The sequence below is a fragment of the Fictibacillus marinisediminis genome (genome assembly GCF_023149135.1).
Classification (GTDB): domain Bacteria; phylum Bacillota; class Bacilli; order Bacillales; family Fictibacillaceae; genus Fictibacillus_C; species Fictibacillus_C marinisediminis.
The window spans coordinates 3,618,593-4,354,756 of the sequence record NZ_JAIWJX010000002.1; the positions used below are offsets into that span (position 1 = coordinate 3,618,593).

Consider the following 736,164-nt stretch of genomic DNA (forward strand, 5'->3'; position numbering starts at 1 on the left):
CTTCAGAACCCCTAATTAGTCCTTTTTTTAAAAAACTGCTCCCCCAGCCGTCCTTTTTCGCTTTTAAAAAGAAAAAACCATCCACTCCCAGGAGGCAGTCCTCCCGGTATGGATGGTTTTCTCAATTTGTCTATTAGCGGTGCCAGGCACCGCCGCGCCATTAGGCATCGCGCCATTAACATGGTTATTGGTTCTCTCCGCCGCCTGGGTGTTTGAAGTCTACAAAGGCTGGCGTGATGTTGATGGAGTTGATATTGTGCACAAATAAGACGGCATCAATATCATGCTGGTCAATGTATTCATAGACGCTCTTCTGTTTGTAGTGGCGCATATCTAGAATCCTTGTCTCGCTATAGTTGCGGGACAGGAACTGAATCATCGGGTTCACATACGAATCCTTCAGAATCAGCACTTTAGGTCCTTTTGGCTTGTTCGGGTTCTTGATGACAGCCTCCGATACATCTCCAGAGAAATAAGTCTCATAACGGTTGGCATATGTCCCCTCTGACTTTAACTTGGACATGTCATAAAATTTATGGCCGCACGTTTTTCGATAACAGATCGAAATCGGTTTTTCTTTAAATTTAGGCTGAGCAATCGTAATTGTATCCGGTTTGGAAGCATACGACTTCGTTGTTTTCCGTGCGTCCGATCCATAAAATGTCTCAGGAGCCTCTTTCCATGTAAACTCGCTTTTCGGAATCGGCTTGCCGACGCCAGGATGCTGTTTGCTCATTTCATCAATAACCTTTTCATACGCATAATGAGCTGCGCGCGGTTTCCAGTGATGGTCAGTGTGGAAATACATATTGTCCTCTTGAAGATGAGGCTGAATCGTCGGCCTTAAATCCATCGCATGAACATCCTTTGAGAAACCTGCTATCAGCTTGTCCGACAGTTCATTGCCGTGAGCCTCGATGTAATCCGGGAGTTTTTTCTCCATAATGGTGGATTTATTCGGTGGCAATGCAAAATACACATCAATGTTTTTCTTTTTCAGCGTATGAGCGAAGGAATTGACCTTATCGTTTACTTCCTTCGTCTTATCTTTCGGATGCACCGGATTGATCAGGTAGCCATTCTTTAGAGAATACACATCCCGTATCTCATCCTTCTGCATGATGTATTTATCAACCGATGCATTGGCTTCAATAAAGGCCTGTCTGCCCGGGAATTGATCATTAAAATAGGCTTCAAATTGTTTAAAATAATCCCCGGAAAGCAGCCTCTGAACCGTCGCATCCGGGCGCATTTTCAAATCCCTGTTCTCCAAGGCTGACACGTGCTGATCATCCTTCAGCCATATCCATAATCCAAAGCCAAAGATGAACAGCAGCAAAAATCCAACCAAAACAATATCAGCAGCTTTTTTCTTCATGATTTGATCCTCTCCTTTCTCTATGAAATCTTTTAGAACCGGAAGTAGATGAATGGGTTAAACGAATTAGACACCATGTAAACGACGGTAATGACGAGGATGACTGCATAATAGCTTGTCACCGCGATATCCCGGCCGAAAATACGAATTCCCTGAGAGGTTTCAGCTCTGTCCTCTACCTTGTCGATCATGAGTTTTAATAAAGGTGTGGATCCGATAATGGCCAGCAGAATGACAACTCCGTACTGGGTGAGATAATAGGAGACTTGTGTGTCCCACATACCGGTTCCGTTGAAACCAAACATGGTCTGGATGTAGGCATATGCATAGCTGAACGTTTCAGACCGGAAGAACACCCATCCGATAATCACGATAAAAACAGCATATACGTGCTGGATAAAACGCGGCAGCTGATTCAGCAGCTTACCAAGGAATGCTTTTTCGAGCATGATAAAAGCACCGTAATACAGTCCCCATGCGATAAAGGTCCAGCTCGCACCGTGCCAGATGCCAGTTGCCATCCATACGATGAACAGGTTCCAGTAGGTTCTCATCTCCCCTTTTCGGTTTCCGCCAAGCGGGATGTACACATAATCACGGAACCAGGAGCCAAGCGAGATATGCCAGCGGCGCCAGAACTCACTGATGGAACGTGAGATGTATGGATAGTTGAAGTTTTCAAGAAAGTCAAAGCCAAACATCTTGGCCAGCCCGATGGCCATATCGGAATACCCCGAAAAATCAAAGTAAATCTGAAGGGAGTAGGCGATGATTCCGATCCAGGCAAGACTTGTCGACATGCTACCCGGGTTCTGGGCGAAAATATGGTCAGCCACATAGGCGCAGCCGTTGGCGAGGATCATTTTTTTTCCAAGCCCCATAATGAACCGCTTTGTTCCGTAGGCAAACCGCTGAAACGTCTCATAACGCATTTTAAGCTGGTCAGAAATCGTATGATACCGGACGATTGGCCCTGCGATCAGCTGTGGAAAAAACGCGATATATAGCGCCAGGTTGATCGGGTTTTTCTGAGCTTTTTCTTTATGGTAAACATCGATCACATAGCTTATGGCATGAAACGTAAAGAAAGAGATTCCCAACGGCAGGGGAATCTTAGGGATATCAATGCCAGTCCCTAATAACGCATTAATGTTATCCACAATAAAGTTGGAATACTTAAATACACCGAGAAGGAGCAGATTAGCACAAACCATGACTCCCATGATCCACTTCACCTTCGTTGTGTCCTCACGCTTCGCATCGACGATCAATGCAAACACATAGTTCATCGCGGTGGAAAAGAGCATGACGATAGCAAAACGAGGTTCTCCCCACGCATAAAAAAGCAAACTCGCACCGAGCAAGACCGTATTCTTAAACGGACGCGGAGAAAGGAAATAAAGCACCAATACGATTGGCAAAAATAAAAACAAGAACACAGTTGAACTAAAAAGCATAAAAAAAGTCCTTTCGTTTGTACTTTATTTTGTAAACATTTTTTAAAGAAGCCGTAAATGCCCCCAAAAATTCGACAAATTTCTTTCCACTCATAGTATTCTTAGAGGTTGTGGTTTTTTTGACAACCGATTTCCATCTTTTTAGTTCAAACTTCTGGAAAATACGAAAAGCTGAAGCGCCCTGCAAAGGTCCGACAAGCACTGGAGCTCTTACACAGCAACACGTTTTTTCTGTTGAGAGGCAAGAGTGAAGCGTCTCGAGGAACTATGCTGAAGCTAGAAAAATAAAAAACCAAGGATCGCTAAAATCCTTGGTTTGCTAGGTTATTCCGTTATTTTCAGTCCGATGTTATTTGCTTTTGTGGAGTAAAAATCAAATTTGCGATCTTTGTAGTTGATCTCATTTTTTAAGATGCGTTTGATATTGATCAGTTCATAATCGTTATAGCGGATGAAAACCGTAAAGAATGCTGTCTTCAATTCGTTCAGTTTTTCATATGGGATACGGAATTCTCCTTTATTGCCGCTGATCTTGAAATCCGCTTGAATTTCATTAATATAGTTTTTTCTGTCCCTGATCAACACCGTGTTTACATTGGCAAGGTAATCGCCGTAAATTTCGAAGGTCTGCACATACTCTTCGTTTTCGGTATAGGAATCGATAGCCCGTGCAAGCATCGGGATCCGAATGTGCTGATACTTGTCTTTTAAAAAGGGAAGCTCAAAATACGGAAGCCCTTCTTTGATCACGTATTTTTTGTTCTTTTCTCTTTTCAGCCACGTGAACAGGCTGATGAAATCATCGATCCGGTCCTCCAGAAAAAGATCAGCCGCCGCTCGGTATAACGGAACCTGGAAAGTCTCCCTGATGTCATAGCGGAGGTCTTTGGCCATTGCCATTGCCTCGCGGAGCACGTCAACAAACGCCTCTTTTTGATCCGATTTTACAAACACCTGGCTGTCAAAGGTCTTGAACATATCGATTTCGTACAGACGTGTTAACGCTGCTCTCTCTTTTTCAACAGGTAGATTCTGCGCTTTAATATGCTGTATGACCTTCAGATCGCAGCGCCGTTTATCCAGCACAGAAGTGACCTTTGTGAGTGAACCAGGATTTTCGTCGGTCCGGTTGACGTAAAACACCGGCTTTGTTGTCGTAGAAATCGTATCTGCATGGAAAAAAACATCACAGAAAAACTGCTTGTCCTCCCCAAACTTCATATCCGGGAAGCCGATATCATGCTCTTTGAGAAGATCCAGCTTTACCGCCCTCGCCCGTGGTCCCATATGGTAAAACATGCGGGGAATCTCGTACGGTGTGATGCTGCGCCTCTCTTTTACCGACTCATGCTCGCCGATCACAGTCTCAGAATCCGAAGTGACTTTGATCGTTTTCCCGACCGCATAATCATCACCGGTTTCCTCGAGGATGTTCACGAGCGTCTCCAGCCCGTCTGGCTCAAGCCAATCGTCGCCGTCTAAAAACGTGATGTACGTTCCCGTTGCGAGCTCAATCCCTATGTTACGCGGTGTTCCAGGTGTTCCTGTGTTTTCTTTTAAGGAAACCACACATATGTTTTTATGCTTAGACACATACTGATGAAGAATTTCCTTCGTCTTATCCGTGGAGCAGTCGTCCACGATAATATATTCAATGTCATCGAAGTCCATGGTTTGATGAATGACTGAATCAACAGTCTTCTGAATAAACGTCTCTACATTGTAAGCCGCTGTAACGACGGTAATTTTCTTTTTGCGGCCAAACCATTTGGCCAGCCTCCTCGAAGGGTGATTCACGATTTCGATTTTATCACTCTGAAGTATTTCTCTGGCTGTTTGCCGAAAAGGTGAAGACATACGATCCCTCCAATAAAATATTGAATACATACGGCCTTATGTTCCCCAGATGTCTCCTTAATAAAACATAAAAACCTTCATGAAAAAATTCATGAAGGCATGCGGACTATATAGTAAAAGCATTAAGCATGAAAGGAATCCGGCCGCTCGGTACGTAAACCGAAATGGTAGAGTATAGCCTCGACGATCCGCCGTGATGCCTGTCCATCTCCGTACGGATTGGACGCTTTCGCCATTTCCTCATAGGCCTGGCTGTTGGTTAACAATTCTTTTGTGATCGTATAGATATTTTCTTCTTCTGTTCCTGCAAGCCTTAACGTGCCTGCTCCGATTCCTTCCGGACGTTCCGTGTTGTTGCGGAGCACGAGCACCGGAACACCGAGTGACGGCGCTTCTTCCTGCACACCGCCGCTGTCTGTCAAAATCAAATGGGCACGTGATGCGAAGTTATGAAAATCGATGACGCCGAGCGGTTCAATCAAGTGAATCCTTGGATCGTCACCTAAAATTTCATTAGCCAGCTCTTGAACGGCCGGGTTCAAGTGAACAGGATAGACGACCTGCACATCCGAGAAGTCTTCCACCATTCTTTTAATGGCGCGGAAAATATTTCGCATAGGTTCACCGAGGTTTTCCCTGCGGTGAGCTGTGACAAGAATGAGGCGGTCATCTCCCACCTTTTCAAGCACTTCATGCGTGTAAACGTCCTGAATGGTCGTGGCTAACGCATCAATCGCAGTATTTCCTGTTACGAAGATGCTGTCTCCCTGTTTATTTTCATCAAGCAGGTTACGGGCAGCAGCCGGCGTCGGTGAAAAATGGAGGTCAGCGATCACACCGGTAAGCTGGCGGTTCAGTTCCTCAGGAAACGGCGAGAGCTTGTTATGCGTCCGCAATCCTGCCTCAACATGGCCGACCGCGATCTGCTGATAATAAGCGGCCAAGCTCGCCACAAACGTCGTCGTTGTATCTCCATGGACCAAAACAAGGTCCGGTTTGACATTTATGAGGATCTCTTCCAGTCCGGTAAGCGCCTTCGTTGTAATCTGGCTTAGCGTCTGCCGGTCCTGCATGATATTAAGATCGTAGTCGGGTGTGATGTTAAACGTATCGAGCACCGAATCAAGCATCTGTCTATGCTGAGCCGTTACCGTCACAACAGGCTCGATCTCTTCCTTGTACTTTTTCAGCTCCATCACGAGCGGCGCCATTTTAACGGCTTCAGGACGAGTGCCGAAAATCGTCATTACTTTAATTTTCTTCTTCATATTTATACCTCGCTCAGTACAACTGGTAGGCTGTATGTATTCATTAATGATTCATGCTACCTTTATTTTACGCTGTAGTCAATCAAGCCACAATCAGTAATTATTGAAAAAAAAAGACTTGAGGGTCTCTTTTAAGCATCAGTATGTGATTTATAAATAAATTTTCGCTGCATCTTAAAAAAATTTGTTTCATTTAGGTTTAGAGGAGAGACAGGCGGGGTACATAGTTTATGTAACCACCACCTAACCCCTAACCCCTGAAAAGAGAGTTATCCTTTTGGATAACTCTCTTTTTCTACTGGTACATTTTTAACGAGATCTGCTGAATAAATGGCCGATTTCATGGCGTCCCCGTTCATTAGTTTTCGGAACGCAGAACCTGATACTTCAATTGTTCCATTAAACCCTGTGATCCTTACCTTCGTAGGCCGGGTGTACTTTTTTTCCACGATCTTGATATCGATTACCTCGCCAATATTGAACGAAGCAGCCCTTTTGCTGATCTCTTCAAAACTTAGTTCGTACGTCCACCAGTTTTTCGCGTATTTCGACTGATCATATGGATCTGGCTTACCGACTAAATAAGGAAGATCCGTACTCCAGACGAATCCAGAACCTACCGTGTACCCGCCGGCTGAGGCAGAAAAGTAAGCATTGATCAAGGCACCTTTGTAGGTGATCACCTCGCCTTTTGTCTCACCATTGATGATGGCATTGACGTTGGCTGCTTCCTGGCCCACACCTTTATAAACCTGTGAATCGACGGTGTCGTAAACGTCCCATTTGCCTGCTGGACTGAGGTGCTTTAATGCATAGGTTCTAGCAGCGAGTGTTTGGGCCTTGATGGCTTCAGGATGCCATTTGGAACTGACCTCTGATGGCACCACTCCCTGCAGATATGTTTCCACGTTTAAGCGGTTGATGACATTGATTCGTTTCTTTTTATTGTCGGAAAACGACACTTCCAGCACACCATTGTAATTCATTTTTTTATGAGACAAATATTTTCCTTTTACAGAAACCACTTTAAACGGCTGATCAATATAGGCCATTTCGTCCCCGTTGGTAAGTAGAAACTCCCCGTCTTCCACGGTAACGTTCGTTGGAGTTTGAGCAGCCGGTTCAAACAATACATTGCCCTGCATGTCCTGGATGGAATAGCTCCCTGTTCCGTTCAAGTCAACCGATGCTTTTTCTTTTGAGAGGCAGACACGAATATTCTGTTTCGACGTGTCGATTTTTTTAAAATCAACCCCGGTGTAATAATACTTCAGGATATCATGATAACCGAAGCCTTTTTGCGCCATGCCGAGTGCTCCCCATTGCGTCATTCCAACGGCGTGGCCCCACCCTTTTCCGGAGAAAGAATAGCCTTTGTAGGCAGGCGAAACAGTGGCTTTCAGCACGAGCCTCGTCAGCGTTTTCGGTCCGGCAATCCCGTTGTCTTTATACTTGATGGACTGCTGGAATTTGCGAAGGGCTTCAAAGGTATTTTTCCCAAACACTTCGTCAACACCTACCCTGTATCCCGCTTTCGTCAGGTAAGCCTGAAGCAGCCGGACATCAGGTCCCTGGAGGCCAGATTTTAGTGTCCGCTTAAAGCCTTCAGGGTAAGGCACCGGTACAGCTGGAGACGGGGGCTTTGCAGCTGATGCCGTGGTATTTGCCTTTACGATGGCATTTAATGTTTTGAGATCTGCTGTTCCAGTAGCGTTCAGCTTATTCTTTTTCTGAAAGCTGACCACTGCATTATAGGTCTGAGTTCCGAATTTCTGGTCCGCCTTAAGGGTTTGTCCTAGCTTAATCAGATAGGACTGGAGCTTGCCGACATCATTTCCGTTCATCCCCTTTTTTAGATCCCTGCTGAAGCCTGATGGATAGGCAGCTTTTTGTGCTTTTTTGAGGGTGGTTTCTTTCTTCAGGTCCAGTTGGAGCTGTTTCACACTTGTGCCCTTGCTCCCCATTTTTAAAGCAGGCGAATCCGCTGCAGCTGCCTCGGCAGACGGAAAGGCAATGGAAACGGCCATGGATAAAACCAGTAAACTTTGAAACTTCTTTTTCTTCATCTTCTCCCCCTGCATAAGTCCTGATAAATTGTATAAATATGTATATTTAATTATGACTAATTACATAGTAAGGAAAAATAACCCATTTTTCTACAATTATTTTAAATTTTGTAAAACTTTCATTCGACATAGATAGAGCGAGGGCCATCTATCCCTCGCCATATCTATTATTCTTTCCTTTTTGAAGTGTAAAAGGAGCCGGAATGCTGATCTGTCCTGCAGGCTCAGCATACACGGCATTCTGCGATAAAGCTGGCTGGGCTGTTAGCTTTTTGTGCAGCTCCAGTAACTTGCTTGCCAGCAAAAATCGGGTGCTGGCATCCAGTATTCCTGTTTCATTGAGTCTGTGTTTCTTTTGAAATAACTTCACAGCGGTTTTTGTAAGGATCTCCAGATTTACAGACTAGGAATTGGACAAATAAGTTCATTCAGCTTTGAACGCAATGGATCTCTCACTGCCTTTTTATCCTCATCCGAATGTGGAATCTATCAACTTGGAGTGCTGATCATTTTCCAGGAAGTTTTTATCTTGAAATAAAAAGACTGATTGGATGATGAATGTTGCTGGATGAAAAGACAGACTAAACGCCAAGGCATTTGCAGAGATTTATAGTAGTTATATCGGCAGGTTTTCTCTATTTTTGAATACCTTTAAGACAAAAAAGTGGTGCCAGGCACCTCTTTTTGACAATTGTCAAAACAGGGTGCCTGGCACCGATAAATTCTGTTAATATATTATTGATTTGGAATAGACATCCAATAAATAGTTTTATATGATAGAAATGCCATATATATGCAAGTGACAAAGGGAGCAAATTTATTATGCTGGGAATAGTAAAAAAGGTTATGGAAGGATACTCTTCCACAGATGTTAAACGATTAAACAAGCAAGTACAGCAAATCAATGAGCTGGAAGCCCAAATTTCACTCTTATCGGATGAGGAGCTGCAGCAGAAGACACCTTATTTTAAAGAATTGCTGAACAGCGGAAAGACGCTGGAGGATATCAAGCTGGAAGCTTTCGCGGTTGTTCGGGAAGCCGGCAAACGGATCCTCGGCCAGCGCCACTATGACGTACAGCTTCTCGGAGGGCTCGTCCTCCATGAGGGCTCGATCGCCGAAATGCAGACAGGGGAAGGGAAAACACTCGTCGCCTCGCTGCCGAGCTATCTTAACGCGCTTGAAGGGAAAGGCGTTCACGTTATCACAGTCAACGAATATCTCGCAAGCCGTGACTTTGAAACCATTGGGAAGATCCATCGTTTCCTTGGCCTTGAGGTCGGTTTGAACACATCACAGATCTCTAAAGAAGAGAAGCAAAGAGCCTATGCCGCCGACATTACATACGGAACGGGCAACGAGTTTGGTTTTGACTATTTGCGCGATCATATGGTGCTCCACTCCTCTGAAAAAGTGCAGCGCCCGCTTCAATATGCGATCGTCGATGAAATTGATTCTATTTTAATCGATGAAGCAAGAACTCCGCTGATCATCGCCAATAAATCACAGCTGTCGGCTGATCTTTTCTATATTACAAACCAGATCGTCTCCATGTTTAAAAGAGATGATCATTATGAACTTGTTGCGGATACCAAGCAGCTCTTCCTTACCGAGAAAGGTGTCCAGACGATCGAGCGTTCATTCGGCATCTCCAACCTCTTTGATGAAGAGCATCAGCTGCTGTTCCATTTTGTTCTTCAATCTCTTCGTGCCCACGCGGTCATGAAACGTGATGTGGATTACATCGTAAGAGACGGCGAAGTAATGCTTGTTGATTCGTTCACCGGACGCGTTATGGAAGGGCGAAGCTACAGTGACGGGCTGCAGCAGGCGATCGAAGCAAAAGAAGGACTTGAGATCAAGGACGAGAACGAGACCCAGGCGACCATTACTATCCAGAACTATTTTAGAATCTACAGCAAACTGTCAGGCATGACAGGTACAGCGTCTACGGAAAAACAGGAATTTTACAACACGTATCATTTGAATGTCGTTGAGATTCCTACGAACCGCCCGAGACAGCGTGTTGACCTGCCGGATGTTGTCTACCGCACGCTTGCTGATAAATTCAAACGGATCGTGACCGATATCAAATCATTTCACGCCACCGAACGTCCGATCCTTGTTGGAACGACCTCCATCGAGCAATCCGAACACCTGGCTTCCCTACTCGACAAGGAGAGCCTGCCTTACCTGATCTTGAACGCAAAAAGCGAAGAACAGGAAGCGCGCATCATCTCCATGGCCGGGCAAAAAGGAACGATCATGATTGCGACGAACATGGCCGGACGCGGTACGGATATCCTGCTGGGTGAAGACGTATCAGATCTCGGCGGACTCCATATTATTGGAACGGAACGCCATGAAAGCCGCCGTATTGATAACCAGCTGCGCGGACGTGCCGGACGCCAGGGAGACCCAGGTTCCTCCCAGTTCATTCTGTCTCTTGAGGACGAGCTCTTCAGCAAGATGGATAAAGAAGAAATTGAAAAATGGATTAAAAAAGCCGAAACAAACAGTACAGGGGAAGTTATCAAACCTGACCCTCTTAAGTTTGTGAACAAAGTACAGCTTTCCATTGAGGGAATCTTCTATTCCGCACGTGAACACCTGCTGAAGGTGGATAACGTTTCCGATCAGCAGCGCAAGGTTGTTTATGCGCTGCGCAACCGAATCCTTGACGAGCCATCGGTCTACCCTCTCATCCAGGACAGTACTAGGGAATATGCTACACATGTGGTCGACACCTATTGTGTGGAAGAACTGCCATTTGAGGATTGGGATCTTAATGGCTTACGTGCTGACCTTCAAAAAATTTTCCCAGAACAGACGTTGACCGATTCTGCATTTAACGATATGGAAAAAGATGAGATTCAGGAGGTTGTTGATGGGTTTTTGGCTGAGAGGAACAGCCTGATGGAACGCTTGGCTGCAGAGGAGAACATGGAGCGCGACCATGAGGTGAAAGGCTTTATCCTCCGATCTCTCGATACCCTTTGGCTGCGCCACCTCGAAACGATGAATTTTATAAAAGAAGGCATGCACCTGAAGAGCTATTCTCAGGAAGATCCTTACCGCATGTTTGAAAAAGACGCGTACGAAGCCTTTTTGGACATGCATAGAGAATGGAACCAAGAAATTACCATCCAGTTTGCGCCTGTTGTTCAATACAGCCAAACGGAATTAACCGGAGGACAGTAATGCTATCCTTTTTCAAAAAAAGCACAAATAGTAAAGATACAAACGAGGCATCAGTGGCGGTGGTAGAACCGGTTCAAGATACGGATGCCAGCCAGGATCCCGTTGCTCAAGAGGCTGAAACTGTACTGCACATCCATCCGGAATGGGATATCACCGTTCAGGAGCGCTACGTGTATCAGTTTCATCATGCCCAGCTGCCTAAATTAAAACCGAACCAGATTTCGATCTCCAAAATTGATGTTGTATCCGATGACGACAGTTTCATGGTGAACGCGTTTATCCGCAACACCCTGTCAAAGAGCATCCGTTTTGAGGAAGTCACATTGCTCCTTCTTGATACTGAAGGAACCGTCTTCGCACGGAAAACCTTTGACCTCGAGCTCATGGGCGATTTGCCGGCTAACACTTGCCAGCCTTGGATCTTCCTGTTTTCTGAAGAAGACCTGCTCGGAAACGGCTTTCCTGCCGAAGAAGAGTGGAGAATTGCGTTTGAACTTAAGAAGAAAGCACCGTCTGAGCACCAGCTCATGCTCCATGAAAGCTGGGAGAACAGCTTGAATGACATGCAGAAAACAAGGCTCTATGAGATGGTGAATAACCTTCCTCCTCTTACAGCCGGTGAAATCAACTTTATGGGAATCGAAGCCCGTATCGGCGAAAACAGCGATTTGTCTGTTACCCTGCTCATCCGCAACGGAAGCGACAAGGACATCAAGGTGGAGCAGCTGCCGTTATGCTTTGAAGACGCAAGCGGCGAGCTGACAGCCAAAGGAGCATTCCAGCTTACCGATTTTGAAGTGAAGGCCAATACGAGCAAGCCATGGACCTTCATTTTTCCGGAGGCGCTGCTTCTCAACAAAACACCCGATCTATCGGCGTGGAAGGTCTATCCACCACAATCATAAAGCAAAAGGAGAAACCCGGCTGGGTTTCTCCTTTTTCATTTATTGCGTATGCAGTTCCATCTTGTGCTTCATCTGAGGCTGTCCTAAAAGACGAAGCGCACTGTTCACACTTTTACCCAGCTTTTGCCCCGGTATTAATTCCTTTACCGTAAGCTGGCCGCTGTTCATAAAAGTATACAAGAACCATTTTCGTTCAAAGTCTTCATGGGAATGGCGGTACCCGCTTATCAATTTTTGAGTATTGCGGTCAAACAGAAATTCCTCCAGTTTATACGAAAAACGCGAGCCAGAGAACATCATTGAATTCATTGGCAGGATCGGCAGCATCTGATGGCGCAAAACATGTTCCGGCAGATAAAGATCAAGCAGCTGATGAGGATAATCATTCAATTTATGCAGGTTTGTGATGCTTTGCAGGGCAGGCAGAATAGAGATCCTTCCATAGAAAGTCGTAACGATCATGCTGTCGTTCTCGACTTCAAAGGTAAAGACGATCTCATTGTCAATAATGGCTGTATTCCGTCCGACGATTACCATCCGTTCCGGTTCACACCATAACGTATTCATAAGTGATTGCAGGGAAACAAGACTCATGTTCGGACCAATGCGTATGTTCCATCGGTAAGCTGCATGCTTCGTGATATATAATGTTCGAATGTTTTTTTTATATAGAGAAAAGTAATAACGATGGCGGTTTTGATATCCTTTTATCCTCAATCCAAGCAAGGTTTTAAAAGAATGATAGGACCATTCGTTTGTTAGATGAGGAACAATATTACTTTTCCAGTCATGGACTTCAATTGCCCCTGCCTTCATGGTGTGGACCCTTCCCTCAATTACATATTCCAGTAGTATATTAATATACTATTTCCATTTATTATCCAAAAATAAAGTACTATATTCCTATTATGGTAACGAATGGGTAAAAAGTCAATGACTCTCCAGCCGAATTTTCAAAGATTTCATGAATTTATTTGGACAATGAAACCTTTAGGAAAATTCGCCGTCTAATCTTATAAATGCAGCTCATTTCTTATGATGGTACGAAAGATGGTAAACAAGGACAGCATGCTCCTCTAAGCCCTGCTGTCCATTGAAACTCATTTGAGAAAAGGGAGATCAAAACATGAAAAAGGGGATATTTTTCTTTGGGTTATTTGCTTTATTGCTCGCAAGCTCCTTCATCCTTCCTAACCAATCCGTTACAGCCTCAAAATCATCTGAAGTATACACGTCCGGTCCAAAGACAAAAAAAGTAGCGGCCCTTACCTTCGATGACGGCCCTGACGGAAAAACAACCGATCAGATTCTCAATATCTTAAAGAAATATCATGTGAAAGCCACCTTTTTTGTTGTCGGAAAACAGGTGAAAGCCTATCCGTCAGTCATTAAACGGATTCACAAAGACGGCCATTATATCGGCAACCACACCTACAGCCATCCTTCCCTTACCAAGTCAAACCAAACCAAAATCCGCTCTGAACTAACCAGGACCAATCAGCTCCTGCGCCCACTCATCGGCTACCAGCCAGCCGTTATGAGACCTCCATACGGAAGCTATACTAATCTCGTCATCTCTGAAGCGAAGCGTGCCCACATGAAGGTTGTCATCTGGTCAGTGGATACCCGCGACTGGTCTGGTGTTTCTACAGGCACCATCCTGAATACAGTAAAAAAGGAGACCCGTCCTGGAGCGATCATCCTCCAGCACACCATCCCCCACAAAAATATGAGCAATACAACCGCCGCCTTACCCAAAATCATCGAACGTCTCAAAATGCAAGGATACACCTTTGTCACCGTTCCCGAAATGCTCGGGATGAAGAAATAAAAAGCAAGTTCAAGTTTAAAGTTCAAGTTCAAAAAAAGGTGCCAGGCACCACGTTTTGACATATGTCAAAAGGCGGTGCCTGGCACCCAATTTTATAGATTAATAAAGTTGTTTGGCCCCAAGATAGCGGTCGGTCCAGTAGGACAGCCTAATGTCGCTGACTGCTACGCCGCGAGATCCGCTGTGGACAAAATTATTATTGCCGATATAGATGCCCGCATGGGATGGCCCTTTTTTATAGGTTTCAAAAAATACGATGTCTCCCACTTTCGGCTGGCTTACCGTTTTTCCAGCATCCCAAATAGAAGCTATCGTTCTTGGCAGCTGTACATTTTGCTTTTTAAACAGATATACAAGGAATCCGCTGCAGTCAAAGCCTTCTTCCACCGTTTCGCCGCCCCACGTATAAGGCGTTCCGACAAGCTCTGCTGCATCACCTACTAGATTAATAACGCTGAATGGCTTGGCCGTTGTTTGCGGTTTAGCCGGTTCAATCCCCTTCTTTTTTACTTCAGCTTTGATTTTTTCAATGGTCTTGCTGTCGGCTACTCCCGTAACTGAAAGATTATAGGCTTTTTGAAATGATTTGACACTCGTCTCTGTCATCTTTCCAAAAATGTTATCTACCTTATATGTATAAAAACCAAGCACTTTTAAGTCGGATTGAAGCTGATAAACCTTGGGACCTACCGAATGCAGCCGCAGATCTGCAGATGAAGGAGGTGCCGTTTCATCTTCTTTTTTCTTTGCTTCGGCACTGATTATCGTGAGGGTCTTGCTGTCCGCCACTCCTGTAACCGGCAGCTTATACGCTTTTTGGAATGACTTGACGCTTGTCTCTGTCTTTTTTCCGAAAATCCTGTCCAGGCTATAATTGTAAAAACCAAGAGCTTTCAGATCAGATTGGAGCTCAAAGACTTCGGAACCTACCGAATTCAAGCGAAGGATGAACGAAGACTCAGCCGGCTTCGGCTTAGCCGGGACAGGCTTTTGGCTTTTCACGGGAGATGCTGATGATGTCTTAAAAAGTAATCTTTGTGTCTTATCATCTGCTATTCCCGATGCCGATATTTTCTTTTCCTTCTGATAAGCCTTTACAGCATCGGCTGTCACTCTGCCGAAATAACCTGTAATCTTAGGGTATTTAAAGTACTTAAGCTCCTTCAGCTTCCGCTGAAGCCGCTCTACCTCATTCCCTTGAGAGCCTTGTTTCAGCGTTTTATAGGTGGCTTTCACCGTTTTTGAAGTACTGGCAGGCGGTTTTACCCCTGGTTTCTGTGTGATCGCCCGGACAGTCATCTTCCCTGTTATGCCATCGATCACAATATGGTGCATTTTCTGAAACTCTTTTACCGCGTTTGTGGTAACCGGCCCATAATAACCTGTAACATTTGAAGACTTTAAATAGCCCTGATGCAAAAGCGCCCGCTGCAGTTCCTTAACATCCGGATGCTTCATACCGTTCCGTAACACTTGATCTCCTAACGCAGCCTCTCCTTTGGACGGAAGAAGCAGAATTGCCCCTGCACAAGCTGAGGAAATGACCAGAGTTTTAACCGCGTTCGTGTTACCCTTTTTCAAATGCGTATCCCTCCTTATTCGACCATAAGTGCCATATACTACTAAATATATCGGAAGAAACTGGCAGCTGACAAGGGAATTTTTTAACTTTTTTGTATATTTGGGTAGAACGAAGGAGACTTAGGTCTAATTGATTATAAGGGTGCCAGGCACCATCGTTACACAAGTGTGTAATGGCGGTGCCTGGCACCCTTTCTGTAACACCTTTTTATATTATAATACTTTCTTACTATTTAACTAGCTCCTTATACTTGTTATAGTTAAAAAGTCTTTATTTACTAGAATTTATTGGATAGTACTATTTTTGGTTAATTTTAACTACCAGGAGGAGAACTGAAATGAGTAAAAAGCTTAAAATTTCGCTGGCGGTGGTTTTCGTTGCCCTGCTTTCTTTTAGTACAGGTGCTTATGCCGCAACCAAATACTACCTGAACTTTAATGATAAGACCACCAAAACCGATGTAAGGATAATTAACAAAAAAGCATATGTCCCGTTGAATGACATCTCAAAACTGTTTGGCGGAAAGGTCAGCTACAACAGTAAAAAACATACGTATTATGTGAAAGCCAAAGATTATAATCCTGCGAACAGCCAAGTTAAGACATTCAATGTAAAAGCAACCGGTACTTCAGGGCCAATGAAAATCACCATTTCAAAGGTTACTCTGCATCCGAGCTTCAAAAAAGACAGCTACTCTTCACCTGTCCGTGCTGTTGTGATGGATGTTGCCGTTGAGAATACCAGCAAACAAACTGTTGAATGGTACCCTGCCCAAGGGGCACTCAACCTGAACACGAAGGAACAGGTGGAATTTTCACATCCTGATTCAGACCTGGTTGAGGGGACATTTAACGGACAAGTGATCAAAAAAGGAAAAGTCATTTATGAAGTTAAAAGCTCTTTAAGCAGTATCAAAAATCTAAAGTGGTCGATCAGCCAGCCGTTTGATAACGATTTAAATGGACTTGGACCTGATATTGTTGTTCCCATCACACTTATTAAATAACTTTTAAAAAAGCAAAGGATGGACACACGAGTGTCCAGCCTTTGCTTTTTTTTGGTGGTGCCAGGCACCGTTTTTTCGATTTTTTACACTCTTGTGTAATCACGGTGCCTGGCACCAATCAATAATCAACCAATCAAAAAATCATTTATCGAATCTCAGCTTTAAGCTTGTAGGAATGGACAGAGGCGTTGCCGTAACGGTCTTTTACTTGAATGTGGTACGTGCCTTTGCCGAGTGTTGTGTACAGCACTTCGGAGTCTCCATTTCCATAGTAGTTGCTCTTTGCTACTTGCTTGCCGTTCTTGTAAACGGTGATCACGCCGTCAATATCTGCAGACGTTTCGAGGGTAAGTTTCACGTTTGCTTTTTTGGTGAGGGACCATTTGTACCAGTCTGCATCAGTTTTATTCTTGATCATATTGAAATAGCCTGTGCCGCTGTACGATTTGCTGCTGACTTTTTTAAGGCTGAGCGGCTTGGATGGTTTGTTTCCTTTGACGACTGATTTTGCATCTTCATCCTTGCGATTCACAGACTCAACTTTTAATGTGTACGGGATAAATGACAGCTCAGGTTTATAATCGAAGAATCCGATTCCTACGATAAAGTAGCCTTTGCCTTTTTTCGTTGTGAAGGAACCTCTTGTTTCAGATCCTTCAATTCCCTTATACACTTCCTTCAGCTTGCCTAGCTCTGACTCATCTACCCTGCGGTTGCCGTTCGTGTCTTCTCCCACAAGAACAAGACCATAATAATCGTTCAGCAGTTCACTAGGATACTTTGCTTTCAACTCTTTCGTAACTGCTCCTTTAGTCAAAGAAACATTAGAGATGCCCGTCTCTTTGGCTTTCATATAGAAAGCGTCCATGTCTCCAGGCATTGAGAACATGCCGGTTGCTTTGTTATTTTTAAGGTCCTTGAAATGGTCCATCATATCATTCGGCTCGTTGGCGTCATCAGGATTGGACGCCAATAGCTTGGAGCTGAACTCATACGGATCATAGAGTGTAGATCCGTTCATTTTATTATTGGCGATTCTGACAAAATATTTTTTGCCTTTTTTCAGACCAGCAATCGCATGGTCTTCCAATGTTCCATCGAACCAGTCATTGCTGTAGTTGTCTCCAACTCTTCCAAGGTCCAGCTGCCATTCATCGTCTTCATCTTTATACTTCTCCAGCTGATAAATTTGAATCGCCGGCTTTTGGCCTTTTCCAAGATTGAAATCATAGATGCCGTCCTGTTTTGGAGAGAAGGAGAACCAGTCTTCATCCATCTGCTTTTGTAGAACTCCTGTTTCCTTTGACCCAAGAACATAAGGGTTGGCGTTGTCCACGATATCCTGCGGATCAATATCATTTTCTTGATTACTGATGATGATGATGATCTCTACATCCTGTTCGTGGGCTCTCTTGCGCTCTATTTGTTTCAAAGCTGCATAATCTTTAACCGTAATTTCCTTGTTTTCCAGTTTTCCTTCTGGTGAGTCCTCTTCAAAAGGAAGTCCGTCCTCATCTGGAGGAGTGACCTTGCTTTCGACATCAAGGCTGTAGGAAATCGCAGAAGGTTCCGGAGACTCTTCATCGATCATATCGAAGTCCATGAAGAAGTCAAATAGACCGTCAACGATCTCAGACTTATTCGTCGTGCTGATCAAGTAGTCAACGTTCGGAACCGCTTCAAAGACCATCGTCTCGCCTTCACCATAGCCGTTGGCGTTTTGATAGAACATTGGTTCAGGTCCGTCCATTTCCTCACCTGTGTCCTCGTCACCCGCCACTTGGCTTACCGCTTCTGCATCACCAGGATTTTCATCCGTGACCTGCTCCTCCGCGTAAACCTTCAGTGTGCTGTTGACGCCAGGAACTCCCGTCGTTTTCACTTTAACGAGCTGAGGCTTGTCCACTTTGAATGAATAGAAGTCTTCATCCTCGTTTTCACCAGTAAAGGTTCCTTTTGCGTGATACGGGAACGTACTGATGTTAGCAGGCTTATCCATCGTATTTTTATCAACCGGAAGCTCTTGAAGACGTTTGATTTTAAGCGTATATCGAGATGCAGCAGCCTTGGAATCATCAAAGTTTCCGTTGACGTCCTTCACTCCGATCGTCATATAGCCGCTGAAAGGGACTTGGAACAGTTTGCCTTCCGTTCCGTTAGCCTGAAGCTTATTAACGTCAAGCATGGTCGTGCTGTCCGTTCCGTAAAGGTTAAGCTTCAGCTTCAGGTCATAGTTTTTTGATCCTTTTAGAGAAGTCTGAATGTACTCCCCTTTGTTCACGTAAAACTTGACCCATTTTTCTTCATTGGCCTTCGTGATTTTTCCTTCTTTTACAAGGTCTTTATTGTTTACCGGGAAAATCTCAGTCGCTGCGTCTTTAATTTCTTTTTCCGTTTGGAGCGGCTTAACCGATGCAGGAATGTTTTTGACATTAAACTTAAGGGCAGAGACAGGCTGGACAAGTCCGTGCGCGTACTTTGTATCATAGCCCTTGGAACCAAGGTCTTTTGCTGTATGTTCAAGTACATATTCGACCTGTGCCGGTTTGAGCGAAGGATACTTGGAAAGCAGCAGTGAAGCTGTACCCGCAACAACCGGAGAGGCCATGCTCGTTCCGCTCATTTTCTCAAACGTTGATTTCTTTTCATAATCATAAAGCGGCGCATAAATAGCCTCCCCTGGTGCTACTATGTCAACAGATGGCCCATAGTTGGAATACCAGGACAGCTTGTTTTTTGCGTTTGTAGAACCTACACTAATGACGCCTTCAAAAGCGGATGGGTAGAACGCCGCATCTGTAGCATTATTGCCTGCTGCAGCCACAACCGTAACGTTCGCTTTGATGGCTGTTTTCACCGCATCTTCAATTAACGGAGAAGGAGCAGAGCTGCCAAGGCTCATGTTGATCACTTTTGCACCGTCATGAACCGCTTTTAAAATGGCATCGGCAATCGTATAATCGCTCGCACCCATACCGCGGTCAAAGACGTCATAAGACATGATTTTAGCATTAGGATTCACACCATATCCGCCAACCCCATTGCCTTTTTTAGCAGCAATAATCCCGCTGACATGCGTGCCGTGGAAATCAGGCATCGCCTGGTTCATCGGATCGTTCGCGTTATAGCTGGAAATGACCTGTCCTTTTAACTCTGGATGGTTTCTGTCCACTCCCTGGTCGATCACCGCAACCTTAACCGCATGTTTGCCGGCAAGCTCCTGGGCTTTCGCGATCTGTAAAAGTGACAGATGATATTGCTTGCCCGTTTTCGGGTCTGGCGCAGAGAGCGTTTTAGAAAGAATGCTTGGTGAAACAGACGCTACCTTCCCCAATTTTTGATAGATTTTCATTACTTGCTCAAATTTTTTCTTGTTGTTGACTCGAACGACTGTGTATTTATATTGGCTGTACGACCGGATCACTGTCGCTCCCGCGTTCTTGTGATCTGTGGACGTCAGCGGTTTTGTGTACTTGATGACGAGCGTATCGTCACTGAATAAAGGCTTGTTGCTTTTTGCTGTGCTTCCTTTTGTGACGTTTTCAAGTTCAGTCATCGCCAGCGATTTCTTTGAAACTGACGGGACTTTGACTTCCGCGTGAACGGCAGAATATCCGCTGGCCAGCATGCTGGCAGACAGACCTACAGCCGCAATCTGCTTTTTCCAATTTTTCATGTGCTATCCTCCAAATTCAGCATAAAAAAAGTAAAACGATGTCGTGCTGCATGTTTCTTCTTTTCCCACCCCACTTTTGCATAGAGCATACCTTACGATTCGACGGCATTTACTAAACTCCTCTATTTTTTACAAAAAATGGTTAAAACGGTGCCAGGCACCGTCGTTACACAAGTGTGTAATTGCGGTGCCTGGCACCCAATCAATTGCACCACATACAAAAAGCTCTCCGGATACTAACCGGAGAGCTTTTAAGCTGATGATTGGATTTCGTTACTTTACAGTAATTTTAGTAGATTTGCTTTTGTTGCCTGCTGCATCAGTCGCAGTAACATAAAGAACCGTTCCGCGTTTTTGGGCTTTGATCGGAGCTTTGTAGGCACCTGAAGAGCTCGCCGCCGCTTTTCCGATAACAGTCTTCCCTTTTTTAACTTCTATTTTTGATTTCTTTTCTGCTTTTCCGGTAACGTATTTATCGTTACTGTCGACTTTGTTTACCTTGGGAGCAGCCGGAGCAACAGCTTCGAAGGTAGTGAACTTAACACTGTAAGGCTTGGCTGACCAGTGGTTGTTCGCTTCATAAATGGTCACATAATTAATGCCCGGTTTCAGTTTGGCATACCATGTTTCTGCTTTGCCCACACCGCTTTTATCAGCAATTTTTTCATACGTCAGCTTTCCGTCAGCTGAGATTCTGTCTACGGCAACGACCGGATCCATGCCTGCTGTGGCTGATACTTCAATCTTCACATTGTATTCTTTCGTCAATTTAAAACGGTACATGTCCCCATCAAACGGAACATCAAACCTATCCTTATAAACCGTTCCCTTGCTCATCCACTTGGCTTTTGCCGGAATATCCGTTGTATCTCCAGCAAGAGAAGGAAATTTCGTCTCTAAAGCTTTGGCTGCATCAATTCTTCCGTATCCATAAAAGTCAGTCAGGCCGGCAGCGTTTTTATAGCCCTCACGATCAGGCTTGAATGCTGATTTTTCAATCATATATTCGACTTGCTGAGGTGTCAGCGCTGGATTTTTCGTTAGTAAAAGAGAGGCCAGTCCTGAAACCATCGGCGTGGAGAATGATGTCCCGGACACATCCCGCGAGCCGTATTTTCCGTTCATTAAGGTTGTCATGATGTTTGTACCTGGAGCAACGACATCGAGTTCAGGCCCTCTGCTCGAGAACGGAGCGATAACATCATTGTATCTCGTCGCACCGACACTGATGACCTGCGGATAGGCAGCCGGATAGTTCACACCGTACACTGGATTCTCGTTACCTGAAGCCGCTACCAGAATAATTCCTTTATGGACTGCTTCCATGATGGCATCATATTCTGCCTGGCTCGGTTCGGCTGATCCAAAGCTCATATTGATGACTCTCGCACCATGATCAATGGCGTAATGAAGACCGGCGATCGCACTTGAATTCGGAATGCTTACTTTCCCGCCAACCCGTACAGGAAGAATCTGAACATGGTTATTTAAACCGCTGATGCCGATCTTGTTGTCAGTCGCTGCGGCTATGATTCCGGAGACCTCTGTCCCGTGGCCGACCGTATCATTGGATGTTTTAAGGTTGTTCACAAAATCTTTGCCCTTGAGCACCTTCCCTTTTAGGTCGGGATGATCAGCATTAACTCCCGTGTCCAAAACCGCAACGATGACCGGTTTCTGTCCTGCTGGCGGATTCACTAGATCTTTTGCCCAGTTGATCTTTTTTAATGCCCACTGCTGGTCATACAGTTTATCGTTTGGCTTTACCGTCTCAGCTGTTCTTTTTGAAAGGTAGTTCGGTTCAGCATATTCCACAGCCCGATCAGTTTTGATCTGTGACAGTGTTTTTTCATAGTTTTTGTCGTTTGGAACCTGGTAAACACTGATGCCTTCTTCTTTCAGGATAGAAGGTGCAGAGGTGGTTTCCAGGCCGTATGAAGAAGGTGCAAACGCGTTTCCTTCTTTCGTTTTTACAATAATTTCTCTTTTATTAACGTTAGCCAGATCTATGGATTCGGACGGCTGTTCAATCGTTTGTGTGCTAAAGAATAGGTTTCTTTTCGCAAGCTCTGTTCCTTGCGCATGGACAGCTGTTCCTAATAGGCCTGTACCTACCAATCCAGCGGTTAAAATGGACATCGTTCGTTTAAATGTATTCATTCTCTTCCCCATCTTTTGTCTAATTTTATGCAAGCTTTATTATATCATTTTTCTTTTCTAGTAAAATGAAATATCTTAAAAATATTGGAAATTTTGTGGTGTGCGATGCCAGGCACCGCGATTACACAAGTGTCAAAAGCCGGTGCCTGGCACCAAACTCATGGCACCAAACTCAAATCATTAAAAGTTACAGCACTGGAGTCCTTCTCACAATCTCGCCATATTCTGCTCCTTCTATGAAACTCTTATAATTGTCCTGCTTAGGGGATGGGAATTGAGAGAGGATGTAATCGGTTTTCACTTTTACTCCTTGGTCTATTCCCATGGAGATATAGTGCCTGTAACTCGTCCACTCGTAATCTTCTGCATTGCATACCATCATAGCCGCTACAGGGTTTTGATGAATGTACCGGCTGACATCAATTAAATACATCATGGAATCAATGAGAGAAGCGCCATAACGGCCCTGAAACACATGTCCCACCTGATCGTATTTTCGATTAATGTATTTTGCATATTGTGTATTCAGGTATCCCATAGCTTCACCAGGGGGGCTTACGGTTGTTTCCAGAAGGAGATGGGTGTGGTTGGACATGAGGCAATAAGCATGAAGGTTAACAGGATGGCGCCTGTTTGTCTTTCTCAGCAAATATAAGTAATAGAGGTAATCTTCACGTTCATGAAAAATAGGTGTTTTACGGTTTCCTCTGCAGGTAATGTGGTAGATCGCGCCCGGAAACCAGGTTCGTTGTTTGCGCGGCATTACGGGGCTCCTTTCAGGAATTGGGGGATTAAATGATGGGAAGAGATTGATGCAAAACGAAGAGGTAAAATATTATGTTCTACAGCCTGTCTCACTTCCCTGCCTAAGGCAAGAAAAAAATATATGGTGCCTGGCACCGCGAATACACAAGTGTGTAAAGGCGGTGCCAGGCACCATGAATAGCACCATTAATATAGTTATCTAAAGTAGCTGTTCAGTCCTTCGGCGATGCCGGCGGCTGCTTTTTGCTGATGAGCGGATGTTCGGACGATCTGCTCTTCACTTTTATTGGATAAGAACCCTAGCTCGACAAGCACACATGGACGCTTGTTGGTACGCAGAACTTGAAGGTTTTTCCCGGCAATTCCACGGCTCTTAAATCCTGTATATTTCACAACGCTCTGCTGTACAAGGGAAGCCAGTCCGCTGTATGCAGAACCGGGCTGATAGAACGTTTCAATTCCTGTTCCGGCAGAAGGCCCTGAATTATAGTGAATGCTTACAAACGCATCGACCAAATAACTATTGCTTAATTGCGGGCGTGAAGTTAACGCGATGGCTGTATCGGTGGAGCGTGTCATATAGACCTTGGCTCCTGCCGCTTTCAGCTTCTGAGCTAAAATAAGCGCGGTAGATAACGTTACATTTTTTTCATATGTGCCGTATCCTGCACCAACAGCTCCTACGTCATAGCCGCCGTGCCCTGGGTCAATCATGATTTTCTTCCCTCTTAGATTGGGGAAACTTGAAGGGAGAGAAAGGCTATTGTCATTAATTTTGGTAAAGGTGATGTAGGCTTTATGTACCCAGCCTTTTATTCCGCTGGATGTTTTGATGTTCAGCCAGTCTCCTTTGCTTGAGTACACTTGCACTTCGGCTCCGGTATTCAGCTTAGCTACGACCTTAAAAGATGTACCCGCGTTTTCTCTTACATTTAAATCATTCGTCGTGACGTATCCTTTTTTAACAGAAGGCTGTACGGTTACCGGAGCAGTCGCTGATAAGTATTTTTTAGACACCCATCCTTTTGTGCCGTTTGAAGCCTGGATATAGCTCCATGTGCTTCCCGGGTCCAAAACCTTTACCTGCTGGCCTTTTTTCAAGGTCATCAACGACTTGCTTGAGGTTGTTGCCTTCTCTCTTAGGTTCAGAGAGCCAGTATTAACATAGGCATAAACCGTTTTAACCGGTGCAGGGGCAGGGGCCTTGCTGGCTATATAGTTTTTAAGAACCCAGCCTGTTTTTCCATTGGGAGCCTTTGCATTGTGCCAGGAACCTGATGTTTTCAGGATGGTAATCTTTGTTCCTCTCTTTAACTGCATCAGAGATTTGCTTGTCGTTGATGCCTTCTCTCTGAGCGTTAAAAAAGAAGAAGCGTTCACATAGCCATACACTGTTTTTGCTTTTGGTGCTGAAGAAGGCGCAGGAGCTTTCGTAGAGATGTAGCTCTTGGACACATAGCCTTTCTTGCTTCCGGATGCCTGAATATAATACCAGGAACCCGACGTTTTTAAGATGGTAACCTTGTTTCCTTTTTTCAATAGCAAAATGGATTTGCTGGAGGTCGTGGCTTTTTCCCTCAGATTGAGAGAGGAAGCCGTGACATACCCTGTTTTTGTTGCAGAGGATGCGGATACGCTGATTTTTTTCAGATATTTGGATGATACCCAGCCTGTCCCCTTTTTCAAATTCACCTGAGACCATCCGTTAGACTCTGCCTTAATCGTAACGGCTGCATCCTTTTTCAGTTTATCGATAATACTGCTGCTGGTACTAGGCTTCGATCTGACATTTAGAATCGATGCTGTAACTTTTGCTTTTGTTTGGCTCGCTGCAGCGTCTGCATGTGTGGTAAAAAGAGATAAAATAAATGCCAGGATGAGAGCCAGTGAAGTAATCTTTCTCAAAAGCTGTAAGCCCCCTTTCTCACTTTCTATCTTTTCTACTAATCTTTTTCTACTATTTCTATCGGCAAATCGACGGAAAAATCCACCAAATTTCTACTAAAAATTCAGGTGCCAGGCACCGCGTTTTGACATATGTGTAATCGCGGTGCCTGGCACCTATTTATTTCACTGCCGTTACTTTTATGGAATAAGGGTCTTTAGCCCAATGGTAGTTGTTGTCGTAAACAGTGAGATAATACGTACCGGCAGTCAATGAAGACGTGAACGACTCTTTTCCGTTTAATCCTCGGGCATCATGGGGTTTTTCATTGATGACCTTGCCGTTGCTGTATTTATCAATCCATACCGTACTGTTAATGCCGGCTACCCCGCTGACATCGACTCTGACATTGGTTTTCTTGGAAACTTTGAATGTAAACCAATCGACATCGCTCGGGGTATCGAACTTATCGCTATATAGCTTGCCAACAGTCACTTTTTTCGCTTTTGAGCGCCGATCACCCACATCATTCTTTAAACTGGGAAGCTTCGTATAGAACGGTTTGAGAGCAACCGCCCGGCCATATCCATAATATTGATTCCATTTTCCTTTATATTTGGCAGGCAAATAGGCAGAGCTCTCAAGCAGATACTCCACATCATCAGGATATAAAGAAGGTTCTTCAGCAAGAAGAAGCGAAGCAAGGCCGCTGACAATCGGTGCGGAAAAAGATGTACCATCAAAATAGTCATACTCACCATCGATTGCCGCTGTTAAAACATCTGTTCCTGGAGCTACGATGTCCAATAATTCTCCGTAATTGGAAAAATCAGCGATACCGTCGTTGGGAGTGGACGCCCCTACACTTAGAACCTCTGGATAGGCTGCAGGATAACCTACAGAATCATCTTCATTTCCTGATGCCGCAACAAGCACAATTCCTTTTTCATAAGCAGAACGGATAGCATCATATTCAATGTCCTCATACTCACTTCCGCCATAGCTCATGTTGATCACATCAGCTTTTTGTGAAATGGCATAATAGATTCCCTCGACGCAATCACTCGTTGACATTCCTTCTTCATCCCCTACACGGACTGGAAGTATATCAGCATACGGATTGATTCCAGCCATGCCTATACCATTGTTTACAGTAGCCGCAATGACACCTGCAACAGCTGTTCCATGGCCGTCATTATCCATGGGATCGCTGTCTTCATCGTATGTATCGTAGCCAGATAACACTCTTCCTTCTAAATCCGGATGAGTGTAGTCAACACCTGAGTCGATAACAGCCACCTTTATCCTCGCCTTTGGTGATAGTCCAAGCCATGCGTTTGGAACTTTCATTTTGGGAAGCGACCACTGATAAGAATAATAAGGATCGTTCGACATTTTCTTGACCATATAATCTGGCTCGGCTGATTCTATGTGAGCTGACCGCTTTATTTTTCTTAGAGTTCCTTCATAATTTAGCTTTTTCGGAATTCGAACCACCTTAAGATTCTCATTTCCTAAAATAGAAGAAGAGTCCGCGATCGTAACACCGAACCCCTTTACAAGTTCCTCATTCGACAGCGTGGTCTTCACGATGGCCTGCCTGTTTTTTACATGATCATTAGAATGATTACTCATTAAATGGATCTTGCTGCTCGGTTGAAAAGACTTCTTTCTTCGCTGCCAGTTCTCATCATCCGCTGAAGCTGACGTACTAAAAGAACTTAATAAAATACTGCACAACGCAACTCCTGCCATAAAACGACTATACTTTTTCACACTGCTGCCCCTCATCATCCTTTTTCTGTGTTACCATTTTTATATCGGGTATCAGCCTCCATGATTTAGAAAATATAGGTAAATCATCATACCTGAACTCTAAAAACACCTGCGCGACTGAACACTTAGAACCTGATAATTTACTATTAATTACAATTATACAATATATTACAAATAATGGTGCCAGGCACCGCGATTACACACTTGTGTAATTGGGGTGCCTGGCACCAGATATTAGGGTATGGTACATTGGAATAAAATTTAACAGGGGAAGGCGGCAGAAAACGATGGAGCATTTTCTTCTTTTTGTGGTCATGGCGGTTTGCCTGATTATTCTTCCAGGCCCTGATACAGCCATTGACACGAGAAACACGTTATCTCTAGGAAAGACTGGCGGTTTTAAAACCATGCTTGGAACATGCGGCGCCTTGCTCATTCACACCATGGCAGCTGTCGTAGGCCTGTCTGCCATCATTGTAAAATCGGCAATGCTTTTTTCTATTTTCAAGTATGCCGGGGCGGTCTATCTGATCTACATCGGAATAAAGTCGCTCTGGTCTTTAAAGGACCGGAATATTGAAACAGCCTATTCAGCAGAATCTGCAGTTCAAACACCCGGAATCCGAAAGTCCTCATCTTGTTTCAGACAGGGATTCCTTACAAATCTTCTAAACCCAAAGGTCGCACTTTTCTTCTTAACGTTTCTCCCGCAATTTCTTGAACGCGGCAGCAACGCCTTTGTGCAATTTTCCATCATGGGTCTCACCTACACACTTCTGACAGCGGCCTGGTTTTTCTTTTACATCTATTTGATTAACCAGATCAGTGTCTTTATGAAAAAGCCGGCGACTCAGCGTGTCATGCAGGGAGTAACGGGTGTGGTACTCATCGGCTTCGGCATGAAGCTCGCTTTAGAAAAGCAGAACTAAACAACGCCTCACCGATCCTCTTGAAGCTGCAAGAGGGTTTTTTTGTGACATAATGTTACAAATTGAAGTATTACGGGTATTGATTGGAAAGTTATTTTCATTATTTAAATATTTTACACTTGTAAGGGAGGGGAAGAAAAATGTTTAAGGTAGTTGGTGTTTATAAGACAGAACAAGAAGCAGTGGAAGAACGGAATCAATTGAAACCGAAAAACGAAAACAGCACATTTTTAGTCGTTGGGCCTTATGAGACCATTGAAGAAAAAGAAGATAACGAGCAGATCATACAGCATTTTTTGGACCAATCCGACAACTCATCCTTCTCACAGAATCTCTCAGGAAAAGAGAGACTCGTCTTTCTAGGAGTAGATCATAAAGAAGCGGAGCATTACGGAAGCCACCTCGAGACAGGGGAATTTTTATTATTGAGAGAGTAAGGCTCCATTTCATCACAAAAAAAGGCATCCGTGCTTCGTTGCACAGATGCCTTTCTTATTTTAAGCCTCTAAAGAATCTTTGTTTTTAGCCTGGCGGATTTCATTGTAAAATTCAGCTGAAGACGCGGACATATAAGGCGTCAGCCAAAGAAACCCGATAAACAGTGTAACTACCGCCAGGATCACCCAGCCGATAAAACTAAGCTGAAGAAGGAAGTACTTCCACTTGTAGCCGTCCATTAATCTGCGGCTTTCGGTAATGGCACCCGTAATCGAAATCCCCGGGTTGTCTTTCAAGACATAGAATGTTTGCGAATAAGCAAGCCCTTTGATAATACCCGGAACAATCAATAGCAGGGTCCAAAGAACTGTGAAAATCCATACCAGGATCGTTGTTCCAATAATCTTTAAGAACGTACCGATGTCCAAGAAAGGCTGAAACATGTTCTTCACTTCTTGAGGCTCCCGCCTTATAAGGCTCAGAAAGACCCAGCTAAAGCCAATCGTGATTGGGTAAACAATACCGTTAATAATCCAAGAAAAAATATATGCTGATAGGCTTCGTTCAGCTCCATTAAATTCGTCCTTTCCTCCCAATACAAAAAAATCAATCAGGTTAGGAAGAAAAAACGTAAAGAATCCCAAAAGGATTGTCAATAGAACCCCAAAGCCCCATTTGTTTTCCAGGGCAACCCGTGCTTCCTTCTTTATTTCTCCAATACTCATGCCTCTTTCACCTTACCTTTTTTGTTTCAATTCTTTTTGCAAAATAGTTATTCTTTGGAAAAAGCCATTATATCACATGTCATTTTGCAGTATGCTCTTTTTTTAGGTGAAGGGCTTCTTCGGATCGGTCCAGCCAGTCGGCAACTAAAGCATTGAAGACTGCGGGCTGTTCAATCTGCAGGTTGTGCCCCGCCCGGTCCAATACAGCAAAAGATGCACGAGGAAATTGATCCAGGATGGCCCAATGATCTTTGAAGCCGACAACAGCATCCTGCCTGCCAGTAAAAAACAGCACAGGCTTCTCAAAGGGCTGCGGCAAGTCGATAGAAAAGGAAAAAGCGTAATTCTGTTTTATTTTCTCCAGAAAAACAGGATCTGCCAGCATCACACCTGGTATGATTTCTTCCCTCGTTCGTTTCAGTACATATTCATCCTGTACAACTGCTATAGACGCAAACTCCCTGGCTTCTTCCAACGGAAGGGATGCGATTAGCTGCTCATCTGTTTTAATGACCGTATGCTCCGGCAGCTCTCTTTTTTCACGTTCTGCGTAGATCGGTGAACAAATCGTGAGCAAGCCTTCTACCCTATCCCCCATTTTCGTCATGACGCCTCTCGCCAGATAGCCTCCATAGGATTCACCAGCAAGTAAAAAAGATTGTCCGGGTATTACTGTTTCAATAAAACGCAACACAACATCCAGCATATCATCCGTCCCGGTCAGCCAATACTCCCCTTTGGTCCGGCCCATTCCCGGCAGATCCAAATAGATTCGCTGAAACCCGCTTCGGTCTTTAAAAACCGGCTCCATGCAGCCTTCCATCAACCGGTAATCCGGCGAGAAACCATGAATCATGATGATAGGCTTCCCTTCCCCATGTACCTCATAATGAACCTGAATATCTCCAAGATCGCAAAACATGTACATCGCCCTTTCATTGACGGTGCCATCACGTGGTGCCTGGCACCCAATTTTGCCTTCTATTCTTATCCTCATTTTAACATTACTTCCTGAAAAGAAGGCTTCATTCACCCATTTGCCGAATAAGAATGTGGTGCCAGGCACCACGATTACACATATGTCAAAACGCGGGTGCCTGGCACCCAAAATAACAAAACTCCGAAACACAGCAAAAAAGGTTAAGAATTACTATCTGCTGCACATTAAGATAGAGTCATGAGGGAGGCGGACGTATGGATTACTTCAACAGCATTCAGAATACGATCGATTATATTGAGGAGAACTTGGAAGAACCCTTGACGCTTCCGGATCTTGCCAGGATTGCCTGCTTCTCGCCTTTTCACTTTCACCGCGTCTTTTTGATGTTGGTCGGCCATCCGGTGATGGATTACATCCGGAAAAGAAGACTTGCGCACGCAGCGGACCTGCTTGTCCATTCAGAGCTTAAGATTGTGGACATTGCCTTCAGCTGCGGGTTTTCTTCCCACGAATCCTTTAACCGGGCTTTCAAAAAGCTATTCGCGGTGACACCCACACTGTTCCGAAAAGAGAAGCTGTACACCTTTACGCTTCCTGAAAAAGCCGCCCTCATCAAAAAACCTATCGTAGGAGGACCATTTATGCAGCCGAAAATTTATATGAAGCCTGAATTTAACGTCATCGGTTATGAGCTCAAGACCACTTCTGAAGATGGTAAAAATCTAAAGGAAATCCCTGTCTTTTGGCAGACCTATTTACAAAACAATAAGATGAGAGAGGCTATCCCCAACAAGAAGGACCCTTCCGTGGAGCTCGGCATCTGCACAGATTTTAACCAGGAAAACGGCTCGTTCAGTTACCTGATCTGCTCTGAAGTTACGGATTCCAATAACGTTCCCGAAGGTCTTGTGGCCAGGACGTTCCCTGAAACCAAGTATGCCGTATTCACGACCCCGAAAGTAGCAGAAAACGAGTTTTCCGACAGCATTCAGGCGACATGGCAGTACATTTTTAAAGAATGGTTCCCTTCTTCCGGCTACGAACATGCCGGCGGAGTTGAGATCGAGCTGTACGATGATCGAAGCATAAGCCCTGAATCCAAACAGATGGACATTCTGGTCCCTATAAAATAACATGAAAAAAAGACGGCAATCTCCTTAACCATCAAGGAAATGCCGTCTTTTTCAGTACGTTTCTTTTTAAATATTTTATAAAGTTTCTATAAATAATTATTAAGAATGTCGAATTCTGTTGCTCTCTTTCCTTCTTCATTGTTATGGTGTTCATGAATTGCTTTGGAACGTCACATTTTTCCGGAAAGGGGGAAAATACCCTTGATTAAAGAATGGAACCTGTTACGCACCCTAGCCTGTTTAAGCATTGTATTTCTGCACAGTACATCGCTGACAGCTGTCTCTGTCGGAGGTTATCCTGCGTCCGGGGTTTACAGCCTGCTGCGTATCGCTCTATGTTATGCCACACCGACGTTTGTCATCCTGTCTGAGATCATCCTTGCGAACCGCTATCCCGATCAGCTTCCGAAAAACTTTTGGAAAAAGCGTGTGAAGTGGATTCTTGCTCCGTTTCTCGCCTTTGCCGTGATCGATGCACTGGTTAGCTATCATCTCAACCCGAATATCGATATCGCTGTAATGATTAAAAACAATCTATTAGGAAATTACGAAGGATACTTCGTTCTGATTATTTTTCAATTTTATATCCTGCATTATTTTGTCACGAAATACAACATCAAGATGAACTGGCTGATCCCTATCAGCATTCTTGTGATGAGCCTTCATTTTAAAGTGATGGAAGGCCAGCATCCTTGGATCAAAGAGAATTTATCGTATTTAAAAATTCCGTTTACGGCATGGTTTGCGTATTTTACCATTGCTTATGCGATCGGAAAAAATTACAAAGCGATCGCTGCCAAGCTGCAAGAATTCCGATACCACACGCTCTTTGGGGTAGTTCTGAGTCTCGCTATTGTCTTGATTTTTTACAAATCAGGTTATGTCAGCGTCGGGTCGAAGCGATTAGATCTGTTTCCATTAACTGTTTCGATTAGTCTCCTCGTTCTGGCTTGGGGCCAATTGCTGCCGAATATTAAAATCGTGAACTTGATCAGCAATTACTCTTTTGGCATTTATCTCATCCACTGGCAGGTTCAGCGCTATCTTGCACCCTATACGGCTCAATGGTTCGACCAAACCCACCTGCAAGTGTTTTCGCTCTTCTTTATTACGCTTTTAATTTCAATGGCGATCATTAAAGTAATATCCTTACTACCGTTTGGATCTTATGTGGTAGGCAATACTAACCGTAAAATAAAAACGATATCTCCGAAACTGATCAAAACAGCATAGCTTCTCCCAAAAACAGATGTCCCCTCCAAGACATCTGTTTTTTACGGCCATTCATCCCTCGAACACATCGTTGGCGGATGTTTAGGCTTACTGTATAATAGGTAAAAGATAACAATGGATAAAAATGTTTTTCAAATGCCACTGGAGGTGGAGAAATGAAAACTGATTCTTTGGATTTAAGCCCATTTGTTTTGGACTATTTTTCGACTATTTCTCAAGATGACTTAAAGAAGGATGTATTCCCTAAATATCCGGAAGTCTTTAATTTAATTGCGCAGTCACGCGGATTCGGAATACCTTGGCAATACAAAAAAGCCGCAGAGTCCAATAAAGTTGATCAGCACATGTTTTTCTTTGAAAGTAACTTAGGCAAACAGTATACCGGAAATCCAAGGTACATTTATGAACGCATGATCGAACGTTACCCTAATTATACATATGTATGGTGCTATGCCGGCAACGAAAAGATTCCCGGAGATCCAATCATTGTTGATAGAGCATCCGCTGAATACTATAACTTTCTTGCCCGATCACGGTTTATCATTAATAACACAACATTTCCGCTTTGGTACCACCGGCCTGAGACCTTCTACTTTCAAACATGGCATGGCACACCGTTCAAAAGACTGCACTGGGACATTTCATCACGTCCATTAGAAAAACGGTCGACGCCTGAGTTCTATGTGAAATCAACCAAATGGGATGCCTTATTATCTCCTAATCATTATTCTACAGAGATATTCCAATCTGCTTTTAGATACGAAGGAGAAATCGTTGAATACGGTTATCCTTCTAATGATATTTTCTATGATAAAAGAAGATACTCAAACGTCAGAGAAAAAATAAGAGCAAAACTCGGAGTGCAAAATGACAATGCTCCCATCTACCTTTATGCACCAACATGGCGGGACGGGAAACATCTTGGGAACTCCATGTTTGAATTCAATTTAATGCTAGATCCATTTAAATTTATAGAGCATGCTCCTGAAGACGCTATCTTGCTTATCCGTTCTCACCATATGAGCAGCTCTGATGATAAATTAACGAGTCTCGCTGGCCGTGTAATTGACGTCAGTGGCTGGGACGATGCCATTGAACTAATGTGCGCAGCTGACGTTCTCATTACAGATTACTCATCGATCGTGTTTGACTGGTACTGCAGCCTTAAACCCGTTATTTATTATGTCCCTGATTACGACCAATATGTCGGCTCAGTACGAGGAGCTTATTTTGAATTAAGTGAGCAGCGAGCAGGAGAGATTTGCTACACTGAAGAAGAATTGCTGCAAACACTGCCTAAAGTCTTAAAAGACAACTCTCCTGAATATAAGGATTTTTATAAAACATTCTGCGTCATACATGACGGCAATTCCTCAGACCGAGTCATTGATTACCTGCTATCCAGATAAAAATGTAAAAATCAGCAAAGCACCCTATGTGAAGTGAAGGGTGCTTTTTCTATTTAATAAAAAAAGCACTGCCTGTTTCCAGGCAATGCTTTACTTGTTTAGTTCTGTTCTTGCTTTTGATCAGCAGCAGGTGCTTCTTCCTGTTTAGTCTGATCTTCAGTTTTTGCTTTATTTTTATCTTCATCACGGTAATTGTAATCGTACTTCGAGCGATCCACTGGTTTAAAATCACGTGGAGTATAGAAGCGAAGCAGATCTCCATAAACAACTTTGTCAGAAAGTTGAAGAGAATTTTCAGCAAATTCCTGTTCTTTCTGAATTTCTTTATTCTTTTTAACCGGTTCCCCAGTTTTGGCATCAAAGTACTTTCCATTGATGGCGGTAACCTTTGGACTGACAAAGCTTCCGTTACGGAATGGAACAACCTGTTGATGATCTTTGGACAGCAAATCTGTTCCGAATTGAACATACTCTTTTGTATCAACGCCAAGCAAGTGAAGAAGCGTAGGCAGAACGTCAATCTGTCCACCATACTCATGCTTCACTCCGCCTTTCATGCCAGGTACGTGAACCATGAACGGAACACGCTGCAGCTGGGCATTGTCATAAGGAGTGATTGCTTCTTTGTTCAATACTTTAGCCATGGCATCGTTATGGTTTTCGGAAATACCATAATGGTCTCCGTACATGACGATCACAGATCGGTCATACAGCCCAGAAGCTTTTAATTGATCCATGAAGCTCTTAACCGATTCATCGAGGTAACGAGCTGTCTGGAAGTAACGGTCAACTGATCCGTCACCCGTATCATCTGGCCCGATGCTTGCTTCCGCGTCATCAATCGGATACGGGAAGTGGTTGGACAATGTAATAAATTTCGTATAGAAAGGTTCTTTCAATGTTTTCAACATTGGAAGAGACTCTTCAAAGAATGGTTTATCTTTTAGTCCGTAGTTTACAACATCTTCATCTTTCATTTGGTAATGGCTCGCATCAAAGAACTTGTCATAGCCAAATGATTTGTAGGTCTCATCCCGGTTCCAGAACGTTTTGTAATTTCCGTGGAATACTGCGGAAGTGTAACCTTTTTGTCCTAAAATAGCAGGTGCGGCTTGGAATGTGTTATTTCCGTTCGTGGTAAATACTGAACCTTGCGGAAGTCCATAAATGGAATTTTCCAGCATGAATTCTGCATCGGATGTTTTACCCTGTCCTGTTTGGTGGAAAAAGTTATCAAAGTATAACGTATTCTTATCTTTTGTGAACGAGTTTAAATAAGGTGTAACTTCTTCACCATTCAGTTTGTAGTTGATCATAAAGTTCTGGAAAGATTCTAAATGAATGTAAATCACATTCATGCCTTTTGCCTTGCCAAAGTAAGCAGGGTTAGGCTTTGCATAGTTCGCGTCTTTGTAGTTAAGGACGTCACCCATATCACTTGAATCTGCAGATGCCTTTTGCGCGGAAATACGCATGCTTTGAATAGCATCATATATCACATAGTTGTATGTGCCCAGGTATTTCACCAAGTAGTTGCGGTCAAATGTACGCGTTAATAGCTGCGGACGATCTGTTTCCGCCAAGCCGATGTTAATGACAAGCAAGGCAATCGCTGAAACCAGCACAAGCTGCACTTTCTTACGAGCCATGCGAACCGGCTCGGGCTTGATGAATTTTGCAGCTACGAGAACAGTTAGAATGATGGTATCAATGAAATATAGCGGGTCATAAGGCTTAAGCAGTTCCCAGATGCTTCCTCCAAGATCTCCAAAGTTTTTCGTTTGAGTCAGGGTCGGCATCGTAATGAAATCATTAAAGAATCGGTAATACACGATATTTGCATATAAAACAAAGGAAAGGAAAAAGTTAAGGACAATGGTCCAGATATACGCTCTTTTACCTTTTGCAAATAGTGCCAATCCAAAAAAGAATATGGCTGAACTGATCGGGTTGATCAGCAGCAAAAACTTCTGCATTGCATTTTCTATACCAAGATTAAATTCAACAAGATAGCCTGTATACGTTTTTAGCCAAAAAAGAACAACAGCTAAAATGAAAAAACCAAGATGCTTTTGGACAACATTTTGGCCAGCTTTTAAAAGACCTTTCAATTCTTTCACCTCTTCTAGTACCTCTATAACATTATTGTCTAATCACTTTTATTCGCACCTGTAAATTTTAGTCTATTTTATTATAAATAGCAAAAGTGAAAATATGATGAAAAGCTAAGATTTAATTTTATTTTTGTTTATTTTTCCTTAAAATTACGAGCTCTAGCCATGGTTTTCGTTTATTATTGCGGTATTTTGATTGTAAAAACGCTTCCTTTTCCGGACTTGCCCGCAACCTGGATCCAGCCGCCGTGGGAATCCACAATCCATTTTGCAATCGCAAGCCCCAAACCGTGGCCTCCAAGCTGTTTTGACCGGGATTTATCCGTCCGGTAAAACCGCTCAAATATCCGTTCGCGTTCTTCAGGCTTTATCCCTATACCCTGATCTTCAACTAAAATAACCAGCAATTTATTTTTTTCTTCTTTTTTCAGCGAAAGTTCAAGGTTAACCTCAGTATTTTCAGGAGAATACTTGATGGCATTCTCCAGCAGAATATAAAGAAGCTGATCCAAACGTTCACGGTTTCCATACACAAAAAGCTGGGCAGGCGTACTCAGCCTAATTGTTATACGTTTCTCATCCGCAATTGTTTCAAGAGAATGAACCGCTTTTTCAGCCAGCTGATGAAAATCAAACACTTCTTTTCTTACTTCTGTGTTTTCTGCATCAGAACGGGCCAGTGTGAGCAAATCTCCTACAAGTTTAATCATCCGCTTTACTTCATATTTCATATTAGATAGAACAGAGTGTGAAAATTCATCTTCCTGCACTTGTTTTTCCATCTCCAGCGCATTAATAGAAGATAATATGACACTCAGCGGGGTTCGCAGCTCATGTGAGGCATCGGCGGCAAATTCACGCTGCTTCATATACGATCTGATAATAGGTGACATAGCTCGCTTCGACATGAAATAGCTGATAAAAAAAGAAACAAAGGAAAAGACGAAAAGCAGTATGGCAAAAATGTTCAATAGCCAATCAAATAGCTCCACCCTATTAGATATGCTTTTCCCAACATATAAAATGCCAATGAATTGATTTCCTTTATAAATTTTGCGTCCAGCCATCATGAGATCGATATTTCTTTTATTCAAATCCTCTTGCCACGGAACAAAATAAGAGACATTTAAGTTTTCATACCGGATCTCTTTTGGATTTGGATTCCAGCCCTCTAGTTTCTTATACAGCTTCGGACGGAGATGATGGTAGAGTTCATCACCCGTTAATAGCTTTCCTTTGGCATCGACGACGTAATAGAAGAACTGTTCGTCAGAAAGCATAACAAAGTTTTGTATGGAAGGCTTTTTGCCTTTTATCATTTTTTCTTTGATCACACTTACTTCCTGGTCCACGAGCTTCTTCAGCTGATCCTCCTGGCTGCTGACAATCACTCCGTATAGCAAGAAATAAACGATGACCATAAAAAGAATTAAGAACAGCATCAGAATGCCTGTATAAATCATCGTCAGCCGCCACTGTGTACGGCTGATCAGATTCAAGTTTTTCAAAAGATTCCAGCGGGAAAAGAGGCTAGTTTTCAAGGCGATACCCCACCCCGCGCACACTTTCAATAATTTCCTTTTTGGTGAGCTTTCCAAGTTTTTTCCGAAGCAATTTAACAGTGGCATCCACTGTCTTTGCTGAGACATCTGCATCGAAACCCCAGATCCGGTCAAGGATGGTTTCCCTCGGCAGTACTTGGCCTTTATTGCGAACAAGAAGATCAAACAGCTGAAATTCCCTTGGGGTCAGCTGTATCTCACGCTTAGCTGAATTTACTATATAACTGGTACGATTCAACACAATATCATAAAGTACGACCTTTTCTTCAACAATAGGAGCAAAGTTCCTACGTGATAGAGCCCGAAGCCTGGCAAGAAGTTCGTCAATTTCAAAGGGTTTGACAAGGTAGTCGTCGGCTCCTGCATCCAGTCCATGAATCCTGTCCTGAACTGAATCTTTTGCTGTCAGCATCAGAATGGCTTGGGAATAGCCACCAGACCGTAATCGCCGGCAAACTTCCAAACCTGTTTGCCCCGGCATCATCCAATCCAGAATCACAATGTCAAAATCAGATGCTATCGCGGTCTCATAGGCATCTTCTCCATTTGATACCCACTCTACATGATGTTGATTTTTTTTCAGCATATGGACAATCAACTTTCCAAGATGCAAATCGTCTTCCGCTACCAGAATGTTCATGTAAAAGCAGGCTCCCTTCAGCTTGATCACTGACTTCAACAATTGATGATAGCACAATTACTGCAAAGAGGATTGAAATTCCTGCTGATTTCACACAATTTCCTAATTCTTATGTATGGCTGTTAGAAAATGAAGGTGGGGATTTTTTCAAAAATCACTTTACATAGGAGAGATTCTGAGGAATAATGAGAGTTATAAAACGAACGTTTGTTCCTATTCAGAGTATACCTCATATCTTCTTCTTTTGTCTATAAAAAAAGCCAGCATTAAATGCTGACTTTACTTAAACTCGTGAAAAGGAAGAAAGTATACTTGATAATTAGGAAGTCTTTCAAAACCAAGTTTTTCTGCGATTACAATCGAATCATGCCTAAAGGTTTCTGTTGTCCAATGGGGTTTCCTGCCACTTTTTATGCAGTCATTGATAAAACCACGGGCCATTCTCGTTGCAAGCCCTCTGCCTCGATGTTCTGTTTCATAAACATTTATACCGATCTCCACGTCACCACCACACGCAAACACACTGATGCACGTTCCAATGACTTTGCTTTTATGCATGACACACCAGCCTAGACCGTGTTCTAAAAAGCTTTCCTCCGAGACCCAGAATTTCTTAATCTCTTTATTGATCGTCTGGAGGGGATCCATCAAAAGTAAATCTTGAGTAATTCTCGATACTATGTAGCCTTCAGGTATGGCATTGTTTAACTTTAAAGATAAAAAATGCTCACTGTGAAACTTGAAAGGCACTCGTTCACCTATTTTTAATCCTGCAGGAAATAGCGAGGATATTACTTCATGCCAGCCTTGAGGAGGATATACTTCAAGATTAAAATCACTTTCGCCGAATTCAAGTGCTTCAGGTTTTATTACTTCTATTATGAATGGCTGCAGAAAGGAGTTGAATGTGTGGTTCGTATGGTCTCCTCCCAAATAAAACATTTCATTAACCGCCCAGATTAATGCAGTTAAAGGAGATTCAACATCATCAACAAAAATCTTTCCGCGATTTATCCCTGAAATGACACCTTGTATGACTGGATGATCGTTTTGTTCTTTAAAAAGTTTTCTTACCTTATCGTATCGTTTTAGAGTCAATTCATAAATCATATTGATCCATTCTCCCTTGTTTTAAGATTTTTGCACTCTGCATAATCTCTTAAAACTGAAAGACTGCACGACGTTTACTTATAAGTGCCGTTTCAAACCAACCTCCTCGCCATTTACAATTAATAATCCAAGTTTATCATGATTTCTCTCAAAGCGTACGCGAACAATTCAATTTCCTTTTATACGAACAGAATTTTCGTTTTTCTTGCCAATTCCACGTTTCAATCTGCTAAAATCCGGAAATATTATCAAGCAAGCATGGTAATAAAATCATAAAAATCGGGCCCACTACATATAGCGCATAAGACATATTACCCCTTCTTTCGACAACTGGCAGGTATATTCTTCAAAGGAAAGAAAAAAGTAGGAAAACAAAGAGGAAAGGAGAATGGTGATGAGCAGTGAAGTGCTAAAAAAACGCATTCACCAGTATTTCAACACAAAGAAGATAAAGGATGAGCAGCTCGAAACATTGCTGGTACGTTTCATCCTGTCCGTTAAAAAAGGAAAGTAAGAAAAAAGGAGCCTTCATGGAGGGCTCCTTTTTTTCAATTAAGCGTGCCTGGCACCAAAACTATTAAACAGGAATTTTTTCGTTATTTTCCGAAGTAAGTTGTTCATGTCTGCCGTAGTGTTTAGCTATCAGATGGCCGTATATAGACGCCAGAACCTGCTGAAACAGCATTCCAACCACGACGGGAACAGCTGTCGCCGGCGAAAAGTACGTTAACGCAAGAACAGATCCAGCGCTGATATTCCGCATGCCTCCACTGAAGACGAGAGCTACAACCGTTTCTCTCTCCCATCCAAAAAGCATGCCGGTCAGCCAGCATATTAAGTAACCGCTGGCCGCGATCAACAGGACGAACAAACCAATCAATAAAAGTTTCCCGTTCACATGAACCAAATACGGGGTGGCAACCGAAGCATTGATGGCGACCACAGCACTCATGCAAATTTTAGAAACAGGAGAGATTCTTTTCCCGAGCGTGTTCTTTATTTCTCCCTTCGTCCAATGATTGAGCAGCATGCCAATGACAGATGGGATCACGATCATAATCAACAGGTCCTTCACCATGGACCATTCATTAATGGAGACGGTTTCTCCGACAAACAGGGATAGGCTGTAAGGTACGACGATCGGCGATAATAGCGTATCAATCAATATAATGGAAAGCGCGAGGGTGCTGTTCCCCCGATAAATGGATACCCAGATGCTGCTCGTCACGCCGCACGGTATGACCATTGCCAATACGAGTCCGGTTATGGTTGGGGAATCCGAGGAAAACGCAATGTGCCCGACTCCCCACGCCCATATCGGCATTATGATATGCAGGATGATGAGTGCTGTCAGGATGGGCACAGGCCGGGACAGTGTATTGCGCAGATGGGTAAAATTAGACCCTAAACTACCTGAAAACGTCATGAATGCAAAAATCCAAGGAACTAAAAAAAGCAAACCCTTTAGTTCGCTCGTAAGCAAAATTCCAAGGATCACGCTTGCGGGTGTAATAAATGGCATAAATCTTTCCAGCTGGTGGTTTAACTTTTCTAACACGATTAGCCTTCTTCCGTCTGAGTCTATTACTCTAATAGTATATTAATTTATAGTATAAAATATTTAAGTTTGCGGTGCCAGGCACCGCAATTACATACTTGTGTAATTCAGGTGCCTGGCACCATATATGGCACCCTATAAAAACAGGCGCAGGCTATTGTATATTTTTGAATCCCTCTCCCCGCCAGGTGCATAGGATGTATGCATACACTTTTGAGATAGCTGTCCAAATCAGATTATTTAATTGACAAACTTTTAATTCTATTTTACATTAAATGAAATTAAATATTCTTATCCAGAGAGGTGGAGGGAATTGACCCTGAGAAACCTCGGCAACAGACTCCTATATGAGCACTGTGCCAATTTCAACAAGCTTTTTGCTTGGAAGATAAGAATTGTGTTGATCATTCTTCGGTCTCTTCAACCCTTTCTTATGTTTCCATAAACATAGGAAGGGGTTTTTTATTGAATCAATTCCGACTAAAAAGATATGAATAGTTATTTTAAATGATAAACGTTAAATAAGGAGTTGGTGATATGGAAAAACACGATTGTATACACTGGGAGGGAAAAAGGCTTACCTCAACCGTGCATTATCCGGAATCCGTACTGAGCAAAAGTAAGAAATTCCCTGCCGTTATTATTTGCCATGGATTTACAAGCAACCGGATCGGTGTGGACCGCTTGTTTGTTAAAACCGCACAGCAGCTTTCTTCGAACGGATTTGTTGTGGTTCGGTTTGATTATTCGGGCTGCGGGGAGAGCGAGGGGAATTATGGGGAAAACAGCTTTGAAGACCTAATCGACCAAACATATGCTGCCGTTAGCTTTGCCTTGGAGCTTCCTAACGTTGATTCCGACCAGATTACCCTGCTGGGCCATAGCCTTGGAGGAGCAGTCGCTGTGCATTCTGCGGCACGTGACGAAAGGGTTAAACAGTTAATCCTCTGGTCTGCGGTGGGACGGCCGTTTGATGACATTGTTAATATCGTGGGTGAAGAAGAATATAGCCATCTATTCATTAAAGGATTCGTGGATCATTTAGGTTATTCCCTGACCACAAAATTTCTGCAGTCTCTCAAGAATTCCAATCCTTTAGACCAGCTATCCCAGTTTTCGGGTGATGTGCTGCTCCTTCACGGTACGGACGACAAAGAAATTCCAGCCCATTATTGCGGTGAATTCTTTGAGAACACACAAAAAAGACCCTGTGGAAAAAGCAAGATTCGGCTTATTAAAGGCGCCAACCACACCTTCTCATCCATCATGCACTTCAATGAACTGATCACTGTAACCTCCAATTGGCTCATAAATGATTCTAATTTGATGGTGCCAGGCACCGGCTTTTGACACTTGTGTAAAAGCGGTGCCTGGCACCTGAAGTACAGCGATGGTAAACCGATCCCGGATCTCCTTTAACAAAGCCAGTATTGATAGCGATGGTGTTCCAATGAAAACTGACCGGGTTGTTCGCATTTACCGAAAATCTGTCCAGATACAACGTTTTTTGTGTGAGAGGCGCTAACACATACACTAAACTTTCCAACAACAGGATGACTGCCGCAACTAATTTTTTCACTTCTTCATCTTCCTTTTTAAAAATCTGCACCTTCGTGATCTTTAAGCTGCTTCAGAATCACTTTCCACTCTGAAAGATACAGCAAATGTGCTCGGTCTTTTTTGATCTTTCAATTAAGAAAGCCGCATAAAACTTGCTCACATTGTCCCCTTCTGCATTCCATATCGTAGTATAATAGCTTTTGTATTTTTATTATGGACGCGTCGCCGTAAACTTCATTACCCTTACCATACAACCAACTTGAACGCTCTAAAAATTAAGGGGAGATCAACTTGAGAGAAAAACGCAGAAAAAGTCTGACTAGCCTGATTGTATTGCTGTTAACGGCTTTGCTCATCACAGGGTGTGCACAGGCACCTAGCACAGGCCAAACAAGCACGGATCCCGGACAAAAAACGGATTCACCTGCTGCAAAACAAGAAGATTCATCTTCAAATGATGTCAAAATCACTCCATCCAGAGATCAGACATCTGCCGTTAAAGGCATGCCGGCTACTGTTACGTATGTGGTCGATGGGGATACACTGGATGTGAAATTTAAGAACGGAAAAACGGAGCGAATCCGCATGCTCCTTATCGACACACCCGAGACAAAACATCCGAGGCTCGGTGTTCAGCCGTTCGGGCCGGAAAGCTCCAAATTTACAAAAACCCAGTTAACGGGCAAAAAAGTCGGTGTCGAGCTGGATGTGTCCGAACGCGATAAATACGGCAGGCTGCTCGCGTACATATGGATCGGAAAGCAAAACTTTAACCAACTGCTTCTGGAAAAAGGCCTTGCCCGTGTGGCCTATGTGTATCCGCCTAACACCAAATACGTCGATCAGTTCCGCGCCACACAAGAAAAAGCTCAAAAAGCAGGTGTTGGCATTTGGTCGATTGAAAACTATGCCCAGCAGGATGGATTCCATGCCAATTCAAAAACCAGCACATCAAACGGAACAGTTTCCGGAGGGTCACAAACCAACAAGCAGAATACTCAAGTGAAAACGCCAGAGAAACCAAAGGGAAGCTGCAACATCAAGGGAAACCAGTCCCGAATCTATCACATGCCTGGCGGCCAATATTACGATCGGACGAAAGCCGAGGTCATGTTCTGCTCAGAGGCTGAAGCCCAAAAAGCAGGCTACCGGAAGTCTCAGCGATAGATAGTGGAGATAAAACTAAAAGCCTAATCAGCAGTTTGTGCTGATCCGGCTTTTCTTTTGGCTTTTTTAGATAGTGGTTCTAGTGCCAATAACGATGGTTGCGTCCAGTTCGCCGGAACGGACTACACGTGATAACAATCCGTTAGCATTAAAAATTTCGAGAGTCTGCAGTGCCTGCCGTTCGCTGGTCTCAACAAGCAGATGGCCTCCCGGCGCCAGCCAGACCGACGCACCAGCCGCTATCCTCCGCTGGAGGTCAAGTCCATCCTCCCCGCCGTCCAGTGCCACTCGATCCTCGTGAAGGCGGGCTTCCGCAGGAAGCATCCCGATCGCATCAGTGGGGACGTAAGGTGCGTTAGCGACTAGGAGGTTGACGCGCCCGAGAAGTGTTTTGGGCATCGGCTCGTACAGGTCACCTTCGTAGACACGGCCACCGAGAGCCGTCACATTACGGCTAGCGCATTGTACCGCTTTCGGATCGATGTCAGCAGCATACAGCTTAATACTTTCTTGGATTGAAGCCAGCACGGCGCCAACCGCACCTGAACCGCAGCAGAGATCAACGGCGATGTCTTCCGTCCGAATGATATTTGCCGCTTGGGAGACAAGAAACTCAGTACGTCGGCGGGGAACAAAAACCTCCGGGTCCACCTTGATCCGGAAGCCGCAGAATTCCGCCCATCCGATGATTTGTTCGAGAGGAAAACCGGCAGCACGCTGGTCTATCATAGCCGCCAGCTGTGCTGGCGTTTTCGCCTCAGCCATCAGCAAACGAGCCTCATCCTCCGCATAAACACAGCCTGCTGCCCTAAGCCTCGTGACAACGGATGAAAAATTCCTATCCTGTTGAATATCAACATTCACCATGATTTTACCTCTGAATGAATTTTCTGGTGCCTTTTTTTTGAGGTGCCTGGCACCACGATTACATACATGTGTAACGGAGGTGCCTGGCACCCCTCTCTACTCCACCCCTCTAAAAAAACGACAATCCAACTGCGAAGATGACACCCGACACAAGCAGGGTTGTGACGCAGTATCCCATGATGTCCCGTGCGCCGAGTCCGGCAATAGCGAGAGCCGGCAAAGCCCAAAAAGGCTGGGCCATGTTCATCCATGCTTCACCGTAGGCGATGGCCATCGCTGCGATGCCGGGTTCTACACCGAGCTGCTGTGCGGCAGGCATGATGAACGGCCCCTGTACGACCCAGTGTCCTCCGCCGGACGGAACGAAGAAGTTGACGAATCCTGAGCTCAAGAACGCAAAGAACGGAAACGTCGATGGGTTGGAAATGGAGATAAATGCGTTGGTGATCATCCCGCCAAGGCCGGACAGCTCCATCATCCCTTGAATCCCCGCATAGAACGGGAATTGAATCAAGATGCCCGCTGTGCCTTTTGCCGCATTGGATACAGCGTTCATGTAAGACAGCGGCGTTCCGTGAAGCAGAAGACCTGTCGTAAAGAACAGCAAGTTGACGGTATTGATATCGATTTTAAAACCGTTTGTGGCTATGTAATAGATGATGTACGAATAGCCGAGCACCGCAATTGCCAGGCTGAGAAATCTGCTGTTTTCCATCGCAACGGCAAACGTTCGTTTCACCTCAGTTGGGGCGATCGCTATCGCTGCAGAGGCTTCGTCTTCCGCGAGGATCTTTGGATCGATCCCAATCACGTCTTTTCCCGTAGGCATCATCAGCCTGGCCATGATAGGCAGGATAATAAGCAGCGCGACCGTAATGAACAGGTTATAGCTGGTGAAGATGGTATCCGTCAGCGGAATCAGCCCAGCTGTTTTTTCCATCGGATTTCCTGGAGTGGCAGCCACGAGGGGAATAGAACCTGACAGTCCGCCGTGCCATGTAAGAAAACCGATATACGCACACGCGATCAGAAAACGGTAATCCGAGCCAGGAATCCGTTTGGCTACTTCCTTTGCGAACAGGGCACCAACGATCAGCCCGAACCCCCAGTTGATAAAACAAGCAAGCCCAGAACCAACCGTAACTAAAATGACCCCTTGAGCTGGTGTTTTAGCAATTCCGGCTAGCTTCACCATCCATTTTTTGATCAATGGTGAACTGGCTAGGGCATGCCCCGTCACCAGGACGAGAGCCATCTGCATCGCAAAGGCCAGAAGGTTCCAGAATCCCGATCCCCAGAAACCTACCATTTCGATGGGGCTGTGATGCGTAAAAATAACACCGGATAAAAAGAGAATGATTGTCAGGATTAATGCAAACACAAATGGATCAGGCAAGAACCTCTGCACAAGGGTAGTGAAGAAATTAGATAGCGCTTTCATTTTATTCTCCTTCTCTGTTAATCTATTTACTTTTTTAAAAGTACACTGTATAAATATTCATCTTAACGAAGTAAAAATCCTGTCTGTCTTTTTTCCTATTTGTAAAATTTCATCACTATTCGGCGAAAAATATCAAAAAAAGCAAGAATGATATTTGGCACCATTCTCGCTCTTCTTATTACTCTCCCACCATCAGTACTACTTTTCCCGTGCTTTTTCTGCTTTCCACCCATTCGTGGGCACGGGCTGCATCTTTTAAAGAAAACTGCTGTCCAATATTGATTTCCACTCGGCCATCCTCCAGCAACGGAAACACTTTAGGAGCGATTCTTTGCAGTACATCTGGCCTCTCCTTTCTCGTCGTACCGAGGCTGAAGCCGAGCACCGAACGGCAGCTTGAATGCAGCTCACCCGCCGGAATATTGCCATAGCTTCCACTGGAATTTCCGAAAACAACGAGGCGGCCATATTTGGCCAAACAGCTGAAACTCGCTGCAGTCAGGTCCCGGCCGACCGAATCAAGAATGATGTCAGCTCCCTTTCCATGAGTCAGCTCATTCACTCTTTGAGCAACATTATCCTGCTCATAACAAATGACATGATGAGCGCCGGAATCCTTGGCTGTTTTGATTTTGTTTTCATTTCCCACCGTGCCGATCACAATGCCCGCACCAAGAGCGAGGGCCATCTGCACTGCTGTCGTTCCAACACCGCCGGCCGCTGAATGAATGACAACAGTCTCTTCTTCCTCTATCTGCGCCAAATTGGCGAGTAAATGGTATGAAAGAAACGAAACGATACCGCAAGCCCCTGCTGTTTCAAAGCTCATGCTGTCCGGTATCGCGAATGTCAAATTTTCGTCTGCTGCTATGTATTCTGCATAGGAACCGTTATGAGGAAAGGCAAGAACCCGCTGCCCCACTTGAAGGCTCTGTACGTCTTCACCCACCAGCTCCACTACCCCAGCCGCTTCCAAACCCGGAATAAATGGCAGAGTTCCCTTTCCCTTATTCCCATGCCTCGCTTTAATGTCTGCGTAGTTTACAGAAGTAGCCTTCACCTTAATTAACACCTGTTTGGATTTGATAGAAGGCACATTCATATCCAGGTACTCCATGTTCTCTGGTCCGCCAAATTTCGTCACCGCAATTGCCTTCATCGTTCCGTTGATCGTCCCCTTCATCCCATTTCCTCCTTTTTCCTTTTATTATGGTGCCAGGCACCACAATTACACAAGTGTCAAAACGCGGTGCCTGGCACCATCAAAGTGGACCCTCACAGGTCTTGGCACCACAAAAATCTCCCTCCTTCTGGTAAACTTAATGAAAATGAAAATACATAGATAGGATGGGATACGATGACTGCTCGAAAACTGCTGATCGCTCAAAATGTTGATGCTGCTTATGTTGAAAAAGTGCAGGAAGTAATACCGGAATGGACCATTGTGACCGGCAAGGATAAGGAAATATGGCAAAAGGAAGCTCCCGATGCTGAAGTGATCGCCGGATGGAAAAAAGGGATGGAGGATTACACCCTTGACAGTGAAAATTCATCTTTAAAATGGGTGCAAACGTGGAGTGCCGGGGTAAACAGTCTTCCATTAGACAAGCTATCCAGCAAAAATGTGCTTCTGACCAGTGCCAACGGGGTTCATGCCTTCCCGATTTCTGAGACCATTTTCGCCCTCATGCTCGGGCTGACCCGCAAAATTCATACGTATGTCCGCAACCAGCAGTCCAAAACATGGGATCATTCCAATCTTAAGCTTGAAATTCACGGAAAGACGATCGGCATCCTTGGTACAGGTGCGATCGGAAAAGAAACGGCAAAGATTGCAAAAGCGTTTGGCATGAGAGTTCTAGGTATGCGCCACTCCGGAAAACCCGAAGAATATATCGATAAAATGTATACATCTGATGAGTTGCATGATCTGCTGCCTGAATGTGATTATGTGGCAGTGACGCTCCCGCTTACAGAAAAGACCCATCACCTTCTTGGCCAAAAAGAGTTTCAGCTCATGAAAAACTCTTCTTTCTTCATTAATATAGGACGCGGTGACATCGTGGTCGAAGAAGAGATGATTGAAGCGCTGAAGAACGGTGAAATTGCCGGAGCCGGGCTTGATGTGTTCGAGACCGAACCGCTCGGAAATAACAGCCCGCTTTGGGAGATGGAAAATGTCATCATTACACCCCATACCGCCGGATCCACACAGTATTACGACCAGCGGGTGATCGAGGACATCTTGATTCCTAACTTAAAGGAATATGTAAACGGAAAGACACCTTCCATTAACGCGGTTGATTACAAGAAAGGCTATTAAACCATCACTAAAGAGGTCCTAATCAAAAGGACCTCTTGCCACTGACAATTATGTAACTGCCCACTCTACGGCGGACTCCATTAACCTAGCCACCCCATAAATAAAAGAGATGGATCTTCTCCATCTCTTTCTTCATTTAAAATCCTTCCACGTATAATCAACCGACAGCATACCTGCTGGCACCCTTCTATTCAGCGAAGGATCCTCCTTTACCGCCAGTTCCGGCCTTTTAAAGCAAACAAGGCTTTTATAAAAGCCAAACTTTTGGCATACTTCTGGTCTTGCCGAATAGATGCCGCACTTGTCCTGATCCAGATCATAAAAGATGCACGTTCCGTAGTAGCGGTTCTGGTTCTCCAGCTTGCTCCGCAGTTTCCGCGGCATGGTCTTCACTTTCTTTTTTATTTTTTTGAGCTCTGCTTCTGTTATGGCAACCGGTCCGCAGCATAGTCCTCTGCATCCCTTGCATGGCAGCGTATTCTCCATCCGCATCCTCCTCCTCAGCCAGGTACCCCGTTAGCCCTAACTTTCTTTCAGCCCATTAATTTCCACAAAAACCTGTCGAATCCTTTTTTGGTTTGTTTTTTGTGTTTTTGGTGCCAGGCACCGCGTTTTGACATATGTCAAAAAGGGGTGCCTGGCACCACTCCCCGCACATTCTTTTATCTTCAAAATAATTCAAAAAAATCTACAAATTTCTAGGTCTTTCGTGATATATTAATCTAGCAGTGCAAAAAATTGAAAGGCTGTGAATCTATGTCGTTTACACGCTCGTTCAAGAAGTTATTGGCATCATCACTTGCAGTCGGACTTGTATCATCCCAATTAGCCAGTCCAACGCTCGCCGCTTCTAAACCTGCTAAAAAACCTGCTCCAAAAGTACCATTTGAAATATCTGCACCCTATGTGGATTTCTCAAAAGGCACAAAAGCTTCTGTAACGGTTACCCCTAAAAAAGGGAACCCGGGTAAAGAAGCTGTCGTTTTTCAGCTTATGAAAGGCAAAACACCCGTTTCACAAGCAGCAGTAGAAACAGACATCAAGAAAAGCTCCAATTTTTCTGCTTATTTCGATTCAACAAACCCAACCTACTGGGTACAAGTATTTGTCGTTAAGAATTACAACGGCAACACCAGCAAGTTTGGCTCGAACCTCGCAACACCGGTATCAACATCACCTACGGCACTTCGCATCATGGAAACAACAGATATCCATACCAATCTAGTAGCTTATGATTATTACAAATCCGCACCATCTGACGTCGTCGGCCTGTCCAAAACGGCAACTCTCGTCCAGGAAGCACGCGATGAAGTAAAGAATAACGTTCTTGTCGACAATGGAGACTTGATCCAAGGAACTCCACTCGGAACGTATGTAGCGAAAGTCAACCCACTTAAAAAGGGTGCAGTCCACCCAGTCTATAAAGCTATGAATCTCATGGGCTATGATATTGCTACGTTTGGAAACCATGAGTTCAACTACGGCTTGGATTTCCTGCAAAATGCGGTCAGGGGTGCGAAATTCCCTTACATCAATGCCAACATCTATAAAAAAGACAAAGACAGCAACCCGAATAATGATAAAAACGAATTCACTCCATATAAAATCGTTACGAAAAAAGTGAAAGACCAAACCGGTAAAACAGCCACTGTAAAAATCGGTTACCTTGGTCTTGTAGCGCCGCAGATCATGGATTGGGATAAAAACAACCTCGAAGGCAAAGTAACGGCCCGAGGAGTCGTCGAAACTGCACAAAAATTTGTACCGCAAATGAAAAAAGCCGGTGCAGACGTTGTGGTTGTTATGGCTCACTCTGGTTTCAATGGCGATATCAAGAACAGCGAAGATACGATTTATGCCTTGAGCAAAGTGTCTGGAGTCGATGCAATTACGTTCTCTCATACGCACAAAGTTTTCCCTGCAGCCGATGAAAAATCGCTGGATGCGCTTTTTAAAGACGCACAAGGAAATGTCCTTCCCGGCGTGGATAACACAAAAGGAACGATTAACGGTGTAGCTGCTGTTCAAGCCGGCTATGGCGGAAGCAACCTTGGAATCATCGATCTTAATCTACAAAAAGTAAAAGGAAAATGGAAGATCTACAATACGCAATCCTCCACAAAAGCCATTTTCAATAAAAACACAGGGTACAAAGCTGACGAAGATCCGGAAATCGTTGACGCGGTAAGAAAAGATGTAAACGCAACAATCAAATACGTCAACACGCCAATCGGTAAAACAACGGATGATATCTACAGCTACTTCGCGCTTGTAAAAGACGATCCTTCCGTACAGGTCGTAACGAACGCGCAAAAATGGTATGCGGAAAAATACATCGCAGCCAACAAACCGCAATACAAAGACCTGCCAATTCTATCTGTAGGTGCACCATTTAAAGCAGGACGAAACGGTGTGGAAGAATATACAGAGATCAACAAAGGCGACTTGACGATCCGCAGCGCCGCTGATCTGTATCTTTATGACAACACCATTAAAGCAATTAAAGTAAAAGGGTCTGACATCAAGCAATGGCTTGAAATGTCAGCAGGCAAGTTCAACACGATCGATCCGAACAAAGCAGGAGAGCAAAAGCTGCTTAATGATACTTTCCCTGTTTACAACTTCGATGTGATCGACGGTGTAACGTACCAAATCGATGTTACAAAACCAGCTCGCTATGACGTAAGAGGCGTGAAAATTTCGGATTCCAGCCGTATCAAGAACCTGAAATTCAACGGCAAGTCGATCGATCCGGACCAAGACTTCATCGTTGTGACAAACAACTACCGCGCATCAGGCGGCGGAAACTTCCCTGGTATTAAAGGTGCGGAGTATGTCATTGACTCTACAGAAGAAAACCGTCAAATCTTGATGGATTACATCACAGAGAAAAAGGAGATCACTCCTACGGCTGACAGCAACTGGTCAATCGCACCGATCCAAGGAGACGCAGACGTTACGTTTACTTCTTCTCCAAACGGAGCAAAGTACCTTACTCCGGACAGCAAGATCTCTTACACTGGAAAAACGGATGATAAAGGCTTCGGCATCTACAAGTACGACCTAAAAGGTGAAAAACCTGAGGACTTCAAATTGTCCATCATGCACACGAACGATACACACGCTCACATTGATAACGTGGCAAAACGCATCACGGCGATCAAAGACGTGCGTGCTGCAAAGCCTAACTCTTTATTGATCGATGCAGGCGATGTTTTCTCGGGTACCCTTTACTTTAACGAGTTCAAAGGACAAGCAGACCTTGATTTTATGAACCTTGCAAAATACGATGTAATGACATTCGGAAACCATGAATTCGATCTAGGCGCAAGCCCGGAGGGACACAAAGCGTTATCCGAATTTGTAAAAAAAGCAAACTTTCCTTTTGTCAGCGCGAACGTAGACTTTTCGCAGGACAGTCTGTTTAATGGCCTGCAAACGAAAAAGATCAGTGCAGCGCCGCAAAACGGAAACATCTACACGGGAATTATTAAAGAAGTAAACGGTGAAGAAGTTGGAATCTTCGGGCTGACCACTGAAGAAACGAAAGACATCTCAAGCCCAGAAAAAGTTCAATTCCAAAACTACTTGGAACAAGCACAAAAGGCAGTACAATCATTTGAAGACCGAGGTATCGACAAGATCATCGCAGTAACTCATATCGGCTATGACGATAATCCTGCGTACGATAATGACCTTGAGCTTGCTAAAAGAGTGGATGGCATTGACGTGATCGTCGGCGGACACAGCCATACACAGCTTAATGCACCAGTTGTTGTATCCAAAGACGAAGACGGCAAGGATAAAGATTCCACTGTGATCGTTCAAACGGGACAATACAGCGATAACCTTGGTACATTGGATGTTGACTTTGACCAAGACGGAAAAGTAGTAAAAGAAGAAGGCAAACTAATTAAACTTGCTGACCAGAAGGATGATCCTGAAGCAGCGGAAATGCTTAAGAAATACTCTGATAAAATTGCAGATGTAAAGAACAAGCCTACCGGCGCAACTGCAGTGAATGCATTGGAAAACCCTCGTTCTTCCGACGTTGGTCCGAGTGTACGCAGCAACGAAACACCGCTTGGAAACCTGATCACAGATGCAATGCTGGATAAAGCGAAGCAATACAATTCAAAGACTGTGATTGCATTGCAAAACGGCGGCGGAATCCGCGCCCCGATCGATGCTGGTGAAATTACGTTAGGAGAAGTGCTTACGACTCTCCCTTTCGGCAATACACTGGCAACAATGAAACTGACTGGAGCTGAAATCAAGCAAGCGCTTGAGCACAGCGTAGACCAGTCACCAAAAGAGAGCGGCGCATTCCTTCATATGTCAGGAATGAAGCTGAAATTCGACAGCAGCAAACCTGCTGGACAGCGCGTCGTTTCTGTTGAAGTCGAGGAAACTAAAGGTCAATTCACTGCTCTTGACCCAGCAAAAGAATATGTCGTGGCTACCAATGCCTTTACCGCAAAAGGCGGAGACAACTTCGAAGTGTTCAAAAAAGCCTACGAAGCCGGAAAAGTTACCGATCTAGGATTCTCTGATTGGGAGAACCTAAGAGATTATGTAGCTAAACTCAAAACGGTGGACCCTAAAGTTGAGGGCCGTATTATCGACGAAGCAAAGAAATAAAGAATTAGGTGCCAGACACCGCCATTACACACTTGTGTAATGAGTGGTGCCTGGCACCTTTTTAATGATGGCTTCGAGCATCAACAACGGTGCACTGTGGTACGCCCCTCCTGATCATTTTTTTCGCTTCATCCAAAGGAATTCTCACAAACACCGCCCGGTCAAAATCATCTTCAACATCAAACAAAGCAAACGCCTGGTTTTTATTGATAAAAATACATTGAAACTCTACATTTACACCCTCTGTTGCTACCGGAATGCTATTTTGAATCTGACAGAATTCCAATCCAGCATCGTGGAGCTGCATAGCGGTTTGCTGATCTATACGGATGATCACATACACTGATAGCTCAACATTTGGAACCGCCGACTCTATTTCTACTACTGCAAAAAAGCGGTTTTTGAGTACTAACAGGCAATTGGCGCCAATTTCAAAAATCTCTTCATTTGTCATAGTGCCCATAGTGCCCATGGTTCCCATAGTTCCCGTATTGCTACTATTGCATGAATTGCACGTATTGCTCATCACATTCATATCGCCAATTTGATAATCGAACATCTATATCCCTAACTTTCCTATAAAAATTTTAATTTCCGAATGGATGCACGCTTGTCCAACCGGCCTGTTCTGAAAATGAAAAGGGCCGTAGAAAAACCACCTTGCATCCTTCACTGTCTAGCATATTCAGATAGAGGACAAGTGCTACTAAAATAGTACGATCACCTATTAAGTGTTGCAAAAACAGTACTGTATCCCCTTTTATGACCGCCATAGATCTATAATCATAGATAGCTGCTATACCCATAATTTGAGAACACATAAAGGCTGACCTTATTAAAGGCCAGCCTATTTAATAATATCGATGCAATCCCTAAATAAAGCTTTGTTCCCTAAGACCGTCGCCTGCAATATAAATACATTAACAGGACTGAACCAGGAGATGAATAATGGTAGAAATGATTCCAGGTAAACTGTATATTGGTGGTCTAATCAGGAGTGAAGATTGGGGATTTATTCAACAGAATATCACAGCCATTATTAACTTAAGAACAACTCCGGATGATCCTCCGTTTGACTTTTCTGGACGTGTAATGATTTGGGCTCCGTTGACGGTATATTATGCTCCGGATATCCAGTGGGTAGTAAAAATGATGAACCAAATGAACCAATTGCTTGATTCAGGGTACCGTATTCTCGTTCATGATACAGCTGGCTATCAGCGTTTGGGATTTTTTATAACCGCCTTTTTTATGCAGAGATTTAACCTAGAGCGTGATCAGGCACTTGCAATGGTGCGGCAAAGAAAACCTGATCTAGATCCCCCTCCAAATTACATGGAGCTATTAAAATCATATGGTGTTTATCTAAAACAACAATAAGGTGCCAGGCACCTCCCTTACACACTTGTGTAATGAGTGGTGCCTGGCACCTTTAAATGGTGGCACCTTTAAAATAATTAGCGGTTTCGAGCATCAATTACTGTGCATTGCATGGCGCCTCTGCGGATTAAACGCTTTGCTTCAGCGAGTGAGATCTTAACGAATACAGCTTTGTCAAAATCATTTTCCACATCAAACAAAGCAAAAACATTGCAGCCATCAATAAACACACATTGAAACTCTACCGTAATTCCTTTTCTCGCGCGCGGAACTGTTCGTGTTACTTCACAAAAATCAAGACCAGCGTCATGAAGTTTCCGTGCAGTGACTTCATCCGTACGAACGATTACATATACACTGAGCTCCACATCTGGAACAGCAGATTCAATTTCAATGACAAGAAAAAACTTATGGCCCAGCACCAACAAGCAATTGGCCCCGATCTCAAAAATCTCTTCTGTCGTCATTTTGCTTAAATTGCTTAATTTATTTAAATTACTTATGTTCCCCATCTTACCAACCCTTTACCGTAAAAGTTACATAGAGAATAAATGCCATGCTTGTCCAATAAGCGGCTACCCCTTTCCTATGTCAGCACTTCAGCATCATTCAATATCTAGCTTATTCCGTAAAGGTACAATTGCTACTAAAATAGTAAGTTAACCTATTAATGTTAAGAATCTTTACTAATTCGCTTGTTAATTGTTGTTGTTTTAGTGGGGGTGATTGAACCGCCATCTGAAAAGCAGAAGGGTATAAGCCAGCTTTATCCCATCTGCTTTTCGGCGCTTCATTTGTTTCACCAATCAGCCGGCTCTTATCAGCGCCAGCTATCACCCCTTATTATTGGAGAATAAGATTTGAGGGTCTCTTTTAAGCATCAGCATGCGAGGCCAAATATGATAGAAAATCAACATTATACTTTAACAAAACCAAATAAAAAAGCCCTCGCAAAACGCAAGAGCAATCAATTATTATACACTCGCCACCTGCAAAAGGGTCAACCCCGACTCCTTCAAGTTAAGCGGCAGGTAGCCTTCTACCTCGAGGATCGGCTGGTTAGGCCTATCCGGGAACACATGGCGGATCTCCGCTGTTTTCCCATTGCGCAGCGGAATTTTTCTTTTTTTCAGAGCTTCCATCAAGTAGTTGGCAAACGGTATGACCACATCAATATCCAGCCGATTTCCCCGTGCATCCTTAATGAGCTCGTCCACGGCAAAAAAGATCGACCGATTGTCTTTATAAACTCTTCTGGAGCAGATGGCATCAAACGTATCCGCCACAGACAGGATCCGGACTAAAAATGGAATGTGCGAAGACACTTTATTCGGATACCCCGTTCCATCCAGCCGTTCATGATGCATCAGTGTACCAAGTAGAATTTCCTGAGGGATACCCGCTTCTTTTAATAGATTGTAGCCATACTGCGGATGCCTTTTCATGATCTCAAATTCCTCGTCCGTCAATCGTCCTGGTTTGTTCAGAATCGCCGGGTCGATCTTGAATTTGCCGACATCATGAAAGATACCCATCTGTGCCAGCATGTTTTGTTCATTCTTGCTCAGATACAGCATCTGGCCTATTTTTCTTGCGACCAAACCAACATTCAGACTGTGCTGATACAAATATTCATCCTGGCTGAGCTGTTCCTTCAGCTGAATGAGTGAGATGTTGTCCTTGGTGACCAGCCCTGAGAAGGCCTCTTTTATACAGGTGGCATCTTCACTCGTTAAGACTTCCTTTTTATAAATGGACGCATACTGCTCTTTCAGCTTTGAAAGGGTCTCTTGGTATACCTTTTTCACTTTTTCTTCCTCTGACAGAGGCTTCTGCCTGATGCTGTCTCTTTTGATCGTTTTCACATTATACTTGGCCAGCAGCCGCATATGAATTTCATTAATGACTGTACCTTTTCGAAGAAGCAAGATATTGCTAGAGGAATACAGATCGTCTAACAGTTCTTGTCCAATTTCAATCTTTACCTGATCCACGTCTCATTTCCCTTCCATTCTTGTTCTATTTGTATTTATGTAAACCGAACCTGATTTCGTCCGTTCCGTTTTGCTAAGTATAAAGCTTCATCTGCTTTTTTTAGTAAAGGCTTCTCCTGAATGGTTGGATAGTGGGCAACACCGAGCGAGACCGTCACACAGATCGCCTCACCTGTACTTAAAGTGAACGGGTGCAGCTCAACAGCCTTCCGTACTCTTTCTGCAACTTCAACAGCTTTTGGCAGCGTACAGTCCGGAAGAATAACGCTGAACTCCTCCCCTCCATTCCGGCAGACGATATCATAGGACCTCGTGGACTGAAGCAGCACCCTTCCCATTTCCCGAAGGACTCGATCACCCTCCTGATGGCCGTATGTATCGTTCACCTTTTTAAAAAAATCGATATCGAGATAGATGAGTGACAGTTCTTCTCCTTTTTCTGCCGCCTGCTGTACCCGCTCATTAAACACTTGTTTAAAGTAGCGGACATTTCCGAGCTTTGTTAAGAAATCCGTATAGGATTCCCTTTCATAACGCTTAAATAAGGAGTGGGCCTTCCGGAAATGCTCACATAAATAAACGGCCAGCCAGCCTCCTGCAATACACATCACCCAGTAGACCGGCAGGATAATTCCAATGATCTGTTTATCCTGCACTATCATTAGAAAAATGAGGGAAAACATCATGTTTGCATACAATAGCATGGCGGCCACTTTTGCAGTAAAAGCCCATTTCTTCCGGCAAAAAATCAGAAAACCAAGGTATGTTACGATGATGATGATCGCTGCCATATTGGACGCTTCGTTTACCCCGTATAAAAAACGGCCGCCAGCAATCAAGACTGTACAAATGAATCCCGGCAGCCATCCCCCATAAACCATGGCAATCAACAGCGGAATGTAACGAAGGTCAGCACGGATCTCATCTGTCACATGGATGGAATAAAGCATTAATATATTGCCGAGCAAACCGCCCGACACACCGGCGACAACCTTCGTCGAAAATGGAGCCGCTGCATTGAGCGGCCTGTCCTTTGCCCACTGGCAATACAAAAACAACAGGGCAATCAAAATGGTTATGTTTACAAAGAAATCTTTTATGATCATTTCTGTTCGGAATGTCTCCTCACTTATGCGATTGAACTATTGCGGCAAGACCGCGGCTTTATCATCAAAAATAACAGCGATCTCCTCAGGGGAAATCGGGCGGCTGAATAAATAGCCCTGTGCCTCATTGCAAAGTCCCTGCTGCAAAAACTGGAGCTGTTCCTGTGTTTCAACTCCTTCCGCAATAACCTTAAGCTCAAGGTTATGAGCCATAGCAATGATGGTGCTGACGAGCGCCATATCCTTCGTATCAGCAAAAATATTGCTCGTGAACGACCGATCAATCTTTAAGCTGTCGATCGGAAACAGTTTGAGATAGCTTAAGGAGGAGTACCCGGTTCCAAAATCATCAATGGAAAGATGAACACCCATCGCTTTCAGATTATTCATCATGGAAATGGCATGCTTTGAATCCTGGATGATACTCTCTGTCAGCTCGAGTTCAAGGTATTGAGGATCCAGGCCGGTTTCTTCCAGTGTTCTGCGGATGGCCTCAACCAGGCTCGTCTGCTGAAACTGCCGGGATGAAACGTTGACAGCGACCCGGATGAAAGGATAACCTGCTTCCTGCCAAGCTTTGTTCTGGCGGCAGGCTTCATACAGCACCCATTCCCCGAGAGGAACGATCAATCCTGATTCTTCCGCCAGCGGAATGAATTCAGCCGGAGAAATGTTCCCAAATTCCGGATGCTCCCAGCGTAATAGGGCTTCCACACCGACCAGCTCATCGGAATGAATGTTAAACTGTGGCTGATAGTACACGGTGAATTCTCCGTTCTTCAATCCCCTGCGAAGACCGATCTCCAGCCTGATTTTCCGGGATTGCGCCTCGTTCATTCCTGGCGTATAGAACTGAAAATGATTCTTTCCGTCCTCCTTCACCCGGTACATGGCGGTATCGGCATTCTTAATGAGTGTTTCTTTGTCTTTGCCGTCTGAGGGGTAAACGCTGATCCCGATCGAAGGCGTTATATACAGCTCCTGCTCATCGATGACAATAGGATCGCTGAACGCCTGAAGAATCCTCGCTGCCTTTTGGGTAATCTCTCCAGACGCCGTATTGGGAAGAAGAACAAGAAACTCGTCCCCTCCCTGCCTTGAAACGGTATCGGTCTTATCCGTACAGCCCTCAAGCCGTTTTGCCGTTTCAATCAATAATTGATCTCCGGTCACATGCCCAAGTGTGTCGTTGATAATTTTAAAGCGGTCAAGGTCAATGAACATCATGCCGATCATCTGCTGGTTCATTTCTGCATATTCGAGCGCTTTTTCCATACGGTCCATCAGCAGCAGGCGGTTCGGCAAACCTGTCAGTGAATCCCGGTACACCATCTGATTGATCTTCTGTTCCGCTTTTTTCCGGTCCGTAATGTCCCGGATGATGCTGCTGAAATAGGTCTCGTTCTCTTCTGTCCATGCTGCGAGTGAAAGCTCGATCGGAAACTCGCACCCGTCTTTCCTGCGGCCTTCAAGCTCCACTGTTTTTCCAATCACATACGGCTTGTTTGTTTCCAGGTAGCGTTCCATGCCCTGCTGATGTGCGGTTCTGAAACGCTCGGGTATGATCATTTGAAGGTTTTGCCCGATCACTTCACTCTTCTCAAATCCAAAGATATGTTGTGCTCCCTGATTCCAGGAGATAATGATTCCTTCACTGCTCGCCAGGATGATCGCATCGTTCGCCGACTCGATGACCGATCGGAATTTCCGTTCGGATTTCAGCACCTGAGACTCGAACCGCTGATCAATAAAAAGACTGATGAATACCAGCCCTAAAACGAACAGCATGCCAATCCCGATGGCATATGCCAAATAGACCGGATTAAATGAGGTGCCTGGCACCGCCAAATGATGCTCATGGTGAGTGAAGGAAGCGGATGACATCCCGGTATAGTGCATACCTGCGATGGCAAACCCCATGATCAGGGCGCTCACAGTTTTTCTCATCCACAATTTCCCCTTGCCGCTATCCTGCTGAATGGAAAAGAGCAGGTACAGAGCGGCAAGTGACGTGACAAACGCGATAACAGCGGACAGCCACCATAGCCAAGGATTATAGATGATCCCGCCCTGCACAATCATCGCTTTCATCCCGATATAGTGCATGGATACGATCCCCGCCGCCATCAAAAGAGCCCCGAAGATCACCTGGAACGCTTTTAAGGACGAGCGGCTGACCATCCAAAAAGCGAGTCCGGATGCAAGGATGGCCGGAAAAATCGATACGATGACGAGCGGCAGATGGTAGGTCACCGGAACCGCTAGATGAAAGGCGAGCATTCCGATAAAATGCATCGACCAAATACCCATTCCCATCGTAATGGCCCCGCCCCAAAGCCATAAGTAGCGCAGTCTTCCTTTTGTTTTATCTATTCGAATCCCTAAATCGAGTGCTGCATAGGACGCTGCACAGGCAATAAATATAGAAAGCAGCACTAATGGCAGCTGATAGTAGCCAGTAATCATGTTCATGTTGATAGTAAGTCTCCCAGTTAGTCGTTTGCATAAAAAAGATAGTTATATACCTATTATCGGTCTAATGGCCTATACGATTAGTAGATTTTTACTTTTTTGAAGAACTCTCTAATTTTTACAGAAAAAATGATGCTGTCTAATAAGCTGTTAGATCGGATATCTGGAAGCAGATGATTTCCGTTCCAGGCTGCTCGCTTTTCGCGGGGCGTGCGCTGAACCCCTCGGCGCTTGCGCCTGCGGGTTTCACCTGTCACACTCGTCCCGCAGGACAAGGAAGGCTTCGTCAGCGTTATATCGCACGAAGAAAATGTGACGTTCATTTTCGAGGAGTCTCGCATCTTCCACTACAATCAACTTGTCATCGAAGATTTCTAAACAAAAGAAGCTGCTAGAAGGTCAGTCTATGACTTTCTAGCAGCTTCTTTATTTTTCTACAATTTAAATTTCGAAACAACATCCTGCAGTTCTTCAGCAAGATTGGTAAGAGATGTGGCTGCTGCGTTTACTTCTTCCATGGATGCGAGCTGTTCTTCTGAAGCCGCGACCACTTCCATGGCGCTTGCGGACGTTGTGCCCGCTACGTTCGACATCTCAGCCACATGGCCGGAAACCTGGCTTACTTCCTCATTGATCTTCTGAGAGGTAGCGGAGATTTCCTTGATCTGCTGTGTTACTTGAACGATCGCATTTAAAATGGTGGTAAACGATTCATTAGTCTTTTGAGCGATTTCTAATCCTGAATCTACTTTTTCCTTCACATCATTGATGGATGTGACCGTATTCTTTGTTTCTTCCTGAATGTGTTTCGTCATAGCTGATATATCAAGTACAGATTTTCGTGTCTGGTCAGCAAGCTTGCGGACCTCATTGGCCACGACGGCAAACCCTTTACCCGCATCTCCCGCGCGTGCTGCTTCAATCGCTGCATTCAGCGCAAGAAGATTCGTCTGTTCAGCGATATCATTGATAATGTTCAGGATCGAACCGATCTCCACGGAACGCTGGCTTAAGTCATTCAATGCCTGGTCGGTTCCTGCCACCGAGTGATGAATGGAATCCATCTGCTGAAGTGTATCGTGCACAAGCGCCGAGCCCTGCTGTGTCTGTTCGCTCGCATTCTCCGCCAGTTCAAGCACCAAGGCAGCGTTTTCGGAGATCTGCTCAACAGCATTTTTACTCTGTTCAACCGATCGGACGGATTCATCCGACATTTTTGTCTGATTTTCTGCCCCTTCAGACACCTGCTGAATGGAGGCGGTAATCAATTCGCTTCCTTTCATCGTTTCATCCGCACTCGCCATCAGCTGTTCTGCCGATGCAGCAACCTGTCCGGATCCGTTTCCGACCTGGGTGATAACGGCTCTTAAGTTATCAATCATTTGACCGAACGACTGATTTAATTCGTACACTTCATCTTTCGTTCGTACCGTAACAGCTGGTACAGCCAGATTTCCGTTAGCCACTTCCCCAGCATTTTCGGTAATCCTTTTCAGCGGATCAACAATCCTGCGGGTCATGATGATGGATAGGACAAGGCTTCCGAGAACCAAAATGATAAGAGCAACCATAGAAAATGTAATCATGCCCTTAATCTTTTCCTTCAGATCCGCCTGCATCCATTCGTACTGACCATTGATCTGCTGCTTCAGCTGGTACACATCATTGATTAATCCTTTTGTCCTGAGGGACTGCCGTTTGATCTCTGCCTGGTCACCTTCTTTAACAGCGGTATCCGACTCGCTTTTAAGCTCATCGAATTTACTGCCGATCCGTTCGATCAGCTGCGCTTGTTTTTTATCTGTCAGCCCTTTTTTCAGCTTATTGTAATCAGAAGCCAGTATCTGAAAATCATTGGTCACATCATTCGTGTTGCTCGCTGAAATGTTCAGTGAGTAGGCACTTAATGATTTTTCAAGACTCTTGGCGGAGCTGTTCAGCTCTTCCACCTCTACTAAAACCTTTACAATCTTTTCAGTGGAAGAGTTCAATTTGGTCATACCGAAAATGTTATAGCCGATGATGATCACAGACAGCAGCAGCGGCACAATCGATATCATTAATATTTTAGTTTTCAGTTTCATGGTGTAAACTCCTTCTGGCCTCTACAGCTCGATGTGAATCTTTCCCTGTGAGATGCCTTCCCTTAACTCATTCAGTTTGGCTTGCTGCTTGGCGTTCAGCTCGATCAAACGGATCGGAGCGATGTCGATGCCGCCCTCTTTGATGCCGAGAACGCTGTCTTTTTCTTTTAGCTGACCTGTCTTGGCCATCTGTTTTGCTGCTTGATAGATCGCAACATCCACTTTTTTCATCATCGATGTGGCAATCGCTTTTTCTGCGAGGTAGTACTGGTCCGTATCCACACCTAAGGCATGAACTCCTGCTTTTTGCGCTTCCAGCAGTGCACCGACACCGGTAAACCCTGCCGGCGGGTAGATATAGTCCGCTTTCTTAACGATCATCCTTTTAGCCATTTTTTCGCCAAGTTTATCATCATCAAACGTTCCTGCGAATTCTGAAATGACTTTTGCTTTTGGATTAACAGCCTTCATTCCTTGGATATATCCCTTTTCAAACTTGCGGATCAGCGGAACATCCATACCACCGATAAAGCCGGCTACATTGCTTTTGGTTTTCATTCCGGCAATCGCCCCAACGAGATAGGATCCTTCTTCTTCCTTGAAGGTAATAGAATAGACATTCGAAAGCTTGGATTGAGAATCAATCAATAAGAATTTCTGCTTCGGATACTTTTGAGCGACCTTTTCCATGTCCTTCTGCATGGAGAATCCAAGCCCGATCACCAGGTCGTTCCCTTCCTTCACAAGAGACTCAATCCCGGCTTCATAGGTCTTACTTGTCGCAAGCTCGCGATAGTTGAAGACGATGTCCTGCTCGTCACGTGCTTTTTCCAGACCGGCAAACCCTGCATCAGAAAACGACTGGTCCCCGAGTCCCGCATCCGACAGCATGATGCCGATCTTCACTCTCTTTTTAGCCGCAGCGGACTGGGCTTTTTCCATCGAACAGCCGCTGTTAATGAGCAACGCGGCAATTATTGCAAATATCACTGTATATCGTTTCATGTTATTCATCCTTACTCACTAAAATTTACTACTCTAGTATTAACGGCAAAAATTGTCGAATGTTAACAAGAAGAATAAATGTTGAAATTTTCTTGCAATAATAAAATAAAAAAGCAACCAGGCACAAGCCAAATATGCTTTTATTAATTCGGATCGGGGTGCTTACATTAAATTCGAGTTTATTCCCTATAAAAAATAGCATCTCGCAGGATGCTATTTTTGCGTTTACCAGTTAAGGGCCTTTTTTTCAATAGTAATCAACTTGTCCGTATCCACTTCTCTGCTATGTGCATTTAATAGAGTAGGAGAGAGATGTACTAAATGGGAAAAATATGTCCCTCGCCGTTTAAGCCTGCTGTCTGCGCTCTGAGCGATCATTCGCTATTTGGCAATTCGGGTACTTTTTTATGAATATCGTTATTTATTTTTATTTTCAATGTGTCTGAATGTTTGGTAGGTGTAAATTTAACATTTGCTAAAAGGGGACCTGCCACTTTTTGTCCACTTTTTTTCTTGTTTTGGAGTTCATCAATGTTTTTTACAGTGGTCTTCGCTACTTTAATGGTGTATTTAGTCGTCAAATTCAACTTAACTTTTGCTTCTTTATTTTCATTTGTAATGATGATAAAACTTTTTGGTAATACGGCGGCGGCCTGATCTGTTTCTTTTCCATCCGTTATAACCGTAAGTAAGAAATGCTGATTTTTCTCCTGTGTATTAACAATTTGCAAGGTGATCTCCTTTGACCTCAAATGGTCCTTTCCTCCTGTTGAAGAACAACTTGCTAACAAAATGACAAGCAAGATACGTATAAGGTATTTCAGCATAACTCCTCCTTTTTTCCTATTTTTAGATGGTTACATTAAAGTATTAGGAGGTGATGTGAAATATGAAGAAACTTAGCTTTTTTTTGTTATGTTTATTCATTGTTGCTCCTCTGTTAACTCCCCTTAAAACATCCCCTTTACAACAAAAAAAATTAAGAAGCCCAAGTCAGCTCTATGCTAACATCGATATGCTAAAACTGGAAAAAGACAAAGTTTCGCGATTAAATGAAAAACTTAAAAACGCTAAACTGAAGCCCATAAAAGAATTCAGTGCAAGTGAACGAAAAAAAATAAAAAATATGAAAAATAAATTTGCTTCTGTTAGTTCACAAGGAGACATTCTACAAGGAAAGGATAGCCCAGTTCTTAATAGCGGGATATCTTTTACCAGTTCTGATGTTACTGCACTTGCTGAAGATCATAGAGTGAAAGTGACGAACACGGCTACAAGTCCTTACAACGCTATGGTACAAATTAATTTTAAAGATGCAAGCGGCGATTGGTATGTATGTTCTGGAACCTTTTTAAACAGAACCACCGTACTTACTGCAGCTCACTGTGTATTTGATTCATATACTCATAAATTCCATTCCTATTGGTCTGTCTATCCAGGCGATAATGGTACAGCCCTCCCTTATGGCGGATGGTCATCCACCAAAGCTTATGCTCCGATCGGATGGATAAACTCGACTGCTCCTAGCGAAGGTGAAATCTATTTAAGAGATGTACAATATGATTACGCAGTCATAAAAATTGACTCCAGCCATTCCTATCATCTGCCTATAAGTTCGACTTCCGGGATTGGAGACTCTATCATTTCATATGGGTACCCCACTGATAAAGGGGAGGGTTCCGGATATTATTACTTATATAAAAGTGCTGGATCCATAACTGATGTTCAATACAATGCAATCATTCATTCTTCGTATGTGACAAGTGGAATGAGTGGTGGGCCAATTTTAAAATCGAGCTCAATTATATCGGTTAATAGTACGTACAATTGGAGTGCCAAGTTCGGTTCAACTCATGTTAATACAATAAATGAATGGAAATCCCTTCCGTACTAGAAATAACCCAGGAAAAAGTAAAAAAGAGCTGCCTCGCTTTTTATGAGTCAGCTCTTCCGCTATTCCAAACAATCGAAAACGTGCTTCTATTCGGTTACAAGAAATACTGCAATTCAGCACGTGATCGAAAGAATGACCCCGGAACAATACCGAGGTCATGTTTCAATTAAACTTTCTATTTTTAAGCATACAGTTCACCATTAGTTGGTATGCTTCATTTATGCATTACTTCTTCCTTTTTATTAGCTTTTTCAATTTCCCTGTAATCCGGTTGATCATTGTAAACGACATAAGGGATACGTTGTTATTACCCGTTTTATACAGATCAATGTATCGGTCAGCGATTCGGATAAGCTGAGGTTCAAAACGGTCAAACTGGGCGGCACTGATTCTTACATTATCATTGACCAGCCGGTAGTACAGATCATATGAGCCATGCTTCTCAAGAAAATACTTCCATGGAAGCTGGAACTGTGAATCATCGAGCTTCTGAAAAAAGATCTTTTCCTTTGATCGCCTGTCCCTCATAAAGAAACCGATATTGGTATTCCACCCTTTCGCATCAAGGAGGATCCTTTGATCATCACAAGTGACTTGAGAGATTCGAAGATTAGAAATCAGCAGTGATAAGTTCCCCTTGCCCGTGAAATAAATCCTGTTATTGGCTTTCTGGTCTTCAATCGTGCTCTCCACCATCTTGCTGGAAACACGGAACATACTCTCGGTCCCATTGATATCAATAAACTCAACATAGACATCAAAGATACTTGATTCGTTTCGCCGGTCCACTTCTCCAGCAGCAGAAAAGCTTCCATCGCCGTTTTCCTCCAGCGGCATCACAATACGATCCGTGACGTCTGTTCTTGATCTGAGTATAACAGTTGCTGTTTCAACGTCAAAGACGTTCGGAATTCTTAACCCGCTTACGGTTAAGTGATGATCCGAATACTGAATGCTTTTGATCTTGATAAAATTCGCCAGCAGCACCTTAATACGATAAAACTCATCGGGAATCCGTTCTGAGCCATCCCGAAAAAAAGGCAGTGCCCAAAAATAGTGATCGTTTTCCTCAACGATAGGGCCATTTGGTTCCTCAGAGAGATAAAACAGCAATTCCTCTGTCAGGTCGTTTAAGATCATGTAGATATAAAGATTTCTCAGGACACCCAAGTCGTTGTCATAAACATCTTTTATGCTGCTTAACACGGCTTTTACTTCACGCAGATATACTTCTCTGAATTCCTCATCTTCTGCGATCCCTTTGATCGGAAAGAATAACCTGTCGATGTTTCTTTTCAGAAAAGCGGTTCTTAGTTCTTCATCCTGCAGGCTGTCGAAGTAATTCAATTGATGGTGAAGAGAGCTCATGCGGTCCAGAAAATTTTTAATATCATTCTTCATCTGGGTAATGGATTTGTTATCTGTCTCTTCCTCACGTTTTCTCCACAAATACACCGTGTCTGTAATAATATTGATCTTCTTCGCCTTTGTGAAGGCTTTATGAACCATCGGCCGGTCGGCATAAAGCATCCCCGGAGGCATAAAGCATTCATTATCAATCATGAAGTCGCGCTTATAGATCTTGTTCCAATAGAAACCATCGTAAAAGATATCGGGAAACTCAAGCAAATGGTTCACTTCCCGGCTGCTCTTCCAAACATCCCGTTCCCTTTTATAGATGATCTCCTTTTGAATTCCGTTAACCAATATATTTGGTTTCCCGATCACGATATCGGAATCTGTTTCTTTCGCTTTTTTATATAGTTTTTCATACGCATCCAATGGAACGATATCATCAGAATCCATGACCGTAACATACTCACCGGACGCTCGTTTCAATCCGTTGTTGCCCGCAACTGCACCGCCGCTGTTCTCTTGGTGAATGACCGTAATGTTATCGTACTTTTCCCGGTATTCTTCAAGGATCAGGTGGCTGTTGTCCGGGCTGCTGTCATTGACTAAAATGATCTCGATTCCTTTTAGCGTTTGATTGACCAGGGATTCCAGGCAATCTCTTAGAAATTCTTCCGTATTATAGACCAGTACGACGACACTCAATTTGTAATTATTCATGTTTATTCACCTAACTCGAATCTGATTATGCTGCAAATTTGCTGTACAATCTCCGTTTCCAGTTCCGTGTACATCGGCAAACATAAAATACGTTCGCTGACGAAAGTGGCCTTGGGCATGTCTTCCTGATACTCCGCATAACAGCTGAAATCTGTACACAACGGGTAAAAATACTTCCTCGTAAATACGTTGTAGTTCTTTAACGACTCATGCAGCTGATCTCTTGTCTCCTGATCGTGCAGCAGAATAGGAAAGTACGAATAATTATGCTTCACATTCTCCATGGAATTCGGCAGATGCCTGATCGCTTCAACCGAATTCAAATGTTCGATATACGTCTCGTGAACGAGCTTTCTTTTACTGATATCTTCATCAATCGTCTGCAGATTGCTCAAGCCCATGGCCGCCTGGAACTCATTCATTTTGGCATTGGTACCAACATAGTCGACAGAGTCTTGGGAGGTGATCCCGAAATTTTTCAGGGCCTTCAGCTTCTGCTTCAATCCTTCATCCTGGAACGAGAGCAAGCCTCCTTCGATCGAATGAAACACTTTGGTTGAATGAAAACTGAACATCGAAACATCTCCAAAGTCGGCGATGCTTCTGCCGTTTATTTCTACACCAAACGTATGCGCAGCATCATAGATCACCGCCAGGTTATGCTTTTTGGCCAATTCTTCGATCTTTTCCAGGTTGCACGGAAGCCCAAAGACATGGACAGCCAGAATGGCACACGTCTGGCTTGTGATATGCTTTTCGAGCTGATCCGTATCGATCGTGAAGCTGTCCATCTCGATATCACAAAAAACAGGCGTCAATCCGCTATTTACGATGGCATGCGTCGTCGATGCAAAAGTAAACGGAGTCGTTATGACTTCCCCTTTTAAATCCAGGGCCTTGATTGCTGTTTCCAGCGCAAGATGGCCATTCGTAAACAGTTCCAAGTTGGAAACATTCAAGTAGTCTTTAAGATTTTCTTTAAATTGTTCATGAAGCGGTCCGTCATTGGTCAGCCACTGGTTCTCCCAGATTCCTTCTATATATTCCTTGTAGAGCTCGAAGTCTGGAAGCTTTGGCTTCGTAACATGAATGGGTCGGTCAATTTTCAATTCAGTAAGCATCTTAATTTCTCCAATCGATGAGACATTCAATGGCATCCAGGTCGAAAACAGGCATACCCGTCATCTCTTTCATCATCTTCCGCTCGCTGTACGAGTCATCAATAAAAATAGATGGCTTATCATTCTTGATGTATTTATGTTTGTCATCCTCTTTTGTAATATGGACGATTTCACTGAATATGCTGTGATCTACTTTTAAATGAGTCAGGGTTTCCCTAATGTCCCTTGCATGCTTGGTGATGAGGACGAGTTCAATGTCCTTGTTAATGCACTGGTAGATGTACATCATGACCATCGGATTAATTTTCTCATCCTTCGTGATGGCATCATCAAAATCAATAAATACCCGTTTATACTCAAAATCCAGTGTGAAACGGTTGATCAGGGCACGGTCGACTTCAATTTTAAAATTGTTCTCAATCACATCCAGCTTGTACTCCTGACGGTCGAACAGGCTTAACAATGGAAAGTTGATTCCTTTGTTTCGGTATAAACTCATCGTGCCGGCGATTCTTGGCGAGATTTCCAAAAGTTTAAATTCTCCGTTTTTGTCTTCTTTCACCTGAAAGAACCATACACCGCGGAAGTTCAGCTTCTTGTTGATCTCTTCTGCCATCTTCCGGATGACAGCAGTCGGTTCCAGTGAAGCCGAGTTCACACTGATCCCGCTTTTGATCCTCTTTCTTTCGCGCATTCCGACGAACCGGAGTTCACGGTTAAAATCGGAGAAGCAGTCAATCGTATACTCCTTGCCCGGCAGATACTCAAGCGTAAGCAGATCTGTGTTTTTCTCTATATGGTACTCCAGTTCGCTGCGGTTTTTAGCAAGCGCAACGCCTTTTGAGCCTTGTCCAACATCCGGCTTCAAAAAGACCGGGTATTCTGGAATGTCGCCGACCGAACTATACATTCCAGGGACAAACGCAGAATCTGCAAAATACTCGTATGTTTTCTTTTTCGAACGACAGATTTCACATGTTTCTTTTGGAGAGGTAATCACTTCCGCCCCCAGTACATCCTGATGCTGAGCGAGCTTCAGGACCGCACTGTCATGGGCAGGAAAGATATAATCGATATTAAATTTCTTCACTACTTCATTGATGTGATCGATGAAATCTGGTGCATCAATGTTTGGAATTCCATCAATATAATTCTGATAAACATATTTCCCGTGATCAGAAACGCTCGAACCTCCGAATAGCTTATACCCCTTTACAAACTTCAGGGCATTGTTGATCTCTAGACCGATTTCTGATCCACAAGGGAAAACTAAGACATTCTTTTTCAAAACCGCCGACACCTCTTTTACGTCCGTTTTCTTAACCTTTGCTGCTCTTGAAAGTGGTTGATTTCCGTTCCAGGCTGCTCGCTTTCCGCGGGGCGTGCGCTGAGCCACTCGGCGTAAACGCCTTCGTGTCTCATCTGTCACGCTACTCCCGCAGGAGTCTCGCACCTTGCACTCCAATCAACTTGTCAAGGAAGATTCTGGAAAAATGTTCCCGTTCACTTACTTGAAAACGAGTTCTGCAATTGTTTTAGCCGCATTCCCGTCTTCAAGGGAACAGTATTCGTTATAGAAATCCTCATATTTCTGTCCATATTGCCTTTTCAAGGAATTAATGTTTTGAATCGCCTGAATGAGCTCCGGCCCCGTACGGATGACCGGCCCCGGCAGATCCTTAGCCATATCCAGATAGAATCCTCGGATATTGTCTTTGTACATTTCATAGTCATACGCAAAGAACAGGATCGGTTTCTTTGAATTGGCATAATCAAAGAACACGGAAGAATAGTCCGTAATCAGCAGATCTGACAATGTATACAGTTCCTGGATATCATCATATTTGGAGAGATCATAAACAAAATTCTTATACTTCGCGTCAATCTCCAGCATATCTGATACAAGATGATGCATGCGCAAGACCAAAACATACTCATCACCGAGCTTGTTATACAAATCATCGAGGTTAAACGGCAGCGTAAACGTATGGTTCCATGAATTGGCCATCTCATTGTCCCGCCATGTTGGCGCATAGAGAATGACCTTTTTAGAAGCTGGAATATTGAGTTTGGTTTTAAGCGACTGTGCTTTGGATGGAGTTTCCTCCTGATAAAAAATATCGTTTGCCGGATACCCTGCCTCCAGTACTTTCTTATCGAACTTAAACGCCCGTTTAAAAATATCGCTGGAATACTTGTTGGCTGCAACGAGATAATCCCAGTTTCGAGACTCGATATAGAAGTTTTCACGAGCGAGTGTTTCCGGTCCTTCGATCTCAATGTCAAAGCCCAATTTCTTCAGCGGTGTACCGTGCCACGTCTGCAAATAAACGTTGCCTTCGCGCTTCCGGTGGATCGGCAGGATGATGTTGCTGACCCAGTATTTCGCGCGCGCCAAATACTTATAATAATCCTCAGACTCCCGGTTCACGATAATCGGATTACCCGGTATGCATTCTGGATTTGAACCTGAATAGGACCAGACGAAGATAAAGTCTTTAAATCTATTGTTTTGAATCATCTCTTCATAAATATATTTTGGATTTCCGGAATAGTTTTTCCCTAGGAAGCTCTCAAAGAACACCATCCTGCTGTTGAGTTTTTCTCTTTCGCTGACTTCATTAAAAATGCTCTTTCCTTTGGCGATCTGATAGGTTCTCGCAAACTGGCTCTTGTCGGTATACCAGAGGGCCAGGCTGTTTTTCCCCATCGTAGCGTAAAGGACCGCCACATGCTGATCATTCAGCTGTGCCGTTTCAAGGTACCTGTACTCTTCCCGCTCGTAGCTTCTGAAGCCCTGCGTGTTCATGATTTCACGGTGGATCAGGTTATTTTTATCATCTCTCAGCTGGAAAAAGACATCCCATCGCGAGTTCATCGCAAGGGCGCTTCTCAGCTTTTCAATAAACACCATGCCATTGAATGTGTACAAGTTGTCACTGCCTGGTTTTTTGAGTTCAAACTTATATCCGAAGCCTTGCCGTGTATCCCTTCTTACCAGCACCATTTCAACCGAAGCTGGCTTCATATCTTCCAAAGGTTCAACTTCCCCTGAAAGATAAAAATTGCTTCCCATCGGCTTGATTTCAAGGAGTGTGCATCGGAACGACGTTCTTTCCGTCATCAATGAAACATTATTTCTGATCGTCTTGTAAAAACGGAACTTCTTCTTTCGTTCTTCATCGATATGTTCAAACAATGGAACGTCATGGTTGTGCGCAATCCTTGTCTGCAGCGTACGGTTGAACAGATAGCTCTTGAGGTAAAAATCAATCTTGCCGGTGTCGGACATTTCATGCAGCTCTGTCAGATCGATGGATGTCCTGTTCTGCTCGATTCTGCTCTGAAGCCTTCTGCCCGTTGCTTTATCCTTTAACACCAAATATTTTTTTCCCGAGAGCTGGCTTAACTGATCAAACGTAACATTCAGCTTGCTGTTGTCTTCTATTTCAATATGCCTGATTCGATGGCCAAGCATTAACTTTTTAATGGCCTTTTTCACAAAGACTTTCAATCATTCTTCCTCCCCTATACCGTTTCAGAGTTAAGATGGCGATACGTTAGAAGGAGCTACCCTGTAAGACAGAATACCCCCTTCACCTTTTTATTCCTGCACGTTTACATAGGTTTGCTGCTGATAGCTGCCGTCCTCTATGTTCTTGATCCAGTCTTGACTTGTTAAGTACCATTCAATGGTTTTAACAATACCGTCCTCAAAGTTCGTATCCGGTACCCAGCCAAGTTCCCTTTTGATTTTTTCAGGATTGATGCCGTACCTGCGATCGTGCCCTTTGCGGTCGGTCACATACGTGATCAGCTTTTCCGAGATATTCGCATCCACATGGGTTTGAAGATAGTGAATAATGGTCTTCATGATGTCAATGTTGGTGCGTTCATTGTGTCCCCCGACATTGTACACCTCACCCGGATTTCCTTTGTTAATCACCATATCAATCGCTTTGCAATGATCCTCTACATAAAGCCAATCCCTGATGTTCAGTCCATCGCCATACAGAGGAAGGTCCTTTCCTTTAAGGCAGTTATTGATGATTAGCGGTATAAGTTTCTCCGGGAATTGATACGGCCCGTAGTTATTGGAACACCTTGTGATATTGACAGGCAATTTGTACGTATCGAAATAAGCTTTGACCATCAGATCAGAAGATGCCTTGCTGGATGAATACGGGCTATGCGGGTCGATCGGTGTACTCTCTTCAAAGAATCCGGTATCCCCTAAAGAACCGTACACCTCATCGGTGGAAACATGAAGAAACTTCCTTCCTTCTTTATAGAGATCATCACCGACAGACCAGCTCTTCTTTGCAAGATTTAATAGATTCAAAGTACCCAGTACGTTCGTTTTCACAAAGATTTCGGGATCTTCAATGCTTCGGTCTACATGGGACTCAGCCGCAAAGTTTACGACATAATCGATATCATACTTGTTAAAAACGTCCTCCAGACTCTTATCGCATATGTCAGCCTGTACAAAATGGTAGTCAGGATTTCCCTCAAACTCTTTTACATTTTCTAAATTCCCGGCATACGTGAGTTTATCTACATTGATGATCTTAATGCTGTCATACCTGTTCAGCATATAATGGATAAAGTTAGCGCCAATAAACCCGGCACCGCCGGTAACTAAATACGTTTTCATCTGTTCACACAACCCCTTACTGTATTTCCGACAAGTGTCTGCTTCGATCGGTAAGACGAATTAAATATTTTCCGTAATCGGTCTTTTTCAAAGGCTCTGCCAGGGCAAGAAGCTGTGCTTCATTGATGTAGCCCATTCGGTAAGAGATCTCTTCAATACACGCGATATAGAGCCCCTGCCGGTTCTGTACAGCTTCTACAAAATTGCTCGCCTTCAGCAAGCTGCTGTGTGTGCCTGTATCCAGCCATGCCATACCCCGGCCAAGCACCTGTACTTTTAATCGGCCCTGTTTAAGATACTCCTCATTAATCGAAGTGATCTCCAATTCACCGCGGTGGGAGGGTTCAACCTTTTTTGCAATATTCACTACATCATTGTCATAGAAATACAGCCCCGGTACGGCATAATTCGACCGGGGATTAATTGGCTTTTCTTCTAATGCTACCGCATTGCCATTGCTGTCAAATTCAACTACACCATAGTCTTCTGGATTCATAACATAATAGCCGAAAACAACCGCTCCATCATCGACCGATACAGCTCGTGACAGCGTCTCAGAGAACCCCTGCCCGTAAAAGATGTTATCTCCCAGGACTAACGCAACCTTATCTGAACCGATAAAATCTTCTCCTATGATGAATGCCTCAGCAAGCCCCCTCGGTTCTTCCTGGACTGCATAGGAAAGGGTTAGACCCAAGCTGCTTCCATCCGAAAGCAGCTCCTTGAACTGCCGTATGTCCTGAGGAGTGGAAATGATCAGGATCTCTTTGATCCCCGCCAGCATCAAAACCGACAGCGGATAGTAGATCATAGGTTTATCATATATTGGAACAAGCTGCTTCGATATCGATTTTGTAATCGGATACAATCTTGTGCCCGAACCTCCGGCTAATATAATACCTTTCAATACTGCCACCTCTTTACGAATTTGAATTTTCAAACAAGAATAGAACCGAGCCCTACGTTATTGACAGATATCGCTAAATCATTCGATATATTTACTAAAATTTCGAGGTTTTTCCTTGAAAAATAATACCATATTTTCTACCTTTTATATAGAAATAGCATTTTAATGGTAACTTTGTACTAGTTTTAATGCGAATTTGAAGTGGTTTGACCTAATCATTCTTATCGTTGGTAATATTGTATTTTCCTAATTAGTTATTTATATAGAATAGTATTTTTTTGTATTTCGGATCACTTAACAGGTATAAATGCTTATGATATTTCAATTAATTAACTAAAATTAAGTATTTCCCATGTAAAATACTTCATACTTTTTAATATAGTGGTATAATCAATTAGTATTTTATACACAGGTCAAAAGGGGGATGCTTTAATGCATGCAAGATTAAAGAATGAAGCAGGGGTAGTAAAAGAAGTAAAAATTGGTTTTAGCTGGACAACTTTCTTTTTCGGATTCTTTCCAGCTCTTTTCAGAGGAGATTTGAAATGGGCAGCCATCATGTTCATTACTGGAGCATTAGCTGCAGTATTTACCTTTGGGTTTGGAGCTTGGATTCCAGGAATCATCTTTTCTTTCGTTTATAACAAAATCAATATAAAAGATCTGCTGGAAAAAGGCTACCGTCCATCAGATGAGCAAACACAGTCTGAACTGCAAGCTCGAGGAATTATTACTTCTGCTCCAGCCGGGCAGAAAGTTGGAGCGTAATAGCAACAGCTAATCACTTTTGTGTGGTTAGCTTTTCTTGTGGTATTAAAATTGAAGTTAAAAAGGGAGATCAAAAATGGGGATGTTTTTTGGGTTTATAAGTTTACTTGCTCTTTTTGTGTTTGTCATCCTGGCTCTAATCAGCCTCGTTAAAAAGAATGGAAAAGCGAAGAAGAACTTTTTAATCGCAGGCATATGCATGGTCATTTTTATAGTAGCTGTTTCAACAAGTGGAGCAACTGATACCACACAAACTTCCAGTACAAATGACAAGGCAGTAAAAGATACTGCCTCGAAGAAAGAAACGAAAGAAGAAAAAGCAAAGAGCGCTGAGGTACAAGCGAAGGAAGAAGCTAAGCAGAAAGCGGATGCTGAGCAAAAAGCAAAAGAAGTAGCGAAAGCTAAAGCGGAAGCTAAACAAAAGGCCAAGGCCGAAGCTGAAGCCAAGAAAAAAGCTGAAGCGGCAGCAAAAGCAAAAGCCGCTGCCGAAGCTAAACGTAAAGCGGATGCTTTGAAAATGTCAGGCAGTGGAGACACAGCCACAAAACAGTTTAAACTCGAACCAGGTTTTGTCGTCTTCCAAGCGAAATATACTGGCTCACAAAATTTCATTGTCACTCTTTTAGATGAGAATGGAAACAATGTGGATCTTTTGGTCAATACGATCGGATCTTACCAAGGCAAACGATTTGTTGCCGTTCCAGATGGCGGCAAGTACATGCTTAATGTGAAAGCGAGCGGTCCGTGGACCATCCAGGGAAGCCAGGAAATTCCGAAAGAGGAAAAAGGAACAATCAGCGGCAATGGAGACGATGTACGATTTGTACACATGAATTCAGGTGCCAGAACCTTTACCCTTTCCCATTCTGGCAGCCAGAACTTTATTGTTAAGATCAACGACTCCGTTCTATTGGCGAACGAGATTGGAAATTATCATGGTTCCACGGTAGAAAGCATTCCGGATGACTCTGTATATGCGATAGGTATTCAAGCGAATGGACCATGGAAAATTAGTATTAAATAGATAAACAGAAACGGACCGCTATTTTGTATAGCGGTCCGTTTTTTGTTTGTTATATTCGGAGTACAGTCTTTTTTCTAATTCTTCAGTTCCTGCATTCCGCTTTGCCTCAACGTTTCATTTTTCAGCTTAAAACGCAAGATGCGCTCGACAGCTTCATCAATCCGCTGTTCTGAGAGCTTGTGAGATTGTACAGCCGATAAGATACCATTGTACACCTCTTTCTGGCTTTGCAGCGTATGGCAGACAAGCAGCAGGTCGGCCCCTGTTTCCACCGCTTTATAACCCAGGTCTTCATTGCTGTAATATTTATGTACAGCTCCCATCTCCAGGTCATCCGTCACAACAATTCCTTTAAAGCCGAGCTGCTTGCGCAATAGGTCTATTTTGATTTTGGAAGACAAACTCGCTGGATTCTCCTGATCATAGGCAGGATACTTGATGTGTGTCACCATTACAAAAAACTTATCATTATCCATTTGGTCAATCATGGATTTAAACGGGTAAATATCGCTGCTTTCAAGTTCTTTCTTGTCCGCTTGCACCGAAGACGTATCCTTATGAGGGTCTATGCTGCTTCTCCCATTACCGGGAAAATGCTTGACTGTGGCTGTGATACCGCCATCCGTAAGACCTTTAATGACCTGCGCCCCATAACTGCTGACAAGCTTTGGATCTGATCCGAATGATCGAGAATCCTTATCCGAAATATCCAGAACAGGCGCAAAGTTTACATTCACTCCCATGTTCAGCAGCTCTTTGGCAGTAGTGGATGCTTGATGATAGACCGCTTTCGAGTTCTTTTTCACTCCCAAATCATGCTGAGAAGCTTTAAGTGCCACCTGGTCTCTCATGCGGACAATCAGGCCGCCTTCCTGATCAATACTCACCATAAGTGGAATCTGCAGAGGATCTTTCATAGCCAGGTTTTGCAGCTGGCTGTTCAATTCTCCCACTTGCTGCTGGTTCTTCATGTTCCTGTCGAACAGAATGATTCCGCCGGCATGATAGTCTTTGATCATCTCGGTAACTCCGCTGTCTACCTCCTGCCCAGGAAGCCCTACCACAATCAGCTGGCCGATTTTCTCTTTCAATGTCATGTTCTTAATTAGATGATTTACTTTTTCATCAAGATTTTCTTGTGTAAAAAAAGTAACCTCTGGCTTTTCTCTTTGTGGATCTGCTGGCTTATCGTCAGTTTTAATTGGTTTCATGGAAGGCATCGCCTCATCCTGCTGTTTTTCAGGCTGATCCTTCTGTTCATCCTGCCCTTTTAATAAGTAGACAGCCCCTGCCAGGCAGACCAAGATGAATAAAATACTCCAGGCAAGTCTTCTGCTTTTTCTTTTTCGCCTTCTCATTGTACGTTGGAATCCCGCTTTTCAAGATGGGCCTGATCGAGTTTCCATTTGCCATCTTCATAGACAAGATCCCATTCCCCGCCCCATTTCTGTAGTAATGTATGTCCGTTCTTCATTTTATCATAGGATGTCATTTCTACATATGCTGTTGCGGTATCTCCGTCCGTACTGTTCACTTACAACTTTTTGATTAATGGCTTTTTAAAAAAAGCAGTCATGGAAGGCAGCTTTAATGTTTTGGAATATGCAAAGAACTACTTATATCTTTTTTGTCCCCTATGTATGGAAAATGTTCCGCAGTCTAATAACATAAAAAAAGACCATGATTAAAAGAACCATAGCACGTATCCATGGCAGCCAGACGATCCTAGTTTAATCCTGCTAAACCTTAGACTCTTCGCTTTGCGTCCTACCCTTTCGAATAGTTTGCCTTTTTCTGTGTATTCTGTTTTCGGTTTTCATATTTTAGCAACCTGAAACAAAGTCAGCCCGGAACTCTTTAAATTGATTGGTGAATAGCCTTCTACACATAAAATGGGCTGATTCGGGTTTGCCGGAAAAATATGGCTGATATTAGCGCTCTTCCCATTCCTCAGTTCTATTTTTCTGCCCCTTAGCAAGTCCATAACCGCGAAACAAAAAGGGCGCACAATATCAATATCCAAGCGGTTGGAATTCGCTTCTTTTAGTAACTCCTCAATGGCATAAAAGATGGATTGAGTACTTTTGTACACCCTATTGGAGCAAATGGCATCAAACGTATCCGCCACAGAAAGGATCCTTACGAGCATTGGAATGTTTTTTGAGTTTAAGCCAAAAGGGTAGCCCGACCCATCCAGCCTCTCATGGTGCATAAGGGCGCCCGTAACTACCTCTTTTGGTAATTGGGTATCATTTAAAAGTTCCTGTCCATAAAGGGAATGCTTCTTCATCTCAGCAAATTCTGCATCGGTAAGGAACGTTGGTTTATACAATATAGCTGGATCAACGAGAAACTTGCCCACATCATGAAACAATCCCATCAGAGGCAATAAATACTGATCATTGTTATTTACACCCATCATCTGTCCAATGGTACTGGCGATCAAGGCTACTCTTAAACTATGACTATATAAGTATTCCTCATTCTGAAACTGATCATTGATGTCAAGAATGTTAAGGCTAGAGTCTTTATATAGTTGTAAGTAGGTTTCACTTATCATCTTAATGTCAGCGTTGGTTAAAGCTTTATTCTTATCAATATTTTTATAGCACGACAATAATAACGTTTGTTCTTCTTTCGGATTTAGGCTTGTTTCCTCTGTTCTTATTGCTGCTTCTTCTTTTTGAATTTCGTGCCGGGAAAGCAGCTGAATATGATGGTCATTTACAACCGTTCCCTTTTTTAATAGAAGAACTCCTCTGGAGGAATAAATGTGCTCGCCTAATTCCATTCCGACTGAAATTGTCATTCATTAACTCTATCCTTTCCATTTTTTAAAGAACGAAATGATTTAGATGTTAACCCAATTTATGTAAACACATATTTTTATCGTAGTTCAAAAGCCCTAAAATATCAATATTATTTTAAGAATTTTTTGTTTATTCATAATACATCTTAATTTATTAACCATTACAAAAGTCCCTCAGAAAGAGGTGAAACAAGGTATATATACTCATTAAAATAGATAATATATCCAGTTAAATCTAAAGAACTGTAAACGGTAAACCGATAAAGATATAGGGACGAAAAGTTAATACCTAATATTTTTTAGAGGGGAAGTTTTTTATGAAAAGGTCGCTAATCACTGTTTTCACATTTGTTCTGGGTCTATGTTTATTTTTCCCTTATACCGGAAAAGCTGCTGCAAACCCAACGTACTTCACAGCAGAAGCGAACAAAACCACGGTACCTGGAATTTACAAAAGTACGCCAAATGGAAAAGCTTCTTTAGTGCTTAAAGGGGCGATTTTTAAGCCGAAAACCATTACCAGCCCTTTGATTAAACTGACGGACACAAACTTTTTTCAGACCAATGGAAAAGCTGGAAATAAGGAAGACGAAAATATTATTTCTAAACCTATCCAGGACGTTCAAACTTCCGGAAAGGACATCTATTATACAAAATTCCTGATGAGTGCCATGTATGCTGGTAGCTGCGGCGGCGGTGGCGGTGATATTTTAGAGGTCTTTAAAAAGAGTGCCAGCGGGAAAGTGACAAAGGTTACTTCTGACAAGGTTTCTTCGCACACAGAACAGTCCATCAAAGTTGCTAATTCCTCACTTTACTATCCAAAAGTTGAAGATCAAGTAATGGGGAATTTCTCAATTGTTCGCCTGACTTTAAATGGGAAAAGCAAAAAAACACTGATTAAGAAAGTGGATGACTTCTGGATTCAACAAAATAAGATTTATGTCATCAAAGATGAAGCTCTTTATAAAATGAATCTGGATGGATCAAGCCTTAAAAAACAAACAGATATGCAAGCAAAGCTCTATGATGCAAGCGGCTGTGATGAAGGAAACTATATGGTTTCAAAGAATGGCGTGACTGCAGCAAATTGGGACAAATCAAATGAAATCGTGTACTACCAATTCTCTACTGGAAAAACTTCAAAGCTTTCAGGAGGGGACGGCATCATTGATGTTAATCTAAAAACAAAAAAATATTTAGCTTTCAGTTATGACGATGATGAAAACTCCGCTATTTCGCTGTTTGATTTTAAAGGCAAATTGATTAAAAAAGTAAAAGTGTTTAATTGGGATAATGGTTTTAAATTAATTTCTGCAGATGCGATAAAAGGGGAACTGCTTTACAGCGAGGGCTCGAAATTAAAACTTACGAAATTTTAAGCCATACTAAGGAAAATTAAGATGTTCAATCCGAGCAAATAATAGTTAAAAGAATCAGTGGCTGCACTGGTTCTTTTATTTTTTTCTTCTATTTTATAAAAGTCAGTTTAATAGGAAAAAGGTCGTAGGATTTTAGTTGTTAATTCCTCTAGGGGGTTTTATAATTATAATGGAAAAAAATTCATAAAAAGGGAGCTCTTCAATGAATAAGAAAATTCCGATGATGTTTTTAGCACTTGTATTGGTTCTCAGTGTTTTTAGTTTTTATGGCAAGACGGCCTTCGCAAATCATTCAGTAACCGATGCTACACCTGTTAACCTCAATACACTCTATCAGTTTACTAGCCAACATGAAAAAAGCTATTACAAAGTAGTTGTTCCCGCAAATGGGATGTTGGAAGTAAAGCTTAGTAATGACTACGGTCTAGATAAACGTTTTGCCATCCTCGGCACGAATGGCGGATATTATACAGACTATACATATACGGACGACTCTCAATTTGCCTCTGATTTTGCGAGTCATAAAATTGGTCTATCACCTGGAACTTATTATATAGAAGTCTATTCTCCGTATGAGGACAACTTTTCATTTAAAATGGGTGCTTACTTTACCCCCAGTGAATATTGGGAAAAAGAATCTAATGATGTAGTTACGCAAGCTGATGAATTGGTTTTAAACAAACTATACTCTGCTGCTGTTGATGGTGATTCCGACGATGACTTCTTTTCATTTACAATGGTCAAAGATGGTTCCACAAAGATAAAAGTCAGTAATACTCCTGATCTCTATCAGAAATTCGAACTTTTTTATGTGAAGAATGGCAAAAAAGTTGATTTATTCTATAATACAACCGATGACTCTGCCTACGCTTCAGGATACTCAACTATCTCCGTAGGATTACCCAAAGGCAAATATTATGTAAGGGTCAGTGATCCTAACAATTCCTTTAATGGCACCATCAACCCTACCTATAAAATCGGAGTAGATGCAGCCTATACTGACGATTGGGAAAAAGAAGATAACGAGAACGTACAAACCGCAACACCAATGAAGTTAGACCGTTACATGAATGCTGATTTGGCTACTGATGATATTGACTTTTTTAAGTTCACTTTATCTAAGGGAACCAATTTGCAACTCAATGCACTAAATATTAAAGAAGGTTATTTTAAGTATCTGATCACCGACTCAAACGGCAATGAAAAATTTTATTTAGAAACCATAGAGGGTGATTATGCTAAAGGCTACAAAACGGGCCGGTTTTATTTACCGGCTGGTACTTACTACTTGAAAACGGGTTCATACGCTGCAGCACAATACAAATTCGCTCTTAAACAAGTAACCCCTACTCTCAAAGGATCCAACGTGACCGTGACCAATTATAAAACCAAAAGCGACACGATCTATGTAAAAGGCATCCAGAAGAATGATGTAGTTAAGGTTTATAGCAGTAAAAACAAATTACTGGCAACTAAAAAAGCAACAGGCACTTCCACAACGGCAACTGTTAAACAGCTTGGAAAGTCTACAGGATATGTTTATGTAACGTTAACTAGAGGCAGCATGCTTGAAAGTGCGAAGCTTAAAGAGATTTATAAGAAAGAATAGTAGTTCCAGCTAATTATAAGTTTATTAAAGTCCCAGACCTGGAGTAGCCCCTAAGGAGACTATCCAAGGCTTCTTCTCGGAACGCAGATCACCCCCTCTCCAACTAATTTGGAAGGGGGTGTTTGTTTTTGTTTTGATTTATCATTTTTTGTAGATAGACATCTCCATGCATGTACCTTTCTAGTCAAAGTACAACTCAAGTTAATATTATTGCAACTGATAACAAACATTTCTAATGTTCGTTAATCGCACTTAAACTTCAATGTAAATTTATTTCTTTTGAAACAATATTTAAATAACGATATAGATTCTCACAAACAATATTTAGCTCCAATATTATTTAATTAACCATATATTAAAATAATTGAAACAATAAATAATATATTTTAAATGTACTCAAAACCTATTTTTTGAAAACGACTAAACACTTTAAATAGGAATTTAGGAATACATCAAATATATTACATTTTCTATATCATCTATTTATTTATAAATAAAAAAGATAACCTAATTTAATAACGGGTTCTCTTTTGGAGTACAAAAAGTTAAAAAACATCGTAAATCACATATAAATGAGCAAGTGAAAAAGCACTGCAATTTGCAGTGCTTTTAACATTTGTATATGTTTCAAATTGGATCGATCCCAATTTTTTATACTTATTCAGCAATCGCACCCGTTTGTGGAAGATCCAATCTTAACGACACGATCACCCGACAAACTGAATTAGACTGACTCGTAAAAAAAGCAGTGACGGACTAGGAACTCGAAAGACCTCGACTGCCGCTGCTTTTATTGTGCTAACGTAATCCGGTTAGCGTAATCTACTTTAGGAGACAAGTTCATCTAACCGTCTGGTAAACGAGGCCTATGGCTCCAGAATCAAATGTCTTGTTTTCGATAAGTTTAAGATTGATCTTCTCCTTGAGACCTTGGAATAACGGCAACCCGCTGCCAATCAGGACGGGCGAAACCGTAATTTTATACTCATCTATTAAATCAAGCTGCATAAGGTAGTGTGCGAACCTAGGACTTCCGAGGATGACCATATCCTTGCCTGGCTGCTCTTTGAGGTTCTTGATCTCTTTCTCGACATCTTCTTTCACCAGTCTGGAATTGTTCCATTCGACTTTCTCCAGCGTCGTGGAAAAAACGATTTTGGATGTCTTTTCGATCCATTCGGCATGATCCCGTTCATGCTGCGAAGCTGATGGGTTCGAAGGCACAGATGGCCAGTAATTGTGCATCATCTGATAAGTCCCACGTCCCCAAATAACAGTGTCGGCAGTACTCAGAATTTCTTTCGCGTGTTTCTCCAATTCAGCATCGTAGGAAACCCAGCCAATGTCCATTTCACCGTTCGGCCCTTCTACAAAACCGTCAAGCGATGCGTGCAGAAATAGAACGAGCTTTCTCATTTTCAGTTCTCCTTTGTTCATAATATTTTTGAATTAGATATTGAAGAGGGTGCATATGACGTTGTTTATGATTTGGGTTGCTTTCACCATATTGCTCCTCACCGTAGAATGAACTACATAGGTCTAATCAAGAAAGCTTTAAAACCGAATGGCTTCTTTGCAATCACCTGTTTTCTACAAGGTGGAGACTTAGGCGTAGCAGACATATACGATTGGAAAGTCTTGCAACAAAGAATCCAACATTGTTAAAACATCTTCATACCCATAAATTGTCTCGTCCAAAAATACCCCTTTCATCATACCCACACCCCACTGACCTTAATGTCTTAATATTAGATCTATTCTAACTTAAATTTTCTTTAATTAACAGAGATATCCAGTGTCCGTTATTCCATAATCCTGCACGTTTGTTGAATAAGGACAGCATACTTTTAATCTTATTTATATATTCGATTTAGTCGTCGTCTAATCTTTTTCGCCAAAATTGGTAAGTCTTTTAACAAGTGAATTAGCATATTAGCCAAAGTCAAAATCCTTTCTTATTTATTGTCTAATTTTGCGTATAATAAATGCCTTGAACCCATTCTAAGTACTCCTATAATGCTTCATTGGCGGGTAAGATCGTGATTCGTTACTCCATTGTTTGCTGCATAATTATATTATTTAACCTTCTAATTTCTAATTTAAATTCTCTTTTATTCATTTTCTCCGTATTTAGTTATCTAACCCCACTCTATTTGTACTTTTTAAAAAAACAGGGTTGATTCCCGAAAATAGGGAGTCAACCCTTATTATTGCATTTCTTTAAATCAAGAATTTAAGAAATAGGAAACCAATGAATCTATTGGCATGATTTGAACACTTTCACAAAACTTATTGCTTTGCGAACAGGCAGTTAGCGCGTATTCACTATCTAATAGGTACGTCTTGAGATACCAATTCTCATGCTCAAATACACGCAATCCTTCAACATTTCCCTGCCTAACAGTGGAAAAGCTGTTCAATGGGATGGAAAGACCTTTACCGATTGCTTTAATGTAGCTTTCTTTCGCTGTCCAAACTTCAAAAAAACGTTCTTGTTTTTGCTGTTCATCCCAATTACCCTCAATGTAGTCGTATTCTTCTTGTGCAAAAAACTGCCTGGCAATTTGCAAATCAATAGCATTCTTTTTTTCGATATCTATGCCAACTGTACATTCATCAGTTATGCAGACCACCCAGTTACCTGAATGTGAGATATTATAGTGCAATTTATTTAATGGAGTTTTTAAAGAAGGTTTTCCAAAGTCAGTCAATTCAAACAAAATGCTTTTTACAGGAACGGCGAATGTATCGGATGCAATTTTCCTAATTAGCAGCTCGGCGAGCAATCCGCGGAGGCAATCTTCACGTCGTGAAAAAGTAAAAAGTCTTTGCTTTCTCTCCTCAGTAACAAAGGGCAGTAAATGGGGGAAGTATCTATCTGGAAAACCAACAATAGGCACTGCGTATATTTGCATCATGCTGAACCTCCAATATTTCATAGATAACAGATCTCCTATAGAGATTCATCACAGCTTACCATGTGTGGAAAAATCATTATATAAACTGGAAAATCTTCTACAGATTACACTGTAACTGCAGCCGGACGAAGCGCATTAATCCATTCGTTGAATTGATCGATGTTCATTTGTTGGGCAGAGTCAGAGAGAGCAACAGCCGGATCTGGATGAACCTCTGCCATTACGCCGTCTGCTCCAATCGCAAGCGCTGCTTTTGTTATCGGCAACAAAAGGTCGCGCCGGCCTGTGGAATGCGTCACATCAACGAAAACTGGCAAATGCGTTTCCATCTTCAAAATTGGCACAGCAGAAATATCAAGCGTATTTCGTGTTGCTTTTTCATATGTTCTGATACCCCTCTCGCATAGAATAATTTGATCATTGCCCTGAGCAATAATGTATTCAGCTGCATTCATGAACTCCTGCAGTGTTGCGGCAAGACCTCTCTTGAGAAGGACGGGTTTTTTTACAGCCCCTGCTGCTTTCAGCAAATCAAAGTTCTGCATATTGCGCGCGCCGATTTGAATAACATCAATGTATTGCACAGCTGTCTCAATGTCTGCAGGATTGACAATCTCGCTGATCACAGCCATATCGTATTCATCTGCTACCTGTTTAAGAATTCTTAAACCTTCTAGTCCAAGTCCCTGGAAATCATACGGACTTGTTCTTGGTTTAAAAGCACCTCCGCGAAGCAAACGAATGCCCTGTTTTTTTGCAGCTTCCGCAACTTTTGCGGTCTGATTGTAGCTCTCCACTGCACAAGGTCCTACGATAAAGGATTGTGTACCGTTTCCAATCAGCTCTCCTTTTACATTCACAACCGTATCTTCTGGTTTCTTTTTTCTTGATACTAGAAGTTCCTTGCTGTGCTCGTCCTCCTGCAGAGCAAGGCCTGCTTTGAATATCTCTTTGAAAATATGCTGGATGGTAGATTGTTCGAAAGGTCCATTATTGGCTTCATTGATCACACTAAGCATTTTTCTTTCGCGCACCGGATCAAAACGGTATACACCTTGATTTCCTTTCATTTTTCCAATTCCCTGTACAAATCTTCCCCGCTCATTAATCATCTCTAAAATCTGAAGATTGATTTTATCTACTTTTTCCCTTAGAAAATCTAATTCTGACTGGCTCATTCTGTACACCCTTTCTAGTAAAATATTTTTGAATAGTAACGTCTTGCGCAGGTCCTTTCAACCTTCATCATGAATAAAGAGATAAAGCATGAAACTTATAAAAGTATCCTCTTTTTACTCCAACTTTCATTTAGTTAAGCAATAATCGGAAAAGTATCGCCTAGAATGTATATTAAGAGAATGCTAATCAATATCACACAGTCTTTGTGAGCGCGAAACGATTACAACTTCTCACTACGATAATAAAAAATAGCAGGTTAAGTAAAATCCAATACAAATTTTGCTTAACCTGCTATTTCTGAGTAAAGAGGGTAATTTATGCCCTTTTTACCTTTTTATATCATCCTACGAACATTGCCCCGTTTGTATCTAGCACTGCTCCACAAACATATGATGCATCATCACTACATAAAAATGATATAGCCTTGGATTGCTCATTAACGGTGGACGGTCGACCAATAGGAACTCTTTCAATAATAAAGTTTTTATCTTCTTCAGAATAATCATCCCACATTTTTTGTACCCTATTTGTCAACGTCAATCCTGGCGCGATAGCATTAACTGTTATTCCATAAGGGGCTAACTCAAATCCACATTGTCTTGTAAAACCAATTAGTGCTGCTTTCACTGATGCAAAATCAGCACCACCAAAAAACGTAGATGTTCTTCCAGCTACTGCTGATATATTGACGATTCTTCCCCATTTAGCTTGCTTCATATATGGAACTGCAAATTTTGTGCAATAAAAAGCACTTTTAAGATTTAAATCAAAATGTAAATTCCAATCAAGTTCTTCAATTTCTTCAATTTTTTTTGAATGTAACGTTCCTCCAACAGCATTAATTAAAATATCTATTCTTCCAAATTGGTTAAATATCTCTTTAAAAGTTAGTTTAACTTGATCTTCTTTTGTAACGTCAACTTTAAATAATGTTTTATTCGGATCATCATTGAAAGCAATTTTGTCAAAATTTATATCCAATTGAACCACATGGCATCCACACGATTGCAGTTCTTTGACACTTGCTTGACCTATACCTTCAGCTGCTCCTGTGACAACAGCTATTCTTTTGGTATGCATAGTAAATCTATCCTCCTCATTAGGTTTAGTTATCATGCGAAATGATTATTTTTAATTAAAGCTTGTACTCATTTTCGGAGGACAAAACAGATAGGTAGGCCTTGATGATGTAGCTAGTAGACCCACCATCCATTGCTTAAGTTGTAGTAGTTTAAATTAGATAAGTTCAGGTGTTAGTGTTGAGATTTTATTTAACGAATTGGCAATCAGCTCAAACCCAAAATCTGTTCCAATACTTTCTGGATGAAATTGAACACCTTCTATCGGTCTTGTTTTATGTCTAATGCCCATTACTACTTCCTTATTGTCTATACAGGTAGTAGAAGCACATACAACTAAATCATCCACATTATAAGTGTTTTCTATTGCTAAAGAGTGATATCGAACAACATTAATTGGAGATGGAATCCCTGAAAAAACACCTTTAGAATCATGAATTATTCGGGATTTTTTTCCATGTTCTATTGTTGGGGCATGTACAAGCTCCCAGCCAAAGAATTCTCCTATTGCTTGATATCCTAAACACACACCAAAAACTACTTGGCTATCTTTGACTTTACTGAGAATATCCAAATATCCATGATCGCTAGGTGTGCCTGGACCTGGACCAAGAACTAAAACATCCGGTTCCCAATTATAATAACTTTCCAGAGGATCTTCATTCACTCTTACTACTCTAGTAGTAGCACCAAGTTTTTCATAATAGTGTGCAATCACGTATACAAAACTGTCAAAAGCATCTACTAATAAGACCTTCATATTTATTTACCCCATTTATAATTTGTTTTTGGGATCAATTGCTTTTGCAAAAGATTTTGTTTTAATACCTGCTTCATCCCATTCTGCAGATGGAATTGAATCTGCAACAATGCCTGCTGCTGCGCACAACTTATAGTTTCCTGGGTTTCCTATAATAGTTCTAATTGTAAGAGCAAAAACTCCTTCACCGTTGGAGGTAAAGTATCCTCCAAAACCACTGTATAGACCACGTGGAGTATCCTCAAGCTCAGCAATTATCTCCATTGCTCTAACTTTTGGCGCTCCTGTCATAGTGCCTGCAGGAAAATTGGAAGAGATTAGATCCCAGATATCAATCCCCTCTTTTATTTTTGTCTCCACAGTCGATACCAAGTGATCAATATCTCCATAAGGTTCTAGTTTCATTAGATTTGTGACCTTTAAGCCACCTGATAATGCACAACGAGCCAAATCATTTCTTGCTAAATCAACAAGCATGAGATGTTCCGCAGATTCCTTAGGAATTTCATTTAAAGGAGTATCCCTAATATCATTTCTTGACATTGTACCTGCAATGGGACGAACTTGAGCTACATTATCTTTAATTCTTATCATTAATTCTGGACTTGAAGATATGACATGTTGTTTATTTAACTCAATATAATACATATACGGGGAAGGATTTACTAAAGACAATCGTTCATACAATTCTAATGGAGGAATATCCGCACTTGAAAAAGTAGTTCGACACAATTGTACTTGATATATTTCTCCATCTTTAATGTATTGCTTTGCATGATTGACAGCTTGTAAAAATTTTTCTTTATCTGTTACATCAATCATTTTCCCTTTATCCCAATTTACTTTTGATTTTTGCATATAATTCTCTTTGATAAATGACGTTAACTCTTTTCTTTTATCAATTATCCTATCATCGCAAGATAGACTTTTAACAGTTGCTAAATTACGTTCCTTATCAACTGAAACAACATTTTTGTAAACTCGAAAAACAACCTCGGGTTCAGCCTGATCAATTTTTATATTTGGTATATCTTCGACAAATCGCGCAGCACTATAAGAGAGCATAAAGACTATTGGAAAAGATTCCGGCAAATTTAATAAGTTAGTTATCTCTCTAAAACGTTCCCATAGGCTTGAACCTTCTCGATTTAGAATTACATTTACAGGGTCATTATATATATTGAAAAACTCTTTTGATTCAATTTTCCAAGTTCCGTCTACTAAAGTTATCTCAAAAAGCAAGTCAACCATAAAAGTAGTGTCCGCTCCGTCAACTTCTTGAAACCCACTGCTTGTTTCAAAAAGGGCTGAGTTTGGATATAAAGTTAATAGTTGTTTACGAAGTATGTCTATAGTTAATACTTCTGAAACTGTGTATTCATTAATTCTCCAATTAATTGCTTCAGTTTGTATCACTTTTTATTATCTCCAATCCCTTATGCGAGCAAATTTCCAAGATACGTATGCCCCTGTTTCCGTTTGAGCATCTAAACTATCCTGTATTCTCAAATCTACCTTTGCCTTAAACAACTCAGTTAGTTTTTTCTCAATAACACTGACATCTATGTTTGTTTGCTGAGTAGTGACAGACAGTACTACACTGTCTTCCCCAGAGTCTAATTTCGTAATATCAAATTTATATCCCTCTACCTTGTTTAAACTATTCAATATTCGTGATTCGATCTCCGCCGGAAGATACTTTTCCCCACTTATTGTAACTATGTCGTCTACACGACCGGATATTTTTAGAACTCTGCTACAACTTCCGCATTTACATGACGCAGCTTCATTTATAGACGCAAGGTCACCAGTTCTAAATCTAATTAAAGGTTTGGCACCTGGTACAAGCATAGTTATGCAAAGTTCACCAACATCTTTTTGAAGACCTTCTATAGGAACAATCTCAATAATATAATTTGTTTCTGATATGTGAAGGTTCCCCTCTGTACAACCTGTTGCCAAAGCATGTATTTCTTGTGAGCCATATAATCCATGAGTACAAGCTGCATCCCAAATTTCAGATATATTTCTTAACATTTCCGGTGTACATAATTCACCTAAAACAAAAATTTGTTTAACTGTACTTTTTCTCGGATCAATTCCCTTTCCTGCATACAATCGAGCTAGAGATAAGGCTATAGCAGGTGAACATATTAATGCTTTAACTTTCAAGTTTGTAATCAGCTCCGAAGCCTTTTCAATTCCGACCCTTGGACTTTCTGGCCACAGTTTTACATATGGAATTCCCAAATCTCGGCATATCTCAGCATAAGTATCCCCAAATGCATATAATTCAGATGGTCCCATAATTGCAGTGAGTGCTTGAGTGGTGCCAAATGTTTCTTGATAAACATCTGCCATTGCCTTATGCACGAACAAGCCACTTGTATTAATGTCAATTGGTGCTCTAGGACAAGGTGTTGGGATACCTGTTGTTCCTGTAGTTTCGTAATAAGTGCCTATCTCATTCATACCGAGACTGCAAATATCCATTCCCACTTTCCTGAGTTCATCTTTTGTAGTAAAGGGGATAGATTTTAAACTTAATTGTTCGATAGATTTTGATATTTGTACATTTTTTAATTGACTAGAATAATATGGTGATTTAGTTGAAACATAGTCTAATATATGAGTTAATGAATTTTGGTTTTGAGTATGTACCTCATCAAGAGTTACGGTACCATCTAAAAAGTTATTAATTCTTCTCGACCATTTATCATTGATAGACACTGTATTCAATAGTCAAGCTCCCCTCTCTATACCTTTAATAAGTTATTTCATAATATTCAAAAAATTATTTGTAGGAAATGTCTTCAAACCGTTTATAGAAGTATGCTTAGAACAGCTCTAATCATGACTACAAAGTACGTAATTAACTTTTGATGATTTATTAAATAGAGCTGTTCTCATATCCCCTACTATTTGCCAAAGTCCTTTAGTTTGTCGCGACTGGCCATGAGCAACGTTCAGGTGCTGGTAATGCCTTTCGATCTAGTTTTCCGTGAGAAGTTGTTGGTAACTTCTCCAACCAAACAATCATAGCTGGTATCATCCACTCTGGTAAATTTCCGCTGAGATACTCTTTAAGTTGATGTGGAGAAACATTTATGTTGCCTTCTTTGATTACTACATAAGCGATTAATCGCTTATCCTCTCCCTCAGTGCGACACACTACTACACACTGCTCAACAGCTTTGTGAGCGCCAAGCGTTATTTCAATTTCTCCAAGCTCAATTCGATGCCCCCGCAGTTTTATCTGATGGTCCTTTCTTGCAATATATTCTAGCGTTCCATCTGAACGGTAACGTACAAGATCGCCTGTTCGATACATTCGTACCTTCTTATTATCATTGAAAATTTTTAGCAGAAAGCGATCTGCTGTCAATTCTGGTCTGTTGATATAAGCACGTGCTAATCCGTTTCCTGCGACATACAACTCCCCCATTACACCAATCGGTACTTCACGCTGATATTCATCAAGCACGTAAAGTTGACGATTTGCAATAGGTTTTCCTATAGTTATAGGTCCTTCGAGTTCTCTCTTGATCAGCGATACAGTGGTATAAGTGGTATCTTCAGATAAACCATAGGCATTCCATATTTTTTCTAGCTTTGTAGAGTTAAAAATTCTCGTTGTTACCTGACGAGATAAAGGCTCTCCCGCTAAAAGCGCTGCTCTCGTATTGTCAGGAACCCAACCTAATTCAGCAAGTGTACAGAGTGCGGAAGGCACAGTACTTAAAAGTGAGATTTTTTCCCTTCCTTCAGTGTTACGAACTTGCAAAATGTCGTCTACTATAATTACAGTGCCACCCCAGCTTAATGGAACATATAATTCGAAAATTGACATGTCAAAACAGATTGACGATGATGCCAAAACACCAGATAGTGTTTCAAGTCCAAATTCATCTTTTGCCCAATACATTAACTCGATCACACTACCATGTTCAATCACAGCAGCTTTCGGAAGACCTGTGGAACCAGACGTAAATACAAGATATGCAACATTACTTGATATTGTCTGACACTCTAGATTAGTGCATTCGAAACTAGCGATTATTGGCCACTCAACATCTAATTTAATTATTTTCCTTCCGTCGAAAGACAACTGCTCGCTAAGTAGGTTATCGGTTAGTATCATCTCGACGTTTGCATCATCCAACATATGATGAAGACGCTCTTTCGGGTAATTTGGATCAAGAGGCACATAACCTCCACCTGCTTTGAGAATTCCCAATAATCCTATTAACATAAGATTACTTCGCTTCATGCAGATGCCGACGAGAAATTCGGGGCCGACTCCTAAATTACGCAAATACCGTGCAAGCTGATTACTACGTTCATTCAGTTCTTGATAAGTAAGACTTTCATTTTTGTTAATGCTTGCTATTTGATTAGGTGTTCTTTGAGCTTGTTCCTCAAAGAGTTGCAATAGATTATTCTTTAATGGAAACTCTTTAATCGTAAGGTTGTTCCATTCTGACAATAATTTTTCATCATTTATAGTGAGCCAATTTGAGTTTGTATGAATAGTTAATAAATCTTTACCAATCGATTCAAGTATTCGAGAATAGTAATACCCAAGAGCGATTACCTGATCTTTGGTTATTTGATCATCTCGATATTGAATTAAACACTTAATATCATTAAATGAAGATATGGTTGAATTCGAATGGAATTTAACTGTAAGCGAATTACTTTCATCGTTATCTTCAGAGAGTAACTCGTTTTTAAAATCATGTTCAACGTAAGCAAAATTAACATCGAAAAGCCTATTTATATCTTTCAAATCTGAGGTTATTAACGTCTTCAGTTCTTTTATCATACCTATTTTCTCATGTACCCTTAGAGCAATGTCATTCCATGTCTCTAGTGGACCCAATGTAATTGCAAGAGGTAAAAACTGAGCATGATTTCCCATGTCTATTTGGTGTTCAACGGATGAGCGTTGTGTCTCTATGCCCATACCAGTTGCAATCGTTGATTGACCACTTAACAGACTTACAACTTTACAATGTGCAACAAATAACAACGTCTCTATATTTGTAGCACTTTTTCGTGCCGCATCTGACAGGGAATTGTAAACTTCCTGTGGAATGTTTATTTCCTCTTTCTGAATTTTACCTCCACTACGTTTACTCAACTTCCCTGAATTGCTCATTATTAGAGTTTCAGTCATTTGATGACGATTTTCATCCCAAAATGCTTGTACACTTGAAAGTGGATATACATTGTCTGTATCTACTGGTAGATGCTCAATAGAAAAAAAGTCGTTGTTATTGATCTTCATAAAGATTGTCTCCTATTCCATAGCATAGTCCAAAATATTACAAAGTTCATTCACTTGTTCAATGTTTTGAGTGTATGGAAATGCAATTCGCAACCACGGTGTATCCTGATCAATAGATAACATCAATATATACACTGATTGCTCTTCTAAATACTTACTCAAGTCTTTAATCGGCCATTTCCAAAAATGCCCCGATTTAGGACGCACAGCTATGAATGAAGTCATTTCCGTACCATTATTACTTCCAATTACAGACAAACGCGAGTGCATACGTCGAATAAAGTAATCACGTAAGCGTATAGAATGTGCACGCCAGTTTTCTAAGCCAACTCTGTCTATAGCTCTTAGACTACTTGCAAGACTGGTAAAAACGCGCACGTTGGTAGTTGTTGCTGGAAATGAATGACTCCATGCATCATAGGGGATCTCATCCTCCTTCACCGGTCGTGGAGTAATAATGACTCCACATGGCTCTGGTGAAAGAAGCCACTTGTGAACACTTATTACATAAGCCCAACATTTATCTATATCTACCGAGGAAATGTAGTTACCTGCTGCATGTGCACCGTCTAGTATGATATGTAAAGTTGAATCATTTACCTTTTGTAAATGATTCATAATTTCCGTCGTCCGATTAACTAGTCCAGTGGAATAGTTGACCACACTTAGAATGAGTGCCGTCGGTCCACAACTGCTGTCCACTTCGTCTTGAATCATTTTGATCATTTTTGTTTCCTGATCTATAGGCGATAGATGGTAATCCTTCGCCTCAAAATGTAACTGACAGACATCAGCATTTATAATGTTTCCTAGCCATCTAGCAAGCGAAAGCACAGAAGGATGCTCAAACGGTGATAAGATGATACGTGATAACCCTTTAATTCTGCACAATGCTACTTCTAAACCTCTACACATGCTTGGCACAAATTCAATATCACAATGGTCACGATAAGCAGATGAGATAAGAGTGTTGCGAATTCGTTCACGACATTCCATAACGAGTGATATCAGAAAACTGCTACATTCATCGCTTCCGGGTACATACTGTGCATATTTACGCATAAGTTTATTGGCACTATTAGCAATTTCCCCTTGTTGGGGTGCGACTGCAAGTTTCCAAAAGTCTAGTGATTTTTTTTGTTCTTTCACAGGCAACATTTCTGCTGTAATACCACCGAACCACGCTTTAGGAGAATAATCGACTTCTCTGTAAGGCGATATTAATTTTTCAGATGTCATTTTGTCCTCCTTTTTTAGGATGAAAAAATCATTTTCTAAATCATAGTATTAGTTCTGCAGGCATACCAAAAAATGTACCCACCCTCTGTACTTCTAGGTTGATTTCCTTTTGAACTGGTTCTACGATTTCCGGTAATGCATTTATTCTTACCTCTATACGTCGCTGATAATGCTTTATCTCCCATGAACCAACAATATATCCGTTAATTACAATTGCTGGTCTCAATAGTCCTCCACCACGATAAACATCTTTTTCTGCATTTGGTGACAGAATCAACTCACGATTTTGATAGCCTAAAAGATAGGTATCATATGCTGGTACGAGAAGTACAGACGAATCTATTATTTTGGATTTGTTAGATAAAAATTGCTCTTCAAGCATATACAAACGGTGTTCACCATTTTTTACTTCAATCATCTCGTTAGATACGCTTTTCCAACCTTGACGTATTGTTTTCAATGGCAGCCCTGACCAATTCGCCAAGTCTGCTAAAGTTGCAGGCCCATATGCTTCAAGATAGCGTCTTACAAGTGTATGTAATGCTTCTTCTTTGGATAAATGTTGAGGTTTGATTTTTAGCCAGTTCTCTACTAGCACGTACGTTGGTTCACTCTTGCGATCTGGTCCGAAGCATATCAAACCATTGAGGGCAGCACGTCTCAAAAGATGATACGGTGCTTGCCCCTCAAGCTTGATACCTTGCGTCATGAGATAATCTTTTACTTCGTCACGTGTTAATGACTCACTTTGTGAAAATAGCAAGTATAGTTTGTCGATGCATTTTTCATATAATTTCTCATCTATTCCTAATTGTTCATACCGACGTTTGCTTTTCTGAATAAATACTTCTCCATGTAGACCAATGAGCCAGTGAAAATCCTCTGCTGCAAGAAAATGTAGTGTTCCACGCATGCACCATGTACGAACAATAGTTCTCTCATCAATCAATATCTGTTTTAAATCCTTTGAGGTTAGATTGTTCATGCGCACATGAAGAGCGAGTGCTGCGTCAGATGGATATTGTGCTTGAACACCACAATTCGTTTGTAAAATTTTTTCAATACTTATGTTTTGTGTCTCAGTATCAACTGATAGTTGTTGAGCACATAATCTTAGATTCCGTATTTCCTGTACTGAAAGCTCAATTGTCTGCAAGATAAATATTCCTTTCGTATGTCCCTATTTAGTATTTCAAAAACTTTTTTAACAAAATACGAACTAAACTCTCTCTTTTCTCAGATCTTCAACAACAGAGTTAAGTTCACTAATTCCTATTTGAGAAAACATTTCAGTAAGAACGTTAATTGTTTCGCTATCGTCCCCTTGGTTTATATAAGAACAAATTTTTTCAACGGTTGGATTATTAAACAGCGTTGATAAAGGCATACTTATGCCGAGCATCTCCTCGATTCGATTATTCAATCGAGTTGCACTTATTGAATCGCCACCCAAATCGAAAAAATTGTCCAACACGCCGACTCGTTCTAGATTGAGCACATCGCCCATTAACGAAGCAACAATAGCCTCTAATTCCGTTCGTGGAGTAACATATTCGATTAAAAAGTCACCAGTAGTATATTCTTTCGCCATCTTAGTTAATTGTAACCGATCAATTTTACCATTCTCGCTGAGTGGTAGTTTTTCAAGAATCTCAATGTGTGACGGGATCATATAATTTGGTAATTTCTTTTCGAAAACTTCTTTAATTAAACTTGGGTCAAGTAAGTGCTTGTCTTCAGGTCTTGCCTCTACAAATGCTACAATCCATTTATGTTCAGTTTCTCCTTCGACAACAACAGCTACAGCTGAACGGACTCCTTCCTGCATTTTAAGGCTTGCCTCTATCTCGCCTAACTCAATTCGATGCCCGTTTATTTGTACTTGAAAATCATTACGACCAAGAATCTCAATATTTCCATCAGGCAGATACCGGCCCATATCACCTGTAGCATACATTCGTTGGCCAGTTTTTGGATGTTTGATAAAGCGTTGATTAGTCAAAGCCTCATTACGCCAAAATCCCTTAGCAAGACCTATTTCACTACCATCATACATCTCACCTGGAACCCATACCGGCTGATCTGAAAGATGCTTATCCAATATGAAATATTTATGATTTGTTGTTGGACATCCATAAGGAATACTAACCCAGTTCGGATCGACATCCTCAATTGGGTAACTAATAGACCATACGATGGTTTCAGTCGGACCTCCTGCGCTTAGAATATTCACTTCAGGAGCGATATTACGTAAACGATTAGGCATTGTAATAGGGATAAAATCTCCTGACAGAATAACCTCTCGAAGACTTTTCAGTTGAAGCTCATGCTTACCTTCAACATATGATAACAAAATGTCCATGAATGCCGGAACCGAATTCCAAAACGATACATCATGTGCACGGATCATTTCCACCCAATGCGCTGGTTCTGGGTTCGGTGTAGGGTCAGGTACAACGTTACCTATGCCACATCCTATTGCAAACACGTCAAAGACAGAAGCATCATGTTGTAGAGATGAAATTGCGAATGCCCGATCTCCTTGACTGAGGTTACATCGTTGCTTAATATCAAACAGCATATTAACCACACCGCGATGTGCAACCATTGTGCCCTTAGGCTTTCCAGTAGATCCTGATGTGTAGATAACATATGCCAGATCATCAGATGTTTGAATACTCTCTAAAGGACTAGAATCAACTTCATCAAAATCGCAGTCCACACAGAATCGTTGCAATCCTTCTGGCCACTGTAGTCGCTGATTTACTTCTGACTGGGTAAGTATTATTGACACTTCCCCTTCCTTCAGCATGAAATCTAGTCGCTCTTGCGGCATACTCGGATCGATAGGCAGATAAGCTGAACCAGCAACGAGTACTCCGTAAACTGCAGCATACTGCTCCCACCCTTTGTCCATTACTATTGCTACCAACTCATTTGGCTGAGCACCGTTCTCTCGAATCTTTCGACCAATCTGATTTGCACGACAACTTAGCTCAGAATATGTAAGTGTGCTAGAACTTGAAATCACGGCCATTTTGTTTGGCTCATTTTGTGCAACTTGCATCATCATTTCATGAAGCATAAGGTCGGGTACGTCCCCATCTGTTGCGTTGATTACATCATGTTGTTCGATCTGCCATTGAGGTAGCATCTCGAAGCTTTCTTTACCCCAGTTCTCATCATGCTCAAGTTGACGTAAAATGTTGCAATAAACCTCGAACATATCATCAAGCATACCTTCTGGAAAGTGAGCATCTAAAGAATCCCAATTGAATCGAAGCTCGCCTTCAAATTCAGATATTTGAAAGTCCAATAGTACTTGTGGCGTCTGAGTGATAGCATGTACTTCACGGCCAAAGCTTGTCATTTCATGTCGTGTCGGGTTCCCCAATAAGCTTGTAACGACAATCGGCGCTAATGCACCTACACCCTTCTGTAAACGCATTAACTCACGCAAAACGCGGACACCACTAAATTGACGATGTTCTAAATCTCTAATTACTTGTCTTTGTATCGACTTAGCACGGTCAGTAAAATTGCCATCACTTTTTTCGATAGATACTAACAGATTATTTGTAAAGTCTCCAAGTACATTATTGATCTGAGGATGGACTGGTTTTCTGTCATATATAGGGAAATTGATGGTGAAGGCGTCATTCCCGCTCCATTTCCTTATTACTTCAGCAAAGGCAGAAACCATTATTATCGATGGCGTTACTCCGCGACGTCGCCCTTGAGCCTTAATTTCAGACCACTCTTTCTCTTTAACTACATATTCACGTGAATTGAACTTGATCTCAGTATTTGGATCAATTGCTGATATTTGCGGGAGAGAAGCAGCTGGTGGCAGATTAGGTAGGCGTTCCATCCAGTATTGTTTTGCCAACTGATACTCTTCTGTATCTTCAAGTTCTGACTCAACTTTGGTTATATAGTCTCTAAAAGTAACCTCTAGTGCAGGAAATACGTGATCAGGGTTATTGTAAACCTCTATCAAATCTGGCAGAATAATTTGAAAGTAACTCCAGGCATCCATAATCAGTAAATCAATGCTGGTGAACAATCGATAATAATTATCTTTTAGTTTAGCTACAACTACCTCTAATAACGGCCATTTGTCAGCAGGCAAAACTTGATGAGACATACGTTCCCGGATTTCGCTTAAAATTTCTTCTACTTTATCATCTGATTCCTCTCTTAGATCAACAACTTGTACCTCAAAAGGCGGAACCTCTCGAAGAACCTGCTGTGTTTCATCATGTGAGTGAAATACCGCTCTTAACATGTCATGTCTTTCGATGAGTTTTAACCATGCATTCTTGTATGCTTCAAGATTTAAATCATTCGATTCGTGCTCACAGTACGCATGACAACCAACATCACCAAACTCCACCGCATTGCCGCGCCCTATTAGTAAAGCTTGCTGCATATCACTAAGTCGAAATGGCTCGTATCGATTTTCTTCATCGTGCTTTAATATTTCAGTATTCATGAGCGTTTATCTCCTTTTTAATTTCAGGACTTTTAGATTTAAATTGGACAACTGTTTACTGACTAAGTTAGTGAATCAGAGAATAGTTTCTTTCTTCATTTGTGCTATATTTAGTGCCAACTCTGATAGTACGCTTGTCCCCAGCATAAGTTCAAAATCCATGTATACTCCTAGATCGCGTTCAATCGCATAGTGCATTTGGGCTAGAAGGAGTGAGTGTCCTCCTAATGCGTAAAAATCATCTTCAACACTTATTCTTCCCACTGGTAGAAACTCTCCCCATAGCCTCACGAGGTACTCCTCAATAGAATTGCTTGCCTTAACGTAGACAGATTTCTGTTTGAACAATTTGTCATAAATATCTAACAATTCACTTGGGGTGTTATTTTTATCAATCGAATCGACTATAATTAACTCCTCAGGAATTGGTACACTCGGTGATGTCTCACGCAGTTTACGTCGTAACAAGGAAAAGGCCATGGTATCACTTGCAGGAACAAGTAAAGCGATCAATCGTTCACTTGAACCTTTCCCAACCTGAAACACTTTGACTTCATTCACATCATCTAAAGCTTCAAATGAAGATACTATATGTTGGTACTGCAATGCTTCTTCCTTTTCTATAATCTCTTCGATCTCGTCGTTCATGTTATTCTCCATAGTCTCTTTTATTTTTTATGATTATGTTTAGTCCGCCCTGATTGTTTGTCTAGTCTATTAAGCATTAATAATTGGCATTAGGGTGTTCGCTGATTTCTGTACTGAGAAGTGATCTCCATCTATAAGATACTCTGTTACGTCACTATAACCTCGCCAGCCCAGTAGTTCATCAAAAGGCATGCCCTGATCATCACTCCATGCAAATGTTGTGATTGGACAGGATATTTTACGCACCGGAGGTTGATAGCTATCACACATTGCGAGATCTTTACGAAGAAGCTGGATAGCGTGTGGCATTAGTATCGATAATAGTTTAGGGTCACTCAACTCTGAAGTATTACTAAGCAAGTTGCTCGCTAATTCATCATCCGACAAATCCAAATGTACGGGTCCTCGATGGCTCGAATGAGGTGCTCGTGATGCAGAAACGTAAAAGTGATCAGGCATACGAACGTTTCGTTCCATAATCTTTAAAATGAGATCATATGCTATTAACGCTCCCATGCAATGCCCAAATATGACATATGGTCGATCAAGATATGGGAGAAGTTCGTTAAGCAAATCGTTTGATAGACTTTCTATTTCACTGTATTGTAAATCAGCAGATCTATTCTCTCGTCCAGGAAGTTGCACTGGACATATCTCAAATTTTTCAGATGCTGTTGGCCAGAGACGATATGCCGAGGCGCCAATCCCGGCAAATGGTAAACAAAATAATCTTGCTTTCGCATCGGGATTGAGTTCTCGAAGTAACCACCTTGATGATTGTGTCATAATTTCACGTCCACCAATTCTTGTGATTCGCTATTATCTTCGATACTATGAGACTTTTCTTGCTGCTCAATCAGCTCTAAAACTTCAGCTTCGGTCAATTGTTCGATACGATCTAGCAGAGATAGTGCATGATCTTGATTTAGTGTGTTATTTGTCAATTGATCAATTACATTGGCAAGAGAATAAACGGTTGTATTTTCTAGAAAATTCTGTAATGTCAAATCAATACCAAATTGTTCACGAAATTGCATTACCATCTGTGCAGCCATAACAGAGTGGCCACCAACAGCAAAGAAGTCGTCCGTTCTTTCTATTTGATTGATACCGAGTTCATTTGACCATGCTTTGGCAATCGTAAGTTCAGTAGTAGACATTTCTGATTTGGAAGAAGCACTCGTTAGTAATTCTGATTGACTTATAATTGCACTTTCGCTTACCGTTTTACTTTCTCTAATTGGCTGTTTATACATCGTCGGGCAAAGAGCAGATAAGCGTAATTCAGGTTGCTGAGCTATGGCTTCGACAATCTGCACATAATCATGAGATAAAGCTTCTGCAGTTTCCCTTCGAAAGAGATCAGTACAATAGTCAAATCTCCCAAAGAGACCATCAGGTTGTTCGTCAATAGCTAGTTCAAAGTCGAATTTCACGGTTGGTGTTGAGACCCCATCCCAGCTTATATCAAGATCAGAAGTCAATTTAATATCATTATCTAGTAGAGGGGTGCTACCATAAATAAACATGGTTTGGCACAATGGCGGTCGTCTATGATCACGTTCTGGTGCAAGCTCTTGAATTAATTTACCAAACGGGAGATCCTGATGTGCAATAGCTTCTAGTGTCACGTGACGTACTCGTTCCACCAACTCAATAAATGTCGGATCTCCAGACATTTTCGTACGAATCACGATGATATTTACGAAAGAACCAATGAGAGATTCTACCTCTGATTTGGTTCGCCCGGTAATTCCAGTACCTAGAACACATTCATTTTGACCTGTACGACTTACAAGTAATAATTGATAGGCCGCTAGCAATATAGTAAATGGTGTGACACCACAACGCTTGCTGATCTTTGATATATTATCTGCTGTTTGTTTCGAAATAGAAAATAGACAGGTGTCACCTCTCATACTCTGAATAGCTGGTCGCGTAAAATCTGTTTCTACTCTCAAAGGCTCACAGCCATCTAGTTGCTCTTTCCAATAATTCAAGATCCGTTCATACGTCTCACCACTAAGATTTTCTCTTTGCCAGATAGCAAAATCACCAAATTGAATAGGAAGTTCGTCAAGATCAATTTTCTCATCACGATAGAAAGAGCCATATAGAGATATTAACTCGCGAATTATTATACTTAGCGACCATCCATCTGCTATTGCATGGCTACCAACCCAAAGTAAAACATGGTCGAGTCCAGCCTCATCAAGCTGTAAAAGATGTACGCGATAAAGCGGCCCGTCAGCAAGATTCAATGTAGTTTGCATGAATTTTTTTGCAAACTCCATAGCTGAGTTTTGAGGATCCTTCTCTTTACTCAAGTCCGTTACAGGTAGTTCCATGGAACGCACCGGTGCTATGACCTGAACTACCTTCCCTTCACGCAGCTGTAGGGTTGTTCTCAACGATTCATGTCGCTTTTCAATCTCGTTCAGAGATGCAGTTAGTGCCGTCACACTAAGCGGCCCTTTTAAATTGAAACGAAATGGGACATTGTAAGTTGGTAAATCAGGAGAGAGCTGTTCCAAATACCACATTTGTTCTTGCCAAAACGATGCTATTGGCTCTGTATACGCTACACGTTGATGAGTTAATTTCTCTTTAGATAAATTTGCATGACTAGTTGCTTTACCAGTTCGTAAACGAGCAAGAACTTGTGATCGTTCCTGAGAGGAGAGTTGACCGAGTGTTTTAATGAAATTATCAATATTTGATAAATTGTCCACGTAGATACCTTCTTCCATTAATTTACTGATTTCAACTTTTTATTTTATAAAAGGATTGGCTTGAGACATAAAAGCAAACAATCTTAAATTCAACTTATCTTCATGCCTATTAATTCACCTTATAAAAAAGCTTTCTAGTAAGAAAACGCCATAACTTCGTTATACCTCGACTGTTATTTCTATCTAATGAAAGTTCTTTCGCTAGTAAACTAGCTAATTGCATGGCTTCATGTTTAACGAAATAGTGATTTCCTCTAGAAATCCTTGAACTCTTAACATTTGTTGCAAAGGCTTTCCAATCCGCAGCACGATTTTCCTGTTTATTTGTTATGACGTCACATTCTCCTAATACACAATGAAGTGGTGTACGTAACTTGATAGATGGTTCTTTATAATTTTTCTCGAAAAACCTTGCATGCTCTAACATGTCATGTCTTACTGCAGCGATAATTTCTTTAGTCTCTCCGTAATTGAGCGCCCCGTCGAATCCACCAATTGACTGAAGATACATCTCCAACTCGTTTTCTGAAGTCGAATTACTGCGTTCTCTAGATCCCACTGGATCAATATCAGGTAAAGCAGCACCTACATACAAAGTGTGAACCTCACGTCCATGCTTTTCCAACAATTGCGTCAGATAAACTGCTATGGTTGATCCTGAACATTGTCCATAAATTGCTATCGGACCATCAATCTTCTCTATAATTTCACGACAACATTTCTCAGCTATATCTTCCCAAGACATATACGATTCACCACGTCGTCCTGGATCATGTCCTGGTAAAGCAACTGACCACAGTGCTATATGGGATGGAAGTGAATCAGCTAACGACTGATAGACAGTAACATTCCCACCTCCATAAGGAATACACACCAACGAAATGTTATGATCTGACTCAGGTGTTAAACGATAGAGTAACTCAGCTTGAGATGAGACTGAACTTCTTAAATAGTTCGCTATCATACGAACTGTGCGCTGTTTAAATAATTCTACAACAGGTAGTCCCCCTTCAATGCTTCGAGATAACCGAATTGCAGAGAATGAATCGCCACCTATTTCAAAGAAATCATCATCAATTCCTATATCATCAATTCCTAGAATCTGCTTCCACGTATTTAGAATACTTGCTTCCAGTGTGTCTGTTGGCTCTTGTAGAGTCGCTTCGTTTATTTGAGGTGTAATCTTTTTCAAAGCAAGACGATCCACTTTTCCACTTCGATTTTTTGGAAGACTATCGATTCCTCTAAAGGAAGAAGGTATCATATATATCGGTAAAATTTGTGTGAGATACTCGCGCAAATTTATCTCTACGACATCTCTATCCATTACGGGCACATAATACGCTATCAATGATGAGCCTCGTTTATCATTGGAATTTACAACTACAACAGCTTCTTTGATATCTTTGTAAGAACCTAGTGCAGATTCAATATCACTCAAATCCACACGTAACCCATGAACCTTAGCTTGAAAATCTATACGTCCGATAAGTTCAAGATTGCCATCTTTACGCCAACGCGCAAGATCACCTGTTCTAAAAAGTCTTTCTGGTTGATTTCCCCGTAAGTTATAATTGATAAAGCGTTTTTGAGTAAGTTCTGGCAGACCAATATATTCACGTGCTAGCCCAACCCCTCCGAGGTATAGCTCGCCTGGAACCCCTACAGGTGTTGGCTGCATCCATCGATCAAGAACATAGACATGCTGGTTGGCCATTGGTTTACCGTATGGAATACTGGTCCAATGTTCTTCAATTTTATCAACCGAATAGATTGTTGAGTGAATTGAGGATTCTGTAGCACCACCAAGAGCAATAACTTTTACATTAGGTGCATACTTACGTAGTCTCTCGGGTATTGATACTGGTATCCAGTCCCCTCCCAGTAAAACTAAACGTAAATTTGGCAAATATATATCATTAGCCCGTTCAAGTTCTTCAACTAGTAATTCAAGTAAGGCGGGTGCTGAGTTCCAGATTGTGACTTCATTTTTACGCATCAAATCTAACCAATGTGTAGGTTCTCTCAAGGAATCAGAATCTGGGATCACTAACGTTCCTCCCGCGATTAGCATTCCCATCGTTTCATAGACAGACATATCAAAGCTAGGTGATGAAAGAAAAAGTATCCGATCTTCTTTACTCACTGCAAATCTTTGATTTATATCCAGAAGATTATTTAGAGCACCTTGATGTCTAATTGCAATTGCTTTAGGTTTTCCGGTAGATCCGGAGCTACAAATAACGTATGCAAGCGACTCGCAACTACTAGCATTATTTTGCTTATTATTTAATTGTGAATTCCCAACTTTTTGATTTAAAGCGAAATTGTTCTGAGTAAAATCATCTACGTATACCATCTGTAAAGATTCGTTATGTATTGATTCGGCCTCATTCTTACGTCGACTGATAAGAATCCGAGCGCCAACCTGTTGCATTGTATTAATAAGATGAGTATCAGTGTGATGTGACGGATCAAGGGGTACATATGCACATCCGGATTTAAGTATGGCAAGAACCGCTATGACAAATTCTGGTGAGCGTTCTATTGAGATTGCAATTACTTCTTCTGGCTTGGTGCATACGGTGCGAAGATACGACGATAATCTTTCAGCGGCCCTGTTAAGGTCACCATAACAAAGAGTCTGATTGCCAGATATAATTGCAGTAGCATCGCTCTGTTTTTCTACTCTATGTCTAAACGTCTCATGTAGCGTTGTATTGGAGGAAAGATCTAAAGCTGTGTCGTTCCATTCTACTAAAATGGTGTCTCTTTCCTTGGCACTCAATAACGGTAGTTTAGAAAGACATACCATTGAATTCTTAGCAACCTCTTCGAGAACATTCAGATAATGCTCAATTAGGCGCTCAATAGTATCTGCCTCAAATAAATCCGTACTGTATTGTATATGTCCATACACACCCTCTTCAGTCGGTCGAGCACTCAACAATATATCGAACTTTGTTGTGATAAAACTTGGATCCAACCAAGTAGCATCCAATCCATTGAATTCGGCAACTTCCGAAGGTGTCTCGTCTAACATGAACATCACGGAAGCCAAGGGATTACGATCAGCCGATCGATGTGGGTTCAGCGCCTGTACAAGTAAGTCGAATGGATATTCCGAATTTGCATATGCCTCTAATGAGTTAGTACGAACTAGTTGTAACAATTCTTGAAAACTTGGATCATCATCAAATTGAGTACGTAGAATTATTGTGTTAACAAAAAAACCAATTAAACCTTGGAGTTCTGATCGATCACGTCCAGTAATTGAGCACCCAAGCGATATATCAGTCTGACCCGTATAACGTGCTAATACTACTTTAAAAGCAGCGAGCATTACCATATATAGTGATGCTCGCTCCTCCTTAGCTAGTTCTTGTAAAGCAGTTACTAACTCTTTTCTTAAATTAAAATGTACCTGCGCCCCTTTATGTGATATGGTCGGAGGTCGTGGATGATCTGTTGGAAGATTGATAACTTGTAAATTTTCTAATTTATCCTTCCAAAAATTAAGAAGATTTACACCTACAGGACCTTTGAGACGCTCATGCTGCCATAGTGAGTAGTCGGCATATTGAATCGGTAACTCTGGTAGAGTGTGACTTTCTTCTCCTAAACCTGCATTATATACAGCAGCGAGTTCACGAAAAAGAATTCCAATTGACCAATGATCATTAGCGATATGATGAATGTCTACAATTAAAACATGTTCCTCTGAATTCAGACAAATAAGTATTGATCGCATAATTGGACCTTTGCGAAGATTAAATGGTGTTGTAGCATCTTGTGCTATCACCTCTTCAATAGCTTTTTGCTGTTCTGAAGATGGTAATTTCGATAAATCATATTGTTTAAGTTCCAAAGGGATATCATCATGGATGATTTGAATGGGCACTCCATCATGCATATCATACGTTGTCCTAAGAACCTCATGTCTTCTGACAACTGCATTTAAACTATTAATTAGCGCTTCTTTGTTTAAACAACCTTTAAGGCGTATTGGCACAGGACACGTGTAAGCAGGATTACCCGGGTCCAGTTCATCAATGAACCATAAGCGCTGTTGCGCATGCGACATATAAACATTTTCATCTCTTGGATATTTTGAAATTTGATTTGCGTTTAATTTATTCTTCAATAGTAAAGAATTGAAAAGTGCTTTACGATCTTCAGGCAATCTTGATATACGCTCTGATATTTCACTCATAAACCGTTCCCACTTTCAAAGAGAAATATATATAATCTTCCAATTTAAGCTACATTTTCAGATGTCTTACGCAATAGACTCTGCATTTTCAGATGCCTTACGCGATCGACTTAGATGACGATTAACGACTGCAATACATATAACCGATAAAAGTGCACAAATAAAGAACACCATACCCAATCGCATATCGCTATGAGGCAGTACACCCACCTGTTTTGCCATTAATCCTAAGACACTAGTAGCAAACGCAGGTCCAATTACGACCATTAACGTACGCACAGACATTAAAGAACCTATGGTCATTCCTTGTTCTGTCGGCTTCGTTGCTTTTGACACTATCGCTAACAATGCCGGACCTGTTAAATATAATGGAATCGTTAATACAATAATCGGGAACATCATCCATCCCTGTGGAACAAGACCATACAATGCGAATCCAACAGCACCCGTGAATAGACCAATAAGAACTGTACGTTCCTCACCAAATTTATCCACAAACACTTTCATTAAACCACCCTGGGCAATAGCCGTGGCTACTCCAACACATCCCAGCGCGATACCGTTCATGTTCGCATCCCAGCCAAAACGGAAGTTTGTGTATAGTACCCAAGATTCAATCATCATTGCAAATGCTAACTGAAATAGAACCCATACAACAATTAAAAGACCAATATCACGTCGACGAACCAATACCACAAAAGCGGATACTGGGTTTGCGCGTCGCAGTGAGAATGAAGCGCGTTTTTCCTTCGGAAGTGACTCTGGTAGCATGAAAAGACCATAAAGCCCATTGACAAGTGCTAATACTCCGACCACATAGAATGGTAAATTGATATTGATATCTCCTAACCAACCACCTAATAATGGACCTAGGATGAAACCCATTCCAAACGCTATACCGAATTGACCAAATACCTTAGCTCGATCCTCAGGTTTTGTTATATCAGCAGCATAGGCATTGGAAACAGCATCAGTCGATTGTGTGGCACCAGCTATGATACGAGCGAACAACAACATTCCTAACGACGAAACAGTTCCAATCATAAAGTTACTAGCCGCAAGACCAAACATCGACAACACAAGAATTGGTCTACGTCCAAATTTATCACTGAGTGCTCCCAACAAAGGCCCTAGGAAGAACTCCATCATTCCATAACTTACAGCTAGAGCACCATACCAAAGGGCTTGAGTTTGAGGATCTGTTGTATGTGAGCCGATTAGAATTGGCAACACTGGAATAATGATTCCCAAACAAAACATGTCAATAAAGACTAAAGATAGGATAAATGGCATTCCAGGTTTTCTCTTTGAAGAACTGTTAGTTGAACTCATATCTAATATCTCCTTAGTTTTTATAATGGTTTAGTTTAAAATATTAATAATGATTTCATAACAAAACTTGTTGCTTCTCATAATGAGGTAATGGATAGCGTCTGCATAAATCTATGACACTATTCTTTACTTCATCTACTACATAAGACTCGATTCTATAGTCTGTGTCATTAATTGGCTCAACTCTAGAAAGTACTTTGTCGATAAGTGTCGCGCAATCTTTCATGGCTGCATCCATGCCTCGTATGGCTAGTGAGTTGGTTCCAAACCGAATTCCACTTGTTACTAACGGTCCTCTTTTGTCACCTGGTATTTTGTTTTTATTAACAATAATTCCACTCTCTTCAAGTACATTTTCAGCAATTTTTCCTGATAAACCGCGTTTGCCGATATCAACTAATACCATATGATTATCAGTACCACCAGTTAGTACACAATAGCCTAAGTCTGACATCACTTCCCCAAATTCACGAGCCATGCTCACAATATTTTGTGCAAGTGTTCGAAATTGAGTAGTATTAACAATTGCTAAAGCGCGTGCTTTAGCTGCAATACCGCTTAGTGTCGGTGTACCTTGCATTTTTGGAAATACCCCACTATGAATAACTTCGGCTAGTGTTTTTGATCCTGATATTTGAGTATCCCAGTCTCTTCCACTCATAATCAGTCCACCACGAGGGCCATACAATTGTTTATAAGTACTAGTTGTAGTGAAATGTGCATGATCAATTGGACTTGGGTGAACGCCGCTGGCAACTAAGCCAGCAATGTGGGATATATCTGCAAGTAGGAATGCTCCAATCTCGTCAGCAACTTTTCTAAAACGTTCAAAGTCAATTACCCGAGTATAGGCACTCGCACCACAAATAATTAAATGAGGTCGATGACGTTTTGCTAAATCAAGTACTTGATCATAATCAATGCGTCCCGTTTCGTCGAGTCCATATGCGAATGATTCAAAAACCTGGCCAGAAAAAGAGGCACGCGATCCATGAGTAAGATGCCCACCACTATCTAAGTCGAGACCAAGAACACGATCACCTGGACGAAGAATGCTGAACATGACAATTTGATTAGCACTCGATCCGGAGTGTGGCTGAACATTCACATAGCGAGCACCAAAGGCTAACTTTGCTCGTTCGACTGCTATTTTCTCTACTTCATCGATATATTTGCAACCACCGTGAAAACGTCGCCCTGGATAACCCTCTGTCGTGACATTGGTCAATATTGATCCTTCACATGCCAGAACTGAGGGATCTGCGACGCTGGATGAAGCAACCATGGACAATGTGTTCACTTGTCGTTGATGCTCTAAATCTAGTAAAGCAAATAGCTCTGGATCCTCATTTGCTAATCGAATAACTCCGTCACTTGCGAATTCCTCCATAAAACTTTCTCTAATTCTGTAATCCTCCAAATGCATCACTCCTTTCTTTAATAGAAACTAAACTAATGCTCACAAAAATTAATTTGCAAACATCGCTTTACTAAGAAATATCACTACTTTTCATTGTTCCGTTTTAGTATAAAGATAAAAAATTCTTTAATCCGTTACTTTAAATATTTGTTTTCTGTACTATCAGGTGATTAAAAGTTACTTTTTGTACATCTAAGGTATTGGGTCAATTATCTGTGTTTTGTATTCATCTAAAATTGCTAGATAAAATATGAAGACTTCAATTTAAAACTGAATATCTTTCGGAAAGCATCGGGCATCATGTAATAATATCTGAAATAGAAAAAAGACAGCCTATTCAGCTGTCTATATAATGCGTATTATCCTATTGCTTTACTCTATGATGTTCCATCTCGTCCGATTTCTCTTTAGGCATATTAAATACTACGGGCGTTAGATGTTTTCAATTGAACTATATCAAAAAAAACGATGCTAATTAACGAAAGCTTTTCACTTTCGACAACCAGCATCTCTAAACGGACCTAAAGTTCTTAACTCACCAAGTCATCCAAACAAATGATTTCGCTTCCTTTACTTTCATAATACTCTATCATACCGTCAATTTTTTTCTTATCATAACTGGTAATGCAATCTGATAGTACACTAACTCCATAGTTGGATTTACGCAAGTTATAGCAAGTTGACTTAACACAAGCAATAGCATCTGCTCCAGTAATGTAGAAATCTTCTATTTCATTTTTACTAATAAAGTCTGCAAATTCTTCACTTGTTAATGCGTTTCCTTTATATTTTGTAAAAACATTTTCTGATACAATTTTTAAATCTGGAACTAATTCGGCACCTCGTGTACCTGTTTTGAAAGTTCTCGTACCGGCTGACAAATTCTCATGTCTTATATAAACAACATGAATCTTATTTTCAACCGCCCAATCAATTGATTTATTGATATTGTCAATGATGTCTTTGTAATTCTTTGTTATATCATTTTGAATATCAATTACTACTAAAGCTTTGTTCTGCATAATACTTCCTCCTAATAAATGCTTTATTATTTAACTTGAAATCAACAGTGTGATAACAAGATAAAATATGTACAGTTAAATATTAACAGTTATATTTTTACAAGAAAAGAGACTTTAGTTTTAAATAATCTATTATATTGCACTTTAAACCTCAAGTTGGATCGGATACATTGGAACAAGTTCGCCATAACCATGTAAATTCATCCTATCAATACATATGCGGCTGCGTGTGGGGAAAAATTCAATTCCGCTTGTTTTATCGTAAAGTTCAAAAAAATTAATATACAATATCCGTTCTAAAAAGAAACAGATTAATGATTCCTCTTGTTTTAGTATATGTGTAGATGATGTATTGATAGATTCAAATTCAATGTTAGGGATTATGAATTTTGAAGCAAATACAAGCGGGCCAATTTCAATCTTGCTCTGAGTCACATTTAAGAACAGAATACGTTCACTCTTTTGCACCCACAGCTTATCTTTCTCATAATCTCTTCCTTTTGTAATTACAATGTCATATTTATCTTTCTTTATATCGTCATTCTCTTCAGTAACGTTCAGAAAAGGTATTTCGGAAAGTAATTTTGACAGATGTGGCAAAGAGTTGCCCAGAGATAAATACACATCAAAAATTTTTTTATCTATAATGATCTCTTCAACTCGATTTATATACTCTTCAAACAAATCTCTGGAGATCATTACTGGTAAGAAAAACTCAGTATACTGCCTTATAAATTTAAACAGTGATTTCATTCTATTATCGGAACAAGAAGTAAAACCAAATGGAAATGAGTTAATTAGTTTATCCATCTCTAATGACTCTAAAGATCCATCTGTTTCATCACTCTGCCCGTAATACATGATTTGTTTAAACTTATCCAAATCAATTCCGTTATCCTTAAATGTAACTAATGCACTATTTGATATACTGTTTTTTATAATGATAATATTTGCTTCTTTCACTATTTGAAATTTATGATTTAAAAAGTTCATTTGACACCTACCCTAATAAAAATGCATAAAGTACAGTTTGTTTTTCATTTATAGTATTGTTTAACGCAGTATCATAAAAACTTCCCAATGGGACACTTTGTATTCCCATATATTGAGATACCAATTGTATATTTTGTCCAATGTGACCGGCTTCTTGCTGAACTAATTTATAGGAAATATCATGATATTTTTTTGAAATGGAGTTTAAATCAACAGTAAGAACTATAGAAAACTGTGCTGTATCAGCTAAATATTTCTGTATAAAAGCAGTATTAATTTTTTCCCACGGTTCATATTTCTTTATCATTAAATTGCCAGTATCACAATTCACTTCCCCGATGTTTCCGAATACGATCATTTCTGAATCTACGTTTTTTTCATTCAATAAAATGTGAATTCTAATATTGTATTCAGATCCTCCTGATGGATAATTGCGTTTACGTCTTTTTCCATCACCACCAATGAAAGCCAAATTACAAAATTTTGAAATCAATTGTTTATTAATTTTCTGGTTATTCTTAAAGTGACTAACACATGTTTTTCTTTCATATAGTGTTTTTTCAAATGAGTTATCCATATCCAGTGAATATTCTAACTTGATTAAAGGATAATTATCATTTGTCATAGGTTTTCTATTTTGATGCCTATAAATTTGTGAAAAAGAAAACTCCGGTTCATTAATGGAGCTCATATGATAGTCCAAAAATGTCTCCTCTATATTTGGTGAGAAATTCCATTTCAACATTTAATCTTCTCCCCTAATCACTTGTTTTCAAGGAAATACTTATGTGAATAAACTCTTATTTCTAATCAAATTTGAATTTATAACATGCTGCAAAGAGATTTTATATCAACTTTACCATTTTTCGTCAGAGGTATTTCTGGAATCGAAATAATACGATTAGGTATCATATATAAAGGCAATTTCTTTGATAATTCAGAACGTATTTGTCTCTTAATATCTGGATTATCCTTACAAACTATAGCGCTTATTAATCGTGTACGACCAGTTTGCATCTTTTCGATAAAAGCAACTGAGTTTGAGACATCAGCTTGCCTATTAATATATTTTTCTATTTCTCGTAAATCTATTCTATAACCATTATGCTTAATTTCACTTGTAACTCTTCCTACTATATAAATGAGATTGTCCGTTCCCAAGTAACCTAAATCTCCTGTTTTGTATATTATTTCCTTCAGTTCCTCGTTCCAAACAAACGAATCATTCGTTTGTTTTTCACTAAGGTAACCCTTTGCAAGCCCTTTTCCTGCTATACAGATTTCTCCTAAAACCCGAAAATCACACAAGTCCCCTTTTGAATCGATAATATATAGCTCTTGGTTAGCAAGCGGCACACCATATGGTATAGTAGAAACATTTTGATAAGAAGAACAATCATAGTAATTTGACCAGATGGAAGCTTCTGTTGCTCCCCCTAAAGCATATAATTGGATACGATCATAACTACAAAATAACTCTTCAACTGTTTTCTTCGGTACGAAATCCCCGCTAACTAATATCCCTCTCAAATTTTCAAATTTATACTTTAGTAAAAATTCTTTCGCTAAAGCAGGTGTTGAATTCCAAATGCTGATTTTATTGTGATAGTCATTTTCAAAAAACCAAGTACTATCGTAGGCTTCCACAAAAACAACCGACATTCCACAAATTATCGATCCGAAAATGTCAAAAATGGAAAGATCAAAATACAAATTTGAAATATTCATTACTGTATCTTTTTGAGTGATATTAAACTTTTCAAGAATATCATAAACCGTATTTAGAGCTGCTTTTTCTGTAATTATTATTCCTTTAGGTTGTCCTGTTGTTCCCGATGTGTGTATTACATATGCTTCTTCTTTATCGATGTGAACATTTATATCAGATATCTTGGTTAATTCACCATTTTTAAAATAGATGTAGTTTTGTATACTTGAAAGAATTTCTTCGGTTTTTTCATCTCCAAAACTCTCATTGACCACACAAAAAGAATCATTAGTTAATATGCAGGCAAAAATGCAAACAATAGAATGAATATTTTTTTTTCCATTGAATGCAATACGTACTTTATTTTTTTTATGCTCTTTTTTTATTCTCCGAATTTCCTCGGCTTTATTTTGGGCCAAATCAAATATTTGGTTGAAGGTATATTCAGTGTTATTAATAGTTGCAAATACTTTTTCTGGATATTTGTTTGCTGTTTTTTCTAAGTGTTGCTTTAATGTATTGAATTTAAAATCGATCTTACTTGTTTGAGAATTGTATTTCTCGTATTTTGAAATTAATTCGGACTTCTTTGAAAGAGTATAATTGCTAATAACGTCTTCAGTTGAGTTTAAAAATCCAAAAATTAATGAGCAGTATTCAGAAAACATTGTATCAATTATAGTTGTGTCAAACATATCACTTCGATAGTTCCAAGAAATATTCAATTCTTCTCCTATGTTTTTTACCTGAAAATCTAGATACGTCTCTAGATTCGGTGAAAAACAATAATCTTCCTTTAATACATTATCAAACAAATCAGCTTCTTCATTAAATAACAATGATGTAAAAGATACAGGAGTAATTGCAGAAAGGGACTTTTTTTTCATCTCACGTATTACTTCCGTTGTTTCAAAATACTTATATCTTGAAGCCTGATCAAGACTTAACTTAAGTCTTTGAATATTCTCTTTGAAGGATTTATCGAAATCAAAACTTGTCTGCAATAAAAATGAAGATGTGAAATTACCGATTATTTTATGATATTCTTTCCCTTCTGGACGATTAGAATAATATAAATTAATTGAGAAATTTTGCTCTTTGGACCATTTAGAGAGAATTAGTGAATATGAAGTGAGGAGGATACTCGTCACAGAAGTGGATAGCTCATCTGCCTTTTTTTTAAGTAGTTCATAAAGATCCTTCTTAATACTGCATTCTTGACGTAAAAAATCTATAGCCATCGTTTGTTCCGTCTGATAATTAATTTGAGGAGCTGGATAGATATTTTCAATGTTATTTATGTAGTAATCTTTTGACTCTATATATCTTTCACAACTTCTTGTTTCTTGATAAAAGTTTTGTATATGCAACAATTCATTTGAATAATCATTACCTGACATAATTGGATTAGATAAGAACATCTTTAACTGTTGTATAAGCTCGGAAACGCCTAGTCCATCTGTAATAAGAAGATCTATACTTAAAAAAATTCTAAGGCCTTCTTTCTCTTCAATCGCTTCTATTGTAAAGAGAGGGTAATCTTTCATTCCATATTTCTTTTGAGATAATTCTTTTCTCTTCAGTTCTACTAATGAAGAATCAAAGTGCTGATTCTCATGAACTGGAATTTTATATTTTAAAACTTCTTCGATAATAAAATTCTCATTATCAAAAATCCTCGCATTTAGCATAGGTTGAGATTCAATTAACTTTTCAAAAGCCTGTTCAAAATCTCTAATGTGACCATTATATATAAATTCTATGTAATGGTTCGTACCTACTCCTTCTCGAGAGTCATTATCTTTAAACATTAGATATTCTTTTTGTAGTTCTGTCATTTTAATATGCATGTTGTATCCTTCTCCTTATTAGAAAGTTCACTTGTTTAACCTCAAAAAGAAGGTATTTGTTTAAAGAGTAAACAAAGTTACATTCCGTGTTTAGTAGAAAATACATTAAAAAATAGGTGAATAGAATACAAGATCACAAAAGAGATAAGAAACATTTATTCCTCCAATGTGATCTCATATTTCAAAAAATATTCTAGCTTACGACTAATACTCTTTCTGCCAGATCATCAGCGAACTCACCAATTGTCTCAGTCAACATAATGCTTTCAATAGATACTTTTATCGATAACTGCTCTTCTAGTTCATTTTTGATTTTCATTGCAGTTAAAGAGTCACCACCTAAATCATAAAAATTGTCTTCCGGTAGAACTCCTGGTTGGTTAAGTTGTTCAGAAAACACAAGTACTACCCTTTTTAAAATGCCTTCGTTATTGTTTAATTCGTTCATAAATATATCCTCCCTCAATCTTTTTAAGTTGATCTATCAACGTTCCCGAATTGCGGGAACATGCGACATACTTCGAAAAATACTGGTCAAACCCTATACCTTGAATCAAACATCGAGTAAGCTTTGGTTCCAAATTCCAGGCTCATCGGCAAGTTGGTTTAGCAAGTCACAGAAAGAACTAAACATTTCCTCGATTACATCAGGCCGAATAACTCCTACGATGTAGTCCCATTTAAAATGCAGCGTTCCCTTTGACTCTCGAACTTGAACATCAAGAGTTACCTGTGGAGTCTGTGACGTACCAAATACCTCTCGCCCTAATAAAGAGACATCATGACGACCTTGATGTCCAAGAAGGCTGGTCAACACTACTGGCATCAACGGCTTAGGACCTGTACGTTTAAGTCGGGATAGTTCGCGTAAAACTTCAACTCCTGTAAAAAGTCGATGATCAAGCGCCTGCCAAATTGCCTCCTGTAAAAGCTGTCCACGTGTTTGAAGTGTGTCATCAGCAGCAACTTCGTAGGGTACAAGTAGCGGATTAGTGAAATCTCCAACTACAAAATTAATGTCGTCATTGATTGACATTCGATCTGAGATGGGAAGATTCAAAGTAAATTGATCTTTTTCGCTCCAGCTGCTTAATGCTTCACAAAATACTAGGGCCACAACACCAGAAGGAGAGATTTTCCGTTCTTGTCCTTGGCTTTTGAGTAGTTCCCATTTCTCTTTTTCAAGTGTACCTTCAAATCTTTCAAACCTCACTGGAGCACCAGTTTCAATTTGTTCAAGTTGAGGTAACTTTGGGGCATCAGGCAACTTATGGATTTTTTCTAACCAGTATTCACGATGAGAATGATATTGTGCACTATGTTTTACTTTGTTCCGGTATGCCACATAATCTTGAAATGTGGTGTGAATAGGTGGTAATTCTGTTTCTTCTTTACTGTATAGATCAATTATGTCCGGGATAATTACTTGAAAGATCGACCATGCATCTGCGATTAATAAGTCAATATTGAAATGAATTCTGCTTATCTGTGGACTGATTTGGCTCACAACGAATCGAAATAGAGGCCATTCTGCTATTCCAATTTCCTGATTTGCCATGCGTTTACGCATCTTGTTAATCTCATTTTCAATCTCATTTGGTGAAAGATCACTTATATCTATGAACTCGACTGCTTGGCTCGCATCAACTGTTCCGATTCTTTGACATCCTGAATCATCAATTGTCGCTCTTAGCATTGGGTGACGCTCGACCAGCATGACTACCGCACGAGCAAATCGATCTCGATTCAAGTCTTCAACTTCCCACTCAAAGTACCCTTGACAACCTATATCTCCATAATTGAAATCAGAGCCACGACCTATCCATAAAGCTTGTTGATATTCAGTGAGATTGAAGGGCTCTAATTGCTGATCAATAGGCAGATTCTCAAATTTTGGCATGTCAATTGTCTGAGAGATAGTTGATAGATGTAATAGGTTCGAGAATACTGGATTTTCAAGAAAGGGGCTCATTTCGATGTTGATTCCATACTTGTAAGTCAAATCCCCTAGCATCCGCATAGCTCGCAAAGAATCTCCGCCTTCTTGAAAGAAATTAGATTCAAGAGTGATCTCATCACATCTAGTCCATGCCAACCAACATTCACGCAAAGCAGTCTCATTTTTCGTAGACGGGTAAAAAGCTGTGTGTACTTTATCTCGCTCCACTAGATTGGAACGTAATGCAGCATAATCAACCTTATCATTGTATCCTAGAGGCAACTTTGTTGTTCTAATCTGACTAGGTTGTGCAGCAGGATGTAACTTTTTACTAAGATATTGCCTAACCTCATTTTTGACGTTCTCAGCATTTGGAGCCGTCTCAATAAATAGTTCAAGTATTTCTCCAGCGCTATCATTGAAGCAAAGAGCAGCAGCTTTTGCCACACCTGAAACTTCAAGTGCAGTTATTTCAATTTCTGCTAAGTCCACTCTATGCCCTCTTATCTTCACAAGTGCATTTGAACGTCCGAAAATTTCGACAGTTCCATCCAAACTCATACGTGCTCGATCTCCGGAACTATATTGCAGTTTCGAAGTTGTATCCAATTCATTTGGGCGAAATGATTTTTGAGTTTCTTTATAATCTATATAACCCTTGGACAGTGTTTCACCAGTAATAATCAATTCACCAATACAGCACGCTGGCAACTCTCTTCCATCATCATCAACCACATACATGTTTACACCAGGTACTGCGCGTCCAACACTAGGTAACAATGTACGACGCGACGCTTCAGATAAATCCTCTATAGATACAACAGCAGCTTCTGCAGATCCATAGACGTTAAGTACACGATATTCTGTCTTCGGCCACTGCTTACAACGTTCACCTGCAACTAGCATTGTCTGTAAACCACTATGAAAACCGTTAGCCCAGAGAGCTTCTGCAATTGATGTCATAACTAGCGTGTTTGTGATATTGGTTTTAGTGAACCAGTGTGCCAGCAACTTAATATCTTTCAAAACATCAGATGATGGGATGCATACAGTTCCGCCGGCACAAAGCACTGGAAGCGGATCTACTTCGATCATTCCATATCCAGGCGACGATAGCCATGATCCTCTAGAATTTGTGCCTAGCTCAGCAGTGTCAATGATAGTATCAATTGTAGCTGCCATCCCGCTGTAAGATAAACAAGCTGCCTTAGGTCGTCCAGTAGTTCCCGAAGTACCTGCAATGAAACACACATCATTGTCAGTTTTGATCCATTCATCGTTTTCTTGTTTAAGCTGTGTGTGCTCATATATTCCTTTATCAAAATCTAGTACAGGATAGCTTGTTAGACTACGTGCTCTGTCTATTACATTGACAGCAGAAATTATAGCGTCAGGACTACATTCATTCAGAAAGTCTCGTATCCGATCATCAGGATTTGTCAAATCTATAAGTACACAGGTTCCACCCATACGTTGGGTTGCGATCACAGAGATTAAGTGTTTCCAACTCCGTTCAATGAATATGGCAATTCTGGGATATGCCTCCTGAGTGTTTATTTGTTCACGCACCTGCTGTATAACTGATTCTGATGCTTTCCAAAGTTCGTCATAGGTTAATATTTTCCCACTCACATCATCTAAAATTGCCATACTTAATGGATTTTTCTGCTTGTGATTGTAGATGTGTTCAATCATGGACTTGTGCTGACGCTGTATGTATTTAGGGCGGGTAGGTAAACTATCGACTGCAGGTATAACCTTTTTATCTTTAAGAGCTTTCTCAAATGCAAAAGTCGTAATTTTACACAAATGCGCAAACATATTGGAGTCAATACAATCACCCTTGATGGAAAGTGTACAACGCCCATTTTGGGCTAGCAGCCATATTGATGATTCTTCTGACAAGTTACTCTTAATATTCGACACCTCAATGTCCAGAGTTATACCATTAAGTCTTGGTATTTCACTGTTATAACGTAGATTATGTATGAAAGCATGGACATCGTTGATATCATGTAGTTTAGTCGTGTCAATTTCGATATAAGTTGGAGATTCATCGGTAGTTATACCCACGTTTACTCGACCTTCAGAACTGAGTAACGAACCAAGAATTGCTGCAGTCACAATAGTATTATCAAGGGTTGCAGTATGTCCCTCAGGCAAAATAATCTCCTCTTCAATTCGCTCAATCCTTGTTAATCTGCTGGTTGCATAAGATTTGAATGCATCTAAAACTGTCCGATTAATACTCGAATCTACATCCATGATCATCCTAGCAGGTTTTTGTTTATTAATTGTGTACATGCGAATGCCTCCATTAGATAAATAGATACATATTACTATTTTTTTATTGATAGAAATTTTTATTATTAGCCTAGAAGAGTATTATTTAGTGCTCTTGGCTGAGTAATTTGTCTATATTTTTACACAAAACAATTATGAAGCAGCCTTTAAAAACTCTGCTTAGTGATTTTTAATCTCAATTTTAAATACATGTGGCAAGGTACAGCCTTAGAGTTTTACGCATAATATAACAATAGCTTTAAACCATCACGTATTGACTTTCCTTTTTAAATCTAGACAAACTTTTTAATGATACTATAGTTGCGTTTTGCAACTACTACGTTTACATCGACATTTGTTTATAATAAAATTTACTTTATTATCAGTTTTTATCAATTTTTAGGAAAGAGTGAAAAATTTGGAAAATAATTTAACTATTCTATTGGTTGAAGATGATGAAGCTGAATGTCAAGCAATGAGTAACTACATAGAAAGCACTACTGATGTAAAATTAGTGGGAATTACTAAAGACAGTATGCAAGCACTTGAATATTTCTCTTCTTATCAGCCTGATGTCATTGTGTTGGATTTAGAATTGCATAATGGTAAAGGAGACGGTTTATCATTTTTAGAAAATATGGCTCAACAAAAGATTGATCATAAACCTTTTATTCTCGTTACTACTAATAACAATAGTCAGATTATTCATAATCAAGCTCGTAAATTTGGAGCGGATTTTATAATACCTAAATACAAAGAAAATTACAGTGCACAAAATAGCGTTCAGTTTTTAAGAGCACTTAAACAATCAATCCAACGCTCCAACAAGAGTAATTCCGTCCGCTCAGTCTCGTATAACACTCCTCATACTCCACAGAAGCCTCAAGAAAAAATGGAAAAAAGGCTTTTTAGCGAGTTTAATCACATTGGCATCAGTCCTAAAATGAAAGGACGTAAATATCTTACAAATGCAGTACAAATACTACTAGAGGATCCAACCTCCAAAGTGTGTTTCATAATAGCCAATAAATATAGCAAAACCGAAGCCAGCGTATCGCGTGCAATGCAAAATGCAATTAATAATGCTTGGAGTAGTTGTAATATGGACAATCTGACCAAGTATTACACAGCACACATTCGTTCCGATAAGTGTGTTCCAACATACATGGAATTTATCCATTATTATGCTGATAAAATTAAAACTGATTTGTAAGATGAATACATAGATTCTTTCCTTACTTTGTAAACATTGATACTATAGATTTCCATATACTCTGTACGTAGTCGTCATTTTTCTCACTATTTTTTTCATTTGTTATCTAAAAGAATAGCGAATAAAAAAAATTTCTTCGCTTACTTTTTGTCCTTGCTTTATTTACTTCCTAGTGGTTTATCATTGTTTTTTGTGTAATTATGGTATTAGAGAAACTTATAGTGTTTTTGTTTAATTTAAAATACCAATAAGAGTATTTTGCTTTTTTCATAGCTTTGATTTTATGTCACAAAGAAACTTTTGGTTAGAATTATGGTAAGAAGCAACCATACCTCGGCTTTCTTTAGATATGTTTTAAACTGCTTCCCCACAAAAAAAGGATTGTGATTATTTCGAAGGGAAAATCGAAGGAGTTCTTGAGTCTTGGGGCATTCCACAACAAAAGGAGATTCAATGAGACAAGAAGCTGGCTCAGCATTACACCATATGCACTGATATTTAGGCATAAACAGACTTGTCATTTTTAAATAATTTCCCCTAAACCAATTTCCTATAATACAAATAAAGCATCTCTTAGTTTTAGCTCTTTTATCTAATAAAATACATTTAGTAACTGTGCCGTGGAATTAATGCAAAACATAAACTAATCTTTGAAAATTTCAATTAACAAAAAATCGTAATTTATACCTTGCTTAAATAGAAAAAAGTGATTTCCCTCAATTTCTATAAATGTAGGTTTTTGAGTGGAATGATCCGACCAGCCATCCACTTTTTCACCTCTTATTTCATCTTGACTTCCGGTTAAAATAATTGTTGGCACTATAATTTTTTGTGAAACTCTAAAAGTATACTCTTCGATTAGACGAAGATCATTTTTTATGATTGGTAAAAAAATTTCTTTAAATTCAGGGATGTATAGTAATTCAGTAGTAATAGCTCCTAGTTTAGATAACTGATATACTAATCTACTATCATTTCCCAAATCATACTTTATCGTATTCAATTTATCAGGAGGATATTGGCCTGAAAAGAATATCTTCTTTGGCAATTTACATCCTATTTTCACCAGTTGCTGATAACACTCAAAGGCAACTATGCTTCCCATACTATGACCCAGAAGCATATAATCTTCCTCAATATCAATGTTATTCATAATAAATTCTGAAGCTTCAAGTCCTACTTCAAATAATGATGAATAAAATCCCTCATCAACTCTACTGCCTCTTCCCTTATACATATAAGGTAGTAAATCAACACCGTATTTTGAGAATTTATTTTTCATTCTATAATAAACATGTCCATCCCCACCAGCATATGCAAACGTAATTAGTTTCAAAGCTTAATGTCCTCCTATGATTTTATCTATGAGATAATTTTATTTAGACCTTGTCTTCAATTTGGAATAACTGGTTAAAAGTTTTTTTAATGTTGTTCTTACCATCTAGACATCTAGAAAGACCCTAACTTTACTATAAATGCTACAACTACATTATCTATTGCATTTACGACGGAACAGTACTCCTCTGAAAACAGATAAAGTACCAACTAACGAAACGGTAAGTATGTGATACGGCTATGTCTTCTTGTGAGTAACATACCTTTTAATGCCATTAACATCGTACAAGGAATGGTACAACTCCCCATTATTCTGAAGGATGGCTTTCGTACAGCCTTTAATAAAATCATGCTCTCCTTTTGAATACCGCTTTTTCATCCATAATCCACCTCCACATTCGAATAAAAGAAAAAATTCGACTTGAAAAGACATAATCCTTCATCATCGACCCATTAAATGTAAATATTTTTTATATCGGAACGTGAGTTCGTATATAATAGATTGAGGAAGGTGAACAAGAAATTCAACAACGTCAATTAAAAGGGGGGAAAATTTACATAGATTCTGATTTTGTAGACCGCTCTCTTTCTGGTAAAAGCGAATGGTTTAAAAAGAGAGCAAAACGCCTAAATCGTACATTCCGTCGTCTAAGGGTTAAGTATGAATGCATTTCAAGTAAAGAAAACCTTGCACATTATATTGCTAGAGGTAATCATGAAAAGCAGCAAACCTTAAAAATTGAAATACCGTTATATGATTTGAGCGATGCAGCATTCATTGGATATCAAAAGGAGACTAATAACAAAAACACTTCGAAATCAATTGCTCAACGTAAGCTAACGCGTAATATTTTCCTACGCATAAAAGGTAATGAGGAAAATGGGGTTATTAAGTACCGTTATGGTAACCTGAGCATCTATGTGGAGGAAGATACTATTATAAGGGTGGAGCAGGGTGCTATTACACCTGGGTTTCGAAGAAATAAAGAGGAGTATGAACGCTTAAACAAGTTATTTTATCTATAAGCAATAAGAGTCCTGCTAGCTAGCTGCCAGGACTCTTTTTAATGCGTAATTTGGGGGCTGAATGTATTAAGACATATTACATCTTATTTAACATGTAATAACCTGTAAAACACCCCCCAGTGTGTTTATAACGTACGTAGTAATATTACATCTTATATATTGAATACCAATTATGGCTTATTTCTATAAACCGCGAGTAAAATGTTTGTTCGGACTGCCTTATACCTAGAACTATAAAAGCAAAATAACAAACAAAGAAAAAACCACAAAGACATAATGTCTCTGTGGTTTTTCCAGGAAAGGGGTGCCGTATTAAGATTGTTTCCAATCCTTAATCCAGCACAATCAAAACTTATTTATTTACAGTTAAACCAACTTTTTGTAAATTTCCTGCAAGGTCTAGAATTTCCGCAGAATCTTTAGTTTCCACTGTTGTTAATTTTGTTACAACGGAAGAATCAGCCACTGTAAGAACAAGTTTTCCTTCAGCAGAAACTGTTGCATCTTCAATTGCCACAGAAGCACCTTTGCTGTCATAAAGATTTACTTCATCTGTAACATCAGAACCTAACACAATTGCTTTAAGTGCTTCTGAATAAGTTACAGTAATTTCATCAAGGTCAGTTGCTACAAATGATTTTGCTTCTGGAGCAGCGTTGTCTTCAACATCAATAGTTTTAATGAAAGGATTGCTAACTTTGTTGTCTAATGTTTGTACTCCAGTAACACGGAATACAGCTTTAGTATCACTAGTTTTTACAAATCCTTCAGGAAGAGTAATTACAACTTGAGATTGAACTACTGCACCGTTGTTATCTTTAGCAAATTCAATTTTTGTATCTGAAGGTAAAGTGACTCCATTAACTTGGTAAGATGCTGGATTTAATGCAGAACCAGTTCCAGTTGCTTTTACTTTAGCTCCGAAATCAACAGTAACAACATTGTCAGTTTCAGTTACATCTGCAATAGTAAACGTTGTTTCAACTGGCTTCCCAGCTTCAGTAACATCAACCATAAATGAATACTTAGTGTTTTTGTTAGCGGCAAGGGACTTATCAGTTACGAATCCTTCTGCTAAATCGAAGCTGTATTTATCTGCCGTTAAACCATTTACTAGAGTAAACACAACTTTTTTGTTATCGTCAACATTTACTAATGGAGTAGCTACATTAGCTAGGGACATGATTTCACCCTTAGAATTCACTACATAAACTTTAGAAGCGTCTAAGGATGTTACTTCTTCGTTAAATGTTAATTCAAATGCAGTTACTTTACCATTAACTACTGTAGTTGCTACGTTTGATACGGCAGGAGTAGTTGTATCTTTAGCAAGGGTAACAGACTTTGTAATTTCAGTTGCATTAGAATTGCCTAAAGAATCTTGAAGCGCATCTTTAGCTACTGTTAATGTTACTGTGTCAGTGCTTCCATTTTTGAATAGGTAGCTGCTGTTCAATGTAACAGTGTACTCTTTTTTATTTTCAGGATTAACTACTGCGCTTGAGAAGATATCAGTAGTAAACGTTCCAACTTTAGCAGATAAAACTAGTGAATCATTTTTTAATTCTTTATCTAATGTTACTTTAACTTTATTTTCACCTGCTGGTACTACACTTGTGATAGATGGTGCAACATTGTCAACAGAAACTGTAACAGGAGCTGATTGAACATCTTTCATGTTACCAGCTGCATCAGTAGCATTTACAACTGTTAAATCGTACGCTTTAGTTGCATCAAGGTCTACATTAATTGTAGCTGTGTTCCCAACAATTACAGGTGTGTAGTTTTGGTTACCAATTTTCACAGTGTCAATAGAAGAAACATCTTCGTTAAAAGTTAAGGTAACAGATTTAATTCCATCTTTTGTGTCCTTAACTGTAGCTTTAGCAGAAGAAAGAACTGGTGCAGTAGTGTCACTAACTGTAACCTTTTGGTTTACTGGGCTAACAAATTGACCACTTACAGCTTTTACAATTTCAAAAGGAACTTTTACTGTATACTCACCTTTAAAGAACTTTTGAGCTTTAAGAGTAAGAGTTTTGCCGTCAGCACTAAGTTCTTGAGTGATTGTACCAGCGTCAAGAGCACCTTCTCCAGCAGCTACAGTAATTACGTCAGCTGCATTGCTATCTTTTAAAGTTTTAGCATCAAGAGCTTTGCTGAATGTTACAGTAACTGTTTTAGCGTTAATCGCACTTACAGATTCAACTTTAGGAACAGCAAGTTCTGCTTTTTTGTCAGCAATTGCTTTTTCAGCATTTGCGATTCTTGTAGTAAGATCTTCTTTAACTGCTTTAGTTTCAACTTTAGCTAGGTCAGCTTTAGCTGGAGCTACAAGGTCTTCAGCAGTTTTTACAGAAGCCTCATCTTTAAGAGCTTTGACAGCTAATTCAAGAGCTTCAACAGATGCAGTTGCTACTTTAACGTCGTTTAGTTCAGCTTCAACAGCTTTGATTTTTTTGTCTACTGCAGTTGCAGCAGTTTTAGCTGGAGTAAGGTATTTAGCAGTGAATTGTGCACGCGGGCTTTCACCGTATACAGTACCTTTTACTACATGCTTAGAGAAGTTAGCTGTAGCTGTTTTAAGAGCAGCTTGATCTTTTTTAGCTCCAGCAAGATCGAAGTCAGCTTTTTTAAGCTCGTCGTTAACGTTCTTAGTAGCTGTTGCAAGAGCAGCACCAAGGTCAAGAGCTTTGTTGTAGTTAGCAGCATATGTGTGAATGCCTTTAACTGCTTTAAGTTTGCTTTCTAGAGCAGACTTAGTTTTGCCTTTGCTAAGCTTTTTAACTTCAGCAACAGCTTTGTTATAAGAGCTTACAGCAGCTTTAGTGTCAATTTTTTTGAATGCAAGTTTCTTTGCATTGTATTGATCTTTTACTTTCTTAGCATCTGCCTCTGCTTTTGTTACTGCCTTGCTTGCTGCAGATGTAGAAGCAGCGAATGTAGCTGGTGCAACAGAAACGAATGCGCTTGCTGCAACAGTCGTTGCTGTCGCGATCTTAAGTGCTTTCTTTTTGTCCATTACGTAAAATTCCCCTTCCTAAATCACAATTATTTTATAAAAACTAATCAGAGAGCAAAATCTTCCGGACAAGGAAGCTATGTAACTATGTAACTATTGCAGCTCCAACTAATTTTTAAAACCAAAAGCCTTTGTCGGACCAGATCACCTATTAGGTATTTAGTATATTAAAATAGGGATAATCTTCCAACTGTGTAATACATTTCATATGATATAACAAATTACGATAAAAAGCTAGTATTTTTTGTAAACTTAATGTTATTTTTTTACTATCTATTAACATAAATTACAATATTAATAGTACATTAAGTACAAGTCTATTTTCTTATCTTCACTTGCCACAAAAGTATTATCGACAGTTTTTGTCAGATATTAATAGTTTTCTTAAAAAATAATATTCTTTTTTTTCCATTTGTCGAAAAAAAGAAATAAGGACTGCCAAATGGCAGTCCTTATTTAGTCCTAATACTATTGATTCTGTTGTATCCAGCCCTTGCCTTCTGTTCCTTCTACATAAAGCCAGTTGCTCCATTTTTTCGTAGCTTTCACTGTTTGCGGCTTAAGGGTGGTTGTCGTTTTCTTTGCTTCGATCGGCAGGGAATACAGCGGTGTATCCGCTTTTAGCTCAACTTGCTGGTTCACGACTGTCGGATTGAAGTCTACTGTATTGCTGTCCTTCTTGATCCAGAGGTCATAATTGAACTTCGTCTTGACCGCGTAATAGCTGCCATATGATTTAATGGCTTGAACTTCACCTGCATAAAGTTTGCTTGTTGTTTTCTTGGATGCAATTGGAGAATAGTAAAGCGGTGTTGCTTCTTTTACAAGGAATGTTTTTGGCTTCGTATGAAAATCAGTGACAGTGCCTGTTACATAGTTATCTTTTAGAATCCACTTTTTTCCGTAATCTTTTGTGCTGATTCTAAAATAGCTGCCCTTTGTACCGATCGCCGTCAGCTTTTGCGCTTTTAGCTTTGTGTTTGTTTTGTAAGTGGAACTTGGACGGTCGTACAGGTTAAATGGCGCGAACGTTGTGATCGTTGTGTTCGTTTTTGTAAACTTCTTCTCCCACAACTTCTTTCCTTCATTTGCTACATAAAGAGCTGCTTTACGGTTTCGGTTCCACTCCTCATTGATCACGGATACCGGAGGATTGGTCTCACCAACATGATAGCTCAGTTCCGGTGTTAAGCCAGGACGGCCGAATTGCGTGATGAACCAGTCTTTGTAGCCTCCACCCTTTTCATCGTTGTTCGCTTTAACGAGCTTGTATTTGGTCATGGCCGCGAATTCCTTGGCCATCGCGTAATCACGGTTATAGTTTGCTTTTTTATTTAGATAGTGCCAGTAAAGGATGCGTCCGGATGTATGATAAGAAATGGTCGCTTCCGGGTTAACATAGGACGTGAAGTTATAGAGAAGCTTTACTTCAGGTGCCTCAAGCGGCTTTGTTCCTTTGTACATTTGATAGGAAGGCTTCGGTGCTTCGCTTCGCGGAATCTGGGACCAGCCGGAAGGATACTGGCGATTGAGGTCAATACCCTGCGCGTTGGCTTTCCAGCGCTTGAAGTTTTTGCTTCCTTTGTTCATTTTGATGAGGCCGGCATGTGCAGACTTTGGAAATTCTTTTAATCCTGATTGCTGAAGGGTAACCCCGTCTGGATTAACCATCGGTACGATCCAGATCGATACATCATTTAATAGATTGCGAACGTTGTAGCCTTGGTAGGTTGTATTTTTCTTGTAAGCATCACTGTAAGCATCCACCATTTCCATGGCGATGTTCGTTGTGATCCATTCGCGTGCGTGGTGAGAGGCATTGTAGAATACCGTGGCGTCCCCTTTTCCCAGCTTAATCGCATAGACGGTTCGGCCGTACTTTGTTTTGCCGAGTGCACGGTATTGAACAAGGTCCGGATAAGCTTTTGCAAGCTGCTTCATATCCGTTGTCATTTCTGAGTATGTATAGGTCTGAATCGGGTTAACATAGCTGGCTGCCGCAGCCGATGGCGTAAAGCTGAAGCCAGACAGGCCGACAAGAACAGCCAGTACTAGAGCGAATAATGTTTTTTTCATCCTTTTCCCCCTGTGTTTTATGGAGTTTTTGTTTTTTCCCTAACTCTCTAATTATACTAGAAAAGGAATAATTCAGAACATAAGGATAATTACGTATCTTTTTGTCAAATAAAGGTGCCAGGCACTGCAATTACATACTTATGTAATCGCGGTGCCTGGCACCAAAGCGCTCAAATTATTTTTTAATCCAGCCTTTATAGGCCGGGGAGCTTACATATTGCCAGCTGTTCCATTCTTTTGTGATGGAAATCGCTGTTTCTTTAGGAATAGTAACAGTTGAGTTGTTTGAATCCAATGGTAAGATATACACTGCAGTGTCAGCTTCTGTTGTTTTTTCCAAGGATACGGTCTTTGGGTTAAAGTCCGCTGTTTTGCTTTTTGGAATCCACTTTAAGCCGTATTTCGTTTGTACGCCGTACCAGTTTCCGGCTTCTTTAATTGCTTTTGCTTCACCTGCCGGAAGAGTTTTTGCGTATTTCTTGCTGGTGGCTGGCAGACTGTACAGCTGGGTCTTTTCTTTTAATAGAAGAGACTTTGGTTTTTTTACAAGATCAATGACGTTATAGGACCCTTTTAAGTAGTGATCCTGAGGGATCCACTTTTTACCCGATGCTGTGTTCAGCCTGAAATAGTTTCCTTTCACGGCAATCACCGTTACCTTTTGCGGCTTGAATACTGCTATTGTTTTATAGGCTGCTCCTGGGCGGTCATACAAATTGATCGAATCAAAGGTTGTGATCGGCATGTTTACTTTCTTAATTTTCTTTTCCCACAGCTTTCGTCCTTCATTTGCAACGTATAGACCCACCTTTTTGTTTCGGCGCCATTCTTCGGATATCATGCTAACCGGCACATTGGTTTCCCCGACGTGATAGCTGAGTTCAGGTGTAAACCCCGGGCGGCCGAATGATGACACAAACCAGTCTTTATAGCCCCCTCCGCTGGCCGAATTGCTAGGAGCTACAAGGCGGTAGCCGGTCATCGAACCAATCGCTTTTGCCATCGTATAATCGCGGCTGTAGTTTTCTTTTTTCGTACGATAATGCCAGTACAGTATTCTTCCCGATGTATGATAGGAAATGGTAGCTTCCGGATCGACAAAATAGGTAAAGTCATACATGAGCTTTGTTTCAATCGTTTCAAGCGGCTTCTTTCCATTGTAATTTTGGGAAGCTGGCCCGCTGATGCGCTTGGAAAGAAGGTTCCATCCTGCAGGATATTGGCGGTTTAGATCAATGCCCTGGCCGTTCGCTTTCCAGTGCTTAAAGTTTCTGCTTCCTTTATTCATTTTGATCAGCTTGCTTTGTACGGATTTCGGAAAAGCAGAGACTCCCTGCTGCTGAAGAGTAACTCCGTCGGGATTCACCATAGGCACAAACCAGATGGAAACATCATTTAATAGAGCTCGAACATCATAGCCATCAAACTTTTTCTTGCTGGCATACGAGCTGCTGTATTGGTCGATCATTTCCATAACAATGTTGGTGCCGAGCCATTCCCTGGCATGGTGGGAAGCATTGTAGAAAACAGTGGCATCTCCCTTTCCAAGTTTAACGGCCCAGATTTCCCGGCCGTACGGACTTTTGCCAAGAGAACGGTATTGAATCAGATCTGGATATTTTTTGGCAAGAGCTTTTATGTCCCTCGTCATTTCTGTGTATGTATACGTTTGAATCGGATTCACCATGCTTGCTGCTGAAGCCTCTGGCGCAATGCCGGATAGGAAAATAAGCATAGCCAGCATGAAAATCACTAGGTTCTTTTTCATAATTACCTCCTAAACACTTTTATGCCATAGCAAAGATTGTATAATAAAAGAAAAACGGTAAAGAAAGGAAAGAATAATGAAGAAGTTTCTGAGTTTACTAGTTTTAGGAATCTTTGCGTTTTGTTCGTTCACTCCTTCGTATGCAGTTTCCATGCCTTCTCATCAAAAAGACTTGCTTAAAAAAGTGTATAAAGAGAAGAAGGCAAAACAGGCAGTATTTGTGACAGCGGACAAGGCAGACAAATTCACGGCCAAAATCACGGCATATGAGTATGTAAAGGGAAAATGGGTGAAGAAATACTCCATGCCCGCTGTAATCGGGAAAAACGGCATCAGTCCGAAGAAAAAAGAAGGTGATGGAAAGTCCCCCGCTGGCATCTTTTATATCGGCCAAAGCTTTGGAACAGTTAAGAAACCTTCCGGCGTGGATCTTCCTTACACAAAAACTGATCAGTACGACTACTGGGTCGACGATGTGACATCCAGGGATTACAACAAATGGATCGTGTACAAAGGGGATCCAGAAAAGCGCTGGAAGTCCTTTGAACGCATGAAGCTTGAGCCGCTTTATCATTACGGTGCAGTCATCGAGTACAATACACATCCGATTGTTAAAGGAGCTGGAAGTGCGATCTTCTTCCATGTTTGGAGAGCGTCGGACAAACCGACAGCCGGCTGTACGGCAGTGTCGCAAGAGAATGTGGTGAAGCTGCTTAAATGGATGGATCCAGCCAAGAAACCAGTGTTCATTCAAGGGACAGTGAAACAGATGAAGGATATGTATTAAAGTTTTTGGGTGTTTTGGTGCCAGGCACCGGGATTACACAAGTATGTAAGAGCCGGTGCCTGGCACCATTTATGAAAAAAACAAAAACACGGGGGCTTTTTCGATGATGAAATGGGTTGTGGTGTTTGTATTGCTGATTGGCGGTATTGGCTACTTTGCTTACAACGCTATTGTCAATTTTAGCGCTAACAAGCTGGTAGATCAGGTAGCCACTCAGATCGTGGACAGCAAGGACGTTGACAAACTGATGGATGACCCTGAAGTTGCACAATATGCAAAGAAAAGCGGAGACCTCGATGCCCTGGCTGCAAAGAGAAACCTCCCTTTTCATACGAAAGAAGATGCTCTGAAGACCGTCATTAAAAAAGTAGGCATGGATGACCTGAAAGACATGAAGAACAAAGCCCTTGATGGGGTCTCTCCCCAAGAGCGGCGAGAGATCGAAGCCACATTGAATGAAAAGCTTACCCCAAAAGAAATGGAAGCCTTAAAACTGGTGGCACTGAAGGAAATCAAGAAGCGCCAGGAATAGGAGAAATATGAAAAGGTGCCAGGCACCGGAATTACACACTTGTGTAACTGCGGTGCCTGGCACCTTAAATCTTAAATCCTTACATCTCGTTATTTTTATCTTCATTCTCTCGATAATGCCTCTCACTTGTTTCATCCGCTCGTTTTGACACAAACATCAAGCTCATGATAAAGACAGTAAGAATAGATCCCACGAAACAGCCTATGATGAACATCAGCATGATTGACCCTCCAGTACTTCTTTCGTTGTCTACTTCTTTATATCGGCTTTTCTGGACAAACCATCAGCAGCTAGAACTATTTTAAACAGTTGTTTAAAAAACCTTTATCACTAATACGCTTTCCTTCTAAAATGCCTCCAGTAAATCAGCACCGCAATCATGATGCCCACTAATCCGCCGGTTGCATCAATCATAACATCTTCCACATGCGGTGAACGCCCCGCGGTAAAATGCTGGTGGATTTCATCCGATGCCGCATAGGCTACTGTCAGGACCCACGACAGGATGAACGTCTTTCCTCTATTAAAATAAAAGCGCAGCACTCTGAACAAAAGAAAGGCTAACAAAAGATAAACTGAGAAATGAGCCAATTTCCGGATGAGGAACTCTACAAATCCAGCCGGGCCGAGTGCCTGGACACTGACTTCTTCACCGGAATATTGAAACACGGCGGACGAGAAGAAATTTGCGATCATTTTATGGTCCAAATAATGCGAGAGCGTTGGCCGCATGTCCTGTTTTTCATAAGGCGTGGCTGAAGAGTAAAAAATACCGCCGGCTACTAAAAGGACCGGCAGCCAATAAAATAAAAAGCGTTTCATGAGTACACCTGGCTTTCCCCTGACTTACGTTCACATATCTATAAGCCAATATACTATGGAAAGCGTGCAATTTCTAGAGGCATCGATTGAATGAATCTGCCTATATTGAGCAAAACTGTGAAGGAAACGGCATGATTATAAACCTATGGAGGTTATCCTTTACGATGTACGCACTGATCATAACAGTACTCATTCTCATTCTAATCGTATTTTTACTATGGCTAAGCTATTACCTCGGATATAAAAAACACCTGAACCTGCATGGCATAAAGCAATATCCAAAACGCAGCGGCGAACTAACTCTCTTTATTGACGGCAGGGAGCTGTATACCCGCTATTTTGCCGACATTCGGAATGCAAAAAAGTCGTTGGAGATTCAGTTTTATACCGTGTGCGACGACAAGATCTGCAATGAATTTCTAAATATCCTGCGCCAGAAGGCAAAAGAAGGCCTTACCGTACGGCTGCTGCTCGACTATTATGGTTCAAAGAACGTGAAGAAAGCAGGGATCAAGCTCTGCCGGGATGAAGGAGTGAAAGTGGCTTTTTCCAATAAGCCTCGTCTTCCTTACCTGCTTTTCACGTCCCTCACCCACAACCATCGGAAAATCAGTGTGATCGATGGGACGATTGGCTATATCGGCGGGTTTAACTTGGGCGAAGAATATCTCGGAAACAATCCGAAGCTTGGCTATTGGAGAGATTATCATCTGAAGGTTCAGGGGAAAAGTGTGGATGACCTGCGGAATCAGTTTTACAGAGATTGGAACGTTGCCACACAAGAGAAGCAAACCTATCTGCCGCAGGAGAACGTCACTTTAACCGGTGGAATCGAGCATCATTTTGAAGGCACGAACGGTGCACATTTGCAGGATATCTTCCTTGCCCTTGTGAAACATGCAAAAAAGGAGCTGTATATCTGCACCCCTTATTTTATTCCTGGAAAGGAACTGACCGATGAGCTCATTAAAGCTATAAAAAGAGGAGTAAATGTTAAAATCCTCGTGCCGTTTCAGGCCGATTACCCGCTCGTAAAGGAAGCTGCTTTCAGGTACTATGGCCTGCTTTTGCCGCATGGCTGCAAGATTTATCGCTTCTACCAAGGGTTCTACCATTCCAAGGTCATTGTCGTGGATGATGAGCTGTGTAATATCGGTTCAGGGAACTTTAACAAGAGAAGCTTCTATTTAAATGATGAAATGAACGGGTTCTTCTATACCCCTTCTTTTATAAACATGGTAAAAGAGTCGATTGAAGAGGACATCCGGCGTTCCGAGCTTCTTACCTATGAAAGCTACCAAAAGAGACCTCTGCTTCAAAAAGGAAGGGAACAAGTTGCCAACCTGCTCTCCCGGTTCTTATAAAATAGACGGTGAAATAGGCCGTCTTTTTTTTAGTTCTTTAAAAAACTTCACCATCGAAAGCGCTTACTTTCACATATCGTGTTTCACTGCTTCTATTTAAGGTAAAACATAATGCGACACCGTGTGACAATTTTGCTAGAAAAGAAATAGGCACAGAGCAACAAGAAAAGATTGCCGTGCTGTGTTACACTGTCACGAATAAGAGAACAATGCTTAAGGAGGTCCAACACACATGTGGCAACCCCTCATTATTTTTCTATTGCAGCTATCTCTACTTCCGATTGTGACCGTCCGTACCATTTTGCTTGTTAAAGGGGAAACACGAAAAGCGAGTGTCATCGGAGTGGTTGAAGCAGCCATCAACGTCTTGTCCCTGGGTATCGTGTTTCAGGATATGTCGAACATTTGGAATATCATTGCCTACGCTCTTGGTTTCGGAGTAGGACTCCTGCTGGGCGGGGTACTCGAAAATAAATTGGCCATCGGCTACGTGACCCACCAGATCAACCTCCTGGATCGGTCAGAAAAGTTGGTGAACCGCCTTCGCGAAGAAGGATTCGGCGTAACGGTGTATCAAGGCGAAGGGCGTGAAGAAAATGCCCGGTTTCGTCTGGACGTACTGGCGAAGAGAAGCCGTGAAAAAGAACTCCTCCGCATCGTTGACGAGATCGCCCCAAAAGCCTTCCTCGTATCATTTGAGATCCGAAGCTTCAAAGGCGGCTATCTCACCAAAAGCATGAAGAAGTAAAATAAAAAAAGAAATAAAAGAAATGGTGCCAGGCACCCGCATTACACACTTGTGTAATTGCGGTGCCTGGCACCGATTTTTGTGTTTAAATTTATTTTACTTCTTTGGTTTCGAGCAGCTTGTTAATATAGTAGCCTCCATCATAAGGGGCATACACGGCGTAACGTGATTTGAACTTTTTCCTCTTGGTTTCACCATCAGCATAATGAATATCGTATGTCTCATTCGCTGTTACATGAACCATTTCTTCTTCGAATGGTTCAATTTTGAGCACTTCATAATCAATCAAGTCCTCTGTGATTCCTTTTTTATTAACATAGTCGATGTATTCGCTAGATTCTTTGTAAGCATCTCCGCTTTCATCGATATAATCGGAAATAAGCGAGAAATTATGGGTATTCATAGCTTCTACGGAGGATTTTACGTACTCCATCATAAAACTTTTCAGATCATCTTCATATGTTTCTGTATCACTATCCATGGGTTCATCTTGTGCTGCCATCGCCGTTTCATCATAGTCAATGTCGAGGCTTACATCTTCATCGTTGTTGATCACAACCGATTCACTTTTCATTTTTCCGACGTCAAAGTTTTTTTCGGCATGAAGCGTAATGGAACCGTCTGTAGCCACTGGCCCGAATTCATCGATGTCGTCAATTGTTTTGCCAGTGTCCTTGCCGTTGACAAACAGGTTGGCATCACCATAATTGGAATTGATGTAAACGTATTTGCCTTCAAGCGGAACCTCCACCTCAAGGAGATTTTTTTCCGCTTCTGACACATCAACGTCCACGTTATCAGAGAGTGTCGCATATTCTCCTTTGTACTCCACTTTTACATTATGGCTTCCCGGCAGGATTTCCCCTGCTTTTACAATGCCGTCCTCTTTATCCAGAATCCCTTTTTTCTTGCCGTCCAGGTAAACGGATGAATCTTCAAAGTTAGAAGTCACTTTAACAGTTACCGGTTTGACCTCTACCACATAGTGATCAAAGAACAGCCATTGTTTGCCGTCTCTTTTCAATTGAAGCCATTCATTGTCATGATCGTCGGTAATCGGACGGGCCAGTTCCCCGCCGTCCATCCCGTTCGCCTGTTTTTCAAGAGAATCGATTGCCGATGAAAACGCGTTGTTTTTACTAGCGTATTCAATAAAGTGTTTCGCAGTCTTGTCATCAGCTTCAATTTCAGACTGCCCTTCGTTAATAAAGCCTTTTACCGCTTCAGTGTCTTTGTTTTCAATGGCTTGTTTAAAATTCTTCACGGTGGCAGTTGGTCCGGTTTTGCCCTCTATCACCTTATATGCTGTAAATCCGGCAATGAGAAGAAGCACCAAGGCAGCCACTAGAATAATCAACGGCTTGTTGGGGCGCTTGCTTTTTTCTGAAGAACGGGTCCCTGCCGGCTCAGCTGGAGCTGGTTCCTGTCCTTTGTACGGAGTTCCGCAGTTTTTGCAGAAGCCGCTGCCCGCAGGCAGCTGGTTTCCGCATTCCTTGCAAAAATTCATGGTTTCCCCTCTTTCTTTTCTATCGAACTCTTTTTAATGTTGTCTTAAACGTGCAATATAGCTTCCCGCATAGGCGAGCAGAGCGGAGAAGATCAGACTGGCAAACAACGTGCCGAAGAAGGAGAACCCGAGAGAAAAATGAATGCCTCCCATATCGTCCATATTCATTTGGTTCATCAAGTCACCTGATACCGTAATCGCTAAACGTGTTGCCGTAATAATAAACGTGAGCAGCACACTGTATACCGCACTGAAAATGAATAAATCTTTGTTGAAATTCTGCGATCTTAAATAAATGCGGTAGCCGGCATAGAGAAACAGTACGACCGGAATGAGCAGCCCAAGGTACATGTAAGCATCAAGGTTCAGTGTTTCTTCGATCGCATAGCGAAAACCGGATACAATAGAGTTATCTGTAGCTGTACCGCCCGCTCCTGAGAACAGAGACAAATGCAAGGACCCGGAATCACCGTCAGCTGTACCCTGGAACTTGAAGGTCGAGAAGTTAAGAATGTTCCAAACATACAAACCCAGCTGCGTTACGAATACGAAAACGGCCGTCCAAGGTACATCTTCAGAAGAAGCTGCCTGATCGTTAATCTTGATTATACTGACGATAAAGAGCACCAAGGTTGTTAAAATCACACCGCGTACAAGTGTGCTTGCCGCCTGATGGATCGGCTCTCCATAGGAAAGGCGTGAAGATAGATGCCCTGTCGTTTTGAAAGCACCGAGCTGGAGCAAAGTCCCAAGGAAGCTGAACAATGTTCCGATGACAAAGCCATTGAACAATGAGCCCCAGAATGAATAATCCGTATCGATGGAAAGATGCATTTTCATAAATTCTTCATTAACAGAAAGGTCATAGGAGAATCCTGCAAAAAAGGACAGGATGGCAAGGACCAGTGCATATACAGCACCAATAATTAAAGCGGCGCTAAAGCGGTTTGCCAATGCTTCACTTTTGTTTTTCGCAGCATAAAAATATCCCCCAGCCACAAGGCCGATGAACGGAATGAGAAGCAGAATAAGCACACCGGACTTTGTTTCAAAATCAGCGCTGCTTGAATGCGTTTCTTCTCCTGCACTTCCCTTGATCCCTGCGTGAATGGTCGAATCCACCATATGCGAAGCAAGAATCCAGTCTGTCACACCTACCAGCGAATCAGGCTCGGGGGCATCGACACCGTCTCCAAGGGAGCCCATCTCTGACAGAATGGAAGCTACATTAAATTCACTAATTTCATCATTTTCTAAAAGCGTTTCTACCTTTTTGTTCAAAATCCCGTTAATTGCAAATGAAAGAATAAGTACAACTAAAAAAGAAATCAATGCTCCGCCAAGGGCGAATTTTACTTTTTTTGAATTCAAAACGGTTTGTTTCACGTTTTGCAGGGTTTGGCTGTTCACCGTGTTTTTCAGCGTATCACGCGCTGCCCCTGTAATGGCTGTTAAATCCTCTTTACCTTTGGTTAATGCAAACAAGCTCGCTGAACATGACCGGCAATAGTTTTGCTGCCTGTCATTTTCTGTTCCGCAGGATGAGCAGAACCTGGAGTCCCGGCTTGTGAAAAGGCCGTTCGGTTTTTTGGGAAGGTTAAGTGCCGCACCGTCTTTGGCGCAATAATTCATGTTCGGATCATTTAAATGTCCACAACTGCTGCAATACACGTAAGTCCCCCCTTAAGCCGTTTTATTTCCGCAGCATCCGCAATACTCGGATCCGCTTGGAATCATTTCACTGCATGTACGGCATTGAAGCGTATATTGCTCGTTATTCTGCTTTGGAATCACAACTGGTTTTCCGCAGCTGCCGCAAAATTTGTCAGCGGAACTGACAGGTGCTCCGCATGAGCATGAATATCCGCCGTCCGTATTTTTACGGTTCAGCTCTTCAATGGTTCTGTTCACCTGGAAAATCGCTGTATCCTGTACTTGAATCTCTTCAGCCATACGTGATAAATGAGCAGGAACAAACTCCCCTTTGCGGATCAAAGAATAGACTTCTTCCCCTAATCCCACGATAAGCTCGAGCCGTTTAGCCGATGCTTCTGCTCCCGTTTTCCTGAGCTGTCCCACTTCTTGGGCAGTATGCAGCTTCTGCTTCCCCTGCTGGAGGCTGCCCTGAATTTTGGTAAGTCCATCCCCTAACTTAGCCTGCAAATCTGACATAAAATTTTTCTCCCCTTTTTCACCTTTAAAATATATAGAATAGCGTCCTAAGGACGATGTTCCCTTATGTATCGGCCCAAAGCCTTCCTTTTTTACTACTTTTTTATTATACCGATATATGACTAAAAGACTACCTTTTATTTACTATATTTCTCATTTTTTTCAAAAACAAGTGCCAGGCACCCGCATTACACAAGTGTGTAATCGCGGTGCCTGGCACCGATCATTTTATTCCCACTTCATCAGCTGGGCGAGTGTGAGGAAGTCGTTTGCGGTTGTCGGTGTATAGTTGCGGAATTGGCCGGCGGTGACTCCTGAGATGCTGGGATCGAACTCAGCCAGTTCTATCCAGTTTAACAGAGTCTTCGTATAGATAAAGCCAACCGGTGTGTTTCTGCCGCTTACATAATTAGCCACTTGATATGGTTTTACTGAAGGATCGACCATGAGCTTTGAAAAGGTATTGGCAAACCGCCGCATGTCCTCTTTCGTATAAAGCAATCCTTGCCTGTGCATCTCCAGAACGGAGGCGATATCGATCTGTCCGTGGCTCGTGTCTTCCAGTCCGTTGTTATCTGGTCTGTACCTCCAAATATACGCATTGCTTTTCGGCACATACTCCAGTTTGGTTTTAAATTGGAGGTGAATGCTCATAGCCCGGTTTAAATATTGCTGATCCTTTGTGATGCTGTAGACATCGGCAAGCAGCTGGGCATAAGCAAGCGACATGTTGTAGGGCAGCACGGCTCCCGGCTTGCTCGACAGCTTTTCATAGGATGGGAAGTTGGGAGAATCCCGATACAGACCTAAGACAGGATCCCATGTGTTGCCAATAAAATAACTTTTCTCCCATTTAGGAATCATGTCACCTGTCAAAAACGCAAGATACTTATCCGCTTTTTGCTTGTACGCAGTTTGCAGCTCCGGCCTCTCACCTACTAATCTGACAAACTCGGCCATCGGGATACCAACCATCGCATCATGTGCCAAATACGGCAGACTTGCGTTTAGCCTTATCTCATCCACATAAAGAAGCGCTTTATTGATGTTGTACTTTTCATGGCCAAGCCAGATTTCGAGGTCATGTCCGGCATCCGGCATCGTTACAAATTGCCGGTAATAGGTCCATTCCTTATTGTTGATGGTGATTTTTGAAAGAATTCTTCTATCCGTTTTATCATAGATATACGCTTCCCCGTTCACTGCCCCGTTCGTCTTGCCGAAGAAATTGAAAAAGTATTTTGTGTTAGGCGCGTAATTTCCGATTTTCTGATATAGCTTTTGCCATGACTTGCCGTTGGACTTCAGCACCACACCGTATCGGCCATAAACCTTTCCATTGTATATAGCAGGGCTTTTATTTTTAAACGCAGTCATGCTGTTGGACTGGTACCTTCTCCAATTATTGGAGTCCGCCTGCTTCTGTTCGAGATCCATTTCAAACCCGCCGTTGCCGATAATGTTTGGCGAGTACACATGAGTCGTCCACCCCAGATAACCGTCCTGATCATCATCTCTACTGTTGGACAGCATAGTATCGAGATGGTTTGTAAACTTATCCAGCCACTTTGTTTCACCCGATTTCTTATACACTTCAATATAACTTCGCAGCAGATAGCTCTCCCCCCATCCAAGAGTTGAACTATCAGGAGAACGAAAATAAGCATTCCCTTTTTCATTCTCAAAAGCCGTATATTTTTCATACCATTCTCCTCGAAAAGCTTTCACTCTATCAGGAAACAAGAGAAAAAATATACATAAACACACCATTCCTATTGCCTGTTTTCTTACCATCCCAAAAAATCCCCTTTTGTTTCTGTGAAGTTGATGACTGTTATATCGGTCAAATTTCACAAATCAAAAGGAGAAAAATTTTTATACTAAAAAAGCAGTCGGAAACGGCATCGTCTCCTCCTGCTTTTTGCATACTGCATTTTATACCGGCTGCTTCACCAGTTTACTGAAGGTATTCAATATTATTTCCTGCTGCTCTAATGTTAAATTCGAACCGGACGGCAAACAAAGCCCGTTTAAGAACAGCTCATCCGATACGCTTACCTGTTCTTCGTGAGGATAATATTTGTTTCTTTTGAACAGCGGCTGAAGGTGAAGCGGTTTCCATACCGGACGGCTTTCAATGTTTTCATTTGCCAGTGCACTGATCACTTCTGCTGATGAAACACCCGTCTGATCGGGGTTGAGGGTTAAGGTCGTCAGCCACCTCGTATGTAATCCATAATCTGCTTCCGGCATGAAATCTATCCCATCGAAACGGTGCAAGGCCTCGTAATAACATTGAAACCTTTCCCGCCTGGCATTGACTCTGTCGGATAGCAGTTCAAGCTGGGCGCGGCCGACCCCTGCCAGAATATTGCTTAACCGGTAGTTGAAACCCAAAACACTGTGCTCATAATGAACAGCCTGATCTCTCGCCTGCGTCGCAAGAAACTTCGCACGCTCAATCCTCTCAGGATCGTTGGAAACAAGCATACCCCCGCCGGATGAGGTGATGATTTTATTGCCGTTAAACGAGAAGATACCAAACGTCCCCAATGTCCCGCTCTTTTTATGTTTATAATGCGCACCAAGAGACTCAGCAGCATCCTCAATAACAGGGACGTTATAATGGCTGCAGATTTCAAGGATGGGATCATAGTCCGCACTCTGTCCGTAGAGATTGACGACGATGACGGCTTTAGGCAGCTTCCTTTCGCGAATGGCATCTTGAAACGCACGTTGAAGCGCCAGCGGAGACATGTTCCATGAATCAGGTTCAGAATCAATAAAAACAGGCTCTGCTTTTTCATAAAGTACCGGATTAGCACTGGCAATGAACGTCAAGGAGGAGCAAAAAACCGTGTCCCCCTGCTGGATGTTTAACAGTTTAAGGGCAAGGTGAATGGCTGCTGTTCCTGAGCTGGTCGCCAGTGCAGCCCCGGCACCAGTTACTCCGCACATTTCTTTTTCAAAAGCATCGACATTCGGTCCTAGCGGAGCGATCCAATTCGTCTCAAAGGCCTCATTAATATACGTCTGTTCATTGCCGCTCATATGCGGAGGTGAAAGGAATATACGTTGTTTCATAAGAGTCACCAGCTTTCTAAAGGGATTTGATGTGTTTCATGGGTGATGCCGGAACACCTATGGCTGTACAGCAGGGAGGAATATCCCTGATTACGACGGCTCCTGCTCCTACCGTTGACCACTCTCCTGCCGATACAGACGGGATCATCTTTGCCCCAATGCCAATACTGGCTCCTTCTAACACCGTGACATTTCCCGCAAGGATGGCTCCAGGGGAAAGATGCACATAAGAGTAAAGGATACAATCATGTTCCACCACAGCATTCGTGTTAATGATGCAGTGCGTGTGTATGGAGGCAGACGAATTTACAATCGCCCCAGGCATGACAACCGTTCCGGGCAAAAGATTTACATTTGAGCCAATAATTGCAGAGGGATGAACGAGAACAGCATACTTCACATCATAGATCCCCAGCTGTTCAGCGACCGCCTTCCTTATCCGGTTGGAACCAATCGCAATCACAAAATAGACCTGGCTGCCGAAACGCTCCAAGATTCTGTCGACCGTGTGGATAGGTCCTGAAAATCTCTCATCCTTCTCTATGAAAGAAGCGTACTTATCATCCAGTGTCCCAATCCATTCATACTCATTGCCTGCAAGGACAATATCCCTGACTACCTTGCTGTGGCCGCCGTCTCCGATTACAACGAGCTTTTTCATAGCGATCCCCTGAACTTCTGAACGGTAGCCTGGCCTTGCTGGCTGATTCCCTCAGACTTCACAACCTTTGCAAAGGTAAGAAAGATGATCTTCAAATCAAGCCAGAACGAGCGATGATCAACATACCAGACGTCCAAGATAAATTTCTCCTCCCACGAAATGGCATTCCTTCCGTTCACTTGCGCCCAGCCCGTAATTCCCGGCTTTACGTTCTGCCTTCTTGCCTGTTCAGCTGTATACAACGGCAAATATTCCATTAATAACGGCCTCGGCCCCACCAGACTGATATCCCCTTTTAACACGTTAAACAGCTGAGGAATCTCGTCGATGCTCAGTGCTCTCAGTCTTTTTCCAAAAGAGGTCAGGCGGACAGCGTCCGGCAGCAATTCACCGTATTCGTCCCGATCATCGGACATGGTTCGGAATTTATACAGAGTAAAAGGCTTTCCGTGCAGTCCTGGCCTTTCTTGTTTAAAAAACACGGGAGAGCCAAGCATTTTCCGAATCCATACATAAAAGATTCCGATAAAAGGAAGAAGAACAAGAAGAGCAACGAAGGATACAGCCACATCAAACAGCCTCTTCATTTACCAAACCCTCCTTTACCACATCTTCAAAAACGCCGAGCAGCTCGTTTGCGAGTTTTTTAGAATCAAAGGAATGAACAGCGAGCTGCTTCGCCCGTTCGCCATATTTTTTTTGCATCGTTTCATTGCTTTGCATCACTTTAATAAACTGAAAGCTCTCTTCATAGCTTCCGTACGGAAATCCCTTTCCTGCTCCATGCTGCTCCAGAAGCCTTTTCTGCCAGCCTTCATAGTTGAGCAGGATCGGTTTTCCTGCAGCCAGAAAATCAAAAAACTTATTGGCGCTGTTGTCTTCCAGTATTTTAAAGCCCGTCACGGTCATAATGCCCAAACCGCTGTACTTCACGAGCTTTAGCACATCTTCTTTCGGCATGTTATCCCAGATAAGCACATTGTCCAAGTGAAGCGTTTCTTTTACCGACTTCAGCTTCTCTTTCTCTTTGCCTTCCCCGATCAGTACATACAGGATGTCGGGATCGGGAAATCGAAGAGCCAGTTCCAGAATGAAGTCGAGGCCGTTTACGAATCCCATCGTGCCAGGGTGGATGCAGAGAAACTTCCCTGTTAATTCGGGATACTTTGCTTCCATCTCTTTACGGTCCGCCACGATCCTGTCTGTCAGCTGATTGTTTGCGAGATTGGTAATCACTTTCAGCTTTTCTTCGGGTACTCCTTTTCCCAGCAGGTTCTCTTTCATTCCCGTTGAGAGGACAATAATAAAATCCGCGTGCTTGTAGATGACATGTTCAAGCCGCTTTAACAGCAGGATCACAGGTTTGGATTTAATAAATCCGAGCTGGATCGGGATATCAGGCCAAACGTCCCTGACTTCAAAAACAAATTTTTGCCGTTTGACCTTCGCAATAAAAAGTCCGGTGACCCCCACCGTCAGCGGGGTGGATGTGGCAAAAACAATATCGGAGTCCTTCTCCCGCAAACCGATCCAGATGCTTTTCAGCATGAAATGCAAAAAAGCCATGATGCGCTGTACGAAACTGAAGCTGTTCTTATACTTTGTTTTTGTCGACTTGACGGTAAAGCCGCAGCCATGGTCTGCCTCGGCATCGGTTCCCGTCACGATCGTCACCTCATGCCCCTTTTCTGACAGGTGTTTCGCAAATTCATACGACCTGGTGCCTCCGGAATGGACAGAAAAATATTGATGGATATAGGTGATCTTCAATCAGACCACCTCTTCTTCTAGCACTGGTACGGCCCTGCTCCCCAACTGCTCATACAAAGCGATCAGCTTTCGGCTTTCCTTTTCCCAGTTAAACTGCTGTTCAACAGCCTTCCTTCCGTTTCGGCCCATCGCTAGCGCTTCATCAGGATTAGAAAGCATCCAGGCAATGGCGTTCTTGACATCATTCACATCCAGCGGATTCACGCACAGGCCGCATCTGCTCGTGTAGACGATGTCTTCCCATAGTTCAAAATCCGAGACGATGACCGGCAGGCCGGCTGACATGTATTCAAAAAGCTTCACAGGATAGGCCACTTTATACCGCGGTTCGGGATGGATCAGGACCATGCCAAGACTGGATTTTGCAAGGGTATCCTTCACCTGTTCCCGCTGCAGCACGCCCATATAATTCGTATGCTTCCAGCCCGGCAGTTTCCTCATCTCGTGCAGCAGGGTTTCCGGAAAAAATTTGCCGCCAAGCTCCAGCGTTACCCGCTGTTCCTTGTTAACCTCATTTATGGCCTCGATCATTTCTTTAATCCCCCTGGCAGCTGTAATCGAACCGACATAGACGATCGAATGATCAGAATCTGTTTTTCGCTCTCCTCGTTCAGCCAGTTCGTTCATGATCGGAAAGTTTTGAACAGTGACCGTATTCTCGTTATAGGTTTTGAATCGATCCGTAATCGCAGGCGTGGCTGTGATCACGGCATCAAACCGCTTGGAACAAAACTTTTCCACAGCTTTCACCATAAAATGAAGCGGCCTTTTTATGGGCTTCGGGATCCAATGCTTCGATAAGATCTGCTCTGGTACATCCTCATGTACATCATAGATCACCGCTTTGCCGGCCCCTTTCAGGAGAAGGCCGGACAGCAGAAGCTCCGGATCATGAAAGTGGTAGACATCCGAATCGAGCGCCTTGCATTTCTTGTAAACCTGATACGTCGTGGACAGCATGCGGAGCAGCCGGTTCTTTGCTTTTGCATTGATACCGATGACGTTTACCCCATTTTTTTGATAGCTTTCTGCAGAAGGAACCACATAGGAAACCTCATAATGCTCCGCGAGCGAGCTGCATTCCTTTATAAAAATTCTTGTGTCATTCTCAGGATGAACCGAGGTAAAATGGGTCACTTTCATCATGTTGATCACCCTCCGTTTCATAATTCATGTTCTTACGCAGATTTATCCCATTGCCTGTTCTCCAGGGGGCCGGCAGACAAAATGGTCTCTGTTTCTCTTTTTCCAGGAATAAGGTAGGCGATCACCAAAGCCAAGCCCAATCCGTGCGTTAATAAACCGGTCAGCAGCGCCGTATTGGTCAATGAAAAAGCCGGGATCCCAATCAGCAGGCATGCCACCCGCAGATCCTTATGCTCGGAAACACTGTCATACAGCAGCAGGATGAACCCAAGCAATAAGGGGAAAATGAACAGTCCCCAAAACCCGAAGTTCGCGAAGCCGTCTGCCCAGATGTTAGCGTTCGCCGACATCTCCTGGCTGTGAAAATAGTAAGAGCCGATCAGATATGGCGGGTTCAGGCTGTATGGATAATCGATAAACGATTTAAAGATGCTGTGCGCCAGATGCACCTGCTCATGGGAAGAAAAGAAATCATAATACAGACCGGTCAGAAATCCAGGAGTGATCAAAATTCGACGGACAAAAAGTGAAGAAAAAATGAGAGAGCCGAAACCGGCTTTCGCGATCCAGCCGATGATGATCAGCCCCATTGCCCCTGCCATCGTAAAGTACCCAAACCGCTTGCCATGCTTGTACATGGCCATCAGGATGGCAATGATGAGGGCGCCCGAAAAGAACACACTTTTATAGCCAGTGATGGAAAAGATGGCTCCCTGTCCCAATAGTGCGGCAGCGGTCATCCACAGCTTCTTCTTTTTCAGTCCATACCCGAGAATTAACGGATTGAGCACGTTGGCCTGCCAGGAGATCAGATAGGCGGCCAGCCCCGAGCTTTGCTGAGCTGCTTCCTTGTAATCCGAACGCACATCATAAACGTTCAAGAGTGAAACAAAGCTCAAGGACATGCCAAACGCTTTAAAAATGAATACATAGGAGATGAGACTCAGCGAGAAAATGAATCCCCAGAAGCAGGCTGCCGGCATTTTTACAGATGAAATGGACAGCAAAGGCACCTTATAAATGAGGCCAAGCATGCCGAACGATAGGAAAAGGCTGGCGTGAAACCATAAAATTTGCTCAAGAGGCAAAGGCAGGGTATGAACCGTTACGAGAATGGCAGGTACATATACCATCACAAACAGCAGCCAGTAAACGACCTGCGATGGCCTCGTGATTTTGACAGGCATCCAAAGTGCTGGGACGACCGCAAACGTGTAGGCAAATAGCAGCTGCGTCATGCTGACCGGCAGATACACATAGCCCATGTACGAAAAATTGACCGAGATGACATGGCTGTAGATTAACTGTAGCACCACACCGTAAAGCAGTGTCAGCGTGAGGATATTCAGCTTTTTCATCATATTGATCAGCTCCCTGCTCTATCCATTTGCTTAATCGCGGCGACCGTTAGCAGATAATGCGCCGCATACATCGCAAACATGAACATTCCATAGATCATGACTGCCGTCCCTGCTGACATCCCCATATCTTTGACGACCATAAAAATAGCCAGAATAATGACGACTCTCCCCAGGTCCCAATAAAACTGCCAGCTTTGTTTCTCGATGATATACAGTGTCTGGGACAAGGGAACGACGACAAAGTGCCCCAGAAACATGAGAGACAGCGATTGAACATAGAGCCCCGCTTCTCTCCACTCAGTGCCAAAAAACAGGCTGAACAAATAGGGCGAACCGACAAACAGAACAGCGATTGGCAGCACTCCGATAAGAAATAACTTAACCGCTGTTTTTTGGTACAGGTCCATTATCCCCTCATTCTTCTTCAGACGGTCGGAGGCTTCACCAAAATACACCTGTGAAACCGATTTTCCGATCAGCAGCATTGGCATTCCGATCACTCTCTGGCCAAGCGCAAACCAGCCTCCCGCCGCCGCTCCAAAAAAGGAAATGATCAAAAGCGGCGCCAACTGCTGTCCGATCCCGTTCAATAAAGCCGACCAGCTTGAAATGAGAGGAAACGATCTGTATCGTTTGGCTGACTCTATGATGCTTTTAACCGTAATCTCCTTTAGAACCTTTGAATCTTCCTTCAATAAAGACAGACTCAGCCTGCCGCTGCCCATCACTCTTCCGGCCGCATCCCCAAGCAGAAGACCGGACGGCCGAAACATGAGAAGACCGAAAACAACCTGTATAGCAATCTGTCCGAAGCTTTGCGTCACTTTTGTTCTCGCAATATCTTTAAAGGCGCCTTTACGCACCGCCCAATAATTCAGCGACTGGTAGATGCCGACTCCCAAAAAGCTGAGCAGCAGAAGCCACAAATAATCGATAAGACTTTGGAATGTTTGAAATTTCTCAAGCTCATGTTGAAATAGAAAGAAGATGACTGCCATGACACCTCCCATAAAGAAGGTGATCATCATCGATAAAACGAGCAGACTGGCTGCGGTACGGTCGCTTTTGGGCAAAGGGATCGTCATCTCATATCTCCAAGAAGCAATAACAGCGGCTATGGAAAGTACAGAAACGTAGGTTTGAAGCAGTCCAAAATCCGCTGGTGTATACAGTCTTGTCAGGACCGGGGAACAAAGAGCAAGCAGCCCTTGAGCAAAGGCGGTCCCTCCCGCCAAAACAAGAATGTTTTTTAAGAACCGGCTTTTTACATTTGTGTTTCCAAGTTTTTTTAATGGTTGTACTACCTTCGCGATCAAAGCAGGCCCCCTTTTAGACGTATTCTACTTCTTTGGATTCATAGCTTTGTTCGTTCGTCATGAACAGAAGCATTTTCTTCAGCTCTGCATCGCTGATGTCCATGGACCGGTTGATCAGCCTTTTGATCTGCGCCAGTTCGGCCTTCACCGATTTCCCGACGTAAATTTTCGGATAGATCTGTTCCGGATGTACTTCATTCTCATTGAGCAATTCCTCGTACAGCTTTTCTCCTGGACGGATACCGGAATATTCAATGCCGATCTCTTCATTTTCAAAACCGGAATAGCGGATTAGATTTTTTGCCAGATCCACAATCTTTACCGGTTCCCCCATATCCAGTACAAAGATTTCACCTCCATTTGCCAGTGCACTTGCTTGGATCACAAGACGGGAAGCTTCCGGGATCGTCATAAAATATCGCACCATCTCAGGGTGAGTTACGGTAACTGGGCCGCCGTTCTTAATCTGTTCTTTAAACAGAGGGATCACGCTTCCCCTGCTGCCTAATACGTTTCCAAATCTCACCGCGACAAACCGGGTGGAGCTGATGGTATCCATATGCTGGACGATCTGCTCAGCGATTCGTTTGGTCGCTCCCATCACACTTGTAGGATTAACGGCTTTGTCCGTGGAAATCATGACAAACGTTTTCACATGGGCGGCCGAGGCAGCTTCGGCCACGTTTTTTGTCCCGATAATGTTATTCTTCACAGCCGCTTCAGGATTCCGCTCCATGAGAGGGACATGCTTATGGGCCGCAGCATGGTAGACGACTTCCGGCTGAAATTGTTCCATGACCTCCACCATTTTTCCATAGTCCTGAATGTCTGCAATCACGGTTGGAAAATCGATATGTTTAAACCGCTGTTTAAGTTCCCGCTCGATCTTATAGATGCTGTACTCTCCATGACCGAGCAATACAATCTGTGATGGATTGAACTGTGCAGCCTGGCGGCAAATCTCAGAGCCTATGGATCCGCCCGCACCTGTCACGAGCACTGTTCTCCCATTGATTTTGTCAGCGATGGCATTCACATCAAGCTCGACCTCTTCCCTGCCGAGCAGGTCCTCGACGGAGACATCTTTTATGGAGCTGATGGATAGTTTCCCGAGCACCAGGTCTTCAATTTTAGGAAGAATCTGTACGTTTTCACATACAAGCTTTGCCTGTGTAATCACTTCCTTGGTCCTTTTGGGACAAGCAGATGGCATGGCGATAATGATATGTTCGATTTTGTTTTCCTTCACGATCGAGGATAGATCATCGACTGTTCCTTTCACATCGATTCCCGAGATCGCAAGGTTTTTTAGCTGAAGGTTATCGTCAGCAAACGCTACAGGGATCAGATCTGTCTGCTCTGTCGCTTTTAATTGCCGTGCCAGTATTCGTCCAGAATCCCCAGCGCCTATGATCAGTGTCCTTTTTCCGGGAGTCCGCAGTTTGTTGTTCATCCTTTTCAGGCCTAAGGTAAAACGGCAGGCGAACCTGACACCGCCAAGAAAAAGAATATGCAGCATCCACGCAATGATTAAGGCGCGCTCGTAGACCGTGTGAAAAAATACAAGCTGGGTCATGACAGTCAGCAGGACGGAAGACGTGACGATAGTAAAGATACCTGCTAATTCTTCCATACTGGTATATCTCCAGGCACTCCGATAGATTCTGAAAACGTACGAAAATAAATGATGGCTTCCCAACAGAACTAAAGAACTTACAGCAATGATTAAATTGACCTTTGCGGCATAGGGATTGAGGAAAAAGTGAGATAAATAAATGGAAAGGAGAACGATAAGCGAGTCAATAGTAATCAAGAAAGTGAATCGGCTTTTATAACTCATTTCAATTTCCCCTGTTATTAAATTTTTTCTTCCTTAAAATTTATATTGTTTAAAAAATACCCATAAGCCTTCTCTTCCTGATCGGAACAGGCAACTCGGAATAGATCGCACTGCCTTCCGTTAATGAATAGGCATTCTCCTGGAAATACAGGGCTTTGCTGCTGCCAAACTGCCTGGATATTTCATCGTACGCCTCTCTTAGGCAAAACCTTCTCGAAGAAATGTTATGGGCATCAGAGGCAATGAAATGTGTAAGGTCGTGACTGATCAGTTCCTGCGTGTACGATTTGGTCTTTTTACCGAAATCTCCCAACAAACTTCCGGCAGTAACCTGAGTCAATGCCCCTTGTTCCACAAACTCATAAAGCAATTCGGGATTTTCCAGCAGTTCTGTGTTCCGCTCTGGATGAACGATGACAGGTACATAACCTTTGACCAGCATTTCATGGAACAGCTCGTGCGTATAGTTAGGCACCCTTGTGAAAGAAAACTCGATGAACAGATATCGCCCTGTTTGATTTAAAGACAGAAGCTGCTCCAAATCCTGTACCATGCTGCGATAGATTCTGATCTCCTGGCCCGGCAGGACAGTTAATGGGAGTCCTTCCTCTGTTAAACGAGTGTTTAAGCGGTACACCTGTTCCAATATGGAAGATTTTTCGTTTTCAAAGGTCCCGTTTCGGTGATGAGGTGTGGCGATCACATGTGTGATGCCCTGGTCCAAAGCGTCTCGGGCCATATCGAGACTTGCTTCAATATCAGGTGCTCCGTCATCAATTCCCGGCAGTATGTGTGAATGGATATCAATCATGGTGCCCTCCTCTAGCTGCAGTTTATCCTCCGTAATAATACAGCTGTTCTTTTCTTTGCTGACCATTGAGCACGGCGCCAAGCATTCTGGATTTGGCTTTTTTCAGCTGCTCGTTGGCTTTTGCGGCTGCCTCTTTTTCAGTGATACCGCTGGCCACCACCAGAAGGCAGCCATCACATTTACTCGCAAGAATCTGTGCATCTGTCACTAAGAGAACAGGGGGTGTGTCGAAAATAATGTAGTCAAAGCTTTCTTTTACGTCGGCAATCAAAGACTCCATCGCGAGAGATGCCAGCAATTCAGACGGATTGGGCGGAATCGGTCCGCATGTCAGCACTGAAAGTCCGGGAATGGCCGATTCCTGAAATGCGCGTTCTAAGGCTATTTCCTTCGTTAGGACGGTGGTTAGTCCATGGAGGTTAGAAAGCTGAAAGGTATAATGGACTGTTGGCTTTCTGAGATCAGTGTCAACAAGCAATACTTTTTTTCCTTGCTGTGCAAGCACCACTGCTAAATTAGCTGCAGTTGTCGACTTCCCTTCTTCCTTTCCAGGAGAAGTAAGCATGATCGTCTGGCACTTCTGATCGATAGACGAAAACTGAATGTTGCTTCGGATTGTCCGATATTGTTCAGAAACAGGGGATTTCGGGTTTTGCTGCGTGATCAGGCTGCGTGACAGGTTCTTTAGGCTGCTCTTCAGTTTACGACTCAACCGTCTCACTCCTTACTCCGTTTGGCGTGACTGGTGCTGAAGCCTTCGTTTCTTTGACGGTATCCATCTTCGGTATGGCTCCAAGCACCGGCAGTCCCGTTACGATTTGAACATCCTCTTCCGTTTTGATGGTGTTGTCCAGATATTCAAGAAGGAATGCCAAGCCTGCTCCGATCATTAACCCGATGACTAAGCCAATCGCAATGTTCAAAATTGGACGGGGAGCGACAGGCACTGGATTTTCATCAGCTTTGGATAAGATACTGACATTATCAACATTCATGATATGCGGTATTTCTTTTTGGAAGATACCGGCGATCGTATTGGAAATTTTAGCTGCCTCTGCAGGATCACTGTCTTTAACTGTAATTGAAAACACTTGAGAATTTTCCTGGCTGTTCACACTGACTTTGTTGTTCAGCTCATTGATGCCTCCGTCAATGTTCAGCTCATCCGCTGCTTTTTCAAGGATCGCCGGACTTTTAATAATGACGCTGTACGTATTGATCATTTCAACATTGGTGCGTACGGCGTTAACATCAAACGGCTTGGCATCCTGCTTCTCTTCATTCACTAAAATTTGTGCAGATGACTGATAGGTTGGATCCATCACATAATATGAAACAGCCCCTGCAATTCCGGCAAGAACCAGTGCAGACAAAATAATAAGCATATACCTTCTTTTCAAGATAAGCATGATATCTCGTAAACTGATTGTCTCTTCCATCTAGACCTCCTATTTTTCAATCGTTGAAAATTTCAAATTGAGTATAGCAGGAAAAGATGTCGATAAAACGGGACTATAGTTGAACTCTGGCGAACATTTACAATTATTTAATAACATGACATTTTATGCACTTTTATTCCGTTAACTTCCATTTCAGTTCAGTGTATATAGGATGTTTTTATGTGAGGAGGTTTGGATAGATTTGAGGTTGTCTTTGATTAAATGCAGTAAGGGAAAAAGGGATTTCAAGAGGAGGGTCATAGGAGCAAAACGCACAGCTTTGTTTAAGGAAACAACAACCATTCCCTGCATTTTGAAGTAAACCCTCTTAATGTATACTTTACAAATTTTACATAAACCGGTTCTAACTGCCTGTATCTTTTTAACTAAAACTTTTTTATTTCGTGTTGAATCGTGGAATAAAAGAGAAAAAAAAGTGGTGCCAGGCACCCGCAATTTGCGGTGCCTGGCACCATTTATAAAAACATATACCCCAAAATCTCCGGCAGGCGTTTTCTCCAATCGGCTTCGTTATGTATGCCGCCTTCGACTACGTCATAGCGGCAGTCACTCACCTTATCCTTCATGATCTCGTACACCCGGTCGCTTGAATCGATATACATCTGGTTATTTACATTTCCGGAGTCTTCCTTTGTACCAACGTCCATGTAGAATTTTTTCACGCTGGAAAGGTCGCTGTCCCGGATCAGCTCTTCAATCTCCTGCTGGTTGAACCAATAGGCAGACGAAACAGAAGCTACCCGAGTGAAAATGAGCGGATAGGCGCAGGCTGCGTATGTCGAGATCAGACCGCCCATCGAGCTTCCCGCCATCAGCGTGTCATTGCGCTGGGTACGGTATTTTTGATCGATCAGGGGCTTGAGTTCATGTACGATATAATCGATGTATTTTTCACCCCCGCCGCCGTAAGCATTTTTATCCAGGTTCAGCTTGTCTGCAATGCCGGCATTCTCCCATGGACCGTACTCATCCAGACGGTCAGTTCCATCCGCACAATCAATACCGACGACAATCAGCTCAAGACCGCTTTCTTCTATATAATCCTTTACACCCCAGGATGTGCCGAAGCTCGCATCCTCATCACGGTACAGGTTCTGTCCGTCATGCATATACAGGACTGGATATGTTTTTCCGCTAGTTTCATAACCATTCGGCAGGCAGACCCTTACCTTCCGTTTCCTCTGAAATGGCGTGATGACAACTTCGAACGTATCGATCATTTTCCACTCTCCCATTCTATCGGTTTTCTTACATCATGACGGAATGAGAGCGGAAATTGCAAACCTTTTTTAGTGGGCTGGTTTCTTTTTGTTTTGATAAGGAAACGCAGCAACTGTGTTTTTGTGAAGAGGTGTTAAAGGCTTATCTTTATCCAAAGCATCTTCATGAACCGGGTTTCGCTTCATGTTCACAAACGCGGAAACGTTCGTCAGAATCCCCATTGAGAACATGATGACCAGAAGTGATGACCCGCCATAGCTTAGAAAAGGCAGTGGAACACCGGTAACTGGCAGGAGCCCTGTGGCAGCGCCAAGATTAATGAACGATTGGATCCCGATCATACTGGCCACTCCGAACGCCAGCAGCCGGCCGAATGTATCTTTACAGCGCAGGCCAATGATAAATCCTCTGATCACGATGTAAAATAATCCTGTAATTGAGGCCAGAGCACCAGCAAATCCAAACTCCTCCGAGACGTTGGCGATGATGAAATCTGTCTGTCCCTCTGGCAGGTATCCATACTTTGTACGCCCGTTCCCGAGCCCTACCCCTTCCATTCCTCCAGCAGAAATGGCGACATAGGAATTGATAAGCTGATAGCCCTCTTTCTGGTGTTCAAATGGTGAGTAGGCTCCCTTAAAACGGGAAAGCTGTTCATCACTCGCCACAAACATGAAGAAAACAATCATCAGTACTGCCGACGATACCGAAAGAATCGCAACATGGCGAAAGCGTATCTTCGCACAAACCAGGATACATGCCGCAATGGAAACCAGGATGAGCATCGAACCGAAGTCAGGCTGCATGAGAATAAGGAAGGCAATAAGCCCAACGACAACTAACGGTGGTGCAATGGCCTTGTTAAAGTCGGAAATGTAGGATTGTTTCTTCGATAAAATCGATGCCAAGTAGATGATGATCGCGATTTTTGCCGCTTCAGCCGGCTGGAGATTAAACCCTCCCAGACTGATCCACGATTGCGCATTATTAACGACCTTTCCCAAAACAAAAACAAGAATTAATAGAAAGACCGTCACCGTAATTAATAGTTTTGTTAGTTTCATATACGCTTTGTATGGAAAGATAGAGGAGAGACAAAAAACCACAAAACCTCCGAGTACAAAAATGAGCTGCCGATTAAAGAAGAAATCAGCTTCTCTACCATAATTAAATGCGACCCAATAGCTGCTGCTATAGATCATGACTAAACCAAATATACATAAGCCGGCAGTGGCCACTACTAAACTATAATCCATATTCTTTATTAATTTTTTCAGCATAATTTGATCACCCACTCTTATTCTACTCTATATTGGAACATCTTGGATGATAAATTATGCGACAAAATCGCGACATTATCCTCCGAACCGGACAAAAACAGACAGCGTTCACTGCTGCCTGTTTTTTTTTAACTATCCATTTAATAGAAGCTATTTTACAACTCCTCTATTAATTTTACTTTTTTGTAACAGCCCCTCCACAGGCAGGACTCTCAATACTATTGCAGAAAATAATAACCATAAAGCTATGGGGGTGCGATTCTTGAACAAAGACACGTTTGATCTCTTTTTAGTAGAAGCTTCAACAGACCAAAAACGGCAGCGGGCGGTTTACACGGTCTCCTCTGTCCAGGAAGCCTATGATAAATTCATGGGAGAACTCAAAGCCAACCCAGAGATAAACCAAAAATTAAAATCACTCACCATCAAAAGCGGAACGGTCTCGTATGATATTTTCAAGTAATAGATTTAAATTAAGAATCCCTCTCCTTTTATAGGAGGGGGATTCTTAATTTGGTGCCAGGCACCGCGATTACACACTTGTGTAATTGAGGTGCCTGGCACCCTTAAAAGAATGGCACTTCATTTTCTTTTGTTCTAACCCATCTAATCCCTGCCATGATCCAGTCAGTGTTATGCGGCCATCCGGAAGCCATTCCGGCACCAGCCTTCCTACACCTCCCCGCAGTTCGTTGTGCTTGTTCACATGATGGTATTTAAAATGAAGCTCTCCTTCATTATCAACCATGCCGACCAATCTCCCGCATTGAATGCCATCTCCGGTATAAGTGGCACGAACGATCAAACCTTCCTGAATGCAGGTAAAGTAAATAGGTGAACGTTCATGTTGAACATCTTGTTCCGGCACAGACACAAATACTTGATTGTGATAGGTAGCCATTGGTTTACACGCCTCTCCTTTTTATTTACAACAGGCTTGTAGTACATATCTTTATGCAACTATACGGAAAAATGGCTATAGAAAATAGAAATTCGTAATATTTTCTAACAGGGAATTTTTCATGGGTTCCTTTTAGGTTTAGATTAGTCTATTTTTGTTAAAAAACATGTCGCAGATGGTTGCAATCTATGTCTACATTTATTTTTCCATCGCCTACATTTATGTTTATCCGCCAAACGTTGAATCTAAACGACAGATCACCTCATATTTCCCGGAAAATAATCGACACCATCAATCTTTCTTCTTAACGTGAACAGCCTGAGCAACCTTTACCACCAAACGTAATAACGGTTATCGGTTTACGCAATTCCTGCTGTTTTCGCGCATCGCTGCATCTAATTCGCAACAAATTTATCACCCCCATGTAAACTATGATGATTTCAAAGGAATGCCTGTACTTGAGGCTTATTTTTCTTTATAAAAGGCTGTTGTCGTAACCTTTGTTGCTCTTGAGTGGTTGATTTCCGCTTCAGGAGGCTCGCTTTCCGCGGGGCGTGCGCTGAGCCCCTCGGCGCAAGCGCCTACGTGTCTCACCTGTCCCGCTGGAGTCTCGCACCTTGCACTCCAATCAACTTGTCAATGAAGACTTTTTATAAAAAATCTTCTCCATGCAACAATTTGTTAGAATAGAGCTTTATAAAAATTTAACTGTTCAGCCCTCCATGATGATGGTATTCTAATTAATGGTATTTATTGAATATAAAGGGGAAGTGGTGAGGATATGGCTCAAGACAAAAGAATGGGATTTGTTGTTTTGGCGATGGCATTGGGGCTATTCATGTCTTCGTTGGATAACACCATTGTTTCAGCCAGCATTAGTCAAGTTATCAAAGACATTGGCGGCTTTGACAAAATGAGCTGGATTTTCACAGCTTATATGCTGGCAGCGACCAGTACAATGCTCGTTTTCGGAAAAATGAGTGATTTGTTTGGACGCAAGTTGTTTTATTTGATTGGGATCAGCCTGTTTCTGATTGGATCCGCGCTCTGCGGAACGGCTCAGAACATTGACCAGCTGATTTTTTACCGTGTCATCCAGGGTGTCGGATCAGGAGCGATATTTCCTATTTCCTTTACTATTATCTACTCCGTCTCAACCGATCCGAAGCAAGCAGCTAAGATGTCGGGAATTTTCGCAGGAATCTTTGGAATCTCCTCTGTTCTCGGGCCGCAGATCGGCACATGGATTTCCGAGTCTTCCTTATTAGGCTGGAGATGGTGCTTTTACGTGAACGTTCCTTTTGGTTTGCTATCGATTGTTACGCTGGCCATCGCTCTAAAAGAATCCAAATCTGACTTTAAACCTAAGGTTGATTACTTAGGAACATTGCTGCTCGTTTCCTCTACCGTCCTGCTTCTGCTTGGACTGGAGTGGGGAGGAAAAGATTATGCATGGGATTCAGCACAGATCATCGGACTGTTTTCCGGAGCCGCAGTATCCATTGCGCTATTCCTATTGGTAGAACGAAAAGCGCAGGAACCGATCCTTCCGCTTTCCATCTTTAAAAATAAAATGGTCCTCGGAACAAGCATCGTCGTGTTTTGCCAAGGTGCGATCATGTTCTCGGCCATCACCTACTTGCCTATTCTTTCTGTGGCGGTCATCGGGAACGAAAACTCGAACAGCGTACTGACGCCGATGATGTTTCCGATCATGGTTGGGGCTATTACAGCCGGTTTCCTTTGTACCAAATTACGATTCCGCACGATCATGGCTTTTTCGATGGGTGTCGGAGTGATCGAAGCATACTTGCTCGGCACCATTACCCATGATACGGCCAACTGGGTCGTAACAGGTGTGATGATCGCACTCGGCCTTCTCGTTCTTGGGCCTCTTATGAGTACTTCACAAAATGCGGTTGCTCAGTCTGTAGATAGTAAATACATTGGGATCGCCTCTTCGGTCGTCGGCTTCTGGCGAAGCATCGGAGGTGTTATGGGAGCAGCCATTACCGCTACGATCGTTAATAACGATTTAAAAGACAAAATGAAGGAATTTGCAGCGTCCTCTCACCTCCCAGCAGATAAAGCGGAGCAAATGGCTAAACCGGAAATTTTGATGCAAAAAAACATTCAGCTGCCTCCTCAAGTCGTCACCTTTTTGAGAGATGCTGTTGAAAAAGCTCTGCATCACGGATTTTATCTCGCATTAACCGCTTGTGCCATTGGGTTCATCGTCGCCCTGTTCGTCGGCGGCGACCGGTATGTGATGGGCAACCGCGCACAGAAAACGGAAGCGAAAGAAGAAGTCACCGCAAGTTGATAGATTTAAAGAAACGGACTCCTTTTACAGGGAGTCCGTTTCTTTATTGGAGGACGATTGTTTTTGCCTGCTGCCCGATTCCGCCTGCTCCAAACCTACGAAAAAAACCAGGCTCAACACCAGCCTAGGTACTATACTCTCTCTTACAGCTCTATTTTCGCGACATCTTCCCAGTAATGGCACAGAACGCGCATCCCTTTATCAAAATTCTCAAGGTGGAAGTGCTCATTTGGTGCGTGGAAGTTTTCATTCGGCAGGCCGAATCCCATCAATACGATCGGCAGGTTAAACAACTGTTTAAAGGTTGCGATGATCGGAATGGAACCGCCGCTTCTTATATAGGAAGTCTTCACATCATACACTTTTTCATAAGCCTCACCTGCTGCCTGAACATAAGGATGATCGATCGGCGTCAAGTAAGGATGGCCTTGATCAAAACGAGACATTTCTACTTCAACTCCAGCTGGGAGGTGCTTCGTGATATGCTGTTTGAGCTGTTCAACAATCTTATCAGGATCCTGATTCGGTACAAGGCGGCACGAAATTTTCGCATGGGCTTCTGACGGCAGTACGGTTTTCAAACCTCCGCCCTGATAGCCGCCATAGATCCCGTTCACCTCAAGAGTCGGACGGGTCCATGTGCGCTCAAGGTAAGAGTAGCCTTCTTCACCGTATAACTCATTCACACCTAATTCCTTCTTCACTTCCTCCTCATTAAACTGAAGGGAAGCAAACTCTTCCTTCTCCTGCTGAGTCACAGTCAAAACATCATCATAGAAACCATCCACCAAAATATGTCCGTCCTTACTATGGAAGGAGTCAACGATTTTAACGAGTGCATGAATCGGATTCTGAATCGCCCCGCCATAAAGTCCGGAGTGAACGTCCCCGCTCGGTCCCTTCAAGTCAATCTGTAGGCCGCACAATCCTCTAAGTCCGTAAGTGATGGCCGGCTTTCCTTTTTCGATCATGCCTGTATCCGAAACCACGATCAGGTCAGCAGCAAACAATTCCTTGTGTTCCTCCGCAAAAGCAGGCAGGTTGGGGCTTCCCATCTCTTCCTCGCCTTCAATACAGAACTTGAAGTTCAACGGCAAGGTACCTGTTGTTTCTAAAAAAGCTTCCAGCGCTTTCAAGTGCATAAAGGTCTGGCCTTTATCATCACTCGCCCCACGGGCATAGAGCTTTTCCTCACGAATCTCCGCTGAGAACGGCGGGCTGTTCCATAGCTCGACCGGGTCGACAGGCTGGACATCATAATGGCCATAGATGAGGGCAGTCGGCTTTCCTTCTGCCTTAAGCCATTCCCCATACACGACCGGGTGTCCTTTTGTCTCATATACCTTTACATTATCCATGCCCAGCTGGCGCAAGGATTCTGCGGTCCATTCCGCTGCTTTTTCCATATCTCCCTTGTGCTCTGTCTGCGTCGAGATGCTCGGAATGGCAAGAAAATCTTTCAGCTGGCTCAAATGGGTATCCCTGTTGCTTGCAAGGTACACTTCTATTTTTTCGTTCATGGTATGTACTTCCTTCCCTCTTCGAATTATTGGTTTTTTTCCAGCAATTTTACCAACCGCTTAGGCGCCGTCCGCTGATAGGCTTCAAGAATCAGGCTATGAATCTCTTTCCAGTTCATTCCGCCTGAATGGTAGATCGAGGTCCAGCCGTGCTGGCCGATGTATGCGGGTCTGAAAAACCGCTCCTCTTGAAGAAGTATTTCCTGTGTTTCCGGCAGTGTTTTTATCGCCAATGAAGTGCCCTGTTCATTCTCTCCCATGATGACGAAGGGCTTGTCCTTCACACGGAACGACGTATGGCCAAAACCGTCGACATGCTCCGTGACTTCCGGAAAACCTATACAAATTCCCCGGACCTGCTGAAGCATCTGCTTGCCTGTCTCTGAAACGATTTCTTTATGGCTTGCCACTCACGTACCCTCCTTTAAAAGGTCCATTCCGAACGTTTCCTTCAGTCCTTTTTTCCCCTCTTCCGTAATCTTTACCGCACGGATTTGTGGTACGCGCTGTATCCAGCCCAGCTCAAGCAGCCGTTCCAGCAGCGCTTGGCCAAGCGCACCAGCCAGATGATGGCGCCGTTCGCTCCAGTCCAAACACCGATGAGAGAAGGAGCGGCGTTTTTTGCTAACCCTTTCAAGGGAAATGCCCAACTCACTGAAAAATCCCTCTCCCTTTTCAGTAACACTGAAGTTCTCGTGATCCTCACGCAGAACACCGGCATCCAGCAATGCATCGGTCAGCTGAACTCCGACGCTGCCCGCCAGATGGTCATAGCACGTTCTCGCAAACCTCATCGCCTTGTCCTGTAAGGACTGTTTCAGTGATTTGATTTTGACAGGAGGGGCAATCAAAAGAAAAGACTCCATTACTTTCGCGACCTCTTGGTTATGAATGCCATAATAGCGGTGCCTTCCTTGTTTTTCCTGTGCGATCACACCGGCCTCCTGCATTTTTGACAGGTGAAAGCTTGCTGTCTGCGGTTTGATGCCGGCCATGCAGGCCAGTTCGCTCGCCGTATGAAATCGGCCGTCCATCAAGACCGTTAATATGGCCGCGCGTGAAGATTCGCTTACGATAGAAGCAATTTCAGCCACATTCGATTGTACCATCAATCTCATCGCCTCCTTTTACATCCATACTTCGATGAACATCGAAGAATTCCTCCTTTATACTGGATCCGAATCCAACAAAAGGAGAATACAAATGAAGACTCTGCCAAACACCTCAAGCATCACACCGAAAATTTTATACTACGGTACACCTGTCGTTCTGCTGACCACATTAAATGAGGATCGCACGGTCAACATCAGCCCCATATCGTCCTCCTGGGCACTCGGCAACTGTATCCTATTAGGCATCGGACTCGGCGGAAAAGCCATAGAAAATCTGGAGAGAACACCGGAATGTGTGCTGAATATACCGGACGCCTCGCTTTGGGAACAAGTTGAAAGACTTGCTCCTTATACAGGAAAAGATCCGGTTCCACCATACAAACAAGAGCTTGGCTTCACCTACAAAAAAGATAAGTTTGAAGCAGCAGGTTTCACTTCCACTTCATCCACTTCAGTCCAGCCAGATAGAATCGCAGAATGCCCTCTGCAGATTGAAGCCGAAGTAAAGCAGATCCGGATTCCCGAGTACTCACCGTTCTTTGCGATTGTGGAGACCCAGGCTGTCAGCGTTCATGCCCACACCGGCATCATCAAGGGGGAAAATCACATCGATCCTGCTAAATGGAATCCTTTAATCTATAATTTCCGCCACTACTTCAGTCTTGGGGAAGAGCTTGGAAAAACATATCGTTCGGAGACGTAAACTACCGCAGATTCAATAGGGCCCCTGAAAGAAGGAATTTTTGAAGGACCAAACACAACCCCCATCCGCCGATTCCGAGTACAATCGACAGAAAAAAAGGCATGGAATGCTTAAGTGAAAAAGCGACAACAAAAATCAAGACGATGGTGCTCGGCAGCCCGTACAGAACACCATATAAAAACTGGCTCAGGTGATCGGTCCGCTCTCCTTGTGTATAGAGCCAAAACAGACTTAACAAGCTGACCAGCGGAAGAGCCGCGATAATTCCTCCATAACGGGGGGAATGTTTGGCAAGGGCGGTAATCATACCGATCACCAGCGCCGAAATTGTAATTTTAACGACTGTATACATGCTTTGCCTCCGTTCTTAGCTTCTCAAACGCGTCCAAAATCTCTTGTTGCTCTTTTTTGCTCAAACGGCCCAGAACGTTCTGCAGTTTTTCTTCGTCCAGTTCGGTGTTCCGTTTGAGTACTTCCTCTCCTAACCCGGTCAGCTTCACATATACCGCTCTCTTATCCGTCGCTGATCGTTCTTTTTGAGCATAGCCTTTATCGATCAGCCGCTTCACATGTTCGGATGCGGAATGATGCGTAATCTGCAGGACATCTGCCAAAAAGGCAACCGTGGCATCCTTATTCTTTTTCACCGCCTGCATGCATCTCACATTTTGGTGGGTCAACCGTTCTTCGTGTTTGTAATGCAATAAATAGTACAGATCGGTCCATATCTCATTTATGAATTGAACATTCATCCTCTTCACCTCTTTTTATATCGTACAATACGATACATATTTTATCAAGAAGGAGGCGCACATTAAACGCCTCCTTCTTTTATATTGCTGCCACTTTTTTCGTTTCCTTTTTAACCGCCTTGTTCAGCGGCCCCGTTACTTTTGTAAAACAGTAGATTCCGAGCATTCCGGACAAGAGATAGGATAATGCCATGCCCCAGGAAGGAACGAAGGAACCGATCGTGATTCCCGCAGCTCCCAGGATTTTTGCCATCTGAAAGGTTAAGCCATGCACAGCCATATAGGAACTCCGTGCATCGTCATTTACGATATCAGCCATCATGGACTGTTTGACCGGAACGTACATGAGCTCTCCCATTGTTGCGATAAAGATGGAAACGAGCAGCAATCCCGCTGAATTGCTGTAGCCCAGTACCGCATAGCCTGCAGCATACATCCAGAAGCCAGTATAGATGACTTTCTGGTCCGAATACCGGCTCATCCAGCGTGTGACAAGAACCGTTCCTGCAACCACAAGCACCGTATTGAACGTCCGGATCCAGCTGATCATCCGCAGACCGTCAAGATGGTAGGAAAACAGATCGCCGAATGTTACAAGCCGGGACGTGAATTCTTCCTCAAGACGTACGGAAATATAATTCCCTGTTTGAAATTCAATACTCACGATCAGTGTGGATGCTAAACAGAACCATAAAAACATTTTATCTTTCATGACCGTTTAGTAGTTGCCTGCCATATCCTTGAACACATTCACTTTTTGCGGAACAGCCGTCTGGGTGTAGGATTCTTTCATCACATACGCCACCAGATAAAGCGTGAAGATGCTGACAAGAGTTATGGCAATGAACAGCTCAAACCGGTGAGACTTAAACAGGAATCCTCCGACAATGGAACCGAGCGCAATCGACAGGTTCACGGCCCAATAGTTGATGCTGTACATGAACTTCCGGTTTTCCTTCGTACTGACGTCGATCAGCATCGCCTCAGCTGCCGGATTCATCAGCCCCGAGCTGATGCTTTGTATGAGCATCATGAACGAAGTGAGACAAGCTGAATCGTACCACGGGGAATTGGCTGCTGTCATGAACACGAACGCCACGACCGTAATCAGCTGGCCAACGACCATCACCTTTTTCCGCCCGACCCGGTCCGACACATAGCCTCCGTAAAATCCGACCAGGATGGATACGAACACGTTGATCAGCAGGATGATTCCCGCAAGCGCCTGCCCGAGCTTGGCAGACAAGTAGATCGCCATAAACGGAAAAATCATCGTTCCGACCACACGTGTCATAAATGATGTAATAATCCTTATCTTTATATTAGGATGCAAATCCCGAAACATAGATTCTCCCTCCTTTTACCATTTCTTCTATCTGCTGTTTATTTTCCTCTAGTAAAAGGGGAAGAAAAAGTGTAAAATCCAGAAAAGAATTTCACCTTTTATGGAGGAAACCGGAATGGAAATCCTTGATTACTACATCACCCTGCATCTGCAGCATCCCGAAAAGATCGACGAAACCCCGGCAGAAGTCACCGTCAGCCAGCTGGAAACCTTATTCTACTGTACAAAACGAAACGTCAACCTTCTCTTAAAACGGATGGGCGAGGAAAAATGGCTCACGTGGATTCCTGGAAAAGGCCGCGGCAACCGTTCAAAGGTCCTTTTTCATTACAGCCTGGAAGAAGCGGTTGAGGCTCACTTTGCAAAACTGCTGGCGAAGAACCAAATTACAGAAGCCGCAGAATTTCTGAACCGGCCGCTTCTGCCTGAACACTTGGCGAAAAAGCTTCAAGCCCGAATTCAGGACAACTTCGGCCTTCAGGTTAAACAGACCATCTCAAGCTCAGTCGACCTGCTGAAGATTCCGATGAGGCGCCCGCTTGCCGCCCTTGATCCCGCTCATTCCTATACAGCAGCAGAAGCACATTTTGTACGGCAGATCTTTGATACGCTCGTGAACTACAACTCAGTGACCGGGAAGTTCGAGCCGCACCTTGCCCACCATTGGGACGTCAATCCTGATAAAACGGAATGGACCTTTTATTTACGGAAAAGCGTGCGGTTTCATCACGGCAGGATCCTTACTGCCCAAGATGTAAAATATACGCTGGACCGGCTGCAGGATCCCTCGGTGCAATCACCTTACCGCCACCTGTTTTCCGAGATCCAATCCATCCAAACATTCAATGATTACGCAGTGAGGATTATTTTAAAACGGCCGAATGTGTTCTTTTTGCATTACCTCAGCTCCTACCACGCGCCGATTGTGCCGCATGATGTTCCGATCATTACGGGCAAAGAACTCATCGGGACCGGGCCGTTCAAAGTGATACAGTATAGCGATAAGGTGTTTATTCTGGAAGCATTTGATGAGCACTTCAACGGACGGGCACTGCTCGACCGAGTGGAGCTGTGGTTCGTGGAACTGAACGCTGACCGGATTGTCCACTATGAGCTGCCTGGCAGTGAGGCGACAGAAAACCGCCACATGAAGGTGAACAACAACGGCTCTCACTATTTAGTCTTTAATTTTCAAAAGGAAGGCCCTCACCATGATCTCTACTTCCGTCTAGCGGTCGATGAGCTCATCGACCGGAACCGAATGATTGCCGAGCTTGGCGGACGGCGGAACAGCCCGGCCAGCAGCCTTTGGCCCAAGCGCAGCCAGCTCTCACCGTATCCATCAACATCATTGGATCGCGCCATTGCATTGTTAAGCAAAAGCTCCTATCAGGGAGAGGCCCTTACCTTTAAGTATTTGGATTATACGAGCGAGGGATTGAGGGAAGCGGAATGGCTGCAGAAAAGATTCTCGGAAGCAGGTATTTCTGTGGAGCTGTCGCCTTATTCTCTGCTGGATCCGCAGCCCCTTGACGCAGAGATCCTCTCCAAAGGCGAAGTGCTTGAGAGGGATACCCAATACGGCTTCCTTTCCTTTATAAAAAGTGAAAGAAGCATGCGCACCCTGCTGTCTGAAGAACAAATTAAGATACTGGATGAATACTTAGCCCGGTTCACGGGGGAAGAAAGCTATGAGAAACGGGATCTGATATTAGAGGAAATCGAAAAATATGTGGAGGACGAAAAGATCCTTCTCCACATGTACCATATTGCCAAAGAGTGGAACTATCCTGTATTGCTGAAGGGTGTTCGGCTGAATGACTTTGGATGGGCGGATTTTCGGAAGCTGTGGGTGAAGCCTGAGGTCGGGAGCACTAAATAGCAAAAAACCACGGATTCCGTGGTTTTTCTATTTCTCATTTATTTTTTCTTTATTTTAGCCAATACCCATCACTGTCTGTAACTTCTACCAGTAATGAAGGAGAAGGTGGAAAGAGTAAAATTACTTCTGTTATGGCTAAATCTTTCTGAACAATTTGATGCGGATGTCTTCAGGTGAAGAAATTTCGGCAAGCGGGAAATCCTGGCCGGTTGCACTCAGCAGTCCCCAGTATCTTTTTTTGTATTTGTCTAATGGTGCACTCGTCCATTTTCCGTTTTCTTCGTTTATATTGAACTCGTTTTCCAAATAAAAAGGATTATGATATAGCCAGTGATCCGAAATGGAAGGAAGACGGTTCCAGTAAGTAAAATCATAACTGTACTCATTAAGTGATATGATAGGATATCCAATTTCAGGCTGAAGCTCAACTTCAATGCCATATAAGGTCCCTTCTCGCACTTCATCCAATTGCGGCAAAGGAGAGTCTGTTTCTTTTTGATAAAGCTTAATAAAATTGGTAGTAAGCCAGCCCTCTGGATAAGCATCCGACTTCCAGCGCAAAAACCTCGGCGTTAAACTGACAAACCCTTCTTCCTTCCCTACCCTGTCCAGTTCAGCAAACAATAGGTCCAAACTTTTATAAGTTTCCTGCAGAACCTGAACGGCATTCGTTATATTTTCCCCTTTTGTTTTAAGCGTTGAAGACATAGTGCTCTTCCTCCTTTAGGGTTTGTGTGTTCCAACTCCAGCTCACCGTGCTATTAAGTGATTCCGGCGAAAACTGATAATGTTCATCTGACACTTCTTGCGCCAATAAATTTTGGGTGAACCCCGTAAAGCGTTCAAATCCTTTCCTCCGCAAAAGCTCCTGCATGTCTTGAACGATTTGCTTCCTCCCCAAATCAAGATCACCAGGTGACAACTCATTAAGCGTCTCCAGCACATCTTCCCACGATAAAAAACCAAGGTGAACACCCGGTTCAATAATAGAGCGGCTCCGAATGGCTTCTTGTACATTCTTCATCGTGACGAACGGTGCCAGAAAAATAAGGTAAGCCGTTTTTCCTTCGCTTATTTCAGCCAGCATTCTCGCATAACGGGCAAGCTGGTTTCTGCTTTCTTTGTAATCAATCTGCAAATCCACGGCATCTCCATCGTCCTCAGACGACAACCCGCTCAAGTATTTTACTTCAATCCCTGCAAAGGTCCCGCCCAGCCGGAGCCGAAGATCAATTTCTCCCTCGTGATGTTTTGGCCAGAACTCAAACACCGCGTCAAAACCTCTCTCTTTTTCAATAAGGTTGCTCCACTGCACATGTTCATCGTCCTGTTCAAATCTTGCCTTTTTCAGGATATGACCCAGAGCGGCTTCAAACGGCAAATAGCGGATGGTGCCAAAGAAATTACCTGTCAATAAATCTTCCAAACGGTCAGATAAATTGCTTCCGGTCGTCGATAATTTGTTATGTATATCAGCTAACAAAACGAACCCTCCTTTCCTTTTAATGTAGCAAACTTTTTCCGTCTTTTATAGAATTATTTTCCAAATCAAAAAGACCAACCTGCTAAGCAGATTGGTCTAATTTTTTTTTTATATATTTTAATTCTCCACCGAAACCGAGGATACATCGCTTTTTCGACGCTGCTTATTTATCAACGGATAGATGATAAAGCCGGCAAGGAACAAGCCGATTCCGAGGCCAAACGTCTTAAGATCAGCTGTCCCCGTTTTGATCACCCATATGGAGTAAATAAGTGCTAATACCGCAATGATGACATCCTTGACTCGCGAGCCTTTTGATCCTTCCATGGCTTCCCCTTTTAAGGTGAGCTTCAGGAAAAAGGCTGCTGAAACAAGATAAGGAATCAGATAAGCAAGCGTAGCTGCTGTCGTCAGGAACGTATACGCCTGACTGATGGTTCCTGAAATCGTAGAGAAAATTAAAATCTGTGACATCACATTTGTAACAGTAAGAGATCTTGTTGGGCTTCCTTTTTTGTTCACTTTTGCAAAATACGCAGGAAAAGTTCCCGATTTTGCTGCTTGATAAGGAACCTCTGCGCTTAAAAGGATCCAGCCGATCGTTGCCCCAAATAAGGAAACGAGTGCGAGAATAGCCATGACATTTGCACCTGCACTGCCGATTATGGCAGAAAGGGCATCAACGAAAGGCTTGTCAGAAGCTTTTAAGACTTCCTGAGGCAAGATTCCCATCGTCAGAAGCGTAATCGCCATGTAAATCACAAGAGCAACAATGAGTCCGAAGATCGTAGCGCGGCTCACATCCCGCTGTGATTTCGCACGTCCTGATAAGATAACGGCCGATTCAATACCGATGAACGCCCATAGCGTAGAGATCGCCGCCATTTGCACCTGGCTGAACAGTCCATGTGGCGTCCCGCCTTCATCAGCGACAGGTGTATAGAATTCACCGAAATTGGATGACTGGAATGCAAAAAGTGCTGCGACAATAAAGAGTGCAAAACCGGCCACCTTTGATGCTGTTGCAATAAAATTCAATTTTCCAGCTCTGTTCATGCTGCTCACCAAAATAAAGTGAATTCCCCACAGCAAGACCGTACAAACTCCAAACGTAATGATTTTACCGAGTTGAATATCCTGTGATCCTATAGAAAAAACAACATGCTGTGCTTTCATAATGGGTAAGAACGCAGAAAGATAACCAGCAAAGCTTGTGACCATCGCCACATTGCTGATCCAGTTGGCTATCCAGTATCCCCATACCATGCTAAAGCTTGCTACATTCCCTGCGCTTTTTGATTTAAACATCGCGCGTGCATAGCTTTGCGGTCCAGCGGTTAAGTCCGGACGGCGGATCGACAGCTTACTGAAGATCAGCGCAATCATCATGACACCAAAGCCTGTGACTAGCCAAGCAATGGTAACCCCGAGCGGGCTCGCGGTCTGAGCAAGTGAACTCGGCAGCATAAAAATGCCGGAACCTACCATATTTCCGATAACGAAGGCTGCTAAAAGCCAGAACCCCCATTTTTTCGTTGTATTCGTTGTATTCATATAAACATTTCCCCTCTAAATATAAAAAAAACGCATGGCTGTTCACCACCGCGTTTCATATTGAAACCCGTTTTATAGTTTATTACTTTACCATGCTAATATATCAGATAGATAAAGAAAATGTCAATCCGGCAAACTATTTTACTCGATTGGTATATTTTACCTCACTTTCCTGATTGCAAAAAGTCTTCATTTTTATTTACTAACAAATCTTTAAAAGGTAAAATATACCTAAAATTAACAGGATGTGAAATGCAGATGGAGATCACTGTGCACTTCTGGTTTAACCTCTCACTGCTCATTGTTTTGCTCTTTTTTTGCCTGCTGGGGACTGGAAGATTTCATGCACAGCAGCGGTACCGAATGATGTTCTATGCTTATTTCATTGTGTCCTTGGTGATTTGTTATCTGTTTTCATATAAACTCAGCAGCAGTATGTATCTGGATCTGCGCAATATACCAGTCATCATCGCTGGATTTTATACAGGGTATGCTCCACTCTTTTGTTTAATCGCTGTTCTTTTAAGAGCCTTTTACGGATTCGACAGCGGTTTTTTCTTAAATATTGTGCTCTATGCAGTGCTCGGAATATCCCTATGGCGCCTCTCACCGTGGTTCCTTAAGCTTTCTTCTAACCGCAGAGTCGGTTTGGCCAGTCTCTTTACGCTGCTCATCAGCTTTTTAACCATGATATTTACCCAGATGATGTTCTCTTCCAAGGAGCTGCTTGATGTCTGGTTTGCCTATATGGTTATTCCGCCATTAGGTGCCGGAATGATTGTTTATTTTATGGAGCTCATTGATAAAAATCTGGTGCTGCAGGAACATATCGTTAGAACCAAAAGACTGGAAGCCGTAGAACAGATGGGGGCTGCCATTTCTCATGAAATCCGCAACCCGCTGACCACTGCCATAGGCTTTGTTCAATTGCTGCAGGAAAATGATGCCCCTCAGGAAAAACAAACGGAATATTTAACCCTCATTAAAAGTGAGCTGGAATCTGCTGAACGAGTTATACAGGATTATCTGACGTTTTCCAAACCATCTCTAGTAGCCTTAAGTGATATCTACCTTCACGACGAAATTCATCACGTCCTTAAAATTCTTCAGCCGCTCGCTAACCAATATTCAGTAGAAATCACAGAAAAACTAGAACCCGTATCCTCCATTCATGGAGACCGCCAAAAGATTCGGCAGTGCTTTTTAAATATCGTAAAAAATGCCATTGAGTCGATGCCAAACGGTGGCGTACTGACCATAGAATCCACGGCTTCTCCCATAAATGCCATCGTCAAAATTGAAGATTCAGGAGTAGGCATGACAAAACAGCAGATTGACCGCCTTGGCGAACCTTATTATTCTACAAAAGGATCAAGAGGCACAGGTCTCGGAATGATGGTCGTCTACAGCATTGTTCGCGCGCTGCGGGGAACCATCAAGGTCCAGAGCAAGGTAGGGAAAGGAACCGTATTCTTACTTACCTTTCCCATTAAGCCCGAATCCTAATTTGTGAAACAAATGAAGCGCCAGAAAAGCAGATGGGAAAAAGCTTATACCCTTCTGCTTTTCAGATGGCGCTTCAATCCCCCCTACCAAAAATCAACAACATGGACCAACAGATCTTATATTAAAAAACCCGCCATCTCAGTGGCGAGTCTCGATAAATTGAAAATAGTTTCCTTTCCCTCCGATGGTGATGAACGAGTGGGTAAGCATAGCCCCGCCTTCCTTCTTGCGGACACCGTTCAGGAGGATGCCGTCCGTGATGCCCGCCGCGACAAAGAAACAGCTATCACTTTTCACAAGATCATCCATTCTTAGGATTTTACCCGGATCGCTCAATCCCATCGTCACACAGCGATTAAACTCTTCATCATTTTGGCAGACCAGCTGTGCCTGAAAATCACCGCCCAGGCTTCGCAAAGCCGCAGCCGCTATTACTCCCTCTGGCGCTCCGCCTGTTCCCACGAGCAGATCGACGTCAATCTCATCGATTCCTGTAGCTATAGCTCCTGTCACATCTCCATCGGAAAACAGCTTCACTTTTGCTCCCACTTCAAACACTTGCTGAATGAGATCATGATGGCGGGTTCGGTCTTGGATCATGACCGTAACCTCACTCACATCTTTACCCAATGCATCAGCAACAGCCAAAATATTCTCCGTCAAAGGAGCCTCAATGCTGATTCGCCCCTTTGCTTTTGGTCCCACCGCAATTTTCTTCATATACATATCCGGCGCATGCAGCAAATGGCCGCGTTCAGCAACAGCAATGACCGTTAAGGAATTGTCCTGGCCCTTAGACATAAGGGTCGTGCCTTCCACCGGATCGACCGCAATGTCCACAGCAGGACCAACTCCTGTACCTACCTTTTCTCCGATATACAGCATCGGTGCCTCATCCAGTTCTCCCTCACCGATAACGATTGTTCCATCCATCCCGATCGTGTTCATTCGGATGCGCATCGCTTCTGTACCTGCCCCGTCAGCTTCGTTTTTCTTCCCCTTGCCGACCCACGGGTAAGAAGCAATGGCCGCCTGCTGGGCAACTGCTAGAAAATCCAGCGCCAGCGTCTGAATGTCTTCTTTTTTATCCAAGCTCATAGTCATGCATGATCCCTCCCCTTCAGATTTTGGACATAGAAAAAGAGGGCCGCCTTCCTGGTTGTTTTCAGTTCAGCGGCCCTCCGGCATATAGTTATTACACGGTTTGTACAGATGTGATGACGCTTTCAAAGGCGGATAAGATTAGGTAGGAAGAAGTGGCGCCCGGATCCTGGTTGCCGAGTGACCGCTCTCCCAGCCGGCTGGACCGCCCTTTTTTAGAAAGAAGATCTTTCGTCGATTCCATGCCTTCTTTTGCCGAAGCAACCGCTTTCGTAAATGCGCCAGTAAAGTCCCCGGATTTTTCGTACTCCAGCTTCAGCGTACCCAGAGCCGGCTGAAGAGTATCGACCATTGTTTTATCGCCGACTTCCGCCTGTCCTCTTTCTTTAATTCCTTCAATAAAAGCATTCCAGAAGTTGTATAGGTCCTCCCCTGAAAGTTCGGTCTTGCCTTGAACTTCCTTACCGCCTCTCAAAAATCCTGTCGCATAAAGAGGGCCGACCGTTGAACCGACCGCGCTTAAAAACGTACGGCCTGCTGTGATGCTGATCTTTCCGCAATTTTCTTCGTCATGCAGTTCACCCTGGAGCTTTTCCTGAACAGCCTGCCAGCCGATCGACATCGTGACACCATGGTCTCCGTCGCCCAATTTGCGGTCAAGCTCGGATAAGTAATCTTTATTTTCCTCGACTGTATCCACAACACTCTGTAAAAAGGCTTTCAATTCTTTCGCTGTAAATGACATGTGGTCTCCTCCTTATCGTTGAACATACATCGGGCAATCTGCCGGTGCATCCACAAATTCTGTAAGTTCATCATCAAGCTTGATCAGTGTGACCGAACAGCCGCCCATCTCTAGTGACGTACTGTAATCGCCTACAAAAGAACGGTGGATCTGAATCCCTTTTTCATTTAAAATCTGTTCCACTCTGCGGAAAACGATATAGAGTTCCATCTTGGTGGTTGAACCTAAGCCGTTTACAAGAACAGCTACTTTTTCCCCTTCACCTAATGGCATATCGGCTAGAATATCGTGAACCAATCGGTCTGCTACTTGATCAGCCGGCTGCAGATCGCCTTTTTCTATTCCAGGCTCACCATGGTGTCCGAGGCCGATTTCCATCTCATTTTCTTCAAGCTCAAAACTAGGCTTTCCAGTCTGAGGAAGAGAACAAGGAGAAAGTCCGACTCCCATCGTACGGGTTTGATCGTTTGCTTTATTGGCGACTCTGACGACATCCTCTAAGCTGTAGCCTTTTTCAGAAGCCGCACCGGCCACCTTTGTTACGAAAAATTCTCCAGCAATACCTCTTCGTTTTTCCTTTTCCTCTTTCGGAGCGGATGCGACGTCATCGGTGACGATGACTTTGCCGACCTGAATGTCAGCTTCCAATTCTGCCAGCTCAGCCGCCATCCCAAAGTTCATCAGATCTCCGGCATAGTTGCCGTATACATAAATGACTCCTGCCCCTTTATCAATAGCCTTCGTCGCTTCCAGAATCGGATCCGGTGGTGGTGAAGCAAAAATGTTTCCTACCGCTACCCCGTCTGCCATTCCTGGTCCGACATAACCCATAAAAGCAGGTTCATGCCCAGATCCTCCGCCGATTAATACGCCGACTTTGCCATCTGCTGTTTCCCGGGCCGTTACGATCGAGCGGCTGTTTTCTGACAGCACTCTGACATGCTGCGGATGGGCTTTTGCGTAACCATCAATCATTTCTTCTACAACATGATTCGGATTATTTATAAGTTTTTTCATGATGAACGGCATCCCCTTTCAGAAATTCTTGTTCTTTATCTGTGATCTGCTGTACTTTTCTTCCGGAATTTCCTCCTGAGAAATGAGATTCGAGATAGGTTTTAACCACCTGTTTGGCGAGCTCAATCCCGATAACCTTCGATCCCATCGTCAGCACCTGAGCATTGTTGCTTTTCTGGGCACGTTCTGCAGAATACGTATCATGGCAGAGGGCTGCCCGGATGCCTGGCACTTTTCCTGCTGCGATCGCCACTCCGATTCCTGTTCCGCAGCACAGGATTCCTCTGTCCAGTTTGTTTTGAATGATTCCTTCTCCTACCTCAAACGCCACTTCCGGATAATCGACCTCAGAACACGAATGGCAGCCGTAATCTACTACCTCGTGGCCCAGCTCTTGTATATAGTTTTTAAGACTTTCTTTCATATCAAAGGCATTATGGTCAGAACCCAATCCTATCCTCATTATACAACTCCCTTTCTCTCTATTTTAGTTTTATAACGAAATTTTCTAATTATTGTTTTCTTTCGTTTATTTTTTCATTTATTTCGTTTTATGTCAATTGTTTATTGTTATTTATTTTCATTTATTTTCGTTTTGTGTTTTGGGGTAAAAAGAAGAACGCCTCGCAAAAGACGTTCTTTTCATCTTTTTAAATTCCAAACTCTCTTATGCCTTTTGCGCTGTTTTAAATTCCTCTATTGAGATCCGTTCTGCTTCTTCCGCTTCCTCTTTGGAAAGAGTGACAAATTTCATTAGAACAGCACTCACAAGATACAAGCCTGTGTAGATCCAAATAATGCCTACCGTATCCACCATTCCAATGAAAGCCCCTACGATTGCCGGGCCGACGAATGTACTCAGTCCTGCTCCAAGGTTAAGAATAGACATCGCTGCACCCCTGTTTTCTGGAGCTAGCGAAGGAATTAGTGCTGATAAGGGTACGAATCCTGCAAGACATGCGCCATAGCAGGCAGCTACTGCTGTTGCCACAAAGTAATTAGGACCGGCCGCGAGCGGTACATAATAGAAGGCTGCTGTAAAAATTGCGCAGCCTACGCCGCCAAACCACATGACCGTGTTCCGCCACCCCAGCTTGTCACCAACAATGCCGAAAATAAGGTTAAAGATGATGTTGCTCGTCCAGAGAGAGCCGTAGATTTGCAGCCACTCCGATCGAGTAAACCCAAGATCCATCATGAACGCCGGCATGAAGACGACAAAACCGTAGGCAGCGGATGTGTTAATCGTCCGTACGATTCCACCCATACCGATTTTCGGATTTTCAAATGCGATGGTCACGCCTTTTAATAGATATCTCAAAGCGTCGCCTTTATTTTCAAATTTCTTTTTGTGTTCTTTGTCTTTGTTCAGAAAAATCGCTACTGTCGCTCCCAATAGTACGAAAACAAGTGCGCTCCATAACGTTTTCATTTCACCCAGCACCGGCAGTGCAAAGCTTGAATAATACGCGCCAAGTACGTTTAATCCGCCGCTGAAAGCAAACCAGAACCAGCCTACTGCTGTTCCAAGCTTGTCAGCCGGGGCATAATAAGTCACCCATACGAGGAAAGAATAGGCGAAAAGCGGATATCCCAGTCCCCGTAAAGCATAGGTTGGGAGCATAATAGCAAGATTCATGCTCGTAATTCCGAACGTCAGGAAAACTACCGAACCAGCTATAAACAGCGTCAGCCCCAGCATCATCGCCTTTCTCGGCCCGAGCACTTCGGCCAGGACGCCTGACAGCCACGCTGCTATCGCAACGGCAAAGCCATAGACACTAAAAATAAGAGCGGATTCCTGCATCGTCAAGCCATGGTCTGTTAAATAAGAAGAAAGCCAGCCTAACTCAAGGCCGTCACCCATCATAAAAATCAAAACTCCGAAATAACCGAGAGCCATTTTCCGATCCATCCCGATTCTGTCCAAAAGACGATCCACTTGTATTCCTCCTTTGCCTGATGGTTTTTAATAAGAAGGCTGCAAGCTTCCAACCAGCAGCCATTGTTTTTATAGATTCGGATCAAGCACAACCTTCAAGGACTCTGCCCCGTTTTTCACAAGCTGGAAGCCCTTTTCGAATTCTTCCAGCGGCAGTGTATGCGTCACGACACCGTCTGTCGGAAGGTCGCCGTTGGATATTCCTTTAATCACATGCTCGTAGCAGTATGGACCGAGGTGGGAACCAAGCACATCCAGTTCTTTGCGATCACTGATGATGCTCCAGTCTACTGTTACCGGCTCTTTAAATACGCTAAACTCTACGAAACGTCCAAGCTTGCGGATCATGGTCAGTCCTTGCTCCACCGACTTCTGTGCACCTGTTGCTTCAATATAAATGTCACAGCCATAACCGTCCGTTAATTCTTTGACAATGGCATCCACGTCATCCTTTGCCGGGTTGAGCACCATGTCTGCTCCGAACTTTTTGGCAAGCTCTAAACGCTCTTCGAAAAGGTCAAGCACGATTAGTTTCCCAGGGCCTGATTTCTTTATGGCACCAATCATCCCAAGACCAAGTGTTCCCGCCCCTGCAAGAACTACCACATCACCAAGCTGAATCTGTGCACGCTGTACAGCATGGAAAGAACATGCATACGGTTCGATCAAGATAGCTTTTTCAATCGGGAGGTCCTCAGGCACTTTATAATTGATGGCTTCCTTCGTAAATTTCATGTATTCTGCCATGGCACCGTTTACATTATTCTGAAACCCGTAGAGATCATGCTTTTCACACATCCAGTATTGTCCGCGATTACAGAAGCGGCAATCCCAGCAAGGAACGATCTGTTCCGAAATCACACGTTCGCCCAGCTCAAACCCGGTTACCCCTTCACCCAGACCAACTACATGACCGATAAATTCATGGCCAGGAATCATTGGAGCTTTAATATAGGCAGGCTGCTTTTCATCTCCCCAGAAGCTTGGTGCACCGTCAAACGCTTTTAAATCTCCGGCACAAATTCCGCACGCTTCCACTTTTACAAGAATCTCACCTTCTCCGATCTCAGGAACAGGAACCGTTTCAAACCGGTAATCTCCTGGCGCATATGCTACAACCGCCTTCATGGTCTTCGGAATACTCACATTCTTCGTCTCTTGTTCAGCAACCGTCTTCATGCTCATCAATATCTCTCCCTTTGTATGATAGTTATAGAGAACGCTTTCATTTTCTCAAAAAATAACTCACTTTCCTCCTTTTTATTTTTATATTCTTTCTTTTTTTATTGTTTATTTTCGTAATTGCGAGGTATTGGGTTTATTATAGTACCATTATGTTTGAATAGTCAATTAATTTTTGGATTTTTTGTATTTTGTTTTCGTTTTATTTTGTTTTATTATTGATTTACAATGTTTATGAAAGATGGTGTAATAGAATAATAAAAGTAAAACAACCAAAACGATAAACATAACTAATCGATTTGTAGGTGATTTTATTGGGAAAAATGTTTGTGCCAGAACGACGCAAAGCCATACTTGATAGATTGAATGAAAGCCAGAGAGTCTCCATCAAAGAACTTGCCCAAGAGATTCAAGTATCTGAAGCCACCCTCCGCACAGATCTAACACGCATGGAAGAAGAGGGACTGCTGAAACGGACCCATGGCGGTGCTGTCTTGGCAGAGTCAAATGACAATGAGACAAGCTTTTCCATCCGTGAAAAGAAAAACAAAACCGAAAAGTCAGTGATCGCCAAAGAGGCCGCCGCATTGATCGAAAACGGACAGTGCATCATGCTCGATGCCAGCTCCACCGCCCTCGAACTTGCCCGTGTCTTGAAGGAAAAGCAAATCAGGCTCACTGTTGTGACCAGCGGAATCAACACCGCTCTCGAGCTGAATGAACATCCGGACATTACCGTCATCTTATTGGGCGGCATCGTAAAACGAGGATCGCACTCCCTCGAAGGAACACTCGGGGTCAACATTCTAAGCCAGATTAATATTGATCTGCTGTTTACCTCAGCCAACGGGTTCTCCATTGAATCGGGACTTACCGATTTCAGCGTCTATGAAGTCGAGCTGAAGAAAGCGATGGTAAAGGCAAGCAAGAAAGTAGTAGCCTTGCTCGATCACTCCAAATTACACAAGAACTCCATCGCATCCTTCGCCGCTCTCGATGACCTTGACATCATCATTACAGACAGCAGTGATGCCGAAAGCGATAAATCCGCTCTCGAGCAGCATGGTGTTGAATTGATAACGGTGGAAACGGAATAAAGAAAAGCAGCCTGACAACATTTTGTCGGCTGCTTATTTTATTACCAAATGGTATAACCTCCATCGACAATAAAGGTCGATCCGGTTGCAAAGGTGGAAGCGTCCGATGCCAAATAGATCGCTAACCCGCCAAGTTCATGCGGTTCTCCCAGCCTCTTCATCGGTACAAGATCAAGCACATGCGCGAGTTCCCCTCCCGGCGCAAAGATTGGCTTCGTCATCTCCGTTTTCATATAGCCTGGCGCGATGGCGTTCACCCGGATATTATAAGGCGCCCACTCAGAGGCAAGACACTTTGTCATCATGGCTACTGCCGCTTTTGAAGCATTGTACGCGCACTGCGCTTCTGTGTTGGCGATAAAACTCGACATGGAAGCAACATTAATAACCGAGCCTCCTCCATTTTCTTTCATAACCTTTCCCGCATATTTAGAAAGCAGAAAGACACCATTCACGTTCACGTCCATTGTTTTCTTCCAATCTTCTAAACTCTGTTCTTCCACCGTGATCTTCTGGCAGATTCCCGCGTTGTTAACAAGAATATCGATGGCACCGAAATCGCTTACAATTTCGTTGATACAGCTTTTCACTTCATCCTCTAGGGTCACATCCAGTTTAAGACCCAGCGTTTTTACCTGATGAGCTTTGAGTTCTTCAGCACTCTGCTTTGCCGTGCCCTCGTCCATATCGGCGATCACTACGTTCGCGCCTGCCTGCGCGAGCGCTTCAGCCATCGCTTTCCCCAATCCTCTTCCTCCGCCTGTAACAAGAGCTGTCTTCCCTTTTAAACTAAAAAGCTGCTGATAGTCCATACATATCCTCCCTAAACTAAAAGTTATGTAGAATTCTATCATTTACTTTTGTTTTGTCAATTTTATTTTTGTTTTATTTCGTTTTCTGAAGTTAGATGGTAGGAACGGTTTCGATAACCTCCTGAAGATGGGAGATTCATAGAATGGAGGATTTTCGCTGCAATAGAAGGCGAGGCTATGTTAAGAAAGTTGCGCAACTCGCGGTTTGTTATGCGGCTTCCGCAAAGGGCAAAATAATCGTTTAGTGCTGGAAGGTAAGCCGCTTTAGAAGAATGGGAGCAGCTTGTGCAAAACCACTTTCCGTAAAACCTTGTCATCGGTAAGTGATTGCAGTTTGGACAGTGCACACCGTTTAGAATTTCATTGGGCGAAATTTCATAGAGCGAGAGAATGTCAGGGGTAAAAGGACTGTGGGCTTTGAGTAGCTGACGGGAAATTCTATTCATCTCTTTTTGGGGAATTTCTTTTGTATATTGGCGTTGGAAGGCTGCAATTCTGAAGGGAATGTCTTTGTTCTGGGTTACTTTTTTTGAGGATTCTGGGGATAGCTTCATAAGAGAGTTTTTAATTACTGTTTTGGGATGGCTAATGACAACCAGGGTTTCAACGGGGAATGCAGTCAGCTTTTGTTGTGAGAACCAAGAGAGCAGCTGTACTTTTTGCAGTTCAGCTTGAAGTATTGGATCCGCGAACGCCTCCTCTTTTTCATTGGAAATTCTGATCAATTGTCTGAAGTCTTCATCAAAAATGAGGGTACCTGCAATGTTCTTCACCTCCAAAATTAGAGCAAAACGTTGAGAAAGTATGAGAGTATCGAGTTGAAAGTGCCGTTTTCGGTCAGGAAGCCTAAGATCATGGAAAATGCTGAACTCCTTTTCCTGCAAAAAGCCCAGCGGGTAGTCCAACGCCTGTTCGCCCCGATAACCAGCCAGCCTTTTGGCATAATCCAGCTCAATTTCCCGCCGTTTAGGATGATTTTGGGGAATTCGCCGCAATAATGCCTCCAAAGCGGTTATATATTGCGGGTATGCTCGTTCTTTTATGATCAAATTATCACTCTCCTTTCTTTTCGGTAGTTATTCCCGTTGATTGAGAGCGATTCCTGCTACGGTGAGTGAAATAATTGGGGTGCGTTATTTTGGTTACGTGCGGGTTTTGTCGGTTTTCTGTCCACTTAAAGGAACTTACTGTCCACTTTTCCTTGTTTACGTGCGACTTTTCGCAGCTTACATGCCAAACACAGCACGTTACATGCCAAACAACGCATCCACATCCACCCGCAAAAAAAGCCCCGCTCATCAAAGCGGGACGCCATTTTGCAGCACTTCTTCTGCCTCTCCGCTCTTCAGCCGCTTCAGCCCATGCATCAACGCACGCTTCTCCTGTCCGAAAAAATCATGCAGCTCCAAATAATAGCGGTACAGCTCTTCATACAGCCTCACGTTTTCAGGAATTGGCTTGAATGTTTCTTCCTTCACTCTTGCCATCTTGTCAGCTGCTTCAAAAATAGAATCATAGCCTCCTGCCTCACGCCCTGCCGCTACTGCCGCATACATCGCAGCGCCAAGTGCGGTCGTCTGGCGTGAGTTGGCGATTTTAATCTCGCGGTTCGTCACATCCGCATAGATCTGCATCAACAGGTGATTCCGTTCAGGCAGTCCGCCCACGGCAAAGATTTCATCAACAGCCACGCCGGCATCAACGAAACTTTCAATGATCTTTTTTGTGCCAAAAGCCGTTGATTCCAACAAAGCCCGGTAGATTTCTTCCGGTTTTGTTGCCAGTGTCAGACCAACAATCGCCCCGGACAAATGAGCATCGACGAGAACAGAGCGATTGCCATTCCACCAGTCCAGTGCAACAAGCCCGGACTGACCCGGCCTGCAGGCTGCTGCCTTCTTCTCCAGTAATTGATGGACGTTCATTCCGGCATCGGCCGCTTCTTTTTTCACATAATCGGGAACAGCCTGGTCAACATACCAGGCAAAGGAATCACCGACAGCAACCTGCCCGGTTTCGTAGCTGATGCAGCCTGGAATAATGCCGTCTTCTACAATCCCGCACACACCTTTAATCGGTTCTTCCACATCAGAAATCAGCATATGGCAAGTTGAGGTCCCCATTGCCATTACAAGCTGGCCAGGGTTTACAGCGCCAACTGCCGGAACTCCTGCATGAGCGTCAATAATCCCTACCGCTACAGCAATCCCGGGTTCTAATCCTATAAGCCTTGCCATTTCTTCTGTAAGTTCTCCCGCTTTTTCTCCAATGGATAAAACAGGCCCTCGCATTTTCGTATCTAAAATGTTTTCAAGGCGCATGTCGAGCGTGCTGAAAAATTCAGCGGAAGGATAACCCTCTTCTTTATTCCAAAAGGCTTTATAACCGCATGTGTTGCTGCTGCGGACCATGTTTCCGGCAAGCTGTGAGGTAACCCAGTCACCCGCTTCCATAAACAGATCCGTTTCTTCAAAAACGTCAGGCGCCTCCCTCAAGATCTGCAATATTTTTGGAAACATCCATTCTGACGAAGCCTTTCCTCCATATCGTTTCAGAAAACCTTCGTTCCTCTCTTCTGCAAGTTTCGTGAGTTCGTCCGCTTCTGACTGTGCGGCATGATGCTTCCATAGCTTGACCCAGCTGTGCGGATTACCTTCCCAGTCTGGCTGCAGGCAGAGCGGTTCACCCTCTTCAGTTAGCGGCATAATCGTAGACGAAGTAAAATCGATCCCGAGGCCGATAACATCTTCTGCGCTTACCTTAGCCTGTTGAAGGACAGCAGGCACCGATTCACGCAGAACATCAAAATAATCCCCGGGATGCTGCAAGGCCCAGTCTGCTTCAAGCGCTGTACCTCCAGGAAGTTCCTCATCCATCACACCATGTCTGTAAGCGGTAACATTTGTGGCAATCTCTTCACCGGAAGCAGCTTCCACAAGCAAAACCCGCCCGGATTCCGTTCCATAATCAATTCCGATAACATATTTTTTCTGCAAAACAGCAGCCTCCTTTGGTCTATCGCTCTTTTTTAGAATAGTACTACACTTTTTCGGGAAACGCACAAAAAATTAATCTCACCCCTGCTTCAAAACCCTCAAAAACACTTCCATTGCCTTCGTCTGAAATTCCGTATCCTGTGTCACGAGCGTGAACTGCCGCTGGACCGGAAAGCCCGGCAGATCAAGGACCTTAAGCGTTCCTAAAGCAAGCTCCTTCCGTATCGTCCATGTGGAGAGAAACGAAACACCGAGCCCTGCCTCGACCGACTCTTTAATGATCTGCGTGCTCCCGAACTCCATCACTGAACCTGGAGTAAATCGATGGTCAGCAAACATCTGCTCGGTTGCTTCACGCGTTCCGGACCCCTGCTCCCGTACGATCCACGTTTCATCCTCAAGATCAGAAAACGAAACCACTTCCTTCTGAGCCAGCGGATGTCCAGCTGAAACAACGACCACGAGACTATCCACAGAAAAACGCTCCATCGCCACGTGCTCATCTGTCATCTTTCCTTCAATGATTCCCACATCGATATGCCGGGATGCCACTTGGTGAACAATTTCGCGGGTGTTGCCGATCATGATGGACGGGTTGATCTGCGGGAACTCCGCACGGATCGTAGCAATGATGTGAGGCAGAATATACTCACCAAATGTGTAACTGGCCCCGATGCTCAGCTTTCCGCTTGGCTGGCTCATTAAGTCAGCGACAAGCACATTCATCTTTTCATAGAGCGACAGGATTTCCTTGGCATGATGGTAGACAATTTCTCCAGCCTTCGTCATCTGCACCATCTTGTTATTCCGTTCAAGCAGTTTCGCATTCATTTTACTCTCTAAGTTTTTGATATAACGGCTCACCGCCGGCTGGGTGATATGCAAAACTTCCGCCGCATGCGAAAAATTGGCTTTTTCCACGACCGTCACAAATACATGCAGTTCCTGATCCACTGTCTTTCCCTCCGGTTTTTAAACATCTGTTTAAATCCTAGTTTGGTACATTTATAACAAATTAGTTATCATCACTATCCAAAAAAGTGATTTTACTTATACTACCCCCAAGAGTAACATGGAAGTACACAGGAGGAAAGACTTATGGAATACTCTGAAACTTCAGCTCACATCGTAAAAAGCCCGCGCCTTCAATGGCTTGCCGGCATCGCTTTTACCTTTTTTATCGCATTGCTGGGATTAGGCTTATCCAAACTGCCCGGATTCGATCACATCGGACCGCTTGCCAGTGCCATCCTGATTGCCGTTGGTTACCGGCAAGTTTCCGGCTATCCTGAAAAACTCCGATCAGGCATTGAGTTCTCAGCGAAAAAGCTGCTGCGTTTTGCGATTATTTTATATGGATTAAAACTGAACATCGACGTTATTTTTCACCAAGGACTGCCGCTTTTGGTCCGGGGCATCGGAACCGTTGCCTTCTCCATTGTTGTAATGTACGCACTGTCCAAATGGCTAAAAGCAGACGCGTCCATCTCCCTGCTGCTCGGCATCGGTACAGGAGTATGCGGAGCAGCGGCCATTGCGGCCATCTCACCAATCGTAAAATCAAAGGAAGAAGACACGGCGATCAGCGTCGGCATCATTGCCTTGATGGGAACACTATTTTCCATTCTCTATACCGTACTCCGGCCCTTGCTTCCCTTGTCGGACACCAATTATGGGATGTGGGCGGGCATCTCTTTGCATGAGATTGCCCATGTGGCATTGGCCGGAGCACCTGCCGGCCAGGATGCTCTCGAAGTGGCCTTGCTTGCCAAACTGGGGCGCGTCTTCCTGCTCGTCCCGCTCTGCTTCATCTTTATGTATGGGATGAAAAAGCGCTCACCGGAAAAACAGAAAAACTCCGCAAAGGTAGAGTTTCCGTGGTTTCTCATCGGATTCATCATCACGAGTCTGATCGGCAGCTATGTGCTGGGAGACATCATTCCCATCCCTTCACAAGTGCTGGACGACATCTCAAATGTCAGCACCTATTTTCTTACGATGGCGATGGTCGGCCTGGGCTTGAACGTCAGCTTCAGTACACTTAAAAACCGTGCGCTGCGTCCGCTGATTGCCATGGCATTGACCTCAATTCTTTTATCCGTGCTTACCTTCTTCACTTTATAAACCTTCTTGGAATCTCCTTTCAAGAAGGTTTTTTTATGCATGAAAAAGCCTTGTCTGTTATATTTAACAATGTGTAATAATTCAAACTGAAAAGGTTTGTCAGCGACAAGATATTCAAGGAAGCAAACGACGACTCTCCGGAGTGTACCTAGACGTACATGAGGAAGAGGAGGAGTGTACTGACGAAGAAGATCGCCGTTGATCACAAACCGATACAAGGAGTTATATCTATGAAAAAACCCTGGATCCGGCAAGTGACCGTCGTTGTGCTTGTCTGGATGACGTATATGTTTTCGTTTGTGGACAGGCTGTCGTGGCCGCCTGTCCTTCCGCTCGCTGCAAAAGAGATGGGACTGACGGCCGCGCATGCAGGAAGCTACATGACCGCTTTTTACATAGGATATGTGATCACCCAGTTCCCGGGCGGCGTGCTGACCGACCGGTTCGGCTATCGAAAAGTACTGCTCAGTTCCTATTTTATGATGGGCATCTTTACTCTCACCATGTCGACGGTACAATCCTTTGAGCAGGGATTTGTCTTCCGCCTGCTGGCAGGGCTCGGCTCAGGCGCCATCTTTTCCGCATCACTGGCTGCTATATTCGATCACATCTCACCTAAAAGAAGAGGTGTGGCGATTGGCTTTTTTATGACGGCAACGTCGCTTGGCGTCACTGTCGTTAACTTGTTTGTTCCGACAGTCGCTGCCGCTCATGGCTGGCGTTCTGCCTTTATCGCCGCGGGGCTGCTGCCTATCGCGGGCATCGTGCTCAGCTTCTTTTTCCTAAAAGAAACCAGGAGCTATGGAAGAACAAAGAAATCCGTATCCTCCATGAGTGAGATCCTCACAGTACTGAAAAATAAAAACCTCATCCTTGCAGGAATTGCAGGTTTTGGAGGCCTTTGGGCCACATGGGGAACGGCAACCTGGGCGAATGCATACTTGAACCATTCGCTTCACCTTTCGCTCGTTTCAGCAGGCAAAATGATGGCGGTTTATGGCATGGCCGGTCTTTTATGCAAGCCGCTGATCGGCTTCGTATCCGACTACATGAACAAAAAGACGATCGCGTTTTGGGCATTATTTTTATTTGCCCCCGTGCTGGTTTGGTTTGGTGTAAACACACATACAGGGATTCTCTTCACAATCACTGCGATTCTCGGTGTCACCGCGTTCATCTACAGTCCGGTCATGACCGCGATTATTGGCGAGCTGGTAGAAGAACGGCTCGTCGGGACAGCGATGGGCCTCGTCAACGCGATCTGGCAGCTCGGCTCGCTCATCTCGCCGCTTGTCGTCGGCATGGTGGTGGATGCGACTTTCAGCTACTTCTATGGATTCCTTGTGCTCGCTGCCGGTCCTTTAATCGGTGCCATCATGATGCTCTTTGTCAAAACCAAAGCGAAACAGGCAAAAAACTGGAAGGCTGCCTAAACATACATAACAAAAGCCGCTCATCCCCCATGAGCGGCTCTTTTTTATTAAGGAAGCTGTTTCAGAAGACGGTGAAGTCGATCCGGAAAGTTCGTAAAAAACATTCCCGTTACACCCTAGTTGATCAGACGCTGCATATCAGCGGTTTCGTTCACTGTGTACGGTTGAAGCTGAAGCCCCCTGTTTACTACTTACTACTTTTTGAACATAATTTTGATTTAGGGTCTGAATAAAACCAACCCCCTCAAGGAATAAAAAAATTTTCTCCATTACATCAAGTCAGGAAAATAGTAACAGAAAATTGTATCCATCTTAAGCGTCGGTAAAGGTTTTATGAAGCAAGGCAAAAACGATCAATCCGTTCTGTGCATATACTATTCAGTCTTCCTCTGATGGGGGAAAATTTTGCGGCAGGAAGGTGAGTGCCATGGTGAGGGGTTATATTTTCGACTTGGATGGAACGGTGTATCTCGGTGACCGCCTTATTCCCGGTGCGGCAGAAGCCATTCATCACCTGAAAACACGGGGTGACAAAGTGTTGTTCGTCACCAATAAATCGATCGCGACACGTCAGGATTATGTGAGGAAGCTGCGGAAATTCGGCATCGATGTTTCGTTGCAGGAGGTCATCAATTCCAATTACATTACGGCGTTATATCTTCGTGAAGTACTTGTTCCCGGAGAGAAGGTCCTTGCTCTTGGGGAAGCTCCCCTCCTGTCAGAACTTCAGGAGTTCGTCATCCCTTTAACCGAAAATCCTGCAGAGGCAGCTTATGTAGTACTGGGCTGGGACCGGGAATTTAACTATGAAAAATTGAATCTTGCATTTCAGGCCTGTCTTCATCAGGCAAAGGTGATCGCGACCAATCCTGACCGGACATGTCCCATGGAAAATAACCAGCAGCTGCCTGACTGCGGTGCCATGATCGGCGCATTGGAAGGGGCCACAGGAAAACCTATTGATCTGGTCGTCGGCAAGCCGTCCAGCTATCTGGCGGAGGTGGCCGTGAAAAAGATACTATTACTTGAATACGAGGATTGTTATATGATCGGTGACAGGCTGGAAACGGACATTAAGATGGCCAATGAAAGCGGAATGAACAGCGTCCTCGTCTTAACCGGCATTTCCAACAGAGAGATGGCAGCCACCTCCCCCTACAAACCAACGTATATACTGGAAAGCATTAAAAATATTACCAGCTTGTAGTCCAAACAGAAAACCTCAACCCCTGTAAGCTCTTGGCATCCAGTGTTCAGGAGCTATTTTTATGTTCATTCAAGACCGCATAACGGTATAAACATCCTTTAAAAACGCATCGTAATCCATATCATAAGCAATAATGGAAAAATCATTGTCACCCGGATTAATGACCGGATGCTCCCTAAAGTCAGCAACGGTGATACCTTTTCCGAAAATGGACGAGTTTTCAACAATCTGGACATTCCGTTCTACGTACTTAAAAATCGACGGATTGACAAGAGCACTGACAGGAACCAGGTCATGAATAGGAGCTCCCCTCAGGCCGGGGCGCTCCTTTTTATAAAAGGTATAATAAAACTCATAAATCCGGCGAAGAAAATGTCCCGAAGTGTCTTCAGAGTCTTTTATCAAAGATTGAACAAATTGAGGAGTAGCAATTGCTTTTTCCGTCACGTTAAGCGGGAATAAACTTACGGCTAAGGGACTCGTATGATTGATCACGATACTCGCTGAGGTAGGGTCGCCAAAAATATTGGCTTCGGCATACGGTGTGACATTGCCCCGTACAAGAAAGGCACCGCCCATCACATAGATGTTTTGAACCAGATTCAATAACTCCGGATGTAAAATAAAGGCCATCGCCAGCGAAGTAAGCCGGCCAATATTGACGATCGAGACAGGCTCCGTCGACTCTTTAATAACGGTAAAAATATTGCTGAAATTATATAAGGCTTTAGGCATCTCCTCAGGTATAACCGTGCCCAGGCCTTCCGCTCCATGAACATAAGGAAAAAATTCAGGCTCCGTCCCCAGCACAGGCCGGCTTGCTCCTGAAATAATCGGGATATGATCTGAGTTCGTCATCGTTAAAATGTACTGGGCGTTCCGGATCGCCCGGTCCCTTGAAACATTCCCATAGTCCGCAACAATACCGATCACCTTGATCTGGGGATGCTTCAACGCATAAATAAGAGCAAACGCATCATCTATCCCTAAATCGGTAAAAAACAAGACATTCATGGTCCGCCTCCTAGCCCCCCGATACTTAACCATTTTTATCTTATGTATCGATACAGCCTTCAGTTACTGCACACAAAAATATCCATTTTCTCTGGTTGCAACAGGAAAATGGACATAGTGCAAAATGAAAGGCGGGCGCAGGTTTAAACGATTGTTTAAATATTTAGGCGGGAAAAGCAGCTAGCTGCTAAGACGCTTCTCCTTCCTATTCTTCAACGGGACCATCATCCTGCCAATCCTGTAACACACAAATCCGAGCATCCCGCCGATCGTATTTAAGATTAAGTCATCCACATCAATGCTCCTGCTCATTTCAAGGAGCTTGAAAAAGCCTAAAGTCAGCTGAAGCAACTCGATGAAAAAACTCGTTAAAAATACTCCGGTGATGACTCTTTTCCAGGAACCCATCTTGAATATTACAGGCAGGTAGATGCCCATCGGAAACAGCAGCAGCACATTGAAAAATGACAGCTTGACCGAGTTCCAAAAGAACCAGTCAAATCCATTATTCTTATAATTCTGGTACCAATCTGACAAAAAATGAAAAGGCACTGACTGCAAAAGAAGCTGAAAAGGCTGGTCCGACCGGGGAACAACAATGCCTCCAGTAACCAGCTGAAGTACATTTATGATGTAAAAAAGGAAGGAATAAAAAATAATCCGATGCAACAGCCTCTCCTTCTTATGAAGAAACATGTCCACCACAACAAATAAAAGCAAAAACACAGACCCGATCCAGGCCAAATTCACTACCCTGTACACCACAACACATCCCTTTCTAATCTGATCCCGATGTCAGTTTAGCCTATTTTTACAAATGCTTTACTCCTTAAACACTCGTTTAAAAACAAGTATATTTTACCATAAATTGTATACATTTTAGAGGTAAGACTTGATTGAAAAGACCTAAAGGGGTGTTGGGATGTCAGAATCTAAAACCGTCGTACAACAAAATACCGTGGTCGTTGCCAGTACGAAAAGTGTCGGCTTGTCCTTGGTACTAACCTTTCTATTTGGCTCTCTCGGCATGTTTTATTCTACAATCGCAGGTGCCATTATCATGCTGATTATTGAAGGCGTTGTCGGTGTCCTCACACTGGGATTCGGCTTGTTGATCACCCATCCCATCTGCATGATCTGGGGAGCCGTCGCAGCCCATAACTACAATAAACGGCTGCTGAATCATTAAGTTTTTTATTTTTGATCTATCAGTTACGGGCAGCACATTGCTGCGCTGCCCCCGTTCTCCTGACTACTGCAGCTCATCACTCGCTTTAGGCTGTGTGAAGAAAAAGATAAAGATAATTAAGGGCAGGGCCAGCAGGAAAACACCCGTCGCAGAGGGTTTAACCGTTGGAATATCCGTTAATGAAAGAGCCACCTTATCACTCCTTTTTGGGAGATTCTATACCACTATATTTTACTGACAGGCTCTCTGTACTTTTTTCAAAGAATTTAAGGTTGTCTTGGATTCCCATCGCCTACCTTTACGAATAGGATAACGGGTGAGGGTGTGAAAAAAAATGGGGAAAACAGCTGACAGAATTGACAGCGAATTACAGATAATAGCCGCACTTCAGCGAGGGTTGAATCTGGCAACTGCTGCCTTGCTGCTGACTGGACAAATTACGATCATCGGGGTATTTGTGACCCCAGGGGGATTTCGCCCATCTTTAGCGGGACCATTAACCGGAGACACACGCCTGGAGGGCATTAATGGCAACCAGGCTGCCACCACTCTTATTGATGTAATTGACATCGGCCTCGCCATCCTGCTGATTGCCGATCAAATCCGTGTGACAGGAAGCTTCATCGGTTCCGCTCGCTTTACCATCAACGTCAGCGGCCCCATTTTCGGCGTTCCAAAACCTGTACCCACCCTTCCCTCCATCAGGCGTGAGTCCGCGTTCTTCCAAAAGGTCGTTTCCAGGCATTTTAATGTGGATCCGGAGGTTTTTAGACAGGGAATGCCCTTTCATAAAGGGAGTGACAAATAATATTTCCTATCCTTAAAGCTTCCTGAATGCGGAACGTTAAGGGACAAAAGTAACCGTTTTGCAGCGCTTGTAGATGATAATTGAAGAAACTCTTTTAGTTTTCTATTCGTAATCTCAGATCCTAATAAAAGGATATAATCTTCAAGCGCGGTATAATGCACTAATTTGTCATAATGATCACAATTCATACATTTCCATCCTTGTCTGGACCTGGACATGGAAAAGCTCAAGCAGACAGGGCATAGTATACCTTTGAGAATCTCCTGATAGGAAATTTGAAAGCGGTTAAGGATATCGGCGTCATGCGGATATTCATTTTTGATAAGCAGATTTGTTAAATACTGAATTTCTGTTTCCGTGACAGCATCCTTTTTGTATCGTTGTTCAAGATCTTTAATGAGTTCAATTAGGTTAGAAAGGTGAGTAACTTTTCGTGAGACTCCAGTTGAGGAAGATCTGATGAGGGTATGCGGGCTGCTTACTACAACGATGGTTTCAATTGGGATTTGATGGCGAAATCCCATGGAGGAAAGCCATGTTTGAAGCTGGGTTTTATGACGTGCAACCTGAAGGATCGGGTCAGGAAATGCTTCCTCTTTATCCATTGAGGTTCGTATAAGCTGTTTAAATTCCTGATCAAACTGGAGAGTACCAGAGAAGTTCTTTACTTCTAAAATAAGAAGGAAATGCGGGGAGATCAGAAGGGTGTCTATTTGAAAAAAATGAGAGCCATCATAAAGTCTAAGATCAAACAAAATAATATACTTATTTGGGGGCAGATAACTTAATGAATATTCTACAGACTGCTCTCCCCGGTATCCAGCCTTTCTCCTGGCCAGCTGCCGTTCGATCTCACTTCGTTGAGGATGATTGGATGGCAATCTTCGAAGTAAAGCCTCTAACTTTCTTATAATCAGCGGTACTTTTAGCTCCTTTACAATCAAACCAATCACATCCTTTTACATAATTTTAGAGAAGGCCTCTCTTCTGTGAAGAGTGGCCAATTTATTTTTTAGGCTTACTGGCGCGTTTGGACTTTTTACTGGCGCAGTCAAGTAAAATACTGGCGTATATGCGATATTTACTGGCGCGTTCACCAAAATTGCTGGCGCAAAAGCGATATTTACTGGCGGCACTGAATTCCGACCTCTCTGAGGCGCCTCATTTCTCCTTCAATTCTCCCCAAACTTCTACAATATCGTCCGAATATCCCACAGTTCCGGGAAGAACCGCTGGTCGAGCACCTTCTTCAAATAGCCGACACCAGAGGAACCGCCCGTACCCATCTTAAACCCTATGATTCTCTCAACCGTCTTCATGTGGCGGAATCGCCATTGCTGAAGCCAGTCTTCAATATCTACGAGTTTCTCGGCGAGCTCGTACAGATCCCAATATTGTTTTGGATTACGGTAGACGGTGGTCCACGCCTGGCGAATCGTTTCATTCTCTTGATACGTGCGCGTCACGTCACGATTCAGCACTTCCTCATCAATCGCCAAGCCCGCTTTGTGCAACGCCCGAATCGCCACATCGTACAATCCCGGAGCTTCATAAGCCTTCTTCAACTCAACTAACAGCTCAGGATCCTTTTCATAGATCTTCAGCACATGCGGCGTCTTATAACCGAGTGCGAACTCGATCATCCGATATTGATACGACTGGAACCCGGACGCCTGTCCCAGCGAATCACGGAACTCCATGTATTCGGAAGGTGTCATCGTGGAAAGCACGTCCCACGCCTGAATGATCTGTGACTGCGTTTTTGATACCCTCGCCAGCTTTTTGAACGCACTGGACAAGTCATCGTTCGTGATCGACTCAATCGCTGAGTGCATTTCGTGCAGGATGAGCTTCATCCACAGCTCGCTCACCTGATGAATAACGATGAACAGCACCTCGTCATGGTGGCCGGACAGCCGGCGCTGTGCCGATAAGATTTTATCAAGCTGCAAATATTCGCCGTACGTCATATTATTTTTAAAATCCGTATGGATGTTCGTCTCCGAGCTTGTTGCATTCACATCTGGCTGATCATTTTTGTTCAGCATGCAAAATCCCCCTTTGTCATGTTAACGCTTTCATTCATCCCTACTCATCATACCTTATCCTGCCAGAACATGACCACATGCTTTTATTAAACAGTCGTTTAATTGCTATAATAAAAACAACAGTACATAGAGAAAAGGAGCCAGGCCATATGAATAATTTTTTGTCCCAGCACGCTCATGAACAGCTCGATCACGAAATGGTCATGATCGAAGTGAATCTAGATGACTGCAGCAGTGAAGTTCTCGCTTATACGATGGACCAGCTGCTCGCTGCCGGTGCCAATGATGTGTATTATACGTCCATCTATATGAAAAAAAACCGCCCGGCGTATAAACTGTCTGTGCTTACCTCCCCAACCAAACAGCAAGAACTCGAAGAGATTATTTTTAAAGAAACGACCAGCTTTGGCCTTCGATTTTTTCCTGTATCCTGTCACCGTCTCGGAAGGGAATTCTACAAAGCAAAAACACAATGGGGAGAGGTTACTGTCAAGATCGGAATCTATCAGGGAGAGCGTATTAAGTTTTCACCCGAATTTGAGGAGTGCAGGGCTCTTGCTGAAAAGCACAACCTCCCTCTGCAGCTGATTTATGACGAGGCGAAATCCATCGCGATCAGCCAAAACAAATAAAAAAATCCCGCCCTTTTAAGAAAGAAACAGGATCTCACAGAGATAATAGATTCCAAAGATGACGCTCAGTATACCGGTGCTTTGCGTTAATAACAGATTAAGCTTCTTATGGTCTGAAGCCCAGGAATAAGGCATGCCGATCAGCAGTGTAGCGAGCACCATACTTAAGAGTGTTCCGGCACCAAAGACAAGTAGATACAAAAAGCCCATATACTTGTCCTCAATCGTGCTCAGGAATAAATAAGCGACACCGGTACTCCCTGCAAGGCCATGCAGTAAACCAACAATAAGCGGTCTCAGCATCCATCTGTTTTTCTCACGGGATGCAGCATGTTCATGTGTCTTGCCCATACTCAAAGAGTAGAACGCCTTTACTCCGAGGTAAATGATCATGACGCCTACAATGCTCTCAAGGAGCTTTTCAACAGAATGAGAGATTAGGAGGTCGAAATAAATAATAGCGCTGCCGATCACAAGGATGGTCGTCATATGCCCGAGACCCCACCAGGCACCAACAAGTGCGGAAAACCGGGCTTTCTTCTTTTCACTGACGATCGTCGTCACCGCCACAATGTGGTCCGGATCAAGGGCATGCTTTAATCCGAGCAGCAGCGCCATGACTAAAATGGTTGTAAACTCCATATGTAATCTCCTATTCTCTTTTTTGCTTATTTTCTCATAATTGTCGTCAATTTACCAAGCCCTTCTACCTCTACGGTAACCTCATCTCCGTCCTTGAGCCAGAATCTTTCGCCCTCCGGTTCACCCATAATCACGCCTTCAGGTGTACCCGTTAAAATAAGATCGCCGGGACAGAGGGTCATATGCTGTGAAACATAGCTGATGATCTCTTCACAGGAAAAAACCATATCAGCCGTATTGGAATCTTGGCGTACCGTTCCATTTAAGACAGTCTTCAACCCTAATTGATTAGGATCTTCTATCTCATCACTGCTCACAAGATAAGGCCCAGCTGGACTGAAGCCATCACACGTTTTACCGAGCAGCCATTGTCCTGTTTTAAACTGAAGATCCCTTGCCGACAGGTCGTTGGCCGTGCAATAGCCATAAACATAATTTCTCGCTTCATCCACTTCCACATTGCGGGCTGTTCTCCCAATCACCACGCCCAGTTCGACTTCGTAATCCACCTGGAGAGAACGCTCCGGTATTTTCACTTCCTGAAGATGTCCCGCCAGGGCGTTGCTGAATTTGCTGAAAAGGATAGGTGTTTCAGGCAGTGCCATGTTGGACTCTTCGGCGTGCTTTTTATAATTCAGACCGACACAAATGATCTTCTGCGGAGAAACGACACAAGGACCGAGCGTAAGGGAATCCTCGGGATAAAACGTGCCTTCACGAAACGCAAGCTCCGTTTCTGCCAGTCTTTGAAGAGCCTCTTTCCCCTTTTCTCCCTGTAAAATCAGCTCATCAACGGTAACTGGAATGCCTTCAGTATCCGCCATCAATAGACGGACAGCTTCCTTTACATCCAAAATGCCCCGCTCGGTTTTAACCCCAAGCGCCCATTCCCCATCTTTTTTAAACGTTATTGTTTTCATGTGCAATGCTCCTTTTTAAATGAAATAGGAGGGTTACATAACTGTAACCCTCATCTTTATTATCCTTTGACAAACACGGTTTTAATTGATGTGTAGAATTCAATGGCTGCCTGTCCCTGTTCTCTGGAATGAGAGCTTGACTGCTTCATGCCACCGAATGGAGCCTGAAGTTCCACACCAGCCGTTTCTGCGTTAATCCGTACAAGCCCCGCATCCATATCATTGATGAAAGAGAGCATGTGGCTGATGTTGGTCGTGTAGATGGAAGCACTTAAGCCATATTCCACATCGTTCGCAAGCTCGATCGCTTCTTCCAGCGTACTTACTTTAATTAATGCAAGTACAGGTCCAAAGATTTCTTCCTGAGAGATGGCCATGCCCGTCTCTACATTTTCAAAGATAGCCGGTTCCACATAAAAGCCGTCTTTTGTATCAGCTTCGGTAAGCTGACGTCCTCCATAAACAAGCGAAGCCCCTTCTGCCTGGCCTTTTTCAATATATGACAATACGGTTTCAAGCTGTTTTTCGCTCGCACAAGGGCCCATCCATGTTTCTCCGTCAAGTCCAGGACCCACCTTGAGCTCTCTAACTTTAGCCAGCAATTTTTCTTTAAAAGATTCATAGACATCCTCGTGGATGATGACCCTGCTCGTCGCTGTGCATTTTTGCCCCGTTGAGCGAAGTCCGCCGCTGATCGTACCGTCTACGGCAAGATCAAGGTCTGCATCTGCTGCAATAATAACCGGGTTCTTTCCGCCCATTTCAAGCTGATATTTGGCTCCGCGTGAGAGCGCGGCCTGTCCGATCGCTTTTCCTGTAGCATTTGAACCGGTAAAAGTAATTCCATTCACATCCGGGTGATCCACGATCGCCTGTCCGACCACAGAGCCGGTGCCTGTCACCATGTTTACAACTCCGGCAGGAATACCCGCTTCAGCGAGGCATTCGATGACCTTAACGGCGGTTACCGCTGCTTCTTGTGCCGGTTTAATCACAATCGCGTTTCCGTAGATGAGGCCAGGCGCCATTTTCCAGATGGGAATCGCGACCGGGAAGTTCCATGGCGAGATGACGCCAACTACCCCAAGAGGGACTCTTGTTGTGAACATCAGAGCTTCACTGTCGCTTGAAGGAATCACATCACCGGTCTTGCGCATCCCTTCACCCGCATAATAGCGAAGGATGGCAACGCCTCTTAACGTTTCTCCTTTTGCTTCAGCGAAGGTTTTCCCCATCTCATTCGTCATCGTCTCTGCAATTTCATCCGCCCGGCTTTCCATGATGTTTGCGGCTTTATACAGGAATTCTCCGCGTGCCGCTCCGGAAAGCTTCTTCCACGCCGCTTGTGCGCGTTTAGCAGCAGCTACGGCTTGATCGACATCTTCCTGCCCCGAACGCTGAACGCGGCCTACTGTTTCATTTTTATTGGCGGGGTTGATGCAAGGGATCGTTTCATTCGTGGACGCTTCCACCCATTCACCGTTCACATAGTTCAGAAAGGTTTTCACTTGTGTTTGTACCGTCATTGTTCATCTCTCCCTTTTATTATTTAAGCTTTGTTAAGCATTAGTTGAAGGCGGCTCAATCACACCCCGCCTAAAAACAACACCATTGGCTAGCAGCCCTATTAAAACGTCGGCCCGATTCTCCAAATACCAAAGTCATGCTGTTTCAGCACTTCCGATTTTGTCAGTTTTCCTGAAGACACCTCTTTGATCTCGTCAAAAATCCGTCTGCCGGCCGCCTGAATCGTTTCTTCTCCTTCAATGATGGTTCCTGCATTAAGGTCCATGTTGTCCCTCATTTTTTCAAACATGGCAGTGTTCGTTGAAATCTTAATAACTGGAGCAATCGGTGATCCTGTCGGTGTGCCACGTCCGCTCGTAAAAAGAACGACCTGTGCTCCTCCAGCGACCATACCTGTCAGCTGCTCAATGTCATGTCCGGGGGTATCCATCCAAACAAGACCCTTTTTCGTCGGATACTCCGCATAATCAATGAGTTCCTGAAGTGGCCTGCTGCCGGATTTATTGGACGCGCCAAGCGACTTTTCTTCAAGTGAACTGAGGCCGCCTTCAATGTTTCCGGGACTTGGATTACCGGTTCGGATATCAACCCCCATCAGGATGGCTCTGCTTTCCATCTTTTCAATCACTTCATACACCCGCTTGGCTACCTTTTCATTTACGGCTCTTTTCGCCAATAAATGTTCGGCCCCGATCAGTTCGGTCGTCTCTGCCAGAATCGCCGTTCCGCCAGCATCCACGACGAGGTCACTAACCACCCCCACTGCAGGGTTTGCTGAAAGGCCAGAGCAGGCGTCTGATCCTCCGCACTCGGTCCCGATGATCAATTCACTGAAATCAAAGGGTTCCCTGCGCTGTGCGGAGGCGTCCTGAACCATTTTTGCCGCTACCCTTGCTCCCTCAGCGATCGTCATCAAAGTTCCGCCATGATCCTGAATGGAAACAACCTCCACCGGTTTGCCGCTCTTGGCAATTTCGCCGGCAACACTTCTTGCCTGATGAGTCTCACAGCCAAGTCCAAGAACCACCACACCATAAACGTTCGGGTTCAGCCCCATCCCTACATACGTGCGAAATGTCTGATCATAATCCTCTCCCACCTGTGCACAGCCGTGCTGATGGATAAAGCTGACTGTTCCCTGCACCAGTTCCGTAATTTGTTTTGCCGCCTGGGTGGCGCACGTAATCGTAGGCAAGATCAGCACATGATTGCGCACGCCTACTTTCCCGTCCGGCCGCCTGTATCCAAGCAGTTCGTTGTTAAGCTCCGGATTCAACTTTATCTCCCCTTCCTCTTATGCCTTCCAGATTATGAACGTGAACATGCTCTCCTATTCCAATATCAGCAACCGCCCGGCCGATGACTTCGCCGTATTTCAAGATCTCCTCGCCTTGTCCAATCGCCTTTACCGCGAATTTGTGGCCAAAACGAATGTCGTGCTTCAGTTCCACCTCTTGTTCTTTGTCTTCACATCGGACAAGGAGCAGTGCCCCTTGCGGAAGATCCATTAAGGCGATCGCTACATGATCAAGCGGCTTCATCATCATTGTTTTATAGTTCATACCCACATACCTCCTTTTAAGAAAAGCGCAAGCGCCTTGCTAAGGTCCGGCAAGCGCTGGAGCTCTTTACACGCCACTTACCAAACCGGACCTCCCTGAAAATTCAGTCTTTTTAAGGTCTAGCGAGCTGCTGCAATCTTGCTTTCCTGCTTTTTCACAGGGTTGTTCAAAACACCGATCGAAGAAATCTCAATCTCAATCCGGTCGCCGTCCTTTAAGGTAAAGTCGTTAGGAGGCACAATGCATGTACCTGTCAGTAAAACCGTTCCGTCAAACAAGTCGTTGTCACGGGCAAGAAACTCTACCAGCTCGTCAAATCGTCTCTTCAGCTGCTTCGTATTCGCCGATCCATCCACTATCTTTTCCTCCGCCCTGTAGATTCGGCACGCGAGATCAAAGGAATACGGATCGTCTACCGCATCAGCCAGTAAGATGACCGGACCGATGGCACACGAATGCTTCCAAACCTTGGCCTGGGGTAAATACAGAGGATTTTCACCTTCAATGTCCCGGCAGCTCATATCGTTCCCCGCCGTATACCCGAGCACCTTTCCGCTCTTGCTCAGCACCAGCCCAAGCTCCGGTTCAGGAATCTGCCAGTCGGAATCACTGCGCAAATAGACGGGCTGTCCAGGGCCAACCGTTCTTGCTGCCGTTGACTTAAAGAAGATTTCCGGGCGTTCTGCTTCGTATACTTTGTCGTAAAACGTGTCTGCATCCAATTTTCCTGCGGTGGCTTCATAATTTCTGGCGTCCTTGCTCTTCTCATACGTCACACCCGATGCCCATACTTCCGGTGCCGTTATCGGAACGGCCAGCTGGAGCTGCTCCAGCGTTTCTTCGATCGGCCCCTGCCCTGCGATCAGATCTTGAACATAGTGAAGCGGGGTTTTCCCTGATTGTTCAGAGGCATAGATCATATCCATAAAGTCAGGATAAGGGAGGTCATAGATTCTTTCATCATTTGCCAGCGCCGCCAGAGTGTAAGTCCCTTTTTCTCTTTCATAACGTAAAATTCGCATTGGTCGCTCTCCTTTTGTTTTATATTATAAAACCGTGTTTTCGTTATTAGGCACACTCCTGCAATACGGAGTGCCGACAGGATCAGCTGGAAGAGGCTTTTACACCGAACCCGAGCTCATGTGAAATTTTATCTGCCGTATCCTTCAGCATACTGAAAACCTCGTTTACCGCTTTTTTATTGATTCGGTGAACAGGCTGCGACATGCTGATGGCGGCGATGACGTTCCCTGAGTGATCCCTGACCGGTACAGCAATACAGGATACTCCCGGTTCATTTTCCTGATTATCAACGGCATAGCCTTCTTCTTTAACTTTATCAAGTTCAGCCAAAAAATCTTTTTCATTCGTAATCGTTTTAGGAGTCTGGCTGATGTACTCATAATCTTTTAGGATAGATGCCAGCTCGTCCTGGCCTTTAAAAGCGACGAGCGCTTTTCCGACAGCACTGCAGTGAACAGGAATCCTGCGCCCGATTCTGGAGTATAGAATAGTAGCCGCAGAACCTTCTACCTTATCGATGTAAACGCCTTCTTTTCCGTCTAAAATAACGAGATGGATCGTGTTCCCCGTTTGCATTGAAAGTTCCATTAAATGCTTTTTAGCGACAGAACGGATGTCCAGATTATGAATGACAAAGTTCCCGCGTTCGAACAGCTTCATCCCAAGCTTGTATTTTCCATTTTCCAAGTTTTGTTCAATATATCGATAGTGCTGCAATGTTTTTAATAGCGAATGAACGGTGCTTTTATGAAGATTCATTCTTGAACTGATATCCGTAATCTTCAATTCGGTCTCATATTCATCAAAAAGATCCAGGATTCGAAGTGCACGGTCTACAGACTGAATAATTGGCATTTTTCAATCACCCTTTAACAGAAGTTTAGTAGGTTTGTCTTTTTCCTAATAGTAACATACCTCATATTGGAAAGACTCTAATTAACGCATATTGTCAGATAGGGAGAGTGATTGGCGTGCACCATTAACGATGGAAACAAATTGCTCAGCGGTTCGCTGAATACGGGTATAATCTTTTGTTTGAACAGCTTCAGCATGGACGAGGCTGCCTCCTACCCCAACTGCAGCAGCACCCGCCTCAATATAGGAGGCTGCATTATCAAGGTGGATTCCCCCTGTTGGAACGACTGGTACGTGCGGAAAAGGAGCTTTGACGTCTTTTACAAATTGAGCACCTAAAACAGAGGCAGGGAAGAGCTTGACCATATCAGCTCCCCATTCAATGGCTTGAATCATTTCTGAAGGGGTCATAACTCCCGGCATCACCACTTTTCCATAGCGGAGCGCCATTCGGATAACCTCCTCATGCAAGGATGGACTAAATAAGAACTCTGCACCGCTTTGGATGGCGAGCCTCGCAGATTCACTGTCAATCACCGTACCCGCCCCGACGATCGCACGGCCTTTCAGCTGATCAGACAACTCCTCTATCACAAGGAAGGCGTCTGGAGAATCGACCGTAACTTCAATGGCACTGACTCCTCCGTCTACTAGGCTTTCAGCGATAGGAATGATTTGTTCTCTCGGCATTCGGCGTATCACTGCTATAATGCCGCTTTCCGTTAATTCTTCAAGCAATTTCACTTTTGGCAGCATGCGATGCCTCCTTTTTCCTCATCTAGGGATTTCCTCATTATCCCGTATGATTTGTTCAAAATACGGGTAGCCTTCCACATCTCCAGAAACGGTTACAGCATAGGCGCCTACACGATTCCCCAGCCTCACAGCCTCCTGATACGTCCATCCTCTTAACAGACCCGAAAGAAAACCTGCAGCAAAACCGTCTCCCGCCCCAATGGGATCCACCATGCGTGAAACAGGGAAACCTTCTATATATCCCCTTTCACTGCCATTATCATAATAGGCTCCTTCAGCTCCTAATTTCACAACAACGGCTTTGCTCCCATTCTTCAAAAGCATCCGGGCAACTTCTTCAGGCTGAGATTTGCCGGTCATTAAAATCCCTTCTTCTATTCCAGGAAGGACAATATCACATCGAGAAGCGATTTCAATTAAGGTTTCTTTTGCCTGTTCCTTACTCCAAAGCTTCAACCGGATATTAGGGTCAAAAACAACCATAACTCCGTGCCGTTTTGCCATCGCAATGGCATGGAAAACAAGATCTCGGCAGCTGTCGCTTAACGCCGGAGTAATACCCGTTAGATGCAGATACTTTGCCTTGGATAGATAGTCTTCGTCCAAGTCTTCCGGAGACATCCTGCTGGCAGCGGAACCTGAACGGTAATAGTAGACCTTTGGTTCTTGTTCTGTACGTTTTCCTTTAAAAAAAATGGCTGTAGATCTTGTTTGGTCAAACACTACTCTGGAAGTGTCCACTCCTTCCCCTCTGATAAAATTCCGGACATATATTCCAAAGTCATCATTCCCCAGTCTGCTTATCCATCCTGCTTGATGTCCCAGCCTCGAGAGAGCGATGGCAACATTGGATTCTGCTCCTCCGATCGTTTTTTCAAATTGTCCCGCAAAGCGGAGAGGGACCGCTGATGATGGATGGAAGAGCACCATCGTTTCGCCAAACGTTACGACGTCCATACTTTTTCACCGTGCACTGGGGTGGCAATGCCTTCTGCTCCCCTTTTGGAAACCTTTAAATGAGGAGCATACCGCTTAATCATTTCAAGTCCGAGCTTGGCTCTTCTTACTCGCTCTTTTGATAGAGCGATTGAGGTCGATTCAAGGTGGGAACCTGAAGGATAAATGTTCGGTGCGTTCCGCAAGCCGAATTTGATATAAACGGGAGCTGCTACACGGATGATTTCTGGTATTTCATAGTGCCGGATAAACCCGCCTACATCGTCCGGTACCTCTACATAAATATCAATCGGAAGATCAACAGCCTGCCTGATCGCAGCTAACCTGGACAGTGTGAGATCGGTAGGAACATTGTAGGTTCCGGCCCCGATCTGTTCCATCAGCCGGATGGAAACGGGGTTAGCCTGGGCGACCTGCACCGAAACCTTCACGATAAGGTCTCCCGGCAGTTCACCCATTTTCTTAAACTCGTTCACCAGCCATAGCAATCCTTCATCCGCCACCAGGATGCTCCTGATTCCGGCGTTGCATGCTCTTTTTATATCCTCAATGGAATAAACGAGCTGGTCCATTCCCTGAACACGCAGGCCGGCTATTTTTCCGGCGCTTGCCCATTGCATGGCTGATACATCCCACGTTCCCCTCGGCCCTACAAACAAACTGACCTCAAGGTTTTCCCGCTTGCCGATGGCTGACATCTGTTCAAGTTCTTCATCCGTCAGCAGCATGATGCCGCTTCCCTGTGAAATCCGGTGAATGTCCACCTCATATTGCTCACAAGCTTCAACGACTGCTTCAAAAGAAGCCGGCCCTTCCACACTTGGAATCTCCACCCGATACTGTGCGCCGTCAGGGAAAGTTTTTGTTGAATCTGGCAGTTCATGACAGTCTCGTCCTGGAAACCCCAGTTTCTCAATCGCATTTCTTGTCTGTTCCAACCTGCATTCCACCTTTCCGTTTTTAGTAAAAGAACTTAACGTTTAGCCAGTTTCAGGGAGACTGCATCCTTGGTGTAATCAAGGTCAGCTTCTTCAAACACTTGCAGCGGGACAACTCCGTGCGCTGCATCCGTATGGCTAGTCAGGCGATTGCTTGCCGCAACCATCCGCTGGCGCTTGCGGATTGCTGCCATCCTGCTTTCAGCCAAGGCTTTCCGATGCTGCCGGATGTGATCAAACTCAAAGGCCAGCTCACCTTTTTGAAAAGAAGCTTCCTCCATGAACTGAATGTTTCGTTCTCGAAAATCGAGGAACAGAACATCTCCTGTCTGGAGGTAAAGAATCCCGCCGTCTTCCTTCGCTTCAGGCGTCATGTGGCCGACAGCAGCTCCATATGTTACGCCTGAGTAGCGTCCATCACTGATGAGCGTCGCCAGCTTTTTCAGCTTCCTGCTGGCGTTAATATGCTGCATCGGAGTAAACATCTCCGGCATGCCGAAAGCCACAGGGCCTTGACCCGATACGACAACAGCGAGTTTTAAAATACTTTCTTCCACCAGGGCATCAAACAATGGGTCATAGGAAAGGTCTGCATAAGCTGAATAACGTTCTGGAGCGTTCTGCTTCAGAACCGCAATCAAGTTTTCATGGGAAAACAGCCGGTCCTTTCGAAGCTTTTCAATCAATTCAGCATCAAGCAGACCTTGATTCGCATCCTCTTCATTTTCATAATAAAGTACAAAAGCTGCCTTTTTATCAAACTCATCGAGCTGCCTGGTGGTCATCCCACTGATTTTCACGACGGCACTTTCGAAAAAATTCCCGGTCAGTACATCCACTCCGCTGTATGGACGTCGCGGCTTCGAAAGGATGACAGGGTTCTGCGCAATCCTTTCGATCGGGCTCTTCCCTTCCTTCTCCAGCCGGCCGCGCCAGCTTGTTCCCGTTACAGTCGGCGCATCCACATCCATCGGAACTCCGTTCTGGAGCAATTCATAAAACAGCGACTCCATGCCCCGGCTGTTGCCTGAGCAGCATTGCATCGCCAGGGCAAAAATATCCCTGCCCTGAGTAAGGCTGTAATCAAACAAATCGGGTACCGGCACTTCATGATGGATCCTGTCCAGTTCATGAAGACTGAACGTGTAGCCGCCATACAGCATGCCCGCTACAATATGCATCATCAGGTTGGTGGATCCTCCTGAAGCACTGTGAATACGAACCGCGTTTTTGATATTTGCCGCCAAGATATTTGAAACTCCAAAGGCCGGCTGATTGATCATGACAGACAGTGCGTCCAATGCCGTATTAATCTGCTCCTGCGAAGGCGGATCGGTCAGAAGCTCCAGTTCTGGATGGACCAGACCCATCCCGGCTACTAAATGACGGGAGCTATTTCCTGTTCCATTAAAGGCGCATACGCCGCCGAGCCCGTCACACGTATTGACCGCAAGGCGCTTTTCGTAATCATCGTGGGCCGCCTGGGTTATGAACCCTCTTTCTTTCGCCCGCTGAAGCACTCCTTGAAAGGCAGTGTTGGATGAGCATTGAAGGATGTAGGCCATGGCATCCCGAAGATCAAAGGCAATATCCTCAGCTCCCCTTTCCTCTGCAGTTTTTGCCACTGATTCAAGCTCCTCAAATAAATCTGCAGGAATTGTTCCTCCCTGCAAGACATGAGCCGGTGCGAATGTCGCAAAAAAAGGCGCCTCTCCCCTGTAATTACGGATGCGGTCCAGATGAGCCAGGGCGCTTACAACCCCAAGCGGCTGTTTATCACAGCCCTGAATAACAAAGGCGCCATGATAGCTATGTGCCTCAATCTGATTCACTACCATTTCCGCCACCGCATTTCTGCTTTGAAGAGAATAGCTCATTCCCTGGTTGCTTTGAGCCGTTCCATCACACATGACAGGGGTTGAGAAATAGAAGGGAACACCGCCATTCTGCCATATCCGCAAAGCTGCTCTGGAAGACGTCTGAAAGTCCATGATATGTGCCGGATGGTCTGAAGAACCTCCAATAATAGCGATCCTCGGCGCATTCTCATGAAGACGATTGTAGATCTCCTCCAGGGTCCAGTCCGGCGCTTCTCCTTCATAAGAGTGTCCGATGATCTGCTTTGACCGGTCCAGGAGGCCTGCAACACAGATCGGCTCATTGGCCTTTCCCTGAACATTGTCTCGATAAGGGTTATATGTATTGTGAATGTAAGGATATTTCATTTTATTTCACCGCCTCTTTTTTCTTTTACCACTCAGCCACACTGCCGTCTGCATTTCTCCAAACCGGGTTTCTCCATTCATGTCCCCGTTCAGCAGCCTCTTTCACACTCTCCTCACATACTTCAATTCCAAGACCAGGACCCTCAGGGATCTCGACAAAGCCATCGTCGTACTTAAATACAGAGGGATCAACAAGATAATCCAATAAATCACTGCCCGCGTTGTAATGAATGCCCAGGCTCTGTTCCTGAATGATCGCGTTAGGAGTACAGGCATCCAGCTGTAATGAAGAAGCCAATGCAATAGGCCCAAGCGGACAATGCGGGGCAACAGAAACGTCATAAGCTTCAGCCATGGCAGCTATTTTTTTACATTCCAATATACCGCCGGCATGTGAAAGGTCAGGCTGAATAATGTCGACATACCCGTCTGCCAGCAGCTGCTTGAACCCCCATCTTGTATACTGCCTCTCTCCTGTTGCGATAGGAACGGTGGTATATCTGGCAATTTCTCTTAACGCTTCATTGTTTTCAGGCAGCACAGGCTCTTCAATAAACATCGGGCGGTAGGGTTCCAGTTCTTTGGCAAGAATCTTAGCCATAGACTTGTGGACTCTTCCATGAAAATCGATTCCGATGCCAAAATCCTTTCCTACCGCATCACGAACGGCCCCTATCCGGTTTATGGCTTCTTCAACCTTTGAAAAAGAATCAATATAATCCATTTCTTCTGTTGCATTCATTTTTACAGCGGTAAAGCCCTGCTCTGATTTTATTTTTGCTTCAGCCGCTACATCACTTGGCCTGTCTCCGCCGATCCATGAATACACTCTAATCTTTTCACGGGCTTTGCCGCCAAGCATTTCGTAAACAGGAAGGTTATATAATTTCCCCTTGATGTCCCATAAGGCCTGTTCAATCCCCGAGATCGCACTCATAAAGACCGGTCCGCCCCGGTAGAAGCCCCCACGGTACATGACCTGCCAATGATCCTCTATACGGCGAGGATCCTTACCCAAAAAATAAAACTTGAGTTCATTAACACATGCTTCCACTGTATTTGCTTTTCCCTCAACGATTGGTTCTCCCCAGCCCGAAATACCTTCGTCTGTTTCAATTTTTAAAAACAGCCAGCGGGGTGCAACTTTATACAGCTGAAATCCTGTAATCCTTGTCATATGACCTCCTTCTTTGGCACTGCTCTATTTTCACAGCAGCAGCAAGGCTATTATTGTGCCTACACTGCTGTATAGAAAGGCAAAGCCAATGTTCCAGAATGTAATGCGATAGGGATTCTGATTTAACAAACTTCCGGTTAAGGAAACGGTAATGTTATATGGCCCCGCCATAACGGTAGACAGCCCCGATGTAATAAGAACGATCGCAAAGCTCAAAGGGTTAACCTGTCCTAACAGAGGCTGAATGACTTCACCCAGAATACTGATGGTCACGAGCGGATGAAATCCAATCATGGCGAGTCCCAGAAAAATGATCTGAATCATAACGAACATATAAAAGGGCATATGCTGAACGGAAGCAAAAGGCTGCTGAAGATAGTCCAGAAAAGGTGTTTCTTTCAAGGTGCTGATTAAAAAACCTGCCGCCAAAAACAGAACGATGTAATTTTGCTGCGACCCGGCCCTGCGCCGCCATTCTCTCAAACTATAAGATGTATATGATTTAGCCCTCTTAATCAGCAGCGCCCAGATGATGGAATAAGGAAGGATCACGAGAGCGACGGACATGAGAAAATTCACGCCCAGCCATCTCTTGGCCAAAATGACTGCGGCAATAAATATGCTCAGATACAGAAGAAGGACAGCTACCTTTTTGACGGTCCTGGCATCCAGCGGCATATCCTCAGCCGCTGCAGACTGCTCCACCCGGAACTTCCGGTATCTCAAGCCGATCAGCCAGTCCACGAATAAGAGAATCGTAGAAAACAAGAAAAGCCACGGCAGCAAGTGAACATAGTCAGAGTGTGTGATATCCACACTGATCGCCACCAGGATTTCCATCGGGCTCCATGCCAGGCAAAGGGCATATCCCCTGAGCATCGCCCGGCTGATGAAAAGATCTCGTACACGGTCTTCTACCTTCTGAAGATTGCGCCGCAGCACCGATTCTACGAGCGGGATGGTCGCTATATTTAAAAAAGAGCCGAGCAGAAAACTGGCAAGAGAGCTTCTGTAATAGAGCTGCCCAAGATGGCCGACGCGCCGCTTGAGCAGTTTATTGACACTCTTATCGTACCGCCCGACGATGATAATACTGTTGATAAAAGGAAGAACATAAAAGATAACGAGCAGGACAACCGTTGAATTCATGTAATGCGGAAGCTCAAGGAGCGGCCTCTGCAAATAGAGATACAGAGAGAAGCCGATCACCATGAAAACCGTTCCAGTGGTTTTGTATAAGCCTGACGCCTTGGGAAAGGAAAGAATGAGAGAAAGCAGGGCAAGAATACCCGTTACTTCATCAAGCATGACGCTGTCTAAAAACAGATTCACCGTATAGGAAAGAACCATCATGCTGTAAACAGCGAGTAATATCACCCTTTTTCGCCAGCTATATTCATTGCCGCCGGTTCAGTCAGCACTTCTATTTCCTTTTGTCCCGCCGCTTCCTCCATCAGGCTTTCCGAGATCCAGATATGCTCTAATTCAAGCGTATTTTTAATGCGGACGACCCTGGCTTTTGTAAGATCATACGCATTGCAGGTTTTAATGGCCGCTTGGATCGCCATTTCCTCACTTTCGAGAACCATCGGCACTTTGATGACGTTGATTACCGTACTCGTTAAGGCATTGGCATACCCTTTTTCCCAATGGATACTGTCAACCAATGCTCTTGTCGTCATGTCCGCCATGCCTATTCCGTTTGCGTTTCCATGCGTCTTCTCTGTCAGGCCGAGTACGGCAATCCTGGACACTTTAGGTCCGCCAAAAGCATACGGGGTAGCATATCTTCCTGTAATGTTTGGATCCATTCCGTCACCCGAAATGTCTTTTCCGATCTCGTCGACGATCAGCACATCGATCGGATCAAACATGATCTTTGGCATAAGCTGCTTGGCTTCGAGCAAGAGGCCGGGCTCCGTCTGTTCGAGTTCTTCGGCTGGAACCGCCACGATTTTGGCGGGACGGTCATAGGCATTTTCAATCGTTCCAAGCCCAAAAATGACAGGAACCTTGGAGAGGACGATCTTGGCCATCTCAGGAACATGCTCGGCCATGTGCTTAAAACTGTAGGCATGGGCGGCTTCTGCTCCTTTTTGCTTTCCAAGGCCGATCGTGATCATCTTCATCAGTCCGCTCTCGACAGGACCGCGAAACGCAGTATGAGGCTTGATCCGGTTAATGACGATAACCTTATCTGCTTCATAGGCATGTTTATCGGTATACACCGGAAGTCCGTTTGGCAGAGTGCCGGTCTGCACGACTTCCATGCTCGACAGGATCGGTGCACCTGTTGACGCTTCCGTTACACCAAGCTGTTCGAGAACCTCCTGCTGCCCTTCAGCGGTCGCTCCGCCATGGCTTCCCATGGCAGGAACAATGAATGGAGAGCCTCCAACGGATTCAACCGCTGCTGCTGTCTCCCTGACAAGGATGGGAAGGTCGGCAACTCCCCGGCTTCCTACCGCAATGGCTACCCGGTCTCCCGGAGATATTCTCGATAAAAGGCCTGTATCCTTAAGGGTTTTCCGAACCTCCTCCGCTGTGTCTTCCAGCACAGGGGCATGGAAGACCTGCTTTACTCTCATCATCTTTGGCAAGGGTATTTCATGAAGAAGCTGTGATATGATTTCCATCCATCTTCCTCCTCAAATGGTGCTTCTCTTTATTGGTTTCTTACTTTGTCTACTTCGCCCATCATTTGTTTGACCAGGTCTTCTCCAAACTTCTTGGCGTATTTATCGGTCACCGGCTTGATGATTTCTTTCATCTTTTCTTTTTCAGCATCAGATACTTCATTGACCTTCATGCCTGCTTTTTCAAGATCTTTCAGCGCTTTTTCATTTTCTTTACGGTTTAAGTCGCGCTGGTATTTACCGGCTTCCACCGCAGAATCCTTCATGATCTTCTGTTCTTCTTTAGACAGCCCGTCCCAGAATTTTTTGCTGACGAGAAAAACAAACGGTGTGTAGACGTGCTTTGTCATGCTTAAGTAAGACTGAACTTCATCGTATTTGCTTGATTTAATGGTTGCGAGAGGGTTTTCCTGGCCATCTACCGTTTTACCTTCCAAGGCGGTAAACACTTCTGAAAAAGCCATTGGTGAAGGATTGGCACCCAGCTGTTTAAAGGCATCCAGGTGAACCTCGTTTTGCATCGTTCTGATTTTCAGCCCTTTAAAGTCTGCCGCGGTTTTCACCGGATGTTTACTGTTCGTCAGGTTACGGAAGCCGTTCTCCCAGTATCCGAGTCCAACCAGACCGTGCTCAGGCAGTTTTTTCAAAAGCTCCTGTCCCACTTTTCCATCAAGGACAGCATAAGCCTCTTCCTCTGTATTAAATACGAAAGGGAAATCAAAAATGCCGTATTCCTTGATCATTCCAACAAGCGGAGACGTAGAAGGAACCGTAACCTCCTGAAGACCGCCCTGCAAGGCTTCTGTCATCTTCTGATCATCGCCAAGCGTGGCACTGAAGAAGTTTTGGACTTTCATTTTCCCGCCGCTCTTCTTCTCCACAAGCTCTTTGAACTTAATCATTCCTTGTCCTTCAGGATGATCTTCATTCAAACCGATTCCTGCTTTGATCGTCCGCTGATGAATCCCGCTCTTCCCCGAACCCGAAGCTGTTCCCCCCGATTTGGAAGCACCGCAGCCCCCTAGAACCAATATCCCCGGAATGACAATCCCTATCGCCAGCTTTTTCACCCATTTTTTCATTTTCTTTCCCCTTGAATTAATTTGCCTAACTCATCACATAACGGTTTTCAGGCTGACTGGACTTAAGCTGCGATTGCTCTTTGACTTGAACATTGACGAGATACTTCGGAAATTCCTTGCAGATCAGCACATCCACTGCTCCGAGCGCAGCTTTCGTTCTCATCTCCTTCGCCGCTTCCTCGGAATACCAGGCGACATGCGGTGTAATAATCACATTCTCCATGGAGAGGAACGGGTGGCTGACGGAAATCGGTTCATCCTCAATCACGTCCAGAGCCGCCCCGCCGATTTCCCCTGATTCCAATGCATCAATTAAGTCTTGTTCATCCACAACCGGGCCCCTTGAAGTGTTGATCAGAAGAGCGGTGCTTTTCATCACAGAGAACAGTGAGTCATTGATCATTCCTCTTGTTCCCTCGGTCAATGGAGCGTGCACAGAGATGACGTCTGATATCCGGCATAGTTCCTCAAGGCTTGCGAGCTGGACACCTTTTTTCTCAGCTTCTCCCACAGGATAATACGGATCATAAGCCACCACCTTAAACCCTAGAGGCTTGACCTTTTCCGCGAGGCTTTGTGGGATTTTTCCGAAGCCCACAAGTCCGAGCACCTGTCCGCGCAGCCGGTGGATCGGCTGGGTGACTTTAAAATCCCACAGCCCCTTCTTCACGTTTTGGTTGGCGGCCACGACTTTACGTTTCGCAGAAAGCAGAAGGGCAAGCGCGTGGTCAGCCACTTCATCCATGCAATAATCCGGCACATTGGCGACACAGATTCCCTTCGCTGTTGCCGCTTCCAGGTCAATCGTGTTGACACCCACTCCATAACGGGTGATGACTTTGCATTTTCCGAGCTTCTCAATAACGGATTTGCTGAGAGGCGCGTACTGATTAATTAATGCGTCCGCATCCCAACAGGCCTCAATGACCTCTTCCTCTGTACGGCACTGAGCCGCAATCAGTTCTATTTCGGGATATTGATGAAAAACGGCTTCTTCAAACCGCAGATCATCATATTCCCAGTCTGTTACCACAACTTTAAACTTGCTCATCTCTTTCACTCCTTATTTATCAGGTAAACCATCCAAGCGGAACCATGACAAGGGACGGGAATAATATCAGCAGGATCAGCACGACCACTTCCACCAGGAGAAACGGCCATATTCCTTTCATAATGTCTTCCATACTGATCTTGCTGATTCCGCATACTACGTTCAATACTGTACCTACCGGAGGAGTCAGGAGACCGATGGCATTATTGATAATAAACAGAACTCCGAAATAAACCGGGTCAATTCCCGCTTGCTGAATAACAGGCATTAAAACAGGGGTAAGGATAAGAATCGTTGGTGTCATATCCATAGCCGTTCCGATCAGAATGACTAACAGGTTGATCATGAGCAGTATGAGCAGGGGATGACCCATAAGCGGCTCGAGCAGTCCAATGACTTGAGCAGGCAGATTGGCTACCGTAATCAGCCATGAGGATACAAGTGCTGCCGCCACAAGAAACATGACAACACTCGTCATCTTGGCCGCCCTTACCAAGATGGTAAAGAGCTCAGACACCTTCAGTTCGCGGTAGATCACCAATCCGACGAACAGCGCATAAACTGCCGCAACTACCGCCGCTTCAGTCGGTGTGAAGATTCCTCCGCGCAGGCCGCCGATAATAATGACCGGCAATAAAAGAGCCCAGAACCCTTTTCTGACAGAAATCAAAATCTCTTTCATGGAATTACGAGGCTGAACCTGCACCTTATCCTTGTGGGCAACAATGGCCCATGACACACAAAGCCCCACTGCCAGCATCACGCCAGGTACAATCCCAGCCATGAAAAGTTTAGTGATGGAGACACCGCTCGTGACCCCGAATATGATAAAGCCAATACTCGGCGGGATAATCGGAGCAATGATCCCCCCAGAAGCAATAAGACCGCTCGAACGGTTAATATCGTAGCCGCTCTTCACCATCATCGGGATCAAGATGGCTCCCAGTGCAGCTGTATCTGCTACAGCGGAGCCAGAAAGACTTGCAAACAAGACACTAGCAATGATGGCTACATAACCAAGGCCGCCTCTGATATGTCCGACCATGGACATGGCCATCTGGACGATACGCTGAGAGAGACCGCCGGCATTCATGGCTTCACCAGCCAGCATAAAAAATGGGATGGCCATCAATGGAAAATTGTCTGCTCCGTTGATTAAATTTTGCGCGATGATCTGACTGTCGAAGATACCGAGAAAGAACATAAGAGCAACCCCGCTTAACAGCAGAGCAAACGCTATAGGCATACCAAGTGCCATCGTTCCAAGGAGAGACCCTATAAACACTCCAATCATGCTTGTTTTTCCTCCTTTCCTAAATTGCCTTCCTGATAATCTACCAATTCTTCTGAATCACTGATTAAGATCAGATCTTCATCCTTTAGCTTGTTGAACAGAACTTTATACAGATTGTTGATAAGTATTAACCCCATGGCTAAACTGACTAAAATCCCCGTTCCATAAACGAACGAAAGCGGCAGGCCTGTAGCAGGTGCTTTACTGTCCATATTGATAACGGTCATCTTCCAGCTTCCTTCCATCACCAGAAAGAGAACAAACAGCATAAGCAGATCACTGACCACAAGGACAGCTTTCTTTGCTCCCCTGGGCAGCCGCCTGACCAGCATGTCCACTCCAAGGTGTTCCTTGCTTTTAAAAGCACCAATGGCTCCAAGAAATGTCAGCCAGACAAATAAGTAACGCGACATCTCCTCTGACCATGTAATTCCTGAGTTGAAAAGGTAGCGCAATATCACGTTTCCAAATACAAGAATGACCATTAACCCCAGTGCTGCGGCCATAAAAATATTCAGCATTTTTTCCAAGAACCTTGAGACCTTCTCCATCTTCTTCTCCCACCTTTCATCCCGATTTACCGCCTGTATTATTGTTCAGCTTTTATCCTTTTAACGAGATCCTCGGCCCAGTCATACTGCTTGTAGAATTCGTCGTACATTGGCTTTGCTGAATCTTCCATTTTCTTCTCAAATGCTGCATCAGGTGTTGTAAATTTCACCTTTTTCCCTGACAGGAACTTTTTATCAGCATCATAGCTTTTTTCCATCAGATCAAATTCATAATCAGCAGCGGTTTTGGATGCTTTTTCAATGATTTTTTGCTGTTTCTTGGACAGTCCATTGAAAAATTTGCTGTTGATGATGTAAATATTCGGACTGAACATGTGCTTGGATTCCAGTACATTACTCTGAACCTCATACCAGCCGGACGCCCGCAAAGTAGCTACCGGGTTATCCTGGCCATCCACCACTTTTTGTTCGAGAGCAGAAAACACTTCAGAAATCGGCATTGGTGTTACATTCATTCCCAGCAGCTTCCCAAGCTTGATATAGTTAGGGATGTTTGGCATTCTCATCCTCAATCCCTTAAGATCATCCATGCTTTGAAGCGTCCTGTTACTGGAGAACATCCTGAACCCATTCGCGCTCCATGCCAGCGGCTTCACTCCATGCTTCTTTTCCAGGTCTTCCGTAAGCTCCTTGCCAATTGGCCCGTTCAGCACCTTCTTGACATGCTCATAATCCTTAAACAGAAACGGCCACTCAGGCACTGCCATCTTCTCAATGTCGGACTGCATGATCAGACCGGGTATCCCCATTTCAATCGTTCCGTTTCGTACACCGTCATAAAATTCCTTTTCAGCACCAAGCGTGCTGTTGTCATAGATCTGAACCTTCAGCGTACCTCCCGATTCCTTTTCTACCATCGGCTTGAACTTTTCTCTCAGCGCTACGTTCTGAGGATGGTCTTTTGCAAAATAGTTGGCTATTTTGATTGTCTTTGTCTTTTCTCCTGAGGAGGAAGACGAAGACTGGCTGCCGCAGCCTGTTAATAATACGGACGATAATAAAGCTGTGCCCATTAAAATCCCTAAACTTTTTTTCAATTTCATCGAGCTCATCCTTTCTTTTCGTTTAGTTTTGAAAGCGGTAACATTTCGGTTCAAAAAATTTTGTATGTACGCTGGAGAAACTGAATTTGTTTTATATTATAAAACCCTGTTCTTGTTATTAACCGAAAAAAGGCATTGCTCCCTTAATGAATGTGCGATAGACGTTCTTCTCTGGGTGCAATGCCTTAGTTGTTTTATAATATAAAACTCTGTTCTGTATTTTCATTTCTGTGATAATCATAGTACATGGTGTCAAAGCATGTCAATTCGTTTTTTAATTTTTCTGAAAACTAATGATAATGTACTATTTTTAGTCTGGCTTTGTTAAAGCATATTGTTTATATTCTTTCCTATTGGGCATCGCATACTGATGCTTGAAAGAGACCCTCAAGTTTTTTTATACAGTAAGGAGTGTGATAGCTGGCGATGATAAGAGCCGGCTATCACACCCCACTGGAAAACACCAACATTAACCAACAGAGCTTTTAGCTTAAAAGTAAGTCTCAGCCGCAATCAAGCAAACTACAACTCAAATAAAATAGCACGCAGCACGTTCGGATGTTCGAAGTCTTTCCGGCCGGCACCATAACCGATCCTATCGATCGCAAGGGCAGGCATATAGCCATAATCATCTGCCAATGCCTTTAGAAAGCCAGCCCCAGTAGGTGTCGTTAATTCACCTCTTACATGAAAATCTTCAAGAGGAACCCCTCTCAGGATTTCTGCAGTAGCAGGAGCAGGAATCGGATAGAGCCCGTGAGCCATCTTCACTTTCCCGTGTCCTGTTGGTACCGGAGAAGCTGTTATTCTATCAACCTCAAGACTTTCAAGGGCAAGGCACACGCCAATAATATCAATAATAGAGTCCATCGCACCGACTTCATGAAAATGAACCTCTCTCGGATCCATCCCATGAATCTTTCCTTCTGCCTCGGCGATCACTTCAAAGACCCTTCTGCTCCTGTCTTTTACCCGTAAAGGCAGATCACTCGTTTCAATCATCTCTAAAATGGTGGATGCTTTTCGATGTTCATGGTCATGATGATGGTGAGTATGTACGTGATGATGGGAATGGCCGTGGCTGAGCGAATGCCCGCGGCTGTGCGAATGCCCCTGATGAGAGTGGGCATGATGGTGGGAATGGCCCTCTTCTTCATGTCCATGATCGTGTTCATGGTGATGGTCTGAGTCAGCTTGTGCCCCTACAGCCGCCAATTCAGCTTCCGTAAACTGAAGGTCCAGCAGGTTGGAGGAAATCCCCCTCTTATTGACCCGCTTTACTGCCATAGAAAACGGATCGATCGGCAAGCTCTTTAGATGCCCGGTAATATAAGCAAGATCTGCCCCCAGGTCAATGAGCGCAGACAAGGTCATGTCACCCGAAATACCATACTGGCAATCAAGATAGAGCTGTTTCATGATGAACCCCCTCTGTGGCAAGTTTAAGAATCAGCGCAGCTTGGTAGGCAGCCCCAAATCCGTTATCTATATTGACGACACTCATCCCTGAGGCACAGGAAGTCAGCATGGCGAGAAGCGGTGTCAGTCCTTGCAGATGAGCGCCATAGCCGACAGAGGTCGGAACAGCAATGACTGGCCGCTGAACCATACCTCCTACAACACTGGGCAACGCTCCTTCCATACCCGCCACGACAATCAGCACACTGGCCTTTTTAATTTCCTCGCGATAAGCAAGCAGACGGTCGATACCTGCGACTCCGACATCATACAGGCGGTTCACCTTGCAGCCCATCCAGTCCGCCGTGACTGCTGCTTCTTCAGCAACAGGAAGATCCGATGTTCCGGCGCATAGAACCATCACATCACCGCCGTATTTTTCCCTCGGTGAACCATAGAGCAAAATACGTGAGACGGCGTGATAACGTGCGTCAGGGTACGCCTCTGTCAAGATCTCTGCTTTTTCTTCTGAAAGCCTCGTCACCATCACCTTGCCATGGGTCTCAATGAGGGTTTTCATGATCTGCCGGATTTGTTCCGCCGTCTTCCCTTCTCCATAAATCACTTCAGGATAGCCCGTCCGCGTCTCACGATCAAGATCCACTTTACTGAAGCCTAAGTCTTCAAACTTTTTCATCCCATTCGCCTCCCCTCACGTCGTTTTTGTTTCGGCAAGGACTTTGTTCATGCTCCCGCTCTTATAGCCGGTAAGATCCATCGTCACATAGGAATAGCCGAACTCCTGCAGCTTGGAGGTAATCTCCTCATGATGCTGAAGAAGCCGCTGCATCTCATGAGGCTCCACTTCGATCCGTGCCATGTCGCCGTGAGTACGCACTCTCACCTGGCGGATGCCGAGCGCACGGATGGCCTGCTCTGAACGGTCGATCTTCCGGAGTTTTTCCATCGTAATCTCTTCGCCATATGCAATCCGTGATGAAAGGCAGGCGAAAGAAGGCTTATCCCAGGTGGGCAGACCCATCTCTTGAGAAAGCTCACGGATTTCGCTCTTATACAGGTCCGCTTCCTGAATCGGACCCCGTATGTTATATTCTCTTGCTGCTCTAGTGCCCGGCCGGTGTTCACCCATATCATCGGCAATAAGACCGAACGCAATATTCTCATAGCCGTGCTCATGCATGATCGGTATCAAATGCTCAAACAGGCTCTTTTTACAAAAATAACAGCGGTTGGAGGTATTCTCAGAGTAGCCTGGAATGCTCAGTTCTGACGTTTCAATGATCTGGTGCCTGGCACCGAGAATGGCGGCAAAACGTTTGGCCTCCTCCAGCTCCTCAAACGGATAGGTTTCACTGTCGGCGGTCACCGCAAGCACGTTTTCAGTGCCAAGTGTATCAAGAGCCACTTTCAGCAGGAAGGTACTGTCGACCCCTCCTGAAAAAGCAACAACAACTGTCTTCATCCCGGTTAGAATCTCTTGCAGTTTCTCATACTTAGCCTGCAGCAATTGGATCCCTCCGTTCTTCTACATAGGGAATGGTAAGCGGACCGAGCGGCAATACCGCAACAGTCATATCCTGCCCGTACTTCTCCTTCAGCTCTTCAAGCGTCTCTTCGATATCATGGGTAGGCTTAAGAATTGCCCCTTTAACCTGTTCATCTGAGAGTTTTGAATAGACATACACATCTGCCCATACCTGGGTCACCGCCTGTTTTTGCACCTGCCATTGATCAAACATCTTAAACTCCGGATCATTGATCAGATCCAGCAGTGCTTGAGGCGTTTGGGCAAACTGAAAGATCTTCGAATAGTTTCCATGATCCGGCAATCCGTCTGAACATTCTGAAGCAATAATGATCGTGCCGCCTTCTTTTACAATCTTATGGGCAGCACTCATCCCCTTCACAGCCTGATACAGATTTTGATCAAGCGGATAGCCCGAATTGGAGGTAATGACGACATCAAACCGTTCTTCGCATTGGATCATGGCATGCTCTTTTGCAAACGCACACCCTTGGTCATGCGCTTCATACAGCTCACCGGCGAACACATTCGTGATTTCCTTCTCCCTGTTTAACGTCACGTTCAGCATGAAATGAGGTTTGCACATGCGGTTGATTTCCCGTGTCATCTCCTGAACAGGATTGTCCTCCATGTTTCCCCATGTGGAACGCGGGTCTCCGATCATCCTTGCATTATGGAACGTCATGATGGTCTCGATCCCGGCAATGCCAGGCATGATCCCTTTAGGACCGCCTGAAAAACCGGCAAAAAAGTGTGGTTCAATAAAGCCTGTAACGATGCGGAAATCAGCTTCTGCATATTCCTTGTTCAAATACACATCACAACCGAACTGACTTCTCCCCAAATTTACAAGAGAGTCTTTATCATGGCATTGGTTGTTGATGATTCTGACATTATCCACGACCCATTCTCCAAGCATCTGAACAAATTCTTCCCTCGTCTGGTCCCTGTGCGTCCCTGTTCCGTTAATGATGACAAAGTTCTCAAGCGGCACATGCTCCAGTTCCCTGATCAGTAAAGGAACAAGCTTGTCATTCGGAGTTGGTCTCGTAATGTCACTGATGACAATCGCCACTTTATCTGATGCTTTTACCATCTCCTTTAATGGAGGTGTACCGATCGGATGCCGCAGTGCCTCCATTAAAGCCTGCTCATCATTTTCAAGTCCCGGCAAATTGTTGGGTTCCACGATAAAAGCGGAATCAGGCAAATGAAGCGTCAGCCCTTCTTTTCCATATAACAAGGTCGATTCCATTTACGCTCTCTCCTTTTGTATAGGAATGTTCTGTATCAGACAGTAGTTGAAGGAACACGTTCTTCCTGGCTCGAGCCGCTCTCCAATTCAAACTTCTCTAGCCGGCCATTGATTCCTTTTCTTCTTTGATACTTGTCCACCAAAATGACTGCGATCGGGCATAATAGAGCCGTTGTTAGGGTGGCAATCGAGATCTGTGCGGTGGCGATGTTCACAATATCCTGGTAGGACTGTGCTTCAGTGGCACTCATCATTCCCGACCCTGCGGCAACGGACGCCGCAGCAGCTATGGCTGCAGGCGTACCGGCTGCGTTCCCGGCTGTGGAAGCTTCGGATACCGGTGCGATATAGCTTTTTTCCCTGAATAATTTAAACACGAGAATGCCAGTGAATCCTGTAAGAACTGTCGTTAGAATTCCTATTGTAAGACCTGCAGTAACGACTGAAGGGTTAAAGAAACTCGCCAGGTTCATACCGGCTCCGAGTGCGAAGGCAAAGAACGGAACAGGCAGAATTTCTCCCGCCTTGAGAAAATCGCGAATATCTTCGTCCAAATTTCCGAGAATCATCCCGATCGCGATCGGCAAGAGAACCGCAATGAAAGCAATGACTGGAAAACTGGATCCCAAAAGGCCCAATGACATTAACGTGAAAAAAGGTCCGTCGTTCAAGGAGAGCACTGCTACTGCCCCAACGTCAGAACGGTTGCCGTACTGGCCCGTGAGCGCGGCATACATTCCGCCGTTTCCATTCGTCATCGCCGCGATAATCGCCAGAGTCGATAAGCCGAACAAACCATCCATTGGATCAAAGAAGTAGCCAAACAGCAAGCCCACAGCAAGCCCGGTCAGATACTTGGAAGTAGTGAGCAGCACACCTTTTTTTAGGGCTGCGCCTCCTACACGCAAATTCATTTGGCTGCCCGCGCAAAAGAGAAAGAGGGCTATCAAGACAAGGGCACTGTCTTTAAACAGTTCCTGAGAGAATCCTCCAATCCTCAAAAACTCGTAATAGCCTTCGGGCGTCTTTGCCACACCAAGTGATTTTAAAAATTTCATCACAGGTTGAAGATGAAGCTGATCCACCGTATTAAGCAACGCACCGAACAATAAAGGCACGACCATTAATCCGCCTGGCACTCTTTCAATCGTTTGTTTGAGTTTCATAGTGTAAAACCCCGCTTTCCGTTTTTTTATTGCACTGTATAAACGTTCTTACGAGCTGTTCTGCACTATACTCCAGTAATTGAGGCGCACGCTGCATCGCCTCCTCGAGTGTTAATGGCTGCTGGATCATACTTGTAATACTGATCACTCCGTATTGATAGAGAATTTCAATCCCTTCTCCGACAGAACCGGCAAGAATCATCGTTGGAACTCCGCTTTCTTTGGCCCGCTGTGCCACACCCATCGGCGTTTTTCCTGAAGCGGTCTGAAAATCAACTCTTCCTTCACCTGTAATGACGAGGTCTGATCCATCCAGTGCCTGCGGCAAACCGGCATACTCTGTGACGACGTCCACTCCCCTTTTCATCTTTGCCGGAAAGAAAGCTTGGAACGCGCCGCCGATCCCGCCTGCTGCTCCGGCACCGGGCATTTCATGAAGCCTGATTCCTGTCGCTTGCTCCACCTTATTTCCCCAGTGGACCATGTTGTTATCGAGTAGTTTCATCATCTCTTCTGTCGCCCCCTTTTGCGGGCCGAAAACAGCAGATGCGCCTTCCTTGCCGACCAGCGGATTTTGTACGTCTGAGGCAATCAGAAAGGAGCATTCTTTCACTCTCGGGTCGAACCCGGACAAGTCTATTTCTTTTATGTTATGAAGCTCACCGCCTCCGAACGGAACAACTTGTCCGCTATCATCCAGCAGCTCTAAACCTAGGGCTTGGAGCATTCCCGCTCCGCCGTCATTCGTAGCGGATCCTCCGATCGCCAATACAAAAGAACGAAAACCATCATCGAGCCCCTGTTTGATCAATTGTCCCGTGCCATATGTAGTTGCTGTCAGAGGATTAAGCTCTTCAGGAGAAACAAGGCACAGGCCTGAGGCAGATGCCATCTCAATCACACAAGTCTTTTGATCTCCCAATATGCCATATTCAGCACTAATCTCACTGTGAAGAGGACCGGTTACCCGAACCGATTTTTTCCTTCCACCCGTTGCAGCAACCAAGGTATCCATCGTCCCTTCACCCCCGTCAGCTGCCGGCACAAGAATGGTCTGGATCGTGGAATCGGCTTTCTTCACTCCCCGTTCTATGGCTTCCGCTGCCTCTACCGCTGTCAAGCTTCCTTTATAGGAATCGGGAGCGATCACAATTTTCATCATTAGAACCCCTTCCTGAGAAAACGTTTCAGTTTCCAGTTTTTTATATTATACTTGTCTGAAAATTAGAAATCTATGGTCGAAACAACTATAATATCAGGTAAAAAACTTTGTATTTTTGTAGGATTCTAACAAAGGAGGCCGTAATGCTTACAACAGAGATTGCTGAGATGATTGTAAAAGAAACATCTGCCCGCCTAAACCGAAACGTCAATATCATGAGCAATAAAGGAATCATTATCGCTTCCTGTGACTCTTCCCGCCTGTATCACATGCATGAAGGTGCATTAGAGGTATTGCGAACCGAACAGCCTTTTACCATTCCGATTAATCACAAAGGAAAATGGAAAGGAGCTCAATCCGGCATTAACCTGCCGATTGTTTTTGATCATAAAATTGTCGGTGTGATCGGAATTACTGGAGATCCAGAGGAAATGAGGGACTTTGGGGGACTGGTAAAAATGACAACCGAACTGCTGATCAAGCAGGCTTACATGGCCACACAGGCGGAGTGGCAGCAGCGAACGAAGGAGATGATCATTGAAAACCTGCTTAAAGAGGTGCCTGCCATGGAACATATCGAGCGCCGGCTAAGTCTCCTTCACATCTGCCTTGCTCCTCCCTTTTATACCGTTGTGATCCAGCTGGAAGACCGTTCTCTTTCCGATACGATGATTCTTCAGCAGCTTGAAAAAGCAGCTGGTGCATCCAGCTGCCTGATTGGCTTTGTGAACACCAACCGCTTATGCATTGTCCTTTCCGGCATGGAAGACGAAATGATCCAAAAGAAAGTAGAAGCGATCGATCAGGTGCTAAAATTTCTAAGACTGACTTTCCGGTTGGCTTACAGCACGCTTTTTATGGACCTTAAAATGTTTAATCAATCATATGAAGATTGCTCTCTTGCACTTGAAATCAGTGATGTTCATCAGGAAGTGGTCTCGTTTGCCGAGCTTGAAGCAAAAGCGCTCATCTATCAAACGGAAACAGCGGCCGGCACAAGACTCATTAAGCGCGTGCTCCATCGATCATTGCGTCCATTGATTGAAACCCTGCAGGTATTTTTTGAACATCATCTCAACATGCAGAAAACGGCAGATCACCTTCACATTCACCGTAATACGCTGATCTACAGGCTCAATAAGATAAAGGAAGAAACAGGGTATGACCCCAGGAATTTCAAGGATGCTCTTACCCTGCAAATGGCAATATGGATTTTGGAGAAAAAGGAAAAGGGAGCAGATTAATTTTTGCACTTGCCCGGAACGCCGGCAAAAGGGTTTAAAACCTCTAGCTTTAGGTTATTGAAAAGTATAAACACTACTTTTAACACTAAGCCATTGAGCAGAACATACACTAGTGCTTCTCGCTGCTATTTTCACTTGAAAAAAGGAGGAGAATGATCATGAAGTATGAAAAAATTCTCGTGGCCATGGATGGATCGGAAGGAAGCAAACAGGCGCTGGAATACGGAATTGAGCTGGCAAATAGCATGGGCAGCGAATTAACGCTGGCTCATGTCTTGAATGAGCCTGCCTATCCGCTTTATGGAGAAGGGTATTCGATGGCAGCTTATCAAGATTCGATCGAACAGGAAGTCAGACAGGCAGCCACCCTGGAAAAAAGTCATGGGGAAGAGCTTTTAGCTCAAGCGAGCGACGCTGTTCCGAAGGATTTCATCAACGTAAAAACAGAACTGCTCGAAGGAGAAGCAGCTCGCTCCATCTGTGCCTATGCCAGCACAAATAACATCGACCTGATCATCATGGGAAGCCGCGGCCTAAGCGGATTTAAGCGTTTGGTGCTCGGAAGTGTCAGCCAAAGAGTGCTTTCCGAAGCGAACTGTCCGGTATTAGTGACGAAATAGGACAACAAGCAAAAAGCTTGCCGGCCTCTAATGAGACTGGCAAGCTTTTTCTGAACAGGAATCAGTCATGCAGAACTTTATCAAGAAGGATTCTTGTGTCTGCATCAAATACACCCGTATCCTTTACCTCAGGGTATTTCTTTTGAAACGTAAGAACAGCTGCTTTTGTTTTAGGGCCATAGATTCCATCAACTGTAAGAGCAGACCCAATTTCATTTAGCGCTTTCTGGAGAATGCGGACCGCTTCCCCCTTGCTGCCTTCCTTCAAAACCATTTCCGGAAAACCAAAGGAATTGACTTTTTCCGAAAGGGCAGCATGTGTTTTCTTCCCATAAATGCCATCGGCAGCTAAATTTTTAGTACTCTTTTGAAATTTAATAACGGCATTCTTTGTTTTTGAACCGTAGATTCCGTCTGTTTTCAAACCGGCATCCACTACTTTATTTAACGCCCATTGCAAAACTTTAACGTTTTCTCCTCTGTCTCCCGCTTTCAGCACACCTGATTTTGGCAGCTGAAAAATAGAATAATCGGGCTTTTCTTGTGCTCCCGCAATTGAAGGTGCTCCCATAAGCAAGGCTGATGCTGTCAACACTGAAGCCGTAACTTTTTTCCATGGTTTCATAACAAGGCCCTCTCCTTTAGACTCTCATTTTTTTATAAATCATTTGTGATTTACAATTCATTAGTCGTCACCGCGCTTCAGAAGTTACAAAGAAAAAATACTTTTATCACCCAAATTATGGTATAATATTTGGAATAATTAGAAAATAAAAGGAAGTGATTTCATGAGCATATTCGTTAGGCAAAAGAAAACACTCACTGTCCTTGCCCTTCTATTGTTTACCATTGCTGGATCGGCCTGGTACTATATCTCAACCACTTCCGTAACCGAACAGGTGGAAGCCTCCGGGACAGGACAAGCCTCTGCTGAATCCTACTCAACGATCATTGCTTCTTACCATCAATATTACAACAAGACCCTTTGCTTTGATGCCGATAACCACATCAATTGGAATGATCAGCAGGAACATGCACGCCAGCTTGTCACCCGAATCTCAACCCTTCAAGTAAAAAATGAGAAAGTGGAAAAGGATCTGCAGAATGCCAAAGACCTGGCACAAGAGGTAACCTCGACAAAAGACAAAACTGCACTCATCTATCTTCACCGGATCTTTCATGACCTTGATAAAGCCGTAAATCATTACAAACAAAAAGACAGCTTCGGCTATACCTATACCGGAACAGGAAAACGCTGGTTCGGCGGCGGAGTCAATAAAGTAGAAGAACATATTGCTAAAAATTAAACCATCGTTTAAAAATATAAAGAGCTTGGGAATCTATCGATCCCAAGCTCTTTTTATAGCGTAATTTTCATAAACTTGCTTACATCTTTAAAGCCAATTTTTTCATATAGTTTCATTGCTTTTTCATTATGTGTATAGACATTCAGCCTTACATCATGATAGCCGTTTTTTCTAAATTCATTGAGTGCTTCTTCCATTAATAAAGTAGAGTAGCCCTTCCCTCTGTATGGTACTTTCACAAATAAATCATTGATCCAGCCAATTTCGTCACCGGTTAAGTAATCAATCGATTTATCGATCATCACCCACCCGAGCAATGTGCTGTTATCCATCAAACAGACAAAGTAAGCATCAAATTTCGCAGAATGCTCATAGGCTTCAATCATCTTTTGACGATTGTCCTCTGATTGGCTGCCAGTTGCTTCCCTGCGGTTTTCGCCCGCTAACTCGTAGATTTCTTCCATTTCCATATCTGAAGCCCTTTTAAATTCCAACCCCATATCTTCATCTCCAGCATCTGTAGTATTAAAGTGAATCCACCTTCTACTTTAACATAAATTTCCTGATAAAGATCGAGCATAGAACCTATAGCCGGTTCTACGCTCGATCAAATTAGTAACTCAACCCAAACCCAAACTCGTACTTCCCAGGAATCGTAACCGGCAGCTTTCCGCTCGGGTGGATCTCGCCGACAAGCGCTTTGGCAAGTGACCTAACAGATACATTTTGATTTCCATAGGTTAAGATATTGGCCGTGACGTCCGGCAGCATCATAATGTCGTACGGATTGCGCATGGAGGCAAGCACCACTGGTTTACCCGCCGCTTGCAGGGCCTTTACGAATTTCTGCTGAGCACTGTTCGTGTTAGCCGTATAAGCGGTAACCACCACGAGATCCGTGCTGGCCGCTTGGTTCACAGCACTCTCCAGCTCGGCTGCAGTCGGACTGGCTGAGGTCACATACCCGCTCGCCGCTATTCCTTTTTCGTTCAAGGCTGCGGCCAGCTCTGCCGGCTTACCGAGAGACGGCCCGGTCACGAGCAGCTTGCTTCCCTCTTTTAAAGGCAGCGTACGGTTGTCATTTTTGATCAGCGTAATCGAGCGATCCGTCATATTTTCCGCTTTCTGAAGATTCTCAGGCTGTCCGATCTGGTTGATCGCACTTGGATCTACTAACGGCTGGTGGAACAAGCCGCGTTTAATTTTGGCTTTTAGAATTCGAATCACTGACTGATCCAGACGTTTTTCAGAGATTTCTCCGCTCTTCACCGCATTCAGCAGCCCATTATACGCAACATCAACATCCGGCGGATTTAAGAGGATGTCTGCCCCAGCTTTAAATGCTTCTACCGGCACGCGGTCAGGCGTTACAATATTGGCACCCGACATACCCAGGCTGTCCGTGATGATCAGCCCTTTGAATTTCATTTTTTCACGAAGCAGGCCAGTCAGGATTGGCTTCGACAACGTAGCCGGCATACCGGAATCATCAAGCGCAGGAACGACAAGATGGCCGGACATGATCGCATCGATGCCTGATTTAATGGCAGCCTTAAACGGCTTGAGGTCAACTTCATTCAATGTCTTCAGATCATGGTTGATGATGGGAAGACCAGAATGTGAATCCACATCTGTGTCACCGTGGCCCGGAAAATGCTTGGCGGTCGCCATCATGTTCTGTTCCTGATAGCCCTTCACTTGGGCGACTCCCATACGCGCGACGACATCCGGATTTTCAGAAAATGACCGAACACCGATGACCGGATTGTTAGGATTTACGTTCACATCCAGATCAGGAGCAAAGTTCAGATTGATTCCGAGGCTTTTCAGCTCAAGTCCCATGATGCTGGCCGACTGTCTGGCATAGTCCGTGGATTGAGCAGCAGCCAGCGCCATGTTCCCAGGGAAAACGGTGCCTGGCTCCGTCACCCGTGCCACAACTCCCCCTTCCTGGTCAGTGGAAACGAACAGCGGAATCGGAATCCTTTGTTTCATCGCCGCTTTTTGAATGCCGTTAGACAGGGCGTTTACTTGAGCTTTATCCACCGGCATCCCGATATTATCGGTCCAGTTAAAATAAATGACGCCTCCCAAGTGGTACTTCTCAATCGCTTCTGCGAAGTTTTTCGCTCCGCGTTTTTGCTTGATATTGATTTGTTCATACGCAGAATCCTCAGCTGTTTTTCCATACACATGAATGATAAACACTTGGCCTGCCTTTTCTTCAACCGTCATGTGTTTCACAATACGCTTCAGCCAGGCATCATCCTTCTCCTTTTTCACCGGGTTTGAAGCGGCGAGTGACGATTGAGGAAAGACCAGCATAACGGCCATAATGATGAACAACGCTCGAATAAACTTGCTCGTCATCTTACTCCCTCCTTCATATTTTATCTGCGTGGAATGGTCAGGTCCGCAATAATCGGACGGTGATCGGAAGCAAGTGTGTTGGTAATAAACGAAGATCTTGATTCGATCTGCGGTGAGGTTAAAATGAAGTCGATCTTGGATGAAGGTTTGTTCGCTGGAAACGTGCTCCCTGGTTCCCCGCTTCTCCATGTATCATGAAGAGTGCTGAAAAGCGGCTTTAGTTCCGGTGCATTCGGCTGGGCGTTCATGTCTCCGAATAAAATCTTTTGGCGGGAGCTCTCGGAAAAGATAGAGAGCATATCGTTCACTTGCATGGACCGGACGGCTGGATCCGCTCGGTAATCGAGGTGTGTGGAATAGACATGAAGCTTGATCCCTTTAACATTGATCAAGGTCTGAGCAAAACCTGGTGCAGGAGCTGGAACCGGGTTGGGAACTTGCGTAGACAGTCTTGTGATCTCACGGTTCTCTCCCTTCAGAATGGGATACTTGCTTAAAACAGCGACCCCAAACTGGCGGTTCGGTTCTCCTGCATTCAGCGGCGGCAGATCATAGATTGGTGCGAAAAAATAATTCATTTGAAGCTTTTCAGCAAGGAGTTTAATATCGTCTTCAAACAAACTCCGGCTGCTCCAATGAACATCCACTTCCTGCAGCCCGATGATCTCGGCGCCCGACTGGCGGATCACTTCAGCCTGAGCATTCAGATCATACACGTTCCCCATGCTGTTTCCGTAGTGCAGGTTATAGCTCATCACGCGGATATTGACTCTGTGCCCATTTCCCTGATCAGCCGCACTGGCGGCTAAAGGGGCAGAGAGCCAGGCGAAGAGTATAACCAGCAGCATACAGGCTACTAGCTTTTTCATTTTTCTTCCTCCTCTCATTTCACATTCCTTTCCTTCCCTTAGATGTCAATTAAAGGGTATTATTCTGCCGACAGGTTGTCTATACCACTATGAGCCTATCTTTCAGAGCATTTTTTCAACTATCAATACGGATAAAATTAAGAAAGGAAAAATTAGTAAAAAAGTTACGTAAGAAAATCTTGTAAATTGCGACATTCTACCCAATGCAAAACTATTAATATTTGCTATTATTGTTGTAAATTGTAAGATATTGTTGAAGGAAAAGGAGGCCGGGAGCTTTTATTATTCGAAGTCCTGCACCCGAGAAACTTCAGCAGAAACAAAGACATAGAAAAAAATAAATATTGAGGGGTGTCAATATGAAGAAAATGGCAAGTGCTCTTGTAGGTATTGCGTTGGCTGGTGCTTTGTTGATTGGTGGCTATATCGCGGATCATTCAGCGGTAACGAATGCGGAACACGGAAAGACATTTTCTACGACAAATGGGTAACATTTAAGTTGCAGATTTGTACACCCAGACATTCACATAAACAGCAAAGAGGGAAAGAGAGCAATCTCCTTTCCTCTTTTTTTATGGGTTGCCAACTATTTTCTCTTGTATAGTAAAAAATTAGTAGAAAAGTTCCCCTTAAGTTTTCAGGTAATTACGACAATTTACTCAATCGTTAAGTGGACCGGATATGCTAATATTGTGTTAAATTGTAAATTTATGCTAAAAGGTGGGCGTACGTTATGGAAGTAGAGCTGACGAGCACGGAACAGATGATTCAACTATTAAACGGCTGGTATCGTGAAATTCTCTCCCAAAACCTCGTAGAATCCCGCAGATTAAAGCTGGAAATCGATGAAAAGATTGAAACCATGGAAATGGACCCTACACAGACTCTCTTTATCTACTACTCTTTGTTAAGCTTCAGGTACCAGCTCCTTGTCAATGACCTTTGGGAAGCGCGGTACACCCTGAACAAACTGGATGTGGAGAAAAAAAGAGAAACAGACGATTTCTTATCCTATTACTTTCACTTCTTCAAAGCCATCTATGCTACGGATACTGGAAACTATCTCGAAGCCAAGCTGCACTATCAGCTGGCCGAAAAGATGTTAAACCAGTTTCCTGATGATATCGAAAAAGCAGAATTCAACTACAAAGTCGCTACCTTTTATTATCATACCCGTCAGCCCCTGCTTGCCGTCCGCCACGCCATAAAGGCAAAAGAATACTTTGAAGACAAATCCGGCTATGAAGTGAAACTTGCCGGCTGCGAAAATATCATCGGTCTGGCCTCAACATCTTTAAAACAGTTCCGGGAAGCCGAGCATCATTTTCTAACCGCCCTGGACATCCTTCGTGTATACAATTTGAAAAAAGAACCGTTCGAACTTAAGATCCGCTACAATCTGGGCCTTTTATATGCCGAACAAAATCTATCGGAAAAAGCGATTGCCCAGCTCACCGAGGTGTTTGAAGACAAAGCAACCGACTACAAAACGACCTTCCTGATTGCCCGGGAACACGTCAAGCTCAGGAATCATGACGTCGCCGACGACTGGATCATTCAGGGACTGAAAATAGCAAGAGATGCCCAAAACGAGGAGTACATTCACCATTTCTCCATCTTGAGCGAGTACAACCAGTCCTCCTCAGTTGAACAATTGGAACAAACAGCAGCCGCCGCGATTCCATACTTTCAATCCGTCCAGCTCTGGGGTTTTGTCCAGGACTACGCGGAAAAACTCGCCTCCGAGTTTTACAACACCGAGAACGACCAAAAAGCGAGCAAATACTTCCACATGGCGTATACAGCCAAGCAAAAGTTAATGTATGAGACAAGCAGCTGACGAGTGTCAGCTGCTTTTTTGTGAAATGGCATATTCAATTCAAGGACTCGTCCCTGCTGACTTCACATAATATCCCTTATCATTCTTCTTCACATAAAAAATGGTTGGGGTCATTCCGGTCTCGCTGTTGAAATCGTTCCAGGCAACCTCATATCTTTCCCTGTATTTTTTATCCTGTCCATTGCTTGTAATACGGGCGAGGAAGCTTTGATAGGGATGGCCCTCATTGACCAAGTATTCTCGTATCGCCGATTTTTGAGAAGAACCATCATGGATGGAAGGAGCCAGAATCGGTGGAAGAACAAATAAAAGAACGGCAATCATCAATCCCCATAAGTAATGCTTTCTTTTCATGGGATAACCCCCTTACCCTCCTCATTATAAACAAATATTGGAAAAATATCGTGATAAATAAATCTCTTCGTATCTCCATTCGCTGACAATCCGCTGCTGCAAAGATATAACGGAAGGAAAAGCCCCTTCTGTTATTGAATGTATGAAAGAGTATTTCTGGTGGTGGTGAGTTTTTCATGGGATTCGCATTATTTGCGATCGTTTTAGGAGCGGGCATCTTATTTTCCGATGCCGGCGGCGACATTAAAACATTGGCGATTATTGTTCTTTTCACAGGGATTGTTTTACTTTTTGAGCCAAAAAGAAGCAGCATAAACGAAAAAGCAGCTAGCAAAAAGGCCAGCTGCTTCTTTTTTTAATTCTTTTCTACATGCTCTTAACGTTTGTGGAAATGTTTCTGTTTCGAGCCTTCATCAAGTTGATTGGAGTGCAAGGTGCGAGACTCCTGCGGGACATGCGGGGCAGGTGAGATCCGCAGGCGCTTGCGCCGAGGAAGCTCAGCGCACGCCCCGCGGAAAGCGAGCACCTGAAACGGAAATCAACCACTTCAAAAGCTTACTAAAACGCTATTCCATCGAATCTCTTTTGGGAACTTTACTCAAGAAAGCCAGCAAAGTGATCACGGCCACGATCACGAGACAGACCGTTGTGCCGATAATGTTATCTTTATTGAAGATGAAGAAAATAAAAATGATGGATAATAGCACCGCACCGAGAATCGTCGTAAAAGGAAAACCCCTCATTTGGAAAAATGGCTTTTCCTCATAATGGCGGCGCAGCTTTAACTGGGCGAGACAAATGGCGATCCAGATGAGAAGGATCGTGAATCCAGGAATCGACATCATATACCCAATAATCTTTTCCGGTGTCCTATATGCAAGATATACACCGAATAAAATACAGATGGACGTAATGATGATACCGTTAATCGGAATACCGTTTTTGGACACTTTAAGAAATTTTTTAGGCGCTTCTCCGCTTTGTGCCATTGAGAACAGGGTCCTTGACGTCGCATAGATCCCTGAGTTTGCCGCTGACAGCACAGCTGTTAAAAGAACAAAGTTCATGATGTGCCCGGCTCCAGGGATTCCCGTAATATCGAAAACCTGTACGAAAGGACTTTCAACCAGAGATACTTTATTCCAAGGCATCAGACCACAGATGATCAAAATCGGAAGAATATAAAAAATAACAACTCTCCCTACCGTCCCTTTGATCACTTTCGGCAGTACCTTTTGTGCATCCTTCGTTTCGGTTACCGCAACTCCGATCAGCTCGGCTCCGCCATAGGAGAACATAACAATTAAGAACGCGCTGAGCATACCGCCGATCCCGTTAGGAAAGAAACCGCCATGAGCAGTGTAATTATTTAATGGCTGATCAATCGAGCTCGGAATCACACCGAACAAAATACAGGCTCCTAAAATGATAAAGGCCGTCAGCGCAACGATTTTAATTCCCGCAAACCAAAACTCGATCTCACCATAGTACTTTACTTGAAACAGATTGATTCCAATAATGAAGATGGCACAGAAAAGAGCTAGCAGCCATAACGGCGTGGAGGAAAACCAGTATTTCAAAAAGCTTCCCGCAGCCAATATTTCAACAATCGTGACGATCCCCCACTGCACCCAATAAAGCCAGCCAACGATAAATGAAATCCGATGGCCAAATGCTTTGTGAACGAGATTCTGAACATTTAAATTTGGATAGACAATGGCCATCTCCGCCAATGCCGTCATAACAATGAATAATAATGCCCCGCCTAATAAATAAGCCAATGCGACACTTGGCCCTGCTAAACTGAGCGTGTCTGAGCTTCCTTTAAAAATCCCTGTTCCAATCATCCCTGCCAAGGCGATGAATTGAACATGACGAGGCAATAACCCCTTTTTTAAATTCTGATGATCTTTTTCCATGCTGCCCCTGCCTTCCATCTAGCATTGTTTACCATGAAACGCTTTAAACGTTTAAAGTGCCATTATACATATTTTCAGAGAAATACACCATTTGTATTTATAACCAGCCGCGATCAGAGCCTGCTAGTTAACGAGCCGTCCCTTATCCTTCCAGTAATCTTTCCTCAAATGCACCTTTTGTATCTTTCCGGAGCCGGTTTTAGGCAATTCTTCCACGAAAACGATAATGGTCGGCGCCTTAAAGTGTGCAAGCCGGCTGCGGGCAAACGTGATCAGCTCGTCCTCACTAGCCTCGTGCCCTTCCCGGAGCACGACGATGGCTTGCGGTGTTTCTCCCCATTTATCATGAGGGACTGCGATAACAGCTGCTTCCAGAACAGCGGGGTGATCATACAGCACACCCTCGACTTCGATGGAGGAGATGTTTTCACCGCCTGAAATGATGATGTCTTTTTTCCGGTCGGCAATCTCAATATTACCTTGCTCGTCTACAACCGCCATATCGCCTGTATGGTACCAGCCGTTTCGGATGATATGGTTCGTTTCCTCCGGGTTGTTCCAGTACCCTTCCATAACAGTGTTGCTGCGCACAACAATCTCGCCGATCTCATGGCTGTCATGGGCTACTTCGTCTCCGTCCTCATTGACGACCTTCACTTCACTACCAATAAATTCGTATCCCGCTTTCGATTTCAAACGGTATTTCTCATCATTCGTCAAATGATCCTGTGTGTCCCGGATGATGGACGTCGTAATGAGCGGCGAGGCTTCCGTCATGCCATACACCTGGATAAACTCCCAATGCAGCTTTTCCTCCACCCGCTTCACGAAGGCTGGCGGCGGTGCCGAACCGGCAATGACAATACGGAGGTTGCTAGCCGCTTTAACGGTCTCTTGCTTGTCCGCATACTGCAGAAGTCCGTTCAGGACGGTCGGAGCCATATGCATGACCGAAACTCCATACTCGTTCACTTTTCTAAAAATCTCTTCAGGCACTACCTTTTTGAGGAAGACCTGTGCCGCTCCGTTTGCCGTATAGTAAAAAGGCGATCCCCAGCCGTTCACATGGAACATCGGAAGGACATGAAGCAGGACATCACGATCGGAAACCCGCAGATGATGCATGGATGTAAGCGCATGCAAAAAATTGCTCCGATGTGAGAGCATAACCCCTTTCGGCTTGCCGGTCGTCCCGCTCGTATACAAAAGGGTCGCCAAGTCATTCTCATCCATCTCCGGACGGTCAACAGGTGCAGTGTTGAACTGCTCCAGCCAGTTTTCATAGGGAATTAAACCGTCCCCTGCCTGTTCAAGATCATGCACTATAATGGCTTCAACCATCGTTAACTGTTCTCGAATTGGCTCGATTTGGTTCATCAGTTCATGGTCAACAAAGAGAACTTTTGATCCGCTGTGATTCAGTATGTATACATAATCTTCCGGTTTTAGCCTTGTGTTGAGTGGTACCATAACAGCCCCGAGCTGCAGCACGCCGTAAAATCCTTCATACATCTCGGACGTGTTGGGAGCTAGATAAGCGACACGATCTCCTTTTCCAACTCCAGTTTCAATTAGCCCACGTGAAAGCTGGTTGACCCGGTTATTCACTTCACTGTATGTATAGGTTTGCTTTTCACCGATTATCGCAGCTTTCTTTCCATACAACTTTACCGCACGATCAAGAAATTGAGGCAGCAGCATTGGTACATTCAACGAGTGATCCCTCCTCAACTTAAATAATTAGAAATTTTAGTCTATTATATCATAGTCTGTTATATAACAAGAAGGGTTAAGATATCTCTTAGAATACGATATTCCTTTTTCTTTTCATAAAATATTAAGTAATACTAGGTATTGCTTAATAGAACTCAGCTCTCCCCTGCAAGCGGTACTTATGGGATTTGACTCCGTAACCAGCGATAAAAAATGAATTTGACATATTAATTTGCCTGCCGAAGCGTTGTAAAAGAGCTTAACTTGTCAAAACCTTCATCAATAACCCTCTTCTGTGATATGGAAGCTCTCCAGGCAGACCGTTACTTGCGATTCGACACGCTTTACTTGCGGTAACGGGGCTGTTACTTGCGATTCGACAGAGTTTACTTGCGAAAATGCTCCTGTTACTTGTGGTTCGTCAAGGTTTACTTGCAAAACACATTCCGAAAGGTCCAGGTCGCCTAGCTTCGGACTCAGATACTACTCGTTGCTTTTAACGCGATCGGTGACGATCACCCGGACCTCCACATGTCCATACGGAGAGGTGAGGCCAACGAGCGCACCATCCTCAAGCTCCCGTTCACGGGCAAACTCAGGCGAGACTTCCACCCAAGGATGAGGAACTTTGTGTTTCAGCCCCTCTGATCGATACGTCATGTTTCCTTCATGGAAGTGCTCAAGCAAACGGCCGTTATTTAAATGTAGGTCGAATTCTTCACCCGGCTTAAACGGCTCGGTCCATTCAGCAGCCGGGAAGGAGAACAGGTCTATCCTTGTAAGTAATTGGTCTTTGTAAGAAATATTGTAAAGCATACTTCATCCTATGTTTGGAACAATACCATTGTATTTAGGATAAAAAGGAGGGGAATCAAAATGGATCAACAGAAATTATTAGCTGCCCACGAGTCTATGGACTTACATGAGGCCATTAACTTTAAAACGCTTTGTATCGCCAAGTCTAAATTAATGCAAGGATTGGTTTTTGATGATGATCTTAGGAATTTAATGAAAAAAGATGTTGAACAATCGATACAAGATCTGACTGAATTGCAGTCCCTCTATGAACGAGCACCTTTTCAAGCTCCTGTTCCTCAAAATCGCCCAACCCCCATCATTAATGGAAAGGAAGGAACCATTCATTGAATAATGATTATTTGGATCCGATTAACTCGCTGCATATGCCTGAACTCGCAGATACCACCTTTGCCATGGACTTTCTTCTTCGTGCCAAAGAAGGTGTTCGCAACGTAGCTGTGGCGTTAACCGAAACTGCATCACCTGATGTCCGTGCCATATTAAGAAAACAATTGATGCAGGGCATTGCGATGCATCAGGAAATATCTGAGTTGATGATCAAGAAAAAATGGTTCCATCCTTACGAACTAACTGAACAGTATCAATTGGATCAGCTTTCGGCCAACAATACGATTAAGATTGGCAAAATGAACCTGTTTCCCATTGAGACCAATCGAAAGGGCATGTTCGATCGGACACCTGATGAACATTAACACTGGAGGTTATATAGCATGAAGGCGGTAACGTATCAAGGGATAAAAAATGTTGTTGTGAAAGAAGTGCCAGACCCTAAGATTGAAAAACCAGATGACATGATTATCAAAGTGACCAGTACAGCGATATGTGGTTCTGATTTGCATTTAATTCATGGCATGATCCCTAACCTGCAAGAGAACTTTGTCATTGGACATGAACCGATGGGAATCGTTGAAGAGGTTGGTCCGGAAGTGACAAAACTGAAAAAGGGAGACCGCGTAATCATTCCATTTAACATCGCATGCGGCGAATGCCGTTACTGTAAAGACCATTTGGAAAGTCAATGCGACAATTCAAATGATAATGGAGATATGGGAGCCTATTTCGGATATTCCGGAACAACTGGCGGTTATCCAGGCGGGCAAGCGGAATATTTGAGAGTCCCTTTTGCCAACTTTACTCATTTTAAAATCCCGGAGACCTGCGAGGAACCTGATGAAAAGTTAACGGTTATTGGGGATGCGATGACCACTGGTTTTTGGAGTGTTGATAATGCGGGCGTAAAGGACGGGGACACCGTTATCGTTTTGGGATGTGGTCCCGTGGGACTTTTTGCACAAAAGTTTTGCTGGCTAAAAGGGGCGAAGCGGGTGATTGCAGTCGATTATGTGAATTATCGCTTGCAGCATGCGAAACGGACAAACAAAGTTGAAATTGTGAACTTTGAGGATCATAAAAATTGTGGAGAATACCTGAAGGAAATCACCAAGGGCGGTGCCGATGTAGTCATTGATGCTGTTGGTATGGACGGAAAAATGACCGATATGGAGTTTCTTGCCAGCGGATTAAAACTTCAGAGTGGTGCATTTGGTGCATTTATCATGGCGACCCAGGCCGTCCGAAAAGGCGGCAATATCCAGGTGACCGGCGTTTATGCAGGAAAATATAACGGTTTTCCATTTGGAGATATTATGAACCGCAATGTCAATATCCGCTCCGGACAAGCACCTGTTATTCACTATATGCCTTATATGTTTGAACTGGTTTCTACCGGGAAGATTGATCCGGGAGATGTGGTCAGCCATGTGCTTCCGCTCAGTGAAGCGAAGCGTGGCTATGAGATTTTTGACACCAAAACGGATGATTGTATAAAAGTCGTATTGAAGCCTTGAGGAAGGAGGATTGAAAAATGAACTATGCCCTACACGAAGTTCTTGAGGTTCAAGAAATGGCCGCTTTTAAAACAAATTGTTTAACCAAGTCTAAAACAATGAGAGCCCTGGTTAGTGACCCAAGGCTAAAAGAAATCATGCAGCAAGACATTGATCTTTCCACCAGACAGTTAAACGAATATACCTCTGTTTTATCTAATGCAAAGCAATCGTTAGGAGCTGAGTAAAATTGAATTCAATCATTGAAAACGTAACAGGAATGGATGCCCTTTCCGACCAGATTGTTGCGATGGATTTATTGATTGCGGCAAAAAGTGGAATTAGAAATTACGCCATGGCTGTTACGGAAGCCGGAACACCTGAAATCAAAGAAATGTTAACTCGGCATTTGGAGGAAGCCATAGAGATGCATGAACAAGTTTCCGGTTATATCGTGGAAAAAGGATGGTATCACGCTTGGGATACGAACGAGCAAATCCTTTTGAACTTGACAAATATGAAGACCGCTTTGGATTTGCCAACACTATAGATCTTCAAAGGGGCTGTCCAAGAAGTCTGGAAGCCGTTGATTTCCGTTTCAGGCCGCTCGCTTTCCGCGGAGCGTGCGGTGAGCCTCTTGGCGCAAGCGCCTGCGGGAGTCTCACCTGTCACGCTAGTCCCGCAGGACAAGGAACGCTGCGGCAGCGGTGCATCGCACGAAGAAAATGTGATTTTCATTTTCGAGGATCTCGCACCTTCCACTATAATCAACTTTTCATTGAAGATTTTTTGCGCGAAAAAGGAGCTGCCTGAAGGTCAATTTTTGACTTTCAGGACAGCCCCTATTTATTGTCAGAATGCAGGTGCAGGCAATTCATCTATGTTCATGCGAAGCAAACTATACGGCTTTTCTCGCAGGTCCTTTCCATAATGAAACCTGGCCTGCCGGTGTAATTGGTTCACAATGATATATAAGTATTGATCCGGGCCAATTGACAACGTATCCGGCCATAAAAGCCTCGGGTCATGTGCAATGGTTTCCATGTTTCCGTTCGGCATGATCTTTCGTATGCTGTTGTTTTCATAATCCCCTGCATAGACGTTTCCTTTTGCCCCGGTAATCATTCCGTCAGATGCCCCTTTTTCTCCCCAATACTCCACTCGGGAAAGTAAGTCCTTCTCCGGTATCGTTCTGTCTCTCAGGGCTTCTGTTGAAATGGAGAACAGATGCCGGCTGGTTAATGGACAAAAAAATAAGGTCTTTCCATCCACAGAAATCGCGATACCATCAGACGCCAGTCGAAAGGGAGAAATGGAGCCGTCTTTATTGCGGTTCATCAGTATTTTACCTTCTACTTTTGGCAAGAAATAGGGATCGGGTGATGTAGGTGGGGTGCCACTTAACCGTCTGAATGCGTTTCCTGTTTCTAAATCCACAACAATGATCGCTCCTGGACCTTTGGAGGATGAATCTGTGATATAGGCATAACCGGCTTTTCCTACGCGAAAATCAAAGCGGACATCATTCAAATATGTGGTTGGCAGGATTACTTCTTCTGTAAAGGTATATACATTTCTGATTGTATTTGTTTTTAAATCAACAGCGACCAGTTTTGCTCCCCCTTTAATCGGTTCAGAAAAATTGGGTGCTGCTGTATCCAATACCCAAAGTGTTCCCCTTCCATCAGCCACTACACTTTGGACACTGATAAATGACATCGCAACGTTTGCCGGGTTGGCCAAATTTGTTTCTAAATTTGGATAGGGCTGCAATTGGTCCCCCACAATTTCCGCCACCGTAAATATTACGTCATCTCCCCATTTCGGAAAGCAAACGAAAATACGCCCGGTTTCTGACACTGTAACGCCTGTAGGCATAGCCCCATAAAATGAATGAACGAGTTCAAACTTACCGAAATATTTTTCCATAGGCAGCATAAATTTCATCATCTCCCTCATCCGATTTGAACCGATATTACCTATATATGGCCAGCAATTTTTCTTGTGCATGACAAAGAACATGGGCGGATCGCTTGCTTTTTTCTTTGGTTAAAATCTATTCACATGAACATAATAAATGCAGAAACTATCAAGGTATTCGGTCTCAATTAATAATATAAGGAGAAAGAGGATGACACCATGAAAGGGATATTCTTCACGTGCTGTTTTTCTTGGGATGAGATTTCCTATATAATAGCTGTATAATTGGAAAAAAAAGGGGGGACCGGTATGGGGGATCACTCACTTCGGATCATTGAACAGGAAATTGCTTTGCTCGTGCGGCTGACAACCGCTCATCATTTTCATAAATACGCCCACCTGATCCAACCCACCACAAAAAAAAAACCACCCAGCACCGCTGAATGGCCCCTGCTAATCTATTACTCTTTCGCTTTTCCGCCAACTGCCCAGTGCTTCCCTTCAACCTCAGTAACAAGCACTCTGACCTGCTCTTGCTTCACGTCTAACGTGCTGGCTGCCGCTTCGGTCACACTCGCAATCATGTTCTGAATCTGCTCGTCGGACCGGCCTTTAATGATTTGCACCTGAATGATCGGCATCTCTATTTACAGGAGAACGATACGCTGCCGAGCTCGTCGAACGTGGCAATGATGGTATCACCCGGCTCAAAGGCAATGGCTTCTGATAGAGCGCCGCTCAGGACGATGTCACCTTTTTTAAGGCCTTCGTTTCTCTCTCCCATCTTATTCACGCACCAGGCAACCGCTGCCGCCGGATGCCGGAGCACGGCAGCCCCAGCTCCTGTTGTGGCCACTTCGCCGTTTTTGGACATGACCATGCCGATATGGGCAAGATCCAACTTGTCTGGCGAGATCCACTTGCTTCCGGCTATGAACTTCGCAGATGAGCAGTTATCCGCTACCACATCAACGAGCGTGAATTTAAAGTCCTTGTATCGGCTGTCGATGATCTCGATAGCAGGTGCTATGTACTTGGTCGCCTTCAGTACATCCTCAGCCGTAACGTTCGTTCCCTGCAGATCCTCACCCATTAAAAAGGCAATTTCAGGTTCGGCCTTTGGATGAATAAGCTGGTTGAACCGAACAGGCTCCCATTCGTACGCGAGCATATCCGTGAGCAGATAACCATAGATTGCCTCGTGAACACCCATCATCTCATGCTTCGCTTTGCTCGTTAAGCCAAGCTTGATCCCTGCTCTTCGTGCTCCCTGTTCCATCCTTTTTTCAATCAAACGCTGCTGGATATCATATGCTTCATCTATGGCAAGGTCCGGATTCTGGTCCGTCAGCTTGATGACTTCACGGATATCGCGTTCTGCGCCCAAAAGATAGTCTACCATTTCATCCTGTCCTCTTTTTGTTACCGTCACGAATCACACCTCCTGTTTGGTCTTGGCCAGCTCGGCCGCTACATCTAGTATCATATCTTCCTGTCCCCCGACTGCCTTTCGCTTGCCAATCTCTACTAAAATATTCCGTGAATCCAGTCCGAAACGAGCAGCTGCCCGTTCGGCGTGCAGAAGGAAGCTCGAGTAGACACCGGCATGCCCCATCACAAGACTGCCTTTACTGATCTCCTGCGGACGCGGCAGCATCGGTGCTACGATCTCCTCCGCGAGGTCCTGCATTTTATAGAGATCGATCCCCACATCAAGTCCAAGGCGGTCAAGTACAGCCAGCAATACCTCTGTCTGCGTATTCCCCGCTCCTGCCCCCAGACAGCGGACACTGCCATCAATCCGGGTCGCTCCTTCTTCAATAGCCACCAGCGTATTGGCCACGGCAACCGAGAGATTGTTATGGGCATGAAACCCGATCTCGATATCCAAAGACTGGCGAAGCGCGCTGATTCGTTCACGCACTTCGTGAGGCAGCAGGGCACCCGCGGAATCCGTCACATACACGGCCTGCGCGCCATAGCTTTCCATCAGCCTGGCCTGTTCGACAAGCTTGTCGACGGGAGCAGAGTGAGCCATCATCAAAAATCCGAAGGCTTCCATCCCAAGCTCTCGTGCCAGGTGAATATGCTGAGCAGAAATATCCGCTTCTGTCACATGAGTCGCCACACGAACGAGGCCTGCCCCTAGGTCACGAGCTTTTTTCAATTCATGAACTGTACCGATTCCAGGAATTAAGAGAACCGCAACTGTTGACAACTTACACGCCTCGACCGCTGTTTCGATCAGTTTCATTTCATCCACTAGAGAACGCCCGTATTGAAGGGTCGAACCGCCGAGTCCATCCCCATGGCTTACCTCAATGTAATGCATGCCGGCCTCATCCAGCGCTTTTGCCACCTTCCACACCTGTTCTGCCGTGAACTGATGCTTCATGACATGGCTGCCGTCACGAAGGCAAACTTCGGTCAATTTAATGGGCTTATCGCTATTTCGTTTCATAAGAACCCATCCTTTCCGGCGCCTTCCTTAGATCCAACCGGTGTTTGGCATATTGCTCCGCCACCCGAACAGCAGCGGCCGTCATGATATCAAGATTGCCGGCATACGGTGGAAAGTAATCTCCCGCCCCTTCCACCTCAAGAAAAACGGTGACCCGGTTATCTTCAAACAACGGCTCCTGTTTTAGAAGATAGCCGGGAACATAGGATTGAACTTCCGTTACCATCTCATCAATGGACTGGCGAATCGCTTCTTCGTCCATATTTTTAACTTCACAATACACCGTGTCTCTCATCAGAATCGGGGGATCGGCTGGGTTCATGATAATCAAAGCTTTTCCACGGTCCGCCCCGCCTGCCTCTTCAATCCCTCTGCGGGTCGTGATCGTAAATTCATCAATGTTGGCCCGAGTTCCAGGTCCGGCGCTCTTGCTGGCGATCGTCGCTACAATTTCCCCGTACTCCACATCTGCCACCCGGTTGATCGCGTGAATGATAGGAATCGTCGCCTGTCCCCCGCACGTGATCATATTTACATTTGATTCATCAAGATAACTGCCAAGGTGGTTTACCGCAGGGCATACGAACGGTCCACGTGCTGCCGGAGTGAGATCGACTGCAAACTTTCCCAGAGCCTTCAGCACTTTTGCATGGCGCACATGAGCCTTGGCGGATGTGGCATCAAACACGATGTCCGCAAGCTCAGGGTTTTCCAACAACCCCTGAATTCCGTTATCAAACGTGGTGTACCCCGCATCTTTAGCCCGCTTCAACCCATCTGATTCTGCATCAATGCCAATGACAGCCGTCAGTTCAAGCCATTCACTTCGTGCAAGCTTGTACATGAGGTCCGTTCCGATGTTCCCCGAACCGATGATTGCTGCTTTTACCTTCTCCATAGCCTTTCTCCTTTCTTATGCAAAATGGACGGATACCCAGCCGAGCGCACCAAATTCTGCCGTCACCGTATCTCCTGGCAAAACATCAATGGCTGCCGACAGAGCACCTGGCAGAATGAGCTCGTTTGCTTTTAGCGGAATGCCGAACTCGTAAAGCTTGTTGGCCAGCCAGGCGACCGCGTGAGCCGGGTGCCCAAGCGCTGCCGCTCCTGCTCCGGTTGCAATCAGCTCTTCATTTTTGAATAAAACCATGCTGGCGCTTCTAAAATCAACCTCATCAATGGTTTTCTTCTTGTCACTGAGGACGACCTTTGCCGATGATCCGTTATCCGCTACCGTATCCACGAGCTTGATCTTCCAGTCGGCGATGCGGCTGTCGATGATCTCAAGTGCTGGAACCACATAATCGGTTGCCATGAGTACATCCAGGAATGTCACGTTCGGCTGAAACAGCTCATCTCGCAGCACAAAGCCGATTTCCGCCTCCACTCTCGGCTTGATCATTGAATCAATGCGTACCGTCTCACCATTTTTCACCGTCATATCATCAAAGAGATGGCCGTAATCCGGCTCATCCACCCCAAGCATGTTCTGCATCGCTTTGCTCGTCAGACCAACCTTCTTGCCAATCACGTTCCGCCCTTCGTCTGTCTTGCTCTTCGCAATGGCGAGCTGAATCTGATAAGCATCCTCCACCGTCAGATTCTCAAAACGCTCGGTCAGCGGGGCAACCGGTACGTTGGTACGCTCCGCCTCGAGCAGTTCCCCTGCAAGCCGATCAATGACCTTTTGCATGTATGTTTCATCCCTTCTCTTTAAAATAAGGAACGAAAGGCATTTAGCACCTTTCGTCTCTTAGCTTTTTTCTAAAAAATTATGAAGGCTTTTGTTTAATTAGCTTCATTGCCAAGTTGATTGGAGTGGAAGGTGCGAGATCCTCGAAAATGAACATCACATTTTCTTCGTGCGATGTATCGCTGCCGTAGCCTTCCTTGTCCTGCGGGAGTAGCGTGACAGGTGAGACTACAGGCTCACCGCACGCCCCGCGGAAAGCGAGCATCCTGGAACGGAGATCAACCACTTCCAAGAGCAACAGAAGCTGCTGAAACAGCCTTATAATTTCATCGTGATCGTTTTTGCCTCGGTATAAAATTCGAAGCTGTGCCGGCCGCCTTCACGGCCGATCCCGCTTGCTTTCGAGCCGCCAAAAGGCGTTCTTAGGTCACGAATATACCAGCAATTGATCCAGAGCAATCCTGAATCCACGCCTGCCGTCACCCGCTGTGCCCGGCGTATATCGTTCGTCCAGACGACTCCTGCAAGGCCATACATCGAATCATTGGCGATCCGAATGGCATCTTCTTCGGATTTAAAAGGAATGACGACCAGGACCGGACCGAAAATCTCCTCTTGTGCTACGCGCATGCTGTTGTCCACATCATAAAGGACGGTCGGCTCGTAAAAGTTACCATGCTCCATCCCTTTCACCCGCTTGCCGCCGCATGCCAGCTTCGCCCCCTCGGTTAGCCCGATCTCCACGTAGTTATGCACCGTCTCGAGATGGCTCTTAGAGACAACTGCCCCCATATCTGTCGTTTCATCGGTCGGATCACCGACTTTAATTTTCTGAACAGCCGACGTAAACTTCTCCAAAAACTGATCATATATGCTTTCCTGCAATAACAGGCGCGAACCCGCTAAACAGATCTCACCCTGGTTTCGGTAGATCGCATCAAGTGATCCTTGTACTGCTTCATCCAGGTCGGCATCTTCAAACACGATATTCGCTGATTTTCCGCCAAGCTCCAATGAAACAGGGATCAGGTTTTCTGCGGCATTGCGCATGATCGTTTTGCCTGTATTCGATTCACCGACAAATGAAATCCTGCGGACAGACGGATTGGTCGTCATCGCTGTGCCCATCGTGCTGCCCGGACCGGTAATAATGTTCAATACTCCTGGCGGCAATCCGGCTTCGTTCGCAATCTCACCAAGCATGACTGCACTCAGCGGTGTATAGGAGGCCGGCTTTACAACGACCGTATTGCCTGCGGCAAGAGCAGCCGACGCTTTCCACGTCATCTGCATGAACGGAAGGTTCCACGGGATGATGAGGCTCGTAACCCCGGCTGGTGCATATTTAGCGTAGGACATGATGTTGTGTTTATCGTAATGTTCATGAACCATGTATTTAGACATCTCGGCAAAAAAGCGGAAGTTGGAAGCAGCCCGTGGAATATCAAATCCACGGCTTTCTTTGATCGGCTTACCGACATCTAAAGTTTCGACCATCGCCAACTCGTCCACGTTCTCCATGATCAGGCCGGACATCCGGCAGAGAATATCAGAGCGTTCCTCTACCGGCATCTTGCTCCAAATGCCGCTGTCAAAAGCTTTCTTGGCCGATTCGATCGCACGCTCCGCATCTTCCGGACTTCCGTTCGCAACAGCTGCGAGCTTTTCATTGCTCGCCGGATTGATGGAGTCGAACGTGCTGCCGGAACGGGCCTCCACGTACTCGCCGTCAATAAAAAGAAGCGCATCTTTCAGTGTTTTTTTATCAGCCGTCATTTCTTTCGTCATGTGTGAACCTCCTTACTCTTCGATCTCCAGAATCATCTCGATCTCAATCGCCGTATTGTTCGGAAGCTGTGCCATCCCGACGGCTGAACGCGCGTGTTTTCCTTTTTCGCCGAACACTTGAACGAGCAGATCCGACGCCCCGTTCATCACTTGGGGAGTCGCGGTAAAATCCTCTGTACAGTTCACCATGCCAAGTATCTTCACGACACGCTTCACCCTGCTCAACTCACCAAGCTCCTGCTTCACGACACTGAGAAGATTCAGCATCGACTGCTGGGCGGCCAAATATCCTTCTTCAACCGTTAGTTCCCGGCCCAGTTTGCCATGATACTGATCAACACCCTGACCGGATGTAAAAAGAAGGCTTCCGGTTCTTACACAGCTCACATAGTTTCCGACTGCCGGCCGGACAGGAGCGAGGATCAGCCCGAGCCCTTCCAGCTTACTCTCCGGATGTTGCACTGTTTGCAAGGACTGCACCCCGTTTCCCGAGTTCCAAATTTAAAAACCGTGCTGCATTCTCACCAAGCATGCCGCGTTTCTGCTCAGCTGTTAACTCGAGCGTTTCATCGATTACCTTGCCAGGATTGATTTCACGCAGCAAAAACGGATAATCAGAACCCATGAAGATTTTCTCGTATCCAAACCGCTCCATCATATATTTGATGTTCAGCGGATCGTAGTTTAACGAATCAAAATAAAACTGTTTGGCATAATGGCTCGGCGGATGAGTCGTCAGCCGGAGATGCGGCCAGACGTTCCAGCCTTGATCCAGTCTTGGGATGAGGTAAGGAAACGAACCGCCTCCATGCGCAAAACAGATCTTCAGACGCGGATACTTCTCCATGATGCCGCTCCAGATGAGCGAGGCCGCTGCAAGCGCCGTCTCACTCGGCATCCCTACCGTATACATGAAGTTATGGTTCGGCATCCGATCCCGCCCGAGCGTCTCCCACGGGTGGATGAAGATTGGCACTTCCCATTTTTCCGCCATCTCAAAAAATAGCAGAAATGACGGATCATCCAAGTTTTTGCCGTTGACGTTCGTACCGATCTCGATGCCATGCAGCCCAAGTTCATTGATGCAGCGTTCCATCTCCCGGACGGCGGTTACGCTGTCCTGCATTGGAACCGTCCCTAAGCCGACAAAACGGTCAGGGTGCTTTGCGACCGTTTCTGCAATAAAGTCGTTCTGAATCTTTGCCATCTCGGTTGCGGCTTCCGGATTCGCCCAGTACGAGAACGTGACCGGAATCGGGGACAGCACCTGGATATCCACGCCTTCCCGGTCCATGTCCTGAATTCGTTTTTCCGGCGACCATACCTGGTCCGTCACATCCCGGAAGTTCTTGCCTCCTACCAAAATGGATGCACCGCAGGCACACGTCCGGTTCAGCACCGGCCAGCGCTCTCCGCCGTATTTTTCCGTAAAATCCGGAAAGCTCTCCGGAATGATATGGGTGTGAAAATCTATTCGCACTTCCATTCCTCCACGTTTTCCGGCATGTGGTGGCCGCAATTCTTGCACAAGCGTACTTCCGCGTCAGAGTTAAAGCTGTGGATTGCTTCTTTTACTTGTTTTTCAATGTCGTTCAGCTGTACGGTCACCCGGTGCATCTCATGGTTGCACTCATCACAGAACCAGACGAAATCCTCTAGTTCTCCTTCCGCACGCTTGCGCTCGATGACAAGTCCGTACGTATCTGCCACACGGTGAGGAGAATGTGGAACCATCGCAGGCAGCATGAACACTTCACCTTCTTTTACTGTAACGACCTTTCTTGCCCCATCTTCCGTAATGCACTCGACATAACAGTCGCCTTTGATCTGGTAAAAGAACTCGTCTGAAGGGTCGACGTGAAAATCGCGCCGGCGGTTCGGCCCGCCGATGATCATGCAGATGAACTCTGAATCCTGCCAGAGCACTTTGTTGTTCACAGGCGGTTTTAACGCATCCTTATTTTCCTCGATCCATTTCAGCAGATTAAAAGAAAACAGTCGTTCAGCCGTCTTTGTCATTTGGTATTCCTCCCGAATTTTTTATAGAAATACTAGACGTCGATATATCCAAGCTCTTTTGATAGAGTATTAGCCGTGAGCAGGAGATGCTCCAGAATTCCTTTGCTGTCGCGGCCCTGCATATAAAACGGCTCACCGACAATGTTCAGCGACGCAATGGTATGGCCGGAGTAGGAGCGGATGGGGGCAGCCACGCCGTACAAACCAAGTTCATTTTCGTTATCGCTCACGGAATAGCCGCGCTTTTTCACTTCCTGAAGCTCGGTTTGCAGCTGAGCCGCACATGTGATGGTGTTCGGAGCCCGCTGCACAAGCCCCTTCTCCACGGTGACCTTCACCATGGGAGGGTTTGAGGATAATAGAATCTTTCCTGAGCTCGTGCAGTAGGCAGGCTTTCTTGAACCGACATACGTCGGAATTTCCTGGCTTTCTTTAGGGCTGGCTTTCAGGACGAACACGACCTCGCCTTGATCAAACATGCCGATATGAACCGCCCCTTTAAAACGGCGGATGAGCCCTTCCACAATTGGGAAAGCTCCGCTCAGCATTTCCTTCTGATACATGACCCGGTTGCCCCATTCGAGCAGCTTCCATCCTAGCCTGTATTTTTTCTGGCTGTCTTTGATGAGCATACCTTCCTGGCACAGGGTATGCAGCAGATGGTGGACAGAACTCGGGTTTAAATCAAGCTTTGTAGCAATGTCGAGGTTCCCCAGCACCGGTTCTTCATCCGTAAAACAGTTCAAGATTCTAGCAATCTTCTGAACAGATCCAATCACATCTCTTCCCCCTTCGCTTCTTTAAAACGGTAAGCTCTGGGCTGCCGGCCATTACTTATTGCATCACGGTATCAGCGTCAGCGATCCCCTCCTCTTTTTCGGAATGGATAGCCTTTGCCGCTTCCCTGGCCCGGTCTGCCTCATGTAAAGCCTGGTCCACCAATGGGAATGCGTTCTTGCGTTTATGGTTGTTGTAAAAGATGGCCCGCTTTCGGATCGGGTCTCCCGTGTAATAACGTTCATACTGCAGTGCACGCTGTCCAAACGCTTCTCCTGACAGATCCCATGCGAGTTTAAAGATGCGCACACGGTCAATGGACGAAACGCCTTCACGTCCAACATAGTAACGATCCATATCCTCTCTTAACTCCGGATTTTCAAAATCATAGCCTGACGGTGACATGAGCAGTCCCCCGGCACCAATGATCTGGATGACTTCGATGGCACGCGGATAAAAGGTTGGCAGCAAGCCGCGAATGGTCTCCAGCGGAGCGGCCGCCGGCATATACTCGCCAGAAGGCGTAACCTCACATTCATATTCGGAAACACGCAGCAAGGCACGAATTGTTTCCACACTTTGAATGAGTTCCCCAAGATCGTTCTGTACGTTCAAATACACATCAACCCCGATGGAATCCGCTAAACGGCAGGCGACATCCACAGCGAACGACAGCTTGGAGAGCCCGCGCACGCCTGACTGATGCGCCGGCTGCTGGGCGATCCCTGTTTTCGGATAAAGCAAGTTCGCCGCTTCCACGTTATTGTGGATAAACACACGGTCCCAAGGAACAAGCACATCATTGAACACAAGGAGTGCATCCATTTCCTCAAAACGGGAGGCCAGCGGATGGTCGAACAGTGAACGTTTGCCGTCCTGCATCGGCTCACGGCAGATGATGCGGAGTCCCGGTGTATCAATCGGAAGCGCAAATGCCAGTGCATACCGCTCATCTCCCGGTTTGAAGCCTGGGAACGAATACACGATGACTTCATCTGTAATCGGTGCAAGTGTCGCAAGCATTTTCGCTCCGCGAACAAGCAGGCCGTCCGGCGTCTCCTCCACTGCTCCAAGGTGAGTGAATGTATCTTTTTGTTCATGCGATGTTTTGCTTCGGTCATTTTGCGGGTTGATGATCGCATGCGTCAGGAACAAGTCGTTATCCCGGATGTATCGGTAGTAATTTTGAATGTTAACGGACCATTCCGGATTGTACTTATCGAGGAACCAGGAGTTGCTCGCCATCCCGGTGACCACGACGTTCAGGAAGTCCGGAGTTCTTCCCATCAGACCGTACGTTGCGTTAGCGTATGCTTCAAACAAGCTGCGCCTTGCCATAACGTCCTCAAGCTTGCGCGGCACGAGAAACGCGTTGGATACACGCTCGCCCGTCTCTTCACAAACATGCGTGATCTTTTCCTGATGATCAGGATCATGCTGCATATCATACAGCTTCGCGATCTCCAGAATTGGCTGGCGCAAAACAGGCTCGTTGACAATATCCGTCACTTTCCTGCCCTCCAGCCAAATTTCAGGCTGACGGGACTTTAACCCGTCCATATACTGAGCTCCCGTTCGGATTCCCATAGCACTTCCTCCTTCATTTTCTATAGCCTGTCCACACTATAGATGAAAGCGCTTTCTAAACTCAATGAGGTAATTTCATATTATGAAAGTCTAAGATATTTTTCGCTAAATTTGAATCGTAGGATGGGTGGAATTGAAGTTTTTAATGTAGAAAATAGAGGTGTTGGGTAAATTTTAGCACAGGACGTTGGCGGTTTTGGGCGGAATCGTTCGACAACTTTTGGTCATAAACCAATATTGTAAATACTCCCCCTCCACTTAGAACTAAATGCGTCGAATCCTGTCGCATATCGTCGCGTATAAACGTTTTGAACATAAATGAGGGGATTTTGAACGTAAAATCAATTTTTTGAACATAAATCGGCATTTTTGAACAATTAACCTCAAAAAAGCCATAACACAGCCCCCAAACAACCTTTCTTTTCATAAGAAGGGTTTAACTATAGTATAATTTAGTAATAAGGAGGTTACGTGATGAGGAGTTCTAATCCTAGTTTAAAAGAATCAACGTTTTCCAAGCTAAAAGGCCAAGGAATCGAGCATCCGATGACACTTCAGGGGACGGTTAATAAAACGTTCATCCTGCTCGTCTTATTATGTGCAACTGCCTTTTACACGTGGAATCAATATTTTGATGGAAAGCAGGTGGCTCCGCTTCTGCTCGCAGGAGTCATCGGAGCTTTCATTGTTTCGCTGATCACCATTTTTGTTCCAAAGGCATCACCCTTTTTAGCACCTCTGTATGCGATGCTGGAAGGTCTGGCTCTTGGCGGCATAAGTGCCATGTATGAGGCAAAGTTTTCAGGCATTACCACGCAAGCAGTTTTACTCACATTCAGCGTGCTCTTTGCGCTTTTGATCGTATACAAATTGGGCTTGATCAAAGTCACGAAAAATTTCAGGCTTGGCGTCATGTCAGCCACTCTGGGGATTGCCATCGTTTACCTGATTGATTTTGTTCTTCGCTTTTTCGGGCTTCATGTTCCTTTTATTCATGAAACTGGTGTAGTCGGCATTATCATCAGTCTGGTTATTGTCGGAGTAGCTGCTCTCAATCTTGTGCTTGATTTTGATTTTATTGAAAGAGGCGTTGAACAAAGAGCGCCAAAATATATGGAATGGTATGCGGGATTTGGGTTAATGCTTACACTCGTCTGGCTTTATCTTGAAATGCTCCGCCTGCTGTCCAAAATTAAGAACTAAAAAAACCTGCTGCGGCAGGTTTCTTTGTGTCATTAGCTAAGACATTTAGTGGTAGTGTATGCTTATAGGACAACCCCTGCAGAAAAGAGGCGATATTCTTGGTATCTTCCTTTGATTCCTTTGACCGGTACGTGCTGCCTCATTTCCCCATTCTCATTCTAGGGGTATCACTCGTCTTGCTTTATGCCGGTTTTCTATATTACAGAGCCAAGGCTGCCGGGATGGCTTTTGTTTTTCTCATTCTTGCTGTGCTTGGTGTGGTCATCGCGAATATTTACAAGTAAGCAAAAAGCCAGCGCCGCATTCGGCACTGGCTTTTTCACATCATTACATACTCTCTCTCAACGGCAAGGTATCTTGTGATGCTTGAACCCGCTGGCGTTTTGATTTTTTAAAATGAAGAAGCTCGTAGAAGACCGGGACGATGACAAGCGTTAAAATGGTTGCGCCAGTCAGTCCTCCGATAACAACGACAGCAAGTGATTTTGAAACAAGGCTGCCGTCTTCTGATTGAGAGAACAATAGCGGGAGCATCGCAAAAATGGTAGCGACCGCTGTCATGATGACCGGACGAAGGCGTGTACCGCACGCTTCGATAATTGCATCGCGAATGATCATGGTTTCTTCGTTCTGCTTCACGCGGTCGATAAGTACGATCGCGTTCGTGATGACGATACCGATCAGCATGAGTCCGCCGATTAATGCAGTCGGATCGGCTGGCACGCCTGAAATCAGGAGGCCGAGAACCGCTCCGATGGAAGCTAACGGAAGCGTCATTAAAATCGCGAGCGGCGCACGGAACGTTTTAAACGTAATGACCATAATGAGGTACACGATTAAAATGGAAGCGAGCATCGTCAGACCAAGATCAGCAAAATCGCTGGACTGCTGCTGTGCCGCTCCGCCCTGCTCCAGGCTGACGCCTTTTGGCAGGTCGACTTTTTTCACTTTCTTATCAATGGCTGCTGATACAACTGACAGCTTTTCAGGTTTCACTTCCGCAGAAATGCGGATGAACGGTTTGCCGTCTTTATGAAGCTCGGTGCTTGGTTTATCTTCCTCTGTAATCTGAGCAACGTTGGAAAGAGGCAGAATACCCTGGGCTGTCTGGATGGAAAGGTCCTTCAGGCCAGATGCCTTTGAAGGGTTGATTCCTGCGTTCAGCAGCACCGGTGTTGATTTCCCATCCAGCGTAATGGATCCGATCGGCATTGGCTGAATAAGGGAAGCCACCTGTTGTGCAGCCTGCTGGGTGTTCATTTTTTCAGTATCTACTTTGACGGTATAGACAGGAGCAGTCTTTTCCTGGTTGCTTGAGACCTTCTTCACTCCGTCTACGTCTTTTATCACACTCATTAGTTCTTTAGAGGAACTCATGATTTCATCCGGGTCATTCCCGCTGATATCATACGTAATCTCGGAGCCTCCGGAACCGCTGCCGAACATTGATCCGGCAGAAGCGGTAATGGTTACTCCGTTTTCGTCTTTCTTCAGTTCTTTTACCTTTTTGATGTAATCATCGGCGCCTCCCTTTTCTTTCATGATGACGGTAAATTTGACCGTATCCGGGGTGCTGACCTGTCCGTATTTCGCTTCGTCCTCACTGGCACCGTACTGTGTAATCAAATAATCATAGCCTTTAATATCAGCCAGCTTCTCTTCAAAGGCAACCATGCGATCTTTAATGTCGTCCGCCGGCGTGTTGCTCGGGAACTCCATATTGACGGCAACCATGCTGGCATCCTCTGCACTGACAGCGCCCTTCGGCAAGGAAACATACAATCCAAGCGAGCCGACAAGTACAACAACTGCGACAATGATCGGAACATATTTATGGTTAAGCGACCATTTTAATACATTTAAATAACGCTTTGGCTCGGAGTGGGCAGGAAGCTTCATCTTCTTCAGCATGCCCTGGCTCAATAACGGTACGACGGCCAATGCTACTAAAAGTGAAGCAAGCAGGGAATACGTCACCGTAAGGCCGAACGGCAATAAAAATTCTTTTAAGGAGCCGTTGACGAGGCCCATTGGCAGGAATACGGCGACTGTAATCAAGGTTGATGAAGTAATGGCCCGTGATACTTCAGCCGTTGCTGCCATGACATTTTCTTTCGTAAATGCTTTGCTTTGGCTTCGTCTGAAAATATTTTCAACGACCACAATGCTGTCATCAACAAGCCGTCCCACAGCCACCGCCACTCCTCCGAGAGTCAGGATGTTCAGTGTAACCCCTGACAGCCAGAGCAGAAGAAGTGTGATCCCCAGCGAAAGCGGGATGGATACGATCGTCACGAGGGTCGGCTTCACTCTTCTCAAGAAAACAAGAATGACTAGAGTGGCAAACAATGCTCCGAGCAGTACTTCCTTCATCATACTGTTTACGGAGTTTTCCACCATGTCTCCAGTCGTAAATACCGTACTGGCTTTTACACCCGGAAAGTCTTTATTGATTTTTTTCACGGTTGCCTTCACATCTTTACTGGCTGTCACAGCACTTGCACTGTTGTCTTTGAAAACAGTGATGGCCAGGCTTTCTTTTCCGTTAATGCGCATCACCGTGTTCTCGGTTTTTTTCAGATTAATAGATGCGATATCTTTTAAATGGATGACTGGTGCTTTTGGATTCATCACTTGAACCGGAACAACCAGTTTTTCCAACGCACTGACAGATGTTAGATTGTCCGTCACATTGATCGTACTTTTCTTGCCGTCAATCGTTGCACCGCCTGCAGTTACCGAGGCGTTTTGTCCTTGAAGCACACTCATCACGCTATTGACGGGTATGTTTTTCTCTTTCATTTTTTTCGTATCCAGCTTCACTTCTACACGGGAATTGTTTTCCCCGAAAATACTGGCTTGGGAAATGCTTTTCTTATTTTCAAAAAGAGGAAGCAGCGTCTTTTTTGCCTTTTCCATATTTGCCTTGGTCAGTCCATCAGCAAACGTAAAGGAGATCTGCCCGACCGGTATCATGGAAGTGTTGAGCTGTGATACTAGTGGTTTGCCTACGGTTTCAGGAAACTGCAGTCCGCTGACCGCCTCCTGAACCTCTCTTTTTGCGTCTTTCATATTTGTTTTCGAATCAAAGTTAATCGTAATCTGGGAATAGCCGTCTCCTGTCGTCGAAAGAACTGACGACTTTCCTTTTACCCCTGAAACGGCCTGTTCCACTGGCTCGGTTACTTTATCTGTCATGGATCCTGCATCATATCCCTGCCCGAGCGTCACAACGCTCACCTGCGGATTATCCGCTTCCGGCAGAAATTCCATCGGCAGACGGAAATAGCTCACCGTCCCGATAATGAGCGCAATAATGACAAGCAGTGTCACTGGCGCTTTATTCCGAAAAGCCCATTTTGTTATAAACTGCATACGTTTCCCACCATTCCCCATTTAATTTGTTATAGAGCTGTTAGAACAAACTACCCCTTTGTTTGTTCATCCTCCCCTATGTATGACGGACTGTCTGCCTCATTTGTTCACACTCTTCAAGCAGACTAAAATGCCCATATACAGTATACTTACATTTTAAGGATATATAAACCAAAAAAAGTAAATATATCTTTAAGATTTCATACCATTAGTTTACTTGCTGGCCGATTTTTCCATAATGTCCTCCGGCTGTATTTCCACATACGACTTGAGGCGTATTTTACCTTTCTTATGTAAAAGGCTGTTTTCGTAATCTTTGCTGCTCTTGGGAGTGGTTGATTTCCGTTTCAGGCTGCTCGCTTTCCGCGGAGCGTGCGGTGAGCCTTACCGGCGCCAGCGCCTACTTTCTCGGCGCATAACGCCTGCAGGTCTCACCTGCCACGCTTCCCCCGCAGGACAAGGAAGGCTTCAGCAGCGTTATATCGCACGAAGAAAATGTGAAGTTCATTTTCGAGGAGTCTCGCATCTTGCACTCCAATCAACAATCAATGAAGGTTTTTTACAAAATGTTGCCTAGCAACAAGCTTTTAGAAAAGAGCTACGTAAAAAAACCATCCGGGCGGCTTGCCGGATGGTTTTGAATACGGGCGCGTTCTACGTTTTTTCGGGCGCGTTCGCCGAATTTACGGGCGCATAGTGAATATTTACTGGCGCGTTCGCCAAATTTACGGTCGCGTTCAGTCCTTTTACGGGCGCCGCCTTTTTTACCGTCATGCAGCAGCATCCCCTTCAAGTCAGTCTCTGCTTACAAGCTCTATAATACCCAATGCCTGATCGCCTGAGCGACACCATCCTTCACGTTGGTGCCAGTCACCCAGTCGGCGGCTTGTTTTACAACGTCCTGAGCATTGCCCATCGCCACGCCAACCCCGGCTTCCGTAATCATGGCGATATCGTTCAGGCTGTCGCCCATCGCGATCACATGATCCATCGTGATGCCTAGCTCCTGGCAGACACGGTTCAACGCCCGTGCTTTGTTGATCCCAACTGCGTTGACTTCAATGTTTGTGAGACTTGAGTTACTGATCTCGAGCTCCTTGTTTTTTGAAAGTTCCTCGAGCACAAGCTTTCGAACCTCGTCATCAGCAATGTTGAAGCCGAATTTCAGCCACTCCATCTCTGCGCAGTTTTCCGGAAAATTTTCGCGCCATACCTTATCCGTCGACACGGCCCAAAACTGTGCACCATGTTTTTTCGTTAACTCCATCATTGCCTCGATATGATCGTTATGAAGCAGAGTCCGCTCGACAAGGCTGCCTTTGCTGTCCCATACCTCACTGCCGTTTACCGTTACAAGATAAGAATTAAGTTCTAACGATTTGGCATAGTCCCAGCACGTCAAAAGCGAACGGCCTGTGCTGAGGACAACATGCACGCCCTTTGCCTGAGCCTCTCGAATCGCCTGCCGATTCCCTTCAGAGATCTCCAGCTGTTCATTCAATAATGTTCCGTCCATATCCAGGGCAATAAGCTTAATTTCCTTTTGTTCCACTCCCACTCATAACATCCCTTTCTTCGTTTCGCTACCCACAGATTAGCATAAAATGAACAATATTTCTTACGTTAGGGCTTTTCAGCCAGACCCCTGCTCCTTATACCTATGAATGAATGGGAGAAACCATTCTGGTTAAACACTTGTTTAAACAGCTTCTGCTCCAGGAACAGATAAAAAAAGGAGCCTTATTCGGCTCCTTTTTTGCTCAATAATCTTATAAGCTCCTCTTGATTTTCACGAACAGAAATCATCTCTTTTTCCATTTCGTCCAATCTCTGTTTTAAAGGGAGCAATGCTTCATCAAGTACGTGCTGCAGTCTTTCTGCTTTTTCATTTTTAGTCATTTCCATAATTATCACTCCAATTTTATTTTTGTCCTGTCTCTAAGTTAATTCATGTGCTCAAAAGAAGCAGTGAGCCAAGTCACATATATCGTTACTTTTACGAAATTACAGGTGTAAAAGCCTGGTAATTAAAGCCACTCTTCGCTCATTTCTTCCGATCTGTGTTATCCTAATTATCAGAATTATGTTGCGATAGTTAGGGAGATGTGGGTATGACAGATCAAAGAGAACTGCTTGAGCTTGAAATCGAAGGAATCATCAACGAATCTGGCGAGAATATCATCGTTACCGACAGCGAGGGATTTATTTTGCGTGCGGTCAAAAACAGCGAGGAGATGTACGGCATCTCGTCCGAGGAGCTTGTCGGAACGTCCGTCAGAGAGCTGGAGCAGAAGAAAATCTTTAATCCGTCCGTGACGCTAAGGGTAATCCAGCAGAAAAAGCCGGTCACCTTCATGCAGAAAACGGGCACCGGTAAGATCATCATGACCCGCGGTGTACCCATCTTTAATGAAGAAAACGAGATTAAGAGGATCATCAGTTTTTCACATGATATGACGGAAATTGAAGAATTGAAAAGCGAATACGAGAAACTGCAGCTGAAGATGATGCGTTATGAAAACGAAATTGAACAGCTTCGCGGCCGTGAAATTGTGCCATCCGATGTGGTCATCAACAGCAAAACGATGCAAACCGTGTGGGGACTTGTCCATAAGGTCGCAAAAAGTGACGCCACTGTCGTTCTTCAAGGAGAATCCGGTGTCGGAAAAACGGTATTCGCTAAAGCGCTTCATAACGGAAGTGACCGGAAAGACAAGCCGATGATCGAGGTAAACTGCGGGGCGATCCCTGAGAGCCTCTTTGAATCCGAGATGTTTGGATATGAAGCGGGCGCCTTTACCGGGGCGGCCAGCAAAGGAAAAATGGGGCTCATCGAACTCGCCGATCAAGGAACACTCTTTTTAGATGAAGTCGGAGAACTGCCGCTTGCCATTCAGGTCAAACTGCTCAAAGTGCTGCAGGAAAAGAAGGTAACCAGAATGGGAAGCACGAAGAGCCGCACCGTAAACTTCCGGCTCGTAGCGGCAACAAACCGCGATCTCCAAGCGATGGTGAAGACCGGTACCTTCCGAGATGACCTTTTTTACCGATTGAATGTGGTTCCGATCAGCATTCCACCGCTCCGGGATCGAAAAGAAGAAATCCATCAGCTGACTGAAACCTTCCTGGACAAATTCAACGAAAAGTATGATACCGATAAAACGATGCACCCATCTGCGCTTAAAGCCTTCTGGCAGTATGATTGGCCGGGCAATGTGAGAGAGCTGGAGAACTTAATGGAACGGCTCGTCGTCACGCTCGAAAACAAGACAATCCTGCCTGACCATCTGCCGTTTACGCAAAAAGTGGAGGAAGATGGCGTTCCAGAATACGATGCACAGAGCTCTTCCCTGCAGGAGGCGTTGGAACATGTGGAAAGAAACTGGCTGCTTCGTGCCTGCCGAGACTGCAAATCTACCTATGAAATGGCAGACTATCTGGGGCTGAGCCAGCCGACTGTCGTTCGCCGTCTTAAAAAGTACAATATTGATTCAAAAACGAATCATCGATTCTAAAACGAATCGAGATTCGTAATGTTTAATTCACAAGTGAATTAAACACTTGTTCAGAACCTTATATCACTGTTTGGCACGGAACTTGCAACTATCTTTTGAAAGCGCTTATAAATCTGAAAAGTGCAAACATACTGGCAAAGGGTGGTTATGATGGAAACTCAAAAATCCTATGAACAATTGGCAGAACTTGATAAAAAGCATTTTTTGCATCCAACAACAGCAATCAAGCAGCAGCAGGCAACTGGGCCTGATTTTATTTTAACGAAGGGCGAAGGCATCCGCCTTTATGATCTAAAAGGAAGAAGCGCCATCGACGGCCTCTCCTCTCTTTGGAACGTGAACATCGGGCATGGACGCGAGGAAATCGCTCAAGTGGCTTACGAGCAGATGAAAACACTCGGCTACAGCTCTTGCTTTGCGACCTTCAGCAACGAGCCCGCGATCAAACTGGCCGCAAAACTGGCTGAAATCGCACCGGGCAATCTGACCGCGACCTTCTTTACATCAGGCGGATCTGAATCCAACGACACGGCCTACAAGCTTGCCCGCCACTACTGGATTTTAAAAGGACAGCCGGAGCGCAAGAAAATCATCTCTCGATCACAGTCTTATCATGGCGTAGCGATGGGAGCGACAAGCGCGACTGGCCTCAAGCCGTTCCGTGATTTCACGAACTCATTGGCTCCTGACTTTCATTATGTCGATCATTTTTCACCGCAGGCACTCAGGGATAAAATTCAGGAAGAAGGCCCAGAAACGGTTGCCGCTTATATCGCGGAGCCGGTTCAAGGAGCTGGCGGTGTTCATATCGCACCGGATGGCTATTTTAGAGAAATCAGAAGCATCTGCGACGAGTTTGGCATCCTTTTTATCACGGACGAAGTGATTACTGCATTCGGCCGTACCGGTACGTATTTCGGAATCGACCATTATGATGTTGCGCCTGACATGATGTGCTTCGCAAAAGGAATCACAAGCGGCTATGCCCAGCTCGGCGGTGTCATGATCTCAGAAACGATGCACAACGATTTTATCGAACTGTCAGAAGGAACGCTTCTTCACGGCTACACGTACAGCGGACATCCGATGGCCTGTGCCGTTGCACTGAAGAACCTGGAAATCCTTGAAAGAGAGAACTTAATCGATAATGCCCGTGTGATGGGTGAAGAATTGCTGAAAGGCTTTAAACAGATCCAGTCAGAACGCTCGATTGTTGGCGATGTCAGAGCACTCGGCCTCATCGGAGCGGTTGAACTCGTGAAGAACAAAGACACCAACGAACGATTCCCGGAGCCACTCGCTCCAAAAGTATTGGCAGAAGCGGCAAAACGCGGGCTCATCATGCGTTCTGTTACGTTCGATAACCAGGATACGATTGTATTCGCACCGCCGCTGATCATCAATAAACAGGACATCAGCGAACTCATCCAGATTTTAAACGAAGCGATCGAAGCGGTAGAAAGCAAAGCCGTTTCAGAATTCAACTAGACACGACAGGAGGGATTTCATGCAATCACTGATCGAAGTAACCAATCCGGCAACTAACGCCGTAGTCGATACGGTACCGAATGGAGGACGAGAAGAAGCCCGTGCGGCAGCGGATGCTGCTTATGACGCGTTCAAAAGCTGGTCGAAGCGGACCGCTGAAGACCGTGCTGCCCTGCTCATGAAATGGTATCACCTCATCGAAGAATCCAAGCTGGAACTGGCCGAACTCATGACAAAAGAACAAGGAAAACCGTTAAAAGAAGCGATCGGCGAGATCACCTACGCCAACAGCTTCATTTCCTGGTATGCGGAGGAAGGAAGACGGGTGTATGGGCAAACCATTCCCGCAACGCATCCAGACAAGCGAATCCTCGTGCAGAAGCAGCCCGTCGGTGTGATCGCTGCGATTACACCATGGAACTTCCCGGCCGCCATGATTACGAGAAAAGTGGCTCCCGCACTTGCTGCAGGATGTACGGCTGTCGTCAAGCCAGCGGAACAAACACCTTTAACGGCCATCCGGCTGGCTGAACTTGCTGTGGAAGCAGGCATACCAAAAGGCGTGCTGCAGGTCGTAACCGGTGAAGCAGCTGAGATTTCGGACGCCTGGATGGAAGACACACGCGTGCGAAAGATCTCGTTTACAGGTTCTACTGAAGTCGGCAAGCTGCTCATGCGGAAAGCTGCAGATACCGTGAAAAAGATTTCCCTGGAACTTGGCGGACACGCTCCTTTTATCGTGATGGAGGATGCCAATATTGAAAAAGCCGTACAGGGATTGCTCGCTTCCAAGTACCGAAACGCCGGGCAAACGTGCGTATGTACAAACCGCGTGTATGTTCAGGATTCGATCGCTGAGGAGTTCAGCACCGCTTTTGTAAAAGCTGTTTCAGCGCTAAAAGTAGGAAACGGCCTGGAAGACGGAACGGACATCGGGCCGTTAATTGATCTAAACGCTGTTGAAAAAGTACAGCAGCATGTGCAGGACGCCCTTGAGAAAGGCGGAATGCTCGCTTGCGGCGGATCATCTCAAGAGGGCTCCCTGTTCATGGAGCCGACCGTCATCACAAGCGCAGCCGACGACATGCTCTGCATGAACGAAGAAACGTTTGGACCGCTGGCACCGATCGCCACGTTCAAAACAGCAGAGGAAGTCATCGAGCGGGCCAACAACACACCTTATGGCCTTGCAGCTTATGTTTATACCGAAAACCTAAGCCAGGCACTCACCCTTTCCGAAGAGCTCGAGTATGGCATTGTCGGATTGAACGATGCCTTGCCATCCGTCGCTCAGGCACCATTTGGCGGAACGAAGCAAAGCGGATTGGGCCGTGAAGGCGGCCATTTTGGAATCGAGGAGTATTTGGAAGTGAAATACGTTTCCATCGGCTTATAACACTTTGAACCATACTTTCACTATAAAAGTCAGGGAGGCGAAAACGATTGAAGAATAAAGAAGGACTGCAGAAACAACTGAAAACAAGGCACATCACGATGATCTCCTTGGGAGGCATTATCGGAGCAGGGCTGTTTGTCGGCGCAGGCTCCGTCATCAACTCTACTGGGCCGGCTGCCGTCATGTCGTATGCATTTGCAGGCATACTCGTCGTGTTCCTTATGCGGATGCTTGGCGAGATGGCCGCCCGCAATCCGGACAGCGGCTCATTTGCCACCTACGCCCGTGAAGCCATCGGGCCTTGGGCAGGATACACCATCGGCTGGCTCTACTGGTTCTTCTGGGTTATCGTCATCGCCATCGAGGCTGTAGCCGGCGGAGCGATCGTTCACGGATGGATTCCTTCCATTCCGATCTGGACTTGGAGCCTCATCTTAACCGTCTTGCTTACCATGACCAACATCTTCTCCGTCAAATCATTCGGAGAGTTCGAATACTGGTTCGCATTGATCAAAATTGTCGCTATCACGCTCTTTATGGGAATCGGATTAGCGATCATCTTCCATCTGTTCCCGGGTATTAAATCTCCTGACACATCCAACTTGGTCGGAAGAGGCGGTTTTGCTCCGAACGGATTAAGCTCTATTTTCCTTGGAGTAGCAACCGTCATCTTCGCCTACTTTGGGGCTGAGATTGCGGCCATTGCGGCAGGCGAATCAGAAGATCCGAAAAAGACGATCCGGATCGCCATCAAAAGTGTTGTCTGGCGTATTCTCATTTTCTACATCGGTTCCGTCGCCATTCTCGTTACCTTGCTGCCGTGGAACTCAACAACTGCGCTGGAAAGCCCATATGTAACGTTGCTGAAGATGGTCAACATTCCAGGTGCAGGCCTGATCATGAACATTGTTGTCCTGACGTCTGTGCTCTCGTGTTTGAACTCAGCACTCTATACGAACTCACGCATGATTTATTCTCTCGCTCAGCGTGGAGATGCACCCAAAGGATTCCTTAAGCTGAGCAAGCAAGGCGTTCCGGTCCGAGCGGTTTGGGCAGGAACCATCGTTGCCTTTATCGCTGCCATCTTTAACTTTGTATCACCGGACAAGCTGTTTCAGTTCCTCGTCAACGCATCCGGTGCCATCGCCTTGATTGTATACCTGGCGATTGCCATCTCGCACATCGTGATCCGGCGCCGAGCAGAGGCTAAAGGCGAAGCCCTTGAATTGAAAATGTGGCTCTTTCCGGGCTTATCGTACTTCGTGATTGCAAGCATCGTCATCATTCTCGTGTCGATGGCATTTATCAGCTCCATGCGCTCACAGCTGCTCCTTACCCTGCTCGTAACAGCAGTAGTCATCGCTTCCTATTTCTTATTGAAAAAGAGAAATGAAGCCGCGAGAAGCCGTTATGAAGAAAAAACGGCGAGCCCGATGATTGATTAAATAAGGAAGCCCCGCCCTTTTGCTAGTTTGCTGGCTGGAGGGTGGGGTTTTTGCGGTTTTATGGCTGGAGGAATTTCTGATCGTTTAGTTGAATTTCATTTACAGAAAGGAGTGGCATGATGAATTTTAGTATGACAGAAGCGATAGAAATTCTGGAACGCACCCCGCAATCATTAGCGTATTTTTTGTCTGATTTATCCCCTGGCTGGCTGCAATGCCATGAAGGTGAAGGAACGTGGAATGCAGATGAAGTCATCGATCATCTCATTGAGGGAGAGAAAGTGAACTGGATTCCGAGGCTGGAGATGATTCTTGGGGACGGTGAAAGTAAACCCTTCCCCCCGTTTGATCGCTATGCTCATTTAAATGATGAAACTGAGACGCCGATTGAACAAAAGCTGGCTGAATTTAAAACGATTAGAGAACAAAATATCACCCAACTGAGGAAACTAATTCAAGACGAATCTCTTCTTGAATCGAAAGGTATACACCCCGCATTTGGCCCCGTAAAGGCGCGGGAACTCATTTCGACGTGGGTTGTTCATGATTTAACGCACATCGCTCAAATCGTGCGTGTGATGGCTGAGAGATACAGGGCGGACGTTGGCCCCTGGGTTGAATATTTAGGGATATTGAAGAAGTAAGACGGCTGGTAGTTTACCATAATTGCAGTTTGGACAGTAAATGTCTGATTTTGGACAGTATTTCCTTCACTTTGGACAGTATTTCTATCATTCCGGACAGTAAATCCTGCATTTCGGATAGTATTTTCCCTCACACATCACAAAACAACCCACACGGCCTATGCCGGGTGGGTTGCCTAACTAGTTTCCCCTTACTTACATCGACGTCATCGCCCAAATCGACACCGACACACTCTTTCCAGAATTAATATACCGGTGAGGAGTCGTGCTCGAGAAATGTATGCTGTCCCCTTCATGAAGATGAATCTCTTTTTCTCCCAGAATAACAATCAATTCCCCCTGCAGCACAATCCCGCACTCTTCTCCTGTATGAGAAACAAGCTCTGCTTCACTCATTACCCCCGGCTCGATCTCGACCATCAGAAAATCGAGTTTCCCACTGCGGTTTGGCGTCAGCTCATGGTACTTTACCTTTTCATCAGAAAGCTGGATCAACCGGCGCTGCTGTTTCCGTACGACAAGCTCATCTTCTTCCACACCTTCAAAAAAGTAATGCAGAGGAACACTCAGGCTGCTGCAGATTTTCCAAAACGTGCTGACCGTGGGATCGACCAGTCCTCGCTCAATCTGAGACAGCAGGCTGGGGCTTAATCCGGTTTGCAATGCGAATTCCTGCAGCGTGAAGTTGCGCTGCTTCCGCAGTTCTCGAAGCCGCTCTCCCTGAATCAAAGCTACTCCTCCTTATTCTTGGAGATGACAGGCAAAGCCATGCTCCTCTGTCTTATTTTCAAACGGGGGAGCCTTCAGGCAAACCTCCATCCGGAAAGGACAGCGATCATAAAACACACACGCCTCATTCCCCGCTTTCACTTCAGCAGGCTGTGCAAAACTTAACTTTTCCGCATCCTCTGACTCAAAAATACTCGGCAAAGACGAAAGCAATATTTTTGTATACGGATGGCGCGGCCGTTCAAAGAGCTCAGCTGAAGGGCCCAGCTCCACAATTCGCCCTTTGTACATGACCGCTATCTGATCACACATGTATCGAATCACAGACATGTTGTGGGAAATGAACAGATACGTTAAATGACGTTCTCTCTTCAGCTCCTTCAGCAAGTTCAGCACCTGGGCCTGAACCGAGACATCCAGTGCGGAGGTTGGTTCATCCAGCACGATAAACGAAGGATCAGTGATGAGTGCACGGGCAATCGCAATCCGCTGACGTTGCCCGCCGCTGAATTCATGCGGATAGCGGTCAAGTTGCTCCGCTTTTAATCCGACCCGTTTCATCAGAGAAATAAGGCGCAAGCGCTCTCCTTTTTCTTTTCGCTGCTTGCTGTCCAGTGCCAGCAGCGGCTCGAGAATAATATCCTTCACCCGCATCCGCGGATCGAGCGAAGACTGCGGATCCTGAAACACGGTTTGGATTTCGCCCGGTCGGGGACGCCTAAATTTGTTCTTTTTCCATAAAGGATTCCCTTGGTAATGGATTATTCCATCTGATGGCACTTCCAGGCCGATCAGCATCTTTCCGAGCGTGCTCTTCCCGGAGCCTGATTCACCGACAAGTCCGAGAACACTTCCTTTCTCAACACGAAGATTAGCGTCACTGACCGCCTGAATCACATGCTTCCCTTTAGAAAACGACTTCTCCACTTTTTCAAATTGAATGAGTGTGCTCAATGGCTTGTCCCCCTCAACCAGCAGGCTGCTGAACGGTTATCTGATACCGGTTCAAGAGCAGGCGCAGAAACACCGCAAATATCAATAGCTTTGCTGCACCTTGAAGCAAAGGCACAGCCGGCCGGCCGGTTCTGAAGATCTGGAACTTCACCTGGAATCGCCTTTAACGGCTGGCCGGGATTCGCCAGATCAGGAAGGGCGTGAAGCAGTGCTTCCGTATACGGATGGGAAGGCGCGTTCAAGACCTCTTCTGTCTTCCCTTCCTCCACCACCTCTCCGGCATACATGACCATCACTCGGTCGCACACCTTGGACACAACACCTAAATCATGCGTGATCAAAAGGACGGACGTCCCTCTTTTGGCATTCAGTTCCTTGATCAACTGTAAAATTTCCTGCTGAATGGTAACATCAAGAGCAGTTGTCGGCTCATCGGCGATCAGCAGATCGGGTGGTGCAGACATCGCAAGTGCAATCACAATCCGCTGGCGCATGCCTCCGCTCAGTTCAAACGGATACTTTTTAGCCACAAACTCCGGATCATGGATATGCACATCGCGCAAGGCTTGAACGGCCAGCCGGTACGCTTCTTTTTTCGAGACGCCGCGATGGCGCTTCATCACTTCCGCGAGCTGATTCCCAACTTTCATCGTTGGATGCAGAGCGGTCATCGGCTCCTGAAACACCATGCCGATCTTCTTGCCTCGAAGGCTCTGCATCTCTTTTTTTCCAAGCCTCATAAGGTTCTGTCCCAGGTAGGAGATCTCGCCGTTTGAGATGTGAGCGTTGGAGCCGAGCAGCCCTAAAATGGATAGAGCAGTCACCGATTTACCTGAACCCGACTCCCCCACAACCCCTAAAATTTCTCCTTTATCAATCGAAAGGCTGACATTGCGAAGGGCCTGAACCTTACCTCTCATGCCTGTAAAATCCACACATAAATCTTTCATCTCCAATACCATGATGCACCCCTCCTAACGTCCGGCCTTGGGATCCAGAATGTCACGGATCCCGTCACCGATTAAATTTAACGAACCTGCAGACAGGAAGAGGAACAGTCCAGGAAATGCCGGGTACCACCAATAATCCAATAAGTATTTCCAGCCGACGCTGATCATCGCGCCCCATTCCGGTGTGGGCGGCTGAGCTCCCAAGCCGAGAAAACCGAGCGTAGCGATCATAAGGATGGCATCGCCGACATCAAGAGTCGCTTGAATGATGACCGGTGACACGGAGTTTGGAACGATGTGTTTCACAATGATCCGCCATGGGTTAATCCCGAACGATTCTGCAGATTTCACGAACAATTTTTCTTTAATAACGAGCGACTCCCCCCGAGCAAGCCGGACATAGACTGGTATCTTCACGATCGCAATGGCGAGCATCGCGTTTTGCAGGCTCGGTCCAAGAGCAGCAGCAAGAGCCATCGCCAGGATCAGCGTCGGAAAGGCCATCACCATATCCATGATCCGCATGATGATCAAGTCCAGCACGCTGCCAAAATAACCTGAAACCGTTCCTATTAGGATTCCGATGATACTCGCAATGATGATAACGGTAATCCCGACACCAAGCGAGATCCTTGCTCCGTACAAGATCCTCGTTAGAATATCTCTTCCTACTTCATCCGTCCCAAACCAGTGATGAAGCGACGGTGCCTGAAACTTTTGGGAGATATCAATTTGCGTTGGGTCATAGGAAGTCAAGACCGGCGCGAGCAGCGAACAGAGGACGATGAACGCCAGAATGCCTATGCCCACCCACGTCATCTGATTTTGTTTCAGCTTGTACCAGAAAGGGTGAACCGCCTTTATCGGCTGGGGCGGATTGGTTTCCCTGTGCAGAGGTGTCTCCATGTCCTCCCTCCTATCCTTTAATTTGCGGATCCAAAACGTAATACGTCAGATCCACAATAAGATTGATGATGACGTATCCGATCGCGATCAGCAGGGTAAAGCCCATCATGGCCGGAAAATCAAGATAAGCAATCGAGTCGACCACGTATTTTCCCATACCCGGCCAGCCAAAAATCGTTTCAGTCACCACGGCTCCCCCTAAGAGTGAGCCAAAGGAAATGCCGACAACGGTAATGGTGGGAATCAACGCATTTCTTAGTGCATAACGGAAGAACAAGAAAGGCCCATGAATCCCGTTGGCAATCGCTGTACGAATATATTCCTGCTCCATGATTTCAAGCATGCTTGCCCGCACCTGCCGCGTAATGACCGCTAATTGCGCGTAGGACAGCACGATGGCCGGCAGCAGAATATGATGAAGACTGCTTTTCAGTGCAACCATATCTCCGCTCAGCAGACTGTCCAAAATATAAAAGCCTGTGATGTGCGTTGGCGGATGGATGTTGATGTCCAAGCGGCCATTGGCGGGAAACCATCCCAGATAGCCGTAAAAAATTAAGATTATAACAAGCCCGCTCCAAAATACAGGCGTAGAGACTCCGCTGATGGAAAAGATCCGGCTTGCATGATCCCAGATGCTGTTCTTTTTCACTGCCGCCAGCACGCCGAGAGGAATGCCGATGCCTAAGGCAAAGATAAAAGCAATCACCGCCAGTTCCATCGTGGCAGGAAAAAAAGCTTCGAGATCATCCAGGACCGGCTTTTGCGTACGGATAGACGTTCCAAGATCACCACTAACTATACCTTTCATGTACGTTTCATATTGAATCCAAAGGGGCTGGTCCAACCCGAGCTGCTGGCGTACCTGCTGCAAGGTTTCCTGATTGGCCCGCTGCCCGACCATCATCCGGGCAGGATCACCCGGAATGACGTGTGACAGCAGAAAGGAGACCAAAGTGACGCCAAACACGACGAAGAGAAGGAGGCCCATTCGGTTTAGAATCATCTTCTTCATGTTTCAACACTCCACTTGTCTGTTATTTGGACATATCTGCAAGGTTGTACATGCTCTCGAGCATCGGATTGTACACGAAACCTTTTACGTTTTTGTTCATCGGAAGCAGGAAGTCCTTCTGATACAGAAGAATGTAAGGTGCATCATCAATGACCATGTTCTGAGCCTCCTGATACAGGGCCTCACGCTTCTTTTCATCGTTTAACGTGGCCGCTTTTCTCAGCTTCTGATCGACAGCATCGCTTTTGTAAAACGCACGGTTACCGGCAAGTCCGAAGTTCTTGGAATCAAACCAGTAGTTCATGAACGCATACGGATCACCGAAGTCCGGGCTCCACATTCCAAGCGCCAGATCAAAATCGCCTTTGTCGATCATTTCCCTTGAAGTCGCGTATGCTACTTTTTTCAGGTTTACTTTTACACCAATGTCCTTCAGGTTCGACTGAATGGTTAACGCCTCCGTTTCCCACCAGGTTTTGTTGTCCGAATACAGAAGGTCCAGGCTCAAATTGGATACGCCTGCTTCTTTCAAAAGCGATTTTGCTTTTGCTTTGTCATACTTGTACTGCTGCGCTTGTTCATCATGGCCCCATAAACCCTTAGGAATCGGTCCGCGCATCTGCGTTCCGTACCCTTGCTGTACCGCGTCGATCAATTTATTGTAGTCGATAGCATAGTTCAAAGCCTGACGTACTTTCTTGTTCTGAAGGGCTTTATTGCCTTTGCTGGAGTTGACGTACACATATTCCACGAGCAGACTTGGTTCCTGAAGCAGCTTGGCGTTTTTCATCTTTTTCACGCTGTTGACCTGATCTACAGGAATGCCCTCCGCGACATCAATCTCGCCTTTTTCCAGCTGTAGACGCTGTGCAGAAGGGTCGGCAACAATTTTAAAATAAACCTTCTTGAATACCGGTTTTTTTGCTGCATATTTGTTTTGATCCAGTCTTACATACTCGCCTTTTTTCCATTTTGCGAGTTTATAGGGGCCGCTTCCCATTGTTGCAGTAGCGAGATAGTTTTGACCTGCGTCACCGTTTTGTTCATGATCCATGACTTTGGGATTTACGATACTTCCGTAGTTGGCTGCCAGTGTTGATAAAAAAGGAGGAAAATTTTCTTTCAGTTTAAACGTGATGGTTGTAGAGTTTTCAGCCTTAATTTCTGATACGAGGCTATAAACTTCTGAGGGGCCTTTTGCAATTTTCTTGAGGCGTTCAAAGCTTTTTTGGACGGCTTGTGCGTCCACAGGGGTTCCGTCGGCAAACTTGTGTCCTTCGTTCAGGGTGAACGTCCAAGTCTTGCCGTCTTTGCTTACTTTCCATTCCTTCGCGAGTCCAGGTTTTACTTTCGTACTTCCTCCGTCATACTCCACAAGGCGTTCATATGCCGGATATGTAAGTTTCCATGCGGAATTATCCATCGTTACCGCCGGATCAATGGTCCCTTGGTCTGCGGTCGTCGCGATTGTCAGGACATCCTTTCCGCTTGCGGCTTTCGAATCCTTTGAATCCTCACCATTGGATGGCGTGGAGTTTGAATTCTTCACACAGGCCGATAGCAAAGCAAGAATCATCACAGCAATGAGTAACAAACTAAGTTTCTTTTTCATCGTTCTCCTCCATAACCCTTAATAGTTTTGTGAAAAAGTTATGCCGATTCTAGGAGCCTATTTCGAAATACCAAAATAGAGAATGCTGTTGCCTGTGGTGCTGGCCCACCTCCGATTTCCATAATCATAGTGCCACCATTCTTCTGCGTTGGAAACAAAGCCCCCCTCCTCCATCACTCTTCGCAAAAGCCGGCGGTTATCCCTGATGGTTTCTTCCTGCTGAGTCAGCTGATGCTTTTTTTCATACCATTCAAGCTCTGCCTTTTCGGTAAAATCGTCAAAGTCTGTCCCCATGTCGAGCCAGCTCTTCTCGTCCGCAATCGTCAGGTCCACTGCTCCACCGGTCAGATGCGGAGAAGGCTTTGTAAGATCACGAGTGGGCACCGCCACATATTTTGAGATTTCTTCCTGAATTTTTTCTTGGGTAAGGTTTTGGGCTTCAAGGTCTGCCTTAATGGCTTGATAGAGAGCAAGCTGGGTCTCATAGGAACGCCAGCCGTCGAGAATGACCAGCTTCAGGCCATTCGGGAGCTTTTCTGCTGCTTTGATGAGTTTTTCCACCGTGCCTTTTCGCAAAAAACAATCGTTTTCTGATCCTGGCAGATTCATGCGGTAATAGTAAGGAAACACTTCAATTCTTGGGGATACGCGGGATAAAGAGATGAGAGGATCCTGCTGATCAGTTAAAAATGCAGTTGGATTTGAGTTGGTTCCTTCTGGCACAAATAGTTACACCTCTTTTCAATAAATTGAATTTTCTTACAATATATTAAACATAATGATATATTTAATGACAAATTATTGCAATAATGAATTGGAATATTTGTGAGTGAGGTTTAGAATGGCAGTTTACCATAATCCCGGTTTGGACAGTAAATCTCTGTTTTTGGACAGTAAATTTTGATTTTGGACAGTATTTCTCTCATTCTGGACAGTAAATCTCACGTTTCGGCTTGTATTCTCATTCCCACACCACAAAAACAACCCACGCGGCCTTAGCCGGGTGGGTTTCGTAACTAGTTTTGCTCCATTTCATGCGACTTCGAGACAATATTACTAAAATACTTCACTTTTACAGCTGAAACTTCTCTTTAATCATCCTCGCTGTTTCACCAGCACTCAAATGTGTATTATTGATCCTCAAATAGTTCTCTCTCTTAATCTCACCTTTTAGGGAATTGAGCCTGTATTTATCCATAGAGGTTACAAGGTCATTTTCCGACCACCCCAGATTGCGTTTCGTCGGCTTCTGCTCAAGCCGGAATTCGCTCTTGTTCCGCTCCAATCGTTCTTCCACATCGGCCTCCAGCTCGACAAAATAAACCTCTGCGCCCCTGGACTCGAATATCCTGCAAACCTTCTCTACATAGTCCCAGTCACTCTGTTCGTTAAACGCCCACACATAGGTGAAAATCAACCCGTACAGATCACTTTTGGCTACCTCTTCAAAGATCTGCTCCCGGAAAGAGTGAACGAGCCGGCTCCCAGCTTTCGATCCGTAATCGAAAAAGTGATGAACCAATTCAATCGTCATATGATTGTGAAACAGCTTTAAATCTGTTAGTTTAGTTAACTCGTGTCCAACGGTCATTTTCCCGACCGCCTGAGGTCCAAATAGTAATACGAATTTCATAGTTCCTCCTGCGCTGTATGGTTTCATCCTATTATTCCTGTTGTAACGGACCGTATCTTCCTAGGATTTCTTATCATGGTTATGAAAATCGAGAACAGCGATAACAAACATTCCAAAACTAAGCATTAACGAGATGACTTCGAATGTGTTCATTGAACATCGCCTCCTTAATTTTCAGTCTCCCCCGCACCAAATTTGTCCTATACCGATTTCCGAATACTTTTTTATGCGCTTTGAGGACGGAATTGAGCCGAAATCCAAATAATTGAGCCTAACGGAGGATGAATTGAGCCTAATTCAAATTAATTGAGCCAAACTGGCATTTAATTGATCCGATCTAAAAATTCAGACTTCTTCACTCCAATACCCAATACATCCCCCCCAAAAAAACCCCGAAGTCACCAAGACTTCGAGGTTCAAAACACTCACTAAATCGTTTTAGTTTTAATCAGCACTATTCCAAATTACTATGACGCATAAAAGCAGATTCGTTATCTTCTGTTTGCCTTGCTCCATAGCTCAAGCAAACTGCGTCGCAAAAAACATGTACACATTGATCGAAAAGAGAACCCAACGGCTGAATGCTTGCTGCCTCATTCTCTCCTCTGTACTTTGTAGCTGCATGAAGGTGCGCTACAAGGGTTGCGTTCATAGCTAATTCTGAATCCGTTCTTGTCGTAATCGCGATAACTGAACATCCAAGCTCTCTTGCTTTTTCCGCCGTATTCACAACACTTTTGGTTGTTCCTGATCCGGACACTGCTACAACCACATCACCCGATTTCAAAGCCGGAGTAATCGTCTCCCCCACCACGAAAACGGACGCGCCTAAATGCATTAATCTCATGGCGAACGATTTTGCCATAAATCCTGACCTGCCCTCGCCTACAACAAAGACCCGTTTTCCAGAGCCTATCTGCTCCGAAACAGACTCTACGAGATTGGGCTCAACCTGGTTCAACACACCTTGTATCTCAAGCAATATGCTGTTCAAATCATTCATGAGCATTCTCCTTCTGCTGTTTTGCCATCTCATAAAAGGTTTTAGCAGCAAGCGCTGGATCCTCAGCCTTCGTGATGCCAGACCCGATAATCACAACATGCGGGCTGTATGTTGCAATCTCGGAAAAGGAATCAATCGAAATCCCGCCGGCAACAGCTATCTTTACTTGCTGGTCAGAAAAAGACGGGACATGCAAACGTCCTTGATCTTCTCCGCTTTCCTGCTGATCTTTACTTACGTGTGAACAAAGAATGGCATCCTCCAATTGACTGCACATCTTTACTTGTTCTTCTGATGTGTTCAGCAGATCAATCATGACTTGTTTGCCATGTCTCTTAGCGGTCTCCATACAGGCTTCAATAGAAACAAGAGGGGCTGTTCCGAGCACCGTTGCCACATCGGCACCTGCTGCAAAACAAAGCTCAAATTCATAAACGGCATTATCAAACGTCTTACTGTCTGCCACGATCGTTTTATGAGGAAAAGCTTCCTTTAAACTCCGTACACTTTCCATACCGAATTCTTTAATCAACGAAGTGCCTACCTCAATCCAGTCGATATATGGCTCCACCTTTTTTGTAATGGACAAAGCTTCTTCAATCGATAACCGATCCAGAGCAAGTTGAATATTCACAGGGACTGAGCCTCCATTTTTTGAATACTATGCTCATTGTTGATTTTCACAAGCAACGTAAAGATGACCGATAGCACAAGGGAGCCTGCCATAAAGATATAGGATGCGCTTGGTCCGCCCGTCGCTCCGTTCAGGTAGCCTACAAAATAACTGCCTACAAATGATCCTAAAGCACCCATGCTATTGATCAAGGCCATGGCTCCTCCCGCAACGTTTCGCGGCAGAATCTCTGGAATGATGGCAAAGAACGGCCCATATGGTGCATACATTGCCCCGCCAGCGATCACTAAGAGACCAAACGATAGCCAGAAGTTTGACGTGCCTACTGCATAGGAACCATAAAATGCGAGGGCACCGATCAGCAGTGAAACCCATACAAAGCTTTTACGATTGAGGGTTTTATCAGAGTAATAGGAAACGAGCAGCATTCCAATTACCGCAAGAACATAAGGGGCAGCTGAAAGCCAGCCTGTGGCCACGATGTCCATTTTGGATGCTTTCGAAATAATGGAAGGCAGCCACATCACAAAACCATAAACACCAATGCTCCAGAAGAAATATTGCAAAGAAAGATAAATAACTTTCTTTGATTTAAAGGCTTCACGGTAATTTTTCACAGGTTTCATCCCTGTTTGTTCTTTTTGAAGCTCAGTTTCCAAGTTCTTTTTCTGCTCAGCCGTCAGCCATTTCGCTTCCTTAGGACGGTCATTCACAAGTTTCCACCAGATAAACGCCCATAGAATGGCAGGAGCCCCTTCAAAAATAAACATCGTACGCCAATCGAACGCTTTTAACAAATAACCGGATAAAATAGACATCCATAAAACCGTAACCGGGTTTCCTAAAATTAGAAATGTGTTGGCACGAGAACGCTCAGCCTTTAAGAACCAGCCGCTTAAAAAGACGAGCATCGCCGGCATAACAGCGCTTTCAACAACGCCCAGAAAGAAACGGATAGGATAAAGCCAGGTGACATGGGTTGCAAAACCGGTAGCTGTTGCAAGACCCCCCCAAAGAATTAATGACCAGAAGACGAGCTTCTTTGCACTTTTCTTTTCAGCATAGATCGCTCCGGGAATCTGAAAAAAGAAATAACCTAAAAAGAATAAGGAAGCCAGGAGGGATGAAACAGAGGTCGTAATATTCAAATCTTCACCCATTCCACCTGCAACACCAAAACCATAGTTCGCACGATCAAGATACGCTAAGCTATAGGTAATAAAAGCGATTGGAATTAAGATCATCCAGCGCTTTCTACTTGCTAATGGATCACTATTCTTCATCATTGGAAACACTCCCTTATCGTCATTTTTTGTTGAGTTCCTCACGCTTCAGCAAGAAGAGAAGTATAATTTAACGCTTCATCACCATCCGTTAAAGGAAACTCAATGGCTCTCGGAATATCAGTTGAAAAATACCGAATGAGGTTCCTCCATTCGGAAGCATCATCCTTGGGCAATGGCAAGGTTACAAGTCTATCATTCCGTTGGTCTACGTATTTAAAATGCAGATAGACTACATATTCAGATAGTACTTTTGCGGCAGACAAAACATCTTCCCCTGTAAACGCCCAATTCCCAATATCAAATGTCATTTTTACAGGAACCTGCTGTGTCTTTGATTCCTTAAGGAAGTGGTGGATTTTTTTAAGGGAACCGCCATGTTCCGTCTGATCATTTTCAATCGTAATTTGCAAATCGAGATTCTCTATTTTTAATGAAGCAAGCCATACTTTTAACTCCATGACGCTTGATGTTTGCATGTTGTAATGGCCGAGTGAGAATTTCACAATGGAGGCACCGATTGTAATCGCTTCCATAATAGTCAATGCAGCCGCCTCTTTATTTAACGATCCTGACTCATTAAATATTTCAACGGGTGCCGAATAAACGGAGGTTAAATGATACTCCTCCAATTGGGTGCGAAGTTCTTGCAAAGAGAACGAATCGCCAGTAAAAAGTTCTCTTCTGATCTCCGCACCTTGTGCCCCTGCATGAGTTATCTGCGGAAGAAAATGCTCCTGACCCTTCTCTAAGACTTCTTCAGCCAGAAAGGAATTTAACGTAATAAATATTTTTTTCATAGACTGCCCCTTAGCGCAGCATCAGTCTGAATCTCTTTCAATAAGGCTTGGCTTAAAACGGTAGATGTCAACAAACTCATTTTCATCTTTGTTTTTAATTTGATTCAGCAGCAGCTCTACCGATTTCTTTGCCATTTCCGCAGCTGGCTGCGCTACTGTTGTAATGGGAGGTGTAAAAAAGCTGGCAAAGGGTACTTCATCAATCCCTATCACTGCTGCATCGTTCGGAATGTTTAAGTTCCGTTCTTTCATGAATTTCAATACCTCATTCAGAACAATATCATTTCCGGCCACTATGCCTTCTGGAGGAGAAGCAAGTCTAAACATTTTCTCCAGCACTGAAGAAATTTTATCAGCCGATGCGCTTTTGATATACTCCTCTTTTACTGGGAGTCCGTGGGCTATAAGTGCGTTCTTATAACCTTCAAGCCGTTCAACTCGCGGACTGATGTTGCGAATAATCGATGTGGTAACCAGCGCGATTCGCTTGCGGCCCTTTTTCACTAATTGATCAACAGCCAGTTTTGCTGCCATATGGTTATCAAGCATAACCGTGGCAATATTCAAATTGTTAATCGTCCGGTCAACAAACACAACCGGAAATTGCATTTGTTTCATTCGTTCATACAGATCGAGGTTACTGCCTGTCGGGAAAATCATGATTCCATCCACTTGTTTTGCCAGAAGCATCTCAATATACTTCTTTTCTTTTTCCGGCTCGTCGTCCGCATTGCAGACGATGATCTGATAGCCTTGTTCGTGAAAAGCATCTTCCATAGCTCTTATGATCTGAGTGGAAAAGGTATGAAGAATATTGGCGACCACTACCCCAACCGTAAACGTTGCTTTTTGCTTTAAACTCCGTGCTACAATATTAGGCTGATAGTTTAATTCCTCAATGGTCACTTCAATTTTTTTCTTTGTTTTCTCGCTCATATAATCAAAACGGCTGTTTAAGAATTGAGAGACCGTGCTTTTTGATACTCCTGCATGTTTGGCTACATCTGCTATCGTAATGTTTTTCATGTCATCATCCCCGTCTTATTCATTCAATCCAAACATTATAAGACACTTGAAAGTGCTTTACAATCGGGGATTTAGAGGGACCTCAGCGATCAGCCGCCACCTCCGGGGATTGATTCAATGTATGGATATACTTCCTGCTTAACGATACAGCTTCTTCATAACCGCCCTTTTGGTAGGCTTTGGTCAGGTCGCTGCCAACACCGACAGCAACTGCTCCTGCATTGAGCCATTCATTCATATTGTTCAGCGAGATTCCACCGGTAGGCATGATGCGCACATTCGGCAGAGGACCATTAACCGAGCGGATAAAAGAAGGATCAAAAGCATTGGCCGGAAACAGCTTCAGCACGTCACACCCAGCTTCAAGCGCTTTTGCCATATCTCCAATGTTCATGCAGCCCGGCAGATATGGAACACTGTACCGGTTACAAAGTGCTGCAATATCTTTCACGAAATGGGAGCTGACAATAAACTGAGCTCCCGAGAGAATGGCATGGCGAGCTGTTTCTGAATCCATGACAGAGCCTGCTCCCAAGAGAACATTCATTTGTCTTAGTTCCTTAAATACCTCTTCTGCTTGAGGAGTCGTATAGGTAAGCTCGATGGCCGTAACCCTCCCTCAATAGCCGCTTTAGACACTTGAACAGCTTCATGGCTATCTTTGCCGCGGATGACTGCAACGAGCTGTGATTCCATCAGCTTCTGTAAAACTGAGTATTTTGGCAGCATCTTTTCTCCTCCTTTCGTCCTTTAGCGTTCAACCACTGCTTCCTTGTTGATAAAAGAAAAAACTTCTTCCAATAGCGGCAAGCCTTCATTATCTCCGGAAACCGTGGTGACAAGAGCTCCCACAGCATTGGCAAATTCCAGTCGTCTTTCCGGTTCAAATCCATGAAGAAGAGCGTATAAGTATCCGGCATCAAATCCGTCCCCAGCCCCAACGGTATCGACAGGATTTACCGGGAATGCCTCCTGATGCAGCCATTGATGATTGGAATAAAGCGCCGAACCACGGGCTCCGTCCTTAATGACAAGCTGGCTGATGGAATAACGTTCAGCAAATGAGGTTAATTCCTCTTCCTTATCACTTCCGATAATGCTCTTGATCTCATCACGGCCTGTCAGCAAAATATCGATGTCTGGAAATAGCGTTTGATACGCCGCTCTTGCTTCATCTAGGCTCCACAGCTTTAACCGTATGTTCGGATCAAAGGAAATCAGTAATTCTTTTTCTTTGGCTATGGCAATCACCTTTTGGACAATATCCATATTTTTTCGGTGAATCGCCAGAAAGACACCTGTCAGATGAACAACATCAATGTCTTCAAACATTTCCTCTTTTATATCTTCTGGTTCAAGAGTTAAGACGGGTGATTGATGGCGGTAGTAAAAGGTTTTTCCTGAACCGTCTTCACGGATTTCCTTTACATTTAAAGAAGTGGGATACCCTTCCACAAAGGCAACATCATCCACATCCACCCCTTCACCTTTGGCAAAGTTATAAATAACTCTTCCGAACTCATCCTTTCCAAGCCGGCTGATCCATTTTGAACGAAGATCCAGTCTGGCACAGCCGATGGCAAAGTTCAGTTCTGCTCCTCCTACTTTTCTTTCAAAGGTCGAAACAAATCGTAATGGTCCAGTGCTTGCTGGATTTAAGGTGATCATTGCGTCACCTAAAGTTAGGATTCCATAGTTCAATGACAAATTTTTACCCCTTTCTTTTTCTAATTACGGCAAGAAGAGCTTGCTGTAAGGGTATTAAAAAATGACTAAATCGGTTTGGTAAACCGGTTTAGTAGAATTCTAAATGAAAACCCTTACAAATGCAATCATTATTTTTCTATCAACTTTTTAAACTTGAAATCAATAAAAAGAGACCTCCAGGAAGCCTCTTTTTGATCGTATCTATTTCTTCTTCATAATCGCCATCGTACACCGGGAAACACAGACAAGCTTTCCTTCTTCATCCGTAATCTTGATGTCCCAGATCATCGACGTTTTGCCTTTATGCAGCGGTGTGGCTGTAGCTGTAACGATCCCGTCCCGCTTGCCTCGCAGATGGTTGGCGTTGATCTCCATACCGACCGCCATCTCCGTTTCCTCATCGATAAAATGATAGGTTCCGATACTGGCGATCGTTTCTGCCAGCGCGACAGATGCACCTCCGTGCAGCAAACCAAACGGCTGATGGGTCGCTGAGTGCACCGGCATGGTGGCTACCGCCTGGTCGTCGGACAGTTCCACAATTTCAATTCCCAGTGCTCCCAGCATCGTATCTTTCAAATTTTTCATCTCCATACCAAATACACCCCTTATGTAAATTGACTATATTTTCAGAATAAATGACTGCAGGCCGGCAGACAAGCTATTTCACTTTTTCAGGAAATCGCTTACAATAAAGGCAACAATGAACAAGGAGGAATTCAAATGAAAAACATGAGAACTCAAACACTCCAAACATATAAGGGTGGAACACGTTCTTAAATGTAAACGGTGCGCCCCCTTATGTGTGCCTAGCTAAAAACACAAAGGGGTAAATCATGCATTTTCCAATAAAAAAATTTCTCTCCTATTACAGACCGTATTTACGTTTGTTTCTTTCGGTATTGGCTTGTGCCTTTATCGCGTCCGCTGTGACTCTGATTCTTCCGCTGCTCGTTCGGTACATTACGAAGGATGTTCTCGAAGGAGACTTGTCCATTGCGCTGAGTAAAGTGTACTGGATCGGCGGGCTGATGCTCTTTTTAGCAGCCGTTCAGAATATCGGAAACTACTTTGTGGACTACAAGGGCCATGAAGTCGGCGGCCGGATGGAACGTGATATGCGCAGTGAGCTGTTCGCGCATATGCAAAAGCTTTCCTTCAGCTTTTACGATAAAGAAAAGACCGGCCAGCTCATGTCCCGCATAACGAACGACCTGTTGCTGCTTTCCGAGCTGTACCATCACGGTCCCGAGGACTACATGAAGTATCTCGTCCGTTTTCTTGGGGCCTTTGTGATCCTGTTTATGATCAATGCGCCATTAACGCTCGCCGTTTTCTGCTTTTTACCGATTATCGGTATCTTTTCTTTGGTTCTCAATAAAAAGCTTAACCGGTTATTTAAAAGAAACAAAGAGCGGATCGCAGACGTGAACGCACAGGTTGAGGATAGCCTTTCCGGAATCCGGGTCGTCAAATCGTTTGCCAATGAACATGTAGAAGTCAGGAAGTTCAACCAAGAAAATCAGCGGTTCTTCGAAAGCCGAAAGAGTACGTACAAAGCTGAGGCCATCTATTACGATGGCGTTGAGACGCTCATACAGCTGATTACGATCACGGTAATCGTCTTCGGCAGTGCCAGTATCGTCCACCACACGCTGGATCTGGCGGATTTGCTCACGTTTCTTCTCTATATCAGTTATATGGTCGAACCGATTCAAAAGCTGACCCATATGAGTACCCAGTTACAAGAAGGAATAACCGGCTTCCAGCGCTTTATGGAAATCATGAACTTACAACCGGCGATTGAAAGCAAGCCGGATGCCGTGACACTAACAAAGGTACATGGCGACATTGAGTTCAAGCACGTTTCTTTCCGTTACGAAGACCATCTGGACCCTGTCTTCGTTAATCTGTCGCTTCATGTACGTCCGGGAGAATATGTTGCATTGGTTGGTCCCTCCGGAGCGGGAAAAACGACATTATGCTCGCTCATCCCCCGCTTTTATGATGTGACGGACGGCGATGTGCTGCTCGACGGATGGAGTGTCCGGGAACTTGACCTGAAGTCGTTACGAAGTCAGATCGGTATCGTTCAGCAGGATGTATATCTCTTTGCAGGAACCGTGATGGATAATATCCGCTACGGCAGTCCAGAAGCGAGTGATGAGGAAATTATGGCGGCAGCCAAACATGCCAATGCCCATGACTTTATCATGAGTCTGCCCAACGGCTACCACTCCGAGATCGGACAGCGGGGTGTTCTGCTTTCCGGCGGCCAAAAGCAGCGGCTAAGCATCGCTCGGGTATTCTTAAAGAACCCGCCCGTTCTCATTTTGGATGAGGCAACGAGTGCACTGGATAACGAGAGTGAGAGCATCATTAAAGATTCACTGGAATACTTGGCAAAAGGGCGCACAACGATTGTCATCGCCCACCGCCTTTCCACCATTCGCAATGCAGAGCGGATTATCGTCTTAACAGAGGATGGCATTGAGGAAGAAGGCACACACGAGGCGTTGCTTGCCCGCGGTGGCGCGTATGCGCACCTGTATTCCAAGCAGTTTGAATTACAAGCATAATTGAAAAATCGGCTCCCATCTCGGGGGCCGATTTTCTTTGGTTGATCTGTCCTAGGACAAGTTCTGAATGCTGGCATATACTATAGCATCCTAGGGGGGACAACAAAATGTTTAATTATCGATTGAGGGAACAGTTCCTTTTTGCCGCCAGTGACGAAACCATTGCTTGTATGTTTAGTGCACTCGCTGACAAAGGCGGAAACATTACGGCTTTTGAACAGACACGTGCAGCAGGAAACCGGACATTCCTGAATACGGTGAGGCTGGTCAGTGGAAAGGCTGAAGGTGAAAACAGCGATGATCTCCGCACCTTGAAAAAGATACTGAAAAAGCTTGGTGTATACTATAAGCAGAAAACCGTCATTCAGTTTATTTTCACACCAGGCGTAGCCGGCCAGATTAGCGCTGTATATAATCTACTGTGGTGCAGGATGACCATTAATGCTGTTTATATCGGAGAAGACAACATCTTATATATGGACGTGTCAAATATCGAAAAGGCACAGCGCATCTTATCCAATCCAAACAGTAAACCTTGCCATAAAAATGCTGAATAAATAGAAAAGGCATAACCCTGGGGTTGTGCCTTTATTGCTCTTTACTCATATTTCTGAAGCTCGTTTACCGTCACGAACTTATAGCCTTTTTTGCTCAGAGCAGACAGTGTTTTATCAATCGACTCCAGCTCATTGCCGGTTTTGCCATACATCGGATGGAACAGAATGATCGAGCCCGGTTTTACATTTTTCGTAACATAACGGACCTTATCCGAAACAGACGTATAGTATGTATCTGGTTCGAGGCTCCACGTGATCGTATCCATTTGCAATTTATTAGTGTAATAAGGCAGTCCGATCAGCTTCTTACCGTTAGGCGGCCGGAAGTCGATCGTCCCTTCATAACCCGTCTGGCGGATCAGCGCGTTCGTTTTCTTCAGTTCCTGCTTGATAAAGGAAGGCGCCTTAAACACCATTCGCTTATGGGAATACGTATGATTGCCAAGCTGATGTCCAGCTTGTGCAAGCTTCTTCCCTTCCGCCATATTCTTCTGAAGTTCATTTCCGATCAGAAAAAAGGTCCCTTTGGCGTGATATCGTTCCAGTATCGGCAACAGCTTATCCACCTTGTTTGTCGGACCGTCATCAAACGTGACCGCGACCACTTTTTGATTTGTTCCCACATGGCTTGTCAGCCCGCCGAACAGCTGAAAATTGCGGGCGTTCATTAATTTATAGGTGCCTGCCAATACTAGAAAAAGAATCAAACACATCATTAAAATCCGCATAAATCTATTTTTCATGGGTGACCTCGATTGTTTTGACATTTTCTTGATTATACCAAATGGAATTGAGAGTTAATCAGCAAAAATTCTTTAAACAGATGTTTGATATAATGGAATATAAAAAGTCAGGATGGCAGGTGAATCCGTCATGCGCTTTGAGGAACGGGCGTATAAATACGAATACAAGCTAAGCGACACAGACGACCAAATCATAGAATACATCTCACAGCATAAGAACAAAGTAGTGAGTTTGTCCATACAGGCATTAGCTGCCGAACTCTATACAGTCCCCAATACGATCACTCGCTTTTCAAAAAAGCTGGGATATGACGGCTACTCCCAACTGAAAAATAACTTGAAAGAAGAATTGCAAAGCGAAACAGCACAAGAAAACGGGCCGCATGTCAATTTAAAAAAGACCATTGACCTGATTGATCCAGACAAGATCGTTCAAGTCGTTAAATGGCTGCAAGAGGCAAAAAGAGTCCTCATATTCGGGGTCGGGGATACGGCTCCCTTTTGCGAAATGATGGTGAAAAATTTGAAGGTCTCTGGGAAATCAGCTGACTTTGAACTGCATCGTCATGAGACAATGCATGAAATTAACCGGCTGGAAACAGAAGATGTTCTGTTTTTGATCAGCTTATCCGGTGAGACCCCCCAAATCCTTGAGATGGCGGCACTTGCCCGAGAAAGAAATGTAAAAATCCTTTCTCTCACCCATTTTAATCGGAATTCTCTACAAAGGTTGGCTCATCTTCATTTGTATTGCTACGCACCACGAGAAGAACTGAACGGCTACAATATTACAGACCGAACACCGATCATGATCGTTTTAAGAGCACTGTCAGAAAGTTACTGGAATGCTAATCAATACTAGGTTCATATAGATAAGACGGCTGTGTATAATTACACATGAAAGCGCTATTTTAATAGAAAACCGTGTAAAAATAAGAAGAAAAATTTCTTCTTATTTTTTTATGCTAGTATGAATGCACATTAGCAATGAACAAAGAAAAGGAGGTTCCAAAATGCTGCTGCAAAAGCTTACTTCTCCAGACTTAATCAGTACACAACAAGCCTTTCATTCGAAAGATGAAATCATACAATATCTGATTGACAGATTGGACGAGCAAGGCAAACTCCATTCAAAAGAAGAATTTTACCAGGCTGTCATGGACAGAGAAACGTTATCTCCTACTGGATTTGAAGGTGGACTAGCCATTCCGCACGGAAAATCAACAGCTGTAAAAGAAGCAGCCTTCGCTGTCGTTACGCTGGATAAGCCCTTACACACATGGGAGAGCATCGATCCAGCCAATGAGGTGAAGTTGGTCTTTTTACTGGCGATCCCTGAAAACGAAGCAGGCTCCACTCACCTTTCACTTTTAGCCGAACTCGTAACCCGTTTATCGAATGAGAATTATAAAAACCAATTGCTTCATTCAACATCCAATCAGGAGCTCTTTCAAAACCTCGATCCACAAAAAGAGACGGAGGTACCTAGAACTGCTGATCAGCAAGGACAGAGCCTCAACAAAACCATCCTTGCCATTACCGCCTGTCCGGCAGGCATTGCACATACGTACATGGCTGCTGAAGCCCTGATTAAAGCCGGAAACGAACTAGGGGTAAATGTGATCGTTGAAAAGCAGGGCGCCAACGGTATTGACGGCAGGCACACCAATGCTCAATTACAACAAGCCCATGCTGTTATTTTTGCAACGGACGTAGCAGTAAAAGATGAAAAACGGTACAGCCACCTTCCAAAGGTGAAAACTTCTGTTGCCGCCCCGCTAAAAAAGGCTAAGGATATCGTCAATCAAGCGCTGGCTAAATCTGAAAGCGGTAACAGAAAAAAGTTCTCTCCGGAAATAGAAGAAAACGACAGTGGAAAAGGCTTTAAAACAGAGATCAAGGATTCAATCTTAACCGGTATCTCCTACATCATTCCGATCATCGTTGCCGGTGGAATGACACTCGCGGCAGCCGTTCTCTTTTCACAGGCCTTTGATCTGCAGGGCCTTTTCAACCAGGAAGGATCATGGCTTTGGCTGTTAAGACAGCTTGGCGGAACACTGCTTGGTACATTGATGGTACCGATTCTCGCTGCCTACATGGCGTATTCCATAGCCGATAAGCCCGCGTTAGGACCGGGATTTGCGGCGGGTGTTGCTGCAAACTTGATCGGCAGCGGTTTTCTCGGAGGCATGCTTGGCGGGATTTTAGCTGGTTATTTCCTTAAATTCCTGAAGAACACAGTGAAACCAAAAGGGACCTTTGCCGGTTTTATCAGCTTCTGGCTGTACCCGGTCGTAGGAACACTCGTCGTTGGCTCCATTATGCTTTTTGTTATCGGTAAGCCATTGGCTTTTGTCAACGAAGGTCTAATCGATTGGCTGAAAGGCATGTCCGGGACAAACGCCTTGATTATGGGTGCCATTATCGGTGCCATGGTTTCCTTTGACTTAGGAGGACCTGTGAATAAAGCAGCCTACACGTTCTGTATTGGTGCGATGGCGAGCGGCAACATCGTTCCTTACGCGACTTTTGCCTCTGTCAAAATGGTTTCCGCGTTTTCAGTAACCGGGGCAACCATTATTGGAAAAAAACATTTTACAAAAGCCGAACAGGAAATTGGCAAACAAACATGGCTGCTAGGCTTAGCGGGGATTACTGAAGGAGCCATTCCGTTTATGATCAATGATCCTTTACGCGTCATTCCATCATTGATTACAGGCTCTGCCATTACAGGTGCCATCGTTTCCTACTTTCACATCGGATTAAATGTACCGGGCGCAGGGATCTTCTCTCTTGCTTTATTAAAAGGGCATTCATTTCTTATCGCTGGCTGCATATGGTTCGGAGCAGCCCTTATCGGAGGAGCCATCTCGATGGTTTTACTGATCGCAACCCGGCAAAGAAAAAATCGAAAAGAGAAACAGGCATCACAAGCTGCGGCTTAATGTGAAATCAAAGAGAAAATTGGAGGACATCATGAAAAACGTTCATATCGTTCCCCATATGCATTGGGATAGAGAGTGGTATTTTTCAACGGAAGAATCTCGAATATTGCTAGTCAATAATATGGAAGAAATCCTGGAGATGCTCGAAACCAATCCCGAGTATCCCCATTATGTACTGGACGGGCAGACCGCCATCCTGGAAGACTATTTCGCCATCAAACCTGAGAATAAAGAACGAGTGAAAACACTTGTTCAGGAAGGCAGGCTGATTATCGGCCCATGGTACACACAAACGGATGAAATGGTGGTCGGCGGAGAATCCATCGTCCGCAATCTATTATATGGATTAAAAGATTGTGAAGAATTCGGAAGCCCGATGAAAATCGGTTACCTGCCGGATTCATTCGGACAATCGTCGCAAATGCCGCAGATCTTGAACGGCTTTGATATTAAATACTCTATTTTCTGGCGGGGAACCTCTGAACGCCATGGTACGGACAAAACAGAATTTTACTGGGAGACAGACGAGGGCTCAAAGGTACTTGTTCAGTTGTTTCCACTGGGCTATGCGATCGGAAAATATTTGCCCGAGGATGAGGAGAAGCTTCAGGAACGAATCAATAAGTATTTTGCGGTACTGGATCGCGGAGCAACAACCGAGAACATCATTCTGCCAAACGGCCATGACCAGATGCCGATTCAGAAAAATATTTTTACGATCATGGAAAAGCTTAGAAAGCTTTATCCAGACCGTGAATTCTTTTTAAGCCGCTATGAAAATATTTTCGCGGAACTTGAAAAGAATCTGGATCTGCCTACTTTAAAAGGGGAATTCCTGGATGGAAAATATTCCCGTGTTCACCGCAGCATCTATTCTACACGCATGGACATTAAGGCGGCCAATGCCAGAATTGAAAACAAGATCACCAACATTTTGGAGCCGCTCGCCACCCTGGCTTACAGCCTTGGCTTTGAGTATTATCATGGGCTGATTGAGCCGATCTGGAAAGAAATCATGAAGAACCATGCTCATGACAGCATCGGCTGCTGCTGTTCCGATAAGGTCCATCAGGAAATCTTCAACCGTTTTTTTCTTGCTGAGGAAAAAGTGGATCAGCTCATTCACTTTTATAAACGAAGGATTGTGGATTCGATGGCTGCTGAAAATCAGCAGGACCGTCTTTCCGCTTTCAATCTGCTGCCCTATGAGCGCGAGGACGTGATGACCACAACTGTCATTTCAAAACTGAGCTCCTTTAAGCTGGTGGATGAAAACCATGCAGAGGTGGAGTATGAGATTCTGATCCAGGAAATTATGGATCCCGGCTTAATTGACCGTCAAATTGTTCATTACGGAAACTATGATCCTTTTATTAAATACACCGTTCAATTTAAGGACCGCATTCCGGCTATGGGATATAAAACATATTTTGTGACGGAAAGTGATACGGAAGTGAAGAACTCTGAATCTGCGGCCGATCAAGTGGATACCGACTTTTATCAAATTACCGTCAATCCGAACGGAACACTGAATATTTTCGATAAAAAATTAAACAAACGTTTCAGTAATGTCTTGATGCTTGAGGATGGCGGAGATGACGGTGATGAGTACGACTTCTCCCCTCTTCCAGACGAAGAACTGATCTATAGTGACAAAACGAAAGCGGATGTAGATATTAAACAAAATCAATTTGGTGCTGATATTGCCATTCAATACAGCCTGGCAGTCCCGGAAAATTTAAACCAACGAAAGAACCAGTTGGTGAACAGCTCGGTTGATGTTCAGATCACTATGAAGGTTGCTAAGCATAAGCCGACAATAGAGGTGACTTTTGAGATCGATAACCATGCGAAGGATCATCGCTTAAGAGCCTTGATTCCTACGGGCATCGCCTCTTCTATCTCGGTTTCCGATAATCAATTTGGATCGATCAAACGCGGTGTGGTCGATGAAGCGATGAATATTTGGGAAATGGAAGATTGGGATGAGCGCCCTGACAGCATTTATCCGATGTTGAGCTATGCTGGTTTATCGGATGAGGAGCACGGGGTAAGTGTTATGACCAACAGCTCACGTGAGTTTGAAATTGTCGGTGAGCAGCATGACACCATTGCGGTAACCCTGTTCAGAAGTGTTGGCGTGCTTGGAAAGGAAAACATGCTAAGAAGGCCTGGACGACCATCCGGCATTAAACTCCCGACACCTGACTCTCAATTGCTTGGAAAGATTTCTCTGGATTTCGCTCTTGTGATTCATCCAGACTCCACATTGAAAGCAAATGTGGCACGAATGGCGAAAGAGTATCTCACACCGATCCACTTCTATAACAAGATTCCGTTCAACGCCATGAAGCTGAACGATTCAGAAGTAAAAACACCTCTCAGCTACAGCTTCTTAACGGAAGTACAGCCTGGTGCCGTGCTGAGCACGCTGAAAAAAGCAGAAAAAGAAGATCGCTACGTGCTGCGGTTTTATAATGCAACAGACGAAGAACTAACTTCTTCTTTTGAAGCACAGCATTCTGTAGAAGAAGCGCAGCTTGCCCATTTGAACGAGCAGCCGCTTGAACCTCTAAATGTACAGGACAGCACGTTTGAAACTGCCGTAAAACCCAATCAAGTAAAAACCATTCTGTTCTAAACACGAAAAGGCCTCCTGTGGGGGCCTTTTTTCATTAGCGATTATCCTATTGTCAACGTTCCAAAATTCAACGAGACCATAATTGAGCGGAATTTGAATTTATTGAGCCAAATCAGGAATTATTTGTGCCTTATTTCATTTAATTGAGCCTAACTCTCTCTTAATTGTTCCGATCTGAATCTTCAGACTTCTTCCCACATCCAAAAAAACGGAGCTCCCAGAAAAAAACTTTCTGGACAGCTCCTTACGTTTTTCTATCGAAATAGATTCGTCTTCGCCAGATCGATCAGATCGTCTCCCTTGCCGTTGAGCACGGTTTTGAGCATCCAGAGCGTAAATCCGTGCGCCTGTTCGAACTCGATCTTTGGCGGCAGAGCTAATTCCTGACGGTTGACGACCACATCAAGCAGCACGGGGCCGTTATGTTTAAACGCTTGTTTAACGGCACCCTCCAGGTCACCCGGGTCTTCAACCCGTATACCCTGGATCCCCATGCCTTCGGCGATTGCTGCATAGTTGGTTTGTCCAAGGCCCGTACCGGTTTCCAAGTATCCCGCCGCTTTCATTTCCAGCTCCACAAAGGCAAGTGCCTCATTGTTGAACACGACAACTTTTACCGGCAATTGATGCTGCTTGATGGTCAAAAGATCACCCATCAGCATCGAGAGCCCGCCATCCCCCGAAAGAGCAATGACTTGATTATTTCTTTTTGAAACCTGGGCCCCTATCGCTTGAGGCATCGCATTGGCCATCGTGCCATGATTGAACGATCCCAACAGCCGGCGTTTGCCGTTCATCTCCAAATAACGCGCAGCCCATAAGGTTGGGCTTCCCACATCACAGGTGAAGATGGCATCCTCAGTTGCGAGGTCACTGACCACTTTTGTTAAATACTGCGGATGGATGGGTGTCTTCCCTTTTTTCCCGGTGGCCAATTTGTCCAGATCTTTGCGCACTTTCGCATAGTCCTTCACATGCTTGTCCAGATGACTCGTGCTTTTCTTTACTTTTATTAACGGAAGCAGCGACTCCACCGTATGCTTCACATCCCCGCATAGCCCATAGGTTAGCGCAGCCCGTCGGCCAAGGTGCTCCGCCCGGATATCTACCTGTAAAATAACGGCCTTTTCCGGGAAGAACTGGCGATAGGGGAAATCGGTCCCGAGCATGAGAAGAACATCGCAGTCCATCATGGCATGATAACCGGAAGAATAGCCGATGAGCCCCGTCAGTCCGACAGAGTAAGGATTGTCGTACTCCAGATGCTCCTTCCCTCTGAGCGCGATGACCATCGGAGATTTCAGCGCATCACAAAGCGCCATCACCTCGGTATGCGCTCCTTCACACCCCGCTCCGCACAACAGCGTTACTTTCTTCCCTTTATTCAAGTAATCGGCAAGCTTTTGCAGCTCGTTTTCCGATGGACGGATAACTGGTTCTGTCACGTGAATGACTTGTTCCGGCACAGTCTGTTCATCATGAAGAGAAGCCACATCCCCCGGCAATACAATCACTGAAACGCCTTTGCGGCCGATGGCATGCTGCATCGCCATCGGGACCATGCGCGGCATCTGCTCCGGACGAGTCAGTACCTCGCAATAATGGCTGCAATCCCTGAACAGCATCTCCGGACGGGTCTGCTGAAAATACTCTCCGCCGAGCTCATTGCTTGGAATGTGCGCCGCAATGGCCAGCACCGGAATCCGATTGCGATGGCAGTCGTACAATCCATTGATCAGATGCAGGTTCCCTGGACCGCTGCTTCCCGCACAGACGGCGATACTATTGCTTAAAATCGCATCCGAACCTGCAGCAAAGGCCGCTACCTCTTCATGGCGGACCGAGATCCATTCAATTTTTCCGGAACGGCGGATGGAATCCAGCACCGCGTTCAGTGAATCGCCCACAATCCCGTAGATCCGCTCAATTCCAGCATGTCTCAACGAATCGACCAGTAGATCAGCAACGGTTTTCTTCATTATGTAGTCTCCTTTTTAGTTATTGCCTCAATCAAATAAACTCTTCCATATTATCCCTTGTGTTAGTGAGAATATTCGGAGGTTTGTGCGTAAAGCTTCACTAAAAGAGGTCTACCCTGACGTTTGCTTAAGGAAACCTTCGTTAAGGTGTTCTATTGTGACAAATGACCGGGTAATAATGGATCATGCCATTCTGGAAAATGAATCTAAAATACCTGTTGTAATTTTAATGTAACCACTGTAACATAAATGTAACATATCAATGACCGACTAAAGTTCGCATTCTATCATTAATCAAAAAAGAAAAGGAGTCTTTATGAAAAAATCAATTTTTCGCCTAACCATGGTTACCATTGCTATTGCCTTGATTGCTTCCGTATTTTTTGTGAATAGTGAAGCAAAGGCCGCATCCGTACAGACAGCTTTTGTAAATGTTAAAACATCGCTGAATGTCAGAAATGCTCCAAGTGAGAAAGCCACAATCATCGGCTCTTTAAAATCCGGCGCCACCGTATCCGTTTATTCAAAAACCAAATCCGGCTGGTCTGAAATTCGCTACAAAAGCAAGAAGGCTTATGTCTCTACCAAGTATCTTAAATTTTTCACGGGTGTAACGATCAGTAAGCATCAGTATAAAAATACAAAGGCTGTGTCCTATCCTCAAGTGAAGGGACTAAAAAGCAAAAAAGCTCAGGATAAAATCAACGCCGCTCTGCTGAGCCATGCGAAAGAATCGTATAATGAATATTTACAATTGCTGAAAGATGAAAAGGAAATTCAGGGAGATAAAATGTGCAAGGAATATCCTTTTTCCTGTGATTATGATTACTCATCCAGTTATTCCGTAAAATACAATGATGGCAAGCAGCTGAGTATCCTTTTTCAAGACTATGAATATACCGGCGGTGCACACGGAATGTCATCCCTCGAAGGGTATAACTTTACGATCAGCGACGGCAAAGAATTGAACCTGAACAACATTCTTACAAGTGATGCGAAATACACAGCCGTACAAAAATATGCGTATAACTATATGAAAAAGCATAAAGATATTTTTTATGTAACCAGCCAAAGTGATGTGAACATAAAACGTGATGCCCAGTTTTATTTTAACTTTAACGGCATTACCTTAAAATTCGGGGAGTATTCTGTTGCCCCTTATGCAGCAGGAACTCCAACAGTAGACATACCCAGGTCTGTGTACAAATAAAAAATTCTCAGGAGAAGGGATATGCCCTTCTCCTTTTTTAATTTCTTTGGGTCCTAAAGCTGATAGATTGTACTAGTGACTCACCAGCAGTCTGGCCATAGGAAGCGAATCAGACTAATCACTATAATATAATTGATAATACTCCATGTTTGTCCATTGCGGTTCGGCAGCTCACCGCATCCTATAATGTATCAACTATAAGGAGGTAAGCTATTGTCACCTCGAACAAATGATGTAGTCCTTATTGTGTTTGAAAGCGTTCCAAGAACGAGACGATTTCGAATTTCTGATTTTGCCATCATCGGCAGTGCAGGCCGATGTAAGGAGTTTCTAAAAATAGGGGAAGATGTAGTACATGCTGAAAGTTGTCTTTTAAGAAATAACTTTCGGGTCGTTTTTGAAAGTTCAAATATTCTGCTTTTCGTTCGTAATTAATTTAGGCTAAGTGGAGAAAGCTGGACAGTGATAATATAATTTCTTCAACGATTGGGCGCGATTCTTTAATAAGAATCGCTTTTCTTCTTGAACAAACGTCTGCTGTTACAAAAAAAACGACGTGCCCACTCGCACATCGTCTTAACCATTAAATCAACAGGTGAAACAGTGTCTTGTCTTTATTCACTTCCTGATACGCAAAGCCCTTTCGGTTCATGCGCTGGATCAGCTCCGGATAATCCTCTTTATTCTTCAGCTCGATGCCGACCAGCACCGGTCCGGTTTCTTTGTTATTTTTCTTCGTATATTCGAATCGGTTGATGTCATCTTCCGGTCCGAGCACTTCATCCAAAAACTCACGAAGCGCACCGGCACGCTGAGGAAAATGAACGATGAAATAATGCTGCAAACCCTCGTAGATCATGGAACGTTCCTTGATCTCCTGCATACGGCCGATATCATTGTTGCCGCCGCTCACGATACATACTACTGTTTTTCCCTTAATTTGATCGGCATACTCATCAAGAGCAGCGAGAGAAAGAGAGCCGGTCGGTTCAGCGACAATCGCGTTTTGATTGTACAGCGACAACAGTGTTGAACATACTTTTCCTTCTGGTACAACAACAATGTCATCCAGAATCTCCTGACAGATCTGGTACGTGATCGCCCCGACATTTTTAACAGCCGCGCCGTCGACGAACGGGTCGATGCGGTCGAGACATACATGTTTTCCCTGGAGCATGCATTCATTCATCGCCGGTGCCCCCGCCGGTTCAGCACCGATCACCTTCGTTTGCGGAGAAACACTCTTCAAATACGTTCCGATTCCGGCAGCAAGTCCCCCGCCTCCAATCGGAACAAACACATAATCAATGTTCTCGTCGCAGTCGTTTAAAATCTCCACTGCCACAGTGCCTTGGCCCGCTATCACATCCTCATTATCATATGGATGAATGAACGTCCGATTTTCGGCTTGGCTGCAAACGATCGCTTCTTCATACGCATCATCAAATGTATCCCCGACCAAAACGATCTCCACATGTTCTCCGCCAAAAAACTTCACCTGATTCACTTTTTGCTTTGGTGTTGTCGTAGGCATAAAGATCTTCCCTTTGCTTTTCAGCAGATGACAGGAATAAGCGACACCTTGAGCGTGGTTTCCTGCACTCGCACACGTGATGCCGTTCTCAAGTTCCTGCTGGCTCAGCTTTTTGATCCGATTGTACGCACCGCGGATCTTAAAGGAACGGACGACCTGCAAGTCCTCACGTTTCAAATAGAGTTTACAGTCATACTGCGCGGACAAAAGCGGATTAAACTGCAGCGGCGTATGAAGGACCACATCTTTGATTCGTTGATTGGCGATCATGATGTCTTCGACGAGCACCGTTTTTTGCTGTTGCTGTACCTGTTCCATATTCCTCTTCCTTCCTACAATGTTTTTTTAAAATAAAAAACTCGTATTTTTTTCCCAACAAAAAAACTCGCTCCCAAATAGGGACGAGTCAGCTCGCGTTACCACCCTAGTTCCGAAGCAAACAGACTCCGGCTCTCCAGTCAAAAGACACTTTAACGGACTACCCGACAAAGCTTACTCTTATTTCAGCTTTGTATCTCAGAGATGATTTTCAGATAATGTTTGTTCATCGGCTCCCACCACATCCGACTCTCTTTGGAACAAAAATATTATCCTACTGTTCTCATCATCGACTTTCGTGTTAGATTTTAAAACTAAGATTAACAGCTTCAAAATGCCACGTCAACAAGTTTATTGTAAATTTAGAATATTCTCTTTATGAAAGCGCAACCAATAGAAATCCAATAAAAAAAGCCACCTGAAAAGGCAGCTGGATCTTAGAGGATTGCACCTAAACGAATTCATTTAAATTATGCTTTTCCATTGTACTCATGATACTTAAGAGTGCTGTGATCTGCCCTTCACGGACAGCTGGTCATTTTCAGCGACCAGCTCGGCTTCGATGTGGGAGACCTTCGAAGACTCACCCATACGCCAGTAGGTGATGAAGCTTACGGCAATGCAGGCAGCTACGTAGAAGTAGAAGAGCGACTCGGCTCCAATGCTCTTCAGCCATAACGCGATGAACTCCGCAGTCCCGCCGAACACTGCGACAGTGAGTGCGTAGGGGAAACCCACGCCAAGGGCACGGATTTCAGTTGGGAAGAGCTCGGCTTTCACGATCGCATTGATGGAAGTGTAACCGGTGACAATGATGAGACCCACCATCATGAGCAAGAAAGCAACGATAGGGTTCTTCATCTGCTCCATGATCATAAACAGCGGCACCGTCAGCAATGTACCGAGGATACCGAAACTAATCAATAGAGGGCGCCGTCCGATACGGTCAGACAGCATGCCGGCGAGCGGTTGAAGCACGACGAATACCAGCAGAGCAATAAAGTTGATCCAGCTGACGACCTCCTTTTGGAGGCCGACAGTATTCACCATGAATTTCTGTAAATACGTCGTGTAGGTATAGAAAGCAACGGTTCCGCCGAGCGTTAGTCCGACCACTGTCAGCACCGCCTTGGGGTGTTTCATTAGAGCCTTAACGGTCCCTGCATTCGCCCGGTTTTCAGAACCCATTTTTTCGAATTGCTCCGATTCGTCCATCGTACGGCGCAGCCACAATACAGCCAATGCTCCCATTGCTCCAATGACGAACGGGATACGCCAGCCCCAGGACATCATATCGGATTCGCTGAGCACTTGCTGGAGGATGATCTGAACACCCAAAGCCACTAACTGTCCGGCAACAAGTGTCACGTACTGGAAGCTGGAGTAGAAGCCGCGGCGACCGGTGCTTGCCATCTCGGACAGATACGTTGCCGAGGTTCCATACTCTCCACCTAACGACAACCCTTGAAGCAGGCGGGCGAGAATCAGAATAATAGGTGCTAGTATACCAATGGTGCTATAACCTGGGGTACAGGCAATGATCAGAGACCCACCTGCCATGATGGTGATGGAAAGCGTCAGCGCAGCACGCCGGCCATGACGATCGGCGTAGCGGCCCATCAGCAGGCTCCCAATCGGCCGCATCAGGAATCCGACGGCGAAGATCGCCGCCGTGTTGAGCAGTTGGCTGGTCGGGTCCCCCTTCGGAAAGAAATCTGCAGAGAAATACACGGCAAAAGCAGAATAGACGTACCAGTCGTACCATTCAATCAGATTTCCAACCGAACCTTTGAAGATGTTGCCCGTAATGCGCCGCGTCTTTGCGTGATCAATAGATTGAGACATTGTTAAATCCTCCTCACGTTGTGCCAGTGTTAGACACTCCTTTATTGACTTCGTCATCACTCACAAGCTTTGATACTACCGGAAACCGCTTTCTTTTTTGGCTTTGCTAAAGCATATTGTTGATTTTCTTTCCAAGTGGGCATCGCATACTGATGATTGAAAGAGGCCCTCAAGTTTTTTATACACCCCACTAGAAAACAACAACATTGACTAACAGAGCTTCTTTTTTAAAACTATACCATTTATTATTCGACAGCAACAGACAGATTGGAATGTAAAACCTGTTAAAGTAATGCCACCCGTTAGCTTCTTATTTACATCGATAAGAGAAAAGACTCCCACAGCATAATCGCCTCTCCCCCCATGAAAATATTGCCAAATTCTTTTATGTAATGATACACTTCCCATGTAACAATAAATTTAGGTTATATATTCGAGGAGGAGATGATTTTGAATCGAATTGACTTGCTCTTAAACGTGCTAGATACAACGTTCGACAAGGAGAGCTGGTATGCGCCGTTCAAACATGCAGTAGAAGGAACCACGGCAGAACAGGCTAACTGGCGACCAACTGGAGAGGCAACTAAAACAATTTGGGAGAACGTTAATCATCTCATTTATTACAAAGAGAGACTTGCAGCAAACATGGAAGGCCGTGAATGGACACATAATCTCGACGGTAATGAAACCTTCTATCTCACCGAACAATCAAATGACGATAAGGAATGGAAGAAAGTCGTTGAACGTGCCGAAAATGTACAACGCAGTTTAAGACAGATACTGAGTAAAACTTCCGTCGAAGAGCTTGACCAAAATTCCCTTGAGGGGAAATTACTGGACATAATGCTTCATGACGCTTACCATACTGGCCAAATTATTCAAATCAGAAAAATGCAAGGGTCCTGGCCTTCCCACCGCTGACCCGAACGAAAAAACAAAAAGACTCCGCTTTGAGATTAGGATATATCAAGTACAAAAAGTAACACTTAGGACTTAGTCTTTAGTGTTACTTTTTTTGTGAATATGTAGTTTTACATTACTGTACTTTGCAACATGCGAGAACTTTACTTGTTCCTTGGATTTTTTTAAAAAATTTTTATTCAACAACTGCTCAAAAAGTCTGATAGTCGAAGCAAAAGTTCAAAGTAAACCGCATATCTTTCTTTTACTTGGAGTGCAGACTTAACCGGTTTAAAACTTCAGCGTAGATTTCTTCGACAGGTCGAGAGCTGTCGAGCTTTAAAACGGGACTTTTTGATATTTCCATTTGATAGGATTGTTCCGCATAAGTACCGGCCATATTCTTATCACTTTCTGACAGATATGTTTTACACCATTCTAAAAAATCATTCGTATATTCACCATTTTCATCAAGCCACATTTGACTAAAATTATTACGTTCAATTTCTCTGTTTCTTAATCGTTCCATTCGAACGCCTTCATCAAGTGAAAGAAAAACTAAAAGGTCACGGTTGCTAAACCCTTTAGTACACCATACAAAAATGGAACCAGAGGCGACATAACTACTGTTAGAATTAATGTCTCTTTGATACAGTTCTATACGTTTTTCAATCGGAATATTTTCCTTAAAAGAGTCATCTTTCCAAAGATAATGATCTGTATCAATCCACTTGATATTTTCTTTTTCACTGATGAATTTTGCTAGAGTGCTTTTGCCGGTGCCCGAGCCACCGATTATTTGGATTTTCATTTAGATACCCCCTTTAAATAACAAATTCCTTAATATACATTTATTTTAAATACATGCCCTTAGACATTATTTTGTAACTTTCTAATATACATTTCGTCTAAACATAAAAAGGGTTAATGGCGTAGGATATGATAACGACGTAAATAAAGTCCAAGCAAAGAATATCTTTACCTAGGGGGATTTTAAATGAGAAAACGATCATCTTTTTTGAGAATTATCTCAGCAGTTCTATTAGTAATTGTTTTTTCCTTTTCTGCATACGAACCAAGTATAGACGCTAATGCAAGTTCTCAAAAAGCGAAATTCACAAAACATTCATATAACGGCATTAATTTATTAAGGTATCCTCAAGTTTATGGAATCAACAAAAATGCCGCTAGCAAGATTAATTCCACACTTAAAAAAGCAGCAGATAAATCATACAAATCTTACCTTGATTTAAAGAAAGCAGAAAAAGTCGTTCCAAAAGAAGAATTATGTAAAAAAACGGCTAGATGTAAATATTCTTTTAACTCACTATATGAAGTAAAATATAACTCAAATGGTAAACTTAGTATCTATTATTTGGAATACACTTACACTGGTGGTTCACATGGAAAAAATCATGTAACAATGTACAATTTTGACCTTTCAACAGGTAAACACTATAAAATTAATGATATTCTTAAAACATCCAGTAATTATAAAAAAGTACACAAATATGCATTTAAATATCTTAGTACACATGAACCGTATTCCTGTTATGTATCTAATTTAAGCGACGTTACAGTTAACAAAAACACTCAATTTTCGTTTTCTAAAGACGGAATTTATCTGGTATTCCAAGAAAATGAAATTGGATCATATGATGAAGTGACTCCATTTATAAAAATTCCAAAATCAGTTTATAAATACGTTTTCCTATAGTCCTCTCTAACAAATCCCCACTGTTTTGCCATGTCATGAGGTGGATGAGGCATTTCATTCGTGATCCACCATTTTCTGTCACTAACCTGCCCTTTAACTCAATAAAAAAGCCGCCTAAATTGGCAGCTGTACATAATTTGGAAAAGGACGCACATTCCTTTATTATCCAAAATAAAGAAGCACCCAATTAATTAGATGCCTCTAGATAAAACTTAATAAGATTCTTTTCATTCTTCTTATTTATTAATTCTCCTCTTTTAATAAAATAAACATAACTGTTTATATATAAGGTTTGTCCTATTGTAATATCTTCGCTGGAAACAAATAATGACAGGGCTTGTCCATTTCCTTCAAAAATTCTTTGGTTCTCAAACATTAGTTCATAGTTGTAGTCATTAATAACCATCAACTCCCCAATCTGAGATTTATACCCTAAATATTCTGGAACCTCACCCTTTGTAATACACTGAACCTCACTATCAAAATGATTTCTCAACAGGTTTGTTCTTCAGTTGGGCCTACTGTACGTCTAAATAATGCTGCAGAACCCTTGGCGGGAAATATTTCAGGGGCAGGGGTCTTAAGGATACAATGGTGGAGGGGGAAAGGATCGAATCCTGTTGTGCCTGTTTTAGACAGTTGTACATCGCTTTGCCGCCAACTGAATTGGCAGAATGAATGGTGATGCGGTTAGCAAATCGTTTTTCTTCCACCATCATTTCAACAAGCATTAACCCATTCCTGTCTTTATTTACTAAATCGTGATCCAAAGAAAGATGTTCGATAGTGTAATTTCGCAGCAGCTCTATACACTCGTCAATCGTCTCCGTTAAAACATAGCCTTCAGGTGCAGTCCGGTAGTCATCTAAGAAAACGCTAATATTACCCATTTCAGACTCCTTCCCTTATAAAGGGGTGACTAAGAGAAGTCGAAAATCCCTAGATAATAGATCTTAAATAGATCTTGAATCAACCTTAACATAGATGCTGTTTGAATGGGACATAAACGACTTTAAAAGCTAATATTTGACAAACATTTCATGATTAAGAGGGTGAGTTATGTTTAATCGAGAAATATCGATGACTTTGCTTGAGAACTTTTGATGTGATCCAGTCCCTCTTTAAGAGGGCCGTTTTTTTTTTATGTGATAAAAAGAATCATATGGAAACTTGATAAAGTATTGTCTTCTTCAACTAACCAGGAAATTAAAATATTAAACACCATCCAACAACGGATGGTGCTTAAACTGCATGATTGGCGTTTACTTTTTTTCCATTACTGCAAAGTAATTTTCTTCACTATCTGCAAAGTTAAATACTCTGCCAGAAGGCATATTTACAATTTCTCCGACTGTGACATTTTTATTTGATAAGTCGCTACGTAATTGATCGAAATTTTCCGAGAAAAACATTAAAGAAGGTGTACCAAGATTTAATTCAGGCGACATTTTTGCAACGAATTCCTTATTATGCAGAATGATACTTGTTTCTGCATCCTTTGCTGGAGCAATTTCAATCCATCTCATTCCCTGACCGTTATCTTCTTCAGAAATTACACTAAATCCTACCTTTTCCGTCCAAAAATTCACTGCCTCATCTTGATTATTTACATACAGCATAATTTGACCGACCTTATTAATCATTTATTTCACTCCTTTGTCCACTTGCTTAAAATTATATCACTCTTAAGCCTTTTTATAATTTTGAATATTTAATAAATTATCATATCTTGCTCTTCCATCACCCCCAGATTTCGAATAATTTTTTTCGTTTTGAACCCTTATGATTTCAACTACTCTTTTAACACGAACTGTGGTATACTATTTAAGCGATGAGCTAATTTGCATAAGACGAGATTGACGCGCCTTTAAGGCAATGCACTATGTGGAGTGCTGTCTCTCGCCGCAATACGCACAAAAAAGATGTCCTATTGGGCATCTTTTTTTTAATGAACAAGGTGCACTCAAGAAAATGAAATAACTATCTCCGTCGTAATCTAATTGTTCAAGTCCTTCTAACTTCATACACTTTACCCTCACTGACCGTAATATTAATTTCCTCTTTTTGCACATATAACCACAATCTTTACGAAAACAGCTTTTTTTTATAATAAAAAAGCAAGCCCCCTCTAAGGACTTACTCATTCCCTTCAAATTTCTACGACCACATGCTCCCTCGCCGAAAGATAGGCTGCTTCAACAATCTTTGTCGCCGCCACCCCGTCCCAAGCAGTGGCCAGCTCTGTCGGATTTTTCCGTATCGTCTCAACAAATGCATTCATCATGTGAAGATATTCAAAGTCACCAAAGTTATGGTGGACCGTTTTCGTGCTGTTATGCTGGATGATGTTCTGGGCATACGCTTTTAAGTCGATGGCCCCTTCCGTTCCTGTCGCCCGAAGATCAATGCCACCCCACGTCGGATAGCCCACCGGCCGTGACCAGCTCGGGTCGATGTCAGCGATGATTCCATTCTCAAACTCCAGCTGCACGTGGCCGACGTCATCAATGGTGATGCACGGTACCAAGAAGGAATCAGCTTCTGCAAACACCCTCGTCACTTCAGCTCCAGTCAGCCATCGCATCAAATCTGCGAGATGAACGATATGATCCATCAGTGCGCCCCCGCCGGACAGGTTCTTATCAATAAACCATCCTTTCGGGCATTGCCCCGGATTCTTGCCGTGAAAAGCCAGAACATCACCAATTTGTTTTTGATCGATGACCCGTTTCATTTGAACAGCCGGCGTATTGAACCTCAACGGAAAAGCAGTGGCCAAAACAGCATCCTGCTCAATAGCCTTTTGCGCCATGATGGTGGCACTTTTTGTTGATACAGCCAGCGGTTTTTCACAAAGGACATGCTTGTTCGCCTCTAAAGCTGCCAGTACCAACTCATCATGTTTGACATTCTCTGAGCAGACGATCACCGCTTCACATTCGTTCAACGCCGCTCCCAAATCATCATAAAAAATTGTGGAATGCTCTGCCGCTTTCTTCTTCCCGCGATGAGCATCATCGTCATAGATACCCGCCAGTTCTGTGCCTGGACACAGTTTCACGGCAGCGGCGAACGCATCTAAATGAACATGAGCCGCTGATAAAATGGAGATTCTCATCGTGTGTTCAGCTCCTTTTCTAAGGAAATCGGCCGCTTTTCCTCCGCAGACTGTAATGCCAGCAGTGCAAGTTTCGTACTCTCATAGGCATCCTGCAGTGTGACAGGAGCCGGCTCATCATTTCGAATGCTATCAATAAAATCTCTCAGTTCAAGATACCAAGGGTCATCCCGCAGCAAGACCGGCGGAACCTCTGTGGAATCTTTCTTAAGCGAAACATTCCGGTGAACCGAGAGCGGAGAAACCTCCTGACTGTTAAACGTAAACAGTTCATTTTCCTGCGCGATCTCCACTTCCTGCGCGAATCCGCCGTCATACCTCCAGCTGCCTTCAATACGGCTGATCGAGCCATTTTCGTGCCGCAATGTGATGAGGGCATAGTAATGATCGGGATCTGTCTGTGCAAAAACACGCGTAACCGGCCCGAACGCCCACCGAGCGAAGTCGATATCATGCAGGCTGAGGTCCAAAATAACCCCGCCGCTATTGCTGCGGTCGAGAGACCAGTTTTTTGCGCTCACAGGTAATTGAGAGCGCCTTGAAAGTAAAGTGGAAGCCGGTTTATCCGGATCAATACTCTCCTTCAGCTTACGGTACTCAGGAAAATAGCGAAGCACCTGTCCGACCATCACTTTCGAGCTGCAGCGCTTTTCCAGCTCCAGCATGCATCGGCAGTCTTCATCGGTATGCGCCATCGGTTTTTCGAGAAAAACATGCTTGCCTTTCTCCACCGCTTTTTCAAAAACATCCCGGTGCATAAATGTAGGAAGACAAACGTCAACCACATCCCCGAGCTCCAGGCACTTCTCCAAATCGTTATAAACGGGAATCCCTTGTATATCCCCTGTTTGGGTCGTAGAATAAATCCCTGCTACTTCTACATCCTTCATCTGCAGATACGCGTTCAGGTGGATGCTTCCGATAAAGCCGTATCCCAAAATAACAATTTTCACAGCTGGCACTCCTTTCAAAGGACTTTTTATATAGATTCCCTGTTTTTATTGGGAGACCTGCAACAAATTTACTTGCAAAAAAAAACGGTCCTCCCATTAGGAAGACCGTTAAAAAGATCAATCATAAAAGTAAACATTCGCATATCGAGTGCTGCTCTTCTTCAAGAAAAATTCCGCCTGGCCGTCAGTCCCGTCTGTAAAACCGCCGATACTATTGAACACTTCACAATCTCCAGGTGCTACGCTTCGGCTTCCGACATAATCATTGTAGCTTTCAGGATCATACTCCCAGAGCTCAATCACATCCGTACCTGAATCATATTTATCCCTGCAATACTTGAAATCCCCGCCGCCAGAGCGGAAAATTTCACTCTCCTTCGTAAACGTATCCCAGCCTATGTAATCCCAAGAACCTGATCCGGAAAGCAAAGGTGCATTAGCCAGTCCATTTGCTGCAGCATTAGCTGGTGAAGCAGAGAATACCAACCCGCAAACCAAAGCAAAAAAAGCAGTCAACTTTTTCAATACCTCATCTCCCTTAGTTTTTTTAATAGAGTACGGAGAAAATTATAACAACATTGGTTTTTATTGTAATCGTAATTTAGACACATCTTGGACACAATTCAGGAGTCAATATTGCGAAAAAGCTTCAGTCAAAAGTCCTTCGGGAGTGATAGTACACCCAATTTTTTACACGATGGCTCTCTTAAAAAAAAGACGAAGAAAGTTGGATGTTTCAATCTTCGGGAGGCAGCATGTAACTCCGGTTTCGGTAAGAGCCGGAATAATGCAGATTCATCGAATGGAGCATTCGGGAGGAAACAAAAACAGACGGAAGGTGCAGAAAATTCTTGAGTTCATAGTTGGAGATCGAGAGGCCGATAAGGAGTTTGTAATCGGTAATTGCAGCAAGATGAGCGTCCTTTGAAAACGAACCGCACCATGTGCAAACCTACTTCGCATGCAGTCGAACCATCGGGAGAGCGGAACATTCCGGGCACTCTACACCGGTCAAAATTTCTTCTTTAGGGATTTGGAGCTGCTGAAGGATTTGAGGGTCGGATGGAGTGTGGCTGTTCACTAGTTTTCGAGAAAGCTTCTTTATTTGCTGGGGATTCAGGAGCTCTTTGGCATGCATCTTTTCATATATTTTTATTTTCAAGGGGAGATTTGCACCGTGAATGACTCGTTTGGATGTGGAAGGATCCAGATTCAGGAGGGTATTTTTAATTACCGTGTTAGGGTTGCTCATGACAACAAGCATTTCAATGGGAGCCTGTGGGAGTTTTTGTGCGGATAGCCAATCCTGCAGCTGCACACGATGACGTTCGGCCTGCAAAACTGGGTCTGCGAAGCCTTCCTCTTTTTCACCAGACACACGAATGAGCTGTTTATAATTGTGATCAAAAACAAGTGTTCCTGAGATGTTTTTCACCTCTAAAATGAGAAAGTAATGAGGGGAAAGGATGAGCGTATCTATCTGGAAAAAGCGTTCGCCAACCGTAAGCCGGAGATCATTAAAAATAAGGTAGTCTTTCTTGAGGAGATAACCCAAATGATAGTCTAGGGCAAGCTCCCCTCTGTAACCCGCCATCCGCCTTGCTAATTGGTCACTAATATCGGGCCGTTTACGGTGATCCGGAGGCAGCCTTCTCAGCAAAGCCTCCAATTTCCGTACCGTAATAGGAACTTTTCGTTCTTTTACAATCAAATTCTATCAACTCCCTTTCTTAATAAGAAGGAAATTCGAATTGCGAGAAGGATTTTCCTGCTCACGGTGCAAAAATGAGTTGAAAATATGTATCCCAGCCCGCGATTGATCTTGTATTTAACTAATTATATTGGTTTCTCGGGCTTAGCCGGCCTCCAGCTTGTCCAAACCTTCATCAATAACCCGTTTTTGGGGTAGTGAGACCCTCCTGCTGGCTGTTACTTGCGATTCGACATGAATTACTTGCGGAAATGCCCTCTTTACTTGCGATTCTGCATGCATTACTTGCGAAAACTCCGACTTTACTTGCGGTTCGACACCACTTACTTGCCAAACAAACATTTTCATAAAAACTGCACGCCAGCATAGACTTCGAGATCATGCTTCGCCCTATAAAATCAGTTAAAACGCCACAAAAAAACGCCGTCTCTCAACGGCATTTTCTATCAGGATGCATCCGTTACATTCTTTCCATTCTGGTACTCCGACTTCAAAATACTATAGTACAGACAGACAACTTCCTGCCCATCCAATCGCTCTAATATCTTATTTTCACTAAATCTGTAGTTGAATCCGCACTTCTCATTCACTCTCTTGGAATTATGGTTAAAATCATAGTGTCCACACCAAACGATATCCAAATACAGATCTTCAAACCCGTGCTCCAGTACTCGGTTTACCGCTTCAGGAACATAGCCCTTTCCCCAATAGGCTGGATTCAGGACATAGCCGATCTCCTTTTGATTTAGATGGGACAAGGTTTCATCCGGTTTTCGGTCATGCAGTCCGATACTGCCGATCACCTTATGTTCAGAGAGAAGTTCAATGGCATACAACACATCATTGCTCTCAAGGAACATTTGAATGATCTCTTTGCTTTCTTCCTCATCCTTATGCGGTTTCCAGCCGGCATTCGGGCCCACTAAGTCGCTTTTCGCGTAATCGTACAAGTCTTTGACGTCAGATTCCTTCCAAGGTCTCAATAATAATCTTTCGGTCTGCAATTCTCGCATGTTGTAGCCCCCCTTATTTTTAACCATTATAGGCTAAAAAGGAATAAAAAGGAACATAGGTGCCAGGCACCGAGATTACACAAGTGTGTAAAACCGGTGCCTGGCACCCTTTCCAAAAAGGAACTGCCCTTCCTATCACTCTACCACTTCTTCAACCCCAACAGCTTCTCCCCTAACTCCGTCAACTGTGCCGTATCATATCTCTCGTGCTCCAGGTTGCGCGGATCTCCAGGGAAGGCCTTGCCGCTGGGCGGAATTCTCTCTTTCCATGACTCCACCCGTGTCTCAATCAGCTGCTCATTCCCCTCCTGCGCCGGGAACATGGAGATGTATTGGGCAAGGCGCGGCTTATCCGAATAATTTGGACGGATGCCGTGCGGCTGCATGCTGTTAAAGATGAGCAAATCGCCTGCTTTAGTTACCACTTTTGTAGGTGTGTAGCCCGTCGTATCCGGCTTGTGCGGATCACGGTCAGCTGGCTGATCTTTTATCCATTCATCAAAGTCACGGTACAGTTCAGGAATACACTGAAATCCTCCCATGTTCACGTCCGTATCAACAAGCGAGAGAACGCCCTGAACGTTTACCGGAATCGAATCAAGCGATGTGTCCACATCCCAATGAATAAAGCTGTTATATTCATGCCCAGGCTTCATCGGAAGGTTGAGGTTGCACCGGTCAATGCTGGCCCACAATTTTTCCGTTCCCCAAATATCCACAAAGGCATCATACACCTTCTGATGCATGCGGTTATCCCAAAGATACTGATGGTTGTAAAGCTCGACCATCCCTGTATTCTTCAATTCTTCCATCTGAATTTCACGCCGTGCCGCTGTATACCATCTAGAGGAATCGTTCGGATCTTTTTCTTCAAAGTCCCAAATCAGCTTCGCCAAGCGATCGACATGGTCTTGTGGAACGGCGTCATGAACAATCACATAACCGTTCTCTTTCCAAAACATCCAATCTTCCTCACTAAGCACACGCAACGGTTCATTATTTTTCCTCTCATTCAACGGAACAGCGATCTCAAGAATATTATTCAGCTTCTGGTTCATTTTCCTTCCTCCTTTTGTATAGTAGCTTTTCTTGATTTCCATGTTAGGCCCCACGAGCTTCTAATACAATAAATGATGTTGCTGTCTCTTTAATAAAACTAAGATATCTTGCTGTTCCATCCAGAATAAACGTTGCTTCTTACTGTCATGTATCCGTTTCCAATCATGCAGTATTAATATCTTGTTTATTTTCCATAAAAACTATCATATCTTGCTCTGAACTATGGTTATCAACCATCAAATCCTTTACACTTAAAGGAACCATACCAGGGAGGTCATCGTGCGAAGTTTTCAATGAATCAGAATGCAGCTTCCCCAGAAACTCTGAATATAAAAAAAGCCCCGCAGCTTTTATATGCCGGGCAGATCAGTGACAATCCACATTGGAAATTTTCGAGCCATAAACATGATAACCTGAGTGAAATCGTCTATATCAGTGGTGGACAAGGGACGTTCATTATTGATGGAATAACATATGAAGCTTCACAAGGAGATATCCTGGTCTACAATAAAGACGTGCTCCATGAGGAATGGTCCAACCCTGACCACCCACTACAAACGTATTTTTGCGGGATCACCAACCTATCCATCCAGGGCTTGAAGGATCTTCATGTCATCCCATCTGACATCGAGCCCGTTATTCGCCGCAATAAATACTCTTCTAAAATAGAAACATACCTGTCCGAAATCTTTGATGAGGCGGCGCTTCAAGCAAAAGGATACGAGATGATCTGCCAGAACCTGCTTACGTCACTTATTACGGTCATCCATCGCATCATCCATCTGCATCATCAAGACGCGTCTGCAGAAAAGCAAGACTCCCTCTCTCATCGGATAAAAGAATATATTGATAAACACTATACAAGGAACCTCTCATTGGATGACTTGGCCGCAGTATTCTTCATCAGCCCTTACTACCTCTCGCATGTGTTTAAAGAAGACATGAACCTGTCGCCTATTCACTACCTCATTACAAGGAGAATGGGTGAGGCCAAACGGCTGCTCGTCTCAACTAACCTGAAAATAAGAGAAGTCGCCCAGCTGGTCGGGTATGACAACCCGAATTATTTTACGATGCTGTTTAAAAAGTTTACGGGAGAGTCGCCTAAGAAGTTTAAGGAGAAGCATATGGAGAGGCTGTATTATCAGAAATAGAGGGTTGCCTGTTAAAGGGCAACCCTTGTCCGTTTAATAATAACTTGTGTTGCCAAAACCCCAAAAGTAGATGCCGTTTTTAGACCAAACACCCTGGGCTCTGGCATAGTTTCCTGCGGGATTATTGACCATCGCAGAATAGCAGCTGAGTTGTCCCGGACTGACTTTTCCGTTTCCGCCTGGACTTGCACAGTCATATAATCTCATGAATATTTTGTGACTATCGAATTGACGTATTTCTGCGTTTCCAGTTTCACCCTTTTCCAAAGGGAATCCAAAGTAAACCTGCGCCCATGAGGCATGACATTTGTTGCTATGACGAATATAAACTTCTCCTCTCACTAAATCAGTTTCTTCACATACGATGTCAACTGAACGAACGGTTCTAGCGTCCTTTGAACATCCGGTGCTCCACCTCATCGTAGAGGCAGAGCGGGAAGCTAGTTGAAAGTTAGGTTATATATTTTAATCAAGAGGCTCGTAATACCTTCTGTAGAAATAAACAATAAAAAACAGTTTTTTTGCACCCGAATCATTTCTTATTCTTTGTCCATCATTCTAAAACATGCTCCCATAATCCAAGCTTTCCTTTCGCTGGTATAACGTCATCCAGCTGCTGCATGTCCTGCACTTCCCAAGCGTATCCTCCCACTTGAAAGTCTCCTAAAAAATAAGTATTGCCTGTTACCACTTGTCCATTTTCCAGTATTGCCTGCGTCCCGTTATTTTCCTTTACCTTCAAACAATTTTCAAGGTTGCATACACCAATGATCATACCAGTTGGAAGATTATCCTTTGAGTAACCATGCTTACCAAGCAATAACTCAATTAACGGATGGCTACAGAAAGTCTTATCCATTTTTTTACTTGTATGGATCGCCAGCGGACCACGATAATTCGTTCTCCATGACCTTGTTTCATATTTGACCTCCCCCAGGACAAATAGACTTGCCCAAGGCTGGATCATTGATAAAACCTTCATTCTCGCGGCCTCCAACCTATGAAAGTTTACTATGTCTATAGAGTGTCCATGTAAAAGAATAATATAAGTATTTAAGCCACCTTCCATTTAGAGAAAGTGGCTTAAAATCGTTACTTGCTTCTGTCCAAAACGTTGATAAGGGCTGCTTCAATACTTTCGGCAATGCTTTTTAACTCTTCATCTTCAATAAAACCAACCATGAAAAAAGCCCAGGAATGAGTAAACATTCAATGGGCTTTTTTGCTTTACTTCAGTTTTTCAACCTTTGATAAAACACTATTTAATTCATCAGATGCCTTGGTTAAAGTCTTTGCATCCAGAGGCTTTGATTTTGCACCCGCTTCAATGGTGTGCAGCGGCGTTTCTACTTTTTCATAAAGATCGGCGTCTTTTTCTTTAACGCTGTCTTCGAATTTTTCCCATGATTCCTCTAACTGTTCTCCAGATTCTTTCACTTTATCTGCTTCGTTCGCTTTTAATTGAGATTTGAGGTCGGTAAGTGTTTGTTTCATTTCTTTGGATCCTTCAGCGATCGTCGGTTCTTTCGGTTTTTCTGATCCGTTATCTTTAGTTCCACAAGCTGATAATGTAAGAGAAGCTGCCAGTACGATAGGTACGATGTATTTTTTAGTTTGCATTTCGAAGTTCCCCCTGATGTTTGAGTTCGATTTTTAATTTGATATCTTTTTTTCTATTCATAATTGCTGCCACTATGGCGACCAAAATAAGAAAAGCCTGTGGAATCATGCTTTCGAGCGTTGGGTAAAACGCAAGAAAATCTATTGTCGTCAAAGAATTCACTTGAGTTACAGGCAATAATCCAGCAAGCTGCAATCCGTGAATCCCCATACCTGTAAACTTGAAGCAGAGGTAAAACATGAGAACACTGGATACTAAGAAGAACGGGCGCATCGGAATTCTTAACCCTAGCTTAAGAATGAAATAAGAAAGGATAACAAGAACCAAAACTCCTATACCAATACCTGTTAATAACGAAGGCAGCTTGATTGAATTCGCCATTCCTATGAAAAACAATACCGTTTCTGTTCCTTCACGGAAAACGGCAAGGAAAGACAGGGCGGCTAGTGAAAATAAACTTCCAGTGTTCAGTGCATTTGTACTTTTTGTGCGAATGTATCGCTGCCATTCCGCAAGACTGGATTTACTGTGAAGCCAATAACTCATGTATAGCAGCATCGCAGCCGCAAAAACTCCTGTCCAGCCTGCAATCAAGAAATTATTGCTTCCGAAGGCTCCTGCTGAAAAGAGGAGATTCACAATGACACCCAGGATAATACTGACGCCAATTCCTGAACCTACACCCATCCAGATCCATTGTTTTTTGTCTTCGTGCCCGGCTTTTTTCAAGAAACCAAGCAGTGCGACTACTACCAGCAAAGCCTCAAGTCCTTCACGAAGCAGAATCGTTGTGGCATCCATCATGTTATAGCTTGTTTTCATGGCGATGGGAGCCAGATAATCCCGCATATCCTGAATGGTTTTTTTAGCACCGTCTATATTGTTTGATGATAGCTGGGCATAAGAAGTAACCATATCCCGTTCAGCGCTGCTATAAACTTTTGAAGATTGGGTAAGTACAGTACCTTCTGCATTTAACCAGGATTTTCTAAACTTTTCAATGTCGGCTTTAGCCCCTTGAATATTGTTTTGATCGATATTCTTCAATGAGTGGTCCAGTAAGGAAACTAGGCCAGCCACGTCTCCCTCTTTACTTGAACCGCTTTTTTTATCCTTGGATGCGGCAGGAAACTTCCCGTCGATGAATTTTTGGTTCGTTTGCTTTAATTGTTCCAGCCCAGCGGTAACATTTTTCTTATTTACAGGCTGTTGAGCGAGAGCGAACTGAACTTGTCCCATCGCATCCTCAATATCATGATAAGCAGTAGTCGATTGATCCTTTACTCCATCCTCAATGGACAACCAAGTGCTTGAAAACTTTTTGAACTTGCTGGATGCCTTGGTGATATCCCCTTGCTGAGATGCATTCATAGCTTCTGTAACCAACTTGTTTGCATCTGTCATATCGCCCTTTGCATTCCCCTTCGCAAAGCTATGTATAGGTATAATCAAGACTCCAACCAGAAGTATGGCAAGTATGATTTGAACCTTATTCTTCAATGTAATCCCCTCACTTCTCAATAAACTAACTTTTATCTATCTTTAGTTAATGAAATTCATTATCAGTACTCACTTTCAAATTATATTGTTAATGATAATCATTGTCAATTACCATTTTCCTAAGATTTTTGTATGCAAAAAAGAGAAATCCTTAAAAATCAAAGAATTTCTCATCATAATAAGGGTTTTTTTATAAGCCCGCCTCTTCCTGTTGCTTTATAAACTCAACGGTTCAATTTTCACAATATAATCCACTTTGACTTTCATGTTCTCATAATAATTCAGCCATTCTTTTCGGCTCATCGGCTGCAGCAATGGAGAAAGAGTATGTGCTCCTACTTCAAGAGGCTCTGCCTTTAATTTTTGTGTTTTCTTCACCAAATCCATTGATTGTCCTTGCAAATAGGACTCGATGTCTTTGTTAAGCTTTCTCATTTCACTGCTGCTGAGTATATTTCGATGTCCTCTGTATTCATCTATTCTTCCTTTCACATGTACCTTGATGGATAACGTTTTATAATTCCTGTCCACCTTCATATGAACCCTGGAACGTACTTGGCCTAAGGAAACCTTCAAAGGAGAAAGAGGAAGATTCTTTAAGTAATGGTCGTTGGCTAACAGCTGGAACATCTGATCTTCCATATCCTTAACGGAGCCCACATAATCATTTTTTTTAAAAAAGGCTGTTCCTTCGTACGTAAATTTTTTTTCATTCACTTTAAATATCGGCAGCACAGGATCCGAATAAGGAGAATAGACCTTTTCCATAAACTCATGAATATTGACAATCGTCATTTCTCCCTGATTTCTTCTTTCATAATGCCTGAACATCCGATATAGAAAATAATCCAAGTTCTTCTTTTCGTTCTTTTCCTTCTCTAAGTACTCCTCAAAGTTCCCTTTGACCAGCACAAGATAAAGACGAGGGGATACATCCGGATCTGAAAGGATGGTGTTTATTAAAGAAATGACTTCTTTCTTCGCCAGATTTTCATTGATTAACAGCATTCGGAGCTGACCAAGCTTTAGTTCCCGGTAAAACTTTAAGTTGAATTCCTTTTTTCCCTGCTTTAATAAATCCACATCCAGTGTAAATAGCCGCTTTTTCTCATTCATAATGGGAGGAACAAGTGTAGTAATTTCCAATTTTCCATTTTCCCCTTTATTCAGCGACCAAAAGGTTACCGGAGCAACTTCTTCTACCGTATTATCCTCAACAAATGGTGAGGAGCAGCCCGAAAGAACCAGTACACAACAAAGCAGCGGCAAAATAACCCTCTTTATATATCTCATACTAGGAGCTACCTCTCTTCCATTTCATTGCAATAAGAAGGAATGAAGGCACGAGAAAATAAGTAATCGCACCCAGCCAGAGCTGCAGTGTTGTCCATATATTCAGCTCTATCCCTTCCCTCCAGTACCAGCCATTAATAATCAGCATGCAAATAAAAATGGCGGCAGCGCTTCCCAAAAAGCCTTTACGATTCGTGGGAACTTTTATTCTCCCTGCTGCAATTCTTACTGCACCATAGAAATACAATAATAAGAGAGCGATCAAAAATAAAACGTAAATCATGATGAGAGAAATTATTATCAGATCAATGCGCTCAAACACCGGTGACTGCAAATAGCGGAGCATGTTTACAACAGGAAAACTGATTTTCTCGAGATAATTAGAACCAAAATATAAAAGACAAGCGACAAATAGAATGAGATATTCAATGACAGAGAGAGCATTCCCAATACTTAACCCTTTTAAAATCTTTTCCTTCGGTCCAATCCATGGGCCTAAACAGATTAAATATTCCGGTCCGGAAAGAGCTGACCAAATCATTAGAAACCCATACCAGGAATGAATCGAAATCTCTCCAGGTACCAATGGATACAGATGATGTATCTCGGCAATGGGAGGCAGGAAATAAGGGACATAAAGGACAATAATCCAGATCGTTGCTAAAAAAGCAATAAGGCCAAGCCGGATGGTCTTCTCCATTCCTTGAGAGGCAATGTAAAAGCTTGACGCCATCAAGAAGAAAATGAGCCAGCTCGTCTTCATGGAGGGAAACATAAATTGGTGAATAATCTCAACATAGCCCAATGCTGTTACAATTACTTTTACTAAAATGACAAAAAGACCAAAAAATGCAAACAAACGGACGAGCCTCTCACCAAATAACTGTACAAAGCCAAGATAACCTTGAGAGGAATAATTTGATTTTAAATAGTAAGACAAGATCAAAAGGTTAATCTGCGAAAGGATCCCCACTCCGATAATTCCTAAAATCATATAGGGATGCATTAAGTGTTTCGGCAAAATGAGAATATAATACAGCATTTGCATCCGGTTCACCATGGCAAATATATAGCCAGTTCCCGTGATGGCCGTATTATCGAATAGGACAAACCTACTGCTCATTCGATCCCCTCCTTCTTTTCACCCTCCATTTTTGCAGTGGCTGTAAATATTGCGGCCGCTGCTTTATCCAGGGTAACGGTATTCTAACAAAAAGGTCATTCCAATCCTTCCAATGAAGAGGTGCAACGGGAGCAAAAAAAGGCTGTTTAAGGGAAGATAGTCCATTCAGATGGGCCAATAGGAGAATTAACCCGAGCGCAATTCCCAAAATACCGATAAACGACGATAAAATTAGAAATAGGAATTGTATGACCGTTGTAGCTTTTGTTACTAAATAATTTGGCACCAAAAAGGAAGCAATCGCAGATATTCCCACAAGAACAATCAATACCTTACTTGCAAACCCTGCTTCTACTGCAGCCTGTCCGATAACAATACCGCCAATGATCCCGATCGTCTGGCTCGTTTTGGTCGGCATCCGCAAACTGGCTTCTTTAATGATTTCAATGATAACCATCATGATCAACGCTTCCCAAAACGGAGTAAACGGCAATTTGCTCCGCGATTCCATCATCACATATAGAATTTGGAGCGGGATCATCTGATAATGATGGGTCGCTAACGCTACATAAAGCGGAATGAGTAAAATGGCGATAAGGAAACTTAAATAGCGAAGGGTTCTTAAAAAACTAGCAATGACCCAGCGATGAACATAATCTTCTGGTGATTGGAAAAGATGAAAAAAAGTAATGGGAGCAATGAGGGCAAATGGTGTATTGCCAAGCAAAATGACGAGTTTACCAAGCCCGAGAGAATAAGCACATGAATCTGGACGGTCCGTCTGCAAAGACTGAGGAAACAAGCTATTTGTATGATCATCCATAAAAGCTGAAAGGTTCGATGACTCCAGAATAAGATCAAAATTCACTTCCGAAATATTTTTCCTTGCAATATCTACAATATCCGGATTGGCAATCCCCTCTATGTACAACAATTGAACTTGTGTTTTTGTCAGGGAACCCACTTGAAATTTTTCTGTCTTCAGTTCAGTCAGAGGCAGCCGCCTGCGGATCATGTATAGATTATGCTCAACTCTTTCCGTAAAACTGTCTTTCGGTCCATACACGATCGTTTCAGTTTCCGAATTTTCGATGGCCCTGCTTAACGGGTTCTCCAGTTTAATGGCCCACCACTCGTTCTTCTCCACATCCTGGACAAGGACACACCCAATCAGCAAATGATTCTTTGCTTCTTCCATCGAACTCACCTTTATTACTTTGCACGTAGCGATACATTGGACAAATTGTTTGTTCGTGCTATGAATGATCGGATTGACTATTGATTCATTAAACCTCTCATGATCGATTAAGGTTTGTATGTAGACAAGAGAAAAGGGAATGCCACTGTTGGTTTGCCGTTGAACGATTTCGGCATCATCCATTTTTGCCGTAATTTTTTTAAATGCTTCCAGTGTAACGGCTTCATGTGGAACACTCGTCTTCTTTTCTTTTTCTTCTTGGCTGGTTGCTGCCTTCTTCTTTTTCCAAAACATCATTAAATCCCACCTGACAAATTCCTCGGATAGTTTCTGCTTTTTATTATGTTCCGGAGATGCAGTTTTATCCAAAAGGTTTTAACGGTTGATCATATTAGGTTAGTATTAGGTTGAAAATAAAAAAAGCCTTAACTTAGGTCCGTTTTGCGTGAACAGCTAAGGGATGCGGTAGAAATCCATGATAAGATCAGTACGTGTATGACAGCAAAGGGATACTATCATCCTTATCATTTGAAAGAACAAATCAATACACGGATGATGTAAATACGGCGTTAAGTTTGGAAGAATAAAAAACGTATGGTACATGCTAAAAAAACAGGAGATACCCAAATCGGGTATCTCCTGTTTATCGCACTCTTATACGATTCCATCGTACATATCCAGCTTACGGTCATTTTGGCAGTTTTCACAGATGTGCAGGATTTTAGCAGGAATACTGGTTTGGTCGTTTTCCCTCTGTTCTTCCATTCCACAGATTTCACATTTCTTCATGATGTGCCTTCTCCTTTAGCCTATCAGAATTATTGAAGCTCACCATCTTCAACAGAATAGCCGCTTTCATGGATGGCTTGAACAAAGTCCTCATAGGAAGCCATTTTTTCATCGAAACTTATGCTTGCCTCTCCCCGTTTTATATTTACATCAAGCTGTCCAATCCCCCACACGTGCTGAAGCGCATGGGCAATTTTATCGGCATCCTGTTCATTTACGATATCTTTGATTTTTATAATTTTTGTTTCCAATCCTGGCTTCACCCTTTATTTATTATGTCTTGGTACATCCGAAATACCTTCACCCATGCCCTGCAAAAACTCCGTCATCATCGACATCGTTGCCCTCGTTTCAGGGTTTCTCATCCTTTTGCCTAATTCCCAGAGGCTTGGCTTTTCCTGTTTTTCAACGGATTCGGCCGCCCGTTCCAGCCCTTTGCTTAGTCCCGACAGCATGGTTTTCAGTTGATCCGGGTTTAAGGTGCCTAAGAAGTTAAAAGCGTTGATTCCGTTTTTTATCGTCTTGTGCATCTCAGGCTTGTTCAATTGTTGAACGGCGATCACTCCCACATCATTGCGTTTTTCAATCAGTGCCGAAAGCGTATCCAGGGCACCCATTTCATGGAGGTTTTTCACGATTCCTATCATGGTCAGAATGGCCTCGCTGTTGTTTGCAAGCTCATTGACAATGCCTGAAACCGCTTCTTCCTGCACTTCTTCCCGGGTGTGAATTTGCTTTTTAATTTGCTTGATTGCTTTCGCCATATTCGTCCCCCCTTATTAAATCTTCTATTGGCGTAAAATCCGAACGCTTCCACTTGCCTTCTACACGAACACTGATCTGGGGAATGCGGTTGCCAAAACGGTGATTCACTTTCGGAAGCGGCGGTTCTCCTGACGCCTCCAGTACTTCCATCTTCACATCCATTTCTTTGTAGGCCGGTGTATGTGTAACAATGTCATGGTAGCTGCTCGTTAGCTTATTGACGGCTTCAATGTCTTCCCTTGTGTTCATGGTTAAATAAAGCTCATTGCCTTTTACCCGGTCGGTCACAATCGCCCGCACTTCCACATTTCCATACGGAGAAGTCAGGCTGACTAACGCACCGTCCTCGATCTTTCGCTCAACAGCAAGCTGAGGAGAAATTTCCACCCAAGGATGTGGAACTTTGTGTGTCAGTCCATCAGATTTATACGTCATGTTTCCTTCGTGGAAATGCTCCAGCAAACGGCCGTTGTTCAAATGCAGGTCATACTCTTCTCCCGGTTTAAAGGGCTCTGTCCACTCAACAGCGACCAGTCTCGCCTTGCCGTCAGGAAATGCAAACCGTTCCTGGTATAACAGAGGAGAATCTGTTCCATCTGCCGCCACAGGCCAAAGCTGGCTTTTCCACCCTTCCAGTCTTTCATAGCTTACACCCGCGAACATTTTCGCAAGGCTCGCTGCCTCTGCCATAATTTCACCTGGATGAGTATAGTTCCAATTCGCCCCTAAAACGTTGGCAAGATCCCGAAAGATTTCCCAATCCGCCTTTGACTGTCCAAGCGGTTCCAATACTTTATAAAACCGCTGGATGCGGCGTTCGGTATTCACGAAGGTTCCATCCTTTTCAAGACTTGGCGCGGCAGGCAAGATGACATCTGCGAATTGTGCCGTTTTACTGAAGAAAATATCCTGTACCACAAAAAAGTCCAGTTTTTCAAAGCCGGCATCCACGAAATTTGAATTGGAATCCACCAATGACATATCCTCTCCAAACAAATAGAGCGCTTTTAGTGCGCCTTTATGGATCGCCTCTACCATTTGATGATTGTCCAATCCTGGCTCTTCGGACAGTGTAACTCCCCATGCTTGTTCATAGCGTTCACGCACCTGCTTGTCCTGTACAGGCTCATACCCAGGGAACCATGCAGGCATGGTTCCGAAATCACAAGCACCCTGCACATTGTTATGTCCTCTTAATGGATAGGCGCCGGTTCCTGTTCTTCCGTAGTTCCCTGTGATCAACAACAGATTGGAGATCGCTGTACTCGTGTCCGTCGCTCCCATGTGCTGGGTCACACCCATTGCCCATAATGCACAAACGGATTTCGCCTCATGAATTGTGGCCGCGATTCGAATCAATTCATCTTTCTTTATTCCTGTTTTTTCTTCGGCATATTCCAGCGTGAATTTTTGCAGGGATGATCGATAATCGTCCAGCCCATTCACCCGGTTTTTCAAGAACTCTTGATCTTCCCATCCTTGATCGATGATATATTTCGTAATCGCTGAAAGCCAAATCAAATCGGTACCTGGTTTTGGATGAAAGTGTATATCAGCCCGCTCTGCCAGTTCATTTTTCCTCAGGTCGGCTACAATCAATTTTTGGCCGTGCAGTTTATGCGCTCTCTTGATCCTTGTAGCCAGCACAGGATGAGATTCAGCTGGATTGGCCCCGACAACGATCACAAGCTCTGCGGCCGCGATATCTTTTATTGTCCCGGCATCACCGCCAATACCCACCGTCCGCATTAAACCAGCTGTGGCTGGGGACTGGCAGTATCTTGAGCAGTTGTCCACATTATTGGATCCCATGATGGCACGCACAAATTTTTGAAAAAGGAAATTCTCTTCATTGGAGCATTTGGAAGAGGCGATATAGCCAATGGAATTTGGACCATGCTGATCTTTAATCTCTGTCAGCTTGCTCGCGATTAATTTCAGTGCTTCATCCCAGGTCGCTTCAACAAATTCTTCTCCTTGACGGATTAAAGGTTTTGTCAATCGTTCTTCACTGTTGACAAAATCCCAGCCCCATTTCCCTTTTACACAAGTTGAAATGCCATTGACAGGAGCTTCCTCACTTGGTTCAATTTTTAGAATATCCCTGCCTTTGGTCCACACTTCAAAGCTGCAGCCTACTCCACAATACGTACAAACCGTTTTGGTCCTTTTAATCCGGGCTTTCCGCATGGCTGCTTCCATTTCAGAAATCGCGAAAATTTCGTTATACCCCGGTTCTACTTCCTTCGTAAGATCAATCATCGGCCCCAGCATGTTTGCTGGAATCCCTGTCAGATAACCCGCTTCTCCCAGCATGGATTTCTCCATCAGCGCATTGCATGGACAAACCGTCACACAATGACCGCAAGAAACACATGAAGATTCATCGATCGGTACATCGTTATCCCAAATCACACGCGGAGCTTCACGTTCCCAATCGATCGTCAGCGTCTCATTTACCTGCAGATCCTGGCATGCTTCGACGCATCTCCCGCATAAAATGCACTGATCTGGTTCATAGCGGTAGAAGGGATGAGAGTTATCCGGCGGATAGGGCTTTGCTTCGAATTTATATTTTTGATGTTCAATCTCCAAATATTCCGCGGTGTTATGAACCACACAATTACCATTGTTGTTATCGCAGACGGTGCAATAGAGCTCATGGTTTTTCAAGATCCGCGACATCGCTTCATATTGCGCATCCTTTACCGTCTTCGATAACGTATCTACTTCCATTCCTGGCTTGGCTTTTGTTGAACAAGCCCGTACAAGCTCTCCTTCTACTTGAACAAAGCAGGTATCGCATGTTTGAATGGTGCCAAGATCAGGATGGTAACAAATACTCGGTATCTCGTAATCCTGAGATTTGGCAACTTCAAGAATGGTTTTTCCCTGAGTGGCAGCAAAGTCTTTTCCATTGATCTTGATTGAAAACTGTTTTTCTTCCATTGAATGCGCTTCCCTCTTTTCATTATTTCATTTCCTTTGCATAGCATTTCCAAAAATGAAAGTAATTAAAAGGAAACTGCATATGAGATAGCAGGATTGGTTACTATTTTTATAGACAGGATTCAAGAAGGAGTGTTAGATGGATGGAGAATGACGCATTGTTTTCGCATGTCAAATCGATGATTGTTTCATCTACGAAAGTGCCGAAATGTATGGCGGTATCCACAGTGAAGGTTGCTGATCTGTATGGGGTAAAGCCAATGGAAATTGAACAGGGACTGAATGCACTGGTGGATGAAGGGAGATTAAAACGGGAGAAATTGAACGATTATCCAAATTATGAGGTGTATTTATTGCCATAAAAAAGGGGGCTGTCCAAGAAGTCTGTAAGCTGTTGATTTCCGTTCCAGGCTGCTCGCTTTCCGCGGGGCGTGCGGTGAGCCTCTTGGTGCAAGCACCGGCGGGAGTCTCACCTGTCACGCTAGTCCCGCAGGAGTCTCGCATCTTCCACTTCAATTAACTTTTCATTGAAGATTTTTCAAGCCAAAAAGGGGCTGCCTGAAGGTCAATTTCCGACTTTCTGGACAGCCCCTTTTTTATAATGGTTGTTTTCGTAACTTTGTTGCTCTTAGGAGGAGTTGATTTCCGTTTCAGGATGCTCGCTTTCCGCGAGGGATAAGGTGAGCTAGCTAATTAAGCCTGCTTGAGTCTCACCTGTCCCGCTGCTCCCGCAGAGTCTCGCACCTGGGCTCTTTACAAAAAGGACCCAAAAGCAACAATTTTTTAGAAAAAGAACCTTTATAATTTATCAATTAGCTTGTTTAAGGTTAGTATTGCCATGATCATTTTCTGTTCTTACATAGCTGTTGCTTCCTGCGCCTATCCCTACTACATAGAGAAGTATGGCCGCAACGACTAAAATGATAAGCGGAACGGTCCAGCTATGGGTTTTATCATGCAGGAAGCCGAAAAGAGCCGGTCCTATGGCAGCCAGCAAATACCCGACAGATTGCGCCATACCCGAAAGCTCTGCCGCCTGATGGGCATTTTGCGTCCGCAGCAAGAAAAACATGTTGGCAAGGCCGAATCCCGAACCAATGGCAATTCCGATCAGTATGACATAAAGGGGGGCCAGCGAGGTTACTCCACTAAGTATACCGGCATATCCCATTAGCAGAAAGATGACGGTGAAAGCTACTAGTTTGCGCTGGTTGGCACTCCGTCCCGCTAAAATCGGCACAATAAAAGTAGGCGGAAGGCTTGCAAATTGAGTTAATGATAAAAGCCAGCCTGCTTTTGTCGGGTTAACCCCCTGTTGATGCAAAATTGCCGGGAGCCAGGTTATGATCGCATAAAAGACGGTTGATTGCAGCCCCATAAACAAGGTAACTTTCCATGCAAGCCCGGAACCCCAAAGGTGCGTCCCTGAAGAAGAAGATTTAGGAACATGCTGTTTTTGAAGAAGCTGAGGGATCCACACAATAATGGATACGAGAGAAATGAGTGCCCAGCATACGAGGGAAAAGCGCCAGCCATACCCCAACCCTTTTGTAATCGGAATACTGACGCCAGAGGCAATAGCAGCCCACATATTCATTGAAACGGAATAAGTACCTGTCATTAATCCTACTTTGTTTGGGAATTCTCTTTTGATTAAGCTTGGCAACAATACGTTACACACAGCAATGGCAATTCCGAGCAAAATCGTCCCGCTGAACAAACCTGGTGTAAAAGGAACAGAACGCAAAAGAATACCTGCTCCCAATAAAAGTAAAGCTCCAAACAGGGTATGCTCCAATCCAAACCTCCGGGCGATTTTTGGGGCGACCGGTGAGATCAGGGCAAAGGCAAGCAGTGGCAGCGTAGTCAGCATTCCTGCTAATGTATTGGACATTCCAGTATTTTTACGAATGATTTCGATGATTGGACCTACACAGGTTAACGGTGCCCTTAAATTAGCACCTGCAAAAACGATGCCCAGGATGAGCAGCCATACTCCAGGCTTAGAAACGGATTGAGTATGATAAATCTGTTTTTTTGAAATCACATTGCTTCCTCCTCAAAATTCTTGGTGCAGCTTTCTTCTATGATGAAACTCCTGAAAAACAACAGAACACAGCGGTGCTTTCTAAAAAAGAAAATGCCCGACTCCTCCACAAACGCTACTCGTGTGGGGGGGTCTGGCACTATGTAGTCAGCCTATTTATGTAGAAAGCAGCTGCCTGAAAAAGCGTCATAATTCCATTATAACATAAATCCCTGTCCTTTACAGGGATAAAGGGTAAAAGGATGTTGAATGAACATGTTATGCCCCTTCAACATTAAAAAGGACGGCACTTGCTTTAGCAACCATTTCCTTTTGATCATTAAAGACTTGGCATTCGGTATGGGTCAGTGTTCTACCCTCTTTTACAACCTGTGCATGGGCAACTAATAAATCACCTTTTCCTCCTTTTAAAAAGGAAACGTTTAGGTCGACAGTTACCACCTTTTGCTGATTGTTTTCATTGGGTTCAATCGTATTGCACATGGCTACATCCGCCAATGAAGAGATAATGCCCCCATGAACGACTCCCAGACTATTACGATACATCGATTTTACGGGTAAGCTCACTTTAACCGTTTTCTGATCCACTCTTTCATACTCAAGCTCCAAAAATTGATCAAACGCTTGTTTTATAAACATGAACACCCCTCCTGCCTTTACTATTTATTAGTTAGAAGTATAGGGCTCAATAGGAAAAGCTGTCAAAAATGACAGCTTCGGCTTTATATCAATAATGGAATTGCCGGACGCGGTGTTCAAGCAACGCAAAGTCCTAACTAGTCCACTCTATCCTTCTCAAGAACCGTAAAATCCTTGTCTACCAACCAAACTTGGTTCACTTTGCTGCCTGGATCTCTTTCTGTACCACTGAAGTGCTGCGCCACACATACATCGAAAAAGCTCTTTACCTGTTGATTATAGGCAGCCTTTTTTGATTGAATGATAAAGAACTTTTCTTCCTTCGCGATAATGGCTTGCGTATCAAGAACGGCGTGATACCGATTTAAGTCGCCGAAGTTGTAGGACATATACGTATTAAACGCTGACTCTATCTCCTTTTTCGTTTGGTTTCTGGCTTCTCTTTGCTGGCTGACTGAATCATAGGGCTTTTCTTGTCCGAGATTTGATGAAACCGATGCCGCCTGCACGTATTTTGCAAACAGCGCATCATTCACTTTAAAACCAACATATAAACCCGTCACGACCATCAACATGAAAATGATTATAGGCTCTCTTTTACCCATAGATCCCTCCACACTCTACCAATAATCCATTCTCTCTTTATATCCTATGTTTACTAGGGGGAAAAATAGTCTACTAATTTTTACGGTGTGGGTTACTTGCGAAAATCCTCTCATTACTTGCGATTTTGCTTTCTTTACTTGCGATTTTCCGTTCATTACTTGCGAAAAGTCACACTTTACTTGCGATTCGACAAGGTTTACTTGCAAAACACATCATTTTCATAAAACCCCTGCCGGCTGAACTACAGGAGGTATAAACTCTCTTGTATATTCTAAGAATGTTGATAAACTCAATTTATATAACGGTTTGATAAAGAGGAGATTAATATGATTAATAAAATTGGAAAAATAACGGTATATGTCCAAGATCAAGAACAGGCAAAGGATTTCTGGCTAAATAAAATGAACTTTGTTTTAAAAGCGGACCAGCCTATGGGGCCAGACGCATCTTGGATTGAAGTGGGACCAAGTGACGACGAATTTACCACCTTAGTTCTCTATTCAAAGGAAGCAATGGAACAACATAAACCGTCTAAAGTAGCACATCCGTCAGTTTTATTCAGTACGACTGATATAGAATCCGCTTATGAAGAAATGAAACAACGTGGAGTGGAAGTAGATGAAATGCTTAGATTGCCTTTTGGGAACATGTTTTCATTCAAAGATCAAGATGGCAATGATTATTTATTAAGGGAAGACAAATAAGGTCGAGGACATCCAAGGAACCAAACGATAAATAAAATTAGAACCCAAAAAAAGGCACGAGAGTTCCTCATAGTGAACTTTCGTGCCGTGATTTTTATCTAGAAATATTTAAGGATACAGTTCAATCTGACTGAATAAGTGCTTTTCTTATGCCTGATTGGTAAAAAGGAATTAACCAATCAATTGCTTATCATTCTCTTTGTGTGGGGAAAAATTCAAATTGCGAATACTTGATATGGTTAAAGGCCAAGAAACAGCCAGGATAGTTATTGAAGCTGCGAGTATCAACGTTTTTTCAACACCTATTAATCCTGAGACAGGCCCTATAATTGCCATTCCTAAAGGCTTTAGAGCCATTGATCCAAAACGGTTAATAGAATCAACACGTGACATAAGATGGTTAGGGACCAATCTCGAAATAGCCGTGGCTTCTAGTGTACTAAAAAAGGAAATAGAGAACCCCGAGATGAATTCAGATATAGCAATGATCGGTGTTGAAGCGGGAAGTGCGAGCAGAAGCAGCGTTGGTCCGGATCCAATAATCAATAATAAAAAACCTACAAATAATGGCCTTTTAGGTTTGAAATACATAACCATAATACTTCCGGCAATACTCCCTATTCCTAACGCAGTAGAAATTAATGCCCAATCCGGTGCTCCTCCAAGATGTTTTTCAGCAACCAGTGGACCAAGCACACCAAGACTGGAAAGCAAAAGAAATTGAAAAACACTTGCACTTACGATAAGTACGGTCAGCCATGTTTGTTTCGTGACATACGCCAATCCTTCACGTAATTCTTGAAAAACAGAACCATTTGTCGATTTTGTCTTTTTAGGATTTCCAAGCGGACCGCTCGTCATAATAATCATGGCGCTTAATAGAAAAGTAAATGCATCTGCAACTAGAATCCATCCAGGGTTTAAATATACCAATACTATTCCGGCTAAAACTGGTCCAGCTATTTCCGCAATGTTTCCAGCAATTGCAAACAGAGCAAAGGCTTCTTGTTTCTTACCATCAGGAGCAACTTGCGCAATTGCACCAGTAGAAGCTGGATTAAAAAAACTGCTTGTAACCCCTCTTAGTGCAGTTAATAAAGCGATATTCCATACACTGGCATGATCTGTGATTAATAATAAACCAATTAATCCTTGGGATAAAAAACCTAAAATATTTGAAATGATCATGATTGCCCGCCGGGGATAACGGTCTCCAATAACCCCTCCGAGCAGCATAAGAACTAAGCTGGGCAAAGCACGAGCAGCCAGAACAATACCCAGTCCCGACGCCGAACCTGAAAAGCTTAAAACAGCAAACGCTAAAGCGATTGGTGTCAGCATATCGCCCAGTATAGAAATACTCCGGGCAAAAAACAAATGCCGCAATGGCCGGGATTCTAAAAGCAATAATTTAGATGATATTCCCCGGCTGCTCATGAGTGTACAGCGGCAAGATGAATAAATGGTTTTAATGAATCAACAGAAATTTCCGGACGTAATGTTAACATATCTTTATTTAAATCTTGAGGTTGTAATTCAATATGTTTAATCACTTCGATGGCAGGAGTCCCATCAAGTCCCATTAGATTCCACAACTGATGAGATAACTTAGGTATAATAGGGGCCCCTAATAAAATGATCCCAAGCAGCCATTCTTCAGTCTCCTCTGTATCGTTGTACATCCAATCCTTTAGTACCGTTACGGCTGAAGGAAGGTCTAGCTGTTGCGGAGTCAACCATTGTTTTTGTTCTGCCAGGGCTCGTTCTAGTTTATCTGTCATGTTAAATAGAATGAATTGGTTTTTGTTTAATAGACTGAATGCAGGAATTAACTTTTCACTGTACCATTCTCTAAATGACATTATTGAATCCACCATTGCTTCAAGCCTAATGTCAGCTGATCCCTTATCAAGAGGTGCTTGTGCAAGGAAATATCTAAGTTCATCAGATGAAATTCCAGTATTATTTTCTTGGACATCTGCCAGCCAAATGCCATGTTTTTTACTCGTGGAACATTTTTGCCCTTCAAGGAACAGCATGCCATTAACGATTGTCGTATCAAAAGGCTTTAAATGTCCCCCAGATCCTTGCGCGATGACGTGTGGAGCAACCAGACCAGGAGTAGAATTATCATTGCCAAAAATGCCTATTGTCGTTACTTTACTTTCCGGATGAAAAGGATGAATCTCCGCTCCGGTTAGCCGTTTAAAAACGTCACCACAATACACACTATATTGGTAATACGGATTGGATAGTAAAAAACCTTCTGGTAATACGTCAGTTTTTATGCCCCATGAACCGGGTCCCGAGAGGCGGATCCTGCCTCCTCTTTGAGTCAAATATTCTTCGGCTGCTTTCATCCAATGAGCTTGGACACCAGTACTTTCGAGGTGATTAAGGATTTTCAAAATATCTGTTGGTCTTGCGAACCAATTTTGTACGGTACGCCATTCCAATGTACTCTCATCTAATCTTGACTTAGGCTCAATAAGTTCTTCAGGCTGAAAATGTGCCCCGCAATATACACAGGAACTGCCTCCACAGGGTTCTTTACATTGTGGACATCGCCCTGATATCCAGGTTCCCATTAAAGCTTGCCCTGTCTCTTTTGAAAAAGGGACTCGTTCATCCTCAAGATTGGCATAACCGCTTTTTTGTAATTGATTTAAAATTTCTTCATGGGTTTCTAAATAGCCGGGAAAGTGCTCTGGAGATCGAGGGTCTATCCAGGCATCAAAGTGAATATCAAGATTGTTTAAGTCCTCTTGTATAGCGGTATGATAAAAGTCACACGTCTCATGTGGTGTTTTGCCACTTTGTTTTGCTTCTGCCAACACCCAGTTTTCAAAGGCATCACTTCCAGAGATAATTTTTACTTGATGGCCTTGGATACGCAAGGCCCTTGCTAATACATCAGCTCTAAGGTATGTTCCTGACCCGTGGCCAATATGCATCCTCCCGTTTGGAGTTGGCTGCATGGGAAGTATTAGAACGTTATTCTCCATTACTTTTTCTCCTCTTGCTGATTATTTATTGTTTCACTTGTATCAACTTCCAAAACAAAAGCTTTCTCAACCGCAGAAATAATATTTTCAATGTCATTTTGACTTTCGAAATGAGCAAATAGAATACCGCATATAGCAGATGAATCAAGCAAGCCATCAACAATGTTTCCTGGTTTCAGCTTCATATCGACTTCTAGTAATCCAGGCACATCATTAAAATCATCAGCACTGCTTATTGTTCGAACTCTTCCTCTCTTGGTCGGAAGCATAAGCTCGATGACTTGAGGTTCTTCTTCATGCTCAGGATATTCCCACACATACTGATTTCCTAAAGAAACAGCAATGTGAGCATCCCACGAGTCAAAGCCACTCTGAAATTTAAGCATCTTTCGAATGCCTCCACCACCTGGCCGGCATGCAATCTCTCCGGCCACTAATCCATTCGGTGTAAGGAAAACTTCAAAGTGAGTCACCCCATTTATTATTCCTGTAGCTTTTACTGCTTTTTCATGCATAGCTAGTATTTCACTTGCCAACGGATCTGAGGGATGAATAGTAAAAGAACCGTAAATACCACCAGAAGTATATTCAATGACAGGTTTAATATATTGTGAGACTTTAGCAAATACTATTTTTCCATTCTCAACGTATCCATCACAGTGGAATTCTTTAATAACATTCAAAAATTTCTCTACGATCACCGGAAATTCTTTTTCTGATGTTGTTTTAGGATGCTGTAATAGACTAAAAAAATTCTCAGCCTTCTTTGAAAATAATTCATCCTCATCTTTGAAAATCATTGTAGCGTCCGCACCTGCTCCAATGATGGGTTTAACAATAATTGGCCAGCCGATTTTGGCAGCTGAAATGAATATGTCATTTAAGCTGGTGGCTATTGCATAATCAGCTGTAGGTATTTCAGCAGATGAAAATCTTTGTTTCATAGCAAACTTATTTGTACAATTCGTTATGGTATGGAAGGATGGTCCTTCCAATCCTAAATAATCTCTTAAATAAGCAGCCGTTTGAGCGGCTCTCTCAGATAAGGAAATTACTGCTTCATAGTGATTACAGTTTCTTTGTTCAATGACCGTTCTAGCTGCATTGGCTGGCTCATTAAGATTATCAACAAAAACAATGTCAGTCTCGGGAGGATACATGTCAGTAAACCTTGGTTCTGTTACAAACGTTACTTGGATATCCGTTCTTGCTGCTAAAGCTTTAGCATGCACCGCATCACCGGTATTTGTTACAAGAATTGACCTCATGGAAGTTGAATCCTTTCTAATCGTTTTATGTCACTGGCAGTTACAGCCTCTTGCCTCGTCCTGTCCCAATTAACAAAATTAAAATCTTTAAATGGTGTTGGTTTTGTAGAGGAATTCACTATTCCCCAGAGTGGTTCAAGCCTCGCTCCGCGTTTTAGCTTTGCTCTATAAGTGCCCATCCCATATTCAACATGGTCATACCCGTTTTCAATGGCAAAGCGAATGACTTCATAGTAAGCCAAGTTGAAGTACTCGTAGCCGCCTCCAATAACATCGAAGTCAAATCCTACAGTCCTGGCGTAAATCGTATTTCCCCACAAGAAAAGTAAAATACATCCTACAGCAGAACCTCCAAGTTTTAAAACAAAGACATGACTATACTCGTTTGCAGTGTCTACAAGCGTTTGCAGTTCTTTAGCTTCCTGATCAGGCGAAGTCTTATAGCCATATTTTCGTTCATGATTTGCAAATAGCTCAGCAAATGTATTCATTGAGTCAGCAAGTTTACAAGACTCTATGTAATAGCCTTTAGATGTGAAAACTTGTTGTTCGCGAAGCACTCCCCTTTTCCACTTGATGCTCTGCATATATTCATCAAAATCATTCCATTTAATATCTAATATGGAATTTGCCCCTGCAAGGAAAAAATCAGAATGGTTCTCAATAACACTTTCTAATTGAGTACGTCCACTTTTATTGATATACAACGCAGAAGTTGATGCAGCACCAAATTCTTGAGCATATTTGTTGGCAATATCCAGCATACTTGCCAGAACATCATCTTTTTCTTCAGAATGAATAGTTGGACGTATAAGAAACTCGCATGAGTAAGCTGCTCGAGAGCCAACAATGAAAGCAGGAGACCAATCATCTGCCTGAAAGTCTCCTCCAGAGCGTTCAAGAAATCTCTTGAACGGTTCATAATAACCTCTGGCGCTCGGTTTTCCCCAGTAAATTGGCAGGACCCCCATAAGCTGACCTGCATGATCACGGGTAACAACATATCCTGTATCACCGCCCCGTAAGCGTTCAATAGCAAGAAGCCATGGCCGGCTTACATAAAAACTGCGTTCTTTTGTGAGAGGCAAAAGCTCACTTTCAGAAATATCCTCTATAGAAGAGACTACTGTAATGTCATAATTATTTTTAAGGAGAGAACTGGTAAGTTTAAAACTCAATCAATTCCTACCTCCTTTAGCACATCCGATAGTCTGCTCAGCGAGTCACCACTCCACTGAATACCATCTCCCCGGTCAAGCAAAAATGCTTTTAAACCAGCTTTTTCTGCACCTTCCAGTTCATGATCCAGGCCATCTCCTACATAAATACATTGCTCACAGCCTAAGCCTAATTTAGAAGCAGCGTATTGATAAATTTTCGGATCGGGTTTCATAATGCCTACTTCAGCAGATAAGGCAATAACATCAATAAATGGCTCAATAACCGAAGAAGAGATCATGTTGCGGACATCACTGCTGCAATTTGAGACAACCGCAATACGTATATTATTTTTTTTCAATCGATCTAAGACATAAACTGCCTCGAAATCTGGCGATTCAAAAGCGGAACCATGTATATCTCTCCGTACATTCATTGCATTTAATATCGTTTCTTCGGTCCATCCAGAAGCAAGTTCATCTCGCATCCAGCTCAAATATTGATATAGATCACCTGTTTCTCGTCGAGAACGCGTTTCAGACCATGGATTTATTAATTTTTGCGGTTCTAAATCCAATGTAGCTGACGTCTCAATAAACGCCTGTTGCTTAATTTGATCCGATAAAGGTACAAGGGTATTCCAAAGATCAAAGATTACTCCGGCAACTTTATTTCCCATGATAAACTTCCCCCATTCCTAAAGAAGGCCATTTAGCCACGATTGGACTTGTCCAATCCGAATTATCAATAACTACATCTGCAATTAGATCTGGACGATATATTTGTAAATATGTTCTCTGTGCCGGAAAGTATTTTGTGTGGTATTTATTTAATACTTCCTCTCCTTGTGTCGGAACATCACGAATTGCCGCACGCTGTAGAGCAGTATCTTCATCGATATTCAAAAAGATAGAGAAATCAATAAACGGATATGTTTCAGGCCGAAACAGAAATACGCCTTCAAGTAAAACAATAGAATTTGGAAAGATACTGTATTCCTTTTGTAATGACATACTGTCAGAAAGTATATCAAGGTGATTTAAGGTGATTTGAAGCTGGCCTTGATCTTTTATGGGATTAAGCACTTTAGTTACAAGTTCATCAAAATTAATACTGAGGTTATAGTATTGATCCGCTTCTGGCAGATCAGGCACATATCGCTTAGATTTTGGATTGTGAAAATCATCTACATGAACGATTTGGACGGACTCATTTAACGTTTGTAAGTGCTTGTGAAGTTCATATGTTAATTGAGTTTTGCCAGACGTATCAATACCGGTAATACCCACAATCAAAGGAGTATCAGCGGAACGCTGCTTAATGATAAGGGAGCATAAGTTATTTATAAGCCTATCCTGAGATAACGTCATAGTTCTCCCACCGGTTCCTTGGATTCTGTAATGGATTGGATTAACCGGGAAGATAAAAGCCTATATAGATCTTTACCATAAGCAGCATTATCTTTTTGCACGAAAGGTGTTGGTTCTACTCTCAAAACTGATAAGTTTTTAAATACTTGGCCGGCAATCATAGCAGCCCCCTCTGAATCAGCCGTTATTCTTTCTTTTGATGACTTGGACCAGATAAGGTTTTGATCAACAAAAATGTCTGGCGCTTTTCCGTAATATCCCAACGCTTGTACGATTAGACCTGAATCTTCTAATAATGCCGAGGCATCGAGCAGGGAGTTGATTTTGACTACCCTTGCGTCATGAACGCTGCCTGCCCATAGATTACAATAGAGCTCTTTTGAGCCGTGTCTTAATCCAGAATCACGGAAAACGATGGTTAATCATGGTAAATAAAGTTGAAGCCTTTAGTGATAAAGGTTGTTTCTCTTTATATAAAAGGCACTTGTTATAAAGTCTAATTGCTTCTTTGGAATTTCCTTTTTTGGTTTCGATATATCCTAAATTTTGATAAATTATCCCTTTTAAAAAATCATCATTAAATGATATTGCCACTGCCTCAGCTAATTTAAAATGTTTAATTGAATTCATTCCAATTTTCAAATCGTTGATATACAATACCTAGCAGAATTCTACAATCGGCACATCTTCTAAAATCATAGATTTCTTCAAAAATGGCTAGTGCTAATTTTATATAGTCCAGACATACTGGATTTTTCCATAAACGATTGGTGCTTAATCCCAGCAAGTAATAGAGGTAACCTTTTTCTAGTAAAGTAAAGTTGTATTTTTCAATGAGTTCTTCACTTTTTTTAAATGAGTGGTACGATTTGTCATGCTGATTTAAGTAGTATTCAAGTAAACCTTTTGCAATAAAATAATAGAAAGTTTTTTCACCTTGAATACCATCATCCAAATAAGAGACATCTTTTAATAGTGGAATTGTCTTTTCTGTATCTTGAAAGGCTAATAAAAGATAAATACTTTTAAAAACCTTTAATAGAATTTCATCCTCTGTATTTTCTTTGGGACGAGTAGACAGTTCTTGATAAAGCTGTTCTGCCTCAAGCTTATTTTTTTGGATCAGTTGATAAAACAAATTTTGAAAATCTGTAAGTCTATTTGTGGACGTCAAGTCATATAGGTCAACTTTAAGACGCTTAGCTAGACATAAACCAATATCACTAGACGGTTCAGCTACACCGTTCTCAATTTTACTTAAATAAGAAATAGAACAAATGCCTTCTGCGAGTTCTTGTTGTGATAAATTACGTGTTTTTCTGAAATACTTAATCTTTTCTCCTAGTTTCATAACAGCACCCCATACTTAACTCCTCATTTACATTACCACAAAAAATGTTTATTTTACCATATTTTTCTTTAGTAATTACCTCAGTAAAGCCCGTGCCATTTACAATGTAAAATAGATAGAAGAACCCTGCCGGCGAGATGCTGGCAGGGTTCTTTGTATATTGAAAGGTACTATTTTTTAGAATTTAAAGCGAATCGACAAATTCCAACCAATTTAAGAGTCTGCTCCTCCGCTATTCCAAACAATCGAAAACGTACTTCCATTCGGACTGCTTTCCTTCAAAACCAGATTCCCGCCAAGCGCTTTCGCAAGCATCCTGCTGAAGGGAAGGCCAAGACCAAGGCCGCGTACCTTCAGCTTTTTCTTTTCGCCGCGGAAAAAACGTTCGAAAATGTAGGGCTGCTCGTTTGCAGGGACGCCTGAGCCGGTGTCCGCTACATCAATTCTTCTTTCGGAAACACTCACTGTGATGCTGCCTTTTCCGTTCATGGCCTGGGCCGCATTATTGAGCAGGTTGATAAGAATCTGCTGCAGGCGGAGGGGATCGGTTTCTTTATGGATGTGTTCGTCTGGTACAGTGACGGAGCACTGTATATCAGATTGCTGGGTAACGCTCCACTCCCGAATGATAATAGGAATAAGTTCGTTCAGATTGCAGGTTTCCGGATGAATCGTAAAAGCACCTGCAGATAGGGAGTTGAAGTCGAGCAGATCCGCAATCATGGTCTGGAGCCGGCCGATTTCTTTTAAAGTGATGTCGAGAAATTCCTGCCGTTCCTCACCTGTTACAATTCCGTCCCTCACTGCCTGGATCAGGCCGCTGATTGAAGTGACAGGTGTTTTCAAATCATGTGTCACGCCGGCCAACAGCTCTGCCCGCAGCTTCTCAAGCTGGGTCAGACGCTGGGTCATTTCTTCAAACGATGTGACCAAATCATAGATTTCCTGTTCTTTTACGTCTCTGTTCAGCTTTACGTCATACTGTCCGTCTTTAATGCCGCTCGCTGCCATCGCAACCTCCTGGATCGGTTTTACGATTTTTTTAGAAAGAAAGTAAATGACAAGCCAGCCGAGAAGCCCGAGCCCGACAAGCAAAATGATGAGAAGGCGATATTCCTGATTCACTTTCGCAAGCTCCGCTTCATCCTGAATGACGACAACCCATCCTTTTTGGACATTTTCTTTAATCGGCGCCTTTACTGCATAGAGTGTTTTGCCATTGGCATCCAGCGTTTGAACAGATTTTGAATTTGAAATAATATGAGCCGGCAATTTCAACTGAAAAGGCCCTCGACGGTTATCCTCTCTTGGACCGCGGCCGCCGCCCCGCCCGATTTCATTTCCTTTTAGATCTGTAATGATCAGAAGGGGAGGGCGCTCCATATCAAGCACGTGTGATCTGTTGTCAAAACGCCTGTCAAATGCGTTAAATTCGTTGCCGCCGGATGACTGCGAAATCTGATCAGCCGTCTCCTCCGCCAGATATTCCAAGAGATTCAAGCGGTTTTCAATTGTCGTATGCCGTATCCACCAAAAGGAGCCGATGCCAAGAAGAAGAAGGCCGATGCAGAGGGAAATAAAGTAGCGGGTCGTCCAATAGGTTAAGAGACTCGTTCGTTTTTTATTTTTCATAAACACTGAACTGATACCCCAATCCTCTGAAAGTCCGGATCTCCCCATATCCTTGAGACCAGCCTGAAAGGGCCTGCCTTATCCGCTTTACAGCAAGATCAACTGCCCTGTCACTGCCCTCATAATCCATACCCCACACCTGGTCAAGCAGTTCGTCTCTTGTGAATGTGCGGTTCGGCCTTTCTGCAAGGAAGAGAAGAAGGGACATATCCTTTGGCGTCAAAAAAACAGATTCCCCGTCAACCTTCACAAGGCGGGATTCTGTATGAATGCTTAAGTTTCCGAATTGTCTCCGGTCATCAGACTCCAGCACTTTCGAAGACCGGCGCAAAACGGCATTGATTCTCGCAATGACTTCCTCGCCGACAAAGGGCTTGGAAATGTAGTCATCAGCACCCTGATTCAATCCCTTTAATTTATAGTCAATATCACCGAGAGCGGTCAGCATAATGACCGGGCAGGCGCTGCTTTTCCGGATCTCCTCCAGAACACCCCAGCCATCAAGCTCAGGGAGCATCACATCAAGAAGAACAAGATCGGGCGTGTGCTCTTTGAATTTGGCTGCAGCCTCAAGACCGTCAAATGCGTGCTGCACCCCGTAGCCCTCATGCTTCAAATAAACCGTCAGGACTCTGGAAATGGTTTCCTCATCTTCAGCAACTAAAATGGTTTTATTCATGGCGGCCTCCTATCCCCTTCACTATACAAGAAAAATCCCTGGCGAGAAATACCAGGGATCTTTGCTCATTAAACGCCTGTCGCTGCTAAAGTGTGTTGCTGCTGAGATCTGCTGAATCTGTTCCGTTTTGGTCTTGATCAGGGCCCTCAGCCGCACCGCCATCTCTATCATGACCAGGTCCGCCATGTCCATGTCCTCTGCCGAAACCGCCATCCCCAAATCCAGGTCCGTGGCCAAATCCGCCCATGCCGAATCCATCGTCTCCAAGCACGTCTTTCAATTTATCCGGATTTTTGTCTTTGATTTCATCTAGTAAATCTCTGGTTGTTTTGTTTGTTGTTGAGATGTTCAGTTCCTTCGCGAGCTTTTCTACTTTTTGATCCATCACTTCAGATGCGATTTGTCCGATTGATTTGCCGTCAATTGTGATGTTCATTTTTTTTGCTTCAGCTTTTACTTTCGCTGACTGAACTTCCCTAGCAGCCTGGCGGATATCTTTACCTGTCACGGAGATGCCAAGCTTTTTCGCATCCTTCTTCACTTGTGCTGTGAACACATCCTGCTGCAGGGTCTGTATATCTTTACCGGAAGTGGCAACGCCAAGTTCTTTCGCCTTCTTGGTCAGTGCTGCTTTTTGAACATCCTGTCTCAATGTCTGCTCATCCTTGCCGGATGTTGCAACTCCAAGAGATTTGGCTTCTTTCTTCAGTTCAGCTAAGTGAATGTCATTCATCAAAGTTTGAGCTGTTTTGCCTTTTATAGAAACACCCAGTTTTTCCGCCTCAGTTTGAAGCTTTTTCAGCTGAACCTCTTCAGCAAGCTTGTCGATTGTTTTTCCGGAAGTACTGATGCCAAGTTTCTTCGCTTCTTGTTTCAGAGTAAGATCTCTGATTTCTTTCATTAAGGTTTCTGCATCTTTACCGGAAGTGGAAATACCGAGTGATTTTGCTTTAGCCAAAAGCTCGTCTGTATTTCCGCTAAAGAAGCCCCCAGGACCGCCATGTCCGCCGAATCCCCCATGTCCTCCAGGACCATGCTTCATGCCGCCAAAATCAGACTTGGCTGCTGTGCTGCTTTGCGCTGTTTTTGCTGTAGTGTTATTGGCAGCGAAAGCAGTGGATGCTGCATAACCTCCAACTAAAACAGTACCGGCAATTGTAAACGATAAAACTGACTTATTCATTTTCATTTTCATTCCTCCTAAGTATGTGGTAAGGATCTTGCTTGCTGAACCTTATACCCATACTTTACTGGGCGAATGTGTCAGGGAAATGTCAGGTGGAGGGAAGTTAGAAAAAAATGTTTTTTAAGGATTTCGGTCAAAAACGCTTGCAGTGATTGGGTTGGACATCTTTCTTTTGTGTCAGTTTCGCGTCAATGATCCACCATTTAAAAAGGTTCTATCGATAGAGACAGAACCTATTGAACCCCTTTTATAAAATACCTAATTAACAGCTCCTTACAAAAAAAGCCTGTCTCATCAAAGAGATAGGCTATTGATTCTTATTTATACCAAACTTTGTAGTAGACCCTGGTGGTATCAGAGTTCTTTAAAAGAAGTCGGTATTGAGTATATGGAGATAATGCCGTGCTGCTGTTTTCTTGTGTGAATGTGATTGTTTGTGCCCCGGTTTTAGGAGCATCAGCTTGTCCAACACTTGTCCAGACTCCATTTATGGTTTTTTGCAGATATACTTTGTATTTCCCGACCGTTGTACTTGTGGAATCTACTTTTACAATAATATCATTGTCGCCATTATATGAGATTGGATAGATGGTATCCGTTCCTACATTATACAAGAAATTGCCCGTTCTATATTTCCCTTCCCAAGCAGGGATAAAGTTCATCGGGTTCATCGCATATGTTTTTGCAGATGTCCAGTAGGGTTGATGAACTTCAAAATGCAAATGCTGTCCGGACGAAGTCCCCGTGTTCCCCATTGACCCTATCACTTGACCCTGGTAGACAGCAGCACCAACACCTACATTTCTAGTATTTAAATGAGCGTAAACCGTTTCGTATGGCACGCTGTTAATCGTATGTTTAATAAAAATTACATTTCCATAGGAACTAGATAGGTAGGATCTGCTGACCGTTCCTGGAGCTGATGCAACGACTTTAACATATCCGCTTTTAGCCATATCTACACCATAGTGATACTCACCGTTTCTAAGTCCGAAATTAGAAGTAAACGTTCCTTCTGCCGGCTTAATAAATGTGTTATCCCCTGCCGCGGCCTGAGCCTCAATACCTATAAAGAATACCGAAAATAAAAAAGCAAAAACCGTTGATAGAATAAAACTCTTTCTCTTTATGCAAATACTTCTCAAGCTGTAATCCCCCAAATATTAGACTTAATTACATAATATAGAATTCTATACTAATATAGTAATTCTTTTTCCTCATACAAAAAAGGTAAAAAAGACCCAAAAATAAAATTAAAATAAGAGGATTAAAACTTTATGGCTATTATTTAGATAAGGAAATAGTTGGTTCTAAATAAAGAAAATGACGTATGCTAATTCATACGTCATTTCTTATGTCATTTATTAAGAAAGCACCCAAAACAGGTGCTTTCCTTATGAATACACTTCAGTGCGGAACATAAAAACACAAGAACCTGCCTGTCCTTGCTCAATCATTATCATGGTCGCCATCACCATGATCCTCATCGTTATTGTCTTGATCATCTTTATCGCTTAGAAGCTCTTTTTCAATTTTAATTTCTTTTCCGTCCAAGAATTCAATTTCAGCTTCTAAATTATATGAATGATCCTCCAGTCCAAATTTTGCTGTAATGATTGCGATCATTTCATCTTCTGACAAGTCAGGCTTTGTTTCCAGTTCACTTACTAATGAAGTAATCATTTCTTTTGTGGTGGTTTTGTAGTTAGCTTTAATAATGGTATGATTTTTTTTGTATTTGTATTTCAGATTCATTTTTTTATCTGAAGTTTCTAGTTTTATATCAATATTTCGGACCTTTTGAGAATATTCAACCCCATCTTTACTAACCTCGGCCCCATCATTGATATGATCTTCGTCGGTATCGGGATTGTTTGGTTCTGTTCCTAACTCTATTTCAGATATGTTGCTTAATTGGTCGTTATCTGAGTCTTCTAAGCCATCAGTTAGTTTATCTTTATCTGAATCTGATGAAACAGGGTTTAAGTTAAGCTGATACTCTACTAGGTTGGTTAGCCCATCTTTATCTTTATCTTCCTTAACGATATTCTTTCCTGAAAGTTTATATTTTTTTTCCCAGGTGTCAGCTATTCCATTTTTATTTTTGTCTACAACATGTGTTTTTTTCTTGTTCCCCTTCCCTTTATGGGATTCTGCATTCACTGTAGTAAACCCTTGGGAAAATAGCAATGTGGCTGTTAGTCCAATACCCCATACAATCTTCTTGTTTTTCATAAAAATTTTCTCCTTTTCTTCATATCTTCGGTGGCTGGCTGGCTTAGTAATTTTAATCACCTTAGCCCCTATAGCTTTGCGAGGCTATGTTTCCATAGCGTAGCCCTTTCGTTGTATATTCTTCAAAAGGAAGAATTAGCAACTTTTACTAAACTAAATGTTATTCAGTCCATAGAAACAGGCACAAAGACTTGTCCATTCCCATTAAGATGCTCGTATTTCTATACGCTCCTCTCGTGAAAAATTGAATATATTACTTTTATCGATAAAATAATTATTATATTTAGCCATTTTTATTATTAATCTGAGATTTTTTGGATCAACTAGTAACATAACCATACGAATAAAAAAAGCACCTATTCCTAATCGAATAAGTGCTTTCCTTATGACTAACCTAAACATGAGTGATATTCCGAACCCCGTTCCGATCCTACGAGGAGCCCGCTAAGAAGACAATTCCCAACAGTCATTTAATCATTGGTTATCATTAATTTGTTTAATTTTAGATAGATTCACTTTAGGTTTTCTGCTTTCGGTTAACAATCCGTTAACTTCTTGCTGAACATCGGTAATTTGGGTATAACAAAAGCCACTAATGTAATCAAGGCTCATGATCGCTTTCGTAATGGATTCATAACGATCTAAGAATTCCTGCTCGTCTTTTACCTGGTTGCCATATCCCCAGCCTTCTTCTGAGTTAAAGGCAATTCCTCCGTATTCACTTATAATAATCGGCTGGCCTTTATACTCATATCCTTGTGCCATGGCATGTTTAAAATTATTAAAGGCAATCTCATTCTTGATGAGTTTATCTTTTTCCTTATAGCGGTTTAGGAATTCGTCACCATATTCCACATAGTCATGAAGGGTAATGATATCCGAAACCGTATGCTCCCAACCGTCATTTACGATGACAGGCCTCATGCTATCCATAGATTTCGTCAGATGGTAGATTCCTTCCGTAAATTTTTGCTGCTGTTCGTTCGTGTAAATATTCTTTACTCCCCAAGATTCATTGAACGGTGTCCACGTGATAATACTTGGGTGATTATAGTGCTGTTGGACAACGGTCATCCATTCCTCCGTGAAATTTTGGATCGCCTCATCCGAAAATTGATAGGTTGCGGCCATTTCAGACCAAACTAAAAGGCCTTTCTTATCCGCCCAATATAGAAAACGCTGATCTTCAACTTTCATATGTTTCCTTACCCCGTTAAAGCCCATTTCGAATGTCTTCTCGATATCTAAAATGATCGCTTCTTCTGAAGGCGGTGTAAGATGGGAATCTTCCCAATATCCTTGATCTAACAGCAGTTTTTGATAAATGGGTACATTATTCAATAAAATATTGCCATTCTTTATCGATACTTTTCGCATACCGAAATAGGACTGAACGCGATCGAGCTCTTTTTCCCCATGGTAAAGGGTGAATTCCACATCATATAAATGAGGATGCTGCGGACTCCATTGCATGACTTTCCATTCATGGATTTCACTAGCCAGATTTACTTTCATCCTTGCATTTTCACGGTCAGCCCTCAAGCTAAATTCCTTCACAGGCTGGCCATTAAATGTAATCGATGTTCTTAACGAAAGCTCCTTTTGATCTTGTTGAACATTCGCCAATTTATAGTCGAACTCTACGGAATCCGTATCCAAATCTGGAGTGATTTTAACCGATTGTATACTCGTTTGATTTAAAAACTCCAGCCATACGGTTTGCCATATACCGGTGGATTGTACATACCAGCAGCCAAAGTTCTTATCAATCCATCGTTGCTTCCCTCTTGGTTGATGTTCGTTGTGGCTATCTTCTATTTTGACTACTACGTTATTTTCTTTTCCTGCATTTATATAGTTGGTAATATCAAAGGAAAATGCCGTATATCCCCCTTTATGCTGGCCGGCAAATATACCATTCACCCATAGTTTGGTCACATAATCGGCTGCCTGGAAGTGCAGAATGGTTTTTTTATGGGAATACTCCTCAGGCACAGTTACTATCTTTTGATACCAAATATAGGGGCAAAAGCTTTCCTCATGTATTCCGCTGGCCTTCGTTTCATACGTAAAGGGAACGATAATTTTTTGATTTAATGTAGTTTGTTTGTACCACTGCTCTTCTTCACCGACATTCGTCTGATCGAACTGAAAATCCCATTCTCCATTAAGATTCAACCATTCTTTTCTCTCAAATTGCGGTCTGGGATACTCCTTGCGAATGTTCACTTCCATGCTCAACAGCTCCTTGATAAATTAGTTGGTTTGCTCTATCTGGCTATGTAACTTCGAAATCGTTTTATTTTTTGCCAAGGCCAATATTCCGCCCGAAAGAAAAAGAACAGTACTCAAGAAATCCATAAAAAAGTAGGATGCAGCACCTAATAAAATAAACCAGAATGAGAGTTTTACTTCGACTTTGTCATCTTTAAAGTTTCTTGCGAGATAAAGATTCAATAACCCTATAACTACAAAAAAGAGGCCGAATGTTACTGCGAAGCTATATAAACTGCCAAACAAGGATTCCATCGCTTTCATTTGCGCAAATTGTGTTTCTTGAATACCGTTACTTTGTGATTTGATATATGATCCATAGACAAAGATGGTTAGCAGACCAGAAAGCATTTGCCATACCGATCCAATGATGATCAGTTTTCTTTCCAGTTTTCTATTCAAAGCATTTCCCCCTATCCTTTTACTCCAGATGATAAAGACATCGATTGTAAGAAATAACGCTGAGTAAACAAATACAAAATAAAGGTTGGGACAATCGCAATAATAGCGGCAGCCATCGCATGTCCGATATCTGTGACATACATTCCTTGCAGAAGCTGCAAGCCTGGTGTGATCGGCATTTTATCAATATCATTGAACACGATCGAAGGCCACAAAAAGTCATTCCATGAACTCGTAAATGTAAATAACGCCACAACGGTTAATACGGGTTTGATAAGCGGAAGGGTAACCTTCGTATAAATTTGAAAATCGTTGGCTCCGTCGATCCGCGCTGATTCATCCAGTTCAATCGGAATCCCGATCATAAACTGTCTTACTAAAAAAACATTAAACACCGCTGCCGCTCCTGGAACAATGGCCGCCCAATAACTATTGACCCAACCGAGGGTATCAACAATTTTATACAACGGAATCAGGTTCACAACGGCAGGGAACATCATGGTTGCCAGTAAAAAGGAAAAAAGCCAGTCCCTTCCCTTAAATCGCAGCCGGGTATATCCATACGCTGCCATTGAAACAACAACCAATACAAGAATGGTCTGTGTGACGGAAATGATCATTGAATTCATAAACCACTTGGCTACAGGAGCACTTGTGTTATTAAAAAGAACGTCCTGGTAATTGGCGATGACCCAGTGGATGGGCAGCATCGTAAAACCAAAGGTTTGGATATCGATCTCATCTTTAAAGGATGTGAAAAGTGACCAGGCAAGAGGGAATATCCAAATTAAAGTCATGCATAACAGAAAAATGAATGAAATCAAGGTGGAGATGTTTACTTTTTTCAATGGTACCCGCCTCCTACTTCCTCTCTCTTAATAAGAAAAATTGAATAACCGAGACAGCCATGATGCACAGACCAAGGATAACCGCCATTGCGGACGCAATTCCTGCGATGGATTGACCCGATCCAAAGGCATTCTGCTGGATATACATAAGAAGCACGGTGGTTGAACTGGAAGGACCTCCCTTTGTGAGCATGAGCGCCTGTCCATAGATATTAAACTGGGCGATGGTTGTAATGACAATCGTGAACAGAAGCTGATTCTTTATACTTGGAAGAGTGATGTGGAAAAACTTTTGCAGCCTGCCTGCCCCGTCCAGTGACGCAGCTTCATAGTATTCTTTGGATACTCCGTTTAATGCTGCCTGGTAAATGATCATGTTCCCGCCGATCCCCCACCAGACTGTTACAACGACGAGTGCGATCCATGCGTAAGGCTGTGTGCCCAGCCAGTTGGGTGAGGAAGTGAAATAATGGTTAATAGGTCCGAACGAAACGTTAAACATCATGGACCAGATGATCATGACAGCTGAAATGGAAAACAATACGGGCAAGTAGAAAATCGCTTGAAAGATCTTCATCCCTTTTGGTTTCACATGGAGTGCAGCAGCTAAAAGCAAGGGGATAACGATGCAGGCAGGAACCGTAAAAGCCACAAATTTAAAGGTATTTCCCAGTCCGGTATGCAGCTGGGTGTAGAACGTTGATTCTTTATTTAATAAAATATCCTTATAGTTATCCAACCCAACAAACTCGGGAGTATTGACCAAATCCCAGTTCGTAAAAGAAATGTACACACCAAAAAATATAGGAATAAGAAAAAATAGAGCAAACAACAAAAGATGCGGCCCGATAAAAATCATGGGCGAAAAATTGATTCCTTTCCGATGCGGCTTACCCATGGCTGGTGAAAGCACGTCTACTCTCTTTTTTTCTGTCAGCTTAAGATCCATATTTTTTCTCCTTCTCTTTTAGTAGAAGGCAATAGAAGAAATCCTTCCATTGCCTTCTATCCATTCTGCTGGAGACCTGGTTCCTCTTACTTATCCTGAGCAATCTTATCCTCCACGGTTTTTTGGGAATCCATTAGAGCCTTTTTAATATCGAGCTTTCCAAATACCGTATCGTTGCCGATCTTGTCCAGTTGTTCAGAGATATAGCCGTTGTACTTGTAGTCAAAGATTTTTAACGATTTTTGTTCTGTTGTATCTTTAATCAAGAAGGATTGAGGCATCTGTTGATATTTAGGATTATCCAATGTAGCTAATGCTGCCGGGTTTTGACCCGCTTCTGCCCATGGAAGGGAGTTATCCCTTACCCAGTTAATAAACTTTATGACGCCTTCTGTTTTCTTCTTGTTTCTTTCAGGATTTTTAAGAAGTACAAATTGGTGGGAAGAACTCCAGTTCACCATTTTGTTCTTGTCATCACTTAGCTGAGGGAAGTTTGTCATTCCCCAATTTAAATTCTTTGCCTTCTTAATATCATTTTGCATCCAGATTCCTTCGGGGTAGAAGATTGCTTTTCCAGATTTAAAGACTTGACCCGCATCCTGGCCATCTTTATTGGTGATGCCTGACTTTACAAAACCATTGTAGAGTTTTAACGTGTCTACAGCTTGTTCCGTGTTTAAAGTCGGCTTCGTACCATCACTCGTAATGCTTCCACCCATTTGGCTGTACACCGACAAGAAGGCAGGCTTCATCCAAGTAACAGGGGCCGCTATAATACCATCTTTTTTCGCTTTTAAGCCTGCTTCTTTTATTTCATCAAATGTTACGATATTATCATCAAGGGCATGAGGCGCATATTTGGCTGCCAGATCTTTGTTGTAGTACATAACAAAGCTATGCACATCCAAAGGGACGCTATATCGCTTATTGTCCAGGCTGCCAATATCCCAGCCCGCTTTTACATAATTTTCAGCTTTAATTTCAGGATATTTTGCAAGGGAATCATCCATTGGAATCAGCATGTCTTTGTCCACAAATTGTTTGATTCGCTCAGCATGAACAATGTTTAAATCAGGGATGTTTCTGCCCGAATTGACAACGGTAGGGATCTTTGCGTACATATCGGCTTCTTTTAGTGAGATATTTCTCACTTTAAACTTCGGATTCGTTTTGTTATAGGCATCGACCATCATCTGCATGTTTTTGCCATCTGGGCCTACAAACGGATTCCAAAACACAATTTCATTTTTTCCTACCTTATCAGACGATGAACTTTGACTGCACGCCCCTAAGGAAAGAATAAAAATAACGATTATCATACAGCTGATCATTACCTTGATTTTCTTATGCATTTTGAATCTCCCCCTCGTTAATTAGTTAAGGCAGTTGAAAAAACAGATAACTATGACCTGCTTGATCACTTAAAACCGATAGTTCCTCCTTCCTGATAAAAAGTTTAAACATTCTGAAAATTTATGTTACTACTCACCGATGCGCTAAGAAAAATACTGTTTTTTTCGAAACAAATACTGTAGTATTTAATACAAACATTATGTTTGAAACAGTATTATTGTATTAATTGTTAAGATAACGCTTTCATTTTAATAAGTCAATATCTTTTTACATTTCCAGTTATTCCTTTATTATGGAGCCATATGGTTCTCCTCATAAAAATAAGATAGGGGTTGCATTTTCTTGCTTGAACTAACAATTGATGAATCCGACGCTTTGATTAAGGTAGCTCATGCTCTCTCGTCAAAGGTAAGAATCGATATTCTAAAATTACTAAATACAAAAAAAATGAATATCAATGAAATGGCAGAACAATTAAATCTGCCAGTTTCCACAATTGCTTTAAACATACGGGTTTTAGAGACTGCTGGGATCATTTATACTGAACTGCTTCCTGCAACGAGGGGGACAATGAAGGTTTGTTCGCGGGTTTTTGAAGATATTCATATGGATTTAAGGATGGATCTGGGTTATGGCAATAACGAAAATATGTATCAACTGGAAATGCCGATTGGTCATTACTTTGATGCTAATATTTCGCCAACCTGCGGAATCATTACAAAAAATGGGGTCCTCGATCCCCTGGATGAACCCGCATTATTTTACCACCCTGAAAGGATGAATGCTCAGCTTATCTGGTTTCGCAAGGGCTATGTAGACTATCGGTTCCCATTGCAGCTTCCGCCTAATGCAAACATTCAGTCTGTCCAATTTTCAATGGAACTCTGTTCAGAAGCACCCCACTATGACCATAATTGGCCTTCAGATATTACGATATGGGTGAATGATACAGAAATCTGTACGTGGACATGTCCCGGTGATTTTGGTGAAAGGAAAGGGAAATTAAACCCTGTATGGTTTCCGACGGAGGGGCATACGCAGTATGGCCTCTTAAAATCTTGGAAAATTACCGAGGAAGGAAGCTTTTTAGATGAAATAAAAGTTTCTAACACTTCGTTAAAAGATGTACTTGTCGACAAACAAAAACATCTGAATTTCAGGGTCGGCATTAAGTCCGATGCCGCCAACATTGGGGGGATCAATCTGTTTGGAAATCAATTAGGTGATCATCCACAGGATATTTTAATGAGGGTTATTTATTCTCAATGAATATAAAAAAGATTCATTGAAAGACACAAGCAAAAATTAGAGCAAGCAGCAATTAAAAGACATCGTTTCATAACGATCTGTCAGGACGTCGACAAACCCTTCCCAATTTTATATTGGTAGAGGGGTTTGTCTTTTTTTAAGGCAATTTCTTAATTCTTAAACCCTCCCGCGCTGTCCTGTTTGCTAATTTCTTTAAGTTCATAGCATCGAAAGGCCGTATGACCTATGGTGGAATTTTAATTTTAAGCTTACCACCGTTGTTTTTCAATATAAAAAGGCAGTCAAAAACTCTTCTCTTTGATTCTCTGCTATTCCTTACTCTTTTCTTTTACTCCTTCAGCTATCCCCTCCACCTTGTAATCATCTTCGTAGTTTACGGTAACAAACATCTTTTTATCTTTATTATCTTTACAGTAGCCATGAACAAAAACTACCCCAACATCTCCTGATGGAAATTCAACGCCTGTAGCAACGAAGTCTTTTTCTTCTTCAATCTTCATGTATTCAACAGCTACTGATTTTGATTGCTCCCTAATCTCATCCTTATCCATGCCATTTCCCCCGCATCCACCAATAAATAACACTATGCCAATAATTAAAATATGTATAATCTTTTTCATGCTAATCTCTCCAATAAAATGGAAATTTTTTGTATAATAAAATTATACCGTATTTACGAGAGGTGTTCCAATGTCAAAAGACCATGTTCGGGACGAAATTTACTTTAAACTCAGCCAAACTGCATATTCTGACTATCCATTTGAAAAGTACAAAATGAAATTTAAAGATGGGGCTCAATATTGGCAGAGAGTTGATGATAAGGATTTTCTGACACATGAATCTGATACTGGCTTTGATGCAGTAGTTTACAAGAAAGGTAATGAAGTTATTATTGCTTATCGAGGGACGGAAGGAGATAAGTTACTAGGTAGAGGATGGAAAGACCTTGCTACGGATGTCGTCCATATAATTTGATAGTAATTTCCAAGTCATTTATTTTAATTTAAATTTTGAAGTAATCATCGTTTTTATGGTGTGTCCCATAGGATAATAAGAATAACAAAGAAAATGATAATACCTAAGATTACAACAGTAAAAAGGATGAGGGCTGTAGTTTTCAGGCTCCTTTTTAAAAAAATATCTATCTATAAATTGTTTCTTGTGATCTTACCCTTTTGGCCCTCTCGAAACCAAGAGGAGGGTGAGCGAATTTTCAGTTGCGTGTTTTGCTTTTTTGATATTATCGGATATCGTTTCCATTTCATTAAACTTGCGGGTATACTTTCCAAAATAATCCTGAAGTTCCATTTGAAATACCTTTTGGGATTGACCTGATCTCCAGGAATTAGTCTGCTCCATAATACGTCTGATACCCATCTGCTTTCCTCTTAACCTACCGTTCCCGTACCATCTGTTTGGTTCTGTGCCTCGATAAGCAATGATAAGCTCTTCCTGTCCATGTTTTGTCTTTGTCTCTTTTTTATAGATTGTAGCGTCAAAACCGGTGTAATCATCGTGTTGTATATACTTATCTTTCGCGATTACCTTCCAAACTTGTTCGCCATCTTTTAACGGGATTTTAAGTCTTTTTTCCATTTTAGGTTGATAGCTAGCATTACTTAATGTGTTATAAACTTCGTCTCTTACTCTATCTCCCATTGTCGCAACCTCATTTAAATAGGGTATATTTCATTATATAAAATTTTCCAATTAAATGGAGAGTGCAACATGAAAAAAATACTGTATGCGTTAATAATTGTGAGTATCTTACTAATGGCAGGATGTAAAAAGGAGAACGGTATGGAAGAAGAAGGTATCAAACAAACAGCGGCGGTGGTAGCGAAGGACTTTATGGAGGAAAGAGGTAAAACCTTTGTGATGACAGGTTATGACTTTTTAGATTCTTCCACCGGTTCAATAGTGGTATATGGATACTGCAAAGAAGATAAAGACAACAAAATGCTGATCAACATTAATTACATGCAGGATTTTAAAGTTTTATCTTATGGTGACGGGGTAGAAGATTAGTAGGGCAGGTTTCTTATGTAGAAAGCTTGCTCTTCTTTTTTTGGACAAAACATCGGAAAATACAGCGATAGAGTATTCCCTAAATAATGTTATACCTCCTTAAAAAATTACTTGGGAATCCCATTAAAAAGCACCTATTCATCTAACCGAATAGGTGCTTTCCTTATAACAGGAATACTACAACAAGAAATAGAAAGATGCGATTCCCAAACTGTCAATCACCACATCAGACATTCATCCATCCCTACCAAAGTAAAGCTGCAGGATTTCTGTAAAAAAAGCAAAGGCAATGAAAAGGAGACCACGAGTACCAAAATGATTTATATAATTCCTCATAATATAAACCATTAATAAAATATTTTAAACCCATGCCTCTTTTTCTCCTCTTTTCTCTATTTAAAGAGTGAAGATCTTTTTATAGAGAGGAAGAGCTGCATGGTGCCTGGTAAGATTACTAATTTTAGTGAGTTGAGTGAGTTTCAAACCGTGAATGGATTTGGCAATTAAAAAATGCTGTTAATGGCAGTATCTTTTATGAATGTAAAAAAAGTAAAAACTTTCATATTTTAGGCTCTTTAATTTTATTCCTTATTGAGTTAAAGCTCACCGTTACTTTAAGTACATTCCTTCACAAAGTCAGGAAAAATAGATGTTTTTTGAATGCGTAGTATCGTTGTACTATGCGATAAATGATCTGTTGCTTTTTTGTCCTATTAACACCCAAACAAAAGGCGCGTTATAAGATAACGCACCTTTTTAAGGAAGAAATCTATCAACTGAAAATAATCACTAAGCAATCGTTGTAATGATCGGTTGATCTCTTGTAATAATTATTGTGTGCTCGTACTGTGCACAAAAACCCTTATTAGGTAGCCTTACAGTCCATCCATCCGGACTTTCAATGACATATTCTGCACCAGTTGACAAGAAAGGCTCAATAGTAATAACTGTACCTTCCTCCAACACACGTTTATCATCCTTGCTATAAAAAGGTAAAATTTCTACAGGTGCTTCGTGCAGGGATTTTCCAATGCCATGACTGCACAGATTCATGATGACCTTATAGCCGCTTTTTCGGGCTTCCCTTTGAATAATTCTCCCGATTTCATTCACTTTTACACCAGCTTTAAGAGAAGAGATCACCTCCATCATAGTGTTGTGTGTATGTTGGCAAAGGCGCGTCACAGAAGGGTTGTATAGAGGCATTTGAAAAGAGTGTCCTGCATCAGCAAAATAACCTCCGAGTTCAGCAGAAACATCAATATTGATTAAGTCACCTCCATGAATCTTCCGATCTCCCGGTATTCCGTGAGCAACTTCTTGGTTAATACTAATGCATGTATTGCCGGGAAAGTTATAAGTCAATTTGGGTGCAGAAACCGCCCCATACTTTCTTAATAACCGTCCCCCAATATCATCTAATTCCTGGGTTGTCATGCCGACACGTGTCTGACGTTTCATTTCACTTATTGTCAACGCAACGATCTTTCCAATTTCTTTGAGACCGTTAATATCATCAATACCTTCAACTGTCATCTTCAGCACCCTCCATTTTTTAATATTTATATTTTTTCTTTTTTCCTATTTCTATATTTGCCTCACTTTATCTTTTTGCACTAAATATACCATCTGTTCTTGTTCAACTAAACTGATCCGTTAGTGCAGTAAATATAGCTTCACAAAACTTATAAATATAAGCATTTATACAATTTTCCCTTGAGTATTGATTCATAAATTTTAATAAACATACTGCCAAAACACACATTAATTAATTGCCAGAAACAACCGTGAAGGAGTTCAATGATTCGAACAAACGATTCTTGGAGGTACATAAGGAGAAGTTTATGAAGGGGGAGCTGATCGCCTTTCATCAGTTAACAAGATATAGTGTCAAAGTTATTGGGGTGTGCAATGCCAAGATTTGCACGCTCGTTTCTGCCTGTTATAAAAAAGGAGGGATTTCTCGTTCCACGGTAGAACGCATGCTGCGCAAAGCAAAAAAGCTTGGCATCCTCTCCATCCATCACACTCTCCGCAGCAAGGGCGGCTATGCGCACAACGTCTTTGTTTTTCATCGTTTTGACAGACCGCTGGCTGAAAATTTGACAGGGCGTTCAGCAGCTAAACGTCCTGATACACCTAAGGAAGAACCGATTAAAACCGAACCGGAAGCTACATCTTTAAAAACAAAAATACAAACAACCAAAACCAAACGTAAAGAAACCGTCATCTCCCGTACATTGGATTATTCCTATCTTCCTGACTACATTCCGAGAGACTTCATCAACACCGTCAAACCTTTTTTCACTACCGCGGCAGAAATCTGTTCCTTCTGGCAAAAGGCACGTATGGCTTACATGAAATTGAATTTTGGCAAGCCGCTGGAGCTGCTGGTCCCGGAAGTAATCCAAGGTTTTAGGATCACTGTTTACCAGTATAAACGGCGAAAGATTAAGACAAGCTTTGCTCAATATTTCTATGGTGTCGTTTATGGAATGCTGGCGGTGGAGCGCAGGCGAGAGAACTATTCCAATGTGTTGGGGTATGATTGGCTGAACGAAGGCTCTGGAGAAAAACGATTATTTATTGGGACCATTCAAATAGGTAGAGATCCCAATATATTTTGGCCTTTGCTTTGGACGGGAACTCTTTACACCACCAAAAGACTTTGGCAAAGGCGTATAAGCCTCTAAAATTTGCTTGGCACGCTGTAAAGGCATACTCACTTTGGGATTACGATAATTAGAATCATATTTTAAGATGTCCAAGTTTCTTCGATCTTCTTTTGTAGAGGGAAAATGAAATAAAAAATCTCCAACCCTTATGAGCGCATCTAATCGCTGCACTGCTTTTCCCGGGTTTGGCGAGTAGTTTAGTCCTATTTTCTCCGCTCTTCCTTCCTTCAGCAGCCGCTGAATAGCCCGCTGCTTCATCGAATAGAGGGCAGGAGCATTTTTGGCATGTTTGTTGATAATGTAGATGGCTTTCGCTATTTCTTGAGTTGTCGTTTTCATCATGTCCTATCTTAGAGGGATTTTAGATCTATTTAAAAAGCATCTATTCGTAGGGAATCGATGCTTTCTCAATCTTGCTTAAGTACTTTAACATTTGATATACCATAACGATACCTAACGAGTCAATGATCACATCATACATCCGTCCATCCCTGCCAAAGTACAGCTGCAGGACTTCTGTAAATACGGCAAAACTAAAAGTAAGCAGCATTGATTTTCGATGGCTGGTTAACCAAAGAAAAATGAAAAGGTCCAGAATGCCGAAACCGATAAAGTGGCCGAACTTGATGAGATAAAAGTTTGGATGAATCCATGTGATGTCCGATACGTTAAAAAAGTGGTGATAGCTTGGAGAGGAAAGCCATGTAAAGTTAATAGACTGATGGCTTAACAAGTTTTCCAGATTGTCAGTAAAGGTGTGAAGGCCTAGGAAAAGTGCCCAAACCATGACAATGAATAGTCTCATGTTTTTCATACTTCAGTTATTTCCAGAGGGGCATTACTTTATAACTTCCTCTTTGAAGCCGTAGACATTGTTCTTCTGCCAGTTCCACGCATCACGGCACATGTCATCCAGGTTCTTTTCCGCTACCCAGCCTAGCTCTTCTTTCGCTTTTGTTGGATCCGCATAGCTTACAGCCACATCACCTGGACGGCGGTCCACCACCCTATAAGGGATCGTTTTACCGGTAGCTTTTTCAAAAGCACTCAGGACTTGTAGAACACTGTATCCCTTTCCTGTTCCAAGGTTATAAGCTTCCACTCCCTCACTATTCATCACTTTATCCAACGCTTTTAAATGGCCTTTTGCCAAATCCACGACATGAATATAATCCCTGACACCGGTTCCGTCCTCTGTCTCATAATCGTTGCCAAACACCTGAAGCTCCTGCAGCTTCCCAACCGCAACCTGGGTGATGTATGGGGTTAAGTTATTGGGAATACCGTTCGGATTCTCCCCAATTCTTCCACTCTCATGTGCACCCACCGGATTAAAGTAACGAAGGAGGGCAACGCTCCATTCCTTATCGGATATGTAAAGATCACGAAGCATCTCTTCTATTAGTAGTTTTGTACGACCATACGGATTAGGAGCACTTAATGATACTCCTTCTTAGATCGGCACCTGATCCGTCAATCCATAAACCGTAGCCGAAGAGCTGAATACCATATTCTTTACTCCAAACTGCTGCATGACTTCACATAAAGCAATCGTTCCAACGACGTTGTTATGATAGTAGTAGAGGGGTTTAGCTACCGACTCCCCCACTGCCTTCAGACCGGCAAAATGAATAACCGCCTCAATTTCATGATCTTTAAATACACGTTCTACTTCGCTTTTATTCAATAGATCAGCTTGTTCAATCGCGAATGACTTGCCTGTGATCTCACGGACTCGGTTCAAAGATTCCACATGACTGTTGGACAAGTTATCAAGAACTACAATCTCATATCCAGCATTTAAAAGCTCCACACATGTATGGCTGCCGATATAGCCGGCGCCTCCGGTAACTAATATGGTCATAACACTTCCTCCTCGTTTTTCACTGTTTTATTTCTATCGATGACTTCCAATAGGGATTCTGCGATAACATCCACTTCATTAAAATATTGTTTATAGAACGGTACAGCTGGGAACATCTCTCGTACATTCAGGTCCTTAAGCTGCCCCCACTCGATCAACTGGCACAGTTTATTTCTTTTCAAAAAGTGAATGGTGTTACGGTCTTCGTTCATTTCCGGACGGTTAATGACGATCAAAGGCCTTTGGTGAAGAATGGCTTCACTCACCGTTCCCCAGCCGGCTTTGGTGATGACCATGTCACTTGCTGCGACAACATTTTGAGACTCTGTGTAGTCGGAAGGAATATGAAAAACATTCGGGTGATGTATGGCCATATTATTGGAAACTACAAATACACAGTCTGGCTGATTCCACAGTGGCCAATCCGACATATCCCCTAACTGAATCTTCATCCCCACCGGCATAAAGATGACTTTATTTTTCCACGTTGGATCAAGACTTCTTCTGATTCGCTTTGCCTCCCGCTGATCACTCGGCCGGCAGAAAAATTGATAGGTGTGCTTTCCTCTCCTCCCCCAATCAGGCTCATTTTCAGCAGCTAGCGAAAAGAAATAGTCCATCTTAGAATACATGCTCTCCATCTCATCTAACAACGCTTGTTCCAATACACCTTCATACGCAGACCACCACGTAAAATTAGAAATCCCAACGGTAGGAACCGATAGAGCTTCCCCGATCTCAAAGGCAATTGGTGAAATATCGGAGACAATGCAATCGATATTAAATGCCCGCAAAAAACGGCATTCGTCACTAACCAAACCGGGAATCAAATCAAGGTAACATTTCACATTCTGTTGAAGTGCATCATTATCCTGCTGCAAAGACCCCGGCTTCAGCACATATCCTACGTCTGTTGCAACATCATGGAATACAACGCGTTCCTTAAAGCTTACGAGAGAACGTTTTAGAAATCCTAAAGAAAAATGATTGCACACAATGACCCGAACGCCTTTTTCCGAGCTTAATAGTCTTCCGATTAAAGCAATACATCGGGATGCATGGCCGTAACCATACTCTGAGATATAAAAACAAATGGTTTTCATTCTTTTCTCCATATGCAAATAAGCCCACTGACGGCACCAGTGGGCTTAGCATTAAACAATGACTTGCGCTTTTGATTGATAGAAGTGTTCCATTATTTCGTTCCAGTCCATGAACAGGCGGACAAAATCATAGTCGACAATTTCTCTTCCGGTTTGAACTTCAATGAACTCCAATTCCTTATACGCACGGATAGCATGTTTCTTTCCAGCTGATATATGGATGATGTCACCGGCTTTCACGCGGCGGACATGCTCATCCAAGATCAGTTCTCCTTCACCGCGAATGATCGTCCATACTTCATCACGCAGATGATGATAATGATAGGTCGAATTTTTATCCTGGTGGATGCAGATCCGCTTCGTTACCATTTCCTCATTCGTATATTTGGCATAATCCAGTACCTTTGACCAGCCCCACAGCCGCTCTTCATACATTGGCGGGTTGTCGAAGCCAGCGATCAAATCTTTAATTTTTGGGCTGGATGCTTTGTCTGCCACAAGAATGCCATCGGGGCTTGCAGCCACCACCACATCCGAAACACCCAGCACCGTCACTGGAATCTCCAGTTCATTGACAAGGTGGGTGTTCAGGGCATCATCAGAGATCACGCCCTTCCCGATTTGGGTCGTCGCCATCTCCTCGGTCAGCGTATTCCATGTTCCAAGATCTTTCCAGTACCCATCATAAGGAACAGCCACGATATGATCCGCCTTCTCCACTACCTCATAGTCAAAGCTGATTTTCGGCAAAAGAGAATACTTGCGGGAGAGCTCCCGATAGCTTAACGGCATCCCCTTTTCCTGAAGCAAATCAATGATATACCGTAGCTTAAAGGCAAACACCCCCGTATTCCAAAGGGCTTGCTGGGAAATCAGCGTCTTCGCTTTTTCCTCGCTCGGCTTTTCCGTAAACCGCTCGACTCTAAAATAGTCATCGGAGGTTACTATTTCATCAGGAACAATATAGCCATACTTTTCAGAAGGATACGTCGGGCGGACACCCATTAGGGCAAGATCAGCGTTCGATTGCTGGAGAGCCAGCTCGACATCGTTCACTTTCTCGAAAAAACCATCCTCCACATATGGATCGACCGGCAGCACAACAACCGTCTCATTCAGATCCGTCTCTTTTTCGGCAAACAAAAAAGCCGACGCTAATGCGATGGCTGGAAAGGTATCCCGACGTTCGGGCTCTATGACAAGAGGAACATACTCCCCTAACTGGCTGTGAATCATTTCCGTTTGCGATTTAGATGTAGCCACCACTGTAGAATCTGCCAGGCCTACATTTTCAATCTGGCTCCACACCCGCTGCACCATCGATTGCTTAGCCCCAATGGCATTTTCAAGCACCTTCAAAAACTGCTTGGAGCGCGTATCATTGGAAAGCGGCCATAACCTTTTACCAGAACCACCGGATAACAATATTATTTTCATTTGCCAGCTCCTTATATTTTATATAGCAACTTTTTATACTTATTAATTGATATCTCTTTCTTTAAGTTATTCTCTAGATATTCTCTTCCCTTTGAACCCATATCTTTAATTTCTTTCTTATCTAAGCAATAAAAATATCGGATCGCATTAACAATCTCATTATAATTTTGCGGTTCAACCACAACTCCAGATTCACTTTTTTTAATTAGAAAATGGGCTTCGCTTCCTTCTTCCAAGACTCCTAGAATTGGTTTTCCCGCTGCCATCACCCCATAAATTTTGCTAGGAACTGAAACACCTTTAATACCTTTCTGGTTAACAACAAGGTGAACGTCAGCTACATTTAAAGAGTACTTAATAAAATTTTTTGGCTGATAAGGTAAAAAGATTACGTTAAATAGATGATTTTTTTCTACAAATTCCATCATTTCTCTTTTTACTGCACCTTCGCCTATAAATAAAAACACTATGTCCTTATCGTACCTAAATTCCTTTGTAATTTTAATAATATTTTCCAAGTCATAGAATAAGCCTAAATTTCCAGAATACATAACAATAAACTTATCTTCTAAGTTATTCCTAATAATAAACTCAGAAACATCTTTATTACTTTTTTCTAAGGGTATTATTTCTTGTTCATTTGTCCAATTATTTATAACACTATAATCTGGTAATTTCCCTGTTATAAATCTCCTTTTTAATGTCTCGCTCATATCTTGGCCAACCAAAACAACATGGTCTGCTAATTTGCAATTTATTTTGTCAATTTTTTTTGCTAAAGAAAAAATAAATTTTTGATTGGTATAATTTATTGCAGCAGCCTGCTCTGGATTGAAATCTTGAATATTGTAAACATGTTTGCTATTCTTTAATATTTTTCCTATAGTACCCAGTAACCCACCTAAAATTGGAGGTTGCGATATTGAGTAAATAACATCAATATCTTTTTCTTTTAGAAGAGCATAGATAGCTAAAATAAAATAATAGAATATATATCTAATCCTACTAAACTTAGAATTTTTATTTACCGTAGGTAATTTTATTCTAATAATTTTTATGTTTTCTAGTTTGTCATAAGTTAATATATTTTTTGCTTTTATGTCTTCTCCAGTATAAGTTGGTTGGCCTGCAATTACAGTTATATTAAATTCATCCTGTAACTCGAAACAAAGGTCCGTCATCAACTGACCTGTGGAAGCTAAATCTGGATAAAAATAATTAATAACAAAAGTAATATTCTTCTTTGTCAATTTATATTTCTCCATCCTTAAAACGTTTTTTTACAAATTTAGTAGGAGTTCCAGCATGTATCTCATTCATTGGTATTTCTTTTAGTACTGTACTTCTTGCAGCTACAACAGCCATTTCATTTATTATAACGCCTGGATGTACAAATACATCACTTGCCACCCAAGCTCCATCCTTAATGTTTATCGGTTTTGTTACAAGCCCAAAATAGGGATCTTCTATTTCATGGCTGCCCGTACACAAATAAGTATTTTGAGAAACAACACAATTGTTTCCTATATCAATATTGTCCAAACTATAAAATTCCACATTATCACCTATCCAAGAATTATTTCCAATAGATACTTTCCAAGGATAAGTAAATTTCGCCGATGCTCTTATTTTAACTCCCATACCAATCCTTGCTCCAAATAATCTTAATAATTGATTTCTCCAAGTGTACATGTTGTGTATTGAATATCTAAAAATTGTACCTTGAATGAACCACCATAGTAGAATAATCACAGTTGGCTTTCCTCTCCGGTACCAGCTTTGATTATATTTACTTAAATTTACCTTATTTTTCATTCTATTCCTCTTAGTGCCTGGATTTTTAATAATTTTACTTTTTCTCTTTTCTGTCCAATCTTAATATATACTATTGAAAAAAGGATAAAAGCCGACATGTAAGCGATTCCATTGAGCAGATCACCTCTTAATAAAAAGAGTTGATATGCGGCTAAAAATGGCACCCAAACCAAAGAAAAAGTAAAGTTTCTGCTTTTCCCGCTAAAAATAAACTTTTGTTCTAATATGTTTGTAAGATAACCTAAAAAGAAAAAAAAGGATATTACTCCAATAAATCCGAAATTAATATAACCCTCTGCCCACAAAGGACATGATAAATTAGTGAATTTGTAACCTAAATATTCACCAACCATTTTTCCACTACCATCAGGTTTTTCTACCCATAAAGCCCTTGGAACCCAAAATAATATGGCCCCTAATAATTGCTTACCATTTTCTATTCCTTTTAAATCAACATACTTAACTGTATTTAATAATTGTTGAAAAGCATCGTAATCTCCATTACTCACTAATTGTTCTGTTGTATTTTGGATATCCATTTTCGCGTTAGTCGAATTTCTAAATATATCAGCATAAGGAAATACAATTAACACTAGTACCAACATTGATAACATTGCATTAATAAAAGATCCTTTTTTCCATTTAAAAACCATAAAACAAATAGTAAAAAATACAGTTCCAAATAAATATCTTGGATTGGAAATTGGATTACTTACAACAAGATTTAACATTAGAAGAATTATTAATAAAATATTATTCGCGAATTTTTTTTGCTAAAGTACCTCCTTTTCCCCAAAGTCATAACCAAACATACAAATAACGGTATTTTAGATAGATTACTAAATAATAAATATTGTGTTTTAGAAGAATATAACTGATCTGTATCGTTTCTAGCTATAAATAAGCTGCCTAAACCTCCACTTTTACTAATCAAATATAGCGATAAAATAATTGAAATTACAGAAACGACAAAGATCCATTGATTTGAAATATAGATACTATTTATTGATTCATTTAAATTTTTAATTGGAATTTTCTTGGAAAAATACAAGCCAAGGTCGTATGAAATTAATCCTACTATTATTATTAAAAATGCTTTAATTATTATTTCTTCATTATAGTAACCTGCCCATGAAAATTTCATTTTTAAACATTGTAAAAAAGGGGTTATTCCCATCCAAACATATACGAAGATCCAAAATGTTAATTGCATTAAATTTTGAATTCCACGGTAGGCGAGAATGCATAGTTTTGTTGTAGAAAAGATAATAATAACCCAAGCCAAAAAAACTTCTATGGTTAAGTTCATTCCAGCAGTATTAATAAAAAAATTAAGCGGTAAAATTAAGGACATAAGCAGAAAAAAGCATGTTGTCAGCCAAAAATAGAAATAGTTACCGAATTGCATTTTGGGACCTCTTTATTGTTATTTTAAAAAATATTTCATTTATCTCTAGATCACTATTCTAAAATTTCCCTTTGTTTTATATATTTTACGGGATTACCTCCATAAATCGAAGCTGCTGGTAATGTTTTATTTACAACACTACCCGGTGTAATCACAGTATTCATGCCAATAGTAACTCCCTGAAGAATTATACATTTACTTGTTATCCAAACTCCATCTGATATATAAACTGGTTTAATAATTACATCCATTGTTTTATAAATATCATGAGAACCCGTTGTTAAAAAAGAATCTTGAGATATTACCACATTGTTGCCTATTGTCATTTTCCCTTTGTTAGAAATCCATACGCCTTCCCCAATCCAGGTATTATTTCCTATCTCCAGATTCCAAGGAAATCTTATTCTTGTTCTTGGTCGGATAATTACATTTTCCCCTATTTTTGCTCCAAATAATTTCAAGAAAAAAATTCTTATTTTTGATGATATTTGCAGAGGATTACTAATAAAAAAATAATTTATTATCATCCACACTGCTTCGTACCAAATGGGCCATTTTCTATGAAACGATCCATTTCCTGCTTTGGATAAATCTATAATTTTCAATTAAAACTCACTCCGAATATATAGATTCTAATTTCTGAATAACTTTTTCAATATTGAGTTCTTTATGAATTAGATTTCTACCGTTTAATGATAAATTTTCCGCTTTATCTACATTATTTAGAATATTTAATACAGAAGTTGCAAGATCTTCAGGTTTTCTTTCAACTATTTCTATTGCATTATAATTACTTAATAATTTCTTATTATGTAACCCATCAGTACCAATAGTAGGAACCCCCAAACTTAAAGCTTCTAATACTGACATTGCAAATGGCTCGTCTATGGATGGCAAAACATATAAACTTGCATTTACAAACTCATCTATAACTTTTTCCTGTTTTATATTGCCAACAAATTCTATAACATTATCTAGATTGTACTCACTAACTTTATTTTTAGCGATTAATAGTTCTCCTCCATCTGGTCCAACAATTCTATATTGAATTGATGAATCAAACCTATTCGTTATCTTTGCCATTTCAATAAAATCAAGGACCCTTTTGCGCGGATGTAACCTTGCAAGAAAAAGAATTTTCTTTTTATTTAATTTTTCGCTATCCCACTTTTTGTTGTCATTAATTTTAATGCCGTTTGGTAATAATTTCACATTGGAGGAAGGAACCATTCCTATAATAAGTTGTTCTTCGATTTCCTGTAATGCTAATACAGTTTTTGCATTTTTTATTATCTTTTTTATCAACGTAGTATCTAATAGTGTTCTAATACCATTTTTCTTATTTAACATTCCATGAGTTTGAAGAACGTAGGGCACACCAAGGTCCATACAAGTTTTCGCGGCTAAATATGGAAAAATCTCTCTACCGAAGTGTATATGGGCTATATCATAATTTTTTGCATTGTTTTTAAGCCATTTGACCATATTATAAGAGTATATTAGAGAAAATTTTGGTAATATATATTTTGATGGGAAATATAAGACTTTGATATTATCTAAAACGCGGGTATTTACTAAATTTTTTTTTTGCTTGTCAAAAGCATTAATATCACTCGTTATTACTGTTACTTCATAGCCTTTATTCACTAACTCTAATGCTTGATTTAAAGCAACTGTTGTTGGACCTCCGTATATTGTACTTGGGTAAAAAACAGTTACAACCATTAATATCTTCACTTTGAAACTCCTCCAAATAACTTTACTTTACACTTTTATTACGTTATTAATTCTAAAGTTCTGTATTTCTCTATATGCAAATAAGCTACTTATCAACAATAATATTAATATTTTTAATATAAATTCTGACAGGTCACTTAGTTTAAAGATAAAGTTTGATATAACATATATTAGTAGTAGTAAAGACAAAAGTTTTAGTGAATGAATATTAAAAAACTTTACATTAATCTTCTTAGAAACTTTATGCCTTAATATTAAAAAGAGGAGAATATATGAGAAAGTAGAAATAAATGAGGCTGCAGTTAATCCTAGCTTAGGTATCAATATGATGTTTAGGATTATATTTGCAATAGCTGCAACTAAGTTACTATATCCTATACTTTTGGTATCTAACAAGTTCACACTTAAAATATTAACCAATAAAAAATTTAAAGAAACAAATATTTGACCTATAAGTAAAATAGGTAGGTAAATAATTGAATTATTATAGCTATCAGGCAAAAATAAATCTACAAAAGAAGGTGCAATATATATAATTGTAAAACATAACAAGAGGATCAGCTTTACAAATGTAAAGATTTGGACTTGTATATCTTCAACTCTCCTTGCTTCAATAAAAACTCCTATTAAATAATTGTTTAAAGCTTGCGAAGCAACTCCAAGTAAATTAGAAAGTGTTAAAGCTGCAGTATAAATCCCCACGTAATAATTCCCTAAAACTAATGAAATAATAAATTTATCAGCTCCATTGAGAACTAATTGAAGTAAAGCTTGCAATGAAAAAGGGAATGTATACATATAAGTTTCTTTAATTATCTTAATCGGGAAAACTTCATTCGATTTCATTTTGGTAAAAAAAACACCTGCATTCCTGATATTAAAAGTTATGTTTGCCATTAATGCAAGAAAATTTCCAATTATTACGCTATAAAGGTCAATATTCAAATATGCTAAACAAAAACATGTAACAACTGGATAAATAATTACTTTTATTAATTCCGAGAAAGCAAACTTTTTTTCATCATTGGTAGCTCTATAATAATCCCTGTAAAAAGTACAGAAAAATAAATCTAAAAAGTAAATTAGAAACATATATATATATATAATGTATGAACTATATTGAACTAGCAAAAGAATAAATATGGTTATAATAAACAGAATCAATGAAATATAAAAAGTTATTGTATAACGTTCTTTTAATGTTTTTAAACTTTTATCAATTTTGATTTGTTTGTAAATATATTGATTGATAGAAAAAGATGTTAAGGCAATATAGGCAGTAGAAACTAAAATTATGATATTTAAATTACCATAGCTTTGTGGATTTAAATATAAAGCAAGAAAAGGAAATAAGAGGAAACTTAATCCTCTTGAAAATATATTTGGAAGTGTAAAATATAAAATTTTTCTCATATTCCTAATGTTCCCCTATATCGTTACTTGGATCACCTTTAAACGTTTTAAGTCTTCCTCAACCATCATAGTAACTAACATTTTAAAATCTACTTCAAGGTTCCAACCAAGTTTAACTTTAGCTTTTGAACAGTCCCCTAAGAGTAAATCTACCTCAGCAGGTCTTACAAATTTTTGGTCAATAACAACAAAATCCTTCCAGTTTAAATCTACATATGAAAATGCAATTTCAAGTAGTTCTTCTACTGTATGAGTTTCACCCGTTGAGATCACATAATCATCAGGTTGATCTTGCTGCAACATCAACCACATTGCTTTAACATAGTCTCCAGCAAATCCCCAATCCCGTTTTGCATCAAGGTTGCCCATTCGCAGTTCATCTTGCAAGCCTAACTTAATTCTAGCAACTGCATTTGTGACTTTTCTTGTTACGAACTCTAATCCACGACGAGGTGATTCATGATTAAATAGAATTCCTGAACATGCAAACATGTTAAAGCTTTCACGATAGTTCACCGTAATCCAGTGGCCATATACTTTTGAGACTCCATAAGGACTTCTTGGATAAAAGGGTGTGTTTTCTTTTTGGGGTGTTTCTACTACTTTTCCATACATCTCTGAGCTAGAAGCCTGGTAAAAACGAGCATCAGGCTTAATAATACGAACAGCTTCAAGCATATTTGTTACACCTAAAGCTGTCATTTGTGCTGTAGCAATAGGTTGTGGCCAAGAAGTCGCTACAAATGATTGGGCTGCCAGGTTATATACTTCATCTGGTTGAGAAATACGCACTGCTTCTATTAAAGATGCAAGGTCTCCTAAGTCCCCATCAATCCACTCAATCTGCTCTTTAATATGCTCAACATTATCGTAGTTTGGTGTACTTGTACGGCGGCGCACCCCATATACTTTATAATCTTTTTCTAGCAATAACTCAGCTAAATACGATCCATCTTGTCCTGTTATCCCTGTAATCAACGCTCTTTTCATGTTTCCCTCCATTTACCTAACCAGGTTGGTTTCTTTTTCTGATTTCAGATATTGTAAAAAACAATCATAGGCTTTTTGTAAACCTTCATCTAATGAAGTGCTGGCTTTCCATCCTAAACTGTTCAGCTTAGTGACATCAACCAGTTTCCTTGGTGTTCCGTCTGGCTTAGATGTATCGAACTGTAATTCGCCCTCATAACCCACGACATCTTTAATCTTGTAGGCAAGCTCTTTAATCTCGAGATCTTCACCCATTCCGATGTTTACTATGTCGTTTCCTTCATAATTATCCATGAGGAAAAGGCATGCATCAGCCAGATCATCGGAATAAAGGAACTCTCTTTTGGGCGTTCCAGTTCCCCATATTTCTACAGATGGTTTATTTTTTTCTTTTGCCTCATGAAACTTGCGGAGCAGTGCTGGTAGCACATGAGATGTTTCAAGGTCAAAGTTATCATTTACACCATACAGGTTTGTAGGCATGACAGAGATATACTTTGTGCCGTATTGGCGGTTGTACGATTGGCACATCTTTATGCCGGCAATTTTAGCAATGGCGTACGGTTCATTCGTTGGTTCCAGCTCACCGGTAAGAAGATATTCTTCCTTTAAAGGCTGTGGTGCCATCTTTGGATAGATGCATGTGCTCCCGAGAAATAGGAGTTTTTTTACTTCGCTGCGGTATGCTGCATCGATGACGTTCGTCTGAATGAGCAGGTTGTCCCGGATAAAGTCTGCCGGATATTCATTGTTGGCAACGATGCCGCCGACTTTTGCAGCGGCAAGGAATACATAGTCGATGTTTTCTTTTTCAAAAAAAGAATGAACTTGAAGCGGGTCCCGCAAATCAAGTTCATTGCTCGTTCTGTATACGAGATTGGTATAACCTTCATTTTCTAATTTCCTTAGAATGGCTGAACCAGCCAATCCCCGATGGCCAGCAACATAAATTTTTGAATTTCTCTCCATATCAATATGCTCCCTTTCTCAGCAAAACTAATAAAACTGTTTTTAATAATATTATTACGTCTAAAAAAAGTGATTGGTTGTACACATAATATAATTCAATGTCTACCCTTTCCGGATAACCGACATCGCTCCTCCCACACACTTGCCAATATCCTGTTAAACCCGGCTTTACAGATAAAAAGACAGTTTCCTTTTGTTTATACTCGTTTAATTCTTCTTTAACTACAGGTCTTGGCCCGACCAAACTCATGTCACCTTTTAATACATTTAAAAATTGTGGCAGTTCATCCAAACTGGTTCTTCTTAATACTCTTCCAATTGAAGTAATCCTGGGATCCTCATCTGGTTCTAACTTGTAATTATTTTGTAAGTATTTAGCATACAAAATATTGTTTTTCTTGAGTTTTTCTTCCGCATTCATTACCATTGATCGAAATTTATAAATGTAAAATACTTCGCCGTCTTTACCAATTCTTTTTTGCTTAAAGAAGACTGGGCCTTTTGATTCTCCTGCTATATAAAAAAGCGAAATGATTAAAAATACTGGTAAAAAAAGAATTAAACCAGTTAAAGCCCCTATTATATCCATTGTTCTTTTTGTAAAGCTGTATGCACTTAATCCCTTTTTTTCATTCTTAACTTCTGTAGATATTGATAAAAATTCGGGTTCTCCCATTTATCACAACCCCTTAATAAGATATGTAAATTGGGCATCTAACCCGTCCTCACATCATGCTATCGACAACGAACGCGTCTAAGGTGCTGTAAGACACCCACAGCATAATCGAGTGCCTCCGTTGCTAAAGGTTAGGAGGCATCACCTTTTGATACTTCTTAATTTACTGCTTTGTACTGACTCATCAACCGCTCAAGTTCCTGCAGCAGGCTGTCATGGATGTCTTTATCTTTTAACGCAAACTCAAGTGTTGTGGAGATGAAGCCGAGCTTTTCACCGACGTCGTACCTGGTTCCTTCAAAGTCATAGGCGAAAACACGCTGGAAGGTGTTGAGCTTTTGGATGGCATCGGTCAGCTGGATCTCGCCGCCGGAGCCTTTTTCGTGCTTGTCCAGGTAGTTGAAAATCTCGGGACTGAGCACATAGCGGCCCATGATGGCCAGGTTGGATGGTGCTTCGCCTGGTGCCGGTTTTTCCACAAAGTTCTGTACACCGTACAGTCTTCCGATCTGGGTGGTTGGATCGACGATACCGTAACGGCTAGTCTGATCATCCGGAACCGTTTGCACTCCGATGACAGAAGAACCGGTTTCTTCGTACTGCTCGATCAGCTGCTTCAAGCACGGCTTGTCCGATTGCACGATATCGTCTCCGAGTAGAACGGCGAACGGTTCATCACCGATAAATTTGCGGGCGCACCAGACAGCGTGTCCGAGGCCTTTTGGTTCTTTTTGTCTTATGTAATGGATATCTGCCATCCGGGAGGATTGCTGAACTTTGTTTAGTAAATCGATTTTGCCTTTTTCAAAAAGATTTTGTTCCAGTTCAAATGCATGGTCGAAGTGGTCTTCGATGGCACGCTTGCCTTTACCGGTGACGATGATGATGTCTTCGATGCCGGATTCAATCGCTTCTTCCACGATGTATTGAATGGTCGGCTTATCAACGATCGGGAGCATCTCTTTTGGCATGGCCTTAGTGGCCGGCAGGAATCGGGTCCCTAATCCCGCTGCCGGTATGATCGCTTTGCGAACTTTCTTCATCCCTATCAACCCTCTCTTAAAAACTTTTTAAAAGATTCCCAGCCGCTTTTTCTTTGCTGGTTTTGGTTCATCCCTGTAAATGCTATGATTGTTAACTATTAGCTGTGCGTTTTCCCGAAGATAGTAACTGATATGGGTTCCGTGCTTTTTCCCGATTTCCTCGTAGGCCTCTCCCAAATGAAAGCCTCGGGTCGAACAATTATGAGCGTCAGATGCTACAAAATGTGTCCAATGATTTCGGATGATTTTATGAGAAAAAGACTTAACATTCTTGCCGAACCTGCCGATAATACTACTAGCTGTAATTTGAGTTAATGCTCCCTCTTTGACGAGGTCATATAAAACGTGAGGATTTTCCATCAGCTCGCTGTTGCGTTCCGGGTGGACGATGATCGGCGTGATGTCTTTCAGCATGCATTCGTAAACGATGTGATTGGTGTATGAAGGTACTGTATGGAATGGAAGTTCGATTAGTATGTATTTGCCAAGGTCATTTAACGTGAGCAATTGATTATTTTCTAAATCTTCCAAAAATTCAGCGTAGATTCTGATCTCCTGGCCGGGTAATATGGTTAGAGGGATTTTGCTATGAATGAGTGCTTCGTTTAGTTGTTTTGTCTTATGCAGAATGGCTTGTTTGCTATTGTCATATTTTCCGTTTCTGTGATGCGGAGTTGCAAATAATGTAGTAATACCGGCCTGGACGGCGCTCTTTGCCATGTCCAGGCTGGCAGCCAGATCAGGCGCCCCATCATCGGCCTGTGGTAAGATGTGACTATGGACATCAATCAATAGTCCTACTCCCTTTCTAAAAAAAGGGCAAAAGAACCAAACTCTTTTTTTCTAGAAATGGTTCTTTTTACCATAAAATCAATCTGCTTCTTATGTTAGCATAATTATCCAGTCTAACAAGGGGATTATTTTGTCGAACTCCTTATTTTTTGTTATTTTCCCCCGTAATAATAGTAGTAATTTGTCGAATTCGACTCTTTTCCGTTTAGGACGACACCTAAAATCTTCGCATTCGCGTTCTCCAGCAATTCCTTCGCCTTTAACGCTTCATCTTTCTCCGTTTGTCCGCTGCTCGTTACTAGAACCACTCCATCACAATGACTCGAAAGCACTTGTGCATCGGTTACAGCCAATACTGGCGGTGAATCAAACAGGACATAATCAAACTTATGGCTTGCATCCTCGACCATCATTTCCATGGCTTTGGAATTTAGCAATTCAGATGGATTGGGCGGGATCGGACCGCTTGGCAGAACGAACAGCTCCTCCACTTTTGTTCTCTGGACAGCATCACCCAGCGACAGCTGTCTCGTTAAAACGTTGGTGATTCCATGGATGTTGCTCACTTTGAACGTATAGTGAACTGTCGGTTTTCTTAAGTCTCCATCCACAAGCAATACACTTTTCCCTTGCTGAGCCAGCACGACAGCCAGATTGGCGGCCGTAGTCGATTTCCCTTCCGCCGGACCGGCTGATGTAACCATGAGAATACGGTTTTCGTGATCGACTGACGAAAATTGAATGTTCGTACGGATCGTCCGGTATTGTTCCGAGATCGGCGACTTTGGATTGTTGTGCGTAATTAAGCTTCTTTGTGTGAGATTACTGATCGCTTTGCGCAGTTTACGGCTCAATGGTTGTTCCTCCTACAGATTTATACAGCTTTTCTTTGATAAGCGTTGTCTTTTTCATCACCCAGTGTCATTATCGGGATGGTTCCCAGTACAGGAAGACCAAGGTAATGTTCGATATCCTGTTCGGATTTCAATGTGTTATCCAAGTATTCCAGCAAGAATGCGAGGCCAACTCCGGTCATCAATCCGACAACGAGGGCGATCGCCATGTTGAGCTTGGCATTCGGTTTAACCGGTGACGAATTCTCTACGGCTGGGGCCAGTATACTGACATTATCGATATTCATGATGGAAGAGATTTCTGTTTTAAACGTATGAGAGATATCGTTCGCGATTCTTGCGGCCTGTGCCGGATCACCATCCTGAACCGTTACGTTCATGATTTGCGTGTCCTGTTCACTGTTGATGGTGAGCTGATTGTTCAGTTCTTCTACTGACTGTTTGAGGTCTAAATGTCCGATGACTTTTGAAAGAATGGCAGGACTTTTAATAATCACACTATACGTATTGACCATTTGTACGTTGGTTTGTACTTGATTGTAATCCAGGGCTTGTTGTTTATCGGGCTTTTGCTGGTTTACAAGAATTTGCGTGGAAGATTGGTAGATTGGGGTTAATACGAAATATGAAACTGCACCGCTTATAGCAGCGGCCACGATTGTAATAAGAGCAATCATCCGTATCCTCTTACGAATCGTCTGGTAGATTTCTTTTAAACTTATCGTTTCCTCCATAACGCCCTCCAAATGAACTATGTAGAATTTTCAGATAAGATGTATTATAGCACAGCAATTTGGAATTTAAATACATATTTTATTGATTACGGAAATTGATTGTAAAAATATGTTTTAACTCAATGATTTTACAAGATAGTAAATTACCGTATTATCAGTGTATTTTCGTGCTTGTTAATCTCTTGTTTAAGTTTTAGAAAATAGTTTTAAATGACCTAATTTTCGGTCGATAAATATTTCACTAACTGTAATTTTTTGTCTACTTTTGGTGAATCTATTTCCCTTTAATAGGAAATATGATTTAATTATGTTTACATTTTATTACCAAATTTTAGGTTAATTGGAGGACGAAGCAATGCCTGACATCCAAGTAGTCATGGTCATGCCCAAAAAAAGACCGCACATCACAGAGATCCTCAATACTTCGAAAGAGTTTGAGGAAATCGTAGGCGGTCCGGTCGACATCTTAAGTTTCCACCAACAGCATTACAAAATTGTATGTAACATCGAGGAAGGCTACGACCTTACATACAATAAAAAAGCACCATCCAGCACTTTCTTTATCGCCAAATACCAAGGGCAATTCGAAAGTCTGAGTGATGCAGAAACAGAAGAAATTAAAGATGTACTAAAAACCAAGATGAAGAAGTGGAAGTAGACAGTTTTCATAGTCCTAACAGCAGTCCTGCTAAAGACGTTGATTCTTACATAAAGTATTGAAGAAGGTGCCGGTCCGCGCCTTCTTTTCCTTTTGGCTACTGAGCTTTTTGCTGTCTCAGTAACTGCCTCCTAAATCTCCGGTAATGCTTTTCACAGCTCCCTTTGCAGAAGTGCGGCTTGCCGCAGCCTTCCACTTGGCAAACCCGGGTGATCATCGTGACCGCCGGATTACCGTGCCTGGCCCACCGCTTATAGTGCATGTGGCAGAGGCTCCTCGCTTTGGCTTCCTTCTCACAATCTTTCATGACGCAGATCTTCATCCTGGTTATCACCCTATTTCTTCGTTGATAACCTTAATATCGGTCGTTATTACTACTTTTTTACCAATATATCCTATTATTTTTTAGTTATTTAAATGATTGAAATAGTGGATGACAAAGAACACCAACGCCCACAGAGGAAGCGATAATCCCAGTCCCCACATGCATCCTTTAATAAAACCCATCTCTTCTCTCATAGCTGCACTCCCAATTCTTTTGTACTACCTTCATGGTAACCCATCTAGTAAAAAAGATGTATTGGGAAAATCCATGTCTTCCAGTGTCGAATAGTGGATGGTATGCGCATATACTTTCCCAAGTGAAAGGGAGGAATTGGTGCTTTTCACCAAAACTATATGTTGGTGCCAGGCACCGGTGTAATTGCGGTGCCTGGCACCAAATAAAGCTAACGGCTATGGTCCCCCGAGCTTTTGGTGTTAGACTAAAAGAAAAAACTCGTTCCATGAGGAGGCGTTTGTATGAGTTCTTATCTTTTTGATCAATTGCGTTTTGTCAGGGGCAATACAATGAAATTGGTTGCCGGTTTGAACGATGAACAATCTGAGATCATCCCAGATCCTTTAAACAACCATATCAAGTGGAATCTTGGACATATTTATTTCATTCACGAAAGAAATGCCTTTCAATTCGTAAAGGAAAAGGAAGATTGGATCATGCCTGAGTCTTTCCCGTCGCTATTCAGCCCTGGCACGAAGCCGGAAAATAGACAAAGGATGCCAGTAGACCTTTCAGAGATCGTGCATTTAATGGAAAATCAGATCGACCGGATAGAATCCACATTCAAGGAACGGTTAAAAGAAAAGACAGAACCCTATACTACATCCATGGGGCTGCACCTCTCCACTGTTGAAGAGTTTCTCAGCTGCTGCCTGTTTCATGAAGGCATGCATTTGGAGAGGATTAATGTGATCAAGAAACTAACCTAAAATATTGGCCATGAACAGTCCATGGCCACTTTCTAGAAAGGAGTTTTTTATGATGAATCAAAAAGCAGGATGGAACTTGGAGAACAGTTATGCCCGTCTGCCAGAGCTGTTCTTTTCCTTGATCGAGCCGAATCCCGTCCGCTCGCCAAACCTTGTCATTTTGAATCAACCTCTGGCAGAATCGCTAGGCTTGAATGCTGATGCACTAAGAGCTGAAGATGGGGTTGATGTATTTGCCGGCAATCGGGTACCGGAAGGCTCTTTGCCGCTCGCCCAAGCTTATGCCGGGCATCAGTTCGGCAACTTTACTCGTCTGGGGGATGGCCGGGCTTTGCTGGTCGGTGAGCAAATGACTCCGAATGGTGAACGGTTCGATATCCAGCTTAAAGGATCCGGCAGAACACCTTACTCCCGTGGGGGCGATGGCCGGGCTGCACTTGGACCGATGCTGCGGGAATACATCATCAGTGAAGCCATGCACGGACTTGGCATCCCTACCACCCGCAGTCTTGCTGTAGTAACAACCGGTGAGCCTATCTATCGCGAGACCGAACAGCCCGGTGCGATTATGACCCGTGTGGCTTCGAGCCATCTGCGTGTAGGCACTTTTGAATACGCTTATCAATGGGGTACAGCCTCAGACCTCAAGGCTTTGGCGGACTATGCCCTTGATCGTCATTTTTCAGACGTCGAGAAAAAAGAAAATCCTTACCTTACCCTACTAGAAGAAGTGATCAAGCGCCAGGCCAAGCTGATCGCTCAATGGCAGCTGGTCGGCTTCATCCATGGCGTGATGAACACCGACAACATGTCCATCTGCGGAGAAACGATCGATTATGGCCCTTGCGCCTTTATGGATGCCTATGATTCTAAAACGGTCTTCAGCTCCATCGACATTCAGGGCCGTTATGCTTATGGCAATCAGCCGAGTATCGCCGTATGGAACCTTGCACGTTTTGCAGAAACTCTGCTTCCCCTGCTGGATGAAGAGCAAGAGAAGGCGATCGAGCTGGCAGAGAATGCCCTTTCGACATTTAAAGAGTGGTTTCATAACCACTGGCAGAACGGAATGAAGGCCAAGCTCGGACTGTTCGGTGAAGAGAAGCAGGATGAATCTTTGATTGGTGAATTGCTTCATCTAATGGAAAAGCACCGTGCGGACTACACCAATACGTTCCTTGCTTTAACGTTCGATCGAAAGGAAGATCATGCTCTTTTTGATGACCAGGAGTTTGCACAGTGGCGTGAACGGTGGCAGGCGAGGCGGGAAAGGCAGTCTGAATCCATGGCTGATTCCCTTCAGCTGATGAAAAACAGCAATCCTGCGGTTATCCCCCGTAACCACCGAGTAGAAGAGGCGCTGGAGGCTGCTGTAGGGCAGGGAGATTACAGCGTGATGGAGAAGCTTCTGAACGTTCTTTCCGATCCTTATGATCACACGGCTGAACAGGCGGAATACTCGACTCTGCCGCCGGATGATGGGCAGTGCTATAAGACGTATTGCGGGACTTGATTTAGTTTAAAGCTAAATAGACATCCTAAAAAGGAGGCTGACACCCGAAACTCATTTTATGTGAGCATCAGGATCAGCCTCCTTCATTTTTCAAGTGATTTACTCAACCGTTTTTGCTTCTAAATGAGGGACGGTAATGTCAAAGCCAGCCTGGGATTTATAGGTTAATGAACCTTCAATCGTCCCGTACACTGTAACTGTATCATCTTTTATAAAAGGTGTTGTGCCTGAGTAGGTTACATAGACTATATCATTAATATCGTAACCATAAGAGGCTTTCGTAACGGCTAAACGGATCTCAGTGGAGCCATCTTTCTCCATTATTTGAACAATCTGACCTTGGAATTTAACAAAATCCCCTTTAAAGGTATCAGGATTCTTCTCCAGTTCGCCGTACCGTATCGTTTTGGCACTTTGCTTTCTTTCTTGCTCTTCCTGCTTTTTAAGATTTTCATCATACTTTTCTACTTCTTCTTTCGTATGGGCATTTGTAACCTTTATTTTACCCAAATGTGAAAACTCGATATTATAATGCTTGCCATCAGGGACAATCTCGCCCTTTGATACTTGATAATTTTGATGGAATGTATCGTAATGACCGTATTTTTCAGGAAACTTCAGGTTATTTGCTGTATCAACATAAACCGTTGCCGATACCTCATAGTTTCCATTTTCGATAAGGTAATATTCTTCTCCCATATTTACAGTGAATTTTCCGTCTTTAACTTTACCACCGCCACCATAAATTTTATCCGTATTTTTGTCTTCAATACCTATACCGACCTCTGTGCCGTCATTTAAATTCGTTTTTCCAGAAAACACAACAACATCCTTCGCTTTATCATAGGTCACCTGCTCTTGCTTTATATATAAGGTTTTCTTTTTTACCGTCTGCTTCACTTCATTCTTGGAAGCCTGCACCTGATCCGTCTCACCTGCCGGCTCTGTACTGATGCTCATACATGAAAAAATGAAGGCAATAACAAAGGATAGAATCATATAACCTACCCATTTCATAAACCCATTGTCACCCATATAAGCTTTAATAGCTAAAAATAAGAATAATATTCCAACCATAACACTAATGGTTGTAAAAAAAGTAAACATCGTCTGTATTCCCCCTGATGACTATTAAATTGTATCTGAATAATTTTACACCTAAACTATCATTTGCGGATCATATTTTTGAAGAATTTCCTTATATTAAGAAAATTTTCTTTTTATTTACTTTCGTTTATTTCCTTGAACGGCGTTGCCGGAGAAGCCGTTCACTTCGTACTCTGCTTCAGGTTCGAGAATTACTGCCTTTGCATTTTAATCCGGCAGGAAGGATTTTATAGAGAGAGATGGAATAGTAACTAAATATTCCATTTGGGGGAGATATCGTTGTCCATTTCCAAAGATATTCGTTACGTTGTTCGTACTGGAAAAATTGAAGATGCCGGGGTCATTTTAGACATACAGAGATCCGTCGTATCCGAAGGCGAGTTTCTGATTTCGGTATCCGAAGAGTTTAATAAAACGTCATCTCAACAAAGAGAATGGGTACAGAGCTTATTGGAGAATGAAAATGAAACCTTCATTGTCGCTGAAAGAGAGGGTGAAGTTGTTGGCTGGATCGTATTTCAAGCTGCCCCGAATAGAAAGCGCTTGTCTCATACAGGTTCTTTAGGGATGATGATCAGCAAAGGTTACAGAGAAATGGGAATTGGAAGTATGCTGCTGAAAGCTTTATTAGACTGGGCAGAGAAAAATCCTTTGATCGAGAAGGTAAGTTTAGGGGTTTTCTCAACCAATCATAGGGCCATCTCACTGTACAAAAAGATGGGGTTCATTGAAGAAGGCCGTAAAATAAAGAGTTTAAGATGAATGAAAACGACTATGCTGATGATATTCTTATGTATAAATTCGTTGAATGAAAGAACGGCCCTGAACACCTTCAGGGCCGTTTTTACTTTACACTTCAGTTAGTGATGCCAAAATCTCACTCAAACTGAGCTCCGCACACGCCATCGACGTATCGGACACACCGTAATACATCTTCACGGTATCGCCTTCCACTAACGCACCGCAAGAGAACACGACGTTGCCGAAGAAGCCGTTCACTTCGTAATCTGCTTCCGGTTCGAGAATTGGAGTCTCCGAACGGGCGATGACTTTGGACGGTTCGTTGAGGTCAAGCAGGACAGCACCCATGCAATAGCGGTTGTCTTTTGTGGCACCGTGATACAGTTCAAGCCAGCCTTTTTCCGTCTTGATCGGAACAGCGCCTCCCCCGATTCGTCCATCATCCCACATGCCATCACGCAATCCGAGCAAGTATTTATGGTTACCCCAGTGGAGGATATCCGGCGATTCGGCGATCCAAATCTCCGGTGCTCCCGTGCTTTTTGGTACCGGTCGGTGAAGAGCGTAGTATTTTCCGTTCACTTTTTCCGGGAAAATGAGGACATCCTTATTTTCCGGTGCAAAGATCATGCCATGGTGCTCCACGTTTTTAAAATCTTTCGTAGAAACGAGCGATTCTCCTACTCCGGCAGGTGAAACCGCACTGTAATAGATATAGTACGTGTCATCGATCTTTGTGATCCTCGGGTCTTCAATGCCAAACGTTTCGAGGTCGTTGGACGGATAGATGAACGGCTCGGGATCGATCGTGAACTCCCGCCCGTCCTTACTCCTTGCAATCCTTAGATAGGATAAAGAAGTCAAGTAGACAAATTGCTCTGAGCCGGCTTTCCGAATCACACGCGGATCTTCGAAATCATACCTTTCATCAGACAGCTGAAGCTCCAGGATCTCGAGTTCATTTTTTTCCACATTAAAGACGGGAGCCTTCACAATCTCAGGGTCCTCGCTCACCGGGCGTTCGGCTACACGCAGCAGCATGATGACTTCATCCTTGTACTGGGCGATGCCGGCGTTAAAGGCACCGATCACTTCAAAGTCCGGACGGTGAGGTTTAACATCACTAGGTGTTACTAAAGGGTTCTGTTCATATCGATATACATTCATGCTGCAGTCTCCTTATCTCTCATAGGGTAGGAACGGGTCTTGAATCGTCAGCTTATGGGCCTCTGCGTCACTGATGCCGGCGTATAGATCGGCGGTGCCGTCTTCCTTCCGCACCAAGCCGCCGCTGAACACTACATCCACCAGGTCAGGGCGTTTTGACGCTCCTGGCAGAAAATCATTTCTTACCGCAATCAGTTCAATATCGGAATGCTCTCCTGTTTTCGGATCCACGACAAACCGCATCGGGTAATAATGGCGGTTGCCTTCCGAATCAAAGCTCGCGATGTGTCCGAGCACACCAATCAATCCGCTGGAGAGGACATGCAGCTCGTTTGCCCCTCCCCACTCCTCGTCTGTAAACTGATTTTCCAAGAGCGGTGCGTTTTCGACGGCCGCAAGCGTCAGTTCATCCAAGGAAGGAACCAGCGTGAAGCCGATCTTCCCTCTTCCGCCTTTTTCGCCTTGAGGCCTTGTGAATACAGCAATGGAGCCGTTCAACAGCTCGGCGATCCGCAAGTCCTTCATGCCATCCGGCCCTTTGAAGAACTCTTGAAGGGTATTGATGCTGCTTCCTTTATAAAAAACAGTCCGCCAGCCGAGGGCGTTTTCGATACTTGGATGCGGAAAGGTCTGCACGCCGCCGAGGACCCGATCTCCGGCAATCCGTGTGACGAACGGATCCTGAAGCTGGTAGATTGGTGCTCCCTCTCTCGGAACCCATGTCTCCCCTGCTTTTATGAAAAAATGAACTTCCGATTTCTCACTGTCACGCGCCTCTACTCTGCCGGCGATGACCAGCTCGCCATCGTCTTCAAACGGTGCGGTAATGTTATAGACATCTTTTGCACCGACGCCCTCAATTAGCAGTTTTTCAGGATCTCCGGGCTTATCTTTTTTCTCGTAGTCTGCGAGCAGCTCGCTGCATGTTTTTACGTTGGATTTAACTAGTTTCAAGGGATTGTCCCTCCTTATTTCAGTGTGAATTGCATGCCTTCTTTAAACTTTTTGGCAAAGAACAGGAACAGGATGATGATCGGCACGGTCAGGATCACGGATGCCGCATACATCGGTCCCGGATAGCCTCCGTACGGCCCGAACATCTGCGACAGAAGCACGTTCAGGGTCAGCATGTTGTCGCTTTTGACCACAAGCATGTCCCAGAGGAGCTCGGTCCAGCGCTCCATGAACAGGAAGAGAAAGACAACGATCGTGATCGACTTCGACATTGGCAGGATGATCCGGAAGATGATCTGCCAGTCGGACGCGCCGTCCAATTTTGCCGCTTCAATAAACGTGTCGGGGATCGCCCGGAAAAAGTTCGTGTACATGAAGACCGCCCACAGACTCAGTGCTTTCGGCAAGATCATCGCCCAGTAGGAGTCGTACAGCCCCAAGCGCTGGATGATGAGGAACGTCGGCACGAGCAGGATGATCGCCGGGAAAAACATTTGAAACAGGATGGCGTTGTTCAGGAAGTTCCGCCCGCGGAACTGAAGCTTGGCGAGCGAGTAAGCCACGACGATACCAGTCACCATCATGAGAGCCGTGGAGCCGGTTGAAACGATCAAACTGTTGAAAAAGGCACGGATCCATGGCCGCGGTTCAGCGGACTGGCCCCCGCTCAGCAGCCATTCATATGACCGGAGCGAGAAGTGAGACGGAATAAGTGTCCGGTCCACCTGGTTCCAGTCGGCGAACGAGTTCAGGACCATATAGAGATACGGAAAAACCATAACGAACAGCAGCAGAAACGCGATGATATAACGGATGATGAGCGTATTTTTCTTATGTCCAACCATTTCGCTTCCCCCACATTTCTAAAAATTTTCGAATGATAAAGATCGAGATGAACGTAACGACGGACGCAATGAGCGCAACGGCGGATGCATAGCCGGCGGACAGGTTCTGGAACGCCTGCTTGTAGATCTCCATCTGCCATGTGTTGGTCGCGAAGTTCGGCCCTCCGCCTGTCAGCTGGTATACCTCGGTAAAAATCCCGAAGGTCACGCCGATCGATAGGATGAGTGTTGTGAAAAGCGCCGGGTACAAGAGCGGTAAGGTAATTCTCCAAAAACGCTGCCAGCCGTTTACGCCATCGATGGCTGCCGCTTCGTATATTTCTTTGGAGATGGATTCAAAGCCTGACGTTAAGATGAGCGCGTAGTAGCCGGTAAACTTCCAGGCCATGATTATGGAAACGACCAGCAGGGCTGAAAACGGTGTTCCGAGCCAGTTTACATCTAGGCCGAATGAGCTGCGCAAGAACGTGTTGACCGGGCTGTTATACGAAAGAAATCCTTTGACGATAAAGGAGGATACAACGCCGGATGCCAGGTACGGCAGGAAGAAGCCGATCAGGAACAAGCCTTTGAACCGCGGCAAACCGTGAACGACGAGTGCCACGATCAGTGAGGACGCGATGACCATCGGCACGAACACGATCATGAACTTGAACGTGACAATGAATGCGGCATGAACGCCGGGGCTTTGCAGTGCTTTAATGAAGTTGTCAAAGCCGACATGATGAAAAACGGGAGCGATCAAATTCCAGTCGGTGATCGACAGATAGAACGACCAGCCGAGCGGAATCAGGAAAAAAATCAGCCCATATAAAAGGTAAGGACTGGCGAATAGCCAGCCCAATCTGTTATTATGCTTGGTTCTCATTACTTGAGATCCCCCTCAATGGCCTGCTTCATCTTTTCCCAGCCTTTCTTCGGCTGTACTTCCCCTTTTACTACAGTGTTGACGGCATATTGGCCAATATAGGTTTGAAGTTCGTTGTATTTTGCGTTATCAATGGACGGCACGGCGTTCGGAATGGCCTCTGCGTAGGGCTTGAGCGCAGGATTCTTGTCAAAGATCGCTTTGAACGAATCGTTGGACGCCAAATCGTCACGTGCAGGCGGAAGGTTCGTTTTCTCCATCCATTTCACATCATTTTCAGGTTTTGAATACACCCATTTCATGAATTCCATCGCTGCTTTTTTCTCGTTATCAGGAGCGGAGGAATAGATCACAAGACCTTTTGTATCAGCAAACGTGGATACATCTTTTGTGCTGGCTCCGTCCGGCACTGGCGGTGTTGATAAAGCGAACGTTTCATTGTATTTCATCTCCGGGAACTTCTCTGCCCAGTAAGAAAGTGTCCACGGTCCGATGTCAGTGAAGATGCCGAGTCCTGTTTCGAACGGATCCTTCGACTGCTTGGTAAGGATGCCTTTTTCCTTGCGGATATCGTTCATGAAGTTCAGCACATCCACTCCGGCTTTATCGTCAGCCACAAGCTTGCTTCCTTCTATAAAATTGTTGCCTTGTGTCGCAGCGTCATAAAGCATGAAGAAGTCGAACCAGCGCTTCCAGGCGGTCGGATCGGCAAGGTCAGGCTTTGCCCACAAGTATTTATCCGGGTATTTCGCTTTTAGTTTTTTCGTTACATCGAGTACTTCGCTGTATGTTTTTGGCGGCTCATTGTACCCCAGCTTTTTCAGGATATCGAGTCTCCAGCCGAACAGCATGGCGTTGGAGTAGATCGGCAGCACGTATTGGTTGCCGTCAGAGAACTTCCAGCCTTTGATCGTGTTGTTCATATTGCGTGATTTGATGATGTCATTGTAGCCATCAAGCTTGTTCAGCGGTTCGATCGCTTTGCTTTCCGCCAGCTGTGCCGCGAATCCGCGGTTGATGTTCTCGGACATCGTCGGTGCTTCCTTACCGGCGATGGCGGATTGGATGCTCGCTTCAGACGTCGGGCTTTCCTTGATCGGGCTTACTTTGATCTTGATTTTCGGGTGATCTTTTTCAAACGCTTTGGCTGTTTCTTTCCAGTACGCTTGCTGCGGCGGGTTTGGTGCGGCCCAGAACTCGATCGTGGTCGTTCCGTTCTTGGATGCTGAATCCCCGCTTCCCGGGTTTCCGGTCGAACAGGCTGACAGTGCAGAAACCGTTAATGACGCCCCAAGCAAAAGTGATGCGGCCTTCTTCATTTTCATCACAATATCCCCCAATACGATAGTTTGAGTAAGCGTTATCATTTCTTATGAAAAAATTTTACGCTTTCTCAGTCGAAAAACATTACATTTTATTTTATTTGTAACTTTGTAATGTGATTAATAACTTTACAATTACAGTTTTACATCATTACAAATGTTCTGTCAATTCTTTTCGCCTGAAGCTGTTTTCGCAAACGTTGTTGCTCTTGAGAGTAGTTGATCTCTGTTTCAGGATGCTCGCTTTCCGCGGGGCGTGCGCTGAGCCCCACGGTGCAAGCGCCTTTGGGTCTCACCTGTCACGCTATCCCCGCAGGAGTCTCGCACCTTGCACTCCAATCAACAATCAATGAAGTCTAGTTACAAAAATAGCACAAAGCATAGAAAAGAGCCTTGTCAGAAAATTAATAGGGATAATTTTCTTGTTGTGGTTTACGAGGGTTGTTGATTAGGTTATAGTTAATTTGTAACGTGACAAAATGAATTTATGTAATCCTTATGATAATTTTATTTGAAAGGTTTGAATAACAATGGCGAAAAAGGTCTCCATGCAGGACATTGCAGATGCATTGAATATATCGAAAAACTCTGTCTCCCAAGCGCTGTCGGGGAAACCGGGTGTGAGTGAAGCAACTCGGCGACTTGTTGAAAAAACAGCTCAAGAGATGGGATACAGTGTGAGGAAGTCGTCTGTGTCTGCTGGTGTGGTTGGGAGCGGCACAGGCAACATCGGGCTGATCGCTTCGGATTATGCCTTCTCGCTGAAAAGCTTTTTCGGGGAAATTTATTTGAGTGTGGAAAAAGAAGTGACCGAACGCGGGATGAACCTGCTCATTCAGTCGATCAATACCGGGGCGCGTGACAATCTAGTCCTTCCTTCCTTTATAGCAGAGGGCAAGGTCGATGGTGTCTTGATTCTCTCGCACATCAGCACGGAGTATAGTAACGCCGTCATCGCGACCGGTATCCCGACGGTCATCATTGACCATCACCATCCCTTGATTCAGGCGGATGCCATCCTGACGAACAACCGGTTCGGCGCCTATACTGCGGTCAAGCATCTGATCGAACTTGGCCACCGGGACATCGCGTATGTTGGAAACGTCAGGCTGTCCCCGAGTTATCAGGAGCGTTTGGAGGGCTACAGGCTCGCGCTTCAGGAGCATGGGATCGAGCTTAATGAGGAGTTTGTGTTTAGTGACGTTCTTGAGGATGATCAGGATGTGACCGGGCTCGTGCAGGGGCTGGATGTTCAGCCCAGTGCCTGGTTTTGCGTGAATGACGGGTTTGGCTTTTTTGTGAGGTCTGCCCTGCAGCAGCACGGCATTGCTGTTCCAGGTGAGGCTTCTGTGTGCAGTTTTGACAACGGGATGCTTTCTCGCTTGTCTACCCCGAAGATCACCACGATGAATATTGATTTGGAGCTGTATGGCCGGAAAGCCGTCGAGCAGCTCACCTGGCGCATGCAGCATAAGAATGAACCGATTATTGAGCTGCTGCTTCCTGCGGAGTTGATTGTGCGGGAGTCGACGGCAAAAAGGTAGTTCTTTTTGGTGCCAGGCACCGGTGTTACACAAGTGTGTAATTGCGGTGCCTGGCACCAATTTTATATACAAAAAGGAGGATGATCATGAAGACTGCAAGAATGCTTTTATCCTTTGTTCTGATGTTTTGCTTTATGACGCCGGCTTATGCAGCGGCACCGGTAAAGGAAAAATCACCGGTTAACCTGGAACACCTCGATTTTTTGAATGAGGATGTCACCATTGACGGAAAGGACATGCTGATCACCCACATTTACTCCGAGTATCCCGATTACAAATGGGTGGACGCGTCTGGTGAAGGGATTGCCTGCGTGGATGATGTTGCCCGTGCAGCGGTCGTGTATTTGAACGATTACGAGCAGAATAAGAACGCTCAGTCGTTGGAGAGCGCAAAGAAAGCGTTGAATTTTGTTATGCACATGCAGGCAGATGACGGCGAGTTTTATAACTTCGTAAATAAGGACCTCTCGATCAATACTGACGGACCGACGAGCAAGAAGTCGTTTGACTGGTGGGCAGCACGTGCAATGTGGTCGCTCGGCCAGGGTTACGGTGTGTTTAAGGATGTTGATCCTGCTTACGCGAAAGAATTGAAGGACAGCTTCCTTCTTGCCAACAAGGCTTTACAGAAAAAAGTGAACGAGCATTATGGCGAGTACAAAAATGTACACGGTTACAAAATACCAGCCTGGATCGGCGGCTTTGATGCGATGTCCAATGCACTGCTGGGCCTGGCTGAGTTTTATGAGGTTGAGCCGAGAGCTGATGTGAAAGATTCGATGAAAAAAGTGGGCCGCGGTTTGGACGAGTTCCAATATGGCTCGTATACGCAATATCCATACGGCGCGCACATGGATTGGGAAGGCTCCCCTACCCTCTGGCACGCATACGGCAGCGGGCAAACCTATGCCCTGGCAAAAGCCGGCATGGTGCTCGGCGAGAAAAAATGGATTGCTTCCGCCAAACAGGAAGCCGAGCAGTTCTTCACCCACCTCCTCGTTACGGGCATGATCAAGGAAATGGCACCGACGATGGCGAAGGATGAACAGATTGCTTATGGCGTGAACATGCTGACGCAAGGGTTCGCCGAAGTGTACCATGCGACGAAAGATCCGAAGTACGCGAAATATGCTGGCTTAACCGCCTCGTGGTTCACCGGGAATAATGATGCCGGCGCTGTTATGTATGATCCAGCGACCGGCCGTGGGTATGATGGCTTGAACGGCGTGAACGGAAAAGTGAACTGGAACTCCGGTGCGGAATCTACGATCGAAGCCTTGATGGCGATGCAGACGGTAAATGAAATACCATTGGCTGCGAAATTGCTGGATGCGAAGACGGTGGATAGACATACCGCGGTTGTTGAGGAAGCCGAGAGTTTTGAGTCTGTATTGGGTAAGCCGGAGATTGTGACACCGGAAAGCTCCTGGACGGGTGATGCTTCTTATAGTGGGAAGCTGATGAAACTTGGAAATCAAGATGAGGTAAGTAAGAAAATAGCTATCGATAAGTCTGGTGCCTATCTATTGTCCAGTGCTTTAGTAAGAGAGGCTGGTAATACCGGAGAGCTAGAAGCGAAGATTGATGGCAGAACTGTGACTGCGGCGTCAGTTAAACCTTCTCCAGACAGCGATTTCCTCACTCTCGTAAACTTTGATCGTCCTTTCTACTTAAACAAGGGTACACATGATTTACAAGTATCATTTGAAGGCCGATCAGTGCTTGCCGATAATCTGGTACTGCAGCCAGTGGTAGAATCCGCAGTGTTTAAGAGCAGTGGGCAGACTCTGAAGCTGGAAAGGAACTTGTTAACGGGCATTAATTATCTAAAATAACTGGCTGCCAACCGGGGTTTTTACCGGTTGGCTTTTTTTACGGCACTGATTAAAATACAAAAAAATCAGGCTGCATAGCACCCAAAGAATTTGGGCCCATGACAGCCTAATGATGTTGCCTTCCCTTTTTTATCCAAAACAAAAGAGCACCCGCCTGGATGCTCTTACCTCAATGATTTAATTATTATTTTCAAAAGAAATAATATATTTTAAGCCAGCATGAGCATCTTTAAAGGTTGGGATATGATTTAACTCCTGTATGTTCATTGCTAGTTCAGGATTAATGCCAACTATAACACACTCTACCCCAATCAGATTTAGACAGTCATATAGTTTGGTTAGATTATATCTAACACTATCATCAAATGTGGTTATACCTCTTAAACTGACCATTACAAACCTGACACCATTATTTACACATTCTTCCAGAACTGTGGTTATAATATGTTCTCCGCGATCTATTTCCAGGCTTCCTATGAGCGTTAGAGCGATCGTTCTATCCCAAATATTTAGGATCGGCACAGAAAGATCTTTAATTAATCTTTCTTTTCTCTTGTCCTCTTCAACCTTTGAGGTAACGTCCATCAACATAACCATAAAACCTTGTTCTTTTCGAATGGGGGTAATTACGATATCTGCAATCACTTTGTCTTTAATATTAATCCTTGCCCTATGTCCTCCCTCGAGCCGTCCCATTACTCTGCGTTGATGATCAGGCTTGTTGTGAAAATAGTCCATATTCAAACCTATAAAATCATCTGAACTGGAAAGACCATAATACGGAGCAATCGTTCCTAAAATCTCCTTCGCCTTTATATTCATCCATATAATTTTATACTCTTTATCTGCAAGAATGATGACTTCACCAATACTGTTCAAAACATCGGTACTAGATAGATCAAATGGTACTTGATGCATGCAAGCATCTCCTTAAACTGGAATAGGTTTATTATAAAACAAAACACTGTTTTTTTACACCAAGACAGCGTGGCTCAGGAAACAAGAAGTTCGAGGAGCAGCAGATTCCGAGGAACGGAGTTTGGCATGAATCAAATGAGGATCTGAGGATATCAAGGCAACAAAGAAATTCGCAGTTTTATGGAAGGCGCAAGAGAAAACGGAGCGTCTTCATGCTCCGTCATTTAACAAAGTATATTTTAGGTGCATTTCTTGAAAAGCCAACTTCCTATGTTGACTCATTTTCCCTATCATTCCACAGGCTCATATTTTTAATTATGTAAATGCACTCAATAAAATTCTACTCTTCTCCCAATATTGCCACCGGACGAAAAACCTCGTAATGGATATGTTCCTTGGGAACTTCCCATTCATTCAAGGCTTTAATAATCGCTTCCATAAACGGAACGGAACCGCAGAGATAAAAATTAGCTTCTTTCTTAGCGAGTATGGATTGCAGGGAGTCCAAATCAATATATCCTTCTTTATCATAATTTTTGGCTTTTTTATCCTCTTCAGTGGGTGAATCATAACAAATAAATGATTTTACATTTTCATAATCGTTTTCCAATTGCTTCACATGTTCTTTAAATGCATGTGTTTTGCTGTTCCTTGTTGCATGAATGAACGTAACTTGGTTTGGTGCTTTTTCTTCGACGATTGTATTTAACATACTTAATAAAGGAGTAATTCCAATTCCTCCACTAATCAGCACAATTGGTAAATGATCATTGTTGAGAACAAAATCACCAGCAGGGGCAGAAAATTGAAGTGCATCACTAGATTGAATGTGATGATGCAGATAGTTTGAAACAATTCCATCTGGAGAATCTCCATGCTCATCTTCACGCTTAACGCTGATGCGGTAGTAATCTTTACCAGGTGCTTCAGATAAGCTGTAATGGCGAATATGCGTGTATTTCTCGCCAGGAATTTCTGCCTTAATCGTAAGATATTGACCAGCTTTATACGAAGCAATTGCCTTCCCGTCTTTAGGCTTTAAATAAAATGAAGTGACCTCTTCGCTTTCCTTTACTTTCTTATCTACGTAAAAAGCCCGATATCCTTCCCAGCCTCCTGGCTGTTGTTCGGTTTTTTCGTAAAGTTTTTTCTCAAGATTAATAAAAGCGTCAGAAATATATCCATATGCTTTACCCCACGCTTCGATAATTTCATCTGTTGCAGTATCACCAAGAACATCTTTTACTGCTTGAAGCAATGTTTCACCTACAACAGGATATTGTTCAGGTTTTATTCCAATGGCCCGATGTTTTTGTGAAATCCTTTCAATAACTGGTTTAAGAGTATCCAGATTTGTAATGTATTCTCCAGCTGCATAAACGGCATATCCTAGTGCTTCCTGCTGGAGACCTCTTTTTTGATTGGTTTGATTGAAGATGTTAAGTAAGTCAGGAGCTTTTTCAAATAATAGTTCGTAAAATCTTTTTCCTATTTCTTTACTGTGCTCTTTTAAAACAGGGGCGGTTGATTGTACGATATTAATGGTTTTTTCATCAAGCATGTAAGGTATCCTCCATGTTAAACTATTTACCGGATTTTACTAATATGCCCCAATAATTTACCAATAGACAACTTCTTTCCTGTCTTCTCTTTGGTTTTACCTTTATAACAAATTTCGTAGTGCTCTCAAAAATAGGATTTAGCAGCACCCGGATTGTCATAAAGCCATACATAAGACTTCCTTTTATGCCGGGTTTAAATTCTAGAAAAAATTTTAGCAGTAGTAAAACATAGGTTTAATTTTGCGTTGTGTTTTGGTGGAATTTGAATCGTAAAACATATCAAACATCCTTCCGATCTGCTCATTCTTTTTGCTAATATCATGCAAAAATTGTGGAATTTCCCCGGAAATAGAAATGGTGCCAGGCACCTCCATTACACACTTGTGTAATTGGAGTGCCTGGCACCGTTTTTTGTTATTTCGTAATAAGATCTAAATCGACTGGAACGAACTTCTCTACCTTTTCGTCTTTGTTCACTTTGACCGCTGTTTGAACCGCCTCGGAACCGATCATGTCTGGCTTCTGTGCAACAGTGGCCGCCATCTTGCCTTCTTTGATTGCTTTTTGCGCATCGTCCGTTGCATCAAACCCGACAACAACGACGTCTTTCAAACCGGCTGCTTCCAATGCCTGAAGTGCTCCAAGCGCCATCTCATCGTTATGAGCAAACACCGCATCTACTTTTTTGTTGCCTTGCAGGATGTTTTCCATTACGTTCAATCCTTTAGCACGGTCAAAGCTTGCTGTTTGTTTTGCTACAACTTTAATGCCCTTTTCTTTATCGACTGCTTTATGGAAGCCTTCTCCACGCTCGCGCGCTGCAGAAGATCCAGAGATTCCTTCAAGCTCTACTACATTACCTTTTCCTTTAAGCTGCTTCGCGATATAATCGCCGGCCATTTGACCGCCTTTAACGTTATCTGATGCAATGTGAGAAACGACTTTTCCGCCTTCTGCACTGCGGTCAACCGTGATGACCGGAATGTTGGCGCTGTTCGCTGATTCAATCGCTGAAGAGATCGCTGCTGAATCTGTTGGGTTCACTAGAAGTACATCCACGCCTTGCTGGATCAAGTCTTCGATGTCATTGACCTGCTTGGCTGAATCATCCTGTGCATCTACTGTTTTCAGCTGTACCCCAGCTTTCTTTGCTTCTTTTTCAGCCCCTTCTTTTAACGTAACAAAGAATGGGTTGTTTAATGTTGAAACGGAAAGACCAATCTTTAGATCGCCCTTGCCCTTTTTCTTGTTGTCGTCTGTTCCCGGCGCTTTTGTGGAACAGGCCGTAAGCATCAAAGCCCCAATGACGAGAATAATTAAACCCTTAAACATATTTTTCATCGTAAATCCTCCCTTTTTTTGTTTGCAGTTTGTTTGGTGCCAGGCACCGGCGTTACACAAGTGTGTAATTGCGGTGCCTGGCACCGAACCTCCTCGAAAATAATCTAAGCCGCCTTCTTCCGATCGATCAGCACTGCGAGCAGAATTACTCCGCCTTTAACCACCTGCTGGTAAAAGGATGAAACGTTTAGTAGGTTCAATCCATTGTTCAGTACACCAATGATTAGGGCACCGACTAATGTACCGAAAATCCATCCCTTACCACCGGAAAGGCTTGTCCCGCCCAGTACAACAGCTGCGATGGCATCGAGTTCATACGCGGTACCTGCCGTTGGCTGTGCAGAATTCAGACGCGACGTTAAAATGATGCCGGCAAATGCGGACAGCAAACCGGTCAGCGAGTAGATCATGACTTTGATTCGGCCGACTTTAATACCTGAAAGCAGTGATGCCTCTTCGTTTCCGCCAATCGCATACGTTCTTCTTCCAAAGGTTGTCTTTTTCAGGATGAACCAGAGGACCGCGAACGCGAGCAGCATCCAGATGACCGGGAAAGGAATTCCAAGAAAATACCCGCGTCCCATCAAGACAAAGCTCATATCATCCGAGAGGCCGGTGATTGGTTTTCCCTCGGTATAAACGAGCGTCAAACCTCGGAAAATGGTCATCGTCGCAAGTGTCGCGATGAACGGTGCCACTTTCCCTTTGCTGATAATGATTCCGTTGATGGCTCCCATTACAGTACCCGCAGCCAGACCTGCCAGCATAGCGAGAACTGGGTCTGTTCCGCCAGCCATCAGTCCGGCTGTGATCGCTCCGGACAGTGCCAGCATCGAACCCACAGAAAGGTCGATGCCTCCCGTTAAGATGACGAACGTCAGTCCAAACGCAATGAGCGCGTTAATGGAGACCTGCCGAAGCACGTTGAGAATATTCGTTAACGTGAAGAACTCCGGACTTAAGATGGATAGAACAATCAAGATAATGACGAGTCCAATGAGCGGACCGAGCTTCTGAAATATACTAATCTTTCGTGTTGAGGCTGACATGTTACATCCCTCCTGTTGCAGCATGCATGATTTTTTCCTGATCCGCTTCTTCGCGGTTGAGAATCCTGCTGATTTTTCCTTCATGAATGACAAGGATCCGGTCACTCATTCCTAAAATTTCCGGCAGCTCGGAGGATACCATAATGATGGACACTCCCTGCTCCGTCAGTTCATTCATAATCTGATAGATTTCTTTTTTCGCACCAACGTCCACGCCACGGGTCGGCTCGTCCAATATCAACACTTTCGGCTGATTGTTCACCCATTTTCCGATAACGATCTTTTGCTGATTTCCACCGCTCAGCGATTTGACGATTTGTTCCCCGCCGGACGTTTTCACGTGGAGTTTTTTAATGAGCCGCTCCGTTTCTTTCTGTTCAGCACTTGCGGAGATCACACCGCCGTTTGACACCGCTTTCAAATTGGTTAGGGTGAAATTTTCACGAACGGTCATCCCTACAACAAGCCCTTTATCTTTGCGGTCCTCTGTGACAAAGGCCAATCCGGCCGCAATCGCATCTGATGGCTTCGAGATGTTCATCGGTTTGCCGTCGAGATAAACGCTGCCGCCATCCTTTTTCTTATAGCCGAAGATGGCTTCCATGATCTCGGTCCGACCCGCGCCCATCAGGCCTGCTACACCCAAAATTTCTCCCTGCTTGACGTCAAAGTGAATGTCTTCGAAGTGTTCTTTTCTCGAAAGGCCTTCCACTCTCAGCCGTTCCGGGCCGATCTTCGCCTTCCGATCAGGAAACCGCTCGCCAAGCTGACGGCCAACCATCATTGAAACAATTTCATCAAAATTCGTTTCTTTAACGATTTTCGTACCGATAAAATCACCGTCACGAAGAACTGAGATCCGGTCACACATCTGGAAGATTTCCTCCATCCGGTGGGAGATGTAGACGATGCCGACACCTTGCTTTTTCAGCTTTTCAATCACGGTAAAAAGCGCTTCGATTTCACGGTCGGTAAGTGCGGCTGTCGGCTCGTCCATGATGATGCAGTCCGAATTTGTTTCAAGCACTTTGGCGATCTCGATCATCTGCTGCTGTCCGACCGAAAGCTCGCCAGCAACCGCATCAGGATTGATTTCCACCCCAAGCTGCTGGAGTGCTTTTTTCGTTCGTTTTCGCATATCGGACGTCCGCAAAATGCCAGTCTTGCCATACGTCAGCTCTTTTCCCAGGAAAAGATTTTCCGTCACAGTCAGATAGGGAATGATATTCAGCTCCTGATGCACGACGCCGATCCCCATCTCCTCTGCCTCTTTCGGATTGGAGAAGTGCACGTCCTTCCCTTTTACCGTGATTGTCCCTTTGTCTCGTTCATAGATGCCGGCCATGATTTTCATCAGTGTTGATTTGCCTGCGCCGTTTTCTCCCATGAGAGCATGAACTTCGCCAGTCTGCACGTCAAAGCTCACATTTTTTAGCACATGAACATCTGAAAATGATTTATAGATACCTGTTAAATGAACAAGTGTCTTATCACTCATTAGAAAATCACCCCCGCATGTAAAATGATGTTGGCATAAGGCGTTGTTTCACCCGTACGGATGACCGCTTTCGCATTCTTCGTTAATTCCTTGAACGTTTCATGAGAGACCCTATTTTGCGCGGTGCCTGGCACCGCTACGAGGACCTTGCTGAGATACGCTTCGTTCTCTTCCAATTCCTCAGCAAGCGTTACTTCCTCCACCTGCATGTCATCCGCGACCGCCTGCAGCGTTTCCAAAAAGCCTGGTGTCCCCATCGTCAGGGCGAGGTCGATGCGTTTAACATCGTCCGGAATCGGTAAGCCGCAGTCTGCGATGACAATCGTATCTGTGTGGCCCATTCGTGCGAGAACCGAAGCAATCTCGCTGTTCAATATCCCTTGTTTTTTCATCTGCACCACCTCTTTCTCTTGCTGTCTTTTGATTAGAAAAAATCCCGGCTCAGCCGTTAACTGCGATGAACTGCTCTACCTCTGATTTGGTTGGCATGCCGGTCTGTGCACCGAGCTTTGTTGTCGAAAGGGCAGCAACCGCATTGCCAAATTTACAGGCCGCTTTCAATGACAATCCTTTGCTTAACCCAACTGCTAATCCGCCGTTGAAGGAATCACCAGCACCTGTCGTATCTTTAACATCCACCTTGTAAGAACGGACGTTGATTTCCTCGCCGTCTTTATAAAAAGTAAGACCTTTTGAGCCCTTCGTTACGATCACCTTATCTTTGATGAGCTGATCATCGCGGCCTTGAAGCAGCAATTCAAGCTCGTGTTCATTCGGTGTAATGTAATCGCTCTGTTTTAGTAGTTCTTCCGGCAACTCCTGAATAGGAGCCGGATTTAGGATTACCTTTACTCCATTTTCCTTGGCGATGCTCACTGCTTTCTGAACGCTTTGAAGCGGTATTTCAAGCTGAACAAGGAGAAAATCACTGCTGGCTATTGTCTCCCGCTTCATCTCGACAAATTCAGGTGTCACTTGATGATTGGCGGCCGGCACGACGATAATGCTGTTATCACCTTCTGATACAAGGATGGTGGCTGTTCCCGTGGATCCGGAGACCTGCTCTACATCTGTTACGTCTACGCCTTGTTTGTTAAGATGGTTCACAAGCTCCGAGCCGAAAACATCGTCACCTACACAGCCCACCATGCGGACATCAGCTCCAAGTCTTGCGGCAGCCACCGCCTGGTTTGCCCCTTTTCCGCCGGGAATCGTTTTAAACTCCTGGCCGAGAAGCGTCTCCCCATTTTCGGAACCTTGTTCGAAATCGTCACCAGATCCATGTTGATGCTTCCCACTACCGTAATCTTAGCTGCCATTGCGAGCCCACCTTTTTGTTTGTTCTGTGTTTATTTGCTCGGTGCCAGGCACCGTCGTTACACAAGTGTGTAATTGCGGTGCCTGGCACCATCCTAGACGTTCCTCGTTGATTCTCGTTCGATCAGTTCAACATCCAATTCATAGAAGGTATTTTCCACTGGCTTTTTCTCAATGAGCTTCACAAGAAGATCAGCAACGATTGTTCCCATGTCGTAAATCGGCTGTCCAACAGTGGTCAGCTCTGGCGTTGTTGCTTCTGATAATGCAATACCGTCAAAACCAATAATGGCCAGTTCCTCGGGGACCTTCTTTCCGAACTGATGGGCTGCTTTGATCGCACCGATGGCCATCACATCGTTGCCTGCAAAGATTCCGTCGATCTCAGGGTGGCGGTTCAGCAGCTGAAGTGTCGCCTTGATCGCTGTCTTCATCTCATAGTTGCCGTCTTCAATATAGCTGGCGTCAAACCACGGTTCACTTCCCACTTCTTCGAGATAACCGGCACGCCGCTCCATCGCATTATCAATATGCTCTGGTCCGCTCAGATGGGCGATTCGTTTACAGCCCATTTCTTTCAAAAAGCTAGCCGCTTTTTGTGCACCGCTTTTGTTTTTAACAACAACCGTAGGAATGTCTGCGTTGATTTTACGGTCGATGCTAACAACCGGAATGTTCAGCTGTTTCACTTTTTCAGCAGTCAGCGTATTGGAAGCGACAATAAGGCCGTCAACATACTTTTGAAGCAGAATCTCAAGATAGTCTTCTTCTTTTTCTGCGTTTTCATCGGTATTGCAGAAGACAACGTTATAGCCCAGCTTATGGGCCGTGTCTTCCACTGCCCTAGCAAGCTCCGGGAAAAATGGGTTAACTATATCCGGCACCATTAACCCGATGGTTTTCGATGTTTTTTTGTAAAGGCTTCGGGCTACCGCGTTTGGCTTGTAATTCAGCTGCTGGATCGCTGCATCAACCTTTTTCTTCGTATTTTCATTCACGTACCCATTGCTGTTCATCACCCTGGACACCGTCGCAACTGAAACACCTGCCTGTTTCGCGACGTCTTTAATGGTTGCCATAATCAAACACTCCGATAAAATGCTATTTTTAGTTAAGTTTTGAATGTGTACTCATATGTGTAACCGGTTACATACTGTTGTAATAAAAAATCGGTCAATCTTGTGTAACCGGTTACACACAGTATAATTCCTCCTCTTTAAGATGTCAAAGGGGAATTTTTTTAGGTGCCAGGCACCGTCGTTACATAAGTATGTAAAGGCGGTGCCTGGCACCACATCAACGACACCATACCTAGCTTTTAACATCAAACTTTCACTGCCAAACTTTATCCCTATTGACAAGACCTCATCATCATAATAAAATAACTGACAGAATAGATAGAATTATCTGTTTATTTTTTTGTTCCTATTCCAAAACTTAGTTTTATATTATAAAACAAATGAATTATTTACCTCTTTGTTTATACATAAATGCCAGATTTAACGCTCTATTTTTCATATTTTGAAAGCGCTGCCATTTTGGCGTTTTATAAAAAACAAGGAGGAATTGGGTATGGAAGCAAGACTTGAGACAAAGCAAGCTAAGCCGGTTAATTTCGCACGGAAGTTTCGCTGGACGGTTGTTGTTTGGTTGTTGATCGGGGGATCATCAACTATCTTGACCGGGCGAATCTTTCCATAGCAGCTCCAGAAATGATGAAAGAACTCGGGCTTACTGCCACAGACATCGGATTGCTGGGAACCGTTTTTTCTTGGAGTTATGCGCTGATGCAGCTCCCTTCCGGCTGGCTGATCGACCGTTTCGGAACGAAAAAGGTCTATACGATCGCATTGATTTGGTGGAGCGGCGCTACCATGCTGACTGGGGCAGTACATAAAATGTCTACCTTTATCATGTCCCGGGTTTTGCTTGGTGTGGGTGAAGCTCCATGTTTTCCAACCATGGCCAAGATTACTTCTTATTGGTTTCCGAAAAAGGAAAGAGGGCTTGCGACAGGGATATGGGACTCATCCTCCAAGTGGGGACCCGCTATAGCACCGCCATTGCTCGTTTTTCTCATGGTAACTTTTGGCTGGAGAGCCCTCTTTTATATCACGGGTGCCATCGGCATTGTATTTGCCATCGGATTTTTCATCTTTTATAAAAATCCGGACAAAAGCCGCAAGCTTTCCGAGATGGAGCTGGAATATATACAATCGGAAGGCGCTGGTTCGGAACATAGCATTCAAACATCCAAAATTAAATGGGGAGAATTATTTAAGTATCGAAGTGTATGGGGGATGATTCTTGGCTTTTTCTGTACCATTTGGATCTGGAATATCTTCCTTGTCTTTCTTCCTCTCTTTTTAACAAACGTCCATCATGTCTCATTGAAAGAACTGGGGATCTATGCCGGGATTCCATGGCTTGGCGGGATCTTCGGAAATATTTTCGGAGGATACCTTACGAAAAAGCTCGTGGATAAGGAAATCACTACACCTATCAAAGCAAAGCGTGCGCTTATTAGTATCAGTGCCATCTCTGCTGCCATAGTGGTCTGTGCCGTTCCGTTCGTGACTGGACTTGCCATGACGCTCACACTGTTGACGCTTGCTCTTTGTTTTATTTCAGCAATGACGGGAAGTGCATGGGCGCTCGCGGGTGATATCGCACCGCCTTCCATGGTTGCATCAGTCGGAGCCATCCAGAATTTTGGCGGCTATTTTGGAGGAGCCTTTTCTCCTGTTGTAGCCGGAATAATCGTGGATACTACAGGTTCCTACTCCCTTGCTTTTATCTCCGGCGGTCTGATCGCAGGCTGTGCGGCATTATGTTATTGGTTTATCGTAAAAAATCCTATTCAAGAATAAGGATAAGGAGGAGCGCTATTGAAACCGAAAGTTTTTCTCGCAAGGCCTATCCCTGCTGAGGCAGAAGCGTATATTTCAGAGCATTGCACATACGAAAAATGGCAAGGTTCTGCACCGATAACGAGAAGTGAACTGCTAGAAAGATTGGAGGATGCAGAAGGGCTGCTCATTACCGGGGAAACAATTAATGACGAACTGCTGGATCATGCCCCAAAGCTAAAAGTCGTCAGTAATATTTCCGTTGGTTATAACAATTTTGACCTTGAGTCCATGAAAAAAAGGAACATTATGGGTACGAATACCCCTGATGTTCTCAATGAAACGGTGGCTGATCTGGCTCTGGCCTTAATACTTTCCGCAGCACGGCGCATCCCCGAGCTGGACAAGCTGGTGAAGGACGGCAAGTGGGAGGAGCAAGACGATGAACCGCTCTTCGGTGTCGATGTTCACGGAAAAACATTGGGTATCATCGGCATGGGCAGAATCGGTGAGGCTATTGGAAAGCGCGCCAAATTCGGCTTTAACATGGATATACTGTATCATAACCGGCGAAGGAAACCGAAAACAGAAGAGGTTCTCGGCGCGGAATATGTCCCGCTGGAGGAATTGTTGCAATCCTCGGACTTCGTACTGTTAATGGTTCCTTTTACTCTGGAGACGAGGCACCTTATGGGTCAAGAGCAATTTGCACTCATGAAAAAATCCGCCATCTTCATCAACACTTCACGTGGACAGACGGTCGATGAAAATGCCTTGATCCAAGCTCTGCAAAACAAAGAAATCCTGGCTGCAGGTCTCGACGTATTTGACCAGGAACCCGTCTCAACCGGCAATCCGCTGTTAAAGCTTCCTAATGTAGTGACTCTGCCTCATATCGGTTCAGCGACTCACCAGACAAGGTTCGATATGGCCATGCTCGCTGCCAAAAATCTGGTCGCTGCAGTTACAGGAAACGAGCCCCAAAATATTGTCCAAGAATTAAAAAGCGGAATCAAGCTGTAAACGGTAAATGGTGCCAGGCACCTCAATTACACACTTGTGTAATTTGGGGTGCCTGGCACCAATTTTTTAAAAAGCATACTTCTTGCTTACTATAAAATAAACCCATTGATGGATAATACTTTCCTATTTGTTTGTTACTGTAAAATGGTAGCGCAAAAAATATCGAGAGGTGATGTGTTTTGATGAAGATGATAAAAAAAATGCTGATTCTGATTGTTATGGGATTCACGCTAGTGGCAACACCAAGTTTATCGTACGCACAAACGCTGAGTAAAGGAAGTACAGGCAATGAGGTTAAGACCCTGCAGAGCCGCATGAAGAATGCAGGCTACTTTCATGGTCCTGTTACCGGCTATTATGGACCTCTCACAAAGTATGCTGTCGCTAATTTTCAGCTGGCCACTGGCATTGTTCCTGACGGAGTTGCCGGCCCTCGCACATTCGGTAAGTTAAACGATGTCGAAATTATGGCAAGGGTAGTCAACGGAGAAGCGCGCGGGGAATCCTACCTCGGGAAAGTTGCCGTAGCTGCGGTCATACTAAACCGCCTTGAAGATTCACGTTTTCCAAAAGATACGTTTAATGTCGTCTACCAGACCAACGCTTTCACTGCCGTCCATGATGGACAGTATAATATCTCTCCTAACGCTTCCGCCTATCGTGCTGCCATTGATGCCATGAAAGGCTGGGACCCTACACACGGTTCTATTTTCTATTACAATCCTCACCTTGCATCGAACAACTGGATCTTTTCACGCCCAAGCGTTACCCGAATCGGCAATCATATATTTGCTAAATAATATTATTTTGGTGCCAGGCACCCGCTTTTGACATATGTCAAAGAGCGGTGCCTGGCACCAATTTTGTAGTAACCCCCGCTTTTCGTATTGTCGAAATAAAATTTTTTATTACAAAGTAATTCGACACAATTTTCTGATATTTTTTGATAAATTATTAACTGAAGTCTAATATTGATGAAAAGGGGATAGAAATTTGAAGAAAAAGCTTGCTGTACTTTCAATGTGCTCAGCCCTGTCATTCTCACTGTTTTCGGGACTTGTTTCCCAGCCTGCCAGCGCTGAGGAATCAGCTTCACAGGTGCATTATCTTCTAACGTATAAAGGCAACAACGTCCCTTCCAACCTTTCTGCAAAAATTGAACAAGCCGGCGGTTCTGTGGAACGTGTCGTTGAGGAAATTGGTGTTGTAGAAGCCAAATCATCCTCCCCTGATTTTCTTGCCAAAGTGAAGGCAGATTCAAATGTACAAGCCGCGGACAAAGAATTGGAAGTTTATTTGGAAGACGATCCAAATCCAGCTGACGGACAACCCATTACATCCATTCCGCAGCCCGACTGGAACGATCCGAACCAAAACTACCATGATCTCCAGTGGGATATAAAGAAGATCACGAACGATTTTAAATCCTATGACATCAACAAAGGAAACCATAATACCGTCGTCGGGATCATTGACACTGGTATGGACTTTAATCATCCTGATTTAAAAGCAAATGCCGATCTTGCCGGCAGTAAAACCTTTGTGCCTGGCACGAAAGATGCCTGGGACCAGAACGGCCATGGAACTCACGTAGCCGGTTCCATTGCTGGTAACGGTAAAGTTTACGGCGTTGGCCCGAACTTAACCGTACGCTCGTACCGGGTTTTCGGTGCTACAGGCGGTGCACAGCAATCATGGATTACCGATGCAATCGTGTCTGCAGCGAACGATGGAGTTGAGGTCATCAACATGAGCCTTGGCGGATGGCGCTGGATGGCAAACAATCTTGGCGACAAAGGCGATTCCGCTTCCATGGTGGCTTATCACCGTGCCATGCAGTACGCTACGCAAAAAGGTGTGACGGTTGTCGTTTCTGCCGGCAATGACTCCCGCAACTTGAACGACATCCATGACATGCAGGCTTACTGGAAGGAAACGTACGGATTGGATATTAAAGGGCCATCCCGTGTAGCACCTGCACAGGTTCCTGGAGTCGTCACGGTATCCTCTTCCAACGAGTGGTCTACCGACAAAATTGCGTTCTATTCCAACTACGGAAGTGTGATTGATGTAGCAGCTCCTGGCGGCGACAATGGCCCAACATACGATGCCCTATATCGCCAAAATCCAAAAGGAAATTATCTTGATAAGCGTGACTTTATGTACCGCGCGTTCTCAACCTGGCCAACCTATCTGACACCCTATGTAACAGGAAACTTAAAAGGTTATGCCCTTCTTCACGGTACTTCCATGGCTGCACCGAAAGTAGCCGGTATCGCAGCGGTCATCAAATCACAGCATCCTGAATATTCGCCAGCACAAGTTCAGGCCAAGCTGCGCCAGACAGCTGTCGATCTCGGAAAAGTGGGACAAGATCCGCTATTCGGGTCTGGAGAAGCCAACATCTATAATGCATTAACGAAATAAAAAATTGGTGCCAGGCACCCGCTTTTGACATATGTCAAAGAGCGGTGCCTGGCACCAAATTTATGGCACCAAATTTACTCTTACTTATTTTACTTTCACATCCACCAGATCAGACATCTTCACTCGATGGACCTCATGGTGGAAATCTACGACGCGCAGCTGTTTTTTATAGGAATCTACATAATGGACCTTCCCGATCAATAAATGGAAGTCCCCTTTTTCAAAAATGGTCATACACAGATCCAAATCCTCAGCCATCGCTTCACAGATCGTCTCCTCCATCAGCTCGTATTGCTGTTCATCCAGTTCTGGTTTTGTCTTCTTTTTATGATCCCAGTCAAACTCCCTTAAACCCTTCACATGCTCAGGCATAAACATCCCTTGCCATTTCATCTTTCCGCGATCCCGAAGCATATTCATCACCTTCCTCACCCTATTATATGCGAATGTATGTTCGGTTTATACTGAAAATAAATGACAAGTAATGCATGTCATTTGCGGAAACTTGTAAATTGAAGGCAACCAGCCTAATGAAGTGCCCAACCTTAGACTCCAACCAATCCTGAGGAATGTGTAAATTTTAAAATATTTTTAAACAAACCTGTCATTTTCTGTTATATTAAAAAAGATATTGAAATTGGATAAATACGATCATTAATGGCTTTTTATTATAATGAAGAGGTTGATGAAATGGACAGACGTTCAGCTAAAAAGCAGCGCAAGAAGAAACGCAGTGGACTAAAGACTACCCTCATTATTCTAGGCGTGTTATTGCTCATTGGAGCAGGCGGTTTCTACTATGTTTATGGCTCCGTTAAGAATACGGCCAACAAAATGCACGACAACTCAACATGGGACGGTTCCTCTAAACGAAAGAAAGAGCTTACTCCTTCAAAAGGCGACCCGCTTTCTATCTTGATTTTGGGTGTCGATGAGCGGCAAGGTGACCGCGGCCGATCCGATACGCTAATTCTTGTCACCGTTAACCCGAATACAAACAAAATGGTAATGACCAGCATCCCGCGTGATACGCGCACAGAAATCGTTGGAAAAGGCAAGGAAGATAAAATTAACCATGCGTACGCATTCGGTGGTACGAAAATGGCGATCAAAACAGTAGAAAACTTCCTCGACGTACCAGTCGATTACTTCTTGAAAGTAAACATGGAAAGCTTCAAAGGAATCGTTGATGCCTTAGGAGGCGTCACTGTAGATAACGAACGTCTGGCGTTTAATTACGATGGCTACTCGTTCCCTAAAGGCGAACTGAAGCTGTCCGGAAAAGAAGCACTTGCTTATACCCGTATGAGAAAACAGGATCCACAGGGTGACTTTGGCCGTAACGAACGCCAGCGCCAGGTGATCAGCGCAATCATAAACGAAGGAGCACAAATTTCTTCGGTTACAAAAATGGGCGACATTCTGGACGTAGTCGGCACTAACGTAAAAACAAACATGACGTTTGACGAAATGAAAGACATTCAATCGAAGTATAAAGGCGCTCGCAAAAATGTAGAAAACATAGAGATCAAAGGCCAAGGCCAGCGAATCGGCGGCATCTACTACCTCGTTGTGCCGGAAGACGAGAAAACCAAGATTCAAACCACGTTAAAAGAACAGCTTGAACTTTAAGACGATAGCAGTGATCCTTGCAGGAGGGTCGCTGCTTTTTTTATGCTAAACTATTGATATAGAATTATTTTACAGAAGCTGAACGCAAAGACAATCAAGTGGTTTTGGCAACGTACTGGCGAAACGAAAAAACGACTCGCTTTTCCATGCCTGTTGAGCTTTTTGAGAAACTGTATCGTGATCTAGGTATTTCGGAATAGGTCCTAAAGAACTTCCTGTCAAAAGAAGGATTTACATGTAAATTTATGGAATGTATTGTAGTAATGAGGTACTAGATGTGCCTCCTTATTTATTCTTCTTTTGATCGGAGGCCATTTGAAAACGGATGAAACGTATTTTCATAACTTTATTCACGTCCCTTCTCGGCATTTTGCTGATGGGCGCCATCCCGTTTGCTTTTAATGGGACATCGTTTAAGATCTCGTCATACAGCGAGGGGTTGAAGATGCTGCTCAGCAGCCTGACCCATCCCTTTAATATCATGTATCCAGCTGAAGCCACATCACGAACCCTCTTCCCAGATATTTTAGAACCCTACATTTACTCGATGATTGTCCTTTTTTCAGCACTTTTTCTTGCCATTATTGTGGCGCTCACCCTCAGCATCCTGATCTCACTGCTTCCAAAGCCACTGTATAAAGCGTCTAATGCTGTTTTGTTTGTATTTGAATCTTTGCCCGATGTTCTGATTGCAGTCCTTGTACAGTTCTTGATCATCTGGTTTTATAAAAAAACGAATATCTTGCTGTTTAATATTGCTTCCTGGGGCAATGAACAGCCTTATACCCTGCCTATTCTCTGTCTGAGCGTATTGCCGATCATCCTCTCTTTGCGGATCTTGCTGTTTCATATGGAGGAGGAATGGGAGGAGCCTTATATTGAAAACGCAAAGTCAAAAGGTCTGACAAGGCTATACATACTGCTGCATCACGTCCTTCCCAACACATTGGTTCACTTTTTTCATCAGTCCAAGATGATTTTATGGTTTATGCTCTCCAATCTGCTTGTCATTGAGATATTATTTAACATCTACGGCATAACGAATTTTGTTTACCGGCACGGAAATCCTGCGGTCTTTACGATTGCTTCGATGCTAGTGTTTATCCCGATGTATGCCTTTTTTGTCCTTGGCTCCATGTGGACGAATAAATGGGCCATTCAAAACGAAATGGCCGCCACCGCCGCAGCACAATCTTCTTTTAGCTTCCAGCCCTACTGGCTGATCATCAAGCGCTTTTTGCTGCGAATGGTGCGACCGCTTCGGTATGTTGGAGCTCAGCCACTGTTTGTTGCCGGTTTTTGTATCATTGGATCCATGCTCGTCCTGAGTATGATTCACAATTATGCGTTTGATAACGAAATTCCGAAAACACAAGTGCTGTATGCTAAGGACGGAATTACAGCCCTTGGAAGATCACCTTTTGAGCCTTCTTCCCGGTTTTGGTTCGGTACCGATCAATTCGGCAGCGAACTTCTGTATAAAATCGTGTCAGGCGCGAAGTACACGCTCGGGCTTGCCTTTTTCATCAGTCTGACCCGGCTCTTGTTCTCGTTTGCTGGCGGCTATCTGTTTTTTGCGATGAATCCCAGGTTTAAAGAGTGGCTGAAAGGTATAGTCGATTCCACCCACTATGTACCTGTTGCCCTGCTCTGCTACTTCATTTTGTTTCCGGTCGTTCTCTCTGAAGGACTGACATTTTGGCAAAAAGGCATGTTTCATATCATAATTCTCACTCTGGTGGCAGTGCCTGCTATTTCAGTCATGATCGGCTCTGAGATGGAGCTGATCTCCAATAAAGAATTTGTTTCAAGTGCGCGGGTTTTGGGCGGGGGCCGTTTTCATGTTTTTTACAAGCATCTCCTCCCGCATATGCTGCCTAAGCTCTCTTTCATCTACATCCAGCAGATCATGTACGTCTTGATCTTGTTCGCACATCTTGGGCTTCTGCAAATGTTCTTCGGGGGAACGGTTCTGGAAGAATATACGATGCAGGGCGGCGACTTTATCCCGATTTCCATGTCCAATGAATGGTCGGGACTGATCGGCTCCTATTACAGACAGATGCTGCTGCGTCCGTATCTTATCATTATCCCTGTCGTGTTTTTTGCCGTTGCCATTATTGGGGTTAACCTCATGCTGGAAGGGCTGAAAAAAGCAATCGAAGATCTTCAGTGGGGACGAAAGAAATTTTCCCATCCCGCTTCTATCATGATTGTAGCTGTTACTGTCGTCTTTTGTTACTTTGCCGTCCACAAGTTTTCTGATGATTTTACGGAAAAAAAAGCAATCGCTGCCGCACAGAAAAAGTCGGTCGTGAAGATTCCGATTGTGGAATTGGACAAAGAAACTCTGGACAGGTTTGAAGACGGGGAAATGAATGGTGTAAAGGATTTATATTTTGTTGGTTCATTCTTGGATCGCGACACGCTAAAATGGGGATATGGCAAACCTGTAAAAACAAAAGAATATGAGAAGCGAACGGACTACTATTATAAAGAAGACGGTTACCAGATTATCCTTTCTTCCGGCTTCAATCGCCGGGTTTCCAGGATTCAGGTCCAATACGACAGCACCCGTGAGGATATTCTAAAGGCTATGAAAAAGAAGCCCGATAAGGAAACAAAAAAAACACTGGATTATCTTAGAGGAGACTACCTCGTACGTTTTACCCAGTCCTCCCCTGGCCACTGGTGGATCAGTATCCAGGATCAGTACTATTTTAGATAATAACGAAAGCCGCTCCGGAAAGATCTCCGTGGCGGCTTTTTTCAGTTAAACCGTTGCTTTTCGAAGGAGTAAATAAGACAGAACTGTCAGACTGGAGAGCTTTACTGGGTCCACAGTTCTTTTGAATTAAATGGGGAGAATCCCGTCGTTTGGTGTCGAGTATAAACGGTTTGAACATAAATGAGTTGTTTTTGAACATAAATCAGATTTTTTGAACATAAATCGGTATTTTTGAACAAAAACCCTATAAAATTGAAAATAAAATAACTGGGACGAAGACTCCGCATGTAAAAAGAGCCGATTCAGTGCTCACTTTCGCCGCAAGAGTGACAACTGCGGTAAAATTTACTCAAAATCATTCAAAAAAGACCCTATTGCTCCCCAGTTGCGTAGATTTCCACGAAAAACTTAGGCAGAATGCTCTGCCTGATCTTTTTATTATCGAAAAGTCCACTTTTATTATCGAACGGTATATACACGACACCCCCATCCTCATCCACCACACATAAAAAAGCCTGCAGCCCTTTTATTCGGACTGCAAGCTTCATTTATTCAGGGAACTCACTATTCTTTTCCGCCAGCTTTTTGTGCAGCTCCTCCTCTTCCTCTGAAACATAGCCTTTATGAAGGAGGGAGTTGATTTTATGGTGCTGAAAATAGATGGTGTTGTTGCCGTCGATTTGTCCGCCAGGGTAAAAACAACCGATGTAATCAAAAAGCACTTCACCTTCTCCAGCGGATTGAAGCCTTCCGTAGATCATCACCGGCCGGTCGGTGTTTTCCAGGGTGATCACTGATCCGATGGGCAATGGGAAATTCTCTGTCATGGGTCGGCCTCCTTCTTTATGGGCTACTTTCCTCTTCTATCCTTTGTTTAATCCTAAAAACGAAAATGTTTACGATTTTTACTAAGTCGCTTTGAAAAATTCTGATTGAAAAAGGGTGGAAGGAAACGGAATAAGATAAAAGAAGCGCACAACGCTTGGTTGTGCGGAATCAGCCATTAAATCTTCCCATCATAATGGTGTTGTAGTATTTACCATCAGAAAGGATCTTGTCATTTTTTAAAACCCCTTCTATTTCAAAGCCAAGTTTTTCATAAAGATGAACAGCGTTCTCATTTGTTTCTAATACATTCAATGTGATTTTTTTAATTTCATTGGAGTCCGCCCAGGCTATCGATTCTTTTAAAAGATTTTTTCCAATACCATATCCCCAAAACTCTTTTAAAATGCATATTCCAAATTCTACTTTATGGGAGAAACGAGTTAACAGATTTCCTTCGCACCTTGAAAACCCGACGATTCGATCATCAACTGCCGCAACTAAAAATAAGCTCGTTTTATTTTCACGATCTGTTTGAATGATTTGTTCAAAGCCTGATGCATCGATGAATGCCTCGCCTTTTTCTCTGTCTAAATTTTCGGTCTCTCCATCAATCTGCACTCTTAAATCAGAGAGTTCTTTTGCATCCTCATCCATTGCAGACCTGACCATGTAATCCAACCCCTTAACATGAAAAGCTTTTTTGCTAACGATCATGAAACGTATTACCCCCCTGTACTTAATTAACTTGTTTACCAATTAATTACACTTCAACGCCCTAACAAGAATAACTAATAATGAAAAAAGCCGCAAGCACTGATGCTCGCGGCTTCTTTTACCACTTATAATTGTATATTTTCCAAGCGGCTTTGGAACTGGATTTTGAGAGATAGAGAGTTTGATGGTAGGTGTACATATCATCTTTGCCATATTGATAGACTTTCAAATACCACTTGCCGTTCTTCGAATAATACGTAACGGAGGGCTTTTTAGGCGCCTCTTTCCCGCTCCAGTCAAATCCCCAGATTCTGTACGCTGGAAAGTCTGTCGCGAGCCACTCATAGAGTTTGTTGCCTTTTTTATCTTTTTTGTAGGACGCCATGTCATATTTTATGAGTTTGTCAATGTAGGCTGACGTGTGGGTGGGTGACAGTATCTGATGAATCTGCTTTTTTGTATACGCCTTATTGCTTGCTATCTTGTTCTGCAGGCTGATGGCTTTGTCTGTGATGTTTTTTGCTTCTGTACGGGACATCGTGTGGTAGAACCTCAAGTATTTTGTGGCAACATAGCCGTTTTTCTTGTTGTATTTGATCTTGGACCATCCGCTTTTCGTTTGGGAATAGATGGTCAGCCTGGTGTTGTCTTTATGGGACCCGATCACTTTATACTGTGTTCCTGGTCCGCTTCTGACGTTCAGCTTGCCTGATGTAATATCCACATAGGCGATTTTTGCTGGTGAGGCTTGAACAATTTGGGACGGAAAAAGAGAAGTAACGAGCCCAATGGCCAGCAATAGAATCACTACGATTTTCAGAAAGCCCTTTTTCATGCCGGATTTTTCCTCCCTTAAGGTTTGGTATGGACATGCCTTATCGTTCCATGGTATGCTGGATGACTTTTTATTATGTAAAAATATAGAAACAATAACTAACTTTCTCATTCCCTAATTTTTGATATTGTAGTCCACAAAAAAACGACGAAATTTAATCAATTCGCCGCTCTACTTGTTTAGGATTTGGCTGACTCTGTTTTGCATGGATGCGATGACGGTTTTCTTGTACCTGGCCGCGAGCAGCAAAACTTTGATCTGCTGGGGCCGTGACAGCTTTTTAAAGCGAGGTTCCTTCGTTAAAAAAGATCGGACGATGGACCAGCTTTTCGGATGCATTGGAAAATCATCGATCGGCTGCCGGCCGCTGAGACGTGTGAGCCACGTTTTGAGGCTGGATGGTTCATCGACAATGCACGGAGCGTATTTGTTTTTCGTATGTTTTTTCAGATAATCCAGCCGGTCCTGTCCGCTAACCACTACATAATGGCCGTCTTTTTTACTCTTTTGGACCACGAGCACATGCATGCAGTCCCACATGATCGTACGGAGCTTCTTTAAATGCTCCGTTATTTTTATGGAAATGCCGGGTTTGATGCTGCTCAGAGGGATATATTGCACGGTAAACTTCATGTTCTGCCTCCTCCAATGGATGAGTGAGCGTGATGTTTCTTAGGCAGTATATGAAAAGACTGGGCGGATGGTACTTTGACTTTGGATGACAGAATAGAATGGTTCGCCGACTTTCTCTTTGGCCATAATGGTAAGGATTCTAGAGATGGGGTGAGGCTGTGAGGCGAAAAACAATCTGGGTGTTAAGCATACTCTTTATGATCTTCATGCTTGTCCTGTTCATCGTTTACCTCATTAAAGGTGATGCCTCCCGCTGGCAGGTCGCACTGGGAGGTGTCGCAGTAGGTGCGCTGCCGCTTTTGCTGCTGCGGTTAAAACGAAATCCTTTTAACACAGCTCTAATTATTGGCTATTATGTATTTCTTTTTTGTACAACGTATTTGGGCTCCATTGCGAGTTTTTATCTACACTTTAAATGGTGGGATTCGACGCTTCACCTGTATAAAGGAGTTTATGTCGGTTTCGCCGCCATAACGTTATATCACGTTTTATTGCCGGGACGGGTACGGCAGGAAGCCTCTCCTTGGCTGCTTTTTCTCTTCGTCTTTTCCCTTCCCGTCATTGCGACCGTGTTTTGGGAAATCTATGAGTTTGTTGGCGATCAGTTCCTCACCCACACCATGCAGCGGGGCGGGAACAAAGATACGATGCTCGACATCATCGCTGGCACTGCGGGCGGTCTGGTCGTGGCGGTTTATGCATGGGTGCGGCGGGGAAGAGATTGAATGAGCTGTTAACCGGTGCCAGGCACCGGTGTTACATACTTGTGTAATTGCGGTGCCGGGTTCCCGTTGCTTTTTACGGGAATTTGGCACCGGTTAAGGAGGTTATTGTATGTGGAGTGCAGCCATGTGGGGAGGCATATCCGGTTCTGCTGTTCTATTGGGTGCCATAGCAGCTATGTCTTTTCCCATCAAAAAGAAAATAATAGGCTTTATCATGGCGTTTGGAACGGGTGTCCTGATTGGCGCAGCCACATACGAACTGCTCGGAGAATCTGTGCACTCAGGAGGTCTGTTTCCAACTTCCATGGGGTTTGTAATCGGTGCGGTTGTATTTACCGTGCTTGACCTCATCGTTTCCCGTAAAGGGGCCCATAAACGGAAGCGGTCTGCCGGCCAGGGTGAAAGTTCAAGCAGTTCAGGCATTGCCATCTTTATCGGAACGGTGATGGACGCCATACCAGAATCCATTATTATCGGGGCCAGTCTCATTGAAAATAACAGTGTCAGCTGGCTGCTCGTCATTGCCATCTTTATCAGTAACATACCTGAAGGGCTCTCGAGTACATCCGGTATGCTTAAAAGCAATATAAGTAAACAGAAGATCCTCATCCTCTGGATTACGGTCCTGGTGATTTCTGCCTTCTGTTCGTGGGCTGGCTATATATTTCTCGAAGATGCTTCTGAAGATCTGATGGCCATCATTGCCTCCTTTGCGGCAGGAGGCATCATTACCATGGTGGGCTCAACCATGCTCCCCGAAGCTTTTGAGGAGGGCGGTTCTCTTGTCGGTTTGATTGCTTCCATCGGATTGCTGGCTTCTCTCATTTTGACGAGGATCTGATAAAAAACGAAAAAAAGGTGCCAGAAAAATGGCACCTTTTTATGTTATTTATGACTGATCGCACGCGATCCGCTGAACTTGCCGATCACCACAACAAGAATGGCGAGTGCAATTGGCAATACAAGGTGAAGATTAAAATGAACTACCTCCAAGTAATGGCCGACAGCCTTGTCCTTTAAGATCATCTCTCCGGCAGTGTAGCCTAACAGCGCCGCCCCGATGATGATGATAATTGGGAATTTCGCCATGATCTTCATAAGCAGCTGGCTTCCCCAAATGATTAAAGGAATACTGATGATCAAACCTAGAATGATGAGAACAATGTTCCCGTTCGCAGCACCTGCCACTGCCACAATGTTATCCAGACTCATGACCAAGTCGGCGATAATAATCGTTTTAATGGCTCCAGAAAGGCTGGAATTCGCCTCGATGTCCTCATCTTCTTCTCCCTTCAAAAGACTGATGGCGATCCATAAAAGCAGCAGTCCGCCAACAAAATTCAAGAAAGGAATTTTCAGTAAGTATACTGCAACAAATGTTAAAACTACCCTTAGAAATACCGCCCCGAACGTTCCGAAGAAAATCGCTTTGTTCCTGTGCCGCTCCTCCAGGTTCCGGCAGGCAAGCGCGATGACGACCGCATTATCTCCGCTCAATACAATATTAATGAGGAGGATTTCCAAGAGATTTACCAATAGATTATCCATGAAACCACCTTATCTATTACAATTAGTTTTTCTATTACCACATTATAATAGTTTACCATTTTTTATTCTATATCATAACTGTTTTGTTCATAAAAACTATTTTTGAGGCTTTGGACTGCGGTGCCTGGCACCGCACAGATGAAATTTCATCATACCTCAACATTATTAAACACAACTTAATAACACCTTGTATTACTAACGGCTAATTGATTTAACTAGTTCACCCCTCCCCTTCACACTTTGTTTATTAAAATAGCTCTACGAACTAGAGTTAAAAATGAACACACTGCAAGGCTGCAGCAAAAACGGCGGTTTACGGAGCTGCAATCTCTTCATAGGTTTTTCATTAGACTTTACAAACCCTGCACGCTTGCAGTGTCATGAGGCGTCTCTGCAGGATGCTTATGTCTATAATTTCGACATATTTCCCGGGAAAAGCACAAAGATCTTGGTTGCAGGAAATGATCCCCACTCTATTCATATCAAACTGCAAACTAGCTTTATTTCTTGCCTTTCAATCGTGCATTAGAGTTTATCTTCTCACTGGGGTTTGTCCACAGCGGCTATTTTGAAGGAATCCGCACCCAATAGTTTTTTGCAAAGGAAAAAGAGCCTTTCTGCGATCAGCAGAAAAGCTCTATTTTTATTCAGGCAAACGGGATCGGGATGTGTCTGCGTCAGTATCTTCAGGAGAATGCTGCACCTCTGCAGTCGCCACTTTCACTGGACGCTCCCTCTCCAGCCGTTTCACTGTATTTTTCAGTTGCATGATTTTAATGAATCCAAGGAGTCCGACAGCCAGTTCGCCAACGGTTGCAGAGCCTAAAATAATGAGAACAAGCGGCCATTTGACACTTATTCTACATCAGCCGTTGACGACCGCAAAAACGGCGATCAACACAGCAAACAGCAAACCAAAAAGCAAATACCCTTGTGCTTTCATACTCTTTAGTCCTTTCTGTGTCCACTGATCGGATAAACGATGGTGTTCAATAAGGCGCCAATGATGATGATCATGGCGGACAAGTAAAACCAAAGCATCAGAACGACAATTCCGCCGAGTTGGCCATAAAGCGCCGAATAGTTGTTTCCCCTGACATAAGCGGCAAATCCCATGGAAACGAGCTGCCAGCCGATCATGGAAAAAAAGGCTCCCGGAATCACTTTCGTCACGTTCAGCTTCACGTTCGGTGCAAAATAATAGAGTCCGATGAAGAATAGAAATAAGAAGAGACTGCCTAATCCCCATTGCATGAAAATCCATAATTTATGATAGCCATCTAATGAAAAAACATCGTTTAAGTAATGCCTCATCAGCTGTTCAATGATCGGAACAAAAACCGAGAGCAAGATCGCGAGCATAAAGCCGATCGTAAGTACGATTCCTTCTAGTATTTGTTTTAAAAAGCTTTCTTTTACCTCAATAACGTAGGCATCATTCAATACTCGTTTAATGCATCGAAAGCCCATGGAAGAAAGCCATAAGGTAATAATACTGAATGAAAGCAGATTTCCCTGCTGGTGTGTCACTGTATACGTCAGGGTCTTTTCGATCAAGTGGTACGTATTTTCCGGCGCATAAGGTTTAGCAAGTTCCAAAATGTTTTCTTCTTGTATGGGCATGTAGGCCAACAAAGAATATATCACCAATAAAAACGGAAACACAGACATTAAAAAGTAATAGGCCATCTGGGCAGACAAATCATATACTCTCAGCGTAATAAAGCGGTTGGCGAGTTTCTTTAGAATATCAGCAGCTGTCATATTAGCCCCCTTTCTTTTCGGCCTTCAAGTCATTCAGCCATTATACATATCATAGAAAAAAATGCAAATGGAAGGCAGCCCCACTTCTGCCTTCCTCTGGTGGACATGGTACAAAGGATATGTGGCTTCTCACAGTTTTAGAAGCCTTTTTCATTAAAATGGTGTCAGGCACCGTGATTACACAAGTGTGTAAACGCGGTGCCTGACACCATTATGTAAACCATCTTTATGTTAACTCCTGATGCACTTCATGAGCTGCATTCACAGCGGATTCAATGGAGCCCTGCATCCAGCCGTGAGTTTTGGTCGCATGTTCTCCCGCAAAATGAAGCCTGCCTTCTGGAGTGGAAATGGCATCTCCGAATTCCTGCTCCTGAAACGGCTTAAACATTGTGAACGCCCCGCCTGCATATGGATTGTTCGTCCAGCAATAGGAAACACCCGTCGTAAACTCCCTGTACACTTGAGATCCGTGGAAAAAGGAGAGACACTTCAGCGTTTCATAGATCCTCGTCTGGTTCGGCAGGCAGCTCCAAAGATTGGAATCATCTTCCCATGTATAGCTTCCGAGCACCACTCCTGACTGGATTCCATCTGGATAGTGGCTCGGATAATATGTAAACCGGGATGCCTGGTCAGATATCGCTTTTCCTCCCCGCAAACCTTCTTCTTCCCAGAATCGCCGTTTAAATTGCAGACCGACTTTAGTTGAAGGCACATAATGGAGCTCCCGAATCGCTCGTCTTTTATAGTAGGAAAGTGACTGCTCGGGCTCAATCTGTACAAAATTCAGAACAGAAAAAGGCAAGGTGACAATTGCCCGGTCAGCTTCAAAGACTTCTGTTTCTCTGTTTGTCGGATGTTCGGTGTACAGTGTTACTGTTTTTGGACCCTGTACAATTCTTGTCAATCGTTTTTCCATCAGCAGCCGGTCACCGAGGCGCGGCACAAAAGCTTTCGGAAGCTGGTCATTTCCTCCAGTAATCTCAAACCACTTCATCTTCCGGTTAATAAATATAAGCAGGATGTCTCGCAACGTTTCCAGAAAAGAAAGCTCAGGAAATCCTTCCAGTGACAGAAGGACCTTGATTTTATCCACCGCACCTGAAGATAAAGACCTGCCGAAGGGGTTATGTTTCAGGAAACCATCTACCGAATAGTTTCCGAAGCGTTTGATGATGATGGGCCAATGCCGTTCAGGATCCTCGTTCACATAATCCACGAGCGGCTGAATGGCATATCTTAAAAGGTTTTCTGCCGTTTTTCCTTTCTCATGCGCAGCAACCGGGAAGCCAAGCAGATCGGGATTCTTATCATAAATACCAGAACGGACTTTTCTTCCATTAATATAAAATAAATCATCCGGCAGGGCGTTAACAAATCGGTTATACGGCAGTTTGAACTTATGAAGGTACTCAAACACCAGCTTGTGATTTTCAGGTATCCTCATAGCCCCTGCCTCAAAATGGTGCCCTTCTGAAAATGGTGATCGGACGGAGTAAATTCGTCCTCCGACCCGCTGGGAGGCTTCTAAAATCCGCACATCATGCCCTGCATCCAGCAGCAAAGTACCGGCAACGAGCCCGGCGATTCCTGCTCCAGCCACGATGACCTTCTTTGGTTTGGCGCCAGGAGGCAGACCGTTTCTGATCGTGTTCAGCATTTCTTCTTCTGACAGCACTCTTCCTTCCATACGATTACCCCCTCAACCAAACGCTGATGATTACCAATATATTCCGTTTGTGGAGGGATAATTAATTTTAATATAACAATAATTAGATAGTCCTCATCCTAAAAGGTAAGTTTAGCCTCTAAGAATTCTCCTATTATTCTTGGTTGAGGCCAAACTTACTTCATAGGCCAATAAGCTTGTTTCTTATATAAAGATAAAAAGCCCTCTTCTGCGAGGAGTTCGCAGTAGAGAGCTTTTGTTTTTTGGTGCCTGGCACCACCATTACACACATGTCAAATCGGAGTGCCTGGCACCATCGGCAGCTCCAGGACCACTGTTGTTCCCTGCCCGGCCGCAGAACGCACCTTTAGCTTACCCCCGACGGAGCGTGCTCTTTCTTCCATGCTGAACAGGCCGACACCGGACTTTTGATGATCCGCACCAAATCCGCAGCCTTCATCACTGATGACCACCCGCAGGCCGTCTTCCCATCCTCGGATGGAAACAGACGCTTCATCCACACAGGCATACTTTCGCACATTCGTTAATGATTCCTGAATGACCCGGTAAATCGTGGTTTCTTTTTCAAAACCAAGCCTGCTTCCGGAAAGAGAGCAGTCAAAGCTCACCGCGATCTGATAGTTTTCGGCAAAGCGGGTAAGAAATGAACGGATGGCAGGAACGAGGCCGAGGTCGTCCAGAACAGAAGGGCGCAATTCCCACGAAATATCCCGCACTTCTTCAATGAGCTCCGAGACCTCCTCTTGCATCTGATCCAGCAAAGGATGCTCTACTTTTGATCGCATCCGGTTGATCGTGATCAGATGGCCGTATAAATTTTGCCCGACGCCGTCATGCAAATTACGAGACAGCCGCTTCCGTTCTTCCTCCTGAACGTCAAGCAGGCGGGTCATCATATGCTGAAGCTCCTTTTCCACGCGCTTCTTGTCTGTAATTTCAAAACGGATAGCAAGATACTGATACGGCTTTCCGTTTTCATCGAGAAATGGCACGATGGTCGTGTCCACCCAATAATAGGTACCATCTTTTGCTCTGTTCCTGATTTCACCTTTCCAAACCTTGCCGGAACTGATCGTCTGCCATAGTTGCTTGAAAAACTCGTGAGAATGATAGTTTGAGTTAATGATTCGATGGTTTTTACCGATCAATTCCTCCCGGCTGTACTGTGAGATTTTACAGAACAAATCATTCACGTATGTAATTTTCCCTCTAGCATCAGTGATGGCTACAATGCTGGACTCATCCAGAGCAAATTTTAAATCGACAAGCTCCTGAATGGAATTCTTCAGCTCTTCCACCACCTGTTTATGCTCGGTTATTTCATAGCGGATCGCGAGAAATTGATACGGTTTTCCGTTTTCATCAAGAAATGGAACAATCGTGGTATCGACCCAATAGTAGGTTCCATCCTTTGCTTTGTTTTTCAATTCGCCGCGCCAGACGTTACCTTTTAAAATTGTTTTCCACAAATTCCGCATAAACTCCTTGGAATGGCAGCCTGAGTTAATCAGACGGTGATCACTCCCAAGAAGTTCCTGCGCGGAATATTTGGACACCTGGCAAAACTTGTCGTTAACATATGAAATGATTCCCCGTCTGTCGGTAATGGCAACGATCGCCGACTCATCCAGAGCAAACTTTAAATCTGCTAATTCCTTAAGGTGCTTTTCTATCTCATTCTTTTCGCCTTTTCGCTCCCAAAGCTCGAGCATGTAATAGAGTTCATCGTGCAGCATAAAGGAATGGATTTTAATATAAAGCGGGATTACATGTCCGTCTCGGTGAGAGCCGGTTTGAAAGAGAATATTTTCTTCCTCCATCTTTTGTATATCAAAACCGGGAAGCAGTTCGCCGATCCCCATCCCCGCTTCCTCAGCCACAGGATCGCCAAACATCACTCTGGCCCTGTCATTAACCGACTGAATTTCACCTGATAAAGAAATCACGATCGTGCCTGTTTTTATGCGATCCATAAACTTCATACACTTTCTCTCCTTCCCTTAAAGATGGAGGAAAACTGTTTTTCCCAAGCAGAGACTATGTTTTTTACAAGTTCCTGCTTTTTATCGGAGATACTCTGATTGGAACGATAACCGACTAACACGACTCCTTTTATGGCTCCATCGGCACAAAGCGGAACGGCAAAGGACGTTACCAGCTGTTCGGCCAGCATGATAGGATAGTCTACCGATTTCCCTTTGATCTGATGGGGGAAATCCATGACCATTAAAGGCTGTCCGCTCGAGATAACTTTTCCTGCAATTCCTTTTCCATATCGGACAGCGATTTTTTTATATTTTTCATTCCTGTTTCCCGCTGCATACTTCCACTGTACCTCAGAATTCGCCTTTCCTTGTAGAGCGATGCCCACGAAATTACAGTCCGTTTCCTGCCGCAGCGTTTCCAGCTCTTTGAGAATCTCCAGTTCAAATGCCATAGCCAAGCAAACCCTTTTTCAGTGCGTAGGCGACCAGCTCCGGCCTTGTTTTCATCTGCAGCTTTTCCATGACGTTTCCTTTATGTGTTTCTACGGTTTTCACACTGATTATCAGCTGTTCAGCAATCTCCTTATTGGAATACCCTTTAGCGATTAAAGTCAGCACTTCTTTTTCCCGGTCGGAAAGAAGGCTGTAGGAATCTGAAGCTCCGCTCTTAACATTGCTTAAGTATTCTTCCATCAACCGCTTTGTCGCCGAGGGATTTAAATACGCGTTTCCGCTGTACACCGACTGAATGGCTGCGATCAGCTCCTCGTGCGGGGCGCTCTTTAAAATACAGCCTGATGCACCGGCCTGAATGACGCGGAATAAATATTCTTCATCGTCATGCATAGTCAAGATTAAGATCACACACTGTGGAAGGAGCTTCTTCAGCTCAGAGGTTGCCGACAAACCGTCCTTGCCGTGGGGCATGCTTAAATCCATAATAACGACATCCGGTTTGTGTTCGAGCGCTTTTTGAATCCCTTCGTTTCCTTCTGATGCTTCTCCCACCACTTCCATATTTGGATGAGCGTTTAACAGCATGGTAAGCCCCCGGCGTACCACTGCGTGGTCGTCAATCAGTAATATGTTAATCAATGCCTTTCCTCCTTTGTGCTTTTTAGAGCGGAATCTGCATCTCCACCACTGTTCCCATGCCGGCTTCTGAGGTGATCCGGCAATGGCCTCCTGCCAGTTTCATCCGTTCTTTCATTGCCTGAAGACCCGGTGACTGCTGAAGTGCCGGTTCTTCCGCAAAAAAGCCTTTTCCAAAATCCTTTACCGCTATCTTCAAACAGTTTTCCTTCCATGTAAAGTCTATTTTGATAAAAGAGGTATCGGCGTATTTGGCCGCATTCGTCAACGCCTCCTGACAAACCCTGAACAAGGTCACGCTCTGCGCCTCTGTCACCCGTTGTTCCTTGCCTGCCGATGCGATCTCGACCTCAATGCCGAATGTTGAGGTGAAAAGTTTGGAAAAGCTTTTCATCGCGGGAAGCAGACCTAGGGTTGTCAGCGTCGGCGGGTGCAATTCGACAGAAAGCAGACGGATTTCCTTAATGGTTCTCTCAAGGGACTGTGAAATTTCCTGTGCGTACTCTGTTAAATGCGGCTTCTCCAGCCCTGTCTGGATATACTGCAGCCCTGTATAGATACTATACAGGGTCTGCCCGATTCCTTCATGAAGTTCTAGTGCGATCCGCTTTATCTCTGCTTCTTGAGACTGAATGATATAGGATGTAACCTTTTCCAGCTGAATTTTCCTTTTTTTCATAATTTCTCCTGCTTCCTCTACACACTTTTTGTTTTTAGTGCTGTAATGTCGCTGAACATGCCGGCATACTGCTGGATTTCTCCGGCTTCATTTTTTACCGCGCTGATTGTTAGCCACTCGAGGTAATTCTGGCCGTCTTTCCTGCGGTTCCAAATCTCGCCCTGCCAAAATCCTTTCTCTTCGATGTCCAACCACATTTTTTTATAAAACCCGCCATCCTGCAGGCCGGATTTCAGCAGGTTCGGGTTCTTGCCGATCACGTCCTCTGCACTGTAGCCAGTCAGTTTGCTGAAGGCCGGGTTAACTGCTATGATTGTGCCTTTGCTGTCGGTTACCATGATGCCTTCAGCCGTGCTGTTGAGGATTTGTGCAGACATCCCAAGACGGTCCTGATAATACATCCAAATGACGAGTACGAAGCTTGCGAGCGCTACTTCGGATAACGCCATAAAACCGATTGCATAATGCCCGGTAAGCTTAAATAGCAGTGCCAGGATCAGCGGAGGGAAAAAGCCTCCGAGCCCGCCCATCGCAGAGACGACACCGTTCGCAATGCCGGACTGCTTCGGAAAATAAGCAGGAACCAGCTTAAAGATAACCCCGTTGCCCATTCCGGCACAGAGAGCGATCGTTAAACACCCTGCGGTATAGAGCCCGATGGAAGGCGCAAAGGAAAGCAGCATCGCGGCAAGCGTGTAGCCGCCAAAAACAAACATGAGCAGCTTTAGAGAGTGAAAGCGGTCAGCCAGCCAGCCACCGATCGGGCGCATAATCGTCGCGATAACGATAAATCCTGCTGTTCTGATTCCTGCATCGACTTTTTCAAGACCAAAGTTTGCCACTAAAAAGTTCGGCAAATAGATGGTAAACGCTACGAAAGATCCAAACGTAATGAAATAAAATAAGCAAAACAGCCAAAGTTTTTCATTCTTGGCGATGCCCCTCAGCTGTTCAGACAGCGATGTGCGTACTTTTGGCTCTTTTTTATCTCCGAGAAAGAAATTGGCCAGCGCCATCACCGCAAGAAGCATTAAATAAAATTGAACGGTAAGAGACCATCCGAACTGAGAGGCGATGACCGGTGCGGTAAAAGCTGTTATGGCTGTACCAATGTTTCCTGCCCCGTAGATGCCGTTTATGAAGCCATGGCGCTCCTTTGGGTAATATTTTGGAACAGACGTCACACCAACCGAAAAGATGGCTCCTCCTAACCCTAAAAATAAACCTCCGATAAGCAGGTCGGTAAATGCAGAAGCATGGGCAATATAATAAACCGGAAAAAGAAGGATGATAAAACTGATCATGAAAATTTTTCTTGCTCCAAACAAGTTCGTTAAATAGCCGAGAGGAATTCTAAGCAAAGAACCCAGAATGACAGGGATAGCGGTCACCCAAGCCAGCTGGTCTGCCGGAATGCTGATGTCCTCTTTCATAAACGGCAGAAGGGATGAGATCAATACCCAAACCATAAAGCCCGCGATCAGATTGACAGTCTGTAATGGCAGCTGGATTTTTTTAATCATTTTGCACAGTCCTTTCTGATTTCGTAATAAAGGCAGCCGACAGGATCATAGGCGGTCAATCCTTCATCTGTGGCCATAATCTCACAGTCGGCTGAAATCGCCAGAAAGTGATAGCCGTCAAAGTATAGCCTTATATGGGTACGGTCAGGGCAAGGTTTTATTTTTTCGATATACCTATGCACCCAAGCGTTTTCACCTGCTTCCCCTCTGGAATATATCTTGATTCCTACAGGTTCGGAGACATTCTTTAAAACGTCATATAAGGGATTACTTTCCACAGCTTCCACAACCCTTCATGGCAGGATAAATGCTGAACTGACAGCCTTGTATATACTTCCAGAACATTTCGGTTCCCTGCTGTTCCAAATGGGCCAGAACAGCGGCCTCCGACTCCCAGACGCTCATTCCCTTCACTTCTGCTGTTACCATTTCAATGTCTCCGCACTTCTTTTCATCCAGGTACCAGTGAAGGCGCTGGCCTCCGAACAGCTCACGGAACATGCCATCAATGACCCCAGAAAAACCGCCTGCGGTATTTCTGATAAAACAAAAATCCAGATAGGTTTCATTGTTCATGAGAATTTCCGCCTTTACGGATTTCTTTTTTATAAATAAAGAACGCTACGGGAAATGTCAGGATATTTAAACCAGCAAAAATGAGAGTGTTCCGGTAATGCTCGAAAAAGAACTGATGGACCATGAACTGGGTAAACACAATATTTAGAGCCAGCATTAAAGCAAGGACAATGACTCCCGCATGACTACGCTTCATACCGCTTCACTCCCACTGCATAGATGTTTCCGTATTCCACCTTCACCTTAATGGCCGGCAGGGGACGTCTCGGCGGACCGGCGAGCGGCTCGCCTGTATGGGCAGAGAACTTCCCGTGGTGGCACGGACAGATCATCTCGTTTTCTTCCTTCTTCCAAAAAACCGGACAGCGCAAATGGGTACAGGCATTTTGATAAGCTACAAATTTGTTTTCGCTCAAGCGGATCAGTAGGGCGCTGTCATGCTCTCCTGGAAAGGAGAAGTCGACGGAATCACCCACCGCCACGGATTTTAAGGAAGCGATCTTCTTTTTCGGATACTCCTTTTCTCCCAAGCCCATGAGTTCTTTTGCAGCAATAGCTCCCCAGGGCAGCGACGAAATGGCAAATAACCCAGCGGCTCCGACCATGGTTTTCATAAAACCGCGCCGGTCTAGCATTCGTTCATTGTTTCGGTGAATATTGTGGGTATAATTATCTTCATCAAACGGAATTTTCGCATTGCGGTCAGACATGCCGGTTCCCCCTAAAACAATTTTTCAATTCCCTGCAGTATGCCGGGAAGATTGATTTTTACGTTTGTTTCACCTTCCAGATAAGGCATGCTGGTGATCCATTTCCCGTTATCCAGGCTGTATTGCTCCCGCTTCGCCTCGATCTCGCCCTCTGTCAGCCATTGTAGAGTGCTGGAAGGGCAGACACTCGCGCACATGGGCGGTATGCCATCTTTTGTCCGGTCAATGCAAAGGTCACATTTATACATCAGGTTTTGCTCTGTATCAAATTTAGGAATGCCATACGGACAGGCAATCGTGCAGTTCTGGCAGCCGATGCATTTTTCTACGAGAGCAGATAATACAGCTCCTGTTTCATGGATCTGGATGGCCTGAGCCGGGCAGCTGCGAGCACAAGCCGGATTCTCGCAATGGAGGCACATTAGCGGCATCGTCTGACGCGTCACAAGTGGATTGACGTCATACACATAGTTTCGGTTGCGCTGCTCGTGGCCGCCGCACTGCGTGCATGCGGCAAGACAGGAACGGCACCCTATGCAATTCTCAAGTTCAATATACAGTCTCTTCTTCATTTACCGTTCCTCCTTTCCTGGCAGTCTCTCAATCTGTGCGGCGCATACTTTGAACTCCGGCATACGCGATATCGGATCGAGGGCCGCAATCGTCAGCAGGTTAATAGAGTCCTGATCACCGAAATGGTAAGGGACAAAGACCGTATCTTTTCGGATGGCTTCTGTTATTTTCACCTTATACTCTGCTTTGCCTCTCCGGGTGTAAAGAAGGACCCTTTCCTCATGCTGAATACGGTATTTCCCAGCTGTCTCAGGATGAACTTCAACATACGGCTCCGGGCACATGTCATGAAGAAACTGAATTCTTCGCGTCTGGTTTCCTGACAGATAATGATAGACGACCCTTCCCGTCGTAAGGCGCAGCGGATACTCTTCGCTCGGCTCCTCTGCCGGCGGCCTGTAAGGAAGCGCACAGATCTTTGCTTTCCCGTCCGGGTGGTAGAATTTTTTATCTAAAAATAGGTGTGGTGTTCCTTTATCCCCCTTGCTGCGGCAAGGCCAGAATACCCCGTCCTGTTCATCGATCTTATCCCACGTTGCTCCGTAGTAATCAGCATAGCCCCCTTTAGAGGCAAGCCTGAATTCATCGGCTACGTCTCTTGCCGTTTTTAAATGAGAGAAGTATTTTCCTTTGCCCAGCCGTTCAGCCAGCTCGACCTGCATCTGCCAGTCCGGCTTTGATTCCCCAACCGGTTCCTGTGCTTTATTTATTTTAATGATGCGCCCTTCCAGATTGGTTACCGTACCTTCGTCCTCCGACCAGGTGACGGACGGGAGAACAACGTCAGCAAACTCCGCTGATTCGGACAGATAAAAATCAGCACAGACCATAAAATCGAGATTTTTCAGCGCTTTTCTTACAAAATTCAAATTGGGCGCGGATACTGCAGGATTGGAGCAAAGCAGGTATAGTCCCCTGATCTCCTTCTGTTCCATTAACTCAAACATTTCATAGGCGGAAACACCCGGTTTCGGCATCTCTTCCGGCGTAATGCCCCATACTTCGCAAACTTCCTCTACGTGTTTGGGATTTGTAATTTTCCTGTAGCCCGGGAGCAGATCCGCTTTCTGCCCGTGTTCCCGTCCGCCCTGGCCGTTGCCCTGGCCTGTAAAGGTGGCTACCCCCGATTTCGGCCGTCCGATCTTGCCGGTAATGAGCGCCATGTTGGTATAGGCGGACACATTGTCGACGCCTTTATGCTGCTGCTCAATTCCCCGGGCAAACATAACGATGGCGTTCGGCGCTTTGCCGTAAATTTCAGCCGCACGGATGATTTTTTCAGGAGAAACCCCGGTAATCTCACTCGTGTATTCAGGTGTAAATGTTTTAAGAAGTTCTTTGGTCTCTTCAAATCCGGTCGTATGGTTCTGAACAAACTCCTCGTCCATATGGCCGTTTTGGATAAGCAGGCTTGCAATTCCGTTAGCCAGGGCTAAGTCGGTGCCGGGCTTCAGGTCAAGGTGAACATCAGCCCTTCTCGCAATCGGTGTTTCCCTTGGATCTGCGACAATCAAGTACCCTCCTCTTTCCTGGACAGACCAAACACGAAACATGGAGGTTGGATGGCATTCTGCGGTGTTGCTTCCCGCAATAAAAAGGCAGTCCGTTTCGTGAATATCCGTCCACGGTATTGTGGATCCGCGGTCAACACCAAAGGAACGAAGAAATCCACCCGCCGCACTGGACATGCAGAACCGGCCGTTATAATCGATATAGCGGGTTCCCATCGCCACACGTGCAAATTTTCCCGTCAGGTAGCATTTTTCATTGGTCATGGATACGCCGCTAAACACAGAAAGCGCATCTTTTCCATACCTGGATTGCATATCTTTAAATTTGGCAGCGATCAGATCATATGCTTCCTCCCAGCTGGCTTCCCGAAAACCGTCTTTCGTGCCTTTTTGTGAAGCGTCGTCTCGAATGAGAGGTTTAAGCAGGCGGTCTTTATGGTTGGTCTGCTGATAGGCCGTAACACCTTTCGGGCACATTTTCCCTACCGTCACCGGCCAGTCATACCTTGGTTCCACTCCGATAATTTTGTTCGTGACCGTATTTACCCTCAGGTTCATTCCGCACTGCATCCCACAATAGCTGCAATGCGTTTTAATTAGTTTTTCATTTGGATGATGGAGGTTCTCCACTTCTTTAAAAAACTTATCCTTTTGCATTTTGGTTCGCCTCCCTGACGTTTACTTCATGAGTTGGAAATCCAGAAAATCTTGAAATTCTGTATTTTCGCCGGCAAGGAAGGCAAAGCTCGGCCAGATGGAATCCTTCCTTCATCTGAAATTCAATATGGTTGGTGCCCAGTACTTGGATGACATCCTTTGATTGTTCCGAAGAAACGAACTCCCCGCCGCATACCCGGCATTTTTTCATGGACTGTTCTCCGTAATGCTCCCGATAGTTTTTGGCAAAAACACTCACTGCCCGGAATGGAATGTGTGCGAGCTTCCCAAACGGCAGATAGGTAAGCGTGAGAATGACTGAATATTGATGGATGAGCGACAGGGCCGGCTGTCCTTTTCCATGAAAAAAAACATTGAGTACAGTTAAAAGGAGGCCAGTCACACTGACGAACAAAAGCATGTATAGCGGAAGAAAATCATATAAAAATTTTTGTTCTGCCCGGGCCTGCATGTTTTTAAGGCGCCGCCACAGTGCCATACAGACCCCTATAATGACCATGATGGCCGTAAAGTTTAACGCGTTATAAAAGAAGAAGGAGAGAAGGCCGTCTGCTTTCACTTTCATGAGATTGATTCCCATGCCGACCACCGTGTAATAGCCGTTTTCCTCCATCGTGAAGTACATCCAGCCAAACACGAGGGAAAACGTAACGAAACAAGAAATAATACAGCCCCAGCCGATTAAAAAGTGCTGAGTCCAACGATAGATTCCCCGGTTCCAGATAAATTGGTGAGTGACCATATGGTTTGTAGTTGTTTTTGGAGTGGATCGTCTAAAAAGCAGCCTAATACCTTTCTTGATCAGGTTTTTGGTTGGCGGCCTCTCTGCCCATGCGATAAACCTGTAAAAAAACCCACCAATAAAGACGAGTGTCCCAACCATGTAACCGTAAAGATTCAAATCAATATGCGTAAACATTCTTGTGCCTATAAATACCAAGATGGCCAAAGCCGTAACCGTTAGAAAAACGGATTTGGCAAAGTGAGAAGCAAAAGCATGGTTCCAAGAATGTCTGGAAGTTGAGGGGTGTATCATTGTTTTCGGCATGTTGCATTCTCCTTACCAGAAAATTTTATTTCCTTCTATTGTTATTGTAAGAAGCAGCAGCCCTTCCAGCCATCGGGGAATCTCCCCATTGCTCCATCTCAACTCCCCTATTTAGGAAAGCGATATAAAAGAAATAAAAAATTGGTGCCAGGCACCGGCTTTTGACATATGTCAAAACGCGGTGCCTGGCACCAAAAACAAAGACTTTTAGCCCCTTATTTTGGTGTAGAAAGAGGAGTTTGTTCTTTATGGGAAGAATTTATTAAAGTACGAAAAAAATTTCAGGATAAGGATTGATACTGACACCGCCACTTCCCTGATTTCAACTAATCGAGCAGTAGCTGCTTAACCGTTTTCATCACAGCCATTTTCGCTCATAATGTTCGGACACACGCATTCTGCACGTAGAGTTTTAATAAGAGGGGAGGAAGAAAAAAGGTGTTAGAAAAACAGCTGCACACATATATGCTTGTCCATGCCCAGCAGATGGCGGAGGAATGGCTGCAGAGCCGAAATAATGAGGAAGGAAGCATCTATTCCATTGATGCTTCCGGAGAGGTTGAAAGTACGCTTCGGAAGCAGCACGTTAAGTTCACCACAATGATCGCAGATAGTATGTTTGATGAATATGAAACCTCTCCCTGGGTGAAAGAGCTCGCCAGCCAACGAAAAAATGCAGGGGTTCCCCTGATTAAAATCCTCCAAAATTTCAACCGCTGCCGCGAGATTTCCTGGCGATATATCCAGCGGTTTGCCGATGCCCACCCTGAGACCGTCCAAACTTCCCACATCGGGTTATGGAGTTTGAAGTATAACCGTGCTTTTGATCATGTGATTGAAATTTTTACCCACCACTTTCATAAGGCAGATGATTCCGCAAAAGAATATCATCAGAACAGGATTTCACAGATGGGCGTGCCCGTGATCCCCATTACAGAAAACATCGGAATCCTGCCATTGGTCGGTGAAGTGGATACCTTTCGCGCGACTGTTATACAGGAGCAGGCGTTAAGTAAAGCCAGCGGACTGAAGCTTCAGTATTTGATTATCGATCTGTCTGGCGTGTATTCTCTAGACACGATGGTTGCTGATGAGCTGTTTACCGTCATCAAGGAGCTTGCTTTACTTGGAATCACGGCCATTATAACGGGGATTCGCCCGGAGATTGCACAGACGAGCATCCAACTCGGCTTGAATTTCTCTAACGTCTTAATATTCGGAAGCCTGAAAGTCGCCCTCGCCCACCTTCTTGAACCTAAGAAAAAGGTAAGGATTTAAGTCAGAGAAAATTCTCTTAACGCATTACACCTTCCATCCTCGTTCATTTATGTAGTAGTTTAATAGTTTTTTATAATTTTCACCGTACTTCTCGTCCAGCTCCTTACTGAAGTCCCTTTCGATCTGCTGCATGATCAAGTCATGATAGAAACCGTTCTTCAGCATCTCAATGACTGCTGGATGGTCGGTCTCTGCCGAAGAGGGCTTAAGTGTTCCGCCAAAGCTTCCAATGAACGCCGTTTTTGAATCACATAACAGGGAGAATTTGCGTTCATCCGTATGCCACTGATCTTCCCTTTGGCGGACAATCAGGTTTTCGAGTGATAGATTCGTATCTCCAATTGAAATGAGTACGACCGTTACTCCTCTTTTTTCCGCTTCAAGCAGTGCATCCTCCATCCACGAAAGGTCCTCCGCCCAGATCTCAGCTACAATTGAAAACTCCGCATTAGCAATGACTCGGCGAATAGCCAGATCAAGACCCCTGTTTCCTTGCCAATTATAAAAAGCGGGTGCAGGACGGGGAGGCATTTTCAGTTCTCGAATGAGAACTTTGGATGTTTGCTCAAATTCGGATTGAATAAGACGCACCAAGTCCTCGATTGGTACAGCATTATAACGAACCGTATCACCCTCCAGGCTTCGGCAGGCTCCTTTTTCTGCGAGAGACCTTAGCGCGGAATAGACATTAGCCCGGGACACTGCCACCCTTTTGGCCACTTCATAGCCTGTCAGTTCAGGTTCTTCATGCAATGTGATATAGCATTTTGCCTCCAATTCTGTCATACCCAGTTTTTTTAAACGCTCAATCATCATTTTCCCTCCATTTAATGGTGCCAGGCACCAAGATAGCATTTCACAATACTCCTAAATAGGAGTATTTAATTGTACTACTTATTTTTATTCTACTGTATTAAATCATAAATTTCTATTATTTTTCCATCTTTTAGTGTGGATAATTGCCACAAAAAAAGGAGTTTTATCTTATTAAAGCCTTCAAAATAACTTGCGGCAGTAATGAGTTGGACAATGAGTGCAAACATGAGTCGAAGAGCGAGGGGTAGTCCTTTTATTTTTGGCTCTTTTTGCGTTCGAAAGAGACAGAATTTATATTTTAGAATAGCAGAACGGCCAAGCAAGTTATTACAAAAGGGGTTTTGTCGCTACGGCTGACAAACACGAGACTTTGTTGTTTATGAAAGAGCTCCGTCGATTGCTTCAAGATTACAGCAATTACAGGAGATGAGTTTTTCAGAAAAAAATCAGTGAGGACTTTCTGTTTTTCAGCACCATAATTTATGAAGAACAGGTTTGCCGCTCGTAAGGATGGTTAGTGGCAGGAAATCGGGAGGAGACCACGAATACTATATTAGGAATAGAAGAGTCGTATTGTTTGATAAAAATTTTCAGAAATGTCATCATAAAATTATTAATATAGGTGGAATTCAATGGATAGATTGAAAGCAGAAAAGGATTTAAGCAGTTATATTGGAAGAATTCTTAGAGATCATTTTGGAAGAGGACCTGGATCTGTTTTTGTTACATTGAGCGAACCTTATGTGGCCATGTATTTTACAAAATTTCTTTCACCCACCGAACGCTCGCTGCTGAATACGAACCAAGCCGCTTTCGTCCAAAAGATACGGGATATGCTGATGGAGCAGCTCATTGGTGAAATTACGGATTACCTTAAACTGCAGCTCGGAATCGATATTCAGGAGTTTTATTACGACTGGAACCTGGACACTCAGACAGGGATTTTTGTGGCTGTCAGTAAGGACTCACCGGACAACCTATTAGCCGGTGCTTATAAAAACCAGGAGCAGGTTCATACGGAAATTGACCGGGTGAGCTTTAAGGCGGAAAAGAGTCCCGATGAAGTTACGTCCTTCCTGCTGAATGACAGAACGCTGATTATTTTCCGCGACAAAATTTTGGTTAGTATTGAAAAAGAATTGATTGAACTGGGGAAGGATGAAACGCTACGGATCGCTAAGCGGAGACTGGAAAGAAGACTGGTGGCTGAACATACGCCACAGCTGGAGAAGCTTCTTGGGACCACGATTGCTGACTATTTTATTGACTGGGATTTTGAACTGGACCGTAGCGCTACCATATTCATTTTAGATCCAATTTCATAAGGGCAGCAACAAGCTAGGCATGGAACTAGATGTAAGCCAAAAGGAAGGGCGTCACAGCCCTCTTTTTGGCGTTTTTTTATGATGTGCAGCAAAGGGGATGGTACGCATGCTACATGATCACCACATAGGAAATTTAACAGGAAAACAAAGGGTAATGCGCTATGCTGGATAATGCCATCATTGTCAATATTCACTCTGAACAGGATATCGTGGCTGCAAGACAGCATGGGAAACGACTCTCCAAAAAGCTGAAATTCTCAACGATCAACCAGATTCGGATTACTACGGCTGTCTCAGAACTTGCCAGAAATATTTATTTATATGCAGGAAAGGGCAAAATAACGTTTGAATCCCTTTTTAAACAGCAGAAATCCGGCATTAAAATCATTGCTTCTGATCAAGGGCCTGGGATCAAAGAGGTTCGAAGAGTGCTGGAAGACGGCTACTCTACCTCAGGGGGCCTAGGAATGGGGCTGCCCGGGGTAAAACGGCTGATGGATGAATTTATCATCGATTCACACGACGGGGCTGGCACGACCATCACTGCCGTAAAATGGGTGCAATGACGCCTACTTTTTCATGGTGTGTGATGGATCTGCGCCTTATTTTGACAAATGTTTGTCATTTGCTTCAACTCAGTTGACTACCGGCTCCGTATACCCCATGATGTCAAGTGTGAGTATATATTACTAAAGGAGCTTTTCTATGGATAAAGCCTTTAAAGGAATGGCCGTCTTTACAAGTGTCATCATGTTTTTATTAATGATCGCCGGAACTCTTGTGACTGACACAGACTCCGGTATGGGATGCGGCAGTGACTGGCCGCTGTGTAATGGTAAATTTATTCCCGAATATACCGTCGCAACGATGATTGAATATACCCATCGCCTGATTACAGGTTTTGCAGGGATTGTCGTTATTATTTTCTCCATCTGGGCATGGCGCCGTTACCGCGGCATCCGTGAAGTGAAGGGTCTTGCCATTCTCGGAATCAGTTTTATTATCGTAGAATCCATTATTGGTGCAGCAGCTGTTCTTTGGCCGCAATCGGCTGAGGTTCTTGCGATGCATTTCGGATTTTCGCTGTTAGCCTTTACAGGTGTAGTTCTCTTGAGTGTGTTTGTCGTTCAAAAGGACAAATCCCATTTACTCGTTAAAAGCGCTGTGTCCAAGCGGTTCAAATGGTTTTCATGGATTGTTGTCGCATATGCGTATCTCGATATTTATTCCGGTGCGTACTTACGCCACGTAAAAGCAAGTCTGGCGTGTACTGATTTTCCTGGCTGCTATCCCGGCAATTTCTTGCCTCTGTCCGGCCTGCCCGGCATTCATTATCTTCACCGTATGGCAGCGGTCGTCCTTTTCTGTCTTGTACTGGGGCTTTTCATCTACTCGTTCAGGCATTTACACGGCAACCGTCCGGACCTTTATTACGCCTCATTGATCGCGTTTATTTTAACCCTTTTGCAGGGCGTCAGCGGCGTGCTCGTCGTTCTGACCCGATTGAACATTTTTGCGACGCTGTCCCATTCAGCGTTAATCACTCTGCTGTTTGCGGTGCTGTTCTATCTTGCATTGCAGACGAGAAAGAAGCCTGAATAATAAAGAAAAACGGTCCAGGACGAGTAGCCTGGGCCGCTTTTTTATGTTGCTTGTATTTAGCCAGATGAAAATGATTGCGTCGAAACCGGTCAACCCTCATGTCGAAAGGAATCCAATCGATAATAAAAATGCCCTTTTCGATAATAAATCCGGGTTTTCGATAATAAAAATAGAAAATCGATAATAAAAGCCTTGGACAGTGGATGGACAAGATAAATAAGCTTAAAATCCTCCTAAACATGCAGTAAAAAGGCTTCCCACACCACACAAAAGCCGAAATGCCATGGTTTTAAGCGCCATATAGAACTATTTACTTATTTATTCATCAAAAACACTTCAAATCTTTCAACAAAAGCTAAAAAAACGCCGCAAATGAGAAGAGCAAAATAAAACCACAGAAGGAACACACCTTTTGTGGCACCTAACTTTATTTCACATGCAAAAACTTCACGCAAACCGGATAAGGAACGAACGCATCCGATTGTAAAAGCGTCAGTCTTCCTGTATTTTCGTCTCTTGAAAACAGGACGAGGTTGCCGGACTCCTGATTGGAAGCCACGATGAATTTTCCGGAAGGATCGAGCATGAAATCACGCGGCCAGTTGCCTTCTGTCGGCGTGCGGTCGACAAAGGTCAGTTCGCCTGATTCATCCTTCACGCTCAATATCGCAATGCTGTTATGTCCGCGGTTACCTGCATACACAAAACGGCCGTCGGAAGAAACATGAATCGCACTTCCTTGGTTGTTTTCCGTAAAATCTTCAGGAATGGTGGAGATGGACTGAAGGATCGAAAAGCTTCCATTTTCTTCGTTGTATGCCAATACGATGACTTCCGAGCTGAACTCGGTCATGAGGTAGGCGATTTTTCCGTTCGGATGGAACTCGAGATGCCTCGGACCGCTCCCAGGCTTCACAGACAGGCTGCTCACCTCTTTTAGCTCTCCGTTATAGAGCTGATATGTGATGAGCTTGTCGATTCCAAGATCAACGACCGCTACATATTTTTCATCCGGAGTAAAACCGGCATAGTGAGTATGCGGCTTTTCCTGTCTTTCATCGGGGCCAGAACCTTCATGCTGGATAACGGAAGTTGCAGGGTGCACGCCTTTTCCTTGTTCGACCGCCAAACGCTCAACCGTTCCTCTGTGATAGTTGGCCGTCAGTACGTTGCGGTTATCGCGATCCACACTGACATGGCAAGGAGAAGCGCCCTCTGTCAGCTGGCTGTTCAGCAGTGTCAGCCCTCTTGATTCATTGGTGATCGAGTAAGCAGCAACGCCTCCCATATCTCCGTCCTTTTTTACGGCATAAAGATATTGATTGTCTTCACTGATCGTTAAGTATGTAGGATTCCCTAGTTGAGCTGCAGCTTTAATATCTGTAATTCTGCCTTCTTCTGTATCGAGCGTAAAAGAGTAGATACCTTTGCTTTCACCTTTAGTATAGGTTCCGATATAGCCTGAGTACTTTGTCATCGTGATGATCTCCTCTCTAAAATTCTGATTTCTTAAATTTTAACACAAGCAGTCACAAAGAAACCTGTTCGAACCCTTATTGTTCGCGCAAAAAAAGCATGATATTCATTCCGAATACCATGCTTGAAGGTTTTATTCGACCGCATCCTCTGCTGTCCAGGCTGCTTTTGTGAGCGATTTTTCCAGTTGTTTTACCGCTTTTTTGAAAGCTTCAGTGTCCTTTGCCTGCTGTGCTTCAACTAATGCAGGCAATGGCTGAGCAGCGTAACCGGTAGTGAGTCCCGGTGCAAAAATCTGATGCTTGAACCAGCTTCGGCTCGCGAGTCCCTGTTTGCTGATCAGGTCACGCTCCTGCTGGATCAATGCGGAGTTCAGCTGTTTCCATTGCTTCGGCTTCCCTTTTCCGCTGTTCAGAAGGCCTTGGCTGTAAGTTTCCAGTTGATTCGAGGCTTCTTCCCACTCTTTCGCCTTTGCTTTTAAGCCGCTGATATCCACACCAAGTGTTCCGCCTTTCTCCACGTCAGCCAACAGTTTTTGCACAGATTCTGCATACTCGGAGTATTGGAACGGAAGAACTTGTGCGTTGGCCAGCCTCAGGGCCATTAGACCGGTAAAACGGCCCGCTGCAGCCTGATGTTTGTAGCCAGGGTCAAAAAACCGTTCCACAGAATCGGAGTTATCGTAGGCACTGTGATAAAGGCCACCCGCTGCACCAAAACCGACATCAGCAGAAGGCACACCGAGATGCTGAAGAAAGGCCGTATAGTCTGAGCCGCTGCCCAACAAGTCGATCTCTTGTTCTTTGCCGTCGTTTCTGACGAGCATGTCATCATAAACGGACAGACCTGATCGCGGTTCTGTGACCTTTTTGGCCACATCATAGATCAAAGGATTTAGAGAAGGCACAGCACCGGCACCGAAAAACTGTCCGGCAATGCCGTCCATGTTAATGTATGCGACCGCATCCTTCGTCAGTTCCTTTTGGTGCTGTTCTGCGTATTCAGTGGAACCGAGCAGACCGTATTCTTCCCCATCCCAGCCTGCAAGAACAATCGTACGATCCGGGCGCCAGCCGTTTTCATACAGCTTGCCGAGGGAACGGGCCATCTCCATGATCGTGGACCAGCTGGAAATGTTATCACTTGCACCATACGTCCACGTGTCTCTGTGGCCGCCGATGATGATTTTTTCATTCGGATACTTGGCTCCTTTAAACGTCACCGTAATATCATGAATCGGTTTTGTTTCATACTCAATATCAAGGTTAAGGCGAACCTTGGAAGCTTCATTTCCGAGGTGATATTTAAAAGGAAGGCCTCCCTGCCATGCTTTTGGCGCCTCTTTGCCGCCCATGGCCTGCAGCAGTCCTTGTGCCTCGCCGTAGGAGATCGGCGTTGTCGGGATTCTTGGCAGTGAATTGGCTTTATTGGCTTGGATTCGTTTCACACCGTCGACCGATGCTTTCCCAGGAGTCAGCGGATCGCCCGGATAGCGGTAGATATAGAGGATACTTCCGCGCTGGATGGCATCTTTCGGGCGCCACGGTCCATCAGGGTAAACCGGCCCTTTGAGATAGCCGTCATCTTTCGGATCGGAATAGATTAAAACGCCTTTCGCTCCGTATTGGGAGGCAAGATCCGGCTTCACGCCGCGGAAGTTTTTGCCGTAGCGGACGATGACGATCTTATCTTTGACCGATACGCCCTGCATGGCCAGTTCTTTGAAGTCTTCAGGGGTTCCATAGTTGGCATACACAAGCTCTCCTTCCACATCTCCTGAAGGGGAATAGGCGTTATAGCCTTCTACGACTTCGTTTTTAAAAGGCGTGCCTTTCTTTAAATCTTCGGTGACTTTGAGTTCTCGCTGAAACGGTGCGGTCTGGGTGATGGAGATGCTGTTGGGGTGGGATAGGTAGACATCGTACGTGTGGACCTTCGGCTTCAGGCCTGCTTTCTTCAGTTCATCGAGCGCATATTGGACGCCGGCATCATTGCCCTTCGTGCCGACCAAAGCCGGACGTTTGCTAAGCGCCCTGCCATACTTTTTGATCGAGTCTTCCTTTACACCGTTCTGGAATTTCGTTTCAAACTCTGTCTGCCACTCGGACTTGTCCTTTGCAAAACCTGTCAGATCCTCCTCCTTCGTCTGTGCGGATGCATGTGTGAAAGGCAGAGCTGCGGATGCCAAAAGGGCAAGCGCCATACTGCTTGCCAGGTACTTCTTCCTAAGTGAGCCGGAATTTTTACGTTTTCCCAATCCTAAAACCTCCCTCGCTTTTTGACTATATTAGTAGATGTCTGTAAATTCAGTCAATTTATTACGTACGATTTGGAAAAAAATGAATCATTAGTCTTGCGAGGGGGTAAATGTTTGGTGCCAGGCACCGCTTTTTGACATATGTCAAAAGACGGTGCCTGGCACCATTTCAAGCTATTTGGATACATTCAGCTGCTTAACGAACGCATCATCATTTAGATGAGGATAGTCTCTGTACACCCTGTCAATTTCTGCAGACTGACCGGGGCTGAGTTTTTCTTGCTCAAGGAGACACCAGTTTCCCTGCAGCAGCCCTTGGCGTGCCAATACTTCATTGATGCCGGCAATACATCCTTTGAAACCATTGGCAGCATCAAAGAATGCAGCATTGGCATCCGTGATTTCCTGGCTTCTCCGGAGAAGGGAAGCTGGAATAACTTCGTTGTTTCGGACTGATTTGATCTCATCAAACAGCTCTACAGCCCTTTTCGTCCAGACTGCCCAATGCCCGAGCAAACCGCCAGCAATTGATTTTCTTACCCTTTCACCGTCCACCATCACTTCATACGAAGTCAAAAGATCTTGCACAATATTATCATCATTTCCGGTATAGAGAGCAATCTCATCCCTCCGCTTGGACTGGCAGACTGCCCTGATGACATCCAATGTTTGGTACCTGTTGAAAGGGGCCATCTTGATCGCGTATACGTTTGGAATATCCGCAAATTCGCACCAGAAGTCATACGAAAAAACACGTCCACCAACAGTTGGCTGCAGGTAAAAACCGAAAACCGGGATAATTTCTGAAACTCTTTTTGTCCTTTCCAGCATTTCATCCTCACTTAAGTGGGAAAGCCCGCCAGGACTGAGAAGACCCAAATCATAGCCTAGCTCTTTCGCCACGACCGCCTCTTCCTTTGCGTGCTCAGTCCCTCCGCAAATACCTGCAATTTTTATAAAAGGCTTCTGCAGCTCTCGGTGCTTCACTTCCTCGGCGGCCATACGCAGTACTTTTTCATAGAGATCAAACCGGGGATCTCTTATTTCAAATTGTGTCGTATGCACACCAACAGCTATACCGCCAGCCCCGGCATCCATATAATAGTTTGTCAGTCTCCTTTGGCTCTTTTCATCCAGCTTTCTATTTTTATGAAGTGCCAAGGGATGTGCAGGAATTACGGTTCCATCCAATAAAAGCTCTTTGATCTCGGGCTTCAGCATTTAAAAAGCCCCTTGCCTTTCCTGAAAATGGGTCGGTTTATTTATCGTTTGTCCATCCGCTTCCACCCATTCCGCTGTCCACTCAATCATCGTATTCAGCGGTGTTTTTGGATAACCAAATACCTGATGGGCTTTAGAGGAATTATTAATCAATGCGGTTGGCTGCTCCTCACCGAAAAAAGTAACTTGTTTATTGAACCGCTCACCAAACTGCCGGGCCAGCCACCGGATGGAAACCGTTTCAGGCCCAGTAATGTTTAAAATAGCCGGTGGGCTTTCACTAACATGCAGCGACCGGAGAGCATATTCGTTTGCATCTCCCTGCCAGATCACATTCACATGGCCCATCGTGACATCGACTGGATTTCCCTGATAGACTTGCTTGGCAATTTCCAGAAGGACACCGTATTTCATATCAATCGCATAATTCAGTCTGAAAAGGGTGACCTGTGTACCGTTTTTCCGGGAAAAATACGAGAATATTCTTTCTCTGCCAAGGCACGATTGCGCGTATTCGCCGACGGGATTGACCGGGTGATGCTCGTCACACCCTCCATGGGCCAGGGGCACGAGAGGATAAACATTTCCCGTTGAGAACACGACATGGCGGGAGTTCGGAAACTTCTCAGCTACCCGGCCCGGAAGGTAAGTATTCATGGCCCATGTGTAAAATTCATTGCCTGTCGTGCCAAATTTATGTCCCGCCATATAAATGATATTTCTCACGTCAGGCAGCCTCTGAAGGTCTTCCTCCTTTAACAGGTCCGCACTGATCGTCTCTATACCGGCCTCTTCCAACTCTGTCCGCAAGGTTCCTGATGAAAAGCGGGACACACCGATCACCCGCTTTGAAATATTGCCTTGACCGAGAGCACGTTTGGCGAGCTTTGCCAGTGTCGGGCCCATCTTCCCTCCTACTCCAAGAATCATAATGTCTCCATCCAAGTTTCCTAAGTCCCTGATCAAGTGTTCAGATGGCCTTGTCATTACTTCTTCAAGTTCATGTAACGTTTGCATCGTTTCACCTCGTTTTTTTATTCGTTCATCACTTCTACACCTCAATGATAAACCGCTTTCTACTGCAAAAAAACGACGTAAATCTGTCTATAAATCTCTTTTGGTGCCGACTAAAAAAATGAACCCCTTTGAGAAATGGGATCCATTTTAGAACTTATTAGTTTTTCAGGAAGAAGCACAGCGCCCTTGGCAGATCGTCCTTCCAGAAGATCCAGCGGTGTTCTTCGTCTTCCACATGATAATCAAGGGATAGCTCTTTCTCCCCAAACACCTTCATCATGCTTTTGTTGCCGTCATAAATATGGGCAATTTCCCCGGTAACCGGCGACTTAAAGTTATTCTCCCGCTCACCGACGACCTGATAGATCTTCCAGTTCGGCTGCTGGATCTGACGCCGTGCATCTTCCGCCATCTCGACATCAAATGCGGCTGACTGCAGCATGAGGTGAGACCATATCTCCGGCTTTTTCATGGCGAGGTAAAGTGAGATGACTCCGGCAAGCGAATCACCGAGTGATCCCATTTTGACCACGTTCATATTGATGGCCTTCAGCTTCTGCTGCACGTCCGGCAGCACTTCGTTATAAAAGAAGTCGGTAAATGCCTCAAAGTGCTCGCCGTCCGGATGATACACCTCTCTTCGCTGTGATGGAGATCCCGGGCTTACCGTTACCATGACGAGGTTCTTGGCGAGTTCAGGCTTTTCCTCCAGCAGCTTTTCAAACGTTTCCTGGAGTCCTCCGAGTTTCATGTAATAATAACCGTCCTGCACGAAGAGAACCTGCACATCCCCTTCCTGAAGCTGATCAGAAAACAGCCACTTTACGTCAATCTCGCGGTTTAACTGGCTGCTGTGCATTCGATTTTCGTTGATTAATAGACTAATGGGTAACCCTCCTGACTGACTGCTCTGTTTTATCCAAGAATTATCATAGCATGAAAGGGCCTCGCAGTTAAATTGCCCTATGAAAAACAATTCAGGACAGGCAACAATGAGTTTTTTGAAAAACGTGGTGAAAAATTCGCTGTTTCTTGTTTTACAGACAGGATGAAGCTGCTAAAGGGGGAAAAACATCCTAATTCATCATAAAATTCGCGGCTGAGAGCGGAAATGGGTTCCGAGCCCATATATTATTGATTTCTACCCATTTATTATCGAAAACGGCGCTTTTATTATCGATTCACTCCATTCCTTCTTCAAACAAAGAAAAGCAGCCGTGCTTAACTGTAAACACGGCTGTCTTTCGAACTATTCTCCTGCTCCCTCAACGGCTTTTTCTTTTTTAATAAAAAAGGTAAGTACAATTCCAATGAGAGAAAGAACAGAAATGACCATAAAGGCAATGTTCGCGCCATACATATCCGGATGAGCAATGTCAGGGAGATGCTTGGCCGTTTCTTCGGTCGTCGTCATCACCGTAACAAGAATCGCTGTACCAACAGATGCAGCAATCATCCTCATCGTATTATCCATGGCCGCTCCATGAGGAATGAGCCGTTTTGGCAGCTGATTTAACCCGGCGGTGGCCGCTGGCATCATGACCATGGACAAGCCGAACATTCGGACTCCATACAATACGGTGATATATGTGAACGATGTCGCCGGCCCTAGAAAGGAAAAGGCGAACGATGACACCGTAATGATGGTTAAGCCGGTTAGCGCCAGCCATTTCGCTCCGATCCGATCAAAGATCCTGCCCGTGATCGGTGACATCAGACCGGTGATCAAGGCACCTGGCAGCAGGGCCAGACCTGCTTCGAATGCTGTGAAATTCCTCATGTTCTGCATAAACAGCGGAATGATCGTTTCCGCTCCGATCAATCCCATAAAAGTGATCATTCCAATGGAGACAGTGATCGGGAAAATTCCTTTCGTGAAGACACGAAACTCAAGCATCGGATGTTTCAAGCGCAGCTGCCTTGTAATAAACAGCACGAGTGCTGCTGCACCCACCAAAAGGGAGATCACCGTACTCTTCGCCGTCCATCCGTAATTGCCCGCGCACGTAAACCCGTACAGCAGACCTCCGAAACCAACCGAAGACAAAACGATGGAGAGAACATCCACTTTCGGTTTCGTCACTTCTGTCACGTTTTTCAAAGCAAAATAGGCGATCAAAATATCAATAAGTGCGATCGGTAAGATGATAAAAAACAGAACTCTCCATGAATAATGAGAGGTTACCCAGCCTGATAAAGCGGGACCAATCGCTGGTGCAAAGGATATGACGAGACCGATTAATCCCATGGCTGCGCCGCGCTTATGCACAGGGAAAATCATTAAAAATACAGTTTGCATCAGCGGAAGCATGACCCCTGCACCGCTCGACTGGATGACCCTCCCAAGCAGCAGTGTCTCAAAATTAGGGGCAAATCCAGCCACTAATGTACCAAAAGCAAATACGCTCATGGCGGTGATAAAAAGCTGCCTCGTTGAAAAGCGCTCCAATAAAAAAGCACTGACAGGAATCATGATTCCGTTCACAAGCATGAAGACGGTTGTCAGCCACTGGGCACTGTTTGCTGTAATGTGCATCTCTTTCATAACTGGCGGTATCGCTGTGATCATGAGCGTTTGGTTCAGTATAGCGATAAAAGATCCTGCGAGCAGGAGCGCTACGATGGTAGACTGTTTATAACTTGATGTTTCCATTCCTTTTTTGAGCCTCATTCCCTTTTATAGTTATTATTGTCTTCATCTTATCTTAAACGTTTACGTAAAGCTATTGAGCCGACTTGTCTGTTTTTCTGTTTTTGGTGTCAGGCACCGGCTTTTGACATATGTCAAAAAGCGGTGCCTGGCACCAAAGAAAAAACAGCCACAAAAAAAGCCCTAGCAGCGTCAGCCGCTTCAGCTTCTCTTAAGCCCCATCTTCACATACACGGGATAGTGGTCACTTGGAAATTCATCGTTGACTTTTACATCAACGATTTCTGCTCCTTCTACTTCCCATGATTCACTCACCAAAACCCAGTCAATCCTTTGTTCTTCTCCGCCGCCGTTTTCGTCCGTAAAATCATTAAACGTTCCCAGGCCGCTGCCCTTCCTTTCATCTGCAGTCCGCCAACTGTCAAACAGTTCTCCGCTCCCGGTTAAGATCTCGTATACACGGCTGCCGGGATGAGTGTTGAAGTCCCCGGTCAGGATAACCGGAACACCACTCTGAAAACCCTTCCGTTCCTGAACCAGCAATGCGGCTCCTTCTTCCCTCGCTCTCACTGAAATATGGTCCAGGTGGGTGTTCATTACATAGAAGGTCTCCTTCGTCCCCCTATCCTCCAGGAAAACCCATGTGGCCATACGCGGACAAGCCGTTTCCCACGAAACGGAGCCGATTTCCGCCGGTGTTTCCGAGAGCCAGAAATGGTCAAAATCAACAGCCCGATACTTATCTTTCCTGAAAAAGACCGCCATAAACTCGCCTTTTGAACCTCCTTCGCGGCCTAACCCGATCCAATCATATTGAAGCAGATCCTCCTCCAAGCCGGTCAGCTGCCAATAGGTTCCTTCCTGCGTGCACAATACATCAGGGGTATAATTTTGAAGCAGTTTTTTCATCAGCGGCCGCCTCTTTTCCCACGTATGCGGCCCGCTTCCCGCACTTCCTCCTACTCTCAAATTATAAGTCATAATGTGAATGGTCATCTTTCCTCTCCTCCTGTCCTTAACTAACAAGCAAAAAAACCCCAGAGATGATCCGGAGTTATCCCTTTTCAGATAAGTAATCGTCGATAAAATGAAAAGCATAGATCTGACGCGGCCTTCCTTTGGAAGATAGCTTCTCCTCACCGACGATTTGAATAAGGCCGGCGTCCAAGCATTGAAGCAGGATGCGATGGGCGCTTCGGATCGTTACGCCAAGTATGGAAGCTATTTCCTGAGCAGTATAGGTGATCCGTTCTGTCCGCTTGATCTGAGCCATCATTTTTGTGAGATAGGTAGCGGTCATTCCTGTCTTTTCCGCTTTGTGTAGAAGAGCTGGGTCTGTGACCGATAGACTGTAAATGAGCGGATTGGACATTTCCACTGGTCCGATCACGCTTTTATCTTCACGCACAATATAGCATTGATTACTGCCGAATTGTATGGACTGGCGCAAAGCCACCCAAGCATGGTTTCCGGCATCCTTTGCTGATAACCCAAACCCTACCCCAACGGATAGAGACAGCTGATGATCCTCTTTTAACGTCTGCAAAAGCGGGATACTTTTGTATCCTTCCGACACGCGTTCAAAAATGCCCCGTGTGGTGACAAACAAAAATTCATCTTCCGCGACGGCCGTGAGGTGTCCCTCAAGGGCTTCTGCATACTCCAGGATCATCTGCCGGATGCGGGCTTTCTTTTTTTGAATTCGATGCCCTGCCAGTTCAAATTCTTCAATCGGCGGATGCACCATCCGGATCAGCCCCATGACGACCTGGGAATCCTTGTTCTGCCTCTTTTTACAGGAAAGAAGAGCCCGTTCCAGTGAAATGGTGATATCTTCTTCGGTTGGAACCACCCATTCGTTTGGGATCCCGAGTGTATGGAGTTCATTCGAAACCGCATTACTTCCCGTCAGTGCTCCCTGTGTCTTGCCTTCTTTAAAGAGCCTTTCGTGAAGACTGATGATCTGACTCCTTGTCTGAAAAACTCTATGTTCCGCAACGGGTAAAACATCCAGGTTCTCGTTTACTTCTTCAAGCACCTTGCTGACTTCCTGTTCAGAAAGCGTATCGACGGAAATCCCCTGAACATCCGGCATACGGCGCATCAGTCTGAAAAGGGCCCCATAAAGGCCGGAAGCTTTTAAAGGAATGTAGTGGGCAGGTACCGGAAATTCCATATGATCCTTTACAAGTTTATATCCCTCGTATCCTGAGAAAAGCAGCACATCCACTTTCTCCGCAAGTTCTTTTGTGAACGAAACCGCATCTGAAAGGTCTTCGGACACCTGAAAGACCGGAGTGAACGTCGGAAAAGCCTTGATGACCTTTTGAATGCGGTGAGCAATGACTGCAGGGGCAACGATTCCAATCACAATCTGGCCAGACATGTTCCATCACCTCTATGAAAAATATATTTTCTTCACTCATAATCGATGACCTTCGTCAGTACACCTGTTTTCCCTTGCTGCAGTTCTTCATAGGCTTCGTGGATATCTTCAAAAGGAATGGACTCTTGGAGGTAATCGTTGACCTGTATCCTGTGTTCGCTCAAAAGCCTCAGGAATTCCTCCATGTTGCGTCCTTCCGTCCACCGGACAAAAGCATACGGATAATCCTGGGCGTTCTTTTCATAACCCGGATCGTACCGGCCGGGTCCTCCTGCCCGTGAAATAAGGATCTGTGCTTCTTTTCCGAACATCCGGCTCCTGTTAAAGTCGGGTTCCACATCTCCTACGATCACAATTTTCCCCTTGTCCCTGATCCATTCCAGGCTTTCATTCGTCAGTGGAGAATGTCCCCCTCCTGCACAAAGAAGGACAGCGTCCGCCCCGTATCCGTTCGTTTTTTCTTTAATTCGTTCCTCCAGCGTTTCCCGTGTTGTCGAAACAGCCACCTTGGAAACCGATTGAAACAATTCCGCTCGGCTGGCATTTACTTCATATGGAAGGACATTATAGGCGCACGCATGAGAAATCTGTGCGATGATCTGCCCCAGCACGCCAAGCCCTGCGATCACAACAGACTCCCCAAACTGCAGCTGCGTCATTCGCAGCGCATGGATCGCGATGGCCCCTACGCCAGCAAATGCAGCTTCCTTTGCCTGAACATTATCAGGCACAGAGCAGCACAGCGTTTTGGGAACTAGGAGATATTGTGAGTGCCTGACATACGGAACCCCATAACAGGCAACCAAATCCCCTTTAGAAAAAGGATCCGTATGTTTTCCACATTCCACAACTCTTCCGGCGGCACTGTATCCCAGATACGCCGTGCGGTTCCGGCTCGACCGAATGACCGACAATTCGGTTCCGGTACTAATGACTGAATGTGCTGTTTTCACCAAGAGATAATGGTCCTGAACCTTAGGGATATCACTTTCAATCATCGTAATTTTCCCCTCTTGGGCTGCTACACTTTTCAATGCTCGTTCCCCCTTTCTCCCGCCATCACGGAGTGAACTGTCTTTGACAGCTTTGCCTCGATTCTTTTACAAAGAAATGCTTCATCCAACAGCCCCGATAAGTAGAGCCTAAGCTCATCACGGATTTCCTTGAGTTCTTTAAACGAAAGCCCAAGGCTGCTGTATAGCCTGTAAGTAGGAACAATCTCCCGGAACATCTTGAAACGGGAAGGCAGGTGGACCTGTTCGCCTCCCGTCCGCTCAGCGACTTTTTTTACGGCCGGTATACTCAATGTCTTCTGGCGGATTCTCTCCTGGCATTCCTCGGAAGCCAAAAAGTCCACCAGGAGTTTCGCTGCCTCTTTCTTTTGAGAGTTCTTGTTCACAGCAAGGCCGATCATAAGGAGCATCGTCCTCGCGTCCTCTGAATAAGGAAGCGGTGCGATGTCATAAGCAATTTCCGCATCTTTCATCTGGTTTAAACTGAAGTAAGAGCACATGATCATGGAAGCTTTTCCTGCTTTAAAGAGCGCTTCGGAATCCTGGTCACTGTCCGACAAATAATTCACGGCCATCTTCTGCTGCTCAACGACATGCTTAAACCGCTTGATGCTCTCGATAAAACGGCCTGAATCAAACTGAACTTCGCCATTTTTGTCCCATGTAAAGTTCACCTGATTCTGCAGCAAAAAGATCGGCCAGCGGTTAAGAGACAGCGGGTGAAAATAAAAGCCGCACCTTTTTGTTTCGGGATTCAGTACTGACAGCTTCTCAGCAGCTGCCAGGGCATCTTCCCATTGCCATCCGCTGTCCGGCAAGGCAATGCCATGCTCCTCAAAGTGCGTGACGTTGTAGCACAGGATAATCGGCGAGAAGAGAAAAGGCTTCACATACTGATCCTGTGTGGAAAATCCTTTATTTAAAAAGGGATAGATATCGTCCGAAACCGGCAGTGGTTCAAACATCTCTTCATGATAAGGCCCAAGTTCCTGAAAGTCGTTATAGTTAATCGTCACGGCGTCCACCATATCGTTCTGAAAGAAATCATAAACGGTCTGCCCGTAATGGTTGTAAGGAAGGTTGATCGTCTGGACCTTGATCATGGGATGCTGTTCCTCAAACCGCCTGATGAGTTCATTCAGGACAGCTTCGTTTTTAATGGAAGGATAATATCCCAATTTAAGGGTCAGCGGTTCAAACGGTCTGCTGGCTGCCACTAAATTGCCGACCCTTGATTTTTTGACAATCAGCCCTTCCTTCACCAGCAGCTCAAGTCCTCTTCTGACCGAATTTTTGCTAAGATCATACCGTTCGGCGAGCGTCAGTTCAGAAGGCAAAAATTCTCCCACTGGAAGCAAACCCTCTGTAATCTGTTGTTTTATCGATCCAATAAATTGATCAAACTTCAATTTGAATTGTTCTCGGCTCGTTTTTTCACTCATAACGCCACTACCATCCTCTGAAAGTTTACTTTAGACCGGACAACGCGATCCCTTTTACAAAATAGCGCTGGAAGAAGAGAAATATGATAAAGGTTGGAATAAAGGATAGGACAGAGCCTGCCATTTCCACCCCGAAGTTTCCTTCCTTCGTTAAAAGAGAAGCAAGTCCTACGGTTACAGGAAACATATCTTCACTCGTTGTAAAAATGAGCGGTGTCAACAGATCGTTCCAATTGGAGATAAAAGCAAACGTACCCACCGTTGCAATGACCGGTTTGGACATTGGAAGCATGATTTTAAAGAAGACCGTAAAATCATTTGCCCCATCCATGTGGGCAGCCTCTTCCAAATCTTTAGGCAGCGTCTGCATATACTGCCTGACAAAGAACACACCGAGAATTCCCCAGATTTCCGGTACAATCAGCGGCATATACGTATTGATCCAGCCAAAATCGCTGAACATGATATATCTTGGGATAATAAGAAGCTGGCTCGGCAGCATGATGACGGCCATCATGATCCAAAAAATCACCTCTTTAAACGGAAACTCTTTTTTGGCAAAGATATACCCGAGTACAGCGGCGAAAAACATTTGCGAGAATACGGGTATGATCGTAATGATCAAAGAGTTTATGATCCATTTCATAAACTTGGCGTTCACCACGATATAAAGAAAGTTTGATAGAGAAAATTTCTCTTCGGTAATCCATAAAAAAGGGTTTCCGCTCGGGACTTTCATCGGGAGGAAGGATCCGCAAAGCATAATGAGAAAAGGAGCGATAAAAAGAATCCCAAAAACCGCCAGGGGAACATAGGTCCACTTTGATACTTTGTTCATGATGCACCTCCTTTATTTGTAGTTCACTTCTTTTCCTAAAACCTTCTTTTGGATCAAAGAGATTCCAAATACGATAAAGAACAGGATGTAAGCAAGAACACTGGCATACCCTAAACGCAAGGAGGTGAACCCCTCCTGATAGAGGTAATAGACGATCGTCGTGGTAGAGAAGTTCGGTCCCCCGCTCGTTAATAGAAAAGCAGAGTCAAAGATTTGGAAGGAACCGATGGTCGTGATGATCGCGACATAAAAATGGATCGGCATCAATAGCGGAAAGGTAATTTTCCAGAAGATATTCCACTTGGAGGCACCATCGATCTTCGCCGCCTCATAGTACTCATCTGGTACGGATTGGAGACCCGCATAATAATAGATCATCGTACTCCCGCACACTTTAAACACACTCAGTCCCGCCAGAACCATCATGGCCTGCAGCGAGTCTGATAGAAACAGCTGCGGTTCGATCCCAAACAACCCCAGAAAAGAGTTAATAAAGCCGCTCTCCGTTCCTTTGAACAGCCAAGCCCAGATTCCCGAGATCACCACAAACGAGGTGACAACCGGCAAAAAGAAGATGCCCTTGAAAAAGCCGGTTCCCTTCTTGCCTGTATTGATCAACAGCGCTAAACACAAGCCCAGCGCCATAGTGGGCACAATATAATAAAGTGAAAAAAGAATGGTGTTCCATATGGCTTTCCAGGCGATTTCATCAGATAAAAAATAAATCCAGTTCTTTAAGCCGATAAATTGCGGATCACCAATGATCGGCCAGTCAGTAAACGTAATATACAGACTGAACAGAATTGGAAACAGTTGGAAAATCGCAAAATGAACAAGGATGGGAACTAAAAAAATATAGATCATCGCATGTTTGTTCCAATGCTTTTTCATTCTAAACGCCCGGCTCATCTGCGGGGCAGCCGGTTTCGGAGCCGGTTTTCTGATTGCCAAGTTCGTTTCTCCCATTTCCTCGCCTCCTATAATAGAAAAGCGCAAGCGCCTTGCTTAAGTCCGACAAGCGCTGGAGCTAGACATCGCTTCCTCGAATAAAAAGGATGGGGGAGGCTTACTCCCCCTACCTTTCAAACGTTATTTATCCATCTCTGCCTGGATGGCTTTTGCTGCACCATCAGCTGCCTGCTTTGGCGTTTTCTTGCCTTGCATCATTTCTTGAAGCTTCGCCTGAATCTGAGGCATCACCGACCGGGACACTGGATGAATGACTCCCGGTTTTGCATATTGCGCGTATTCCGTTAAAATCTTCATATCTTTGTCCCCATCATAGATGGAAGCTGCCGATTTTCTTGGCGGTACATACTTTGTCAGCTTATTGAAAGCTTCAAGGCTTTCGGTGCTTGTCATCGACTTTACAAGCTGTGCAGAAAGTTGTTTGTTCTTCGAGTTTCCGGATACAACGAACATCCCGGTCGTTCCAAAGGTCGCTGTTTTCGCCTCTTTGAGCGGCGATCCGATCGCATAGTCTTTAAAGCCTTTTTCCTTCATTGTTGCCAATGATGCACCCGTTCCCCAGTAAGCCAGCATTTTTCCTTCCAAAAAGAGCGGAAGATGATCTACCGTGTTGATAGAGTCTTTCGGAATCATTTTTTTCTGATACCAATTATTGACGAGCTCAAAGCCTTTTACGGCATCCGGTTTATTGATGGCTATTTTTCCGTCTTTCGTGATCACTTCTCCGCCTGCTTGCCATACATAAGGGTACAGTGTTGCATTTGGCGTGTTGCCGCCTTCATAATTTCGGGCGTAATACCCTTTTTTCACTGCTTTTTCAGCCAGAGTATTAAATTCATCCCATGTTTGCGGCAGCTTATTCGGATCTCCGCCAAGCTCTTTTAGAATTTTTGTATTATAAAAGTAGGTTTGCACCTCTTTTAGAAGAGGAAGACCGTACATTTTGTCCTTATACGTAACCGCTTCCAAAGACGTTTGATCAAAATCTTCTTTATTGTAGTCACCCAGCAGATCATCCAGCGGTGCAAGGACACCTTTATCCGCAAATTGCGCCATCATGTCCGGAATTAGGTAAAAGACATCTGGTCCCTGCTTGGCTGCCATTGCTGTGAGAATCTTTTGTTCCCGGTTCGCCCAAGGAATTTCCTCAAACTTTACGGTAACGTTTGGGTACTCCTTTTTAAACCTTTCTCCCATCCCCTTGAATACTTCATTCTGCTTGCCTTTCAGTTCATCACTGACGTAAGGGTGAATCCAGACCGTAAGTGTAGCTTTTTGTTTCTTGTCCGTGCTGCCTCCCGATGCTGCCTCTTCGTTTGAACAGGCCGTAAAAGCAAAAAGTAAAAAGCATAAAAGAACAATGACCCCGCTTTTCCTCCAGAACATCTCAACATCCTCCCTTTTTCTTCTGGTTCATAACTGGTACTCGAGTTCAGAATAAGGGACGACATTGCAAGTGTCAATCTATTCTGTATTTTTAGACAATTTAAGGACATAGATAAATATCCGGCAGTTCTTTCAGAAGAATAAGCAGCCTTTGATTTCTCGACATATTAAAGACATTGCCTGCCGGAGATTGAAAATAAGCTTAAATCCCTTGCTCCATCAGCTTTTTTCGGCCAAAAGACATTCATTCATTTTTTTCTAACGAATGACTTGACTGAATTTTCTAAAATTATTATTGGAGGACAGAATAGTTTTATGTATGATTAATAACGAACCAGATATGACCCAACAAGTTGACTGCGGTGTTTAATTTTATGTAAGGAGGTATGCTCATTTGAACAAGTGGTGCAAAGGAATCGTCTCCTGTTTTTTGCTGGCTGGCCTGCTGGCCGCTTCCTTTTCCATCCGGGCGGAAGCAGCCGGCAAGACAGAAAATCTTGGAACTGCTCATTACAACATCGGTATTCTCTCCAGTGCTTACGGTAAAGGACCAAACGGAAAACAGGCAGTCTATGCTGCAGCAAATGGAGATCCTGCTGTGCTGAATATTATTAATCCTGTAAACGGAGAAATAATCGCAAACCATGCGTTGGACGGAGCCCCTTCAGCCTGGGGAATGGTCATTGATCCTAAAGGCAAGGTCTATATTGCCGGCGGGGCAAACTTGTACCGTTATGATCCAAAAACAGATGCCGTCACCAACCTGGGAAGGCCGATCGCTTCTGAAACGTCTCTGTGGCGGCTGCAAACCGATCAGAAGGGCCGTATCTATGGGGGCACTTATCCGAACGGCAAGGTCTTCATGTACAATCCAAAAACGAATACGTTCAGAGACTATGGGCAGGTGGCTAAAGACCAGGGCTATACGCGAAGCATTGCTGTTTCAGGAAGGTATGTCTATGCAGGAACAGGTGTCAAGAAGGCCCAGCTCATACAGCTTGATCCTGGAACCGGTAAAAAACAGAGCATCCCGCTCCCTGAACCGTATACGAATCAGCAGGACGTGTACGACATTGATGCTGTCCGCCACATGCTGTTCGTCAGGGTCACTCCCGCTAACACTCTGCTGGTCTATGACTTGAAGCAGAAAAAATGGGTGGATGAAATAGAAAATGCAAAAGGCTCCAAAGTCTCCTCCCCTGATGCCAAAGGCCTTGTCTATTTCAATATTGGAGATGAACTGTATTCCTACCGTTTGAAGGACAAAAAACTGGCAGCGACTGGATACAAGGAAAGCTGGAGCAATAAAGGCTTCGGTTGGGTGAACCTGGACGAACAAGGTTTTAAAGGAAAAAGCCTGATCAGCATGCGCTACAACGGAAGCTACTGGATCTTCAATCCGCAAACCGGAAAATCCAAGAGTATCGATTCTCAAATCGAAGGACAGCCCATCCCCATCCAATCGATTGGGAGAGGACCTGACGGAAACATCTATACGAGTGGTTATTTAACCGGGGCTTCTCCAAGTATTCAGTGGATGATCATGAGTTTACTAGATTCAAAGGCTTCGGTCAGGCAGAGAACATGATTTCAACAGACAGCTACCTCTATCTCGGTGTATATACGGGCGGAGTAATCTATCAATATGACCCCACTAAACCATACGACCATGACCCCGTTAATGTTCCAAAATCAACGAATCCGCGCGCTCTTTTTTCCTTAAAAAATGAAGGACAGGACCGTCCTTTTGGCTTTGCAAAAGGAGATGGAAAAGTCTTTATCGGCACCGTCCCTGACTATGGAAAACTTGGAGGGGCATTAACCGTCCTGGACGAAGCATCCGAAAAATATGAAGTTCACAGAAACATCGTCAACAACCAGAGTGTCATCTCCCTCTCGTATAAAGACGGCCTCGTTTACGGAGGCACCAGTGTATCCGGCGGACTTGGTGTTACGCCTGCCGAATCAGAAGCAAAACTATTTGCATTTGACCCCAAAACCAGTGAAAAGCTGTTTGAAATCACACCACTTCCCGGTGAAAAAGCAATCAGCGCATTGGCATTTGACCAAGAAGGTTATCTGTGGGGCATGAGTCCGGGGAAAATTTTTAAATTTGATCCGCAGACCCAGAAGGTACTAGCGTCCAAGGAGTTATTTCCGTTCAGCTGGGACGGCTTCGGCCATTATTGGCGAGGAGCTTTCTTGGACCTGGATCCTGACGGCTGTTTTTATGGAACCACGCTCGGAAAGCTGTTTAAATTCGATCCCCGAACGTGGGAAACTGAAATTCTCGAAAGTGATGCCTCACTCTTTGCCAAAGATAAGAATGGAACTTTTTACTTTGCAAGAGGCACAGATTTGTATCGCTATACCCGATAAACGGTTAACGAACAACAAGGAGGAGAATTCTGTTGAAAAAATGGTTATCGTTCGGTTTATGCTTGGTTATTTTATGCTTTGCCAGTTTTGGATTCGGCCAGCAGGCTCTAGCTAAAAGTTCAGGAAAATTGGAAAAAACCTACTTTGGGGAGCCACAAAAGCTGACAGCGCCGCTGAATCAGGCGATCTCCATTTTTAATGGGGCAGTCGGCACTGAAGACGGGCACCGCGTCATGTATACGACGACCAAAGGATTTCCCGCCAAATTGAATGTGCTGGATATTGAAGATTACAAATTGTTAAGAGTTATCGATCTCGAAGACTCTGAAAACTCATGGGCCCATGAAGTCACTCCAAACGGCGATCTGTATGTGGCTACTGAAGGCGGCGGAGCAAAATTATGGAAATATTCTCCTTCAACCAAACAGGCGAAGCTTGTCTATAAATTCCCGGGGAATCTTTTGCCTTTTCTATCACGTCCAATGCAGAGGGCCAGGTGTTCGTCGGTACGTATCCCGGGGGCAAAGTTTTCAAATATGACCCGCTTACCTCTAAGGTAACCGACTACGGTCGAATGATTGGAGCTGTTTCCCAGGAATATATCCGGTCACTCGCCGTGATCGGCGACAACATTTATTCCGGCACAGGACACGGACAGATCGTGCGCTACAACATGAAGACGGGAGAAAAAGAAGATATCGCCAAATCCATTAATGAACCCGGGCATATCTATGACCTTGAAAAAGTGGATGACCGCTATCTCTTCGCACGATTCGAGCTTTCAAGCAACGGCTACATCTACGACACCCAGGAAAAGAAATGGCTGGACGTAACGGTACCAAACGTCCGCGGGCTGCATGTGGAAGAGCAATCGCTCAACAACAAGATCTACTTTATGTCCACTGATAACAAACTGCGAACGGTCGACCTGTCCACTTTAAAAATTGAAGACACCGGGATTGAATATGAAAGCGGTTTCCGAGGGGTGGACTGGGTGGAGTTTAATACTCCCGAGCTTCCCGGAAAAAGCCTGGTTACCATTAACTTCAGCGGGTATGTAACGATCATCAATCTTGAGACGAAAAAAGTGACAAGGCTGCCCTCTCTTGTTCAGTCCACTCCTACCGTGATGCAAGCCATTGAAAAAGGTCCCGATGGAAATTTCTACATCAGCGGCATGCAGACGGCCAAAGGTGCTCAATATAATCCCGTCACAGGAAAAGTGACTTCTTTCAACTTAGGCCAGGCAGACAGCATGGCTCCTTTGGGAGATAAGATGCTGATGGGAGTATATCCTTCAGGAGACATCCGGGCTTATGATCCGGCACTCCCGCCATCTGACACGAACCCGGAAAAATTATTTGTTCTCGGAGAGTCTCAAAACAGAATCAAAACGATCTCATCAGGCGGAGGAAAAGCTTTCATCGGCAGCATTCCATTTTACGGCGAGCTTGGCGGGGCACTGACCGTCTATGACCCGCAGGCTGAAGGTGAAAAATACAAAGTGTTCCGGAATGTCGTTCAAGACCAAAGTGTAGTGGGCCTTGCTTATAAAGACGGAAAGGTTTACGGCTCGACTTCCATTACTGGCGGCCTTGGCGCAGATCCTACCGCCGAAGAAGCGAAGATCTTTGTCTGGGATGTAAAAAACGAAAAGAAAATAAGTGAAATCTCACTGAACGTCGAGGGAATTGAAAAGCCTAATCTCATTGGAGAACTGTCCATCGGTCCCGACGGGCTTTTATGGGGAGCGGTCAAAAATGCCATATTCGCTCTTGATCCAGAGACCTTAAACGTCGTAAAAAGCAAGAAGATTTATCCAGATGGCGTCCTTCCTGCAGACGCTTGGGGATCCATCGATCTCAAATGGTCAAATGGCCTGCTGTATGCCGATTTTACAGGTGGAAATCTGACAGCCATCGATCCGAAGACACTCGACAGCAAGAAAATTACCAATGCCTATTCCTTTTCCATCGGTGATGACGGAGATATCTACTATTCTCTTGGCTCCAACCGCACCCTGCTCTATAAGATTGAAGTAGATCCAATTTCAAAAATAAAACCTATTCATATTACGAACAGCAGTTTTGAGATGCCGCTCATGAACGGCACCGTCCCAGGCTGGACATCGATGTTTGCAGCCGATTCTGAAGTTCAGTACAGCCTTTCCGGCGAACAGTACAGCAAAGGCATACAAAGCCTGAAGCTCGTGGATGCTTCTCACAAAAAATCAGTCGCCCTCATGAGTACTCCGGTTAAAGTCAACCCTGGGGATGTCCTGAAAGCAGAGACCCGGCTTTATTTAAAAGAAGGCCTTTCAAGCCTGATGCTTCGCTATTTTGACAGTAATGGAAAAGAGATCTCCTCCACGCCCGTTCATACTGAAGCCGGATACAACAGCTGGCAGCCGGTCACCATCACGGCAAAGGCTCCAGAGCGGGCCACTTCTGCAAAAGTTCTTGCTTATTCAACAGCATACGCGACAACAACTTCTTACTACGATAACGTCAAGCTTTCCAAATTAATCTTAAAGAAATAGGACGAAGAGTAAATTTACCATGTAAAGGAGCGGCTCAGCATGCCAAATAAAATGCCGGAGAACTATAGGGAATCCATCCGTGTTTCCCCTGTGCCTCAATCCATAGAAATAAGAGACGATGGTTTTCCATTGACTCCGATCGTTTGGCTGGTAACCGAAGCCAAAACACCTGCTTCTGCTATGCGGGAAGTAGAGAAAGCTCTCTATCATGCCGGAGTCAAAGAGATTGAAATACGGTCAAATTTCCGTGAAATAGAGGCTGCCATGGTTCCTGTCGTCATCTACCTTGGAGAACTTGCTGAAGATGAAGCTGCTTCTAAAGCACTGGTTGGTCTCCACGTCGATCCGCATAAGAATCTTCAGGCGGAAGGGTATGTGATCGCATCCGGAACTTCGCCTGCAGGGACGAACCAGATTATTCTGGCAGGTGTGGATGAAGCAGGAACCTTTTATGCAGCCCAGACGTTCAGACAGCTCCTCACCATAGAAAATAAAGCGGCATGGATGCCGTCAGTCATCATCCATGATTGGCCATCCATGCCGATTCGGGGAGCTATCGAGGGTTTTTATGGCCCTCCCTGGTCCCATCAGGACAGATTGAGCCAGCTTACTTTTTACAGTGAACATAAGATGAACGCCTATATATACGCTCCTAAGGATGATCCGTACCATCGTGAAAAATGGCGGGACCCCTATCCTGAAAGTAAGATGGATGAGATCCGGGAGCTCGTTGATACTGCCAAAAGAAACCACATCACCTTCACCTTTGCCATCTCACCAGGAAATACGATTGCTTTTTCAAATGATGCTGATTTTCAAGACTTGCTGAACAAGGCACAAGCGGTATGGGACATCGGGGTACGCTCGTTTGCACTCTATCTTGATGATATTGATCCCGCGCTTCGTTCATCACAGGACCAGGAAACGTTTGGCGGTGATCAGCATCCTCCTGCCGCTGCCCAGGCTTTTCTATTGAACCGTTTTAATGATGAATTTATTAAGAAACACCCGGAGGCTTTACCTTTGATTACAGTACCTACGGAATATCATGAAGAAAATACTTCTCCTTATCGGGAACGGTTTGCCGGGCTCGTCCAGCATGATATTATCGTACAGTGGACAGGAATCGGTATCGTTGCTCCGGTCATTCCAGCGAAAGATGCCCGTTATATCCATGGGATCTTTCAGCATCCGCTGTTGATCTGGGATAACTATCCCGTTAATGATATTGACCGCAACCGTCTATTCCTGGCTCCGTTATATGGAAGAGAAGCAGAGTTATGTAAAGAAGAATCCATAATTGGCATCACCGCCAATCCCATGAACGAGGCAGAAGCTTCCAAGATTCCTTTGTTCACGATTGCAGACTATATGTGGAACGCATTAAACTATCAACCAGATCATTCTTTGGAGAGAAGCGTCAAGGAATTTGCCGGTAAAGCTTCAGACGCATTGAAGCTTTTCGTTGAAAGCTGTTATGCTACCATCCTTAACAACCATGCAGAACCGCTTTCTATTCGTTTACAGCTTTTAATGGATAATTTCTGGAGGGCTAAAGAAACGGAGTCAATGAAAACAGGTGGAGACCCTCTTTTACAGCAGTTTTATGCGATGAAAGAAGCACCTTCCCAGTTGAAAAGAAAACTTGAGAATCAAAATTTCCTTAAGGAGACTGAGCCCTATCTTTTAAAGCTTGCCTTGTACGGAGCAGCTGGCGAAGCCGCCGTACGAATGCTTTTAATGGAAGAAGCACGTAATGCCAACGAGGCACAAGCGCAACGCAATATACTGGAAGGCTTAATGGAAAAAATAAAAAATATTCCTCAAAAATTAAGCATCAGTGTCATGGATCCCTTTCTCCACCGCGCTTTATTCGGACCTGATTTCCCCCAAAATTCCGCTATGGGGGACTCAGCCTCTGAAACTCTTTCTTAAACATCAAAAAACCCCTGTTCGGCCACCAGGCAGAACAGGGGGTTTTCATGTTTTTGTTACTTCACTGTCACTTTCACGGCTTTGCTTTCGCGTTTAGCGGCATCCGTCACGGTTACGGAAAGGACAGTGCCTTTCTTTTGTTTCTTGATGCTGGCTTTGAAGGTTCCTTTTGCGCTTACTTTTGCAGAAGAGATGACCTTTTGGGCTTTGTCTTTCACTTTAATCGTTCCGTTGGCTACTGCTTTGCCCGTTACTGCGGTGGATTTCGTCGTTACTTTATCCACTTTTGGCATATCAGGAGCCGGAGCTTTTCCTACCACTGCTTTCAGGGCTGTTTTTTCAGACCCTGAAGCGTTGGAAATCTCAACGTGGAGCACTTGGCCTGCTTTTTGAACCGGAATTTTAACGGCATATGTTCCTAAGGCGGGTACCGTTGTTATTCCAAGCACTTTCTTGCCGTTCTTCACGGTAACTTTAGAGCCTTTCGCTGCGATACCTGAAAGGGTGTTCAGATTATCAAGAACCGGGTTCACTTTTGCGTTGAGTTTAACCGCACTAAGTGCACTGAATGCATCCAGTCTTCCCCATCCTGATGCTTCATCATAGCCTGGAACCGGTTTTGGTCCTTCTTCATATTGGTCATCCGGCTTATCGACTTCACCAAAGGCAATGTCATCCGCACTCTGTGTTAGAACTCTTTCAATATCTTTTGCTTTTAAGCGCGGGTTCTCAGACAGCAAGAGCCCTGCAACCGCTGCAACGTGCGGTGTGGCCATGGACGTTCCTGACATATACGTGACGTTTCCGTTTGGCACAAGACTTGGGATATTGGAGCCCGGTGCTACGAGATCAAGTCCTTTGCCATAGTTGGAATAGTCGCCCACAACATCCATATCATTTGTTGCGCCAACACCGATCGCGTATTTCGAAGAACCTGGATAGCCGACCATGGAATCGCCGTCGTTTCCAGTCGCTGCAACAATGGTCGCACCTTTGTCAGAAGCATATTTCATCGCATATTCAAGCACACGGCTGTATTCGCCGCCAAGGCTAAGGTTGATGACCTTTGCCCCTTTATCTGCCGCGTATTTAATTCCCTTTGCGATCTGTTCGGTATCCCCGGAGCCAGAAGCGTCAAGAACTTTAACCGGAAGAATTTGTGCGTTCTGATTGATTCCTGCCATGGAGTAGCCATTGTCTGCGGCTGCAGCGATGATGCCGGACACGTGAGTACCATGGCCCATATCATCCAACGGAGCCTCACCAGATGTGACAAAATTTTTCCCGAGGTCAACACGTACTTTGTCTTTCAAATCAGCGAGGGTATAATCTACCCCGGTATCAACAACCGCGATCAGTGAGCTGTTCAGGTTTGATTGATCCGCGAGCTTTTTCATCGGTTCAAAATTGATGTCTGCTCCTGCAGCACCTTCATTTTTCCCTGTATTCTTCAGTGACCATTGATCGTTGTACTGAACATCATTGGACATGGAGTGATAATGCTGAACAGGTTCAACAAATTCTACGCCCGGCAGCTTTGCAAGCTTTTCCGCTGCTGCTTTTACTGACGCTGCTCCACTTTTTGATGTGGCGCTGTATTTGCCTGAATCATCTGCTCCATCCACGTGCACCACGTACATGCTGCCAAGAATTTTATCTTCGGATTTGAATGCCGATTTTGCAGCTGATTCGATGCCATAGGTTTGAAGCTTGTTGTTTATTGACTTGCTGGTATAGCCGTCTTTCATTTTAACAATAAGTTTGCTGGACATTTCTTTCGTGCTTTGCGGAACGAGTTCTGCTTTTCCTAAAAGATCAGAAAGTCTCTCGCCTGCAAGCGAAGAAACGCCTACCTGCTTCCCGATTTTTTCGATATCGTCCTTATAAGCATCAGGTGAGGCTTTCAGCACAATATCATAAAGTTCCTTGATCGAGTTCTGGTCTTTGCTGGAGAGGACATACGTGCTTTGTGCACCGTTCTCTGCCAGTTCATTAAATAAAGGTTTTAGAGCGACAAGATTGTTGAACACATCTTGGCGAAGATCCTTGCTGAACACCATCTTTCCTACGAGGAATGGTGCGGTATTGTAATAGAGGGAGGAAAGAGATCTGCCTTCCTCAGTCTTTGACAGCAAGCCGTCCCGCAGCTGGCGAAGCTGAGTTAAAAGCTCTTTTCCAGATTTCTGCTGGCCGGCACTCATTTCTACCGGGCATTCTTCTTCCCCAGCTGACTCAACGGATGGCGGAAGTTTTTCGCCTTTATAGCCGAGCGTGTAATTTGCTTTTTTCGGCTCAGCAGAAGCCGGCGGATCCTCAGGTGTTTCGGTATCTTCACCGAGGTATTCCACCTTTATGTAATAAGGTCCCTGCCATGCATACGGCACGTCCAGTTTTACCGGTTTATCAGGTGTTTCGGTCGTTGTAAAGCCGCGATACATGCTAAATGTTTCATCATTTCCTGCTTTTTCAATGCTTGGATATACGGAAATGTTTAAATTTGCATCACTAGTTAATGAGATTCGCATATGAGAATCTTTTTGAATATCCTCTTGATTCGGTGTAATCTTGTACCATTGTGTTTGTTCAGGCTGGTCGAACGTTCCATCCACCGTTTGATCCTTCTCGAGCGGTGCCGCTTTTTCAAGGGACGAGCCGCCTTCTGCCTTCGCTACACGTGCTGCCGCTGGTGAAAACATGCCTGCGATCAGTGCAAATACGAGCAATAAGGCCGTCATACTCGATGTCTTTCTCATTCTCATTCCGATGCCTCCTTGGGTTATGGTCAAAAAAAGAAAAGAGCCTGTTTCGCCCATAACGCTATTTAAACACATTCAGCAGATTAATAGGTAAAATCTTCTAAAATTAACAGAAAAACATTCTATCGGCCTACTTAAACGGCTTCAGTTGCCGTAAAACGGTAATTATTTCCTACTCTGTTACCAAAACTAGCAAACCATATTTTTTATAAAAATTTACATTCTCGTCATTGAGGATCCGCTCAGTCCCCTTTCATTGATTTTTATAGGAAAATTTGCTTTAGTTAAATAAAGAATCATAACAAGAATGACGGAAGATCCGCCAAAGAAAGGAAACGATCCTCTTGTTTATTACGTTAACCATGCTCGTCATCGGACTGATCTGCGGTTTTGTCGGCGTCGGCGGAGCAGGTTTTATCATCGCTATACTGGTACTTTTTCATATTCCCATCCATACAGCGCTCGGCACATCGCTCGCCGCCATGGCCTTTACAACCCTGTCAGGAGCCTACAGCCATTTGAGGGAAGGAAACATATCGCTCAAGGCCGGCGTTTGGACGGGCGGATTTGGAGCCATCGCTGCGTTCTTCGGTTCCAAGCTGTCCTCTCTCATTCCCAGTGAACATCTGCATTATTTGACAGCTGGCATGCTGTTCCTGTCAGCAATCTTATTTATTTTGCGTTTCTTTATGATGAAGGGCAAAGTGGAGGAAGTCATCGATGAAACGCTGGGCTACCCTACCTTGCTGGTAAAAGCGCTTCTGCTCGGTATGACAACCGGGCTTTTATCCGGAGCGTTCGGTATCGGTTCTGCCCCGTTCATTCAGATCGGGCTCATGCTGCTGTTCGGCCTGTCCATCCGCCAATCGATCGGAACAACGATGCTCGTTATTCTGCCGATCGCGGCTGGCGGCGGGTTTGGGTACATTATGGAAGGCTATCTTGATTTAATGCTGCTGTTTCAGGTGCTGGCCGGTACGATGGCTGGTGCTTACCTTGGCGCCAAACTGACGAAATTTGCTCCGAAACCCGTGCTGAAGACTGCGATGGTTGCCACACCGGTGGTCGCTGCGCTGCTGATTTTGTTTGAGTAGAGATTATGGGGAAATGGAGTGCCGAAGAGGGCTTTTCTGAAGTATTTTGCTTCAGTTAAGCCCTCTATTTTCATTTGATCGCGTAAAAAGCTGGTTGAGCGGGAAGTTTTCGAGGGCGAGAGCTGAGTTTCGATCTGAGAATGGGTCCTCCAAGCGTTTTATTTTCAAAAAATCAGCTTTATGTTCAAAAAACATACTTTTTTATTCAAAAATCCGAGTTTATGTTCAAAAACCGCCTTTTTATTTTCAATTTGTTGATACGCGACACATTTCGACGAGTTTTGACACATTCATTTCCGCAACATCCACCACCCAACCCCACAAAAAGAGGCGGCCCTCAAGGAACCCCCTCTTTCTTCTTCTATATTAACTTGCTGACATCGAGATACCCTTTTCCTTGCGTATTTCCCGGCAATCTCCAGTCTTCAGCGCTATTAAGCAGCTTTTCTTTTACTTCGTCAGGCGTCAGTTCCGGATTTTGCTGAAGAACGAGCGCTGCCACACCCGCACAGATCGGTGTTGCCATGGAAGTGCCGGAAAGTGAGAAGTAATTCTCGGCTACACGGCTGCTCTTAGATACCTTGTCCAAGTAAGAACCCGGCGAACGCAGTGAAACAATATTGACGCCCGGTGTTAGAAGGTCTGGCTTTGTTAGTCCGTCAATCGTAGGACCTCTGCTGGAAAAATTGGCAGGAATATCATCCGTGCGTTCAATCGTATTTTGATCGTCCATCGCGCCGACCGTAATGACTTTCGGGCTGATTCCTGGACTGGAAATCGTTTTTTCATCTGGTCCTTCGTTGCCGGCAGCGATACAGACAACGATCCCTTGTTTCCAGGCTTCCTCTACTATTTTTACAACAGGATCTTCAGCAGCCGGCTGAGTCGCCTGGCTTCCAAGCGACATGGAGATAATTTTAATTCCATACTTCTCTTTATTATCAATGCACCATTGCACACCCGCAATAACGGTGGACAATGAACCAGAGCCCGTCTTATTCAGCACTTTTACGCCTACAATGTTCGCTTCCGGCGCAGGGCCTTTGTATTTTCCATCCGACAAGTAGCCGTTTCCTGCTGCATCCCCTGCACAGTGTGTACCATGCCCGTTATCATCGTAGGTTTCTGTTTTCTGGTTTACTAAATCCTTAAAAGCTGCAATACGGTCTTTCAGATCGGCGTGAGGATAGACCCCAGTATCCACTACCGCAATCGTGACATCCTTTCCGGTGACTCCAGATGAGTTCAGGACATCCGACCGAATGGAGGGTGAAGCCTTGTCCAGCAAAGCTTTTACTTCGCGGTCATGGTGTATTTTCTTAATATGAGTGCAATTATTTAAAAGTTCCTCCATCACATTGGCCGTTAAAGTCGCAGCGCAAAAAGGAATACTTGTGAACTGATGATGGACGGCACACTTACGATGGCCTGAAACCGTCTGATGAACTTGTTCCAGCCCTAAAGAGCATGCGTCACCCTCTTCATAAAACTCAATAATCACCGGCAGTTTATTTCTCTTTTTCAATCGATTTTCTAGCATGCTATGAAGAAAACAGGGAACTTTTTGAAACGGCCGATATAAATTTACGAGCTGTAAACGCATTGACCGGTCCAGCTTATCCGCATGCTGGCGAACCATTTTTATCATAGAAAAACCCAACACCGTTTTTCCCCCTTTGTTTAGAAGTTGTACTATTCTATGAAAACTGCCAGAAAGGGAAACGGTGTTTGTCCATGCTTTTACTAGATTGTCGAAAATGATAGAATCGCCCTTATGTAAGTAGAGCGCCGGACGGGACTTTGTCCCATCCATCCGCTCAGCGGTGATGACGAGCCCTCGAGGGTTCATCTCAGCAACAGTATGAATTTCAATAAAAAGGACAGCTCCTTGGAAGAGCTGCCTCAATTATGCTTGTTATCTACTTTTTAGAGGGGGCCTTATCCTTCGGCCCGTGCCCGAGCCCGCGCAGGATCTGCAGGAGGATGTAGATCCCGCGGCTGATCTCAGGATCCCGGAGCGCTTTGATCAATCCGAAGAACCCTACATTTTTGACAACCGGCACTTCTGTTCCTTCTTCCTTTTCCTTCCTCGTATACCGGGCTGTGAGGTGGTCGATGCCTTCAAGATCCAGCATGCCTAGCAATTCTATTAATCGGGTGGCATTATGCAAGATGGTAGAATTCGGTTTTTGATTGGCTTCATACGCAATGTTCCCCATGATGTGCTGCTGTTGGGAGATCATCGCGTTCAGCATGGACATTTTGCCGGTCTCATGCAGCAAAGAGGAGAACCGGATCGTCTCCAGCATCGCCTCCTTGTTGTCCGACAAGGCATCCAGCAGTTCGTTCAGATTGTCTTCTCTTATTTTTTCCTTGGGTATCTCCATGCGTTTGATTTCCTTGATCCGCTCAGCCATCTTGTCTAACCTCCCTGCTTCCAGGATAAATATAGTCACTTCGGTCCCACTTCTTCTGGACGTTCACGCCCGGCTGCGGATTGCGGTGCCCGCGTCTGTAATTGAACAGAGGCAGCGGCGAATCGCCTTTCTTCTCCAGCACTTCGACTTTTGCCGGAATCTCTTTATAAGCCGGGGTGTTCGTATCTTTATCCGTATCATTGTTCGTTAAATAGTTGATCGCGCTCTTTCCGTTGTCATTCAGCGGAAGGTACATCTCGTTTCCGAAAACTTCCGGTGACACATGAACCCGGGCGACTGTTTCACCAGAAGGGTTTTCCATCCGGATGGTCGAGCCTTCTTCCATTCCGTATTTTTCAGCGGCTTCTTCGGATACAGCGATCCATGAGTTCGGCACTTTCTTTCGGATGCCTTCTGTATGATAGGTCATGTTGCCTTCATGAAAGTGCTCCAGGATCCGGCCGTTATTGATATGAAAGTTATGTTCTTCCGTCGTACGGTAATGGTGGGCGAATTCCAACGGATACAATTTCGCTTTTCCGTCGTCTGTATGAAACTCCTCTGTATAAAGAAGCGGTGTATCTTTTCCATCCTCGCTGACCGGCCATTGCAGACTCTTGAACCCTTCGAGGCGCTCATAGCTCACACCGGCAAACATCGGAACAAGGCTTGCTGCTTCTGCCATGATGTCGGCGGGCGAAGTGTAGCTCCAGTCAAAACCCATGCGTCTCGCGATTTCACTGTAAATTTCCCAGTCCGGCTTCGACTCGCCAAGCGGGCTTAACGCCGGATACAGACGCTGAATTCTTCGTTCGGTATTGGTGAACGTCCCTTCTTTTTCAAGGCTTGGAGAAGCCGGCAGCACCACATCCGCATATTGGGCGGTGTTTGTTAAAAACAAATCCTGTACGATGAAAAAGTCCAGCTTCTTGAACGCACTGGTCACATAGTTGATATTGGAATCCACGACACCCATATCCTCGCCCGTCACGTAGAGGGCTTTGAGCTTGCCGTCATGGATGCCCTGTACCATCTCATGGTTGTCCATGCCTTTTTCTCTTGGCAGGTTGACTCCCCATGCTTTTTCAAACTTCGCAATCACTTTATCATCCGTTACCTTCTGATAACCCGGGAGTGTGTCAGGCATGCTTCCAAAATCACTCGCACCCTGTACATTGTTGTGGCCGCGCAGCGGATAGGCTCCTGTCCCCGGACGGCCATAGTTGCCCGTCACGAGCAAGAGATTGGAGATGGCAGTCGATGTATCTGAACCGATCTGGTGCTGTGTCACGCCCATCGCCCAGCAGATGCAAGTCCTGTCCGAATCACGGATCGCTTCTGCCGTTTGGATCAGAACCTCTTTAGAGATCCCGGTGATCTCTTCCGCCATTCCGAGTGTAAAGGGCTGCAGACTTTCTAAGTAATCCGCATAACCGTTCACTTTTCCAGATAAAAATTCTTTATCATGCCATCCCTGATCAATGATGTATTTTGTGACCGCAGAAAGCCATACGAGGTCTGTCCCTGGATTTGGATGAATGTACAGATCCGCCCTCTCAGCCATCTCATGTTTGCGAAGATCGGCTACGATCAATTTTTGCCCAAACAGCTTATGGGCACGTTTGATTTTTGAAGCGAGAACAGGATGGGCTTCTGCTGTATTGGAACCAACAATGATGACAAGTTCCGCGTTCTCCAGGTCTTCCATGGAACCGGCGTCGCCTCCATAGCCGACGGTCCGCTGCAGCCCCATCGTAGCAGGAGACTGGCAGTAGCGGGAGCAGTTGTCGATGTTATTCGTGCCGATGACCTGGCGGGCCAGCTTTTGAATCAGGTAGGATTCCTCATTCGTCGCTTTGGAAGAAGCGATGAACGCCAGTGAATCAGGACCATGCTTTTCTTTAATCTCCTTGAATTTCTCGGTGATGAGGCTGATCGCCTCCTCCCACTCGACTTCTTTAAAATACTCACCGTCACGGACGAGCGGACGGATCAGGCGGGCCTCACTGTTGATGTGGCCCCAGCCGAATTTCCCTTTGATGCAGGAGGAGATGCCATTGGCCGGTGCTTCCTCTACCGGTTCGATCTTCAGGATTTCCCGGTCTTTCGTCCATACTTCAAAACTGCATCCAACCCCGCAGTACGTACAAACGGTCTTCGTTTTTTCGATCCGGTCTTCCCTCATTTTCGCTTCAGAGTCTGAAACAGCGAACAGCGGGCCAAAACCGGTCTCCGCCTCCTTCGTCACTTCAATCATGGAACGGAGGTAATCCGGGCGGATGTCCGTCAGAAAACCGGCCTGTCCCTGCATGCTGTTCTCCATAAGGGCATTGCACGGACAGACCGTGACACATTGCCCGCAGCTGACACAGGACGATTCTTCAATCGGTACATTGTCATCCCAAATGACCCTCGGCTGCATGAGGTCCCAGTCGATCGAAAGGGTTTCATTCACCTCAACGGTCTGGCACACCTCCACACATCTTCCGCAAAGGATGCACTGATCCGGGTCATACCGGTAAAACTGGCCGTGGTCAATATCGTATTGCTTCGGTTTAAACTCTTTGATCTGATGCTCGAGGCCCATATCTTTGACCGTGTTATGAAGCGTGCAGTCGCCATTATTGTTATCACAGACCGTACAATACAGTTCATGATTTTCAAGGATATTATCCATCGCCTTGAACTGAGCTTCTTTCACCTCTGGCGTGCTCGTGCGAATGTCCATCCCTTCTTCCAAAAACGTCCCGCAGCCTCTTTTTACCTCGCCGTTTACAAGAACGGCACACGTATCGCACGTTTCGATGCTTCCCAGGCTTTCGTGGTAGCAGACGTGAGGAATTTCAATATTCTTATCAAGCAGGAGCTGAAGAACCGTCTGTCCTTGATCTGCCTGGTACTGATCTCCGTTTACAATGACTGAAAACTCTTTTTTCATGAAGCTCCTCCTTTTTTGTATAGCTTATGTGGCTTTTGAGAGCAGTGGATTTCCGTTTTGGGTAGCTCGCTTTCCGCGGGGCGTGCGGTAAGCCCCACGGCGCAAGCGCCTTTGGGTCTTACCTGTCACGCTCGTCCCGCTGGAGTCTCGCACCCTTCACTACAATCCACTTGGCATTGAAGACTATCAAAAAATTGTTTTCGTAAGTACATTTTTGTTCCTGAAAACAGTGAATCACTGTTTCGGGATGATCGCTTTTTACAGGGTTACAAAACTTTTATCATGAAATTATAAAATGTAAATAACTAACCTAGTGAATTAAATTGCAGTAAATGCAAAGGAAAATGATAAGCCAGATGGTTCACCTCACTCTTCCCGGATTGGTTAGTCTGCACCTATCCTTGTTTCATTTCCCTCATTAACGAACGCGATAAACTATTTAAACGTAAAATTTATGATAATTAACGTTAATGTGAGAGTTTAACGTTTTATTCTAAGCAAAGAGGGGATTAAAACATAAAAGTCCGTTTACATATGGGCAGCTGCATCTAAAACCCCGCCTCCATTCAGCTGAAAGGAGTACCTATGAAAAAAAATTTGTATTTGTTCAGCAGTTTCTGCCTTCTTTTTATATCCGGCTGTTCCTCGATCGATGTGCTGAATCCGAAAGGAAGCCAGGGTAACGAACAGCTCTCCTTAATTAAACTGAGCATCTATATTATGATGCTCGTTATTTTCGTCGTTGTCGTGCTCTTCATCTGGTTCGTTTATAAGTACAGAGCAAGGCCGGGGTACCAGCCTTCCACCCACCAGGAAAACCGCAATAAAAAGCTGGAGATCACGTGGACTGTGCTTCCGTTCATCCTCCTGTTCATTCTTGCCGTTCCAATGGTAAAGAGTGTGTTTGGAGAAGCTCAGAAAGATCGTTCCGAAGCTATGAAAATAAAGGTGACAGCGAGTGAATTCTGGTGGAAATTCGAGTATCCGGCAGAGGGTATCGTGACCTCTCAGGAGCTGCATCTTCCCAAAGGCAAACGAGTGGTTCTTGAGCTTCATTCCAAGGATGTCATCCATTCCATCTGGGTGCCGCAGCTTGGCGGCAAGCAGGACCTCATTCCCGGACGTACGAACCGGCTCGCCCTCACACCCGAAAAATCCGGCATCTTTCAGGGGAAATGTGCGGAATTTTGCGGAACCGGACATTCTTACATGCGGTTTACCGTTAAAGTGGACAGCAAACAGGATTATGAAAAGTGGCTGAGCTCCATGAAAAAAGATCAAAACAGCAGCCAATCGCTCAGTGCGGACGAATCAGAGGGCCAAAAGCTTTTTGAAAAGAACTGTTTAAGCTGTCATGCGACAAGCGGATTAACTGCCGCTGACAAAAAAGGTCCGAACCTGGCTGACTTTGGCAACCGGGATCACATAGCAGGAGTCCTAAAGAATACTCCGCCTAATGTAAAAGAATGGCTGAAGGATCCTGAAAAAGTAAAACCCGGTTCACATATGCCGAAACGTGAAGGACTTAGCGAACATGACTACACAGCTCTTTCTCATTACCTGCAGACACTCAAAAAATGAGTCATCCAGTAACGAAGGGGGTCCAACATGTCGATACCGTTTTTCAACACACACATCAAACTTGCTTCTGATATAATAGCGGCTAACCTTTCGATCATTGTCATGATGATCGCAGCACTTATTTTTCTTACCGTCGCGAAAAAATGGAAATCCCTTTGGATGCTGATCAGTACGACCGATCATCGCAAAATCGGGATCTTTTATATCGCTTTTGGATTTCTATTTTTCCTGCGCGCCGGCCTTGATGCGATGCTCATGCGAACTCAGCTCGCTTTTCCGGACTTTCATTTCTGGGTCTTTCACGGCGAAAAGTACAATCAAGTCATGACAACCCACGGTACGCTCATGATCTTTTTTGTCGCCATGCCTTTCCTGATCGGTCTGATGAACATCGCTGTTCCACTGCAGATCGGGACACGGGATATGGCGTTCCCTTTCTTTAATTCCCTAAGCATGTGGCTGTTCGTAATTGGCGGTGTGCTCATTAATATGAGCTTTGTTTTGGGCGGTGCCCCTTCCGCCGGCTGGACTTCGTATGTCCCCCTTGCCGTGGATAAGGATATCGCCGGAAACGGAACAGCCTTTTATGCAATGGGCCTGCAGGTATCGGGAATTGGAACGATCATGACGGCCATCAATTTCATCGTCACAATCTTGAAGAACAGGGCACCCGGCATGGGCTTCATGAAGATTCCTCTGTTCACGTGGTCCGCTCTCATTACCTCGACTCTCATTCTTTTGGCTTTTCCCGCATTAAGCGCCGCCCTGATCATTCTTATTTTTGATAATCAGTTCGGAACTCAAGCTTATGACGGAGGAAACGGAAGCCCTGTACTTTGGCAGCACTTGTTCTGGGCGTTCGGCCACCCGGAGGTCTATATTGTCATTCTGCCGGCATTCGGTATTTTTTCAGAGGTGATCGCCACCTTTTCTTCCAAACGAATCTTCGGCTATTCCTCCATGGTCTTATCCATGCTCGTCATCGGCTTTTTAAGCTTTATGGTCTGGATTCATCACATGTTTACGGTAGGGCTTGGACCGCTCGCCAATGTCGTGTTTGGGATCACCTCCATGCTGATCGCCGTGCCAACAGGAATTAAAATCTTTAACTGGCTTTTCACATTGCGGGGCGGCTCCATCCGCTTTTCGACGGCCATGCTGTTTTCTCTCGCCTTCATTCCATCCTTTGTGATTGGGGGCGTAACCGGGGTCATGCAGGCGGTCGTTCCTGCCGATTACCAATATCATGATTCCTATTTTGTTGTCGCCCATCTTCATTACGTCATGATCGCAGGTACGATATTCGGGGCCTTTTCAGGCTTTTATTATTGGTGGCCCAAGATGTTCGGCTATATATTGGACGAGAAGATCGGGAAATGGCAGGCGTGGACGTTTATCATCGGCTTTCATGTCACCTTCTTTCCGATGCACATTTCAGGCTTGAAGGGCATGCCGAGAAGAACCTTTACCTACCTGCCCGAAGATGGCTTGTTTGAGCTCAACTTCATCAGCACGATGGGCGCCTACTTGATGGGCATCAGTGTTCTGCTGTTTGCCTGGAATCTCTTCTTCAGCTACCGAAAGAAAGAGAAAAGTGGTGTGGCTGATCCATGGAACGGCCGGACGCTGGAGTGGGCGGTTTCCTCGCCTTCCTCCCACATGCGCTGGCCTCGAGCCCCTCTCATCCGGGATCTTGAAGCCTTCTGGCATGAAAAAGAACGGGGAGACGGCACGCTGATTCCTTCTACGAAAGAAGAGAGCCAAATCTTTGTAGAGAAACCGACCATCCTGCCTGTCCTTCTCGGCGGCGGATTTTTCACCCTTTCGTTCGGACTCATTTTTGAAGTTCTGTGGATCGCGGTCATTGGAGCGGTGGGAATTCTCTTGCTGATGGGCTGGCGGTCGATCTCTTTTGAGCGGAACATCAAGCTGTACACAAGCAAACAGCTGGAGAACGCCATCCGAAAGGAGGAAGGATAAATGGGTATGGAGACGACGGTTCAGGAGACGGCGGAAGGTGTGGTTGAACATCAATCTCAAAGAAAAACAGCAATGTTTCTTTTTATCTGTGCGGAAGCCGTTATCTTCGGCTGTTTGTTTGCAACCTATTTTGTCATGCTGCATCACCAGGGTAACGGGCCGGGTCCCAGTGAATTCTTTCACTTTAAAAAAATCATTCTTCCAACTGTCCTGCTCCTGTCCAGCAGTCTGACCTGGTACTTTGCCAATGAAACACTAAGGATGAAGGAAAGGGGAAAAGCGATGGTGTTTGCTGCGGCTACAGCCGGGCTCGCTCTTGGTTTTCTTAGTTTAGAAGTGATGGAGTTTCTGCAGAATGCAAGTGACGGAAACACACTGTCCCGAAGTCCATTCGTGTCCTCTTACTATCTGCTGGTCGGACTGCACGGCTGCCACGTCCTGTTCGGGGTCTTGTGGATGGGTCTTCTGATGATGCATGTGAAGACAAAAGGCGAAACCGAAGCGAACCGAGGCCGCTTTGCTTCGTTTGGCATCTACTGGCACTTCGTCGATTCCGTTTGGGTGTTTATTTTCATTCTGCTTTATGGTCTAGGGGAGTTTTTGTGAGAAAAAGCCCGGCCCACTGCGAAAAAGCGGGCCGGGCTTTTGTTATTTAGTAGATTACAGATGTTTGCTTTAGCGTATGACTCGTTTTACTGGCGAGAATGAGAGATTTACTGGCCAAATCGTCATATTTACTGGCCAAAATCATAAAATACTGGCCAGAACAGAGGATTTACTCGCCAAACCGGAATTATGGTAAACTAGCGGTCGGCCTTTGTCACTCTATCCCTCACAACCCTTCAAAACAACACTTTACTTAGTTATTGCAGAATAGCTTTTCCCAATCTCGGAAAGCTCGACTCTCCTGCCCTCTTTATGGGAGAGTGCCGCGGCTTCGTTCATCAGGGTCAGGCTGCGGATGTCTTCTTTTGTGATGGTAGGATCCGTATTTTTCGTAATCGCAGCCACCCATTGCTCCATCGCTGAAGGCAAAGCCTTTGGCAGCTGATCGGACATGATGAGACCATCTTTTTCCACCCTGTCGCTGATCAGCTCTCTCGGTTCCCGGTTTTCAATCAGCAAGGTTCCTTCTGTGCCGTACAATTCAAGCTGGTCCGGGCATCCGTAGGATAGGAATCCGGTCTCAATGGTTCCGAGTGCGCCTGATTCAAACTCCACGATAACGACTGCATTGTCGTCTACATCGTGGCCGTTGGTCTGCTGCAGACGTGCCGTCACTGCTTTTACTTTTCCACCCAAGCGGTTGGAAAGGTAGATCGGATGCGCCCCGAGATCGATGAGGGCTCCTCCGCCTGCTTCTTCTTTGTTAAAAAATTGTCCAGGCAGCCATCCATGCCGGCTTTCTTCTGTTGGAACTGCACCATGGTGGGCCACTCGGCAGCGTACCGACGTCAAATTCCCGAGACAGCCCTCGTCCAATATTTTTTGCGCGTAAAGGTAAAAGCGTTCGGTAAGCCTTGGCAAGGAAACCATCAGCTGAACGCCTGCCTCCTCCACCGCCGAAAAAATTTCATCGCACTCTTTCACTGTCGGAGCAAGCACTTTTTCCGTAAAAATGTGCTTGCCATGCCTTGCAGCAGCGGTGATGATCTCGGTATGAGCAGTCGTTGGCGTCGTCACAATGACCCCATGGATGGAGCTGTCGGAGAACACGTTTTCAAGATCGGCTTCAAACGGGACGCCAAGCTCTTGAGCCCACTGTTCGCCCCGTTCCCTGTTTTCATCCCAAACGACGCTGATCGTAATGTCCTTGTTCTCGCTTGCTTCCTTTGCGTAATCCTTCGCATGAACATGCCATTTGCTTAATAGTGCCACATTGATCATCTATTCCAGCTCCCTTTATGTATGAATATGTATGACTCCTTATTTCCCGTTAAATCAGCCTTGGAAACTTGGCGGCCATTTTTACTGGTCGATTTCCTTCAGCCGCTTTTCCACTTTGACGAAAAGGAGGATGATGAACAGGAGCATCACTCCCATCGTGGCAAACACCCCTGCCAGCGCATTTTTTATCAATAGACTGAAGACCCCGCCGAACACTGCTTCGCTGCACCGTATTTCATCATAAGACCCGCACTGTACGTATTGGCCTCGTTCCAGAGCTTCTCATTTTTCATGGAACGGAACGTGCGATAGCCGTACAGTGGATTGATTTTGGCCGGAGGCTTCACTTTCATGATAAGTCCAGCTAAAACGAAGATTACACCAATCAGCAGACTGAACAGCAGGTTAACCATCATCCATTCCCCCTCTTTTCTATTTCCCTAAAAATACCATATGTTCATCAATAATGCTTCTGTTTTTTTGAGCGTGGGGATGATGGTTCGCCAGTTAGCGTAATCCAGTTTTGGCGGGTAAATGTGCAATTCTGGCGGATAAAATTCTCATTTCGGCGGGTAAATCTGTCGTTTCCGCGGGTAAACACTGCAAAACAGCGGGTAAACCCGTATTTCCCGCCAGATAAAAAAAGGATGACGCCCGCCCAGGCGCCATCCTTTTCTCTTTTTATCTAACTTTCGCTACAATTTTCCCTTTCACGTGGCGTTCGGACAGACGCACAAGCGCTTCTGGAACTTCCTCGAGTGAAACGGTCTCTTTCAGCATGGAAGCAAGCTTTCCTTCTGCCATCAGCTTGAGCATTTCGTCTCCCATGACGGCGAGGTCTTTTTCTGAGCGCTCGTCGTTGGACTGATGGGCCGCGCCTAAAGCGATCTCGTGGTAAGAAACCACTTTTGTGAACGGCGTAATTTTTGTAAAATCAGGTGCTCCGGCAATGTAGACGATGTGCCCCATGAAGGCGAGCAAGTCCAGAGAATCCGTGGCACTCTGTCGGCTCACGGCATCAACCACTGCATCCACGCCCCGTCCGCTCGTAATCTCCATCACTTTCGCCTTGATGTCCTCTTCACGGTAATCGATCACGTAATCGGCACCGAGCGATTTCACGTAGTCATGGTTGTGGCTTGAAGCCGTAGAGATCACCAGTTTGCCTGCGAGTTTGGCCATTTGGACGCCAAATCCGCCGACACCGCCTGCGCCGCCATGAATCAGGATCGTTTCCACTTGATCAAACGGGAGCTTGCGGAACAGTGATTGATAGGCGGTATATCCTGCTGTGGGAATTGCCGCTGCATCTTCAAAGGATACGCTGTCCGGAATGCGTGATACCGTGTGAGCCGTTACGACCGTGTATTCGGCGTATCCGCCCTTTTTCGTAAGATCACCGTGATAGACGACCCGGTCTCCTTTTTTCCATTGAGTCACTCCTACCCCTGTTTCAACGACAACACCCGCTGTATCAAGGCCAAGAATATGAGGATACGTCCAGTTTGGGTTTCCGTTGGTAGCTGTTTTGTAATCGACCGGGTTCAGGCCAACCGCATGTACCTCGATGAGCAGTTCCCCTTTTTTCGGTTTCGGGATTTCGACTTCCTCTACCTTCATGTTCTTCCATTGATTTTTGTCATGTAAAAGTAATGCTTTCATTTCTATTCGCTCCTTTATAGATTAAGGCTTCTATAGTTTTTCCTCGTACGGTATATAATATATACTGGTTTTATTGAAAACAAGGCACCATTTCGTAACCTGTCCAAAATAAGAGGAGGACTTGCAGTGAAACAGCTCCAACCTGAGTACACATGCGCCATCGATCTTGTCATCGACATCATCGGCGGAAAATGGAAGGTTTTAATTTTATGGAATTTAAATGAAGGACCGAAACGGTTTAACGAGCTGAAACGTTCGATGCCGGAGATCACACAGAAAATGCTCACCCAGCAGCTGAAAGAACTTCAGGAACATGGCTTAGTCAGCCGAACAGCATTAGGAGAATCACATGTGGAATACGCCACCACTGACATGGGGAAAAAGCTGCAGCCTGTTCTTTTTAAAATGTGCAGATAGGGTGATGAGTTCGCTGAACAAAACCAGATTACGATGAACCGCTGCTGGACATCCTATGATTTCATGAGTAAATAATTGTTGACGGCAGATTTGTTTTCGTGTTAATTTGTATATGCAAATGAAAGGGATGGATGACCGTGACCGAAGAAGAAAAAGTACTGATGCATTGTTTATATTTTACTGCCAGCCGTTTTGCAAGAAACATTACAAAATTGGCAGAAAAGACATTGGACGGCGGAGATCTGGCTCCCTCTTATTTGTACATGATCATGATTGTGAAGTTTAATCCGGATATTACCCAGAAAGAGCTGTGCAGCAAGCTGTCGATCGCTCCTTCCACAAGCACAAGGTTTATCGATAAGCTCGAAAAACAAATGCTCGTGAACAGAAAGGTGAACGGCAAAGAAACGCACATTTCACTGACGGAAGAAGGGGTAAAGGTCTATGATCGTTTCCGCGCTTCGTTAAAAGAGATGTTTGCCAGCTATTCTGACGTGCTGGGCAAAGACTTCAGCCTGGATTTAAGCAAGATGCTTCATGAAGCAAGCAACAAACTCGAAGAAGAGCATTAAAAATTTTTACCTGTTCATTTGTATATACAAACATTTTTCAAGGAGGTTGGATGGATGACTGAAAAAGTGATCGTTATCGTCGGTGCAGGCCCAGGGATCAGTATGGGAGCGGCGAAAAGGTTTGGACGTGAAGGGTTTAAAGTCGCACTTATCGCAAGAAGGCTTGAAGCACTTCAGGAGTATGAAAATGAACTACGAGCTGCCGGGATTGAAGCAAAAGGCTTCACAGGAGATGTTTCTTCGGAAATCAGCTTAAAAACGGCGATTTCTGCTGTCGTTGATACGTTTGGCCGAATTGACGTACTGCTTTACAATGCTGCTTCCGGCAAGCCTGGTAGGCCGACCGAACTTACCGCTGAAGACCTTGTCCGTGATTTTAAAATCAGTGTGGCCGGGGCATTACTAAGTGTGAAAGAAGTCCTGCCGCATATGGAAAACGGATCCATTCTGCTGACTGGCGGTGGATTGGCTCTTCAACCGTATGCTGATTATGCTTCATTAGCTGTCGGAAAAGCGGGAATCCGCAACCTGGCGTATAGCCTAAGCCAGGAATTAAGCGAAAAAGGCATCTATGTGGGCACCTTGACGGTTAAAGGGTTTGTTAAAGAAGGAACACCTTTTTCACCAGAACATATCGCAGACACTTTTTACACGATGAACCAAGAGCGCTCTGAGACAGAAGTCGCTTTTGAAGGAAAATAAAAAAAACCTAGGAGGAAATCAAATGAAAACTTTAGTTATTGCCGCTCACCCAAATATGGAAGGATCACTTGTAAACAAAACATGGATGAATCGTCTTCGTGAAGAAGAGGATGTAACGGTTCATGAATTATATGCTGCCTATCCGGATGGAAAGATTGACATGGAGCGTGAACAAGAGCTTTTGCTGGCACATGACCGCATCGTCTTCCAATTCCCGCTCTACTGGTACAGCAGCCCTGCTTTATTAAAAGAATGGCAGGATGTTGTGTTGACTTACGGATGGGCTTACGGCGCTGAAGGCACTAAATTGAACGGCAAGGAATTCATGCTTGCGATCTCAACCGGCGGACCGGAAGAAGCGTATCAAGCAGGAGGCTACAACAACTACAGCCTTAGTGAACTGCTGAAGCCGTTCCAGGCGACTGCCAATCTGACTGGCATGCGTTACCTACCTGTCTTCAAAGTACAGGGCGTCCGCATGTTAAATGAAGCGCAAGTGAAAGAAAGCGCTGAAGCGTTGGCTGCTCAAATTAAAGCTCAGTTTTAATTGATATGGTGCCAGGCACCCCTTTTTGACATATGTCAAAGAGCGGTGCCTGGCACCGTTTTTTTAGTTTGCCTTTTGATTTTTACTTTTATTCTTATTTTTAAAATACGCCACGATGAAGACAATGATAGGGAAAATGTATTGAAAAGGAAGATGCAATAAGAGCGGAACGATCCCGATTCCTTCTTTAATATGCTCAGAATAGTTGCTTGCCATTGTCATGGACATAAACAGTACGACAAGCCCGAGCGGATAACTCAGCCTGGAAGCCGGTTTTACGTTGAAGAGGTTCGCCGTCCCTATTACAGCCACGTACAAAAAGAGACTTATCTTAAAAAAACCTCCCACGACTAAAGCAATCATGAAATAGACGTCCAGGCGCTCCAAAAAATCGGCGACCTGGATGGTTTGGATGGTGCTCAGCAAAGGGAATTGAGACAGTGCTGTAAGATTCACACCAAGGATGCTGATATTGAACATCATGACCAGAGCCAGCGACAGCCCACTGACCACAGTGGCAAGCACACTGGCGTTCCTCAGCTTTTTGGCATCCTCCACATAAGGAAAAATCATCGTAAACACAAGGAGTTCTCCAAAGGGAAAATACATGGACTCTTTTAGGGTGGTTTTAATAATCGGCTTCCAGCCGTTTTCTAGCACAGGCTGCAGGTTGTGGATATCAATTACTCCAGAGAATAATACGAGGATCACACCAGATCCTGCCAACAAATAAATGAAGACCAAAAAGAGTTCTCCTGTTCTCGCCAATACTTCAATTCCTTTTGAGACGGTATAGATAATGACCAGGATCATTAAGGTGTTGGCGATTAAAAGGGGTGTTTCAATGTAAGCAAATGTCAGCAGCATGGTGCCAAAATCCCGCAGGACCCTTCCCGCGATATAAAGGTTATACAGCATGTACAAATAGGCAATCGGACGCCCGATTCCTTTGCCTACAACCTTTTGAAGGTATTCTGTCGGCAGCATGTCCGGGTAAAAACAATACAGCCGGTAACAGATGAAAAAAAGCCCTAATCCCCCAAGCATCCCAAGCAGGATAACGATCCACGCATCCTGCTTGGCTTCGATCCCCACCGCTACAAGCAGGGCACTGCCCAGCTCAAATAATAGAACAAGGGCAAACAGCTGATATGGTGTTATTCTTGCTTTTTCCATTGCTTTGCCCCCCTTCTTTTTATTTCTCATCTGTGAGATAAGAATTGTTCCTCAGAGCGGTTTGGCGAACGAAGGCATGGACCTTCACCTTAATGTTTGCTTTCGAAAAATAATCCTCCTCCCATTTTCCCGAAATCCTTTTCCATGTGTCAGGCTGCGAACGATGGACCGTATCCCCGAAGCCGAATATATCGGTTTTTTTATGTTGTGCCTCTTTTATGGCGCTTCTAATCTCTGCAGCGATCTCCTTTTCAAAACCTTTCTCCAATTGTGCGATCACATGCGGGTCTTTAAGATTGACAGGAACATCCGTTCCCCCAATATTTCCTTCGGTTTGTACACTGACAGTAAGCTGGGTACTTCCTTTCTTAACGGAAGAAGAAATCTTCGTGTTCTGCCGGAGTACTTCAAAAGCAATCGCTTCCTTCCTCCCCTTTTTGTTTATATTGACTTCTGTTTTTTGAGTCTTGTTCATCACCCAGACGGCTCCTTTGGCTTTCCTCCCATAGAGCCAGCCCTTAAGCTTTCCGCCTTTAAATAAAGCCAGGCCATCAATTTGGGGAGCTGCCTGGGGTGTTGACTGCGTTATGTTCTCAACGCGTTCTCCGATCGCACTAGAACCCTTTAAATAAAACCCGCTGATGACGGGCTGTTTTCCGTCATCCAATAAATCTTTTACCACATCCAATAAGGTTACATTGATCGCCTGCCCCCATACTCTTTCGGAGAACCTCAACAGTTTGATCACTTTGTTCGCTGGAACTTTATCGATAGCTGTCAGTGTTTTTACAATATCACTTGCCTTTGTTTTATGAGCGATCACGATGGTTGCTGTTTTCCGGAACGTCGCATCCCGGTCAAAGGCATCCAGGATGGGATTCAACCCTTTTTTCTTCGCCAATTTGTCACTGATGACAAGCAGATTCGCATGGGCATAATAGAGGTTTCGCGAAACTTTGGTAGACATGCGGCGGCTTAACTCATCCATATTATCCCCTGTTGTCGAATAGACGGAGACCGCATTTCCGCTGCCCCCACCTCCCCCTTGGAACCCTCCTGTCACATTGCCTGGATTAACAAATTGAAAGGTGCCTAAATATCTTCCTTTTTTATCAAGATCAATGCCCACCGCAGAGACGAGGGCCAGATCGTTCAGCTCTTTTTTGCTCCAGCAGCCTGAAAGCAATGAAAGCAGCAGTCCCACTGTGATAAAAACGATCACGCTACGTCTCATTTTGATCACCTTCATTTTCTGTAACCAGAATCCGTCTCTGTTCCGGCTCCGGTTTGCTCATATTGTCTCCATCACGCTGCTGGTTGGGTCCGCTGATGTAGGCCGGCCGTTTCGTTCCCGTCCACATGGGAGCCCGAATAAACGTGTCTCCTACCTCTGCAGGGATGAATGGAGCAAGAGGAGACATGTAAGGAACGCCGAAAGATCTTAGGCTGCATAAATGAACGACCAGCATGATAAAGACTAAGATCATGCCATAAAAACCAAAGGTAGCGGCACTGATCATAAAAATAAAACGAAGCAGACGGGCCGATATCGCGATCGCAATGGACGGAGTGGCAAAACTGGCGATCGCGGTAATTGCTACGATAATGACCATGGCAGGCGATACGACTCCCGCCTGAACCGCTGCCTGTCCGATAACAAGGGCACCGACGATGGAGATGGCAGACCCAATCGCTTTAGGCATTCGGATTCCTGCTTCCCTCAGGATCTCAAACGTAACTTCCATGATGAGTGCTTCCACAAAACTCGGGAAAGGAACGGCTTCCCGCTGTGCGGCGATGGCAATCAAAAGCTGAGTCGGAATCATCTCCTGATGGAAGGTCGTTGCGGCAATATAGGTCGCTGGTCCGATGAGCGAGATAAAAAAGACCAGAACCCGTAATAATCTTATAGCGGTGGAGATGTAAAAACGTTCGGTGTAATCTTCAATCGACTGAAAGAACTGCACAAATACGGCAGGTCCGAGAAGAACGAACGGTGTTCCGTTAACGAAGACTGCAAAGCGCCCTTCCAATAGATTGCCCGCAACCGTATCCGGACGCTCGGAATAGTACAGGGTAGGAAATGCTGTAATGGATTGGTCTTCAATGAGCTGTTCGATATACCCGGACTCCAGAACTCCATCGATATCGATTTTATTAAGCCGTTTACGAAGCTCAACAATCACCTCATCCTTCGCTATTCCTTTGATATACATGATGGTGACGTTGGTTTTGGTCACTTTTCCAATTTTCATGGATTCGGTCCATAGCAGGGGATTCTGAATCAGTCTTCGGACCATGGATATGTTCGTTTCTATATATTCTGTAAATCCTTCTCTTGAACCTCGGATCGCCCGCTGTGTACTCGGTTCTTCAATGGAACGTTTTTCTCCGCCTTCTGTACATGCCCGTACGGCCGAATAATAGCCATCGACAAAAATAATCGTGTCCCCCGCCATGAGAGATTCGAACAAGACAGACCAATCATCAACCTGTTCTATGTTTCCAAGAGGCATGATTTCTTCCACCATCGCTGCCAGATTTTCCTGATCTGCCACATGAGCACCTGGTTTCAGGATCGATTCGATCAAAAGATCCTGAATGGTCTGCTGGTCCGTTATCCCTTTCACATAAACAATAGCGGTTCGGGCTTGAAACCGGGGAGAATGGTTAAACGTTCGAATGATAATCTCACTGCTGTTCCCTGTCTGTGTTTTAATGATCTCAATATTCTCATCAAGTACAGGAGAAATGGGAAAAGAATTAGGCTTTTTTGGCTTCTCATGCTCTTGAGAGGGTTGATTCTTTTGAAGTTTTTTCTTTTTGAAAAAAGAAGGCATAAGAGGCACAATACCTTTCTACGTGATTTTCTTTTAGGGTTTCCCTGGCTCCTCTTCCTTATTCTGTCCTCTCTTAATGGATAGCGTTCATTTTGGAGATACTAGGGGCGGAGTGTGATGGAACGATGAAAATTCTGGGTATTACCCTATCGATGTTTATACTGTTGACATGTTTCTCTCTGACTTTGGATATCTACGAAGGATTTGATATGAAAACAGCGATCCTTAATGCCTTGTCTCCTTTCAAAGTAATGGAACTCATAGAAATCTGTGTTGTGGTGTTATTGATTGCTTTATTTTTTGCCCAATCGGTCTTCCAGCTGTTCACGAAGTTCAAAAGCCAAAGGAGATCATAGAGCAATAAAAAAACGGTGCCAGGCACTCGCTTTTGACAGATGTCAAAACGCAGTGCCTGGCACCGTTTCACCGTTCTAGGCTAACTGTATATTCTTAAGGGCTTCTTTTCTGCTCAAGGGCTGGAGTTCTGTGGAGTTGACGAACTCGACAACGTAATCGGGGTTGGTCTTGGCATATTCCCTCAATGCCCAGCCGATCGCTTTGCGGATAAAGAACTCTTTGTTCTCCTTCTGCTGCTCAATAACGTATTTTAAGATGTCTTCGTTCGTATCTTTTTTATAGCCGAGCTGATAAAGAATCGCGGTCCGGTTCAGCCACATGTTCGGTGAATGAATCCATTTCTCCACCAATTCCTGTTCCCGATGCTTGAACGTTTGTATGTAATGTCCCATATGGTGCTTGGCGATATGATCCACCGTATCCCACCACGACTTTTCAGTGATCGTGTTCTCTAAAGCTTTAAGATCGTCTTCCTGCATGCCCTTCTTCAGCTTGTCCACAAAAAACATGCCCATGTACTGCATTTCCCGTTCTCTGTAGTTCCAGCATTTCTTCGTCATTTCGGGGATGCTCATCTCAGGCAGCCCGTACATTTTCACATGATTCTTCATAACCTCTTTCATAATCGGTGACTTCAAGCCATAGAAGGTAAATTTATTCTTCATGTAAGACTGCATCTTTACCGCATCGGCCGGATTCTGCCTGCTTCGTATTTCTTCATGCAAGGTTTCAAGGTACGTCATCGTCATCTCCGTTAACCCCCTCAACAGTAGTTCCCTAAATTATAACAGAAAGGGTGCCAGGCACCAGCTTTTGACATATGTCAAAACGCGGTGCCTGGCACCCTCCATTAACTCAACCTCTTCTTTCTTCTCCCCAAAAACTTTCCGCCATAGTAAGCCAGCACGGCGAAGACCGCCATGACCCCGGTATAGGTAGCAATGACAGACAGGGCGCTCACATCGCCCCCGAAGCCATGCTCCCGGCCTCCAAAGTCTTCCCGTTCGCGTCCGCCTCCCATATCATCGTCACCATCGAATCCAGAAGGCCGTTCTCCCTTGCTGAACGATCCCGGTGCCGGCCTTCCCGATTGACCGCCATCACTCGTTCCGCTTGCCTGCTCTCCAGGACGCGGTCCGCCGAATTCCTGTCCGCCGCCGTCTCCATCCATGTCAGGCCTCTGCCCGAATGCCCCCTTGCCACCTTCAGCCATCGCCGGCTGCCCGCCGCTTGAAAAGATGCCGAACACACTCACCGACCGTGAAATAAACCCTGTTTCAAAGATCTGAAAGACACCAAACAGCAGAACAACTGCCATCGCTCCATTAGCCGTCCAGCCCATCCATTGTTTCGGTTCCTTAATGGAAAAGATGCGGTTCCAGATGTTGATGACCCATTTCCAATGCATGCCGACATGAATTCCCACAATGATCAAGGTCAAGAACGATAACGAAATGTGCAGCATCTTAAACCATCCTTCATTTCCTATATTAGTATTGGGAAAGAGCACCCTTGAAACAAAAATTCCGCTTACCATAATGGTGGTCATACATACTAACAGTACAAGATTTAATCCATAGCTAAACCGTGTTTTTCCTGGCAATTTCTTATCGAATAGTTTCAAAGAAACATTCTTGATCCATCGCCAGTTCAAGGCCATGTGAGTCAGAAATGCAACCCCGATCACCGTTCCTGCCACTTCGTGAAAAGTCATCCCGCCAAACACTCTCTTGTTAAACAGCAAAACAAACGTAATACTCATCGCCAAGTCCAAACCAAACTTTACATAATTGTTCTTTTTCATCTTTCATCACTCCTGTCCATTTCTTCCTAGGAGTAACTCTAAACGGGTTTCCTTAAGATAACCTTAATTTTGAAAAATTTGGTTGCTTCCTTTACCTTTCTTCTATATAATCACAAAAAACAATACCTTTTCGATGAGGAAGAGAGTAATCCTGCATGCAGAACAAAGCGAGTCAGGGACGGTGAAAGCCTGACGGATGCTGTACGATGAACCGCACTTCTGAGGAGCCAGCCTAAACAGTAATCCGTATGGCGGCCGGGGAGAACCCCGTTATTAGCATTAAGTCGGTTCTTTATTGAACAATAAGAGTGGTACCGCGGGTCATACATCCCGTCTCTAATTTTAGAGGCGGGATTTTTTTATTTTTGCTGGCTGGATCGTTCTTCTGCAATAAACGCGTCGGATTCTGCCGAAAGGTGTCGCGTATAAACCGGTTGAAAATAAAGGAGTGGATTTTGAACATAAATCAGGTTTTTTGAACATAAATCGGCATTTTTGAACATAAACCCGTAAATTTGAAAATAAAAAAACTGGCATGACGACTTTGCATTTAAAAGGGGCAGATCCAGCGTCCGAATTCCCCGCAAAAAGGTTTAAAGGAAACAATAATAACCATCCAACACGGATGATTAAGAACCACCGCTTAAAAATTTATTCAAAATCATTCATTTTTGCTTAAAAAATAACCTTATTTCAAAAAAAGGCGGTCGAACATAATGTCGGAGCTAAAAAAAGAATTTGCCCAAATCATCGCAAATCAGCTTAATGATGTTCTTAGCTTAGAAAAAATTGAGAAACTCATTGAAAAACCGAGGCATTCGGTTCAAGGTGATATTGCTTTCCCTTGTTTCACTCTCGCAAAAACGCTGAAAAAAGCGCCGCAGCTCATCGCGTCAGACCTCTCTTCTCAAATCAGCACCCCGCTGTTTGAAAGAGTGGAAGCGCAGGGTCCCTACATCAATGGTTTTTATAAAAGAGAAGCCGTCAGCAAGGAAATCGTGACGGCAATCCTGAAGCAGCATAACGCTTACGGATCAGCAGCCATCGGCAACGGAGAACACATCACGATTGATCTCTCTTCCCCGAACATCGCCAAGCCGTTCTCCATGGGCCACCTCCGCTCGACCGTCATCGGAAACGCGCTCGCCAATCTTACCGAAAAGTGCGGCTACAAGCCTGTCCGTATCAACCATATCGGCGACTGGGGAACTCAATTCGGCAAGTTGATCGTCGCTTACAAGCGCTGGGGAAGCGAAGAAACGGTGAAGCAGAATCCGATAAAAGAGCTGCTAAGCCTTTATGTAAAATTCCATAAAGAGGCCGAATCACAGCCTGCCCTTGAGGATGAAGCGAGATTTTGGTTTAAAAAGCTCGAGGACAAAAATGAGGAAGCAACAGCGCTATGGAAATGGTTCCGTGATGAATCGCTTCAGGAGTTTTCAAAAATCTACTCGCTGCTGGATATTGAGTTTGATACGTACCACGGCGAGGCTTTTTATAACGATAAGATGGAAAACACGGTTGCTCTTTTAAAGGAAAAAGGACTGCTTACACAATCTGACGGTGCGAAAGTTGTGAAGCTCGATGATTCCGGCCTTCCTCCTTGCCTCATCAAAAAATCAGATGGCGCTACACTCTATGCGACCCGGGATCTGACAGCAGCCCTCTATCGCCAGGAAATCTATCATTTTGTGAAAAGTCTGTATGTCGTCGGTCACGAACAAAGCCTGCATTTCCAGCAGATCTTCCTCGTTCTTCAGAAAATGGGCTATCACTGGGCCGAGGAGATGGTCCACATCCCGTTCGGCTTCATTTTAAAAGACGGGAAAAAGATGTCGACCCGAAAAGGCAAAGTCGTTCTCCTGGAAGAAGTCATTCAAGAAGCGATCACACTCGCCAAGAAGAATATCGAGCTTAAGAATCCAGGCCTTCCCAACAAAGAGGAAGTAGCAAAGCAAATCGGTGTGGGATCGATTATTTTCCACGATTTAAAGAACGAAAGACTGAACAATATCGAGTTTTCACTTGAAGATATGCTGAAGTTCGAGGGGGAAACAGGTCTGTATGTTCAATATGCACACGCACGTGCCTGCTCCATCCTGAGAAAAGCAGGAAACGTGAGCGGTATGAACACCGGGCTTGATGACGACTATAGCTGGGAGCTGGTAAAAACGCTCATGGCGTTTCCTGATGTCATTCAAAAAAGTCTCAGACTCTATGAACCTTCCCAGATTGCCAAGTACTTGATCAATGTGGCTCAGGAGTTTAATGCATTTTACAGCCACATTAGAGTGCTTGAGGAGGATGAAACCCTCGCCAGCCGTGTCTCACTCGTTAATGCCGTAACCGTCGTACTAAAAGAAGGTTTGCGCCTTCTCGGCATTAAAGCGCCCGAAGAAATGTAACTTTTAAACTCTCTTATCTCCCCTGATAAGAGAGTTTTTTATTTGATTGGAGCGGAAGGTGCGAGACTCCAGCGGGACGAGCGGGACAGGTGAAACCCGCAGGCGCCAGCGCCGAGGGGTTCAGCGCACGCCCCGCGGAAAGCGAGCGTCCTGGAACGGAAATCAACCACTTCCAAGGACAACATAGGCTAAGAAAACAGCCTTTTTATAAATATTCTGAAAAAAACCTTGCATAAATGAACATAAAGTAACATAATTGAACAAAAGATGATGATAAGGATGAACAACATGCTCCCGTTAGAACGAAAACTAGAAATCTTAAAACGAACCGATAAAGAAGGAAAAGTTCAAATTGAACAGCTGGTTGGAGAATTGAACGTTTCTGGTATGACGATCCGAAGGGATCTGGCCCAGTTAGAAAAGGAAGGGAAAGTCATCCGGACCCACGGAGGGGCTGTTGCGGTGAACCCGCTCATCCCGGAGACCCCCTATCAAAACAAATCGATGACGAGGGTGAACCAAAAACACCTGATCGCCAAGTATGCGGCAAGCCTGATTCCGGAGGGGGCACAGATTCTATTAGACTCCGGGACAACCACTCTGGAGATTGCCAAAGTGATCAAATCCAGAGACGACTTAACGATTGTGACAAACGATCTGAAGATTGCCGCTGAACTGATCGAAAGTCCATCGGAGATCATCTGTACGGGCGGCACCCTGCAAAGAGGAATTGGTTCGTTCGTGGGCCCTCATGCGCAGGACCTGCTTAATCAGATCCGAGTCGACCTTTTATTCATGGGCACGCACGCTATCAATCTTGAAAAAGGGCTGACCGCTCCAACAATGGAAAAAGCCTTGATTAAGAGATTGATGGCTGACGCAGCCACTACAACTTGGGTCGTAGCAGATTCTCAAAAGTTCAACAAAAGCTCTTTTTCACAAGTATGTTCTCTGGAAAAGATAGAAGGCATCATTACCGATGCAGAATTAACACCTGAAGATGAGGTGCGATATGGAGAAATAACCTCCATATATACCGTAAAAGAAAACGAGGTGAGTCATGGATGAGAATTGCAGTGATCGCCGATGATCTGACTGGCGCCAACGCGACGGGAGTACTTCTGACCAAACAAGGTATATCAACAGCAACCATCCTGCATGGCTTCTCCCCGCAAACGGCCTATAACTATGACGCGATCTGCATTGACACTGACAGCCGCTACACCCCGAAGCACGTAGCGTACAAACGAGTTTCAGATATTATCGGCAGCCTGTCGGGACAGGGCGTAGAGCTCTTTTGCAAACGCATCGACAGTACAGGCCGGGGAAATATTGGCGGTGAAATCGATGCCTGCCTGGATGCCTTGGGAGAAGATTCCGTTGCCGTCGTTATGCCGTCCTATCCTGTGTCTGGACGAACGACCGTTGGAGGCTACCTGCTTGTGAACGGCACGCCAGTCCAGGAAACTGACGTGGCTAAAGATCCGCAAGCACCGCTGAACGAGTCGCACGTTCCTTCCATTATTAGCAGACAATGCGCCAAGCCTGTGGCCACCCTGGAGATGAATGAAGTCCTGCAAGGATCGTTCCAGCTCACTTCCTGCCTTCAGGAAAAAATCAGTGATGGCAGCCGGGTCATCGTAGCAGACGCCGTGAATGAAGAACAGATAGAAGCTGTCGCCAAAGCGATGGCGGCTCTGGATGTGACGTTCGTTCCTGTCGATCCGGGACCGCTGACTGCCGCTTATGTAAAGGAAAAATACAGCGGTTCTCCCTTCACACCGAAGATTTTGCTCACGATCGGCAGCTGTACGTCGGTAACTGGAAAGCAGATTCATCATCTGGCTGAAAACCTGCCGCTTCATACCGTTTATATCGATCCTTTAAAACTGGCAAGGGATGAGAATGGAGAAAGAGACGCAGAAATTTTAAGAGGAATGAACGAAGGGCTGCGGCTGCTGGAGGAACAAGCAGTTGTGCTGGTTACGACGTTCCAGGAGGATGCCCCGCTGCTTGATCTTCGGGTAATTGCCAAAGAGCAGCTCACAACCGAAGCATCACTTGCCAGAAGGATTACAGACGGCCTTGCCATTATCAGCCAGAGAATCATCCAAAAAAGCAGAACGAGCATCAGCGGATGTTTTTCAAGCGGAGGAGATGTGACTGCTTCAATATGCGCCGCCGGCAAAACCCATGGCATTCAGCTGCTTGACGAGGTGTTTCCTCTAGCCGCCTACGGAAGGTTTATCGGCGGCTACCTCGACGGCCTGCCTGTCGTAACAAAAGGCGGCCTGGTAGGCAGTGAATCTGCGATTACAGAATCCGTTTTATTTTTACAGCGGCAGCTCACAAAAAAGACAAATGAAAAGGAGATATTATCATGACACAATATACTGCTAAACCAATCATTGCCATTCCTATGGGGGATCCTGCCGGAATCGGGCCTGAAATCAGTGTTAAGGCACTCGCTAAAAAGGAAATCTATGACCTTTGCCGCCCTGTTCTAATCGGGACAGCCTCCGTTGTTGAACAGGCAATGACCTTTGCTGGTGTTTCTCTTGGGCTGAATCCCATCAATGACCCCGCAGAAGGAAAATATGAATTCGGAACAATCGATATCGTTAATCTTGAGAATATAGATATCAGCCAGCTGAAGATCGGAAAGGTTCAGGCGATTTGCGGCCAAGCCGCTTTTGACTATATTGAAAAAAGCATTGCCTTTGCCAACAATGGGCAGGTTGACGCCATTGCCACCACACCGATCAATAAAGAATCCTTGAAAGCCGCAGAAGTGCCGTATATCGGCCATACCGAAATGCTTGCCGGCCTAACGGGTGTAGACGATCCGCTAACCATGTTTGAAGTACGTTCATTGCGAATTTTCTTCCTGACACGACACTTATCACTGAAGGATGCGATCGGCCAGATTACTGCTGACCGTGTGCATGATTATTTAGTCCGCTGTGACGAAGCACTAAAGCGTCTTGGAATTGAAAGTAGAAAAATGGCGGTAGCCGGCCTGAATCCTCACAGCGGTGAGCATGGACTGTTCGGCTCGGAAGAACTGGATGAGATCGGCCCGGGGATTGAGCGTGCGAAGCAGCAAGGCATCAATGCATTTGGCCCTGTCCCTGCAGATTCTGTTTTCCATCAGGCACTTCACGGAAAATATGATGCAGTGCTCTCCCTTTATCATGATCAGGGGCATATCGCCGCTAAGATGACCGATTTTGAACGTACGATCTCCATCACCAATGGCTTGCCGTTCCTTCGTACATCAGTCGACCACGGCACAGCGTTTGACATTGCAGGCCAAGGGATCGCGGGCTCTGTCAGCATGGAGGAAGCCATCAAGCTCGCTGCTCAATATTCTGTTCATTTCCGTACACTGAAGGTCTGATTTTAGAAAAACGAGAGAGGAATCACCGCCTCTCTCTTCTTCCAAAAACAAATGTAAACGGTTTCTTTTTCAACAATTTTAAAAACAGGAGGGGTTACGATGGCTTCAGCAAAATGGGGAAAGATCATCCCGGTCGCATTTATCATGTACATGCTCGCATATATGGACAGAATCAATATTGGTGTCCTGATGCCTTATATTCAAAAAGATTTGGACATTTCCTCGTCAGCCGCCGGAGATATTGCCGGAATTTTCTTTGTCGGTTATTTGATCCTGCAGATTCCCGGAGGCATTTTGGCCACGAAATGGTCAGCGAAAAAGTTTATCTTCATTCTCATGATCCTGTGGGGCCTTGCCGCGATGGCAACAGGCTTTGTTCAGACAGAAGGCCAGCTGAAATTCGTCCGTTTTCTTTTAGGAGTTGCGGAAGGCGGGGTCTGGCCGGCTGTGCTTGTCCTGCTCGCCAACTGGTTTACCCTTAAAGAACGAGCAAGAGCCAATGCGTTCTGGATGGCTTGCCTGCCTGTATCCGCCATGCTGATGGCTCCCCTGTCCGGCCTTTTGCTTAAACATTTCGACTGGAAGACGGTTCTGATCTTGGAAGGTGTACCACCGCTGATCTGGGCGTTCGTCTGGTATGCCATGGTCAAAGATAAGCCTTCTGAGGCCAAATGGATGAGTGACCAGGAACGGAACGAGCTTACGGCTGAACTTCAAAATGAACAAAAAGGCGCCGTAAAATCATCCGGATACGGTGCAGCATTTAAGAACATGACCGTATGGGGACTAGTCGTTATGTATTTCTTCTGGATGACCGGCTTCTACGGATACACCTTGTGGGTACCGAGCGTGGTCAGCACATTTACGAAAGACTCTGCAGTCATGGGCTGGCTGACGGCGATTCCGTTTACCTTCGCACTGGTAGGAATGGTCCTTAACTCTTATTGGTCCGACCGGCGCATGAACCGGGTGCAGCACGTGGTCATTCCTTTGCTGATTGGTGCTGCTGCGATGGTAGCAGGACAATTTGTGGAATCACCCGCCCTTCAGATGATCTTGTTATCCATTACGGCGATTGGTGTCTATGCGCCGTACGGACCGCTTTGGGCGATTCCTACAGCGATCATTCCTGCAGGCATTGTCGGTGCGGCTCTCGGCCTGCAAAACGCCATTGGCAACCTCGGCGGCTATAACGGCCCAAAATTTGTCGGGCTGTTTAAAGACTTAACAGGCAGCTTCCATGCCGGATTCTATTTCCTGGCTGCTTCACTCGTACTTGCTGCCATCATCACACTTATTCTGGGACGGTCCATCCAGGCCAGCCAGAAGGCTTCATCAGACAAGCCAAAAATCCATAAAATCTCGTAGCATTTCAAGGCTGGTTTCTTACATGCGGTTCTCCGCGTTAAGAAACCAGCCTCTTTTTTGTCGGGTATTTTCTAGAAGATTGTTGCTTTAGGAACGTTTCTGTAAATAACCTTCATTGATTAGTTGATTGGAGTGCAAGGTGCGAGACTCCAGCGGAACGAGCGTGACAGGTGAAACCCGCAGGCGCTTGCGCCGAGGGGTTCAGCGCACGCCCCGCGGAAAGCGAGCAGCCTGAAGCGGAAATCAACCACTCCCAAGAGCAACAATGAATAGTTAGCCATTATTTAAAAAGGCTTTCAAAAAAAGAAAAATTGAAATTTACTAAAATCTTTTGCATTTACCCTTGAAAAATTATTTAAGCATGTTATTATCGAATAATGAATTCGACACTAGATTCGACATCAATCGACATGAAGTAAATATTCACAATATTCTTATTCGGAGGGTTTTTTCGTGTCTACTAAAGCTCAGTCTTCACATACATTGGTTATCGGCCTCATGTTATTTGCTCTTTTTTTTGGAGCAGGCAACTTAATCTTTCCAGCAATGCTCGGACAAACTGCAGGAACCAACGTCTGGATTGCGACAGCCGGTTTCTTGATTACTGGAGTCGGTGTACCGCTGCTCGGTGTTTTTGCTTTCGGAATTTCCGGCAGCGACGACCTCCGGGCGATGGGAAATCGTGTACACCCTTGGTTCAGTTCTCTTTATAGTTTTGTTCTTTATTTAGCAATCGGTCCTCTTTTTGCTTTGCCAAGAGCAGGAAGTGTTTCTTTTGAGATCGGTGTTAAGCCCTTTTTGCCAGAGGACAGCGGTCATTTGCCGCTTCTCATCTTCACGGTCGTCTTTTTCAGTATCACATGTGCCCTTTCACTTAATCCTTCAAAGATCGTTGATATCGTAGGTAAGATTTTAACGCCGCTTAAGCTTTCGTTCATCGGAGTGTTAGTAGCCGCTGCTTTCATTCATCCGATCGGTCCGATTCAGGCGCCTACGAAGGAATTTGTTCAAAACTCCTTCTTTAAAGGATTTCAGGAAGGCTACCTGACGATGGACACATTGGCTGCCTTCGTTTTTGGTATTATCATCATCAATGCCATCAAAGAAAAAAGAGGCAGCGATAAAAAAGTCATCGCAAGAACTTGTGCAAAGGCAGCTACCATTGCAGCTGCTGTATTGGCAATCGTGTACACTTCCCTATCGTACATGGGAGCTTCCAGTGTTTCTGAACTTGGCCATTTAAGCAATGGCGGAGAAGTTTTATCAGCTGTAGCCAATTACTATTTTGGCTCTCTCGGGAATGTTTTTCTAGGACTCATGATCACAGTAGCATGTCTGACAACCAGTGTTGGATTAGTTACAGCATGTTCCTCTTATTTTCACAGTGTTTTTCCGAAAATCTCATACAAAGCATTGGCTGTTATTCTTTCCGCTTTCAGTGCATTAACCGCAAATCTCGGGTTGAACGAGCTAATCGCCATCTCAGTTCCTGTGCTGACAGCGATCTATCCGCTGGCCATCATGCTTATTTTCTTAAGCTTCGCACACAACCTCTTTAAAGGGCGTTCAGAAGTGTATCAAGGAAGCTTGCTGTTTACCTTTATCGTTAGTCTATTTGATGGATTAAATGCAGCTAACCTATCTATAGATGGTGTGAATTCCTTTTTCTCAAGCATCCTCCCTCTTTATGACACAGGGCTTGGATGGATTCTGCCGGCAATCGTTGGAGCTCTCCTAGGCTATGCTGTTAGTCTTGTAAGATCGAATGGTACGGTTCTTCATACTGATAAAGAAACCAGAAAAGTTTCATAACCAAATTAGATATAAAAAAGCTGAATGAGCAGTCTCATTCAGCTTTTTCGTGTTCATTTCACCGGTCGGGTGCATCTTCAACATAATCAGAGGTCGTAAAAGCCCCGGCTGGAGGTGCCTGATTTTGATGGGATGATTGCCCGCTCCCGCCGTTTAAATAGGCATTCGTTGAAGCTACCCATGTTCCATATTCACCCCCCAGCATAGATGTCGGCTTCATGTAAAGACGCCCGTTGATCAGATAATGGCGTGTGGAAATCGAGGGGTCATCATAAATGAACAGATTGCCTGAAAAGGTGGCATATGGTGAATCAAAAGAGATCTGTCTTGTATTTTCGGTCCAATATCCCTGAATTGGAATCGGAGCTCCCCGAAAATTGAGGGTGCCCATTATTTTATTGTTTTCTATGGAGTTGAGGACGACCGTTCCCCAGATGAGCGGCCTGCCGCCGACATCTGCACTGATTCCCCATCTCGATGGAACTGGTAAGGTTATCATTGCTGCTTGCTCCCCTTTATGTTCAAGAAATTCAGCTTTCTTGCCAGTATATGTGCGGCCTGGGGGAATGCTCACCAACTGAATCGTGTATTACTTCTGACTAATCAGCAGCTCTCCTGAACCCATGATGACGCTTCGGCCGCCAATTTTAACTTCCTCATACTCCCTTTCTTTGCGAATCGTAATATCAATGATGCTTGGTCTTTCCATTTCAAATCCCTGTTCACTTCGAATACGATAAACTCCTTGTTGATTCTGGGCAATGTCCGTATGCTCAACAATATAGGCACCTAATGGACCGCTTGCTGCGCCTGTCGCAGGATCTTCAGGTATCCCCATCGCAGGTGCAAACATCCGGCTGTGTACAGTGGAATCCTTCATTTCTGTTTCCGCTGTAAACGTGAAAATGTGTTTCGTAGAAGGGCTTTGTCTAAAATACTTCTCCCAAATGTCTGTCCGGAAGCTGATTCTTTTCATCGCATCAAGGGAACGAACAGGAATGAATAAGAATGGTACTGCGGTTGATACCGTCCGGATTGGAAGCTCATCCGGCAAATCTTCCGGGGAAAGAGAAAGCAATTCTGCCGCCAATGTTCTGTCTTCAAAATATTCCCCGAATAGTGGCATCGGCTGATTCATTTCAACGTTTAATACACATCCATTCTCCATATAAACCGTAACAGGAATATCTCCAACACCTTCTTCAAAAATCCACTCATTCTTACCTTCAGAAGCCTCAAGCAAACCCTTATGAGCCATCACATAGCCTGCGCCAAGGGTCGGGTGTCCAGCCATCGGGAGCTCCACATCCGGTGTGAAAATGCGCAGCTTTTTATCGTTTGCAGGATTGCTTGGAGACTGAACAAATACCGTTTCCGATAGATTCAGTTCTCTCGCTATTTTTTGCATCATTTCTGTCGTTAAGCCGGTATCATCCTGAAAAACAGCCAGTTGATTTCCGCTGAAAGGCTGGTTGGTAAATACGTCTACAAGCGTATACGTTAAAGGTTTCATCTTTTTCCTCCTCAAGTGTTCTTGCTCTCATCATATGACGGCAGTTAACATTAATCAAATGAATGTTTATAATATAAATCATGAAAAATATTAATGCATTGAGGTGTGATCTGTATGACATTGCTTCAATATCAGGTTTTAAAAACGGTTGTAGAGACAGAAAGTTTTACAAGAGCAGGAGAAAAGCTGGGGCTTACCCAATCGGCGGTCAGCCATGCTATCCGGGGATTAGAAACAGAACTGGAATTAACGCTGATGAACAGAGGGCGCAGCGGCATAACGTTAACGAGCGAAGGAAAAAGGATGATGGAATACATCCAGGAGATTCTGGATTTGTCAGAACGAATGAAACAAGAAGCAGGTCTGCTGAACGGTTTAAAAATCGGAACGATCCGCATCGGTACATTTCCAAGCGTATCTGCTAGTCTTTTGCCTTCTATCTTAAAGCAGTTTCATCAAGCCTTTCCGGGGATTCAAACAGAAATATACGAAGGGGGATACGAGGAAATCAAACAAATGATCACTTCAGGAAAGATTGATATCGGTTTTCTGACATCTTCAACCTCAGAGAGCCTTGATTTTATCCCTCTTATGGAGGATCACCTTTATATCCTCCTCCCTGACAGCCACGAACTGAAAAGGAGGAAAAGGATCAGCATCCATGAAATCAGCGATGAACCTTTTATCATGCCCAAAGCAGGCTGTGATGAGTTGATCAAGGGGCTTTTTAAAGAGAACAAAATCCTGCCCCAGATATTTTGCGAAATTGCAGATAACCAAACGATTATGGCTATGGTGGCAAAGGAATTGGGAGTAAGCATCGTCCCTGAACTGGTTTTGCAGGGCGATACAAGAAAAAATGTTGCTGCAGTTACTATGAAAGAAAACTGTTACCGGACGATCGGCTTAGCCGTCAACTCTCTCGAACGGTGTTCTCCGGCTGCAGAAGCTTTTATTGAACTGGCAAAAAAATCTTTCATAAATAACTGAGTTTTTACTGTGATTCATGAAGCAATTTTTTAATGACCGGGACAGGATCATGCATCATTATTGCAGCCGTAAGCTCTCCGGCGAAGGAGAGCTTATTTTGCTGCGATCAAGTTTTGCACGGCACTATCCAGAGATTGATCCGCCTGGAGCAAGCATTCTTTTTTGTTTTGAAGGGTCTTTTCCATATTGAAAAGATCTTCCTCACGCTCCGCAATCATCCGCTTTACTTCGTCCGGATTAGGTCCGCCCTGAATCTTGCGGCGTTTGACGAATTCACGTGGACAGACGATTCCCTTCCATTCTTCTTCTGTCAAGGCTGCAGGATAAATGCTGCTGATCCATTCGTTCGCTGCTTCCACCTCAATTTCGTTCAATTCTTTTCCTGCTGATGTACACTGTTTCGCAACGGCGCTCGCAATCTGGTGCGCTTTTCGGAACGGGACACCTTTATCTCGAACCAGCACATCTGAAAGTTCTGTAATCGTGATGCATGATTGGTTCGCACGCTTGCCGATCTTTTCTGCATCGACCTCCATCGTCCGGATGACGGCATGCATGAGCTGCAATACCCGTGATGCCTTCTCATAGCTTCGATACAGATGAGGCTGCAGGTCGTCTTCCGTGTCCACGATGTCACCAAACGGCGTGTTATGGATCATTTGTATTGCTGACATCGCTTCACCGGCTGCTGAGCTGGCAAGGGATCTGGAATGTTCGATCGACACTGGATTCCGCTTTTGCGGCATGATGCTGCTGATCTGTACGTATGGATCGGCCACACGTATGACCCCGAACTCACGGGTCGCCTGTAGAAGCAGGTCCTGGATCCAGCGGCCGGCGTTGATCATGAGCGTCATGACTGCTGTCGCCGTCTCGAGCAAATAGTCTCCGCCAGCAATGGCATCATAGGAGTTCTCTACAATACTACCGAACCCTAAAAGTTCTCGGACCCGGTCGCGGCTGATTGGAAAGCTTGTCGTGGAAAGGGCAGCGGCGCCCAGAGGTGAACGGTTGACTCCTTCATACGCGGACCATAGGCGCTGGATGTCCCTTATGACGACATCATAGATGGCCAGCAGATAGTGGCCGAGCGTAGTCGGCTGAGCCGGCTGTGTATGGGTATAGGCGGTCATGACCGTTCCGGCATGTTCCTTCGCCTGCTCCAGGAGGGCCTCGCCGAGCAACAGTGCATTTTGAATAAGTGTAAGTATATGACTCCTCAGAACAAGGCGGTACATCGCCACTCCCATATCATTACGGCTCCTCGCGATATGGACCTTTCCTGCAAGGTCTGCACCTATTTCTTCCGCAAGCCGGCTTTCCATCATAAAAAATAAATCTTCATAAAGAGGATCATAATTCAGCTTGCGGAAATCGATCTGCCGCACCTTTTCCACACCGGCAAGAATGGTCCCCGCTTCATCCCTCGCCAAAATGTTCTGCTCAGCCAGCATGACCACATGCGCCCTGTGGATCGCGAACATTTCCGCAAACAAATAATCTCGCTGATCATTAAAAACGTGCCTCAGGAGATGTTCCTCATAGGTCTTGCCGGGGAACGAGCTGCCATCTTCGTGGATGAATTCATCCCTAGTTTTCACTTTTTTTCCTCCTTGTTTTTAGAGAGAGCGTTCGATCAAGTTGATACACTATCTTATGAAGCAGAAGAATGATGGGTTATGAAGACAAAAGCACCTCCCGCATGTAAACAAGCAGGAGGTGCTGAATTTCTATCTATACTATAGCCTCTTCGGAGCCAATTCCACTGCCTGGCGGAGGGCTTCGGTCATGCTTTTTTCGTCGGCAATACCTTTACCTGCAATGTCGAACGCAGTTCCGTGGTCCACGCTCGTCCGAATAATAGGCAATCCGACTGTGATATTTACGCCTGCATCCAGTCCCAATACTTTGACCGGTCCATGGCCCTGATCGTGATACATGGCGACGACAATATCAAAATCACCGCGGACCGTGCGGAAAAATAGTGTGTCAGCAGGAAGGGGGCCAACGACATTAACGCCTTCTTTTTGTGCTCTTTGCACCCCCGGTATTACTTTCTCATCTTCCTCACCGTATCCGAACAGACCGTTTTCCCCAGCATGCGGATTAATTCCGCAGACTGCGATCTTTGGCGACTCAATTCCTGATTTCTTCAACGTCTCATCTGCAAGTTTAATAACACGATAGACCCGCTCAGGATTAATCATTTTTACGGCATCAATGATACCGACATGAGTGGTAACATGAATGACTTTTAAATTAGGAGCCGAAAGCATCATGGAAAACTCATCTGTTCCCGTCAGCTCGGCCAATATTTCAGTATGGCCCGGGTACTTATGTCCACCTTTATGCAATGCTTCTTTGTTTAAAGGCGCAGTACAAATCGCATCAATCTTTCCTTTATTGGCAAGGTCAATTGCCTTGCTTAAATATTCAAAAGCGGCATGACCAGCAATAGGCGAAACCTGCCCAACCGGCAGATCTTCAGGGACCAGATCTAAATTAAGTGTGTATACCGTACCATACTCAAATTCAAGATGATCTAACTCTTCTTCTGTAATATTTTGAATCGCAAGGCCACTGTTTACGTAGCTCTTGGCCCGCTCAAGAATTTTGCTGTCCCCGATAACGAAAGGACGGCAAAGATCGTATATTTCTTGGCTCGCGAGGCTTTTTAAGATAATCTCCGGACCAACACCTGCCGCATCTCCCATTGTAATCCCGACAATACTTTTATTTTGATTCATGCTCTAACACCTCTCCTGTCATATGGTTCAACGCATGGACTAAAGAATCTTCATTGCCGAATCCCCCGGCCTTTGTAACCGCCAAAAACGAGCGTTGGATGTCGCTTAGTATTCCTAGAGGAAGACCCGGTTCCAGCTCAGACCACAGTTCCATTTGTGTCATTCCAACCTCTGAACATACCGCCTTAGCGGTGTCTCCACCAGTAAGCACCAAGCCTGCAATTTCAGGAAACTGATCAAGCAAAGACCGGGCTATGATTCCAAGCTCCCTTGATATCATTTCCCCCACCTGATTTTTATGCAAGCCCAAGTCCCTGCCAAGCTCATGAGCTGCTGCTCGGTTTTCATCTGAACCATCTACATAAAGGACAAGATGGCGCATACCCTGGGCCTGATTTATTAGTTGAATCAGATGCTGCAGATCATAGGTTTTTTTCATTAGATCAGCCGGTTTCATTTCAATCATAAGAGAGTCCGGCATTGTACTCACCTTCGCCAGCTGAATTTTCGTCGTCATTGATAAGCTCGCTGATACAGTAAGGGTTTGTCTTATTACTGCCTTTTCCTTTTTCAATGGTTTTGGTACTTCGAGCTTCAGAGCAGCCGGCAGGTACTCGATGAGGCCCGCTGACCCCGCCCATAAGGTTCTTTTATTTAATGAGGCAAAAATTTGAGCAGCTTTTTCTAGATGTTCTTCCTTTTCGGCATCGCAAACAAACCACTTTTTCCCTTCATCCATATCTTCAAGAACGTTTGCTAAAATCTCTTTCCTGGAACGAGACAGCAATTGGCTGTCTATTGTGCTGATTTTATGTTCAGCGTACTTCGTCAAAAGAGCAGGGATTCCGCTTTCTGTTACAGGCGTTTTTGGATCTTGCCCAAATTCTGTCTGGTCTACAAGTGTACCGCCAACATATTGGAAGCCATTGATCGTCTGCCTGCCCAATTTGGGGTAGGCTGCTGAAATAACGACGATCTCTGGTTCAATCGCATCACTCACAGCGGCCAGTTCTGCACCGACATTTCCACGGAGGGTGGAATCCATTTTTTTATAAACATGTACATCAGTCAGGTTCTTCACATGCAATGAAGCTTGATAAACACGTTGATACGCTTCATCTTCGGTTAAAGCCCTGCTGTCGGTATCGTAAATGGCCACATCCGTTTCACTATCCGGTTTCGTGCTGTTTTCCAGCCATACGGTGGACCGGAATCCCTGCTTGGATAATTGTACGCCTGAGTCATTGGCTCCTGTCAGGTCATCCGCCAGTATAAATAATTGCATTGAGGAAAAACTCCTTTAAATGAAAACTGTTTAGTGTGTTATGGTCACATCTGTAGTCTTTTTCTGTGTTCGTTTTGCCAGCCATGCCGTTAAGATCGGGGTCAAAACCGCTGTTACCACAACTGCGGCAGTCACTTGCAGTGTTGCGACAGCAGCAATTTCCTTGTAACCTGTAAAAACAGCTGCAACAGCCAACGGAACCGCAGAAGCGTTACCTGCTGTAGATGCAGCGGCCACACCTGCCACACCGTCTCCCCCTGTGATCCGGTCGGCCAGGAATAAAACCAGTCCCGTAATCACAACAACACCTAGACCCAGAATGATTCCTGAGGTTCCCGCCTGTACCACTTTGGTCAAATCAATTCCTGCACCAAGAGCAAGGGCAAACAATGGGATGATTACGTCAGAAGCTTTACTCAAGAATGTTCTCATGTCCTCATCCAGGTTACCGAGGATCATGCCCAGGATTAAAGGCAGAATCGCAAATACAAAGGCCAATAAAGGAAAACTTGCAAGGCCGGCTACACCAAGAATGAGCATGGTGAAAAATGGTCCTGATTCGAGTGACATAATAGAATAAGCCGCAACGTCTTCATTCCGTTTCCCCAGCTGCCCCATCAGTGCCATGTATAATCCGCCGTTCGTATCGGAAAAAGCGGCTACAATTGCCAGCGCGGATAGTCCAAGAAACAAGTGGTTTTGATCCGGAGCGACGGCTTTTATAAGAAGGGCCACAATAAGAGCAGTCCCAATTTTACCCACCCATAATGATACACCTTTTTTTAAGATATACCCGGTTGCCTCAAACCTGATCGTTGAACCGAGACAAACGTAAAATGCGGCCAATAATGCCGAAGTACCGGTTAAAAGTCCACCAGTAAATGAGCTCTTAAACTCTGGAAGTTCAAACAACTCTGGAAAGAAAGTCTTTATCAGTGCGCCAATCAGCAATGGTACTAGCATCATTCCACCCGGAACACGTTCAATTGTTTTTTTGATATTCATATAATTCAACCTACCTTATGTTTAATTTTTAAACACTTATAAGATTAGAAAACGTTTTCAATTATGATAATAAACCTAAACCCCTAAAACTCGCAATGGAAATGTTTTCATTTGGTTAAAAATGTTTAATTTTTAAACAAAAAAAGAAGCTGAATTTAACTTTTCAGCTTCCTCCATAAAGTGGCACGGGTAATCCCCAATCTTTTTGCTGCTTTTGTCTGATTAAAATCTTCTTCCTCTAGTACGAGACGTATTATTTTTTCCTCAATCTCGTTTAATGTCCCTTTAAGAAAAGGCTCAATGCTATGTTTGTTTTTACTATTTGTTGAATTTAACAGCTGCTGAATGCTTTTTTTCTCGAGAGTATATCCCTTCTCCAAAATAACAGCATCCTTTATAAGGGCTTTAAGCTCCGCCACGTTTCCCGGCCAAGAAAAGTTCTGCAGCTCCTCCAGGGCGTCCTCTTTGATACGCACGGCTGTGGTTCCAAGCTCTTGATGATAAACGGCAATAAAATAAGTTGTCAATTTTTGAATGTCTTTCTTGCGGTCACGAAGTGCAGGCATTCTGATCCTGGTTATTTTTTCATGGTGAATGATTTTCTGCAGCACCTTTTCTTTAGGGGAAATCGAAACAATCACCGTTATTCCCTGCTTTTTCATCTGAAAGATTGTTTGAATGAAGAGGTCTTCGAGATGAACATCAAGAAGGTGAAGCGAGTGCACATAAAGTGTGGAAATACCCTTATTTGTTTCTTCCCTTCGTTTTTCAATCAGATCAGCTGCAGATATGGAAGCAAACAATGAATGATTTCCCTTACTTTCATAATGAACATATTTAGCCAGCAAGCTCTTCCCTGTCCCATCTTCCCCCAAAAAAGCATTGGACCTCCGGCAGGCATTGAAAGCAACTGTGTTAAACAGTCCTTCATCGCTTGACTATGATGAATAAGAAAAGGACGCTGGGTAATCGTATGAATTTCAAGGCTAGGCTGTTGGTTTACGTAAACAGACTCCAAAAAGCACACCAGGTAGTCTATACCCGTAATGTTTATCGTATTTATCGTTATTTTAAGCTGCTCCTCACCGTTCTTTAGGAGCCGATAATACGTTTTGTGCAGAGCATATTCCTGCAGGCGAAGATCCTCCAGCTGCTGATCTGACACCGGCCTTTTTGAAAAATTAGTCCAGTTTTCATAAACGATTGAACCGTTTTCCCCAAGGACCAGCATGTCGGGCTGAGCAAGTTTCAGAATTTCCCGCTGAATAGCCGATTCATACGATTTCTTTTTAACGAGTCTGCAAAGTGAAACGGCCCGCTGGAAAGAATCCATTATCGCTTCTTTTCCAGACTGAATTAATATTCCATTCAAACCATTGTTTGAAGCAGCATTGACGGTCACTACATCACCCATAATCAGCTCATATCCCTCTTTTTTCAGCTGTTGAATGAGAGGAACCGTTTCCTCCTCTGTCTCAATTGTAAATACTTCAATGGAGATATCCAATAGATCGGTTATGGCTTGGGCACCCATGGTAATATTTGAAAATCCGACAATGGCTTTTTTGCTATTAAAATCATTGGCGAGCGTCAGGACCCTTAGCATGTCGTAGCCGGAAACATGAACATCAACGACCGGGATATTCACTTCCTCTTCAATCAATTTAGCGGTACCACCCCGGCTTATAATTACGTCAAACCCTTGCTTTTCAGCGTGTTTGGCAACTATAGCCCCTTCTTGAAGATTTCCAACTTCAATGTGTACATCCAGCTCGCTTTGCTCTTTTCTGCATTCCTCTATTAAATTTTTCATCGTGGCGTACGGCGCCACAAACAATGTTTTCATTTTCATATAGGCTACACCCGCAGTTTATTGAGTATTAATCCTAGTATAGCGCAACTTCTGAAGCAGACATAACATGCAGAGTAAAAATTGAAATTAGAAACCAAAGAAAGATCATCTTTATTTTTTCATTCAACTCCTTCAAACTTAAGGAAAATAAATAAACAAAAGAGGAATAAGGAATGAAAGTCGTCTGTAAGTCAGCTATGAATGAGGGTATACCCTGTTTAATGATCGAACATGAGGAAAATCAAGACGCTCCCGTTTGTGTCCTTTACCATGGCTGGGGTTCAAACAAAAATACGATGAGGTTTTTTGGGGAAATTCTTGCTCTATACGGATTTCGCGTCATCATCCCTGATGCTCCTTTTCACGGAGAAAGAGGACGTCTTGATTACTTCAATAAAGAGGTCATTCAAAATCAGTTCTGGAAAGTCATTATGCAAACTGTGGGAGAATTTGAGGGCCTTGTTCGGGCGTTATCTCTTTCGAAGGAACAAAAGGTGACTGTTATTGGCAGCTCCATGGGCGGGTTCTCCGCTTCAGGAATATTTGCCCGATATCCTGAGGATACAGCCTATCTTGTTAATCTGATGGCGGAGGATATTTTTCGCAAGCTGGATAACAGGCCTATGTCGGGAGAAGAGCGGGATCAATTGCGCAGCATGGATCCATTGCGTTTACGGAGGGCGGACGATACACGGCCTGTTTTATTTGTGCATGGAAACAAGGACGAAACGGTTCCGATTGGGATTCAGCAGTATGCCTATAGCCAGCTGCTAACCTCCTATTCTTCAATACCGGAGCATTTGAAGTTTGTCGAGATTCCTAATGCTGGCCATACGACCACGCTTTGGATGATAGAAGAAATCGTGGGCTGGCTTAGGGATTTTGCAGTGGGCGGTAGTTTACATAACTAGAGTTTGGACAGTATTTGTGTGACTTTGGACAGTAAACGGCTTGGTTTGGACAGTATTTTCCCTTTTTCGGACAGTAAAAGTGGATATCTGGACAGTAAATGAATTTGCCAGGCCATGTTCCCCCGTCAAATTCCCGCTCCGCAGGCCAAAACCACAACAAAAAAGCATTCAGAACATGGGAAGTAACGTTCTGAACGCAAAAACAAAGCATATTTACTCCAATTCATCATCAAAAGGACCAGAAAAGACAGGGAAGAAAATGGTGCCAGGCACCGGGATTACACAAGTGTGTAATTCGGGTGCCTGGCACCATTATAGTTAACTAGCCTTCAACTAAAACAAGGGATTTGTCGTCGTAGTTGCGTTCGATGTGCTTCTCGCCCCATGCACACAGAGAATCAAGGATCTCCTGAAGGGACCAGCCGTAATCGGTAAGAAAGTACTCCACTTTCGGTGGGATCTGCTGGTAGATCTTGCGTTCGATCACACCGTCTGCTTCCAGCTCGCGAAGCTGCTGAGTCAGCATCTTTTGTGTGATTCCAGGCATGGAACGCTTCAGTTCACTCGTTCTTTTTGTTCCTTTTGTAAGGTGGCAAAGAATAACGACCTTCCACTTGCCGCCGATCACTTCCAATGCTGCTTCAACCGGAATGTTATATTTCTTCATCTTGCTTCCTCCTCTTACAGTTACTTTTTTATACTATAGTTCAAAATAAACTCTATAATCGATATTAAACCGTATAAGACTTATCGTATCATACCATAGGATTGCTTCTGTTTCAATGCCTCCTGTATAGGCACCTTCAGGTACCTATAGCACCGCCGGGTTCCTACCGTACCAAGAGGTGGCTGTGGTACTTGAAAGTGCGTACTTCTCAATACTTCCGCTATGCTCCATAATAACCCTAGTCAGCCGCACAGATTCATTGGGCCCCTGTGCGATGGATATGCTGACCACACTCATTTCTATCATGTTCAAGGGGGATTTATTATGGTTTCAAATACTGTTTCACATAAAACCCAGCCATCAGAGAAAAAAGGAACGTTTGCGCTGCTCGCGCTTGCGATTAGTGCATTTGGAATTGGTACAACAGAATTTGTTCCAGTTGGCCTGCTCTCTTCTTTGGCTGATGACTTAAATGTTTCAATTACACTTGCTGGATTGCTCATTTCCGGATATGCACTCGGTGTTGCATTTGGTGCTCCCATTCTGACTGCAGTTACTAGCCGTTTAAACCGGAAAACACTTTTGCTTCTTCTTATGCTCGTATTTATTGTCGGAAACACGGCCGCCTCGTTAAGCCACAGCTTTGCTTTATTGTTAGCAGCCCGTGTCATTACTGCTTTTTCACATGGCGTATTCTTTTCAATCGGATCCACCATTGCAGCTGATCTTGTCCCGGAAAATAAACGGGCAAGTGCCATTGCTATCATGTTTACAGGTCTTACCGTAGCGACCGTAACCGGCGTGCCGCTCGGAACCTTTATCGGCCAGACGTTCGGCTGGAGAGCAACTTTTGCTGCCGTTGCCTTGCTTGGTGTCATCGCCTTTATCGCTAGTCTATTTTTGATTCCTAACAATTTAAAAAGTGCTTCAAAAGCTTCTTTTAGTGATCAATTCAAGCTGATCACCAACGGAAGACTGCTTCTTGCCTTTTCTATTACAGCGCTTGGCTACGGCGGAACATTTGTAGCCTTTACATTCTTGGCCCCTATTTTAGAAAAAATTACAGGCTATCATCCTAAATCAGTAAGTATCATTCTGCTTGTATACGGGGTGGCAATCGCTATCGGAAATACGATTGGAGGAAAAGCAGCAAACAAGAATCCAATCCGTGCTTTGCTTTGGATGTTTGTTATCCAGGCCATCGTAATGTTTGTTCTTTTTTTTACCGCTCCTCTAAAAGTGGCCGGTACAGTAACGATCGTCATCATGGGACTATTTGCGTTTATGAATGTGCCTGGCTTGCAGGTATATGTTGTGCAATTGGCTGAAAAATATGTTCCATCTGCTGTCGATGTGGCTTCTGCCATCAACATTGCAGCGTTTAATGTCGGGATCGCAATCGGTGCCTACGTCGGCGGACTTGTCGTCGATTCCATCGGCTTGATTCATACGCCATGGGTTGGCGGACTGATGGTCGTCGGTGCTGTCCTGCTCTCTGCATGGAGCGGAGCGTTGGAACGAAGAACAGTGAAGAAATAAGGAAAAGAGGGGTGCCTGGTGCACTCCTCTTTTTTGTATATTTTGGTCGTGCTGAGATGTCGATAGTTTACATAACATTCTTTTCGCGCGTATTTTGCTTATTTTGGCGGGTAAATTGTTCATTTCCGCGGGTAAATCTCATGCCGTTCTGCCCGGCTTCTAAGCTTCAATAGAGCTTGCTTTCTCCATGATTTTACGGCGTGTATGCTCACTCCCTCTTCCTCTGCAATTTCCGCTTCTTTCATCTGGAGAAAAATCTTTTTAACCACCCATTTCCGCTGGTTCAGGGTCAGATCTGACAGATACATCTCCAATATTTCATTTTCAATGGGAAGAACGCCTCCTTCAAACGGTATGGTTCCTGTAAGCTCCAAGCTGAAACCGATATGCACGGCTTTATATTTGGCTTCCTTTTTTAATTGCTCGAGCATTTTTCCTCTAACCGTTCGATAGGCAAACGGACCAAAGTCTCCTTTATTTTGGTCAAACCGTTTGAATGCTTCCCAAAGACCAATAAGTCCTACTTGGTAATACTCATCGTAACGCCCGGTAACACCAAGGGACAGGATTTGCGATTTAATCAAGGGATCGAACTGAAGAGAGAGATTTTCGAAACTGGTCTTCAACTTATTTCATCCTTTAAAGAAGACACGTGTCTTACGCTTTATTCCGCCGGTAATTTAAAGATAAAGCTCCGTTCTCAGACTGTCATATGATCAAAAGGGCAAAACCGTACGGGTAAAAGGGTTGAAAAAGATGTTTTCGTTAGGGGTAATTGAGGCTTTCAAGGGTTCTTGATTAGGGGGTTGGTTATTTTCATTTATTTTTTATAGAGATGCCTCTTTTTTCACGGAACTTGCTACTTATAGGTGAAAGGAGGTGATGGACATGGCAACCACAGCAATCCAGGATACACAGCTTCGCATGGTGTTTGATGCAGGAATGGATGGCGATAAGCAGCTGTTCAAAAACAAAAATTTTACCAACGTAAAAACCTCTGCTTCGGCTGATCAGCTTTATGCGGTAGCAAACGCTCTTTCCCCTCTTCAGCAGCTGCCATTAATTTCTGTTGAACGCAATGACTCACACAGCATTTATGCGTAAAAGACTATGAAAAATCAGGCATGATTCTATGGAAAGGAGGATACTAATATGGCTAAAACGTTGGAATTGCAGTTCCTAAACGAACAGGACAAGACAGTAACGATTTCCCTTGATGCTCCGAAAGAACCAGTGGATCCGGCCGCTGTCAAAGCCGCCATGGATACCATCATCGCCCAGAACATCTTCGTTTCGAACGGCGGAGATTATGTGAAAAAGAAGGGCGCCCGCATCACGGACCGTACTTTAAGCGATATCGTTCTTCCATAACAGCGAAGTATGAACAAACCCCAATCGGCCGTCTTGCTGGTTGGGGTATCCTGCTTAAAGGAGGTTAATGAAATGGAATCGTGGCTCTCTTTCGTAAGCGATGTTGGCTTTCCAGTGGTGGTGACGCTGTATCTTCTGCACCGGATCGAAGGCAAATTGGATACACTGAACCACTCCATCCTGTCCCTGGCCGAACGAATGCAAAGATAGCAAAAAAAGCCTTGTCCTCCTGATATGGAGAGCAAGGCTTTTATTATTGCTGAAGAGTTTTGGCAAGGGCAATTGCACCGCACAGTCCGGCATTGTCGCCCAGCCCCGGCGGTACAATAAAGTCTTGAATGTTTTCCTCGGTAAGCTGCGGATGCTGTACATAGCCGTTGAGCGTATCCAGCACTTTTTTGCGGATGAGAGGAAAAAGCTGTTCCTGCTTCATCACGCCTCCGCCAAGAACCATCTTTTTCGGAGAAAGAATAAGAATGTAATTTACAAGAGCCTGGGAGAGATAGTGGGCCTGATATTCCCAGACTTTTTCGTTGCCTGCAAGCTCGATGCCCTTTTGGCCCCATCTCTTTTCAAGAGCCGGCCCTGCCGCCATTCCTTCCAAACAGTCTTTGTGGTACGGACAGCTACCTTCAAAATGATCTTCGGGATGGCGTCTCACTAAGATGTGTCCCATCTCGGGGTGAGTCAAACCGTGAAGCAGCCTGCTCTCCGTGATGGCTCCGACTCCAATGCCCGTTCCGACGGTCATGTAAATGCAGGAGTCCAAGCCTTTCGCTGCTCCCCATTCCAGTTCACCGAACGCGGCTGCGTTCACATCCGTATCAAACGCCACCGGAACGTGGATGTGCTTCTGAATTTCTCCGACCAGGTCGTACTGTGCCCAATGCGGTTTTGGAGTACTTGTGATGTAGCCATATGTTTCGCTGTTCTTGTCCAGGTCAACAGGTCCGAACGATCCGATGCCCATCGCACTGATCTCTTTATCGCGGAAAAAACCAACCACCTGGCCGATCGTTTCTTCAGGAGTGGTTGTCGGTATGCTGATCCTCTCAAAAACCACTCCGTTTTCATCACCGATACCGCAAATAAACTTCGTGCCTCCCGCCTCTATCGCTCCGAGTCTCATTCCATTTCCTCCTCTTTTTGGGGCCATCTTATTGGTGCCAGGCACCGCTTTTTGACAATTATGTAAGAGAGGGTGCCAGGCACCGGCCGTTACACACTTGTGTAATGGAGGTGCCTGACACCCTGTTAATTCTTAGCTGCTGTGTGATGTTATGAAAGATGCGTTTCCTTTAAGAGAGAATTTCTTTACGGTAGAAGGAACGATGAAATGGTCACCCTTCTTGAACGAAGATGTCCCATTTTGCGTTTCGATCTCCCCTTCTCCGTCAAGTACGCTGACTAGAAGATACATAGGGTTCTCCAGGGCCTGCGCTGTGCCGTTCAATGCCCAGTGGTAAACGGTAAAATAGGATTCTTTGATCAGTTTTTTCACTGTCAGATCTCCCTGTTTGTTTTCAACGGGCTGGAAGTGGGCGTCCTCATGGGGAATCATCGCCACTTCAATTGATTGCTTAATATGAAGATCTCTTGTGTTGCCTTGATCGTCTTTACGGTCATAATCGTAAACTCTGTATGTTACGTCAGAGCTCTGCTGGGTTTCAAGGATCATCGTCCCTGCCCCGATGGCATGAATGGTGCCGTTCGGAACATACACGAAGTCACCCGGCTGTATTTTTATTTTACGGAGAAGCTTGTCCCACTGCCCGTTGTCTACCATCGCCTGAAACTCATCCTTGGATTTTGCATGATGGCCGTAAACGAGCTCGGATTCTTCCTCGCAATCTATGATATACCAGCATTCGGTTTTTCCAAACGCCTCATGCTCTACTCGCTGTGCATATTCATCATCTGGATGCACCTGAACAGAAAGGTCTGTTTTTGCATCCAAAATTTTAACGAGCAGCGGAAAGTCGTCACCTTCCTGACCGGCAAAAAGCCCCCTGTGCTTTTGCCACGCCTCGTCCAGTGTCAAACCTTTAAGCGGACCATTCAATATGGTGCTCGGACCGTTCGTATGAGCAGAAATCCCCCAGCATTCACCCGTCGTCTCTGACGGAATCTGATAGCCGAAAGTCTCTCTTAGCTTTGTTCCTCCCCATATTCGGTCTTTAAATACCGGCTGCAAAAAAATCGGTTCCGCGTACATACCAACATCCCCTCATAGTTTCATCCAATACAATAGATACAGCTTCTATTTTACATTATTCCTGGGGGATAGTGAAACGTAGAGAGGAGGATTATCTATGGAAAATAAACACATTGCTGCTTAGTTTTGATAGAGGGTCACCCGCGGCCAAACAGCAGTCCAATCTTTCTTTCGCAAGCGTTGTTCATAAATGGCGTAAAGGTCCCTTGTTTCTTTAAAAAGTTGGGTGGGCCTCACTTCCATGGCGAGCACATCTTCCATTCCGCAGGGAGCTGTTAAAAAGAGCCGATCCTGTTCGTCCAGTTTCGCTCCCAGAGCCGTTGGCGTTTCAGGGAATTTAGAAATAGCGTCCTCTGAAGAAACGTACGGCTGCAGATTATTGATCACATGCATCCTCGCCTGGTTTTTCACGGACCAGGGAACTTCCGGCATAAGCATTCTTAGCCTATCCTCGAGTATTTTTTCTTCACTTTCTTTCGGTTGTTTCGGGTCAAAATAAATGACATCCACATCTTGAATGGGTGTCTTTTTTTCAAATCCATGAAGTGCATCCCAAATCGCTGAACGGATCGCTCCCGCACATACCCACCAATCGGGCAGCTGCAGCGTCTTGACCGCTTTTAATATCTCCATCAACCATGGATCATTTTCAAGAAAACGCTCGACATCTTTCTGATTTCTAAGGCTCATCATTTCTCTCCTTTTTAGACATGAAAAAAGCAACGGCGGTTTTGGCTCCGATGCTTTATTTCACTTGTGTTATCGTCAGTTTATAGCTTTGCGTACTCCAATGATTGTTTTCTTCGTAAATTTGCAGATAGGATGTTCCAGGTAACACGGTATACGTAAAGGACTCAGTGCCGTTCAATCCTCTGTCGTTTGTCCTTCTGGCATCAGCAGGCTCTCCCTTAATGGTATGATCCATCCAGACTGTGCCGTCCATTCCGGAAACTCCACTCAGTTCCGCCTTTACCGTCATTTTTTTGGTTGAGGAAAATTTAAACCAGTCACTGTCCATTGGCATATGATAGCGGTCGCTGTATGTCTTGCCCAGCTTGATTGATTTTGCCTTTCCCCTGCTGTTGCCTGCGTCTGCAGTGATTTTTGGAAGCTTATCAGAGAGCGCTCTGTCAGCTCTTGGCCTTCCATAGCCAGCAACGATGTTCCAATAATCTTTATAAGCAGGCAGCCTGGTTGCGTTCTTTTCTAGCAAATATTCGATTTGACAGGGCGAATAATCCGGATATTTGCTTAATAGAAGTGAAGCCACTCCACTAACTGCAGGGCAGAGAATGACGTCCCGTTGACCGATTCAAATGATCCGGTTCGATTGGTGGTCCAGATATTCTCTCCCGGCGCGGTAAGATCAAGCCGCGGTCCATAGTTCGAAAAATCGGAGACACGATCTTTTTCATTGGTAGATCCAACCGCTAGTACTTCTGGGTAGGCAGCGGGATAACTGACCTTCATATGCTCGTTTCCTGACGCCGCAATCACTAGGATTCCTTTGGAGTATGCGGTTAAAATCATTTCATATACAAACTGGCTGTAATTTGTGCTCCCCATGCTGATGTTGATGATATCCGGTTTTTGGCTGATGGCGTACTTCAGCCCATCTAAAAAGTCAAACAGTGTTGCTCCTGTTGTGCTGCCGATTCTAATTGGCAGTATCTTTGCGCAAGGGTTGATGCCTGCCACTCCGGTAAGATTGTTGCTTTTGGCAGCAATGACACCGGACACCTTGGTGCCATGGCCGTGCCTATCCATCGGATCAGCATCTTTTTCAAGTGTATCGTAGCCTGTTAATGTCTGTCCTTTCAGATCAGGATGCCGGTAGTTTACGCCTGAATCCAATACAGCGACGGTCACTTTTGAATGTTTTTTTGCTGTCTGAAGGTTGTCCCAGGCCCGCGGCATCCCCATTCTTGGCAGTGACCATTGTCTGGCATAGAGCTTGTCATTCGGCTTAGAAAATGCTGTGAGAGTAAAATTCGGTTCAGCGGTTTCTACCAATGAAGAATTGCGTATCCTTTCCAATACTGCCTGATAGTTAGCTGTATGCGGCAGCTCGATCGTATATATATTTTCCTTCTGCAAGATGGCAGATTTGTTCTTGATTCTGTAGCTTTTCGCAAGCGCAGCAGCAAACTGTCTATTTTTTAATTTAACGATAATCTGGCGGTCGTGAATGCCGGTTGTTTCATTGTCTGCAGCTGACAGAAAGGCGGAAGTCCTGTTTTCCTTTGAAAATGAACTGAGTTTGCGGTCCAGCATTTCCTGGTCATAGGCTTCAGCAGAAATTGAAAAAAGCAGCAATAGCAATACTGCCAGCAGGACCGATGCCAGCGTCTTCTTTAACTTATTTTTCATTGTCCCTCCGTGCAAAAATATGTAAATCCACCTATAATTTTACCTTATTTTAGCAATGTGGCAAGAGGCAATGCCAGTGCCAATAATGTCGGTGCCAGGCACCGGTGTTACACACATATGTAAAGGCGGTGCCTGGCACCGCCCCCTCTTAGCTCTTATATGTTTTGCTTCCCCAATAAAAGATGCTGTGCCCGTTCCATCTGATTCTCTCGGCCTTCCCGTTGTATCGTTGTTCGTAATGAAGATGCGCTCCTGTAGAACCTCCCGTACTTCCAACCGCTCCAATCTTTTGGCCCTGCGTAACCTTCTTTCCGACAGAAACATTTATGGCACTCAAATGCCCGTATAAAGTCTGCCATCCTCCGCCATGATCAATAACAATGTATCTTCCATAACTGCGCTTTCCTAGATTTTTAACTTTAACTACTTTTCCAGCAGCTGAAGTGATCACCGTATCTCCCTCATCATACAAACGGTTTAGATCAATGGCATTTTGAGGGTTATGGTTCATTCTCGTTTGCCCGATCCAAACTTGTCCTGCTGGAAACGGTATCCGGAAAACCGGTGAAGCATCTACCTTCTTAAATGGAGTTTCGAGCAAAACAGCCGCTGTACACAGCGGAATGATAAAGAAAAGCATTAGTTTTACTTTAGGCATCTGTTTGGACTCTCCTTTTCAATTTGATGGGGTGTGAATTCACTATGTAATTGGAATTTCTTCTTTTAGGGTGCAGTAAAATCCAAAAATTACTGATGGGAAAAATGTGTAAAAAAAAATGGTGCCAGGCACCGCGCATTACACACTTGTGTAATGGAGGTGCCTGACACCAAAATATTAGATGATTCCTTGTTTTACCAAGGATGATTGAGGGCTGTTTTTTGAAACTAAACTCAAAAGAATGTACGCCGCAAGCGAAAGAACGACCGGCAGAACTACAGTATGCATTCCCCACATATTAGGGGCAAAGGTATCCAGAAGGATGTAGGAAAGTACACCTGTAACGATGGACCCCACTGCACCTGCTGCATTTCCTCTCCTCCAATAAAGACCGAGGACGACCGGCCATATGAAAGCTGCTTCCAATCCGCCGAAAGAAAACAGGTTCAGCCAAATCAGCAAATCTGGAGGATTCAGAGCCATGATGAATACCAGGATTCCGATGATGGCAGTCACTGAAAAACTAAGCCGTTTAATCGATTGCTGGCTGGCTTCCGGTTTGATGTAATTAATAAAGATATCCTTAACAATCGATGAGCTTACGATCAGCAGGATGGCGTTCACCGTCGACATGACAGCAGCAAGCGGTGCTGCGAGCACGATACCCGCAAGCCACCCTGGCAATACTTTCAGTGCGAGCATCGGCATCACCTTATCACCGATATCCACTCCGGGAATAACCACTCGCGCAAACACTCCGGTCAAATGCATCCCAAGCATGATAAATCCGACAACAAACGTCCCGATGATCATGGCCTGATGCATCGCTTTTGAATTCCTATAGGACATGGCCCGGACAGAGATCTGCGGTAGGCCGACCACTCCAACCCCTACAAGCAGCCAAAATGAGGAAACATACATCGGCGTCAAAGACTTGTCTGCTCCATAAGGTGAGATCAGGTTCGGATTTTCAGCAGCAAGCGTTGAGATGATATGAGGAACACCTCCGCCAGCTATAATGGTTCCCGCGAGTATAACGAGCGTGCCGATAAACATGACGATTCCCATTAAGGTATCCGTGATTACGACTGCACGAAAGCCGCCAGCTATGACATAAACAAGAACAGAAAACGAAAAAATCAGCAGTGCCACAGGGTAGGAAACACCAGTGAATGACTCGATGAGCCGGCCGCCGCCTACCCACTGCGCAGCCGTTGCAGAGAACAAGAAGATGCTGATGCTTGCCGCAGAAAAAATAACGACCCACTTGTTTTCATAGCGTGCTTTTAGAAAATCAATAAGCGTGACTGCGTCAATCTTTCTGGCGACAATCGCAAACTTTTTCCCCAGAACAGCAAGGGTAAAATATCCGGTCACAAGCTGCGCCATCGCCAGCAGCACCCATCCAAGGCCGAGCTTATACGCGATGCCGGGCCCGCCAATAAAGCTGCTCGCACTTCCATATGTCGCTACCATCGTAAGTGCTAGAACGAAGCCGCCGAGGTGCCTTCCTCCCAGGAAATAGTCTTGTAAAAACCCCGAACCACTCTGTACCTGGCGGGAGGTATAAATTCCGACAACAAACATTCCGATCAAAAAGGCAAGTAAAGGAATGACCACTTCCCAGTTCATCGCTGCTCCTCCTTTAGGTTCTGCCGTTCAGGTTCATCTTCAAAAGGGACGTCTTTGAAGAAAAATTTGACCATGATGTATACCAAAATAGAAAACACAAAAAAACCGGCGACACAGCTGTAGAAGAACCATGCTGGCAAACCCCATATGTAGTGATACTCCCTAACCGGTTTCCCGCCAAGCCCATAGGCAAATGCGTACCACCAGATAAAGTTCAGAACGGCTAGCCCGATACCCATCAGCGCTTCCCGATTGGATATTTTAAATCGCGGATCCATCACAACAGCTCCTTTCAGAATCCGTCAGTTTTTGTAGATCAATGTTTCTATTATGCCATAAAATAACGTCATTTTCTCGGTGGTGTCTTGTACGTGGTTTCTATGTGGCGCTTCGTGGTGCCCGCTCCGGGTGTCGTGGTGCCAGTTGTCGTGGTGCCAGGCACCACGTTTTGACACTTGTGTAAGAGCGGTGCCTGGCACCAAAAATAGGCACCAAAAATAAAACAGCCTAGCTATTCGAAGCTACGCCGTTCGTATTCCTTATTTGATCGGCTCGATTGGGCCGCGAAGTTCCCCGCCCGGACTAAACTCCGAATAAACATTCACATAAGCATTTCCTTCGATGATCTCTTCCACAAGCTTAGACAAAGGCATTCCTTGAAGTGGTCCAATTAAATCATTACTGGTTATGCTCCCTGTTACAATTCCTGTATTTAAGCTGATGCCAGGTTTTATAGAGCCAAGTAGATAAGCAGTAACGGGACCGTTTTTCCCTGGTTGTCCTATATGAATGCGCGCTTGAGTTAACTTTCTTAAATTATTAACCTGAAGCCGATAGTGCAGCTTGGTTCCATTGGAGCTTAGGACAAATTCTGTGCTGCCGGATGCCCGGGTGCCAACAGGGGGAACTACATGGTCACCTTTTAACCTGCATAAAAAATTTTTCAACAACAATCCAACCACTCCTTTCCGATAGCTATTGACAGTATATTCAGGAAAGGAAAATAAGCTTGTTTATTCATCTAGGAAATTCAAAAAATAATTTTTATCCAGGTCAAACCGGTTGGTGGATTCTTGCGCATTTACCGGGACATTTTTTTACAAAAACAAACAAAGAAACGTGATTCTTCACTTTTCTCTTAAAAAGTCTGTAAAAACTATCAAAATTGTCAAAAAATATACTATATATTGAGAAAATTAAATAGACACTGTCCTATATCTAGTATAAAATGGGAATATATAGTGATAGTTACCTGGACGTGAAGTTATAAAACATTTTTCTGTATAGGGGGAATGGATATGACTCATCAAAATATACTAAAATTAAAACTTGAGATCGATGCCATCCGCTTAACTATGTACGTAATGAGCACCCGCGTAAACAGCCTTGCAGACCCGCTTCTTGTACAGTTAAGCCAGCTGCTAGACCAAAAATTAAACGAATTGAATCAATGTGCATAAAGCTGTCACCCTTTTTGGGGACAGCTTTTTTAGTTGGGTGCCTTTAGTTGGTGCCAGGCACCGCGTTTTGACACTTGTGTAACGGCGGTGCCTGGCACCAACTACGAATGCTAGTCTATGAACCGTTTACGTATGTCCGGTGTGGGGATCATGCAGTGGTCCTTTTTGCCGAACCATCTGTAACGGTTCTTGGCAATCCAGGAATATAGCCCATCGCGAAGCGGCTTAGGGATAACCACAAGAATATAGGCCACACTCCACAAGCCTCCGAGATCTCTCGCAATCTCAAGAGCTGCCGTTGATCTTTGGTAGATACGGCCATTTTTTATATAAACGAGACTTTCAAAATCATGTACAGGAAGAAGGAATTCACGGAGCAGCTCCTGGCCGGCATCAGATTGCAGGGAGCCAAATGAAATTCGCCCCTTCTTATCCTGTCTGATCAAAAAATTAACGATCCCGTTGCAAAAATTGCAGACGCCATCAAACAGCAGAATTGAGCCGACCCTTTGCTTATCCTTCATGCTTGCCCCTCCCCTTCCTTACTTAAGATTCAAACCGTTACTTAAAACCAGCTCGTATGGATGTTCGCCTTTTGTATTTAGTAAATCACGTGCAGGCCCTTCACCAAAAGGGGAACAAAAATGAAGCTCGCAGCCCTCCAGTTCTAGTACAGCACAATCCGCCTGAAGGCCTTCATTGGTATATCCGGTACCTGCGGACAATCCTAGCCAGTCCTGCCAGAGCGAGGATGTTTTCTTCGCATCCTCTACAATGATGGACAAATGATTCATTTTCAAATTCCCTGCCGGATGGCTGCCGATGATACCTTTCTGCCGAAGGTCCGTTTCCCGATCTTTGTCCGGTTGCAGCCAGTCTATGAAAAACGGAGGCAGCAGTTTATCTTCGCTATCATGATTGGTTATGAAAAGCAGCTTCCAGCTTAGAATGCTTCCATCCTGTCGTTTGCGGCTTCCTGGAAGCAGCCTTGTCTCTAACCCATTCTTCTCCAGCTGCAACTTTACCTCTTCTATTCGATTGGTGCGGATCGCAAACTGGCCTGGTCCCTGTTTGTCAGGCAAATCGCGCAGAAGCTGGCCGATCAAAGGGTTTTCCTTCGCCTGCTGGGCAATCTGCTCATTTTCAACAGCTAAAAACTCTACATAACTCAAGCCAAAATAGCAGAGTGCATTGAAGGTTCCCCAATTTTTATGGCTCCCGCCCAGAGAAGCGTAGAGACCCTGGTTTTTTAAAGCATCGATATGATCATTCAGTTCTTTATCGGTAAAGTACACAAGATGGTCAAACGCGAATGCCATGTTAACTCCTCCCGAAACTTTTATCTACTCTAAAATTACCAAAGCTGAAGGCAAAAGGAAAAAAATTGGTGCCAGGCACCGCGATTACACACATGTGTAAAGACGGTGCCTGGCACCAATTAAGGCACCAATTCAGGCACCAATCGAACCCATTAAAGGAATTTACGCGGTCTGCTCATTACCTGCTTTTTTGCTGACAGCAAGCGGACGTGTAAGGGCACTGACGATGAGAAGGACGATGATGTTGACCAGCAAGGCGACGATGCCGATGTTCAAATCTTTGAATGCTTGCGGGAGCATGGGCAGCAAGATTGCGAGCGTTGTACCTTTGATAGAAACATAGGCCACCACGGCTACACCGCAGGAAATGCCGGCAAATGCTCCCTGCTTGGTTACGAAGGGCTTTTTCGCCAGACTGAACAGCAGCGCCGGGAACAGCTGGGTAACGAGGCTGTACCCCATCAGCAGCAGCGTAACGATGGTATCTCCGCCTTTAAAGGTGAAGAAAACGGCGATGAGCGCCATGACCGGAACAAGGTATTTTGCCAGCTTGGCCACTTGCCTGTCCGTTGCAGAAGGTGACACGACTTTATAGACATTTTTCGCAAAAAGGGTAGAAGCCGCCATGAGTAGCAGCGAACCTGGCACCAAAGCGGTAAGCAGTCCGGCCGCTCCGATCAATCCAATAACCCACGGATCAAACGTCTGGACAGCAAGCTTGAACAGTGAAAGATCGCCATCTGGCCCTTTCAATCCAGGAACTTTTAAGATGGCGGCAAACCCGACAAACATGACGAAAAGCAAGACGAGCGAATACAGCGGCATGAAGACTGCATTTTTGCGGAACACTTTTGCATTTTTCGCGGTAAAAGAGGACGCAAATGTATGCGGCCACATATAAAACCCGAGGGCCGTCAATAGAACGGTAGAGATGAACCAGCTGACGCTCATCCCTTCGCTCGGCAGGGCAAGAAAGCCCGGCTTGGCAGCCTCAATGGATTCAAACATAGGCTGAAAACCGCCGTAATGATGGATGGGAAGATAGATTCCAAGAAACAGTACAATCGCTAGAATCATGAAATCTTTTAAAACGGCTGTCCAGGCTGAACCGTGGATACCAGAGATCATGACGTACACCGTTACGGTAATTACGCCGATCCACACCGCGGCAACCGGCGAGATTTTTCCATATGAGGCTTCTGATACGATGATTCCCAACCCTTTCAGCTGCAGCACCAGATACGGAATCATAGCGACGATGCCGACAAGGGACACAAATACACCGAGGTAGGGACTTTTGTATTTGCTGACGAAAAAATCAGACTGTGACACGAGTTTGTTTTCATTGGCGTATTTCCAGATTGCGGGAAGCAAGAAGTAGGAAATAACATAGGCAAGAGCGCCGTATGCCAGGATGTATAATGACGGGCCGCCTTTTCCGTACGCCCAGCCGCTTCCGCCAAGAAAGGTAAACGTCGTGTAGATTTCTCCTGCCATCAAAAGGAACACGAACATCGTACCAAAGCCCCGTCCCCCGACGCTCCATTGCTCGAGGTCCATATCTTTACCCCGTTTGGCACGGACTCCAAGGTACAAGGACAGAATTAAAAACAATGCGAGTATGATCAGTGATGTGTTCATTTGTTCTCCTCCTTGTTCACCGGATCTAATTTATAAATAAGAGCCATCAAGGCGGCTGTAATCAAGACCCAAAGCAGAATCCAAAACATGAGGAAAGGCATACCCAGTACATAAGGTTCAACTTTGTTGGCAAAAACCAGCCCTCCAAACATCCCGATAAACGGCAATACTGCAATCCAATGAATCAGTTTCATGCGCCCGCCTCCTCTTCGTTTCTGTACAGCATTTTTTCGGCAGCCCGTACAAACATGGCGACCCCTTGCTCTAACGCATCTTCATCAATGGTAAAACGGGCGTGGTGATGCGGGTAGGTAATTCCTTTCGCCTTGTTGCCCGCGCCGGTAAAAAAGAAGCAGCCGTCCGCTTTTTGAAGGAAAGCAGAAAAATCTTCGGCGACCATATTCGGTTTCATCAATTCAACATGCTCACCCCCGAATAGTTCTTCAGCTGTTTCGTGAAGGAAGCGCGTTACCTCATCCTGGTTGATCACTGCCCGGTACCCATTCTCGTAGCGGAACTCATAAGCTGCTCCATGAGCGTCGGTTATTCCTTTGATGACCTGCTCCATCAGCTTGGGTGCCTGTTCCCTGACTGCTGGGTTAAAGCTTCTGACCGTCCCGCAAATCTCCACAGAGCTAGGGATGACATTATGTGTCGTCCCGCCGGTAAACTTTGTAACAGAAAGAACAAGCTGCTCCAGCGGATCGGTGTTTCGTGAAACAATGTGCTGAAGGTTGGTCACGACCTGTGAGGCGACTGCAATGCTGTCGATTGTTTGATGCGGAAGCGCTGCATGGCCCCCTTTTCCGTGAACGGTCAGAAAAAACGTATCCGGTGCTGCCATCATAGGCCCATAAACAATCCCGATTTTCCCTACTTCAAGCGGTGACCAAAGATGGGTCCCGATTACAGCGTCTACACCGTCCATCACGCCTGCCTGTACCATCTCCTCGGCGCCGCCAGGGTAAAGTTCCTCTGCATGCTGAAAAATAAAACGGATTTCGCCTTGAAGCTCGTCCTTTTTCTGAGATAAAATTTTAGCCGCTCCAAGCAGCATGGCTGTATGCCCGTCGTGGCCGCACGCATGCATGACACCAGGCCTTCGGGATACAAAATCAAAATCGTTTTCTTCCATAATCGGAAGTGCGTCAATATCCGCACGAATGGCAAGCACATGGCCCGGTTCATTTCCTGTCAGTGTTGCCATTACACTGTTCTTCGTTGGACGGGAAAGTTCCAGATTTCCAAACGATTGAAGCATCTGGTAAATAAATTGGGACGTCTGTTCTTCGCCGAATGACAGTTCGGGATACATGTGAAGGTGCCTGCGCCACTTCACAACCTGATCTTTAACCCGCTGACTCTCCTTAACTGCTGTTAACGATCTCATGATTCTCCCCCACCTTCCAATCGATATGAAGGCCATTATATAAGAAGATAAATAGTTTGAAAAGAATAAATATACCGATTTTTCTGATATTAAACCCTGTTCTCATGGTAGGGATGTACTAAGGCGGTGCCAGGCACCTCGATTACACAAGTATGTAACGGCCGGTGCCTGGCACCCACCCGCCGCGTTTAATAATTATGATGTTTAGGGAAAATGATAAGAAAAAGGAGGCTGAGGATAATGGAAATGAAACGAGAAAACAACGGCGAACAAAATGGCCTGCAACAGCAGGATCTCAGCAGTAATGAGGATTTTTCCCAAGACGAAGTATATGAGGAAGTAGAATTTTCCGATCAGGCAGTCATCAGCGGTATCGTACATCATCTAATACATCCTGGAGAAGCAGAAGAAGACTGCGAAGAAGAAACCACATAAAAAAAGGTGCCAGGCACGCGAATTACACATATGTGTAACCGCGGTGCCTGGCACCTTTTTACTGGATCAAAAGAAAAGAACCTAATGATTGCAGCCTGACGTCTCCTTTGAACGTTTCACCTGTCATGGCGTCCTTCCAGGTGCCCTTTGGCAAGGAGACCCGGTGGCTTGCTGTCGTTGAATGGTTCAACACACATAAGAACTTGCTGCCGGCCTCTCCATCACGTATTACCATTTCAACATCGTCCGGCAGTTCGATCGTCTGTACGCCAGCCTGAGCAAAAATGTCTCTGTACAGCCGCACAAGAAAATAATCTTCTACCGCTGTACCGATATAATACACGTTGCCTTTTCCGTACTTGTTCTTCGTGATCGCAGGTGTACCTTCATAGAAAGCGTCCCTGTAGACGGCGAGGACCTCGGCCGATTTCGGCTCGATCAAGTCACACCACACTGTGGCCGGCGACATGATGTCCATGATGTTCCCCGCTATTCCTGTTACACGTGTCTGCTGGCCGTTTTGAAGGGATTCGTACTCATGGACTTCAATGCCCGCAAGCTCTCCAAGTTCTCCGGGAAGCGTTATTTCCGTAACCGCATTGTTCGGCTCTTTCACGCCTGCCCGATAGGAAAGCACCACTGTTCCGCCATCTGCCGCATACTTCTTCAGCTTTTCCGTAAATACCGGATTGGTTAAAAAGTAAACGGGAACGATGACCGTTTTCAGCCCGTCAAGGCTGCTCTCCGGAGAGACCATATCAGTAGCCGCGTTCAAACGGTAAGCACCGGAATAGAAACGAAGCAGCTCCTGCTTATGGGTAAACGCATCACTCTGCGGCTGGATGCGCCAAGCCCAGGCATTTTCCACATCGTAATACACGCCGACTTCTGCTTTATATTTAGTGGCGACCCACTCATCTCCGAATATTTTCAGAGCATTGAATACTTCTTTCACTTCTTCAAATTTTCGCCTCGGCTTACCGTCGTGATCCAAGATTCCATGGCAGAATTCTTCGGTTCCGAAACGGGCGGCGCGCCACCTGAAATAGACGATTGCCTCCGCTCCCCGTGCAATAGCCTGGTACGTCCAAAGCTTGATGTGCCCTGAACGAGGCAGGTAGCCGATATGGCTCCATCCTTGTGCCCCGGATAGCTCCTCAAGCACCCAATAGCCTTTTCCGGCTTTTGTTGAACGGCAAAGATCATGCTGCTGGGCAATCGCGGCAGGCGGAATCGGTTCAGGTAGACCTCCCCAGACCGGGTAGTTGTCAAAGGATATGAAGTCGAGGTCCTTCGCGATATCCCGCTGTTTTAGGGCAAGTTCGGTAAAGACAAAATTATGGGTGATAAACTGCTGATCTGAAATATGCTCTCTTAAAATATCAACCTGCAGCTTGTTGTACGCTGTATAGCTGTCTGCGCAAAACCGGTCAAAATCAAGAAGCAGACCCGGATTATGTTCCTGAAATACTTTCCGGGGAACAGGGATCTGCTCCCACGCCGTATAGGTTTGGCTCCAGAAGACCGTACCCCATGCTTCATTTAATGCATCCAGGCTGCCGTATTTGTTGCTGAGCCATTCCTGAAACGCCATGCGGTCTTCATCACCATAGCTGCGGTCCGATTTTTCATGGCCGTACTCGTTATCCGTCTGCCAGCCGATGACATCAGGATGCTGGCCATATTTCTCGGCCAGTTTGCGGACAATTTTTCGGGTGAATTTCTGATAGGTCTTGCTGTTCACCGTATAATGCCGGCGAGCACCGAAAGAAATCGTTACACCGTTCTCATCAACCGGCAAAATTTCAGGATACTGATGCGCCATCCATGCAGGAGGAGTCGCTGTCGGCGTACCGAGGATGATTTTTATCCCGTTTTCCGTAAGCAGATCGATCGCCTCATCAAAAAGGGAAAAATCGTACACTCCTTCTTCCGGCTCCATCAGCTGCCACCCGAATTCGGCGATGCGCACCACATTAACTCCAAGCTCCTTCATCAGTCTTACATCTTCAGGCCATCTGGATTTTGGCCACTGTTCCGGATAATAATCTACTCCTATAAACATGCCGCTCACTCCTTTGTCTCTCTATTCTTTCACCGAACCGCCCAAAATACCAGAGATAAACGGTTTTTGGAGCAGAAGGAAGAAAATCATGATCGGTAAAGCTGAGATGGCCGAGATCACAAGATAATGAGCAAAATTCTTTCTCTATCGAATGAGTATATCCGGCCGGCGCAGTGTCTGGCCTCCGAAAGTTACCTCAATGTAAGGCCATTCTCCCGTCTCCGTTAAAATCTCAGCGCCTTCCTGATGAATAAGAACGGTGTCTTCTGACTTTACACCTGGAAGCGACGGGTTCCATGTGAAGGCCATGTGCTCCTTTACCTCTGTTTTGGAATCCATTGTTGCGATAAACTCTCTGGAATCAAATCCGGTTGGTCCTCCTTGATGGAGGAGTTTCCAATCTTCAGGGTGACCCTCTTTTACATACTGCAGGATCCCCTTCTTAAATACTTCTCCGACTGTTGCACCTGGTACTGTGGATGTGATAAATGCCGCATCAATGCGGGAAAGCTTTTCTTTATGGTCAGCCAGCTCCTGCGGCAGCGGCCCGAAATGGACCACCCTCGTCAGGTTGGCGACCAGTCCTTCCCGCTCTCCGCAGATCACGAGCAGTGCATGCTTGTTCAGTTTCTTGGAAGTGGGGATCGGGTGCCGGTAGGAAAAAATACGTTCATCTGTCGCAACAAGCATGACTTGAAGCCGGATTCCCTTTGAAATCGCCTGTTTAGCCACCATCCCGGCAATTTCATGTTCCGTCTGTCCAGGCTCCATCGTCCTGCAGACGGATTCAAGTGACCCTGCCGCATCCTGGCAGAGCTTGCGATAACGCCCCGCTTCCGATTCATCCAGGATAGAGCGGACGGATTTAAGCGCTTCTGTCATGTCCGCATAGTCTTCAAACGGCGTATCCGTCCCCATCGTTTTTCCTTTTCCAAGCTCAGCAATCAAATGGTCTGAGCCTTCATACCATTCATCTGCAACGACCTTCACCTCATGCGGGAAATGCGCGAGTTCTTCTTCCCTGATGCGCCGCTCTTCCATCTTGGTCGTCACAACATAAATCTCTTTTTCAAAGATAAGAAGATCAGCCACACCTTCTGTGATGCTTAGGACGATCTGATTCTGGCGCCCGCCTGTCACCCAGGAAAAATGGTTTCGTTTTCTGAGCAGCATTCCATCCAGTCCGTTTTCTTTCATGATTTTTCTGATCTTATTTAAGGCCATCGACAGAACCTTCCTTGGCATAGCCATTTGGATGATTCAGGTGCCAGTTCCAGGCGTGTTCCACAATCTCATGCACATCAGGATATTTCGGAATCCAGTCCAGTTCGTCTTTCGCTTTTTGAGAAGACGCAATCAGGATGGCAGGATCCCCGGCTCTTCGCGGCGAAGTGACCGCTTCGATTGTGCGTCCAGTAACGGCGCGGCATGTATCGATCACTTGCTTTACAGAGAATCCTTTACCGTTTCCAAGGTTGTATACGCCGCTTTCATTGGTTCGTTTTAGCTTTTCCAGTGCACGATAGTGAGCATCAGCCAAATCCATCACATGGATGTAATCCCGTATACAGGTTCCGTCTTCTGTGTCATAGTCCTCTCCAAAGACAGAGATATACGGACGTTTTCCAAGCGCGGATTCAAGAATGATCGGGATGAGGTGGGACTCTGGTGTATGGTCTTCTCCAATCCTTCCTTTTGGATCAGCGCCAGCTGCGTTAAAATACCGAAGAGCAACGGATTTGAGCCCATAAGCCTGATCTGCCCAATGAAGCAGCCTTTCAATAGCCAGTTTTGTTTCACCATAGGGATTGGTAGGAAGTGTACGGTCACTTTCCTGGATAGGAACGGTTTCGGGTTCTCCGTAGACCGCAGCAGTAGAAGAGAAGACAATATTCGTCACGCCATTTTTCACCATACGGTCGACCAGATTCAATGAACCTGATACATTGTTCTGGTAATAGGAAATCGGATCAGTAACACTCTCACCGACAAGCGAGTTGGCAGCAAAATGAATGACGGCATCAATGTTATTTTCCGAAAATACAGTGTCCAGCAAGGCACTGTCATGCAGATCGCCTTCATAGAACGGGACATCGTTCATCACAGCCTCCCGATGTCCTTTCTGCAGATTATCGAACACGATGACTTCTTCGCCTTTTTCACGCAGATACAGAACAGTATGGCTGCCGATATAACCGGCTCCTCCAGTTACCAATATAGCCATTATTTTTTCACCTCTTCTAGTTCTTTTACTCCATCTCCAATTTCACACACATAAAAGTCTGGAGTTAAGCCTGTTTGTTCTTTGTATCGGACAGCGACATTCTGCTTGAAAACCTCAACCTGCCCGTCTGCCACAATGGAAATGGTGCATCCGCCAAAACCGGCACCCGTCATTCTTGTTCCTATGCAGCCCGGCAGCTGCTCCTGAATAGTAAACAGCGCGTCAAGCTCCAGTCCGGTCACTTCATAATCATCACGCAATGACAGATGAGACTCCTTCATATACAGTCCAAATGCATACAGATCTTTATTCTCAAGTGCTGCTACAGCTTTTTGAACACGGTCATCCTCTGTAACCACATGCCGTACACGCTTTCTGATCGTTTCGTCAGCAAGATGGGCCTCCACTTTTTTATACTGAAGCGGGGTGAGTTCACCGAGTGAGGTTACGCCTTCAGCAAACTTTTGGATAATATCCAACCCTTGCTCACACTCTGTTCTTCGTTCGTTGTACTTGGAGTCTGCAAGCCCTCTCCTCTTGTTTGTGTTCGTAATGACAAGCTTGTGTCCTTCAATTTCGAGGGGGATCAATTCAAATTCATGACTCTGGCAATCGAGAAAAACAGCATGGTCTTTTTTTCCGAAACCGACTGCAAACTGATCCATAATGCCGCTGTTTACACCGATGAACTGATTTTCCATCTGCTGGCACAGCTTGGCGAGCTCAAGCATGGGCAGTTCCTGCTTTTCCAATACTGAAAAACCGAGAGCGCTGACCATTCCGATCGATGCAGAAGAAGAAAGTCCCGCGCCATTTGGAATATCGCCCACGTATAAAACGTCTGCTCCTGAGAGCGGGATATCCAGCTTCTGCAATTGCTGCAGTACACCTTTCGGGTAATTTGCCCAATCATCATCCTTATCATAGACAATGGGCTGTTTTATATCGACAGAAACTTCTAATGGGAAATTCTCACTCTTCAAACGGTAGATTCCATCGTTTCTCTGGCGAATGGCCATGTATGTTCCTATGGTCAATGCCGCCGGAAATACGTATCCCCCATTGTAGTCGGTATGTTCCCCAATTAAATTTATGCGTCCGGGAGCAAAGAAAAGTCGGACGTTGTCGTTATTTCCCGGAAAATATTCCTTAAACTGTTTCAGGCATTGGTTTTCCATGCTTATTCCCCCTTATTTTCGGTGTAGTGCTTTATGCATTGACGCAGGATTTCCGCATTTTCTTCCACCTTAGTTGGATTGGCTGCCGCCCATCCGCCGGTTTCGGAGGAGGAATTAAATTTTATTTTGTCGTGAGCACGCAGCGGAGGATAGAATTCAATATGAAAGCGATAATAATCTTCATATGAATCAGCCGAGTTCGACGGGCGCTGATGCATGACCATCATGTAAGGAAACAGCTTGTCATAGATTTGATCCATGCCGCCAACAAGCTCTTGAAGCATATCCCCCAGCTCTAGTTTTTCTTCGTCAGTAAATTCGGTCAGCGCCGTCTTCGCTTCTTTGCTGACTATGTAGGCTCCGTACGGATAGTCTGTAAAGAATGGAATGAACGCAATAAAATGTTCACTTTCCAATAGAACACGCTCCTCGAACCTCTTTTCTTCAGCTACCATATCATCAAACATGTTCCGTTGGTTTTCTTCAAAATACTCTCTGCATGCTTCAAGCTCCGTTTTCACTTTTAAAGGAATAAAAGGATAGGCGTACACCTGGCCATGTGGATGAGGCATCGTAACACCGACTTCCTCCCCGCGGTTTTCAAAAATCATCACATATGCATGGTTTGGATTTTGATCCAGTTCAACGAATGTTTTCGTCCATAGATCCATCAGTTTCTTTATATGATCCCGTGATAAATCAGGAATGGTGTCGAAGTGGCCAGGTGAATACAGCACCACTTCACATTTCCCGTAAGCTTCTTTCGTTTGATACAAACCTCCCCCTATATCATCCGGTTTTGGAGGATTGGGTGATAGAACGGGAAAATCGTTGTGATACAGATGAACTTCATAATCATCAGGTACTTTTCCTGAGCCTGGGCAAAACGGGCAAAAGTCCTTGGGCATATGCGGCCTGTTCTGCCGGCTGGCAGCCACCATTGTCCAGTCTTTTAATAAAGGATTATATCGTAGTTCAGCCACACGAGCGCCTCCTGTCTTTTTCTTTATATTAATTTAATTAAAAAAGTCATGTAATTAAAAAGAACACTGGCTTGTTGTAAAAGTATTCGTTTTTCTTCTTAAAATAATGGGCCTTATACGTCTCCGGCAGGATGAGAAAATTCCTATTTCCCATGGCTGTCATTTGTTCTTTTTATCGGAGTAAAAGAACTTCATGAAACCATAAGCGGTTTCTTTATGTCTGATAGATTGATAGATTGGTAAGCCCTGAGAAAATCTGAGTTTTATAGTTGTCGAGATAATCATCTTCCACCAGGATTGCATCCTCATGCTGCGGGTCCGAACACCTGGCAAGCCTCCCGGTCAGCATGCTTTGATATAACGCTCTGAGCTTTCTTTTCATCGCATTCCCTCCCTCGAAAACATCTTCAATCTGCTTTAAAAGTTACTTTGTTAAATTAAATTATTAAGTTTTTATCAGATTAACATAGACTCCAATTTTTGCAAACCCTTTTCGTACTTTTAATAACAATAAAAGTACCGGAGGATGCACCGTCTGGTATAAGGTAAGAATGATTGTCCAGAACAAACTTTTATTCTTGAACATTGGTATAATTGGATATTTCAATTAGGTTGCCATCTGGATCTCTAATATAGAGGGAGGTAATCCTGCCCAACGCACCTGTTCTCTGGACAGGCCCTTCGATCACCTGGACTTCTTTCTGATGGAAGTGTTCAAGGACAGCAGTTAAAGGAAGTTCAGTAATAAAGCAGAGATCAGCTGAGCCCGGGGTTGGTGCATGAGCTTTTGGCTCAAACTCCTTTCCGGCTTCATGCAGGTTGATTTTTTGTTTGCCGAACTTTAGAGCTTTTCTGTTCTGCTGAAAATCAATAACCTTCATCCCTAATACACCATTATAAAAATCGCATGTTCTGGCTATATCCTTAACCGTTAAAACAAAGTGATCTAAACTGGAAATCATCACGCTTTTTCCTCCTTTTCGCACCTCAACGCAGGCATTCAAAATGATTTATGTAAATTTTATCCTATTATAAGAGCGATCGAAAGTATGAAGACTTCTGTTCAGAGGAACAGAATACAGGTATAATGTATATTAATTAATTAAATTAACTTGAGGTGTTATCATGCAGCGCGGCACGTTTCAATTGATGAAATCGTTAAACCGGAACATAATACTGAATAAAATTCGCCTGGAGGGGCCGATTTCCCGAGCCCAGATCGCTAAGGACACAAAGCTGACACCGCCTACAGTCAGTACAATTGTAAAAGAACTGATCGACTCAGGAATGATTAAGGAGAGCGAACAGGGCGAATCCAAGGGCGGACGGAAACCGACCATGCTGATCATTAATGCCGACAGCTTCTATGTGATTGGACTGGATGTAGGTCCCAAAGACATAAAAACCATCCTGACGGATCTGAATGGAAAAGTGCTGAAGTTTCAGGAGAGGGTGTTATTCAGTCCAATGACGAATCATAAGCTGCTCGATATCATGAAAGCAGAAATTCAGCAAATTATGGATCCGTACAGTGAGGAAGAAGATAAAATTATCGGCATCGGTGTAGGAATGCACGGAGTTGTGGATGTGGAACAGGGCCTATCCCTATATGCACCGAACCTGAATCTGAGAAATATCCCGATAAAAGAAGAACTAGAGACACGGTTCAACCGTACGGTTAAAGTTGAAAATGATGCGAAGGCCCTTGCGCTTGGCGAGGTTTGGTTCGGGAACGGAAACGGAGCGGAAAGTGTAGTTGCCGTAAATATCGGGAACGGTATAGGAGCTGGTATTGTAGTAGACGGCAAGCTGTTTCACGGCGAAAATTTTATTGCCGGAGAAATTGGACACATGACGATCGATATGGGCGGAAAGCAGTGCACGTGCGGCAACTACGGATGCCTGCAAACACTGGCTGCCGGACCTGCGATAGCTGAGAAAGCACAAAAAGAGGTAGCAATCGGAAGAGATAGCGTTCTGCGGGAGATGGCGGATCACGATCTGGAAAAAATCGATGGAAAAATGGTCTACGAAGGAGCTCTTCAAGGAGATGACCTTTGTGTTCAAGTGCTGAAGTCAACCGGGATCTATCTGGGGATCGGCCTGACAAACCTGATCCACCTTATGAACCCAAAGCTGATTATTATCGGCGGCGGTGTATCCAATGCTGGAGACTTTCTTATGGACAGCTTGAAGGAAACGGTTCAAAAGAAGGCGCTGACTGAAGCGGCAAAACATACCGATATCCGGGTGTCGAAGCTCGGAAACAAAGCGACGGCGATCGGTGCCGTTTCCTTGCTGCTCGTTGAGTTGTTCCAGTAAGATTATAAAAAGGTGCCAGGCACCCTGAGTATATATCAGGGGCCAGACACCTTTTTTGTTATTTCTTTGTGATGGTTACATTCTTCTCAACCGTGTTTCCGCCAAGGTCTGTCAGTTCAAGATGGACGGTGTTTTTACCTTTTTTAAGGGAAACTTTTTGGCTGATTTTCTTCGTTAATGCTCTCTTTACATACGGCTCTTTGAAGTAATGGCGGTATGCCGCATTGTCGTTCACGAAGAAACGCATCTCATCATAGTTGTCCGCAAGCGTAATTTTAAGTGTTGCTGTTTTTGTTTTGCTTGAGACGGTTTTCGGTGCATCTACTTTAATTGTCGGAAGTGTTGAGTCAACAATCACCTTCCGGCTGAAGGCTACTCGATTTCCGGCTTTATCGATCGCTTCTACTTTAAACGATTTTATATTGTCAGATGTATACGTGATCGTTTTGCTGAAATCATACTGTTGTTCTGGTCCATTCCATACCAGCTTGGCAGGTTTGCCGTCAATCATGAATGATTTCAGGCCGGATTCATCGCTTACATGCCCAGTGACGGTCACTGTTTTTGAAGTCGTGATGCCGTAAGCTTCAGGAGAGTCTACAGTAACACTTGGTACACTTGTATCTTTCCCGCTCATGTTTACATTTTTCATGACTGAGTTTCCTGCATAGTCGTAAGCAGCAAGAACGACTTTTGCGCGACTAGGAAGGTCATTCAGCTTATATTCGCTCGCAGAAGCATCCAGCGGCTCGGAAAGAACACTTTTTCCGTTCACTTGAACATCATAGTAAGCTACTCCTGTTCCCTGGTCACCAGCTGTCCAGGAAAGCGTATTGCTATCTGCATTCCATTTTGCAGTAACAGCAGGATCTTTTGTATCTACATACACAGGGAACAATGCTTTTTGCCACTTAGCTTTCGGATAATCAACCACTGAGCTTACTTGGTAGTAGTACAATCCGTCTTTTACTTTAGAACCATTCACTGTTCCATCCCAGGCAGCTTCTGTAATAGGAGTATACCCAGGTTCAGATCCGCCGTCATAATAGTTCTTCACTACATCTTCTTGTGTGTCCAATTTGCGAAGTGATGTTTTATTTCGGTCAAGGATGGAGTATTCCACTTTCTTGGCGTTTCTTAGGAAAGAAAGCACCGGGAATGCTTCATCATAAAGCCCGTCTCCATCCGGAGAGAAAGAAACTTTGTCTTTTAGCACATTTTTCGATGCATCGCTTCCAAGGAATTCAAAGTCTCCGTTAACTTCAGCAGCCAGTCCTGTCACTCCATAGAACGTGTTGTCATCGTATACAGGAGCGTCAATGATCGGTGCTTTGTCCCATTTGCCGTGGAAACCAACGTAAGGGACGCTTAGTTCAGGGTATTTATTGCCTGCATCTATTAATCTTACAAAACCTTCTACAAAGTAGCCGTTTTTGAAGATCTTGTCGAGCGGCATGTCATTAGCCCAGTCTACGGTATCTTTTAGATCGACCGTAACATTTACAGTTGCTGTGCTTTTCGCTTTGATCGCAATACTGCTCGCTTTCTTAGAACCAGAAGTAAAAGAAATCGGGAACGTTCCTCTATTTGGATCCTCTGAATCTCTTGTTCCATTTTTAAAGATTCCATCTGCTTCAAGCAGGTTCATGCCTTGAAGTGCAAGGTCTGTTTGAACATTGCCCGCAAGCTTGTACGTTACGTCTTTGGAGCTGTAGTTTTTAAGATTTAAAGTAAAGGTAAATTTATCGCCTACTTCTTTTACGGCTGCTTTTCCTTCACCTGATTTTGCTTCTGTTACAACCACTGGAGTTTTCATTGCCGCATGAAGATCCATTAATCCTGCACCTTCAAGGCGTGGAGAATAGTAGTTTCCAGTTTGGCTCTCTGTATTGAACAAGCCATGATCAGCTTGCGGTCTTGATGTGTTCATTAAGATGTTTTTGGCGAGTTTAACGCGGGTTGCCCCTTTAACTTTGAAATCTTTGTCCACTCTTTCCATCACGAGAGCAGCACCGCCGGCAACATGCGGAGCAGCCATGGACGTTCCACTCATCACGCCATATTGGTTGTCGTTAAGCGTTGAATAAATCTTTCCGCCTGGTGCAGTGATTTCCGGTTTAAAGTCAAGGTTCGGTGTCACGCCCCATGAACTGAAATCAGACATCTCTCCTGCGTTTGGATTGGATGCAGAAATGGCTTTACCATCAAAAATCACTTCAAGCTTCTTGCCTTCTTTCGCCTTTGCTTCGAGCTGGTTGCCGTCAGCAATGCTTAAAGAAACAAGAGGAATCGTCGGTTTGTCGAGGGCCATGTTGACGTAATCGCCATGGTCCACTCTACCTCGGATAATCACGCCTGCTGCGCCTTGCTTTTCAGCTTCCCGCTGAATCATTGCATAGTTGAAGCTTCCGTTTCGGACAACGAAAACGACTTTGTCCTTCACATCTTTACCTGCATAGTTGGCAGGGCTGCCGTCACCGACATAAACGACTTCCATCTTATCTTTATCAAACGTGCCGATCGGATTTGGAGATTCCTGCTTTTGGTAAGCAATGTATCCCATATCCGCTCCGTCCACTTTTAAGTTCATGCCTTCAAGTGTAAGCTTTGTGTTTTCAAGCGAAGCGACTTGAAGAGCTTGTCCGATCAATCCAGGAGACCCAACTACTCCGGTATCTGGATTAGACGGATAAGGGTTTCCTGCTCCATGTCCTGCGTAAGCAGAGTTGCCTGCAGAAATGGCACAAAGAATACCGTTGTTTGTTGCGTTCTGAATCGCTTTTTCCTCAGGGTCATCATGCTGTACGAACGCAGCTGTTGATCCAAGGCTCATGTTGATCACATCAGCGCCGAGTGCAATCGCATCGTCGATCGCTTTAATATAAATATCACTGAACGTGGATGGCATTCCAGGATCGTTTCCAAATACTTTAAGCGCTAAAAGCTGTGCTTCAGGAGCTACACCTTTAATTCCGCCATTGTCTTCATCCCCGTTTGCTCCTACAATCCCTGAAACGTGCATGCCGTGCATGGAAGCACCAGGGCCAAGATCGCGGATTTCTTTGTCGTGGTCCGCATAGTTGTATCCGTAAGGTATTTTTTCAGTAAAGTAGCTGCCTTTCAGTCCTTTGGAGTCTTTAAGGCCGTTCACTTTCCCGGATGTCAGCTTCACTTTTGTATCAGGGCTGAGCACCATATCTTTATGTGAAGGATCGATGCCAGTGTCGATAACAGCCACGACTGTTCCTTCTCCTTTATATCCATAGTCCTGCCATGTTTCTTTTGCATGGACGATATCCTTGCTGTACAGCATGTTCGGCTTGTCCCCGTTAATTGACTCAGGACGTTTATATTCATGCGAAATATGTACATCTTTCACACCGTCAAGCTTTTCGATATCTTTAATATCACCATATTTGACTTCACCGCTGAAGCCGTTAAGTACGGTTGTAAAGCTGTCCTTATACGATACCGGGATGTCTTCCTTCTCGATGTCCTCTTTCACTTCTTTTTGTTCATTGGCCAATTTTTTGGTCAGCGCCGTTTTTTCGCTTGTGCTCAAAGCACTGTAGCGCTTGTTTTGAGCCTGTGCGTACTGAATCGCTGGTTTTTGATCGAGTTCGACGACCACGCGAACCTTATCGTTTTTGCCGTATTTCTCTTCTTGCGGCAGTTTTTTAAGATCCAGGCCTTGAGGCTTTGTTCCCGCTGCCTTGCTGTGAGACGGCAGATTCCCCTGAGCATATGCCAGGTTGGAAAACGTCATGATAAATGCTGTCATCAACGCAATCCGTTTTTTCATCCAGTTTCCCCTTTTCTGTGTTTGAATTTTCTCGGGTGAATGATCATGGTGCCTTATTAAACTAAAATTTCCATATTTTTAGTTTAATTACATTATTAAGAAATCGCAATTTATATTTATTTTTTTTGATTTCTTTTTTTCGGTGCCAGGCACCGTGCGTTACATACTTGTGTAATAGCGGTGCCTGGCACCTCATATGCTTGTATGAATGGAAACGGGGAGGGATGGACAGCATGGATTCGTTGACGATGGCCGTTGTGGGAGTGATTTGCTTTCTTGTTTTTATAGGATTGGTGGGATACGCCCAGACAGGATACCGCCTGAAGATGTGGATCAGAGAACTTCAGGAGCTTGAAGCACAGGGAACTTCACAGCCGCGGTCCCGCTGGATTCAGCGTGTTTGTTCGGATTACAGGCAGTATCATCTATCAGGTGTCTCCTCATTGAATTCACAGGCGCTGATTGAAAAGCATCTTTTCCAGGAACGCATTCCTCTTCTTGGACTGATGCGCATTCCTGTTGGAAATATCCAAAAGGTTCTGCAGCAGCTGCCGGCTTTTACGATTATTCTCGGTGTGCTCGGCACCTTTATCGGCCTTACTCTATCTCTCCTGTCTATGCAGGATACGCTGTTCAGGCTCGGAAGTTCTGCCGCTGGCCCAAATATGACCATGAACTCCATCATCTCATCCTTAACTGCTCCTTTTGAGGGAATGAGCGTTGCTTTTATAACAAGTATCGCGGGGATAGGAGGAGCCCTTATCCTCAATATTCTCCAGACAGGCTTTCTGTCCAGGGGATCTTCTCTTACGTACCTGCAGGGCAAGGTGATGTCGGACTGTGAAGTTTACCTGGACCATGCCTTCAACTGTCTTCTTTTACAAGAAAAGCCGCAGGATTCCGCCGAACGGCTGCTTGATCGCCTTGCAGCCAAAATTGAGGAGAGCTTCCAAAAAAGCGTGGGCCATTTCGGAGCCTCTATGACAGAATTTACAGCTGGATTAAAAACCGCCATGGAGGACGTAAAAGGAATCTATGAAGCACAGAGGCTTCACAGTGAATCGTTTGCGGCTTCCGCATCAACCCTTGAACAGTTCGGCCTGCAGTTCCATAAAACCATTGAAAAACAAGATTCCATGCATAAAGCGGTCGACCAAAGCATTTCGGTGCTGGCCGCCCAGATCAAATCATTTGAACATCAGCTGCAAAAAAGCACGGAACGGCATAATGCAGGGCAGCAAACATTTGAGCTTATGATCCAGCGTTCCGATAAAGTGCTGGCGGAATCACAGCGCCGCTCAGAAGAATTCGCCGGAAACATGGCACGCGCCCTTCAGGAGCAGCTACAGCACTACGCTAATCAGCATGATGCACTGGAGAGCAGGCTGGGACAGAAACAGGAGGAATGGTACTACCGCTATTCCGAAAAACAAGGAGAATACGGCAGAGCTGCCGCAGACTTCGCGTCCTCTGTCCAACAGCTTGAAAAGGGCTTCTATAATGCCGTTGAACATATGAAGCGTGACTTTGTCGAGCAGATCCGGAATGTGCTGGAGCGAGAACGGCAGCTCAGCCAGCAATCCGGTCCGCAGCGAGGCGATGATATAAGAGAACTTGCCCGAACACTTGAGAACCTTTTCCACGGGCTTTCCCGGGATTTTACGAGCAGCAACCGCACCCTTGGCGACATGTATCATCTTCTTCAGCGCATGTATCAAACGGCTATGGATAATCAAACCGTCTATGACTCCCGGGACCGGGACAATGAGTCAAGGCTTATCAGTTCGCATGATATTAAAAGGCGGTGATGAACCGTGCGCGCCCGGAAAAACGTTTTTGCAGAACAGCACCAGGAAGAAATCTACTGGCCCAGCTTTACGGACATGATGGCCATGATGGTGCTCATCATGATTTTCATTGCCATACTCGCAAATGTCCAAAGTATTTATAACGCCTATGATCAGTCACAGATCAGACAGGAACTGCATCAGGTAGCGGATGTTAAAAAACACATCTCGGACCTGATTGAAAAACAGCTTGAACAGAATGTGGGAAAAGATAAGGTTGTACGCGGCCCGAACAATACGATTTCTGTAGAAGGGAACATATTATTTGATACGGGGAGCGCCGTTGTCAGCGCACAGGGCAAGAAGGTACTGAACCCTTTGGCTGATGCACTCGCCGCCATTATCGACGAGAAGGATATGAGTAAATATCTCTATATTATCCTGGTGGAGGGCCATACCGATTCGGTACCGTATGACAACTGGTCCCTTTCCACAGAGCGGGCGGTTGCGGTTGTAAAATATCTCGCCAAAGCCAACCCGAAACTTGCACGCCTGCCATATGCCCAGTACCTGGCCGCCACAGGATACAGCGAATACAAGCCGATCGCCAAAGGAAGTTCAGCAGCTGCCCTGCAAAAAAATCGCCGGATCTCCTTTCAAATCATTTTAGATGATGATAAATGGCAGAATAAGCTGAAGGATATTGTTAATCAGCAGTAACAGAGCAATTACGACGTCTTTGAGGGAATTGCTATTGACTCGTGCTGGCCTGAACCCGTTTACTTGCGGAAACAGCTCTATTACTTGCGGTTCGACAAGGATTACTTGCAGAAATCGCCGTGTTACTTGCGGTTCGACAAGACTTACTTGCAAACCACATCATTTTCATAAAAAACGCATTCGCCCATCAAAAAAAAACGAAGGGAACGCTTATCCCTTCGTTTTTTCTGTGTTCAGCATGCGCTGATAAAAATGGACATCCTGCCACTCATCAAATTTGTAGCCTACTTCTTTAAAACAGCCGACAAATTCGAAGCCGAACTTTTCGTGAAGTTTCACACTCGCTTCATTTCCGCCTGTTATTCCGCCAATCACGGTATGATAGCCGGCGTCAGCTGCTCTTTGCAGGATATCTTCCATTAATGCTTTGCCGACACCTTTGCCGCGGAATTCTGAAGCTATGTATAATGATAATTCTGTTGTGCGTGAATAAGCCGCTTTATCTCTGAACGGACTCAGGCAGCTGTAGCCAGCCACTTTGCCATCCAATTTGGCAACGACCAGTGGAAAATCGCCACCGTATTTCTCAAACCACGCCTTTCGTTCATCAAGCGTTTGCTCTTCCAGATCAAACGTAGCTGTCAGCGTTTTAATCGCATCATTATAGATGTCCAAGATGGCTGGCAGATCGCGCAGCAGCGCCTCTCTAATGTATAGCACAGTTATCCTCCCCATGTTTGATCATGATGGTCTACTTAATAACTGTAACAGATTTATTCTGCGAAGAACAAAACAAAACCGAAGGGAAATTATTCCTCCCTTCGCCATATCTCTCTATTTCTTTGAACGTTCTGATGAGATCAGAAAAGCTTCCAATATATATCGCTTTGGAGCCGACCCGATGTAATTGAACGGATAGCACGTACTGACCGTTAACACCGCGCGCGGTTTTGGTACGATCACGGTGCGGTCATCTTTGTCCACGATTCGAACCTTCCTTACTTTATACGTAAACGTTCCGGCGGATGTCGTCACCTCGAGCTTGTCACCTTTTCCTACTTTTCCAAGGCTGCGAAACACGGTATCGCGATGGCCGGAAAGAACAGAGTTGTCTTTTTCACCGGGAAGAACACTGTCTTTAAAGTGGCCGACCCCTTTTTCCAGTTCATCTTCATTCGTTCCATGATAGATTGGCAGTTTCGCTTCCAATTTCGGAATGTAAAGGATGCCCATCTTTTCCCCAATCGCAGGACGTTTGGCGTATAGCGGTGCTTCCTGATTTTCTTTCTTTGTGTCAGCCGGCTTTTTCACAGGTTCGTGCAATGCTTTTGATTCTACTTTTTCACCGGCAAAATAACCTCGTGAGTAACTAATGATATTCTTCGAAAACATTCCCAGGCCTACGAGGATGATCACAATCGAAAAAGAAAGAAGAACAGCCTTTCTGGGCCGTCTTCCTCCTTCTTTACGTCTGCGTTCCATTATGACATCCTTGCTCTTCGATATAGGAATAGCCCTGCTCCGGCAACCGCCAATCCGGCAAGTGCACCGTCAAGATGGTTGGAAGCCGTCTTAGGCAGTTTTCCGCCTGTCACGGTTCTTGTTTTTTTAGCAACCGGTGCTGATGCTTTTACTTCTTTTTTAATCGTTTGGGTAACGGTGTCTACTTTCGCTGGGACGGTTTTAACAACGTCTGATGTGATTTTCAAATCTGCAAGCATTTTTCCGTTCAGATCAAACAGTTGGATCAAAAGATAATCTCCGTCCAATACTCTCATCTGCATCAACTCTCCTGCAGAAACCGGTGTTTTTTTGCTGCCGTCAACAATAAAGAAGTTTGCTTTCATTTGGAAAATGGACATGAGCTCTTCAAACGCTGTTCCCACTTCCTGGATCTGTGCTTTCGTTGGTTTTTCCGGGTCAAGGCTCATCATACGCTCAGCAATCGACTCCAGCCTTTTTTCTGTGTCTGGGGAGTTCAGGTCTTTCTCGATGGACATGAGGTGATCCTGCAGGTTTTGAATCTCGTTCGGAGTCAAATCTATTTCTGCCAGGGCCCCTTCAATTTCTTTTTGAATTTCTTCAAAATCAGGCATTTCTTCATCAGGTGCCTGAAGGTCGGAAACCGCAAAGTACAGGTCATCTACATAAATATAATCCTCGATGGCTTCTCCGTTCTTTGCTAAAAGATCCTTAAGCTGCTGTTCGTTCAGGTCAAAATCGGTATAGAGCTCATCAAGGTTGCTGTTGTCGCTCTTGATGACAGCCCCGAGCGTTTCTTTAAGTTCATTGATGTCCTCAAAATCTGACAGCTCCATCCCCGCATAATCGGACAGATAGTTTTGGTAATCCTCTTTGCTAATTTCATAGCCTCGTACTTTGCTGATTTGTGCCAGATAGGCTGTCAGATCCGTGTCCTTTACTGCTGCAAACGCGTTCGCAGGCATAAAATAAAAGGCTAAGAGAACAGCCAGCAAGCTTAATAGAATCTTTTTCATTCGTTCCTCCTAAAGTATGTTAGTTTTCCTTATATTAGTATAAATTATTACAATATAATTACATGTTACTTTTGTACTATTTATTTAAGAAGTGATTTGGCAAAATTGCTCATATATCAATAAAAAAAGGCAAAAAAAAAAGCCGCCTCTTTAGGAAGCGGGGGACAAAAAGATATATAAAAAAGGGGGTACTTCTATCATTCCCGAAATCTCTTTTTTTATCCCTCATTTTATAAAAGTTTTATAGTTTTTTTTATGTCTCTAAAAACAAAAAATCGGGTATGACTAGTAAGAATGCATAAATGAAAGGAGAATGCACATTGCGTTACTTTATTAACATGAAAAGAGAGTTTAAGGATGAATTCGGCAAGGTGTATACCTTCGATCCCGCCCAGTGCAGGGAGAATGAAGATGAAATCGAGCTCATGAATCAGCTTGATACGATGGATATTGGAAAGCCTTATATTTTTCCGAAAAACGCTGTAGCTGAAATTACGAAACAAGAGTATGACCGGCTGACTGCAGCGATGCGCGAAGGCGCTGAAGGTACTGACACCCGGGAAGAGATTCTTTCAAAATACTCCAGGGACTAACTTACCGCTTGCAGAAGCGGTTTTTTTGATCCAACGATTCCTCATAACGGACTATTGTGCAGCATAGCCGAAGTATGGCAAACCCGATTGTTGAGGTTTATAAATGGTTCTTAGTTCACGTTTACGTTAACGTTACATTATGTTACGATAGTTCACGCATCATTAATTAGCGTAAGGAGATGTTAGTATGTGTGGTATTGCAGGCTGGGTTAACTGGTCAGAAGACCTATCTCAACAACAATCTATTCTGCGGGACATGACAGGAGCGATCGAGCATCGTGGACCGGATGCAGACGGCTTTTGGTTTTCGCTTCGAGCAGCCTTCGGTCACCGGCGCCTGATTGTTATCGATCCTGAAGGCGGGCTTCAGCCCATGCTTAATGAACAAGGAGAGCAGACACTTGCTCTGACCTATAATGGTGAAATTTATAATTTTATGGAATTAAAAAAAGAACTGGAGGAACGGGGCCATACATTCCGTACCCATTCAGATACAGAAGTTCTTCTTCATTCTTATATGGAGTGGGAAGAAGAATGTGTCGATCATTTAAATGGTATTTTTGCTTTTGCCATCTGGGATGAAAAGAGGAAGAAACTGTTCATGGGACGTGACCATCTTGGGGTAAAGCCTCTCTTTTATGCACAGCGCGGCAACTCCATTATTTTCGGCTCTGAGCTGAAGGTGCTGCTCGCCCACCCGGCTATTGAGCCTGAGGTGGACAAAGAGGGCCTTGCAGAAGTATTTTCTCTCGGCCCGATGCGCACTCCGGGTGTAGGTGTTTTTAAGGATGTAAAAGAAGTACGCGCAGGACACAGCATCACGTTTACAAGCAGCCAGACGCGTGTCAGGCAATATTGGAAGGTGCAAAGCAAAGAGCATACCGATGACGTTCAAACGACTGCAGAGAAGATTCGATCTCTGCTCGAAGATACGGTAAAACGCCAGCTCATTTCCGACTTGCCGCTCGTATCCATGCTATCCGGCGGACTCGATTCAAGCGGATTGACAGCACTTGCAGGAAAGGATTTTAAAGAAGCAGGAAAGATTCTTCATACGTATTCCATTGATTTTGCCAACAGTGCAGAACATTTCCAGACGGATTTGCTCCACTTAGGGCTTGACGGACCTTGGGTAAAACGCGTGTCTGAACACGTTAGAACCCAGCATCACTCTACTGTCCTTGGGGCCAATGATCTGTTGGACAACTTCCTGAAGCCGCTGTATGCACGGGATCTTCCAGGACTTGGAGAGATGGAGACCTCCCTCTATCTTCTGTTCAGAGAGATGAAAAAGGACGCCACCGTCGCTCTCTCAGGAGAATCTGCGGATGAGGTATTCAGCGGATATCCTTGGTTCCATCAGGATGAGTTTCTGAATGGCAGCACGTTCCCATGGCGCCAGAGCCGCGGTAACTTTGGCAATATCCTGTCAGGGGAAGCGAGCGCCTCTATACGGCCTGATGAGTATGCGGATCACCGCTATCAGGAAGCATTGGCAGAAGTTCCTGAATTGGCCGGAGAGAGCGAGCTTGGAGCCAAACAGCGTCAAATGTCATATCAGTTCATCACCCGCTTCCTGCCGTTCATGCTCGACCGTAAGGACCGCATGAGCATGGCCGTCGGCTTCGAAGTCCGTGTTCCATTCTGTGACTATCGCTTGGTCGAATATCTCTGGAATGTTCCGTGGGAAATGAAAAGCGTCGACAACATCGAAAAAGGAATTCTTCGCCGCGCATTAAAAGGCTATCTTCCTGACGATGTCAGAAACCGACGTAAAAGTGCCTACCCGACCGCACAGGATCCAGTCTATTTCGGAGCCATCAAAAAATGGTTCATGGACATTGTGGAAGACAGCAATGCACCGCTTCGTCCATTGATCGATACGAATAAAATCAGAACGGTCGCTGAAGGAAAAACCGGAATGAGCGAGGGACAAGCCACAAAGCTGATGGAATATCTCATTCACGTCAACACTTGGCTGAAAGATTACCACATCAAACTTGTATAAAATGGTGCCTGGCACCGTTCATGAAAAAAGCACACCCGCGCTCGCGCGGATGTGCCTTTTTTATCATTTATTGATCAGACGATTCAGTATCAGTGCTCGTTTCTTGATCCTGCTTGCTTTCATCTGTACTGGTTTGATCTGCTTGTTTTTCATCATCTACTTTTTGTTCTGTGCCAGTGCCGCTTTCCTTTTTTTCGGTGTCGCTGTTGTTGCAAGCTGTCATTAACATAATCGCCATAAGAGAAGCCCCAATTTTCATTAAGAAACTTTTATTCATCCCATCGTTCTCCCTTCGATTAGTTCAGATTAGAACCGCTCCGCTTCACCATGTACCAGCGGCTCTATTCACACTATAGCAGGAAAACATCCCATTTAGTCGCGATTTACCAATACCTTACATAGCCTTTACAGTGCCTTAAAGTTCTTGATATGGGGTTAAAAAAAGGCTGTTTTCGTAACCTTTGTTGCTCTAAAAACAGGTGCCAGGCACCGGCTTTTTGACATATGTCAAAAAGCGGTGCCTGGCACCAACAATTACAGAAACTATCTTCCAACAGCAAATGTAATTTCAGCGTCCATTGCGAGCTCGCCGTCCACTGTTGCCGTTACTTTCCCTTTTCCGATTCCTCGGCGAATTTGAAGCAGCTCCACTTCCATTAACAATGTGTCTCCCGGTCTTACCTGGCGCTTCCATCTTACTCTGTCTGCACCGGCAAACATAGCAATCTTTCCTTTGTACTCATCCAAAGACAAGAGCGCCACCGCTCCGGTTTGGGCACAAGCTTCTAAGGTTAATACGCCTGGGAAAATATTATAATCAGGAAAATGCCCATTAAATACTTCCTCGTTGGCCGTAATATTTTTCTTTCCGACCGCCCGTTTTCCCGGCTCGAGCTCTTCAATGGTATCAAGAAGCAAAAATGGATAACGATGAGGGATAATTTCTTTGATCTGTTCAATGTTTAATTTCATACCGAGATACTCCTTTACCTTCTGGTTTTCGTTCTATTCTTTCTATGTATCTCTGCACATTATACATGATAGAAAAAGGTTAATCCAATGGACGGAGCACCTGCTGTCTGCACCGGCATATTGAGATATTATAGCCGCTCTGTTTCCGCAATAATCGAATCCGTAAACTTTTTAATTTCCTCGAGTATATCATAGAAATTTACAAAAATATCCACCTTATTCCCCCCTCTTACGAAAATAAAAAAAGAGAGCCGCAGCTCCCTTATCCGTTCACCTTATTCTATTTGCCGGACTACTTATCTTTGCTCACCAAATCCGATATATGGGTCCATGTGTCTTTCTCGAACACATCTCCCGCTTTGCCGTCGCCTACGACAGAATAGCCAATAACGGCTCCAACTACAAGGCAGATCACCATTAAAACAATAATCACAATCAGACGGAGCCAGATCGGAAAACGGCGTCTTTTTGACTTCCCGGTCTTTTGCTCTTTCTTTTTGTTTTCCCGCGATTTTGGATTCTTTTCCTTAACCGCTTCCTCTTGCTTCATCACTGCCATTTTATTTTTACGGTATTCTTCCCTGCTGAGCTCGTTCGCCATTTTTCATCACCTGTTAACGAATTCCGTTGACAAGCCCCATCATCTGGTCAGCCATCGTAATGGTGCGTGCGTTGAACTGGTAGGATCGCTGCATATTGATGATATCCGTCATTTCATTTCCTGTATTTACGTTGGACATCTCAAGGGCACCCTGCTGCATATTAACGCTAGCCGGGTTTGCCGCCCGAACCACTTGATTTTCATTTACACCAGCCGGAATTCTAAAATTGTGCCCCACTGCTTTAAGCAGCTGGGGATGGACGACATCAACGAGCGCCATTCTGCCGCTGTTGACGATCCTTCCATTACTTAACGTTACCGAAATATTCCCGTTTTGTCCAATAGAAATTTCTTTGTATTCAGAAGGAATACGAATCGGCCCCTTATCCCCCATCACCGCACTGCCGTCAGAGGTAACGAGTTCAAGGTCACCCTTCCCTCCTCCTGGCTTTAAATAAAACGCACCATCACGTGTGTATTCCATTACGGTTTTTCCATCGGTGTCCTTTTTCTGGACCTGGAAAAAGAGCTCAGGGCTCAATAGGGCGATGTCCAGCGGGCGTTCTGTCGTCTTGATCGCCCCCATCTCCAGGCTGACTGCCGTAGAGCTGACTCTCGCACCGCTTCCTGCACGAATTCCCACAGGGGTAAGGCGGCCGACTTCTTTTTTGCTATCAAATTTATTATTGATCTGCTGAAAAAGAAGGTCAGAAAATTGAACATTTCTTCGCTTAAAGCCATTAGTATTGCTATTCGCCATATTGTTGGCCGTTGTATCGAGCTTCTGCTGCAGCTGTCCCATGGTCACTGAAGCGTTAATCATAGATGTATTCAATGTCTGTCCCTCCTTATCCGATCTTTCCTACTTCATTCGCTGCTTTCTCCATGCTTCGGTCATAAGCCTGAAGCACTTTTTGATTGGCTTCAAATGAACGGTAAGCTTCCATCATATCTGTCATGGATTGTTCAGCATCTACATTGGAACGTTCAACAAACCCTTGTTTTACTTGATAGGCGACCTGCGGATTTGCTGTGGCAGAGCCCGGTTTCTGAGTGCTTTGAAGCTTCATTAAGCCGTTGCCCTCTTTCACCAGATCCATCGGGTTCGTAATCAGTGCCACTCCCAATCTGCCTGCATTACGTCCGTGATCAAGAATGACGCCCTCTCCGTTTACTGTGAAATTTTCATCAGAGACAGTGATATGTTTTCCGTTTGTATCCAAAACATAGTTCCCGTCCGCAGTCACCAGATTGTTTTTGGCATCTACGGCGAAATGGCCGTTCCGGGTATAGCGTGTTTCACCTGCGGCGGTTTCCACCATATAGAATAACGACCCTGGCTTGCCCGTTTTTTTATCGATTGGAACGGAACCCTGCACGAGAGCAAGATCGGTGTTCACACCGCTTTCCTGCATATCTCCCTGAACAAAGTTCGGAATGGCTTCCTGCATGTAGACACCTGTCGCCAGCTGGCCGCTCTGTTTTTGGCCTGGAATGGTTAATGGCGTTTTCCCGTTTGAGTCCATTCGTTCTAACAGCATGGAAGGAAACGTCCTAAGCGATGACTGATCTGCCTTATAGCCCGGTGTATTGATATTGGCAATGTTGTTGCTCAGCATTTCCTGGCGCCGCTGCTGAGCAATCATTCCGGCAGCTGCAGTATAAAATCCTCTTAGCACAGTGGTTCCCCCTCTTTTTCGCACACTTCTTCTTGTCTTTATTATCGGCAAATACTTTTGGATGTTTATGCTCGAACAAAAAAAAGACCCGCTTTTTTTATGAAAAGCAGGTCTTAGAAAAACTTTATTTTATTTTCCGTTTTGGAAGCTTATCGATGTGTTCAAGCATAAGGCCGGTACCGTTTGCTACAGCCTTCATCGGTTCCTCCGCTATAAAAATAGGAACCTTCAGCTCCTGGGCGAACAGCTGGTCAATACCATGGAGCAATGCTCCTCCGCCCGTTAAGATGATCCCGCGGTCAATGATATCCGCAGAAAGTTCAGGAGGCGTTTTTTCAAGGACGCTTCTTGCGGCATGGACCATCATCATGACTGGCTCAAGCAGGGCTTCCGTGATTTCTTCTGAACGGATGGTAACCGATCGCGGAAGGCCTGTTACCATGTCACGCCCGCGAATATCCATCTCCTCATTTCGAGCACCAGGGAAGACGGTGGCCACGTTTAATTTAATGTTTTCTGATGTTCGTTCTCCGATCAACAGCTTATATTCTTTCTTGATGTAGTTTAGGATTTCACTGTCAAGCTTGTCCCCACCCATCTTAATGGAAGAAGCCGTAACGATATCGCCCATGGATAATACTGCAACGTCTGTTGTTCCGCCGCCGATATCAACAACCATGTTGCCGCTCGGCTGGAAGATATCCATACCTGCTCCCACTGCCGCCACTTTCGGTTCTTCTTCTAAATAGATCGCTTTTCCTCCGCATTTTTCAGCGGCTTCCCGAATCGCTTTTTGTTCAACAGAGGTAATGTTTGCAGGGGTGCAGATCAGAATTCTCGGTTTGGTAAGCATACCCTTTACATTTATTTTATTAATAAAATGTCTTAACATCTGCTCTGTTACTTCAAAATCAGCGATTACTCCATCTTTTAACGGACGGATCGCGACGATATTGCCTGGAGTACGTCCCACCATCCTGCGGGCTTCTTCACCTACAGCAAGCGCTTTCCCCGTGTTTGTGTCAATCGCCACAACAGATGGCTCATCCAGTACAATCCCTTTTCCTTTTACGTAAATCAGTACATTGGCCGTACCGAGGTCAATACCAACATCCCTTGAAAACATTCATATATCCTCCCTGTATGTTCCGCAACGCTTTACAAAAATCGTCAATTTTCGAATTTCTATCCAATAAAACATTCTATCATAAGTTTTGTTGAACCGGGAAAAAATATGTTAACTTTTTTGTATATTTTCCTGAACGCACAACAGCGGCATGCATTTTATGCACGCCGTGTGAAGTGGTGTATCTTATTGTACGACTTCCTCTGCACCCTTTTTGTACTTTACCCGTGTCGCTTCACCACCCCGTAGATGTCTGATGGACTTATGGTACTCTAAAATTTCTTTCACGTTGTTCGCCAAATCCGGGTTGATTTCAGGTAATCGTTCCGTTAGATCTTTATGAACGGTGCTTTTCGAGACACCAAATTCTTTTGCGATCATACGCACTGTTTTTCTTGTCTCCACGATATACCTTCCTATCTTGATGGTTCGTTCTTTGATGTAATCGTGCACACCACTCGCCTCCCCAAATTGGATGTGAGAGATGCGATAGAGACTTCTATGTTCAAGCTACGCGACCTGTCCTTGTGTGTCGTCTTCATGAAGTCAGAGTGTCCCGTCCCCTTTTCACCGCAGCCATACTACGTCTTCTCACCGCTCACCCTCAAAAGAATTGTAGGTTTTGTAACATCTTATTAAGACGAACGTACTTATATGCCAAAATCTCAAGAAGGACAAGGGAAAAAAGAAAAGCTGAAGGACCTGGTTAGGCCCGACATGCGCTGGAACACTCACACAGCAACACGCTCTTTGTGTTGAGGTGGGGGAGTGAAGCGACTCGAGGGCCTGGGTCCTGACAAGCGCTAAATCTCGCCTAAAGGAGCACGTGTTTTGTGATCATGCTGTGCATTACTTGCGGTTTGGCAAGGTTTACTTGCGAAAAAGCTCTGTTTACTTGCGGAATTGAGGACTTTACTTGCGAAAATGCCCTGTTTACTTGCGGAAATGAGGACTTTACTTGCAAAGCACATCATTTTCATAAGTAGCCTGCAGGAATCACTACTTTACCAAAAGAAAAACAGCCCGCACATCGCGGGCTGCTTTCCCAATTTGTTCAGTTGTCGTTTGCAGATGACTGTTTAGAGTTTTCGCTGGTTGAAGAAGATTCTTTTTCTTTGTTTTTCTTAGGAGCAGTACTGCTGTCCTGAACACTGTCAGATTTGCTTTTTTCAACTGAAGCTTTCTCTTCCTTATTGCTCGCTTGTTCTTCCTTATCCGCTAGCTTCTCAATTTGGGAAGCCGATTGGTTCCATGCAGATACAGGATCTACAGCGATTCCATCTTTGCGGATTTCAAAGTGAGCATGAATTTTGGCGTCCTTGTCATACAGGTTTTGGCCGGCTGTACCGACAACTTCACCTTGGTTTACTCTGTCGCCTTCTTTCACTTTTACAGAGGCTAAAGAAGAGTAGTGTGTAACAAGGCCGTTCGTATGCTCAACTTCAACAACGTAGCCAAGCTCTGGATCTTTCACTGATTTTGTAACATTACCACTCATGGCAGCAGCGACATCAAATGTTTTTCCGCTCTCAGCAGCAAGGTCAATTCCTTTATTTTGGTAGTAGATATTATTATAAAATACGAGAGCAGCTTCTTGTTCTTTAGCAGATGCATCAGGATCAAAGAATTCTTTTTTAATCGCTACGCTGTTTGGATCCTTTGCCGGCATCTTGAATACTTCTTTAGAAACACTTACCGGAACGGCTTTATTATGATTGTCAAAAGCACTGTTCGGCGTATCCTTAGAATTAGAAGCTTCATTTTGATACCACAAGACGGAAGCTAGTACTACTGCGGCAAAAGCGAGATAGACTGCCGGATATACCCAGCGTTTTTTCATAAACCTGCCCACTTTCCTGCTTTTTAGCGGAATTGTTTTTTGGGATTGTTTTTCTTCATCTTTCATTTTTATCATCACCTCAGCAATCATTCTGAACAGGATTCAGAAAATATATACTTTGGTATGAAAAAATTTGGGATATTATTTTTCGACAAAGACTTGAATACTATGCATGATTCCCATAACTTTATTTTCCTCCGCAGGATTAGGAAGGATGTTAAACACAAAAGACCCGGCTTTTTCACCGGGTCTGGAAAGGCTACTGCTTTGCGGTGGAACGGCCAGGATCAGGCTTGTATTCTGAAATGGCCACTCCTTTGTAATAGTATTTTACAATTTGCTTGTAGTTCTTGCCGGCCTTCGCCATGCCGTTTGCCCCATACTGGCTCATCCCCACTCCATGGCCGAAGCCTCTCGTCACGGCAATTACTTCTTGTTTCTTTTTCGTCAGCGTAAAATCGGCTGAGCGAAGACCAAGCTTCTCACGGATCTCCTTGCCCCTAAAGCTTTTTCCGTCAATGGTTATACGGGCGATCCGGTTTCCAGCGGTTTTCTCTGTTATCGTCCCCACTTCTCCGTCCTTTTGAATTACGACCCCCAGCCTTTTCTCAACATCCAGCAAAGAGATCTCCTGCTTCTGGACGAATTTAGGAGTGTTTTGATCCCACGGGCTTTTTACGCTTTTTAAATAAGGATATTTCGTTCCCCAATAGTCCTCGCTGTTTTCGGTATAGCCATTGCTTGTTGAAAAGAAACTCGCAAAGATCGGTTTCCCGTCGTACGTTAAAATCTTTCCTTTCGTCTCTGCTACCGCTTTGGTGATCTTCTTCATCTTTTCTGGATATTCGTCTCCCCACAGCTTCTTCAATTCATCATCATTTTTGTAGACCTGATGAAGAATGGAATCCGTTACAGCCGCCCCGCCTGGAAGGTTTCCCCCTTGAGCGCTGTCCAAAAGCCTGGCGATGTACGTTCTGGCTGTTAACGCTTGAGCCTTTAACGCCTCAAGTTTAAAGTCAGCGGGCATTTCAGAAGCGACGACTCCTTTGACGTACTCCTCGAGCGCGACCTTTTCCACCTTTTTCTCAGCTGTGCGGTAGACGGGTACAGCAAGTGTCGAAGCTAGACTCGGTATCGCAGCTCGTTTGATTTCCTTCGGCTTGGTCTCTAGCAAAAAGGATGATTTGGAAGAGTAGGGAAGCACGAGCAAAGCCGGAAGAAGGACGGTGACCACAACAAAGACAGAGACGAAGAAGGTAATCGGCTTCATTCTCATGAACATTCGGCCTGGCCTCCACTGAATTGATTAGTCTTTACAATTTATGGAGGGAGACAAACTATTAGAACTTGTTTTTCCTTTCAATCTCAGTTCTACTTTTCAATCTCATAGAAAAAACCCCTGCTATCACTAGCAGGGGTTTGCTTTTTTAATAGACGCCGACTGCATCAAACGACTTGTTGACCGAGTTGACTTCCGCAGAACCTGCTCCATACAGATCAGCTGCCGCTTGAACGAGCGCTGCTCTCGCTTGGCTGAACGTGGCGTTCGACGTGAGATAAACCGTGTTGGCGCGGTAATAGATCGCTCCAAGCTTGCTGTTGCCGATGCCAGTAACCGTTACGCCGTAATGGGTTCCTCCTGCAGCAAGCAGATAAGCCTGTTTGTTGATGATTCCGCTGTTCGTATGGACACCCCCATTGTCACTCGTTCCAGTATAGCGCTTGGAATAGTGATCAGGGTCGCCGTATTTCGCAGGATCACTCATCGAACGAAGAGCATCATTCGGTGTATTCGGTGTGTAGATGTCTTCTCCGATCTCATAATCAGGATTGCGGTTATCATAGTACTCTACGAGCGTGCCGAAGATATCAGAGATGGCTTCGTTTAATGCACCTGATTCATTTTGGTACACCAGATTGGAGCTGCGTTCCGTAACGGCATGGGTTAATTCATGCCCTACTACATCCAGGCCCCCGGATAACGGAATAAATGTTGTTCCGTCACCATCTCCGTAAACCATCTGCGTTCCGTTCCAGAAGGCGTTGTTATAGCTGCGGCTGTAATGGACAGTCGATTTCAGCGCTCCGCCATTATTATCAAAAGAGTTGCGTCCAAATACGTTTTTGTAGTAATCATATGTCACTCCTGCATAGTAATGTGCGTCGACTGCTGCACCGTCGTATGCGGCATTATATGTGTTATCAGCATCCGCCCATAATGAACCAGGAATGGATTGACGGTTCTTTCCGTCATATGTAAAGATCCCGGTTCCTCTCGTATTATCCTGCAAGTAGTAGGTTGAGCCTGATAACAAAGTCCTCAACGTCTTTGAGTCACCAAGCACACCTTTTCCTGTCCCGGTTACATTGGTTCCGGTTAAGCTTCCGCCTGGTTTGGAAGCAGCCTGCCCACCATTTACTTCGTCAAGGTTATTATACTTGTTCACAATCTTCCCTGTAGCTGCTTCAACAAAATAGTTATAATTCCCGGGCTTTGGAGACAGGAAATTTAAATTTACAAGATAGGCATAAACAGCTTTTTCACCTGATGTGTAGACAACAAGATCGGCTGTCGGCGCCTTTTCATAATCAGGAGTATATCCAAGATCTTTAACTGCCTTGGTGATCGCCTTCTTAGCAGAGATTTTCTTAGTATTTTTCAAGCTGCTCTTTTGATCAAGGTTCGGTACAGTTGAACCTGAAACCACTGTCAAAACTCCGTCTCTGTCAACATGAGCTACCTGAGTAGAACCCCAGACAGGAACTCCCTTATATACCTGCTGCAGGCGCAAAACAGTGGAACCTAGCTTGTCCTTTTGCTGTGACTGAACAGCAAAAGAATCTTCCGCTTTTTGTGACCCAAAATTATATGCACTCTTATGCTGGTTTAAGTAACCAAGAACAACAGCTTCGGCATTATGTCCAGAGGCTTTCGTCAAATTTCCAGAAACAAATTCAGGCGTACCTTTTTGTTCGCTTATCTTGTAATTGGACAGCACATTTTTTGGTGCTGCTAAAGAACTTGCCGGTGTAAGAGCCGATGCTGCCAAACCAAATGATAATCCCAATGCCAGAGCCTTTTTCTTCATCGATCATATCCCCTTTGTCATGTATAGAATGGCCTTGCTAGATTTAATAGTACACGATTTAGATACGATTTCAAACTATTCCTAAAATTTTGAATATATACTACCAGCTTTCTTCACTTTCTATATAAACTAGGTCATTTACCTTACTTTTTAAAATAGGAATTCTTATGCTCTTCTTACTATCCTTTCAAACCCGCAATAAAAAAGCTCCCTGCAATCTGCAGGAAGCTTTTTGAACTATAAATTAAGCAAGATTAGATTTTAATGATACCGATGATTTCTCTTCTGCTGGAGCGGCTGTTGATTCTTCGTTAACACGCTCGATGTCAGCTCCAAGATCATGAAGTTTTTCAGTAAATTTCACATAGCCGCGGTCGATATGCTTAAGCTCAGTTACACGCGTATAACCGTCAGCTACAAGGCCGGCAAGGACCAGTGCTGCTCCCGCTCGCAAGTCAGTTGCTGCAACCTCGGCTCCCTGTAATGATACAGGTCCGTTGATTACGGCAGAGCGGCCTTCGATTTTAATATCTCCGTTCATGCGGCGGAATTCCTCAACATGCATAAAACGGTTTTCAAACACAGTTTCTGTAATAACACTTGTACCGTTTGCCCGAAGAAGCAATGCCATCATCTGAGACTGCAAATCTGTCGGGAAGCCCGGATGCGGCATAGTTTTAATATCAACTGGTTTTAATTCTTTCGGACCAATGACACGAAGACCAGTTTCCTCATCTTTAATGGTAACACCCATTTCTTCCATTTTTGCGATTAATGGGCGAAGGTGCTCGGCAATCGCGCCTTCAACAAAAACGTCTCCGCCAGTAATAGCTGCAGCAACCATGTACGTACCTGCTTCAATGCGGTCAGGAACCACTGCGTGCTCCGAACCTGAAAGCTCTTCAACACCTTCGATACGGATTGTACCAGTACCTGCGCCTACTACTTTTCCTCCCATGGAGTTGATGTAGTTTGCAAGGCAAACAATCTCAGGCTCTTTGGCTGCATTTTCAATAATGGTTGTTCCTTCAGCAAGGGCAGCAGCCGTAATAATGTTTTCTGTTGCTCCTACACTTGGGAAGTCCAAATAAATTTTTGCACCTTTAAGGCGGCCATCTATGCTGGCTTCAATAAATCCATTCCCGATTTTAACAGTGGCACCCATGGCTTCAAAGCCTTTTAAGTGCTGATCGATCGGACGTGATCCAATTGCACAACCGCCAGGAAGTGCGATTCTCGCTAATCCTACGCGTGCAAGCAAAGGTCCCATTACCAAGAAGGATGCACGCATTTTACGAACATATTCAAATGGCGCTTCTGTTTTTAAAGCTCCTGAAGCATCCACTTGGATCTCGCCATTCTCAAATTTAACTTCAATATTTAAATAACGCAGTACCTCGTTAATCGTATATACATCAGCAAGGGTCGGCACATCTTTAATCGTGCTTGTGCCTTTACTGGCTAAAATGGATGCTGCGATGACAGGCAGTACGGCATTCTTTGCTCCTTCAACTTTAACAGAGCCTTCTAACCGCCTACCACCACGGACAATGATTTTTTCCAACGAAATTCCCCTCCGCGTCCAATTTCTATATTAATATTCAGACGTAATTATTGGTGTTCCAATTGTGACGGCTGTTTGGCCGCCCATTCCTTGATTTCTAATTGCAATCTGCAGATTCATAGCTTTGTGAGCTGTATTAATTTTCTCATCCCAATGCTTAGTATATGCCGAGATTGATACAAACGTCTCTTCCTTCAGTTCTTCGACAGGAACAGCGGAGAACGTTGTCATGAGCTCAAGTGCTTGTTTATACAAACCAACGTCCATTGTACCACTATGTACCCCTGTGATACAAGAGAAAGTTGAAGTTTTTCCTTCAAAATAGGTAGCGACCCTACTCTGAAACGATCGCGCAAAATGCTGAAATTGATTTTTATTCCAGCCCTTTCCTTCGACCGCATAAACAAGATACGTTGCAAGCTTTCCTTTTTGGGGGTATCCCACCAGCGTAAGGCGCTCTTTTATGCTCCCTGCTTGAGAAATTCGCACCCCGGTAATTTTTAAATGTTCTTGCATATTCATAGTGTTCCATTTATAACCTTTAGCTGCATTCTTTAATAATGCCGCTTTTTGTCGATACCCCTTTAGATTGGAAGTAAAACCTACACTTCCTTTAGTATAAAGCGACCATTTTTTCACAATAATACCTTGCTCGTCCATCGCTTGCTTCATGTCCGAAATTTTGCTTATATTTGCTGCTTCTCTTGCCAGCACACTCTCATAAGAATGAACCAATAATATAATTGCAAAAAATAAAACAATACTCTTTTTCATTTTATTCCACCCGTCCTCTCCTCTATTTCTCATTCTTGCCAGAGGACGGTCCATTATTCATGGAAGTTGCAGTCATATTCCGACAGAAACTTCACACCTTATTTACTTTGTTCAACAGTGAACAATCTTTTGCTGTATTGTGAGCTGAGACGGTTAGTAGGTATGTGTTAATTAAAATAAATATTTAAGCTGTGTGGAATAATTCAAATAACTGAGAAAGAAGCTGCTTACGAGGCTGGCAACAGCGATCGTTACTAAGACGAATAAAACGCGTGCTTGAATCACTTTGCCCTTTTTGATGTACGAGTCAAATTTTATTGCCTGCATGGCCCACCATGTGATAACGAGAAAAAGCAGGTGAACGAGGATATGAAGCAGTGCTTGCTGCCCGGCTTGTTCAAACAACTGGGTTCCTCCTTGCCACAAGGCCTTATCGGCCAAGTGCTTACTAAACACCATCATGATAACATACACCAATAGAAAGTAGCATAAACTGAATTTTACCATAAAGGAACAGACAAAAGGCCTATTTTCAATCATGTTCCCAATTTTGACATATCTTTAAAATCCAAGGGATTTCCCAAATAAAAAAAGGAATCTGCATCGCGGCAGATTCCCTTATTTTTGTCCTAATGTCTGGAAAAAATCTGTGAGATGAAATTCATTATAAAAGAAATGGAGGGCGGTTCCCGGGAAGATACCGAAGAACACGGTTGCCGCTGCACATAAAGCGGTTACAAACAGGAGGCCCTTCTTATGCTGGATCGCCCGCTCTTCCTGCCCTGAACGAAAAAACATCTGGCCAATAATATTGAAATAATAGAAGTAAGAGACAACCGTGCCGGCCATTAGAATCCCTGCCAATATGTAATGTCCAGGATTGGTTCCAAGGGCATTCATAAAGATTCCGAATTTCCCCGCAAAGCCTGCTGTAGCCGGAATGCCCGCCAATGACAGAATAAAGATGGTCATTGCGACAGCAAGCCAGGGAGAACGCTTATATAAGCCGGCAAAGCCCGATATATCATTCGTCCCGCTCGCTGCTGTTACTTCCTGAATGACAGCAAAAGCACCAATATTCATAAACAGATAGGCAAGAAGATAAAACCATGTTGTTTCAAACAGCAAAGCCGAGACGGAAACGAACGGAACGAGAATATAACCAGCCTGCGCAACCGACGAATAGGCGAAAAGCCGTTTAATGTTCCTCTGCCGGAGGGCGATCACATTGCCGGCAATCATGGTCGCTCCAGCGAGAACCGCGAGATACGGCTGAACTTGAAGAAGCAGCGGATCTCCTTTAATGCCGGGCGCAGAACTAAAGCACAAGAGAAAAAACCGCAGGATGATGGCAAATCCGGCTGTTTTCGAGACCACGCTTAAAAAGGCGGTAACAGGAAGCGGTGAGCCTTGATACACATCAGGTGCCCACATATGAAAAGGAGCGGAGGCGATTTTGAAAGTTAACCCTGCAAATGTGATAAAAAAAGCAAATACGAGTAAAAACTGATTCTGCAAGATGCTCGTATCTCTCAATGCTGCACCTACTGCATACAGGTTTGTTTCCCCAGTCAACCCAAATACATAGCTCATCCCAAACATTGTGATGGCTGTTGAAATTCCGCCTGTTACTACATATTTAAAAGCAGCCTCATTCGACTCCAACTTTCTTTTTCTCATGCCTGCCATAACATAGGAGGAAAGAGAAAGGAGCTCCAGGCCAATAAACAGGGTGATCATGTCCCCGCTCGAAGCCATAAACATGGCCCCAAGGAGAGCAGTGAGCAGCAGATAGTAGAATTCCCCACGGTACTCTTCTTCTTCATTCATCCGGTAGTCATAAGCTAAAATTAAAATCAGCCCTGTTCCCAGAAGCAGGATCAGCTTAAACGCCTTCGAGAAGGAGTCAAGCCGGTACATATCATGAAAAAGTGATGCTCCTTCATGTCCAAATTGCAGATATAAAAAAATGAAAGCCGCTGCTATTCCTGCAATGGCCAATATCCCGAGAGGACGGCGGCTTTGCGTTCGAGGCATAAACAAGTCCAGCAAAGACAGGATAATAGCTGTTCCCAAGATGGCAAATTCAGGCGCCATGATTCCCCAGTTCATTGAAGTTAACGTGTGAAGATCCATCTGGCTACCCCCTTAAGCCCAACAAGATTGTGTCTAAAACCGTGCGTAATGATTCACTCAGCATTCCCGGATAGATTCCAATAAAGAGCACCAAAGCCAAAAGAACAAAAGCCGGCACCCTCTCTCGGAGCGTCAAGTCATAAAAGCCGCTATGGGCGTCCTTTGGGGGCCCAAAGGTTACAGAAAGAACAGCCCGCAAAATATAAACCGCAGTTAGTACGATACCGAGAGCCCCCACTGCAGCGATTACAGGCATGACCTTGAAGAGTCCGAGAAAGGCCAGAAACTCACTGATAAATCCGGACATGCCAGGAAGTCCCAGCGACGCAAGCCCACCGGCAAGCAGGATGCCTGCAGTGACCGGCATGGCGCCTGCAAGACCACTGTAGTCCTTAAGGTCTGAAGAACCGGTCCGTTCATACAGCACCCCGATCAAGAAGAACAGCAGGGCAGAGATCAATCCGTGGGAAATTAGCTGAAAGACCGCTCCCTTTACTCCTGCTTCATTCAGTGCCGAAAAGCCGATCAATACGATCCCCATATGGGAGACGGAAGAATAGGCCAGTACTTTTTTCAAGTCCGTCTGTACAATGGCAAGAAAGGCACCATACAGAAGGTTGATGACACCCAATACTGCTATCCATACTGCCATCCGTTTGAATTCAGACGGGAAAAATCCGATACCGAACGTGAAGAGCCCGTATGCTCCGATCTTTAAAAGAATTCCGGAGTGAATCATAACAACGGAAGGCGGTGCCTGTACGTGCACACGCAGCATCCACGTGTGAAGAGGAACAATCGGCAGTTTGATTCCAAAAGCCACAAACAGAGCAATCAGGAGGGATATACGGAACGTGCCTCCGAGAGCAGGATCGGTATGTCCGCCGAGTATTTTCGCCAGTTCTCCATAGTTTAGCGTTCCTGTTCTCATAAAGAGTGCAACGAATACAATGAGCAGAATGGCAGAACCGATTCCGTTATAGATCAAGAAACTGTAAGCAGCCTTTTCCCTGTCTGCAAAACCCCAGCGGCCGATCAGGAAAAACATCGGGATAAGCGTCAACTCAAAGAAAATAAAAAAGAGAAAGAGATTTTGAGAAGCGAATACCCCCAGCATACCGAGTTCTAAAATCAAAAAGAAGATGAAATAGCTTTTCCAGTCCTTCTTGATCGTCCAGGAACCGAGAGCGGCCAGTACAGAAATAACAGCGGTTAGCAGCAGGAGAACAAGAGACAGACCATTGACGCCTACTTCATAGTCGATAGCAAAAGATGAGCCTGCTCCAGCCTGATCCATTTTATAAGAGAGCCAGTTGCCTTGTTCAGCAAGCTGGATCCCTGAAGCTGAGCGATCAAAGGTAACTGCAGCAATGATGGAAAGAAGCAGGGGCAGCAGCGTGCCCAACAGGCCTGCAAGTTTTAAGGCCTTTTCATTTTTGGATGGCATTACACTCAAAGCAGCAATACCGGCCAGCGGGGAAAACAATAGGATGGATAACAGATGGCTCATGAGAAATACCCCCCTGCAACAGCAAAGAATAATAGGATGATAACGAGTCCCGCAACAGCGACGGCACCAAATCTCTGAACCTGGCCATCGTGCATGGAGGAACCTCTTTTACCGAGCCATTGAACGAGGCCTGCCGTTCCGTTCACAGCTGCTTCAACGAGATACCGGTCAACATAGCTCCAAAAATAACTGAACAGCGTTGTGCCTTTAACGACTGTAGCATCATAAGCTTCATCCAGGTAATACTTGCGGTAAATAATCGTGCTGAGAGACGGAAGAGAACGAGACAGCCAGTTTCTTGACAGTGTTTTTTTACCGTACATAAGATAGGCCAGAAAGATTCCCGCCAAGGATACGATCGTGGCAAGGATCGGAATCCATACCGGTCCATGTTCCCCTTCTGCAGCAATCCGGACAGGGCCGTGGCTTAAATAATGAGCTAAAAACCCACCAAACCAGGGGGTATTTAAATAGCCTGCAACGACAGCCAGAACACCTAGAACCAGCATGGGAAAAAGCATGGAAACATCGGATTCTTTCACCTTTTCATGCGCTTGGCCTGAATTCCCTGCGAACACCATAAAAAACAGCCGGAACATATAAAAAGCGGTAAAAAAAGCAGCGAGGAGAGCGAGGATAAACAATCCATAGCGGCCGTCCCCGTAAGTGGCCATTAAAATTTCATCTTTACTGAAGAAACCGGATAAGAGCGGAAATCCGGAAATGGACAGTGCTCCTATTAAAAATAAAGGAGCCGTAAATTTCAGCTTCCTCCAAAGGCCGCCCATCTCTTCAATATTTTGAGTATGTACGGCATGAATAACACTGCCCGCAGCCAGGAACAGGAGTGCTTTAAAGAAAGCATGCGTCATCAGATGGAAAATCCCTGCTGTATAGCCGCCTGAGCCAAGGGCGAGCATCATGTAGCCAAGCTGGCTCACGGTGGAATACGCCAGCACCCGTTTGATATCTTTCTGCATCAGGCCGATGGATGCAGCGAATATCGCGGTAATCCCGCCTACAACGGCTACAGTTGTCATGGCTGTAGATGATGCTTCAAAGAGCGGATACATAGAAGCCACAAGATAAACACCTGCCGCGACCATCGTTGCCGCATGGATAAGGGCGGAGACCGGCGTCGGGCCCTCCATAGCATCTGGTAGCCACGTATGAAGCGGGAGCTGCCCTGATTTCCCGACGGCACCCACAAAGATCAGAATGGCCGTCAGGGTTATCATTTCTGAGGAAATATGGTGGCTGGCAGCCGCTTTGAAGATTTCATCGTATTCAAAGCTCCCCGTCTGCCAGTATAAAAGAATAATCCCGATGAAGAGCCCCACGTCCCCGATACGCGTCATGATGAAGGCCTTCTTCGCAGCCGCCTTGGCTTCGGGTTTAAAATAATAGTATCCGATGAGGAGAAACGATCCTAAGCCGACCAGTTCCCAGAAGATATACACCTGAAGCAGGTTAGGAGACATGACGAGCCCCAGCATCGCAAACGTAAACAAACCAAGATAGGCATAAAAGACATGAAAACGGCCATCCCCATGCATATAGCTCTTCGAATACACATGCACGAGAAAGCTTACAAGCGTTACGATGACGAGCATCAACGCATTCAGCGGATTGATTTCATATCCCATCGTTACAGCATGTTTGCCGATATACAGCCATACTCCTTCTGCCTTGTATGACTCCCCTCCCCATTGGCTGGCCATGACGATCATTGCCATGATCAATGAGATGAAGGTGCATCCAATACCGGCGTAGGCAGAAGCTTCTTTTAGTTTTTTTCCAAAAAGTAAAAGAAGGATGAAGGATAGCAGCGGTAACAGTGGTATCAGCCAGGCATTCTGCATCATCTTTTCCAACCCCTTTTTAGCGCTTCATAATATCCATTTCATCCACATTGACGGTCTTGCGGTTTCGGTATAGTGCCATAAGAATGGCGAGCCCAACCGCCGCTTCAGCAGCCGCAACGGTGATGGTAAAGAGAGAGAAGATCTGTCCCGTCAGGCCGGGCTTCGCTCCGTATTTTGCAAATGCAACAAGGTTAATATTTACTGCGTTCAGCATCAGTTCGATGGAAATAAGAACAATAACAGCGTTTCTTTTTGTCAGCGCTCCAAACAGCCCGATGCAAAACAGGATGAGGGCCAGTACGAGATAAACAGACAAAGGAATGCTGCTCATTTTTTAGCCTCCTCTTCTCCGTCCCTTTTTGCCAGCACGATCGCCCCGATTAATGCCACCAATAGAAGGACAGATGTCAGCTCAAACGGAATGATGTATTTCGAGTAAAGTTCAACACCAATTTTTTTCGTATTTTCAATATGCAGGCCAGCAGCCGGTGTCCCCAGGCTGAGGCGGTTGATTCCAAAAAACATGATCAGGAAAAAGACAGCAACCCCTGCTCCTGACAATAGAACAGTCAGTTTCGGCATTTTTGTTTCCGTGTCCTTTTCATGGCGTGTCAGCATGATTCCGAACAGCATGATGATCGTGATGGCGCCCGAGTAGATGAGTACCTGAACAGCAGCCACAAACTCAGCAGACAGCGTGATGTAGATTCCTGCTATAGCAAGGAATGTAAAGACAAGCGCAACGACCATATGAACCACATTCGACAGGTTGATCATCAGGACCCCGCTCCCAATGGCCGTTAAGGCAAGGACAAAAAAAGCAATCATCTCTCCCGTCATGCTTTATTCTCCTTCCTCACATTGTTGTCGTTCTCATCGAGCCAAAGCAGATCCTTAAACAGTTCATCCCGGCTGTACTCCGCCAGTTCGAAATTGTTGGTCATGACGATCGCTTCTGTCGGGCAGACCTCTGTACACAGGTCGCATAAAATACAGATTTCAAAATTAATGTCGTACGTGTCAATGATCTTTCCCTTTTTCCCCGGATCGGGATGGGGCTTTCCTGTCAACTGAATGCAGTCTGTCGGGCAGATGTTCGCACACTGGTTGCAGACAATGCACTTTTCAGGGTAGAATTTCTGGATTCCGCGAAAACGGTCAGGCATCTGAAGGGGAACGTCCGGATATTGGGTCGTAACATTCTGCTTCGTTAAATTACTGAGCGTATATTTTAAGCCTTTCGCAAGACCTTTCACCTCACACCACTCCTTTTTTGCAGTCTAGTAAACTCGCATTGCGGGCAAGAGGAAAACAAGTCCGCTGCACTTATCTTAAAAATATTTCTTTTACGACGGCACTGACAAAAATGTTGAGTAAAGCGACCGGCAAAAGAACCTTCCAGGCAAACTCCATGAGCTGATCAGCCCTTAAGCGCGGCATTGTTCCCCGGACCCAGATCATAAAGAAGACGATCAGGCTGAACTTCAAAGCAAACCAGATGATGCCCGGAATGAAGCCAAAAAACGGAATGGGTTTCCATCCGCCAAGGAACAGCACAGTCGTTAGTGAAGCCATTGCAAATAGATACACATATTCCGTAAGCATGAAGAAGGCCCAGCGAAATCCTGAATACTCTACGTGATAGCCGGCAACCAGTTCGGATTCTGCTTCCGGCAAGTCAAACGGTGTACGGTTCAGCTCCGCTATAGAGGAAATCAAAAATACAATAAAGCCAAGCGGCGATAAAAAAATATAAGCTACTTTTTCCTGGCCTTCTACAATGTCTGTCAGGTTAAGGCTTCCGCTGAATAAGATGACACCGATCACGGAGATGACTAGCGGAATCTCATACGATATCATCTGTGCCGCAGATCTCATCCCCCCAAGGAGCGAGTATTTATTGTTGGAAGCCCAGCCGGCCATCAAGATCCCAACCGTAGTAATACCTGATATTGCAATGTAATACAATAGGCCGATGCTAAGGTCGGAAAACTTCAGATGATCAGAAAAAGGGATGGCCGCTAACACCATGAAAGCCGGAGCAAAAGCGAGAACCGGCGCCAAAATAAAAAGCGGTTTATCGGCCAGCTTTGGAATGGTGTCTTCCTTGAGCAATAGCTTCAGTACGTCGGCAACGGTCTGCAGAAGACCAAAGCGTCCACCGACCCGGTTCGGCCCTGGACGAAGCTGCATGAATCCGAGCACTTTTCGTTCTGCCAATATGGCATACGTTACAAATCCGAGAACAATAACCAGCAGGCAGGCTCCTAAACCAAAAAAGACAGCCGCGTGGATCCAGCCTGGAGGCGAGGATAACAAATGATTTATCATCAGCCGTCCACCTCCCCTAAGACGATGTCGATTCCGCCGAGTATGGTAATCAGGTTTGAGATGTTTTCACCGACAAGAAGTTTGGGCAAGATCTGCAGATTGTAAAAGGAAGGTCTTCTGAATTTTAAACGGTAAGGCTCCTTTTTCCCCTCCGAAGCGATGTAGCAGCCGATCTCCCCGCGCGGCGACTCAATCCGGACGAAGGCTTCTCCTTTTGGCGGCTTGATGATCTTCGCCACCTTCGCCATGATCTCTCCATTTTCAGGAAACTGTTCCACCGCCTGCTCGACGATCTTTAAGGATTCTTTGATTTCCGCCATCCGGCACTGATAGCGGGCCCAGGCATCTCCGCTGTCGTATACGGGGACATCAAACGTGAACCGGTCATAGATGGAATAAGGTTCGTCTTTTCTCAAATCCCAGCTGATCCCCGTACAGCGCAGGTTGGCGCCGCTTAACGAGTAATCAAGAGCCTCCTCCTTCGTATAAAAACCAACATCTTTTACACGATTCAAAAAGATTTCATTTCCGGTTACAAGATCGTGATATCCTGAAAGCTGCTCCCGCATGTAAGGAACAAACTCTCTAATCTTCTGGATCCAGCCTTCTGGAGCATCCCACTTCACTCCTCCGATCCTCATATAATTGAAAGTCAGGCGTGCCCCGGATATTTCGTTTAACATTCCGATAATGGCTTCTCTCTCCCTGAAGGCATAGAGAAACGGGCTCATTGCTCCTATATCCAGGAGGTACGTTCCAAACCAAACTAAATGGCTTGCGATCCGTCCAAGCTCCATCACGAGAATACGGAGATATTCCGCCCGTTCAGGAATTTCAATGTTCATCATCGTTTCAACTGCATGGCAGATGACATAATTGTTCGTCATTGCAGCCAGATAATCCATACGGTCTGTGTACGGAATGATCTGTGTGTATTGAAGGTTTTCAGCGAGCTTTTCAGTCCCGCGATGCAGATATCCAATGACAGGCTGGGCTTCGATAATGGTTTCTCCGTCAATTTTCAGCACGATCCGGAACACCCCATGTGTACTCGGATGCTGAGGGCCGACATTCAGCAGCATTTCTTCGGTGCGGATCACCGGCTACACCTCCACATCATACGGTTCATAATCTTTGCGGAGCGGATGGCCCACCCAATCGTCAGGCATCATAATCCTCGTTAAGTTCGGATGCCCGGTAAAGGTGATTCCCAGCAGGTCGAAGGCTTCTCTTTCCGGCCAGTCAGCCCCCGCCCAAAGGGGAGCTAATGAGTCAATGACTGCTTCTTCTCTATTGACTCTTACTTTCAATGCAACTGGACTGCGATGTGTGTAGGAATAAAAATGATTGTAGACCTCTAGGTGAGTTTCAAAATCTGTGGCGTGAAGTTCTGACAAATAATCAAAACGAAGTTCCTCGTGGTGTTTAAGAAGTTCGGCAATATTAAAATATGTATCCGGTTTGGCAACAAGGGTCGGAACATCCTTGGAAAGCGGATTGATGTAGCTGTCTTCAAGCACATCTTCCCCCAATGTCTTCTTGATCACGCTGACATAACGGTCGAGAAGCGGTTGTAACGGAGATGGCTTTTGTTCTTCAGCAGGCACCTCTGTCTTGGCTGTGGCAGCGTTAGCTCTTGCAGCGGCTGCAGCGGCTGCTTTCGCTTTAGCAGCAGCAATAGCCTTTGCCTTTTCGTCGGAAGGATCGGATGAGTCTGCTGCTCCCTCTCTGGCTGCTCTTGCTTTGGCAGCAGCGGCTGCTTTGGCCTTTGCGGCTGCAGCGGCTTTTGCTTTAGCAGCTGCCTTTGCTTTTTCGTCTTCCGCTGGATCAGATGAGTTTGTCGTTCCCTCTCTGGCTGCTCTCGCTTTAGCGGCTGCGGCTGCTTTGGCCTTTGCGGCTGCAGCGGCTTTTGCTTTAGCAGCTGCCTTTGCTTTTTCGTTTTCCACAGGATCAGATGAGTCTGCTGTTCCATCTCTGGCTGCTCTTGCTTTGGCGGCTGCGGCTGCTTTGGCCTTTGCGGCTGCAGCGGCTTTTGCTTTAGCAGCTGCCTTTGCTTTTTCATCAGCCAAAGGATTCTCCGGAGTGCTTGATGTTTCTTCTTTTTGTCCTAAAGCTTTTTGCTTTGCTAGTTCAGCCGCTTTCGCTTTAGCTTCTGCGACAGCTTTTTTCTTTTGTTCCTCAATGCTTAGTTCCTGGGCGGGACCACCGCTCTCCTCTTTTTTCTCGAGAGCTCTTTGTCTGGCAAGCTCCAGGGCTTTCGCTTTTGCTTCAGCAGCTGCCTGTTTTTTTAGTTCTTCCTTTGATAACGTCTCGCTGGATTCAGGGGATTTTCCATCATTTTCGTTTGGCATGACTACATCACCTTCTTCCCAGTCTTCGCTTCGTAACGGATCTTCTCCTGCAATTTATTGATTCCATAAATGAGGGCTGCAGGATTTGGCGGACATCCGGGAATATAAACATCAACGGGAACGATCTGATCCACTCCCTTAACGACGGCATAAGACTTGATATAGGGTCCACCGGCTGTTGCGCAGGAACCCATGGCAATGACCCATTTGGGCTCAGGCATTTGTTCGTAAAGCCGTTTAAGGACTGGAGCCATCTTTTTCGTCACCGTCCCGGATACGATCATGACATCGGATTGCCGTGGGGAGGTCCGAAATATACTGCCGAAACGGTCAAGGTCATAGTGGGATGACCCGGTTCCCATCATTTCGATGGCACAGCAGGCAAGGCCGAATGTAAGAGGCCAGAGCGAATTGCTCCTTGCCCACGCTTTAATCTGTTCCAAAGTGGTTAAAAAGATATTGCGTTCAAGCTCTGCTTTTTCTTCAGGTGAAATATCCGACAGCTTCAGATCCATTTCAGCACCTTCTTCTTCCAAGCGTATAAGAGGCCAAGAGCGAGCATTACAATAAATATCCCCATCTCAATGAGGGCAAAGGCCCCAAGATGGTCATAGGCGACAGCCCATGGATATAAAAACACAGTTTCAACATCAAAGATGACAAACATGAGGGCGAACAAATAGTATCTTACGTTAAACTGGATCCAGCTTTGATGAAAGGGTTCAATTCCGCTCTCATATGTGGTCGCTTTCTCTTTAGTCGGTTTATAAGGGCGGAGCAGGCGTCCTGCCGTTAATGCCCCGACCGGCAAAAGAATTCCCAATGCGAGAAAGACGGTTACAACAAGGTAATTGTTTTGGTAAACATGTGTTAAATCCATCCATTACCTCCCTAATCATCAGAATTTTTAAAACATTATGTAATCGTATTCATTATAGCAAATTCCAAAATTTGTGTCGACACTCGGTGGGAGCAGCTGCGGGCTCATTACTATACTCCTATTATATGAGCTTGTTCGGGGGATAGAATGAGGGTAATGAGGGAAAAGAGACGTGCAGGTGCTTTGCACCTGCATGGTCTCTGCGCTGATGGATGGATTTTAGAGGGTCTCTTTTAGCGGCAGTATGCTTTTAAATAACAAGCTTTGCCTGGCTGACTAATTTCTTTACATATTAGTAAAAAAGAGGAGGGTGTTTATGAGTGCCAGAAAGGAAGCTGAGCTGGAGTGGGCGAAACAAAAATATGATGTGATGGCGAAGGGCTACCAGCATTACAGCAGGATTAGAGATTCGTTTCGGGAGGCAAAAGAGGAAGAAGATTATAATGTAATACTCGATGAATTGGGAGAGATGGAGAAGCTTCCGTATTCCAGAAAAGCCTTTCTTAATACGGCCGAGCATGTTTGGGGGTATTTTAAAAAATCGGCCGCACTTGAAGAAAAGAACCGATTCTTTGATCTGCTTACCCAATGCCGGTCACTTCCGAATGAGTTTCTGCTTTCTCAGCCTGAATCGGCAAAGCTATTGAGCTATATTAAACAAACCTTGCTTGTTTCTTATCCTAACCCTTATTTAGAGCAGTCCGCTCTATTGAAAAAGGTGCCAGGCACCGCTCTTTGACATATGTCAAAAGAGGGTGCCTGGCACCTAAAATATAAAGAAATTAGATCGCTTCTGTACTGTAGCTCATTTGGCGTTCGAGTTCTTCAGTGTGCTGCTGAGTTTGTTCTGGTGTCCAGTTTAAGTGTTTCGCCATCAAGGCAATTCCTTTTTCTTTCCATAGGCGTACGTAAGCAATGTCAAAGTACATCGCGCTTGTACGGCGGATAAAGTAGTCAGCTGGTGTTGTTGCCATCTCTTCGTCCATAGCGTAGATCAATGTTGCATAGACTTGGATTGGCAGTTTATTAAGGTCGGCTTCTTTCTGGCCGTCCCGGATGATTTCAAACAGACGGTCAACGTTGGAACCGTATTTTTTCACAAGCTGTTCTGCATCGTCCTTGCTTAAGCCAAGGTTGAGGCCCTCAGAAACTTTTTGACGGATATATTCAGGGTAGTGGCTGCTTCCGCCTACGTTACCGCCGGATAATACAAGGTGTTTCGTATTGCTGGTGTCGTACTTGATTCCCACTTCTTTCTCAAGCTGGCCAGCAACGATGTCCGCCACTTTTTCTGCCATTTTACGATATCCTGTTAATTTACCGCCGGCGATCGTAATCAATCCTGAAGGGGAGAAGAACACTTCGTCTTTTCTGGAAATCTCAGAAGGATCTTTTCCATCTTCATGAATCAATGGACGCAATCCGGCCCAGGAAGATTCAATGTCTTTTTCTGTGATCTTCACATCAGGGAACATGAAATTGATCGCTTTTACTACATAATCAACATCATCATGTGTAATTCTTGGGTTCTTCAAATCACCTTTGTAATCTGTGTCTGTTGTACCGACATACGCTTTTCCTTCACGCGGAATCGCAAACACCATTCTTCCGTCCGGTGTGTCAAAATAAACCGCTTGCCGGAGCGGGAAACGTTCCCCATCGATTACAAGGTGGATCCCTTTTGTATGATGAATTCTTTTTCCTTTTTTGGACTTATCAATATCGCGCAGTTCATCAACCCAAGGCCCGGCTGCGTTAACAATTTTCTTGGCATAGATTTCATGCACTTTTCCAGAAAGTGTGTCTTCCGCTTTTACACCAAGAAGTTTGCCGTCCTTATCGTAGATGAAGTCTACCACTTTAATATAATTGATGGCCTTACCTCCGCGATAGACCGCTTCTTTCATAATTTCAAGAGTTAGACGAGCATCATCTGTTTTATATTCCACATAATAACCGCCGCCTAGAATGTCTTTCTTTTTCAATAATGGCTCACGGTTCAATGTTTCTTCTTTGCTTAGCATGGATCGGCGTTCTTTTCGTTTTACACCTGCCAAAAAGTCATAAACCTTAAGACCGATGGAAGTAGAAAATTTGCCAAATGTACCTTTTTTGTACATTGGAAGAAGCATCCACTCCGGTGTCGTTACATGGGGTGCATTCTCATAAACGATTGCACGCTCTTTACCTACTTCAGCAACCAGGCCCACTTCGAACTGTTTTAAGTAGCGAAGTCCGCCATGGACAAGCTTAGTAGAACGGCTGGATGTACCTCCTGCGAAGTCCTGCATTTCCAAAACGCCTGCTTTCATCCCTCGAGTCGTGGCATCAAGAAGAATTCCTGCTCCTGTCACTCCCCCCCCGATCACTAGTAAATCAAGGGAAGCAGTTTTCATATCCTCTATATATTTTTCTCTTTTATTGCTTGAAAATTGATTATTATCCATATCACGCCACTCCTTCTTTTATCCCTATGTTATTCTTTTCCTAAAGTACACAAATTAAAGCGTATATTTTTGTCCAGAGAACAAAAAAGAGACCACAATACCCCTGAACCTATCTCAGGGTATTGTGGTCTCTCCGTAGCTCCGACCGTTATTAACTTAGTGCTATCATAACAAGTTATGATGAAGTTTGCAAATGGTGCGCTCGAATTTTTTTAGGCTGTATTCGTAACCTTTGTTGCTCTTGATAGTAGTTGATTTCCGTTCCAGGATGCTCGCTTTCCGCGTGGCGTGCGCTGAACCCCTCGGCGCAAGCGCCTGCGGGTTTCACCTGTCACGCTTGTCCCGCAGGAGTCTCGCACCTTGCACTACAATCAACTTGTCAAAGAAGGCACTTTACAAAAATGTTCCCAAAGCAACAATCTTTTAGAAACCACCCCTTATTTAAAAACTCGTGCAGCTTCAACGGCTTTTTTCCAGCCTTTGTATAGATCTTCGCGTTCTTTTTCTTCCATGGCGTTGTCAAAATCTTTTTCTACTTTCCATTTATCTGCAATAGCTTCACGCCCACTCCAGAATCCTGTAGCAAGGCCCGCGAGATAAGCCGCACCTAAAGCCGTAGTTTCATTGATTTCCGGACGCTCCACCGGAACTCCAAGAATATCGGACTGGAATTGCATGAGGAAGTTGTTTTTCACCGCGCCGCCGTCCACGCGAAGCTTCTTCAGTTCAATGCCAGAATCAGCTTCCATGGCTGTTAAAACATCACGAGTCTGGTAAGCAAGTGACTCCAGCGTAGCGCGCACAAAGTGTTCTTTTTTCGTTCCGCGCGTCAAGCCGAACACAGCTCCTCGTGCTTCACTGTCCCAATATGGCGTTCCAAGCCCAACGAAAGCCGGTACAACATAAACACCATCAGATGACGTAACACGCTCTGCAAGTTCTTCACTTTCAGGAGAAGTACGGATCAGCTGCAGGCCGTCTCGAAGCCATTGAACTGCTGAACCCGCTACAAAAATACTGCCTTCAAGCGCGTACTGTACTTTTCCGTCAATACCCCAAGCAAGTGTAGTTAATAGCCCATGCTCAGATCTGACGGCCTTTTCTCCGGTATTCATAAGCATAAAGCAGCCGGTGCCGTACGTATTCTTCGCCATGCCTGTTTCAAAGCATGCCTGGCCGAAAAGTGCAGCCTGCTGGTCGCCGGCAATCCCTGCAATGGGAATGCTTTCACCGAAGAAGTGATAATCGATCGTGTGCCCGTAGACTTCTGAAGACGATTTTACTTCAGGAAGCATGGATGCCGGAACGTCAAGGATATCAAGCAGTTCTTCATCCCATTTCAAATCGTAGATGTTATACATCAAGGTTCTTGAAGCGTTCGAGTAATCGGTAACGTGTGCTTGTCCGCCAGTCATTTTCCACAATAACCACGTATCAATCGTTCCGAAAAGAAGGTCGCCCTTTTCTGCCTTTTCACGTGCACCTTCCACGTTATCCAAGATCCATTTTACTTTTGTACCTGAAAAATACGCATCGATCAGCAGGCCTGTCCTGTCTCTGAATAGATCGTTGTGTCCTTGCGCCTTTAGTTCTTCACAGATATCTGCCGTCTGTCTTGATTGCCAAACAATCGCATTGTAAACAGGCTTCCCGGTATTTTTGTCCCATACTACAGCTGTTTCACGCTGATTTGTAATACCGATCGCCGCTATTTCTTTTGGAGAAGTGTTCGTTCCTTCTAGTACCTGGGCAACAACAGCAAGTATGCTTCCCCAGATCTCCTGGGCGTTATGTTCAACCCAGCCCGGCTTGGGGAAATGCTGTGTGAATTCCTTTTGTGCAACAGATACAACTTCGCCTTCTTTGTTAAAAAGAATAGCGCGTGAACTTGTTGTTCCCTGATCCAGTGCTAAAACATATTTCTTATCCATAGAAATAACTCTCCTTTGCAAATGAACTGGTTTTTATGCTGTTATAGTTTGATTTTTTTTGTGTGTTAGTTCTTTATTCTCTCACCGTGTCTGAGCCCTTGTGTACCGCTCTTGCCGGCAAGATGAGCCGCTGCAAATATCAATGCCGATAATACGGTCCAGCTCCAAAAGAAAGCGGTTACCCTGCCTTCGAACACTGCTTGATAAAATAATGCGCCGAAAACACCGCCTAAAATCGGGCCGACAACAGGAATCCAGGCATACTTCCAGTTAGATCCTCCTTTGCCGCTGATCGGCAAAAAGAAATGTGCCAGTCTCGGCCCAAGGTCACGTGCCGGGTTAATCGCATATCCGGTCGGTCCTCCGAGAGACAATCCAATCGCTACAATCAGGAAACCGACGATCAAGGGATTTAATCCTTCTGTAAATTTATTCGCTCCAATAGACAAAAGTCCTACCAGTAAAACAGCTGTTCCAATAAACTCACTTAAAAGGTTCGATAATGTATGTGGAATTGCAGGGTCCGTAGAAAAAACGCCAAGTTTCACAGCTGGATCCTCTGTCTGTTCCCAGTGAGGCAGAAATTGAAAATAAACAATAATTCCGCCGAGGAAACCACCAAGCATCTGTGCAGCAATATACCCTGGAACCTGTGACCAGCTAAATTCTCCGATGGCTGCCATACCTAAAGTTACCGCTGGATTTAAATGTGCACCGCTGAACTTACCGACAGCGTATACAGCCATCGATACAGCAAGACCCCAGCCAAGAGCTACAACAATCCACCCTCCGCCTTCTGCCTTGGATTTCTTTAAGCTAACATTGGCAACAACACCGCCACCAAAAATAATTAAAATCATTGTTCCGATAATTTCTCCGAGTATCGGTGACATCCTTCAACACTCCTTTCCCAATTAGACAAGAGAATGGAAAATTTCTCTTAGCCTGCCTCATTAATGACATTTGGCGAAAAAAAAGACCAGCAAAAATATCCCTTAAATTATTGTAAGGGCTTCTGCTGATCTCCGATTCTCCATCAAATTATTAACTTGTCTAATATTTAATCATAGCTTGAAAACGCTGTCAATGGGTAAGGATATGGAAAATTCATGCATCACCTTTACCAGAGTTCCTTATCGGAAGTGGTCACCGCCACTGCCCCTCCTTGAATCGCCAGATCGATCTCTTCTTTTGTCCGGATCAATCCGCCTGCAAACACAGGAATACCCGTTTTTTCATGAACTTCTTTGATGATGTTCGGCATCAATCCAGGCAAGACTTCGATAAAATCAGGCTGTGTCTTCCCGATAATTTTATAGCTTGTTTCCAGTGCGATGGAATCAAGCAAAAATAACCGCTGTATGGCGGTTACACCTTTCTTTTTTGCCGTCGCAATAACATTTGATCGTGTTGAAATGATGCCAGCCGGCTTGATTTCCTGGCAGATAAATTCCGCAGCATATTCATCTGCTTTTAAACCATTGATCAAATCCGCATGGACAAATAGCTTTTTATTGGCCTGGCCGGCAATTTTCACCATACTTTTCAACTGAGCAATGTGGCTGTCGAGAATGACGATGTATGTATACTCGCTGTTCAGTAACTGCTCAAGTTCCTTCCATTTGCGAACAGCCGGTAATATGGTTTGATTTCTAAAGCTCATTTGTTTTTCCTCCAACATGCGGGTTTCCCTTATTATATACTTTTTCGTAAAAAAAAGGCTGTTATCGTAAAAGTGGTTGATTTCTGTTTCAGGATGCTCGCTTTCCACGGGGCGAAGCTTAACCCTTTCCGGCGCCAGCGCCTACTTTCTCGGCGCATGGCGCCTGCGGGGTCTCACCTGTCCCGCAGGACATGGAAGGCTTCGGCAGCGTTATATCGCACGAAGAAAATGTGAAATTCATTTTCGAGGAGTCTCGCACCTTGCATTCCAATCATCTTGTCAATGAAGGCATTTTACAAAAATGTTCCCAAACCAACAATCTTTTAAAAAGAGCCAAAAAAAAGAAAACAGCTTAGTATCCGCGCTGAGGAAAGTTGCAAATCTAGTTAAAGCGGCACGGAAAACTTTTAATAAAAAAGAGAAGCCTCCCCGGCCAAAGCCAGGGAGGCTTCTTACTTTGTTTATCTGCGGCTCGCGATTTCAATACGGTTGACCGCACGCCGAAGAGCAAGCTCTGCTCTTTTGTGGTCGATATCGTTTTGATTCGTTGCTGCCAGACGGCGCTCAGCACGCTCTTTAGCCGCTTGAGCTCGTTCCATTTCAATCTCGCTGGCTAGTTCAGCGGATTGAGCAAGAACCGTTACTTTTTCAGGCCGGACTTCGATAAATCCACCGCTAACGGCCACGTAAAGTGTTTTTCCATCCTGGTGCACGCGAACTGCACTGATGGTTAAAGGAGCAACCAACGGAATATGTCCAGGCAAGACACCAAGCTCTCCGCTTTTTGCTTTTGCGCTGACCATTTCTGCCATTCCTTCAAACACAGGACCATCAGGGGTGACTACACTTACTTCTAACGTTTTCATTTCGTCTTACCCCCTTATAGGTTTAGACCATTGTCTTTGCTTTTTCAATAACATCTTCAATAGAACCTACAAGACGGAATGCATCTTCCGGAAGGTCGTCGTGCTTGCCTTCAAGGATCTCTTTGAATCCTTTGATGGTTTCTTTAACAGGAACATAAGATCCTTTTTGTCCGGTAAACTGCTCAGCAACGTGGAAGTTTTGAGATAAGAAGAATTGGATACGGCGTGCACGCTGTACAATCAATTTATCTTCTTCAGATAACTCGTCCATACCAAGGATTGCGATAATATCTTGTAATTCTTTATAGCGCTGCAATGTTTGCTGAACTTGGCGTGCTACATTGTAGTGTTCTTCCCCAACAACTTCAGGAGTAAGCCCGCGTGAAGTAGAAGCCAATGGATCTACCGCAGGATAAATACCCATTGCAGTCAATTTACGCTCAAGGTTAGTTGTTGCATCCAAGTGGGCAAACGCTGTTGCCGGAGCCGGGTCAGTATAGTCATCCGCAGGTACATAGATCGCCTGGATGGATGTTACGGAACCTTTTTTCGTGGATGTAATACGCTCTTGCAATTGGCCCATTTCTGTTGCAAGTGTAGGCTGGTAACCTACTGCTGATGGCATACGGCCAAGAAGGGCAGATACTTCAGAACCTGCTTGCGTGAAACGGAAAATGTTGTCAACGAAGAACAGTACGTCCTGGCCTTCTTCGTCACGGAAATATTCAGCCATAGTCAACCCGGAAAGTGCTACACGCGCACGTGCTCCAGGAGGCTCATTCATCTGGCCGAATACCATCGCTGTTTTCTTGATAACACCAGAATCGGTCATTTCGTGGAAAAGGTCATTTCCTTCACGAGTACGCTCACCAACACCAGCAAATACGGAAAGACCGCCATGCTCTTGTGCGATGTTGTTGATCAATTCCTGGATAAGTACGGTTTTACCTACACCCGCACCTCCGAAAAGACCGATCTTACCACCCTTAACATAAGGAGCGATAAGGTCAACGACTTTAATACCAGTTTCAAGGATTTCAGTGCGTGTTGTAAGGTTTTCGAAAGTAGGTGCTCCGCGGTGAATCGGATCACGGCGAACATCAGCAGGAACCGGCTCTCCAAGGTCAATGTGGTCGCCAAGCACGTTAAATACGCGGCCAAGTGTCACGTTTCCTACAGGAACGGAGATCGGTTTGCCTGTATCATTGATTGCCATTCCACGTACAAGACCGTCAGTAGAATCCATTGCGATTGTACGGACAGTGTTGTCACCAAGGTGAAGGGCTACTTCTAGAGTTAATTGAACGCCTTCAGCGTCAACAGTTAATGCATTCAAAAGTTCCGGAAGACTGTCATCAAATTTAACGTCAACAACAGGTCCGAGAATCTGAGTTATATAACCTTTATTCATCGTTTCCCCTCCTAACTTCTGGCACTGGTTTGTGCCGGCATGCCTGAATGAGGCATAAAAAATCTATTCGAGTGCCGCAACCCCGCCGACAATCTCGGTAATTTCCTGAGTGATGGCTGCTTGACGTTCACGGTTATACGTAAGCGTAAACTGGCCGATCAATTCGTTCGCATTGTCAGTTGCATTTCTCATTGCTGTCATACGAGAAGCATGCTCTGCTGCTTTAGCGTCCAATAACGCTCCGTAGATCAAGCTTTCAGCATACTGTGGAAGCAAGACTTCAAGAATTTCTTCTTCAGAAGGCTCGTACTCGTAGGAAGCAGTTGAGGTGCTCGCTCCATCAAAGTCAGTCAGCGGAAGGACTTTCTTTTCCGTTAGTTCTGACTGGATGGCACTGACGAAATGATTATAGTACATGTAAAGCTCGTCGAATGTTTCGTTAGCATACAGATTGACTGCTTTGCTCGCGATCGCTTTAATGTCTGCAAAAGATGGCTGGTCAGCCAGACCGGTAATGCTGTCCAAGACCGGCATGCTGCGGCTCTTAAAGAAGTTAAGGCCTACCTTACCTACAACGATGATCGCATATTCATCAGGAGACTGATGGCGCTCTTTAATCGTACGGAAAACGTGACGAAGAACGTTGGAGTTATAGGCACCTGCCAAACCGCGGTCTGCTGTGATGACAAAGTATCCCGTCTTTTTCACAGGGCGGCTCAAAAGCATAGGATGGCGTGCACTCTTGCTTCCTGAAGCAATGCTGGAAACAACCTCCTGGATTTTATCCATATAAGGAACAAATCGTTTGGCGTTTTGCTCAGCACGGTTCAAGGCAGCAGCGGATACCATCTCCATTGCTTTTGTAATCTGCATTGTCTTTTTTGTTGCATCGATTCTAGCTTTAATATCTCGTAATGCCACTCGTATTCACCACCTTTTATTTAAGCTGGTTGCAGGATGCATGGGAGCATCCTGCGCAGTTATCTATTAAAAACATTTCGTTACTGTTAGCACTGGATCTAGCTTCAGTGCTCAGGTCCTCGAGGTCGCTTCACTCTCACTCCGCAACACAAAACGCGTGTTGCTGTGTGAGAGTTCCAGCGCTTGTCGGACCTAAGCGAGCACTTCAGCTTTTCTTATGCAAAAACTTTTTTAAACGCTTTGATCGCGTTGTCCAGATCGTCGCCTTCTGGAAGTTTTCCAGTCGTTTTGATTTGGTCAAGAACGTCTTTAGTGTTTGTTTCCATGTATGCATGAAGCTCTTCTTCAAAGCGAGTTACATCCTCAACAGCTACATCGTCAAGATATCCTCTTGTTAATGCAAAAAGGCTGGCAACTTGAAGTTCTACGCGAAGAGGTTTGTGAAGTCCTTGTTTAAGTACTTCTACTGTACGAGCACCACGGTTAAGTTTCGCTTGAGTCGCTTTGTCCAGATCCGAACCGAACTGAGCAAATGCTTCAAGCTCACGGAAAGAAGCAAGGTCAAGACGAAGGGTACCGGATACTTTGCTCATCGCTTTAATTTGAGCTGATCCCCCTACACGGGATACAGAGATACCTGCGTTGATCGCCGGACGCACACCAGAGAAGAACAGGTCAGACTGCAAGAAGATCTGTCCGTCTGTAATGGAGATAACGTTTGTCGGGATATAAGCAGATACGTCACTCGCTTGCGTTTCGATGAAAGGAAGTGCGGTAATAGAACCTCCGCCTAATTCATCGTTTAATTTCGCAGCACGTTCTAAAAGGCGTGAGTGAAGGTAGAAAACATCCCCTGGATAAGCTTCGCGGCCTGGAGGACGGCGAAGAAGCAAGGAAAGCTCACGGTATGCTGCTGCCTGTTTTGAAAGATCATCATAAACGATCAATACGTGTTTTCCGTCCCACATGAACTCTTCAGCCATGGATACACCGGCATACGGCGCCAAGAAAAGAAGAGGTGCAGGTTGGGAAGCACCAGCAGAAACAACGATCGTGTAATCGAGAGCACCATGCTCGCGAAGAGTTTCAACAACACCAGCAACGGTGGACTCTTTTTGTCCGATCGCAACATAGATACAAATCATGTCCTGATCTTTTTGGTTGATGATCGTATCGATGGCTACAGCTGTTTTACCAGTTTGGCGGTCACCGATGATCAGCTCACGCTGTCCGCGTCCGATTGGAACGAGGGCATCGATCGCTTTGATTCCTGTTTGAAGCGGCTCATGTACAGACTTACGAGCCATTACTCCAGGAGCTTTTTGCTCGATCGGGCGTGTTTTCACTGTTTCTACCGGCCCTTTACCATCAATAGGAAGGCCAAGCGGGTTAACAACACGTCCTAAAAGTTCCGGTCCTACAGGAACTTCCATGATGCGTCCTGTACGTTTAACCTCGTCTCCTTCACGGATCTCCTGGTAAGGTCCGAGAATGATGATACCTACGTTGTTTTCTTCAAGGTTCTGGGCCATACCCATAACACCGTTAGAAAATTCAACAAGCTCACCAGCCATAACATTATCCAATCCATGCGCACGGGCAATACCGTCACCGACTTGAATAACTGTACCGACATCGTTAACTTCGATTTCAGACTGATAGTTTTCAATCTGTTTTTTTATTAAAGCACTGATTTCTTCAGCTTTAATGCTCATGAATTTCACCCCTATCTTTTTAGCCTTGCGTAGCGGCTAATTGACGTTCAATACGCTCTAGTTTCCCGCGGACACTTCCGTCAAAAATACGGTTGCCGATGCGGATTCTTACGCCCCCCACGAGGCTTTGGTCAATAATATTTTCAATGCGCAGCCGCTGCTTGCCTACTCGTTTCGCGAACGTTTCCTCAAGCTGGCGTTTTTCATCTTCAGATAACAAACGGACAGAGTAAACAGTTGCATCAGCAATGCCGCGCGATTCATTTGCTAATCCAATGAATTGGCTGGCCATCTCAGTGATCAAACCTTGGCGGTTGCGGTCGATGAGCAGGAATACTGTGTTCAGGACCGGTGCTGAAATGTCCGTGCCAATGCTGTCTTTTACGATTTGTTTTTTCTGCTGTACAGAAATTTTCGGGTGGTTTAAAATCTTTTCGATATCATGGTTTTGTTCCATGATGCTTTTTACGAGGCGAAGCTCAGCTTCTGCCTTATCAAGATTTTCTTGCCCTACTACTTCAAAAAGCGCTGATGCGTAACGTTTTGCAATTACAGTAAGATCTTTGCTCATCTAGCTTCGCCTGCCTCTTGAAGATAATCCTGGATTAACTTCTCCTGGCTGCGCTCATCTAGTTCTTTCGCAATGACTTTAGAAGCAATCATAACGGATAGAGAAGCGACTTCATTACGGAGAGTAGCCACAGCTTTTTCTCTTTCACTGGCAATGTCAGCAAGTGCTTCTTCTTTCACACGGTTGGCTTCGCCGCGGGCGGCCTGAATGATGGCTTCTCCTTGGACTTCACCTTGTTTTTTCGCATTTTCAATGATAGCTCTTGCTTCTTCACGCGCTTTTTTTAATTCTTGAATTTGTGCAGCGAGATGCTGTTCCGCTTCTTTGCGGCTCGTTTCTGCTGCTTCGATTTCATTCGTTATATAAGATTGACGCTCTTTCATGATGCCCATCAATGGACCCCATGCATACTTGCGTAACAAGAGCATTAAGATTATGAATGCTAGTAACTGGAAGAGAATATCTCCGCCGTTAACACCACCGGTTGCAGCACCTAAGATTAAGGATTGCACGGTATTTCCTCCCTTCAATAGGTCATACATAAGGAATGGCGAAGAAAAGTTCCAGTTTTGAAACATGCTTCGCCATTATTGAGATCTTTTTAAATCTTGCTGCTATTACTTTCCAAGAACGATAAATGCAATAACAACGCCGATGATAGGAAGTGCTTCAACTAACGCAACCCCGATAAACATTGTTGTTTGAAGCGTACCGCGTAGTTCTGGCTGACGAGCGATCCCCTCAACTGTACGTCCTACGATAAGACCGTTACCAATACCTGCACCTAGTGCTGCTAGACCGATTGCAATTGCTGCTGCAATAAGATTCATTTTTGTATTACTCCCTTCTATTCCCCTGTAAATTTTATTTTTTTGTTCCCGGCTTTTGGGCAAGAAACGGAAATTATATTAATTAATGGTCATCTGCCACTTTATGGGCAAGATAAACCATTGTTAACATGGTAAAGATAAATGCCTGAATGGCACCTACGAAAACCGAGAACCCTTGCCATACTATCAATGGGAAGATTCCCAGAATACCAGCAAAGATACCTTGGTGTGAGAGACCTACGAGTAGGCCGAGAAGAATTTCACCGGCATAGATGTTACCGTAAAGCCGGAGACCCAACGTAAGTGTGTTTGCGAATTCCTCGATCAGCTTTAATGGGAAGAAAAGCTTGAAAGGTTTGAAGAATTCTGATCCATATGCTTTCGCACCCTTTAACTTCACTCCATAATAATGGCTTAAAACCACTACCATAACAGCGAGCGTTAATGTGATCGTTGGATCTGCTGTCGGGGACTTCCACCATAATTCATGGCCAAAGGCTACTGCAAACGGCAGTCCCAGCATATTGGAGACAAAAATATACATAAGCAGCGTGAGCCCTAAAGTAAGAAAGCGCCCGCCGGTATGCCAATCCATAGTGCTATTAATGATTCCTTTTACAAAGTCCACTACCCATTCGAGGAAGTTTTGCAATCCGCCCGGTCTCATCGACAAGGCACGGGTAGCAAGTACAGCAATCAGGAAAACAATAAGTGATGAAACTGTAATCATCAGTACGTTAGACAGGTTAAATTGCAAACCCATAAACGTATGTATCGGAGCTTCGTGTTCCACCTGTGTTCACCTCTTTTCCTTTGGAGTACGTATGGTTTTAGTTAGTGAATCTATTAACATGATAATATAGACCGTCATCAATCCAATTACCACACTTAACAAATTGAAGAATTGCGGGTATCTCATGGCAATTAGCACCGCGAGACCTCCCATGAGAAGCCTTGATAATGAACCCATTGTCCTGACTTTCTGCTGGTTAATGACTGCTTGTCCGAGCCGCTCGATCCTGGAGTACATGCTCCAGAGATTGAATAGACTGAACAGGGTGCCGAATGATAAACCGAGGAAGATGGATTTGTAGGATGTTACTCCGTATCCGAGGACAAAAAAAGAGAGCATAAAGAGTGTATACTTTATGTATCTTCTGTAGGTCATGGTGTACTCGGTCATTTGCGTTCTTCTCCTGATTGGTTGGATAATAAACGGATCATGCCATAAACGCCGGCTCCAAGCCCTAGAAACAAGCCAATAATGAGGAACAAAGGACTTGTTCCTGTGAAGCGATCCAGCCACATTCCGCCGAAAAGCCCAAGCAATATACCTCCAACTAGTGTTGACAGTATACCTGACATTAATGCCATTGCTTTATAAGGTCGTTTTCCGGTGCTCATCGCATGGACTCCTTCCGAAATAAAAGTAAGATGTTCAAAATATTAGGAAACGCGCTTGTAACCTAGTATGAAAACCTTACCATATTCCCTTTGTAAGAATACAATAGCGGTACCCCGGTGTCAACGCAATTAGGGGTGAAATATCATATAAATTGTGGAAAATCTGTCACAATTCCTATATGTTTATTCAAATGCTCTATAATATTGCTTTTCCCTAGGAAAATCGCGGTATATTACACAATATTAAATGTTCATTCATGTATAAAATTCAGGTTTTTGCAGACACTTTTGAGTGATATCGAATTACGAGGAGGCTATCACTTGAAACTTACTAGAACAGGATTTTTATTTGCTTTCTTTTTGATGATTTTAGGGGCATGCATGAACAATGCAAACGACCGGAAAAATAATGTGGAACCCCATCAGACCGGTTACTACGAAGACCAGAACCGGAACAACAGGGTCAACATATCAACCGAGCCCATGCGGCAGGATTACGCAAAGTGGGGGAAAATCGCCCTTGAACGGACAAAAGAGAAGTATCCGAACAGCTCGATCAGCGACTATCAGTACGATACTCGCCGCGTCAATGCTGACGGAACCGTCATTGATTTCTTTGACTTCATCGTAACCGAGAACAATGTTGAAAAAGACATTAAAGTAAAAGTTCTCCATAACCCGGACAACGGAAAGCTTATTTCCGTAGGGTTTGAGGAGATTAGTTGATTGGAGAAGGATTGGAAACGCCCCTTTCGCTCATTCTGAAGTGATCAGGATGAGCGGAGGGGCGTTTTCATGTAAAAGGGATGATTTTACTATATTTTTTGTTAAGAGGAGGCACTTGTTTTTTTAAAAAAAGGCAAAGTGATAGAAAATCCTGATTTCTTTACTTATTTACTCAAAAAGAAGCCCTATTTAATCACCATAATGCATCAACAACCTGTTTATTTTCAAATTTTGATTTTTATGTTCAAAAACGATGATTTTATTTTCAATAAATCATATTTATGTTCAAAAAATCTCTTTTTATTTTCAAATCGTTTATACCCGACATATTTCGACGCGATTCGCTACATTCATTTCATTTCAACATACAAAAAAAGAAGCATCGGAGGCTTCCGCCGGTGCTTCTTCAACATCACTTATTTTGTTCCGAAAAGACGATCCCCTGCATCACCAAGACCAGGAACGATATAGCCGTGGTCATTGAGTTTCTCATCAAGGGCTGCCAAATAGATGTCCACTTCAGGATGGTCTTTGTGGATCAATTCGATTCCTTCAGGAGCAGCAACGAGACACATCAACTTAATGTTTTTCGCACCGCGGTTCTTGAGGGAAGTAATAGCTGCAGCAGCTGAACCGCCAGTTGCCAGCATCGGATCAATTACAATAAAGTCGCGCTCTTCCACATCGGATGGAAGCTTAACATAGTATTCAACAGGCAATAGTGTTTCCGGATCGCGATATAGACCTACATGCCCAACTTTCGCTGCTGGAATCAATTTTAAGATGCCATCTACCATTCCAAGACCAGCACGGAGAATCGGTACAAGCCCCAGCTTTTTCCCGGCAATTACATTCATTTGTGCTTCAGCTACCGGAGTTTGAATGGTAACCTCCTCAAGCGGAAGATCCCGCGTGATTTCAAAAGCCATCAACCCCGCTACTTCATCCACAAGCTCACGAAATTCCTTTGTTCCTGTTTCAACGTCACGAATATGTGTTAATTTATGCTGTATCAATGGATGATCCAGAACAAAAACATTACCCATCCTGCTACCTCTCCTTTTTCACAACGGGCTTGTCCACCCGAGCTTTTTCTTTGCACATAACCTCTTCCGCATTTTACAGAAAAAGAGGAGCCACTTCAAGGATTAAAAAGCTTCCAATTCGAAAAACATGAGGCTGTCCAATATGTCTATAACACTGAAAGGTGCTGTCTATCTGGAAGTAGTTGATCTCCGTTCCAGGCTGCTCGCTTTCCGCGCGGGGCGTGCGCTGAACCCCTCGGCGCAAGCGCCTGCGGGTTTCACCTGTCACGCGCGTCCCGCTGGAGTCTCACACCTTACACTCCAATCAACTTGTCAATGGAGATTGTATTGCAAGTAATGACTCCACAATCAAAATTTTCTAAAAGGAGCTGCCAGAAGGTCAGTTTATGACTTTCTGGCAGCTGCGGCAAGACGGTTATCCTTTTCTGCTCATTACGATCATGCTCACTGTAATGATCACAAAGGCTGTGAAGGCGAGCATCGGGATCGTGATAAAGCCAAGCCAGTTGATATAATCCTGCGAACAAGGCACACCTGATGTGCATACTTCAAATTCCTGCAATGCCGGAATCTTTTGCAGCGCGATGTGATAGCCTGACACAAATATACCTAAAACAGAGAGAGGCAGCACATAACGGGCAATTCTGCTGTCCTGATGGTAGAAAGCCACACCGAGAAATACGGCGAGCGGGTACATCAGGATCCTCTGGTACCAGCAAAATGTACACGGAACGTAATGCATGACCTCACTGAAGTAAAGTGAGCCGATGACCGCGATGATGGCCGTCAGCCAGCTCAGCAACAAAGGCTTGTTCATCTTACTTCTTCCCTTTCGCTGCTTCTTCTACTTGTTTCTTAAAGTCTCCGTACGTGCTTCCTGTAAACTTTTTGCCGTTTACAAAGAGTGTCGGAGTAGAGTCCACGTTTAGCTTGCTTACGAGTGCCTCATCCTTCTTTACGTCCTCATCATGATTCGAGCTGCTGAATGCCTTTTTCACTTTGGCTGCATCTTTTTCAGACGTCGCTTCTGCCAGCGTCTTCACCAGAAAGTCCTCTTTAAAGATATCCCGGTGTTCGTCTTCTGGGTCTGAGGGCTGCTTTTTATATAAGAGCTCGTGGAACTTCCAAAAGCTGTCGTTGCCTAGTTCCGCATACACGGTTTCCGCAAACTGTGCCGATCGCCTTGAATCTACGTTGATGAACGGGTAGTTGATAAAATAAAACTTTATTTTGCCTGTTTTAATCAGGTCTTTATCAACTTCAGGGAAAAATGACATGTTGAAGTTTTTGCAGATCGGGCATTTATAATCCCCAAATTCAATAACCTTCACATCAGCAGATTGATCCCCTAAGTAAGGCTGCCCTTTATAATCAATCGAGACACTTTGATTCGAGTCTTTCCCCTTGTCCCCCGGATTGCCCACAAATAAGACGACAATGATACCTAACGCAATAATACCGATGAACCAGAAAATCCAGCTTGATGATTTTTGGTTTTTGTTTCGGACATAGTTTTTCGTCTGAGACTTTGCCTTGCTCTTTCCTTTTGGTTTTTGTTTAGCCATCTTTTCACCTCTACTACCTTAAATTTATATACTAACTATTCAATCACAGATCAATTCTCCTTAAGAGTATACAAGTTTTCTGCAATTTACAAATGAACATTCTCTTAACTTTACAGAATTTAAGCGAGGTGTGATTGAACCGCCAGCTATCACACCTCCCGCTTTTGAGGTAAAAGACTTGAGGGTTCCTTTAAAGCGATGGGAAATTCTTAAAGATAGGCTGTTTTCGTAACCTTTATTGCTTTTTGGGGTGGTCGATTTCCGTTTCAGGCTGCTCGCTTTCCGCGGGGCGTGCGCTGAGCCTCCTCGGCGCATGCGCCTGCGTAGTCTCACCTGCCACGCTTCCCCCGCAGGAGTCTCGCACCTTACACTCCAATCAACTTGTCAATGAAGGGTATTTCCAAAAATGTTCCCAAAGTAACAATCTTTTAGAAAAGAGCCCTAAGATAAAAAAAAAGACGCCCTCTGCAGGACGCCTTTGTAAAAACAATTCTTTTCTTACTCGTACAGCTTATACTTCCCGGCAAGAGCAGCTACACGCTCGCTTGCTTCCTTCAATGCTTCTTCACCTTCAGGATTTTTAACAACAAGCGCGATCAGGGATGCAATTTCATCCATGTCTTCAAGTCCGAAGCCACGGGATGTAACAGCAGCAGTACCGATACGGATTCCGCTTGTTACAAACGGGCTTTCAGTATCGAATGGAATCGTGTTTTTGTTTACGGTAATACCGACATCATCCAATGCTTTTTCAGCAATCTTGCCCGTAATGCCGAGCTTGCTTACGTCAATCAGGATCAAATGATTGTCCGTGCCATCGGACACAAGCGTGATTCCTTCTTTTTTAAGAGAATCAGCCAGCCTTTTTGCGTTATCAATGATTTGTCCGGCATACGTTTTAAAGTCTTCGCTTAATGCTTCGCCAAATGCGACAGCTTTAGCTGCAATTACATGCATAAGGGGTCCACCCTGGATTCCAGGGAAAATGGATTTATCAATTTTCTTGGCAAACTCTTCTTTACAGAAAATCATTCCGCCGCGAGGGCCGCGCAATGTTTTATGCGTAGTTGTTGTTACAAAATCAGCGTAAGGAACCGGATTCTCATGAAGCCCCGCTGCCACAAGCCCAGCGATATGCGCCATGTCTACCATGAGATACGCTCCTGCTTCATCGGCAATCTCACGGAACTTTTTGAAATCAATAGCTCTTGGATAGGCACTCGCACCAGCCACGATCACTTTCGGCTTATGCTCAAGCGCTTTTTGGCGGACATCCTCATAGTTGATGAGATGAGTTTCTTTGTCCACCCCATACTCTACAAAATTGTACAAAACGCCGGAAAAGTTAACCGGGCTTCCGTGAGTCAAATGCCCTCCGTGTGATAGATTCATTCCGAGGACAGTGTCACCTGGCTCCAATACGGTAAAATACACAGCCATATTCGCCTGTGCACCGGAATGAGGCTGAACGTTGACATGTTCCGCTCCAAAGATTTTCTTGGCACGGTCTCTTGCTAAATCCTCAGCTACGTCAACATATTCGCATCCTCCGTAATAACGGCGTCCAGGATATCCTTCCGCGTACTTGTTGGTCAGTACGGATCCTTGAGCCTCCATTACCGCTTGACTTACAAAGTTTTCTGATGCAATAAGCTCAATCTTATTCCGCTGACGGCCTAGTTCGTCCTGTATAGCAGCAAAAACTTCTTGATCTTGAACAGCTAGCTTTTCCAAGTGTGCGCATCCCCTTCGTGTAAAAGTCCTTAATTCAAACCCATTGTAACATAGCCTTCCGGGGATTTGTTACGTCTCTTTTAATTTAAAAAAGAGTAGCCGCTTCCATTTTTTCAGGTAAGTAGGAGCTGTCCAATAAGCCGTTAGCAAGCATAGAAACAGGATGTCTATCTGGCAGCAGTTAATTTCCGTTCCAGGCTGCTCGCTTTCCGCGGGGCGTGCGCTGAACCCCTCGGCGCTTGCGCCTGTGGGTTCCACCTGTCACGCTCATCCCGCGGGAGTCTCGCACCTTCCACTCCAATCAACTAATCAAAGAAGATGCCTTTCTAAACAAAGGAGCTGCCAGAAGGTCAGTTTACTATGACTTTCTGGACAGCTCCTCCTTACGGTTATTGTTCGAGCCTTTTTCTTTGGAAATCGGCAATCTGTTTATACTCATCCTCCAGGCTGCGTGAGACGGATAGGAAGATGGACATCAGCTCCTGATACGTATCGACGTTTTCAGGGTTTGGCTTGTGCTGATGCGTGCTGCCGACCATTTCGGATACGATGGAGAAATCATCAATTTCTTCTAATGCATACAATCCAAGGATGACCGCCCCGAGACAAGAGCTTTCGAAACTCTCAGGAATCGTCACATCTTGATTGAAGATGTCAGCCATCATCTGCCGCCAAAGAGCAGAACGGGCAAACCCGCCAGTCGCCTGCACCCCTTTTGGAATCCCGATTAATTCCTGAAGAGCGAGCAAGACACTGTAAAGGTTGAAAATAACCCCTTCGAGCACCGCCCGGATCATATGCTCTTTTTTATGGTAAAGAGCAAGCCCAAAGAATGAGCCGCGCGCATTGGCGTTCCAGAGCGGCGCCCGTTCTCCTGCCATGTACGGGTGAAATAAAAGCCCGTCGGCTCCGGGAGAGACCTTTTTTGCGATCTCAGTCAGCATCTCGTAAGGATCGACTCCAAGGCGCTTTGCCGTTTCTGCCTCAGCAGCACCGAACTGGTCTCTGACCCATCGAAACGTCATGCCGCCGTTGTTTACAGGTCCCCCGATCACCCAATGTTTATCCGTCAGCGCATAACAGAACGTCCGGCCTTTCTGGTCGGTGATCGGCTTGTCACTGACCGTACGGATGGCACCGCTTGTCCCGATCGTAACGGCAACAACACCCGGTTCAATTGCGTTAACACCAAGATTGGAAAGCACGCCGTCACTGGCTCCGATAATAAACGGAGTTTCCGTGCGTATGCCCAGTTTTTCGGCAAGTTCTGGCGCAAGCCCTTTCACAACATGGGTAGTCGGAACAAGCGTGGAAAGTTTTTCACTCGTAATGCCGGCAATGCTCAATGCTTCCTCATCCCATTCCAGCTTTTCAAGGTTCATCATTCCTGTTGACGATGCGATGGAATAGTCGATAAGAAACTCTCCGAAAAGCTTGTAAAACACATACTCTTTGATCCCGATAAACTTATGTGCAAGCGTATAGGCTTCATTCAGTTCATGCTTCATCCAGAGAAGCTTTGACAGCGGCGACATCGGGTGGATTGGTGTACCTGTTCTTAAGTAAACTTCATGGCCGTTCAGTTCTTCCTTAATTTTTTCGGCATAGGAAGCACTTCTGTTATCCGCCCACGTGATACTCTTCGTCAGTGCATTCCCCTTGGCATCCACTGCAATGACACTGTGCATCGCTGAACTGAATGAGATCAGCTCAAGATCATCTGGAGAAACGAGACTCTTTGCCATATTTAGTTTAATACAGGAAAATACGGCTCTCAGAATTTCTTCCGGCTCCTGCTCTGCAGTAGAAGGCGTTGGACTTAGCAGCGGATAGCCCACTGTATGCTGAGAAATGACAGCTCCTTTTCGGTCAAATATCACTGCTTTCGTACTCGTTGTCCCGATGTCCACACCCATCAAGTACTTTTTTGAATCCATACCTATCATCCTTTCCGATCTTACACTTGCCTGTCTATAGCTTAGTATGTAACGAAGTCCGTTTGAAATTACATGATAAAAAGAGAGGGTGACACTATTAGAATAAGTCACCCCCTTTGCTTGAAATTATTTTTTTACCACTGCATGCCCGCCGAATTCATTGCGAAGAGCAGCTACTACCTTGCCTGTGAACGTATCGTCCTCAAGTGAACGGTAGCGCATCATGAGGGAAAGAGCGATAACCGGTGCTGGAACTTGAAGGTCCAGGGCAGCTTCCACTGTCCATTTTCCTTCTCCAGAAGAGTTCATCACCCCTTTAATGCCTTCAAGCTTAGGATCTTTGGAGAATGCGTTCTGAGTCAGCTCCATGAGCCAAGAGCGGACAACTGAACCGTGGTTCCACATTTTCGCAACGGCTTCATAGTCATAATCAAACTGGCTTTTCTCAAGAACTTCGAATCCTTCAGCGATCGCCTGCATCATACCGTACTCGATGCCGTTATGAACCATTTTCAAGAAATGTCCGCTTCCGACTTTTCCTGTATAGAGGTAGCCGTTTTCCACGGAAAGATCTTTGAAAATCGGTTCGATGATTTCAAATACTTCAGGCTCTGCACCGATCATTGTACAAGCACCGTTTCGTGCTCCGTCAGTGCCTCCGCTTGTCCCTACATCGACAAAGTGAAGCTCTTTTTCTTTTAACTCTTCTGCACGTCGCAGTGTATCTTTATAGTTGGAGTTTCCGCCGTCGATCACAATATCTCCAGGCTCCAGTACGTTTTTCAGTTCAGCAAGAACATCTTCCGTTATGTTTCCCGCAGGTACCATCATCCAAACCACACGCGGTGTGCTTAGTCCGCTGACTAGTTCTTTGATCGATTCAACGCCTGTTGCTCCATCGTTCGTAATATTTTTCACCTGTTCTTTGTTCACGTCTGTCGCTACTACCTCATGGTTGTGGTCGAGCAGATTAAGAACAAGATTGTAACCCATTTTACCAAGGCCGATCATTCCGATTTGCATATATAAATGCCCCTTTCAAACAAACCATGATTACGGTTTGTGAAAATTTTTTTCTTCCATCGCTATTATATACTAAAATTTTTTCCGTTTACAAGAAAATAAATTTCATATTATGATAGAGCCAAACGTCACGGTACAAAGAAAGGAAGAACGAACATGGCAGCTTCAAACTGTTTATCCAAAATTCGCTCTTCTTATGGCATATTAAGCGAAAAAGAAAAAAAGATTGCTGACTTTATATTGGAGGATCCTCAAAATATCATCCACTCGAGCATTAATGAAGTGGCTGATCATTTGGAGGTAGCGGATGCGACGGTCTTCCGGTTTTGTAAAAGGCTGGGCTTCAAGGGATTTCAAGCATTAAAAATTGCACTTGCCTCTGATATTGTCGGCCCGCTTCAGGATATCCATGAGACCATACTAGAAAGCGACACACCTGCCCAGATCGCCGAAAAAGTATTTCAATCCAACATCGGCACACTCGAAGATACCCGGCAGATGCTGGATGAAAAAAGTTTTCAGGCGGCTGTCGATTGCCTGCTCGCCGCTCAAAAGATCGAATTCTACGGAAACGGCGGATCAGGCATCATCGCTATGGACGCTCATCATAAATTTATCCGTACCGGCAAACCAAGCATCGCTTATACCGATACGCACTTTCAGCTGATGTCTGCTTCCCAGCTGACGGAGCGGGATGTGGCTCTCTTTATCTCCCATTCCGGAACAAATAAGGATTTGCTGCACGTCATGAGGGTGGCGAAAGAGAACGGCTGCCGCACCATCTCGCTTACCGATTATGCAAAGTCTCCGCTCAGTGAGAAGGCTGATATTTCCCTGCATACGATCTCGAGGGAGACTGAATTCCGGTCTGAAGCACTCTCTTCCCGGATTGCACAGCTCAGTATTATCGATGCACTCTATGTGAATGTGATGATGGCTGGCAAGGAAGAATCAAAAAAATCGCTGCAGCGCATGCGGTCGGCGATTTCGGAGAAGAAGTTCTAACAGGAAACTTCAGAGGGGAAGAGTTACTTGCGGAATTGATGCTTTTACTTGCGGTTCGACATGGTTTACTTGCGGAAACTCTGCGTTTACTTGCGAAAATCGCCCACTTACTTGCAAAAATGCTTCAAATACTTGCAAAACCCATCATTTTCATAAAAAACCACCCGCCCCAGCACAAAAAAAACCGCCCTTCTACAGGCGGTTTTTTTCTTTATCTATTAAAAGCAGCGGATGTCTTCCTTGGATGGATATACTGCACGCTCTCCGCCAATCAGCTTTGGCCTTGTTTTGGCGAGGGTAACGTGGGCTTCCCCGATGCTTTTTACTTCCGTTCTTACGGGTACAGCAACATGCTTCAGATGCATGCCGATAAAGGTATCCCCGATATCAATTCCGGCATCTGCTTTAATGTATTCGACGACGACTGGATCATTTAGATGATGGAAGGCATAGGTGGCGAGTGCGCCGCCTGCCGAACGCGCAGGCACAACACGGACTTCTTCATATCGAAGCCTGTCAGCGATTTCCCGCTCCATCACAAGTGCTCTGTTCAAATGCTCACAGCATTGAAAGGCAAGAACGACCTGACTTTCTTCCTGAAAGGTTTTTACCCCGTTATAAAGAGCTTGAGCCGCTTCCATCGTTCCGGAAGTGCCAATTTTCCCTCCGGTTACTTCACTTGTACTGGCCCCTACGACCAGCAGCTGTCCAGGCTTTAACTGGGCCTGTTTTTGTAAATCAGATAGTGCATGAAAGACCTGCTTCTCAACAGTTTGCAGCTGGTCACTCATTGGTTGAATCGTCCCTTCTTTTGAGGTGAGAATCAGCGTCCAGCCTCTTCTGTCACCCTTTCGTTGCGGTACTTCCGCCTATTTTGCACCCTGCGCTTCATAATCAGAAATTTTTCCGACTCGTTTGCTGTGGCGGCCGCCTTCATATTCTGTCGTCAGCCATACCTTTGCAATTTCCAAAGCCAGTCCAGGTCCGATGACCCGTTCACCCATCGCCAGCACGTTGCTGTCATTGTGCAGGCGTGTCGCTTTGGCGCTGAACAAATCGTGCACAAGGGCACAGCGGATTCCTTTTACTTTGTTTGCCGCTATACTCATACCTATTCCCGTACCGCAGATTAATATGCCCCGATCAGCCTCTCCGCTTGCCACCATTTCCGCTACGGGAATGGCGTAATCCGGATAATCTACCGAGGTGCTGCATTCACAGCCCATATCTTTTACATCCATGCCCATCTCCTGCATCATGCTCACAATTTCCTGACGAAGCTCTACTCCTGCATGGTCTGAACCAATCGCTACTCTCATCTGATCCTCCTGTATATTTCCGTATTCTACTTCAATTTTAAATCGATTTTTACATTGTTTCAACCGGTGATAACGGAAATATGAAGAGGCCATCTCTGTTTAAATCTTTTTTATGAGTTTTTCAATGAGGCTTTCAAGCTCGGCTCTTGTCTCGCGATAAAGATCGATACTTCCGCCAAACGGGTCAATGATGTCCAGGGACGGCAAGCTTTTTTCCAGCGAGATGATTTTTTCTTTGAAAGGCTGAATATCAGCTTCAAATTTCTCCTGAACCGCTTGCTTGTCATTAGTATCGGCCTGATCCCATTTATTTTTATAGAAAGCTCTTATTGTTTCAATTTCAGCATACGCCTGATGAAGCTCTGAAAGCTGCTTTTCATAGTCATCGTTCTGATAGATGTATTCTTTAAGTGTGTATGCTTTCTCCACAGCCTCCGGATATTGATGGCAAACCGTATGTTTATGGCTTTCTGTCATCGTCAGGACAAGGTCGGCCCAACGGACAAGTGTTTCAGTCAAGGGTTTGGATTCATGTTTGAATGGGATGCCTTTTTCCGACATCGCCGTCACCGCATGGGTACTCGCCCCTGACCCCTCTGCGGCAAAGACGCCAGCTGACCTTACTTCAACTTTTCCCTTTCCCAGGTATTTAAGCAATGCAGCCGCCATCGGACTTCGGCACGTATTTCCTGTACAGACAAATAAGATCTTTTTCATGATTTCCCACCCTCAGCTTCAATGTCTTTATTTACAAGTATAAAAAAAGATTGGCTCAGTGCCAATCGTTCATTTATTGTTCCAGCATTATAAGGGAAGCAGGAGCTTGATCCCAAAAGCAAGCAGAATCAATCCGCCGAGCGCTTCACTGTAGGATCCGAGCCACTTTTGAACTTTTCTGCCCATCATCAGACCTCCCCATGTCAACAGCATGCTCATGATTCCGAACATGAATATGGTGAGAAACGTACGGGCTCCGTAAATTCCCAGACTTAGTCCAACAGAGAAACTATCCAGGCTGGCGCTCACAGCAAAAAGCAGCAGACCAAACCCGACAGGATTCACAAACGGCTCATTCTCAGGCTTGAAGGAAGAACGAATCATCTGCAAACCAAGAAGGAGCAGCAAACAACCGCCGATGATGACTGCAATACCCCCAAAGTGAGAAGAAATCTGCTTGCCAAGCAATAGTCCTGCAAGAGGCATCCCAATATGAAACAGTCCGATGACTACTCCTATTTTCACAATCTGCCTCAGCCTTAATTGCAGCATTCCCATGCCGATCCCAATAGAAAAAGCATCCATACCAAGAGCAAAAGACATGAGCCACAGCGTCAGCCATTCACCGATTGTTACGACGTCCATTCACTTTCCCCCTAACTCCGCTAGTACAACCTTATGCAGGTCCGCCATTGATTAGAATCGGCGTTTCCGTCCCTCGAAAAAACCAAATATAAAGCAATTTTCGACATAAGCAGGGATATGGTTTTTTTTAACGTAAATAAAGGTTATAGAAAAACGGGAAGAATCGGAGGGGAAATTTTCATGGCTGAAGACGCGAAATCGATTCATCCGGCAGTTGCTGAATCAAAAAAGAAAGCATACCGTATGGAGATTACAAAACAGCAGAGCATGATGTTCAAGTTTATTAAATCAGGCGAAACTTTCGTAATGACCGAGTGCAGCGGTGAACTCTCTGACTCATTGGGCTATAAAGAAGAATGGGTGATCGGAAAGACTCCTGAAGAAATTTTTCCGAAAGAGCTCGCCGCATTTAAAATGGATTGTTACGAACAGGCCTGGAAGGGAGAGAATATTACATATGAAGCCCAACTGAACAATGTCCCATTCCTCGTATCGTTAAATCCGGTCTTTGAAAATGGAAAAGTCGTCGAGGTGCGGGGCTTAAGCATCGATCTGATCCATAGGGTTATGATGGAGAGGCAGCTGGAAGAAAGTGAGCAAAGGTTCCGCTCGCTGATCGAGCATAACATCGATGCACTATTTTCCCTTGATTCCCAAGGGAAGTTTACGACCGTCAATCCGGCTGCAGAACTTCTTACCGGCTACTCGGGGAAAGAACTGCTCAGCATGACCTTTCATCCCCTGCTGATGGAAGAACATCTGGAAAAATCAGTCCAAGGTTTTGAGGAGGCCCTTAAAGGCACTCCAAAGACATACGATACGAAGATGAAAAGAAAAGACGGAGAAATTCGGTTTGTAAATCTGACCATCACACCGATTATCGTAAGCGATGACGTACTGGGACTGTATTGTATCGGAAAGGATATTACGGAAAAGAAGAAGCAGGAAGCCGAACTGAGGGAAACAAAAGAAACACTGGAGTCGCTGTTTACTCATTCTGCAGACATGATCGCCATCTATGATTTCGATAAACAAACGATCAAGCTGAACCCCGCTTTTGAAAAAACGTTCGGGTGGACAGAGGAAGAATTAAAGGACTGCAGAAACCCCATTTTCCCTATTGTCCTTGATCAATATTTACAGGAATCACTGCAGATGATCCAGACGGTGAAAAAGGGAATTCCCATTAAAGGCCACGAGATGATTTGTCAGCGCAAAGATGGATCCCTGCTGAACTCGAGTGTCACGCTGTTTCCCATATTTGATCAAAACGGCCGAGTACACGCATACTCGGGTATTTCGCGTGATATCACTGAAAAAAAACGGCAGGAAAAAGCCTTGCGTGAGAGCGAAGAAAAATACCGCATCATTGCCGAAAATACGATGGATCTAATCGCTACATCCGACAGGCAGGGGAAGATCACATACTCCTCACCTTCCAACAATATGATTTTAGGTATGGATCCTGCAGACTATCTAGGAAAAAATGCCATTGATTTCCTGCATGAAGATGACAAAAAACGGGTGACTCTCCTCATGCGCCGCATGGTCCAATCGAGACAGCCTGTAAAATATGAAGCTCGCTGGAAACATAACGATGGTTCCTATGTTGTATTGGAAACAAACGCAACACCAGTCATCAATGAAAAAGGCCATGTGGAAAGCATCGTGGTTGTATCCAGAGATCTCACCGAGCGAAAAAAAACAGAAGAAATGCTTAGAAAATCCGATAAGCTTTCCGTTCTGGGCCAGCTGGCTGCTGGTGTCGCCCATGAGATCCGCAACCCTTTAACCTCTATAAAAGGGTTCTTGCAGCTGCTTGAATCGAAAGCAGAGAATGACTTTGAGTACTATGAAATCATGCTCTCTGAAATTGACAGGATCAATTCCATTGTCAGTGAATTTATGGTCTTGGCCAAGCCGCAGGTTATGCATCTCGTGCCGACCAACATCACTGAACTGATGCGCCATGTCATCTCACTGATTGAAACACAGGCCATATTGATGAACGTGCAGATTTATTTTAATGCAGAGGACGATCTGCCTGTAATCTCCAGTGTGGACAACCAGCTTAAACAGGTATTTATCAATCTGCTGAAAAATGCGATCGAAGCGATGCCGGATGGCGGAAACGTGTTTATTTCCATTGAACGGGAAGAGAACGATCTGGTAGTGTCGTTTGCGGATGAAGGGTGCGGAATTCCTTCTGATAAGCTCCCTTCACTCGGTGAACCCTTTTATACAACAAAAGAGAAAGGGACAGGGCTCGGCCTCATGGTCTGCTATAAGATTATTGAGGACCATGGCGGGAGGATCCAGGTGAAGAGCGAGCTGGGACAAGGCAGCACCTTTAAAGTGGTGCTTCCCATACTCTCGATCGCTTAGGAGGGCACCCCCTTTATTGTCTAACCATAAAAAGAACAGGACAGCCAGCTGTCCTGTTCTTTTTTGCTCTATTCTTTAATGATCCGTCCGCCTGCCGATTTCTCAAGCCTGTTCATAATGGCTGCACCTACACCCTTTTTCGGAAACACTTCTCCATAGATGATATCCACATCACTCTCGTTAAACGCCCGCAAAGCGTCATACAGATGATGTGCGACACTTTCCAGCTTTTCACGTGACCCGCACGGAATAATCGTATCCGCCTGATAAAAGGATGCATTTTCTTCAGAAGTGAGAACACCGATTTTTCGCCCTGCTTCTTTTTGCTTGTCCATAAGCTCCTGCAAAAACGCAGGAGAGCCATCCACAAGATAAAGAGGAGCATCCGGCGCATAATGCGTGTATTTCATGCCCGGAGATTTGGGTGCTTCCTTCTCATTGAGGAGTCCAGGATCCATGGATGTTTCACCCGCCGCCTCTTCAAGCTGCTCTTTTGTGACTCCTCCCGGGCGAAGGATGACAAGGGTTTCGGCCGTGCAGTCGACCACTGTGGATTCCACACCGACCCCTGTTGCCCCTCCGTCCAGAATACCAGGGATTCTACCTTTTAAATCCTCATAAACATGCTGGGCAGTCGTTGGAGAAGGCCTTCCAGAGACATTGGCGCTGGGAGCCGCCAGCGGAAGGCCGCATTCCTTGATCAGTTTCATGGCAACGGGATGATCAGGCATCCGAACAGCCACTGTGGATAACCCCGCTGTCACCCGGCCGGCCACATCCTCTCCCTTGGGCAGAACCAGTGTCAGGGGACCCGGCCAGAACGCATCCATCAGTTTTTTTGCCCGTTCCGGGATGGAAGAAACAATCCCCTCAAGCTGTTCAGTACTTGCGATATGAACGATCAGCGGATTATCACTCGGTCTTCCCTTTGCCTGGAAAATTTTCTCGATGGCTTCATCACTGAGCGCGTTTCCTCCAAGTCCATATACTGTTTCTGTAGGGAATGCCACCACTTCATTTTTCTTTATCCACAAGGAAGCTTGCGTAATTTGTGGATATTCTTTTTCTTTATCCATTTTTTTATCCACAGACCATACTTCGGTTTTATACTCTCTCATGTGAAAAATCCTTTCAAACCGCCCAATCTGTGTTCTTCACGCTCATTCCGCACATCATCCACAAGTTATACACAAACGCTTCAGAAATGTGCATAACTTGTGGATAATTATTTGTCATTCAAGGTGCAGTAAAGGAGTACAACATCTTTTTCAGCTGTTTTCTTGTAGTGGGCGGTATTCTCAATATGGGAAGGAGTTCCTTTTTCGGGTACCGGCTGAAACGATAAAGGCTCAAAGAGATGAACAGCTTTCGTAAGCAGATACAGGGTTTCCACTCCTTTTTCCTTACAGTATAGCAAAATTCGTTGAATCAATCGCAGAAATAGTTGTTCATTCGAATATTCTTTCTTGATGACGAAGGAACGCAGCAGCCCGTCCTGGCCAACTCTTTCCAGGCCCACTGTTCCGATCGTATCTCCTTCATCATTTTCCACAACCAGATAGTTCTCGATTCCCTCTCTGATCCCGTCCGTTCCGAGACCTGCCTGCTTTACCAGCTCACCGAGACTTCCTGCTTCATGCGGCATAGCCGCCCGTAAACGAATTGTCATGGTGTTCACCCCTCTAGCATTTTTTATAAAAGTCTATGAAACAACCATGAAAGTTATGCAGGGCTTTTAAGAGAAAAGACTCCCGATCTTATCTGCGATGGTGGTAAAGAAGTCTGCCAGAAAGAATTTAACTTCTATTTTTTCTTCCTCAGGCTTTTGAACAACGGGGGCGTCCTGAGCAGTTCCTGAGGCTACTTCCTTTACACCCTTCTGATCTGCTTTAACCGCGTCTCCGTTTTCAAAATCAAGGAAACATAGAGGCGGAAACAATACACACCACCAATTGGCTCCTTTACCTTTACCAAGTGTAATGAGGACCGCTTCATACTTTCCGGCAGGGTAGATATTATTTCCGTACATTTTTGTCGGGAAGGCGACGTGATTGTTGAATTGAACTTTGTAGGGAATGTTGAGCCCTGCATCTTTCAAGTAGGACTTTACCACGTTTTCAACTTCAGGCAAATGTTTTCGGATCACTTTTTCGGCCTGATCATGTGAATCCAGGCCACCCACCCAGGTTGTGATCTGTTCGTTCACTTTATCCCGGATTCTTCTTTTCAGTGCCTGATCTTTTTCCGCGTCACTGTTTGCCAGAATCCGTAGCCTGATGGCATCACTCGGAATTTTAGCAGAGGCATTCAAGGTGGCATCGGCCACCTTCGTTTGGGTTTCAAAAAACAGCAGCATCGCGATCAGCGATAGGAATAGTATAGTCATTAGCGATTTTTTTGATCTTTTCATGTTTAAAACTCCCCTTTCCTTTTCTATCCTCATTGTGGTCACGGAAAGGAGAAATCATACTATGAATCTAGTAAACAAATACCGGAAAAATATGACAGAAACCGGCTGTGAAACAACGGACTTTGTCACAAATTTATTAAACATATCAAAAAGGTCACATAATTCCTCTGCAGTGTAGTGGGTCTGCTATATTAAGGACATCCCTATCACCCCCTTTTTCATGTAGATAATGAAAAAACAAAGAGCCTCCCGCTACTGGCGGGAGGCTCTTTTTGTCTTATTGCACGGTTGCTGCATTCAATGAATCAAGCTGCTGCTGCAAAAATTTCGCAAGCTCCAGCATGCCATATTTTCCGGCAGCCGCTTCAGCATCAGAGTTGTAGTTGGTGTTCGTATTGATATCATACGTATAGATTGTCCCGTCCTTATCTTTTATAAATTCGATCCCGGCAACATGAATCTTGTTGTCTGCCAGAACCCTCATATAGTTTTCAATGATTGACTCATTGAAGTTCTCCTGAATTTGAAACTTCGGCTTGGCCGGCGTTTCCTCTCCTGCAGGACAAAACAGGTCGCCGATCTGGCAGGCGTCTGCCGGACAGAGCTCAAAGCCTTCTGAGGTATCCACCCGAACCGCATAAACAAACTTGCCGCCGACAAATTCGCAGCGTGTAATATAAGATTCCGGCGATTCAATATATTCCTGTATCAATGTGATGCCATCCACCGGCTCTTCGAAATCAGGGCCGAGCACATACTCTTTCAATCCTTGATATGAATGGAAAAGCTGAACACCAAGGCCTTTTCCTGCACGGTTATGCTTTGTGATAAATGGTTTGCCGCTGAACGGCTCAGCTGCCTGCAGAATTTGGTCCTTGCCAACAGCCGCAATGGTTTTGGGCGTCTTCACCCCATGCGCCTCAAGCTCTAAATATTGAACGACCTTGCTCACCTCAAGCTGAAGAGCGCGGCTGCCATTCAGCACTTTTCGGCCATGTGCTTCCAGCCAGGCAATGACACTGGCAGCAAGTTCCGGTGCATAACGGTGTCCTCTTGTATGGGAGGAAGCACTCATGCGGCTGTAAAAAATGCCCTCGGGCGGAGCTTCTGCCAGATTAACCGTTCCCTGATCTAGATGCCATGCCTCATAAGGCACTTGCAGCTCATTCAGCCTCTTTGTGAGATGATCTGTCCATTCATCGTTCTCATGTATGATATATACTTTTTTCATGGTCATCCTCCTTATTTCGCATGTTCTTTCCGATAGCTCTCCACCAAAGGCATCACCCGTTTTGAGAAACGTTCCATTTCTTCTAACTGAGGGGAGAATTGCAGTAAAAGGAGTCCGAGGCCGGCTTCTTCATAAGCTGCAATCCGCTCCGCAATCTGTTCAGGAGTGCCGATCAGATTCGGCCTCAGCCCCCGGTTGGAAACAGAGTAGTCGTACAGCTGAATCTGCTGTTCCAGCTGCGATTTGCTCGTAAAATCTTTAAACCCAGCATAAGCGCTGGACTCTTTTACATCTGTAATCCTCTGCAGCTCCGCTTGGGCTTCTTCTTCAGTATCCCGGCAGATCACATAGGCCGCCATTCCGAACGAAGATAAAGGTTCTTTCCCTGTTTGCCCGCGGCGGTTCTTCATGTCATTGATCTTAACGGCGATCTCTTCGACTGTGCCGCCATGCATGACGTAGGCGTCACAGGAGGAAGAGATAACCTGTTTACCCCTTTCACTTTCTCCGCCAGCATACAGAATGGGATTCGGCCGCTGAACAGGTTTAGGGAAAAGTTTCGTATCGCTAAACTGATAAAACTTGCCGGAATAATTGAAGGTTTCTTCTGTCCACAGCCCCTTTAGAACATCAAGAAACTCTTGCGTACGCTCATATCTTTCGTCGTGGGCAGTAAAAATACCGCCATACTGCTTCGCTTCCTCTTCCCACCAGGCGGAGACGACATTAAGTGTAAACCTCCCGCCGCTCATTTGGTCGATGTTCGCCGCCATTTTCGCTGTTACAGCAGGATTATGGAATCCTGGCCTTACCGCTGTCATAATTTCTATTTTCTCCGTTACGGACGCGAGACCCGCCGCCGTTGTCCAAGCCTCCAGAGAGTCCTGCTCAGGTCCTTTTATATCATTCAAATACAGTTCCGCGATCAGCGTCGTGTCAAACCCCCACTTTTCCGCGGATTGAATAACCTTCTTCGCATAATCAAACGTCGGCGGCATGTTCTCATTTTCCACATTTCTCAGCCATCCGCCAAAGATCGGCAACCAGAATCCAAATCTCATCTACCTTTTTCTCCCCTCTTCCTTTTAAAAACATTCTGCCACTAAAAGAGACCCTGAAAGTCCATCCCTTCAGTGCGGAGGAGCGGTCAGGACAACGGCCTGACCCTCCGACTATCTAAAAAAACTTCCCCTTTAGATAAGGGGAAGTTTTGACCGCTCCATCTTATCTTCCAGGATCTACTCCTGCTGGATTTAGCACCTTCTAAAAATAGGTTGCCGGGTTTCATAGGGCCAGTCCCTCCGCCGCTCTGGATAAGATTTATTTAATTAATAGTAATCCTACAATAGAAGTAGGTATTGCGTCAATATTTAGGATGTGAGAATAGATGATATTGAATGGCGTTCGACCGGCGAATAAGTCCGGAAATTCAGTTCCGATCAATTATTGCTTGTTTCGCTCAATTTTTATGAGTTAGGCTCAATTCAGCGCCCGTTTTGCTCAATTCCGTTCTTCCGGCCACAAAAAAGAAGCCCCCAGCACAGCTGAGGGCCACCTTTTCTGCTTATTTAAAGCCAATCTCCGCGATAACCATCCGTTCTTTTTGGCTGATGTCCTTTACTACCGAAACAACCGACCCAGGGAACGTGACCCTGAGCATTTCAGCAACCGTCTGGCCCTGATCATGGCCGACTTCAAAGGCTACAATGCTTTGTTTGTTCAGAACGAGCGGCAGCTCCTCCATAAACCTTCTGTAAAATACGTAGCCGTCCTCCCCGCCGCTAAGTGCACGGAAAGGCTCTTGATCCTTAACGATCGTCTCAAGCTCCATTATTTCACGGTCAGGAATGTATGGAGGATTGGATACAACGATATCTGCTTTTTCTCCGCCCTTGATCAGAGGCTGAAGGAGGTCGCCATGAATAAAACGGACAGATGCCTCAAGGTTTTCAGCATTTTTCTTTGCGACTTCCAGTGACTCCTCAGCAATATCAATCGTGGTTACCGAAAAACGAGAATTTTCCAGTGCCAGCGTAATGGCAATGGCACCGCTCCCCGTCCCGACATCGACTGTCTGGATCTCTTCTATGCCAGGGAACCTCATCATGGAGCGCTGAAGCACTTCATATACGAGCTCTTCTGTTTCCGGCCGAGGAATGAGCACCTCTTTATTCACCGAAAAGCGTCTTCCGTAAAACTCTTCAAAACCAATAATGTACTGGACAGGTACTCCATCGCCATGTTTTTGTACAGCTGCTTCAAATACCTCTTGCTGCTTTGGAAGAAGCTCTTCATCCAAACCAAGAAGCAGCTCCGTCCGGCTCATATCGCCAAGTACATGACGAAGAAGAAGCTCACCAGCTAGAGGTTCCCGTCCCTTTTTCGTTAAAAAAGATGAAGCCCAGTTCAGGACTTCATGCCGTTTCATCGCTTTCATCTTATGCTTCCGTCTGGGCCTTCATTTTGCTTGTCTGGTCTTCTGTAATTAATGCTTCAATGAATTCGTCCAGCTTGCCGAGCAAAATTTGATCAAGTTTTTGAAGAGTCAGGCCAATGCGATGGTCCGTTACACGGTTCTGCGGGAAGTTGTACGTACGGATCCGTTCTGAACGGTCACCGGTACCAACTGCAGATTTACGGTTTTCATCGTATTCTTTTTGTTTTTCCTGCTGAATTTTATCATAAACACGGGCGCGAAGAACCTTCATCGCTTTTTCCTTGTTTTTGATCTGTGATTTTTCATCCTGACAGGAAACAACGGTTCCAGTTGGAATATGCGTCAGACGAACAGCGGATTGAGTCGTGTTAACCGATTGTCCGCCCGGTCCGCTTGACGTAAACGTGTCTACACGGACGTCCTTATCATGAATTTCAACTTCCACTTCTTCTGCTTCAGGAAGGATCGCTACTGTCGCTGTAGACGTATGAATACGGCCGCCTGATTCTGTTGCAGGAACACGCTGTACACGGTGTGCTCCGTTTTCATATTTCAGCTTGGAGTATGCCCCGTTACCGTTGATCATAAAGATGATCTCTTTGTACCCGCCAAGCTCCGTATAGCTTGCTTCGATTACTTCTGTTTTCCAGCCTTGCGCCTCGGCATAGCGGCTGTACATTTTGTAAAGATCTCCTGCAAAGAGGGCTGCCTCGTCACCGCCGGCAGCTCCGCGAACCTCGACGATAACGTTCTTATCATCGTTCGGGTCTTTTGGAAGTAGCAAGATTTTCAGCTGCTGTGTGTACTCTTCAATCTTATCTTCAAGCTCAGAAACTTCCTCTTTAACCATAGCGGTCATCTCGGCATCAAGCTTTTCTTCGAGCATTGCTTTCGCTTCGTCGAGCCCTTCTTTTGCTTCTTTATACTCGCGGTAAACCGCTACTGTATCTTGAAGAGAAGATTGCTCTTTGGAGTATTCCCTTAATTTATTCGTATCGCTAATGACTTCTGGGTCACTTAATAGATCATTTAATTTATTGTATCGGGCTTCTATCGTTTCTAAACGTTCTAACACGCTTTTCACCTCATTTTAATGGCATAACATTCTAATTATAATACAGGGGAAGTCACCCGTCAAAAGCCTTCAGACTGTGTTATGACCGTTTGAAGGCAAAAAGAAATCCCCGGAGCTACAGGTACTGCCCGGGGAGAGAGTCTAATCTCTTTTTCATAGCTGAGCGCCAGCCTTCCGCCAGTTCATTCAGACTGGCAAGCATGGTAAGCCCTTCTCTGTTTTCCTTGTCTATGTATGTCATTCTGTTAACAAATTCGACAGAGATCCCGGCTCGATGTTTTTCTTCAATAACAAGCTTGTCTCCCGGGCTGACAGTGCCTACTTCCAGTACCCGCAAGTAATAGCCGGAAAAACTGGTATCCTGAATATATTTGACCATCAATGGCTGTTTGAGTTTGGCCGCCACCTTAAAACAAGGCCGGCGCGGCTGGCTCACTTGGACCAGTGCCTCCCCAAGCCGGAAGATGTCACCGATAAAGACCTCTTTTTCGGTAAGGCCTTCAACGGTAAGATTCTCACCGAAAGAGGGTACGTCCAGAGAGATTCCCAGCCCTTTCTCCCAATACGCATAATGATCATGAGAATAGACACAGACTGCTTTATCCGGACCGCCATGGTGCACGGTGTCCGCCTGTACATCTCCTTCAAATTGAAGATTTGACAAGAATAACGGACCACGGGACGGCTTTTTATTGATCGCCGAGCTTATGTCTTTTCCCTGCCACGAAAGAACATCTGCCTTTCCAGTATTTAAAGCTATAATCGATCCTACCACAACTGCACCCCCGCTCTTTCTTTTATCGTACTCTATAGGGATGCGCCGGGCAAAGATTTTTAATACATGGATGTATGGTTTTTCAGCGCTTCGTAATCCAGTCGCTGCTGATTCATTCGGATGGCCTTTGTCAGTTCTTCAATCACGACTTTTTCATCGGTTATAATATTGAAAACAAAGGGAATGGTTGCAAAGTGGCCAAAAAATTGGGTACACCCTTTGTGCCGTATGTCGTGCTGCGCATCAGTAACCGGATTGACCTTCACGATAAAATTCCCCATGGATTCATAAATAGGATCCAACGGCTTTTCTTTCAACTTTTTGATAAGTGTGGTGATCGGAACAGGATGGTCGTTCCAGTCCGTTCCGTTCGATAAGATATCCAGCATTTTCTACACCTCTCTATTATGATTGTTCGACAGTGCCGGCAGGTTCTTGTTGGTACAGAAAGTGTTGAAAGAAAAAAAGGATACGGTGCAAGAATAGCGAACACCCATTTAACGATGACTAAAAGAAAACGAAGGGGAATACTATAGAAGAACAGAAAGGGGATAGCGTATGAACTATTGTATTATTGGCGGAGATGCGGCCGGGATGAGTGCTGCGATGCAAATCGTCCGCAACGATCCGGAGGCCCGCATCACCATTTTTGAAAAAGGCGGCATCTACTCTTACGGCCAATGCGGACTCCCCTATGCAGTGAGCGGACTCATTCCATCCACTGAAGAACTGATTGCCCGCGATGTAACCACCTTCAGGGAGAAGTATGGAATGGACGCCAGAACCTATCATGAAGTGACCCGGGTTGATCCAGGGGAAAAGACCATTTACGGCATACATACAAAAACGAATGAGGGATTTGTTTTTTCATATGACAAGCTTCTGATTGCAACGGGGGTCAGCCCTGTCATGCCGCAATGGGAAGGAAAGCATCTGCCAGGCATCCATGTTGTGAAAACGATTCCTGACGTTGAGAAAATCAAGAAGGACCTTGATCCCTCCATCCAGGACGTCACCATTATCGGCGGAGGCTATATCGGGCTTGAGATGGCAGAAAATCTTAGGCTTTTAGGGAAAAGGGTAAGGATTATCCAAAGAGGGCCCCAGCTAGGCGCCATCTTTGATTCCGATATGGCAGAACTGATCCATGAAGAAGCCAAAAAACATGACATTGAAGTTTGTTTGAATGAAGAAGTTCAGCGTTTTAAGGGAGATGACCGGATTCAATTCGTGAAGACGAACAAACGGGACTATCCAACAGACATGGTCATCGTCTCTGTTGGTGTAAAGCCGAATACATCATTGATCGAAGATACGGAGATCAGGCTTCACGAGAGCGGAGCCATCCTTGTCAACCGGTACATGGAGACCAATGTGAAAGATGTCTATGCTGCTGGAGATTGCGCGAGCCATTACCACCTGATCAAAGAAATGGATGATCATATTCCTCTTGGCACAACAGCGAACAAGCAAGGCCGGATTGCAGGCCTGAACATGTCCGGCAAACGGCAGACGTTCAAAGGAATTGTCGGCTCCTCAATCATTAAGTTCATGGATCTTTCTCTCGGAAAAACAGGAATATCCGAGAAAGAAGCGGAAAAGCTCCATTTCCCGGTTGAAACAGTAATGACGCGTGCAAAAGACATTGCCGGTTATTTTCCTGGAGTAGAACCGCTGCACGTCAAAATCATATTTGATGCCAACAACCAGCGCATTCTGGGCGGGCAGTTTATCGGCAAGCATGGGGTGGACAAAAGAGTGGATGTTTTGGCCACAGCCATGTTTCACAAAATGGACCTGCACGAACTCGAGGATTTGGATCTTTGCTATGCTCCCCCATATAACGGGGTATGGGATCCGATTCAGCAAGCTGCGAGAAGAGCAAAAAAATAAAACGGCATTTGTCTGTGCGTGAAGCACGGACATTTGCCGTTTTTTCACCTGATGTATAGTCATAGATGTATTGTCGGAGCACCAGCGCCCAGGTTCTCGATAGATGAAAAGTAAGATCTTCTTTTCATCCTTAGTCGTCTTCACTCTTCCACCTCAACACAAAAAGCGTGTTGCTGTGTAATAGTTCCAGCGCTTGTCGAACCTAAGCAGGGCGCTTGCGCTTTTCTTAGCTGTCTACTTTAACTGAAAACTTATAGCGTGGAACGGCCTGCTCTGCTGCTGCTTTAATGTCTCGGCGCATTTTTTCTTTTTTACGGTCAGATACGCTTGAAGGCACGTTTAAATGAATATGTGCATAGTTTCCATTGATGGTCACCATCTGAGGGTTGATGCCCGTCTGACTGACGACCGCCTCACGAATTTTGTCCTGATCATCAGAGATATCAAATCGGGCTGTATTCAATTTCTGATAGTCATTGGGATTCTTATTCGTTTCAGAACTATAGTTGAACTTTGGGTTATTTTTTGTCGCATGGTAATTAATAATTCCATGTCCCCAAATGTTGTCTTTCATATTCTTGGCTGATTCATTTGCCGTCGGTTCAAAATGATCTTTAGACGTCGGAGAACATGCCGCCAGCAGTGAAGCAAGGATAAGGAAAACTCCTGTATTTTTCACAGAAAACACCTCCCGTAATCTTAGGGTTTGTGTTAAGCCTAAAAAAATACAGACAAAAAAAGGATGATTCTAGAAAAGGTGCCTGACACCATCAAAAGAATCATCCATTATTTATTCAGATCGTTCTGCCAGGCTTGCAAGCAGATTATTCGGCTTTCCCGGCACTTCATGACAATGGCGGCAGCGTGGTTCATAGGACTCGGAAGCGCCAACTAATATAATCGGATCATCATAAGAAGCCGGTTTTCCATTAATCAGCCTTTGTGTCCGGCTCGCAGGTGACCCGCAGACCATGCAGATCGCATGAAGCTTGGTTACACTTTCAGCTAGCGCCAATAGTTTTGGCATCGGGCCAAATGGTTCGCCCCTGAAATCCTGGTCAAGTCCTGCAGCTATTACCCGAATGCCATGGTCGGCTAATTCCTGAACGACCGAAATGACGTCCTCATCAAAGAACTGTATTTCGTCAATAGCTACCACTTCCGTGTCAGGAGAAACATTTTTCAGGATATCAACAGATTTTTCAACGGGCTGGGCAATCACTGCGGTGCCGTTATGTGAAACCACCGATTCTTCGCTGTAGCGGTTATCGATCAGCGGTTTAAAGACTTGAACTTCAAGCTTTCCGTATTTCGCCCGTCGCACCCTGCGAATCAATTCCTCTGATTTTCCTGAAAACATGCTTCCACAAATGACCTCAACCCAGCCATTCTGCTTCATTACGTACATGTTTCTGTTCCCCTTCCCATTCATGGTATTTACATATATTATGTACTGATTTATTTAACAAACGCCCTAAAGGCGGCAAAATTATCTTCAATTACAAAAAAAAAGGAGCAAGAAGTTCTCTTGCCCCTTACAACTTGCAGCATATTACTTAAGATTGTATTTCTTTTTGAAACGGTCAACACGTCCACCAACATCAGTAAACTTCTGACGGCCAGTGTAGAAAGGGTGTGTATCGGAACTAACATCCACTTTAATTACAGGATAAGTATTTCCATCTTCCCATTCAATGGTCTCGCTAGAAGACATTGTTGAGCCGGACAAGAACTTATAACCGCTGCTCGCATCCACAAATACAACTTTATTATAATTCGGATGTAAATTTGGTTTCATTTCGTTCTCAACTCCTTCTGCCCTGAATCCTGAGAACCCAGAGTTAAAATAAGCACATAGCAGTAGTATAACAGGGTGCCGTTCATTTTGCAACAGCATTCCCTTTATATTCTTCAGGAATTCGACAATGATTTTACGCGCTTGTTTGTGCCTGACTTCTCAGCCTCAAACATCGCGAAGAAATCCTCATTGTTGGTTGTTTTTCGTAACCGCTTCATGAACGTATCTACGAAATCATGCGAATCATCCATTGTTTTTCGGATCGCCCATAACGATTCAAGGTGATCTTTCTGGATAAGCATTTCTTCTTTTCTCGTTCCTGAACGGCGAATATCGATTGCAGGGAAGATTCGTCGTTCAGCAAGCTTACGGTCAAGGTGCAGCTCCATGTTGCCTGTCCCTTTGAACTCTTCATAGATCACATCATCCATACGAGAACCCGTTTCAACCAAAGCCGTTGCCAAAATCGTTAAGCTGCCGCCTTCTTCAATGTTTCGGGCAGCCCCGAAAAAGCGCTTCGGTCGATGGAATGCAGCCGGGTCAATCCCCCCTGACAATGTACGTCCGCTTGGAGGAATGACAAGGTTATATGCACGGGCAAGACGTGTAATGCTATCCAACAGGATAACAACATCTTTTTTATGTTCCACAAGGCGCATCGCACGTTCTAATACAAGCTCTGCAACTTTAATGTGGTTTTCCGGCACCTCGTCAAATGTAGAGCTGACGACATCGCCTTTAACGGACCGCTCGATATCAGTTACTTCTTCCGGGCGCTCGTCGATCAGCAGGACAATTAGTTCAGTATCAGGATGGTTAGTCGAAATGCTGTGTGCGACCTCTTTTAAAAGACTGGTTTTACCAGCTTTAGGGGGCGCCACAATCAATCCGCGCTGACCGAAACCAACCGGTGCAATCATGTCCATGATACGGGTTGAAAGGTTCGTACGTTCGGTTTCAAGCACCATTTTCTTTTCAGGATAAAGAGCCGTTAACGCAGGGAAGTGAACACGTTCTTTCGCTGTGTCTGGATCCTCGCCGTTTACCGCTTCAACCTGAAGCAATCCATAATAACGTTCATTTTCCTTTGGAGGACGGACTTTACCGGAAACCTTGTCCCCGTTTCTTAGATCAAACCTGCGGATCTGCGAGGCCGAAATATAAATATCCTGGGAACTTGGAGAATAGTTGATCGGACGCAAAAATCCAAATCCTTCATTCGGAATAACTTCGAGAATCCCTTCCATAAATGAATATCCATCCTGTTCAGCCTGTGCTTTAAGAATGGAAAACATCAATTCTCTTTTCGTTAATTTCCCATAATAAGGAACTCTATATTGTCTCGCAAGTTCATATAATTCTTTTAATTTTTTTGTTTCTAATTCAGATAATACTAAGCCCATAATGACACCACACTTTATTCTATTTTCTAAACTCTGTGTTTTCTGTTTTTAATCGTTTTTTATGAAAGAACAGGGCAACAGAAATGAAGGGTTGGAAGGATACTATTGAAGTAAGTAAACCAGAAGTGGAAATTTCATATTATAAATAAACAGTACTTCATATTTTAACCACAAATTGTGGGTTTAATCAAGTCATACATCGAATCAAAAAAGTAAAAGATAAGACAGGTGAAAAAAGTAAAAATGCCGGACGCTTCCTCTGCCGCATCTTTTTTTTCAAAGCTAATGATGCAGAAGAGATAAGCGCCGGACTATTTTAATAATGACTATGGTCTAATAACGAGATCAGGTTTCTTTTTCAGGCTGTGGCGCCCATCGATAAATCGAACGGTACCAGACTTTGCACGCATGACGACAGAGTGCGTCGTACCAATCGTCCCTTTAAACTGGACACCTTTTAAGAGTTCTCCGTCTGTTACACCTGTTGCAGCAAAAATCGCATCATCGCCTTTGACGAGATCTTCCATACGGAGGACTTTATTAATGTCGATGATCCCCATTCTGCGGCAGCGTTCTAATTCTGAGTCATTTTGGGGAAGCAATTTACCTTGTATTTCTCCACCAAGGCACTTTAAGGCTACTGCGGCAATGACACCTTCAGGAGCTCCTCCTGATCCAAATAAGATATCCACGCCTGTTCCTTCAAATGCTGTATTAATGGCTGCAGCCACATCACCATCAGAAATCAGCTTAATTCTTGCACCCGCTTCTCTGATCTCCTGGATGACTTTCTCATGTCTTGGGCGGTTAAGGACGATGGCAACAAGGTCCTCAATGTCCTTATTTCGTGCTTTGGCAACGGCTCTTAGGTTGTCGATGGTTGGTGCATCGATGTCGATCTGGCCTACCGCTTCTGGACCTACGGCAATTTTATCCATATACATATCCGGTGCATGCAGAAGGTTTCCGTGGTCCGCCACAGCCAAAACAGCTAAAGCATTCCAGGTTCCGGAAGCCACAATGTTCGTTCCTTCAAGAGGATCAACCGCTACATCTACACGCGGGCCATAGCCTGTTCCCAGCTTTTCACCAATGTAAAGCATAGGAGCCTCGTCCATTTCTCCCTCGCCAATGACGACCGTTCCCTTCATCGGGACAGTATCAAAAACATCGCGCATGGCAGTTGTTGCTGCATCATCTGCTTCATCCTTTACGCCCCGGCCCATCCAACGGGCCGAAGCAAGTGCTGCGGCTTCTGTAACACGTACTAGTTCCATTGATAAACTACGTTCCATTGAAATAACTTCCCCCTTCTAGAAAAACGCTTACAAAAATTAGAAATGCTGAAGTGGCCGTTATGGTCCGACTAGCACTGGAGGTCTTGAGCATAAAACGTTCTTTGTTTTCTGCTCAAGAGCGAAGTGACCAAGGATGAAAAGAGATGTTCCTTTTCATCCATCGAGGACCAGGACACTGAAGCTGGATCATATTGGAAAGCTGAGACGCCTGTCGAGAGGGCGCCTATTTCTCGATCTCTTCCATTTCCTCGACATCAAGATTTTCACGCCAGATTTTCGCGCCAAGCCCCAACAGTTTATCGACAAGGGATTCGTAGCCGCGATCAATATGTTCAAGACCTGAAACTTCTGTGATGCCTTCTGACATAAGACCGGCAACCACAAGAGCCGCTCCTGCACGCAGATCACTGGCTTTTACTTTGGCACCCTCAAGGCGGGCCTGTCCATTAATTATGGCAGATCGGCCTTCTACCTTCACGTTGGCACCCATCCTTCTCAACTCATCAATATGCTTAAATCGTGCAGAGTAAATGGTATCCGTTACAATACTCGTTCCTTCCGCCTTCGTGAGCAATGAAGTGAATGGCTGCTGAAGATCTGTAGGAAAACCCGGATAAACCAGAGTCTTAATATCTACACTTTTTAACGGATTTCCACTGTTATGAATAAGGACCTGATCATCTTTTGTTTCTATATGAACGCCCATCTCCCGGAGCTTGGCAATCAATGACTCTAAATGAAGCGGAATAACATTGTCTATTAATACTTGCTGGCCTACCGCAGCTGCCAATATCATGTAGGTACCTGCTTCGATTCGGTCTGGAATGATAGAGTGGCGGCATCCGTGAAGATGGTCAACTCCGTCGATTCGGATCACATCTGTACCCGCACCTTTAATTTTTGCTCCCATACTCGTAAGAAGAGTGGCAACATCAATAATTTCAGGCTCTTTTGCCGCGTTTTCAATGATCGTTTGGCCCTTCGCTCTAACCGCAGCAAGCATAATGTTAATTGTCGCGCCAACACTCACTACGTCCAAATAGATTCGTGCACCGATGAGCTCATCTGCACGTAGGTAGATGGCTCCTTGCTCATTGGTAACTTTTGCACCTAATGCCTCAAAGCCTTTAATATGCTGATCAATAGGCCTTGGGCCAAGATTACAGCCTCCCGGAAGACCAATAACAGCTTTTTTGAAACGGCCAAGCATAGCACCCATGAGATAATAAGAGGCTCTAAGTTTCTTAACCTTTCCGTTGGGAAGAGGCATAGCAATCATTTTTTCCGGATTAACAGTCAAAGAATTATTTTCATCCAATTCGGCTTCTCCGCCGATTTCTTCCAACAAATCTCTTAACAAACGTACATCTGATATATTAGGCAGCTGATCTATGATGACTTGGGATTCTGCAAGAATGGTAGCAGGGATTAATGCAACCGCACTGTTCTTGGCTCCGCTAATATGAACGGTTCCTTCAAGAGGATAACCCCCTTCAATCATAAGCTTCTGTTCCATGGTTTGCTCCCTTCTGCATCAAGCGGTTAACACCAGTCGTTGTTTCTTGTAGTATTCTCAACAACTGGAATATCATGCTAATTTTTTGGTTTTTTTTGGTAAAAAAACTCGGTGTTTTATGGTAAAAAACCAAAAACAAGCACCACGGGAGGTGGTGCTTGGATAGGTTATAGTATCTTCTAGCCGCGGTTTTTAACAGCTTCCCAATCGCTTAAGAAACGCTCAATCCCTTGGTCAGTTAATGGGTGGCTCACGAGGCCCTTGATGACCTTGAGCGGAATCGTTGCAATGTGTGCTCCGCGAAGGGCTGCTTCTGTTACGTGCACCGGATGGCGGACAGAAGCTGCGATGATTTGGGCAGGAAGTTCGTGGATCGCAAAGATTTCAGCGATTTGTGAAATCAAACCTAAACCATCTTGTCCGATGTCATCGAGTCTTCCAAGGAATGGTGATACATAAGTAGCACCCGCTCTTGCAGCCAGTAACGCCTGGTTGGCATTAAAGATCAATGTAACATTGGTTTTAATGTTCATTTCACTAAACGCCTTTACTGCTTTCAAGCCCTCTGTAGTCATCGGAACTTTAACCGTAATGTTCGGTGCGATGGCAGCAAGCACTTTTCCTTCTTCAATCATTTCTTCCGCTTTTAATGAAATAACTTCGGCACTAACAGAACCAGGAACAAGAGCAGCGATCTCACGAATGCGGTCATGAAAATCAACGCCTTCTTTCGCCACTAAAGTTGGGTTTGTTGTAACCCCTGATAAAATGCCAAGCTCATGTGCTTCGCGGATTTCGTCAATATTTGCAGTATCAATAAAAAATTTCATTATTCATTCACTCCTATATTAAAGTGGTTGTACAGACACGATGCCTAAATTCCCTTTTAGTCTCTTCCACACAACAACTTTCATACCCGAAATTAGCAACCCTTTTTTACATCTTCATTGTAAATGAAACCGCCTATAATGTATAGGCGGTTTCATGCAGAGAAATAAAAACGGCATGGCCTTTTTTTTTTCATATCATTCTTACGCCTTGTTTGAAGAACCGAACTCGCGCATTTTACCTTGAACTGTTTCATGGATTGCGTCACGGGCAGCAGTAAGGTATTTACGTGGATCGTATTTATCTGGGTTGGCAGCAATAAATTCTTTTACTGCATTGAAAGACGCAATTTGGTTTTCAGTATTTACATTGATTTTAGCTGTACCTAAAGAGATTGCTTTTTGAATATCGTGTGTAGGGATTCCTGTTCCGCCATGAAGTACAAGAGGAACACCAGTTAATTCATTTACTTCTTTCATGCGGTCGAAGCCAAGGTTCGGCTCACCTTTGTAAGGTCCGTGCACGCTTCCTAGTGCAGGAGCAAAGCAATCTACACCTGTTTCACGTACAAGCTGATCACATTCAGAAGGAATAGCGTATGCTGCTTCAGCATCATCAACTACAAGATCATCTTCCTGTCCGCCGATACGGCCCAGTTCAGCTTCAACTGACACACCGTGGAAGTGAGCAAGTTCAACAACTTTTTTCGTTAATGCAATGTTTTCCTCAAGCGGGAAATGAGATCCGTCAATCATAACGGAAGTGAAACCGGCATGGATTGCTTCAGCACATTTTTGGTAGCTGGAGCCATGATCCAGGTGGATCGCAACCGGTACAGTTACTTTATATTCTTCGATTAGTTCTTTAACCATGCTGACGACAAGTTTAAAACCACCCATGTAACGAGCAGCGCCTTCTGAAACGCCAAGAATTACCGGAGATTTTTCTTCCTGAGCAGCTTTGAGAATTGCTTGGGTAAATTCAAGGTTATTAATGTTGAATTGACCGACAGCATATCCTTCCGTTTTTCCTTTTTCGAGCATTTCTTTCATTGACACTAAAGGCATGTTTCATGTCCTCCCTTTACTATTGGCACAAAAAAACGAAAAAAGAATCATCTTCAATCTTTTTCCGAAAATGCCATATGTTAAACATTAGTTAGTCTTTTTTCAAACCTATTATAGCATACCAATAGCGCGTGAAAACCGCAATAAATCAGGCTTTTTGCGTGCAAGCGCTACCAATGCCGATATGTCAATGATTTGTAGAATTTTTTCTTATCCCGCGCTAATTGGTAATTCTTTCCTCACCGCTGCGCGAATTTCATCAATGTCGAACGGTTTCGCAAAATGGGTGATGGCCCCGAGCTTTATCGCTTCATGGATCATATCCAATTCGCCATAAGCGGTCATGATGATGACTTGAATGGAGGAATTCATTTTTTTGACATGGCGTAAAATTTCCAGTCCGTCCATCCCTGGAATTTTCATATCCAAAATCACAAGATCCGGTGTTTCCTCTTCAACGATCGAAAGAGCCTGCACGCCGTTTGCAGCCTGAAACGTCTGATACCCCTCTTTTTGAAAAATCTCATTTAAAAGAATCCGAATTCCGTATTGGTCATCCACAATCAATATTTTACTCAATCTGCTCACCTCTGACATATTTTTTTCGTTCAATTCCATATTCTAACTAATTCTGTGAATCCTGTCGTTTTCCTGCTGCTTCGAGTGAAATAAAAAAACCAATGCGTTATACTAAACCATACTACCGAAACGAAGAGGAGATCTTATGTTAAAGATATTTTCCACCCAGCTTAATGGGATTTTTTCTAAAATCCAGCAGGATAATGAATTTGCCTTTGAAGATGCAGCCAGGCTCTTAGCCCAAACGGTTCTATCGCAAGGCACTGTCTATTTTACAGGAAAAGATGAGATGGAGGCAGTGTGTGCTGAAGGAATCCATGGACAAGAGGCTTTTTCCAATGCTAAGCGGCTTAACGCTTCAGAGATCAGCGGCTTAACAAGCGTAGACACTGTAATCGCATCTGCCCGGTTTCATTGCGATCAGCAAACACTCGCCCTATTGCAGGAAATAAAGCACAACACGGATGCAAACCTCATTTTCCTTGCTTCTCAAAACGAAAAAGAGGAAGAAACGGTACCATATTGCGATGCTTTTATTGATTTAAAGGTAAAAAAAGGACTTGTTCCATCTGAAAATGGGGAACGAGTAGGAATTCCTTCCGCCATGGCAGGTTTATTTGCCTATCATGCCTTGTTTTTAACGGCAAAAGAGATACTTGAAGAGTACGAAGATTGATTTAGTGGCGGAAATGACTGATTTACTGTCCAAAAAGCGGAAAATACTTGCCAAAATTAAAATTTACAATCCAAAAGCACCTTTTTACTGTCCAAATCGCCATAACGTAAACTAGCTCCCTTTACTGCCGCAAATTTTTTTAAAAAAGACGAAGGAATATGTCAATATTTGCCGAATTGTCTGTGTTAAGGAGGGACGGACGTTCCAATCCTTATCCAGCCCCCATATTATCCTAAACCCATATCCCTTCGAGCAGCAAAAGCCTCAGCCACAAGCCTCTTAAAACAAAGTGCTTACAGCAAAGGTCAGCAGCAAGTCAGAGCGCATTCAGCAAAGCATGGCCCTATATTCGTCCACTGTCCTGCGGTCGCCCCCCTCTCAAACCGTACGCGGAGAACTAATTAGGGCCGGTAATGCTGAGTAATTAATCTTAAAATCATAAAAAACCCGGCTGAAATCAGCCGGGTTTTCTGTTTGGTATGTCCAGTTTCAGCGCAAAGTGCGCTTACGCTTTTTCTTATTAGTTTTTCATTTGCAGAGCAGCTCCGATAAACTCACGGAATAAAGGCTGCGGACGGGTCGGGCGCGAGATAAACTCTGGATGGAATTGAGAAGCGACAAACCAAGGGTGATCTTTAAGTTCGATAATCTCGACTAAACGGCCATCAGGGCTGGTTCCCGAAAATACAAAACCTTCCTTCTCCATTTGGTCACGATATTCATTATTGAACTCGTAACGGTGGCGGTGGCGCTCATAAACCACTTCATCCTGATAAGCATCATATGCTTTGGATCCTTCGTTAAGCTTACATGGATAAAGCCCTAGACGAAGTGTACCGCCAAGGTCTTCCACATCTTTTTGCTCAGGAAGCAAATCGATAATCGGATACTCGGTGGACGGAAGAAGTTCTGTGGAATGTGCACCATCCATGCCCAGCACATTGCGCGCAAATTCAACAGACGCCAGCTGCATGCCAAGGCAGATTCCGAGGTAAGGAACTTTATTCTCGCGGGCATACTGGATCGCGAGGATTTTCCCTTCCACACCACGGTCTCCGAAACCGCCGGGAACAAGGATTCCATCTACATCCTTCAGTGTTTCAGCCACATTTTCTTTTGTTACATCTTCAGAGTTGATCCATTGGATATCAATATCCGCATCATGGTGATATCCTGCATGGCGCAAGGATTCAACCACTGAAATGTAGGCATCCTGAAGTGCTACGTATTTTCCGACCAATGCGATTTTTGCTTTTCCTGACAAGTTCAGTACGCGGTCGATCAAGCCTTTCCATTCACCCATGTCAGCCTCTTTGCAGTCCAATTTTAAGTGGTCGCAAACGATCTGATCCATATTTTGTTCTTGAAGGTCGATCGGAACACGGTACAGAGTATCTGCGTCACGTGCTTCAATGACCGCTTTTGGATCAATATCACAGAAGAGGCCGATTTTTTCTTTCATATCGTCAGAGACTGGCATTTCCGTTCGAACGACGATGATGTTTGGCTGAATTCCAAGGCTTCGAAGTTCCTTTACGCTGTGCTGTGTCGGTTTTGTTTTCAACTCACCGGCAGCTTTAATGTAAGGAATAAGAGTACAGTGGATATACATCACATTTTCCGAACCAACATCACTCTTGATCTGGCGGATGGCTTCAAGGAATGGCAAACTTTCAATATCTCCTACCGTTCCCCCGATTTCAGTGATGACTACATCAGCGTTAGTCTCACGGCCCGCGCGGAATACACGCTCTTTAATTTCATTGGTGACGTGAGGAATAACCTGTACTGTGCCGCCCAGATACTCTCCTCTTCTTTCTTTGCGGAGAACAGTAGAGTAAATCTTACCCGTTGTAACAGAACTGAATTTATTTAGGTTAATATCAATGAAACGCTCATAGTGTCCAAGGTCGAGGTCTGTTTCAGCGCCGTCATCTGTTACGAAAACTTCGCCGTGCTGATAAGGACTCATCGTTCCCGGATCCACGTTAATATAAGGATCGAACTTTTGGGTAGTTACCTTAACGCCTCTGTTTTTTAACAATCGGCCCAAGGAAGCTGCAGTAATCCCTTTTCCAAGAGACGAAACCACTCCGCCTGTTACAAAAATATACTTTGCCATTCTTTATTCCCCCTCTGGATTTCACAATTAAGTATACCCCTCTGCTTCTGTTTCAAGTAGATAGGCCAATATGGTATAAGAAGCTTAAAAACAAAAAAAAAACAAAAGTGACTCCTCCCCAATAAAGGGGGCACTTTTGTTTTTATCCGCAAAAAATTATTTATATATACGTTTAGCCCAAAAATGATTTTATCGGCTTTCCAATCGAATGTCAAGGACTATATGGAAATTTGCAAAAGTAAGAAAATGATAAAAAACAACCCGGCGGGCGCTGTTATCAGGCTCCACCGGGCAGTATATCTCATTTGTGTTACTTGTCTTCTTTATCTTCGTTTTCTACCTCGTATAATTCCTCTTCAGCGGCCTCGTCTTCTTCGTCTTCGATATCTTCATCCAGCTCTTCTTCGCTGTCCTCAAATTCGTCGAAGTCCTCGTCCAATTCCTCTTCGTCCTCTTCGTCATCGTCGTCGTCACTGCTGCTCGCTTTCGCAAACTCATCTTCAACTTCGAGAGCATCGAAGTCTTCATCATCAAAGTCTTCTTCGAACTCGTCGAAATCTTCATCTTCAGCGACAACCTTTTTGCGTTTCGTTGGCTTGTTCGTGTTCCCAAGCTCTTCTTCGCTGCTCTCAATCGGATACCAAGCTTTAAGACCCCACTTGTTGTCACCGAGAGAAACAAAACGGCCGTCGATGTTCATGTCTGTATAAAAATGTGATAGACGGCGTTCTACTGCAGCATCAGATAATCCCTTCATATTTTTAATACGCTGAACTAGCTCATAAAAAGGAACTGTTTGTTTTTCTTCTTTTAATATTTCAAAAGCGATCTCAACCATGGCCATTTCCACGATCTCTTCTTTTGAATAAGATTTGACTAAACTCAAGTTGGCACTTCCTTTCAAATCAATAAATCTATTTATGTCATAGATGCACAAGTTTTGTTCTAGAAGAATTATACTCTTCATTATAAACAAATCTTCCAAGGATATGCTAGATGAATGAACATCTTTTTTTTAAAATCACATCACTGCAAGGGTGCCTGACACCATCTGTTTACCCTAAAGGTGCCTGGCACCCCCTAAAAGGACTAATTGCTGCGTAGCATGAAACTTTGGCACTCTAGCCAAATCCGGCTGGATCGCCATGTTTTTATTCAACGAAGCAATTAGTTTTGTTTATTTGGGTGTCAGGCACCTTTGGGTTAACTTCGGGTGCCAGGCACCCTATCGATGATGCCTTTAGTGCTGATTTTGCAACATGTAAGCGAAAAATAGAAAAAGAGGGTTAACCCTCTTTTTCTATTTTTTGTTTTTACATATTCCTGCGGTATTTGCCGCCCACTTCATATAAAGCAGATGTGATTTGCCCAAGGCTTGCTACTCTGACGGTCTTCATCAGTTCTTCAAAAATGTTCCCGCCGTTCAAGGCTGTTTCCTGAAGTTTGCGCAGTGCTTGAACCGATTGTTCAACATGCCTGTTTTTGAAATCATTGAGGCTGGCGATCTGCTGTTCCTTCTCTTCCTTCGTTGCCCGTGCCAGCTGCATGTTAAATTCTTCATCTTTTGGAGGGTTGGGATTCAGGTACGTATTGACACCGATGATCGGCAGCTCTCCATTATGCTTTTTCATCTCATAATACATGGACTCTTCCTGTATCTTTCCTCGCTGATACTGTGTTTCCATCGAGCCTAAGACACCGCCCCTTGCATTCAGCCTTTCAAATTCCTGAAGGACTGCTTCTTCTACAAGGTCAGTCAGCTCCTCAATAATAAAGGATCCTTGAAGTGAATTTTCATTGCGGGCGAGACCCATTTCCTTCGTAATAATAAGCTGGATGGCCATCGCTCGGCGAACAGATTCCTCTGTCGGTGTCGTGATTGCTTCATCATAGGAATTGGTATGCAAAGAATTACAGTTATCATAAAGTGCCATCAACGCTTGCAGGGTAGTACGGATGTCGTTAAAATCGATCTCCTGCGCATGAAGCGATCTTCCAGACGTTTGAACATGATACTTCAGCTTCTGGCTTCGCTCATTTGCACCATATTTATTTTTCATTACTGTTGCCCAGATTCTTCGTGCGACCCGGCCGATCACCGCGTATTCCGGATCTAAACCGTTACTGAAGAAGAACGATAGATTTGGTGCGAAATCGTCAATGTTCATACCTCGGCTTAAGTAATATTCCACATAGGTGAACCCATTCGCCAACGTAAACGCCAGCTGTGTGATCGGATTAGCGCCGGCTTCTGCAATGTGATAGCCGGAGATCGAAACAGAGTAATAGTTACGCACATTGTGGTCGATAAAATATTGCTGGATGTCGCCCATCATGCGAAGAGCGAATTCAGTCGAGAAGATACATGTATTCTGCCCTTGATCTTCCTTCAATATGTCTGCCTGAACCGTTCCTCGTACACTAGCCAGTGTCTTGGCGGCAATCTCCTTGTACTCGCCTTCATTCGGACGGCGGCCATTTTCCTGCTCAAATCGTTGAAGCTGCTGATCAATCGCTGTGTTCATGAACATGGCGAGAATGATTGGGGCTGGACCGTTAATCGTCATTGAAACAGAGGTGCTTGGCGCAATCAGGTCGAAGCCGTCATAAAGCTTTTTCATATCTTCCAGCGTACAGATGCTGACACCGCTTTCCCCGACTTTTCCATAAATGTCCGGACGATAATCAGGATCCTCGCCGTACAGGGTAACGGAGTCAAAGGCTGTGCTTAAGCGCTTGGCATCATCGTCTTTTGAAAGATAGTGGAAGCGGCGGTTCGTACGTTCAGGCGTTCCTTCTCCGGCAAACTGGCGCTTCGGATCTTCACCCTTTCGCTTAAACGGGAAAACTCCCGCCGTATAAGGGAAGGCGCCCGGCACATTTTCCTTCATCACCCATTTTAAGATCTCTCCCCAGTCTTCAAACTTCGGAAGTGACACTTTGGGAATGTTTAAACCTGAAAGACTTTTGGTTGTAAGCTCTGTGACAATCTCTTTGTCTCTGATTTTTGTCACAAACTCCATGCCGCTGTACTGCTCTTTCATCTTCGGCCAGTTGTCGAGTGTTTTCTTGGAGTACGGAAGAAGCTTCTCCTCTACTAGATCTCTTGCTTTTTCCAAGGTGGAAACAACTTCACCATTGGCGTTGATCTCTTGGATGGTTTCGATCGAACCTTTAAGCTGATAGCTTTTTCTTGCGTACTTCACTTGCTCATTCATGGTCTTGTAGTAATCTCTCATTGTATAGACAAGGTCATTCAAATACTGGCCTCGCTCACCCGGGATGATCACATTCTTTTTTGCAACGGTTTCTTCAGCCAGAGGCTTGAGCTGCCAGCCTAATGAACATTTATCATTCAAGGTATGGATCAATGCGCGGAACAGGGTATTCGTTCCTTCGTCATTGAACTGGCTCGCAATGGTTCCATATACGGGCATATCATCCAATTCTTTTTCAAACCATTGGCGTGAGCGCTGATATTGCTTCCTTACGTCCCTTAGAGCATCTTCTGAACCTTTACGCTCGTATTTATTGATCGCGATAAGATCGGCATAGTCGATCATGTCAATCTTCTCCAGCTGTGAAGGTGCGCCAAACTCACTCGTCATGACATACATGGAGACATCAGAAATATCTACAATTCCAGCATCTCCCTGGCCGATCCCGCTCGTCTCGACGATAACCAGATCATATCCTGCTGCCTTTACAACTGAAAGAGCATCACGAATAGCCGCAGAAAGCTCTGACCGTGAACCGCGTGTTGCGAGACTGCGCATGTATACGCGAGGATTGTAAATGGAATTCATACGGATGCGGTCGCCAAGCAAGGCTCCGCCTGTTTTTTGCTTTGTAGGGTCGATGGAAAGGATGGCTACCGTCTTATCTTCAAATTCATTCACGTAACGGCGCACAAGCTCATCGGTTAAGGAGCTTTTCCCTGCTCCGCCCGTTCCCGTAATACCCAGTACAGGCACGTTTTGCTGCGAGCTTTTCACCTGTTGAAGCACCTGCTCAGCAGTGGCTGCCGTTTCCTTTGGAGCGAACTCCCCGTTCTCGGCTACAGTGATCAGGCGGGCGACCGCACGGCTTTCCTTTTCAGGAAGCTTCTCAAGTTCGTCTGTCAGTTCTGTAACGGTCTGAAAATCGCACTCCTGCAGCATAAAATTGATCATACCCTGCAGTCCGTTGATCCTGCCGTCTTCAGGAGAGAAGAGGCGGGTTACGCCGTAGCTGTGCAGTTCTTTTATTTCCGGCGGAATAATAACGCCTCCGCCTCCGCCAAATACTTTAATATGGCTCGCTCCACGTTCCTTTAACAAGTCGATCATGTACTTGAAGTATTCCACATGGCCGCCTTGATAGGAAGATATAGCGATCCCTTGAGCATCTTCCTGGATGGCTGCACTCACAACTTCGTCTACTGAACGGTTATGCCCAAGATGGATGACCTCAGCGCCGCTTGACTGCAAAATACGCCTCATAATGTTAATAGACGCATCATGTCCGTCAAACAGACTGGAAGCGGTTACAAAACGGATATGGTTCTTCGGCTGATACATTTCCCGATTACTCATTTTCCCTTCTCCTCTCAAACAACATAATTACCTGGCTCCGCCTGTAAGGCTGCGGTTTAAAACTCCATATAAAAGCAGATTGGTCTGCATGTTCGTATACTCTTCTAATGTATATTCTTTTCTGAGGCTCCAGCGGCGGAAGGTCCACATTTGGCCGTGAACTAAAATGTTATGGGCCAGAAGCTTAACTTCTTCCTCATTCAGATCCAGTTCCCCCTGTTCCACCGTCCTTTTCAGGAGCTCCTCAAAAATGGCTGTCATCTCCAGCTCTTTTTTCAGCACATACGGCAAGGCTTCCCGTGACAGTGATTTGGCTTCCTGATACATGACAAGCACTTCATCCTGCATTTCATCGACTACATTAAAATAAACCGCAATCGCTTTTTTTACATGGTCAATGCTGCCCTCTGTCAGGGAGATCTGTTCATGAAGCTTTTCTTTTACCCCTTCATAAATACTGTCACAGACCAGGTATAAGATGTCTTCCTTTGAACGGATATACTCGTACAGCGTTCCGATGCTGAACCCGGAGGCCTTTGCGATTTCCCGGGTTGTTGTTCGGTGAAAGCCATTTTCCTTAAACAGGTTAACCGCTGCCTTTACCATTTCTCCGCGCCTTTTCTGGATAAGCTTTTCATCTTTTACAAGCGAGGGTACTTCCTTTCTTCCCAAAGCAATCACTCTTTTCTGTCCTGGTTTTTCTCCCAATCCTCGAGGATTTTCTCTGCAGCCGAATACGGATCAAGCTGCCCTTTCTGCACATCGGGAAGCCATGAATACCCGTTGCTTTCCTCTCTCATAAGAAGGGTTCTCATCAGCTCGTAGTGCACGACTTCTATGACTTCCTGTTTCAGGCTGCGGACCCGCCGCTCTTCTCCCTCACCACTTTCATCAAGGTATTGGCGGTGGGCACTCAGCTGATCCCATACCTCCTGGAGCCCTTTGTTCTGAACAGAGATCGTCTGAACGATCGGCGGACGGTATGGTGCATCATGTTTCACAAGATCAAGCATTGCTTCAATTTCAGACAAAAGCTTTGGCACACCGGGAAGATCCGCTTTATTGACGATGAACAAGTCGGCAATCTCCATGATCCCTGCTTTGAAAACTTGAACCACATCACCGCTTCCCGGATTTAGTACCACGGCAATGCTGTCGGCAATTTTCATAATATCAAGCTCCGACTGGCCAACCCCCACCGTTTCGATGAGGATCACGTCAAAACCATAGGCATCCATCAGCCGAACGGTTTCCTTTGTTGTCCTGGCAAGACCGCCAAGGCTTCCCCTTGTTCCCATGCTGCGGATGAAAACATCTGGATCTGTAAAGTGTTCACTCATTCTCACCCGGTCACCAAGAATAGCGCCGCCGCTAAACGGGCTGGTCGGATCAACCGCCACCACACCGATCGTCATGCCCCTGCTGCGCAAAAAGGTGATCAGCCGGTTGACGAGGGAACTCTTGCCTGCACCAGGGGAACCGGTAAGGCCCACATAATGAGCCTTTTTCTGAAGAGAATGAATGTCCTTTAACAGTTCAAGCTTTTCGGGGTGATCGTTCTCAACATAGGAAATGGCTCTCGCAAGCGCTCGTTCATCTTTGTTTTTTATGCGTTCGGCCAAAGGGTGCATTTTGTCCTCCTTAATCTTTCAGAAGCATCTTGGAAATAACCAGTCGCTGTATTTCCTGTGTTCCTTCATAGATTTGAGTGATTTTCGCATCGCGCATATACCGTTCAACAGGATACTCTTTTGTATACCCGTATCCGCCGAATACTTGCACGGCATCCGTCGTTACTTCCATGGCGATGTCACCGGCAAACAGTTTGGACATCGCGGATTCTTTTCCATATGGGAGGCCTTCGCTTTCACGCCACGCTGCTTGATAGGTCAGCAGTCTTGCAGCCTCTACTTTTGTGGCCATATCGGCTAATTTAAACCCGATTCCCTGATTTTGTCCGATGGATTTTCCGAACTGTTTTCTTTCTTTGGCATAGGTTACAGCAGCATCCAACGCACCTTGCGCGATTCCGACAGCCTGCGCCGCGATCCCGTTCCGTCCGCCATCGAGTGTCATCATGGCGATCTTAAAGCCATCTCCCTCTTTGCCGAGCATGTTCTCTGCAGGAACCCTGCAGTCTTCCATAATGAGCTCCAATGTCGGTGATGAACGGATCCCGAGTTTTTTCTCTTTCTTACCGAAGGAGAAGCCCGGTGTTCCTTTTTCAATGATGAATGCGGAAATGCCGCGGTGTGCTGCAGATTGGTCTGTCATCGCAAACACCACATAAATTTCAGCTTCGCCAGCATTTGTGATAAAGATTTTAGAACCATTGATAATGTAATCATCGCCGTCTTTTCTGGCTGTTGTTTTCATATTGGAGGCGTCAGACCCTGAGCCTGGTTCTGTCAGGCCATAGGCTCCCATTTTTTGCCCTTCTGCCATCGGACGAAGGAACTTCTGTTTTTGCTCTTCTGAACCAAATTTAAAGATCGGCCAGCCGGCAAGTGAAGTATGCGCTGATAGTGTTACCCCTGTTGAAGCACAGACACGGGAAAGCTCTTCAACCGCAATGACATACCCAAGATAGTCCCCGCCGATTCCGCCGTATTCTTCCGGCCAAGGGATCCCTGCCAGGCCAAGCTCTGCCATCTTGTCGAAAAGGGTACGGTCAAACCGCTCTTCTTCATCCCTCTCTGCAGCTGTCGGCTCTACTTCCTTTTTTGCAAAATCACGCACCATTTTGCGGATCATTTCGTGCTCTTCAGATAGTTGAAATTGCATGTTCTTTTGCCTCCCAGTTTAATCTTGTAATAAGTGCTTGCTCAGCACGATACGTTGAATTTCACTCGTTCCTTCATAGATCTCACAAACTTTGGCATCCCTGAACAGACGCTCTACCGGGTACTCTTTCGTATAGCCGTATCCCCCGTGTACCTGAATAGCGTCGATCGCCACCTTCATGGCCGTCTGTGAAGCGATCAGCTTTGCCATCGAAGCCTCTTTTTTGCACGGAATGCCCAGGGTACGAAGATTAGCAGCACGGTAGGTCAGAAGTTTGGCCGCCTCTACTTTTGTGGCCATGTCTGCAAGCATGAACGCAAGTCCTTGCTGGGCACCGATCGGCTTTCCGAATTGCTTGCGGCCTTTAGCGTATTCCAGGGAATGCTGAAGACCTGCTTCGGCAATCCCGAGTGATTGTGCTGCAATGCCAATTCTGCCGGCTTCAAGGTTGCTTAATGCGATTTTGAAGCCTTCTCCTTCAGTCCCGAGCAGGTTTTCTTCTGGAATTTCCGCCTGGTCGAAGATAATCTCGCACGTATTTGAACCGTTCAGCCCCATCTTCTTCTCTTTTTTTCCGATCGAAAAGCCTGGTGAGCCTTTCTCTACGATAAAAGCTGAAATTCCCTTTGGTCCCGCTTCAGGGTTTGTCGAAGCAAAAACGATATACGTATCTGCCGCACCCGCATTGGTGATAAAGATTTTAGATCCGTTCAGAATGTACTTATCGCCCTTTTTTACGGCTTTTGTTTTGAGGGCTGCTGCATCAGAACCCGCGCCCGGTTCCGTTAAAGCGAAAGCACCTAAATATTCACCGCTTGCGAGCTTTGGAATAAACCGCTGCTTTTGCTCTTCATTTCCAAAATGATAAATCGGGTTGGTTCCAACGCTTGTATGAACAGAAAGAATGACACCAACCGTTGCACTCACCTTTGACAATTCATGAATGGCAATAATATACGAGGTGTAGTCCATGCCTGCACCGCCGTATTCCTCGGGTATGGGTATCCCCATAAGGCCCAGTCCAGCCATCTTTTTTACAACTTCTGTTGGAAACTGATCATTTTCATCCATCATATCCACGATGGGTGCAATTTCTTTCTGTGCAAAATCGCGCACCATTTTTTGCATCATGAGCTGTTCTTCTGTAAACGTGAGATTCACGTTTCATTCCCCCTGTCCAAGCATTCCTGCATCAGCTGTAGGTGTAGAACCCTTTACCTGATTTCTTTCCGAGCCAGCCAGCTTTCACATATTTGCGAAGAAGCGGGCAAGGTCGGTATTTGTCATCTCCAAAGCCTTCCTGGAGTGTTTCCATAATGTATAGACATGTATCGAGACCGATAAAGTCTGCCAAGGTCAGCGGTCCCATCGGATGATTCATTCCCAGTTTCATAATTTCATCGATAGCTTCCGGTTCAGCCACTCCTTCATAGAGTGCAAAAATAGCCTCATTGATCATTGGCATCAGGATCCTGTTGGAAATAAAGCCAGGAAAATCATTAACCTCAACAGGCACCTTGCCTACCTGTTTCGTCACGGTCTCAATGACGTTATATACCTCGTCACTTGTTTGCAGTCCGCGGATGATTTCAACGAGTTTCATCACCGGGACCGGATTCATAAAATGCATGCCGATCACACGTTCCGGCCTTTTCGTTACAGCTGCAATCTCAGTAATAGGAAGGGATGAGGTGTTACTCGCCAAAATGGCATGTTCCGGCGCCATCTCATCAAGCATCTTAAACATCTGGGTTTTGACATCCATATTTTCTACCACTGCTTCAATGACCAGGTCTGCATCTGCTGCGTTTTGAATGCTCGTTGAAGGATGGAGGCGTTCTAAAACAGCCTCTCTTTCTTCGGCTGCCATTCTTCCCTTTTCCACCTGGCGAGAGAGTTGCCGTGAAATAGAATCCAGGCCTCTTTGTACAAAATCTTCTTTAAGATCGTGGAGAAAAACCTTGTAATTTGCCATTGCACATACTTGAGCGATTCCTGAGCCCATTTGTCCGGCTCCGATTACCATGATGGTCTTGACGTTCATTCTGATTCCCCCTTTGTTTATTTCACTTCAATAAGAACTGCATCACCCTGGCCGCCGCCTGAGCAGATGGATGCGATTCCCAGTCCTCCGCCGCGTCTTTTCAGTTCATGAATCAATGAAACAATGATTCTCGCTCCGCTTGCTCCGATCGGATGCCCTAAGGCTACCGCCCCGCCGTTGACGTTTACTTTTTCCAGATCAAGGTTCGCAAGCTCTGCACTTGCCAACGCCACAGCTGCAAAAGCTTCGTTAATTTCAAAAAGGTCGATTTCTTCGAGCGTTTTTCCTGTTTTTTTCAACAGTTCGTTAATGACAAGGCCCGGAGTTTTTGGGAAATCCTTTGCGTCAAGAGCGATTGCCGCAGCCCCGAGAATGGTAGCCATCACTTCTTTTCCTTCTTTTTGCGCCCGTTCTTCTGACATAAGAACAAGAGCTGCTGCACCGTCGTTAACTCCAGGAGCGTTCCCGGCTGTAATGGTTCCTTCCTGAGAAAAGACCGGCCCAAGTTTAGCCAAACGCTCAGCGGTTGTATCTTTTCTTGGTGCTTCATCTGCTGTTACAGAAACAGGCTCTCCTTTTCGCTGTGGCACCTCTACAGAGACAATCTCTTCAGCAAATGTTCCATTCTCAGTTGCGGAAACGGCTCTTTGATGGCTCCTGAATGCCCACTCATCCTGTTTCTCACGCGAAATTCCAAGCTCTTGCGCCACTTCGTTTCCGTACGTCCCCATGTGAACGCCAGTAAAAGAACACGTAAGCCCGTCATGTGTCATCAAGTCCTTCACCTGGCCGTCTCCCATTCGGTAGCCCCAGCGAGCTTTTGGAAGAATGTAAGGTGTATTGCTCATTGATTCCATACCGCCGGCTACAATGACCTCTTCATCACCAGCACGGATAATCTGATCCGCCAAGGTTACGCTCCTCATTCCGGAAGCACACACTTTATTGATGGTCTCGGTCTTAACTTCCCAAGGCAATCCCGCTTTCTTGGCAGCCTGGCGAGAAGGGATCTGTCCCTGTCCGCCCTGCAGCACACAACCCATGATCAGTTCATTTACTTGGTCCGCTCTGACATCCGCTCTTTGCAGCGCTTCCTTAATTGCTGCTGCACCTAGATCAGATGCAGATAATGTGCTTAATGCTCCGCCAAACTTACCGATCGGTGTACGTACACCGCTGACAATGACTGTTTTACCCATGAGAATCCTCTCCTTTTATAAAATTGAAACGCTTACAATCCGTCCCGAGCGAACGCTCGGTCAACAAAGATTCATGGGTTAACCTGCTGCCTTTTGACAGCAGGTTAACCTTAAAAATTTATTGCACGAGTTCTTTTTTTTTTTGCCTGATTTCGTAACCTTTGTAGCCCTTGAGAGTAGTTGATTTCCGTTTCAGATGCTCGCTTTCCGCGGGGCGTGCGCTGAGCCCCACGGCGCATGCGCCTTTAGGTCTCACCTGTCACGCTACTCCCGCAGGAGTCTCGCACCTTGCACTCCAATCAACTTGTCAATGAAGTATCTTTACAAAAAGGTTCCTAAAGCAGCCATCTTTTAGGAAAGAGCATTTTCTTTTGATGAACCAAACAACGATCTTTCAAGAATTTCGACTACATCCAATGTCTGAACTCGGTCTTCTACTTCCTTCGCTTTTGTTCCATCGCTCAGCATCGTTAAGCAATATGGACACCCGCTTCCGATCATCGTTGGATTCACTTCAAGCGCCTGCTCCGTTCTTGCCACGTTGACACGCTGACCGGCTTTTTCTTCCATCCACATCATCCCGCCGCCGGCACCGCAGCACATGCCGTTTTGACGATTGCGGTTCATCTCAACAAGCTTCACCCCAGGGATCGCTTTTAAAATCTCACGAGGCGGTTCATAAACCTCGTTATAACGTCCAAGATAGCAGGAATCGTGGTAAGTGATGACTTCATCCACTTCAAATTTCGGTGTGATGCGTCCTTCCTTGATCCAATCTGCCAGCAGCTCTGTATGGTGATAAACCTCACCTTCATAGCCAAACTCCGGATACTCGTTTTTAAAGGAATTATAGGCATGCGGGTCAATCGTAATAATCTTCTTCACATTATACTTTTCAAATAAAGCGATATTGCTGTTGCAAATTTCCTGGAACAAGAACTCGTTTCCGATTCGTCGAGGCGTATCTCCGGAGTTCTTTTCCTTGTTTCCAAGGATGGCAAACTTGACGCCAGCCTCATTCATAATTTTTGCAAAAGCAAGTGCGATTTTCTGGCTTCGGTTGTCGTAAGCGCCCATCGAGCTGACCCAGAACAAGTATTCAAATTCTTCTCCGGCTTTCTCCATTTCTTTTACAGTAGGAACCGAAACGTCTTCGCGTAGCTCTCGCCAGTTTTCTCTTTCTTTCTTGGAAATTCCCCAAGGGTTTCCTTGCTTCTCGATATTTTGGATGGCCCGTTTGGAATCTGCGTCCATCTTTCCTTCTGTAAGGACAAGATAGCGGCGCATGTCGATGATTTTATCCACATGCTCATTCATAACCGGACATTGATCCTCACAGTTTCGGCAAGTGGTACATGCCCAGATCTCTTCTTCCGTCATGACTTCGCCGATCAGTTCAATATTATATTCAAACTTGAAGGCGGAGCTTCCGTCTGTCGCAGCAGCCATTTCTTTGGCGCCCTGTCCTTTTCCTGCGGCTTCAAAAGCAATCTGGTTGCCTTTTGTATTCGCGAAAGCAAAGGAAGGCATCCAAGGCGTGCGTGAAGTAACCGCCGCTCCTTTTTCAGTGAGGTGATCCCTTATTTTAATTATCATATCCATCGGTGAAAGCATTTTGCCTGTACCTGTGGCCGGACAAACATTTGTACAGCGTCCGCATTCTACACAAGCATACAGATCGACAAGCTGCTTTTGGTTGAAGTCTTCCACTTTACCGACGCCGAAAACTTCTTGTGTCTCATCTTCAAAATTGATGGATGAAAGTTTTCCTACTTTATCCTTCCTTCCCAGCCATACATTCAGCGGGCCCGCGATCAAATGAGCATGCTTGGACTGCGGCACATAGACAAGGAACGTGAGAAGGAACAGCAGATGTAGCCACCATGAAATAAAGAATATGGTGACGACCGCAGCTTCCGGCAGCCCGCCAAGGATATAAGCGAGGCCTGAAGCAATCGGTGCCGTCCATTCAAGTTCCTGATTATGCCAAAGGATTTCCATGGCGTTGCCAAGAAGGACGGAAAGCATTAATCCGCCAATGAACAGTAAGACAAGTCCTGCTTTAAAGCCCCGTTTAAGGCGTACCAGCTTTTCGACATATCTGCGGTAAAACGCCCAAACGACAGCCACAAGTATGAGGAAAGTTACGATTTCCTGAAAAAATGTGAATCCGGGATAAAGCGGCCCGAGCGGGAGGTGAGACCCAGGGGCAAGCCCTTTCCATATAAAATCAATCGCACCAAATTGGACAAGAAGGAATCCATAGAAAAACAACACATGAATGATCCCGCTCTTTTTATCTTTTAAAAGCTTCTTCTGACCGAATACATTTACAAGCACAGCTTTAATCCGTTCCTGCACGGTATGGTCAAATTCGACTTTTTTACCCATTTTGATGAATTCATACCGCGTTTTCACCACATATGCAAACAAATAGACGGCGTAAGCGGTTACAAGAATAAAGGCAATCCAGTTCAAAATCTGTAAACCGTTCATCAATTATGCTCCCTTCATCTTTGTCTGTTGCTTTCCCTTTTCCTATATATGCCTTAAATAACTATTCAAAAAGGGGGGAATTTTCTGAAACCATTATAACATATAAAATATAACTGAATGAGCATTCAGTCAATATTATTCAAAATAATTTTTTCGGGTGCCTGACACCGATGATTCTCCTGATTCTTGGAGATACTAATCAGACCTATTTCCACAAGAAAGGAGTACCGTCATGGCCATCGTATGCAGTATTTTAATCCTCCTGCTTGCAGCCGTTATTATAGCAGTGCTTATTTGGCTCGATTTTCAATTAGGCAAGAAAAATGTTGCAAAAAAGGAGCTGGAAGATCCTGCTGTCTGTACGGGGGAAGCGGCTCTCATCACGACCGGTACGGATTTTTTCGATACGTTGTTTGAGGAAATAGAACAAGCCAAACATCATTTACATATTCAATTTTATATTTTCAATGAGGACTGCATCGGCAAAGAGATGACATCTCTTCTGAAAAGAAAGGCAAGAGAAGGAGTAGCTGTACGTTTGCTCGTTGATTATATGGGCAGTTTTTTCCTTAAAAAGAAAGCCATTCATGAAATGAAGCTGGCAGGGGTTCAATTTGCCTATAGCTTTAAGCCCGAATTTCCTTACTTCTTTTATAAGCTGAACCGTAGAAACCATCGGAAAATAACGATTATTGACGGGAAAAAAGGATTTACCGGGGGATTCAATGTAGGAGACGAATATTTAGGAAGGGATCCGAAGCTTGGGGATTGGCGCGATTATCATTTACAGCTGGATGGCCCTGTAATCCATTCCTTGCAGCACCAGTTTCTTCTCGATTGGGAGGAGGCTTCGTGTGAAAAGTTAAGCGGGAATTCTTATTTTCCGGAACTTGAAGAGGGGCCTCAGACTTTTACAGCCCTTTTTTCATCCAAACAGATCTATTCGTTCTTCTTGCAGCGAATTGAACAGGCCCAAACCCGAATCTTCATTGGCTCACCCTATTTTATACCGGATGCCAGCCTGCAGAGAGCTCTCCTTCATGCACTGAAACGTGGTGTGGAGGTAATCTTGCTTGTCCCAATGAAATCCGATCATCCACTCGTAAAAGAAGCTTCCTATCCGTACTTGAGGGAACTGTTAAAGGCCGGATGCCGTGTCGACCAGTATTATGAAGGTTTTTTCCATGCGAAAGTTTTTATGGTCGATGAAAAAATCTGCGATATTGGCACAACAAATTTCGATCTGCGAAGCATGTTTACCAATTCAGAAGTAAACTGCATTTTCCATGATCCGGAACTGATTAAAGTGACACTGAAGGCCATTGAAGTAGACTTAGCCCGTTCCGAAACCCTGCAAGTCACTGCTCTGGACAGGCTCTCGCTCTGGACAAAAACAAAAATTCAGATCGCACGGGTGATCTTGCCTTTTTTATAAGTTTTGTTTAAGTTATGCTTAAACGGTGAATGAACGAGTATGACTTGACTTCAAAGGGGCTGCTGCAATGATTGTATCTTTTGGTTATGTTTCCACCGCTCTTACCCTTTTCGATTCATCGCCGTCAAAAACGATGACTTTTGCCACTTGGTCAAAGCTTGAAAAAGAGGAACGGGAACAGCGACTTATTTCCATTACAAAAACAAATTTAAAAAATACACTGCGAATCATTCACTACAACATCGCTTCTCAATTTCCCTTATATCGGATGTCGTCCTCGATCGTTCCGCTGGCGACTCACCCTGACGTCAATTGGGAGTATTTAAAGCATACAGCTGAGGAGTTTCGTGCGGTTGGGGACCTTGTGAAAGCCCACAGCCTCCGTGTGAGTCTGCATCCAAACCAGTTTACCCTGTTTACAAGCGCCAAGAAGCATATTACGGATAATGCTGTGAAAGACATGGAATACCATTACGCCATGCTCCAGGCGATGAGTCTTGAAAAGGAAGCACGGATCAACATCCATGTTGGCGGTACTTATGGGGATAAAGAATCTTCCATAGCACGGTTCTATGAAAATATTAAAAAACTGCCTTCTCATGTTAAACAGGCCATGACACTTGAAAATGACGATAAAACCTATACGACTGAAGAAACACTGGACATATGTGAAGCTGAAGGAATACCCATGATGTTTGATTACCATCATCACCTGGCAAACCCCAGTTCTGTTCCGCTGGAAGAACTTCTTCCCCGTTTTATTGCGACATGGCAAGGCACCGGGCGGCCGCCTAAAGTCCATCTATCTTCACCAAAAACAGAAAAGGCCTACCGAAGCCATCATGACTTCGTAAGCCTCGACTATGTGATGCCTTTCTTTAAAATGATCAAGCCATTTACGGATGAGCTGGATGTGATGATAGAAGCAAAACAGAAGGATATCGCCCTCATTCGATTGATGGGTGAACTCGCCAAGGTAAGGGGAATCAAACGGATGAGCGGAGGCACCTTGATCATCTGAGGGACTTGGCCCAATGTGTCAGTGCGCGGTTAAAGAATTTGTATTGTTTAACCGGGATCTGATGGAATGCTCCCGGAACGATGATGGTTTTGGTATACGGTACGAGCCTTTGATAAATCTCCTGATAGGGTAAAAAATAAAAGGACCGGGAGCCGTAGAACAATAACAGCGGTACTTGGATCTCGGGCAAGGATTCCGTGCAGCTATACTTCATACTTTCCTCATAAAAACAGCGCCAGCTCCTCTGGCTGCCTTTTTTGCATTCCTCTGCAATTTCATGCCTGTCTTCTCCATCCACTTTATGCGACCAGGCCAAACCGTTTATTAACAAGAGAGGATAATGTGCAGCAAGATGGATCCCGAGCCTGAATTCTTTTTCTAAAAACCAGGACGCCACTTGCGGAAAACCTCCGCTTAACACGAGAGCCCGCACCCGCTCAGGGTAGCGCAGAACAAAATCCTGTGCCACCGTACCTCCCGCAGAATAACCGCACAGGATAGCCTTCTCGATTTCCAGCTTATCAAGCAAAGCGAGCAGGTCATCACTCAGTGTTCCAATCGTGAACGAGTCCTCCATGTACGGCGTGTTGCCATGCCCCCGCATATCGTATGTAATCACTCTGAAATTCTGGTTTAGCCCTTCATGCTGATACTTAAAAATACAGGAAGTCAGTGCTGGAGGGTGGATAAAAACAAGCGGGAGACCTGACCCCGATTCTCTGTAAGATGTATGCACATCTCTTGCTGCCATACAAACACCCCCTCTTTATTCATGGCTTCATAAAAAGCGAAAACGCCCAAAGATAGATCTTGTATCCCAGGTAAATCCCAACGATTCCGGCAATGCCCGATAAGGCTGGCGGAGCAGGAATCGGCAGCTTAAGCATGGCAAAAACGATGCCTACAGCTGCACCTGTAATCAGTGCTAAAATAACCAGCTTCATTCTGCATTCCTCCCTCCGTTTATGGTCTCCAGTGATACGCAGTTTATCCCCCAGAAAAGCGAAAGTGCCTGGCCGCTTGCGCTGGACATGAAAAAAGACCTGCTGTTATTGATAACAGCAGGTCTTTCCTCTATTTACATTCGGTCAGGTGCGGAAACACCCACAACCTTCAATGCGTTTTCAATCGTGATTTGAGTGGCCTTCATCAACGCGTAGCGAGCGGTTGATTTTTCTTTATTTTCAGCATCGAGCACTCGCTCAGCATTGTAGAAGCTGTGCAGTGCAGATGCCAGTTCAAATACATAGTTCGTGATGCGGTGGGTGAGCATCTTATCAGCCGCTTCATCAATCGCAGCCGGGAATTCGCCGAGCTTTTTCAGCAGCTCAACCTCTTTTTCAGAGGAGACGTGAGAAAGGTCAAGCTCTCCGTCGCAGGACAAGCCCATCTCCGCACCCTGGCGCAGCATGCTGCATACACGGGCATGTGCGTACTGCACATAGAATACCGGATTCTCGTTTGATTTTGAAACCGCTAAGTCCATATCAAAATCAAGATGAGTGTCAGAGCTTCTCATCGCGAAGAAGTAGCGAGTTGCATCGATGCCTACTTCTTCCATTAGATCTTTCAGGGTTACAGCTTTTCCCGTACGTTTGCTCATCTTTACTTTTTCCCCGTTTTGGAACAAGGAAACAAGCTGGATAATTAAAACATCGAGCTGTTCACGGTCATAGCCAAGCGCCTGGATGGCCGCCTTCATTCGAGGAATATAACCATGGTGATCTGCTCCCCAAATGTTGATCAGCTTCTCAAAACCTCGGTCAAGCTTATCCTGGTGATAAGAGATATCCGGTGTCAGATACGTATACGATCCGTCATTCTTAATCAGAACACGGTCTTTATCATCGCCAAAGTCCGTTGTCCGGAACCAAGTCGCGCCTTCTTCTTCATAGACAACCCCTGCATCTTTCAGTTTCGAGAGGGCCTTGTCGATCTTTCCGGATTCGTAAAGGGACGTTTCAGAATACCATACATCAAAATTAACCCGGAATTCAGCCAGATCGATTTTTATTTTCTCAAGTTCCTTCTCAAGGCCGTATTGGCGGAAGAAGTTGAAACGCTCTTTTTCATCAGCTGCAGCCCATTTGTCTCCATACTCTTCAGCGAGGTCTTTTCCGAATTCAATAATATCTTTACCGAAGTATCCGTCCTGCGGCATTTCCTTTTCTTGCCCAAGAGCCTGAAAGTATCGTGCTTCAATGGAATAAGCAAGGTTATTAATCTGGTTTCCCGCATCATTAATATAATATTCACGGGAGACTTCATATCCTGCACGATCAAGGATGTTGCAAAGAGAATCACCAACAGCTGCTCCACGCGCATGTCCAAGGTGAAGATTTCCTGTCGGGTTCGCTGATACAAACTCAACCTGAACCTTCTTTCCACCGCCGAATTCTGTTCTTCCGTAATCTTCTCCTGCTTTAAGAATAGCTGGAATTAAGTCTGTTAAATACGCATTATCCATGTAAAAGTTTATGAATCCCGGACCTGCAATTTCAAGCTTGCTGATGGATGCCTTACTTTTATCAAAATGATTCAGAATTTCTTCTGCAATCATTTTTGGTGCTTTCTTGGCAATACGAGCGAGCTGCATCGCCATATTGGTCGCGTAGTCCCCGTGCGACTTATCCTTTGGAATTTCAAGAACCACTTCTGGAAGCTGTTCTCTTTCTGCCAATCCTGCCTTAATTACCGCTTCTTCAATCTCTTGTTTTAAATGTAGCTTTACCTGATCTACAACGTTCATGACTTTGCCTCCTGAAAATTGATCTTTATCGAATAATTGCCTGTGTCTTCTCCCTGCAGTACAAGTCCATACTTCAAGAGCAAATCGCCTTCTTTGCTCTGCTGGTTCCAGCGGAAATTCATCTGATGTGTGGTTGTTTCCATCCATAGCTGGCCATATGGGGTATCGTACATCCCCTGTGTTGTCTGCCCGATCAAAAACTTCTGGCGCATGGCCACACTGCCGCTCCTTAAGATGACTATGCCTTCATGGTTCATTTTAATTACATTGTTGACTGAACCCGCGCCCTCTATAACTTCCGTATATTTGAGAAACGTACTATCCCCTTTGCGGTAAAGCGTTCCTTCTGCTTCGCCTTTATGTACATCTTTCTCCTTTGCATGCTGAATGACGGTTTCCATTATTAAATTGACCGAAATTACAGCGTCTTGTCCATCCATGTCGGATCCGTCCTTTTTATCATTTCTATTAAAATACAGAAGCACTGATTTGTTCTGTATGCCAATCTCATATGATTATTGTTTATAACTCAACTATTATAAAGGATTCTTCCCTATTTCTTCAACCTTACCCTTAAACAAAGAAAAACGCACTTCTCCTTCTGGAAGTGCGTCATGCGATTGGAAGGATGATTTGAACAGCTGTACCTCTGCCGGAATCGCTTTCTATATTGATTTGACCGAAATGCTCCTGGATGATTTTATAGCTCGTCATTAATCCGAGCCCGGTTCCCTTCTCTTTTGTCGAATAGAACGGTTCACCCAGTTTCTTTAGGCTTTCAGGCGGGATTCCGCATCCCTGATCCTGAATAATAATTTCAATGTTTCTGCCTTTGCGCTCACTGTCGATGTGGATGATTCCTCCATCCGGCATCGCTTCAATCGCATTTTTCACTAAGTTAATAAACACCTGCTTCAGTTCATTTTCCACACAGTTAATAAGAGGAAGATTTTCCTCCAAATCACAAACGATATGGACATTGTGAACAAGAGCCTGGCGGTCAAGCAGGTCCACGACGTAATGAATGAGCTCTTTGATGCCCTTCTTTTCGACCGTCTTGGATTGAGGTTTGGCAAGGATCAGCAGTTCCGTGATGATTTGCTCAATCCGGTTCAGCTCATCCAGCATAATGCCATAATACTTCTCGCAGTCCACGATTCCTTTAGATTGAAAAAGCTGAATAAAACCCTTCAGTGCGGTAAGCGGATTCCGGATTTCGTGAGCTACCGAAGCCGCAAGCTGGCCTACAATCGAAAGTTTATCAGACTTGCGAAGCAGTTCTTCCGCTTCCAGCCGTTCGGATATATCCCGTGTAACAGCGATAATTTCAATGACTTCACCGGTTAATTCATCCTTAATTCCCCTGCAGGTCGATTCAACACAGTGGTATTCGCCTTTTTTGCTCTTCAGCCTGAATTGGAAGTTGCTGATTTCGCTTCCCTTTAACAGTTGTTCATGTACCTTAAGCGATTGCCTAATATCACTTGGATGAAAGAGATCAAAGGCTTTTTTGGACAGCAATTCCTGAGGGGTATATCCGAGCAGCTGCTCGCATGCAGGTGAAACGTAGAGCATTTCTCCCTCCACATTATGAGTGGAGATTATATCGGTAGAGTTTTCGGCCAATAGCCTGTATCTCGATTCGCTTTCCTGCAGTTTTTCATGGGACAAAACCTGGTCTGTGATTTCCCGCCCGAAAACGAGCAAGTTTTTTCGAACGCCTTCCTCATCAAAGACCGGAATCTTGTATACATCAAAAATCCTGGCGCCTGAGGCCGTCGGAATCTTTTCTACACAACGCTGAAGTTTGCCTTCTTGCCAAACCCCTTCATCGGTTTCTATACAATAATCAAAAACCGGTTTGAAATAAGGAACTAACTGAGCAAGATCAGCATCGGTTTTTCCGATAAAATCTGTATGCGGGTAACCAAATATATCACCCGAAAATTTATTGGCGTAAACAAATTTCCCATATCCGTCCTTAATCCCGATAAAGTCAGGCACAATATTAGTTAAGGTAACCAATAGATCTTCCTGAAAATTTTCAATAGCTCCTGAGTTCACTTCTTCAACATCTGTGTTTACAGGCTTGAGAATACAGACTTGATATGCTTCATCTGTACCCAGATCATCTATACTCACATCCACAATCATCGAATCATGTATATCTCCAGACAATACGGCCTGCTGTTTGTTTCGTTTTATATTCAAGTCTGGAAGGAGGCTTGAGATGGGTAGGCCTTTCAGCTCCTCCTGTGCCCAGCCTGTCATTTTTTCTGCGGCTGAATTGATCTCCTGTATAGAAAAATCCTTGGTTAGAAGTATGATGGCATCTGACAGCTGATGCATAAAAGGCATCGGAGACCTTGTTAGCTTATTTCCCATTTCCCTCGCTCCTTTCTGCATTTGCATTCATTCACCTTAATAACTATATCAAAATAGACACAATTTTGTAACTTTTTTCGACACAAAAAGACTAAAACCAACAAACGGCTTTAGTCCTTTGTTTACTGTATTATTTTTTGTTGACCCAGCCGAGGAGAATTTCCCGAAGGAATTTACTCGCAGCGATCGGCGTCTGTTCAGAAGGGTCATAGATTGGAGCTACTTCAACCAGGTCAGCACCAATCACGTTGATGTCAGACTCGGAGATTAAGTGAATCGCTTCCAGCAATTCTTTGGATGTAATTCCACCTGCTTCCGCTGTTCCCGTACCCGGTGCATGAGCAGGATCAAGAACGTCAATGTCGATCGTTACGTAGACATTGCGGCCGGCAAGCGCAGGAAGTACCTTTTTCAAAGGATCAGCCACATCGAACTTATGCATATGCATGCCGGATTCTTTGGCAAATTGGAATTCCTCTCTCATTCCGGAACGAATACCGAAAGAGTAGACGTTTTCCGCTCCGATCAAACCGCACGCCTTGCGAATAGGAGTGGAGTGGGAAAGCGGCTCTCCCTCATACTGCTCCCGAAGATCAGCATGGGCATCGATATGGATGATGGCAAAATCATCATACTTGTTCTTCAATGCCTTAAAAATCGGCCAAGATACGAGATGCTCTCCGCCCATTCCAAGTGGAAACTTGCCGGCGTCAAGCAATGTTGCAACATATTCTTCGATAAGATCAAGGCTGCGCTGCGGATTTCCGAACGGAAGCGGAATGTCACCCGCGTCAAAATAATTTACTTCTTCAAGATGCTTGTCCGCGTATGGGCTGTATTCCTCAAGCCCCAAAGACGCTTCACGGATTCTTGCAGGGCCAAAGCGTGAACCCGGGCGGAACGATACCGTCCAGTCCATCGGCATTCCGTAGAGGACCGCATCTGCATTATCATAATCCTGTTTGCTTAAAATAAATACATTTCCAGAATAGGCTTCGTCAAATCGCATGACTTTTGTTGCCCCTTTCTCTTTCTGTGTGGCTTCAGCTCCGGCTTTCAGACCATTTTGGCAATTTACTTGCGATAATGATGGGTTTGCTTGCAAAACTGCCGGCTTTACTTGCAAAACTGGTAAGTTTACTTGCGGAAATCGGTCTTTTACTTGCGAAAAAGGAGACTTTACTTGCGAAACGCCTCATTTTTCAAAATCGCTGAAGTTCGGCTTCAGCCTTACTTGATCAGATCTCCTACAAACTTCGGCAATGCGAAGGCTGCTTTTTGAAGATCTTTTGTCCAGTATTTCGTTTCGATGTCATGGAAACGCTCTTCGTTCACTTCCAATGGATCGTATTGTTTTGAACCGATCGTGAATGTCCAGAGCCCGCTTGGGTACGTCGGGATGTTGGCCGTATAAAGACGGGTAATCGGGAAGATTTCGCTCACGTCTTTAAATACTTTTGAGATCAATTCAGGTGTAAACCAAGGGTTGTCTGTTTGAGCAACGAAAATACCGTCCTCTTTCAGCGCTTTTGAGATACCTTCATAGAAACCTTTTTCAAATAATTTCGCAGCAGGCCCTACAGGCTCAGTAGAGTCAACCATGATCACATCATACTTGTTCTCGCTTGTTGCGATGTGCATGAAGCCGTCATCCACTTTTACTTCCACGCGCGGGTTATCAAGCTCACCTGCGATTTCAGGAAGGTATTGCTTGGAATACTCGATAACCTTGCCATCGATTTCAACCAATGTTGCTTTTTCTACGGAAGGGTGCTTCAGAACTTCACGGATGACACCGCCGTCTCCTCCGCCGACAACAAGAACTTGCGTTGGGTTCGGGTGAGTAAACAAAGGTACGTGTGCTACCATTTCATGATAAACAAACTCGTCCTTTTGCGTGGTCATGACCATACCGTCAAGCACAAGCATGTTTCCGAATTCTTCTGTTTCTACCATATCAAGCTTTTGGAATTCTGTTTGCTCCGTCACATATGTGCGTTTGATTTTCGCAGTAATTCCAAAGTTTTTCGTCTGTTTTTCCGTGAACCATAATTCCACGTTCATCACTCCTCTATTTGAAATGCCAGGCATCGTTGTTCTTTTAACAAACATAACGATTATAGCATTTACCCTTTTGTTATTCCACACGCAATTTCAGTTAAACCCCACACCAGAGAGCTGACGATCTACGGTTTTGCCGCAACTGAGACAACACCGCTTTCAAACGGCTTGATTAAAGCGTACAAAGCTGCGGTATACGACAGCTCCAGCATGCTTTGTTCCGCCAGCCGCAGAGCCCCCCCCTGCAAATGATCGACCTCAAGAAACAGGCTCTTGCGTCTGTCCTGATGCATGGAAGAAGTAGCTTCGTAAGGAAGGCCTTCAATTCGCGCCATTGTCTCCTCAATGTCCTGTTCTTCCAGTCCGACTTGAAAAGTATTGGCAAGGTTCTTCATTTCCGTCAGCACGGAACGGAACAGCTGAAGTGTCTCCTCTTGTTCTCGTATTCTTCCGATTGGCAGGTTGGCTGCCGTTGTTACTCCTGAGAAAGCCGTAATGAACATATATTTTTGCCAGAGACTTTTAATAATGTCAGGACTCAGTGCAGCATTCATCCTGCTTTTTTCCATCATGTGATAAAGGGATTCACACATTTCCTGCTGTGAAGGAACTAGCGCACCAAAAACAATGTCATGCTGCCCGCTCGTATGTATCACATGCCCTTTCTCGTCCAGGGTGGCAATGATAAAAGCCAAGCCGCCGAGCACAGCATCCTCTCCAAGCTCGTCCTGAAGCTTATAAATATGTTCGATCCCATTCAGCAGAGGAAGGACTCGAGCCCCCTGTCCAACAAGCTGTTTCAGGAAAGGAAGCGCCTGTTCAAGATGATAGCCTTTTAAAGATAGCAAAACAAGATCACAGGAGCCCGCCTCATCCGGATGAAGAATCAGCTTTGGTTCATCCAGCTCGTAATCTCCTGCCACACTATGGATAAACAGGCCCTGCTCCTCGATCTCTCTCTTTCTTCTTTCCCGTACTAAAAAGGAGACCTCGTGGCCCGCCTCAAGCCACCTTCCCCCAAAATAGACTCCTAAGGCGCCTGCACCAAACACAACAACCTTCATCTTCTCACCTTGCCTTCTATTATATTCGGAAATTTCTCTCTTTTTATAGTACCGCAAAGTAAATGGATACCCAAATGAAAAAACAGTTTCCATAGCCGCCTTTTTTCCTATCTTTTTTAACATTGAATGTTATCTCGCGGCAGATGGTATAATGAGAAGACAATAGTATAGGTTCCTTAGGGTGGTCGGCGCACTCCTATAAGCTAAAAGCTCAACCAATCGTGTAAAGGCTTTACGCGAAAGGGGGTGATGCCTCTGACGATATTTGAAGCGCTTATGTTTGCGGTCGCTTTTGCGTCCCTTATCGTTTCTGTTTTATCGCATAAAAAATAGACCGCCCTTCAGCCCCAACTCAAGGAAACGGTCTATTTTTCTGACTTTGCTTTGAATCATAGCCGATCCCCCTGGGGAGAGCCGACTATTGACAGCCGCTGGCCAGCATGCCAGCGGTCTTATTTTATTACGTTTCTGCCTTTATCATACCATCAATATAAAAATTTGTCAGTGAAAGCCTCATTAAAGCCGCCTCAAAAGATTTTCTGCACTTTGCTTCGCTTCAAACATCACTTTCTCTTCATCCATCGTCAACAGTTCCCGATTTTTCATAACAATCTTCCCATCGATCATGACAGAATCAACATCCTGACCCGCAGCGGCATACACAAGAAGAGAAGCATCATGATGTGCCGGCAGCAGATGCGGCTGGTTCATGTTAAGAAACAGCAGATCCGCTTTTTTGCCAGGTTCAATACTTCCTGTTTCCTTGCCGATCCCAAGAATTTCAGCACCGTTCTGCGTTGCCATTGTCAATACTTCATGAGCGGATAGGGAAGAAGCATCCTCATGAAGCAATTTTTGCATCCAGGCTGCTGCCTTCATTTCCATAAACATGTCCAGTGTGCTCGCACTTCCCGGACCGTCTGTTCCCAGCCCTACCTTAAGCCCGCGTTTTTTCAGCTCAACCACATTGCTTGTTCCGCACCCGAGCTTGGCGTTGCTCACCGGATTGTGAATGATGCCGCCCTTCACCGATTCCAGAATGGAAAGGTCTTCTTCCGTAAAGTGAACGCCGTGCGCAAGAACAACCCTTGTATCTTCAAAAAATCCAGCCGCCTGCAAGTATTGCACCGGGCTCATGCCGTGCCTTTCCTGAATCATCACCCGCTCATCCGAGGTCTCTGCAAGGTGGGTGTGCAGCGGCACATCCAGTTCTTTTGCCAGCTTTACAGCGTCACTTAAGAAATCCGGCGGGCACATGTATGGTGAATGCGGGGCAACCATTGCCGTGATCCGACCTTCAGCGCTTCCGTGCCAGCGCTCCACAAGCTGGCGTGATTCCTCGATACGGTCACTGTAGTTCGAGTCCATCGCGATCATCCCTCTTGCCAACGAGGCACGTATTCCGGTCTCCTGCACCGCTTTTGCAATCGTGTCCATATCTATGTACATATCGGCATAAGCCGTCGTACCGCTTTTGATCATTTCCGCCATGGACAGCATGGCTCCCCAGTAGCGGTCTTCACTCGTCATCTTCATCTCTGCCGGCAGCATCTTTTTATTGAGCCAATCCATTAATGGCAGATCATCACTGTAGCAGCGCAGCAAGGACATCGGTGTATGCTGGTGCCCGTTGATGAGGCCTGGCATGATAAGCAAGTTCTTAACATCCCACACTTCATGATCGCTGTACAGGTGCTCCAGGCTCCCTATCTCTTTGATCGTATTTCCATCTATTAATATATCATCCTGCCTCGCCGTCCAAGTTCCATTCATTTCATTAAGATATCGTGCATTTTTTAAAATCAACGCCATAACCCTCCCGTTTCGTCCTTTTGTATGGAACAAGTATAACATTTCCCTCTTTCCCTACGTTTAGAAGATGCCTCACTCTCCCATACTAAATAATGAAAAAATGAAGGAGGGTATAGGCATGTCCTGGATCAAGCGCTGGAAGGAGTACACTGCACTACAAAAAGCAAAAGCAATCGGTAAACTGGCCGCCTTTATGGGCGGAGGAATGGCTGTATGCCTTCTCGGCGTGCTGCTGCTGGCTAAACTGATGGGCCCTCCTCCTTTGCTCGTTCCACAGACGACTGTCATCCATGCCCGGGACGGAGAAGAGATCGGCGAGATCAATAATTCCGGTGAGAAGCGTTTTTGGGTTCCATTGGACAAAATGAGCCCTGCCCTTATACAGGCGACTATTGCCATAGAAGATAAGAATTTCTATCATCATCACGGTTTCGATCTAAAACGAATCGCCGCCGCTCTGCTGGCAGACATCAGGGCCGGAGCAAAGGTTCAGGGAGCGAGCACCATCTCCCAGCAGTTTGCGAGGAATCTCTTTTTAACTCATGATAAAACATGGTTTCGAAAAGCGATGGAAGCCTTTTACACGATAAGGCTGGAGATGAATTATTCTAAAAATGATATTCTCGAAGGTTATTTAAATACCATCTATTACGGCCACGGAACGTATGGCATACAATCCGCTTCTGCTTATTATTTCGGCAAGGATTCAAGCCATCTCAACGTTTCCGAAGCCTCCATGCTGGCAGGCATACCCAAAGGGCCAGCCTATTATTCTCCTCTCTATCATGAAGAACGGGCAAAAGAGCGGCAGTCCATCATCTTAAGAGCAATGGAGAAAAACCAGTTTCTGTCTAAGAAGGAAGCAGCGGCTGCGGCTGCAGCTCCACTTACGATTGTGAGTGAAAAAGAAGAACAAAAGCCCAAAATCGCTCCTTACTTTCAGGCTGAGGTTATGAAGACACTGAAAAACAAGCTAAAAATCGATCCGAAGCTAGTAGAGCTTGGCGGACTTCACATCTACACGACCCTGGATGTTTCCATGCAGGAAGCCGCCGAAAAGGAGATCGAGGAACGAATCGATCAAAATTCCTCCATCCAGACCGCTCTTGTCTCCATGGATCCGAGGAACGGAGACGTTAAAGCACTCGTCGGCGGCCGGAGTTTTGCAGAAAGTCCATTTGACAGGGCCGTCCAGGCAAAACGTGCTCCCGGTTCAACCTTTAAGCCGTTCTTGTACTACACAGCGTTAAATAACGGCTATACGCCATCCACTGCCATTAAGAGTGAACCGACCTCGTTTGCGATGGGGGACGGGCAAAAGGATTATGAGCCAAAGAACTACAACAATCTGTATGCCTATGATTTCATCACTCTCTCTGAAGCTCTGGCGCTATCCGATAATATTTATGCGGTCAAGACCAACCTTTATCTCGGGCCGAAAAAACTTGTCAAAGCAGCGCGCCAGTTCGGGATCAAGAGCCCTTTATCCAGTGTTCCTTCCTTAGCTCTCGGAACTAAAGGGGTAAGCGTCATGGAGATGACGAACGCCTATAACCTATTCGCGAACGGAGGCAAAAGGGTCGAACCGGTTTTCATTAAGAAAATCACCGACAGCAAAGGGAACGTTATTTATGAGCATCAATATAAGAAAAAACAGGTTCTCGACAAACGGGCCGCTTTCGTTATGACCGACTTGATGAAAGGGATGTTTGATGAAAAGCTGAACGACTACACGAAGGTCACCGGCTCAAGCATTGATCAGTACTTGACCCGTCCGGCTGCAGGAAAATCCGGCTCCACACCGACCGACAGCTGGATGGTCGGCTTTACACCACAGCTGACAACAGGCGTCTGGATCGGCTATGACCAGGGAAAAGAGATCAACCGGATCAACGATGGGAGCTATTCCAAAAAAATCTGGGTCCATTACATGGAAGACGCCTTAAAAAATGAGCCAGCAACTGCCTTTAAGAAGCCAAAAGGCGTCGTCAGTGTGATGGTCAATCCAAAAAACGGGAAACTTGCTACGGAAAATTGCCCAGTGAAGCGGCGTACGTATTATATAGAAGGAACAGAGCCAACAGAATACTGCCACGAGCATGCGGGGGACCGCCCGTTGGATGACAGCGGACTCGATCAGAAGAGAAAAGGATGGTTTCAGAAGGTCTTTCCTTGGTGGCATTAATTTAATGGGGATAAAAGGATCCGCTCCAGGTGTTTTGGGGCGGATCTTTTGGTTTACTTGCGGAATTGGTGCTATTACTTGCGGTTCGACAAAGATTACTTGCGACTTTCCGTGCGTTACTTGCGAAAATGCCCGAATTACTTGCGATTCGACACATTTTACTTGCAAAACGCATCATTTTCATAAAAATCAAGCACATCAAAATTCCGGACAAAATAAACAGCCCGGGTGCTCGAAAGCTCCCGGGCTGTTTATTGTCCTAGCAACATTGTGTGTGCAATGCTAGTTTTAGTTTACTGTATTCCACGGAATTGTCACAAGTTTTTTAGAAAATGTTCAAAAAAGGTTCATAACTCTTCCAATTTTATGGCAATAATTTCCTTACTCCTTCAGAAGAACGGTTAAACGTGCCTTCATCATGGTTTTTCAAAAACTCTCCCAGCAGCACTTTTGATTTTTCATCCATGTCGTCGATGATAACATGGCCTTTTAATGATTTATCCATTCTGTTCACGTGCTCAGGCAGGCTTTTATAGCCTCGCCGTGCTTCTGCATCAATCTGCATTTCACATGCAGTCACACCGTAATAGAAAGGCCCTTCTTCATTTCGGTTAATCGTTACCCAGACGAGCCAGTACAACCTTGGATTTGGAGTATTGGCTCGGTCAGGCGTAAATTTAATACGCTTTTCTATATCACTGCGGGCATGCATCGCACCCATGTCCACATAGGCATCACCATCAACAGGGTCTACGATGACAGGCGTCATATGGTCAAGGCTTAACGCTCCTACTCCGTAACCGCCATGGCCGTCTGTAGAGTCACCGCTTAAAATCGTGAATCCCATGCCTTTTTTGTTTTTATTCTGATCTGATCCGAAAATATCCTTCATGATAACCCTCCCGACATCACTTCAATTCTATCTCTATTTTACCACAACTCTCAGCGATTTAAGACTGCAATGCCTTTTACCCTCGTATCATATGAAGATAAAGAGGTAACAATACAAAGGGGAAACTTCTTTAAATAGATTGCATTACATCCTAAAAACGAATATTATAATTAAGTATTCAAAAAATGTTCGTATTTATTGGAGGTACACCCATGTTTTCATCATTCTTTAGACTAAAAGAACGCGGAACTAACGTAAGAACCGAAGTCACTTCAGGGATTACAACCTTTTTAACGATGGTCTACATCGTTGTCGTCAACCCTATTGTTCTTCACTCTGCCGGGGTTCCTTTTAATACAGTTTTCATAGCAACCATTATCGCTACGGTTGTTGGAACGCTCTGGATGGCACTGTTCGCCAACTTGCCAATCGCCATCGCGCCGGGAATGGGGCTCAATGCCTATTTCGCTTTTTCAGTCGTCGGCAACCATACCAATATCTCGTATCAAACCGCTTTTGGCGCTGTGTTCGTAGCCGGTATTATCTTTGTCATTCTATCATTGACACCTTTTCGTGAAAAATTAATCGAGGCGATTCCCGCCAACTTAAAATACGGCATCACCGCTGGAATTGGTTTGTTTATCGCCTTTATCGGGATGCGCATGACGGGGATCATCACCGCTCATAAAGAAAACTTGGTCGCTTTGGGAAACCTTCATTCTCATTCCGTTATGCTTGCGCTCGCCGGATTGGCTATTACCCTCATCTTAATGGCTTTGAATGTGAATGGTGCGCTATTCTTTGGAATGATTATTACCGGGATTATTGCGTACTTTACCGGCCAATTAAAATTCAACGGCATCGCTTCCGTTCCGGAGATGCCAAAATCTTTATTCATTTTCGGAGATCCGATGACCGCTTTCGCTGACGTCTTTCATTACGGACTATTCGCCGTTGTCTTCTCCTTCCTGCTCGTAACCATTTTCGACACAACTGGAACAATGGTCGGTGTCGCCGAGCAAGCCGGTTTAATGAAAAATAATAAAATGCCAAGGGCCCGTGAAGCGCTGCTTGCAGATTCTGTAGCCACTACAGTAGGTGCAGCTCTTGGAACAAGCCCGACAAGCGCTTATATTGAATCTTCTTCTGGTGTAGCAGCAGGAGGACGTACTGGCCTTACATCTGTTACAGTTGCCGTTCTTTTTATCATATCTGCCTTTTTCTCGCCGCTGGTGGGGGCCATTTCCGGTCTTTCAGCGATAACAGCTCCGACGTTGATCATTGTCGGCAGCCTGATGCTTGGAGCTTTAGGAAAGATCAAATGGGATGAGCTGGACGAAGCGTTCCCTGCTTTTATTATCATTTTGACCATGCCGCTGACATCAAGCATCGCAACAGGGATTGCTTTCGGTTTCATCTCTTACCCGCTATTAAAAATTGCCCGTGGCAAATGGCGTGAAGTACCGTTTCTCGTGTATTTGTTTGCAGTACTGTTTTTCTATCAGCTCGCCTTCTTGCCTCATTAAAAAAAAGGTCTTTAAAGCATTTAGCTGAACATTTCTGTATAAAAAAGCAAGCACCCTTTTAAAAGGTCGCTTGCTTTTTTTCTTTTTCCAGATCGTGTAACTAAAACTGATTAAAAAGTCAGCAGCTAAAAATGCTATTTAGTCATTCACACACGTACCAAACAATAACAGCGACAATTATCACAGTTCCATTCTCCTGTTTTATCCCACATAAAAAAGCTGATTTGCCGCCGTTCATATTTCAGGCATAATCAGCTTTTTGGGGCTTAAAATATAGAGTTTCCTAAGGAAGCAGGCTTTTCATTTTTTCGTTCAAATCCAACCATTGTGATGGCTTGCTGCAGGCTTCCGCATACAGAAACTCCCTCAAAACTAACACCTAAAGAGACAACAGTCTGAGCAATTTCAGGGCGAATCCCTGTTAACACTACTTTAACCCCAAGCAGTTTCAATGAGTTGATGACTTGGAACAAATTATGAGCAACCATGGTATCGATGATCGCTACTCCTGAGAGATCAATCATCAATTGTTCCACTTGAAGTTCTGTGCAGCGGGTCAGCGTTTGCTCCATGATCATCTGGGACCGGTGTGTGTCAATCTCCCCAATAATCGGAAGCACGGCAATCCCCTTCGCCAGAGGTACGACCGGAACCGAAAGTTCAAGGAGCGCAAGCTGGGCGACCTCCATCTTTTTACGGTTATGCCGGACGAAGGCGATGCTATAGCTATAGATGCACCGGTCGAGCAACGTGTCGATAATGGATGTAATTTGTATGAACTCTTTCCTCGAAAGATCAACTTTCTCGGCTTCCTCATCAATGATATGCAGCATAGCCTGGCGAAAAAAACGAAGGCCATCCAGCGATTCATCCAACGGAATATCCTCCAGGACAGCAATTTCTCCTGCTTTTTCTCCCCATTTCGTAATTTTTTGAAAGGAAGTATCGTAGTCTGATACCAGCGCTTCTCCCAAATAGAAAAGAAACTGTTCATATAATTGCTTACTTTCTTCTTCTGTAATCGTCCTCAGCTTCCGATCCATCATTTTCTTGATGGATTCGGGGTTCTCCTGCATCTGAAGATAAGCGGATCTCTCGGTTATCTTTTGGATCTGCTCTACAATTCTCTCACTGATGAGCTGAATCTTCTTTTTGTTCATATGTTCTCCCTGTAACCATTAGAATACTTTTATTTTACAAGAATCTATTATATTTACAACCAGTATTTTACATGGGTATAGAGAATAAGCATTAATCAGACAGCCCGAAGAGATATACTTACTGAACAATACAGTTTTCAAGCTGGCTGATAAACGTATAACCCTCCTGAATTTCTGCATCGCTGTATTTTTGTTTTGCCTTTAATGTCTGAATCTTGACTTTAACTTCGTCTGCCGGCAAATGCGAAAAGAATAAAATGGTAGAAACAAGTTCGAGAAATCGTGAGGACTGTTCGTTCATGGACCTTACGCATTCTCCAAGTTTCGGTATCTTCTTTCCATAGCTAGTCAAAAAGTCTTCTCCCTCATTATTGAGAGAATAGCGGTATTGGGAATAGCCGCTGACTTTTTCTTTGATTTCGTGCACATAGCCCAGGTTGCACAGCTCTTCGACGCGCAGCGTTAATTCTTCTGAATAAGGGCCGTAAAAGTGAAACTCATATTTTTCCTGAAAAGGGAAGTTCAGCTTTTTAGCGATATAAATCATCTTCTGCAGCTTTTTTCGCCCGACGACTTCCCCGGCCTCCTTAATGACCGTTATGACCTTTAAATGATCATCAAACACAGTATTTCCCCCTTAACATAAAACCTGTTAATCCTTTTTCAGTATGTGTTTTATCTTTTGTTTCAGCTTATTGTCATCTATCTTTTCGATCAGATCAGCTGGATAGTAGAGCTTATGGTCTGTTCTTCTTTTCCCTGAAATCGCCTCTACTACATCTGATTCTCTCGAAAGTTCACGGATTTCGCCATTCGCCTTTAAAAGGTTGATAGGCAGCCTTTCCTCTTTTTCCCCCGGTCTGTAAAAGTCGTACGGCAGATCAGAGGAGGAATCAATTACAAGATAGTATTTCGGGTCGATGCCTGCTTCTTCAAAATAACCTGACAGGCGCAGAACTTCTGAAACGGAAACCATCTCCGAGTATTTAAAAAGCTTCCGGTCCAAAAAGCGGCGGCAGAGGTCACGCAAGATTCGGTCTTCCTCGTCCATCCAAACTTGGAAATAATACTGCATGACTCCCTCATCCAGCTTTATGTAGTCCTCTAATGTAATTTCCCCTTCGAACAGTGAGCGGAAATGCGTTAAATCCTGCTTAAATTGATAGCCCCCCTGATAGAGGTCCTTTGCCCGGTGTAGGATTTTGCTCAAAATCACTTCGGCGCTTCTCGTTACCGGGTGAAAATACACCTGCCAATACATCTGGTATCGGCTCATAATATAATCTTCAACAGCATGCATGCCGCTTGCTTTAATAACGGCTCCGTCTTCCATCGGGCGCATGACCCGGAGGATTCGCTCGAGATCGAAGTTTCCGTAGCTTACGCCTGTGAAATAGGCATCGCGCAGGAGATAATCCATCCGATCAGCATCTATCTGGCTGGAGATCAAACTGACGACCAGCTTGTCATGATAGGTCTTTTCGATGACTTCTGCTACTTTTCTGGGGAATTCTTCTCCTTGCAGGCGGAGAACCTCATTCACTTCCGTATCGCCTAAAAGAATATCCCTTGTATAATCTTCATGATCCACACCGAACACTTTCTCGAATGAGTGGGAAAAAGGTCCATGTCCAATGTCATGCAGCAGTGCAGCACAAAGAACCAGCATCCGTTCGTCTTCGTTCCAGTGCGGCCTGTTTTGAAAAATTTCAACGATCCGTCTTGTAATCTCGTATACGCCGAGAGAGTGGCTGAAACGGCTGTGTTCAGCTCCATGAAACGTCAAATAGGTAGTACCCAGCTGGCGAATCCGTCGAAGGCGCTGAAATTCACGCGTGCCTATCAGCCGCCAGATCAGCTCGTCCCTTACATGGATGTAACGGTGAACCGGATCTTTAAACACCTTTTCTTCATTCAACTGACCCATTTCTTTCGCCATATCGTAATAAATGCTCCTTCAGCCGCAATTAGTTTATGTTTATAGTTCTGCTAAAAAAAGAAAATCCCTTCTCATGCTTGTGTTCGCCAGAAGGATTGTCATATTTGCTGTATGATTATTTTCATTGTGAAGTATACCCTATTTTACGCGGTTTTGAATCATGAAACAACAAACAAAAAAAGCGGTTTTCGACAGCTGTATATCTTCTATCGCAGCCATGCTTTCTTTTTCTTGTGCTATCAAAAAAAGAAAGGAGACCCATGGGGCGCTCCTCTCTTTTTATTGCGTATCAACCACCCGGCTGTCTTTGTCCTCCTGCCGGTAGGCGTCGACCAATAATAAAATGGCAGAAATAATATGCATGATCATGCCGACAAACGGGATCCATGCGATGCAGGAAGTCACGATGCCGAGAATGCTTCCGTGCCTTGCTGTCCCTTCTTTCGCTGAAAAGACGAGTGTAGCAATATGGAGGGCAAGCGCAATAGCAAGCGGCGTCCACAGAAAGGAAACCACGATGGTTCCACCTACAAACGGAATGCCCAGGAGCGCTTCAAATCCTCCTGAAACCCACTTTAACGTCCTGGATAGGTTCTTATTCAACAGATCTCCTCCTTTTGTCCTTTTCTCTTCCATTCACTATACCTATGCTTACGTAAATACATTCCAAAAAGTTGCAATTATTTTTCCGGCATGGAAGCTCTGCGGCCTGTTGCGTTATACTAGTAAAGAATGATAGAAGCAGGAGGTTGACTCGTGGATCACACACAACAAAACCAGAACAGTCAGGCTTGGAATGAAAAGTCTTACGAAGCCTGGACCCATCGATTTGGCGAGCCGGCGAAAGCCGCTGCTAAAATAAAAAAAGACCCGGTAAAGCGGCTGAGTCCGCTTGAAACCTATATAGGCGATGTGAAAGGAAAAAAAGTCTGCAATCTTCTTGGATCCCATGGCAGCAAAGCGGTTGCTTTGGCACTGCTTGGTGCAGAAGCAACCGTCATCGACCTTTCAGAACCGAACGAACGCTACGCTAAAGAGCTTGCCCGTGAGGCCGGCGTCCCGCTTCGCTATATCAAGAGCGATGTTCTTGAGCTGCCGGAGGAAGAACTTTCAGGAGAATATGATCTTGTTTTTACAGAGAACGGAATTCTTCATTATTTTACAGATCTGGTGCCATTCTTTACGTCGGTATACCGCTTGCTTAAACAGGGTGGAAGGTTCGTCCTGCAAGATTTCCATCCGATCTCAACCAAGCTGATTACCTCACAGGGAAAAAGCCAGTCTGCCAGAAAACACAAGGTGAGCGGAGACTATTTCAGTACGGCTCTGGAAACGGTGGATGTATCGTACTCCAAGTTTCTTCCTGAGCTCCAATATGCGACAGAAGAGGAAAGAAAGCCATTTCAAGTATCCATCCGCAAGTGGACACTTGGTGAAATCATTACTGCGATCGGAGCGTCTGGCCTGTTTATTACAGGGCTGAAAGAAGAGCCGCATCCTGGTGATTTTGATCAGGGTATTCCTAAATCCTTCATCATTGAAGCAGAGAAGCGTGATTAGTATGAACGCTTCATTGTTATTTCAGCCAAAATGGCGCATCATTGACCAGTCAAGCCTCGGTCCGTCTTTTGATGCCCTGCAGTCTTTTGCAATGGATGATACGCTCTGTACATCGATTGGAGCGGGAGAGTCTTCTCCAACCGTCCGTACTTGGGTGCATCATGACACCATTGTCCTCGGCATCCAGGATACACGCCTACCGTATCTGAATGAAGGTATACAGTATTTAAAATCAAGGGGATACCGGGTGATCGTCCGCAATTCGGGCGGTCTTGCTGTGGTGCTTGATGAAGGCGTATTGAATATTTCCATCATCCTTCCCGAAAAGGACAGCAGTATCGAGATCAACAAGGGATATGACACGATGGTCGAGCTCATCCAAAAAATGCTGAGCCCGTATGGTATTGATTTCGAAGCAAGAGAGATCATCGGCTCGTATTGTCCGGGAAGCTATGATTTAAGCGTGGATGGAAAGAAGTTTGCAGGCATCTCACAGCGGCGGATCCGCAATGGGGCGGCCGTGCAGATCTACTTATGTGTCAACGGGAGCGGTTCCGGGAGAGCAGAAGCAATCCGGGAGTTTTACCGTCATGGTCTTCAGGGAGAACCCACGAAATTCAGCTATCCCGAAATACGGCCAGAAGTGATGGCCTCACTGTCCGAGTTGACCGGAACAGAGTTGTCTGTCAGCGACTTGATGACTAGACTCCTCTTTGTATTAAAAGAAGAAAGCAGCCACCTCGTTTCATCCCCTCTGTCCGTAAGTGAGATTCAATTACACGATTACAACTATCAGCGGGTATGGGAACGAAATGAAAAAGCACTGGAGATTTAATCTCTCAGTGCTTTTTTGGTCTTATTATAAGGCTGTTTTCGCTACCTTTGTTGCTCTTGAAAGTGGTTGATTTCCGTTTCAGGAGGCTCGCACCTTACACTCCAATCAACTTGTCAATGAAGATTCTTTACAAAAATGTTCCCATAGCAACAATCTTTTAGAAGAGAGCCTATTATAGCGCCTGCATGGCTGTAATAAGGGCAAGCTTGTAAACATCTTCCTCGTTGCATCCGCGGGAAAGATCGTTCACCGGCATGTTAAGACCTTGCAGGATCGGTCCGATCGCTTCATAGCCCCCGAGGCGCTGAACCATCTTGTATCCGATATTTCCTGTTTCAAGGCCTGGGAAGATAAAGACGTTCGCTTCACCTTTCAAAGGAGAACTTGGTGCTTTTTTCTGTGCAACCGATGAAACAAACGCTGCATCGAACTGAAGTTCACCGTCAAAAGGGAAATCAGGGTTCATGCCGCTCAAAAGCTCAGTCGCCTCTACTACTTTTTCAGTTTCAGCTGATTTAGCTGATCCTTTTGTTGAAAAGCTTAAAAGCGCCACTCTTGGGTCAATGCCGAAAACTCTTGCTGTATGTGCGCTTACTAATGCAGACTCAGCAAGGTCAGCGCTAGATGGTGCGATATTGATGGCACAATCAGCAAAAACATATTTCTCTTCGTCTTTTACAATGATAAAAGCGCCGGATGTCTTTTTAATACCTTCTTTTGTTTTGATGATCTGCAGGGCAGGACGAACAGTATCAGCTGTAGAATGAACAGCTCCGCTCACAAGTCCATGGGCTTTTCCTGTATAGACCAGCATGGTCCCGAAGTAGTTTTCATCCAAAAGAATTTGGCGTGCCTGTTCTTCTGTAGCTTTGCCTTTGCGGCGTTCTACGAAAGAAGCAACAAGGCTGTCGAATTCAGGATAATGCTTAGGATCGATTAACTCGATGTCGCCAAGGCTGACTCCCATTTCCTTTGCTCTTGAAGTGATCTCTTCTTTATTTCCAACCAAAATCGGTTTAAGGACGTTTTCTTCAGCCAATCTGGCTGCTGCAGTAAGAATGCGTTCGTCGGTGCCTTCGGGGAACACAATCTTCGGGTTCTGCTGTTGCACTTTTTCTTTTAAATCTTTAAATAAATCGCTCATGCGAGGTCCTCCTATTCGGGTACATTCCATACTAGGGTACTCCTTTTTGCGCCTGTTTTAAACCTATACCCTGAATTGAAAGCGCTTGTGCTAAGAAGTTGTTATTTTTAGAAAAATGGAAAATATAAAAAGGATAATTATGTAATCTGTTTGAATCTTTTTAAAAGACAATACGTATATCTTATTATCAATTTCAAGGAGGATTTCCAATATGTCTTTTATGAACAAAATGCTGGCCAGTGTTGGAATAGGGGCAGCGACCATTGATACGATCCTAACCAAGACCAGGTTCATTCCCGGAGAGGAAGTAAGCGGCACCGTGCAGATTACTGGCGGAAAAGCAGCACAGCCGATCGACTCGATTTCGATTTTCCTGATGACCGAATACATAAGAGAATCGGATGATAAGAAATACAGGGAACAATCTGCTGTAGCCCGCCACCGAGTAGCTGATTCCATAACCATACAGCCTGGGGAAATGAAAAAGATTCCTTTCTCGTTCCGTATTCCCTTTGATGTTCCGCTGAGCATCGGACATACCCCGGTGTGGCTGAAAACCGGGGCAGATATTAAAAATGCAGTTGACCCGTCAGACAAAGATTACATTACCGTGAATCCAGGGCCTCTTGTCAGAAGAGCGATGGAAGCAATTGAAGGACTGGACTTTGTGCTGCGTCAAACGACTTGTGAAGCTTCTTCACGCTATAGAAGCGGCCGACTGCCGTTTATTCAGGAATTTGAATATGTGCCAACCGGCATGTTCAGGGGTAAACTGGATGAACTTGAAGCGGTATTCCTGAGTGACGGCAGTTCCTTGGAGATCATTTTGGAAATAGATAAAAAAGCAAGAGGGCTGTTCGGCATGCTTGAGGAAGCGATGGATATGGATGAAAAGCATGTCCGGCTGGCATTTACAGAAAGAGAGCTTCAGGACACTTCTATTCTTAGCAGTAAAATCACCGCTGCCATTCAGCGTTTTGCGTGATCTCTACTTAAAGCTCTCCCTGTCTGTCCCGAACAGACGGGGATTTTTTTTTATTCAAGCGGATGTGGTATATTGGATAGGAGTGAAATTATCATTATGTCCAAGGAGTGACAATACATGAGTGAAGCTGCACAAACCCTTGAAGGCTGGTACTGTCTCCATGATTTCCGAAAGATGGACTGGGTATCCTGGAAAGCGATTTCAAGTGATGAACGCGAAGCTGCCATCAAAGAATTTATGACGTTTTTGGAAAAGTGGGAAGGGGTCGAGGCCCGCAAAGAAGGAAGCCATGCCCTTTATTCGATCGTCGGCCAAAAAGCAGATTTCATGCTGATGCTGCTGCGTCCAACGATGGAAGATCTTAATGAAATCGAGAACGCATTCAACAAAACAACATTTGCTCAATACACGATTCCTGCCTATTCCTATGTATCTGTCGTTGAATTAAGCAACTATAATCCATCCAATGATGTAGATCCCGAAACAGATCCCATGATTCAGGGCCGCCTAAAACCGGAACTTCCGAAATGGAAATATGTTTGTTTCTATCCGATGGACAAGCGCCGAGAAGGAAACGATAACTGGTACATGGTGCCGATGGAAGAACGCAAGAAAATGATGTACAGCCACGGCATGATCGGCCGCAGCTATGCAGGCAAGGTCAAACAAATCATTACCGGTTCTGTCGGATTCGATGACTGGGAGTGGGGAGTTACACTCTTTGCCAATGACGTTCTTCAATTCAAAAAACTCGTCTATGAAATGAGATTCGATGAAGTAAGTGCACGCTATGGTGAATTCGGTTCTTTCTATGTCGGTAACCAACTGACAAAAGAAGCCGTACCTGGATATCTGCACGTATAAAGAAAAGCTTCAGCGCCCTGCTAAGGTCCTCGAGGTCGCTGAAGCTGGACATCCCATTCCAGAAAGCTGGTTCTCATGCCGCGCACACGCGTGACATGAGAACCAGCTTTTTTTGGTCTAACAGGCGGCATGTTTACATATGATGAAATGTAGTTTTCCGGGCTTCTTCAGCATTCTATTAAACGTTATAGAACTTATACCGGTCCGCGTGTTTAAAAACCTTTTTACAAGGGGGATGCAAGTATGACAAATTACAGGCAAACACAAGGCCAGCAAACAGGTGGAGGCATGCCGCCCTACTATGGCAGTATGCCTCAATCAGGCCAGATGGGAATGGGCCAAATGGGCCAGATGCCGCAGGGACAGCAAGGACAGGGAGGTTATACAGGACCTGGGATGATGCCAGAGATGGGGATGCCGCCTCAAGGGCTCGGTGCAGCCTACGGACAGCACCCTACTGATATTGCCGCACCCGGTCAGCTGCCGCTTGAGCAATCTTATATTGAAAATATCCTGCGGTTAAACAAAGGAAAAGTAGCGACAGTTTATCAAACATTTGAAGGCAGTGATAAGTGGAATTCAAAAGTATTCAGGGGAGTTATCGAAGCTGCAGGTCGTGACCATATTATCCTGAGTGACCCCCAAACTGGAAAACGCTTTCTCCTTCTGATGGTCTTCGTCAATTACATTACCTTTGATGAAGAAATCGAATACACCTATCCTTTTGGCGGCTCCCAGGGAAGCCAGCAGCAACAGCAGGGCCAGGCCCAGGGACAGAGCCAAGGACAGCAATCGCAGTCCCAAGGGCAGCCGATGTCAACCTACAGCCCGAGGTAAACCAATACAAAAAGAGCTTTGTCTAAGCAAAGCTCTTTTTTCCTTTTTACAGCCCTTTTACAGCTGCGATAATGAATAGCACCCAGCCTGCAATAAATGCCACTCCGCCAAACGGGGTGATGATGCCGAGCTTAGAAATACCGGTTGTGCTTAATGCGTACAAGCTGCCGGAGAACAGGATAATTCCAATGAACATAAGCCAGCCTGACCAATGCAGCGCTCCTGAGTTTGTCAGTTTTCCCGCGAGAAGCCCGACGATCAAGAGTCCGATGGCGTGATACATATGATACTGTACACCCGTTTTATAGACTTCAATCATACGCTCTGATAGTTTTCCTTCCAGACCATGTGCACCGAAAGCTCCCAGAATAACCGCCAGTGCAGCATTCACGGCACCCAAGATTAAAAACAGCTTCATTTCCAATCCACTCCTCTAGTTTTCTTTTATCATACCAGAAAGTAAATGAGGTTATGAAACATCCGATTTTTTCAGTTCCTCTTTTTCTTTTAGCCTTTGACCGTATTGCTCCATCTTTTTTTCAAGCTCCTCTTTATCAACCAGCTCATCCCGCAGATCTTTTATTACAGATTCCAAGCTTTGAATCCTTTTTTCAAACTGCAGCATCAAATATCCAGCCAGTAAAACCGGAAAGCCCACATTCCCAAGGAGATTTACTAGCCCTAGCCAATCATTAGCTGTATTCATTCAAGATCTCCCTCACTTTTACTGTATATTTTTACGAACATTTGTTCGTAAAAATAGTATAAACCCGAACAGTAAAATTTACCATCATACATTCTACCGTTTTTAAAAACATGCCATAAGACCTAGTAAACAAAAAAAGGCTTCTGGGAAGTTTCTGCTTCCCAAAAGCCTTAAGCTTGTTTATTATGCATTTGTTGTCTTTGCCTGATCGTCAGGCACGTCTTTTACAAAAAAGGAGAAGACGAGGAGAATGCTTAAGAATAGGATGGGAAGATTGAACCCTGCTGCAGAACCAAACTTCTCGGATACTGCCCCGACCAGCCAACCTGCAAAAGCCCCTCCTATTCCCGAAGCGACATAGACAAGTCCCAGCGCCGATCCTCCAGTTTCTGAAAGTTTTGTGCCGATGGCTGTCGCTGTCGGAAACAGTACTGAGAAGAAGAGCCCAGACGCCGCAAACAGATACACCCACTGATCCGCGTAAAACTTACTGATCAGTACGGTGATGACCGCAAGAAACGCGAAGATCAGGATGGTCTTTTTCTCACCCAGTTTCTCTGCGATCCAGCCGCCTCCCAGCCGTCCCACGGTAAAGAGAAGAGAAAATACGGAAAGTATAGTGGTTACTAGTTTTCCTTTCTCCACATTGGCTGCTCCGTTAAGATCCAATGATTTTAGATAGCTCGGAAAGAAGTTCAAGAAAGAAACCTCAGCTGAAACATAAAAGATCAGGATAAACATAATAAAGACGAACTGTGCATTCTTAAGCATTTCCTTGAAAGCAGAAAGACTCGCACGGTCTGCCTTTCCATCTGGCAGTTTTACCGAAAGAACAAATACGATGAATGCCACTAATAAGACAGCGATGCCAATATAAAATACCCGCCACGATATAGCAGAAGAAAACATCCAACGAAGAATCAAAGGAGTGGCGAACATCCCAAGCCCATAAACCCCCATCGTTATATTGAACATCAAACCTTGTTTATCTGGGTAAACCGCCGGAACAATCGCATTCGATGCCACTGTCATGGCACCCAGGCCAAAGCCGACAATCATATAAAACCCGAGGAAAAACATGATTGTCTGGGCTGAACCTGTTCCAAACAGCCCCGCTCCCATTATGACTGCTCCTATGATGGTCATCAGCTTGAGGCCTTTCTTGTCCACGAGGTAGCCGATGATGACACTGGCGATCGTAAATCCCCATTGAAAAATAAAAACGACAAGGCCGAACTGATTCAGGTCGAGTCCTATGTCTTTTTTTACTTCATCCAATACGATGCCCTTCGTACTTGAAAGCCCTCCCAATAAAAACATCGTAAAACCCATAATGATCAGTGCCGTCATATTTCTGCTTTTTTTCAACTTTTTCACTTCCCCTGTTACGGATAAGAATCATGTCTTAAGCACCACTTCCCGAAAATGGAGAAAATAAATCCAGAAGTCCTCCGCTGTTCTCCAAATGGCTTTCCAGGCGGCGAAACTTCCTTCATAATGAAGAAAAAGGAGAGGAAAGGGTGAGCGTTTTGAAGAGAACATGGTGGAAAGAAGCTGTCGTCTATCAGGTCTACTGGCGCAGTTTTTTCGATACAGACGGAGATGGCTACGGCGATCTGGAAGGCGTCATTCAAAAAATGGACTATATTAAAAAACTTGGGGCAGATGTAATCTGGCTTAATCCAATCTATGAATCTCCTGATTTGGACAACGGCTATGACATCTCAGACTACCGATCGGTCATGAAGAAAGCAGGAACGATGGAGACATGGGAGAGATTGCTTAACGCAGCACACAGCAAAGGATTGAAACTCATCATGGACCTTGTTGTGAACCATACCTCCGATCAGCATCCATGGTTCATCGAGTCACGTTCATCAAAGGATAACCCGAAGAGAGACTGGTACATCTGGAAGGATGCGGTAAACGGCCGGGAACCGAATAATTGGCGTTCTTATTTTTCTCCTTCTGTATGGGAATTTGATGAAAAAACAGATCAATATTATATGCACTCTTTTGCCGTTCAGCAGCCGGATTTGAATTGGGAAAACCCTGAAGTAAGAGAAGAGATCTACAGCATGATGAAATTTTGGCTTGATAAAGGAATAGATGGATTCCGTATGGATGTAATCAACCTTCTGGCAAAGCAAAAAGGTTTTCCGGATTCTGATTATCCTGAGAACATTGATTACCTCGGAAATAACCCTGGCATTCATGACTATCTGCAAGAAATGAATGAAAAAGTGCTGCGCCACTATGATGCAATGACAGTCGGAGAGATTCCGTTCGTTGCACCTGAAGATGGCTTAAAGTATGTCGGCGAAGACCGGCATGAGCTGAACACATTGTTTCACTTTCAAGTAGCTGACGACATGCCTTCCTGGGAAATGCTCCGCTACAAGGAAATTCAGCAAACATGGTACGATGGCCTGCATGGGAAAGGGTGGAACTCTCAATTCCTGAACAATCATGATCATACCCGGCAAGTGACACGCTACGGAAACGACAAAAAATACCGCATCGAATCAGCTAAATTACTTGCCGCCATGGTTCATACACTGCCGGGAATGCCTTATATTTTTCAAGGTGAAGAAATCGGTATGACCGGTGTAAGGTTTGATACGATCGGTGAATATCATGATATCGCGATGAAAAATAAATATGAGGAAGAAACGAGCAAAGGCAGGGATCCTCAGGAAGTTCTGCATGAGCTCCAGCCGTTAAGCCGCGATAATTCCAGGACTCCGATGCAATGGAACTCATCAGAGAATGCCGGCTTTAGTGAAGGAAAACCCTGGCTTAACATGAACCCTAATTATAAAGAGATCAATGTTGAAAACGCTCTGAATGATTCCAATTCCGTGTTTTACTTCTATCAGAAGCTGATTTCTTTGCGAAAAGAACACGATGTGATGGTTTATGGCGACTATAAGGATTTGTCAGAGGGTGACGCAAAACTGTACATCTACAGCAGAAGCCTTAACGGTGTGACATGGCTGATCATGCTGAATCACAGCGATGAGCCCAGCTCATTCTCTCTTCCAGCATTCCTAACGGTTAATGAAGATAATCTGATTCTCGGAAACTATCCGGCGATCAGCGGCCAAAACGTTTTGCAGCCTCATGAAGCAAGAATATATCAACTATAAAAAAACAGGCTTCATCCGTTAAGGATGAGCCTGTTTTTCTGCTGTCTAGAAATCAAAAATGGAATCGCCGTTGCCCTCTTCTTCATCGTCCATCTTCTTATTCTGTTTAGGCAGTATGCCTGTAAATCCAGGTGGAGCAGAAATAGGGGAGGGCGGCACCCACTGGCTGTCTTCTCTGGTGCTGTCAGAATCCAGCATGAGATCGCAGAGTGTCTTAATGGCGGCCGCGTTCTCCTTTATTTTTGGCGAACTCTCCGGGAGCTGCTTTAGTTCTGTCACATGCTTTTCCATCAACGTAATGATATGGCGAACGGAAATACTCATGATTTGCTCTCCTTCCGATAAACCTTCTTTGCTGTACTTATAGTAACACATTTTTCCTCCACGAAAAAAAAGACAGTCTTAAAGAGACTGCCCGACATACTCCGCACATTTATTATTGAAATTCACAATGATTCACGGTGATCCAGGCCGCGAAACCCTATGAATTATCCGTTTTAATAGACTTTTGGATCTGCCAGCAGAATACCTTTCCCGTTCATCGATCTCTTTAAGTATTACTAAGTAGTATCTTGCCATCCTTAATAATATCATTTACCCTCTCCCCTCGATTTAAATTTTCAATTCCCGAATTGGTTAAGAAGTATCTATCCACTTCACTTTACGGCGTTCTTGTTTATAGTTGTTGATTGGTTTGAAGAGCGGACGTTCTTTCTTTTTCACCGCTTTAGCCAGCAGGTTCACAACCCGGTATTTCTGCTCTTTCACAAGAATGGCTTGCTCCACCCTGGTGATCATCAAGGAAACCGCCTTTTGAAACATCACATTCACCGTAAATAGAATAATGGCTATTAAATACACAGATTGTTCCATATCCGTACATCCCCCTTTTTGATAGTAAATCTATTTTAATGGATTGCCAGCCTTGCTTTGGGCCTGTCCCCCTTTCTTCCTGACATGATGCTTTAACAACTTACTATCATATGTTCTTGATAGCTTGATTATACGGAGTGGAAAAGGAAATGTTTGTCACAATGCGCTTCGTTTACTTGTTTTTTTCCTACATATCTTTGCGTTGTCCAACAAAAAACGAACCATTCCTGAAAGAGTTATCCTTCCTGACAATATTTCAGCCTGTTTTTTTATCGATAACACGCTTGTTTCGTCTAATTAAAACTTTTGAAATTTGATTTATGAGGATATTTCGATAAAATAGTGAAAAAGAGTTCTTTAGAAGGGAAGATAAACGTGGCAATTTTGAATGAAATTTTAGAGTACAATGAACAATTCGTGGAGAACAAAGAATACAAAAAGTACCAGACGACGAAGTTTCCAGAAAAAAGGCTTGTTATTATTTCCTGCATGGATACAAGGCTGACGGAATTGCTTCCACAGGCCATGAATTTAAAAAATGGAGACGTTAAGATTATCAAAACCGCTGGTGCTATTATTGCGCATCCATTTGGCAGTGTCATGCGGAGCATCCTTGTCGCCATCTATGCCCTGAAGGCATCAGAAGTCTGTGTCATCGGCCATCATGATTGCGGAATGAGTGCTCTTGATCCTGATGATTTTTTGGGAAAAATGAAAGATCAGGGAATAAAAGAGGAAACGCTCAATACTTTAAAGTACTCTGGCATGGATTTCAATCAATGGCTGAGAGGGTTTGATAAAGTAGAGGATGCCGTAAAAAGCAGTGTAAGCATGGTAAAGAATCACCCGCTTCTCCCTGAGACTGTCAGTGTCCACGGCCTTGTCATCGATCCAGAAACCGGAAAGCTCGATGTCGTTGTTGACGGGTATACGAACGTACCCAAAGAGCAATGTTAATATAGCGTATTAGAGGAACGGAAAAATAGCACCATTCATCATTTGAACGGTGTGGAATTTAAGGTCAGGAGCTTATCTTCGTAGAAGATAAGCTCCTCTTTTTTTATCCAAGGCTCTGCCTGACTTATGCTAATTGTTTCACGACTTCTTTCGCAACGCTAATTGTGGATTGCGGGTTTTGGCCAGTGATTAACTTCCCTGCAATTTCAAAATGATCTGACAAGTTAGAGCCCGCAACAAGGCTTGATCCAAATTCACGTAGTTTCCTGAACGATAAAAAGCTCCTCAATGCTGCAGTTAATACAGGTTTAGGAGCTTTATTTTGATATTTCCGGAAGTTTAACCGAAAAGACCGTTCCTTTATTCGGTTCGCTTGTTACAGTTACTTCCCCATTATGCTGCTCAATGATTTTAAAACTCACCATGAGGCCAAGCCCGGTTCCCGTATCCTTTGTCGTAAAGAACGGTTCTCCCAATTTCTTCAGCTGGTCCTCCTCCAGACCATGTCCTTCATCTTTTACTTCAATGATCGCATAGCCGCCGCTTGTCCGTTTGACCGATACTTCAACCTTGCTTCCTTGTACGGATGCTTCCACAGCGTTTTTGATCAGATTGATAAACACCTGTTTCAAGGAATTGGAGTCTCCCCTGATTAGGCAGTCTTTATCTTGAATGCCGTATTGGATCGAAATATTGGAAAGGCTTGCGTACGCTTCCATCAGCAGCAATGTTTCTTTTACGAGGCCTGACAGATCTACTTCATCATAAGTAAACTGCTTCACCTTTGCCAGCTGCATGTACTCCTCTAAAATCTGGTTCATTCTGTTAATCTCAGCCAGCATGATATTCGTGTATTCATCCGATATGTGTTCCTCCCGCATGAACTGGACAAATCCCGACAGAATGGCCAGCGGATTCCGTATCTCGTGAGCTACACCTGCAGCCAGCTGACCAATGACAGAGAGCTTTTCAGATTGGACAATCAGTTCTTCTGTCCGCTTCGTTTCTGTTATGTCCCGGTAAATCCCAGCTATTGCTTTAATCGTGCCGTCAGGTTTGCGTATCGGGGAGAAGGTGACGGAGACCGGAAACAGCTCATCTGTTTTCTTTTGGTTGACCATTTCATACCCTGCAACTGCTTCTCCTTTTATGATCCTTTGAAACACTTCCCGAATCAGCTGCTTTTGTGTGGATGGAATATGCTGAAACGGCTTTTTCAAGATCTCTTCTTCCTTCCATCCGTAAAGCTCAATGAAAGCCCGGTTCACCGCGAGAACATCACCTTTCAGATTCTGAACGAGAATAGCGTCAGCTGTCTGTGAGAAGATGGAATGGAAATATTCTTTCGATTCCAGCAGCTGGCTTGCTGTATGCCTTTCCCTGTTCTCAGACCTCACGCGGAGACTTTCCGTAAACTGAGTAGATAGAACGAAAAAAAGCGTTAAAAAAACAAGAAGCAGAAGGATAAAGACAAGATCAAAATCTTCAACCGAGGAAAACAGCTCCCGTTCCGCAAAAAAGAAATATGAAGACATGGCCACCGCCAGGACACCCGCATAAATTATAACTTTATATTGGCTGTAGATCGTACTCAGCAGCAGACAGAACCATATGTACAAATAGTTGACCAACACGGGCTGGAACGTTATCAAACAGAACAGAAACCCGAAAACACCCGTGACGGTTAGATACATCGAAAAAATAGGATTACGGTTTCGAACAGCAAAGAAGGTAATAAACCCTCCGATGCCTAAGCCTAACGGCAGCATGAACGAAACGATATCACGGTCGAATATAAAATCAAAGAGAATATCAATGGCAAAGAAACCCCATAGCATTTTATAAAGGAGCTCATTTCTTTTTTAATTACGTTCAATTGATCTGTATGAAAACCGTTCACCATTCCGGCTCCTTTGTTCTAGAAATCACTCCAACAACTGGATTATATCACAAATAAAGGAACTCCCCGAAACAAAAGACCAGCTTAAGTCCCGCAATATGTACGGAAGCCTTAAGCTGGTCTGAATTCAACTTTTTACTTGTTCAGTTTCGTAATTCTGCCTTCTGTTTTAGGATCAACTGTACCTTTTGCTTTAATGTATTTTACAAGTGCTTCAAGGTCGACTATGTCGATAGAAGGGTTTTTGCCGTTCTTTAACGTCGTATATCCGTCTCCGCCGCCTGCCATAAAGTTATTAACGGTTACAGAATAGGTTTTTGCAGAGTCAACAGCGGTTCCATCAGGAAGCGTAATGCTCACGATGCGGTCACCAGCCGGCTGTGAATCATCATAGGTGAACTTAAGCCCTGAAATCTGCAGGATCTTCGCACGTGTTGGATCTGCCCATTGCTCGTTCAAAAGGCTTTTTACTTGGGCACCTGTAAGATCCATTTTCACAAGATCATTACCGAAAGGCTGTACTGTAAAAGCTTCCTTCCACGTAATTTCTCCTGCATCAATATCTGCACGCACGCCGCCCGGATTCATGAAGGCAAAATCTGTGCCGGTCTGGGCTTTCATGGAATCAGCGATCAGATTCCCCATTGGGGATTCTCCGTCTGCATTGATGTCCTTAGTAATATAGTTAGGTGTTGTACCGATCTTTTCATTTAAAATGGGAGCAACGTCCGCTACATATTTGTCAACAAATGCTTTAATTTCAGGATCTGGAGCAATTTTGCTGCGGTCAACAGTTACGACTTCCGCGGTCTTTTTAACGATATCCTGTGTTTTAGGATCGATGACAAGATCTACATCAGAGAACGCGGTCCCGGAAGAATAGGATTGTACGAGAAGCTTATTGTCGACTACTGCATTCGTAAGCGCATGGTTGTGCCCGCCGAACATAACATCAACTTCATCGTCAACTTTGTTCGCCATATCCACGAGTTCGCCTGTTGCATTCTGTCCATCAGCTGTAGAGTTCGCCGGATTGTGGGCAAGTACGACGATGGACTTAATTCCTTTTGCTTCGAGTTCTTTTGCATATTTGTTGATGGCTTCTGTCTCATCGGTAAATTCAACACCTTCTACGCCGCTCGGGATAACGATGCTAGGCGTGTCAGAGAGAACAACACCGATGATGCCAATTTTTGCTCCGCCTACTTCTTTGATCACATAAGGATCAAGAAGCGGTTTGTTTGTGCTCTTGTCAATCACATTGGCTGCCACATAAGGGAAGCTCGCCCCTTCAAACTTGCCATACTTTGCTTCTGTTTTCGGATGGCTCCCACCGTGGATCAGACGCAGCATTTCTTTTACGCCCTCATCAAACTCATGGTTTCCAATCGTTGCAGCATCAAAGCCCAGTTTGTTCAAAAAGCGGATCGTAGGCTCGTCCTGAAGCAAAGCTGATACCGGAGAACTTGCTCCTACTGCATCACCCGCATGAAGCAAAAGCGTATTCGGGTTCGTTGCTTCATGCTGTTTTAAGTAGGCTGCAAGATATTCAGCACCGCCTGCGTTGATCTTCGAGTTGTACGTATCAAGCTGGCCGTGAAAATCATTGATGCCTAAAAGCTGCACATTAATGTTCTCAAGCTTTTTAAGTTTATACGAATATTTCGCAAAGCCTTCTGCTGCAGAGCCAACATATTTAATGGCTCCATCTGCCGGTATTGCCTTTTGAGCGTCAGGTGTAGATTCAAAGGTTACATTCGGTTCACCTGCTACAGAAGCAAACTTCCAGTTTTGATCTGCAGAAGGATCAATCGTGCCGCGTTCACGAATATAGTCGATGATGACTTGACGGTTTTCATCCGGATACAGGTTGACTGCCGTTTTATTTTTTACACCCGGGAACAGTCCGTTTGCACGGTAATTATTCGTCGCAACGATAAATTCCTGGTTATTGTCGATTGGCTTGCCGTTGTATTGAAGATTTTTAATACGGCTGGAATCAGCATTGATCACATTTCCGTCTTTATCATATTTCGCCGGCTGTGTCACATCGACATCATAGGTAACGCCATCGATCACATCAAAGTTATACGTCGGGAAATCATTGTTCACAAGCGCCTGCTCTTCTTTTTGGGACGGATCAATCTTGTTGAACTGCCCAGCTGACATCTCGAGCCATTCCTTCACATCAGAGCCTTTCACTTTAACAGTCGCTACAGTGTTTGGATACAGATAAAGGTCAGAGACGTTCTTAATCGCGATGGTGCCTTTCGGAATATTGGTGTAGTAGTTCGCACCGTTTCTTCCGCCTGCTTTAAATGGAGCCCCTGCAGATAATACTGGCAGACCTTCATCCTTCGTGCCTTTTAATTGCTTTTCAACGTACCATTTTTGTGCGTTAGTAACGATTTGAATGGATGGATCATCCTGGACAAGTGCGAAGTAGCTGTTGATGTCAGCACTTGTTTGTCCTACCGGCTGGCGGACATAGGCAATGGTGCCTTGATGGTCTTTTTTGATCGCTTTAATGATGCTTTCGTCAGTTTTGGCGAGACTTTTCTTGTTTACTTTGTCATAAACCGCTCTTAATTGAGTCTTTGCCTTGGCGATAGACCATTTTCCTTTGACTTTTACAAGGCCAAGGTCCATTACGCCAAGCTGGTTGCCCCAGTTTCCTGGCATGATGACCGGTTTCCCGTTAATCGTTCCGTTCTTTTCATCAACACCCGGAAGGTTTGCGAAATCGCCTGGGAATGTTTTGTGATTGTGTCCGGAAATAATCGCATCGATGCCTTTGACTTTAGTCAGGTCGTAGGCGGCATCCTCTTCCATCTGTTTGCGGTCTGCATCACCAATTCCGGAGTGCGCCAGAGCAACAATGATGTCAGCTCCGTCCTTTTTCATTCTAGGAATATAGGACTTTACCGTATCGACGATATCCTTTGTGATGACTTTTCCATCAAGGTTGGATTTATCCCACATTGTAATTTGAGGAGTAACGGCGCCGATTACACCGACTTTGATGACTTGTTTATGTCCTTTTGTATCAATGACTTTCTTTTTAATAATTTTATAAGGTTTAAAATAATTCTTGTCGTTGTAAGGATTTCTATCATGATCATCTTTAAAGACGTTGGAATTCACGTACGGGAAAGGAGCATCATCCAAGACCTCCTGAAGGTAATCCAGGCCATAGTTGAATTCATGGTTTCCTACAGTTGCGGCATCGTATTTTAATAGTTTCATCGCTTTGAAGACCGGATGCATTTCTCCGTTTTCAAGCTTGTCCACTTTCGCTTTGTAATCACCGAGCGGGTTACCTTGAATCAAGTCCCCGTTATCAAAAAGAAGGGTGTTCTTAGATTCGCTTCTCGCTTTTTTAATGAGGGTTGCCGTTTTTGCCAAACCAAACTCATCTGTTTCCGCGTCTTTATAATAATCGTAATTTGCGATATGAGTGTGGATATCGGTAGTGCCCAGGATCCTAAGCTGAACGGATTCGGTTTTGCTCTGCTTCTGCGGTTTAGCTGCTGCTTTTACTGAATCCATAGTGATTGGTGAAGCAAGTACGGCTAATGCCATTGTTGATGCCAGAAAAGAACGTCCCATTGAAGTAAAGGACTTTTTCCCCATACGTATCCCCCTAAAATCATTCAGTTATTTTATTGCCAATCTAATTATATATTTTGAAAATAAAAATTAAAGACTTTATTCGTAAAATAAAGGTAAATATTTTAAAATCATGTAAAAATAGTTATATAGACCCATTTGAATACAAAAAAAGCCGCCGGAACAGTTTCCGGCGGCTTTCTGTTTAATGAATTTATTGAAAATTGACTGGTTCTTGTTTTTCACTTATAGGCGAAAACTCATACCCTTTTTTCTTTAGGGCACCAAGCAACTCTGGCAGTTCTTTGGCTGTTAGCTCTTTATCATGCATCAGGATAACAGGATCATGATGGTTCTTTTCCACTTGTTCCACTTGCTGCAACGTTTTATTGACCCAGCTGTCATCCTTGCTTCCCCAGTCAACACTGTCTACGTTCCAATCCCACATGATAAACCCGTCACGTTTAAGCGCCTCAACATACTCAGGTTTCATATACGGCACACTTCCATAAGGAACACGAACGAGGTTCGAATGGATCCCAGTCAGGTTTTCCAGCGTCTGGCGGCACGTTTTCATTTCACCCGTAACCGTTGATTCACTATGATAAAACGCATCTTTATCATGTGTCACCCCGTGGCAGCCCACTGAGTTTTGGCTGTACGCCAGGCGCATCGTTTCGATTGGATATTGCTCCATATGCGGCGCGAGCATAAAAAAAGTCGCCGAAGCGCCATAGTCATTTAAATCCTTCATAAGCTGTCCCGTCGTTTTTGACGGACCGTCATCAAAGGTTAAATACACTTTTTTGTGTTCGGTTTGCTGTTCTGCGTGAGCTCTGTTTTCATCCATGGGCATCGCCATAATGGCCAAATACAACAATACAAGCGAGCCTATCGTTTTCGCTGCCATTTTCAAACCTATCCCTCCAAACGATTTTACATCCTTACAAGCTATTCGGTGGATAGGATTCCTTTGCCGGGATATCAATGGCTTTCAAGCAAAATTGATTCTTTTGAAGGGTGTCAAATGGAACCGGTTTTTGAATAGATCCGGAATTTCTTCATAAAAAAGGATGCTTCAGTGTGGAAGCATCCCTTCTGTCAGGCTGATCGCCTTCCCTTTATTAATTTAAAGACAATAATCACGATGGCCGCAATCAGAAGAATATGAATGATTCCGCCAGCAATCTTAAAAATAAGTCCCAATAGCCATAGTACGATTAATATACCGATAATTGTCCAGATCATTTGGGTATCTTCCTTTCTTGTTTCATTACGCTTTATTTTCCCCAAAAGTAATCGGTATAAAACGCCAAGGTTCATTTTTCCATGTTTACAAAACACAAAAAGCGTGTACATAACAAGTGTATTTAATTCGAGCAAGTGTATTTAATTCGAGAGGGAGGAATTTGATCATGGCTGTTAAACCATTAGTACGAGAATTTTCTACGGAACAAGAAGTAATTTCTGCGGTCAACGAACTTGAAATACGGGGAATCAACCACGATGACATCTACGTGCTTGCACACGAAAGAGACGACACGCGTGACATCGCAGATGCAGCAGATGCCAACACCATTGGGACGGCAGAAGAAGGACTAGGAACTGCCATTAAAAATCTCTTCCAAAAACGCGGTGATGAACTCCGCAATAAACTTGAAGAAGTCGGGTTAAGCTCCATTGAAGCAGAGCAGTACGAAAGAAAACTCGATGAAGGTAAAGTCCTTGTACTTGTAAAAGGCGATAACAACCTAGACACTTGGTTGTAAAGTTAAAATATAGGAAAAGGGACAGGGCTCACTCGTCGTGAAGCCTGTCCCCTTTTTTTGCATTCCTTGCGGCGGAGATTGGAATGCGTCGGATCGTGTCATTTAATGTCGAGTATAAACCGATTGAACATAAAAATTTTCGAACCTGATTTTTCAGTACTTCCAGATGAGTTTGCAAAAAGGAGCCCAGTGTAAAGGCTCCTTTCTTATGACACCGAAGAACGGGTGGTCAGATGCTTTTTTATAAACGTTATTGCTGTTTGATTAAAAATATCAGGCTGATCGACGTTGCAAACGTGGCCGCAATCCTTTATGGCCACAAGGCTTGAGTACTTTTTCTGTCCGATGAATGCCCGAATGGCTGGCAGAAACATATAGTCTTCCTCCCCCATGATATAAAGGGTAGGAATGGGCAGCTCCCTCTCCCTCATCGTCCGCAGGAAGGGGTTCACCCTCTGTGTCAGCTGAAACCACCGCTTGAATTCCTTTTGGCACAATTTTTTCGCTTCCCGGATGAATAGCGATCTTGACGTTTCATGCCGCCTGTTCGGCATGATCACCCATGCAAAGAGCCGATACAGCCACATGAAGGGGATAAAGGCTTTGACAGCATTCCCCAATGTGATCAGAAGGCGGGAGCGAAAATTAAGTCTCATCACTGCCCCGCCGAGCGTCATCGAGCGGACACGGCAAGGGGCCATCTCGGCGATTGTCTGGATCAGGATCGTTCCGAGCGATATTCCCACAAAATGAGCGCACGGAATATCCAGATGATCCATCACTTCAAGTACATCCTTGCTGATATCCTCAAACGAATAGTTGCGAAGAAGAAAGCGGTCAGACTTGGAGCGTCCGTGCCCTCTTAGGTCGACTAGAAGAACGTTGAATTCCTGCTTGAATTCCCGGATTTGTTTATACCAGATAGAAGAGCTTCCACCGGCACCATGAATGAAGATTACCCATTCATAGCCGCTGCCCTTTTCATACGTTTTGTAATGAAGCAAGCGATATTCCCCCATAAGTTGTGGCTGCTGTTTTACGTTAAGCTCATTGTAGCACAGGCATTGCTGCAGTTGGCCCGTTATAATTTTACAGAGTTTTGTCAAAACTGAAAACAGCGATATAATGTTAGTATAATAGAGTGATAGATACATAAAGGAGGCTGAAAAAATGAGTAAAGAAAGCTCATTTGACATCGTTTCTAAGGTAGATTTGTCAGAAGTGGATAACGCGATCAATATCGCCATGAAGGAAATTAAAAACCGCTATGACTTTAAAGGCAGCAAAAGTGACATTTCATTGGATAAAGGCAATGAGGAGCTTACGCTGATCTCTGATGATGAATACAAAATGGAGCAGCTGAAGGACGTCTTGATCAGCAAATTGATTAAACGGGATGTCCCGATCAAAAACCTGGATTATTCTAAAATTGAGCAGGCTTCAGGCGGTACAGTTCGCCAGCGTGCCAAGCTCGTCCAGGGCATCGACAAAGAAAACGCAAAAAAGATCAACACCATCATTAAAAATTCAGGCGTGAAAGTGAAAAGCCAGGTGCAGGATGATCAAGTTCGCGTGTCCGGCAAAAACCGTGATGATCTTCAGCAGATTATCGCTGCCATCCGCCAGGCTGACTTGCCGATCGAAGTACAATTTATCAATTACCGATAAAAGCTGAGTGATTGCTATTAAAAGCAGGCGCCTGTCCCGATGACCCGGGGCAGGCTTTTTTGTTTGGGGTTGGGGTGGTTTCGTGGATAATTCCTGAAATGAATGCGTCGAATCCGGTCGATTGGTGTCGGATATCAACGGTTCGATAAAAAAAGATTTTCGATAATATATCGGCGTTTTCGATAATAAACTCACTCTGAGTACATCTACAGAGAAAATAAGCTCCATCCGGGAGCCAAAAAGGGCTGATGTAACGGCAGTAAATTAGAAAGCTCACTACGTGGCACCCCATTAAAGCCTTTTACTCAAAAACCCCTCAATTCAACCTGAAATCTTCTTTTTTAGCGAAATGTTTTTTTTATCATGGAACACTCGCATTACCGGGTTTTTCTATGCTTGTTTTCTATTATTCTGTGAGCTTCTTTAAACAAAGCCTAGTTTATAAAATCCAGCTGGCCGCCAGCCAGAACCGGTTCGTTTTTTATGCTTTCCACCGGAAAAATGAAGGTCCAGGGCATGCTGGTTTCAGCTTCCAGCACGATTTGCGGGATGGTAAAGACTGATTCTGCGATGGTCCTTCCCTCCTCTTTATAGGTAAGTTGTTTTTTTTCAACAGTAAATCTATCTTGTTTATAATTATGAAGAACACCGGTAACAAGCAGCTCCCCTTTATAATTCAAAGCCGTTCGGATCATGGAAAAAGAAGTCTCCTGTTCTCCAGGTATACACGTTTCTTGAAAGACTTTTTCTATCGTTTCCCGATCCTGATCGGCGACCGCTTTATCCCATGAGTTTTCGTACACTAAACGCTGCATGATAACACATCCTTTTTGATGTAGCTTTCCGTATCATATCATATTTTTTCCTGTAAACCGCCAACCTCAGCATAAAAAAATGCCCGGGGCAGCCCCCAGGCGTCTAAGCAATCATGACATTTTTCCTTGAAAATTATTGCTTCAATCGTTTGTAAAGCGCGTGAGTGCCGCTGTTTTCCTCGCCCATCTCAGCAAGTTCCTCGTATAAATCTTTAGCCAGCTTCAACCCTGGAGTCAAAAGGCCCATTTCCTCAGCTGATTCGAGTGCAATCTTCATATCTTTTATAAAATGCTTCACGTAGAAGCCTGGTTCAAAGTTTCCTTTGATGATGCGCGGCGCCAAATTTGAAAGCGACCAGCTGCCCGCTGCACCTGATTCAATGCTTTTCAATACAGTAGACGGATCCAGTCGGGCTTTTTCTGCGTAAATAATCGCTTCGCACACACCGATCATACCTGAAGCGATCGCGATCTGGTTGCACATCTTAGTATGCTGTCCGGCCCCGGCTTTTCCTTGATAGACAATGTTTTGTCCCATCAGCTGCAGAATGGGAAGAACCGCTTCGAAGTCTTCCTTCTCTCCACCGGCCATAATGGATAGCCTTGCTTCACGCGCTCCCACGTCTCCGCCAGATACAGGTGCATCAAGTGCATGAAGTCCAAGCTCTTTTGCTGTACTGGAGATTTTTTCAGCCAGCCGAGGGCTCGAGGTCGTCATATCAATCACATACGAACCTTTTGCTGCATTTTCCAGGATACCGTTATCTCCAAAATAGACCTCTTCCACATCCGATGGATAGCCGACCATCGTGACCACCACTTGTGAAGCCTGTGCCACCTCAGCAACCGTGCTCTTCCATTCAGCCCCTTGGGTCAGCAGCTCTTCTGCCTTCTCTCGTGTTCTCGTATAAATATGTACGGGATGCCCTGCTTTTAATAGATGAGCAGCCATGCTTTTTCCCATTACACCGGTTCCTACAAATCCAATTGACTTCTTTTCACTCATGCTGTTTCCTCCTTCTTTATCTTTGTTTCTCATTATAGAGAAATCAAAAGTAACATACTAATGATTTTATTTTTGCTGTGGAGGTCCTCTATCAGGTAAGGTAGATTTAGATATGAAAACGAAGGCGGGATGAACCATGAAGCTATTATTGTTAGGATCTACCGGAAGAGTGGGCAGCTGTGTCTTGGAAAAGGCGATAAACGATGGCCATAAAGTGCACGTAATCGCAAGACATCCAGAAAAACTCGCGGCGCACCATGAGAACCTAACGATTCATACGGGAGATGCCACCGTAAACGCGGACCTTGAAAAAGCGATGGAAGGCTGCGAGGCTGTCATCAGTGCGCTGGGAACTGATGGGGGTACCGTGCTGACGGACTCCATTCCACTTGTGATCCAGGCGATGATGGACCGGGGAATTAAGCGGCTGGTCACGGTCGGAACAGCAGGTATTTTGGAAAGCCGTACAGAGCCCGGATTACTTCGCTATCAATCGAGCGAATCGAGACGGAGGCTGACAAGGGCGGCTGAAGAACATCACCGCGCTTACCTTGCCATGAAGCAATCACCCCTTCAGTGGACGATCGTTTGTCCGACCTATTTGCCTGACGGGCCAGAGATAGGAAACTACCGGGTGGAAAAGGATTACCTCCCTATGGATGGAACACAAATCAGCACAGGAGACACCGCTGTTTTTACCTATAAACAGCTATCCTCCAACGAATTTATCAAAAGCCGTGTGGGTATCGCTTATTAGAAGCAGGACAAGGACAGCCAGGCTGTCCTTTTTTATGTTTTGTGCTCATCTAGCGTCAGCAGCGAGCTAATTAAACATCGGAAGTCAGCCATTTCTCGTTATTTTTACTCTCTTTTTGGAAGAAAAATTGATGATTAATAGCTTTGGATGAACAAAGGACTAGTTTGTTAATGAAAATATACTGTTTTTCTACAATCTTTCTTTATTTTAACGAACATTTGTAATAATATGGTAATAAAATGACTAGCCATCATGTTTTATTTTCAAAATTTACGATTTATGTTCAAAATGTAAGAATTTATTTTCAAAAATTTCGATTTATGTTCAAAATGAGCCTTTTTATGTTCAAACTGTTTATACTCGACACCAATCGACAAGTTTTGACAGATTTATTTTTCTCTGTCTCGTCCGATATCCCTCTATAATTGCCTCATCATCCATCAAACCCTGTTTAATAGCAAAAAGCAGCCCGCCAGATGTACTGGACGGGCTGCAGCTTTTGCTTATTCTTCGGTTTCCTCATAATACTGAAGTTCTTTTTCCAGGATGGTATCGACCTCGAGTTCTGTCAGGCTTGTTTTTCTAGCCAGATGGTCGATGAGCTCGTCCATATCAACGTCTGCCGTCTGTAACTCAAAGTAATGACCTTCCTCTTTCAGTACGAGACGGATCTTTTCTTCCTCATACGATGTCTTCTCTTTAATGAACTGGACAGCTTTCTCCATTTTTTGTTCGATGCTCAAGTACTTCTCCTCCTTTTATAGCCTTTCCTTATTACTACCCGTTTCCGGCAAAGCTATTCGGTTCTTTTTAAGTATAGAAAAAAGCAGGAGAGTTCCTGCTTTTTAATAATACGGTGAAATCATTAAGTAAACAATAACACCCGTCAAACTGACATACAGCCATATCGGCATTGTCCAGCGGGCAATCTTTTTATGCTTTTCCACCTGCATGTTCAATCCGCGGGCAAGTGTGAACAGCGCGAGAGGAACAATAAGCGCAGCCAAAATAATATGCGTGATCAAAATAAAGAAATAGATGTACTTTAACGGGCCGTCTCCGCCATATTTAGTAGATTCGGCAAGATAGTGATACGTAACATAAGAAAGCAAGAACAGAGCAGTCGTCGTAAATGCTGCAAAGATAAAACGCTTATGCAGCTTGATGTTTTTTCTAAGGATAAAAAATAGCGCCGCCAAAAGGAACACAAAGGTAAAGCTGTTAAAAATCGCGTTCAGGCGGGGGAGAAGATGAACATCAAACGACACCTTGCCATTGTAAGCCGGTAAGAAAAACAAAATGACAACAAGAACATTGATCGCTATCGAAAGCCCAATGACAACAGGCGTATAATTTTTCTGCTTGACGGTAGTGTTTGATTGATCGCTCATGGATTAGTCTCCTTCATAATCTTCTTTTTTCGTTTCCTATTCTACCATTGTAGACAACAAACCTGAAGCTAACTCCCCCTGGAAATCACCAATTAAAGCCATCTGTCAAAAAAACTACAAATTTAAGCGCAGTTAAAAACCCCCTGAATTGACCAGGAGGCTGGAAGTCTTATGATTTATGCTTTTTGCAAAAACTTTGTGTCATCGATCTGCGCTTCCCATTTTCTCACTTCATCCATCACGGATTTAACGCAGCCCTCTTCAAACGGCGAAACAAGACCGGCGATGTTCACCAGCTCAGTAAATGGAAGACTACCTCCACGGCCGCACAGTTCAAGGTAATCCTGCCATGCTGCCTTATGATTCTCCCGTGAACGTTTCCAGAACTGAAGCGCGCAAACTTGAGCGAGTGTGTAGTCAATATAATAGAACGGCGTGCGGTAGATGTGGGTCTGCATCTGCCAGAAGCCGCCTTCTTCTAAGAACTCAATGCCGTCAAAATCACGGTGCGGCAAATATTTCTTCTCCAGGCGGCGCCACTCTTGTTTTCTCTCATTCGGTGACGCATCAGGATTCTCGTACACAAAATGCTGAAACTCATCGACAGCCACACCGTAAGGGATAAATTTAACTGCTGCGGCCAAATGGTCATAAAGATAGCGCTCTGTATCTTCCCCGAAGAACTGCTCCATCCAAGGATACGTAATCAGCTCCATGCTCATGGAGTGAATCTCGCAAGCTTCCAAGGTTGGAAATTGGTATTCAGGCACTTCGTAGCCTCTGCTCGTATACACCTGGAAGGCATGTCCTGCTTCATGAAGCAGGACCCGGATATCACCCTGTGAGCCGTTAAAGTTTGTGAAAATGAATGGTGACTGGTACTCACTGATATACGTACAGTAGCCCCCAGGCGCCTTGCCTTCCTTCGCTATCAGGTCAAGCAGCTCATTTTCAACCATAAAGGTGTAAAACTCATCCGTTTCCGGTGACAGCTCTTTGAAAATTTTGGCTCCCTGCTCAACAATCCAATCCGCATCACCTTTTGGTTTTGGATTCCCCTGCGGAAAACTGAAAGATTCATCATAGAATTTAAGACTGTCCACCCCTATTCTAGCCTTTTGTTTCTCCCTTAAGGACGTACAGAACGGAACGATATGCTCTTTGACCTGGTCACGGAATTTTTTTACCATGTTCTTGTCATAATCCGTTCGGTTCAGACGGTTGTAAGCGAGCTCAACAAAGCTTGAGAAGCCGAGTTTTTTAGCGATCGAAGTACGGAGCTTCACCAGCTCATCATATTGTCTGTCCAGTTCTTCCTTATGGTCATTAAAGAAGCCGAACTGCGCTTCCACGGCTTGTTTTCGGATGGTGCGCTCCGGTGATTGGGTAAACGGAATGAGCTGTGCCAGTGTTCTTTTTCCACCTAGGAAATCAATTTTTGCGGAAGACAGCAGCTTTACATACCGGCTTTTCAGTTTGTTTTCCAATTTAAGGTCTTCGACGACTTCCGGTGAATACGTTTTTAGCTCTGCATCCGCAAGGTTAAACAGATGCTTGCCCCACTTGCTCTCCAGTTCTTTTCTATACTTGGAATGGACGATCGCTTGGAAGAACTCGCTTACCATCCCTTGATAGACAGGAGTGTTTTCATCCATAAAATCGTGCTCTACTTTATAAAAAGGGTCTTCTGTATTTGATGTATACCTGATATGTACAATATTTTGCATCGTTTCGAAATGGTTTCGGATGGATACAAGCTCTGCCATTACTTCGTCTTGCTCATTGAAAGAAGCCGCGTGCTCAAAGCTTTCCAATTTTTGTTTAAACTCTTCTTGAAGCTGTTCCATATTGGGACGTTTATACGTAAACTCACTGAATTTCATGTGATCTTCTCCTCTCTTTCACCTGCTGTATTCTACACAGCTGCTTCTTTTCCTTTTTTGAATGAAAAGACTAGGGTTTTGGCCAAAATGTGTTTTATTATAGAGATAACAGTCAACTAACAGGAGCGTATCGTATGAATTCTAATTCTTATTCAAATAATCCGTTTAAAGGCACGTTCGGTGGCCTTGAAAACCTTGCAGATACGATCAGCGAAGTCCTTCATTGCCCTGTAACAATCGAAGACGCCAATCATCGGCTTCTGGCCTACAGCACTCATGAAAACAGCACGGATCCTGCACGCATTGCGACCATTATCGGCCGCCGTGTGCCTGAGAAAGTCATTAACAGCCTTTGGAAAGATGGGGTTATCCCAGGACTTCAGGCCAGTGATGAACCTCTTCGTGTATCCTCCATCTCCAAAGTCGGCCTGGGTGACCGTGTCGCCGTTTCCATTCGAAAAAATGAAGAGATCCTCGGCTACATCTGGGTTCTTGAAGTGGACCGACATCTGTCTGATGAGGATTTGGAGCTTTTAAAGAAGGCCGCACAGGCGGCCAAGAACCAGCTGCTTCAGCTCTATACCGGTTCGAGAAGAAAGCAGGAAAGCCTTCAGGAATTTTTCTGGAAGCTGCTGACCGGCCACAGCAGTAATGAGGAAGCCATTCAGGATAGCCTGCGGGACCTTGGAATCTTGCCCAGTTCTTCTGTCTCCGTGCTGATCTTTCAGTTCCCTGAAGAGATTGATGCGGGGTTCGAGAAAAATGTAAGCTACATCACTTCTGTCAATCAGAGCGTTAAAGCCCAACTGACAGCTGTAGATGAAAATCAAATGATTATGCTCGTCACCTCTGCACTTAAAGAACCGCTTAGTGAAATCCTACAAGAGTTTATTCTTTCTTTTGCTCAGCAAATGAAGGAGCGTTTTGGAGTGGAGGGCATTACAGCTGGTTTTGGAGGGGTCTACAGCTCGTACCATCTTACAGAAAAAAGCTACATGGAAGCACTGCAGGTCCTTAATATAAAAAACCGCTTTAAAGAAGGGGCATCCGATCTTTTTGGCTATGAAAATCTAGGTGTTTATCAGTTCCTTGACGTCATTCACCAGAAGCAGTCCGCGAGCCGCTACAGAAATCCAGCACTTGATAAATTGCTGGAGTACGACCGGCTCCATAAGACCGATCTGTACAACACGTTGGATACGTACCTGTCTGCCGGTTCCAATACACACCTTACAGCCAGTCTGCTCCATATTCATCTCAACACACTGACCTATCGGCTGAAACGAATTGCCGAAATCGGGCAGATCGACTTTAGGAATACGAACCAGAAAACGATGCTTTATCTGGATTTAAAGATTCAGCAGCTTTTTTATTGAAGAGCATTTGTGAAATTTCACAAACGCTCTTCTTTTTTTTCTCTTTTCCTCACAAAGAAATTTAAAGAGGAAAGGATTATACTGTAGGCACAGTAATAATGAAAACGCCATCATTTATGGCGCCAGGAGGTTTTTACAATGATTATTGGTGTACCTACAGAGATTAAAAACAACGAGAACCGTGTAGCTTTAACGCCGGCGGGTGTAGTTACTTTAATAAAAGCTGGACATGAAGTATTAGTAGAAACAAACGCGGGAGAAGGAAGCGGATTCCCTAACGAAGACTACGCTGCAGCTGGCGCAAACATGATCGACAGCGCTGCGGACGTTTGGGCTAAAGCAGACATGATCATGAAGGTTAAAGAACCTCTTGCTTCTGAATATAATTACTTCCGTCCTGGATTGATTCTTTTCACATACCTTCACCTTGCAGCTGAGCCAGAATTGGCGGCAGCTCTTACAGAGAAAGGTGTAACAGCGATCGCTTATGAAACTGTTGAGCAAAACCGTACGCTTCCATTGTTGACTCCAATGAGTGAAGTAGCAGGACGCATGTCTTCACAAATCGGTGCTCAATTCCTTGAAAAACCAAAAGGCGGAAAAGGGATCCTTCTAGGTGGTGTACCAGGAGTTAAGCGCGGAAAAGTAACCGTAATCGGCGGCGGTGTTGTTGGAACAAACGCTGCAAAAGTAGCAGCAGGACTTGGTGCTGACGTAACTATCATCGACTTAAGCCCAGACCGTCTTCGCCAATTGGAAGACATCTTCGGAAAAAGCGTACAAACGCTGATGTCCAGCCCAATGAACATCGCGGACGCAGTAGCAGAATCTGACCTTGTAATCGGTGCTGTTCTTATTCCTGGTGCTAAAGCGCCAAAGCTGGTTACAGAAGAAATGGTTAAATCCATGACTCCCGGATCTGTTATCGTAGACGTAGCGATCGACCAAGGCGGTATTTTCGAAACGGTTGACCACATTACAACACATGACAACCCAACTTACGAAAAACACGGCGTTGTTCACTATGCAGTTGCTAACATGCCTGGTGCGGTTCCTCGTACATCAACTATTGCATTGACGAACGCAACCGTTCCTTTCGCTCTTCAAATTGCAAACAAAGGTGTAACAGAAGCCGTATTGTCCAACCCAGCATTGAAATTGGGCCTTAACGCAGCCGGCGGACATATCACTTACGAAGCAGTTGCTAAAGATCTCGGGCTTGAGTATGTTCCTGCAGAATCTGCACTTGAAAAAGCTTTTCAAGCCATCTAATTTATAAAAGCTATTAGCACTTTCCTCTCTTCTTTAAGAGGGGAGGGTGCTTTTTTATGTCTACTCAATGTCTTTATTTCCCGGTAAATAATTTGTCGAACGAGCACCAATGTACATTGCTTTCTTTTCCACTTTCTCCTATAATTGTACTTTGTGAAAAACTAAATACACCGCGGTTCGAGAACTCCCGCTGTACCAAAACTAGGAGGTTATTTACATGTTTAACGTTTATTACGGTATTTTATTTGCTGCCGTGAACTTTATATTATTCATAATCTGTTACCGTCTGTTTGGCCGTAATGGTTTATATGTGTGGGTTGGAGCAGCTACCATCCTGGCGAACATTCAAGTGGTAAAAACGATTGAGATGTTCGGCCTAGTAATGACACTTGGTAATACTATGTATTCCACGATATACCTTTCTACCGACTTATTAAATGAAAAGTACGGTCAGAAAGAAGCGAAGAAAGCCGTTTGGTTTGGCTTTTTCACGCTCATCATGACGACTGTAATCATGCAGATGGTCTTGTTGTTTGAACCCGCCCAAAGTGATATTGCCCAAAAGCCGATGGAAGCACTGTTCGGATTAATGCCTAGACTAGCTGCTGCCAGTCTTGCCGCCTATCTGATCAGCCAGTTTATTGATGTAAAGCTGTATTCCATGCTGAAAAAAGCCTTTCCGGGATACGGACAGCTTTGGATCCGGAACAATGGAAGCACACTTCTCAGCCAGATGATAGATTCCTTAGTGTTTTGCACAATCGCTTTTGCAGGTGTCTATGAATGGAACGTATGGTTTGAGATTTTCATCACGACCTACCTGCTAAAATTTATCGTTTCTGCAACATCCACACCTGTTATTTATCTTGCAAGAAGCTTTACATTCAAGGAAGAAACAAAAAGCGAAGCCTGATCATCAGACTTCGCTTTTTTTAGTGGCTGCTGCCTATTATTTCATTTCTTTAATCATGGAATCCAACACTGCATTTCTTTCAGCAAGCTTTTGATTGACCTGCTTCTGAATGAGCAGCATTTGATCAAAATGGGTTTCAATTTTTGCTTTGTCTTTCGCTTTGATTGCTGCCTTAAGATTTTTCTTTTCCGTCTTGGCCTTATCGCGGAGAGCCTTCATCTCGTGACAGATCTTTTTCATTGCCTGATGGTTCTGATTTTGGTGCCAGGCACCGGGCTTTCCATTCCCCGTATGCAGTCTGAGGATCGTATCCTTTTTTAATAGCGCTTCCTGCTTAAGTTCGTAATACTGGATTTTCAATCGGTTTTTCTCGTGAAGCTTGTCTTTGTAAGGGGCAAGCTCTTTCCACATATGGTCTCTATGCATGTGGGTTTTCGGCTGGCCTCCGTTAGTCCCCGCCGCATTAGCATGTACCAGTCCTGTGAAAAGGCCTATGCTTAAACAGAGTGCTGTGGCTAAAATCATCACACGTTTCATGATGTTCATTCCTCCTTTGATTGGTGATACATCATTAGTGTGAGCAGCTTACAAGAAAATATAGGAAAAACATTATGTGATTTTTTTCATAAGTGAAAATCCTATAGATGGCGCAGCACACGATTGACCGTTTCACGGCGCAGGCCGACAAACTGGCCGATCTCCTCCTGTGTCAGCACATCTTTTACCGACATATCCGGAAAATATTGCCGAAACCAGTTTTGCAGCAAAACCACCCGTTCTTTTGTGGCAACAGCGGTCAGCTGGTCGATGCGCTGCTGCATCATTCGAAGCTTTGTTTGCAGCAGCAATGCCACTTCCCGGTACTTTTCCGGGTTCTCCGATAGCTCCCTGTACCACTCTTTTTCAGGAATCACTTCCACTTCTGCCGGAAGAAGAGCCATAGCCGTCCCATGATAATCTTTTTCGCTGATTAGCGAGTGGTGCGGGATTACTTCTCCAGGCACGATCAAATTCAGCAATGAAGCGGTTCCATCTTCATGCACACGGACCACTTTAAGGAGCCCGCTTTTCAGTTCAAAGAGCGGACCGCTTTCTCCCTGACGAAACAATATTTCCCCTTTATATAAAAACACGACGTGTTCCACCTCTTTGCATAAGTCTCATTCAACTATAACATGCAGACAAAGGCGGAAAAAGGAGATCCTCTAAGATCAATAATCTCTTCCTTTTCCGGAATCGGATATTTCAAGCAAGTCACCGGGATAGGGCTCAAACCAGCTTTGGCGGAGTATTTCTTCGTCTTCAAAACGGTATGCCCATGATTTGAGCAATGCCATCACGCTCGAAAACGGCTCTTTTTTCTCCGCTACTTTTTCTGTAAGCTCCAGAAAGTATGATTTTTCTTTGTCGTTTAAGAAACGGTCAAATGCTTTTGCCATTTCCTTTGCAGCATTTATGCTGGAATCATAGCGTGCCGTCCTTAAAAAAAGGCGGCTAAGCCCCTTTTCGTACAGTGAAAACAATTCCTCTGGCTTTTGCTGTTCTTTATTCTTCAAGATGCGGGTCAGAAGCTTTTGTGTCGGGCGGCTGTAGGCAAGAAACAAATACTTGTTTACTTCATGAAAGGCCGTCAGCCTTTGTAGAGACTTTTCTTTTTTCAGTTCCCTGAAGGCAGCCAGCAAGAATATTTTTGTAAAAAAACGTTCCCTGATCAGGAAGTTATTGAGGCGCCCCTCATCTTCTATGGCTAAATGGGGATACAGCTCGAGCACTTTGCCGCCAAAAAGGCCGCTGCTTGAGCCGATGGCCGGACCTTTTTCTGTTGAGGTATACAGCTTTACTTCTTTCAATCCACAGGAAGGCGAACGGCTTTTTAAAATAAAACCATCGATTTGCTGAAGAGACTGGAGGTAAGCATCAGAAAATTTTTCCATATCAGCAGTAACATCTTTGTCCGTTTTAGGCTGCATGAGGCGCTGTTCCCCATTTTGAAGAACAATTCTGATCGTTTCTCTCGGTGTTCCGAGTCCGATTTCAACTTCGGGGCAAACCGGCAGAAAGTCAACATGCGCCATTAGTTTGCGGATGGTTGGATGATGGATTACATCACCGTTATAACGGCAATGATCAAATTCTAAACACTGGCTGACAACAAGCTTTGGCTTTGCGAACGCTCCCATTGCAATTCTCCTTTTAACAAATCTCATAAGAGCATTGTTTCCCAATCAAAAAAACCTCATTCTAAAAATAGAATGAGGTTCCTTCAGCACCGTTAGATTGAATAGGTTAGGAAGTTTCCTTGTTTCCCGCCCATTTTTTCATAAAAACGCTGAGCTCTTTTGTTGTTATCTGCCGTTTCCCACAGCATGGACGCATAGCCGTTCTTTACTGAATACTCTTTGCAGGCATTAAACAATCCTTCAGCTACAGCTGTTCCCCTGCTGTCCTCGGCCACATACAGATCGTTCATCACCGTGATTTCTGCCACCCGGGTCGTGCTGTATGTAAAATAAAGCGTCGCAAAGCCTTTAAGCTCTTCGCCATGTTCTGCGACAAACTGAATGCCTCTCTCTCTTTTTAAAAGCACACTGATCAGCGCCTTCAGCTTTTCATCTTCCGGATGAGGGCTTTTATAGAAATCTACAATATATTCAAGCATGAGTGACCGCAGCTGCGCAGTATCTTCTTGCTGTGCGGTTCGAATACGTACTGACATTTTCATTCCCCTTTTCATTTCTGGTTAAAAGCGAGCTCCGTATACCTGCCGATCTCTTCATAGCCGATATCACGGTAAATTTTGTTGGAAGAAGGGTTGGTCTCATCGGTATAAATCGTACAGAACTTCCTGCCGGATTGAAGGAGTTCCCTGCTAAGACCTGCAACGCATGATTTGGCAAACCCTTTTCTCCGATGCTCTGGAGGGGTGTACACCATATTGACCGTCATCCCGTTCTTTGTAGGCCTCGTAATTGCCGCCATACTGACAGGCTGATCAGAGTCCCAAATATAGACTCTCTTTTCCTGAATCTTTTGGCAGGCGGTTTGCATCGCCTCCTGCTCTGTCAACAGCGATCGGGTCTCACTTCCCATTTCATACAGCCATTTTCCTGCGAGCTCGCTGTCTTTCAGGCTGGCCTGCCGCATTCTTCCCTGTGTAGGTGGGAAGGCTGTTAGCCGCTCAAGCCGGTAAAGCATCATTCTCATGGAAATTCGGTGGCTGTTCCCCGTTTCTCTCAGCCATATTTCTGCAAAAGCACGCGCAAGTTTTGCAGGTGCCGTAAGCTTCGATATTCCCCAGTCTTGCACGGCCAGTTTCTTGATCAAGAGGGGAAGTGCTTTTTCTTTGCCGAAAATAAGCAAAGGACGAGGCGGATTCATAAAGGCAGTAAGCAGGATATCACCGCCTTCTCTTATACAGCATAAAAAAGGAGGATTGCTGCTTGATGTCTTAACCTCCAGATGAGCAAGACAGCTGGACGTTATCAATTCCGCTGCTGCTTCATGCTTCAACAAAAATGATTCAGCGTTTTTATAAAAGTCTTTGATCTTACTGAATTGCTCCAGCTCCATATTCTCACCGCCATACATTCATTTTGCCAATCTCCTTTATTAGGTTTCTATGAACACAAGGGGTAAACCTGCTTTTGTACAACGATCACACTTTCTGATTTATTAAAGAAAACCTAAAATGCATATTCATTGGCATCCTATGAAAATCCCTTTATCATGACTAACAGGCATGACAATTAATAATGAGAGGTTTGGTGAAAAAATGGCAGCAGAAATAAATCAGCACATCTTATTAACAAGCCGTCCGAAAGGGATGCCAACAATGGACAACTTCAAATTTGAAGACATTGCGATCCCTGAACCGCAAAATGGACAAGTATTGCTTAAAACGCTCTATCTTTCCGTGGATCCTTACATGCGCGGCAGAATGAATGATACAAAATCCTATGTTCCTCCTTTTGAATTGAACAAGGCAATCAGCGGAGGAGTTGTGGCGGAGGTTGTTCAATCCCGTTCCAGCGAATTGGAAGAAGGAGACCTTGTTATCGGAAATCTTGACTGGGCACTCTATTCAGTCGCGGAGGATGCACAAGTCAGAAAGATTGATCCTGATCTAGCTCCAATCACTGCTAACCTTGGTATTCTTGGAATGCCTGGCCTCACTGCCTATTTCGGATTACTGGATATCGGCAATCCTCAGCAAGGGGAAACCGTTGTCGTATCAGGTGCAGCCGGTGCAGTAGGAAGCGCCGTCGGCCAAATCGCTAAAATTAAAGGTGCCCGTGTAGTAGGAATTGCAGGTTCTGAAGAAAAAATCAGCTATCTCAAAAATGAACTTGGTTTTGATGCCGTGGTAAACTACCGTGAAGCAGGCAATATCCGAAAAGCTCTTAAAGAAGCTTGCCCGGACGGTGTCGATGTATATTTTGATAATGTAGGAGGAGAAATTTCGGATGCGGCATTAAGCCTGCTCAACCAGAATGCCCGCATTCCGCTTTGCGGCCAAATTTCCCTGTATAATCTTGAAAAAGCGGATCATGGCCCTCGTATTCAAGGACAGCTGCTCATCAACAGCGCCTTGATGAAAGGATTCATCGTCAGCAACTATGCTTCTCACTTTGAAGAAGGAGCGAAACAGCTTGGACAGTGGCTCAAAGATGGAAAACTGAAATACGAAGAGAACATCGTGGAAGGCTTTGACAACACCATAGATGCGTTCTTAGGATTGTTTAAAGGAGAAAACCTCGGCAAGCAGCTCGTTAAAGTATCCGAGCCAAGCCGTTAATTTCTATTAAATAAACCCCAGACCTGACAAGGTCCGGGGTTTTTATTATGCCGGGCTAGAAGCTGCTTCAGCTTTTCTTGATCGGCATAATAGGACGAAAATGACCCAATTTCGTCTTAGGCCACTTCAGCTTTTCTTTGATCCAGCTTCAGTGACCATGCCCTCGAGGTCGTTTCACTTTTGCACAGAAAACAAAAAGTGTTTTATGCGCAAAACCTCCAACGCTTTTACCCGCTGGGCATAAGTGCAACATCAGCTTGCAAAAGACGCAAGCTGTGTTTTCTTTATCGGCATAAACGGCCACTTCAGCTTTTCTATTCACCTTTAGCCCTGAGATTGTATACATTGAACAAAAAGGAATTGAGGAACTTTCATGAAGATGCTTGATCCCAAGAAGCTGTATGTCCAGTATCGCCCCAATGCAAATCCTGCGGATCCAAAATATCCAAGGCGGTATACCCTTACTCACTCTGATACTACGGCGCAGCTGTTCCTCGTGGCAGGGCCTGAATTTGCATATGATACGACCAATGAGATGAGAGATGAAGTTTTTGCCGAATGGAAGACATTTAACCGTGAAAAAATTCTGTACGGCTATGTATTGATTGCAGACGAAAACACAAGTAAAAGCCAGGCCAAAACGAGAAATGAGATTTTCATGAGGGAATTGCCGCGGGTACTGGAGGCTTTTTTCTATGGAGACCGCTTCTTTTTCCAGGCACACCCGGAATATAAGGATGCTCCTGTCTATATTCAATTTGAATCAGTCTATCCTGAGTATCGCCAGGTAAAGTCTTATGGTCCGATCTCTAAATACCAATAAGTAAGAGGTGAGTTCCTTTTGTATGAAGCCCGCTCCTATACCAATCTGCTGATCCAGCAATATCAAAATAACAAAGCGACGGTTCAATATCCCCAAATCATTGGGCTGCCCCGTACCGAGACGCAGATTAAGCTGAACAAGGCGATAAAGGATAAGATATTCAGCCTGATGGATGAAAACGGAATCAAGCGCAAGGATTTAGAAGAAATGACAGGCTTATTTGAAGTAAAGCTCAATCAGGGAGACTGGCTGAGCATCGTGTTCACAAATTACGCCTATTGGAAAAATGCTGCACACGGCCTTACACTCCAAGAATCGATTACGATGAACGTAAAAACCGGCACCATTTATGAACTGCGTGATCTTTTTAAGGAAGGAAGCTATTATAAAACAAGGCTCACCGCCCTCATCAAAAAGCAGTTTAAAGAATTTCAATTCCCGCTCATTCAGCCCTATCAGAGCGTAAGAGACACGGATGCTTTCTATTTAACAAAATCTGGCCTCGTCATCTATTACCAAAGCTATGAATACACGCCTTATTATGTCGGAATTCCTGAATTTACAATACCTTATAATAAAATTGCTTCTATACTCAAACCAGAAGTGAAAATCAGCTTTTAATCTTTTTCAGCCGTTTCGTTGATTTTAGCTCGGCAACAGAAACCGCCCCAATCCCAAACATGGCCGTCCGCAGTTCAAATTCAATTTGATCAAGCTTTGAAATGATGGAATGTTCATTTTCAATAGCAGCCGGCAAAAGGATACGGCCATAGCCGGCAAGGTTTGCGCCAAGTGCCAGTGCCTTTGCAGCGTCCACACCGTTATTCAGCCCGCCGCTTGCAATGACAGGAACCTCTGCCGAACTTCCTTTCACTTCATTAAGAGCCTCCGCAGTCGAATTTCCCCACTCCAAGAAAGCTTCTGCCGCTTGTTCTCGCATTTGGTCTTTAGATCGGTATTTTTCTACTTGAATCCAAGAGGTTCCGCCCGCTCCTGCTACATCAATAAACTGCACTCCTGCGTTGATCAATTTTTGGGCAGTCTCCCCATCGATACCCATTCCCACCTCTTTCACACCGACCGGAACAGGCAGGTTTTTCGCCGCTTCTTCAATTTTTTTCAGTAGATTGGAGAAGTTGACGTCACCTTCCGGCTGGAAAATTTCCTGCATGCCGTTAAGGTGCAGGACAAGCCCATCTGCCTCGGCAATCTCAACAGCTTTCATGCACTCACGCAGCCCATACCCATAATTCAACTGCACCGCCCCTAGGTTAGCGATGACGGGTACAGAAGGAGCATAATTCCTGATTTGAAACGTGTAGGCTGTCTGCCCGTTCTCGATGGCCGCCCGCATGGATCCTAATCCAACCGCCCATCCTTGTTTCTCCGCAGCCAAAGCGAGAGCCTTATTGATCTGATACGCTTTTTCTGTGCCGCCTGTCATTGAACTGATCAAGAAAGGGGTTCTCATCGTTTTTCCGAGAAAAGAAGAAGACAAATCGATTTCGCTGAAGTTGATTTCAGGGAGCGCGTTATGCTTAAACCTGTAGTTTTCAAATCCTGTTGTCATCTTTTTTCCAGTCACATCTTGGTTTAGCGCAATTTCGATATGCTCGTTTTTTCGTTTTTCTGTATGGGAATTTTGCTCATCCACATCGATCTTCTCCTTTCCGGAACTTCTGTATCTTTCTAGACTTCCCCAAACCACATACTGTGTAACAAAGTAAACGAATAAAAGCAGACAGTTTCACACTGCCCGCTTTTAAAAATTGGACCTTATTCGAAAATCGAGAGGTACTCGCCATAGCCTTCCTTTTCAAGGTCTTCTTTCGGGATAAACCTCAATGCCGCAGAGTTGATGCAGTAACGCAGTCCCCCTGCTTCCCTCGGACCATCGTTAAACACATGGCCAAGATGAGAATCTGCTTCTTTGCTCCTTACTTCAGTACGAATCATGAAGTGGCTGAAATCCTTCTTCTCCTTTACATCCGTTTGGCGCATAGGCTTCGTAAAGCTTGGCCAGCCGCAGCTGGAATCAAATTTATCAAGAGAACTGAACAGCGGTTCTCCAGAAACAATATCAACATAGATGCCTTCTTCTTTATGATCCCAATACGGATTTTGGAAAGGAGGCTCCGTTGCGTCATTTTGAGTGACTTCGTACTGAATCGGTGTTAATTTTTGCTTCAGTTCATTTTTGTCAGGCTTGGACTGCCAATGGCTTTTAATAAAGTCTTCACGCCCAGAACCCGTCCGATAGCGCTTATAATGAGCTGGATTTTTCTTATGATAACCCTGATGGTACTCTTCGGCTGGGTAAAAAACAGAGGCTGGCAAAATTTCAGTCACGATCGGCTTCTGAAAGCGGCCGCTTTCAGCAAGTTCTTGCTTAGAGGCCTCTGCCAATTCTTTTTGTTCTTCATTATGATAGAAAATCGCCGTGCGGTACGAATCGCCCCGGTCATAAAATTGTCCGCCAGGATCGGTCGGATCGATCTGCTGCCAGAAGAGCTGCAGCAGCTTTTTATACGGAAACAATTCGGGATCAAACGTAATTTGTACCGCTTCATAGTGGCCCGTTGTATCGGCACAGACTTCCTGGTATGTCGGATTTTCCGTGTGCCCCCCTGTATAGCCTGACACGACACTGATGATGCCCGGCATTTCCTCAAACGGAGAAACCATGCACCAGAAACATCCACCCGCAAAAGTCGCAAGCTGCTGATTGTTATGCTGAGTATTCAAAGACCTCACTCCCATTCTTTTGAAAGTCTTATTGTTCTATTGTTCCTATCATAAAACAAGTATGGCACTTAATAAAAAAATAATGCCTAGTTGGAAGTGCTGAAGTGTTCGATTAGGCCCGAAAAGCGCTGGAACTCTCACACAGCAACACGCTTTTTGTGTTGTGAAGTGAGAGTGAAGCGACCTCGAGGGTCTGAACACTGAAGCTGGATCATAACCCGGAAATGCTGAAGCTGGCATCTTTATGAAAATGACGTGCTATGCAAGTAAATGGAGCAAAATCGCAAGTAAAGTCTATATTTTCGCAAGTAAAGATTGGAAAGTCGCAAGTAATCCTTGTCGAACCGCAAGTAACGAGCCATTTTTCGCAAGTAAGCCACCCCGATCAGTCGTCCGCAGTCCCTTCCAGCGGTTTAACTTCCTCTAAACGGGCAAACTAACTGTAAGAACAACGAAACTGGAGGGAAAAACATGGCTAGAAGAAGTCGAAGACCGCTTGTGCCTGAAGCAAGGGAAGCATTGGATCAATTGAAGGCCCAGGTGATGAGAGATGTTGGCTATCAAGTGGATCCGTCACAGCCTGACGCTGTTAAATTTGAAGTAGCAAAAGATGTTAATGTCCCGCTTCAGAAGGATTACAACGGACAGCTTACGGCAAAACAAGCTGGCACAGTGGGCGGACAGATCGGCGGCCGGATGGTCAGCGAATTGATCCGACAGGCGAAACAGCATCTCAACAAACAGCACTAAAAAGGCTGGCGCATGGCATTCAAGCAAACTGCCACGCGTCCAGCCTTTTTATATTAAGGAACAATCAAAATCCCATCCGCCATCCAAGTTTACCGCATCAACAGCGCCCAGTGATTTCATCTGAAGGCAGAAGAGTATTAAGTCCAATCGAATGGCAAAATAAATTTTGTAATTGCTGTTTTATATTGACAAAGTAATTCTTGTGCATTTATTATAATCTTTGTGCATAAATAGTTTGTATGCGAACTATTTACAATGCAAACTGTTAACATTATTAGAAAGAGGGGACGATAGTGGAATGAATCTGCTCAATAATGAGCTGCTGGATTCCTTTATACAAATACAAAAAGCACTCTACTCGTTAATGAAGGAAGATGCCGACCGGGCTGGCTTGACCGTTGTACAGCTCAAAGCGTTGTACAAGATCCGCCTTACACCTGAATTAGGTTTGAGAGAGCTTGCAGGCAGCTTAAAGCTGACCAACAGCACAATGAGCGGAGTGGTAGACCGCCTTGTCGTTCATGAACTATTAGAAAGACATACTTCTTCTGCCGATCGAAGAGCCATCACACTTAAGCTCACGAAAAAAGGGGAAGAAAAGCTTCGGGAAGCAACTGGAAGTGATTCTTCATTTACCAAAAAAATTATCGAATTGACGGATATGCCGCAAGAAGATAAGGATCATTTACTCAGGATTCATCATCAAGTACTGAACGTATTGACAACCAAGGAGGAAAATCAGGAATGAACATGAAACGTTTAGCTTTATTAAACGTAATAATTTTATTGATTTTAGTTGGGGGCGGAATTGCAGCTTATTATTACTACAATCAATCCGTTTCTTATATCAAAACAGATAATGCCCAAATCGCAGGAGAACAGGTCACGATTGCAGCACCAGCTAATGGAAAACTAACCGATTGGAAAGGTTCCCTCGGAAAAGAATTTAATAAAGGCGAAGAAATCGGTACAATCTCTGCTGCACCTTCAGCCGGAGCTGGAGCAACCCCTGCAGCTGCAGGTATGTCAAAGGTCAAGATCACTCTTCCAAAGGATGGAACAGTCGTACAGCAATCCGCAGTTGAAGATTCTTTTGTTGCAGCAGGAACACCGCTGGCTCATGTTTATGATTTAAGCAACCTTTGGGTAACAGCAAATGTGAAAGAAACAGACATAAATGATGTTAAGGTTGGCCAGGAGGTAGATGTGTACGTGGATTCTTATCCGGACAATACACTTTCTGGAGAAGTGAAAAAAATCGGCCTGGCTACTGCCAATACATTTTCTTTATTGCCAAACTCAAACAACACAGCGAACTATACAAAAGTAACTCAAGTTATCCCAGTTAAAATTTCATTAGACAGCTACCAAGGACTGGATATTGTACCTGGAATGAATGTAACCGTACGGATTCACAAGTAGGTGATATGATGTCAATCTATTTAACAGGTTACGTCATCCTATGCGTTATTCTTTTGCTGACCGTTAACTATATGGCCATCCGTTCAAAACGCAAAAAACAGGCTGAAGATACCGAACTGATTACGGAAAGGGCATCGGGGCATCCGGAAGAATCCAATATTCTCATTGATGAGACCCTCGAGGATACAGCTATTTCAGAACCTGCTCTTGAGTATGTTACTTCTGCAGCTGAACAGCAAGCAGAAGAGCGTTCGCTTCAGCGGACGGAAAGCGTTAAAAAAGATGAGCCGATTCACGTTGGCAAGATACTTACCGTGCTTATGCTCGGTGCCTTCATCGCCATCTTGAACCAAACGCTGCTGAATGTAGCCATTCCGCATATCATGAACGATTTGAACGTCTCTGCCAACACCGTGCAGTGGATCTCAACAGGCTATATGCTCGTTAACGGTGTGTGTATACCGATCACCGCTTATCTCATTGAAAAGTTTGGAACGCGGACGTTATTTATTACTGCCATGTTACTTTTTACAGCCGGAGCGGTCATCTGCTCGCTTTCCGCATCCTTTGGTATGCTGATGGCGGGAAGGGTTGTTCAGGCTGTAGGAGCCGGAATCATCATGCCGTTGATGATGACCATATTCCTTACTGTTTTCCCTATCGAAAAACGCGGCCAGGCGATGGGTACCATGGGGATTGCCATGCTGTTTGCCCCAGCCATCGGCCCTACGCTCTCCGGATATATCGTTGAAAACTATTCTTGGAGACTTTTATTTGATATCATTATTCCTTTTGGTGTGATCGATCTTATTATCGCCTTTGTCTGGATGAAGGACGTTATAAAGAAATCAAGCCCTAAGTTTGATTTCCCGGGGTTCCTTTTCTCCACACTCGGTTTTGGATTCTTGCTCTACGGATTCAGTGAAGCCGGAAATAAAGGCTGGACCAGCAGCATCGTCCTTTCTAGCATTATCATTGGTATCATTTCTCTTGTCGCTTTCACCTTTAGAGAGCTGACCACAGACAAACCGATGCTCGACTTGAGAGTTTTTAAATATGATGTATTTGCCTTAACAACCGTTATCAGCATGATCATTAACATGGCCATGTTTGCCGCCATGATCCTGCTTCCCATCTATCTGCAGAACATCAGAGGATTCACACCTTTTGAATCCGGGCTTTTACTGCTCCCTGGAGCAATCATCATGGGAATCATGTCTCCGATTTCAGGAGCGCTGTTTGACCGAATCGGAGCAAGACCTCTGGCGATCGTCGGATTAACCATTACCTTTATCACAACGTGGGCCTTCAGCCACCTGTCAACAGATACAACGTATGGACATATCTTGTTCCTGTATGTCTCCCGTATGTTCGGCATGTCATTCTTGATGATGACTGTTATGACAGCAGGAATGAACCAGCTGCCGCGGCACTTAAACAGCCACGGAACAGCCACTTCCAATACGATGCGCCAGGTTGCGGGGTCACTCGGTACAGCTTTTCTCGTTACTGTGTTCTCCAACCGCCAGGAGTATCACATGGCGGACTATTCCAATGTAGTGACGAGCGCAAATCCATACATTGCGGATAAGCTTTCAGCGCTCGGGCAAGGACTTGCTCAGATGGCAGGATTACCTGGGGGAGCAGGAAGTTCACTTGGGGTTCAAGTGATCTATGGAACAGCAGCTAAACAAGCAGCCATCGACGGAATCAATGATTCGTTTATGGTCGCGACCGGAATCGCTGTTATCGCCCTCATCCTTTCCTTCTTCATCAAACGGGTCATCCCGCCAACAAAATAAATGACTTGAGGCAAGCTCACCCATTGAGCTTGCTTTTTTTATGAAAACCCTTACATGTCAAGGGTTTTGCTTGCCTGCTTCTTTTAAAAACCACCCGGATTCTTGCATTTTCCGCAAGATTTATTCTTCCATAATTCTCCCTCTGCCATTCCCTCATACCCTGTCACTTCCTTTGATCCGATTAAACCATGCATCCTCCGTTTTTCTCTCTTTCTGGGCCGTATCCGTACTATCTCGGCATGAGCGGTTGTATCGATTTTGAAGCTTCGTTATACTCGTAACCGTTGTTTATTGAACGGGAAAAAACAAGGAAATGAGGAGTGAAAGAGTTGAATTTATCTACTACTAAAAATAAACGAATTGTGGTAAAAATCGGATCAAGTTCACTGACAAGCAGGCATGGAGAAATCAGCCGCAGAAAATTGGAACGGCTGGTCGACGAGATTGTCATGCTTAAAGATGAAGGACATGAAGTACTGCTTGTTTCTTCTGGCGCTGTGGCAGCCGGCTACAGAAAGCTCGGCTGTCTTGCGAGACCAACTTCTCTTCCTGAAAAACAAGCTGCAGCATCGATCGGCCAAGGGCTGCTAATGGAAGCTTATTCTGAACGATTCCTATCCCATGGCTATACGGCTTCACAAATCCTGATTACGAGAAGTGATTTTTCTGACCGAAAACGATACAACAACGCGCGCAATACGATAAACGTATTATTGGATCGCGGCATCGTTCCTATTATAAATGAAAATGACACGATTACCGTTGAACGTCTGAAGTTCGGTGATAACGACACCCTTTCAGCAAAAGTATCAGGGCTTGTAAATGCCGATCAGCTGCTGATTTTGTCAGACATCGACGGGTTATATACAGATGACCCAAGAAGCAATCCAGACGCAAAGCTTTTAGAAGAAGTATATGAGATCACACCAGAAATTGAAGCTTCAGCCGGTGAGTCCGGAAGCGAGGTCGGAACCGGCGGCATGCGTTCTAAGATAGATGCAGTCAAGATTGCGATGGCATCGGGCATACCTTCATTTTTAGGGGATGCAGCAATACCCCACATTATCTATAATGCGGTTCAGGAAACAGCCAAAGGAACGTACTTTACACCAAAAGACGATTCAGAAAACCTGGATGTCAGAAGACAGTGGATTGCTTTTCATTCCGGTCCTGAAGGAGAAATTATTGTATCGAATGAAGCAAAAGACGAGATTGCAGAACACAAAAGCCTGTATCCTGACGGCATTGAATATGTAGAAGGCTATTTTAAAAAAGGTGCCGTTGTGCGAATTAAAGATTTGGACGGCTTACAGATCGGCGTAGGTGTCAGCAATTATTCTTCAAGACAGCTGATCAAGATTAAAGGGCATTCCAATGACGAGATCGCGGACATTATCGATGTTGATCCGCAAGAAGCCATTCATAATGCTGATCTTGTGTGCCACACCCAGTTAGCTGTACCACTATTATCTTAAGGAGGCGTTGGATGAGTATTTTAGAATCTGATGTTAGAAATAAAACCAATGTAAAAGAACAGGCGAAGGCCGCACAAAAGGCCTCAAAAGAACTTGCCATACTGAATGAAAAGGATAAGAACGAAGCGCTCTTCATATTAGCTGATGAGCTTGAAGAGCAGGCTTCCTTTATATTAAATGAAAATGAAAAAGACTTGCAGAACGGCAGGGAGAAGGACTTCAGCCAAGCCTTTATGGACAGGCTCTCTCTTACCGAGGAAAGAATTGCAGATTTTGCCGAAGGACTCAGACAAGTAGCTGGCCAGGATGACCCTGTCGGTGAGACTGTCAGTGAATGGACCCTCGACAACGGAATGAGGGTTGAACAAAAACGTGTACCGCTCGGAGTGATTGGCATGATTTACGAAGCACGGCCAAACGTCACTGTGGATGCTACCGGCTTAGCTTTAAAGTCAGGTAATGCAATCGTCTTAAAAGGCGGTTCAAGCGCCATTCATTCCAATAAGGCCATTATCCAGGTCATTCAGCAGGGGCTGGCTAAAACCAGTATTCCTGCTGATGCCGCTCAATTGATTGCGACAACAGATAGAAAAGCCTCAAGTGAGATGTTTACGATGAAAGAACACATTGACGTACTGATTCCACGCGGAGGCGGTTCGTTGATCAATACGGTTGTGAACGAAGCGACGGTTCCTGTTCTTGAAACAGGCGTTGGAAACTGCCATATTTACGTTGATAAAGAGGCTGATTTGGAGAAAGCCCTCAATATACTCATTAATGCGAAAACCGACCGTCCTGCGGTCTGCAACGCAGCAGAGACCTTGATCGTTCATAAAGACTGGCTCAATGAGTATCAATCTGTGCTAGAGAACGTGCTGAAGGAACATGGAATTTCCGTTCATGGCGACGAGTTTGTTGTTTCTGCCTTCGCCGATGCTGTTCCAGCTTCCGAAAAGGATTGGGCAGAAGAATTCCTTGGCCTTTCTATCGCGATCAAAACCGTAGAGAGTACAGAAGAAGCGATTGAACACATCGACCGCTACGGTACAAAGCATTCAGAAGCAATCGTCACAGAAGACGCTGCCACAGCAGAAGTATTTATGAGCCGCATCGATGCAGCAGCTGTATACCATAACGCTTCTACACGCTTCACAGACGGTTCTGCGCTGGGCTTTGGAGCTGAAATCGGCATCTCTACCCAAAAGCTCCATGCACGCGGCCCTATGGGCTTACCAGCGCTCACTACGACAAAGTACTGCATGACCGGTGACGGACAGATCAGATAATCAGTAGTTCTAAAAAGCATGGCGCGTTTGCACCATGCTTTTTTATAAGGAAAAGCGTCTCTTTTGTCGTTATTGAACCAAATGAGAGAATAATTGAACGAAAGAAGGAGATAATTGAACCCAAAGGACCAGTAATTGATTCTAACTAAGTATTCAGACTTCTTCACAGCCATAAAAACCCGAAACATTTACGCCACACGGCATCAAAGCTTACAAGCTAACTGTATAACTGGAATTTTTTATAGAAAATAGTCCTATTTTCTAAATTTTCTGTAGTATATTTTTGAAAACGTGGTATACTAAATGTAACAAAATGTTCACAAAACAGACCTAACTTCGTCACAATTGCAAACGCTGTCATCTACTTAAGGAGTTGATTGTAATGGATGTGTATGTTGTATATCTATTCGTGGCCACGGCTACTCCGCTATTCCTATGGCACGATCATAGAAAGCTTGCTTTATGGCAGATTCCGTTTATCGCGATCATGTGGCTCTATGTCGCGCTTTTCTTGGCAGGAGATTTGAATCCGCTGGCTCATCTGCTGTTCAATATCGTGTTTGTAGCCAACGTGGTATTTGCTCATGTTGCAGCTTTTAAAATCTATGCGATTCCGTTTATCCGTCGTGAAAGAGAACGACGTAAAATTTACCGTGAATCTAAATAAGTAACCATAAAAAAGCTCCTTGCAGGAATTCTGCAAGGAGCTTTCTTTGTGCTTCTATAGGAAGATTTAGTGATCCATACCTTCCATGTCTTTATCCATCTTATGGCCGTCCATCTCCATTTTATGATGGTCATGCTTTGCATGTCCTGCAGACATTACCCATACACTACCTGCAACGATAACGATCGCGATGAATGCAGCAAACAAGATGTTTCCTGTCTGGGTTTTGCCTGTAAGCGAGCTGCTCTTTTCGGAGCTCTCTGTCATATGCATGAACATGAGAAGCTGAAGAGCCGCTTGCAAGAACGCAAAGATAAAGATGATGATAAGAATCGTTTGTTTTGAAAAGCCTGTTTCAAATGTTACCCATAGAGCTAATGCAGTAAGAACGATGGACAGGATATAACCAACCACGTGTTTCCAAGGTATACCGCCATGTTCGTTTGATACAGCTTGATTTTGTGGATTAGCCATTGTGCAACACCATCCCTGTCAAATACACGGCAGTGAAGATGAAGATCCACACAACATCAAGGAAGTGCCAGTATAAACTTGAGATAAAGACCTTCGCTGACGTCTGAGGCGTTAATCCTCGTCTTGCCACCTGTATCAAGATTAAGGTAATCCATGCAATACCCATTGTTACGTGAAGTCCGTGCGTTCCTACGATAACGAAGAATCCAGACCAGAACGCGCTTGTTCCTAGTGCTGCACCTTCATGTACGTAAGTAACGAACTCGTAGATTTCATAGCCCAGGAATCCTGCACCCAGCAAGAGCGTGATGATCATCCAGACAAATAATCCTTTTCTGTTGCGTTTGCGCATTTCGTGAATCGCAATACCGCAAGTGAAACTGCTGGTCAACAGCAGGAATGTTTCAATCAATACACCTTTAAGTTCAAACAGCTCATGAGGTGTAGGCCCATCTGCAGTTCTGTACATCAGAACGAGATAGGTAGCAAACAACGTAGAGAACAACGCAATTTCCGCCCCAAGGAATATCCAGAAACCGAGGATATTCAAGCGCCCGGTTTCTGATTGATATTCTAAAGGCGTGTTATGATCGTGTACTTCTGCATGTGCCATTGTTCACGCCTCCTTTAAACGGTAATCCGTTCAGTTTCTTTTATTTCATCAACACTTACATAGTAACCTTCATTCTTATCAAATGAGCGGATGATCAAGGTAATGAATACACCGATCAATCCAACGATGCCCATCCAGTACCATTCGAATACTAATCCGAAACCTGCAACGAAGAAGAAGGACGCCATAACGAACGGTACTCCTGAGTTGTCAGGCATGTGAATCGGCTTAATATCAGCCAATTTCGGTGTTACTTCTTTCTTGTCATTGCGGATCGCGACAACTGGATCCAACCCTTCAACAGTTGGAGTTACCGCAAAGTTATAGTGCGGCGGTACGGCAGATGTAGTTGCCCACTCAAGTGTACGTCCAAGACCCCAAGAGTCACCAGTGTTTTCACGCTCTGAGTAACGGAAGCTGTAGTAGATGTTATAAACAAGGGCCAGGAATCCGATACCCATCAAGAACGCTCCTACAGTAGAGACCATATTAAGATCTCCCCAGCCTGATGCTGCGCTGTACGTGTAAACACGGCGAGGCATTCCATCAAGGCCCAGGAAATACTGCGGGAAGAAACATACGTTAAATCCGATCATGAACAACCAGAATACCCATTTGCCAATACGTTCATTCAGCTTGTAGCCGAACATTTTCGGATACCAGAATACAAGTCCTGCGAAACACCCAAAGACTGTTCCGGCGATCAATACATAGTGGAAGTGAGAAACAAGGAAGTACGTATTATGGTACTGGTAGTCAGCTGCAGCCATCGCAAGCATGACACCTGTTACCCCACCGACAACAAAGTTTACGATAAATCCTAGTGCCCAAAGCATTGGTGTCGTAAATGAAATCTTACCTTTGTACATCGTAAACAACCAGTTAAAGATCTTAATACCGGTCGGAATACCGATCAGCATGGTACTGATCGAGAATGCAGTGTTAACTGCTGCTCCTGAGCCCATTGTGAAGAAGTGATGGACCCAAACCAAGAAGCTGTATGCTGCGATAAGAACCATCGCCCATACCATCGCTTTGTAACCGAAAAGCACCTTGCGGGCAAATGTACTGATAATCTCTGAGAACATACCGAAGGCAGGAAGGATAACGATGTATACTTCCGGGTGGCCCCAAAGCCAGAACAAGTTCGCCCATAGCATATCCATCCCCGCTCCTTGAAGCGTGAAGAAATGAGCTCCGAATAAACGGTCAAATGTCATAAGTGCAAGCGCTACTGTAAGAATAGGGAACGCGAACACGATGATGACCATAGTAATGAGCGCAGACCAAGTGAACATTGGCATTCTGAACAATGTCATGCCTGGCGCTCGCATTTTTAAAATCGTTACCAGGAAGTTAATACCCGTCAACAGGGTACCGATCCCGGCGATCTGAAGACCGAGCAAGTAGTAGTTCTGCCCAGGTCCAGGACTTAACTCATTACCGGCAAGCGGCATGTAGGCTGTCCAACCAGCAGATGGTGATCCACCGATAACGAACGAGATGTTAAAGAGCATTGCTCCGATAAAGAACGTCCAGAAACTTACGGCATTCAAATAAGGGAATGCAACGTCACGCGCTCCGATTTGAAGCGGGATAACTACGTTGATCAAACCAATCAAGAACGGCATCGCCATGAAGATGATCATGATCGTACCGTGTGTTGTAAAGATTTCGTTATAGTGCTGGGCATCAAGGAATTTTGCATCCGGTACAGCAAGCTGTGTACGCATGAGCAATGCATCGACACCACCGCGGAATAGCATAAGAACCGCAGAAGCGATGTACATGATTCCTAATTTTTTATGGTCAACGGTAGTGAGCCATTCTTTCCAAAGCCACTGCCATTTTTTAAAATATGTCAGATAAAATAGAAGTCCGATTACTGTTAGACCGATGGAAACGTCCGCACCGTAAATCAGCGGGTCACCGGTAACAAAAAATTCATCCCATTTCATAATTTAGTGCCTCCTCTATTAATGGGAATGAGATTCCCCATGAGAGTCTTGTTCCGGCTTGTTCGCATCTTTCGCCTTTGAACCGTGCGGGTTTTGCGGAACTACTCCTAAGCGTTCACGGGTCTTCACTGCATAGTCTCTATCTTTAGCGTGATCTACCCATTTTAAATGTGTGGATGAGAATGTCATCTTTTTTGCTTCGCCCTGAAGCATTAACTGATCGTACTGTTTTTTAGACAACTCAGGCGCCTTGCTCTTCGTATCTTTTGCCCATTTGTCAAAATCGCTTTGAGAAACAGAATTCACATCAAAAATCTGGTGAGTGAATCCTTCACCATTAAAGTTTGAGTTACGGCCGGCAAATTTGCCCTTATGATCCGCCTGCAGATAAAGCGTTGTTTCCATACCAGGCATCGCGTACTTTTGGCCCCCAAGTTCAGGAACCCAGAATGACGACATGGAATCTGCTGAAGTCAGCTTGAATTCCACTGGCCGGTCTTCCGGAATGTTAATGTAGTTGACGGTTTCAATGCCTTGCTCCGGATAAGAGAAGATCCATTTCCAGTCAACTGCTGTCGCCGTAATGACGATCGGTTCTTTATGCGCAGAAGCCTGCGGCGGTTTTTCAAGATCATAAATGGTCTTAATCGTCGGAATAGCCAAAGCGATGGTAATAAGTATCGGGATAGCCGTCCAGAGTATTTCTAATTTTTTGCTTCCCTCTTGTTCAGGTTCCCAGTTGGACATATCTTTTCTGTTTTCACGGTATTTAATCACGATCACCGTGAATAAGATATACACTACAAGTAGAATAAGTGCCATGAATCCTATAGAATAAAGAATAAGATCCTTCTGCTGAGCCCCAACAGGTCCTTTCGGATCTAGAACTATATAATTGCTGCAACCGCCCAAGAAAAATACGGACAGCATAAGTCCTAACGCAAAAAACGGTCTTAACCGCTTAAACACTAGGCCCACCTTCCTTCCTGTAAACATATAAGTGAGATTTCTCACTGTAAACTTACTAACTTTGTGCTTTCGTTCACATAATAACAAATTTCCCCCAAAAATAGACCTTCTTTTATGAACTGTCATAAGTTCTTCAAGTAAAATTCACTAGTTCATCACATATTTATCAAAGAATGTTCATATTTTTGGAATTTACTTCTTGTTCTTCCATTTCTCAATTTATACCGTGGCGAAGTGAAAAAGCCGCCTGTTCGGCGACTCTTTTACAGTTCTAAATTCTTTATTTCCTTTAAAGGGACAGATTAAACCAAGTTTGCAGATTAAATCAAATTCATGACAAATGTTCCACATGGAACGTTTTTTCTTCATGATTCGACGTGCTTTTTTATGGATTCCGGATGATAGACCATCTTACCTCCATAATGTCCTGTGATGGAAAGTGTCACTGCTCCTGCCAGAGAAAGAATAATCACAATCGGCATTAAAGGCGGAATCAGGCGAAAACGATGGAGTAAATTCAGCAGGATCACAGCTCCAAATATGAATAGGGTGATGAGCGCATAAGTCTCATGCGGCTGAACACCACTTTCGATACTGTGCCCGATCTGTTTTCTTGCAAAATGCTCAGCACCGTCTCCTGAAATATAGGCCACAATTCCCATAACAAACCCTGAGGAAAACAAGTATAGAGCCATTTGATCAAAAAACGGTTTCTTCCATATTGCTAAAATCTGCGCCAAAACTCCAATGATCAGCAGCGCAATCGGAAAATGTACAAGGACAGGATGAAGGGGTGTAGATAACATACCGGTCAGCTCCTTTTTACTCGGTATAGACAACGATACAAGAGGAAACTGAAATTTTACTGAAAAATAAGGTGAACTATAAAATATTTGCTAAGATCGGCAGTCTTACTGAAAATATCGTACCTTCGCCCGGCCAGCTTGAGACTTTAATCGTTCCATCGTGCAGATCTGTGATGGCCTTGGCGATGGATAATCCCAATCCTGCACCCCCAGCCTGCCGAGACCGCCCTTTCTCCACCCGGTAAAAACGATCAAAGAGATAAGGAATTTCTTCTGCAGGAATGCCTGCCCCTTTGTCTTCAACCGTAAAGCTCAGGATCCTTCCTTCTTCTTTTTGAACCGTAATGGAAATGGAAGAACCAAGGACTGAATATTTGCAGGCATTATCAAGGAGGACATGAAGCAGTTCTTTTATTCTGACCCGGTCAGCTTCCACCAGCATTTTGTCATCAGGTACATGTAAGGCAATCTGCCTTTTACCCTCGTACAGCCGCTCATATTGATGAACGAGCTGGCCGGCCAGCTCTGCAAATGAAAAGGACTCTTTGTTCATCTTGAGTTGACCTGCATCCTCTTGTGCCAGCATAAGAAGATTGGCGACAAGTCCGTTCATTTGGCGGACCTCATCCTTCAATTCATTCAATGTTTCCTGAGAAAAGGGTGAAAGTTTATCTCTTTCTTCATTTTCCAAAACCTCAAGGGAAGCAGAAAAAATACTGATCGGCGTCCGGAGCTCATGGGAAGCATCAGCAATAAACTTTTTTTGTCCCTCGATGTTCTGAATGATCGGCTTCATCGCCTTTCTAGCCAGCCGGTCTCCCATGATAACAGAAATCATTAAAGCGGCAAGCCCGATTAATGAAAGAGAGAAGAACCAATGTTCAATTTTTTCATGAATGCTGCTAATGTTCTTTCCTACAAAAAGGGTGGAATTTTTATCGATGCGAGCACTGGCATAAATGATGTGCATCTCGTCTCCGAAATGGCCTTTTAAATTCTTAAGCTTCCCCTCTGAACGGCAGCAAGGCTGTTTGCGGACAAATTTGCTGAAGGTCTGTGCATCCTTGCCAGCTGGCTGCACACCTCTAATAGAATGTGCAGATTTGCTCAATACGACCGAAAAATAAAGCGATGGAGAAGCCTCAGGTTTTACTTCAATAGCATCTTGTCCTTTGTATTTCTCCAATTCATAGTGCAAGATGTCCTGAATATCCTCATTGGCTGTCTCAAACAGCATGCTTTTTACTAACAAAAAAAGAACGGCAAGAACGATGAGAAGTGTTATAAAAAACCAGGTGCTGTAGTTCCAAGTGAGTTTTCGTCTGAGATGGTTCAGCATTATTCTTTCTCCATTCGATACCCGATGCCTCGGACCGTCTGAATGTATTTTTTCCCTCCAGATGGATCCAGCTTTTTCCTCAGCAGTTTAACGAAGGCTTCAAGGGTGTTCATCGTAACATCGCTATCTGCTCCCCACACATGCTGGAGGATGCTATCTCTTGTCAGCACCTGATTCTTATGACGGGCAAACAAAACGAGCAGCTGAAATTCTTTTGGCGTCAGCTGAATTTCTTCTTCTCCGCGATTTAACACATGGTTCTGGATATCGAGTCGCAGATCGCCAATCATCACCCAGTTATCTTCATATAAAAAGCTTCTTCTTCTCCCTAATGCTGCAACTCTGGCGAAGAGCTCTTTGAATTCAAACGGCTTGGATAGGTAATCGTCCACACCGGAATCAAATCCTTGAACAAGATCGTCCACCTGATCCCTGGCCGTCAGCATAAGAATCGCTCCTTGATAGCCTTTTTTACGGAGCTCCCTGCTGACAATGACTCCCTCTTTCTTCGGCAGCATCCAATCCAGAATCAATATATCAAAGGATTCTTCAAGGACGCGTTCAAAGGCTGTTTCCCCATCTTCGCATAAAACCACCCTGTACCCTTCGTTTTCCAGCATCCTCATGATTAACCGCGCGAGACGGCGATCGTCTTCAGCCAGTAAAATTTTCATGTGATCCTTCTCCTGTACGGTTGTCAGCGCCTCCGTGGCTTTCTGCTGCTTTTCTGATACTGCGGTCTTGCTCCCGCACGGCGGCTCTGCATCTTGTCATTCGTTTCAGAGCGGCTTCCCTCCTTCTTTTTTTCCGGTTTTTCCAGCCGCTGTTTTTGTATCTTCTGCTTAATTCCTTTTTCAATCAACTCTAAATAATTGCGGTCTTTTGCCGCAACCATCGTCACGGCAAGCCCCTTGCTGCCGGCTCGTCCCGTTCGTCCGATACGGTGGATATAACTTTCTGTATCTTGAGGAATATCGTAATTGATGACATGGGTCACACCTTCAACATCCAGGCCCCTTGCCGCAACATCTGTAGCGATCAGGTAGCGGATTTCTCCCTGCCGGAAGGCATGCATTACCGCTTCCCGTTTAGCCTGGGTGAGATCGCCATGCAGTTCGTCTGCCTGATATCCCGCTTCCTTCAAAGCTTCATTCAGTTTGCTTACTCGCCGCTTCGTCCGGCAAAAAATAATAGCAAGATACGGACGGTGCAGCTCCAGAAGCAGCTTCAAGTCATCCTGCTTTGAGCGGTCTGTCGTCTCAATAACCCGTTGTCTGATTTCCTTTAAGGTGATTTGTGTCTTCTTCACCGTAATCTCTGCTGGATCTTTCATATACGTTCCTGCAAGCTTTACAATTTCAGAAGGCATCGTTGCGGAAAAAAGCATCATCTGCCGGTTCTCTTCTGGTGTCTGATCAATAATTTCTTCAACATCCTGCAAAAATCCGATATGAAGCATCTGATCCGCCTCATCTAAAACCAGCATGGAGACGTGTGACAGATCAATGGTTCCTCGTCTTACATGGTCCAGCAAACGCCCTGGTGTGGCGATGACAACCTGCACCTTACCGCCGAGTTTATGCATTTGCTGAATAACATCTTGTCCCCCATAAACGGACAGGACATCAATTCCCATTGAACTGCTCAGCTTTTTTACTTCTTCCGCCACCTGGATAGCAAGTTCTCTTGTCGGCGTCACGATCAGTGCTTGGATAGCTTCATTCTCCTGGTCAATCCGCTGCAGCATCGGTACGGCAAAAGCCATCGTTTTCCCGGTTCCTGTCTGGGATTTTGCAATCACATCTTTTCCTTCTAACAGCAGCGGGATCGCCTGCTCCTGAATCGTTGTCGGCTGGGCAATCCCATAGTCAGCTAACGTTTTCCGGAGCAGAGGATTCACCTGTAAAGCTTCAAAACCACCCATAGGCAAGTCTCCTTCCTTTTCTTAAATTACTTGGTTAGAGCAATATTATTAATGCTCTTTTTTGTTGAACTTCGCATACTGATGCTGAGAGAGGCCTCAAGTCTATTACCCCTAAAGTAAAGGGTGTGAACATGTACCTTCTAAAAAAGAGAGCCATATTAAGGCTCCCTTTTTCTTCGTATTAATTTGCTACTTTGTTATTCAGCTTGTCGTTCAGCTTCAACAGCATATCTGCTGTCATTTTATCCAAGTCATAGTCCGCTTTAAAGCCCCATTCCGCTATAGCTGCTGAAGAATCGATGACATTCGGCCAGCTATCGGCAATCGCCTGTCGAACAGGGTCCACATCATAATCCATCGTAAAGGATGGCATCTGCTTTTTGATGGCAGCAGCGATTTGTTCCGGCTCAAAACTCATCGCAGAAACGTTAAATGAGTTGCGGTGAACCAGTTTCGCCGGATCAGCTTCCATCAAGTTAATAATTGCATTTAACGCATCAGGCATATACATCATATCCATGTATGTGCCCGCATCAATAAATGAAGTATATCTTCCTTTTCGGACCGCTTCGTAATAAATTTCAACCGCATAGTCCGTTGTGCCGCCTCCAGGAGGTGCCACATAGGAGATCAATCCAGGGAAACGCAGTCCGCGGGTATCTACGCCAAATTTATGATAGTAATAATCACAAAGAAGCTCGCCGGACACTTTGTTTACTCCATACATTGTCGTTGGACGCTGAATAGTATCCTGCGGAGTCTGGTCTTTCGGTGTAGAAGGACCGAATGCTCCGATTGAACTTGGTGTGAAGAATTGGCAGTTCAACTCTCTCGCGACCTCAAGTGCGTTCACAAGGCCTCCCATGTTCAAGTTCCAAGCAAGCAGCGGCTTCGCTTCTGCAGTAGCAGAAAGAAGAGCAGCAAGGTGGACTACCGTATCTGCATTGTATTTTTTAGCGATGCCGGCCATCGCCTGTGCATCGGTTACATCAAGAATCTCGAACGGTCCGGATTGAACGACCGGGCTGTCTGTCTTACGGATATCTGTCGCAATAACATTATCCTCGCCATATATATCACGGGCTTTCATGACCAGCTCTGAACCGATCTGCCCGAGTGCTCCAGTAATCAATATCTTCTTCATGTTACATCCTCCAAATCTATTACCGGTTCCTGTATTAAGAGATGATTCCCATTTCCTTGCCGACTTTTTCGTAGATGGCAAGTGCCTGATCAAGCATTTCCTTCGTATGGGCAGCTGTTGGCATGTTTCTTACACGGCCAGTGCCTCTTGGTACGGTTGGGAAGACGATGGATTTTGCATAAACGCCTTCTTCATTCAGCTTTTTGCTGAACTCCTGAGTTTTTACCTCATCACCTACAATAACAGGTGTGATTGGTGTTTCACTGTTTCCGATATCATAGCCCAGCTTCTCAAGGCCTTGTTTCAAATACTTGCTGTTGTCCCACAGTTTTTCTTGCAGCTCTGTGCTTGATGTTAAAATTTCAATGGCTTTTGTACAAGCCGCTACATCTCCTGGAGTCAGTGAAGTAGAGAACAAGAATGGACGGCTTCTTACTTTCAGCCAGTCGATCAAGTCTTTTTTACCGGCTACATAACCGCCGACAACACCGATTGCTTTAGAAAGCGTACCGATTTGGAAATCCACTTTATCGGATAATCCGAAATGCTTCACGGTTCCTGCGCCGTTGCCGAGTACGCCAGATCCATGTGCATCGTCTACGTAAGTGATGAGATCGAACTCTTCAGCAATATCAACGATCTCCGGAAGCTTGGCAACGTCTCCGTCCATGGAGAACACACCGTCCGTGATGACCATGATCTTGTTGTAAAGTCCGGATTCCTTTGCTTCCTTCGCTTTTGTACGAAGGTCTTCCATGTCAGAGTGGTTGACACGGATAATTTTTGCTCTGGAAAGTCTGCAGCCGTCAATGATGGACGCATGGTTCAGTTCATCTGATAGAATCGCGTCATTTTTATCCATGACTGCTGAGATGGCAGCCATATTGCAGTTAAAACCGGATTGGTAAGCAATCGCTGCTTCTGTATGTTTGAACTCTGCCAATTTTTCTTCAAGTTTTACATGCAGTTCAAGCGTTCCATTAATGGTACGCACAGCCCCCGCACCAACACCATATTCGTCAATTGCCTGTTTGGCAGCTTGCTTAAGGCGCTCATCTGTTGCTAAACCAAGATAATTGTTGGAAGAAAGGTTGATCAGTTCTTTACCATTCACTTTGATCTTCGGACCGTTCGCGCTTTGCAGCGGATCAATCACGTTATAAAGCCCTTTTTCTTTTAAATCCCCTAAATTTTCTTGCAGGAAGCGATCCAATACATTACTTGACATACAAACTCTCCTTTCAAATTTTAAAAATGTTATGTGAGTCTGAACAAATGTACACGTGAAAAAAACACAAAAATTCAGAAATAATTCAATGTTATTAAGTATCTATCACTAAAAAATATTTTATCACATTTTAAGTTTGTTTACATCATATGGACAAAATTCATACTTCTCTGTCTAGTATTTCTTTCCCGTTTCGGAAGTATTTCATTCCAAAACAAGGCTCTTTAATAAAGGATTGTTGCTTTGGAAACATTTTTGTAAAGAGCCTTCATTGACAAGTTGATTGGAGTGCAAGGTGCGAGACTCCTGCGGGACATGCGGGACAGGTGAGACCCGCAGGCGCATGCGCCGAGGAGGCTCACCGCACGCCCCGCGGAAAGCGAGCATCCTGAAACGGAAATCAACCACTCCTAAGGGCAACAAAGGTTACGAAAACAGCCTAAAACAAAAAAAGCCGCCTGTTTTGAGACGGCGGCGTATACTATGATAAAAAATTTACTTAACAAGCGAATGCTTAAACGCATAGATGACGGCCTGGGTCCTGTCCTGAACATCGAGCTTGTTTAAAATGTTGCTCACATGTACTTTAACGGTCTTTTGTGCGATGAATAACTGGTCTGCAATTTCCTGATTTGATTTTCCTTCTGTCATTAAGAGGAGTACCTCAAGTTCACGGCTCGTGAGCTCTTCATGTGGCTGCTGATGATTTTTTTGGCGCATACGGTTCATCATCTTGCCTGTAACTTCGGGTTCCAAGACAGACTGGCCGTGATAAGTGGCTCTTACCGCTTCGGCGATCTCACTCGCTTTTGAGGTCTTAAGCATATAGCTTACCGCTCCTGCTTCTATCGCCGGGTACACTTTTTCATCATCCAAGAAGCTGGTCACAATGATAATCTTCGCATCCGGCCATTTCTCAATGATTTTTTTCGTAGCTTCAATTCCGTCCATTTCATTCATGACCAGATCCATTAAAATGACATCAGGACGCAGTTCCAGTGCCAGTTCAACGGCTTTCTTCCCATTCTCAGCCTCACCGACCACCGTAAGATCTGACTGGGCAGAAAGATAGGATGAAACACCGATTCTTACCATTTCATGATCGTCCGCAAACAATACTCTAATCATTTTTATCATCCTCCACCGAAATCACTGGTACTTTTACTTCCAGCCGTGTCCCTTTGTCGGGCAGACTCACCACTTTCAACGTGCCGCCGATTTCCAGCGCTCGTTCCTGCATGTTTTGAAGCCCGTAGGATCCCGCTTTATCCTCGTCCAAAGCGAAGCCGACTCCATTATCGGCCACGCGAAGTATGATTAATCCCTCCCGTTCGATCAGCAGAATTTCAAGAGAAGTAGCCTTGGCATGCCTCAGTGTGTTGGAGACGGATTCCTGTAAGATCCTAAACAAGTGGTCTTCCACACCCTTGTCGAGCGGCATCTCTTCAATTTTCGCATGAATTTCAATCGGAACTTTTTGAACGAGCTCCGCTAACAGTTCTTTAATTCCATCCTGCAGGGATTTTCCTTTTAATGCAGCAGGGCGGAGGTGAAGCAGCAGCGCTCTCATCTCAAGCTGCGACTGGTGAATCATTTGTTCCACCAGTTTCAGCTGCCTGTTCTCAGGAGCTTCTTCAGCTTCCCTTGACTCATTGATGGCTGACATCAGCATGGAGGCGGCAAAAAGCTGCTGGCTTACCGAATCATGCAGCTCACGTGCTAAGCGTTGCCGTTCTCTCGAGATCATCTCTTGAATGATTTTCTCTTGATCTTCTGCTTTTTCGTTCGCCAGCTTTTGTGAAGCCCTGGCCTGATCCGTAACCTGGCGCTGTACATTTTTCAATCTCTTCCAAAGAGCTTCCATCTCTAGCCCCTGTGCTTGTAAAGGAGGATAGATGGGCCTGCCGTTCTCCATCTCACGCATGCCTTCTTCGATTTGTTTAAGCTGTCTGCGGACAGCAAACCCATGCAGCAAACCGAAAAACACACCAAGAACCAAACTCGCCGCCGGAACTACCATAATAAAAGGCAGGCCGAGCAGCTGGCGTTCCCAGAGAGACGCAAAATCCGGGAAGGGAAACACCATAAATACTGCGACCAAAACCAGAATGGCGGTCAGTATAGATACGCCGATGGATAGTAGGACACTGCGCAGTACGATACTCATGTCCGTTTCACCTCTAAATCCCCGACCACCATGGATGTAACGATCTTGATTCTTTGCTGAGCCTCATGGTAGTTCTCTGTATGGAAATGAAAAAGCTGATTGAAGATTTTTGATTCATGATGCTGAAAAATCGTCGTGCTTCCTGCCAGCACAGAATGGTGAACACTGACTGCCGCTTCATATGGCACAAGAATTTTAATGTTTCCAGCCAAATTCCGTATGGCAATGACCGATTCGCCATCCGGTAAAACGGTGTTGCTCAGGTCGATGACGCTATCCCCAATTCCACAATGAATGTTGATGTCACTCCATTCATATACATGGTCAGGGGTCTGCTGCCGGCCGTACAGTATATTTTTAAACATCGGCTGTTTCGTAAAAAGTGACTCGGACAGCCGGGAACTGTCTTCTTTTTGGATGACGGGCTCCATAACAGCCGGCCGCTTTTTGGATTGATAGAACTGAACGACCAGATAAATGAGCACAGCAATCAGTACAAATTTAAAAGCTATCATGTTCAGTAATGTGATAGCCAATCCAAACCATCCGACCCAATACAGCAATTTCCCGATTGTCCGAGACATTTTTTTTCTTCCGATATAGATACAGCCAGCCATGAGGGCAAAAAAGAAAATCAGTTCTCCTCCGCGAAATGAAAGTTCCAGAATAAGAAGCAGTACACCAATCAAAAGAAGCCAGCTGATCAAATCTGTTTTTTTACCGTTAAACATGGTGCACCCCCTCTATCTCTATCATTTTACTCTTCATTTTTCATGGTACACGTCCTAAAAGGCGCAGTACCCTACGCCTTTTAGAATACCATTTTTAGATTAGGAAATCGCAGGTTTTTCTTCTTTTTTCCATTTCTTTTCAAGCTGTGCAAACCGCTCATCGATCGTGTTGAGATGATAATCTGTGTTCACCTGATGCTCCAGCCGCTCTAGATAGCGTTCCATTTCGTCGAATCTCAAGCCTGGCTTTGTACCCATTCCGGAATCCAGAACCTTGTTCATTCCTCTGTGAGCCCGTGCGACGTTTTCGCGCCCCATCAGCTCCATCCGCTTCACATACATATCTTTCAGTTTATGCTTCATCTGTTCAAATTTTTGCTCCAGCGCTTCTAGTTCACGCTTCGCCTCTAATTTAGCTTCATGCATACGGGCTGCACGCTCATCATATCGCTGCTGTTCGTTTACTGCGAACTCATGCAGATCACTTTCCCCAGCCTGAAGGGCCAAATCTGCCTGCCTCTTTCGCTTTTCAGCATGCGCCTTTGCTTCTCTATACTCTTTTGTGAATTCTTCAGTAAGTATAAATTGGCGTTCGACCAGTTTTCGTACACGATCCGTTTCTTGTTCACACTGACGCAAATATTGGTTCAGCAATGAGATCGGATTCTTCTGCTCCTTCTGATCAAGCATCTCATGAAAATCAGCCGCTATTGAATTTTTGATTCTAGTAAATAGTGTGCTCATGTAATTTCTCTCCTTTTATTAATTTCTTTTCAGTTCCGCCCATTGGTTTTCAAAGTTTACGAATGGATCATCCTCTGATACTCTTTCGCTTTTCTTGCCGTTCCAGCTTTTATACACCAGATACAGTACATAGAGAGCAAGGACGCCTAAAAGGGCCGGCACATTGGAGATGGCTGCACATGCCGCAATCACTCCGACTGCTCCCCACAATACTTTCTTCGATGTTGTTTCTGCCTTCATAAAGCCCTTAACAGCAAAATATAAAATCACCAATCCGATCGCGAGTCCAATCATTGGACCAAGGTTGGCCAGCAGGGTGATCGCTGCAATTCCTCCGAGTACAAACAAACCAAATTTCTTCATTTGTTGTTTCCTCCTTTCATATCTATAGCTTACCTGCGTTCCAATTTTTCTATAATGTACTCCGGCTATATTTTCTGATAAGACTTGAGGCGTATTTTCAGAGAATTCATAGGCTTATTGTAAAAGGGGGTGTTTTAATTAGGCCAATCTTTGTTGCTTTTTGGGGTGGTCGATTTCTGTTTCAGGCTGCTCGCTTTCCGCGGGGCGTGCGGTGAGCCTTACTGGCGCAATCGCCTGCCTAGTCTCACCAGTCCCGCTTTTCCCGCAGGACAAGGAAGGCTTCGGCAGCGTTATATCGCACGAAGAAAATGTGAAATTCATTTCCGAGGAGTCTCGCACCTTGCACTCCAGTCAACTCGTCAATGAAGACAAAAATATTCTAAAAACAACAATCCTTTAAAAAAGAGCCTTTACTTAAGAGGATACATTCCCCGTCTCCGGCAAACCGTCCCAGACACATTCATTTCATTTCATATTTACGGGCTAAAAATACACAAATAAAAAAAGCCAGCTCGAGAGTAATCCTCTCAATCCGGCTTTCTGGCCTAACATCTTATATTTTACGTCCAAGATTCGATATCGTCCTCATCGATCTCTTCTTCGTCGATGATATCTTCATACTCAGGAGAATGTTTCGGATCTTCCTGATAGCCGTGTCCATGTGCACCGGCAGCATCAAACGAGAATCCGCGGTCGGCGGGAACATGCTGCTGCAGGTTCCGTACTCCGTTTGCTTTAATCTCATTCTCGACCAAGTAACGGATCGAGTCCATCAGGTTCGTTTGCGAGTTAATCCAGTCAATAATGGCGGGGGCTTCATTCTTCTTCGTCTTTAAAGAAATATTGTCGCCTGGCTTTTTTTGTTTCTTCATCATTACACCCCCTTACCATTTAAATTAGAGACTTATACTGGCTGTTTCGCACGATCCTTGATCGCACCGTAGATTTTTCCGCGTACGAATGCATCCAGTCCGTTTGCATTCATCGTCACTGCATATTTTGCAGGGATGTAAAGAAGCTGGATTTCGCGCTCATTGCAAAGTTCCTTCAGCATTGGAGCAAGGATCGGCTGCATCAAGATGCTTCCGCCTCCGTATACGCAGATCAAATCGATTTCATTTCTTGCTTTCGTCAATTGCTTGCGGATATTGTTGATGATTTGACGTGCTTGTCCTTCAAGCGGTCTTTTCAACGTACTCATCGCACGGGCATGGTATTTATGGTTCGGGTTTTTGATCACGTCACTGAAAAATTGACGCGGGCTGTCAGGAAGGTGGATCAGACGGTTAAACTCGCTGAGTGCTTCCTCAATGGCATACCCTGCACCATGGTTTGTGCCATGCACGAACTGACGCAAAAATTTGTTTCCTTCTGTGATCGGATACTCTGTAGATCCATCGCCAATATCCGTATGAAGAATTCTTTTGTTTTTAAAGAAGCTCCCATTAAAGTTATTTGGCAGATTGTTGGCTTCAATGAATTGGTCAAAGATATCGCCTTTTCTCCAGTTACCATCCTGATCCTTTTGAAGAGAGAAGGTAACTGGTGTTGCTTCCGGAATCACTTTTACAAATTCAAATTCTACTTTAACTGAAACGCGCTGCTTTCCAACATGAACCGTCACATGGTGAGGGCCGTTCATGAAACGCTTCTCAAATTTGGCTGCTGATTCATCAGAGTGCTGTGTGATCGGCAGTGCAGTCGCCATATCAACCGTTACATCAATGGATGCAGGAAGCTTTTTCTCTTCTGCAAATCCTTTTTGTACCGCTACTGCTGCGATTTGAGCGAGCGTGTTGACGATTGGAAGATCAATCTCATACTTGTAATCTACGCCGACCTGAATGTTTTCGATCAGCTCACCGCTTTCTAGTGCGAACTTTCCTACATAATACATACCCGCACGTGCAGCCGGGGAATCAATCGTTACGATTAAGTTCTCCTGAAGGTTACGTACAATCGTTTCAGGTGCCTGTTCTTCACTCCATGGCAGCTGATCCACTGCACAGTTCACGTTTGGCTGCTGAAACAAGCGGCCATCAATAAAAATATCATGCTCACTGTTTCCATTATCGTTACCTACTAAAAATTGATATTGCATAGTATCTATTCCTCCTATTATTTTATCTAAAACTACCTGGTGACACAAGGTGTTACTCAGCCATATATGTCTTTATGTATCGATATTTCCTGAAAAATAGAGGCACTGGAATATAGATGGCTGAAGTTCTACTATATAGAACTTCGAACGTTTTGGATAGATTCCGACACTCCTATGCTTAATAATATTTGACAATTTTAGAATAACACCTCCTATTTTTTAAGAATTCATTCAGACTGAACCTTCTGAATCTTATTTTGGAAAAACTTCCTGCAACCATACAGGACCTTTTTATGGTAAAGTAATTTTTTGGTTTACCAAAAGTCCGTTATGGAAAAATCTATTAGGTAATGATGTCTTTTTCCAAAGAATGAATTTTATAGTTAGGAGTGTCAGTATGTTTAAAATTAAGGAGCGTAATACAACGGTGCGAACCGAGTTCCTTGCCGGTATTACAACCTTTCTGACAATGGCGTATATCATCGTTGTCAATCCGATGATCCTGTCTGACGCGGGTGTGCCTTTTAATCAGGGCTTTACCGCTACAATCATAGCAACAGTCATCGGTACATTATGCATGGCGTTTTTCGCAAACTACCCAATCATCATCGGCCCTTCCATGGGATTAAATGCTTATTTTGCCTATTCGGTCATCAGCAGCCATAACATCCCTTATGCGGTAGGTTTCTCTGCCGTATTCATCACCGGTATTATTTTTCTTATCTTATCCCTTACCTCTTTTCGTACCAAACTAATCAATGCCATACCCGCAAACCTAAAACATGCGATAGCGGCAGGGATTGGTCTTTTTATTACATTCATCGGACTGCGCCTCTCCGGCATTGTCGCCGATCACCCGACCAACCTGGTGACGCTCGGAGATTTCAGTTCCCCGAAAGTGGCTCTCACGCTAATCGGCATCGTCATTACAATTTCTCTGATGACCCTCAATGTGCAGGGCGCCCTTTTCATCGGTATGATCGTCACTGGAATCATTGCCTTCTTCACAGGAAAATTGAAGTTCGATAAAGGCTTTGTATCGGCTCCTCACCTCCCTGAAGGGGTGCTCGTTTATAATCCGATACAGTCGGTCGCCGATGTGATTCATTTCGGATTGTACAGCGTCGTGTTTTCCTTCCTGCTCGTTATGCTTTTCGACACTACTGGAGCACTTCTTGGCATCGTACGCCAGGCAGGCCTTCTGAAAAATGGGAAGCTGGATCGTGCAGGCAGTGCTTTTTTTGCCGATTCCATCGGAACAGCTATTGGAGCCATGTTCGGAACAAGTCCGACTGCCGCCTCTGTTGAATCTTCCGCTGGCGTAGGTACTGGAGGAAAAACAGGATTAACTGGGTTAACCGTCGTCATCTTGTTTTTGATTACGGCATTCTTCAGCCCGCTCGTGAGCGCCGTATCTTCCGTGCCAGCGATTACCGCACCTAGTTTGATCATCGTCGGGAGCTTTATGATTAAAAGTATATCGGAAATCGACTGGAATGACTTCGATGAAGCCTTCCCCGCGTTTCTTGTTATCGTCAGCATGCCGCTCACTTCAAGCATCGCAAACGGAATCGCCCTTGGATTCATCTCCTATCCGATCATGAAATTTGCGAAAGGAAGGATCCGCGAGGTCCATCCGCTCGTTTACGTTTTTGCCATTCTATTTTTATACCAGCTGATCTTTTTGGCTCAGTAATAGAGAAGCACCGGGGGAAATCTCTGGTGCTTTTTTGTTTATTTTCAGGGCTAATCGGAGATAAAAAGCAGCTTCATCAAAACCACCAAACGAATAAAAACACCCCAACCCGTTCATAGTAAAGACGAAAAGGAGGGATCGTACGATGAACAAACAGCGTGCACAAGAGATTGCCTCATCCCCGGTAATGGCAAACGTTACATGTGATGGTGTACCAATTTACATCCAGCATGTTGACGATCAAGGAGAAACGGCCAGAATCTACCCGCTCGGCCAGCCGGAAAATGAACAGCAGGTTTCTCTCAGCAGTTTAATGGAACAGTAAATGCCCCTTTTACAGGGGTATTTTCTTTGTTTGGCAGAAGAATGATTAAGCTTGGAATGAGAGCGGGAATAGTACATAATGTTGAAAATAACAGCTGTTTATTTTGAGGTGATCCCGAAATGCTTCATTTAGATAAAAATCATAATCCGCAAAAAAACAAAGAACTCATTGCTTCTTTTTCTGAGAATAAAGAAGATCTAAAAAGCTTGCTGGATCAAACCGATACGCTTTTTCAGGAACTGAACCCTCTGCCTGAACCAGCGCATTCATCAACTTTCACATTAAAAAACTTACTGCAAAGTCTTCCGAAGATCTTACTGTCCACATCATGGCATAAAAATAAAGAACCGCTCCCTCAAATAGAAGCAGATGAAGAGGGAGGCTTTTATCCGGATTGGAAAAAGATGCTCGACCAGGAATTCATCCGGCTGGAACAAGAGATCGTACAAGAAGTAAATGTACGGGATTTCGGTGCAGTTGGAGACGGCCACACCGATGACACAGAAGCGTTCAAAAAAGCCATTGGACACGGCAAAGTGAAGGTTATTATTCCTGACGGCGTATATATCACACGTGGAATTCGGCTGCCTTCATGGACGATGCTGATAGGTGCCGGTAAGGGAACGACCACCATCAAGCTTCATGATAAGGCACCGAGAAGCCGGCAGCTGGTAACCAACATCAGCCACTGGAGAGGCAACCATCACATCTGCGTCCAAGGGATGAGCCTGGACTGGAATGTGGAACGTTTGAATCCGTACAAAAAGACAGCAGCAGGCAATAACCAGTCCAGCTGTCTTACATATGCCCATGTAACATTCGGCTGGGTAAAAGAGGTGGAAGGCATCAATCCCGGCCTGCATTGTTTTGATGTTTCATCTGCCGTTTATACCTATTTCGGGGATGCTACACGCGCACGCAGGAGCAGCCGTTATATCTGGCTCGACAAACTGAACGGCTATGGATTCGGTGATGATGGGATAACGACCCATCACAGCGACAATATTCTCATTTCCAATTGCCATTTGTGTGACCCAAGCGGAAGGGCCCATAAGGAAGGGTTCTCCAATTCTAACGGCATTGAAGTCGACGATGGCTCTCGAAATGTCATGCTTCTTAACAATTCGACCACACGTTGCTTCGGCGGTGTGGAGATCAAGGCACACCACAATTCTGCAGCGGCAAGCAACACACAGATCGCCGGGCATATCTCGATTAACGACAATCGTTCGTACAATTTTCGCCATATCGGACATCACATTGAAACAGATCCCGAATCGAAGACGGCATTTAATATTAAAGCCAGCCATATCGTGGCTGTAGCACCAATACGGACTCCTTTATACAAGGACTCAACACCCCGGGCAATGGTGATCTCTGCTTACAAAAATGTGGCCATCAACCATTTCACCGTCATTGGCGACCCTGACTATGATTACCGGGGAGAGCCGGTCATTGCGGTTCAGTACCGATCTCGAAATATTATTTTGCATCATCTGAACATACTGGATTTTAAAACAGCAGGAGCGGATATTAAAGTATTTGGCGGTCCTCATGGGGCAGACTCGGTTGAAATTCGGAAGGTAAAGATTCAAAATTCTGCACCGACTGCTCTCCACATCGGCTCAGGTATACATTCCATTAAAATCAGTGATATTCAAGCGGTGTGCGAAAAGGGGAATAAGGGACTCCTCGTTGATCAGTCCAACGCGGAAATTGAAGATTTTCATTCACTCGGCTACAAAACTCCCATTTCTATAGTCAATAAGTAGCAGGATTTTTAGAACAAGTTGGAACTATTTCCTTTAACTTGTAACCATTTCTTAACCTGTTTTCAATATATAGTCCCTATTTCTTCATATCTCCTTAACAATAAAGTGTTTTAATGAGTGTGAAAACTCAATGAGGAGGAAACAACATTGAAGAAAAAAGTCTCAATCGGCTTATCCTTGGCGATCATGGCCTCAAGCGCCATTCCAGCCTTTGCTTCATCTGGCCAGAACCATCACTTTCCCCATAACCACAACCAGATCAAGAGCATAGAATTTGAATCGATGAAAGCACCAAGCACCATTGAAAACATGGTAAAAACGTATACAGATGCAAAAGTAAAAATCACGTACAAAGACGGTACGGTAAAAGAAACTCCGTTAACTTATAATCAGCTATTCTTATCCAAGGATAAAATTGTAGACAACAAAGGTGAAAAGATCCCTGCAGGTACCCCTATTGATGCAAAAGGCAATCCTATCGTTGATCGAAGCGTGCCTGACAAGCCTTCATATTATATTTCTGACGCACCCGATTCCAATAGTTTTATTACGATTGCCGGAAAAGATTACATTATCTCTCATTATGAGTATGATTCCATGGATAATGCCGGAAACGAAATTAAAGGACTGCCTGCATCCATGACACTGACTCAAGTTGACCGCGATAAGAAAACAGGCAAGCTTACCGTTAATCATGCGAAGAAAATTGACTTTTCTAACGTGAACGGCCTATGGACACCTTGTAACGGCTCCACAACTGATTGGGGAACTCATCTTGGATCTGAGGAATATGAGCCGGATGCCCGTGCGTTCGAAGATTCTTCTTCTGATTCCTATCGTGATGTCACCAATTTTGCACAGCACTACTTTGGAGACAAATCGAAAGCCAATCCTTATTTCTATGGATGGATTCCAGAGATCTCCATTCACCCTAACGGCAATACCAGCGTGGTAAAGCATTACAGCACAGGACGCTTTTCACATGAAATCATGCAGGTGATGCCTGATCAAAAAACAGCATTGTTTGGTGATGACGGCGGTAATACGATGATGTTTATGTATGTCGCCGATCAGAAGAGAGACTTCTCTGCAGGGACTCTATATGCGGCAAAATTCAAGCAAACGTCTTCAGATAACGGCGGCGCAGGAGACTTGCAGTGGATCAAGCTTGGCCATTCAACAGACAAAGAAGTAAAGAAAATAATAGATAAAGGTACGAAATTCAGCGATATCTTTGAAACTTCGGCTCAACCTGCTCCTGGCTTTAAAGCGATAAAAACAGCGGCAAGCAAGAAAGTAGAGTATCTTAAAGTTAAGCCAGGCATGGAAAAGGCTGCAGCATTCCTAGAATCACGACGATATGGCGCATTGCTGGGTGCAACTTCTGAGTTTAATAAAATGGAGGGAATTGCCGTTAATAAGGCTGGCCATAAAGCTTATATCGCCATTTCATACGAGAACGGAAGCATGAAAAAAGAGGATATCAGCGGCGTGCAGGATGACATCCAAATGCCGGTTCTTGACTCTGGAACAACCTTTGAACTAGATTTGAATGCCGGTCAAAGAGACCATAGCAGCCACAGCATCAATAGCCGCTATGCGCCTTCAAAAATGAAGGGCCTCCTTGTCGGTGAGGATCTTCCAAAATCTGATGCATACGGCAATACTGCCAATCCGGATAAAATAGCGAATCCAGATAATCTTACCTTCTCCAACGACATGGACACGCTATTTATCGGTGAAGACAGCTCGCATCACACCAACAACTTTGTTTGGGCCTATAATGTTAAAACGAAAAAACTTTCAAGAATACTTTCTGTTCCAGCAGGGGCTGAAGCAACGGGCTTGCGAGCGGTTGATCAACTGAAGAATTCTCGCTATTTGCTTAGCAACTTCCAGCACCCGGGTGAAGATCTGGATGGAAAACAAATTACAGCAGTAGATAAGGAAAAGCTCGAAGATGCCATGAAAAAAGGCATAGGTATCCAGGAAACGGGCGGAGTCGGCTACCTTTCAGGACTTCCATCTGGAGATTTGAAAACAAAATAAGCTTTATGATAAAAGCCCTACCCCGTATGCGGGATAGGGCTTTCTTTGTTTTATTGTGCTGGCAGCTGTTGATCTTCTATCATCTTTTTACAGACTTGATAGCACTCCTCAATATGAGAATTACCGAGATATTTCATCGCAGCAAAACTAATACCGGCTGCTACAGCCTGTCCCACAAAAGGTACGAACTTCGTGACCTGTTTAACCGCTATGCGTTTACCCGCCTTTTTTAATAAAAGAGAAATCATCTGTTTCGTTACGACTCTGCCAGCAAACTGGCTGCCCGCTGAAGTGATGAGGACGATGATTTTCCCTTTCAATGTTGCATCCATCTTCTCAATCTGGCTGGGCGCCAAGCCAAACTTCTCATTAATGGCCGGCAGCAGTTGCATCATGATCGTGATGTCCGCACCCACATCCACTCCGGGAACCGGGATAACAGCGGCCGCCGCAGAAGCTGACGCTCGTTTATTAACCAGCACTCTACATTCCGTTCGGATGGCTTCTAGTTCTTCTATCGTTTTAGGAATCATGGTTATCTCCTTTTATGTTAAGCTTTGCTTTAGATTATACCCAAAACTATATGATGAATAACTAGTATTATGCACTATTCGACCTATCAACCGCTCACTAATCACTGCAGAAAAGTAATCCAAATAAAAAGAAGACCCGACAAAAGTCGGGTCTTCTTTACAGCGCTATTGCGCTTTTTCTTTTTTAATCTGTTTGCTTCTCAGCTGTCCGCATGCGGCATCAATATCAGTACCGTGCTCCTGGCGGATTTTGCAGTTGATGCCCCGTTTTTTCAGTGTATCGTAAAACGTCAGCACAGACTCCTCCTCGCTTCGCTGATATTGGCTGTGTTCGTCTACTGGATTGTACGGAATCAGGTTGACGTAGACCTTTTGCTTTTTATCTTGGAGCAAATCAGCGAGTTGTTCTGCTTCTTCCTTATGATCATTAACATCTCTTAATAAAATGTACTCAATCGTAATTCTCTTGTTTGTTTTTTCTAAATAATAATCCAAGGATTCCATTAATTTTTCAATAGGAATCGCACGGTTTATTTTCATGATGCGTGTCCGTAATTCATTATTCGGTGCATGAAGGGAGATCGCCAAATTCACAGGTAGCTGAGAGTCAGCAAATTCATAAATCTTGTTGGCGAGTCCGCTTGTAGAAACCGTGATATGACGCGCACCAATCGCAAGTCCTTTATGATTAATCACCACTTTTATGAAATCAATCATATTTTCAAAGTTATCAAATGGCTCTCCAATCCCCATGACAACGATATGGCTCACTTTTTCATCCTGATTTCTTTGATCAAGATGAAGCTGGACGTTCATGATCTGCTCGACGATCTCACCGCTCGATAAGTCACGGCTTTTGGCCAGTAAACCGCTCGCACAGAAACTGCAGCCAATGTTGCAGCCGACCTGGGTCGTCACACAAACAGACAAGCCGTATTTGTGCTTCATTAATACCGTTTCGATCAAATTACCGTCCCGCAGCTTGAACAAAAACTTGATCGTGCCATCCTCTGATTCCTGCTTCACATGCTGCTGCATCGTCTGGAACTCGAAGCTTTCCGAAAGCATTTCGATGCATTCCTTTTTTACATCGCTCATTTCAGAAAAGGAAGTGACTCGTTTTCTATATAGATACTCCCAAACCAGGGATGCTTGATATGGTTTATGGCCCCGTTCTAATAGCCAGGCAGCCAGCTGTTCAAATGTTAATCCATAGATGGATTCCTTCACCATTTTTTTACCCTCTTTTCAAAACATATAATGAACTGTCTCTGAAGACAGCATATTTTTTCGTAACCACCTGTTATCTTACCATAAAAAGTCTGGGTATTCAGCGGCGCTGTTTTGTCTTCTTTGGAACATTTTTACCATCCTTTATCCTTCTTAATCTTGAAAAGCAATGAAAGACATTCTTGCGTTTCAATCCCAAAATTACGTGCTGCATGATAAAAGCAATGAATTTTATTGGGGAGGTGATGGACAGCTTTCGATTAAAACATTTAGGTATGGCCGGGCCCTTTACAAAACGAACCGGCGTTTCTTTGCGGTGGAAGAAGGCCGATATCTTCTTTTAATGAAGGTGCCTATACGATGGGTATTGAAGAAGAAACTGAGGCGGAGTCTTTCTGTTTATTCTTCAGAAAAGGGCTTGCCGAGGAAGTGCCCTTTTCTTCAGCTCTCTCCACACAAATCGACTATTTCCGAGGAAATATGACGACAAAAAGCGATCCTCTCTGGAAGGAGGAACAGTTTCAGCAATTGATGGAAACGATTGGGATGGCGAGAACATGGCATTCTTTGAGTGCAGCGGCCTTCGTTTCATGCTCAGCCTGCCAGAGAATGAAACATTTGCCCATCCGAGTTCCGTCATCCATTTCCAAGTGACTCATATTAAGAGCGCTTATGAAGAAATGCTGAAAAAAGGTGCAGCGTTTGTAAGCGAACCTCACCTGACCGCTAAAATGGGACAAACCGAAACATGGATGGCTTTCTTTAACGGTACAGAAGGACATACACATGCCTTGATGAGTGAGGCAGAGGTTTAAAAAAGGAGAAGAAAGGATACTAGATCTGTGAAAGAATCATAAAAGCTATAAATTCAAAGGTTTAATAGAACGAAAAAAACCTCAGCAGACAATCTGCTGAGGTTTTACAATACAAATTATTGTGCAGTATAGCCGCCATCCATAACGATGGCTTGTCCTGTAATACTTTTTGCCTTGTCGCTTGCAAGGAACATCGCGTAGTCAGCGATCTCACTTACTTCCAATAAACGTTTTTGCGGAACTAGCGGGTAGATGACTTCTTCAAGAACACTTTCCAAAGAAACGTTTCTTGTTTTCGCTAAATCTTCCATTTGGCCGCGTACGAGAGGCGTGTCAACATATCCTGGGCAAAGGGCATTTACTGTTACTCCGTGAGTAGCAGACTCTAATGCCGCAACCTTTGTTAGACCGATCACACCATGTTTTGCACTGTTGTATGCTGCTTTTCCAGCAAACCCAATAAGTCCGTTAATGGAAGCCACGTTGATAATGCGTCCGAACCCCTGCTCTTTCATGATTGGGAATGCATGTTTAATCGCGATGAATGGAGCAGTCAGCATGATTTTAATCATTAATTCGAATTTAGCAGTCGGGAACTCTTCGATAGGAGACACGTGCTGTAATCCTGCATTGTTGATGAGCACATCTACACGGCCGTATTCTTTATGAGCAGCTTCGATCATATTCTTGATGTCTTCTTCACTTGTTACATCTGCTTTAAGTCCGATTGCTTCATATCCTAGGCCGTTAAGTTCTTCTGCTGCTTTTTTTACGCCTTCAGCATTCAAATCAGTAAGTACCACTTTACTGCCGTTTTCAGCAAACGTTTTTCCGATTTCAAACCCAATGCCACTTGCAGAACCTGTAATTACAACGACTTTATTTTCTACCACGTCAATCTCTCCTTTTTATATAATCCCTATACTTGCCATAATGATGCCGACGATCACAGCGACAGTTGGAATGATTAATCCAACGACAAATACATCTTTGTAACAATCCTTGTGAGACAGCTTTGTTACCGCAAGGAGAGTCAGCAATGCTCCGTTATGAGGGAGTATTGAAGCACCCGATGCGACGGAAGCCATTCGGTGAAAAGCTTCAGGGCTGATCCCTGTCGACTGGGATAAATCATAATACGTTTTTCCTAATGCCTGCAGCGCAATACCCATCCCGCCAGATGCAGAACCCGTAATCATAGCTAGAAGCTGAACGACTAATGATTCTGAAACGAGTGGATTGCTTGAGATGCCTAACAGCATATCTGTAATGTGATCAAATTCGGGCACACTCGTTACAACAGCTCCAAATCCAACCGCAGCAGCCGTATTGATTATCGCCATAACCGATCCTTTTGCGCCTTCATTCATGGATGGAATAAAGGTTTTGTACCTCTTAATGTTGAGAAGAAGAATGACAATAATCCCAGCCAATAAAGAAGCAATCGGATTTAATTTAACGAAATCAAGTAATATGACAACTACCATAAGTGGAATCAAAGACAATAGCCAGTTTGGCAAATTTTCTGTTCCTTTTTCCTCATTTTCCTTATCGCCTTCTACTTCTTTAAACATGTCACCGGCTGCTGTCATTCGGTTTTCTCTAAACTTGAGCCAAAAATAGCCTCCAACAGCCATGATCAGTGTCGTTACAATTCCAATCATTGAGCCCGCCATCGGAGTGGTTTTAAAGGTATTCATCGGAATTAAGTTTTGAATCTGGGGCGTTCCTGGAACGGCTGTCATCGTAAAAGTAAAAGCACCCAAAACGATCGTTGGCGCAATAAGCTTTCTGGAGATGTTCGCTTTTTTAAACAATGCAAGCGCAATCGGATAAATCGCGAACACAACAACGAATAAGCTCACTCCGCCATAAGTTAAAACGGCTGAAGCAACGAGCACACCTAAGATGGCACGTTTTTCACCGATATACTTCGTAAACTGAAGAGCAACCGATTTGGCGGCTCCAGTATCCTCCATTAGTTTCCCTAGTACGGCACCTAATAAAAAGATCGGAAACCATTGCTTTGTAAAATTCACAAAGCCTGTCATATACGTATTGGTATAGGCGTCCAATAGGTTTAATCCGCTTAATAATGCCACAATTCCGGCAACAACGGGCGCAACCCAAATGATCGACCAGCCCAGGTAGGCGAAAAACATAAGCAGTGCCAGCCCTATCAAAATACTAATCAAACTTTTTCCCCCTTTTGTCTATAAGAAAGCGTGCTTTCACCCAAAAGCATCCTGTCTACTTGTGAATTTTTTATGAAAATTGTAAGCTTGCTTACCCGAAGAGGAATTTTACTCTTGAATGTTCAATATGTGAAATATATGAAAGTTATAGGTGTCATGCGAAAAAAGAATAGGTGAAAAGTTCTAGAAAACTTACATGAAAAGCAAATAAAAAACTCCAGCGCTAGTGCACTGGAGCTTCACTCCTTGAACGATTTATATCTTCTTTACAAATTCAGATTTTAACTTCATGGCGCCAAAACCGTCAATTTTGCAATCAATATCGTGGTCACCCTCGACCAGACGGATGCTTTTAACTTTAGTTCCTATTTTTATAACAGAAGATGTTCCTTTCACTTTAAGGTCTTTAATGACGGATACTGAATCACCATCATTTAAGACATTTCCATTTGAATCTCTAACAACCTTAATATCTTCATTTAATTCAGCTTCGCTAGTCCACTCATGAGCACATTCCGGACAAACAAAAAGGCTGCCATCCTCGTAGGTATACTCTGAGCTGCATTTTGGGCAGTTAGGCAATTTAGACAAGACAATCATTTCTCCATTCGTTTTTGTTCATTTTACCATATAAAATTTTTTTGAATTTGTTTCAATTGATCCCTCTGTTGATCTCCCTATCCCACTTTTTCATTTTTTTCACAAGTGTCGAGTGATCGACTCCTAAATATTCTGCTGCCTTTCTGATGGAGGGTTTCTTGTGAAGCGCATCCATAATCACTCTTTTTTCAAACTGTCCCATTCTTTGTTTGAAAGTATGAACAGACTCTGAGTTACCATGAATACTAAAGTGCGGCGGCAGATCAACCGGTTCAATAGTAAGTGATGGCACCGAAACAATCATGCTCTCCACTAAATTCCTTAATTCTCTCACATTCCCCGGCCAATGATAGCTTTGTAAAATTTGTTTGGTTTCGGGTGATACATGCTTTTCGATATTAAATAGTTTACAGAAATAGGTAAAAAAATGATCCAGTAAGACTTCGATGTCCTCAGGACGCTGGCTCAATGGAGGAATAGCTATTTCTATCACTTGCAGCCGGTAATATAAGTCTTCTCGAAATTTTCCTTTTTCCACTAACTCTTTCAAATGTTTATTTGTTGCTGAAATGATTCTAATGTCTAGTTGCTTTACTTTGCTGCTGCCTAATTTTTGAATTTGTTTCTCTTGCAGGACACGAAGCAACTTGACTTGCAAAGACAATGGAAGTTCCCCTACTTCATCCAGCAAAACTGTCCCCTTGTCCGCCAGTTCCAGCAGACCGACTTTTCCTTCCTGCCTTGCTCCGGTAAACGCCCCTTTTTCATAACCAAAAAGCTCAGATTCCAGCAGCTGTTCAGGGATAGCCCCGCAGTTCACTTTAATAAAAGGCATATCTTTTCTGTCACTTAATTGGTGAACTAAATTAGCAATAACCTCTTTACCCGCTCCTGAAGGACCAGATAGCAATATACTTGTTGGGTATGAAGCGATTTGTTTTACTTTTTCTATAATTCCCTTCATTTGAATGCTTTGAAAGACTACCTTTTCATCATTTCCCTCCGTGGAAAAGGTATATCGATTCTGACTCATTTCAGAAAAGCTTTTTGCCTTCTTCAACTCATTTGTCAGTTCATTTAGCTGAGTAATGTCTCTGACACTGGTTACAACCATTTGAATCTCGCCTGATTCATTGAAAACGGGAGTTCCCGTGACCATGACATCTTTTTGCTGGCCGATTCGCTGAAGAATCGATCTGCGTTTTTTATCCTGCAGGACAAGGAGTGAGACAGATTGATCAAAGTAGCCGTGGTTCATCAAATCGCCCATGTGATGACCGATAAGTCTTTCCCTCTTGATTCCTGACATAGCCTCGTAAGCTGAATTCACAATGAGTGTAATTCCTTCACTATTAACGACATAAATGCCATCCGTAGAAAATTCGATGATTTTTTCCATTTGCTTGAGTAATGAACGATAATGTTCGATTTGAGAAATATCCTGTATAACACTCACAGCACCAATGAGCTGATTTTCCTTATATAAGGGAGTTTTATTCACCATACATTGCAACCCTGCTATCGTCATTTTCGCTCCGAGTGTGCTCTTGCCACTATTAAGAACCTGATGGATTTGTGAATTAGGAACAAAATCACGGATATCTTTGCCCACTAAGTCCTGGTGTTCTTGTTTTATTAGTTTTTGTGCTGAGGAATTTATGAATAGAATCCTATTATTATGGTCCACGACAATGACCCCGTTGGACATCGAGGAGAAAACGCTTTCTAAAATTTCTTTGTTCACAGTAAGTGGTTTCATCGGAATCTCTGCCTCCTGCAAGAAGCGGTGAAAATTATCACCAAACGGTGACGATTTTCACCGTCTTTAGTCTTTGTTACACCAACAATTCTTTTTATTATGGTGAATTTTATCACCATAATTTGCTTTAGACAATGTAAATTCTTATATAAAATAAGCATTTTTACTATTGGCATGAATCTTGCATTATAAAAAGGCAAGGAGGTTGAGAATGGAAATTAAAGAGTTATTCATTAATGGGAAATGGGAATCAAAAGAAAGAACCTATGCACTGCACTCTCCTTATAGCGGGGATGTGATTGCTAACATTAGTATGGCAGATGAGGCAGATGTAAAAAAAGCCATTGAAGGAGCAAAAACAGCCTATGAAACGATGAAAGTGATGCCTGCCTATAAGCGCTCAGAGATTTTGCTGAATGTTGTCCAACTCCTCCGTGAAAGAAAGGAAGAGTTGGCACGAATTGTTGCACTTGAGGCCGGTAAGCCCATTCGGACAGCACGTGGCGAAATTGACCGCACCATCGCTACCTATCAATTTGCAGCGGAAGAGGCAAAACGGATCTATGGAGAAACCATTCCAATGGATGCCGCTCCTGGAGGTGAGAATCGTCTAGGATTTACATGGAGAGAACCATTAGGTGTTGTCGTTGCAATCAGCCCCTTTAATTTTCCGGTTAATCTCGTCGCGCATAAACTAGGACCAGCCTTTGCTGCGGGAAATACAGTTGTATTGAAACCGGCTGAACAAACACCTTTAAGCGCGTTATTAATCGCTGAGATCTTCAAGCAAGCCGGCCTTCCGGATGGAGCTCTTCAAGTGATAACAGGCAGCGGAAGAGAGCTTAGTGACGCTCTTATTACTGATGAAAGAGTTAAAAAAGTAACCTTCACAGGGAGTGCAGAAGTAGGTAAACTGATTAAATCAAAAGCCGGGTTGAGGAAAGTAACATTAGAACTTGGTTCCAATTCAGGGTTAATTGTTGAACCGGATGCCCCGCTGGAAAAAATTGTGCCCCGATGTGTAGAGGGAGCCTTTTCCTTTGCAGGCCAAGTTTGTATTTCACTGCAAAGAATTTATGTTCATGATTCCATTTATAATGATTTTTGTAAGCGTTTTATTGAACAGACAAAAAAATTAACAGCCGGCGATCCTCTCGACGAAAAAACCGATATTAGTGCCATGATTAACCTTAAGGAAACAGAGCGAATTGAGTCGTGGGTCCAGGAAGCTAATGAGCAGGGAGCTGACATTGCACTAGGCGGAAAACGCGACGGCTCGGTCTTCCCGCCAACCGTACTATTAAATGTTAAAAAAGATATGGCGGTTTCCTGCCAAGAAACATTTGCTCCTGTTGTCTCAATCGTTCCCTACCATGAGCTGGATGAAGCCATCCATATGGTCAATGATTCTTCGTATGGATTAAATGTGGCTATCTATACCCAAAACATCCTTCATGCAATACATGCGGCCAAAAAGCTGGAGTCAGGCGGAGTCATTATTAATGATATCCCAACCTTTAGGCTGGATCATATGCCTTATGGCGGAGTAAAGGACAGCGGCTATGGACGTGAAGGAATTAAATATGCCGTTGAAGAAATGACAGAATTAAAATTCGTTACCATAAAAACAGCATTTTAAGGAGGAGAAGTACTTTGGCAAATATTATTAAACCTAACCCAAAGCTTTATGTAATGGATAATGGCCGTATGAGAATGGATAAAAACTGGATGATTGCGATGCACAGTCCAGCAACAGTGGAGAATCCCAATACACCAACTGAGTTTGTCGAGTTCCCTGTCTATACTGTACTCATCGACCATCCAGCAGGTAAAATTCTTTTTGATACTGCTTGCAATCCTAACTCAATGGGGCCTGAAGGCCGGTGGGGGAAAGCAACACAGCAAATGTTTCCAATCAATATGGGAGAGGAATGTTATCTTCATAACCGCCTGGAGGAGCTAGATGTAAGACCCGAAGATATTAAATACGTAATAGCATCCCACCTTCACCTTGACCACGCTGGGTGCTTGGAGTTATTTACAAATGCGACAATCATCGTTCATGAAGATGAGCTGAACGGTGCCCTTCAAACGTATGCCCGCAATGAAAAAGAAGGAGCATACATCTGGGGAGATATTGATGCCTGGATAAAAAATAATCTTCAATGGAAAACCATAAAACGAAGTGAAGACAATCTTGAATTAGCAGAAGGAATTAATATCCTTAATTTTGGAAGCGGACATGCCTGGGGTATGCTTGGCCTTCAGATTAACATGCCAGAAACAGGCGGGATTATTCTCGCCTCAGATGCTATTTATACAGCTGAAAGCTTCGGACCGCCGATCAAGCCGCCTGGCATTATCTATGATTCACTGGGCTATTCCAACGCAGTTGAGAAAATACGCAGAATCGCGAAGCAAACTGGTTCCCAAGTCTGGTTTGGACACGATGCTGACCAATTTAAAACATTCCGCAAATCTACTGAAGGATATTACGAATAAAATAGAGGGGGAAAAACAATGAGTGTCGCAAAGTTAGTTTTCACCCCATTAAGCTACACAGGATGGGGATCACTGAAGGAATTGCTTCCTGAAGTTGCGAAGTATGCGCCAAAGAGAATTCTTGTTATCACAGATCCAATGCTGGCCAAGATAGGAATCGCTCAACGCGTAACAGAACCGCTTGAAGAACAGGGCTATTCTGTCACTTTATACACGGACGTCGTTCCTGAACCTCCTGTAGAAACAGGAGAAAAGCTGGTTTCCTTTACCCGTGAAGGAGAATTTGACATGGTCGTCGGTGTAGGCGGCGGAAGCGCACTCGATTTGGCCAAATTAGCTTCAGTATTGGCTGTGCATGATGGTTCTGCAGCTGATTACTTAAACTTATCCGGCTCTAAAAATGTAGAAAAAAAAGGGTTGCCTAAAATCCTCATTCCGACTACATCCGGAACCGGTTCAGAAGTGACAAATATCTCTGTCCTCTCCTTAGAGACCACAAAAGACGTGGTGACACACGATTATCTTCTCGCGGATGTAGCCATTATTGATCCGGAGCTGACCGTATCGGTTCCCGCCAAAGTAACGGCAGCTACGGGAATTGATGCTTTAACCCATGCAGTGGAAGCCTATATTTCAGTGAATGCAAGCCCTGCCACTGATGGCTTAGCCCTGCAGGCGATCCGCTTAATAGGACGATCCCTTCGGAAGGCCGTTACAGATGGAAATAACCGGCAAGCAAGAATTGATATGAGCAATGGGAGTTATATCGCAGGCCTTGCATTCTTTAACGCGGGAGTAGCCGGAGTTCATGCCTTGGCTTACCCGCTTGGCGGGCAATTTCACATTTCCCACGGTGAATCGAACGCCGTCCTTCTTCCCTATGTAATGGGTTATATTCGGAAAAGCTGCACAAAGCGTATGGCGGACATCTTAAATGCCCTGGGTGGAAATTCTGCCTACTTATCCGAAGAAGAAGCTTCCTATAAATGTGTAGAAGAACTCCAGAGGCTTGTGAGTGATGTTGGAATTCCAGCTGCTTTATCTGGCTTCAATGTACCGGTTTCAGCCCTGGAGAGCTTAACACAGGATGGAGTAAAGCAAAAAAGAATCCTGGCCAGAAGTCCTCTTCCTTTATTAGAAGATGATATTAGGAAAATATATCAAGTCGCCTTTAATGGAACGATCGTAGAGCCAACTTAATTAATAAAATATGTAAAGGGGCTGTCCAAGAAGTCTGTAAGCTGTTGATTTCCGTTCCAGGCTGCTCGCTTTCCGCGGGGCGTGCGGTGAGCCTCTTGGTGCAAGCACCGGCGGGAGTCTCACCTGTCACGCTAGTCCCGCAGGAGTCTCGCATCTTCCACTTCAATTAACTTTTCATTGAAGATTTTTCAAGCCAAAAAGGGGCTGCCTGAAGGTCAATTTTCGACTTTCTGGACAGCCCCTTTTTCATTTTCTTTTCATGTCAGCAGATTATTTTAGCGGATGAACCTACAGCAAGCGAAGTAAAATCCAGAAATAATGCGGATTCTTACTTAGTCAATCATTAATTACTTGTATCTAAAATGACAAAAATAGTTTTTAATAAATTAGGGAGATCCAAGAAAAAATTTTTATGGTATGATAGTTAGATTGTTTACCAGCTATGTGACACATTTACATTCATCTAAGAAAAGAGGCAGTTATGCACGCCGCAAAATTATCCAAGCGACATTGGTTACTCATCTTTACACTTACTTTATTAACATTTGTTCTCGGGACAAGCGAATTTGTTATCGTTGGAATCTTAACCGATATTTCCTCGAGTCTTCATATCACAAATGCAAAAGCAGGCACACTCGTGTCTGCATTTGCGATTACATTTGCCATTGCCACACCAATCGTAATGTCAGCCACAAGCCATTTTCCAAAGCGTAAATGGATGTTGTTTTTGATAGGATCGTTCATTGTCCTGAATGCTTTGTGCGTGATTTCGACGAGCTACATCATGCTCCTTGCACTTCGAATGATGACGGCGGTTGTAACAGGAGTTTTAATCTCTCTTGCTATGATCGTTGCAAGTGAAACCATGCCGATCGCAAAACGCGGACTTGCTATATCCTTCGTTTTCGGTGGTTTTACTCTTGCAAACGTCATTGGAGTACCGATAGGCACTGTCATTGCTGAATGGTATAACTGGAATGCAACCTTCCTGTTTACGACTCTTCTGGGGGGAATTTCATTTTTTGCATCTTTCTTCATTTTGCCTAAAATGCACAGTCAAATTCGCAGCTCGATGCGTGATCAATTTTCTTTATTGACACACCCGCGAATCTTAATGGCTTTTTTCATTCCATCACTTGGATTTGGAGCGACGTATGCCATTTATACGTATCTGGTCCCGATCCTGAAGGGAATGGAAGCACCACGCAGTTCAATCAGTTTGATCTTGTTTGGCTACGGATTTATTTCGATTTTCAGCAACATACTCGCTGGTAAAATTGCCAGCTATAATGCTATCGGACGCCTTCGGTTTGTTTTCTTTTTGCAGGCCTTGGTTCTGATCAGTTTATATTGGACGACAAATCATTTTATCTTTGGATTGGTCAACATTGGCTTTATGTCATTAATGGCCATCCTTTTAACCACCTCTACCCAGCTTTATTTGATAGACCTTGCTGGTATTTATCAGCCAAAAGCAACAGGACTCGCTGCTTCCCTTATGCCTGTGGCAAGCAATGTTGGTATTGCCTTTGGTTCCGCATTAGGCGGATTTGTTTACCATCAAGGAAACTTGATGAATGTGACATGGGTCGGGGGGCTGGTTGCTATCTTTGCAAGTCTTCTAACTTTCCTAAGTCACCGCTTAGACCAAAAACAAAAAACCAGCATAACGGAAAAGCTAATTAGTTAATCCTTCAATTAAAATTAAAAAAAGAAGTATCAAGAACGCAGCGTTGTTCTTTGATACTTCTTTTTTATATATTGACTATGTGCTTACCTCAAAAAAAATAATGAACAATTATAATTACTTATGGTACGGTTCTCCACGATTAATCCGGAATGCCCGATAAATCTGCTCCACCAGTACGAGCTTCATTAACTGATGCGGATATGTGATCCGGCCGAACGAAATCTTCTCATTCGCCCGTTTCATGACTTCATCACTAAGCCCCAGTGATCCTCCGATAACAAATGCCACTTTGCTTTTCCCGTAGGTCGCCAGCTGGTCCAAGTTTTTGGCTAAATCTTCTGAAGAGATCAGCTTTCCCTCAATCGCCATGGCAACAACATGAGCATCCTGTGGGATTTTCGCCAGGATTCGCTCACCTTCTGCCTTTTTCACAATCTGCATTTCCTGATCACTCAAGGTTTCAGGCGCTTTTTCGTCCGCTACCTCGATAATTTCTATTTTGGCATATGGCCCGAGCCGCTTTACGTATTCATCAATTCCCATTTTTAAATACTTTTCTTTCAGTTTGCCAACGGTTACTACTAAGATATTCACAGGGGAAAACTCCTTTTATAAACAACTTATCCACAAAAGTTATCCACATATACACAAAATCTATCCACATTTAGTATAGGATCACTCGTTCGATACTTTATATATGGCCTTTTTTTCGCAATACGTACATGTTGTTGATAACTTTTCTGTTTCTGTTAATAACTCCAGATTCGGATAGATTTCCAATTCATCAACGATCTCATCGATCCCGATATCCACATGTTCATCACAGCAAAATTTTTTCAACGTCATTCTCCTTTATTTATCCACATGATGATCTCTTCGTATTTTAACACAAATCAGTGTCTCACTATTCTGCTTCCGGGTAAATCAATAGACCGTTACTTGCGGTTCGACATGATTTACTTGGCCATTCACACCATTTTCATCATCTCAAACTCCTGCCGCTCCAATAAACACAAAAAAATCAGGAGATTTCTCTCCTGATTTCCTTATGAAGACTTCTGAAGACCCAGTTTAATGGTCGTGATTTTCTTTTTGCCTTTGCTGTAGTACGTAATTTTCATCTTATCGTCTACTTCTTTTTTCGTATACAGATATTTGCGAAGCTCAAGTGGAGAGCCGATCTTCTTGTCATCGAGTGCGACAATAACATCCATCTCTTTGATCCCTGCCCGGTCAGCTGGTGATAATGGATCAACATCCATAACCACGACACCTGATTTAACACTTGGCGGCAGCTTTAACGTCGTTTGACGGTGATAGCTGCTGACTTGTGATAATGGGATAGGGCCAACACCCAGGAATGGGCGTTTAACTTCGCCGTAACGCTCAAGGTCCGCGATAATCGGCTTAGCTGTATCAGAAGGGATGGCGAATCCAATTCCTTCTACTTCCTGCTGTGCAATTTTACTGGAGTTAATGCCGATTACCTGGCCGCCGATATTCAGAAGGGCGCCTCCGCTGTTACCAGGGTTGATCGCCGCATCCGTTTGGATGACTTCTGCTTGCCAGTCCGGATTGCCGTCCTCATCGCTGTCAACTGGCATGGTTCGGTCAGCACTGGAGACAACCCCCTCTGTTACAGAGCCTGGAAATGTTCCGAGCGGGTTACCGATTGCAATGGCCGGCTCACCCGGTTTCAGTGAGCTGGATGACCCAAATTGAGCCACTTTTTTCACCCTGCTGCCGTCGATTTCAACTACCGCCAGATCCATCAGCGGGTCCGTACCGCGCAGTGTGCCCTTCAGCTTCGTGCCATTACTTAGTGTAATCTCAAGGCGGCTGGCACCTTTTACGACGTGATTGTTCGTCACGATATAGGCTTTTCCGCCTTCTTTTTTATAGATCACACCTGATCCTGAACCGGCAGCCTGCTGGCCTTGGTTCCAGAACTCACCTTGCTGGATGTTCAGCACTTCGACAACTGCATCCCGTGCCTTACTGACAGCATCAGTGACGTTGGTCGTGACGTTCACATTCACGTTTTTGTTGATCCCGTTTTGCTCATTAACGCCGGCATTATCTTCATTGCTTGAATAGTTATCAGGCAGAAGCCCCATGCCTCCAAGGGCAGGAATTGAAAATAATATGAGCAGGCCGCCTAATATAGCGCCTACTAGAGCGGCCAGCAAAAATCCGCCTCGGTTTCCTTTTTGCTTTCTTGGACTAGATTCATAATCGTCATCATAATAGCCCATTCCCTGCTTCACCGTTCCTTTCAACAATAAAATGAATGCTGTAATGATTTTTTATTTATTATAAAAAATCAAATCCCTAACTTAAAAAATATGGGTTATTTTTCACACTTTTCCACATTTATTGTTATTTCCTTAAACGGTGTCCCTTAAACAGAGAGCAGTTAAACAAGCACCAAGTCAGTCGGCTGGGCTGCATCCGTATGATAAAGCTGCAGATCTTCACCGATCACAAACCCTTTGTTTTCAAGGGTCTGTTTTACAGCAAGATGAGCAATATCTTTCATATTGTTGTCTTTGCTCAGATGGGCGAGGTAGATTCGTCTCGTCTGGTCGCCTATCAGATCTGCAAGAGCAAACCCGCAGTCTTCATTGGAAATATGGCCGTGATCGCCAAGGATCCTTCGTTTGATGTTCCAAGGATAGCGCCCCATCATCAGCATATTGATATCATGGTTCGATTCGATCACAAACGCATCGCTGTGCTTTGTGATTCCTTTCATCCGGTCACTGACATAGCCGGTATCCGTCATAAGCGTCAGCTTTTTTCCTTCATGATGGAAGACATAAAACATCGGCTCGGCCGCATCATGGGAAACACCAAAGGACTCAACCTCCAGATCACCGAATGTGCGGACCGTTTCCATTTCAAAATCAAATTTCTGTTCCGTATCCACTTCACCGATCAGCCCGTTCATCGCTTTCCATGTTTTTGCGTTGGCATAGACTGGCAGTTTATACTTTCGTGCCAAAACTCCGAGTCCTTTTATATGATCGCTATGTTCATGGGTTACGAGAATACCGTCCAGCTGATCCAGTTCACAGCAGTTTGCTTTTTCAAATAAGAGTTTCATCTGCTTTGCGCTAAGGCCGGCATCAACAAGCAGGCGCGCATTCCCCGTTTCCACGTAAATCGCGTTTCCGGTACTGCCGCTTGCCAGCACGCTGAATTGCAAACTCATTGTTCAATCCTCTCTATTGTTCTCTGTCAATCTCCTGAATGGAGCTGTCTGTTGCGTTCACAAGAAAATGAGCATCCTCCGTTTCGATAGACCACGTTGGCGCATATACCTGCACATCCTCCACATTTGCCAGACTATAATAACCGAGAACAATCTTATTAATTTTGTCACCGCTTGAAAGGTGCTGGGTATTAAACAAGCTACCTAATGCTTTCATAGGCGAAATAATTTCCTGCGGCGTACCCTGTCTGTACACAGAAATAAAAGTTTGTGTATAGCGGGTGAGAAAACCCTTTTCATTCCATTCGAACATCACCATTCCGCTCGGGCGGTTCGTATCATCATCCGTATCAAAGAAAAGTGGTTGTCCTTGATAGATTTGTGTAAACCAAATCTTATGGTTCTTCGTGTCTTTTTTATAGAATCGGTATTCATCGCCCCGGTAGACGTCATCTTTCAGAAATTGAGAAACATCTTTGACAAGGTCGTTCTTATCCAGCTCCAGCGGCTTTTTTAAGTTAAAAATGAGCGTCGTATCTGTACTGCTGCTGTCCAGCTTACTCGTTTTTGATTTAATCTCGTTCGCTGAAAAAGGAGCCCGCTGACCGCTAATCAGGGTTTGATGGTCCTTATAGCTCTGCGGAAGACTATCTTTGTAATCAATATTGTTGTCCGCCAGCCTTTTTTCAAGAGGCTGCTCAGACAGGTACTTGAGATTGCTCTTGTCCATTTTCTGCGAGAGCTGGTACCCGAGAAAGATATTCAGAATCAGGAACGTCAGAATAAAAATCGTCTTAGTTTTTTTCCAATCCATTAGAATTCTCCCCCAGGCCCTTGACTGTCTCGGAATAATGGCTGCCAGTCATGGCTTGGTCCATAATTGACAAACCATTTCGGCTGGAGATTGTACACATTTTCCTGTCCTCTTGCATGGGTCATCTCATAGCCGACTGCCAGTTTGTTAACAAGGGACATGTCATATTCCTTAAGAGCAGCCTTTACTTCTGCTGCAGACTGAAGCTTCACTTTTTTCGGTTTGAATGAATATTCTTTATCGTCCATGACGAGCTCTACCAAGGAACGCTGATATTCATTCAATTCGTTGTTCGTCCAGCCGAGTTTCATTTCCATATCACTCTTGATCACTGGAATGCCTCTGACAAACAGCAGAAATTCGACTGAACCGCTTGTAGGGTCCAAGTTGTAAAAATAATATGGATTTCCCCAGCCCGCATGGTTATTAATAAAATCAACACTGTTGAAGAGCGGGCTTCTCGTCTGCTGGGTCATATCTTCATCAGGGCCTTGTGTGAAATTCGTATATTTAATTCGATTCGTATTGCGGTTCACGTCAAGTGCGGAGCTTTCATCGGTATAATATTCTCCGGTGTTGCCGCTCTTGACGTTGCCTGGATCACGGAACAGCGCGTTCTTGTAGCGGTCAATCGTATCACTATTAATGGAACGGGAGAGATAACTGTAGGAGTTAAGCTCAAAGCTTTGTTTTGGAAAGTAGAAGCGTCTGGAAACTTCTGCACCTTGGTCAGTATCCCGCTCCACATCATACGGCTCATATTCAAGCACACCGCTTTTCGCGTTATTGATAATGTTCTTCAAAGAATCAAACGGGAAGGTTGTGCTTGCAGTGATCATCTTCCGCTGTGTATAGGAGATGATGTGCGCCTCCACTTCATTTGTATCTTTTTTATAGAAAATCACACGGTCTGCAGACGGGATAGTAAACGTTCCGCCTGAGGATGTCAGGTTGAAGATCTGGCTGTAAATATCCGCTGTCATATCGGTCGGATAGATGACCTCGATGTACTCTTTATTCTTCAGCTTTTCATCAATGTTCGTTGAAGGCCGGTTTCGGCTTTCATAAAACTTCGTGTTTTCAAGCATCTGGTTTACCCGTTCGATAAAATTATCATTGGCGGGCATTCCCCTGTATGAGTTCTTGTCATAATAGATGATCTGGCTAGGCCGGATGACATCCGTAATTTTCTTCGTATCTGTCACTTGTGCTTTTTTCAAAGTCCTTGTTTCTTCCAAATTGCTGTAGTTCGGCTTAAGCGTCCACAGACTCCATGTCAAAATCAGGCTTAGCATGATCAAAAAGATCAGTAAGACCGACTTAATGACTTCAAAATTCCGATACACAGACTTCGCCACAAATTTAATAATGTTGTAAATTTTGCTCCACGTCATCTTTTACTCCCCCCTTACCTTTTTTAGAGGAAGGGTAAAATGTATAGTTGTTCCTTGTCCCCATTCACTTTCAGCCCAAATATCCCCGCCATGGGCAAGCACGATTTCTTTTGTGATCGCAAGTCCCAGCCCTGTACCGCCTAAGTCCCTGGAGCGGGCACGGTCTACACGGAAAAAGCGGTCAAAGATTTTAGAGACATTGTTTTTCGGGATGCCGACACCCTGATCGGCCACGCTGACCTTAATCTTTCTGCCGTGAAGAGAAGCGGAAACGGAAATCGTTCCACCCTCCGGAGAATACTTGATCGCGTTGGAAATAATATTATCCACGACCTGCGTCATCTTGTCGGTATCGATCTGCACCATAATCGAGCGCTCAGGCAAATTCCTTAAAAAATGGAGATGCTCATGCTGAAGCATTTCAAAGCGTTCGATAATGTCCTGCAGAAATTGAACAAGGTCCGTTTGAATAAAGTTAAACCGGTAATCCTTGCTGTCCATTTTGGAGAGCTGCAGAAGATCGGTTACGAGGCGGATCATCCGCTCGGTTTCGTTCTGCGTTACTTCCAAAAAGCGGGGAGCGATGTTTTCATCCTGCCATGCTCCTTCAGCAAGCGCCTCCAGGTAGCTTCTCATCGTCGTAAGCGGCGTACGGAGTTCATGGGAAACATTGAATACAAACTCTCTTCGCTCATTCTCAATCTGCTCCTGCTCTGTCACATCATGCAGAACGGCGATCAATCCGTTTACCGGTCCGCCTTCTTTTTGGATCACAGAGAAGTTCGCTCTAAGGACATAATGCACTTTATCTGTACTGAAATCGAGCAGCATGCTCTCATACTCGTTGTACAGCTCGTCCCACGTATACTGGTCATTGAGCCGAAGAAGCTCAAGAAGCGAGTTTCCGAGCGCGTGCTGCCGGGAGATGTTCAGCATTTCTTCCGCACGATCGTTCATCAGAATAATGCATCCGTCCCGGTCGGTGGCAATCACACCATCCGTCATATAAGTGAGGACAGAGCGCAGCTTCCTTCTCTCACTCTCAGTAATGGCGGTCGCTTCCTGCAGCTTTCTCGTCAGATCGTTGAATGTCATCGACAGCTGGCCGATCTCATCATCGCCATAAACCTGCACTTTTCGGGAAAAATCGCCCCTTGCCATAACAAGCGCCTGCTTACGCATATCCGCCATCGGCCTTGTGATCGTCCGGGCAAGAAAAATACCGAGTATCGCTGTTATTCCCAGGGCAATAACCGTACCGGTCGTCAGAATTTTATTAATATCACTGATTTGCTTGTATACACTCTCAATCGAGGATTCGACATAGATCGCTCCAAGAATTTGTTTGTTCTTGTCGACCTGCTTGTCTTTTCCGGCGATGATCGGTTTAGCCCAGACTATAACCCGCTGTTTCGAATCGCGGTCATACATTTCTGTCTGGTCTTCCGTGCCATTGAGGGCCAGTTTAATCTTGCTGTTCGTACTCACCTGGCCGATGAGATTCTGTTTGTCGCTGCCAAGAACAACACCGTCTTTGCTAAGTACCTGAACTTCCTTGATGTTCTGATCCTTCGTTTCGTTTATGAGCTGGGCGATGTCATCTCTCAGCATGCTGTTCTTATCCTCTGTTGCTTCTTTCATCTGCTGGGCATCCAGGATCTTCTGTTCAGCGTTAAACTCGAAGAAATCCAAATTATTCTTCAGCGCACTGTCATAGTTATTGCGAAGATTGGACTCCAGGTTATTAATGAAATACACACTGATAACCTGCATGGCGATTAAAATGAGCAAAACATAGATCAATACAAACTTAACGTGTATTGATCTGAAAAAGCCTACCTTATCCATTTGTCTACTCCTGATCAGGATTTCGTAAATAGTAGCCCACTCCGCGTCTGGTAATGATCCAGAGAGGATGGCTTGGGTTGTCTTCCACTTTCTCACGGAGACGGCGGACGGTCACATCTACTGTCCTGACGTCACCAAAATAATCATAGCCCCATACGGTCTGCAGCAAATGCTCCCGCGTCATGACTTGGCCGATATGCTTGGCCAGATAATACAGCAGTTCGAACTCCCGATGGGTCAGTTCAATCGACTCACCGCGTTTCGTTACGAGATAAGCATCTGGATGGATGGTTAAAGAGCCAATCACGATTTCGTTGTTCTCATCAACTTCACGCTCTGTTTCTTGTTGATGGCGGCGCAGATTTGCTTTAACACGTGCGATCAGTTCCCGTGTACTGAAAGGCTTCGTGACATAATCATCGGCACCAAGTTCAAGGCCAAGGACCTTATCAATCTCTGAGTCTTTGGCTGTAAGCATAATAATCGGGGTATCGTATTTTTTCCGGACCTCACGGCATACTTCCATTCCATCTTTCATTGGAAGCATGATGTCCAAAAGAATCATGTCCGGTTTCTCGTTTTCTATTTTTTCAATTGCCGATACACCGTCATATGCACACGTTACCTGGAATCCTTCTTTCTCCAGATTGAACTGTAAAATATCCGCAATCGGCCTCTCATCATCTACTACAAGAATCTTTTTGTCCATCCGGTAGTCGCTCCTTTTTGGAAACCGTAATTTCAAGTCTCTTTTATATAAATTAGGTGAATGAATTAGTTTGTCTACCCTTTATTTTACCACAATATCTAAATTCTCCATAACGTCAGTCTTCTCGCTCTGTAAGAAAAGCGGAAGCGGCCTGTTTAGTTCCGACAGGCGCTGAAGCTGGACATTACTTCTATGTAAGCTTCTTTAAATCATAAAAATAATCCTCCTTTTTTAAAAGAGGATCATTCATGTTTTCCCCGTAAAGCGGAGCGCTAAATCATCTTTTTGCACATACACGACAAGCACAGAGATCAACAGGAGCAGAAGGGCAACCGTCAGCATCTGATAAATGGCATAATGCAGAATCGGCACCGCCAGAAACGCAATGAGCCCCGCTACGGTCAAACTTCTCCTGATGGCAAAAAGGAGGAGGAACAGTACAGCTGCCGCCGCCGCGATTTTCCAATCAAAAACAAGTATTCCGCCAATGAAGGATGCTACTCCTTTGCCGCCATGAAACTTAAGCGCGACAGGCCATAGATGGCCCGCTATGACCATGAAGAAGGCGGCCAGCTGCAGGGTAGGAGGGAGGCCAAAATAGGATTTTGCCAGCTGTACAGCCAGAGCTGCCTTAAGCAGGTCTCCTGCAAGCGTCAGAACAAATCCCCAAGGCCCGATTACGCGGCCGGCATTTCGAGCCCCAATATTTCCTGTACCCTCAGTTCTGAGATCGACTCCCTTTAACCACTTTGCAACAAGATATCCTGTCATAATGTTTCCGATAAAATAACACGAGATCAAATAGAGAACCAGCTGAATCGTGCCCATATGTCTGTCTTCCTTCCAACGGCTATTCTTCCTTTGTTCTTACTATACGGGCACCGCCCGCTATTGGTGTAAAAATCAAAGAGTGTATTAAAAAGGCATGCAGAATGGTAGCTGCATGCCTTTTGTCATGATCGATCAGGTATAGTAATTGTAAGTAAAATGGTGGCTCGAGACGGAATCGAACCGCCGACACGAGGATTTTCAGTCCTCTGCTCTACCGACTGAGCTATCGAGCCAAGATTTAGTATTTTTCTGTCCGTCGGTCCCTGTCTCTTCCTCTGCATGTGAAGCTGACGATGGGTATCCGTCGAGACAACTCGCTGCTTAATCACGGTGTGTTGCTCGTGACTGAGCTATCGAGCCAAGATTTAGCAGTTCTGTAAAAACTAAGAAAAAAATGGCGGACCCGACCGGGGTCGAACCGGCGATCTCCTGCGTGACAGGCAGGCATGTTAACCACTACACCACGAGTCCAAAAAATAAAAAATAGAATGGTGACCCGTACGGGATTCGAACCCGTGTTACCGCCGTGAAAGGGCGGTGTCTTAACCGCTTGACCAACGGGCCACTCTATAAGAAAAAATGGTGAGCCATGAAGGACTCGAACCTTCGACCCTCTGATTAAAAGTCAGATGCTCTACCAACTGAGCTAATGGCTCTTACTGTAAAAGTCGTTTTAACACGACAAGAATTATCATATCATCATTTTATCTTTTTTGGCAAGCAGTTTTTTAAAAAAATTGTAGAATTAAGTATTTTCTTCGTTTAGAAGGTTATTTTAGTGCGGAAATTCAGTGTCCAATGCCCGCATTCCTCCTTTTACTAGCCAAAATCGAACATTTTCTGGCCATAAACCAAAAATACTAGCCAAAACCCATGATTTACTTGCCATTTTCTCCAATTTACTGGCCAAACCGGGATTATGGTCAACTAGCGGCACCCCATGAACCAGATTTTCCTCAAAACAAAAACCGGCCCCACATACAGGGCCGGTTCACCTATTTTCTAATGATATTAAACAAATACACCGCGGACCATGTTCGTTTGGTTACGGTCAGGTCCTACAGAGAAGATCGTTAGCGGAATACCAGTCAGCTGTGATACGCGTTCTACATAGTGACGAGCGTTTTCCGGAAGATCACTCAACGTTTTAGCTCCAGTGATGTCTTCTGTCCAGCCTGGAAGCTCTTCATAGACAGGCTCACATTCGCCTAGAATTTTAAGGCTTGCAGGGAATTCATTGATGACTTCACCTTTATGTTTGTAAGCGACACAGATTTTCAAAGTCTCAATTCCTGTAAGCACGTCGATGGAGTTCAGGGAAAGATCAGTCAAACCGCTCACACGTCGGGCATGGCGGACAACCACTGAATCAAACCAGCCGACACGGCGCGGACGCCCTGTTGTCGTACCATACTCACGGCCGACTTCACGAATTTGGTTCCCGATTTCATCATTCAGCTCGGTAGGGAACGGGCCATCACCGACACGAGTAGTATAGGCTTTGGAAACACCGACTACGTGATGGATTTTTGATGGTCCTACACCAGAACCGATTGTTACTCCCCCTGCAATCGGGTTGGACGATGTAACGAACGGATACGTACCTTGGTCGATATCCAGCATGACGCCTTGTGCACCTTCGAACAGGACACGGCGGCCTTCATCAAGCGCATCATTAAGTACAACGGAAGTATCGCAAACATACTTCGCGATCTGCTGGCCATAGCTGTAGTATTCATCAAGGATTTCTTCTTTCGTAAATCCTTCAGATTCGTAGATCTTTTCAAAAAGGCGGTTCTTTTCCGCCAGGTTGCGCTCAAGCTTCTCTTCGAAAACTTCTTTATCCAAAAGGTCTGCGATACGGATACCGATACGCGCGGCTTTATCCATGTATGCAGGTCCGATCCCTTTTTTCGTTGTTCCGATTTTGTTGGCGCCCTTGCTTTCCTCTTCTAAGATATCAAGGCGAAGATGGTAAGGTAGGATAACGTGCGCACGGTTGGAAATTCTAAGGTTTTCCGTGTGAACTCCCAGATCGTTTAAATACTTAAGCTCTTCAACAAGCGCCTTCGGATCGATAACCATACCGTTTCCAATGACACAGACTTTATCGCTATAAAAAATCCCGGATGGTATTAAATGCAGCTTGTACTTCTTTCCATTGAACACGATAGTATGTCCAGCATTGTTACCACCCTGATAACGGGCTACTACTTCTGCTTTTTCAGAAAGATAATCGGTAATTTTCCCTTTACCTTCATCTCCCCATTGTGTTCCGACAACGACTACGGATGACATTACACCAGCACCTCCAAGTAAACTTAAAAATCTGTTATAAATACGTCAATATTTCTAGTAAATTAAAAAACCATGCTTAGTTTATCAATTATCAGGGTGAAAGTCAACAAAACACGAACATTATAAAATATTTACAGTTTTTCCGTTCGTGTTTGTGTGGGTGGAGGAGCGTAAAGGGCTTTGCCCTTTACGGCTCCTCAGCGCTGATGACGGGCTTTAGAGGGGCTGTTTTAGCATCAGGCGCTTCTTTTTGGCTGATGGGCCATTTACCCGCGGAAATGAAGTAAATACCCGCCAAAACCCCATTATGGTAAACTAGCGAGCTCCTAGTACTCCTACCACAAGCCCTGGCGAGAGCAACCCGCAGACACCCGCTGCCCTCTATCCTCATCCTGACCCACATAAAAAAAACAGACACTCTCATAACTTGAGAATGCCTGTTTTTGATCTATTTTATGCGCCGGATGGCATACTGCTTTCGTCATGCCTTCGGTCGAGGTTTACGAATTTGTTGTATTCTTTGACGAAGGCGAGTTCGACGGTGCCTGTTGGGCCATTACGCTGCTTGGCGATGATGATTTCGATGATGTTCTTGCTTTCTGACTCTTTGTCATAGTAATCATCACGGTATAGGAATGCTACGATATCGGCATCCTGCTCGATACTTCCTGATTCACGGATATCAGACATCATCGGGCGTTTATCCTGGCGGGATTCTACGCCACGGGAAAGCTGGGAGAGCGCGATGACCGGTACCTGAAGTTCACGGGCAAGTGCCTTCAGGGAACGTGAGATTTCAGAAACCTCCTGCTGCCTGTTTTCGCCCGCTCTGCCGTTCCCCTGGATGAGCTGCAAATAATCAATCAGGATCATGCCAAGGCCTTTTTCCTGTTTGAGACGGCGGCATTTGGAACGGATATCTCCAATACGTACACCAGGTGTGTCATCGATAAAGATTCCTGCTGCCGACAGGCTTCCCATCGCCATCGTTAATTTTTGCCAGTCTTCCGGGACAAGGGAACCGGTACGGAGACGCTGTGCATCGATATTTCCTTCCGCACAAAGCATACGCATGACGAGCTGCTCGGCACCCATCTCCAGACTGAAGATCGCCACATTTTCTTCTGTTTTGGTGGCCACGTTCTGCGCGATATTCAGAGCGAAGGCCGTTTTACCTACGGAAGGACGGGCCGCGACGATGATCAGGTCATTTCGCTGAAAACCTGCAGTCATGCGGTCCAAGTCAGCAAATCCGGTCGGGATCCCGGTAATGTCACCTTTACGGTTATGAAGCTGTTCAATATTGTCATAGGCCGCGACAAGCACGTCTTTGATGGAGATAAAGGCTCCCCCGTTTTTGCGGTTGGCCACTTCCAGAATCGACTTTTCCGCCTCATTCAGGACAGCTTCTACTTCTTCTTCACGGGCGTAGCCGTTTGCTGCGATTTCCGAGGCCGCACGAATAAGCCTGCGAAGCAGGGATTTTTCTTCAACAATTTTGCTGTAGTAATCAATATTGGCCGCGGTCGGCGAGCTGTTTGCCAGATCACTTAAATAGGAGACGCCGCCGATTTCATCAAGCAGCTTCCGGTCGGCGAGATCGGATGTGACGGTTACAAGATCTACCGGCTCCCCTTTCTCTGACAAGTCCAGCATCACCTGATAGATGCGCTGATGGGAGGCGCGGTAAAAGTCCTCTGGGATCAAAATCTCTGAAGCGGTGACCAATGCCTCCGGCTCAAGAAAAATAGCTCCCAGGGTGGCTTGTTCGGCCTCTATATTCTGTGGTGGAATGCGATCAACAAAAAGATCACTCATAATACTTCCTCCTGAAAGATAACCTGCTGCAATCAGCAGGGAATATCCTGTTTACAGCAGATGAGACCGGTTGAACCCGGTCCCAGTCACTCTGCTTATTCTTCAACTACATGTACTTTGATCGTACCAGTTACTTCAGGGTGAAGCTTAACGGGTACATCTGTATATCCTAAAGATCGGATCGGATTCGTGAGATCAATTTTTCGTTTATCGATGGTAATGTTCATTTTCTTTAAGCCGTCTGCAATTTGTTTGCTTGTCACGGATCCGAAGACACGGCCGCCCTCTCCTGACTTGGTTTTGAGTTCAACTGTCATTTCACCAAGCTTTTCTTTTAACTGCTTGGCTTCTTCCAGGACGGCGGCCGCTTTTTTCTCTTCGCTTTTCTTTTGGCCTTCTACGACGGAGAGAGCTCCTTTTGTCGCTTCAGTTGCAAGGTTGTTGGGCAACAAATAGTTTCGTGCATAGCCCTCGGATACGTTTTTTATTTCCCCTTTTTTTCCTTTACCTTTAACATCTTTAAGAAAAACTACTTTCATTCTTCTTCTCCCCCTTCAAAATACTCGTCGATAATAGCTTTAAGTTTTTTCTCGGCGCCATCCAATGTTTCGTTCTCAAGCTGGCAGGCGGCATTGGTTAAGTGTCCTCCGCCTCCCAAGCCTTCCATTATCATCTGCACGTTTACATCCCCCAGAGAACGGCCGCTTATGCTGATCTTTTGATCATGTCTTTTGGCAATAACGAAGGATGCGCTCACATCGTTCATGGAAAGCAGGATATCCGCAGCCTGTGCAATAAGCACCTGGCCGCATTCTTCGCTTGGCTCTGCTTTGGATATGACAATTCCATTTTTATAAGCTACAGCATTTTCAATCAGTTTTGAACGTTTGTTATAGGTTTCCAGGTCTTCTTTTAAGAACTTCTGGACGAGGATGGTATCTGCTCCGTGGGCCCTTAAGTAGGAGGCCGCATCAAACGTCCGTGAACCGGTGCGCAGCGTAAAGCTTTTCGTATCAACGATAATCCCCGCGAGCAGGGCAGTGGCTTCAAGCATACGCATTTTAAGCCGTTTAGGCTGATATTCCAGAAGCTCGGTCACCAGCTCTGCTGTAGAGGAAGCATAAGGCTCCATATAGACGAGAACCGGATCTGCGATAAATTCCTCTCCGCGCCGGTGATGATCAATCACAACGACATGATCGAGCTTGGAAAGAAGACGCTCTTCCATGACCATCGAAGGTTTGTGGGTATCCACGACAACCAGCAGCGTGCCGGCCGTTGAGATCTCAAGCGCTTCTTCCGGTGTGATGAAATGCTTCCAAAGTGAGTCTGTCCCTTTGATCTCATTCATCAACCGCTGGACGCCAGTATCAAGATCTGATGTATCGAGCACGATATAACCGTCTTTACCGTTGACCTGAGCCACTTTCAATATTCCCATCGCCGATCCCATAGAATCCATGTCAGGGCTTTTGTGGCCCATGATGATCACTTTGTCGCTATCGAGAACAAGCTCGCTCAAGGCGTGGGATATCACACGTGCACGCACTCTCGTTCTTTTTTCCACAGGATTGGTCTTTCCGCCATAGAAACGGACTTTTCCATTCTGCTGTTTAATCGCCACCTGGTCTCCTCCGCGTCCCAGTGCCAGATCAAGACTCGATTGCGCCAGCTGTCCCAGCTCGGGCAATGCTGACGGTCCTGAGGCAACACCAACACTCAAGGTAAGAGGAACGTTTTCCTTTGTGGTCGAATCCCTTACTTCATCCAGGACAGAAAAGCGGTTTTTTTCAAGCTCACTTAAGATCCGCTGGTTGAAAACGGCCAAAAAGCGCTCTGAAGACGTGCGTTTTAAGAAGATTCCATGGTCATTGGCCCACTTGTTCAAAATGGAGGTGACCTTGGAGTTAATGCTGGAACGGAATTGATCGTCAAGTCCCTGTGTTACCTCTTCATAGTTATCAAGGTAGATGATCCCGATGCATGTCTGTTCTTCTTCATACATCCGCTCAACTTCAATTTGCTCTGTAACATCAAAGAAATAGAGGAGACGTTCCTCTTTTTTGAAATGGACTTCAAATTTCCTTGATTTTAAGATTACGATTTCTTCCAGCGCATCACTTTTTATAAAAGGCACTAAATCTTCGGAAATAAGATTAAGCGAGTGGCCGATAAAAGCCTCTTCTTCAACCCACGCCCCCATAAAAGGATTCGCCCATTCAATTTTATAATCTTCGTCATACAGAATGATTCCGATCGGCATTTCCATCAGAGCTTCTTCTCCGACCTTTTTGATGCGATGGGAGAGGGTAGAGATATAATCGCCCAAGTCTTCCTGGAAAGAATTTTCGGCCCGCATTACGAAATAGAAGAGCAAGCCTAATAAAAGAAAACCAACTGCTCCAATTATCCATTGATAATACGTAATAATGCTCACAAAAAGGACCGATATGACGAACAAGGCTATCACGGGATAACCATGCCACCGTTTTAATAAAAACTTAGGCATACTTTCAGCTCCTACTATCAGGTATTTATCCGTTTCTTTAATTCGAACCCTAAGTCAATTATACCTAAGAATTTAACGACTTCCATAAGAATTGGCAGAAAGGAGGAAGTAAATATTACTAGTACAGCTAGAAAAACGGGAAGGGCTTTGGGCCATTGCTTTTTCTTGGCATAACTAAAGATAACGGTAAGCCCTTGTACAACAAGTACGAGGGACAAAATAATATATAGATTAATCGTAAGAATGTAGAGTCCAGACCCATGTTCAGGCCCTGTTAAGGTCAAGACAAGGGCTAAAATATAATACCACAAAAATGATTTTGGAAACGACCATTCCCGGAACGGCGGAAATGTCCTGTATTCCATCCTCATTCTTTTTAATACAAGTGAAGCCAGCCACTGCGTCAATAATGTAGAGAGCACGGCTCCTATAATAATAGAGATCGGCAGCATATACGGAATCATAGCCACCTGTTCACGCAAAAGGTCAAGCCGCGCCGCTTCGGGGCCGCCATCTTTATAGAACTGTGCGGCTTGATCAATAATATCGTTAAATCGCCCCTGGGTTACTTTTACGAGATTGAAATGCAATAAATACTTAGCAAAGACAAGCAGCATAAGCAGATTGAATATGCCGGCAAGGCTTCCGCCGAGCAGTACACCAAAGGCCGATTTTTTTCGCTTGTACAGTTCACCCATCACAATACCGGCAAAGCCTGAAGGAAATGCGTAGATGATGCCGCCGGCTCCCCCTATCACTCCGGATAACACAAGAGTAACTGCCCAGATGAGCAGCCCGGGTTTCCAGCCGTGTTTGAAAACAAACAGGATAATGGGCAAAGGCAGCAAAAAGAAAGTAAATGCACCGATCAGCGGCAGGTTTAGACTGATAATCATTAAAATAATGTAGACGCCGGCCATAACCGCTCCGTCTACGATTGTTGATGTTTTACGCATGGTTCACCTCTGGCTTTATTGCCTACGGTCTTTATTGTAGTAAATTATTTGCTGTAAATCCAATTATATTAATTAGCTTAACCCCTTCGTGCCAAATAAAACATACACAACAGTATCTACCTTATCATGATGGCCGTTATAATGGAACCAGACAAACCGTTTACACGCGTGCTGAATGCGGTATTCTAGTTTTAGAGGAGGAGATAGCATGGAACTAACAGTATACTTGGCAGGGCAGATTCACGATGATTGGCGGGAACAGATCAAATCTCAGGCAAAAGATATGAACCTTCCATTAACCTTTGTTGGTCCGATGGAAGACCATGAACGGTCCGACAACATTGGAGAAGAGATCCTCGGCAAACAGCCGAACGCCATCTTTAAAGACGAAGCTGCATCAAGCATCAATAACCTGCGTACCGATATCTTGATGAACAAGGCGGATGTAGTGGTCGCTCTCTTCGGAGAAAAATACAAACAATGGAACACTGCCATGGATGCCGCCAGAGCAGCCGCGCTGCATAAGCCGCTCATTTTGATCCGGCCTGAAGCCCTTCACCATCCTTTAAAAGAACTGTCCAGCAAAGCCAGCCTCGTCGTGGAAACCCCTCAGCAAGCGATGCAGGCACTTTCCTACATCTTTGAAAGCTGAAAATGAAAATGAAAAAGCGGCCAAATCCTTGGATTTTTGCCGCTTTTTTTCATGTTATTGTGAAAGGCTCTTTTCTATAAGATTGTTGCTTAGGGAACCTTTTTGTAAAGAACCTTCATTGAGCAGTTGATTGGAGTGCAAGGGGCGAGACTCCGGCGGGACGAGCATGACAGGTGAAACCCGCAGACGCAAGCGCCGGGGGTTCAGCGCACGCCCCGCGGAAAGCGAGCAACCTGAAACGGAAATCAACCACTTCCAAGAGCACCAAAGGTTACGAAAACAGCCTTGCGAAACAAAAAAGCACAGTAAAGAGTAATCTTTACCGTGCTTCAAGACTGAATACTATTCAGTTACGTATGGTAATAGCGCCATGAAACGAGCACGTTTGATAGCACGAGTCAATTGACGTTGGTATTTAGCAGATGTTCCTGTCACACGACGAGGAAGAATCTTTCCGCGTTCTGATACGAAACGCTTAAGAAGATCTACATCTTTGTAGTCGATGTAAGTGATTTTGTTTACAGTGAAGAAACAAACCTTACGACGCTTTTGGCGTCCACCGCGACGTCCAGCCATGAGTATTTCCCTCCTTCTTGTTGAATTTTATATTTAGTCGATCACATATGTGTTGTCTTAGAATGGCAAATCGTCATCAGAGATGTCGATTGGAGTGCCGTCATTGGCAAATGGATCATCATTAAAGTTATTGCGCTTTTGGCTCTGTTGCTGTTGCTGCTGGCCATAACCGCGGTCACCTGATGGCCCGCCAAAGTTGTTCCCGCCCTGGCTTTGGTATTGCTGCTGTCCTCCGCCGGCGTTCGCATTCTTCGGCTCCAAGAATTGAACACTTTCTGCCATGACTTCGGTCACGTAAACACGCTGACCTTGGTTGTTATCATAAGAGCGTGTCTGAACGCGCCCGTCTACTCCGGCAAGTGACCCCTTCTTAAGGAAGTTAGCCACATTCTCAGCCGGCTTGCGCCAGATTACACAGTTGATGAAATCTGCTTCGCGTTCACCTTGCTGATTCGTAAATGCTCGATTTACTGCCAGTGTAAAGTTAGCAACAGCCACACCGTTTGGAGTATAGCGTAATTCCGGGTCCTTCGTTAAACGTCCAACAAGGATTACACGATTTAGCATAAGAACCTCTCCTCAAAGTTAAAAATTATCTCTCGTCTGCAATTGTCATGAAACGAAGAACATCTTCGTTGATCTTCATAAGACGGTCGAATTCATTGATCGCTTCAACAGGAGCATTTACGCTTAAAAGCGTGTAATAGCCATCACGATGGTCGTTGATTTCATAAGCTAGACGCTTTTTACCCATTTCTTTCTCGTTAGCGATTTCCGCACCATTATCAGTAAGGATAGTCTTTGCTCTTTCTTTAACAGATGTAAGAGCATCCTCTTCAAGATTTGGACGGACGATGTACATGATTTCGTACTTTTTCATTCCGGTCACCTCCTTTTGGTCTAAACGGCCCAACAATAGGGCAAGGAGTAAACTATCAACATTTCAATAAAAATCGATAATTACTCACAATAAAGAATTATAGCAAAAACTCTAGCGAAACACAAGACATGAATAAAAAAAGGAAAAAGCATTCAGCTTTTTCCCGGATTCTATCTTTATCTATTAAACATTAAAGCGGAAGTGAACGACATCTCCGTCTTTCATTTCGTACTCTTTACCTTCCAGCCTTACTTTTCCTTTTTCCTTCGCTGCTGCCATGTTTCCAGCAGCCGTCAGATCATCATATGCTACAACTTCAGCACGGATGAACCCGCGTTCAAAGTCTGTATGGATGATCCCGGCACATTGCGGGGCTTTCATGCCTTTTCGGAATGTCCATGCACGGACCTCTTGAACACCGGCTGTAAAATACGTAGCCAGGCCAAGCAACGAGTATGAAGCACGAATCAATTGATCAAGACCCGCTTCCTTGATGCCCAGCTCTTCCAAAAATGCTTTTTTCTCGTCTCCGTCAAGCTCTGCGATCTCTTCTTCGATCTTTGCACAGATAACGATAACCTCAGCATGTTCACGGGTAGCATATTCTCTTACCTTCTCAACATGCTCGTTTCCGCCTTCCAGCAAGTCTTCTTCACTTACATTCGCAGCATAAAGAATCGGTTTCATGGTAAGCAGATGCAGTCCATAAACGATTTTCTTTTCTTCCGGCGTAAGTTCGACGCTTCTTGCAGGCAATTCATTTAAAAGCGCATCCTTAATTTTTACAAGAACACTGAATTCAGCAACGGCTTCTTTGTCTTTTGACTTGGCCAGTTTCTCAACACGGACAATTCGCTTATCTACGGTCTCCATGTCTGCAAAAATCAATTCCAGATTGATGACTTCAATATCATCGATCGGATCGACTTTTCCGGAAACGTGAGTGATGTTTTCGTCTTCAAAACAGCGGACAACTTGAAGAATAGCGTCCACCTGGCGGATATGTGACAAGAACTTGTTTCCAAGTCCCTCACCTTTGCTCGCGCCTTTTACGATTCCAGCGATATCTGTAAATTCAAAAGCTGTCGGCACTACTTTTTTAGGCTGGACCATCTCAGTCAGCTTGTGCAGACGGTCATCCGGCACCTCAACAATTCCTACGTTCGGGTCAATCGTACAAAACGGATAGTTGGCTGATTCAGCCCCGGCTTGCGTGATGGCATTAAAAAGCGTCGATTTCCCTACATTGGGAAGACCGACAATCCCAGTTGTTAAAGCCATATATTCCACTCCTCATTGATCTCATCATTTTGATTATATATTTTGTCGTTCCATACTTGTTTGCACATCTTTCATAATTATAGGGTGTCAGCAGACAAAAAACAAGTTGAACCCGCCAAAGTAAGAAAAGCAGCAAGCACACTGATAAGATCCAACAAGAACTGGAGCTGGTAATCACTTCAATGCAAGCAAAAAAAAAACAGAACCGGGATTGTCGGTTCTGTTTCTGATGTTTCACGTGGAACGCTGTGTCTTTCTCTTACTCCTGATGTGAAACAAGCACTTTTTTCAGTTTTTTAACAAAATCTTTTCTGGGGATCAAAACACTGTGCTGACACCCCATGCATTTGATTCGGATATCAGCCCCCATACGGATGATCTTCCAGCGGTTCGTACCGCATGGGTGAGGTTTTTTCATTTCTACTTCGTCGTTTAAAAAAAATTCTTTACCTTCCAAGTCGTCCACTCCCCCAGACATTCGCTTTTTTTCTATTTTATAGAGAAAATCGCCTTGAGACAACGCCTTTATATATTAAGTCTCGGATACCGTAGTTTTGTGATAGGAAACCAGCTTCTGATAAGGCAATTCGATGCCTTCTTCATCCAGTCTGATCTTAATCGCTTTCTTGAGCTCCCTTGCCACTTTAAAATGTGTCATGGGAAGCACTTCGGCTGTTACCCTGATGACAATTTCGGTCGTGCCGACAGCCTGGATGCCAAGAACTTCTGGTTCAGCGACCATTTCAGGGTATTCCGGTGTTTTTTCTCTAACCACATCTTCAATGATTGCCTGGGCTTTGTCGATGTCTTCTTCATAAGCGATACTGACATCAATGACTGCGACACTGTTATGAATGGAAAAATTGGTCACTTCCATTATGGATGAGTTCGGAAGGATATGCAGCTCTCCTGTCCATTGTTTCAATTTGGTCGTACGAAGGCCAATCTCCTCGACGGTTCCTTCAAAGTTATTGATTCTCACAAAATCCCCTACCGCAAATTGCTGTTCAAAAATGATAAAGAATCCGGTAATTACGTCTTTCACCAGGTTCTGTGCGCCAAAACCGATGGCTAGTCCAACCACACCGGCACCAGCGAGCAATGCCTTCACATCTATATTGAATTCGCTCAAAATCATCAGCAAAGCGATGAAATAAATAAGATAAGCTGCTACATTGTCTAAAAGCCGAATAAGTGTGTTCTCACGCCGCTCCGACATTCTAAGCGGACTCTTCATTCGAATTTTAAAAACATTGGATATGGCTGCACGTACAATTTTCACGACAATGGCAGACCCAAAGATTATGGCGGCAATCTTAAGCACTTTCATGCCAAGGTTAATCCATAAATCTCCATTCCCTACCTGCTTATAAATATCCTCTGCCTGATGGATCACACTGAGTAGTTCCACTCGATTCCAACCTCCATAATGTTCTTAACTATGCATTAATGTACCCAATTTTGGTTGAACTTTCAACGAATAAAACTATTTCTTTTCTCCATCAGTACTGGTTAAAAAGAGGCCGAAGGGGGTATAAAACACTTAACCCTAAATTAAGCAGTTTAGCTGCCAGGCAAATGTCAGTGCTTGCCATGGCTATATTTTTTCAAAAAAAACAGCTTGACCCCTTTCCCGCTTTAATAAAAAATGCATCTCGCAACCCGCTTCATAATGTATAGTATTGCCATTTAGTCCGTATACTGGTAGTAACATTTTAAAGGAGTGGATTCTATGTTCCTTAAAAGGAAGCTCGTTCCCGACAAGCTTTTTCAATATAAATTGCACCACGAGGAAAAAGATGCATGCATGGTCATTACTGAAAAAATTGGGAACCTTCTTCCTAACACGCAAACAACTCCCGTAGTGGTGGTTTGCATCGGGACAGATCGATCCACTGGCGATGCATTAGGTCCTCTTGTCGGCACTAAACTTCATGCGATAAAAGCACTTCCCTTCCATGTGTACGGAACACTGGATGAACCTGTTCACGCTGTAAACCTCTCAGACAAACTTAAAATGATTGAAAAAAACCATCCAAACGCTTATATCATCGGTATTGATGCCTGCCTAGGAAAGCTGAATCATGTCGGGATGATCTCAATTGGAGATGGACCGGTTAAACCGGGAGCAGGCGTGAATAAAGAACTTCCTCCGGTAGGAGATATGCATATGACAGGAATTGTAAATGTCAGCGGATTCATGGAATATTTCGTACTTCAGAATACCCGGTTGAGCGTCGTCATGAAAATGGCCGAACTTATTGCAGATTCCCTTTACTTCGCCTCAATGAGCCAGCGGGTAAAGAAGAATATCACGCCTCTTCCGCTCAAAAAAGATGATTTGTATAACATTCAATGAAAAAAGCTGTTTTCATAACCTTTGTTGCTCTTAGGAGTGGTTGATTTCCGCTTCAGGATGCTCGCTTTCCGCGGGGCGTGCGGTGAGCCTCCTCGGCGCATGGCCCCTGTGGGTCTCACCTGTCCCGCTGCTCCCGCAGGACAAGGAAGGCTTCGGCAGCGTTATATCGCACGAAGAAAATGTGAAATTCATTTTCGAGGAGTCTCGCCCCTTGCACTCCAATCACTTAGCAATGATGACTGTTTACATGAAGTTTCCCAAAACAACAATCTTTTAGAAAAGAGCCATAATAAAAGCTGTTCAGGATATCCTGAACAGCTTTTTTAAATTAAATTCCCGGCAAAACCAGAAAGCTTGTCCCAATAGTAAACGATACTAACGATAGTGATCGTAAAGAGAAGCGCAGGGAGGAGGTTGGCTACCCTTATTTTGGTTAATCCCAGGATATTCAAGCCAATGGCAAGAATCATGATCCCTCCTGTACCCGTAATTTCCACAATCATCTGCTTCATTAGATCAGCAGGGACGATTCGGTCGATCTGGGTAGCAAACAAAGCAATAATTCCTTGATAAAGTATTACAGGAACAGCCGAAAATATCACACCGACTCCTAAAGCAGACGTAAAAAAGATAGCACAAAATCCATCGATCAGGGCTTTCGTATAGAGTACGGCATGGTCATGTCTTAGTCCGCTGTCCAGAGCACCTACAATGGACATTGCACCTATGACAAAGACGAGGGTTGCTGTAACAAACGCATTTGCTATACCGCCTTTTTCTTTCCCGCCCAGCTTCTTTTCAAGCCAGTCGCCCAGTTGGCCAAGCTTTCCTTCAAGATCCAGCCGTTCGCCAAGAACGCCTCCGATGGCAAGGCTGGCAATCACGATTAAAAACTGTTTGCTTTTCAGCCCCATGCCGATTCCGAGAATAATGACTGCAAGCCCCATCGCCTGCATGATCGTCACTTTTGTTTTTTCGGGTATATTCCGCCAGAACAAGCCAAGCAGGCTTCCGATTACTATTGCAAGGCCGTTTACCAAAGTCCCTAATAATGCCAATGTCTTTCCCGCCTTTTCATCTAATGTACAAGCTGCGTTTTCAAGCTTAAAATCTAAGTCTGTTTTCGTAACCTTTGTTGCCTTAGGAGTGGTTGATTTCCGTTACAGGATTCTCGCTTTCCGCGGGGCGAAGCTTAAAGCCTTACCGGCGCAAGCGCCTGTGGGTCTCACCTGTCCCGCTTCCCCTGCAGAACAAGGAAGGCTTCGGCAGCGTTATATCGCACGAAGAAAATGTGAAATTCATTTTTGAGGAGTCTCGCACCTTCCATTCCAATCAACATAGCAATGAAGGCTATTGTGAAAATGTTCCAAAAGCCACAATCTTTTAGAAAAGAACCTTTAGAAAAGAGCCAAATCAAAAAAAGTAAAACCACCGTATGATGGTTTTACTGCTTTCCGATCAGATCCAAAATCCTCTCCAAATCTTCATCAGAGAAAAACTCAATTTCTATCTTGCCCTTCCGCTTCGTTCGTTTGATAGAAACAGAGGTGCCAAAATGATCACGGAGACTTGATTCTTTTTCAATCAAGAAGATGTTTTTCTCCTGATTTTTTTTCTTTGTTTCACGTGAAACATTCTGATTGACCTGCTGAATCAGCTTCTCAAGCTGGCGGACGTTCATTTTGTCGTTTAAGCACTTCTCAACAACAGCCTGCATTTTTGCTTTCTTTTTCAAACCAAGCAGTGCTCTGCCATGCCCCATAGACAATGCACCTTTTGACAGCATGTCCTGAACGGGCTCAGGAAGCTGCAATAAGCGGACAAAATTGGCAATATGGGGTCTGCTTTTGCCTACCCGCCCTGCAAGTTCTTCCTGAGTGAGTTTGAGGTGCTCCATCAGCTTTTGATAAGCCTGAGCTTCTTCAATCGGGTTAAGATCTTCACGCTGCAGGTTCTCGATGAGGGCGATCTCCATCATCTTCTGCTCTGTAAATTCACGGACGATAACAGGCATTGTCTTCAGCCCAGCTTCTTTAGCAGCTCTGAAACGCCGTTCACCTACTACAATCTCATAACCCTTGATGCTTTTTCTTGCAATAATAGGCTGCAGAACTCCGTGCTCCTTAATTGAGTCGCTTAATTCTGCAATGGCTGACTCACTGAACACTTTCCTCGGTTGATAGGGGTTGGGGCGCAATTCCTTTACGTTAATTTCAGTAACAGCATCCTCTTTTTCAAGTTCTGTACCCGGAAAGAATGCATTGATTCCTTTACCTAACCCTTTCGCCACTGCCAATCACTTCCTTCGCTAATTCTAAATAAACCTCTGCACCTCTGGATTTAGGATCGTATATGATAATCGGTTTTCCATGGCTTGGCGCTTCAGAAAGTCGAACGTTTCTTGGAATAATGGTCGTATAGACTTTATCCTGAAAGTACTTTTTCACTTCTTCAATTACCTGGATTCCTAAATTCGTTCTGGCATCAAGCATTGTCAAAAGCACACCGTCAATCATCAGATCCGTATTCAAATGCTTTTGCACTAGCCTGACAGTGTTTAACAGCTGGCTCAGACCTTCCAGCGCGTAATATTCACATTGCACCGGAATGAGCACTGCATCCGCTGCGGTAAGTGAGTTGATCGTCAGCAATCCCAAAGAGGGAGGACAGTCGATGATAATGAAATCATATTGGCTGCTGACCGAGGAAAGAGCTCTTTTCAGTCGAACTTCCCTGGAAATCGTCGGCACCAGCTCAATTTCTGCACCTGCCAGCTGTATCGTAGAGGGCAATATATGTAATCCTTCACAAATCGTTTCTAAAATGATGTCCTTCACTTCTGCATCGTCAACAAGTACGTTATAGATACATTGATCAATATCGCCTTTGTCAACTCCCACACCGCTAGTAGCATTCCCCTGTGGGTCTATATCAACAAGTAAAACCTTTTTGCCGAAATAAGCCAGACATGCTCCGAGGTTTACGGATGTAGTTGTTTTTCCAACACCACCCTTTTGATTGGCAATTGCAATGGTTTTAGCCACGATGACACCTACCTCAATTCTTTACGAGAGTTCATTTCCTTTATCATATCATGAATATCTGCATTTTCTTATGGAAATCTATCAAAAAAAAACAGAAAAGTTTTTTATAAGAGAACATAATAAAAAGCCCTTCTCACATCAAAATAAGAAGGGCTTTTTGCATTATTTTTTCGGAATTCGAATAGTGAACTGATAGAATTCTTCGTGATCTTCTTCTTCCGTGTTAATCGTCAATCCGCTCTTTAATACCATATCGACAGATTGTCTGACCGTATTGATGGCAAGCCGAGTATCTTTACTGAAAGATTTTCTCTTTGCAACAGGCTTTTTCTCGGTATTTTCCCCTTCGATCATCCGTTTCACACGTTCTTCTGTCTGTTTTACATTCAGATGCTTCTCTAAAATTTCCTGCAGGACCGCTTCCTGTTTGTCTGGAGTTTTTAAAATGATGAGAGCTCTTGCATGCCGTTCTGTGATCTGCTTCAACAATAATGCATCCTGGATAGGCTGGGGAAGTTTCAGCAGCCGGAGCTTGTTGGCGACCGTAGATTGGCCTTTTCCAAGTTTCTGAGCAAGACTCTCTTGGGTAAGGCCGTGGATTTCAAGAAGTTTTGCATAAGCCATGGCTTCCTCAATGGCTGTCAGCTCTTCCCGCTGCAGGTTCTCGATCAGTGCAACAGAGGCTGTCTGTGAGTCATCAAATTCCTTTATAATAGCCGGAATCGTTTCCCAGCCCAGTTTTTGTACCGCCCTCCACCGCCGTTCACCGGCGATGATCTCATAAGTTTGGTCTCCCGCTGACCTGACAACAATCGGCTGGATGATCCCATGAGTCTCAATCGTTTGGGATAACTCTTCAATTCTTTCATCTATAAAAACGGTACGAGGCTGGAATTGATTCGGATGGATATCTTTGACCTGGAGTTGCAGTATTTCTTCATTTTCGTTCTTCTCTTCAGCTTCAGCTTCAGCTGTCTGATTTTTCTCACCGATGCCGAATAAGCGTGAAAAAGGATGTTTCATATGAATGACACCACCTTTTGTTATCTATCTTAGATTTTCGCTCTGTCCATCAGTTTTCCTGCCAGATTTTGAAATTTCTTTGTTCCTCGCGGGATATGTAGACCGGATGTTTCACGTGAAACATTCGGCTTATGAATCAGGAAAGAGGATTCTTATTTGGCGTCCCAGGCTTTCTTGGGTATTTCTTTGGTGTGGTTTTTACTTTATCAACCAGCACGATGTATCTGTCACTGTTCTCAACCGGAAGCTTAAAGGAATAAACATCTTTTACGCTGCCGCCCAGCATTTGAACGGCTTTTTTGCTGTCCTTCATTTCGTCCGGAAGCTGTGAGCCTTTCATAGCAAGGAAATGGCCTCCCTTTTTAACAAGGGGAAGACAAAGCTCGCTCAATACCGACATCCTGGCAACCGCGCGGGCCATGACAAGATCATAAGCTTCTCTTATCTCGGGGCGGTGTCCGAACGTTTCTGCACGGTCATGATACAACGAAATATCAGTTAATTCCAGTTTTTTTGAAAGGTGTTCTAAGAAAGTGATTCTCTTCTGCAGCGAATCACAGATCGAGAGCTTAATTTGCGGGAAACAGATTTTCAGCGGAATTCCCGGAAAACCCGCTCCTGCACCTACATCACACACCGTTAACTCCTGATTAAAATCGAAATAGAAGGCTGCTGACAAAGAATCATAAAAGTGTTTTAAGTACACTTCTTCTTTATCCGTAATAGCCGTTAAGTTCATTTTCTCATTCCACTCGACCAGGATATGAAAATAGTCTTCGAACTGCTGGAGCTGGCGGGGAGAAAGGCTGATTCCCTTCTCTGCCAACTTTTCTTGAAAGGTTGTAATATTCATTTTGTCCTCCAAAAACTTAACGTGCAAGCTTAGCTAGTTTCCCTTGCTCCAGGTAAACAAGCAAAATCGAAATATCCGCAGGGTTAACACCCGACACCCGTGATGCCTGTCCTACTGATAGAGGACGGACTTCAAGCAGTTTTTGTTTAGCTTCAGTAGCCAGGCCGTTGATTGCACCGTAGTCCAGATCCACTGGAAGTTTTTTGTTTTCCATCTTTCTCATCCGGTCAACCTGTGCAAGCTGCTTATCGATATAACCTGCATATTTCACTTGAATTTCAACCTGCTCGGCAATAACTTCGTCCACAGGTGTTTCAGAAGGATGGATTTGAGCCACTACATCATACGTAATTTCGGGTCTCTTCAGGAGCGTCGCTGCTGTCATTGGCTCTTTAAGCGGAGAGCTTTTTGCCCCCTCAAGAATTTCCTGAACGTCAGGCGACGGTTTGACTGTCAGATGCTCCAAACGGTCGATTTCCTGTTTGATCTTTTCTTGCTTTTCAACAAAACGGTCATAACGCTCTTGAGGAATTAATCCAATTTCATATCCCTTTTCCGTCAGCCTGAGGTCTGCATTATCATGACGGAGAAGCAGACGGTATTCTGCACGAGATGTAAGAAGACGGTAGGGTTCATTTGTCCCTTTTGTGATCAGATCATCAATCAGCACACCAATATAGGCATCTGATCTGCTGAGAATAAGAGGTTCTTTCTTCTGAACTTTTAAAGCCGCGTTGATCCCTGCCATGACCCCTTGGCCGGCAGCTTCTTCATAGCCGCTCGTTCCGTTCAGCTGGCCGGCAGTGAAAAGCCCTTCGACGTTCTTCGTTTCAAGGGACGGCCATAGCTGTGTCGGTACGATGGCATCATATTCAATTGCATAGCCTGCACGCATCAATTCCGCTTTTTCCAATCCTGGAATAGTTGAAAGGATTTTTCGCTGAACATCTTCAGGCAAGCTCGTTGAAAGTCCTTGAACATACACTTCTTCCGTATTTCTTCCCTCAGGCTCTAAAAAGATCTGATGGCGCGGCTTGTCATTAAAACGCACGATCTTGTCTTCAATTGACGGGCAATAACGCGGGCCTGTACCTTCAATCATCCCTGAATACATAGGTGAACGGTGAAGGTTTCCATTAATGAGTTCATGAGTTTCAGGACTGGTATAGGTCAGCCAGCACGGAAGCTGGTCTGTAATATACTTCGTTGTTTCATATGAAAAAGCACGGGGTACTTCATCACCTGGTTGAATTTCCGTCACGGAATAATCAATGGTTTTGCTGTTCACGCGCGGAGGAGTACCTGTTTTGAAACGGACCATCTGAAAACCAAGCTCTTGAAGATGGTATGACAAGTTAACGGATGGCTGCATGTTATTCGGTCCGCTTTCATAGGACAGCTCACCGATAATAATTTTGCCTCTTAAGTAAGTTCCCGTCGTCAGAACAACGGATGAAGCATGATATTCCGCTCCGGTTTTCGTAACGACACCTTTACAGACGCCGTCCTCGATCAAGAGACGTTCCACCATACCTTGTCTTAAGGTAAGATGCTCCGTGTTTTCCATCGTTCTTTTCATTTCGTTCTGGTACAGAAATTTATCGGCCTGGGCACGCAAAGCACGTACAGCCGGGCCTTTACCTGTATTCAGCATTCGCATCTGAATGTGTGTTTTATCAATATTCCTGGCCATTTCTCCACCAAGAGCGTCAAGCTCCCGGACGACAATCCCTTTGGCAGGGCCGCCGACTGATGGATTGCACGGCATATAGGCAATGGTATCTAAGTTAAGGGTTAAACACAGAGTTTCTGCCCCCATTCTTGCCGAAGCAAGTGCGGCTTCAACTCCTGCGTGGCCTGCTCCGACAACAATGACATCGAACCGGCCTGCATCATATCCCATTTTTCTTCCTCCTTTATTTCCCTAAGCAGAACTGGGAGAACAATTGGTCAATTAAACTCTCGGAAACCGTATCTCCAATAATCTCACCGAGAATCTCCCATGCTCTGGTAATATCAATCTGAACCATATCGATCGGCAGGTTCAAATCTATTCCGTTTAACGCTTCATCTATATGGTGAATGGTTTGCTGCAAAAGGGCAATATGCCTTGAATTGGAAACATACGTCATATCCTGCGACTCGATGCCTCCCTGGAAGAAAAGCTGAGCGATCCCTTCTTCAAGCAAGTCCACTCCTTCTTCGTGAAGGAGAGAAGTGGTGATTACAGGATGTTGTCCTGCCAATTCTTTTACCCTGTCCATTTCTATTTCTTGTTTAAGGTCTGTTTTGTTGACAATCACAATAACATCAAGCCCTTTTACTGCTTCAAAAAGATTCTCGTCTTCATTAGAAAGAGGTTCATTGTTATTGACCACAAGTAAAATAAGATCTGATTCTTTAAGGACTTTTCGCGATTTTTCAACGCCGATTCGTTCAACGATATCTTCAGTTTCACGGATTCCTGCAGTATCAACAAGGCGAAGAGGAACTCCTCTAACATTCACGTATTCCTCAATCACATCGCGGGTCGTTCCGGCAACATCTGTTACGATGGCTTTGTTTTCATGAACGAGCGCATTCATAAGCGAGGATTTTCCGACGTTGGGGCGGCCGATAATAGCAGTAGACAGGCCTTCACGCAAAATCTTTCCTTGCTGTGCAGTAGTCAGGATCTTATCTACTTCCCGTTTAACAAACGTCAATTTCTCGTTCAAAAGGGAATGAGTCATTTCCTCTGCATCGTATTCCGGATAGTCAATGTTCACTTCTACATGTGCAATGGTCTCCAGCAGTGTCTGTCTTAGTTTTCCGACCAGCTTGGATAAGCGTCCTTCCATCTGGTTAAGCGCCACGTTCATCGCCCGGTCTGTTTTGGCGCGGATCAAATCCATAACCGCTTCAGCCTGGGACAGGTCAATCCTGCCGTTCAAAAAGGCGCGTTTTGTAAATTCGCCTGGTTCAGCCAGTCTTGCACCATTGTTGAGTACCAGCTGAAGTACACGGTTTACAGAAACAATACCCCCGTGGCAGTTGATCTCAACCACATCTTCCCTCGTAAACGTACGAGGGCCTTTCATGACCGAAACCATGACCTCCTCAACAGGTTCCCCCGTTTTTGGTTCAATGAGTTTGCCGTAATGAATCGTATGTGACTCCACTTCCAGAAGCATTTTTTTCCCTTTATATATAGAATCGGCAATGGCTATAGCCTCACTGCCGCTCAATCGTACAATGGCTATAGCACCTTCCCCCATCGGTGTGGAAATGGCCGTAATTGTATCGTATTCCATCCTTCTCACCTCTCTTTGAAACCCAAAACATACTGTATCTATTGTATTATTTCCTTTATTTGCGTTTCTAACATATCCACAGTGGATAACTTCCCTGAAAAAACAGACATAATTATCCACAATACCTTTTAGTTTAACCTAGCAGGGATATAAAAGGCAATGAAAAAAGCCGGGTGTTTTGTTAATTTTGGCGGGTGTCTTCCATTTTCAAACCGGGATCCAGTTTCAGCTTTTCCACGATCCAGCTTCAGTGTCCAGGCCCTCGAGGTCGCTTCACTCTCACACCTCAACACAAAGAGCGTGTTGCTGTGTAAGAGCTCCAGCGCTTGTCGAGCCTAACCGGACACTTCAGCTTTTCCAACTAAAAAACTCCGGGCATCAGCCCGGAGCAGATCTTACTTTTTCACGGGGCGGATGATGACCTTGCGGAATGGCTCTGCCCCTTCAGAAGTAGTTTCTATTTTTTTATTGTTTCGCAGTGCCATATGTATGGCTTTTCTTTCGTTGGAAGGCATCGGTTCGAGTGCTACTCCTTTACCAGTCGCCGAAACTTTTTGAGCTGTATGGACAGCCAGTCTTTCAAGCGATTCGCGGCGTCGTTCTCTGTAATTTTCTGCATCAATGATGATGCGGAGATAGCGGCTCGAGTGATTATTGGCTACAAGATTGGTCAGGTACTGAAGGGAGTTAAGGGTCTGTCCCCTTTTTCCGATCAAAATGGCAATCTTTTCACCCGTTAATTCCAAGATGATTTCTTCCCGCGTTTCTTTCAGTGAAATGGTAACAGGCACACCCATTTTATCGGTGACTTCCTGTAAAAAAGCAACAGCCAGCTTTACCGGGTCTGGTTTAAGAGAGACTTCTATTAAAGCCGGTTTTCCGCCAAAACCCAAAAATCCTCTTTTAGATTCTTCGAGTACTTTTACCTCAACCTCTTCTTTAGAAGCCTGAAGCTCGGCCAATGCTGTGGAAACTGCTTCTTCTACTGTTTTTCCCGTTACCTTTATCTGTTTCACTTTTTAGCTCCCCTATCAATTTCATTTTTCTTATTCTTTTTCGGGGCTGTAATAAAATAAGTCTGTACGATCATAAATAAGTTACCAATTACCCAGTAGAGTGATAATGCTGCAGGGAAATTAATCGCAAATACAACAATCATGACCGGCATGATATAAAGAAGCATTTTCATTTGCGGGTTCGGGTTGTCCGTTCCGCCCATCATAATTTTCTGCTGAAGGAAGGTGGTAAGACCCGCAACAACAGGCAAGATATAATAAGGGTCATGCACACCTAAATCGAACCATAGGAAGCTGTGATTCTTAATTTCCTGAGTACGCATAATCGCATGGTAAAAACCAAGCAGGATCGGCATCTGAATCAGCAGTGGCAGACAGCCAGCCAATGGGTTAACCCCTTGGGATTGGAAAAGCTGCATGGTTTCCTGCTGAAGCTTCTGCTGCGTTGTTGCATCCTTGGAACTGTATTTCTCACGCAGTTTTTGAAGTTCTGGCTGGATGTTTTGCATAGCCTTCGAACTTCTTGTCTGCTGAATCATGAGCGGCAGCAAAGCCAAACGAATAAGAATCGTTACAACCACAATGGACAGACCATAGTTGTTGCCCATCATTTCAGCAAACTGTGTAATAACCCATGAGAGCGGATAAACAAAATATTCATCCCAAAATCCGGTACTTTCGGGGGTAATCGGCGTTTTAGTCGAGCTGCAGCCAGATAAAAGTACCATTAAACTGACTAAGGCAAACGTAATTCCTAATTTCTTTCGCACTCCTCATCCTCCTTAAAGCGTTGTTTCTTTATTTTCGGCGATTCTTTCTTTCAGGCACAGGATCAATTCCGCCTGGATGGAAAGGATGGCATTTTAATATACGTTTTAAAGTCAGCCAGGTTCCTTTGATTGCTCCAAATCGCTGAATTGCTTCAATTCCATAGGTCGAACATGTGGGATAAAACCGGCAAGCTGGCGGAGTCATTGGGGAAATAAATCGCTGGTAAAAACGGATGATCAAAATAAAGAGCCGTTTCATTTTCGCCTTCCCTTAGACTGTCTGATCGAACCGGCTCGCTGTAAAACGTGTAGAAGGCTTTTTTCCATCTCAAAAAAATCCATATCTGCTGTTGGATTTCTGGCAATAATGATGTAATCTCTTCCGGATGTGATCTCTTCTTCATGTTTCATGAAGATTTCTTTGACCACACGCTTGATCCGGTTCCGGGTCACCGCATTTCCGACCCGCTTGCTGACTGATAATCCAAGCCGCAGATGAGGCTGATCGCCTTTTTCCAGCGCATATATTACAAATTGGCGATTGGCAGACGATTTTCCTCTTTTAAATACTTCTTGAAATTCTTCATTTTTCTTGATGCGCTTTTTCTTTTCCATCCGGCAACACTCCACCTGGATCTGATACGGCTTATTTATTCATTCAATTACTATTAACAGTATCGGTTACTTATTTTAATCTAAACTGATTTCTGCTATTCCTACATCAGAAAAAAGACCACTGATGTCAGTGGCCTATGCAGATAATACTTTTCTTCCTTTTTGGCGGCGGCGAGCAAGAACTTTACGGCCGTTCTTAGTTGCCATACGCGCACGAAAACCATGTACTTTCTTACGTTTACGGTTATTTGGTTGGAACGTTGGTTTCATTATATATTACACCTCCCTGAGGATATATCAAAAAAGACAGTCTAAGTAAGTATAAGGATGCTACCCTCGATTTGTCAAGTCTTCACAGAATTTAATTATAAAAACGGGAAAACTCCCCAGAGTAAAACTTTTTGCTGATCCGTACGGCAGTTTTCGTTTTCATCCTCACTGTGGATACTTTTTTCGACACTTTTTTCATTATCCACACCCTTTATCGACAAGTTTTACACAAAATCTAGTGCTGTGGACAACACCCGTACACAAGTTGTAGGGGTTGTGGATAAGTGCGAAAAACACATTGCATTCATGGGATTTATTTGTTATGATTGTTGTGTTTTAACTCGTTGATAACTTCATGTGACAATGTTTTTATCCACAGCGTGTGGATAAAGTTGTGGACAGTTTAAAATTGATGTTTATAAGGTTGTCCACATCCTCTGCATGACTTACCTTATACTGATTTTCTACTATATTAATAGATTGTGCACTTTTGCTGTGAATAGTATATTTATTCGATTATATACATATCGCTGTACAAAGCTTGAACAACGTCAAGCGTTTTGTGAAAAGTGCCTTTATAAGCCTCAAGATGAACCTTTACCCGCGACGGCTATTTTATGATTGGAACATCAAATCTGGTTTCACTCATTAAAAATTGCCCTCGACTGTCTTGAGGTTTTCTTTCGCGCTGCCTTTGAATTAAAGCTGTAAGCAAGGAAGAAAAAGCTTCGTTTATATAAATATTTTTAGGAGGGACAGTTG

The 736,164-nt window shown here is 44.3% G+C and carries 674 protein-coding genes, 4 tRNA genes, 7 pseudogenes, 4 riboswitches and 2 other annotated features; of the genes and pseudogenes, 167 read left to right on the forward strand and 518 right to left on the reverse strand.

Features of this window, described 5'->3' with window-relative positions; translation table 11 throughout:
• Positions 1 to 184 precede the first annotated feature (184 nt).
• The 6 genes from LCY76_RS19245 to LCY76_RS24190 all read right to left on the reverse strand — a co-directional run bounded on the left by LCY76_RS19245 (position 185) and on the right by LCY76_RS24190 (position 8,420).
• Positions 185 to 1,378, reverse strand: a complete 1,194-nt coding sequence (locus tag LCY76_RS19245; RefSeq protein ID WP_248253960.1) for a DHHW family protein — start codon at positions 1,376 to 1,378, stop codon at positions 185 to 187.
• A 32-nt stretch (positions 1,379 to 1,410) separates the two neighbouring features.
• The gene (locus tag LCY76_RS19250; protein WP_248253961.1) at positions 1,411 to 2,835 is read right to left on the reverse strand and encodes an MBOAT family O-acyltransferase; all 1,425 of its coding nucleotides are present in this window, start codon (positions 2,833 to 2,835) and stop codon (positions 1,411 to 1,413) included.
• A 324-nt stretch (positions 2,836 to 3,159) separates the two neighbouring features.
• Positions 3,160 to 4,692, reverse strand: coding sequence for a glycosyltransferase family 2 protein (locus LCY76_RS19255; RefSeq protein WP_248253962.1), 1,533 nt, complete (start codon positions 4,690 to 4,692; stop codon positions 3,160 to 3,162).
• Between the two features lie 122 nt (positions 4,693 to 4,814).
• A complete protein-coding gene (wecB, locus tag LCY76_RS19260) occupies positions 4,815 to 5,960 on the reverse strand; it encodes a non-hydrolyzing UDP-N-acetylglucosamine 2-epimerase (protein ID WP_248253963.1) in 1,146 nt (381 codons plus the stop codon).
• 269 nt (positions 5,961 to 6,229) lie between these two features.
• Positions 6,230 to 8,026, reverse strand: a complete 1,797-nt coding sequence (locus LCY76_RS19265) for a SpoIID/LytB domain-containing protein (protein ID WP_248253964.1) — start codon at positions 8,024 to 8,026, stop codon at positions 6,230 to 6,232.
• Positions 8,027 to 8,174: 148 nt separating this feature from the next.
• Complete coding sequence (locus tag LCY76_RS24190) at positions 8,175 to 8,420, reverse strand: peptidoglycan-binding domain-containing protein (protein ID WP_419715001.1); 246 nt, start codon at positions 8,418 to 8,420, stop codon at positions 8,175 to 8,177.
• Between the two features lie 428 nt (positions 8,421 to 8,848).
• Between LCY76_RS24190 and secA2 the strand changes: the two genes are divergently transcribed.
• Together secA2 and LCY76_RS19275 are read left to right on the forward strand one after the other, a co-directional pair.
• A complete protein-coding gene (secA2, locus tag LCY76_RS19270) occupies positions 8,849 to 11,227 on the forward strand; it encodes an accessory Sec system translocase SecA2 (RefSeq protein WP_248253965.1) in 2,379 nt (792 codons plus the stop codon).
• Complete coding sequence (locus tag LCY76_RS19275) at positions 11,227 to 12,132, forward strand: accessory Sec system S-layer assembly protein (RefSeq protein ID WP_248253966.1); 906 nt, start codon at positions 11,227 to 11,229, stop codon at positions 12,130 to 12,132. The genes secA2 and LCY76_RS19275 overlap by 1 nt, the downstream gene beginning before the upstream one ends.
• A 39-nt stretch (positions 12,133 to 12,171) precedes the next feature.
• On the opposite strand, the gene LCY76_RS19280 is transcribed toward LCY76_RS19275, so the two are convergent.
• Positions 12,172 to 12,948 (reverse strand): hypothetical protein, encoded by a 777-nt coding sequence (locus LCY76_RS19280; RefSeq protein ID WP_248253967.1) that lies wholly within the window; start codon positions 12,946 to 12,948, stop codon positions 12,172 to 12,174.
• A 310-nt stretch (positions 12,949 to 13,258) separates the two neighbouring features.
• Here LCY76_RS19280 and LCY76_RS19285 point away from each other — a divergent pair, with 310 nt between their 5' ends.
• Positions 13,259 to 13,963 (forward strand): polysaccharide deacetylase family protein, encoded by a 705-nt coding sequence (locus tag LCY76_RS19285; protein ID WP_248253968.1) that lies wholly within the window; start codon positions 13,259 to 13,261, stop codon positions 13,961 to 13,963.
• A 99-nt stretch (positions 13,964 to 14,062) separates the two neighbouring features.
• On the opposite strand, the gene LCY76_RS19290 is transcribed toward LCY76_RS19285, so the two are convergent.
• A complete protein-coding gene (locus LCY76_RS19290; RefSeq protein WP_248253969.1) occupies positions 14,063 to 15,544 on the reverse strand; it encodes a C40 family peptidase in 1,482 nt (493 codons plus the stop codon).
• A gap of 338 nt (positions 15,545 to 15,882) precedes the next feature.
• On the opposite strand from LCY76_RS19290, the gene LCY76_RS19295 reads away from it, so the two are divergent.
• Complete coding sequence (locus LCY76_RS19295) at positions 15,883 to 16,551, forward strand: copper amine oxidase N-terminal domain-containing protein (protein ID WP_248253970.1); 669 nt, start codon at positions 15,883 to 15,885, stop codon at positions 16,549 to 16,551.
• Between the two features lie 145 nt (positions 16,552 to 16,696).
• Here LCY76_RS19295 and LCY76_RS19300 read toward each other — a convergent pair whose 3' ends face one another.
• The 5 genes from LCY76_RS19300 to LCY76_RS19320 form a co-directional block, all read right to left on the reverse strand.
• On the reverse strand, positions 16,697 to 20,227 hold the full coding sequence (locus LCY76_RS19300; protein ID WP_248253971.1) for a S8 family serine peptidase: 3,531 nt from the start codon (positions 20,225 to 20,227) through the stop codon (positions 16,697 to 16,699).
• A gap of 273 nt (positions 20,228 to 20,500) precedes the next feature.
• Positions 20,501 to 22,387, reverse strand: coding sequence for a S8 family serine peptidase (locus tag LCY76_RS19305; RefSeq protein ID WP_248253972.1), 1,887 nt, complete (start codon positions 22,385 to 22,387; stop codon positions 20,501 to 20,503).
• A gap of 187 nt (positions 22,388 to 22,574) precedes the next feature.
• Positions 22,575 to 23,150: a transposase gene (locus LCY76_RS19310; RefSeq protein WP_248253973.1), complete on the reverse strand. Its 576-nt coding sequence runs from the start codon at positions 23,148 to 23,150 to the stop codon at positions 22,575 to 22,577.
• Between the two features lie 197 nt (positions 23,151 to 23,347).
• On the reverse strand, positions 23,348 to 25,057 hold the full coding sequence (locus LCY76_RS19315; protein WP_248253974.1) for an N-acetylmuramoyl-L-alanine amidase family protein: 1,710 nt from the start codon (positions 25,055 to 25,057) through the stop codon (positions 23,348 to 23,350).
• A 160-nt stretch (positions 25,058 to 25,217) separates the two neighbouring features.
• Positions 25,218 to 26,813 carry a S8 family peptidase gene (locus LCY76_RS19320; protein WP_248253975.1) on the reverse strand — a complete coding sequence of 532 codons (1,596 nt, stop codon included), beginning with the start codon at positions 26,811 to 26,813 and terminating at the stop codon, positions 25,218 to 25,220.
• Positions 26,814 to 27,100: 287 nt separating this feature from the next.
• Between LCY76_RS19320 and LCY76_RS19325 the strand changes: the two genes are divergently transcribed.
• Both LCY76_RS19325 and LCY76_RS19330 read left to right on the forward strand, forming a co-directional pair.
• Positions 27,101 to 27,742 (forward strand): LysE family translocator, encoded by a 642-nt coding sequence (locus LCY76_RS19325; protein WP_248253976.1) that lies wholly within the window; start codon positions 27,101 to 27,103, stop codon positions 27,740 to 27,742.
• A gap of 140 nt (positions 27,743 to 27,882) precedes the next feature.
• The gene (locus LCY76_RS19330; RefSeq protein WP_248253977.1) at positions 27,883 to 28,179 is read left to right on the forward strand and encodes a hypothetical protein; all 297 of its coding nucleotides are present in this window, start codon (positions 27,883 to 27,885) and stop codon (positions 28,177 to 28,179) included.
• A gap of 60 nt (positions 28,180 to 28,239) precedes the next feature.
• Here the strand turns inward: LCY76_RS19330 and LCY76_RS19335 are convergent, their stop codons facing one another.
• Together LCY76_RS19335 and LCY76_RS19340 are read right to left on the reverse strand one after the other, a co-directional pair.
• A complete protein-coding gene (locus LCY76_RS19335) occupies positions 28,240 to 28,905 on the reverse strand; it encodes a DUF975 family protein (protein WP_248253978.1) in 666 nt (221 codons plus the stop codon).
• 79 nt (positions 28,906 to 28,984) lie between these two features.
• Complete coding sequence (locus tag LCY76_RS19340; RefSeq protein ID WP_336606267.1) at positions 28,985 to 29,902, reverse strand: alpha/beta fold hydrolase; 918 nt, start codon at positions 29,900 to 29,902, stop codon at positions 28,985 to 28,987.
• Between the two features lie 197 nt (positions 29,903 to 30,099).
• Here LCY76_RS19340 and LCY76_RS19345 point away from each other — a divergent pair, with 197 nt between their 5' ends.
• The 3 genes from LCY76_RS19345 (at position 30,100) to LCY76_RS19355 (ending at position 33,620) form a co-directional block, all read left to right on the forward strand.
• Complete coding sequence (locus tag LCY76_RS19345; RefSeq protein WP_248253979.1) at positions 30,100 to 30,978, forward strand: AraC family transcriptional regulator; 879 nt, start codon at positions 30,100 to 30,102, stop codon at positions 30,976 to 30,978.
• Between the two features lie 201 nt (positions 30,979 to 31,179).
• Positions 31,180 to 32,211 (forward strand): acyltransferase family protein, encoded by a 1,032-nt coding sequence (locus LCY76_RS19350; RefSeq protein WP_248253980.1) that lies wholly within the window; start codon positions 31,180 to 31,182, stop codon positions 32,209 to 32,211.
• Positions 32,212 to 32,366: 155 nt separating this feature from the next.
• A complete protein-coding gene (locus tag LCY76_RS19355) occupies positions 32,367 to 33,620 on the forward strand; it encodes a CDP-glycerol glycerophosphotransferase family protein (RefSeq protein ID WP_248253981.1) in 1,254 nt (417 codons plus the stop codon).
• Between the two features lie 98 nt (positions 33,621 to 33,718).
• On the opposite strand, the gene ltaS is transcribed toward LCY76_RS19355, so the two are convergent.
• The 5 genes from ltaS to LCY76_RS19380 all read right to left on the reverse strand — a co-directional run bounded on the left by ltaS (position 33,719) and on the right by LCY76_RS19380 (position 40,604).
• On the reverse strand, positions 33,719 to 35,731 hold the full coding sequence (gene ltaS / locus LCY76_RS19360; protein ID WP_248253982.1) for a lipoteichoic acid synthase: 2,013 nt from the start codon (positions 35,729 to 35,731) through the stop codon (positions 33,719 to 33,721).
• 182 nt (positions 35,732 to 35,913) lie between these two features.
• The gene (locus LCY76_RS19365; RefSeq protein WP_248253983.1) at positions 35,914 to 37,275 is read right to left on the reverse strand and encodes a sensor histidine kinase; all 1,362 of its coding nucleotides are present in this window, start codon (positions 37,273 to 37,275) and stop codon (positions 35,914 to 35,916) included.
• A complete protein-coding gene (locus LCY76_RS19370) occupies positions 37,265 to 37,936 on the reverse strand; it encodes a response regulator transcription factor (protein ID WP_053356916.1) in 672 nt (223 codons plus the stop codon). The genes LCY76_RS19365 and LCY76_RS19370 overlap by 11 nt, the downstream gene beginning before the upstream one ends.
• A gap of 279 nt (positions 37,937 to 38,215) precedes the next feature.
• On the reverse strand, positions 38,216 to 39,046 hold the full coding sequence (locus tag LCY76_RS19375) for a GNAT family N-acetyltransferase (protein ID WP_248253984.1): 831 nt from the start codon (positions 39,044 to 39,046) through the stop codon (positions 38,216 to 38,218).
• A gap of 577 nt (positions 39,047 to 39,623) precedes the next feature.
• Positions 39,624 to 40,604 carry a bile acid:sodium symporter family protein gene (locus LCY76_RS19380; protein ID WP_248253985.1) on the reverse strand — a complete coding sequence of 327 codons (981 nt, stop codon included), beginning with the start codon at positions 40,602 to 40,604 and terminating at the stop codon, positions 39,624 to 39,626.
• 288 nt (positions 40,605 to 40,892) lie between these two features.
• Positions 40,893 to 40,999: riboswitch (SAM riboswitch) on the forward strand.
• A 142-nt stretch (positions 41,000 to 41,141) separates the two neighbouring features.
• On the opposite strand from LCY76_RS19380, the gene LCY76_RS19385 reads away from it, so the two are divergent.
• A complete protein-coding gene (locus tag LCY76_RS19385) occupies positions 41,142 to 41,954 on the forward strand; it encodes an alpha/beta hydrolase family protein (RefSeq protein WP_248253986.1) in 813 nt (270 codons plus the stop codon).
• On the opposite strand, the gene LCY76_RS19390 is transcribed toward LCY76_RS19385, so the two are convergent.
• The gene (locus tag LCY76_RS19390; protein WP_248253987.1) at positions 41,923 to 42,183 is read right to left on the reverse strand and encodes a hypothetical protein; all 261 of its coding nucleotides are present in this window, start codon (positions 42,181 to 42,183) and stop codon (positions 41,923 to 41,925) included. The two genes, LCY76_RS19385 and LCY76_RS19390, sit on opposite strands and share 32 nt — an antisense overlap.
• Positions 42,184 to 42,455: 272 nt before the next feature.
• On the opposite strand from LCY76_RS19390, the gene LCY76_RS19395 reads away from it, so the two are divergent.
• Positions 42,456 to 43,331 carry a thermonuclease family protein gene (locus tag LCY76_RS19395; protein WP_248253988.1) on the forward strand — a complete coding sequence of 292 codons (876 nt, stop codon included), beginning with the start codon at positions 42,456 to 42,458 and terminating at the stop codon, positions 43,329 to 43,331.
• Between the two features lie 66 nt (positions 43,332 to 43,397).
• On the opposite strand, the gene LCY76_RS19400 is transcribed toward LCY76_RS19395, so the two are convergent.
• The 3 genes from LCY76_RS19400 to LCY76_RS19410 form a co-directional block, all read right to left on the reverse strand.
• Entirely contained in the window at positions 43,398 to 44,198 is an 801-nt protein-coding gene (locus LCY76_RS19400) for a putative protein N(5)-glutamine methyltransferase (protein ID WP_248253989.1), read from the reverse strand.
• Positions 44,199 to 44,307: 109 nt separating this feature from the next.
• A complete protein-coding gene (locus LCY76_RS19405) occupies positions 44,308 to 45,639 on the reverse strand; it encodes a TIGR00366 family protein (RefSeq protein WP_248253990.1) in 1,332 nt (443 codons plus the stop codon).
• Positions 45,640 to 45,817: 178 nt separating this feature from the next.
• Positions 45,818 to 46,798, reverse strand: coding sequence for a quinone oxidoreductase family protein (locus tag LCY76_RS19410; RefSeq protein ID WP_248254726.1), 981 nt, complete (start codon positions 46,796 to 46,798; stop codon positions 45,818 to 45,820).
• Between the two features lie 198 nt (positions 46,799 to 46,996).
• On the opposite strand from LCY76_RS19410, the gene LCY76_RS19415 reads away from it, so the two are divergent.
• Positions 46,997 to 47,962 carry a D-2-hydroxyacid dehydrogenase gene (locus tag LCY76_RS19415; protein WP_248253991.1) on the forward strand — a complete coding sequence of 322 codons (966 nt, stop codon included), beginning with the start codon at positions 46,997 to 46,999 and terminating at the stop codon, positions 47,960 to 47,962.
• Between the two features lie 132 nt (positions 47,963 to 48,094).
• Here LCY76_RS19415 and LCY76_RS19420 read toward each other — a convergent pair whose 3' ends face one another.
• Positions 48,095 to 48,448, reverse strand: a complete 354-nt coding sequence (locus tag LCY76_RS19420) for a YkgJ family cysteine cluster protein (RefSeq protein WP_248253992.1) — start codon at positions 48,446 to 48,448, stop codon at positions 48,095 to 48,097.
• A gap of 270 nt (positions 48,449 to 48,718) precedes the next feature.
• Here LCY76_RS19420 and LCY76_RS19425 point away from each other — a divergent pair, with 270 nt between their 5' ends.
• On the forward strand, positions 48,719 to 52,603 hold the full coding sequence (locus tag LCY76_RS19425) for a bifunctional 2',3'-cyclic-nucleotide 2'-phosphodiesterase/3'-nucleotidase (RefSeq protein ID WP_248253993.1): 3,885 nt from the start codon (positions 48,719 to 48,721) through the stop codon (positions 52,601 to 52,603).
• 61 nt (positions 52,604 to 52,664) lie between these two features.
• Here the strand turns inward: LCY76_RS19425 and LCY76_RS19430 are convergent, their stop codons facing one another.
• Positions 52,665 to 53,162 (reverse strand): hypothetical protein, encoded by a 498-nt coding sequence (locus tag LCY76_RS19430; protein ID WP_248253994.1) that lies wholly within the window; start codon positions 53,160 to 53,162, stop codon positions 52,665 to 52,667.
• A gap of 389 nt (positions 53,163 to 53,551) precedes the next feature.
• On the opposite strand from LCY76_RS19430, the gene LCY76_RS19435 reads away from it, so the two are divergent.
• Positions 53,552 to 53,983 (forward strand): dual specificity protein phosphatase family protein, encoded by a 432-nt coding sequence (locus LCY76_RS19435; RefSeq protein WP_248253995.1) that lies wholly within the window; start codon positions 53,552 to 53,554, stop codon positions 53,981 to 53,983.
• A 77-nt stretch (positions 53,984 to 54,060) separates the two neighbouring features.
• On the opposite strand, the gene LCY76_RS19440 is transcribed toward LCY76_RS19435, so the two are convergent.
• The 8 genes from LCY76_RS19440 to LCY76_RS19475 all read right to left on the reverse strand — a co-directional run bounded on the left by LCY76_RS19440 (position 54,061) and on the right by LCY76_RS19475 (position 63,471).
• Entirely contained in the window at positions 54,061 to 54,495 is a 435-nt protein-coding gene (locus LCY76_RS19440; protein ID WP_248253996.1) for a hypothetical protein, read from the reverse strand.
• A gap of 462 nt (positions 54,496 to 54,957) precedes the next feature.
• A complete protein-coding gene (locus LCY76_RS19445; RefSeq protein WP_248253997.1) occupies positions 54,958 to 55,977 on the reverse strand; it encodes an HD-GYP domain-containing protein in 1,020 nt (339 codons plus the stop codon).
• A gap of 35 nt (positions 55,978 to 56,012) precedes the next feature.
• Positions 56,013 to 57,083, reverse strand: coding sequence for a GGDEF domain-containing protein (locus LCY76_RS19450; RefSeq protein WP_248253998.1), 1,071 nt, complete (start codon positions 57,081 to 57,083; stop codon positions 56,013 to 56,015).
• Between the two features lie 36 nt (positions 57,084 to 57,119).
• Entirely contained in the window at positions 57,120 to 59,555 is a 2,436-nt protein-coding gene (locus LCY76_RS19455; protein WP_248253999.1) for a bifunctional diguanylate cyclase/phosphodiesterase, read from the reverse strand.
• Positions 59,556 to 59,635: 80 nt separating this feature from the next.
• The gene (locus LCY76_RS19460) at positions 59,636 to 59,878 is read right to left on the reverse strand and encodes a hypothetical protein (protein ID WP_248254000.1); all 243 of its coding nucleotides are present in this window, start codon (positions 59,876 to 59,878) and stop codon (positions 59,636 to 59,638) included.
• Between the two features lie 111 nt (positions 59,879 to 59,989).
• Positions 59,990 to 61,639, reverse strand: coding sequence for a methyl-accepting chemotaxis protein (locus LCY76_RS19465; protein ID WP_248254001.1), 1,650 nt, complete (start codon positions 61,637 to 61,639; stop codon positions 59,990 to 59,992).
• 21 nt (positions 61,640 to 61,660) lie between these two features.
• Positions 61,661 to 62,644: a BMP family lipoprotein gene (locus tag LCY76_RS19470; RefSeq protein WP_248254002.1), complete on the reverse strand. Its 984-nt coding sequence runs from the start codon at positions 62,642 to 62,644 to the stop codon at positions 61,661 to 61,663.
• Between the two features lie 374 nt (positions 62,645 to 63,018).
• Entirely contained in the window at positions 63,019 to 63,471 is a 453-nt protein-coding gene (locus LCY76_RS19475) for a hypothetical protein (RefSeq protein WP_248254003.1), read from the reverse strand.
• A 62-nt stretch (positions 63,472 to 63,533) separates the two neighbouring features.
• On the opposite strand from LCY76_RS19475, the gene LCY76_RS19480 reads away from it, so the two are divergent.
• On the forward strand, positions 63,534 to 64,538 hold the full coding sequence (locus LCY76_RS19480; protein ID WP_248254004.1) for a trypsin-like serine peptidase: 1,005 nt from the start codon (positions 63,534 to 63,536) through the stop codon (positions 64,536 to 64,538).
• A gap of 225 nt (positions 64,539 to 64,763) precedes the next feature.
• On the opposite strand, the gene LCY76_RS19485 is transcribed toward LCY76_RS19480, so the two are convergent.
• The 6 genes from LCY76_RS19485 to rfbA form a co-directional block, all read right to left on the reverse strand.
• Positions 64,764 to 66,611 (reverse strand): glycosyltransferase, encoded by a 1,848-nt coding sequence (locus tag LCY76_RS19485; protein WP_248254005.1) that lies wholly within the window; start codon positions 66,609 to 66,611, stop codon positions 64,764 to 64,766.
• A gap of 2 nt (positions 66,612 to 66,613) precedes the next feature.
• Positions 66,614 to 67,732 carry a DegT/DnrJ/EryC1/StrS family aminotransferase gene (locus tag LCY76_RS19490; protein ID WP_248254006.1) on the reverse strand — a complete coding sequence of 373 codons (1,119 nt, stop codon included), beginning with the start codon at positions 67,730 to 67,732 and terminating at the stop codon, positions 66,614 to 66,616.
• A 1-nt stretch (position 67,733) separates the two neighbouring features.
• Positions 67,734 to 69,128 (reverse strand): ATP-grasp domain-containing protein, encoded by a 1,395-nt coding sequence (locus LCY76_RS19495; protein WP_248254007.1) that lies wholly within the window; start codon positions 69,126 to 69,128, stop codon positions 67,734 to 67,736.
• 111 nt (positions 69,129 to 69,239) lie between these two features.
• The gene (locus LCY76_RS19500) at positions 69,240 to 71,246 is read right to left on the reverse strand and encodes a CDP-glycerol glycerophosphotransferase family protein (RefSeq protein ID WP_248254008.1); all 2,007 of its coding nucleotides are present in this window, start codon (positions 71,244 to 71,246) and stop codon (positions 69,240 to 69,242) included.
• A gap of 90 nt (positions 71,247 to 71,336) precedes the next feature.
• The gene (gene rfbB, locus LCY76_RS19505) at positions 71,337 to 72,389 is read right to left on the reverse strand and encodes a dTDP-glucose 4,6-dehydratase (protein ID WP_248254009.1); all 1,053 of its coding nucleotides are present in this window, start codon (positions 72,387 to 72,389) and stop codon (positions 71,337 to 71,339) included.
• A gap of 16 nt (positions 72,390 to 72,405) precedes the next feature.
• Positions 72,406 to 73,296 carry a glucose-1-phosphate thymidylyltransferase RfbA gene (gene rfbA / locus LCY76_RS19510; protein ID WP_248254010.1) on the reverse strand — a complete coding sequence of 297 codons (891 nt, stop codon included), beginning with the start codon at positions 73,294 to 73,296 and terminating at the stop codon, positions 72,406 to 72,408.
• Positions 73,297 to 73,728: 432 nt separating this feature from the next.
• On the opposite strand from rfbA, the gene LCY76_RS19515 reads away from it, so the two are divergent.
• Together LCY76_RS19515 and LCY76_RS19520 are read left to right on the forward strand one after the other, a co-directional pair.
• The gene (locus LCY76_RS19515) at positions 73,729 to 74,064 is read left to right on the forward strand and encodes a DUF2628 domain-containing protein (RefSeq protein ID WP_248254011.1); all 336 of its coding nucleotides are present in this window, start codon (positions 73,729 to 73,731) and stop codon (positions 74,062 to 74,064) included.
• A 76-nt stretch (positions 74,065 to 74,140) separates the two neighbouring features.
• Positions 74,141 to 75,088 (forward strand): hypothetical protein, encoded by a 948-nt coding sequence (locus LCY76_RS19520; RefSeq protein ID WP_248254012.1) that lies wholly within the window; start codon positions 74,141 to 74,143, stop codon positions 75,086 to 75,088.
• A 74-nt stretch (positions 75,089 to 75,162) separates the two neighbouring features.
• On the opposite strand, the gene LCY76_RS19525 is transcribed toward LCY76_RS19520, so the two are convergent.
• The 3 genes from LCY76_RS19525 to LCY76_RS19535 form a co-directional block, all read right to left on the reverse strand.
• Entirely contained in the window at positions 75,163 to 76,446 is a 1,284-nt protein-coding gene (locus LCY76_RS19525; protein ID WP_248254013.1) for a glycoside hydrolase family 3 N-terminal domain-containing protein, read from the reverse strand.
• Positions 76,443 to 76,622: a nuclear transport factor 2 family protein gene (locus tag LCY76_RS19530; RefSeq protein ID WP_248254014.1), complete on the reverse strand. Its 180-nt coding sequence runs from the start codon at positions 76,620 to 76,622 to the stop codon at positions 76,443 to 76,445. The genes LCY76_RS19525 and LCY76_RS19530 overlap by 4 nt, the downstream gene beginning before the upstream one ends.
• Before the next feature lie 173 nt (positions 76,623 to 76,795).
• A riboswitch (cyclic di-GMP riboswitch) is annotated at positions 76,796 to 76,887 on the reverse strand.
• A gap of 17 nt (positions 76,888 to 76,904) precedes the next feature.
• The gene (locus LCY76_RS19535; protein ID WP_248254015.1) at positions 76,905 to 77,897 is read right to left on the reverse strand and encodes an HD-GYP domain-containing protein; all 993 of its coding nucleotides are present in this window, start codon (positions 77,895 to 77,897) and stop codon (positions 76,905 to 76,907) included.
• 317 nt (positions 77,898 to 78,214) lie between these two features.
• Between LCY76_RS19535 and LCY76_RS19540 the strand changes: the two genes are divergently transcribed.
• Entirely contained in the window at positions 78,215 to 79,279 is a 1,065-nt protein-coding gene (locus LCY76_RS19540; RefSeq protein ID WP_248254016.1) for a DUF5050 domain-containing protein, read from the forward strand.
• Positions 79,280 to 79,481: 202 nt separating this feature from the next.
• A complete protein-coding gene (locus tag LCY76_RS19545; protein WP_248254017.1) occupies positions 79,482 to 80,888 on the forward strand; it encodes a hypothetical protein in 1,407 nt (468 codons plus the stop codon).
• Positions 80,889 to 81,728: 840 nt separating this feature from the next.
• On the opposite strand, the gene LCY76_RS19550 is transcribed toward LCY76_RS19545, so the two are convergent.
• Complete coding sequence (locus tag LCY76_RS19550) at positions 81,729 to 82,304, reverse strand: dihydrofolate reductase family protein (protein WP_248254018.1); 576 nt, start codon at positions 82,302 to 82,304, stop codon at positions 81,729 to 81,731.
• An 18-nt stretch (positions 82,305 to 82,322) separates the two neighbouring features.
• Between LCY76_RS19550 and LCY76_RS19555 the strand changes: the two are divergent.
• Positions 82,323 to 82,526: pseudogene (locus LCY76_RS19555) on the forward strand (methyltransferase domain-containing protein); the annotation flags it as partial.
• Positions 82,527 to 83,113: 587 nt separating this feature from the next.
• Here the strand turns inward: LCY76_RS19555 and LCY76_RS19560 are convergent.
• The 22 genes from LCY76_RS19560 to LCY76_RS19665 form a co-directional block, all read right to left on the reverse strand.
• On the reverse strand, positions 83,114 to 83,806 hold the full coding sequence (locus LCY76_RS19560) for a 4'-phosphopantetheinyl transferase family protein (protein WP_248254019.1): 693 nt from the start codon (positions 83,804 to 83,806) through the stop codon (positions 83,114 to 83,116).
• 104 nt (positions 83,807 to 83,910) lie between these two features.
• Positions 83,911 to 84,984 carry a bifunctional 3-deoxy-7-phosphoheptulonate synthase/chorismate mutase gene (locus LCY76_RS19565; RefSeq protein ID WP_248254020.1) on the reverse strand — a complete coding sequence of 358 codons (1,074 nt, stop codon included), beginning with the start codon at positions 84,982 to 84,984 and terminating at the stop codon, positions 83,911 to 83,913.
• Between the two features lie 340 nt (positions 84,985 to 85,324).
• Positions 85,325 to 86,065 (reverse strand): SDR family NAD(P)-dependent oxidoreductase, encoded by a 741-nt coding sequence (locus LCY76_RS19570; protein WP_248254021.1) that lies wholly within the window; start codon positions 86,063 to 86,065, stop codon positions 85,325 to 85,327.
• A 156-nt stretch (positions 86,066 to 86,221) separates the two neighbouring features.
• Complete coding sequence (locus LCY76_RS19575) at positions 86,222 to 86,824, reverse strand: anthranilate synthase component II (RefSeq protein ID WP_248254022.1); 603 nt, start codon at positions 86,822 to 86,824, stop codon at positions 86,222 to 86,224.
• 15 nt (positions 86,825 to 86,839) lie between these two features.
• Positions 86,840 to 88,240: an anthranilate synthase component I family protein gene (locus LCY76_RS24070; RefSeq protein WP_248254023.1), complete on the reverse strand. Its 1,401-nt coding sequence runs from the start codon at positions 88,238 to 88,240 to the stop codon at positions 86,840 to 86,842.
• 6 nt (positions 88,241 to 88,246) lie between these two features.
• Positions 88,247 to 89,554: a phenylacetate--CoA ligase family protein gene (locus tag LCY76_RS19585; protein ID WP_248254727.1), complete on the reverse strand. Its 1,308-nt coding sequence runs from the start codon at positions 89,552 to 89,554 to the stop codon at positions 88,247 to 88,249.
• Positions 89,555 to 89,759: 205 nt separating this feature from the next.
• Complete coding sequence (locus LCY76_RS19590; protein WP_248254024.1) at positions 89,760 to 92,114, reverse strand: amino acid adenylation domain-containing protein; 2,355 nt, start codon at positions 92,112 to 92,114, stop codon at positions 89,760 to 89,762.
• Positions 92,115 to 92,126: 12 nt separating this feature from the next.
• Positions 92,127 to 93,353 (reverse strand): aminotransferase class V-fold PLP-dependent enzyme, encoded by a 1,227-nt coding sequence (locus tag LCY76_RS19595; RefSeq protein ID WP_248254025.1) that lies wholly within the window; start codon positions 93,351 to 93,353, stop codon positions 92,127 to 92,129.
• Between the two features lie 40 nt (positions 93,354 to 93,393).
• Complete coding sequence (locus LCY76_RS19600) at positions 93,394 to 94,509, reverse strand: winged helix DNA-binding domain-containing protein (RefSeq protein ID WP_248254026.1); 1,116 nt, start codon at positions 94,507 to 94,509, stop codon at positions 93,394 to 93,396.
• A 63-nt stretch (positions 94,510 to 94,572) separates the two neighbouring features.
• Complete coding sequence (locus tag LCY76_RS19605; protein ID WP_248254027.1) at positions 94,573 to 97,848, reverse strand: non-ribosomal peptide synthetase; 3,276 nt, start codon at positions 97,846 to 97,848, stop codon at positions 94,573 to 94,575.
• Between the two features lie 75 nt (positions 97,849 to 97,923).
• Positions 97,924 to 98,496, reverse strand: a complete 573-nt coding sequence (locus LCY76_RS19610; protein WP_248254028.1) for a phosphopantetheine-binding protein — start codon at positions 98,494 to 98,496, stop codon at positions 97,924 to 97,926.
• A 69-nt stretch (positions 98,497 to 98,565) separates the two neighbouring features.
• Positions 98,566 to 99,282 (reverse strand): thioesterase II family protein, encoded by a 717-nt coding sequence (locus LCY76_RS19615; RefSeq protein ID WP_248254029.1) that lies wholly within the window; start codon positions 99,280 to 99,282, stop codon positions 98,566 to 98,568.
• Positions 99,279 to 101,228 carry a condensation domain-containing protein gene (locus LCY76_RS19620; protein WP_248254030.1) on the reverse strand — a complete coding sequence of 650 codons (1,950 nt, stop codon included), beginning with the start codon at positions 101,226 to 101,228 and terminating at the stop codon, positions 99,279 to 99,281. Before LCY76_RS19620 ends, LCY76_RS19615 begins: the two co-directional genes overlap by 4 nt.
• Positions 101,229 to 101,337: 109 nt before the next feature.
• Positions 101,338 to 105,441: an amino acid adenylation domain-containing protein gene (locus tag LCY76_RS19625; protein WP_248254031.1), complete on the reverse strand. Its 4,104-nt coding sequence runs from the start codon at positions 105,439 to 105,441 to the stop codon at positions 101,338 to 101,340.
• 66 nt (positions 105,442 to 105,507) lie between these two features.
• Positions 105,508 to 106,773: an MFS transporter gene (locus LCY76_RS19630; RefSeq protein ID WP_248254032.1), complete on the reverse strand. Its 1,266-nt coding sequence runs from the start codon at positions 106,771 to 106,773 to the stop codon at positions 105,508 to 105,510.
• A 55-nt stretch (positions 106,774 to 106,828) separates the two neighbouring features.
• Positions 106,829 to 108,193 carry a serine hydroxymethyltransferase gene (locus LCY76_RS19635; RefSeq protein WP_248254033.1) on the reverse strand — a complete coding sequence of 455 codons (1,365 nt, stop codon included), beginning with the start codon at positions 108,191 to 108,193 and terminating at the stop codon, positions 106,829 to 106,831.
• 530 nt (positions 108,194 to 108,723) lie between these two features.
• On the reverse strand, positions 108,724 to 109,215 hold the full coding sequence (locus tag LCY76_RS19640; RefSeq protein WP_248254034.1) for a cysteine hydrolase family protein: 492 nt from the start codon (positions 109,213 to 109,215) through the stop codon (positions 108,724 to 108,726).
• Between the two features lie 144 nt (positions 109,216 to 109,359).
• A complete protein-coding gene (locus tag LCY76_RS19645) occupies positions 109,360 to 110,208 on the reverse strand; it encodes a hypothetical protein (protein ID WP_248254035.1) in 849 nt (282 codons plus the stop codon).
• Between the two features lie 7 nt (positions 110,209 to 110,215).
• On the reverse strand, positions 110,216 to 110,953 hold the full coding sequence (locus LCY76_RS19650) for a nitroreductase family protein (protein WP_248254036.1): 738 nt from the start codon (positions 110,951 to 110,953) through the stop codon (positions 110,216 to 110,218).
• 77 nt (positions 110,954 to 111,030) lie between these two features.
• A complete protein-coding gene (locus LCY76_RS19655) occupies positions 111,031 to 113,766 on the reverse strand; it encodes an AMP-binding protein (RefSeq protein ID WP_248254037.1) in 2,736 nt (911 codons plus the stop codon).
• 193 nt (positions 113,767 to 113,959) lie between these two features.
• Positions 113,960 to 114,214 carry a phosphopantetheine-binding protein gene (locus LCY76_RS19660; RefSeq protein ID WP_248254038.1) on the reverse strand — a complete coding sequence of 85 codons (255 nt, stop codon included), beginning with the start codon at positions 114,212 to 114,214 and terminating at the stop codon, positions 113,960 to 113,962.
• Between the two features lie 105 nt (positions 114,215 to 114,319).
• The gene (locus tag LCY76_RS19665) at positions 114,320 to 118,009 is read right to left on the reverse strand and encodes an AMP-binding protein (protein ID WP_248254039.1); all 3,690 of its coding nucleotides are present in this window, start codon (positions 118,007 to 118,009) and stop codon (positions 114,320 to 114,322) included.
• Between the two features lie 397 nt (positions 118,010 to 118,406).
• On the opposite strand from LCY76_RS19665, the gene LCY76_RS19670 reads away from it, so the two are divergent.
• Entirely contained in the window at positions 118,407 to 119,201 is a 795-nt protein-coding gene (locus LCY76_RS19670; protein WP_248254040.1) for a response regulator, read from the forward strand.
• Positions 119,202 to 119,844: 643 nt separating this feature from the next.
• On the opposite strand, the gene LCY76_RS19675 is transcribed toward LCY76_RS19670, so the two are convergent.
• The 5 genes from LCY76_RS19675 to LCY76_RS19695 form a co-directional block, all read right to left on the reverse strand.
• Positions 119,845 to 120,537 (reverse strand): thioesterase II family protein, encoded by a 693-nt coding sequence (locus LCY76_RS19675; RefSeq protein ID WP_248254041.1) that lies wholly within the window; start codon positions 120,535 to 120,537, stop codon positions 119,845 to 119,847.
• A gap of 237 nt (positions 120,538 to 120,774) precedes the next feature.
• On the reverse strand, positions 120,775 to 120,915 hold the full coding sequence (locus tag LCY76_RS19680) for a hypothetical protein (RefSeq protein ID WP_248254042.1): 141 nt from the start codon (positions 120,913 to 120,915) through the stop codon (positions 120,775 to 120,777).
• Positions 120,916 to 121,914: 999 nt separating this feature from the next.
• Entirely contained in the window at positions 121,915 to 124,584 is a 2,670-nt protein-coding gene (locus tag LCY76_RS19685; protein WP_248254043.1) for a hypothetical protein, read from the reverse strand.
• A gap of 468 nt (positions 124,585 to 125,052) precedes the next feature.
• The gene (locus LCY76_RS19690) at positions 125,053 to 126,660 is read right to left on the reverse strand and encodes a M14 family metallopeptidase (RefSeq protein ID WP_248254044.1); all 1,608 of its coding nucleotides are present in this window, start codon (positions 126,658 to 126,660) and stop codon (positions 125,053 to 125,055) included.
• Between the two features lie 175 nt (positions 126,661 to 126,835).
• Complete coding sequence (locus tag LCY76_RS19695) at positions 126,836 to 128,428, reverse strand: M14 family metallopeptidase (protein WP_248254045.1); 1,593 nt, start codon at positions 128,426 to 128,428, stop codon at positions 126,836 to 126,838.
• 76 nt (positions 128,429 to 128,504) lie between these two features.
• Between LCY76_RS19695 and LCY76_RS19700 the strand changes: the two genes are divergently transcribed.
• Together LCY76_RS19700 and LCY76_RS19705 are read left to right on the forward strand one after the other, a co-directional pair.
• Positions 128,505 to 129,215: a L,D-transpeptidase family protein gene (locus LCY76_RS19700; RefSeq protein ID WP_248254046.1), complete on the forward strand. Its 711-nt coding sequence runs from the start codon at positions 128,505 to 128,507 to the stop codon at positions 129,213 to 129,215.
• A gap of 103 nt (positions 129,216 to 129,318) precedes the next feature.
• Positions 129,319 to 129,747, forward strand: coding sequence for a hypothetical protein (locus LCY76_RS19705; protein ID WP_248254047.1), 429 nt, complete (start codon positions 129,319 to 129,321; stop codon positions 129,745 to 129,747).
• A 79-nt stretch (positions 129,748 to 129,826) separates the two neighbouring features.
• On the opposite strand, the gene LCY76_RS19710 is transcribed toward LCY76_RS19705, so the two are convergent.
• Complete coding sequence (locus tag LCY76_RS19710; protein ID WP_248254048.1) at positions 129,827 to 129,967, reverse strand: DUF3789 domain-containing protein; 141 nt, start codon at positions 129,965 to 129,967, stop codon at positions 129,827 to 129,829.
• A 110-nt stretch (positions 129,968 to 130,077) separates the two neighbouring features.
• Positions 130,078 to 130,569, reverse strand: a complete 492-nt coding sequence (locus LCY76_RS19715; protein WP_248254049.1) for a VanZ family protein — start codon at positions 130,567 to 130,569, stop codon at positions 130,078 to 130,080.
• An 86-nt stretch (positions 130,570 to 130,655) separates the two neighbouring features.
• Between LCY76_RS19715 and cls (LCY76_RS19720) the strand changes: the two genes are divergently transcribed.
• Positions 130,656 to 131,933, forward strand: coding sequence for a cardiolipin synthase (cls, locus tag LCY76_RS19720; RefSeq protein ID WP_248254050.1), 1,278 nt, complete (start codon positions 130,656 to 130,658; stop codon positions 131,931 to 131,933).
• Between the two features lie 232 nt (positions 131,934 to 132,165).
• A complete protein-coding gene (locus LCY76_RS19725) occupies positions 132,166 to 132,681 on the forward strand; it encodes a DUF2179 domain-containing protein (RefSeq protein ID WP_248254051.1) in 516 nt (171 codons plus the stop codon).
• A 91-nt stretch (positions 132,682 to 132,772) separates the two neighbouring features.
• Here LCY76_RS19725 and LCY76_RS19730 read toward each other — a convergent pair whose 3' ends face one another.
• From LCY76_RS19730 to LCY76_RS19810, 17 genes are all read right to left on the reverse strand, one after another.
• Positions 132,773 to 134,188 carry a zinc ribbon domain-containing protein gene (locus tag LCY76_RS19730; RefSeq protein WP_248254052.1) on the reverse strand — a complete coding sequence of 472 codons (1,416 nt, stop codon included), beginning with the start codon at positions 134,186 to 134,188 and terminating at the stop codon, positions 132,773 to 132,775.
• A 33-nt stretch (positions 134,189 to 134,221) separates the two neighbouring features.
• The gene (locus tag LCY76_RS19735; protein WP_248254053.1) at positions 134,222 to 135,859 is read right to left on the reverse strand and encodes a zinc ribbon domain-containing protein; all 1,638 of its coding nucleotides are present in this window, start codon (positions 135,857 to 135,859) and stop codon (positions 134,222 to 134,224) included.
• Between the two features lie 12 nt (positions 135,860 to 135,871).
• Positions 135,872 to 136,360 (reverse strand): zinc ribbon domain-containing protein, encoded by a 489-nt coding sequence (locus tag LCY76_RS19740; RefSeq protein WP_248254054.1) that lies wholly within the window; start codon positions 136,358 to 136,360, stop codon positions 135,872 to 135,874.
• A 228-nt stretch (positions 136,361 to 136,588) separates the two neighbouring features.
• Positions 136,589 to 138,154: a hypothetical protein gene (locus tag LCY76_RS19745; RefSeq protein ID WP_248254055.1), complete on the reverse strand. Its 1,566-nt coding sequence runs from the start codon at positions 138,152 to 138,154 to the stop codon at positions 136,589 to 136,591.
• Between the two features lie 141 nt (positions 138,155 to 138,295).
• On the reverse strand, positions 138,296 to 139,444 hold the full coding sequence (locus LCY76_RS19750) for a DegT/DnrJ/EryC1/StrS family aminotransferase (protein WP_248254056.1): 1,149 nt from the start codon (positions 139,442 to 139,444) through the stop codon (positions 138,296 to 138,298).
• Positions 139,445 to 139,460: 16 nt separating this feature from the next.
• Entirely contained in the window at positions 139,461 to 140,105 is a 645-nt protein-coding gene (locus LCY76_RS19755) for an acetyltransferase (protein WP_248254057.1), read from the reverse strand.
• On the reverse strand, positions 140,102 to 140,692 hold the full coding sequence (locus LCY76_RS19760) for a sugar transferase (RefSeq protein ID WP_248254058.1): 591 nt from the start codon (positions 140,690 to 140,692) through the stop codon (positions 140,102 to 140,104). Before LCY76_RS19760 ends, LCY76_RS19755 begins: the two co-directional genes overlap by 4 nt.
• Entirely contained in the window at positions 140,676 to 141,875 is a 1,200-nt protein-coding gene (locus LCY76_RS19765; protein ID WP_248254059.1) for a glycosyltransferase family 4 protein, read from the reverse strand. Before LCY76_RS19765 ends, LCY76_RS19760 begins: the two co-directional genes overlap by 17 nt.
• Entirely contained in the window at positions 141,876 to 143,021 is a 1,146-nt protein-coding gene (locus LCY76_RS19770; protein ID WP_248254060.1) for a glycosyltransferase family 4 protein, read from the reverse strand. It lies immediately after the preceding gene.
• Positions 143,022 to 143,053: 32 nt separating this feature from the next.
• A complete protein-coding gene (locus LCY76_RS19775; RefSeq protein ID WP_248254061.1) occupies positions 143,054 to 144,382 on the reverse strand; it encodes a hypothetical protein in 1,329 nt (442 codons plus the stop codon).
• Between the two features lie 5 nt (positions 144,383 to 144,387).
• Positions 144,388 to 145,698 carry a lipopolysaccharide biosynthesis protein gene (locus LCY76_RS19780; protein WP_248254062.1) on the reverse strand — a complete coding sequence of 437 codons (1,311 nt, stop codon included), beginning with the start codon at positions 145,696 to 145,698 and terminating at the stop codon, positions 144,388 to 144,390.
• Between the two features lie 13 nt (positions 145,699 to 145,711).
• Complete coding sequence (locus tag LCY76_RS19785; RefSeq protein WP_248254063.1) at positions 145,712 to 147,538, reverse strand: polysaccharide biosynthesis protein; 1,827 nt, start codon at positions 147,536 to 147,538, stop codon at positions 145,712 to 145,714.
• A 49-nt stretch (positions 147,539 to 147,587) separates the two neighbouring features.
• The gene (locus LCY76_RS19790; protein WP_248254064.1) at positions 147,588 to 148,349 is read right to left on the reverse strand and encodes a tyrosine-protein phosphatase; all 762 of its coding nucleotides are present in this window, start codon (positions 148,347 to 148,349) and stop codon (positions 147,588 to 147,590) included.
• A gap of 22 nt (positions 148,350 to 148,371) precedes the next feature.
• Complete coding sequence (locus LCY76_RS19795) at positions 148,372 to 149,061, reverse strand: CpsD/CapB family tyrosine-protein kinase (protein WP_248254065.1); 690 nt, start codon at positions 149,059 to 149,061, stop codon at positions 148,372 to 148,374.
• A complete protein-coding gene (locus tag LCY76_RS19800; protein ID WP_248254066.1) occupies positions 149,051 to 149,788 on the reverse strand; it encodes a YveK family protein in 738 nt (245 codons plus the stop codon). Before LCY76_RS19800 ends, LCY76_RS19795 begins: the two co-directional genes overlap by 11 nt.
• 476 nt (positions 149,789 to 150,264) lie before the next feature.
• The gene (locus LCY76_RS19805; protein ID WP_248254067.1) at positions 150,265 to 151,029 is read right to left on the reverse strand and encodes an alpha/beta hydrolase; all 765 of its coding nucleotides are present in this window, start codon (positions 151,027 to 151,029) and stop codon (positions 150,265 to 150,267) included.
• Positions 151,030 to 151,098: 69 nt separating this feature from the next.
• A complete protein-coding gene (locus tag LCY76_RS19810; RefSeq protein WP_248254068.1) occupies positions 151,099 to 152,310 on the reverse strand; it encodes an FtsW/RodA/SpoVE family cell cycle protein in 1,212 nt (403 codons plus the stop codon).
• A gap of 262 nt (positions 152,311 to 152,572) precedes the next feature.
• Between LCY76_RS19810 and LCY76_RS19815 the strand changes: the two genes are divergently transcribed.
• Positions 152,573 to 152,773 (forward strand): hypothetical protein, encoded by a 201-nt coding sequence (locus LCY76_RS19815; RefSeq protein WP_248254069.1) that lies wholly within the window; start codon positions 152,573 to 152,575, stop codon positions 152,771 to 152,773.
• A gap of 69 nt (positions 152,774 to 152,842) precedes the next feature.
• Here LCY76_RS19815 and LCY76_RS19820 read toward each other — a convergent pair whose 3' ends face one another.
• Positions 152,843 to 153,211, reverse strand: a complete 369-nt coding sequence (locus LCY76_RS19820; RefSeq protein ID WP_248254070.1) for an avidin-fold protein — start codon at positions 153,209 to 153,211, stop codon at positions 152,843 to 152,845.
• A gap of 781 nt (positions 153,212 to 153,992) precedes the next feature.
• Here LCY76_RS19820 and LCY76_RS19825 point away from each other — a divergent pair.
• Entirely contained in the window at positions 153,993 to 155,534 is a 1,542-nt protein-coding gene (locus LCY76_RS19825; protein WP_248254071.1) for an MDR family MFS transporter, read from the forward strand.
• 143 nt (positions 155,535 to 155,677) lie between these two features.
• Here LCY76_RS19825 and LCY76_RS19830 read toward each other — a convergent pair whose 3' ends face one another.
• Genes LCY76_RS19830 through LCY76_RS19840 form a run of 3 tightly spaced genes read right to left on the reverse strand, consistent with a single transcriptional unit; the run spans position 155,678 to position 158,166 of the window.
• Positions 155,678 to 157,054 carry a dipeptidase gene (locus tag LCY76_RS19830; RefSeq protein WP_248254072.1) on the reverse strand — a complete coding sequence of 459 codons (1,377 nt, stop codon included), beginning with the start codon at positions 157,052 to 157,054 and terminating at the stop codon, positions 155,678 to 155,680.
• Between the two features lie 26 nt (positions 157,055 to 157,080).
• Positions 157,081 to 157,464, reverse strand: a complete 384-nt coding sequence (locus LCY76_RS19835) for an MmcQ/YjbR family DNA-binding protein (protein ID WP_336606268.1) — start codon at positions 157,462 to 157,464, stop codon at positions 157,081 to 157,083.
• On the reverse strand, positions 157,465 to 158,166 hold the full coding sequence (locus LCY76_RS19840) for an ArsR/SmtB family transcription factor (protein WP_419714958.1): 702 nt from the start codon (positions 158,164 to 158,166) through the stop codon (positions 157,465 to 157,467).
• Positions 158,167 to 158,257: 91 nt separating this feature from the next.
• Here LCY76_RS19840 and LCY76_RS19845 point away from each other — a divergent pair, with 91 nt between their 5' ends.
• Complete coding sequence (locus tag LCY76_RS19845; RefSeq protein WP_248254073.1) at positions 158,258 to 158,869, forward strand: flavin reductase family protein; 612 nt, start codon at positions 158,258 to 158,260, stop codon at positions 158,867 to 158,869.
• Between the two features lies 1 nt (position 158,870).
• Here LCY76_RS19845 and LCY76_RS19850 read toward each other — a convergent pair whose 3' ends face one another.
• The 3 genes and pseudogenes from LCY76_RS19850 to LCY76_RS24195 all read right to left on the reverse strand — a co-directional run bounded on the left by LCY76_RS19850 (position 158,871) and on the right by LCY76_RS24195 (position 160,966).
• Positions 158,871 to 159,221 (reverse strand): DUF3147 family protein, encoded by a 351-nt coding sequence (locus tag LCY76_RS19850; protein ID WP_248254074.1) that lies wholly within the window; start codon positions 159,219 to 159,221, stop codon positions 158,871 to 158,873.
• Entirely contained in the window at positions 159,205 to 159,621 is a 417-nt protein-coding gene (locus LCY76_RS19855; RefSeq protein WP_082316118.1) for a MarR family winged helix-turn-helix transcriptional regulator, read from the reverse strand. The genes LCY76_RS19850 and LCY76_RS19855 overlap by 17 nt, the downstream gene beginning before the upstream one ends.
• A 79-nt stretch (positions 159,622 to 159,700) precedes the next feature.
• Positions 159,701 to 160,966: pseudogene (locus tag LCY76_RS24195) on the reverse strand (MDR family MFS transporter).
• A 115-nt stretch (positions 160,967 to 161,081) separates the two neighbouring features.
• Between LCY76_RS24195 and LCY76_RS19870 the strand changes: the two are divergent.
• On the forward strand, positions 161,082 to 162,848 hold the full coding sequence (locus tag LCY76_RS19870) for an ABC transporter substrate-binding protein (RefSeq protein ID WP_248254077.1): 1,767 nt from the start codon (positions 161,082 to 161,084) through the stop codon (positions 162,846 to 162,848).
• 135 nt (positions 162,849 to 162,983) lie between these two features.
• Here LCY76_RS19870 and LCY76_RS19875 read toward each other — a convergent pair whose 3' ends face one another.
• The 3 genes from LCY76_RS19875 to LCY76_RS19885 form a co-directional block, all read right to left on the reverse strand.
• Positions 162,984 to 163,556 carry a hypothetical protein gene (locus tag LCY76_RS19875; protein WP_248254078.1) on the reverse strand — a complete coding sequence of 191 codons (573 nt, stop codon included), beginning with the start codon at positions 163,554 to 163,556 and terminating at the stop codon, positions 162,984 to 162,986.
• Positions 163,540 to 164,331, reverse strand: a complete 792-nt coding sequence (locus tag LCY76_RS19880; RefSeq protein WP_248254079.1) for a hypothetical protein — start codon at positions 164,329 to 164,331, stop codon at positions 163,540 to 163,542. Before LCY76_RS19880 ends, LCY76_RS19875 begins: the two co-directional genes overlap by 17 nt.
• A 117-nt stretch (positions 164,332 to 164,448) precedes the next feature.
• Positions 164,449 to 165,885: an amino acid permease gene (locus tag LCY76_RS19885; protein WP_248254080.1), complete on the reverse strand. Its 1,437-nt coding sequence runs from the start codon at positions 165,883 to 165,885 to the stop codon at positions 164,449 to 164,451.
• Between the two features lie 258 nt (positions 165,886 to 166,143).
• Between LCY76_RS19885 and LCY76_RS19890 the strand changes: the two genes are divergently transcribed.
• Positions 166,144 to 167,391, forward strand: a complete 1,248-nt coding sequence (locus LCY76_RS19890; protein WP_248254081.1) for an ATP-binding protein — start codon at positions 166,144 to 166,146, stop codon at positions 167,389 to 167,391.
• Positions 167,392 to 167,529: 138 nt separating this feature from the next.
• Here LCY76_RS19890 and glpX (LCY76_RS19895) read toward each other — a convergent pair whose 3' ends face one another.
• The 6 genes from glpX (LCY76_RS19895) to LCY76_RS19920 form a co-directional block, all read right to left on the reverse strand.
• The gene (gene glpX, locus LCY76_RS19895; RefSeq protein WP_248254082.1) at positions 167,530 to 168,495 is read right to left on the reverse strand and encodes a class II fructose-bisphosphatase; all 966 of its coding nucleotides are present in this window, start codon (positions 168,493 to 168,495) and stop codon (positions 167,530 to 167,532) included.
• A gap of 91 nt (positions 168,496 to 168,586) precedes the next feature.
• Positions 168,587 to 169,237 (reverse strand): dihydroxyacetone kinase subunit DhaL, encoded by a 651-nt coding sequence (gene dhaL, locus LCY76_RS19900; protein WP_248254083.1) that lies wholly within the window; start codon positions 169,235 to 169,237, stop codon positions 168,587 to 168,589.
• Between the two features lie 12 nt (positions 169,238 to 169,249).
• Positions 169,250 to 170,254 (reverse strand): dihydroxyacetone kinase subunit DhaK, encoded by a 1,005-nt coding sequence (locus LCY76_RS19905; protein WP_248254084.1) that lies wholly within the window; start codon positions 170,252 to 170,254, stop codon positions 169,250 to 169,252.
• Complete coding sequence (gene rpiB / locus LCY76_RS19910; protein WP_248254085.1) at positions 170,235 to 170,717, reverse strand: ribose 5-phosphate isomerase B; 483 nt, start codon at positions 170,715 to 170,717, stop codon at positions 170,235 to 170,237. Before rpiB (LCY76_RS19910) ends, LCY76_RS19905 begins: the two co-directional genes overlap by 20 nt.
• A gap of 204 nt (positions 170,718 to 170,921) precedes the next feature.
• Positions 170,922 to 172,169 carry an MFS transporter gene (locus LCY76_RS19915; RefSeq protein WP_062238009.1) on the reverse strand — a complete coding sequence of 416 codons (1,248 nt, stop codon included), beginning with the start codon at positions 172,167 to 172,169 and terminating at the stop codon, positions 170,922 to 170,924.
• Positions 172,170 to 172,265: 96 nt separating this feature from the next.
• Entirely contained in the window at positions 172,266 to 173,375 is a 1,110-nt protein-coding gene (locus tag LCY76_RS19920) for an MDR/zinc-dependent alcohol dehydrogenase-like family protein (RefSeq protein WP_248254730.1), read from the reverse strand.
• Positions 173,376 to 173,701: 326 nt separating this feature from the next.
• Here LCY76_RS19920 and LCY76_RS19925 point away from each other — a divergent pair, with 326 nt between their 5' ends.
• Positions 173,702 to 174,475: a DeoR/GlpR family DNA-binding transcription regulator gene (locus tag LCY76_RS19925; RefSeq protein WP_248254731.1), complete on the forward strand. Its 774-nt coding sequence runs from the start codon at positions 173,702 to 173,704 to the stop codon at positions 174,473 to 174,475.
• 41 nt (positions 174,476 to 174,516) lie between these two features.
• Here LCY76_RS19925 and LCY76_RS19930 read toward each other — a convergent pair whose 3' ends face one another.
• The 4 genes from LCY76_RS19930 to LCY76_RS19945 form a co-directional block, all read right to left on the reverse strand.
• Complete coding sequence (locus LCY76_RS19930) at positions 174,517 to 175,287, reverse strand: SDR family NAD(P)-dependent oxidoreductase (protein WP_062237540.1); 771 nt, start codon at positions 175,285 to 175,287, stop codon at positions 174,517 to 174,519.
• A 62-nt stretch (positions 175,288 to 175,349) separates the two neighbouring features.
• Positions 175,350 to 176,336, reverse strand: a complete 987-nt coding sequence (locus tag LCY76_RS19935; RefSeq protein WP_248254086.1) for a nuclease-related domain-containing protein — start codon at positions 176,334 to 176,336, stop codon at positions 175,350 to 175,352.
• Positions 176,337 to 176,585: 249 nt separating this feature from the next.
• Complete coding sequence (locus LCY76_RS19940) at positions 176,586 to 178,283, reverse strand: ribulokinase (RefSeq protein ID WP_248254087.1); 1,698 nt, start codon at positions 178,281 to 178,283, stop codon at positions 176,586 to 176,588.
• Between the two features lie 78 nt (positions 178,284 to 178,361).
• The gene (locus LCY76_RS19945) at positions 178,362 to 179,237 is read right to left on the reverse strand and encodes a LysR family transcriptional regulator (RefSeq protein ID WP_248254088.1); all 876 of its coding nucleotides are present in this window, start codon (positions 179,235 to 179,237) and stop codon (positions 178,362 to 178,364) included.
• A gap of 144 nt (positions 179,238 to 179,381) precedes the next feature.
• Between LCY76_RS19945 and LCY76_RS19950 the strand changes: the two genes are divergently transcribed.
• The 3 genes from LCY76_RS19950 to LCY76_RS19960 all read left to right on the forward strand — a co-directional run bounded on the left by LCY76_RS19950 (position 179,382) and on the right by LCY76_RS19960 (position 183,047).
• Complete coding sequence (locus tag LCY76_RS19950) at positions 179,382 to 180,407, forward strand: YeiH family protein (RefSeq protein WP_248254089.1); 1,026 nt, start codon at positions 179,382 to 179,384, stop codon at positions 180,405 to 180,407.
• 230 nt (positions 180,408 to 180,637) lie between these two features.
• The gene (locus LCY76_RS19955; protein ID WP_248254090.1) at positions 180,638 to 181,840 is read left to right on the forward strand and encodes an MFS transporter; all 1,203 of its coding nucleotides are present in this window, start codon (positions 180,638 to 180,640) and stop codon (positions 181,838 to 181,840) included.
• 427 nt (positions 181,841 to 182,267) lie between these two features.
• On the forward strand, positions 182,268 to 183,047 hold the full coding sequence (locus tag LCY76_RS19960) for an HAD-IIA family hydrolase (RefSeq protein ID WP_248254091.1): 780 nt from the start codon (positions 182,268 to 182,270) through the stop codon (positions 183,045 to 183,047).
• A 69-nt stretch (positions 183,048 to 183,116) separates the two neighbouring features.
• On the opposite strand, the gene LCY76_RS19965 is transcribed toward LCY76_RS19960, so the two are convergent.
• Together LCY76_RS19965 and LCY76_RS19970 are read right to left on the reverse strand one after the other, a co-directional pair.
• Entirely contained in the window at positions 183,117 to 184,061 is a 945-nt protein-coding gene (locus LCY76_RS19965; protein ID WP_248254092.1) for a nucleoside hydrolase, read from the reverse strand.
• Between the two features lie 180 nt (positions 184,062 to 184,241).
• The gene (locus LCY76_RS19970; RefSeq protein WP_248254093.1) at positions 184,242 to 184,730 is read right to left on the reverse strand and encodes a VanZ family protein; all 489 of its coding nucleotides are present in this window, start codon (positions 184,728 to 184,730) and stop codon (positions 184,242 to 184,244) included.
• Between the two features lie 253 nt (positions 184,731 to 184,983).
• On the opposite strand from LCY76_RS19970, the gene LCY76_RS19975 reads away from it, so the two are divergent.
• Positions 184,984 to 185,250 carry a hypothetical protein gene (locus LCY76_RS19975; protein WP_248254094.1) on the forward strand — a complete coding sequence of 89 codons (267 nt, stop codon included), beginning with the start codon at positions 184,984 to 184,986 and terminating at the stop codon, positions 185,248 to 185,250.
• Positions 185,251 to 185,313: 63 nt separating this feature from the next.
• Here the strand turns inward: LCY76_RS19975 and LCY76_RS23945 are convergent, their stop codons facing one another.
• Positions 185,314 to 185,442, reverse strand: a complete 129-nt coding sequence (locus LCY76_RS23945) for a hypothetical protein (RefSeq protein ID WP_255357588.1) — start codon at positions 185,440 to 185,442, stop codon at positions 185,314 to 185,316.
• A gap of 142 nt (positions 185,443 to 185,584) precedes the next feature.
• Between LCY76_RS23945 and LCY76_RS19980 the strand changes: the two genes are divergently transcribed.
• Positions 185,585 to 186,058, forward strand: a complete 474-nt coding sequence (locus LCY76_RS19980; protein WP_248254095.1) for a hypothetical protein — start codon at positions 185,585 to 185,587, stop codon at positions 186,056 to 186,058.
• Here LCY76_RS19980 and LCY76_RS19985 read toward each other — a convergent pair.
• Positions 186,037 to 187,002, reverse strand: a complete 966-nt coding sequence (locus LCY76_RS19985; protein WP_248254096.1) for a nuclease-related domain-containing protein — start codon at positions 187,000 to 187,002, stop codon at positions 186,037 to 186,039. The genes LCY76_RS19980 and LCY76_RS19985 overlap by 22 nt on opposite strands.
• A gap of 246 nt (positions 187,003 to 187,248) precedes the next feature.
• Complete coding sequence (gene kynA, locus LCY76_RS19990) at positions 187,249 to 188,106, reverse strand: tryptophan 2,3-dioxygenase (RefSeq protein ID WP_248254097.1); 858 nt, start codon at positions 188,104 to 188,106, stop codon at positions 187,249 to 187,251.
• Between the two features lie 149 nt (positions 188,107 to 188,255).
• On the opposite strand from kynA, the gene larC2 reads away from it, so the two are divergent.
• Positions 188,256 to 188,738 carry a nickel pincer cofactor biosynthesis protein LarC2 gene (larC2, locus tag LCY76_RS19995; RefSeq protein ID WP_248254098.1) on the forward strand — a complete coding sequence of 161 codons (483 nt, stop codon included), beginning with the start codon at positions 188,256 to 188,258 and terminating at the stop codon, positions 188,736 to 188,738.
• 15 nt (positions 188,739 to 188,753) lie between these two features.
• Here larC2 and LCY76_RS20000 read toward each other — a convergent pair whose 3' ends face one another.
• The 25 genes from LCY76_RS20000 to LCY76_RS20120 all read right to left on the reverse strand — a co-directional run bounded on the left by LCY76_RS20000 (position 188,754) and on the right by LCY76_RS20120 (position 215,522).
• Positions 188,754 to 189,380: an urease accessory protein UreH domain-containing protein gene (locus tag LCY76_RS20000; protein WP_248254099.1), complete on the reverse strand. Its 627-nt coding sequence runs from the start codon at positions 189,378 to 189,380 to the stop codon at positions 188,754 to 188,756.
• A 26-nt stretch (positions 189,381 to 189,406) separates the two neighbouring features.
• Positions 189,407 to 190,300, reverse strand: a complete 894-nt coding sequence (locus tag LCY76_RS20005; RefSeq protein ID WP_248254100.1) for a fumarylacetoacetate hydrolase family protein — start codon at positions 190,298 to 190,300, stop codon at positions 189,407 to 189,409.
• A gap of 59 nt (positions 190,301 to 190,359) precedes the next feature.
• A complete protein-coding gene (gene gucD, locus LCY76_RS20010; protein ID WP_248254101.1) occupies positions 190,360 to 191,826 on the reverse strand; it encodes an alpha-ketoglutaric semialdehyde dehydrogenase GucD in 1,467 nt (488 codons plus the stop codon).
• Between the two features lie 101 nt (positions 191,827 to 191,927).
• Positions 191,928 to 193,103: a UxaA family hydrolase gene (locus tag LCY76_RS20015; protein WP_248254102.1), complete on the reverse strand. Its 1,176-nt coding sequence runs from the start codon at positions 193,101 to 193,103 to the stop codon at positions 191,928 to 191,930.
• Positions 193,087 to 193,389: a UxaA family hydrolase gene (locus tag LCY76_RS20020; protein ID WP_248254103.1), complete on the reverse strand. Its 303-nt coding sequence runs from the start codon at positions 193,387 to 193,389 to the stop codon at positions 193,087 to 193,089. Before LCY76_RS20020 ends, LCY76_RS20015 begins: the two co-directional genes overlap by 17 nt.
• Before the next feature lie 119 nt (positions 193,390 to 193,508).
• Positions 193,509 to 194,411, reverse strand: coding sequence for a fumarylacetoacetate hydrolase family protein (locus LCY76_RS20025; protein WP_248254104.1), 903 nt, complete (start codon positions 194,409 to 194,411; stop codon positions 193,509 to 193,511).
• Positions 194,412 to 194,493: 82 nt separating this feature from the next.
• A complete protein-coding gene (locus tag LCY76_RS20030) occupies positions 194,494 to 195,267 on the reverse strand; it encodes an IclR family transcriptional regulator (RefSeq protein ID WP_248254105.1) in 774 nt (257 codons plus the stop codon).
• 81 nt (positions 195,268 to 195,348) lie between these two features.
• On the reverse strand, positions 195,349 to 196,023 hold the full coding sequence (locus LCY76_RS20035) for a bifunctional 4-hydroxy-2-oxoglutarate aldolase/2-dehydro-3-deoxy-phosphogluconate aldolase (protein ID WP_248254106.1): 675 nt from the start codon (positions 196,021 to 196,023) through the stop codon (positions 195,349 to 195,351).
• Between the two features lie 18 nt (positions 196,024 to 196,041).
• Positions 196,042 to 196,980, reverse strand: a complete 939-nt coding sequence (locus LCY76_RS20040) for a sugar kinase (RefSeq protein ID WP_248254107.1) — start codon at positions 196,978 to 196,980, stop codon at positions 196,042 to 196,044.
• The gene (locus tag LCY76_RS20045) at positions 196,968 to 197,918 is read right to left on the reverse strand and encodes a U32 family peptidase (RefSeq protein ID WP_053356817.1); all 951 of its coding nucleotides are present in this window, start codon (positions 197,916 to 197,918) and stop codon (positions 196,968 to 196,970) included. Before LCY76_RS20045 ends, LCY76_RS20040 begins: the two co-directional genes overlap by 13 nt.
• A 35-nt stretch (positions 197,919 to 197,953) precedes the next feature.
• Positions 197,954 to 200,143, reverse strand: coding sequence for a dihydroxy-acid dehydratase domain-containing protein (locus LCY76_RS20050; protein ID WP_248254108.1), 2,190 nt, complete (start codon positions 200,141 to 200,143; stop codon positions 197,954 to 197,956).
• A gap of 25 nt (positions 200,144 to 200,168) precedes the next feature.
• Positions 200,169 to 201,320, reverse strand: coding sequence for a galactonate dehydratase (gene dgoD, locus LCY76_RS20055; protein WP_248254109.1), 1,152 nt, complete (start codon positions 201,318 to 201,320; stop codon positions 200,169 to 200,171).
• A 30-nt stretch (positions 201,321 to 201,350) separates the two neighbouring features.
• Positions 201,351 to 202,697 (reverse strand): hypothetical protein, encoded by a 1,347-nt coding sequence (locus LCY76_RS20060; protein WP_248254110.1) that lies wholly within the window; start codon positions 202,695 to 202,697, stop codon positions 201,351 to 201,353.
• Positions 202,694 to 203,956, reverse strand: coding sequence for a nickel pincer cofactor-dependent isomerase, group 22 (locus LCY76_RS20065; RefSeq protein WP_248254111.1), 1,263 nt, complete (start codon positions 203,954 to 203,956; stop codon positions 202,694 to 202,696). Before LCY76_RS20065 ends, LCY76_RS20060 begins: the two co-directional genes overlap by 4 nt.
• Positions 203,957 to 203,985: 29 nt before the next feature.
• Positions 203,986 to 205,038 (reverse strand): TRAP transporter substrate-binding protein, encoded by a 1,053-nt coding sequence (locus tag LCY76_RS20070; RefSeq protein WP_248254112.1) that lies wholly within the window; start codon positions 205,036 to 205,038, stop codon positions 203,986 to 203,988.
• A gap of 25 nt (positions 205,039 to 205,063) precedes the next feature.
• Positions 205,064 to 206,089: a C-terminal binding protein gene (locus tag LCY76_RS20075; protein WP_248254113.1), complete on the reverse strand. Its 1,026-nt coding sequence runs from the start codon at positions 206,087 to 206,089 to the stop codon at positions 205,064 to 205,066.
• A 19-nt stretch (positions 206,090 to 206,108) separates the two neighbouring features.
• Positions 206,109 to 207,383 (reverse strand): TRAP transporter large permease subunit, encoded by a 1,275-nt coding sequence (locus LCY76_RS20080; protein ID WP_248254114.1) that lies wholly within the window; start codon positions 207,381 to 207,383, stop codon positions 206,109 to 206,111.
• Positions 207,380 to 207,934 carry a TRAP transporter small permease gene (locus LCY76_RS20085; RefSeq protein ID WP_248254115.1) on the reverse strand — a complete coding sequence of 185 codons (555 nt, stop codon included), beginning with the start codon at positions 207,932 to 207,934 and terminating at the stop codon, positions 207,380 to 207,382. Before LCY76_RS20085 ends, LCY76_RS20080 begins: the two co-directional genes overlap by 4 nt.
• 38 nt (positions 207,935 to 207,972) lie before the next feature.
• Complete coding sequence (locus LCY76_RS20090) at positions 207,973 to 208,998, reverse strand: TRAP transporter substrate-binding protein (protein ID WP_248254116.1); 1,026 nt, start codon at positions 208,996 to 208,998, stop codon at positions 207,973 to 207,975.
• A gap of 522 nt (positions 208,999 to 209,520) precedes the next feature.
• A complete protein-coding gene (gene larC / locus LCY76_RS20095; protein WP_248254117.1) occupies positions 209,521 to 210,417 on the reverse strand; it encodes a nickel pincer cofactor biosynthesis protein LarC in 897 nt (298 codons plus the stop codon).
• On the reverse strand, positions 210,398 to 211,093 hold the full coding sequence (gene larB / locus LCY76_RS20100; RefSeq protein WP_248254118.1) for a nickel pincer cofactor biosynthesis protein LarB: 696 nt from the start codon (positions 211,091 to 211,093) through the stop codon (positions 210,398 to 210,400). The genes larC and larB overlap by 20 nt, the downstream gene beginning before the upstream one ends.
• Positions 211,094 to 211,108: 15 nt before the next feature.
• On the reverse strand, positions 211,109 to 211,924 hold the full coding sequence (gene larE / locus LCY76_RS20105; protein WP_248254119.1) for an ATP-dependent sacrificial sulfur transferase LarE: 816 nt from the start codon (positions 211,922 to 211,924) through the stop codon (positions 211,109 to 211,111).
• Positions 211,911 to 213,197 carry a nickel-dependent lactate racemase gene (larA, locus tag LCY76_RS20110; RefSeq protein ID WP_248254120.1) on the reverse strand — a complete coding sequence of 429 codons (1,287 nt, stop codon included), beginning with the start codon at positions 213,195 to 213,197 and terminating at the stop codon, positions 211,911 to 211,913. Before larA ends, larE begins: the two co-directional genes overlap by 14 nt.
• 35 nt (positions 213,198 to 213,232) lie before the next feature.
• Positions 213,233 to 214,363, reverse strand: coding sequence for a 2-keto-3-deoxygluconate permease (locus LCY76_RS20115; RefSeq protein WP_248254121.1), 1,131 nt, complete (start codon positions 214,361 to 214,363; stop codon positions 213,233 to 213,235).
• Positions 214,341 to 215,522, reverse strand: a complete 1,182-nt coding sequence (locus LCY76_RS20120; protein WP_248254732.1) for a glycerate kinase — start codon at positions 215,520 to 215,522, stop codon at positions 214,341 to 214,343. Before LCY76_RS20120 ends, LCY76_RS20115 begins: the two co-directional genes overlap by 23 nt.
• Before the next feature lie 146 nt (positions 215,523 to 215,668).
• On the opposite strand from LCY76_RS20120, the gene LCY76_RS20125 reads away from it, so the two are divergent.
• Together LCY76_RS20125 and LCY76_RS20130 are read left to right on the forward strand one after the other, a co-directional pair.
• A complete protein-coding gene (locus tag LCY76_RS20125) occupies positions 215,669 to 216,769 on the forward strand; it encodes a CdaR family transcriptional regulator (protein WP_248254122.1) in 1,101 nt (366 codons plus the stop codon).
• A gap of 158 nt (positions 216,770 to 216,927) precedes the next feature.
• Positions 216,928 to 217,389 (forward strand): universal stress protein, encoded by a 462-nt coding sequence (locus tag LCY76_RS20130; protein WP_248254123.1) that lies wholly within the window; start codon positions 216,928 to 216,930, stop codon positions 217,387 to 217,389.
• Positions 217,390 to 217,450: 61 nt separating this feature from the next.
• Here LCY76_RS20130 and LCY76_RS20135 read toward each other — a convergent pair whose 3' ends face one another.
• Entirely contained in the window at positions 217,451 to 218,014 is a 564-nt protein-coding gene (locus LCY76_RS20135) for a peptidoglycan-binding domain-containing protein (protein WP_248254124.1), read from the reverse strand.
• Between the two features lie 163 nt (positions 218,015 to 218,177).
• Between LCY76_RS20135 and LCY76_RS20140 the strand changes: the two genes are divergently transcribed.
• A complete protein-coding gene (locus LCY76_RS20140) occupies positions 218,178 to 218,696 on the forward strand; it encodes a hypothetical protein (protein ID WP_248254125.1) in 519 nt (172 codons plus the stop codon).
• 53 nt (positions 218,697 to 218,749) lie between these two features.
• On the opposite strand, the gene LCY76_RS20145 is transcribed toward LCY76_RS20140, so the two are convergent.
• From LCY76_RS20145 to LCY76_RS20155, 3 genes are all read right to left on the reverse strand, one after another.
• Positions 218,750 to 219,196 carry a GNAT family N-acetyltransferase gene (locus LCY76_RS20145; protein ID WP_248254126.1) on the reverse strand — a complete coding sequence of 149 codons (447 nt, stop codon included), beginning with the start codon at positions 219,194 to 219,196 and terminating at the stop codon, positions 218,750 to 218,752.
• A gap of 112 nt (positions 219,197 to 219,308) precedes the next feature.
• Positions 219,309 to 221,066, reverse strand: coding sequence for a glycoside hydrolase family 3 protein (locus LCY76_RS20150; RefSeq protein ID WP_248254127.1), 1,758 nt, complete (start codon positions 221,064 to 221,066; stop codon positions 219,309 to 219,311).
• Between the two features lie 20 nt (positions 221,067 to 221,086).
• Entirely contained in the window at positions 221,087 to 221,935 is an 849-nt protein-coding gene (locus LCY76_RS20155) for an endonuclease/exonuclease/phosphatase family protein (RefSeq protein WP_248254128.1), read from the reverse strand.
• Between the two features lie 359 nt (positions 221,936 to 222,294).
• Here LCY76_RS20155 and LCY76_RS23950 point away from each other — a divergent pair, with 359 nt between their 5' ends.
• Together LCY76_RS23950 and LCY76_RS20160 are read left to right on the forward strand one after the other, a co-directional pair.
• Positions 222,295 to 222,426 carry a hypothetical protein gene (locus LCY76_RS23950; RefSeq protein ID WP_265409368.1) on the forward strand — a complete coding sequence of 44 codons (132 nt, stop codon included), beginning with the start codon at positions 222,295 to 222,297 and terminating at the stop codon, positions 222,424 to 222,426.
• 242 nt (positions 222,427 to 222,668) lie between these two features.
• A complete protein-coding gene (locus tag LCY76_RS20160) occupies positions 222,669 to 223,775 on the forward strand; it encodes a response regulator aspartate phosphatase (RefSeq protein WP_248254129.1) in 1,107 nt (368 codons plus the stop codon).
• Positions 223,776 to 223,814: 39 nt separating this feature from the next.
• Here LCY76_RS20160 and LCY76_RS20165 read toward each other — a convergent pair whose 3' ends face one another.
• Entirely contained in the window at positions 223,815 to 224,129 is a 315-nt protein-coding gene (locus LCY76_RS20165) for a hypothetical protein (RefSeq protein ID WP_248254130.1), read from the reverse strand.
• Between the two features lie 176 nt (positions 224,130 to 224,305).
• Here LCY76_RS20165 and LCY76_RS20170 point away from each other — a divergent pair, with 176 nt between their 5' ends.
• Positions 224,306 to 224,488 (forward strand): hypothetical protein, encoded by a 183-nt coding sequence (locus tag LCY76_RS20170; protein ID WP_248254131.1) that lies wholly within the window; start codon positions 224,306 to 224,308, stop codon positions 224,486 to 224,488.
• Between the two features lie 207 nt (positions 224,489 to 224,695).
• Here LCY76_RS20170 and LCY76_RS20175 read toward each other — a convergent pair whose 3' ends face one another.
• The 3 genes and pseudogenes from LCY76_RS20175 to LCY76_RS20185 form a co-directional block, all read right to left on the reverse strand.
• A complete protein-coding gene (locus LCY76_RS20175) occupies positions 224,696 to 226,048 on the reverse strand; it encodes an amino acid permease (protein ID WP_248254132.1) in 1,353 nt (450 codons plus the stop codon).
• Positions 226,049 to 226,171: 123 nt separating this feature from the next.
• Positions 226,172 to 227,761 (reverse strand): long-chain-fatty-acid--CoA ligase, encoded by a 1,590-nt coding sequence (locus tag LCY76_RS20180; protein ID WP_248254133.1) that lies wholly within the window; start codon positions 227,759 to 227,761, stop codon positions 226,172 to 226,174.
• 486 nt (positions 227,762 to 228,247) lie between these two features.
• A pseudogene (locus tag LCY76_RS20185) lies at positions 228,248 to 228,520 on the reverse strand (molybdopterin dinucleotide binding domain-containing protein); the annotation flags it as partial.
• A 117-nt stretch (positions 228,521 to 228,637) separates the two neighbouring features.
• Here LCY76_RS20185 and LCY76_RS20190 point away from each other — a divergent pair.
• From LCY76_RS20190 to LCY76_RS20210, 5 genes are read left to right on the forward strand one after another with little or no spacing between them, the layout of a single operon-like run.
• A complete protein-coding gene (locus LCY76_RS20190; RefSeq protein WP_248254135.1) occupies positions 228,638 to 228,907 on the forward strand; it encodes a spore gernimation protein GerQ in 270 nt (89 codons plus the stop codon).
• The gene (locus LCY76_RS20195; protein WP_248254136.1) at positions 228,904 to 229,272 is read left to right on the forward strand and encodes a spore coat protein; all 369 of its coding nucleotides are present in this window, start codon (positions 228,904 to 228,906) and stop codon (positions 229,270 to 229,272) included. Before LCY76_RS20190 ends, LCY76_RS20195 begins: the two co-directional genes overlap by 4 nt.
• An 18-nt stretch (positions 229,273 to 229,290) precedes the next feature.
• Positions 229,291 to 230,427, forward strand: a complete 1,137-nt coding sequence (locus tag LCY76_RS20200) for a zinc-dependent alcohol dehydrogenase (protein ID WP_248254137.1) — start codon at positions 229,291 to 229,293, stop codon at positions 230,425 to 230,427.
• A 17-nt stretch (positions 230,428 to 230,444) separates the two neighbouring features.
• Positions 230,445 to 230,654 (forward strand): hypothetical protein, encoded by a 210-nt coding sequence (locus tag LCY76_RS20205; RefSeq protein ID WP_248254138.1) that lies wholly within the window; start codon positions 230,445 to 230,447, stop codon positions 230,652 to 230,654.
• Between the two features lie 2 nt (positions 230,655 to 230,656).
• Complete coding sequence (locus LCY76_RS20210; protein WP_248254139.1) at positions 230,657 to 230,956, forward strand: spore coat protein; 300 nt, start codon at positions 230,657 to 230,659, stop codon at positions 230,954 to 230,956.
• A gap of 302 nt (positions 230,957 to 231,258) precedes the next feature.
• On the opposite strand, the gene LCY76_RS20215 is transcribed toward LCY76_RS20210, so the two are convergent.
• The 13 genes from LCY76_RS20215 to LCY76_RS20275 all read right to left on the reverse strand — a co-directional run bounded on the left by LCY76_RS20215 (position 231,259) and on the right by LCY76_RS20275 (position 242,651).
• Positions 231,259 to 232,353, reverse strand: coding sequence for a major royal jelly family protein (locus LCY76_RS20215; protein WP_248254140.1), 1,095 nt, complete (start codon positions 232,351 to 232,353; stop codon positions 231,259 to 231,261).
• A 434-nt stretch (positions 232,354 to 232,787) separates the two neighbouring features.
• Complete coding sequence (locus LCY76_RS20220; protein ID WP_248254141.1) at positions 232,788 to 232,967, reverse strand: 4-oxalocrotonate tautomerase; 180 nt, start codon at positions 232,965 to 232,967, stop codon at positions 232,788 to 232,790.
• Positions 232,968 to 232,969: 2 nt separating this feature from the next.
• Entirely contained in the window at positions 232,970 to 233,728 is a 759-nt protein-coding gene (locus tag LCY76_RS20225) for a 2-keto-4-pentenoate hydratase (RefSeq protein WP_248254733.1), read from the reverse strand.
• A 33-nt stretch (positions 233,729 to 233,761) separates the two neighbouring features.
• Positions 233,762 to 234,787 carry a 4-hydroxy-2-oxovalerate aldolase gene (dmpG, locus tag LCY76_RS20230; RefSeq protein ID WP_248254142.1) on the reverse strand — a complete coding sequence of 342 codons (1,026 nt, stop codon included), beginning with the start codon at positions 234,785 to 234,787 and terminating at the stop codon, positions 233,762 to 233,764.
• Positions 234,774 to 235,685: an acetaldehyde dehydrogenase (acetylating) gene (locus LCY76_RS20235; RefSeq protein ID WP_248254143.1), complete on the reverse strand. Its 912-nt coding sequence runs from the start codon at positions 235,683 to 235,685 to the stop codon at positions 234,774 to 234,776. The genes dmpG and LCY76_RS20235 overlap by 14 nt, the downstream gene beginning before the upstream one ends.
• A 15-nt stretch (positions 235,686 to 235,700) precedes the next feature.
• Positions 235,701 to 236,480, reverse strand: coding sequence for a 2-keto-4-pentenoate hydratase (locus LCY76_RS20240; RefSeq protein WP_248254144.1), 780 nt, complete (start codon positions 236,478 to 236,480; stop codon positions 235,701 to 235,703).
• Positions 236,481 to 236,559: 79 nt separating this feature from the next.
• Positions 236,560 to 236,778 (reverse strand): hypothetical protein, encoded by a 219-nt coding sequence (locus tag LCY76_RS20245; RefSeq protein ID WP_248254145.1) that lies wholly within the window; start codon positions 236,776 to 236,778, stop codon positions 236,560 to 236,562.
• A gap of 20 nt (positions 236,779 to 236,798) precedes the next feature.
• Positions 236,799 to 238,268 carry an aldehyde dehydrogenase gene (locus LCY76_RS20250; RefSeq protein WP_248254146.1) on the reverse strand — a complete coding sequence of 490 codons (1,470 nt, stop codon included), beginning with the start codon at positions 238,266 to 238,268 and terminating at the stop codon, positions 236,799 to 236,801.
• Positions 238,269 to 238,280: 12 nt separating this feature from the next.
• A complete protein-coding gene (locus LCY76_RS20255) occupies positions 238,281 to 238,739 on the reverse strand; it encodes a RidA family protein (protein ID WP_248254147.1) in 459 nt (152 codons plus the stop codon).
• Positions 238,711 to 239,754, reverse strand: coding sequence for an amidohydrolase family protein (locus tag LCY76_RS20260; RefSeq protein WP_248254148.1), 1,044 nt, complete (start codon positions 239,752 to 239,754; stop codon positions 238,711 to 238,713). The genes LCY76_RS20255 and LCY76_RS20260 overlap by 29 nt, the downstream gene beginning before the upstream one ends.
• Positions 239,739 to 240,287, reverse strand: coding sequence for a 3-hydroxyanthranilate 3,4-dioxygenase (gene nbaC, locus LCY76_RS20265; protein ID WP_053356784.1), 549 nt, complete (start codon positions 240,285 to 240,287; stop codon positions 239,739 to 239,741). The genes LCY76_RS20260 and nbaC overlap by 16 nt, the downstream gene beginning before the upstream one ends.
• A 32-nt stretch (positions 240,288 to 240,319) precedes the next feature.
• Positions 240,320 to 241,066 carry an IclR family transcriptional regulator gene (locus LCY76_RS20270; RefSeq protein WP_248254149.1) on the reverse strand — a complete coding sequence of 249 codons (747 nt, stop codon included), beginning with the start codon at positions 241,064 to 241,066 and terminating at the stop codon, positions 240,320 to 240,322.
• Between the two features lie 55 nt (positions 241,067 to 241,121).
• Positions 241,122 to 242,651: a 4-hydroxyphenylacetate 3-hydroxylase family protein gene (locus LCY76_RS20275; RefSeq protein ID WP_248254150.1), complete on the reverse strand. Its 1,530-nt coding sequence runs from the start codon at positions 242,649 to 242,651 to the stop codon at positions 241,122 to 241,124.
• Between the two features lie 474 nt (positions 242,652 to 243,125).
• Here LCY76_RS20275 and LCY76_RS20280 point away from each other — a divergent pair, with 474 nt between their 5' ends.
• Together LCY76_RS20280 and LCY76_RS20285 are read left to right on the forward strand one after the other, a co-directional pair.
• On the forward strand, positions 243,126 to 243,854 hold the full coding sequence (locus LCY76_RS20280; protein ID WP_248254151.1) for a Bax inhibitor-1/YccA family protein: 729 nt from the start codon (positions 243,126 to 243,128) through the stop codon (positions 243,852 to 243,854).
• A gap of 98 nt (positions 243,855 to 243,952) precedes the next feature.
• The gene (locus tag LCY76_RS20285; RefSeq protein ID WP_248254152.1) at positions 243,953 to 244,138 is read left to right on the forward strand and encodes a hypothetical protein; all 186 of its coding nucleotides are present in this window, start codon (positions 243,953 to 243,955) and stop codon (positions 244,136 to 244,138) included.
• 43 nt (positions 244,139 to 244,181) lie between these two features.
• On the opposite strand, the gene LCY76_RS20290 is transcribed toward LCY76_RS20285, so the two are convergent.
• The 4 genes from LCY76_RS20290 to LCY76_RS20305 form a co-directional block, all read right to left on the reverse strand.
• A complete protein-coding gene (locus LCY76_RS20290) occupies positions 244,182 to 247,229 on the reverse strand; it encodes an efflux RND transporter permease subunit (RefSeq protein WP_248254153.1) in 3,048 nt (1,015 codons plus the stop codon).
• A gap of 598 nt (positions 247,230 to 247,827) precedes the next feature.
• The gene (locus LCY76_RS20295) at positions 247,828 to 248,022 is read right to left on the reverse strand and encodes a hypothetical protein (protein WP_248254154.1); all 195 of its coding nucleotides are present in this window, start codon (positions 248,020 to 248,022) and stop codon (positions 247,828 to 247,830) included.
• A gap of 21 nt (positions 248,023 to 248,043) precedes the next feature.
• Positions 248,044 to 248,745 (reverse strand): Cof-type HAD-IIB family hydrolase, encoded by a 702-nt coding sequence (locus LCY76_RS20300; protein WP_248254734.1) that lies wholly within the window; start codon positions 248,743 to 248,745, stop codon positions 248,044 to 248,046.
• Positions 248,746 to 248,969: 224 nt separating this feature from the next.
• On the reverse strand, positions 248,970 to 249,134 hold the full coding sequence (locus LCY76_RS20305; RefSeq protein ID WP_248254155.1) for a hypothetical protein: 165 nt from the start codon (positions 249,132 to 249,134) through the stop codon (positions 248,970 to 248,972).
• 206 nt (positions 249,135 to 249,340) lie between these two features.
• Here LCY76_RS20305 and LCY76_RS20310 point away from each other — a divergent pair, with 206 nt between their 5' ends.
• The 5 genes from LCY76_RS20310 (at position 249,341) to LCY76_RS20330 (ending at position 255,717) form a co-directional block, all read left to right on the forward strand.
• A complete protein-coding gene (locus LCY76_RS20310) occupies positions 249,341 to 250,744 on the forward strand; it encodes a sigma-54 interaction domain-containing protein (protein WP_248254156.1) in 1,404 nt (467 codons plus the stop codon).
• A gap of 147 nt (positions 250,745 to 250,891) precedes the next feature.
• Entirely contained in the window at positions 250,892 to 252,232 is a 1,341-nt protein-coding gene (locus LCY76_RS20315) for an aminotransferase family protein (protein ID WP_248254157.1), read from the forward strand.
• Between the two features lie 19 nt (positions 252,233 to 252,251).
• Positions 252,252 to 253,628, forward strand: a complete 1,377-nt coding sequence (locus tag LCY76_RS20320; RefSeq protein WP_248254158.1) for an NAD-dependent succinate-semialdehyde dehydrogenase — start codon at positions 252,252 to 252,254, stop codon at positions 253,626 to 253,628.
• 47 nt (positions 253,629 to 253,675) lie between these two features.
• Positions 253,676 to 255,073, forward strand: coding sequence for an amino acid permease (locus tag LCY76_RS20325; protein WP_272885647.1), 1,398 nt, complete (start codon positions 253,676 to 253,678; stop codon positions 255,071 to 255,073).
• 119 nt (positions 255,074 to 255,192) lie between these two features.
• On the forward strand, positions 255,193 to 255,717 hold the full coding sequence (locus tag LCY76_RS20330; protein ID WP_248254159.1) for a DinB family protein: 525 nt from the start codon (positions 255,193 to 255,195) through the stop codon (positions 255,715 to 255,717).
• A gap of 195 nt (positions 255,718 to 255,912) precedes the next feature.
• Here the strand turns inward: LCY76_RS20330 and LCY76_RS20335 are convergent, their stop codons facing one another.
• From LCY76_RS20335 to LCY76_RS20415, 17 genes and pseudogenes are all read right to left on the reverse strand, one after another.
• Positions 255,913 to 256,446 (reverse strand): cupin domain-containing protein, encoded by a 534-nt coding sequence (locus LCY76_RS20335; protein ID WP_248254160.1) that lies wholly within the window; start codon positions 256,444 to 256,446, stop codon positions 255,913 to 255,915.
• 12 nt (positions 256,447 to 256,458) lie between these two features.
• A complete protein-coding gene (locus tag LCY76_RS20340; protein ID WP_248254161.1) occupies positions 256,459 to 257,400 on the reverse strand; it encodes an oligopeptide/dipeptide ABC transporter ATP-binding protein in 942 nt (313 codons plus the stop codon).
• The gene (locus LCY76_RS20345) at positions 257,397 to 258,362 is read right to left on the reverse strand and encodes an ABC transporter ATP-binding protein (protein ID WP_248254162.1); all 966 of its coding nucleotides are present in this window, start codon (positions 258,360 to 258,362) and stop codon (positions 257,397 to 257,399) included. Before LCY76_RS20345 ends, LCY76_RS20340 begins: the two co-directional genes overlap by 4 nt.
• Before the next feature lie 12 nt (positions 258,363 to 258,374).
• Positions 258,375 to 259,256: an ABC transporter permease gene (locus tag LCY76_RS20350; RefSeq protein WP_248254163.1), complete on the reverse strand. Its 882-nt coding sequence runs from the start codon at positions 259,254 to 259,256 to the stop codon at positions 258,375 to 258,377.
• A 10-nt stretch (positions 259,257 to 259,266) separates the two neighbouring features.
• On the reverse strand, positions 259,267 to 260,271 hold the full coding sequence (locus LCY76_RS20355) for an ABC transporter permease (RefSeq protein WP_248254164.1): 1,005 nt from the start codon (positions 260,269 to 260,271) through the stop codon (positions 259,267 to 259,269).
• A gap of 22 nt (positions 260,272 to 260,293) precedes the next feature.
• A complete protein-coding gene (locus LCY76_RS20360) occupies positions 260,294 to 261,883 on the reverse strand; it encodes an ABC transporter substrate-binding protein (RefSeq protein WP_248254165.1) in 1,590 nt (529 codons plus the stop codon).
• Positions 261,884 to 261,940: 57 nt separating this feature from the next.
• Positions 261,941 to 262,606 carry a M15 family metallopeptidase gene (locus LCY76_RS20365; RefSeq protein ID WP_248254166.1) on the reverse strand — a complete coding sequence of 222 codons (666 nt, stop codon included), beginning with the start codon at positions 262,604 to 262,606 and terminating at the stop codon, positions 261,941 to 261,943.
• 349 nt (positions 262,607 to 262,955) lie between these two features.
• Positions 262,956 to 263,516 (reverse strand): DEAD/DEAH box helicase family protein, encoded by a 561-nt coding sequence (locus LCY76_RS20370; RefSeq protein ID WP_248254167.1) that lies wholly within the window; start codon positions 263,514 to 263,516, stop codon positions 262,956 to 262,958.
• 60 nt (positions 263,517 to 263,576) lie between these two features.
• Entirely contained in the window at positions 263,577 to 263,669 is a 93-nt protein-coding gene (locus LCY76_RS20375) for a putative holin-like toxin (protein ID WP_231689193.1), read from the reverse strand.
• A gap of 301 nt (positions 263,670 to 263,970) precedes the next feature.
• Positions 263,971 to 264,519 carry a 6-phospho-3-hexuloisomerase gene (gene hxlB, locus LCY76_RS20380; RefSeq protein WP_248254168.1) on the reverse strand — a complete coding sequence of 183 codons (549 nt, stop codon included), beginning with the start codon at positions 264,517 to 264,519 and terminating at the stop codon, positions 263,971 to 263,973.
• Entirely contained in the window at positions 264,512 to 265,153 is a 642-nt protein-coding gene (hxlA, locus tag LCY76_RS20385) for a 3-hexulose-6-phosphate synthase (protein ID WP_248254169.1), read from the reverse strand. The genes hxlB and hxlA overlap by 8 nt, the downstream gene beginning before the upstream one ends.
• Complete coding sequence (locus LCY76_RS20390) at positions 265,150 to 266,439, reverse strand: MFS transporter (RefSeq protein ID WP_248254170.1); 1,290 nt, start codon at positions 266,437 to 266,439, stop codon at positions 265,150 to 265,152. Before LCY76_RS20390 ends, hxlA begins: the two co-directional genes overlap by 4 nt.
• A 38-nt stretch (positions 266,440 to 266,477) precedes the next feature.
• Positions 266,478 to 267,236, reverse strand: coding sequence for a sugar phosphate isomerase/epimerase family protein (locus LCY76_RS20395; RefSeq protein ID WP_248254171.1), 759 nt, complete (start codon positions 267,234 to 267,236; stop codon positions 266,478 to 266,480).
• 21 nt (positions 267,237 to 267,257) lie between these two features.
• Entirely contained in the window at positions 267,258 to 268,262 is a 1,005-nt protein-coding gene (locus LCY76_RS20400; RefSeq protein ID WP_248254172.1) for a LacI family DNA-binding transcriptional regulator, read from the reverse strand.
• Positions 268,263 to 268,344: 82 nt separating this feature from the next.
• Positions 268,345 to 268,991 (reverse strand): annotated as a pseudogene (locus LCY76_RS20405) (bifunctional 2-keto-4-hydroxyglutarate aldolase/2-keto-3-deoxy-6-phosphogluconate aldolase).
• Between the two features lie 21 nt (positions 268,992 to 269,012).
• A complete protein-coding gene (locus tag LCY76_RS20410) occupies positions 269,013 to 269,969 on the reverse strand; it encodes a sugar kinase (protein ID WP_248254173.1) in 957 nt (318 codons plus the stop codon).
• A gap of 201 nt (positions 269,970 to 270,170) precedes the next feature.
• Positions 270,171 to 270,563: a hotdog fold thioesterase gene (locus LCY76_RS20415; protein ID WP_248254174.1), complete on the reverse strand. Its 393-nt coding sequence runs from the start codon at positions 270,561 to 270,563 to the stop codon at positions 270,171 to 270,173.
• A gap of 242 nt (positions 270,564 to 270,805) precedes the next feature.
• Between LCY76_RS20415 and LCY76_RS20420 the strand changes: the two genes are divergently transcribed.
• Positions 270,806 to 272,548: an ABC transporter ATP-binding protein gene (locus LCY76_RS20420; RefSeq protein WP_248254175.1), complete on the forward strand. Its 1,743-nt coding sequence runs from the start codon at positions 270,806 to 270,808 to the stop codon at positions 272,546 to 272,548.
• 107 nt (positions 272,549 to 272,655) lie between these two features.
• The gene (locus LCY76_RS20425) at positions 272,656 to 273,105 is read left to right on the forward strand and encodes a hypothetical protein (protein WP_248254176.1); all 450 of its coding nucleotides are present in this window, start codon (positions 272,656 to 272,658) and stop codon (positions 273,103 to 273,105) included.
• A gap of 41 nt (positions 273,106 to 273,146) precedes the next feature.
• On the opposite strand, the gene LCY76_RS20430 is transcribed toward LCY76_RS20425, so the two are convergent.
• Positions 273,147 to 273,848 (reverse strand): polysaccharide deacetylase family protein, encoded by a 702-nt coding sequence (locus LCY76_RS20430; protein ID WP_248254177.1) that lies wholly within the window; start codon positions 273,846 to 273,848, stop codon positions 273,147 to 273,149.
• A gap of 130 nt (positions 273,849 to 273,978) precedes the next feature.
• On the opposite strand from LCY76_RS20430, the gene LCY76_RS20435 reads away from it, so the two are divergent.
• The 3 genes from LCY76_RS20435 (at position 273,979) to mngB (ending at position 279,437) form a co-directional block, all read left to right on the forward strand.
• Positions 273,979 to 274,710, forward strand: a complete 732-nt coding sequence (locus LCY76_RS20435) for a MurR/RpiR family transcriptional regulator (protein WP_248254178.1) — start codon at positions 273,979 to 273,981, stop codon at positions 274,708 to 274,710.
• A gap of 151 nt (positions 274,711 to 274,861) precedes the next feature.
• Positions 274,862 to 276,796 carry a PTS 2-O-a-mannosyl-D-glycerate transporter subunit IIABC gene (mngA, locus tag LCY76_RS20440; RefSeq protein WP_248254179.1) on the forward strand — a complete coding sequence of 645 codons (1,935 nt, stop codon included), beginning with the start codon at positions 274,862 to 274,864 and terminating at the stop codon, positions 276,794 to 276,796.
• 31 nt (positions 276,797 to 276,827) lie between these two features.
• Positions 276,828 to 279,437, forward strand: coding sequence for a mannosylglycerate hydrolase (mngB, locus tag LCY76_RS20445; RefSeq protein ID WP_248254180.1), 2,610 nt, complete (start codon positions 276,828 to 276,830; stop codon positions 279,435 to 279,437).
• A gap of 254 nt (positions 279,438 to 279,691) precedes the next feature.
• Here the strand turns inward: mngB and poxB are convergent, their stop codons facing one another.
• On the reverse strand, positions 279,692 to 281,416 hold the full coding sequence (gene poxB, locus LCY76_RS20450) for a ubiquinone-dependent pyruvate dehydrogenase (protein ID WP_248254181.1): 1,725 nt from the start codon (positions 281,414 to 281,416) through the stop codon (positions 279,692 to 279,694).
• A 316-nt stretch (positions 281,417 to 281,732) separates the two neighbouring features.
• Here poxB and LCY76_RS20455 point away from each other — a divergent pair, with 316 nt between their 5' ends.
• Both LCY76_RS20455 and LCY76_RS20460 read left to right on the forward strand, forming a co-directional pair.
• Entirely contained in the window at positions 281,733 to 282,626 is an 894-nt protein-coding gene (locus LCY76_RS20455; protein ID WP_248254182.1) for a PdaC/SigV domain-containing protein, read from the forward strand.
• Positions 282,627 to 282,839: 213 nt separating this feature from the next.
• Positions 282,840 to 283,061: a hypothetical protein gene (locus LCY76_RS20460; RefSeq protein WP_248254183.1), complete on the forward strand. Its 222-nt coding sequence runs from the start codon at positions 282,840 to 282,842 to the stop codon at positions 283,059 to 283,061.
• A gap of 148 nt (positions 283,062 to 283,209) precedes the next feature.
• Here the strand turns inward: LCY76_RS20460 and ilvA are convergent, their stop codons facing one another.
• Positions 283,210 to 284,478 (reverse strand): threonine ammonia-lyase IlvA, encoded by a 1,269-nt coding sequence (gene ilvA / locus LCY76_RS20465; RefSeq protein ID WP_248254184.1) that lies wholly within the window; start codon positions 284,476 to 284,478, stop codon positions 283,210 to 283,212.
• Between the two features lie 76 nt (positions 284,479 to 284,554).
• Positions 284,555 to 284,777, reverse strand: a binding site (T-box leader).
• 199 nt (positions 284,778 to 284,976) lie between these two features.
• Positions 284,977 to 286,323 carry an MFS transporter gene (locus LCY76_RS20470; protein WP_248254185.1) on the reverse strand — a complete coding sequence of 449 codons (1,347 nt, stop codon included), beginning with the start codon at positions 286,321 to 286,323 and terminating at the stop codon, positions 284,977 to 284,979.
• 450 nt (positions 286,324 to 286,773) lie between these two features.
• On the opposite strand from LCY76_RS20470, the gene LCY76_RS20475 reads away from it, so the two are divergent.
• Positions 286,774 to 287,244 (forward strand): DinB family protein, encoded by a 471-nt coding sequence (locus LCY76_RS20475; protein WP_248254186.1) that lies wholly within the window; start codon positions 286,774 to 286,776, stop codon positions 287,242 to 287,244.
• A gap of 244 nt (positions 287,245 to 287,488) precedes the next feature.
• Here LCY76_RS20475 and LCY76_RS20480 read toward each other — a convergent pair whose 3' ends face one another.
• Entirely contained in the window at positions 287,489 to 288,034 is a 546-nt protein-coding gene (locus tag LCY76_RS20480) for an AAA family ATPase (protein ID WP_248254187.1), read from the reverse strand.
• A gap of 186 nt (positions 288,035 to 288,220) precedes the next feature.
• On the opposite strand from LCY76_RS20480, the gene LCY76_RS20485 reads away from it, so the two are divergent.
• The gene (locus LCY76_RS20485) at positions 288,221 to 288,940 is read left to right on the forward strand and encodes a DUF4163 domain-containing protein (RefSeq protein ID WP_248254188.1); all 720 of its coding nucleotides are present in this window, start codon (positions 288,221 to 288,223) and stop codon (positions 288,938 to 288,940) included.
• Between the two features lie 187 nt (positions 288,941 to 289,127).
• Here LCY76_RS20485 and LCY76_RS20490 read toward each other — a convergent pair whose 3' ends face one another.
• The 9 genes from LCY76_RS20490 to LCY76_RS20530 all read right to left on the reverse strand — a co-directional run bounded on the left by LCY76_RS20490 (position 289,128) and on the right by LCY76_RS20530 (position 296,793).
• On the reverse strand, positions 289,128 to 289,436 hold the full coding sequence (locus tag LCY76_RS20490) for a hypothetical protein (protein WP_248254189.1): 309 nt from the start codon (positions 289,434 to 289,436) through the stop codon (positions 289,128 to 289,130).
• A 22-nt stretch (positions 289,437 to 289,458) separates the two neighbouring features.
• Positions 289,459 to 289,830: a cyclic-phosphate processing receiver domain-containing protein gene (locus tag LCY76_RS20495; RefSeq protein WP_248254190.1), complete on the reverse strand. Its 372-nt coding sequence runs from the start codon at positions 289,828 to 289,830 to the stop codon at positions 289,459 to 289,461.
• 372 nt (positions 289,831 to 290,202) lie between these two features.
• Complete coding sequence (locus tag LCY76_RS20500) at positions 290,203 to 290,583, reverse strand: VOC family protein (protein WP_248254191.1); 381 nt, start codon at positions 290,581 to 290,583, stop codon at positions 290,203 to 290,205.
• 506 nt (positions 290,584 to 291,089) lie between these two features.
• The gene (locus tag LCY76_RS20505) at positions 291,090 to 292,058 is read right to left on the reverse strand and encodes a Gfo/Idh/MocA family protein (protein ID WP_248254192.1); all 969 of its coding nucleotides are present in this window, start codon (positions 292,056 to 292,058) and stop codon (positions 291,090 to 291,092) included.
• Positions 292,055 to 293,011 carry a Gfo/Idh/MocA family protein gene (locus tag LCY76_RS20510; protein WP_248254193.1) on the reverse strand — a complete coding sequence of 319 codons (957 nt, stop codon included), beginning with the start codon at positions 293,009 to 293,011 and terminating at the stop codon, positions 292,055 to 292,057. Before LCY76_RS20510 ends, LCY76_RS20505 begins: the two co-directional genes overlap by 4 nt.
• Positions 293,012 to 293,128: 117 nt before the next feature.
• The gene (locus LCY76_RS20515) at positions 293,129 to 293,536 is read right to left on the reverse strand and encodes a hypothetical protein (protein ID WP_248254194.1); all 408 of its coding nucleotides are present in this window, start codon (positions 293,534 to 293,536) and stop codon (positions 293,129 to 293,131) included.
• A 427-nt stretch (positions 293,537 to 293,963) separates the two neighbouring features.
• Positions 293,964 to 294,722 carry a nuclease-related domain-containing protein gene (locus tag LCY76_RS20520; protein WP_248254195.1) on the reverse strand — a complete coding sequence of 253 codons (759 nt, stop codon included), beginning with the start codon at positions 294,720 to 294,722 and terminating at the stop codon, positions 293,964 to 293,966.
• Between the two features lie 446 nt (positions 294,723 to 295,168).
• Positions 295,169 to 295,735 (reverse strand): GNAT family N-acetyltransferase, encoded by a 567-nt coding sequence (locus tag LCY76_RS20525; protein ID WP_248254196.1) that lies wholly within the window; start codon positions 295,733 to 295,735, stop codon positions 295,169 to 295,171.
• Positions 295,736 to 295,875: 140 nt separating this feature from the next.
• A complete protein-coding gene (locus LCY76_RS20530) occupies positions 295,876 to 296,793 on the reverse strand; it encodes a phytanoyl-CoA dioxygenase family protein (RefSeq protein WP_248254197.1) in 918 nt (305 codons plus the stop codon).
• Between the two features lie 294 nt (positions 296,794 to 297,087).
• Here LCY76_RS20530 and LCY76_RS20535 point away from each other — a divergent pair, with 294 nt between their 5' ends.
• Positions 297,088 to 297,948 carry an AraC family transcriptional regulator gene (locus tag LCY76_RS20535; RefSeq protein ID WP_248254198.1) on the forward strand — a complete coding sequence of 287 codons (861 nt, stop codon included), beginning with the start codon at positions 297,088 to 297,090 and terminating at the stop codon, positions 297,946 to 297,948.
• A gap of 33 nt (positions 297,949 to 297,981) precedes the next feature.
• Here the strand turns inward: LCY76_RS20535 and LCY76_RS24200 are convergent, their stop codons facing one another.
• The 7 genes from LCY76_RS24200 to LCY76_RS20565 form a co-directional block, all read right to left on the reverse strand.
• Positions 297,982 to 298,368: a DUF2690 domain-containing protein gene (locus LCY76_RS24200; protein WP_419714959.1), complete on the reverse strand. Its 387-nt coding sequence runs from the start codon at positions 298,366 to 298,368 to the stop codon at positions 297,982 to 297,984.
• A gap of 133 nt (positions 298,369 to 298,501) precedes the next feature.
• On the reverse strand, positions 298,502 to 298,930 hold the full coding sequence (locus LCY76_RS20540) for an ASCH domain-containing protein (RefSeq protein WP_248254199.1): 429 nt from the start codon (positions 298,928 to 298,930) through the stop codon (positions 298,502 to 298,504).
• A gap of 245 nt (positions 298,931 to 299,175) precedes the next feature.
• On the reverse strand, positions 299,176 to 299,568 hold the full coding sequence (locus LCY76_RS20545; protein WP_248254200.1) for a hypothetical protein: 393 nt from the start codon (positions 299,566 to 299,568) through the stop codon (positions 299,176 to 299,178).
• Positions 299,558 to 301,069: an FTR1 family iron permease gene (locus LCY76_RS20550; RefSeq protein WP_248254201.1), complete on the reverse strand. Its 1,512-nt coding sequence runs from the start codon at positions 301,067 to 301,069 to the stop codon at positions 299,558 to 299,560. The genes LCY76_RS20545 and LCY76_RS20550 overlap by 11 nt, the downstream gene beginning before the upstream one ends.
• 216 nt (positions 301,070 to 301,285) lie before the next feature.
• Positions 301,286 to 302,362: a Ger(x)C family spore germination protein gene (locus LCY76_RS20555; RefSeq protein ID WP_248254202.1), complete on the reverse strand. Its 1,077-nt coding sequence runs from the start codon at positions 302,360 to 302,362 to the stop codon at positions 301,286 to 301,288.
• A 1-nt stretch (position 302,363) separates the two neighbouring features.
• Positions 302,364 to 303,485, reverse strand: coding sequence for a GerAB/ArcD/ProY family transporter (locus tag LCY76_RS20560; RefSeq protein WP_248254203.1), 1,122 nt, complete (start codon positions 303,483 to 303,485; stop codon positions 302,364 to 302,366).
• Complete coding sequence (locus tag LCY76_RS20565) at positions 303,475 to 304,977, reverse strand: spore germination protein (protein ID WP_248254736.1); 1,503 nt, start codon at positions 304,975 to 304,977, stop codon at positions 303,475 to 303,477. Before LCY76_RS20565 ends, LCY76_RS20560 begins: the two co-directional genes overlap by 11 nt.
• 147 nt (positions 304,978 to 305,124) lie before the next feature.
• Between LCY76_RS20565 and LCY76_RS24205 the strand changes: the two genes are divergently transcribed.
• The gene (locus LCY76_RS24205; RefSeq protein WP_419714960.1) at positions 305,125 to 305,244 is read left to right on the forward strand and encodes a hypothetical protein; all 120 of its coding nucleotides are present in this window, start codon (positions 305,125 to 305,127) and stop codon (positions 305,242 to 305,244) included.
• A 93-nt stretch (positions 305,245 to 305,337) separates the two neighbouring features.
• Here LCY76_RS24205 and LCY76_RS23955 read toward each other — a convergent pair whose 3' ends face one another.
• Genes LCY76_RS23955 through fdhF (LCY76_RS20580) form a run of 4 tightly spaced genes read right to left on the reverse strand, consistent with a single transcriptional unit; the run spans position 305,338 to position 309,186 of the window.
• Positions 305,338 to 305,472: a hypothetical protein gene (locus LCY76_RS23955; protein WP_256224861.1), complete on the reverse strand. Its 135-nt coding sequence runs from the start codon at positions 305,470 to 305,472 to the stop codon at positions 305,338 to 305,340.
• 29 nt (positions 305,473 to 305,501) lie between these two features.
• Positions 305,502 to 305,723, reverse strand: a complete 222-nt coding sequence (locus tag LCY76_RS20570) for a heavy-metal-associated domain-containing protein (protein ID WP_248254204.1) — start codon at positions 305,721 to 305,723, stop codon at positions 305,502 to 305,504.
• A gap of 15 nt (positions 305,724 to 305,738) precedes the next feature.
• The gene (locus tag LCY76_RS20575; protein WP_062237319.1) at positions 305,739 to 306,236 is read right to left on the reverse strand and encodes a helical membrane plugin domain-containing protein; all 498 of its coding nucleotides are present in this window, start codon (positions 306,234 to 306,236) and stop codon (positions 305,739 to 305,741) included.
• Positions 306,211 to 309,186, reverse strand: coding sequence for a formate dehydrogenase subunit alpha (gene fdhF, locus LCY76_RS20580; protein WP_248254205.1), 2,976 nt, complete (start codon positions 309,184 to 309,186; stop codon positions 306,211 to 306,213). The genes LCY76_RS20575 and fdhF (LCY76_RS20580) overlap by 26 nt, the downstream gene beginning before the upstream one ends.
• Before the next feature lie 143 nt (positions 309,187 to 309,329).
• On the opposite strand from fdhF (LCY76_RS20580), the gene LCY76_RS20585 reads away from it, so the two are divergent.
• Positions 309,330 to 309,548: a hypothetical protein gene (locus tag LCY76_RS20585; protein WP_248254206.1), complete on the forward strand. Its 219-nt coding sequence runs from the start codon at positions 309,330 to 309,332 to the stop codon at positions 309,546 to 309,548.
• A 446-nt stretch (positions 309,549 to 309,994) separates the two neighbouring features.
• Here the strand turns inward: LCY76_RS20585 and LCY76_RS20590 are convergent, their stop codons facing one another.
• The 3 genes from LCY76_RS20590 to LCY76_RS20600 form a co-directional block, all read right to left on the reverse strand.
• Positions 309,995 to 311,233: a CynX/NimT family MFS transporter gene (locus LCY76_RS20590; protein ID WP_248254207.1), complete on the reverse strand. Its 1,239-nt coding sequence runs from the start codon at positions 311,231 to 311,233 to the stop codon at positions 309,995 to 309,997.
• A 258-nt stretch (positions 311,234 to 311,491) separates the two neighbouring features.
• A complete protein-coding gene (locus LCY76_RS20595; protein WP_053356717.1) occupies positions 311,492 to 311,872 on the reverse strand; it encodes a PaaI family thioesterase in 381 nt (126 codons plus the stop codon).
• 137 nt (positions 311,873 to 312,009) lie between these two features.
• Positions 312,010 to 312,477 carry a hypothetical protein gene (locus LCY76_RS20600; protein ID WP_248254208.1) on the reverse strand — a complete coding sequence of 156 codons (468 nt, stop codon included), beginning with the start codon at positions 312,475 to 312,477 and terminating at the stop codon, positions 312,010 to 312,012.
• A gap of 327 nt (positions 312,478 to 312,804) precedes the next feature.
• Between LCY76_RS20600 and LCY76_RS20605 the strand changes: the two genes are divergently transcribed.
• On the forward strand, positions 312,805 to 313,182 hold the full coding sequence (locus tag LCY76_RS20605) for a VOC family protein (RefSeq protein WP_248254209.1): 378 nt from the start codon (positions 312,805 to 312,807) through the stop codon (positions 313,180 to 313,182).
• A gap of 171 nt (positions 313,183 to 313,353) precedes the next feature.
• Here the strand turns inward: LCY76_RS20605 and LCY76_RS20610 are convergent, their stop codons facing one another.
• From LCY76_RS20610 to LCY76_RS20695, 18 genes are all read right to left on the reverse strand, one after another.
• The gene (locus LCY76_RS20610) at positions 313,354 to 314,619 is read right to left on the reverse strand and encodes an MFS transporter (RefSeq protein WP_248254210.1); all 1,266 of its coding nucleotides are present in this window, start codon (positions 314,617 to 314,619) and stop codon (positions 313,354 to 313,356) included.
• Positions 314,616 to 316,187, reverse strand: a complete 1,572-nt coding sequence (locus LCY76_RS20615; protein WP_248254211.1) for a class I tRNA ligase family protein — start codon at positions 316,185 to 316,187, stop codon at positions 314,616 to 314,618. Before LCY76_RS20615 ends, LCY76_RS20610 begins: the two co-directional genes overlap by 4 nt.
• Positions 316,187 to 317,455 (reverse strand): ATP-grasp domain-containing protein, encoded by a 1,269-nt coding sequence (locus LCY76_RS20620; protein WP_248254212.1) that lies wholly within the window; start codon positions 317,453 to 317,455, stop codon positions 316,187 to 316,189. The genes LCY76_RS20615 and LCY76_RS20620 overlap by 1 nt, the downstream gene beginning before the upstream one ends.
• Positions 317,452 to 318,633, reverse strand: coding sequence for a GNAT family N-acetyltransferase (locus LCY76_RS20625; protein WP_248254213.1), 1,182 nt, complete (start codon positions 318,631 to 318,633; stop codon positions 317,452 to 317,454). The genes LCY76_RS20620 and LCY76_RS20625 overlap by 4 nt, the downstream gene beginning before the upstream one ends.
• Entirely contained in the window at positions 318,630 to 319,292 is a 663-nt protein-coding gene (locus LCY76_RS20630) for an HAD family hydrolase (protein ID WP_248254214.1), read from the reverse strand. Before LCY76_RS20630 ends, LCY76_RS20625 begins: the two co-directional genes overlap by 4 nt.
• Positions 319,282 to 319,983, reverse strand: a complete 702-nt coding sequence (locus tag LCY76_RS20635) for a nucleoside/nucleotide kinase family protein (RefSeq protein ID WP_248254215.1) — start codon at positions 319,981 to 319,983, stop codon at positions 319,282 to 319,284. Before LCY76_RS20635 ends, LCY76_RS20630 begins: the two co-directional genes overlap by 11 nt.
• On the reverse strand, positions 319,980 to 320,144 hold the full coding sequence (locus LCY76_RS20640) for a hypothetical protein (RefSeq protein ID WP_248254216.1): 165 nt from the start codon (positions 320,142 to 320,144) through the stop codon (positions 319,980 to 319,982). The genes LCY76_RS20635 and LCY76_RS20640 overlap by 4 nt, the downstream gene beginning before the upstream one ends.
• 455 nt (positions 320,145 to 320,599) lie before the next feature.
• Positions 320,600 to 321,334 (reverse strand): helix-turn-helix domain-containing protein, encoded by a 735-nt coding sequence (locus LCY76_RS20645; protein ID WP_248254217.1) that lies wholly within the window; start codon positions 321,332 to 321,334, stop codon positions 320,600 to 320,602.
• Positions 321,335 to 321,547: 213 nt separating this feature from the next.
• Complete coding sequence (locus tag LCY76_RS20650; protein ID WP_248254737.1) at positions 321,548 to 322,966, reverse strand: HAMP domain-containing sensor histidine kinase; 1,419 nt, start codon at positions 322,964 to 322,966, stop codon at positions 321,548 to 321,550.
• Complete coding sequence (locus LCY76_RS20655; RefSeq protein WP_248254218.1) at positions 322,956 to 323,645, reverse strand: response regulator transcription factor; 690 nt, start codon at positions 323,643 to 323,645, stop codon at positions 322,956 to 322,958. The genes LCY76_RS20650 and LCY76_RS20655 overlap by 11 nt, the downstream gene beginning before the upstream one ends.
• 85 nt (positions 323,646 to 323,730) lie before the next feature.
• Positions 323,731 to 324,834 carry a hypothetical protein gene (locus LCY76_RS20660; protein ID WP_248254219.1) on the reverse strand — a complete coding sequence of 368 codons (1,104 nt, stop codon included), beginning with the start codon at positions 324,832 to 324,834 and terminating at the stop codon, positions 323,731 to 323,733.
• A gap of 314 nt (positions 324,835 to 325,148) precedes the next feature.
• Positions 325,149 to 325,976 (reverse strand): M23 family metallopeptidase, encoded by an 828-nt coding sequence (locus LCY76_RS20665; protein ID WP_248254220.1) that lies wholly within the window; start codon positions 325,974 to 325,976, stop codon positions 325,149 to 325,151.
• Positions 325,977 to 326,280: 304 nt separating this feature from the next.
• On the reverse strand, positions 326,281 to 327,066 hold the full coding sequence (locus LCY76_RS20670) for a hypothetical protein (RefSeq protein WP_248254221.1): 786 nt from the start codon (positions 327,064 to 327,066) through the stop codon (positions 326,281 to 326,283).
• 26 nt (positions 327,067 to 327,092) lie between these two features.
• Positions 327,093 to 327,181, reverse strand: a riboswitch (cyclic di-GMP riboswitch).
• Positions 327,182 to 327,540: 359 nt separating this feature from the next.
• Positions 327,541 to 329,301: a glycoside hydrolase family 2 protein gene (locus tag LCY76_RS20675; protein WP_248254222.1), complete on the reverse strand. Its 1,761-nt coding sequence runs from the start codon at positions 329,299 to 329,301 to the stop codon at positions 327,541 to 327,543.
• 21 nt (positions 329,302 to 329,322) lie between these two features.
• Complete coding sequence (locus LCY76_RS20680) at positions 329,323 to 329,742, reverse strand: hypothetical protein (protein WP_248254223.1); 420 nt, start codon at positions 329,740 to 329,742, stop codon at positions 329,323 to 329,325.
• Positions 329,743 to 329,753: 11 nt separating this feature from the next.
• Positions 329,754 to 330,590 (reverse strand): carbohydrate ABC transporter permease, encoded by an 837-nt coding sequence (locus LCY76_RS20685; RefSeq protein WP_248254224.1) that lies wholly within the window; start codon positions 330,588 to 330,590, stop codon positions 329,754 to 329,756.
• Positions 330,591 to 330,603: 13 nt separating this feature from the next.
• On the reverse strand, positions 330,604 to 331,449 hold the full coding sequence (locus tag LCY76_RS20690; RefSeq protein ID WP_248254738.1) for a carbohydrate ABC transporter permease: 846 nt from the start codon (positions 331,447 to 331,449) through the stop codon (positions 330,604 to 330,606).
• Positions 331,450 to 331,625: 176 nt separating this feature from the next.
• On the reverse strand, positions 331,626 to 332,891 hold the full coding sequence (locus LCY76_RS20695) for an extracellular solute-binding protein (protein WP_248254225.1): 1,266 nt from the start codon (positions 332,889 to 332,891) through the stop codon (positions 331,626 to 331,628).
• Between the two features lie 343 nt (positions 332,892 to 333,234).
• Between LCY76_RS20695 and LCY76_RS20700 the strand changes: the two genes are divergently transcribed.
• Positions 333,235 to 334,161 carry an ArsR/SmtB family transcription factor gene (locus LCY76_RS20700; RefSeq protein WP_248254226.1) on the forward strand — a complete coding sequence of 309 codons (927 nt, stop codon included), beginning with the start codon at positions 333,235 to 333,237 and terminating at the stop codon, positions 334,159 to 334,161.
• A 308-nt stretch (positions 334,162 to 334,469) separates the two neighbouring features.
• Here LCY76_RS20700 and LCY76_RS20705 read toward each other — a convergent pair whose 3' ends face one another.
• A complete protein-coding gene (locus LCY76_RS20705; RefSeq protein ID WP_248254227.1) occupies positions 334,470 to 334,781 on the reverse strand; it encodes a hypothetical protein in 312 nt (103 codons plus the stop codon).
• Between the two features lie 70 nt (positions 334,782 to 334,851).
• Between LCY76_RS20705 and LCY76_RS20710 the strand changes: the two genes are divergently transcribed.
• Positions 334,852 to 335,136, forward strand: coding sequence for a hypothetical protein (locus tag LCY76_RS20710; protein WP_248254228.1), 285 nt, complete (start codon positions 334,852 to 334,854; stop codon positions 335,134 to 335,136).
• A 192-nt stretch (positions 335,137 to 335,328) separates the two neighbouring features.
• Here LCY76_RS20710 and LCY76_RS20715 read toward each other — a convergent pair whose 3' ends face one another.
• A complete protein-coding gene (locus LCY76_RS20715) occupies positions 335,329 to 335,820 on the reverse strand; it encodes a hypothetical protein (RefSeq protein ID WP_248254229.1) in 492 nt (163 codons plus the stop codon).
• A 69-nt stretch (positions 335,821 to 335,889) separates the two neighbouring features.
• Between LCY76_RS20715 and LCY76_RS20720 the strand changes: the two genes are divergently transcribed.
• Positions 335,890 to 336,189 carry a hypothetical protein gene (locus LCY76_RS20720; protein WP_248254230.1) on the forward strand — a complete coding sequence of 100 codons (300 nt, stop codon included), beginning with the start codon at positions 335,890 to 335,892 and terminating at the stop codon, positions 336,187 to 336,189.
• 789 nt (positions 336,190 to 336,978) lie between these two features.
• Here the strand turns inward: LCY76_RS20720 and map are convergent.
• Positions 336,979 to 337,725: a type I methionyl aminopeptidase gene (gene map / locus LCY76_RS20725; protein WP_248254231.1), complete on the reverse strand. Its 747-nt coding sequence runs from the start codon at positions 337,723 to 337,725 to the stop codon at positions 336,979 to 336,981.
• Between the two features lie 308 nt (positions 337,726 to 338,033).
• Between map and LCY76_RS20730 the strand changes: the two genes are divergently transcribed.
• Positions 338,034 to 338,882 carry a hypothetical protein gene (locus tag LCY76_RS20730; RefSeq protein WP_248254232.1) on the forward strand — a complete coding sequence of 283 codons (849 nt, stop codon included), beginning with the start codon at positions 338,034 to 338,036 and terminating at the stop codon, positions 338,880 to 338,882.
• On the opposite strand, the gene LCY76_RS24210 is transcribed toward LCY76_RS20730, so the two are convergent.
• The 19 genes and pseudogenes from LCY76_RS24210 to LCY76_RS20820 all read right to left on the reverse strand — a co-directional run bounded on the left by LCY76_RS24210 (position 338,769) and on the right by LCY76_RS20820 (position 355,699).
• Complete coding sequence (locus LCY76_RS24210; protein WP_419714961.1) at positions 338,769 to 339,206, reverse strand: YkyB family protein; 438 nt, start codon at positions 339,204 to 339,206, stop codon at positions 338,769 to 338,771. The genes LCY76_RS20730 and LCY76_RS24210 overlap by 114 nt on opposite strands.
• Before the next feature lie 40 nt (positions 339,207 to 339,246).
• Positions 339,247 to 339,669 (reverse strand): VanZ family protein, encoded by a 423-nt coding sequence (locus tag LCY76_RS20735; RefSeq protein ID WP_248254233.1) that lies wholly within the window; start codon positions 339,667 to 339,669, stop codon positions 339,247 to 339,249.
• A gap of 33 nt (positions 339,670 to 339,702) precedes the next feature.
• A pseudogene (gene galE / locus LCY76_RS20740) lies at positions 339,703 to 340,728 on the reverse strand (UDP-glucose 4-epimerase GalE).
• Positions 340,725 to 341,831 (reverse strand): glycosyltransferase, encoded by a 1,107-nt coding sequence (locus LCY76_RS20745; protein WP_248254234.1) that lies wholly within the window; start codon positions 341,829 to 341,831, stop codon positions 340,725 to 340,727. Before LCY76_RS20745 ends, galE (LCY76_RS20740) begins: the two are co-directional and overlap by 4 nt.
• Before the next feature lie 51 nt (positions 341,832 to 341,882).
• Positions 341,883 to 343,268, reverse strand: coding sequence for a sugar phosphate nucleotidyltransferase (locus LCY76_RS20750; protein WP_248254235.1), 1,386 nt, complete (start codon positions 343,266 to 343,268; stop codon positions 341,883 to 341,885).
• A gap of 11 nt (positions 343,269 to 343,279) precedes the next feature.
• Positions 343,280 to 344,533, reverse strand: coding sequence for a glycosyltransferase family 4 protein (locus LCY76_RS20755; protein ID WP_248254236.1), 1,254 nt, complete (start codon positions 344,531 to 344,533; stop codon positions 343,280 to 343,282).
• On the reverse strand, positions 344,520 to 345,083 hold the full coding sequence (locus LCY76_RS20760) for a WcaF family extracellular polysaccharide biosynthesis acetyltransferase (protein WP_248254237.1): 564 nt from the start codon (positions 345,081 to 345,083) through the stop codon (positions 344,520 to 344,522). The genes LCY76_RS20755 and LCY76_RS20760 overlap by 14 nt, the downstream gene beginning before the upstream one ends.
• Complete coding sequence (locus tag LCY76_RS20765; RefSeq protein ID WP_248254238.1) at positions 345,080 to 345,814, reverse strand: hypothetical protein; 735 nt, start codon at positions 345,812 to 345,814, stop codon at positions 345,080 to 345,082. The genes LCY76_RS20760 and LCY76_RS20765 overlap by 4 nt, the downstream gene beginning before the upstream one ends.
• Positions 345,815 to 345,825: 11 nt before the next feature.
• Positions 345,826 to 346,491 carry a hypothetical protein gene (locus tag LCY76_RS20770; protein ID WP_248254239.1) on the reverse strand — a complete coding sequence of 222 codons (666 nt, stop codon included), beginning with the start codon at positions 346,489 to 346,491 and terminating at the stop codon, positions 345,826 to 345,828.
• 53 nt (positions 346,492 to 346,544) lie between these two features.
• Positions 346,545 to 347,096: a WcaF family extracellular polysaccharide biosynthesis acetyltransferase gene (locus tag LCY76_RS20775; protein WP_248254240.1), complete on the reverse strand. Its 552-nt coding sequence runs from the start codon at positions 347,094 to 347,096 to the stop codon at positions 346,545 to 346,547.
• Between the two features lie 7 nt (positions 347,097 to 347,103).
• Positions 347,104 to 348,228 (reverse strand): glycosyltransferase, encoded by a 1,125-nt coding sequence (locus LCY76_RS20780; RefSeq protein ID WP_248254241.1) that lies wholly within the window; start codon positions 348,226 to 348,228, stop codon positions 347,104 to 347,106.
• 27 nt (positions 348,229 to 348,255) lie between these two features.
• Positions 348,256 to 349,641, reverse strand: a complete 1,386-nt coding sequence (locus LCY76_RS20785; protein WP_248254242.1) for a lipopolysaccharide biosynthesis protein — start codon at positions 349,639 to 349,641, stop codon at positions 348,256 to 348,258.
• Positions 349,642 to 349,656: 15 nt separating this feature from the next.
• Positions 349,657 to 350,631 carry a GDP-mannose 4,6-dehydratase gene (gene gmd / locus LCY76_RS20790; RefSeq protein ID WP_248254243.1) on the reverse strand — a complete coding sequence of 325 codons (975 nt, stop codon included), beginning with the start codon at positions 350,629 to 350,631 and terminating at the stop codon, positions 349,657 to 349,659.
• A 12-nt stretch (positions 350,632 to 350,643) separates the two neighbouring features.
• The gene (gene fcl / locus LCY76_RS20795; protein ID WP_248254244.1) at positions 350,644 to 351,600 is read right to left on the reverse strand and encodes a GDP-L-fucose synthase; all 957 of its coding nucleotides are present in this window, start codon (positions 351,598 to 351,600) and stop codon (positions 350,644 to 350,646) included.
• Between the two features lies 1 nt (position 351,601).
• Positions 351,602 to 352,276, reverse strand: coding sequence for a sugar transferase (locus tag LCY76_RS20800; RefSeq protein ID WP_486599189.1), 675 nt, complete (start codon positions 352,274 to 352,276; stop codon positions 351,602 to 351,604).
• Between the two features lie 158 nt (positions 352,277 to 352,434).
• Entirely contained in the window at positions 352,435 to 353,319 is an 885-nt protein-coding gene (galU, locus tag LCY76_RS20805) for a UTP--glucose-1-phosphate uridylyltransferase GalU (RefSeq protein WP_248254245.1), read from the reverse strand.
• Positions 353,320 to 353,346: 27 nt separating this feature from the next.
• Positions 353,347 to 354,111, reverse strand: a complete 765-nt coding sequence (locus tag LCY76_RS20810; RefSeq protein WP_248254246.1) for a tyrosine-protein phosphatase — start codon at positions 354,109 to 354,111, stop codon at positions 353,347 to 353,349.
• 152 nt (positions 354,112 to 354,263) lie between these two features.
• Positions 354,264 to 354,965, reverse strand: a complete 702-nt coding sequence (locus LCY76_RS20815; protein ID WP_248254247.1) for a CpsD/CapB family tyrosine-protein kinase — start codon at positions 354,963 to 354,965, stop codon at positions 354,264 to 354,266.
• A 20-nt stretch (positions 354,966 to 354,985) separates the two neighbouring features.
• Positions 354,986 to 355,699: a YveK family protein gene (locus tag LCY76_RS20820; RefSeq protein ID WP_248254248.1), complete on the reverse strand. Its 714-nt coding sequence runs from the start codon at positions 355,697 to 355,699 to the stop codon at positions 354,986 to 354,988.
• A gap of 355 nt (positions 355,700 to 356,054) precedes the next feature.
• Here LCY76_RS20820 and LCY76_RS20825 point away from each other — a divergent pair, with 355 nt between their 5' ends.
• The 3 genes from LCY76_RS20825 (at position 356,055) to LCY76_RS20835 (ending at position 359,139) form a co-directional block, all read left to right on the forward strand.
• Positions 356,055 to 356,357, forward strand: coding sequence for a DUF3846 domain-containing protein (locus tag LCY76_RS20825; protein WP_248254249.1), 303 nt, complete (start codon positions 356,055 to 356,057; stop codon positions 356,355 to 356,357).
• Between the two features lie 801 nt (positions 356,358 to 357,158).
• The gene (locus tag LCY76_RS20830) at positions 357,159 to 357,626 is read left to right on the forward strand and encodes a DinB family protein (protein ID WP_248254250.1); all 468 of its coding nucleotides are present in this window, start codon (positions 357,159 to 357,161) and stop codon (positions 357,624 to 357,626) included.
• A 52-nt stretch (positions 357,627 to 357,678) separates the two neighbouring features.
• Positions 357,679 to 359,139, forward strand: a complete 1,461-nt coding sequence (locus LCY76_RS20835) for a protein adenylyltransferase SelO (RefSeq protein ID WP_419714962.1) — start codon at positions 357,679 to 357,681, stop codon at positions 359,137 to 359,139.
• A 99-nt stretch (positions 359,140 to 359,238) separates the two neighbouring features.
• Here the strand turns inward: LCY76_RS20835 and LCY76_RS20840 are convergent, their stop codons facing one another.
• On the reverse strand, positions 359,239 to 360,246 hold the full coding sequence (locus LCY76_RS20840; RefSeq protein WP_248254252.1) for a Slp family lipoprotein: 1,008 nt from the start codon (positions 360,244 to 360,246) through the stop codon (positions 359,239 to 359,241).
• A gap of 279 nt (positions 360,247 to 360,525) precedes the next feature.
• Here LCY76_RS20840 and LCY76_RS20845 point away from each other — a divergent pair.
• Positions 360,526 to 361,058: pseudogene (locus LCY76_RS20845) on the forward strand (GNAT family N-acetyltransferase).
• Positions 361,059 to 361,095: 37 nt separating this feature from the next.
• Here the strand turns inward: LCY76_RS20845 and LCY76_RS20850 are convergent.
• The 5 genes from LCY76_RS20850 to LCY76_RS20870 are packed head-to-tail and all read right to left on the reverse strand — an operon-like array spanning position 361,096 to position 366,146.
• Positions 361,096 to 362,154: a BtaManbiosPhlase gene (locus LCY76_RS20850; protein ID WP_248254253.1), complete on the reverse strand. Its 1,059-nt coding sequence runs from the start codon at positions 362,152 to 362,154 to the stop codon at positions 361,096 to 361,098.
• A gap of 12 nt (positions 362,155 to 362,166) precedes the next feature.
• Positions 362,167 to 363,108, reverse strand: a complete 942-nt coding sequence (locus LCY76_RS20855; RefSeq protein ID WP_248254254.1) for an MTP-1 family protein — start codon at positions 363,106 to 363,108, stop codon at positions 362,167 to 362,169.
• A gap of 14 nt (positions 363,109 to 363,122) precedes the next feature.
• Positions 363,123 to 363,953, reverse strand: a complete 831-nt coding sequence (locus LCY76_RS20860; protein WP_248254255.1) for a carbohydrate ABC transporter permease — start codon at positions 363,951 to 363,953, stop codon at positions 363,123 to 363,125.
• Complete coding sequence (locus LCY76_RS20865) at positions 363,940 to 364,821, reverse strand: carbohydrate ABC transporter permease (protein WP_053356625.1); 882 nt, start codon at positions 364,819 to 364,821, stop codon at positions 363,940 to 363,942. The genes LCY76_RS20860 and LCY76_RS20865 overlap by 14 nt, the downstream gene beginning before the upstream one ends.
• Positions 364,821 to 366,146, reverse strand: coding sequence for an ABC transporter substrate-binding protein (locus tag LCY76_RS20870; protein ID WP_248254256.1), 1,326 nt, complete (start codon positions 366,144 to 366,146; stop codon positions 364,821 to 364,823). Before LCY76_RS20870 ends, LCY76_RS20865 begins: the two co-directional genes overlap by 1 nt.
• A gap of 527 nt (positions 366,147 to 366,673) precedes the next feature.
• Between LCY76_RS20870 and LCY76_RS20875 the strand changes: the two genes are divergently transcribed.
• Both LCY76_RS20875 and LCY76_RS20880 read left to right on the forward strand, forming a co-directional pair.
• Positions 366,674 to 367,687 (forward strand): LacI family DNA-binding transcriptional regulator, encoded by a 1,014-nt coding sequence (locus LCY76_RS20875; protein ID WP_248254257.1) that lies wholly within the window; start codon positions 366,674 to 366,676, stop codon positions 367,685 to 367,687.
• Between the two features lie 86 nt (positions 367,688 to 367,773).
• Entirely contained in the window at positions 367,774 to 369,522 is a 1,749-nt protein-coding gene (locus LCY76_RS20880) for a hypothetical protein (protein WP_248254258.1), read from the forward strand.
• A 177-nt stretch (positions 369,523 to 369,699) separates the two neighbouring features.
• Here the strand turns inward: LCY76_RS20880 and LCY76_RS20885 are convergent, their stop codons facing one another.
• From LCY76_RS20885 to LCY76_RS20920, 8 genes and pseudogenes are all read right to left on the reverse strand, one after another.
• Positions 369,700 to 370,440, reverse strand: coding sequence for an STAS domain-containing protein (locus LCY76_RS20885; protein ID WP_248254259.1), 741 nt, complete (start codon positions 370,438 to 370,440; stop codon positions 369,700 to 369,702).
• A 340-nt stretch (positions 370,441 to 370,780) separates the two neighbouring features.
• A complete protein-coding gene (gene hmpA, locus LCY76_RS20890) occupies positions 370,781 to 372,001 on the reverse strand; it encodes an NO-inducible flavohemoprotein (RefSeq protein WP_248254260.1) in 1,221 nt (406 codons plus the stop codon).
• Positions 372,002 to 372,416: 415 nt separating this feature from the next.
• Entirely contained in the window at positions 372,417 to 373,343 is a 927-nt protein-coding gene (rbsB, locus tag LCY76_RS20895) for a ribose ABC transporter substrate-binding protein RbsB (RefSeq protein ID WP_091010161.1), read from the reverse strand.
• 104 nt (positions 373,344 to 373,447) lie between these two features.
• Positions 373,448 to 374,392, reverse strand: a complete 945-nt coding sequence (gene rbsC, locus LCY76_RS20900) for a ribose ABC transporter permease (protein ID WP_062237196.1) — start codon at positions 374,390 to 374,392, stop codon at positions 373,448 to 373,450.
• Position 374,393: 1 nt separating this feature from the next.
• Positions 374,394 to 375,890 (reverse strand): sugar ABC transporter ATP-binding protein, encoded by a 1,497-nt coding sequence (locus LCY76_RS20905; protein ID WP_248254261.1) that lies wholly within the window; start codon positions 375,888 to 375,890, stop codon positions 374,394 to 374,396.
• A complete protein-coding gene (gene rbsD / locus LCY76_RS20910; protein WP_248254262.1) occupies positions 375,890 to 376,282 on the reverse strand; it encodes a D-ribose pyranase in 393 nt (130 codons plus the stop codon). Before rbsD ends, LCY76_RS20905 begins: the two co-directional genes overlap by 1 nt.
• A 49-nt stretch (positions 376,283 to 376,331) precedes the next feature.
• Positions 376,332 to 377,209: pseudogene (gene rbsK / locus LCY76_RS20915) on the reverse strand (ribokinase).
• 93 nt (positions 377,210 to 377,302) lie between these two features.
• Entirely contained in the window at positions 377,303 to 378,286 is a 984-nt protein-coding gene (locus tag LCY76_RS20920) for a LacI family DNA-binding transcriptional regulator (protein WP_248254263.1), read from the reverse strand.
• A gap of 567 nt (positions 378,287 to 378,853) precedes the next feature.
• On the opposite strand from LCY76_RS20920, the gene LCY76_RS20925 reads away from it, so the two are divergent.
• The 4 genes from LCY76_RS20925 to LCY76_RS20940 all read left to right on the forward strand — a co-directional run bounded on the left by LCY76_RS20925 (position 378,854) and on the right by LCY76_RS20940 (position 383,506).
• Positions 378,854 to 380,077, forward strand: coding sequence for an MFS transporter (locus LCY76_RS20925; RefSeq protein WP_248254264.1), 1,224 nt, complete (start codon positions 378,854 to 378,856; stop codon positions 380,075 to 380,077).
• An 18-nt stretch (positions 380,078 to 380,095) separates the two neighbouring features.
• A complete protein-coding gene (locus tag LCY76_RS20930) occupies positions 380,096 to 381,079 on the forward strand; it encodes a 2-hydroxyacid dehydrogenase (RefSeq protein ID WP_248254265.1) in 984 nt (327 codons plus the stop codon).
• Positions 381,080 to 381,261: 182 nt separating this feature from the next.
• Complete coding sequence (locus LCY76_RS20935; RefSeq protein WP_248254266.1) at positions 381,262 to 381,879, forward strand: cell wall hydrolase; 618 nt, start codon at positions 381,262 to 381,264, stop codon at positions 381,877 to 381,879.
• A 193-nt stretch (positions 381,880 to 382,072) separates the two neighbouring features.
• Entirely contained in the window at positions 382,073 to 383,506 is a 1,434-nt protein-coding gene (locus tag LCY76_RS20940) for a S8 family serine peptidase (protein WP_248254267.1), read from the forward strand.
• Between the two features lie 84 nt (positions 383,507 to 383,590).
• Here LCY76_RS20940 and LCY76_RS20945 read toward each other — a convergent pair whose 3' ends face one another.
• Positions 383,591 to 383,926 carry a YolD-like family protein gene (locus LCY76_RS20945; protein ID WP_248254268.1) on the reverse strand — a complete coding sequence of 112 codons (336 nt, stop codon included), beginning with the start codon at positions 383,924 to 383,926 and terminating at the stop codon, positions 383,591 to 383,593.
• Between the two features lie 270 nt (positions 383,927 to 384,196).
• On the opposite strand from LCY76_RS20945, the gene tagU reads away from it, so the two are divergent.
• On the forward strand, positions 384,197 to 385,138 hold the full coding sequence (gene tagU / locus LCY76_RS20950; protein WP_248254269.1) for a polyisoprenyl-teichoic acid--peptidoglycan teichoic acid transferase TagU: 942 nt from the start codon (positions 384,197 to 384,199) through the stop codon (positions 385,136 to 385,138).
• Between the two features lie 325 nt (positions 385,139 to 385,463).
• Positions 385,464 to 387,866 carry an ABC transporter permease subunit gene (locus tag LCY76_RS20955; protein ID WP_248254270.1) on the forward strand — a complete coding sequence of 801 codons (2,403 nt, stop codon included), beginning with the start codon at positions 385,464 to 385,466 and terminating at the stop codon, positions 387,864 to 387,866.
• A gap of 548 nt (positions 387,867 to 388,414) precedes the next feature.
• On the opposite strand, the gene LCY76_RS20960 is transcribed toward LCY76_RS20955, so the two are convergent.
• The 4 genes from LCY76_RS20960 to LCY76_RS20975 all read right to left on the reverse strand — a co-directional run bounded on the left by LCY76_RS20960 (position 388,415) and on the right by LCY76_RS20975 (position 390,876).
• On the reverse strand, positions 388,415 to 388,693 hold the full coding sequence (locus LCY76_RS20960) for a DUF4176 domain-containing protein (RefSeq protein WP_248254271.1): 279 nt from the start codon (positions 388,691 to 388,693) through the stop codon (positions 388,415 to 388,417).
• Positions 388,694 to 388,862: 169 nt separating this feature from the next.
• Entirely contained in the window at positions 388,863 to 389,408 is a 546-nt protein-coding gene (locus LCY76_RS20965) for a GNAT family N-acetyltransferase (RefSeq protein ID WP_248254741.1), read from the reverse strand.
• 118 nt (positions 389,409 to 389,526) lie between these two features.
• Complete coding sequence (locus LCY76_RS20970) at positions 389,527 to 390,243, reverse strand: SH3 domain-containing protein (RefSeq protein WP_248254272.1); 717 nt, start codon at positions 390,241 to 390,243, stop codon at positions 389,527 to 389,529.
• Positions 390,244 to 390,414: 171 nt separating this feature from the next.
• Positions 390,415 to 390,876 (reverse strand): hypothetical protein, encoded by a 462-nt coding sequence (locus LCY76_RS20975; protein ID WP_248254273.1) that lies wholly within the window; start codon positions 390,874 to 390,876, stop codon positions 390,415 to 390,417.
• Between the two features lie 158 nt (positions 390,877 to 391,034).
• Here LCY76_RS20975 and LCY76_RS20980 point away from each other — a divergent pair, with 158 nt between their 5' ends.
• Positions 391,035 to 391,601 (forward strand): DUF2238 domain-containing protein, encoded by a 567-nt coding sequence (locus LCY76_RS20980; RefSeq protein WP_248254274.1) that lies wholly within the window; start codon positions 391,035 to 391,037, stop codon positions 391,599 to 391,601.
• 109 nt (positions 391,602 to 391,710) lie between these two features.
• Positions 391,711 to 392,442 carry a ZIP family metal transporter gene (locus LCY76_RS20985; protein WP_248254275.1) on the forward strand — a complete coding sequence of 244 codons (732 nt, stop codon included), beginning with the start codon at positions 391,711 to 391,713 and terminating at the stop codon, positions 392,440 to 392,442.
• A gap of 44 nt (positions 392,443 to 392,486) precedes the next feature.
• Here the strand turns inward: LCY76_RS20985 and LCY76_RS20990 are convergent, their stop codons facing one another.
• The 16 genes from LCY76_RS20990 to LCY76_RS21060 all read right to left on the reverse strand — a co-directional run bounded on the left by LCY76_RS20990 (position 392,487) and on the right by LCY76_RS21060 (position 406,981).
• A complete protein-coding gene (locus LCY76_RS20990; RefSeq protein ID WP_248254276.1) occupies positions 392,487 to 393,149 on the reverse strand; it encodes a TerC family protein in 663 nt (220 codons plus the stop codon).
• Positions 393,150 to 393,792: 643 nt separating this feature from the next.
• Positions 393,793 to 394,008, reverse strand: a complete 216-nt coding sequence (locus LCY76_RS23960; RefSeq protein WP_336606288.1) for a lipopolysaccharide assembly protein LapA domain-containing protein — start codon at positions 394,006 to 394,008, stop codon at positions 393,793 to 393,795.
• A gap of 89 nt (positions 394,009 to 394,097) precedes the next feature.
• Complete coding sequence (locus tag LCY76_RS20995; RefSeq protein ID WP_248254277.1) at positions 394,098 to 394,913, reverse strand: YihY/virulence factor BrkB family protein; 816 nt, start codon at positions 394,911 to 394,913, stop codon at positions 394,098 to 394,100.
• A 226-nt stretch (positions 394,914 to 395,139) separates the two neighbouring features.
• A complete protein-coding gene (locus LCY76_RS21000; RefSeq protein WP_248254278.1) occupies positions 395,140 to 396,606 on the reverse strand; it encodes a flavin monoamine oxidase family protein in 1,467 nt (488 codons plus the stop codon).
• A 272-nt stretch (positions 396,607 to 396,878) separates the two neighbouring features.
• Positions 396,879 to 398,588 carry a sensor histidine kinase gene (locus LCY76_RS21005; RefSeq protein WP_248254279.1) on the reverse strand — a complete coding sequence of 570 codons (1,710 nt, stop codon included), beginning with the start codon at positions 398,586 to 398,588 and terminating at the stop codon, positions 396,879 to 396,881.
• The gene (locus LCY76_RS21010) at positions 398,585 to 399,043 is read right to left on the reverse strand and encodes a GAF domain-containing protein (protein ID WP_248254280.1); all 459 of its coding nucleotides are present in this window, start codon (positions 399,041 to 399,043) and stop codon (positions 398,585 to 398,587) included. The genes LCY76_RS21005 and LCY76_RS21010 overlap by 4 nt, the downstream gene beginning before the upstream one ends.
• Positions 399,033 to 399,686 (reverse strand): response regulator, encoded by a 654-nt coding sequence (locus LCY76_RS21015; RefSeq protein WP_272885650.1) that lies wholly within the window; start codon positions 399,684 to 399,686, stop codon positions 399,033 to 399,035. The genes LCY76_RS21010 and LCY76_RS21015 overlap by 11 nt, the downstream gene beginning before the upstream one ends.
• A 22-nt stretch (positions 399,687 to 399,708) precedes the next feature.
• Complete coding sequence (locus tag LCY76_RS21020; protein ID WP_248254281.1) at positions 399,709 to 400,362, reverse strand: sensor histidine kinase; 654 nt, start codon at positions 400,360 to 400,362, stop codon at positions 399,709 to 399,711.
• Between the two features lie 17 nt (positions 400,363 to 400,379).
• Positions 400,380 to 401,885, reverse strand: a complete 1,506-nt coding sequence (locus LCY76_RS21025; RefSeq protein ID WP_248254282.1) for a nitrate/nitrite transporter — start codon at positions 401,883 to 401,885, stop codon at positions 400,380 to 400,382.
• A complete protein-coding gene (locus LCY76_RS21030) occupies positions 401,882 to 402,067 on the reverse strand; it encodes a hypothetical protein (protein WP_248254283.1) in 186 nt (61 codons plus the stop codon). The genes LCY76_RS21025 and LCY76_RS21030 overlap by 4 nt, the downstream gene beginning before the upstream one ends.
• Positions 402,068 to 402,152: 85 nt before the next feature.
• Positions 402,153 to 402,461, reverse strand: a complete 309-nt coding sequence (locus tag LCY76_RS21035) for a hypothetical protein (protein ID WP_248254284.1) — start codon at positions 402,459 to 402,461, stop codon at positions 402,153 to 402,155.
• Positions 402,451 to 402,657, reverse strand: a complete 207-nt coding sequence (locus LCY76_RS21040) for a hypothetical protein (protein ID WP_248254285.1) — start codon at positions 402,655 to 402,657, stop codon at positions 402,451 to 402,453. The genes LCY76_RS21035 and LCY76_RS21040 overlap by 11 nt, the downstream gene beginning before the upstream one ends.
• Positions 402,647 to 403,171, reverse strand: a complete 525-nt coding sequence (locus tag LCY76_RS21045; RefSeq protein WP_248254286.1) for a Rieske (2Fe-2S) protein — start codon at positions 403,169 to 403,171, stop codon at positions 402,647 to 402,649. The genes LCY76_RS21040 and LCY76_RS21045 overlap by 11 nt, the downstream gene beginning before the upstream one ends.
• Positions 403,172 to 403,182: 11 nt before the next feature.
• On the reverse strand, positions 403,183 to 403,743 hold the full coding sequence (locus tag LCY76_RS21050) for a 4Fe-4S dicluster domain-containing protein (RefSeq protein ID WP_248254287.1): 561 nt from the start codon (positions 403,741 to 403,743) through the stop codon (positions 403,183 to 403,185).
• Complete coding sequence (locus LCY76_RS21055) at positions 403,744 to 405,912, reverse strand: molybdopterin oxidoreductase family protein (RefSeq protein ID WP_248254288.1); 2,169 nt, start codon at positions 405,910 to 405,912, stop codon at positions 403,744 to 403,746. It lies immediately after the preceding gene.
• Entirely contained in the window at positions 405,899 to 406,981 is a 1,083-nt protein-coding gene (locus LCY76_RS21060; protein ID WP_248254289.1) for a hypothetical protein, read from the reverse strand. The genes LCY76_RS21055 and LCY76_RS21060 overlap by 14 nt, the downstream gene beginning before the upstream one ends.
• A gap of 438 nt (positions 406,982 to 407,419) precedes the next feature.
• Between LCY76_RS21060 and LCY76_RS24075 the strand changes: the two genes are divergently transcribed.
• Entirely contained in the window at positions 407,420 to 408,259 is an 840-nt protein-coding gene (locus tag LCY76_RS24075) for an STAS domain-containing protein (protein WP_248254290.1), read from the forward strand.
• A 24-nt stretch (positions 408,260 to 408,283) separates the two neighbouring features.
• Here LCY76_RS24075 and LCY76_RS21070 read toward each other — a convergent pair whose 3' ends face one another.
• Entirely contained in the window at positions 408,284 to 409,072 is a 789-nt protein-coding gene (locus LCY76_RS21070) for a TrmB family transcriptional regulator (protein ID WP_248254743.1), read from the reverse strand.
• 635 nt (positions 409,073 to 409,707) lie between these two features.
• Between LCY76_RS21070 and LCY76_RS21075 the strand changes: the two genes are divergently transcribed.
• The 3 genes from LCY76_RS21075 (at position 409,708) to LCY76_RS21085 (ending at position 412,002) form a co-directional block, all read left to right on the forward strand.
• On the forward strand, positions 409,708 to 410,400 hold the full coding sequence (locus LCY76_RS21075; protein ID WP_248254291.1) for a Na-translocating system protein MpsC family protein: 693 nt from the start codon (positions 409,708 to 409,710) through the stop codon (positions 410,398 to 410,400).
• 161 nt (positions 410,401 to 410,561) lie between these two features.
• Positions 410,562 to 410,966 carry an anti-sigma regulatory factor gene (locus LCY76_RS21080; RefSeq protein WP_272885651.1) on the forward strand — a complete coding sequence of 135 codons (405 nt, stop codon included), beginning with the start codon at positions 410,562 to 410,564 and terminating at the stop codon, positions 410,964 to 410,966.
• Positions 410,967 to 411,105: 139 nt separating this feature from the next.
• A complete protein-coding gene (locus tag LCY76_RS21085) occupies positions 411,106 to 412,002 on the forward strand; it encodes a COX15/CtaA family protein (protein WP_248254292.1) in 897 nt (298 codons plus the stop codon).
• Positions 412,003 to 412,429: 427 nt separating this feature from the next.
• Here LCY76_RS21085 and LCY76_RS21090 read toward each other — a convergent pair whose 3' ends face one another.
• The 13 genes from LCY76_RS21090 to LCY76_RS21150 all read right to left on the reverse strand — a co-directional run bounded on the left by LCY76_RS21090 (position 412,430) and on the right by LCY76_RS21150 (position 428,657).
• Complete coding sequence (locus LCY76_RS21090; RefSeq protein ID WP_248254293.1) at positions 412,430 to 413,479, reverse strand: lactonase family protein; 1,050 nt, start codon at positions 413,477 to 413,479, stop codon at positions 412,430 to 412,432.
• A 132-nt stretch (positions 413,480 to 413,611) separates the two neighbouring features.
• Positions 413,612 to 415,735: a M28 family metallopeptidase gene (locus tag LCY76_RS21095; protein WP_248254294.1), complete on the reverse strand. Its 2,124-nt coding sequence runs from the start codon at positions 415,733 to 415,735 to the stop codon at positions 413,612 to 413,614.
• Positions 415,736 to 415,909: 174 nt separating this feature from the next.
• Positions 415,910 to 416,956, reverse strand: a complete 1,047-nt coding sequence (locus LCY76_RS21100) for a dihydrodipicolinate synthase family protein (protein ID WP_248254295.1) — start codon at positions 416,954 to 416,956, stop codon at positions 415,910 to 415,912.
• Positions 416,957 to 417,973 carry an NAD-dependent epimerase/dehydratase family protein gene (locus LCY76_RS21105; RefSeq protein ID WP_248254296.1) on the reverse strand — a complete coding sequence of 339 codons (1,017 nt, stop codon included), beginning with the start codon at positions 417,971 to 417,973 and terminating at the stop codon, positions 416,957 to 416,959. It abuts the gene before it with no gap.
• Between the two features lie 157 nt (positions 417,974 to 418,130).
• Entirely contained in the window at positions 418,131 to 418,832 is a 702-nt protein-coding gene (locus tag LCY76_RS21110; RefSeq protein ID WP_248254297.1) for an alpha/beta hydrolase, read from the reverse strand.
• Positions 418,833 to 419,222: 390 nt separating this feature from the next.
• On the reverse strand, positions 419,223 to 420,626 hold the full coding sequence (locus LCY76_RS21115) for a DHA2 family efflux MFS transporter permease subunit (RefSeq protein ID WP_248254298.1): 1,404 nt from the start codon (positions 420,624 to 420,626) through the stop codon (positions 419,223 to 419,225).
• A 198-nt stretch (positions 420,627 to 420,824) separates the two neighbouring features.
• The gene (locus LCY76_RS21120) at positions 420,825 to 421,619 is read right to left on the reverse strand and encodes an endonuclease/exonuclease/phosphatase family protein (protein WP_248254299.1); all 795 of its coding nucleotides are present in this window, start codon (positions 421,617 to 421,619) and stop codon (positions 420,825 to 420,827) included.
• A 58-nt stretch (positions 421,620 to 421,677) separates the two neighbouring features.
• Positions 421,678 to 423,009, reverse strand: coding sequence for a hypothetical protein (locus LCY76_RS21125; RefSeq protein ID WP_248254300.1), 1,332 nt, complete (start codon positions 423,007 to 423,009; stop codon positions 421,678 to 421,680).
• Positions 423,010 to 423,041: 32 nt separating this feature from the next.
• The gene (locus LCY76_RS21130; RefSeq protein ID WP_248254301.1) at positions 423,042 to 424,043 is read right to left on the reverse strand and encodes a zinc-dependent alcohol dehydrogenase; all 1,002 of its coding nucleotides are present in this window, start codon (positions 424,041 to 424,043) and stop codon (positions 423,042 to 423,044) included.
• Complete coding sequence (locus LCY76_RS21135) at positions 424,040 to 425,464, reverse strand: extracellular solute-binding protein (protein ID WP_248254302.1); 1,425 nt, start codon at positions 425,462 to 425,464, stop codon at positions 424,040 to 424,042. Before LCY76_RS21135 ends, LCY76_RS21130 begins: the two co-directional genes overlap by 4 nt.
• Positions 425,465 to 425,489: 25 nt before the next feature.
• The gene (locus LCY76_RS21140; protein WP_248254303.1) at positions 425,490 to 426,302 is read right to left on the reverse strand and encodes a carbohydrate ABC transporter permease; all 813 of its coding nucleotides are present in this window, start codon (positions 426,300 to 426,302) and stop codon (positions 425,490 to 425,492) included.
• A 12-nt stretch (positions 426,303 to 426,314) separates the two neighbouring features.
• Positions 426,315 to 427,211: a carbohydrate ABC transporter permease gene (locus LCY76_RS21145; RefSeq protein ID WP_248254745.1), complete on the reverse strand. Its 897-nt coding sequence runs from the start codon at positions 427,209 to 427,211 to the stop codon at positions 426,315 to 426,317.
• A 180-nt stretch (positions 427,212 to 427,391) separates the two neighbouring features.
• Positions 427,392 to 428,657, reverse strand: a complete 1,266-nt coding sequence (locus LCY76_RS21150) for a sugar ABC transporter substrate-binding protein (protein ID WP_248254304.1) — start codon at positions 428,655 to 428,657, stop codon at positions 427,392 to 427,394.
• 394 nt (positions 428,658 to 429,051) lie between these two features.
• Between LCY76_RS21150 and LCY76_RS21155 the strand changes: the two genes are divergently transcribed.
• The 5 genes from LCY76_RS21155 to LCY76_RS21175 are packed head-to-tail and all read left to right on the forward strand — an operon-like array spanning position 429,052 to position 435,510.
• Complete coding sequence (locus LCY76_RS21155; protein WP_248254305.1) at positions 429,052 to 430,245, forward strand: ligand-binding sensor domain-containing protein; 1,194 nt, start codon at positions 429,052 to 429,054, stop codon at positions 430,243 to 430,245.
• Positions 430,242 to 431,036, forward strand: coding sequence for a hypothetical protein (locus LCY76_RS21160; RefSeq protein WP_248254306.1), 795 nt, complete (start codon positions 430,242 to 430,244; stop codon positions 431,034 to 431,036). Before LCY76_RS21155 ends, LCY76_RS21160 begins: the two co-directional genes overlap by 4 nt.
• A 32-nt stretch (positions 431,037 to 431,068) precedes the next feature.
• Positions 431,069 to 431,596, forward strand: a complete 528-nt coding sequence (locus LCY76_RS21165; RefSeq protein WP_248254307.1) for a hypothetical protein — start codon at positions 431,069 to 431,071, stop codon at positions 431,594 to 431,596.
• Positions 431,533 to 433,575 carry an NHL repeat-containing protein gene (locus tag LCY76_RS21170; protein ID WP_248254308.1) on the forward strand — a complete coding sequence of 681 codons (2,043 nt, stop codon included), beginning with the start codon at positions 431,533 to 431,535 and terminating at the stop codon, positions 433,573 to 433,575. Before LCY76_RS21165 ends, LCY76_RS21170 begins: the two co-directional genes overlap by 64 nt.
• Before the next feature lie 39 nt (positions 433,576 to 433,614).
• Positions 433,615 to 435,510 carry a glycoside hydrolase family 84 protein gene (locus LCY76_RS21175; protein ID WP_248254309.1) on the forward strand — a complete coding sequence of 632 codons (1,896 nt, stop codon included), beginning with the start codon at positions 433,615 to 433,617 and terminating at the stop codon, positions 435,508 to 435,510.
• 56 nt (positions 435,511 to 435,566) lie between these two features.
• On the opposite strand, the gene LCY76_RS21180 is transcribed toward LCY76_RS21175, so the two are convergent.
• Positions 435,567 to 438,269, reverse strand: coding sequence for a S8 family peptidase (locus tag LCY76_RS21180; RefSeq protein WP_248254310.1), 2,703 nt, complete (start codon positions 438,267 to 438,269; stop codon positions 435,567 to 435,569).
• A gap of 341 nt (positions 438,270 to 438,610) precedes the next feature.
• Between LCY76_RS21180 and LCY76_RS21185 the strand changes: the two genes are divergently transcribed.
• On the forward strand, positions 438,611 to 439,360 hold the full coding sequence (locus tag LCY76_RS21185; protein WP_419714963.1) for a sulfite exporter TauE/SafE family protein: 750 nt from the start codon (positions 438,611 to 438,613) through the stop codon (positions 439,358 to 439,360).
• A gap of 361 nt (positions 439,361 to 439,721) precedes the next feature.
• On the opposite strand, the gene LCY76_RS21190 is transcribed toward LCY76_RS21185, so the two are convergent.
• From LCY76_RS21190 to fdhF (LCY76_RS21200), 3 genes are all read right to left on the reverse strand, one after another.
• Complete coding sequence (locus tag LCY76_RS21190; RefSeq protein WP_248254311.1) at positions 439,722 to 441,023, reverse strand: S8 family peptidase; 1,302 nt, start codon at positions 441,021 to 441,023, stop codon at positions 439,722 to 439,724.
• 256 nt (positions 441,024 to 441,279) lie between these two features.
• Positions 441,280 to 441,777 (reverse strand): helical membrane plugin domain-containing protein, encoded by a 498-nt coding sequence (locus tag LCY76_RS21195; protein ID WP_248254312.1) that lies wholly within the window; start codon positions 441,775 to 441,777, stop codon positions 441,280 to 441,282.
• The gene (gene fdhF, locus LCY76_RS21200) at positions 441,770 to 444,715 is read right to left on the reverse strand and encodes a formate dehydrogenase subunit alpha (protein ID WP_248254313.1); all 2,946 of its coding nucleotides are present in this window, start codon (positions 444,713 to 444,715) and stop codon (positions 441,770 to 441,772) included. The genes LCY76_RS21195 and fdhF (LCY76_RS21200) overlap by 8 nt, the downstream gene beginning before the upstream one ends.
• Positions 444,716 to 445,300: 585 nt before the next feature.
• Between fdhF (LCY76_RS21200) and coxB the strand changes: the two genes are divergently transcribed.
• Genes coxB through LCY76_RS21215 form a run of 3 tightly spaced genes read left to right on the forward strand, consistent with a single transcriptional unit; the run spans position 445,301 to position 448,882 of the window.
• Positions 445,301 to 446,296, forward strand: coding sequence for a cytochrome c oxidase subunit II (gene coxB, locus LCY76_RS21205; RefSeq protein ID WP_248254314.1), 996 nt, complete (start codon positions 445,301 to 445,303; stop codon positions 446,294 to 446,296).
• A gap of 27 nt (positions 446,297 to 446,323) precedes the next feature.
• Positions 446,324 to 448,276, forward strand: a complete 1,953-nt coding sequence (locus tag LCY76_RS21210; RefSeq protein ID WP_248254315.1) for a cytochrome c oxidase subunit I — start codon at positions 446,324 to 446,326, stop codon at positions 448,274 to 448,276.
• The gene (locus LCY76_RS21215; RefSeq protein ID WP_248254316.1) at positions 448,277 to 448,882 is read left to right on the forward strand and encodes a cytochrome c oxidase subunit 3; all 606 of its coding nucleotides are present in this window, start codon (positions 448,277 to 448,279) and stop codon (positions 448,880 to 448,882) included.
• A gap of 249 nt (positions 448,883 to 449,131) precedes the next feature.
• On the opposite strand, the gene LCY76_RS21220 is transcribed toward LCY76_RS21215, so the two are convergent.
• The 3 genes from LCY76_RS21220 to LCY76_RS21230 form a co-directional block, all read right to left on the reverse strand.
• Positions 449,132 to 450,163, reverse strand: coding sequence for a Gfo/Idh/MocA family protein (locus LCY76_RS21220; RefSeq protein ID WP_248254317.1), 1,032 nt, complete (start codon positions 450,161 to 450,163; stop codon positions 449,132 to 449,134).
• A gap of 188 nt (positions 450,164 to 450,351) precedes the next feature.
• Positions 450,352 to 450,579: an SdpI family protein gene (locus LCY76_RS21225; protein ID WP_248254318.1), complete on the reverse strand. Its 228-nt coding sequence runs from the start codon at positions 450,577 to 450,579 to the stop codon at positions 450,352 to 450,354.
• A gap of 265 nt (positions 450,580 to 450,844) precedes the next feature.
• Positions 450,845 to 451,825: a zinc-binding dehydrogenase gene (locus LCY76_RS21230; RefSeq protein ID WP_248254319.1), complete on the reverse strand. Its 981-nt coding sequence runs from the start codon at positions 451,823 to 451,825 to the stop codon at positions 450,845 to 450,847.
• A gap of 126 nt (positions 451,826 to 451,951) precedes the next feature.
• Here LCY76_RS21230 and LCY76_RS21235 point away from each other — a divergent pair, with 126 nt between their 5' ends.
• The 4 genes from LCY76_RS21235 to LCY76_RS21250 all read left to right on the forward strand — a co-directional run bounded on the left by LCY76_RS21235 (position 451,952) and on the right by LCY76_RS21250 (position 454,063).
• On the forward strand, positions 451,952 to 452,242 hold the full coding sequence (locus LCY76_RS21235; protein WP_248254320.1) for a winged helix-turn-helix transcriptional regulator: 291 nt from the start codon (positions 451,952 to 451,954) through the stop codon (positions 452,240 to 452,242).
• A 137-nt stretch (positions 452,243 to 452,379) separates the two neighbouring features.
• Positions 452,380 to 452,814 (forward strand): MarR family winged helix-turn-helix transcriptional regulator, encoded by a 435-nt coding sequence (locus tag LCY76_RS21240; RefSeq protein ID WP_248254321.1) that lies wholly within the window; start codon positions 452,380 to 452,382, stop codon positions 452,812 to 452,814.
• Positions 452,815 to 452,868: 54 nt separating this feature from the next.
• Complete coding sequence (locus LCY76_RS21245) at positions 452,869 to 453,516, forward strand: SDR family NAD(P)-dependent oxidoreductase (protein ID WP_248254322.1); 648 nt, start codon at positions 452,869 to 452,871, stop codon at positions 453,514 to 453,516.
• Positions 453,517 to 453,538: 22 nt separating this feature from the next.
• On the forward strand, positions 453,539 to 454,063 hold the full coding sequence (locus LCY76_RS21250; RefSeq protein WP_248254323.1) for an NAD(P)H-dependent oxidoreductase: 525 nt from the start codon (positions 453,539 to 453,541) through the stop codon (positions 454,061 to 454,063).
• A gap of 63 nt (positions 454,064 to 454,126) precedes the next feature.
• Here the strand turns inward: LCY76_RS21250 and LCY76_RS21255 are convergent, their stop codons facing one another.
• Genes LCY76_RS21255 through LCY76_RS21265 form a run of 3 tightly spaced genes read right to left on the reverse strand, consistent with a single transcriptional unit; the run spans position 454,127 to position 458,079 of the window.
• Positions 454,127 to 455,239 (reverse strand): GerAB/ArcD/ProY family transporter, encoded by a 1,113-nt coding sequence (locus tag LCY76_RS21255; RefSeq protein WP_248254324.1) that lies wholly within the window; start codon positions 455,237 to 455,239, stop codon positions 454,127 to 454,129.
• A gap of 19 nt (positions 455,240 to 455,258) precedes the next feature.
• Positions 455,259 to 456,473: a Ger(x)C family spore germination protein gene (locus LCY76_RS21260; protein WP_248254325.1), complete on the reverse strand. Its 1,215-nt coding sequence runs from the start codon at positions 456,471 to 456,473 to the stop codon at positions 455,259 to 455,261.
• Positions 456,463 to 458,079 (reverse strand): spore germination protein, encoded by a 1,617-nt coding sequence (locus LCY76_RS21265; protein ID WP_248254326.1) that lies wholly within the window; start codon positions 458,077 to 458,079, stop codon positions 456,463 to 456,465. Before LCY76_RS21265 ends, LCY76_RS21260 begins: the two co-directional genes overlap by 11 nt.
• Positions 458,080 to 458,204: 125 nt before the next feature.
• Here LCY76_RS21265 and LCY76_RS24240 point away from each other — a divergent pair, with 125 nt between their 5' ends.
• A complete protein-coding gene (locus LCY76_RS24240; protein ID WP_486599190.1) occupies positions 458,205 to 458,435 on the forward strand; it encodes a YczF family membrane protein in 231 nt (76 codons plus the stop codon).
• A gap of 75 nt (positions 458,436 to 458,510) precedes the next feature.
• Here LCY76_RS24240 and LCY76_RS21270 read toward each other — a convergent pair whose 3' ends face one another.
• On the reverse strand, positions 458,511 to 459,185 hold the full coding sequence (locus tag LCY76_RS21270) for a DNA alkylation repair protein (RefSeq protein WP_248254327.1): 675 nt from the start codon (positions 459,183 to 459,185) through the stop codon (positions 458,511 to 458,513).
• A gap of 101 nt (positions 459,186 to 459,286) precedes the next feature.
• Positions 459,287 to 460,240 carry a DUF4405 domain-containing protein gene (locus LCY76_RS21275; RefSeq protein WP_248254328.1) on the reverse strand — a complete coding sequence of 318 codons (954 nt, stop codon included), beginning with the start codon at positions 460,238 to 460,240 and terminating at the stop codon, positions 459,287 to 459,289.
• Between the two features lie 124 nt (positions 460,241 to 460,364).
• Positions 460,365 to 460,581, forward strand: a binding site (T-box leader).
• A 375-nt stretch (positions 460,582 to 460,956) separates the two neighbouring features.
• On the opposite strand from LCY76_RS21275, the gene argS (LCY76_RS21280) reads away from it, so the two are divergent.
• The 6 genes from argS (LCY76_RS21280) (at position 460,957) to brnQ (ending at position 469,225) form a co-directional block, all read left to right on the forward strand.
• Positions 460,957 to 462,645 (forward strand): arginine--tRNA ligase, encoded by a 1,689-nt coding sequence (gene argS, locus LCY76_RS21280; RefSeq protein WP_248254329.1) that lies wholly within the window; start codon positions 460,957 to 460,959, stop codon positions 462,643 to 462,645.
• A gap of 288 nt (positions 462,646 to 462,933) precedes the next feature.
• Positions 462,934 to 463,713: a DeoR/GlpR family DNA-binding transcription regulator gene (locus tag LCY76_RS21285; RefSeq protein ID WP_248254330.1), complete on the forward strand. Its 780-nt coding sequence runs from the start codon at positions 462,934 to 462,936 to the stop codon at positions 463,711 to 463,713.
• Positions 463,710 to 465,029, forward strand: a complete 1,320-nt coding sequence (locus LCY76_RS21290; RefSeq protein WP_248254331.1) for a four-carbon acid sugar kinase family protein — start codon at positions 463,710 to 463,712, stop codon at positions 465,027 to 465,029. Before LCY76_RS21285 ends, LCY76_RS21290 begins: the two co-directional genes overlap by 4 nt.
• A complete protein-coding gene (pdxA, locus tag LCY76_RS21295; RefSeq protein WP_248254332.1) occupies positions 465,026 to 466,045 on the forward strand; it encodes a 4-hydroxythreonine-4-phosphate dehydrogenase PdxA in 1,020 nt (339 codons plus the stop codon). Before LCY76_RS21290 ends, pdxA (LCY76_RS21295) begins: the two co-directional genes overlap by 4 nt.
• 99 nt (positions 466,046 to 466,144) lie before the next feature.
• Positions 466,145 to 467,413 carry an MFS transporter gene (locus LCY76_RS21300; RefSeq protein ID WP_053356557.1) on the forward strand — a complete coding sequence of 423 codons (1,269 nt, stop codon included), beginning with the start codon at positions 466,145 to 466,147 and terminating at the stop codon, positions 467,411 to 467,413.
• A 453-nt stretch (positions 467,414 to 467,866) separates the two neighbouring features.
• Positions 467,867 to 469,225, forward strand: coding sequence for a branched-chain amino acid transport system II carrier protein (gene brnQ, locus LCY76_RS21305; RefSeq protein WP_336606271.1), 1,359 nt, complete (start codon positions 467,867 to 467,869; stop codon positions 469,223 to 469,225).
• Between the two features lie 58 nt (positions 469,226 to 469,283).
• Here the strand turns inward: brnQ and LCY76_RS21310 are convergent, their stop codons facing one another.
• Together LCY76_RS21310 and LCY76_RS21315 are read right to left on the reverse strand one after the other, a co-directional pair.
• On the reverse strand, positions 469,284 to 469,724 hold the full coding sequence (locus LCY76_RS21310) for a hypothetical protein (protein ID WP_248254333.1): 441 nt from the start codon (positions 469,722 to 469,724) through the stop codon (positions 469,284 to 469,286).
• 90 nt (positions 469,725 to 469,814) lie between these two features.
• Positions 469,815 to 470,738 (reverse strand): PhzF family phenazine biosynthesis protein, encoded by a 924-nt coding sequence (locus LCY76_RS21315; RefSeq protein WP_248254334.1) that lies wholly within the window; start codon positions 470,736 to 470,738, stop codon positions 469,815 to 469,817.
• 114 nt (positions 470,739 to 470,852) lie between these two features.
• On the opposite strand from LCY76_RS21315, the gene LCY76_RS21320 reads away from it, so the two are divergent.
• Entirely contained in the window at positions 470,853 to 471,728 is an 876-nt protein-coding gene (locus tag LCY76_RS21320) for a LysR family transcriptional regulator (RefSeq protein WP_248254335.1), read from the forward strand.
• Between the two features lie 92 nt (positions 471,729 to 471,820).
• Here the strand turns inward: LCY76_RS21320 and argH are convergent, their stop codons facing one another.
• The 6 genes from argH to LCY76_RS21350 form a co-directional block, all read right to left on the reverse strand.
• Positions 471,821 to 473,329, reverse strand: coding sequence for an argininosuccinate lyase (gene argH / locus LCY76_RS21325; RefSeq protein WP_248254336.1), 1,509 nt, complete (start codon positions 473,327 to 473,329; stop codon positions 471,821 to 471,823).
• A gap of 138 nt (positions 473,330 to 473,467) precedes the next feature.
• Positions 473,468 to 474,475, reverse strand: a complete 1,008-nt coding sequence (gene pdxA, locus LCY76_RS21330) for a 4-hydroxythreonine-4-phosphate dehydrogenase PdxA (RefSeq protein ID WP_248254337.1) — start codon at positions 474,473 to 474,475, stop codon at positions 473,468 to 473,470.
• Positions 474,462 to 475,760: a four-carbon acid sugar kinase family protein gene (locus tag LCY76_RS21335; protein WP_248254338.1), complete on the reverse strand. Its 1,299-nt coding sequence runs from the start codon at positions 475,758 to 475,760 to the stop codon at positions 474,462 to 474,464. The genes pdxA (LCY76_RS21330) and LCY76_RS21335 overlap by 14 nt, the downstream gene beginning before the upstream one ends.
• A 30-nt stretch (positions 475,761 to 475,790) precedes the next feature.
• Positions 475,791 to 476,765 carry a 2-keto-3-deoxygluconate permease gene (locus LCY76_RS21340; protein WP_248254339.1) on the reverse strand — a complete coding sequence of 325 codons (975 nt, stop codon included), beginning with the start codon at positions 476,763 to 476,765 and terminating at the stop codon, positions 475,791 to 475,793.
• A 155-nt stretch (positions 476,766 to 476,920) separates the two neighbouring features.
• Positions 476,921 to 477,568 (reverse strand): AAA-type ATPase lid domain-containing protein, encoded by a 648-nt coding sequence (locus LCY76_RS21345; RefSeq protein WP_248254340.1) that lies wholly within the window; start codon positions 477,566 to 477,568, stop codon positions 476,921 to 476,923.
• The gene (locus tag LCY76_RS21350) at positions 477,538 to 478,617 is read right to left on the reverse strand and encodes a PrpR N-terminal domain-containing protein (RefSeq protein ID WP_248254341.1); all 1,080 of its coding nucleotides are present in this window, start codon (positions 478,615 to 478,617) and stop codon (positions 477,538 to 477,540) included. Before LCY76_RS21350 ends, LCY76_RS21345 begins: the two co-directional genes overlap by 31 nt.
• Before the next feature lie 173 nt (positions 478,618 to 478,790).
• Here LCY76_RS21350 and LCY76_RS21355 point away from each other — a divergent pair, with 173 nt between their 5' ends.
• The gene (locus LCY76_RS21355) at positions 478,791 to 479,528 is read left to right on the forward strand and encodes an alpha/beta fold hydrolase (protein ID WP_248254342.1); all 738 of its coding nucleotides are present in this window, start codon (positions 478,791 to 478,793) and stop codon (positions 479,526 to 479,528) included.
• A 322-nt stretch (positions 479,529 to 479,850) separates the two neighbouring features.
• Here the strand turns inward: LCY76_RS21355 and LCY76_RS21360 are convergent, their stop codons facing one another.
• Complete coding sequence (locus LCY76_RS21360; protein WP_062238442.1) at positions 479,851 to 480,195, reverse strand: winged helix-turn-helix transcriptional regulator; 345 nt, start codon at positions 480,193 to 480,195, stop codon at positions 479,851 to 479,853.
• A gap of 324 nt (positions 480,196 to 480,519) precedes the next feature.
• On the opposite strand from LCY76_RS21360, the gene LCY76_RS21365 reads away from it, so the two are divergent.
• A complete protein-coding gene (locus LCY76_RS21365; protein WP_248254343.1) occupies positions 480,520 to 481,734 on the forward strand; it encodes an MFS transporter in 1,215 nt (404 codons plus the stop codon).
• Between the two features lie 119 nt (positions 481,735 to 481,853).
• On the opposite strand, the gene LCY76_RS21370 is transcribed toward LCY76_RS21365, so the two are convergent.
• A complete protein-coding gene (locus LCY76_RS21370; protein WP_248254344.1) occupies positions 481,854 to 482,360 on the reverse strand; it encodes a sigma-70 family RNA polymerase sigma factor in 507 nt (168 codons plus the stop codon).
• 262 nt (positions 482,361 to 482,622) lie between these two features.
• Between LCY76_RS21370 and LCY76_RS21375 the strand changes: the two genes are divergently transcribed.
• The 3 genes from LCY76_RS21375 (at position 482,623) to LCY76_RS21385 (ending at position 483,315) form a co-directional block, all read left to right on the forward strand.
• Positions 482,623 to 482,838, forward strand: a complete 216-nt coding sequence (locus LCY76_RS21375) for a DUF1659 domain-containing protein (RefSeq protein WP_248254345.1) — start codon at positions 482,623 to 482,625, stop codon at positions 482,836 to 482,838.
• Positions 482,839 to 482,886: 48 nt separating this feature from the next.
• Positions 482,887 to 483,105 carry a DUF2922 domain-containing protein gene (locus LCY76_RS21380; protein ID WP_248254346.1) on the forward strand — a complete coding sequence of 73 codons (219 nt, stop codon included), beginning with the start codon at positions 482,887 to 482,889 and terminating at the stop codon, positions 483,103 to 483,105.
• 72 nt (positions 483,106 to 483,177) lie between these two features.
• Positions 483,178 to 483,315 (forward strand): YvrJ family protein, encoded by a 138-nt coding sequence (locus tag LCY76_RS21385; RefSeq protein ID WP_248254347.1) that lies wholly within the window; start codon positions 483,178 to 483,180, stop codon positions 483,313 to 483,315.
• A 43-nt stretch (positions 483,316 to 483,358) separates the two neighbouring features.
• Here LCY76_RS21385 and LCY76_RS21390 read toward each other — a convergent pair whose 3' ends face one another.
• The 9 genes from LCY76_RS21390 to LCY76_RS21430 all read right to left on the reverse strand — a co-directional run bounded on the left by LCY76_RS21390 (position 483,359) and on the right by LCY76_RS21430 (position 490,933).
• Positions 483,359 to 484,234, reverse strand: a complete 876-nt coding sequence (locus LCY76_RS21390; protein WP_248254348.1) for an ROK family protein — start codon at positions 484,232 to 484,234, stop codon at positions 483,359 to 483,361.
• A 132-nt stretch (positions 484,235 to 484,366) separates the two neighbouring features.
• Positions 484,367 to 485,320, reverse strand: a complete 954-nt coding sequence (gene manA / locus LCY76_RS21395; protein ID WP_248254349.1) for a mannose-6-phosphate isomerase, class I — start codon at positions 485,318 to 485,320, stop codon at positions 484,367 to 484,369.
• 120 nt (positions 485,321 to 485,440) lie between these two features.
• Positions 485,441 to 486,010, reverse strand: a complete 570-nt coding sequence (locus LCY76_RS21400; protein ID WP_248254350.1) for a nucleotidyltransferase family protein — start codon at positions 486,008 to 486,010, stop codon at positions 485,441 to 485,443.
• A gap of 55 nt (positions 486,011 to 486,065) precedes the next feature.
• Positions 486,066 to 486,590, reverse strand: coding sequence for a hypothetical protein (locus LCY76_RS21405; RefSeq protein WP_248254351.1), 525 nt, complete (start codon positions 486,588 to 486,590; stop codon positions 486,066 to 486,068).
• Positions 486,572 to 487,690 carry a S8 family peptidase gene (locus tag LCY76_RS21410; protein ID WP_248254352.1) on the reverse strand — a complete coding sequence of 373 codons (1,119 nt, stop codon included), beginning with the start codon at positions 487,688 to 487,690 and terminating at the stop codon, positions 486,572 to 486,574. The genes LCY76_RS21405 and LCY76_RS21410 overlap by 19 nt, the downstream gene beginning before the upstream one ends.
• A 148-nt stretch (positions 487,691 to 487,838) precedes the next feature.
• On the reverse strand, positions 487,839 to 488,348 hold the full coding sequence (locus LCY76_RS21415) for a M23 family metallopeptidase (protein WP_248254353.1): 510 nt from the start codon (positions 488,346 to 488,348) through the stop codon (positions 487,839 to 487,841).
• A gap of 177 nt (positions 488,349 to 488,525) precedes the next feature.
• Positions 488,526 to 489,980, reverse strand: coding sequence for a sodium/pantothenate symporter (gene panF / locus LCY76_RS21420; protein WP_248254354.1), 1,455 nt, complete (start codon positions 489,978 to 489,980; stop codon positions 488,526 to 488,528).
• A complete protein-coding gene (locus LCY76_RS21425; RefSeq protein ID WP_248254355.1) occupies positions 489,977 to 490,258 on the reverse strand; it encodes a YhdT family protein in 282 nt (93 codons plus the stop codon). The genes panF and LCY76_RS21425 overlap by 4 nt, the downstream gene beginning before the upstream one ends.
• Before the next feature lie 261 nt (positions 490,259 to 490,519).
• Entirely contained in the window at positions 490,520 to 490,933 is a 414-nt protein-coding gene (locus LCY76_RS21430) for a CHRD domain-containing protein (protein ID WP_248254356.1), read from the reverse strand.
• Positions 490,934 to 491,278: 345 nt separating this feature from the next.
• On the opposite strand from LCY76_RS21430, the gene LCY76_RS21435 reads away from it, so the two are divergent.
• Positions 491,279 to 491,440: a Spo0E family sporulation regulatory protein-aspartic acid phosphatase gene (locus LCY76_RS21435; protein ID WP_248254357.1), complete on the forward strand. Its 162-nt coding sequence runs from the start codon at positions 491,279 to 491,281 to the stop codon at positions 491,438 to 491,440.
• Positions 491,441 to 491,550: 110 nt separating this feature from the next.
• Here the strand turns inward: LCY76_RS21435 and LCY76_RS21440 are convergent, their stop codons facing one another.
• The 5 genes from LCY76_RS21440 to LCY76_RS21460 form a co-directional block, all read right to left on the reverse strand.
• Entirely contained in the window at positions 491,551 to 491,964 is a 414-nt protein-coding gene (locus LCY76_RS21440) for a thiol-disulfide oxidoreductase DCC family protein (protein ID WP_248254358.1), read from the reverse strand.
• 18 nt (positions 491,965 to 491,982) lie between these two features.
• Positions 491,983 to 492,759 carry a VOC family protein gene (locus LCY76_RS21445; RefSeq protein ID WP_248254359.1) on the reverse strand — a complete coding sequence of 259 codons (777 nt, stop codon included), beginning with the start codon at positions 492,757 to 492,759 and terminating at the stop codon, positions 491,983 to 491,985.
• A gap of 162 nt (positions 492,760 to 492,921) precedes the next feature.
• Positions 492,922 to 494,400 carry a sodium:solute symporter family protein gene (locus tag LCY76_RS21450; RefSeq protein WP_248254360.1) on the reverse strand — a complete coding sequence of 493 codons (1,479 nt, stop codon included), beginning with the start codon at positions 494,398 to 494,400 and terminating at the stop codon, positions 492,922 to 492,924.
• A complete protein-coding gene (locus tag LCY76_RS21455; protein ID WP_248254361.1) occupies positions 494,397 to 494,594 on the reverse strand; it encodes a DUF3311 domain-containing protein in 198 nt (65 codons plus the stop codon). The genes LCY76_RS21450 and LCY76_RS21455 overlap by 4 nt, the downstream gene beginning before the upstream one ends.
• A complete protein-coding gene (locus LCY76_RS21460; protein ID WP_248254362.1) occupies positions 494,591 to 495,790 on the reverse strand; it encodes a M20 family metallopeptidase in 1,200 nt (399 codons plus the stop codon). Before LCY76_RS21460 ends, LCY76_RS21455 begins: the two co-directional genes overlap by 4 nt.
• Positions 495,791 to 496,030: 240 nt before the next feature.
• Between LCY76_RS21460 and LCY76_RS21465 the strand changes: the two genes are divergently transcribed.
• Positions 496,031 to 496,225 (forward strand): hypothetical protein, encoded by a 195-nt coding sequence (locus tag LCY76_RS21465; protein ID WP_248254363.1) that lies wholly within the window; start codon positions 496,031 to 496,033, stop codon positions 496,223 to 496,225.
• A 58-nt stretch (positions 496,226 to 496,283) separates the two neighbouring features.
• Here LCY76_RS21465 and LCY76_RS21470 read toward each other — a convergent pair whose 3' ends face one another.
• From LCY76_RS21470 to LCY76_RS21500, 7 genes are all read right to left on the reverse strand, one after another.
• The gene (locus LCY76_RS21470; RefSeq protein WP_248254364.1) at positions 496,284 to 498,290 is read right to left on the reverse strand and encodes a beta-galactosidase; all 2,007 of its coding nucleotides are present in this window, start codon (positions 498,288 to 498,290) and stop codon (positions 496,284 to 496,286) included.
• Between the two features lie 144 nt (positions 498,291 to 498,434).
• Positions 498,435 to 499,514, reverse strand: coding sequence for a M24 family metallopeptidase (locus LCY76_RS21475; RefSeq protein WP_248254365.1), 1,080 nt, complete (start codon positions 499,512 to 499,514; stop codon positions 498,435 to 498,437).
• Positions 499,501 to 500,514 (reverse strand): UDP-glucose 4-epimerase GalE, encoded by a 1,014-nt coding sequence (gene galE, locus LCY76_RS21480; protein WP_248254366.1) that lies wholly within the window; start codon positions 500,512 to 500,514, stop codon positions 499,501 to 499,503. The genes LCY76_RS21475 and galE (LCY76_RS21480) overlap by 14 nt, the downstream gene beginning before the upstream one ends.
• Positions 500,514 to 501,692 carry a galactokinase gene (locus tag LCY76_RS21485; protein ID WP_248254367.1) on the reverse strand — a complete coding sequence of 393 codons (1,179 nt, stop codon included), beginning with the start codon at positions 501,690 to 501,692 and terminating at the stop codon, positions 500,514 to 500,516. The genes galE (LCY76_RS21480) and LCY76_RS21485 overlap by 1 nt, the downstream gene beginning before the upstream one ends.
• Before the next feature lie 2 nt (positions 501,693 to 501,694).
• Entirely contained in the window at positions 501,695 to 502,675 is a 981-nt protein-coding gene (galT, locus tag LCY76_RS21490; RefSeq protein ID WP_248254368.1) for a galactose-1-phosphate uridylyltransferase, read from the reverse strand.
• Positions 502,676 to 502,889: 214 nt separating this feature from the next.
• The gene (locus LCY76_RS21495) at positions 502,890 to 503,057 is read right to left on the reverse strand and encodes a hypothetical protein (protein WP_248254369.1); all 168 of its coding nucleotides are present in this window, start codon (positions 503,055 to 503,057) and stop codon (positions 502,890 to 502,892) included.
• Positions 503,058 to 503,247: 190 nt separating this feature from the next.
• Positions 503,248 to 503,637, reverse strand: a complete 390-nt coding sequence (locus LCY76_RS21500) for a VOC family protein (RefSeq protein ID WP_248254370.1) — start codon at positions 503,635 to 503,637, stop codon at positions 503,248 to 503,250.
• 163 nt (positions 503,638 to 503,800) lie between these two features.
• Between LCY76_RS21500 and LCY76_RS21505 the strand changes: the two genes are divergently transcribed.
• A complete protein-coding gene (locus LCY76_RS21505) occupies positions 503,801 to 504,997 on the forward strand; it encodes an ROK family transcriptional regulator (protein WP_248254371.1) in 1,197 nt (398 codons plus the stop codon).
• A gap of 58 nt (positions 504,998 to 505,055) precedes the next feature.
• Here the strand turns inward: LCY76_RS21505 and LCY76_RS21510 are convergent, their stop codons facing one another.
• Complete coding sequence (locus tag LCY76_RS21510; protein ID WP_248254372.1) at positions 505,056 to 508,799, reverse strand: S8 family serine peptidase; 3,744 nt, start codon at positions 508,797 to 508,799, stop codon at positions 505,056 to 505,058.
• Positions 508,800 to 509,032: 233 nt separating this feature from the next.
• Between LCY76_RS21510 and LCY76_RS21515 the strand changes: the two genes are divergently transcribed.
• The gene (locus LCY76_RS21515; protein WP_248254373.1) at positions 509,033 to 510,607 is read left to right on the forward strand and encodes a hypothetical protein; all 1,575 of its coding nucleotides are present in this window, start codon (positions 509,033 to 509,035) and stop codon (positions 510,605 to 510,607) included.
• Between the two features lie 6 nt (positions 510,608 to 510,613).
• A complete protein-coding gene (locus LCY76_RS21520) occupies positions 510,614 to 511,306 on the forward strand; it encodes an OmpA/MotB family protein (RefSeq protein WP_248254374.1) in 693 nt (230 codons plus the stop codon).
• Positions 511,307 to 511,516: 210 nt separating this feature from the next.
• On the opposite strand, the gene LCY76_RS21525 is transcribed toward LCY76_RS21520, so the two are convergent.
• The 3 genes from LCY76_RS21525 to LCY76_RS21535 all read right to left on the reverse strand — a co-directional run bounded on the left by LCY76_RS21525 (position 511,517) and on the right by LCY76_RS21535 (position 513,804).
• Positions 511,517 to 512,026, reverse strand: coding sequence for a GNAT family N-acetyltransferase (locus LCY76_RS21525; RefSeq protein WP_248254375.1), 510 nt, complete (start codon positions 512,024 to 512,026; stop codon positions 511,517 to 511,519).
• Between the two features lie 114 nt (positions 512,027 to 512,140).
• Positions 512,141 to 512,788: a class D sortase gene (locus LCY76_RS21530; protein ID WP_248254376.1), complete on the reverse strand. Its 648-nt coding sequence runs from the start codon at positions 512,786 to 512,788 to the stop codon at positions 512,141 to 512,143.
• On the reverse strand, positions 512,788 to 513,804 hold the full coding sequence (locus LCY76_RS21535; RefSeq protein ID WP_248254377.1) for a processed acidic surface protein: 1,017 nt from the start codon (positions 513,802 to 513,804) through the stop codon (positions 512,788 to 512,790). Before LCY76_RS21535 ends, LCY76_RS21530 begins: the two co-directional genes overlap by 1 nt.
• 320 nt (positions 513,805 to 514,124) lie before the next feature.
• Between LCY76_RS21535 and LCY76_RS21540 the strand changes: the two genes are divergently transcribed.
• Both LCY76_RS21540 and asnB read left to right on the forward strand, forming a co-directional pair.
• Complete coding sequence (locus tag LCY76_RS21540) at positions 514,125 to 514,397, forward strand: hypothetical protein (protein WP_248254378.1); 273 nt, start codon at positions 514,125 to 514,127, stop codon at positions 514,395 to 514,397.
• Positions 514,398 to 514,584: 187 nt separating this feature from the next.
• Positions 514,585 to 516,405: an asparagine synthase (glutamine-hydrolyzing) gene (asnB, locus tag LCY76_RS21545; protein ID WP_248254379.1), complete on the forward strand. Its 1,821-nt coding sequence runs from the start codon at positions 514,585 to 514,587 to the stop codon at positions 516,403 to 516,405.
• 67 nt (positions 516,406 to 516,472) lie between these two features.
• Here the strand turns inward: asnB and LCY76_RS21550 are convergent, their stop codons facing one another.
• The 24 genes from LCY76_RS21550 to LCY76_RS21665 all read right to left on the reverse strand — a co-directional run bounded on the left by LCY76_RS21550 (position 516,473) and on the right by LCY76_RS21665 (position 539,123).
• Entirely contained in the window at positions 516,473 to 516,682 is a 210-nt protein-coding gene (locus LCY76_RS21550) for a hypothetical protein (RefSeq protein ID WP_053356505.1), read from the reverse strand.
• 266 nt (positions 516,683 to 516,948) lie between these two features.
• Positions 516,949 to 517,377 (reverse strand): 3-hydroxyacyl-ACP dehydratase FabZ, encoded by a 429-nt coding sequence (gene fabZ, locus LCY76_RS21555; protein ID WP_248254380.1) that lies wholly within the window; start codon positions 517,375 to 517,377, stop codon positions 516,949 to 516,951.
• Positions 517,378 to 517,669: 292 nt separating this feature from the next.
• On the reverse strand, positions 517,670 to 517,978 hold the full coding sequence (locus tag LCY76_RS21560; protein WP_248254381.1) for a DNA-directed RNA polymerase subunit beta: 309 nt from the start codon (positions 517,976 to 517,978) through the stop codon (positions 517,670 to 517,672).
• Between the two features lie 13 nt (positions 517,979 to 517,991).
• On the reverse strand, positions 517,992 to 518,813 hold the full coding sequence (locus LCY76_RS21565) for a flagellar hook-basal body protein (RefSeq protein WP_248254382.1): 822 nt from the start codon (positions 518,811 to 518,813) through the stop codon (positions 517,992 to 517,994).
• A gap of 13 nt (positions 518,814 to 518,826) precedes the next feature.
• Positions 518,827 to 519,657 carry a flagellar hook-basal body protein gene (locus LCY76_RS21570; protein WP_248254383.1) on the reverse strand — a complete coding sequence of 277 codons (831 nt, stop codon included), beginning with the start codon at positions 519,655 to 519,657 and terminating at the stop codon, positions 518,827 to 518,829.
• Between the two features lie 124 nt (positions 519,658 to 519,781).
• Positions 519,782 to 520,783, reverse strand: a complete 1,002-nt coding sequence (gene mreB / locus LCY76_RS21575) for a rod shape-determining protein (RefSeq protein ID WP_248254384.1) — start codon at positions 520,781 to 520,783, stop codon at positions 519,782 to 519,784.
• Between the two features lie 186 nt (positions 520,784 to 520,969).
• Positions 520,970 to 521,236: a sporulation transcriptional regulator SpoIIID gene (spoIIID, locus tag LCY76_RS21580; RefSeq protein ID WP_026677325.1), complete on the reverse strand. Its 267-nt coding sequence runs from the start codon at positions 521,234 to 521,236 to the stop codon at positions 520,970 to 520,972.
• Positions 521,237 to 521,837: 601 nt separating this feature from the next.
• Complete coding sequence (gene spoIIQ, locus LCY76_RS21585; protein WP_248254385.1) at positions 521,838 to 522,689, reverse strand: stage II sporulation protein SpoIIQ; 852 nt, start codon at positions 522,687 to 522,689, stop codon at positions 521,838 to 521,840.
• A gap of 193 nt (positions 522,690 to 522,882) precedes the next feature.
• A complete protein-coding gene (gene spoIID / locus LCY76_RS21590; RefSeq protein WP_248254386.1) occupies positions 522,883 to 523,905 on the reverse strand; it encodes a stage II sporulation protein D in 1,023 nt (340 codons plus the stop codon).
• A gap of 145 nt (positions 523,906 to 524,050) precedes the next feature.
• The gene (locus LCY76_RS21595) at positions 524,051 to 525,712 is read right to left on the reverse strand and encodes a M4 family metallopeptidase (RefSeq protein ID WP_248254387.1); all 1,662 of its coding nucleotides are present in this window, start codon (positions 525,710 to 525,712) and stop codon (positions 524,051 to 524,053) included.
• Between the two features lie 244 nt (positions 525,713 to 525,956).
• Positions 525,957 to 527,276: a UDP-N-acetylglucosamine 1-carboxyvinyltransferase gene (gene murA, locus LCY76_RS21600; protein WP_248254388.1), complete on the reverse strand. Its 1,320-nt coding sequence runs from the start codon at positions 527,274 to 527,276 to the stop codon at positions 525,957 to 525,959.
• A gap of 30 nt (positions 527,277 to 527,306) precedes the next feature.
• Positions 527,307 to 528,050 carry a YwmB family TATA-box binding protein gene (locus LCY76_RS21605; protein WP_248254389.1) on the reverse strand — a complete coding sequence of 248 codons (744 nt, stop codon included), beginning with the start codon at positions 528,048 to 528,050 and terminating at the stop codon, positions 527,307 to 527,309.
• Positions 528,051 to 528,221: 171 nt separating this feature from the next.
• Positions 528,222 to 528,455 carry a DUF1146 family protein gene (locus LCY76_RS21610; RefSeq protein WP_248254390.1) on the reverse strand — a complete coding sequence of 78 codons (234 nt, stop codon included), beginning with the start codon at positions 528,453 to 528,455 and terminating at the stop codon, positions 528,222 to 528,224.
• 213 nt (positions 528,456 to 528,668) lie between these two features.
• On the reverse strand, positions 528,669 to 530,186 hold the full coding sequence (nuoN, locus tag LCY76_RS21615) for an NADH-quinone oxidoreductase subunit NuoN (protein ID WP_248254391.1): 1,518 nt from the start codon (positions 530,184 to 530,186) through the stop codon (positions 528,669 to 528,671).
• A 4-nt stretch (positions 530,187 to 530,190) separates the two neighbouring features.
• Positions 530,191 to 531,696, reverse strand: a complete 1,506-nt coding sequence (locus tag LCY76_RS21620; protein WP_248254392.1) for a complex I subunit 4 family protein — start codon at positions 531,694 to 531,696, stop codon at positions 530,191 to 530,193.
• Positions 531,693 to 533,561 (reverse strand): NADH-quinone oxidoreductase subunit L, encoded by a 1,869-nt coding sequence (gene nuoL / locus LCY76_RS21625; RefSeq protein WP_248254393.1) that lies wholly within the window; start codon positions 533,559 to 533,561, stop codon positions 531,693 to 531,695. Before nuoL ends, LCY76_RS21620 begins: the two co-directional genes overlap by 4 nt.
• 16 nt (positions 533,562 to 533,577) lie before the next feature.
• Positions 533,578 to 533,892: an NADH-quinone oxidoreductase subunit NuoK gene (nuoK, locus tag LCY76_RS21630; RefSeq protein ID WP_053356491.1), complete on the reverse strand. Its 315-nt coding sequence runs from the start codon at positions 533,890 to 533,892 to the stop codon at positions 533,578 to 533,580.
• Positions 533,889 to 534,401, reverse strand: a complete 513-nt coding sequence (locus LCY76_RS21635) for an NADH-quinone oxidoreductase subunit J (protein WP_248254394.1) — start codon at positions 534,399 to 534,401, stop codon at positions 533,889 to 533,891. The genes nuoK and LCY76_RS21635 overlap by 4 nt, the downstream gene beginning before the upstream one ends.
• A complete protein-coding gene (nuoI, locus tag LCY76_RS21640) occupies positions 534,398 to 534,817 on the reverse strand; it encodes an NADH-quinone oxidoreductase subunit NuoI (protein ID WP_248254395.1) in 420 nt (139 codons plus the stop codon). The genes LCY76_RS21635 and nuoI overlap by 4 nt, the downstream gene beginning before the upstream one ends.
• A 70-nt stretch (positions 534,818 to 534,887) precedes the next feature.
• The gene (nuoH, locus tag LCY76_RS21645; protein WP_248254396.1) at positions 534,888 to 535,892 is read right to left on the reverse strand and encodes an NADH-quinone oxidoreductase subunit NuoH; all 1,005 of its coding nucleotides are present in this window, start codon (positions 535,890 to 535,892) and stop codon (positions 534,888 to 534,890) included.
• The gene (locus LCY76_RS21650; RefSeq protein ID WP_248254397.1) at positions 535,892 to 536,992 is read right to left on the reverse strand and encodes an NADH-quinone oxidoreductase subunit D; all 1,101 of its coding nucleotides are present in this window, start codon (positions 536,990 to 536,992) and stop codon (positions 535,892 to 535,894) included. Before LCY76_RS21650 ends, nuoH begins: the two co-directional genes overlap by 1 nt.
• A 3-nt stretch (positions 536,993 to 536,995) precedes the next feature.
• The gene (locus tag LCY76_RS21655) at positions 536,996 to 538,243 is read right to left on the reverse strand and encodes an NADH-quinone oxidoreductase subunit C (RefSeq protein WP_248254398.1); all 1,248 of its coding nucleotides are present in this window, start codon (positions 538,241 to 538,243) and stop codon (positions 536,996 to 536,998) included.
• A gap of 2 nt (positions 538,244 to 538,245) precedes the next feature.
• Complete coding sequence (locus LCY76_RS21660) at positions 538,246 to 538,758, reverse strand: NuoB/complex I 20 kDa subunit family protein (RefSeq protein ID WP_053356485.1); 513 nt, start codon at positions 538,756 to 538,758, stop codon at positions 538,246 to 538,248.
• Complete coding sequence (locus tag LCY76_RS21665) at positions 538,749 to 539,123, reverse strand: NADH-quinone oxidoreductase subunit A (protein WP_248254399.1); 375 nt, start codon at positions 539,121 to 539,123, stop codon at positions 538,749 to 538,751. Before LCY76_RS21665 ends, LCY76_RS21660 begins: the two co-directional genes overlap by 10 nt.
• Before the next feature lie 316 nt (positions 539,124 to 539,439).
• Here LCY76_RS21665 and LCY76_RS21670 point away from each other — a divergent pair, with 316 nt between their 5' ends.
• Positions 539,440 to 539,862, forward strand: coding sequence for a DUF1722 domain-containing protein (locus LCY76_RS21670; protein WP_248254400.1), 423 nt, complete (start codon positions 539,440 to 539,442; stop codon positions 539,860 to 539,862).
• Positions 539,863 to 539,905: 43 nt separating this feature from the next.
• On the opposite strand, the gene LCY76_RS21675 is transcribed toward LCY76_RS21670, so the two are convergent.
• From LCY76_RS21675 to LCY76_RS21740, 14 genes are all read right to left on the reverse strand, one after another.
• Complete coding sequence (locus LCY76_RS21675) at positions 539,906 to 541,570, reverse strand: glycerol-3-phosphate dehydrogenase/oxidase (protein ID WP_248254401.1); 1,665 nt, start codon at positions 541,568 to 541,570, stop codon at positions 539,906 to 539,908.
• Between the two features lie 437 nt (positions 541,571 to 542,007).
• Positions 542,008 to 543,501, reverse strand: a complete 1,494-nt coding sequence (glpK, locus tag LCY76_RS21680) for a glycerol kinase GlpK (protein WP_248254402.1) — start codon at positions 543,499 to 543,501, stop codon at positions 542,008 to 542,010.
• Positions 543,502 to 543,566: 65 nt separating this feature from the next.
• Positions 543,567 to 544,394: an MIP/aquaporin family protein gene (locus LCY76_RS21685; protein WP_248254403.1), complete on the reverse strand. Its 828-nt coding sequence runs from the start codon at positions 544,392 to 544,394 to the stop codon at positions 543,567 to 543,569.
• Positions 544,395 to 544,621: 227 nt separating this feature from the next.
• Positions 544,622 to 545,164, reverse strand: coding sequence for a glycerol-3-phosphate responsive antiterminator (locus LCY76_RS21690; protein WP_053356479.1), 543 nt, complete (start codon positions 545,162 to 545,164; stop codon positions 544,622 to 544,624).
• Positions 545,165 to 545,625: 461 nt separating this feature from the next.
• Positions 545,626 to 546,030, reverse strand: coding sequence for a F0F1 ATP synthase subunit epsilon (locus LCY76_RS21695; RefSeq protein ID WP_248254404.1), 405 nt, complete (start codon positions 546,028 to 546,030; stop codon positions 545,626 to 545,628).
• A 22-nt stretch (positions 546,031 to 546,052) separates the two neighbouring features.
• On the reverse strand, positions 546,053 to 547,441 hold the full coding sequence (gene atpD / locus LCY76_RS21700; protein WP_248254405.1) for a F0F1 ATP synthase subunit beta: 1,389 nt from the start codon (positions 547,439 to 547,441) through the stop codon (positions 546,053 to 546,055).
• A gap of 63 nt (positions 547,442 to 547,504) precedes the next feature.
• The gene (atpG, locus tag LCY76_RS21705) at positions 547,505 to 548,368 is read right to left on the reverse strand and encodes an ATP synthase F1 subunit gamma (protein ID WP_156419071.1); all 864 of its coding nucleotides are present in this window, start codon (positions 548,366 to 548,368) and stop codon (positions 547,505 to 547,507) included.
• Between the two features lie 209 nt (positions 548,369 to 548,577).
• Positions 548,578 to 550,077, reverse strand: a complete 1,500-nt coding sequence (gene atpA, locus LCY76_RS21710; RefSeq protein WP_053356476.1) for a F0F1 ATP synthase subunit alpha — start codon at positions 550,075 to 550,077, stop codon at positions 548,578 to 548,580.
• A gap of 19 nt (positions 550,078 to 550,096) precedes the next feature.
• On the reverse strand, positions 550,097 to 550,648 hold the full coding sequence (locus tag LCY76_RS21715; protein WP_053356475.1) for a F0F1 ATP synthase subunit delta: 552 nt from the start codon (positions 550,646 to 550,648) through the stop codon (positions 550,097 to 550,099).
• Positions 550,645 to 551,160, reverse strand: a complete 516-nt coding sequence (gene atpF / locus LCY76_RS21720; protein WP_248254406.1) for a F0F1 ATP synthase subunit B — start codon at positions 551,158 to 551,160, stop codon at positions 550,645 to 550,647. The genes LCY76_RS21715 and atpF overlap by 4 nt, the downstream gene beginning before the upstream one ends.
• Positions 551,161 to 551,265: 105 nt before the next feature.
• Entirely contained in the window at positions 551,266 to 551,478 is a 213-nt protein-coding gene (gene atpE, locus LCY76_RS21725; protein WP_053356474.1) for a F0F1 ATP synthase subunit C, read from the reverse strand.
• An 82-nt stretch (positions 551,479 to 551,560) separates the two neighbouring features.
• Positions 551,561 to 552,271 carry a F0F1 ATP synthase subunit A gene (gene atpB, locus LCY76_RS21730; protein WP_053356473.1) on the reverse strand — a complete coding sequence of 237 codons (711 nt, stop codon included), beginning with the start codon at positions 552,269 to 552,271 and terminating at the stop codon, positions 551,561 to 551,563.
• 6 nt (positions 552,272 to 552,277) lie between these two features.
• Entirely contained in the window at positions 552,278 to 552,661 is a 384-nt protein-coding gene (locus LCY76_RS21735; protein WP_053356472.1) for an ATP synthase subunit I, read from the reverse strand.
• On the reverse strand, positions 552,658 to 552,882 hold the full coding sequence (locus LCY76_RS21740) for an AtpZ/AtpI family protein (RefSeq protein WP_248254407.1): 225 nt from the start codon (positions 552,880 to 552,882) through the stop codon (positions 552,658 to 552,660). The genes LCY76_RS21735 and LCY76_RS21740 overlap by 4 nt, the downstream gene beginning before the upstream one ends.
• A gap of 321 nt (positions 552,883 to 553,203) precedes the next feature.
• Between LCY76_RS21740 and LCY76_RS21745 the strand changes: the two genes are divergently transcribed.
• Positions 553,204 to 553,608 (forward strand): DUF3889 domain-containing protein, encoded by a 405-nt coding sequence (locus LCY76_RS21745; RefSeq protein ID WP_248254408.1) that lies wholly within the window; start codon positions 553,204 to 553,206, stop codon positions 553,606 to 553,608.
• Between the two features lie 416 nt (positions 553,609 to 554,024).
• On the opposite strand, the gene upp is transcribed toward LCY76_RS21745, so the two are convergent.
• The 6 genes from upp to gnd form a co-directional block, all read right to left on the reverse strand.
• Entirely contained in the window at positions 554,025 to 554,654 is a 630-nt protein-coding gene (gene upp / locus LCY76_RS21750) for a uracil phosphoribosyltransferase (RefSeq protein ID WP_248254409.1), read from the reverse strand.
• Positions 554,655 to 555,069: 415 nt separating this feature from the next.
• Positions 555,070 to 555,471: a disulfide oxidoreductase gene (locus LCY76_RS21755; RefSeq protein ID WP_248254410.1), complete on the reverse strand. Its 402-nt coding sequence runs from the start codon at positions 555,469 to 555,471 to the stop codon at positions 555,070 to 555,072.
• 1 nt (position 555,472) lies between these two features.
• The gene (locus LCY76_RS21760; RefSeq protein ID WP_248254411.1) at positions 555,473 to 556,219 is read right to left on the reverse strand and encodes a DsbA family protein; all 747 of its coding nucleotides are present in this window, start codon (positions 556,217 to 556,219) and stop codon (positions 555,473 to 555,475) included.
• Positions 556,220 to 556,717: 498 nt separating this feature from the next.
• Positions 556,718 to 557,953: a serine hydroxymethyltransferase gene (gene glyA / locus LCY76_RS21765; protein WP_062238307.1), complete on the reverse strand. Its 1,236-nt coding sequence runs from the start codon at positions 557,951 to 557,953 to the stop codon at positions 556,718 to 556,720.
• Positions 557,954 to 558,342: 389 nt separating this feature from the next.
• A complete protein-coding gene (gene gntK / locus LCY76_RS21770) occupies positions 558,343 to 559,890 on the reverse strand; it encodes a gluconokinase (RefSeq protein ID WP_248254412.1) in 1,548 nt (515 codons plus the stop codon).
• Between the two features lie 126 nt (positions 559,891 to 560,016).
• On the reverse strand, positions 560,017 to 560,913 hold the full coding sequence (gene gnd, locus LCY76_RS21775) for a phosphogluconate dehydrogenase (NAD(+)-dependent, decarboxylating) (RefSeq protein WP_053356463.1): 897 nt from the start codon (positions 560,911 to 560,913) through the stop codon (positions 560,017 to 560,019).
• Between the two features lie 156 nt (positions 560,914 to 561,069).
• Between gnd and LCY76_RS21780 the strand changes: the two genes are divergently transcribed.
• Positions 561,070 to 561,918, forward strand: a complete 849-nt coding sequence (locus tag LCY76_RS21780) for a MurR/RpiR family transcriptional regulator (protein WP_248254413.1) — start codon at positions 561,070 to 561,072, stop codon at positions 561,916 to 561,918.
• Between the two features lie 218 nt (positions 561,919 to 562,136).
• On the opposite strand, the gene LCY76_RS21785 is transcribed toward LCY76_RS21780, so the two are convergent.
• The 4 genes from LCY76_RS21785 to LCY76_RS21800 form a co-directional block, all read right to left on the reverse strand.
• Positions 562,137 to 562,709, reverse strand: a complete 573-nt coding sequence (locus tag LCY76_RS21785) for a TIGR01440 family protein (RefSeq protein ID WP_248254414.1) — start codon at positions 562,707 to 562,709, stop codon at positions 562,137 to 562,139.
• Positions 562,710 to 562,787: 78 nt separating this feature from the next.
• Positions 562,788 to 563,237 carry a ribose 5-phosphate isomerase B gene (gene rpiB, locus LCY76_RS21790; RefSeq protein WP_053356459.1) on the reverse strand — a complete coding sequence of 150 codons (450 nt, stop codon included), beginning with the start codon at positions 563,235 to 563,237 and terminating at the stop codon, positions 562,788 to 562,790.
• Between the two features lie 99 nt (positions 563,238 to 563,336).
• Positions 563,337 to 563,954, reverse strand: a complete 618-nt coding sequence (locus tag LCY76_RS21795) for a low molecular weight protein arginine phosphatase (protein ID WP_248254415.1) — start codon at positions 563,952 to 563,954, stop codon at positions 563,337 to 563,339.
• A gap of 87 nt (positions 563,955 to 564,041) precedes the next feature.
• Positions 564,042 to 564,599, reverse strand: coding sequence for a manganese efflux pump MntP (locus LCY76_RS21800; RefSeq protein WP_248254416.1), 558 nt, complete (start codon positions 564,597 to 564,599; stop codon positions 564,042 to 564,044).
• Positions 564,600 to 564,779: 180 nt separating this feature from the next.
• Between LCY76_RS21800 and LCY76_RS21805 the strand changes: the two genes are divergently transcribed.
• Entirely contained in the window at positions 564,780 to 566,984 is a 2,205-nt protein-coding gene (locus tag LCY76_RS21805) for a PAS domain S-box protein (protein ID WP_248254417.1), read from the forward strand.
• 68 nt (positions 566,985 to 567,052) lie between these two features.
• On the opposite strand, the gene LCY76_RS21810 is transcribed toward LCY76_RS21805, so the two are convergent.
• The 9 genes from LCY76_RS21810 to LCY76_RS21850 all read right to left on the reverse strand — a co-directional run bounded on the left by LCY76_RS21810 (position 567,053) and on the right by LCY76_RS21850 (position 575,301).
• A complete protein-coding gene (locus LCY76_RS21810; protein WP_248254418.1) occupies positions 567,053 to 568,102 on the reverse strand; it encodes an L-threonylcarbamoyladenylate synthase in 1,050 nt (349 codons plus the stop codon).
• A 107-nt stretch (positions 568,103 to 568,209) separates the two neighbouring features.
• Complete coding sequence (locus tag LCY76_RS21815) at positions 568,210 to 568,653, reverse strand: GNAT family N-acetyltransferase (RefSeq protein WP_248254419.1); 444 nt, start codon at positions 568,651 to 568,653, stop codon at positions 568,210 to 568,212.
• A 66-nt stretch (positions 568,654 to 568,719) separates the two neighbouring features.
• Complete coding sequence (spoIIR, locus tag LCY76_RS21820) at positions 568,720 to 569,394, reverse strand: stage II sporulation protein R (RefSeq protein ID WP_248254420.1); 675 nt, start codon at positions 569,392 to 569,394, stop codon at positions 568,720 to 568,722.
• Between the two features lie 277 nt (positions 569,395 to 569,671).
• Entirely contained in the window at positions 569,672 to 570,625 is a 954-nt protein-coding gene (locus LCY76_RS21825) for an ATP-grasp domain-containing protein (RefSeq protein WP_248254421.1), read from the reverse strand.
• Positions 570,626 to 570,636: 11 nt separating this feature from the next.
• Complete coding sequence (locus LCY76_RS21830) at positions 570,637 to 571,686, reverse strand: LLM class flavin-dependent oxidoreductase (RefSeq protein WP_248254422.1); 1,050 nt, start codon at positions 571,684 to 571,686, stop codon at positions 570,637 to 570,639.
• Positions 571,687 to 571,846: 160 nt separating this feature from the next.
• A riboswitch (SAM riboswitch) is annotated at positions 571,847 to 571,945 on the reverse strand.
• A gap of 244 nt (positions 571,946 to 572,189) precedes the next feature.
• Positions 572,190 to 573,053, reverse strand: a complete 864-nt coding sequence (gene prmC, locus LCY76_RS21835; protein WP_248254748.1) for a peptide chain release factor N(5)-glutamine methyltransferase — start codon at positions 573,051 to 573,053, stop codon at positions 572,190 to 572,192.
• A 10-nt stretch (positions 573,054 to 573,063) separates the two neighbouring features.
• Positions 573,064 to 574,137, reverse strand: a complete 1,074-nt coding sequence (gene prfA / locus LCY76_RS21840) for a peptide chain release factor 1 (RefSeq protein WP_248254423.1) — start codon at positions 574,135 to 574,137, stop codon at positions 573,064 to 573,066.
• A gap of 115 nt (positions 574,138 to 574,252) precedes the next feature.
• Positions 574,253 to 574,912, reverse strand: a complete 660-nt coding sequence (locus tag LCY76_RS21845; RefSeq protein ID WP_248254424.1) for an MOSC domain-containing protein — start codon at positions 574,910 to 574,912, stop codon at positions 574,253 to 574,255.
• 59 nt (positions 574,913 to 574,971) lie between these two features.
• Positions 574,972 to 575,301 (reverse strand): hypothetical protein, encoded by a 330-nt coding sequence (locus LCY76_RS21850; RefSeq protein ID WP_248254425.1) that lies wholly within the window; start codon positions 575,299 to 575,301, stop codon positions 574,972 to 574,974.
• Between the two features lie 169 nt (positions 575,302 to 575,470).
• On the opposite strand from LCY76_RS21850, the gene LCY76_RS21855 reads away from it, so the two are divergent.
• Complete coding sequence (locus LCY76_RS21855; protein ID WP_248254426.1) at positions 575,471 to 576,805, forward strand: FAD-dependent oxidoreductase; 1,335 nt, start codon at positions 575,471 to 575,473, stop codon at positions 576,803 to 576,805.
• A gap of 226 nt (positions 576,806 to 577,031) precedes the next feature.
• Here LCY76_RS21855 and LCY76_RS21860 read toward each other — a convergent pair whose 3' ends face one another.
• The 9 genes from LCY76_RS21860 to LCY76_RS21900 form a co-directional block, all read right to left on the reverse strand.
• Positions 577,032 to 577,484, reverse strand: a complete 453-nt coding sequence (locus LCY76_RS21860) for a hypothetical protein (protein WP_248254427.1) — start codon at positions 577,482 to 577,484, stop codon at positions 577,032 to 577,034.
• A gap of 111 nt (positions 577,485 to 577,595) precedes the next feature.
• Positions 577,596 to 578,213, reverse strand: a complete 618-nt coding sequence (locus LCY76_RS21865) for a thymidine kinase (protein ID WP_248254428.1) — start codon at positions 578,211 to 578,213, stop codon at positions 577,596 to 577,598.
• Positions 578,214 to 578,357: 144 nt separating this feature from the next.
• A complete protein-coding gene (locus tag LCY76_RS21870; protein WP_248254429.1) occupies positions 578,358 to 578,603 on the reverse strand; it encodes a type B 50S ribosomal protein L31 in 246 nt (81 codons plus the stop codon).
• Between the two features lie 113 nt (positions 578,604 to 578,716).
• Complete coding sequence (rho, locus tag LCY76_RS21875) at positions 578,717 to 580,006, reverse strand: transcription termination factor Rho (RefSeq protein ID WP_248254430.1); 1,290 nt, start codon at positions 580,004 to 580,006, stop codon at positions 578,717 to 578,719.
• Positions 580,007 to 580,332: 326 nt separating this feature from the next.
• Entirely contained in the window at positions 580,333 to 581,301 is a 969-nt protein-coding gene (glpX, locus tag LCY76_RS21880) for a class II fructose-bisphosphatase (RefSeq protein ID WP_248254431.1), read from the reverse strand.
• Positions 581,302 to 581,527: 226 nt separating this feature from the next.
• Positions 581,528 to 582,820 carry a UDP-N-acetylglucosamine 1-carboxyvinyltransferase gene (gene murA, locus LCY76_RS21885; RefSeq protein ID WP_053356442.1) on the reverse strand — a complete coding sequence of 431 codons (1,293 nt, stop codon included), beginning with the start codon at positions 582,818 to 582,820 and terminating at the stop codon, positions 581,528 to 581,530.
• A 179-nt stretch (positions 582,821 to 582,999) separates the two neighbouring features.
• On the reverse strand, positions 583,000 to 583,650 hold the full coding sequence (gene fsa, locus LCY76_RS21890; protein WP_053356441.1) for a fructose-6-phosphate aldolase: 651 nt from the start codon (positions 583,648 to 583,650) through the stop codon (positions 583,000 to 583,002).
• Positions 583,651 to 583,851: 201 nt separating this feature from the next.
• Positions 583,852 to 584,715 (reverse strand): class II fructose-1,6-bisphosphate aldolase, encoded by an 864-nt coding sequence (fba, locus tag LCY76_RS21895; protein ID WP_248254432.1) that lies wholly within the window; start codon positions 584,713 to 584,715, stop codon positions 583,852 to 583,854.
• Positions 584,716 to 584,925: 210 nt separating this feature from the next.
• Positions 584,926 to 585,294, reverse strand: a complete 369-nt coding sequence (locus LCY76_RS21900; RefSeq protein WP_369795851.1) for a response regulator — start codon at positions 585,292 to 585,294, stop codon at positions 584,926 to 584,928.
• A 145-nt stretch (positions 585,295 to 585,439) separates the two neighbouring features.
• Between LCY76_RS21900 and LCY76_RS21905 the strand changes: the two genes are divergently transcribed.
• Positions 585,440 to 585,970, forward strand: coding sequence for a DUF2529 family protein (locus LCY76_RS21905; protein WP_248254433.1), 531 nt, complete (start codon positions 585,440 to 585,442; stop codon positions 585,968 to 585,970).
• A gap of 520 nt (positions 585,971 to 586,490) precedes the next feature.
• Here the strand turns inward: LCY76_RS21905 and pyrG are convergent.
• The 10 genes from pyrG to LCY76_RS21955 form a co-directional block, all read right to left on the reverse strand.
• Positions 586,491 to 588,092 (reverse strand): CTP synthase, encoded by a 1,602-nt coding sequence (gene pyrG, locus LCY76_RS21910; protein WP_248254434.1) that lies wholly within the window; start codon positions 588,090 to 588,092, stop codon positions 586,491 to 586,493.
• 310 nt (positions 588,093 to 588,402) lie between these two features.
• Positions 588,403 to 588,978 carry a DNA-directed RNA polymerase subunit delta gene (gene rpoE / locus LCY76_RS21915; RefSeq protein WP_248254435.1) on the reverse strand — a complete coding sequence of 192 codons (576 nt, stop codon included), beginning with the start codon at positions 588,976 to 588,978 and terminating at the stop codon, positions 588,403 to 588,405.
• A gap of 427 nt (positions 588,979 to 589,405) precedes the next feature.
• Positions 589,406 to 592,666, reverse strand: a complete 3,261-nt coding sequence (icmF, locus tag LCY76_RS21920; RefSeq protein ID WP_248254436.1) for a fused isobutyryl-CoA mutase/GTPase IcmF — start codon at positions 592,664 to 592,666, stop codon at positions 589,406 to 589,408.
• Between the two features lie 27 nt (positions 592,667 to 592,693).
• Complete coding sequence (locus tag LCY76_RS21925) at positions 592,694 to 593,338, reverse strand: TetR/AcrR family transcriptional regulator (RefSeq protein WP_248254437.1); 645 nt, start codon at positions 593,336 to 593,338, stop codon at positions 592,694 to 592,696.
• 5 nt (positions 593,339 to 593,343) lie between these two features.
• Positions 593,344 to 594,297, reverse strand: a complete 954-nt coding sequence (meaB, locus tag LCY76_RS21930) for a methylmalonyl Co-A mutase-associated GTPase MeaB (protein ID WP_248254438.1) — start codon at positions 594,295 to 594,297, stop codon at positions 593,344 to 593,346.
• 10 nt (positions 594,298 to 594,307) lie between these two features.
• Positions 594,308 to 595,450: an acyl-CoA dehydrogenase gene (locus LCY76_RS21935; protein ID WP_248254439.1), complete on the reverse strand. Its 1,143-nt coding sequence runs from the start codon at positions 595,448 to 595,450 to the stop codon at positions 594,308 to 594,310.
• Positions 595,451 to 595,468: 18 nt separating this feature from the next.
• Complete coding sequence (locus LCY76_RS21940) at positions 595,469 to 596,611, reverse strand: acyl-CoA dehydrogenase (protein ID WP_248254440.1); 1,143 nt, start codon at positions 596,609 to 596,611, stop codon at positions 595,469 to 595,471.
• 31 nt (positions 596,612 to 596,642) lie between these two features.
• Positions 596,643 to 597,494 (reverse strand): 3-hydroxybutyryl-CoA dehydrogenase, encoded by an 852-nt coding sequence (locus LCY76_RS21945; protein ID WP_248254441.1) that lies wholly within the window; start codon positions 597,492 to 597,494, stop codon positions 596,643 to 596,645.
• Between the two features lie 17 nt (positions 597,495 to 597,511).
• Entirely contained in the window at positions 597,512 to 598,693 is a 1,182-nt protein-coding gene (locus tag LCY76_RS21950) for an acetyl-CoA C-acetyltransferase (RefSeq protein ID WP_248254442.1), read from the reverse strand.
• Positions 598,694 to 599,044: 351 nt separating this feature from the next.
• Positions 599,045 to 601,189: a (Fe-S)-binding protein gene (locus LCY76_RS21955; protein ID WP_248254443.1), complete on the reverse strand. Its 2,145-nt coding sequence runs from the start codon at positions 601,187 to 601,189 to the stop codon at positions 599,045 to 599,047.
• Positions 601,190 to 601,421: 232 nt separating this feature from the next.
• Between LCY76_RS21955 and cls (LCY76_RS21960) the strand changes: the two genes are divergently transcribed.
• Both cls (LCY76_RS21960) and uvsE read left to right on the forward strand, forming a co-directional pair.
• The gene (cls, locus tag LCY76_RS21960) at positions 601,422 to 602,624 is read left to right on the forward strand and encodes a cardiolipin synthase (protein WP_248254444.1); all 1,203 of its coding nucleotides are present in this window, start codon (positions 601,422 to 601,424) and stop codon (positions 602,622 to 602,624) included.
• A 67-nt stretch (positions 602,625 to 602,691) separates the two neighbouring features.
• On the forward strand, positions 602,692 to 603,645 hold the full coding sequence (gene uvsE / locus LCY76_RS21965; protein WP_248254445.1) for a UV DNA damage repair endonuclease UvsE: 954 nt from the start codon (positions 602,692 to 602,694) through the stop codon (positions 603,643 to 603,645).
• On the opposite strand, the gene LCY76_RS21970 is transcribed toward uvsE, so the two are convergent.
• The 9 genes from LCY76_RS21970 to LCY76_RS22010 all read right to left on the reverse strand — a co-directional run bounded on the left by LCY76_RS21970 (position 603,638) and on the right by LCY76_RS22010 (position 613,716).
• Positions 603,638 to 604,396: an alpha/beta fold hydrolase gene (locus tag LCY76_RS21970; protein ID WP_248254446.1), complete on the reverse strand. Its 759-nt coding sequence runs from the start codon at positions 604,394 to 604,396 to the stop codon at positions 603,638 to 603,640. The two genes, uvsE and LCY76_RS21970, sit on opposite strands and share 8 nt — an antisense overlap.
• Before the next feature lie 19 nt (positions 604,397 to 604,415).
• The gene (locus LCY76_RS21975) at positions 604,416 to 604,589 is read right to left on the reverse strand and encodes a XapX domain-containing protein (protein WP_062238484.1); all 174 of its coding nucleotides are present in this window, start codon (positions 604,587 to 604,589) and stop codon (positions 604,416 to 604,418) included.
• A gap of 134 nt (positions 604,590 to 604,723) precedes the next feature.
• Positions 604,724 to 606,394, reverse strand: a complete 1,671-nt coding sequence (argS, locus tag LCY76_RS21980; protein ID WP_248254447.1) for an arginine--tRNA ligase — start codon at positions 606,392 to 606,394, stop codon at positions 604,724 to 604,726.
• Positions 606,391 to 606,834 carry a YwiB family protein gene (locus LCY76_RS21985; RefSeq protein WP_248254448.1) on the reverse strand — a complete coding sequence of 148 codons (444 nt, stop codon included), beginning with the start codon at positions 606,832 to 606,834 and terminating at the stop codon, positions 606,391 to 606,393. The genes argS (LCY76_RS21980) and LCY76_RS21985 overlap by 4 nt, the downstream gene beginning before the upstream one ends.
• A 172-nt stretch (positions 606,835 to 607,006) precedes the next feature.
• Positions 607,007 to 608,779: a PAS domain S-box protein gene (locus tag LCY76_RS21990; RefSeq protein WP_248254449.1), complete on the reverse strand. Its 1,773-nt coding sequence runs from the start codon at positions 608,777 to 608,779 to the stop codon at positions 607,007 to 607,009.
• 130 nt (positions 608,780 to 608,909) lie between these two features.
• Positions 608,910 to 609,788, reverse strand: a complete 879-nt coding sequence (speB, locus tag LCY76_RS21995; RefSeq protein WP_248254450.1) for an agmatinase — start codon at positions 609,786 to 609,788, stop codon at positions 608,910 to 608,912.
• A 221-nt stretch (positions 609,789 to 610,009) separates the two neighbouring features.
• Entirely contained in the window at positions 610,010 to 610,837 is an 828-nt protein-coding gene (gene speE / locus LCY76_RS22000; protein WP_053356421.1) for a polyamine aminopropyltransferase, read from the reverse strand.
• A gap of 128 nt (positions 610,838 to 610,965) precedes the next feature.
• Positions 610,966 to 611,904, reverse strand: coding sequence for a ketopantoate reductase family protein (locus tag LCY76_RS22005; RefSeq protein ID WP_248254451.1), 939 nt, complete (start codon positions 611,902 to 611,904; stop codon positions 610,966 to 610,968).
• Between the two features lie 516 nt (positions 611,905 to 612,420).
• Positions 612,421 to 613,716 carry an amidohydrolase gene (locus LCY76_RS22010; RefSeq protein WP_248254452.1) on the reverse strand — a complete coding sequence of 432 codons (1,296 nt, stop codon included), beginning with the start codon at positions 613,714 to 613,716 and terminating at the stop codon, positions 612,421 to 612,423.
• A gap of 118 nt (positions 613,717 to 613,834) precedes the next feature.
• Here LCY76_RS22010 and LCY76_RS22015 point away from each other — a divergent pair, with 118 nt between their 5' ends.
• Positions 613,835 to 615,901 (forward strand): transglycosylase domain-containing protein, encoded by a 2,067-nt coding sequence (locus LCY76_RS22015; RefSeq protein WP_248254453.1) that lies wholly within the window; start codon positions 613,835 to 613,837, stop codon positions 615,899 to 615,901.
• A gap of 364 nt (positions 615,902 to 616,265) precedes the next feature.
• On the opposite strand, the gene LCY76_RS22020 is transcribed toward LCY76_RS22015, so the two are convergent.
• Positions 616,266 to 616,793, reverse strand: coding sequence for a YwhD family protein (locus tag LCY76_RS22020; protein ID WP_248254454.1), 528 nt, complete (start codon positions 616,791 to 616,793; stop codon positions 616,266 to 616,268).
• A gap of 212 nt (positions 616,794 to 617,005) precedes the next feature.
• Between LCY76_RS22020 and LCY76_RS22025 the strand changes: the two genes are divergently transcribed.
• The gene (locus tag LCY76_RS22025) at positions 617,006 to 618,319 is read left to right on the forward strand and encodes an NCS2 family permease (protein WP_248254455.1); all 1,314 of its coding nucleotides are present in this window, start codon (positions 617,006 to 617,008) and stop codon (positions 618,317 to 618,319) included.
• 266 nt (positions 618,320 to 618,585) lie between these two features.
• Here LCY76_RS22025 and LCY76_RS22030 read toward each other — a convergent pair whose 3' ends face one another.
• The 4 genes from LCY76_RS22030 to LCY76_RS22045 all read right to left on the reverse strand — a co-directional run bounded on the left by LCY76_RS22030 (position 618,586) and on the right by LCY76_RS22045 (position 622,021).
• Positions 618,586 to 619,479 carry an STAS domain-containing protein gene (locus tag LCY76_RS22030; protein ID WP_248254456.1) on the reverse strand — a complete coding sequence of 298 codons (894 nt, stop codon included), beginning with the start codon at positions 619,477 to 619,479 and terminating at the stop codon, positions 618,586 to 618,588.
• A 118-nt stretch (positions 619,480 to 619,597) separates the two neighbouring features.
• Complete coding sequence (locus LCY76_RS22035) at positions 619,598 to 620,104, reverse strand: YwgA family protein (RefSeq protein WP_248254457.1); 507 nt, start codon at positions 620,102 to 620,104, stop codon at positions 619,598 to 619,600.
• 27 nt (positions 620,105 to 620,131) lie between these two features.
• Positions 620,132 to 621,418, reverse strand: a complete 1,287-nt coding sequence (locus LCY76_RS22040; RefSeq protein ID WP_248254458.1) for an HD domain-containing protein — start codon at positions 621,416 to 621,418, stop codon at positions 620,132 to 620,134.
• Positions 621,419 to 621,697: 279 nt separating this feature from the next.
• Positions 621,698 to 622,021 (reverse strand): hypothetical protein, encoded by a 324-nt coding sequence (locus LCY76_RS22045; RefSeq protein WP_248254459.1) that lies wholly within the window; start codon positions 622,019 to 622,021, stop codon positions 621,698 to 621,700.
• 153 nt (positions 622,022 to 622,174) lie between these two features.
• On the opposite strand from LCY76_RS22045, the gene LCY76_RS22050 reads away from it, so the two are divergent.
• Both LCY76_RS22050 and lipL read left to right on the forward strand, forming a co-directional pair.
• Positions 622,175 to 622,978, forward strand: a complete 804-nt coding sequence (locus tag LCY76_RS22050) for a class I SAM-dependent methyltransferase (RefSeq protein ID WP_248254460.1) — start codon at positions 622,175 to 622,177, stop codon at positions 622,976 to 622,978.
• Positions 622,974 to 623,813, forward strand: a complete 840-nt coding sequence (gene lipL, locus LCY76_RS22055) for an octanoyl-[GcvH]:protein N-octanoyltransferase (RefSeq protein WP_248254749.1) — start codon at positions 622,974 to 622,976, stop codon at positions 623,811 to 623,813. Before LCY76_RS22050 ends, lipL begins: the two co-directional genes overlap by 5 nt.
• Positions 623,814 to 623,985: 172 nt before the next feature.
• Here lipL and pta read toward each other — a convergent pair whose 3' ends face one another.
• Positions 623,986 to 624,957 (reverse strand): phosphate acetyltransferase, encoded by a 972-nt coding sequence (gene pta, locus LCY76_RS22060; RefSeq protein ID WP_248254461.1) that lies wholly within the window; start codon positions 624,955 to 624,957, stop codon positions 623,986 to 623,988.
• A gap of 211 nt (positions 624,958 to 625,168) precedes the next feature.
• Here pta and LCY76_RS22065 point away from each other — a divergent pair, with 211 nt between their 5' ends.
• The 3 genes from LCY76_RS22065 (at position 625,169) to gerQ (ending at position 627,643) form a co-directional block, all read left to right on the forward strand.
• Positions 625,169 to 625,942: a sporulation protein gene (locus LCY76_RS22065; protein WP_248254462.1), complete on the forward strand. Its 774-nt coding sequence runs from the start codon at positions 625,169 to 625,171 to the stop codon at positions 625,940 to 625,942.
• A gap of 117 nt (positions 625,943 to 626,059) precedes the next feature.
• Positions 626,060 to 626,806: a hydrogen peroxide-dependent heme synthase gene (gene hemQ, locus LCY76_RS22070; protein WP_248254463.1), complete on the forward strand. Its 747-nt coding sequence runs from the start codon at positions 626,060 to 626,062 to the stop codon at positions 626,804 to 626,806.
• Between the two features lie 243 nt (positions 626,807 to 627,049).
• Positions 627,050 to 627,643 carry a spore coat protein GerQ gene (gerQ, locus tag LCY76_RS22075; protein ID WP_419714964.1) on the forward strand — a complete coding sequence of 198 codons (594 nt, stop codon included), beginning with the start codon at positions 627,050 to 627,052 and terminating at the stop codon, positions 627,641 to 627,643.
• A gap of 46 nt (positions 627,644 to 627,689) precedes the next feature.
• Here the strand turns inward: gerQ and LCY76_RS22080 are convergent, their stop codons facing one another.
• The 3 genes from LCY76_RS22080 to LCY76_RS22090 form a co-directional block, all read right to left on the reverse strand.
• Positions 627,690 to 628,061 carry a DUF423 domain-containing protein gene (locus tag LCY76_RS22080; RefSeq protein ID WP_248254464.1) on the reverse strand — a complete coding sequence of 124 codons (372 nt, stop codon included), beginning with the start codon at positions 628,059 to 628,061 and terminating at the stop codon, positions 627,690 to 627,692.
• A 51-nt stretch (positions 628,062 to 628,112) separates the two neighbouring features.
• Positions 628,113 to 628,349 carry a YvrJ family protein gene (locus LCY76_RS22085; protein ID WP_248254465.1) on the reverse strand — a complete coding sequence of 79 codons (237 nt, stop codon included), beginning with the start codon at positions 628,347 to 628,349 and terminating at the stop codon, positions 628,113 to 628,115.
• Positions 628,350 to 628,532: 183 nt separating this feature from the next.
• The gene (locus tag LCY76_RS22090) at positions 628,533 to 629,717 is read right to left on the reverse strand and encodes an MFS transporter (protein WP_248254466.1); all 1,185 of its coding nucleotides are present in this window, start codon (positions 629,715 to 629,717) and stop codon (positions 628,533 to 628,535) included.
• Between the two features lie 161 nt (positions 629,718 to 629,878).
• On the opposite strand from LCY76_RS22090, the gene LCY76_RS22095 reads away from it, so the two are divergent.
• Complete coding sequence (locus LCY76_RS22095; protein WP_248254751.1) at positions 629,879 to 631,498, forward strand: glycoside hydrolase family 13 protein; 1,620 nt, start codon at positions 629,879 to 629,881, stop codon at positions 631,496 to 631,498.
• Between the two features lie 45 nt (positions 631,499 to 631,543).
• Here the strand turns inward: LCY76_RS22095 and LCY76_RS22100 are convergent, their stop codons facing one another.
• Positions 631,544 to 631,822 (reverse strand): YwdI family protein, encoded by a 279-nt coding sequence (locus tag LCY76_RS22100; protein WP_248254467.1) that lies wholly within the window; start codon positions 631,820 to 631,822, stop codon positions 631,544 to 631,546.
• Positions 631,823 to 632,134: 312 nt separating this feature from the next.
• Positions 632,135 to 632,371, reverse strand: coding sequence for a hypothetical protein (locus tag LCY76_RS22105; RefSeq protein WP_248254468.1), 237 nt, complete (start codon positions 632,369 to 632,371; stop codon positions 632,135 to 632,137).
• 375 nt (positions 632,372 to 632,746) lie between these two features.
• Here LCY76_RS22105 and LCY76_RS22110 point away from each other — a divergent pair, with 375 nt between their 5' ends.
• Complete coding sequence (locus LCY76_RS22110) at positions 632,747 to 633,328, forward strand: beta-class carbonic anhydrase (RefSeq protein ID WP_248254469.1); 582 nt, start codon at positions 632,747 to 632,749, stop codon at positions 633,326 to 633,328.
• Between the two features lie 317 nt (positions 633,329 to 633,645).
• Here the strand turns inward: LCY76_RS22110 and LCY76_RS22120 are convergent, their stop codons facing one another.
• The 4 genes from LCY76_RS22120 to LCY76_RS22135 all read right to left on the reverse strand — a co-directional run bounded on the left by LCY76_RS22120 (position 633,646) and on the right by LCY76_RS22135 (position 640,085).
• On the reverse strand, positions 633,646 to 635,166 hold the full coding sequence (locus tag LCY76_RS22120; protein ID WP_248254470.1) for an ATP-binding protein: 1,521 nt from the start codon (positions 635,164 to 635,166) through the stop codon (positions 633,646 to 633,648).
• 197 nt (positions 635,167 to 635,363) lie between these two features.
• Positions 635,364 to 638,861 carry a bifunctional 2',3'-cyclic-nucleotide 2'-phosphodiesterase/3'-nucleotidase gene (locus tag LCY76_RS22125; RefSeq protein ID WP_248254471.1) on the reverse strand — a complete coding sequence of 1,166 codons (3,498 nt, stop codon included), beginning with the start codon at positions 638,859 to 638,861 and terminating at the stop codon, positions 635,364 to 635,366.
• A gap of 190 nt (positions 638,862 to 639,051) precedes the next feature.
• Positions 639,052 to 639,747, reverse strand: coding sequence for a polysaccharide deacetylase family protein (locus LCY76_RS22130; protein ID WP_248254752.1), 696 nt, complete (start codon positions 639,745 to 639,747; stop codon positions 639,052 to 639,054).
• Between the two features lie 191 nt (positions 639,748 to 639,938).
• Positions 639,939 to 640,085 carry a lmo0937 family membrane protein gene (locus LCY76_RS22135; protein ID WP_248254472.1) on the reverse strand — a complete coding sequence of 49 codons (147 nt, stop codon included), beginning with the start codon at positions 640,083 to 640,085 and terminating at the stop codon, positions 639,939 to 639,941.
• A gap of 167 nt (positions 640,086 to 640,252) precedes the next feature.
• On the opposite strand from LCY76_RS22135, the gene LCY76_RS22140 reads away from it, so the two are divergent.
• Positions 640,253 to 640,606 carry a YflT domain-containing protein gene (locus LCY76_RS22140; protein WP_248254473.1) on the forward strand — a complete coding sequence of 118 codons (354 nt, stop codon included), beginning with the start codon at positions 640,253 to 640,255 and terminating at the stop codon, positions 640,604 to 640,606.
• A gap of 206 nt (positions 640,607 to 640,812) precedes the next feature.
• Here LCY76_RS22140 and LCY76_RS22145 read toward each other — a convergent pair whose 3' ends face one another.
• On the reverse strand, positions 640,813 to 641,610 hold the full coding sequence (locus tag LCY76_RS22145) for an alpha/beta fold hydrolase (RefSeq protein ID WP_248254474.1): 798 nt from the start codon (positions 641,608 to 641,610) through the stop codon (positions 640,813 to 640,815).
• Positions 641,611 to 641,776: 166 nt separating this feature from the next.
• Here LCY76_RS22145 and LCY76_RS22150 point away from each other — a divergent pair, with 166 nt between their 5' ends.
• Positions 641,777 to 642,274 carry a YajQ family cyclic di-GMP-binding protein gene (locus LCY76_RS22150; RefSeq protein WP_053356398.1) on the forward strand — a complete coding sequence of 166 codons (498 nt, stop codon included), beginning with the start codon at positions 641,777 to 641,779 and terminating at the stop codon, positions 642,272 to 642,274.
• Positions 642,275 to 642,708: 434 nt separating this feature from the next.
• Here the strand turns inward: LCY76_RS22150 and LCY76_RS22155 are convergent, their stop codons facing one another.
• Entirely contained in the window at positions 642,709 to 643,089 is a 381-nt protein-coding gene (locus tag LCY76_RS22155; protein ID WP_248254475.1) for an SLAP domain-containing protein, read from the reverse strand.
• Positions 643,090 to 643,222: 133 nt separating this feature from the next.
• Positions 643,223 to 644,095 carry an NAD(P)-dependent oxidoreductase gene (locus LCY76_RS22160; protein WP_248254476.1) on the reverse strand — a complete coding sequence of 291 codons (873 nt, stop codon included), beginning with the start codon at positions 644,093 to 644,095 and terminating at the stop codon, positions 643,223 to 643,225.
• 136 nt (positions 644,096 to 644,231) lie between these two features.
• On the opposite strand from LCY76_RS22160, the gene LCY76_RS22165 reads away from it, so the two are divergent.
• Positions 644,232 to 644,852: an NAD(P)-dependent oxidoreductase gene (locus LCY76_RS22165; RefSeq protein WP_248254477.1), complete on the forward strand. Its 621-nt coding sequence runs from the start codon at positions 644,232 to 644,234 to the stop codon at positions 644,850 to 644,852.
• Positions 644,853 to 645,355: 503 nt separating this feature from the next.
• On the opposite strand, the gene LCY76_RS22170 is transcribed toward LCY76_RS22165, so the two are convergent.
• The 3 genes from LCY76_RS22170 to LCY76_RS22180 all read right to left on the reverse strand — a co-directional run bounded on the left by LCY76_RS22170 (position 645,356) and on the right by LCY76_RS22180 (position 648,126).
• Entirely contained in the window at positions 645,356 to 645,595 is a 240-nt protein-coding gene (locus LCY76_RS22170; protein ID WP_248254478.1) for a hypothetical protein, read from the reverse strand.
• Between the two features lie 102 nt (positions 645,596 to 645,697).
• Entirely contained in the window at positions 645,698 to 646,243 is a 546-nt protein-coding gene (locus tag LCY76_RS22175; protein WP_248254479.1) for a DUF420 domain-containing protein, read from the reverse strand.
• Between the two features lie 176 nt (positions 646,244 to 646,419).
• Positions 646,420 to 648,126, reverse strand: coding sequence for a M3 family oligoendopeptidase (locus tag LCY76_RS22180; RefSeq protein WP_248254480.1), 1,707 nt, complete (start codon positions 648,124 to 648,126; stop codon positions 646,420 to 646,422).
• 134 nt (positions 648,127 to 648,260) lie between these two features.
• Here LCY76_RS22180 and LCY76_RS22185 point away from each other — a divergent pair, with 134 nt between their 5' ends.
• The 3 genes from LCY76_RS22185 (at position 648,261) to LCY76_RS22195 (ending at position 651,687) form a co-directional block, all read left to right on the forward strand.
• The gene (locus tag LCY76_RS22185; RefSeq protein WP_248254481.1) at positions 648,261 to 649,502 is read left to right on the forward strand and encodes a PucR family transcriptional regulator; all 1,242 of its coding nucleotides are present in this window, start codon (positions 648,261 to 648,263) and stop codon (positions 649,500 to 649,502) included.
• Positions 649,503 to 649,640: 138 nt separating this feature from the next.
• The gene (gene ald / locus LCY76_RS22190) at positions 649,641 to 650,774 is read left to right on the forward strand and encodes an alanine dehydrogenase (protein WP_248254482.1); all 1,134 of its coding nucleotides are present in this window, start codon (positions 649,641 to 649,643) and stop codon (positions 650,772 to 650,774) included.
• A 217-nt stretch (positions 650,775 to 650,991) separates the two neighbouring features.
• Positions 650,992 to 651,687: a queuosine precursor transporter gene (locus LCY76_RS22195; RefSeq protein ID WP_248254483.1), complete on the forward strand. Its 696-nt coding sequence runs from the start codon at positions 650,992 to 650,994 to the stop codon at positions 651,685 to 651,687.
• A gap of 36 nt (positions 651,688 to 651,723) precedes the next feature.
• On the opposite strand, the gene LCY76_RS22200 is transcribed toward LCY76_RS22195, so the two are convergent.
• The 5 genes from LCY76_RS22200 to LCY76_RS22220 form a co-directional block, all read right to left on the reverse strand.
• Positions 651,724 to 652,224 carry a hypothetical protein gene (locus LCY76_RS22200; protein WP_248254484.1) on the reverse strand — a complete coding sequence of 167 codons (501 nt, stop codon included), beginning with the start codon at positions 652,222 to 652,224 and terminating at the stop codon, positions 651,724 to 651,726.
• Positions 652,225 to 652,325: 101 nt separating this feature from the next.
• Positions 652,326 to 652,820: a Crp/Fnr family transcriptional regulator gene (locus LCY76_RS22205; protein ID WP_248254485.1), complete on the reverse strand. Its 495-nt coding sequence runs from the start codon at positions 652,818 to 652,820 to the stop codon at positions 652,326 to 652,328.
• Positions 652,821 to 652,898: 78 nt separating this feature from the next.
• On the reverse strand, positions 652,899 to 653,867 hold the full coding sequence (locus tag LCY76_RS22210) for a YbgA family protein (RefSeq protein WP_248254486.1): 969 nt from the start codon (positions 653,865 to 653,867) through the stop codon (positions 652,899 to 652,901).
• A 92-nt stretch (positions 653,868 to 653,959) separates the two neighbouring features.
• Positions 653,960 to 654,403 (reverse strand): GNAT family N-acetyltransferase, encoded by a 444-nt coding sequence (locus LCY76_RS22215; RefSeq protein WP_248254487.1) that lies wholly within the window; start codon positions 654,401 to 654,403, stop codon positions 653,960 to 653,962.
• 14 nt (positions 654,404 to 654,417) lie between these two features.
• Complete coding sequence (locus LCY76_RS22220; protein ID WP_248254488.1) at positions 654,418 to 655,275, reverse strand: GNAT family N-acetyltransferase; 858 nt, start codon at positions 655,273 to 655,275, stop codon at positions 654,418 to 654,420.
• A 184-nt stretch (positions 655,276 to 655,459) separates the two neighbouring features.
• Between LCY76_RS22220 and LCY76_RS22225 the strand changes: the two genes are divergently transcribed.
• From LCY76_RS22225 to LCY76_RS22235, 3 genes are all read left to right on the forward strand, one after another.
• Complete coding sequence (locus LCY76_RS22225) at positions 655,460 to 656,482, forward strand: NADP-dependent oxidoreductase (RefSeq protein ID WP_248254489.1); 1,023 nt, start codon at positions 655,460 to 655,462, stop codon at positions 656,480 to 656,482.
• 373 nt (positions 656,483 to 656,855) lie between these two features.
• Positions 656,856 to 657,305: a staygreen family protein gene (locus LCY76_RS22230; RefSeq protein WP_248254490.1), complete on the forward strand. Its 450-nt coding sequence runs from the start codon at positions 656,856 to 656,858 to the stop codon at positions 657,303 to 657,305.
• A gap of 18 nt (positions 657,306 to 657,323) precedes the next feature.
• Entirely contained in the window at positions 657,324 to 657,926 is a 603-nt protein-coding gene (locus tag LCY76_RS22235; protein ID WP_248254491.1) for a DUF3298 and DUF4163 domain-containing protein, read from the forward strand.
• Here LCY76_RS22235 and fni read toward each other — a convergent pair.
• Positions 657,916 to 658,959, reverse strand: a complete 1,044-nt coding sequence (gene fni / locus LCY76_RS22240; RefSeq protein ID WP_248254492.1) for a type 2 isopentenyl-diphosphate Delta-isomerase — start codon at positions 658,957 to 658,959, stop codon at positions 657,916 to 657,918. The genes LCY76_RS22235 and fni overlap by 11 nt on opposite strands.
• Positions 658,960 to 659,081: 122 nt before the next feature.
• Positions 659,082 to 660,050 (reverse strand): peptide-methionine (R)-S-oxide reductase MsrB, encoded by a 969-nt coding sequence (msrB, locus tag LCY76_RS22245; protein WP_419714965.1) that lies wholly within the window; start codon positions 660,048 to 660,050, stop codon positions 659,082 to 659,084.
• Between the two features lie 471 nt (positions 660,051 to 660,521).
• Between msrB and LCY76_RS22250 the strand changes: the two genes are divergently transcribed.
• The 7 genes from LCY76_RS22250 to LCY76_RS22280 all read left to right on the forward strand — a co-directional run bounded on the left by LCY76_RS22250 (position 660,522) and on the right by LCY76_RS22280 (position 667,452).
• Complete coding sequence (locus LCY76_RS22250; RefSeq protein ID WP_248254494.1) at positions 660,522 to 660,800, forward strand: alpha/beta-type small acid-soluble spore protein; 279 nt, start codon at positions 660,522 to 660,524, stop codon at positions 660,798 to 660,800.
• A gap of 298 nt (positions 660,801 to 661,098) precedes the next feature.
• Positions 661,099 to 661,548 carry a MarR family winged helix-turn-helix transcriptional regulator gene (locus tag LCY76_RS22255; protein WP_248254495.1) on the forward strand — a complete coding sequence of 150 codons (450 nt, stop codon included), beginning with the start codon at positions 661,099 to 661,101 and terminating at the stop codon, positions 661,546 to 661,548.
• Positions 661,545 to 662,222, forward strand: a complete 678-nt coding sequence (locus LCY76_RS22260; protein ID WP_248254496.1) for an HlyD family secretion protein — start codon at positions 661,545 to 661,547, stop codon at positions 662,220 to 662,222. Before LCY76_RS22255 ends, LCY76_RS22260 begins: the two co-directional genes overlap by 4 nt.
• A gap of 8 nt (positions 662,223 to 662,230) precedes the next feature.
• The gene (locus tag LCY76_RS22265) at positions 662,231 to 664,024 is read left to right on the forward strand and encodes a DHA2 family efflux MFS transporter permease subunit (RefSeq protein ID WP_248254497.1); all 1,794 of its coding nucleotides are present in this window, start codon (positions 662,231 to 662,233) and stop codon (positions 664,022 to 664,024) included.
• Between the two features lie 329 nt (positions 664,025 to 664,353).
• Positions 664,354 to 665,499, forward strand: a complete 1,146-nt coding sequence (gene proB, locus LCY76_RS22270; protein ID WP_248254498.1) for a glutamate 5-kinase — start codon at positions 664,354 to 664,356, stop codon at positions 665,497 to 665,499.
• Between the two features lie 11 nt (positions 665,500 to 665,510).
• The gene (locus tag LCY76_RS22275) at positions 665,511 to 666,785 is read left to right on the forward strand and encodes a glutamate-5-semialdehyde dehydrogenase (RefSeq protein ID WP_248254499.1); all 1,275 of its coding nucleotides are present in this window, start codon (positions 665,511 to 665,513) and stop codon (positions 666,783 to 666,785) included.
• A gap of 382 nt (positions 666,786 to 667,167) precedes the next feature.
• Positions 667,168 to 667,452, forward strand: a complete 285-nt coding sequence (locus LCY76_RS22280; RefSeq protein ID WP_053356371.1) for a spore morphogenesis/germination protein YwcE — start codon at positions 667,168 to 667,170, stop codon at positions 667,450 to 667,452.
• 66 nt (positions 667,453 to 667,518) lie between these two features.
• On the opposite strand, the gene qoxD is transcribed toward LCY76_RS22280, so the two are convergent.
• From qoxD to LCY76_RS22365, 17 genes are all read right to left on the reverse strand, one after another.
• Entirely contained in the window at positions 667,519 to 667,926 is a 408-nt protein-coding gene (qoxD, locus tag LCY76_RS22285) for a cytochrome aa3 quinol oxidase subunit IV (protein WP_248254500.1), read from the reverse strand.
• Positions 667,919 to 668,539 carry a cytochrome aa3 quinol oxidase subunit III gene (gene qoxC / locus LCY76_RS22290; protein WP_248254501.1) on the reverse strand — a complete coding sequence of 207 codons (621 nt, stop codon included), beginning with the start codon at positions 668,537 to 668,539 and terminating at the stop codon, positions 667,919 to 667,921. Before qoxC ends, qoxD begins: the two co-directional genes overlap by 8 nt.
• 14 nt (positions 668,540 to 668,553) lie before the next feature.
• Positions 668,554 to 670,497: a cytochrome aa3 quinol oxidase subunit I gene (gene qoxB, locus LCY76_RS22295; protein WP_248254502.1), complete on the reverse strand. Its 1,944-nt coding sequence runs from the start codon at positions 670,495 to 670,497 to the stop codon at positions 668,554 to 668,556.
• 18 nt (positions 670,498 to 670,515) lie between these two features.
• A complete protein-coding gene (gene qoxA / locus LCY76_RS22300) occupies positions 670,516 to 671,466 on the reverse strand; it encodes a cytochrome aa3 quinol oxidase subunit II (RefSeq protein ID WP_336606272.1) in 951 nt (316 codons plus the stop codon).
• Between the two features lie 365 nt (positions 671,467 to 671,831).
• Positions 671,832 to 672,272: a DUF2231 domain-containing protein gene (locus tag LCY76_RS22305; RefSeq protein WP_248254504.1), complete on the reverse strand. Its 441-nt coding sequence runs from the start codon at positions 672,270 to 672,272 to the stop codon at positions 671,832 to 671,834.
• A gap of 76 nt (positions 672,273 to 672,348) precedes the next feature.
• Complete coding sequence (locus tag LCY76_RS22310) at positions 672,349 to 673,611, reverse strand: sensor histidine kinase (protein WP_248254505.1); 1,263 nt, start codon at positions 673,609 to 673,611, stop codon at positions 672,349 to 672,351.
• Positions 673,611 to 674,285 (reverse strand): response regulator transcription factor, encoded by a 675-nt coding sequence (locus tag LCY76_RS22315; RefSeq protein ID WP_248254506.1) that lies wholly within the window; start codon positions 674,283 to 674,285, stop codon positions 673,611 to 673,613. The genes LCY76_RS22310 and LCY76_RS22315 overlap by 1 nt, the downstream gene beginning before the upstream one ends.
• Positions 674,286 to 674,308: 23 nt before the next feature.
• Positions 674,309 to 675,535, reverse strand: coding sequence for a DEAD/DEAH box helicase (locus LCY76_RS22320; protein ID WP_248254507.1), 1,227 nt, complete (start codon positions 675,533 to 675,535; stop codon positions 674,309 to 674,311).
• 181 nt (positions 675,536 to 675,716) lie between these two features.
• Entirely contained in the window at positions 675,717 to 676,679 is a 963-nt protein-coding gene (locus LCY76_RS22325) for an L-threonine 3-dehydrogenase (protein WP_248254508.1), read from the reverse strand.
• 34 nt (positions 676,680 to 676,713) lie between these two features.
• Positions 676,714 to 677,907 carry a glycine C-acetyltransferase gene (locus LCY76_RS22330; RefSeq protein WP_248254509.1) on the reverse strand — a complete coding sequence of 398 codons (1,194 nt, stop codon included), beginning with the start codon at positions 677,905 to 677,907 and terminating at the stop codon, positions 676,714 to 676,716.
• 495 nt (positions 677,908 to 678,402) lie between these two features.
• On the reverse strand, positions 678,403 to 679,035 hold the full coding sequence (locus tag LCY76_RS22335) for a response regulator transcription factor (RefSeq protein ID WP_248254510.1): 633 nt from the start codon (positions 679,033 to 679,035) through the stop codon (positions 678,403 to 678,405).
• Positions 679,028 to 680,074 (reverse strand): sensor histidine kinase, encoded by a 1,047-nt coding sequence (locus LCY76_RS22340; RefSeq protein ID WP_248254511.1) that lies wholly within the window; start codon positions 680,072 to 680,074, stop codon positions 679,028 to 679,030. Before LCY76_RS22340 ends, LCY76_RS22335 begins: the two co-directional genes overlap by 8 nt.
• Positions 680,071 to 680,805 carry a cell wall-active antibiotics response protein LiaF gene (gene liaF / locus LCY76_RS22345; protein ID WP_248254512.1) on the reverse strand — a complete coding sequence of 245 codons (735 nt, stop codon included), beginning with the start codon at positions 680,803 to 680,805 and terminating at the stop codon, positions 680,071 to 680,073. Before liaF ends, LCY76_RS22340 begins: the two co-directional genes overlap by 4 nt.
• Positions 680,806 to 680,904: 99 nt before the next feature.
• The gene (locus LCY76_RS22350; RefSeq protein WP_248254513.1) at positions 680,905 to 681,549 is read right to left on the reverse strand and encodes a PspA/IM30 family protein; all 645 of its coding nucleotides are present in this window, start codon (positions 681,547 to 681,549) and stop codon (positions 680,905 to 680,907) included.
• A gap of 18 nt (positions 681,550 to 681,567) precedes the next feature.
• Positions 681,568 to 681,912: a lmo0954 family membrane protein gene (locus LCY76_RS22355; RefSeq protein ID WP_248254514.1), complete on the reverse strand. Its 345-nt coding sequence runs from the start codon at positions 681,910 to 681,912 to the stop codon at positions 681,568 to 681,570.
• A gap of 560 nt (positions 681,913 to 682,472) precedes the next feature.
• Positions 682,473 to 682,784, reverse strand: a complete 312-nt coding sequence (locus LCY76_RS22360; RefSeq protein WP_248254515.1) for a hypothetical protein — start codon at positions 682,782 to 682,784, stop codon at positions 682,473 to 682,475.
• 32 nt (positions 682,785 to 682,816) lie between these two features.
• Positions 682,817 to 684,013, reverse strand: a complete 1,197-nt coding sequence (locus tag LCY76_RS22365) for a ParM/StbA family protein (RefSeq protein ID WP_248254516.1) — start codon at positions 684,011 to 684,013, stop codon at positions 682,817 to 682,819.
• A 397-nt stretch (positions 684,014 to 684,410) separates the two neighbouring features.
• Between LCY76_RS22365 and LCY76_RS22370 the strand changes: the two genes are divergently transcribed.
• The 4 genes from LCY76_RS22370 to LCY76_RS22385 all read left to right on the forward strand — a co-directional run bounded on the left by LCY76_RS22370 (position 684,411) and on the right by LCY76_RS22385 (position 689,855).
• A complete protein-coding gene (locus LCY76_RS22370; protein WP_248254517.1) occupies positions 684,411 to 685,709 on the forward strand; it encodes an NCS2 family permease in 1,299 nt (432 codons plus the stop codon).
• Positions 685,710 to 685,854: 145 nt separating this feature from the next.
• On the forward strand, positions 685,855 to 686,034 hold the full coding sequence (locus LCY76_RS22375) for a small acid-soluble spore protein H (RefSeq protein ID WP_248254518.1): 180 nt from the start codon (positions 685,855 to 685,857) through the stop codon (positions 686,032 to 686,034).
• A gap of 119 nt (positions 686,035 to 686,153) precedes the next feature.
• Positions 686,154 to 687,806, forward strand: a complete 1,653-nt coding sequence (locus LCY76_RS22380) for a glycoside hydrolase family 55 protein (RefSeq protein ID WP_248254519.1) — start codon at positions 686,154 to 686,156, stop codon at positions 687,804 to 687,806.
• A gap of 147 nt (positions 687,807 to 687,953) precedes the next feature.
• Positions 687,954 to 689,855 carry a PhoX family protein gene (locus tag LCY76_RS22385; protein WP_248254520.1) on the forward strand — a complete coding sequence of 634 codons (1,902 nt, stop codon included), beginning with the start codon at positions 687,954 to 687,956 and terminating at the stop codon, positions 689,853 to 689,855.
• Between the two features lie 50 nt (positions 689,856 to 689,905).
• Here LCY76_RS22385 and LCY76_RS22390 read toward each other — a convergent pair whose 3' ends face one another.
• The gene (locus LCY76_RS22390; protein WP_248254521.1) at positions 689,906 to 690,388 is read right to left on the reverse strand and encodes a hypothetical protein; all 483 of its coding nucleotides are present in this window, start codon (positions 690,386 to 690,388) and stop codon (positions 689,906 to 689,908) included.
• 165 nt (positions 690,389 to 690,553) lie between these two features.
• Positions 690,554 to 691,621 (reverse strand): dual-specificity RNA methyltransferase RlmN, encoded by a 1,068-nt coding sequence (gene rlmN / locus LCY76_RS22395; protein ID WP_091010025.1) that lies wholly within the window; start codon positions 691,619 to 691,621, stop codon positions 690,554 to 690,556.
• Between the two features lie 554 nt (positions 691,622 to 692,175).
• On the opposite strand from rlmN, the gene LCY76_RS22400 reads away from it, so the two are divergent.
• Positions 692,176 to 692,433: a VOC family protein gene (locus LCY76_RS22400; protein ID WP_419714966.1), complete on the forward strand. Its 258-nt coding sequence runs from the start codon at positions 692,176 to 692,178 to the stop codon at positions 692,431 to 692,433.
• 116 nt (positions 692,434 to 692,549) lie between these two features.
• Here LCY76_RS22400 and LCY76_RS22405 read toward each other — a convergent pair whose 3' ends face one another.
• The 4 genes from LCY76_RS22405 to LCY76_RS22420 all read right to left on the reverse strand — a co-directional run bounded on the left by LCY76_RS22405 (position 692,550) and on the right by LCY76_RS22420 (position 696,987).
• A complete protein-coding gene (locus tag LCY76_RS22405) occupies positions 692,550 to 693,326 on the reverse strand; it encodes a 3-hydroxybutyrate dehydrogenase (RefSeq protein ID WP_248254522.1) in 777 nt (258 codons plus the stop codon).
• A 15-nt stretch (positions 693,327 to 693,341) separates the two neighbouring features.
• The gene (locus tag LCY76_RS22410) at positions 693,342 to 694,628 is read right to left on the reverse strand and encodes a GntP family permease (protein ID WP_248254523.1); all 1,287 of its coding nucleotides are present in this window, start codon (positions 694,626 to 694,628) and stop codon (positions 693,342 to 693,344) included.
• Positions 694,629 to 694,883: 255 nt separating this feature from the next.
• Positions 694,884 to 695,219 carry a zinc ribbon domain-containing protein YjdM gene (locus LCY76_RS22415; protein WP_248254524.1) on the reverse strand — a complete coding sequence of 112 codons (336 nt, stop codon included), beginning with the start codon at positions 695,217 to 695,219 and terminating at the stop codon, positions 694,884 to 694,886.
• A 61-nt stretch (positions 695,220 to 695,280) separates the two neighbouring features.
• Positions 695,281 to 696,987, reverse strand: coding sequence for a sigma 54-interacting transcriptional regulator (locus LCY76_RS22420; RefSeq protein ID WP_248254525.1), 1,707 nt, complete (start codon positions 696,985 to 696,987; stop codon positions 695,281 to 695,283).
• A gap of 211 nt (positions 696,988 to 697,198) precedes the next feature.
• Here LCY76_RS22420 and LCY76_RS22425 point away from each other — a divergent pair, with 211 nt between their 5' ends.
• From LCY76_RS22425 to LCY76_RS22440, 4 genes are all read left to right on the forward strand, one after another.
• On the forward strand, positions 697,199 to 698,626 hold the full coding sequence (locus tag LCY76_RS22425) for an aldehyde dehydrogenase family protein (protein ID WP_248254526.1): 1,428 nt from the start codon (positions 697,199 to 697,201) through the stop codon (positions 698,624 to 698,626).
• Between the two features lie 14 nt (positions 698,627 to 698,640).
• A complete protein-coding gene (gene ahlS / locus LCY76_RS22430; RefSeq protein WP_091010037.1) occupies positions 698,641 to 699,489 on the forward strand; it encodes an AhlS family quorum-quenching N-acyl homoserine lactonase in 849 nt (282 codons plus the stop codon).
• A gap of 18 nt (positions 699,490 to 699,507) precedes the next feature.
• Entirely contained in the window at positions 699,508 to 700,689 is a 1,182-nt protein-coding gene (locus tag LCY76_RS22435; protein ID WP_248254527.1) for an iron-containing alcohol dehydrogenase, read from the forward strand.
• 481 nt (positions 700,690 to 701,170) lie between these two features.
• Positions 701,171 to 702,379, forward strand: coding sequence for an MFS transporter (locus tag LCY76_RS22440; protein WP_248254528.1), 1,209 nt, complete (start codon positions 701,171 to 701,173; stop codon positions 702,377 to 702,379).
• A gap of 114 nt (positions 702,380 to 702,493) precedes the next feature.
• On the opposite strand, the gene rlmH is transcribed toward LCY76_RS22440, so the two are convergent.
• The 18 genes from rlmH to LCY76_RS22530 all read right to left on the reverse strand — a co-directional run bounded on the left by rlmH (position 702,494) and on the right by LCY76_RS22530 (position 718,770).
• Positions 702,494 to 702,973 (reverse strand): 23S rRNA (pseudouridine(1915)-N(3))-methyltransferase RlmH, encoded by a 480-nt coding sequence (gene rlmH / locus LCY76_RS22445; RefSeq protein ID WP_053356342.1) that lies wholly within the window; start codon positions 702,971 to 702,973, stop codon positions 702,494 to 702,496.
• 81 nt (positions 702,974 to 703,054) lie between these two features.
• Entirely contained in the window at positions 703,055 to 703,219 is a 165-nt protein-coding gene (locus tag LCY76_RS22450; RefSeq protein ID WP_248254529.1) for a CxxH/CxxC protein, read from the reverse strand.
• Between the two features lie 206 nt (positions 703,220 to 703,425).
• Entirely contained in the window at positions 703,426 to 704,634 is a 1,209-nt protein-coding gene (locus LCY76_RS22455) for a S1C family serine protease (RefSeq protein WP_248254530.1), read from the reverse strand.
• A gap of 161 nt (positions 704,635 to 704,795) precedes the next feature.
• Positions 704,796 to 705,593: an MBL fold metallo-hydrolase gene (locus tag LCY76_RS22460; RefSeq protein ID WP_248254531.1), complete on the reverse strand. Its 798-nt coding sequence runs from the start codon at positions 705,591 to 705,593 to the stop codon at positions 704,796 to 704,798.
• Between the two features lie 13 nt (positions 705,594 to 705,606).
• Complete coding sequence (locus LCY76_RS22465) at positions 705,607 to 706,407, reverse strand: two-component system regulatory protein YycI (protein ID WP_248254532.1); 801 nt, start codon at positions 706,405 to 706,407, stop codon at positions 705,607 to 705,609.
• On the reverse strand, positions 706,407 to 707,801 hold the full coding sequence (locus tag LCY76_RS22470) for a YycH family regulatory protein (RefSeq protein WP_248254533.1): 1,395 nt from the start codon (positions 707,799 to 707,801) through the stop codon (positions 706,407 to 706,409). The genes LCY76_RS22465 and LCY76_RS22470 overlap by 1 nt, the downstream gene beginning before the upstream one ends.
• A gap of 3 nt (positions 707,802 to 707,804) precedes the next feature.
• Complete coding sequence (walK, locus tag LCY76_RS22475; protein ID WP_248254534.1) at positions 707,805 to 709,649, reverse strand: cell wall metabolism sensor histidine kinase WalK; 1,845 nt, start codon at positions 709,647 to 709,649, stop codon at positions 707,805 to 707,807.
• A gap of 4 nt (positions 709,650 to 709,653) precedes the next feature.
• Positions 709,654 to 710,358 carry a response regulator YycF gene (gene yycF / locus LCY76_RS22480; protein WP_053356336.1) on the reverse strand — a complete coding sequence of 235 codons (705 nt, stop codon included), beginning with the start codon at positions 710,356 to 710,358 and terminating at the stop codon, positions 709,654 to 709,656.
• A 246-nt stretch (positions 710,359 to 710,604) separates the two neighbouring features.
• The gene (locus tag LCY76_RS22485; RefSeq protein ID WP_248254535.1) at positions 710,605 to 711,186 is read right to left on the reverse strand and encodes a glycerol-3-phosphate acyltransferase; all 582 of its coding nucleotides are present in this window, start codon (positions 711,184 to 711,186) and stop codon (positions 710,605 to 710,607) included.
• Positions 711,187 to 711,346: 160 nt separating this feature from the next.
• Positions 711,347 to 711,422 (reverse strand) — tRNA-Phe (locus LCY76_RS22490).
• A gap of 162 nt (positions 711,423 to 711,584) precedes the next feature.
• A tRNA-Asp gene (locus LCY76_RS22495) sits at positions 711,585 to 711,660 on the reverse strand.
• Between the two features lie 18 nt (positions 711,661 to 711,678).
• Positions 711,679 to 711,753 (reverse strand) — tRNA-Glu (locus tag LCY76_RS22500).
• Positions 711,754 to 711,769: 16 nt separating this feature from the next.
• Positions 711,770 to 711,845, reverse strand: a tRNA-Lys gene (locus LCY76_RS22505).
• A gap of 355 nt (positions 711,846 to 712,200) precedes the next feature.
• Complete coding sequence (locus LCY76_RS22510) at positions 712,201 to 713,487, reverse strand: adenylosuccinate synthase (RefSeq protein ID WP_248254536.1); 1,287 nt, start codon at positions 713,485 to 713,487, stop codon at positions 712,201 to 712,203.
• Between the two features lie 453 nt (positions 713,488 to 713,940).
• Positions 713,941 to 715,305, reverse strand: coding sequence for a replicative DNA helicase (gene dnaB / locus LCY76_RS22515; RefSeq protein ID WP_248254537.1), 1,365 nt, complete (start codon positions 715,303 to 715,305; stop codon positions 713,941 to 713,943).
• Between the two features lie 95 nt (positions 715,306 to 715,400).
• Entirely contained in the window at positions 715,401 to 715,844 is a 444-nt protein-coding gene (gene rplI / locus LCY76_RS22520) for a 50S ribosomal protein L9 (protein WP_053356332.1), read from the reverse strand.
• Positions 715,841 to 717,814: a DHH family phosphoesterase gene (locus LCY76_RS22525; protein ID WP_248254538.1), complete on the reverse strand. Its 1,974-nt coding sequence runs from the start codon at positions 717,812 to 717,814 to the stop codon at positions 715,841 to 715,843. The genes rplI and LCY76_RS22525 overlap by 4 nt, the downstream gene beginning before the upstream one ends.
• A gap of 17 nt (positions 717,815 to 717,831) precedes the next feature.
• Positions 717,832 to 718,770, reverse strand: a complete 939-nt coding sequence (locus tag LCY76_RS22530; protein ID WP_248254539.1) for a YybS family protein — start codon at positions 718,768 to 718,770, stop codon at positions 717,832 to 717,834.
• A 208-nt stretch (positions 718,771 to 718,978) separates the two neighbouring features.
• On the opposite strand from LCY76_RS22530, the gene LCY76_RS22535 reads away from it, so the two are divergent.
• Complete coding sequence (locus LCY76_RS22535) at positions 718,979 to 719,422, forward strand: YtoQ family protein (protein WP_248254540.1); 444 nt, start codon at positions 718,979 to 718,981, stop codon at positions 719,420 to 719,422.
• Positions 719,423 to 719,764: 342 nt separating this feature from the next.
• Here LCY76_RS22535 and rpsR read toward each other — a convergent pair whose 3' ends face one another.
• From rpsR to LCY76_RS22565, 6 genes are all read right to left on the reverse strand, one after another.
• Positions 719,765 to 719,998 carry a 30S ribosomal protein S18 gene (rpsR, locus tag LCY76_RS22540; protein ID WP_053356327.1) on the reverse strand — a complete coding sequence of 78 codons (234 nt, stop codon included), beginning with the start codon at positions 719,996 to 719,998 and terminating at the stop codon, positions 719,765 to 719,767.
• Positions 719,999 to 720,055: 57 nt separating this feature from the next.
• Positions 720,056 to 720,565, reverse strand: a complete 510-nt coding sequence (ssb, locus tag LCY76_RS22545) for a single-stranded DNA-binding protein (RefSeq protein WP_053356326.1) — start codon at positions 720,563 to 720,565, stop codon at positions 720,056 to 720,058.
• Between the two features lie 25 nt (positions 720,566 to 720,590).
• Entirely contained in the window at positions 720,591 to 720,878 is a 288-nt protein-coding gene (rpsF, locus tag LCY76_RS22550) for a 30S ribosomal protein S6 (protein WP_053356325.1), read from the reverse strand.
• A gap of 183 nt (positions 720,879 to 721,061) precedes the next feature.
• Positions 721,062 to 722,159, reverse strand: coding sequence for a redox-regulated ATPase YchF (gene ychF / locus LCY76_RS22555; RefSeq protein WP_062238068.1), 1,098 nt, complete (start codon positions 722,157 to 722,159; stop codon positions 721,062 to 721,064).
• A gap of 259 nt (positions 722,160 to 722,418) precedes the next feature.
• Positions 722,419 to 722,616, reverse strand: coding sequence for a DUF951 domain-containing protein (locus LCY76_RS22560; RefSeq protein ID WP_053356323.1), 198 nt, complete (start codon positions 722,614 to 722,616; stop codon positions 722,419 to 722,421).
• Positions 722,617 to 722,691: 75 nt separating this feature from the next.
• Entirely contained in the window at positions 722,692 to 723,555 is an 864-nt protein-coding gene (locus LCY76_RS22565; protein ID WP_486599191.1) for a mechanosensitive ion channel family protein, read from the reverse strand.
• Between the two features lie 336 nt (positions 723,556 to 723,891).
• On the opposite strand from LCY76_RS22565, the gene yyaC reads away from it, so the two are divergent.
• A complete protein-coding gene (gene yyaC, locus LCY76_RS22570; RefSeq protein ID WP_248254541.1) occupies positions 723,892 to 724,518 on the forward strand; it encodes a spore protease YyaC in 627 nt (208 codons plus the stop codon).
• A gap of 323 nt (positions 724,519 to 724,841) precedes the next feature.
• Here yyaC and LCY76_RS22575 read toward each other — a convergent pair whose 3' ends face one another.
• The 12 genes from LCY76_RS22575 to rpmH form a co-directional block, all read right to left on the reverse strand.
• Positions 724,842 to 725,576 (reverse strand): DUF554 domain-containing protein, encoded by a 735-nt coding sequence (locus LCY76_RS22575; protein ID WP_053356321.1) that lies wholly within the window; start codon positions 725,574 to 725,576, stop codon positions 724,842 to 724,844.
• Positions 725,577 to 725,962: 386 nt separating this feature from the next.
• The gene (locus LCY76_RS22580; RefSeq protein ID WP_248254542.1) at positions 725,963 to 726,808 is read right to left on the reverse strand and encodes a ParB/RepB/Spo0J family partition protein; all 846 of its coding nucleotides are present in this window, start codon (positions 726,806 to 726,808) and stop codon (positions 725,963 to 725,965) included.
• Complete coding sequence (locus LCY76_RS22585) at positions 726,789 to 727,562, reverse strand: ParA family protein (RefSeq protein WP_248254543.1); 774 nt, start codon at positions 727,560 to 727,562, stop codon at positions 726,789 to 726,791. The genes LCY76_RS22580 and LCY76_RS22585 overlap by 20 nt, the downstream gene beginning before the upstream one ends.
• Positions 727,563 to 727,724: 162 nt before the next feature.
• Positions 727,725 to 728,585 (reverse strand): nucleoid occlusion protein, encoded by an 861-nt coding sequence (noc, locus tag LCY76_RS22590; RefSeq protein WP_248254544.1) that lies wholly within the window; start codon positions 728,583 to 728,585, stop codon positions 727,725 to 727,727.
• A 136-nt stretch (positions 728,586 to 728,721) separates the two neighbouring features.
• Positions 728,722 to 729,438 (reverse strand): 16S rRNA (guanine(527)-N(7))-methyltransferase RsmG, encoded by a 717-nt coding sequence (rsmG, locus tag LCY76_RS22595; protein WP_248254545.1) that lies wholly within the window; start codon positions 729,436 to 729,438, stop codon positions 728,722 to 728,724.
• A gap of 16 nt (positions 729,439 to 729,454) precedes the next feature.
• Entirely contained in the window at positions 729,455 to 731,341 is a 1,887-nt protein-coding gene (mnmG, locus tag LCY76_RS22600) for a tRNA uridine-5-carboxymethylaminomethyl(34) synthesis enzyme MnmG (RefSeq protein ID WP_248254546.1), read from the reverse strand.
• 13 nt (positions 731,342 to 731,354) lie between these two features.
• On the reverse strand, positions 731,355 to 732,731 hold the full coding sequence (mnmE, locus tag LCY76_RS22605) for a tRNA uridine-5-carboxymethylaminomethyl(34) synthesis GTPase MnmE (protein ID WP_248254547.1): 1,377 nt from the start codon (positions 732,729 to 732,731) through the stop codon (positions 731,355 to 731,357).
• Positions 732,732 to 733,126: 395 nt separating this feature from the next.
• Positions 733,127 to 733,747, reverse strand: a complete 621-nt coding sequence (jag, locus tag LCY76_RS22610; protein WP_248254548.1) for an RNA-binding cell elongation regulator Jag/EloR — start codon at positions 733,745 to 733,747, stop codon at positions 733,127 to 733,129.
• A complete protein-coding gene (gene spoIIIJ, locus LCY76_RS22615) occupies positions 733,744 to 734,517 on the reverse strand; it encodes a YidC family membrane integrase SpoIIIJ (protein ID WP_053356313.1) in 774 nt (257 codons plus the stop codon). Before spoIIIJ ends, jag begins: the two co-directional genes overlap by 4 nt.
• 28 nt (positions 734,518 to 734,545) lie before the next feature.
• On the reverse strand, positions 734,546 to 734,776 hold the full coding sequence (yidD, locus tag LCY76_RS22620; RefSeq protein ID WP_062238056.1) for a membrane protein insertion efficiency factor YidD: 231 nt from the start codon (positions 734,774 to 734,776) through the stop codon (positions 734,546 to 734,548).
• The gene (gene rnpA, locus LCY76_RS22625) at positions 734,773 to 735,132 is read right to left on the reverse strand and encodes a ribonuclease P protein component (RefSeq protein WP_248254549.1); all 360 of its coding nucleotides are present in this window, start codon (positions 735,130 to 735,132) and stop codon (positions 734,773 to 734,775) included. Before rnpA ends, yidD begins: the two co-directional genes overlap by 4 nt.
• 135 nt (positions 735,133 to 735,267) lie before the next feature.
• Positions 735,268 to 735,402: a 50S ribosomal protein L34 gene (rpmH, locus tag LCY76_RS22630; protein WP_007201576.1), complete on the reverse strand. Its 135-nt coding sequence runs from the start codon at positions 735,400 to 735,402 to the stop codon at positions 735,268 to 735,270.
• Positions 735,403 to 736,164: the final 762 nt, after the last annotated feature.

Excerpts from the sequence above, each read along its gene's own strand:
- LCY76_RS19245 (WP_248253960.1), bottom strand. The coding sequence starts at position 1,378 with ATGAAGAAAAAAGCTGCTGATATTGTTTTGGTTGGATTTTTGCTGCTG.
- LCY76_RS19250 (WP_248253961.1), bottom strand. The coding sequence starts at position 2,835 with ATGCTTTTTAGTTCAACTGTGTTCTTGTTTTTATTTTTGCCAATCGTA.
- LCY76_RS19255 (WP_248253962.1), bottom strand. The coding sequence starts at position 4,692 with ATGTCTTCACCTTTTCGGCAAACAGCCAGAGAAATACTTCAGAGTGAT.
- wecB (WP_248253963.1), bottom strand. The coding sequence starts at position 5,960 with ATGAAGAAGAAAATTAAAGTAATGACGATTTTCGGCACTCGTCCTGAA.
- LCY76_RS19265 (WP_248253964.1), bottom strand. The coding sequence starts at position 8,026 with ATGAAGAAAAAGAAGTTTCAAAGTTTACTGGTTTTATCCATGGCCGTT.
- secA2 (WP_248253965.1), top strand. The coding sequence starts at position 8,849 with ATGCTGGGAATAGTAAAAAAGGTTATGGAAGGATACTCTTCCACAGAT.
- LCY76_RS19275 (WP_248253966.1), top strand. The coding sequence starts at position 11,227 with ATGCTATCCTTTTTCAAAAAAAGCACAAATAGTAAAGATACAAACGAG.
- LCY76_RS19280 (WP_248253967.1), bottom strand. The coding sequence starts at position 12,948 with ATGAAGGCAGGGGCAATTGAAGTCCATGACTGGAAAAGTAATATTGTT.
- LCY76_RS19285 (WP_248253968.1), top strand. The coding sequence starts at position 13,259 with ATGAAAAAGGGGATATTTTTCTTTGGGTTATTTGCTTTATTGCTCGCA.
- LCY76_RS19295 (WP_248253970.1), top strand. The coding sequence starts at position 15,883 with ATGAGTAAAAAGCTTAAAATTTCGCTGGCGGTGGTTTTCGTTGCCCTG.
- LCY76_RS19300 (WP_248253971.1), bottom strand. The coding sequence starts at position 20,227 with ATGAAAAATTGGAAAAAGCAGATTGCGGCTGTAGGTCTGTCTGCCAGC.
- LCY76_RS19305 (WP_248253972.1), bottom strand. The coding sequence starts at position 22,387 with ATGAATACATTTAAACGAACGATGTCCATTTTAACCGCTGGATTGGTA.
- LCY76_RS19310 (WP_248253973.1), bottom strand. The coding sequence starts at position 23,150 with ATGCCGCGCAAACAACGAACCTGGTTTCCGGGCGCGATCTACCACATT.
- LCY76_RS19325 (WP_248253976.1), top strand. The coding sequence starts at position 27,101 with ATGGAGCATTTTCTTCTTTTTGTGGTCATGGCGGTTTGCCTGATTATT.
- LCY76_RS19330 (WP_248253977.1), top strand. The coding sequence starts at position 27,883 with ATGTTTAAGGTAGTTGGTGTTTATAAGACAGAACAAGAAGCAGTGGAA.
- LCY76_RS19335 (WP_248253978.1), bottom strand. The coding sequence starts at position 28,905 with ATGAGTATTGGAGAAATAAAGAAGGAAGCACGGGTTGCCCTGGAAAAC.
- LCY76_RS19340 (WP_336606267.1), bottom strand. The coding sequence starts at position 29,902 with ATGAGGATAAGAATAGAAGGCAAAATTGGGTGCCAGGCACCACGTGAT.
- LCY76_RS19345 (WP_248253979.1), top strand. The coding sequence starts at position 30,100 with ATGGATTACTTCAACAGCATTCAGAATACGATCGATTATATTGAGGAG.
- LCY76_RS19355 (WP_248253981.1), top strand. The coding sequence starts at position 32,367 with ATGAAAACTGATTCTTTGGATTTAAGCCCATTTGTTTTGGACTATTTT.
- LCY76_RS19370 (WP_053356916.1), bottom strand. The coding sequence starts at position 37,936 with ATGAACATTCTGGTAGCGGAAGACGATTTGCATCTTGGAAAGTTGATT.
- LCY76_RS19375 (WP_248253984.1), bottom strand. The coding sequence starts at position 39,046 with ATGATTTATGAATTGACTCTAAAACGATACGATAAGGTAAGAAAACTT.
- LCY76_RS19385 (WP_248253986.1), top strand. The coding sequence starts at position 41,142 with ATGGAAAAACACGATTGTATACACTGGGAGGGAAAAAGGCTTACCTCA.
- LCY76_RS19400 (WP_248253989.1), bottom strand. The coding sequence starts at position 44,198 with ATGGTGAATGTTGATATTCAACAGGATAGGAATTTTTCATCCGTTGTC.
- LCY76_RS19405 (WP_248253990.1), bottom strand. The coding sequence starts at position 45,639 with ATGAAAGCGCTATCTAATTTCTTCACTACCCTTGTGCAGAGGTTCTTG.
- LCY76_RS19410 (WP_248254726.1), bottom strand. The coding sequence starts at position 46,798 with ATGAAGGCAATTGCGGTGACGAAATTTGGCGGACCAGAGAACATGGAG.
- LCY76_RS19415 (WP_248253991.1), top strand. The coding sequence starts at position 46,997 with ATGACTGCTCGAAAACTGCTGATCGCTCAAAATGTTGATGCTGCTTAT.
- LCY76_RS19420 (WP_248253992.1), bottom strand. The coding sequence starts at position 48,448 with ATGGAGAATACGCTGCCATGCAAGGGATGCAGAGGACTATGCTGCGGA.
- LCY76_RS19425 (WP_248253993.1), top strand. The coding sequence starts at position 48,719 with ATGTCGTTTACACGCTCGTTCAAGAAGTTATTGGCATCATCACTTGCA.
- LCY76_RS19430 (WP_248253994.1), bottom strand. The coding sequence starts at position 53,162 with ATGTTCGATTATCAAATTGGCGATATGAATGTGATGAGCAATACGTGC.
- LCY76_RS19435 (WP_248253995.1), top strand. The coding sequence starts at position 53,552 with ATGGTAGAAATGATTCCAGGTAAACTGTATATTGGTGGTCTAATCAGG.
- LCY76_RS19440 (WP_248253996.1), bottom strand. The coding sequence starts at position 54,495 with ATGGGGAACATAAGTAATTTAAATAAATTAAGCAATTTAAGCAAAATG.
- LCY76_RS19450 (WP_248253998.1), bottom strand. The coding sequence starts at position 57,083 with ATGATCATAAAAGATTTCTTTGTAAACATAACCATTTTGATTGCCCTG.
- LCY76_RS19455 (WP_248253999.1), bottom strand. The coding sequence starts at position 59,555 with ATGAACATGATTACTGGCTACTATCAGCTGCCATTAGTGCTGCTTTCT.
- LCY76_RS19460 (WP_248254000.1), bottom strand. The coding sequence starts at position 59,878 with ATGAACGTCACATTTTCTTCGTGCGATATAACGCTGACGAAGCCTTCC.
- LCY76_RS19465 (WP_248254001.1), bottom strand. The coding sequence starts at position 61,639 with ATGAAACTGAAAACTAAAATATTAATGATATCGATTGTGCCGCTGCTG.
- LCY76_RS19470 (WP_248254002.1), bottom strand. The coding sequence starts at position 62,644 with ATGAAACGATATACAGTGATATTTGCAATAATTGCCGCGTTGCTCATT.
- LCY76_RS19475 (WP_248254003.1), bottom strand. The coding sequence starts at position 63,471 with ATGCTGAAATACCTTATACGTATCTTGCTTGTCATTTTGTTAGCAAGT.
- LCY76_RS19480 (WP_248254004.1), top strand. The coding sequence starts at position 63,534 with ATGAAGAAACTTAGCTTTTTTTTGTTATGTTTATTCATTGTTGCTCCT.
- LCY76_RS19485 (WP_248254005.1), bottom strand. The coding sequence starts at position 66,611 with ATGAATAATTACAAATTGAGTGTCGTCGTACTGGTCTATAATACGGAA.
- LCY76_RS19490 (WP_248254006.1), bottom strand. The coding sequence starts at position 67,732 with ATGCTTACTGAATTGAAAATTGACCGACCCATTCATGTTACGAAGCCA.
- rfbB (WP_248254009.1), bottom strand. The coding sequence starts at position 72,389 with ATGAAAACGTATTTAGTTACCGGCGGTGCCGGGTTTATTGGCGCTAAC.
- LCY76_RS19515 (WP_248254011.1), top strand. The coding sequence starts at position 73,729 with ATGCATGCAAGATTAAAGAATGAAGCAGGGGTAGTAAAAGAAGTAAAA.
- LCY76_RS19520 (WP_248254012.1), top strand. The coding sequence starts at position 74,141 with ATGGGGATGTTTTTTGGGTTTATAAGTTTACTTGCTCTTTTTGTGTTT.
- LCY76_RS19525 (WP_248254013.1), bottom strand. The coding sequence starts at position 76,446 with ATGAGAAGGCGAAAAAGAAAAAGCAGAAGACTTGCCTGGAGTATTTTA.
- LCY76_RS19535 (WP_248254015.1), bottom strand. The coding sequence starts at position 77,897 with ATGACAATTTCAGTCGGAATGGAATTAGGCGAGCACATTTATTCCTCC.
- LCY76_RS19540 (WP_248254016.1), top strand. The coding sequence starts at position 78,215 with ATGAAAAGGTCGCTAATCACTGTTTTCACATTTGTTCTGGGTCTATGT.
- LCY76_RS19545 (WP_248254017.1), top strand. The coding sequence starts at position 79,482 with ATGAATAAGAAAATTCCGATGATGTTTTTAGCACTTGTATTGGTTCTC.
- LCY76_RS19550 (WP_248254018.1), bottom strand. The coding sequence starts at position 82,304 with ATGAGAAAGCTCGTTCTATTTCTGCACGCATCGCTTGACGGTTTTGTA.
- LCY76_RS19560 (WP_248254019.1), bottom strand. The coding sequence starts at position 83,806 with ATGATGCAAATATACGCAGTGCCTATTGTTGGTTTTCCAGATAGATAC.
- LCY76_RS19565 (WP_248254020.1), bottom strand. The coding sequence starts at position 84,984 with ATGAGCCAGTCAGAATTAGATTTTCTAAGGGAAAAAGTAGATAAAATC.
- LCY76_RS19570 (WP_248254021.1), bottom strand. The coding sequence starts at position 86,065 with ATGCATACCAAAAGAATAGCTGTTGTCACAGGAGCAGCTGAAGGTATA.
- LCY76_RS19575 (WP_248254022.1), bottom strand. The coding sequence starts at position 86,824 with ATGAAGGTCTTATTAGTAGATGCTTTTGACAGTTTTGTATACGTGATT.
- LCY76_RS19590 (WP_248254024.1), bottom strand. The coding sequence starts at position 92,114 with ATGAAGATCAATAACAACGACTTTTTTTCTATTGAGCATCTACCAGTA.
- LCY76_RS19595 (WP_248254025.1), bottom strand. The coding sequence starts at position 93,353 with ATGACATCTGAAAAATTAATATCGCCTTACAGAGAAGTCGATTATTCT.
- LCY76_RS19605 (WP_248254027.1), bottom strand. The coding sequence starts at position 97,848 with ATGAATACTGAAATATTAAAGCACGATGAAGAAAATCGATACGAGCCA.
- LCY76_RS19610 (WP_248254028.1), bottom strand. The coding sequence starts at position 98,496 with ATGAACGACGAGATCGAAGAGATTATAGAAAAGGAAGAAGCATTGCAG.
- LCY76_RS19615 (WP_248254029.1), bottom strand. The coding sequence starts at position 99,282 with ATGACACAATCATCAAGGTGGTTACTTCGAGAACTCAATCCCGATGCG.
- LCY76_RS19625 (WP_248254031.1), bottom strand. The coding sequence starts at position 105,441 with ATGAGTGAAATATCAGAGCGTATATCAAGATTGCCTGAAGATCGTAAA.
- LCY76_RS19630 (WP_248254032.1), bottom strand. The coding sequence starts at position 106,773 with ATGAGTTCAACTAACAGTTCTTCAAAGAGAAAACCTGGAATGCCATTT.
- LCY76_RS19640 (WP_248254034.1), bottom strand. The coding sequence starts at position 109,215 with ATGCAGAACAAAGCTTTAGTAGTAATTGATATTCAAAATGATATAACA.
- LCY76_RS19645 (WP_248254035.1), bottom strand. The coding sequence starts at position 110,208 with ATGAACTTTTTAAATCATAAATTTCAAATAGTGAAAGAAGCAAATATT.
- LCY76_RS19650 (WP_248254036.1), bottom strand. The coding sequence starts at position 110,953 with ATGTTGAAATGGAATTTCTCACCAAATATAGAGGAGACATTTTTGGAC.
- LCY76_RS19655 (WP_248254037.1), bottom strand. The coding sequence starts at position 113,766 with ATGCATATTAAAATGACAGAACTACAAAAAGAATATCTAATGTTTAAA.
- LCY76_RS19660 (WP_248254038.1), bottom strand. The coding sequence starts at position 114,214 with ATGAACGAATTAAACAATAACGAAGGCATTTTAAAAAGGGTAGTACTT.
- LCY76_RS19665 (WP_248254039.1), bottom strand. The coding sequence starts at position 118,009 with ATGTACACAATTAATAAACAAAAACCTGCTAGGATGATCATGGATGTA.
- LCY76_RS19680 (WP_248254042.1), bottom strand. The coding sequence starts at position 120,915 with ATGAAAAAGCGGTATTCAAAAGGAGAGCATGATTTTATTAAAGGCTGT.
- LCY76_RS19685 (WP_248254043.1), bottom strand. The coding sequence starts at position 124,584 with ATGGACAAAAAGAAAGCACTTAAGATCGCGACAGCAACGACTGTTGCA.
- LCY76_RS19690 (WP_248254044.1), bottom strand. The coding sequence starts at position 126,660 with ATGAAAAAAACATTATTCGCTCTAGTACTGGCTGTTCTTGTCGGCCTG.
- LCY76_RS19695 (WP_248254045.1), bottom strand. The coding sequence starts at position 128,428 with ATGAAAAAGAACCTAGTGATTTTCATGCTGGCTATGCTTATTTTCCTA.
- LCY76_RS19700 (WP_248254046.1), top strand. The coding sequence starts at position 128,505 with ATGAAGAAGTTTCTGAGTTTACTAGTTTTAGGAATCTTTGCGTTTTGT.
- LCY76_RS19705 (WP_248254047.1), top strand. The coding sequence starts at position 129,319 with ATGATGAAATGGGTTGTGGTGTTTGTATTGCTGATTGGCGGTATTGGC.
- LCY76_RS19710 (WP_248254048.1), bottom strand. The coding sequence starts at position 129,967 with ATGCTGATGTTCATCATAGGCTGTTTCGTGGGATCTATTCTTACTGTC.
- LCY76_RS19715 (WP_248254049.1), bottom strand. The coding sequence starts at position 130,569 with ATGAAACGCTTTTTATTTTATTGGCTGCCGGTCCTTTTAGTAGCCGGC.
- LCY76_RS19725 (WP_248254051.1), top strand. The coding sequence starts at position 132,166 with ATGTGGCAACCCCTCATTATTTTTCTATTGCAGCTATCTCTACTTCCG.
- LCY76_RS19730 (WP_248254052.1), bottom strand. The coding sequence starts at position 134,188 with ATGAATTTTTGCAAGGAATGCGGAAACCAGCTGCCTGCGGGCAGCGGC.
- LCY76_RS19740 (WP_248254054.1), bottom strand. The coding sequence starts at position 136,360 with ATGTCAGATTTGCAGGCTAAGTTAGGGGATGGACTTACCAAAATTCAG.
- LCY76_RS19745 (WP_248254055.1), bottom strand. The coding sequence starts at position 138,154 with ATGGTAAGAAAACAGGCAATAGGAATGGTGTGTTTATGTATATTTTTT.
- LCY76_RS19750 (WP_248254056.1), bottom strand. The coding sequence starts at position 139,444 with ATGAAACAACGTATATTCCTTTCACCTCCGCATATGAGCGGCAATGAA.
- LCY76_RS19755 (WP_248254057.1), bottom strand. The coding sequence starts at position 140,105 with ATGAAAAAGCTCGTTGTAATCGGAGACGGCGGCCACAGCAAGGTAGTC.
- LCY76_RS19760 (WP_248254058.1), bottom strand. The coding sequence starts at position 140,692 with ATGAAGAGGCTGTTTGATGTGGCTGTATCCTTCGTTGCTCTTCTTGTT.
- LCY76_RS19770 (WP_248254060.1), bottom strand. The coding sequence starts at position 143,021 with ATGATGAAAGTGACCCATTTTACCTCGGTTCATCCTGAGAATGACACA.
- LCY76_RS19775 (WP_248254061.1), bottom strand. The coding sequence starts at position 144,382 with ATGATGAAAAAGCTGAATATCCTCACGCTGACACTGCTTTACGGTGTG.
- LCY76_RS19785 (WP_248254063.1), bottom strand. The coding sequence starts at position 147,538 with ATGAGTTATAAAAGCCGATTCACTTTCTTGATTACTATTGACTCGCTT.
- LCY76_RS19790 (WP_248254064.1), bottom strand. The coding sequence starts at position 148,349 with ATGATTGATATCCATTCACACATACTGCCGGGAATTGATGACGGAGCA.
- LCY76_RS19800 (WP_248254066.1), bottom strand. The coding sequence starts at position 149,788 with ATGGAAGAGACAATCAGTTTACGAGATATCATGCTTATCTTGAAAAGA.
- LCY76_RS19805 (WP_248254067.1), bottom strand. The coding sequence starts at position 151,029 with ATGATCGATACGTTCGAAGTTGTCATCACGCCATTTCAGAGGAAACGG.
- LCY76_RS19810 (WP_248254068.1), bottom strand. The coding sequence starts at position 152,310 with ATGCTGAAAAAATTAATAAAGAATATGGATTATAGTTTAGTAGTGGCC.
- LCY76_RS19820 (WP_248254070.1), bottom strand. The coding sequence starts at position 153,211 with ATGGCTACCTATCACAATCAAGTATTTGTGTCTGTGCCGGAACAAGAT.
- LCY76_RS19825 (WP_248254071.1), top strand. The coding sequence starts at position 153,993 with ATGGCTCAAGACAAAAGAATGGGATTTGTTGTTTTGGCGATGGCATTG.
- LCY76_RS19830 (WP_248254072.1), bottom strand. The coding sequence starts at position 157,054 with ATGAACGAAAAAATAGAAGTGTACCTTGCAAGCAACAGGGATACCCAT.
- LCY76_RS19845 (WP_248254073.1), top strand. The coding sequence starts at position 158,258 with ATGAAGACTCTGCCAAACACCTCAAGCATCACACCGAAAATTTTATAC.
- LCY76_RS19850 (WP_248254074.1), bottom strand. The coding sequence starts at position 159,221 with ATGTATACAGTCGTTAAAATTACAATTTCGGCGCTGGTGATCGGTATG.
- LCY76_RS19855 (WP_082316118.1), bottom strand. The coding sequence starts at position 159,621 with ATGAATGTTCAATTCATAAATGAGATATGGACCGATCTGTACTATTTA.
- LCY76_RS19870 (WP_248254077.1), top strand. The coding sequence starts at position 161,082 with ATGGAAATCCTTGATTACTACATCACCCTGCATCTGCAGCATCCCGAA.
- LCY76_RS19875 (WP_248254078.1), bottom strand. The coding sequence starts at position 163,556 with ATGTCTTCAACGCTTAAAACAAAAGGGGAAAATATAACGAATGCCGTT.
- LCY76_RS19885 (WP_248254080.1), bottom strand. The coding sequence starts at position 165,885 with ATGAATACAACGAATACAACGAAAAAATGGGGGTTCTGGCTTTTAGCA.
- LCY76_RS19890 (WP_248254081.1), top strand. The coding sequence starts at position 166,144 with ATGGAGATCACTGTGCACTTCTGGTTTAACCTCTCACTGCTCATTGTT.
- glpX (WP_248254082.1), bottom strand. The coding sequence starts at position 168,495 with ATGACTATGAGCTTGGATAAAAAAGAAGACATTCAGACGCTGGCGCTG.
- dhaL (WP_248254083.1), bottom strand. The coding sequence starts at position 169,237 with ATGTCATTTACAGCGAAAGAATTGAAAGCCTTTTTACAGAGTGTTGTG.
- LCY76_RS19905 (WP_248254084.1), bottom strand. The coding sequence starts at position 170,254 with ATGAAAAAACTTATAAATAATCCGAATCATGTTGTAGAAGAAATGATT.
- rpiB (WP_248254085.1), bottom strand. The coding sequence starts at position 170,717 with ATGAGGATAGGATTGGGTTCTGACCATAATGCCTTTGATATGAAAGAA.
- LCY76_RS19915 (WP_062238009.1), bottom strand. The coding sequence starts at position 172,169 with ATGGATCGGAAAATGGCTCTCGGTTATTTCGGAGTTTTGATTTTTATG.
- LCY76_RS19920 (WP_248254730.1), bottom strand. The coding sequence starts at position 173,375 with ATGAAGACGGTTGCTGAACAAGAGACGAAGAATGTGAGTATTCCGAAG.
- LCY76_RS19925 (WP_248254731.1), top strand. The coding sequence starts at position 173,702 with ATGTTTGTGCCAGAACGACGCAAAGCCATACTTGATAGATTGAATGAA.
- LCY76_RS19930 (WP_062237540.1), bottom strand. The coding sequence starts at position 175,287 with ATGGACTATCAGCAGCTTTTTAGTTTAAAAGGGAAGACAGCTCTTGTT.
- LCY76_RS19950 (WP_248254089.1), top strand. The coding sequence starts at position 179,382 with ATGGAATACTCTGAAACTTCAGCTCACATCGTAAAAAGCCCGCGCCTT.
- LCY76_RS19955 (WP_248254090.1), top strand. The coding sequence starts at position 180,638 with ATGAAAAAACCCTGGATCCGGCAAGTGACCGTCGTTGTGCTTGTCTGG.
- LCY76_RS19960 (WP_248254091.1), top strand. The coding sequence starts at position 182,268 with ATGGTGAGGGGTTATATTTTCGACTTGGATGGAACGGTGTATCTCGGT.
- LCY76_RS19965 (WP_248254092.1), bottom strand. The coding sequence starts at position 184,061 with ATGAATGTCTTGTTTTTTACCGATTTAGGGATAGATGATGCGTTTGCT.
- LCY76_RS19975 (WP_248254094.1), top strand. The coding sequence starts at position 184,984 with ATGTCAGAATCTAAAACCGTCGTACAACAAAATACCGTGGTCGTTGCC.
- LCY76_RS19980 (WP_248254095.1), top strand. The coding sequence starts at position 185,585 with ATGGGGAAAACAGCTGACAGAATTGACAGCGAATTACAGATAATAGCC.
- kynA (WP_248254097.1), bottom strand. The coding sequence starts at position 188,106 with ATGCTGAACAAAAATGATCAGCCAGATGTGAATGCAACAAGCTCGGAG.
- larC2 (WP_248254098.1), top strand. The coding sequence starts at position 188,256 with ATGAATAATTTTTTGTCCCAGCACGCTCATGAACAGCTCGATCACGAA.
- LCY76_RS20000 (WP_248254099.1), bottom strand. The coding sequence starts at position 189,380 with ATGGAGTTTACAACCATTTTAGTCATGGCGCTGCTGCTCGGATTAAAG.
- LCY76_RS20005 (WP_248254100.1), bottom strand. The coding sequence starts at position 190,300 with ATGAAAACAATAACGTTTAAAAAAGATGGGGAATGGGCGCTTGGGGTT.
- gucD (WP_248254101.1), bottom strand. The coding sequence starts at position 191,826 with ATGACGGTACAAACACAAGTGAAAACCTTTCTGAACTATGTGAACGGT.
- LCY76_RS20020 (WP_248254103.1), bottom strand. The coding sequence starts at position 193,389 with ATGAACTATAAAACAATGATGATGAAGCCGCTTGATCATGTAGCGATC.
- LCY76_RS20025 (WP_248254104.1), bottom strand. The coding sequence starts at position 194,411 with ATGCGAATTTTACGTTATGAAAGAGAAAAAGGGACTTACACTCTGGCG.
- LCY76_RS20030 (WP_248254105.1), bottom strand. The coding sequence starts at position 195,267 with ATGCCAATTATTCAGTCTGTAGACCGTGCACTTCGAATCCTGGATCTT.
- LCY76_RS20035 (WP_248254106.1), bottom strand. The coding sequence starts at position 196,023 with ATGCTGCCAAAAGTGAAATTGCTTGAAGAATTAACGGAAAGCGGCATT.
- LCY76_RS20040 (WP_248254107.1), bottom strand. The coding sequence starts at position 196,980 with ATGGACGTCGTAACGTTTGGCGAAACGATGGTGCTCTTCCATCCATCA.
- LCY76_RS20050 (WP_248254108.1), bottom strand. The coding sequence starts at position 200,143 with ATGAAATATCCTTACATTCACAATACATATAACCCTTATCGAGACAAT.
- dgoD (WP_248254109.1), bottom strand. The coding sequence starts at position 201,320 with ATGACAAGGATTACAGGATTTCAGCTGTATAAAGTTGCACCCCGCTGG.
- LCY76_RS20065 (WP_248254111.1), bottom strand. The coding sequence starts at position 203,956 with ATGGAAATCATATCACAGCTTCTTCATGAAATACCCTTGCCAAAGATG.
- LCY76_RS20070 (WP_248254112.1), bottom strand. The coding sequence starts at position 205,038 with ATGAAAAAATGGGTGAAAAAGCTGGCGATAGGGATTGTCATTCCGGGG.
- LCY76_RS20075 (WP_248254113.1), bottom strand. The coding sequence starts at position 206,089 with ATGAGCAAGTTTAAAGTTGTGGTAACAGACTGGGAATATGATGATCTG.
- LCY76_RS20080 (WP_248254114.1), bottom strand. The coding sequence starts at position 207,383 with ATGATTGGAGTGTTTATAGGGTCTCTCCTTGGAACGATGGCACTTGGT.
- LCY76_RS20085 (WP_248254115.1), bottom strand. The coding sequence starts at position 207,934 with ATGGAGAAGGTCTCAAGGTTCTTGGAAAAAATGCTGAATATTTTTATG.
- LCY76_RS20090 (WP_248254116.1), bottom strand. The coding sequence starts at position 208,998 with ATGAAATTGAAAAAAAGTTTAGGGATTTTAATGGGCACAGCTTTATTA.
- larC (WP_248254117.1), bottom strand. The coding sequence starts at position 210,417 with ATGAAACAGCTCTATCTTGATTGCCAGTATGGTATTTCGGGTGACATG.
- larB (WP_248254118.1), bottom strand. The coding sequence starts at position 211,093 with ATGAAAAAGTTTGAAGACTTAGGCTTCAGTAAAGTGGATCTTGATCGT.
- larA (WP_248254120.1), bottom strand. The coding sequence starts at position 213,197 with ATGGAATCGACCTTGTTATATGGAAAAGAAGGGCTGACGCTTCATTTG.
- LCY76_RS20115 (WP_248254121.1), bottom strand. The coding sequence starts at position 214,363 with ATGAAACTCAAACAAACGATTGAAAGAGTGCCAGGCGGATTAATGGTC.
- LCY76_RS20120 (WP_248254732.1), bottom strand. The coding sequence starts at position 215,522 with ATGAAAATTGTGATCGCTCCCGATTCCTATAAAGGAAGCTTGACAGCG.
- LCY76_RS20125 (WP_248254122.1), top strand. The coding sequence starts at position 215,669 with ATGCTTACAACAGAGATTGCTGAGATGATTGTAAAAGAAACATCTGCC.
- LCY76_RS20130 (WP_248254123.1), top strand. The coding sequence starts at position 216,928 with ATGAAGTATGAAAAAATTCTCGTGGCCATGGATGGATCGGAAGGAAGC.
- LCY76_RS20135 (WP_248254124.1), bottom strand. The coding sequence starts at position 218,014 with ATGAAACCATGGAAAAAAGTTACGGCTTCAGTGTTGACAGCATCAGCC.
- LCY76_RS20140 (WP_248254125.1), top strand. The coding sequence starts at position 218,178 with ATGAGCATATTCGTTAGGCAAAAGAAAACACTCACTGTCCTTGCCCTT.
- LCY76_RS20145 (WP_248254126.1), bottom strand. The coding sequence starts at position 219,196 with ATGGGGTTGGAATTTAAAAGGGCTTCAGATATGGAAATGGAAGAAATC.
- LCY76_RS20150 (WP_248254127.1), bottom strand. The coding sequence starts at position 221,066 with ATGACGAGCAAGTTTATTCGAGCGTTGTTCATCATTATGGCCGTTATG.
- LCY76_RS20155 (WP_248254128.1), bottom strand. The coding sequence starts at position 221,935 with ATGAAAAAGCTAGTAGCCTGTATGCTGCTGGTTATACTCTTCGCCTGG.
- LCY76_RS23950 (WP_265409368.1), top strand. The coding sequence starts at position 222,295 with ATGAAGAAAATGGCAAGTGCTCTTGTAGGTATTGCGTTGGCTGGTGCT.
- LCY76_RS20160 (WP_248254129.1), top strand. The coding sequence starts at position 222,669 with ATGGAAGTAGAGCTGACGAGCACGGAACAGATGATTCAACTATTAAAC.
- LCY76_RS20165 (WP_248254130.1), bottom strand. The coding sequence starts at position 224,129 with ATGAAAAGAAAGCATTACTTATGGGGATTGATGATTGCCGTTCTTTTA.
- LCY76_RS20170 (WP_248254131.1), top strand. The coding sequence starts at position 224,306 with ATGGGATTCGCATTATTTGCGATCGTTTTAGGAGCGGGCATCTTATTT.
- LCY76_RS20175 (WP_248254132.1), bottom strand. The coding sequence starts at position 226,048 with ATGGAAAAAGATCATCAGAATTTAAAAAAGGGGTTATTGCCTCGTCAT.
- LCY76_RS20190 (WP_248254135.1), top strand. The coding sequence starts at position 228,638 with ATGGATCAACAGAAATTATTAGCTGCCCACGAGTCTATGGACTTACAT.
- LCY76_RS20200 (WP_248254137.1), top strand. The coding sequence starts at position 229,291 with ATGAAGGCGGTAACGTATCAAGGGATAAAAAATGTTGTTGTGAAAGAA.
- LCY76_RS20205 (WP_248254138.1), top strand. The coding sequence starts at position 230,445 with ATGAACTATGCCCTACACGAAGTTCTTGAGGTTCAAGAAATGGCCGCT.
- LCY76_RS20215 (WP_248254140.1), bottom strand. The coding sequence starts at position 232,353 with ATGAAATTTATGCTGCCTATGGAAAAATATTTCGGTAAGTTTGAACTC.
- LCY76_RS20220 (WP_248254141.1), bottom strand. The coding sequence starts at position 232,967 with ATGCCGATCATTCAGGTGCAAATCATTAAAGGCCGGTCCGACGAGCAG.
- LCY76_RS20225 (WP_248254733.1), bottom strand. The coding sequence starts at position 233,728 with ATGGTAGACTATCTTTTGGGCGCAGAACGCGATATCCGTGAAGTCATC.
- dmpG (WP_248254142.1), bottom strand. The coding sequence starts at position 234,787 with ATGAAACGAAATAGCGATAAGCCCATTAAATTGACCGAAGTTTGCCTT.
- LCY76_RS20235 (WP_248254143.1), bottom strand. The coding sequence starts at position 235,685 with ATGGAGAAGGTAAAAGCAGCAATCATCGGTTCGGGGAACATCGGAACG.
- LCY76_RS20240 (WP_248254144.1), bottom strand. The coding sequence starts at position 236,480 with ATGCAAAAGGTCATTGATCGGCTTGCAGGGGAACTGCTCGAGGCGGAG.
- LCY76_RS20250 (WP_248254146.1), bottom strand. The coding sequence starts at position 238,268 with ATGACGAAAGAAATGACGGCTGATAAAAAAACACTGAAAGATGCGCTT.
- LCY76_RS20260 (WP_248254148.1), bottom strand. The coding sequence starts at position 239,754 with ATGGAAGTGCGAATAGATTTTCACACCCATATCATTCCGGAGAGCTTT.
- nbaC (WP_053356784.1), bottom strand. The coding sequence starts at position 240,287 with ATGACAAAGACGGCTGAACGACTGTTTTCTTTTAATCTGCTGAAATGG.
- LCY76_RS20275 (WP_248254150.1), bottom strand. The coding sequence starts at position 242,651 with ATGGGAATCCGAACGGGAGCTCAGTATATGGACGGGTTAAAGTCCCGT.
- LCY76_RS20280 (WP_248254151.1), top strand. The coding sequence starts at position 243,126 with ATGAGGAGTTCTAATCCTAGTTTAAAAGAATCAACGTTTTCCAAGCTA.
- LCY76_RS20290 (WP_248254153.1), bottom strand. The coding sequence starts at position 247,229 with ATGCAGTTTATAACAAAATGGGCTTTTCGGAATAAAGCGCCAGTGACA.
- LCY76_RS20300 (WP_248254734.1), bottom strand. The coding sequence starts at position 248,745 with ATGGACGGAACATTATTGAATGAACAGCTGGAGATCTCTGAAGGGAAT.
- LCY76_RS20305 (WP_248254155.1), bottom strand. The coding sequence starts at position 249,134 with ATGGAAATGACTAAAAATGAAAAAGCAGAAAGACTGCAGCACGTACTT.
- LCY76_RS20310 (WP_248254156.1), top strand. The coding sequence starts at position 249,341 with ATGACAGATCAAAGAGAACTGCTTGAGCTTGAAATCGAAGGAATCATC.
- LCY76_RS20315 (WP_248254157.1), top strand. The coding sequence starts at position 250,892 with ATGATGGAAACTCAAAAATCCTATGAACAATTGGCAGAACTTGATAAA.
- LCY76_RS20320 (WP_248254158.1), top strand. The coding sequence starts at position 252,252 with ATGCAATCACTGATCGAAGTAACCAATCCGGCAACTAACGCCGTAGTC.
- LCY76_RS20330 (WP_248254159.1), top strand. The coding sequence starts at position 255,193 with ATGAATTTTAGTATGACAGAAGCGATAGAAATTCTGGAACGCACCCCG.
- LCY76_RS20345 (WP_248254162.1), bottom strand. The coding sequence starts at position 258,362 with ATGGTATTGGAGATGAAAGATTTATGTGTGGATTTTACAGGCATGAGA.
- LCY76_RS20350 (WP_248254163.1), bottom strand. The coding sequence starts at position 259,256 with ATGGAGACACCTCTGCACAGGGAAACCAATCCGCCCCAGCCGATAAAG.
- LCY76_RS20355 (WP_248254164.1), bottom strand. The coding sequence starts at position 260,271 with ATGAAGAAGATGATTCTAAACCGAATGGGCCTCCTTCTCTTCGTCGTG.
- LCY76_RS20360 (WP_248254165.1), bottom strand. The coding sequence starts at position 261,883 with ATGAAAAAGAAACTTAGTTTGTTACTCATTGCTGTGATGATTCTTGCT.
- LCY76_RS20370 (WP_248254167.1), bottom strand. The coding sequence starts at position 263,516 with ATGAAATTCGTATTACTATTTGGACCTCAGGCGGTCGGGAAAATGACC.
- LCY76_RS20375 (WP_231689193.1), bottom strand. The coding sequence starts at position 263,669 with ATGAACACATTCGAAGTCATCTCGTTAATGCTTAGTTTTGGAATGTTT.
- hxlB (WP_248254168.1), bottom strand. The coding sequence starts at position 264,519 with ATGAATGATTTGAACAGCATATTGCTTGAGATACAAGGTGTGTTGAAC.
- LCY76_RS20390 (WP_248254170.1), bottom strand. The coding sequence starts at position 266,439 with ATGATGAAGAATAGTGATCCATTAGCAAGTAGAAAGCGCTGGATGATC.
- LCY76_RS20395 (WP_248254171.1), bottom strand. The coding sequence starts at position 267,236 with ATGAAAAAAATATTTATTACGTTAAATTCCTTTCTGGCTGAAGAAGTC.
- LCY76_RS20400 (WP_248254172.1), bottom strand. The coding sequence starts at position 268,262 with ATGAAAAACATTACGATAGCAGATGTAGCCAAACATGCAGGAGTATCA.
- LCY76_RS20415 (WP_248254174.1), bottom strand. The coding sequence starts at position 270,563 with ATGGAGATGAAAAATTTGAAAGATACGATGCTGGGAGCACTGGGAATT.
- LCY76_RS20420 (WP_248254175.1), top strand. The coding sequence starts at position 270,806 with ATGCATTTTCCAATAAAAAAATTTCTCTCCTATTACAGACCGTATTTA.
- LCY76_RS20425 (WP_248254176.1), top strand. The coding sequence starts at position 272,656 with ATGTTTAATTATCGATTGAGGGAACAGTTCCTTTTTGCCGCCAGTGAC.
- LCY76_RS20430 (WP_248254177.1), bottom strand. The coding sequence starts at position 273,848 with ATGAAAAATAGATTTATGCGGATTTTAATGATGTGTTTGATTCTTTTT.
- LCY76_RS20435 (WP_248254178.1), top strand. The coding sequence starts at position 273,979 with ATGCGCTTTGAGGAACGGGCGTATAAATACGAATACAAGCTAAGCGAC.
- mngA (WP_248254179.1), top strand. The coding sequence starts at position 274,862 with ATGCTGCTGCAAAAGCTTACTTCTCCAGACTTAATCAGTACACAACAA.
- mngB (WP_248254180.1), top strand. The coding sequence starts at position 276,828 with ATGAAAAACGTTCATATCGTTCCCCATATGCATTGGGATAGAGAGTGG.
- poxB (WP_248254181.1), bottom strand. The coding sequence starts at position 281,416 with ATGAAGAAAACCGTTGCTGATCTACTGGTCGATTCGTTGAGACATGCT.
- LCY76_RS20455 (WP_248254182.1), top strand. The coding sequence starts at position 281,733 with ATGAAAAAATCAATTTTTCGCCTAACCATGGTTACCATTGCTATTGCC.
- ilvA (WP_248254184.1), bottom strand. The coding sequence starts at position 284,478 with ATGGAACAGGTACAGCAACAGCAAAAAACGGTGCTCGTCGAAGACATC.
- LCY76_RS20470 (WP_248254185.1), bottom strand. The coding sequence starts at position 286,323 with ATGTCTCAATCTATTGATCACGCAAAGACGCGGCGCATTACGGGCAAC.
- LCY76_RS20480 (WP_248254187.1), bottom strand. The coding sequence starts at position 288,034 with ATGAAAATCCAAATAATCGGTGGCTCGGGCACCGGCAAAAGCACTCTA.
- LCY76_RS20485 (WP_248254188.1), top strand. The coding sequence starts at position 288,221 with ATGAGAAAACGATCATCTTTTTTGAGAATTATCTCAGCAGTTCTATTA.
- LCY76_RS20495 (WP_248254190.1), bottom strand. The coding sequence starts at position 289,830 with ATGGGTAATATTAGCGTTTTCTTAGATGACTACCGGACTGCACCTGAA.
- LCY76_RS20500 (WP_248254191.1), bottom strand. The coding sequence starts at position 290,583 with ATGATTAATAAGGTCGGTCAAATTATGCTGTATGTAAATAATCAAGAT.
- LCY76_RS20505 (WP_248254192.1), bottom strand. The coding sequence starts at position 292,058 with ATGAGAATCTCCATTTTATCAGCGGCTCATGTTCATTTAGATGCGTTC.
- LCY76_RS20525 (WP_248254196.1), bottom strand. The coding sequence starts at position 295,735 with ATGCGAGAATTGCAGACCGAAAGATTATTATTGAGACCTTGGAAGGAA.
- LCY76_RS20530 (WP_248254197.1), bottom strand. The coding sequence starts at position 296,793 with ATGAACCAGAAGCTGAATAATATTCTTGAGATCGCTGTTCCGTTGAAT.
- LCY76_RS20535 (WP_248254198.1), top strand. The coding sequence starts at position 297,088 with ATGAATCAGAATGCAGCTTCCCCAGAAACTCTGAATATAAAAAAAGCC.
- LCY76_RS24200 (WP_419714959.1), bottom strand. The coding sequence starts at position 298,368 with ATGAGGTGGAGCACCGGATGTTCAAAGGACGCTAGAACCGTTCGTTCA.
- LCY76_RS20540 (WP_248254199.1), bottom strand. The coding sequence starts at position 298,930 with ATGAAGGTTTTATCAATGATCCAGCCTTGGGCAAGTCTATTTGTCCTG.
- LCY76_RS20545 (WP_248254200.1), bottom strand. The coding sequence starts at position 299,568 with ATGCAAACTAAAAAATACATCGTACCTATCGTACTGGCAGCTTCTCTT.
- LCY76_RS20555 (WP_248254202.1), bottom strand. The coding sequence starts at position 302,362 with ATGAGATATATAAAGAGGGTTATTTTGCCGCTGCTTTGTTGTGTACTG.
- LCY76_RS20560 (WP_248254203.1), bottom strand. The coding sequence starts at position 303,485 with ATGAGCAGTAGGTTTGTCCTATTCGATAATACGGCCATCACGGGAACT.
- LCY76_RS20565 (WP_248254736.1), bottom strand. The coding sequence starts at position 304,977 with ATGTTTTGGAAAAAGAAGAAGGCAGCAACCAGCCAAGAAGAAAAAGAA.
- LCY76_RS23955 (WP_256224861.1), bottom strand. The coding sequence starts at position 305,472 with ATGAAGAAATGTGAAATCTGTGGAATGGAAGAACAGAGGGAAAACGAC.
- LCY76_RS20575 (WP_062237319.1), bottom strand. The coding sequence starts at position 306,236 with ATGGCGAAAGCAATCAAGCAAATTAAAAAGCAAATTCACACCCGGGAA.
- fdhF (WP_248254205.1), bottom strand. The coding sequence starts at position 309,186 with ATGGAAGAAAAACAGTTTTCAATCAAGATCAATGGAAAAGACTTTGCT.
- LCY76_RS20585 (WP_248254206.1), top strand. The coding sequence starts at position 309,330 with ATGGAGAATGACGCATTGTTTTCGCATGTCAAATCGATGATTGTTTCA.
- LCY76_RS20595 (WP_053356717.1), bottom strand. The coding sequence starts at position 311,872 with ATGTTTATAAAACAAGCGTTTGATCAATTTTTGGAGCTTGAGTATGAA.
- LCY76_RS20600 (WP_248254208.1), bottom strand. The coding sequence starts at position 312,477 with ATGGGTAAAAGAGAGCCTATAATCATTTTCATGTTGATGGTCGTGACG.
- LCY76_RS20605 (WP_248254209.1), top strand. The coding sequence starts at position 312,805 with ATGATTAATAAAATTGGAAAAATAACGGTATATGTCCAAGATCAAGAA.
- LCY76_RS20610 (WP_248254210.1), bottom strand. The coding sequence starts at position 314,619 with ATGAGCAGCCGGGGAATATCATCTAAATTATTGCTTTTAGAATCCCGG.
- LCY76_RS20615 (WP_248254211.1), bottom strand. The coding sequence starts at position 316,187 with ATGGAGAATAACGTTCTAATACTTCCCATGCAGCCAACTCCAAACGGG.
- LCY76_RS20620 (WP_248254212.1), bottom strand. The coding sequence starts at position 317,455 with ATGAGGTCAATTCTTGTAACAAATACCGGTGATGCGGTGCATGCTAAA.
- LCY76_RS20630 (WP_248254214.1), bottom strand. The coding sequence starts at position 319,292 with ATGGGAAATAAAGTTGCCGGAGTAATCTTTGATCTTTGGAATACCCTT.
- LCY76_RS20635 (WP_248254215.1), bottom strand. The coding sequence starts at position 319,983 with ATGACGTTATCTCAGGATAGGCTTATAAATAACTTATGCTCCCTTATC.
- LCY76_RS20640 (WP_248254216.1), bottom strand. The coding sequence starts at position 320,144 with ATGATTGCCGGCCAAGTATTTAAAAACTTATCAGTTTTGAGAGTAGAA.
- LCY76_RS20645 (WP_248254217.1), bottom strand. The coding sequence starts at position 321,334 with ATGAAACTAGGAGAAAAGATTAAGTATTTCAGAAAAACACGTAATTTA.
- LCY76_RS20650 (WP_248254737.1), bottom strand. The coding sequence starts at position 322,966 with ATGAAAAATAAAAAACGAACGAGTCTCTTAACCTATTGGACGACCCGC.
- LCY76_RS20655 (WP_248254218.1), bottom strand. The coding sequence starts at position 323,645 with ATGAATAAAACCATTTTAGTTGCTGAAGATGAGGAAACCATTTCCAGA.
- LCY76_RS20660 (WP_248254219.1), bottom strand. The coding sequence starts at position 324,834 with ATGAAAATGAATAAGTCAGTTTTATCGTTTACAATTGCCGGTACTGTT.
- LCY76_RS20670 (WP_248254221.1), bottom strand. The coding sequence starts at position 327,066 with ATGAAAAACAAGAAGATTGTATGGGGTATTGGACTAACAGCCACATTG.
- LCY76_RS20675 (WP_248254222.1), bottom strand. The coding sequence starts at position 329,301 with ATGGAAGTGAACATTCGCAAGGAGTATCCCAGACCGCAATTTGAGAGA.
- LCY76_RS20690 (WP_248254738.1), bottom strand. The coding sequence starts at position 331,449 with ATGATTTTTATCGGGCCGCATCTTTTGTTGTTTGCTCTATTTTTTCTT.
- LCY76_RS20695 (WP_248254225.1), bottom strand. The coding sequence starts at position 332,891 with ATGCATAAGAAAATCAAGGTAATGATCAGCTGTATGATAATCGTTATT.
- LCY76_RS20705 (WP_248254227.1), bottom strand. The coding sequence starts at position 334,781 with ATGAAAAAGATTATACATATTTTAATTATTGGCATAGTGTTATTTATT.
- LCY76_RS20710 (WP_248254228.1), top strand. The coding sequence starts at position 334,852 with ATGTCAAAAGACCATGTTCGGGACGAAATTTACTTTAAACTCAGCCAA.
- LCY76_RS20715 (WP_248254229.1), bottom strand. The coding sequence starts at position 335,820 with ATGGGAGATAGAGTAAGAGACGAAGTTTATAACACATTAAGTAATGCT.
- LCY76_RS20720 (WP_248254230.1), top strand. The coding sequence starts at position 335,890 with ATGAAAAAAATACTGTATGCGTTAATAATTGTGAGTATCTTACTAATG.
- map (WP_248254231.1), bottom strand. The coding sequence starts at position 337,725 with ATGACAGTTGAAGGTATTGATGATATTAACGGTCTCAAAGAAATTGGA.
- LCY76_RS20730 (WP_248254232.1), top strand. The coding sequence starts at position 338,034 with ATGAAGGGGGAGCTGATCGCCTTTCATCAGTTAACAAGATATAGTGTC.
- LCY76_RS24210 (WP_419714961.1), bottom strand. The coding sequence starts at position 339,206 with ATGATGAAAACGACAACTCAAGAAATAGCGAAAGCCATCTACATTATC.
- LCY76_RS20735 (WP_248254233.1), bottom strand. The coding sequence starts at position 339,669 with ATGAGACTATTCATTGTCATGGTTTGGGCACTTTTCCTAGGCCTTCAC.
- LCY76_RS20745 (WP_248254234.1), bottom strand. The coding sequence starts at position 341,831 with ATGAAAACCATTTGTTTTTATATCTCAGAGTATGGTTACGGCCATGCA.
- LCY76_RS20750 (WP_248254235.1), bottom strand. The coding sequence starts at position 343,268 with ATGAAAATAATATTGTTATCCGGTGGTTCTGGTAAAAGGTTATGGCCG.
- LCY76_RS20755 (WP_248254236.1), bottom strand. The coding sequence starts at position 344,533 with ATGGAGAAATATAAATTGACAAAGAAGAATATTACTTTTGTTATTAAT.
- LCY76_RS20760 (WP_248254237.1), bottom strand. The coding sequence starts at position 345,083 with ATGAAAAATAAGGTAAATTTAAGTAAATATAATCAAAGCTGGTACCGG.
- LCY76_RS20765 (WP_248254238.1), bottom strand. The coding sequence starts at position 345,814 with ATGTTAAATCTTGTTGTAAGTAATCCAATTTCCAATCCAAGATATTTA.
- LCY76_RS20770 (WP_248254239.1), bottom strand. The coding sequence starts at position 346,491 with ATGCAATTCGGTAACTATTTCTATTTTTGGCTGACAACATGCTTTTTT.
- LCY76_RS20785 (WP_248254242.1), bottom strand. The coding sequence starts at position 349,641 with ATGAGAAAAATTTTATATTTTACACTTCCAAATATATTTTCAAGAGGA.
- gmd (WP_248254243.1), bottom strand. The coding sequence starts at position 350,631 with ATGAAAAGAGCGTTGATTACAGGGATAACAGGACAAGATGGATCGTAT.
- fcl (WP_248254244.1), bottom strand. The coding sequence starts at position 351,600 with ATGGAGAGAAATTCAAAAATTTATGTTGCTGGCCATCGGGGATTGGCT.
- LCY76_RS20800 (WP_486599189.1), bottom strand. The coding sequence starts at position 352,276 with ATGGGAGAACCCGAATTTTTATCAATATCTACAGAAGTTAAGAATGAA.
- galU (WP_248254245.1), bottom strand. The coding sequence starts at position 353,319 with ATGAAGAAAGTTCGCAAAGCGATCATACCGGCAGCGGGATTAGGGACC.
- LCY76_RS20820 (WP_248254248.1), bottom strand. The coding sequence starts at position 355,699 with ATGGAGGAAACGATAAGTTTAAAAGAAATCTACCAGACGATTCGTAAG.
- LCY76_RS20825 (WP_248254249.1), top strand. The coding sequence starts at position 356,055 with ATGCCTGACATCCAAGTAGTCATGGTCATGCCCAAAAAAAGACCGCAC.
- LCY76_RS20830 (WP_248254250.1), top strand. The coding sequence starts at position 357,159 with ATGAGTTCTTATCTTTTTGATCAATTGCGTTTTGTCAGGGGCAATACA.
- LCY76_RS20835 (WP_419714962.1), top strand. The coding sequence starts at position 357,679 with ATGAATCAAAAAGCAGGATGGAACTTGGAGAACAGTTATGCCCGTCTG.
- LCY76_RS20840 (WP_248254252.1), bottom strand. The coding sequence starts at position 360,246 with ATGTTTACTTTTTTTACAACCATTAGTGTTATGGTTGGAATATTATTC.
- LCY76_RS20850 (WP_248254253.1), bottom strand. The coding sequence starts at position 362,154 with ATGAATGTATATCGATATGAACAGAACCCTTTAGTAACACCTAGTGAT.
- LCY76_RS20860 (WP_248254255.1), bottom strand. The coding sequence starts at position 363,953 with ATGGTTGGACATAAGAAAAATACGCTCATCATCCGTTATATCATCGCG.
- LCY76_RS20865 (WP_053356625.1), bottom strand. The coding sequence starts at position 364,821 with ATGAGAACCAAGCATAATAACAGATTGGGCTGGCTATTCGCCAGTCCT.
- LCY76_RS20870 (WP_248254256.1), bottom strand. The coding sequence starts at position 366,146 with ATGAAAATGAAGAAGGCCGCATCACTTTTGCTTGGGGCGTCATTAACG.
- LCY76_RS20875 (WP_248254257.1), top strand. The coding sequence starts at position 366,674 with ATGGCGAAAAAGGTCTCCATGCAGGACATTGCAGATGCATTGAATATA.
- LCY76_RS20880 (WP_248254258.1), top strand. The coding sequence starts at position 367,774 with ATGAAGACTGCAAGAATGCTTTTATCCTTTGTTCTGATGTTTTGCTTT.
- LCY76_RS20885 (WP_248254259.1), bottom strand. The coding sequence starts at position 370,440 with ATGCATCAAGTACCATTTGATCTATCTAGTACCGATGTTTTGAACAGT.
- hmpA (WP_248254260.1), bottom strand. The coding sequence starts at position 372,001 with ATGCTTGATGAAAAAACCATTAATATCGTACAATCAACCGCCCCTGTT.
- rbsB (WP_091010161.1), bottom strand. The coding sequence starts at position 373,343 with ATGAAAAATATGTTTAAGGGTTTAATTATTCTCGTCATTGGGGCTTTG.
- rbsC (WP_062237196.1), bottom strand. The coding sequence starts at position 374,392 with ATGTCAGCCTCAACACGAAAGATTAGTATATTTCAGAAGCTCGGTCCG.
- LCY76_RS20905 (WP_248254261.1), bottom strand. The coding sequence starts at position 375,890 with ATGAGTGATAAGACACTTGTTCATTTAACAGGTATCTATAAATCATTT.
- rbsD (WP_248254262.1), bottom strand. The coding sequence starts at position 376,282 with ATGAAAAAACAAGGGATATTGAACAGCGAGATTGCTTCGGTTCTCGCA.
- LCY76_RS20920 (WP_248254263.1), bottom strand. The coding sequence starts at position 378,286 with ATGGCAACCATTAAAGACGTCGCGAAACAGGCAGGTGTTTCAGTTGCG.
- LCY76_RS20935 (WP_248254266.1), top strand. The coding sequence starts at position 381,262 with ATGAAGATGATAAAAAAAATGCTGATTCTGATTGTTATGGGATTCACG.
- LCY76_RS20945 (WP_248254268.1), bottom strand. The coding sequence starts at position 383,926 with ATGAATATGCTTCGGGATCGCGGAAAGATGAAATGGCAAGGGATGTTT.
- tagU (WP_248254269.1), top strand. The coding sequence starts at position 384,197 with ATGGACAGACGTTCAGCTAAAAAGCAGCGCAAGAAGAAACGCAGTGGA.
- LCY76_RS20955 (WP_248254270.1), top strand. The coding sequence starts at position 385,464 with ATGAAACGTATTTTCATAACTTTATTCACGTCCCTTCTCGGCATTTTG.
- LCY76_RS20960 (WP_248254271.1), bottom strand. The coding sequence starts at position 388,693 with ATGACAGAGAATTTCCCATTGCCCATCGGATCAGTGATCACCCTGGAA.
- LCY76_RS20965 (WP_248254741.1), bottom strand. The coding sequence starts at position 389,408 with ATGATCGTTAGCAAAAAAGCTTTTCATGTTAAGGGGTTGGATTACATG.
- LCY76_RS20970 (WP_248254272.1), bottom strand. The coding sequence starts at position 390,243 with ATGAAAAAGGGCTTTCTGAAAATCGTAGTGATTCTATTGCTGGCCATT.
- LCY76_RS20975 (WP_248254273.1), bottom strand. The coding sequence starts at position 390,876 with ATGAAGTTTACCGTGCAATATATCCCTCTGAGCAGCATCAAACCCGGC.
- LCY76_RS20985 (WP_248254275.1), top strand. The coding sequence starts at position 391,711 with ATGTGGAGTGCAGCCATGTGGGGAGGCATATCCGGTTCTGCTGTTCTA.
- LCY76_RS20990 (WP_248254276.1), bottom strand. The coding sequence starts at position 393,149 with ATGGATAATCTATTGGTAAATCTCTTGGAAATCCTCCTCATTAATATT.
- LCY76_RS20995 (WP_248254277.1), bottom strand. The coding sequence starts at position 394,913 with ATGACAGCTGCTGATATTCTAAAGAAACTCGCCAACCGCTTTATTACG.
- LCY76_RS21000 (WP_248254278.1), bottom strand. The coding sequence starts at position 396,606 with ATGGAAGGAAGAGTGCTGTCAGAAGAAGAAATGCTGAACACGATCAGA.
- LCY76_RS21005 (WP_248254279.1), bottom strand. The coding sequence starts at position 398,588 with ATGAAGTTTATGGATCGCATAAAAACAGGCACGATCGTGATTTCTTTA.
- LCY76_RS21010 (WP_248254280.1), bottom strand. The coding sequence starts at position 399,043 with ATGGCATTTGAACTGGAGATTCTCAAAGAGCTGGAAACGCTGCGGCAG.
- LCY76_RS21020 (WP_248254281.1), bottom strand. The coding sequence starts at position 400,362 with ATGAAAAAAAGGAAAATTCAGCTGGAAAAGGTTACATCCTATATCATT.
- LCY76_RS21025 (WP_248254282.1), bottom strand. The coding sequence starts at position 401,885 with ATGATTAAAAAAATCCAGCTGCCATTACAGACTGTCAATCTGATCGCG.
- LCY76_RS21035 (WP_248254284.1), bottom strand. The coding sequence starts at position 402,461 with ATGAACAATGAAACCTATCTGGATTTTTGTTTTATCAGAAATACCGCA.
- LCY76_RS21040 (WP_248254285.1), bottom strand. The coding sequence starts at position 402,657 with ATGAAGCGTAGTCATGCGGGAGTCATTGTCCTTGCTTTAATGCTGGCT.
- LCY76_RS21045 (WP_248254286.1), bottom strand. The coding sequence starts at position 403,171 with ATGTCTGACCGCAATGCGAAAATTCCGTTTGATGAAGATAATTATACC.
- LCY76_RS21050 (WP_248254287.1), bottom strand. The coding sequence starts at position 403,743 with ATGAAGAAGAGACTGTATATTGAACTTGAGAATTGCATAGGGTGCCGT.
- LCY76_RS21055 (WP_248254288.1), bottom strand. The coding sequence starts at position 405,912 with ATGCAAAAGGATAAGTTTTTTAAAGAAGTGGAGAACCTCCATCATCCA.
- LCY76_RS21060 (WP_248254289.1), bottom strand. The coding sequence starts at position 406,981 with ATGCCGAAAACAATGATACACCCCTCAACTTCCAGACATTCTTGGAAC.
- LCY76_RS21070 (WP_248254743.1), bottom strand. The coding sequence starts at position 409,072 with ATGATTGAGCGTTTAAAAAAACTGGGTATGACAGAATTGGAGGCAAAA.
- LCY76_RS21075 (WP_248254291.1), top strand. The coding sequence starts at position 409,708 with ATGGATAGATTGAAAGCAGAAAAGGATTTAAGCAGTTATATTGGAAGA.
- LCY76_RS21080 (WP_272885651.1), top strand. The coding sequence starts at position 410,562 with ATGCTGGATAATGCCATCATTGTCAATATTCACTCTGAACAGGATATC.
- LCY76_RS21085 (WP_248254292.1), top strand. The coding sequence starts at position 411,106 with ATGGATAAAGCCTTTAAAGGAATGGCCGTCTTTACAAGTGTCATCATG.
- LCY76_RS21090 (WP_248254293.1), bottom strand. The coding sequence starts at position 413,479 with ATGACAAAGTACTCAGGCTATATCGGAACCTATACTAAAGGTGAAAGC.
- LCY76_RS21100 (WP_248254295.1), bottom strand. The coding sequence starts at position 416,956 with ATGCTGAAGCCCGAGATCAAAGAGCTTTTATTGGATGGAACCGTAATT.
- LCY76_RS21105 (WP_248254296.1), bottom strand. The coding sequence starts at position 417,973 with ATGCAAACGTTACATGAACTTGAAGAAGTAATGACAAGGCCATCTGAA.
- LCY76_RS21110 (WP_248254297.1), bottom strand. The coding sequence starts at position 418,832 with ATGCACAGCAGCCAGTTAAACCGCGAGATTGACGTAAAGTGGCTGTTT.
- LCY76_RS21115 (WP_248254298.1), bottom strand. The coding sequence starts at position 420,626 with ATGGAAACATCAAGTTATAAACAGTCTACCATCGTAGCGCTCCTGCTC.
- LCY76_RS21120 (WP_248254299.1), bottom strand. The coding sequence starts at position 421,619 with ATGACCATTCACATTATGACTTATAATTTGAGAGTAGGAGGAAGTGCG.
- LCY76_RS21125 (WP_248254300.1), bottom strand. The coding sequence starts at position 423,009 with ATGTCTGGCCAGATTGTGATTGGAATCGTTGCCCCTGCAGTCATTGCT.
- LCY76_RS21135 (WP_248254302.1), bottom strand. The coding sequence starts at position 425,464 with ATGAGTGAAAAAACGAGCCGAGAACAATTCAAATTGAAGTTTGATCAA.
- LCY76_RS21140 (WP_248254303.1), bottom strand. The coding sequence starts at position 426,302 with ATGAACAAAGTATCAAAGTGGACCTATGTTCCCCTGGCGGTTTTTGGG.
- LCY76_RS21145 (WP_248254745.1), bottom strand. The coding sequence starts at position 427,211 with ATGAGCCGGGCGTTTAGAATGAAAAAGCATTGGAACAAACATGCGATG.
- LCY76_RS21150 (WP_248254304.1), bottom strand. The coding sequence starts at position 428,657 with ATGTTCTGGAGGAAAAGCGGGGTCATTGTTCTTTTATGCTTTTTACTT.
- LCY76_RS21160 (WP_248254306.1), top strand. The coding sequence starts at position 430,242 with ATGATTTCAACAGACAGCTACCTCTATCTCGGTGTATATACGGGCGGA.
- LCY76_RS21175 (WP_248254309.1), top strand. The coding sequence starts at position 433,615 with ATGCCAAATAAAATGCCGGAGAACTATAGGGAATCCATCCGTGTTTCC.
- LCY76_RS21180 (WP_248254310.1), bottom strand. The coding sequence starts at position 438,269 with ATGAGAATGAGAAAGACATCGAGTATGACGGCCTTATTGCTCGTATTT.
- LCY76_RS21195 (WP_248254312.1), bottom strand. The coding sequence starts at position 441,777 with ATGGCTGAGCGGATCAAGGAAATCAAACGCATGGAGATACCCAAGGAA.
- fdhF (WP_248254313.1), bottom strand. The coding sequence starts at position 444,715 with ATGAAAAAAGAGTTTTCAGTCATTGTAAACGGAGATCAGTACCAGGCA.
- coxB (WP_248254314.1), top strand. The coding sequence starts at position 445,301 with ATGAAAAAAAATTTGTATTTGTTCAGCAGTTTCTGCCTTCTTTTTATA.
- LCY76_RS21210 (WP_248254315.1), top strand. The coding sequence starts at position 446,324 with ATGTCGATACCGTTTTTCAACACACACATCAAACTTGCTTCTGATATA.
- LCY76_RS21215 (WP_248254316.1), top strand. The coding sequence starts at position 448,277 with ATGGGTATGGAGACGACGGTTCAGGAGACGGCGGAAGGTGTGGTTGAA.
- LCY76_RS21220 (WP_248254317.1), bottom strand. The coding sequence starts at position 450,163 with ATGATCAATGTGGCACTATTAAGCAAATGGCATGTTCATGCGAAGGAT.
- LCY76_RS21225 (WP_248254318.1), bottom strand. The coding sequence starts at position 450,579 with ATGATGGTTAACCTGCTGTTCAGTCTGCTGATTGGTGTAATCTTCGTT.
- LCY76_RS21230 (WP_248254319.1), bottom strand. The coding sequence starts at position 451,825 with ATGAAAGCATTACTTTTACATGACAAAAATCAATGGAAGAACATGAAG.
- LCY76_RS21245 (WP_248254322.1), top strand. The coding sequence starts at position 452,869 with ATGACTGAAAAAGTGATCGTTATCGTCGGTGCAGGCCCAGGGATCAGT.
- LCY76_RS21250 (WP_248254323.1), top strand. The coding sequence starts at position 453,539 with ATGAAAACTTTAGTTATTGCCGCTCACCCAAATATGGAAGGATCACTT.
- LCY76_RS21255 (WP_248254324.1), bottom strand. The coding sequence starts at position 455,239 with ATGGAAAAAGCAAGAATAACACCATATCAGCTGTTTGCCCTTGTTCTA.
- LCY76_RS21260 (WP_248254325.1), bottom strand. The coding sequence starts at position 456,473 with ATGAGACGTAGCGTGATCGTTTTTATCACAGTGGGACTGCTGCTTTCA.
- LCY76_RS21265 (WP_248254326.1), bottom strand. The coding sequence starts at position 458,079 with ATGCCTTCTTTTTTCAAAAAGAAAAAACTTCAAAAGAATCAACCCTCT.
- LCY76_RS24240 (WP_486599190.1), top strand. The coding sequence starts at position 458,205 with ATGAAAATTCTGGGTATTACCCTATCGATGTTTATACTGTTGACATGT.
- LCY76_RS21270 (WP_248254327.1), bottom strand. The coding sequence starts at position 459,185 with ATGACGATGACGTACCTTGAAACCTTGCATGAAGAAATACGAAGCAGG.
- LCY76_RS21275 (WP_248254328.1), bottom strand. The coding sequence starts at position 460,240 with ATGAAAAAGAACAATTATGTAAAGTTTGGTTTGGACTTGGCGATGAGT.
- argS (WP_248254329.1), top strand. The coding sequence starts at position 460,957 with ATGTCGGAGCTAAAAAAAGAATTTGCCCAAATCATCGCAAATCAGCTT.
- LCY76_RS21285 (WP_248254330.1), top strand. The coding sequence starts at position 462,934 with ATGCTCCCGTTAGAACGAAAACTAGAAATCTTAAAACGAACCGATAAA.
- LCY76_RS21290 (WP_248254331.1), top strand. The coding sequence starts at position 463,710 with ATGAGAATTGCAGTGATCGCCGATGATCTGACTGGCGCCAACGCGACG.
- pdxA (WP_248254332.1), top strand. The coding sequence starts at position 465,026 with ATGACACAATATACTGCTAAACCAATCATTGCCATTCCTATGGGGGAT.
- LCY76_RS21300 (WP_053356557.1), top strand. The coding sequence starts at position 466,145 with ATGGCTTCAGCAAAATGGGGAAAGATCATCCCGGTCGCATTTATCATG.
- LCY76_RS21310 (WP_248254333.1), bottom strand. The coding sequence starts at position 469,724 with ATGATAACCTTACCAGTTCCATCGAGATGGGGAATCAGTGCAGATGTC.
- LCY76_RS21315 (WP_248254334.1), bottom strand. The coding sequence starts at position 470,738 with ATGAAACCTTTAACGTATACGCTTGTAGACGTATTTACCAACCAGCCT.
- LCY76_RS21320 (WP_248254335.1), top strand. The coding sequence starts at position 470,853 with ATGACATTGCTTCAATATCAGGTTTTAAAAACGGTTGTAGAGACAGAA.
- pdxA (WP_248254337.1), bottom strand. The coding sequence starts at position 474,475 with ATGAATCAAAATAAAAGTATTGTCGGGATTACAATGGGAGATGCGGCA.
- LCY76_RS21335 (WP_248254338.1), bottom strand. The coding sequence starts at position 475,760 with ATGCAATTATTTATACTGGCGGATGACCTGACAGGAGCCAATGACTCA.
- LCY76_RS21340 (WP_248254339.1), bottom strand. The coding sequence starts at position 476,765 with ATGAATATCAAAAAAACAATTGAACGTGTTCCGGGTGGAATGATGCTA.
- LCY76_RS21350 (WP_248254341.1), bottom strand. The coding sequence starts at position 478,617 with ATGAAAATGAAAACATTGTTTGTGGCGCCGTACGCCACGATGAAAAAT.
- LCY76_RS21355 (WP_248254342.1), top strand. The coding sequence starts at position 478,791 with ATGAAAGTCGTCTGTAAGTCAGCTATGAATGAGGGTATACCCTGTTTA.
- LCY76_RS21360 (WP_062238442.1), bottom strand. The coding sequence starts at position 480,195 with ATGAAGAAATATAACATTCCGGTTGAAGCAGCATTGGAAGTGATCGGC.
- LCY76_RS21365 (WP_248254343.1), top strand. The coding sequence starts at position 480,520 with ATGGTTTCAAATACTGTTTCACATAAAACCCAGCCATCAGAGAAAAAA.
- LCY76_RS21375 (WP_248254345.1), top strand. The coding sequence starts at position 482,623 with ATGGCAACCACAGCAATCCAGGATACACAGCTTCGCATGGTGTTTGAT.
- LCY76_RS21380 (WP_248254346.1), top strand. The coding sequence starts at position 482,887 with ATGGCTAAAACGTTGGAATTGCAGTTCCTAAACGAACAGGACAAGACA.
- LCY76_RS21385 (WP_248254347.1), top strand. The coding sequence starts at position 483,178 with ATGGAATCGTGGCTCTCTTTCGTAAGCGATGTTGGCTTTCCAGTGGTG.
- LCY76_RS21390 (WP_248254348.1), bottom strand. The coding sequence starts at position 484,234 with ATGAGACTCGGAGCGATAGAGGCGGGAGGCACGAAGTTTATTTGCGGT.
- manA (WP_248254349.1), bottom strand. The coding sequence starts at position 485,320 with ATGTACGCGGAACCGATTTTTTTGCAGCCGGTATTTAAAGACCGAATA.
- LCY76_RS21400 (WP_248254350.1), bottom strand. The coding sequence starts at position 486,010 with ATGAGCCTTAGAAATCAGAAAGATGTCGAGCGTTTTCTTGAAAATGAT.
- LCY76_RS21410 (WP_248254352.1), bottom strand. The coding sequence starts at position 487,690 with ATGAAAAATAAGTTAAAGAAGACGCTGGCATCGGTCCTGCTGGCAGTA.
- LCY76_RS21415 (WP_248254353.1), bottom strand. The coding sequence starts at position 488,348 with ATGCCTAAAGTAAAACTAATGCTTTTCTTTATCATTCCGCTGTGTACA.
- panF (WP_248254354.1), bottom strand. The coding sequence starts at position 489,980 with ATGAACTGGGAAGTGGTCATTCCTTTACTTGCCTTTTTGATCGGAATG.
- LCY76_RS21425 (WP_248254355.1), bottom strand. The coding sequence starts at position 490,258 with ATGGATCCGCGATTTAAAATATCCAATCGGGAAGCGCTGATGGGTATC.
- LCY76_RS21435 (WP_248254357.1), top strand. The coding sequence starts at position 491,279 with ATGACTCATCAAAATATACTAAAATTAAAACTTGAGATCGATGCCATC.
- LCY76_RS21440 (WP_248254358.1), bottom strand. The coding sequence starts at position 491,964 with ATGAAGGATAAGCAAAGGGTCGGCTCAATTCTGCTGTTTGATGGCGTC.
- LCY76_RS21445 (WP_248254359.1), bottom strand. The coding sequence starts at position 492,759 with ATGGCATTCGCGTTTGACCATCTTGTGTACTTTACCGATAAAGAACTG.
- LCY76_RS21450 (WP_248254360.1), bottom strand. The coding sequence starts at position 494,400 with ATGAACACATCACTGATCATACTCGCATTGTTTTTAATTCTGTCCTTG.
- LCY76_RS21455 (WP_248254361.1), bottom strand. The coding sequence starts at position 494,594 with ATGAAACTGATTCATTGGATTGCAGTATTGCCGTTTATCGGGATGTTT.
- LCY76_RS21460 (WP_248254362.1), bottom strand. The coding sequence starts at position 495,790 with ATGAGATCGTTAACAGCAGTTAAGGAGAGTCAGCGGGTTAAAGATCAG.
- LCY76_RS21465 (WP_248254363.1), top strand. The coding sequence starts at position 496,031 with ATGGAAATGAAACGAGAAAACAACGGCGAACAAAATGGCCTGCAACAG.
- LCY76_RS21470 (WP_248254364.1), bottom strand. The coding sequence starts at position 498,290 with ATGTTTATAGGAGTAGATTATTATCCGGAACAGTGGCCAAAATCCAGA.
- LCY76_RS21475 (WP_248254365.1), bottom strand. The coding sequence starts at position 499,514 with ATGGCCTTAAATAAGATCAGAAAAATCATGAAAGAAAACGGACTGGAT.
- galE (WP_248254366.1), bottom strand. The coding sequence starts at position 500,514 with ATGGCTATATTGGTAACTGGAGGAGCCGGTTATATCGGCAGCCATACT.
- LCY76_RS21485 (WP_248254367.1), bottom strand. The coding sequence starts at position 501,692 with ATGGAAAACCAATGCCTGAAACAGTTTAAGGAATATTTTCCGGGAAAT.
- LCY76_RS21495 (WP_248254369.1), bottom strand. The coding sequence starts at position 503,057 with ATGAAAAGAAAGCTCAGAGCGTTATATCAAAGCATGCTGACCGGGAGG.
- LCY76_RS21500 (WP_248254370.1), bottom strand. The coding sequence starts at position 503,637 with ATGATTTCCAGTTTAGATCACTTTGTTTTAACGGTTAAGGATATAGCC.
- LCY76_RS21505 (WP_248254371.1), top strand. The coding sequence starts at position 503,801 with ATGCAGCGCGGCACGTTTCAATTGATGAAATCGTTAAACCGGAACATA.
- LCY76_RS21510 (WP_248254372.1), bottom strand. The coding sequence starts at position 508,799 with ATGAAAAAACGGATTGCGTTGATGACAGCATTTATCATGACGTTTTCC.
- LCY76_RS21515 (WP_248254373.1), top strand. The coding sequence starts at position 509,033 with ATGGATTCGTTGACGATGGCCGTTGTGGGAGTGATTTGCTTTCTTGTT.
- LCY76_RS21530 (WP_248254376.1), bottom strand. The coding sequence starts at position 512,788 with ATGGAACGCAGACGTAAAGAAGGAGGAAGACGGCCCAGAAAGGCTGTT.
- LCY76_RS21535 (WP_248254377.1), bottom strand. The coding sequence starts at position 513,804 with ATGAAAAAGATTCTATTAAGCTTGCTGGCTGTTCTCTTAGCCTTTTAT.
- asnB (WP_248254379.1), top strand. The coding sequence starts at position 514,585 with ATGTGTGGTATTGCAGGCTGGGTTAACTGGTCAGAAGACCTATCTCAA.
- LCY76_RS21550 (WP_053356505.1), bottom strand. The coding sequence starts at position 516,682 with ATGAATAAAAGTTTCTTAATGAAAATTGGGGCTTCTCTTATGGCGATT.
- fabZ (WP_248254380.1), bottom strand. The coding sequence starts at position 517,377 with ATGAAATTAAACATTGAACAGATCAAAGAAATTATCCCTCATCGTTAT.
- LCY76_RS21560 (WP_248254381.1), bottom strand. The coding sequence starts at position 517,978 with ATGGCGAACGAGCTCAGCAGGGAAGAATACCGTAAAAATAAAATGGCA.
- mreB (WP_248254384.1), bottom strand. The coding sequence starts at position 520,783 with ATGTTTTCAAGGGATGTTGGTATTGACCTCGGTACGGCCAATGTACTG.
- spoIIQ (WP_248254385.1), bottom strand. The coding sequence starts at position 522,689 with ATGAAAGATGAAGAAAAACAATCCCAAAAAACAATTCCGCTAAAAAGC.
- spoIID (WP_248254386.1), bottom strand. The coding sequence starts at position 523,905 with ATGTTCATGAGAATGAAGCCGATTACCTTCTTCGTCTCTGTCTTTGTT.
- LCY76_RS21595 (WP_248254387.1), bottom strand. The coding sequence starts at position 525,712 with ATGAAGAAAAAGGCTCTGGCATTGGGATTATCATTTGGTTTGGCAGCA.
- LCY76_RS21605 (WP_248254389.1), bottom strand. The coding sequence starts at position 528,050 with ATGAAAAAGAGTATTGTTTTATTTTTTGCAATTATATTATTGGTTCAT.
- nuoN (WP_248254391.1), bottom strand. The coding sequence starts at position 530,186 with ATGGATCTTCACACGTTAACTTCAATGAACTGGGGAATCATGGCGCCT.
- LCY76_RS21620 (WP_248254392.1), bottom strand. The coding sequence starts at position 531,696 with ATGAGCCATCTGTTATCCATCCTATTGTTTTCCCCGCTGGCCGGTATT.
- nuoL (WP_248254393.1), bottom strand. The coding sequence starts at position 533,561 with ATGATGCAGAATGCCTGGCTGATACCACTGTTACCGCTGCTATCCTTC.
- nuoK (WP_053356491.1), bottom strand. The coding sequence starts at position 533,892 with ATGAGCAGCATTCCTTTGTCTGTTTATCTCGTACTGGCCCTCATCCTG.
- LCY76_RS21635 (WP_248254394.1), bottom strand. The coding sequence starts at position 534,401 with ATGACGGGAGAGATGATTGCTTTTTTTGTCCTTGCCTTAACGGCCATT.
- nuoH (WP_248254396.1), bottom strand. The coding sequence starts at position 535,892 with ATGATAAATCATTTGTTATCCTCGCCTCCAGGCTGGATCCACGCGGCT.
- LCY76_RS21655 (WP_248254398.1), bottom strand. The coding sequence starts at position 538,243 with ATGCCAAACGAAAATGATGGAAAATCCCCTGAATCCAGCGAGACGTTA.
- LCY76_RS21660 (WP_053356485.1), bottom strand. The coding sequence starts at position 538,758 with ATGGATCTGAAGCTGTCGGATATTTCACCTGAAGAAAAAGCAGAGCTT.
- LCY76_RS21665 (WP_248254399.1), bottom strand. The coding sequence starts at position 539,123 with ATGGATTTAACACATGTTTACCAAAACAATTACCTTGTTGTAACCGTC.
- LCY76_RS21670 (WP_248254400.1), top strand. The coding sequence starts at position 539,440 with ATGAGTGCCAGAAAGGAAGCTGAGCTGGAGTGGGCGAAACAAAAATAT.
- LCY76_RS21675 (WP_248254401.1), bottom strand. The coding sequence starts at position 541,570 with ATGGATAATAATCAATTTTCAAGCAATAAAAGAGAAAAATATATAGAG.
- glpK (WP_248254402.1), bottom strand. The coding sequence starts at position 543,501 with ATGGATAAGAAATATGTTTTAGCACTGGATCAGGGAACAACAAGTTCA.
- LCY76_RS21685 (WP_248254403.1), bottom strand. The coding sequence starts at position 544,394 with ATGTCACCGATACTCGGAGAAATTATCGGAACAATGATTTTAATTATT.
- LCY76_RS21690 (WP_053356479.1), bottom strand. The coding sequence starts at position 545,164 with ATGAGCTTTAGAAATCAAACCATATTACCGGCTGTTCGCAAATGGAAG.
- LCY76_RS21695 (WP_248254404.1), bottom strand. The coding sequence starts at position 546,030 with ATGAAAACGTTAGAAGTAAGTGTAGTCACCCCTGATGGTCCTGTGTTT.
- atpD (WP_248254405.1), bottom strand. The coding sequence starts at position 547,441 with ATGAATAAAGGTTATATAACTCAGATTCTCGGACCTGTTGTTGACGTT.
- atpA (WP_053356476.1), bottom strand. The coding sequence starts at position 550,077 with ATGAGCATTAAAGCTGAAGAAATCAGTGCTTTAATAAAAAAACAGATT.
- LCY76_RS21715 (WP_053356475.1), bottom strand. The coding sequence starts at position 550,648 with ATGAGCAAAGATCTTACTGTAATTGCAAAACGTTACGCATCAGCGCTT.
- atpE (WP_053356474.1), bottom strand. The coding sequence starts at position 551,478 with ATGAATCTTATTGCAGCAGCAATTGCAATCGGTCTAGCAGCACTAGGT.
- LCY76_RS21735 (WP_053356472.1), bottom strand. The coding sequence starts at position 552,661 with ATGACCGAGTACACCATGACCTACAGAAGATACATAAAGTATACACTC.
- LCY76_RS21740 (WP_248254407.1), bottom strand. The coding sequence starts at position 552,882 with ATGAGCACCGGAAAACGACCTTATAAAGCAATGGCATTAATGTCAGGT.
- upp (WP_248254409.1), bottom strand. The coding sequence starts at position 554,654 with ATGGGTAATGTTTTTGTTCTGGATCATCCATTGATACAGCATAAATTA.
- LCY76_RS21755 (WP_248254410.1), bottom strand. The coding sequence starts at position 555,471 with ATGAACAAGCCTTTGTTGCTGAGCTGGCTGACGGCCATCATCGCGGTC.
- LCY76_RS21760 (WP_248254411.1), bottom strand. The coding sequence starts at position 556,219 with ATGGCTAAACAAAAACCAAAAGGAAAGAGCAAGGCAAAGTCTCAGACG.
- gntK (WP_248254412.1), bottom strand. The coding sequence starts at position 559,890 with ATGGATTCAAAAAAGTACTTGATGGGTGTGGACATCGGGACAACGAGT.
- gnd (WP_053356463.1), bottom strand. The coding sequence starts at position 560,913 with ATGCAAATCGGAATGATCGGCCTTGGTAAAATGGGTTACAATCTTGTT.
- LCY76_RS21780 (WP_248254413.1), top strand. The coding sequence starts at position 561,070 with ATGGCAGCTTCAAACTGTTTATCCAAAATTCGCTCTTCTTATGGCATA.
- LCY76_RS21785 (WP_248254414.1), bottom strand. The coding sequence starts at position 562,709 with ATGAGTGACCAGCTGCAAACTGTTGAGAAGCAGGTCTTTCATGCACTA.
- rpiB (WP_053356459.1), bottom strand. The coding sequence starts at position 563,237 with ATGAGAGTAGCGATTGGTTCAGACCATGCAGGAGTAGAGCTTCGTCAG.
- LCY76_RS21795 (WP_248254415.1), bottom strand. The coding sequence starts at position 563,954 with ATGAAAAAGATCTTATTTGTCTGTACAGGAAATACGTGCCGAAGTCCG.
- LCY76_RS21800 (WP_248254416.1), bottom strand. The coding sequence starts at position 564,599 with ATGGACGTCGTAACAATCGGTGAATGGCTGACGCTGTGGCTCATGTCT.
- LCY76_RS21805 (WP_248254417.1), top strand. The coding sequence starts at position 564,780 with ATGGCTGAAGACGCGAAATCGATTCATCCGGCAGTTGCTGAATCAAAA.
- LCY76_RS21810 (WP_248254418.1), bottom strand. The coding sequence starts at position 568,102 with ATGAGAGAGTATAAAACCGAAGTATGGTCTGTGGATAAAAAAATGGAT.
- LCY76_RS21815 (WP_248254419.1), bottom strand. The coding sequence starts at position 568,653 with ATGACAATTCGTTTACGGGCGGCTATGCCGCATGAAGCAGGAAGTCTC.
- spoIIR (WP_248254420.1), bottom strand. The coding sequence starts at position 569,394 with ATGAAAAGATCAAAAAAATCGCTAATGACTATACTATTCCTATCGCTG.
- LCY76_RS21825 (WP_248254421.1), bottom strand. The coding sequence starts at position 570,625 with ATGAAAAAAGTATATATCATACATGAGAACGATGAATGGACAGATCAT.
- LCY76_RS21830 (WP_248254422.1), bottom strand. The coding sequence starts at position 571,686 with ATGAGATTTGGATTCTGGTTGCCGATCTTTGGCGGATGGCTGAGAAAT.
- prmC (WP_248254748.1), bottom strand. The coding sequence starts at position 573,053 with ATGAAACGGCATGAAGTCCTGAACTGGGCTTCATCTTTTTTAACGAAA.
- LCY76_RS21850 (WP_248254425.1), bottom strand. The coding sequence starts at position 575,301 with ATGCTGGATATCTTATCGAACGGAACGGACTGGAACGACCATCCTGTT.
- LCY76_RS21855 (WP_248254426.1), top strand. The coding sequence starts at position 575,471 with ATGAACTATTGTATTATTGGCGGAGATGCGGCCGGGATGAGTGCTGCG.
- LCY76_RS21865 (WP_248254428.1), bottom strand. The coding sequence starts at position 578,213 with ATGTACGTAATGAAGCAGAATGGCTGGGTTGAGGTCATTTGTGGAAGC.
- LCY76_RS21870 (WP_248254429.1), bottom strand. The coding sequence starts at position 578,603 with ATGAAACCAAATTTACATCCGAATTATAATAAAGTTGTATTTGTGGAT.
- rho (WP_248254430.1), bottom strand. The coding sequence starts at position 580,006 with ATGGGCTTAGTATTATCTGAATTAGAAACAAAAAAATTAAAAGAATTA.
- glpX (WP_248254431.1), bottom strand. The coding sequence starts at position 581,301 with ATGGAACGTAGTTTATCAATGGAACTAGTACGTGTTACAGAAGCCGCA.
- murA (WP_053356442.1), bottom strand. The coding sequence starts at position 582,820 with ATGGAACAGAAGCTTATGATTGAAGGGGGTTATCCTCTTGAAGGAACC.
- fsa (WP_053356441.1), bottom strand. The coding sequence starts at position 583,650 with ATGAAATTTTTTATTGATACTGCAAATATTGACGAAATCCGCGAAGCA.
- fba (WP_248254432.1), bottom strand. The coding sequence starts at position 584,715 with ATGCCTTTAGTGTCAATGAAAGAAATGCTCGAAAAAGGAAAAACGGAA.
- LCY76_RS21905 (WP_248254433.1), top strand. The coding sequence starts at position 585,440 with ATGTTAAAGATATTTTCCACCCAGCTTAATGGGATTTTTTCTAAAATC.
- pyrG (WP_248254434.1), bottom strand. The coding sequence starts at position 588,092 with ATGGCAAAGTATATTTTTGTAACAGGCGGAGTGGTTTCGTCTCTTGGA.
- icmF (WP_248254436.1), bottom strand. The coding sequence starts at position 592,666 with ATGAGTAATCGGGAAATGTATCAGCCGAAGAACCATATCCGTTTTGTA.
- meaB (WP_248254438.1), bottom strand. The coding sequence starts at position 594,297 with ATGCACCCTTTGGCCGAACGCATAAAAAACAAAGATGAACGAGCGCTT.
- LCY76_RS21935 (WP_248254439.1), bottom strand. The coding sequence starts at position 595,450 with ATGCAATTTCAACTATCTGAAGAGCACGAAATGATCCGCAAAATGGTG.
- LCY76_RS21945 (WP_248254441.1), bottom strand. The coding sequence starts at position 597,494 with ATGAACGTCAAGACCATCATGGTAATCGGAGCCGGACAAATGGGCTCA.
- LCY76_RS21950 (WP_248254442.1), bottom strand. The coding sequence starts at position 598,693 with ATGGGTAAAACAGTCATTGTCAGCGGTGTACGTACACCGATCGGTAAG.
- LCY76_RS21955 (WP_248254443.1), bottom strand. The coding sequence starts at position 601,189 with ATGAACGGTTTACAGATTTTGAACTGGATTGCCTTTATTCTTGTAACC.
- cls (WP_248254444.1), top strand. The coding sequence starts at position 601,422 with ATGGCCATCGTATGCAGTATTTTAATCCTCCTGCTTGCAGCCGTTATT.
- uvsE (WP_248254445.1), top strand. The coding sequence starts at position 602,692 with ATGATTGTATCTTTTGGTTATGTTTCCACCGCTCTTACCCTTTTCGAT.
- LCY76_RS21970 (WP_248254446.1), bottom strand. The coding sequence starts at position 604,396 with ATGGCAGCAAGAGATGTGCATACATCTTACAGAGAATCGGGGTCAGGT.
- LCY76_RS21975 (WP_062238484.1), bottom strand. The coding sequence starts at position 604,589 with ATGAAGCTGGTTATTTTAGCACTGATTACAGGTGCAGCTGTAGGCATC.
- argS (WP_248254447.1), bottom strand. The coding sequence starts at position 606,394 with ATGAACGTTGTAGATCAGGTAAAGCTACATTTAAAACAAGAGATTGAA.
- LCY76_RS21985 (WP_248254448.1), bottom strand. The coding sequence starts at position 606,834 with ATGGATGGACAAGACGCTGTAATTTCGGTCAATTTAATAATGGAAACC.
- LCY76_RS21990 (WP_248254449.1), bottom strand. The coding sequence starts at position 608,779 with ATGGGAAATAAGCTAACAAGGTCTCCGATGCCTTTTATGCATCAGCTG.
- speB (WP_248254450.1), bottom strand. The coding sequence starts at position 609,788 with ATGCGATTTGACGAAGCCTATTCTGGAAATGTATTTATTTTAAGCAAA.
- LCY76_RS22005 (WP_248254451.1), bottom strand. The coding sequence starts at position 611,904 with ATGAAGGTTGTTGTGTTTGGTGCAGGCGCCTTAGGAGTCTATTTTGGG.
- LCY76_RS22010 (WP_248254452.1), bottom strand. The coding sequence starts at position 613,716 with ATGGCGTTGATTTTAAAAAATGCACGATATCTTAATGAAATGAATGGA.
- LCY76_RS22015 (WP_248254453.1), top strand. The coding sequence starts at position 613,835 with ATGTCCTGGATCAAGCGCTGGAAGGAGTACACTGCACTACAAAAAGCA.
- LCY76_RS22020 (WP_248254454.1), bottom strand. The coding sequence starts at position 616,793 with ATGAAGGATATTTTCGGATCAGATCAGAATAAAAACAAAAAAGGCATG.
- LCY76_RS22025 (WP_248254455.1), top strand. The coding sequence starts at position 617,006 with ATGTTTTCATCATTCTTTAGACTAAAAGAACGCGGAACTAACGTAAGA.
- LCY76_RS22030 (WP_248254456.1), bottom strand. The coding sequence starts at position 619,479 with ATGAACAAAAAGAAGATTCAGCTCATCAGTGAGAGAATTGTAGAGCAG.
- LCY76_RS22040 (WP_248254458.1), bottom strand. The coding sequence starts at position 621,418 with ATGGCGAAAGAAATGGGTCAGTTGAATGAAGAAAAGGTGTTTAAAGAT.
- pta (WP_248254461.1), bottom strand. The coding sequence starts at position 624,957 with ATGAGCGATTTATTTAAAGATTTAAAAGAAAAAGTGCAACAGCAGAAC.
- LCY76_RS22065 (WP_248254462.1), top strand. The coding sequence starts at position 625,169 with ATGTCTTTTATGAACAAAATGCTGGCCAGTGTTGGAATAGGGGCAGCG.
- hemQ (WP_248254463.1), top strand. The coding sequence starts at position 626,060 with ATGAGTGAAGCTGCACAAACCCTTGAAGGCTGGTACTGTCTCCATGAT.
- gerQ (WP_419714964.1), top strand. The coding sequence starts at position 627,050 with ATGACAAATTACAGGCAAACACAAGGCCAGCAAACAGGTGGAGGCATG.
- LCY76_RS22080 (WP_248254464.1), bottom strand. The coding sequence starts at position 628,061 with ATGAAGCTGTTTTTAATCTTGGGTGCCGTGAATGCTGCACTGGCGGTT.
- LCY76_RS22085 (WP_248254465.1), bottom strand. The coding sequence starts at position 628,349 with ATGAATACAGCTAATGATTGGCTAGGGCTAGTAAATCTCCTTGGGAAT.
- LCY76_RS22100 (WP_248254467.1), bottom strand. The coding sequence starts at position 631,822 with ATGAGTATTTCCGTTCGCCATATCATTACGTTGATGGAAAAGCATGTG.
- LCY76_RS22105 (WP_248254468.1), bottom strand. The coding sequence starts at position 632,371 with ATGGAACAATCTGTGTATTTAATAGCCATTATTCTATTTACGGTGAAT.
- LCY76_RS22120 (WP_248254470.1), bottom strand. The coding sequence starts at position 635,166 with ATGCTATGGGGTTTCTTTGCCATTGATATTCTCTTTGATTTTATATTC.
- LCY76_RS22125 (WP_248254471.1), bottom strand. The coding sequence starts at position 638,861 with ATGGGGAAAAAGTCCTTTACTTCAATGGGACGTTCTTTTCTGGCATCA.
- LCY76_RS22130 (WP_248254752.1), bottom strand. The coding sequence starts at position 639,747 with ATGGCAGCGAAAACGATAGGCTCGCTTGTATTGTTGTATTTGGCCATT.
- LCY76_RS22135 (WP_248254472.1), bottom strand. The coding sequence starts at position 640,085 with ATGATCTGGACAATTATCGGTATATTAATCGTACTATGGCTATTGGGA.
- LCY76_RS22140 (WP_248254473.1), top strand. The coding sequence starts at position 640,253 with ATGGCTGTTAAACCATTAGTACGAGAATTTTCTACGGAACAAGAAGTA.
- LCY76_RS22150 (WP_053356398.1), top strand. The coding sequence starts at position 641,777 with ATGAGTAAAGAAAGCTCATTTGACATCGTTTCTAAGGTAGATTTGTCA.
- LCY76_RS22155 (WP_248254475.1), bottom strand. The coding sequence starts at position 643,089 with ATGCAGCGTTTAGTGTACGAAAACTCATGGGATAAAGCGGTCGCCGAT.
- LCY76_RS22160 (WP_248254476.1), bottom strand. The coding sequence starts at position 644,095 with ATGAGTGAAAAGAAGTCAATTGGATTTGTAGGAACCGGTGTAATGGGA.
- LCY76_RS22165 (WP_248254477.1), top strand. The coding sequence starts at position 644,232 with ATGAAGCTATTATTGTTAGGATCTACCGGAAGAGTGGGCAGCTGTGTC.
- LCY76_RS22175 (WP_248254479.1), bottom strand. The coding sequence starts at position 646,243 with ATGAGCGATCAATCAAACACTACCGTCAAGCAGAAAAATTATACGCCT.
- LCY76_RS22180 (WP_248254480.1), bottom strand. The coding sequence starts at position 648,126 with ATGAAATTCAGTGAGTTTACGTATAAACGTCCCAATATGGAACAGCTT.
- LCY76_RS22185 (WP_248254481.1), top strand. The coding sequence starts at position 648,261 with ATGAATTCTAATTCTTATTCAAATAATCCGTTTAAAGGCACGTTCGGT.
- ald (WP_248254482.1), top strand. The coding sequence starts at position 649,641 with ATGATTATTGGTGTACCTACAGAGATTAAAAACAACGAGAACCGTGTA.
- LCY76_RS22195 (WP_248254483.1), top strand. The coding sequence starts at position 650,992 with ATGTTTAACGTTTATTACGGTATTTTATTTGCTGCCGTGAACTTTATA.
- LCY76_RS22200 (WP_248254484.1), bottom strand. The coding sequence starts at position 652,224 with ATGAAACGTGTGATGATTTTAGCCACAGCACTCTGTTTAAGCATAGGC.
- LCY76_RS22210 (WP_248254486.1), bottom strand. The coding sequence starts at position 653,867 with ATGGGAGCGTTCGCAAAGCCAAAGCTTGTTGTCAGCCAGTGTTTAGAA.
- LCY76_RS22215 (WP_248254487.1), bottom strand. The coding sequence starts at position 654,403 with ATGTCAGTACGTATTCGAACCGCACAGCAAGAAGATACTGCGCAGCTG.
- LCY76_RS22220 (WP_248254488.1), bottom strand. The coding sequence starts at position 655,275 with ATGTATGGCGGTGAGAATATGGAGCTGGAGCAATTCAGTAAGATCAAA.
- LCY76_RS22225 (WP_248254489.1), top strand. The coding sequence starts at position 655,460 with ATGGCAGCAGAAATAAATCAGCACATCTTATTAACAAGCCGTCCGAAA.
- LCY76_RS22230 (WP_248254490.1), top strand. The coding sequence starts at position 656,856 with ATGAAGATGCTTGATCCCAAGAAGCTGTATGTCCAGTATCGCCCCAAT.
- LCY76_RS22250 (WP_248254494.1), top strand. The coding sequence starts at position 660,522 with ATGGCTAGAAGAAGTCGAAGACCGCTTGTGCCTGAAGCAAGGGAAGCA.
- LCY76_RS22255 (WP_248254495.1), top strand. The coding sequence starts at position 661,099 with ATGAATCTGCTCAATAATGAGCTGCTGGATTCCTTTATACAAATACAA.
- LCY76_RS22260 (WP_248254496.1), top strand. The coding sequence starts at position 661,545 with ATGAACATGAAACGTTTAGCTTTATTAAACGTAATAATTTTATTGATT.
- LCY76_RS22265 (WP_248254497.1), top strand. The coding sequence starts at position 662,231 with ATGTCAATCTATTTAACAGGTTACGTCATCCTATGCGTTATTCTTTTG.
- LCY76_RS22275 (WP_248254499.1), top strand. The coding sequence starts at position 665,511 with ATGAGTATTTTAGAATCTGATGTTAGAAATAAAACCAATGTAAAAGAA.
- LCY76_RS22280 (WP_053356371.1), top strand. The coding sequence starts at position 667,168 with ATGGATGTGTATGTTGTATATCTATTCGTGGCCACGGCTACTCCGCTA.
- qoxD (WP_248254500.1), bottom strand. The coding sequence starts at position 667,926 with ATGGCTAATCCACAAAATCAAGCTGTATCAAACGAACATGGCGGTATA.
- qoxC (WP_248254501.1), bottom strand. The coding sequence starts at position 668,539 with ATGGCACATGCAGAAGTACACGATCATAACACGCCTTTAGAATATCAA.
- qoxB (WP_248254502.1), bottom strand. The coding sequence starts at position 670,497 with ATGAAATGGGATGAATTTTTTGTTACCGGTGACCCGCTGATTTACGGT.
- LCY76_RS22305 (WP_248254504.1), bottom strand. The coding sequence starts at position 672,272 with ATGTTATCTACACCCCTTCATCCTGTCCTTGTACATTTTCCGATTGCG.
- LCY76_RS22310 (WP_248254505.1), bottom strand. The coding sequence starts at position 673,611 with ATGCTGAACCATCTCAGACGAAAACTCACTTGGAACTACAGCACCTGG.
- LCY76_RS22315 (WP_248254506.1), bottom strand. The coding sequence starts at position 674,285 with ATGAAAATTTTACTGGCTGAAGACGATCGCCGTCTCGCGCGGTTAATC.
- LCY76_RS22320 (WP_248254507.1), bottom strand. The coding sequence starts at position 675,535 with ATGGGTGGTTTTGAAGCTTTACAGGTGAATCCTCTGCTCCGGAAAACG.
- LCY76_RS22325 (WP_248254508.1), bottom strand. The coding sequence starts at position 676,679 with ATGAAGAAGATATTGATTACTGGAGCACTCGGGCAGATCGGTTCAGAG.
- LCY76_RS22330 (WP_248254509.1), bottom strand. The coding sequence starts at position 677,907 with ATGTCAAGTAATGTATTGGATCGCTTCCTGCAAGAAAATTTAGGGGAT.
- LCY76_RS22335 (WP_248254510.1), bottom strand. The coding sequence starts at position 679,035 with ATGATTAGAGTATTGTTTGCGGACGATCATGAAATGGTAAGAATCGGT.
- LCY76_RS22340 (WP_248254511.1), bottom strand. The coding sequence starts at position 680,074 with ATGAGTATCGTACTGCGCAGTGTCCTACTATCCATCGGCGTATCTATA.
- liaF (WP_248254512.1), bottom strand. The coding sequence starts at position 680,805 with ATGTTTAACGGTAAAAAAACAGATTTGATCAGCTGGCTTCTTTTGATT.
- LCY76_RS22350 (WP_248254513.1), bottom strand. The coding sequence starts at position 681,549 with ATGAGCACACTATTTACTAGAATCAAAAATTCAATAGCGGCTGATTTT.
- LCY76_RS22355 (WP_248254514.1), bottom strand. The coding sequence starts at position 681,912 with ATGAAGAAATTTGGTTTGTTTGTACTCGGAGGAATTGCAGCGATCACC.
- LCY76_RS22360 (WP_248254515.1), bottom strand. The coding sequence starts at position 682,784 with ATGAAGAAACAAAAAAAGCCAGGCGACAATATTTCTTTAAAGACGAAG.
- LCY76_RS22365 (WP_248254516.1), bottom strand. The coding sequence starts at position 684,013 with ATGCAATATCAATTTTTAGTAGGTAACGATAATGGAAACAGTGAGCAT.
- LCY76_RS22370 (WP_248254517.1), top strand. The coding sequence starts at position 684,411 with ATGTTTAAAATTAAGGAGCGTAATACAACGGTGCGAACCGAGTTCCTT.
- LCY76_RS22375 (WP_248254518.1), top strand. The coding sequence starts at position 685,855 with ATGAACAAACAGCGTGCACAAGAGATTGCCTCATCCCCGGTAATGGCA.
- LCY76_RS22380 (WP_248254519.1), top strand. The coding sequence starts at position 686,154 with ATGCTTCATTTAGATAAAAATCATAATCCGCAAAAAAACAAAGAACTC.
- LCY76_RS22390 (WP_248254521.1), bottom strand. The coding sequence starts at position 690,388 with ATGATTCCTAAAACGATAGAAGAACTAGAAGCCATCCGAACGGAATGT.
- rlmN (WP_091010025.1), bottom strand. The coding sequence starts at position 691,621 with ATGGTGAAGGAATCCATCTATGGATTAACATTTGAACAGCTGGCTGCC.
- LCY76_RS22400 (WP_419714966.1), top strand. The coding sequence starts at position 692,176 with ATGGCATTCTTTGAGTGCAGCGGCCTTCGTTTCATGCTCAGCCTGCCA.
- LCY76_RS22420 (WP_248254525.1), bottom strand. The coding sequence starts at position 696,987 with ATGAAACCACTTACTGTGAACAAAGAAATTTTAGAAAGCGTTTTCTCC.
- LCY76_RS22425 (WP_248254526.1), top strand. The coding sequence starts at position 697,199 with ATGGAAATTAAAGAGTTATTCATTAATGGGAAATGGGAATCAAAAGAA.
- LCY76_RS22435 (WP_248254527.1), top strand. The coding sequence starts at position 699,508 with ATGAGTGTCGCAAAGTTAGTTTTCACCCCATTAAGCTACACAGGATGG.
- LCY76_RS22440 (WP_248254528.1), top strand. The coding sequence starts at position 701,171 with ATGCACGCCGCAAAATTATCCAAGCGACATTGGTTACTCATCTTTACA.
- LCY76_RS22455 (WP_248254530.1), bottom strand. The coding sequence starts at position 704,634 with ATGGGCTATTATGATGACGATTATGAATCTAGTCCAAGAAAGCAAAAA.
- LCY76_RS22460 (WP_248254531.1), bottom strand. The coding sequence starts at position 705,593 with ATGAGTTTGCAATTCAGCGTGCTGGCAAGCGGCAGTACCGGAAACGCG.
- LCY76_RS22465 (WP_248254532.1), bottom strand. The coding sequence starts at position 706,407 with ATGGATTGGAAAAAAACTAAGACGATTTTTATTCTGACGTTCCTGATT.
- LCY76_RS22470 (WP_248254533.1), bottom strand. The coding sequence starts at position 707,801 with ATGACGTGGAGCAAAATTTACAACATTATTAAATTTGTGGCGAAGTCT.
- walK (WP_248254534.1), bottom strand. The coding sequence starts at position 709,649 with ATGGATAAGGTAGGCTTTTTCAGATCAATACACGTTAAGTTTGTATTG.
- yycF (WP_053356336.1), bottom strand. The coding sequence starts at position 710,358 with ATGGACAAAAAGATTCTTGTAGTAGATGATGAGAGGCCGATTGCGGAT.
- LCY76_RS22485 (WP_248254535.1), bottom strand. The coding sequence starts at position 711,186 with ATGGGCACGATTCAGCTGGTTCTCTATTTGATCTCGTGTTATTTTATC.
- LCY76_RS22510 (WP_248254536.1), bottom strand. The coding sequence starts at position 713,487 with ATGTCATCCGTAGTCGTTGTCGGAACACAATGGGGAGATGAAGGTAAA.
- dnaB (WP_248254537.1), bottom strand. The coding sequence starts at position 715,305 with ATGAGTGATCTTTTTGTTGATCGCATTCCACCACAGAATATAGAGGCC.
- rplI (WP_053356332.1), bottom strand. The coding sequence starts at position 715,844 with ATGAAAGTAGTTTTTCTTAAAGATGTTAAAGGTAAAGGAAAAAAAGGG.
- LCY76_RS22525 (WP_248254538.1), bottom strand. The coding sequence starts at position 717,814 with ATGCCTAAGTTTTTATTAAAACGGTGGCATGGTTATCCCGTGATAGCC.
- LCY76_RS22530 (WP_248254539.1), bottom strand. The coding sequence starts at position 718,770 with ATGCGTAAAACATCAACAATCGTAGACGGAGCGGTTATGGCCGGCGTC.
- LCY76_RS22535 (WP_248254540.1), top strand. The coding sequence starts at position 718,979 with ATGGAACTAACAGTATACTTGGCAGGGCAGATTCACGATGATTGGCGG.
- rpsR (WP_053356327.1), bottom strand. The coding sequence starts at position 719,998 with ATGGCTGGACGTCGCGGTGGACGCCAAAAGCGTCGTAAGGTTTGTTTC.
- ssb (WP_053356326.1), bottom strand. The coding sequence starts at position 720,565 with ATGCTAAATCGTGTAATCCTTGTTGGACGTTTAACGAAGGACCCGGAA.
- rpsF (WP_053356325.1), bottom strand. The coding sequence starts at position 720,878 with ATGAAAAAGTACGAAATCATGTACATCGTCCGTCCAAATCTTGAAGAG.
- ychF (WP_062238068.1), bottom strand. The coding sequence starts at position 722,159 with ATGGCTTTAACAACTGGGATTGTCGGTCTTCCCAATGTAGGGAAATCG.
- yyaC (WP_248254541.1), top strand. The coding sequence starts at position 723,892 with ATGTTCCTTAAAAGGAAGCTCGTTCCCGACAAGCTTTTTCAATATAAA.
- noc (WP_248254544.1), bottom strand. The coding sequence starts at position 728,585 with ATGAAACATCCTTTTTCACGCTTATTCGGCATCGGTGAGAAAAATCAG.
- rsmG (WP_248254545.1), bottom strand. The coding sequence starts at position 729,438 with ATGAATATTACAACCTTTCAAGAAAAGTTGGCAGAGAAGGGAATCAGC.
- mnmG (WP_248254546.1), bottom strand. The coding sequence starts at position 731,341 with ATGGGATATGATGCAGGCCGGTTCGATGTCATTGTTGTCGGAGCAGGC.
- mnmE (WP_248254547.1), bottom strand. The coding sequence starts at position 732,731 with ATGGAATACGATACAATTACGGCCATTTCCACACCGATGGGGGAAGGT.
- yidD (WP_062238056.1), bottom strand. The coding sequence starts at position 734,776 with ATGAAACGGCTCTTTATTTTGATCATCCGTTTTTACCAGCGATTTATT.
- rnpA (WP_248254549.1), bottom strand. The coding sequence starts at position 735,132 with ATGGAAAAGAAAAAGCGCATCAAGAAAAATGAAGAATTTCAAGAAGTA.
- rpmH (WP_007201576.1), bottom strand. The coding sequence starts at position 735,402 with ATGAAACCAACGTTCCAACCAAATAACCGTAAACGTAAGAAAGTACAT.